The organism is Actinoplanes sp. NPDC049668 (assembly GCF_044465445.1).
Classification (GTDB): domain Bacteria; phylum Actinomycetota; class Actinomycetes; order Mycobacteriales; family Micromonosporaceae; genus Actinoplanes.
This window is the reverse complement of record NZ_JBITLR010000005.1, coordinates 50,756-767,402: the sequence shown is the minus strand read 5'-3', so window position 1 is coordinate 767,402 and position 716,647 is coordinate 50,756. Positions and strand designations below refer to the sequence as shown.

634 protein-coding genes, 3 pseudogenes and 2 riboswitches are annotated in these 716,647 nt (G+C 72.5%); of the genes and pseudogenes, 268 read left to right on the top strand and 369 right to left on the bottom strand.

Going from position 1 to position 716,647, the window contains the following annotated elements; all coding sequences use genetic code 11:
* Positions 1-165 precede the first annotated feature (165 nt).
* From ACIBSW_RS24665 to ACIBSW_RS24645, 5 genes are read right to left on the bottom strand one after another with little or no spacing between them, the layout of a single operon-like run.
* The gene (locus ACIBSW_RS24665; RefSeq protein ID WP_354724934.1) at positions 166-765 is read right to left on the bottom strand and encodes a dihydrofolate reductase family protein; all 600 of its coding nucleotides are present in this window, start codon (positions 763-765) and stop codon (positions 166-168) included.
* Entirely contained in the window at positions 765-1,613 is an 849-nt protein-coding gene (locus ACIBSW_RS24660) for an alpha/beta fold hydrolase (RefSeq protein WP_354724932.1), read from the bottom strand. Before ACIBSW_RS24660 ends, ACIBSW_RS24665 begins: the two co-directional genes overlap by 1 nt.
* Before the next feature lie 52 nt (positions 1,614-1,665).
* Complete coding sequence (locus tag ACIBSW_RS24655; RefSeq protein WP_354724930.1) at positions 1,666-2,517, bottom strand: ABC transporter permease; 852 nt, start codon at positions 2,515-2,517, stop codon at positions 1,666-1,668.
* Complete coding sequence (locus tag ACIBSW_RS24650) at positions 2,504-3,436, bottom strand: ATP-binding cassette domain-containing protein (RefSeq protein WP_354724928.1); 933 nt, start codon at positions 3,434-3,436, stop codon at positions 2,504-2,506. Before ACIBSW_RS24650 ends, ACIBSW_RS24655 begins: the two co-directional genes overlap by 14 nt.
* Complete coding sequence (locus ACIBSW_RS24645) at positions 3,433-4,530, bottom strand: hypothetical protein (protein WP_354724926.1); 1,098 nt, start codon at positions 4,528-4,530, stop codon at positions 3,433-3,435. Before ACIBSW_RS24645 ends, ACIBSW_RS24650 begins: the two co-directional genes overlap by 4 nt.
* A gap of 102 nt (positions 4,531-4,632) precedes the next feature.
* On the opposite strand from ACIBSW_RS24645, the gene ACIBSW_RS24640 reads away from it, so the two are divergent.
* Positions 4,633-5,301, top strand: coding sequence for a response regulator transcription factor (locus ACIBSW_RS24640; protein WP_354724924.1), 669 nt, complete (start codon positions 4,633-4,635; stop codon positions 5,299-5,301).
* A gap of 41 nt (positions 5,302-5,342) precedes the next feature.
* A complete protein-coding gene (locus ACIBSW_RS24635) occupies positions 5,343-6,665 on the top strand; it encodes an ATP-binding protein (protein ID WP_404799451.1) in 1,323 nt (440 codons plus the stop codon).
* A gap of 21 nt (positions 6,666-6,686) precedes the next feature.
* Here the strand turns inward: ACIBSW_RS24635 and ACIBSW_RS24630 are convergent, their stop codons facing one another.
* The 3 genes from ACIBSW_RS24630 to ACIBSW_RS24620 all read right to left on the bottom strand — a co-directional run bounded on the left by ACIBSW_RS24630 (position 6,687) and on the right by ACIBSW_RS24620 (position 9,756).
* A complete protein-coding gene (locus ACIBSW_RS24630) occupies positions 6,687-8,288 on the bottom strand; it encodes a diguanylate cyclase (protein WP_354724922.1) in 1,602 nt (533 codons plus the stop codon).
* Positions 8,289-8,353: 65 nt separating this feature from the next.
* Entirely contained in the window at positions 8,354-9,238 is an 885-nt protein-coding gene (locus tag ACIBSW_RS24625; RefSeq protein ID WP_354724920.1) for an SDR family NAD(P)-dependent oxidoreductase, read from the bottom strand.
* A 20-nt stretch (positions 9,239-9,258) separates the two neighbouring features.
* Entirely contained in the window at positions 9,259-9,756 is a 498-nt protein-coding gene (locus tag ACIBSW_RS24620; RefSeq protein ID WP_354724918.1) for an SRPBCC family protein, read from the bottom strand.
* A gap of 68 nt (positions 9,757-9,824) precedes the next feature.
* Between ACIBSW_RS24620 and ACIBSW_RS24615 the strand changes: the two genes are divergently transcribed.
* Positions 9,825-10,607 (top strand): class I SAM-dependent methyltransferase, encoded by a 783-nt coding sequence (locus tag ACIBSW_RS24615; RefSeq protein WP_354724916.1) that lies wholly within the window; start codon positions 9,825-9,827, stop codon positions 10,605-10,607.
* 18 nt (positions 10,608-10,625) lie between these two features.
* Positions 10,626-12,491, top strand: coding sequence for a WD40 repeat domain-containing protein (locus ACIBSW_RS24610; RefSeq protein ID WP_354724914.1), 1,866 nt, complete (start codon positions 10,626-10,628; stop codon positions 12,489-12,491).
* A gap of 2 nt (positions 12,492-12,493) precedes the next feature.
* Here the strand turns inward: ACIBSW_RS24610 and ACIBSW_RS24605 are convergent, their stop codons facing one another.
* The gene (locus ACIBSW_RS24605) at positions 12,494-12,955 is read right to left on the bottom strand and encodes a phage tail protein (RefSeq protein ID WP_354724912.1); all 462 of its coding nucleotides are present in this window, start codon (positions 12,953-12,955) and stop codon (positions 12,494-12,496) included.
* A 232-nt stretch (positions 12,956-13,187) separates the two neighbouring features.
* Here ACIBSW_RS24605 and ACIBSW_RS24600 point away from each other — a divergent pair, with 232 nt between their 5' ends.
* From ACIBSW_RS24600 to ACIBSW_RS24570, 7 genes are all read left to right on the top strand, one after another.
* Positions 13,188-16,139 (top strand): glycoside hydrolase family 3 C-terminal domain-containing protein, encoded by a 2,952-nt coding sequence (locus tag ACIBSW_RS24600; RefSeq protein ID WP_354724910.1) that lies wholly within the window; start codon positions 13,188-13,190, stop codon positions 16,137-16,139.
* A 44-nt stretch (positions 16,140-16,183) separates the two neighbouring features.
* The gene (locus tag ACIBSW_RS24595; protein ID WP_354724908.1) at positions 16,184-17,212 is read left to right on the top strand and encodes a LacI family DNA-binding transcriptional regulator; all 1,029 of its coding nucleotides are present in this window, start codon (positions 16,184-16,186) and stop codon (positions 17,210-17,212) included.
* Positions 17,213-17,313: 101 nt separating this feature from the next.
* Positions 17,314-18,621 (top strand): extracellular solute-binding protein, encoded by a 1,308-nt coding sequence (locus ACIBSW_RS24590; protein WP_354724906.1) that lies wholly within the window; start codon positions 17,314-17,316, stop codon positions 18,619-18,621.
* Entirely contained in the window at positions 18,618-19,526 is a 909-nt protein-coding gene (locus ACIBSW_RS24585) for a sugar ABC transporter permease (RefSeq protein WP_354724904.1), read from the top strand. The genes ACIBSW_RS24590 and ACIBSW_RS24585 overlap by 4 nt, the downstream gene beginning before the upstream one ends.
* A complete protein-coding gene (locus ACIBSW_RS24580; RefSeq protein ID WP_354724902.1) occupies positions 19,523-20,356 on the top strand; it encodes a carbohydrate ABC transporter permease in 834 nt (277 codons plus the stop codon). The genes ACIBSW_RS24585 and ACIBSW_RS24580 overlap by 4 nt, the downstream gene beginning before the upstream one ends.
* A gap of 10 nt (positions 20,357-20,366) precedes the next feature.
* Complete coding sequence (gene yicI, locus ACIBSW_RS24575; RefSeq protein WP_354724900.1) at positions 20,367-22,622, top strand: alpha-xylosidase; 2,256 nt, start codon at positions 20,367-20,369, stop codon at positions 22,620-22,622.
* Between the two features lie 10 nt (positions 22,623-22,632).
* Positions 22,633-23,397: a dihydrodipicolinate synthase family protein gene (locus tag ACIBSW_RS24570; protein ID WP_354724898.1), complete on the top strand. Its 765-nt coding sequence runs from the start codon at positions 22,633-22,635 to the stop codon at positions 23,395-23,397.
* A gap of 32 nt (positions 23,398-23,429) precedes the next feature.
* On the opposite strand, the gene ACIBSW_RS24565 is transcribed toward ACIBSW_RS24570, so the two are convergent.
* The gene (locus tag ACIBSW_RS24565) at positions 23,430-24,098 is read right to left on the bottom strand and encodes a hypothetical protein (RefSeq protein ID WP_354724896.1); all 669 of its coding nucleotides are present in this window, start codon (positions 24,096-24,098) and stop codon (positions 23,430-23,432) included.
* Between the two features lie 63 nt (positions 24,099-24,161).
* Here ACIBSW_RS24565 and ACIBSW_RS24560 point away from each other — a divergent pair, with 63 nt between their 5' ends.
* The 5 genes from ACIBSW_RS24560 to ACIBSW_RS24540 all read left to right on the top strand — a co-directional run bounded on the left by ACIBSW_RS24560 (position 24,162) and on the right by ACIBSW_RS24540 (position 31,788).
* The gene (locus tag ACIBSW_RS24560; protein WP_354724894.1) at positions 24,162-24,440 is read left to right on the top strand and encodes a hypothetical protein; all 279 of its coding nucleotides are present in this window, start codon (positions 24,162-24,164) and stop codon (positions 24,438-24,440) included.
* A gap of 76 nt (positions 24,441-24,516) precedes the next feature.
* Positions 24,517-25,509, top strand: coding sequence for a diacylglycerol kinase family protein (locus tag ACIBSW_RS24555; RefSeq protein ID WP_354724892.1), 993 nt, complete (start codon positions 24,517-24,519; stop codon positions 25,507-25,509).
* Between the two features lie 553 nt (positions 25,510-26,062).
* Positions 26,063-27,847 carry a stealth family protein gene (locus tag ACIBSW_RS24550; protein WP_354724890.1) on the top strand — a complete coding sequence of 595 codons (1,785 nt, stop codon included), beginning with the start codon at positions 26,063-26,065 and terminating at the stop codon, positions 27,845-27,847.
* Positions 27,848-27,988: 141 nt separating this feature from the next.
* A complete protein-coding gene (locus ACIBSW_RS24545; RefSeq protein WP_354724889.1) occupies positions 27,989-28,966 on the top strand; it encodes a hypothetical protein in 978 nt (325 codons plus the stop codon).
* Entirely contained in the window at positions 28,963-31,788 is a 2,826-nt protein-coding gene (locus ACIBSW_RS24540) for a stealth conserved region 3 domain-containing protein (RefSeq protein WP_354724888.1), read from the top strand. The genes ACIBSW_RS24545 and ACIBSW_RS24540 overlap by 4 nt, the downstream gene beginning before the upstream one ends.
* Positions 31,789-31,791: 3 nt before the next feature.
* Here the strand turns inward: ACIBSW_RS24540 and ACIBSW_RS24535 are convergent, their stop codons facing one another.
* On the bottom strand, positions 31,792-34,839 hold the full coding sequence (locus ACIBSW_RS24535; protein WP_354724887.1) for a BTAD domain-containing putative transcriptional regulator: 3,048 nt from the start codon (positions 34,837-34,839) through the stop codon (positions 31,792-31,794).
* A gap of 107 nt (positions 34,840-34,946) precedes the next feature.
* On the opposite strand from ACIBSW_RS24535, the gene ACIBSW_RS24530 reads away from it, so the two are divergent.
* The 6 genes from ACIBSW_RS24530 to ACIBSW_RS24505 all read left to right on the top strand — a co-directional run bounded on the left by ACIBSW_RS24530 (position 34,947) and on the right by ACIBSW_RS24505 (position 41,536).
* Positions 34,947-35,348 (top strand): cellulose binding domain-containing protein, encoded by a 402-nt coding sequence (locus tag ACIBSW_RS24530; protein WP_354724885.1) that lies wholly within the window; start codon positions 34,947-34,949, stop codon positions 35,346-35,348.
* A gap of 195 nt (positions 35,349-35,543) precedes the next feature.
* A complete protein-coding gene (locus ACIBSW_RS24525) occupies positions 35,544-36,872 on the top strand; it encodes a YcaO-like family protein (protein ID WP_354724883.1) in 1,329 nt (442 codons plus the stop codon).
* 14 nt (positions 36,873-36,886) lie between these two features.
* Positions 36,887-37,540, top strand: coding sequence for a TOMM precursor leader peptide-binding protein (locus ACIBSW_RS24520; protein ID WP_354724881.1), 654 nt, complete (start codon positions 36,887-36,889; stop codon positions 37,538-37,540).
* Complete coding sequence (locus ACIBSW_RS24515; RefSeq protein ID WP_354724879.1) at positions 37,537-39,231, top strand: nitroreductase family protein; 1,695 nt, start codon at positions 37,537-37,539, stop codon at positions 39,229-39,231. Before ACIBSW_RS24520 ends, ACIBSW_RS24515 begins: the two co-directional genes overlap by 4 nt.
* Positions 39,215-39,946 carry a nitroreductase family protein gene (locus tag ACIBSW_RS24510; RefSeq protein WP_354724877.1) on the top strand — a complete coding sequence of 244 codons (732 nt, stop codon included), beginning with the start codon at positions 39,215-39,217 and terminating at the stop codon, positions 39,944-39,946. Before ACIBSW_RS24515 ends, ACIBSW_RS24510 begins: the two co-directional genes overlap by 17 nt.
* Positions 39,947-40,414: 468 nt before the next feature.
* Entirely contained in the window at positions 40,415-41,536 is a 1,122-nt protein-coding gene (locus tag ACIBSW_RS24505; RefSeq protein ID WP_354724875.1) for a site-2 protease family protein, read from the top strand.
* Here ACIBSW_RS24505 and ACIBSW_RS24500 read toward each other — a convergent pair.
* Together ACIBSW_RS24500 and ACIBSW_RS24495 are read right to left on the bottom strand one after the other, a co-directional pair.
* On the bottom strand, positions 41,503-45,078 hold the full coding sequence (locus tag ACIBSW_RS24500) for a hypothetical protein (protein ID WP_354724873.1): 3,576 nt from the start codon (positions 45,076-45,078) through the stop codon (positions 41,503-41,505). The two genes, ACIBSW_RS24505 and ACIBSW_RS24500, sit on opposite strands and share 34 nt — an antisense overlap.
* Entirely contained in the window at positions 45,065-45,493 is a 429-nt protein-coding gene (locus ACIBSW_RS24495; protein ID WP_354724871.1) for a hypothetical protein, read from the bottom strand. Before ACIBSW_RS24495 ends, ACIBSW_RS24500 begins: the two co-directional genes overlap by 14 nt.
* A 63-nt stretch (positions 45,494-45,556) precedes the next feature.
* Here ACIBSW_RS24495 and ACIBSW_RS24490 point away from each other — a divergent pair, with 63 nt between their 5' ends.
* Positions 45,557-46,336, top strand: a complete 780-nt coding sequence (locus tag ACIBSW_RS24490) for a hypothetical protein (RefSeq protein ID WP_354724869.1) — start codon at positions 45,557-45,559, stop codon at positions 46,334-46,336.
* On the opposite strand, the gene ACIBSW_RS24485 is transcribed toward ACIBSW_RS24490, so the two are convergent.
* Positions 46,311-47,690: an APC family permease gene (locus tag ACIBSW_RS24485; RefSeq protein WP_354724867.1), complete on the bottom strand. Its 1,380-nt coding sequence runs from the start codon at positions 47,688-47,690 to the stop codon at positions 46,311-46,313. The genes ACIBSW_RS24490 and ACIBSW_RS24485 overlap by 26 nt on opposite strands.
* Positions 47,691-47,796: 106 nt before the next feature.
* Here ACIBSW_RS24485 and ACIBSW_RS24480 point away from each other — a divergent pair, with 106 nt between their 5' ends.
* The 3 genes from ACIBSW_RS24480 (at position 47,797) to ACIBSW_RS24470 (ending at position 50,436) form a co-directional block, all read left to right on the top strand.
* The gene (locus ACIBSW_RS24480; protein ID WP_354724865.1) at positions 47,797-48,204 is read left to right on the top strand and encodes a universal stress protein; all 408 of its coding nucleotides are present in this window, start codon (positions 47,797-47,799) and stop codon (positions 48,202-48,204) included.
* A gap of 76 nt (positions 48,205-48,280) precedes the next feature.
* Positions 48,281-49,312: an LLM class flavin-dependent oxidoreductase gene (locus tag ACIBSW_RS24475; RefSeq protein WP_354724863.1), complete on the top strand. Its 1,032-nt coding sequence runs from the start codon at positions 48,281-48,283 to the stop codon at positions 49,310-49,312.
* 2 nt (positions 49,313-49,314) lie between these two features.
* Positions 49,315-50,436, top strand: a complete 1,122-nt coding sequence (locus tag ACIBSW_RS24470) for an LLM class flavin-dependent oxidoreductase (protein WP_354724861.1) — start codon at positions 49,315-49,317, stop codon at positions 50,434-50,436.
* Positions 50,437-50,441: 5 nt separating this feature from the next.
* Here the strand turns inward: ACIBSW_RS24470 and ACIBSW_RS24465 are convergent, their stop codons facing one another.
* The 4 genes from ACIBSW_RS24465 to ACIBSW_RS24450 all read right to left on the bottom strand — a co-directional run bounded on the left by ACIBSW_RS24465 (position 50,442) and on the right by ACIBSW_RS24450 (position 53,957).
* Positions 50,442-51,149: an ABC transporter ATP-binding protein gene (locus ACIBSW_RS24465; RefSeq protein ID WP_354724859.1), complete on the bottom strand. Its 708-nt coding sequence runs from the start codon at positions 51,147-51,149 to the stop codon at positions 50,442-50,444.
* Between the two features lie 55 nt (positions 51,150-51,204).
* Positions 51,205-52,023, bottom strand: a complete 819-nt coding sequence (locus ACIBSW_RS24460) for an ABC transporter permease (protein WP_354724857.1) — start codon at positions 52,021-52,023, stop codon at positions 51,205-51,207.
* On the bottom strand, positions 52,020-52,964 hold the full coding sequence (locus ACIBSW_RS24455) for an aliphatic sulfonate ABC transporter substrate-binding protein (protein WP_404799447.1): 945 nt from the start codon (positions 52,962-52,964) through the stop codon (positions 52,020-52,022). Before ACIBSW_RS24455 ends, ACIBSW_RS24460 begins: the two co-directional genes overlap by 4 nt.
* 66 nt (positions 52,965-53,030) lie before the next feature.
* Positions 53,031-53,957 (bottom strand): GNAT family N-acetyltransferase, encoded by a 927-nt coding sequence (locus tag ACIBSW_RS24450; protein WP_354730523.1) that lies wholly within the window; start codon positions 53,955-53,957, stop codon positions 53,031-53,033.
* 159 nt (positions 53,958-54,116) lie between these two features.
* Between ACIBSW_RS24450 and ACIBSW_RS24445 the strand changes: the two genes are divergently transcribed.
* Positions 54,117-55,208: a M20/M25/M40 family metallo-hydrolase gene (locus ACIBSW_RS24445; protein WP_354730525.1), complete on the top strand. Its 1,092-nt coding sequence runs from the start codon at positions 54,117-54,119 to the stop codon at positions 55,206-55,208.
* Here the strand turns inward: ACIBSW_RS24445 and ACIBSW_RS24440 are convergent.
* From ACIBSW_RS24440 to ACIBSW_RS24425, 4 genes are read right to left on the bottom strand one after another with little or no spacing between them, the layout of a single operon-like run.
* Positions 55,183-55,623, bottom strand: a complete 441-nt coding sequence (locus tag ACIBSW_RS24440; RefSeq protein WP_354730527.1) for an SRPBCC family protein — start codon at positions 55,621-55,623, stop codon at positions 55,183-55,185. The genes ACIBSW_RS24445 and ACIBSW_RS24440 overlap by 26 nt on opposite strands.
* Positions 55,624-55,654: 31 nt before the next feature.
* A complete protein-coding gene (locus ACIBSW_RS24435) occupies positions 55,655-56,656 on the bottom strand; it encodes a CU044_5270 family protein (RefSeq protein ID WP_354730529.1) in 1,002 nt (333 codons plus the stop codon).
* Positions 56,653-57,228 carry an RNA polymerase sigma factor gene (locus tag ACIBSW_RS24430; RefSeq protein WP_354730531.1) on the bottom strand — a complete coding sequence of 192 codons (576 nt, stop codon included), beginning with the start codon at positions 57,226-57,228 and terminating at the stop codon, positions 56,653-56,655. Before ACIBSW_RS24430 ends, ACIBSW_RS24435 begins: the two co-directional genes overlap by 4 nt.
* 56 nt (positions 57,229-57,284) lie before the next feature.
* Positions 57,285-58,190: a nucleoside hydrolase gene (locus tag ACIBSW_RS24425; protein WP_354730533.1), complete on the bottom strand. Its 906-nt coding sequence runs from the start codon at positions 58,188-58,190 to the stop codon at positions 57,285-57,287.
* A 57-nt stretch (positions 58,191-58,247) separates the two neighbouring features.
* Here ACIBSW_RS24425 and ACIBSW_RS24420 point away from each other — a divergent pair, with 57 nt between their 5' ends.
* Entirely contained in the window at positions 58,248-59,204 is a 957-nt protein-coding gene (locus tag ACIBSW_RS24420) for a TIGR03885 family FMN-dependent LLM class oxidoreductase (protein WP_354730535.1), read from the top strand.
* Here ACIBSW_RS24420 and ACIBSW_RS24415 read toward each other — a convergent pair whose 3' ends face one another.
* Both ACIBSW_RS24415 and ACIBSW_RS24410 read right to left on the bottom strand, forming a co-directional pair.
* Positions 59,205-59,867: a lysophospholipid acyltransferase family protein gene (locus ACIBSW_RS24415; protein ID WP_354730537.1), complete on the bottom strand. Its 663-nt coding sequence runs from the start codon at positions 59,865-59,867 to the stop codon at positions 59,205-59,207.
* 1 nt (position 59,868) lies between these two features.
* Positions 59,869-60,426: a TetR/AcrR family transcriptional regulator gene (locus tag ACIBSW_RS24410; RefSeq protein WP_404799446.1), complete on the bottom strand. Its 558-nt coding sequence runs from the start codon at positions 60,424-60,426 to the stop codon at positions 59,869-59,871.
* A gap of 64 nt (positions 60,427-60,490) precedes the next feature.
* Here ACIBSW_RS24410 and ACIBSW_RS24405 point away from each other — a divergent pair, with 64 nt between their 5' ends.
* Positions 60,491-61,483: a hypothetical protein gene (locus tag ACIBSW_RS24405; RefSeq protein ID WP_354730801.1), complete on the top strand. Its 993-nt coding sequence runs from the start codon at positions 60,491-60,493 to the stop codon at positions 61,481-61,483.
* Positions 61,484-61,506: 23 nt separating this feature from the next.
* Here the strand turns inward: ACIBSW_RS24405 and ACIBSW_RS24400 are convergent, their stop codons facing one another.
* On the bottom strand, positions 61,507-61,938 hold the full coding sequence (locus ACIBSW_RS24400; protein WP_404799445.1) for a VOC family protein: 432 nt from the start codon (positions 61,936-61,938) through the stop codon (positions 61,507-61,509).
* Here ACIBSW_RS24400 and ACIBSW_RS24395 point away from each other — a divergent pair.
* The 4 genes from ACIBSW_RS24395 (at position 61,931) to ACIBSW_RS24380 (ending at position 66,653) form a co-directional block, all read left to right on the top strand.
* Positions 61,931-62,275, top strand: coding sequence for a hypothetical protein (locus ACIBSW_RS24395; protein WP_404799444.1), 345 nt, complete (start codon positions 61,931-61,933; stop codon positions 62,273-62,275). The two genes, ACIBSW_RS24400 and ACIBSW_RS24395, sit on opposite strands and share 8 nt — an antisense overlap.
* A gap of 182 nt (positions 62,276-62,457) precedes the next feature.
* Positions 62,458-63,645 carry an alginate lyase family protein gene (locus tag ACIBSW_RS24390; RefSeq protein ID WP_354730741.1) on the top strand — a complete coding sequence of 396 codons (1,188 nt, stop codon included), beginning with the start codon at positions 62,458-62,460 and terminating at the stop codon, positions 63,643-63,645.
* A 16-nt stretch (positions 63,646-63,661) separates the two neighbouring features.
* A complete protein-coding gene (locus ACIBSW_RS24385) occupies positions 63,662-65,836 on the top strand; it encodes an RICIN domain-containing protein (RefSeq protein ID WP_354730743.1) in 2,175 nt (724 codons plus the stop codon).
* Positions 65,837-65,921: 85 nt separating this feature from the next.
* Positions 65,922-66,653, top strand: coding sequence for a sulfite exporter TauE/SafE family protein (locus tag ACIBSW_RS24380; protein ID WP_354730128.1), 732 nt, complete (start codon positions 65,922-65,924; stop codon positions 66,651-66,653).
* A 50-nt stretch (positions 66,654-66,703) separates the two neighbouring features.
* On the opposite strand, the gene ACIBSW_RS24375 is transcribed toward ACIBSW_RS24380, so the two are convergent.
* Both ACIBSW_RS24375 and ACIBSW_RS24370 read right to left on the bottom strand, forming a co-directional pair.
* Positions 66,704-69,028 (bottom strand): VIT domain-containing protein, encoded by a 2,325-nt coding sequence (locus ACIBSW_RS24375; RefSeq protein WP_354730126.1) that lies wholly within the window; start codon positions 69,026-69,028, stop codon positions 66,704-66,706.
* Positions 69,025-69,603: a MerR family transcriptional regulator gene (locus tag ACIBSW_RS24370; RefSeq protein WP_354730124.1), complete on the bottom strand. Its 579-nt coding sequence runs from the start codon at positions 69,601-69,603 to the stop codon at positions 69,025-69,027. Before ACIBSW_RS24370 ends, ACIBSW_RS24375 begins: the two co-directional genes overlap by 4 nt.
* Before the next feature lie 93 nt (positions 69,604-69,696).
* Between ACIBSW_RS24370 and ACIBSW_RS24365 the strand changes: the two genes are divergently transcribed.
* Entirely contained in the window at positions 69,697-71,325 is a 1,629-nt protein-coding gene (locus ACIBSW_RS24365; protein WP_354730122.1) for a sensor domain-containing diguanylate cyclase, read from the top strand.
* Position 71,326: 1 nt separating this feature from the next.
* Here the strand turns inward: ACIBSW_RS24365 and ACIBSW_RS24360 are convergent, their stop codons facing one another.
* The 4 genes from ACIBSW_RS24360 to ACIBSW_RS24345 are packed head-to-tail and all read right to left on the bottom strand — an operon-like array spanning position 71,327 to position 75,465.
* Positions 71,327-73,420, bottom strand: a complete 2,094-nt coding sequence (locus tag ACIBSW_RS24360) for a peptidase M6 immune inhibitor A (RefSeq protein ID WP_354730120.1) — start codon at positions 73,418-73,420, stop codon at positions 71,327-71,329.
* A 48-nt stretch (positions 73,421-73,468) separates the two neighbouring features.
* On the bottom strand, positions 73,469-73,735 hold the full coding sequence (locus ACIBSW_RS24355; RefSeq protein ID WP_354730118.1) for a hypothetical protein: 267 nt from the start codon (positions 73,733-73,735) through the stop codon (positions 73,469-73,471).
* A gap of 33 nt (positions 73,736-73,768) precedes the next feature.
* Positions 73,769-74,569, bottom strand: a complete 801-nt coding sequence (locus ACIBSW_RS24350) for an ABC transporter permease (protein WP_354730116.1) — start codon at positions 74,567-74,569, stop codon at positions 73,769-73,771.
* On the bottom strand, positions 74,566-75,465 hold the full coding sequence (locus ACIBSW_RS24345) for an ATP-binding cassette domain-containing protein (protein ID WP_354730114.1): 900 nt from the start codon (positions 75,463-75,465) through the stop codon (positions 74,566-74,568). Before ACIBSW_RS24345 ends, ACIBSW_RS24350 begins: the two co-directional genes overlap by 4 nt.
* Before the next feature lie 122 nt (positions 75,466-75,587).
* Between ACIBSW_RS24345 and ACIBSW_RS24340 the strand changes: the two genes are divergently transcribed.
* The 3 genes from ACIBSW_RS24340 to ACIBSW_RS24330 are packed head-to-tail and all read left to right on the top strand — an operon-like array spanning position 75,588 to position 78,254.
* Positions 75,588-76,868: a histidine kinase gene (locus tag ACIBSW_RS24340; protein WP_354730112.1), complete on the top strand. Its 1,281-nt coding sequence runs from the start codon at positions 75,588-75,590 to the stop codon at positions 76,866-76,868.
* Positions 76,865-77,524: a response regulator gene (locus tag ACIBSW_RS24335; protein ID WP_404799443.1), complete on the top strand. Its 660-nt coding sequence runs from the start codon at positions 76,865-76,867 to the stop codon at positions 77,522-77,524. The genes ACIBSW_RS24340 and ACIBSW_RS24335 overlap by 4 nt, the downstream gene beginning before the upstream one ends.
* Positions 77,525-77,576: 52 nt before the next feature.
* Entirely contained in the window at positions 77,577-78,254 is a 678-nt protein-coding gene (locus ACIBSW_RS24330; protein WP_354730747.1) for a VOC family protein, read from the top strand.
* Positions 78,255-78,257: 3 nt separating this feature from the next.
* On the opposite strand, the gene ACIBSW_RS24325 is transcribed toward ACIBSW_RS24330, so the two are convergent.
* Positions 78,258-79,490 (bottom strand): dipeptidase, encoded by a 1,233-nt coding sequence (locus ACIBSW_RS24325; RefSeq protein ID WP_354730745.1) that lies wholly within the window; start codon positions 79,488-79,490, stop codon positions 78,258-78,260.
* A 177-nt stretch (positions 79,491-79,667) separates the two neighbouring features.
* Here ACIBSW_RS24325 and ACIBSW_RS24320 point away from each other — a divergent pair, with 177 nt between their 5' ends.
* The gene (locus tag ACIBSW_RS24320) at positions 79,668-80,306 is read left to right on the top strand and encodes an HNH endonuclease family protein (protein WP_404799442.1); all 639 of its coding nucleotides are present in this window, start codon (positions 79,668-79,670) and stop codon (positions 80,304-80,306) included.
* On the opposite strand, the gene ACIBSW_RS24315 is transcribed toward ACIBSW_RS24320, so the two are convergent.
* The 3 genes from ACIBSW_RS24315 to ACIBSW_RS24305 form a co-directional block, all read right to left on the bottom strand.
* The gene (locus ACIBSW_RS24315) at positions 80,293-81,288 is read right to left on the bottom strand and encodes a LysR family transcriptional regulator (protein WP_404799441.1); all 996 of its coding nucleotides are present in this window, start codon (positions 81,286-81,288) and stop codon (positions 80,293-80,295) included. The two genes, ACIBSW_RS24320 and ACIBSW_RS24315, sit on opposite strands and share 14 nt — an antisense overlap.
* Before the next feature lie 70 nt (positions 81,289-81,358).
* Positions 81,359-81,922: a TetR/AcrR family transcriptional regulator gene (locus tag ACIBSW_RS24310; protein ID WP_354722450.1), complete on the bottom strand. Its 564-nt coding sequence runs from the start codon at positions 81,920-81,922 to the stop codon at positions 81,359-81,361.
* Between the two features lie 82 nt (positions 81,923-82,004).
* Positions 82,005-82,430, bottom strand: a complete 426-nt coding sequence (locus ACIBSW_RS24305; protein WP_354722451.1) for a helix-turn-helix transcriptional regulator — start codon at positions 82,428-82,430, stop codon at positions 82,005-82,007.
* A gap of 198 nt (positions 82,431-82,628) precedes the next feature.
* Here ACIBSW_RS24305 and ACIBSW_RS24300 point away from each other — a divergent pair, with 198 nt between their 5' ends.
* Both ACIBSW_RS24300 and ACIBSW_RS24295 read left to right on the top strand, forming a co-directional pair.
* Positions 82,629-85,340: a bifunctional diguanylate cyclase/phosphodiesterase gene (locus tag ACIBSW_RS24300; protein WP_354722452.1), complete on the top strand. Its 2,712-nt coding sequence runs from the start codon at positions 82,629-82,631 to the stop codon at positions 85,338-85,340.
* 80 nt (positions 85,341-85,420) lie between these two features.
* Entirely contained in the window at positions 85,421-85,828 is a 408-nt protein-coding gene (locus ACIBSW_RS24295; RefSeq protein ID WP_404799440.1) for a DUF4362 domain-containing protein, read from the top strand.
* 197 nt (positions 85,829-86,025) lie between these two features.
* On the opposite strand, the gene ACIBSW_RS24290 is transcribed toward ACIBSW_RS24295, so the two are convergent.
* A complete protein-coding gene (locus tag ACIBSW_RS24290; RefSeq protein WP_354722515.1) occupies positions 86,026-86,649 on the bottom strand; it encodes a transglycosylase domain-containing protein in 624 nt (207 codons plus the stop codon).
* A 328-nt stretch (positions 86,650-86,977) separates the two neighbouring features.
* Positions 86,978-88,537: a nucleotidyl transferase AbiEii/AbiGii toxin family protein gene (locus ACIBSW_RS24285; RefSeq protein WP_354722454.1), complete on the bottom strand. Its 1,560-nt coding sequence runs from the start codon at positions 88,535-88,537 to the stop codon at positions 86,978-86,980.
* A 178-nt stretch (positions 88,538-88,715) separates the two neighbouring features.
* Here ACIBSW_RS24285 and ACIBSW_RS24280 point away from each other — a divergent pair, with 178 nt between their 5' ends.
* Entirely contained in the window at positions 88,716-89,237 is a 522-nt protein-coding gene (locus tag ACIBSW_RS24280; protein WP_354722455.1) for an SMI1/KNR4 family protein, read from the top strand.
* 732 nt (positions 89,238-89,969) lie between these two features.
* Positions 89,970-93,842: a ThuA domain-containing protein gene (locus ACIBSW_RS24275; RefSeq protein ID WP_404799439.1), complete on the top strand. Its 3,873-nt coding sequence runs from the start codon at positions 89,970-89,972 to the stop codon at positions 93,840-93,842.
* 204 nt (positions 93,843-94,046) lie between these two features.
* Here the strand turns inward: ACIBSW_RS24275 and ACIBSW_RS24270 are convergent, their stop codons facing one another.
* On the bottom strand, positions 94,047-95,477 hold the full coding sequence (locus tag ACIBSW_RS24270; RefSeq protein WP_354722458.1) for an alpha-amylase family protein: 1,431 nt from the start codon (positions 95,475-95,477) through the stop codon (positions 94,047-94,049).
* Positions 95,478-95,799: 322 nt separating this feature from the next.
* Here ACIBSW_RS24270 and ACIBSW_RS24265 point away from each other — a divergent pair, with 322 nt between their 5' ends.
* Positions 95,800-96,549 (top strand): response regulator transcription factor, encoded by a 750-nt coding sequence (locus ACIBSW_RS24265; protein ID WP_354722459.1) that lies wholly within the window; start codon positions 95,800-95,802, stop codon positions 96,547-96,549.
* Here the strand turns inward: ACIBSW_RS24265 and ACIBSW_RS24260 are convergent.
* Positions 96,474-97,682, bottom strand: coding sequence for a monooxygenase (locus ACIBSW_RS24260; protein WP_354722460.1), 1,209 nt, complete (start codon positions 97,680-97,682; stop codon positions 96,474-96,476). The genes ACIBSW_RS24265 and ACIBSW_RS24260 overlap by 76 nt on opposite strands.
* 283 nt (positions 97,683-97,965) lie before the next feature.
* On the opposite strand from ACIBSW_RS24260, the gene ACIBSW_RS24255 reads away from it, so the two are divergent.
* Positions 97,966-100,110, top strand: coding sequence for an MMPL family transporter (locus ACIBSW_RS24255; RefSeq protein ID WP_354722461.1), 2,145 nt, complete (start codon positions 97,966-97,968; stop codon positions 100,108-100,110).
* Between the two features lie 108 nt (positions 100,111-100,218).
* Here the strand turns inward: ACIBSW_RS24255 and ACIBSW_RS24250 are convergent, their stop codons facing one another.
* The 3 genes from ACIBSW_RS24250 to ACIBSW_RS24240 all read right to left on the bottom strand — a co-directional run bounded on the left by ACIBSW_RS24250 (position 100,219) and on the right by ACIBSW_RS24240 (position 103,419).
* Positions 100,219-101,646 (bottom strand): ATP-binding protein, encoded by a 1,428-nt coding sequence (locus ACIBSW_RS24250; RefSeq protein ID WP_354722462.1) that lies wholly within the window; start codon positions 101,644-101,646, stop codon positions 100,219-100,221.
* Complete coding sequence (locus ACIBSW_RS24245) at positions 101,643-102,335, bottom strand: response regulator transcription factor (protein ID WP_354722463.1); 693 nt, start codon at positions 102,333-102,335, stop codon at positions 101,643-101,645. Before ACIBSW_RS24245 ends, ACIBSW_RS24250 begins: the two co-directional genes overlap by 4 nt.
* A gap of 217 nt (positions 102,336-102,552) precedes the next feature.
* Entirely contained in the window at positions 102,553-103,419 is an 867-nt protein-coding gene (locus ACIBSW_RS24240; RefSeq protein WP_404799438.1) for an aminoglycoside phosphotransferase family protein, read from the bottom strand.
* A 341-nt stretch (positions 103,420-103,760) separates the two neighbouring features.
* Between ACIBSW_RS24240 and ACIBSW_RS24235 the strand changes: the two genes are divergently transcribed.
* From ACIBSW_RS24235 to ACIBSW_RS24225, 3 genes are all read left to right on the top strand, one after another.
* Positions 103,761-104,312: a flavoprotein gene (locus ACIBSW_RS24235; protein ID WP_354722465.1), complete on the top strand. Its 552-nt coding sequence runs from the start codon at positions 103,761-103,763 to the stop codon at positions 104,310-104,312.
* A gap of 9 nt (positions 104,313-104,321) precedes the next feature.
* Positions 104,322-104,888 (top strand): RNA polymerase sigma factor, encoded by a 567-nt coding sequence (locus ACIBSW_RS24230; protein WP_354722466.1) that lies wholly within the window; start codon positions 104,322-104,324, stop codon positions 104,886-104,888.
* Positions 104,889-105,130: 242 nt separating this feature from the next.
* Complete coding sequence (locus ACIBSW_RS24225; RefSeq protein ID WP_354722467.1) at positions 105,131-105,373, top strand: hypothetical protein; 243 nt, start codon at positions 105,131-105,133, stop codon at positions 105,371-105,373.
* Here the strand turns inward: ACIBSW_RS24225 and ACIBSW_RS24220 are convergent.
* The gene (locus tag ACIBSW_RS24220) at positions 105,354-106,619 is read right to left on the bottom strand and encodes a serine/threonine-protein kinase (RefSeq protein WP_354722468.1); all 1,266 of its coding nucleotides are present in this window, start codon (positions 106,617-106,619) and stop codon (positions 105,354-105,356) included. The two genes, ACIBSW_RS24225 and ACIBSW_RS24220, sit on opposite strands and share 20 nt — an antisense overlap.
* Before the next feature lie 31 nt (positions 106,620-106,650).
* Positions 106,651-107,166: a hypothetical protein gene (locus tag ACIBSW_RS24215; RefSeq protein ID WP_354722469.1), complete on the bottom strand. Its 516-nt coding sequence runs from the start codon at positions 107,164-107,166 to the stop codon at positions 106,651-106,653.
* A 516-nt stretch (positions 107,167-107,682) separates the two neighbouring features.
* Between ACIBSW_RS24215 and ACIBSW_RS24210 the strand changes: the two genes are divergently transcribed.
* Positions 107,683-108,585, top strand: coding sequence for a hypothetical protein (locus ACIBSW_RS24210; RefSeq protein WP_354722470.1), 903 nt, complete (start codon positions 107,683-107,685; stop codon positions 108,583-108,585).
* A 10-nt stretch (positions 108,586-108,595) separates the two neighbouring features.
* Here the strand turns inward: ACIBSW_RS24210 and ACIBSW_RS24205 are convergent, their stop codons facing one another.
* Complete coding sequence (locus ACIBSW_RS24205; RefSeq protein ID WP_354722471.1) at positions 108,596-109,147, bottom strand: hypothetical protein; 552 nt, start codon at positions 109,145-109,147, stop codon at positions 108,596-108,598.
* A gap of 50 nt (positions 109,148-109,197) precedes the next feature.
* The gene (locus ACIBSW_RS24200) at positions 109,198-112,146 is read right to left on the bottom strand and encodes a glycosyl hydrolase (RefSeq protein WP_354722472.1); all 2,949 of its coding nucleotides are present in this window, start codon (positions 112,144-112,146) and stop codon (positions 109,198-109,200) included.
* A gap of 183 nt (positions 112,147-112,329) precedes the next feature.
* Between ACIBSW_RS24200 and ACIBSW_RS24195 the strand changes: the two genes are divergently transcribed.
* Complete coding sequence (locus tag ACIBSW_RS24195; protein WP_354722473.1) at positions 112,330-112,989, top strand: Bax inhibitor-1 family protein; 660 nt, start codon at positions 112,330-112,332, stop codon at positions 112,987-112,989.
* 12 nt (positions 112,990-113,001) lie between these two features.
* On the opposite strand, the gene ACIBSW_RS24190 is transcribed toward ACIBSW_RS24195, so the two are convergent.
* Positions 113,002-114,219, bottom strand: a complete 1,218-nt coding sequence (locus ACIBSW_RS24190) for a cytochrome P450 (RefSeq protein WP_354722474.1) — start codon at positions 114,217-114,219, stop codon at positions 113,002-113,004.
* A gap of 98 nt (positions 114,220-114,317) precedes the next feature.
* Here ACIBSW_RS24190 and ACIBSW_RS24185 point away from each other — a divergent pair, with 98 nt between their 5' ends.
* Complete coding sequence (locus tag ACIBSW_RS24185) at positions 114,318-114,716, top strand: hypothetical protein (protein WP_354722475.1); 399 nt, start codon at positions 114,318-114,320, stop codon at positions 114,714-114,716.
* Positions 114,717-114,722: 6 nt separating this feature from the next.
* Here the strand turns inward: ACIBSW_RS24185 and ACIBSW_RS24180 are convergent, their stop codons facing one another.
* From ACIBSW_RS24180 to ACIBSW_RS24155, 6 genes are all read right to left on the bottom strand, one after another.
* Entirely contained in the window at positions 114,723-115,472 is a 750-nt protein-coding gene (locus ACIBSW_RS24180; protein WP_354722476.1) for a hypothetical protein, read from the bottom strand.
* Positions 115,473-115,732: 260 nt separating this feature from the next.
* Positions 115,733-118,474, bottom strand: a complete 2,742-nt coding sequence (locus ACIBSW_RS24175) for an AAA family ATPase (RefSeq protein WP_354722477.1) — start codon at positions 118,472-118,474, stop codon at positions 115,733-115,735.
* Positions 118,441-118,635, bottom strand: coding sequence for a hypothetical protein (locus tag ACIBSW_RS24170; RefSeq protein WP_354722478.1), 195 nt, complete (start codon positions 118,633-118,635; stop codon positions 118,441-118,443). Before ACIBSW_RS24170 ends, ACIBSW_RS24175 begins: the two co-directional genes overlap by 34 nt.
* Before the next feature lie 74 nt (positions 118,636-118,709).
* On the bottom strand, positions 118,710-119,357 hold the full coding sequence (locus ACIBSW_RS24165; RefSeq protein WP_354722479.1) for a GNAT family N-acetyltransferase: 648 nt from the start codon (positions 119,355-119,357) through the stop codon (positions 118,710-118,712).
* Positions 119,354-120,688 (bottom strand): serine hydrolase domain-containing protein, encoded by a 1,335-nt coding sequence (locus ACIBSW_RS24160; RefSeq protein WP_354722480.1) that lies wholly within the window; start codon positions 120,686-120,688, stop codon positions 119,354-119,356. Before ACIBSW_RS24160 ends, ACIBSW_RS24165 begins: the two co-directional genes overlap by 4 nt.
* A 19-nt stretch (positions 120,689-120,707) precedes the next feature.
* A complete protein-coding gene (locus ACIBSW_RS24155) occupies positions 120,708-121,619 on the bottom strand; it encodes a 5'-3' exonuclease (RefSeq protein ID WP_354722481.1) in 912 nt (303 codons plus the stop codon).
* Positions 121,620-121,667: 48 nt separating this feature from the next.
* Here ACIBSW_RS24155 and ACIBSW_RS24150 point away from each other — a divergent pair, with 48 nt between their 5' ends.
* The 3 genes from ACIBSW_RS24150 to ACIBSW_RS24140 are packed head-to-tail and all read left to right on the top strand — an operon-like array spanning position 121,668 to position 124,134.
* The gene (locus tag ACIBSW_RS24150; protein ID WP_354722482.1) at positions 121,668-122,489 is read left to right on the top strand and encodes a ChbG/HpnK family deacetylase; all 822 of its coding nucleotides are present in this window, start codon (positions 121,668-121,670) and stop codon (positions 122,487-122,489) included.
* Positions 122,490-122,498: 9 nt separating this feature from the next.
* Entirely contained in the window at positions 122,499-123,641 is a 1,143-nt protein-coding gene (locus ACIBSW_RS24145; protein WP_354722483.1) for an acyl-CoA dehydrogenase family protein, read from the top strand.
* Positions 123,642-123,684: 43 nt separating this feature from the next.
* Entirely contained in the window at positions 123,685-124,134 is a 450-nt protein-coding gene (locus ACIBSW_RS24140; RefSeq protein ID WP_354722484.1) for an Lrp/AsnC family transcriptional regulator, read from the top strand.
* Here ACIBSW_RS24140 and ACIBSW_RS24135 read toward each other — a convergent pair.
* Entirely contained in the window at positions 124,131-125,075 is a 945-nt protein-coding gene (locus tag ACIBSW_RS24135; protein WP_354722485.1) for a proline dehydrogenase family protein, read from the bottom strand. The genes ACIBSW_RS24140 and ACIBSW_RS24135 overlap by 4 nt on opposite strands.
* A 171-nt stretch (positions 125,076-125,246) precedes the next feature.
* On the opposite strand from ACIBSW_RS24135, the gene ACIBSW_RS24130 reads away from it, so the two are divergent.
* A complete protein-coding gene (locus tag ACIBSW_RS24130; RefSeq protein WP_354722486.1) occupies positions 125,247-125,414 on the top strand; it encodes a hypothetical protein in 168 nt (55 codons plus the stop codon).
* A gap of 22 nt (positions 125,415-125,436) precedes the next feature.
* On the opposite strand, the gene ACIBSW_RS24125 is transcribed toward ACIBSW_RS24130, so the two are convergent.
* Positions 125,437-125,931, bottom strand: coding sequence for a MarR family winged helix-turn-helix transcriptional regulator (locus tag ACIBSW_RS24125; RefSeq protein ID WP_354722487.1), 495 nt, complete (start codon positions 125,929-125,931; stop codon positions 125,437-125,439).
* A gap of 117 nt (positions 125,932-126,048) precedes the next feature.
* Here ACIBSW_RS24125 and ACIBSW_RS24120 point away from each other — a divergent pair, with 117 nt between their 5' ends.
* From ACIBSW_RS24120 to ACIBSW_RS24105, 4 genes are read left to right on the top strand one after another with little or no spacing between them, the layout of a single operon-like run.
* Positions 126,049-126,423, top strand: coding sequence for a DoxX family protein (locus ACIBSW_RS24120; RefSeq protein ID WP_354722488.1), 375 nt, complete (start codon positions 126,049-126,051; stop codon positions 126,421-126,423).
* 57 nt (positions 126,424-126,480) lie between these two features.
* Positions 126,481-127,356, top strand: coding sequence for a class III extradiol ring-cleavage dioxygenase (locus ACIBSW_RS24115; protein WP_354722489.1), 876 nt, complete (start codon positions 126,481-126,483; stop codon positions 127,354-127,356).
* Positions 127,357-127,400: 44 nt separating this feature from the next.
* Positions 127,401-127,754 carry a PadR family transcriptional regulator gene (locus tag ACIBSW_RS24110; RefSeq protein ID WP_354722516.1) on the top strand — a complete coding sequence of 118 codons (354 nt, stop codon included), beginning with the start codon at positions 127,401-127,403 and terminating at the stop codon, positions 127,752-127,754.
* On the top strand, positions 127,751-128,806 hold the full coding sequence (locus ACIBSW_RS24105; RefSeq protein WP_354722490.1) for a hypothetical protein: 1,056 nt from the start codon (positions 127,751-127,753) through the stop codon (positions 128,804-128,806). Before ACIBSW_RS24110 ends, ACIBSW_RS24105 begins: the two co-directional genes overlap by 4 nt.
* A 240-nt stretch (positions 128,807-129,046) precedes the next feature.
* On the opposite strand, the gene ACIBSW_RS24100 is transcribed toward ACIBSW_RS24105, so the two are convergent.
* From ACIBSW_RS24100 to ACIBSW_RS24085, 4 genes are all read right to left on the bottom strand, one after another.
* Complete coding sequence (locus tag ACIBSW_RS24100; protein WP_354722491.1) at positions 129,047-129,547, bottom strand: hypothetical protein; 501 nt, start codon at positions 129,545-129,547, stop codon at positions 129,047-129,049.
* Between the two features lie 2 nt (positions 129,548-129,549).
* Positions 129,550-130,566 (bottom strand): hypothetical protein, encoded by a 1,017-nt coding sequence (locus ACIBSW_RS24095; RefSeq protein WP_354722492.1) that lies wholly within the window; start codon positions 130,564-130,566, stop codon positions 129,550-129,552.
* 1,160 nt (positions 130,567-131,726) lie between these two features.
* The gene (locus tag ACIBSW_RS24090) at positions 131,727-132,317 is read right to left on the bottom strand and encodes a hypothetical protein (RefSeq protein WP_354722493.1); all 591 of its coding nucleotides are present in this window, start codon (positions 132,315-132,317) and stop codon (positions 131,727-131,729) included.
* Positions 132,318-132,347: 30 nt separating this feature from the next.
* Positions 132,348-132,902 (bottom strand): hypothetical protein, encoded by a 555-nt coding sequence (locus ACIBSW_RS24085; protein WP_354722494.1) that lies wholly within the window; start codon positions 132,900-132,902, stop codon positions 132,348-132,350.
* Positions 132,903-133,164: 262 nt separating this feature from the next.
* On the opposite strand from ACIBSW_RS24085, the gene ACIBSW_RS24080 reads away from it, so the two are divergent.
* Positions 133,165-133,356 (top strand): CsbD family protein, encoded by a 192-nt coding sequence (locus ACIBSW_RS24080; protein ID WP_354722495.1) that lies wholly within the window; start codon positions 133,165-133,167, stop codon positions 133,354-133,356.
* Positions 133,357-133,422: 66 nt separating this feature from the next.
* Here ACIBSW_RS24080 and ACIBSW_RS24075 read toward each other — a convergent pair whose 3' ends face one another.
* A complete protein-coding gene (locus tag ACIBSW_RS24075) occupies positions 133,423-134,799 on the bottom strand; it encodes a lysine 2,3-aminomutase (protein WP_354722496.1) in 1,377 nt (458 codons plus the stop codon).
* A gap of 132 nt (positions 134,800-134,931) precedes the next feature.
* On the opposite strand from ACIBSW_RS24075, the gene ACIBSW_RS24070 reads away from it, so the two are divergent.
* The 9 genes from ACIBSW_RS24070 (at position 134,932) to ACIBSW_RS24030 (ending at position 144,967) form a co-directional block, all read left to right on the top strand.
* Positions 134,932-135,960, top strand: a complete 1,029-nt coding sequence (locus tag ACIBSW_RS24070) for an L-erythro-3,5-diaminohexanoate dehydrogenase (RefSeq protein ID WP_354722497.1) — start codon at positions 134,932-134,934, stop codon at positions 135,958-135,960.
* 5 nt (positions 135,961-135,965) lie between these two features.
* Positions 135,966-137,510 carry an amidohydrolase family protein gene (locus ACIBSW_RS24065; protein ID WP_354722498.1) on the top strand — a complete coding sequence of 515 codons (1,545 nt, stop codon included), beginning with the start codon at positions 135,966-135,968 and terminating at the stop codon, positions 137,508-137,510.
* Complete coding sequence (locus ACIBSW_RS24060) at positions 137,510-139,066, top strand: lysine 5,6-aminomutase subunit alpha (RefSeq protein WP_354722499.1); 1,557 nt, start codon at positions 137,510-137,512, stop codon at positions 139,064-139,066. Before ACIBSW_RS24065 ends, ACIBSW_RS24060 begins: the two co-directional genes overlap by 1 nt.
* 55 nt (positions 139,067-139,121) lie before the next feature.
* Entirely contained in the window at positions 139,122-139,856 is a 735-nt protein-coding gene (locus ACIBSW_RS24055) for an OAM dimerization domain-containing protein (protein ID WP_354722500.1), read from the top strand.
* A complete protein-coding gene (locus tag ACIBSW_RS24050; RefSeq protein ID WP_354722501.1) occupies positions 139,853-140,218 on the top strand; it encodes a hotdog domain-containing protein in 366 nt (121 codons plus the stop codon). Before ACIBSW_RS24055 ends, ACIBSW_RS24050 begins: the two co-directional genes overlap by 4 nt.
* Positions 140,215-141,486, top strand: a complete 1,272-nt coding sequence (locus tag ACIBSW_RS24045; protein WP_354722502.1) for a glutamate mutase L — start codon at positions 140,215-140,217, stop codon at positions 141,484-141,486. The genes ACIBSW_RS24050 and ACIBSW_RS24045 overlap by 4 nt, the downstream gene beginning before the upstream one ends.
* A gap of 480 nt (positions 141,487-141,966) precedes the next feature.
* Complete coding sequence (gene lnt, locus ACIBSW_RS24040) at positions 141,967-143,586, top strand: apolipoprotein N-acyltransferase (protein ID WP_354722517.1); 1,620 nt, start codon at positions 141,967-141,969, stop codon at positions 143,584-143,586.
* On the top strand, positions 143,583-144,392 hold the full coding sequence (locus tag ACIBSW_RS24035) for a polyprenol monophosphomannose synthase (RefSeq protein WP_354722503.1): 810 nt from the start codon (positions 143,583-143,585) through the stop codon (positions 144,390-144,392). The genes lnt and ACIBSW_RS24035 overlap by 4 nt, the downstream gene beginning before the upstream one ends.
* 59 nt (positions 144,393-144,451) lie before the next feature.
* Positions 144,452-144,967 carry an FxsA family protein gene (locus ACIBSW_RS24030; RefSeq protein ID WP_354722504.1) on the top strand — a complete coding sequence of 172 codons (516 nt, stop codon included), beginning with the start codon at positions 144,452-144,454 and terminating at the stop codon, positions 144,965-144,967.
* Between the two features lie 66 nt (positions 144,968-145,033).
* Here the strand turns inward: ACIBSW_RS24030 and ACIBSW_RS24025 are convergent, their stop codons facing one another.
* The 6 genes from ACIBSW_RS24025 to ACIBSW_RS24000 form a co-directional block, all read right to left on the bottom strand.
* Positions 145,034-145,372: an RNA polymerase-binding protein RbpA gene (locus ACIBSW_RS24025; RefSeq protein WP_015622005.1), complete on the bottom strand. Its 339-nt coding sequence runs from the start codon at positions 145,370-145,372 to the stop codon at positions 145,034-145,036.
* Positions 145,373-145,581: 209 nt separating this feature from the next.
* A complete protein-coding gene (locus ACIBSW_RS24020) occupies positions 145,582-146,784 on the bottom strand; it encodes a serine/threonine protein kinase (protein WP_354722505.1) in 1,203 nt (400 codons plus the stop codon).
* 695 nt (positions 146,785-147,479) lie between these two features.
* Positions 147,480-148,133, bottom strand: coding sequence for a nucleotidyltransferase domain-containing protein (locus tag ACIBSW_RS24015; RefSeq protein WP_354722506.1), 654 nt, complete (start codon positions 148,131-148,133; stop codon positions 147,480-147,482).
* A 224-nt stretch (positions 148,134-148,357) separates the two neighbouring features.
* Positions 148,358-149,152: an alpha/beta hydrolase gene (locus ACIBSW_RS24010; protein ID WP_354722507.1), complete on the bottom strand. Its 795-nt coding sequence runs from the start codon at positions 149,150-149,152 to the stop codon at positions 148,358-148,360.
* 12 nt (positions 149,153-149,164) lie between these two features.
* Complete coding sequence (locus ACIBSW_RS24005; RefSeq protein WP_354722508.1) at positions 149,165-149,887, bottom strand: SRPBCC domain-containing protein; 723 nt, start codon at positions 149,885-149,887, stop codon at positions 149,165-149,167.
* A gap of 1 nt (position 149,888) precedes the next feature.
* Complete coding sequence (locus ACIBSW_RS24000; protein WP_354722509.1) at positions 149,889-150,476, bottom strand: helix-turn-helix domain-containing protein; 588 nt, start codon at positions 150,474-150,476, stop codon at positions 149,889-149,891.
* A gap of 78 nt (positions 150,477-150,554) precedes the next feature.
* On the opposite strand from ACIBSW_RS24000, the gene ACIBSW_RS23995 reads away from it, so the two are divergent.
* On the top strand, positions 150,555-151,589 hold the full coding sequence (locus tag ACIBSW_RS23995; protein WP_354722510.1) for an aminoglycoside phosphotransferase: 1,035 nt from the start codon (positions 150,555-150,557) through the stop codon (positions 151,587-151,589).
* A 6-nt stretch (positions 151,590-151,595) separates the two neighbouring features.
* Here ACIBSW_RS23995 and ACIBSW_RS23990 read toward each other — a convergent pair whose 3' ends face one another.
* The 3 genes from ACIBSW_RS23990 to ACIBSW_RS23980 form a co-directional block, all read right to left on the bottom strand.
* The gene (locus tag ACIBSW_RS23990; RefSeq protein ID WP_354722511.1) at positions 151,596-152,579 is read right to left on the bottom strand and encodes a hypothetical protein; all 984 of its coding nucleotides are present in this window, start codon (positions 152,577-152,579) and stop codon (positions 151,596-151,598) included.
* Between the two features lie 120 nt (positions 152,580-152,699).
* Positions 152,700-153,266, bottom strand: coding sequence for a histidine phosphatase family protein (locus ACIBSW_RS23985; protein WP_354722512.1), 567 nt, complete (start codon positions 153,264-153,266; stop codon positions 152,700-152,702).
* Between the two features lie 53 nt (positions 153,267-153,319).
* Entirely contained in the window at positions 153,320-153,523 is a 204-nt protein-coding gene (locus ACIBSW_RS23980) for a CbtB-domain containing protein (protein ID WP_354722513.1), read from the bottom strand.
* Between the two features lie 60 nt (positions 153,524-153,583).
* Positions 153,584-153,654: riboswitch (cobalamin riboswitch) on the bottom strand.
* A 107-nt stretch (positions 153,655-153,761) separates the two neighbouring features.
* On the opposite strand from ACIBSW_RS23980, the gene mycP reads away from it, so the two are divergent.
* From mycP to ACIBSW_RS23965, 3 genes are all read left to right on the top strand, one after another.
* Positions 153,762-154,979, top strand: a complete 1,218-nt coding sequence (gene mycP, locus ACIBSW_RS23975) for a type VII secretion-associated serine protease mycosin (protein ID WP_404799437.1) — start codon at positions 153,762-153,764, stop codon at positions 154,977-154,979.
* 62 nt (positions 154,980-155,041) lie between these two features.
* A complete protein-coding gene (locus ACIBSW_RS23970) occupies positions 155,042-155,572 on the top strand; it encodes a DUF6817 domain-containing protein (RefSeq protein WP_354730690.1) in 531 nt (176 codons plus the stop codon).
* Between the two features lie 39 nt (positions 155,573-155,611).
* Positions 155,612-156,523, top strand: a complete 912-nt coding sequence (locus ACIBSW_RS23965; RefSeq protein WP_354730688.1) for an AEC family transporter — start codon at positions 155,612-155,614, stop codon at positions 156,521-156,523.
* Between the two features lie 3 nt (positions 156,524-156,526).
* On the opposite strand, the gene ACIBSW_RS23960 is transcribed toward ACIBSW_RS23965, so the two are convergent.
* Positions 156,527-157,390, bottom strand: coding sequence for a dihydrodipicolinate synthase family protein (locus tag ACIBSW_RS23960; RefSeq protein ID WP_354730686.1), 864 nt, complete (start codon positions 157,388-157,390; stop codon positions 156,527-156,529).
* 71 nt (positions 157,391-157,461) lie between these two features.
* Here ACIBSW_RS23960 and ACIBSW_RS23955 point away from each other — a divergent pair, with 71 nt between their 5' ends.
* From ACIBSW_RS23955 to ACIBSW_RS23940, 4 genes are all read left to right on the top strand, one after another.
* Positions 157,462-158,379, top strand: a complete 918-nt coding sequence (locus ACIBSW_RS23955) for a LysR substrate-binding domain-containing protein (RefSeq protein WP_354730684.1) — start codon at positions 157,462-157,464, stop codon at positions 158,377-158,379.
* Positions 158,376-158,942: a dienelactone hydrolase family protein gene (locus tag ACIBSW_RS23950; protein WP_354730682.1), complete on the top strand. Its 567-nt coding sequence runs from the start codon at positions 158,376-158,378 to the stop codon at positions 158,940-158,942. The genes ACIBSW_RS23955 and ACIBSW_RS23950 overlap by 4 nt, the downstream gene beginning before the upstream one ends.
* A 191-nt stretch (positions 158,943-159,133) precedes the next feature.
* Positions 159,134-159,916 (top strand): alpha/beta hydrolase, encoded by a 783-nt coding sequence (locus ACIBSW_RS23945; RefSeq protein ID WP_354730680.1) that lies wholly within the window; start codon positions 159,134-159,136, stop codon positions 159,914-159,916.
* Between the two features lie 60 nt (positions 159,917-159,976).
* Positions 159,977-160,603 (top strand): maleylpyruvate isomerase N-terminal domain-containing protein, encoded by a 627-nt coding sequence (locus ACIBSW_RS23940; protein ID WP_404799436.1) that lies wholly within the window; start codon positions 159,977-159,979, stop codon positions 160,601-160,603.
* A 147-nt stretch (positions 160,604-160,750) separates the two neighbouring features.
* Here the strand turns inward: ACIBSW_RS23940 and ACIBSW_RS23935 are convergent, their stop codons facing one another.
* From ACIBSW_RS23935 to ACIBSW_RS23925, 3 genes are all read right to left on the bottom strand, one after another.
* Positions 160,751-161,179: an SHOCT-like domain-containing protein gene (locus ACIBSW_RS23935; protein ID WP_354730626.1), complete on the bottom strand. Its 429-nt coding sequence runs from the start codon at positions 161,177-161,179 to the stop codon at positions 160,751-160,753.
* A 74-nt stretch (positions 161,180-161,253) separates the two neighbouring features.
* Positions 161,254-161,616, bottom strand: coding sequence for a DUF2089 domain-containing protein (locus ACIBSW_RS23930; RefSeq protein ID WP_354730628.1), 363 nt, complete (start codon positions 161,614-161,616; stop codon positions 161,254-161,256).
* A gap of 40 nt (positions 161,617-161,656) precedes the next feature.
* Positions 161,657-162,394, bottom strand: a complete 738-nt coding sequence (locus ACIBSW_RS23925; RefSeq protein WP_354730630.1) for a TioE family transcriptional regulator — start codon at positions 162,392-162,394, stop codon at positions 161,657-161,659.
* 58 nt (positions 162,395-162,452) lie between these two features.
* Between ACIBSW_RS23925 and ACIBSW_RS23920 the strand changes: the two genes are divergently transcribed.
* Entirely contained in the window at positions 162,453-163,625 is a 1,173-nt protein-coding gene (locus tag ACIBSW_RS23920) for an erythromycin esterase family protein (RefSeq protein WP_354730632.1), read from the top strand.
* On the opposite strand, the gene ACIBSW_RS23915 is transcribed toward ACIBSW_RS23920, so the two are convergent.
* The 3 genes from ACIBSW_RS23915 to ACIBSW_RS23905 all read right to left on the bottom strand — a co-directional run bounded on the left by ACIBSW_RS23915 (position 163,612) and on the right by ACIBSW_RS23905 (position 168,169).
* On the bottom strand, positions 163,612-166,584 hold the full coding sequence (locus tag ACIBSW_RS23915; protein ID WP_404799435.1) for a TIM-barrel domain-containing protein: 2,973 nt from the start codon (positions 166,582-166,584) through the stop codon (positions 163,612-163,614). The two genes, ACIBSW_RS23920 and ACIBSW_RS23915, sit on opposite strands and share 14 nt — an antisense overlap.
* Before the next feature lie 74 nt (positions 166,585-166,658).
* The gene (locus ACIBSW_RS23910; protein ID WP_354721927.1) at positions 166,659-167,465 is read right to left on the bottom strand and encodes an alpha/beta hydrolase; all 807 of its coding nucleotides are present in this window, start codon (positions 167,463-167,465) and stop codon (positions 166,659-166,661) included.
* A 32-nt stretch (positions 167,466-167,497) separates the two neighbouring features.
* The gene (locus ACIBSW_RS23905; protein WP_354721928.1) at positions 167,498-168,169 is read right to left on the bottom strand and encodes a DUF4097 family beta strand repeat-containing protein; all 672 of its coding nucleotides are present in this window, start codon (positions 168,167-168,169) and stop codon (positions 167,498-167,500) included.
* Between the two features lie 224 nt (positions 168,170-168,393).
* On the opposite strand from ACIBSW_RS23905, the gene ACIBSW_RS23900 reads away from it, so the two are divergent.
* From ACIBSW_RS23900 to ACIBSW_RS23890, 3 genes are read left to right on the top strand one after another with little or no spacing between them, the layout of a single operon-like run.
* The gene (locus ACIBSW_RS23900; RefSeq protein WP_354722007.1) at positions 168,394-169,089 is read left to right on the top strand and encodes a helix-turn-helix domain-containing protein; all 696 of its coding nucleotides are present in this window, start codon (positions 168,394-168,396) and stop codon (positions 169,087-169,089) included.
* A 42-nt stretch (positions 169,090-169,131) separates the two neighbouring features.
* Positions 169,132-169,896 carry a maleylpyruvate isomerase family mycothiol-dependent enzyme gene (locus ACIBSW_RS23895; protein ID WP_354721929.1) on the top strand — a complete coding sequence of 255 codons (765 nt, stop codon included), beginning with the start codon at positions 169,132-169,134 and terminating at the stop codon, positions 169,894-169,896.
* Between the two features lie 9 nt (positions 169,897-169,905).
* Positions 169,906-170,844 (top strand): hypothetical protein, encoded by a 939-nt coding sequence (locus ACIBSW_RS23890; RefSeq protein WP_354721930.1) that lies wholly within the window; start codon positions 169,906-169,908, stop codon positions 170,842-170,844.
* On the opposite strand, the gene ACIBSW_RS23885 is transcribed toward ACIBSW_RS23890, so the two are convergent.
* Positions 170,841-172,487: a SulP family inorganic anion transporter gene (locus tag ACIBSW_RS23885; RefSeq protein ID WP_354721931.1), complete on the bottom strand. Its 1,647-nt coding sequence runs from the start codon at positions 172,485-172,487 to the stop codon at positions 170,841-170,843. The genes ACIBSW_RS23890 and ACIBSW_RS23885 overlap by 4 nt on opposite strands.
* Positions 172,488-172,573: 86 nt before the next feature.
* On the opposite strand from ACIBSW_RS23885, the gene ACIBSW_RS23880 reads away from it, so the two are divergent.
* Entirely contained in the window at positions 172,574-174,373 is a 1,800-nt protein-coding gene (locus ACIBSW_RS23880; protein ID WP_354721932.1) for an alkyl sulfatase dimerization domain-containing protein, read from the top strand.
* Between the two features lie 13 nt (positions 174,374-174,386).
* Here ACIBSW_RS23880 and ACIBSW_RS23875 read toward each other — a convergent pair whose 3' ends face one another.
* Positions 174,387-175,637, bottom strand: a complete 1,251-nt coding sequence (locus tag ACIBSW_RS23875) for a M48 family metalloprotease (RefSeq protein ID WP_354721933.1) — start codon at positions 175,635-175,637, stop codon at positions 174,387-174,389.
* Between the two features lie 88 nt (positions 175,638-175,725).
* On the opposite strand from ACIBSW_RS23875, the gene ACIBSW_RS23870 reads away from it, so the two are divergent.
* Entirely contained in the window at positions 175,726-176,472 is a 747-nt protein-coding gene (locus tag ACIBSW_RS23870; RefSeq protein ID WP_354721934.1) for an aminoglycoside phosphotransferase family protein, read from the top strand.
* Positions 176,469-176,810 (top strand): hypothetical protein, encoded by a 342-nt coding sequence (locus ACIBSW_RS23865; protein ID WP_354721935.1) that lies wholly within the window; start codon positions 176,469-176,471, stop codon positions 176,808-176,810. Before ACIBSW_RS23870 ends, ACIBSW_RS23865 begins: the two co-directional genes overlap by 4 nt.
* A 17-nt stretch (positions 176,811-176,827) precedes the next feature.
* Here ACIBSW_RS23865 and ACIBSW_RS23860 read toward each other — a convergent pair whose 3' ends face one another.
* The gene (locus ACIBSW_RS23860; protein ID WP_354721936.1) at positions 176,828-177,742 is read right to left on the bottom strand and encodes an NADP-dependent oxidoreductase; all 915 of its coding nucleotides are present in this window, start codon (positions 177,740-177,742) and stop codon (positions 176,828-176,830) included.
* 109 nt (positions 177,743-177,851) lie between these two features.
* Between ACIBSW_RS23860 and ACIBSW_RS23855 the strand changes: the two genes are divergently transcribed.
* From ACIBSW_RS23855 to ACIBSW_RS23845, 3 genes are all read left to right on the top strand, one after another.
* Complete coding sequence (locus tag ACIBSW_RS23855) at positions 177,852-178,250, top strand: helix-turn-helix domain-containing protein (protein ID WP_354721937.1); 399 nt, start codon at positions 177,852-177,854, stop codon at positions 178,248-178,250.
* Positions 178,247-178,666: a GNAT family N-acetyltransferase gene (locus ACIBSW_RS23850; protein ID WP_354721938.1), complete on the top strand. Its 420-nt coding sequence runs from the start codon at positions 178,247-178,249 to the stop codon at positions 178,664-178,666. The genes ACIBSW_RS23855 and ACIBSW_RS23850 overlap by 4 nt, the downstream gene beginning before the upstream one ends.
* 176 nt (positions 178,667-178,842) lie before the next feature.
* Entirely contained in the window at positions 178,843-179,466 is a 624-nt protein-coding gene (locus tag ACIBSW_RS23845; RefSeq protein WP_354721939.1) for a class I SAM-dependent methyltransferase, read from the top strand.
* An 18-nt stretch (positions 179,467-179,484) separates the two neighbouring features.
* Here ACIBSW_RS23845 and ACIBSW_RS23840 read toward each other — a convergent pair whose 3' ends face one another.
* The 5 genes from ACIBSW_RS23840 to ACIBSW_RS23820 all read right to left on the bottom strand — a co-directional run bounded on the left by ACIBSW_RS23840 (position 179,485) and on the right by ACIBSW_RS23820 (position 183,274).
* Positions 179,485-179,988: an NUDIX domain-containing protein gene (locus ACIBSW_RS23840; RefSeq protein ID WP_354721940.1), complete on the bottom strand. Its 504-nt coding sequence runs from the start codon at positions 179,986-179,988 to the stop codon at positions 179,485-179,487.
* 42 nt (positions 179,989-180,030) lie between these two features.
* Positions 180,031-181,236, bottom strand: coding sequence for an ATP-binding protein (locus ACIBSW_RS23835; protein WP_354721941.1), 1,206 nt, complete (start codon positions 181,234-181,236; stop codon positions 180,031-180,033).
* A gap of 120 nt (positions 181,237-181,356) precedes the next feature.
* Positions 181,357-181,941: a hypothetical protein gene (locus tag ACIBSW_RS23830; RefSeq protein WP_354721942.1), complete on the bottom strand. Its 585-nt coding sequence runs from the start codon at positions 181,939-181,941 to the stop codon at positions 181,357-181,359.
* Positions 181,942-181,948: 7 nt separating this feature from the next.
* On the bottom strand, positions 181,949-182,677 hold the full coding sequence (locus tag ACIBSW_RS23825; protein WP_354721943.1) for a hypothetical protein: 729 nt from the start codon (positions 182,675-182,677) through the stop codon (positions 181,949-181,951).
* 9 nt (positions 182,678-182,686) lie between these two features.
* Positions 182,687-183,274 (bottom strand): helix-turn-helix domain-containing protein, encoded by a 588-nt coding sequence (locus ACIBSW_RS23820; protein WP_354721944.1) that lies wholly within the window; start codon positions 183,272-183,274, stop codon positions 182,687-182,689.
* A 251-nt stretch (positions 183,275-183,525) separates the two neighbouring features.
* Between ACIBSW_RS23820 and ACIBSW_RS23815 the strand changes: the two genes are divergently transcribed.
* Entirely contained in the window at positions 183,526-183,762 is a 237-nt protein-coding gene (locus tag ACIBSW_RS23815) for a hypothetical protein (protein WP_354721945.1), read from the top strand.
* On the opposite strand, the gene ACIBSW_RS23810 is transcribed toward ACIBSW_RS23815, so the two are convergent.
* The 6 genes from ACIBSW_RS23810 to ACIBSW_RS23785 all read right to left on the bottom strand — a co-directional run bounded on the left by ACIBSW_RS23810 (position 183,759) and on the right by ACIBSW_RS23785 (position 194,084).
* Entirely contained in the window at positions 183,759-184,901 is a 1,143-nt protein-coding gene (locus tag ACIBSW_RS23810) for an acyltransferase (protein WP_354721946.1), read from the bottom strand. The genes ACIBSW_RS23815 and ACIBSW_RS23810 overlap by 4 nt on opposite strands.
* A gap of 93 nt (positions 184,902-184,994) precedes the next feature.
* Positions 184,995-186,248 carry a sialidase family protein gene (locus ACIBSW_RS23805; protein ID WP_354721947.1) on the bottom strand — a complete coding sequence of 418 codons (1,254 nt, stop codon included), beginning with the start codon at positions 186,246-186,248 and terminating at the stop codon, positions 184,995-184,997.
* The gene (locus tag ACIBSW_RS23800) at positions 186,241-186,780 is read right to left on the bottom strand and encodes a sigma-70 family RNA polymerase sigma factor (protein WP_354721948.1); all 540 of its coding nucleotides are present in this window, start codon (positions 186,778-186,780) and stop codon (positions 186,241-186,243) included. The genes ACIBSW_RS23805 and ACIBSW_RS23800 overlap by 8 nt, the downstream gene beginning before the upstream one ends.
* A gap of 104 nt (positions 186,781-186,884) precedes the next feature.
* On the bottom strand, positions 186,885-187,523 hold the full coding sequence (locus tag ACIBSW_RS23795; protein WP_354721949.1) for a class I SAM-dependent methyltransferase: 639 nt from the start codon (positions 187,521-187,523) through the stop codon (positions 186,885-186,887).
* A gap of 57 nt (positions 187,524-187,580) precedes the next feature.
* Positions 187,581-189,230, bottom strand: a complete 1,650-nt coding sequence (locus ACIBSW_RS23790) for a hypothetical protein (protein ID WP_354721950.1) — start codon at positions 189,228-189,230, stop codon at positions 187,581-187,583.
* A 1,026-nt stretch (positions 189,231-190,256) separates the two neighbouring features.
* Positions 190,257-194,084: a hypothetical protein gene (locus ACIBSW_RS23785; RefSeq protein WP_354721951.1), complete on the bottom strand. Its 3,828-nt coding sequence runs from the start codon at positions 194,082-194,084 to the stop codon at positions 190,257-190,259.
* Positions 194,085-194,209: 125 nt separating this feature from the next.
* Here ACIBSW_RS23785 and ACIBSW_RS23780 point away from each other — a divergent pair, with 125 nt between their 5' ends.
* The 11 genes from ACIBSW_RS23780 to ACIBSW_RS23730 all read left to right on the top strand — a co-directional run bounded on the left by ACIBSW_RS23780 (position 194,210) and on the right by ACIBSW_RS23730 (position 202,248).
* On the top strand, positions 194,210-195,058 hold the full coding sequence (locus tag ACIBSW_RS23780) for a HAMP domain-containing sensor histidine kinase (protein ID WP_354721952.1): 849 nt from the start codon (positions 194,210-194,212) through the stop codon (positions 195,056-195,058).
* A gap of 249 nt (positions 195,059-195,307) precedes the next feature.
* Complete coding sequence (locus ACIBSW_RS23775) at positions 195,308-195,499, top strand: hypothetical protein (protein WP_354721953.1); 192 nt, start codon at positions 195,308-195,310, stop codon at positions 195,497-195,499.
* 292 nt (positions 195,500-195,791) lie between these two features.
* A complete protein-coding gene (locus ACIBSW_RS23770) occupies positions 195,792-196,346 on the top strand; it encodes a GNAT family protein (protein WP_354721954.1) in 555 nt (184 codons plus the stop codon).
* Positions 196,347-196,507: 161 nt separating this feature from the next.
* Positions 196,508-197,383: an acetyltransferase gene (locus ACIBSW_RS23765; protein ID WP_354721955.1), complete on the top strand. Its 876-nt coding sequence runs from the start codon at positions 196,508-196,510 to the stop codon at positions 197,381-197,383.
* 14 nt (positions 197,384-197,397) lie between these two features.
* The gene (locus tag ACIBSW_RS23760; protein WP_354721956.1) at positions 197,398-197,832 is read left to right on the top strand and encodes a PaaI family thioesterase; all 435 of its coding nucleotides are present in this window, start codon (positions 197,398-197,400) and stop codon (positions 197,830-197,832) included.
* 19 nt (positions 197,833-197,851) lie between these two features.
* Positions 197,852-198,412, top strand: a complete 561-nt coding sequence (locus ACIBSW_RS23755; RefSeq protein ID WP_354721957.1) for a hypothetical protein — start codon at positions 197,852-197,854, stop codon at positions 198,410-198,412.
* Positions 198,413-198,434: 22 nt separating this feature from the next.
* The gene (locus tag ACIBSW_RS23750; protein WP_354721958.1) at positions 198,435-199,790 is read left to right on the top strand and encodes a serine hydrolase domain-containing protein; all 1,356 of its coding nucleotides are present in this window, start codon (positions 198,435-198,437) and stop codon (positions 199,788-199,790) included.
* 47 nt (positions 199,791-199,837) lie between these two features.
* Positions 199,838-200,071 carry a hypothetical protein gene (locus ACIBSW_RS23745; protein ID WP_184994653.1) on the top strand — a complete coding sequence of 78 codons (234 nt, stop codon included), beginning with the start codon at positions 199,838-199,840 and terminating at the stop codon, positions 200,069-200,071.
* Entirely contained in the window at positions 200,068-200,538 is a 471-nt protein-coding gene (locus ACIBSW_RS23740; protein WP_354721959.1) for a Clp protease N-terminal domain-containing protein, read from the top strand. Before ACIBSW_RS23745 ends, ACIBSW_RS23740 begins: the two co-directional genes overlap by 4 nt.
* The gene (locus ACIBSW_RS23735) at positions 200,528-201,403 is read left to right on the top strand and encodes an ABC transporter ATP-binding protein (RefSeq protein ID WP_354721960.1); all 876 of its coding nucleotides are present in this window, start codon (positions 200,528-200,530) and stop codon (positions 201,401-201,403) included. The genes ACIBSW_RS23740 and ACIBSW_RS23735 overlap by 11 nt, the downstream gene beginning before the upstream one ends.
* Positions 201,400-202,248, top strand: a complete 849-nt coding sequence (locus ACIBSW_RS23730) for an ABC transporter permease (protein WP_354721961.1) — start codon at positions 201,400-201,402, stop codon at positions 202,246-202,248. The genes ACIBSW_RS23735 and ACIBSW_RS23730 overlap by 4 nt, the downstream gene beginning before the upstream one ends.
* A gap of 3 nt (positions 202,249-202,251) precedes the next feature.
* On the opposite strand, the gene ACIBSW_RS23725 is transcribed toward ACIBSW_RS23730, so the two are convergent.
* Both ACIBSW_RS23725 and ACIBSW_RS23720 read right to left on the bottom strand, forming a co-directional pair.
* On the bottom strand, positions 202,252-203,370 hold the full coding sequence (locus ACIBSW_RS23725) for a hypothetical protein (protein ID WP_354721962.1): 1,119 nt from the start codon (positions 203,368-203,370) through the stop codon (positions 202,252-202,254).
* A 101-nt stretch (positions 203,371-203,471) separates the two neighbouring features.
* Positions 203,472-204,287, bottom strand: a complete 816-nt coding sequence (locus ACIBSW_RS23720; RefSeq protein ID WP_354721963.1) for a metallophosphoesterase — start codon at positions 204,285-204,287, stop codon at positions 203,472-203,474.
* 41 nt (positions 204,288-204,328) lie between these two features.
* On the opposite strand from ACIBSW_RS23720, the gene ACIBSW_RS23715 reads away from it, so the two are divergent.
* Positions 204,329-204,814, top strand: a complete 486-nt coding sequence (locus ACIBSW_RS23715) for a DUF488 domain-containing protein (protein WP_354721964.1) — start codon at positions 204,329-204,331, stop codon at positions 204,812-204,814.
* Here ACIBSW_RS23715 and ACIBSW_RS23710 read toward each other — a convergent pair.
* The 4 genes from ACIBSW_RS23710 to ACIBSW_RS23695 all read right to left on the bottom strand — a co-directional run bounded on the left by ACIBSW_RS23710 (position 204,749) and on the right by ACIBSW_RS23695 (position 208,553).
* A complete protein-coding gene (locus tag ACIBSW_RS23710) occupies positions 204,749-205,990 on the bottom strand; it encodes a signal peptidase I (RefSeq protein WP_354721965.1) in 1,242 nt (413 codons plus the stop codon). The genes ACIBSW_RS23715 and ACIBSW_RS23710 overlap by 66 nt on opposite strands.
* Before the next feature lie 34 nt (positions 205,991-206,024).
* Positions 206,025-206,594 (bottom strand): hypothetical protein, encoded by a 570-nt coding sequence (locus ACIBSW_RS23705; protein ID WP_354721966.1) that lies wholly within the window; start codon positions 206,592-206,594, stop codon positions 206,025-206,027.
* 121 nt (positions 206,595-206,715) lie between these two features.
* Positions 206,716-207,381, bottom strand: coding sequence for a response regulator transcription factor (locus tag ACIBSW_RS23700; protein WP_354721967.1), 666 nt, complete (start codon positions 207,379-207,381; stop codon positions 206,716-206,718).
* Entirely contained in the window at positions 207,378-208,553 is a 1,176-nt protein-coding gene (locus ACIBSW_RS23695) for a sensor histidine kinase (protein WP_354721968.1), read from the bottom strand. Before ACIBSW_RS23695 ends, ACIBSW_RS23700 begins: the two co-directional genes overlap by 4 nt.
* A gap of 127 nt (positions 208,554-208,680) precedes the next feature.
* On the opposite strand from ACIBSW_RS23695, the gene ACIBSW_RS23690 reads away from it, so the two are divergent.
* Positions 208,681-210,267: a methyl-accepting chemotaxis protein gene (locus tag ACIBSW_RS23690; RefSeq protein WP_354721969.1), complete on the top strand. Its 1,587-nt coding sequence runs from the start codon at positions 208,681-208,683 to the stop codon at positions 210,265-210,267.
* Positions 210,268-210,283: 16 nt separating this feature from the next.
* Here the strand turns inward: ACIBSW_RS23690 and ACIBSW_RS23685 are convergent, their stop codons facing one another.
* Positions 210,284-211,219, bottom strand: a complete 936-nt coding sequence (locus ACIBSW_RS23685) for a DUF2332 domain-containing protein (protein WP_354721970.1) — start codon at positions 211,217-211,219, stop codon at positions 210,284-210,286.
* Positions 211,220-211,326: 107 nt separating this feature from the next.
* Here ACIBSW_RS23685 and ACIBSW_RS23680 point away from each other — a divergent pair, with 107 nt between their 5' ends.
* Positions 211,327-213,033, top strand: coding sequence for a sulfatase (locus tag ACIBSW_RS23680; protein ID WP_354721971.1), 1,707 nt, complete (start codon positions 211,327-211,329; stop codon positions 213,031-213,033).
* Between the two features lie 8 nt (positions 213,034-213,041).
* Here ACIBSW_RS23680 and ACIBSW_RS23675 read toward each other — a convergent pair whose 3' ends face one another.
* On the bottom strand, positions 213,042-214,058 hold the full coding sequence (locus tag ACIBSW_RS23675; RefSeq protein ID WP_354721972.1) for a beta-ketoacyl-ACP synthase 3: 1,017 nt from the start codon (positions 214,056-214,058) through the stop codon (positions 213,042-213,044).
* Positions 214,059-214,436: 378 nt separating this feature from the next.
* On the opposite strand from ACIBSW_RS23675, the gene ACIBSW_RS23670 reads away from it, so the two are divergent.
* Complete coding sequence (locus ACIBSW_RS23670) at positions 214,437-216,035, top strand: ABC-F family ATP-binding cassette domain-containing protein (protein WP_354721973.1); 1,599 nt, start codon at positions 214,437-214,439, stop codon at positions 216,033-216,035.
* Between the two features lie 3 nt (positions 216,036-216,038).
* On the opposite strand, the gene ACIBSW_RS23665 is transcribed toward ACIBSW_RS23670, so the two are convergent.
* On the bottom strand, positions 216,039-216,422 hold the full coding sequence (locus ACIBSW_RS23665) for a VOC family protein (RefSeq protein WP_354721974.1): 384 nt from the start codon (positions 216,420-216,422) through the stop codon (positions 216,039-216,041).
* Between the two features lie 18 nt (positions 216,423-216,440).
* Positions 216,441-216,908, bottom strand: a complete 468-nt coding sequence (locus ACIBSW_RS23660) for a heme-degrading domain-containing protein (RefSeq protein WP_354721975.1) — start codon at positions 216,906-216,908, stop codon at positions 216,441-216,443.
* A 147-nt stretch (positions 216,909-217,055) separates the two neighbouring features.
* On the opposite strand from ACIBSW_RS23660, the gene ACIBSW_RS23655 reads away from it, so the two are divergent.
* Positions 217,056-217,844, top strand: coding sequence for an endonuclease/exonuclease/phosphatase family protein (locus ACIBSW_RS23655; protein ID WP_354721976.1), 789 nt, complete (start codon positions 217,056-217,058; stop codon positions 217,842-217,844).
* Positions 217,845-217,847: 3 nt separating this feature from the next.
* On the opposite strand, the gene ACIBSW_RS23650 is transcribed toward ACIBSW_RS23655, so the two are convergent.
* Positions 217,848-218,342 carry a GNAT family N-acetyltransferase gene (locus tag ACIBSW_RS23650; protein ID WP_354721977.1) on the bottom strand — a complete coding sequence of 165 codons (495 nt, stop codon included), beginning with the start codon at positions 218,340-218,342 and terminating at the stop codon, positions 217,848-217,850.
* A 65-nt stretch (positions 218,343-218,407) separates the two neighbouring features.
* On the opposite strand from ACIBSW_RS23650, the gene ACIBSW_RS23645 reads away from it, so the two are divergent.
* Both ACIBSW_RS23645 and ACIBSW_RS23640 read left to right on the top strand, forming a co-directional pair.
* Positions 218,408-218,845, top strand: coding sequence for a MarR family transcriptional regulator (locus ACIBSW_RS23645; RefSeq protein ID WP_354721978.1), 438 nt, complete (start codon positions 218,408-218,410; stop codon positions 218,843-218,845).
* Positions 218,846-218,856: 11 nt separating this feature from the next.
* Positions 218,857-219,276 carry an organic hydroperoxide resistance protein gene (locus ACIBSW_RS23640; protein ID WP_354721979.1) on the top strand — a complete coding sequence of 140 codons (420 nt, stop codon included), beginning with the start codon at positions 218,857-218,859 and terminating at the stop codon, positions 219,274-219,276.
* Between the two features lie 12 nt (positions 219,277-219,288).
* Here ACIBSW_RS23640 and ACIBSW_RS23635 read toward each other — a convergent pair whose 3' ends face one another.
* On the bottom strand, positions 219,289-220,182 hold the full coding sequence (locus ACIBSW_RS23635) for a virginiamycin B lyase (RefSeq protein ID WP_354721980.1): 894 nt from the start codon (positions 220,180-220,182) through the stop codon (positions 219,289-219,291).
* Positions 220,182-221,138 (bottom strand): tyrosine-type recombinase/integrase, encoded by a 957-nt coding sequence (locus tag ACIBSW_RS23630; RefSeq protein WP_354721981.1) that lies wholly within the window; start codon positions 221,136-221,138, stop codon positions 220,182-220,184. Before ACIBSW_RS23630 ends, ACIBSW_RS23635 begins: the two co-directional genes overlap by 1 nt.
* Before the next feature lie 432 nt (positions 221,139-221,570).
* Here ACIBSW_RS23630 and ACIBSW_RS23625 point away from each other — a divergent pair, with 432 nt between their 5' ends.
* The gene (locus ACIBSW_RS23625) at positions 221,571-222,155 is read left to right on the top strand and encodes a pyridoxamine 5'-phosphate oxidase family protein (RefSeq protein WP_354722008.1); all 585 of its coding nucleotides are present in this window, start codon (positions 221,571-221,573) and stop codon (positions 222,153-222,155) included.
* On the opposite strand, the gene ACIBSW_RS23620 is transcribed toward ACIBSW_RS23625, so the two are convergent.
* From ACIBSW_RS23620 to ACIBSW_RS23605, 4 genes and pseudogenes are all read right to left on the bottom strand, one after another.
* The gene (locus ACIBSW_RS23620) at positions 222,054-222,812 is read right to left on the bottom strand and encodes a hypothetical protein (RefSeq protein WP_354722009.1); all 759 of its coding nucleotides are present in this window, start codon (positions 222,810-222,812) and stop codon (positions 222,054-222,056) included. The two genes, ACIBSW_RS23625 and ACIBSW_RS23620, sit on opposite strands and share 102 nt — an antisense overlap.
* A 144-nt stretch (positions 222,813-222,956) precedes the next feature.
* Positions 222,957-223,214: pseudogene (locus ACIBSW_RS23615) on the bottom strand (Tn3 family transposase); the annotation flags it as partial.
* A 236-nt stretch (positions 223,215-223,450) separates the two neighbouring features.
* Complete coding sequence (locus ACIBSW_RS23610; RefSeq protein ID WP_354721982.1) at positions 223,451-224,248, bottom strand: hypothetical protein; 798 nt, start codon at positions 224,246-224,248, stop codon at positions 223,451-223,453.
* Positions 224,249-224,646: 398 nt separating this feature from the next.
* Complete coding sequence (locus tag ACIBSW_RS23605; RefSeq protein ID WP_354721983.1) at positions 224,647-225,576, bottom strand: aminoglycoside phosphotransferase family protein; 930 nt, start codon at positions 225,574-225,576, stop codon at positions 224,647-224,649.
* A gap of 46 nt (positions 225,577-225,622) precedes the next feature.
* Between ACIBSW_RS23605 and ACIBSW_RS23600 the strand changes: the two genes are divergently transcribed.
* From ACIBSW_RS23600 to ACIBSW_RS23580, 5 genes are read left to right on the top strand one after another with little or no spacing between them, the layout of a single operon-like run.
* Positions 225,623-226,396, top strand: a complete 774-nt coding sequence (locus ACIBSW_RS23600; protein WP_354721984.1) for an ankyrin repeat domain-containing protein — start codon at positions 225,623-225,625, stop codon at positions 226,394-226,396.
* Positions 226,397-226,453: 57 nt separating this feature from the next.
* Complete coding sequence (locus ACIBSW_RS23595; protein ID WP_354721985.1) at positions 226,454-228,676, top strand: hypothetical protein; 2,223 nt, start codon at positions 226,454-226,456, stop codon at positions 228,674-228,676.
* The gene (locus ACIBSW_RS23590) at positions 228,673-229,377 is read left to right on the top strand and encodes a VOC family protein (protein WP_354721986.1); all 705 of its coding nucleotides are present in this window, start codon (positions 228,673-228,675) and stop codon (positions 229,375-229,377) included. Before ACIBSW_RS23595 ends, ACIBSW_RS23590 begins: the two co-directional genes overlap by 4 nt.
* 38 nt (positions 229,378-229,415) lie before the next feature.
* A complete protein-coding gene (locus tag ACIBSW_RS23585; protein WP_354721987.1) occupies positions 229,416-230,519 on the top strand; it encodes a winged helix DNA-binding domain-containing protein in 1,104 nt (367 codons plus the stop codon).
* The gene (locus ACIBSW_RS23580; protein WP_354721988.1) at positions 230,516-231,460 is read left to right on the top strand and encodes an inositol-3-phosphate synthase; all 945 of its coding nucleotides are present in this window, start codon (positions 230,516-230,518) and stop codon (positions 231,458-231,460) included. Before ACIBSW_RS23585 ends, ACIBSW_RS23580 begins: the two co-directional genes overlap by 4 nt.
* 33 nt (positions 231,461-231,493) lie before the next feature.
* Here ACIBSW_RS23580 and ACIBSW_RS23575 read toward each other — a convergent pair.
* Positions 231,494-232,212: pseudogene (locus ACIBSW_RS23575) on the bottom strand (VOC family protein).
* A gap of 256 nt (positions 232,213-232,468) precedes the next feature.
* On the opposite strand from ACIBSW_RS23575, the gene ACIBSW_RS23570 reads away from it, so the two are divergent.
* Positions 232,469-233,170 carry a hypothetical protein gene (locus ACIBSW_RS23570; RefSeq protein WP_354721989.1) on the top strand — a complete coding sequence of 234 codons (702 nt, stop codon included), beginning with the start codon at positions 232,469-232,471 and terminating at the stop codon, positions 233,168-233,170.
* Positions 233,171-233,196: 26 nt separating this feature from the next.
* Positions 233,197-233,976 carry a lysophospholipid acyltransferase family protein gene (locus ACIBSW_RS23565; RefSeq protein WP_354721990.1) on the top strand — a complete coding sequence of 260 codons (780 nt, stop codon included), beginning with the start codon at positions 233,197-233,199 and terminating at the stop codon, positions 233,974-233,976.
* Here ACIBSW_RS23565 and ACIBSW_RS23560 read toward each other — a convergent pair.
* A complete protein-coding gene (locus tag ACIBSW_RS23560) occupies positions 233,953-234,780 on the bottom strand; it encodes a M55 family metallopeptidase (protein WP_354721991.1) in 828 nt (275 codons plus the stop codon). The genes ACIBSW_RS23565 and ACIBSW_RS23560 overlap by 24 nt on opposite strands.
* Before the next feature lie 125 nt (positions 234,781-234,905).
* Here ACIBSW_RS23560 and ACIBSW_RS23555 point away from each other — a divergent pair, with 125 nt between their 5' ends.
* The gene (locus ACIBSW_RS23555; protein WP_354721992.1) at positions 234,906-235,637 is read left to right on the top strand and encodes a hypothetical protein; all 732 of its coding nucleotides are present in this window, start codon (positions 234,906-234,908) and stop codon (positions 235,635-235,637) included.
* A gap of 6 nt (positions 235,638-235,643) precedes the next feature.
* On the opposite strand, the gene ACIBSW_RS23550 is transcribed toward ACIBSW_RS23555, so the two are convergent.
* Positions 235,644-236,303, bottom strand: a complete 660-nt coding sequence (locus ACIBSW_RS23550; RefSeq protein WP_354721993.1) for an MSMEG_1061 family FMN-dependent PPOX-type flavoprotein — start codon at positions 236,301-236,303, stop codon at positions 235,644-235,646.
* A gap of 41 nt (positions 236,304-236,344) precedes the next feature.
* Here ACIBSW_RS23550 and ACIBSW_RS23545 point away from each other — a divergent pair, with 41 nt between their 5' ends.
* On the top strand, positions 236,345-236,770 hold the full coding sequence (locus tag ACIBSW_RS23545) for a pyridoxamine 5'-phosphate oxidase family protein (RefSeq protein WP_354721994.1): 426 nt from the start codon (positions 236,345-236,347) through the stop codon (positions 236,768-236,770).
* A 13-nt stretch (positions 236,771-236,783) separates the two neighbouring features.
* On the opposite strand, the gene ACIBSW_RS23540 is transcribed toward ACIBSW_RS23545, so the two are convergent.
* Positions 236,784-237,329, bottom strand: a complete 546-nt coding sequence (locus ACIBSW_RS23540; protein WP_354721995.1) for a LuxR family transcriptional regulator — start codon at positions 237,327-237,329, stop codon at positions 236,784-236,786.
* Complete coding sequence (locus tag ACIBSW_RS23535) at positions 237,326-239,884, bottom strand: LuxR C-terminal-related transcriptional regulator (protein ID WP_354721996.1); 2,559 nt, start codon at positions 239,882-239,884, stop codon at positions 237,326-237,328. The genes ACIBSW_RS23540 and ACIBSW_RS23535 overlap by 4 nt, the downstream gene beginning before the upstream one ends.
* 196 nt (positions 239,885-240,080) lie before the next feature.
* Between ACIBSW_RS23535 and ACIBSW_RS23530 the strand changes: the two genes are divergently transcribed.
* From ACIBSW_RS23530 to ACIBSW_RS23500, 7 genes are all read left to right on the top strand, one after another.
* Complete coding sequence (locus ACIBSW_RS23530; RefSeq protein WP_354721997.1) at positions 240,081-241,604, top strand: dynamin family protein; 1,524 nt, start codon at positions 240,081-240,083, stop codon at positions 241,602-241,604.
* On the top strand, positions 241,601-243,442 hold the full coding sequence (locus tag ACIBSW_RS23525; RefSeq protein WP_354721998.1) for a dynamin family protein: 1,842 nt from the start codon (positions 241,601-241,603) through the stop codon (positions 243,440-243,442). The genes ACIBSW_RS23530 and ACIBSW_RS23525 overlap by 4 nt, the downstream gene beginning before the upstream one ends.
* On the top strand, positions 243,439-244,032 hold the full coding sequence (locus ACIBSW_RS23520; protein ID WP_354721999.1) for a hypothetical protein: 594 nt from the start codon (positions 243,439-243,441) through the stop codon (positions 244,030-244,032). Before ACIBSW_RS23525 ends, ACIBSW_RS23520 begins: the two co-directional genes overlap by 4 nt.
* An 81-nt stretch (positions 244,033-244,113) precedes the next feature.
* Positions 244,114-245,487: an MFS transporter gene (locus ACIBSW_RS23515; protein ID WP_354722000.1), complete on the top strand. Its 1,374-nt coding sequence runs from the start codon at positions 244,114-244,116 to the stop codon at positions 245,485-245,487.
* A 21-nt stretch (positions 245,488-245,508) separates the two neighbouring features.
* Entirely contained in the window at positions 245,509-245,865 is a 357-nt protein-coding gene (locus ACIBSW_RS23510; protein ID WP_354722001.1) for a GntR family transcriptional regulator, read from the top strand.
* Between the two features lie 103 nt (positions 245,866-245,968).
* The gene (locus tag ACIBSW_RS23505; RefSeq protein ID WP_354722002.1) at positions 245,969-246,619 is read left to right on the top strand and encodes a hypothetical protein; all 651 of its coding nucleotides are present in this window, start codon (positions 245,969-245,971) and stop codon (positions 246,617-246,619) included.
* Positions 246,620-246,636: 17 nt separating this feature from the next.
* Positions 246,637-247,218, top strand: a complete 582-nt coding sequence (locus tag ACIBSW_RS23500; RefSeq protein ID WP_354722003.1) for a TetR family transcriptional regulator C-terminal domain-containing protein — start codon at positions 246,637-246,639, stop codon at positions 247,216-247,218.
* Here ACIBSW_RS23500 and ACIBSW_RS23495 read toward each other — a convergent pair.
* The 8 genes from ACIBSW_RS23495 to ACIBSW_RS23460 form a co-directional block, all read right to left on the bottom strand.
* Complete coding sequence (locus tag ACIBSW_RS23495; RefSeq protein ID WP_404799434.1) at positions 247,202-248,020, bottom strand: undecaprenyl-diphosphate phosphatase; 819 nt, start codon at positions 248,018-248,020, stop codon at positions 247,202-247,204. The genes ACIBSW_RS23500 and ACIBSW_RS23495 overlap by 17 nt on opposite strands.
* 74 nt (positions 248,021-248,094) lie before the next feature.
* On the bottom strand, positions 248,095-249,033 hold the full coding sequence (locus tag ACIBSW_RS23490) for a tyrosine-type recombinase/integrase (RefSeq protein WP_404799433.1): 939 nt from the start codon (positions 249,031-249,033) through the stop codon (positions 248,095-248,097).
* 13 nt (positions 249,034-249,046) lie between these two features.
* Positions 249,047-250,639 (bottom strand): ABC-F family ATP-binding cassette domain-containing protein, encoded by a 1,593-nt coding sequence (locus ACIBSW_RS23485; RefSeq protein ID WP_354722006.1) that lies wholly within the window; start codon positions 250,637-250,639, stop codon positions 249,047-249,049.
* A 232-nt stretch (positions 250,640-250,871) separates the two neighbouring features.
* On the bottom strand, positions 250,872-251,732 hold the full coding sequence (locus ACIBSW_RS23480; RefSeq protein WP_354727832.1) for a sigma-70 family RNA polymerase sigma factor: 861 nt from the start codon (positions 251,730-251,732) through the stop codon (positions 250,872-250,874).
* 161 nt (positions 251,733-251,893) lie between these two features.
* A complete protein-coding gene (locus tag ACIBSW_RS23475) occupies positions 251,894-252,505 on the bottom strand; it encodes a response regulator transcription factor (RefSeq protein ID WP_354727830.1) in 612 nt (203 codons plus the stop codon).
* Positions 252,502-253,590, bottom strand: a complete 1,089-nt coding sequence (locus ACIBSW_RS23470; RefSeq protein ID WP_354727828.1) for a sensor histidine kinase — start codon at positions 253,588-253,590, stop codon at positions 252,502-252,504. Before ACIBSW_RS23470 ends, ACIBSW_RS23475 begins: the two co-directional genes overlap by 4 nt.
* A gap of 21 nt (positions 253,591-253,611) precedes the next feature.
* Positions 253,612-254,379 (bottom strand): ABC transporter permease, encoded by a 768-nt coding sequence (locus ACIBSW_RS23465; RefSeq protein ID WP_354727826.1) that lies wholly within the window; start codon positions 254,377-254,379, stop codon positions 253,612-253,614.
* Positions 254,376-255,320, bottom strand: coding sequence for an ABC transporter ATP-binding protein (locus ACIBSW_RS23460; RefSeq protein WP_354727824.1), 945 nt, complete (start codon positions 255,318-255,320; stop codon positions 254,376-254,378). The genes ACIBSW_RS23465 and ACIBSW_RS23460 overlap by 4 nt, the downstream gene beginning before the upstream one ends.
* 136 nt (positions 255,321-255,456) lie before the next feature.
* Here ACIBSW_RS23460 and ACIBSW_RS23455 point away from each other — a divergent pair, with 136 nt between their 5' ends.
* The 5 genes from ACIBSW_RS23455 to ACIBSW_RS23435 all read left to right on the top strand — a co-directional run bounded on the left by ACIBSW_RS23455 (position 255,457) and on the right by ACIBSW_RS23435 (position 261,795).
* A complete protein-coding gene (locus ACIBSW_RS23455; RefSeq protein ID WP_354727822.1) occupies positions 255,457-256,455 on the top strand; it encodes an NAD-dependent epimerase/dehydratase family protein in 999 nt (332 codons plus the stop codon).
* Positions 256,456-256,589: 134 nt separating this feature from the next.
* A complete protein-coding gene (locus ACIBSW_RS23450) occupies positions 256,590-258,155 on the top strand; it encodes an IucA/IucC family protein (protein WP_354727820.1) in 1,566 nt (521 codons plus the stop codon).
* A complete protein-coding gene (locus tag ACIBSW_RS23445) occupies positions 258,152-259,783 on the top strand; it encodes an IucA/IucC family protein (protein WP_354727818.1) in 1,632 nt (543 codons plus the stop codon). The genes ACIBSW_RS23450 and ACIBSW_RS23445 overlap by 4 nt, the downstream gene beginning before the upstream one ends.
* A complete protein-coding gene (locus ACIBSW_RS23440; RefSeq protein WP_354727817.1) occupies positions 259,770-260,927 on the top strand; it encodes an alanine racemase in 1,158 nt (385 codons plus the stop codon). Before ACIBSW_RS23445 ends, ACIBSW_RS23440 begins: the two co-directional genes overlap by 14 nt.
* A gap of 334 nt (positions 260,928-261,261) precedes the next feature.
* Positions 261,262-261,795, top strand: coding sequence for an HAD domain-containing protein (locus ACIBSW_RS23435; protein ID WP_404799432.1), 534 nt, complete (start codon positions 261,262-261,264; stop codon positions 261,793-261,795).
* A gap of 10 nt (positions 261,796-261,805) precedes the next feature.
* Here the strand turns inward: ACIBSW_RS23435 and ACIBSW_RS23430 are convergent, their stop codons facing one another.
* From ACIBSW_RS23430 to ACIBSW_RS23415, 4 genes are all read right to left on the bottom strand, one after another.
* On the bottom strand, positions 261,806-262,210 hold the full coding sequence (locus tag ACIBSW_RS23430) for a PPOX class F420-dependent oxidoreductase (protein WP_354727815.1): 405 nt from the start codon (positions 262,208-262,210) through the stop codon (positions 261,806-261,808).
* Positions 262,207-263,136: a hypothetical protein gene (locus ACIBSW_RS23425; RefSeq protein ID WP_404799431.1), complete on the bottom strand. Its 930-nt coding sequence runs from the start codon at positions 263,134-263,136 to the stop codon at positions 262,207-262,209. Before ACIBSW_RS23425 ends, ACIBSW_RS23430 begins: the two co-directional genes overlap by 4 nt.
* A 41-nt stretch (positions 263,137-263,177) precedes the next feature.
* Entirely contained in the window at positions 263,178-265,139 is a 1,962-nt protein-coding gene (locus ACIBSW_RS23420) for a diguanylate cyclase (protein ID WP_354727811.1), read from the bottom strand.
* A gap of 209 nt (positions 265,140-265,348) precedes the next feature.
* The gene (locus ACIBSW_RS23415; RefSeq protein WP_354727810.1) at positions 265,349-265,954 is read right to left on the bottom strand and encodes a YdeI/OmpD-associated family protein; all 606 of its coding nucleotides are present in this window, start codon (positions 265,952-265,954) and stop codon (positions 265,349-265,351) included.
* Between the two features lie 159 nt (positions 265,955-266,113).
* Between ACIBSW_RS23415 and ACIBSW_RS23410 the strand changes: the two genes are divergently transcribed.
* Positions 266,114-266,620 (top strand): hypothetical protein, encoded by a 507-nt coding sequence (locus ACIBSW_RS23410; protein ID WP_354727808.1) that lies wholly within the window; start codon positions 266,114-266,116, stop codon positions 266,618-266,620.
* Positions 266,621-266,936: 316 nt separating this feature from the next.
* Positions 266,937-267,680: a hypothetical protein gene (locus tag ACIBSW_RS23405; protein WP_354727806.1), complete on the top strand. Its 744-nt coding sequence runs from the start codon at positions 266,937-266,939 to the stop codon at positions 267,678-267,680.
* Here the strand turns inward: ACIBSW_RS23405 and ACIBSW_RS23400 are convergent.
* The 3 genes from ACIBSW_RS23400 to ACIBSW_RS23390 all read right to left on the bottom strand — a co-directional run bounded on the left by ACIBSW_RS23400 (position 267,677) and on the right by ACIBSW_RS23390 (position 270,130).
* Positions 267,677-268,252 carry a hypothetical protein gene (locus tag ACIBSW_RS23400; RefSeq protein WP_354727804.1) on the bottom strand — a complete coding sequence of 192 codons (576 nt, stop codon included), beginning with the start codon at positions 268,250-268,252 and terminating at the stop codon, positions 267,677-267,679. The genes ACIBSW_RS23405 and ACIBSW_RS23400 overlap by 4 nt on opposite strands.
* 112 nt (positions 268,253-268,364) lie before the next feature.
* Complete coding sequence (gene def, locus ACIBSW_RS23395; protein ID WP_354727802.1) at positions 268,365-268,862, bottom strand: peptide deformylase; 498 nt, start codon at positions 268,860-268,862, stop codon at positions 268,365-268,367.
* A gap of 20 nt (positions 268,863-268,882) precedes the next feature.
* Positions 268,883-270,130 carry a chorismate-binding protein gene (locus ACIBSW_RS23390; RefSeq protein WP_404799450.1) on the bottom strand — a complete coding sequence of 416 codons (1,248 nt, stop codon included), beginning with the start codon at positions 270,128-270,130 and terminating at the stop codon, positions 268,883-268,885.
* Positions 270,131-270,252: 122 nt separating this feature from the next.
* Between ACIBSW_RS23390 and ACIBSW_RS23385 the strand changes: the two genes are divergently transcribed.
* Complete coding sequence (locus ACIBSW_RS23385) at positions 270,253-270,453, top strand: DUF5999 family protein (RefSeq protein ID WP_184994708.1); 201 nt, start codon at positions 270,253-270,255, stop codon at positions 270,451-270,453.
* Positions 270,454-270,704: 251 nt separating this feature from the next.
* Here the strand turns inward: ACIBSW_RS23385 and gcvP are convergent, their stop codons facing one another.
* On the bottom strand, positions 270,705-273,509 hold the full coding sequence (gene gcvP / locus ACIBSW_RS23380) for an aminomethyl-transferring glycine dehydrogenase (RefSeq protein WP_354727800.1): 2,805 nt from the start codon (positions 273,507-273,509) through the stop codon (positions 270,705-270,707).
* A gap of 75 nt (positions 273,510-273,584) precedes the next feature.
* Positions 273,585-273,682, bottom strand: a riboswitch (glycine riboswitch).
* Positions 273,683-273,740: 58 nt separating this feature from the next.
* Between gcvP and mgrA the strand changes: the two genes are divergently transcribed.
* The 4 genes from mgrA (at position 273,741) to ACIBSW_RS23360 (ending at position 276,627) form a co-directional block, all read left to right on the top strand.
* Positions 273,741-274,736: an L-glyceraldehyde 3-phosphate reductase gene (gene mgrA / locus ACIBSW_RS23375; protein WP_354727798.1), complete on the top strand. Its 996-nt coding sequence runs from the start codon at positions 273,741-273,743 to the stop codon at positions 274,734-274,736.
* Between the two features lie 9 nt (positions 274,737-274,745).
* The gene (locus ACIBSW_RS23370) at positions 274,746-275,420 is read left to right on the top strand and encodes a DNA polymerase beta superfamily protein (protein WP_354727796.1); all 675 of its coding nucleotides are present in this window, start codon (positions 274,746-274,748) and stop codon (positions 275,418-275,420) included.
* A complete protein-coding gene (locus ACIBSW_RS23365) occupies positions 275,417-276,184 on the top strand; it encodes a DNA polymerase beta superfamily protein (protein ID WP_354727794.1) in 768 nt (255 codons plus the stop codon). The genes ACIBSW_RS23370 and ACIBSW_RS23365 overlap by 4 nt, the downstream gene beginning before the upstream one ends.
* 89 nt (positions 276,185-276,273) lie before the next feature.
* Positions 276,274-276,627, top strand: a complete 354-nt coding sequence (locus ACIBSW_RS23360; protein WP_354727792.1) for a hypothetical protein — start codon at positions 276,274-276,276, stop codon at positions 276,625-276,627.
* On the opposite strand, the gene ACIBSW_RS23355 is transcribed toward ACIBSW_RS23360, so the two are convergent.
* Together ACIBSW_RS23355 and ACIBSW_RS23350 are read right to left on the bottom strand one after the other, a co-directional pair.
* Positions 276,620-278,353, bottom strand: coding sequence for a M4 family metallopeptidase (locus ACIBSW_RS23355; RefSeq protein WP_354727790.1), 1,734 nt, complete (start codon positions 278,351-278,353; stop codon positions 276,620-276,622). The two genes, ACIBSW_RS23360 and ACIBSW_RS23355, sit on opposite strands and share 8 nt — an antisense overlap.
* Before the next feature lie 12 nt (positions 278,354-278,365).
* Positions 278,366-278,791, bottom strand: a complete 426-nt coding sequence (locus ACIBSW_RS23350; protein ID WP_354727788.1) for a hypothetical protein — start codon at positions 278,789-278,791, stop codon at positions 278,366-278,368.
* A gap of 137 nt (positions 278,792-278,928) precedes the next feature.
* Between ACIBSW_RS23350 and ACIBSW_RS23345 the strand changes: the two genes are divergently transcribed.
* Positions 278,929-279,573 (top strand): nucleotidyl transferase AbiEii/AbiGii toxin family protein, encoded by a 645-nt coding sequence (locus ACIBSW_RS23345; protein ID WP_354727786.1) that lies wholly within the window; start codon positions 278,929-278,931, stop codon positions 279,571-279,573.
* Positions 279,574-279,876: 303 nt separating this feature from the next.
* Positions 279,877-282,363 carry a DUF3516 domain-containing protein gene (locus ACIBSW_RS23340; RefSeq protein ID WP_354730773.1) on the top strand — a complete coding sequence of 829 codons (2,487 nt, stop codon included), beginning with the start codon at positions 279,877-279,879 and terminating at the stop codon, positions 282,361-282,363.
* A gap of 1 nt (position 282,364) precedes the next feature.
* Here ACIBSW_RS23340 and ACIBSW_RS23335 read toward each other — a convergent pair whose 3' ends face one another.
* From ACIBSW_RS23335 to ACIBSW_RS23310, 6 genes are all read right to left on the bottom strand, one after another.
* Positions 282,365-282,880 (bottom strand): hypothetical protein, encoded by a 516-nt coding sequence (locus ACIBSW_RS23335; protein ID WP_404799430.1) that lies wholly within the window; start codon positions 282,878-282,880, stop codon positions 282,365-282,367.
* Complete coding sequence (locus tag ACIBSW_RS23330; protein WP_354722161.1) at positions 282,877-284,733, bottom strand: dynamin family protein; 1,857 nt, start codon at positions 284,731-284,733, stop codon at positions 282,877-282,879. Before ACIBSW_RS23330 ends, ACIBSW_RS23335 begins: the two co-directional genes overlap by 4 nt.
* The gene (locus tag ACIBSW_RS23325; RefSeq protein ID WP_354722160.1) at positions 284,730-286,685 is read right to left on the bottom strand and encodes an Hsp70 family protein; all 1,956 of its coding nucleotides are present in this window, start codon (positions 286,683-286,685) and stop codon (positions 284,730-284,732) included. The genes ACIBSW_RS23330 and ACIBSW_RS23325 overlap by 4 nt, the downstream gene beginning before the upstream one ends.
* 117 nt (positions 286,686-286,802) lie before the next feature.
* The gene (locus ACIBSW_RS23320) at positions 286,803-288,269 is read right to left on the bottom strand and encodes a dynamin family protein (protein ID WP_354722159.1); all 1,467 of its coding nucleotides are present in this window, start codon (positions 288,267-288,269) and stop codon (positions 286,803-286,805) included.
* A 29-nt stretch (positions 288,270-288,298) separates the two neighbouring features.
* Complete coding sequence (locus tag ACIBSW_RS23315; protein ID WP_354722158.1) at positions 288,299-289,405, bottom strand: DUF4037 domain-containing protein; 1,107 nt, start codon at positions 289,403-289,405, stop codon at positions 288,299-288,301.
* Between the two features lie 49 nt (positions 289,406-289,454).
* Positions 289,455-290,018, bottom strand: coding sequence for a helix-turn-helix transcriptional regulator (locus tag ACIBSW_RS23310; RefSeq protein ID WP_354722157.1), 564 nt, complete (start codon positions 290,016-290,018; stop codon positions 289,455-289,457).
* A 47-nt stretch (positions 290,019-290,065) separates the two neighbouring features.
* On the opposite strand from ACIBSW_RS23310, the gene ACIBSW_RS23305 reads away from it, so the two are divergent.
* Together ACIBSW_RS23305 and ACIBSW_RS23300 are read left to right on the top strand one after the other, a co-directional pair.
* On the top strand, positions 290,066-290,929 hold the full coding sequence (locus ACIBSW_RS23305) for a class I SAM-dependent methyltransferase (protein WP_354722156.1): 864 nt from the start codon (positions 290,066-290,068) through the stop codon (positions 290,927-290,929).
* Between the two features lie 82 nt (positions 290,930-291,011).
* Positions 291,012-291,815, top strand: a complete 804-nt coding sequence (locus ACIBSW_RS23300) for a DUF6745 domain-containing protein (protein ID WP_354722155.1) — start codon at positions 291,012-291,014, stop codon at positions 291,813-291,815.
* Positions 291,816-291,850: 35 nt separating this feature from the next.
* On the opposite strand, the gene ACIBSW_RS23295 is transcribed toward ACIBSW_RS23300, so the two are convergent.
* Positions 291,851-292,738 (bottom strand): EamA family transporter, encoded by an 888-nt coding sequence (locus ACIBSW_RS23295; protein ID WP_354722154.1) that lies wholly within the window; start codon positions 292,736-292,738, stop codon positions 291,851-291,853.
* Positions 292,739-292,821: 83 nt separating this feature from the next.
* Between ACIBSW_RS23295 and ACIBSW_RS23290 the strand changes: the two genes are divergently transcribed.
* Positions 292,822-293,685: a LysR substrate-binding domain-containing protein gene (locus ACIBSW_RS23290; protein WP_354722153.1), complete on the top strand. Its 864-nt coding sequence runs from the start codon at positions 292,822-292,824 to the stop codon at positions 293,683-293,685.
* 10 nt (positions 293,686-293,695) lie between these two features.
* Here the strand turns inward: ACIBSW_RS23290 and ACIBSW_RS23285 are convergent, their stop codons facing one another.
* From ACIBSW_RS23285 to ACIBSW_RS23235, 11 genes are all read right to left on the bottom strand, one after another.
* Positions 293,696-294,253, bottom strand: coding sequence for a MerR family transcriptional regulator (locus ACIBSW_RS23285; RefSeq protein ID WP_354722152.1), 558 nt, complete (start codon positions 294,251-294,253; stop codon positions 293,696-293,698).
* A 138-nt stretch (positions 294,254-294,391) separates the two neighbouring features.
* Positions 294,392-294,856 (bottom strand): bifunctional nuclease family protein, encoded by a 465-nt coding sequence (locus ACIBSW_RS23280; RefSeq protein ID WP_354722151.1) that lies wholly within the window; start codon positions 294,854-294,856, stop codon positions 294,392-294,394.
* Positions 294,857-295,017: 161 nt separating this feature from the next.
* The gene (locus ACIBSW_RS23275) at positions 295,018-295,698 is read right to left on the bottom strand and encodes a MerR family transcriptional regulator (RefSeq protein ID WP_354722164.1); all 681 of its coding nucleotides are present in this window, start codon (positions 295,696-295,698) and stop codon (positions 295,018-295,020) included.
* A gap of 68 nt (positions 295,699-295,766) precedes the next feature.
* Entirely contained in the window at positions 295,767-296,219 is a 453-nt protein-coding gene (locus ACIBSW_RS23270) for an FHA domain-containing protein (RefSeq protein WP_184994731.1), read from the bottom strand.
* A gap of 202 nt (positions 296,220-296,421) precedes the next feature.
* Positions 296,422-296,802, bottom strand: coding sequence for a glycine cleavage system protein GcvH (gene gcvH, locus ACIBSW_RS23265; RefSeq protein ID WP_354722150.1), 381 nt, complete (start codon positions 296,800-296,802; stop codon positions 296,422-296,424).
* Between the two features lie 28 nt (positions 296,803-296,830).
* Complete coding sequence (locus ACIBSW_RS23260) at positions 296,831-298,327, bottom strand: DUF881 domain-containing protein (protein WP_354722149.1); 1,497 nt, start codon at positions 298,325-298,327, stop codon at positions 296,831-296,833.
* 9 nt (positions 298,328-298,336) lie between these two features.
* Positions 298,337-298,669 (bottom strand): small basic family protein, encoded by a 333-nt coding sequence (locus ACIBSW_RS23255; RefSeq protein WP_184994733.1) that lies wholly within the window; start codon positions 298,667-298,669, stop codon positions 298,337-298,339.
* Positions 298,669-299,562: a DUF881 domain-containing protein gene (locus ACIBSW_RS23250; RefSeq protein WP_354722148.1), complete on the bottom strand. Its 894-nt coding sequence runs from the start codon at positions 299,560-299,562 to the stop codon at positions 298,669-298,671. Before ACIBSW_RS23250 ends, ACIBSW_RS23255 begins: the two co-directional genes overlap by 1 nt.
* Positions 299,559-300,203: a CDP-alcohol phosphatidyltransferase family protein gene (locus ACIBSW_RS23245; protein ID WP_354722147.1), complete on the bottom strand. Its 645-nt coding sequence runs from the start codon at positions 300,201-300,203 to the stop codon at positions 299,559-299,561. Before ACIBSW_RS23245 ends, ACIBSW_RS23250 begins: the two co-directional genes overlap by 4 nt.
* 194 nt (positions 300,204-300,397) lie before the next feature.
* On the bottom strand, positions 300,398-302,362 hold the full coding sequence (locus tag ACIBSW_RS23240; RefSeq protein WP_354722146.1) for a hypothetical protein: 1,965 nt from the start codon (positions 302,360-302,362) through the stop codon (positions 300,398-300,400).
* Between the two features lie 79 nt (positions 302,363-302,441).
* On the bottom strand, positions 302,442-303,866 hold the full coding sequence (locus ACIBSW_RS23235; protein ID WP_354722145.1) for a sigma 54-interacting transcriptional regulator: 1,425 nt from the start codon (positions 303,864-303,866) through the stop codon (positions 302,442-302,444).
* 103 nt (positions 303,867-303,969) lie between these two features.
* Here ACIBSW_RS23235 and ACIBSW_RS23230 point away from each other — a divergent pair, with 103 nt between their 5' ends.
* Positions 303,970-304,809, top strand: coding sequence for a PhzF family phenazine biosynthesis isomerase (locus ACIBSW_RS23230; protein WP_354722144.1), 840 nt, complete (start codon positions 303,970-303,972; stop codon positions 304,807-304,809).
* Positions 304,810-304,832: 23 nt separating this feature from the next.
* Positions 304,833-306,467, top strand: a complete 1,635-nt coding sequence (locus ACIBSW_RS23225) for an ABC-F family ATP-binding cassette domain-containing protein (protein WP_354722143.1) — start codon at positions 304,833-304,835, stop codon at positions 306,465-306,467.
* Here the strand turns inward: ACIBSW_RS23225 and ACIBSW_RS23220 are convergent.
* A complete protein-coding gene (locus ACIBSW_RS23220; protein WP_354722142.1) occupies positions 306,457-308,070 on the bottom strand; it encodes a family 10 glycosylhydrolase in 1,614 nt (537 codons plus the stop codon). The genes ACIBSW_RS23225 and ACIBSW_RS23220 overlap by 11 nt on opposite strands.
* A gap of 33 nt (positions 308,071-308,103) precedes the next feature.
* Between ACIBSW_RS23220 and ACIBSW_RS23215 the strand changes: the two genes are divergently transcribed.
* Positions 308,104-309,018: an FAD-dependent oxidoreductase gene (locus ACIBSW_RS23215; RefSeq protein ID WP_354722141.1), complete on the top strand. Its 915-nt coding sequence runs from the start codon at positions 308,104-308,106 to the stop codon at positions 309,016-309,018.
* On the opposite strand, the gene glgA is transcribed toward ACIBSW_RS23215, so the two are convergent.
* A complete protein-coding gene (glgA, locus tag ACIBSW_RS23210; protein ID WP_354722140.1) occupies positions 309,000-310,223 on the bottom strand; it encodes a glycogen synthase in 1,224 nt (407 codons plus the stop codon). The two genes, ACIBSW_RS23215 and glgA, sit on opposite strands and share 19 nt — an antisense overlap.
* Before the next feature lie 59 nt (positions 310,224-310,282).
* Between glgA and glgC the strand changes: the two genes are divergently transcribed.
* Entirely contained in the window at positions 310,283-311,515 is a 1,233-nt protein-coding gene (glgC, locus tag ACIBSW_RS23205) for a glucose-1-phosphate adenylyltransferase (protein WP_354722139.1), read from the top strand.
* Positions 311,516-311,529: 14 nt separating this feature from the next.
* On the opposite strand, the gene ACIBSW_RS23200 is transcribed toward glgC, so the two are convergent.
* The 9 genes from ACIBSW_RS23200 to ACIBSW_RS23160 all read right to left on the bottom strand — a co-directional run bounded on the left by ACIBSW_RS23200 (position 311,530) and on the right by ACIBSW_RS23160 (position 319,983).
* Entirely contained in the window at positions 311,530-312,528 is a 999-nt protein-coding gene (locus tag ACIBSW_RS23200) for an AraC family transcriptional regulator (protein WP_354722138.1), read from the bottom strand.
* Between the two features lie 37 nt (positions 312,529-312,565).
* Positions 312,566-312,907: a phospholipase gene (locus ACIBSW_RS23195; RefSeq protein ID WP_354722137.1), complete on the bottom strand. Its 342-nt coding sequence runs from the start codon at positions 312,905-312,907 to the stop codon at positions 312,566-312,568.
* Positions 312,904-314,307: a DUF4331 domain-containing protein gene (locus tag ACIBSW_RS23190; RefSeq protein WP_354722136.1), complete on the bottom strand. Its 1,404-nt coding sequence runs from the start codon at positions 314,305-314,307 to the stop codon at positions 312,904-312,906. The genes ACIBSW_RS23195 and ACIBSW_RS23190 overlap by 4 nt, the downstream gene beginning before the upstream one ends.
* A 51-nt stretch (positions 314,308-314,358) precedes the next feature.
* On the bottom strand, positions 314,359-314,634 hold the full coding sequence (locus ACIBSW_RS23185; RefSeq protein WP_184994747.1) for a hypothetical protein: 276 nt from the start codon (positions 314,632-314,634) through the stop codon (positions 314,359-314,361).
* Positions 314,635-314,946: 312 nt separating this feature from the next.
* On the bottom strand, positions 314,947-315,969 hold the full coding sequence (locus tag ACIBSW_RS23180; protein WP_354722135.1) for an ABC transporter ATP-binding protein: 1,023 nt from the start codon (positions 315,967-315,969) through the stop codon (positions 314,947-314,949).
* Positions 315,966-316,757, bottom strand: coding sequence for an ABC transporter permease subunit (locus tag ACIBSW_RS23175; protein ID WP_354722134.1), 792 nt, complete (start codon positions 316,755-316,757; stop codon positions 315,966-315,968). The genes ACIBSW_RS23180 and ACIBSW_RS23175 overlap by 4 nt, the downstream gene beginning before the upstream one ends.
* Positions 316,745-317,665, bottom strand: a complete 921-nt coding sequence (locus tag ACIBSW_RS23170; RefSeq protein WP_354722133.1) for an ABC transporter permease subunit — start codon at positions 317,663-317,665, stop codon at positions 316,745-316,747. The genes ACIBSW_RS23175 and ACIBSW_RS23170 overlap by 13 nt, the downstream gene beginning before the upstream one ends.
* 2 nt (positions 317,666-317,667) lie before the next feature.
* Entirely contained in the window at positions 317,668-318,795 is a 1,128-nt protein-coding gene (locus ACIBSW_RS23165) for an ABC transporter substrate-binding protein (RefSeq protein ID WP_354722132.1), read from the bottom strand.
* Positions 318,796-318,888: 93 nt separating this feature from the next.
* The gene (locus ACIBSW_RS23160) at positions 318,889-319,983 is read right to left on the bottom strand and encodes a serine hydrolase domain-containing protein (RefSeq protein WP_354722131.1); all 1,095 of its coding nucleotides are present in this window, start codon (positions 319,981-319,983) and stop codon (positions 318,889-318,891) included.
* Between the two features lie 363 nt (positions 319,984-320,346).
* Here ACIBSW_RS23160 and ACIBSW_RS23155 point away from each other — a divergent pair, with 363 nt between their 5' ends.
* On the top strand, positions 320,347-321,912 hold the full coding sequence (locus ACIBSW_RS23155; protein ID WP_354722130.1) for a hypothetical protein: 1,566 nt from the start codon (positions 320,347-320,349) through the stop codon (positions 321,910-321,912).
* A gap of 130 nt (positions 321,913-322,042) precedes the next feature.
* The gene (locus ACIBSW_RS23150; protein WP_354722129.1) at positions 322,043-324,343 is read left to right on the top strand and encodes an arginine/lysine/ornithine decarboxylase; all 2,301 of its coding nucleotides are present in this window, start codon (positions 322,043-322,045) and stop codon (positions 324,341-324,343) included.
* Here ACIBSW_RS23150 and ACIBSW_RS23145 read toward each other — a convergent pair.
* Positions 324,340-325,158, bottom strand: a complete 819-nt coding sequence (locus ACIBSW_RS23145) for a hypothetical protein (protein WP_354722128.1) — start codon at positions 325,156-325,158, stop codon at positions 324,340-324,342. The genes ACIBSW_RS23150 and ACIBSW_RS23145 overlap by 4 nt on opposite strands.
* A 121-nt stretch (positions 325,159-325,279) precedes the next feature.
* Positions 325,280-327,523 carry an EAL domain-containing protein gene (locus ACIBSW_RS23140; protein ID WP_354722127.1) on the bottom strand — a complete coding sequence of 748 codons (2,244 nt, stop codon included), beginning with the start codon at positions 327,521-327,523 and terminating at the stop codon, positions 325,280-325,282.
* A gap of 90 nt (positions 327,524-327,613) precedes the next feature.
* On the opposite strand from ACIBSW_RS23140, the gene ACIBSW_RS23135 reads away from it, so the two are divergent.
* The gene (locus ACIBSW_RS23135; RefSeq protein WP_354722126.1) at positions 327,614-328,093 is read left to right on the top strand and encodes an SRPBCC family protein; all 480 of its coding nucleotides are present in this window, start codon (positions 327,614-327,616) and stop codon (positions 328,091-328,093) included.
* On the opposite strand, the gene paaE is transcribed toward ACIBSW_RS23135, so the two are convergent.
* The 9 genes from paaE to paaN form a co-directional block, all read right to left on the bottom strand.
* On the bottom strand, positions 328,077-329,135 hold the full coding sequence (gene paaE, locus ACIBSW_RS23130; RefSeq protein WP_354722125.1) for a 1,2-phenylacetyl-CoA epoxidase subunit PaaE: 1,059 nt from the start codon (positions 329,133-329,135) through the stop codon (positions 328,077-328,079). The genes ACIBSW_RS23135 and paaE overlap by 17 nt on opposite strands.
* Position 329,136: 1 nt before the next feature.
* Complete coding sequence (gene paaD / locus ACIBSW_RS23125) at positions 329,137-329,628, bottom strand: 1,2-phenylacetyl-CoA epoxidase subunit PaaD (protein ID WP_354722124.1); 492 nt, start codon at positions 329,626-329,628, stop codon at positions 329,137-329,139.
* Entirely contained in the window at positions 329,622-330,350 is a 729-nt protein-coding gene (paaC, locus tag ACIBSW_RS23120; protein ID WP_354722163.1) for a 1,2-phenylacetyl-CoA epoxidase subunit PaaC, read from the bottom strand. Before paaC ends, paaD begins: the two co-directional genes overlap by 7 nt.
* Positions 330,351-330,510: 160 nt before the next feature.
* On the bottom strand, positions 330,511-330,807 hold the full coding sequence (paaB, locus tag ACIBSW_RS23115; RefSeq protein ID WP_354722123.1) for a 1,2-phenylacetyl-CoA epoxidase subunit PaaB: 297 nt from the start codon (positions 330,805-330,807) through the stop codon (positions 330,511-330,513).
* Positions 330,804-331,730, bottom strand: coding sequence for a 1,2-phenylacetyl-CoA epoxidase subunit PaaA (paaA, locus tag ACIBSW_RS23110; RefSeq protein ID WP_354722122.1), 927 nt, complete (start codon positions 331,728-331,730; stop codon positions 330,804-330,806). Before paaA ends, paaB begins: the two co-directional genes overlap by 4 nt.
* Positions 331,727-332,587, bottom strand: coding sequence for a 3-hydroxyacyl-CoA dehydrogenase family protein (locus ACIBSW_RS23105; RefSeq protein ID WP_354722121.1), 861 nt, complete (start codon positions 332,585-332,587; stop codon positions 331,727-331,729). Before ACIBSW_RS23105 ends, paaA begins: the two co-directional genes overlap by 4 nt.
* Positions 332,584-333,324, bottom strand: a complete 741-nt coding sequence (locus ACIBSW_RS23100) for an enoyl-CoA hydratase/isomerase family protein (protein WP_354722120.1) — start codon at positions 333,322-333,324, stop codon at positions 332,584-332,586. The genes ACIBSW_RS23105 and ACIBSW_RS23100 overlap by 4 nt, the downstream gene beginning before the upstream one ends.
* Positions 333,324-334,538: a thiolase family protein gene (locus ACIBSW_RS23095; RefSeq protein ID WP_354722119.1), complete on the bottom strand. Its 1,215-nt coding sequence runs from the start codon at positions 334,536-334,538 to the stop codon at positions 333,324-333,326. The genes ACIBSW_RS23100 and ACIBSW_RS23095 overlap by 1 nt, the downstream gene beginning before the upstream one ends.
* Positions 334,531-336,219, bottom strand: a complete 1,689-nt coding sequence (paaN, locus tag ACIBSW_RS23090) for a phenylacetic acid degradation protein PaaN (RefSeq protein ID WP_354722118.1) — start codon at positions 336,217-336,219, stop codon at positions 334,531-334,533. The genes ACIBSW_RS23095 and paaN overlap by 8 nt, the downstream gene beginning before the upstream one ends.
* 84 nt (positions 336,220-336,303) lie before the next feature.
* Here paaN and ACIBSW_RS23085 point away from each other — a divergent pair, with 84 nt between their 5' ends.
* Both ACIBSW_RS23085 and paaK read left to right on the top strand, forming a co-directional pair.
* A complete protein-coding gene (locus tag ACIBSW_RS23085; protein WP_354722117.1) occupies positions 336,304-336,924 on the top strand; it encodes a TetR/AcrR family transcriptional regulator in 621 nt (206 codons plus the stop codon).
* A 20-nt stretch (positions 336,925-336,944) separates the two neighbouring features.
* The gene (paaK, locus tag ACIBSW_RS23080) at positions 336,945-338,249 is read left to right on the top strand and encodes a phenylacetate--CoA ligase PaaK (protein WP_354722116.1); all 1,305 of its coding nucleotides are present in this window, start codon (positions 336,945-336,947) and stop codon (positions 338,247-338,249) included.
* A 96-nt stretch (positions 338,250-338,345) separates the two neighbouring features.
* Here the strand turns inward: paaK and ACIBSW_RS23075 are convergent, their stop codons facing one another.
* Complete coding sequence (locus ACIBSW_RS23075; RefSeq protein ID WP_354722115.1) at positions 338,346-338,849, bottom strand: hypothetical protein; 504 nt, start codon at positions 338,847-338,849, stop codon at positions 338,346-338,348.
* A 41-nt stretch (positions 338,850-338,890) separates the two neighbouring features.
* On the opposite strand from ACIBSW_RS23075, the gene ACIBSW_RS23070 reads away from it, so the two are divergent.
* Together ACIBSW_RS23070 and ACIBSW_RS23065 are read left to right on the top strand one after the other, a co-directional pair.
* Positions 338,891-339,328 carry a hypothetical protein gene (locus ACIBSW_RS23070; RefSeq protein WP_354722114.1) on the top strand — a complete coding sequence of 146 codons (438 nt, stop codon included), beginning with the start codon at positions 338,891-338,893 and terminating at the stop codon, positions 339,326-339,328.
* A gap of 128 nt (positions 339,329-339,456) precedes the next feature.
* Positions 339,457-340,062 (top strand): hypothetical protein, encoded by a 606-nt coding sequence (locus ACIBSW_RS23065; RefSeq protein ID WP_354722113.1) that lies wholly within the window; start codon positions 339,457-339,459, stop codon positions 340,060-340,062.
* Here the strand turns inward: ACIBSW_RS23065 and ACIBSW_RS23060 are convergent.
* Together ACIBSW_RS23060 and ACIBSW_RS23055 are read right to left on the bottom strand one after the other, a co-directional pair.
* A complete protein-coding gene (locus ACIBSW_RS23060) occupies positions 340,059-340,478 on the bottom strand; it encodes a VOC family protein (protein ID WP_354722112.1) in 420 nt (139 codons plus the stop codon). The two genes, ACIBSW_RS23065 and ACIBSW_RS23060, sit on opposite strands and share 4 nt — an antisense overlap.
* Before the next feature lie 19 nt (positions 340,479-340,497).
* On the bottom strand, positions 340,498-341,091 hold the full coding sequence (locus ACIBSW_RS23055; protein ID WP_354722111.1) for a carboxymuconolactone decarboxylase family protein: 594 nt from the start codon (positions 341,089-341,091) through the stop codon (positions 340,498-340,500).
* Positions 341,092-341,247: 156 nt separating this feature from the next.
* Between ACIBSW_RS23055 and ACIBSW_RS23050 the strand changes: the two genes are divergently transcribed.
* Positions 341,248-341,934, top strand: coding sequence for a hypothetical protein (locus tag ACIBSW_RS23050; RefSeq protein WP_354722110.1), 687 nt, complete (start codon positions 341,248-341,250; stop codon positions 341,932-341,934).
* Between the two features lie 125 nt (positions 341,935-342,059).
* On the opposite strand, the gene ACIBSW_RS23045 is transcribed toward ACIBSW_RS23050, so the two are convergent.
* Positions 342,060-342,239: a hypothetical protein gene (locus ACIBSW_RS23045; RefSeq protein ID WP_354722109.1), complete on the bottom strand. Its 180-nt coding sequence runs from the start codon at positions 342,237-342,239 to the stop codon at positions 342,060-342,062.
* Positions 342,240-342,602: 363 nt separating this feature from the next.
* Here ACIBSW_RS23045 and ACIBSW_RS23040 point away from each other — a divergent pair, with 363 nt between their 5' ends.
* From ACIBSW_RS23040 to ACIBSW_RS23030, 3 genes are all read left to right on the top strand, one after another.
* On the top strand, positions 342,603-343,691 hold the full coding sequence (locus ACIBSW_RS23040; RefSeq protein ID WP_354722108.1) for an acyl-CoA dehydrogenase family protein: 1,089 nt from the start codon (positions 342,603-342,605) through the stop codon (positions 343,689-343,691).
* A gap of 52 nt (positions 343,692-343,743) precedes the next feature.
* The gene (locus ACIBSW_RS23035; protein WP_354722107.1) at positions 343,744-344,424 is read left to right on the top strand and encodes a DUF4190 domain-containing protein; all 681 of its coding nucleotides are present in this window, start codon (positions 343,744-343,746) and stop codon (positions 344,422-344,424) included.
* A 280-nt stretch (positions 344,425-344,704) separates the two neighbouring features.
* Positions 344,705-345,526, top strand: coding sequence for a DUF1152 domain-containing protein (locus ACIBSW_RS23030; protein ID WP_354722106.1), 822 nt, complete (start codon positions 344,705-344,707; stop codon positions 345,524-345,526).
* 59 nt (positions 345,527-345,585) lie between these two features.
* Here the strand turns inward: ACIBSW_RS23030 and ACIBSW_RS23025 are convergent, their stop codons facing one another.
* Together ACIBSW_RS23025 and ACIBSW_RS23020 are read right to left on the bottom strand one after the other, a co-directional pair.
* A complete protein-coding gene (locus tag ACIBSW_RS23025) occupies positions 345,586-345,948 on the bottom strand; it encodes a VOC family protein (protein ID WP_354722105.1) in 363 nt (120 codons plus the stop codon).
* A gap of 58 nt (positions 345,949-346,006) precedes the next feature.
* Positions 346,007-346,753 (bottom strand): GNAT family N-acetyltransferase, encoded by a 747-nt coding sequence (locus tag ACIBSW_RS23020; protein WP_354722104.1) that lies wholly within the window; start codon positions 346,751-346,753, stop codon positions 346,007-346,009.
* A gap of 43 nt (positions 346,754-346,796) precedes the next feature.
* Between ACIBSW_RS23020 and ACIBSW_RS23015 the strand changes: the two genes are divergently transcribed.
* Entirely contained in the window at positions 346,797-347,102 is a 306-nt protein-coding gene (locus ACIBSW_RS23015) for a hypothetical protein (RefSeq protein WP_354722103.1), read from the top strand.
* Positions 347,103-347,155: 53 nt separating this feature from the next.
* On the opposite strand, the gene ACIBSW_RS23010 is transcribed toward ACIBSW_RS23015, so the two are convergent.
* Positions 347,156-347,860 carry a hypothetical protein gene (locus ACIBSW_RS23010; RefSeq protein WP_354722102.1) on the bottom strand — a complete coding sequence of 235 codons (705 nt, stop codon included), beginning with the start codon at positions 347,858-347,860 and terminating at the stop codon, positions 347,156-347,158.
* A 322-nt stretch (positions 347,861-348,182) separates the two neighbouring features.
* Between ACIBSW_RS23010 and ACIBSW_RS23005 the strand changes: the two genes are divergently transcribed.
* Positions 348,183-348,728, top strand: a complete 546-nt coding sequence (locus ACIBSW_RS23005; protein WP_354722101.1) for a hypothetical protein — start codon at positions 348,183-348,185, stop codon at positions 348,726-348,728.
* 328 nt (positions 348,729-349,056) lie between these two features.
* Here ACIBSW_RS23005 and ACIBSW_RS23000 read toward each other — a convergent pair whose 3' ends face one another.
* The 9 genes from ACIBSW_RS23000 to ACIBSW_RS22960 are packed head-to-tail and all read right to left on the bottom strand — an operon-like array spanning position 349,057 to position 358,192.
* The gene (locus tag ACIBSW_RS23000; RefSeq protein ID WP_354722100.1) at positions 349,057-350,268 is read right to left on the bottom strand and encodes an acyltransferase; all 1,212 of its coding nucleotides are present in this window, start codon (positions 350,266-350,268) and stop codon (positions 349,057-349,059) included.
* A gap of 59 nt (positions 350,269-350,327) precedes the next feature.
* Entirely contained in the window at positions 350,328-351,398 is a 1,071-nt protein-coding gene (locus ACIBSW_RS22995) for a polyprenyl synthetase family protein (RefSeq protein ID WP_354722099.1), read from the bottom strand.
* A complete protein-coding gene (locus ACIBSW_RS22990; protein ID WP_354722098.1) occupies positions 351,395-352,777 on the bottom strand; it encodes a nucleotide pyrophosphatase/phosphodiesterase family protein in 1,383 nt (460 codons plus the stop codon). Before ACIBSW_RS22990 ends, ACIBSW_RS22995 begins: the two co-directional genes overlap by 4 nt.
* Positions 352,774-353,925: a metabolite traffic protein EboE gene (eboE, locus tag ACIBSW_RS22985; RefSeq protein ID WP_354722097.1), complete on the bottom strand. Its 1,152-nt coding sequence runs from the start codon at positions 353,923-353,925 to the stop codon at positions 352,774-352,776. Before eboE ends, ACIBSW_RS22990 begins: the two co-directional genes overlap by 4 nt.
* Entirely contained in the window at positions 353,925-354,773 is an 849-nt protein-coding gene (locus ACIBSW_RS22980; protein ID WP_354722096.1) for a TatD family hydrolase, read from the bottom strand. Before ACIBSW_RS22980 ends, eboE begins: the two co-directional genes overlap by 1 nt.
* Positions 354,773-355,378 carry an EboA domain-containing protein gene (locus ACIBSW_RS22975; protein ID WP_354722095.1) on the bottom strand — a complete coding sequence of 202 codons (606 nt, stop codon included), beginning with the start codon at positions 355,376-355,378 and terminating at the stop codon, positions 354,773-354,775. Before ACIBSW_RS22975 ends, ACIBSW_RS22980 begins: the two co-directional genes overlap by 1 nt.
* On the bottom strand, positions 355,375-356,214 hold the full coding sequence (locus ACIBSW_RS22970; RefSeq protein WP_354722094.1) for a sugar phosphate isomerase/epimerase family protein: 840 nt from the start codon (positions 356,212-356,214) through the stop codon (positions 355,375-355,377). Before ACIBSW_RS22970 ends, ACIBSW_RS22975 begins: the two co-directional genes overlap by 4 nt.
* The gene (locus ACIBSW_RS22965) at positions 356,211-357,059 is read right to left on the bottom strand and encodes an SCO3242 family prenyltransferase (protein WP_354722093.1); all 849 of its coding nucleotides are present in this window, start codon (positions 357,057-357,059) and stop codon (positions 356,211-356,213) included. The genes ACIBSW_RS22970 and ACIBSW_RS22965 overlap by 4 nt, the downstream gene beginning before the upstream one ends.
* Entirely contained in the window at positions 357,056-358,192 is a 1,137-nt protein-coding gene (locus tag ACIBSW_RS22960; protein WP_354722092.1) for an inositol-3-phosphate synthase, read from the bottom strand. The genes ACIBSW_RS22965 and ACIBSW_RS22960 overlap by 4 nt, the downstream gene beginning before the upstream one ends.
* Positions 358,193-358,411: 219 nt before the next feature.
* On the opposite strand from ACIBSW_RS22960, the gene ACIBSW_RS22955 reads away from it, so the two are divergent.
* Positions 358,412-358,783 carry a YccF domain-containing protein gene (locus ACIBSW_RS22955; protein WP_404799449.1) on the top strand — a complete coding sequence of 124 codons (372 nt, stop codon included), beginning with the start codon at positions 358,412-358,414 and terminating at the stop codon, positions 358,781-358,783.
* Positions 358,784-358,841: 58 nt separating this feature from the next.
* Positions 358,842-360,356 (top strand): GGDEF domain-containing protein, encoded by a 1,515-nt coding sequence (locus ACIBSW_RS22950; RefSeq protein ID WP_354722090.1) that lies wholly within the window; start codon positions 358,842-358,844, stop codon positions 360,354-360,356.
* Between the two features lie 7 nt (positions 360,357-360,363).
* Here ACIBSW_RS22950 and ACIBSW_RS22945 read toward each other — a convergent pair whose 3' ends face one another.
* The 5 genes from ACIBSW_RS22945 to ACIBSW_RS22925 all read right to left on the bottom strand — a co-directional run bounded on the left by ACIBSW_RS22945 (position 360,364) and on the right by ACIBSW_RS22925 (position 365,716).
* Positions 360,364-360,954 carry a hypothetical protein gene (locus ACIBSW_RS22945; RefSeq protein ID WP_354722089.1) on the bottom strand — a complete coding sequence of 197 codons (591 nt, stop codon included), beginning with the start codon at positions 360,952-360,954 and terminating at the stop codon, positions 360,364-360,366.
* Between the two features lie 141 nt (positions 360,955-361,095).
* On the bottom strand, positions 361,096-362,109 hold the full coding sequence (gene yjfF, locus ACIBSW_RS22940) for a galactofuranose ABC transporter, permease protein YjfF (protein WP_354722088.1): 1,014 nt from the start codon (positions 362,107-362,109) through the stop codon (positions 361,096-361,098).
* On the bottom strand, positions 362,106-363,137 hold the full coding sequence (locus ACIBSW_RS22935; RefSeq protein WP_354722087.1) for an ABC transporter permease: 1,032 nt from the start codon (positions 363,135-363,137) through the stop codon (positions 362,106-362,108). The genes yjfF and ACIBSW_RS22935 overlap by 4 nt, the downstream gene beginning before the upstream one ends.
* Positions 363,134-364,657, bottom strand: a complete 1,524-nt coding sequence (locus ACIBSW_RS22930; RefSeq protein WP_354722162.1) for a sugar ABC transporter ATP-binding protein — start codon at positions 364,655-364,657, stop codon at positions 363,134-363,136. Before ACIBSW_RS22930 ends, ACIBSW_RS22935 begins: the two co-directional genes overlap by 4 nt.
* 81 nt (positions 364,658-364,738) lie before the next feature.
* Positions 364,739-365,716, bottom strand: a complete 978-nt coding sequence (locus tag ACIBSW_RS22925) for an ABC transporter substrate-binding protein (RefSeq protein ID WP_404799429.1) — start codon at positions 365,714-365,716, stop codon at positions 364,739-364,741.
* A gap of 356 nt (positions 365,717-366,072) precedes the next feature.
* Here ACIBSW_RS22925 and ACIBSW_RS22920 point away from each other — a divergent pair, with 356 nt between their 5' ends.
* Positions 366,073-367,068: a LacI family DNA-binding transcriptional regulator gene (locus ACIBSW_RS22920; protein WP_404799448.1), complete on the top strand. Its 996-nt coding sequence runs from the start codon at positions 366,073-366,075 to the stop codon at positions 367,066-367,068.
* 45 nt (positions 367,069-367,113) lie between these two features.
* Here the strand turns inward: ACIBSW_RS22920 and ACIBSW_RS22915 are convergent, their stop codons facing one another.
* The 3 genes from ACIBSW_RS22915 to ACIBSW_RS22905 are packed head-to-tail and all read right to left on the bottom strand — an operon-like array spanning position 367,114 to position 373,868.
* Positions 367,114-368,229 (bottom strand): lytic polysaccharide monooxygenase, encoded by a 1,116-nt coding sequence (locus tag ACIBSW_RS22915; RefSeq protein ID WP_354730664.1) that lies wholly within the window; start codon positions 368,227-368,229, stop codon positions 367,114-367,116.
* A 10-nt stretch (positions 368,230-368,239) separates the two neighbouring features.
* Positions 368,240-371,164 (bottom strand): glycoside hydrolase family 48 protein, encoded by a 2,925-nt coding sequence (locus ACIBSW_RS22910; RefSeq protein WP_404799428.1) that lies wholly within the window; start codon positions 371,162-371,164, stop codon positions 368,240-368,242.
* A 28-nt stretch (positions 371,165-371,192) separates the two neighbouring features.
* Positions 371,193-373,868 carry a cellulose binding domain-containing protein gene (locus tag ACIBSW_RS22905; RefSeq protein WP_354728561.1) on the bottom strand — a complete coding sequence of 892 codons (2,676 nt, stop codon included), beginning with the start codon at positions 373,866-373,868 and terminating at the stop codon, positions 371,193-371,195.
* 369 nt (positions 373,869-374,237) lie between these two features.
* Here ACIBSW_RS22905 and ACIBSW_RS22900 point away from each other — a divergent pair, with 369 nt between their 5' ends.
* The gene (locus ACIBSW_RS22900; protein WP_354728593.1) at positions 374,238-375,563 is read left to right on the top strand and encodes a cellulase family glycosylhydrolase; all 1,326 of its coding nucleotides are present in this window, start codon (positions 374,238-374,240) and stop codon (positions 375,561-375,563) included.
* Positions 375,564-375,694: 131 nt separating this feature from the next.
* Positions 375,695-377,272 (top strand): GGDEF domain-containing protein, encoded by a 1,578-nt coding sequence (locus tag ACIBSW_RS22895; protein WP_354728563.1) that lies wholly within the window; start codon positions 375,695-375,697, stop codon positions 377,270-377,272.
* On the opposite strand, the gene ACIBSW_RS22890 is transcribed toward ACIBSW_RS22895, so the two are convergent.
* From ACIBSW_RS22890 to ACIBSW_RS22865, 6 genes are all read right to left on the bottom strand, one after another.
* On the bottom strand, positions 377,259-378,017 hold the full coding sequence (locus ACIBSW_RS22890; RefSeq protein WP_354728565.1) for a hypothetical protein: 759 nt from the start codon (positions 378,015-378,017) through the stop codon (positions 377,259-377,261). The genes ACIBSW_RS22895 and ACIBSW_RS22890 overlap by 14 nt on opposite strands.
* On the bottom strand, positions 378,004-378,528 hold the full coding sequence (locus ACIBSW_RS22885; RefSeq protein WP_354728567.1) for a SigE family RNA polymerase sigma factor: 525 nt from the start codon (positions 378,526-378,528) through the stop codon (positions 378,004-378,006). The genes ACIBSW_RS22890 and ACIBSW_RS22885 overlap by 14 nt, the downstream gene beginning before the upstream one ends.
* Before the next feature lie 219 nt (positions 378,529-378,747).
* The gene (locus ACIBSW_RS22880; protein ID WP_354728569.1) at positions 378,748-380,748 is read right to left on the bottom strand and encodes a beta-galactosidase; all 2,001 of its coding nucleotides are present in this window, start codon (positions 380,746-380,748) and stop codon (positions 378,748-378,750) included.
* Positions 380,745-382,088 (bottom strand): sugar ABC transporter substrate-binding protein, encoded by a 1,344-nt coding sequence (locus ACIBSW_RS22875; RefSeq protein ID WP_354728571.1) that lies wholly within the window; start codon positions 382,086-382,088, stop codon positions 380,745-380,747. The genes ACIBSW_RS22880 and ACIBSW_RS22875 overlap by 4 nt, the downstream gene beginning before the upstream one ends.
* Positions 382,089-382,100: 12 nt before the next feature.
* A complete protein-coding gene (locus tag ACIBSW_RS22870; RefSeq protein WP_354728573.1) occupies positions 382,101-382,952 on the bottom strand; it encodes a carbohydrate ABC transporter permease in 852 nt (283 codons plus the stop codon).
* Positions 382,949-383,827: a sugar ABC transporter permease gene (locus tag ACIBSW_RS22865; RefSeq protein ID WP_354728575.1), complete on the bottom strand. Its 879-nt coding sequence runs from the start codon at positions 383,825-383,827 to the stop codon at positions 382,949-382,951. The genes ACIBSW_RS22870 and ACIBSW_RS22865 overlap by 4 nt, the downstream gene beginning before the upstream one ends.
* 124 nt (positions 383,828-383,951) lie before the next feature.
* Between ACIBSW_RS22865 and ACIBSW_RS22860 the strand changes: the two genes are divergently transcribed.
* The 4 genes from ACIBSW_RS22860 (at position 383,952) to ACIBSW_RS22845 (ending at position 388,034) form a co-directional block, all read left to right on the top strand.
* A complete protein-coding gene (locus ACIBSW_RS22860; protein ID WP_354728577.1) occupies positions 383,952-384,983 on the top strand; it encodes a LacI family DNA-binding transcriptional regulator in 1,032 nt (343 codons plus the stop codon).
* A gap of 201 nt (positions 384,984-385,184) precedes the next feature.
* A complete protein-coding gene (locus ACIBSW_RS22855) occupies positions 385,185-385,748 on the top strand; it encodes an ATP-binding protein (protein WP_354728579.1) in 564 nt (187 codons plus the stop codon).
* A gap of 50 nt (positions 385,749-385,798) precedes the next feature.
* Positions 385,799-386,176 (top strand): VOC family protein, encoded by a 378-nt coding sequence (locus ACIBSW_RS22850; RefSeq protein ID WP_354728581.1) that lies wholly within the window; start codon positions 385,799-385,801, stop codon positions 386,174-386,176.
* Between the two features lie 997 nt (positions 386,177-387,173).
* On the top strand, positions 387,174-388,034 hold the full coding sequence (locus tag ACIBSW_RS22845; RefSeq protein WP_354728583.1) for a hypothetical protein: 861 nt from the start codon (positions 387,174-387,176) through the stop codon (positions 388,032-388,034).
* A gap of 21 nt (positions 388,035-388,055) precedes the next feature.
* Here ACIBSW_RS22845 and ACIBSW_RS22840 read toward each other — a convergent pair whose 3' ends face one another.
* From ACIBSW_RS22840 to ACIBSW_RS22820, 5 genes are all read right to left on the bottom strand, one after another.
* A complete protein-coding gene (locus tag ACIBSW_RS22840) occupies positions 388,056-390,881 on the bottom strand; it encodes a DUF6493 family protein (RefSeq protein ID WP_354728585.1) in 2,826 nt (941 codons plus the stop codon).
* Positions 390,878-392,200: an SWIM zinc finger family protein gene (locus ACIBSW_RS22835; RefSeq protein ID WP_354728587.1), complete on the bottom strand. Its 1,323-nt coding sequence runs from the start codon at positions 392,198-392,200 to the stop codon at positions 390,878-390,880. The genes ACIBSW_RS22840 and ACIBSW_RS22835 overlap by 4 nt, the downstream gene beginning before the upstream one ends.
* A 31-nt stretch (positions 392,201-392,231) precedes the next feature.
* A complete protein-coding gene (menC, locus tag ACIBSW_RS22830; RefSeq protein ID WP_354728589.1) occupies positions 392,232-393,338 on the bottom strand; it encodes an o-succinylbenzoate synthase in 1,107 nt (368 codons plus the stop codon).
* Entirely contained in the window at positions 393,335-394,171 is an 837-nt protein-coding gene (locus ACIBSW_RS22825; RefSeq protein WP_404799427.1) for a GNAT family N-acetyltransferase, read from the bottom strand. Before ACIBSW_RS22825 ends, menC begins: the two co-directional genes overlap by 4 nt.
* 72 nt (positions 394,172-394,243) lie before the next feature.
* On the bottom strand, positions 394,244-395,299 hold the full coding sequence (locus ACIBSW_RS22820) for a glycosyl hydrolase (protein WP_354729405.1): 1,056 nt from the start codon (positions 395,297-395,299) through the stop codon (positions 394,244-394,246).
* Positions 395,300-395,628: 329 nt separating this feature from the next.
* Between ACIBSW_RS22820 and ACIBSW_RS22815 the strand changes: the two genes are divergently transcribed.
* Positions 395,629-397,827 carry a M4 family metallopeptidase gene (locus tag ACIBSW_RS22815; RefSeq protein ID WP_354729407.1) on the top strand — a complete coding sequence of 733 codons (2,199 nt, stop codon included), beginning with the start codon at positions 395,629-395,631 and terminating at the stop codon, positions 397,825-397,827.
* Positions 397,828-397,852: 25 nt separating this feature from the next.
* Here ACIBSW_RS22815 and ACIBSW_RS22810 read toward each other — a convergent pair whose 3' ends face one another.
* The 4 genes from ACIBSW_RS22810 to ACIBSW_RS22795 all read right to left on the bottom strand — a co-directional run bounded on the left by ACIBSW_RS22810 (position 397,853) and on the right by ACIBSW_RS22795 (position 402,162).
* Entirely contained in the window at positions 397,853-398,425 is a 573-nt protein-coding gene (locus ACIBSW_RS22810) for a DUF6642 family protein (RefSeq protein WP_354729409.1), read from the bottom strand.
* 100 nt (positions 398,426-398,525) lie between these two features.
* Positions 398,526-398,981, bottom strand: a complete 456-nt coding sequence (locus ACIBSW_RS22805) for a GNAT family N-acetyltransferase (RefSeq protein WP_354729411.1) — start codon at positions 398,979-398,981, stop codon at positions 398,526-398,528.
* Positions 398,982-399,185: 204 nt separating this feature from the next.
* The gene (locus ACIBSW_RS22800; protein WP_354729413.1) at positions 399,186-399,671 is read right to left on the bottom strand and encodes an NUDIX hydrolase; all 486 of its coding nucleotides are present in this window, start codon (positions 399,669-399,671) and stop codon (positions 399,186-399,188) included.
* A gap of 112 nt (positions 399,672-399,783) precedes the next feature.
* Positions 399,784-402,162 carry a bifunctional diguanylate cyclase/phosphodiesterase gene (locus ACIBSW_RS22795; protein WP_354729415.1) on the bottom strand — a complete coding sequence of 793 codons (2,379 nt, stop codon included), beginning with the start codon at positions 402,160-402,162 and terminating at the stop codon, positions 399,784-399,786.
* 154 nt (positions 402,163-402,316) lie between these two features.
* Here ACIBSW_RS22795 and ACIBSW_RS22790 point away from each other — a divergent pair, with 154 nt between their 5' ends.
* Complete coding sequence (locus ACIBSW_RS22790; protein ID WP_354729417.1) at positions 402,317-402,619, top strand: hypothetical protein; 303 nt, start codon at positions 402,317-402,319, stop codon at positions 402,617-402,619.
* Here the strand turns inward: ACIBSW_RS22790 and ACIBSW_RS22785 are convergent.
* Positions 402,616-403,248, bottom strand: a complete 633-nt coding sequence (locus tag ACIBSW_RS22785; protein WP_354729419.1) for a hypothetical protein — start codon at positions 403,246-403,248, stop codon at positions 402,616-402,618. The genes ACIBSW_RS22790 and ACIBSW_RS22785 overlap by 4 nt on opposite strands.
* A 121-nt stretch (positions 403,249-403,369) precedes the next feature.
* Entirely contained in the window at positions 403,370-404,254 is an 885-nt protein-coding gene (locus ACIBSW_RS22780; RefSeq protein WP_354729420.1) for a diiron oxygenase, read from the bottom strand.
* 52 nt (positions 404,255-404,306) lie between these two features.
* Between ACIBSW_RS22780 and ACIBSW_RS22775 the strand changes: the two genes are divergently transcribed.
* A complete protein-coding gene (locus ACIBSW_RS22775) occupies positions 404,307-404,993 on the top strand; it encodes a TetR/AcrR family transcriptional regulator (RefSeq protein WP_354729422.1) in 687 nt (228 codons plus the stop codon).
* A complete protein-coding gene (locus tag ACIBSW_RS22770) occupies positions 404,990-405,289 on the top strand; it encodes a DUF4873 domain-containing protein (protein ID WP_354729424.1) in 300 nt (99 codons plus the stop codon). Before ACIBSW_RS22775 ends, ACIBSW_RS22770 begins: the two co-directional genes overlap by 4 nt.
* Here the strand turns inward: ACIBSW_RS22770 and ACIBSW_RS22765 are convergent.
* Positions 405,243-406,259 carry an AraC family transcriptional regulator gene (locus tag ACIBSW_RS22765; RefSeq protein WP_354729426.1) on the bottom strand — a complete coding sequence of 339 codons (1,017 nt, stop codon included), beginning with the start codon at positions 406,257-406,259 and terminating at the stop codon, positions 405,243-405,245. The genes ACIBSW_RS22770 and ACIBSW_RS22765 overlap by 47 nt on opposite strands.
* Positions 406,260-406,347: 88 nt before the next feature.
* Here ACIBSW_RS22765 and ACIBSW_RS22760 point away from each other — a divergent pair, with 88 nt between their 5' ends.
* The 5 genes from ACIBSW_RS22760 to ACIBSW_RS22740 all read left to right on the top strand — a co-directional run bounded on the left by ACIBSW_RS22760 (position 406,348) and on the right by ACIBSW_RS22740 (position 411,913).
* Positions 406,348-407,799 (top strand): NAD(P)/FAD-dependent oxidoreductase, encoded by a 1,452-nt coding sequence (locus ACIBSW_RS22760; RefSeq protein ID WP_354729428.1) that lies wholly within the window; start codon positions 406,348-406,350, stop codon positions 407,797-407,799.
* Between the two features lie 5 nt (positions 407,800-407,804).
* Positions 407,805-408,662, top strand: coding sequence for an SDR family NAD(P)-dependent oxidoreductase (locus tag ACIBSW_RS22755; RefSeq protein WP_354729434.1), 858 nt, complete (start codon positions 407,805-407,807; stop codon positions 408,660-408,662).
* Positions 408,659-409,507 (top strand): alpha/beta fold hydrolase, encoded by an 849-nt coding sequence (locus ACIBSW_RS22750; RefSeq protein ID WP_354729430.1) that lies wholly within the window; start codon positions 408,659-408,661, stop codon positions 409,505-409,507. The genes ACIBSW_RS22755 and ACIBSW_RS22750 overlap by 4 nt, the downstream gene beginning before the upstream one ends.
* Before the next feature lie 93 nt (positions 409,508-409,600).
* Positions 409,601-410,632: a S1 family peptidase gene (locus ACIBSW_RS22745; RefSeq protein ID WP_404799426.1), complete on the top strand. Its 1,032-nt coding sequence runs from the start codon at positions 409,601-409,603 to the stop codon at positions 410,630-410,632.
* Positions 410,633-410,704: 72 nt separating this feature from the next.
* Positions 410,705-411,913, top strand: coding sequence for an AGE family epimerase/isomerase (locus ACIBSW_RS22740; RefSeq protein WP_354730835.1), 1,209 nt, complete (start codon positions 410,705-410,707; stop codon positions 411,911-411,913).
* Between the two features lie 42 nt (positions 411,914-411,955).
* Here the strand turns inward: ACIBSW_RS22740 and ACIBSW_RS22735 are convergent, their stop codons facing one another.
* The 7 genes from ACIBSW_RS22735 to ACIBSW_RS22705 form a co-directional block, all read right to left on the bottom strand.
* The gene (locus ACIBSW_RS22735) at positions 411,956-413,293 is read right to left on the bottom strand and encodes a nitrate/nitrite transporter (RefSeq protein WP_354726582.1); all 1,338 of its coding nucleotides are present in this window, start codon (positions 413,291-413,293) and stop codon (positions 411,956-411,958) included.
* Positions 413,290-413,613: a Rieske 2Fe-2S domain-containing protein gene (locus ACIBSW_RS22730; RefSeq protein ID WP_354726584.1), complete on the bottom strand. Its 324-nt coding sequence runs from the start codon at positions 413,611-413,613 to the stop codon at positions 413,290-413,292. Before ACIBSW_RS22730 ends, ACIBSW_RS22735 begins: the two co-directional genes overlap by 4 nt.
* Entirely contained in the window at positions 413,610-416,090 is a 2,481-nt protein-coding gene (gene nirB / locus ACIBSW_RS22725; RefSeq protein WP_354726586.1) for a nitrite reductase large subunit NirB, read from the bottom strand. The genes ACIBSW_RS22730 and nirB overlap by 4 nt, the downstream gene beginning before the upstream one ends.
* Positions 416,090-418,237, bottom strand: a complete 2,148-nt coding sequence (locus ACIBSW_RS22720) for a molybdopterin oxidoreductase family protein (protein WP_354726588.1) — start codon at positions 418,235-418,237, stop codon at positions 416,090-416,092. The genes nirB and ACIBSW_RS22720 overlap by 1 nt, the downstream gene beginning before the upstream one ends.
* Positions 418,238-418,305: 68 nt before the next feature.
* Positions 418,306-418,956, bottom strand: a complete 651-nt coding sequence (locus ACIBSW_RS22715) for a CbiX/SirB N-terminal domain-containing protein (protein WP_354726590.1) — start codon at positions 418,954-418,956, stop codon at positions 418,306-418,308.
* Positions 418,953-420,107, bottom strand: coding sequence for a uroporphyrinogen-III synthase (locus ACIBSW_RS22710; RefSeq protein ID WP_354726592.1), 1,155 nt, complete (start codon positions 420,105-420,107; stop codon positions 418,953-418,955). Before ACIBSW_RS22710 ends, ACIBSW_RS22715 begins: the two co-directional genes overlap by 4 nt.
* Before the next feature lie 142 nt (positions 420,108-420,249).
* Positions 420,250-420,720 carry a hypothetical protein gene (locus ACIBSW_RS22705; protein ID WP_354726594.1) on the bottom strand — a complete coding sequence of 157 codons (471 nt, stop codon included), beginning with the start codon at positions 420,718-420,720 and terminating at the stop codon, positions 420,250-420,252.
* Between the two features lie 214 nt (positions 420,721-420,934).
* Here ACIBSW_RS22705 and ACIBSW_RS22700 point away from each other — a divergent pair, with 214 nt between their 5' ends.
* The 3 genes from ACIBSW_RS22700 to ACIBSW_RS22690 all read left to right on the top strand — a co-directional run bounded on the left by ACIBSW_RS22700 (position 420,935) and on the right by ACIBSW_RS22690 (position 423,574).
* Complete coding sequence (locus ACIBSW_RS22700) at positions 420,935-422,017, top strand: PQQ-dependent sugar dehydrogenase (RefSeq protein ID WP_354726596.1); 1,083 nt, start codon at positions 420,935-420,937, stop codon at positions 422,015-422,017.
* Between the two features lie 96 nt (positions 422,018-422,113).
* Positions 422,114-422,293 (top strand): antitoxin, encoded by a 180-nt coding sequence (locus tag ACIBSW_RS22695; RefSeq protein ID WP_354726598.1) that lies wholly within the window; start codon positions 422,114-422,116, stop codon positions 422,291-422,293.
* 120 nt (positions 422,294-422,413) lie between these two features.
* Positions 422,414-423,574 carry an AI-2E family transporter gene (locus ACIBSW_RS22690; protein ID WP_354726600.1) on the top strand — a complete coding sequence of 387 codons (1,161 nt, stop codon included), beginning with the start codon at positions 422,414-422,416 and terminating at the stop codon, positions 423,572-423,574.
* Here ACIBSW_RS22690 and ACIBSW_RS22685 read toward each other — a convergent pair.
* The 5 genes from ACIBSW_RS22685 to ACIBSW_RS22665 all read right to left on the bottom strand — a co-directional run bounded on the left by ACIBSW_RS22685 (position 423,571) and on the right by ACIBSW_RS22665 (position 429,812).
* Positions 423,571-424,770, bottom strand: a complete 1,200-nt coding sequence (locus ACIBSW_RS22685) for a PP2C family protein-serine/threonine phosphatase (protein WP_354726601.1) — start codon at positions 424,768-424,770, stop codon at positions 423,571-423,573. The two genes, ACIBSW_RS22690 and ACIBSW_RS22685, sit on opposite strands and share 4 nt — an antisense overlap.
* Positions 424,771-425,156: 386 nt before the next feature.
* A complete protein-coding gene (locus tag ACIBSW_RS22680) occupies positions 425,157-425,501 on the bottom strand; it encodes an STAS domain-containing protein (RefSeq protein WP_354726603.1) in 345 nt (114 codons plus the stop codon).
* A gap of 129 nt (positions 425,502-425,630) precedes the next feature.
* A complete protein-coding gene (gene tkt, locus ACIBSW_RS22675) occupies positions 425,631-427,844 on the bottom strand; it encodes a transketolase (RefSeq protein WP_354726605.1) in 2,214 nt (737 codons plus the stop codon).
* A gap of 491 nt (positions 427,845-428,335) precedes the next feature.
* Positions 428,336-429,061 (bottom strand): GAF and ANTAR domain-containing protein, encoded by a 726-nt coding sequence (locus tag ACIBSW_RS22670; RefSeq protein WP_354726607.1) that lies wholly within the window; start codon positions 429,059-429,061, stop codon positions 428,336-428,338.
* A gap of 37 nt (positions 429,062-429,098) precedes the next feature.
* Positions 429,099-429,812, bottom strand: a complete 714-nt coding sequence (locus ACIBSW_RS22665; RefSeq protein ID WP_354726609.1) for a GAF domain-containing protein — start codon at positions 429,810-429,812, stop codon at positions 429,099-429,101.
* Between the two features lie 280 nt (positions 429,813-430,092).
* On the opposite strand from ACIBSW_RS22665, the gene ACIBSW_RS22660 reads away from it, so the two are divergent.
* A complete protein-coding gene (locus ACIBSW_RS22660) occupies positions 430,093-430,488 on the top strand; it encodes a hypothetical protein (RefSeq protein WP_354726611.1) in 396 nt (131 codons plus the stop codon).
* A 13-nt stretch (positions 430,489-430,501) separates the two neighbouring features.
* Here ACIBSW_RS22660 and ACIBSW_RS22655 read toward each other — a convergent pair whose 3' ends face one another.
* The 6 genes from ACIBSW_RS22655 to ACIBSW_RS22630 form a co-directional block, all read right to left on the bottom strand.
* On the bottom strand, positions 430,502-431,524 hold the full coding sequence (locus tag ACIBSW_RS22655) for an acyl-CoA desaturase (protein WP_354726613.1): 1,023 nt from the start codon (positions 431,522-431,524) through the stop codon (positions 430,502-430,504).
* On the bottom strand, positions 431,521-432,306 hold the full coding sequence (locus ACIBSW_RS22650) for a MerR family transcriptional regulator (RefSeq protein ID WP_354726615.1): 786 nt from the start codon (positions 432,304-432,306) through the stop codon (positions 431,521-431,523). The genes ACIBSW_RS22655 and ACIBSW_RS22650 overlap by 4 nt, the downstream gene beginning before the upstream one ends.
* Positions 432,307-432,424: 118 nt before the next feature.
* On the bottom strand, positions 432,425-433,657 hold the full coding sequence (locus ACIBSW_RS22645; RefSeq protein ID WP_354726617.1) for an alpha/beta fold hydrolase: 1,233 nt from the start codon (positions 433,655-433,657) through the stop codon (positions 432,425-432,427).
* Between the two features lie 40 nt (positions 433,658-433,697).
* Positions 433,698-433,901 (bottom strand): hypothetical protein, encoded by a 204-nt coding sequence (locus tag ACIBSW_RS22640; protein ID WP_354726619.1) that lies wholly within the window; start codon positions 433,899-433,901, stop codon positions 433,698-433,700.
* 129 nt (positions 433,902-434,030) lie between these two features.
* Positions 434,031-435,323 (bottom strand): PP2C family protein-serine/threonine phosphatase, encoded by a 1,293-nt coding sequence (locus ACIBSW_RS22635; RefSeq protein WP_354726621.1) that lies wholly within the window; start codon positions 435,321-435,323, stop codon positions 434,031-434,033.
* A gap of 96 nt (positions 435,324-435,419) precedes the next feature.
* Entirely contained in the window at positions 435,420-437,048 is a 1,629-nt protein-coding gene (locus ACIBSW_RS22630; RefSeq protein WP_354726623.1) for a methyl-accepting chemotaxis protein, read from the bottom strand.
* A gap of 167 nt (positions 437,049-437,215) precedes the next feature.
* Between ACIBSW_RS22630 and ACIBSW_RS22625 the strand changes: the two genes are divergently transcribed.
* Entirely contained in the window at positions 437,216-438,310 is a 1,095-nt protein-coding gene (locus tag ACIBSW_RS22625; RefSeq protein ID WP_354726625.1) for a glycosyltransferase, read from the top strand.
* Here ACIBSW_RS22625 and ACIBSW_RS22620 read toward each other — a convergent pair.
* From ACIBSW_RS22620 to ACIBSW_RS22610, 3 genes are read right to left on the bottom strand one after another with little or no spacing between them, the layout of a single operon-like run.
* Positions 438,300-438,605: a DUF1048 domain-containing protein gene (locus ACIBSW_RS22620; RefSeq protein WP_354726627.1), complete on the bottom strand. Its 306-nt coding sequence runs from the start codon at positions 438,603-438,605 to the stop codon at positions 438,300-438,302. The two genes, ACIBSW_RS22625 and ACIBSW_RS22620, sit on opposite strands and share 11 nt — an antisense overlap.
* A gap of 1 nt (position 438,606) precedes the next feature.
* A complete protein-coding gene (locus ACIBSW_RS22615; RefSeq protein WP_354726629.1) occupies positions 438,607-438,963 on the bottom strand; it encodes a DUF1048 domain-containing protein in 357 nt (118 codons plus the stop codon).
* The gene (locus tag ACIBSW_RS22610) at positions 438,960-439,286 is read right to left on the bottom strand and encodes a PadR family transcriptional regulator (RefSeq protein WP_184994837.1); all 327 of its coding nucleotides are present in this window, start codon (positions 439,284-439,286) and stop codon (positions 438,960-438,962) included. The genes ACIBSW_RS22615 and ACIBSW_RS22610 overlap by 4 nt, the downstream gene beginning before the upstream one ends.
* 242 nt (positions 439,287-439,528) lie before the next feature.
* On the opposite strand from ACIBSW_RS22610, the gene ACIBSW_RS22605 reads away from it, so the two are divergent.
* Together ACIBSW_RS22605 and ACIBSW_RS22600 are read left to right on the top strand one after the other, a co-directional pair.
* Complete coding sequence (locus ACIBSW_RS22605; protein ID WP_354726631.1) at positions 439,529-439,906, top strand: BON domain-containing protein; 378 nt, start codon at positions 439,529-439,531, stop codon at positions 439,904-439,906.
* A 35-nt stretch (positions 439,907-439,941) separates the two neighbouring features.
* A complete protein-coding gene (locus ACIBSW_RS22600; protein WP_354726633.1) occupies positions 439,942-440,307 on the top strand; it encodes a TraR/DksA C4-type zinc finger protein in 366 nt (121 codons plus the stop codon).
* Between the two features lie 29 nt (positions 440,308-440,336).
* Here the strand turns inward: ACIBSW_RS22600 and ACIBSW_RS22595 are convergent, their stop codons facing one another.
* On the bottom strand, positions 440,337-441,542 hold the full coding sequence (locus ACIBSW_RS22595) for a helix-turn-helix domain-containing protein (protein ID WP_354726635.1): 1,206 nt from the start codon (positions 441,540-441,542) through the stop codon (positions 440,337-440,339).
* Between the two features lie 209 nt (positions 441,543-441,751).
* Here ACIBSW_RS22595 and ACIBSW_RS22590 point away from each other — a divergent pair, with 209 nt between their 5' ends.
* Both ACIBSW_RS22590 and ACIBSW_RS22585 read left to right on the top strand, forming a co-directional pair.
* Positions 441,752-442,480 (top strand): CBS domain-containing protein, encoded by a 729-nt coding sequence (locus tag ACIBSW_RS22590; RefSeq protein WP_354726637.1) that lies wholly within the window; start codon positions 441,752-441,754, stop codon positions 442,478-442,480.
* A 57-nt stretch (positions 442,481-442,537) separates the two neighbouring features.
* The gene (locus ACIBSW_RS22585; protein WP_354726639.1) at positions 442,538-443,575 is read left to right on the top strand and encodes a universal stress protein; all 1,038 of its coding nucleotides are present in this window, start codon (positions 442,538-442,540) and stop codon (positions 443,573-443,575) included.
* On the opposite strand, the gene ACIBSW_RS22580 is transcribed toward ACIBSW_RS22585, so the two are convergent.
* From ACIBSW_RS22580 to ACIBSW_RS22570, 3 genes are all read right to left on the bottom strand, one after another.
* A complete protein-coding gene (locus tag ACIBSW_RS22580; RefSeq protein ID WP_354726641.1) occupies positions 443,491-444,084 on the bottom strand; it encodes a hypothetical protein in 594 nt (197 codons plus the stop codon). The genes ACIBSW_RS22585 and ACIBSW_RS22580 overlap by 85 nt on opposite strands.
* Positions 444,085-444,246: 162 nt before the next feature.
* Complete coding sequence (locus ACIBSW_RS22575; protein ID WP_354726643.1) at positions 444,247-445,434, bottom strand: hypothetical protein; 1,188 nt, start codon at positions 445,432-445,434, stop codon at positions 444,247-444,249.
* Positions 445,435-445,515: 81 nt separating this feature from the next.
* The gene (locus ACIBSW_RS22570) at positions 445,516-446,982 is read right to left on the bottom strand and encodes a family 43 glycosylhydrolase (protein WP_354726645.1); all 1,467 of its coding nucleotides are present in this window, start codon (positions 446,980-446,982) and stop codon (positions 445,516-445,518) included.
* A 170-nt stretch (positions 446,983-447,152) separates the two neighbouring features.
* Here ACIBSW_RS22570 and ACIBSW_RS22565 point away from each other — a divergent pair, with 170 nt between their 5' ends.
* The 3 genes from ACIBSW_RS22565 to ACIBSW_RS22555 all read left to right on the top strand — a co-directional run bounded on the left by ACIBSW_RS22565 (position 447,153) and on the right by ACIBSW_RS22555 (position 449,990).
* Positions 447,153-448,598, top strand: coding sequence for a family 43 glycosylhydrolase (locus ACIBSW_RS22565; protein WP_354726647.1), 1,446 nt, complete (start codon positions 447,153-447,155; stop codon positions 448,596-448,598).
* Between the two features lie 182 nt (positions 448,599-448,780).
* Positions 448,781-449,359, top strand: coding sequence for a LuxR C-terminal-related transcriptional regulator (locus ACIBSW_RS22560; protein WP_354726649.1), 579 nt, complete (start codon positions 448,781-448,783; stop codon positions 449,357-449,359).
* Between the two features lie 88 nt (positions 449,360-449,447).
* On the top strand, positions 449,448-449,990 hold the full coding sequence (locus tag ACIBSW_RS22555) for a GNAT family N-acetyltransferase (protein WP_354726651.1): 543 nt from the start codon (positions 449,448-449,450) through the stop codon (positions 449,988-449,990).
* Positions 449,991-450,031: 41 nt separating this feature from the next.
* Here the strand turns inward: ACIBSW_RS22555 and ACIBSW_RS22550 are convergent, their stop codons facing one another.
* From ACIBSW_RS22550 to ACIBSW_RS22535, 4 genes are all read right to left on the bottom strand, one after another.
* Positions 450,032-453,322 (bottom strand): discoidin domain-containing protein, encoded by a 3,291-nt coding sequence (locus ACIBSW_RS22550; protein ID WP_354727914.1) that lies wholly within the window; start codon positions 453,320-453,322, stop codon positions 450,032-450,034.
* Positions 453,319-454,743 (bottom strand): family 43 glycosylhydrolase, encoded by a 1,425-nt coding sequence (locus tag ACIBSW_RS22545; protein WP_354727912.1) that lies wholly within the window; start codon positions 454,741-454,743, stop codon positions 453,319-453,321. Before ACIBSW_RS22545 ends, ACIBSW_RS22550 begins: the two co-directional genes overlap by 4 nt.
* 18 nt (positions 454,744-454,761) lie before the next feature.
* Positions 454,762-457,203 carry a beta-L-arabinofuranosidase domain-containing protein gene (locus tag ACIBSW_RS22540; RefSeq protein WP_354727910.1) on the bottom strand — a complete coding sequence of 814 codons (2,442 nt, stop codon included), beginning with the start codon at positions 457,201-457,203 and terminating at the stop codon, positions 454,762-454,764.
* 244 nt (positions 457,204-457,447) lie between these two features.
* Positions 457,448-458,659 carry a hypothetical protein gene (locus ACIBSW_RS22535; protein WP_354727908.1) on the bottom strand — a complete coding sequence of 404 codons (1,212 nt, stop codon included), beginning with the start codon at positions 458,657-458,659 and terminating at the stop codon, positions 457,448-457,450.
* Between the two features lie 93 nt (positions 458,660-458,752).
* Here ACIBSW_RS22535 and ACIBSW_RS22530 point away from each other — a divergent pair, with 93 nt between their 5' ends.
* Complete coding sequence (locus ACIBSW_RS22530) at positions 458,753-459,463, top strand: helix-turn-helix domain-containing protein (protein ID WP_354727906.1); 711 nt, start codon at positions 458,753-458,755, stop codon at positions 459,461-459,463.
* On the opposite strand, the gene ACIBSW_RS22525 is transcribed toward ACIBSW_RS22530, so the two are convergent.
* Both ACIBSW_RS22525 and ACIBSW_RS22520 read right to left on the bottom strand, forming a co-directional pair.
* Complete coding sequence (locus tag ACIBSW_RS22525; RefSeq protein WP_354727904.1) at positions 459,445-460,020, bottom strand: dihydrofolate reductase family protein; 576 nt, start codon at positions 460,018-460,020, stop codon at positions 459,445-459,447. The genes ACIBSW_RS22530 and ACIBSW_RS22525 overlap by 19 nt on opposite strands.
* Positions 460,021-460,104: 84 nt before the next feature.
* A complete protein-coding gene (locus ACIBSW_RS22520) occupies positions 460,105-460,662 on the bottom strand; it encodes a hypothetical protein (protein WP_354727902.1) in 558 nt (185 codons plus the stop codon).
* A 159-nt stretch (positions 460,663-460,821) separates the two neighbouring features.
* Between ACIBSW_RS22520 and ACIBSW_RS22515 the strand changes: the two genes are divergently transcribed.
* From ACIBSW_RS22515 to ACIBSW_RS22505, 3 genes are read left to right on the top strand one after another with little or no spacing between them, the layout of a single operon-like run.
* Positions 460,822-464,478 (top strand): CHAT domain-containing protein, encoded by a 3,657-nt coding sequence (locus ACIBSW_RS22515; RefSeq protein ID WP_354727900.1) that lies wholly within the window; start codon positions 460,822-460,824, stop codon positions 464,476-464,478.
* A complete protein-coding gene (locus ACIBSW_RS22510; RefSeq protein ID WP_354727898.1) occupies positions 464,475-464,765 on the top strand; it encodes a hypothetical protein in 291 nt (96 codons plus the stop codon). The genes ACIBSW_RS22515 and ACIBSW_RS22510 overlap by 4 nt, the downstream gene beginning before the upstream one ends.
* Positions 464,762-465,394 (top strand): hypothetical protein, encoded by a 633-nt coding sequence (locus tag ACIBSW_RS22505; protein WP_354727896.1) that lies wholly within the window; start codon positions 464,762-464,764, stop codon positions 465,392-465,394. Before ACIBSW_RS22510 ends, ACIBSW_RS22505 begins: the two co-directional genes overlap by 4 nt.
* Positions 465,395-465,396: 2 nt before the next feature.
* Here the strand turns inward: ACIBSW_RS22505 and ACIBSW_RS22500 are convergent, their stop codons facing one another.
* Together ACIBSW_RS22500 and ACIBSW_RS22495 are read right to left on the bottom strand one after the other, a co-directional pair.
* Positions 465,397-465,897, bottom strand: a complete 501-nt coding sequence (locus ACIBSW_RS22500) for a DUF4265 domain-containing protein (protein ID WP_354727894.1) — start codon at positions 465,895-465,897, stop codon at positions 465,397-465,399.
* Between the two features lie 19 nt (positions 465,898-465,916).
* Positions 465,917-473,095: an RHS repeat-associated core domain-containing protein gene (locus ACIBSW_RS22495; protein WP_354727892.1), complete on the bottom strand. Its 7,179-nt coding sequence runs from the start codon at positions 473,093-473,095 to the stop codon at positions 465,917-465,919.
* Positions 473,096-473,220: 125 nt separating this feature from the next.
* On the opposite strand from ACIBSW_RS22495, the gene ACIBSW_RS22490 reads away from it, so the two are divergent.
* Positions 473,221-474,246, top strand: a complete 1,026-nt coding sequence (locus tag ACIBSW_RS22490) for a hypothetical protein (RefSeq protein WP_354727890.1) — start codon at positions 473,221-473,223, stop codon at positions 474,244-474,246.
* Between the two features lie 3 nt (positions 474,247-474,249).
* Here ACIBSW_RS22490 and ACIBSW_RS22485 read toward each other — a convergent pair whose 3' ends face one another.
* The 6 genes from ACIBSW_RS22485 to ACIBSW_RS22460 all read right to left on the bottom strand — a co-directional run bounded on the left by ACIBSW_RS22485 (position 474,250) and on the right by ACIBSW_RS22460 (position 481,953).
* The gene (locus ACIBSW_RS22485; protein WP_354727888.1) at positions 474,250-475,284 is read right to left on the bottom strand and encodes a Dyp-type peroxidase; all 1,035 of its coding nucleotides are present in this window, start codon (positions 475,282-475,284) and stop codon (positions 474,250-474,252) included.
* Between the two features lie 93 nt (positions 475,285-475,377).
* Complete coding sequence (locus ACIBSW_RS22480) at positions 475,378-477,171, bottom strand: TIGR03767 family metallophosphoesterase (RefSeq protein WP_354727886.1); 1,794 nt, start codon at positions 477,169-477,171, stop codon at positions 475,378-475,380.
* 135 nt (positions 477,172-477,306) lie between these two features.
* A complete protein-coding gene (locus ACIBSW_RS22475) occupies positions 477,307-477,852 on the bottom strand; it encodes a hypothetical protein (RefSeq protein WP_354727884.1) in 546 nt (181 codons plus the stop codon).
* Between the two features lie 62 nt (positions 477,853-477,914).
* Positions 477,915-479,819 carry an elongation factor G gene (locus ACIBSW_RS22470; protein ID WP_354728447.1) on the bottom strand — a complete coding sequence of 635 codons (1,905 nt, stop codon included), beginning with the start codon at positions 479,817-479,819 and terminating at the stop codon, positions 477,915-477,917.
* Between the two features lie 242 nt (positions 479,820-480,061).
* Complete coding sequence (locus tag ACIBSW_RS22465; protein ID WP_354728449.1) at positions 480,062-480,817, bottom strand: SUMF1/EgtB/PvdO family nonheme iron enzyme; 756 nt, start codon at positions 480,815-480,817, stop codon at positions 480,062-480,064.
* 11 nt (positions 480,818-480,828) lie between these two features.
* Positions 480,829-481,953 carry a pyridoxal-phosphate dependent enzyme gene (locus ACIBSW_RS22460; protein WP_354728451.1) on the bottom strand — a complete coding sequence of 375 codons (1,125 nt, stop codon included), beginning with the start codon at positions 481,951-481,953 and terminating at the stop codon, positions 480,829-480,831.
* A gap of 55 nt (positions 481,954-482,008) precedes the next feature.
* Between ACIBSW_RS22460 and ACIBSW_RS22455 the strand changes: the two genes are divergently transcribed.
* On the top strand, positions 482,009-482,773 hold the full coding sequence (locus ACIBSW_RS22455) for a class I SAM-dependent methyltransferase (protein ID WP_354728453.1): 765 nt from the start codon (positions 482,009-482,011) through the stop codon (positions 482,771-482,773).
* Here ACIBSW_RS22455 and ACIBSW_RS22450 read toward each other — a convergent pair.
* From ACIBSW_RS22450 to ACIBSW_RS22435, 4 genes are read right to left on the bottom strand one after another with little or no spacing between them, the layout of a single operon-like run.
* Positions 482,757-483,671 (bottom strand): DUF5995 family protein, encoded by a 915-nt coding sequence (locus tag ACIBSW_RS22450; RefSeq protein WP_354728455.1) that lies wholly within the window; start codon positions 483,669-483,671, stop codon positions 482,757-482,759. The genes ACIBSW_RS22455 and ACIBSW_RS22450 overlap by 17 nt on opposite strands.
* Before the next feature lie 60 nt (positions 483,672-483,731).
* Positions 483,732-484,712 carry a pyridoxal-phosphate dependent enzyme gene (locus tag ACIBSW_RS22445; protein WP_354728457.1) on the bottom strand — a complete coding sequence of 327 codons (981 nt, stop codon included), beginning with the start codon at positions 484,710-484,712 and terminating at the stop codon, positions 483,732-483,734.
* Positions 484,709-485,323, bottom strand: coding sequence for a TetR/AcrR family transcriptional regulator (locus tag ACIBSW_RS22440; RefSeq protein ID WP_354728459.1), 615 nt, complete (start codon positions 485,321-485,323; stop codon positions 484,709-484,711). The genes ACIBSW_RS22445 and ACIBSW_RS22440 overlap by 4 nt, the downstream gene beginning before the upstream one ends.
* 52 nt (positions 485,324-485,375) lie before the next feature.
* The gene (locus tag ACIBSW_RS22435) at positions 485,376-486,950 is read right to left on the bottom strand and encodes an MFS transporter (protein ID WP_354728461.1); all 1,575 of its coding nucleotides are present in this window, start codon (positions 486,948-486,950) and stop codon (positions 485,376-485,378) included.
* A 221-nt stretch (positions 486,951-487,171) separates the two neighbouring features.
* Between ACIBSW_RS22435 and ACIBSW_RS22430 the strand changes: the two genes are divergently transcribed.
* The 11 genes from ACIBSW_RS22430 (at position 487,172) to ACIBSW_RS22380 (ending at position 503,471) form a co-directional block, all read left to right on the top strand.
* Positions 487,172-488,728: a GMC oxidoreductase gene (locus ACIBSW_RS22430; protein ID WP_354728463.1), complete on the top strand. Its 1,557-nt coding sequence runs from the start codon at positions 487,172-487,174 to the stop codon at positions 488,726-488,728.
* 16 nt (positions 488,729-488,744) lie between these two features.
* Positions 488,745-489,779 carry a glycine betaine/L-proline ABC transporter ATP-binding protein gene (locus ACIBSW_RS22425; protein ID WP_354728465.1) on the top strand — a complete coding sequence of 345 codons (1,035 nt, stop codon included), beginning with the start codon at positions 488,745-488,747 and terminating at the stop codon, positions 489,777-489,779.
* Positions 489,776-491,686 (top strand): ABC transporter permease subunit, encoded by a 1,911-nt coding sequence (locus ACIBSW_RS22420; protein WP_354728467.1) that lies wholly within the window; start codon positions 489,776-489,778, stop codon positions 491,684-491,686. Before ACIBSW_RS22425 ends, ACIBSW_RS22420 begins: the two co-directional genes overlap by 4 nt.
* On the top strand, positions 491,683-494,034 hold the full coding sequence (locus tag ACIBSW_RS22415; RefSeq protein WP_354728469.1) for an FAD-dependent oxidoreductase: 2,352 nt from the start codon (positions 491,683-491,685) through the stop codon (positions 494,032-494,034). The genes ACIBSW_RS22420 and ACIBSW_RS22415 overlap by 4 nt, the downstream gene beginning before the upstream one ends.
* A gap of 10 nt (positions 494,035-494,044) precedes the next feature.
* Entirely contained in the window at positions 494,045-495,196 is a 1,152-nt protein-coding gene (solA, locus tag ACIBSW_RS22410; RefSeq protein ID WP_354728471.1) for an N-methyl-L-tryptophan oxidase, read from the top strand.
* Entirely contained in the window at positions 495,193-496,293 is a 1,101-nt protein-coding gene (locus ACIBSW_RS22405) for an aromatic ring-hydroxylating dioxygenase subunit alpha (RefSeq protein WP_354728473.1), read from the top strand. Before solA ends, ACIBSW_RS22405 begins: the two co-directional genes overlap by 4 nt.
* Positions 496,294-496,300: 7 nt before the next feature.
* Entirely contained in the window at positions 496,301-496,771 is a 471-nt protein-coding gene (locus tag ACIBSW_RS22400) for a DUF309 domain-containing protein (RefSeq protein ID WP_354728475.1), read from the top strand.
* A 91-nt stretch (positions 496,772-496,862) separates the two neighbouring features.
* Complete coding sequence (locus tag ACIBSW_RS22395) at positions 496,863-499,061, top strand: alpha-galactosidase (RefSeq protein WP_354728477.1); 2,199 nt, start codon at positions 496,863-496,865, stop codon at positions 499,059-499,061.
* Between the two features lie 12 nt (positions 499,062-499,073).
* Positions 499,074-500,948 (top strand): hypothetical protein, encoded by a 1,875-nt coding sequence (locus tag ACIBSW_RS22390; RefSeq protein WP_354728479.1) that lies wholly within the window; start codon positions 499,074-499,076, stop codon positions 500,946-500,948.
* 79 nt (positions 500,949-501,027) lie between these two features.
* Positions 501,028-502,677, top strand: coding sequence for an FAD-binding protein (locus tag ACIBSW_RS22385; RefSeq protein ID WP_404799425.1), 1,650 nt, complete (start codon positions 501,028-501,030; stop codon positions 502,675-502,677).
* Positions 502,674-503,471, top strand: coding sequence for an SDR family oxidoreductase (locus ACIBSW_RS22380; RefSeq protein ID WP_354730698.1), 798 nt, complete (start codon positions 502,674-502,676; stop codon positions 503,469-503,471). The genes ACIBSW_RS22385 and ACIBSW_RS22380 overlap by 4 nt, the downstream gene beginning before the upstream one ends.
* Positions 503,472-503,479: 8 nt before the next feature.
* Here the strand turns inward: ACIBSW_RS22380 and ACIBSW_RS22375 are convergent, their stop codons facing one another.
* Entirely contained in the window at positions 503,480-504,037 is a 558-nt protein-coding gene (locus ACIBSW_RS22375) for a helix-turn-helix domain-containing protein (protein ID WP_354730696.1), read from the bottom strand.
* 78 nt (positions 504,038-504,115) lie between these two features.
* On the opposite strand from ACIBSW_RS22375, the gene ACIBSW_RS22370 reads away from it, so the two are divergent.
* Positions 504,116-505,318, top strand: a complete 1,203-nt coding sequence (locus ACIBSW_RS22370; RefSeq protein WP_354730694.1) for a glycosyltransferase — start codon at positions 504,116-504,118, stop codon at positions 505,316-505,318.
* Between the two features lies 1 nt (position 505,319).
* On the opposite strand, the gene ACIBSW_RS22365 is transcribed toward ACIBSW_RS22370, so the two are convergent.
* Positions 505,320-506,849: an AMP-binding protein gene (locus tag ACIBSW_RS22365; protein WP_404799424.1), complete on the bottom strand. Its 1,530-nt coding sequence runs from the start codon at positions 506,847-506,849 to the stop codon at positions 505,320-505,322.
* Between the two features lie 85 nt (positions 506,850-506,934).
* Here ACIBSW_RS22365 and ACIBSW_RS22360 point away from each other — a divergent pair, with 85 nt between their 5' ends.
* Positions 506,935-507,528 carry a helix-turn-helix domain-containing protein gene (locus ACIBSW_RS22360; RefSeq protein ID WP_354720970.1) on the top strand — a complete coding sequence of 198 codons (594 nt, stop codon included), beginning with the start codon at positions 506,935-506,937 and terminating at the stop codon, positions 507,526-507,528.
* A gap of 33 nt (positions 507,529-507,561) precedes the next feature.
* Here ACIBSW_RS22360 and ACIBSW_RS22355 read toward each other — a convergent pair whose 3' ends face one another.
* From ACIBSW_RS22355 to ACIBSW_RS22340, 4 genes are all read right to left on the bottom strand, one after another.
* The gene (locus ACIBSW_RS22355) at positions 507,562-508,143 is read right to left on the bottom strand and encodes a dihydrofolate reductase family protein (RefSeq protein WP_354720968.1); all 582 of its coding nucleotides are present in this window, start codon (positions 508,141-508,143) and stop codon (positions 507,562-507,564) included.
* Between the two features lie 63 nt (positions 508,144-508,206).
* Positions 508,207-509,046 (bottom strand): helix-turn-helix domain-containing protein, encoded by an 840-nt coding sequence (locus tag ACIBSW_RS22350; RefSeq protein WP_354720966.1) that lies wholly within the window; start codon positions 509,044-509,046, stop codon positions 508,207-508,209.
* Positions 509,047-509,080: 34 nt separating this feature from the next.
* Complete coding sequence (locus tag ACIBSW_RS22345) at positions 509,081-510,871, bottom strand: hypothetical protein (RefSeq protein WP_354720964.1); 1,791 nt, start codon at positions 510,869-510,871, stop codon at positions 509,081-509,083.
* An 18-nt stretch (positions 510,872-510,889) separates the two neighbouring features.
* Complete coding sequence (locus ACIBSW_RS22340) at positions 510,890-511,852, bottom strand: Acg family FMN-binding oxidoreductase (protein WP_354720962.1); 963 nt, start codon at positions 511,850-511,852, stop codon at positions 510,890-510,892.
* Between the two features lie 464 nt (positions 511,853-512,316).
* On the opposite strand from ACIBSW_RS22340, the gene ACIBSW_RS22335 reads away from it, so the two are divergent.
* Positions 512,317-512,868: a universal stress protein gene (locus ACIBSW_RS22335; protein WP_354720960.1), complete on the top strand. Its 552-nt coding sequence runs from the start codon at positions 512,317-512,319 to the stop codon at positions 512,866-512,868.
* 111 nt (positions 512,869-512,979) lie between these two features.
* On the opposite strand, the gene ACIBSW_RS22330 is transcribed toward ACIBSW_RS22335, so the two are convergent.
* A complete protein-coding gene (locus ACIBSW_RS22330; RefSeq protein ID WP_354720958.1) occupies positions 512,980-513,327 on the bottom strand; it encodes a GntR family transcriptional regulator in 348 nt (115 codons plus the stop codon).
* Between the two features lie 144 nt (positions 513,328-513,471).
* Between ACIBSW_RS22330 and ACIBSW_RS22325 the strand changes: the two genes are divergently transcribed.
* The 3 genes from ACIBSW_RS22325 (at position 513,472) to ACIBSW_RS22315 (ending at position 516,836) form a co-directional block, all read left to right on the top strand.
* Positions 513,472-514,059 carry a hypothetical protein gene (locus ACIBSW_RS22325; RefSeq protein ID WP_354720956.1) on the top strand — a complete coding sequence of 196 codons (588 nt, stop codon included), beginning with the start codon at positions 513,472-513,474 and terminating at the stop codon, positions 514,057-514,059.
* Between the two features lie 69 nt (positions 514,060-514,128).
* Positions 514,129-514,497 (top strand): hypothetical protein, encoded by a 369-nt coding sequence (locus ACIBSW_RS22320; RefSeq protein ID WP_354720954.1) that lies wholly within the window; start codon positions 514,129-514,131, stop codon positions 514,495-514,497.
* Positions 514,497-516,836 carry a DUF4132 domain-containing protein gene (locus ACIBSW_RS22315; protein WP_354720952.1) on the top strand — a complete coding sequence of 780 codons (2,340 nt, stop codon included), beginning with the start codon at positions 514,497-514,499 and terminating at the stop codon, positions 516,834-516,836. Before ACIBSW_RS22320 ends, ACIBSW_RS22315 begins: the two co-directional genes overlap by 1 nt.
* 133 nt (positions 516,837-516,969) lie before the next feature.
* On the opposite strand, the gene ACIBSW_RS22310 is transcribed toward ACIBSW_RS22315, so the two are convergent.
* The 3 genes from ACIBSW_RS22310 to ACIBSW_RS22300 are packed head-to-tail and all read right to left on the bottom strand — an operon-like array spanning position 516,970 to position 522,228.
* Entirely contained in the window at positions 516,970-518,436 is a 1,467-nt protein-coding gene (locus ACIBSW_RS22310; protein ID WP_354720950.1) for a hypothetical protein, read from the bottom strand.
* 59 nt (positions 518,437-518,495) lie between these two features.
* Complete coding sequence (locus ACIBSW_RS22305) at positions 518,496-521,453, bottom strand: BTAD domain-containing putative transcriptional regulator (RefSeq protein WP_354720948.1); 2,958 nt, start codon at positions 521,451-521,453, stop codon at positions 518,496-518,498.
* Positions 521,454-521,505: 52 nt separating this feature from the next.
* A complete protein-coding gene (locus tag ACIBSW_RS22300) occupies positions 521,506-522,228 on the bottom strand; it encodes a class I SAM-dependent methyltransferase (RefSeq protein WP_354720946.1) in 723 nt (240 codons plus the stop codon).
* Between the two features lie 115 nt (positions 522,229-522,343).
* Between ACIBSW_RS22300 and ACIBSW_RS22295 the strand changes: the two genes are divergently transcribed.
* Positions 522,344-523,555, top strand: coding sequence for an amidohydrolase family protein (locus ACIBSW_RS22295; RefSeq protein ID WP_354720945.1), 1,212 nt, complete (start codon positions 522,344-522,346; stop codon positions 523,553-523,555).
* On the opposite strand, the gene ACIBSW_RS22290 is transcribed toward ACIBSW_RS22295, so the two are convergent.
* The 7 genes from ACIBSW_RS22290 to ACIBSW_RS22260 form a co-directional block, all read right to left on the bottom strand.
* Complete coding sequence (locus tag ACIBSW_RS22290) at positions 523,479-524,366, bottom strand: nicotianamine synthase family protein (protein WP_404799423.1); 888 nt, start codon at positions 524,364-524,366, stop codon at positions 523,479-523,481. The genes ACIBSW_RS22295 and ACIBSW_RS22290 overlap by 77 nt on opposite strands.
* A gap of 2 nt (positions 524,367-524,368) precedes the next feature.
* Positions 524,369-524,944 carry a GNAT family N-acetyltransferase gene (locus tag ACIBSW_RS22285; RefSeq protein ID WP_354720941.1) on the bottom strand — a complete coding sequence of 192 codons (576 nt, stop codon included), beginning with the start codon at positions 524,942-524,944 and terminating at the stop codon, positions 524,369-524,371.
* Between the two features lie 237 nt (positions 524,945-525,181).
* Entirely contained in the window at positions 525,182-526,687 is a 1,506-nt protein-coding gene (locus tag ACIBSW_RS22280; RefSeq protein ID WP_354720940.1) for a tetratricopeptide repeat protein, read from the bottom strand.
* A gap of 104 nt (positions 526,688-526,791) precedes the next feature.
* Positions 526,792-528,363 carry a hypothetical protein gene (locus tag ACIBSW_RS22275; RefSeq protein WP_354720938.1) on the bottom strand — a complete coding sequence of 524 codons (1,572 nt, stop codon included), beginning with the start codon at positions 528,361-528,363 and terminating at the stop codon, positions 526,792-526,794.
* Between the two features lie 107 nt (positions 528,364-528,470).
* A complete protein-coding gene (locus tag ACIBSW_RS22270; RefSeq protein ID WP_354720936.1) occupies positions 528,471-528,884 on the bottom strand; it encodes a hypothetical protein in 414 nt (137 codons plus the stop codon).
* A 2-nt stretch (positions 528,885-528,886) separates the two neighbouring features.
* Entirely contained in the window at positions 528,887-535,243 is a 6,357-nt protein-coding gene (locus ACIBSW_RS22265; protein WP_354720935.1) for an RHS repeat-associated core domain-containing protein, read from the bottom strand.
* A 342-nt stretch (positions 535,244-535,585) separates the two neighbouring features.
* The gene (locus ACIBSW_RS22260) at positions 535,586-537,229 is read right to left on the bottom strand and encodes an alpha/beta hydrolase (protein ID WP_354720933.1); all 1,644 of its coding nucleotides are present in this window, start codon (positions 537,227-537,229) and stop codon (positions 535,586-535,588) included.
* Between the two features lie 54 nt (positions 537,230-537,283).
* On the opposite strand from ACIBSW_RS22260, the gene ACIBSW_RS22255 reads away from it, so the two are divergent.
* From ACIBSW_RS22255 to ACIBSW_RS22245, 3 genes are all read left to right on the top strand, one after another.
* A complete protein-coding gene (locus ACIBSW_RS22255) occupies positions 537,284-538,303 on the top strand; it encodes an aldo/keto reductase (RefSeq protein ID WP_354720931.1) in 1,020 nt (339 codons plus the stop codon).
* A 286-nt stretch (positions 538,304-538,589) separates the two neighbouring features.
* Positions 538,590-538,805 (top strand): hypothetical protein, encoded by a 216-nt coding sequence (locus tag ACIBSW_RS22250; RefSeq protein ID WP_354720930.1) that lies wholly within the window; start codon positions 538,590-538,592, stop codon positions 538,803-538,805.
* A gap of 158 nt (positions 538,806-538,963) precedes the next feature.
* Positions 538,964-539,623, top strand: a complete 660-nt coding sequence (locus ACIBSW_RS22245) for an RICIN domain-containing protein (RefSeq protein WP_354720929.1) — start codon at positions 538,964-538,966, stop codon at positions 539,621-539,623.
* Positions 539,624-539,770: 147 nt separating this feature from the next.
* Here the strand turns inward: ACIBSW_RS22245 and ACIBSW_RS22240 are convergent, their stop codons facing one another.
* Complete coding sequence (locus ACIBSW_RS22240; protein ID WP_354720927.1) at positions 539,771-541,018, bottom strand: RNA polymerase sigma factor; 1,248 nt, start codon at positions 541,016-541,018, stop codon at positions 539,771-539,773.
* 14 nt (positions 541,019-541,032) lie between these two features.
* Positions 541,033-541,389, bottom strand: a complete 357-nt coding sequence (locus tag ACIBSW_RS22235; protein ID WP_354720925.1) for a YciI family protein — start codon at positions 541,387-541,389, stop codon at positions 541,033-541,035.
* A 46-nt stretch (positions 541,390-541,435) separates the two neighbouring features.
* On the opposite strand from ACIBSW_RS22235, the gene ACIBSW_RS22230 reads away from it, so the two are divergent.
* From ACIBSW_RS22230 to ACIBSW_RS22215, 4 genes are all read left to right on the top strand, one after another.
* Entirely contained in the window at positions 541,436-541,630 is a 195-nt protein-coding gene (locus tag ACIBSW_RS22230; protein WP_354720924.1) for a hypothetical protein, read from the top strand.
* Between the two features lie 42 nt (positions 541,631-541,672).
* On the top strand, positions 541,673-543,049 hold the full coding sequence (locus ACIBSW_RS22225; RefSeq protein WP_354720922.1) for a M14 family zinc carboxypeptidase: 1,377 nt from the start codon (positions 541,673-541,675) through the stop codon (positions 543,047-543,049).
* 137 nt (positions 543,050-543,186) lie between these two features.
* Positions 543,187-543,498, top strand: a complete 312-nt coding sequence (locus tag ACIBSW_RS22220; RefSeq protein ID WP_354720920.1) for an antibiotic biosynthesis monooxygenase — start codon at positions 543,187-543,189, stop codon at positions 543,496-543,498.
* A 9-nt stretch (positions 543,499-543,507) separates the two neighbouring features.
* The gene (locus tag ACIBSW_RS22215; RefSeq protein ID WP_354720918.1) at positions 543,508-544,245 is read left to right on the top strand and encodes a carbon-nitrogen hydrolase family protein; all 738 of its coding nucleotides are present in this window, start codon (positions 543,508-543,510) and stop codon (positions 544,243-544,245) included.
* Positions 544,246-544,584: 339 nt separating this feature from the next.
* Here ACIBSW_RS22215 and ACIBSW_RS22210 read toward each other — a convergent pair whose 3' ends face one another.
* Positions 544,585-545,040 carry a helix-turn-helix domain-containing protein gene (locus tag ACIBSW_RS22210; RefSeq protein ID WP_354720916.1) on the bottom strand — a complete coding sequence of 152 codons (456 nt, stop codon included), beginning with the start codon at positions 545,038-545,040 and terminating at the stop codon, positions 544,585-544,587.
* A 408-nt stretch (positions 545,041-545,448) separates the two neighbouring features.
* Between ACIBSW_RS22210 and ACIBSW_RS22205 the strand changes: the two genes are divergently transcribed.
* Positions 545,449-546,432, top strand: a complete 984-nt coding sequence (locus ACIBSW_RS22205; protein WP_354720914.1) for a hypothetical protein — start codon at positions 545,449-545,451, stop codon at positions 546,430-546,432.
* A 1,148-nt stretch (positions 546,433-547,580) separates the two neighbouring features.
* Positions 547,581-548,462, top strand: a complete 882-nt coding sequence (locus tag ACIBSW_RS22200) for an AAA family ATPase (RefSeq protein ID WP_354720912.1) — start codon at positions 547,581-547,583, stop codon at positions 548,460-548,462.
* A 273-nt stretch (positions 548,463-548,735) separates the two neighbouring features.
* On the opposite strand, the gene ACIBSW_RS22195 is transcribed toward ACIBSW_RS22200, so the two are convergent.
* Positions 548,736-549,038 carry a hypothetical protein gene (locus ACIBSW_RS22195; protein ID WP_354720910.1) on the bottom strand — a complete coding sequence of 101 codons (303 nt, stop codon included), beginning with the start codon at positions 549,036-549,038 and terminating at the stop codon, positions 548,736-548,738.
* Between the two features lie 323 nt (positions 549,039-549,361).
* On the opposite strand from ACIBSW_RS22195, the gene ACIBSW_RS22190 reads away from it, so the two are divergent.
* Positions 549,362-549,913: a hypothetical protein gene (locus ACIBSW_RS22190; protein ID WP_354720909.1), complete on the top strand. Its 552-nt coding sequence runs from the start codon at positions 549,362-549,364 to the stop codon at positions 549,911-549,913.
* A 126-nt stretch (positions 549,914-550,039) separates the two neighbouring features.
* On the opposite strand, the gene ACIBSW_RS22185 is transcribed toward ACIBSW_RS22190, so the two are convergent.
* Positions 550,040-550,264, bottom strand: coding sequence for a hypothetical protein (locus ACIBSW_RS22185; RefSeq protein WP_354720907.1), 225 nt, complete (start codon positions 550,262-550,264; stop codon positions 550,040-550,042).
* A gap of 277 nt (positions 550,265-550,541) precedes the next feature.
* Between ACIBSW_RS22185 and ACIBSW_RS22180 the strand changes: the two genes are divergently transcribed.
* Both ACIBSW_RS22180 and ACIBSW_RS22175 read left to right on the top strand, forming a co-directional pair.
* A complete protein-coding gene (locus tag ACIBSW_RS22180) occupies positions 550,542-551,456 on the top strand; it encodes a hypothetical protein (RefSeq protein WP_354720905.1) in 915 nt (304 codons plus the stop codon).
* An 887-nt stretch (positions 551,457-552,343) separates the two neighbouring features.
* On the top strand, positions 552,344-552,751 hold the full coding sequence (locus ACIBSW_RS22175; protein WP_354720904.1) for a DUF1772 domain-containing protein: 408 nt from the start codon (positions 552,344-552,346) through the stop codon (positions 552,749-552,751).
* A gap of 95 nt (positions 552,752-552,846) precedes the next feature.
* Here ACIBSW_RS22175 and ACIBSW_RS22170 read toward each other — a convergent pair whose 3' ends face one another.
* The 8 genes from ACIBSW_RS22170 to ACIBSW_RS22135 all read right to left on the bottom strand — a co-directional run bounded on the left by ACIBSW_RS22170 (position 552,847) and on the right by ACIBSW_RS22135 (position 561,474).
* A complete protein-coding gene (locus tag ACIBSW_RS22170; protein ID WP_354720902.1) occupies positions 552,847-553,803 on the bottom strand; it encodes a S41 family peptidase in 957 nt (318 codons plus the stop codon).
* A 71-nt stretch (positions 553,804-553,874) separates the two neighbouring features.
* Positions 553,875-555,938: a PQQ-dependent sugar dehydrogenase gene (locus tag ACIBSW_RS22165; protein ID WP_354720900.1), complete on the bottom strand. Its 2,064-nt coding sequence runs from the start codon at positions 555,936-555,938 to the stop codon at positions 553,875-553,877.
* Between the two features lie 2 nt (positions 555,939-555,940).
* Positions 555,941-556,858 carry a LamG-like jellyroll fold domain-containing protein gene (locus ACIBSW_RS22160; protein ID WP_354720898.1) on the bottom strand — a complete coding sequence of 306 codons (918 nt, stop codon included), beginning with the start codon at positions 556,856-556,858 and terminating at the stop codon, positions 555,941-555,943.
* Positions 556,859-556,870: 12 nt separating this feature from the next.
* A complete protein-coding gene (locus ACIBSW_RS22155; protein ID WP_354720896.1) occupies positions 556,871-557,620 on the bottom strand; it encodes an ABC transporter ATP-binding protein in 750 nt (249 codons plus the stop codon).
* Positions 557,610-558,338 carry an ABC transporter ATP-binding protein gene (locus tag ACIBSW_RS22150; protein ID WP_354720894.1) on the bottom strand — a complete coding sequence of 243 codons (729 nt, stop codon included), beginning with the start codon at positions 558,336-558,338 and terminating at the stop codon, positions 557,610-557,612. The genes ACIBSW_RS22155 and ACIBSW_RS22150 overlap by 11 nt, the downstream gene beginning before the upstream one ends.
* Positions 558,335-559,372 (bottom strand): branched-chain amino acid ABC transporter permease, encoded by a 1,038-nt coding sequence (locus ACIBSW_RS22145; RefSeq protein ID WP_354720892.1) that lies wholly within the window; start codon positions 559,370-559,372, stop codon positions 558,335-558,337. The genes ACIBSW_RS22150 and ACIBSW_RS22145 overlap by 4 nt, the downstream gene beginning before the upstream one ends.
* A complete protein-coding gene (locus ACIBSW_RS22140) occupies positions 559,356-560,243 on the bottom strand; it encodes a branched-chain amino acid ABC transporter permease (RefSeq protein ID WP_354720890.1) in 888 nt (295 codons plus the stop codon). The genes ACIBSW_RS22145 and ACIBSW_RS22140 overlap by 17 nt, the downstream gene beginning before the upstream one ends.
* 7 nt (positions 560,244-560,250) lie before the next feature.
* Complete coding sequence (locus ACIBSW_RS22135; RefSeq protein WP_354720889.1) at positions 560,251-561,474, bottom strand: amino acid ABC transporter substrate-binding protein; 1,224 nt, start codon at positions 561,472-561,474, stop codon at positions 560,251-560,253.
* Positions 561,475-561,624: 150 nt separating this feature from the next.
* Between ACIBSW_RS22135 and ACIBSW_RS22130 the strand changes: the two genes are divergently transcribed.
* Entirely contained in the window at positions 561,625-562,656 is a 1,032-nt protein-coding gene (locus tag ACIBSW_RS22130; RefSeq protein ID WP_354720887.1) for a LacI family DNA-binding transcriptional regulator, read from the top strand.
* Between the two features lie 3 nt (positions 562,657-562,659).
* On the opposite strand, the gene ACIBSW_RS22125 is transcribed toward ACIBSW_RS22130, so the two are convergent.
* Genes ACIBSW_RS22125 through ACIBSW_RS22115 form a run of 3 tightly spaced genes read right to left on the bottom strand, consistent with a single transcriptional unit; the run spans position 562,660 to position 565,780 of the window.
* Positions 562,660-563,472, bottom strand: coding sequence for a sugar phosphate isomerase/epimerase family protein (locus ACIBSW_RS22125; protein WP_354720885.1), 813 nt, complete (start codon positions 563,470-563,472; stop codon positions 562,660-562,662).
* On the bottom strand, positions 563,469-564,629 hold the full coding sequence (locus ACIBSW_RS22120) for a dihydrodipicolinate synthase family protein (protein WP_354720883.1): 1,161 nt from the start codon (positions 564,627-564,629) through the stop codon (positions 563,469-563,471). Before ACIBSW_RS22120 ends, ACIBSW_RS22125 begins: the two co-directional genes overlap by 4 nt.
* The gene (locus tag ACIBSW_RS22115) at positions 564,626-565,780 is read right to left on the bottom strand and encodes a Gfo/Idh/MocA family oxidoreductase (RefSeq protein WP_354720881.1); all 1,155 of its coding nucleotides are present in this window, start codon (positions 565,778-565,780) and stop codon (positions 564,626-564,628) included. The genes ACIBSW_RS22120 and ACIBSW_RS22115 overlap by 4 nt, the downstream gene beginning before the upstream one ends.
* A 101-nt stretch (positions 565,781-565,881) precedes the next feature.
* Between ACIBSW_RS22115 and ACIBSW_RS22110 the strand changes: the two genes are divergently transcribed.
* The 7 genes from ACIBSW_RS22110 (at position 565,882) to ACIBSW_RS22080 (ending at position 575,488) form a co-directional block, all read left to right on the top strand.
* Positions 565,882-566,910, top strand: coding sequence for a LacI family DNA-binding transcriptional regulator (locus ACIBSW_RS22110; protein WP_354720879.1), 1,029 nt, complete (start codon positions 565,882-565,884; stop codon positions 566,908-566,910).
* 35 nt (positions 566,911-566,945) lie between these two features.
* Positions 566,946-568,202 carry a saccharopine dehydrogenase NADP-binding domain-containing protein gene (locus ACIBSW_RS22105; protein WP_354720877.1) on the top strand — a complete coding sequence of 419 codons (1,257 nt, stop codon included), beginning with the start codon at positions 566,946-566,948 and terminating at the stop codon, positions 568,200-568,202.
* Positions 568,203-568,267: 65 nt separating this feature from the next.
* Positions 568,268-570,370, top strand: coding sequence for a M1 family aminopeptidase (locus ACIBSW_RS22100; RefSeq protein ID WP_354720875.1), 2,103 nt, complete (start codon positions 568,268-568,270; stop codon positions 570,368-570,370).
* A 4-nt stretch (positions 570,371-570,374) separates the two neighbouring features.
* Complete coding sequence (locus tag ACIBSW_RS22095) at positions 570,375-571,400, top strand: hypothetical protein (RefSeq protein WP_354720873.1); 1,026 nt, start codon at positions 570,375-570,377, stop codon at positions 571,398-571,400.
* A gap of 656 nt (positions 571,401-572,056) precedes the next feature.
* A complete protein-coding gene (locus tag ACIBSW_RS22090; RefSeq protein WP_354720871.1) occupies positions 572,057-573,616 on the top strand; it encodes a M1 family metallopeptidase in 1,560 nt (519 codons plus the stop codon).
* A gap of 136 nt (positions 573,617-573,752) precedes the next feature.
* Complete coding sequence (locus tag ACIBSW_RS22085) at positions 573,753-574,469, top strand: GNAT family N-acetyltransferase (RefSeq protein WP_354720869.1); 717 nt, start codon at positions 573,753-573,755, stop codon at positions 574,467-574,469.
* Positions 574,470-574,480: 11 nt separating this feature from the next.
* Positions 574,481-575,488 carry a DUF6461 domain-containing protein gene (locus ACIBSW_RS22080; protein WP_354720867.1) on the top strand — a complete coding sequence of 336 codons (1,008 nt, stop codon included), beginning with the start codon at positions 574,481-574,483 and terminating at the stop codon, positions 575,486-575,488.
* Here the strand turns inward: ACIBSW_RS22080 and ACIBSW_RS22075 are convergent.
* From ACIBSW_RS22075 to ACIBSW_RS22025, 11 genes are all read right to left on the bottom strand, one after another.
* Positions 575,468-576,676 (bottom strand): serine hydrolase, encoded by a 1,209-nt coding sequence (locus ACIBSW_RS22075; protein WP_354720865.1) that lies wholly within the window; start codon positions 576,674-576,676, stop codon positions 575,468-575,470. The two genes, ACIBSW_RS22080 and ACIBSW_RS22075, sit on opposite strands and share 21 nt — an antisense overlap.
* Before the next feature lie 166 nt (positions 576,677-576,842).
* Positions 576,843-578,684: a Xaa-Pro dipeptidyl-peptidase gene (locus ACIBSW_RS22070; protein ID WP_354720864.1), complete on the bottom strand. Its 1,842-nt coding sequence runs from the start codon at positions 578,682-578,684 to the stop codon at positions 576,843-576,845.
* Between the two features lie 39 nt (positions 578,685-578,723).
* On the bottom strand, positions 578,724-579,038 hold the full coding sequence (locus ACIBSW_RS22065; RefSeq protein WP_354720863.1) for a hypothetical protein: 315 nt from the start codon (positions 579,036-579,038) through the stop codon (positions 578,724-578,726).
* A 241-nt stretch (positions 579,039-579,279) separates the two neighbouring features.
* A complete protein-coding gene (locus tag ACIBSW_RS22060; protein WP_354720861.1) occupies positions 579,280-579,795 on the bottom strand; it encodes a hypothetical protein in 516 nt (171 codons plus the stop codon).
* The gene (locus ACIBSW_RS22055) at positions 579,792-581,855 is read right to left on the bottom strand and encodes a galactose oxidase early set domain-containing protein (protein WP_354720859.1); all 2,064 of its coding nucleotides are present in this window, start codon (positions 581,853-581,855) and stop codon (positions 579,792-579,794) included. The genes ACIBSW_RS22060 and ACIBSW_RS22055 overlap by 4 nt, the downstream gene beginning before the upstream one ends.
* Positions 581,852-583,027: a glycosyltransferase family 2 protein gene (locus ACIBSW_RS22050; protein ID WP_354720857.1), complete on the bottom strand. Its 1,176-nt coding sequence runs from the start codon at positions 583,025-583,027 to the stop codon at positions 581,852-581,854. Before ACIBSW_RS22050 ends, ACIBSW_RS22055 begins: the two co-directional genes overlap by 4 nt.
* Positions 583,024-584,574, bottom strand: a complete 1,551-nt coding sequence (locus ACIBSW_RS22045; protein ID WP_354720855.1) for a phospholipid carrier-dependent glycosyltransferase — start codon at positions 584,572-584,574, stop codon at positions 583,024-583,026. Before ACIBSW_RS22045 ends, ACIBSW_RS22050 begins: the two co-directional genes overlap by 4 nt.
* A complete protein-coding gene (locus ACIBSW_RS22040) occupies positions 584,571-585,809 on the bottom strand; it encodes a glycosyltransferase (protein ID WP_354720854.1) in 1,239 nt (412 codons plus the stop codon). The genes ACIBSW_RS22045 and ACIBSW_RS22040 overlap by 4 nt, the downstream gene beginning before the upstream one ends.
* A gap of 522 nt (positions 585,810-586,331) precedes the next feature.
* Complete coding sequence (locus ACIBSW_RS22035) at positions 586,332-587,210, bottom strand: alpha/beta hydrolase (protein WP_354720852.1); 879 nt, start codon at positions 587,208-587,210, stop codon at positions 586,332-586,334.
* Between the two features lie 84 nt (positions 587,211-587,294).
* Positions 587,295-589,517 carry an EAL domain-containing protein gene (locus ACIBSW_RS22030; protein ID WP_354720850.1) on the bottom strand — a complete coding sequence of 741 codons (2,223 nt, stop codon included), beginning with the start codon at positions 589,515-589,517 and terminating at the stop codon, positions 587,295-587,297.
* Positions 589,518-589,569: 52 nt separating this feature from the next.
* Positions 589,570-590,613, bottom strand: coding sequence for a LacI family DNA-binding transcriptional regulator (locus tag ACIBSW_RS22025; RefSeq protein ID WP_354720848.1), 1,044 nt, complete (start codon positions 590,611-590,613; stop codon positions 589,570-589,572).
* Positions 590,614-590,833: 220 nt separating this feature from the next.
* Here ACIBSW_RS22025 and ACIBSW_RS22020 point away from each other — a divergent pair, with 220 nt between their 5' ends.
* The 5 genes from ACIBSW_RS22020 (at position 590,834) to ACIBSW_RS22000 (ending at position 597,256) form a co-directional block, all read left to right on the top strand.
* Positions 590,834-592,141, top strand: coding sequence for a sugar ABC transporter substrate-binding protein (locus ACIBSW_RS22020; protein WP_354720846.1), 1,308 nt, complete (start codon positions 590,834-590,836; stop codon positions 592,139-592,141).
* A gap of 82 nt (positions 592,142-592,223) precedes the next feature.
* Positions 592,224-593,150 carry a sugar ABC transporter permease gene (locus ACIBSW_RS22015; protein WP_354720844.1) on the top strand — a complete coding sequence of 309 codons (927 nt, stop codon included), beginning with the start codon at positions 592,224-592,226 and terminating at the stop codon, positions 593,148-593,150.
* Between the two features lie 3 nt (positions 593,151-593,153).
* Positions 593,154-593,975: a carbohydrate ABC transporter permease gene (locus tag ACIBSW_RS22010; protein WP_354720842.1), complete on the top strand. Its 822-nt coding sequence runs from the start codon at positions 593,154-593,156 to the stop codon at positions 593,973-593,975.
* A 7-nt stretch (positions 593,976-593,982) separates the two neighbouring features.
* Entirely contained in the window at positions 593,983-595,902 is a 1,920-nt protein-coding gene (locus tag ACIBSW_RS22005; RefSeq protein WP_354720840.1) for a beta-L-arabinofuranosidase domain-containing protein, read from the top strand.
* Between the two features lie 7 nt (positions 595,903-595,909).
* Positions 595,910-597,256 (top strand): serine hydrolase, encoded by a 1,347-nt coding sequence (locus ACIBSW_RS22000; RefSeq protein ID WP_354720838.1) that lies wholly within the window; start codon positions 595,910-595,912, stop codon positions 597,254-597,256.
* Between the two features lie 7 nt (positions 597,257-597,263).
* Here the strand turns inward: ACIBSW_RS22000 and ACIBSW_RS21995 are convergent, their stop codons facing one another.
* The 3 genes from ACIBSW_RS21995 to ACIBSW_RS21985 are packed head-to-tail and all read right to left on the bottom strand — an operon-like array spanning position 597,264 to position 599,061.
* Positions 597,264-597,761, bottom strand: a complete 498-nt coding sequence (locus tag ACIBSW_RS21995) for a GNAT family N-acetyltransferase (RefSeq protein ID WP_354720836.1) — start codon at positions 597,759-597,761, stop codon at positions 597,264-597,266.
* A 32-nt stretch (positions 597,762-597,793) separates the two neighbouring features.
* A complete protein-coding gene (locus ACIBSW_RS21990; RefSeq protein WP_354720834.1) occupies positions 597,794-598,342 on the bottom strand; it encodes a YciI family protein in 549 nt (182 codons plus the stop codon).
* A gap of 17 nt (positions 598,343-598,359) precedes the next feature.
* The gene (locus ACIBSW_RS21985; RefSeq protein WP_404799422.1) at positions 598,360-599,061 is read right to left on the bottom strand and encodes a hypothetical protein; all 702 of its coding nucleotides are present in this window, start codon (positions 599,059-599,061) and stop codon (positions 598,360-598,362) included.
* A 28-nt stretch (positions 599,062-599,089) separates the two neighbouring features.
* Between ACIBSW_RS21985 and ACIBSW_RS21980 the strand changes: the two genes are divergently transcribed.
* On the top strand, positions 599,090-599,572 hold the full coding sequence (locus ACIBSW_RS21980) for a cupin domain-containing protein (RefSeq protein ID WP_354730787.1): 483 nt from the start codon (positions 599,090-599,092) through the stop codon (positions 599,570-599,572).
* Here ACIBSW_RS21980 and ACIBSW_RS21975 read toward each other — a convergent pair.
* The 3 genes from ACIBSW_RS21975 to ACIBSW_RS21965 are packed head-to-tail and all read right to left on the bottom strand — an operon-like array spanning position 599,564 to position 603,656.
* Positions 599,564-599,935 (bottom strand): ArsC/Spx/MgsR family protein, encoded by a 372-nt coding sequence (locus tag ACIBSW_RS21975; protein ID WP_354730785.1) that lies wholly within the window; start codon positions 599,933-599,935, stop codon positions 599,564-599,566. The genes ACIBSW_RS21980 and ACIBSW_RS21975 overlap by 9 nt on opposite strands.
* The gene (locus tag ACIBSW_RS21970; protein WP_404799421.1) at positions 599,887-601,698 is read right to left on the bottom strand and encodes a PAS domain S-box protein; all 1,812 of its coding nucleotides are present in this window, start codon (positions 601,696-601,698) and stop codon (positions 599,887-599,889) included. The genes ACIBSW_RS21975 and ACIBSW_RS21970 overlap by 49 nt, the downstream gene beginning before the upstream one ends.
* A gap of 35 nt (positions 601,699-601,733) precedes the next feature.
* On the bottom strand, positions 601,734-603,656 hold the full coding sequence (locus ACIBSW_RS21965; RefSeq protein WP_354730597.1) for a glycoside hydrolase family 15 protein: 1,923 nt from the start codon (positions 603,654-603,656) through the stop codon (positions 601,734-601,736).
* A 78-nt stretch (positions 603,657-603,734) separates the two neighbouring features.
* On the opposite strand from ACIBSW_RS21965, the gene ACIBSW_RS21960 reads away from it, so the two are divergent.
* Complete coding sequence (locus tag ACIBSW_RS21960; RefSeq protein WP_354730599.1) at positions 603,735-604,898, top strand: epoxide hydrolase family protein; 1,164 nt, start codon at positions 603,735-603,737, stop codon at positions 604,896-604,898.
* Positions 604,899-604,904: 6 nt separating this feature from the next.
* On the opposite strand, the gene ACIBSW_RS21955 is transcribed toward ACIBSW_RS21960, so the two are convergent.
* The 3 genes from ACIBSW_RS21955 to ACIBSW_RS21945 form a co-directional block, all read right to left on the bottom strand.
* On the bottom strand, positions 604,905-607,208 hold the full coding sequence (locus tag ACIBSW_RS21955; protein ID WP_354730600.1) for a S8 family serine peptidase: 2,304 nt from the start codon (positions 607,206-607,208) through the stop codon (positions 604,905-604,907).
* 107 nt (positions 607,209-607,315) lie between these two features.
* Positions 607,316-607,912: an RNA 2',3'-cyclic phosphodiesterase gene (gene thpR, locus ACIBSW_RS21950; RefSeq protein ID WP_354730602.1), complete on the bottom strand. Its 597-nt coding sequence runs from the start codon at positions 607,910-607,912 to the stop codon at positions 607,316-607,318.
* A 55-nt stretch (positions 607,913-607,967) separates the two neighbouring features.
* On the bottom strand, positions 607,968-609,104 hold the full coding sequence (locus ACIBSW_RS21945) for an FAD-dependent monooxygenase (RefSeq protein ID WP_404799420.1): 1,137 nt from the start codon (positions 609,102-609,104) through the stop codon (positions 607,968-607,970).
* A gap of 242 nt (positions 609,105-609,346) precedes the next feature.
* Between ACIBSW_RS21945 and ACIBSW_RS21940 the strand changes: the two genes are divergently transcribed.
* Together ACIBSW_RS21940 and ACIBSW_RS21935 are read left to right on the top strand one after the other, a co-directional pair.
* Entirely contained in the window at positions 609,347-609,907 is a 561-nt protein-coding gene (locus tag ACIBSW_RS21940) for a hypothetical protein (protein WP_354727291.1), read from the top strand.
* A gap of 40 nt (positions 609,908-609,947) precedes the next feature.
* On the top strand, positions 609,948-610,586 hold the full coding sequence (locus tag ACIBSW_RS21935) for a hypothetical protein (RefSeq protein WP_354727290.1): 639 nt from the start codon (positions 609,948-609,950) through the stop codon (positions 610,584-610,586).
* Positions 610,587-610,820: 234 nt separating this feature from the next.
* Here the strand turns inward: ACIBSW_RS21935 and ACIBSW_RS21930 are convergent, their stop codons facing one another.
* Positions 610,821-611,261, bottom strand: a complete 441-nt coding sequence (locus ACIBSW_RS21930; protein ID WP_354727288.1) for a hypothetical protein — start codon at positions 611,259-611,261, stop codon at positions 610,821-610,823.
* 1 nt (position 611,262) lies between these two features.
* Positions 611,263-613,659 carry a hypothetical protein gene (locus ACIBSW_RS21925; RefSeq protein WP_354727286.1) on the bottom strand — a complete coding sequence of 799 codons (2,397 nt, stop codon included), beginning with the start codon at positions 613,657-613,659 and terminating at the stop codon, positions 611,263-611,265.
* Positions 613,660-614,201: 542 nt separating this feature from the next.
* On the opposite strand from ACIBSW_RS21925, the gene ACIBSW_RS21920 reads away from it, so the two are divergent.
* Positions 614,202-614,648 (top strand): RpiB/LacA/LacB family sugar-phosphate isomerase, encoded by a 447-nt coding sequence (locus ACIBSW_RS21920; protein WP_354727284.1) that lies wholly within the window; start codon positions 614,202-614,204, stop codon positions 614,646-614,648.
* On the opposite strand, the gene ACIBSW_RS21915 is transcribed toward ACIBSW_RS21920, so the two are convergent.
* From ACIBSW_RS21915 to ACIBSW_RS21890, 6 genes are read right to left on the bottom strand one after another with little or no spacing between them, the layout of a single operon-like run.
* The gene (locus ACIBSW_RS21915) at positions 614,629-615,393 is read right to left on the bottom strand and encodes a methyltransferase domain-containing protein (protein ID WP_354727282.1); all 765 of its coding nucleotides are present in this window, start codon (positions 615,391-615,393) and stop codon (positions 614,629-614,631) included. The genes ACIBSW_RS21920 and ACIBSW_RS21915 overlap by 20 nt on opposite strands.
* Complete coding sequence (locus tag ACIBSW_RS21910; protein ID WP_354727280.1) at positions 615,390-616,031, bottom strand: alpha/beta hydrolase; 642 nt, start codon at positions 616,029-616,031, stop codon at positions 615,390-615,392. The genes ACIBSW_RS21915 and ACIBSW_RS21910 overlap by 4 nt, the downstream gene beginning before the upstream one ends.
* Positions 616,032-616,048: 17 nt before the next feature.
* Positions 616,049-617,062, bottom strand: coding sequence for a LacI family DNA-binding transcriptional regulator (locus ACIBSW_RS21905; protein WP_239087354.1), 1,014 nt, complete (start codon positions 617,060-617,062; stop codon positions 616,049-616,051).
* Positions 617,063-617,114: 52 nt separating this feature from the next.
* Entirely contained in the window at positions 617,115-618,014 is a 900-nt protein-coding gene (locus tag ACIBSW_RS21900; RefSeq protein WP_354727278.1) for a carbohydrate ABC transporter permease, read from the bottom strand.
* Positions 618,011-618,946: a sugar ABC transporter permease gene (locus ACIBSW_RS21895; protein ID WP_354727276.1), complete on the bottom strand. Its 936-nt coding sequence runs from the start codon at positions 618,944-618,946 to the stop codon at positions 618,011-618,013. Before ACIBSW_RS21895 ends, ACIBSW_RS21900 begins: the two co-directional genes overlap by 4 nt.
* A 12-nt stretch (positions 618,947-618,958) precedes the next feature.
* Positions 618,959-620,269 (bottom strand): extracellular solute-binding protein, encoded by a 1,311-nt coding sequence (locus ACIBSW_RS21890; RefSeq protein WP_354727274.1) that lies wholly within the window; start codon positions 620,267-620,269, stop codon positions 618,959-618,961.
* Between the two features lie 161 nt (positions 620,270-620,430).
* On the opposite strand from ACIBSW_RS21890, the gene ACIBSW_RS21885 reads away from it, so the two are divergent.
* Positions 620,431-622,410, top strand: coding sequence for a beta-galactosidase (locus ACIBSW_RS21885; RefSeq protein ID WP_354727272.1), 1,980 nt, complete (start codon positions 620,431-620,433; stop codon positions 622,408-622,410).
* An 8-nt stretch (positions 622,411-622,418) separates the two neighbouring features.
* Positions 622,419-623,966, top strand: coding sequence for a glycosyl hydrolase 53 family protein (locus ACIBSW_RS21880; RefSeq protein WP_354727270.1), 1,548 nt, complete (start codon positions 622,419-622,421; stop codon positions 623,964-623,966).
* Between the two features lie 50 nt (positions 623,967-624,016).
* On the opposite strand, the gene ACIBSW_RS21875 is transcribed toward ACIBSW_RS21880, so the two are convergent.
* From ACIBSW_RS21875 to ACIBSW_RS21850, 6 genes are all read right to left on the bottom strand, one after another.
* Complete coding sequence (locus ACIBSW_RS21875) at positions 624,017-624,349, bottom strand: metalloregulator ArsR/SmtB family transcription factor (RefSeq protein ID WP_354727268.1); 333 nt, start codon at positions 624,347-624,349, stop codon at positions 624,017-624,019.
* Entirely contained in the window at positions 624,346-624,795 is a 450-nt protein-coding gene (locus ACIBSW_RS21870) for an SRPBCC domain-containing protein (protein ID WP_354727293.1), read from the bottom strand. The genes ACIBSW_RS21875 and ACIBSW_RS21870 overlap by 4 nt, the downstream gene beginning before the upstream one ends.
* An 83-nt stretch (positions 624,796-624,878) precedes the next feature.
* Positions 624,879-625,463: a TetR family transcriptional regulator C-terminal domain-containing protein gene (locus ACIBSW_RS21865; RefSeq protein WP_354727266.1), complete on the bottom strand. Its 585-nt coding sequence runs from the start codon at positions 625,461-625,463 to the stop codon at positions 624,879-624,881.
* A gap of 29 nt (positions 625,464-625,492) precedes the next feature.
* Positions 625,493-626,548, bottom strand: coding sequence for an aldo/keto reductase (locus ACIBSW_RS21860; RefSeq protein WP_354727264.1), 1,056 nt, complete (start codon positions 626,546-626,548; stop codon positions 625,493-625,495).
* A gap of 23 nt (positions 626,549-626,571) precedes the next feature.
* Positions 626,572-627,675: a phosphate ABC transporter substrate-binding protein PstS gene (gene pstS, locus ACIBSW_RS21855; RefSeq protein WP_354727262.1), complete on the bottom strand. Its 1,104-nt coding sequence runs from the start codon at positions 627,673-627,675 to the stop codon at positions 626,572-626,574.
* 10 nt (positions 627,676-627,685) lie between these two features.
* Positions 627,686-628,987, bottom strand: coding sequence for a hypothetical protein (locus ACIBSW_RS21850; protein WP_354727260.1), 1,302 nt, complete (start codon positions 628,985-628,987; stop codon positions 627,686-627,688).
* 167 nt (positions 628,988-629,154) lie between these two features.
* On the opposite strand from ACIBSW_RS21850, the gene ACIBSW_RS21845 reads away from it, so the two are divergent.
* Positions 629,155-629,598, top strand: coding sequence for an SRPBCC family protein (locus tag ACIBSW_RS21845; protein WP_354727258.1), 444 nt, complete (start codon positions 629,155-629,157; stop codon positions 629,596-629,598).
* A 64-nt stretch (positions 629,599-629,662) separates the two neighbouring features.
* Complete coding sequence (locus ACIBSW_RS21840; protein ID WP_354727256.1) at positions 629,663-630,442, top strand: maleylpyruvate isomerase family mycothiol-dependent enzyme; 780 nt, start codon at positions 629,663-629,665, stop codon at positions 630,440-630,442.
* Here the strand turns inward: ACIBSW_RS21840 and ligA are convergent, their stop codons facing one another.
* The 9 genes and pseudogenes from ligA to ACIBSW_RS21795 form a co-directional block, all read right to left on the bottom strand.
* The gene (ligA, locus tag ACIBSW_RS21835; protein ID WP_354727254.1) at positions 630,443-632,599 is read right to left on the bottom strand and encodes an NAD-dependent DNA ligase LigA; all 2,157 of its coding nucleotides are present in this window, start codon (positions 632,597-632,599) and stop codon (positions 630,443-630,445) included.
* 129 nt (positions 632,600-632,728) lie between these two features.
* On the bottom strand, positions 632,729-634,051 hold the full coding sequence (locus ACIBSW_RS21830; protein WP_354727252.1) for a tannase/feruloyl esterase family alpha/beta hydrolase: 1,323 nt from the start codon (positions 634,049-634,051) through the stop codon (positions 632,729-632,731).
* A gap of 4 nt (positions 634,052-634,055) precedes the next feature.
* Positions 634,056-635,990, bottom strand: coding sequence for a GAF domain-containing protein (locus tag ACIBSW_RS21825; protein WP_354727250.1), 1,935 nt, complete (start codon positions 635,988-635,990; stop codon positions 634,056-634,058).
* Positions 635,975-636,730 carry a 3-hydroxybutyrate dehydrogenase gene (locus tag ACIBSW_RS21820; RefSeq protein ID WP_354727248.1) on the bottom strand — a complete coding sequence of 252 codons (756 nt, stop codon included), beginning with the start codon at positions 636,728-636,730 and terminating at the stop codon, positions 635,975-635,977. The genes ACIBSW_RS21825 and ACIBSW_RS21820 overlap by 16 nt, the downstream gene beginning before the upstream one ends.
* A 98-nt stretch (positions 636,731-636,828) precedes the next feature.
* A pseudogene (locus ACIBSW_RS21815) lies at positions 636,829-637,773 on the bottom strand (branched-chain amino acid ABC transporter permease); the annotation flags it as partial.
* Complete coding sequence (locus ACIBSW_RS21810; protein WP_354727244.1) at positions 637,770-638,642, bottom strand: branched-chain amino acid ABC transporter permease; 873 nt, start codon at positions 638,640-638,642, stop codon at positions 637,770-637,772. The gene ACIBSW_RS21810 and the pseudogene ACIBSW_RS21815, both read right to left, overlap by 4 nt.
* Entirely contained in the window at positions 638,639-639,892 is a 1,254-nt protein-coding gene (locus ACIBSW_RS21805) for an ABC transporter substrate-binding protein (RefSeq protein ID WP_354727242.1), read from the bottom strand. The genes ACIBSW_RS21810 and ACIBSW_RS21805 overlap by 4 nt, the downstream gene beginning before the upstream one ends.
* Positions 639,893-639,922: 30 nt before the next feature.
* Positions 639,923-640,618 (bottom strand): ABC transporter ATP-binding protein, encoded by a 696-nt coding sequence (locus tag ACIBSW_RS21800; protein ID WP_354727240.1) that lies wholly within the window; start codon positions 640,616-640,618, stop codon positions 639,923-639,925.
* Positions 640,605-641,363 (bottom strand): ABC transporter ATP-binding protein, encoded by a 759-nt coding sequence (locus ACIBSW_RS21795; RefSeq protein WP_404799419.1) that lies wholly within the window; start codon positions 641,361-641,363, stop codon positions 640,605-640,607. The genes ACIBSW_RS21800 and ACIBSW_RS21795 overlap by 14 nt, the downstream gene beginning before the upstream one ends.
* Positions 641,364-641,684: 321 nt before the next feature.
* On the opposite strand from ACIBSW_RS21795, the gene ACIBSW_RS21790 reads away from it, so the two are divergent.
* Positions 641,685-643,403: a VWA domain-containing protein gene (locus ACIBSW_RS21790; protein WP_354729757.1), complete on the top strand. Its 1,719-nt coding sequence runs from the start codon at positions 641,685-641,687 to the stop codon at positions 643,401-643,403.
* A gap of 59 nt (positions 643,404-643,462) precedes the next feature.
* On the opposite strand, the gene ACIBSW_RS21785 is transcribed toward ACIBSW_RS21790, so the two are convergent.
* The 6 genes from ACIBSW_RS21785 to ACIBSW_RS21760 all read right to left on the bottom strand — a co-directional run bounded on the left by ACIBSW_RS21785 (position 643,463) and on the right by ACIBSW_RS21760 (position 652,351).
* The gene (locus ACIBSW_RS21785; protein WP_354729759.1) at positions 643,463-644,773 is read right to left on the bottom strand and encodes a PHB depolymerase family esterase; all 1,311 of its coding nucleotides are present in this window, start codon (positions 644,771-644,773) and stop codon (positions 643,463-643,465) included.
* 72 nt (positions 644,774-644,845) lie between these two features.
* Entirely contained in the window at positions 644,846-646,276 is a 1,431-nt protein-coding gene (locus tag ACIBSW_RS21780; protein WP_354729761.1) for an endo-1,4-beta-xylanase, read from the bottom strand.
* Between the two features lie 72 nt (positions 646,277-646,348).
* The gene (locus ACIBSW_RS21775; protein ID WP_354729763.1) at positions 646,349-646,855 is read right to left on the bottom strand and encodes a DJ-1/PfpI family protein; all 507 of its coding nucleotides are present in this window, start codon (positions 646,853-646,855) and stop codon (positions 646,349-646,351) included.
* On the bottom strand, positions 646,852-648,093 hold the full coding sequence (locus ACIBSW_RS21770) for an SGNH/GDSL hydrolase family protein (RefSeq protein ID WP_354729765.1): 1,242 nt from the start codon (positions 648,091-648,093) through the stop codon (positions 646,852-646,854). The genes ACIBSW_RS21775 and ACIBSW_RS21770 overlap by 4 nt, the downstream gene beginning before the upstream one ends.
* Positions 648,090-651,062: a glycosyl hydrolase 115 family protein gene (locus tag ACIBSW_RS21765; RefSeq protein ID WP_354729767.1), complete on the bottom strand. Its 2,973-nt coding sequence runs from the start codon at positions 651,060-651,062 to the stop codon at positions 648,090-648,092. The genes ACIBSW_RS21770 and ACIBSW_RS21765 overlap by 4 nt, the downstream gene beginning before the upstream one ends.
* Positions 651,063-651,079: 17 nt before the next feature.
* Entirely contained in the window at positions 651,080-652,351 is a 1,272-nt protein-coding gene (locus tag ACIBSW_RS21760; RefSeq protein ID WP_354729769.1) for a GDSL-type esterase/lipase family protein, read from the bottom strand.
* A gap of 279 nt (positions 652,352-652,630) precedes the next feature.
* Between ACIBSW_RS21760 and ACIBSW_RS21755 the strand changes: the two genes are divergently transcribed.
* Entirely contained in the window at positions 652,631-653,728 is a 1,098-nt protein-coding gene (locus ACIBSW_RS21755; RefSeq protein WP_354729771.1) for an endo-1,4-beta-xylanase, read from the top strand.
* Between the two features lie 85 nt (positions 653,729-653,813).
* Positions 653,814-654,845 carry a LacI family DNA-binding transcriptional regulator gene (locus ACIBSW_RS21750; RefSeq protein WP_404799418.1) on the top strand — a complete coding sequence of 344 codons (1,032 nt, stop codon included), beginning with the start codon at positions 653,814-653,816 and terminating at the stop codon, positions 654,843-654,845.
* Here the strand turns inward: ACIBSW_RS21750 and ACIBSW_RS21745 are convergent.
* From ACIBSW_RS21745 to ACIBSW_RS21735, 3 genes are all read right to left on the bottom strand, one after another.
* Positions 654,823-655,731, bottom strand: a complete 909-nt coding sequence (locus tag ACIBSW_RS21745; RefSeq protein WP_354730636.1) for a carbohydrate ABC transporter permease — start codon at positions 655,729-655,731, stop codon at positions 654,823-654,825. The two genes, ACIBSW_RS21750 and ACIBSW_RS21745, sit on opposite strands and share 23 nt — an antisense overlap.
* A complete protein-coding gene (locus ACIBSW_RS21740) occupies positions 655,731-656,576 on the bottom strand; it encodes a sugar ABC transporter permease (RefSeq protein WP_354730642.1) in 846 nt (281 codons plus the stop codon). Before ACIBSW_RS21740 ends, ACIBSW_RS21745 begins: the two co-directional genes overlap by 1 nt.
* Before the next feature lie 74 nt (positions 656,577-656,650).
* Positions 656,651-657,991 (bottom strand): extracellular solute-binding protein, encoded by a 1,341-nt coding sequence (locus ACIBSW_RS21735; protein WP_354730638.1) that lies wholly within the window; start codon positions 657,989-657,991, stop codon positions 656,651-656,653.
* Positions 657,992-658,311: 320 nt separating this feature from the next.
* On the opposite strand from ACIBSW_RS21735, the gene ACIBSW_RS21730 reads away from it, so the two are divergent.
* Complete coding sequence (locus tag ACIBSW_RS21730; protein ID WP_354730640.1) at positions 658,312-660,702, top strand: glycoside hydrolase family 3 N-terminal domain-containing protein; 2,391 nt, start codon at positions 658,312-658,314, stop codon at positions 660,700-660,702.
* A gap of 48 nt (positions 660,703-660,750) precedes the next feature.
* On the opposite strand, the gene ACIBSW_RS21725 is transcribed toward ACIBSW_RS21730, so the two are convergent.
* The gene (locus ACIBSW_RS21725; protein WP_354730271.1) at positions 660,751-661,311 is read right to left on the bottom strand and encodes a DUF2087 domain-containing protein; all 561 of its coding nucleotides are present in this window, start codon (positions 661,309-661,311) and stop codon (positions 660,751-660,753) included.
* A 52-nt stretch (positions 661,312-661,363) separates the two neighbouring features.
* The gene (locus ACIBSW_RS21720; RefSeq protein WP_354730273.1) at positions 661,364-661,660 is read right to left on the bottom strand and encodes an SCO0607 family lipoprotein; all 297 of its coding nucleotides are present in this window, start codon (positions 661,658-661,660) and stop codon (positions 661,364-661,366) included.
* A 570-nt stretch (positions 661,661-662,230) separates the two neighbouring features.
* On the opposite strand from ACIBSW_RS21720, the gene ACIBSW_RS21715 reads away from it, so the two are divergent.
* The 3 genes from ACIBSW_RS21715 to ACIBSW_RS21705 are packed head-to-tail and all read left to right on the top strand — an operon-like array spanning position 662,231 to position 667,671.
* Positions 662,231-664,024: a stealth family protein gene (locus tag ACIBSW_RS21715; RefSeq protein ID WP_354730275.1), complete on the top strand. Its 1,794-nt coding sequence runs from the start codon at positions 662,231-662,233 to the stop codon at positions 664,022-664,024.
* On the top strand, positions 664,017-665,555 hold the full coding sequence (locus ACIBSW_RS21710) for a stealth family protein (protein WP_354730277.1): 1,539 nt from the start codon (positions 664,017-664,019) through the stop codon (positions 665,553-665,555). Before ACIBSW_RS21715 ends, ACIBSW_RS21710 begins: the two co-directional genes overlap by 8 nt.
* Position 665,556: 1 nt before the next feature.
* Complete coding sequence (locus tag ACIBSW_RS21705) at positions 665,557-667,671, top strand: glycosyltransferase family 4 protein (RefSeq protein WP_354730279.1); 2,115 nt, start codon at positions 665,557-665,559, stop codon at positions 667,669-667,671.
* Here the strand turns inward: ACIBSW_RS21705 and ACIBSW_RS21700 are convergent.
* Positions 667,652-668,533 carry an LLM class F420-dependent oxidoreductase gene (locus tag ACIBSW_RS21700; protein ID WP_354730281.1) on the bottom strand — a complete coding sequence of 294 codons (882 nt, stop codon included), beginning with the start codon at positions 668,531-668,533 and terminating at the stop codon, positions 667,652-667,654. The two genes, ACIBSW_RS21705 and ACIBSW_RS21700, sit on opposite strands and share 20 nt — an antisense overlap.
* 33 nt (positions 668,534-668,566) lie before the next feature.
* Positions 668,567-669,238, bottom strand: coding sequence for a DUF2064 domain-containing protein (locus tag ACIBSW_RS21695; RefSeq protein ID WP_354730283.1), 672 nt, complete (start codon positions 669,236-669,238; stop codon positions 668,567-668,569).
* A gap of 281 nt (positions 669,239-669,519) precedes the next feature.
* Between ACIBSW_RS21695 and ACIBSW_RS21690 the strand changes: the two genes are divergently transcribed.
* Positions 669,520-670,614 carry a lytic polysaccharide monooxygenase gene (locus ACIBSW_RS21690; protein WP_354730285.1) on the top strand — a complete coding sequence of 365 codons (1,095 nt, stop codon included), beginning with the start codon at positions 669,520-669,522 and terminating at the stop codon, positions 670,612-670,614.
* Positions 670,615-671,191: 577 nt separating this feature from the next.
* Here ACIBSW_RS21690 and ACIBSW_RS21685 read toward each other — a convergent pair.
* Complete coding sequence (locus tag ACIBSW_RS21685) at positions 671,192-672,196, bottom strand: right-handed parallel beta-helix repeat-containing protein (RefSeq protein WP_354730829.1); 1,005 nt, start codon at positions 672,194-672,196, stop codon at positions 671,192-671,194.
* 242 nt (positions 672,197-672,438) lie between these two features.
* Positions 672,439-673,428 (bottom strand): arabinan endo-1,5-alpha-L-arabinosidase, encoded by a 990-nt coding sequence (locus tag ACIBSW_RS21680; protein ID WP_354723078.1) that lies wholly within the window; start codon positions 673,426-673,428, stop codon positions 672,439-672,441.
* A gap of 194 nt (positions 673,429-673,622) precedes the next feature.
* On the opposite strand from ACIBSW_RS21680, the gene ACIBSW_RS21675 reads away from it, so the two are divergent.
* Complete coding sequence (locus ACIBSW_RS21675) at positions 673,623-675,113, top strand: family 43 glycosylhydrolase (protein ID WP_354723076.1); 1,491 nt, start codon at positions 673,623-673,625, stop codon at positions 675,111-675,113.
* A 39-nt stretch (positions 675,114-675,152) separates the two neighbouring features.
* Positions 675,153-675,917 (top strand): class I SAM-dependent methyltransferase, encoded by a 765-nt coding sequence (locus ACIBSW_RS21670; RefSeq protein WP_354723074.1) that lies wholly within the window; start codon positions 675,153-675,155, stop codon positions 675,915-675,917.
* Positions 675,918-675,934: 17 nt separating this feature from the next.
* Here the strand turns inward: ACIBSW_RS21670 and ACIBSW_RS21665 are convergent, their stop codons facing one another.
* The 7 genes from ACIBSW_RS21665 to ACIBSW_RS21635 form a co-directional block, all read right to left on the bottom strand.
* Positions 675,935-676,144 (bottom strand): hypothetical protein, encoded by a 210-nt coding sequence (locus ACIBSW_RS21665; RefSeq protein ID WP_354723072.1) that lies wholly within the window; start codon positions 676,142-676,144, stop codon positions 675,935-675,937.
* 116 nt (positions 676,145-676,260) lie between these two features.
* Positions 676,261-676,983: a peptidylprolyl isomerase gene (locus tag ACIBSW_RS21660; protein ID WP_354723070.1), complete on the bottom strand. Its 723-nt coding sequence runs from the start codon at positions 676,981-676,983 to the stop codon at positions 676,261-676,263.
* Between the two features lie 82 nt (positions 676,984-677,065).
* Complete coding sequence (locus ACIBSW_RS21655; RefSeq protein WP_354723068.1) at positions 677,066-678,784, bottom strand: VWA domain-containing protein; 1,719 nt, start codon at positions 678,782-678,784, stop codon at positions 677,066-677,068.
* 267 nt (positions 678,785-679,051) lie between these two features.
* Positions 679,052-680,383 (bottom strand): extracellular solute-binding protein, encoded by a 1,332-nt coding sequence (locus ACIBSW_RS21650; RefSeq protein ID WP_354723066.1) that lies wholly within the window; start codon positions 680,381-680,383, stop codon positions 679,052-679,054.
* Between the two features lie 34 nt (positions 680,384-680,417).
* Positions 680,418-681,224 (bottom strand): carbohydrate ABC transporter permease, encoded by an 807-nt coding sequence (locus tag ACIBSW_RS21645; RefSeq protein ID WP_354723081.1) that lies wholly within the window; start codon positions 681,222-681,224, stop codon positions 680,418-680,420.
* 41 nt (positions 681,225-681,265) lie between these two features.
* Positions 681,266-682,129 (bottom strand): sugar ABC transporter permease, encoded by an 864-nt coding sequence (locus ACIBSW_RS21640; protein ID WP_354723064.1) that lies wholly within the window; start codon positions 682,127-682,129, stop codon positions 681,266-681,268.
* Positions 682,126-684,117 (bottom strand): beta-galactosidase, encoded by a 1,992-nt coding sequence (locus tag ACIBSW_RS21635; RefSeq protein WP_354723062.1) that lies wholly within the window; start codon positions 684,115-684,117, stop codon positions 682,126-682,128. Before ACIBSW_RS21635 ends, ACIBSW_RS21640 begins: the two co-directional genes overlap by 4 nt.
* Before the next feature lie 146 nt (positions 684,118-684,263).
* Between ACIBSW_RS21635 and ACIBSW_RS21630 the strand changes: the two genes are divergently transcribed.
* Positions 684,264-685,283, top strand: a complete 1,020-nt coding sequence (locus ACIBSW_RS21630; protein WP_354723060.1) for a LacI family DNA-binding transcriptional regulator — start codon at positions 684,264-684,266, stop codon at positions 685,281-685,283.
* Between the two features lie 27 nt (positions 685,284-685,310).
* Here the strand turns inward: ACIBSW_RS21630 and ACIBSW_RS21625 are convergent, their stop codons facing one another.
* On the bottom strand, positions 685,311-686,204 hold the full coding sequence (locus ACIBSW_RS21625) for an AbfB domain-containing protein (RefSeq protein WP_354723058.1): 894 nt from the start codon (positions 686,202-686,204) through the stop codon (positions 685,311-685,313).
* Positions 686,205-686,409: 205 nt separating this feature from the next.
* Here ACIBSW_RS21625 and ACIBSW_RS21620 point away from each other — a divergent pair, with 205 nt between their 5' ends.
* Positions 686,410-687,393 carry a hypothetical protein gene (locus tag ACIBSW_RS21620; RefSeq protein WP_354723056.1) on the top strand — a complete coding sequence of 328 codons (984 nt, stop codon included), beginning with the start codon at positions 686,410-686,412 and terminating at the stop codon, positions 687,391-687,393.
* Positions 687,394-687,476: 83 nt separating this feature from the next.
* On the opposite strand, the gene ACIBSW_RS21615 is transcribed toward ACIBSW_RS21620, so the two are convergent.
* Entirely contained in the window at positions 687,477-687,737 is a 261-nt protein-coding gene (locus tag ACIBSW_RS21615) for a chaplin family protein (RefSeq protein ID WP_354723054.1), read from the bottom strand.
* A 235-nt stretch (positions 687,738-687,972) separates the two neighbouring features.
* On the opposite strand from ACIBSW_RS21615, the gene ACIBSW_RS21610 reads away from it, so the two are divergent.
* Together ACIBSW_RS21610 and ACIBSW_RS21605 are read left to right on the top strand one after the other, a co-directional pair.
* Positions 687,973-689,973 (top strand): bifunctional diguanylate cyclase/phosphodiesterase, encoded by a 2,001-nt coding sequence (locus ACIBSW_RS21610; protein ID WP_354723052.1) that lies wholly within the window; start codon positions 687,973-687,975, stop codon positions 689,971-689,973.
* Complete coding sequence (locus ACIBSW_RS21605) at positions 689,970-690,887, top strand: ABC transporter substrate-binding protein (protein WP_354723050.1); 918 nt, start codon at positions 689,970-689,972, stop codon at positions 690,885-690,887. The genes ACIBSW_RS21610 and ACIBSW_RS21605 overlap by 4 nt, the downstream gene beginning before the upstream one ends.
* Positions 690,888-690,906: 19 nt before the next feature.
* Here ACIBSW_RS21605 and ACIBSW_RS21600 read toward each other — a convergent pair whose 3' ends face one another.
* The 3 genes from ACIBSW_RS21600 to ACIBSW_RS21590 all read right to left on the bottom strand — a co-directional run bounded on the left by ACIBSW_RS21600 (position 690,907) and on the right by ACIBSW_RS21590 (position 692,877).
* Entirely contained in the window at positions 690,907-691,152 is a 246-nt protein-coding gene (locus ACIBSW_RS21600) for a hypothetical protein (protein WP_354723048.1), read from the bottom strand.
* A gap of 180 nt (positions 691,153-691,332) precedes the next feature.
* A complete protein-coding gene (locus ACIBSW_RS21595) occupies positions 691,333-692,202 on the bottom strand; it encodes a helix-turn-helix transcriptional regulator (protein ID WP_354723046.1) in 870 nt (289 codons plus the stop codon).
* 111 nt (positions 692,203-692,313) lie between these two features.
* Positions 692,314-692,877: a dihydrofolate reductase family protein gene (locus tag ACIBSW_RS21590; protein ID WP_354723044.1), complete on the bottom strand. Its 564-nt coding sequence runs from the start codon at positions 692,875-692,877 to the stop codon at positions 692,314-692,316.
* 79 nt (positions 692,878-692,956) lie between these two features.
* Between ACIBSW_RS21590 and ACIBSW_RS21585 the strand changes: the two genes are divergently transcribed.
* The gene (locus ACIBSW_RS21585) at positions 692,957-693,283 is read left to right on the top strand and encodes an STAS domain-containing protein (protein ID WP_354723042.1); all 327 of its coding nucleotides are present in this window, start codon (positions 692,957-692,959) and stop codon (positions 693,281-693,283) included.
* A gap of 1,143 nt (positions 693,284-694,426) precedes the next feature.
* A complete protein-coding gene (locus ACIBSW_RS21580; RefSeq protein ID WP_354723040.1) occupies positions 694,427-695,050 on the top strand; it encodes a maleylpyruvate isomerase N-terminal domain-containing protein in 624 nt (207 codons plus the stop codon).
* 302 nt (positions 695,051-695,352) lie between these two features.
* On the opposite strand, the gene ACIBSW_RS21575 is transcribed toward ACIBSW_RS21580, so the two are convergent.
* The 3 genes from ACIBSW_RS21575 to ACIBSW_RS21565 form a co-directional block, all read right to left on the bottom strand.
* Positions 695,353-695,619: a hypothetical protein gene (locus ACIBSW_RS21575; protein WP_404799417.1), complete on the bottom strand. Its 267-nt coding sequence runs from the start codon at positions 695,617-695,619 to the stop codon at positions 695,353-695,355.
* A 624-nt stretch (positions 695,620-696,243) separates the two neighbouring features.
* Positions 696,244-696,528 (bottom strand): hypothetical protein, encoded by a 285-nt coding sequence (locus ACIBSW_RS21570; RefSeq protein ID WP_354723036.1) that lies wholly within the window; start codon positions 696,526-696,528, stop codon positions 696,244-696,246.
* Positions 696,529-696,809: 281 nt separating this feature from the next.
* Positions 696,810-697,784, bottom strand: a complete 975-nt coding sequence (locus ACIBSW_RS21565) for a lamin tail domain-containing protein (RefSeq protein ID WP_354723034.1) — start codon at positions 697,782-697,784, stop codon at positions 696,810-696,812.
* A 602-nt stretch (positions 697,785-698,386) separates the two neighbouring features.
* Between ACIBSW_RS21565 and ACIBSW_RS21560 the strand changes: the two genes are divergently transcribed.
* Positions 698,387-699,865, top strand: a complete 1,479-nt coding sequence (locus tag ACIBSW_RS21560; protein WP_354723032.1) for a serine/threonine-protein kinase — start codon at positions 698,387-698,389, stop codon at positions 699,863-699,865.
* 105 nt (positions 699,866-699,970) lie between these two features.
* Positions 699,971-700,900, top strand: a complete 930-nt coding sequence (locus tag ACIBSW_RS21555) for a ThuA domain-containing protein (protein WP_354723030.1) — start codon at positions 699,971-699,973, stop codon at positions 700,898-700,900.
* A 6-nt stretch (positions 700,901-700,906) separates the two neighbouring features.
* Here the strand turns inward: ACIBSW_RS21555 and ACIBSW_RS21550 are convergent, their stop codons facing one another.
* From ACIBSW_RS21550 to ACIBSW_RS21525, 6 genes are all read right to left on the bottom strand, one after another.
* Positions 700,907-701,641, bottom strand: a complete 735-nt coding sequence (locus tag ACIBSW_RS21550) for an ABC transporter ATP-binding protein (protein ID WP_354723029.1) — start codon at positions 701,639-701,641, stop codon at positions 700,907-700,909.
* Entirely contained in the window at positions 701,638-703,437 is a 1,800-nt protein-coding gene (locus tag ACIBSW_RS21545) for a branched-chain amino acid ABC transporter ATP-binding protein/permease (RefSeq protein WP_354723027.1), read from the bottom strand. The genes ACIBSW_RS21550 and ACIBSW_RS21545 overlap by 4 nt, the downstream gene beginning before the upstream one ends.
* On the bottom strand, positions 703,434-704,303 hold the full coding sequence (locus tag ACIBSW_RS21540; protein WP_354723025.1) for a branched-chain amino acid ABC transporter permease: 870 nt from the start codon (positions 704,301-704,303) through the stop codon (positions 703,434-703,436). Before ACIBSW_RS21540 ends, ACIBSW_RS21545 begins: the two co-directional genes overlap by 4 nt.
* A 62-nt stretch (positions 704,304-704,365) precedes the next feature.
* Positions 704,366-705,505, bottom strand: a complete 1,140-nt coding sequence (locus ACIBSW_RS21535; RefSeq protein ID WP_354723023.1) for an ABC transporter substrate-binding protein — start codon at positions 705,503-705,505, stop codon at positions 704,366-704,368.
* 13 nt (positions 705,506-705,518) lie between these two features.
* Positions 705,519-707,264 (bottom strand): thiamine pyrophosphate-binding protein, encoded by a 1,746-nt coding sequence (locus tag ACIBSW_RS21530; protein WP_354723021.1) that lies wholly within the window; start codon positions 707,262-707,264, stop codon positions 705,519-705,521.
* On the bottom strand, positions 707,261-708,727 hold the full coding sequence (locus tag ACIBSW_RS21525) for an aldehyde dehydrogenase family protein (RefSeq protein ID WP_354723019.1): 1,467 nt from the start codon (positions 708,725-708,727) through the stop codon (positions 707,261-707,263). Before ACIBSW_RS21525 ends, ACIBSW_RS21530 begins: the two co-directional genes overlap by 4 nt.
* Positions 708,728-708,943: 216 nt before the next feature.
* Here ACIBSW_RS21525 and ACIBSW_RS21520 point away from each other — a divergent pair, with 216 nt between their 5' ends.
* Genes ACIBSW_RS21520 through ACIBSW_RS21510 form a run of 3 tightly spaced genes read left to right on the top strand, consistent with a single transcriptional unit; the run spans position 708,944 to position 711,744 of the window.
* Positions 708,944-709,735: an IclR family transcriptional regulator gene (locus ACIBSW_RS21520; RefSeq protein WP_354723017.1), complete on the top strand. Its 792-nt coding sequence runs from the start codon at positions 708,944-708,946 to the stop codon at positions 709,733-709,735.
* A 30-nt stretch (positions 709,736-709,765) separates the two neighbouring features.
* The gene (locus tag ACIBSW_RS21515; protein WP_354723016.1) at positions 709,766-710,962 is read left to right on the top strand and encodes a CoA transferase; all 1,197 of its coding nucleotides are present in this window, start codon (positions 709,766-709,768) and stop codon (positions 710,960-710,962) included.
* On the top strand, positions 710,959-711,744 hold the full coding sequence (locus ACIBSW_RS21510) for a citryl-CoA lyase (protein WP_354723014.1): 786 nt from the start codon (positions 710,959-710,961) through the stop codon (positions 711,742-711,744). The genes ACIBSW_RS21515 and ACIBSW_RS21510 overlap by 4 nt, the downstream gene beginning before the upstream one ends.
* Positions 711,745-711,751: 7 nt before the next feature.
* On the opposite strand, the gene ACIBSW_RS21505 is transcribed toward ACIBSW_RS21510, so the two are convergent.
* Positions 711,752-712,642 (bottom strand): shikimate dehydrogenase, encoded by an 891-nt coding sequence (locus tag ACIBSW_RS21505; protein ID WP_354723012.1) that lies wholly within the window; start codon positions 712,640-712,642, stop codon positions 711,752-711,754.
* A gap of 120 nt (positions 712,643-712,762) precedes the next feature.
* Here ACIBSW_RS21505 and ACIBSW_RS21500 point away from each other — a divergent pair, with 120 nt between their 5' ends.
* A complete protein-coding gene (locus ACIBSW_RS21500; protein WP_354723010.1) occupies positions 712,763-713,419 on the top strand; it encodes a TetR/AcrR family transcriptional regulator in 657 nt (218 codons plus the stop codon).
* A gap of 19 nt (positions 713,420-713,438) precedes the next feature.
* On the opposite strand, the gene ACIBSW_RS21495 is transcribed toward ACIBSW_RS21500, so the two are convergent.
* The gene (locus ACIBSW_RS21495) at positions 713,439-713,726 is read right to left on the bottom strand and encodes a hypothetical protein (protein WP_354723008.1); all 288 of its coding nucleotides are present in this window, start codon (positions 713,724-713,726) and stop codon (positions 713,439-713,441) included.
* 42 nt (positions 713,727-713,768) lie between these two features.
* Here ACIBSW_RS21495 and ACIBSW_RS21490 point away from each other — a divergent pair, with 42 nt between their 5' ends.
* Together ACIBSW_RS21490 and ACIBSW_RS21485 are read left to right on the top strand one after the other, a co-directional pair.
* Entirely contained in the window at positions 713,769-714,845 is a 1,077-nt protein-coding gene (locus ACIBSW_RS21490; protein WP_354723006.1) for a hypothetical protein, read from the top strand.
* 38 nt (positions 714,846-714,883) lie between these two features.
* Positions 714,884-716,527, top strand: a complete 1,644-nt coding sequence (locus ACIBSW_RS21485; protein WP_354723004.1) for an amidohydrolase — start codon at positions 714,884-714,886, stop codon at positions 716,525-716,527.
* Positions 716,528-716,647: the final 120 nt, after the last annotated feature.

The window sequence follows — 716,647 nt, the reverse complement described above, 5'->3', positions numbered from 1 at the left end:
GCGACCGCGACATCAGCATCAACTCGACCAAGACCGCTCTGACCGCGTTCAAGAAGCTCGCCGCCGACCCGATCTTCAACGTCAAGATCGCCTGATCGATCCGCACCACCCGCACTTCCCCACGAGCCGCCCGGCATTCAGCCGGGCGGCTCGACCGCTTGCTGACTACCGGCCGACCCGATAGGTGACGTGGGTTACCCGTGAGGCCGAACGCCCGGAGACCTGCTCGAGCCGCAGCGGCGGCACCCCGTCGAACAGGCGCTCGCCGGCGCCGAGGGTGACCGGGGCGATGTGCAGGCGCAGCTCGTCGATGAGGCCGGCGGTGAGGAACTGGTTGACCGTCGAGGCGCCGCCGGCGATCGCGATCCGGCCGTCGCCGGATGCCTCCTGTGCCCGCTTGAACGCCTCGTGCACGCCGCCGGTGACGAAGGAGAAAGTGGTGCCGCCCCGCATCGGCACGTCCTCGCGCGGGTGGTGGGTCAGCACGAAGACCGGCTTGTGGTACGGCGGGTCGTCGCCCCACCAGCCGGTCCACTCCGGATCCCAGTCGCCGCGGCCGGGGCCGAACATGTTGCGGCCCATGATGAACGCGTCGGCGGCGGTGATCGCGGCCAGCTCCGCCGCGTTCTCCTCGGGGGTGTCGAACATCCAGCCGTGCAGCAGGTGCTCGGCGCCGAGGCCGCCGAGCGGCTGTTCGAGGGTCTGGTCGGGTCCGGCCACGAAACCGTCGACGGAGACGGCGATATCGCAGGTCACGTACGCCATTACTGTTGTCCTTTCCGCATGGTCTCCGCGGCGAGGTCCGCGATCGCGTCGACGAGCTGGTCGCCGTTGAGAAGGGATTCGTCGTTGTGGTCGGCGCCCTCGACCGCGACCACTCGTGCCCGTCCTGCTGCCGCTTGCGCCACCGTCAGGCTCTGCGCCGGCGCAATGACCGAGTCGGCGGTGCCGTAGACGACCAGGGTGGGCACGGTGATCTGCCCGATGAGGCCGGCGACGGGGAAACGGTCCCGGGCCAGCAGCCGTACGGGAAGGAAGGGGTAGTGCTCCTGCCCGGCCGCCGGCAGGTCGGTGAACGGAGATCGCAGAATCAGTCCGGCCGGCGGGTGCTGTGCCGCCAGCGCGGTCACCACCGCGGCGCCCAGGCTCTCGCCGTAGTAGAGGAGCCGGTCGGCGCGGACTCCGGCCTGCTCGATGAGGTAGGCGCGGGCCGCGCGGATGTCCTGGGCGAGGCCCTGCTCGCTGGGACCGCCGGGGTTGCCGCCGTAGCCGCGGTAGTCGACGAGCAGGACGGTGAGACCCCGGGCGGACAGGGCCGCGGCGAGCGGGGCCCGGGCCTGCCTGTGCCCCGCGTTGCCGGGGGCCACCAGCACCGCCGCCCGCTGGTCCGGCCCGCCGGGCGGGGGCGTGACCAGCCACGCGGCGAGCCGCAGCCCGTCGGCGGTCCGCAGGGTGACGTCCCGGGCACCGGGCAGGACCTGGGCGGCCGGCGGTGGCGAGCCCCGGTCCGGCAGGTATATCAGCCGCCGTTGCAGCACCCAGAGCACGACGAGGAGCAGCGCCAGGACCAGGAGCGCGCACAGCGTCAGTCGCAGGAGAATCGGCAGCTTCATCGCACGTCGACGATATCCCCGGCCGTCGCGCGAGGCACCGACGCGGCCGAACTCAGGTGGTGACGTCGCGCCCGGCGAAGCGTGCCCACGCCGCCGTCAGGAAGACCACGATGTAGGCGAGCGCCGACAGCAGCCCGGGCGTCAGCGCGCCGAACGACACCGGATCGCGCAACAGCTCACCGAAGTCCTGCCAGTGCCGGGTCAGCAGGTACGGGTGCAGCCAGTCCAGCTGCGGAATCTGCCCCAGCACGACGCTCGCCACGCTGAGCATGGTCAGCGCGATCGTCGCGCCCATCGGCTGCACCGTGAGGGTCGACAGGAACAGCCCGACGGCGCCCAGCGCGGACAGGCACACGCCCAGATAGAGGCAGACGCCGAGCAGCCGCAGCAGCGCCTCGCCGAAGCCGACCTGGGTGCCCGAGAGCAGCGTGACGTCCCCGCCGCCGAACAGGATCAGGCCGACGGTCAGGCCGGTGGCGGCCACCAGGAGCGGGGCCAGGAACGCGCCGGCCACGATGCCGGCGTACTTGACCGCGAGCAGCCGGATCCGGCCGACCGGCACGGTCAGCAGGTAGCGCAGCGTGCCCTGGTCGGCCTCGCCGGCCACCGCGTCGCCGGCGACCATCGCGATCGCGATCGGCAGGAACAGGGTCAGCTCGGCGCTGAGCGCGGCCAGCGCCACGAAGAAGCCGTTGCCGGTGATCTGTGCGACGAAGTCCGGCGCGCCGTCCGAGGTGTCCGGCGCGGCGACCTTGATCGCGACGGCGAGCACGATCGGCACCGCCGCCAGCGCGGCCAGGCCTACCTGGTTGCGCCGGCGGACGGCGATCAGCCGCAGCTCGGAGCGCAGGAAGCGGGACGAGAAGCGGCGCACCGGCGCCGCGGACGTGTCAGCCGCTGACATCGAAGCCCCTTCCGGTCAGGGAGACGAACACGTCCTCGAGGCTGGGCGCCTCGACCGCGAAGCCGCGTACCGCGACGCCGTCGTGCACCAGCGCCGCGACGACCTTCTCCGGCGCGGCCGCGCCGAGCTGCCCGGAGGCCTCGGCGGCCGTCTCGGCGATCTCGGTCAGGCCCAGCGTGCGCAGCACCCGGGCCGCCTGCGCGGGCTGGTCGGTCAGCACCCGGGCCCGCGGCGCCGCGTCCGAGCGCAGCCGCGACAGCGGCTGCTGCGCGACCAGCTTGCCGCGGTGCATGACGCCGACGTGCGTGCAGACCTGCTCCACCTCGGCCAGCAGGTGCGTGCTGAGCAGCACCGTCGCGCCCTCGGCGGCGAGCGTGCCGACCAGGGCGCGCACCTCGCGGGTGCCCTGCGGGTCGAGGCCGTTCGTCGGCTCGTCCAGGATCAGCAGGTCGCGGGGCAGGAGCAGGGCGGCCGCGATGGCCAGCCGCTGCTTCATGCCCAGCGAGTAGCTGCGGTAGCGCTTGGCCGCCGCGGCGGACAGCCCGACCCGGTCCAGCGCCGCGGCGATCCGGGCGTCGGCGGTCCGGGCCTCGGCCGTACGGTCCGCGGCGTCGAGGCGGCGCAGGTTGTCGCGGCCCGACAGGTACGGGTGGAAGCCGGGCCCCTCGACCAGCGCGCCGACGCGGGGCAGTACCTCGGCGGCGCGCTCCGGCATCGCCGAGCCGAGCAGCTCGTGCCCGCCGGCGGTGGGGCTGATCAGGCCGAGCAGCATCCGGATCGTCGTGGTCTTGCCGGATCCGTTCGGGCCGAGGAAGCCGTACACGGCACCGCGGGGGACAGCCAGGTCGACGGTGTCCACCGCGACCTGGCTGCCGAACCGCTTGGTCAGCCCCTGTGTGGCGACCGCGAGGTCGGTCACTTTCCGGCTGCCTCGTACAGCTTCTCCGGTGCGACGGCGCCGACCAGGATCCGGCCGTCGTCGGTCACCAGCGCGCTGAACAGGGCGCTGGAGAGCAGGTGCCCGCTGCCCCAGGCGCCGCTGACCTTCGGCAGCGCCCCGGCGACCGCGTCGAGCCGGCCGCGGTCCCCGCCGGTCGGCAGCTTCGCCACCAGGACGGACGTCCAGCCCTCGCCGACGACCTTGGTGCCCTCGGGCGCCTCCTTGTGCTGCGCCGCCTCGCGCTTGGCCTTCTCGTGCTGCTCGGCCAGGTCGGACTTGCTCGGCGTGTTCACCTTGGTGCCCGGCGGCGGGTTGAAGGTGAACTGCTCGGCGTCCGGCACCTCGAAGGTGACCTGCTGGAACGCCACCCGGAAGGCCGGGTCGTTGGCGCCCTTGGCGTAGACGTCGACGCCCAGCGGGACGTGGTGCTGCGCGTCGATGGCCAGGCGCACCTGGCCCACCAGCGAGACGGTGTCCCGCGGCGTCAGCACCAGCTCGTAGGCGTTGCGGCCGGCGACCTTGGCGGCGCCGGTCGTGGAGACCGCGGTGCTGGGGTCGATCGCGGCGAGCGCCGCGTCGGCGGCCTCCTGCGGCGACGACGGCACGCCCGTCGGCAGCGTCTCCGGCTTGCCGTCCTTGGCGTCGGCCGGCAGCTTGAAGTGCGTGGCCGAGCTGTCGGCGCTGCGCCACAGCCAGACGTCGTTCCCGTTGCGGATCACGTCGGTCTCGCCGAGCGTGCCCATGAGGGCGAGGCGCGCCTTGTCCTCTCCGGCGTACCAGACCCGCGCGGTGTTGCTGCCCGCGACGAGCTTCATGATCTCGGAGCCGCCCGCGGCACCCAGGCCCGGCAGCGCCGGCAGGCCCAGATCGGCGGTCTGCACGACCGTGCCCGACAGGCCGTCGACCTTGGCGTTCTGCACGTCCACCAGCAGCTGGGCGGCGCTGCGCTCGGGCAGCGACGGCTCCGCGTTGGCGACGATCGTGCCGGCTGCCGCGCCGCCGCCGATGACCACGGCCGCGGCGGCGGCCGGTACCAGCCAGCGCAGCGCGGGCCTTGACCTGAACACACTCACGATGAGCACCTCCCCTTGACTGCAGCAATCGTGCGCCGAGTGGCCTGTGACGCCGCTGAGAGAAACCCCTAGGGGTTGCCCCGCGCGTGCCAAGGTAGGGGAGTGCGGTTGCTGGTGGTGGAGGACGAGGCGCGGCTCGCGGCCGCCCTGCAGCGGGGCCTGCAGGCCGAGGGCTTCGCGGTGGACGTGGTCGGCGACGGCCAGGACGGGCTGGAGCTGGCCCGGCACGGCGACTACGACGCGATGATCCTCGACGTCATGTTGCCGCGGCTCTCCGGCTACCGGGTGGTGCGGCAGCTGCGGGCCGAGGAGCACTGGCTGCCGGTGCTGATGCTCTCGGCCAAGGACGGCGAGTACGACCAGGCCGACGGCCTCGACTGCGGCGCCGACGACTACCTGACCAAGCCCTTCTCGTACGTGGTGCTGCTGGCCCGGCTGCGGGCGCTGCTGCGCCGCGGCACCCCGGAGCGGCCCGCGGTGCTGCGCCACGGCGACCTGGAGCTGGACCCGGCGCAGCGCAAGGTCACCGTCGCCGGCGCGCCGGTGGTCCTCACCGCGCGGGAGTTCGCGCTGCTGGAGTACCTGCTGCGCCGCCCCGGCGAGGTCGTCTCGAAGACCGAGCTGCTCGACCACGTCTGGGACGCGGCGCTCGACACGGCCGCCAACGCGGTCGAGGTCTACGTCGGCTATCTGCGCCGCAAGCTCGGCCGGGACCGGCTGGAGACCGTCCGCGGCGCCGGCTACCGCCTGGCCGCGGTCGACGGGGACTGAGCGTGGCCTGGCTGCGCCGGCTCAGCCTGCGGGCCCGGCTGCTGATGGTCTCCGTCGTGGTGCTCTTCGCCGGCCTGGCCGCCGGCGGCGTGGTGCTGGTCGCGACGATGAACTTCGCCCTGCTCCGCACCGCGAACACCGAGGCCCTGGACACGGCCGACGCCGTGGCCGGCCTGGTGGACGCGGGCACGGTCAGCGATCCGCTGCCGGCCGCTCCGGGCGTACGCGTGCAGGTCGTCGACGCCCAGGACCGGGTGCGCGCGGTGTCCGCGGGCGCCGACCGGCTCGTGCCGATCCTGTACCCGGCGGAGCTGGACGCCCTCGCCGACGGCGAGGGCCGGTTCATCCCCGGCAGCCGGATCGGCCTGGACGGGCGGGTCCGCGTGGTCACGGTGAACGCGGGCACCGCGGAGGATCCGATGCGGGTGCTGGTCGCCCGCCCCACCGCCGACCTGACCCAGGGCCTGCGGCTGCTGCGCCGCACGCTGCTGATCACGTTCCCGCCGCTGGTCGCGCTGCTGGCGCTGGTCGCCTGGCGGGTGACCGGCGCGACCCTGCGCCCGGTCGAGGCGCTGCGGGCCGGCGCCGAGGAGATCACCGGCGGGGCCCGCCCGGGCCGGCTGCCGGTGCCGGACTCGCGCGACGAGATCCACCGCCTGGCCGTCACCCTGAACGGCATGCTGCACCGGCTGGACGCGGCCCGCGGCCGGCAGCGCGCCTTCGTCGCCGACGCGGCCCACGAGCTGCGCAGCCCGCTCACCAACATGCGCACCGAGCTGGAGGTCGCGCAGCGCCTGCCGGACACCACCGACTGGCCGGCGCTCGCCGGCGACCTGCTCACGGACGTGGACCGGCTCAGCCGCCTGGTCGACGACCTGCTGCTGCTGGCCCGTGCCGACGACGAGACGACCCGGGCGCTTCAGCGCCGGCCCGAGGAGGTCGAGCTGGGCCAGCTGCTCGCGGAGGTCGCCGGCCGCTACCCGACGGTGGAGTACGAGCGGCCCGCGGTCCCGCTGCGCACCGTCGGCGAACGCGACGCGATCGGCCGGGTGGTGGCGAACCTGCTGGACAACGCCGTACGGCACGCGAACTCGTCGGTGCGGCTGACCGTCGCGGCGGACGGTGCGTACCAGATGATCTCGGTCTCGGACGACGGCCCGGGCATCCCGGCGGCGGACCGCGAGCGGGTGTTCGACCGCTTCACCCGCCTGGACGACGCACGCGCCCGCGACGCGGGCGGCTCGGGCCTGGGCCTGGCGATCGTCCGCGAGCTGGTCCGGCGCCACGGCGGCACGGTGGCGCTGCGGGGCACCTCCCCGCCGCCCGGCCTGCGCGTCGACGTCCGCCTGCCGGCCGGCGCTTGAACGGGTGGGTGACGAGGGTGTTCAGGTGATGTCGCGGTCGCGGTAGGCGCGGGGGAGTTTCTCGCGGGGCGTGCCGGCGACGACGCGGTTGCGTCCCTGGTGTTTGGCGGCGTAGAGGTTGCGGTCGGCGCCGGCGAGGGTGGCGGTCTGGCTGGGGGGTGTGGTTTCGCCGGTGGCGGCGGCGCCGATGCTGACGGTGACGGGCAGGCCGCCGGTGGTGTCGTGCCAGTCGTGGGCGCTGACGGCGTGCCGGATGCGGTTGAGGATGCTGGTCGCGGCGGCCAGGGGAGTGGCGGGAAGCACGAGGAGGAATTCCTCGCCGCCGAGGCGGGCGGTGAAACCGTGCGGGACTTCGGCGGCGAGTTCGGTGTCGAGGATTTTGGCGACCTGGATGAGGACCTGGTCGCCGGTGTCGTGGGAGAGGGTGTCGTTGACGCGTTTGAAGTGGTCGATGTCGACGACGGCCAGGGTCAGGCCGGGATCGCCGGTGACGAGGGCGGGCAGTTCCTCGTCGGCGTAGCGGCGGTTGTGCAGGCCGGTGAGGGGGTCGCGGCGGGCCTGCTCGCGGAACTGTTCGGCTTGCTGGCGGGCTTCGGTGGTTTCGAACATGGCCTGACGGGCCTGGGCCTGCGCTTCGCGTTCCCGTGAGCTGAGGCCGTCGCGGGCGGCGACGAATGCCTTCAGCTGGGTGAATGCCGCGGCGTGGTCGCCGCGGGCGGCGTGCAGCTCGGCCTGTTCCTGGTGTACCTGGGCCAGGAGTTCGTGCAGGTCGCGTTCGGCGCACAGCTCGCGGCAGGCGTCGAGGTACCGCTGAGCCTGGACGAGGTCGCCGAGCCCGCGCCGGACGCGGGCCAGGGTGAGCCGGTAAAAGGCCAGATCATCGGCGTGATTGATGTGCCCGGCGTCGTGCCGGGCGATGCAGGCCAGCGTCGTCCGCTCGGCTTCGGCGTATTCGCCGTTGGCGGCCTGGATCTCCCCGATCGTGTGCAGCCCCGAGGGAGCGAGTTCGACCCCGTGTGTGTCGGCGGCTGCCATCATCTGGCCGGCGACCTCACGGGCCTGGGCGATGTCGCCGCTGATGTAGGCGTAGTAGGCCCAGTTGTTGAGCACCCCGTTGATCAGCAGGTCCCACCGCTGTGCCTTCCGGGCCAGCTCCTCGGCCTGCTGGTATTGCAGCCCCGCGGAGTCCATCGCGCTGGTCGCGGCCAGCGCGTCACCGAGCCGGGTGCGAGCCGCGATCTGCTGGGGGACGGTGGCGGTCCCGTCGAGCAGTTCGACCGCGCTCAGCGCGTGCTCCAGCTTTCGGGCCGCGTCGCCGCTCAGCTCGTGGATGTTCGCGAACAGCATGTGGGCGCGGGCCTCGAGCTGGCGCTCGCCGTGCTGGGCGGCCCACTGCAGGATGTCGGAGACCTCCCGGGCAACCCCCGTGATCTCGCCGATCCGCATACTCAGGCGGGCATGCTGAAGGCGGGCGCGCATGACCAGGCCCTCATCGCCCAGCGCCATCGCCTGCCGCCGCAGCCCGGCCACGGTGGCCAGCCCGGCCGCGGCGTCGGTGACGATCTGCTCGTCGATCGCCAGCAGGGCAGCCGACAACGCCTCGGCACCCATTGCGCTCTCCATGGCCCCTCCAGGTCCGGCCCTCCACTGATCGCAATCGGCCCCGGGCATCGATAACTGAGGTCCTGTCAGTGTTCGAGTCGCCTCGGCGCGCGCCGGCACGCTGCGGCCGGCGGTGGCAGTGGTGCGAAGACGTTGCCGCAATGTGGTGCTACCCGCTCCCGGGACAGCCCGGCGATCCGCATCAGCGGTCCGACCAGGGCGTCGTACAGCCCCGGCGTCGCCACGAAACCGAACCTGATGAACCGGTTCGCGGCGCCGACGGTCACCGTGCCGCGCGGGCGACGGGCGCAGCGCAGGATTGCCGCGGCGACCTTCTCCGGGCGGTACACCGGCGGCGGAGGTTGCCCGAAGCGGCCGGCGAAGTTGGCGGCGTTGCGGTAGATCGGGGTGTCCACGGCACCGGGTGCCACCAGGCAGATGTGGATTCGTGCGGCATCCCGGGTCTCCTGTCGCAGGCCTCGTACCAGCGCGCGCAGGCCCCACTTGCTGACCACATAAGCGCTGGTGTACGGCGTGACGACCGTCCCGAGCAACGACCCTCCGTAGATCAGCACCCCGCTGCCCTGCGCCCGGAACCGGGCCAGCGCTACCCGGGCCACGGTCGCCGAGCCGAGCAGATCAGTGGTCACGACCTGGTCGAACACCTCGGCGGGAACGTCCTCGAACCGGCCGAACGCCATGACGGCCGCGGTGTGCACCCACACGTCCAGGGTGCCGAACGCGGTGACCGCCTCCGCCGCCACCGCCGCGACCGCCTCCGGCCGGGTGACGTCGGCGACCACCGCCCGTACCGGTGCGCCCAAGTCCCGGCATTCGCCGGCGACGGTGCCGAGTGCCACCTCGGAGCGGGCGGCCACTACCAGACGAGCACCGGTGCGGGCGAATGCCAGTGCGGTGGCCCGCCCGACGCCACTGGAGGCGCCGGTGACCACGACCGTGGCGGCTGGCACGACCAGCGGTTACCCGCCGCTCAGCGGATCAAACCGTCAGGTGATGTGCGGGTCCGGTGGCCGGTGGTCTCCGCGAGGTGCTTGATGTGGGCCGCGCGTTCCGTTAGCAGGCGCTCCAGGTACGGAGCGAGCAGCATTCGGGTCACCACCGCACCCAGCGGCCCCAGGGGCGCGCGGATCGTCATGCGATCAGTCATCCGGGTCTGTCCGTTTCCCAGGTCCTCGAAGCGGTGCTCGTGATGCAGGGAACGAAACGGGCCGCGCGTCTGTTCGTCGACGAAGCGATGCGGGCGGTGGTAGGCGGTGATCCGGCTGGTCATGTGCCAGTTCCAGCCGAGATGCCGAGCACGGAACGTCACTTCGTCGCCGAGGCCGAGTCGGCGGCGGCCGGTCGTCGTCGTTGCGGTCTCCTGGCTCTTGGCCAGGGATTCGGCGTGGACGTCTACGTCGAGTTCCAAGTCGAAGACCGTGGCCGCGGCGGCGTTGATGACGGACACGACTTCGATCAGGCTCGACACGCGGGCAGCCTAGTACCGGCCCGCGCAGGCTTCACGGCGCGCCATGAAGTAAGCCTTAGGATCGGGGCGTGGCCGAGGACCTGTGGCAGGTCGGTGACGCCTACGAGGCGTACGTGGGCCGGTGGAGCCGCCCGGTCGCGCGCGAGTTCGTGGCCTGGCTGGACGCGGGCGCCGGCCGGTCCTGGCTGGACGTCGGGTGCGGGACCGGCGCGCTGTCGGCGGCGGTGCTCGCCGCCGCGCCGGCCCGGGTCGTCGGCGTCGACCGGTCGGCGGGATTCCTGTCGGTGGCGCGCGACGCCGATCCGCGGGTCCGGGTCGCCGCCGGTGACGCCTGTGCGCTGCCCCTGCCGGACGGCCGCTTCGACGTCGTGGTCAGCGGGCTCGCCCTCAACTTCACCGGCGAGCCGGCGCGGGCGGTGGCGGAGTTCGCCCGGGTCTGCGCGCCGGGCGGGACGGTCGCGGCCTACGTCTGGGACTACGCCGGCGGCATGGCGATGTTGCGGCACTTCTGGGACGCCGCCGTCGCGCTGGATCCGGGCGCCGCGCCGCTCGACGAGGCACGCCGGTTCCCGCTCTGCCGGGCCGGTCCGCTGGCGCGGCTGTGGACGGACGCCGGGCTGGCGGGGGTCGGCACCCGGGCGATCGAGGTGCCGACGATGTTCGCCGGGTTCGACGACCTCTGGCGGCCCTTCCTCGGCGGCCAGGGCCCGGCACCCGGCTACGTGGCGTCGCTGCCGGCCGGGCGGCGGGTGGCGCTGCGGGACCTGCTCCGCGAGCGTCTGCCCGCCGAGGCCGACGGGTCGATCCGGCTCACCGCCCGGGCCTGGGCGGTACGCGGCACCGTCCACTAGGCACACTACTGTGGATCGATGACCGCGAGACTGGTGCTTGAGCAGGTGCCCATGGCCGGCGCGGACGGGGACGTCTCGGCGGCGGCGTTCAGTCCCGATGGCGGCCTCCTGGCGACCGGTGGCGAGGACGGCGTGGTACGGCTGTGGGACGCGGCCGGCAGCCGGCAGATCCGATCCTTGGAGGCCGGGGACGGGCACGACGTCCGGGTGCTGGCGGTCGCCTTCGGGGGTGATCGCCGGACGGTGCTCGCGGCCGGCACCGACGACGGGCGGGTGGTCACCTGGAGCCCGGGCGACGGCGAGCGGCTCAGCGTGTTCGCCACCGGCGAGCGATACGTCCGTTCGATCGCGGTCCATCCCCACGGCGGCCTGCTCGCCGCCGGGGTCGGCGACACGGTGCGGCTCTGGGATCCGGCGACCGGCCAGCCGGTGCGGCACCTGACCGGCCATACGGGCCAGGTGCACGACGTCGCCTTCAACGCCGGAGGCGACCTGTTGGCCAGCGCCGGAATGGACGGCATCCGGCTCTGGAACCCGTCGACCGGAGAACTCGTCCACACGTTCGCCGGCCAACTCGCGAGCCTGACGACGGTCGCATTCGACCCGGCCGGGGACCGGCTGGCCGGCACCGGCGCGACCGCCGGTGTGGTGCGAATCTGGCACACCCGGACCGGGCGGGAACTGTCCGTCGTCGACTGGCGCGGCGCCACCCCGAAGACCGTGGCGTTCAGCCCGGACGGGCGGGTGCTGGCGCTCGGCAGCCCGAGTCGCAGCCTGCGGCTCTGCGACACCGCCACCGGCGCGGAGCTCTGCTCGCTCAGCGGCCGGCGGATGGGCGTCGTGTCCGCCGCATTCTTCAGCCCGGACGGGACAGAGGTGCTCACCGTCGCCGATCGCGCCCGGCACCGGCTGCCACCCGGCTCGTTCGACCGGTCGTTCGGCCGCTGGCGGATCCGCGAGATCGACGTGGAGCCGGCGGGCGTCGTCCCCGTCTCCGCCGACGACCAGAGAGTCCTGCGCCACCCGGGCCACGTGCGCTCGATGGCGTTCAGCCCCGACGGCGGCCGGCTGGTGACCAACGACGGCACCGTACGGGTATGGCGGCTCGACGGTGACGGCGACGCCGGAGCGGTCGGGAGTGCCAACGTCGTCGCGGACGTGGTGTGGAGCCCGGACGGCACCGTGTTCGCCTTCACCCGCGGCCTCACCACGGTCGTGCTCGTCGACCCGGAGACCCGTCGCGAGGTCCGGCACTGGGACTGCGGCATGATCGGTGTGTCGAGCCTCGCGTTCAGCGCGGACGGCGGCAGGCTCGCGGCCGCGCTCGGCGACCACTCGATCGTCATCTGGGACCCGTCGACCGGCCGGACGCTTCAGCGGCTCACCGGCCCGCGGTCGACGGGCAGCACCGGGCCGTCGGCGATGACGTTCAGCCCGGACGGCACCCGGCTGGCCAAGGGCGCCGACGACGGGACCTACGCGGTGCACCTGTGGCACCTCGACACCGGACGACTGCGGCAGCTGCACGGTCACACCGGCTACGTGGTCGCGGTGGCCTTCGACCCGTCCGGCGCCAGGCTCGCCAGCGGCGGCCTGGACCGCTCGGTCGTGCTGTGGGACGCCGCCACCGGCGACGAGCTCAGCGAATCGACCGAGCACACCGGTGCCCTGCGGGCGGTCGCGTTCAGTCCCGACGGCACCCGCCTGGCCACCGCGGACTCCGCCGGCACGGTCGACCTCCGCGACCCGGTGACCGGATCGCCGACCCACCGGCTGACCCACCACGCCGGGCCGATCACGTCTATCGCGTTCAGTCCGGACGGCGCCGGACTCGCCACCGCCGGCCCGGACGACACGGTCCGCGTCTGGGCCCTGCCGGCGTGAGGTCAGTACTCCTTCTTGATGACGAAGTAGGAGCCGCGAATCGTCCCGGCCAGCTTTGACTTCTGCCGGGCGAACTTGAACGAGCCGAGCTCCTCGGGAACGTCCATCCCGTCGGAGAGCTTGAATCCGACCGCCCGTTTCCCGCCGTCGTCGATCGTGTACATCACGTTGATCGACAGGCCGTCCTCGTAGAAGACGTAGGCCATCCGGATGTTCTCGACCTGGAACGCGGTCGCCTCAAGCGGTCGAGCGGAGATGACGATGCCGCGTTCCTCCTCGAGGATGCGGCTCACCCAGTCGATGGTCGACTCGGCGTCGCTCGCGGGCTCCACCGTGAAGGTGTGGTCGTACTTGTTCTTGAAGTACCGGGCCTCGTTCGCCCGCAGGCCGGCCAACGCGGTCGCGACCGGCGACGACTCCAGGCCGACGGTCGAAACGGTGCCGAAGTCCACCGCATGGGACATTGCAGTTCCTTCGCGTGTATGCGGAACGGGTGTGGTCAGCGTAGGTGCAACGCCCGTCCACTAGGTACCGGAACGCCGGATGTGTTACGCGCGGATTTCCGGGCCGCGCCGGGCGGCTGTTGCCTCGTCATCGCTCGGCATCTATGGTCGGTAACCATCCCGCCGACTCGCGATCACTGCGTGTAGCCGATCGTCGAAGCGCTTCGATTGCGGCGAACCAGGAGAAGAACCCATGCGAAACAGGCACCTCCGGCGTGCTCTCGCCGTGGCCGCGGTCGCCCTCGTCACCCTGGCGGGCGCAGCCACCGTGGCGAGCGCCGCCGAGCCGTCATATCCGTTCCGAGACCCCCGGCTTCCCCTCGACGCCCGGGTCGGCGACCTCGTCGGCCGGCTCACCCTGGACGAGAAGGTCTCGCTGCTGCACCAGTACCAGCCGGCCGTACCGCGGCTCGGCATCTCCTTCTTCAAGACCGGCACCGAGGCGCTGCACGGCGTCGCCTGGTCGACCGACGTGGACGCGGGCGGCGCCGTGGTCACCGCGCAGGGCACCGCGTTCCCGCAGGCGGTCGGCCTGGCCAGCACCTGGGACCCGGCGCTGCTGCGGCGGGTCGGCGCGACGGTCGGCGACGAGGCGCGCGGCTACCACGCACTGAACCCCAAGGTCTGGGGGCTGAACCTGTGGGCGCCGGTGGTCAACCTGCTGCGGGACCCGCGCTGGGGGCGCAACGAGGAGGGCTACTCCGAGGACCCGCTGCTCACCGGCGCGATCTCCACCGCGTACGGGAAAGGGTTGCAGGGTGACGACCCCGACCACCTGAAGACCGCGCCGACGCTGAAGCACTACGCGGCCTACAACAACGAGACCCGGCGCGACGTCACGTCGTCGAACGTGCCGCAGCGGGTGCTCAACGAGTACGACCGCCAGGCGTTCCGGCCGGCGCTGGAGGCGGACGCGGCGACCGGCGTGATGGCGTCCTACAACCTGATCAACGGCCGTCCGGCCACCGTGGACCCGGACCTGTCCGGCCTGGTCCGGAGCTGGACGGACCGCACGCTGTTCAACGTCTCCGACGCCTGGGCGCCGACCAACCTGACCGGGTCGCAGGCCTACTTCGCGACCCAGGCGCAGGCCGACGCGGCGCTGCTCAAGGCCGGGCTGGACAGCTTCACCGTCAACGACGCCAACGGCGCGCCGACCGTCGCCGCGGTCACCGAGGCCCTCGCGCAGGGCCTGCTCACCGAGGCCGACGTCGACACCGCGGTCGGCCACGCGCTGAGCATCCGGTTCCGGCTGGGCGAGTTCGATCCGGGCGGCGGCCCGCACGCGGGCATCGGCCCGGAGGTCATCGACAGCCCCGCGCACCGCGCCCTGGCCCGCGAGACCGCCGGCCAGGCGATGGTCCTGCTGAAGAACTCCGGCAACGCCCTGCCGCTGGCCGGCGGCGGCCGGGTCGCGGTGGTCGGCCCGCTGGCCGACACGCTCTACACCGACTGGTACGGCGGGAAGCTGCCATACCAGGTCACCGCGCTGGACGGGATCCGGGAGCGCGCCGCGAGCGTGACCAGCAGCGAGGGCGCGGACCGCATCGCGCTCAAGGACATGGCCACCGGCAGGTACGTGACCGCGACCGGCACCACCGACGCCGACCGGGTCACCGCCACCGGCGCGACCGCCGGCGCCGCCGCACAGTTCGACCTGGTCGACTGGGGGCAGGGCGTCGCGACGCTGCGCAGCGTCGCCAACGGCCGGTACCTCGGCTACAACTGGGGGCCGTTCCTGACCCGCGACGAGCAGCCCAACGGCTGGTTCGTGCAGCAGCAGTTCAAGCTCGAGGCGCAGGCCGACGGCAGCTACGTCCTGCACTACGCGGGCTACGAGACCAAGGAGAGCTGGTTCGGCCCGAACACCTACGTCACCGTCGGCGCCGACGGCGCGCTGACGCTGGGCTCGGCTACCGCGCAGGGCGCCGCGCACTTCGCCCGCGAGGTCGTCAGCAGCGGCGTCGACCAGGCCGTCGCCGCGGTCCGGGGCGCCGACTCCGCGGTCGTGGTGGTCGGCAGCAACCCGTTCATCAACGGCCGGGAGGCGCACGACCGCACCACGATGGCGCTCGGCGAGGGCCAGCAGGCGCTGGTGAAGGCGGTGCTGGCGGCGAACCCGCGGACGACCGTCGTGCTGCAGACCAGCTACCCGGACACCATCACCTGGGAGCAGCAGCACGTGCCGGCCATCCTCTGGACCACCCACGCCGGCGCCGAGACCGGGCACGCGCTCGCCGACGTCCTCTTCGGCGCGCGCAACCCGGGCGGGCGGCTCCCGCAGACCTGGTACCGCTCGGACGACCAGCTCCCGGCCGACCTGCTCGACTACGACATCATCTCGTCGCGCCAGACCTACCTGTACGGCACGCAGACCCCGCTGTACGCGTTCGGCCACGGGCTCTCGTACACGAGATTCCGGTACTCCGGGCTGCGCACCCGGGCCGAGGGCGGCACGGTGACCGTCTCGGTCGACGTCACCAACACCGGCGCCCGGGCCGGCGACGAGGTGGTGCAGCTGTACACGCACCAGCGCACGTCGCGCGACGTGATGCCGGTCAAGCAACTGCGGGCGTTCCAGCGCGTCAACGTGCCGGCCGGTCGAACGAAGACCGTCACCCTGCGCCTGAAGACCGCCGACCTGGCGCACTGGGACGTCACCCGCGGACGCTGGGTGCTCGAGACGTCCACCCACGACCTGATGGTCGGCGCGTCCTCGGCCGACATCCGGCTGCGCGGCACGCTGCGGGTGGCCGGCGAGACGATCCCGGTCCGGGACCTGACCCGGACCACCCGGGCGGAGAGCTTCGACACGTACGCGGGCGCGCGGCTGGTCGACGAGAGCAAGGCCCTCGGCACGGCGGTCGGCGCGGCCCGGGCCGGCGACTGGATCGCGTTCAAGGGCTCGCGCCTGGGCACCGCCTTCACCGCCCGGGTCGCGAAGGCCACCGCGGGCACCGGCACCGTCGAGGTCCGGCTCGGCTCGCCGGCCGGCCGGCTGCTCGGCACCGCACCGGTCGCGAGCACCGGCGACGAATACACGTACGCGACCACGACCGCCCGGCTCAGCCGCGCCGCCGGGACGCAGGACGTCTATCTGGTCCTGGGCGAGGGGGTGCGGCTGTCGACGTTCCGCATCGGGTGATCAGTAGGATCGGCTGAACAGCAGCCGGAGCCGGGGGAGGGGCGATGCCGACGATCAGCGATGTCGCCCGTGCGGCCGGAGTCTCGATGAGCACGGTCTCGTACGTGCTCAGCGGGCGCCGGCCGATCTCCGCCGAGACCCAGGCCCGGGTCAAGGCGGCGATCGCCGAGCTCGGCTACCACCCGCACGCCGGCGCCCGGGCCCTCGCCAGCAGCCGGACCAGCGTGCTGGCGCTGGTGGTGCCGCTGCGGGTGGACGTCAGCGTCCCGGTCATCATGCAGTTCGTGACCGCCGTGGTGACCGCGGCCCGGACCTACAACCACGACGTGCTGCTGCTGACCAAGGACGAGGGCACGGCCGGGCTGGAACGGGTCGCCGGCGCCACCATGGTCGACGCGCTGATCCTCATGGACGTGGAGCGCGACGACGTGCGCATCCCGGCGCTCGGCCGGCTCAAGCAGCCGTCGGTGCTGATCGGGTTCCCCGACGACGCGGCCGGCATCGCCTGCGTCGACCTGGACTTCGCCGCGACCGCCGCCGAATGCCTCGGCCACCTGGCCGGGCACGGGCACACCCGGATCGCCCTGGTCGGCCCCTCGCCCGCGGTCTACGAGCGCGGCACCACCTACGCCTCGCGGTTCCTGGGCGGCTTCACCGAGGCCGCCGAGCGGCTGGGCCTGGAGACGGTCGCGCACCCCTGCGGGCCGGGAGTGCGGGGCGTGCGCGAGTGCCTGGCGCAGATCGACGCCGAGCTGCCGGGGGTGTCGGCGCTGGTCGTGCACAACGAGGAGGCGCTGCCGCCGCTGCTGGAGGAGCTGCGCGCCAACGGCCGCCGGGTGCCGGAGGACCTGTCGATCGTCGCGATCTGCCCGCGCGACGTCGCGGTCGGCCTGCCGGTGCGGCTCACCTCGGCGGACATCCCCGCGCACGAGGTCGGCACCATCGCCGTCGAGACGACGATGAACCTGCTCGACGGGCGCCGGACCCCCGGCACCCGGCTGGTGCCGCCGACGATCATCGAGCGCGACAGCTGCGCCACCCGTCGAGGAGAAATCTCCGCGTCACACGGTTGACATCCACGTCGATCGTTACCTAGCGTCTGGCCAGACCCTGCCGTCGAAGCGCTTCGACTAGGCCGACCGTCGAAGCGCTTCGACCGCCTTTGGAGGACGGCATGTTCAGACCACGAACGAGCTTCGCCGCGGGCGCGCTGCTTCTGGCGGCGTCCCTCGGCCTTACCGCTTGCAGCGACTCCGGCTCCGGCGACGAGGGCGCCGAGGCCAAGACCCTGACCCTCTGGCACTACGAGGGACCGACCAGCGCCATGGGCGTCGCCTGGAACAAGGCGATCGAGCTCTTCAAGGCGAGCCACCCGGGCGTGGAGGTGAAGTTCGAGGAGAAGAGCTTCGAGCAGATCCAGCAGAACGCCGGCATGATCCTCAACTCGGACAGCGCACCCGACATCCTCGAGTACAACAAGGGCAACGCCACCGCCGGCCTGCTGTCGAAGCAGGGCCTGCTCACCGACCTGACCGAGGAGGCGGGCAAGCGCGGCTGGGACAAGGCGCTGAGCCCCAGCCTGCAGACCACCACCCGGTACGACGACGACGGCATCATGGGCAGCGGGAAGATCTTCGGCATCCCGAACTACGGCGAGTACGTGATGGTCTACTACAACAAGGACCTCTTCGCGAAACACAAGATCGCCGTGCCGACCACCCTCGCGGAGTTCGAGACCGCGCTGGGCACCTTCACCAAGGCCGGCGTCACACCGCTCTCGGTCGGCGGCGCCGAGTACCCCGCGCAGCAGATCCTCTACGAGCTGGCCCTGTCCAAGGCGAACCGGGCGTTCGTCGACGACTACCAGCTCTACAAGAACAAGGTCGACTTCCACGGTCCCGAGCTGACGTTCGGCGCGCAGGCCTTCGCCGACTGGGTCGCCAAGGGCTACATCGCCAAGAACTCGGCCGGCATCAAGGCCGAGGACATGGGCGTCGCGTTCACCCAGGGCAAGTTCCCGATCCTGATCTCGGGCAGCTGGTGGTACGGCCGCTTCGCCACCGAGATCAAGAACTTCCAATGGGGCACGTTCCTGTTCCCGGGCAACACCCTGCACCCGGGCTCCAGCGGCAACCTCTGGGTGGTGCCGACGAAGTCCAAGGCCAAGAGCCTGGCGTACGACTTCATCGACATCACCATGCAGCCCGAGGTGCAGGCGCTGCTCGGCAACTCCGGCGGCGTGCCGGTCGCCGCGGACCCGTCGAAGATCACCGATGAGAAGAACAAGGAGCTCATCGCCAACTTCGCCACCATCTCCTCCGGCGACGGGCTGGCGTTCTACCCGGACTGGCCCGCGCCCGGCTACTACGACGTCCTCGTCGGCGGCGTGCAGGGGCTCATCAACGGGTCCAAGACCCCGGAGCAGATGCTCGACGAGATAGCGAAACCGTACAACGACAACCTCGCCGACCTCGGCAAATGAGCCGGCCGCGACAGGGAGGCCGGCGCGCCGGCTACGGGGTGTACCTGATTCCCGGAGTGCTGGCCTCCCTCGCGGTGATCGTCGTTCCCCTGGTGATGACCGTCGGCGTCAGCTTCACCCGCTGGTCGGGCATCGGCACCGCGACCTGGGTCGGCTTCGACAACTACGTCCGGCTGTTCCACGACGTGAACTTCTGGGCCTCGTTCGGCCACATCCTGCTGCTCATCGTGGCGATGGCGGTGATACCGACGCTGCTCGGCCTGCTGCTGGCGGCCGTGCTGTTCGACTACCTCGCCAAGGTCTTCCGGCCCCGCTGGGCCAGCGTGTTCCGCTCCGGCTTCTACCTGCCGCAGGTGCTGCCGGTCGCGGTGACCGGCATCGTCTGGGGCTGGATCCTGCACCCGAGCTACGGCGCGCTGAACCGGATCCTCGAGACGATCGGGCTCTCCGCGCTGACCCGCAACTGGCTCGGCGACCCGGACTACGCGCTCTACAGCGTCATGGCGATCATGATCTGGGTCCAGCTGGGCTACCCGATCGTCATGTTCATGTCCGGCCTGCAGCGCATCGACCCCGAGCTCTACGAGGCCGCCGACCTCGACGGTGCCGGCTGGTGGCAGCGCTTCCGGCGGATCACCGTGTACCTGATCCGTCCCGAGTTCTACGTGGTGCTGGTGACCACCACCATCGCCGCGTTGAAGATCTTCGGGCCGATCTTCGTGCTGACCCGGGGCGGGCCGAGCAACGCGACCCTGGTGCCCTCCTACTTCGCCTACAAGAACTTCTTCGAGAAGGCCCAGGTCGGTTACGGCTCGGCGATCTCGACGGTGCTCACCGTGTTCATCGTCGTGCTGGCGTTCGTCTTCCTGCGCCTGCAGACCCGCGACCGGGAGACGCACCGGTGACCGCCGCCCGCCGGTACCCGGCCCGCTTCATCGTCCTGGCCGCGCTGCTCGTCCTGCTGCTGCTCGTCGTCGCGCCGCTGTTGGTGGTCGCGCTCAACGCGGTCAAGAGCCCGGCGGACTACGCGAGCAACGGGCCGTTGTCCATCCCGGAGTCGCTGCACCTCTCCGGCATCGCCGACTTCTGGCACCGCGTCGACTTCGGCCGCAAGCTGCTGAACAGCTTCGTCACCAGCGCCGCGGTGGCCGTGCTCGCCGTCGTGCTCTCGGTGCTCAACGCGTACGCGCTGGGCATCGGCCGGGTCCGCGGCCGGATCTGGTTCCTGGTCTTCTTCCTGGTCGCCAACCTGCTGCCGCAGGAGGTGCTGGTATACCCGCTGTACTACCTGTCGAAGAGCCTGCACCTGTACGACAGCCTGTTCTCGATCATCATCATCTTCACGGTCATCCAGAGCGCGTTCGGCACGTACCTGCTCTCCTCGGTCTACGCCGAGTTCCCGACCGAGCTGCTCGACGCCGCCGAGGTCGACGGCGCGGGCCGCTGGCGCACCCTGTGGCGGGTGGTGGTCCCGGTCAGCCGGCCGACCCTGGCCGTGCTGTTCACGTTCTTCTTCATCTGGACCTGGAACGAGTTCTTCCTCCCGCTGGTCTTCCTGGTCTCGAACGCCAACCAGACCGTCCCGGTCGCGCTCGGCGTGCTCCAGGGCGACCGGCAGATGGATGCCACGACCACCAGCGCCTCGGCGCTGATCGGCATCCTGCCCGCGATGCTCTTCTTCCTGATCTTCCAGCGCACGTTGACCCGCGGCATCACCGCCGGCGCCATCAAGTAAAGGAACCGCCATGAAGTTCACCGACGGCTTTTGGAGCAAGCGCGACGGCGTGACCGTCCTGCACCCGGTGCAGCTGCAGGACACCACGGCGCGGGCCGACTCGCTGACCGCGTACGCCACGGCCAAGCGGGTGCGCGGGCGCGGGGACACCCTCGACGCCCCGATCATCACGGTCGCCTGCACCGCGCCCGCGCCCGACGTCGTGCGCGTCACCATCTGCCACTTCGCGGGCCGGGTGCCGCGCCGGCCCGACTTCGAGATCGTCGCCGAGCCGGGCTTCGTACCGCGGGTCGACGAGACGAGCCTGACCTCGGGCGCGCTGACCGCGAGCTTCGCCGGCGGCGATCAGTGGCGGCTCGACTTCTCGGCCGGCGGCCGGCGCCTGACCGGCAGCGGCTGGAAGGGCATGGGCATCGTCGAGGACGCCGACGGCGGGCAGTACGTGCACGAGCAGCTCGACCTCGGCGTCGGCGAGGCGGTGTACGGGCTGGGCGAGCGCTTCGGCCCGCTGGTCAAGAACGGCCAGTCGATCGACATCTGGAACGAGGACGGCGGCACCAGCAGCGAGCAGGCGTACAAGAACGTGCCGTTCTATCTCACCAACCGCGGCTACGGCGTGCTGGTCGACCACCCCGGCCGGGTGTCCTTCGAGGTCGGCTCCGAGCTGGTCTCGCGCACCCAGTTCAGCGTCGGCGGGCAGACGCTGTCCTACCTGGTGATCTACGGGCCGTCCCCGGCGGAGATCCTGCGCAAGTACACCGCGCTGACCGGCCGGCCCGCGCTGCCGCCGGCCTGGTCCTTCGGCCTGTGGCTGTCCACGTCGTTCACCACCTCGTACGACGAGGAGACGGTGACCGGCTTCGTCGACGGGATGGCCGAGCGGGACCTGCCGCTGAGCGTCTTCCACTTCGACACGTTCTGGATGCGCGAGTTCAGCTGGTGCGACTTCGAGTGGGACGCCCGGATCTTCCCGGACCCGCCGGGCATGCTCAAGCGCCTCTCCGACCGCGGGCTGCGCACCTGCGTCTGGATCAACCCGTACATCGCGCAGCGCTCGGCGCTGTTCGCCGAGGGCATGGCGGCCGGCTACCTGGTGCGCCGCGCCGACGGCGACCTCTGGCAGTGGGACCGCTGGCAGGCCGGCATGGCGCTGGTCGACTTCACCAACCCGGACGCCCGCGAGTGGTACGCGGGCAAGCTGCGCGCGCTGCTCGAGATGGGCGTCGACGCGTTCAAGTCCGACTTCGGCGAGCGCATCCCCGTCGACGTGGTCTGGCACGACGGCTCCGACCCGGAACGGATGCACAACTACTACACCCAGCTCTACAACCGGGTGGTCTTCGACGTCCTGCGCGAGCACCGCGGCGAGGGCGAGGCCGTCGTCTACGCCCGCTCGGCGACCGTCGGCGGCCAGCAGTTCCCGGTGCACTGGGGCGGCGACAACTCCTCGACGTACGAGTCGATGGCGGAGAGCCTGCGCGGCGGCCTGTCCCTCGCGGCGTCGGGCTTCGGCTTCTGGAGCCACGACATCGGCGGCTTCGAGGGGCTGCCCGACCCGGCCGTGTTCAAGCGGTGGATCCCGTTCGGGCTGCTCTCCTCGCACAGCCGGCTGCACGGCAACCAGACGTACCGGGTGCCGTGGCTCTTCGACGAGGAGGCGGTCGACGTGCTGCGCGAGTTCACCCGGCTCAAGCACACGCTGATGCCGTACCTCTTCGGCGCCGCCGGCCGCGCGCACTGCGAGGGCCTGCCGGTGATGCGGCCGATGATCTTCGACTTCACCGACGACCCGGCCGTCACCCACCTCGACCGGCAGTACCTGCTCGGCGACAGCCTGCTCGTCGCGCCGGTCTTCAGCGAGCAGGGCGACACCACCTACTACGTGCCGGCCGGCCGCTGGACCCGCTACCTGACCGGCGAGGTGGTGCAGGGCCCCGGCTGGGTACGCGAGACGCACGGCTTCGACAGCGTGCCGCTGCTGGTGCGGCCGGACTCGGTCCTGGCGGTCGGCGCCCGCGACGACCGGCCGGACTACGACTACCGCGACGGCGTCACGCTGCGGCTGTTCGAGCTCGCCGAGGGCAGCCGGACCACGACCGTGCCGGGACCCGCGGGCACCGCGCCGGCCACGTTCGAGGTGACCCGCACCGGCGCGACGGTCCGGGTGACGCGCTCGGGCGACCCCGCGCCGTGGCGGGTCCGCGCCGGCGACACCGTCGTCGCCCTCGAGGCCGGCGACACCGCCTGCGAGCTGATCCTGGACTAGCCTTCCGATGGTGACTCATCCGCTCTGGACCGGCCCCGCCGTCGCCCTGGTAAACCTGTTCGACCACGACGGCGCGGTCGACGCGAAACGCACGGCTGACCACGCGTCGCGCCTGGTGGCGGCCGGGATCCGCGGTGTGCTCGTCAACGGCAGCACCGGCGAGGCGGCCGCGCTCACCGATGCCGAACGGGTCGAGCTGATCACGGCCGTCCGCCGGGCGTGCCCCGAGGTGCCGGTCGTCGCCGGCGCCTCGGGTGACTGGTGGCGACCGGCCGCGGACCGGGTCGCCGCCGCGCTGTCGGCCGGCGCGGACGCCGTGCTGGTCGCGCCCCCGCGGCTCGGCGGCACGCTGACCGACTACTACCGGCGGGTGTGCGACGCCGCCGCCGGCGCGCCCGTGCTCGCCTACCACTACCCGCCGGTCGCGGGCGGCCCGGTGCCGGTCGACGCGCTGACCGGGCTCGGCGTCGCCGGGATCAAGGACTCCAGCGGCGACCCGGCCCGGCTCGGGCACGAGCTCGGCCTCGGCGGCCCGCTCGCCGTCTACACCGGATCCTCGGCGCTGCTCGGGTACGCGAGCTGGCTCGGCGGCCCCGGCGCGATCGTGGCGGCGGCGAACCTCGTACCGCAGGAATGCCTGGCCGCCTGGGACCGCGACGCCGCGGCGCAGCACGCGGTGCTGCGCGCCGAGCGCGAGAGCAAGGCCCTGCCGGGCGGCCTCAAACAGGCGTTGGCCCGCCGCTACGGCACGTCACCCGTGCGCCGCCTCGGCTGAGCGATGTTTCGCCTCCTCACTTGAGACATTCGCTAGGGTGCGTGCGGCTCGTCGCCGGGTACCAGCCAGACCCGCAGCTCCCCGGCGGTGGCGAAGCCGGCCGACCGGGCGGCCGGGAGCGCGTCCGGCGTCTCGTAGCCGACGAGCGGTAGGCCGGGGAAGCGCGCGGAGATCGCGGCCACCGCCTCGCCCCAGACGTCGCCGAACAGGTTGGACACCCCGACGCAGCGCGCGCTGCGGTTACCGATCGCGCCGCCGGCGAGCCGGTCGCCGTCGTACACGCCGACCACGACCACCGACGGGTCGCGCAGCAGTGCGGGCGGGAACGAGCCGCCGTGCGCGGCCGCCCACGCCGCCAGCTCGGCCGGGGTCCGTACCCTCCGGCAGGCCGGGGGAGCGCCGGCCGGCGCGGCGACCGGCCGGTGTATCCACTCGGCCTCGAACAGCGTCCGGAATCCGGCCGGGGCCAGGTCGAGGGCGGCGAAGCTGTCCTTGACCGAGCAGCCGGGCGTGACGTCGAGTCCGGCGAGGACGTCCCGCGGATGCTCGACGAGGGTCACGGCGTCGGGGTACAGCGGCGGTGACCGGCGCAGTGCGAGCCAGCGGTCCCGCTCGAACCGGGTGGCGACGCCGGAGGCGCGGCAGAACAGGTCGCACCAGTCGGCGTTGTTCCGGGCGGCGAACAGGGCGGGCGTCGGCATGTGAGCAGGGTGCCGTGGTAAACCGAGTGCGTCCACCGGTGTGTGCGCGACAGAATCGGGACCATGGCACGCTTCGGGATCCAGGACCACCTCCGGCTTGTCTGGCTGCTCCGGGACATCGACGCCGTCGCGCCGGTGCTGCCGGACCCCGGCCGCCCGAGACTGCGGCGATCCCTGCGGCACGTGGAGCACTGCCGGCCCGGCCCGCGCAACCGGGGATTCGACCGGCGCGGATTCCCCCTGCAGTCCCGCGTGGCGGCGAGGGCGAACGCCGCGACCCGCCGGGCGGGCCGGTCCAACGCCGCGTGGTGCCGAGCCGCCCGGGCCGGCCGGCGGGGATGACCGGGGGAGTCGCGGACGTCGCTGGTGGGTAGAAGCAGGTGGCCACCCACCCAGCTATGGAGAGCGAGCAGCGACGATGACGGTCACGACCGGTCACAGCCGCACCAACCCGGCGCCCAGGTCGGCGGTCGTCGTCAACCCGTCGAAGGTCGCTGACCTCGACGAACTGCGTCGCACCGTCGACGCCACCCTGTCCAAAGCCGGCTGGCCGGCGCCGCGGTGGTTCGAGACGACCGCGGACGACCCCGGCCTCGGCCAGGCGCGCACCGCCGTCGCCGAGGGCGCCGAGGTGGTCTTCGTCTGCGGCGGCGACGGGACCGTGATGTCGGCGGTGTCGGCGCTGGTGGGTACCGAGGCGTCCATGGCGATCCTGCCGGCCGGCACCGGCAACCTGCTCGCCGCGAACCTGGGGCTGTCGACCGACCTGGCCGCCGGGCTGGCCGTCGCCCTGGAGGGCGGCCTGCGGCGTCTCGACGTCGGCGCGGTCGACGGCCGGCACTTCGCCGTGATGGCGGGCATGGGGTTCGACGCAAAGATGCTCGACGCCACGTCCGACGCCGCGAAGGCGAGCATCGGCTGGCCGGCGTACGTCCTCGGCGCGCTGCGGCACCTCAAGGACCGGCCGATGCGGGTCACGGTCCGCATCGACGGCGGCGCGCCGATGCGCCGCCGGGCCCGCTCGGTCCTGGTCGCCAACGTCGGCCGCCTGCAGGGCGGGGTGGCGCTGCTGAGCGAGGCGCAGCCGGACGACGGCGTCCTCGACGTCGCGATCCTCACTCCCCGGACGCTGCGCGACTGGGCCGCGCTGGGGTGGGGTGTCGTCCGGCGCCGCGCGCGGGTGCCGTCGATGGAGGTCTTCCGCGGCGCCCGGGTCGAGGTGCTCAGCAGCCGGCCGCAGCCGCGGCAGCTCGACGGCGACCTCATCGAGGCCGGCCGCCGGTTGGTCGTCGAGATCACCCCGCGGGCGCTCTGGCTCTGCGTGCCCCAGCCGGCCGAGGACCCCGACCTCACCGTCGACGTCGACGCCACCACCGCGCAGGTGGCCGGACTCGTCGACCGGGCGAATTGAGGCCCGGAATTCCGCCGTGCCGATGAATTCCTGTGGCAATTCTGTCGCGGTTTTCGACTACCTCTAGTCTGCCTTTGGTCACGCTGAGGATTTGCTCGCGACTATTCGTGGTCGATCACGTTAGGTAGCCGAGACGTCGCGCATCGATCCATTCTTATGTCTCTATAGGTGGATAAGGCAGGATTTGGGCTGTGCCACGCTGTCGCGCGTGTCGAGGTCGATTGGGGCTGCCGAGTGTGTCGGTGCAGCTACGCACTGGTGAGAGCATTCGGCTAAACCGGACACTTTTGAAATTCGGGCAATTCATCCATTGTTCGGGTAAACAGCAAATGTCCATGTGGGGAACAACGCATTAGTCATGCCTTAACTTGTTCCGCTCAAGGTTGATCATTTACCCTCCAGACCTTCTAACGCCGACATCGGTAGCGCGTCCGGACCGGTTTAAGGCAGAGGGCCGCACGTCAACGGGGGAAAGACCAGAAATGCCACGAACTTCTGCATGCGCGCGTCCAGGGCAGGCGAGCGCGGTCGTCGTCGCACGGAGCGTCGCCGCATGATCGCGCTGCGCTTCTACCGCCTTCTGCCCAAGAGTCACCGCCTGCGGATGATCGAGCAGCTGCCGCCGCACCGGCAGCTGTGGCTGGTCCGCCGCCTCACCCGCCAGCGCTCGCTGCGCGCACCGGCCCGGCCCGGCGCCCTCGTCAAGGCGCGCGACGCCGGCCACACCGTACGCGCGCGGGTGGCGGCCGACGTGACGCCCGCCGCGGCCTGGAAGCGCAACCTGGACGCGGTCACCGCCGTCCTCGACGGCGCCGGAATCGACTACTTCTGCGTCCGCCCGATGAGCAACGCGAAGAGCGCGGTCGCCGTGCACCGGCGCGACCGTGCGCGGACCCTCGCCGCCCTGACCGGCGCCGCCGGGCTCGCCGGCGCGGAGATCCGCACCGGCGACGTGTCCGACGCGGGCTTCCGCGCGCACCGGCGGGGCAAGACCGGCATCCAGGTCTACTTCAGCGTCACCGACCCGCACGCCACCACCGTGCTCGGCAGCGGCTCGGCCTGCGAGATCGAGTTCTGGAGCACGGCGCGGGGCGTCGACGGCGCGCCCGACTCCATCAAGGCGCCCCGCGGCAACCGGGTCGCGGCGACGCTGCCGGCGGCGGCCGAGTACCGGCAGGCGCCGGCGATCGCCCTCAGCGAGCTGATGCCGGTCACCGACGACGGGCCGAGCTACCGGACCCGCTCGGAGTTCGCCGAGGCGCCGGCCGAGAGCGTCCGCTTCCCCATCGACGTGGTCTACACCTGGGTCGACGGCAACGACCCGGACTGGGTGCAGCGCAAGAACGCGGCGCTCTCGGCCATCGGCCAGGAGCAGATCAACACCATCGCGACCAACCAGTCCCGCTTCATCAGCCGCGACGAGCTGAAGTACTCGCTGCGCTCGATCGTCACGTTCGCGCCGTGGGTCCGCCGCATCTTCCTGGTCACCGACGACCAGGTGCCGCCGTGGCTCGACGACTCGGACCCGCGCCTGACCGTCGTGCCGCACCGCGAGCTGTTCGGCGGCACCGGCGTGCTGCCGACGTTCAACTCGCACGCGATCGAGTCGCGCCTGCACCGCATCCCCGGGCTGGCGGAGCACTTCATCTACTTCAACGACGACATGTTCGTCGGCCGGCCGGTGCCGCCGACCGCGTTCTTCCACGCCAACGGCATCGCCAAGTTCTTCCAGTCGACCGCGCAGCTCGAGGCCGGCCCGGCGACCGTCTTCGACGCGCCGGTCACCGCGGCGGGCAAGAACAACCGGGAGTTCATCCGGCAGTTCTTCGAACGCACCGTCACGCAGAAGATGCAGCACGTGCCGTACCCGCTGCAGAAGAGCGTGCTGGAGGAGCTCGAGACGCGGCTGCCGGAGGAGGTCGGTCAGACCGCGCGGCACCAGTTCCGGCACCCGGACGACCTGTCGATCCCGTCGTCGCTGCAGCACTACTGGGCCTACCTGACCAAGCGGGCGGTGCCGGGCAGCATCAAGTACACCTACGCCGACCTGGCGCACGCCTCCACCCCGGTGCAGCTGGCCTTCCTGCTGGCCCGCCGGCACTGCGACGTCTTCTGCCTGAACGACACCGACTCGGCCACCGTGGCCCTGACGGAGCAGGCGGCGATGCTGGCCGACTTCCTGCCGCAGTACTTCCCGTTCCGGTCGCCGTTCGAGCTGCCCGACGAGGTGGCCGAGGAGCGCGCCCGGTTCAGCGCGACGGAGCTCGCGGCCGCGTCGCAGCGGTCCCGGCTGCCGGAGCAGCGGGTGCCCGACGCGGGCGTACTGACCAGAGACTGATCGCCGAACGTGACCGCCGCGGTGCCGATCCGGCCGGACGGTGCCGGCGACCCTGCCTAGGAGAATGACCGTTGTTGCAGCTCGGGTGCGAAGTGCTCGGCCTATCTACGTGGGTCGCCCGGCCCCCGGCGGGAGCCGCTCGTGTCTGACATGGCATTGCACGCCCGGGCGCTGCGCCGGCTCCGGCGGATGCACAGCGTGCGGCAGGTGGTGGTCCGGCTCGACCGGCCGGCCCGCGCCATCAGCCGGGCGATGCGGCGCGGCCCGGCGGCGACCGCACGCTTCGCGGCGGTGCTGGACGGGCGCACCCTCAACGTCGAGTTCCCGGTGCCGGGGCGGGCCGCGGACGTGCGCTCCGCCGAGCTGCGCGTCGTGCGCGGCCGCACCGTGCGCTGCGTACCGGTGCGGGTCCGGCGCGACTCCGACGACTCCTGCTCGCTGTCCGCGACGGTGCTGCTGACCGACGGCCCGGGCGGGCTGGACCTGCGGCCCGGATCGCCGTGGCTGCTCGAGGCGGTCGTGCACAGCTCCGCCGGCACGACGTCGTACGCCGTGCTGGCCGGCGAGCCGGGCACGACGGCGGCCGGGCCGACGCTCGCCGCCCCGCCCGACGCCGTCACCGGCCGCCGGTACCAGGTCGGCGGCACCCGTTCCGGCCGGCTGTGCCTGGCCGTCAACGGCCCGGCGCCGACCGCGGAGGTCGCCGCGATCGACGTCGGCTGGCTGGGCGCCCGCGTGCGCGTGCGGCTGCTCGGCTGCGAAGGCCCGGTCACAGCAGTGGAGTTCGTCGCGCGGACCGGCGAGGGCCGGGTGCACGCCGCCGCGGTCGCGACCGGCGACGGTGCGCAGTGGGACGTCCCGGCGCACGAGCTCGCCCTCATGGGTGGCGCCAAGGAGACCTTCTTCGACGTGTACCTGCGCGCCGGCACGCGCCGCCTGCGGCCCGGCCGCTACCTGCACGACGTGGTGAACCCCAAGCCCGTGCTGGTGCCGCCGGCCGGGATCGTCTGGGTCGCGCCGGGCCTGTCGGTCAGCGTGCGCCCGTACTACACCCCCGCCGGCAACCTCACCGTCGCCTGCCGCCCCATCGGTCTTCTCTCCTCGAACGGCGAATCATGAAAATCACCTTCCTGCTCACCTGGGGCGACGCGATGGGCGGCACCGAGCGTGCCGTCCTGCGCCAGGCGAACTGGCTCGCCGCCCGGCACGACGTCGAGGTGCTCAGCGTGTTCCGCACCGCGGACACCCCGGCGTTCGCGGTGGACCCGAGGGTGCGGCTGACCTACCTCGTGGACACCCGCGAGACCCTGCACCGCCCGGCCGGGCGGGAGCTGAGCGACGAGGTGTGCCGGGTGCTGTCCGCGACGCCGAGCGAGCTCGTGCGCCCGGAGTGGGAGGGTGCGTTCACCCGGCTCGCCGACCTCGAGCTGGAGCGGGTACTGCGCGAGTGCACCTCGGACATCGTCGTGTCCACCACCCCGGCGCTGATGGCCGTGATGACCGAGCTGGTGCCGCGCCGGGTCGTCACCGTCCACCAGGAACACCGGGTCGCCGAGCTGCGCGGCTCCTCCGGCAACCCGCTCAAGCTCTTCTCCGCGCGCCTCGACGCGGTCGTGCTGCTCTCCGAGCCGACCCGCAACTGGTTCGCGTCGCTGTTCGGTGCGGCCGCGCCGCGCCTGGCGGTCATCCCCAACTCGGTCGACGACGGGTACCGGCCCCGCTCCAGCCGCACCAACCCGGCCGTCGTGATGGCCGGGCGGCTGACCGGCGAGAAGCAGTTCGGCCACGCCATCACCGCGTTCGCGCAGGTCGCCGCCGACCACCCGGACTGGTGCCTGCGCATCTTCGGCGACGGCGCCCGCCGCGAGCTGGAGAACCAGATCATCGGGCTCGGCCTGGGCGAGCAGGTGCAGCTCATGGGCCCCACCACCACCATCGACAACGAGTGGGCCAAGGCCGCGATCGCGATGGTCACCTCGCGGGTGGAGTCGTTCGGCCTGACGATCGTCGAGGCGATGGCGGCCGGGGTGCCGGTCGTCTCGTACGACTGCCCGAACGGCCCGCGGGAGATCATCGAATCCGAGAAGACCGGCCTGCTCGTCGCGCCGAACAACACCGACGCGCTGGCCGCCGCGCTGCGCCGGCTCATCGAGGACGAGGAGCTGCGGCACGCCATGGGCGAGCACGCCGCGATCGAGGTCGAGCGCTTCTCGCCGGACGTGGTGATGGCCCGGTGGGAGGAGCTGTACGCCGAGCTGCTCACCGGCCGGGACCGCCCCGACTGGGCCGAGCGGCGCACCTTCGCCCTCGCGCTGCACCAGGCGCAGAGCACCGACGCGGGCGTGGTGACCGAGGAGGCGGGCGAGGAGTTCGCCGCGCCGGACGTCGCCGCGTGGACCGCCGCGACCCGGGAGCTGCACCCGGACCTGGTGTGGAGCCGCGGCCAGCTGACCAGGGTCCGCGACGACATGGCACCGTACGAGACCGCGCGGGCCAACCTCGATCTCACCGTCGCCGCCCTGGAGGCCGCGGAGATCGACTACTTCCTGGTACGCCAGGCCACGCCGACCTACCGGGTCGCCGTGCGCGAGGAGTGGCGGGAGGCGGCGCTGGCCGCGATCGCCCGCACCGCGCACGACCGCCCCGCCTACGTCGAGGGCTTCGACGTGCGCCACCGCGTCATGGGCAACTGGCCGGCGGCGCTGGGCGACACCGTCGAGCAGCTGCGCACCGCCGCCTCCGTCCGGATCTTCGAGCCGGTGATCACCGCCAGCCACACCATGCGGATGGGCGCCATCTACGGGTGCGAGCTGGAGTTCTGGACGCCGTCGGAGGACGGCGCCGAGCTGGCCGGCCCGGCGCCGACGCTGGCCGGCAACCCGCTGGCCGCGTCCTCGCTGACGCCCGCGCACCTCACCATCGGCGACCGTACCTACCGGACGGTCGAGCCGTTCACCCGGCGACTGGTCAGCGACCTCACGTTCGGGGTCGACGCCGTGTACACCTGGGTGGACGGCGACGACCCGGCCTGGCTCGAGCGCAAGCGGGCCGCGCTCGGCGAGGGCTACACCGGCGGCGGCGCCGACCAGGGCCGGGCGCGTTTCCAGAGCCGCGACGAGCTGCGCTACTCGCTGCGCTCCGTCGACCTCTTCGCGCCGTGGATCGACAAGATCTGGATCGTCACGGACCGGCAGATCCCCGACTGGCTCGACGTCGACCACCCGCGGATCAGGATCGTCGACCACCGCGAGATCTTCGCCGAGCCGGCGCACCTGCCGACGTACAACTCGCACGCCATCGAGACCCAGCTACACCACATCGAGGGCCTGTCCGAGCAGTTCCTCTACCTCAACGACGACGTGTTCTTCGGCCGGCTGCTCGGCCCGGACGCGTTCTTCAACGCCGGCGGCCTGCCGCGCACGTTCGCCAGCCGGACCCAGATCCCGCTGTGGCCGACCGGCGACGACGAGGCGTTCGCGGTGGCCGCCCGCAACAACCGGGCGCTGCTCGAGCAGGCGTACGGGCGCACCCTCATGCACGGCTTCCTGCACACCCCGCACGCGCACCGGCGCAGCACCCTGGCCGCCATCGAGGCGGAGTTCCCGGACTCCGTGCGGCAGACCGCGAGCAACCGCACCCGCTCCGCGACGGACGTCTCGATGCTCTCGTCGCTGGCGCACCACTACGGGCTGATCACCGGGCGGGCCGTCGAGGGCGGCATCCGCTGCGGCTTCGTCAACGTCGGCCTCGAGGAGCACCACCCCCGGCTCAGGGCGCTGCTGCAGCGCCGCAACCAGGACGTGTTCTGCCTCAACGACTACCACGACGGCGGCGTGCCGCAGCAGGACCAGGAACGGATCATCGAGGCCTTCCTGACCGCGTACTTCCCGATCCCCAGCCAGTTCGAGAAGGGCAGCGAGCGCAACCGCCGCAACCCGTGACGGTCATTGGCGCGTCGTGCCGGACGACTGCCGCCGGTCGATGATCGAGCGGATCTCCTCGGCCTCCGGCGCGCCGATCTCGGCGTAGCGGGTCAGGGCCTGCGCCCAGTGCCGCCCGGCGGCGTCCCCGTCGCCGAGCATCTCGGCGACCCGGGCCAGGCCCGCGTGCGCCCGGCCCCACTCGTACACCTCGCCGATCTCCGTCGCCAGGGCGAGTGCCGCCAGGTGCTCGTCGCGGCCGTGCCGGGGCCGCCCAGTCGCGGTGAGCACCTCGCCGAGGCTGTTGGTGGCTCGGGTCTCGCCGGCCCGCTCGCCGAGCTGCCGGAAGATCTCCAGCGCCTCGCGCAGGAAGACGGTGTCCTGAGTACTCGCGCCGAGGCCGTCCAGCGCGAGCGCCGTTCCGGCGCGCTCATTGGTACGCCGGAAGATCTCCAGCGCCTCGCGGTGGCAGCGCACCGCCCGCCGGCCGTCGCGCTGCCGCCGGGCCACGTCGCCGAGGCTGACCAGGGCGTACCCCTCGCCGACCGGATCGCCGACGCGCCGGCAGATCCGGACCGCCTCGCTCAGGTAGGCCGCCGCCTGCCCGTCGCGGCCCTGGCGCCGGTACACCTGGCCCAGGTTGCCGAGCGCCCGGGCCTCCGCGGCCTGGTCGCCGGTGAGCCGGCACAGTGCCAGCGCATCCCGCAGCCGCTCGGCGGCCTCGTCGTAGCGGCCCTGCCACTGGTCGACGTGGCCGAGGTTGCCCAGCGCCCGCGCCTCCACCGCGTGGTCGCCGCAGGCCCGGGCCAGCTCGACCGCCCGCCGCAGCACCCCGTCCGCCTGCTCGTAGTGGCCCTGCTGCACGTCCATGACGGCCACGTTGGTCAGCAGCTGCGCCTCGGCGGAGAGGTCGCCGCAGGCCTGGGCGGCCCGCACCGCGTGCTCGTGCATGGCGACCGCCTCGGTGTAGTGGCCGCCGCTCTCCAGGTACCGCAGCAGGGTGAGGGTGAGCCGGACGGCGTGCGCGGGCCGGCCGTGGGTGGCCGCGTGCACGACCAGGGCCACCAGGTTGGCGCGTTCGCGATCCAGCCAGGCCTGCGCGCCCGCGCCGTCGCCGACCGGCGGCACCGGCGACTCCGGCCGATCGACCCGGGCCCGGCGGTGCTGCTCCGCCGGGTAGAGCGTGTCCATCGCCTCGGCCGCGGTGAACAGCGTCGCGTCGAACAGCCGGTCCAAGGCGGCCTCGCCGTCTCCGTCACCGGCCTCCGCGCACAGGTTGACCGCGTACGCCCGCAGCAGGTCGTGCAGCGTGTACCGGCCGGCGGCGGCCTGCTGGACCAGGTGTGCGCGGGCCAGCACCTCCAGCAGCGCGCCCGCCTCGGCGACGCCGGTGCCCAGCAGCGCGGCGGCCGAGTAGCCGGCGACGTCCGGGCCGGGCGTGAGGCCGAGCAGCCGGAAGGCGCGCGCGGCCGACGGCGAGAGCTGCCGGTACGACCAGGAGAAGACGGCGCGGACCCCGGTCTGCGGGTCGCCGCCGGCGTTCAGCAGCTCCAGCCGCCGGCCCTCGTCGGCGAGCTCGGCCACCAGGTCCCGCAGCGGGACACCGGGCCGCCCCACCGCCAGCTCCGCGGCGACCCGCAGCGCCAGCGGCAGCCCGGCGCACCGGGCGATCAGGTCGTCGGCGGCCGCCGGATCGTCGCGCACCCGGTCGCCGATCAGCCGGGTGATCAGGACCAGCGCCTCGTCGCGGCGCAGCAGCGGGACGACCAGCCGCCCCGCGCCGTGCCGGGCGACCAGGCCCGGCAGGGTGTCCCGGCTGGTGATCACCACCGCGCAGCCCGCCGTGCCGGGCAGCAGCGGCCGCAGCTGGTCGACCGACGCGGCGTTGTCCAGCAGGATCAGCATCCGGCGGCCGTCCAGCAGGCTCCGGTAGGCGGCGGCCCGCTCGTCGCGCGCGGCGGGGATGTCGCCGCCGGCCATGCCCAGCGCGCGGAGGAACCCGGCGAGCGCGTCCTGCGGGGTCATCGGCTGCTCGGTGTCGTAGCCGCGCAGGTTCACGTACAGCTGGCCGTCGGGGAACCGGGAGCGGGCCCGGTGCGCCCACCGCACCGCCAGCGCGGTCTTGCCGACGCCCGCCATGCCCGAGACCGCCGAGATGACCACGGCGGTGACCTGCTCGTCGCCGCCCTCGACCAGCAGGTCGAGGGCGGCGAGCTCCTCCTCGCGCCCGGTGAAGCCCGGCACGTCGGCCGGCAGCTGCGCGGGTGCCGGCCGGGCCGGCGCCGGGGGAGCGGGGCGCGCGGCCGGGGCCGGCCCGGCGTCGCCCGGCTCCCGCAGCAGGTCCGCGTGCGCGGCGGACAGCGCCGGGCCGGGGTCGACGCCCAGCTCGTCGGCGAGCCGCCGGCGGGTGTCGTGGAACGTCGCGAACGCCTTCGCCCGGCGGCCGGCCACGGCGTACGCGCGGATCAGGCGGGCCTGCCCGGCCTCGTCCAGCGGCTGGGCCGCCGCCGCCTCCTCCAGGGCCGGCAGCGCCTCGGACACCGCGCCCAGCGTGATCATGAGCTCGCCGTAGCGGCCGAGCGCGGCGCGCCGCTCCTCGGCCAGGGCGACGACCTTCGGGTGCCCGGCGAGCAGCGGCACGTCCATCAGCGGCGCGCCCTGCCACTGCGCCAGCGCGGCGGCGAACAGGTCGGCCGCGCCCCGCGGGTCCCCGCCCTGCTGCGCCGAAGCGGCCTCGGCGAGCAGCTGCCGGAAGCGAAGGAGGTCCAGGTTGTCGGCCGAGACGCGCAGGGCGTACCCGTCGCCGACGCGCGGCAGGCGGGCGCTGTGCGAGCGGGACGTCCGCCCGGGTTCCAGCATCCGGCGCAGGTGTTTGACGTGGGTCTGAATGATGTTGGCGGCGCTCTGCGGTGGACGGTCGGCCCAGAGCGCGTCGATGAGCTCGGCCTGGCTCAGCGGCTGCCCGCCGGCCATCGCGAGCAGGCCGAGCACCGCGCGCCGGCCGGCCGGGGCCAGCTCGACCGGTACGTCGTCGAGCCAGGCGCGTACGGGTCCCAGCACCTGAATCCGCACGCTCTCACCGTCCAGTCACCGTCCAGTCAGGATCCAGTACGGCGGTCCACCCTGCTCAAGAACCATAGGTCGACCCAATCTGATATCACAAGACGGGGAGTTTCATCGTGAAGCATCGATTTCTGGCGGTCGCCGCCGGCCTCGCCGCGGCCCTGCTCACGCCCGCCGCGCCGGCCGCGGCGCGGGACTCGGCGGTCTGTCATGTCGGTTATCAGACCAGTGGCGATTCCTCATCGTTCACCGGGAAGATCACCATCACGAACACCGGCCCGGCCACCCTGTTCGGGTGGACGCTGAAGTTCTCGCTGCCGGCCGGGCAGACGTTCCGCCTCGGCTGGGCGGCGGACTTCAAGGTGGATGGTCAGGACGTGACCGGCTACAGCCTGAGATACAACAGCGAGGTCGATCCGCAGGAGTCCGTTCCGGTGGGCTTCTACGCCGCCGGTGACGCCAAGGGTCCCCGGCCCGCCGAGTTCCGGGTCAACGGCTACCTCTGCACGACCGGGTGAGTCCGAGCTTGTGATCGTTCACCCGGTAGGCCCCGCTTTGTACCCCAAAGAATGGCGCACGACCTCAACAACCCGCAGTTTCCGCAATCCTCAGCGAACCAGGTGACCGTCGGTACACAGTTGTGAACGCGCTGAGTTTACAACTGCGCCCGGACGAGATTCGTCCGCGAAACCGGCCACACGAGAGAGCGCTGTATGAGTGCGGTAACCACGGAAGTGGTGCAGCGGCGAACGGGCACGGCCCGGCTGCAGGATCTGGTGTCCCCACTGGGCGGCCTGGTCGATCACGTGTTGCAACTACCGGTCGAGCCGTCGAGCCCGCCGCTGGTGGTGTACTCGGCCGCCCTCGGCGACGTGTCGACCGTGATGCCCTACCTGTGCGGCCCCGAGTGCCTCGGCGACCTCGACGGCACCGGCACCGGCGTGGACCCGGACCGGTCGGCGATCGTCGCGATCGCCGAGGGCCTCGAACGGTACGCGAACTGCGTGTACGACGAGCGGCAGTTCCGCTGGGCGACCGCCGAGGAGCTCGGCGCCGAGGCGCTCGACCTGGACAGCCTGCCGCGCTGCTCGCCGGCCGAGCTGGCGGATCCCGCCTGCCCGCTCGTCCTGCCCGACGCCGCCGCGCCGATGCGCTGGATCCGCGGCCTGAGCATGCGTACCGGCGAGCCCTGCTGGGTGCCCGCCGTGCTGGTGTACATGCACTTCTCCCCGCACGGCGGTGAGCGCATCACCAACTCGATCTCGACAGGGGCGGCGACCTACCCGGACCCGGCCACGGCGGTGTGCGGCGCGCTGTGCGAGGTGATCGAGCGGGACGCGATCAGCCTCACCTGGCTGCAGCAGCTCGCCCTGCCGCGGATCGAGCTCGACGCCGTCGGCCCGCAACTGCAGCGCTACCTGGACCTCTGCGCCGACCGGGACATGACGATCCAGCTCTTCGACGCGACCACCGACGTCGGCATTCCCACCGTGTACGGCGTCTCCGTCGCGCCGGACCACCCCAGCTGCCGGACCGTGGTCTCCTGCGCGACCAGCCTGGACCCGCAGGTCGCGGCCGCGAAGGCGATCTGCGAGACGGTGTCGGTGCGGATCGCGCTGCAGGACCAGCGCCCGCCGAGCGACGACGTGCGGACCTTCACCGGCGTGTCGGACGGCGCGGCCTACATGTGCGTACCCGAGCGGGCCGCGGCGTTCGACTTCCTGCTGAACTCGCCCGCGCGCCGCCGGCTGTCGGAGCTGCCGAACCTGTCCACCGGCGATCCGACCGCCGACCTGCGCCTGGTCCTCTCCCGGCTGGCCGACTGCGGCATGGACGCGTACGTCGTGGACCTGACCACCGACGAGGCGCTGCGGGCCGGGATGACCGTGGTACGGGCCGTCGTGCCCGGGCTGCAGCCGCTGACCTTCCACTACCGGGCCCGCTTCCTCGGCCACCGCCGGCTCTACGAGGCGCCGGCCCGGATGGGCTATCCGACCCGCACCGAGGCCGAGCTGAACGCCTGGCCGCAGCCGTTCGCCTGATGTCAGGAGCCCGCATGTACCACCTGATCGTCACCCCCGTCGGTCCGTTCGGCTACGCGGTGGCCGAGCGCCTGCGCGACCTGTGCCACGACATCGAGGTCGCCGGGGCCGGCGCCACCAGCTCCGTCGCGCCGCCACCGGTGCCGGATCCGGAGCGGCCGCCCGGACCGCGGCTGAACCTGCTCGTGGCCTGGCGGCGGGTGCCGCGGCTGGAGCGCGAATTCGACGAGGAGGCGTTCCGGACCGGCAACCCCTGGCTGCCGGTCGTCCTCGACCATCCGGTGCTGGAGATAGGCCCGACGGTGGTGCCGGGCGCCGGCGCCTGCCACGGCTGCTACCTGCGCCGGCGCACCCAGCACGACCCGGCCCGGGCGGTACGCGCGGCCGTCGAGGAGCACTACGACACCGACGCCGTCGCCGGCCCCGCCGGATACCTGCCCTCGACCGCGCTGTTCGCCGCCGCGGCGGCGGCCGACGTCGTCGACCGGCTGCGCGAGTCGCCCGAGGGCGAGGCCGGCCGGGTACGCCAGATCGACGTGCCGACCCAGCAGCTGAGCACCGGCCGGGTGGTCGGCGTGCACGGCTGCCCGCGCTGCGGCCTGGGCCGGGACGAGACCACCCGCTCGTACGAGCGCCTGCCGGACCTGCTGAGCGGAGTGTGGAAATGATCATCGGTACCGAGGAGGTCACCCGGCACGAGGGCCGGATGAGCGCCGCGACGATGGCGCACGTCGTCGCCGCCGACCCCCAGTTCCAGGTGCCGGTGCGGCCGTGCCTGGTGCCCGGCCTGGTGCGGGTACCGCTGGACGACGGGCTGGCGTTCGTGGGCAGCGGCAACCGGCAGTCGGCGCTGCGCGGCCGGACCGCGACCTCGCTGATACCCCGACTGCTGCCGGCGCTCGACGGCACCCGCACGGTCGAGGAACTGGCCGCGATGCACCCCGACGTCAGCGAGCGCACCGTCCGCGCCTGCGTGTCCCTGCTGTACCTCAGCGGGCTGCTGCAGGACGGCCCGGCCGGTGCGGAGGTCGGGCTGATCCCGAACGAGGTCGTCGGCTACCTGGGCCGGAACCTGGACACGACGCGGGTCAACCGCAACCGCAACGAGGCGTGCGAGCGGCTCGCGCAGGCCCGGGTGCTGATCGCCGGACCCGGGTCCCTCACCGGCCGGCTGCGCGCCGAGCTGACCGCGTCGGGAGTCGACACCCACCCGTGGACCGGTCCGGCCGAGAGCCTCGGCGCCGGCGACCTCGTGGTCGCCGTCGACGACGGGGACGCCGCCGCGCTGGCGGAGCTGGACGACGCTTGCCGCCGGGCCGGCGTCGCCTGGCTGCGCACCGCGGCGGGTGAGCACACGGTCGAGGTGGGCCCGCTGTTCGACGCCCGGTACACGTCCTGCTACGCGTGCTTCACCGCGGAGCGGTCCGGTCCGGCGGGCGTCCCGTCCCCGGCCCGTGCCGCCGGCTGGGCGGCGCTGATCGGTACCGAGATCGTGCACCTGCTGTCCCGGGTCGGCGTGACACCGTCGATGTCCGGCTGCACCGCGTTCGACCTCGAAAACTGGACACAGTCGACGGTCGGCGCGTACCGCCGGCCCGGCTGCCCGCACTGCCTGCCCACCGTCGAGCCGGCGCAGGGCCTGGCCCTGGCACACGAATACGAGCAGTCGGTGGCGTTCCCACCGCACGAATGGCTCAACCCCAAAGACCATCAGATGCACTACCGGCCGGCGAACGCGGCCCTGCAGCGTTACAACAAGGAGTACCAGGGCGCGCCGCGTGTCGCGCTCAACGGCGGGCGGCCGGGGACCGCGCCGGGCCTGACCAGCACGGACCTGTCCGCGCTGCTGCTGCGCACCGCCGGGCTGCGCGAGGGCGGGCCGGCGGCCGAACCCGGCCAGGTGGACCGGTGGGCGCCGACCGGCGGGAACCTGGGCTCGGTGCAGGCGTACCTGCTCGCGCTCGACGTGGCCGGGCTCGAGCCCGGCTGGTACTTCTACCAGCGCGGCGACCACAGCCTGGCGCGGATCCGCGCCCGGCGCCCGGACGACGGCGAGGCCGCGACGGTCTGCCCGGAGCTCGCGGGCGAGCGCCCCGCGGCCCTGATCGTCCTCGCCGGCGCGCTCGGCGTGGTCGGCGCGAAGTACCACGACTTCGCCTACCGGCTCCTCTGCCTGGACGCCGGGGTGGCACTCGCCCAGCTCTCCGCCCTCGCGCCGGGGTACGGCATGTCGGCACGGATCGCCGAGGTGTGGGACGACCTGGCCCTGGCCGCGGCCCTGCGCCTGGACGACGGCGTCGAACCGGTCACCGCGGTGGTCGCGATCAACCGGAGGAACGACGATGACACAGAGCGTTGAGACACCCGCCCCGCCCGGGCTGCTCGAACGGCTGCTGGCCGACACCCGGCTGGACGCCGCGGCGTCCGCCCGGCCCCGGCACCCGGTACCGGCGGAACTGCGCCGGGCGCCGGAGGCCGGGCCGCTGATCGAGCTGCCGCCGCCGGCCGCGCCGCGCGCTGCCCTGGACGACGTGCTCAACGAGCGCACCGCGGTCCGCGACTACGCCGGCACCCCGCTTGCCGGCGCCGACCTGTCCGCCGTGCTGTCCGCCGCCGACCGGATGGACGCCGAGGGGTGGCCGGCCGAGCGGGCCGCCGGGGTCGACCTGGAGCTGTACTGCGCGTCCTGGCGGGTGACCGGCGTGGACACCGGGCTGTACCGCTACCTGCCCGGGCGGTCGGCGCTGTGCCGGGTGTCGAGCCTGCCGGACGGACCGCAGGCCGAGGAGCTCGTCATCCAGCGGGAGTTCGCGCGGGCGGCCGCCCTGGTCGTCATCACCGGCAACCTCGCCGGCGCGCTCGCCCGCAACGGCAGCCACGGCCACCGGCTGCTGCTCACCCGGGCCGGCGCCGCCGGCCACGCCGCGTGGCTCGCCGCGCTGCGCCTAGACCTCGTCGGCACGGTCTTCGCGGGCCTCCTGCCGCACGTCCTCCGGGAACGCGCGGCCGCCGACGGATATCACCGGGCCGCGCTGTTCGCGTTCGCCGTCGGTAGCCCACCGGCACGAACCTGACAGCACGCCACCAGTCTGGGGTCCGCGCACACGACGCGACGGGCCTCGGCCGGTCGGCCCATCGGCCGACCGGAACTGCATGGAAACGACACATCGAAGGAGTGAGTCGCATGCAAAGTGAACTGACCGGGCCTGAGGTATTCGAGGAACTGGACCTATGGCTCGAGGACGACCTGACGGCTGAACAGCTGCCGACCGTTGTCAGCGCGTCGCTGCTCGGTAGCGGCGGCTGCGGTGGCTGTGGCGGATGCCGCGGATGCCGCGGCTGTGGTGGTGGCTGTGGCGGATGCCGCGGATGCCGTGGTTGCCGTGGATGCCGTGGTTGCCGTGGATGCCGCGGTTGCGGCGGCTGTGGTAACTGCGGTGGCTGCGGTAGCTGCGGCAGCTGCAAGTAGGGCTGATCAGGGCCGGGGGCGTGCCGTATGGCGCGCCCCCGGTCCGCCGTACGTACCCTGAGGAAAGGAAACGATGTCCGCGGAATCCACGACGGCAGAGGTGCCCGCCTGGCTCGACGGGCCCGTGGAACTGGCGCCGGAGGTCACCCTCGTCGACGGCGCCAACGGCCATTCCATGCTGTTCAACGCCGAGACCGGCATCTATGTGCGGCTGAGCCGTACCGGCGCCCGCGTGGTGCCGCTGCTGGACGGCTCCCGGACCGGTGCGGCGCTGCTGGAGGCCGCGCGCCGCTCGCGCGGCCCGGACGGCGTGCGTGACCGCGCGCCGGCCCTGCTGACCTTCCTCAGCGACCTGCGGGCGGCGGGTGTCCTGATGGAGCCGCCCGAGCCGCTGCGCGGCAGCCAGCTGCTGGTGGCCCGGGCCATCGCCATGACACCGAAGGTACGGGTCCCGGCGCGCCAGCTGAACCGGATGCTGAAGCCGCCGGCCATGGTGCTCGCCCGCTTCCCCCGCACCGCCACCGCCACCGGGGTGCTGCTCGCCGTCGCCGCCCTGACCTCCGTCGTCCTCGCGATGACGCTGCCGGCGCCGTTCACCTTCGAGGGCCCGCCGTGGGTGCTGATCGTCGTGGTGCTGCTGGTGCAGGCGACCGTGCACGAGATGGGCCACGCCACGGTGTGCCTGGCCCTAGGCGTGCCGGTGCGCGAGGCCGGCATCAAGCTGCTCTTCCTGCTCATTCCGATGACCTATGTGGACCGCACGGACGCGTACCGGCTCAAGTCCCGTTTCTCACGCATCGCCGTCGCGCTGGTCGGGCCGCTGATCGACGTGACCGCCATGGGGCTGACGGCCCTGCTGATCATTCTCGACCCGGTGCAGTTCGCCGACCTGCGCTGGCTGCTCGGCTTTCAGCTGTTCCTGATCGTCACCAACCTCAATCCGCTGCTGCCGGTCAGCGACGGGCACCACGCGATGGAGGCGGCCCTCGGCGAGCTGAACCTGCGCGGTCGCGCCTTCACCTACCTGGGACACATCCTGTTCCGGCTGCCGCTGCCGGGTGTGCACCAGACGATGTCGGTGACCCGGCGCGGCATGTACCTGGCCTTCGGCGCGATCAGCGGCGGCTACCTGCTCTTCGTCTGCACGATGATCGCCATCAACTACTGGAAGCTGTACGTCATGGCCACCAACTGATCGGGCCCGTCCGTCAGCGCGTCGTACAGGTCGATCACCATCAGCCCGGCCCGGGTGCCGACCGCGAGGCCCCGGCCGTCGACCCGGGCCAGGTCGGTGACCGGCGCGCCGACGTCGATGCGCCGGACCTGCTCGCCGTCGCGCCGCCACAGCCGCAGCGCGCCACCGCCGTCGCCGGTGACCAGGTAGGTGTCGCCGCCGACCCGGACCAGCTCGGTGGCGGCCGCGATGCCGATGTGCGGCCGGTACACCACGACGCCGTCCGGCTCGTGCGGGTCCCAGAGCCGCACCTCGCCGTAGGAGTTCGAGGCGATCAGCACCAGGCGCTCGTCGTCGGCGCGGACCGCCAGCCGCACCACCTCGGAGCCGAAGCTGTTGTGGCTCCTGGCCGTGGTCATCGGCAGCGGCCTGCCGATCGGCTCGCCCGTGGTGACGTCCCACGCCGAGACCTGCGGAGTCTCCAGGAAGCCGTTCGACTCGTACGCGACGACGAGCCGGCCGCCGTGGCCACCCAGTGCGATCGGGCCCGGCTGCCCGTCCCCGGCGACGGGGCCGACCGGCCGGCCGTCCCGAAGGTCGAAGACCTCGACGCCGAGCCCGTGGTCCGCGACGCGGTCGTCGTGGCCCAGGTGGCCGATGGCGACGACGGGACGGCCGGCGGGCGAGCCGACCGCGTACCGGATCGGGATCAGATCGCCGCGCCAGTCGGCGCGCCGCAGCCAACGCCAGCGCGGTTCCAGCACGGGCGGTCGGGCGACGGCGACGCCGGCCTCGTCGACGACCACGACCGCCGGCGACCCGCCGTCGGGTACCGGGCAGATCTCGCCGGGCCGGGGAAGGCCCATGGCGGGTCGCCGCCCGCCGTCGGCGAGCGCGTAGCACTCCAGCGTCGCGGTGCCGTCGCCGAGCAGCCGCGTGGCCACGAGGGCGTCGCGTGCCCGGGCCACCCGGTGCACCCGGCCCGTACCGGCGGAGTCCCCGGCCGGATCGCCGCCGGCGTCGGCGTCCCAGACCCGTAGCTTGCCGTCCATCCCGCCGGTGACCACGACCGTCCGCTCGCCGACCCGCGCGATCGCCATGGCGGCGACGGATCCGCCGTCGTTGAGCAGCGTCCGCCGCCGTACCGCGCCGGCCGCCACTTCGAAGAGCGTGAATCCGCTGGACTCCGTCGCGACCGCGACGGTGAAACCGTCCGGTGTGTCCCCGGCCGCGACGATCGGCCAGCCGTACCTCTTCTCGAAGGCGGTGGCCCACACGAGTTCGCCGTCGCGCAGCCGCCACGCCTTCAGGTCGGTCGCCAGGTCCCAGTCGGTGAACGCGGCCACGATCACCGGCTCGCCGTCGAGGTGCACGAGCGCCGCGAACTCCACGTCGTCGCCGCCCTTGTACGGCCGGCAGGCCCGGGTCTCGAGGAGCCGCCCGTCCCGCAGGTCGACGACGTCGAGGACGAACCTGTCGCCGGCGATCCGGATGTGCACCACGACCGGGCACCCGTCGAGACTCCCGATCACCTGCCGGGTCGAGTCCGGCCGGAATTCGCTCGCCGGTAGCTCGATCTCGCTCAGGTCGCCCCCGAGGTGTCCGATCGAGACGGCTTCCCAGCTCCCGCGCGTGACCACCAGGACCCCGCCGGCCTCGCTGACGGCCGCGACCGGTTTGCCGGGCATGACGTGTACCCCCAGGCGGCGTCCCGAGTCGAGGCTCCAGACGCTCGCCTCCATCGTGCGGTTCGACCAGGGCCCGCCGACGATGGCGACGAGCTCGCCGTCGAGCTCCGCGACGGGGAAATGGAACAGGCTGGCGCCCGTCGGCACCGGCGCACCCGCCTCGCCGCTGGCCAGGTCCCAGCACCGCAGGTCGCCGGCCTCGTCGCCGCAGACCGCCGTCGGCCGGCCGTCGCGCTCGACCACGACCACGTTGCGGATCGCGCCCGCGTGCGCGCCCACGACGGAGCCGGCGGCCCGGTTCCAGGACGACCACCGCACCGACCAGGGCCGGCCCGGCGCGTCGAGCCGGCGCAGCGCGCTCGCCATCTCGACGGCGCCGACCTGGTCGGCCGTCATCTCGAGGTACGCCAGCCGCTCCGGCGCGGGCAGCCCGCGCAGCCGGCCGAGGTCGGCGCGGACCAGTGCGTTGATCGCCTCGTCGCCCGAGTCGTACCGCGCGGTCGCCACCGCGAGGACCTCGGGTTCGACAGCGACCAGGAACGTCGGCTGGCTGATCAGCTCCGTCAGCCGACCCACCCGGCTCGCGTTGATCGCCAGCGCGCGGGTCGCGTACGCGGGGGTGCCGGGCGCCAGCCAGTCGCCGTCGTGCTGCCGGCGGTACCAGTCCACGATCGCGTCGTCGGCCTCGTCGCGGTAGACCGGGTAGGTGGCCTCGCCGGCCAGGAACGCCGTGAACGACCGGTGGTAGATGTACCACCGGCCGTCGGCGGTGGCCAGCAGGTACGCCCGCAACCGCAGCAGCGCGTCGTCCACCCTGGAACCCGCGAGCCCGGTGATCCCGGCGAGCTCCGCGGCGGTGAAGCCCTCCTCCTGCGCCGCCGAGAGGACGCCGAGCACCGGCCGGTACCGCTCCTCCCACGCCTCGTCGGCCCGGGTCAGCTCGCGGGTCAGGAACTCCCGGTACTGCGCGTCCAGCCCCTGCGGAAGGTCGGCGGTCTCGACGTCGGCGAGGTCGGCGAGCGCGTAGTGGACGTAGAGGAAGTTCGCCCCGCCGGAGGTGGCCAGCCGCGCCGCGGCCCGCCCGGCGCGGGCGCCGCCGTGCAGCCGCTCGAGCTCGCGCCGGGCGTACGCGGTCACGTCCGCCAGGTCGGTGGAGGGGTCGAAGGCGATGTCGGGGTGCCCGAGGCGGCGCTCCACCCGGCCGTCCGGGCGCGAGGTCAGCACGAAGCGCACCTGCTCGGGCAGCTCGCAGTCCGGCCCGGAGATCGCGTCGACGAAGCCGAGCAGGGCGTCGCCCAGGGGAGCCGAGACGGCCTCGTCCAGGCCGTCGAAGATCAGCACGACGGCCGCCGGCAGGGTGCCGGCCGCCCGCATGGCGGCCAAGGGCTTGCGGACCAGCCGGTCGAACCCGTCGACCGCGGCGGCGAGGCCGTCGCCGAGGTGGACGTGGACGCTGACGCCCGAGACGCTCGCGTACGCGCCGACCGAACCGCTCACCTGGGCCGTCCCCGAGACCTCCGGCAGCGTGGACTCCTGTCGCACCGCGTCCCGCAGCGCCGCGCCGAAGCCGTCGACGTGCCGGGCCAGGTGATCGACCATCCGCTCGACGACCCGGCCGACGGTGAGCGTGCTGTCCCGGCGCGCCTGGAAGAAGTGCCACGCGCCGAGCACCGGGTACCCCGAGTCGCCGTACCAGCGGGTCACCAGCCGGCCGCAGAACAGGGACTTCCCGGTGCCCGGCAGGCCCATGACCACGAGCCGGCGGCCGCCCGAGGACAGCCACGTGTCGACCGCGCGGAAGATCTGGTCGCGGCCCACGAACGACGGCAGGCCCCGGACGACCTCCTCCGGCAGGTCCGGCTCACCCTCGCGCATCAGGACCGGTCTCCCGGCCCAGCCGGACACCCGCCACGTCACCGCCGGCGCCGACGTCGCCCACGTTGACCACGCCGTCGATCCCACCGGGCGGCACCGCCTCGGCGATCACGCCGCTGACCCGCCCGTCGACGGTCCCGCCGTCCACGAAGCCGCGCACCGGCGCGGCCCGCTCCCCGGCCTCCTCGGCGCCGCCGCGCCGGTCGAGGAGATGGCCGGCGAGCGCGACGGTCAGCAACGCGGCGCCGACGCCGGACCAGAGCAGCACCGTGAGCAGGCTCGGATGCTCCACCGCCGACAGTTCCGCCGCCGCGGCGAGCGCCGCGGCCAGCCCGCCGGCGAGCGACAGCCGGCGCGCCCGCCGGCGCCGTCGCTCTCGGACGATCGCACTCACCGACCCGGTAGCACGCCCCACGCAGACCTCCATCGGTCGATCTGGCGCTCCGAGCGTACCCGCGAAATTGTTACGTTCGTGCTTATGACTCGTCTGGGGGAGATCGCCTACCGCTTGCCCGACTCGCCGGAATCCGGGCAGTTCCTGCGCAATATGCGGCGGCTGCTCGCCGACGTGCCGTACGCCTGCGGCGGGCCCGCGGACAGTGTGGTCCTGACTCCGCCGGCGCCGGTCGCCGCCCGCCCGGTGACGACGTTCCGGTCGGCCGAGGTGCCGGCGCCGGAGGTGGCCCTCGACATCGGACGCGTCATCGCGCCGCGGGGCGGCGGCCCGGTGCCCCACCGCGACGGCGTGGAGCTGACCGACCTGATCCAGCGCCTCGCCGGGCACGTCCGGCGCGTCGACCACACGGGCGTGAATCTGCCCGCCCGATCCGTTTCCACGCAGGAGTGGGACGCCCTGGTGCACGACGTCGCGTCGGCCACCGCGATGTACGGCTATCCCACCGGTGAGCAATGGCCGTTCGTGCTTCCGTCGACCACCGGCGAACTCGCGACAGACATCCGAGACTTCGTCGTGGGCCGGGAGCCCCGGTTCGAGCTGGTGCACGACTCCTGGGCCTCGCATCCGACGTGGCAGTTCGCCCTGTGGACGACGCTCACCCGGACCGAGCTCGAGAAGCTGTTCCCGGCGCCGTACGGAATCGCCCTCCCCGGTCTCGAGGACGTCTTCCGCTCCGTCTACCTCCGGCCCGTCTGGCCGGACCTGGAGCTGCGGTTCGATCTCTGTTTCGCCATTGCGGACGGCCCGTCGGACTGGGAGACCGGCGAGTGGCTCGTCACGGCCGGCGGCCGGATCCGCTGAGCCGGTGCCGGGTGAAGTAGGTGATCGCCCAGAGGACCACGCCGACCAGCAGCAGCACCCCGGCCACCCGGTAGTCGGCGGCGGCCCGGCCCGACAGCGGGCTGGCCAGGTACGCGCAGGTGATCGCGCCGATCACCGGGATGGCGGTCGGCGCCCGGAAGTGCCGGTGCTCCACCCGGTCGCGGCGCAGCACCAGCACCGCGACGTTGACGATGGTGAAGACGCAGAGCAGCAGCAGCGCGGTCGTGCCGCCGAGCGCCGTCAGGTCGGCGAACCAGATCAGCCCGAACGCGACCAGCGTGGTGAAGACGATGCCGACCCACGGCGTACGCCGGACGGGGTGCACCCGGCCGAGCACCCGCGGCAGCACCCGCTCGTTGGCCATGCCGTAGAGCAGCCGGCTGGCCATCAGCATGTTGATCAGGGCGGAGTTCGCGACCGCGAACATGGTGATGAACGCGAAGACGGTCAGCGGGAACGCGGGCGCGCCGGCCTCGACCACCTTCAGCAGCGGCGCGTCGCCCTCGCTCAGGTCTTCGGGGGAGACCAGCGCGATCGCCGAGATCGCGACCAGCACGTAGATCAGCCCGGTGACGCAGAGCCCGGTGAGCATGACCTTGGGGAAGATCCGGACCGGGTCCTTGGTCTCCTCGGCCATGTTGACCGAGTCCTCGAAGCCGACCATCGCGAAGAACGCCAGCGCGGTGGCGGCGGTGACCGAGAAGAACGCGGTCTCCCCGGGCGGCGAGTTGAACTCGACGAGCCGCGAGACGTCGCCCTCGCCGCCGCCGAGCGCCCACGCGCCGATGCAGATGACGATCAGCAGGCCGGTCAGCTCGATGCAGGTGAGCAGGACGTTGAGCTTGACGCTCTCGCCGACGCCGCGGAAGTTGACCAGGGCGATCAGGGTCATGAAGCCGATCGCGACGGCGGTCAGCCCGGCGCCCTCGCCGAGCGACAGGTCGAAGGCCTCGGCGAAGTTGCCGGCGAACGCCTTGGAGGCGCTGGACGCCGAGGTCAGGCCCGAGCACATCACCGCGAAGGTGACCATGAAGGTCAGGAAGTGGACCCCGAACGCCTTGTGCGTGTACAGGGCCGCGCCGGCCGCCTGCGGATACTTGGTGACCAGCTCCAGGTAGCTGAACGCGGTGAGCAGCGCGACCACGAACGCGAGCAGGAACGGCAGCCACACCGCGCCGCCGACCTCGGCGGCCACCTTGCCGGTGAGGGCGTACACCCCGGTGCCGAGGATGTCGCCGACCACGAAGAGCAGCAGCAGCCAGGGCCCGATGACCCGCTTGAGGGCGGGCTGGTCGCGATCGAGCGTGCCGGCCGGTGTTTCCGCGTCCGCCATAGCGCGTTCCTCCACGTTGACGTGCCCAGAGCCTCACGGTATGCGATCGTCGGTGTGCGCGCCGCTCGTGCGGACCGTCCCGGCGCGCCGAGCACCGGAGGATGACATGTTCATCGTGCTGGCCACCAAGCCCGGCGTCGACCAGCCGTGGATCACCGACGCGGTGGCCCGGCTGGCCCGGCAGACGGACGCGTCGGTGGCGGTGGTCGCCGTCGACCACGTCGAACTGGAGCGTTTCTCGGCGGCGCCGCGCACCGTCTTCGTGCAGGGCGCCCGCGAGGCGGCCGAGGCGGCGGCGGGGCGGCTGAGCGCCGCGGGCATCACGGCGGAGGCGGCGGTGCGCTCCGGCCGCACGCTGGAGGGCATCATGGCGTTCGCCGACGAGCGGCAGGCCGACCTGATCGTGGTCGGCGCGAGCACCCGCCCGGCGGTCGCCGAGCGGCTGCTGGGCAGCGTGCCCCTCGAACTGATCAAGAGGTCGACCCGCCCGGTCATGGTCGTCACACGCCCCTGACCGCGTAAGCCCTTGCCTATTTCCCACTTTGACTATAGGAAATAGGGACGGCGCTGCGCGGACACCTGGGGCTGGCTTGAAATTCCTGCTGATCACTCTCATCACCCACCTGGACCCGTCGAAGAGCACCCGGCAGCGGTTCCGCGAGGTCGTCGACGACGCGGTGCTCGCCGAGGAGCTGGGCTTCGACGGGTACGGCGTCGGCGAGCGCCACGAGCGGCCGTTCATCTCCTCGTCGCCGCCGGTGGTGCTGAGCCACATCGCCGCGAAGACCTCGCGGATCCGGCTCTTCACCGCGGTCACCACGCTGAGCCTGCTCGACCCGGTCCGCGCCTACGAGGACTACGCGACGCTGGACAACCTCGCCGACGGCCGGCTCGAACTGATCATCGGCAAGGGCAACGGCACCGCGCAGGCCGAGCTGTTCAACGTCACCGCCGAGGACCAGTGGGACCGCAACCGCGAGTCCTACGAGCTGTTCCGCGAGCTGTGGCGCTCGCCGCGGGTGACCTGGCAGGGGCGCTTCCGCCCGCCGCTGCGCGACGCCGAGGCCCTGCCGCGCCCGGTGCAGCGGCCGATCCGGGTCTGGCACGGCAGCGCCACCAGCCGCGCCTCGGTCGAGCTGGCCGCACTGCACGGCGACCCGCTCTTCTCGGCCAACGTCACCAACCCGATCGAGCCGTACGCCGAACTGATCCGCCACTACCGCGAACGCTGGGCGTACCACGGCCACGACCCGGCCCGGGCCCTGGTCGGCGCGGGATCGGCCGGCTACTACGCGGCGCGCAGCTCGCAGGAGGCGATCGAGACGTACCGGCCGGTCTTCGACGCCCGCCTCGAGGTGTTCGCCCGGCTCGGGATCACCCCGGTCTTCCCCACCCTGGAGGACGCCATCGAGCGCGGCTCCATCCTGGTCGGCAGCCCGCAGCAGATCGTCGACAAGGTGCACCGCTACCACGCCGAGTTCGGCCACGAGGTCATGCACCTGCACGCCGACGCCGACGGGCTCACCGAGAAGCAGCACCGCGCCACCCTCGAGCTGTTCCAGAGCGACATCGCACCCGTACTGCGCCGGAGCCTGCCCAGCCGGCCGCTCGGAGGAGAGTAGCCATGCCCGTACCGCTGTCGATCCTCGACCTCGCGCCGGTGCTGTCCGGCGGCACCGCCGGCGACGCCCTGCGCCGCACGCTCGACCTGGCCCGGCGCGCCGAGCAGTTCGGGTACGCCCGCTACTGGGTGGCCGAGCACCACTTCACCCCCGGCGTCGCCAGTTCGCAGCCGGCCCTGCTGCTCGGTCAGATCGCGGCCGTGACCGGGCACATCCGGCTCGGCTCCGGCGCGGTGCAGACCGGCCACCAGAGCGCGCTGTCCATCGTGGAGCAGTTCGGCCTGCTCGACGCGCTGTATCCGGGCCGCTTCGATCTCGGGCTGGGCCGCTCCGGGCAGCGCCGCAAGGAGGCGCTGACCGAGCTGGACGCCCCGGCACCGCCGCCGGCGCAGGAGCGCGTGGTCGACGGCCTGCTCATCCCGAAGCCGTTCTCGTTCGCGCCGCTGCTGGCGTCCAAGCGCGCGGCGCTGTTCCAGCGGCTCCTGCAGCTGCCCGGCGCCGAGCCGCCGGACTTCCCGGAGGTGCTCGACGCCATCGACGCGCTGCTGGCCGGGCCGGTCACCGACGAGGACGGCAACGAGGCCCGCGCCGTGCCCGGCGAGGGCGCCGACCTCGAGGTGTGGATCCTGGGCAGCAGCGGCGGGCAGAGCGCCCGGGAGGCGGGCGCGCGCGGGCTGCCGTTCGCGGCGAACTACCACGTGGCGCCGGCGAAGGTGCTCGAGGCCGTCGACGCGTACCGCTCGGCGTTCCGGCCCTCGGCGCGGTTCGCCGAGCCGTACGTGATGGTCTCGGCCGACGTGGTGGTCGCGCCCGACGACGAGACGGCGCGCCGCCTCGCCTCCCCGTACGGGCTCTGGGTGCGCAGCGTGCGCACCGGCGCGGGCGCGATCCCGTACCCGTCGCCGGAGCAGGCCGCCGCGCACGCCTGGACCGAGCAGGACCGGGCGCTGGTGGCCGACCGGGTGGCGACGCAGTTCGTCGGCGCGCCGCAGGCCGTGGCCGAAGGGCTGCGCACCCTGCAACGGGCGACGGGGGCCGACGAACTGCTCGTCACGACGGTCACCTACGACCACGCCGACCGGGTGCACTCGTACGAGCTGCTGGCCAAGCACTGGCTGAGCTGAGCGGGTCAGCGGTCGCCCGGCAGCGGGACGCCGAGGCGGTCCAGCAGCCGGCGCCGTAGCGCGCCGAAGCCCGGATCGTCCGGTGCCCGGGGGTGCTCGAGCGGGACCGGCAGCTCGTCGGCGATCTGCCCGCCGTCGAGGACCAGCGCCCGGTCGGCCAGCAGCAGCGCCTCGTCGACGTCGTGGGTCACCAGCAGCGCCGCGAAGCCGTGGCGCCCGCGGAGGCGGCCGAAGAGGTCCTGCATCCGCAGCCGGGTCAGGGCGTCGAGCGCGCCGAAGGGTTCGTCCAGCAGCAGCACCCGCGGCTCGCGGACCAGGGCGCGGGCGAACGCCACCCGCTGGGACTGGCCGCCGGACAGCTCGGCGGGCCAGGCGCGGGCGCGGTCGGCCAGGCCGACCTCGGCCAGGGCCGCGGCCGTCCGGGCGCGCACGGCGCCGCCGGTGACGCCCAGGCCGACGTTGTCGGCGACGCGCTTCCAGGGCAGCAGCCGGTGCTCCTGGAACACGACCGCGTGCTCGCGGGGTACCGACACGTCGCCGGTCGCGTCCGGGTCCAGGCCGGCCAGGATGCGCAGCAGGGTGCTCTTGCCGGACCCGCTGCCGCCCAGCAGCGCCACCACCTCGCCCGGCGCGATGGCCAGATCAACACCGTCGAGCACGACCGCGGCACCGAACGCGCGGCGCACCCCCCGCGCCCGCACCACCGTGCTCACGCTGGGCCCACCTTTCGCATGCGCTCCTGGCCCTCGCTTCGCTCGGTGCAGTCGCTCATGCTGCCCGCAGCCCGCGCCGCCATGCCAGGGTCCTCCGCTCCGCGGTCCGTAGCAGCAGGTCCGAGAGCAGACCCAGGCCCGCGTACACGAAAAGGCCCAGGACCACGACGTCGGTCTGGCTGAATTCGCGGGCCTCCATCATCAGGAAGCCGATGCCGTTCTGGGTGTTGGTCTGCTCGCCGACGACCAGGCTCAGCCAGGCGGCGCCGATCGCCAGGCGCAGCCCCAGGAACAGCGACGGCAGCGCGCCGGGCAGGATGACGTGCCGCAGCCGGGCCCAGGTGCCCAGGCCGCAGGTCCGGGCCGCCTCGACCAGGCGCTCGTCGATGTCGCGGATGCCGGCGTACGTGTTGAAGTAGAGCGGGAAGAACACGCCGAGCGCGACCAGGGTGATCTTCATCGACTCGCCGATGCCGACCCAGATGATCAGCAGCGGCACCAGGGCGAGGTGCGGCAGCATCCGGGCCATCTGCACCGGCGGGTCGATGGCGTCGTCGCCGAGGCGCAGCAGGCCGGCGGCCGCGCCGAGCGCCAGCGCGAGCACCCCGCCGATGAGCAGGCCGATCGCGGCCCGGGTCAGCGAGTCCAGCAGGTGCGCGCCCAGCGTGCCGTCCGCGGCGAGCCGCCAGCCGGTCCGCAGGACGGTGCTCGGCGCGGGCAGCTTCTCCGGCGGCAGCGCCCCGGCGCGCGACAGCGCCTCCCAGACCACCAGGATCGCGACCGGGCTGACGATCCGCTGCCAGCGCAGCCTGCGGCGCCGGGCCGCGACGGGGGCGGCGGCCTCGACCGCCGCCGGTGTCGCGACAGTGGTCATTGCAGCTCCGTGTTGAACTGGTCGTCGATGCGCGCCTTCATGTCCACGGCGCCGGGGATCAGCTCCAGCTTCGTGAAGCCGTCGGCGATCGCCTGCAGTTCGGCGCCGATCTCCGGGGTCAGCGGCGCGAGCGGCTGGGCGCTGCGCGCCAGCGCCCGCGCCGTCACCGCCTCGTCGATCTTCAGCTCCGGCGCCAGGACCTTCGTGCGCTCCTCCGGGTTGGCGATCCCCCACTCCGTGGTCTTCTGGTACGCGGAGAGGAACGTCTTGATCTGCGCGGACTTGCCCTCGACGGCCTCGGGGGAGACCAGGATGTACTCCCGGTTGTTGGCCAGGCCGGTCGCGTCGGCGAGCACCTGGACGCCGGGCTGCTCGGCCAGCGCGAAGTAGGGATCCCAGATGATCCACGCGTCCACCTGGTCGTTGTCGAACGCGGGCCGCCCCTCGGCGGGCTTGAGGTACTTGACGTTGATGTCGGCGAGGGTCATCCGGTTCGCCTCGAGGAGCTTGACCAGCAGCCAGTTCACGTTGGAGCCCTTGTTCAGGGCCACCGTCCTGCCGCGCAGGTCGGCGAACGACCGGTAGCCCTTGGCCTTCTTGACCAGCACGGCCTCGCCCTTCGGCACCGGCGCGCTGGTGCCGACGATCTTGAACGGGATCTTGCCGGCGGCGGCGAAGATCGGTGGCGCCTCGCCGGTCTGTCCCAGATCGATGGCGCCGGCCTTGAGCGCCTCGGTCAGCGCGGGCCCGCTCTCGAACAGCGACCAGGTGACGCCGGGTGCGGCGGCCTTCGCCTTGACCAGGCTCAGGCCGCCGAAGCGCTGATAACCGACGCGGAGCGCGCCGCTGTCGGCGGCCGCGTCGTCGTCGCCGCCGCACCCGGCCGACACGATGGACAGGGTCAGGGCTACCAGGGCTGCGATCGTGCGCCGAGCATGCATGCGCGTGACTCTATCTAACCCATAGGATATATGGGTAGCCTGTCCCACGGACGGCGACGGCCGCGGTCAGCCCCAGGTCATGTCGATCTCGCGCTCGAACACGGCGTAGCCCACCCGGGCGAACGAGGCCGCCATCGGCGCGTTGCCGACGTCGGTCGCCGCCCGGATCCGGGGTACGCCCTCCGCCGCCAGCAGCCGCGTGCCCTCGGCCAGCACGTCGTCGATGTAGCCGTTGCCGCGGTGCGCCGGCACCACCGCCAGGTACGCGATGATCGCGTTGTAGCCGTTGTGCGCCGGGATGACGAAGCCGGCCGGCTCGCCGTCCGGCAGGACGGCCACCCGCCACCAGTCGCGCGGGCTCGGGTAGCGCTCCAGCTCCTCGCGGTACTGCCGCTCGGCGGCCTCGCGGGCGGTGCTCCCGCGCAGGTCTTCGCGGCTGTGCGCGTCCAGGGTGCCGTCGAGCGCGAGCGTCATCAGGCCGATCAGCTCGGCGGCGCCGTGGGGCGGCCGGAACGCCAGGCGCCCGGTCGGCGCGGGTACCGGCGTGCCGGGCAGCCAGTGCAGGCGCAGCCGCTCCACGAACAGCCGGGCGCCGGCGCGTTCGAGGGCGGCCATCCGGTCCTCGACCGATCGCCGGGTGGGATCGTCGGCGCGCCAGTCGGGCGGGACGAAGCGGCCGTACCCGGGTGGGGTGTCGCCCGGCGGGACGAGGGCCGCGAGCGCCGCCGTCAGCAGGCGGACGCCGTCCTCGATGCCGTCGGCGACGTCGAAGACGTCCATCAGCAGCGGATGCTCGTCGCCGGGGCGCGACCACCAGCCGGCCCGGGCCACGACGCGGTCGCCGCGCAGGGCGACCCAGAGCCAGTGGGTGCGGCGGCGGCCCGCCTCGAGGTCGCCGCGGATCTCGGCGTTCAGGACGTACGGCAGGCGGTTGAACAGGTCGATCTCCTCCGGCCCGGTGATCGGGCGCAGAGTCAGGTCGTGCTGGGTCAAGGCGTTCTCCGTTCGGAGGCGCCCGTCACCGGTGGACGGGCGCGGTGTGTGCGGCGTACATGTCCGGGCCCTCCTTTCGACGTCGGTTCGGCCGCAGTTCTATCCGCCCCCGCTGTTGCACGCAACCGAATTGCGCAGGCGTCGCGTAGGGTCGGCGGCATGGATCTGGTCGCCAAGGCCGCCGAGCTGATCGCCGTGCCGTCCACTGCGGACCGACCCGAGGAGCTGGCCCGGGCGCTCGATCTGGTGCTCGGCGTGGTCGGCCCGGATTTCACGGTGGAGCGCTTCTCCTCGCGCGGCAAGCCCAGCGCGCTGGTCCGGCCGCCCGGCCCGCGCCCGGTGTTCCGGGTCCTGCTCAACGCCCACCTGGACGTCGTGCCCGCCGACGCCTACGAGGCCCGCCGCGACGGCGACCGGCTGTACGGCCGCGGCGCGCAGGACATGAAGGTCGCGGCGCTGGTCATGGCCGACGTCTTCCGGGAGCTGGCCGGCACGCTGCCGTACCCGCTGGGCCTGCAACTGGTCACCGACGAGGAGGTCGGCGGCTACGACGGCACCGCACACCAGCTCGAGGCCGGGGTGAGCGCGGACTTCGTGGTCATCGGCGAGCAGAGCGGCCTGCGCGTGGTCACCGACTCCAAGGGGCTGTGCCAGGTGCGGCTGCGCGCCACCGGCGCCGCCGCGCACGCCGCGTACCCCTGGCTCGGCGACAACGCGCTGCTGACGCTGATCGGCGCGGTGCAGGCGCTGCTGCGGCGCTATCCGGTGCCGGCCGAGGAGCGGTGGACCACGACGGTCAACCTCGCCCGGATCGAGACCACCAACCTCGCCGTCAACCAGGTGCCGGCCGCCGCGACGGCCTGGCTCGACATCCGCTTCCCGCCCGAGGACACCGACTTCAGCGGGCGCACCCAGCACGAGATCGTGGCCTACCTGCGCTCGCTCACCGGGGTCGTCGCCGAGGTCGACAGCCTCGGCGAGTCGCACCACGCCGACCCGGAGAGCGAGGAGGTCGCCCGGCTGCGCGAGGCGGCCCGGAGCGTGGGCTTCTCCGGCGACCTGCTGCGCAAGCACGGCGCGGCGGACGCGCGGTTCTACCACGCCCGCGGCATCGACGCCGTCATCTTCGGCCCCGGCGGCGCCGGCCAGCACGGCCCGGACGAGTACGCCGACCTGACGACCGTCGCGCCGTACCGGGACGCGCTGGTCTCGTTCCTCAAGTCGCTCACGCCGCGGTCAGCCGCCGGGTGAGCTCGGCTGCCCTGGCCCGCTGCACGGACCGGGCCTGCCCGACGACGAAGGAGCGCAGCAGCGCCGGGAACGTGACGTTGACGGTCTCGGTGACGGCGGTGACCTCGCCGTCCGGCACCAGGTCGACGGCGGCGGTCAGGCGCACCCGGCCGGGGCTCACCACGTCGCTGAAGATCCGGCGGCCGGGCTCGGGGAAGGTCATGGTGACCTTGATGTGGTTGTCGTATCTGAACGGGCCGAAGGTGAACCGCTCCACCGAGACGTAGGAGACCGCCGCGCCGTCGCGCCGGACGTCGCGCACGGCGACGATCAGCGGCGACAGGCCGATGTAGCTCTCCGGCTCCGCAAGGTGGGCGAAGATCTTCTCGGCGGGCGCGGGAACGCGGAACGAGTTGCTGAACTCTTCGGTCGGCACGGCGCCATCGTCGCACGGGCCGGCCGGGCCGCTACCGGGGCCGCTCGCCCCTGCCGTCGACGACCGCGCGCCGCAGCACCGCGGTGAGGCCGGTGATGGTGCCGGCCGGCCTGCTGGGACCGTCCTCGACCATGTAGCTGCGCTCGCCCAGATAGTCGAACGTGCGCGGGTCGAAGATCCATTCTCGCCGCTCGCCGAGATGCTCGAACGCCACCGCGATGCCGTGCCGCCCCGCGCCGTCGACCGCGTCGTCGACCAGCACCACGCCGGGTATCCGGGCGGCGGTGCGGTAGAGGGTGACGTAGGTCCGCGGCGGGAGCATGGTCTCGCGCATCGTCTCGCCGATCCAGTCGAACGCCGAGTAGTCCGGCCCCGGCCCCTGGCCCTCGGTCTCGGCATAGATCCTGGGCAGCAGCTTCGCCGGATCGGTGGGCAGGCTCGCGTACGTGCCGTTCGCGGTCGAGGCGTAAACGTCGAAGGTCTCCTCTCCGTCGTGGACGAAGGCCTGGTAGCCGCGCTGGGGCAGCCACATCTCCCGGATGCGCACGGTCTCCAGCGCGGGCTTGATGACGGGGTGGGACGGCCAGTAGGCGGTGCCGGGCGCCAGGTCGGCGGGGGGCGGTTCGAAGGTCGTCTGCTCGAAGGCGACCCGGCTGCGGATGTAGACGAACTGGTCGGCGCGGATCGCCACGGCCGGCGGGAGCGACGCCCTGGCGGCGGCCGCGTCGGCGCGGGCGGCGACCCCGGCGGCGTGCACCGGCGGCAGCGCGATGACCGGCGGCGGCGTAGCGCTCGGCGCCGGCATGGGTTGCGGCCCGCCGCGCAGCGCGACGCCCGCCAGCACGACGATCACGGTGACCAGCGCCGCGGCGGCGGCCGGCACCAGCGCCGTCATGCGGCGCGGCGCCCGGCGTGGTTCGCCGATCTCCCGTAGGAAGGCGTCTTTGAGCACCCGGCCGCGGGCGGCGGACAGGGCCGGGTCGCCGGGTGGCGGCAGCAGGCGGGTGAGTTCGTCGCGCTGTTCGGTGTTCATCGGGTCGTCTCCCGCCTCGTCGGTGCGGACTGCCGGGCGTTGCGCAACTCGGTCTCGGCGAGGGCCCGCAGCCGGGTCCGGGCCCGGGACAGCCGGGACCGCACCGTGCCGACCGGCACGCCCAGCGCCTCGGCGGCGGCCGCGTAGTCCAGGCCGGACCAGACGCAGAGGGTGAAGACCTCACGTTCGCCGCGGCGCAGCCGGCCCAGCGCGGCGGCGGCCGCCCGGAGCTGCTCGGCGTCGCGCAGCCGGTCGACGACCTCGTCGGAGAAGTCCGGCACGGTGTCGCGCAGCGGCAGCCGGGCGAGCGCGGCCTGGTGCCGCCGGGCCGCGCGCCGGGTGTTGCGCAGCACGTTGGTGGCGATGCCGAGCAGCCAGGGCAGCACGCTGTCGCCGTCGGGCCGCAGCCGCGCGCGCAGCCGCCACGCCTCGTGGAAGGTCAGCGACACCACGTCCTCGGCGGTGCTCCAGTCGGCGGTCACCCGCACGGCGTGGCGGTACACCGCGCCGGCGTGGTCGTCGAAGAGCCGGCCGAAGGCCGCGGCGTCCCCGGCACGCAGCCGCGCTCTCATCGGTAGGTCCACACTCAGTCCTGTCCGCGGGCGTGACCCGGTTCCGGTGACCTGGGTCACACTCCCAGCACGAGGCGGCGGATCACCGGGGCGGCGTCGCCGGTCGCCAACAGCACCACCCGGGTGCGCCGCCGCGCCGCGGCGTCCTCGGTCACCCGCCCGTCCGGCCCGATCCGGAGCCCGAGCTCCGGCGCGTCGAGCGGCAGCAGGTCACCGGTGGCGATGCCCGCCGCGAGCGGGTCGTGCAGCGGCACCCGGCGCTCGCCGAGCCGGGTCTCGTAGTGGTCGAGGTAGGCGACCAGCATCGCCGCCAGCGCCGCCGTCAGCGCGGTGCCGTGCGCCGCCAGCAGGGCCCGGTCCCGCTCGCCGAACCGGTGCCGCATGGTGACGTCCAGCGGCACGAGCGTCACCGGCCAGGCCGCGTCGAGCACCTCGGCCGCGGCGGCGGGATCGTTGGCGATGTTCGCCTCGGCGTGCCCGGTGATGTTGCCCGGCACCCGGACCGCGCCGCCCATGACGGTCACGGTCCGTACCAGCTCGGCCAGGCCCGGCTCCCGGCGCAGCGCGAGCGCGAGGTTGGTCAGCGGCCCGGTGGCCACCACCCGCAGCTCGCCGGGGTGCCGGCGGGCCGCCTCGATCAGCAGGTCGGCGGCGTCGCCGCCGGCCGGCTCCCGGTCCGCGCGCGGCAGTTCGATCCCGCCGATGCCGTTGCCGCCGTGTACCCGCGCCGCGCCGCCGGCGTAGCTGCCGCCGAGCGGGTGGTGCGCGCCGGCGGCGACCGGTATGTCGTCGCGGCCGGCGAGCGCGAGCAGGTCGAGGGTGTTGCGCGCGGCCTGCCCGGCGCCGGTGTTGCCGCTGACCGTGCCGACGGAGCCGAGCGCGGCGCCCGGGCGCCCGAGCAGCAGCGCCAGCGCGAGCGCGTCGTCGATCCCGGTGTCGCAGTCGAGATGGAACGGGGTCATCCGGTGATGATGGCGGACCGCGGTTGGCGCCGTCGCCCCTGGGTAACTACCACGTGTATGACGCAGTACGGAATCCACGCCTCGCACGAGCAGATCCCGCCCGCCGACCTCCTCGCCGCGGTCGTCGCCGCCGAGCGCGCCGGCTTCGAGGCGGCGATGTGCTCCGACCACTTCTCGCCGTGGAGCGCCCGGCAGGGCCAGTCGGCGTTCGCCTGGTCCTGGCTCGGCGCCGCGCTGCAGGCGACGAATCTGTCCTTCGGCGTGGTCAACGCGCCCGGCCAGCGCTACCACCCGGCGATCATCGCCCAGGCGATCGGCACCCTCGGCGCGATGTTCCCGGGCCGGTTCTGGGCCGCGCTGGGCAGCGGCGAGTACAGCAACGAGCACGTCACCGGCGGGCCGTGGCCGCGCAAGCAGGTCCGCGAGGCCCGGCTGCTGGAGTGCGTCGGCGTCATCCGCGACCTGCTGGCCGGCGAGGAGGTCACCCGCGACGGCCTGGTCACCGTCGACCGGGCCCGGCTCTGGACCCGCCCGCCGCAGCCGCCGCCCCTGATCGGCGCCGCGGTCAGCACGCGGACCGCCGCGTGGTGCGCGGGCTGGGCCGACGGCCTGGTCACCGTGAACGCGCCGGAGGAGCAGCTGCGCGCGATGATCGCGGCGTACCGGGACGCGGGCGGCCGCGGCCCGGTGTGCCTGCAGGCGCACCTGAGCTGGGCGCCGACCGAGGCCGAGGCCGAGGCGATCGCGCACGACCAGTGGCGCAGCAACATCTTCCCGCCGCCGGTCTGCTGGGACACCGAGACCGTCGAGCACTTCGACGTGATCTCCGAGCAGGTGACCATCGAGCAGGTGCGCCAGGTCGTCAACGTCTCCGCCGACCTGGAACGGCACGCCGCCTGGCTGCGCGGCTACGCCGAGTTGGGCTTCGACCGCGTCTACCTGCACCACGTCGGCCAGGACCAGCTGCCGTTCATCGAGGCCTTCGGCGCCAAGGTCCTGCCGGCCCTACGCTGATCAGCCCGGCGCGGACAGCTCGTTGTAGCCCGGCGCGCGCTCCTGGCCGGAGAGCGCGCCGATCGCGTCCATGATGGCGTCGGTCGCCTCGCGGCGGGCCCGGGCCGCCCCGCCCGCCGGCGGCGCGAAGCGCAGCGGCGGGCCGAACCGCACGGTCACCCGCCCGGGCCGCGGCAGCCGGGCACCCACCGGCTGCACCCGTTCGGTGCCGAGGACCGCGACCGGCACGACCGGCGCGCCGGAGGCGAGCGCGAGCCAGGCCACCCCGGTCCGGCCGCGGTAGAGCCGCCCGTCGCGCGAGCGGCTGCCCTCGGGATGGATGCCGAACGCCCGCCCGTCGCGCAGCACCGCCAGTGCCGTCTCGAGCGCCGCCTGCGCGGCCCGGTGCGCGCCGCGCGGCACGGCGATCGCGCCGACGGCGAGCAGCGTGGTGCCCAGCAGCCGGCCCTTGAGGCCGGGCCGGTTGAAATACTCCTCCTTGGCCAGGAACGCCACCGGGCGCGGCGACACCAGCGGGATGAGGAAGCTGTCGAGCGCCGACAGGTGGTTGGCGGCCAGGATCACCGGGCCGTGGCCGGGCACGTGCTCGCGGCCTTCCACGGTGGGCCGGAACATCAGCCGGGACAGCGGCACCAGCATCGCCCGGGCGATCCGCGTCAGCATCTCAGCGCTCCACATAGGCGTCGACGGCCGCGCACAGCAGCGGCCCGGGGTCGTCGGTGTCGACGGTCATCTGCAGGCTGCCCCACAGCCAGAGCTGGGCGATCCCGTGCAGGTTGGCCCAGAGCGCCCCGGCGGCGACGGTCGCGTCGCCGGCGCCGGGCCGGGCCCGGCCGACCAGCTTCACCAGTACGGCGAAGAGCGGCTTGGTGGCGGCGCGCAGACCCTCCTGGTTGCCGCGCAGCAGCTCGTGCCGGAACATCAGCTCGAACATGCCGCGCTCGGTGCGCGCGAAGTCGAGATAGAGCCGCCCGAGCGCGAGCAGCCCGTCGCGCGGATCGCCGTCCACCTCGAGCGCGCCGATCCGCTCGCTCAGCCGCTCGTAGCCGACCCGGGCGACGGCGGCCAGCAGATGCCGGTGCGTGGGGAAGTAGCGCCGCGGCGCACCGTGCGACACCCCGGCGCGCCGCGCGATCTCCCGCAGCGACAGCGCCTCGGTGCCCTCGGCGGCGACCAGCGCGACCCCGGTCTCGACGAGGCGGGCACGTAACTCATCGGGCATGGAGAATGTCTACCAGCACGCGTAGACAGTGTCTACCTGTCCGCCGGTGATCTACGATCCACCGGTGGGATCTCGGGCGAATGTCGCGGTCAGGCAGAACGGCGAGTGGACGCACGGCGGCAGCAACGGGATGGGTTACAGCCTCGACGCATGGCTCGCGCTCGGTCCCGATCCCGCTCTGGCGGTCATGCGATCGTTTCCCGCGTGGAAGCGGGACGAGTGGCAGGCCGAGTCCTCGTGCGAGGCGGGGGCGCTGATCGACCTCGACGCCGACGATCTGCTGGTCTTCCTCAACGTCGACTACGACCGGCGCCTCGCCGCCATGGCCGGGTATCGGCGTACCTGGCCGGGCTGGACGATCCGCTGGGCCTTCGACGGCATCGCCGACGTGACCGGCGCGCTCGGCCTGGACCGGGCCGTCGTCGAGCCTGAGCCGTGGGACCACACCGACCTGTTCCGGTGGGGTCGTGCGGGCGCCGCCGAGCCGTTCGAACCGCGCTACCTGGTCACGGTCGGCGACACCGCGTACGGCTTGGACGTCTGGGCGGTGCAGCCGTGGCAGATCGGTCCCGACCTGCTCGATCAGCTGACCGGCCTCCCTCAGCCGTCGGCCTGGGGTCAGGTGCCGCGCGGTGGACTGCACCTGGATCCCACCGCTCGCCGTGCCGGTGTCTGGTCGATCGAACCGGTCCTCGGCCTGCGCGAGCGGTTCGCCGACCGCTGGCCGGGCTGGACCCTCGAGTTCTGGGAAGACCGCTACCAGGAACAGGAACGCCGGTGCGCCGGGGCGTTCCGCTTCCCCGACCCGGCTCCCGCCGTCGAGCGGTGCGGGGACGACCTCGCGTGGCGGGCGATGGAGCATTGGCTCCCGGCAACCGTGGAGTGCGGCGACAGCCGGCCCAAGCAGTACGGGAATCGTGATCCGCTCTACGGCATGGGTGACGCCGGGCTGACCATCGCCGAGCTGCAACGACTCGGGGAACTGCTACTCGGCCCCGGCCACCGGAGCCGGCCCTTGGACGTCGCCGCGTACGCGCGTCGCCACTACGGAGACTGAGCACCGCCCGGCGCTCTCCCGGTTCAGTCGCGGGGGATCGGCGGTGCCCAGTGCGGGCGGGGGATGAGGCAGAACGGGTGGCCGGCGGGGTCGGCGAAGACGTTCGGGCCGGGTAGCTCGGTCGCGCCGAGGCGCAGTACCGCGGCGCGGGCCGCCTCGATGTCCTCCACCATCACGTCGAGGTGGAGTTGCTGGGGGAGTGCGGGGTCCGGCCAGGTCGGCGGGCGGTGGTCCGGCGCGCGCTGGAACGCCAGCCCGGACGCCCGGTCGCTGACGGAGACGACGGCGAAGTCCTCGTCGCGGTAGGTGATCTCCTGGCCGAGCAGCCGGCTGTAGAACGTGGCCAGCGCCAGGGGGTCGGGGCAGTCGAAGATCACGTGGTGCGTCCGGCCGATCGGCATGGTTCCTCCCGGGGTCGTGTCGAGAACGGTGAGGCGGGCACGACTCATGAGCATGACGAAGTTCCTGCTGATCCAGCACCACGTCGCCATGGGCACCTGGGCGCCCGCCGACATCCGGCGCCACTACGAATACCAGGCGTCGCTGGACGACGAGCTCGCGGCGGCGGGTGAGCTGGTGGAGACGCAGGGGCTCGCGGGCCTCGCCCGCCTGGTCACCGGCGACGGCGTGGCCGCGGCGGGCGGGATGCCGGTGCTGGCCGGGTACCGGGTCGTCGACGTGGAGTCGCAGGAGCGGGCCCTGGCTATCGCGGCCCGGGCCGCGGCGGCGCCCGGGCCCGGCGGGGCGCCGCTGTGTCAGCCGATCGACGTCCGGCAGCTGCTGACGCCGTGAGAGCGCTTTCTCGGCGAAACCGGTTCCGTGCCCGAGATTCGGGACCCTGGCATGGGAAAGCGCTCTCCGGCAGCGGATCCTTTCGCCATCCTTAAGTTGGTCGATGTCTGCTTGCGTTCACCGCGTTTAAGTTTGATAACTGTTAAGTCCTCTTCCGGTTACATCCCCACCCGGAGTCCGTCATGCGCAGATCCCCCAGCCGCGCGCTGCTCGCCGCCGGCACCGTCGTCGTCGCCGTCCTCGCGGCGGTCGCCGCCGCGATCGCCGCGCCCCAGGCCGCCACCGCCGCCGTCTTCAACCATCCGGGCGTGCTGCTCAGCCGCGCCCAGCTCGACTTCGTCAAGGGCCGGGTCGCGGCGCAGGCACAGCCCTGGACCGCTGCATACCAGCAGATGACGGCCAGCCGGTACGCCTCGCTGTCGCGTACGCCGAAGCCGCGCGCGACCGTCGAGTGCGGCTCGTACTCCAACCCGAACTACGGCTGCACCGACGAGCGCGAGGACGCCATCGCGGCGTACACCGACGCGCTGGCCTGGTACATCACCGGAAACCCGGCGTACGCGGCCAAGGCGATCGAGATCATGGACGCCTGGTCCGCCACCATCCGGAACCACACCAACAGCAACGCGCCGCTGCAGACCGCCTGGGCCGGCTCGGTGTGGCCCCGGGCCGCGGAGATCATCAGGTACACCTACCCGAGCTGGCCCCAACAGGCGCGCTTCGCCACCATGCTGCGCACCGTCTACCTGCCCGTGGTCATCCCCGGCATTCACAGCAACGGCAACTGGGAGCTGTCGATGATGGAGGCCGCGGTCGGCATCTCCGTCTTCCTCGACGACCGCGCCAGCTACGACCGGGCCGTCAACCGGTTCAAGCTGCGCGCCGCCTCCTACGTCTACATCGCCGCGGACGGCGCGCAGCCGAAGTACCCGCCGGCCGGCGGCATCGACACCCGCGCCGAGCTGATCAGCTACTGGCAGGGCCAGAGCACGTTCGTGGACGGCCTCTCCCAGGAGACCTGCCGCGACTTCACCCACACCGGCTACGGCATCTCCGCGATCGCGCACGTCGCCGAGACGAGCCGCATCCAGGGCGGCGACCTCTACCCCGAGCTGCAGGACCGGCTGCGGCACGCGCTGGGCTTCCACACCAAGTTCGAGAACGGCGTCGCGGTGCCGGCGAACATCTGCGGCGGCAGCGTCACCCGGGGCCTCGGACCGGTCACCGAGGTCGCCTTCAACGCGCTGCACGACCGCCTGGGCATCGCGATGGCCAACACCGAGACGTACACGGTCGCCCGGCGCCCGCAGGGCAGCAACAACCTCTTCGTCGCGTGGGAGACCCTCACCCACGCCGGCAACCCCGCCTGATCCCCGAAAGGTCTCCATGAATCCCCCCGCAAAGCGCGTCGCCGCGGTGCTGGTCTCCGCCCTGGTCGTCGTGGCGCTCGGCATCGCCGGCGTCACGAGGGCCGAGGCGGCCACCACCGGCACCGTGGTCAGCTCCGCCAACGGCAAGTGCCTCGACGTCACCGGCGGCTCGACCGCCAACGGCAACCTGCCGCAGATGTGGACCTGCTCGGCCGGTCCCAACCAGACCTGGACGCACGGCGACGACAAGTCGCTGCGCGGCCTGGGCAAGTGCCTCGACGTGGCCAACAGAGCCGTGAACGACGGCGCAGTCGTGCACCTGTGGGACTGCTTCGCCGGGCTGACCAGCCAGCAGTGGACGTACACGGCCGGGCGTGACCTGGTCAACGTCAAGGCGAACAAGTGCCTCGACATCAAGGACAACAACCTCGCCGACGGCGCGAAGCTGCAGCTCTGGACGTGCGGCGGCGGCGCCAACCAGAAGTGGACGGTCTCCGGCGGCCCGACCGTCCCGCCGACGACCGTCCCGCCGGGCAGCGGCAACCCCGACCTCGGCCCGAACGTGACGATCTTCGACCCGTCGATGTCGCAGTCGACCATCCAGAACCGGCTCAACACCGTCTTCAACCAGCAGGTGGCCAACCAGTTCGGCAACGCGCGGTACGCGCTGCTGTTCAAGCCGGGCTCGTACAACGTCGATGCGAACGTCGGCTTCTTCACCCAGGTGGCGGGCCTGGGCCTGACCCCGGACGCGGTGAACATCAACGGCGCGGTGCACGCCGAGGCCGACTGGTGGCCGGACGGCTCGCAGAACGCCACCCAGAACTTCTGGCGCTCGGCCGAGGGCCTCTCGGTGACGCCGCCCGGCGGGCTCGACCGGTGGGCCGTCTCGCAGGCCGCGCCGTACCGCCGGATGCACGTGCGCGGCAACCTGGCGCTCTCCGACGGCGGCTGGTCCTCCGGCGGCTGGATGTCCGACACCAAGATCGACGGGCAGATCCAGTCCGGCTCGCAGCAGCAGTGGATCACCCGTAACTCGCAGCTGGGCTCCTGGTCCGGCTCGAACTGGAACCAGGTCTTCGTCGGCACCTCCGGCGCGCCGGCCAACAGCTTCCCGAGCCCGCCGTACACGACGGTCAACCAGACGCCGGTGGTCGCGGAGAAGCCGTACCTGTACGTCGACTCGGCCGGCGCCTACCAGGTGTTCGTGCCCGCGCTGCGGACCAACTCCGCCGGCACCACCTGGGCGAACGGCAACCCGGCCGGGCAGTCGCTCGCGATCGGCACGTTCTTCGTGGTCCGGCCGGGCGAGACCGCGGCGAACATCAACGCGGCCCTGGCCGCGGGCAAGAACCTGCTGGTGACGCCCGGCGTGTACAACCTCAACCAGACGATCAACGTGACCCGGGCCGGCACCGTCGTGCTCGGCCTCGGCCTGGCCACGTTCGTGCCGCAGAACGGCATCGCCGCGATGACGGTCGCCGACGTCGACGGCGTGCGCGTCGCCGGGCTGCTCTTCGACGCCGGTACCACCAACTCGCCGGTGCTGATGGAGGTCGGCCCGAGCGGCTCGTCGGCGAACCACGCCGCCAACCCCACGGTGCTGTCCGACGTGTTCTTCCGGATCGGCGGCGCGATCGCCGGCAAGGCGTCGGTGAGCCTGCGCATCAACAGCGACAACGTGATCGGCGACCACGCCTGGATCTGGCGCGCCGACCACGGCAACAACAACACGGTCGGCTGGAACATCAACACGGCGGCGAACGGCCTGACCGTCAACGGCGACAACGTGACGTTCTACGGCCTCTTCGTCGAGCACTACCAGCAGTACCAGACCGTCTGGAACGGCGAGAACGGGCGCACGTACTTCTACCAGAACGAGATGCCCTACGACCCGCCGAACCAGGCCGCCTACATGAACGGCTCGACGCAAGGCTGGGCGGCGTACAAGGTGGCCGACTCGGTCGACAACCACGAGGCGTGGGGCCTGGGCTCGTACGCGTACTTCAACGTCAACCCCAGCGTGGTCAACGCCCGCGCGTTCGAGGTGCCGGTGAAGTCCGGCGTCCGGTTCCGCAACATGGTGACGGTGTCGCTCGGCGGCACCGGCACGATCTCGCACGTCATCAACAACACGGGCGCCGCGGTCAACAGCGGCCACCAGGTCACGCACCTGGTCAGCGGTCCATAGCCGACCGGCACGGCCCGCCGGAAGGCGGGCCGTGCCGGCCGTACAGTCGGCACCTGATGGATGTCGTGTGGGAGATCGTGCTCCGATGACCGGTGATCTGTCGTCGACGCTGCTGCCGGCCTCCGCGGCGGCGTTCCTGCTGGCGGTGTTGTCCGCGGTGGCGGGTTTCGGCGGTGGGGTGTTGCTGTTGCCGGTGTTCACGGCGCTGTTCGGGCTACGGGTGGCGGTGCCGATGCTGACGTTGACGCAGGTGTCGAGCAACGCGTTCCGGGTGTGGCTCAATCGCGGGGAGCTGCGTTGGCGGTTGATCGGCTGGTTCGCGGTGGGTGCGGTGCCGCTCGCGGTCGCCGGTGGGCTGTTGCTGGCGCACGCACCGCTGGGGCCGCTCAAGCGGCTGCTGGGCGGGTTCCTGATCGCAGTGGTGATCTGGCGGCGGTGCAATCCGCATCCGCGCAGGCCGACCGATCGCAGCTTCGCCGCGGTGGGGGCCGCCTCCGGGCTGGGCTCGGCGTTGCTCGGCTCGGTCGGACCGTTGACCGCGCCGTTCTTCCTGGCGTACGGGTTGACCCGCGCGGCGTACATCGGCACCGAGGCGGCCGGTGCGATGACGATGCACCTGTCGAAGCTCGCCGCCTACGGCGCGGGGGATCTGCTGGCCGGCCGGGTGCTGCTGTTCGGGGTGGCGTTGACGCCGGCCACGTTGGCCGGGGCGTGGGTGGGTAAAAGGATCGTCGGGCGGATCAGCGACCGGGTGTTCGTGATCCTGGTCGAGATCGGCCTGCTCGCCGCGGGCGTGCTGTTCCTGGCCGGGTTGTGACGGCGGCACCGGTGCAACCGCGACAACCCGACCGACCTTCAAGGACAGGACTAGCGCTTCCAGAACGCCTTGCGCGCGGGCGGCGGCGCGAACGCCTCCAGGGTCGCGCGGGCCAGGGCCCACTTCTCCTCGAGGCCGCCGCCGGCCCGCAGCCGCTCGACCAGGTCGCGCAGGCCCTTCAGCTCGTCGCCGGGCACCCCCTCGAGCAGGGCGCCGAGCCGGCTCGCCAGGTCGGCGAGCAGGTCGCGGCGTTCGCGCGCCGGGCGCCCCTCGGCGTCGCGCAGCCGGCCGGCCTCGACCTCGACGACGGCGCCCAGGTCGGTCACCGTCGGGCCGGCGCTCTTGCGCGCCGCGGCGCGGCCGGGGCGGCCCGGCGCGGCGAGGCCGGCCGGCATCGCCGCGAACGGCGCCGGTCCGCTGCGCGCCATGGGCGCGAAGCCGGCGCCGCCGGGCGCGGGCGGCGGCAGCGGCGCGGCGGCCTCGGCGAGCGCGAACGGCGGCGGCGCCACCGCGCACGGGACGGCCGTCGCCTCGTCGAACATGTCCCAGCCGGACGGCGCCTCGACGGGCTGGGTCACCCGGCGGGTCTGTCCGCCCTCGTTGACCACCCGGCTGTCCACGGCGACGAACGCGGTGAACCGGCACAGCACCCCGTGGCGCAGGGAGGTGGCGACGATGCTCTTCTCCAGGTCGCTCTCGCCGGCCGCGTACCGGTCCTCGAGCTCGCGCAGGCGGGACCGGGCCCACTGGGCGGTGACGGCCGGCTCGGCGCTGTGCCGCACCGGGACCCGGCGGACGAACTCCCGCTCGTCGCCGTCGCGCCCGCGCACCGTCAGGGCGGCGCCCGCCGCGCCGCTGTAGCGGCCGAAGACCACCAGCGGCACGCCGGGGAAGACGGTCCGCGGCGCCGCCGACTCGACGGTGAAGCCCTCGCCGGTGATCGTCACGTCGGTGAGCGCGGGCGCGGCGATGCGCCGGTGAATCTGCTCCATCGCCTCGTCGAGGCGGTCCTCGCTCTCCACCAGCTCGCAGCGGCCGGCGCCGAGCGCGGCGAGCCGGCCAAGGAACCCGGCGTTGACCGCCCGGTCGATGCCGACCGTGTGCACCCGGGTGGTGCCGACCAGCGGCGTGATCTCGGCGAGGATCTGGTCCTCGTTGCCGACCTGCCCGTCGGTGACCAGCACGAGGACCCGGTCCCGGCCGCTGGAGTCGGCCAGCAGGGCCAGCCCCTCGCGCAGCGGGGTGAGCAGCTCGGTGCCGCCGCGGGCGTCGGCGCGCGACAGGTGCTCGACCGCGCGGAAGCGGTGCCGGTCGCTCGCGTCGCTCAGGCCCCCGCCGAGGTCGGCGGGCCGGTCGACCTGGTGGTCGAAGGTGAGCACCGCGAAGCGGTCGCCGGCGGTGAGGGTGTCGACCACCCGGGCTGCGGCGCGGCGGGCGGCGACCATCTTCCAGCCGCCCATGCTGCCGGAGCGGTCCAGCAGCAGCACGACGTCGCGCTCCCGGGCGGTGCCGGCGTCGTCCGGCGGCACGAGGACCAGCTGGTAGGTGCCCTCGGCGCCGTCGGGCACGTACACCGCGCCGGAGCCGTCGCCCGCGTACGGCAGGCGCAGGATGAAGTCGCGGTCGGCGCGCTCGCCCGGCGCGATCTCGATCCGGGTGCCCTCGCGGGTCACGGTGTGCAGGCTCGAGCGGATCTCGCCGAGCCCCAGCCCGGCCGGGTCGACGTCGACGCCGAGGGTGAGCCGCAGCGGGTTGGGGAACCCGGGCAGCAGCACCGGGGGAGTGATGCGGGAGGCGTCCGGCACCGCGTCGGTGTCGACGGCCTGCCCCGAGCCGACGGCCGGGCCGGGCAGCGGCGTGCCCGGCACGTAGCGCGGGGCGACGACCAGCGGGAACCGGAACGTGGCGGCGCCGTCCTCCCAGGGCAGCGGCCCGACCAGGACCAGCTCGACGGTGACCCGCTCGCCCGGCAGGATGTTGCCGGCCCGCATCGTGAAGACGTCGGGGCGCTCCTCCTCGGCGATGGACGCGCGCCGGCCGGACTCGATCGCCCGGTCGTAGGCCTCCCGCGCCGCCGCGCGCTCGCGCAGCTCCGCCGCGACCGTGCGCCCGTCCGCGGTCATGGTCATGCCCGTCACCGCGGCGCGGTCGGGCAGCGGGAAGACGTAGGTCGCCTCGAGCGCGGTGTCGAAGGCGTTGACGAACTCGGTGGTCACCGTCGTGCGGGCGACCAGCCCGCTGATCGCGGCCCGCACGTCGAGGCGGTCCAGCGGGAGGTTGCCGCGGTCGGTGCGCAGGCAGCCGAGGCCGGCGTCGGGCAGGATCCGGATCCGCTCGATCTCCGCGGCATCCATCGGCGTGACGGAAAGGGTCATGACGGGCTCCCATCATCGGGGTTCTCGCAGGTCAGCAGGCCGCGTTCGGCGAGGAGTTCGAGCAGGGGCCGCGCGGCGCCGGCGATGGCGGCGTAGTCGGCGGCGCCGGGGGACACCGGGAGGACCAGGATCGCGCCGCCGCCCAGTGCGACGCCGCCCACCGGGCGTGCCGTCGAGCTGGCCGGCGCGGGGGCCGGCGCGGCGGCCCAGAACCGCGGGCGCGCCGGGCTGTCGGACACCCCGGGCGCGTCGGAGACGGTCAGCAGTTCGTCCGGCACCCGGGCGACGAGCCGCAGGTCGGCGTCCGCGGCGCCGGCGAGCTCGGCCTGGATCGCGGCGAGCGAGTGCCCGTCGGCCTGGCGGCGCTTGAGCGCCACCAGCTGCAGCAGGTGCCGCGGTCCGTAGAGCGCCGTCCGCCCCCGCATGCCGGCGGGGCGGTCGACCAGGCCGGTCGTCGTGTACCACCGGATGGCGCGGCGGTCGGGCACGTCGCGGATCCGGCCGTTGGGCGCGCCGGGGTACTCGGCGGCGAGGGCCCGGCCCACCCGCTCCACCAGCTCGTCCATCGTCCACATGCCCGTAATGCTGACACTGTTTCATTGACAGTGTCAATGTTTTTCCCGGCCGATTTCGCTTTGCCGGGCCCGGAGTCGGCCGATGCTGGGTTTGTGGGCGTCTACGCGAAGCTGATGGATCCCGCCGCCTGCGAGGCGGTGTACGACGCCACGATCGCGGCGAACCCGGACGCCTTCATCGGTGCCGTCTCCATGGCCGGCCAGCTGGTGGCCTCGCCGGAGGGCTTCGGGGTCGAGGAGGGCCTGCGCCAGATCGTCGGCGTGCAGTCGGCGCTGGCCCTGGTGGTCCCGGAGGACGCCAGGATCGCGATCGACGCCTGGCACGTCGCGCTCAACGAGGGCGTCACGAGCTGCCTGGTACACCCCGCCGCCGCGCCGACCGAGCTGGTCCGGATGCACCTGATCGACATGCGGCGCCGGTTCGGCGTCTTCGCGGCCATCCTCACCGGCCTGCAGGGCCGGCCCGACGGCATGGCGCTGGAGTACGCGCCGCCGCGCCCACGCCTGATCTCGATGCGCAAGAACCAGGCCGCCGTGATCACCGCGGCCGACCCGGAGATCTCGCTGGTGCTCGGCTGGTCCGCGGACGAGCTGATCAACACGCGCGCGATCGACCTCGTGCACCCCGACGACCACGGCCGGGCCATCGCCAGCTGGGTGGATCTGCTGGGCACGCCGCTCGGCGAGACCCGCCGGGTCCGGCTGCGCCACCTGCACCGCGACGGGCACGCGGTCTGGATGGAGGTCAGCAACCACAACATGCTCGCCGACCCCGACCGGCCGGCCGTGGTCGCCGAGATGCTCGACATCTCCGACGAGATGGCCGCGCAGGAGGCGATGCGGGCCGGCGAGCAGCTCATGCGCCGGCTCACCGAGACGGTCCCGATGGGCATCGTGCAGATCGACGCCGACCGCCGGATCGTCTACCAGAACGAGCGCGCCGCCCGGGCGCTGGGCGCCGGCATCGGCGAGTTCCTGGACGAGAAGTGCCTGAGCCCGATCGTGTCCGCCGAGCGGCCGTCCGTCGACGCGGCCATCGCCGCGGTGCTGGGCGCCGGCCACGACGTCGACGTCGAGTACGGCCACCGCGCCTCGGGCGACCTGCGCCGGGTCCGGGCCAACCTGCGCAGCCTGACGGCCGAGTCCGGCGAGGTGACCGGGGCGATCATCTGCCTCACCGACATCACCGACGACGTACGGCTGCGCGACGAGCTCAAGGTGCGCGCGACCTACGACGCGCTGACCGGCTGCCGCAACCGCGCCTCGACGCTGACCGCGCTGCAGGAGGCGCTGACCGGTCGCGGCCGCACCCGCGGCACCGCGGTGATCTTCATCGACCTCAACAAGTTCAAGGAGGTCAACGACCGGTACGGCCACGCGGCCGGCGACGAGCTGCTGACCTACGTGGCCGGCCGGCTGCGCGCCTCGGTCCGCGAGGGCGACGTGGTCGGCCGCTTCGGCGGCGACGAGTTCGTGGTGATCTGCGCCGACGTGCCCGGCCCCGGGCGGGCCCGGCGGATCGGCGAGTCCCTGGTCGCCGCCCTGGAGGCGAGCCACCTGGACGTCGCGGGGGAGCGGCTGCTGCCGCAGGCCAGCATCGGCGTCGCCTGGGGCGACCCGGACACCGGCTCACCGCACCTGCTGATCGCCCGCGCCGACGCCGCCATGTACGCGGCCAAGAACGCCGGCACCGGCCGCCTGGCCCTGGCGCTCGCCGACTGAGCTACCCGCCGCCGCCCGGCTGAACGACGCCGTTGACCGTCAGCGTGTACGGCGCGTACTGCTTGATCGTCCCGGTCGGCTCGTCGTAGGCGACGATCGCGACCACCTTCCGGTACGGCCGCAGCGCCCCGAACTGCGCGAGCGGCACCTGCCGCGCCCGGCGCCCCCGCTCGTCCAGGCCGACCAGCCGCACGTTCCACGCGTGCACCCGCTGCGGCACGATCTGCGTCGGCGAGCGCAGGCCGTCCAGCGTCGAGCCGTCGGTGACGGTCTTCCCGCCGAGCCGCACGCCGTCGATCAGCCACCCGCCCTTGTTGACCGACGCGTCGCTGACGTAACGGAAGCCGATCAGAATCCGCTTCCCGGCGTACCCGGAAAGGTCGTAGGTGGTCTCGGCGAAGCCGCCGCTCTCGCCGCTGACCGCGGGGCCGAGCGGCCCCTGCACCGTCCGGTCCCCGGCGACGGCGGTGTACGTGTGCCCGCCGTCGGCCGAGACGGTCACGTAGCCGAAGTCGTACCCGGTCTCGGTGGCGTACTTCTGCCGTACCCGCAGGACCGGATCCGCGGCCGGCACGCTCGCCGCGACCACCGCCGCCACGTCGAGATCGGTGGCGTCGCCGGAGAAGAGCGCGCCGTCGCGCACGGTCCACTTCAGACCCTGCACCGGCAGGGTGCGCGCGCCGGAGAAGCGCACCGACCGCAGCTGCGAGCCGCTCAGCGGCCGGCCGGCGGCGTTGCGCAGCCGCACGTAGTCGGCGCCGTTGGGCGCCGCGCCCGGGTCGTCGTAGGCGGCGGGCTCGGCCAGGTTCACCGTCGACCGCAGGCTCGGCGAGATCACCCGCCGCCGCGGCACGCCGACCATCACCCCGTCGGGCGAGTCGCCGACCACCTTGTCGACCAGGGTCATCGTCTGGAAGTCGTGGATGACCTGATACAGGTTCACGTCGTCGCCCAGCGCCGCGGACACCCCGGCCAGGCCCTGGTCCGCGCCGTCGCGGTGCAGCCGCGACAGCGCTTCGGGGCCGAAGCGGTCCCGCAGGTAGAGCATGAACTGGTACGCGTTGCCGTAGTCGGCGAGCACGTCGATCGGCTCGCCCTCGTCCCAGAGGTTCAGCGAGTTCTGCGGCCCGCCGCACGGGCGCGGGTTGGTGTTGTAGCGGGTGCGCACATCGCCGAAGCCCTGGAAGCAGGCCAGGTGGGCGTCCATCCCGGCGTGGTACACGGTCGCGGTGCCGTCGACGTACCCGACCAGGGTCTGCGCGTAGTCGGACAGGCCCTCGTTGACCCAGAGCTCCTCGTCCGGGTCGGTGTACGACTGCAGCAGGTGCTGCCACTCGTGCGCGAACGTGCCCTCGTACATCCGGGGCCGCGCGGGCCGGCTGGTGCACAGGTCGCCGGTCGGCTCGTCGGGCGGGTTGGCCCCGGTGCGGTGCTTCCAGTCGTACACGTCGATCGTCATGACGTTGCGGTCGACCAGGTCGTCGACCTGCGCGGAGAAGAAGCCGGCGATGTAGGACTGCGCCTTCGGGAAGTCGTAGAAGTTGTCGTCGCGGACGTTGTCCAGCAGGGTGACGGTCCGGGCGCCGTCGCCGGTGAAGTCCTCGTCGTGCAGCTGCGCCTTGCTGCCGTCGCGCTCCCGCGGCGTGCTGAACGCGGCCGTCTCGCGCGGCCAGATGTTCCCGTCGAACTCCGCGATGAGCCCGGCGATCTGCGCGTCCGTCACCTCGGTCGAGGAGGCCGGGCGGCAGTCGCCGGCGGGGAAGGCGACGTCCTCGGCGACCCAGACCTCGATGTGCTTCCCGATGCCGCGCAGCGTGTAGTCCTTGCGGTAGACGCCGCCGTCGATCTCGTCGAGCGCGACCCACTTCCGGACGGTGCCGACGGCGGGTGCCGGGCCGGCGGTCCGGGCCCGCTGCGGTGCGCCCTCGCGCCCGGCGCCCAGCTTCGAGACGTCGAGGTGCTTGCGGGTCAGCTCCCGGGTGTCGTCGAACGGCGGGTGGACCGGGGCCGCTTGCGCGGCGGAGGCCATCGGCATCAGCGGCAGGATCAGCAGCGCGACCGCGGCGAGACGGAGGCGGGGAAGAGAGGGGCGCACGGAAGGGACGCTACCCGGATCAAGCCCCCAAAAGGGGCAAGACGCGACCTACTCGAAGAGGGAATGATCGCGGCCGCCGTCGTCGCGCCGCCGGGCCCGCCGGCGCAGCTGCACCACGACCAGGTCGACCGCCGCCACCAGCGCCCACCCGGCCAGCAACCAGCCGGGCATGGTCCAGCCCGCGTGCCACAGCACGACGGCCAGGACCGAGCACACCACGAGGCCGAACGCGGCCAGCGCCAGGCGCAGATTCAGCGCGCTGTAGGGCCGGTCGACGGTGCCCCGGCGGCCGGGCGGCTGCGACCCGATCGGCATGGATCGAGCCTAGCCGCCCGGACACCGCATCGGTCAGGACACCTCGCGCCGGAGCACCCGCACGGTGCCCAGGGCCAGCGGCAGGGCCACCCAGACCAGGGCGGCGACGCCGAAGCGTGCCCACTGCTCGCCGGTCATCCCCGGCTCGCTCAGCGGCACCGAGGTCATGTTGATGTCGACCCAGCCCGCGGCGGTGTGCAGCCACTTCACCATCTCGCCGAGCACCGTCCAGACCGTCGGGATGGCGAAGTACAGCACGATCGCCAGCGGCGAGTTCATCAGCAGGGCGCCGAACGCCGAACCCATCAGCACGAACACGATCTGGTTGACGAGCAGCTGACCCACCAGGGCGGCCTCGATGTGCCAGTCGCCGTCGCCGCCCGTACCGATGGCGATCAGGTTGCCGGCCGCGGACAGCGCGGCCGCCGCGGCCGTGGTCGCGATCGCGATCAGCACGGCCGCGATCAGCTTCGCCGCGACGACCCGCCCGCGCCGGGGCACGAGGGTGAACGTGGTCAGCGCGGTCCGCTGCGACCACTCGCTGGTCATCGACAGGATGCCGAGCACCGGCAGCAGCACGCTCGCCGGCACCAGGCCGAAGGCGAGGAAGCCCCGGTAGGTCTGCTCGGCGTCCGGCGCCGCGAACAGCATGATCGCGGCGGTGCCGGCCGCGGCCAGCCCGATGACGATCAGCAGCCACAGCCCCGAGCGGGTGTCGGCCAGCTTGCGCAGCTCCACCAGGATCAGGCGCCACAGCGGGATCTCGCCGCGGCCGCCGTCGGGCTCGGGCGCGACGTCCACCGCGCCGGAAGGTGCGTGCTGAAGTGCGGTCATCGGACTGCCTCCCGAACGGTGTCGCCGGCGGTCAGGGTCAGGAACATCTGCTCGAGCCCGCCGCTTCCGGCCGGGCGCAGCTCCAGCAGCACCAGGCCCGCGCCGGCCGCGGCCCGGCCGATCGTCTCCGCGTCGGCCTGCACGACGACGCCCCCGTCGGTCGTCGCGGTGCCGGTCAACCCGGCGCCGGCGAGCACCGCGTCCAGGGCGGGCCGGTCCAGCGCCCGCACCAGCGTGCCGGTGCCGGCCAGCAGCTCGTCCTTGTCGCCCTGCGCGACGATCCGCCCGCCGCCGATGACGATCAGCCGGTCCGCGACCGCCTCCACCTCGCGCAGCAGGTGCGAGGAGAGCAGCACGGTGCCGCCGCGGTCCGCGAAGTCGCGCAGCAGCCCGCGCATCCAGAAGATCCCCTCCGGGTCGAGGCCGTTGGCCGGCTCGTCCAGGATCAGAATCCCGGGATCACCCAACATCGCGTACGCGAGCCCGAGCCGCTGCCGCATGCCCAACGAGTACGCCTTCACCCGCCGCTTGGCCGCCGTGCTGTTGAGCCCCACCCGCTCCAGGCTCGCCTCCACCCCACGCCGGTCGACGCCCATCGTCATCGCGGCCAGGGTCAGAACCTCCCTTCCGGTACGCCCGGAGTGCTGCGCCGACGCGTCCAGCAGCACCCCGATGCGCCGCCCGGGGTTGCCCATCCGCCGGTACGCCCGCCCGTCGACGGTGGCGGTGCCGGAGGTGGGCGGGGTGAGCCCGCAGATCATCCGCATGGTGGTGGACTTGCCCGCGCCGTTCGGGCCGAGGAAGCCGGTCACCGTGCCGGGCCGGCAGGTGAAGGAGACGTCGTCGACGGCCGGGTGGCTCCCGTACCGTTTGCTCAGGTGTTCAACCGTGATCATGCGTCTCAGCGTGCCGCCGCCGGGCGGCCGGCCGCGTCGGCCGCGGGTCGGCGCCGGCGAACCTTGGTCTAACGCCGGTAGAGACTTTGGTCGGTATCGGGCGGCGGCGTGCGGTCCGTAGCATGGCGCTCGTGGGGGACCTGGCGGTGTCGGTGCGCGGCGGACGGCCGCCGGAGTACCGGTGGCTGCTTCCGGCGTCGCTGCTCGACGACCCGGACCGGCCGCCGGCGGCCCGCTCGACCCGCGACTGGGCCATCGACGCGCTCTGCTTCGCGCTCGGCCTCGGCTGGGCCCTGCTCGCCACCGCCGACCTGCTGAGCGGGAACCCGACACTGGTGCAGGAGTGGGCGGACACCCCGCGCTGGCTGATCTGGCTGGACCTGGTGGCCGGGGTCGTGCTCTCGATCGCGCTCTGGTGGCGGCGGCGCTGGCCGGTCTACCTCGCCCTGCTGGCCGTCGTCGCCGGCGTCTTCACCGTCGCCGGCGCGATCGCCGGCCTGATCCTGTTCTTCACGGTCGCGGTGCACCGCAGGTTCGCGGTGACGGCGGCGGTGAACGCCGCCGCCGTGCTCACCAGCGCGGTCTTCTGCCTGCTGCGGCCCGAGGCGAGCGCGAGCTTCTGGGAGTCGATGGTCTGGAGCACGGCGTTCCTGGCGATCGTGATGCTCTGGGGCATGGTCATGCGGTCCCGACGGCAGCTCGTGCTGTCGCTGCGGGACCGGGCCGAGCGCGCCGAGTCCGAGCAGCGGCTGCGGGTCGTGCAGGCCCGGGCCCTGGAACGCACCCGCATCGCCCGGGAGATGCACGACGTGCTCGCGCACCGGATCTCCCTGCTGAGCCTGCACGCCGGCGCCCTGGAGATCCGCCCCGACGCGGCGCCCGCCGAGGTGGCCGGCGCGGCCGGGGTGATCCGGGCCAGCGCGCACCAGGCACTGCAGGATCTGCGCGAGGTGATCGGCGTGCTGCGCGAGCCGGCCGACGACGACCGGCCGGAGCGCCCGCAGCCGACCCTGTGCGAGCTGCCCGCGCTGGCCGACGAGTCCCGGGCCGCGGGGGCGAAGGTCCGCCTCGACATGCGGGTCGACGACTCGGCGCCGCTGCCGGACGGTGCCGGGCGGACCGCGTACCGGATCGTGCAGGAGGGTCTCACCAACGCCCACAAGCACGCGCCCGGCACGGCGGTGCGGGTCACCGTCGAGGGGGCGGCCGGCGTCGGGCTGACCATCGACGTGCGCAATCCGGCCCCGGTCGGCCGCGCCGTCCTGGCCATCCCCGGCACCGGAACCGGCCTGGTCGGGCTCGTCGAGCGCGCCACCCTCTCCGGCGGCCGCCTGGTGCACGGGCACACCCCCGACGGCGAGTTCGCGCTGCGCGCCTGGCTGCCCTGGGCCGGGCCGGCGTGACCGGACCGGTGCGGGTGCTGATCGTCGACGACGACGCCCTGGTCCGCGCGGGCCTGACGATGATCCTGTCCGGCGCCGAGGACATCGCCGTGGTCGGCGAGGCCGCCGACGGCAGCGAGGTGCCGGCCGCGGTGGCCGCGCACCGCCCGGACGTGGTGCTGATGGACATCCGGATGCCCCGGGTCGACGGCCTCACCGCGACCGAGTCGCTGCGCGGGCGCGCGAGCGCCCCGGAGGTGATCGTGCTGACCACGTTCGACGCCGACGAGTTCGTGCTGCGGGCGCTGCGGGCCGGGGCGAGCGGTTTCCTGCTCAAGGACACCCCGCCGGTGGAGATCCTGCAGGCCGTACGCCGGGTGGCCGGCGGCGAGGCGACGCTGTCGCCGACGGTGACCCGGCAGCTGATCGCGCACGTGGCCGCCCCCGACCCGGGCGGCAGCCGGCGCCGGGCCCTCACGGCCCTGGAACGGCTCAGCGAACGCGAGCGCGACGTCGCGCTGCTGCTCGGCCAGGGCCGGTCCAACGCGGAGATCTCGGCGGAGCTGTTCATGAGCGTCGCGACGGTGAAGGCGCACGTGTCGCGCCTGCTGGTGAAGCTCGACCTGAACAACCGCGTCCAGGTCGCGCTCCTGGTGCACGACGCCGGCCGGGCCTGAGGCCGCCGCGCGTCGCTCGCGCCCGGCGGCAAGAGGATGCGACCATGCACGAATGTCAGTCGTGACGGCGCCGGAGGCGTCCGCGGCCGTAGGCGAGCTGGGCTGGCGCTACGTGCTCGGCACGCTGCGCGCGTCGCTGCGGCTCGGCCCGATGTGGCAGGGCGCCGAGGTCGCCACCGAACTCGTCCGCGCCTGCGGCGTCGGCGCCGACGAGAGCCTGCGCGTCGATCTGCGCTCCGGCCGCCTCGAGCTGGTGCTGCAGTCGGCGCGGGCCGGGGCGGTGACGGAGGCCGAGCTGGAGCTGGCCCGCCGGATCGCCACCACCGCCGCGGAGATGGGCCTGCACCTGGAGCCGGGCGCGGGCGGCGGCCGCTCGGTGCAGGCCCTCGAGATCGTGATCGACGCGCGGGACACCGCCCGGATCCGGCCGTTCTGGAAGGCCGTGCTGGGCTACGCCGGCGAGGGCGGCGCCGACGGGCCGCGGGACCCGATCGCCGATCCGCTCGCGCAGGACCCGGCCGTCGCGTTCCGGCCGGTGACCGGTCCCCGGCCGCAGCACAACCGGATACACCTCGACGTCTGCGTGCCGCACGACGAGGCGCCGGTCCGGGTCCGGGCGGCGCTGCGGGCCGGCGGCACGCTGCTCTCGGACTCCCGCGCGCCGGCCTGCTGGGTGCTCGCCGACGCCGAGGGCAACGAGGTGCGCGTCTCCACCTGGCAGGACGCCTAGGGTCTAGCGCGCCGGGGACCGCGGCCAGAGCGGCTCCGGCGCGGCCTGCTCCGCCGCGCGCAGCACCCGCAGGATGTTGCGGCCGGTGAGCCGCTCGAGGTCGGCCTGGCTCCAGCCGCGCCCGGCGAGCTCGGCGAGCAGCCGCGGGTAGCCGGAGACGTCCTCCAGGCCGTTCGGCAGCCGGTCGCAGCCGTCGTAGTCGCCGCCGATGCCGACGTGGTCCACGCCGGCGACGTCGCGGACGTGCTCCACGTGGTCGGCGACCTGGGCGATCGTCGCCTCGGGCCGCGGGTTGGCGGCCAGCCACGGCCGGAACTCCTCCGGCGGCGCCACGTCGCTGCCCGGCAGCGCCGACAGGAACGAGCCGGCGGCGGCCGGCGGCACCGCGGCGCCGTGCTGCCCGGGCCGGGGCGCGGCCGGCCACCAGGACGGCGCCGGCGGCAGCCCGAGCCGCGCCCACTCGGCGTCGGCGGCCGCGGCCCAGGCCGCCACCTCCGCCGAGATGAACGGCGGCACGAACGTGACCATGCAGACGCCGTCGTTGTCGCGCAGCTTGACCAGCACGTCGTCGGCGGCGTTGCGGCGGTGGCCGTTGACCGCGTGCGCCGACGAGTGGCTGAAGATCACCGGCGCGGTCGCCACGTCCAGCGCCGCGTGCATGGTGCTGGCGGCCACGTGCGACAGGTCGACGAGCACGCCGATGCGCTGCATCTCGGCGACGATCGCCCGGCCCTCGTCGTCGAGCCCGCCGACCCCGGGCTCGTCGGTCGCCGAGTCCGCCCAGGACGTGTTGTGGTTGTGCGTCAGCGTCACGTACCGCACGCCGAGGCGGGCGAAGGCGCGCAGCACGCCCAGCGAGGTGGCCAGGCTGTGCCCGCCCTCGATGCCGATCAGCGAGGCGATCCGGCCGCCCGCGATCGCGGCCTCCACGTCGTCGGCCGAGTACGCGATCGCCAGGTCCTGTGGGTACGCGGCGGCGAGCCGGTACACGGCGTCGATCTGTTCCATGGTGGCCACGACGGCCTCGGGCTCGGAGAGGTCGGAGGGCACGTACACCGACCAGAACTGGCCGCCGACGCCGCCCGCGCGCAGCCGGGCGATGTCGGTGTGGAACTCCGGGCGGTCGGCGGCCAGGCCGGACACCCGGTATCCGGCCCGGGCCCGCAGGGCCATCGGCAGGTCGTTGTGCCCGTCGATCACCGGCATGGCTTGCAACGCGAGGTCTACCACGGTCACTTCAGGGTGCTCCTTGACGCTCCGGGGCTGTTGATGAACGCCTGCGGAGCCTATGACAGGGGGATCCCCGGGCCCGGCTATATAGACGGCGGTATACCAAGTTTGACATGTGGGCGGGTGCCCGGGGCGCGCTGAGAATCACTCTCAACACCTCGGTCACTCCCCCCGGAGGCTCAATTGACCAGACGCCGTCTCACCCCCGCACTGCTCGCCGCCGTGCTGGCGGCAGTGCTCCTGCAGCTCGGCTTCGCGGCACCGGCCGGCGCGACCCCGCCCGGCATTCCCACCGCCGCCACCGCGCGGACCTACCTCGCCTCGATCACGGTCGCGGCCTCGACGCACACCACGACCTACAACCGGGACCTGTTCCCGCACTGGCACACGGTCTCCGGCGCCTGCAACACCCGGGAGACGGTGCTTAAGCGCGACGGCACCAGCGTGGTCACCGACTCGGCGTGCGCGTCGACGTCCGGGCGGTGGTTCAGCCCGTACGACGGCGCCACCTGGACCGCGGCGTCCGACGTCGACATCGACCACATGGTGCCGCTGAAGAACGCGTGGATCTCCGGCGCCTGGGCGTGGACGACGGCCAAGCGCGAGTCGTTCGCCAACGACCTGACCAACCCGCAGCTCATCGCGGTCACCGACAACGTCAACCAGTCCAAGAGCGACAAGTCGCCGGACGCCTGGAAGCCGCCGCTGAGCAGCTACCACTGCACCTACGCCCGGATGTGGGTCAAGGTGAAGTACGTCTGGGCGCTGACCGTGACCAGCGCGGAGAAGTCGGCGCTGACGACGATGCTCAACGCCTGCTGACCCGCGCCGCGGACAGCGGCGGCACGACCGGCTGGGCGCCGAACCCCGGGTTCGCGCCCAGCCACGCCGCGAAGCGGGGACGGGTGCCGACGACGTCGAGGTAGGCCCGCACCGCCAGCGCGGCCACCTCGGCGGCGCGGGCGGCGCCCGGACCGGCCGGATCCCAGCCGAGTAGGTGCCGCCAGCGCAGCGGCGAGCCTTCCAGCGGCAGCGCGACCACCCCGGGTATCGGCCGCACGGCGCCCTGGCACAACACCACGGCCGAGCCGCCGGCGACCAGGTCGATGCAGCTGCCCACGTCCATCTCGTACGGCGGCGGCGGCGTGAAACCCGCCCGCGCGCAGGCCGCGGCGAAGCAGTCGTTGAAGCACCCGTCGCCGGGCGCGGTGGCCCACCTCTCCCCGGCGAACTCGGCGAGCGGAACCTCGTCGCGCCCGGCCAGCCGGTGCCCGGCGCCGACCAGCACCCAGACCGGGTCGACGCAGACGGGCTGCCAGACCAGGCCGGCGCCGGGGGAGGGTATCGACGGGTCGCAGGCGCCGACGAGCGCGTAGTCGAGCCGCCCGTCGAGGACCCGTTCGCAGATCTCGTCCGCGGACCAGTTGGCGTGCATGGTCACCGGGCTGTGCGGGTGCGCGGCGGCGAGCAGCTGCACGAGGCCGCCGGAGACCGGCCCGTTGGTGGCGCCGATCCGGAACTGCCCCGGCCGCTCGGAGCCGACGAACGCGGTGACGTCGCGGTGCAGGCCGTTCACGGCCGGGATGACCAGCCGGGCCCGCGCCAGCACCAGATCGCCGAGCGGGGTCGGCCGGGTGCCGCGCTGTCCACGGTGGAAGAGCGGGCCGCCGACGGTCCGCTCGATGCGCTTGAGCTGGGTCGTCAGCGCGGGCTGGGCCAGGCCGAGCGCCGCGGCGGCCTTGGTGACGCTGCCCGCCTCGGCGATCGCGCAGATCATCCTTAGATGACGCAGCTCGAGGTCCACAAACAGACGTTAGAGGTCGGCGCCGGTTACCGAAATACCAACATTGTGAATTTCCGGCGGCGGGCTGCGATCAGGCGCGCGGCCGCAGGCCGTCCATCACCAGGTCCAGCAGGCGACCGGCCTGCTCGCGCCGCGCTGGCCCGCCGGCCGCGAGGGTCACCCCGTTCAGACAGGTCAGCACGTCCATCACCGGGACGTCCCCGCGCAGCGTGCCGGCCCGGATGCCCGCGTCGAGCAGCACGGTGAGCGCGTCGGTCAGCCGTTCCAGGCTGTGCCCGAACTCCGCGCCGCCCGAACTGATCACCATCCGCACCGCCTCGGCCATGCCGCGCCGGGCCGCGACGCAGTCCACGAACCGGTCCATCCAGATGCGCGTCGCCCGGTCGGGCGCCCCGCACGCCAGCAGCTCCGCCACCGAGTCGCAGAGCCGGTCCAGCTCGCCGCGGTACACCGCCTCGACCATCGCCTCCCGCGTCGGGAAGTGCCGGTACAGCGTGCCGATCCCGACGCCCGCCGAGCGCGCGATCGTCTCCAGCGCCACCTCCGGCCCGGCGGTCGAGAACGCCCGCACGGCCACCTCGAGGAGGCGGTCGCGGTTGCGCCGGGCATCGGCGCGCAGGGGGCGCTCGGCCATCGCGGGTAGTCCTTCCTCGCCGGTGTCCGTGCCAGGGTGGCACATCGAGGCGCGCGGGACCGCCCGTCACCCGACCGGGTAACTAAGGCGCCTTCTGCCGGACCGGCCTGGTCACCTGCTTCGCGACGCACGACGGCATCCCCGCCGTCGACCGCGCCGCCTCGCGCCGGTACGCGCTGGGCGGCATGCCGACCAGCTCGGTGAAACGGGTGCTGAACGTGCCCAGCGACGAGCAGCCGACCGCGAAACAGACCTCGGTGACGCCGAGGTCGCCGCGGCGCAGCAGCGCCATCGCGCGCTCGATGCGCCGGGTCATCAGATAGGAGTACGGCGACTCGCCGTACGCGAGCCGGAACTCGCGGCTGAGGTGGCCGGCCGACATGTGCGCGCCGCGGGCGAGCGCCTCGACGTCCAGCGGCTGCGCGTACTCCCGGTCTATCCGGTCACGCACGCGCCGCAGCTGCGCCAGGTCGCGCAGGCGCTGCTCGGACGCGGGTCTGCTGGTCACCCGTGAAATCGTGCCACATTCGCGGTGCGTCCGGTGGTCCCGCCGGCCACGGCCGTCACTGGAGTCGACCGCCGCCCCAGTTAACACACGACGACCGCGCGAGGAACCGCAGGATTCCCTCAAGTGTCCCGCCCCACGCCCGATTCGACGGTGGACAGCACGCCACAAGGGGTGCGGCCGGCAGACGGAAGGGGCCCGATGACGCTCAGGCACCCCGGTCGGGGCACCATGGGGATCGCCGCGCTGGTCGTCGTGTTCGCCGCCTGGATGACCAGCGGTCTCGGCGGAGAGACCGTAACAGCCACCGTCTCGAACATCGGCATGGTTCTGGTCACCGTCGCGGCCGGCATCGCCTGCCTGCACCGGGCGGCCCGCATCCGCGGCCGGTCGGGCGCCGCCTGGACCGGCCTCGGGCTGGGCGCCCTGTCGTACGCGTTCGGCGAGGCGTCCTGGACGTGGATCGAGACCGTTCAGGGCCGCGAGGCGCCGTTCCCCGGGCTCCCGGACGTCGGCTACCTCGGCATGATCCCGCTCACCGCCGCCGGCCTGCTCATGGTGCCCGTCGCCCGGCAGACCGCGGCGAACCGCGTCCGCAGCATCGTCGACGGCATGATGATCGCCTGCTCGCTGCTGCTGATCAGCTGGATCACGGTCATCGGCCCCCTGCTCACCGAGGGCAACGACAACACCACCGGCCTGTACGTCCTGCTCGGGTACCCGATCGGCGACGTCATCCTGGTCACCATCGTGCTCTACACCCTCGCGCTGCTGCGCCGCGGCGGCCAGGGCTCGCTGTCGCTCATGCTCATCGGCGCCGCGATGCTGTTGATCGCCACCGCCGACAGCGTCTACGCCTACGTCGCCCTGCACGACGAGTACTCCTCCGGCGGCCTGCTCGACGCCGTCTGGTTCGCCGCCTTCGCCATGATGGTGATCGCCGCCCGCCGGCCCGGCGACAGCCTCGCCCCGCCCGAGTCCGGCACCGTGAACGGCGCCGAACGGCGGCCGTTCGCCATGCTCGTGCCGTACGCGGTGGTGCTCGCCGCCCTGACCTGCAGCGTGGTCTTCTACGCGATCACCGGGCGGGCCGACGTGTTCTTCGGCGGCTCCCGCTCGGTGCTGATCCTGCTGATCATCGTCCGGCAGCTGCTGACGCTGGTCGAGAACCGCCATCTGACCCGCCAGCTCGAGGCCCGCGTCGCACAGCGCAGCACCGAGCTGCAGGCCAGCGAGGCGCGCTTCCGCGCCCTGGTGCTGCAGAGCTCGGAGTCGGTCGCCGTCATCGACGCCGACACCACGATCCGCTTCCAGAGTGAGTCCGTCGAGCGCATCTTCGGCTACCCCCCGACCATGCTGCTCGGCCTCAACCTGGTCCAGGTCGTCGGCCACCGGGCCGCGCCCGCGATCGCGGCCGGCCTCGAGTCGATCAAGGACAAGCCGCTCGGCGTCGTCGTCCTCGAGGTGCCGATCCGCCACTACGGCGGCAGCCTCCGCCTGGCCGAGATGACCATGACCAACCTCCTGCACGACCCGGCCGTCGGCGGCTACGTGCTCAACACCCGCGACATCCACGACGCGCGCGAGCTGCAGGAACAGCTCATGCACGAGGCGTACCACGACAGCCTGACCGGCCTGGCCAGCCGCGCCCTGTTCCGCGAGCGCGTGGTCGAGGCCCTCGACCGCAGCAGCCGCACCGACGACGTCGCCATCCTCGTCCTCGACCTGGACGGCTTCAAGGAGATCAACGACAGCCTCGGCCACGCCGCCGGCGACGCCCTGCTCCTGCAGGTCGCCGACCGCCTGCGCGCCGCCGTACGCGAGGGCGACACCGTGGCCCGCTTCGGCGGCGACGAGTTCGGCGTCCTCGTCGAGTCCCTGGCCGCCCGCGCCGACGCCGAGGCCGTGGCCGAACGCATCGCCGCCGCCCTCGAGGAACACTTCGTCCTCGGCGGCCGCGACCTGCGCGTCGCGGTGAGCATCGGCCTGGCCGCCGGCGCCGACGCCGACAACGCCGACCAGCTGCTGCGCAACGCCGACCTGGCCATGTACCGCGCCAAGTCCGCCGGCGGCGCCGGCCTGGCCGCCTACGACCCGCAGATGCTCACCGGCCTGCTGCAGCGCCTCGAACTCGAGGCGGATCTCCGGCTCGCCCTGGAACGCAACGAGCTGGCCCTGCACTACCAGCCGACGGTCGACCTGCGTACCGGAAGCATCATCGGTTTCGAGGCCCTGGTCCGCTGGCACCACCCGACCCGCGGCATGGTCTCCCCGCTGGACTTCATCGGCATCGCCGAGGCGACCGGCCTGATCGTCCCGATGGGCCGCTGGGTCCTCGCCGAGGCCTGCCGGCAGGCGGTCGCGTGGGGCGCGGGCAGCACCCGCCGGCTCAAGATGTCGGTCAACGTCTCCGTGCGCCAGTTCGAGCACGGCGACCTCTCGGCCACGGTCGCCGAGGTGCTCGCCGAGACCGGCCTGCCGGTGGACCAGCTCTGCCTGGAGATGACCGAGAGCGTCCTGCTCACCGACACCGACGAGAACCTCACCCAGCTCGAACGGCTGAAGGCGCTCGGCGTGACGCTCGCGATGGACGACTTCGGCACGGGATACTCGTCGCTGGCCTACCTGCGCCGGTACCCGATGGACATCCTGAAGATCGACCGCTCCTTCGTGGACCGCCTCGGCGGGGACCGCGAGGACGAGGCACTGGTACGCACGATCGTGCGGCTCGGCAAGAGCCTGGGCATGACGACGGTCGCCGAGGGCATCGAGGACGCCGTTCAGTTGGCGGCGCTACGCGAGCTGGACTGCGACGTCGCCCAGGGCTACCTGCTGTCGCGCCCGCTACCGGCCGCCGACGCGGGCCAACTCCTGGCCAACGGCCTGGCCGCCAAACTCACCGTCCCCGCCTGACGGCCCCACCCCTCGGCGTCACATTCAACGATGCTTGGTCCGGCGGGAACCAACGGACATATCGCTCGGTCGAAGTCGTCATGAAGCGGATATCCGGAACGGTATTGGTGTGTTTGACGCTGGCGGCATGCGGCGGGCCGGATCCTTCGCCTCAGGCGACTGAGCCAAGCGCCATTGTTTCCATGACCGACTGCGGCACGTTCGACCTGCCGCAGGGTGACAGGTTGCCGGAGCCTGCGGCCCGATGCCTGGTCGATGCCGTTCAGGCCGGACATCCGGCCCGGCTCAAGGTGACCCGCCCGACGACCGAAGGCGACCCGATCCCGGTCACCTACACCGCCGGCGCCGGCGGCCGTGTGGAGGTCATCACGGATTCGAGGCAGGACGGGTTCGGCGCGCGAGTGATCACCCGCCAGACCTGCACGGAGCCGACCGCCGCGCCCGAGCTGGACTTCGCTCAGTGTTCCGACCCCACACCCATCAAATAGCGCAACCCCTCACCCTTCGCCGGAGAGCGGCCACTTCAGGATCGGTAGCAGCGACCAGCGCTATCCCGGCTGACGCTGTGATCGTTGCCTGCCAGGTGTCGGATCGGTCAGCCGGCGGCGAAGGTTCCAGGCAGCAGCCAGTTCGCCGAGGTCGGCACATTCTCGCTGCCCAACCGCCGCTGAGTCTTTGGGCCCCTTCAGCCGGGGAAGGCGAGGCTGTCCCGTTCGGTCCGGCTCAACCAGCCGCGCTCCACCATGGTGTCCAGCACCTGGTCCCAACCGGCCCTCGGCGCGGGCCGGTCGGGGTGGAGCTGCACCGCGAGCAACGCCGACTCGGCAACGGTCAGTTGCGCGGCCGGCTTGCGGAAATACGTCCGCGCGGCGGCGTCCAAGCCCACCGCGCCGCGGCCGAAGTCGGCCCGGTTGAGGTAGCGATCCAGGATCTCTGTCTTGGTGTATTCGTTCTCAACCTTGTCGGCCATGACCCACGTTCGCCAGCTGGACTCATCACCGCCACCGGATGTGATCACCGCATACCGCCGAGTGATCAGCGAGTCGTCGGAGAGGTAAAAGTCCGGGTCGACGGCGGCGACGAACGCGTTGGCCACCGGAGCCGGTAGCTCCGCCACCGGCACGACCGGGTACGAGACGTTGTTCTCGACCAGGGGCACGCTGTCGTAGTAGTACGTGCCCGCGATGGCACCGCCGGACACCAGTAGCAAGACGATCGCAACGCCGAGGACCAGCCGCTGGCCGCGTCGCCGTGGCGGCAAGGCGGACACTGGGTCGTGATCATGAATGGCCGTCTCAGCGAGAGTCATCGCCACACAGTAGGTGCACCGCGGTGCCTGACACCAATGCGGATCTTGCGGGTCGCCGCGAGCCGGTGGGATCTACTGCGGTTCCCCCAGTAGGTGTCTGGTCCCGTAGCCGCCGCCTACTCCGTCCGAAATAGGCCCATATAGAAAGGATTATCGCCCCGATAACGGTGTGGTGTCGGTCTGGGGGAGAAGCCGGGACAGTGCGGCCGGCACCACGCGGGTCGTCCGAGCGCCTGGACCGGCTGGTACCCACCTTGCCGTTCGGATCTGGCGATCCTTGGGCGCCGGCAGGCGAGGTGCTGTCCTGCTCAGCTGTCGTCTTCCCAGGTCAGTCGGCGTCCTGCCAGGCCCGGTCCAGGGCGATGGCCAGGCGGCGGAGCCAGTCGGTGGCGTTGCCGCTGATGCCGGGACATGCGTCCGTGAAGTTTCGCCAGTCGACGTCGGTCCAGCCGAGCACCGTCTCGGCGGTGAACCGGTCGGCCTCGTCGTCCAGTTCGGGGCGTATCAGGTCGCGGACGAGGGAGAGTTCGACTGTCGTGTGCTCGGCCAGGAGGACCGCGTCGTAGAGATCCTTGCCCTGTGGGTACATGTCGGTGGCCAGCCACTGCAGCTTCCAGGCCAGCGAAAGGCTCGCGGTCGCGGCGGTCATGGGCACGCCGAGGACGATGAGTGGCTCGGGCGGGATCGGCAGGTCCTCGCCGAACACGACATCGATCTGCACGGTGCCGTCGGGAAGTCCCGGTTTGGCGAACGGGATGACGAGGCGGCGGCCGTCGGCGCGTTCGTAGGTCCAGATCGCCGACTGTGCGGCGTGCTCGGGTTGCAGGCCTGCCCCGGGCGAGCCGGCCAGCGCGGCGATGATTCCCGCGAACAGCTCGCGGGCGTCCGGGCTGCCACTGGTCACGGTCGCGGGGGTGATCACGAAGTCGAGGTCGCCGGGCTCGCGGGCGGACTCGCCCAGCCAGGCCGACATCGTGGCGCTGCCGCGCAACACCAGGTGCTCTGCCCAACGGGTCGCGGCGAGCACGGTGAGCACGTGGCGCATCGCCTCGCGGCGGGCGTTGCGCCAGCGTTGCCCGAGGGCGGGGTCGACGAAAGCCGGCTCGCCGGCGGTGAACGCGTTGGGGTGCTGCTTGAGCGCCGGGTCGAAGGCCGCCAACTGCTCGACCTCCCAGCCGTCCGGGACCGGGTGGTAGGTCGACGGGAAGCCAGGCCCGGCCGGGGAGGTGCGCATGATCTCCTCGCGCCGGTCTCGTACGTGGGCGACGACGGGATTCAGCCAACCGCGGTCGAGGTCGATACGGCTGTCGTGCACCACGTACTCCTGCTCCACGGAGACGACGTCGTGCCCGGCCGTACGCAGGTCCCGAACGAGTGCGTCGAGACGCTCGGCCGCGGTGGCCCGGCCGACCCGGTGGCAGCGCTGGTTGACGAAACGCTCGTGCCCGCCGTCGGGTCCGAGCCGCCGGGCGTTGCGCGACAGTCGTGCGCCGTGCCGTTCGGCGACGTCGGTGACCGCCAACTGGTCGACGACACGCTCGGCCGGCAGCCGCACCTTGACGTGGTGCTCGAAGTAGCGCTCGGCCGGCTCGTCATGGGCCTGCGGATCGGTCTGTGGCACGCCGGCGGACCACGGCGTCGCCTCAATCTTGGTGCGTAACGGGTGGATGCCCGCGGCTCGCAGCCGTTCGCACCAGTCTCGGACGCTGGCCCGCTGGCGGTCGAGGGCACCGGAGCCGTCCAGGGTGAGCATCGGTTGTGAAGGGGTGTCGCCCCTGTCCAGCGCGATGTGGACGAACTTGAGGCCGTGCTCGGCCGCGAACGCCGCCAGGTTCGCCGCCTGCCCGGACGCAACGGTGATGTGCGTTTCGAAGGTGCCGTCGATCATCGGGCGAGGCTATCGCCGCAGCCGTCGACGCGACGACAGGATTGCTGCGCCTCCCTCCGAGATTCGTCATCGGACCCACCTCCACTTGCCGATGACAATGCCCAACCAGGTGTAGATTGCGCTGCCGAGACCGGGTCGATTTGGACCGTCCACGCTTCTAAGTCAGCCAGGAGGACCAGTGTCGCGGTGGGATGCCGAGATCGCCACCATGCGAGCGATAAAAGACCGCATCGCCCAAGGAGACGGAGAAAATCTGTGGCGGCATGAACCGCCGCGGCTGGGCGCACCTGAGAATGCCCTGGTCGCCGTCGAAGCGGCACTCGGCGTACGGTTGCATGCGGATTACCGCACGTTCCTCACACGCTGCGACGGATGGTCGGCAGTCTTCCAGGAGAACGACCTCTTCGGCACGGCTGAGCTGCTCGGAGAAGCGCTGCTTGATGCACGGGAGCTGGTCAGCTATCTGGAGCCGAACGTCGTGGAGGAACTTGATGGAATTACCCCCACCTCGGTGATCCCGATTGCAATGTCGGCCACTAGTATCGACGTTTTCGTTTCACCTGTCCTTCAAGGCTGTCAGACCTCCACGGTCATCTGGCTGGCCGGCAGTGAGGTGGAACGCTTCGATAACTTCGCAGACTATTTCGGAGCAATGGTTCGGTACAACGAGGAGGAGGCACGGGACTTGCTGGGCAACTAGTCCTGGGAGTTCGGCACCCGAAGGCGTTCACCGATTTGCCGCGCCGCGAATAGGTCGACATCGGCGGCATCGGCGGGCTCCTGTCCAGACCCGCCGATGCTCCTACCGCGCCAAGCTGGCCCGGAAGTCGCGTCGGCGGCTGGATGCTGCCCTGGGAAGCGCTCTCCAAGCAGCTGGTCGTCTGCATGACCCAAGGTCGGCGAGAGCCGGATGTCCCGGTGCCTGAACGGGTGGATGTGGCGCGCGCTCGTGCCGCACCCCCGTCTGCCGACAGTGGATCATCGACAGACCCGCCCCGGCCAGGACATCTTCGTCGGAGCGTCCCGTCGATCACCGCCGTGCGCTCCCCGCCCGGGCGGACTTCGGCGGTCGGATTTTCACGCCGGTCGATGAAACCGTTGTTTGGGCGATGACGAATCTGTTAACTTTTCCCCACCTCGACGAGAAAGCGCTCTCCCGAGGATCGAGATCAATACAGGATGACGGCACTGGTTCCCCGACCGGTCGCCGTCGACAGTCGCCCACATCCCCCGACCCCACCCCATCCCCAGCACGGCGCCGCGCGACCCTCACCGAGGCGCGGCGTGCCGACGACCCTCCACCGCCAGGACCGACGCGGCACCGCCATGCGCGTCCCGGGACCTACCCGCGGGGGTCGCCAACCGCTGCCACGTTCGAGACGTGATCGGCGCACGTCTCGGCTGCTTCCTCACGAGAGGTACCCAACCGATCATGATTCGCAGAGTGCTGCTGATCGTCGCTCTTGTACTGGCCGGGACCGGCGTCAACGTCGCCCCGGCATTCGCGGCCGACTTCTCGGTGCTGATCTTCAGCAAGACCGCGGGGTTCCGGCATGACGCGATTCCCGCAGGGATCACCGCGATCCAGCAACTGGGCACGCAGAACAACTTCACGGTCGAGGCGACCGAGGACGCCGCCCAGTTCACCGACACGAACCTGGCCAGGTTCAGGGCGGTCATCTGGCTGTCCACGACCGCCGACGTGCTCGACGCGACCCAGCAGGCCGCGTTCGAGCGCTACATCCGCGCCGGCGGCGGCTATGTCGGCGTGCACGCCGCCTCCGACACCGAGTACGACTGGCCCTGGTACGGCAACCTCGTCGGCGCCTACTTCTCCAGCCACCCCGCGATCCAGCCGGTCACCGTCCGCATCGAGGACACCGCGCACCCGTCCAACGCGGGCATCCCGGTGAACTGGAACCGCACCGACGAGCTGTACAACTACCGCACCAACCCCCGCTCACAGGTGCACGTCCTCGCGAATCTCAACGAGGCCACGTACACCGGCGGCACCATGAACGGCGACCACCCGATCTCGTGGTGCCGGCCCTACGACGGCGGCCGCTCCTGGTACACCGGCCTGGGCCACACCCAGGAGAGCTACACCGAGGCCCACTTCCGCACCCACCTGCTCGGCGGCATCAGGTACGCCGCGCAGAACATCGGCAACTGCTCGGTGCAGGCCCCCGGCGGCACGTTCAGCCAGGTGAACCTGGCCAAGGGCGTGGCGGAGACCGGTGAGCCGATGGGCCTCACCGTGCTGCCCAACCGGGGTGTGCTGCACACCGCGCGGAACGGCGTCATCCGGTACACCGACGTCAACGGCAACACCAAGGTCGCCCTGACGCTGCCGGTCTACAGCCACGACGAGGAGGGGCTGCAGAGCATCAAGGCCGACCCGAACTTCGCCAGCAACCGCTGGGTGTACGTCTACTACGCGCCGCCGCTCAGCACGCCGGGCGGCGATGCTCCGTCCACCGGCACGGCGGCGCAGTTCGCCCCGTTCAACGGATCCAACAAGTTGGCCCGGCTCACCGTGCGGGACGACAACACGATCGACCCGGCCTCGCTGGTGACGATCCTCGACGTGCCGACCAGCCGTGGGCTGTGCTGCCACGTCGGCGGTGACATCGACTTCGACGCCGCCGGCAACCTGTACCTGTCCACCGGTGACGACTCCAACCCGTTCGACTCGGCCGGTTCCGCGCCGCTCGACGAGCGGGCCGACCGCAACCCCGCCTACGACGCGCAGCGCACCTCCGCCAACAGCAACGACCTGCGCGGCAAGGTGCTGCGGATCAAGCCGGGCGCGACGGGCGGCTACACCATCCCGGCCGGCAACATGTTCGCCCCGGGCACGGCGAACACCAGGCCCGAGGTGTACGCCATGGGCTTCCGCAACCCGTTCCGGATGAGCGTGGACAAGGCCACCGGGGTCGTCTATCTCGGTGACTACGGCCCCGACGCCGGCGCCGCCGACCCGCAGCGCGGGCCGGCGGGCACCGTCTCGTTCGAGCGGATCACCCAGCCGGGCTTCTACGGCTGGCCGTACTGCTCCAACTACAACACCCCCTACCAGGAGTTCACGTTCCCCAGCGGGCCGTCGTCCGGGCCGTACAACTGTGCCGGTGGGCCGACGAACAACTCCCGGAACAACACCGGCATCACCACGCTGCCGCCGTCGCAGGCGGCCTGGCTGCCGTACGGCGGGCAGGGGCCCTGGCGGCCCGAGCTGGGTGGGGGCGGGCCCATGGGCGGTCCGGTCTACAACTTCAACCCGGCGCTGGCCTCCGATGTGAAGTTCCCGGCGTCCTACAACGGGAAGGCCTTCATCGGCGAGTTCACCAGCCGCTGGATCAAGGCGGTCACCCTGAACGCCAACGGTACGGCCGGCGCGATCGAGCCGATCCCGTGGACCGGAACCGCGATCATGGACATGGAGTTCGGGCCCGACGGCGCCCTGTACGTGCTCGACTACGGCACCACCTGGTTCGGCGGCGACGAGAACTCGGCCCTCTACCGGATCGAGTACAACAGCGGCGGCAACCGGGCACCGATCGCGCAGATCAGCGCCACCCCGTCCACCGGCGCGGCGCCGCTGACCGTGCAGTTCAGCTCGGCGGGCAGCAACGACCCGGACGGCGACCCGATCACGTACGCCTGGGACTTCACCAGTAACGGCAGCACGGACTCCACGGCGGCCAACCCGACGTTCACCTACCCGGCGAACGGCGAGTACACCGCGACGCTGACGGTACGGGACAGCGGCGGAAGAACCTCGACGGCCAGTACCGTCGTCGGGGTCGGCCGGCCATCCATCCAGTTGATCGCACCACCCGACGGATCGGTGTTCCAGTTCGGTGACCTGGTGCCGTACGAGGTGAGGGTCACCGATCCGAACGCCGGCACCATCGACTGCAGCCGGGTCGTGGTCAACTACATCCTGGGCCACGACAGTCACGGTCACCCGATCACCAGCAAGACCGGCTGCACCGGGTCGGTTCAGACCACGGTGGACGGTGAGCACGACGCGAGCGCGAACGTCTTCGGGGTGCTCGCCGCCGTGTACACCCCGGTCAGCGGGGTCGCGGTCCAGGACCAGCACGTGCTGCAGCCGCGGACCCGGCAGGCCGAGCACTTCAGCACCATGAACGGCGTCCAGGTCGCCGCCAAGCCCAGCGCGCACGGCGGCAACGCCGTCGGGTACATCGAGAACGGCGACTGGATCTCCTTCCCGCCGTACAACCTGGCCGGCGTCACCGGTATCAGGGCGCGGGTCGCCTCGGCCGGCGTCGGTGGCACGCTGACCGTGCGGGCCGACTCACCGACCGGTCCGGTGGCCGGTTCGGTGCAGGTCGCCCCGACCGGTGGCTGGGAGACGTGGGCCGACGTCACCGCGACGATCAGCCCACCGTCCGGCACGCACCAGCTGTACCTCGTGTTCACCGGCGGCGCGGGGTCGCTGTTCGACATCGACGACTTCACGTTCACCTCCGGCGGCACCCAACCGCCGTCGGGGAACCTGGCTTTGAACAAGCCGGTGACGGCGTCGAGCACGGAGTCCGGCACCTACCCGGCGTCGGCCGCGGTGGACGGTTCGCTGACCACCAGGTGGGCGAGCGCCTTCAGCGATCCGCAGTGGATCCAGGTGGATCTCGGTCAGTCGACCACCATCGACCGGGTCAAGCTGACCTGGGAGGCGGCCTACGGCTCCGGGTACCAGATCCAGACGTCGGCCAACGGGACGACCTGGACCACGGTCCGGACGGTCACCGGCGGCGACGGTGGGGTGGACGACAACACCGCGCTGGCCGCCACGGGTCGGTATGTGCGGATCAACGGCACGACCCGCGCCACGGCCTGGGGCTACTCGCTGTTCGAGTTCGAGGTGTACGGCGGCGGCGTCGTACAGCCGCCGGCGGGCAACCTGGCGTTGAACAAGCCGGCGACGGCGTCGAGCACCGAGGCGGTCGCCTACCCGGCCTCCGCGGCGGTGGACGGTTCGCTGACCAGCAGGTGGGCGAGTGCCTTCGCCGATCCGCAGTGGATCCAGGTGGATCTCGGTCAGTCGTACCCCGTCAATCGGGTCAAGCTGACCTGGGAGGGGGCGTACGGTTCGGCGTACCAGATCCAGACGTCGGCCAACGGGACGACCTGGACCACGGCCCGGACGGTCACCGGCGGCGACGGTGGGGTGGACGACAACACCGCGCTGGCCGCCACGGGTCGGTATGTGCGGATCAACGGCACGACCCGCGCCACGGCCTGGGGCTACTCGCTGTTCGAGTTCGAGGTCTACAGCTGATCGGGTAGACCGCGCACGACGGGGCGCGGGGACCTTCGACGGTCCCCGCGCCCTGGTCCGTCCCGGCCGTCGCCGCATGACAAGCGGCGGTGGCCGGTGCCGAGTCGGCGCTTCTGGCAGCTGGAGCCAACCCGCCACCCGGGCAGCCTGACCCCGACAACCTCAAACGTTCGTGGTCACGGCACCGGCCGCGCGGGCCACGGATCAGGCCGCCCGGGCGTTGACGTGCAGGCCGACCGCGTTGTGCGGTCCGACGGTGATGGTCGCCCGTCGCGCACCGTCGACCGTGACGGTGGGGCCCGTGCAGCCGCTTCCGGCGCGTTCGCCGTGCACCACGTCGCAGTAGACGCCGGGCGCCAGCCCGGTCTGGAAGGTGCGCGTCAGCGAGCCGCCCTCGTGGTTGATGACCACGAAACCGCGGTCGCCCCGGCCGAAGGCGATCTGGTCGTTGCCGTTGCTCCACCAGTCGTTGACACCGGTCCCCTTGACGGTGTTGTGGAACGCCACCATGTTGCCGATCTCGGGCCAGCGGTGCTCACACTTCCACTGGCCGTTGAAGCACGTCACGTCCTTGATGCGTCCGTCGGAGTTCTGCGGCGCACCTTGATCGTTGTTGCCGAACTCGAAACCGGACATCACCGACGGCGACCCGTACGGCCACGCGAGCATGAAGACGTTCGCCAGGGTGTAGGTGGCGCCGTCGCGGTAGGTCAGTGTCGAATCGTTGCGCTGGGTGTCGTGGTTGTCGACGAAGGGAACCGCGACGGTGCCGTTGAGGTGGCCCCAGGCCTCGCCGAAGTTCTGCAGGTAGGACAGCCGCTCCTGCTGGAAGACCCGCTTGAGGTCGCGGCCGTACCGGAACTCGTGCACCTCGCCCGCCGACGTGTACTCCTGCGGCTGGATCGCCTCGCCGTCGCCCTGGATCATCTCCTGCACGACGTACGCGGGCCGGCTGAGTCTGCCCCGCACCGCCGCGATGTCGGCGGGTGTCATGTGCTTCGCCGCGTCGACGCGGAAGCCGTCCACGCCGAGGCTGAGCAGGTCGTTGAAGTAGCCGGCGAGCCGGTTGCGAACGGCGTCGCTCTCGGTCTTGAGGTCGGGTAGCCGGACGAGGTCGCAGTTGCGCACCCGCCACGCGTCCGTGCGGTAGTCGGCCTCGTTGATCAGGCAACCGTCGTGGAAGTCCCAGCTCGCGTAGGTGCCGGGAAAATCGCGGTTCGTGTACGAGCTACCCGCCCAGCCGGTACCCGAGCCCTCGGCCATGTGGTTGACGACCGCGTCGGCGATCACCTTCACCCCGGCGTTGTGGCAGTCCCGCACCATGTCCGCGAACTGACCGCGGGTGCCCTTGTTGGATTCGATCTTGTAGCTGACCGGCTGGTAGGCGACCCACCACTGGCCGCCGCGGCGGTGCTCCTGCGGCGGCGACACCTGCACGTAGCCGTAGCCCTTTGGCCCGATGTAGTCGCGGCACTCGCGGGCCACCGAGTTCCAGTTCCACTCGAAGAGGGTGACGATGACGTCCTTCGCTCCCGGCGCCGCTTGGGTGGGCGGCTGCCCTCCCAGCGCGCCGGCGGCGGTCGCGACCAAGGCGGCCATCACTGTTCCAGCCGCCGTCCACCGTCTCCTGGCCATCACTGCTCCTCATCGTTGGACACGCCCCGGCCGAAACCCCCATGAAACAATTCATGAAAGTTGATGCAAGAACTTACAGTTCCTGTAATCGCCCGTCAATGCTTCGTCGGTCAGGTGCGGGGCCGGGTGGGCTTCCGGCGCGCCGGAGGACAGGCGCCGGCCGTCAACCGGCCTGAGCGCCGTTTTAACGGTCGTTTCAGGTTCGCTCGGTATGAATGGGCATCGCCGGCTACGCGGGTCTCGGCCTCGCGGCGGCACGGTCAGCGGCGGCCCCACCGGACGGCGACCGGACCGTCCATCCGACCCTGAAAGGCAGCCATTCATGATCTCTGTGCTCGTGGTGGACGCCCAGCCGCTGCAGCGCTTCGGGTTTCGCATGCTGCTGGAGAGCACCCCCGACACCGAGATCGTCGGCGAGGCTGAGAACGGCGCCGAGGCCGTTCGGCGGATCACCGCGCTGCGTCCCGACGTGGTGCTGATGGACATCCGCATGCCGGGCGTCGACGGGATCGAGGCCACCCGGCGCATCGTCGCAGCCGGTGGGCGTTCGCGGATCCTGGTGCTGACGACGTTCGACGTCGAACGGTACGCGTTCGCCGCGCTGCGGGCCGGGGCGAGCGGTTTCCTGCTCAAGGACATTCGCCCGGAGGAGTTGCTCGCCGGCATCCGGGCCGTCGCCGCCGGGGACGCGGTGATCGCGCCGGGGCTGACTCGGCGGCTGCTCGACGCGTTCGCCGACCGGCTCGACGATGACCTCTGCGGGCCCGTGCGGGAGGATCCCCGGCTGAACCTCCTGACCGACCGTGAGCGCGAGGTCTTCGTCGCCATCGGCCATGGCCTCACCAACGGCGAGATCGCGCAACGGTTCACGCTGTCGGAGTCGACGGTGAAGACCCACGTCGGGCGGGTCCTCGCCAAGATCGGCGCACGGGACCGGATCCAGGCCGTCATCCTCGCCTATGACCTGAGACTCACCCGACCGGTTTCGACGCCTCCTCAGGACTTGCGGAGGGAGACCGTCATGATGCCCGTACACATCTCGTCGCTGGTGCCGTCGCCCCACACCACGTAGCGGGGCGGCAGGTTCTTCAGCTGCGGCAGCTGTTTGCGCAGCCCTACGTCGTGCGTGCAGGTCACCCGCAGCGTGTCTCCCGGACCGACCTCCACCGGCGACGGCAGCTTCATCAGCCGCTGGTTGTCGAAGTCGAACTGCGGCACGTCCAGGACGACCTCGGCCTTCGGCGTGCCCGGGTTGAGTTCGACCTTCAAGGCCCGCCCGAGCATGTGCATGTGGCCGAAACCGGCGAACAGCGTCATCGGCGCCTCCACCTCGTGGTCGCAGGTCTGGGTGTTACCGGGCTTCGGCCCGCCCCGGCCGCACTCCTGCACCTGACGGTCCGCCATGTCGCCGACGTCCGGCCCGAACCGCTTCGTCACGTCCGCGATCGAGGCCGCCCGGTCACAGAGCGGACCCGACTCGTCGGCGGCGCAGGGCAGGTCGGTCGGCGCGTCGACCGACCACGTTTCGAGTTCCCGGGTCTGCGGCGTGCCGTCCGTCAGCCGCAGCCGCACCGCCGAGCGGTCCGACCCGGTCGGCTTGCCGTCGGCCGCGAGCAGGTTGTAGTGGATCTGGAGGACGAGCAGGCTGCCCGGCTCCAGCTTGTAGCCGGCGTCCTGGTCGAGCAGCGTCTCCGTGGCGCCCGGCGCCCAGGTGTCCACCCACGCCGCGTCTCCCTCTTCGACCTCGGCGCCGGCCACGCCGGTCCCGCCGAAACACCGCCAGCCGAGACCAGGGGTCTTCGAGTCCTGTTTGCGCACCGCGGCAGCGCCGCCCGGCGGCACCGCGTACACGATGGCGTGGTGCGCGATGACGACGTTCTCCGGTGCGAATTGGGTCCCGGTCAGGAACGCCGTCTTGGTCAGGCCCGGATCGATCGCCTGGCACCGGTACTCGTCCGAGCCGCCGCCCTCCGGCGGCGCGGGCGTGTAGGCCTCGGCCATCCTCAGGTCGACGAACCGCTCACCGGCGCGCAGCGGCTGTGGCGGAGCTGACGACCCGCCCGCGTGCGCGCTGTGCGGGCCGGACGCGGCGGGCGCCGCACTGTCGTCGGCGTCCGACCCGCAGGCGGCGACGACAGCGAACGCCGTCACCAGCGCCATGGTGCCCGCCCCGAATTTCCACAGTGGGCCATCAGGTTTCGTCATGGCTCGAAAGCTAGGCCCGATTCCATCCCGTTTCGTCGTACCGCGGTCGTCACTCTCGTGAGAGGGGCGGTACCGCGGTACGACTCTCCGAAGCGCCGCTCGACACCCGCACGAGAGTCATGGCCGCGTGGACCGGGCGGACCTCGACGCCGCCACGCTGTGCGTGCGCTGGGCACCTGGTTCGGTCACCCGGGCTGAGCGGCGTTTTAACGGTCGTCTCAGATTCGCTCGGTACGAATTCGGCCTCAGATGAGCGACGTAACGCGAATGCAGGAGGCTATTGATGGCAGTCAACGCAGCGCCGTCCAGGGAAGCGCCGCCCGGTCGGCTGGCGGGCCGGTGGGTGCCGTGGTTGGTGATCGGCTTGTGGGTGGCGCTGGCGGCGGTGATGGTGCCGTTGAGCGGAAAGTTGAGTTCGGTCACCACCGACAGAGCCGTGGACACCCTGCCGGCCAGTGCCGAGTCGACCAAGGTGGCGGCGCTGGAGGACAGCCTCCCGGGCGGTGAGGACAACACGTTCGTCTTCGTGTACCACCGCGCCGGCGGCATGACCGACGCCGACCGCGCGACGGTCGAGCGCCACTACCACACCCTCACCAAGCGGTACCCGCCGAAGGCGGCGGCCGGCGAGGACGACGAGGGCCCATCGACGAGACTCTCCACCGACGGCAAAGCGATGATGTTCACCCTCGACGTGAGCACGACCTACGGCGCACCGGAGGCCATCGTCGGCCCGTTGCGTGACGCCGCGAAGGACCGCCCCGCCGGCCTGCAACTCGACGTGACCGGTCCGGCCGCGGTCGACGGCGACATGGACGCCGTCTTCGACGGCATCGACCTGCAGGTCTTCCTCACCACCGTCATCGTCGTCACGGTCCTGCTCATCCTCACCTACCGCAGCCCGGTGTTGTGGTTCATCCCGCTCGTGGCCGTCGGCGCGGCCGCACTGACTGCCATGGCGACCGTCTACCTGCTCGTCAAGGGCTTCGGCATCGTGGTCAACGACCAGAACTCGGCGCTGCTGACGATCCTGGTGTTCGGCGTCGGCACGGACTACGCGCTGCTGCTCATCGCTCGATATCGGGAGACACTGCACCACCACGAGAACGTCCGGGTCGCGATGGTGCACGCGCTACGCGGCGCGGCGCCGGCCATCGTCGCGTCCGCGGCCACCGTGGTCGCCGGCCTGCTCTGCCTGCTGGCCGCGGACCTGAACAGCACCAGCGGATTGGGCCCGATCGGCGCGGCCGGCATCCTGTGCGCGCTGGTGGCCATGCTGACGCTGTTCCCGGCGGTGCTCGTGGTGCTCGGCAGGCGGATCTTCTGGCCGGCCATCCCGCGGTTCAGCACGGCCGTGGAGAAGAAGCAGGGGCTGTGGGGACGGCTCGGCACCGCCATCAGCCGCCGCCGGTGGGTGGCGACGCTCGGCTCGTTCGGAATCCTCGGCGTGCTCGCCCTCGGGCTGGCGGGCAACACCGGCGCCCTGCGGGTGCAGGACCAGTTCCTGTCCGCGCCGGAGTCGGTCACCGGCTTCACCGTTCTCCGCCAGCACTTCCCGGAGCTCGGCGGCCAGCCGATGACGGTCTTCACGCGGCCGGCGTACCAGGAGCGGGTACTCGACATCGTCAAGGGCACTCACGGCGTGGCCGTGGCCATCCCGGGTCAGAACAGCGGTGGATGGGCCGACATCTCCGTGTTCCCGACGGACGCGCCGGACACCGTCGCGGAGTACGACACGATCAAGCGGGTGCGCACCGCCGTGCACGCGGTGAGCGGGGCGGAGGCGATCGTCGGCGGGCCGAGCGCGGAGAACCTCGACACCGAGGTGACCACCAGCCGCGACGAGAAGTTGGTGATCCCGCTGGTGCTCGCCGTCGTCCTGATCGTCCTCGGGTTGCTGCTGCGCGCGATCGTGGCCCCGCTGGTCCTGATGGCCACCGTGATCGTCTCATTCGCCGCAGCCTTCGGCGGCAGCGTGTTCATCTTCGACACGATCCTCGGGTTCAAGGGCATCGACTATTCGGTGCCGCTGCTGGCATTCCTGTTCCTGGTGGCGCTCGGCGTCGACTACAACATCTTCCTGGCCAGCCGGGCCCGGGAGGAGACCGTGCGTCTCGGCACCGGCGAGGGCATGCTGAAAGCCCTCTCGGCCACCGGTGGCGTCATCACCTCGGCAGGCCTGGTCCTGGCGGCCACGTTCGCGGTCCTCACCACACTTCCGCTGGTGATGCTGGTCGAGGTCGGGTTCCTGGTCGCCTTCGGCGTGCTGCTCGACGCCCTGCTTGTGCGGTCGGTCCTGGTGCCCGCCCTCACCCTGCTGATCGGTCGGCGGATCTGGTGGCCGAGTCGGTTGTCCCGGCCGACGGTGGAGCCGCCGAACGGGCAACAGTCGCTCGCCGACGACGAGGAGCTCGCGCTGCAACGGTGAGCGCGGCGGCACGCCCGAGATCCGGGACGGGGACACAGGCCCGTCCCGGATCTTTTTAATGGACCCGACGTTCGCCGCCCTTTGGTCCTGCTCCGTGCGACCGGGCGGTCAGCGCACCGCGGTGTCCTCCCCAGCGGGGGCCGCGGCCGGAAGGTCGATCCGAAGTAGCGCGCCACCGCGTGCGGAGCGGGCGACGGTGGCCCGGCCGCCGTGGGCGTGGACGACCCGCTGCACGATCGACAGCCCAAGACCGGATCCCGGCAATGCCCGGGCACTGTCGGAACGGTAGAACCGGTCGAACACCCGCGGTACGTCGGCGGCGTCGATGCCCGGCCCGGCGTCGTCGACCTCGAGCATCGCCGACGCGCCCTCCGCGCGGAGCCGGACCTGGACCGGCTGGTCCGCGGGGGACCACTTGCCGGCGTTGTCGATGAGGTTGAGCACCGCTCGCTGGAGCGCGGCGGGACGCCCGCTCACCCACACGGGGGTCACGTCGAGCGCGACCTCGAGGTCGGGCACCCGGGAACGCGCCTGGGTGGCGGCGGCCACCACCACGTCGGCGAGGTCGAGCAGCTCGGTGCTCTCGTCGCTGACGTCACCGCGCGCCACCTCGGTCAGCTCGGCGGCAAGGGTGCTCAACTCGGCCACCTGGGCGCCGAGATCGTTGAGCAGCCGGGTCCGGCTCTCCGCCGAGAGGGCGGTGTCGAGGGTGCCGCGCCGGTCGAGCCGGACCAGCAGCTCGATGTTGAGGCGCAGGCTGGTGAGCGGGGTCTTGAGTTCGTGGGCGGCGTCCTCGGCGAGCAGCCGCTGGGCCCGCCGGGAGTCCCGGAGCGCGGCGAGCATGTCGTTGATCGCCCGGATCAGCCGCCGAATCTCCCCACCGCCCTCATCCGGGATGTCGGCGTCGAGATCCTGGGTGTGTGCGACACGTACCGCGGCGGCGGTCAGCCGGTCGATCGGTGCCAGCCCGGTCCGCGCCACGGTCCGCCCGACAAGGGCGCCGCCGATTACGCAGAGCAGCCCGATCAGCAGCATGCCGAACCCGAACCGGTTGATCGGGCTGTCGTCGGCGACGCGGGCCACCTGGACCGCGCCGTCGCCCACCCGCAGTGTGTAGATGAGGTAGCCGTCCTCGTCGCTGTCGCCCGACTCCATCAGGTCGGCCGACGCGCCCTGCGCCACGCGCCCGGCTTGCTCGCTGACCGGAGGCAGCGCGGGTTGGCCGGCAGGCGTGCGGGTCGAGCCGTCGGGCAGGACAACCCGCACCAGCCGACCGGACCCGGGATACGGCGGTAGCTGGACCTGCGCCACACCGGCGCGCTCCGCGTCCGTCGCCAGGACGCGGGAGTCGGCGCGCAGCTGATCCTCGGCGGTGTCCCGCAGCTGCCAGTCCATCAGCTCGCTGGCCACCTGGAAGGCCACGAACACGCTGACCGCGATGGCCGTCGCCGCGATCACCGTCAGCCTGGTCCGCAGGGACCGCCGGCGCCACCATCGGCTCAGCCGGCGCGGTTCCCGGCCGGCGGGCCTGCTCACGGAGGAGACTCCCGCAGCGTGTATCCCAGGCCGCGCAGCGTGTAGATCAGTCGCGGCTCACCGTCGGCCTCCATCTTGCGGCGCAGGTAGCTCACATACACCTGGAGGTTGTTGGCGGTGGCGCTCATGTCGAAGCCCCAGATCGCCTCGAACAGCGCGTCCCGGGTCAAGACCCGGGTCGCATTGCGCACGAGAACCTGCAGGAGGGAGAACTCGGTCCGGGTCAGGCGCAGCGGCCGCCCGCCCCGCCACGCCTCGAACCTGTCCGGATCGAGCCGGACGTCGGCGAACGACAGGATCTGCGACTCCTCGTCGACCGGCGTGCGCCGGCGCAGCAGGGCCCGCACCCGGGCCAGCAACTCCTCGGTGGCGAACGGCTTGGGCAGGTAGTCGTCGGCGCCCGCGTCCAGCCCCGCGACCCGGTCGGAGACCTGGTCACGGGCGGTCAGCATCAGCACCGGCAGGTCCCGACCCGCGGCCCGCAACCGCCGGCAGGTCTCCAACCCGCCGAGGCGGGGCATCATCACGTCGAGGATCAGCAGATCCAGCGTGTCACCGCCGGCCCCACCGACCCCGTCGAGCACGGCGAGACCGTTGGCGACGGTGCTGGTGTCGTAACCCTCGACCTGGAGCACCCGCTCCAGCGAATCACGGATGGCCGCGTCATCATCCGCGATCAGGATCCGCACGCCGGCCCGCCCCCTTCCAGTCGATGCTTTTGCCGCTCATTCTCCCCGGTCAACCTGAAGCCAGGATTAGAGCCGTCGCCTCTGTGGTGCCGGTGGGCCGTGCTCATACGGGTGTGACAAGGCGCGCCGGCCCGAGCACGGCCCACCCCCTCGCGCTGCCAGGTCACGCAGCGTGATCGCGGGGTTCGAGTAGCCCATGACGCTGCCGCTGGCGCGATCAACCGATGAGCGCCTCCGTGACCTGCCGGGTGGTCTGTGCGGCCACCCGCGCATCGGTGGCGGCGTACGAGCGATAGGCATTCAGGCCGGTGGCGAGTGCCCACCCACGACCTCTGGCCCACGTTGCGTCGTCCACGCCGAGCTCGGAGCGGAAGACCGTACGCGTGGTGCGCGACATGAGAGTGAACGCGATGGTCATGTCCCGTGCCGGATCACCCACGCCGAGCCCGCCGAAGTCGATCACGGCACTGACCTGGCCGTTCATGGTCAGGACGTTGCCGGTATGAAGGTCGCCGTGGAACCATACCGGCGAGCGGTTCCACCCCGGTGCTCGCAGCGCCGCCTCCCACACCGAGGTCAGGGCGACCGCGTCGAAGACCCCGGCAACCTGCGTGATCGCGGCACGTGTGACCTCGTCTCGATCGGCCAGATCCCGGCTGTCGCCCTGCGGCGATTCATGGATCGGGAACCGCTGCAGTGCGCTGAGAAATCGGGCCAGAGCGACAGCGGCCTCCCGCGACTGCGCCAGAGCATCCGTGGTCGCAGCCTCGCCGTCAAGCCACCGGGAGATCGCCCAGGGCCACGGATACCCGAGGTCTGGCCGGCCCACCGCGACCGGTACCGGGATGGCCAGCGGCAGGTGTGGGGCCAGCCGTGGCAGCCACCGATGCTCCTTCTCGGCCTGACCGATGGCGCCGGCGTGCCGCGGCAACCGGACCGCGAGCTCGTCGCCGAGCCGATGAATGACGTGGTCCGATCCGCCCGGCACGGCCACTCGCAGCGGCAGACCGGCCCATTGCGGGAACTGCGTTTCGAGCAGTCTTCTCACAAGCGTGCCGTCGATTCGGGGTCGGGCATTCACCACGAGCCGCTCCTACCGGGAGAGAGTCATGACCATGAGACACCACGACCGATCCGGCCTGACGTGTGGGCCCGCGCGGACCTGGAGAGCGCGGCTTGGACAGTCGGCTTCCAGCGGCAAGCGAACATCTCGGCGAACCGTTCATGTTCCGATGCACGCTGCCGACCTCGGCGGCGAGGAGGCCGGAGCTACAGGTCGTCTTCGCCGGCTGAGGCGCGTCGCTGTCGGGCGCACCCCGACTCTCGCGCGTAACGTGGAGGCGAGCCGACGCCGGGAGGAGGAAACGCAGTGCGAAGCCTCGTCGGCGAGCTGGTCATCCGCCGATCAGCCGGCGGAATCGTTGCGTGAGCCCCGCCGGCAAGGTCCTCTGCGTGATCGTCTGCGCCGCCGATCCTGCCTCGGCCGTCGGGCGCCTCGTCGGCCAGGCGCAAGCCGACGGGTGGACCGTCCAGGTCGTCGCCACGCCGCCGGCGCTGGACTTCATCGACGTCGGCGCCCTGGAGCGGCAGACCGGTACGCCTGTGCGCAGCCGTTACCGCAAACCCGGCGAGCCCAGGTCGCCCCGGGCCGACGGCATCATCGTCGCGCCGGCCACCTACAACACCATCAACAAGTTCGCGCAGGGCATCTGCGACACGTACGCGCTCGGCCTGCTCGCCGAGGCACCCGGCCGGAACATCCCGGTCGTCGTCCTGCCGTTCGTCAACAGCGCCCTCGCCGACCGCGCGCCCTTCCGCCGCAGCGTGGACCGGCTCCGCGACGAGGGTATCCACGTCCTCCTCGGACCCGGCGAGTTCGAGCCTCACCCGCCGGGCACCGCAAGCACGAGGGTCGACGGCTATCCCTGGGACAGGGCGCTCCGGCGGCTCCAGGTCTCCGAGATCGGGCAAGACTAGGCTGGGTGGGTGGAGAGCCGAGTTGCCGAGGTCGAGGCGCTGGCGCGCGCGGCCGCTGCCGGCGACGCCGCCGCGCTGCACACCCTGCTGGCCGTGATCCGGCCGGACGTGCTCCGGATCTGTGCCCGCTTCCTGCCGAACCGGGAGGACGCCGAGGACGCCTGCCAGGACGCGCTGCTCGCCCTCACCAGGTCGATCGCCGGCTTCGAGGGTCGCGCGTCGTTCCGTACCTGGCTCTACGGCCTGACCGCCAACCGCGCCAGGTCGACCTACCAGCGCCTGCGCGGCCGCTTCCTCGCCGAGTCGGGCGGCGTACCCCTGCCCGACCACGCCGACCCCCGCCGTACCAGCGTGGTGGCCGGCACCCGCCTCGACCTGCTCGACGCGCTGGACCGGCTCCGGCCCGATCTCGCCGAGGCGGTGGTCCTGCGTGACCTGCTCGACCTCACCTACTCCGACATCGCCACCCTGACGGACGTGCCGGAGGGCACCGTGAAGTCCCGCATCCACCAGGGCCGCTCGCAACTGCGTCTACGCCTGCTGCCGTCCACGGAACCGGAATGCGCGCCCGGCTGACGGCCGCCGCCGTCGCCGCGTCGCTGGCCCTGGCGGGATGCGCTGCCGAGGCACCGGTCTCACCACTGCCGACCGAGGCCGCCCCGTCCGCCGCGGCACCGGTCGCGTCAAGAGGCGTGGTCCCGAGCACATCCCCGTCCCCGCCGCCGAAGACGGAGACGACGCGACGGACGCCGGTCGCCACACCCCGTACCAGCCGCATGTCCACGAAGCCGGCGACGCCGGCGTGTGAGGGCGCGGTCGTGCGTACCATCGACGCCGCCGCCGACGAGCTGGCGCTGATTCCCGCGATGTGTCTCGGAACCGGGGCGGTGCTGCGCATCGAGAACATCGGCCCCGGCGAGGTCACCGTCGACGAGCCGGACTTGGTCGAGCAGCACTATGAGGCCGGCGTCGTCGAGGTGCGCCTCGTGCGCCGGGGCACCGTCGTCGTGACGATCCCGCAGGGCGGCGACGCCTTCGACATCACGGTGGTGGTCCGCTGATCAGCCCGAGCAGCGCGTCGATCTCCTGATCGGTGGTCCGCGGTGCGGGGGCGATCTGCGCGTACATCAGGGCGTCGGAGCGCGGCCGGGCCGCCTCGATGATCACCGGCTTGGGTCCGGTGCAGGCGAAGCGCGCCACCACCCAGCCGGCGCCGGACCGCCGGACCGGTGCCGCCTTGCAGCTCGCGTGCAGTTGTTCCGCGACGAAGCCGGCCGCGGTGGTGCGCGCCCCGGCGCTGTGCGACAGCCCGACGAACGCGCCGGGCACATCGGGGTCGGTGCGCCAGAGCGGCGGATCCGGCGAGATCACCAGGGCGGGTTCCAGGCGGCCGTCGCCGCCGGGGCGCCCGGCCCAGCCGGACCCGGCGGCCCGCCAACCGGCGGGCAGCGCCACCGTCAACCGGCCCGTGCCGTCACTCGCCGTCCGCGTTCCCTCGGGCAGGGCGACCGACGACGGTACGGCGGCCAGGGTCAGCGCGGCCGCCGCGATGACGGTCGCGCGGCGCAGCGGGGTGAGCGCGCCGCCGGAGACCGCGCGGTCGAGCTCCGCCGCGAAGGCCGCGGCGTCCGGCGGCCGGTCCCGCGGGTTGCGCGCCGTCGCCCGGCGCAGGAGCCGGTCGACCCTCGCCGGTACGCCGGGACCCAGCAGCCGGATGCCGAGCCTGCCCAGCCCGTACACGTCGGCGCTGGTGTCCACCGCGGACAGCGGGTCGTCCTGCTCCGGGGCCATGTATCCGGGGGTGCCGGCCCGCGCGGTCAGGCCCGACGCGGCCGCGAGCGCCTTCGCCAGCCCGAGGTCGGCGATCAGTACCCGCTCGGCACTGAACAGGACGTTGCCCGGGGTCAGGTCGCGGTGCACGATCCGGTGCCGGTGCAGCACGGCGACGCCCGCGGCGATCTCCCGCAGCACTCGCAGGGCCTCGCCGGGCGGCAGCTCACCCTCTTCGAGCCGGTCGCGCAGGCTGCCGCCTTCGGCGAATTCCATGACCGAGTACGGGCGCCCGTCCGGCAGCTCGCCGATGGCGTACACCCGTACCACCCGTTCGTCGGCCAGCCGCCAGAGCAGCCGGGCCTCCTGCTGGAAGCGTTCCCGTACGCGCAGGTCGTGCGCCCAGTTGTCGGCCAGCACCTTGATCGCCACCCGGGCGTCCAGCGCCGGGTCGTGGCCGAGCCACACGATGGCGAACGACCCGGCACCGAGCAACCGCTCGATGCGGTACGCGCCGATCTGCCCCGGGCCTGTCATGGCTCGACCATAGACGCCGATCGGTAGGCGGTTAACGGACCACCACGGCCGTCACGGAACGGACGTTGTCCGAGTCCCGGGTGGCCGTGAAGACGACGCTGGCCGGCCGGCGGAACTTGCAGGCGTGGACGCCGCCCTCGTAGTAGCAGCTCACGGCGTTGGCGGGGGAGTACGCCAGCATGCCGGGCCCGAGGTTGACCACCCGCAGCGTCGCGCCGAGCCGCAGACACGGCGACCACCAGGGCATCTCCTCGGTGGTATCGAGGTCCACCACACTGCCCGCGGGCTTGCAGGCCGTCGACGGCTTACCGGGTACGGACGCGGGTACCCGGACGGCCAGCTCCCGGGCGTCCAGGGTGAGGCGCACGGTGCCGGTGCGGATCAGCCGGCACTGGTAGGTGCCCGCCGCGTAGAAGCAGTCGACCTTGTCGGCGGGCCGGGCGACCAGCGACCCGGGCCCGATGTTGACGACGCGCACGACCCCGCCGACCGCGATGCACAGCGGCGGCAGCTTGCCGGGCGACGCGGCGTCGACGGTGTGGACCACCGCACCCTTACAAGCGGCGGATTTGGCGGTCGCGGCAGCGCGTGCGGCGGTGGTCGCCGCAGCGGGCGCGGCAGCCGGCACAGCAGCGGGCACAGCGGCGGGCACAGCGGCGGGTGCTGCGGCGGGTGCTGCGGGGGCTGCCGCGGCAGGCGCGGCAGCGGGTGTAGAAGTGGACAGCGTCCCGGCCGCAGTGGCTGCGCCGGCGGTGCCGGCCAGCACCAGCGTGAGTCCGAACAGCACGGCCGTGCCGAACCGGTGGCGATATGTTGAGATGCGCATGAGGGCGTTCACTCCTTCTTCGTGGGTCTGTCCTCTTGTCCGTCCCACCGCGACCGGCTTTCGTTCACCGTCGCTCGAAATTGCTTTCACAAATCCGATATATCGCAGATAGCAGCCTCATGCGGCGAAACCGGTCAAGCGAGTCCGTCCATTGCGGACACGGGCAGGTTGATTCGCCGTCGCTTGGATCGGCGATGACCACTACGCTGGGTGCTCCGGAGAACTACGGGGGTACCGATGCCTGAGCTGGCGGGCGGAAACGACGAGGAAGCCGCGCCGGAGAAGCAGGCCGCCGAACACGTCGGCTTTCTCGAGCGGCTGGAGCGGCGCCCAGGGCTGCTCGGCGCGGTCGCGCTGGCCACGTTCGCCGCGATCCTCGTCGGGGTGCTCGCCGCGGTGCCCGACTGGCGCGAGATGGTCGCCGGTGACGATCCTGCTCCCGCCGCCGGGGCGGCGATCTCCCCGGCCTCCGCGATCCCGTCGCTGATCCCGTCGGACGGGCCGGCGCTCAGCGCCATCGACCTGGTCGTCCGGGATCCCCAGAAAACCGGCGAACCCGACGACCTCGATGCGCCCATTACGCCGCCCTCGGTGGAGATCACCGTGCACAACCGGGGTACCCGGCGTTCGGTTACCACCCGGATCGTCGCCACCGTCGAGGACTCGGCGGTTATCAAGCTGTGCGACGCGCAGGGAAGCACGGTCCCGGTATCCGCGACCTACGACCTCGTCCTGCCGCCGCGGCCCGCCGCCGGCACCGCGTTCCAGGTGCCGGTCAGCCAGCAGCAGGGCCCGGACGAGGCCGACCGCTTCGCGCTGCGCGTCGGCACCTCCAAGCGGGAGTCACCCAGGCACCTGCACCTCTACCGGCTCCGGTTCGAGCTGGTGGCCGACGGGCAGCAGACCAAGGTTCCCGCCGGCACCGCGGTCGTGACGGTCCCGGAGACCCTGGCCGAGGGCGACGGCTACTTCTGGAGCGAGGCATACGACAGTGGTCGGATCGATCTCAGTAACTACCCCGGCGGGGCGAACGTCACCGCCTGCATGAAGGCCAACAGCGCGGTCCTGAACAGGCTCCTGTCAAAGGACGCCGCGCTGTCGCCCGAACTGACCGAAGCCAAGGCGAAGCTGCGGCTCTGACCTGTTGGGGTCAGAAGGCCGAGGTGTCGACGATGCGGTCGGCGCGCTCGCGCGCCCGGTCGGCCGCGAAGAACGCGTCCTCCTCGCGCATCCACCGCTCCCACAGCGCCTCCCGGCCGGGAAAGCCGCTGTCCCGGGCGAGGCCGCGGGCCAGCCTCAGCTCGGCGGGCGCCTCGACCCAGACCGCGTACGCCAGCCGCCCGACCGTGTCCCGGCGGGTGCAGGTGACGCCCTCGAGGATGACCGTCGGCGCCCACCGCAGCGTCTTCCAGCCGCCGAGGCTCGACCCGTACCAGTCGCTCCAGTCCCGGGCCTGGTAGACCGCGTCCCGCCCGGCCAGCAGCGGCGCGAGGACCTGCTCGTCGAAGCGCGTCCACCACCCGTCGAAGCGGTCCCACGACACGAAGTCGTCGATCTCGACGACGGGCGCGTCCAGCAGACCCGACAGCCGGGCCGCGAGGAAACTCTTGCCGGTCCCGCTCCGCCCGTCGACCCCGACGATCCGGATGCCGCGGACCGGTTCCCGCTCGCGGACGGCTGCGGCTATCTGCTCGGCGATCATCCTTCATGTGTACGCCGGGAGCGCCACGCGGCGCCCCCGGCGTCCTCACCTCACTGGTAGGGCAGGGTCACGGTGGACAGCGCGCCCAGCGACACCGTGCTCGGCGCGGAGCCGATGGCGCTCCAGATCTCCACCTTCACGGTGCCGTTCGCCAGGTTGCCGAAGGCGCCCGTCGCGGTGACCTGGCCGACGGCGTCGGTGTACCGCTCCCACCCGGTGACCGGGTCGGTGGCGAAGTAGCGGTACGTCTCGACCCGGTCGAAGCCGCCGTCGCCGGTCAGGTCGTACGAGACGCGGACCTGGGTGGCGTTGCCGACCGAGGTGCCCGCGTCCACCGAGAAGCCGAACGCGGTCGCGGCGCTCGCGCGGTACGCCAGGTTGAGCCCGGTCGCGGTGAACGTGGTCGGCGAGTGCGGCTGGTTGTCGTTGGCGCCGGACGCCTTGGCGACGGTCGCCGTTCCGGCCGTACCCGCGGCGCCGGCCAGCGCGCCACCCGCCTGCAGGTACCGGACCGCGCCGCCGCCGGTCGGCGGGCTGGTCGTGGTCGGCGTCGGCGTCGGGGTGGTCGGCGTCGGTGTCGGCGTCGGGCTGGTGGTCGTGGGTGTCGGCGTCGGGTTGATGCCGCCGCCGGTCGCGTTGCCGCCGGACCAGTTCACCGCGCCGCTGGCGACCGTGCGCCCGGCCGGCAGCGTCAGCACCTTGCCGTCGGAGAACGTCACCGTCAGCGCCGCGTTGGTGATGTTCGACGCGACGTACGTCTTGGCGCCGTTCTTGCTGAACACCCGGTACAGCGGGTGGTTGGCGGTGACGCCGAGGTCGGTCGTGCCGAGGGCGGCGAGGTTGCGGATCCAGTGGAACGTGTGCGCCTTGGTCTCGCCCTCCTCGGGGGTGTAGCCGCTGTTGGCCCGGAACTTGGCCAGCGCCGCGTCGCCGTCGCCGAGGGCCAGGTACTGCCAGGCGATGTCCTGCCAGAGCGCCGGCTCGTGCCCGGCGTTGGTGACCATCTCGGCGTAGTTGCGCCGCACGTACGCGGGGTCGTTGCCCATGTAGAAGTGCCCGCCGGTGACCGGCAGCATGTTGATGCCGTGGATCTGCTCGGGCGCCGAGGCGAACCAGGTGGCGTACGCGCCGCCGTCGCCCCAGACCATGCCGACGGTGCCGTGGCCGAACGCCGACGGGAAGTTCTCGTTGGTGGTGTCGAACCAGTACTCGTTGATCGCGGCCGACTGCGTCGTCCAGATGAAGATGCCGGCGTCGCGGATCGCGGTGTTGCCGGTGGCCTGCCCCCACTGGATCAGGCCGTTGGCGAAGTTCATCCCCTCCGAGGAGGACTCCTGGTTGTTGCCGGCGAAGAACGCGCCGTGCCCGGCCGCCCAGTCGTGCCCGGCGTAGATGTCGAAGTCCCGCAGGTACGGGAACCGGTTGTCGCCGCGGTCGTAGTTGTTGGCGTCGCGGATCAGCAGGTCCACCATGCCGCCGTAGCTGGAGTTCGCCGCCCAGGACGGGTCGAACTTCGCGAGGGTCGCGGCGGCGGCGATGAAGTAGCCGTAGTGGAAGTGGTGGTCGTTGAGCTCGGCGTCGGAGCCGTACGACGCGGGGTAGCCGATCAGCGTGCCCCAGTTGCGGTCGTAGTAGAACAGCTTCTCCGTCTTGCCGGCCGAGGCGGTGAACCAGTCGGTCAGCCGGGCGCGGATGGCCGCGAGCGCGGTGTCGCGGACGTCGGTGCGGCCGAGCTGGTCGGCGATCTCCGCGATCCGGGCGCCGATGCCCAGCGCCTTGCCGGTCCAGTAGGTGTCGTTCTTCGTGACGTTGACCGGGTTGGCCTTGACCTGGTCGAGGTAGGCGTTGAGCGTGGTCAGGTCGGCGCCGGCGCTGTCGGCCACCGCGGGCACCTCGGGCAGCACGCCCTGGTAGACCGCGGAGGTGGTGTAGGACGTGGCACCGACGAGGTTCTTCATGGCGCCACGGGCGGTGACGTAGGTCTGCGCGATGGGCGTCGCGCCGGTCAGCGCCCGCCACTGATGCGGGTAGAGGCCGACGACGGTCCCGGTGCCGGAACCCTCGCGCGCGGTGGTGGTGTACGTGTACGTGGTGGCGACCCGGCTGGTGGCCTGGTTGTACGCGTACGACACCCGGGTGCCGGTGACGTGGTTGTGCGCGTACGTGCCGTAGCTGGTGGCCAGGGTGGTCTTGTCCGCGACGCTGGTGGCCGGCGTGGTCGGCAGCACCGCGATGGAGTAGTAGCCCTTGCCGGCCAGGTTGGAGGTGATGACGGTGCCGCTGACCGACCAGGTGGCCCCGCTCGGCGCGTACGCGACGTAGTCCTTGCCGGCCACCGACCAGCCGATCCGGGATCCGCTGTTGGACCAGACGGTCGGGGTGCTCTTGGTGGTGATCTGGGCGTTGCCGCCGGTGACCTGGAAGTACGCGAACGGCAGGCCGTGTCCGATGGTCGCCTTCATGGTCCGGGTGCCGTCACTCCAGTACGGCGTGACGGTCCAGTCGGTCCAGGAGTCGACCAGGGTGCGCGGCGCGTTCAGCCCGGCCACCCCGGCGGTGAAGTCCTCCTGGTAGATGTAGTGGTACTCGCCGACGCCGGTGGCCGAGCCGCTGATCTGCGGCGTGGTGTTGTAGGAGAACCCCAGCCCGCCCGCGGTCGTGTCGTAGCTCGTCGGGTGCGCGTGCAGGTTCTCGCTGTACGCGCAGTCGAACTTCTTGTAGACCAGCGACGACCACCAGTCGTTGGTCGGCACCGGGCCGGCCGGCGCGTTGGCGGTCATGAACTGGCGTGGATTGGTGGCCAGGTCTCCGCAGCCGACCGGCAGTCCCGCTCCGGCCGGCAGGGTCTCGGTGTAGCTGCCCGCGCCGACGGTGGCCGCGTCGGCCGTGCCGACGAGCGCCACCGCCCCGAGCCCGGCCGTGACGGCAGCGATCACCGCGAGCGCGAGGGCCCGGCCGGGACCTCTGCCTGGTCTTGTACGTCCGACGACGGATCCCATGACGCCTCCATTGACCTAGTTCGCTGCGATCACCTCCGTGAGAGCGCTCTCACGATGCTGAAACTGTAAATTTCGACATCATGTTTCGTCAATGTTTTCAATTTCTTAACAACGTGTTCCGGGGCCGGGTTTCACCCCTGGCGAAGGGTGTCCGGGCCCGGGCGCCGGTTCAGACTGGCGGTCATGGACTCCACCTATCCGTACCAGCCGGCCGGTGTCGTCGCCCGCGATCGCGGGCACACCCTGTTCGCGCAGACGATGGCCTACGTCGCGGGGACCACGGGCCTGTTCGCGCTCGGCGCGTACCTCGGCCGGAACCTCTCCAGCGGACTCGCCTTCGTCGCGTACCTCGTGGCGTTCGCCGCGTTGATCGCCATGCAGTTCACCGTCCGCAAGTCACGGCAGACGACGGTCGCGCTGCTCGCCGCGTTCGGCCTGCTGATGGGGGTGGCGCTGGCGCCGACGCTGGTCTACTACGCCAACACCGACCCGCAGGCGCTCTGGCAGGCCGGCGCCGCGACGGCGCTGTTCGTCGCGGCGTTCGGTGCGGCGGGATACGCCACCCGGCGTGACCTCACGGCCCTGGCCCGGGTGTGCTTCTGGGCGCTGGTGGCCCTGCTCGTCTTCGGCATCGTGCTGATCTTCGTGAACATCCCGTACGGGTCGCTGATCTACTCCGTGCTGGGTCTGGTGATCTTCGCCGGATTCATCATGTTCGACTTCCAGCGGTTGCGGCGCTCCCGCGACGTCGACTCCGCGCCGCTGCTGGCGGCGTCGATCTTCCTCGACATCCTCAACGTGTTCCTGTTCTTCCTGCGGATCTTCCGCGGCGGCAACCGCTGACGCCCGGGCCGGTCAGAACGTGACCGGCAGGGCGGCCAGCCGGTGGCCGATCGGCACGGTCGGCATCCAGTCCGGCGTCCGGTACGCGGGCCGCAGTCCGGGGCAGCGCCGGAGCAGGATCCGCAGGCACTCGTCGGTCTCCATCCTGGCGAGCGCCGCGCCCAGGCAGTAGTACGTGCCCATACCGAAGCTGAGCACCCGGCTGCGGGTACGGGAGATGTCGAAGACGTCCGGGTCGGCGAACACCTCCGGGTCGCGGTTCGCGGCCATCAGCGCCAGGTAGACGTGCCGGCCGGCCGGGACGGTGTGCCCGGCCAGCTCGACCGGCTCGGTGGTGACCCGGCCGATGACGCCGGCCGGGCCGTCGCAGCGCAGCATCTCCTCGACGGCGGCCGGCGTCAGTTCCGGATCGGCGCGCAGCCGGGCCAGCTGGTCCGGGTTCTCGAACAGCAGCACCAGGCCGTTGGCGATCAGGTTCGCGGTGGTCTCGTGCCCGGCGAACAGCAGCAGCACGCAGTTGGCCACCGCCTCGTCCTCGGTGACGATGCCCGCCGCCTCGGCCGCCATGAACGCGCTCAGCACGTCCTGGCCCGGGGCGCGGCGCCGTTCCGCGGCGATGACCCGCAGGTAGTCGTGCATCTCGAGCATGCTGCGCTGCGCCTGGCGCAGCTGGCCGACGTCGTCGCTGCCGAAGACCGGCAGGATGTCGCGCGACCACGCCTGCAGCTGCTCCCGGTCGCTGACCGGCATGCCGAGCAGCTCGGCGATCACGTTAGCCGGCAGCGGGTACGCCAGGTCGCTCACCACGTCCATCCGGCCCTTCGGCGCGACGGCGTCCAGCAGCTCCTCGGTGAACTCGCGCACCCGGGGCCGCAGCCGGTCCACCATGGCCGGGGTGAAGTAGCGCTTGAGCAGCTGCTGGAAGCGGACGTGGTCGGCCGGGACGGTGTGCCCCATCCACATCTCGATGGACCGGCGCACCGGCGCCAGCTCCTCCTGCTCGGCCGGGGTCAGGCGCTGCAGGACCCGCGCCATGTTGGCGCTGTCCATCCGCCTGTCGCGCAGCGCGGCGCTGATGTCCGCGTACCGGGTGAGCAGGTAGGCGTCGAGCTGTGGCAGCCACGAGAGTGGACTCTCGGCGCGGACCCGGTGCAGGAACCCGTCGGGGTTCGCGATCGCCTCGGGGGTGAACAGGTCGTATTCCCGTACTGTCGCCGCGTGGTCGCTCATGGTGGCGATTCTGGCCGAATCCAATGATCGCTATCTATGCCCGAATCGACGATGGGCGGCAAGTTCCAGCTCATCGCCGATCTATAAACTCCGCGGCCATGGGTGCATCGGAGTGGAGCCGCAAGGTTCCGTACCAGGCGGACCTGGCCGCCGCGCTGCGGCAGGCGCGCGACGACGCGTACCGGGAGGGCGACTACTACCGCGTCGAGCCCGATCCGCGGGCCCGGCGCATCGGTGAGCAGGAGTACATCGCCGCCGAGGTCGCCGCGATGCGCGAGACGTGGGTCGAGGTGTTCGGCGAGGAGAACGCCGGTGACCCGGACGACGAGATGGCCCGGGTCGCCTGGCGCGCCGCCCAGATCGAGGTGACCGGCCCGGACTCGCTGCTGGCGTCGCAGCCGTTCTCGGGCACCCACTCGGTCATCGACATGACGGGAGTCGCCGACCGGCCCGACGGCGGCAAGGTGGCACCCCTGCCCGCCGACGAGCTGGACTGACCCGGATCAGCCGATGCAGGAGCGGTAGGCCTGGCCGTACTTCGCGTCCTTCGCCGAGTCGGCGCTGGCCACGTAGCTCTTGCCGCCGAAGCCGTAGCCCGCGGACGCGCCGGTCGTCGCGTCCACCTGGTACAGGCGGCGGCCGTCCGTGCACTCGAACGCGCTCACGTACCGGACCTGCCCGCCCGGCCCGGCGCAGCCGGCCTGCGCCTTGCCCTCGTCGACCACCTTGCCCGGCTGGAACACCTCGGCGCAGGCCGTCGCCGCCGCGGCCTTGCCCGCCGGCGCGCCGGCGAGGTTGAGGTCGAGCTTCACGCCGTGGTTGGCGCAGGCGGTCTGCAGGCCGGTGGTGTGCGCGGTGAGCGGGCCGAGGTAGACCACGGCGCCGGCGCCCGGGTCCTTGCCGAGCTTCTGGATCTGCGACACCACGTCGATCAGGGACGTGCCGTGCTCGCGGATGTCGTCGTGGCGGGACTCCTCGAACTGTGCCCGCGCCGCGGCGTACTCGGCGCCGGTCATCGGCGCGCCGGCGCCGCCCTGCACGGCGTCGGCGTGCTCGCGCATCACGTTGCAGGCGGCGACCCCGGGGTCCTGTTTGATCAACCGGTCGTAGGCGAACCAGCCGCCGGCGGCCACCAGGACGACGGCGAGCACGCCGCCGATCAGGATCCAGCGCCGGTCACGCCGCGCCGGCGGGGCGGGCTCGGTCGGCATATCGGTACCCGGCTCGGAGGCGGGGACGATGGGCGTGCTCATGGGGACAGTCCTTCCAGAAGGGCTCGGCCGCATCGCAGTCTGAACACCGCACGCCGATTTCGCAAAAATCCGCATTCGTCCTACCCGGACGGATTACCCCGAGAGCCTTAACACGCGGCCGGCAGGGACGATCTCCGCCCGGCGGCCGGTCCCAGGGGCGCGACGCCGCATCCACCGGCCCGCTGTGCCGGTCAGCCACGATGCCGCGTCTGTGGACCGCGCTGCCCGTACCTGATGGCGGTCTGATGTTCGGAGCGCCGCTACTTCCTCCGGTCGACGAGGTCGCCCACCTCGGTCCGGGACGACACGCCGAGCTTGCGCAGGATGTTGGAGACGTGGACGGCGGCGGTCTTCGGCGAGATGTAGAGGCGCCGGGCCAGCTCCGCGTTCGTCAGCCCGTCGCTGATCAGCACCGCGACCTCCCGCTCGCGGGGCGTCAGCGCGGCCGGCCCGGTCACGGCCGGCGGCGCGTCGACCGGGGCCATGCCCAGCCGGGCGCGGACCGCGGCGAGCTGGGCCACCCGCCAGCCACGCCAGTCGGCCAGCAGGTGCGCGGCGGCCGCCACCTGCGCGGCGGCCTCCTCGCGCCGGTCGCCGGCGAGCAGGCAGCGGGCGGCACCGACGCGCACGGTGCCGCGGTTCGCCGGCCCGAGGATGTGCGCCTCGGCGACCGACAGGTAGCCCGCGAGGGCCTCGGCGTGCCGGCCGCGCGCCTCCGCCAGCTGGGCGTCGACCAGCGTCCGGTACGCGTCCCACACCTCGGCGTCGAGCAGCGTCGCGGCCAGCCGGTCGAGCCGGTCCGCGGGCAGGCCGAGCTCCAGCGCGGCGGAGATCAGGTCGTGCGCCTGTTCGCCGCTGCGCCACGTCTCCCCGGCCATGGCCGCGACGAGGTCGTCCATCGTCGCCTCGGCGCGCGGCAGGTCGCCGCGGCGGCAGGCGAGGTGGAACGCGAGCCCGGGAACCGTGGTCGGCGCGTTGCTGGGCAGCGCGGCCAGGTCGCCGACGAGGCCTTCGACCCGGTCCAGCTCGCCGGCCTCGAGGTAGAGCCCGGCGAGGAAGACGCCGTGGTAGTCGGCCCAGCGGCCCACCCGCCGGTAGCCGCGGTCCTGCTCGCGCCCCTCCTCGAGGGCCGCGATCGCGGCGCCGAGGTCGCCGGCCCGCAGCGCGAGCCGGGCCCGGCCCTGGAAGTACGTGGCCACCGCGAGCGACTCGAAGCCGGCCCGCTCGGCGTCGACCCGCATGCGCTCCAGGGTCTCGGCGTGCTCGGCCGGCGAGCTGGGCGGCTCGCCCTGCACGAGCTCCTTGAGGGCGCGCGCGGCCAGCACCCACTCGCCCGCCTTCTCGGCCTCGTCGACCAGCGCGGACAGGATCTCCCGGCCGGCGGCGGCGGTCTGCGGGCGTTCCGTGAGCGTCGCGCCCTTCTCCATCAGCGCGGCCCGGCGTACCTCGGGCAGGTCGAACTCGTCCGCCAGCGCCAGCGCCCGGTCGGACCAGAGCAGGGCGGCGTCGAGGTCGTCGCGCAGGTACGCCGACTGCGCGACCGCGGTGATCGCCCGGGCCTGATCGGCGCCGGGCGGCAGCCGCGCGATCAGCGTCTCGATGTCGCGGGTCAGCGTGACCATCTCGTCGGTCTCGCGGAACTCCCAGGCGAGGCGGACCAGCAGGTACAGCGACTCGGCCCGTTCGGTCGGCGTGCCGGCGAGGTCCCGCCAGCGCCGGCCGTGGCGCAGGGCGTCGTCGAGCAGCCCGGCCAGCCACGCCGCCCGGGCCGCGGCGGCGAGCAGCTCGGTGTCCTCGGGCGCCTCGTCGAGGCCCATCTCGGCCAGCTGCAGTGCCTGGTAGGCGGAGCCGATGGAGAGGTACAGCGCGGCGCCGCGGCGGGCCGCGGCGACCATGTCGTCGTAGCGGCCGGCGCCGCGGGCGTGGTGCGCCACCATGGCCGGGTCGGACGAGCCGCCGCCCAGGAGCACGTCGAGCGCCGTCTCGTGCAGGCGGCGGCGCTGCCGGCCGAGCATCTGGTCGGCGATCGCCTCGCGCACCAGCGCGTGCCGGAACGCGAACTCGTCCTCGCCGGACTCGACCAGGACGTCCCGGGTGACCAGGTCTCGCAGCACGGCGATGAGCTCGTCCTCGCCCGCGCCGGTGACGGCGGCGAGCAGGTCGAACGGGATCCGGTGGCCGAGCACTGTCGCCGCCTCGACGACGCGGTGGCTGAGCGGGTCGAGGTCGTCGACCTGGCGGCGCAGCACGTCGGCGAGGCTCCACGGCAGCCGCTGCTCGACCAGCGCCTCGACGTCGTACCCGGGCGCCGCGCGCAGCAGCTCCTCCAGGAAGAACGGGTTGCCGCCGGTGCGGTGGTGCAGGGCCGTCGCGGCCCGCGGCGGCGCGGGGGCGCCGGTGACCGCCGCCAGCAACGCCGCGGTCTGCGCGGGCGTGAGGCGGTTCAGGCTCACGTGCGTGACGGCGTGCCGGCGCTCCAGCCGGGCCAGCAGCCCGGCGATCGGCAGCCGGTGGGTCACGTCGCCGGGCCGGTACGTCCCGATGAGCAGCCGCGGCCCGCGCTGGTCGGCGATCCGCTCGAACAGCGCCGCGCTCTCCGAGTCGGCCCAGTGCAGGTCGTCGAAGACGATGACCGCGGGCGCGTCGCCGATCAGGTCGTCCAGGACGGCGAGGCCGGCGTGCAGCCGCTCGACCGGGCTGCGCCGCGGGTCGGCCAGCGCCGCCAGCTGCTCCTCGTCGACCTCCGGCCGGCCGTCGATGGCGTCCAGCAGCACCTCGTACGGCCGGGACAGCGACCCGGGCTCGGCCTGCCCGACCAGCGTCACGGTCCCCGCCGGCACCGCCGCCAGCAGCTCGCGCACCAGCCGGGTCTTCCCGATGCCCGGCTCGCCCGCGATGATCGCGACCGCCGGCTCCGGCGCCGAGGCGAGCCGCGCCAGCCGGCGCAGCTCGCCGTCCCGCCCGATCATCACCGGGCTGGCACCGCCACGGATGGTTCGCACGCCGCCAGGGTACCGGTGGGCTGCCCGCGCACCGCCCGGGCCTTGCGGGCTCGGCGGGCCGCGCGGGCGAGTGCGAGCAGGCGGCCCTGGCCGGCCTCCGCGATCAGCTCACGGTGGCGGGCGTTCGACAGAACCAGGGTCAGGTCCGGGTGCATGAACATCGCTTTCTCCTTTGTCAACCGCTGATGGATAAATCCTCGGTCGACAACGGATCCGCCACATCGGAAGCACCTACCTATGTTCGCGGCCTCCGGGATTCAGCCGGGCCGGCACCCGGCCTAGGCATACCTAGTTGGAGGTCGTCGGTGCGGATGCGGGCGTGCAGGTGCATGTCGTGGCGGCCGTCGGAGTGGACGGCGTCGCTGCGTTTGGTGCCTTCGAGGCGGAAGCCGGCCTTGGTGGCGACGCGGCAGGAGGCGTCGTTGCGGGTCGAGTGGTCCAGTTGCAGGCGGTGGAAGCCGGCCTCGCCCAGCGCCCAGCCGCTCATCGCCGTCAGCGCGCGGGAGGCCACGCCGGCTCCCCGCGCCGCCGGGAGCACCCAGTACGCGCAGCCCGCGACGCCGTCGTTGAGGTTCAGCCCGCTCAGGGCGATGCGGCCCAGCACCTCGCCGCCGTCGCGGGTGACCGCCCAGTGCGCGCCCGTCTCCCGCGCCCAGGCCTGGCGGTAGTGGTCGAACCACTCGCGGACCTGGTCCTCGGACTCGGGCTGGCGGGTGTGCCAGTGCCGGATCTCGGGGTCCTGGTAGGCGGCGAGGAAGACCGCCGCGTCGCCGGCCGCCCAGGGCCGCAGGAGCAGGCCGCCCGGCGCGGGGAGGACCGGCTGCGGACGGGACGACAGGGCCCCGGCCACGACGGCCGGCGGCGTGGAGAGGTGGAACCTCACCGCCGATCACCCGCGATCCGGGTGGCGGTCTGCGCGACGCCCTCCTGCCGCAGCTCCAGGCCCCCGGGTCGGAAGTCGATCTCCAGGTCGAGGACGGGATGCCGGTAGCGGCCGCCCTCGACCGGCAGCAGCACGGCCGGGTGCCCGCCCGCGGCGGTGAGCGTGAGCCCGCCGTCCGCGGCCTCGACGTCCAGGGGGTAGTCGTCGCGCAGCAGGTAGCGGCCCGTCACAACGTCCGTCGCGGCGGGGGCGGCAGCGGCGGCGTAGAGGCGGCCCGCGGCGGCGAGGATGGCGGTCTGCACCGGCATGGTGTCGTCGGAGTTGGTCATCACCGCGACCGCGGCGCCGGAGTCGGGCCAGGCGTACGAGAAGCAGGTGTAGCCGACGTTCTCGCCGCTGTGGCCGAACTTGCGGCGGCCCGGCGTGTCGTCGAGCTCGGTGCCCAGGCCGTAGCCGGTGCCGGGCAGCTGCGGCGTCAGCATCTGGGTGGCGAGGTCCCGGCCGAGCAGCTCGGACTCACCGGCGGCGGCGCTGGCGATCTCCAGGTCGAGCCGGAGCAGGTCGGCCGGCGTGCTCCACAGGCCACCGCCGGCCATCTCGGGCTGGGTGTGCCAGCCGCCGGGTACGGGTGTGCCGCAGCGGTGATGTCCCGCGGCGACCGACCGCCGACGGTGCGGGAAGCGCTGGTCGAAGCTGCTGTCGGCCATGGCGACGGGATCCAGCACCAGCGCGCGCAGGAGCTCGTCGAACGCGGTGCCGGTCACGTCGACCATCAGCTGCTCCAGCACGGCGTAGTGGCTGCCGGAGTAGCGGAACCGGCTGCCCGGCAGCAGGGCGGCCCGCACCGGTGGGGTGTTCGCCGGCGCCACGCCCTCCAGGGTCTGCAACAGGGTCGGGGTGGGCTCGTCCGCGCCGTAGCCGCGGAACCAGTTGTAGGTCAGCCCGGCCGTGTGCGCCAGGAGCTGGCGCACGGTGACGCTCGCGCCGGCCGGCAGCCGCCAGGTGGTCAGGTATTCGCCGACGTCGGCGTCCAGGTCCAGCACGCCGTCGGCGACCAGCCGCAGCGCGCCGAACGCGGTGACGTGCTTGCTGATCGAGCAGGCCTGGAACACGGTGTCGTCGGCCACCGGTGCGGCGCCCGTGGTGCCGAAACCGGCCGACCAGGACCGCCCGTCCCGGTGCGCCACCGCGATGCCGACTCCCGGCACCCGGTAGGTGTCCATCAGCTCAGGCAGGCTCGCCAGGTCCGGCGACGGCAGGCCCGCCGCGCCGTGCCGGCCGAGGCGGTCCAGCAGCCCGGTCCAGTGCCGCTCGAGTTCCCCGTCCTTCATGGACGAAGAGTCTCCACCATCAGCCGGCCAGGGCGTCGACCAGGCGGCGGGCGGAACCCGCGAGGTTCCACCGCTCGGCCAGGGCCAGCAGGGCGTCGCCGTCGCGGGGCGCGGACGGCAGGGTCGCGTCGAAGGCCGGCAGCGGCACGTCCAGGGCGACCCGGCACACCGGCAGGGCGACCTTGAGGTAGTCGCGGGCCGCGTCCAGCTTGAGGCGCAGGCCGGGCGCGAACCCGGCGTCCTTGTCGTCGAGCGCGGCCAGGATCTCCTCGACGCCGCCGTAGCGCGCGATCAGCCGGGCCGCGGTCTTCTCGCCGACGCCGGGCACGCCGGGCAGGCCGTCGCTCGGGTCGCCGCGCATCGCCGCGAAGTCCGCGTACCACCGGGCGGGTACGCCGTACTTCGCCTCGACCGCCGCGTCGTCGCTGTCCTCGAGCTTGGCCACCCCGCGCCCGCAGTAGAGCAGCCGGGTGCCGCGCGCGTCGTCGACCAGCTGGTACAGGTCGCGGTCGCCGGAGACGACCTCGACCGGCGCGGCCTGGGTGGCGGCGAGCGTGCCCAGCACGTCGTCGGCCTCGTAGCCGGCCACGCCGAATGCCGGGATGCCGACCGCCTTGAGCACCTCGAGCAGGACCGGGACCTGTTTCTCCAGGGCCGCGGGCACCTCCTCGACGGTGCCGTGCGCGACGCGGTGCTTCTTGTAGGACGGGACGAGCGCGACCCGCCAGGCCGGCCGCCAGTCCGCGTCGAGGGCGCAGACCAGCCGGTCTGGCCGGCGGGTCCGGACCAGCTGGGCGATCATGTCGAGGAAGCCGCGGATCGCGTTGACCGGCTCGCCGGCGGAGGTCCGCGCGGCGGACTCGGGGATCCCGTGGAACGCACGGAAATACAGGCTGGGCGCGTCGACGGCCAGAAGGGGTCGCTCAGTCACGCACCAAACCTAGTCGCGCGGTCCGACAGTTTGCGGGAGCCTGGCTCGGTGCGACGACGGCTGATCATCAACTGCGACGACTTCGGCATGTACCCGGCGGTCAACGCGGGTGTGCTGAGCGCCCTCGAGGACGGCATCGCGAGCTCGTGCAGCCTGATGCCGCCGTGCCCGGCCGCGCCCGCGGCGATGGCGCTGTTGCGGGACCGCCCGCACCTGCCGTTCGGCGTACACCTGACGCTGTTCTGCGACACGCCCGCGTACCGCTGGGGCCCGCTGACCGCGCGGGCCCGGGTGCCGTCGCTGCTCGACGACGCGGGGGAGTTCTTCGCGCCGGACCGGGTGCCGGAGCTGCTCGCGCGGGCCCGCGCCGAGGAGGTCGCCGTCGAGTTCCGGGCGCAGCTGCGGGCCGTGCTCGACGCCGGCCTGAGCCCGACGCACCTGGACTGGCACTGCCTGGCCGACGGCGGCCGCGAGGACCTCTTCGAGCTCACCCTGGCGCTCGCCGACGAGCACGGCCTCGGCGTCCGCGCCTGGCTGCGCCCGGCCCGGCGCCGCCTGCGGCGCCTGCGCCGCCCGGTCACCGACCACGACTTCCTGGACAGCTTCCGGCTCGACCCGGAGACCAAATTCCGCCGGTACGCCGAACTGCTGCGCGCCCTGCCCGAGGGCACCAGCGAATGGGCCGTGCACCCGGGCCTCGCCGACGACGAAGCCCGCCGCATCGACCCGGGTTGGCGGGTCCGCGCCACCGACCATGATTTCCTGACATCTCCGGAAGCGGCCGAGCTGCTGGCCGCGGAGGGGATCACCCTTGTCGATCATCGCTGGACAGTTGCCGGTGGGGGAGACGCCCGTCCTAACGTTCGTTAAGCTAAGGGGGTGACGGTCGAGCGGATCCTGCCAACGGACGAGGCGTACGAGTTGCTGGGCCTGACCCGGGAGCTCGCCGCCGGCGAGCTCGCGCCCCGGGTGGCCCGCTTCGAGGAGCGGGGCGAGTTCCCCCGCGAGGTGCTGCGCACCCTGGGCGCCGCCGGGCTGCTCGGCCTGCCCTACGACGAGGCCGACGGCGGCGCCGGCCAGCCGTACGAGGTCTATCTCCAGGTGCTCGAGATCCTCGCGGGCTCGTGGCTGGCCATCGCCGAGGCGGTCAGCGTGCACACCCTGTCCTGCTTCCCGACCGCGGCGTACGGCGGCGAGCGGCAGCGCAAGTCGCTGCCCGACATGCTCGGCGGCGACCTGCTCGGCGCCTACTGCCTCTCCGAGCCGCAGGGCGGCTCGGACGCCGCCGCCCTGACCACCCGGGCCGTGCGCGACGGCGAGGACTGGGTGGTCACCGGCACCAAGGCGTGGATCACCCACGGCGGGCAGGCCGACTTCTACAACATCTTCTGCCGCACCGGCGGCCCCGGCGCGGCCGGCATCTCCTGCGTGGTCGCCGACGCCGCCACGCCCGGGATCCTGCCGCAGACCCCGGAGCGCACGATGGGCCTGCGCTCCTCGGCGCCGGCGCAGATGGTCTTCGACGGCGTCCGGGTGCCGGCCGACTGCCTGGTCGGCGAGGAGGGCTCCGGCTTCCGGATCGCCATGCAGGCGCTCGACGCGGGCCGGCTCGGCATCGCCGCCTGCGCGGTCGGCCTCGCGCAGGCCGCGGTCGACTACGCCGCCGGGTACGCCCGGGAGCGCGAGCAGTTCGGCCGGGCGATCGGCGAGTTCCAGGGCATCGGCTTCATGCTCGCCGACATGGCCACCCAGGTCTCCGCGGCCCGCGCCCTGATGCTGGCCGCCGCCCGCCTCAAGGACGCCGGGCGCCCGTTCTCCATCGAGGCCGCCAAGGCCAAGCTCTTCGCCACCGACGTCGCCATGCGGGTGACCACCGACGCCATCCAGGTGCTCGGCGGCGCCGGGTACGTCAGCGACCACCCGGTCGAGCGCTGGTTCCGCGAGGCCAAGGTGCTGCAGATCGTCGAGGGCACCAACCAGATCCAGCGCCTGGTCATCAGCCGCTCGCTGATCCGGGGCTGAAACCGGGTCGTTACCCCGCCGACGCGCCCGGTAGGTTGACGGCGTGGAAGAGATCGACCGGGCGATCGTTGGCGCCCTCACCGTGGACGGCCGGCTGTCCTACACCGATCTCGCCGAGCGGGTCGGCCTGAGCGTCTCCGCGGTTCACCAGCGGGTACGCCGGCTCGAGCAGCGCGGCGTGATCAGCGGCTACACGGCCAAGGTGTCCTACGAGGCGCTCGAGCTGCCGCTGACGGCGTTCGTGGCGATCCGCCCGTTCGACCCGTCGCAGCCCGACGACGCGCCCGAGCGGCTGGCGCACCTGGCCGAGATCGACTCCTGCTACTCGGTCGCGGGGGAGGACTTCTACCTGCTCATGGTCCGGGTGGCCAGCCCGGCGGACCTCGAGCGGCTGCTTCAGGAGATCCGTACGGCGGCGAACGTCACCACCCGCACCACGGTCGTGCTGAGCACCCCGTACGAGAACCGGCCGCCCCGGATCGAAATGTCCTAGGACGCCGTAGGGGTAGTGGCGGCGTCCACGAGGGCCTGGAAGAGCCGGTTCGGGTCCTCCGCGAGCCGGTTGCAGACGTACAGCCACCACTCGGTGCCGAAGACGACGTACTCGCGGGTGGGGTGTCCCCGCTCGGCCATCGCCGCGAGCCGGTCGGGGCCGAGCCCGAACAGGGTCTCGAACTCCCACGGCGCGGCGGCGGACGGGGCGCCGAGCAGGGCGTCCAGCGCGTGGACCAGATCCCAGTCGTGCGTCGCGAACGAGCACAGGTGCGCGGAGTCCGCCAGCTGTTGCGCGTAGCGCAGGTAGGCGTCCGCCAGGCCCTCGTCCTCACGGGCGTACGCGATGGTCTCGGGCTCCAGGAACGCGCCCTTGACCAGGCGGATCCGGCCGGGGAGGGTGAGCAGGCCGGCCAGGTCCTCCTGGGTGCGGTGCAGGCGAGCCTGCACCGTGACGCCGACGTGGCCGAACCGCTCGCAGAGCCGGCGGTGCACGGCCAGGACCGCGTCGGTCCGGTCGGAGCCCTCCGCCGAGATGATCATCTCGCGGCCGGTGGCGGCGGTGGCCTCGGCGATGCGCGTGCCGTTCTCCAGGGCAAGGTCGGCGGAGATCGCCAGGCCGATGTGCGACAGGTCGAGGGAGACCGAGCAGCCGGGCGGCAACCGCCGGGCGAGGTCGACGAAGACGTCGGTCTCGCGGCCGGCCAGCTCCGGGTCGCGGCAGCTCTCACCCATGTACTCGGCGTTGGCCCGGTGTCCTTGGCCGAGGACGTCGGCGACCCGGGGGAGGGCCTCCGCGAGCGATTCGCCGGCGACGTAGCGACGGGCCACCTTGCGGGCCAGGGGACCGAGCACCGGGTCGGCGGGTATCCGGGCCTTCAGCTCCTCGTCGAGCGCGATCGTCCGTAACACCTGCGCGGCCTGCCGGGGGTCATTGATCACCACCCAAGTCTGCCGCAACCATTCATCCTAGGATGCCCTACGCGACGTGCGCCCTGTCACCGGTCATCCCACGGGGAGGGTCTTCGCCGGCGTCGACGCCGGGCGTCCGGGATGGGATCTGGTCGGCGGATGTGGATTGTGCGGGTTGTCGTGTCGGCTTACCGTCGATGCATGGAGAAGACCGCGCGAGCCGAGCGACCCAGCGAGGATTACCGCCGGCTGCCGCCGCGGATCACTCCGGAGGAGATGATTCCGCTCCAGCCGGTGGTGCACGTCCCGCACGACCCGCGGGAGGGCGACGACGACGCCTGGCGCATCCGCGGCGGCACGACGGCCTGACGCGGGGGAGCGCCGGCGCCGGTCAGGGTAGGCGGCCGGCGATGCAGGTGTCGTCCGGGTCGATGGCGTGGACGACCCGGCGGCTGATCTCGCGTAGCTGCCGCTGCTGTGCCTTGGTGAGGGCGTCGAAGATCAGCCGTTGCACTTCGGCGACGTGTCCGGGCGCGGTGTCGACGATCTTGTCCCAGCCGGTGTCGGTGAGGATGGCCAGGGTGTAGCGGCCGTCGGCCGGGTCGGGGGTGCGCCGGACCCAGTCGCGCTTCTCCAGCCGGGCCACGACCTGGGAGAGCCGCGACAGCGAGCCCTCGGCGAAGCCGGCCAGCACGCTCATCCGCAGGGTGCGCTGCGGCGCCATCGACAGCCCGGCCAGCACCTGGTACTCGAAGTGGCTGATCCCCGCGTCGTGCTGCAGCTGGGCGTCCAGCGCGGCCGGTAGGCGCGTCATCATCGCGGCCAGCGCCATCCAGGTCTGGTTTTGGTCCTCGTCCAGCCAGCGTGGCTCCTGAGCAGCTTCCATGCATCGAGCATAACTTCACACCTGAAGTGATCCAACCCCGGTTTGACTTGCACATTGAAGTCATCCGGCGTTACGGTTCGCTCAACGCTTGAAGTCATCGAAGGCCTGGAGAACATAGTGAACATCGTCTTGTGGATCATCGCGGGCCTGCTGGCCGCCGCCTTCGCCGCCGCCGGCGTGCTGAAGCTGTCCCAGCCGAAGGAGAAACTCGCCGCGTCCGGCCTGGCCTGGACCGAGGACTTCAGCGCCGGCACGATCAAGCTGATCGGCGCCCTGGAACTGCTCGCCGGCATCGGCCTGATCCTGCCCGCGCTGCTGGACATCGCACCGGTCCTCGTCCCGCTCGCCGCGACCGGCCTGGTCCTGATCATGATCGGCGCGATCGTGGTGCACGCCCGCCGCAAGGAGTACTCCGGCATCGCCGTCAACGTGATCCTGCTGCTGCTCGCCGCCGTCGTCGCCTGGGGACGGTTCGGCCCCTACGCCTTCTGACCGCCGCTTGCCCGCGCTCCCGTCTCCCCACTCCTCGTGACGACAGCAGGTGCAGTCATGACCAGCCATATCGACGACCCGTTCCACCCGGCCATCCCCGCCGGCGCCTACGACGACCTGCTCACCCGGGCCCTCCCTGACGCACGCAGCCAGCGCACCTGGGAACCGGCCGACGGGCCGCTACCCGCCCTGTTCGTCAGCCACGGCGCGCCACCCACCCTCGACGACCCGCAATGGCTCGCCGACCTGTTCACCTGGGGCCAGTCGATGCCCAAACCCCGCGCGATCGTCGTGGTCTCCGCGCATTGGGAGAACGCCCCGGTCGCGGTCTCCGGATCCGCGGCCGGCACCCCGCTGTACTACGACTACGGCGGCTTCCACCCCCGCTACTACACCCTGCGGTACGCCACCCCGGACGCCACCGACCTGACCCGCCGCATCACCGGCGCCCTCGGCCGCGGCACCCCCGTGCACCAGTTCACCAACCGGGGCCTCGACCACGGCGCCTTCATCCCCCTGATGGCGATGTACCCCGCCGCGGACGTGCCGGTCGTGCAACTGTCCATGCCCAGCCTCGACCCCCAGGCTCTGCTCGCCCTCGGCCGGCGCCTGCGCTCCCTGCGCGAAGAGGGCATCCTCGTCATCGGCTCCGGTTTCATGACCCACAGCTTCGCCACCATGCGCAACCCCGGCCTCACCGGACACATCGAAGCCTTCGACGCCTGGGCCGCCGACGCGCTCGCCCGCGGCGACGTCGACGCCCTGTCCGACTACCGCACCAAGGCACCCGGCGCCGAGATCGCCCACCCCACCGCCGACCACTTCGTCCCGCTGCTGCTGACCGCCGGCGCCGCGACCGACCCCAGCACCGTCACCACCGCCATCGACCGCATCTGGTACGGCAACTCCATCCGTTCCCTCCAGATCGGATAGTTGACGGTATATATCGGCGAACGTAATCTGCCTGGATGGCAGCAATGCAGGAGCCGACATTCCTGATTCTCACCGCCCTGGCTACCGGCCCCAGACACGGCTACGGGATTACGCAGGAGGTCGCCGAGCTCTCCGAAGGTGCGGTGACACTGCGCGCCGGCACCCTCTATGGCGCCCTCGACCGCCTGCAGGAACAGGGGCTCATCACGGTGGACCGGCAGGAGGTGGTCGACGGCCGGCTCCGCCGGTACTACCAGCTGACCGACCTTGGCGCCGGCCGGCTCGCCGAGCAGGCGCGCCGACTACACAAGCAGGCGACGGCGGCGGAGAGCCGCCTGCGGACCCGAACGAACGTCGCCTTCGGATTCACCGCCACCACGCTCGGGGCGTCCGCATGACCGCCACGGGAGATCCCAAGCGGACCCTGCCGGCGCACGCCGAACTCGAACGTTGGTATCGGCGGCTCCTGCGGGCATATCCCGTCGGATACCGACGCGCCCACGGCGACGAGATCCTCGCAACGCTGATGGACTGCGCCGAGCCGGGGCGCCGCAGGCCCGCTCCGGCCGACGTGGTGGATGTGGCCCGCGGGGCGGTGCGCCAGTGGTTCCGGCTACCGGTCGGCCTGTCCGCGCTGGCGGCGGCCGTACTGTCGGCGTTGGTCCTCGCGGCCATGGGCGCTGCCGCCGGTTCCTGGCTGGCGTGGCAGACGACTGCCGAACTGCCATCGGACAGTGTGGCCCTGCAGACCACCGGAACCTCGGCGGGCTCCCCATTGACCGCACCGCATGTCGATCGGCGCGACGGTTGGTGGGTCGACGGGCGCACGGTCCAGGTGACCAACAACGACCTGCGGGGGTTCCCGAACTGGACCCTGGAATCGGCGCAGGCACGCCTGCAGGCCGAGGGCTGGTCGATCGGCGGCGGCGAAGAGTTCGCCGGCACCCGCATCGGCGACGCGGGCAGCACCCACGCGATCCAGGTGTTCGTGGCGACCCGAGACGGCCACATCCTTACCGTGAGCGCCTACACCCCAGTCGTTCCGGACGGCACCGGGACGACGATCGCGACATACATCACCCAGGCTCCGCCTAACTGGGAGCCCGGAGCGATCCTGCTGGGATGGCTCCTCGGCGCGGTCACCGGCTGGCTCCTCACCGGCTGGGCGAGCTACCGCCTCCGGCACCGGACGTTGCTGCTGCGGGCGGCTGCGGTGGTGCTCGGTCTCGCCGCGCTCTGGTCCGCCTACGACCCCACCACCGACCTGTACCTGGCCCTGGGCAATCTCGCCTTCGCCGACCCTGGCGTCGTGCCGACCTATCCGTCCTACGGATCCGTGATGAACCACCCCCGACAGGTCGGCCTGACGCTGGCCCTTGCGGTCACCATCCTCGCGGTAGCCGCCACGGGCGCCCGCCGGCCCGCCCGGCCCACCACAGCAGTGGCCTGATGCTGCTTGTCGATTTCACCGGAGGTGATGACCGGGTCAGCACAAAGTTGCCCGCTAGCTCTCTGCCGACATTCCTTGGATGCCGGACGACGGTCTACGCATACTTCTTCCGATCGGATTGCGCCGCTACCCGATTCGGGCCGGCGCGGTCGACGGCTGACGCGTCATGCCGGCGAGCGGCAGCCGCGCATGTTTGGATCGACATGTTCGATGGCCCAGGGGGCGCGAGGTGCCTTGCGGCTATTCCGGGAGTTCCGCGATGCCGAGGGCCGCGGCGAATGCGAAGATTCCTTCGCCGAACGGACCGGGGCTCTCCTCGAGTGCGGCCGCGAGCCGATCGGGGCTGGTGACGAGGCCGGCCCTCTCGACCCACACCAGCAGCCCGGCGAGGGCCTGGCTGTTGCGCGGCTCGAAGTCGTCGCCGTCCTCGGCGGCGAGGATCCTAACAATCTCCTCGTTGAGGTGGAATTCGACGGTATTGCCGGAGGGGTCGGCCGCCGTGGCCCAGGCACAGTCGCTGTCGAAGACCGACAGCGCGATGGCCGGTGCCGCCGTCTCCAGCGCGAGGTCGGCCGCCAGGTCGTCTTCCGAGGTGTCGTCGACCTCGCCGAGGAACCCGATCCGCCAACCACCTGCCCGCACGTGGTCGGTCACGGCAACGAACAGGTCGTCGACACACGCCAACTCGTCGAGCTGTGTGTCGACGCTGCGCGCGATGATGACAAGACCGGAGTAGCCCACGGTCACCCCTTCCGTTCGGCGGCACGCCGTCTGGCGAGTGCCACGATGTCGGCGCCCACACTGTCGGGATCCGAGTGCGGAAAGTCCATGACCGCGTCCACGTCGCCACGTTCGGCGTGCCCGTAAGCGGCGATGAGGTGTGTGCTCCAATGCCCGTCCGGCCAGGCATCGGACTGCCACCGCCCGGAGGCGAGTTGCTCGGTGCGGGCCCGGGCGGCGCGTTCGCGGTCAGCTTCGGCGGCGGCGAGCATCGCGTCGGTGTCGCCCAGGCAGGTCTTCATGCGGGGCAGGTTCTCCGCCAGCCAGGTCCGCACGACGGTGGCGGCGTGTTCCGCGTCGGCTTCCGTGGACAGCGAGAACGTGTGGTCAGGCAGCTCCGCGGTTTCGCCGGTCGCCACCAGGCGATGGCTCCAGACGCTGTGGTGTGGCATGGCGTCACGGCGCAAGTCGCCTTCTCCGCAGTAGTACCGCGCGTGCGGGGCGAGAAGTAACCCGACGTTGATGAAGAACTCGACCTCTCCCATCATCGCGGCGGTGCGCTGGATGTCGAGTGCGATGCCGTTGCCCTCGGGGTCGAAATACCGGAAGACCGGCCCGCGGCGGACAAAGCCGGCGGCTGCCAGGTCGGCTTCGAGGAGCCCGACGAACCGTCGTAACAAGGCGTTCACGAGGCGGCACGGTACCGCCCCCGGCGGCGGGCCACCCATCGGGCATCCGGGTAGATGATCTTCCCGCGCTCCGCGGGCGCTTCCTGGCTGGAGTCTGGCCCGCGTGCGGACGAGGCAGCCGTCGACCCGGACGCTGCCGCCCACAGCCTGGGCGAGGGAAACCACGACTGGTGGCGTTCCTTGCAAGGGGTACCTGAACCACGCGGTTTCGGACTCGTCGTCCGTTCCGTCGAGCGCCCCTATCAAAGCATCTTCGTCAGCCGCGTCGTACTGGTAGCCCACGTACCGGCTCAGGTGCTCAAGGACGCGGACGACGTTCTCGTCGAAGATCCATCCGGCCACGGTGGTCACAGGAGTCATTGTGGGCTGGGTCCCCGGACCCGATCATGAGTACTGCCAACGCGGAGGTCCATATTTCGGCCGTCAGGCGGCGAGTGGCACGCGTTTGCGGAGCAGGTCGAAGCGGCGGGGCCGGCCTTTGCCGTTTGATCATTTTCAAGTCTGACGCAACCGTTCATCCTAGGATGCCTTACGCGACGTGCGTGGTATCACGGCCGAACCAAGCCGGTCACCGGAGGGGAGTGGGGGATCGGTTCGCCGGAGACGGGTGCGGGGCGGCGCCGCGAGGTCGTCGGGCCGGCCTTCGCCCGGGCGGTGTCCGGGCGCCCGCGACGGGATTCGGTTCGCGGATACGGATCGCGGCCTCGGCTTGCCGTCGATGCATGGAGAAGACCGCGTGAGCCGAGCGACCCGGCGAGGACTACCGCCGGCTGTCGCCGCGGATCACCCCGGAGCAGATGGCCCCGCTCCAGCCGGTGATGCACGCCCCGCATGATCCGCGGGAGCGGGACGCCTGGCGCACGGCGGTTTGACGGGGCGGCGCCGTCGTTTAGCTTCGGCCGGAGCGTATGGCCTCGTCGGGGCCGGGGGAGGTGGGAACGTTCTCGTCCGCGCCCACGATCATCGATGATGTGCTGGCCGGTCAGGCTTGGCCTGTTTTCGCTCCCGGGCGGCTTGCGCGGCGCAGTGAGCACTGTCGAAGTAGCCGCCTCGATCTCGGCCAGCTCCGCCGCAGCCGCTGGGCGAACAAGCAGGTCATGCCATACCCGGCCCACCCGTCTTGTTCGCCGGCGGCGAGCGCGTTGACGGCCGGGACCGGGTGCGCGAGGCGGCCTGGTCGGGCTGGTGGAAGCTTGGTGAGCCGGGGGGACATCGTGCCGGAGCCGGCCATGGTGTCCAGTCGCAGGGATCGGCGCCGACGACGGCCAGGGCGGTGCGGCCCCGCTCGGCGCGCAGGGTGAGGGATTGTCGGGCGCGGGCGTTTGCCGACCTCGGCCGCCCAGCTTTCGCACCGGCGGTCCTGTTGCTGAGATACCGGCAGTCCCGGTCCAACGTGGTTGGCGGTGGTTCCGGGGACCTGCGGACCATGCTGGCGCGCGTTGTCCGAAGGCGTGCCGGGAGTGTGCTTCAGACACCTGGTCTTATCTGTAGCGAACCGATTCTTGGCGAGGTCATAGGTCGGCGCCGTGTGTCCCGGTCGGGTGCGCCGGGACCACGTCGAGCTGCGGGTCGGCCAGAAGCGCTTCGATGGCGGCGTGTTCGGCGCCGATGCCGGCCCAGTCTGGGTCGACGTCGCTGGCCAGGCACCAGCGATGGTCGGCCGGCCAGACGAACGCCGGCGGCGCGATGGTCTGCCCCCGGCCGACGTCGGCTTCCCAGGCGTCGATGTCGGTCAGGGCGCCGCGCAGCAGGGCGTAGCGGCGGTGGGGCAGCTCGACCAGCGGGCCTTGCCGCACCTCTGGCGGCAGCGGGGCGTCGGAGTATCCCTCCCAGAGGCAGAAGTAGCACTCCTGCGGGGTGGACGTGAACGCGGCGAGCAGGCGCAATGCGCGCCGGGTCTGCGCGATGTCCGAGGGGTGGTCATCGGGAAGGTCGGTGCATCCCTGATCCCCATGGCCGGGGCCGGGGGGATCAGGGATGAAGCGAAGCCGTGCGAACGCCTCGAACCCCGATGGCCCGAAGGTGATCAACTGTTCGGCGGGGGTGCCCGACCGGACGAGCCAGTCAGCGGCGGCCGTGTCCGGGCAGTAGCCGAGTCTCATCGTCGTCACCCCAGTCGATGCCGGCAGAACTCAGTTGACCACGCAGTTCACGTTGGCCTGATTGTACGGTTTCTCGGAACTGTCGACCTGGCCGTCGACATCGACGTCGACATGGTTACGCCAGGAGATCGTCTGGCCGGTCGAGTTGCACGTCGCCCGGGCTACGGCCCGGTCACCGCTGCCGGTGTAGGGCCGGAGCTGCCTCGTCGTCGAGCACGCCTTCTGCCGCCAGCTGCCGTCGGTGTACCACTCGTAGAGGCAGTTGAAGACGTGCGCCGTGGCGGCGGTGCAGGTGCCCTTCTTCCACCAGCCGTGGCCCGACACGTCGCCGGAGGAGTAGTGCGGGTTGTCCCGGCCGCTCTCCGGAGTGCAGCCCAGGGCCGCCTGCTCCGACGCCGCCGAGCCTGGCTCGTCGATGCGGTTCCCCTGAAGATCCAGATACACCGCATCCGTCGCCTCCGCGGGCGCCAGCCCGGGAACGGCGTCCTGGTACGAGACCGCCGCCGTCGCGGGCGTGGCGCCTACCACCGTTGCGGCGAGTACCGCGCTCAGTACCACCGCGGCTCGGATCGACTTCTTGATCATGATCGTGTCCCCTCACGATTCTGCCGCCGGCCCGTCGCCTGACGACGCGACCACACCGGCGACGACTGATCGAATCCGCCCAAAGACACGGCCGACCCAGGCCGCGGCAAGCCTCTATCCAAGGATCCTAGGATGCCTTACAGGGAGTGCGTCCGCTCACCTCGCGAGTGGTCTGGGCTGGGTGGTGTTTTAAAGAGGAGCCCTTCGGGCACCCCTTCACCGGCAAGAACAACTTGGTTTTGACTCGATGAGAGGGTTCACGATGAGCTTCACTGACAAGGTCAAGAACAAGGCGGAGGAGCTGACCGGCAAGGCCAAGCAGAGCATCGGCGACGCCACCGACAACGAGCGGCTCGTCGGGGAGGGCGTCGCACAGGAGATGTCCGCCAAGGCCAAGCAGGCCGGCGAGCACGTGAAGGACGCCGGCAAGGATGCACGCGACGCGCTCAGCTGAGCGCAGAACCGCATAGACCGCGAACGGCCCCCGGGGATTCCCCGGGGGCCGTTCGGTGTGCCGGAGTTACTCGGCGACCTGCTGCTTGCGCCACCAGTCCTGGCCGGACTGCGGCAGCGTGTCGATCGGGTCGTAGTACGCGTAGAGCTTGCTGAGCGCCTCGGCGTCGGTCGTCTCGATGGAGGTGCGGTAGTTCTTCGTCCAGTACGAGATGCCGTGCTCGCGGTCGTACTCGGCCAGCATGTGTACCCAGCGCTTGCCGACGAACGGCACGTCGCAGACGATGCGCGGGGTGGCGTAGCCGGGCAGGTAGCCCATCATGTCGTGCTGGAGCTGCTGTGCGTACCAGACCGGGACGCGCCAGTGCTCGGCGTTGGGGATCATGTCGCACATGTAGAAGTAGTACGGCAGGATGCCGGCCTCGCCCTGCAGGCCGAAGCAGAGGTCGAGCAGGTCGGCCGTGGTGGCGTTGACGCCGCGCATGAGCACGCCCTGGTTGCGCACGTCGCGGACGCCGACCTCGAGCAGGGTGCGGGTGGCCTTGGCGACCAGCGGGGTCAGCGAGTTCACGTGGTTGACGTGGGTGTGCACGGCGAGGTTGACGCCGCGGCGTTCGGCGGTGATGGCGACCCGGTTGAGGCCCTCGACGACGTCGTCCTGGAGCCAGTGCTGGGGCAGGCCGGCGAGGGCCTTGGTGGCGAGGCGGATGTCGCGGACGGTCGGGACCGAGAGCAGGCCCATCAGGTACGTCTCGAGCTGCTTCCACGGCACGTTGGCGACGTCGCCGCCGGAGACCACCACGTCGCGTACGCCGGGGTGCGCCTTGAGGTAGGCCAGGTGTGCGTCGTAGCGGTCGACAGGCTTGAGGGTGAGCTTGAGCTTGTCGACGGTGGGTGTGCTGTTGCCGACCAGGTCCATGCGGGTGCAGTGGCCGCAGTACTGGGGGCAGGTGCTGAGCAGCTCGGCGAGGACCTTGGTGGGGTAGCGGTGGGTGAGGCCTTCGGCGACCCACATGTCGTGCTCGTGCAGGGAGTCGCGGGCGGAGTGCGGGTGTGACGGCCAGTCGAGGTGGCGGTCGGTGGCGACGGGGATCATGTAGCGCCGGATGGGGTCTGCGTAGAAAGACTCCGTGTCGGGCGTTTTGTCGGGCACCATGGTGTTGAGCATCTGGGGCGGGACCAGCATCGACATGGTGGCCAGGCGCTGCTGGTCGGTCTCCAGGTCGGCGTAGAAGCGCTCGTCCAGGAGGTCGCCCATGACGGCGCGGAGCTGCTTGATGTTCTTGACGCAGTTGACGCGCTGCCACTGGGCGGATTCCCACTGGGCGGCGGTGATGTCACGCCAGCCGGGGAATCGGGTCCAGTCGGGCTCGACCAGGGTGCGCCGCCGGTAGTCGTATGGCTGCCCTGCCTCGGTGGCGGCGTCGTTCTGGAGCTGTGTCAACGGGGCCTCCTGGGGGTGGGGGAGCGATCACTGCCGACGATACTGGAGAATCTGCGGTCTAGTAACCGTCGGCCCGGAGGATTTACGGTACGTCGGGCGGCTAGCAGTCTGTTTCTCGTGAGGATGGTGGGCATGACGTTTCCGGTGGGGCTGAACCGGGTGATCGAGCCGGCGGGTGTGCTCCCGCAGGCGGCGTGGCGCCTGGACGCGCGAGCGGAGATCGGCGCGGACGAGGTGCGGATCCGGGTCGAGCGGCTGAACCTGGACGCGGCGAGCTTCCGGCAGCTGGCGACCAAGCACGGCGGTGACGGCGCGGCCGTGCGGGCCGAGGTGCTGGAGATCATCGGTACGCGGGGGAAGATGCACAACCCGGTGACCGGTTCGGGCGGGATGCTGATCGGCGTCGTGGACGAGGTGGGGCCGGAGTCGCCGCTGCCGGTCAAGGCCGGCGACCGGGTCGCCACGCTGGTGTCGCTGACGCTGACGCCCCTGGCGATCTCGGACGGGCTCGCCGGCTGGGACGGCATGGGCGAGCAGGTGCCGGCGGCGGGTCACGCGATCCTGTTCGGCCGTTCGGTGGTGGCGGTGCTCCCCGACGACCTGGCGCCGGAGCTGGCCCTTGCGGTGTTCGACGTGTGCGGCGCGCCGGCGCTGACGGATCGGATCGTCAGGGGGTACGAGGGTGCGACGGTGGCCGTGCTCGGCGGTGCGGGCAAGAGCGGGTCGCTCGCGCTGACGGCGGCGCGGCTCGCGGGTGCCCGTACGGTCGGCGTGGTGGTGTCCGACGCCGAGCGCGAGACGCTGCGGTCGGCCGGGCTGGCCGATCACGTCGCGGTCGCCGACGCGCGGGATCCGGTGGCGGTGTCGTCGGCGGTGGTGGCGGCGCTGGGCGCGCCGGCGACGGTGACCGTGGTGTGCGTGGACGTGCCGGGGTGTGAGCACGGCGCGATCCTGGCGACGGCGTCCGGCGGCACGGTGATCTTCTTCTCGATGGCGACGAGCTTCCCGGCGGCGGCGCTGGGCGCGGAGGGCCTGGCCGCGGACGTGACGATGCTGGTCGGCAACGGGTACGTGCCGGGCCATGCGGAGTTCGCGCTGGATGTGGTGCGGCGCACTCCCGCGGTGCGTGCTCTGTTCGAGTCGCGGATCGCGGCACACTGACGTTCATGACTCTCCCCTCGGTGCTGTTCTCGAACGGTCGTTTCTATTCCGCCGCCGATCCGCGGGCGACGGCGATGCTGGTGCGTGACGGGCGGATCGTGTGGCTGGGCGCGGCGTCGGACGCGCCGGCGGCGGACGCCTCGGTCGATCTGGGCGGTGCGCTGGTGACGCCGGCGTTCGTGGATGCGCATGTGCACGCGACGGACACGGGTCTGGCCGCGGACGGGCTGGAGTTGTCCGGGGTGCGTTCGGCCGGTGAGTTGCTGGAGGCGGTGTCGGCGTTCGCGGCGACGCGGCCGGCGGATGCGGTGGTGCACGGGCATGGTTGGGACGAGTCGACGTGGGTAGTGCAGGAGCCGCCGGGCTCGGATGAGCTGGAGCGTGCCGCGGCGGGGCGGCGGGTGTACCTGTCGCAGGCGTCGGTGCATTCGGCGCTGGCGTCGCGGTCGTTGCTGGCGGCGTGCCCCGGCGTCGAGGGGGTGCCGGGGTACGCCGCGTCGGGTTGGGTGCGTGAGCACGCGCATCACGCGGTGCGTGCGGTGGCGCTGGGTTCGCTGACGGCGGCGCAGCGCACGGCGGCGCAGCGGGCGGCGTTGCGGCTGGCGGCGTCGCGGGGGGTCGCGGCGGTGCACGAGTGCGGCGGTCCGGGCACGTCGAGCGAGGCGGACTTCACCTCGGTGCTGGCGCTGTCCGGTGCCGGGCTGCCGCGTGTGTACGGCTACTGGGGCGAGCTCGGCGGCGCGGTCAAGGCCCGGGAGCTGGGCGCGGTCGGCGCGGGCGGTGATCTGTACGCGGACGGCGCGCTGGGTTCGCGGACGGCGTCGGTGCGTTCGGCGTATCTCGACGGCGGCGGGGGCTGCGGTGAGTCGTTCGTGTCGGCGGAGCAGGCCGGCGCGCACCTGCTGGAGTGTGTCGAGGTGGGTGTGCAGGGCGGTTTCCACGCGATCGGTGACGCGGCGATCGAGGCTGTGCTGGACGGGTTCGCGATCGCGGCGAAGCAGGTCGGTGTGGACCGGCTGCGGGAGGGCCGGCACCGGATCGAGCACGTGGAGCTGGCGGACAAGCCGATGATCGCCCGGCTGGTGGAGTTCGGGGTGGTGGCCAGCGTGCAGCCGGTCTTCGACGCGCTGTGGGGCGGCCCGGACCGGATGTACGCGCAGCGCCTCGGCGTGGCGCGGGCGATGGCGTCGAACCCGATCGGTGCGATGTACGCGACGGGTGTGAGCCTGGCGTTCGGTTCGGATTCGCCGGTGACGCCGCTGGATCCGTGGGCGGCGGTGGTGGCCGCGGCGGCGCCGCGCAACCCGGTGTACCGGATGAGTGTGCGTGCGGCGTTCGGGGCGAGCACCCGGGGTGGCTGGCGGGCCGTCGGCGTGGATGACGCGGGGGTGTTGTCGCCGGGTGCGGCGGCGACGTTCGCGGTGTGGGACACCCCGGCGGGGGTCGAGGGTGGGCTGCCGGTGCTGTTGCCGGGGCCCGACGGTGAGGTGCCGGCGCGGCCGGTGTGCCGGCGCACGGTGCTGCACGGCGAGACGATCTTCGAGGAGTAGTGGTGAACAAGCTTGGTCTGGATCCTCGTGTCGTGCGGCGGGCGCGCGCGCTGGCCCGGAAGGCGGGTCAGCCGGTCGTCGACCTGGCGCGCTCGCACACGACGGTGTCGGTGGAGCGGGCGGTGTTGCGGCTGGCCGGGGTCACCGGTGCCGACTCCGACGGCATTCCGTGGGTGAACCGCCTGGTCGACGCGGTGCGCGCCGACGTGGGGCTCGGTCAGGGTGTCGCGGTGCCGGTGTTCCACGCCCTGGCGGCCCAGGGCCTGGACGACGTGACGGTGCTGGCGCAGAAGGCGGCGGCCGGGGCGGTGACTTTCGCCGTACCGGAGAAGAAGGCCGAGGTGACGGCGGCCCGGCGGGCCGCCAAGCGGGCGACCGGGGCGGGCCTGAAGCTGGTGGACCGGCGCCGGGCCGAGCGGGACCGGCTGGTCAAGCGGTACGGGGATCCGGCGCAGCGGCCGTGGATCTATCTGATCGTGGCGACCGGGGACATCTACGAGGACATCCCGCAGGCGCAGGCGGCGGCCCGGGCCGGCGCGGACGTGATCGCGGTGATCCGGTCGACGGGGCAGTCGCTGCTGGACTACGTGCCGGAGGGCGCGACCCGGGAGGGTTTCGCGGGCACGTACGCGACGCAGGAGAACTTCCGGCTGATGCGGGCGGCGCTGGACGAGACGTCCAAGGAGCTGGGCCGGTATGTGCGGCTGACGAACTACGCGTCGGGGCTGTGCATGCCGGAGATCGCGGCGCTGGCCGGCATGGAGCGTCTCGACATGATGCTCAACGACTCGATGTACGGGATCCTGTTCCGCGACATCAACCCGATCCGCACGTTCGTCGACCAGCGGTTCTCCCGGCAGGTGCACGCCCGGGCCGGGATCATCATCAACACCGGTGAGGACAACTACCTGACGACGGCGGACGCGGTCGAGGCGGCGCACACGGTGACGGTGTCGCAGCTTTTGAACGAGTTCTTCGCGCACGAGGCGGGGCTGGCGGACTGGCAGCTGGGGCTGGGGCACGCGTTCGAGATCAACCCGGAGCTGCCGGAGTCGTTCCGGCTGGAGCTGGCGCACGCGCTGCTGGCGCGGGAGTTGTTCCCGGACGCGCCGCTGAAGTGGATGCCGCCGACCAAGCACATGACCGGTGACGTGTTCCGGGGGAATCTGCTGGACGGGTTCTTCAACCTGGTCGGTGCGCTGACCGGGCAGGGGATCCTGCTGGTCGGGATGATGACCGAGGCGGTGGTGACGCCGTGGCTGTCGGACCGCGACATCGCCCTGCAGAACGTGCGGTACGTGCTCAACGGTGCCGGGAACCTGCACGAGGACTTCGTGCCGGCGCCGGGCGGGTTCATCCAGTCGCGGGCGCACGAGGTGCTCGGCGAGGCGATCGAGCTGCTGGAGCGGATCGTCGACGACACGATGCTCAACGCGATCGCCGACGGCACGTTCGGGATCATGAAGCGGCCGGCGGACCGGGGCAAGGGCCTCGACGGTGTCGCCAAGCATGAGGACGGCTACTACAACCCGGTCACGGAGGCCCTGGAAGCATGAGCGACTGCACCGAGCGCAGCGAGGGCCAGGAGCGCATGCGAAAGGTAGGCACGGCATGAGCATCGTCCGCCCCTACGGGGACACGACCGGCGACGGGATGGTGCAGCTGTCGTTCACGCTGCCGGTCCCGCACGACAAGCGGGCCGAGGGCGCCGCGGTGCAGCTGGCGAACAAGATGGGCATGGACCCGGCGCTGCTGGTGCACGCCAAGCAGATGGGCGACGGTTTCACCTTCTTCGTGGTGTACGGCCGGGTGAGTCACCTGGTCGACACCGACAAGGTGCAGGTGGTCGAGCGTGACTTCCCGCTGCTGAGCGCGAAGGAGGTCAACGCGGTGATCAAGCGGCGGCTGCGGCGGCGGCTGAACGTGGTCGGCGCGTGCATCGGCACCGACGCGCACACGGTCGGCATCGACGCGATCCTGAACCTCAAGGGCATCGCGGGGGAGAAGGGCCTGGAGTACTACAGCGAGCTGTCGGTGACGAACATGGGCGCGCAGGTGTCGGTGCCGGAGCTGGTGGAGACGGCCCGGGCGCGTAAGGCCGACGCGGTGCTGGTGTCGCAGGTGGTGACGCAGCGCGACGCGCACCTGCAGAACACGCGGGCGATGTCGGCGGCGTTCCGGGAGGCGTTGCCGGCGGGCCGGCGTCCGCTGTTGATCGTCGGCGGGCCGCGCTTCGACGAGCTGATGGCCGACGAGCTCGGCGTCGACCGGATCTTCACCCGGGGTACGACGCCGCGCGAGGTCGCCTCTTATCTGGTTCACGCGATCGTGGGGAGCACTTCTTGATCACTGTCACGCACCGCCGGTACGTGCCGTACGCGCACGCGCACTACGCGGGGAATCTGGTCGACGGCGCGTACTCGCTGGGGTTGTTCGGCGACGTCGCGACCGAGTTGTGCATCCGGATGGACGGCGACGAGGGGCTGTTCGCGTCGTACTCCGACGTGCAGTTCAAGGCGCCGGTGCAGGCCGGGGACGTCCTGGAGGTCACCGCGACGGTGACCAAGGTCGGCACCCGGTCGCGGCGGATCGAGTTCGCGTCGGTGGTGGTGTGCCGGGGCACGGGTGGGTCGGCGGCCGAGGTCCTCGCGGAGCCGATCGTCGCGGTGACCGCCACCGGCACCGTGGTCGTGCCGCCGAAGCCTTGAGCACGGCGGTCTGCGTCGACGTCGGCTCCACGTACACCAAGGCCTGCCTGGTCGATCTCGGCGGCGGTGTCCTGCTCGGCCGCGCGGAGGTGCCGACGACCTCCGACACCGACGTCCTGACCGGTCTTGATCATGCGGTGGCGCAGCTCGGCGGCGCCGGCGACGCACGGCTGTACGTGTGCTCGTCGGCCGGCGGCGGACTGCGGCTCGCCGTCGTCGGGTACGAGTCGCTGGTCACCGCCGAGGCCGGGCACCGGGTGGGGCTGTCCGCGGGCGCGCAGGTCGTGCACGTCGCGGCCGGCCCCCTGGACGGGCGGGCGGTGGCGGCGCTGCGCGCCTCGCGCCCGGACGTGATCCTGCTGGTCGGCGGCACCGACGGCGGCGACGGCGAGGTGCTGCTGCACAACGCGCGGCGGCTGGGCACCTCGCGGCTGCGGGTGCCGGTGGTCGTGGCCGGCAACGCCGACGTGCGCGACGAGGCCGCCGCGGTGCTGGCCGCACGAGGGATCCCGGCGACGGTGACCGGCAACGTGCTGCCGCGGATCGGCGAGCTGGACCCGGGCCCGGCGCGTGCGGCGATCCGGGAGGTGTTCCTGCGGCACGTCATCGGCGGCAAGCGGCTCTCCCGGGGCACCCGGTTCGCGTCGCTGGTGCGCGCGGCGACCCCGGACGCGGTCCTGGCCGGGGTGGAGCTGCTCGCCGACGGCACCGGCGCCGGGGTGCTGGTCGTCGACGTCGGCGGGGCGACCACGGACGTGTACTCGGCGCTGGTGCCGGACCCGGAGGCCGAGACGTCGCCGCGGCGCGACGTCGCCGGCACCCTGTGGCGCTCCCGCACCGTCGAGGGTGACCTGGGTGTCGGCGTCGGCGCGCCGGGTGTGGTCGCGGCGGCGGCGGCCGAGAAGCTGCCGGCGCCGGACATCGGCGGCGGGCGGCCGTACGACGCGGGCACCGACCGGCGGCTGGCGGCGACCGCGGCGATGATCGCGCTGCGGCGGCACGCCCGCGGCCATTCGCCGGGGCCCGGTCTGCCGCGCACCGGCGGGCGGGACCTGCGCGACGTGCGGCTGGTCGTCGGTTCCGGTGGGGTGCTGCGACACGGGGGCGGCGACGAGGTTCTCGACGCGGTGCTGGGCGACACCGCGGGCGGCTGGGCGGCGCCGACGACGGCCCGCCGCACGGTCGACACCGAGTACGTGCTCGCCGCGGCGGGGCTGCTCGCGGCGGAGCATCCGGTCGCGGCGGCGGGCCTGCTGCACGCTCTGTAATCCCGGCGGGGGAACGGCGGGACACGCCGGAGGATGCGACACGCCCGGGCACCGGGACGACGGTTGACAGACGGCCGGGGGTCCGACGTACCGTCTTCAGGTCCTACTTCGGGAAGCGGCTGTTGTTCGCTTCGTTTCTTCGCCCACTGGCCACGCCCGCACCCCTCGTGAGTGCCCGCGTACGCCAGGTCCAGGGGGTGGGGGTCGGCGGAGCGGCGCGGACCGGCCGCGCTGTCCCGGTGTCGGTCGGGTGGAACGTGGCCAGTAGACAACGGCGCGACGGGGGCAGCCAGCCCGCGGCGGGTCGGTCCGAAGGCCGCGCAAGGCCCATGACCCCACCGGGCCCGGAAGGATCTCCGGGAGCAATCGGGGCGTGGCCCGCAGGCCGCGCCCCGATCTGTGTTCGCGCAGGTGGCGCACGGGTAGCGTGCCCGACATGAACCGTGACCGCCGACAGGTACCCTTCCGCGGGTGAATTCATTGACGCTTCAGCCGACGCAGCCGGTCGCCGCGCCGGACCCGGCGCTGCGCGCCGGGCCGCGCCCGCTGCGCCTGTGGATCGCCGTGGCGGCCGCGGCCGCCGCCGGTGCCGGGCTGCTGCTGTCGTTCCCCCCGTACGGGCTGTGGTTCCTGGCGCCGGTCGCGGTGGCGCTGCTGGCCGCCGCGACGCACCGGCGCCGGCTGCGCGCCGGTGCCGGCCTGGGCATGATCGCCGGGCTGGTGCTGTTCGTGCCGCTGCTCGACTGGACGAACCTGGCCGCCGGCTGGCTGCCGTGGATCCTGCTGTCGCTGGCGCAGGCCGGCTACCTGGCGCTGCTGGGCCTCGCCGGCGCCTGGCTGTCGCCGCTGCACGACCGGTGGCGCTCGCTGTGGCCGCTGACCGCCGGCCTGCTGTGGGTGGCCCAGGAGGCGCTGCGGGACCGGGCGCCGTTCGGCGGGTTCCCGTGGGGGCGGCTCGCGTTCAGCCAGGGCGACGCGCCCGCGCTGCGCCTGGCCGTCCTCGGCGGCGCGCCGCTGGTGAGCTTCGCCGTCGCCGCCGCCGGCGGTGCCCTGGTCGCGCTGGCCTGGCGCCGCTGGTCGCGGCCGCGGACCTGGGCCGCCGCGGTCGGGTTCGCCGCCGCCGCGGCCGTCGCCGTCGCCGGGCCGGCCCTGGTGCCGGTCGCCACGCCGGGCGGTGAGACCCGCACCGTCGCGATCGTGCAGGGCAACGTGCCGCGCCTGGGCCTGGACTTCAACGCCCAGCGGGCCGCGGTGCTGCTCAACCACGTACGGGCCACCCAGAACCTCGCCGACGAGGTGCGGCTGGGCCGCCAACCGAAGCCGGACCTGGTGATCTGGCCGGAGAACTCCAGCGACATCGACCCGCTGCGCAACCCCGACGCCGCGCAGCAGATCGCCGCCGCGGCCACCGCGATCGGGGTGCCGATCCTGGTCGGCGCGGTCCTGCGCGGCGACGTGCCCGGCGAGATCCGCAACGCCGGCATCCTGTGGCGGCCGGTCACCGGCCCCGACCTGGAGCAGGTGTACATCAAGCGGCACCCGGTGCCGTTCGCCGAGTACATGCCGCTGCGCCCGATCGCCCGGGTGGTCAGCGAGAAGGCCGACCTGGTGAAGAACATGGTCGCCGGGCAGACCCCGGGTGTGGTGCGCACGCCGGCGCTGACCGTCGGCGACGTCATCTGCTTCGAGGTGGCCTACGACTCGATCGTGCGCGACACCGTCACCGGCGGGGCGCAGCTGCTCGCCGTGCAGACCAACAACGCCACCTTCAACGAGGCCGAGGCCCGCCAGCAGCTGGCCATGGTGCGGCTGCGGGCCGTCGAGCACGGCCGGGAGGCGGTCATGGTGTCGACGGTCGGTGTGTCCGGTTTCGTGGATACGCAGGGCCGGGTCCACTCGGCGACCGGCTTCAACGTCGCCGCCGTGGTCCTGCGTGGCATTCACGTCGGTGGACCGCGTACGCTGGCGACTCGTCTGGGGCATTGGCCGGAGCCGGCCGCGGTCGGCTTGGTCGTGCTCCTGCTGGCCTTGTCCGCGCCGATGCGCCGGCGCCGTAACGGCGAGAACCCCGCCGCGGAAAACACGACGGAGGAACGGTGAGCGACGCGAACCCGACGGCATCGGGCGCGGAAGGATATCCGGGGATCGGACGCGTCCTCGTGGTCATCCCGACCTACAACGAGGCCGACAACATCCGGCTGATCACGGATCGGGTGCGCCGGGCCGTGCCGTCGGTCGACATCCTCGTCGCCGACGACAACTCGCCCGACGGCACCGGCGGCATCGCCGACGAGATCTCCGCCGCCGACGACCACGTCTTCGTGCTGCACCGCGCCGGCAAGGAAGGCCTCGGCGCCGCCTACGTCGCCGGGTTCGCCTGGGCGAAGAACAAGGGCTACGACGCCGTCGTGGAGATGGACGCCGACGGCTCGCACGCCCCGGAGGAGCTGCACAAGCTGCTCGACGTGCTGCGCGACACCGACGCGGTGCTCGGCACCCGGTATATCCCCGGCGGCAGCGTGCACAACTGGCCGATCCACCGGCTGCTGCTGTCGCGGTGCGGCAACATCTACATCCGGATGGCGCTGGGCATGCCGTTCCGCGACGCCACCGGCGGCTACCGCGCCTACCGGATGCAGACCCTCGACGCGATCGACGTCGGCACCGTCGCCTCCACCGGCTACTCGTTCCAGGTCGAGCTCGCCTGGCGCACCTACCGGCACGGTTTCCGGATGGCCGAGGTGCCGATCACGTTCACCGAACGCGAACACGGCGTCAGCAAGATGAGCGGCAACATCTTCAAGGAACAGCTGCTCAGGGTCACCAAGTGGGGTGCGACGGCCCGCCGTGACGCGCTGCTGGCCCGGCTGGGCCGCAAGCCCCGGCAAGGTTCGACCTGGCCGTGACCGGGCACCGGCGTGTCATGCTGGACTTGTCCTGGTGACGCGCCGGAAGGTTGTGGATGATGCGCCGAGGCCTGGCCCTGCTCCCGTTGGGGCTGCTGCTGCTCGCGGTGGCCGAGTTCGCCGTGTTCGTGGCGGTGGTGCACGCCATCGGCGGGTTCTGGGCGCTGATGATCATCATTGGGTCGAGCATCGTGGGGCTGGCGCTGCTGCGCCGTGAGGGCGTCCGCGGCTGGCGGGCGTTCCGCGACGCCGCCGAGTCCGGCCGCCCGCCGGGCGCGCAGGTCAGCAACTCCCTGGTCGGGCTGCTGGGCGCGCTGCTGCTGGCCGTGCCGGGCTTCATCAGCGCCGCCGCCGGGCTGCTGCTGGTGCTGCCGCCGGGACGGATCCTGGCCCGCCGGGCGGTGGAACGCGCCACCGAGCGCCGGGTGTCGTCGGCCGTCGCCGGTGACCTGTTCGGCCCCCGCCACGTCCGGGTGCACCAGTCCGACCCGCTCGCCGACCCGCCACCGGCCTCCCCGCCCCCGCCCGGCGGGGTCATCCAGGGCGAGGTCGTCGAGGGCGAGATCGTCCGCTAGCCGGCGCCCGGGCACAGCAAATCGCCGCCCCGCTGCTGCGGGACGGCGATCGGGTGTTGCCGCGGTTCAGCGCCCTCGACGGGTGCGAACCTCCTGCAGCCGCTCGTTGAGGATGTCCTCGAGCTCCGAGATCGACCGGCGCTCGAGCAGCATGTCCCAGTGGGTACGCGGCGGCTTCGCCTTCTTCTGCTCCGGCTCGTTGCCGTCGACCAGCCGCGCGACGCTGCCGTCGAACTTGCACTCCCAGGTGATCGGCACCTCGGCGTCGACGGCGAACGGCACCTCGAACTGGTGACCCTTGACGCACAGGTACTCGCGGGTCTGCCGAGGGGCCAACTCCGTGTTGCGGTCGGACTCGTAGCTGACTGCGCCTAGACGGCTGCCGCGCAGCATGCGCTCGCCCATGATCGGCTTTCCCCTCGCTCGTGGTGCTGCTTCCGTTGGTGTAACGAAAGGGGCGGTCGCGAGATTCCTGGCGACCGCCGTGTGTCGGCGGTGTTAACGCAACGAGCGTAACCGCCCGGATGCATTATCGGCCGTCTCAGCCCCGTCTTGAAGTGGACCTTGGTCCACTTTACTGGATTTTGTGAGATCTGCGGATGGTGCGATGTCGGTCACCGTGTCGCGGGCGCGTCGGCCGGCCCCTGCGCGGGCACCGCCCGGCCCGGCCCCAGCGACGCCAGCGCCGACGCCAGGTCGCTGACCTGAGCGGAGAGCTGCGCCACCCGGGCGTGCGCGCCGTCGGCGCCGACGGTCGCCGCGTCGAGACGCTGCCGCAGCGCGGACAGGTCCCGCTCGGCGTCCGCCCGGACCTGGTCCAGGGTAGCGCGCAGCGCCTCGACCTCCCGGCGCTCCGACTCGGCCTGCCGCTGCGCGGCGGCGGCCTGCTGCCGGGCATCGGTGAGTGCCTGTCCGGCGGTGGTGAGCTCCTGGCGGGCCGCGGCCAGCTCCGCGCGGGCCGCCTCCCGGCCGGCCTCGGCGGCCGCCGTGGCCTGCCGGGCCTGGTCCGCGTCGCGGCGTGCCGCGGCCAGTTCCTCGCCGGCGGCGACGGCCTGCTGCCGGGCGTCCGTGAGGGCTTCCCCGGCGGTGGTGAGTTCCTGCCGGGCCGCCGCCAGGTCCCGGCCGAGCGCGGTCGCCTCCCGGCGCGCCTCGTCGGCCTCCCCGCGCGCCGCCGACGCCGCGTCCCGGGCGGCGTCGCGGTCGGCCTCGGCCTGCACCCGCAGGACGGCGGCGGCACCGGCGGCCGCCTGCGCCTCGTCGCGGCCCGCCACGGCCCGGCGGGCGTCGAGAGCGGCCGACTCGGCCAGCCGGCGCGCGTCGTCGGCGGCCCGCACCGCGTCGTCACGCTCGGCGCGGGCGACCACCGCCTCCTGCGCGGCGGTGCCGGCGGCCTCGGCGGCCCGGTCCGCGTCGCGGCGGGCGTCGTCGCGCTCGGTGTGCGCGGCGGCGACCTGACGGGAGGTCTCCGCCCGCACCTCGGCCACCTGCCGCTCGACCCCGGCCGGGGACATCTCGGCGTGCAGGGCCTCGCTGAGGGTGCCGACGAGCTGGTCCAGCCGGTCGACGGCCTCCCACGTCCGGGCGACCTGCCCGGCCAGGCCGGGGGAGGAGCGGTGCCGCATCCGCACGTTGCGCGACGCCCGCTGGCACTCGCCGTCGTTGTCACGGCAGTAACGGAACGGGCGGCCGGCGGCGGCCCGCTGCGGCACGGGCCGTCCACAGTGCGCACAGGGCCGCGTCTCGGCCGGCAGGTCCCCGCCGAAGGGCCCACCGTCGGCCCGGTCACCCGGGGAGCCGGTCTGCGCGGGCACGGTCATCACGGAAGCGTCGTCATCCACCATCGCGCACCGACCCTAGACCCACCCACCGACATCGTGCCGCCACCGCGCCGGTGCCGCGACGCCGCTCCACCACGGCCCGCTCAACCCACCCCGGCGACGAGCCCGTCACGGCGTCCGGTCCGCGGGTTTCCATGCGCCACCGTCCCGAGGGAAGGAAGCCATCCAGGCTGTCCAGTGGAGTAGCTGGTCTCGCTGTCGCCGTTTGGCGCGTCGCAGCGAGTTGAAGTCGGCCAAGGCGACGTCGAGGCGGTAAAAGGCGATCTCAGGCCGAACGGCCGCCGACGGGCGCCAGTCGTTGACGTGGACGACCAGGCATATCCACGAAGCCTCCGGCGAACCCTCGTACAGGTAAGGGAGCAGGGCGAATGTCTCCTGGCCCCGCGGGTGGAGGCCCCTTGCCCTGCGGCTGAACCCTCGCTGCTCGGCGGTGCCGATGAGTCTCGTCAGGTCGTCGCCGGAGGCGACGCGCGGGTCAGCGGGCACCGGCCAGCCGAACCATGACTGAACTGACTTCCGCTCGATGCGGAGGCGACGCAACACGATCACCGCTCAAGTCTGCCTGCGTGGGCACCGGCGGGCCCGGTCAGCGGGTTCTTCCCGCGGACCCACCGCCCGGGCGGGTCGACTTCGGCGAGGTCACGATCGACCTGCGCGGCGAGCCACCGGGTCCGCTACGTCCTGGCCGGCAACTCGTCAAGCCAGCGATGTCCTGGGTGTACGCGGGCGAGTAGCCCGGCCAAGGTCGCGCGTTGGTCCGGGGTCAGGTGCGGGACGGTCTCGTCGAAGTCAGCCTGGTCCTTCGGGCGTGCGTGCTTGGCCTTGAACAGCAGGACCAGCTCCGGCACGAGGTATGGAACGGCGTCCTCGGTGTAGTGGATGATGTCGCGGTAAGGAAGCCGAATCGTCTCGTCATGTCGGCAGATCCAGGTATCGCCCTGGTGCGGTTCACGGAACACGTCGAGCAGATAGTCGCCGGTAGCCGGTTCGCGTAGCCAGGTCTGGTGCGTGACCGCGATCTCGTCCGGTGTGGCGTCCTGCCAGATTCGGCCGCTGCCTACCGCGTCGAAGACGTATCCGGAGAAACGGCCGCGGATCTCGGGGAAGCCCGCGGCGGGGATCGCGATCTCGATGTCCCCGTGCTCGCGTGTCTGCTTGCCGCGGAACAGATCCAACGCCCAACCCGCGGCCACGCACCAGGGCGTCGCCGTGCCGGACAAGTGCTCTGCGACCTGGTTCGGGGTCCAACTCGACGACCAGCTGGCGCCCAGGGCATCGATCTCGGCCGGTGACAGCCGGTGACCGCGGGCCGGCAGTTGCTCGCTCACTGCGGGAATCTAACAGCGGAACCGAAGACCACGGCCGACCTGGCTGTCGCCCGTGACCGACGGGGTGGTGAACCCAGCGGCGCCATGATCGCGGAAGGGACGATCTCCGCCCGGCGGCCGGTCCCAGGGGCGCGACGCCGCACTCAGCGGCCCGGTGTGCCGGTCAGCCCCGATCTTGCGTCTGTGGGACCACGCCGCGCGTACCCGATGGCGGTCTTTTGTCCTCAGCCGCGGAGGAAGTCCTTGACGGCGGGGGCGACGGCCGCGGCCTTGACGATGTGGGTCTGGCCGGGGAGGGTGCGGTACTCGGCCTTCGGGAGGGCTTCGCTGAGGGCCTTGGCCGCGTTGCGCATGTACTGCGGGCTCTTGCCGCCGTCCATGACGATCGCCGGTGCGTGCACCTGGGACCAGCGGGCGGCGTTCAGGGGCTTGCCGCGGCCGGTGTCCCCGAGGATGTGCAGGTCGTAGGGCAGTGTCGGGGCTACGGCCTTGAGCCTGCCGAAGACCGGGGTCAGCGACATGATCCACACCACGATGCCGGGCACGCCGACGTGGCGCAGGAACATCTTGACCGCGCCGCCGTTGTCGCCGGCGGCGATCATCGCCTCGGTGCGCGGCACGTAGGTGTCCGGGCGGGCCGGGTGGGTGTCGTCGACGATGAACGGCGGCTCGTAGAGGGCGAGCCGGGCGACGCCGGGCAGGCGGTTCGCGGCGTCGGCGGCCAGGACCGCGCCGGAGGAGCAGCCGACCAGGTGCGCGGTGCCGCCGGCGGCCTCGATCAGGGCGGCGAGGTCCTCGATCTCGCGGTCGGCGGACCAGGGTGCGGTGTCGCCGCTCGCGCCGCGGCCGCGGCGGTCGTAGATGAAGACCGTGTACTCGTCGGCGAGGGCGGCGGCCAGGTCGCGGGCCGGGCCGTTGTCGCGGTAGCACATGGCGCCGTCCACGATGATCAGCGCGGGCCCGGAGCCGACGGTCTCGTAGGCGATGGTGGTGCCGTCGGCGGAGGTGACAGTTGCCATGATCTTCGTCCTTCAGGAGTCGGTGGTCTCGAGCGATTCGAGCAGCGGCCGCCAGGGCGCGGTGTCCGCGGCGGCGAAGAGCGCGTGGCCGGCGATCAGGGTGCCGTTCAGGCCACGGATGAAGCGGTAGAGGGCGTCCGGGGTGCGGATGCCCAGCGTGTGCGGGTTGGTGAAGTAGACGACGCCGTCGCCGGTCAGCGCGCTGCGTGCCGGGTCGCCCGCGCGCGGTGCCGCGCCCAGGCCCAGCGCCGCGTGCAGCCGGCGCCAGGTTCCCGGCCAGTCGGTGACCGGCGGCCCGAAGACCGTCACCGGGGTCGCGGCGCGGCCGGGGAACTCTCGCAGGTACTGCACCAGGGTCGCGAAGAACAGCTCGGTGCCGAAGCCCATCGCCTCGAACTCCTCGGCCCAGTCGTCGCCGGGCAGGAACCCGCTGGTCACGGTCCGCAGGACGGTGCCGGCCCGGTCGCGGCCCTCGATCAGATACTCGTACGCGACGAAGCGGCCGTCGCCCGCCGTCGGCGTGCGGTACGCGAAGCGGTGCGGCGGCTGCGACACCGTGACCGTGCCGTCGGGGATCCAGCCGTCGCCGAACGAGGTCCGCACGCTCGCGCCGTCGACCTCGGTGGCGCCGACGAACCAGGAGCTGATCCCCGGCCCGGTGGCGATGGCGTCCCAGACCTGCTCCGGGGTGGCCGGCACCTCGGCGTCGTGCCGGGCCTCGAAGTCCTTTCCCATCTCAGTCCTCCCGGGTGACGGTCGGGTGCACGGCGACGACCAGGCGGTGGCTGCGCCCGCCGGGTGCGTCCTCGTCGTGGTAGCGGCTCACCAGCCGGGTGACGGCGACGGTCAGCTCCTCGGCGAACGCGGCCCGGTCGGCGGCGCTGGCGAAGCGGACCTCGCCGTCGATGGCGAACGTGGCGACCCGCTGCCGGGCCCGGCCGGCGCCGGTGAGCAGCTCGCCGACGTCGCGGACCAGCCGGGCGGCGACGGCGAGCAGCCAGCGCGCCGACAGCCGGTCCGGCTCCCGGGACGGATCCGGGGCGAGCGCGGACATCGTGGCCGGTGAGATCACGTACGACGCGGCGGTGGCCCGCAGCATCCGTTCGGTGACGTTGCCCTTGCGGCGCTCCTCGACCAGCTCGATCATGCCGTGCTGCTCCAGGGTGCGCAGGTGGTAGTTGACCTTCTGCCGGGGCAGGCCGACCTTGGCGGCGAGCATCGTCGCCGAGCCGGGGACGGCCAGCTCGGCCAGCAGCCGGCTGCGGATCGGGTCCAGGCTGATCGCGGCCGCGGCCGGGTCCTCGATGACGGCGATGCTCTGCATGTCGAACACCCTCCCACCGACAAAAAGATTTGTCTAGCCGAGATTTGTGGTCGGTGCGGCGGCGGTACGGTTGATCACGTGCCCGGACCGCCGCAGGACCTCGTCGACGACCCCGCCGCGGCGAAGGAGCTGCCGCACAACCCGTACAACGGCGTCACCGGCGGGATCTGGCGGGTGCGGCGCGGCGGCGGCACCGCGATCCTGAAGATCTCCACCCCGGGGCGTCCCGGGGCCGCCGACCACTGGCAGGCCTCCGACGAGCCGGGGCACTGGAACTACTGGCGGCGTGAGCACCTGGCGTACACCAGCGGGCTGGCCGGCACCGCGTTCGCCGACGCCGGGCTGTCCGCGCCCGCCCTGATCGAGGTCGAGGAGCGCGCCGACTCGTCGGTCGCGCTGTGGCTGGAGGACGTCGCGGGCACGCCCGGCACCGCGTGCGGCGCCGCGGAGCTCGGCGATCTCGCGTACCGCATCGGGGTCGGGCAGGCGCGCTGGCTGGACCGGCCGCCGGCCGACGACTGGCTGTCGCGGGACTTCCTGCGCGACTACACCGCGGCGCAGTCAGGGTTCGACGAGCCGGACTGGGACCATCCCGTCGCGGTCGCCGCGTGGCCGCCGCGGCTGCGCGCCGACCTGCGCACGCTGTGGCGGCGCCGGACCGAGGTCCTCGCCGCCGCCGACCGGCTGCCGCGCACGCTGTGCCACCACGACCTGTGGCCGATGAACCTGGTCCTCGCCGCGCGCGGGCCGGTCCTGCTCGACTGGGCGTTCACCGGGCCCGGCGCGGTCGGCGAGGACGTCGCGAACCTGACCCTGGACGCGTTCTTCGACGGCCTGATCGACGTGACGCTGCTCGACGAGGTCGCGGCCGCGGTCGGCGACGGCTACCGGCGCGGCCTCGGCGGCGCCGTCGACGAGGCGGGTGTCGGGCGGGCGATCAGGCTGACCGGCGCGGCGAAGTACTACTGGCTGGCGCCGCGGATGCTCCACGCGGTGGCCCGCGGCCCGGCCCGGCCCGCGTACGACACCCGCGAGACGACGGCGATCTTCGCGGGCCGCGCCCCGGTGCTGTCGCTGCTGACCCGCTGGGCCCGCGACAGCCTGGACGGCTGAGCCGGGTCAGCCGCCCGGGCGGAAGTCCGGCACCAGCATCGCGGCCTTGTCCTCTCGCCCGGAGAACATGTACACGGCACCGGGGCCGGTGATGAACGGCGCCACCGCGGCGGCGGTCAACCGGCGCACGGCGATGCCGTCGTCGAATCCGTTGCCGACGCATCCGGAGTACCGCAGCACGATCTCGGTCGCGCCGGCCGCCGAGCGCACCCGCAGCACGATGACGTCGTCTCCGTACGCCACCTCGGGGGCACAGTCCTGGGGATTGTCGGGTCCGCCGCCGACCGGGGCCCGCGCGATCCGCTGAATCGCCCGGTCGGCCGCGGCGCCGTCCAGGCGCAGGCCCGACACCAGCCACGGCTGCGCGTCTGCCGCACGGAGCTCGTACTTGCAGACCGAGACGGCGCTCACCTCCCGCAGGGCCGCGACGTCGACCGGGCGGGCCGGCCGCAGGGTCGGCCGCGTGCTGATCGGGTGCCGGGCGGGACAGCCGAAGGCGTCGACGTCGACCCGGTGGATCGTGCCGGCGATGAGTTCGCGCAGCGCCACCGGCGCCTGCACGACGACCTCGACCCCGGCCAGGCGCACCGTCGTGCGGTCCCGTTCGCGATCGAGGCCATCGCCGGGTTCGAGCGCATGGTCCAGGCCGACCACCCAGCCGGTGGCGGCGATCCGCGTGCCGTCACCCAGGCAGGCGATGGCGGGTACGCCCCCGCCGGGCCGGGCCACGACCGGCGATTCATCGTCCGGCGGATCGATGCACCAGGCGCCCAGGCGCAGGCCGCTGTCGGCCCAGCCGAACCTGGCGGGGACACCGACCTGGACGCCGCCGTAGGACTCCCAGCGCCAGCCGGTCGGCAGAACCGGCCGGCGGTCGGCCAGCACGAGCTCAGCGGTCACCCGCTCGATGCCCGCCAGCGGCGACAGGGATCCGGACGCCGAGAACATCACCGCCACCAGCGTGGCGACGATCGCGCGTGCACGTCGCATGGCATCCCCGAACCCTCGACCTCGTCGGCTCACCAGGCTGCCGAACGGCCGGACCGAGAAGATCATCTTTTCGGACCCGTTCCGCCTCCGCTCGGGCATGCGTCACCGAGGGCGGCGGGGTCAGCCAGCCGGTGGAAGGTGCAGGTGCCAGCGGCCCGAGCGGTGGGTGAGCCGGGTCAGCGAGAGCGGCGCCACGTCCAGCTGCCACACCGCGTCATCCGGCAGGCCCAGGGCGTGCGTCAGCATCGCCCGCACCACGACCGGGTGGGCGACCGCGACCACCCGCAGCCCGGCCTGTTGGTCGAGCCAGGCACCGGCCCGCCGCCGCACCGCCGCCAGGGACTCCCCGCCGTGCGGGGCCGCGCAGGGATCGGTGAGCCAGGCCTGCAGCCCGAACGGCTCGGCGCCGGCCACGTCGCCCAGGCCGAGCCGCGTCCAGGTGCCGTAGTCGGGGTCGGCGAGCGCCTCGTCCGCCTTCGCATCGTCGTGTCCCAGCGCCGCGGCCGTGCGCAGCGCGGCCCGCGACGGCGCGCAGCACCACGTGTCCGCCCTGCCGCCGAGGTCGCCGGCGTCGCAGAGGGCGAGGGCGGCCCGCAGGCCGCCCTCGTCGAGGTCGTCGTCGCCGCCGAAGACCGCACGGCGCAGGCCCGGGGTCGCGGCGGCGGCGAGCAGCCGCAATCCGCTCACGCGGCTAGGTTATCGGACCTCTGTCGTGCCGCCGGGTCCCGGGTTGCGGGTCGTCAGTGACAGGGGACGCCGAGCAGGTGCCGGCCGTCGTGCATCAGCTCGTGCAGGTACATCCCGCTCTGGGAGATCGCGCCCTGGTCGAACGCGACCAGGTAGGCGAGCAGCAGGAGCAGCACGACGACGCCGGCGGCGGTCACCAGGACCCGCGGGGACACCGCGGGCGAGCTCAGCGGGCGGACCGCGTGAATGTCCGGCATAACCGATCAGACCTCCTACCGGGATGACGCGTCCCGTTCAACAGGCCTGCGTACGCGTGAGTGTCCTGACTCACGGCTCCCGGGGGAACCGTTCACAGTGGCGCGACCGCACCGGATTCACACCGGTTTCCCTCACGACGTCGCAGATGGCCACCCCAACCTAGCGGCGAGCGTCCGAGCCGGTCAATCGACGCCCGCGCCCGGTCTCGGTAGCATCCACATCGACCGGGGGTGTGGGATGCAGTTGCGCAGGGTCATGGTCGCGGCAGCCGTGTCGGCCGCCGTCCTGCTGCCCGCCGCACCCGCCCGCGCCGCGCCCTGCCGGAACCCGCCCGGCGCGGCCCAGGTCAGCAAGGCCCGGCCGTACGAGGAGCGGATGTTCGCGCCCGGGCGGCTCGCCCCGTTCGCCACCGGTGACGGGGTGCGCGTCGCGGTCATCGACTCCGGCGTGGACGCCGGGCACCCGCAGCTGCGCGACCGGGTCGCCGCCGGCCGCGACTTCCTGCACGGCGAGCCGGACGGCCGGCAGGACTGCGTCGGCCACGGCACGGCCGTGGCCAGCATCATCGCCGCGACGCCGGCCGAGGGCGCGGGCCCGCGCGGCCTGGCGCCCGGCGCCACGATCGTGCCGATCCGGGTCAGCGAGCAGACCGACACCGACGGCGGCGGCCAGAGCGGCGGGGAGCCGGCCGACCCGGGCCGCTTCGCCGACGCGATCGACTGGGCGGTCGGCCCGGGCGACGCCGACGTCATCAACATGTCCCTGGTCATGGCCGACGACGACGGCCGGGTCCGCGACGCGGTGGCCCGGGCCGTCGCCGCCGGCGTGGTGGTGGTCGCCGCGGCGGGCAACCACGGCCGGGCCGACGAGGCGAACCCGCGGCCCTACCCGGCGTCCTACCCCGACGTCATCGGCGTCGGCGCGATCGGCGCGAACGGTGTGGCCGGCGACTTCTCCCAGCGCGGCGACTGGGTGGACGTGACCGCGCCCGGCGTGCAGGTCACGTTCGCCGCCCGCGGGTCCGGCCACGCGCGCGGCGACGGCACCAGCTACGCGACGCCGTTCGTCTCGGCCACCGCGGCGCTGATCCGGCAGCGGTTCCCGACGCTGACCCCGGCGCAGATCACCCGCCGGATCATCGCCACCGCCGACCCGGCGCCGGGCGGGCGCCGCAGCGACCGGTACGGCTTCGGCGTCGTCAACCCGTACCGGGCGCTGACCGAGACGCTCGGGCCGGACCGGGCGGCGGCGCCCGCGCCGGCGGTCGTGCACACCGAGGACCCGGCCGCCGTGGCCCTGACGGCCCGCCGCGCCCGCGCGCAGGACCTGTCGCTGATCGTGGCCGCGGCCGGCGCCGGCGTCGTCGCGCTGGTGGTCGTGGCCGCCGCGGCGCTGCGCCGGGGCCGCCGCCGCGGCTGGCGCCCACCGGACCCGGCCGGCACCGACCCGCACTGAAACCGGTCCACTGTGACCAACCGCGCACCCCGGGCCGCGCCCGGCGCGCCTAGGGTCGGGGCATGAGCAGCGAGCAGGCCGTGCGGGCGTGGCTGCGCGAGCGCGGCGCCGAGAGCATCGAGCACCCCGGCGGCACCCTGTATGCCCACCTCGGCCGCGTGCACGACCGGCTCGGCGCGCTGGGCCACGGCCCGGACGTGCGGCTGGCCGGGCTGACCCACGCCGCGTACGGCACCGACGGCTTCGACCGGGCCCTGCTGCCGCTCGCCGACCGCGCCGTGCTGCGCGACCTGGTCGGCGAGCCCGCCGAGGCCCTGGTCTACCTGTACGGCGCCTGCGACCGCTCGCGCAGCTGGAAGGAGCTGCCCGGCACCCGCCGGGTCTGGGACCGCTTCACCGGCCTCGGCCACCACCTGGCCCCGGAGCAGGCCGGGCCGTTCACCGACCTGACCATCGTCAACGAACTCGACGTGGTCGAGCGGGATCCCGGCATCGCCGAGCGCCACGGCGACCAGCTGCGGGAACTGTTCGGGTCCTGGGCGGCGCTGGCCTCCGCGCCGGTGCTGGCGGAGAGCCGCCGCGTCCTGGGCTGACCGGCCGGCGACGGCGCCACTCGGCTACGGTGCCCACCCATGATCTTGGCGCTGTCCGGCTTCGCGCTCATCGGGGTGATCGTCGCGGCCGGGGTCGCGACGCGCCGGTGGGGCGGGCTGCCGGAGAACGCCGAGGCGGTGCTGGGCCGCCTGGTCTACTCGGTGCTGACCCCGTGCCTGCTGTTCACCGGGGTGGCGCAGGCCGACCTCGGCGTGCTGCTGAGCCCGCCGCTGCTGGTCTCGACCGCCGCCGCGCTGATCTGCTTCGGCCTGCACGTGCTGATCGTCCGCGCCCGGGACCCGGGCACCCGGATCATGGGCGGGCTCGTCGCGGGCTACACCAACGCGAACTACATCGGCATCCCGATCGCCACCTACGTGCTCGGCGACGCCACCCTGGTGATCCCGATCATGACGTGGCAGCTGCTGATCGTCACCCCGGTGGCGCTGGTCCTGCTCGAGCGCGCCACCACCGGGCACCCGTCGCCGCGCACCGCGGTGACGGCGCCGCTGCGCAACCCGCTGATCGTCGCGGTCGCGGCCGGCCTGGTCCTGTCCGTGACCGGCCTGCGGCTGCCGGCCGTGCTCGCCGAACCGGTCGCCGCGATCGGCTCGGCCGCGGTGCCCGTGGTGCTGATCGCGTTCGGCATGTCGCTGTCGCAGCGCCGGGTCCTCGCGGCCGGCCCGGACCGGTTCGCCACGATCACGGCGGTGGCGCTCAAGACGGCCGGCATGCCGGCCGTCGCCTTCCTACTCGCGGTCGCGTTCGGACTGACCCGCGACGCGACCTACGCCGTGACGGTCCTGGCCGGCCTGCCCACCGCGCAGAACATCTTCCTGTACGCCCAGCGCTTCCAGACCGGCCTGGTGCTGGCCCGCGACGCCATCTTCCTGTCGACGATCGCCTGCGTCCCGGTGCTGCTGCTGATCGCGGTGCTCTTCGAGCTGTGACGCCTACCGGTGCGCCGGGGCCGGCACGTGCCGCAGCGCGGCGGCGACGCTCGCGGGGGCCGCGGGCAGCAGCGGCAGCCGTACCGCGGCGGTCGGGATGCGGCCCAGCGCGTGCAGCACCCCCTTGATCACGGTCGGGTTCGGCTCGGCGAACAGCGCCAGCGACAGCGCGGCCAGGCGGTCACCGAGCGCGCGCGCCCGTACCGCGTCGCCGGCGTGCCAGGCCTCGACCAGCCCGGCGAAGTCCGCGGTCGCGACGTGCGCCGAGGCCAGGATGGCGCCGTGCGCGCCCATCGCCAGCAGCGGCGAGACGACGGCGTCGTCGGCGCCGAGGATCGCGAGGCCCGCCGGCGGGTCCGCCAGCAGCTCGGCCGTGCCGGCGTCGATCCCGCCGTTGGCGTACTTGATCCCCGCGATCCCGGCGATCGCCGCGATCCGGCGCAGCGCGCCGGCAGACAGCCGCTGCCCGCTGCGGTACGGCACGTGGTAGACGATCAGCGGCACGGCGGCGACGGCCGCCAGGGCCTCGAAGTGCGCGACGACGCCGTCCTCGCCCGGCCGCACGAACGGCGGCACCAGGGACAGCGCCCCCGCCACGCCGCGCAGCTCGGCGACCTGTTCCGCCGAGTCGGCGCCGACGATCAGCGGCGCCTGGCGCTCCCGGCAGACCTGCGCGACCACGTCGAGGACGGCCTGCCGCTCGCCGGCGCTGAGCGCCGACGGCTCCGCGGTCGTGCCCAGGGCCACCAGGCCGGCCGCGCCGGCTGCCAGCGCGTCGTGCGCGAGGCCCTCCAGGGCCTGCAGCGCCACCGCACCCGCGGCGTCGAAAGGGGTGATCAACGGTACGTACACGCCGGAGAAGGTCATGGTCCCAGCGTCCGCCCGACCCGAGCATCAGGTCCAGTTCAGGTTTGCGTGCTCGCCCGTAAGCTGAGCTGATGCTCGACGTCCGGCGCCTGCGGCTGCTCTGCGACCTGTCCCGGCTCGGCACCATCGCGGCCGTCGCGCAGGCGGCCGCGTACACCCCGTCGGCGGTCTCCCAGCAGCTGTCGGCGCTGGAGCGGGAGGCGGGCGTGGCGCTGCTGGAGCGCACCGGCCGCCGGGTCACCCTGACCGCGGCGGGACACGTGCTGGTGCAGCACGCCGAGACGGTGCTCGCGGCCCTGGAGCGGACGTCGGCGGCCCTCGCCGCGGTCGGCGCCGGGCTGTCGGGGCCGCTGCGCATCGGCGCGTTCCCGACCGCGGTCGCCACCCTGCTGCCGCAGGCGCTGGTCCGGCTGGGGCAGCGGCATCCGGGGCTCGAACTGATGGTGACCGAGCTGGACCCGGTCGGCGTGCCGGCCGCGCTGCGCGAGCGGCGCCTCGACGTGGGCCTGCTGCACGACTACGACGTCGTGCCGGTCGAACCGGACCCGGCGCTCGACGCGGTGCCGCTGCTGGACGAGACGGTTTTCCTCGCCGTGCCCGCCGCGGGCGACCGCACGACGCTCGAGCAGGCCCGCGACGCCGCCTGGATCCTGGCCAGCCCCGGCACGCTGTGCCACACGGCGACGCTGCACGTCTGTCGCGCGGCCGGGTTCACGCCGCGGGCGCGGCACCAGGCCGACGACTTCGCCACCGTGCTGGCGCTGGTCGCGGCGGGCCAGGGCGTCTCGCTGGTGCCCGAGCTCGCCGCGGCGGGCACGCCCGCGGGCGTACGGCTGATCCCGCTGCCGACCCGCCGGCGCAACCGGATCGCCTACCGCCGGGGCGCGGCCGGCCACCCCGCGGTGGCCGCGTTCGTCACGGCGATCCGGGCCGCCACCGGCGTGGAGGGTTTGCCCGCGGGCCCGGAGCGCAGCAGGATCGCCGAATGACCGACGTCGTCCTGTTCCACCACGCGCAAGGGCTGACCGCGGGCGTGCACGCCTTCGCCGACCACCTGCGCGGCGCGGGCCACACGGTGACCGTGCCCGACCTCTACGCCGAGGTGACCTTCGACGGCCTGGACGCCGGCATCGCGCACGCGTGGGAGATCGGCATGGAGGAGATCATCGCGCGCGGCGTCGCCGCGGTGGCCGGCGTGCCGGACCACGTCGTGTACGCGGGCTTCTCGCTGGGCGCGATGCCGGCGCAGAAGCTGGCGCAGACCCGGCCCGGCGCGCTCGGCGCCATCCTGTACCACGGCGGGGTGCCGGCCTCGACGTTCGGCGACCGGTGGCCGTCGCGGGTGCCGCTGCAGCTGCACCTCGCCGAGGACGACGAATGGAGCGAGGTCGAGGTCGCGCGGGACCTGGCGGCGGCCGCCCGGGACGGGACGCTGTTCGTGTACCCGGGCTCGGCGCACCTGACCACCGACAGCAGCCTGGCGCAGTACCAGCCGGAGACCTCGGCCCTGGTCCTGCGGCGCAGCCTGGAGTTCCTGCGCCGGGTCGGGTGATAGGTTGGCGCCGTGCCCCGGATGGGCCGACCCGATGGAGGCAGCGACTTCAGCCGCCGCTGAGCCAGGATGTGTCGCTCACCGGTCGGGCCTATCCGGAAATTACCTCCCGCCTTTGCTGTGCGGGTGAACCGTCGCGCCCTCGGCCGCAAGTCGCCGCCTTCGTCGTCACCAGCGACGAGAGGCAAGAGATGACCCCCGAATCCACCCGGCTGGACCACGCGGCCGGCGAACCCGACATCACCGCCTACCCGGCACACGAGCGCTTCCCCGGCCGCCGGCCGGCGGTGCTGGTGCTGCCCGGCGGCGGGTACCGGTTCCACACCGAGCACGAGGGCGAGGGCTACGCCCGCTGGCTCAGCGACGCCGGGCTGCACGCGTTCGTGCTGCGGTATCCGCTGATGACCGGGTACCGCTTCCCCGCGCCGCTGGAGTCTGGGCGCGCGGCATTGCGGTGGATCCGTGAGGGCGGGCACGGGCTGGCCGTCGGCGACCGCGTCGGCGTCATCGGCTCCAGCGCCGGCGGCCACCTCGCCGGCCTGCTGGCGACCGGCACGGTGCTCTCCAGCGAGCGGCTCGCCGCGCCGCCGCCGCGGCCGGACTTCGCGATCCTCGCGTACGCGCCGGCGGACCTGCGCCTGCTGCCGGACGCGCCGGTCGAGTGGATCCTCGACGGGCGGATGGAGCTGCGCGACGAGCTGTCGCCGGCGCGGAACATCGACGCCGACACCTGCCCGACGTTCCTGTGGGCCACCGCCGAGGACCCGCCCGGCTTCCCGAACGCCCTCGCGTACGCGGGCGCCCTGTTCGACGCCGGCATCCCGGTGGAGCTGCACATCTATCCGCGGGGCCGGCACGGGCTCGGCCTGGCGGACGGGGTCGCCTACGGCGAGCACGGCCACGTCCACATTCCGCACACGGCCCGCTGGGCGCAGGCCTGCGAGGCGTGGCTCGCCGCGGAGGCGGGTTGCTGAACCGGTCCGGACCGGCGCCGCCTGGTGACAGGCGGCGCCGGATCGCCCTAACCTCGGTCGATGATCCGAAACGCCTACCTGGAATCCGCTCGGACCGCCGTGACCCTGCTGCGCCATCCCGCGCTGGCCGAGCGCTGGTCCGCGCCGAGCGCGCTGGCCGACTTCTCCACCGGCGGCCTCGCCCGCCACCTGGCGGACCAGCTGACCCGCACCGTCACGTTCCTCGCCGCCGAACCGGGCGGCTCGGCAATCTCGATCATGGAGCACTTCACCGGGAACTCCTGGGTCACCTCGGGAGTGGACGGCGCCGGCAACGTGCGCATCCGCGGCCGCTGCGAGCAGGCCGCCGCGCAGATCACCGCCGGCGGCCTGGCCGCCGAGGCCGGCGCCGCCCTGGACCTGCTGGACACCGTCGTGCCGGGACAGCCGGCCGACCGGATCGTCGACCTCGACGACTGGGGGCTGCTGGTCGACGACTTCCTGCTCACCCGGGTGATCGAGCTGGTCGTGCACGTCGACGACCTGGCGGTCAGCCTGGACCAGCCGACGCCGGAGCTGCCGGCCGAGGCGACCGAGGCGACGATCCGGCTGCTCGGCCGCCTCGCGGCCTGGCGGCACGGCCCGCTGCCGGTGATCCGCGCCCTGACCCGCCAGGAGCGGGCACCCGCCTCGATCTCCGCACTGTGAGCACGGGCGAGCGCCGCCACGGTCGACCGTGGCGGCGCTCGGTGGGTCAGCCGGGCCCGGCCCGGATCCTGGATGCGCTCGATGGGGCTTGCTCCACCTGGCCACGCGCCAGGGGCATCCGGGCCGTGGGGTGTCGCCGCGGCCGGCTCACTCCGCGAAGATCCTGACCTTGGTGTCCTTCTCCTCGACGTCGATGGTGAGCTCGCCCAGGTGCACCACCAGGTCCTGGAGGTCCTCGGGTTTGAGCTGGGTGACGTCGATGTCCACGCCGTTCTTACGCAGCGCCTCGTTGACCTGCTCCTTGGCGCCGTTGGGGAGCAGGCTGGCCAGCTTCACCCCGGCGCGCAGCAGCGACAGCGGGACGCGGATGTTCACCTTCGTCGGCGCGTCGGCGCCGCTCGCCTGCTCGTCCACCAGGATGCGCAGGTACTTCGGGTTGCTCACGGTCACGTCGGCGGCGCGGGCGGCCGGCGCGGCGGGCTGCTTGTCCAGCGCGGCGATGAGGCTGTCGGCCTCGTCGGCGCTGATCTGACCCTCGGCCAGCATCTGCAGCACGTGCATGCGGTTGTCGTTCATTTCCCTCTCCTTCGTACTGGATGATTCGGACCAGGAGCGCGAGCCCGGCGCCGTGCGCCGGGGAAGGGACGGGATCACGGCAGCGCCTCCAGCTCCCGGATGGCGTCGGCCGCGGTGATCTCGCCGCGCTTGAGGCGGTGGATCACCTCGGTGCGTGAGGGCGCCGGATCGGTGTCGACGAACTCGAGTCCGTCGCCGATCCGGTTGAGCCGGTTCTTGATGGTGGGGTAGCTGACCCCGAAGATGCGCTCCATCTCCTTGATGGAGCCGTGGCAGCGCACGAACGCGATGACGAACACCTGGTCCTCGACGCTGAGCTCGGCCAGCTGGGGAAGCTCGAAGGCACCCTCGATGACCACGCCCGTGTCGGCCAGCCGCACCCGCTCGACGATGAGCGACTGCCCCTGGGTCAGCTTCGTGAGTTCCTGCCACTCCATGATGTCCTCCTTAACTTTCTCAAGTATCACCTTGAGATTCTTAATTCTGCAAGCCTTGGGGTTGAGATTCTTCCCGGGAGTCGAGGTAGGCGTTCAGCGCGGCCGCGCCGGCGAGCATGGCGCGGCCACGGTCGGCGAGCCGGGCGTGCCAGTCGCGCAGCGCCGACTCGAGCGGCGCGACGCCCCCGGCGGCGCGGACCTGGTCGATCAGCGGGGCGATCTGCGCCAGCCGGTAGCCGCCCCGCCTGAGCTGGTGCACGAGCCGGGCGTCGCGCACGTCGCCCGCGCCGTACACCCGGTAGCCGGTGCGCGGCTCGCGGCGCGGCCGGACCAGGCCGGCGCGCTCCCACTTGCGCAGCGTGGCCGGGCGGATGCCGAGCCTTCTCGCCAGGGGACCGACGAACGTGTCGCCGCGCTCCGCCGGCACCGGGCTCAGATCGCGCAGCGCGGCCTCGACGGCCAGCAGGGTACGGCGGTCGTCGAGCAGCTGGACGTGGCTCTCGTCGATGATCCGCAGCGCGTCCCCGACCGCGTCCCGGTGGATCGTCCGCATGATCGCCGCGGCCGTCTGGTGGCCGTGCCCGGGCACCAGGGCGAGAAACGCGCGCAGCGCCAGCGCGTGCGCACCCGTGTAGGTGCGGTATCCGTACGGGGTGCGCTCGGCGTCCGGGAGGATGCCGGCCGCCTCGTAATTCCGGACCGCCTGCGTCGACAGGCCGTGCCCGCGCGCCAGGTCGACCGGCCTCAGGTGACCACTCGTTTGAAGGTTTCGCGTCACGGTCCTGCCACTATCGCGTCAAAGTCTCAACCGGCGGTTCAACGATACGGTCGAGGGTATGACTGCTGCTGTCCACGGCGTCGACGCCGCCACCGTCATGACCCTGCTCGGTTCCCGCCCGCGGCTGCTCGCCCTGGGCGAGCCCACCCACGGCGAGGACACCCTGTTGAGGCTGCGCAACGAGCTCTTCCGGCAGCTGGTCGAGCAGCAGGGCTACCGCGCGATCGCGATCGAGAGCGACTGCCTGCTGGGCCTGGTCGTGGACGACTACGTCACCGCGGGCACGGGCACCCTCGACGAGGTGATGGAGCGCGGGTTCAGCCACGGCTGGGGCGCGTTCGCGGGCAACCGCGACCTGGTGCGCTGGATGCGGGCGTACAACGAGGGCCGGCCGGAGCCGGAGCGGGTGCGGTTCGCCGGGGTCGACGGCCCGCTGGAGATCACCGGCGCCGAGAGCCCCCGGTCGGCGCTCACCGCGCTGCACGGCTACCTCGCCGAGCGGGTCGACGCCGACCTGCTGCCGTGCACCGCGGAGACCCTGGACGGGCTGCTCGGCGCCGACGAGCGGTGGACCGAGCCCGCCGCGATGATGGACCCGTCCCGGTCCGTGGGGCGCACGCCCGAGGCCGGACGGCTGCGGCTGCTCGCCGACGACCTGGCCGCCCTGCTCGACGCGCAGACGCCGCACCTGATCGCGACCTCCACGCCGGACGAGTGGGACCGGGCCCGCCTGTACGGCCGCACCGCGACGGGCCTGCTGCGCTACCACCACTGGCTGGCGGACACGTCGCCGGGCCGGATGACGTGGCTGCTCGGCGTCCGGGACTCGATGATCGCCGCCAACCTGCTCGCCCTCGCCGAGCGCGGCCCGGCGCTGGTCAACGCGCACAACAGCCACCTGCAGCGGGACAAGAGCGGGATGCGGCTCGGCGGCATGCCGCTCCAGTGGTGGTGCGCCGGGTCGATCGTCAGCGCCCGGCTGGGCGAGGAGTACGCCTTCCTGGCCTCGGCCGTCGGCACGATCCGCCACCACGGCGTGGACACCCCGCCCCCCGACACCATCGAGGGACTCCTGTACGCGCTTCCGGAGGACCGCTGTCTCGTCGACCCCGGCGGCCTCGGCGACGCGGCGCACCGCGAGTCCACCTGGTTCGGCTACGCCTCGCTGGACCCGGCACACCTGGCCAACTACGACGCCATCGTGTTCGTCAAGGACGTCAGCCGAGGCTGAGGCTGTCCAGGTTGGCGCCGCTCGCCCCGGTCGTGGTGGCCCGGACCCGCACCGCGGCGCCGGCCGGCAGGGGCACGTTCAGGGCGGCGGTACGCCACGCGCTCCACGCGCCGGTCGGCGGGAACGACAGCTGCGCGGCGACGACCGCGTCGTTGACCGAGATCCGCAGCGGCCGGTCGGCGGTGCCGCCGTTGGCGTACCGGAAGCCCAGCGGGTAGGTGCCGGCCGTGGGTACGGAGACGGTCCACTCGACGTAGTCGCCGGAGGCGCCGGCGTAGTCGAGGTAGCCGCTGCCCGTGTAGCCGCGGTGTCGGGAGGCGATGGCCGCGCCGCTGCGGGCGGCGTCCTCGGCCTCGTACACGACCTGGCGTGACGGGGCCGGGAACGCGCCGCCGCTGGGTTCGACGACCGCCGCGACGCCGCCCGTACCGACGGCGATCATCGGCGTCACGACCGTGAGGATCTTCCGGGCCGCGTTCCAGACCTGCCCGCCGCCGTTGAGGACGGCCGCCGACTCGCCGGTGAACGCGGGCAGGCCGGCGCCGCCGTTGACCCGCATGCCGACCGGCGCCGCCAGACCGTGCAGGCGCACGACATAGCGCCGCGCGGTCGGCGCCCCGGCGTAGGTGCCGGCCGGATGGCCGACCGTCACCCGCAGCGCGGCGTGCGTGTAGGTCAGCGCGGTCGTCGCGGCGGCACCGCCGCGGAACTCCTCGCTCACCCCGTCGTCCTCGTGGAGGGCGAACGAGCCGTCCCGGCCGGTGTAGACCTCCAGCTCCAGCTGGGTCTTGTCCAGGAACGCCGTGCTCTGCGCGTACTTGTAGCGGGGCAGCAGGCTGCCCGCCTTGACGTACATGATGAGCTCGCCGGTGCTGGTGACGTAGCTCTTCTCGGCGGTGTCCGAGCCGACGGTCTGCGCGTCGGACCAGAAGTTGTACCAGGTGTCGCCGGCCGGCAGCCAGACGCGCTGCACCGCGCCCGCGGTGTCGGTGGTCACCGGCATCACGATGATCGACGGCCCCCACAGGTACTGCAGGTCGTGGGTGTACGCCATCGGGTTGCGCTGGTAGTCGATCACCATGGCCCGGGCCATCGGCACGCCGGTCGCGTACGCGGTGTGCGCGATCGTGTAGATGTAGGGCATCAAGGTGTAGCGCAGCCTGGCGTACCGGAGGAATTCGGCCCTGTTCGCGGCGCCCTGGTCGATCGGCCAGCGGGACGCGGCCGGGCCCTGCGTCGCGGTGTTGCCGTTGGAGTGCGGCCGCCAGATCGGCGACATGCTCGCCCAGGCGGCCACCCAGTTGCGGTAGAGGCCCTCGGAGACGATCCCGCCGAGGAAGCCGCCGGCGTCGATGTTGGCGAACGGGAACCCGCCGAGCCCGGCGTTGAGCATGCCCCGGATCTGCTGCTGCATCTCCGGATAGGTCGAGTCGATGTCGCCGGTCCACAGGTGGCCGTAGCGCTGCTGGCCCGCCGTCGCGCCCCGGGTGAAGATCCATGGCCGCCGGCCACGGCCGATGTGCGCGTCCCAGCCCTCCTGCCCGGCCGCCTTCTGGCAGTAGAGGAAGTAGGCGTTGCGCAGCTCCGCCCAGCGCTGACCGTTGGCGGCGAGCGCGTCGTACGGGATGGGGCCCAGCTCGTCGGGCTCGTCGATCCACAACGCGTCGCCCGGATAGCCGAGCGCGGGATCGAGCGCCTTGGTCCAGAACACGTTCCAGGCCCAGGCGCGGGTCGCCGGGTTGCTCCAGTCCGGAACCGCGTCGCCGTCGGCGACGCCGGTCAGGTCGGCCGGGCGGAAGCTGTAGCCCGGCGGCGGGCCGGCGACCCAGCCGGCCATCTCGTTGGAGTTGTTGCGGTTGTAGTCCAGCGTGGTGAGCACGCCGTGCTCGTCGGCCCAGCGCTTGAACGCGGCCGGGTCGGGCCAGCGCTGCGGGCTGAACTCGAACCACGACCCGCTCCAGCCGCCGGAGCCGGCCCGCCAGCGGTTGTCGTGCACCTGGACGTCGAGCGGGAAGCCCGCGTCGCGCAGCGCGGTGATCCGCGAGGTCCACCAGTTCTGGTCACTGACGGTGGGGAAGTTCTTGTCCGACAGCTGCAGCCCGAACACGCCGAGCCGCGGCAGGCGCGGCCGGCCGGTCAGCGCCGTGTACCGCTCGATCAGCTTCACGAACTCCGGGCCCTTGATGACGAAGTAGTCCAGCTGCGGGCGGGCGCCGGAGGCGTCGTGCGCGTCGGCGGAGAACTCGTACGTGCCGCCGTTGCCGAAGTTGAACGTGGTGTCGAACGTGGTGTTGAAGAAGATCGCGTAGCCCTGCGACGACAGGTACATCGGCACGATCGCCGGCGCCTGCTCGCTGTGCTGGGTCAGCAGGCCGTAGTTGTGCGAGACGATGTCGCCGGTCCGGTCGACCTTCGGGGCGCGCCCGTACAGGCCGTGGCCGGCCTTGAGGAAGTGCTCGCCGGGCGCGGCGCTCGTGAACGTCTGCCGGACCGTCGCGGCACCCCAGCCCACGCTGTGCGTGGCGTCCTCCCGGGCGAGCGGGGCGCCGTCGTCGCGGCTGTACAGCTCGAGGCGGAGCGGGTTCTTGCGCAGCACCACCCTGATGCCGTCGGCCGGCGCGGTGGTGACCGTGAACGCGTCGCCGCCGTCGGCCACCTGCAGGGTGCCGCCCAGGCTGGCGTGGCTCGCCGGGTCGACCATCTCGTAGCGGTCGTCGGCGAAGAACGCCTCGCCGCCGCGCACAGCGCGGACGCGGACGATGTGCCCGCCGTACGCGGTGATCCTGAGCTGCTGCCCGGTCGTGCTGGTGACCGTGATGCCGCGGGCGTCGGCAACGTGGCTGCCGTAGCCGGTCAGCGTCTCGTCGGCCAGGCTCGCCGGCGGCGCGGCGCCGACGGGCACCGCCTGAGCGCCGGCGGCCAGGCCGGCAACCTTGAGGAAGTCACGTCGCGACGACATCGCATTAGATTGACTTCCATCGATAGGCATGTCAACGCGGCCGGGCACCCGCCTGGGTGCCCGGCCGCGTCCACTCAACCCTCGGCGCCGACCTCGCGCACGGCGTCGGCGATGGCGCGGAAGTCCTTGCGCAGGATCGCGCCGTGGTTGCTGGGGACCTTCGCGCTCACCCTGATCCGCGGGTTACGGGCGGTCACCTCGTCCAGGCTGGTGCGGATCCGTTCCTGCTCGTCGCCCTTGCTGCCGAACGACGATCCCGACGCGACCACGTACCGGGTCGGGACCGCGAGGCTGTCCAGCACCGGGCCGAGCTCCCGCTCGCGGGAGATCACGCCGAGCTCGACGTTGCTGTCGGCCATCTGCCCGGTGGTCATCCGCGGCACCAGGCCGGTCGGGCGCAGCAGCGGCATGAACCAGCCCATCCGCCGGAACATCGTGCGGATCCGCCGCTCCACGGCCTCGTCGAGCCAGTCGTACGGGAACGCCCCGTCGACCAGGACCGCGCCGATGGCCCGGTCCGGGTTCGTCGCGGCCCAGTGCGCCGCGACGAACGCGCCGTACGACCAGCCGACCAGCACCGCCCGGTCGACGCCGCGGGCCGCGAGGACCGCGTCGACGTCGCGGACGGCGACCGCGAAGGAGTAGTCCGCCGAGCGCAGCGACTTTCGGCCGCGGGCCCGCTCGTCGTAGGTGATGTGCCGCCAGCCCGTACCCAGCTCGGCGAGGACCCGCCGCCAGTACCCCTGGGTCGCGAAGTGGCCGTTGAGGTAGACCACGGGCACGCCGGCGCCGCCGGTGTCGGTGACGGCCAGGGCGCTGTCGTCGACCGGCACCATGCCGGTCCAGGTCGATGCGGTCGCGGCGTTGCGGTTCTTGATCATGAGTTCCACCTGTTCGTTGTCGGTGTTGCCGGTCAGAGGCTGCGGGCGGTGATGTCGCCGTGCTGGGTGGTCGCGTGGATGTTCAGCCCGGCCGCGGCGCCCTCGGTGTTGCTCAGGGTGTTGTGCACCCGGCCGTAGCCGGTGCCGGCGTCCAGGACCGCGGAGACCCCGGGCGCGGCGCCGACCGTCACGTCGCCCTGCTGGGTGCGCAGCGTGAGCGTGCCCGAGGCGGCCTCGACGACGTGGATGTCGCCCTTCTGGGTGCTGATCTCCGCGGCCCCGGCGAGGCGGCCGACCGTGACGTCGCCGGCGTGGGCGGTCAGGCGCACGCTCGCCGCCTCGTCGATCTTGACCGTGCCGTACGCGCCCTCGACCGCGACGTCGCCGAGCCGGCCGACGCCGCGGAACTCCGCGGCGGCCGCCTTCGCCTCGATCCGGGAGCCGGCCGGCAGCTGGACGGTCACCTCGACGGATCCGCCTTCGCCGACGATCCGGCTCTGCGCCGCCGGCGCCTTGATCCGCAGGACGCCGTCGCCGTACTCGACGGCGGTCTGCTCGGCGGCCCGAACGTCGCGGCCGGCGCCGGCGTCGGCCGGCCGGATCTCGACGGTGGTGTCGGCCCGGTCGGCCGCGATGACCTGGATGCGCCCGGCGGGCAAGTCCAGCAGGGCGGTGATCGCGGCCGGGGTGTCGAACTTCTGCATCGTTCTCTCCTTGCGCTCGTTGTTTCCGATGCCAGAAACGCTACGTTGCGTTCGAACATCGAGCAACGTATTCATTGCATTGGACTCGCATCACCGCAGGTGGACGTTGATATTTCGTTGCAACAGGTTCGGACCTAACGCAATGGCCGGAGAGTTGATCGTTGCATTGGACTGTGGACGAACGCTACGCTGACGGCAACAGGGACAACGGAATGGGGATCACGGTGCCGGGCGGCAGGCTCACTCAGCAGGAACGTCAGCAGATCGCGCTCGGGCTGGCGGACGGCCTCGCCTACGCCGAGATCGCCCGGCGTCTGGACCGTCCGACCTCGACCATCACCCGCGAGGTGATGCGCAACGGCGGCCCGACCGCCTACCGCTCGGACCTGGCGCACCGCGCCACCGAGCGCCGCGCCCGACGGCGCAACCACACCCCGGCCCGGCGGCCGGGCGCGCCGGTGCAGGCCGAGGCCGTGCGCGAGTACGAGGAGGCGTTCACCACCCTGATGATGCAGCAGGGCCTGCCCAAGATGGCGTCCCGCGTGCTGACCTGCCTGTTCACCACGGACGCGGGCAGCCTCACCCCGGCCGAGCTTGTCCAGCGCCTCCAGGTCAGCCCGGCGTCGGTCTCCAAGGCGATCGCGTTCCTCGACGAGCAGGGCCTGATCCGCCGGGAACGCGACGAGCGCCGCCGCGAGCGCTACTTCGTCAACGACGACGTCTGGTACCAGTCGACGGTGGCCAGCGCCCGCGGCATCGCCCAGGTCGCTGAGATCGCGCGGCAGGGCGTCGGGCTACTCGGCCCCGCGGCCTCCGCCCGCCTGGAGAACATCGCCCGCTTCAGCGCCTTCATCAGCGAGAGCATGATGCGCGCCGCGGAACAGGTCCGCGACCTGCTGCACACCAGGCCCGAGTCCTGAAAATCGCTGTCGGCCGCGGGCCGACGGTGATAGACACCCGGGGTGCAAAGGACCTTGGACTTCACCGACCTGCTGGCCCTGCTCGACGAACGATCGGCCGCCATGCGCGCCGCGATCGCCTCCGCGCCCAGCCTCGACCTGCCGGTGCCGACGTGCCCGGAGTGGACGCTGTTCGACCTGGCGGAGCACCTGGGCCGGGGGCGCCGCAAGTGGGCCGCCGTCGTCGCCGCGGGACCGGCGGACGCACCCTGCGCGGAGTTCGCGGCGCGGGGAGCGGAGCCCGCACCACGGGACCGCGAGGCCCTGCTGGCCTGGTTGGACGCCTCGGTCCGGGAGCTGGCCACCGCGCTGCGGGAGGCCGGACCGGACGGCGGCTGCTGGACCTGGTGGGACCGGTCGGAGTCGCCGCAGACCGCGGGCGCCGTCGCCCGGCACCAGGTGCAGGAGGTCGCGGTGCACACCTACGACGTCCAGGCCGCCCTCGGCGCGCCGCGGCCGCTGCCGGACGAGGTGGCGCTCGACGGCATCGGGGACTTCCTGACGACCTGCTGCGCGGGGGACTACCGCTGGCCGTACGAGCCCGCCACCATCGCCTACCACGCCACCGAGGGCGACTCCTGGGGTGTCTCGCTCGCCGCCGACGGCGTGACCAGCACCCGGCGGCCCGCCGACGCCGACGTCTCCGTGTGGGGCACGGCGAGCGAGCTGGTCCTGTTCTTCTACAACCGGGTGCCGATGGAGTCGCTGAAGCTGGAGGGCGACCGGCGCCACCTCGACCGGGTCATCGCCTGGGACCCCGACGAGTAGGCTGCCGCGATGAGCGTGGTCGACTGGCTGCTCGACGGCGACCCGGCGATCCGCCGGCAGGTGCTGCGTGACCTCACCGGCGCCGCGCCCGGCGAGGTCGCCGCCGAGCGGGCGCGGATCGCCACCGAGGGCTGGGGCGCCCGGCTGCTCGCCCGGCAGCAGTCCGACGGGTCGTGGGACGGCGGCGCCTGCTTCCCGGCGGACTACACCCGCGACGAGCCGGGGCAGCCGTGGACGGCGACCATGCACACCCTGCAGACCCTGCGGATATGCGAACTCGATCCGGCGTCGGAGCCGGCCCGGCGCGCGGTAGCGGCCGTCGCCGGGCAGGTGCGGTGGGAGCACGACGGGCAGCGGTTCTTCGACGGCGAGGTCGAGCCGTGCATCAACGGCCGGACGGTCGAGACCGGCGCCTACTTCGGCCGGGACGTCGCGCCGATCGTGGACCGGCTGCTCGGCGAGCGGCTCACGGACGGCGGATGGAACTGCGAGGCCGAGAACGGGTCCGTGCGCTCCTCGTTCGACACCACGATCAACGTGCTCGACGGGCTGCTCGAGTTCGAGCGCGTGACCGGCGGGTCCGCCGCGGTGCGCGAGGCCCGGCGCGGCGGCGAGGAGTACCTGCTGGAGCGCGGCCTGTTCCGCCGCCGCGGCACCGGCGGGGTCGTGAACCCGGCGTACCTCGACGCGGCCTTCCCGTACTACTGGCACTACGACGTGCTGCGCGCGCTGGACTACTTCCGGCTTTCGGGCGCCGGGCCCGATCCCCGGATGGCGGAGGCGGTGGAGGTGGTGCGCGCGCGGCGGCGACCGGACGGACGCTGGCCGCTCGAGCGCGTCCACCCCGGTCGTGTCCACTTCGCCCTGGAGGGCGGCGTGGGGGAGCCGAGCCGCTGGAACACGCTGCGCGCCCTCCGGGTGCTCGACTGGTTTGACGCCCGGCCCTAATCCCGGTCGGCGAGCCACCGGTCGGCCTGCGCCACGGCAAGTTCCAGGGGCGCCGTGACCGGGCCGTCGGCCGCGACGACGCCGTCGTCGCCGAGGGTGTCCGCGAGGCCGGTGTCGCGCAGGATCCGCATCAGCGGCGGGTCGACGCCGGCGAGCATCAGGCGTCCCCCGGCGCCTTCCAGCTCGGCCGCGCGGCGGCGGAGCAGTTTGATCATTGCGGAGGACGGCACGTCGGGCACGCCGCGCACCGACAGGACCAGCACCGGCCGGCGCGCGTCGCCGACGACGGGCCACTGCTCGTCGATGCGGGGCAGCTCGGCGAAGAGGCTGACGCCCTCGTAGCGCAGCACCGTGACCGTCCCCGACGCCAGCCGCGCCGGAACCGGCGCCGGCGTCCACCGCCGCTGCTCGTCGCGTACCAGTGCGATCAACCGGGCCTGGCGGGCCGCCTGCGCGCAGTAGAGCAGCAGCGAGAGCACCGCGGACAGGATGACGGCCTGCTGCAGGGGCAGCTGGGTGGTGGCGAGGAACGTCACCGCCATCGCCGCCGCCGACACCTTCGAGGTGCGCCAGATCAGCGCGACGTCACGGCGCCGGGCCCAGATCAGCTCCCCGCCGACGACCAGGATCAGCCCGCCGATGACCGGCATCGGGATCCGCTCGGCCAGCGGTGCGCAGACCAGCACGATGACGGCGAGCCACAACCCGGAGAAGACCCCCGCCCATCGGGTACGCGACCCGGCGGACACCGCCACCCCCGTACGGGAAAGGGAGCCGCCGACCGGCAGCGCCTGGAACAGCCCGCCCGCGACGTTGGCCGCGCCCTGCGCGAGGAAGTCACGGTTCATGTCGCCGCGGGAGCCGTCCGGGTTCGGCACGGTCGGCGCGATGCCGGCGGCCTGCGCCAACGCCACCAGCGCCACCGAGACCGCGCCGCCGAGCAGCGCCGGGAACGCCGCCCAGTCGGGCACGGTCAGCTGCGGCAGCGACGCGGGGATCCCGGCGATGCCGTTGACCAGCTCGACGTCGGTGCCGAGCAGCCCGACCGCGAGGCTCACCACGACCAGGGCGACCAGCAGCGCCACCGTCCGCAGCCGGCGCACCGCGTGCGCGCCCGCCCAGACGGCGATGGTGGCCGCCGCGACCAGAGTCGTGGCGAGCTGCCACGATCCGGGGTGCAGCAGCCAGTCGCCGAGCTGCACCAGCTTGTTGTGCCCGTGCGGCCGGTATCCGGTGGAGTCCTTGAGCACCCCGGTGATGATCTGCAGGGCGATGCCGGTGGAGAAGCCCGTCATCACCGCGTTGGACACGAAGCTCATCACCGCGCCGAGCCGCAGCACTCCCATGAGCGCCATGACCAGGCCGGTCATGACGGCCAGCAGCGCGACGTTGCCGGCGTCCGCAGGGTCCAGCCCCGCCGAGGACAGCGCGCTCTGCGAGGTCAGCGCGATGGCGCTGGTCAGCGTCGTGACCATCAGGACCGTGCGCGCGGTGAGCGAGCCGACGATCGCGGGCACCACCCCGGAGAACAGCCCCGCCACCGGGCTGAACCCGGCGATCGCCGCGTACGCCATGCCCTCTGGGATGCTGAACAGGCCGGTGACCAGGCCCGCGGAGACGTCCGAACCGGTCGGCCGGCGCATCAGCTCATCCTCGCAGGGTGAAGCGCCTCGGTCGGCCGGTTTGTGACGATCTAGGCGGACATGATCGCAACGCCGAGGGAGCCGACGTGCCTGCGGATTTCAGCGACCACACCGATTTCGACAACGCGAACCGGGGCCTGATCGCGCGCCTGGAGCCGGGCGTCATCAGGGCCGCTGACGGCCAAGTGGTGTACGACGCCGACCAATACACCGCGGCGACCACGGGCGACTGCCCGGACACGGTCGATCCGAGCCTGTGGCGGCAGAGCCGGCTGACCGCGATCCAGGGCCTGTTCGAGGTGACCGCGGGCATCTATCAGTTACGCGGCATCGACCTGTCGAACATGACCCTCGTCGAGGGCGACACCGGCGTGATCGTGATCGACCCGGCGGTGTCGCAGGAGGTGGCGGCGGCCGGGCTGGCGCTCTACCGCGCGCACCGCGGCGACCGGCCGGTACGGGCGGTCATCTACACGCATTCACACATCGACCACTTCGGCGGCGTCCTCGGCGTGGTCGACGCCGACACCGACGTGCCGATCGTCGCGCCGGCCGGATTCCTCGAGCACGCCGTGTCGGAGAACGTCTACGCCGGCACGGCGATGCTGCGCCGCGGCATGTACCACACCGGCATGGGCCTGCCGGTCTCCGCGACCGGCACGCTCGGCGTCGGGCTCGGCCCCGGCACGTCGACGGGCACGGTCGGCCTGGTCGCACCCACTCTGGACATCACACACACCGGCCAGGAGGAGACCCTCGACGGTGTGCGGATCGTCTTCCAGCTGACGCCCGGCACCGAGGCGCCCGCGGAGATGAACTTCCACTTCCCGCAGCGGCGCGCCCTGTGCCTGTCGGAGAACGTCACCCACAACCTGCACAACATCCTCACCCTGCGTGGCGCCGAGGTCCGCGACGCGCGCGGTTGGTCCCGCTACATCAACGAGGCCATCGAGCTGTACGCCGACGACACCGACGTGGCGTTCGCGTCCCACCACTGGCCGACCTGGGGCCCGGACAACATCGTCGCGCTGATGCGCGAGCAGCGCGACCTGTACGCGTTCCTGCACGACCAGACGCTGCGGCTGATGAACCAGGGCTACACCGGCAGCGAGATCGCCGAGATGATCGAGATGCCGCCCGCGCTGGACGCCGCGTGGCACACGCACGGCTACTACGGCTCGGTCAACCACAACATCAAGGCGATCTACCAGCGCTACCTCGGCTGGTACGACGGCAACCCCGCACACCTGTGGCAGCACCCGCCCGAGGCCGCCGCCGCCCGCTACGTCCAGGTCATCGGCGGCATCGACGCCACGGTGGCCCGCGCCCGCGAGTTCGCCGACTCCGGAGACCTCCGCTTCGCCGCCGAGCTCGCCGGCCACGCCGTGTTCGCCGACCCGGCGCACGAGGGCGCCAAGGCGCTGCTCGGCGAGGTGTTCACCCGCCTCGGCTACGGATCGGAGTGCGGCACCTGGCGCAACAACTACCTCACCGGCGCGCAGGAGCTACGCGGCGAGATCGTCGTCGCCCGCGTCAGCTCGGCCGGCATGGCGGTCGCCCTCACCGTCACCCAGCTCTTCGACAGCCTCGCCATCCGCATCGACGGCAAACGCGCCTGGGACACCTCCGCGTCGATCCGCTGGCACTTCAGCGACAGCGGCGACACGTACCGGATGGAGCTGTCCAACGGCGTGCTCACCCACCACCCGACCAGCCGGACCAAGGACGCCGACCTCGTCGTCACCCTCACCCGGCCGCAGCTGCTGGGCCTGCTCGGCGGCGCGGGCGCCGACGGAATCCGATTCGACGGCGACCCGAAGGTCTTCGCCATGATCGCGGGCCTCACCGACGAGCCCGACCCCGGCTTCACGATCGTCACCCCGTAACGGCGGACCGCCGCTAGTAGTGGGCGGTCGCGAGGTCTCGCCGGACCCGCTCCACGGTGCCGGCGATCTCGGTGTCGATCCGTTCCGCCTGCTGCTCCGTCAGCGTCACGGCGGCCGCGTGCTGCGGCCGGCGTTCCAGCATCCGGGCCCGCAGGCCGGTCGGCGGGTGCGACGCGAAGAGCGAGACCTCGTCGCGCCGGCTCAGCTGCCGGAACGCCGGTACGCCGGGAGCCAGGTTCGCCCGGGCGACGTCGGCGGCCTCGCGCCAGGCGGCGCCGGCGCGTTTGGCCCGCGCCTCGCGGCAGATCACCGTGTCGATCGCCTCGTGGAGCAGCAGCGCGTCCAGCAGGCGCACCGCGGCGGCGCTGCCGGCGGCCCGCGCCGCGACCTCGTCGGCCAGGTATTCGGCCCGCTGCGCGTCGCGCTGACCGATCCACACGACCACCAGGTGCAGGCCCAGGACCAGCCGGTACAGCAGCGACTGCACCAGCCACTGCAACACCGCCGCGATCATGCCGATGACGCCGGTCCACCGGGAGTCGTCGTCGGGCCGGGTCAGCACGGCGAGCCGGCCCAGCGTGCTGAGCGCCACCTGGGTCAGCGGGCCCCGGCGCAGGTCCCCGTTGACGAAGTGGCCCAGCTCGTGGCCGACCAGGGCGACCCGCTCCTGCTGGTCGAGCACGGACCAGAGCGGCGCGCCGAGGCAGAGCACCCGGCGGCGGCGCAGGCCGACGGTCGTCGTGTACGCGCCGAGCGAGCTGTCCAGCCCGACCAGGTGCGGCACGGGCGCACCGGACGCCGCCGCGACCCGGTCGATCAGCGCCCAGAGTTCGGGGGCCTCGTCCCGGTCGAGCAGGTGCACGTCGTCACCGACGCTCCCGAGCCGCGGGCGCAACGCCACCGCCACGCCGAGCAGGGCGACACCGGGCAGGATCGTGAGGCCCGGGAAGTTGAACGCGGTCAGCCAGACGCCAAGCCCCGCCGCGGCGACGACGACGATCAGCAGGAACACCGCCATCGCCATGGTGAAGACCCGGGCCGCGCTCCAGGAGCGCCGCTGCAGCGGCCCGTCCGCCAGCCGGGCGAACTGCCCGGCGGTCAACCGCCAGGCCACCCGGTGGGTGGCCCGATCCGCCCAGACCCAGCCCAGCTCGGGCGGGCGCCGGCCGGGCTCGAAGTGGCTGAGGTTCCACTCGCACGACGGACACCACGGGGTGGCGTCGCGGGCCGCGGTGACGGCGTTGAAGCAGTGGGGGCAGTTCACGAGCGGTGATCATGCCGCATGGAACCCCTCACCGGTATGGGCCGGGGCAGCGAAAACGGGTCGCGGCGGTCCCGGACCGCTCACCACAATGACGGGCGTGGCAGAGGTCGAGGTTGTCGTCGCACACAAGGCACGCGCGACCCTGCGCGTCGGTGACGTGTTCCTGAAGATCGACTCCGATCCGGCGCTGACCGACGTCGAGGTCGAGGCGATGGCCATCGCGCCGGTGCCGACCCCGCGGATCCTGTGGCGCGAGCCGCCCGTGCTCGCGCTCGCCGCCGTACCGGGGGAGGCGCTCGGCCGTCTCGGCGCGCCGTCGACCGTGTCGCCGGCGGCTTGGGCCGCGGCCGGCGCGGCCGTGCGGCGGCTGCACGACGCGCCGCTGCCGCCCTGGCCCGGCCGGAGACTCGACGACATCGCCACGGAGCTCGACGCCGAATGCGAGTGGCTCGTCTCCAGCGGCGTCCTGCCCGCCGACCTGGTCGCCCGCAACCGCAGGGTCGCCGAGGCCGCGCTGCGGCCGTGGAAACCGGTGTTCATACACGGCGACCTGCAGGTCACCCACGTCTTCGTCGACGGCGACGAGGTCACCGGCGTCATCGACTGGTCCGAGGCGGCCCGGGGCGACGCCATGTTCGACCTCGCCATCCTGACGCTCGGACACGAGGAGCGCCTCGACGATCTGCTCGCCGGCTACGGCACCGACGTCGACCGCGACGCGATCCGCGGGTGGTGGTCGCTGCGCAGCCTGACCGCGATCCGCTGGCTGGTCGAACACGGCTTCGACCCGTCCTCGCCGGGCTGCGAGTTCGACGTGCTGAGAGCCCGGATGTGAGCACCGACCCCCGCCCGCCGCGCTGGCCCACCGACAAGCTCACCGCGCTGCGGTACGGTCGGCGCCTGGTCACCGAGGTACCCGCCACCGGCCCGGGCAGGCGAGCCTTCGTCGACATCCGCCCGATATCGACCACCGTCGACACCGACCGCACCTTCAAGCTGGAGCACTGGGACTACGACGCCGACCAGCTCGACGGATTCGACTACGACATCGACGCGATCCTCGTGAAAACGACGACAGTCGCCGGCGAAGCCCAGCTCGCCGTAGCGCTCGACGCATGGAACCTGCGACCGGAACAGTTCCTGCATCCCTGGCAGACCGACGATCCGACGTAGCAAACGGCCGCAGGCGCCTAGGGGACGATCACCACGCCGCCGCGAGCTCCGCCCTGGGCCAGCCGGTCGTGGGCCGCCGCCGACTCGGTGAAGGAGTAGACCCCGGAGACCCGCAGCGGGATGTCGCCGGCCTCCACCAGCTTCACCAGCTCGCCCAGCCGGGCGCCGTCGGGCTGCACGTCCAGCGCGAACGTCCGGATTCCCCGCGCCGGCTCCGGGCGCAGCGGGGGCGAGGCCGCCACGAAGCCGCCGCCGTCCCTGACCAGGTCCATCGGCGACGAGCCGATCGCCGCGAGGTCGACGACCGCGTCGAAGCCGCCCGCCGACGGGATCGGGCCGTCCGAGCGCGGCACGAACGCCGCACCCTGCGACTCGACGAACTCGCGGTCGCCGGCCGCCGCGACTCCGGTGGCGCGCAGCCCGGCGACCCGGGCCAGCGCCAGGGCGAACCCGCCGACCTGCCCCGCGGCGCCGGTGACGAGCACGGACGAGCCCGCCGGCAGCGCGAGCAGGTCGAGGGCCTGCGCGGCGGCGAGGCCGTTGACCGGCAGGGTCGCGGCCTCGGTCGCGGGAACGCCGGCGGGCGCGGCGGTCAGCCCCGCGGCGTCGAGGACCACCTGCTCCGCGTGTGCGCCGACCGTGGTGCGCAGCCAGTGCGAGAACCCGATGACCTCGTCACCCGCCGCGAGACCTCCGACGTCCGGCCCGACCGCGTCGACCGTCCCGGCCACGTCCCAACCCGGCACGTACGGCAGCCCGGCCGGCAGCGGCGCCGGAAATCGCCCGGCGCGGACCATGAGGTCGACCGGGTGAACGACGGACGCGGCGACGCGTACCCGCACCTGACCCGGCCCCGGCTGTGGCAGCGGCAGGTCCGTCACCACCTGCAGAACCTCCGGCCCGCCGAACTGTGCATAGCTGACTGCTCGCATGGTTCCACTCCTTCGCTGGCGTCATATTCGCCATTTACGCTAGGTATGGTTGGGCACCAGGAGAAAGTAGGTACCTGGAAGTGCCTAAGGCACCGGTAGGGGGCGGCAGATGGCGACGACGACCGCTGGACAACGACGCGAGCAGGCCAAACGCGACTACGACGCGTTCCTGGCGGCCTGCCCGACCCGGGAACTGCTGAGCACGCTCACCGACAAATGGGCGGCACTGGTGATCGCGGCACTCGCCGACGGTCCGCAGCGGCACAGCGAGCTGGCCCGCCGCATCGCCGGCGTCAGCCAGAAGATGCTCACCCAGACGCTGCGCACGCTGGAACGCGACGGCCTGCTCACCCGCACCGTGACCGCGTCGGTGCCCGCCCGCGTCGACTACGAGCTCACCCCGCTCGGCCACGACCTGTTCCCGGTCATGGTCGCGATCAAGACCTGGGCGGAGACACACATGGACCGCGTCTTCCAGGCCCGCGCCCGGTTCGACGCCCGATCATGAGGCCCGCGCGCGTCACGTTGCGCGTGCTGACCGTCGCGGACGTCGACGCGCACAACGCCGGCGAGGACGATCAGACGGTCCGGTGGCTGAACGGCGGCCCCGGCACCGTCGAGTCGACGACGCGATGGTTCGCCCAGCTCGCCGACAACGCCCGGGCGGGGCGGGGAACCCGAGGCTTCGGCGTGTGCCTCGGCGACCGCCTGGCGGGCTACGTCGACTGCAACCCCGACGTGCGCGACGGCCTGGAGGACGGCGACGTCAACATCAGCTACGCGGTCCATCCGTGGGCGCGCGGGCGCGGCGTCGCGGTCGAGGCCGTCGGCCTGATCCGCGCGTACCTCCGGGAGGAGCGGATCGGCACGCGCGCGGCCATCCGGGTCCAGCCGGAGACGTCGCGTCCGTCCGGGTCGCGCTGAGGAGCGGTTTCCTCCCCGTACGCGACTTCGCCTCCCGGACCGACACCCGTCCCGACGGTAGCCCGGCCAGGATGCGCCTGTACGTCCACGACCTCTGAGCTGTCCATCATGGCTACGGTTCGACGATGAGATATGCGGGCGCAGGGCCAGGTGTGATCACTCCGGACGGATGCGCGGTGGAGTACTACTCGCTGCTGCCCACCATGGGGGAACCGGAGATCGTCCACGCGGCGGTGCCGGCCGGTGCATCGATCCTTGAACTGGGATGCGGAACCGGCCGCATCCTGCGCCCCCTCGCCGCGTTCGGGCACCGGGTGCACGGAGTGGACGAGTCACCCGCAATGCTGGAAAGACTGGACGGCCTACCGGGCACGTTGGCGCGCCTTCAGGACGTCCGCCTGGACCACACCTTCGACGTGGTGCTGTTGGCCAGCACCATGATCAACGGGGAGCCGCCGCTACGCCGGGCTTTCCTGGCCACCTGCCGGCATCATGTCGACCCTGCTGGGCTGGTCGTCTTCCAGCAGAACGCGCCGGGTTGGTTCGACACGGTGACGGAGTCATCCGCAGAGATCGCCGGTGTCCGGCGCGTGGTGCGCTCGGCGCTTCGACGGGGAGACCGGGTGGACCTTGTCGTCGACTACCACGTCGGTGATCAGACGTGGACGCACGAATTTCCCCGGTACGCCATCACACCGGAGGAACTGGCGCGGAACCTGCGGGAAGCCGGCCTGCGATTCGATCGGTACCTCACGGAAGATCAGTCCTGGTTCACGGCCCGACCCGTCCCGGAAACGTAGAACCGGTCGTACCCGAGGCTAGAGGCCGAGTTGGACCGGCTGGTCTGGCGCTCCCGCGGTGAGAAGCGCTGCCAAGGGTGTGGCGAGGTCGCGGGGCGAGAACAGCTCGGGTCCCGCATGACCAGCGATCTCCGAGAGGTGCCACCACCGGAACCCGGCCAGGTTCTCCTGCGCGGCGAGTTGGTCGTCGGTCAGCTCGCCGCGGGGCCGGAAGTGGTTCGTCCGGACGAGGAAGTAGTCGTTGACGATGCCGTCGAAGCCCGGCGCGTGGTCGGCGGCCACGACCTCCTGGTGCCAGACGTGCGGTGGATCGGCGGTGACCACCAGACCGGTCTCCTCCCGCAGTTCACGGCGCAAGGCCGTCAGCGGGTCCTCGCCGGGTTCGATGCCGCCGCCCGGGGCCGCCCAGACGGCCGTCGCCTGCTCCGGCACCGCCGGATGAGGAAAGACGAACCGGCAGAGCAGGATCCGGTCGTGCTGGTCGAGGACGATCGCGCGGACGGCGCGGCGCAGATTCGGCACCGCCGCAGGCTAACAACCGCCGGCCTGCCTGCTGCCGGATGCTCATGGTTCCGGCTCCGCGTTCCTGTCGGTCAGGGTGAAGAAGAAGGTGGCACCCGCACCGGGCGTGCTGTCGGCCCAGATGCGGCCGCCGTGCCGGCTCAGGACGCGGTGAACGATCGACAAACCGATGCCGTGGCCGGCGAAGTCGCTGGCGGCGTGCAGCCGCTGGAACGGTTGGAAGAGCCGGTCGAAGTCGCGCATGCTGAAACCGGCACCGTTGTCGCGTACGAAGAAGACCTCTTCCCCTTCCAGGCGCGTGGCACCGACCTCGATCCGGGCGTCAGGACGCCCGGCGGTGAATTTCCACGCGTTGGCGATCAGGTTGTTCAGGGCGAGCTGGACGAGGTGCGTGTCGCCCGCGCAGACCAGACCGTCGTCGACCGTGGCGTTCACTTCGCGGCGCGGGTCGGCTTCACGCAGGTCCGCCAGGGCCGCGCGCGCCAGTCGGCTGAGATCGACGCGCTCGCGGCGCAATTCCGCGCGCGTGACACGGGAGAGGCGCAACAGGTCGTCGATGAGTTGGGACATGCGCGCCGCGTTGTCGTGGATGCGGCGCAGGTAGCGCTGCGCCTCCTCATCCAGCCGGTCGGCGTGGTCCTCGATCAGGATCTCGGCCAGGCCGGCGACGGACGCCAACGGGGCCTGCAGGTCGTGAGACGCCGAGTACGCGAAGGTATCAAGCTCCTTGGTTGACACTTCGAGTTCGCGGACCCGCTGCTCCAGCTCGGCGTTGAGCCGGCGCACCTCCTCCTCGGCCCGCTTGCGCCCGGTGATGTCGGTGGAGATGCCCGCGACGGCAAAGGGGTGCCCCGCGCCGTCCGTCAAAGGGACCTTGACCGTGATGTAGGTGTGCGGCCCGTCCGGTCCGGGGGCGATCTCCTCCACCTGCACCGGGCCGCCGGCCCGGACCGCGAGCCGGTCATTGGCTCGGAAGGCGTCGGCTATGTGCGGGGGAAACAGCTCGTGGTCGGTGTGCCCGACGAAGTCTTCACGTCGAACGTCGAACCGCCGCTCGTACTCGCGGTTGATGAGCAGGTATCGGCCATCTTGGTCATGTATGTAGATGACGGCCGAGGTGTTGTCGATCAGCGCGAGCAGCTGCTCTGTTCCGATCTGCGTATCGTGTGCGTGGCACGCGGGCGCCGCTTCCGGATCGGACGCAGAATCGGTTGCCATCAATCCCCCGGTTGGATGCGCGTTGTCCATGTGAGGCGGGGGATAACGCTCGTCAACACGGCGCTGGATGTGCAGATATGTCGTCGGCGGGACCCCTCGTAGGTTACCTCGTGCCGATGATCGGTGACCGCGGAAACGGAAGCCCGGCCCTCAGGAGGGGTCGGTGACGTCCAGGTCGACGAGGAAGCCGCGGGCCTGCCACTGCTCCGCCGGCAGATGGTCACGGGTCAGCCGGAAGTGCTCCTCGGGACTGAGGAACTGCGTCGTGCCGGGCTCGGGTTCCCAGTCGTCGGAGATCGGGTCATCGCACAGACGGGTGGGGCAGGCGTCGGGGACGTCGGTCAGCCGCACGCCGCCGGGCCTGCGGATCCACTCGCTGATGCCGCGATCGTGCAGGTCCTGCACGAGCCGAACCCGCCGGACGATGCCTACCGTGACGGGCAACTCGCCGATGATCCTCAGATGGGCGTCGAAGCCCAGGCAGCCATCGAGCGTGACGTCACCGGCCCGGTGGTCGCCTTCCCGGACCGCGCGCAGGTCGCCGGCCTCGATGAGTTGCGCCCAGGGCTGCCCGTCGAAGTCGTGCATCGTGCCGGCCCGCATGAAGACCTGGTGCAGCACCTGATCGTTGGGAAGATCCGGGTCGTCGAGCCATCTGAGGCGGGTCGAGACCCGTTCGCCCAGTGACCAGGTGGTGGCCCGGGGAGCGGTGTCGAGTAGGACCGGCCAGAGCATCGCTCCATCACACCAGGTCGTCGATGTCAGCGAGGGTTTGTAGGGTCTCCTCGCTGTCGGCAGCCTCGAACGCCGCGGAGAGAGTCACCTGAAGGTCGGCACTGGACAGCCAGGCGATGACCTGCTCGGCCTGGTGGTCGCGGTCTTCCCAGAAGGCATTGGTGAGCCGTCGCTTGCCACGATCCGAGCGGTAACCGCCATCGAGCAGTGACCGCAGCTGCGCCGCGGCTGCGGGTCCGGCCGTCGGCCGGGTAAGGGCGGAAGCCCATTCGGTGAGGTAGGGCTTGAGGTCATCCTCGGCGTTGCCGATCGCGCAGAGGATGGTGTCGACGTCTTCCTGGTCGGGGTCGCCGGCCAGCGCGTTCGCCCACAAGGCGGCAAGGAAGTCGCGGACAGCGTCTCGCTCGTCGTCCTGCCAACTGCGCCACCCGGCAAAGCGCAGTCTGCCCACCACCGACTCGAGGTCCGGCCAGCTGAACCCCTCGCCGCAGGCGATCTCCAGCAGGCGCGGCAGGAAGTAACGGAAGTCGGCGACACCGCCGACGGTGAGCATGACGTCGGCCGCGTATGGCCGTAGCGCGTCGGCTGGCAGCTGTCGTACCGGCATGTCTGTCAGCACAGCCCGTTCGTCTTCGGGCGTGAAGCAGCACTGGCAATATTCGATGGAGGATGGTCGGGGAACTCGGGCAAATACGGCGTATAGCGAGTTGATCGCGGCAGCCAGGGACTCGCTCACGGCTTCACGCTAGATCACCATTTGCGACGAAGGCGACCGAGTTCGCCCGGATGTCGGTGGTGGCCGCAGCCCGTCGGTCAGGACGGCGAAGATGCGCTCGGCTCGGGCGGGATCAGGGTTTTCGTGTACGGCGACGAGCAGGCTCTTCATGAGCGCGATGAGATCGGCCGCGGTGATGTCCGGGCGTACAGCGCCGGCGGTCTGAGCACGCGAGAGCAGGACTTCCAGGGCGTCGTGGATCTCAGCCTTCAGCGGACCGGGGACGGTGATGGCGTCGGAGGTGTCCCGTTTGGCGGCTCCCTCGGCGCCGAGGCGAGCGAGGAAGCCGAAGAAGGCGCCGCCGGGATCGGCGTGTGAGCCGAGCCGCTGTGCTTCTGCGACGAGATTTGTCACTCTGGCCGTCACGACGGCCTGGAACAGCGCTTCCTTGGTCGCGAAGTGCCGGTACACGGTGCCCGGGCCGACGCCGGCCCGGGCGGCGATCTCGTCCAGTGGCACCGCGAACCCGGACTCTGCGAACGCATCCCGCGCGGCGAGCAGGATCCGCTCGCGGTTGCGTCGAGCGTCGGCGCGCAAGGGTTGATCAACGGCATCCATTGCTAACCGGGGCCACCGTTCCGTATTTTGTAAGCGGGGTCATCGTTCCGATTATAGGGAGAGGCCATGGTGAGCAGCCCACGCGATGTGGTGGAACAGGTGCGGCGAATGGTTGCCGGCGAAGGAGTGGTCTTCGCCGACCTGTTCGCCGAGGACGGCATCCTGGAGTACCCGTTCGCCCTGCCGGGTCAGCCGCGGAGGCGATCCGGGCATTCTTCGGCAATACACCAGGCTCTCGGCAGCTGTTCGAGATGGACGGCGTTGATGCGCTCGTGCGTGACACCGACGATCCCGAGGTGGTCGTCGCCGAGATCGAGCATTACGGGCGCTCGATGGTCACCGGCGAGGCCTACCGGTTCCGGGCGCTGGGCATCATCCGGATCCGCGACGGCGAGATCGTGTCCTACCAGGACTACATGGACCCGATCGCCGCCGCTCGATTGCTGGGCCGCACCGCCGATCTCGCAGCCGCGCTGACCAACGCTTAAGGCTGGTGCTGCGCGATGCCGGACTGGTCACCTGTGTCCGCGTAGGCCGGGTCGTTCGCTACGAGGAACGCATTCCGGTGGGTGCGAAACCGGGTTTCGAAGAGGGCGGCGAACAGGCGCGATGCCGCCAGACAGACCGGGAGTGCCAGGGTCACGGTGATCGTGAAGCCGGTTAGGCCCGGCCCGGTGTGGGGGATCACGAGCAGGGTGCTGATCAGGGCGACGATCGGCATGTGGATCAGGTAGAGGCTGTAGGAGAACCCGCCGAGGGCGACCAGTGGTCTGCTCTCCAGCAGCCGGGTGAGCCGTGCCGGACGGCGGGTGGCTACAGCAGCCAGGAACAGGGCGATCGCCGGGCCGGCGGCCAGGTCCAGCCAGTAGTAACGCGATACCGTCCACACCGAGTCGTGCAGGACGATCAGCGTCAGCACCGGGGCGGCGGCCAGCGCGGACAGGCCCAGCCAGGGCAGACTCCGTACCCGCTCGCTCGCGGCGACGATCCCGGCGGTCAGCAGGCCCAGGGTGAACAGCGGGGCCATCTCCAGGGTGTAGCCCGTCGCCCGCGCCGCGGTGGACCATCCCGGCCAGAGCAGGCCCGCGGCCACGACCGGTGTGACGACCAGGGCGAGCGTCGCCACCGGTCCGAGCCGGCGTTGTGCGAGCAACAGCAGCGGGAACATCAGGTACAGGAAGGCCTCCACCGCGATCGACCAGAACGCTCCGTTGGGTGCGGGTGCGGCGATCGCGTCCTGCAGCAGCAGGCCGTAGACGAGCATCGACTCCGTGGTTGGTGGTGTGCTCAGTGGCAGGGCCGGGACGGCCGTCGCGATCAGGGCGCTGACGGTGAGCGCCGCCCAGTAGGCCGGCAGGATCCGCCGGGCGCGGCGCCGGGCGTAGGGCAGGGTGCCGTCGAGCCGCCAGCCGCGGCGGGCCGGGGCGACGGCCAGCGAGAAGCCGGACAGCACGATGAACACGACGACGGCGAACCGCCCGTGGATCAGCCAGCCGAGCCAGCCCGGCCCGGTGTCGGCGGGGTAGCCGGGGAAGGCCAGCAGGCGGCAGTGGTGGACCACGACGTACAGGGCGGCCAGGCCGCGGATCCCGTCGAGGCCGGGTACCCGGCGGTCGTCGCGTGTCACGGTCTGCTCCTGTCGGTGGGGGATTTCGGGCGCACGCCGGTGGCGGACGTGGCCGGTGGCCGGTCCGTGGGGACTTGCGGGTGTCCTGTCGGGTCAGGGCTGGCTGATCCGCCGCCAGGTCCGGCCGTCGGTGGAGAGGTGGATGCCGTCCTCCGCGGTCACCAGGTACCTCCCGGTGATCTGGGCCGTCGACGGGTCGTCGGGATATCCGGGCAGGGTGACCGGTGCGTACTTCCCGGTGCCGCGGCCGGCGCTCGTGGTGGTGCGGTCGGCGCTGCTGTCGGTGAGGATGTGCGTGCCGTCGGCGGTGACAAATCCGGTCGTTTCGCCGTCGTGGACCGTGTCGCCGGTACGCCAGGTCGTCCCGCCGTCGGTGGTGTAGCGGACGTCGGCCACGTTGTCGGCCCGGTAGGTCAGCACGTATGCCGCTGCGCCGGAACCGGCGGCGATCCTCGGCAGGTACATGGCGGGGATCCAGCCGATTCCGGGGGACTCGGCCGTCACGCCGTCGGTGAAGACGTGGGTGTGCCAGGTCCGGCCGCCGTCGGCGCTGGTCGCCACCGCGGGCTTCTTCGTGACCGGATCCAGTCCAGGAATCCACAGGCGCCCGCCGAGCGGCACGTTGACCTGCCAATTCCACTGCTCCGCGACGGTGATGCCGGTGGGCTGGGCGGCCAGCGGCGCGAACTTGGCGGTGGCCGGGTCGATCACGCCGACCGCGCAGGCCGAGACGTCCCACACGCCGCAGTCGACCGGGCTCGCACCCGCCGGGACGGCGGTCACCGGCTGGTTGCTGATCTCGGCGCGTTGCCAGGTCCGGCCCCCGTCCCGGGTGATCCAGGGCAGGACGGTGGCCGGGGTCTCGGCCTCCGTCCAGGGCAGGACGGTGCGCTCCCGCCAGGCGATCACCCCGGGGGTCAGCACCGTCAGCGTGGCCTCCCGTGGGTTCTCCGCGTTCGGCGGGGCTGTGGGGATGGTGCGCTGCTGCCAGGACTCGCCGTCGTCGGACGAGACATAGAGTTTCGTGTCGCAGTCCCGGCACCGCGTGTAGACGGCGTACACCTCGGTGCCGGTGTCGGCGACCGAGGTCATCCGGGGCCACACCCTGCCGTCCGGGGTCTCGGTGGCGGTCGGCGTGGTGTCGAACAGGCTGGGCTCGTCCGGGAGGTCGCGGGAGGTGGTGACCAGACCCGTCGCCGTCAGCACGGTCGCCAGGAATGCCGCGGCCGCCGTCACGGCCCGCCGTCGGCGTATCCCGCCTGACCTGCGCCGTACGGTATCGAAGTCGGGCTGGCGCACCGCCTGGCTGAACTCTTCCCGCAGCCTGGTGAAACCCGGTTCAGGCATGACGGCTCCCTTCGGCCAGCGGCCTCGCCGTGAGCCGCACGGTCGGCTCGTCCTCGGACAGGAAACGGGCGAGTGCCGCCCGACCCCGGGCCAGCCGGGCCTTGACCGTGCCCACCGGCACGTCGAGGGTGGCGGCGACCTCAGCCACCGACAGGTCGGCCAGATGGTGCAGCACCACCGCCTCGCGGGTCGGCGGGCCCAGCCGGCGCAGCGCGGTGAGCAGGGCGACCCGGTCGCCGGAGACCCCGGGCACCGCGCCGGGGGTGACCTCGATCCGGCCGGAACGGACCAGGCGGTCGAACAGCCAGCGCCGCCGGTAGCGGGTCCGGGCGACGTTGAGGGCGGCGACCCGCAGCCACCGCTCGGCGTCGTCGGCATGCAGGAACGACCGCGGTGCGGCCAACACTCGGGCGAACGCCTCGTGCACGGCGTCCTCGGCCTCGGCCAGATCACCGACGAGACCGGCGATCTGGGTCACGAGCCGCCGATAGTAGGCCTCGTACGCCTGTTGAACCGCGTCCGCGGCATCCAAGTCGCTCTCCCCGTCGTCAACGCTCGTCGGGAAAAGGACCAACAGCTGGACCGTACGGTTGCATCGGGTCTCCGACTTTCCGAGAATCCGCTGCTGCCGGTTACTCAGTCGCCGTCGGGGCGACGCAGGGTCAAGGACTGGAAGCGGTAATCGCCACCGGTGTCGACCGGATGGAAGTCAACCACGTCGAACCGCGCGGTGGCGGCGAAGCCGAGCAGCTGTTCGTCGGTTCGCGATGAGAAGAAGCGTGGCGGCACGTGCTGGTCATCGTCGATCGGGCCCTCGGTGCTCTCGCTGCCGCCGTACACCCCGACGAAGAGGAGGCCGCCGGGACGCAGGACGGCCCGGATGGCGGCCAGGACCGCCGGCAGGTCGTGGTTGGGCACGTGCAGCAGGCAGTTCATCGCGAACACCGCGTCGAAGGAGCCGGGCGGGAAGTCAAGGTGCAGGAAGTCCATCACGTGGGCCTCGATGCCCTTGGCCCGGCAGTGCTCGACCATCACCGGCGACAGGTCGGCCGCGACGACGTCAAGGCCCTCCCGCTGGAAGAAGGCGCTGTCCTGCCCGGTGCCCGCACCGATCTCCAGCAGCCGCGCACCCGATGCCAGACGGTCCCGGAACGCCTGACGCTCCGCCAGCTTCCACGGTTGCTTGGTAAGCCCGTCGCGCCAGGCCGCGCGGGTGTCGTACGCCTGGCGCAGCGGATCGAGAACCTCGTCATATCGGACGTTCATGTCGATCATTATCTGCGCACTCGGCGGGGCGTGAACAGGGTCCCTGTCAGTCGCGGGCCTTTCGCGTCATCGAATGGTGAGGGTTCTGCTGGTGGCCGAGGACGGCTTGCCGTAGGCATCGCCGGCGAACTTGACGACGAGGTGGTACTGCACCTTCTTGCTTGCCGCGACGAGGCCGATGTAGTAGACGCCGGAAGCGTCGAGAGTGAAGACCTTCGTCTGCAGCGTCTGCCACTTGTCGCCGGACTTGGCCTGCAGCACGGCGGTGATCTTCCGGCGGGCCACAGGTGAGGACACGGCCACCTTGATGACGACGTTCTTCTTGTCGTGGAAGTAGGCGACCTTCTTCACCGTCTTGTACTGACCGGTGACGGTGACCCCGGTGGTCGTGATGGTCTTGTAGGCGGCCTTGGCGGACGACGGTTTGTTGCTGTCGTCGCCGTCGTAGTAGGCGGTGACCAACCCTCCGGCCGGTGCCGGAATATCGACTGTCGCGGCGCCGGCCGAGTTCGTCTTGGCGGTCACGGTGAGGTTACCCGCCGGGCTGGTGCGGACGAACCGGACCGTGACGCCCGAGTGGCCGACCACGGTGGCGGTCGCGCGGACCTTGGCGCCGGCCTTCGCGGGCTGAACGAGCGTCAGCCTGGTGGTCGTCACGGCTGGGGCCGGGATCGTCTCGAAGCCCCTGGCGAGGTAGTAGACGTGCGGCTGTGCGGCACGTCCGGTGAAGTCGTCGAGGATCGAGTAGAGCCGCGAGTCGTCGGCAGACCAGGTCAAGGTTCCGGAGACCGGCGCCGGGCGGTTGTAGGCGGCCTTCGGATGGGCGTTGCCCGAGAGGACCTCGGTGCCCGCGACGACGTCGAACGCGACGATGTTGCCGCCCGGCCCGTAGGTGCTGTCGACCCCGCCACCGATCATGGTGCCGCCGTTGGAGTAGGCGACGTCGGCCGGGTACGCGCCCGTGTCGAACGACCCGGCCACGGTCAAGGTGGCGGCGTCGTACTGCGCCAGGTAGTACGGAGAGCCGGCAGCCGTGGCGACCTTCTTGCCGTCGGGGCTGACGGAGACCCGGGCGAGGAAACCGCCGGTGTCCTTCCGCGCCAGCTCGGTGACGGTGGCCCCTTCGACGGAGTAGGTGTGGACCGGGCCGCTGCTGATACCGCCGACGCCCGCGACGAGCGTGTTCCCGGCACCGTCGAGCAGCGGAGCGGAGTACATGCCGGCGGTCTTCACGGTCTGAAGGTCGGTGCCGCCGGCGGCGTCGACCGAGCCGATGGTGCCGTCCCACTGGTCGCAGCCGGCGCCGTAGAACAGGCGGGAGCCGGCGAACGCGAGGTGGACCGGGCATTCACCGGTCGTGTACCGGGCCACCTCGGTCAGAGTGCCGGTGTCGATGACGGCGATGGCGCCGGCCTGGCTGAGCGCGACATAGACCCGGTCACCGGACGGCGACGCCAGGACGTCACGTGCCCCGAACATCCCGGTGACGCTCTTCTGCGTGACTCCGTCGGTGCCGAGGACGGCGACGGTGTTGCCGTCGGAGACGAACAGCCGCCCGTTCGCGGCCGTCATGCTCTTGGGCGCGGCCAGCGTCGTGGGTTTCGTGAGGGTGTCGGTCACGGCGGCCGCTTGTGCCGGCGCGGCCGCGATCAGGATGGCGGCGACAGTGCTGGCGGTGGCCAGTGCGGCAGCTGCCGGGTGTGAGCTCAGGGGCATCGAGTCGGGTCCTTCGTCAGTCGCGGACGTGCCGTTCGACGATCGGCAGCGGATGGTCCGCGCTTAGCAGAACCGGCCAACGTCACGGCGACGGACTACAACATAACTGTCATTATGGTGTAGCCGAAATTTTGTCCGTTTTCAACCTCGGACCGATTATCGGATTACCGATAATCGCAATCCAGCAATTGACGCGATGGTCGCCACGCGGGGGGCGCGGTAAGAAACGTGTCACCAGATCCAAACCGCGGTGATCATGGCGTACGAGAAGACCCAGGCCTACCCGGACGCCGTCGAGCAGGCCCGTGCCGAGCATGAGCAACATGCTGGTGACGGCCTTCCCGCGATCGTGTGGCCGCGGCCCGCCCGCGTGCTCGACTCGCTGGAGTTGCTGGCGTACAAGATCGTCCCCTCGCCGGGCCGGAAACAGGGCGCTGAGCCCTGCTCAACGCGGCGACCAGCCCCGACGCCACGGCCGGTGGCTACTATGGCCCCCGCGGGGCCTGGTCGGCCCGGCCAAGGCCGTGTCGCTGCCGCGCCCGATGCTTCGGCGGGTGGTGCACGACGACTCCTCGACTTCGCGGCGATCAGCGAGGAACGTGCCGGCGCAGATGCCTGCTTCGCGGCGGCCCGGGTGCTCGTCGCGGCCAAATCCCGCGCTCATCTTCGTCTACGTCTCCGGCGGCACGGATAGCACCGAACAAGGCCGTAGCCGCTGGGCCCGCGTCAAGGGACGCACCGAGAACGCGATCATCGCGACCTCTCCGAACGGTTACGCGCTGCGGCCCGGCTTCGTCCGGCCGGTACACGGCAAGCGGTCCAAGACGCCGGCATACCGGTTCGTCAACGCCAGCCCTTCCCGCGATCGCCCGGATACTGCGCCTGCTGCGACTCTCGGCCGTCTTCATGACCGGTACGGCGGAGCTCGGACAGGTTGCGCCTCGCCCGCCACGGCCATCCACACCAGGTCCAGGAAAACCGGGACATCGTCGTTGCCGGACAGGTCGCCAGTCAAGGGCTGAGACCTCAGCGTGCTGGCTGAGGGCAGGCTTGCACGTCAGATTCTGCTGATGGCAGGTACGTCTTGCGTTCGCCAGGGGTGAGATCACGTCTGAGATTGCTACAGATGAGGTCGATTGCTGCGGCTGGTGTCAAACCGGCGTTTGCCCAGACCCGTACAGTTTTGTCCCCGCCTACGCTGGCTAGGTGGTACCCGTCCGGGCTGTACGCCAGCGCGTACACGGTTTTGGTGTGGCCGGTCAGGGTGCGCGGTTTCCCGGTGTCGAGGTCCCAGACCCGCACCGTCATGTCGCCGCTGGCACTGGCCAGGTAACGCCCGTCCGGGCTGTATGCCACCGCGTGCACCTTGTCGGTGTGGCCGGCCAGGATGCGCGATTCTCCCGTGTCGAGGTCCCAGACCCGCACCGTCCCGTCACCGCTGGCACTGGCCAGATGCCGTCGGTCCGGGCTGTATGCCACCGCGTGCACCTTGTCGGTGTGGCCGGCCAGGATGCGCGATTCTCCCGTGTCGAGGTCCCAGACCCGCACCGTCATGTCGCTGCCGGCACTGGCCAGATGGCGCCCGTCCGGGCTGTACGCCACCGCGAACACCCAACCGGTGTGGCCGGCCAGGATGCGCGATTCTCCCGTGTCGAGATTCCAGACCCGCACCGTCATGTCGTAGCCGGCACTGGCCAGATGCCGTCGGTCCGGGCTGTACGCCACCGCGTGCACCGAGTCGGTGTGGCCGGCCAGGGTGCGCGGTTTCCCGGTGTCGAGGTCCCAGACCCGCACCGTCTTGTCACCGCTGGCACTGGCCAGGTAACGCCCGTCCGGGCTGTACGCCACCGTGAACACCTTGTCGGTGTGGCCGGCCAGGATGCGCGATTCTCCCGTGTCGAGATTCCAGACCCGCACCGTCTTGTCGCTGCCGGCACTGGCCAGATGGCGCCCGTCCGGGCTGTACGCCACCGTGAACACAGAGTCGGTGTGGCCGGCCAGGGTGCGCGGTTTCCCGGTGTCGAGGTCCCAGACCCGCACCGTCATGTCGCTGCCGGCACTGGCCAGATGCCGTCGGTCCGGGCTGTACGCCACCGCGTACACCCAACCGGGGTGGCTGGCCAGGATGCGCGATTCTCCCGTGTCGAGGTCCCAGACCCGCACCGTCTTGTCGCTGCTGGCACTGGCCAGATGCCGCCCGTCCGGGCTGTACGCCACCGCGGACACCTCGTTGGTGTGGCCGGCCAGGATCCGCGGTTTCCCGGTGTCGAGATTCCAGACCCGCACCGTCCGGTCGAAGCCGGCACTGGCCAGGCGATGCCCGTCCGGGCTGTACGCCACCGCGAACACCTTGTCCGTGTGGCCGGCCAGGATCCGCGATTCTCCCGCGTCGAGGTCCCAGACCCGCACCGTCATGTCGCGGCCGGCACTGGCCAGGTACTGCCCGTCCGGGCTGTACGCCACCGCGAACACCGAGTCGGTGTGGCCGGCCAGGGTGCGCGGTTTCCCGGTGTCGAGATTCCAGACCCGCACCGTCCCGTCACCGCCGGCACTGGCCAGGTAACGCCCGTCCGGGCTGTACGCCACCGCGTACACCCAACCGTTGTGGGTCAGGGGCCGTGATACTCCGGTGTCGAGGTCCCAGACCCGCACCGTCTTGTCGCCGCTGGCACTGGCCAGATGCCGCCCGTCCGGGCTGTACGCCACCGCGTACACGTCTTTGGTGTGGCCGGCCATGGTACGCGATTTCCCGGTGTCGAGGTCCCAGACCCGCACAGTCTTGTTATCGCCGCCGCTGGCCAGGTGATGCCCGTCCGGGCTGTACGCCACCACCTTCGGCCATGTGTTGGTGTGGCCGGTCAGAGTACGGACGATGGGCTGGGCGACCGCGGTGTAAATACTGTCGACGGCTTCATCCGTAGGGCTGATGCGGTAGGCCTCCACGCTGAGCAGATCGGCCAGGTCCGGGTTACGGGGCAGGATGGCAGTCGACTGCGCGGCAAGCTGCCGGGACAAAGCCATCCTTTGGGCGTCGACTGCTCTGTGCCGCTGCCAGGTCGCGACGCCCGCGGCTGCAAGGGCGACGGCGAGCAGGCAGGCCAGGACCGCGTTCAACCGTCGGGTCCGCCGGGCTCGGGCCTGCTGATTGTCCTGGCTGGCCCGAAGAAACGCGGCGATGCCGCAGGGCAGCGACCGGTGGGCCGACCAGTCGATGCCTTCGGCAAGGTCGCTGCCGTGCAGCAGGTCGTCGGGGGTTGGGTGCCGTACCCAGTGGCGGTGCCGTTCGTCGGTGCGGCGTAGCCAGTCCTGGAAGCGGTGGTCGCGATCCACCCACTCGCGAAGCAGTGGCCAGTCACGGATCACCGCGTCGTGAACCAGTTCCGCCACCGGCGTCCTGACCTCATGCGAACTGTCCGGATCCGGTCCGGTGGTGTGGCCCGCCGGAAGGGTACGGGTGGTGACGATTCGATGCCCGGTCAGGATGGCCAGCACCCGGTCGACCGTCGATTCGCCCGCCGGCTCCGGGGTATCGGTAACACTCGGACCGACCAGTTGCCGAAGGGTGTCCACCGGGACCTGCTGCCGGACGGCAGGTACCCCGCGCTCGGTGTCGGCGGGGCGCACCAGCGCGGTCAGCACCTGTTCGGCGCATTTCCTCTCCGGCGGGGACAGTTGCTCGATGGCCGCGGTGCACCAGGTCGTCAGCGCGCCGCGGACACCGCCGATGCGCTCGTAGGCGTCGCGGGTCAGCCGGGTACCGGCGCGGCGTTCCCACACCTGATACAAGGTCAACTCCAGCAGCGGCAGGACCGTGACCGGCACACACCGGGTGGTGCTCGTGTCGTAGCCGGCCAGCACGTCAGCGACGATCCGCTCCGGCAGCCCGGTCTCCCACACCAGCCCCGCCGTCCGCGCGGGTTCGACGATGATCTCCCGCAACTGCTCCACGCTCAGCACGGCGGGCAGGTCCACCAGCGTCAGCCCGGCGCGGAGCTCGGGGGCCTGCGCCGCCAGCTGGGGATAGAAATCGTCGCGCATGACCAGCACCAGCGTCACCCCGGGCATGCCAAGAACCGCGGTCAGCTGCGCAAGCGTCCCGCAGCGGATCTGTTCAAGATCGGGATTGGCCAGCGGGGTGAGTAGCTCCTCGAACTGGTCGATGACCAGCAGCAGCCGGCACTGCGGCGGCTGCCCCGCCAGCCGCCGGCCCAGGGCCTCCGGCAGCGACGTGCCAGCACCGGACAGGCCGGCGCGTTCCAGCTCGGCGGGCAGGTTCTGCCTCGGCCGGACGGACACCCGCAGCCACCGGTCGCTGCCCGGCAGCGCGCCATGGCCCAGCGCGGGCAGCACCGCGGCGTTCACCAGCGACGACTTACCCGCCCCGGACGGGCCCAACAGCAGCACGGCCGGCCGTTGGGTGTTCAGCACGGCCAGCACCTGATCGACCGCGGCTTGGCGGCCGTGGAACCAGAGCGCGTCGTCCACGCTGAACGCCTCCAACCTCCGGTACGGGTCTCCCGCACTCGTCGGCAGCGCCTCCCGGGCGGCGACATCGGCCAACATCCGGGTGTGCGCGTCTCGCCACTGCTGCAGGTCCGGTTCCGAGCCGGTGCCGGCATGCCGCACACACGCCAGAACAAACGTCTCCACGAACATTCGATCCGGGAGCGCCGTACCGGCCAGCTTCGCATGGATCGCGGAGTTCGACTGGGGCGAGCCGAGCTTGCCGAACAGCCGTTCCAGCTCCCGGAACGACGGATTGCCGCACTCGATCCGGAGCTGCTTCAGCCGTTCCTTGAACGCCGCGACCGGGTCGGCAACCTCACCGGTCTCGTCGACCGACGCCTCCGCCACACAGAAAACCGTAGTCGACCGCTGACCAGGGCGTCCGCAAACCGTTCAGGTATCTCGACGGGCACCCCGTGGACAGCTGACATGGGCTCCACCAGCCCGCAACACCCGCCTTCGGGGAGTCCCTCTTGATCATCCAGCTGATCGCGCTGCTCGACTACGGTGACGCCGCTCGCACCGCTGGCCGCCTGTTCTGCGCCGCCCGCAATCTCATCGCCACCCTCGTCCTGCTCGCGTTCCGCCCGGCCCGACGCCGCGACGCCGCTGCCGTCACGACCGGCACGCTCGACGGACGCAGCGACGCGGAACACGTGTCGGAGCTTCGGGCGCTGATGAGCATGGCCTCGCATGATCTGAAGAACCCGCTCGCCAGCGTCACCGCGCACGTGGAGATGCTCCGGGCGGACTACGGCGCGCTGGGCGACGATTTCCAGCGCGACCTCGCCGCCATCGAACGCGGCCTGGGCCGAATTAGCCGGCTGACCCAAGAACTGCTCGACTACGCCCGGGCAGAGCAGGCCCTCGACCTGGGCCCCACCTCGCTGGACGACCTGGCCAGGGACATCATCACCGATCACGTCACCACCACCGGCACCGCCCGGGTCACGGTGACCGGGACACTGCCGACCGTGATGGCAGACGCCGCGCTTCTCCGACATGTCCTGGACAACCTGATCGGCAACGCGATCAAGTACACGCCGGCCGGCGCCGTACCCGAGGTCGACATTCTCGCCCGCACGCTGCCCGACGGCACCATCCGCATCGAAGTAGCCGACCGCGGCATCGGCATCCCGACGACCGACTACCGGAAGATCTTTGACGCATTCCACCGGTGCGCCAACAGCAGCGGATACCCCGGCACCGGCCTGGGCCTCAACATCTGCCAACGCATCATCGAACGCCACGGCGGCCAGATCGGGGTAGCAGACAACCCCGGCGGCGGCAGCCGCTTCTGGCTCACCTTGACGTCGTCATAGCTGTGGTCCACAGGTTCGGGGAGTCGACGATCATTGCCCGCAGGGCCATAAGGCCAGCTTGCAAGCGCACGGGAATACCTGCTCAGGGGCGCGGACAGCGGGGACATCGTCCGCGCGGTGCTCACCGTCGCCCGCGGCGACGCCCGCTGGATCATGGACTTCTTCACCGGCGCCCAAGGACTTCGTCCGCGGTGGCGTCGGTGAAGACGGACGTGCCGGGAGCGCGGGGCAGGCGATATCCTCGTAGGTATGACTGAGCCCGGCCCCGACCTTCGGGACGACATGACGGCGATGCTCGCCGCCGCCGGCATCACCGTGACCGAGCAGGGCAAGGCCCGCGCACGCGAGCAGCTGGACGCGGCCGCCGCACGGCGGACCCCGGAACGGCGGGAAGCGATGCGCGCCCGGATCGGGCTGCCGCCTGCCGCCGACGCGGCGTGAGCGACGACGATCGGCAGGTTCGGCTGGTCCTGGACACCTCTGCGATCGTCGCGTTCACCCGCGCCTCGACGCGGCCACCGCCGCGGTGATCGCCATCGACTACGACGCCGCGGTGCTCACCAGCCGGCCCGGCCACTACGCCGGACTCGACGTCGGCGGGCTCGTCATCCCGATTGAGGAGTGACGTCGGCCCGATGCCGGCACTGCGCAGGCCGTGCCGGACTATCACCGCCACGACGAACCGTTCACACGATCGGGATTCCGTCCGCGAACGCCGCTAACATCGACCGGCATGAAGGAACACGCAGAGGTTCGGCTGCGGCCGGTGGTGGAGTCGGACCTGGGGATGTTTCGGCGGTTTCTGACCGAGCCGTTTCTGATCGGGCTGGACTGGGCCGGGTTCCAGGACGCGCAGCGGCCGGCCCGCCGGTTCGCCCAGGACGGGTTTCTCGGCGAGGAGGACGGCCGGCTCATTCCCGAGGTGCGGGGTCAGGTGTGTGGGCTGCTGAGCCACCGGCAGGGCCTCTACGGCGGCACGGCCAAGTACTGGGAGATCGGCATCGTGCTGCTGCCGGAATGGCGCGGCCAGGGCATCGGCTGGCGGGCGCAGGCGCTGTTGAGCGACTACCTGTTCAGCCACACCCCGGCGCAGCGGATACAGGCCGGCACCCACGCCGAGAACACCGCCGAGCAGAAGTCGCTGGTCAAGGCCGGCTTCCAGCTGGAGGGCGTGGTGCGGGCGTGCGAGTTCCGGGCCGGGGCGTGGCGCGACGGACACCTGTACAGCCGGCTGCGCGACGACCCGGCGCCCGTGGTCACGCCGCTGCCGGATCATCCGGCGACCTGAGCGGTCCACTGCGGATTGCCTCGTGGGCGATCCTCTAATAGGTTTCATCCACGCCGACGAGCTGGAAGGAGGTCAGAACGCCATGTCCGATGTTCTGCGCCCCTCCCGCGTACCGGCGTCCTCGCGGGCCTGAGCGGGCGCTCGCCCCGAAGGATCACGCCATGGCCGACCTGGTCATCCGCCCGCTCGTCGCGGGCGAGGAAAACCTGTTCACCTCCATGACCGACCCGCTGCCCGGCGTGCCCAGGATCGGGTACGCCGACGGGATCGCCGGCGGCGGCTACCGGCCGGAACGCACCTGGGTCGCCCTGCGCGGCGGCCAGGTGGTCGGGCGCGCCGCCTGGGTTCTGCCGCCGGGCGCCGTCGGCCGCCCGTGGCTGGAGTGGTTCGACCTGGACGCCGAGCCGGAGGTGGGTGCCGAGCTGCTGCGGGCCGCGCACGCGGCGCTCGGCGGTCCGACGCTCTATTACGCCGCGGTGCCGCCGAGCTGGCGGGACGAGCCGGCGGTCGTGCCGCCGATGGCGGCCGCGCGGCTCGCGGGGCTGGTCGAGCAGGGCGAGCGGATCCGCTTCGCCTGTACCGGTATGCCGGGGGCGGTGTCGCCGGGCCGGTACACCTTCCGGCCCGCCACCGACCGGGCGGAGATCGGCACCCTGGTCGCCCGGATCGCCACGCCGCAGATCCTGACCGGGGCGGAGACGGCCAGGGCGGTGGCCGGCGTCGACCTCGGCACCGACCCGTTGGCCTGGCTCTCCGGCCCGCCGCAGACCTGGCGGGTCGCCCTGCGCGACGCGGAACCGGTCGGGCTGGCCGCGGCCGCGGGCGACGCCTGCTACCCGATGATCGCCTATCTTGGGCTCACCGACCCGGACGCGCTGGGCGCCCTGCTCGCCGATGTCGTCGCGGTCCTGCGCGACGGCGGGGCCCGCGAGGTGGTGGCGGACGCGGACGCGTACCGCACGGGGGTGACCGCCGGGCTGGAGCGGGCCGGCTTCCGGCCGGTGCGGGCCCGGATCACCTTCACGCCAGCCGGATGATCGAGGGGGAATGAATGGAACAGGCGAGCGCGGAGGTCCGCGAACGCATCGAGGCCAGCTTCGCGCGGCAGGGCCTGATGCGTCACCTCGGTGCCCGGTTGACCGAGATCGCGCCGGGGCGGGTGCGCATCGCCCTGGACCGCCGGCCGGAGGTCACCCAGCAGCACGGCTACATCCATGCCGGTGCCACCAGTGCCATCGCCGACAGCGCCGGCGGCTACGCGGCCCTCACGTTGTTTCCGCTGGACGCCGACGTGCTGACGGTCGAGTACAAGGTCAACCTGCTGGCGCCCGCGGTGGGCGATCACGTCGAAGCGGTCGGCACCGTCCTGAAGTCCGGCAGGACCCTGACCATCTGCCGGCTGGAGGTGTTCAGCATCCAGGACGGTCAACGGGCGCTCGTGGTCGCCGGCCAGCAGACGTTGTTCCGCCTGGCGGAGGAGAGATGAATCTGCTTCACTTCCGATCGTGAAGCGGGAGATCGTCGCCGGGAGCGTGCTGGCCGTGGCGCTGGGCGTGGGCGGCTGGGCCTCGACGAACACGGACGGCTCCGACGGCGCGTCGACCATGCCCATGGTGGTGGGTGCGGACGTGCCCGAGGCGGAGTTGGTGCAAGGCGCCCTGTTCATCGAGCTGGACCAGGATGCGGTGTTGGTGCCGGCCGCCCGCCCCGCCGGACTGAAACAGATGGGCACCGCCGGGACCGCCGACGGTGCCCACGTGGTGTATTTCTGGCCGAAGACGACCGGCGTCGAGGTGTTCGCCCTCTTCGACGACGAGCCGGTGGCGATGTGCGCGGGCGGCGAGAACGACGTCGACGACGACAGCGGCCTGCTGTGTGTGCGTAACGGCAAGGTCGGTGACCGTCATGTCGCGATCTACTTCAGCGCCGACGGCGACACCGCCGAGTACTCCACCGCGGCCGTCGAGAAGATGCGTGAATTCTGGGCCACCACACCGCTGGTCGCCCCCTCCGCCGCACCGTGGTTCACCGAGCTGACCGCCCGCGGCCACGCCGCCGAGGGGTAGGTCCGCGGGTACGGTCGTCGATATGACGCTGCTACCGGATCTTCAGGAATGGGTCGATCGGGCCGCCGGGCGACACGGGGTGCCGGGGGCCGCGGTGGCCGTCGGGATGGGGGATCGGCTGGCCGAGGCGGCCACCGGGGTGGTCAATCTGGACACCGGGGTGGCGGCCACCACCGACAGCCTGTTCCAGATCGGGTCGGTCACCAAGGTCTGGACGGCCGCCCTGGTGATGCAGCTCGCCGAGGAGGGGCTGGTCGATCTCGACGCGCCGGTCCGCAAGTACCTGCCCGAGTTCGGGGTGCTGGACGCCGCCGCCTCGGAGAGCGTCACCGTGCGGCAGCTGCTGTCGCACACCGGCGGGTTCGACGGGGACCTGTTCGAGGACACCGGGCGCGGGGACGACGCCGTCGACAAGCTCGTCGCGTTCATGCGCGGCAACGCCCGGCAGCTCAGCGCGCCGGGTGAGCTGTTCTCCTACTGCAACGCCGGCTACTGCGTGCTGGGCGCCCTGGTCGCCAGGCTGCGCGGGCGCACCTGGGAGGCCGCCACGCGGGAGCTGCTGATCGAGCCGCTCGGCGCGCGGCACATGGCGCTCTACGCCGAGGACGCGATCATGTTCCGGGCCGCGGTGGGGCACGTCGGCGAGCCGCCACGGCCGTCGCCCCGGCGGCTGCTGCCGCGGTCGAACGCGCCGGCCGGGTCCACGCTGAGCGCGGCGCCGCGCGACCTCGTGCGGTGGGGGCGGATGCTGCTGGCCGACGGCGTGGCCGAGGACGGGACGCGGGTGCTGCCCGCGGGGACTTTCGCCGGGATGTGCCGGCCGCAGGTCACGCTGCCGCGCCTGGGCGGGCGGTCCGCGGTCGCCTGGGGCCTCGGTCTGATGCTCTTCGACTGGGACGGCCGGCGCCTGGTCGGCCACGACGGCGGCGTCCCGGGCCAGACCACGCTCTGGCGCGTCCTGCCCGACCGCGGCCTGGTGCTCGCCGTCCACGCGAACGGCGGCCGCGTCGCGGCCTTCATCGACGAGGTGCTGGCACAGATCCTGTCGGCCGCGGCCGGTATCCGCCTGCCGTCGCCGGTGATGCCGCCGGCCGCGCCGGTGCCGTTCCGGCCGGAGACCTTCGCGGGGACCTACGTCGCACCGAACGTCACCTACGAGGTGACGGCCGACGCCGACGGGCTGGAGATCACCGACACCCCGCACGGCCTCTCGGCGCAGTTCGGGGAGGCCGGCACGACCGCCCGCTACGTCCACGCCGGCGACGACCGCTTCGTCGGCGTCGAGCCCGCCGACGGGGTGCACCCGCTGATCGCCTTCCTCCGGGACGGGCGCTTCCTCTACAACATGCGCGCCGTACCCCGCGCCACGGACCTATAAGCAACCCAAGTTGACTAGCGACCAGTTAAGCAACTACGGTTGCTTACATGTCCGTGGAGATTTCCGCATCTGGAGAGGTCGCCGACCGGCTCGCGGCCGTCGGCGCGCTGCGACGGCTGGCCGACCGGCTGGAGGATGCCGCCGTCGAGGAGGCCATGCGGTCCGGCTGGGGCTGGCCGCAGGTGGCCGAGGCGCTGGGCGTGACCCGCCAGGCGGTTTACAAGAAGCACGCCAAGCGGCTCATCGCCGCCGGCGTCGCGCTGAGGAGGCGCTCGGGATGAGCAGTTTCGACCACTACCTCGCCGCGCTGCTCGCGGTTGCCGCCGAGGAGGCGCGCGACGAGGGATCGGCGACGATCGAGGCGCATCACCTGCTGCTCGCGATCGCCCGGCAGGGAGCGCCCGTGCTGGCGGCGGCCCGGCTCGATCACGCGGCGGTGCGCGCCGCGCTCGACGACGAGTTCGCGCGCAGCCTCGCCGCCGCCGGGGTCCGCGTCGAGGGGATACCGCGGGCGACGCCGCTGCCGGCGGGGTCGCCGCAGCTGGGCGCCACGGCGAAGGCGGCGCTGGAGCGGGGCTTCGCGCACGCGCGGCGCAAGAGCGACTGCCGGCCCGGGCACGTGCTGCTCGGCGTCCTGCTCACCCAGGTCGGCACGGTGCCGCGGGCGCTCGAGATCGCCGGTGCCGACCAGGCGGGAATGGCCGAGGACGTACGCCGCGAGCTCGCCGGTGGCGGCGATGACCGCTGACGACGTCGTGGTCGACGTGGCCGGCCTGCGGATGCGGTACGGGACGACCGACGCGCTGCACGACGTCACGTTCCAGGTCCGGCGTGGCGAGGTGCTGGCGCTGCTCGGGCCGAACGGGGCCGGCAAGAGCACCACGATCGAGATCCTGGAGGGCTTCCGGGCCCGGTCGGCGGGGCACGTCGAGGTGCTCGGCGCCGACCCGGCGCGCGCCGGCGAGGACTGGCGGGCCCGCGTCGGCGTGGTGCTGCAGTCCTGGCGCGACCACGGCAAGTGGCGGGTCCGCGAGCTGCTGGCGCAGGTCGCCGCCTACTACACCGGATATACGACGCCCTGGGATCCCGACGAGCTGGCCGCCGCGGTCGGGCTGGCCGGGCAGGCCGACCAGAAGATCCGGACGCTCTCCGGCGGCCAGCGCCGGCGCCTCGACGTCGCGCTCGGCATCGTGGGCCGGCCCGAGGTGCTCTTCCTGGACGAGCCGACGGTCGGCTTCGACCCGGCGGCCCGGCACGACTTCCACGATCTCGTGCGCGGGCTGGCCGCCGGGCACCGCACCACGATCCTGCTCACCACCCACGACCTCGACGAGGCCGAGCGGCTGGCCGGCCGAATCCTGGTGCTCGACGGCGGCCGGGTCATCGGCGACGGTACCGCCGAGGAGCTGGCCCGCCGGATCGCCGGCCGCGACGAGGTGCGCTGGTCGCTGCGCGGCGAGCGGTTCAGCCGGCCGACCGACGAGCCGGCCCGGCTGGTGCACCAGCTCTACCGCGACCACGGCGGCGACCTGCGGGACCTTGAGGTACGCCGGGCGTCGCTGGAAGCGACCTACCTGTCCCTGGTGGGACGCGCGGAAGGAGCACTGCGGTGAGCCCGGTACGCAGCGCGCTACGGGCCGGCCGCTCGCGTGGCCTGCTCGAGCTGCGGCAGTCGGTCACCAACGGCGGCGACCTGTTCAACCACTTCTTCTGGCCGGTGCTCATGCTGGTCACCCTGTGGTTCCTGCGCGACCGGCAGTTCGGGACGGGTGATCTCCCGCTCGGCGCCCTGGTCCTGCCGAGCATCCTCGGCATGAACACGGCCATGGCCATGGTGAGCATGAGTCAGCAGCTGACCGCCGACCGCGAGGACGGCACCCTGCTGCGCGCCAAGGCCACGCCCAACGGCGTGCTCGGCTACCTGACCGGCAAGCTGATCTCGGTCTCCGGCGGCCTGCTCATCGACCTGGCGATCTTCCTGCTGCCCGCGCTGCTCCTGGTGCGCGGGCTGGCCGTGGACCGGCCCGCCGCCTGGCTGGGGCTGCTCGGGGTGCTGGCGCTGGGACTGGTGGCCACGCTGCCGGCCGGCGCGGTGCTCGGCTCGGTCTTCACCAGCGCGCGCAGCCAGGGCCTGCTGACCCTGCCGGTCCTCGCGGTGATCGCGATCTCCGGCGTCTTCTACCCGATCACCGTGCTGCCGGGATGGCTGCAGGCGGTGGCGCAGGCCTTCCCGGTCTACTGGCTCGGGCTGGGCATGCGGTCGGCGCTGCTGCCGCCCGGCGCGGTCGCCGTCGAGATCGGCGAGTCCTGGCGGCACCTGGAGACGGCGGCGGTGCTGGGCGCCTGGGCCGTGGCGGGGCTGCTGATCGCCCCGCTGGTGCTGCGCCGGATGGCCCGCCGCGAGTCCGGCTCCAGCGTCGCGGAACGCCGGGACCGGGCCCTGCGGCGGGTCGGCTGAGAGTCAGGACGACTTCTTGACGACGACCCTCCTGCCGACGGCCGTCACGGTGTACGCCACCGACTTCTTCGTCCAGGGGTTGGTGGCGTATACCCGTACGCCTGCGGTGATGTCCTTGATCTGAACCACCGCGGCGCCGGACTGTGCGTTGGCGCCCGCCGCCGCGCGGCGGACCAGGCTGCGCACCGACGCGACCGAGACCTTGCGGCCCTTGGCGGCCTTGCGGGCGTTCGCCGCGCCGCCTCCGGCGGCGTTGTTCACCAGGTTGCCCATGGAGAGGTACGCGCGGCCGGACTTGAGGGACTTCGCGTCGACCGTCAACGTCGCGGACGGCATGGAGATCGACTGCGGCCCGTAGGTGTACGCCGCGGAGTCCTCGAAGGCGACGTCGCCCTCCTCCAGGCGGAAGTCCCGGCCGGTGACGACCGAGTCCGCGCCGACGTGCAGCGTCACCTCGCCGGTCTCGTCGGCGACCCGGTAGTCGGCCGAGCCGTCCTCGTGCTCCTCCCGCGTCACCTCGGTCGCGTCGTCGAGGCGCTCCACCAGGTCGGCGGCCATGGCCGCCGGGCTCTCCTGGAGGTACTCCGCGAAGTCGACCTTGCCGGCGGTGAAGACGTACTTCACCGTCTGCCTGCCCATCATCGCCAGGACGCTCTTGTGCCAGCTCTCCTCCGGCGCACGCCAGGTGCCCTTGGCCGCGTCGACCGCGCCGCCGAGGTCGGTGCCGTCGCTGTCGGTGAAGTGCCAGGTCAGCCGGCGGTTCACCAGGTCGGCCTGTACGGTCGCCTCGCCCTCGTCCGGTTCACCGGAGGACGGCGTGCGCACCAAGGCCTCCACGATCTTCCAGCCCTGGGCCCCGGCCTCCGCCGAGGCCGCCTCGACGGCCTCCATCGCGGCCGACAACTCCTCGGGGCCGAAGTCCCCGTCCGGGGCGGGGTCATCGGTGCACTCGTCGTCGGTGCACTCGTCCTCCGGGGCGGGGTCGTCAGTGCACTCCTCCTCGTCGGCGCACAGCACGCCGGCGGTGGGGTTCGCGGCGAAGGCCGCGCCGGGCGCGAGCAGCAGGCCGACGGCCACCGAGGCGGTGGCGAGCAGGAGGGCGGGCCGGGTACGAGCGGACATGTGGTGACCTCGGTCTCATCGCGGGACGTGGCACCGCTAGGAATCGGCGGCCGGCCCGCCATGCTGAGAATTCGGCCGGCCCAGCCGGGCGACCGCGGCGCTCACGGCGGCCGCGTCGGCCTCGTAGGCCGTCTCGCCGGCGTGCGGGTCCCGGGCGTGCAGCGTGAGTGCGGGCCGCCGAGGTCGATCAGCGACGCCGACGCGCCCCGGACCCCGCGCAACGTTCCCGGGGTCGCGGTCAGGTCGATGCGGTCGACGACGCCCGGCGTGACCCAGACCGGCACGGACGCGAGCATCCCGTACAGCTGAAGGTGGAAGTGTCCGCAGAGGATGAGCCGCACGTCGGTCCCGCCGACGGCGCCGGCCAGGTCGGGGCCGTCGCGCAGCCCGAGGGCCTCCTGCAGCGGCTCGCCGGGAACGACGACCGGCGGGTGGTGGAAGGCCAGGACGGTCCCGTTCGGTGCCGGCTCGGCCAGCACGTCGCGCAGCCAGGCCAGCTGCGCCGCGCCGATCAGCCCGTAGCCGCTGCCCGGGACCAGCGAGTCCAGGGTCACGACGCGGTAGCCGTCGACGACGGTCACCGCCGCCCGTTCGCCGCCCGGCGCGTCGAGCCGGCTGTCGGGCCGGTCCCGGCCCTCGGCGTCGAGGTGGCCGGTGCCCAGCACGGCGGTGAACGCCGCCCGCTCGTCGTGGTTGCCGGTGGTGAAGATCGCCGGGATGCGGTGCCGGCGGGCGAAGCCGCCGACGAGTTCCAGTGCGGCCGTGTACGCCTCGGTGGTGCCGTCGTCGGCGACGTCCCCGGTGACCACGACCGCGCTCAGCCCGGCGAGCTCACGGCAGTCGTGCAGGAGGCGGCTCAGCGACTCGCGGGCGCCGGCTCGGCCGAGGTGGGTGTCGGACAGGTGCAGAATCCGCATGCGGGGACGCTATCGGGCGACGGATGGAAAGGTGATCCCTGATGCTCGCTGTGGTGACGATCGGCGCGTACGGCTTCGACGGCGAGTCGTTCCTGCGGCGGCTGCGCGACGCCGACGTGCGCCTGCTGCTCGACGTGCGCCAGCGCCGCGGCGTCCGCGGGCCGGAGTACGCCTGGGCGAACTCGGCCCGGCTGCAGGCGGCCCTGGCCGGGGCCGGGATCGGCTACCAGCATCATCCCGAGCTCGCGCCGACCACCGAGCTGCGCCGGATCCAGTACGCCGAGGACGACCGCCAGGGTGTCGGCAAGCGCTCGCGCCACGAGCTGGCCGACGGGTACGCCCGCGGCTACACCGCCGAGATTCTCGAACGCGCCGACCTCACGCCGATCGCCGCGGCGCTGCCGGACGGCGGCGCCGCGGCGCTGTTCTGCGTCGAGGCCGACCCGGAGGCCTGCCACCGCTCACTGATCGCGCGGCGGCTGGCCGAGCGGCACGGCCTGGTCGTCGAGCACCTGCGCCCGCGTTGACCGGCCGGCCGCCGGCGGCCGGTACGACCACGTGTTCGACGCGTTGGCCGTCGAGAGCACCTGCGGCTCCACCCACTGGTTGCGCACGTCGAACCAGCGGAGGTCCGTGGTCACGGTGCCGGCGTTCGTGTTGTGCTGCGGCGCGTCGAGGGTGACGGTGAAGCGGAACGTCAGCGTCTGCCGCGCGGACGGTGTCCACCCGAGGTCGATCGGCGCCCACCGGCCGTGGTTGTTGTTCAGGTCGGCGAGGGTGCCGTTGTAGACGGTGGTGGCCGACGCGCCGTCGACGCGCTCGATCACGATGTGCAGCCACTTCGCCACGTCCGTGCCCGAGCCGGTGTAGGACGCGTTGGCCGCGTACAGGCGCAGGTCGGGCTGGTACGAGCCGGGTGCCGGGTCGTAGGTCACCGAGATGGTGCGGGTGAGGGTCTGCGCGCCGGGTACCGAGAATGTCGGGTCGCCGGAGGTGAACAGCGGGTCTGTCGCACCGGTCACCAGTGGCCCGGACGGCGTCCGGTGGCCCGCGGCGAACGAGTTGGCGGCGCTCACGACCGTGGCGGTGTACGCGGCGGCCGACGAGCGGTTGACGGTGGCCGGCGCGATGACGCTGGCACCCGCCACGAGCGAGACGGCGAGGGTGAGGACCGCGTTGCGGCGGAAGCCGGGCAGGTGCGAGCGGCCGGCCGGCTGCACGCCCGCCAGCAGGCCGGCGAAGCCGGCGACGGTCAGCACGAGCGGCAGGACGTCGTGCTGCCTGGCCCACATGAAGGACATGCCGACCCAGGGCACCAGGAGGAACGCGCGGCCGCGTACGGCGTCGCGGTGCACGGGCAGCAGGTCCGGCGTGGGGTTGGCGTCGCCCTGGGTGATGTACGTGCCGTCGGGGTTGATCGCGACGATGCGGTGGGTCAGCAGCGTCCCGGGCCGGGCCGGGTTGTCGACGGTGACGACCTTGCCGAGCAGCTCGGTGCTCTCGTCGAGGTCCTTGGTGACGACGATGTCGCCGACGCGGACGCGCGGCGACATCGAGCCGGAGACGATGACGGTGGCGTCGAAGCCGAACGGCACGAGCACCACCGCCCACATGGCCAGGGTGGTCAGCGCCCACAGCGCCGCGCGGGAGATCGACATCCGCAGCGCTTCCGGCCAGCCGAGCCCCGCGGTGGTGGTGGTCATCGCGGGGCTCCTTCCTATCCGGTGGTGCGGGTGGTCAGCGTGCGGTCGCGGTGAACGCGAATCCGACGCCGTTGAGCGTCGCGTCGTACTCGGTGGTGGTGGGGTCGAGCTTCACCGTGACGAGGTACTTCTGCGACTGGGTGCCGGCGCTGCCCGCGACGTCCCACAGGACCGGGACGTTCAGCGCGCTCAGCGGCTGATCCGCGGTGCCGATCACGGCGCTCGTGTCGGCGTTGCGGACGGTGACGAGCAGGTCGTCGGCCAGCGCGCTGGACGCGCCCGTCGAGGTCAGCGCGACGCGGGCGGCGTCCCGGCCGGTGTAGTTGACGGTGATCGAGTTGGAGATCGTGTCGTCCGGCTTGAGGACGCCGTCGGCCGCCTTGCCGTTGAGGTGTGCCGCGTCGGCGTCGAACAGGGGCAGGGTCGCCAGGGCCGAGTTCGCGCCGTCGGTCAGCTGGAGGGCGACGTTGTCGTGGGTGGCGAACGAGTTGTCCGCGTTGGTCTGGGTGCTGGTGAACGCGGCGCTCGAGAAGCCGAGCACCACCGCGGCGGACGCGGTCAGCCCGACGGGTGCCGCGGCCCACCTGAGGATGTTCTTGTTCATGAGTCGGCGCTCCTTCCGGGAGCTCGGTTCCCCTGTCAGGAACACACCAATAGCGTCGCCTTTTTCCCGATTCGCGGCATCGGCCCCGGGATGGCACCTGGCGTACTCCGCCGGGAGTACCTCACGCGCCGGGGTGCACCAGGCCGGCCTCGTAGGCGAGCATCACCAGCTGCGCCCGGTCGCGCGCGCCGAGCTTGGTGAAGATGTGACTCACGTGCGTCTTCGCCGTCAGCGGGCTGATCACCAGGTCGGCGGCGAGCTCCTCGTTGCTGCGTCCCCGGGCCACCAGCGTCAGCACCTCGCGCTCACGGTCGGTGAGCTGGTCCAGCTCCGCCACGGCCGGGCCGCTCGGCGCCGGCTCGGTCACGAACTTCTCGATGAGCATGCTCGTGATCCGCGGCGACAGCAGGCTCTCGCCCGCCGCGATGGTGCGCACCGCGGCCAGCAGGTCGGCCGGGCGGGTGTCCTTGAGCAGGAAGCCGCTCGCGCCGGCCCGCAGCGCGGCGAACACGTAGTCGTCGTGGCCGAACGTGGTCAGGATGAGCACCCGCACCGCGGCCAGGTCCGGTTCGGCGCAGATCCGCCGGGTCGCCTCGATGCCGTCCATGGTGGGCATCTGGATGTCCATGAGCACCACGTCGGGCCGCAGCCGAGCGGCCGCCGCGACGGCGGCCGCGCCGTCCTGCGCCTCGCCCGCGGTGGCCATGTCGGCGGCGCTGTCGATCAGGACGCGGAAGCCGGCCCGGATCAGCTCCTGGTCGTCGGCGATCAGCACGCGCAGCGTCACGGCGCGACCCCCGTCGGCATCGTCGCGGTCACCCGGAAGCCGCCCTCTCGCCGCGGCACGGCGGTCAGCGAGCCGCCCAGCGCGGCCAGGCGCTCGCGCATGCCGAGGATGCCGTGCCCGGCCGCAGCGCCCGCCCGTACGCGGACCGGGTCGACCGGGTCACCGTCGTCGGTGATCTCCATCCGGACCTGCCCCGGCCCGAACTCGACGTGGACGCCGACCCGGGTCACGTTCCGCGCGTGGCGTACGGCGTTGGTCAGGCTCTCCTGGGTCACCCGGTAGAGCGTCCGGTCGACGGCCGTCGGCAGCCTGCCCGGGTCACCGGTGATCTCCAGCTCGACGGGCAGCCCGCCGTCCCGCACGCGGTCGACCAGGCTCTGCAGGGTCTCGCCGGGCCCGCCCGCCGGACCGGCCGGCTCGTCGCCGCGCAGCAGCCCCAGCGTCGTGCGGATCTCGTCGAGCGCCGCCGTGCTGGCCTCGTGGATGTGCTCCAAGGCGAAGCGGACCGCGCCGGGGTCGCTGTCGAGCACGTGCGCGGCCACCCCGGACTGCACGCTGATCATGGTGAGGCTGTGGCCGACGGTGTCGTGCAGCTCCCGGGCGATGCGCAGCCGCTCCTCGGTGATCATCTGACGGGCGGCCTGGCGCCGCTCGGCGCGCTTCGCCTCCGCCCGGGCCGCCTTGCTCGCCAGGAAGAGGTGGTGGCTCTGTGCGATCGACCCGAAGGCACCGGCGGTCATGGCCCAGCCCACCCACGCCCAGAGCGGCACCGCCGGGTCCGGGAACGTCGAGTAGCGCAGTGCCAGCAGCACCGCGCAGACGGTGGCGAGCAGGGTGATCCAGAACGCCTCCGCGGTGTTGCGGCGCCGGCCGACGTAGAACAGGGCCATCAGCACCGAGAGGCCCACCGGCCAGACCGGGTGCTCGGTGAGCATGGCGACGGCGCAGCCGGCGAACGCCACGCACAGCCCGGCCCGCGGCCAGCGGTAGGCCGCGATGCCGCCGGACGCGATCACGGCCGCGAGCGCCGCGTCCGCGAGACCCGGGTATCCGCCGGCGGCCCGCCACCAGTCGATCATCGTGATGGAATAGAGGCCGCAGCCCGTCGCCAGGTTCGCCGCGGGCCAGAACCAGCCGGGCAGCGTCCGCGCGCGCGACGCCAGCTCGAACATGTGCTCAACGTACGACCGCGCGGCCCCTGCGGCTCAGCCCTCGGACCACTGTTGCCGATGAGTGTGGTGAGGGCTGTGCGCAGCCGGGGGCGTACGCGCCGGGCGAGGTTCTACGGGGGATGATTCTGTGCGTTGGCTGAGTGACCTGTCGCTGCGGGTGAAGGTGTACGCGGCGGTGCTGGCGGCGGCGCTGGCCGCCGTGGTGGTCGGCGTCGTCGGCCTGCAGAAGCTGTCGGCGACCGCGGACGCGGCCGAGTACCTGTACAGCCAGAACCTGCTGCCGGTGGCGCAGCTCGGCACGGTGCAACAGGGCGTGCAGCGTTCCTGGGTGGCGGCGCTGGACACGCTGGGCAGCACGAGCATGAGCGCGATGACCTCGGAGAAGGAGGCGATGGCCAAGGCGGACGCCCAGGCGGACCAGGCCTTCGCCGAGTACGCCGCCACGGACATGACCGGCCGGGAGGACCTGGCCGACCGCTACCGCACCTCGCTGGGCCAGCTGCGCAAGGTGCGCGACGAGAAGCTGCTGCCGCTGGCGCTCGCCGGCGACCTCGCGGCCTTCGGGCAGATCCGCGACTCCACCGCCGCCCCGGCGCTGCAGGCCACCGAGGAGGCCCTGGACGGGCTGGTCGCGATCGAGAAGGAGATCGCGGACCAAAAGCGGGCCGAGACCGCGGCCGCGTACAAGGCCGCCCGCAATCAGATGATCATCGTGCTGGTGATCGGGGTGCTGCTGTCGTTCGCCATCGCCTACCTGGTGGTCCGCGGGATCATGCGCACCCTGACGGCGGTGGGCCGGGTCAGCGGCGCCCTGGCCGAGGGGGACCTGACCGTGCGGGCCGCGGTGACCGGGCGCGACGAGCTGGGCCGGATGGCCACGGAGCTGGACACCGGCATCACCACGGTGCGCCACAGCATGGACCGCATGTCACAGGTCGCGGTCACCCTGTCGGCGGCCGCGGAGGAGCTGTCCGCGGTCAGCACCCAGCTGCTGGCCGGTGCCGCCGAGGCGGCGGAGCGGGCCGCGGCGGCCACCACCGCCACCGACGAGACCAACCTCGGCGTGCAGACGATCGCGGCGGGCGCGGAGGAGATGACCGCGTCGATCGCCGAGATCGCCTCCAACGCCGCGCAGGCCGCGCAGGTGTCGCAGCACGGCACGCAGGTCGCGGAGCGCACCACCGGGGACGTCGCCGAGCTCGGCACCGCGAGCGCGGAGATCGGCGACGTGGTGCGGCTGATCACCTCGATCGCCGAGCAGACGAACCTGCTCGCGCTCAACGCCACCATCGAGGCGGCCCGGGCGGGCGAGCTCGGCAAGGGCTTCGCGGTCGTCGCCGGCGAGGTCAAGGACCTGGCGCAGCAGACCGCGAAGGCCACCGAGGAGATCACCGCCCGGATCGCCGCGATCCAGGCGTCCAGCGGCACCGCCGGGCACGCGATCAGCCAGATCACCGACGTCATCCGCCAGCTCGGCGACTACACCACCACGATCGCGTCCGCGGTGGAGGAGCAGACCGCCACCACCGCGGAGATGAGCCGGTCCGTGACCGACGCCGCGACCAGCAGCGGCTCGGTGGCCCGTACCGTCTCCGGGGTGGCCGAGATCGCCTCCTCGACCGCCGAGGGTGCCAAGAGCACCCAGCAGGCCGCCGCCGACCTGACCAACATGGCCACCGAGCTGACGAACCTGGTCAACGGCTTCCGGCACTGACCGGCCGCCGCGGCGTTCAGCCGAACCAGGCGAGGCGCTCGCCGTGCGACCGGGTCCAGGCCAGCGGGCGGCCGTCGAGGGCGAGCACGTTGTACAGCGCGTCGTCCGGCGGCTCCGGCAGCGCCCGGTGGGTCACCACCTCCGGGGACTCGTTGGCGATCCAGTGGCCGGGCAGCGCGGTCACCACCTCGGCGAACGCCGCCCGCCGCGGCGCGGGCACCTGGTAGAGCACCGAGGTGTGGAACACCACCAGGGTCGCGTCCGGCGGCGCCTGCGCGGCCAGCGCCGGCAGGTCGTCGAGCACGTCACCGCGTACCAGATGGGGCGGGTCGGCCGCGGCGAGCGCGGCCGCCGCGGCCAGCCGGGCCCGGCGGTGGGTCTGCTCCGGCCAGATGAGGGAGTCGAGCCAGGCGACGTCCGCCGGGTCGGCCACATCCAGCGGGTTCAGGTCCAGGCCGGCCCGCCACACCACCTGCGGTACGCGCGCCGGCGGCGTCAGCCCGGTCGCCTCGCACTCCAGCAGCGGCCCGCCGTCGCCGAGCCGGTGCTCGCCGTAGCGGTAGGAGTACCGGTCGGGGTAGAGGCACAGGCCGGCGGAGGCGCCGACCTCCAGCAGGGCGAGGGGTCCCGGCAGCGCGGCGAGTACGGGCAGCAGCGCCGCGCAGCGCCCGGCCTCGTTGGTCTGTGTCGCCCGGGACAGCAGCTGCGGCGCGATCGCCGCCCAGTTCGCCACCACGTAGTCGTGGAACGCGGCCGGGTCCTCGACCGGCCCGCCGAGGAGGCGGACCACGCCGAAGAGCAGGTTCGGCTGCCGCTTCGCCGGTGGCAGGGTGGCGATGAGCGCGAGCAGCTCGGCGTCGCCGGACACGGCGTGGGCCAGCCGCTCGTACGCCGGTGACACCCCGCGGGCCTCGCGGGTGCCGAAGTCGGCGTAGGTCTGCGCGATCGTCATGTGTCGCCTCCAGCTGTCGATCGATGGCCCGCTCGTGGGCGCGTGCTACTCATGGTGAGTACAGTCCGACCGTCTCCTCGGACTCCAGCATCGTAAGGATCGTCGGGTTGTCGTACTTCAAGCGCTTTCGCCGTACCCCGGCAAAGGGCGTCGGCGCAGGTCGCGCCGTCGCCTGGGTGATCACCGTGCTCGCCGCGGCCCTGGTCTATCTGGCCTTGGTGGTGCCGGACCAGATCACCCGGCTGCCGGCCGGTTCGTCGATACCCGCCGCGTTCGTCCGCATCCCGATCGAGGGAATCGTCGCGTTCGCGGTGCTGCTGGTGCTGCCGGCCCGGGCCCGCGGGATCGCCGCCGGGATCGCGGGCGCGGTCCTCGGCCTGCTGACCCTGATCAAGATCATCGACATGGGCTTCTTCAACTTCCTGTCCCGGGCGTTCAACCCGGTGCTGGACTGGCCGCTGTTCGTCGACGGCTACCGCTTCGTCCGGGACTCCTTCGGCATGGCCGGCGCGGTCGGCGCGGTCGCCGGGGCGGTGCTGCTGGCCGTGGCGGTGCCGGTGCTGATGGTCCTGGCCGTACGCCGGCTGGCGCGGGTCACGGCCGCGCACCGGACCGCCGCCGAGCGCGGCATCGCCGTGGTCGCGACGGCGTGGCTGGCCACGGTCTTCCTCGGCACCTCGTTCGTGCCCGGGGTGTACGTGGCCTCGGACAGCGCCGCCGACCTGGCCCGCGACAACGTGCTGAAGGTGCCCGAGGCGATCGAGGACCGCCGCGCGTTCGCCGCCGAGGCCCGCGACGACGCGTTCCGCGACCTGCCGGGCGACCAGCTGCTGACCGCGCTGCGTGGCAAGGACGTGGTGTTCACGTTCATCGAGAGCTACGGGCGCTCGGCGATCGAGGACCCGAAGCTGTCGGAGCGCGTCGACGCGGCGCTGGCCGACGGCGATCGCCGGCTGGCAGCCGACGGCTTCTCCGCCCGCAGCGGCTTCCTGACGTCGCCGACCTCCGGCGGCGGCAGCTGGCTGGCGCACGCGACGTTCCAGTCCGGCGTGTGGATCGACAACGAGCAGCGCTACCGCAGCCTGGTCTCGGGCGACCGGATGACGTTGACCAGCGCGTTCGGCAAGTCGGACGCCTGGCAGACGGTCGGCGTCGAGCCCGGGGTGACCTTCGCCTGGCCCGAGGGCCGGTTCTACGGCTTCGACAAGGTCTACGACTCGCTGACGCTGGGCTACCACGGCCCGGCGTTCAGCTGGGCCACGATGCCGGACCAGTTCACCCTCAAGTCGTTCACCGACCGGGAGTACACGCGGCCGGGCCGGCAGCCGCTGATGGCCGAGGTCACGTTCGTCTCGAGCCACACCCCGTGGGCGCCGGTTCCCACGCTGGTCGGCTGGGACGAGGTCGGCGACGGCTCGATCTACGCCGAGCAGCAGAAGAGCGCGCCGAAGCCGGGCGAGGTCTGGAAGGACGCCGACCGGGTACGCGAGGAGTACGCCAAGTCCGTCAAGTACTCGATCGACAGCCTGATCTCCTGGGTGCAGGAGTACGGCGACGACAACCTGGTCCTGGTCTTCCTCGGCGACCACCAGCCCGCGCCGATCGTGGTCGGCGCCACCGCGAGCCACGACGTGCCGATCTCGATCGTCACCCGGGACCGCAAGGTGCTCGACCGGGTCGCGGACTGGGGCTGGAGCGAGGGTATCGAGCCGGCGCCGCAGGCGCCGGTGTGGCCGATGAACGCCTTCCGCGACCGGTTCCTGACCGCGTTCGGCCCGCAGCAGAACCAGGCCCTGTCACCGCCGCGGCGCTGACCGCCGGCTCACTGCTCGCTGCCGACCGCGTCGATCACGGGCCAGGTCAGCAGCGCGGACCCCCAGGTCAGGCCGCCGCCGAACGAGGTCGCCAGCAGCCGGTGCCCGGCGCGCAGCGACCCGTCGCGGCAGGCGTCGCCCAGGGCCAGCGGGATGGACGCCGCGCCGGTGTTGCCGAGCGTGGCCACGTTGCCGATCCGCCGGTCCTCGGCCACCCCGACCAGCTCCGCGACCCGGTCCAGGATCCGCTGGTTGGCCTGGTGCGCCACGAACCGGTCCACGTCGGCCACACCGCGCCCGGCGGCGCTGAGCACCCGCAGGCTGGACTGGGTCATGTGCTCGATCGCCCGGCGGTAGACCTCCTGCCCGGTGACCGCCCAGTACAGGTCCTCCGGCGCGGCCGTGCCCCGGGCCCGCTGGCGGCTGCCGCCGGACTCGATCCGGATCAGGTCCGCGGCGCCGCCGTCGCTGCCCAGGTCGAACGGGCCGAGCGCGCCGGGCTCGTCCGCGGTGCCCGCGCGCAGCACCACCGCGCCGGCACCGTCGCCGAACAGGATCGCCGGCCCGCGGGCCTGCGGCACCTGCTGCAGAAAGTACGAGTTGGTCTCCGCGCCGATCAGCAGCACCCGCTCGGCGATGCCGGCCGCGATCAGGCCGGCGCTCGCGGCCAGCCCGTAGACGAAGCCGCTGCACACCGCGGCGAGGTCGAACGCGGCGGCGGGCGCGACACCGACCCGCCAGGCGACCTCCGGCGCGGTGGCCGGGCTCAGCCGGTCCGGGGTGGTGGTCGCCACGATCACCGCATCCACCGAATCGGCCTGCGCCGACTTGAGCGCGTTGCGGCCCGCCGTGCTGGCCAGGTCGGCGGTGGTGGTGCCCGGCTCGACGACGCGGCGCTCGGCGATCCCGGTCCGGCGTCGGATCCACTCGTCGGTGACCTCGAGCGCCGGCGCCAGTTCGTCGTTGGGGACCCGGCGGCTGGGCACCGCCATACCGAGTCCTTCCAGGACGGCGACTCTGCTCACGTTCTCTCCCTCTCGGCTAGCCGCTTCCAGGATCGTCTCCAACCACCCGAAACCATCACCGATACACACCCCCGACCGGGAAATAAGCCGTTCGGGCGTCCCGCCGTCGCCCCGGACGGTACCCGGCGCACCGTCGCGGATCGAAGTGGGTTGGTTACCCGCTGGTAGCGGCTCGGTGGCGGGCGCGAAAAACGGATGAACCCGCGCACCCGCTGCTGTTAGCGTCCGTGTCATGGCTCTGGGTATCTGGTCGCAGAGGATCCGCACCGCCCGCTGACGGCGGCGCCCGACCTCTGCTTGATCCGCGCTCGCCGTCCCGGTCCCCGCCGGGCGGCCATCCGTTGCTGCCCGGCTCACCTGCGAGCCGCGGAGTACACCGTGAACCCCACCCCGAGCACCGAAACCACCACCGCACACATCCGCGCGACCGGCGTCGCCGTCGCCCGCGGATCCCGGCGGATCCTGCACGACGTGTCGGTCACCGTCTCCGCCCGGTCCCGGATCGCCGTCGTCGGCGAGAACGGCCGCGGCAAGACGACGCTGCTGCACGTCCTCGCCGGCCTGATCCGGCCCGACGAGGGCGCCGTGCACCGGGCCGGCACCATCGGCCTGGCCCGCCAGGAGCTGTCCGCCCGCGACGGCGAGACCGTCGGCACCCTGACGTCGCAGGCCCTCGCGGCCCCGCTCGCGGCCCTCGCCGCGCTCGACGAGGCGAGCCTCGCCGTCGCCGCCGGGGATCCCGCCGCCGGCGACCGGTACGCCGCGGCGCTCGACGCCGCCGTACGGCTCGACGCCTGGGACGCCCAGCGCCGCATCGACGTCGCCCTCGAAGCCCTCGGCGCCTGCACCGACCGCGACCGTCCACTGGCGACGCTGTCGGTCGGTCAGCGCTACCGGGTACGGCTGGCGTGCCTGCTCGGCGCGCGCGACGACCTGCTGCTGCTCGACGAGCCGACCAACCACCTCGACGCCGGCGGGCTGGACTTCCTGACCCGCCGGCTACGCGAGCACGACGGCGGCCTCGCCGTGGTCAGCCACGACCGGGCGCTGCTGCGCGACGTCGCCGACCACTTCCTCGACCTCGACGAGACCCGCGACGCCCGCCCCCGGCTGTACGCCGGCGGCTACGACGCCTGGCAGGACGCGCGGCGCCGGGAGCGGGAGCGCTGGGAGCAGGACCACGAGGAGCAGCAGGCCGAGCACCGGCGGCTGCAGGACGCGGTGTCCCGGGCCCGCGACCGGCTCGCCACCGGCTGGCGGCCGGCCAAGGGCACCGACCGGCACCAGCGGCAGTCCCGCGCGCCGGGCGTCGTGCAGGCCCTGAACCGCCAGCGGGAGGCCCTCGCCGCGCACCGCCTCGACGTGCCGGCGCCGCCGCCGGTGCTGCGGTGGCCGGACCTGGCCGTACGGCCGGGCGTGCCGCAACTGCGGGCGCACGGCGTCACCGTCGGCGCCCGGCTGGCCGGTCCGGTCGACCTCGCCCTGGACGGCGGCGACCGGCTGCTGGTCACCGGGCGCAACGGCGCCGGGAAGTCCACGCTGCTCGCCGTGCTGGCCGGCGCGCTGCGGCACACCGGCGGCCGCCTCTGGACGGCGCCGGGCACCCGGGCCGCCCTGCTCGCACAGGAGACCACCGATCAGGACCCCGGGCTCACCGCGCGCGAGCTGCTTGCCCGGTCCGGAGAGCCCGGGGGCGCCGGCCTCGGGCTGCTGGACCCCGCCGCGATGGCCACGCCGGTCGGCCGGATGTCGCAGGGCCAGCGGCGGCGCCTCGACCTGGCCCTTGCCCTGGCGCCGCGGCCCGGCCTGATCCTGCTCGACGAGCCGACCAACCACCTCTCGGCGGCGCTGACCGACGAGCTGACCGCGGCGCTGCGTACCACGTCGGCCACCGTCGTGGTCGCCACGCACGACCGGAAACTGCTCGGAGACCTGGCCGACTGGCCGCGGCTCGACCTAGATGCCCGCCGGTCCTGAGGCTCAGCCCCGCTCGGCGGCGCTGCGCTCGACGCAGAACTCGTTGCCCTCGGGGTCGCGCATGGTGACCCAGCCCGTACCGTCGGGCCTGCGGTGGTCCTCGAAAACGGCCGCGCCGGCCGCCAGCAGCCGCTCCACGGTCTCGTCGCGGGTGCCGGCCGCCGGCTGGATGTCCAGGTGGACCCGGTTCTTCGCGGCCTTCTCATCCGGTACGCGAATGAACAGGATCCCCGGCAGGTTCGGCTCCGGCGCGACGAGCAACACCTCGTCGTCGCCCTTCTCGGACTCCGGGTCCACCGCGTAGCCGGTGACCTCGGCCCAGAACGTGGCCAGCGCGAACGGATCGTGCGCGTCGAACGTGACATGCCGAACAGGATTGACGAACATGCCGGGCAGCATAGCCAATCAGAGATCGAGATACGCCTCGATCGCCTCCACCACCAGAGCGTGATCGTCGGCCTGCGGAAGCCCCGACACGGTCACCACCCCGACGACACCCACATTCGGTACGCGCACCGGAAAGGCGCCGCCGTGCGCGGCGTAGTCGGCGGGGTCCACACCGTACTTCGCGTCCAGCTCGACACCCTTGGCGGCCAGCCGCCGGCCCACCAGGTACGAGGACGCCGCGAACCGCTCCACCACCCGCACCTTGCGGGCGATCCACGCGTCGTTGTCGGCCGTGCTGCCCGGCAGCGCCGCGTGGAACAGCTGCTGGGTGCCCCGGCGGATGTCAACGGCCACCGGCAGGTCCCGGCTGGTCGCCAGGTCGACCAGCAGGCTGCCCAGGTGCCAGGCGTCCGCGTTGTCGAACCGGGTGAAGGTCAGGCGCCGCTCATGCTCCTCGAGCCGGGCGATCAGATCGTCGTCGGTCATGGCGACCATTCTCCGACAAAGATCAGCCGCGGCCACGGCTACGGCGTAACCAGATCCCCAACGAGCCCAGGATCACGAACACCGTCGCCGCACAGCACACCGCCTTGAACACCGCTGACACCTCATCCACCGCTAGGGTCTTGTTCCGTGCGACTGGCCACCTTCAACCTGCTGCACGGCAGGTCACTCTCCGACGGCAACGTACACGCCGAACGGGTCGCCGCGTCGGTCGCCGACCTGGACGCCGACATCCTGGGACTGCAGGAGGTCGACCGCGCACAGCCCCGCAGCGGCCTGCTCGACCTCACCGCGATCGCCGCCGAGGCCCTCGGCGCCAAGGTGCACCGCTTCGCCGCCGCCGTCGTCGGCACGCCGGGGGAGACCTGGCAGCCGTGGCGCTCCGCCGACGACAACGCCCACCCGCTCTACGGCATCGCCCTGATCAGCCGGTGGCCGGTGCTGCGCTGGCAGATCACCCAGCTGCCCGCCGCACCCGTACGCTCCCCGGTCTGGGCGCCCGGGCCCGGCGGGGGACTGGTCCTGCTCAAGGACGAGCCCCGCGTCCTGATCGCCGCCGTCGTCGACACCCCGACCGGGCCTATGACGGTCGCCAACACCCACCTGTCGTTCGTGCCGGGCTGGAACCTGCGCCAGCTGCGCGCCGCCGTGCGCGCGCTGCGCGCCCTGCCCGCGCCGCGGGTCCTGCTCGGCGACCTCAACCTGCCCGCCGGGCCGATCCGCGCCTTCACCGGCTGGCGCACCCTGGCCCGCCGGCCCACGTACCCCAGCGCCCGCCCGCGGGCCCAGCTCGACCACGTCCTGGCCGACCCGCGCGGCGCCGGGCCGCTCGGCCCGGTCGTGCAGGTGCGCACCCCGGCGGTCGGCGTCTCCGACCACCTTCCGCTGGTCGTGCACCTGGACCCGCCGCGCCGCTAGGACCTAGACCGGCAGCTCGAAGATCAGCTCGAGGCCGTCCTCCTCGTCCCACTGCTCGCCGGTCTGGGTGAACCCGAACCCGGCGATCGTCGCCAGCGACGCGACGTTCTCCGGGCTGATGCTGGCCCGGACCACCCGTACGCCCGGCTCCGCGCGCGCCCGCTCGATCAGCGCGGCCAGCATCGCCCGGGCGTGACCCCGCCGCCGGTACGCGGGATCCACCGAGTAACCCACCTCGACCATCCCGTCGGCGTCCGGGGGACCATGGAACCCGGCGTGCCCGACCACCACCCCCTCGGGCTCGGCCACCGCCACCCGGGCGATCCACTCCGCGCTCGCCGGGTCCCGGGCGATCTGCTCGCTGCGGATCTCCCACAGCCACTTCTCGCCCCGGATGAACTCCGACAGCGGCTGGCCCGCGGCGGCGCCCGCCGCGGGCAGGTCGGACTCGATCAGCGCCCGCAGCGCGGCCGGCGGCAGTTTCACGAAACGGATCACCGGAAGATCCTAGGTCAACCGCCGATCAGTTGTGCACAACTAAGTTGTGGGCTACTGTTCTCCGCGTGGACACCACCGGCCTCGAACAGATGATCTGCTTCGAGCTCTACGCCGCCTCCCGGGCCATGACCGCCCTCTACCGGCCCGCCCTCGACGCACTCGGCCTCACCTACCCGCAGTTCGTCGCCATGCGCGTCATCTGGCACCGCGGCCGGCTCACCGTCCGCGACCTCGGCACCGCCCTGTCCCTGGACAGCGGCACCCTCTCGCCCCTGCTCAAACGCCTCGAAACCCAGGGCCTCATCCACCGCGAACGCGGCACCGACGACGAACGCGTCGTCTGGATCACCCCGACCGACCAGGGCGCCGCCCTGCGGCACAAGGTCGCGGACCTGCCCGAACGGCTCGCCTGCACCACCGACCTCACGGTCGAGGAATTCGCCCAGCTGCACCACCTGCTCGGCCGCATCCGCGGCACGGCAGCCACCCCCGCCCCCAACTAGGGAGAACCACAATGCAGGCTGTGTACACGGCATCCGCCACCGCGACCGGCGACGGCCGCGGCGGCCACACCCGCTCCAGCGACGGCGTCCTCGACCTCGGCCTCGCCGTCCCCAAGGAGCTGGGCGGCCCCGGCGGCCAGCTCACCAACCCCGAGCAGCTCTTCGCCGCCGGCTACGCCGCCTGCTTCCACAGCGCCCTCAAGCTCGTCGCCGGCAAGCAGAAGATCACCCTCACCGACACGGCCATCACCGTCGACGTCGGCATCGGCCCCAACGGCAAGGGCGGCTTCGGCCTCACCATCGCCATCGAGGCCGAACTGCCCGGCATCGACGACGACACCGCCCGTACGCTGCTCGAAACGGCGCACCAGGTCTGCCCGTACTCCAACGCCACCCGCGGCAACGTCGACGTCACGCTCACCATCGCCTGAGCCCGCCCCTCGCTAACGCTGGAGACGGGCGATCGCGCCCGTCTCCAGCGCCGCGAAAACCGTGCCGTCGGGCGCCACCGCGATCCCATGCGGTTCCGACACCGGCGTCGGCAGGTCGAAATGGCGGAAGACACCGTGCGCACTGACATGCCCGATCCGGTTGGCGGCCCACTCGGTGAACCAGCAGCCGCCCGCCGGGTCGGCGACGATCGCGTGCGGCCTGGCCGCGCGATCCGGCAGCGGAAACTTCCGGATCGCGCCGTCGGGCGCGATCCTGCCGACCTGCCCGGCGACGATCTCCACGAACCAGAGGGCGCCGTCGGCGCCGGCCGCGATGCCGACCGGACCGGCACCGGCGGTAGGCAGCTCGTACAGGGCGACCGCGCCGCCAAGGTCGATCCGGCCGATCGCGCCGGCCTGGTTCAGCGTGAACCACAACGCCTCGTCCGGACCCGCCGTGATCATCGACGGGAAGGCACCCCGGACCGGAAGCGCGAACTCCGACACCACACCGCCGACGGTCACCCGGCCGATGCGGTCGGCGCTCATCTCGGTGAACCACAACGCGCCGTCGGGGCCCGCCGCGATGCCGAACGGCCCGCTGCCCGGCGTGGGAATGGCGAACGACGAGCCGGTGCCGTCCGCGGTGATACGGCCGATCCGGTGGTCCCGGTTGCGCGTGAACCACAGCGCGCCGTCGGGACCGGACGTGATGACCGACGGGCCACAGTCCGCCGAGTCCAACGCGTGCGTGGTGACGTGATCACCCCGCCCGAGGCGACCGATGCGTCCGCTGTGCACCAGGGTGAACCACAGCGCACCGTCGGGACCGGCGGTGACACCGTACGGGCCGGCACCACGGCCGGCCACCGAAACCTCGCCGACCGGTCCGCGCTCATCAGACATCAGGCGCCCAGCTCACCCAGCGCGCGGTTGGTGCGGTTCGCCCGCACCGCCGCGCGCTGCTGCGCCGCGGTCACCTCGATGTAGCCCTGCGACGTCGTCAGCGACGCGTGACCCAGCAACCGCATGATCTCGGAGGCGTTCGCACCGTCCTCGGCCAGCCGGGTCGCGAACGTGTGCCGCAACGCGTGCAGCTGCGCGCCCCGGGGCACCCGGTCCGCGATACCCGCCCGGCGATAGCAGGACTCCACCAGGTACTGCAGGCCACCGCGCCGCAGCGGCAGGCCCTTACGGTCCAGGAACAGGGGATCGACCGGACTCACCCGCCCGAACCGCAGCCGGCGGCTCTCCACGTAGCGGTCCACGACCGCGTCCAGCTCCGGCCCGATCGGCACCGACCGCGGCCGGCCACCCTTGCCAGCCACCTCGACGCGCCGCTCGCCCGGGCGGCCCAGCAGCGAACCGGCCCTGAGCGCCAGCAGCTCGGAGAGCCGCAGGCCGGCGCACAGGGCCAGGGCTACGACCGCGACGTCGCGCTCCGGCCAGGGGTCACGCTGACGCTCGTCGCTCTGGTTGACCGCCTGCAGGAGCTGCTCCGGGGTGTCCTCGCCGCGCAGGGGCTTGGGGGAGGGCGTGGGGATCCTCGGCTTCCCCACCGCGGGCATGGGGTTGCCGGCCACCACCCCGTCGACGACGAGGAAGCCGAAGAACGAGTTCCAGCTCGACCAGGCCCGGTAGACCGAGGCGGGCGCGCGGCCGGCGGCGAACGCGCCGAAGGCGGCCCGCAGCGCCTTGGGGGAGAGGTCACCGAGAGTGACGTCTTCGCCGAGTTCCCGGAGGATGGCGGTGAGGTCCCGGCGGTAGGCCATCAGCGTGTGCTCGGACGGTTTCCGCACGGCCCGGGCGGCGAGGAACTCCTCGATGAGCGCGGTGACTGGAATGTCTTGTTCGTCCTGCATAAGGAATATTATGCAGGAGTTTCGCTCTCAGCGGGCCGGCGGCGGACCCCGAATTTGAGCGCGGAGAATCCGGCCGCGCAAGAAACATCCAACCGCCATCGGGTACGCGCAACGTGGCCCACAGACGCAAAGACCGGGGCTGACCGGCACACCGGGCCGCTGAGTGCGACGTCGCGCCAGTGGGACCGGCCGCCGGGCGGAGATCGCAAGGCCCGCGACGCCCGATGCCGCCCCAAAAGGTCCCGCCCGCGCTCAGGTTGACATAATGTAAATTATCGACCAAGCGATCGGGATCGAAATTCAGCGTTCGACGCCGGTGCAAGAAGACCGGCACCATCTTCCGCGACCCGTCCGCCCGAGTCCGTGTCGGCAGACACGAGGCCGGCGTCCTCATCCACCCATCGCTGACCGGGTGCACTACGGTTCTTGATGATCAACGTTGCGAATCCTTGGCTGATCGGCCCGGCCCCGACGAGCAAGCTCCCGCGGCGGCGGCTGGAGGAGCGCATCCTCAACCTGCTGTCCTCGCAGAACATGTGCGTCCTGGCCACCGCCGGCGCGGACGGCGCACTCGCCACTCCGGTCCGGTATTACCACCGCGACCTGGTCTTGTTCTTCACCTGCCAGGCCGGGACTCCGAAGCTGCGCAACATCGAACAGGACCCGCGGGTCTCCATCGGGCTGTTCGCCCCGCTCGTCGGCCAGGCCAGTTCACGAGGGGCGCAGCTGTTCGGAGTCGCCGAAATCCTGCTGCCCGGCATGGACGGGTATGCCGACGGGATGGCGATCTACCGCTGGCAGTCCGACGCGGTGGAGCGCGGCCGCCCGCTGAACCAGGAACCCAGCGGCCCGCTGGTCAGGGTGGCGGCAGATCGCGTCGTCTACACCGAGCACTGGCTACGCCGCGACGGCTACTCACCCCGACAGTTCTGGTCCCGCACCGCCGACACCGGTTCCCGCGAACCCGCGGCGCCGCCTTCGCTGCCAGACGCCAACGGACCGTGCGGTTCCCGCTGACGAGCCGCCAATTTGACTGAACCCACGGGGGCCTCGGGGTGCTGGTAAGAAACGTGTCCCCAGACGCAAACGGCGGCGGTTCTGTTGAGCGATCGGAACGTCGCGCACCTCGCCGCCTTTGCCGTGGAACCGAACCGACCCGGTCCGGGCCGTGATCGCGATGTCCTTGAGGGCGAGGCGGGCGACCTCCTCGACGCGCGGTCCGCAGCAGAGCAGCAGCGCGATGATCGCGTCGTTGCGTACACCGCGGCGTGCGGCCGCTCGCTCGACGGCGCCCTGGTCGACGCGCTCGAGCGCGTCCGGCTCCCCCGGCTTCGGGACGCGTACCCGCTTCACGCTGATGCGGATACCGGCCAGCTCGTGCAGTAGCGTGACCGCGGCCAGCCCTTGATTCACCGATGCCGGCTTGGCTCGCTGCTCGAGAAGGCTCTTGCGCCACGCGGTCACGGCCGCCTCGGCGCCGACCTGGTCGACGAGCGCGTCGCCGTGCTCGCCGCCGGGGCCGGTCAGCCAAGCGACGTACGCTCGACCCTGCCGCCAGTAAGCCTTCTTAGTCGCATCGGCCAGCTTGCACCGGGCCAGATGCCGCTCGAGCGCGACCAACGCGCCGTCGGCGGACTGGCCGGCCCGACGCAGCTGGATGACCTCAGCGCTCACCGGTCGCTGACTGTGTCGTCTTGGTCGCCGAGCAGGGCCGGGCGGAGCATCCCCACCGGCGTACTGCCCGGCGCGGGCTTCGGTTCGATCTCGCGAACGGATCCCGCTCCCCCTGCTCAGCGGTCCGGCGCGCGTTGATCCACACGTGCCGGCTCGGATCGCGGTCGTGTATTTGATCATGGGGGTCGTATTGCTCGGCGATGATGTCCCACCGGATCGGCCGCGACAGCGCCTGGGGAGCAGGTCGAAGCCGAGCAGCCTCGTGATGCCGAAGCCGACCTGGGACTGGCCGTGGGAGTCGACGTAGTTGCCCTCGACCTCCATGGTGGTGCCGTGCCGAATCGCGCCCTCGACCATGGCAGCGACCTCGGACGCGGCGCACGAGGTGAGCTGGGAGTGGATGGCCAGGAGCCACCGATGCCCGGACCCCAGGACCGTCGCCCGGATGACCGCCGTACCCGGCTCGCCCTCGCGGCGTTCACCGGCGCCCGTCCCGTAGTCGGCTGGCTGCTCGACCACATGACGACCTGATCGCCTACTGCTGACCTCAGGCGGAACCCCGCGCCCGACAAACGTCGGAGCGGGGCCGGTGACCTTGTCTGGGCGAGCCTTGCTTACGGCTCACCCGGGCTCGATCGTCACGCCTCGGCAGGCAGTGTTCTGATGCTGGGGTGCCGGACGTGGAGGGTGCGCATTCGGTCGCGGCCGGTGCCACGAGGCACCATCTTGTCGATCATCGTGGAGATGACTTCCTGGTGTTTCGCGGGCATGCCGAGACCGGCGAGGGCACTGACGATCATGTCGTGGTCGAGCAGTCCGGCGTCGCGGATCTCGTCGAGAGCGCGCTGGGCGCCGTCGCGGCCCCAGCCCTGGGGGTATCCGTTGTTGCCGTAGAAAAGGATGCTCTCCAGCGGCTCGGCCAGCCGCGGGTCGAGGGCGGTCACCTCACCTGTCAGCAGGTCCAGGGCGCCCACTGCCGCCGCCCAGCCGTCCAGCCACCACGGGGCCGGCAGCAGCCCGACAACCGCCAGCGGGATCTCGTAGGCCGTTGTCATCGCCAGCTCGAGCGCGGTGTACGTGGGGTTGTGGGCGATGACTGCCCCCGGCTCGACGGTGAGCCGGGAGGACCGAGGGGTGATGTGCCGTCCGGCGTAGCGGGTGAAGGGTGCCGCGTGGGCGTATTCGCCTTTGCGGTCGGTGACCAGCACAACGGGGAGACCACGCACGGCCTGCTTCTCGGCCCACTCCATCGCTACCGCGGCGGCGCTCTGCAGGGTGATCGCGTGGCCGGCGCTGGGTGGGATCCACGCAAAGGTGTGGCTCTGGGCCGGCGCGCTGTCGGTGCCGGTCACCACGCGCCGTGCGGCGGTGTATGAGACGCCAGTGGCGGCCTGGTACTCCCGGGTGGCGCCCTTGATACGGCGGTTCCTGGTCATCACGCACTCCTTGATGGCGAGGACGCCCCACGTCAGCCTCGCCGTCGGTATGCATGACCACACGGAAGCGGACGCGATTCGGAGAACCTTGGCCTCGACGCGCCGGCCAACGTGGGTGGCCGGCGCTCGGAACAGGCAGGCGTGACTGCCGTCCACATGCTATCGCAGATGGCCGGCGCCGCTCACACCGCAGCGCGGCCACGACGTCCGAGACATCGTCGGGCCGGTCGGCGCTGTGGGCTGCTCCAACTCACCGGTGACGCCTACTGTCGCCCCCAGCTCGACGACCGTACTCGGAGGTGCCGGTCGCCGCGGTAAGCCCGGTCCAAGGCCCGTCAGGCACGTCGGCCGTACGCAGGTCGGTCATCGGCGCCGAAGCCTAGAACCAGGACCGGCGCTCAGCCGTACAGGTCGGCGTGCCGGACGAGGTCGGTGGTGAAGGACGGGATGCTGCGGATCTGGGCTTGAGCGCGGGCGTCTATCTCGGTGAGGTCGCGGGGGCCGGTGGGTTCCTCCCCCAGCGACATGCGGAGACGTTCGGCGAGGCGGCCGAGGCGTATTCCGGCTCGGCGGGCCAGGATGTCGGGGCCGGTGGGCCGGGTGCCGCCGTTGGCGGCGTACGCGTCCAGGGCGCGGCGGATCGTGGCGCGGTCGGGTCCGGGCCGGTGGTGGGTGGCGAGCGAGTAGGCCGCGTGCGCGGTTTCGAGGCCGGCGCTGTCCGGGCCGGCGCTGTCCCAGTCGATGAGGACGGGGCCGGTCGCGGTGATCATGATGTTGTGGATCTCGATGTCGCGGTGGGTCGTCACGTGGTCGGTGGTGTCGTCGAAGGCGCGGGCCACCCAGGCGGTGGCGGCGAGGATGTCCGGCAGGTGTTCGCGCAGCGCCGGCGTCCAGGTGCGTTGCGCGGCGTGGAGCCAGGTGTGCCAGCGTTCGTCGTGCAGGTGGTACCAGTCGGGTCCGGCGGGGCCGGTGGTTTCGACGGCGTGCAGCCGCGCGAGGGTCTCGCCCAGCCAGGCGGCGATGTCGTCGCTCTCCCCCACGGGCCGGCCGTCGATCCAGGCGTACGCGCGGGTGAGTCCGATGCCGTCGACGTGTGCGGGGTGGCCGACCGGCGTGGGCATGTCGATGGCGGCGGCCCGGGCCTTGCTTTCGAAGATCATTGTCGCGGGCTGGGCGATCGGGAGGTGCTTGAGCAGGACGCGGCCGTCGGTCGTGTCCAGGGTCCAGGTCTGTGAGCTGCTGTAGGTCAGCGGCTGGAGTTCGCCGACGGGGTCGGCCAGGCCGAGCGCCTCGGTGATCGCCTCCGGTCTGACGACGGGAACTGTCACCGGCACATCTAACCCGACGCTGTCTACCGAGGTTAGGGTGTGCGATGTGGGAGCCGGCCTGCTCGTTCTCGGCACCGAGGATCCGCTCGCGGTTGCGGCGGTCGCCGCGATCCAGGCCGGGGACGTCGCGGCGTTGCGGCGGTTGCTGGCGGAGCGGCCGGGGCTGGCCACAGCGCGGCTCGGGGACTACGACGGGCGGCCCGACGGTGGAATGTCGCGGACCCTTCTGCACGTGGTCACCGATTGGCCGGGTCACTGTCCGAACGGGCCGGCCACGGTTGCCGCACTGATCGAGGCGGGTGCGGACGTGAACGCCCGGTTCACCGGCCCGCACACCGAGACGCCGCTGCATTGGGCGGCCAGCTGCGACGACGTCGCGGTGGTGGATGCGCTGCTGGACGCCGGCGCGGAGATCGACGCGACCGGTGCGGTGATCGGCGGGGGCACGCCGCTGGACGACGCGACGGCTTTCGCGCAGTGGCGGGCCGCGCGGCGGCTGGTCGAACGCGGCGCCCGCACGACGGTGTGGCACGCGGCGGCGCTCGGGCTTCTCGAGCAACTCCGGGAGTCGTTCACCGGCGGCACCCGGCCGGAGCCGGACGAGGTCGGCGACGTGTTCTGGGGCGCCTGTCACGGCGGGCAGTTGCCGGCCGCCCGGTTCCTGCTCGGCCGGGGCGCCGATCTGAACTGGATTCCGAGCTGGGAGAACCTGACCCCGCTGGACGCGGCCATCCGCAGCGGTGCCACCGAGGTCGTCGCGTGGCTGCGCGAGCGCGGCGCCGGTACCGTCGCCGAACTCGGTTTCGACCCGGGCCAGTGATCTCCCTGTATGTTTCGTGGCATGATGCGGCACCGGTCAGGTCCGATGTTGATTGTCGTGTCGGGGCTGTTCGCGGTGGCTGTCCAGGTCGCCACCGGCGGGGTCCCCGGGTGGGCGTGGCTGGTTGTCGGCCTGCTCGCGGTTGTCGGGGTCGGTGTCGCGGTGGTGCAGTGGCGTCGCGGCGCGTCCTCGGCGGTGGCCTCTCCCCCGGGGCCGCCGCGGCCGGCGGAGTTGCCGGCGGCTCCGGTGCTGGTCGGGCGGGCCGAGGAGCTGGCCGAGCTGGAGGCGGCCGTGTCGGGCGGTGCGCGGCTGGTGGTGGTCGCCGCGGCGCCGGGTACGGGTAAGTCGGCGCTGGCGTCGCGGTTCGCCCAGGATGCGCGCGACCGGTATCCGGACGGGCAGTTGTTCGCCGAGCTGCGGGGTGCCGACGCCGATCCGGTGCCGCCGGAGGCGGTGCTGGTGCGGTTCCTGCGCTCGCTGGGGTGTCCGGACGACGAGCTGCGCGGTGACGTGGTGGAGCTGGCGGCGCGGTTCCGGTCGGTGGTGGCCGGGCGGCGGGTGCTGGTGCTGCTCGACGACGCGCGGGACGCGGCGCAGGTGCGGCATCTGCTGCCGGGCGGCGCGGACTGCCTGGCGGTGGTGACGAGCCGGGGGTCGTTGTCGGATCTGCTGGGTGCCTCGGTGCTGGCGCTGGGCGGCCTGGAGCCGGGGTCGGCGCTGGAGCTGCTGGCGGTGGCCGCCGGTGGCGGCGGGCGGGTCGCGGCGGATCCGGAGGGTGCGCGGCGGGTGGCCGGGTTGTGTGACTTCTCGCCGCTGGCGGTGCGGATCGCCGGTGCGCGGTTGGGCGGGCGTGCGGGGTGTTCGGCGGCGGAGCTGGCGGACCGGCTGGACGGGTCGCGGGCGGTGCGGGTCGGGTACGACGGGCTGACGGCGGTCGAGCAGGTGGTGTTCCGGCGCGTGGGTGGTCATCCGGGTACGTCGCTGGGGCTCGGTGCGGCGACGGCCCGGTGTGACCTCGACGAGGATGTGGTGGCGGAGGCGCTGGAGCGGCTCGTCGCCGTGTTCCTGGTGGAGTCGCCGGCTCCGGAGCGGTACCGGGTGCATGAGCTGCTGCGGTCGGTGGCGCGGGAGCTGGCCGGCGACGACGAGGTGGAGTGCCTGCGGCGTCAGGTGCGGTGGCTGACCGAGCGGGCGCGGCCGGGTGCGTGGCTGGAGCGGGAACGGGAGAACGTCGTCGCCGTGCTGCACGCGGCGGTGGCCGCCGGCCTGGCGGAGCCGGCCAAGGGCCTGGTGGTGGCGGTGCATCCGCTGGTGACCGGGGCGGGCGAGCACGCGTACCGGTTGCGGCTGTGGCAGGCCGGCGCGGCGGCCGCGGCCGCGAGCGGCGACGAGGGTTTCCGGGTGCGGTCGCTGCGGTGGGTGTCGCACGCGTACGGGATGGCGGGCCTGGTCGATCTCGAGTTGCCGGCGGCGGAGCAGGCGCTGGAGGCCGCGGAGCGGCTCGGGTCGAATGTGCGGGAGGTGGCGCTGGCGGCGTGGCGGGTCGGTGACGCGCTGCGGGCGCAGGACCGGTTCACCGAGTCGGAGGCGGCGCTGCTGCGGGCGCTGGATCTGCTGTCCGGGCTGGGTGCGGTCGACGACGAGGTCGAGGTGCGGCTGGCGCTGGGGACGCTGTACAACACGTTCTCGAAGCCGGCGCGCGGCGTCCCGGTGCTGGCGGCGGCGGTGGAGCTGCTGCCGGCCGAGCCGTCGGAGGTCCGCGGGTGGACGGTGCTGTGCCTGGGGGTGGCGCACAAGCTCGGCGGTGACCTGGCCCGGGCGCGGGTGTTGTGCGTCGACGCGCTGGCGGTGGCGCGGCGCCTCGGTGACGACCTGTTGCTCGGCTACTGCCTGCGGGAGCGGGGCCTGCTGTCGGCGCAGGAGCGGGCGTTCGCGGCGGCCGAGCGGGACCTGCGGGCGGCGCTGACGGTGTTCGAGCGGCTGCGTGACGGCGGCGGGGTCGGCGGCGCGCACGGTGCGCTGGGCGAGGTCGCCGACATGCAGGGGCGGTGGGCGCAGGCTCTGGAGCAGTACGACGCGGGTATCGCGCAGTTCGCGCGGCTCGGGATGCGGGTGCGTGAGGGTGAGCTGATGCTGCACCGCAGCACGGTGCTGCGGATGCTGGGCCGCGAGGAGGAGGCGGGGCGGGCGCGGCTGCGGGGTGCGGCGCTCATCGGTGACGCGCCGGCCCGGCTGGGGCCGGGCCTGGTGCGGCGGCTGAGTGAGACGGAGGAGCGTTGAGCGGTCCGCGGTGGGTGACGGGTTTCCTGGATTCGCCGTCGCGGGTGGCGGAGCCGTTCTGGCGGGCGGTGACCGGGTCGGGGTTGTCGGCCCGGCGCGGGCCGGGCGGGGAGTTCGCGACGTTGCTGCCGGGCGACGGGGACGCGTACCTGAGGGTGCAGGTCGTCGGGGACGGCCCGGCGGACTGTCATCTGGATCTGCATGTGGAGGACGTGGCGGCGCAGGCGCGCCGGGTGGTGGGTCTGGGCGCGGACGTGGTGCTGGCCGACGGGGAGCTGGTGGTGCTGCGCTCGCCGGCGGGGTTGCGGTTCTGCCTGGTGCCGTGGCGGGGTGAGGCGGTGCGGCCGGCGGGCGGCCGGGCCCTGGTCGATCAGCTGTGCCTGGACGTGCCGCGCGCCGTCTTCGACGGCGAGGCGGATTTCTGGGCGGCGGCGACCGGCTGGCGGCGCCGTCCGGGCTCGCTGCCGGAGTTCGATTTCCTGGTACGCCCGGACGGGATGCCGCTGCGGTTGCTGCTGCAGCGGGTCGGCGGTGACCGGGCGGGGATGCACCCGGACCTGGCCTGCGACGACCGTCCGGCGGAGGTGGCGTGGCACGTCGGGCTGGGCGCGGTGGTGGTGTCGGCGGGCCCGCGGTGGACGACGTTGCGGGATCCGGCGGGCCGGTTGTACTGCGTCACCGACCGGCCGGTCGCGGGCTGAGGACACGGTCTGACCGCTGGGTCTGCGACCCTGGTCCGATGACCGTTCTGGGTATCCGGGCGCTCAACCGTGCGACGCTGGCCCGGCAGCTGCTGCTGGATCGCGCCGACCTGCCGGTCCTGGACGCGGTCGCGCACCTGTGCGGCCTGCAGGCGCAGGAGCCGCAGGAGCCGTTCGTGGGGCTGTGGTCGCGGCTGCGAGGCTTCGACCCGGCGGTGCTGTCGGGTCTGCTGGCCGAGCGGGGCGTGGTCCGGATCCATCTGATGCGGCGCACGATCCATCTGCTCACCGCCGCCGACACCCTGGCCTGGCGGTCGCGGCACGACCTGATGCTGCGCCAGCGGGTGCTCGGCGTCTACCGCGGTGAGCTCGCCGGGGTGGACCTGGCCGAGCTCGCGGCGGCGGGCCGGGAGGTGTTCGCCGACGGCGAGCCCCGCACGATGTCGGAGCTGGCCCGGGCGCTGGGCGAGCGGTGGCCGGCGCCGGGCCCGCGGGCGCTCGGCGAGATGGTGATCGGTGCGCTGGTCCCGGCGGTGCAGCTGCCGCCGCGCGGGTTGTGGCGGGTCCGCTCGGGTGCGCGCTACCTGCCGCTGTCGACGTGGCTGGGCCGCGACGTCGACCCGCCGGCGCCGGACGGCGGGGATCCGGTCGGTGCGGTGCTGGTGCGGCGCTACCTGGCGGCGTTCGGGCCGGCCGCGACGGCGGACCTGCGGGCCTGGTGCGGCCTGGCCGGGCTGCCGGCCGCGGTCGCGGCGGTCCGCGGCGAGCTGGTCGCGTTCCGCGACGAGCGGGGCCGGGAGCTGCTGGACCTGCCCGGCGCGCCGCGCCCCGACCCGGACACGCCCGCGCCGGTGCGGTTCCTGCCGGCGTTCGACAACGCGCTGCTGGGGTACGCCGAGCGCGGCCGGATCGTCGACCTCACCGACCGGGGCCTGTCGGTCGCCGGTCACCGCGTCGTGCTGGTCGACGGCCGGGTCGCCGCGACCTGGAACAACGTCGAGGACGGCACGGTGACGGTCGCCCCGCTGCGCGAGCTGTCGCCCGCCGAACGCGACGGCGTGGCCGAGGAGGGCGAGGAGCTGGCGTCGTTCCTGTCCGAGGGCGACAGTCGACGGGTGCGGATCGTAGCCTCGTCGCCATGATCGAACGGGTGAGGGTCGCGGTTGTCGGGGTCGGGAACAACACGTCGGCGCTGGTGCAGGGCATCGCGTACTACCGGCAGGCGGAGGGGCTGGTCGGCGTCTGTAGTCCGGAGATAGACGGCTTCGGGGTCGGCGACATCGAGTTCGTCGCGGCGTTCGCGACCTCGCCGTCCAAGATCGGCAAGGATCTGACCGAGGCGATCTTCCTCGCGCCGAACAACTTCCCCCGGCTCGACTGCGAGCTGCCGCCGGCCGGCGTGCCGGTCACCGAGGGGCTCGTCGACGAGGGCGGGATCGACCGGGTCGCGGCGGTGCTCGCCCCGGCCGACGTCCTGCTCTACTCGGCGCCCAGCGGCCGGCCCGTGACCGCGCTGGCGTACGCCGAGGCGGCCCGGAGGGCCGGGGTCGCGTTCGTCAACACCACCAGCGACGCGGTCGCCCGGGATCCGCGGTGCCTGGCGCGGTTCGCCGCCGCCGGGGTGCCGCTCATCGGCGACGACCTGGCCAGCCAGTTCGGCACGTCGGTGCTGCACGACGCGCTGCTGCGGCTGCTCGCCGAGCGCGGGCTGACGCTGGTCAGCTCGTATCAGGTGAATCTCGGCGGCACCGAGGACTTCCGCAACCTGGTGGCCAACCCCAACACCAAGAACCAGTCGAAGCTGAACGCGCTGTCGTCGGCCGACAAGGTCGAGGTGGCGCCGCTGGGCTACCTGCCGCACCTGGGCTCGCAGAAGGTCGCCCACCTCAACCTGGAGGCGCAGGGCTGGGCCGGCACCATGGTGAGCCTCGACGTGAAGCTCAAGGTCCACGACCCGAGCGGCGCCGCCGGCGTCAACATCGACCTCGTCCGCATCGCCGCGGCCGCGAAGCGTGCCGGCCGCGGCGGCTACGCGGGCGCGGCGACCCCGCTGCTCAAGTCCCCGCCGGGCAAGCCCGTCTGACGTGCGGCCGGCCGGCAGGGATCGCTTGTCGGGCTACCGCAGCGCCGCCGCGAGGTCGGCGGCGGTGTCGAACGTCGGTGCGGCCCGTTCGGTCTGTTCCGCGTCGAGACGACATTGTCGGCGCGGGCCAGCATCTGCGTCGCGGTCTCGTGGTCGTGCTGCACCATCGCCAGTTCGGCGCGGTAGACGAGCACCTCCAGGTGTTCGACCGGGTCGTCGCCGTCCTGCGGGCGGGCCAGTGTGCTGTCGAGGATGCGCGCGGCCTGCCGGGCGTCGCCCTTGGAGTCGCCCAGCACGATGGCGTTCGCCAGAGCCTTGCCGAGCCGCCCGGCGGACGGCGTCGCCGGCGCGGGTGCGGCGGCGGGGTTCTGCACGACGCGGATCCAGTTGCCGCCCGGGTCGACGACGCTGAACCCGCCCATTCCGTCGTAGTTCTTCCGCACCCGGGGCCGGGTCATCCGCGGCGTCCCGGAGACGAGGACCTTGCCGTACGCGGCGCGCATGCCGGCGGCGAAGGCCCGGTGCAGTTCCCCGATGTCCGAGACCAGCACGAGGCAGGAGCCGTAGGACTGCTCCGGGTCGAACCCGGGCATCTCGAAGAAGTGCAGATTCAGATCCTCGCGTTGCAACGCCACGTGCGGGTTGGGTTTGCGCTGCTGGTAGGTGATGTGGAAGCCGAGTACCTGGTAGAAAGCGGCGATGTCGTCGATGGACGCGCACGGCAGCAGTGGAACGGTCACCTCGTTGGCCATGGCTCCTTCCTAGGCGCCGAGGTGCGCCGCTCGCACATGGAATTGGCCGATCGTCGCCGCCGGCCGTCCGATCGTCCGAGGTGGCCGAATCCTGCCGAGCGACACACCCCGCGAGCCGCCTGGTCCGCGGCGGCGCCGGGTGACACGCTGCCGGGTACCCCTCGTGTGACCTCATTGTCGGTGGGTACTGGTAGAACTACGGCATTGAAACACGCGTTCGAGGGACGCTGTGCGCGGTAACGACGAAGGGACGACCATGGCTACGGCGGCACGCACCGGTGCGCGAGGGCTCAGCACGGACGAGTTGCAGACGATCCGGGACGGGCTCGCGGCGGGCCGGCGGCCCCGGGTGATGTTCACCGAGTCGGCGGGGCAGATCGCCGGGCAGGTCGGCCAGGTGGTGGCGCTCACCGACCCGGCCGAGTCCGACGAGTGGGTGGTGGTGCGGTTCGGCCGCGACGAGCTGCCGTTCTCCCCCGGCGACCTGCAGGTGGCGCCGAAGGGCCCGGTGAAGAAGGCCGCTCCCCCGGTCCCGGAGCAGACCCGGGCCGAGCCGGAGTTCGTCATGGACAAGCCGCTGCCGGCTCCCCCGCCGCCCGCGGCGCCCGCGCCCACGCCGTCGGCGGCGACGGGTGCGACGGCTCCGGCGCCGCGCAAGGCGCCGGGCCGGGTCGCCAAGCCGAAGCCGCCGCCGGGCCTGACCGTGACGCTGGCCTACACCGACGGCGAGTGGACGATCGCCGCCAACCAGGGCACGAAGTCGCTGGCGAAGCCCTACGTGGTCAAGCCGTCCGAGGCGATGAAGATCGTGCAGCTGGTCGATGTGCCCGGGGTGCAGGAGGCCGTCGAGCAGATCGTCTCCGCCGAGCGGGCCGAGGCGGAGCAGCAGGCCGAGCGGCTGCGGGCGGAGCTGGCCGAGATCGAGGCCCGGCTGGCGGAGTTACGCGACGCGGGCTGAGCCCGGCATGCGATCATGGCGCCCTGATGGACGTGTCATGGCGGGTGCCCTGGGTGTGGCGGGCGATGCTGCGGTTCTCCCGGATGCTGGTGCCGATGATCTGCCGGCTGCGGGTCTCCGGTGAGGTGCCGCCGGGGCTGCGGCACGGCCCGCTGATCCTCGCGGCCAACCACGTCAGCCCGGTCGACCCGGTGGTGATGGCGGCGGCGTGCAGCATCGCCGGGATCGCGCCGCGGTTCATGGCGACCGGCGGGTTGTTCAGCGCGCCGGTCGTCGGAGCGGCGATGCGGGCGGCCGGGCACCTGCGGGTCGACCGGCACACCGCCCAGGTCACCGAGGCGCTGCCGAACGCGGCCGACGCGCTGCGGGCCGGTTCGGTGGTGCTGGTCTACCCGGAGGGCCGGATCGGGCTGGACCCGTGGATGTGGCCGGAGCGGGGCAAGACCGGCGTGGCGCGGATGGCGGCGATGTCCGGGGCGCCGGTGATCCCGGTGGCGCAGTGGGACACCCACCGGGTACTGCCGTACACGGCACCGGTCGGGATCGTCGGTTCGGTGCTGCGGGCGATCCGGCACCGGCCGGTGGTGTACGTGCGCTTCGGCGAGCCGGTGGACCTGTCCGGACTGACCGGCACGGACGGCGCGCGGGCGATGCGGGCCACCGACCGGATCGTGGAGGGCATCGCCCGCACCCTCGAACCGCTGCGCGTGGACGAGCCGGAGCTGCCGCGCTATGTGGACCGCACCCGGCCGGTGGACATGGCCCGGGTCCGCAAGCGCCGCTCAGCCGGGCTTGAGCAGGGCTAGCTGCGTCAGCAGCTGCACCAGCCGGTACGCCTCCGTGATGTCGGCCGCGGTGAACGCGACGGTGCGGGCGCCCGGCGCCCGGGTCACCCCGGGGATCAGCACGGCCAGGTCGACGGTGTACGGCCCGTACAGGTCGACCTCGACCCGGACCGGCCCGGTCGCCGTCACCAGCGGCACCTGGTCGTGGCGGCGCACCGCCTTGGCGGCGGCCCGGTGCACCTGGTCGCGGGCCTCGTCGGGGTGCAGGGCGACGGCGGCGGCCTGGCCGAGGGCCCGCTTGACGGCGACGGTCAGCGCGGCCGGGACGAGGTCACGCAGCTCGGCGCAGGCGGCGTCGTCGCCGGTGATCAGCACGACCGGGGCGCCGTGGAAGCCGGCCAGGGCCGCGTTCAGTCCGATCTCGCCGGTCGACCGGCCGTCGAGCCGCACGTCGAGGATCCCTGGGCCGATGGTGTGCGCCAGCACGCCCGGCCCGCTGCCGGCGCGGGCGTGGTAGCCGACGAACAGCACCGCGTCGGTGTCGTCGTCGAGCCCGGCGAGCATGCCCAGCGGCCGCGGCCGGCCCCGCACCAGCCGCGCGCGGCGGTCGAGCTCCTCGGGCAGCAGGTTGCGGAAGGACCCGTGCGCGTCGACGACCAGCACTTCGGCGGCGGGCACGGCCTCGAGCACACCGGCGACGGCGGCGTTGACCTCGGCGGTCATCCGGGCCCGGCCGCGCTCGTAGTCGTAGCCGCCGGGGTTGGTCTCGGTGGGATGCACGATCCCCGAGATCCCCTCCATGTCGGCAGAGATCAGCACCTTCATCGCAGAGCACCTTAAACGGTCGATCGACCCCTTGAACAGCCGCCGCGTCGGGCCGGCTTCCGCGGTCGCGTGCCCGCCGCTACAGTGGCGCCCGTTCAAGATCATCTTCGGGCAGGGGTTGCGGGATGCGGGTACGACGTCTGATGGCCACCGGCGCGGCGATCCTCATCGCCGTCGGCGGTGCCGGCTGCTCCGCCGGGGGCCGGAGCGCACCTGCCGCCACCCGGGCGCCGGCTCCGATACCGTCCGATCCGTCTGCGGTGGTCGCCGCGGCGAAGGCCCGGCTCGGCACGGAGTCGGCACGGTTCGCGCTCGACTCCGGGTTCGACGACATGGCGTTCACCGGCGTGGTGAACGCACAGACGAAGGCCTGGGAGATCGTCGGCCCCGAATGGACCATCCGCCGGGTGGGAACCGATGTCTACGTGCGGGCGAGCGGCAAGACCCTCGAAGGCCTGCCCCTGTTCCAGTCCCGCGAACGGGTCGCCGCGGGCGGCTGGGCACGGACCCGCCTGCCGCGGGGGTCGCAGTACTCGTTCCTGTTCAACGATCGGTTCCCGTGGAACGGTGCCGACAACCCAGGGCTCGCCACGGATCTCACCCGGGTCGGTGGGCGTTCGTTCTCCGGCCGGGCCGTCGTGCCCGCGAAGGACGCCGGCGCGACCGCGGCGCCGGTGACGATCGACTTCGACGTGGACGAGCAGGGACGCTTCGTCAAGATAAGCTCCGGCGCCGAGATCGCGCGGGCCGTCTTCACCTTCTCCGATTTCGGGACGGCCGCCGACATCACCGCGCCGCCGCCGCAGGACGTGGCCGACGAGAGCTCCCCGTTCCTCGCCTTGATGCCGGTGTTCTGAGCCCGGTCACTCGTACCGGTACTTGAGGGCGTCGGCCTCGGTCTGCTCGATGTCGGCGATGGTCAGGTCCGGCAGCCGCAGCTGGGCCAGGGTGACCTCGGCCGAGGTCGGCTGGGCGTCGGCCGGCAGCCACTGCTCCGGCTTCCAGACCCCGCCGCGCAGGAACGACTTGGGGCAGTGCGGGTAGACCTCCTCGATGCCCACCACGAGCGCGCTGGCCGGCGGCTTGCCGACGGCGGTCAGCTGCGACAGCAGGTCGGGCCGGGTGGAGACGCAGGCCCGGCCGTTGAGCCGCAGCGTCGTGGGACGGCCCGGGATGACGAACAGCAGCGCGGCCCGGCCGGTCGCGATGACGTTCTGCAGGGTGTCCAGGCGCTTGTTGCCGGTCGCGTCCGGGATCGCCACCGTCCGGGCGTCCAGGACGGCGACGAAGCCGGCGGGGCCGCCGCGCGGGGAGACGTCGAAGTTGCCCTCGGCGTCCGCGCTGGCGACCAGGACCAGCGACGCGCAGCCGATCAGACGCCGGGTCTGCTCGGTGAGCTCGGTCAGCTGTTTGCGCACGGCGGCCTCGCCGGGCAGGTCGTAGACCCGGCGCAGCGCCTCGGAGTCGGGCACGGCGTCCAGGCGCAGCGAGTCGAAGGCACTGGCGGCGACGGTCTGCTCCATCCACCGACCCTAATGGACCTGTGCTGGCTAGGATCGGGTGCATGGCGCTCTCTCCGGAGGAACGTGAGCAATTCCTGGCCGAGCCGCACATCGGCGCGCTGTCGGTGCTCGAGCGGCCGGATCGTGCACCGCTGACCGTGCCGATGTGGTACCAGTACAGCCCGGGCGGCGAGCTGTGGGTGTCGACCGAGCTCGCCTCGCGCAAGGCCCGGGCCATCGCCGCCGCGGGCCGGTTCAGCCTCATGGTGCAGCGGACCGACCCGACGATCCGCTACGTGTCGGTCGAGGGTCCGGTGGTCCGGACCGGCGCGGGTGGCGGCGAGGCTTCGCGGGAGCTGGCGGCGCGCTACCTGCCGCCGGACAAGGTCGACGGGTACCTGGAGTTCGAACAGACGCAGGTCGGCGAGATGGTCGTCATCCACATGCGCCCGGAGCACTGGCTGTCCGCCGATCTGGGTCAGATCTGACGGCAGCGGCGGCTCAGCCGGGGGTGCGGCGCTGGCGCAGGTAGGCCAGGACCGCCTCGCGGGTGGTGCGGACGCCGAACATCGCGCGGGCCTCGGCGATCCGCCGGTTGGCGGTGCGCAGCGACAGGAACTCCGCCGCGGCCGCGGCCGCGATCGTGTCGCCGGCGGCGAGCCGGTCCAGCAGGGCGCGCTGCTCGGGTACCAGGTCGGCGACCATGTCGCCGCCGTCGGCCGGGGAGTTCGGGCCGCCGGGGCCGAGCTGCACGGTGCCCAGCCGGCTCAGGTCGTCGATCAGCGCGCGGCCCACCGGCGTCTCGGAGTCGCAGACGGCCACGATGCCGGCGCCACGGGCGGCGGCCAGCACCGCCAGTTGCAGGTTCTCCAGGTCGGTGATGCGGCCGTGCAGCACCAGCCGCGCCGAGGTGACGTCCCAGGACGGGTCGGGCAGCGCGAAGCCGGCGCGGACGGTCCAGCCGTCGCGGGTCAGGCGGCGCACGACGGTCTCGGCGTCGGCGCCGGAGGCGACGACGTGGCGGGGGGCGTCGGGCTGTCGGGTCAACGGCCTTCCTCGCGCTCGGAGTGTGTCTCGGACGCTTCGATCTGGGTCAGGGCAAGCGCGGCCGCCTCGGTGCGGGTGCGGGCGCCGAGCTTGCGCATGCCGGCCCGGATGTGGGTGTCGACGGTCTCGGCCGAGATGCCGAGCTGGCCGGCGATGCGGCGGGTCGGCTCGCCCGCGGCGACCAGCCGCAGCACGTCGGTCTCGCGGCGGGTCAGCCGGCTGCCCGAGCGCGGGCTGCGGGTGTCGCGGTGCACGTGGTGGCGGCGCAGGCCACGGCGGGCCCGGCCGGCGAGCACGACCAGGCCGGCGGTGTCGGCGAGGTGTTCGGCGCGCAGCAGGGCCGCGACGGCGCGTTCCGGGTCCTGCTCGTGCAGGCCGGCGGCGAGCAGGCAGCGGATCTCCTCGCGCAGGGCGACGCCGGTCCAGGTGTCGGCGGCCGCGGCGAAACCGGTGCCGGTCGCCCACGCGGTCAGCGTGCGGCGGGCCGCGGTCGGCAGGCCCGCGGGGATCTCGGGTGCGGGGGTGTCCAGGTCGAACGCCGACGCGTACGCGGCCCGGGCGGTGGCGCCGCTGTCGTAGGCGGCCCAGCGGGCGGTGATGTGCCGCAGCCCGGTGAGCAGGCCGGCGGTGGTGGTGCCGGACGGCTGGGCGGCCCGGTCGGGCTGGCCGTCGAGCCAGGCGGCCTCGCGCGCCACCCAGGCGGTCGCCGGGTGCCCGTCGGGGGTGGCGAGCCGGCCGCGGGCGGCGGCGAGCAGGCCGGTGTCGGCCTCGACCAGGGCGGTCGCGGCGGTGGCGTAGCCGCGGGCGTCGGCGGGCAGGGCCCGGTCGGTGAGGTCGGCGGCGCGGCGCAGCGCCCGGTCGGCGGCGTCGCGGGCCGGCATCGACTCCGCGTCGATGGCGGCGAGCGGGTCCGCCGCGGGCGCGGGTTCGCGGGCCGCGGCCGCCGACGCGGCGATCATCGCGCCCTGCAGCACCTCGGCCCAGTCGCACACCGCCAGAAACCGGGTCTGCCAGCTGTACGCGAGGTCGGCGGCGCAGGCCGCGGCCGCGTCCCGGGCCACCGTCGCGGCCTGCGCCAGCCGGCCGTCGGCGACCAGGTGCTCCACCAGCAGCCAGGCGCTCCACCGCCCGGCCAGCCGGTCGGTGCCGGTGCCGGCGGCGGCCGCCAGCTCGGTGTCCCAGCCGGGTACCCGGTGCGCGGCGCGGACCGCGGCCAGGGCCGCGGCGACGCCCGGCGGCGGCGCCGGGTAGCGGGCCGCGATCTTCTCCGCGGCGTCCAGGGCGCCGGCCGGGTCCGCGGCCAGCTCGGCCAGCAGCAGGATCCGGTCGCGGGCCGCGACCACGGTGCCGCCGGCCGCGTCCGGCACCGGGCGCACGGCGGCGCGGGCGCCGGCCGGGTCGCCGGCCTGCAGCAGGGCCTCGCCGCGCAGCACGTCGGCCTCGACGCCGAGCGGGCCCGGCGTGGTCAGCACCCGCGCCGCCGGGTGTGGCCGGCCGGCGGCCAGCAGCGCGTCGGCGGCCGCGATCCGCACCCGCGGGCCGACGGTGACGCCGGGCAGTTCGCAGGCGAACAGCAGCAGCCCGGCGCGGTCGCCGCCGGGCTTGTCGGCGGCGGTCAGCGCCCGCCGGTACGCGCCCGCGTGGTCGCCGGCCGCGGCCAGGTGCCGGGCCGCCTCCGCGTCGGGGGCGCGCTCGGCCAGGGCGCGGTGCAGGTCGGTGCGGGCCGCCGCGTCGAGCAGCCCGGCGGCGGTCTCGGCGAAGTACGCCGACACCGGGGCCAGCCCGTCGTCGCCGTCGACGACGAGCCCGGCCTCGAGCAGCTCGGCGGCGCCGGGGCCGAGCAGGGCGGCGGGTGCGGGCCGGCCGAGCAGCCCCAGCGCGGCGAGGGCGGTGCGGGCGGGCCGGGGCAGGTCGGCCAGGGCGGTCGCGATCGCGTACGCGACCTGGTCGATGTCGGTGTCGGGTGCGCCGCGGCCGGCGCCGGCCTGCCGGGACAGGGCGGTGACCGCCAGGGGGTTGCCGCCGGCGCGGCGTACGACGGCGGCCAGGGCGTCGTCGGTGAGCTGGCCGCCGACGCGGCGGGCCAGGTCGGTGGCGGTGACGGTGTTCAGCGGCGGCACGTCGAGCCAGGCGGTCGCGGCCGAGCGCAGCGCCGCGACCGTCTCCTCGTCGAGGCGGTGCGGTGCGCGCAGGGCGACCAGCACCCGCACGTTCCGGGCCAGGTGCGGCAGCGCCGCGAGGGTCGCCGGGTCGGCGTACTGCAGGTCGTCGAGGATGAGCAGCCCGCCGCGGACCCGGGAGCGGACGGCCTCGGCGAGCAGCGGCACGTCGTGGGTGGGCAGCCGGGCCTTGACGGCCCGGGACAGGGCCAGCGCCGGTACGGCGGCCAGCATCGCCAGGCCGCCGCCGGCGTGCACCGGGCCGGGCGCGACGGCGGCGATGCGCCGCAGCAGCGTGCTGCGCCCGGAGCCGGGCGCGCCGGTGAGCATGACGAGGCCCGGGCGGCGCACGTGCGCGGCGGCCAGCCCGGCCAGGTCCTGCTGTGCCACCGGCATCCCCTTGTCCCGATGCCCGCCGACCGGGTCCGTGCCCGGCTGGCACGAACACGGGATCTGCGTCGCCTCGTCGGTCCGTAGTCTGTGGTGCGGCAGGCATCCCGCCCTGCCCGCGAACGGGAAGGGTGGCGACTGTGTCCAGGACGTCGGCCGCGGTCAGCACATTCTCGCTGACGGTGTGCTCGGCTGACGAGTCATGACCGTCGGCCCGCTCTCCGCCCGCGTAGCTACCCTCTGTGACGAAATCGTGGCGCGGGTCGGTCCGCACGCCGGTGGCCAGGCGCTTCAGGTCCGTGATCGGTTGTCCGAACCCTTACGCGTCGCAATCGCCGGTCGGCTGAAAGCCGGAAAGTCGACACTCGTCAACGCGCTCATCGGGCGCCGGGTGGCCCCGACGGCGGTCGGTGAGTGCACCCGGGTGGTCACCCGGTTCCGCTACGGCAGCGCCGACCGCGTCGACGTGGTGCGCCGCGACGGCACCCGCTCGAGCCTGCCGCTGGGCGACGACGGCATGATCCCGCAGCGGCTCGGCGTCGGCGCCGCGCGGATCGCCTATGTCGACGTGACGCTGACCAGTGAGAAGCTGCGCGACCTGACCGTGGTCGACACGCCGGGCCTGGCGTCGACCGACACCGGGGTCAGCGCCCGGGCCGCGGCCGAGCTCGGCGAGAGCACCGCGCCGTTCGACGCCGACATCGACGCCGACTCCGCCTCCGAGGTCGCCGCCGCCGAGGCCGTCGTCTACGTCTTCACCCAGGCGGTCCGCGCCGACGACGTGCGCGCACTGGAGGCGTTCCGCACCGCGTCGGCCCGGCTGGCCAGCAGCCCGATCAACGCCCTGGGGGTGTTCGGCAAGGTCGACACCCTGGTCGGCGGCGCCGCGGATCCGTGGCCGGTCGCCGGGCCGCTCGCCGAGCAGCAGGCGGCGCTGCTGGCCCGTACCGTGTCGGAGGTCGTGCCGGTGGTCGGCCTGCTCGCCGAGACCGGCGAGGCCGGGCGGCTCACCGCCGCCGACTGCGCCGCGCTGCGGACCCTGTCCGCGCTGCCCGCCGACGAGCTGCGGGTGCTGCTGGCCTCGGTGGACCTGTTCCGGACCCGGCCCGCGCCGGTCGGCGCGCAGCACCGCGAACGGCTGCTCGGGCTGCTCGACCTCTACGGCGTCGGTTTCGCGTGCTCGCAGCTCGCCGCCGAGCCGCGGCTGGGCACCGGCGAGCTGGTGCGCCGGCTGGTCGGCGCGTCGGGCTTCCCCCGGCTGCGCAACACCCTGGAGCAGACGCTGCGCTGGCGCGCCGACGCGATCAAGGCCGGCTGGGCCCTGGCCCGGCTGGAGCGCATCGCCGGCCACGAGGGCGACCCGCGCGACCGGGAGGCGCTGCGCGACGCCACCGAACGGCTGCTGCGTGAGCCCGCCTACCACCGGCTGCGGCTGCTGGAGGTGGCGCAGCGGGTCGCGACCGGCGCGGTGCCGCTGCCGGCCGCCTGGGAGCGGGAGCTGACCCGGCTGGCGACCTCCGAGGACCCCCGGTGGATCCTGCGGCTGCCGGACGCCGCGACCGACGAGCTGAGCGCCGCCGCGGTCGAGGCCGCCAACCGGTGGCGGGTGTACGCGGTCGCCGGCGCCGGCCCGGCGCAGTCGCGGGTGGCGCAGGTCGCGCACCGCGGCTTCCACCTGCTGGCGCAGGCCGTCCGGGAGCAGGCCGGTCAGGGGCGGCCGCGGTGAGCCTGGCCAAGGACCTCGACCTCGCCGTCCGCGACGCCCTGGCCGCGGTGCGCACCGCCGACGCCGACGCGGGCGCGGAGCTGGCCGAGCGGCGCCGCAGCCAGCTGACCCGGCCCGTGATCGTGCTCGTCGGCGAGACCAAGCGGGGCAAGAGCTCGCTGCTCAACGCCCTGCTCGGGGTGCCCGGCCTGTCACCGGTCGACGCGGCCGTCGCGACCGCCGCCTACCTGCACTTCTCCCCCGGCACGCGCGCGTCGGCGGCCGCGTACGTGCCGGGCGCGCCCGAGCCGGTGCCGGTCGACGTGGCGCGGCTCGCCGACTGGGCCACCGGCGGTGAGCCGCCCGGCGGGGGCCGAGCGCCCCGGCGCCTCGAGGTCACCCACCCGGCGCCGCTGCTGCAGTACACCAGCCTGCTGGACACCCCGGGCGTCGGCGGGCTCGACCCGGCGCACACCGCCGTCGCGCTCGACGCGGTCGAGCGGGCCACCGCCCTGCTGTTCGTCGCCGACGCGTCCGCGCCGCTGTCGCAGCCGGAGCTGGACTTCCTGTCGGCCGCCAGCGAGCGCGTCGACGCGGTCGTGTTCGCCCTGACGAAGATCGACGCGTTTCCGGGGTGGCGCAGCATCGCCGAGGACAACCGGGCGCTGCTGCGCGCCCGGGCGCCGCGGTTCGCCGACGCGCCCTGGTTCCCGGTCTCGGCGCGGCTGGCCGAGCTGGCGCTGAGCATGCCCGCCGGCGAGCAGGCCGCGCTGGTCGGCGCGGCCCGCATCGCCGAGCTGCAGCACGCCCTGGTCGAGCTGGCCGGGCGCGGCCACCAGCTGCAGCTGGCCAACGTGCTGCGGGCCGCCCGCAGCGACCTGGCCCGGCTGGAGGCGGCCGCGGAGGCCCGGCTGCGGGCCAGCGACGCCGACCCGGCCGAGGTCGCCCGGGTACGCGCGCAACGCTCCGCCCTGGCCGCCCGCAAACGCACCGAGTCGCGGCAGTGGGCGCTGCTGCTCAGCGCCGAGACGCAGCGGGCCCGGGTCGAGGTCGTCGGCCTGCTGCGCACCCGCGTCGCCGCCGTGCAGCAGGAGTTCGGCGCCCGCATCGACGCCGCCCGCGGCGAGGCACTGGCCGCGCTGCCGGACCAGGTCGACGCCGAGCTGCAGGCGGTGGCGGTGCGCCTCTCCGACGACCTGCGGGCCACGTTCCGGCAGGTCGGCGAGCGGGTCCTGGCCCAGGTCTTCGACGACGAGGAACTCGCCGCGGTCCTGGACCGGCTCAACGCCACGCTGCGGCACGCCCTGGCGGGCGGCCCGGCCCGGGACGGCTCCGGCGACAACATGCTGATCGTGCTGTCGGCTGGCGGGATCGCGTTCATGGCCGGCCGCGGCGCGGTCCTGGGCGCCTCGGCGTTCGGGATCGGCTCCGCCGTCGCCGGCGGGCTGCTGATCCCGGTCGCCGGGCTCGGCCTCGGCCTGGCCGCGGGCGGGTTCGTGCTGTACCGCCGGCGGGTGCAGTCCGACCGCCAGCAGGCCCGCGCCTGGCTGCGCGAGGTGCTGGGCGAGGCCCGCGCGGCCCTGTCCGACGAGATCTCCTACCGGTTCACCGACCTGCAGTACGCGCTCGGCGTCGCCGTCGACGACGCGGTCGAGCGGCGGCTGCGCGAACTCGACGCGCACATCGCCGACATCGACGCGGCGGTGGCCGAGGACGCCGCGGGCCGGGCCCGGCGCCGGGCCGGGGCCAACGCGGACCTGGCCGGCGTCCGGGCACAGCTCAGGCAGGTCGACGACGTACTCGCGCGGGCGCGCACCCTGGCGCCCGTGCCCGCCGAAATTTCTCAGGAGCTGACGTGAGCGACGAACACGGCTGGGCGGACTTCCACGACCCGGACGATCACTCCGATCCGGGCGCCGGGCACGACGACTTCACGCCGTCGCACGAGCCGGTCGCCGACGACGGCCCGTTCCACGACGACCTGTTCGGACACGACGACCTGGCACCGCACGACGCCGGCGGCGACGCGGACCTCGACCTCGACACCGACGGCGGGTGGGACGACGTGCACGAGCCGGGCACCGGCCACGACGACGACGCGGCCGACCACGGCGTCGTCGACGTCAGCGACGGCCACGGCCTCGGCCCGATCGGCGCCGACCCGGACGCGGCGCCGGACACCGAGCAGGTGAGCGTGTTCCCGCCGGTCGTCGACGTCGGTGCGCTGCCCGAGCCGGTCGACGGCTGGCCCTGGATCGACACCGGCAGCCTGGGGCTGTACCACGCGGGACCGGTGGACACCGGCGCGGACGCGGCGGTGCCGGCGCAGGACCTGGCCGCCTACGCGGCGCAGGATCTGCCGCCGGGCGCGGACCCGTGGGCGGCGCTGGCCGACTCCGACGACCCGGCGACCAGCACCCTCGCGAAGTGGTGGAACCAGCCGGATTGATCGACGCGTCGGCGTACCCCGAAAGGGCTTCGGGATGGCATCATCAGCGCGCCATCCCCGACGCCGCGCAGGAGCCCGCCCATGACCGCCACCACCGCCCCGGCGAGCACCCGCCGCGAACGCACCGGCTGGTACTTCTACGACTGGGCCAACTCGGCCTTCTCCACCACCGTCATCACGGTCTTCCTGGGCCCGTTCCTGACCAGCGTCACCGAGCAGGCCGCCGGGTGCGCGCTGGGCGCCGACGAGTGCGACGGCCGGGTGCACCCGCTGGGCATCACCATCGCCGCCGGGTCGTACTTCCCCTACCTGGTGTCGCTGTCGGTGCTGCTGACCGTGTTCGTGCTGCCGGTGATGGGCGCGATCGCCGACCGCGCCGAGCGTAAGAAGCCGCTGCTGGCGGCGGCCGCGTTCGTCGGCGCGGGCGCGACGGTCGCGATGGCGTTCGTGACCGGCGAACGGTACCTGCTCGGCGGGCTGCTGTTTATCATCGCCAACATCGCGTTCGGGGCGTCCGTGGTCGTCTACAACTCGTTCCTGCCGCGGCTGGCCGGGCCCGACGACCGCGACGAGGTCTCCAGCCGCGGCTGGGCGCTGGGCTACCTCGGCGGCGGCGTCCTGCTGCTGATCAACCTGGGCGTGGTCATGGCGCTCAGCGTCGACGGCGACCACCAGCGCACCCTGGACCTGGCCCGCTGGTCCATCGTGTCCGCCGGCGTCTGGTGGGCCGCGTTCACCCTGCTGCCGCTGCGCTGGCTCAAGGAGCACCCCGCCGCCGAGGTGGCCCGCCCCGGCCAGAGCGGCAACGTGTTCACCGACGGGTTCCGCCAGCTCGGGCACACCATCCGCAGCCTGAAGGCGTACCCGCTGACGCTGGCCTTCCTGGGCGCGTACCTGATCTACAACGACGGCATCCAGACGGTGATCTCGCTGGCCAGCCAGTTCGGCACCGAGGAGCTGCACCTGGAGCAGAGCGCGCTGATCGTGACGATCCTGATCGTGCAGTTCCTGGCGTTCGGCGGCGCGCTGCTGCTGGGCGGCCTGGCCACCCGGATCGGCGCCCGCAAGACGGTGCTGATCGCGCTGGCGCTGTGGCTCGGCGTCATCCTGGCCGCGTTCTGGCTGCCGGAGGGCGAGCCGGTGCCGTTCATGCTGCTCGGCGTCGGCATCGGCCTGGTGATGGGCGGCAGCCAGGCGCTGAGCCGGTCGCTGTTCAGCCAGCTGATCCCCGAGGGCCGCGAGGGCGAGTACTACGGCTTCTACGAGATCAGCGACAAGGGCACCAGCTGGCTCGGCCCGCTGGCGTTCGGGCTGGTGTTCCAGCTGACCAACAGCTACCGCATCGGCATCGTGTCGCTGGTGGTGTTCTTCGTCGTGGGTGGCATCCTGCTGGCATTGGTCCCGATGCGCCGGGCCATCGTCGCGGCCGGCAACACCCCGCCGCGGCTGCTGTAACGCTTACCCCCGGGGGGCCGGATGGACATCGTGATCGACGCCGGCTCGGCGGTCCCGCCGTACGAGCAGGTGCGGACGCGGATCGCCGAGCTGGCCGCCCGGGGTGTGCTCGCGGCCGGCACCCGGCTGCCGCCGGTGCGCCGGCTCGCCGCCGAGCTGGGCCTGGCCGCGAATACGGTGGCCCGCGCCTACCGCGAGCTGGAGCAGGCCGGCCTGGTGGAGACCCACGGCCGGGCCGGCACGCTGATCACCGCCCGGGCCGCGGGCACCCCGGAGCAGGCGCAGCGGGCCGCTCAGCGCTACGCCGAGCAGGCGACGGCGCTCGGGGTGTCCCCGCAGGCGGCGCTGGAGCTGGTCCGCGCCGCGCTGCGGCTGTGACCCTGACGCACATCACATTGCAGTTGCATTGTAAACGCGCTACCGTCGTAGCCATACAGTCGTATTGCATTCGGGCGCCACGCCTCCCACTACAAGGACGGCCATGAGCCAGACCAGCACCCCCACCCGGAGGACCGTCGGCCCACTGCTGCGCCGCGCGGCCGAGATGGAACGAGCCGCCTGGCACAGCCTGTACGTGTGGCTGCGGCGCCGGCCGCGGGTGTCGGACCCGGGCGACGCACCGTTCGCCTACGTGGGTGTGATCAAGCCGATCCTCGGCACCTTCATCGCGCTGTCCGTGGTGGAGATCCCGATCTTCGATGTCGTCGTCACCCACGTGGTGCCGTGGCACCCGGCCCGGTGGATCGTGCTCGGGCTCGGCGTCTGGGGTCTGCTGTGGATGCTCGGCTTCCTCGCCACCTTGACGGTGCACCCGCACATCGTCGGCGACCGGGGCATCCGGGTGCGCCACGGGGCAAATGTCGACTTCACCGTGCCGTGGGACGAGGTCGCGTCGGTATCCAAACGCTACCGCTCGGTGCCGACCAACAAGTCCGTGCAGTTCGAGGTACACGACGGACGCCGGGTGCTGAACGTCGCGGTCGGCAAGCAGACCAGCATCGACGTGCGGCTGCGCCGCCCGCTGACGTTCGACCTGCCGACGGGGCCGAGCGAACCCGTCGACGAGATACGGATCTACGCCGACGACGCCGACGGATTCCCCCGCGCCCGCCTGGCCGCCGCCACCGCCTAACCGAAAGCATCGGTACCGTGCCCAGGAAAGTCGATCATCAAGAACGACGGACGCTGATCGCCGATGCCCTCATGCGGGTCGCCGCGGAGCGCGGGCTGGAGGCGGTCAGCCTGCGCCACGTCGCCGCCGAGGCCGGCGTCTCGGCGGGCATGGTGCAGCACTACTTCGCCACCAAGGACGAGATGATGGCGTTCGCGATGGCCGTGGTCCGCGACCGCAGCCGAATCCGGGTCGCCGAGGCCATCGCTCGGCTGGGCGCCGCGCCACCGCCGCCGCGGCTGCTAATGCGTGCGTTCATCACCGCCGTCCTGCCGCTCGACGAGCAGAGCGGCGACGACGCCCGGGTGGCGCTGGCCTTCCTCGCCTACGCCGCGGTACACCCGGCGGCCGGGCTCCGCGAGGACACCGCCGAACTCCTGTCGTTCTTCGCCGGCCTGCTGCCCACCACCCCGGACGCCGGCACGGCCGCGGGCGGCCTGCTCGCCCTCATGGAAGGCCTCGGCCTCTACCTGATCAGCGGGCAGTACTCCGCGGGGCAGGCGCTGGCCGTGCTGGACGCGCACCTCGACCGGCTGTTCCCGGCTACTTCGGCTCGATGACGTTGGTGGCCAGCAGCACCATCAGCAGGGCGCCGAGCACCAGCCGGTAGGCGATGAACACGCTGTACGAGTGCTTGGCGATGAACTTCAGCAGCCAGGACACCGCGAACCAGCCGACGATGAAGCTGGTGATCAGGGCGACGATGGTGGGCCCCCAGCCGACGCCGCCGGAGATGTTGTCGAACTCGGTGACCGTCTGCAGCACGCTCGCGCCCAGCAGCGCCGGGATGGACAGGAAGAACGACAGCCGGGTGACCGTCACCCGGTCGAAGTCGCGCAGCAGGCCCGCCGACATGGTGGCGCCGGAGCGCGACACCCCGGGGATCAGGGCCAGGCACTGCGTCACGCCGATGATCAGCGTGTCCTTCCAGGTGATGTCCTCCTCGTGGCGGATCTGGGTGGCGGCGTGGTCGGCGAACGCCATCACGCCGCTCCACAGCACCAGCGACCAGGCCACGAACCAGAGGCTGCGCAGCGTCGAGGTGATGGTGTCCTGGAACAGCAGCCCGACGATGCCGATCGGGATCGAGCCGAGGATCACCGCCCAGCCGAACCGGTAGTCGGGATTGTCGCGCTCTCCGGAGTTCAGCACCCCGCGGAACCAGGCCGGGACGATCCGGGCGATGTCCTTGCGCAGGAACAGCACCGTGGCGATGACGGCACCGGACTGGATGATCGCCGTGAAGGCCGTGATGTCCGGATCGTCGATGTCGTAGCCGAGCAGCTTCTCCAGGATGGTCAGGTGTCCGGTGCTGGAGATCGGGAGGAATTCGGTGAAACCCTCCACCGCACCGAGGAGCACTGCTTCGAAGATGTTCAACCCGACCCCGTCCAATATCCCGACCCGCTGACCGCGGTCGAGAATAGGCGGTCGGCCTAACCGGCGCCGCGCCGGACCCGCGCCGCGGCGATCGTGTAGGCCGGGTCCCGGTCCAGGTTGTGCCGGTCCCGGTCGTAACGGCGGGTGGTACGCGGGTCGGCGTGACCCATCGCGTCCTGCACATCCTCCAGCGGCACCCCCTCGGCGCGGGCGGTGGTGGCGAACGCGTGCCGCAGCGAGTGCGGCGACAGCCGGGCCCAGCCCTCGATGCCGGCCTCCCGGGCCAAGCGCCGCACCAGCCGGAACACCGAGTGCCGGTCGACGCGGGCCCCGCTGGCCGTCACGAACATCGGCCCGTCGACCCGGCCGGCCAGATAGGCGTCCAGCGCCGCCGCCGCGTACGGGGTCAGCACCCGCCGCCGCGGCCTGCCGCCCTTGCCGACGAACCGCACACTGCGGTGCCCGCGCTCCACGCCCAGGTCGGCGACGTCCAGGCCGACCAGCTCCCCCACCCGCAGGCCCAGGTCGGCGAGCAGCGCCACCACGGCCAGATTGCGCGCCGCGGCCGGCCCCGTCCCGGCCTCCGCGGCCGTGAGCAGCGCGTCGACCTCCTCCGGGCTCAGCCCGACGGTCGCCGAATGGTCACGCGAGACCGGCGGGCGGTCCGCGCCGCCGACCGGGTTCGCCTCCACCGCGCGCAGCTTGGCGAGGAAGTCGTACCAGCTCGACAGGCCCGACAGCTTGCGGGCCACCGACGCCGGCGCCAGCGGCCGCGCCTCCAGGCCCCGCGCGTAGGCGTTGACGTCCAGGAACGACGCGCGCAGCGGATCGAGGTCACGGGCCGCGCACCAGGCCAGCCACGCGGCGACATCACGCCGGTACGCGTCCCGGGTGTGCGCCGACAGCCGCCGGTTGCCCAGCCACGCCTCGGTGAACTCCTCGGCGCTGCCGCCGACGGCGAGCGCACCACCCTGTCGGGGAACCGGCGACGACATGCACCCCATCGTGTCAGCTCTGCCGCACCGCGCCGTCCGCGACATGCCAGGTACGGGTGTGCCCGACCCGGTCGGCGAAGTACCGGTCGTGCGTCACGGTCAACAACGTCCCCCGGTACGCCCGCAGCGCCTCCTCGACCACGTCGAGGGCGTCGAAGTCGAGGAAGTTCGTCGGCTCGTCGAGCAGCAGGATCCGGGCCGGGCTGTTCACCATCACGGCGAGCAGCAGCCGGCGCAGCTCACCGGCGGACAGCCCGCGTACGGCGGCACCCCACTGGTCCGGGCCGAACTGGTGCCCGGCCAGCAGCCGCTCGGCGTCCTCGGCGTAGACCGGCACCCGGGACCGGAAGAAGTCCAGCACGGTGGTGGCGGTACGCAGCCCGTCGGAGGTCTGCGGCAGCACCGCCAGGGGCACCCCGGCATGCTCGGCGATCGCCCGCAGCAGGGTGGTCTTCCCGGCGCCGTTACGGCCGGTGATCAGGATCCGGTCGCCGCGCCGCACATCCAGGTCGACGCCGTCGAGCAGCGTCCGGTCGCCGGCCTTGACCGTCAGATCCCGCACCGCCAGCACCACGTCACGGTCCTCACCGTCGTCGGCGGGAAATGCCAGGGTGAGCGGCGGGCGGGTCCGCGGCCGGGCGATCCACCGGGCGGACTCCATCTGCCGGCGCAGCCGCCGCTCGCGGGTCTTGGCCTTGCGCGCCACCTTCTTCGCGATCCGCCGCAGGTGCGGCGCCTCGACGCCGGACCGCACCGTCGTCTCGACGTGCCGGGCCTGCGCCAGGGTCTGCGCGATGTCCCGCTCCCAGCGGACCCGGTCCTTCTCCTGCGCCTCATAGTCCAGCAGCAGCCGCTGCCAGCGCCGGGTCTTCTCGGCCCGGTAGGCGCTATAACCCCCGCCCGGATAGTCCTGCGGCTGCTCGTGGATGCCGTCGAGCTCGATGACACGGGTGACGGTGGCGTCCAGGAACGCCCGGTCGTGGCTGACGGCCAGGACCCCGCCGGGGAAATCGCGCAGCCAGCCGGCCAGCCATTCGGCGCCCTCGGCGTCGAGGTGGTTGGTCGGCTCGTCCAGCAGCAGCAGGCCGGGCGCGTCCAACAGGGCGTGCGCCAGCAGCAGCCGGGCCTGCTCACCGCCGCTGACCTCGCGCAGGGCCAGGCCGGAAGGCAGGTGGTCGATGCCGAGCCGCCCGCGGATCTCGGCGAGGCGGGTCTCGGCGGTCCAGCCCCGCAGCGCCGTCCACCGCTCCTGAACCCGGCCGTACTCGGCCAGCACGTCGCCGCCGCGCTCGAGCGCGGCCTCCAACAGGCGCAGCCGGGCGGTGACCTCGGCGAGCTCGCCCAGGCCGGCGGTCAGGAAGTCACCGACGGTGCCGGCCGGGTCGGCGACCTGCTGCGGCACGTAGCCGACCCGCAGGCCGGGCCCGCGGACCACGGTGCCCGCGGTCGGCGGCAGGTCACCGGCGAGCACCCGCAGCAGCGTCGTCTTGCCGGCCCCGTTAGGGCCGACGACGCCGACCCGGTCGCCCGGGCGCAGGATCAGGTCGAGGTCGGCGAAGAGCGGCTCACCGTCGTGGGCGCGGCCGATCGAGACGGCTTTCAGCAAGGAGTCCTCCAGGTGCGGATACCGGTACGGACACGGCGACCCCGGCGCGCCACAACGGCGGCGCCTGCCAGGGTCGGGTCGGTATCACACGGAGGTGACTGCTCCTCATGGATCGGCGGTGGGCTCGGCGTCCACCATCGCGCGCCGGCGCCCGGACCGCAACCGGATTTCCCCACCACACGCGAAAGGGCCGGCACGCGGGGGCGTGCCGGCCCTTCTCACGACTCGCGGCTCAGGCGGCGTACGCGACCGACCGGTTCGTGCCGCGCACGTCGGTCACGGACAGCCGCGACGACATGGTGCTACGGCCGGCGATCTGCGCCGCGTACGCCGCCCGGCGCCGGGCGACACAGCCGTCGCCCCGGGCCGCGCCGAGGTCCTGCTGCTCCATGTGCGTGGTCAGGCCGTCCTTGAGCAGGGCCAGGGCCTCGGTGCGCAGCTGCGACACCCGCGACTCGGTGACACCCAGCTCGGCGGCGACCGCCGACAGCGGCCGCTCCTGCAGGAACGAGGTCTCGACGACGAACCGCAGCCGCTCCGGCAGCACCGAGACGGCGTCGTGCAGGTAGCCGATCCGCTCCCGGTGCAGCAGCATCTCCTCCGGGTTCAGCGAACCCTCGGTGACCATGTCCTCGGCCGTGCCGACGGCGAAGCCCTGCAGCGACAGCACGGCGGCGCGCTGCACGTCGTCGTCGACGTTGGAGAGCTCACCGACGCCGACGCCGAGCAGCTCGGCCAGCTCGGCCGGGGTGGGAGTACGGCCCAGCTGGGCGGTCAGCTCCTGGCGGGCGACCTCGGCCCGGCGGGCCCGGGCCCGCACCGAACGGCTGGCCCAGTCCATGCTGCGCAGCTCGTCCAGCAGCGCACCGCGGATCCGCACGGCGGCGAACCGGCCGAACGGGATGCCCCGCTCGGCGTCGAACGCCTTCGCGGCGGTCACCAGCGCGGCGTACCCGGCGGAGGCGAGATCGTCACGGTGCACGTGCGCGGGCACCTTGAACAACATCTCGCGAACCAGATGCCCGACCAGCGGCATGTTCTCGCGGATCATGTTCTCGAGCTCGCGACTGACGGTCTCGGTCTTCGCTGCCATTCGTGTGTTCCCCCCTCGCGTCCGTCTACCGGTGACGGCTCACCGGCTGACAGGGGGAACTTTTCGTTGCGCAGGGTGCGGGTTGCGGTCACTCTCGGTTGCCGCCCGGTTGCACCCGGAGAAACCCTAAGATCGGCGCACAGAAGGCGCACAGGAACGCCCTACGCGAGCAGCCAACCGTGATCAAGGGCCAGCCGGACCGCCTCGGCCCGGGTCCGCGCCCCGGTCTTACCGATCGCCGACGACAGGTGATTGCGCACCGTGCCCTCCGACAGGCGCAGCTCCCGGGCGATGTCCGCGACCGTGCCACCGTCACGCGCCGAGCGCAGCACATCACTCTCCCGCTCGGTCAACGGCGACTCCCCGTACATCAGCGACCGCGCGGCCAGATCCGGATCCACCACCCGCAGACCCTGATGCACCCGGCGCACCGCGTCGGCCAACTGCCGCGCCGGGGTGTCCTTGACCACGAAACCACTCGCGCCGGCCGCCATCGCCAGCCGCAGATAGCCCGCCCGGCCGAACGTCGTCACCATCAACACCCGGCACCCCGGCACCACCCGGCGCAGCTCCCGGGCCGCCGCGACCCCGTCCATCCCCGGCATCTCCACGTCCAGCAGGGCCACCTCGACACCGTGCTCGAGCACCGCCGCGACGACCTCGTCACCGCGGCCAACCTCCGCCACCACCCGCAGATCCGGCTCCATGTCCAGCAACGCCGCCATCGCGCCGCGCACCAGCGCCTGGTCGTCGGCGAGCAGCAACCGGATCATGACGGCACCTCCACGCGTACCCGGAAACCCGGCCGGTCCTCGCGCCGGCCGACCGTCAGCCGCGCGCCCAGCGCCTCCGCCCGCCGCCGCAGACCGGACAGCCCCTGCCCGTCGCCGGCCGCCGGGCCGTCACCCGGGCCGTCGTCGACGATCTCCACGCTGGCCGGCGACAGCCGCACCTCGCAGTGCCCCGCCCGGCTGTGCCGCACCACGTTCGTGACCGCCTCCCGGATCGTCCACGCGAACAACTCCCGGTTGCGGGTCGGCACCTCGTCCGCCGCACCCGGCAGCTCCGCGCGCACATGCGCCGCGGCGAGAGCCTCCCGGGCCGCCGCGATCTCACCCGGCAGCGAGATCCCCCGCACACCCAGCGCCGTCGCCCGCACATCCGACAGCGCGTCCCGGGCCAGCACCTCGAGATCCCGCAACTCCGCCCGGGCCTTCTCCACGTCGACATCCAGCAGCCGCTGCGCCAGCTCCGCCTTCACCGTCACCACCGTCAGCGAATGACCCAGGATGTCATGCAGATCGGCGGCGATCCGGGCCCGCTCGTTCTCCACCGCCAGCTCCGCCAGCTCCAGCTGCGCCGCCCGCAGCCGGTTCTGCCGCTCCGCGGCCATCCGGAAGGCACCGCTGGCCGCCGCGCCGAGCAGCACCGCCAGGCCGTAACCCCGGTCGTCCCAGCCCGGCACCCGCCACGCCAGCACCTCGGCCAGCACCACCAGCGCCGCCGCGAACGGCACCGCCTGACCCAGCGGCAACCCGATCATCGCTGACGCGCCGACGAACACCAGGCACGTCAGCGCGTGGAAACCGGCACCGGGCACCTGCGCCGCCGCCAGCCCCAGCAGCCCCAGCAGGATCAGCCACAGCCGCGGCACCGCGTACCGTGGCCGCGCACCGTGCCGGATCTCGCCGAGCCAGGCCACCAGCGCCAGATACAGCGCCGCGAACCCGGCCAGGGCCACCAGCCCCACATCGCGCTGCCAGCCGTCCGGCCGGTCCAGCAGCGCCCGCAGATTCTCGCCGAGATAGAACAGCCACACCGCGCCGAACAGCCACCCGAACCGGGCACGCTCACCCATGACGACGACGGTACCTACCCCTCAGACCCGCGCCGTGTCGCGCCGGAACCGCCACATCGCACCCGCCGCGAACAACGCCGTCCACGCCACCACGTTCAGCACCGCCACCGGCAGATTCCCGTCCCCGGTCAGCGGATACCGGGCGATCTCCCCGACGCCGTACACCGGGGTGAACCTCGCGATCGCCGCGAACGTGTGACCCAGCTGATCCACCGGCACGAACAGCCCACCCGCGAACGACAACACCGCCAGCGCCGGACCCAGAATCTGCATCACGTTCTCACTCGGCAGCAGATAACCCATGAACAGCCCGAACGCGGCGAACACCAGCGCACAGACCCAGGCGAGCAACCCGCACAGCACCCACGCCCGCGCCGGCAGCTGCGCACCCGAGACCGCGCCGACCGCGAACGCCACCACCACCGACACCGCGCCGATCACCATCGCGAGCACCAGCTTCACCGCCACGTACGCCGCCGGCCGCAACGGCGTCAGCCGCAACTGCCGGCTCCAGCCCGCCGCCCGCTCGATCGACACCATCGCCCCGCCGCTGGTCGTCGCCAGCATCGCCCCGTACACGGCCATGCTCACCAGGATGTAACCGGTGACGTTGCCGCCGCCGACCCGCTCCGCGCGCGCCCCCGAACCCGTGCCGAACAACAGGAAGAACACCGCCGGCATCACCAGCGTGAACACCACCGTGCGCCGGTTGCGCAGCATCCGGCGCAACTCCAGGCCGATCATCCCCGCGCTGAAACCACCGAACCGCGGCAGATTCCGAGCCGTCATCGCGCACTCCCCCGGGTCTCGTCGGCCGTCAGCGTCAGGAACGCGTCCTCCAGGTTCCGCGAGGTGATCTCGAGATCCCGGGCGGCGGTCCTCGTCAGCAGCTGCCGAGCCACCTCGTCGGTGTCCCGCGCCCGCACCAGCACGGAGTCGCCGCGCACCTCCACCGAATCGACACCCGGCAGCGCCAGCAGGGCGGCCTCGCTCGCCCCCGGCAGCGTCGCCCGCAGCGTACGGCCCGACGCCAGCGCCTTGACCTGCGCCGCCGTCCCGTCGGCGACCACCCGGCCGCGGCGCATCAACACCACCCGATCCGCGTACGCGTCGGCCTCCTCCAGGTAGTGCGTCGCGAAGATGACGGTACGGCCGGAGCGCGCGTCCTCCCGGATCGAGGTCCAGAAGTCGCGCCGCCCGCCGACATCCATCCCGGTCGTCGGCTCGTCCAGGATCAGCAGCTCCGGATCCGGCAGCAGCGCCATCGCGAACCGCAGCCGCTGCTGCTGCCCGCCCGAGCACTTGCCGACCAGCCGCGAACCGATGTCCGCGATCCCGGCCCGCTCCAGCACCCGCCCGACCTCGGCCCGGTCCCGACCGAACAGCACCGCCGTCAGCCGCACCGTCTCCTCGACCGTGTAGTCCTTCAACAACCCGCCGGTCTGCATCACCGCCGACACCAGGCCCAGCGCCACCGCCTCCCGCGGCGGCCGGCCGTACACCCGGGCCGTACCCGCCGACGGGCTGGACAGGCCCAGCAACATGTCGACCGTGCTGGTCTTGCCCGCCCCGTTGGGGCCGAGCAACGCCACCACCTCGCCGGGCCGGATCCGCAGATCGATCCCGTCGACGGCGGTGACCGCACCGAAACGCTTCACCACGCCGTCGAGCTCGACGGCGAGCCGGCCGGACCCGCGGGTCACGGCCTCAGGTCGGGCGACAACTGTCATGCCACCATGCTCGGCGCACCGGCGGCCCCCGCACCGGGCCACGCGTCACCTCCCGCCCATGACATCCGTCAGTCCCGTTGCGCTGTCAGCGATCACGCCTTCCGCCCGGGCCGCCACCGCGGGCATCGTCGTCGTCATGAGACTCCTCATGCTCGGAGGAACCGGATTCGTCGGCCGCGCCGTCGTCGACGAGGCACGCACCCGCGGCCACCACATCACCGTCCTCAACCGCGGCAACCGGCCGGCGCCGCCCGGCACCACCGCCCTGACCGGCGACCGCCGCGAACCCGGCGGCCTCGCTGCCCTGCGAGGCGGCACCTGGGACGCCGTCGTCGACACCTGGTCCGGCGCGCCGAACGTGGTCCGCGACTCCGCCGCCGCGCTGCGCGGCCACGCCGGCCACTACACCTACGTGTCCAGCCGCAGCGTCTACGCCACCGACGACACGACGACCGTCCCGCACACCGAGGCCGCACCGACCGTCGACGCCGACCCCGACTCCGGCGAGGCCGACGACTACGCGGCCGCCAAGCGCGGCGCCGAGCTGGCCGCCGAGCGCGAATTCGACGGCCCGGTCCTGCACGGCCGCGCCGGCCTGATCCTCGGCCCGCACGAGGACATCGGCCGCCTGCCCTGGTGGCTCAACCGGATCGCCCGCGGCGGGCCGACCCTCGCGCCCGGGCCGCCGGAGATGAAACTGCAGTACATCGACGCCCGCGACCTGGCCGCCTGGCTGCTCGACGCCGCCGCGGCCGGCCGCACCGGCCCCTACGACCTGGTCAGCCCGTCCGGATACACCACCATGGCCGAGCTCCTGGAGACCGTCAACGCCGTCACCGGCGGGCACGCCGAGCTGCGCTGGACCGAGCCGAAGACCATTCTCGACGCCGGCATCACCCCGTGGATGGAGCTGCCCATCTGGCTCGCGCCCGGCTACGAGTACGACTTCCTGCACGGCGGCGACGTGAGCAAGGCGCTGCGGGCGGGCCTGCGGCTGCGCCCGGTCGGCGAGACCGTCGCCGACACCTGGTCCTGGCTGCGCTCCGTCGGCGGCGAGGCACCGCACCGCTCCGACCGCCCGACGCTGGGCCTGTCCCCCGAGCGCGAGGCGGCGGTTCTTTCAGGTAGTCGTTGATTCCTTTTTGTTTTTGATCTTTGCTTCCGAGGGTGTGCGGCCGTGCCCGGCTGCACACCCTGTAAGGCATCCTAGGATGTTGCTGGTGTGGGGCGGCCGGTGATCAAGGAACGGTCTGCCGGACAATGACAGGCGTGCCCACACCGCCGACCATCTCCGTCACGCCGACCGGGCACACCGCCGGAGCCGCACAGACCCGGGACGACCTGCGCATCCTCCGTCCTGAGTGGGTCGCCGGCTACGAGGCGGCGCTGCCGGCCGCGCGCGCGGCGATCCTCGCCCGCGTCCTGGGCGCGTTCGCCCGCGAGCCGCTGCCCGGCGTCACCCACCGCGAACATCGCGGCGGCACCCTGCACGTCACCCTGGCCGGCGGGCGTACGCTGAGCGCGTCCGGCCGCACCGCGACCTTGGACACCGGCGAGTCCTTCGACGACCCCGCCGCGCTGCTGCGGTCGCTGCCGCTGGGCCCGCACACCGAACGCCTGGCCGCCGAGGTCGACAACAGCGTCGCGAACCTCGCGCTCGCGCACGCCGACCCGGCACCCCCGCCCGCCGGGCCCGTCCTGCGCGGCGCCGCCGGCGACCCCGACGGGCTCGGCCGGCTCGAGCAGCTCGTCCTCGACGGCCACCCCACGCACCCCTGCTGCCGCACCCGCGGCGGCATGAGCGTCGCCGACGTGCTCGCCTACGGCCCGGAGCACCGGCCCGTCATCCGCCTGCGCCGCCTGCGGGTGCCCGCCGACCGCTGGTACGGCGACGCCCCGCCGGTGCTGTACGCCCACCCGTGGCAGGCGCGGCGCCTGCTCGACCGCCACCCCTGGCTGAGCGACGACGGCGAGACCGGGCCCGTCCGGCCGCTCATGTCGCTGCGCACCGTCGCGCCGCTCGACGGCGGCGAACACGTCAAGACCGCCGTCGACGTGCAGATGACCTCGGCCGTGCGCACCGTCTCCCCCGCCGCCGTCCACAACGGACCACGGCTGTCCGCCCTGCTGGCCCGGCTCACCGCCGACCTGCCGCTCACCGTACTGCGCGAGACCGCCGCCGGCGCCGCCCTCGTCGACGGAGAGCCGCGCCGCGACCTCGCCTACCTGCGCCGCGCGGCACCCGAGGTCGGCCCCACCGAGACCGTCGTACCCCTCGCCGTCCTGGCCACACCCTCGCCCCGCGACGGGCGCCCGCTGCTGCTCGAGGCCGTCGACGACCCGTACGCGTGGTGGCACCGCCTCGCCCACCTGCTGCTGCCGCCGCTGGTGACCGTCCTGGCGCGCGGCGTCGCGCTCGAGGCCCACGGGCAGAACACCCTCGTCGTCCTCGACGACGGCGTACCGGTGCGGATCGTCTACCGCGACCTCGGCGGCGTCCGGGTCAGCCCGGCCCGCCTGACCCGGCACGGCGTACAGGTACCACCGCTGAAGGGTGACTTACCCAGCGACGACCCGGACGTGCTGCGCACCAAGCTCGCCGCCGCCCTCGGCACCGTCTGCACCGAGCTCATCGCCGTCCTGTCCCGCGCGGGCGCCGACGAGGCCCGCCTCTGGGACAGCGTCGCCGCGGCCGTGCGCGGCACCGGCACCCCCGACGCGGCGCACCTGCTGGCGGAGCCGCTGCCGGTCAAGGCCACCACCGCGATGCGGCTCGCCGACGACCCGCTCGACGACGTCTGGACGTACCTGGCCAACCCGATGGCGCCGGCATGACCAGCAGCCTGACCACCGCGCGGCTGGCCATCGCCGCCGGCAACGTCGGCGCCGCCCTCGCCGTGCACGCACCCGACCTGCTCGACGGCTTCCACGCCGCCCTGCCCGAGGCGGCCGACACCGTCGGCCGGCGGCTGCGCGGCGCGCTGGTCCGCGAGGGGCTGCTGAGCGCCGGGCCCGGCGACCGGATGCACGCGTTCCGCCGCGTCGAGTACGACCACGCCGGCGTCGGCGACCCCGCCGACCTGCTCCCCGCCGGGCTGGCCGGCAACGCCGCCGGCTTCGCCGCCGAACTGCGCAACGGCGTCGTCAACCTCGCCATCGCCATGACCCGCCGCCGGCACCTGCCACCGGCGGGCGACCCCGACCACGCCGTCATCGCCGGGGAGCGGCTGGCCGTCGCCGGACACAACCTGCACCCCTGCGGCCGGACCCGGCTCGGCTGGGACACCGGCGACGTGCTCGCCCACGACCTGGAGGCCGGGCACACCCGGCTCGGCTTCGTCGCCGTCCGCGACGACCTGCACCTCGGCGACGACGTCGGCGCGGTGCTGCGCGCCGCCTACCCGCACCTGCCCGAACCCCCGCCCGGGTACCGGCTGCAGCCGGTGCACGCCTGGCAGCGCGACGCGGTGCTGGCCCAGCGCTACCGCGACCTGATCGACGACGGCGCGCTGCGGATCCTCGGCGACTCCGGCGGCGTGCTGCCCGCGGTGCCGACCGCCGCGCTGCGCACCCTGCTGCTGCCGGTCGCCGCCGACGGCAGCCGCCGGTACGTGAAGGTGTCCCTCGACATCCAGGTCACCTCGACGCGGCGCAGCATCAGCGTCGCCAGCACCCGCAACGGCCCGGCCCTGTCCGACCTGCTGCGCCGCCTCGTCGCCGAGGACCCCGCCGCGGACCGGCTGCTGCTGCTCGGCGAGACCGCCGGCGCCGCCGTGCCCGTCGGCTCCGGGCGGGACATGTCCGCCATCGTGCGCGACGGGCTCACCGGCCGGCTGGCACCCGGCGAGCGGGCCGTCGCCGGCAGCGCGCTGCCGTTCGCCGGCGCGAGGCTCGTCGCCGAGTTCGCCGCCGGCACCGGACGGCCCGACGACGCCGGCGCCGCCGCGGCGTTCCTGGACGCGTACGCCCGGCTGTTGCTGCCGCCGCTGCTGCGGCTGACGTTGCGCGGCGTCGCGCTGGAGGCGCACCTGCAGAACTGCGTGCCCACCTTCGTCGCCGGCGTACCGCACCGGCTGGCCGTGCGCGACTTCGCCGGGCTGCGGCTGCACCCGGGCCGCCTCGCCGCCGCCGGGCACCGGGTCGAGCTCTGGCCCGGCTCGGTCGTCGGCACCACGGACCCGTCCGTGCTCCGCGCCAAGATCGGCTACACCGCGTTCCAGGCACACCTCGGCGAGCTGATCATCCGGCTCGGCGAGTCGCACGGCCTCGACGAGGACGCCGCCTGGCGGCTCGTGCGGGCCGTCGTCGACGAGACCTACGCCCGGCCCGGCCCCGCCGCCGCCGAGGACCACGCCGCGTTCACCGCCCGGACCGTGCCGCACAAGGCGCTGGTGCGGATGCGGCTCGCCGGCGCCGGCGACGAGTACGTGCCGGTGGAGAATCCGCTGCATGCGCCCGCCTGAGCACGTCGAGGCCGCGATCCGGGCCCGCACCCGCCCGGTCTGCGCGTACGTCTACGACACCGCCGCGCTGCGCGAGCGGGCCGCGGCGGTCCGCGCCGCGCTGCCACCGCGCACCACCCTGCTGTACGCGGTGAAGGCCAACGGGCACCCGGACGTCGTGCGTACCCTCTCCGCGGTCTGCGACGGCCTCGAGGTCGCCTCCGGCGGCGAGCTGGCGCTGGCGGTCGCCGCCGGCGCCCGCCGGATCGTCTTCGGCGGCCCGGCCAAGACCGACGCCGAGCTGGCCGCGGCGGTCGCCGCGGGCGCGCAGGTCAACGTCGAGAGCGGCCACGAGCTGCGCCGCCTGGACCGGGCCGCCCGCGCGGCCGGCGTCGTCGCCGAGGCGGCCGTGCGGGTCAACCGGGCCGGTCCGGCGCTGCCCGGCAGCCACGCCATGACCGGCACGCCGACCCCGTTCGGCGTCGACGAGACGACCCTCCCCCGGGTGCTCGCCCTGGCCCCTCATTCCGTCCGCATCACCGGCTTCCACCTGCACGCCGTCTCCAACAACCTCGACGCCGCGGCACACGCCCGATTCATCGCCGAGGCGCTCGACTGGTCGGTCGCCACCGCCCACCGCCACGGCGTGCCGCTGCGGCTGGTCAACGTCGGCGGCGGCCTCGGCGTCGACTACCTCGGCGCGTCCACCATCGACCTGGACGCGCTGCGGGCGGGCCTGGCCGGCCTCGCCGTGCCCGACGGCGTCGACCTGATCGTCGAGCCCGGCCGCATCCTCGCCGCCGACGCCGGCTGGTACGCCGCCGAGGTCCTCGACCTCAAGCACACGCACGGGCGCTGGTTCGCGGTGCTGCGCGGCGGCACCCACCACTTCCGGCTGCCCGCGGCGTGGGGCTACAGCCACCCGTTCACGGTCCTGCCGGTCGACGCCTGGCCGTACCCGTGGGAACGGCCGCAGGTCGAGGACGCGGCAGTGGACGCGGTCGGCGAGCTGTGCACGCCGCGCGACGTCCTGGCCCGCGACCGGCACGTCCGGCGGCTGCGGGTCGGCGACGTGCTGGTCTTCGGCCGCGCCGGCGCGTACGGCTGGGACATCTCCCACCACGACTTCCTGCGCCACCCGCCGCCCGCGTTCGAGGTGCTGTAAAACCCGATCATGGCCAGGGCCGCTTCCCGCCGGCGCTCGGCGCCACGGTGATCCACACGCCGGACAACTCGTGGGTCGTCCAAGACGGCGGCTGCGTGATCGACGCCATGGTCCACCCGGTCGAGGACGACCCGACCCTCACCGTGACCGCCCGATCGTGAACCTCCCTCTCGATGCGCTGGGGCCGGCCGTGTCGGCCCGGGCCGAGACCTGGGAACCTGACCGGACTGGACGACCTTGAGGTACTGCTCGGCGAACTCTGCGCCCTGCTGACCGCCGGTCGCATTCCCGATGCCACCGTTGTCCACCAGCTGTGAACCGATAACGTGCCGCCGTGATCGGCTCCGCGGCGCGCCCGCTGCTCTTCCTCGATGTTGACGGACCCCTCATTCCCTTCGGCGGGACGCCGCGGCAGTACCCGACCTACCGGACGGGTACCGAAGGCGCTCATCCGCTGCTGGGCAGGATCAATCCCGAACACGGACCCCGGTTGGCGGCGCTACCGTGCGACCTGGTCTGGGCCACGACCTGGATGGACGACGCGAACGAGATCATCGCGCCACGGATCGGTCTCCCGCGGTCGGCGGTGGTGAGCTGGCCCGAGCCGGCCGACACCGACGAGCACGACGAGCGGATTGGACTGCACTGGAAGACCCGCGCCCTCGTCGACTGGGCGGCGGGCCGCCCGTTCGCCTGGGTCGACGACGAAATCACGGACGTCGACCGAGCCTGGGTGTCGGCACATCACCCGGGACACGCCCTGCTCCATCGAGTCGACCCCCGTCTGGGTCTCACCGACAATGACTTCGCCGATCTCGAGGACTGGCTGCATTGGACTCGCGACGCGCCGCCGCAGGGCCCGGCCTGAAGCCGGCCGCTCAGCGTTTGCCGACGGCGGTGGGGCGCACCACGAAGATCACGCGGTCGGCGGCGTCGGTCGGCGGGTTGGTCCCGAACGGGGCGTCGTAACGCTTGGCCAGCTCGACGAAGAAGGCGCCCGTCGGATCCGCGTCGATGCGCTCGACGACGCCCCGCACCTCGACGTAGCGGTACGGGTCCGAAGGGTCGACGATCGAGATCGATACCGCCGGGTTCGCCGTGACGTTGCGGTACTTGCGGCGGAAGTTCGTGTGCGTGAATCGGATGAACTCGCCGTCCCAGCTGAACCACATCGGGTTGACCTGCGGAGTGCCGTCGTCCCGGACGGTCGCCAGGTGCCCGATCAAGGGCCGTTCCAACAGGTCGCGGAGCTTGCTGGGAATGATCTCTGCCGCACTCGTCACGAGCGGTACTCTACAAGACCCAGCGCCTTAATAGGCCTACCTGCGCGGGCGAGCACGATGCGGCGTAGCTGCCGGATGCCTCGTTCGAAGTCCTCCAAGTCGGCAGGACTGACATCCGGCAGGGCGGCGAAGGAGGCGGCGGCATCGTCGATGGCCTCGAGTACCGCGGTGGCGTCATCGTCCTCCGGCCCGGCCACGGCGCCGACTGCCGATTGCCGCGGAGCCCACGGGCTGGCCCCCGGCTCGTCGGTGAGCATGTCGCTGAATATCAGGTACTCCACGTCATCCGGCGTGACGTCCAACTCGCTCGCCCAGGCGTAAGCCATGCCCAGATACCGGTGGTAGTCACCGACGCGCCAGTCGAGCCGAACCTGACAGTCGGCGTGCCGGCGTAACCACCGCTGTACCAGCCGGTCGAGGATCAGAGCCGGCTGCGCGTCAGGGCCGTTGCAGAAGTAGAGGTACTTGGTCGCGAAGGCCACGCCGAGGAAGCGCAGCCGGTGTTCCCGCAGCCAGGCGAACGCCGTCGCACCGCCGTCGCGGCGGAGGACCTGCGCCGCCTCGCGCAGGACCCCGGGTGCCTGCGGGTTCTCCCGCAGCACCCGCGCCGTGCGGAAGGCGCCGTATCCGGCGGGCCCGTACCCCCATGCCATTGCGGCGATGAACGCCTGCTCGGCCTGCGCCTCGCCGTCGGCCGCGCCGGCTCCCCGCGCTGCCACGGTCGTGCGGTCCAGCCTGTCGGGCAATGACTTCAACAGATCGTGATGCTCCGGAAGGGTGACCTGCCACGTGGACCGGTTCCACGACATGGCTTCCTGGCCCTGGCGGCCGCCGCCCTTCCAGCGGAGAAACGCCTCCCGCAACCGGTTGGGGATCGCGGGCACGGTGTCGCTCGGCATAGGAGCCATGCTGCCACCCACCGGCACCCACGATCCGACGACACGAGGGCGCCACTCAAAGGACACGCTCACGCGGCGAGGGAGGGTACCGGGGCGTCGCGGTAGCGGCGGGGTGTCGGGCGGGGCGGTGGGTCGTTGACGACGCGGTCGCGGCCGGCGTGTTTGGCGGCGTAGAGGTTGCGGTCGGCGTCGGCGAGCATGCTGCTGTAGGTGGGGTCGGTTGCCGAGGCGGTGGTGGTCGAGCCCATGCTGGCGGTCACCGCCAGGTCACCGGTGACCGGTTGCCAGTGGTGGTTGCGGATGGCCAGGCGCAGGGTGTCCAGGTGGGTCGCCGCGTCCGTGGGGGTGGTGTCGGGCAGGACGATCAGGAATTCCTCGCCGCCCATGCGGGCCACGAAGCCGGTGTCGGTGATCTGCGCCGTCCCGTTGCGCAGGATCGCGGCCGTCGTGGCGAGGACCTGGTCCCCGACGGGGTGCGAGAGGGTGTCGTTGACGCGCTTGAAGTGGTCCAGGTCGACCAGCGCGACGGTCAGGGGCATGCCGCCGGCGCGGGCTTGTTCGATCAGGGCGGGCACGCGTTCGTCCGCGTAGCGACGGTTGTACAGGCCGGTGAGAGGGTCGTGGTGGGCTTGTTCGCGCAAGCGGGTGGCCTGGTCGGCCAGTTCGTCGCGCTGGCGCCGTTCGGCGGTGACATCCTGCAACAGTTGTACGGCGCTGTGCACGCGCCCGTGCGGGTCGCTGACCGGGGCGGCGGTGTAGCGCACGATCCGGCCCTGCGGCACGTCGGAGTTGCGGACCAGGACGTCCATGACGTGGGTCTGCCCGTCGGTGATGGCCTGGCGGTAGGGCAGTTCGTCATCGGTGAGCGCCGTGCCGTCGAGGCGGCAGAAGCCGTAGAACTGGGCGGGGTCGACCTTGGGATCGGTCCTGACCCGGCCCAGCACGGCGGACATGGCCGGATTGTGCAGCACCAGGCGCTCGTCGGCGTCGGTCACGGCCAGGCCGTCGGACAGGGAGTTGACTACCGCTTCCATCCGTTCCGCCTGCCGCAGCGCCTGTGCCTTCTCGGCGGCCAGCTCGACGGTCAACGCGAGGCGCTCGTCGCGGGAGAGGACCACGACCAGGCCGACCAGCGCGGATGTGACGGCGAACAGGTGCGCGACCAGCACCTGGGCCTGCGGTGAGGCGAGGGTCGCGAACGGCCCCGACTCCCACAGCGCGGACGCGCCGGTGACGAGGGTGACGACCACGCTGAACGCCATGAGGTAGATGGTCGACAGCCGCACCGCCGCCCACACGGTCAGGACGAGCAGGGGGAACACCATGGAGATGCCGGGGACGGTCAGCGCCAGACCGTAACCTGCCAGGGAGCACCCGATCACGGCCAGGTACTCGATCGTGCGGGTACGCGTCAGCTCACCGACGGCCTGCCGCCACGCGGCCCGCAGCGATCCGTGCCGGGCCCGCCGGACGGCCAGCACCGCCCCGACCTGCTGGGCCAGCCCTCCGTAGAGCAGGAAGCTGGTGAAGGAGCAGATCAGCACGGTCGTGGCCTCCGGCCAGGAGAACGTGCCGGTGGCCAGCCACAGACCCGGCAGACCCACCGCGGCGCCGCTGAGCGCGGCACCGCCGGCCGCCGCGAGCTGCAGCCACAGATCCGCCGGACGGCGCAGCCCGTCACGGCCCGCATCACCATCGGTGCCCGGGTGCGGGCGCGACAGCAGCCACAGGTACGTCCCGACCTGAACCGAAACGATCAGGGAGCAGACCGTGGCGACGGCCCACGTCTGGCCCAGAGCCAGGTTGAGGCCGACGGTCGCCGCGACGAGCACCACCGGGTCGACCCACCGTACGGGCGCCGCGCGCTGTGCGACCAGCCACAGCGCGGCGACGCCGACCGTCGGCCAGAGCTCGTGCAGACCGGTGTGCTGGGCGATCGGCGCCCGGCTCAGGACGTCGACCAGCAGAAAAGCCGCGACGAACATGACGGTGCGCAGCAGCGAGACCCGCAGGCACCTGGCGGCGCTCACGGCCGGCGCTCGACCCTTGCCCTCGGTGCGACGTCCCTGCATGAGCCGAACCGCCTCTCGCCTGCCTGCCCGACACTCGACGAATACCAACGAGAATGTCGGCCGCCGGGCGGATGACGGGCAGGCGCCGGGTGCGGCCCGGTAGCAGAGGGCATCCCCCGGTCGGCCTGCGCTACCCGGCGACGAACGTCACCTCTCGGTCGAGCCGGTCACGGCGAGGCCGGAGGCTTGGCCTTCTGCGGGGTCAACGTCTCGTGGCGGGCCAGCATGGCGACGAACTCGCCGATCTTCCGCTCCCGGGTCTCCGCCCGTTTGGCGGCATTGACGCGGTAGATGAGTGCGAACCGGTTGGCCTTGGTGAGTACGTCGAACATGGCCTGGGCGGCCGGGACGGCGGCGATCGCGGCGAGGAGGTCGGCCGGAGCCTCGGCTTCCGACGGCGGAGCGTAGGCCGCCGCCCACCGCCCGTCCGTTTTCGCGGCGTCCACCGCGGCGCGGCCCGCGGGCAGCATCCGCCCCTGTGCCTCCAGCCGGGCCACGTTGGCGGTGTTGCGTTGCGACCAGGCGCTGCGGGGCCTACGCGGGGTGTACCGGATCCAGGAGCTCTCCTGATCCCGTTTCCGGGCCTGCCCGTCGATCCAGCCGAAGCACAGCGCCTCGTCGACCGCGTGCTGCCAGGTCAGCGACGTGACCGTGCCGCCCTTCCTGGTCAGGGCCAGCCAGACGCCGGGCGACGTGGCGTGGTTGGCCGACAACCACGCACGCAGCGCCTCGGCATCCGCGACGATCAACTCATCCAACTCGGCACCCGCCATGACGGCAGGCTAACCGACGCGACGTGGCCGCGGCCTCTGCCCGCCGGCGTACTCGGCGGCGAGTGAGCGCGCCAGAATCGGCGCGGCCGCCCGCTACCATCGCCCGGAACACGCGGACACCGGAGGAATCGCATGGCGGTGTTGACGACAGTTGGACAGGTGGCGGACCGGGCGAGGGAGCTCGGCATCGCCGTAGTGGTGGGGCCGGCCGAGGACGACCAGCGCGATCAGCCGGTGTCCTACTACGGCGAGGACATCGCCGATGCGCTCATCAGCATGATGGAGGAATGGGGCGTCGGCGTTCGGGTGCACCCGAAAGTGGGCGGCCTCCTGGAGGGCTACCGGGACCTGTTCGACCAGTTCGCCGCCAGCAGCGGAGGCGCGGTGACCATCACCGACGTGGAGCTCCTCGACACGGCCGACGGCGAGCGCATCCGGATGCTGGTCAACGGCGACGAACTCGTCTGGCACCTGGAGCACCAGTCCGACCGCTACCTCGACACGTTGATGGTCTTCGAAATCACGGAGCGGCTGGTGCCGCGCGACGACACGGACCCGCGGATCTTCGTCGAGATTCACGACGACGACGACCAGTCCGGGTACATATTCGCCGATCCGGCCGCCCTGTCGATCCTGATCCGGGAACTCGGAATCGAGCCTGTGTGACCGGCCCGGGTGCCGCGCCGGCGGACGGCTCTCCTCCGTTCGGGGTCAGACGCTAGGCGTTGATCAACTCTCTGGGCGGAGCCGGCGGGGAGCAATCGTGCCTGGTGATCGCGGCCTTGGACTGGCCGGCGAGCTCGGGCTGGCGACCCAGCCGTCGCCGCTCGAGTCGGACGTGAGCCGATCGGTGACCTCGAAGCGGCGTGGCCGGCTGGTGCCGGTCGCCGTGGGGGCGGCCACGATCCTGGCCGTGGGAGGGCTGGGGTCCGCCCCTCAGCGGGTACCGCCACCACCAGAGCCTGCATCGGTACCGGCAACGGTGATCGTTCCAGCGGGGCGGGCCGAGCTGATCGTCCGGGACGGCGACCTCGTCGAGGTCAGCGGTCCGGTCGAGGAGGGTTCGACGATGTGCGCGCCGGCCCCGGTCCCGGCCGTCAACGGTCCCTGCCCTCTTGGCATCCGGGTGCCGGGCGTCAGGCCGACGGCCGGCGCGACGCTGCGCGGCCGGTGGCATCCGGGCCGGCTGTCCGACATCCGGTGGCTGCCGTACGCGCCCACGTCGGCCGGCGTGCTCGGGGACTCCGATCTGCCGGACACCCCGCCGTGCCCGGCGCCGGCCGGTGGCTGGCGCGACGGCGAGGACTGGGTCGACGACCGGGTCCACGAATATCTGCACGCCCGTGCCGACCAGTTCGCGGCACCCTTCGCGACCCACGTCGGGAACGCCACCATCCTGGTCGTCGAGGTGGTGAGCGGCGACGTGGACCAGGCCCGGGCGGCGTTGACCGCGAACTTCACCGACAACTTCTGCGTGGTCGCCGCACCCGGCGGGCACAGCATCGCCGCCGAGAACAGGCTGCATGCCACCACCGGCAAAGCGGTCTCGGCGCTGATGGAGGACCCCGCTCTGGGCATCTATACGCCCGTTTCGGAGGACGGCAAGATACGGGTGAACATGGTCCAGCTGACCCAGCCGCTGTACGACAGGTTCGCCGCGATCGGCCTCGACCGCCTGATCCTCGACCCGTGGATCCGCCCGGCGAACGGAGCCGAAGTTGGCTAGGTCGAGGGATCGGCCAGATCCGCGAGGGTGTTCTCGATCGCGTCGGCCAGGCCGCTGGCGCGGCCGCCGGTCCGGACCGCTTCGAGGGCCGCGACGGCGGCCGGGACCAGGCTGCGGTCGTGGAACGCCAGGGCATCCATGAGGGCGATGCAGGAGTAGAGATCGGATACCGGCCAGGGATCCCTGCCGAGTACCGCGAGGTAGTGCTCGAAGCCGCCCGCCACCGCCCGCCGGATCTCGTCGAGGTCGACCGTGCCGATCAGCTCGCGCGCCGGCCAGCCGGCCTCCGCGGCGGCGATGACCGCCAGGATGTCGAGTGCCGCGGTGTGGCCGGCCGGCGTCATCTCGGGCAGGGCCGCGACCAGGACGTTCGCCACCGGCGCGCAGCCCTCGCACGGATTGTTGCCCTCCCACAGGAGGATACGTTCGAGCCGATCCCTGAGCCGGGACGCCTCGGCGGCGTCGGGCGCCGCGATCAGTCCTCGCAGGACATCTGGCACCATCTCGGCGAAGCCGATGTACGTCCGGATGCGAGACCACTCGAACCGGGCGATCTCGTCCTCGACACTCACCCGGAGACTCTCGCACGGTGGCCCTCAGAAGGGCGGCTCCGAGATCCAGATCCCGTCCGGGCGTCACCTCGTAGCGTTGCTCGAACTCGGCGACGCCCGCCTCGGGCACGGTTCAAGGACGGGGGGCCGGGCGGGTGCGGCGCAGGTCGCGCAGGGCCTGGCGGCGGGTGTCGCCCTTGAGCGTGTCGACGTAGAGGCGGCCGTCGAGGTGGTCCGTCTCGTGCTGCAGCGCCCGCGCCAGGAACCCGGTCGCCGAGATCGTCAGCGGCTTCCCGTACTGATCGAAACCGGTCGCTGTCACCGCCAGGGCCCGCGGCGTCTGATAGCCCATCCCGGGCAGCGACAGGCAGCCCTCCTCGTCGTCCTGCTCCCCCTCGAGACCGGTGAGCACCGGGTTGATCAGGTGGCCGACCTCCCCGCCGACGTTGTACGAGAACGCGCGCAGGCTCACCCCGATCTGCGGCGCGGCCACGCCGGCCCGGCCGGGCTCGCGGACGGTGTCCTCGAGATCGGCGACGAGCGCGCGCAGCGCGTCGTCGAAAACCACGACCGGCTCCGCGGGGGTACGCAGCACCGGGTCGCCGAACAGCCGAATAGGGCGAACAGTCATACGCACCAACCTATGCGACGTCAGGCGCCCGCGAGCGCGGCCCGCAGCGGCGCGGCCTTCGCGGCGGCCTCGTCGACCTCGGCGGCCGGGTCGCTGTCCCAGGTGATGCCGCCGCCGGCCCACAGGTGCAGCCGTTCGCCGTCGGCCGCCGCCGTGCGGATGCTCAGGCCCAGGTCGAGGTGGTCGGTGCCGACCCAGCCCAGCGCGCCCATGCTGACGCCGCGGCCGACCGGCTCCAGGCGGGCGATCTCGGACAGCGCCGACAGCTTCGGCGCGCCGGTCACGGAGCCGCCGGGGCAGATCGCGCGGAGCAGCTCGGCCAGGTCGAGCGGGCCCTCGATCGGCGCGGACACCACCGACTCGGCCTGCCACAGGCCGCACCAGCGGCGCACCGCGAACAGCTCGTCCACCCGGACCGGGCCGACGCCGGGCATCCGGGACAGGTCGTTGCGCTGCAGGTCGACGATCATGACGTGCTCGGCGCGTTCCTTGGCCGAGTCGAGCAGCTCGCGGCGGCCGTCCGCGGTGGCCGGGCGGGTGCCCTTGATGGGCCGGGTGACGACCCGGCCGCCGCGCACCTCGACGAGGGTCTCCGGCGACGCCGTCGCCATGGCCCATCCGGAGCCGCTCAGAACGCCGCCGTAGCGCGCGCCGGGCAGTCCGGCCACCCGGGTAAGGGCGGGCCCGGGATCGCCCGTATATGGCGCCGAGGCGTGCCCGACAATGTTGACCTGATAAACGTCGCCACGCCCGATCGCGGCCCGCGCGGAATTGACCGCGGCGGCGTGATCGGCGCGGGTCCAGCTTTCCCGCCAGGGGCCGAGACGCCACGGCGTGCCGGTACCGATACCGTCCGAAACGTCCGAACTCATCGCGTACGCTTCCGTTACGGACGGTGACGGATCGGCGGGTTCGTGGACATAGACGACGGCCACCACGTCGGGGATTCCGGGCACCGGCGAGGGCGCGCCGGCGGGACCGCCAACCATCACCGATCCGGCCGATGCGGACACGTACAGTGCTGCCCCGCAGGGGGTTCCGCCGCCGGTCGGATGAGATTGGGTAACCATTCGGCCAAGGTTTCGCACGCACAGTCCGTTGCCGGACAGGAACGCGGAGACAAGCTCAGCGGGATCGCCGGGATCACCCAGGTACCACTCGAAACGGCATGACGCACGGTGACGGCCCTGGCAGGACGCCGGAAAACCCGGTTGAGCGCCCGATCCAGGTGTCGGAAAGTGGCGGTATCCCCGCCCGCCGTGGACCATCTGAACAGTTGATTCCATCAACACGGCACCGTCACCGGTGTAATCCGAAATCGTTCGGATGGGAGTAGTGTTCCGCCCCGTTGATGTGAAACACAACACAACACCACTACCGGAGACACACGATGTGCCAGCACCCGACCTCCTGTCCCTCAGCCGCCGCCACGGACCGCGAAGCGGCCCGGGTCGTGGCCACCTTCCCCGAGCAGGGCTGGAGCCTGCTCTGTAACGGTGTCATCGTCTTCGAGGACACCGGCGAGCTACTGCCCGACGGAAGCACCATCGAACCCCACCGCGGACCAGCCCGGCACGCCCTCGCGGCCTGACCAGGCAGAACCCCGCCCGACCCAGGCACCCGAGCGCTCCGGCCGAACGGCCGCCGACGGGTAGCCGCCACCGCACCACTACGCCCCGGCGCGACCGGCCGGGGACAGGGACCGCCCGCGGGCCGACCGGAAACTCCCCGGCCGACCCGCCCGACGGCTCAATGAGCAATTTTCAACCTGGCCTCGGGCCAGAGGTATCCGGGCCGTTGGCCGCCGTCAGGAGCTGCCGCCCCGGCCACGTTGAAGAAGGCTCAATCCTCGAACGCCTCCGGTGACGGACACGAGCAGACCAGGTTGCGGTCGCCGTACGCGCCGTCGATGCGCCGCACCGGCGGCCAGTACTTCGAGGTCCGGTCGACCCCCGCCGGGAAACCCGCCAGCGATCGCGGGTACGCGTGCGCCCACTCGTCCACCGTCACCGACGCCGCCGTGTGCGGCGCGTTGCGCAGCGGATTGTCGTCCCGGGGCCACTCACCCGCCGCGACCCGGTCGATCTCGCCCCGGATCGCGATCATCGCGTCGCAGAAACGGTCCAGCTCGGCCAGGTCCTCGCTCTCGGTCGGCTCGACCATCAGCGTCCCCGCCACCGGGAACGACATCGTCGGCGCGTGGAAGCCGTAGTCGATGAGCCGCTTCGCCACGTCGTCGACCGACACGCCCGTCGCCTTCGTCAGCGGCCGCAGGTCGAGGATGCACTCGTGCGCCACCAGGCCCTCGTTGCCCGCGTACAGCACCGGGTAGTGGTCCCGCAGCCGGGCCGCGACGTAGTTGGCCGCCAGCACCGCGACCGCCGTCGCCGCCGCCAGGCCGTCCGGGCCCATCATCCGCAGGTACGCCCACGAGATCGGCAGGATGCCCGCCGAGCCGTGCGCCGCCGCCGACACCGCGTGGTGGTCGCCCGGCTCGAGCGGGTCGCCGGGCAGGAACTCGGACAGGTGCGCCCGGACCGCCACCGGGCCGACGCCCGGGCCGCCGCCGCCGTGCGGGATGCAGAACGTCTTGTGCAGGTTCAGGTGCGACACGTCCGCGCCGAACCGGCCCGGCTTGGCGAAGCCGACCAGCGCGTTCAGGTTCGCGCCGTCGACGTACACCTGGCCGCCCGCGTCGTGCACCGCGGCGCACAGCTCGGCGATGCCCTTCTCGTAGACGCCGTGCGTCGACGGATAGGTCACCATGATCGCGGAGAGGGTGTCCGCGTGCTTCTCGATCTTGGCGGCCAGATCCGCCAGGTCGACGTTGCCGTTGTCGTCGCAGGCCACCACCACGACCCGCATGCCCGCCATCACCGCGCTGGCCGCGTTCGTGCCGTGCGCGCTCGACGGGATCAGGCACACGTCGCGGTGCGTCTCGCCCCGGGAACGGTGGTAGCCGCGGATCGCCAGCAGCCCGGCCAGCTCGCCCTGCGAACCCGCGTTCGGCTGCACGCTCACCGCGTCGTAGCCGGTGATCTCCGCCAGCCAGCCCTCCAGCTGCGCGACCAGGTGCTCGTAGCCCGCGGTCTGCGACGCCGGCGCGAACGGGTGGATGTTCGCGAACTCCGCCCAGGTGACCGGCTCCATCTCGGTGGTCGCGTTGAGCTTCATCGTGCACGAGCCCAGCGGGATCATCCCCCGGTCCAGGGCGTAGTCGCGGTCCGAGAGCCGGCGCAGGTAGCGCAGCATCGCCGTCTCCGAGTGGTGCGACGAGAACACCGGGTGGGTCAGGAACACCGACGTCCGGGCCAGCCCGGCGGGAATCCCCGCGGCCGGCTCCGCGCCGGCCGCACCGAACGCCGCCAGCACCGCCTCGACGTGCGCCGGCGTCGTGGTCTCGTCGCACGAGATCGACACCCGGTCCGCGTCGACCAGCCGCAGGTCCACGCCGCCGCGCGCGGCCGCCTCGGCCACCTCCGCGGCCCGGCCCGGCACCACCGCGGTCACCGTGTCGAAGAACGCGGCGTGCGCGACCTCGACGCCCGCCGCGGCGAGACCGGCCGCGACCGCGCCGGCCCGCCGATGGGTACGCCGGGCGATCTCCCGCAGCCCCTCCGGGCCGTGGTAGACCGCGTACATGCTCGCCATGACCGCCAGCAGGACCTGCGCGGTGCAGATGTTGCTGGTCGCCCGCTCCCGGCGGATGTGCTGCTCGCGGGTCTGCAGGGCCAGCCGGTACGCGGGCGCGCCGTCCGCGTCCTTGGACACCCCGACCAGCCGTCCGGGCAGCGCACGCTCCAGGCCGGCGCGCACCGCCAGGTAGCCGGCGTGCGGGCCGCCGAAGCCCAGCGGCACCCCGAAACGCTGCGTCGTCCCCGCCGCGATGTCCGCGCCGATCTCGCCCGGCGCCCGCAGCAGCGTCAGCGCCAGCAGGTCCGCCGCCACCGTGACCAGGGCACCCACGCCGTGCGCGGCCTCGATCACCGCGGCGTGGTCACGGACCGCACCGGACGCGCCCGGGTACTGCAGGTGCAGGCCGAAGAACTCCGCCGGCAGCTCACCGCCGGCGTCGAGATCCACCTTCACCAGGTCGATGCCGAGCGGCTCCGCCCGGGTACGCAGCACGGCCAGGGTCTGCGGCAGCGTGTCCGCGTCCACCAAGTAGACGCTGCTGCGGCTCTTCGACGACCGCCGGGCCAGCGTCATCGCCTCCGCGACCGCCGTGCCCTCGTCCAGCATCGAGGCGTTCGCCGTGGTCATCCCGGTCAGGTCGGTGACCATCGTCTGGAAGTTCAGCAGCGCCTCGAGCCGGCCCTGGCTGATCTCCGGCTGGTACGGCGTGTACGCCGTGTACCACGCCGGGTTCTCCAGCACGTTGCGCCGGATCACGGCCGGGGTGAACGTGCCGTAGTAGCCGAGCCCGATCATCGAGGTCGCCACCGTGTTACGACCGGCGATCTCGCGCAGCTCGGCGATCGCCTCCTCCTCGGAGGCCGCCGCCGGCAGGTCCAGCGTGCCGTGCCAGCGGATCACCTCGGGGATCGCGGCGTCCATCAGCGCTTCCAGGGACGCGTACCCGATGGCCTTGAGCATCTGGGTCTGCGCGCCGGCCTCCGGACCGATGTGACGTGAGGCGAACGACATGGCGGCTCCTGCGAGAGAAAGAGGTCGACGGCACAACCTCCCCCTCTGTCATACCCACAAGGCACTCCAGAGTCGCCTACCCTCGCGGTCCTTTTGCCTGAGAGGTTCCGGGGAGGATTTGCCCCTTCGGCGCCACCAGATCTTCACCCGGTGGTCTCTCCCGCGCAGGAGTACGGCTGCGTTGAACCTACCAGCGCGGATGTCCCCGACGCTCAACCTAGGGTGTGGTGTGTGACCTACTCCGCCGCGGACGACCGCTACGACACCATGACCTACCGCCGCGCCGGGCGCAGCGGCCTGAAGCTGCCCGCCATCAGCCTCGGGCTCTGGCACAACTTCGGCGACGGCCGCCCGCTGGAACGCCAGCGCGACATCACCCGCCGCGCCTTCGACCTGGGCGTCACCCACTTCGACCTGGCCAACAACTACGGCCCGCCGCCCGGCAGCGCCGAGAGCAACTTCGGCCGCATCCTGAGCACCGACTTCCGCCACCACCGCGACGAGATCATCGTCTCCACCAAGGCCGGCTACCACATGTGGAACGGCCCGTACGGCGAGTGGGGCAGCCGCAAGTACCTCGTCTCGTCGCTCGACCAGTCGCTGCGCCGCCTCGGCCTCGACTACGTCGACGTCTTCTACCACCACCGCCCCGACCCGGACACCCCGCTCGAGGAGACGATGGGCGCCCTCGACGCCGTCGTCCGCTCGGGCAAGGCCCTCTACGCCGGCATCAGCAACTACACCGCCGAGCAGACCGCCCGGGCCGCCGCGATCCTGCAGGAGCTCGGCACTCCCCTGCTGATCCACCAGCCGTCGTACTCGATCCTGAACCGCTGGATCGAGAAGGACCACCTGCTCGACACGCTCGAGGCGGTCGGCGCCGGCTGCATCGCCTTCAGCCCGCTGCAGCAGGGCCTGCTCACCGACCGGTACCTGCGCGGCATCCCCGAGGACTCCCGGGTACGCACCAGCGTCTTCCTCAACGAGAGCGACCTGGACAACGCCACCCTCGGCCGGCTGCACAGCCTCAACGACATCGCCGGGCGGCGCGGCCAGTCCCTGGCGCAGCTGGCCCTGGCCTGGGCGCTGCGCGACGGGCGGATGACCAGCCTGATCATCGGGGCCAGCAGCGTCGCGCAGCTCGAGACCAACGTCGCCGCCCTCGGCAACCTCAGCCTGTCCTCCGACGAGCTGAATGAGATCGACGGCACCGTCCTCGACCTGTAGAAACGGCGGGTGCACAATCTCGTCACCGAGCACACGATCCTCGCGGTCGTGGTCGGCTCCCGCGCGTACGGCCTCGACGGCCCGGACTCCGACCACGACCGCCGCGGCGTGTACGCGGCACCGACCCGCCTGTTCTGGCACCTGGACAAGCCGCCGACCCACCTCGACGGCCCGGCCGACGAGCAGTTCTCCTGGGAGCTCGAACGGTTCTGCACCCTCGCGCTGCAGGGCAACCCGACGGTGCTCGAGGTGCTCTGGTCACCGCTGATCGAGCGGGTCACCCCCGACGGCGAGCGGCTGCTGGCGGCACGCCGGGCGTTCCTGTCCCGCCGGGTCGCGCAGACCTACGGCTCGTACGCCCAGGACCAGCTCAGGCGCGTCGCGGCCCGGCGCGCTCGCACCGGCGAGACCAACCACAAGCAGGCCATGCACATGATCCGGCTGCTGCTGGCCGGCGCGCACGTGCTGCGCACCGGCGAGGTCCTGGTCGACGTATCGCCGCTGCGCGAACGGCTGCTCGCCGTCCGCCGCGGCGACCAGCCGTGGGAGGCGGTGACGGCCTGGGCGGACGAGCTGCTCGCGGACCTGGCCGCCGCGGAGGCGGCGACCGTCCTGCCGGAGTCACCGGACCGGACGGCCGTCGACGACCTGCTCTGTTCCGTACGCGAAAGGGGTCTGTCGTGACCGTCGACGTGCCCGCCTGGGCCGCGGAGATCACCGCCGGCCTCGGCCACCCGCTGGTCTTCGCGACCGTGAGCGGCGCGCACCTGTACGGCTTCGCGTCCGTCGACTCGGACCTGGACCTGCGCGCGAGCCACGTCCTGCCGGCCGCCGAGGTCGTCGGCCTGCGCACCGGGCCCGAGACCGTGCAGTCCAGCGGGCTGCGCGACGGCGTCGAGCTGGACGTGGTCAGCCACGACCTGCTCAAGTTCGCCCGCCTGCTGAACAGCCGAAACGGCTACGTCCTGGAGCAGCTGCTGTCGCCGCTGGTGGTGGCGACCTCGCCGGTGCACGCGGCGCTGGTCGAGCTGGCGCCCGGGCTGATCACCAGCAACCACGCGCACCACTACCTGGGCTTCGCGGCCGGCCAGGAGCGGCTCTTCGCACGGACCGGCGAGCTCAAGCCGGCCCTGTACACGCTGCGGGTGCTGCTCACCGGCATCCACCTGATGCGGACCGGGACGCTGGAGACCGACCTCGGGGTGCTCGGCGGCGGCCTGGCCTACATGCCGGAGCTGATCGCCCGCAAGCGCGAGGCGGAGCACGGGCCGTTCCCGGCGGGCTTCCGCGCGGCGCTGGAGCGGGACATCCCGCGGCTGCGCGCCGAGCTGGAGGCGGCCCGCGACGCGTCCGCGCTCCCCGGCCACGCCGATCCGGCGGCGGTCGAGGCCCTGCACCGACTCGTGGTGCGGGTCCGGCTGGGGTCAGTCGGCGAAGCCGTCGTTTGAGGTTTGGTGCGGCTTGCCGCACTGCCGCTAAGGCATCCTAGGATTCTAGGAGTTATCCGTCGGCGGGTCCGGCGGTCTACCCTGTGCACATGCCCACCAGCGCGCCCGCGGCTCCGGCACCGCATCTGGCCCGGCCACACCGGCCGGTTGTCGTCGCGGGGACCCTCGGCGAGCTGGCCGGTCCGCGGCACGGGATCGTCGAGCTGCCGCTGCGGCTCTGGTGGAATCCGCACCCCTTCGACCTGGACCAGCCGACCATGCTCGCCTGGATGTACGAGAACGTGCTCCGCGAGGCGGTCCGCGTCGAGGAGCTGCGCCGTCACCTGGACGGGCCGACGCTGATCCGGCTCTGGCCGGAGCTCAACCTCCCCCGCGGCGTCCGCGCGGCCTGGGAGGCCCGCCACCCAGGCCTGCGCCGCACCGCCGTGGCCGGGCTCAGCTGATCCCGACCAGGCGGTACGCCTCCCGGATCGAGGCCACCTTGGCGTCCCGGTCCGGGCCGCCGCCGAAGTAGGTCATCGCCACGTCGACGATGCCCCGCAACGCGTCGGCGAAGGTGGCCCGCGGCGAGAGCCGGGACATCCCCAGGTAGGTGAGCACGGCGACGTCCTCCACGGTGAAGACCCGCACGCCGTCCACCTCCATGGTCAGCAGGTTGTGCACCGCCTTGTTCGCGATGTTGCTGTTGAAGTGCACCCAGCCGTTGTCGTTGGTGTCCGGGTTCGGCAACTGGCCGGGGGCGAGCTGCCGGAAGTCCTTCATGTGCGCCGGGTGGCCGAGGCTGCCCGGGTCGGCGAAGTCGCGCAGCGGCCGCCCGTCCGGCCGCAGGCCGTCGCCGATCTTCCAGCTCCACGTCGAGACGTCCTCGCGGTCGCTCGCGGTGTACCAGTTGTTGATCAGGATGCCGGCCACGTCGGCGAAGGACTCGTTCAGGGCGCCGGACTGGGTCGCGTACACCAGGTTCGAGGTGGTCTCGATGACGCCATGGGTCAGCTCGTGGCCGATCACGTCGAGGAACCTGGACAGGCTGACCAGGCGGCCGTCGGCGTCGCGGACCTGGCCGTACCACATCCGGCCGCGCCACCAGAACGCGTTCTTCAGCGTCGGCGGCGCCGACATCCGGGCCGCCGTCGTGTTGACCATGGACACCAGCAGCATGCCCTTGTCGTCGATGCCGTCGCGCTGCAGGACGAGCTTGTAGAAGTCCTGTACCCGGGAGGCGTTCAGGTGCGCGGAGACGGCCGCCCGGTTGCTGTCCGCGAAGTCGCTGGTGGTCGCCTCGACCGCGCGCGGCGGCACCGGCGGGTCGGTGTCGATGTCGGCGAACCGCAGGTCGAACGTGCGGACCGACCGCAGCGGGTCGTCGAGCAGGCACACCGTGCCGGTGTCCAGGCGGCCGAAGAACGTCTGGGTGACCCCGTCCTCGTCCATTCCCCTGCACTTGGCCGGGGTCGGCACGCCGGCGGTCGGGTTCGCGCTGTAGGTGAACACGATCTCGCCGCTGTGCGCGTCGACCAGGTAGTTGACGAGGCGGGGCACCGGCCGGGTACCCAGTCCGTGGCCCTCGACCGGCTCGGCCCGGTCCGGCGCGGGCCGGGCGGGCAGGTTCTTGAGGAGCCACACCAGACGCCAGGCGCCGGTCTCCTCGTCCTTGAAGAAGTTCAGCGCGCCGCCCAGCGCCGCGTCCGGCCGGAGCTCCGCGCCGGCATAGGCCGCCGCGCGTTGCAGCGCCTCCGCGCGGCTCAGCCCCTCGACCGGGTCGACGCCGGTCACCTCGTCCAGCCGGGCGCTGACGCTGACCAGGTCGCGGTCGCCGGTCAGCTCGACCACCGCGCTCGCCCCGAAGATCGGGATCTGGTGCTGGGTCTGCGCGAACCGCACCTGGTGCGTGCCGAGCCTGCGCAGGTCGTCGTCGTTCTCCATGACCAGCCCGGGCACCCGCTGCGGCGCTTCCGGCTCGACCACCGAGCGCATGGCCGGGCGCGCGTCCTGCTGCAGGAGCTCGTCCAGGTAATACCGGGCGGCGGCCTCGTTGCTGTTGAAGACCGGGCCGAGCGACCCGACGTCGATACCGGCCGCCTCGCCGGCGCGGAACGAGGCGGGCGATCGCGGCCCGTCGTCCCGGTCCTGCGCGACGTGGTAGTGGAACTCCTGCAGTGGTGCAGCCATGGAAACCACCTCTCATGCGGTTGCGGCGCGCTTCAGAGCGGCCGGGACTAGTGCCGGGCGGGGCAGCACGATGAAGCCGGCCATCGAGGCGAAGTCGCGTTCCGCCGGGTTCTCCCCGACGAACACGACGCGCTCGCACGGCCCGGCGAGCGTGGCCGCGGCGCGGAAGGTCTCCGTGCCGTCCTTGCGGCCGAAGACCAGCAGCGCCGGCTCGAGGAAGATCAGCAGACCGGCGGCGTCGAGCGCGCGGCGCACCTCCGGCTCCGGGACCGGGCCACGGTCGGAGAGGACACCCATCCGTACGCCGAGGTCGCGCAGCGCCGTCAGCGTGGCGGTCACGTCGGGGAGCACGGTGAGCTCCAGGCGCGTGCCGCCGTCGAGCAGGCTCGCCCGGGCCAGGGTGTCGCCGATGTCGAAGAACACGATCGCGTCCGCCATGCCGCCCCCTTGCCTCACCGAGGAGCAGAGCGCGCCCGGGCCGCGACCGATACGCCCGAGTCGGGCAGCAGACACCGGATTCACCCGATCATCGGACTGCCGAGGAATCTGTCGGTGGTCACCACTAGGTTGGCCGCGTGACGGCGAACATCGACGACTTCTACCGCGACGTGACCACCATCGCCCTCGGCGTCGGCGAGAAGCACGGGTTCGTGCTCGGCGGCGGCGTCGCCTGGCTGGTCAACGGCCTGGTCCGGCGGCCGACGGAGGACATCGACCTGTTCACCGACACCGCGGGCGCGGTCGGCGCGGCCGCCGGGCAGGTCACCGGCGCCCTGACCGCCGCCGGCTACCACGTGTTCCGCGAGGTCGGCGACGAGATGTTCGAGGGCATGGACGAGGACCTGCGCGAATACCACGTGGCGGACGGCTCCCGGGCCCTGCGGCTGACCCTGACCCGGCTCGACCGGCGGCGCGCGCCGGTGGTGATGGACGTCGGGCCGGTCATGCACCTCGACGACCTCGTCGCGTCGAAGGTGGCCGCGCTGGTCAACCGGCGCGAGGTGCGCGACTACATCGACGTGGGCGCCGCCCTGGAGCGCTATCCCCTGCGGCGCGTACTGGAGCTGGCCCGCGCGCTCGAGCCGGGCCTCGACGACGAGGACATCGCCGACGCGGGCCGCTACCTGGACCGCCTCGACGACGAGCGGTTCGGCTTCTACGGCCTGACCGCGGCCGACGTCCGGGCGCTGCGGGACCGGCTGGCGGCCTGGCCCCGCTGAGCGGTGGCTCGCAACCGTTTCGCAACCCGGCGCGTACCGGGCGGCAACCGGTCGGGCCGAATCTAGGTCCCAGCGAGGCCACCACCTGAGAAGGAGCTCCCCCGATGTGCCTTCGAATCGCTACAGCAGCCGTCGCCGCCGCCGTCCCCGGCCTCGCGGGCAGCGTCGCCGGCACGATCCGCCCGGCGTCGGGCGCCTAGCGGATCACCGGCAACTCCACAGCAAGGTCCCTTCCGCGGCCGGGCGCGATGCGCGCCCGGCCGCGGTGCTGTGCCCGGGCGGCCCCGATAGGGTTGACAGATCATGACGCTCACCGAACGCCTGCCCGGCAACGCCGAACCCGACGCCGTCTTCGACGCCTTCCAGACCTGGGTCGCCGAGCAGGGCCTGACGCTGTACCCGCATCAGGAGGAGGCGCTCATCGAGATCGCCACCGGTGCGAACGTCATCCTGAACACCCCGACCGGCTCCGGAAAGAGCCTGGTGGCGACCGGCGCGCACTTCGCCGCCCTCGCCGACAAGCGCACCACCTTCTACACCGCGCCGATCAAGGCGCTGGTCAGCGAGAAGTTCTTCGCCCTCTGCAAGGTCTTCGGCGCGCACAACGTCGGCATGCTCACCGGCGACGCCAACGTCAACGCGGACGCGCCGATCATCTGCTGCACCGCGGAGATCCTCGCCAACCTCGCCCTGCGCGAGGGCGCCGACGCCGACGTCGGCCAGGTGATCATGGACGAGTTCCACTTCTACGCCGAGCCCGACCGCGGGTGGGCCTGGCAGGTGCCGCTCATCGAGCTGCCGCAGGCCCAGTTCGTGCTGATGTCGGCCACCCTGGGCGACACCACCCGCTTCGTCGACGACCTCGCCCGGCGCACCGGCCGGCCCACGGCCGTCGTCAGCAACACCGAGCGGCCGGTCCCGCTGCTCTTCTCGTACGCGATGACGCCGCTGCACGAGACGATCGAGGAGCTGCTCACCACCCGGCAGGCACCGGTGTACATCGTCCACTTCACCCAGGCGGCCGCCCTGGAGCGCGCGCAGTCGCTGATGAGCATCAACATGTGCAGCCGCGCCGAGAAGGACGCGATCGCCGCCGCCATCGGCAGCTTCCGGTTCACCGCCGGGTTCGGGCGCGCCCTGTCCCGGCTGGTGCGCCACGGCATCGGCGTGCACCACGCCGGCATGCTGCCCAAGTACCGGCGGCTGGTGGAGACGCTCGCGCAGGCCGGGCTCCTCAAGGTCATCTGCGGCACGGACACCCTCGGCGTCGGCATCAACGTGCCGATCCGGACGGTGCTGTTCACCGGGCTGTCCAAGTACGACGGCGTGCGTACCCGGTTGCTCAAGGCCCGCGAGTTCCACCAGATCGCCGGGCGGGCCGGCCGGGCCGGCTACGACACCCTCGGCACGGTCATCGTGCAGGCGCCGGAGCACGTCATCGACAACGAGCGGATGCTCGCCAAGGCCGGCGACGATCCGAAGAAGCGCCGCAAGGTGGTCCGCAAGAAGCCGCCCGAGGGCACCATCGGCTGGGGCCAGCCCACGTTCGACCGGCTCGTCGCCGCCGACCCGGAGCCGCTGACCTCCTCGTTCCACGTGTCGCACGCGATGCTGCTCAACGTGCTGGCCCGCGGCGGCGACCCGTTCGCGGCGATGCGGCACCTGCTGACCGACAACCACGAGGAGCCGGCCGCGCAGCGCCGGCACATCCGCCGCGCCATCGCGATCGCCCGGGCGCTGCTGGCCGGCGGCGTCATCGAGCGCGTCGACGGCACCTACCGGCTGGTGGGCGACCTGCAGCTGGACTTCGCGCTCAACCAAGCACTCTCGCCCTTCGCGCTGGCCTGCCTGGAGCTGCTCGACCGGGAGTCGCCGGAGTACCCGCTCGACGTCGTCTCGGTCATCGAGGCGACCCTCGAGGACCCGCGGCAGGTGCTCTCCGCCCAGCTGTTCAAGGCCAAGGGCGAGGCCGTCAACGCGATGAAGGCCGAGGGCATCGAGTACGACCAGCGCATGGAGCTGCTCGAGGAGGTCACCTACCCGAAGCCGCTGCTGCCGCTGCTGGAGGCCGCCTACGAGACGTACCGGCAGGGCCACCCGTGGGTCGCCGACCACGAGCTGAAGCCCAAGGCCGTGGTCCGCGACATGTACGAGCGGGCGATGACCTTCACCGAGTACGTGTCGTTCTACGGCCTGTCCCGCTCCGAGGGCCTGGTGCTGCGCTACCTCGCGGACGCGTTCCGGGCGCTGCGCCAGACGGTGCCCGAGGACGCGCGCACCGAGGAGCTGACCGACCTGATCGAGTGGCTGGGCGAGCTGGTCCGCCAGGTCGACTCCAGCCTGCTCGACGAGTGGGAGCGGCTGCGCAACCCCGGTGCCGAGGTCGTCGAGGTCTCGCCGCTGGACGACAAGCCGCCGGCGGTCACCCGCAACGTCCGCGCGTTCCGGGTGCTGGTCCGCAACGCCCTGTTCCGCCGCGTCGAGCTGTTCGCGCTGCGCCGCGCCGAGGACCTCGGCGAGCTGGACGCCGAGTCCGGCTGGAACACCGACCGGTGGATCGAGGCCCTCGAGGACTACTACGCCGAGTACCCGGTCGTCGGGACCGGGCCGTCGGCGCGCGGCCCGGCGCTCCTGCACATCGAGGCCGGGCCGGCGGTGTGGAAGGTCCGCCAGGTCTTCGAGGACCCGGAGGGCGACCACGACTGGGGCATCGAGGCCGAGGTGGACCTCGCGGCCAGCGACGAGGCCGGCGCGGCGGCGATCCGGATCACCGCCGTCGGCCCGCATTGAGTCAGTGGGTCTGCTCGTACTTGTAGACCTCGTTGGAGACCTCGCCGTAGGCGCTCTCGGCGTTCGCCATGCCGTTCAGCCAGTTCAGCGTCTCCGGGCTGGCGTTGTGCAGGTTGTGGATCAGGTCGAGGGTGTCCTGCACCGGTCCCCCGCCGGGTGCCGCCGCGGCTAGGTCGCCGACGTCGCCCAGCTCGCGCACCGTCGCGAGCTGGCCGTCGAGCTGTTGCATCAGGGCCGCGGTGTCGCCGCTGACCGGCAGGACGGCGTAGCCGCCCGGGTAGCCGTCGCCGTTCGCGATCGCGACGATCGACGGCTCCTGGTCCGCCGGCCCGAGCGCCTCGACCGCCTCGATCGCCTCCATCCCGTCCTCGATCTCGTCGGCGATCTCGTCCGCGATCCGCTCGGCCTCGTCGTGGTAGAAGGCGTCGATGATCTCGCCGCCGGAGTCGTCGCCGATCTCGTCGAACGGCTCGGCCGCCTCGTCGCAGCCGCAGTCGTCGTCGTAGTAGTCGGTCATGGTTGGCCCCTCCTCTGGTCGCCGAGCGCGGCGGTGATGCCGGCATGACGGGTCGTCAGCTGGGTCAGTGCGGCCAGCGCGTCCGCGGTCCGCTCGCGTACGCCCGGGCCGGCGCCGGCCCGCAGCCGCTCGTGCTCGGCGAGGGCCGCGTCCAGCTCCGCGCGCCAGGCCTCGACGCCCTCGGCCACCGAGTCGCGCAGGCGCCGCAGCGCCTGCTCCAGCGCGGCCTGCGCGGCGGCCGGCAGCTCGACCTCGACCTGCGCCAGCACCTGGGTGACATAGCGGGCGGCGTCCTGCCGCGCCTGGTTGACCGCGTCCTTGCGGCGGCGCCGCTCGTAGAGCACCAGCACCGTGCCGAGACCGACCACCGCGGGCGCCAGGAAGCCGGCGACCAGGGCCCCGGTGAGGCCGGCCGCCAGCGAGCCGAGGCCGATCGACGGGAGGATCCGGTCGACGGCGGAGGCGTTCGCGGCGCCGCGGGCCGGGCCGGCGAGGTCGCGCAGATGCTCGGGCAGGGCGAGGTTCACCTCGTCGGCGCCCGGCCCGGCGAGGTCGGCCAGCTCGGCGCAGAGCTCGGCGAGCCGCCCGCGCAGCCAGGTCTGCTGGTCGAGCCAGATCGCGTGGACGCTGCGGGCCAGCTCGTCGGGCAGCGCCTCGATCAGCTCCCGGTCGCCGCCGCGGGCCAGGTCCAGCAGCTGGTCGCGCAGCGCGATGATCCGGCGCTTGAGCTGCAGCCGCTGGTCGCGTTCGAGCACCCGGCCGCGCTCGGTCAGCCGGGAGCGGCGCCGGGCGATCCACTCGTCGGCGCTCGCCAGCCGCCCGCGCAGCCGGTCCAGGTCGGCGGGCAGCGCCGGGTCGCCGGAGAGTGAGAGCTCGTTGCGCCGCTGCACGGTGAGCTGCCGGCCGACCGCGCGGCCGGTCACCAGCAGCGCGTTGCGCAGCCGGATCTGGTACGCCTCCGCCGCGACACCGGCGGTCAGCGCCGCGGCGAGCGGGTCGAGCCCGCTGATACCGCGCAGCCGCCGCGCCCGCTCGGCGTTGCCGCGCCCGGTCGCCAGGGCCGAGTCGGCGGCGGCGCGGCTGCTCACCGGGAACCAGGGCGCGCCGGTGTAGCGGGGCGCGTGGGTGCGCAGCAGGGCGAGGTCGCGCTGGAGCACCGTCGGCCACTCGGGATACCTGTCGGTCTGGGTGAGCACGAACGCGACGGTGGCGATGCGCTCCGCGGCCTGGGCGAGGAAGCGGCACTCCGAGGCGGTCAGCTCGCAGCCGGCACCGGTGACGAAGAGCAGCACGTCGGCGCGGGCGAGGGTGGCCAGGGTGATCGCGGCGTGCCCGGCGATCAGGCCGCCGACTCCGGGGGTGTCGATCAGGCAGAGGCCGCGCAGCAGCGGGTCGGGCAGGCCGACGGCGACCTCGAGCACGTCGGGGTGGCGCGGGCGGCCGGTGGCGGGGTCGAGAGCCGCGTACTCGCCGACCTCGGCGAGCGGGACGGCCCGGCCGGCCGGCTCGTCGAGCGTTACCACCCGGGCGGCCGGCTCCGGAGCGTGGTGGACCGCGACGTGCACGTTGGTGGCGACGTCGGCGTCGACCGGCAGCAGCCCGCCGCGCCCGGTCAGCGCGTTGATCAGAGAGCTCTTGCCGCTGTTGCGCTCGCCGACGACGACAACGGTCGCGGCGCCGCCGGCCAGCCGGTCGACCTCGGCGCGGATCGCCGCGACCGCGGCCCGGTCGCCGAGCCGGTCGAGGACCAGCGTGGCGTCGGCGAGGAAGCGCAGCGCCGCGGCCCGCGGCGGCTCACCGGCGCGCTGGCGCGGCGTCGCGGGCGCGCCGACGGCGGGCGTCGCGCTCGTCACGAGAGCATCCAGCTGTTGTCGGTCCACCACTCGCCGGCCTCGGCGCCCGAGGAGTCCATGATCATCGCGACGATGTTCTCGTCGTCATGGCTCCAGAAGATGCGGAAGATGTCCTCCCCGTCCGGGTCGTCGAAGCAGATCAGCCGGCCCACCCGCACGTCGTCGGAGGTCCAGGTGCCCTCGGACGGCGAACCTTCCGTGCAGTCACCCTTGCCGAAGACCTTGGCGGCCTGCGCGTCGAGGTAGGCGGTCATCGACGACGAGCTGTCGAACTGGATGACGGCGACCATGTAGTCGAGCTGCGGGTCGCCGTTGCACTCGATCGCGGCGTCCATCCCGTCGGGGCTGACGTCCCAGCTCTGGCAGCTCTCCTCGTCGAGGTCGGACATGTCGAGCTTGTCGTAGAGGTCCTGCTCGCTCGAGCCCAGGTTGTCGCGGGCGGTGGGCTCGGTGGTGGTCTCCTCGGGCTCGGGCGTCGGGGTCTCCTCGTCCTCCTCGGGCGGGGTGGTCTCGACCACGACGCTCAGCGGGTTCGGCGTGGGCGTGGTGACCACCGGCTCGGGTGTCGTCGTGGTCACCACCGGCGTCGGCCTCGGATAGGGGTCGTCGGTGGAGATGGTGGCGTACGCCGTCGCCGCGACGGCGACCACCAGCACCCCGGCGACGGCGGACACCAGCGCGACGCGGCGGTGCCGGCCGCCGATCGCGCGTAGCCGACCGCGCCAGACATCCGCCGGTGCGGGCGGCGCGACTCCGAGAGGCATCGTCGGCGCCGCAGGCGCTCTCACCTCCGTCGAAGCCGCGGCGGGAGGCGCGGCGGCGGGAGGTGTGGCGGCGGCGGGCGCGGTGACGGCGGGGTCGGGGGCGGGCGCCGCGGCAGGCGCGGGGGCTGCGGCAGGCGCGGGGGCTGCGGCGCCCTTGGTGATCGCGGTCAGCGCGCCCTGGCACACCACGGCCTTGGGGTCGCCCTCGGCGACCGGCAGCCGCCCGATCCGCGCCGCGACCAGTTCGGACACCCGGGGTATCCGGCTCGACCCGCCGGTCAGATAGACCGCGGCGAGGTCGCCGACCGCGACCCCGGCCTCCTCGACGGTACGGATCAGCTCGTCTACGGTCGGCGTCAGCTGCTCCTCGATGGCCGCCTCTAGCTCGGCCCGGGTGATGCGCACCTGCGCGTCGGCCGCGTGCACCGGCACCATGACGACCGTACGGCCGGAGAGCGACTCCTTGGCCTGGGTCAGGTAGCTCAGCTGGCTGGCCCGGCGCTGCTGGCCCTTGGTCGAGGAGTCCGACCACAGCCGGTCCCACTCCTCGGGTGCGTCGTGGCGCACCTGCGCGCCGACCACCTCGCGCAGCGCCTCGCTCACGTCGTCGCCGCCGAAGTCGGGGTCGCCGCCGGGCGGCCCGCAGATCTCGAAGCCGTCGGGGGTGCGGCGCAGCACCGCCGTGTCGAACGTGCCGCCACCGAGGTCGTAGACGGCGATGTGCGCGCCCGCCGGGATCGGCGTGGCGCCGGAGGCGGTCGCGTAGTGGACCGCGGCGGCGACCGGCTCGGGGATGAACACCGGCTCGGGCAGGCCGGCCAGGGCCGCCGCCCGGGCCAGGCGGCCGGTCTCGGCGTCAGTCCACGCGGCCGGGTGGGTGAGCGCGACCTTCGCGGGCGGGCCGCCGTTGCGGCGGGTCGCCTCCTCGACGACGCGGCGCAGGGTCGCCGCGACGATCTCGACGGTCCGCAGGTCGCGGTCCCCGAGGCGGGTCTCGGCGTCGGACACCAGGGCGCGCTTGGGTTGCAGCTCCGCGCGGTCGGGATAGATGGCCGCCTCCTGGGCGGCGTCGCGCCCGGTGAGCAGGTGCCCGTCCTCGTCGAGGCAGACCACCGACGGCAGATACCGACTGTTGTCTATTTCGAGGATCTCCGATTTGTTATCGCCGGCCGCATTCTCGGAGAGCATGGCGGCACACGTGAAACTGCTGCCGTAATCGATCGCTATTGACCAGCTGCCCACCCCCGAATCTTATCGGAGAAATGGGTAACCCGATCGGGTGAAAAACGCTGGGTTAATGTGCACCTAATTGGAGCGGTGGGTGAAGAAGGCGGTCTCGGTCAGCTCCCGGGCGGAGCGGGCGTGCCGGGCCACCAGCCGCGACGGGCTGCCCTCCAGGCGCCGCCAGCGGGCCACCCACTCGTCGGCGGCGACGGCGACCTGCGCCGGGCCGGCGTCCGCGGCCAGGCCCAGGCGGACCGCGTCGGAGCTGCCGGTGGCGAGGCTGATCAGCGCGGCGGCGCAGTCGTCGCTGAGCGACAGCCGGCCGCCGGCGAGGTCGCGCAGCGCCGGAACGAGCGCGGCCTGGCGCAGCACCGGGTCGCGCTTCACCTCGTTCAGGCTCGCCCGCAGCCCGGCCAGAATCGCGGCGGAATCGCCGTCGCCGCCGAGCCAGGTCGCCCGTTCGAGAATGGTCACCGCGGAGGCGGCACGAAGCCGGTCGGCCGATCGGATGAAGTTCTCCTCCACATATCTGACGAGCTCCGCCACGCCCGAGGCCTGGGCCAGCCGGCGCAGCAACTCATCGCTGCGGACCACCCCGGCCCGGATGTGCGAGACCGCCTCGCGCAGGCCGTGCACGCCGAGCAGCCGCAGCAGCCGGGCCCGGTCGGCGGCGTCCTCCCCGGACGGTGAGTGCGCGTGCGCGTACAGGAAGTCCTCGAGGTCGTCGGGGTCGAGCTCGGCCAGCCGGCGCAGGCGGCGCGCGTCGGCCTCGGTGAAGGTGTCGCCCGACGCGGTCTCGGCGAGCAGGCCGATCACCGGCACCACGTCGGCGACCAGGCCCCGCAGCTCGCTCGCGTAGCGGGCGGCGATCCGGCGGGCCCGCGGCCACGGGTCGTCGGCGCCGTCGCCGAGCGTGTCCACCCGGCTGAGCACGCCCAGCACGTTCGCGGCGCTCATCCCGGCCCGGCCCGACGTGCCGCGCAGCGCCTCGAGGGCCTCCCGGTCCCGCTCCCCCGGGTGCGGCATCACGTAGAGCAGCGCGTCCGCCTCGGCCAGGGCGGCCATCGCCGGGTCGTCGAGCCCGGTCAGCGAGTCGAGCCCCGGCGTGTCGACCAGGTTGTAGCGGTCGGCGAGCCGGGCGTTCGCGGTCTCGACCACCACCGCGGCGATCGTGTCGGCGGGCACACCGAGCCGCGCGGGGACACCGCCGCCCGGCGCCGCGGGTACGTGGATCGACTGGCCGGCCTTGGTGATCAGCTGCACCCGGTTCTGGTGGTGGTGCCGGTACCAGGTGACCAGCGTGGTCGTCTCGGTCGCGCCGGTGGCCGCCAGCCGCTGCCCGAGCAGGGCGTTCACCAACGTGGACTTGCCGGCGTTGACCCTGCCGCCGACCGCGATCCGGATCGTCCGCTCGGCGAGCCGCTCGCCGGCCGCGGCGACGGCGTCCCGGGCCGGTCCGGCCGGCAGCCGCGCGACGGTGTCGCCGCAGAGCAGTCGGAGGCGGTCACAGACCGAGCGGCCGCCGGACGGCCGGGCGAAGGTGGACATTCGCCGACGATAAGTGCCGGGGGCCGCGCTCACCGAGCGCCGGTGGCCGGCGAATCTCGTCCGAGGACGGCCGCGAGGGCCCCGGTCAGGTCCGGCCGGCAGAGCACGTCGGTGCTGTCCACGTACTGGTCAACGGCGCCGTAGGGGGCCGCGGCGGCGAGCGCGGGATCCTCGACTCGCTCGATCAGGGCGGCCGCGAAACGGGCGGCGTCGATCACCCGATAGGGCCGGTCGTGGTACTGCCGCCGGGCCGGGTCGACCGGGCGCGCGAGCCCCAGCCGGTTCTGCCACCGGCCGGTCGCCTCGTACGCGTCGCAGAGCGCCGACTCCCGGCGGGCCGGGTCGTCGGCGGCCACGGCCTCGCGCAGCGCTGCGGCGATCGCGGCGGCGCCGGGCAGCCGGGCGAACGCCGTGCCGAGCCACTTGCCGTACGGCGGGTAGCGGCGGCCGAGCAGCAGGCAGAGCCGCATGACGTCGCGGGCCAGCCGGGCGGCGAGCAGCCGGCTGCCGAGGTCGTCGCCGGCCTCGGCGGCCCGGCCGACGAACGCCTCCTCCTGAGCGATCCGGGTCCACTGCGCGGCCAGCAGGCACCGCCACACGTCCGCCGGATACCAGCGCAGCCGCTCGCGGAGCCCGGTGAGCTCGCCGATGTCGTCGTGGAAGACCGCGCCGCCGGTGACCTCGGCCAGCCGCTGCGCCGGGGTGGCCAGCCAGTCCGCGGCGGTCACACCGCCGCGGGCGTCGAAGCCGAGCAGCCCGGCCGACCAGCTCGCCACGTCCGTGATGTGCACCCGGTGCGCCACCGGACCGGTCGTGTCGGTCATCACCCGCACCCGGACATCGGCGGGCTCGAAGTTGGTGGGCCATCCGCGTACCCGCTTCGGCAGCCGGTCGGCGAGCAGCGCCGAGAGCCGCTCGCCGTGCCGGGCGGCGTCCCCGGCGGTCAGGAACAGCTCGAGCCGCGGGCCCCAGTCGTGGTCGGCGGAGCGCTCGGAGTCGAAGCCGAGCACCTCCGAGCCGGGGCCGACCCGCGCGGCGGCATGGGGCAGCCCGGGGTACGCCTGTTCGAGCAGCGGGCGCACCGCCTCGGCGTAGAAGTACCGGCACAACCGCAGCCCGGGCAGGAACGTCGACATGACGCCGGACGTTATCGCCGCGGCTGCCCGCGGTCGCGCGCTTTTCCGGCTATCCGGCCGTGAGATGGGTGCGCTGGCCGTCGTTGTCGAGGATGCACAGCAGCTCGGCCGGGCCGCCGTGCGCGCCGAAGGAGTGCGGGACCATCGTGGAGAACTCGGCCGCCTCGCCGGTGCCGACCAGGATGGTCCGCTCGCCCAGCCGCAGCATCACCGTCCCGGACAGGACCGTGAACCAGTCCCGGCCGGGGTGTACGCGCAGCTCGGCCGGGGCCGGCCGGGTGAGCCGCATCTTCGCGACGGTGACGCCGCCCGGCCCGGCCTCGCGCGACAGCAGCCAGGTCGTCCTGCCCCGGGCCTCGTCGCGGTGCGGCCGGATCACCACGTCGTCGTCGTCGACGGACTCGACCAGCTGGTCCAGGGTGGTGCCCAGCGCACGGGCGATGGGCGTCAGCTGGTCGAGGGCGATGCGGCGGTGGCCCGTCTCGATCCGGCTGAGCGTGGACGGGCTCAGGTAGCAGCGCGAGGCCAGCTCGTCGAGGGACCAGCCGCGGGCGGCGCGCAGGCCGCGGATCCGCTGGCGGACGATGGCGTCGAGATCGCCGTCTTGCGTCATACGCAAGACTGTATGTCATTGGCGCAAAGCCCGGCTATGGTCGGCCCATGGGAGACCACGGACACGGACATCAACACGGACATTCACACGGGCACGGGCACGGACACGACCCGGACGCCCTGCCCGAGCTGCTGGAGCTCGACGCCGAGGTGCTGCACGAGTACCGGGACGGCCTGATCGAGCAGGTCGCCGATCTGACCGGCGGCGCGCCACGCCGGATCCTCGACCTCGGCTGCGGCAACGGGACCGGCACGCTCGCCCTGGCCGCGCGCTTCCCCGAGGCCGAGCTGATCGCGGTGGACGTCTCGCCGGACATGCTGCGGCTTCTTGGCGACAAGGCCGCGCGGGCCGGCGTCGCCGGCCGGGTCCGGACCGTGCAGGCGGACCTGGACGACGGCTGGCCCGACGTGGCCGGCGTGGACCTGGTGTGGGCGTCGGCGTCGATGCACCACGTGGCGGACCCCGACCGGGTCCTCGCCGACCTGTTCGCCGCGATCCGGCCCGGCGGCCTGCTGGCCGTGGCCGAGGTGGCGTCACACCCGCGGTTCCTGCCGGACGGCGTCGGCGGCGGCGGCGAGGCGCGGCTGCACGCCGCCCTGGCCGAGCGGCAGGCCGCCGAGATGCCGCACCGGGGCGAGGACTGGGGTCCGCGGCTGGCCAAGGCCGGGTTCGCCGTGGAGTCCGCGCGGCACGCCGGGATCGAGCTGACCGCCCCGCTGCCGGACGCCACCGGCCGCTACGCGCGGGCCACCCTGGCGCGCATGCGGTCCGGCCTGCGCGAGCAGCTCAGCGCCGAGGACCACGCCACCCTGCACGCCCTGCTCGACGGCGACGGCCCGGAGAGCGTGCTGCGGCGCGACGACCTGACCGTGCGCGCCGAGCGCAGCGCCTGGCTGTGCCGCCGGCCTTAAATGGTTTGCCCCGGTCGGGGCGGTGGGTCACGATGGCGCGCATGATTACCGCTGAACGAAAGGGCGCGTGCGCCCTCGCGCGTTGACCGCCCCGACGCGGCGCCGAGTCGCCGCCGATCTTGATCTCTGGCACCGCGCGGTCGAACTGCGCCGGGAATGGTGGGACATCGGTCTGGCCACCGAGCCGGCCGACCGCGACGCCGCCGAGGAAGTCCTGACCCGCCTGTACCGGCGACACGGCCGCGCCCGGCCACGGTTCGCCTGGGCCGGCTCGCCCCGCGACGCCCTGCCGCTGACCTCGGGGATGCCGACCCACGCCGACCTGCGGGACTGGCTGCGGCCCCGGCAGCCACCGGGCCGGCCGCCGCTGGCGAGCGACATCGCCGGCGGCTGGTCGCGGCTGCTGAAGGCCCTCGACGACGGCGCCGATCCCTGCCTCGGCCCGCTGCGGCAGCCCGGCAAGGACGCCAAACCCTGGCCGGTGCTGCCACCCCCGGCCGCGCTGGCGGCGGGCATCCCGCTGGGCGAGGTTTTGCGCCAGGGTGTACGCGGCGCGCTGCGCACCGCCCTGATGGACGGCATCGTCCTTCCCGTACGGGCCGCCCTGGCGCCGCCGGGTCGCGTGCCGGTCGCCTGGTGGGGGCAGCAGGACGCCTACTGGATCGGCCACTACGACGTGCTGCGCCGGCTGGGGCTGGCGGAGCACGGGCCGGTGGTCGGCGGCCGCCTGGACGAGTGGGCGACCCTGGCTCGCTCCTGCGGCTGGTGGTGGCCCGGCGAGGAGGTCTGTGTCGTGGTGGAGCGCCCGGCCCGGATCGAGCGCCTGCCCTTCCCCGACGACACCCTCCCGGGGCCGGGACACCCGGCCGTCACCTACCGCACCTGACCGAACGGGCGGCCGGGCATCCGTGCCCGGTCGCCCTAGACCAGGACGCCGTCGCGCGCCGGTGGGGTTGCCGGCGCGGGAGCGGGGTGTTCCCGGGCGCCGGTGCGCTCGGCGCCGATGCCGGCCGCGACCACGAAGGCGATGCCCGCCACCGGCGCCCAGCCGGGCACCTGGCCGAGCAGCACGAGCCCGATCACCAGCGCGATCGCGGGCTCCAGGCTCATCAGCGTGCCGAACGCGGCCGTCGTCAGCCGGCGCAGGGCGAGCATCTCCAGGACGAACGGCACCACCGGCAGCAGGATCGCCAGGCCGAACCCGATCAGCAGCAGCTGCCAGGTGACGCCGGTCAGCACCGACGGGCCGACCACCAGCGTCGCGACCAGGCCCGCGACCGGCATCGACACCGCCAGGCCCTGCAGCCCCGAGACCTCGTCGCCGACCCGCTGGGTGAGCAGGATGTACGCCGCCCAGCAGGCCGCCGCCGCCAGCGCGAATCCGACGCCGACCAGGTCGATGTCGCCGTGCCACGGCTCGGTGAGCAGCACGACGCCGACCGCGGCCAGCAGCGGCCAGACCTTCGTGCCGCGCCGGCCGCGGAAGACCGCGACCGCGAGCGGGCCGAGGAACTCCAGCGCGCTGGCCGTGCCGAGCGGCAGCCGCGCGATCGCGGCCATGAACAGCATGGTGACCCCGGCGGTGACCACGCCGAGGGCGACGCTGGCCAGCAGGGCGCGCCGGGAGAACGCGCGCAGCCGGGGCCGGACCAGCACCGCGAGGATCAGCCCGGCCCACGCCAGGCGCAGCCACGCCGCGCCCTCGACGCCCGCGGTGTCGATGAGCCCGACGGAGGCCGCCAGGCCGAGCTGGACGAGGAGCATCGAGGCGAGCGCCATCGCCGAGCCGGTCCGTGCCTCAGTACGCATAGAGCCAGTAGAGCCGGTGGAGAATGTTCACGTCCACGTGCTAGTTGTGGATGAAACGTTCGGGTTTGGCTGACAATTGCCGGATGGACACGCGGCGCCTGCGGTTACTGCTCGAACTGTCCCGGCTCGGCTCGATGCGCGAGGTCGCCGACGAGATGCACGTCACCACCTCGACGGTCTCCCAGCAACTCGCCGTCCTGGCCCGGGAGGCCGGCACGACGCTGATCGAGCCGGACGGCCGCCGGGTCCGGCTCACCCCGGCCGGGCGCCGCCTCGCCGAGCACGCGGTCACCATCCTGGCCGCGGTCGAGGCCGCCCGCCTCGACCTGAACCCCGGCGCGGAACCGGCCGGCGACCTGCGGGTCGCGGGCTTCGCCACGGCCGTACGCCGGTCGCTGCTGCCGATCGCGGCCACCCTCGCCGCCACCCACCCGCGGGTCCGCCTGCTGATCCACGAGCACGAGCCGTTCGAGGCGTTCGAACTGCTCGCCGCCGACCTGGTCGACCTGGCGCTGACCTACGACTACAACCTCGCGCCGGCCGCGTTCGACCCGGCGCTCACGGCGATGCCGCTGTGGGAGGCGCCGTGGGGCCTCGCGGTGCCGGCGGAATCGCGGGCCACCGACTTCGCCGGATACCGGGACCACGACTGGATCGTGAACTCGCGCAACACCGCCGACGAGGACGTGGTGCGCACCGTCGCGGCGCTGGACGGCTTCGTGCCGCGGATCGTGCACCGGGCGGACAGCCTCGACCTCGTACAGGACCTCATCGTCGCCGGCCTGGGCGTCGGCCTGCTGCCGAAGGACGGCCCGATGCTGCCCGGCGTGCGCCTGCTCGACCTGCCCGGCCCGCAGGTCCGGCTGCGCAGCTACGCGGTTACCCGCCGCGGCCGGGCCGGGTGGCCACCGTTGGCCCTGATGCTGCGCCTGCTCGGCGCCGAGTGACCGCGGCGGCTCAGCCGGCGCGGCGCCGGGCGCGGCGGGCGGCGAGTTCGTCGCCGGCGGCGGGCTCGGCCGGCAGGTTCGTGCCGACCGGCTGCGGCGCGGACGCCTGCTCGGCGGGCAGGTGCGACAGCGAGCCCTGGATCTCCTTGAACGCGCCGCCGATGGCGATGCCGAAGACGCCCTGGCCGCCCTGGAGCAGATCGACGACCTCCTCCGGCGAACGGCACTCGTAGACCGTGGTGCCGTCGGAGATCAACGTGATGCCGGCGAGATCCTCGACGCCGCGCGAGCGCAGCGTCTCGATGGCCCGGCGGATGTTCTGCAACGAGACGCCGGCGTCCAGCAGACGCTTGACGACCTTGAGGACGACCAGGTCACGGAACGAGTAGAGCCGCTGGGTTCCGGAGCCCGAGGCGTCCCGGATGCTCGGCACGACCAGGGTCGTCCGGGCCCAGTAGTCCAGCTGGCGGTAGCTGATCCCGACCGCCTGACATGCCGTCACTCCGCGATAACCGGTAACGCCGTCCTCGCCGACAAGTGGACCCTCAGCAGAGTCTGACTCGTGCACGCGACTACCTCCCCGCTGCGCGGTGCCGCTTCACCTGGACTTCACGAGCGTATAACTCAGCGTGCCGCGAAACAGGGAGGTAATGCCGCGACACGCCGCGTATGGACGACTCGACCGTGGTGATCGTCGATGCGACGACTATCCGGCGAAATCCTCCGGGCGGACCTGGTCGAGGAACTCGCGGAACTTCTCGACCTCGTCCTCCTGCTCGTCCGGGATGACGATGCCGGCCTCCGTCAGCACCTGGTCGGCGCAGCGGATCGGGGCGCCGACGCGCAGGGCCAGGGCGATCGAGTCGCTGGGCCGTGCCGACACCCGCAGGTCGTCGCCGATCAACAGGTCGGCGTAGAAGACGTTCTCCTTGAGCTCGGTGATCTCCACGGCCTTCAGCGGCGCCTTCAGCGCGGCGAGGACGTCCCGGAGCAGATCATGGGTCAGCGGACGGGCCGGCTTCACGCCCTGCTGCTCGTACGCGATGGCGGTCGCCTCCACCGCACCGATCCAGATCGGCAGGTAACGATCACCGTCGACCTCCCTGAGCAGGACGATCGGCTGGTTGCTCGGCAGCTCCACCCGAACCCCGACCACGCTCAGCTCGCGCACTGCCCGCCTCCGTGTCGCACGTCGTAGCCGCCCCGTAAAGCCGCCCGAAGGCGGCCATCAGGCTGTTTCACGCCTATCCTGCACGGTACACGGGCACCCGGGGGCCGGCGCCACGCGTTGCCCGTGTCTGGTGGCATACCCGGGCCGCATCCGGCGAACCCTCAGCGCCCGAGGGTGTCCCGCAGGCCGGCCCGCACCAGCGCCGCGTGCAGCCGCTGGGAGAGCGCCTGCAGCTCACGGGCGGTCTCCGCGGCCCGGGCCCGGGCCGCCGGGTCGTGCTGGCGCACCAGCGGCGTCAGCAGCTGGGCGAAGAGTCCGACCTCGCGGTCCGCGCCGGTGCGGAACGCCCGCAGATGGCGCACCTCGAGGCCGTGCCGGACCAGCCCGACCACGGCCTCGACGATCACCACGGCGTCGCCGTCGTACCAGCCCGGCGGCCGCGACGTGACCAGGCCGATCTGCTCCAGCTCGGCGAGCATCTGCTCGGCGATGCCGGTGCGCTCGACCAGGTCGGCCCGGGAGACCCGGGTGTCGGCGGGGTCCGCCGGCACCTCGGCCTCCGAGCCGACCGCGACCAGCGACGGCCGCCGGTGTGCCAGCGGGTCGTCGCCGCGTTCCTGCGCCTCGAGCTGCTCGCGGATGACCCGGAGCGGCAGGTACTGGTCCCGCTGGGCGGTCAGTACGAACCGCAGCCGGGCCACGTCGTTCCACGAGTACTTGCGGTATCCGGAGGCGGTGCGCTGCGGGTCGACCAGCCCTTCCGCCTCCAGGAACCGGAGCTTGGAGATCGTGGTGTCCGGGAACTCGGTACGCAGCTGGGCCAGCACCTCCCCGATGCTCATCAGCGCGTTGTCACGGCCGCCAGCAGCGCGATGGCTCTGGTGGTCGTGCGCGGCCGCCCCGGACGGGTTCACGCCCCGCTTCCCTCGCCCTCCGGGCGGGGACCGGCGATGAAGACCAGCCGGAACTTGCCGATCTGGACCTCGTCCCCGTTGCCGAGGGTCGCGGACTCGACCCGTTCCCGGTTGACGTAGGTGCCGTTCAGGGAGCCGACGTCGCGGACCGTGAACGTGCCACCGTCGCGGTGGAACTCGGCGTGGCGGCGCGAGACCGTCACGTCGTCAAGGAAAATGTCACTGTCGGGATGCCGCCCACTCGTGGTCACGTCATGGTCCAGCAGGAACCGCGCGCCCGCATTGGGGCCACGGCGCACGACCAGCAGCGCCATGCCGGGCGGCAGCGAGCCGGACATCCGGCTCGGTACCACGTCGGTCTCGGGGCCCTCGAGCACCTCGTCGAGCGCACCGAGGTTCAGCGTGGACGTGACGTCGAGTGGGGGAAACTCGTCGTCTGGGCGCGTCATCGGACCACCTCACGGATCTGTTTCGGTCGCCGCCCGACGACACGGGGTGAGCGGACCGGACCCGGGTCCGGAGCGCAGCGCCCCCCGCCGCTGCCCGGAGGCCCGGACGGCACGACTATCGGTTTCGAAGTAATAACAGTTCTACATGTGCCCCGCGAGCCTAGTCAGCAGCGAAATAGCGGGCAACCAGACGCGCGGGCGATCAGGATTCGGTCAGGGCCTTGTATGCCTCGGCGTCGAGCAGGCCTTCGAGGGCCGCCGGGTCGTCCGGGGCGATCTCGACGAGCCAGCCGGCCGCGTACGGCTCGGCGTTGATCAGCTCCGGCTCGTCGGCGAGGCTCGCGTTGCGGGCGACCACCGTGCCCGCGATCGGCGCATAGATCTCCGAGACGCTCTTGGTCGACTCGATCTCGCCGAGCTGATCACCGGCCGCGACCGCCGTGCCCTCGTCGGGCAGCTGCACGAACACGATGTCGCCGAGCGCGTCCTGCGCGAAGTGGGTGATGCCCACGCGCACGGGCCCGGAACCGTCGCCGGACACCCACTCGTGCTCGGCCGTGTACCGCAGGTCCTCAGGAATCACACATTCCTCCGTTGACAAGCGCGCCCGTTCATTTGACCGGACGCGCGTACTGCAGGCTGGTGGGCTGACGCACCGCGGTCACCTCGACCGTGCTGCGTTGCTCCATGGTCACGTTACCGCCGGCCTGGCTCACCGAAGCGACCACCCCACCGGGGATCTGCAGCGCCGTCTGCATGGTCGACGGCACCCCGATCACCCGCAGCGTGTACGGCCCGCTGAGCTGTTTGCCGTCGACGATCACATCGCCGCCGTCCGCGTCGACGAAGTACGACGACGCGACGATCCGCACGCCGATCCCGTCGGCGCCGGCGATCTCCATCACCTCGCCGCCCGCGCCGCGCAGCTCCTGCACGGCGTTGAGGATCTGGGAGGCCTTGATCGACGCGCCGCGCGGGTCGATGACGATCCGCAGGCCGGGCCCGCGCGCGGGCAGCGTGCCGGCGAGCAGGCCGAGCTCGTCGGCCCGCTTGTCGGCCTCGGCCAGCGCGGCCTGGCGCCCCGCGACGCCGGAGGTCAGCTGCCGCTGACTCTCCTCGAGAGTGTTGATCTCCTGCTGCAGGCGCTGATCGCGGGCCTCGAGGTCGCTGAGGATGCCGACCAGGTCCTCCTGGCGCGCGGTGGCCAGCCCGGCGTCGGCGTCGTTGCTGCGCAGCTGCACGACCAGGGTGAACCCGAGCAGGGCGAGCAACACCCAGATGAGGGCACCGGCGGAGGTGATCCGCCGCCACCGGGGCGGCTCCCCGGTGGGCACGGTCACCGGTTCGGGTGACTCCGCGGAAACGGCATCATCCGGTACGCCCGGGTCGTCCCGCCGCGCCGCGCCTCCGCCGGGCTCCTCCGAGGCTGGAGGCCGCGGGCTCTCCGGCGGGCCGAGCCGCACGGTACGGGCCGCGGACGCGGACAGCGGCTCCCATTCCGGCTCGTCCGGGGACGCACCCTGCGCGAGCCCGGAACGCCGCGGGCCGGCCGGCGGCTCGTCGGGTGCCGGCGGCGGGGCCGGGTGCCGAGGGAGCCGCGACGTTCCCGGCGCGAAGAACGGCGGCTGCAGCCGCACCGTCTCGCCGTCGTCAAGGCGCTCCCGCAGCGAGGGCACCATCGGTTCCTCGTCGGCGGCCACCTCGGGCGGATCCGCCGGGCGGGACGGTTCGGGATCGGCCGGCGGGGTGAGCCGCACGGTCGGCCCGTCCGCGGCGAGCGGAGCGTGCGGGTCGACCGGCCGGTCCGCGGGCGGCGGTCCCTGCGGCTCGGCCGGCGAATCCACCGGGCCGCCCGGCAGGTCGAGCCGGGGCGAGGGCCGACCGGGCGACGCCGGAACCGGGGCGGGCTCGGTATCGCCGGCGGGCCGGGAATCAACGGCCTCGCCGGTCGGCGCCGCGACGGGAACCGACTGCGGGTCGCCGGTCGATTCCGGGACAGCGGGCGGCTCGGCGTCTCCGGCGGGGGCGGTGATCGGCTCCCGGCCGGCAGTCGGCGCGGCGGTGTCGTCCTGCGGCACCGGTATCCGGCTCGTCTTCTCGTCGCTCATCGGCAGCCCCTACGCCCTGAACAGGTGCCGGCGGATCGCGGCCACATTGCCGAAGATCCGGACGCCGAGCACCACCACGACGCCGATGGAGAGCTGCCCGCCGACGCCGAGCTGGTCGCCAAGGTAGACGATGATGCCCGCGACCAGCACGTTCGAGATGAACGAGACCACGAACTGCTTGTCGTCGAAGATCCCGTCGAGCTTCGCGCGCACGCCGCCGAAGACCGCGTCCAGCGCGGCGACGACCGCGATGGGCAGGTAGGGCTGCAGCGCGGGCGGCACCGTCGGATGGAAGACGATGCCGAGCACGACTCCGGCGATCAGTGCGAGTACGGCGATCATCAGCCGCCTTTCGAGGCTTTGCTGGACGGGGACGTCGGTGCGCCCGACGACGCCGGGCCGACTGGCACGGCCTGGCGCAGGTTCGGCTCGGTGGCGGCGTCGAGGGTGACGTTCCTGACGTCGGCGACGTCGTACGCGATGCCGTAGCGGGTGCTCAGCGCCCGGAAGAACCGGCCGGCCGCGCCGTCCCGGAAGTCGTCGGCGAGCGAGTCCGGGCCGATGGCGACCACCTGGTAGGGGGTGGTCACCGGCCGGAAGTCGACCAGGATCGCCTCGCCGGCCTGCCGGATGGTCGAGGTGGCGGTGAGCCGCTGGCCGTTGACCGCGATCGCCTCGGCGCCCGCCGCCCAGAGCGCGTTCGCGGCCATCTGCAGGTCGGTGTCGCGGACCCGGGCCTCGTTCTTCCGCTCGCCCGTCAGCGGATCGACCGGCGTCGGCCCGTCGGCGACGGTGACTTTGGCGCCCGGGCCGCGTACCGGTGCGAGCCCGGTCTGCGCCTCCATGTCCCGCAGGCGGGCCACGGCCGCGCCGCCGAGCTGCTTCTCCCGCAGGCCGGCGACCTCCCCGCGGAGCCGGTCGGCGCGGTCCTGCAGCACGGCGGTGTCGGTGCGGCGGCCCTGCACCTGCGAGATCAGGGTGTCCCGGGCCTGGGTGCGGGCCGGCTCGGCGGCCATCGTCTGCTGGTAGGCGACCACCAGCAGGAAGCCGAGCGCGACCAGGGTCAGCATGCTGACCGCGCTGACCAGCGCCTTGCGGGTGCCGGTCACGCCCTCGCCGCGGGCCTTGCGGGCGGCGGCGTCGGCGTAGCCGGGGTCGAGCGGGTTGTGGAAGAGCTCGGTCAGGAAGTCGGGGGAGAATCGGCGCTGGCCGTCACCGACGTCGGGCGAGGTCATCCGGCGACGGCCCTGACCCGGGCCTGCGCGGCCCGGTCGGCGCGCAGCATCGCGCGGGCCTGCGCCAGGTAGAGCACGGCCGCCGCCCAGTAGAGGCCGAGCGCCCACCAGGCCAAAGCCCAGCCGATCGGCAGGGCGATCGCCGCCGTCGCCGGGACGGCCGTGGCGAGCAGCAGGATCGGGAACGCCCCGAGCAGCACGAACGTGCCGGTCTTGCCGAGGTAGTGCACCGGCGGCGGCCCGTACCCGTGGCGGCGCAGCACCAGCAGGGCGACGCCGAGCACGGCCTCGCGCAGCAGCAGGGCCACGGTCAGCCACCAGGGCACGACGCCGCGCACGGTGAAGCCGACCAGGGTGGCCAGGATGTACAGCCGGTCGGCGAACGGGTCGAGCAGCTCGCCGAGGCGGCTGACGGAGTTCATCCGGCGGGCCACGTAGCCGTCGACCCAGTCCGTCGTCCCGCCCAGGGTGAGCACGATGACGGCGGCGACGTCGTTCTGCGGCACGAGCAGCAGGTAGAGGAAGAGCGGCACGCCGAGCAGCCGGACGAAGCTGATGACGTTGGGGATCGTCCAGATCCGGTCCGAGGCGCCGATCGGCGCGGCGGGTCCGGATGTCACGCGCGCAGGCTGCTGCGACATCGTGCACCTCCCCCCTGCCGGCCCCGGGTTACCCACCCGTGGACGTCACTACCGCGGCCCCCGCCCGGTCACTCGCCGAGCCACTATAACCAGGCCCGTCGCTGCCCCGGTCGACGGCGCGACGCCGTCGTGCCGGACACAGTCCCTAAGTCATCCTAGGATGAAGGTTGCTGAGCGTCGCCGGGCGGTGCCGGTCAGCGTCTGCCGCGGCGGCTGCGCACGTAGTCGTCGACCACGTAGCGGCCGAGCTCGGAGATGTCGGGGCTGAAGACCCGCCCGCCGCTGCGCTGGGCGACCGCGTCGACGAAGCGGCGCAGGCCGGGGTCCTCCCCCAGCATGAAGACGTTCAGCGTCGCGCCGTAGCGGGTGAGCAGGTCGACCTCGTGGACCGTGAGCTGCACGGTCTCCGGCCGCGGCGGCCAGTCGAAGGACGCCTGGCCGTCGTCGTCGAGGTGCGCGGTCGGCTCGCCGTCGGTCACCACCAGCACGACCGGTTCCGCGCCGGGGTGCCGGCGCAGGTGGCGCCCGGCCAGCTTCAGCGCGTGCTGGAGGTTGGTGCCCTTGACCAGGTCCGGCTCGATCGCCGCGAGCTCGCCCTGGGACAGGCTCATCGCGTACGGGCCGAAGCCGATGATCTGCAGCGAGTCCTGCGGGAACCGGGTCGCCACCAGGTGCGACAGGGCCAGGGCGGTCTGCTTCATCGGGCCCCAGCGGCCGTCGGCGTACATGGAGTAGGACAGGTCGACGCAGAGCGCGACGGCCGCCGAGGCCCGGCGCTCGGTCTCGGCGACCTCGAAGTCCTCCGGCTCGAGGCGCACCGGCAGCGTGCCGACGCCCCCGTCGCCCGCGCGGCGGCGAATCGCGTTGCCGATGGTGCGGACCACGTCGAGCGGCTGTTCGTCGCCGAACCGCCAGCGCCGCGACGAGCCGATCAGGTCGCCGGCGGCGCCCGCGTCCCGCAGGTCGTGCTCGCCGCCCTTGCGGCCGGACAGGTCCGAGAAGACCCGGGCCAGGGCCGTGCGGCCGAGCCGGCGCAGCGCCTTGGGCGAGAGCGTGAGGCCGTCGTCGTCGCGGGTGACCCAGCCCTGCCGGCGCAGCTCGCGCTCGAGCTCGCGCAGCCGGCGCACGTCGTCGGCGGCGGCCCGCCCGAGCTGGCGCTCCACCGCCTCCACGTCGACGTCGTCCAGCGTCGCGCCGGGATGCTCCTGCGCGAGCTGGTCGAGCAGCTCGTCGAGCTCGCCCAGCTCGTCGAGCGCCGCGGTCGCGTCGCCGTAGCCGAGGTCCCGCTCGCCGCGCATCCGCTCGCCGCGGCCCCAGCCGAGGCCGGGGCGCAGCGCCCGCAGGTGGTCGGTCAACTCGGCGAGCCGCCCGCGCAGCGGGCCGTCACCCAGCGCCTGGTCCATGAGGCCGGACAGCTCCTCGCGCTGCTGCGGGCTCAGCGAGCGCATCAGCCGCTCCGCCGCCGCGGCCCGCCGGGCCAGCGCGTCGATCAGCTCGTCGACGTTGCGCGGCCGCTCCGGGAACAGGTCGCCGTGCTTGTCCATGAACCGCTGGAACGCGTCGTCGGTGTCCTCGCCCCGGGCGTGCCGGCCGAGCAGGTCGTTGAGGTCGCGAAGCAGCTCGTCGACCCGGGCGTCGGCGGCCGGGTCGCGGCCCCGCAGCGCGTCCCGCAGGCCCGCGAAGCGCTGCTCCACCACCTCGCGCCGCAGCCCGTCCAGGATCTGCCGGTACGCGGCCCGGGCCTCGTCGCTGGCCCAGTCGTAGTCGGTCAGCTCGCGCACCGCCTGCGCGGTGGAGCTGGGCAGGTTGTCCAGCATCGCCTCGTGGAAGCGGGCGTCGTCGTCGTCGCGGACGCGCAGCGCGTCGCGCTCGGCCGCGACGGCCTGGTCGAGCAGCTGCCGGGCCCGGGTTACCGCGCCGTCGAGGTTGCCGCGGCGCAGCGTCTCGCGGCGCAGCCGCCGGGCGCGGGCCTCCAGGTCGTCGAGGCCACGGCCGTCGCGCGGGCCGCGGCGCAGCAGGTCACGCAGGGCGTCGCGGAGGCTGCCGCCGCCGAGCACGCGCTCGCCGACCTGGTCGACCGCCGCCCGCACGTCGTAGGGCGGCGCGAGCGGATCGGGCCCGTCGTTCCACGCGCCGTACCGGAATCGGTTTCCGGTCATGTGCTCGCCTCCGCTGCGCTCCGGCGAGCCCACGACCTTTGGTGCTGAGTCGATGATTCGCTCGCAAGCTCGCTCATTGTCAGTTCCCGTAGCGGATCGTGCCGTCGTCGGTCAGCTCCTTGGCCAGCCGGCGGGTGAGGTGCAGCCCCTCCAGGACGAACTCGACGCCGGAGGCGGCCTGGCCGGGGCTGGGCGCGTCGCCGAGCCCGAGCCGGTCGAGGACCTTGGCCAGCCCAGGCACGGTGCCGATCTGGCCGAGCAGCTCCTGCGCCGAGACCAGGTCGCCGGTCTCGATGACGGTGCCGCCGGCGACCAGGTCCGTGAAGCCGGACAGGTCCAGCCCGGCCAGCCGGGCCCGGAACGTCTCGGCGGTGGCAACCCGCAGCAGGTGGCCGAGGATCTCGGTCTCCCGACCCTCCTCGCCGCTCTCGAACTCGACCTTGCCGCGCAGCGTGCTGGTCACCGAGACGGTGTCGCAGATCCGGGCGACGGCCTCGCGCTCGTTGCGCAGCCCGGCCCGGCGCAGCGCGGACGCGGCGATGGTCTCGGCCGCCGCGATGGCGAACCGGGCGGAGATGCCGGAGCGGGCGTCGACGGCCGGCGACTCGCGGACCGCCCGGGTGTGCCGGGCGATGACGTCGACGAGGTGGTCCGGCACCTCGGCGGCGAGGGCCGCCTCCTGCCGGATCAGCGCCGTCTCCAGCTCGATCTCGAGCGGGTAGTGGGTGCGGATCTCGGCGCCGAAGCGGTCCTTGAGCGGCGTGATGATCCGGCCGCGGTTGGTGTAGTCCTCCGGGTTGGCGGACGCGACCAGCAGCAGGTCGAGCGGCAGCCGCAGCTGGTAGCCGCGGACCTGGATGTCGCGCTCCTCCAGCACGTTGAGCAGCGACACCTGGATGCGCTCGGCCAGGTCGGGCAGCTCGTTGACCGCGAAGATGCCCCGGTTGGTGCGCGGCACCAGGCCGAAGTGGATGGTGTCCGGGTCGCCGAGGGCCCGGCCCTGCGCCACCTTGATCGGGTCGACGTCGCCGATCAGGTCGCCGACGCTGGTGTCCGGGGTGGCGAGCTTCTCGCCGTAGCGCTCGGAGCGGTGCAGCCAGGAGATCGGCAGCAGGTCGCCGGCCTCGGCCGCGATCCGCCGGGTCGCCGGGGTGAGCGGGTGGTACGGGTGTTCGCGCAGCTCGGAGCCGGTGATGTAGGGCACCCACTCGTCGAGCAGGTCGACCAGCCCGCGGATGAGCCGGGTCTTGCCCTGCCCGCGCTCGCCGAGCAGGACCAGGTCGTGGCCGGCGAGCAGGGCGCGCTCGACCTCGGGCAGCACGGTGTCGTCGTAGCCGACGATGCCGGGGAAGCGCGGCACGCCGCGGCGCAGCCGGTCGAGCAGGTTGTCGCGCAGCTCCGCCTTGACGGTGCGGAACACGTGGCCGCTCGCGCGCAGCGCGCCGAGGGTGCGCGGAAGATCGGATGGTGGAGTCGGGACGAGCTGTGTGGAAGCTTCGGTCACTTCGGAAACGCTACCCCCGCCCTGTGACAAGTGACGGCGGCCGCGTCCAGCCCCGGCGAATTGGCTCTGGTCCGCCGCCGGGGTGCCCGCGACGCTGGGACGCATGAGCGATCTCGAGATCCTGCGATATGCGGCGTTCAGCGCCGACCCGGCCGGCGGCAACCCCGCGGGCGTGGTCCTGGACGCGAGCACCCTGCCGGAGTCCGCGATGCAGGCGATCGCCGCGGACGTCGGTTACGCGGAGACCGCCTTCCTGACCGAGGACCGGGGCGCGGGCACCTTCCGGATCCGGTACTTCAGCCCGCTCGCCGAGGTGCCGTTCTGCGGGCACGCGACCATCGCCACCGCGGTGGCGCTGGCCGAGCGGCGAGGCCCGGGCACGTTCGTCTTCCTCACCGCGGCCGGCGAGGTCCCGGTGACCGTCGACGAGCGGCGGACGGCCACGCTGACCAGCGTCGGCACCCGCGTCGCGGACCTGGCCGGCGCCGACCTGGCGGACCTGCTGGCGGCGCTGCGCTGGCGCGAGGACGAGCTGGACCCGGCGCTGCCGCCGCGGGTCGCGTACGCCGGCGCGCACCACCCGGTCGTCGCGGCCGCGAGCCGGGACCGGCTCGCGCGGCTGGACTACGACTTCCCCGCCCTGAAGTCCCTCATGGAGGCCAAGGGCTGGACCACCGTCCAGCTGGTCTGGCGCGAGTCGGCGGACCGCTTCGACGTGCGCAACCCGTTCCCGGTCGGCGGGGTCTACGAGGACCCGGCCACCGGCGCCGCGGCGGCCGCGCTCGGCGGCTACCTGCGCGAGCTCGCCCTGGTGCCCGGCGACGCGGTCCTGCACCTGTCGCAGGGCGACGACCTCGGGCGGCCCGGACGGCTCACCGTCACCCTGGCATCCGGCGAGCCGGGCGTGCGGGTCAGCGGCACGGCGGTGCCGATACCCGGCTGAGCTCGCCGCTAGAGTCGGTGCCGATGAGCGCCACGATGATCGTCCGGGACCTCGCCGCGGGGCACGGCGACCGCACCCTGTTCAGCTCGCTCGACCTGGTGGTCGCGCCCGGCGACGTGATCGGCCTGGTCGGCGTCAACGGCGCGGGCAAGACCACGCTGCTGCGTACCCTCGCGGGTCTGCTGCCGGTCGAGGCCGGCGCGGTGACGCTGAGCCCGCCCACCGCCAACGTCGGCTACCTGCCGCAGGAGCGGGACCGGCGCCCGGGCGAGACGGTGCGGGACTTCCTCGCCCGGCGCACCGGCGTCGGCCCGGCGCAGGCCGCGATGGACCGCGCCGCCGAGGCCCTGGCCGGCGGCGAGCCGGGCGCGGAGGAGGCCTACGGGACCGCGCTCGAGCGCTGGCTCGACCTGGGCGGCGCCGACCTGGAGGAGCGCGCGGAGCAGATCGCCGCCGAGCTGGGCCTCGCCGTGGCGCTCGACCATCCGATGACCGCGCTCTCCGGCGGCCAGGCGGCCCGGGCCGGGATGGCGTCGCTGCTGCTCAGCCGCTACGACGTCTTCCTGCTCGACGAGCCGACCAACGACCTCGACCTGGAGGGCCTGGGCCGGCTGGAGGAGTTCGTCACCGGGCTGCGGGCGGGCACCCTGCTGGTCAGCCACGACCGCGAGTTCCTCACCCGGACGGTCACCGCGGTGCTCGAGCTCGACCTGGCGCAGCAGCAGGTCCGGCTCTACGGCGGCGGCTACGCCGCCTACCTGGAGGAGCGCGAGCGGGCCCGGCGGCACGCCCGCGAGGACTACGAGGAGTACGCCGACCGCAAGGGCTCGCTGCTGGAGCGGGCGCAGATGCAGCGCGGCTGGATGGAGCACGGCGTGCGCAACGCGCGCCGCAAGGCCAAGGACAACGACAAGATCGGCAAGAACCTGCGGGCCGAGTCGACGGAGAAGCAGGCCGCCAAGGCCCGCCAGACCCAGCGGATGATCGAGCGGCTGGAGGTGGTCGAGGAGCCGCGCAAGGAGTGGGACCTGCGGATGGAGATCGCCGCCGCGCCCCGCGCCGGCGCCGTCGTGGCCACGCTGCGCGACGCATCCGTACGCCGGGGAGCGTTCCGCCTCGGCCCGGTGACGCTGCAGATCGACTGGGCGGACCGGGTGGCGATCACCGGCGCGAACGGCTCCGGCAAGTCGACGCTGCTGGCCGCCCTGCTCGGCCGCCTGCCGCTCGACGAGGGCTCGGCCGCGCTCGGCCCGGGCGTGGTGGTCGGCGAGGTCGACCAGGCCCGCGGGCTGTTCCTCGGCGAGGAGGCCCTCGCGGTCGCGTTCGGCGCCGCCGTGCCCGAGCTGTCCGACGCCGACGTGCGCACGCTGCTGGCCAAGTTCGGGCTGCGGGCCGCGCACGTGCTGCGCCCCGCCGGCACCCTCTCGCCGGGCGAGCGGACCCGGGCCGCGCTGGCCCTGCTCCAGGCCCGGGGCGTCAACCTGCTGGTGCTCGACGAGCCGACGAACCACCTCGACCTGGCCGCCATCGAGCAGCTCGAGGAGGCCTTGGCGAGCTACGCCGGCACGCTGCTGCTGGTCACCCACGACCGGCGGATGCTGGCGGCCGTGCGGACCACCCGGCACCTCGAGGTGGCCGACGGCAAGGTCACGGGCTGAGGTCCTTCGGCGCGCTGACCGGGCCCTCGTTGCCGGAGCGGTCCAGGGCGCTGAGGCAGTAGGCCGCGCCGCCGGCGGGCGGCGCCGGGTCGGCGACCTTGGTGCCCGCGCGGCCGGTCGCGACCAGGCCGGCGGTGGCGCCGTCGACGCGGTAGAGCGCCCAGCTCGCCGGCTCCGGGCCCGGGCCGGGCTGCCAGTCCAGCTCTACCGCCGCGCCGGCCTGCCGGGCGGAGACGAGCCGGGGCGCGGCCGGCGGCACCGCGGGCAGCCGGGCCATCGTCGGCAGCAGCGCCGGCGCGGCGTAGTGGTGGTCGCGGTACCGGCTGACCGCGCCGAGCTTGTCCCGGCGGATCTGCTTGGCGCTGAAGTGCACGCTGCCCTGCACGCCGTACCGGTCGTTGAGGCTGAGCTGGCGGTCGAGCTGGCCGGGTTGGCGCCACGGGCCCTTCTCGCCGACCCGGTAGTCGCCCTGGCCGATGTACAGCTGCACCCCGGTGCCCTTGACCAGCGCGGACCACCACGGCAGCACCTTGGCGTAGTCGGCCTTGTCGAAGCCGATCGCCCAGTAGAGCTGCGGCACGATGTAGTCGAGCCAGCCCTCGCGCACCCACTTGCGGGTGTCGGCGTAGATGGCGTCGTAGCTCTCCAGGCCGTGGGTGTCCGAGCCGGCCTTGTCGGTGCCGGCGTTGCGCCAGATGCCGAACGGGCTGATGCCGAACTTGACCCACGGCTTGACCTGCTTGATCCGCTCGCTCATCTCGCGGACCAGGGTGTCCACGTTCGCCCGCCGCCAGTCGGCGCGGCCCTGGGACTTGTCGGCGCGCCGGGCGAAGCTGGCGTCGTCCTTGAACTCGTGCCCGCCGCCCTCCGGGTACGGGTAGAAGAAGTCGTCGAAGTGCACGCCGTCCACGTCGTAGCGCTGCACCGCCTCGAGCATCGCGTCCTCGACGAACCGGCGGGCGGCCGGGTTGCCCGGGTCGAAGTAGAGCCGGGCCCGCGCCCCGTCGGGATAGGCGATGGCCCAGTCCCGGTGCTTGAGCAGCGGATGCCCGGGCGCGAGCTTGCCGAAGTCGGCGCCGGGCCCGGTCGGCCCGGGCTGGGTGCCCCGGTACGGGTTGAACCAGGCGTGGAACTCCAGGTTGCGGGCGTGCGCCTCGGCGACCATGAACTCCATCGGGTCCCAGCCGGGCGACCTGCCGTCGCGCCGGCCGGTGAGCCACTCCGACCACGGCGCGTACTTGGACTCCCAGAACGCGTCGCCGCTGGGCCGCACGTGCACGAAGATCGCGTTGTGCCGCATCGAGACGGCCAGGTCCAGCCACCCGCGGTACTCGGCCTGCACCTGCTCCTTGGTCAGGCCGGGCCGGCTCGGCCAGTCGATGTTCATCACCGTGGTGAGCCACATGCCGCGCAGCTCCCGCGCCGCCCGGACCGGCACGCCCCCGCACCGGCCGGGCTGGCCCGGACCGGCCTGCGCCGCGGCGACGGGCCCGGCGGCGGGCGGCTCGTAGGTGGCGGCCCGCAACAGCCCGACGCCGAGCACCGCGACGCCGAACAGCACGGCGGCGACGATCAGGACGGGTCGGACTCCGGGACGGCGCATGGCACCCAGTGTGCCCGGTCATAGGCTCTGGGAGTGAAGGTGGTCGTGGTGGGGGCGGGGATCGCGGGGCTGGCCTGCGCCGGCGAGCTGGCGGCCGCCGGGGTGCGCGTCCGGGTGCACGAGCGCGGGCCGGTGGTCGGCGGGCGGCTGGCCGTCGACCGCCTCGGCGGCCGGTGCGCGGACGTCGGCGCCGCCTACCTGGTCGCCGACGACCCGGACTTCGCGGCCGTCGCCCAGGGTTGGCGGGACCGCGGGCTGGCCCGGCCCTGGACGGACACCTTCGCGGTGTACCAGGGCCGGGTGCCCGGCGAGCCGGCCCGCGGGCCGATGCGCTGGGCGGCACCCGCCGGCCTGCGTTCCCTGGCCGAGGACCTGGCCACCGGGCTCGACGTCGTCCTGGACAGCCCGCTGGACGCGATCCCGGGCGACGCCGACGCCGTCGTGCTGGCGATGCCCGGGCCACAGGCGCTGCGGCTCGGCCTACCGGCCGCGATCGCCGACGCCGCGCGGGCGCAGGTGTGGGAGCCGGTGCTCACGGCCGTCTGCGCCTACCCGAGCAGGTCGTGGCCCGGCTTCCACGGCGCCTTCGTGAACGACCACCCGGTGCTGGCCACGGTCTGCGACGACGGCGACCGGCGCGGCGACCTCGCCCCGGTCCTGGTCGCGCACTCGACGGCCGGGTTCGCCCGGACCCGGCTCGGCGACCCGGCCGCGGCGGGCGGGGAGCTGGCGGCGGCGGTGAACGACCTGCTCGGCCTGGACGAGCGGCCCGAGGTACGGGTTCACCGCTGGACCTACGCCCGGCCCTCCTCCCCCGGCACACCGCCGTTCGTCACCGACGGCCGGGTGTGGCTCGCCGGGGACGCGTTCGGCCGGCCGCGCGTCCAGACGGCCTGGCTGTCGGGCCGGGCCGCTGGACGCTCGGTGATTCAGAGCACCGAGCGGTAGACCTCCAGGGTGTCCACGGCGATCCGGGACCAGCTGAAGTGCTCGACGGCGCGGCGCCGCCCGGCCAGGCCCATCCGCGCGGCCCGCTCCGGATCCTCGATCAGGGCGGTCATCGCCGCGGCCAGGTCCGCGACGAACCGGTCCGGGTCGACCGGCGTGCCGGTGCCGTCGGCGAGCTGCTCGATCGGCACGAGCACGCCCGTCTCGCCGTCCGCGACGACCTCCGGTATGCCGCCGGTCGCGGTCGCGACCACCGCGGTCTCGCAGGCCATCGCCTCGAGGTTGACGATGCCCATCGGCTCGTAGATCGACGGGCAGACGAAGACCGTCGCGTGCGTCAGCACCTGGACCACCTCGTGCTTGGGCAGCATCTCCTGCACCCAGATCACGCCCTTGGGGTCGCGGGCCTCGCGCAGCCGGTCCGCCAGCTCGCCGACCTCGGCGGCGATCTCCGGCGTGTCCGGCGCGCCCGCGAGCAGCACGATCTGCGTCTCCGGCGGCAGGCCGTGACAGGCGCGCATCAGGTAAGGCAGGCCCTTCTGCCGGGTGATCCGGCCGACGAAGACCACGCTGGGGCGGCCCAGGTCGATGCCGAGCCGCTCGACCACGTCGGTGTCGCGGTCCGGCGCGTACTGCGTCGTGTCGATCCCGTTGTAGACCACCCGGATCCGGTCCGGGTCGACGCCCGGGTACGCGGCCAGCACGTCCCGCTTCATCCCGCCCGAGACGGCGATGACGGCGTCGGCGCCCTCGATGGCCGTGCGCTCGCAGAACGAGGACAGGGCGTAGCCGCCGCCCAGCTGCTCGGCCTTCCACGGGCGCAGCGGCTCCAGGCTGTGCGTGGTGACCACGTGCGGCACGCCGTACAGCAGCTTGGCGGTGTGGCCGGCGAAGTTCGCGTACCAGGTGTGGCTGTGCACGATGTCGGTGCCCGCGCAGCCGGCCGCCATCGCCAGGTCGACGCCCATGGTGCGCAGCGCCGCGTTGGCGCCGGCCAGCGCGGCGGGCTCGGGGTGCGCCGTCACGCCCGGCTCGTCGCGCTCGGCGCCGAAGCAGTGCACCCGGACGTCGGCGAGCGGGCGCAGGTCCCGGGCCAGATATTCGAGGTGCACCCCGGCGCCGCCGTAAACCTCCGGGGGGTACTCCCGGGTGAGCAGGTCGACGCGGAGGTCCGCGCCCGAGGGGTTGGAACGCGAGTCGGTCACGTGCGCAGAATAGTCCCTTCGACTGGCGCTGGGGCACGCGGAAAGTTAGCGTCACGGGCATGGCTGTCAAGGTGCTCGCGATCGTGCTCGCAGGAGGCGAAGGCAAGCGCCTGATGCCCCTGACCGCGGATCGGGCCAAGCCCGGCGTGCCGTTCGGCGGCATCTACCGAATGATCGATTTCGTGCTCTCGAACCTCGCCGGCGGCGGGTTCCTCAAGATCGTCGTGCTGACCCAGTACAAATCGCACTCGCTCGACCGGCACATCACCAAGACCTGGCGGATGTCGACGTTGCTCGGCAACTACGTGACGCCGGTGCCGGCGCAGCAGCGGCTCGGGCCGCGCTGGTTCGCGGGCTCCGCGGACGCCATCTACCAGAGCCTCAACCTGATCAACGACGAGCGCCCCGACTACGTCATCGTCTTCGGCGCGGACCACATCTACCGCATGGATCCGAAGCAGATGGTCGACGACCACATCGCCTCGGGCGCGTCGGTGACGGTCGCCGGTATCCGCCAGCCGCGGTCGATGTCCGACCAGTTCGGCGTCATCGACGTCGGCGCCGACGGCAAGCGGATCCGCGCGTTCCGCGAGAAGCCGGTCGACGTCGAGGGCCTGCCGGACGCGCCGGACGAGATCTTCGCCTCGATGGGCAACTACGTCTTCACCACCCGGGCGCTGTGCGACGCGGTCACCGCCGACGCGCAGAACCCGGACAGCAAGCACGACATGGGCGGCAACATCATTCCGATGCTCGTGGAGCGCGGCGAGGCCAACGTCTACGACTTCCGCGACAACGAGGTGCCGGGCAGCACCGAGCGCGACCGCGGCTACTGGCGCGACGTCGGGACGCTGGACTCGTTCTACGACGCGCACATGGACCTGACCGCGACCGAGCCGGTCTTCAATCTCTACAACATGGACTGGCCGATCTTCACCAACTACGGCTCCTGGCCGCCGGCGAAGTTCGTGCACGGCAGCGACGACCGGCTGGGCCGCGCGGTCGAGTCCATGATCTCCCCCGGCGTGGTGATCTCGGGCGCCCTGGTCGAGCGCTCGGTGGTCTCGCCGAACGTGCGGGTGAACTCCTGGTCGCACGTGGAGGGCTCGGTCCTGATGGAGGGCGTGCAGGTCGGCCGCCGCGCGGTGGTCCGCAACGCGATCATCGACAAGAACGTGATCATCCCGGAGGGCGCCGAGATCGGCGTCGACCTGGACCGCGACCGCAAGCGCTACACGGTCTCGGACTCCGGGATCGTCGTCGTCGGCAAGGGCCAGCTGGTCGAGCTCTGAGCCGTCGGAGGCCTTCAGAAGCCGTCGCGGAGGGTCTGCGACGGTGAGACGCCGTAGCGTTCCCGGTAGGCGCCGGCGAAGCGGCCCAGGTGGGTGAAGCCCCACCGGGTCGCCACCTCGCTCACGCTGAGCTGGTCCGGGCCCGCCCGGCTCAGCTCAGCGTGCACCCGCTCCAGCCGCAGGCGGCGCAGGTAGGTCAGCGGCGGCACGCCGACGTGCTGGCGGAAGGACTCCTGCAGCACCCGGATGCCGACGCCCGCGATGGCGGCCAGCTCGGCCGCGGTGAAGGGCCGGCCCGGCTCGGCGTGCATCGCGTCGAGGGTGCGCTTGACCGTGCGGGGGCGCCGCGCCGTCGGCCGGGCGGTCGTGCCGGCGCCGGGATGCGCGACGACCTGTGCGAGGCTGCTCACCGCCAGCTCGCGCCACTGGCGCAGCAGCTGCGGCAGCAGGCTCAGGCCGTCCGCCTGGCGGGCCTCGGCGTGCAGCAGGCGGATCAGCGCCAGCCAGGCCCGGCCCGGCCCGCCCGCGACGCCGAACGTCGCGCCGGGCGGCAGCATCGGGCCGAGCTCGCGCTCCAGGGCCAGGCGATCGACCTTGAAGCTGATCAGCCGGCAGTCCGCCGACCAGCGCAGGTCGATGTCCCCGACCGGGCGGAACAGCGCCGCCCGGCTCGGGTCGGCCGTCGTCGCGGCGCCGCCGTGCCGCACGTGCACGCCGCCGGTCAGCGGCGCCAGCACGTGGTACGCCGTCTCCAGGGAGCCGCTGGCCAGGCAGATCTCCGCGCCGTAGCTGATCTCGCCGATCGTGATCGGGCCGAGCTGCACGACCTCGCCGGAGAACGCGAAGTCCTCGAGGCTGCCCGTCGGCGTCACCTCGAGCGGCCCGTAGTACAGCCGGCGGCAGAACGCCCGCGCCTCGTCCACGTCCCGGGTGCGCAGGCTGGCGTAGACCGCGACGTCCCCGCCCGGTGTGTCCGCAACGGGCTGCTGGCCGACCGCCCCTGCCGTGTCCATCAGGTCACCCTAGACCGGCAGAGGCGGCGAACGCCGCTCACACTTTCGCGGCTACCGGCCATTCGTACTCGGTGACGGCTCCGCCGCGGACGTCCACCTCGGCCAGCGCCGTCGCCGGATCGCGCCACACGACGTAGCGTCCCTCGGCGAGGCTGTCGATGACGACGCTGAACAGGACGCCGTCGCGGACGTACCGGGCGCGTACCGCGGCGTGGGTGCGCCGGTCCGGCTCGCCGACCGGGCTGACCTCGATCTCGTGCCCGTGCAGGCTGCCCGGCGTGTGGATGACCAGCGCACCGATCCCGCTGCCGATGTTGAGCACCACCGTGCCCTGACCGGACGGGTCGAGGGTGTGGTGATGATGGGCGCCCGCGCTCACTTGTCCTCCGGCTCCGGGTTGTTGAAGCCGTCGAACGGCACCCCGAGGTACGGGAAGTTCTTCAGCAGCTTCGAGCTGGCGTCCTTGGCCGACAGGCCCTGCTCGACCAGCGCGGCGGCGTCGTCCGGGGTGAACTTCTCGTCGACCAGCGGCACGGTCACGCCGGCGATCGCGCGCAGCGAGATCGACACGACGTCGTCGGCGACGCGGCGCCCGTTCGGGAAGCCGGCCAAGTCACCGCCGAGGAGTCCGAACGCATTCGGGTCTTTGGTCGGGGGTACTGCGGTGTTGAGCCGCAGCATGTCGGCCTGCACCTCGCCGGTGTTGTTCTGGAAGTCGTCGATGAGCCCGTCGGGGATGCCGGTGAGCAGGATCGCGACGAGGTCGGCGCGGGCCGCCTTGGCCTTGTTGAGCTCGGCCAGGTTGTCGAACAGGCCCGGGTAGAGCACGGGCAGCAGCCCGCCCAGCTCCGGCTGCTCGACGAACTCGGCGAAGCGCTTGTCCTCGCTCGGCGGCAGGCTGTTCCACAGGTCCTTCTGCGCCATCGGCACGATGACCTCGTTGAACAGCGGGTTGCCGAGCCGGGAGACCTGCACCTGCGGGCCGACGTACACGTCGTCGTTCTTGCGGCCGTGCCGGACCTGGACCTGGCGGCGGCTCGCGGAGGTCCACACGCCGATGACCGCCTCGGGGTCGCGGCCGCGGACCTTCTTCTTGCCGTCGCGGCGCACGTAGTGCAGCGGCAGCTGGATGGCGATGCTGTGCACGTTCATCTTGTCGGTGGCGTTGACGGCCTTGCCGGCGTAGTTGAACAGCTTCTGCCCGACCAGGTGCTTGTCCTGGAACGGCCGCAGCGTACCGAGGTCGAAGATCGCGCCGAGGTCGACGAAGAACGGGTCGGCCCGCTGGCCGGCGAAGACCTTCTCGCCGGTCTTGAGCTTGTGCACGGCGTCCTTGGCCAGCTTGTCGTAGTCCGGGATGGACAGCGGCCCGACGTTGCAGGGCGGGCAGGGCAGCTTCTCCGCGAGCACGGTGTGCTTGCCGTTGGCGTCCACCCGGGTCACCGAGAAGAACTGCCGCCGGTTCCAGTTCTCGCTGTCCAGCGACTCGATGGGGCCGGTGTTGTACAGGAACGTCCGGTCGTTGCGCAGCTCGGTGCGGAAGCGGAACTGGTACGTCAGGTCGGGGCGCCCGTCACCGTTCTTGTCGACGTGGATCTCGTAGAGCACGTCGTCGCCGAACTCGAAGAAGTTCGGTCCGCTCGCGGGAAGCTGCAGCGGGACGTAGTTGGCGATCAGGGTGACGGTGTCCGGGTGATCCGGGCTGACGAACGCGTACAGGTCGGCGCTGTCGGCCACCGGGTCCTTGCTGATCTCCGGCGCTTCGCGGTGCGATGACATGAGTCTTCTTCCTTACTCAGGAATCGGGGGTCTACCGGGCGAGGAAGCGGCTCAGCCGCGCTTGGCTGCCTTGAGGAGCTTCTCGGCGAGCTTCTTGTCGGTCAGCGTGACCCGCGAGCCGCCGGAGAACACGTCGAACGTGCCCTTCTTCGCGTCGCGCAGCGACAGCACCAGCGGCTCGCTGTCGTTGGAGCCGCCCTTCTCGCCGGCGACACTGAGCCCGGCCACGCCGGCGGCGGAGACGCCGACCCCGACGGTGGCGGCGATAAGGACCCGACGGCGCGTCAGGCGACTGAACGCCCGTGTGCCGGAGTGGACACGACTCATGCTCGGCCTTTCGTCAAACGCCCCGGCGGTTGTCCGCCGGTCGCGCGTTTCGGGGGTATTGCCCGGGACTAACGTCGTCGACAGCCATCAGTACGAAGCCGCCACCGCAGTAGTTCAAAGCAATTTCCCAGAAAAGATTCCGTACCGGCTCGGAGGCATGTTTTCGCAGTTCAGATAGCGGATGACCGGTTCGCGCACAAAGATCAAACCGGGTGACCGTACGGTCACGCGCGGCATTCGGACCGGGATTTCCGCACGCAGGCGACGGGTGCGGGGGCCCGGCGACCGAAATCGGTCACCGGGGCCCGGGGCTCAGCTCTCGAGCGCGACGGGCACCGGCCGCAGGTCCACCCGGACCGGCGTGTGGACGCTCAGTCCCGCGAGCCGCTCGCCGGTCACCTGGGCGACCACCAGGGTCTCCCCGACCGCGACGGTGACCCGGCTGGTCGGGCCGAGGAACGTCGTGGACACCACCCGGCCGGCGCCGTCGGGGTCCGGCACGACGTCGATCGATTCCGGGCGTACCAGGGCGGTGACCTCCGGCCCGCCGGTCGCGGGAGCGACCAGCGGCAGGCGGGTGCCCAGCACCGAGACCGCGCCGTCGTCGAGGCGGCCCGGCAGCCGGTTGCTGAGGCCGACGAAGTCCGCCACGAACGCGTTCGCCGGGCGCAGGTACACCTCGGCCGGCCCGGCCAGCTGCTCGAGCCGGCCCGCGCGCATCACGCCGACCCGGTCCGCGATCGCGAGGGCCTCCTCCTGGTCGTGGGTGACGAACAGGGTGGTGGTGCCGACCTCGGTCTGAATCCGCCGGATCTCGTCGCGCAGCTGCACCCGGACCTTGGCGTCCAGGGCGGACAGCGGCTCGTCGAGCAGCAGCACCTGCGGCTCGATCGCCAGGGCCCGAGCCAGCGCCACCCGCTGCTGCTGCCCGCCGGAGAGCTGATGCGGGTAGCGGGCCGCGTGCGCGCCGATGCCGACCAGGTCGAGCATCCGCGCGGCCCGGTCCCCGGACGCGCGGCGGCGCAGCTTGAGGCCGAACTGGACGTTCTCCAGCGCGCTCAGGTGCGGGAAGAGGCTGTACGCCTGGAACACCATGCCCATGTCGCGCCGGTTGGCCGGCAGGCCGCCGATGTCGCGGCCGCCGACCAGGATCCGGCCGGCGTCGGCGTCCTCGAGCCCGGCCAGCACGCGCAGCGCGGTGGTCTTGCCGCAGCCGGACGGGCCGAGCAGGGCGACGAGCTCGCCGGGCTTCATCCGCAGCGAGAACCCGTCGAGAGCGTGCACCGCGCCGAAGCTGCGGCGCAGGCCGTCCAGGTGAACCTCGACGCCGGTCAATTCGGTGCCTTTCTCTTCTCCCCGAACAGGGACAGGAGCAGGAGCAGGACGAACGCGAGCACGAGCGCGGCCAGCGAGACCGCGACGCTCATCGTGGCGCTGCTCTTGCCGAGCAGATTGATCGCGACCTGCAGGTTGGTGCGGTTCAGCAGCGACGCGATGGTGAACTCGCCGAGCACCAGCGCCACGGTCAGGAACGCCGCGGAGAGCACCGCCGAGCGGATGTTCGGCAGCACCACCCGCACCATCACGGTCGTCCAGCCCGCGCCGAGCCCGCGGGCGGCCTCGGCGAGCGTGCGGACGTCGATCGCGGACAGCCCGGCGTCGATCGCCCGATAGGCGTAGGGCAGGACCAATATCGCGTACGCGAAGGTCAGCGTCAGCGTCGAGCCGCCGATCAGGTAGTTGACCCAGGCGTACACCGGGGCGAGGCCGACCACCAGGACGATCGCCGGGATGGTCAGCGGCAGCAGGCAGAGGAACTCGACCAGCGGCCGCAGGCCGGGCAGGCGCAGCCGGACCCAGATGGCGGTCGGCACCAGCAGCGCCAGCATCAGCAGCGTGGTCAGCAGCGCCAGGCCCAGCGACGCGAGGATGCCCTCGGCCAGGTCCGGATAGGCCGCGGCCAGGCGCGGCCAGTCGACCAGCAGCGACCAGGTCCCGCCGTCGCGGCTGCTGAACTCGAGCATCGCGGCGAGCGGCAGCAGGAAGAAGACGCCCGCCACGGTCAGCACGGTCCACCGGAACACGCGTTGCCGGCGGGCCCGGCGCGCCCTCAGCCCAGCCATCGCGCGGTCCGCCGCTGCAGCAACGTGTACCCGGTCATCACCACGGCGACCACGACCACCATGCCGAGCGCCATCGCCTTGCCGAGGTTCTGCTGGCCGAGGACGACCTCGCTGGTCAGGGCGCCGCGGATCTGCAGCGGCACGATCGGGTTGCCCTGGCTGACCAGGGCGGCCGCCGTCGCGTACGCGGAGAAGGCGTTGGCGAACAGCAGCAGCGTCGAGCCGAGGAACGCGGGCGCCAGCAGCGGCCCGGCGACCCGGGTCCAGTACTGCCAGGTGGAGCCGCCGAGGCTCTCGGTCGCCTCGCGCCACTGCGGGCGGATGCCGTCCAGCGCGGGCAGGAAGACGATGACCATCAGCGGCACCTGGAAGTAGGTGTACACCAGCGCGAGCCCCGGCAGTTCGAAGAGCCACACGCCGCCGGCGTACAGGTCGACGCCGAGGTGGTCGCGCAGGAAGACGGTGACGAAGCCGGACAGGCCGATGGTCGCGACGAAGGCGAACGCCAGGGTGACGCCGCCGAACTGGGCCAGCACCCCGGAGGCGGCGGTGACGGCGCGCCGCAGCGGCCCGCCGGGCCGCGCGGTGACCAGGGCGTAGGCCAGCACCGCGCCGAGGACCGCGCCGATCACGGCGGTGACCGCGGACAGCGCGACGCTGCGGGCGAACGCGTCCAGGATGTACCCCTCGCCGAGCGCCGCGACGTTCGACCAGGTGAAGCCGCCGTCGCCGGCGAACGCGCCGACGACCACGACCAGCGTGGGGATGATCAGGAAGACCGCGACGTAGGCGAGGAACGGCACCGCGCCGAGCAGGCTGCCCGCCCGGGCACCGCCGAGCCTGCGGCGCGGCGCCCGGGCCCGCGGCGGTGAGGCCGGCGGGTCCGGGCGGTCCGAGACGACGGTCATTCTCAGCCGATGGCCTTGGCCCAGTTGGCGGTCAGGTACTCCTTGGCCTTGGTGGTCTGCGCCTCGGTCTGGAAGACCGGGGTGCCGTCCACCTTCGGCAGCGCCGCGAACGCGGCCGCGTCCAGGGTGCCCGCCTTCTGCATCGCGTCGGCGCGCACCGGCCGGGCGCCGCCCTTGAGCCAGAGGTTCTGGCCCTCGTCGGAGTAGAGGAACTCCTGCCAGAGCCGGGCCGCCGCGGGGTGCGGCGCGTCCTTGTTGATGGCCTGCACGTAGAAGGAGCCGAGCACCGCGTTGGCGGGCACCACGGTCTTCCAGTCCAGCTTGCCCTTGAGCTTGGTGCCCTGCGCGACGTTGAGGTAGTCCCAGTCGATGACGACCGGCGTCTGGCCGGACTCGATGGTCGTCGGCGACGGGTCCAGGGGCAGGAAGTTGCCCGCCTTCTTCAGCTTGGCGAAGAAGTCGACGCCGGGCGCGATGTCGTCGGCCGAGCCACCGCTGCCCAGCGAGGCCATCACGACGCCGGCGAACGCGGCACCGGCCGTCGTCGGGTCGCCGTTGAGCGCGACCTTGCCCTTGTACTCGGGCTTGAGCAGGTCGGCGACGCCGGTCGGCGCGGGCACCTTGGCGGCGTCGTAGCCGATCGACATGTAGCCGCCGTAGTCGTTGGTCCAGGTGCCGTTCGGGTCCTTGAGCGCTTCCGGGATCTCGGCCCAGGTCGCCGGCTTGTACGGCGCGAACTTGGCGACGTTGGCGGTCGCGACCGCGCTGCCGAGGTCGAACACGTCGGGCGCCTTGTCCTGGCCCTTGAGCTGGTCGGCGGCGTTGATCTCGTCCTGGCTGGAGCCGTCCGGCTGCGCCGAGTTGACCTTGATGCCGTACTTGGTGCCGAAGGTCTTGATGATCTCGCCGTAGTTCGCCCAGTCCGGCGGCAGGGCGATGACGTTCAGCTCGCCCTCCTTCTTCGCGGCCGCGACCAGCGCGTCCATCCCGCCGAAGTCGGCGGCGCTGCCCGCCGCCGCGGCGGCGCTACCGGCGCTCGCGCTCTCCTTCTCGGGCGGCGAGCAGGCCGCCGTGCCGGCGAAAGTCGTGACCGCCACCAGGGCCGCGGCGGTGCGGGCAAGGATACGCACTTGTTCCTCCATCCATCGGTGCCGACAGGGACGGCACCGAGTTGTCGATCATGGGGGGTGCCGGGTGGATCTCCGGTGGTCGGCGGACGACGATCAGCCGTCGGCGGCCTGAATGACAGCCGCCGCGAGCTGGTCGTTCTCCACCGCGCCGCCGGGTGGGGCGAACCGGTCCCGGGTGTAGCCGTACGCGACGCCGCTGCGCGGGTCGGCGAAGCCGAGCGATCCGGCCGCGCCGGAGTGTCCGAGCGCGGCCGGGCCGAGGAAGGGATAGGGCGTGGTCAGGGCCTCGAAGCCGAGGCCGAAGCGGTTGCCGGTGGCACCGGTCAGCAGGTCCGGGGCGGGCCCGCCGGCGGTGCCGAACTCCGTGATCGTGCGCGGGTGCAGAAGCGGCGCGTTTCCGTCCACACCCGACAGGGCGGCAGCATACAGCCGCGCGACGCCCCGCGCGCTAGCCACTCCGCCCGCCGACGCCTGGCCCAGGCGGCGCACCGTCCGGCTGTTCGCGAACGCGACGAGGTCGGTCGGCGGGAAGGCGTGCCGGTTGAGGGCGATGCCGGCCAGGCTTCCGGGCTCCGGCGGCGGTTCCGGCACGACGGCCGGCCGGATCGGGCGGTACCGCGGCTCGAGCGGCTCGGGCAGCCCGAGGTAGAGGTCGATCCCGTGCGGCGCGCGGACGCGCTGCTCGTAGGTCTGCTGGAGCGAGCGCCCGGTGACCCGCCGGACGATCTCGCCGGCGAGCGCGCCGATGACCAGCACGTGGTAGCCGTAGCCCGCGCCGCGGCTCCAGTACGGGCGCTGCTTGGCGAGCCGCTCGGCGATGATCCGGTCGTCCGCGATCTCGCGCGGCCCGAACCCGCCGTCGACCCCGATCAGCCCGGCCCGGTGCCCTAACAGCTCCCGCACGGTGACATCGCTGGTGAACTGCGGCCAGTAGTGCCGCACCGAGCGGGCCACGCCGACCAGGCCGTCCTGGACCAGCAGCGCGAGGACGAGGTGCGCGGCGCCCATGGTGACGGCGAAGACCGCGGTCAGCGCGTCGCCGTCGTGGGTGTAGAGGTCGACGACCGGGCGGCCGTGCCGGTAGACCGCGAGCTGGGCGGCGGCGTCGCCGAGCCGGGCGGCCTCGGCGGCGAAGACCTCGCGGACCTTCTCGTAGCCGGGTGCGACCGTGCCGTGCACGAGGGACATCGGCGTGCCTCCTTTCCGGCGATTCCATCCTGGCGCAATCGCCGGTCCGCGGCGAGGCTGCGGCCGTTAGGACGGTGTCCTCATCGCTCACTCCCGGTACCCTCGTGACACCGGTCTGCATCCGTGGACCTCCACCGTTCGTACCAGTAGGGCATCGGCCGAACGGTGGAGGTTGAGGGTTCGACTAGCGATGCATATTTTTGCATTAATTCGCGCCTAAGAATTCCTCAAGTTTTCGGCCTTAATTGGCGTTCGGTCGAGCCTGCTCCTAACGTCTGGGTGCCACCGCGGATGGGGACCGGAAATGGCCCCCGCGTGGCAGCATCAGCCGCCGAAATGGTTTTGAAGAAGAGGTGCCCACCCATGCGAAGGCCGACCTACCGTCGGGCCGGCACACGCCGGGGCCCGGACCGCAGGATCATCGCCGCGGTCGCCGCGCTGGTCGCGTTCGGCGGGGTGATCACTGTCACCCAGATCTCCAACGCCGACGAGAGCAAGACCGCCGCCTGCCAGGCCCCCGCCGCCACCCCCGCCGCCCCGTCGGGCCAGAAGGCCGCGAGCGACCCCAGGGTCGGCACCTACACCGACAAGGACGGCGACGTCCAGCACAAGGGCGACGGCCAGCTGGCCAAGGGCGAGCAGGCCCCCAAGCCCGAGGCCGTCGAGGTCTGCAAGACCGGCAACACCACGGCCAAGCAGGTCAACGGCCTGACGATCCTGGCCAACAGCTGCGAGGACAGCGACCTGACGCCGCACGACGGCTTCCAGAACGGCAACCGCTGCGTCTCCACCGAGTTCGGTGAGGTCGGCGCGCAGGAGAACAACCCGACGCTGCTGATCACCGAGTTCCCGGAGACCGTGCGGGCGAACACGCCGTTCACCCTCAAGGTCAGCACCCGCAACCTGATCCGGGACCGCTTCCTCGCGGCCGGCCAGGGCGGGTACTACGTGGAGAGCTCGGTCCTGCAGGACGGCCTCGTCCGCGGCCACTTCCACACCGCCTGCCGGATGCTGTCCAGCACCACCGAGGCCGTCGACCCGGCGCCGGTTCCGGCGTTCTTCGTCGCGACCGAGGACCGCAAGGGTGGCCGGACGCCGGACACCGTGACCATCCAGGTGCCGGGGCTGCCGCAGGAGGGCATCGCGCAGTGCGCGTCCTGGGCCGGCGACGGCTCGCACCGCATCCCGATGATGCAGCGCGCCAACCAGACCCCGGCGCTCGACGCGGTCCGCGTCAAGGTCGAGGGCGGCCAGGCCGAGGAGCCCGACCAGCCCGAGGACCCGCCGGCCACCACCCCGCCCGCCGACAACAACGGTGGTAACAACGGCGGTGGTAACAACGGTGGTAACAACGGCGGCAACAACGGCGGCGGGAACAACGGCAACAACGGTGGCGGGAACGACAACGGCAACGACGACGGTGACAACGGCGAGGAGCCGAACCCCGGCGACACGGCCGGCACCGCGACGCCGAAGACCGGCACCGACGGCACGCCGCCCAAGACCGGCACCGTGACCATCCCGCCGAAGACGACCGCCGCCTCCCCGAAGCCGAGCAAGACGACCAAGCCGGCCACCGAGGACGACGAGTCCAACAACAACAACAACAACAACGACGACAAGTCGAACAACAACGAGGACGAGGGCGACGACCCGGTCCGCAACGTGGCCGGCAACACCGCCGAGCCCGAGCCGACCGAGACCGAGACCGAGGTACCCGCCGCCGAGGACGTGAACACCGACGACGGCGCGCCGGACCCCGGCCAGGACGAGGTGGCGAACGACGACGTGCAGGCCGAGAACAACTCGCGGCTGGCACTCACCGGCGCCAACTCGATGACCGTCATCCTGGGCGGTGCGCTGCTGGTGCTCGTCGGCCTGGTGCTCATCGGCGCGACCCGGCGCCGCCGGAACGCCGCCCGCGACTGACCGTCGCAAACCCGGAGATCGGGCAGCCACCGTCCGGTGGCTGCCCGTTTTCGTGTTGATGTCACCCGGCTCGGGGACCCACGCTGGGTTCCCCGCCTGGATCGCTCTCGTCCTGGCTAGGTTCACGGCGATGCGCACGCCCGCTGCGCCAGCTACCGCCGAGAGGGCGTTCACCTTGTCGTTCCCGGTCACGATCGTCACGCCCGCGGAAGGCCCCGCCGGGGCGCAACAGCCACTGGAGCTTCTCGAAGCCGCCCTGGTCCGGGCCGGTCTCGAGCTGGGGCGGTTCAGCGACGACGGTCGGGGCACCGAGCGGCTGGGAACGCTGGCACACGTCGCCCGGTCGAGCTCGGCGGTTCTCTACACGCTGCAGCTCACCGTACGCCGGTCCCACGACCGGCCCGAGGAACCCTCCGACGTGGCCGCCGTCCGTGGGGCGGCCGAGTTCGTGCAGGCCGTCCGCGCACACAATGACCGGGTCCCGATCCTGTTGTTCGGCGAGCAGCTGACGGCACGACGAATTCCGCAGTCGGTGCTCTCCCGGATCGACGGCGTCATCAACGCCTACGAGGACACCCCCGACTTCCTGGCCCGCAAGATCCAGCGGGAGGTCAGCCACTATCTCGGCCAGCTGGCGCCGCCGTTCTTCGCGGCGCTGATGCGCTACGCCAACGACGGTGCCTACTCCTGGCACTGCCCCGGCCACTCCGGCGGCACCGCGTTCCTGAAGAGCCCGATCGGCAGCCTGTTCCACGAGTTCTTCGGCGAGAACCTGCTGCGGGCCGACGTGTGCAACGCCGTCGAGGAACTGGGGCAGTTGCTCGATCACAGCGGCCCCATCGCCGACAGCGAACGCCTCGCGGCCAGGACGTTCCGCGCCGACCACCTCTACTTCGTCACCAACGGCACCTCCACCTCGAACAAGATCGTGTGGAACTCGCTGGTCGGGCCGGGCGACATCGTCGCGGTGGACCGCAACTGCCACAAGTCGGTCCTGCACGCCATCGTGCTCACCGGGGCCGTACCGATCTACCTGATGCCGACCCGCAACCTGGCCGGCACCATCGGGCCCATCCCGCGCAGCGAATTCACCCCCGCCGCGCTCCAGGCCAAGATCGACGCCAGCCCCCTGGTCACCGACAAGAGCAGACGGATCCGCCTGCTGGCCCTGACCCAGTCCACCTACGACGGCATCATCTACCGCGCGGACGAACTGAGGAGAAGCCTCGACGGCGTCGTCGACGCCCTCCACTTCGACGAGGCCTGGCTGCCGCACGCCGGCTTCCACAAGCTGTACGAGGGGATGCACGGCGTCGCCAACGACAGCGACCGCACCGACCGGACCGTGGTCTACTCCACCCAGTCCACCCACAAGCTCCTCGCCGGCCTGTCCCAGGCGTCCCAGATCCTCGTCCAGGACACCACCGGCGGCCACTTCGACAGCCGGGTCCTGGCCCAGGCGTACCGCATGCACACCTCGACCAGCCCGCAGTACGCCATCATCGCCAGCTGCGACGTGTCCGCCGAGATGATGGCCGGCAAGCGCGGCCACGCCCTGGTCGAGGAGAGCATCACCGAGGCGATGGAGTTCCGCCGCACCATCATCCGCGTCGGCGAGGAACGCGACGGCTGGTGGTTCGGCGTCTGGGGACCGGACACCCCACCCCGGACCGGACTGCCCGAACGCTCCGAGTGGGAGCTGACCAATGACGCGCCATGGCACGGCTTCGACCAGGTCGACGACGGTTTCACCATGCTCGACCCGATCAAGGTCACCCTCACGATGCCGGGCCTCACCGTGCACGGCGAGTTCAGCGAACCCGGCTCGCCGAGCATCCCGGGCGTGGTGCTGGCGCGCTATCTCGCCGAGCACGGCGTCGTGGTGGAGAAGACCGGCCTGTACTCGCTGCTCGTGCTCTTCACCATCGGCATCACCAAGGGCCGGTGGAACTCCCTGGTCGCCGAGCTGCACCGGTTCAAGAGCGCCTACGACGGCAACGCCGAGATCGAACGGCTCATGCCGGCCTTCGCCGCCGCGTACCCCGGCTACGCCCGGCTCGGGCTACGGGACCTCTGCGCCGCCCTGCATGCCACCTACCGCGACGCCGACCTCGCCGAACTGACCACGTCGATCTACACCGAGCCGGTCGAGCAGGTGACGCTCCCGGCCGACGCGTGGACCGCGATGGCCGCCGGGCAGGTCGAACACGTGCCGTTGGAGAAGCTGGCCGGGCGGGTGACCGCGGTGCTGCTCACGCCGTACCCGCCGGGGATTCCGCTGCTGGTCCCCGGCGAGCGGATCGGCGCGACGATCGTGCGCTTCCTGGAGCACGAACAGGTCCTGGCCCGGCGCTGGCCCGGCTTCACCGGTGTCACCCACGGCGTCGCCGACGACGGCGATCACCGTACGGTCGCCTGCCTGCTGCCCTAGCGGCGGTGGCGGCGCCGCTCGAAGCCCGGCATGTCGATGTGCGGGTCGAGGCCGTCGCCGGAGGACACCTGGGCGGCCAGGCGCTGGGTGATGCGGCGGGCCCCGGGCCGGCGGCGGCCGTTGGCGTCCGGAACCTCGGGCTGGCTGAGCAGCTCGGCCTGGTCGCCCATCGAGCGGGCGATCTCCTTGAACGGGATGTACAGGGCGCGGTTCGCCGGCGAGCCGAGGTACTCGAAGGGCGCGGAGCCGGCCATCGCGACGAACCGGACGCCGAGCATGTCCAGGTTGCGGAAGGCGGCCGAGTCGAGCATGCAGACGACGTGCCGGACGTCCCAGCGGTGGCCGGCGTTGATGAACATGCGGTAGAGCATGCTGCTGACGGTCAGGCCGTTGCGGTCGGCGCGGTAGCGGGGCAGGACCGCGAGCGTGGCGTAGTCCCAGATCTTTCCGCCGTCGTGCATGCCGTGCGCGTCGACGATCTCGGACAGCGGCACATTGATCAGGTCGGGCGCGTCGTCCAGGGTCTTGCCGCCACCCTCGATCGCCCGTGCGGCACCCGCCGGCAGCCCGGTCTCCCGGTCGAGGACCAGGAAGAAGTAGCTCTGTTCCTCGTACGGGGTGTACTCGGCGACCATCACGGCCTCGTCCAGCCCGAACGACTCCTCGAACACGGTCCGCTCGACGGTCCGCGCGACGTCGGCCAGCGGGTCGTTCGTGGCGAGGGCCAGGGCGACGAAACGGTTCTCCGACGCGTGTTCGCTGAGCGCCTTGGCGCAGAGCCGGCTGAGGGTCGCGTCGTCGAGGGCGTAGGACATCTGAAGAACTCCTTAGCGGTGCCAGCAAGGGGGATGAGCTGGGCGCACCGGGCATAACGGGGGAATTTAGCTTGTGCAGCATTAGCCATGAATCCCGTTATGTCAAGAAATTCACTTACTCTCAGGCGGAGGTCGTCGCCTCGACCCGGTTCGCCACGCCGATGCCGCGGGCCAGCAGGCCGGTCACCGAGGCGGCGTCGCCCGGGCGGCCGAAGAGGTAGCCCTGGCCCTGGTCACAGCCGATCTCGCGGAGCATCGCCCACTGGCCGTCCGTCTCGATGCCCTCGGCCACGGTCTGCATCCGCAGCGCCTGGCCCAGGTTCACCACCGCGTCGATCAGCGCCACGTCCTCGGCGTCGGTGTCGACCTGCTCCACGAAGGTACGGTCGATCTTGATGATGTCGACCGGCAGCTGCTTGAGGTAGTTCAGCGACGAGTAGCCGGTGCCGAAGTCGTCGATGGCCAGCCGGACCCCGAGCCGGCGCAGCGCGCCCAGCGTCTCGATCGCACCCTCGATGTCCACCATCAACATCGACTCGGTGATCTCCAGGGTCAGCGAGCCCGGCGGGATCCCCGCGTCCCGCAGCGCCGCGGCGACGTCGTCGACCAGGCCGGCGTACTGGAACTGCCGCGCCGACAGGTTGACGTTCATCACCAGCCCGGCCGCGTCCGGCGTCTCGCGGCGCCAGCGCGCCAGCTGCTCGCAGGCCTCCCGCAGCACCCACCGGCCGAGCGGCACGATCAGGCCGTTGGCCTCGGCGTTCGCGATGAACTGGTTCGGGCTGAGCAGCCCGTCCTCCGGGTGGTGCCACCGGACCAGCGCCTCGACGCCGGTCACCCGCTCGGTCTCCATGTCGACGACGGGCTGGTACAGGACGATGAACTGCTTCTGCTCCAGGCCGCGCTCCATGTCGACGCGCTGCTGCGCCTCCTCCAGCACCGAGCGCGACATCGACGGGCTGAACAGCTCGTACGCGTTGCGGCCGCCGCGCTTGGCCGCGTACATCGCCAGGTCGGCGTTGCGCAGCAGCTGCTCGGCGGGCATGTCGCCGCCGGCGACGCCGATGCTCAGCGAGCAGCTCACGTCGCGGCTGTCCAGGCGTACCTGCTCGCGGCCGGCGGCCAGCAGCCGCTCGGCGAGGGTGGCCGCGCCGTCGAGGTCCAGGTCCTCGATCAGGATGGCGAACTCGTCGCCGCCGAGCCGGGCCAGGGTGTCGCCGGGGCGCATCTCGGCGCGCAGCCGCCGGGCGAGGGTGGACAGCAGCACGTCGCCGGCGCTGTGCCCGAGGTTGTCGTTGACGAGCTTGAAGTCGTCGAGGTCGATGAGCAGCACGGTGACCGTGCCGTCCGGGCGGCGGCGGGCGACGGCCTGCTCGAGGCGGTCGCGGAACAGCGCCCGGTTCGGCAGCCCGGTCAGCGAGTCGGTGAACGCCTGCTTGCTGAGCTCGTCCTCGAGCTCCTTGCGCCGGCCGATGTCCCGCAGGCTGATCACGGCGGCGCGCAGGGCCGGGTCGTCGACCCGGTTCGTGCCGATGACGTCGAGGTGCATCCAGCTGCCGTCCGGGCGGCGCAGCCGGGCCTCGGTGCGGCTGGTCTCCCCCGGCTTGCGCCAGAGGCCGGCCAGCCACTCGCGCAGGCCCTCCAGCTCCTCCGGGTGGGTCAGCGTCGACGCGGCGGTGCCGCTGAGCTGGTCCGTGCGCAGGCCGAGGATCCGCTGCGCGGACGGGCTGGCGTAGCGGACGACGCCCTCGGCGTCGATCGCGAAGACCGCGTCCGAGGCGGCCTCCAGCAGCATCTCGGTGCGGTGCTCGGCGGCCTTGCGCCGGGTGTCCAGCTGGCGGCGGTTGTGCGCGTGCATCGAGTTCAGCGCCACGAGGCAGCACATGATCGCCGCCAGCGAGACGACCGAGACGGCGCTGGCGCTGGTCACCGCCGGCAGCAGGGCCAGGAAGCCGGCCAGCGACATCGCGCCGAGGCCGACCACGACCCGCGGCCCGTACAGCGACGCGGCGGCCACCAGGATCAGCGCGACGCCCGGCAGATAGACGATCACACCGTCGTCGTCGATGTACGAGAACATGAACAGCAGCGGCAGCTCGACGAGCCACCAGGTGACCAGCCAGCTCCGGAACCGGCGGTTGCGCACCATCCGTGCCCAGGGCAGGAACACGGCGCCGACCTGGCCGAGGATCGCGCAGACCACCAGCGGGATCAGCCAGCTGGCGCCGGGACCCCAGGCGACGGCGACGCGGACGCAGCCGAGCAGGGACACCCCGGCGGCGATGGCGGACCCGATCCTGATCTGGCGGGCCCAGTACTCCGCGGCGTGGTCGTCGAACTCCGCACTTTGCACGAGCGTTGCCATCGGCAGCCCGCCGCCGATTGTGAGGACTTCCGCCCGTCGACCCCTGTCGTCACACCCGCAACTCGGGGCCCGCTGTTAGTGTGCCGTGCCATGAGGTACACCGTCTCGCTGGAGATCGCCCTGCCGCGGGAGAGGGTGGCCGAGCTGCTCGCCGACCCGGAACACCTGCCGAAGTGGCTGCGGGGCCTGGTCGTGCACGAGCCGCTGAGCGGGGTGCACGGGCAGGTCGGCACCCGGTCGCGCGTCGTCATGAAGACGGGACAGCAGGAGTTCGAGGCCACCGAGACCATCACCCGCCGGGAACTGGCCGACGGCGTCCTCTGCTTCGAGCGCGAGATCGCCGGCAAGGGCATGTGGAGCGCCGCGCGCGAACGCCTCACCGAGACCGGCCCGGAGACGACGCTCTGGGTGAGCGAGAACGAGTACCGGTTCAGCGGCGTGCTGATGCGGCTGGTGGGCCTCCTGATGCCCGGCGCCTTCCGCAAGCAGTCGTTGCAGCACATGCGGGACTTCAAGGCGTTCGCCGAGCACGGAACCGACGTTCGCGAGTCCGTCAGTCGTCGAAGCTGACGACCACCTTGGCCGAGGTCGGCGTCGACTGACAGGTGAGCACGAAGCCCGCCGCCACCTCGGCCGGCTCCAGCGCGAAGTTGCGCCGCATCGCCACCTCGCCGTCGACGACGCGGGCCCGGCAGGTGCCGCACACCCCGCCCTTGCAGGCGAACGGCAGGTCCGGGCGGGACCGCTGGGCGCCCTCCAGGACGGTGTCGCCCTCCGGCACGGTGACCGTCGTCGACCGGCCGTCCAGGACCACGGTGACCTCGCTGCTCGGGCCCCGGGGCCCCGCCTCCTCCCGGACCGGCTCCGGCGGCGCCTCGTCGACCCAGAACAGCTCGCGGTGGATCCGGGCCGGCTCGACGCCGAACTCGCCCAGCACCTCGGTGGCGTCGGTGACCATGCCGAACGGGCCGCACAGCCACCAGTGCTCGACCCCGGGCACGTCGATGAGCAGGGGCAGCAGGGTCCGCAGCTTGTCCGCGTCCAGGCGCCCGGTGAGCAGCTCGACCTCGCGGGCCTCGCGGGAGAGCAGGTGCACCAGCTCGAGCCGGGACGGGTGGGCGTCCTTGAGGTCGGCGAGCTCCTCGGCGAACATGACCGTGTCGGCGCGGCGGTTGCCGTACAGGATGCTGACCTGGGTGTCCGGCCGGCGCAGCAACGACGCGGCGATCGAGAGCACCGGGGTGATGCCCGAGCCGGCGGCGATCAGGACGTGCCGGCCGGCCGCGTCCAGGTCCGGGGTGAAGGTGCCGCTCGGCGGCGCGACCTCGACCTCGTCGCCGGGGCGCAGGCCGTGCACCAGCCAGGACGACACCAGGCCGCCCGGGACCTCGCGCACCCCGATGCGGGGGCGTTCGCCGGCCGGCGCGCAGATCGAGTAGCTGCGCCGCTCGTCGGCGCCGTCGCCGGCGCGGCGGATCGTCAGCGACTGGCCGGGCCGGAACGCGTACGCGCCGGTCAGCTCCTCGGGCACCTCGAACGTGACGGCGACCGCGTCGTCGCAGAGCCGTTCGACCGCGGCGACCCGCAGCGGATGGAAGTCCCGCACCACCACGTCAGATCTCCTTCACGTGTTCGAACGGCTCGCGGCAGGCGGTGCACCGGCGCAGCGCGCGGCAGGCCGTGGCGCTGAAGGCGGTGATCTCCTCGGTCTCGGCGTGCCCGCACTGCGGGCAGGCGATCGAGCGCCGGCTGGGGCCGAGCGTGAGCGGCACCGGCCCGGCGGCCCGGCGGGGCGCGGGGCCCGGCGGCGAGATCCCGGCGGCGGCGAGCTTGTCGCGCCCCGCCGGGGTGATCCAGTCGGTGGTCCACGCCGGGCTCAGCACGGTGCGCACCTCGACCTGCCGGTAGCCGGCGTCGCGCAGCGCGCCGGTGAGGTCGTCCTCGATGGTCCGCATGGCGGGGCAGCCCGAGTAGGTCGGGGTGATCGTGACGACGACGCCGTCGCCGCTCTCGTCGACGGCGCGCAGGATCCCGAGGTCGGCGAGGGTGAGCATGGGCAGCTCCGGGTCGGTGACCCGGGCCGCGACGGCCGCCGCGGTCACCACACACCTCCCGGCGTCGAGCGGGCCAGCCCCTGCAGCTCGGCGAGGATCCCGGCCAGCGCCGGGGTGTGCACGCCGTCGCGGCCGCCCGGGCCGTCGTCGCCCGGCGCGCCCGCCGCCGGCCGCAGCGTCGCGGCCGCGACGACCTGCGCCCAGACGCCGTCGAACTCCGCGCGCAGCGTCGCCGGGTCGACGGCCATCCCGGCCGCCGCCAGGCGCGACTCGGTGGCGTGGGTGCGGAACAGCTCGCCGGTCAGCGGCAGCACCGCGTCGGCCGCGCCCTGCATCCGGGCGTGGGACAGCTCGGTGCCGTCGCCGAGCCGGACCACCCAGCGGGCCGCGTAGTCGCGGTGGTAGGTGACCTCCTTGACGCCCTTCGCGCCGATCGCCGCCAGCACCGGGTCGCCCGCGGCGGTCAGGGCGTCCAGCAGCGCGAGCCGCCAGGTCGCGAACGCCAGCAGGCGGGCGACCAGGTGCGCGAAGTCGGCGTCCTCGCGCTCCACCAGCCGGACGTTGCGGAAGTCCGCGGCGTCCCGCAGGTAGGCCAGGGCGTCCTCGTCGCGGCCGGCGTCCTCGACCTCGGCGGCGCGGGTCAGCAGCAGGCGTGCCTGGCCGAGCAGGTCCAGGGCGATGTTCGCGATCGCCAGCTCGTCCTCGAGCTCGGGCGCGCGGGTCACCCACTGCTGCAGCCGGTGCGACATGATCAGCGCGTCGTCGCCGAGCATGAGGCAGTACGCGGCCAGGTCGCCGCGGTCGACCCCGGCGGGCACCGCGGTGTCCACGCCGGCCAGCGGGTCGGCGAACCCGGTGCCGTACGCCCACCGGGCGTCGTCGTCGTGGTCGGTGAGCGCCTCGTAGGCCTCGTCGAAGGACATGTGTCTCGCCTCAGATGTGCGGTACGGAGTCGGGGATCGAGTAGTACGTCGGGTGCCGGTAGACCTTGTCGCCGCTCGGCGAGAAGAACGCGTCCTTCTCCCCCGGGCTCGACGCCGCGACGTCGTCGGAGCGCACCACCCAGATGCTCACGCCCTCGTTGCGCCGCGTGTAGAGGTCGCGGGCGTGGTGCAGGGCCATCTGGTGGTCGGCGGCGCGCAGCGAGCCGACGTGCACGTGGTTCAGGCCGCGCTTGGCCCGGACGAACACCTCGAACAGCGGCCACTCGTGCTTGATCTCGTCGGTCATGGTGCTGCTACCTCCTGACGGCGGGCGGCGTGTGCCGCGGCCGCCTCGCGGACCCAGGCGCCCTCGGAGTCGGCGCGGCGCCGGTTCTCGATGCGCAGGGCGTTGCACGGGCCGTCGCCCGAGATGACCCGCTTGAGCTCGTCCCAGTCGATGGCGCCGAAGTCCCAGTGCCCGCGCTCGTCGTTCCAGCGCAGGTCCGGGTCCGGCAGGGTGACCCCGAGCGCCTCGGCCTGCGGCACGCTCATGTCGACGTAGCGCTGCCGCAGTTCGTCGTTGGTGTGCCGCTTGATCTTCCAGGCCATGGACTGCGCCGAGTTCGGCGACTGGTCGTCGGGCGGCCCGAACATCATCAGCGACGGCCACCACCAGCGGTTCACGGCGTCCTGCACCATCTCCCGCTGCGCCGGCGTGCCGCCCATCATGGTCATCAGCAGCTCGTAGCCCTGCCGCTGGTGGAAGGACTCCTCCTTGCAGATCCGGATCATCGCCCGGGCGTACGGGCCGAAGGAGCTGCGGCACAGCGGCACCTGGTTGCAGATCGCGGCGCCGTCGACCAGCCAGCCGATGACGCCGACGTCGGCGAAGGACAGGGTCGGGTAGTTGAAGATCGACGAGTACTTCTGCCGGCCCTCGATGAGCCGGCGGGTCAGGTCGCCGCGGTCGGCGCCGAGCGTCTCGGCCGCCGAGTACAGGTAGAGGCCGTGCCCGGCCTCGTCCTGCACCTTCGCGAGCAGGATCGCCTTGCGGCGCAGCGACGGCGCGCGGGTGATCCACTCGCCCTCCGGCTGCATGCCGATGATCTCCGAGTGCGCGTGCTGCGCGATCTGCCGGATCATCGTCTTGCGGTACCCGTCCGGCATCCAGTCCCGCGGCTCGACCCGCTGGTCCTTCGCGATGGTCTCCGCGAACGTAGCCTCGCTCATCGGTTCACCTCCCAGGTGTGGAAGCCCTGTCCGGTCTTGCGGCCCAGCTCTCCCCGGGCCACCTTGTCACGCAGAAGTTGCGGCGGCGCGAAACGGTCGCCGAGCTCGCGGTGCAGGTGCTCGGCGATCGCGAGCCGCACGTCGAGGCCGACGAGGTCGGTGGAGCGCAGCGGGCCCATCGGGTGCCGGTAGCCGAGCTCCATCGCCCGGTCGATCGAGGCCGCGTCGGCGACGCCCTCCTCGAGCATCCGGATGGCCTCGAGGCCGAGCAGGACGCCGAGGCGGCTGGTGGCGAAGCCGGGCGAGTCGCGTACCAGAATGGCGGTCTTGCCCAGGCCGAGCGCCCAGGAGTGGGCGGCGTCGCGGACCGCGGGAGCGGTCTGCGGGCCGACCACGATCTCGACGAGGTCGCTGGCCGGCACGGGGTTGAAGAAGTGCATGCCGATCAGGGCCGCCGGGCGGCGCAGGCCCTCGGCGAGGCCGGCGATCGACAGCGAGCTGGTGTTGGTGGCCAGCACGGTGTGCTCGCCGGCGACCGCCTCGGCGGCGGCCAGCACGCGGATCTTGAGGGCCGCGTCCTCGGGCACGGCCTCGATCACCACGTCGGCGACGGGCAGCTCCGAGATGTCGGCGGCGAGGCCGACGCGGTCGAGGACCTGCGCGGCGTCCCCGGCGAGCCTGCCCCGCTCGGCGGCGCGGCGCAGGCCGGTGCCGACCCGTTCCAGGGCGGCCGCGCCGGCGGCCGGGTCCCGCTCGACGATGGTCACCGAGGCGCCGGCGGCGGCGAAGACCTGGGCGATGCCCGCGCCCATCCGCCCGCCGCCGATGACGCCGACGATCTTCGGCACGGCGGTCATGACCGTTCTCCGGACAGGAAGGCGTCCATGCGGGTGTGCTTCTCCTGGGACTCGAAGAGGATCGCCTGAGCGAGATCGTCGGTAGCCGGGTGGCCGCCCGGCGCGTCGGTGACCAGCTTGGTCAGTCGCAGCGCCAGCGCTGAAGAGCGCGCCATCCGGTCGAGCAGCGCGTGCGCCCGCTTGAGCAGGTCGTCCGCGGGCACCACCTCGGCGACCAGGCCGAGCCGCCAGGCGTCCTCGGCGGCCAGCCGGCGGCCGGCGAGCAGGACCTGCTTGGCCACCGAGGCGCCGACCAGCTCGCGCAGCCGCCAGGTCGCGCCGGCCGCGGCGAGGATGCCCAGGCCCGGCTCGGGGTTGCCGAACGTCGCGGCAGGCGAGGCCAGCCGGATGTCGCAGGCGTAGGCCAGCTCCGCTCCCCCGCCGAGCGCGTAGCCGTCGACCGCGGCCACCGTCGGCATCGGCAGCCGGGCGATGCGGTCGAACAGGCGGCTGTTGATGCCCTGCAGCGCCTGGTCGCGGCCGCGGGCCCGCAGCTCGGCGATGTCGGCGCCGGCGGCGAACACGCCGTCGGCCCCGGTGAGCAGCAGCAGCCGCGGGTTCTCCTCGAGGTCGGCGCAGACCTCGTGCAGCTCGCGGATCATCGCCGCGTTGATGGCGTTGCGGGCCTGCGGCCGGTGCAGCGTCACCACCACGCGGTCGTCCTGTTCTTCCACCGCGATGGTGGCGGGCGAGGTCATCAGACGCGCTCCACGAGCATGGCGACGCCCTGGCCGAGGCCGACGCAGAGCGTGGCGAGGCCGCGGCGGGCCTGCTCGCGCTCCATCCGGCCGAGCAGGGTGACGGTCAGGCGGGCGCCGGAGCAGCCGAGCGGGTGGCCGAGCGCGATGGCGCCGCCGTCGGCGTTGACCCGCTCCTCGTCCAGCTTCAGCCGCCGGATCACCGCCAGGGACTGCACGGCGAAGGCCTCGTTGAGCTCGACCGCGTCGACGTCGCCGACGCCCCAGCCGGCCCGGGCGAGGGCCTTCTCGGTGGCGGGCACCGGGCCGAGGCCCATGATCTGCGGCGGCACGCCGGCGCTGGCGGAGGTGACGATGCGGGCGCGCGGGGTCAGGCCGTACCGCTTGACCGCCGCCTCGCTCGCCACCACGACGGCGGCGGCGCCGTCGGAGAGCGGCGACGACGACGCGGCGGTGACCACGCCGCCGGCCCGGAAGACCGGGCGCAGCGTGGCCAGCTTCTCGAGGCTGCCGCCGCGGCGCGGGATCTCGTCGGTGGTGACCTGGCCGTCCTTGACCGGCACACCGACGATCTCGGCGTCGAAGCGGCCGGCGTCGATCGCCGCGACGGCCCGCTCGTGGCTGCGCAGCGCGAAGGCGTCGCTCTCGGCGCGGGTGATGCCGTCGAGGGCGGCGACCTCCTCGGCCGTCTCACCCATGGCGAGGGTGACCCGGCGGTCCTCGGGGCCGGTGCCGGCGCCGCGGTCGTGCGCGGCGAACGCCGGGTTGGTGAAGCGCCAGCCCAGCGACGAGTCGACGACCTCGCCGGGGCGCGCCCACGGCGTGCCGGGCTTGGCCATGACCCACGGCGCCCGGGTCATGGACTCGACGCCGCCGGCCACGATCACGTCGGCCTCGCCGCTGCGTACCGCCTGGGCGGCCGAGACGATCGCGGTCAGGCCGCTGGCGCAGAGCCGGTTGACGGTGTAGCCGGGCACGACGTCGGGCAGGCCCGCGAGCAGCACGGCCATCCGCGCCACGTTGCGGTTGTCCTCGCCGGCCTGGTTCGCCGCGCCGAGGATCACCTCGTCGACCGCCTCGCCGGGCACGCCGCCGCGGGTGACGGCCGCGGCGACGACGAGCCCGGCCAGGTCGTCGGGGCGTACGCCGGCCAGCGCGCCGCCGTACTTGCCCTGCGGGGTGCGGACGCCGCCGACCAGGTAGGCCTCAGGCATCGGCCTGCTCCGCGACGTGGTGGCGCGACTGCAGCGTGAAGAAGCGGCCGGTGACGAAGTGCGAGTCGCTCAGCGACGCGGTCGCGGCGGGGTTCGCCGGGGTGCCGTGCAGGTCGCTGAACGCGGCGGTCTGGTTGACGAACACGCCGCCGGTGAGGTTCTGCGACAGGTGCACGCCGGCCTCGAGCGCCGCCTCGCGGGCCGCCTCGAGCACCTCCGGCGAGGTCGAGTAGACCGACGCGGTGAGCGCGCCGTGGTCCCGGACGGTCTCGGTGAACAGCTCGAGGCTGTGCCGGGTGGAGCCGGTGGCGATGACGAACGAGATCGGCCCGAACCACTCGCGGGTGTAGGTCTTCTCGTCGGCGGCGTCGATGCGCAGCACGACCGGCGTCCGGATGGTGGCGCCCGGGAATCCCTCGTCGGTCACGGCCGCGGAGGCGTGGATGACGCCGGGCGCGCCGCCGGCCTCGGCCAGCCGGGCCAGCACGCCGTCGTTGACGATCGCGCCGAGGGTGCCGGCCGCCCGCTTGGGGTCGCCGAGCAGCTTGTCCAGCGCGGTCGCGAGGTCGGCGCCGAACTCGTCGACGCTGCGGTGGCCCGCGTCGGTCTCGATGCCGCCGGACGGCACGAGCAGGTTCTGCGGCGTGGTGCACATCTGGCCGCTGTACAGCGAGAGGGAGAAGGCCAGGTTGCGCAGCAACCCCTTGTAGTCGTCGGTGGAGTCGACGATGACGGTGTTGAGGCCGGCCTTCTCGGTGTAGACGACCGCCTGGCGGGCGTTGGCCTCCAGCCAGTTGCCGAACTCGCTGGAGCCGGTGAAGTCGACGATGCGCACGTCGCGGTGGGTGGCCAGGGTCGCGGCGATGCCCTCGCCGGGCTCCTCGACCGCGAGGGTCACCAGGTTGGGGTCCTGGCCGGCCTCGCTGAGCACCTCGCGGGCGATCTGCACGGTGATGGCCAGCGGCAGCACCGCGCCCGGGTGCGGCTTGACGATCACGGCGTTGCCGGTGACCAGGCTCGCGAACAGGCCGGGGTAGCCGTTCCAGGTCGGGAACGTGTTGCAGCCGATCATGAGCGCGACGCCACGGCCGACGACGGTGCTGGTCTTGGCCAGGCGCAGCGGGTCGGTGCCGCGCTGCGGCTTGCCCCAGACCGCGGTGGCCGGGATGCGGGTCGACTCGGCGAGGGCGACCGCGACCGCCTCCAGGCCGCGGTCCTGCGCGTGCGCGCCGCCGGCCTGGAAGGCCATGACGAACGCCTGGCCGGTGGTGTGCTGCACGGCGTGCGCCAGCTCGAAGATGCGGCCGTTGATCCGCCGCAGGATCTCGGCGGCCACGCCGGCCCGCCCCTGCGGGCCGACGGCGCGCCAGGCCGGCATGGCGGCGCGGGCGGCGGCGACGAGCGCGGCCGGGTCGCCCTTGGGATAACGGATGTCGAGGTCGATCCCGTACGGCGAGCGCTCGGTGGCCGCGGTGCCGGTCGCGCCGGGCACCTCGATCGGGAAGTCCGTGCCGAGCAGCGCCTGGAACGCCCGCTCGCCGGCGGGCGCGGCGTCCTCGCCGTACACGGATTTGCTGGGCGACTCGGGGTACGCCGACCAGTAGTCGCGCGTGGCGGATGCCTCGATCGCCTTGTCGAGCAGCTCGCGGTGCGTCTCGTAGTACTCGGCGGGGGTTGTCATCGGCGCTCCTGTGCGGTTGGCTGTACCTCATCTTTACCGTCCGATCGGTCGGTAATCAAGCCCGGGCGGGAGCCGGAGGAAAATATGGCTCATGAGAACGCTGTGCGCACCGCCGCGCACGAGCGGCCGCGGCGTGGCCGGCCCGGCCACGACCAGTCCGCGGTCCTCGCGGCCGCGGTGCGCCTGTTCAACGAGCGCGGCTACGAGGCGACCAGCATGGACGACGTCGCCAAGCGGCTCGGCATCACCAAGTCGAGCCTCTACCACCACGTCGCCGGCAAGCAGGAGCTGCTCCGGATCGCCGTCGACCACGCGCTCGACGGCCTGGACGACGCGATCGCCGGCGTCGACCGGGAGGCGCCCGCCATCGACCGCCTCGAGGCGCTCGTCCGCGCCAGCGTGCTGGTGCTCGCCGACCGCCTGGAGTACGTGACGCTGCTGCTGCGGGTGCGCGGCAACACGGAGGTGGAGCAGCAGGCCCTGCTGCGCCGCCGGGTCTTCGACGCCGAGGTCACCCGGCTCGTCGAACAGGCGCAGGCCGAGGGCGCCATCCGCCATGATGTGGACGCGGCCACCGCCGCCCGCCTGCTGTTCGGCATGGTCAATTCGCTGATCGAGTGGTACCGCCCGCGCCGCGGCGGCGCGGCCGAGCTCGCCGACGCCGTCACCATCGTCGCCTTCGACGGCCTGCGCACGAGGAAATAGGCTCCGGACAGGAGGCCGTCATGCAGGACCGCACCCCGAGCCCGGCGGAGCTGGACCCGATCGAGCGCGCGTCGCCGGACGAGCTGCGCGCGCTGCAGCTCGAGCGCCTGCGCTGGTCGCTGTGGCACGCGTACGAGAACGTGCCGACGTACCGCGCGATGTTCGACGCGGCGGGCGCGCACCCCGCCGACGTACGGGAGCTGGGCGACCTGGCCGCGTTCCCGTTCACCGACAAGGCCGTGCTGCGCGCCAACTACCCGTACGGCATGTTCGCCGTGCCCCGGGAGCAGATCTCCCGCCTGCACGCCTCCTCCGGCACCACCGGCCGGCCCACCGTCGTCGGCTACACCGCCGACGACGTGCGGACCTGGGCCCGGCTGGTGGCCCGCTCCATCCGCGCGGCCGGCGGCCGCCGCGGCGACCGCGTTCATGTCGCGTACGGGTACGGCCTGTTCACCGGCGGGCTCGGCGCGCACTACGGCGCCGAGGAGCTGGGCTGCACCGTCATCCCGGTGTCCGGCGGCATGACCGAGCGCCAGGTGATGCTGATCAGGGACTTCGAGCCCGACATCATCATGGTCACGCCCAGCTACCTGCTCGCCATCGTCGACGAGATGCAACGGCAGGGCATCGACCCGCGCGGCACGTCGCTGTCCGTCGGGATCTTCGGCGCCGAGCCCTGGACCGAGGACCTGCGCACCGAGATCGAGCGGCGGCTCGACATCCACGCCGTCGACATCTACGGCCTCTCCGAGGTCATGGGCCCCGGCGTCGCGAGCGAGTGCGTGGAGACCAAGGACGGCCTGCACGTCTGGGAGGACCACTTCTACCCGGAGATCGTCGACCCGGTCACCGGCGAGGTGCTGCCCGACGGCGAGACCGGCGAGCTGGTGTTCACGTCGCTGAGCCGCCAGGCCATGCCGGTCGTGCGCTACCGCACCCGGGACCTGACCCGGCTGCTGCCGGGCACCGCCCGCCCGATGCGCCGCATCGAGAAGATCACCGGCCGCAGCGACGACATGATCATCCTGCGCGGCGTCAACCTGTTCCCCACCCAGATCGAGGAGCTGATCCTGCGCGTGCCGCAGCTCGCCCCGCACTTCCAGTGCGTGCTCACCCGCGACGGCCGCCTCGACGCCATGACCGTGAAGGTCGAGCGCCGCCCCGGCGTCGAGCCGGCCGCGGCGGACCTGGCCGGCCGCGAACTCGCCGCCCTGGTGAAGAACACGATCGGGGTGAGCCTCGCGGTGGACGTGATCGAGCCCGACGGCGTCGAACGCTCGATGGGCAAGATGCGCCGCATCGTCGACCAGCGCCCCCGGTAGCCCGGGTCGGTGCGAAAGCTCGCGGATCCTCTGGTCCAGCTCGGCCTCCAGGCCGTCGGGCAGGTCACCGCCGACGAAACCGCGGAGCTGTGCCGCTCACGTGTCAGTCGGTCGCAGGCCGCGGCGCAGGGAGTCGGCGATCTCGTCGCGGCGGCGCAGGGCCGCCCGCCAGCCGACCACGTGGGCGGTGATCCGGCCGCGGCCGGGTGCGGTCGCCTCGACCGTCCAGGGGCGGCGCAGCAGCACCCGCGCCGCGATCGACGCCGCCAGCAGGATCAGCACGATGACGACGTCGAGCACCAGCAGGAGCAGCGGCAGCAGCACCCACCAGAACAGCGCCACCGCCAGGACCAGGGCGATGAAGATGACCAGGATGGCCACGATCTCGTCCCCCAGGCCGCTCAGGCCGCCTCCCCCGCCGCCGCCGGACGTGGACGCGTCGCCGACCTGAAGGGCACCGTCGACCAGGTCGTCGGAGTTGCCGGTGCGCTTGGACCGCCAGCCGCCGAAGCGTCGCGCGAGCGCCCGCCAGCGCGGCGCCCACACGACACGGACGTCCCACCGTGCGCCCTCGGGCGCCGAGACGGAGATCGTTCTCACGCGGCCAACCCTAGGTGGCCGCGCAAATCTACACTCCGGCCATGTTCCGATTCGCGGTGATCACTGCCTTGGGCGTCGTGGCGCTGGCATCCGCCGGTTGCTCCGGGCCGGCACCCACGCCGGTGAATCCGACCTTCCCAGCGCCCGGGCCACTCACCGGCAACAGCGAAACGATCTGCAGCGAGTGGGACGACCTGTACACCGCCTACAACATCGATGACACGGACAGCGCCGCCGCCGCGAAGGCCTACTTCGCCGCCGTGCGGAACGGCACGCCGGACGCAAGGCGGGTGAAGATCGACAGAACGTACTTCCACGAGCAGGCCGAGGCCGTGTGGGACCTCGCGAAGCAGGCCGACGATCCCCGCGTACGTACCGTCCTGACAGCGCACCTGGACGAACTCAACGCCCAGGCGGCAGGAAAGGTTGTCACCACCACGGCGGCACACGACGTCAAGATGACCTGCTGGGCACCCTGATCGCCGTCCCGCGGGCCCCGGCCGAAAGTCCCAGATGGACCGGAGACGGCCGATCCGGATGCGCTCGCCCGCACTCTCGCCCGAGGCCTTCCCGCCGTCGTACCGTTCGGCGTGACTACCCTGCGGCCATGGCTTTGACCCCGGACGAGTTCTATCAGCACGCGCTTGCCGCCACGGACAGCGAGCGCCGCCTTCCCCTGTCCCGCATGACGGCCTGGGAGATCAGCCCGTTCGTGCAGGACGGCCTGCGTGTCACCCCGCTACGGCCGCCGGTGGTACCCGAGGCGCCGCGGCACGGCGAGGATCCGGCGGAGTGCGGCATCTGCGGCGACCGGGACAAGGGCATCTGGTTCAACGAGCGCTGGCGGCTGGACCGGATCCCCGGCGTCGGGCTGCCGCTGATCCTGATGCTCTACCCCCGTGACCACTACGACCTGGCCGACCTGCCCGACGAAATGGCCGCGGAACTCGGCCTGCTGGGTACCCGCATCGTGCGGCACATGCAGGCCGTGCCGCACATCGCGCGGGCACACATGTACCGCTTCGGCGACGGCGCCGCCCACCTGCACCTGTGGTTCTTCGCCCGGCCCGAAGGCCAGGCTCAACTGTTCGGATCCTGGCTGCCGGTCTGGGACGACCTGCTGCCGGAGTACCCGGCCGACCTGGCCGACGCGGACGCCGCCCTGGTCGCCGACGCGCTGCTCGCCTCCTCCGGTGGCTCCCGTAGCGCCTAGGTCGAGCCGACGAGGACGCAGAACGGATGTCCCGCCGGGTCGGCGAGGACGTAGAGGGGCTCCTCCGGGTCATCGGTGCGGTCGTGGAGCAGGCCGGCTCCGAGCCGCTCGGCTCGGCGACGGTGTCGCTCCAGCTCCTCGACGGTGGGCACGCGGAAGTCGAGATGCATCTGCTTCGGAACGTCGTGCGACGGCCAGGTAGGACGCGCCAACGTGGGTACCTGCTGGAAGGCGAGCCTGCGGTTGCCGCCACCGTCGACCAGGACGAGCCAGTCCTCGTCGTCGGTGGTTCCTTCGGCCGGAGGTTCGTCGCCGGGACGGTATTGCAGTCCGAGGAACTCGCGATAGAACTCGGCGAGAGCCCTCACGTCCGTGGCATCCAGAACGGTGTGCATCAGAACCGGATTGCCGGCCATCGGCGACGCCTCCCTCACATCACTCTCGTGCGGACGCTACTCCCGGCCGCTCGGCCAGCGGCCTCAACCCGCACGTGGCGGCGAAACCGTCGGATTCGATGCCGAGCGCCACATTGCCCCGCGTGCTCATGTTCGCGAATGCGATCACCGAGGTGAGCTCGACCACTGCGGCAGGGCCCAGCTCGGCGCGCAGCCGATCCACGAGGTCGTCGGTCACGGTCGGCGGTGTCCGGCTCATCGCCTCGGCGTACTCCAGGACGTCCCGCTCCAGGGCGGTGAAGACGTCCGCCTCCCGCCACCGCGGGATCTCGCGCGCCTTCTCCACGTCGAGCCCCTTGTTGCGTACCTCGAAGTAGTTGAAGTCCAGGCACCAGGTGCAGCCGACCAGCGACGCGACCGCCATGTGGGCGAACGACTTCAGCCCCTCGTCGCAGGCGTCCCACTTCTGCACCTTGCCGCCGAAGCCGGAGCTGGCGAACAGCACCTTGGGGTTGTGCCAGTAGACGCCGACCGCCGCCGGTACCTTGCCCAGCTTCTTCTCGATCATCCGTTTGATCAGCGCTCCCTTGAGGCCGGTGATCTCGGCCGGCGGGATGCGGGTCGTGTGCGCCATGGTTCCTCCTGTGCCGGTGGCTCCGCTGCCAGGCTGGTAGGTCGTCATGCCATCGAGACACCGGCCGAGCCGCGGATGTGACAACGAGCGGGAGGAACGACCAGTCAGTACGCGATAGGCTGTCGTCGCTGATCAGGTGGAGGGCTTGAGGCTGCGGTGAGTTTTGACCTTTTCATTTGGCACGAGAGTCAACCGATCACCGCGGCCGAGGCGCGCGCGAAGCTGGAGCGCTGGGACAAGGGTTCCGACGGCGTATTCGACGCGCATCCCGCCGTAGGCCGGTTCTACGACGCTCTGCTTGACCGGTTCCCGCCGCTGGAGAGTTTCAGCGACGCCGACATCGACCGGCTCGGCGTGTGGAGCGTGACACCGGAGCGATCCCAGGCCATCGTGGCCGTTTCGTGCGTCTGGTCGCGGGCGGACGAGGTCGGCGAGGCCGTCCAGGCGCTCGCGACCGAGCACGGGTTGGTGTGTTACGAACCGGGCGACCACCTGCTCAGCCCCAACGCGCCGGGCTATCGGCCGGCCTTCACGCTGTCGATCGAGCATCACCCGACGGTGGCCGATCCCGACGATCGCCGACTGGAGCGGGCCGTCGGCCGGCTCGGCGTCGACAACACCTATGTGACCCTGGAACGCGCCGATGGATGGTTCGTCCAGATCGGTTACGGCCGGGCGAGAGGTGTACCACCGGGAACATATGCATTGGAATACCAGGAAGGCTCGCTGGACCGGCACTTCTGCTGCCAGACCACCGACCGGCTGGAGGCCGCGAAACTGGTGCGCGAGTTCCGCGCCGGTGACGAAACGTGGAAGCGTCGCCACGTATGGCGACCACTGTGAAACCCCACCCCTCGGCAGCGTGGAGACAAGGACGCTGAACGGCCGGCGCTTGGCGCCGCCGCCCTTGTGGTCGTCAGGTAGCCGGCCATGAAGAGCACTTCGGCCGAAGCTTCGGTAGGCGGAGGTCAGCCTTTCGTCATCGGCAGCCGCGGCGTCGGCGTCTCACGCTCCGGCCCGCGCCCAGGTGAGGTGATGCGTGCGGAGATCACGACGCATGCCACCGGCAGCGGGCCGTCGTTGGACGGCGACGGCAGCATTGTCAGGATCTGGACGCCGACGTCGGCGATCTCAATCCCGGCATCCAACTCGATCAGCGGATCACCTGCCTGCGCCAGCAGCCGAGCGGTTGGCCGACGACGACAAGGGCGCGCGGATGGCGATCGGCCGGTGCGCCTTCGCTCCCGACCCGAGCCGGCACGCTGCCATAGGGCAGCAACGGCTGCCGGACCCGGCCGCGGGGGGGGGTCCTGGACGACAACCTCTACTCCGCGCCGGGACCACCCGGCTCGTCGGTTCCCCGAGGACGTCGCCAAGTCCCTGCGCAGATACCAGAATCTGGGGATCACTCACTTCGTCCTCACCGACACGCCCTACCTGCCGGAGATCAAGCGCCAGGGCAGCCGGCCGCTGCTGCGCTACTGATGGAATCCACCAAGAGGCGGCGAAAAATGACTGACACCATTACCCCCGCGCAGGCCGTCAGCGCCAGCGACGATCACCCTTTCGTCCGCACCGTGCGGGAGTACGCCGAGCGGGTGCTGCGCCCGGCCGCGCTGCGGACCGAGCGTTCTGGCGTCACCGCGGAGCGCATCGCGGAGCTGCGCGAGCTCGGCCTGCTCAACCACCTCGCCCCCACCGGGTACGGCGGCAAGGAGCTGGGCCGCGACGCCGACCGCCGGATCCACGAGATCATCGCGGCGGCCTGCTTCAACACCTGGCTGGTATGGGCACAGCACGCCGCTCTGACCGCACGGCTTCCGCGGGACCCCCTGCCGCCGCTGGCCCGCCGGGCGCTCACCGGCGAGATCCTGCTCGGCGCCGGCATCAGCGACGTACGCGCCTTCCCCCGGCGCTACATCGCGGCCCGGCGCGTCGACGGCGGATGGATCTTCAGCGGGACCATCTCCTGGGTCAGCGGCTGGGGCCTGCACGAGGCGCTGACGGTCGCGGCGGTCGAGCCGCCCACCGAGACGGTCGTGACCGCCCTGGTACGGGTCGGCACCCACAGCCGCGCGGCCGCTCCCCTCGAGCTGGCCGCCGTCGCCGGCAGCCGGACCGAGCGGGTGGTCCTCGAGGACGCCTTCGTCCCCGACGATGACGTGATCTCCCGGCGGACGCTGGAACAGACCAGGTTCGACGACATCGCCGCCGCCGCCGACGCGCGCGGCCACCACTTCGGACTCGCCGACGCGGTCCTGCGCGAGCTGGCGGAGAGCCCCGACCCGCTCGTCCAGGCGATCGCCACCGCCTGGCGCCCACGGGTGGCGCGCATCCGCGAGACCGCCTACGCCCTCGCCGACGAGGCGGCCGCCCACGGCGGTGGGCCGCACCGCCTCCAGGAGCGGCTGGACACGAAGGTCGCCAGCGGCGAGGCGCTCGCCACGCTCACCCGCGCGCTGGTCGTCGCGCGCGCCGGCCGGGGCCTGGCCGGGGACGACACCGCGCAGCTGCACGCCCGCTCCGCCCTGTTCATCCTGGTCCAAGGCCAGAGCGCCGACGTCCGCCGCGCCCAGCTCACCCGCCTCGCCAACGGCTGAGCCCACGGTCCCGGGACACACCGAAGATCAACCTTCGGGTACGGTCCCGGCTGTGAACGAGGCACCCCGTGGGTATCCGATGCCGCCGCAACAGCAACAGCCGACGCCCGGCCTCAACGGCTTCGCCGTGGCGTCCCTGGTCTGCGGCGTCGTCGGCCTCGGTGCCGCCTTCGGCGTGGTGTTCGGCGTCGTCGCCATCGCCCAGATCACCCGTCGCGGCGGGCGAGGGCTGGGACTGGCCATCGCGGGGATATGCCTGTCGACCCTCTGGGGAGTCGCCCTCACCCTGGTCCTGACGTTCGTCGTGTCCGACTACCTGTCGAGCTCCATGAGCACGACCCCCGACGTGTCACCGTCCGAGGCCGCGGCCGACGCGCCGGACAGCGCTCCGCCCATGGCGCCGGCCAGGGTCGCCAAAGGCGAGTGCATTCTGCGCCTCGATCCTGACCTCCGCGTCGAGGACATGACCAAGATCGCGTGCCACAAACCGCACGAGGCCGAGGTGTACCTGGTATTCGACCTCAAACTCTGGCCCTATCCGGGAGACCCGAAGGTCGACGCGGCGGCGGAGAACCGCTGCCGCCGCGAGTTCCCCGGCTACGGGTTCGGCCAGTTCTCCAACGGCGAGATGTTCTACGAGTTCCCGGCCGAATCGGTCTATGACCAGAGCCGCTGGGTCACCTGCGTCGCATACGCCGGTACCGGCACCTGGACCGGACAACTCCCCAGCTGACCAGGAACACCGGCACCTACGGCACGGAGGACCTCCTGGCCGCGCAAACTCGTTGCCCGGGGCTCGGTAGTCGTCCGGTGTTTGCGGCGATGGTTGATCATTGACCGGTGATGAGCCCTGCCGCACTACCTGGGGAGCCAGAGAGGTTCTCGTTGGCCGTGCCGCCGTTGTTCGCCGCGCTGGCGCCGGCCCGCCGGGTCCTGATCGCCGGGGCCGGGGCGGCTTCGATGTCTATGCCGGGCTGCCACTGGCGATCGCGCTGTGGGCCGGCGGCGTGGAGGTGCATCTCGCCAGCCTGTCGTTCTCCGAGCTCGGACTGATCGACCGGCAGTCGTGGGTGGCGGAGCACGTGGTGGCGGTGACGCCGGACTCGGCCAGCACGGACTGGTACTTCCCGGAGGGCGCACTCGCCCGGTGGCTGGCCGCCAACGATCTACCCTCCACCGTCTACGCCTTTCCTCCGCTGGGCGTGCAGACGCTGCGGCAGGCCTACCGGTATCTGGTGGACGAGCTGGATATCGACGCGGTGGTGCTGGTCGACGGCGGCACCGACATCCTGCTGCGCGGTGACGAGAACGGGCTCGGCACGCCGGTGGAGGACATCACCAGCCTCGCCGCGGTGGCCGGCCTCGACCTGCCGATCAAGCTGGTGACCTCGCTCGGCTTCGGCATCGACGCCAACGACGGCGTCAACCACGTGCAGGTGCTGGAGAACCTCGCCGCGCTCGACCGCGACGGCGGCTACCTCGGCGCGCTGTCGATTCCCGGATCGAGCCGGGAGGCGAAGCTCTACCGCGACGCCGTCGCCGACGCGCACGCCGCCACGCCGCAACGGCCGAGCATCGTCCACGGCCAGATCGCCGCGGCCACCAGCGGCGCGTTCGGGGACGTCCAGTTCACCCGGCGCACCCGTGGGAGCACCTTGTTCGTCAACCCGCTGATGGCCATCTATTTCACCGTCGACCTCGACAAACTCGCCGCCCGCTGCCTGTATCTCGACCGCATCGACAACACCTACGGCAGGCGACAGGTGACCAGCCGCATCGAGGCATTCCGCAACGAGATCCCCACCACCCGCATCCCGCGGGCCTTCCCCCACTGAACGCGTGCGTCGGGGACCCGGTGCTGACAGGTGTCTCAGTCGACAAGCCGATCAGATACTTACGTCTTGTAGTACTGCACGATGCAGAACTCGTTGTCCTCCGGATCGGCCATCACGAGGACGGTGCCTTCGGGATAGTCGTGCCGTTCGCTGGTCCATCGGCCGCCCAGGGCCCCGATCCGATCCACCGCTTCACCGGCGTCAGGGACGGCGACGTCCAGATGCAGTCGCGTCTTGCCGACTTTAGGTTCCGGCACCGGCTGGAACGTCAACACCGGCGTGCCGTCGTCGACAGTCACCCGCCGCCAGCCGGGAAGGGACTCCGTCACTCGTCCGCCGAGCACCGAAGACCAGAAATCGGCAAGGCTCTGCGGATCTTGACAGTCGATCGTCACGCCGGCAAACCGGCCGAATGTCTGCATGGCGCCCAACGTAACTGTGTGGTCGTTCCATGGGACAGCGCGCCCGCTCGGCGGCAGATCAGGATGTCGGCGCCACGATCGTCGGTTCGGCGCTGACACCTCGGCGGTAGCGAACCTCGACCAACGGAAAGCCACGGGAGTCATCCGTCTTCGTTGAGCCGTCCGGACGCCAGCCGCCGGCTTCATAGAAGCGTCGAGCCCGATCGTTCGTAGCCAACACCCACAAGCTGATCTCTCGGTAACCCGCCTCCGCGAGCCGGCGCAAGCCCGCGTCCATGAGCAGCTGACCGACGCCTTGGCCCCAGTACGCGGGCAGCAGGTAGAGGGCTTGGATCTCGCCCACCGACTGTGGAACGGTGTCGCTGTCACGACTCGGCGAGACGCAGATGAACCCAACCACGCCATCGCTCTCGTTCTCCGCCACAAGGGTGGCCGTGGGACCGCGGTCCTGCAGGATCCGCCGCCATCCAGGTTGGCGTTGGGATGGATCCATCCGATCCAGGTACTCCTGAGAGACCTTCCCGCGGTACGCCTTTTGCCAAGTCCAGACATGTACGTCAGCCAGCGCTTCTACATCATTCACGGTGGCGGCCCTGACAATCACAGGCCGCATTATGGCGGACCGCCGGATTAGACGCATGCGCATCAGCATCGGCATCGCTCGGGCAACTGCTGGCGGTAGGGGGATCAGAACGGCCTTGTCGCCCTTGCCGCGGATCTTCAGCACGCGGTGGCCGTGTTCCTCGCCGAGGTTGTCGATGTCGGCGCCGCAGGCCTCGAAGATCCGCAGGCCGAGCTTCCTCATTCGGGCTCGGTCGGACATTGCCGATGATCATTAGAATCACGGCATGGTCAGCCAAGGACGTGCTCTCGCTGTCGCCGCCGTCTGGGTCGTCGTGCCCTTGGCCATTGCCGCGGTGACGTTTGTCCTCGCCTTTCCCCAGCGAGACGGATGGAATGCACTCGTCCCCGCGCTGGCGCTCGCGGGGATCGTCTGCCTGACGCCGGTGGCCCTGCTGATTGCGGGCATCTGGATCGCCCGACGCTCCGGGAAGGCCCGATCCGCCGCCGGACTCGGAGCACAAGCAGGGCTGATCGGACTGGCTGCGGCCGCCTTGGCCGTGACGGTCTACTTTGCATCTCACTGGAGCTGACAACGAAATCTGCGGCCGGCCTGGAGACGACAGCATCCGCCTCCCCGCTGGTGTCAAGCAGGCAGGCCCAGCATCGAGCGGAAGGCGGCCATCTCCTCGAACGGGAAGTCGTGATCGCCGTCGCGCCACGAGTTGCACCAGCGGTCGGTGTCCAGACGCCACCCGCGCACGCTGTCGTGGTGCCAGCGGTGGCCGACTTTCGGATCGAGCAGCAGTTCAGCGGCCATCCGGTCGGCACCCGCGCCGGTGAACGCACCGAGAGCGGCCAGTTCGCCGGCGAGTTCGGCCCGCCGGGCGGGATCCTGCTCATCCTCGTCCTGGCCCACGAACCGAGCCAGCAGCAGCATCGCCAACCCCGGCGAGACCTGTTGAAGATCCGGCGCGGCGCGCATCCGATCCACCACCGCCGTCAGCTCTTCCCAGCGCAGCGCCAAGAGGTGCGGATGGACCGGCTCGTCCTCGGCGATCTCGTACTCCATCTCGGCGAAGTCGTGCCAATCCGGGTCCACATCGGCGGAGCCGATGTCCTCGGAGGTCTCCGCGAGTACCAGGCGGAAGGCGTAATCCGACAGGTCGAAGCTGACCCGCAGGAACCATGGCCCGTCCGGTGCCGGCACGTCGATTGACGGCTCGCCGATCTCCTCGGCCCACCGCACCCACTCGTCGTGCTCCGGCTCGCCGTTGGCACGCGTGTAAAACTCCCAGAACGCGGCTTTCCGACAGGCGGTATCAAGCTGGGCCCCTGGTCCCCGGCTCAACTGATTCTCCTCTGCTCGTCTCCGTTCGGGCGAAGACAGTCTGGCACCGCCCTGCAACCACCCGTCAGCGCATCGCACCAGCCCCGGTACACCTCCGCCGTGGTCGTCGCGCGGCACGAGTGTCTGGCGGGTCTGCGCTACCTTCGTGGCCGTGCCGCCGCCTGACGTAATCGAGTCCGTGGACATGAGTCGGTCGTCATTCGACAATGCTTCGCACCCTCGGCCGGTTCGTGTCTATCTATGGGAGCCGCTCATTCGGCCCGCGGACGGCCTCACCCGATTGGTTCTGCTGTCGCACGGGACGGGGGCTTCCGGCCGCGACATGGCATGGCTGGCCGAGCCGCTCGCGCAGGCGGGCTTCCTGGTCGCGGCGGTGGATCACCACGGCAACAATTGGGTCGACGGCTATGCGGCGCCAGGGTTCGTCTTCGTCTGGGAACGTCCGGCCGACCTGCGTCATGCGCTGAACCTCATCGAGCGGGACCGCAACGTCGACTGGGTCGGTGCGGCGGGCTTCTCAGCCGGCGGATACGCCGCCGCGGCACTGGTCGGAGCGCGTCTCGATCCTGGCTTGGTCAGGCTGCTCACCGAGGGCGAGATTCCCGATCCAGTCATTCCGAAGTATCCGGATGCCTTCGAGTCCCTGCGGCGCACCACCTCACCCGACACGATCGACGACCTGCTGGACAGCGCCGGCGGCGACCAGAGCGACGATCGAGTACGGGCCGCCTTCCTCATCTGCCCCGGCGACGGCGGGATGTCGAGCGCTGACAGTCTGCGTGCCATCACCCGGCCGGTGGAGGTGCGGTGGGGGACGCCGACGTCATCACCCCTCCCGAGCAGACCGCCCTGCGATACCTCCAGCTGATCGGCGGGGCACACGGGCAGAGTCTCGGTCGCCACGTCGAGCATCATCACCTTTTCCCCGACAACAGCGATGGCGCGGACACGCGGACGCTCGCCAGCGCCGAAGCAGTCGCCTTTCTGGCTCACGTCTCCGGCCTTGACCAGGTGTCATGACCGCCGTCACCGCATTCGCTCAACGCCCGCATGCCATACCGCACTGTTCTCGGCAGGTCGGCGCATTCGACAGTCGACGGCGGGCATGCGCGCACGGCGCTCCGCCGGCCGACCTGGGTCGCTGCCGACGCGCCGGTCTGGAAGACGTCCGACTGTCCCAGCACATTCTGCGCCACCTACGGCACGGAGGCCCGGACACCTCGCTGGGGCACCGCCTTGTCCGGCTGGTCGCCTTCGTCCAGGCGGTCATCGGCGGTCCGCGGCTCGGGTCGGTGCACGCCGCGCCGAGGCAGCGGTAGCGGCACCGAGGCCGCGCGCATCAGATCGAGCGAGCTCCGCAGACTCCGCCGGAGGTAGCCGGCGAGCGGCCTTTCCACCAGCCGGTGCACGGCCCACGCCAGTGCCACCATCAGAACCCCCGTCGCGACCAGCACCAGCCACGCGGGCGGCCGGAAGGTCAGGTACACGTTCCGGATCACCGTGTAGCCGATCCGCTGGTGCAGCAGGTACAGCGGGTAGGTCAGCGCGCCCGCGGTCGTCAGCCACCGCCAGCGGATGCGATCCAGCCGGCCGAGTGCGATCGCCAGGACGATGCCGTAGGCCGCCGTGATGATGACGACTCCCGGCCAGGTCGGATAGTCGCCGCCGAGCTTGTGTACGCGGCGGGTCACCGCGTGCAGGTTCACGATCCAGGTGAACGCGATCATCGCGTACAGCAGCGGGGACCCGCCGAAGCGGTGGACGAGGTACATCAGGATCCCGGCCACGAAGTACGCGGCGTACTCGGGCACGGCCAGCGCGTTCAGTAGCGTGCTGCCCAGCACCGGGCTCAACACCGCGACGGTCATCCAGGCGGCGCAGAAGAACACGACGCGGCGGTAGGTCAGGCCGAGCATGACCGGTATGACGAACAGGAGGTAGAAGCGCAGCTCCACGAAGAGCGTCCAGTAGACGCCGTCCATCGATCCGACGCCGAGGGGTTCCTGCACCATGGTCAGGTTCACCGCGACACCGAGCGGCGTCGGGTCGACCAGGCCCCAGATGCCGCCGCTGAGCGGGAGCGCGACGGCGACGAGCGCGGTGAGCAGGACGGCGACCCAGTACGCCGGGTAGAGGCGGCTGACCCGGGAGGCGAAGAAGTCGCCCAGCCGGCGGCCCCAGCTGCTCATGCAGATCACGAACCCGCTGATCATGAAGAACACCTCGACACCGAGGCACCCGTACACGGCGATCCAGGAGCCGGCCGGCAGGAGCTGCGACGGCGGGTGTACGCCGTCGATGCGCCAGGCCACGGCGTAGTGGAACACCATCACCGCCACGGCGGCCAGGAACCGCATCCCGTCCAGTGCCGCGAGCCGAGGGCGACGGTCGCGTGGCTCAGTGTTCATTTATCCGTTCCTCAGGCATCGACCGATGTCAGCGAAATGAAAGCAGGCCGACGCAAGTCTCAGCGGTGCCGGGCCACTACCGACGAGGCCAGGCCCGCCAGGGCCGCCCGCGCCTCCGGGGTCAGCGGCGCGTCGGCCAGGGCCGCCGTCGCCTCCGCGGCGCGCTGCGAGATCAGGCTCTCGATCCGCTGGCGGGCGCCGGTCGCGGTGATGATCGCGCGCAGCTCCGCGGCGCCCGTGTCGTCCAGCGCCGGGTCGCCGAAGAGCTCGCGGATGCGGGCGGACTGTGCCCGGTCCGCGCGGTCGCGGGCCATCGCGATCATCACGGTCGGCTTGCCCTCGCGCAGGTCGTCCACGACCGGCTTGCCGGTGACCGCCGGGTCGCCGAAGACGCCGAGTACGTCGTCGCGCAGCTGGAACGCGTCACCGAGCGGGTCGCCGAACGCCTGCAGCGCGGCCTGCAGCGCCTCGGGGCCGCCGGCGAGGGCCGCGCCGATCTGCAGCGGGCGGGTCACCGTGTAGCGGGCCGCCTTCATCCGGATCACCGTGAGCGCGCCGGCCACCGAGCCGTCGCCGACGCCCGAGACCAGGTCCAGGTACTGGCCGGCGATCACCTCGGTGCGCATCACCGTGAAGAGGCGGTAGCCGCGGTGTATCCATTCGACCGGCAGGCCCGACTCGTGCAGCATGTGGTCCGCCCAGGCGGCGCAGAGGTCGCCGCAGAGCAGGGCCGCGCTCTGGCCGTACCGGACGGCCTCGCCGCGCCACGAGTGCCGGGTGTGCACGTCCGCGAAGTGGCGGTGGACGGTCGGCTGGCCGCGCCGCAGGGTGCTGTTGTCCATGATGTCGTCGTGGATCAGGGCGAAGGCGTGGAACAGCTCGAGCGCGGCCGCGGCCACGACGATCTGCGGGCTGTCCGGCTGGCCCGCGCCGCGCCAGCCCCAGTAGCAGAACATCGGGCGCAGGCGCTTGCCGTCGGCGAGCACGAAGCGCCGCACGGCGTCGAGCACGCCCGCCGGGGTGCCGTCCGGCCAGTGCGGGCGCTGCCGGTCCAGGTAGCGGATGAGCGCCGACTCGCAGCGCCGGGCCAGGCCCGCCGCGTCGGTCTCCGGCGCCATGCCGACGGTCATGACGGCAGCCCGGCGAGCGTGAGCAGCAGGTCCTTCACCTCGGTCGCGGCGACGGCGTCCCGGGCGTGCGCCGGGTCGGAGCAGATCAGCACGGGCGCGTCGCGCGGGTCCGCCGGCAGCCGGCCGTGCGAGCCGCGGACCGCGCGGGCGCCGGCGTCGAGACCGACGACGCTCATCAGGTAGCGCATGCCGAGCTTCTTGCGCAGCAGCGCCAGCCCGGCGCGGCCCTTCGCCGCCGCCGGGCCCGCCGGGTCGAAGAACAGCTCGGCGGGGTCGTACCCGGGCTTGCGGTGGATCTCCACCAGCCGGGCGAAGTCGGGCGCGGCCGCGTCGTCCAGCCAGTAGTAGTAGGTGAACCAGGAGTCCGGCTCGGCGACCAGGACCAGTTCGCCGGCGCGCTCGTGGTCGAGCCCGTGCGCGGCCTTGCCGCCCGAGTCCAGGACCTCGGCGACGCCGGGCAGCGCCGCGCAGAGCTTCGCCACGGCCGGCACGTCGGCGGGGTCGCGGACGTAGACGTGGGCGATCTGGTGGTCGGCCACGGCGAACGCCCGGGACGTCCACGGGTCGAGGTACTCCATGCCGGCCTGGGTGTGCACCCGCAGCAGGCCCTCGGCGCGCAGCAGCCGGTTGACGTCGACCGGGCGGGACACGTCGGTGATGCCGTACTCGGACAGCACGACGACGGTGGCGCCGCGGGCCGCCGCCGCGTCGAGCAGCGGGCCCAGGGTCGCGTCGAGCTCGGCCGCGGCCGCCGCGGCCTGCGGGGCGGACGGCCCGTAACGCTGCAGGTCGTAGTCGAGGTGCGGCACGTAGACCAGGGTGAGGTCCGGGCGGTGGTCCGCCATGATCTGTTCGGCGGCCCGGCAGATCCAGGCGGAGGACGGCAGGCCGGCGTTGGCGCCCCAGTAGCTGAAGAGCGGGAACGTGCCGAGCTTCGCGGTGAGCTCGTCGTGCAGCGCCGGCGGATCGGTGTAGCAGTCCGGGTCCTTGCGGCCGTCGGCGTGGTAGACCGGCCGCGGCGTGACCGTCCAGTCGACGTCGGCGCCCATCGCGTACCACCAGCAGACGTTGGCCACCGTGTAGCCCGGGGCGCGCGAGCGGGCCGCGTGCCACAGCTTCTCGCCGCCGACGAGCGCGTTGTGCTGGCGCCACAGCAGCACCTCGCCGAGGTCGCGGAAGTACCACCCGTTGCCGACGATGCCGTGGCCGGCGGGCAGCTCGCCGGTGAGGAAGGTGGACTGGACCGTGCAGGTGACGGCCGGCAGCACGGTTGCCAGCGGCGCGCGGAATCCGGTCTCGGCGAGCCGGGACAGGCGCGGCATGTGCTCCAGCAGCCGCGGGGTGAGGCCGACGACGTCGAGTACGACCACGGGCTTCACGGCGTGACCCCCTGATGAGCGGTGAGACCCAGCGCGGTGAGCTGGGCCCGGGCGAAGAAGAGTTCGGAGGCGATCCCCGAGGCCAGCTCGGCCGGGCTGCCGGGGCGCGAGGTCGGCGGCAGCACGTTCCAGGTGTACGTCTCCACCTCGTAGTGGTCGCAGAGCGGCTCGGGGCCGCCGGCCAGCAGCGCGAGGGCCTCGGCGAGCACGCCGACGGTGGTCTGCAGCGGCGGCACGGGCGGGGCGTGCAGCGGCACGTGGTAGTGCACCCGCCAGGGCTGATCGCGCCCGCCGGGCACGGCGAGGGCCTCGTCGAGGTCGTCGGTGGACAGGCCGTTGGGGCCGCGGGTCTGGTGCAGGAAGCGCGGCTCGACGTACTCGCCGAGCACCGCGGCGTCGGCGCGGGGGTCGGCGCTGGCCAGCGCGGCCGAGACCTGGACCTTGACGATCGGCAGCCCGGCGCCGGCCAGGTTGCGCAGCGCGTCGCGCGGCTCCTCCCAGGCGCAGGCGAGGTGTGCCAGGTCGAGGCAGACGCCGAGCCGGGTGGTGTCCACGCCGGCGAGCAGGCGCGCGGCCTGCGCCGTCGTCTCGATGACGCAGCCGGGCTCGGGCTCGAACGCGACCCGGATCTCCCGGTCGAACAGCGTCAGCGCGCGGGCCAGCTCGTCGAGGTGGTGCCGGCAGGCGTCGAAGCGGTCGGCGTCCCACGGTTCGCGCCAGGCGAGCGGCAGGGTGGAGATCGATCCGCGCGCGGCGGCGGCCGGCAGCAGGTCGTTCAGCACCCGGGCCAGGTCGAGGGTGTACGAGAGCCGCTGCGCGGTGGTCCAGTCCGGCTGGTAGACGGCGTGCTTGACCACCGGCGCCTGGAACGCCTGGTACGGGAACCCGTTGAGGGTGACGACCTCGAGCCCGCGCGCGTCGAGCTCGCGCCGCAACCGCTGGCGGCCGGCGACGTCCGCGGCGAGCCCGGCCGCCACCGGGGCGGCGAGCCACAGGCCGAGGCCGAGCACGTCGGCGCCGAGCCGGTCGCGGATCGGCACCGCGTACGTGTCCAGCTGCGCCAGGATCCCGGCGAAGTCCTCGGCCGCGTGCACGTTGGTGCAGTAGGACAGGTGCACGACCTGCCCGCCGGGGTGCCGCAGCCGCATCAGCCGCCTCCCCGCGCGATGGAGCTGCCGGCGAACGTCGCGACCGGCGGCGGGCTGGACAGGTCCAGGCGCCCGGACTGGCCGTAGAACTCCACCGGGTTGCGCCACAGCACCCGGTCGACCTCGTCGGCGGTGAACCCGGCCGCGAGCAGCTCCCGGCCGGTCTCCACGGTCAGCAGCGGGTCGGAGTGTCCCCAGTCGGCGGCGGAGTTCACCAGCATCCGCTCGGTGCCGTACGCCTTGAGGATCTCGACCATCCGCTGCGGCGACATCTTCGTCTCCGGGTAGATGGAGAAGCCCATCCAGCAGCCGGAGTCGCGGACCAGGCCGACGGTGACCTCGTTGAGGTGGTCGATCGCCACCCGGCCCGGCTCGATGCCGGACTCGGCGACGACGTCGAGGGTGCGCTTCGTGCCGGCGGCCTTGTCGCGGTGCGGCGTGTGCACGAGCGCCGGCAGCTCGTACTCGACGGCCAGGGCGAGCTGCACGGAGAAGGCCTCGTCCTCGGCCGGCGTCATCGAGTCGTAGCCGATCTCGCCGACCGCCACCACGCCGTCCTTGTCGAGGTAGCGCGGCAGCAGGTTGAGCACGCTGCGGCAGCGCGGGTCGTTGGCCTCCTTGGGGTTCAGCGCGATGGTGGCGTGGTGCCGGATGCCGAACTGCGCCGCCCGGTACGGCTCCCAGCCGATCAGCGAGTCGAAGTAGTCGGCGAACGACCCGGCGTTGGTGCGCGGCTGCCCGAGCCAGAACGCCGGCTCCACCACGGCCTGCACGCCGTTCGCGGCCATCGCGCGGTAGTCGTCGGTGGTCCGGGAGCTCATGTGGATGTGCGGGTCGAAGATGCGCATCAGCCCTGCCTCCTCGAGTTCTTCGCGACGGTGAGCCGGTTGAGCAGCGCGAGGGCGTCCGGCGGCATCCGCCGGTCGGCGGCGGCGCGCTCCTGGGCGAGCGCGCCGAGCATGGTGGCGAGCTCCGCGTCGGCGCGGTCGTCGAGGCGGTCGACGGCGCTCAGCGGGATGCCCATGAACACGCACTTGACGACGCCCTGGCGCCAGGACGCGGCGTCGAGGTGCGCCGCGTACGGGCCGAGCGCCGCGGCGACCAGCCGCGCGTCGTTGGTGCGCAGCGCGTCGTGCAGCAGCGGCACCAGCTCGGGGCCGACCTCCAGCAGCGGCAGCGCGGCGAGCACGGCGAGCCGCTCGGCGGTGTCGCCCTGCTGGTACAGGTTCGTGGTCCGGGCGGGGTCGGCCACCTCCACCAGCAGCAGCACCCGCCCGGCCCGCCCGGCGGTCCATCCGCTGTCCGGGAACAACGGCTCCCGGCCGAGCCTGCGCTCGGCCCGCGCGAACAGGGGGGCCAGCTGCTCCGGGTCGTCGCGGACCCGGGCCAGCGCGTCCTCGAGCCAATCCTTTTCCGGTACGCCGGCAAGCGCGCTGCGCAGGTCGTCGATCACAACCCCTCCTCGGCGGCTCGTAGGAACGCCAGCGATTCGCGGGCGACCGTCGGGGCCGCGTGCGAATGCCGGGGCAGTTCGACGGCGACCAGGCCGCGGTAGCCGCCGTCGATCAGCGCCCGCAGTACAGGCGGGAAGTCGATCTCACCGGCGCCGAACTCGAGGTGCTCGTGCACGCCGCGGCGCATGTCGTCGATCTGCACGTTGACCAGGTGCGGCGCGACCTCGGCCACGCACTGCGGCACGGGCAGCGGCTCGAGGCAGCGGCAGTGCCCGATGTCCAGGGTGAGGCCGAACATCGCGGGTTCGCCCAGGTCGGCGCGCAGGCGGCGCCAGCCGGCGAGGTCCGCGACCTCCATCCCGGGCTCGGGCTCGAACCCGAGCGGCACCCCGGCCGCCTGCGCCGCGGCGGTGACTTCGGCGCAGCCGTCGACCAGCCGGCCCCAGGCGGTGCGGTCGTCGACGCCGTCCGGCCGTACGCCGGACCAGAAGGAGACCGCCTCGGCGCCGAGGTCAGCGCCGACCGCGACCGCCCGGTGCAGGAATTCGAGCCGCAGCTTGCGGTCGTCGTGCAGCAGCGTCGGCGCGTGCTTGCGCCAGGGGTCGAGCAGGTACCGGGCGCCGGTCTCGACGACGACGGCGAGGCCGAGGTCGCGGAGCCGGTCGGCGACCTCGGCGACCCGCCGGGCCAGGCCCGGCGCGAACGGGTCGAGGTGGTCGTGGTCGAGGGTGAGCGCGACGCCGGTGTAGCCGAGCCCGGCGATGACGGTGAGGGCGTCGCCGAGCCGGTGGTTGGCGAAGCCGTTGGTGCCGTAGCCGTACCGCAGGGCGGTCATGTGGGCGAGACCTTGCGGGCGAGGCGCCGGGCCAGCGGTGCGGCCGCCGCGACCGCGAGCCCGGCCCAGGTGCGGCCGGCCCGGGCGGTGAGCGCGCCCTGCAGCGCGGGCAGGGCGGTGATGCCGGCGCCGACGGCGGCGCGTACCCGCGGCGGTGCGGGGTCGGTGAGCAGCCGGGCCTGCGCGCGGCCGTAGCTGGTGGCGTACTCGACGGCGAGGACGGCGGTGACGGTGCCGCCGCGCGCGGCGACCGCGGCGGCCAGCGCGGCGGTCCCGGCCAGGGTGGCCGCGGGCAGCCGGGCGGAGGCGACGCCGGCGACCTCGCGACGGGACAGCTCGGTGACCGTGTAGGTGTGCGCCGCGACGGCGAGTGCGGCCGGCAGCGCGCGTACCGTGCGGCCGGTGCTGGCGCCGAGCAGCACGTCCAGGGCGCGGCAGGCGGCCATCCCGGCGGGCCCGGCCGCGGTGTTCTTCAGGCGCAGGTCGTATGCCCAGACCGCGGCGGCCAGCGGCCCGGCCACGGCCAGGGCGCGGGCGCCGCCGGACCGGGCGGCGAGGGCGAGGCCGGCGGCGGTGAGCCCGGCGGCGATGCCGAGCGCGGCGGGCGCGGAGATCCGGCCGGACGGTATCGGGCGTTCCGGGCGCTCGGTGGCGTCGAGGTCGCGGTCGGCCCAGTCGTTGGCGGCCATCCCGGCCCAGTAGAGGCAGACCCCGGCGCCGGCCAGGCCGGCGGTGCGCGGGCCGAGCGAGCCGGCCGCGGCGGCGCCGGCCACCGCGTCGCCGGGCACGGAGAGCGCGGCCGGGGCGCGGACCAGCTCGGCGAGGGTTCGCAACGGCGACTTCACGACGCCAGCCCGGCCGTGAACGCCGCGAGGGCGGCCCACTGTTCCGCCAGGGCCGAGGGTCCGTCGCCGAGCGGATCCTTGAAGAAGAAGCCGAGTTCGGGCAGCGGGCCGCTGCGCCCGGCGCGGTGCGCGGCCGCGGTGAGCCGGGCCAGGTCGAGCACGAGCGGCGCGGCGAGGGCGGAGTCGCAGCCGTGCCAGCTGAACTCCATCCGCATGCCGGTGCCGAGGAAGCCCTCGAACGTGATCAGGTCCCAGGCGGTCTTGAAGTCGCCGATCTCCGCCACGTAGTCGATCCGGCTGGTGCCCTCCGGCTGGTATCCGAGCGCGTCGCCGAGCACCCGCTGCTTGCTGGAGACCTTGGCGGCGTTGGCGGCCGGGTCGGCCAGGTTGGCGCCGTCGCCGCCGCCGAGCAGGTTGAGGCCGGACCAGCTGCGGACCCGCAGGTTGCGCAGCGCGAACATGGGCGCGAGCACCGACTTGACCAGGGTCTCGCCGGTCTTGCCGTCGTTGCCCGCGTACGGGACGGCCTGCGCCCGGGCGAGCTCGGCCAGGGCCGGCAGCCGCGCGCCGGTCGACGGGGTGAAGTCGATGAAGGAGCAGCCGGCGGCGAAGGCCGCGTACGCGGCGAGCGCGCTCGGCGGCAGCACCGGCGTCGGCCCGGCCAGGGCGGCGGTCAGCTCGGCGAGCCCGGCGTGCGCGGGGTGCGGCGCGGCGGCCGGCTCGGTGGTGGACACGTTGACGACCACCACCCGGTCGAGGGCGTTGCGGTCGCGGAAGTCGCGCAGGTCCGCCGAGATCCGCCGCGCGGTCGCGGCCTGCGTCTCGCCGGCCGGCAGCGGCCGCAGCTCGGTCTCGACCGCCGCGAGCTCGTCGGCGAGCGCGACGACGAGCCGGCCCGGCAGCACCCCGGCGGCGGCGAGCGCGTCGGCCTTCTTCAGCACGGGGGTGGTGACGATGTCGTGCCCGCCGAAGACCAGGTCGGACCAGCCGGGCAGGGCCGGGCCGCGCAGCGCCGGCAGCTCGGTGACGCAGCCGGTCGGCGGGACGAGGCGGGCGCGCAGCGCCGCGGCACCGACGATGGAGGTGACGGCGACGGAGCCGCGGGCACCGACCAACCAGATTCCGGTACGCATGCGCGACCCTCCCCATGACCGCCACGACCAAGGCATAGACGCGTGTCTCGCTAACACGATGTGTCATTCGTGTTACGTCAGGCGACGCTAACCCAGCCGACCGGATAAAGGAAAGGCTCGATAAAGAGAAACTTCTCGATCTCTGGCCGAAACTTTTTTTCGGACCGTACGAAAGTGCGCAGTGGACTGGCGCGCGGCGGCCATGATGGACGGGTGCGCCTGATCGTGAACATCCTCTGGTTCGTCTTCGGCAGCGGCTTCCTGCTGGCCATCGGCTACGGCCTGGCGGCGCTGGTCTGCTTCCTGCTGATCGTGACCATCCCGTTCGGCGTCGCCGCGCTGCGGCTGGCCCGGTACTCGCTGTGGCCGTTCGGGCACACGGTCGTCAGCCGGCCGGACGCCGGGGTCGCCTCCGGACTGGCCAATGTGCTCTGGGTGGTCGTCGCGGGCTGGTGGCTGGCGCTGACCCACCTCACCGCCGGCGTCGCCCTGTGCCTCACGATCATCGGGATCCCGTTCGGCATCGCGAACTTCAAGCTGGTGCCGGTCGCGTTCTGGCCGCTCGGCCGCGACATCGTCAAGCTGGATTGACGCGCCGAGGCGAAGGTTCGCGCCCGCGCGCGGTCCCATGTCCGTTAGATTGCTATTTGTGAACATCGAGGTCGCGGAACTCGAGCTGCGGCCGGTGAGCGACTTCCGGGCGACCGCCGCGGCGGCCGCCGCGCTGGAGCGCGACGGCGACGAGCGGACCGCCGCCCGGGCCCGGCTGATCCGCGCGGACGCCGCCCTGCGCGAGGGCCGCACGGCCGAGGGCGGCACGCTCGCCCAGCAGGTCAACGCCTGGGCGGTGCAGCACGAGGACGCGTACGTGCTGGCCTGCAGCCACCGCACGCTGACGCACTTCCACTACTACATCGGCGACCTGGCAGGCGCGCTCGGCAACGCCGTGCAGGCGGTCGCGCACCTGACCGACGACGACCCGCCGGCGATCCGGGTCCGGCACCTGATGACGCTCGCCGTCGTGCTGGGCGACAGCGGCTCGCCCGACGAGGCGACCCGGCGCTACCGCGAGGCCCTCGACCTCGCCGCGACCATGGGCGACGAGCAGCAGATGCTGATGATCCTCGGCAACCTGGCGAACCTCGCCAACCACGAGAGCGACCTGGAGGCCGCCGCGGCCGCGATCGCGCAGCTGGCCGAGCTGCACGACCGCAGCGGCATCCCGCTGGACGGCCCGCAGTTGATCACCATGGCCCAGGTACGGCTGGCGGAGGGTGACTACCCGGCGGTCGAGGAGATCCTGCGCCCGCTCGTCCGCGAGCAGGAGTCCGTGCACAGCACCAGCGCGACGCTGCCGGAGGCCCTGCTGACCCTGAACGAGGCGCACCGGCTCGCCGGGCGCTTCGCCGACGCGCAGGCCGACCTCGACCACGCCCGGCGGCTGGCGGGCGAGCGCGACCTGCGCCGCGCCGAGGCCGCCCGGCTCGAGCAGCAGGCCCTGCTCCTCGCCGCGATGGGCCGGCACCGCGAGGCCTACGAGGCGCACGTCGAGTTCCACCGGTTCTTCATGGAGCAGCAGTCCGCGCAGCGCGACGCGCAGGCCCGCACGCTGCAGGCGGTGTTCGAGGCGACGGAGGCCCGGCGGCTCGGCGAGCACTTCCGCGAGCTGGCCCACCGCGACGCGCTGACCGGCCTGCACAACCGGCGCTACGCCGACGCCCGGCTGCCCGCGCTGCTGGGTGAGGCGGTGGCCCGGCACCGGCCGCTGGCCGCGGCGATCGTCGACCTCGACCACTTCAAGCGGATCAACGACACCCTCTCGCACGACGCCGGCGACCTGGTGCTGCAGCAGCTGGGCCGGCTGCTCACCGAGGCCACGCCGGAGCCGGCCTTCGCGGCCCGCCTCGGCGGCGAGGAGTTCCTGCTGGTCCTGCCGGGCACCGGGCTGGCCGAGGCGGTGCGGCGGTGCACCGAGCTGTGCGACCGCGTACGCGGGCACGACTGGGCGCCGATCGCCGGCGCCCTGCCGGTGACCGCCAGCATCGGCGTGACGGTCACCTCGGCGGACCCGGTCACCGCGGCCGGGCTGCTGGCGCACGCGGACCGGCACCTGTACGCGGCCAAGCGGGCCGGCCGGGACCGGGTGGTCTCCGGCCGCCCGTGAGGCGCGCTCACGGCGCCGCGGGCCGGCCCGGCCGCCGGTGGCCCGCGACCGCCGGGAACACCGCCTCGGTGATGACTGCCGCGCCGCAGACCGCGTGGCCCTCGTGCATGGTGATCGGGTCGCCCGGCCCCAGGTGCCGCCAGCTGGCCGCGGTCAGCGGCGCCAGCCGCACCGAGCCGCGGCCGTCCGGCGGCAGGTCCGGCGCGTACTCGACCCAGATGAGCGCGACCGCGAGGCCGGGCTCGCCGGCCGGGGTGACCAGGCCGATGTTCCACAGCGCGCGCACCCGGCCGGCGCCGGGTAGCGGGGACCGGCGGGCGCCGGGCAGCAGGCGCAGCTCGGCCCGGATGACGCCGTGCAGCGCCTCGCGCCGGCGCCAGGCGCACCACGCGGCGCTGCGGTCCAGCCGCATGCCGTGCGCGGCGTCGCCGAGCGTGCGCCAGAACGAGGTCGTCGCCGGGTAGGCGTCGCCGAGGTCCAGCAGCACGTCCAGCGCGGTCTCCCACTCACCCTGCGCGAGGTAGCCCTCCAGGTCGCCGACGGCCAGGGCCGCGGGGACCTGCCGGGCCGCCTGGCGCAGCAGTTCGGGGACATCCACGCGGGCGATTGTCCACGCCGCGGCCCCTGCCGTCTGCCCTCGGGCCCCACCCGAAACGGACGGCACTGCGGCGAAACGGACGACACCGCGGCGAAACGCCCGGCGGGGCGACGGCCGCCGGGCGTTTCCGCGCGCTCGCGGTCAGGTCGTGCGTCTGGTCACGAGGCGCTGCAGGACGATGAACGCGAAGAGCAGGATGCCGATCACGATCTTCGTCCACCAGGAACTGAGGTCACCCTGGAACGCGATGATGGTCTGAATCATGCCGAGCACCATCACGCCGAGGACCGTGCCGAGCAGGTAGCCGGACCCGCCGGTCAGGATCGTGCCGCCGATGACGACGGCCGCGATGGCGTCCAGCTCCATGCCCTGCGCGTGCAGGCTGTAGCCGGAGAGCATGTAGAAGCTGAGCAGCACCCCGCCCAGCGACGAGCAGAACCCGCTGACGGTGTAGACGGCGATCCGGGTGCGGCCCACCGGCAGGCCCATCAGCAGCGCCGAGTCGGCGTTGCCGCCGATCGCGTACACCGTGCGGCCGAAGCGCGTGTACGCCAGCACGTACGCCCCGATCAGCACCACCACCAGGGCGATCACCACGCTGTAGGAGATGAAGATGCCGGGGCCGAACCGGATCCGGTCCTGCGCCATCGCCGTCCAGAACGGGTCGGTGATCGGGATGGAGTTGCGGTTGATCAGCAGCGACAACCCGCGGGCCAGGAACATGCCGGCCAGCGTCGCGATGAACGGCTCCACCTTGAAGTAGTGGATGACCGCGCCCATGCCGAGCCCCATCGACGTGCCCATGAGCAGCACCAGCGGCAGCACCACGACCGCGGGCCAGCCGGCGTTCAGCAGCGTCGCGGCGACCACCGTGGTCAGGGCGACCACCGCGCCGACCGAGAGGTCGATGCCGCCGGTGAGGATCACGAACGTCATCCCGGCCGCCACGACCAGCAGGAACGCGTTGTCGACGAAGATGTTCAGGAAGACCTGGGTGTCCGAGAAGTTGTCGTAGTTGACCACGCCCAGGCCGTACATGAAGGCGAGCAGGCCCAGGGTGGCCAGGACCGGGATGTGCCGCCGGTCGAGCCCGCGCCGCCGGCGCGGGGTGACCGCGGCGGTCTCGGACTGGGGCGGCGCGCTGATGTCGATCATGCGGAGACCTCGGCTGCGGGAGTGGCGGGTGCGACGGCGCGGCGGCGGAACACCGCGGCGCGGAAGGCGGCGGACTGGCTCAGGCAGAGCACGACGACCACGACGGCCTTGAACAGCAGCGTGGTCTCGGCCGGCACGCCGATCGTGTAGGTGGTGATGTCCAGCGCCGAGATCAGCACGGCGCCGAGCACGCTGCCCGCGATGGAGAACCGGCCACCGGTCAGCGCGGTGCCGCCGATGACCACGGCCAGGATCGCGTCGAGCTCGATGAGGTTGCCGGCCGCGTTGCTGTCGGCGCTGGCCACGTTGGAGCTGAAGATCAGGCCCGCGATGCCCGCGCAGAACGCGGCGAAGACGTACACGGTGATCGTGAGCCCGCGCGCGCGGATGCCGGCGAGCCGGCTCGCGGTCGGGCTGGCGCCGACACTCTCGATCAGCACGCCGAGCGCCGAGCGGCGTACCAGCAGCATCGCGGCCGCCACCACGACCGCGACGATGATCACCGAGACCGGGATGCCGAGGAGGTAGCCGGCGCCGATCACCCGGTACGGCGCCGAGGTGACGTTGATGATCTGACCGTCGGTGATCAGCTGGGCGATGCCGCGGCCGGCCACCATCAGGATCAGGGTCGCGATGATGGGCTGGATCCCGATCACCGAGACCAGCACGCCGTTCCAGACGCCGAGCGCCGCCGACAAGACCAGGGCGACGCCGACCGCGATCAGCACGCCGCCGACGCTGTTCTGGTCGGGCAGGTCCCCGATGATCAGGCAGGCGAGGGCGCCGGAGATCGCCATGATCGACCCGAGCGACAGGTCGATGCCGCCGGTGGCGATGACCATGGTCATGCCGAGCGCGACCAGGGCGAGGGGCGTCGCCGAGCGCAGGATGTCGATCAGCGAGCCGTACAGGTGGCCGTCCTGCAGGGTGATGGTGAAGAACCGGGGCGCGAAGAAGACGTTGCTGGCCAGCAGCAGCACGAGGACGGCGGCGGGCCAGAACAGCCGGTGCCGGGTCAGGTTGCTCATTGGTCGGCTCCGCTCGCGATGGCCTGCATGACCCGGTCGGCGTCGACGCCGTCGCCCGTGTTGTCGAGCTCCTCGACCAGCTGCCGCTCGCGCAGCACCTCGATCTTGTGGCTGAGCCGGAGCACCTCCTCGAGCTCGGCGCTGACGAACAGCACCGCCATGCCGCCGTCGGCGAGCTCGACCAGCAGCCGCTGGATCTCGGCCTTCGCGCCGACGTCGATGCCGCGGGTCGGCTCGTCCACGATGAGCAGCCGCGGCTCGGTGATCAGCCAGCGGGCCAGCAGCACCTTCTGCTGGTTGCCGCCGGACAGGTCGCGGACCGCGAGCTCCGGGTCGGCGGGCCGGATGCCCAGGGCCTCGATGTAGCGGGCGACCAGCTCGTCCTGCCTGCGCCGGGGTATCGGCCGGGACCAGCCGCGGGCCGCCTGCATCGCCAGGATGATGTTCTCCCGGACGCTGAGCTCGGCGACGACGCCCTCAGTGCGGCGGTTCTCCGAGGAGAACGCGATGCCGTGGTGCATCGCCGCGCGCGGGGTGCGCAGCGTGACCGGGCTGCCGTCGATCTCCAGCCGGCCGTGATCGGCGCGGTCCGCGCCGAAGAACAACCGCGCCATTTCGGTACGCCCGGAGCCGAGCAGCCCGGCCAGCCCGACGATCTCGCCGCCGCGTACGGTCAGGTCGAAGGGCGCGATCGCCCCGGACCGACCCAGCTGGTGCGCCTGCGCGATCGGCTCGGCGGCCGCGCCAGCGGCGACGGTGCGCGGCTCCTCCTCGAGCCGTTCGAGGACCGTCAGCTCCTTGCCGATCATCTTCGTGACCAGCTGCATCTGGGTCAGCTCGGCGGTGGCGTACTCGCCGATGAGCCGGCCGTTGCGCAGCACGGTCATCCGGTCGGCGACGGCGTACACCTGGTCGAGGAAGTGCGAGATGAACAGGATCGCCACGCCGTCGCGCTTGAGCCGGCGCATCACCTCGAAGAGGCGTTCCACCTCGGAGGCGTCGAGGCTGGAGGTGGGCTCGTCCAGGATCAGCACCTTGGCGGAGACGTCGACGGCCCGGGCGATGGCGACCATCTGCTGGATGGCCAGCGAGTACGCGCTCAGCGGCGCGGTGACGTCGAGGTGCAGGTCGAGGCCCTCGAGCAGCGCGGCCGAGCGGCGGCGCATCTCGGCCCAGCGAATCTTGCCGAGGCGCCGCGGTTCGCGTCCGATGAAGATGTTCTCGGCGACCGAGAGGTTGGCGCAGAGGTTGACCTCCTGGTACACCGTGCTGATCCCGGCGTGCTGTGCCTGCAGCGGCCCGCCGAAGCGCACCGGGGCGCCGTCCAGCCGGATGTCGCCGGCGTCGATGCCGTACACCCCGGTCAGCACCTTGATCAGCGTGGACTTCCCGGCGCCGTTCTCGCCCATCAGGGCGTGCACCTCGCCGGGCCGCAAGGAGAAGTCAACCCCGTCCAGGGCGACCACGCCCGGGAAGGCCTTGCGGATGCCAATCATCTGCAGGATCGGCGGGTCACCCATCGTTCGCTCCTTCTGGGGCGGCACCGCCCCGGCCGGCGGGGCCGGGGCGGTGCCGCGCTTGCGGTGGTGTCAGCTCAGAGCTCAGTACTGCCGGGTGGGCAGCGCGGCCGTGGCCTGCTCCTGGTTGAAGGTGGTCTCCTCGGTCAGCACCCGGGGCTCGATCGTCTCACCGGCGTGGACCTTCTTGGCCAGGTCCATCAGCTGTGGGCCGAGCAGCGGGCTGCACTCCACAATGAAGTTGATCTTGCCCTGGGAGAGCGCGGTCATGCCGTCCTTGACCGCGTCGACCGTGATGATCTTGATGTCGGTGCCGGGCTTCTTGCCGGCCGCCTCGATCGCCTCGATCGCGCCGAGACCCATGTCGTCGTTGTGCGCGTAGAGCACGTCGATGTCCGGGTGCGCCTTCAGGAAGGCCTCCATGACCTCCTTGCCGTCGGTGCGGGTGAACTGCCCGGTCTGCGAGGCGATGACCTTGAACTTGGGGTCGGCCTTGATGACGTCGCCGAAGCCCTCCTTGCGGTCGTTGGCCGGCGCGGCGCCGGGCGTGCCCTGCAGCTCCACGATGTTGACCGGCTCGGTCTTGCCCTCGTACTCCTTGACCAGCCACTCGCCCGCCTTCTTGCCCTCGAGCACGAAGTCGGAGCCGATGAAGGTCTTGTAGAGGGTGGTGTCCGGCGTGTCGACGGCGCGGTCGGTCAGGATGACCGGAATGTTGGCGTCCTTCGCCTCCTTGAGCACGGGGCCCCAGCCGGACTCGACCACCGGCGAGAAGGCGATCACGTCGACCCGCTGGGTGATGAAGTTACGGATCGCCTTGATCTGGTTCTCCTGCTTGCCCTGCGCGTCGAAGAACTTGAGCTCGATCCCGGCCTTGGAGGCCGAATCCTGGATCGACTTCGTGTTCGCCGTGCGCCAGCCGCTCTCGGCGCCGACCTGGGCGAAGCCCATGACCAGCTTGTCGTCGCCACCGCCGTCGCCGGCGCTGTCACCGCCGCAGCCGGCGAGGGCGCCGAGCGCCAGCGCGCCGGCCAGGACCGCTGCGGACCATCTCTTGAGCACAACGTCCTCCAGGTATCTCACTTGTTAGCGTTCACAATCTGACCTGTGCCGGTGCCGTCGGATCTTTGGGAGGGAGGGGGGTCGGCGACCCCGCTGCGTCGGGGGTAGTGGCGCGCGGAGCAGCCGTTCTGCTGCGATGCAGTGGCTACCGTCACATGGGTGCGTTTCAGGAGTGTTACCGTTCCCAAACGCGGCGTCAAGAGACGACCGCTGATTGACGCCAGAAAGCGTCAGACACGACGGCGACACCCAGGTCACGAGGACAGTTCGGAAACCTCCGAGACCTACACTGTGGTCGACCACAGCGCCAGGGCGACGGGGGGAACTGCGTGGCATCGAAGAAGCCGGTGGCGGTCATGCGGGACGTCGCCAAGCTCGCCGGCGTGTCGCACCAGACCGTTTCGCGGGTGCTCAACGAGCACCCGAACGTCCGGCAGGAGACCCGGGAACGGGTCCTCGAGGCGATGGAGTCGCTGGACTACCGCCGCAACCTGGCCGCGCGGACCCTGGTCACCCGCCAGTCGCACACGCTGGGCATCATCGGCTTCGAGACCACCCTGTTCGGGCCGGCCTCCATGCTCTACGGCATCGAGGACGCCGCCCGCACGGCGGGCTACCTGGTCAGCATCGCCATGGTGCGCAACCTCGACCGGCGCCCGGTGCTCGAGGCGGTCGACCGGCTGCGCCAGCACGCGGTCGACGGCATCATCGCGATCGCGCCCAAGCCGGCCGTCACCAACGGCCTGCTGCAGGCACCCTCGGACCTCTACTGTGTCGCGGTCGGCGGCGCCGGTGAGGCCGGCGCGGTGCCGACGGTACGCATCGACAACGCCACCGGCGCCCGGCTGGCCACCGAGCACCTGCTCGCCCTGGGCCATCGCACGGTGCACCACGTCGCCGGCCCGGCGGACTGGCCGGAGGCGCAGGAGCGCATCGCCGGGTGGCGCGACGCGCTGCAGCGGGCCGGCGCCGAGGTGCCCCCGATCGTCCCGCAGTCCTGGAACGCCGAGTCGGGCTACCTGCAGGGCCAGCGGCTGGCCCGGGACGAGTCCGTCACGGCCGTCTTCTGCGCCAACGACCGGATCGCGCTCGGCGTGCTGCGCGCCCTGCACGAGGCCGGTCGCCGGGTGCCCGAGGAGGTCAGCGTCGTCGGTTTCGACGACATGCCCGACTCGGGATACTTCATGCCGCCGCTGACCACCGTGCGCCAGGACTTCGCGGAGCTGGGCCGGCGCAGCCTCACCCTGCTGCTCGAGCACATGGCCGAGCCGGACGACGACGCGGCCTCCCCGGCTCATATCACCGTCACCCCCGAACTCGTCGTCCGCGGCAGCACCGCGGCACCACGGTAAAGGGGCCCGGGAGCGCCCTATCGCTCCCGGGCCCCGTTCCTCACCTCACGGTGTGGTGCAGGTCAGGTTCTGCACGGACGTCGGTGCGGTACCGGTGCCGAGGAACCCGAATGTGGTGTGGCTGCCGGCCGCGACCGTCCCGTTCCAGGACTCGTTCTTGACCGTGGCCAGTGAGCCGCTGCCGGTGTATCTGCCGCTCCACAGCTGACTGATCGTCTGCGCACCGGGGAACGTCCATGACACCGTCCAGTTGTTCACGGGTGTAGCGCCGGCGTGCACCATGACCTCGCCCTGCCACCCGCCGTTCCAGGCGCCGGTGACGTTGTACATCGCGGAGCAACCGGCGCTGCCCGTCGGCGGCGGGCTGGTCGGCGGGCTTGTCGGCGGGCTGGTCGGCGGGCTGGTCGGCGGGGTCGTCGGCGGCGTGGTCGGCGGCGTGGTGGTGCCGTCCCCGATCCCGGTCACCTCGCCGTTACCGCCGTCGAAGGTCACGTCCGAGCAGCCGTAGAACGTCTCCGCGCTGTCCGAACGCGCCCACACCGAGTAGATCAGGTGGCGGCCGGTCTTGCCCGACGGCAGGTTGCCCGTCCACGAATAGCGGCCGTCGTTGGTGCCCGGCCCCCCGACCGACGCCGGGTTGACCACCTGGGAGAACGGGGTCGACTCGAGATCGCTCCAGGCCAGCGGCCGGGTCGGGCTCCAGGTGTTCTTGGTGATGTACAGCGAGAACGTGCCGGGGTGCTTCGCCCAGTTGTTGTAGTCGAAGCGCATGCTGGCACCCGACGTCAGGTGGGTCACCGGGAAGTCGTTACGGGCCAGGTTGTAGCCGGTGAAGTCGTACGGGCCACCGGTGCCGCCGCTGCACAGCTGACCGTCCGGGATGAAGCCGGCCATCCGGCCGGCGCCGTCGGAGCGCAGCACGGCGAACCAGTTGTAGAGCGGTGTGGTGCCGCTCTGCGCCACCGCGGCGGCGCAGGCGGGGTTCTTGGGAATGATCGCGCCGTTGGTGCCGGACAGCCCGTCCTTCCAGCAGAAGTAGGTGCGGCTGCCGGGCGCCATCATCGCGCCGTGCGCCGAGGCCTCGCTCTGCAGCACCGTCACCCCGACGCCGGTGGCCAGCAGGACGGCCGCCGCGTACAGGAAACTTCGTCTGCGTCTCATGACTTTCCTCTCAGCCGTTCGGGAAGAGACGGGCGAAGTCCGCGTAGCCGGTGGCGACGTCGACCTGTGCCCAGAATCGGTGGTAGTTGAAGGTGGGCGCCGCACCGCCGTTCAGGTACGCCTGGACCTTGGGGAAGTCCGGGTCGTTGCGGTAGAAGGAGCGGATGTCCAGGAAGGACTTGCCGGGGGCGATCACGTCGCCGTTCGGCATCTTGCCGGTCCAGCCCGGCGGGATGTAGAGACCCTGCCCGGTCGAGGCGTTGTAGACGTCGTCGAACCGGTTGTAGTCGGCGCGGGTCTCGGTAACCGAGACGCCCTTCGAGTCCTTCTTCGTCCAGATCGCGTCGAGCAGGTTCTTCGCCGCGGTCTTGGCGCTCGCGTTGCCGGACTTGGCGGCGTAGTAGGTCAGCAGCTTCGCGAACGAGCCGGCGACGCCCAGGTCCTGACCCTTGCTCTTGACCGTGACGTGCAGGTTGGTGTTCGCGGCCGGGCTGGAGGGGTTCCAGGTGGCCGGCGCGCCCGACCAGGTCATGTCGGACGGGATCTCGAAGTTGGTCGCACTGATGGTGGAGTTCGCGAGCGCCCACGGCACCCACTTGTCCAGGACCGACTTGGCCTTGGCGTCGCCGGTCAGGTAGTAGTACTCGGCCAGCCGCTCCAGGGACCAGGTCTGCATGCCGAACCACTGGTTGGACGGCGGGTCGGCGTACACCGGCGCCTCGACGTAGGCCAGGCCGTAGAACGTCGGAGTGCCGGACGGCGGCGCCGAGTAGTTGCCGTTCCAGCTGTTCGTCGCGCCGCCGGCGATCGCGCCCTCGGACGACTGCAGCCACTGGTAGAACTCGAGCTGCCGGTTCAGGCTGGCCTGCCAGTCGGCCTTGGCGGTCGGCGACTTGGGCGCCAGCGCGGTGGTGTTGCTCAGCACGTACGCCGCCATCGGGTTCTGGTATCCGAAGTGGCTGGTGCTCGAGCCGATCCGCCACGCCCAGCCGGCGCTGGTGTCGTAGGCGCCGCCCCAGGCGTAGTACCAGGACATCAGGTTGTTCGAGGCGTTCTTGCCGGTGCCGGCCGGGCAGCCGGTGGAGGTGCAGCCGGGCTGCTTGAAGTACTTGTCGTAGAACGAGTACCGCAGGTAGTCACCCATCTTGGCGGCGTTGGCCACCGCGGTGGAGATCTGCGACTGCTTGCCCTGCGCGGTCGCCCACTGGTTGGCCCAGTACGCGACCTGCACCGCGCGCGAGTCCGCGTCCGGCGCGTTGGTGTACTTCCATTGCTTGGCGTAGCTCGCGTCCTTGGTGAACAGGTCGAGGTAGCCGTTCGGGCCGCCGTGCTTGAACGTGTCACAGGACGGCTGCGGCACGGTCTCCCAGGTGGACTCCTGCGGCCCGCGCTGGAACGTGTTGATGTACGTGACCCGGCTGGTCCCGTCGCCGCAGTGGCCGAAGCCGTACGTGTTGTCGACGTCCAGCAGCCAGTGCATGCCGTAGATGTCGTCGGTGCCGTACGCGCTCTTCAGCTCCGCCGCGAGGGGGTCCGTGCCGACCGTGACGCCGGTGTCGAGCTGCGACGGGTACGACGACGGCAGCGGGTGCTCGGCGGCGTAGGTCGCCGGCTTCGACGCGTTGTAGTTGGCGTTGGTGGGCTGGTCGGCGTGCGACGGGATGATGTACTTCTCCATCGACGTCCACGCCGCGTTGAACGGCGCCCAGTTGCCGCTGACCTGGCCGTACTCGGCCTCGAGCCACAGCCAGTAGCTGAACGCCTCGGACGTGGTCTCGTGGCCGTGGTCGGGCGCCTCGTCGATCAACGTCTCGATCGAGTGGTAGGGCACGCCCTCGGGGCTGAAGTAGCCGTTGGCCGAGTTCTTGATGTCGTTGTACAACTGGGTGAACCGCGCGTTGGCGCTGCCCTGTGCCAGGACGGTCGCGACGACGCTCGCCGCCGTGTGGCCGGTCGCCGTCGCGCTGAACGTAGCGCTGGTGTTCTCGGCCGCCGCCGCGGTCGCCGCGACGGTCACCGTCTGCGCGGTGTTCCAGTTGGACGTGGTGAACGTCAGCGAGGCGGGGGTCGCCGACACCGTGGTCGCACCGGCGCTACGGGCGATCGCCACCGTGGTGCTCGCCGTCGGCGCCTTGGAGAGCGACACCTTGAACGTGGTGGTGCCGCCGGGCGAGACGGTCACGGACGTGGGATCGGCGACGACCGTCGGGTTGGTCGAGGCGTCGACGAAGACCGGCACGTCGGCGGTCGCGCTCTTCGCGCCCGTCGAGTCGTACGCGATGGCCTGCAGGTGGTACGCCGCCGTCTGCGCGGGGACGCTGGCCCAGGTGTACGCGTACGGCGCCGCGGTGTCGGAGTTCAGCAGCAGGCCGTCGTGGTAGAACTCGACCCTGCTGATGGTCCGGCCGCTGGTCGCGGTCGCCGTCGCCGCGATCGGGATCGAGGCGGGCGCGGTGTACCGGGTGTTGGCGGCCGGGCTGGTGATCGCCACGGTCGGCACGGCGGCCGTCTGGTTGCAGGCGGTGCCGTTGAGGGTGAACGCCGTCGGCACCGGGTTGGCGCTGCCGAACGTGCCGTTGAAGCCGGTGCTGACCGAGGCGCCGGTGCCGAGGTTGCCGTTCCACGCCGCGTTGTTGACCGTGACGTGCTGGCCGCTCTGCGTGTAGACGCCGCTCCAGCCCTGCGTCACCCGCTGCGACGAGTCGGGGAAGTCGAACTCCAGGCGCCAGCTGGTCACCGGGTCGCCGGTGTTGGTGATGGCGATGTCGCCGGTGAAGCCGCCGCTCCACTGGCTCTGCACGCGGTACACCACCGTGCACGCGGCGGCTGCCTGCGCCGGCGAGGAGCCGGCGACGACCAGGCCGGCGCCGAGGAGTACCGCGGCCGACGCGGCCAGGCCGCGTCGACAACGGGTTCTCCGGGACAGAAATCTCATCGCTGGTCCTTCCTGGGGGTGGGGAGGGTCATGACGTGGCCGCACAGGAGATCGGCGCGGGGACGGGGTTGCTGCCGGTCCACGAGGCGATGAAGCCGAGCGTGGCGGTCGCGTTCGGTGCCACGGCACCGTTCCAGCCGGCGTCGCGGACGGTGACCGCGGTGCCGCTCTGTCCGCCGGTGCCGCCCCACACCTGGGACAGGGTCTGCCCGGCGGTGAAGGTCCAGCCGACGGTCCAGGACTTGGTCGCCGCGGTGCCGGTGTTCCGGACGACCACCTCGCCCTGGAAGCCGCCCTGCCAGGACCCGGTGATCCGGTAGGTCGCCGCGCAGCCCGAGGCGGGCGGCGGCGTGGACGGCGACGGGGACGGCGACGAGGTGGACGGGGACGACGACGGCGAGGAGGTGGACGGGCTCGGCGACGGCGTGGAGGTGCCGCCCAGGCGGTCGGCGTAGAGGATGCCGCGGCCGTTGGTGCCGAGGTAGACGCGGCCGTACACCCGGGGGTCGCCGGCGAGGGCGTCGCCCGCGTTGCCGTACTGGTGCGCGTCGTCGTTGATCCGCACCCAGGAGGCGCCGCCGTCGTCGGAGCGGAACACGCCCGCCACGCCGCCGGCGGTGCCGACCAGGAAGACCGCGGGGTACGCGGCGCCGGGCGCCGCCTTGCCGAACGCGACGTTGATGCCCGAGGTCACCCCGGCGACGGCCGCGAAGGTGGCGCCCGAGTCGGTGGAGTGCAGCAGCCCGGTCTCGCCGGCCAGCCAGACGTCGCCGGCCTTGCCGGGCACGGCGTGGAGGTTGACCCGGCCGGTCGACGGCATCGCGGCGGCCGAGGCGGCGAACGTGACCCCGCCGTCGGTGCTGCGGTAGAACCGGCCCGCCGCGTACCCGTAGAAGGTCTTGGGGTTGACCCGGTCGCTCTCCACCTTGGCGCCGGCGGGCAGTCCGGCCGACCTGGTCCAGGAGCTGCCGCGGGTGGTCGAGTAGTGCACCTCGGCGCCGGCCGGCGCCCAGACCACCGCGTTGGCGTCGGCCGAGACGGCCACCGAGCCGCCGCCGGTGACGCCGGCGGGCTCCTGGCCCGCGTACCAGTTGCGGCCGCCGTCGCTGGAGACGCCGATGTGCGGCGCCGCGTCGGCGTTGCCCACCCGCACGAAGACCTGCGGGTTGAGCTCGGCGAAGTCGAGGCTGGTGTTGCTGCCCAGGCTCGGCTGGTCGTGGAAGGTCGCCGGCACCGCGTCGAGGTCGGCGTGGTGGAAGCCGCCGATGTCGCCCAGAGCGCTGACCAGCGGGGCGCCCGAGGGCGGGCTGGCGAGGTCGAGGACCGCGGTCTCCTCGAGCCCCTTGGCCATCGGCCGGATGCTGAACGTGGTGTTGCTGTCCCAGTTGGTGAGCTGGGTGGTGGCGTAGACGGTGGCGCCCGTGCCGTAGAGCATCCGGTTGGAGTCGAACGGGTCGATCTCGACGGACTCGTTCATCCAGCCGAGCTTGGGTGTCGCCTCGGGCGGCTGCGGGTTGGTGTTGAAGTCCAGCCACGGGTTCGCCGAGATGTCCATGGTGTAGCGCTTGGTCTGGCTCGGGTAGCCGTTCCAGTCCCAGATCCGGGTCCAGGTCGCCCCGCTGTCGGTGCTCCGGAAGAAGATCGCGTCCGGCCACCAGGAGATCTGGGTGGCGACCACGAGCGTGCCGGGCTTCTGCCGGTCGACGGTCAGGCCGGAGTAGCCGAAGTAGAGGTCGGCGCCGGCGCTGAGCTTGACCGGGCTGACGTCGGTCCACTCCCCCGTCACGGTGTTGTAGCGCGCGACCTGGCCCTTGGCGCCGTCGTAGGGGCCGCCGGTGTCGCTGGTCGCGACGTACAGGTAGTGGTTGACCGAGTCCAGCACGCCCTTGTGCGCCAGGTAGCCGGTCGGCTGCCCGGCGATCCGGGACCAGGTGGCCCCGCCGTCGGTGGAGCGGTAGACCGGGTTCTCCTTGTCGGCGACGCCGACGTAGACGTCGCGGGTGACGTCGTCGAAGGTCACCCAGGTCAGGCCCTGGTTCTGGCTCAGGTAGCCGTTGGTGTCGCTCGGGTCCTGCACGTAGTTGCCGGCGTTCGGGAACGCGGTGACCTTCGCCCAGGTGGCGCCGTAGTCGGTGCTGCGCCACAGGCCGTTGCCGCCCTCGGCGGCGAAGAAGACGTGGCTGTTGTCGTGCGGGTCGACGGCCAGCCGCTCGCCCATGCCGCGGCCCGGCATGTTGCCGCCGTTCTTGAACGGCAGCCGGGTGACCTGCCAGCTGGCGCCGCGGTTGGTGGAGCGCAGGATGGCGCCGTTGTTGGGATCCCAGCTGTTGGTGTACATGCCGACGGCCGCGTACACCCGGTCGGGGGCGACGGGGTCGGTGGCGATGCTGAGCACCCCGTTGTAACCCCAGTTGTCCTGGCCGACCCAGTCCAGCAGCGGCACCCAGTTCTGCCCGGCCTGATTCCAGCGGTACGCGCCGCCGATGTCGGTGCGGGCGTAGATCAGGTTCTTCTCGGCGCGGTTGAAGATCAGGCCGGGCACGAAGCCCCCGCCGTCGATGCGCACGTTCTTCCAGGCGTACGTGTCGGCGGCGGCGGCCGCGGCGGCGCGGGCGGCCGGAGGACGGCCGGCCGCCTGCGCCACGAAGGGCGTCGCACCGAGCAGCAGTGCGGCGGCCGCCAGGGTGATGAATCGGCGTCGCAAAGGGATTCCTCTCCGAGCACGTCGCGGCGCCGGGGGAAGCGCCATCGACGGACGTCTCTCATGGGAGCGCTCCCATGAATGTGTCCCGCCGTCATCTGGTTGTCAAGAGCTCGAAACATTTCGATGGAGTGAGAAGCGTGTTGACACAACTGAACCGAGTAGGTAGGAAGATGCCTGTCGATCCATCGTGGGAGCGCTCCCGAACCGATGGCGACTTCACCCCCGCCGACTCACCCGTCTGCGCTGCCCGCCATCGGTGCGACCCACTCACCCGCAACGACCGGCGGCGCGAGCCGCCCGAGGAGGACACCCGTGAGACGACGCAGACTGTTCGGCGGCCTGGCCGCCCTGTTGGTGGCGGTGACCGGCATGGTCGCCGTGGCGGCGCAGCCGGCACAGGCCGCCGCCGGGTTCACCGTCAGCGGCACCCGCATCCTGGACGCCAACGGCAACAACTTCGTGATGCGCGGGGTGAACCACGCACACACCTGGTATCAGGACCGCACACCCCAGGCGCTGGCCGACATCAAGGCGCTCGGCGCCAACACGGTCCGCATCGTGCTCGGCAGCGGACAGCGCTGGGGACCGGACAACGCCGCCAACGTGTCCGCCGTGATCACCCAGTGCAAGGCGAACCGCCTGATCTGCGTGCTGGAGGCCCACGACACCACCGGGTACGGCGAGCAGAGCGGCGCCGCGACCCTCGCCCAGGCGGTCGACTACTGGATCAGCGTCAAGAGCGCGCTCGCCGGGCAGGAGCGCTACGTCATCCTGAACATCGGCAACGAGCCGTACGGCAACAACAACGCGGCCGGATGGGTCGCGGACACCAAGAACGCGATCACCCGGCTGCGCGCCGCCGGCTTCGAGCACTCCATCATGGTGGACGCGCCGAACTGGGGCCAGGACTGGACCTTCACGATGCGCGACAACGCGGCCTCGGTCTTCGCCACCGATCCGCAGCGCAACACGATCTTCTCGATCCACATGTACGGCGTCTTCGACACCGCCGCGGAGATCAACGACTACCTGGGCCGGTTCATCACTGCCGGACTGCCGATCGTGGTCGGCGAGTTCGGCCACAACCACTCCGACGGCAACCCCGACGAGGACACCATCCTGGCCACCGCGCAGAGCCGCGGCATCGGCTACCTGGGCTGGTCCTGGAGCGGCAACGGCGGCGGCGTCGAGTACCTCGACCTGGTCACCAACTTCAGCGCCGCCGCGCTGACCTCCTGGGGCCAGCGGCTGTTCAACGGCGCCAACGGCATCAAGGCCACCTCCCGCGAGGCGTCCGTGTTCGGCGGCACCCAGCCCACCACCCCGCCGACCACTCCCCCGACCTCACCGCCGACGTCACCGCCCACCTCCCCGCCGACCTCGCCGCCCGCCGGCCGGACGTGCACGGCCACCTACGCGGTGACCGGCTCGTGGGGCAGCGGCTTCCAGGGCGCGGTGACCGTCACCGCCGGCAGCTCGGCGATCACCTCCTGGACCGTGACCTGGACCTGGCCCAGCGGCCAGCAGTTCACCAACACCTGGAACGCCTCGGTCACGTCGTCCGGCTCGGCCGTCACGGCCCGCAACATGCCGTACAACGGCTCGGTGCCGGCCCGGGGCAGCACCAGCTGGGGCTTCACCGCCAGCTCGACCGGCACCAACACCGCGCCGACCCCGGTCTGCGCGGCCGCCTGACCACCGTCACCCCGCCCCTGCGGCCCGGCCCGTCACCCCGGGCCGGGCCGCAACCCGTCCGCTCCCGTGACCACACCGGTCACGCACCCGGTCGCCGCGAATCTGGGAACCTGCCCACCCTCAGGAGCATCGTGACCACCACACACGCGCCGGCACAGGCGGACCGCCTGGCCGAAGTGCTGCTGAACCTGGAGAACGGCGACCTGCCGGCCTACCCGCCGGACGTGCCCGCGGCAGAGCGCGCCGAGCGGGAGGCCGCCGCCCTCGACCGCACCGACCTCGTCCTGCGCGCCCGGCTCGTCGGCGCCACCGCCATGATGCGCAAGGGCGACACGGTGGCCGGTGGGCGCATCATCCACCAGGTCCACCCGGAGGCCGTCGCGCTGGGCGACCAGTATCTGCTGGCCCGCTGCCACCGCGCCCTGGCCCTCTTCTTCCGCCAGCTCGGCGACAACGCCACCGGGCTGGAACACGCCATCCAGTGCATGTCGCACACCTCCGAGGACGTGCCGTCGCCGCTGCGAGCCCGGCACCTGATGGGCCTGGCCGTGCTGCTCGACGAGACCGGGTCGCAGCAGGAGGCCGTGCGCGTCTTCGAGGAGGCGTTCGTCATCGCCGCCGCCAACCGCGACGGCCTACTGGCGATCAAGCTGCTCAACAACATCGCCTACTCCGCGTACGAGCGGGGCGACCTGCAGGCCGCGGAGGAGCTCGAGCGGCAGATGTGGGCGACCTCCGAGAAGTTCGGGGAGCCGCTGGCCGGCACCGTCCTGGACACCCTCGCCCGGCTCGCGATGCTCGCCGGCCGGCACGCCGACGTGGAGTCCATCCTCGCGCCCCTGCTCGGCGAGGACCCGCCGGCGCCGTATCTGCTCGACGACGGCGACACGCTCGAGGAGGCCCTGCTCACCGCCGCCGAGGCACAGCGCGCGCTCGGCGAGATCGACCGCGCCCAGGAGCTGCTGGACCGGGCCCTGCGGCTGTGCGCCGAGCACGGCCTGGCCGGCCAGCACGCCCGGGCCCGCGAGCAGCAGGCCCTCGTGTACGCAGCCGCCGGGCGCTACCAGGAGGCGTTCGAGGAGTACCGCCACTTCCACGCCGAGACGCAGCGGCTCACCTCCGCGGAGCAGGACGCCCGGTCCCGGGCCCTGCAGGCGGTGTACGAGGCGGAGGAGGCGCGCCGGGCTACCGACGAGTTCCGCGAGCTGGCGCACCGCGACGCGCTCACCGGCCTGCACAACCGGCGCCACGTCGACGAGGAGCTGCCGGCGGCGCTCGACGCGGTCGCGACGACCGGGCCGCTCTCGGTCGCGCTGATCGACCTGGACCACTTCAAGCGGATCAACGACACGCTGTCGCACGCGACCGGTGACGTGGTGCTGCGGCGCTTCGCCGGCCTGCTCACCGCCGCCGCGCCCGACGACGCCGTGGTCGCCCGGCTCGGCGGCGAGGAGTTCGTCGTCGTGCTGCCCGGTGCGGACGAGGCCGCGGCCTGGATCGCCGCGGAGCGCATCCGCATGGCCGTCGCCGGGCACGACTGGACGCCCACCACCCGCGAGCTGACGGTGACCTGCAGCATCGGCATCACGACCGTGACCGGAGCCGGCCCGACCGCGGGCGCGGTGCTGGCCGCGGCCGACCGCAACCTCTACGCCGCCAAGCGCAGCGGCCGCGACCGGGTCTGCGGCGACCGGGTCAGCCGGCCGTGAACACGCCCGTGACCTGCGCGTCCCGGCCGCCCGCGGTGGCCTCGGCCGAGTAGGTGTCGCCCGCCGCGGAGCGCCGGCCCGGTGCGTGGCTGAACTGCGCCGCGAAGGTGTAGCGGCCCGGCGCGAGCACGGCGCCCTCGGCCAGGGTGAAGCGGAACACCAGCAGGTCGCCCTTGCGGCTACTGGCGATGGTCAGCAGGTTTCCCGCCACGGTGGTGAACCGACCGGCCTCGACCAGGCCCGGCGTCATCGCGACGTTGACGGTGACCGCGAGCGCCGTCAGGGGCCTGGTGTTCTCGATCACCACGTTGTCCTGCGCCCAGCCGTCCGTCGAGTTCCGGTCGACGGCGCCCGCCGAGGACAGATAGCCGTCCCGGCCGGGATCGGCCGCCGGCGGCTTCTTCGTCTTCGTGGCGGTGCCGCTGCTGGTCGACACCCGCGGGGGCGCCGTGGCCGACGGCGGCGGACCGGTCGGCGCGACGGGCGTCGGGGCGGCCACCGGCGCGCCGTCCGGCCCGCCGCCGTCGGCGAGCCGCACGCCGGCGATGCCCAGCACGAGCACCACCGCCACCGCGAGCGCCGCGGCCGCCGGGCGCAGCAGGGCGAAGAGGCGTTCCTTGAGGGCGGGTTCGCGCTCCGCGCGGCCGCGGGCGATCCGGTCCAGCATCGCCCCGCGGTCCGGCCGGTGCCGCTCCGCCTCCTCGCGCAGCACGAAGCGGAGGTCGTGCTCGTCAAGCCGTCGCACTCAGTCCTCCCGTCGTCACTGGCAGTTGCTTCAGGTACTCGCTGAGCTGGGCCGCGCCCCGCGAGGTCAGGCTCTTCACCGCGCCGACGGAGATGCCGAGGATCTCGGCGACCTCGCGCTCCGGCACGTCGAACCCGTACCGCAGCACCACGCACTCGCGGCGGCGCAGCGGCAGGTGGCGCAGGGCCGCCCGGACGTCGAGGACCGCGGGCGTGTCGGGCTCGGCCCGGTCGCGGCGCAACAGGCCGAGGCCGAGCAGGCCCAGCCGCTCCCGGCTCTGCCGCTTGATCCACTGGCGGGCCAGGTTGGCCAGGATGCCGCGGGCGTACGCGATCGGGCTGTCGGCGGCCTCGACCCGCTCCCAGTGCCGCCACACCTCCAGGAACGCGTCGGCCGCCAGGTCGTCGGCCACCCCGGAGTCGCCCGTGACCAGGTACGCGAGCCGCGACAGGTCCGCGTGGTGCTGCTCGAAGAACCGCCGGAAGGCGCGCTCGTGATCGGTGTCCCTCACACGGTCCTTCCTGTCGTACGGGTGGAAACCGGCTACCCCGGCTGTCGGGGATAACGGAACCGGAGCAGCCGGGGTTCATTTGTGGTTGGGGGACGGCGGCCAGGTACCCGCGGGGAGGCCGGTTGAGGTCCTGATGGAACGGCCTCCCCGCGGATCACTTGCCCCCTCAGTTGCCCGTGGGGCCGGAAAGGTTGCCAGCCGGCGAAGAAAATCTCCGGGTCACTCCGGGCGGCGCAGGACCGCGACTCCCCCGGACTCGAGCAGCGCCGCCGAGCCGTGCAGCGGCTCGCCGTCCAGGCCGGTCAGCTCGACCGGCCCGGCCGTGCGGTTGATCAGAAACCAGAAGTCGCCACGGACCGCGAGCTCCACCCGGCCGCGCAGGGCGGCCGGCAGCTCACTGCCGATCCCGGCGCGGGTCAGCAGCTCGCCGAGCACCGGCGCCAGGCCGTCCGGCCCGAGCCGGGTCGAGACGTACGCGGCCGAGCCCGCACCGGCCGGCCGGCGGGTGATGGCGGGGCCGCCGCCGGTGTACGAGGCCAGCACCTCGACGTCCGCGCCGGTGACCCTGAGCCGGTCGGTCCAGAGGGTGCCGATCAGCCCGTTGTCGAGCTCGGCCCGCTCGTCGTCGGGCAGCGGCGCGAACTCCTCGATGCGGATGCCGAGCAGCTCGCGCAGCGGCCCCGGGTAGCCGTCGAGCCAGACGTGGTCGTGCTCGTCGACGATGCCGGAGAAGTACGTGGTCACCAGGTGCCCGCCGCCGTGCGCGTACGCCCGCAGCCGGTCGGCGAGCTCGGCCGGCACGACGTGCAGCACCGGCGCGACCACCAGGTCGTAGCCCGACAGGCCGGCCGAGACGGGCACCACGTCCGCCCGCACGCCCAGGTCGAGGAAGGCCGAGTACCAGTCGAGGGCCTCCTGGCGGTAGCGCAGCCGGTCGGTCGGGTGCGAGTCCTGCTCGCTGGCCCACCACGACGTCCAGTCGAAGAGGATCGCCGCCCGGGCCGGGCGCCGCGCCGTACCCGCGACCGGGGCCAGCCGCCGCAGCGTGTCGCCGAGGGCGACCACCGACCGGAAGACCTCGGAGTCGCGGCCGGCGTGCGGCAGCATCGCCGAGTGGTACTTCTCGGCGCCCGCCGCCGACTGGCGCCACTGGAAGAAGCAGACCGCGTCCGCGCCGTGCGCCACGTGGGTCAGCGAGTCGCGGGCCAGCTCGCCGGGCTTCTTCGGCACGTTGACCGGCTGCCAGTTCACCGCGCTGGTCGAGTGCTCCATCAGGAACCACGGGCGGCCGCCCGCGACGTGGCCGGTGAGGTTCGCCGAGAAGGAGAGCTCGTCGAGGGCCCGCGGGCCGCGCCGCACGTAGTGGTCGTTGGAGACGAAGTCGATCTCCGCCGCCCAGTCCGCGTAGTCCATCGCCTTCTGGTCGCCCATGATCATGAAGTTGGTCGTGGCCGGCACGTCCGGGGTGAGCTCGCGCAGCACCGCGCGCTCGGCGCGCAGGTAGTCCTTGAGCGCGTCGGAGGAGAAGCGCTTGAAGTCGAGCTGCTGGGTCGGGTTGGGGTGGGTCGCCGCCTGCCGGGGCGGCAGGATCTGCTGCCAGTCGCCGTAGTGCTGCGACCAGAACGAGGTGCCCCAGGCCGCGTTCAGTGCGGCCAGGTCGCCGTAGCGGGTCCGCAGCCAGGCGCGGAACGCGGCGGCGGCGTCCTCGGAGTAGTCGTAGACGTTGTGGCAGCCCAGCTCGTTGGAGATGTGCCACGCGGTCAGCGCCGGGTGGTCGCGGTAGCGGGCGGCCATCGTGCGCACCAGCCGCAGCGCGTGCGCGCGGAACACCGGCGAGGTCGGCCGCCAGTGCTGGCGGCCGCCCGGCCACACGGTCGCGCCGTGCCGGTCGACGGGCAGGATCTCGGGGTGCTTCGCGGTCAGCCACGGCGGCGGGGACGCCGTCGCCGTGGCCAGGTCGACCGCGATGCCGCCCGCGTGCAGCAGATCCATGACCTCGTCGAGCCAGCCGAAGTCGTGCTCGCCCTCGGCCGGCTCGAGGCGCGCCCACGAGAAGATCGCGAGCGAGACGACGGTGATCCCGGCGGCCCGCATGGCCGCCACGTCGTCGTCCCAGGTGGAGCGCGGCCACTGCTCCGGGTTGTAGTCCGCGCCGTACTCCAGCCGGGGCGCGCCCGCGGGGTCGGGCCGGCGCAGCCAGCGGTGTGGTGTCGGGCTCACTTGACGGTGAAGCCCTGCTCGGTGCCGTACTTGGCGGACTGCTGCTGCCATGCCTTGAGGCCGTCCGCGAGGGTCGTCGACGACACGTACGCCTTGCCGACGGTGTCGTTGAAGACGCTGTTGGCGTACACCTGGAACGGCAGGTACGTCCAGCCGGGCACGACCGCCTGCGCGGACTGGGCGAAGATCTCGTTGGCCTTCTGGCCGCCGAAGTACTCGAACTCGTCGCCGAGGAACGCCGGCGAGGTCAGCTGCGCGGTGGTCGCCGGGAACGCGCCGTTGTCGACCCGGATCTGCACGCCGTCACCCACGGCGGCGTACTTGAGGAACGCGTACGCCAGGGTCTTGTCGGCGGCCTTCTCCGGGATTGCGAGGGAGCTGCCGCCGTTCTCCGCGCTCGCCTTGGCGCCCGCCTGCCACTGCGGCAGCGGGGCGACGCGCCACTTGCCCGCGCCGCTCGGCGCGCTCGAGGTGAAGTTCGCCGGCATCCAGGCGCCCGTGGCCAGGGTGGCGATCGAGCCGTTGCTGATGCCCTGGAACCACTGGTCGCTCCACGGCGCGATCGGCGCCAGCAGCTTCTCGCTGATCAGCGTCTGCCAGACGTTGACGAACTCGGTCGCGCCCGGGTCCGAGAAGTCGATCGTGACGGTGGTGCCGTCGACCTGGTACGGCTTGCCGCCGGCCTGCCAGATCATGCTGGTGGTGAAGCCGGCGTCGCCGGTGTCGCTGGTGATGTACGCCTTCGGGTCGGCCTTGTGCAGCTTGCGGGCGGCGTCCAGGTACTCGGCCCAGGTGGCCGGCACCGCGATGCCGTGCTTGTCGAAGACCTCCTTGTTGTAGAACAGCGCCATCGGGCCGGAGTCCATCGGCAGGCCGAAGACGCCGTCGCCGCTGTGCACCGAGGCCCATGGGCCGGGGGTGAACGTGTCCTTCAGCGACCCGGCCGAGAACCGGCCCAGGTCGGTGACCGACTTGGCGAGCGCGAACTGCGGCAGCGCGTAGTACTCGAGCTGGGCGACGTCCGGGACGCCGGAGCCGGCCGCGATCGCGTTCTGCAGGGCGGTGTACTGGTCGTTGCCCGTACCGGCGTTGACGAGGTTGATTTTGACCTTGGGGTTGGCCTGCTGGAACTTGGCGACCACCTGCTTGAGCGTGGGCTCCCAGGCCCACACCGTCAGGGTGCCGCCCTTCTCCAGGGCGGCCTGCACGTCGGCGTCGGAGACGGCGGCGGTGGTGGTGGAGCCGCCGCCCTCGTCGTCGTCGCCGCAGGCGGAGAGGGCCAGGACGGTGGCTGCGGCCGCGGCTGCCGCGATCAGGCGCCGCCGGGTGATGGTTGGCATGGACGTCCCCTTCTATTGCTTGACGCTGCCGGCGGCGAGGCCGGACTGCCAGTACCGCTGCAGCAGCAGGAACGCGGCGAGCAGCGGGAGGATCGTCAGGAGCGATCCGGTGATGACGAGGTGGAAGACGGCGGTGCCGCCCGCGGTGGTGGCCTGCTGGTTCCAGGCGTTGAGCCCGACGGTTAGCGGGTACCAGTCCGGGTCCTTGAGCATGATCAAGGGGAGGAAGTAGTTGTTCCAGGTCGCGACCATGCTGAAGAGCAGGACCGTGACGATGCCCGGCGCGAGCATCGGCACGCAGATGGTGAAGAAGGTCCGCGCCTCGCTCGCGCCGTCGACCCGCGCGGCCTCGATGATCTCGTCCGGGATCGCCTCGGCCGCGAACGTCCACATCAGGTAGAGCCCGAACGGCGTGATCAGCGACGGGATGATGACCGACCACGGCGTGTTGGTCAGGCCCAGCCGGCTGAACATCAGGAACGTGGGCACGGCGAGCGCGGTGCCGGGCACGGCGACCGCGCCGATGACGGTGACGAAGACCGCGCGCCGGCCCGGGAAGTCGAACTTGGCCAGCCCGTAGCCGGCGAGCACGGCGAGGAACGTCGCGCCGCCGGCGCCGGCGACCACGTAGAGCAGGGTGTTGCCGAGCCAGCGCAGGAAGATGCCGTCGTCGTAGGTGAGGGTCAGGCGGATGTTCTCCCAGAGGGCGAAGCGCCCGTCGTCGAACCCCAGGCCGAACGAGGTGAACAGCCCGTCCTGCGTCTTGGTGGCGTTGACGATCAGCCAGGCGAGCGGGACCAGGCTGTAGATCAGCACGATCCCGGTGAGCGCGGTCAGCACCGTGCTGCGGCGGCGCCGGGTCACCGCTCAGCGCTCCTGGTGCCGCGCAGCTGCACGGCGTACGCGATGACCATGGTGATGACGCCCATCAGGATGGCCACGGTGGCGGAGTAGTTGTACTGCTGCCCCGAGAAGGAGAGCGAGTACGCGTACAGGTTCGGGGTGAAGTAGGTGGTGATCGCGTTCGGCGCCAGGCCCTGCAGGATGCTCGGCTCGTTGAACAGCTGGAAGCTGCCGATCACCGAGAAGATGGTGGCGACGACCAGGGCGCCCCGGATGGCCGGCAGCTTGATCGCCCGGATGATCCGGAGCTCGCCGGCGCCGTCGATCTCGGCCTGTTCGTAGAGCGTGCCCGGCACCGTGCGCAGCGCCGAGTAGAAGATCAGCATGTTGTAGCCGACGAACTCCCAGGTCACGATGTTGGCGATGGAGGCGAGCACCCAGCTCGGCTGCAGCGGGTCCGGCAGGCTGGTGCCGAGGGCATCGTTGATGTTGCCGATCAGGCCGAAGCGGGAGCCGTACATGAAGCCCCACATCATCGTCGCGACGACCGCCGGCACCGCGTACGGCAGGAAGATCGAGACCCGGAAGAAGGCCCGGCCGTACAGCCGGCCGCTGTCGATCGCGAGCGCGACCAGCAGGGCGAGGAGCAGCATGATCGGCACCTGCACGACCAGGAAGAGCGAGACCCGGCCGAGCGCGGACCAGAAGTTGGGATCGGTGAGCGCCTGCCGGTAGTTGTCCAGGCCGACGAACGAGTTGCCGCCGATCAGCCGGTTCCGGAACAGGCTGAGATACATCGCGTACGCGATGGGCGCGAGGAAGACCAGCGCGAAGACGACCATGAACGGGGCGACGAACTGCCAGCCCGCCCAGGACCGCCGCCGCCTCGCGCCCACGGTGTCACCCTCCGCCCTCGTCGATGTTTGCGTAAACATCCCGCGCCGCGCGCTATGTTTGCGCTAACATCGAGGCCGATGGTTTCACCGCGATTGCGGGATCGTCAAGAAGGAGTTGCCGCCGATGACGGCAGGCCGCACCCGGCGCACCGGCCGGGCGGTATCGATGGCCGACGTGGCCCGGCTCGCCGGCGTCTCCGCGCAGACCGTGTCCCGCGTCTCCACCGGACACCCGGGCGTCGTCGAATCGACCCGCCGGCAGGTGCTCGCCGCCATGCAGGAGCTGGGCTACCGCCCCAACAGCGCGGCCCGCGCGCTCAAGCTGGGCGAGTTCCGCACCATCGGCGTCATCCTCTTCACGCTCGCCACCACCGGCAACAGCCGCACGGTCGAGGCGATCGCCGGCTACGCGGCCAAGGAGGGCTACGCGATCACGCTGATCCCGGTCGCGGTGCCCACCCAGGACGGCGTCCTGGGCGCCTTCACCCGCCTCGGCGAACTCGCCGTCGACGGCGTCATCGTGATCATGGAGGTGCACCTGCTCGACGCCGCGAACCTCACCCTGCCCCCGGGCGTGCAGGTCGTCGTCGTCGACTCCGACGCCGGCGACCGCTACCCCGTAGTCGACACCGACCAGGCCGACGGCGCGCGCCAGGCCGTCCAGCACCTGCTCGACCTCGGCCACGAGACGGTCTGGCACGTGACCGGCCCGGCCGAGTCGTTCGCCGCCGAGCGCCGCACCCAGGCGTGGCGGCGGACCCTGCTGGAGGCGGGCCGCCCCGTGCCGCCGGTGCACCGCGGCGACTGGTCCGCGGACTCCGGCTACCGCGCCGGCCTGGCCCTGGCCGCGGAGCCGCGGTGCACGGCCGTCTTCGCCGCCAACGACCAGATGGCGCTCGGGGTGCTGCGCGCGCTGCACGAGCACGGCCGGGCCGTACCCGGCGACGTCAGCATCGTCGGCTTCGACGACATACCGGACTCGTCGTCGTACCTCCCGCCGCTGACCACGGTGCACCAGGACTTCGCGGAGGTCGGCCGCCGCTGCGTGCAGGGCCTGCTGCGGCAGATCCGCGACGAGCCGGACGGGCCGGGCACGGTCCTGGTGCCGACCCGCCTGGTGCGGCGCGCCAGCACCGCTCCCCCGCCGTCGAACTGATCACCTGGCCGGGACGGCGGTGGCCGGCCGGTCCGTTATGGTGACGGCATGGGTTGCTCCGCCGCCATGCAGATCCGCGCCGCCGCACAGCGGCGGTAAGGCGGTTGCCGCCTGCCCCGCTGGATCGGTGTCCCGCCGGCAGCCAGCCCACCTCCTCCTGCGCGCTGCCGGATCGTCCATCGTGATCCGGGGAGCAAGTCCGTGTCTCAGCAACTCCCATCACCACAGCTCATCCTGATCGTCGGGCTGCCCGGCGCCGGAAAGACCACCCGGGCCGGAGAGCTCGCCGCGGCGCACCGCGCGCTGCGGCTGACCCCGGACGAGTGGATGATCGCCCTCTTCGACGGTTCGCAGCCCGACGGCAAGCGCGACCTCCTGGAGGGGCGCCTCATCGCACTGTCGCTGCAGGCGCTGCGGCTGGGCACCAGCGTCGTGCTCGACTTCGGGCTCTGGAGCCGCGACGAGCGCTCGGCGCTGCGCTGCCTGGCGACCTCGGCCGGCGCGTCCTGCCAGGTCGTCTACCTGCCCGTCGACCGGGACGTCCAGCGCGCCCGGATCGCACACCGCCAGGCGAACGCCCCGCACACGACGTTCCCGATGACCGACGCCGACATCGACGAGTGGCGCACACAGTTCGAGGCGCCCGACGCGGCCGAGCTGAGCGGCTCCGGCCCGGTCCCGGACCCGCCGCCGGGCTGGCCCGACTGGCCGGCGTGGGCCGCACACCGCTGGCCGTCGCTCGCGCCGGCTCGGCCGTCCAGATAGGCGTCGGACAGCGGTCAGATTCTGACCTCAATGGCGTGAAGAATGAGTGCATGACATCGACGTGGAAGATCGAACTCATCCCCGTGCCGGTCACCGACGTTGACCGGGCCAAGGCGTTCTACGAGCGGATCGGCTTCAACGCCGACCACGACCACCGGGTCCACGAAGGCCTGCGGTTCGTGCAGCTCACGCCGCCCGGCTCGGCCTGCTCGATCGTGATCGGCGACGGCATCACCGAGAAGGTGCCCGGCACCCAGGAGATCCAGGTGGTGGTCCCCGACGCCGAGGCCGCCCGCAAACACCTCGTGGACGCCGGCGTGGAGGCCGGCGAAGTCGACGCGCAGGCGTGGGGGAACTTCGTCCACTTCCGCGACCCGGACGGCAACAGCTGGTCGCTGCAGGCGATCGCGTCCCGGCCGAACGGCTGACGGTAGCTGGAGCGGGTGTGGCCGCCGCGGGCCAGTCACCCATCTGTGCGGAACGCCGTTCACCTGGATGATGCCGCCGTATGGTGGTGTCGGCTCGACCGGCACAGGGCCGGGTCAACCACGATCCCACTGGAGAAATTCATGAATTCTCGGACCGGTTCGACCGGCTTGAGCGTCGCCGGCCGGCGGCGCGGCGGCGAGGGCGGCAGTTTCTGCTGACCCGGCGGCGTCGCGTGCGGCCGTGCCGCGCACGCGTGCAGTGGGTATGACGGGCCGGGGCTCGTCGCCCCGGCCCGTTCGTCATTCAGCCTGTTCAGGGTGGCCCGAGCGGCAGCTCGAAGCGGCGGCGAACGCGGGGCCTCCGCTCTGCTCGAGGCGGACCGGCGGCGTCAGCGGCCTGGGTACTCCGTCCCGAGGCCGGGTGCTCATTCTCCACTCCGGCGTCAGGCCCAGTTCAAGACCGCCGTCGTGAGGCCGACGAGAATCGCGGACAGCAGCAGAGCCGTCGCGAGCAGGCCGTTCGTGCCGATCAGGGCGGCCAGCCGCGACCTCATGTTTCCGCCCTCACCCCCCTCGGCCGGCGCCGCCGGCCCGGATTCGGGGTTCTCCGGCCGAGGCCGGGCTAGGGCAGGACCCGGCGATGGGATCCGCATGATGATCGCCTCCGCGAGTGGATCGATCGAGGACTTCTTATCGACCGTGCACAATGTAACCTTCCGTAGGATGCGAGAGCCGGTGCTGTCCGGCAATGACTTCCCGGCGCTTTAGACCCTCCGTGTGGAAGGTGGCATGCCGCCCTCCTGCATTCGCTCGGCGGATCGGACTGAACATTGCCGGCGGCCGTCCGATCATCCGACCCCGGAGGTGAGGGTCACCCGGTAGGGTGTTTGGGCTTTCGGCGGGCGCTGCGCAGGATGGCTGGACCACAGCAGCGGAGCGGGAGGAACTGATCGAGCCACCGTCCGGACCGGCGAAAGTCCGTCGCTGGAGGAAGCCGGTGATCCTCGCGGTCGTATTCACCGGCATCGTTCTCGGCGTGGTTGCCGACATCGCGCAGCTCAGTGTCATGCCGACCGGGTTCAGTCGCTTCCTTCTGATCGCGGTGTTTCTGACCGGCCTGCTCTATCTCGTGATCCAGATCTGGCACCTCTTCTTCCTGGAGAAGGTGCGTGAGCTGCGCGGAGAGGTCGCTGCGGGCGCCTTGACACTCAGCGAGGTGCGCTCGGCGCACCAGCGGTGCCTGGAGGCGATCGAGCGAACCAGCGACCGGGAGCGCCCGCTGTTCTCGGAGACCCTCGAGGTCACCGTGATCATCGGTAAGGACGACGATGCGGATCTCGTCGTCGAGAAACGGATCACCACGCCCGCGCCGCTGGTCACCAATCGGACGATGCGCCCGATCGTTCCCACGTATCTCGAACGAATCTGCAGCAAGGACGACATCGGATTCACCGCGCACCGCGAAGGCGGCGAGATCACGGTCATCCCGCTCCGCGAACAGATCAATGCGCTGAAACTCTGGCTGGTCTTCGATCCCGCGATGTCGGTGCCGTCGGAATGGCGCGTGGAATACCGCCCGAAGGGATTGTGGCAGCCATTGCGCAAGCAGGGCTTCGACCATTTAGGGTGGGACGATCGCCTGCAGACGACAAACGGAACACCATCTGCCTTCACCTTCTTCTCGATATCGTTCCATTTTCCGGCCGGCAGCAGCCCGATCGTCAAGGAACTGCACGGCCACGGCGAGCTGAGTCCTCCGGACAAGAACGACGACGGCACGTGGAAGGTGGTCTGGCGGGACAAGGATCCCGCCGGGCGGCGCTACGACTGGGACATCGGGCAGGCCTTGGACAAGTGACCCTCGCGGTTCGGCGCCGCCTCAGGTCAGGAGCACCGACCGCAGGCGCCTCGCCTCCTTGACCAGCCGCGTGCTGCCCGGCCTACCGGCCACCTCCGCCAGTCGCTCGATCTCTGCCCGGACGCCGGTCTCGGCGGCCACCCGGCTGGCGAGTTCCAGCAGGTCCGGCAGCCCGCGCGGCGCCTTGGGCAGCAGGAGTGGGAGGGCCGCGGCGAGGACCTCCCACACGGCACCGGAGGCGCCTGCCGCGTGGGCGTCGGCCAGGGCGAGCACGACCCGGTTCAGCTTGACCGTGCCGTCGCCGCACAGGTCGCCCAGGTCCGCGCCGAGCGCGGCCGCGAACGGTTCGTCGCGGGCGGCCAGGATCAGGAAGGCGTCGACGGCCGCCGCCCGGTCGGCGCGGTGCCGGGCGCCGCACAGGTAGGCCAGCGCGAGGGTCATCGCCGGCCCGATCGGGCCCGAGGCCTCGGCGAGCTGTGGGAACGAGCTCGCGCCGGCGAGTCCCTCCTCCTCCGCGAGGGCGGCGAAGCCGAGCAGTGCCCGCGCCGCGACGACCTCCCGGTGGTGCGGCAGCGCCATGGCCAGCACGTCCACGTCGGGCACCAGGTCTTCCCGGTAGTAGTCCGTTCTGGACCGGTGAACCAGCGGGACCAGACGCTTCTCCAGGTGGAGCCCGCCGTCGCGCACCGGCTCGAGGTTGGCGACGACCCGCCGCGCCACGGGCTGCGCGCGGTAGCCGGAGAAACCGGTGGCGCCGGCGCGTTGCTCGAAGCGGGTGCTGACCGGGTCCGGCAGGCCACCGGCGGTCAGCCACTCGGCGAATTCCCGGCCCGCGGGCGTGGTCAGTGCTTCCGCCCGCCTGGTCACCTCGGCGTCTCGATCGCGGGGCACCCGCAGCAGCGCCTGCTCGAGGTCCAGGCGCCACGGCTGCCACCCTTGCGCCTCGGCCGCCTGCAGGCGTCGCAGCAGCACCTCGGCGGGAAGTGCGCCGTTGACGTGCGTCGGCGTGGCGACCAGCATCGGCACCGGCGCCCTCGCCACCTGGACCGTGATCTCGGCGATGCGCAACGACAGGATCCCGTCGGGCGTGGCGGCCAGGGACGAGTCGCCGCCCTGATGTGCCGCGCGCACGCCGGAGATCATCCGCAGCAGGCCGGCGCCGTGCCGGTCCGGCGCGATGACGGCGCGGATCGCATCTCCGAGGAGGCCGATCCGCTGCCAGTAGCCCCAGTCATGGTCGGCGAAGTGGTTCGGGTGCCGGTCGAGCACCGGCTCCAGCGCGGCGGCGAGCTGGGCGGTCTCGCCCGCGGCCCGGCGCGACACGAGGCCCGCCAGCACCCGCTCCCAGCGGACGGCCGACTGTTCATGCAGGAGCGCCACCACCTCCTCGGCCAGCTCGGCGGCGTCACCGATCGGCGGCGGCATCGCGGCCGGCGCCGGGATCACCACCGCCAAAGGTGCGGCGACTGCCGCAGGACCAACCAATGCCGCCGGGCCAACCCCGGCCGGGCCAACCACCAGGCCAGCCCCCTCCAGGCCAACCCCCGCCGGGCCAACCCCCGCCGGACCAGCCCCCGCCGGGCCAACCGCCGCGCCGGCCGATGCCGCAGGGTCCGCTGCGAGTCTCGGTTCAGGTGTGGTGCTGCCTAACGTCGCTGCCGCGCGGGCGCGCAGGTCGGCGCCGAGCGCGGTGGCCGCGCCGGCCAGGCGGGCGCGGGTGTCCGCGGAGATCCCCGCGGACCGCCGGTCGACCAGCGTCAGCGCGCGCTCCTGGATGTCGAGCGCGGGATGGCCGAAGGCCTCGGCGACCGTCTCGAGCACCTCGCCGGCGCGTTCCGGTTCGCGCCGCGCGGCCCGGTCCAGCAGGGTCAGCTGCGCCTTCACCACGTTCTTCTCCTTGCGCAGGAGCGTGGGGCGGCTCGCCTCGAGCAGCGTGTCGAGCTCCAGCCGGCCGGCGTCACCCACGGCGCGCAGGGCGCGCTGGGCGAGGGCGGCGACGGTCGATGGGGCGTCCGGCAGGAGCCGAGCGTAGTCGGAGGCGTATTCGGCGAGTTCGTCCACGGTGGGCGCCAGGGCGTCGTGCAGCAGCACGAACGTCCGTAGATGGTGGGGCCGGTCGCCGCGGACCAGGCGATCGACGGTGGCGGCGAGGATCTGCCCGCGGTCGAGCCGGCCCTCGGCGACGAGCTGGGCCACGGCCGCGGGGAACAGCGGCGCGCTGTGCCAGCCGGTGTCCGTCCGGTGGTAGCCGGTGTTCATCTCGCCGCCGAGCCCGTCGATGTCGAACACCGACGGCAGCAGCACGTCGAGGAACGGGTGTTCGCGCATCCGGTCGACGTACCGTATCGGGCGGTCGTGGTCGCGGAACTCGTTGAGCTCCCGGAGCCAGCCGCGCACCACCGCCTCGGTGGCCGGTGGGGTGGCGCCCGCCGCGCGCAGCACAGTGGACACGAACGACCAGCCCTCCGACCACCCGTCCCGCGTCACCAGGCCGTCGGCCAGCCGGACGGCGAGCTCGCCCAGCCAGGGCAGCTCGCGTTCGCGCGCGATCCGCAGGAAGCCGTTCGCCGGGACCGAGTGCCACCGTTCCCGCAGGTCGCGCCGGCAGAGCAGCGCCGCCGCCCGGGCGGGTGACGGCATGCACCCGATCACGGCGAGTGCGTAGCCGCCGGACGGGTCGGCGCCGGGCGTCCACCAGTCGTCGGTCCTGGTCGCCTTGATCCGGGACTCCACCCGGGGTGCGCAGGCCAGGCGCTCCTGCTCGGTGGCGGCCAGCAGCAGGCCGGTCACCTCGGCGTGCTCGGCCTTCTGGATGTGCCGGTCGAGCGCGTCCCAGTCGAGGCTCACGCCGTCGCCTCCGCGCCGGCGCGGACCAGGCGTACCGCGAGCGCGTGCTTGCACGGGCCCCGCCCGCCGCGGTGGCCCGCCCACCACGGGCAGGTGCAGGAGAAGAGGCCGTCGACGTGGCGGACCTGGTAGGTGGCGTCGGCGCCGCGGACGGCCGCGACCTCACCGGCGAAGCTCACCGCGCCGGCCTCGACCAGTGCCCGGGCGCCGGCCAACCGGGGGTTCATCCGCTCGACGGCATCGGCCGAGTAGGGCAGCGTGCGGTGGAAGTAGCCCGCCTCGGCCACGTCGAAGCCGACCCGTCCGGCCGTGCCGAGCGCGGTCAGCGCGGCACGGACCCGCGCGGGTTCCAGGCCCGCCGCGGCCGCGAGCGCGGCAACGTCGATCGCCGGATCCCACGAGAGCAGTGCGCTGACCAGGTCGGCGTCGTCGAGCACCTCGTCGCTCGACAGCGCCTCGAGCACCGCGCCCTCGCCGGAGAAACCCCGGTGCGGCTCGGGTGACAGGGTCAGCGACAGGCGCAGGGCCGGCAGGCTGAGCTCCCAGGTGCTGGCCACCGGGCCACTGCCGGCGGCGACCGGCGGGCCGTAAACCCGAAGGACGGTGGCGTGGCGCAGCAGCGGTCGCAGCGCGGCCAGGCGCCCCGCGCCGGGCAGGCAGACGGCGCCGGGCACCGGCCGGGACGTGATGCGTAGCGAGCGCCCGGCCGGCACGGCCCACAGCACCGAGCCGTCGGCGGCCGGCAGCCCGTTGAGCAGGGCGCGCGCCTCGGCGATGCCGAGCTCGGCGCGCGGGTCGAAGCGGGAGGTGAGCACCTGCGTCTCGGCGAGGCCGCGCAGCCAGCGCGAGGGCAGCGGCACCTTGCGCTCGACGAGCGGGCCGTCGAACGTCGTGACGGTGAGCTCGTCGGGCCCGACCGCGAGGTGCAGCGGGTCGGCGCGGCCGACACGGCCGAGGGCGCGCCGCAGCGGCTGGTTGACGTCGACGTTGGTGGTGCCGTGGGCGACGATCTCCCCGTCGAGGCCGGCGGGCAGCACGTCGAGGCGGGCGTAGACGCCGCAGCAGCCCGAGAACGACTCGAACCGCAGCCGGTCGGAGCCCGCGGTCACCACCGGGTCGAGGCTCCCCGGGCTCGCCGGGCGGAAGTAGCGGGTGCGGGCGACCTCCGCGACCGCCAGCAGGCCGGCCGCCGCGGCGCCGGTGTCGGTCAGGAACCCGGTGAAGAACCGGGGATGCGGTGCCGGACCGCCGGAGGTCTGCAGACGGAGGCCGTCGTCGAGCGCCGAGGGGCCGAGATACGAGTACGCCGCCGAAACCATGCCGCAGAACATAGAGGCGGGGTCCGACAAATTACAGCGGGATCCACTCCGTCTCGGTGGTGATCTCCCGCAGGAGCTCCGGAATCGGCTCGACGCCGAGGCCCGGTCCGGTGGGGACCGGCAGGTGACCGTCGTCCAGGACGAACGGCGCGGTGAGATCGGTGCGGTAGTAGCGGTCGGACGCGGACGTGTCGCCGGGCAGGGTGAAGCCCGGCAGCGCGGCCAGCGCGACGTTCGCGGCCCGGCCCAGGCCGGTCTCGAGCATCCCGCCGCACCAGACCGGCACGCCGTGCGCGGCGCAGACGTCGTGGATGCGGCGGGCCTCCAGGTAGCCGCCGACCCGGCCGGGCTTCACGTTGACGATCGCCGCCGCGCCGAGCGTGATGGCCGCGGCCGCCGTACGGGCGGAGGTGATCGACTCGTCGAGGCACACCGGGGTGCCGATCCGCCGCGCCAGCTCGGCGTGGCCGAGCAGGTCCTCCTCGTCCAGCGGCTGCTCGATCAGCAGCAGGCCGAACGGGTCGAGCCGGGCGAGGTGCCGCGCGTCCGCCAGGGTGTACGCCGTGTTCGCGTCCACCTGCAGCAGCACGTCGGGGCCGAACCGCTCGCGGACCGCCCGTACCGGCTCGACGTCCCAGCCCGGCTCGATCTTCAGCTTGATCCGCCGGTAGCCGGCGTCGAGGTAGCCGCCGACCGCGTCGAGCAGCTCACCGATCGACGACATGATGCCGACCGAGACGCCGCACGGCACCCGCTCGCGCACGGCGCCGAGCTCGCGGGCCAGCGGGCGGCCCTGCTCGCGCAGCTCGGCGTCGAGCACGGCGGTCTCCAGCGCGGCCTTGGCCATCCGGTGGCCCTTGAACGCGGCGAGCGCGGGCCCCACCGCGTACGCGTCCAGCCGCGGTGCCGCCGCGAGCGCCGGGATCAGGAAGCGGCGCAGCACGTCGGCGGCCGCGTCGGCGTACTCGGACGAGTACCGGGGGCTCGCCATCGCCACGCACTCGCCCCACCCCTCGGCCTCGCCGGTGACCACCCGCAGCAGCAGAATGTCGCGCTCTGTCTCCGTACCGAATGAGGTTCTGAAAGGGGTGACCAGCGGCATGCTGACGCGGCGCAGTTCGATGCCCTCGATCTTCATGGCCGCCGCCCCGCAGGGGCGCGGGTGAGCACATACCAGCCGGCGCGGTCGAAGCCGGCGAACCGCAGCCCGTCGCCGAGCAGGGCGGTCAGCGCGTCGCGGACGGCGACCCGCCACCGACCGGCGACGTCCGCGGCCGCCCGGCGCAGCGCCTCGACGTCCTCGGGCACCGCCACCAGCACGGTCTGCCCGTGCAGCGAGCCCGGCAGGGGTCCGCCGTCGGGCCCGCGGCGCAGCGCGACGGTCGCGGTGTCCGGCCGGGCGTGGCACGGGCGGCCCGCGGGCGCGAGGAGATCCCAGTACACCAGCAGCCGGTCGCTGTCGTCGTCGCCGTTGATCCGGTCGTGCATCGCGCCGTAGAAGTTCGGCAGGTACTCGGCCGGCACCGCGCCGAGCTTCGCCAGGTTGAAGTAGGCGTTGCGGGCGACGAGCGGGTCGAAGGTCCAGCTGATCACGGTGGCGCCCTGCCGCAGCGCCCAGGCGCGCTGGTGCAGCTTGAGGGCGTAGCCGACGCCACGGCCGGCACCGGCGGGGCCGACGCCCGTGATGTGGCTGTGCAGCTCGCGGTTCGCCGGCGCGGAGAAGAACGCGACCGCGGCGCCGACCGGGGTGGCGCCGTCGTAGGCGCCCGCGACGTAGTTGCCGGACTTCGCCAGGGCCCGCAGCAGCTCGGTGGTCAGCAGCGGCCCCTCCGCGTCGCCCTGCCAGATCCCGGCGAGCAGCCGGTCCAGGGCCTCCAGCTCGGCCAGGCCGGACACCGGCCGGACCACCACCCCGGCGGCCCGGGCCGCCGACTCGGCCGCCGCGAACGCCGCGTCGATGACCCCGCTCACGGCCGCGGCACCGCGGCGAAGACGTTCACGAGATCCATGTCAGCACACGTTCCAGGTGGGCGCACCCCCTGATCAGCCGGAGAACCGCTCGCTGCGCGCCATCTCCCGGTACGCGGCCAGCGCCCGGCGGTCCGTGTCCGGCCGGAAGTCGTGCGCGGAGTCCTCCTGGGTGTCGGTGTCGAACCAGACCACGGCGCCGACGGCCGGGGTGTCCTCGACCCAGGACGAGAGCTTCCCGATCCACGCCGCCTTGCTGATGGAACCGCCGTCGACCGCGGCGGTCTCGCTCAGAATGATCGGCTTGCGTTTTCCGTACGCCTCGCAGACGGCGCTGAACAGGGTCCTCGGCGTCTCGGAGTAGAAGTCGTAGCCGGAGACGCCCACCCAGTCGACGTAGGCGTCGCCGGGGTAGTAGCGCTGGAAACGGTTCCAGGACACGTTCGGCGCCGAGTTCCAGTTCGGGCTCCAGACCCAGGCGACGTTGGAGGCGCCCTGCTCGCGGAAGATGCGGTGCATGCGGCGCCACGCCTTGACGTAGCCGGCGGCGTCGCGGTCGTTGTGCGCGCCGTCCCACTCGAACCAGTCGCCGTTCATCTCCCAGCCCCAGCGCAGCAGGATCGGCCGCTTCATCCCGGCCAGTCTGCGGGCGACCCGGGCGATGTTGCGGTCGGACGAGCCGTCGTTGACGGTGGCGTACGGCGCGCCGTGCCAGGAGACCATCAGCGTGCTGGCCCGGTCGACGGCCGGCTCGGACGCGGGGACGTAGCCGTCCCAGGGGTAGAAGACGTGCACGATGCGCTGGTCGCGGCCGAGCTGGCGGCGGCGCAGCGCGAGGCTGTCCGCGAGCGACATGCCGTCCAGCGCGAGGTAGGAGCCGAGCATCGCCCGGCCCGCCTGGAACGGCACGGGTCCGCCGCGCGGCGCCGCCTTCTTGGTGACCGGCGGTGCGGAGACGGAAGGGGCCGCGGCCGTCGGGGCCGGGGCAGCGACGGACGGCGACGGTGGCACCGCGACGACCTGGTCCGGCGCGGCGGGATCCGTGCCGCACCCGGCCAGTAGCGCGAGCACGGCGAGGGCCGGCAGGGCGCGGCGGGGCAGCCGGCGGCCGCCGGGGTACTGGGCGGTCATGCCGGCTCCTTGGTGCGTTGGCGTCGCGTTCGGCCTCCACCTTGCCTCCCGGAGACGCCGCCCAGCGTCGTCCTTTCGCCTTCGTCACGCCGCTGACCAGGCCTTTCGCCGTTCTGAACCGGCGCACCCACGCCCGGCGACGCAGTAACGCGACCGATCCGGCGAACGGGTCATACCCGACGCTTGTCACCACGACGTTACGAAGTCGCCTTTCTTGCCATCAGTCGAAGTTTCCGATGATCTGTTCCACAGACGGCCATCTATGAATAGATTTCACTTCACCCATCCACGAACCTCGTTCCCGACCGGGGCGAGGGAAGGAGTGAAGCGTGCGCCGAACTCGAGCCGCCATCGCACTGGCCGTCACCGCGGCGTGCGCCGTCTGGGCCGCCCCGCCCGCGTCGGCCGCCTATCCGGTACGGGCACCCGCGCCGGACCCGGCGGCCGCGGCCGACCGGCTGGTCGCCGATGCCGCGACCGCGCCGGCGCTGCGGCTGGCACCCGAGGACGAACTGCACCGCACCGGCGTGGTCAACGGCACCCGCGGCCTGCGGTACGTGACCTATTCCCGTACGCACGACGGGCTGCCGGTGGTCGGCGGCGACGTGGTGGTCACGACGGACGCCGCCGGCGCCGTCAAGGGCACCGCCGTCGCGCAGGGCACCACCATCGACGTCGCCACCCGGGCGACGGTCACCGCCGCGTCCGCGCAGCGCACGTCCGCGGCGCTGCTCGCCGAGGTCGACGAGGTCCGGGCGGCCAAGCTGGTCGTGCTCGCCTGGGTCGCCACCCCGCGCCTGGCCTGGGAGACGGTCGTGTCCGGGCGTACGGCCGACAGGAAGCCCAGCGTCCTGCACGTCTTCGTCGACGCGCGGACCGGCTCGGTGCTGGACCGGGTCGACGACGTGCGCGAGGGCACCGGCAACGGCTACTACTACGGCGAGGTCGCGCTGGACACCAGCGGCACCGAGGGCGCGTACTCGATGACCGACACGACCCGGCCCGGCCTCAAGTGCGGCGGTCAGAACGGCGCGGCGTACACCGGCGCGGACGACGCCTGGGGCACGGGCGCGGGCACCAATCTCGAGACGGCGTGTGTCGACGCGCTGTGGGGTGCCCAGCGTCAGGCGGACATGCTCTCCAGCTGGTTCGGCCGCAACGGAATCCTGGGTAACGGGAACACTCCGCCGATCCGGGTCGGGCTGGCCGACGTGAACGCGTACTGGAACGGCACCTACACCAACTTCGGGCACAACCAGGCGAACGACCGCCAGGCCACCCCCGTCGACGTCGTGGCGCACGAGATGGGCCACGCGATCTTCCAGAGCACCCCGGGCGGCGCCGGCAGCGGCAACGAGAACGGCGGCATCAACGAGTCCACCGGTGACATCTTCGGCGCGCTGACCGAGGCGTACGCCAACAGCCCGCTGGACCCGCCCGACTACCAGGTCGGCGAGGAGGTCGACCTGGTCGGCCAGGGCCCGATCCGCCACATGTACAACCCGTCTCTGGCCGGGGACCCGAACTGCTGGTCGACCGCGATCCCGTCGACCGAGGTGCACGCCGCGGCCGGTCCGCTGAACCACTGGTTCTACCTGGCCGCCGAGGGCTCGGCACCCTCCGGTGGCCCGGCCAGCCCGACGTGCAACTCGAGCACGGTGACCGGTATCGGCATCCGCAAGGCCGGCGAGATCTACTACAACGCGCTGCAGGCTAAGACCTCGACCTGGAAGTACGCCAACATCCGCACCGCGACCCTGACCGCGGCGAAGAACCTGTACCCCGGCAGCTGCGCGGAGTTCAACGTGGTCAAGGCCGCCTGGAACGCGATCAGCGTCCCGGCGCAGACCGGCGAGCCCACCTGCAACGTGACCGGCAACGACTTCTCCATCGCGGCCTCACCGGCCGCGGGCGAGGTGCAGGCCGGCGCCGCGCTGACCACGACCGTCGTCACCACGGTCACCGCCGGCGCGGAGCAGACGGTCGCCCTGACCGCGGGCGGCCTGCCGAGCGGGGCGACCGCCACCTTCGAACCGGCCTCCGTGATCTCGGGCTCCTCGGCGGTGCTGACGCTGACCACCAGCGAGACCACCCCGGGCGGCAGCTACCCGATCACCATCACCGGTACGGGCGACGACGTCCACTCGGCCACGTACACGCTGACGGTGGTCGGCGCGCCGGGCTGCACGGCCGGCAACGCCACCCCCGTCGACATCCCCGACGCCGGCGCCGCCGTGACCAGCACCATCGCGATCAACGGCTGCGGGCGCAACGCCTCGGCCGGCACCACCGCCGAGGTGCACATCACCCACACCTACCGCGGTGACCTGGTCATCGACCTGGTCGCACCGGACGGCACCGCGTACCGGCTGAAGAACAGCAGCAGCTCGGACAGCGCCGACAACGTCGACGCGACCTACACGGTCGACGCGTCGGGCGAGGCCGCGGACGGCACCTGGACCCTGCGGGTGCAGGACGTCTACTCGATCGACGTCGGCACCCTGCGCTCCTGGACCCTCACCCTGTAGCGGACGCGGGTACGCGGACGGGCGGTCACCGCCCGTTCGCGTACACCGCGCGGAAGCCGAGATGATCCGAGAGCGCCGTCCAGCGCGACGAGCGCATCAACCGCTCCGTACTGTCGATCTTGCCGCCGTTGACCAGGGTGTTCAGCACGACCGTCTCGAAGGCGGCCGACTCCACCCAGTCGATCACCTTGGTGAAGCCGCACAGCATCGAGGCCTTCGTCTCGTGCAGGAAGTCCTGCAGCACCCGGTCCGACGCGCGCAGCACCGAGCAGCTGCCGAAGTACAGCGTCCGCCCGCCGCACCGCCCCGACATCCAGGCCGCGACCTCGTCCAGCTCGACCGTCTGCTTGCTGGTCAGGCAGAGCTGGGTCGGCTGGCCGTGCAGCGCGAAGAAACCGACCTTGTAGTCCGCGTACTTGCGTGACAGCCAGCTGTCCAGGTAGTAGTGCAGCTCCTCGGTGGTAGCCGTGTCCCGGTGGATGAAGCGGATGCTGCCGAGACGTTCGAGCAGCTCGAGGGTGGGCAGCACGGACCCGCGACTGGTCAGGTCGTCCTCCCACTGGCCCTCGACGCAGAACACTCCCCCCGTCTTGGACACAGGCCCTCCCTCTGCTCGGCGACGAGAGGAAGACGCTAGCCCACCCGGCCCGATCAGATGAGACCACCCGACATAAGGTACATAAGCCTCATAGTACGGATCACAGGTCCTTGGCCATGTTCCGGCCGGTCTCGGCGAAGCCCAGCCGCTCGTAGAGGGCCCGGGCGCCGGTGTTGTGCGCGAAGACGTGCAGACCGATTCTGGTCAGCCCGTTGTCGTGGCACCAGCGCTCGGCCGCCAGCATGATCGCGCGGCCGTGTCCCCGGCGGCGCAGACCGGGTTCGACGGCGACGTTGTAGACGAACGCGGCGTCGCGGGTGACCTTGATCCAGAGGAAACCGACCCGCTGGCCGCCGTCGTAGGCGTACCAGAAGTGGTGGTCAGGGGTGTCGTACTCGCCGGGAAGCAACTGCGCGTAGGTGTCGGCGGCGATCCGGGCCGCCTCCCGCGCCGACTGTCCCGACGCGGCGACGCTCCGCGCGTACTCCCCCTCGGTCTCGACCCGCCACGGCTTGTACTGCTCCTCGGTCATCGGCTCCAGCCGGACATCCGCCATGCCGGACAACCTACCGAGCCGGTCCACGGAGAACCCCTTGCGCCCTTTCCAGACCGCCCGGGCCGCGCTGCTCGCCGCCGCGCAACTGCGATCGCGGCGCCTCCGCGATCGTCTCCACGAGTACGCGTCCGGCTTGGCCGCACACGCCCGGCACCCAGCCGTGTCGACCTGGAGATCCGAAGCCCGCGAGCTGCTCGCCGCCGATCAGACGACGCGCGGGGGCGCCGAGCTGGCGTGGTGCACCGTCACTCCGTCGTAAAGGTAGGCGACACCGCCGGACTCTCGGGCAAGCAACGCCGCCTCGACGCGATCGGCCGTGTTCGTCGTCAGCCGTTGCCGCAGATCCGATCGCGTCGCGAAGGCGAACTCCTCCAGCTCCTCCGACTGCAACAGGATGCGAGACGGATCCTCAAGGACGCCACCGTCGAAGAGGAACCCGAACCAGGCCTTGCGCTGCTCGGTCGGTGGTACCCAGTCCACAACCAGCAACCGGCCCACGGCGAGTTCCAGGCTCAGCTCCTCCGCGACCTCACGGGCGCAGCACAGATGAGGCGGTTCCCCGGCTTCCATGATCCCGCCCGGCACATTCCAGTGATCCCGGTAGTCGGTTTCACCACGAGCACCGCCCCCGAAGGGTCCGTGATCAGTGCGCTCGCCGAGGCGAGGAAGCTCGGCAAGCCGCCGTACCACTGCGCTGGTTCGAGCCGCTCACCCACCCGCCATACGCTACGCGGCGATCCAGAACGCCCCGTATCGACCTGCCGATCGCAGCGAGACGGCGTTTCCGGGTCCGGGGTGCTGGTCAGGCGGCTACCGCGACCGATCCGGTGAGGACTGCCGCCAGGTCCTGGGCGGGCATCGGCCGGTAGAAGTGGTATCCCTGCACCAGTGGGCAGTTCAGCTGGCGCAGCAGGTCGGCCTGGCCGGCGGTCTCCACGCCCTCGGCTACGGTGGTCAGCCGCAGGCTGGCGCCGAGGTCCACGATCGCCCGGGTGAGGGTCAGGTCGTCGGGCCGGAAGCCCGCGTCGCCGCGGTCCGGTGGGATGAACGCACGGTCGATCTTGAGGATGTCGACCGGTAGCTGGCGTAGGTACGACAGGGACGAGTAGCCGGTGCCGAAGTCGTCGATGGCGACCCGGACCCCCCACTCGCGGATCCTGACCAGCCGGGCGACGACCTCGTCCGCCTCGGCCATCGTGGTGGCGACCAGGTCGGTCTCGGTGATCTCCAGGGTCAGCGCCTGCGGTGGCAGGCCGGTGTCGTGCAGCACCTGCAGCACGGTGTCCGGGAATCCGGGGTCGCGCAGCTGCGGGCCGGCCACGTTGACCGAGACCGTGGTGCCGTGGCGTTCGTACCAGGGCCGCGCCTCGGTGCAGGCCCGGCGCAGCACCCAGTCCCCGATGGCGCCGATCAGGCCACTCTGTTCGGCGATCGGGATGAAGGCGTCCGGCGGCACCGGCCGCCCGCCGGGCGGGGTCCAGCGCAGCAGCGCCTCGACTCCGCGAACGGCCCCGGTCGCCAGTTCCACCAGCGGCTGGTAGTGCAGCACGAACTCGTCGTCCTTGAGGGCGCGGCGCAGCCCCGCCACGGTCTGGGCGTAGTCCTGCCGCTCGCTGCGCAGCCGGTCGGTGTAGACCGTGACCTGGTTCTTGCCGGCGCCCTTCGCCGCGTACAGCGCCAGTTCGGCGCCGCGGAGCGCGTCCGCGACGGTGGCCGGCGCCCGTACCGTGTGCAGGCCGACGCTGGTCGTCAGCGACAGCTCCTCCCCGTCGAGCAGGAACGGCTGGCGGATCGCCTCCAGCACCGCGGTGGCCACCCCGACCGTGTGCTCCGGGCTGGCCTCCTCCAGCAGGACGACGAATTCGTCGCCGCCGAGCCGGGCCAGCGTGTCGCCGTCGCCCAGCAGGGTGCCCAGCCGCGCCGCGACCGCGATCAACAGCTCGTCGCCGACCGGGTGGCCGAGCGTCTCGTTGACGTCCTTGAAGCCGTCCAGGTCGAGCAGCAGCAGGCCGTGTGCCCCGCCGGCCCGGCGGGCCAGGGCGCGACCCAGCCGTTCCTGCAGCAGCAGCCGGTTGGCCAGGCCGGTGAGTGGGTCGTGCAGGGTCTGGTGGCTCAGCCGATCCTGCAGCGCGCGCTGCTCCTCGAGTGCCTCGGTGAGGGCCTGGGCCTGGGCCACCAGGTCCACAGCGCGGGCCGTGGCGGTCCGGGCGAGCTGCTGCTGGCGGATCACCAGCAGCGTCGACATGGCGGCGGTGGCGGCCAGCGGAACCAGGATGTCGAGGAGCTCCGCGTTGCCGGCGACGAGCTCGTCGAGCAGGGAGACCGCGGTGACGGCCGGGCCCAGCAGTGCGAGCACGATCTGCACCACGGGCCGCACCTCGACGCCGAACCGCAGCCGCAGCGGGCCGGCCTCGGTCGGGCGCCCGATCGACGGGTGCATGGCCGCGGTGGCGGCGACGACCAGCCCGAGCAGCCAGCAGGCGGTGGAGACCGGGTTGTGCACGACCTGTCCGGTGACGCTGCCGACGCTGTGGGCGAAGTGCACCATGTCGGCCACGGTCAGCAGCGCGACCACGGCGGCGGCCAGCAGGTGCGCCGTCGGAGGCGTGGCACCGGTGAACAGCAGCCGGCCGGCGACCGCGACCACCGCGAGGTCGAAGACGGGGAACGCCATCGCCACGGCCAGCCGGGTCCCGGTCACCGGGCTCCCGTCCAGGAAGCCGTCGATGACCAGGGTCCACATGAGCACCGCCAGCCCACAGGTGACGATGGCGGCGTCGACCATGCCGGTCCGGCGGGCGCGGCGCCCGGCCATCGTCCAGAGCGCGGCGATCAGCAGCGGGTACATGCTGAGATAGATCAGGTCTCCCACCGACCCGAACGGGATCCGCTGCCCGGTGAGCGTGAACTCCACCGACCAGTACACGTTGCCGGCGGTGGCCACGAAGACCGCGGCGACCAGCAACCACCACGGGCGAGCCTGCGCCGGCCGGTGCAGCCGGATGCCGAAGACCACGGCGGCGATCGAGGCCAGCCCGGCGGCGCCGTACAGGGCCTGGGTGGCGCCCCACGGCAGGAGCGGGCCGACCAGCACGACGGCGACCCCGACGGCACTGACGTACCGCCATGCGTGCCGGCGCAGCCGTGACGGCACGGCCGTGGCCGCATTGGTCGACACCATGTCGTCCGCCCTTCCTCAGGTCGACCCCATGGATACGCGACGACGGGTTATCGGCAGGGTGCGAAACGGGGCACTGGCAGGTAGCGGCCCCTGCCGGCGGCGCGACTGTGCAATCATCGGCCTCGATCGCCGTGTCGCCACCGGAGGAGGAGCCATGGTCAAGGTCGTTCACCAGCCGAGAGTCGCCTGGGATGCCGCCCTGGCGTTCGTACGTGCCGCCGCCGGCCCGAACGCCGAGGACTTCGGCGCCCGGCTGGAGAGCCGGCTCGGTGGCGAGCTGCACGAACAGTTCGTCGTGACCCGTCAGCGGCTGCTCCTGGCGCGCGCCGACGGCGACCGGCACACCGCCGATGTCGAGGCCGGACGGTGGCGGGTGCTGCTCGAGGATCTGCTGCGCACCCGGCCGGACCTGACCGGTGCGGTCGCGGAGCTGACGGACCGGCGACCGGGGGTCTAGTCCTCGGCCGCGGCGGCGCGGCGGCGTTCGGCGAGCTGCCATTCGAGCAGGTAGCGGCGGACCTGCTGAGCCTGGTTCTCGGCCAGCGTGTAGGTGATGACCACCTCGGCGTCGTTGCCGTTGGCCTTGTCCGACTCGCGGGTGAGCAGCACGGTGCCGCTCACCGCGAGGATGTCGTCGCCCAGCTCGACCTTCGCGTCCACCGGGTCGCCCTCGGTGAAGTGCTGGTCGGTGATGTAGCAGCGCAGCGCGGCCTCGCTGACGTCCTCGACTTTCGCGGTGCGCCAGCTCCGGTCGCCCTGGAGGCGAAGCTGTGCCGTCTCGCCGCCGCCGCCGCGGAAGAAGGTCCGGCGGGTGACGGGCACGGGGTCGCTCACGACGCGCAGGCGCCAGCGCGTCTTCGAGGAGGCCATCATCTCCGCGCGCACCCGGTAGCGGTGCGGCGGGCGGTTCCAGGCGATGTTGATCACGTCGTCGTCGGCCGGGAGGGCGATCTCCAGCTCCTCCGGCGGGGCGGGCATGACCAGCACGCCGTCCTCGTACTCCTCGACGCGCGACTCCCACTCGACGCCCCGGGTCTCCGGGTTGATCACGGTCGCGACCGTCAGTTGTTCCTTGTCTCGTGGCACCGCACACCTCGCGTCTCAACGTCCGAATGCGGGCGCCCGCCGAGCGAGCCGTCCGCACAGGCTCATATCGTCAAAGCGGGGGTGCCCACCAGGGGTTGCCGGGTGCGACTTATGCCACATTTCATAGCAGCAGGGAGCGGCGCCACAACGCCAGGCCGGGGCCGCCGATCAGGTCGAGGTCCCGCAGGTAGGCGACCACCCGCTCGCCGGCCCAGCGCATCGTCTCGCGGTGGTTCGGGTTGGCCAGCGCCGCCCGGCGGCCGGCCGCCGGGTCGATGCCGACCGACCGGTAGACCGCCGGGGAGACGATCCGGCGGCCGGTCAGGTACGCGGCCCGCGCGATGACGAGGCGGTCGAACGCGAGCCGGCGGGTGCCGGCGGCGCGCACCTGACGGGCCAGCTCCTCGCGGGCGTAGCGGACGTGCCGGGCCTCCTCGATGACGTGGATCCGCGACACCATCCGGACCAGGGGCTGGACCGTCTCGTCGGCGGACGCCTCGCGCTGCAGCGCGTCCAGGATCTCCTCGGCGATCAGGATGGCCGCGTACATCCGCGGGCCGGTCGCGGTCGCCGCGATCCACCGGCCGAGGGCGTCGTCGAAGCCGCCGACCCGGTAGACCGGGCAGTCCAGCTTCTCGATCATGCGGCCGAACATCACCGAGTGGCGGCACTCGTCGGCGATCTCGGTCAGCGCGTACTGCGCGTGCGCGGCGGTCGGGTCCTGGCGGTGATACTCGCGGATCAGCAGCTGCATCAGGATCGTCTCGAACCAGACGCCGAGCGAGGCGATGCTGGCGACCTCGTGGCGGGTCAGCGTGATGCGCTGCTCCTCGGTGAGCGTCTCCCACAGGTCGGTGCCGTAGAGGGTCGAGCGGTGCTGCGGGGTGAACCAGCGGCCCTCGGCCAGCGGCGCGTCCCAGTCGATCTCCACCTGCGGGTCGTACGAGTGCTCGGCCGAGGAGCGCAGCAGCCGGGTCGCGGTCTGTGCCCGTCCGGATTCGACCATGGAAACCCTCCAAGGGTTGACGTTACCGGAAGTAACAGCTACTGCTAGTACTATGAACTCGGTCGATAAGGGCGTCAACCGTCCCGACGGGCGCAGCCGTCGCTGGGCCGACCACCGCGAGCGGCGCCGCCTCGAGCTGATCGAGGCCGTGATGGAGGCGATCCGCGAGCTCGGGCCGGAGTCCGGCATCGACGCCGTCGCCGCGCACGCCGGGGTGAGCAAGCCCGTGCTGTACCGCTACTTCACCGACCGGTCCGGCCTCTGGCAGGCCGTCGGCCGGCACGCGGCCCGGTCGGTGGTCGAGGCCATCGCGCCCGCGGTCTCCGCGGTACGCGAGGAGCGCGCCGTCGTCGCCGCCGCGATCGACGCGTACCTGGCGTTCATCGAGGCCGACCCGCACGTCTACCGCTTCGTGGTGCACCAGCGCGGCGTCGCCCGGGACGCCGACGTGGTCGCCGACGCGATGGGCACGGTGGCGAGCGGGCTGGCCCGGATCCTCGGCGACCGGCTGCGCGCGCTGGGCCTGGACTCCGGTCCGGCGCTGCCCTGGGGGTTCGGTCTGGTCGGCTACGTGCAGACCGCCGGCGACTGGTGGCTGCGCGAGCAGCAGCCGATCAGCCGGTCGGCGCTGGCGGAGTACCTGACGACGTTCCTGTGGGACGGCATCGCGGGCATCCGCCGGGCGGCCGACACGCCGGGCGGCCTGGCCGCGGCGGCCCGGGCGGTGGACCTTCGATGAGCGGCGACGAGGAGGAGTACCGGGGCGAGGCGACGATCGAGGCCGGCGACGTCACCGTCACGGCGCCGGTGCGGCTGTCGGTGCGCTTCGAGCCGGTCGAGGGGCGGTACCGCTGGGCCGGCCGGGCCGCGCCGGACGAGGCGCTCACGGCTGCGCTGCGCGGCGGGACCCGGGAGGCGACCGTGCGGATCGGCGCCGGCCGCGCCCGCGCCCGGCTCGGCGAGCCCGACCCGTGGGGCGGGATACGCCTCACCGGGACCGGCCCTCCCCCGTGGCACGCAGCTCCCGCGGGGTGACGCCGAACCAGCGCCGCACCGCCCGGCTCAGCGCCGACTGCTCGGCCAGCGAGATCATCGCGGTGACCTGGGTGAACGGCAGGTCGGTCTGGGTGATGAGCCGGGCCGCGGTGGCGCGCCGGACGTCGTCGAGGATCGCCTCGAACGTGGTCTGCTCGGCGTCGAGGCGGCGCTGCAGCGTACGGGGATGGGTGCGCAACAGCCGCGCGATCGCGGCGAGGGTGACCGGCGACGAGCCGAGTGCCTGGGTCAGCAGCAGGTGCACGCGGCCCGAGAGCGCGCGGCCCGGCGCCGGGAAGTGGCTGGTGATGTAGGCGAGCGCGACGTCACGCAGCACCTGGTTGCCGCCCGGCACCGCGGTGTCGGCCAGCGCGGCCGGCACCCGCAGCACCGCGTCCGCCCGGCCGAAGCGCACGTCCGCGCCGAAGAAGCCGGTGTAGGTGGCGATCGGGGCGAGCGGCGGGTGCGGCAGGTGCACCGAGCGCAGCCCGTACACCCCGCCGTGCAGCAGCACGATGATCCGGTGGAACAGGCCCAGCCCGAGGTCGGCGACCTGCGGCGGCAGCGGCTCGCCGGTGCCGCGGTACAGCAGCCCGACGACGCCGGCCCGGCCGGCCGGGTCGGGGATCTGCGACACGGTCAGCGCGGGGCTGTGCACGAACAGGAAGCGGTTCGCGGTGTCGAGCGCGTCGCCGAAGGTCGGCGAGTTCTCGATGGCCAGGGCGAGCGGGCCGAGCACCGTCGCGTTCTGCTGCCCGGCCAGCCGCAGGCCCAGGTCGTAGGCGCCGAGCTCGGCCGCCGCGGTCTCCAGCACCCGCCCGGCGGCGGTCGAGCCGATCACCGCGTCGTCGGAGTCCAGCGCGCCCGGCGGGATCCGGAACTGGGCGAGCAGCCCGGCGCCGTCGCCGCCGAGCGAGTCGACGAGCTCCGGCAGCCCGCGCAGGGAGGCGGCGCGGACCAACGAATCCATGAGGCACGGTAGCGGACTGTCGTGCAGAGGTAAATCGTTGTCGCGTCGAAGCAAGTTCACGGGCGGTGCATGCCCGAGACTGGCGGCTATGGCGGAACACTTCGACGTCCTCATCATCGGCGCGGGGCTGTCCGGGATCGGCGCGGCCTGGCGGCTGCGCCGCGAGCGCCCCGGCACCACGTTCGCGATCCTGGAGGCCCGCGACGCGATAGGCGGCACCTGGGACCTGTTCCGCTATCCGGGCGTGCGCTCGGACAGCGACATGTACACCCTCAGCTATCCGTTCCGGCCCTGGCGGGGCCGGGAGCCGCTGGCGCCGGGCGGCGCCATCCGCGAATACATCCGCGACACCGCCGACAAGGGCGGCATCACCCCGCACATCCGCTTCGGCGCGCGGGTGGAGCAGGCCGCCTGGTCCGGCGGCCGTTGGACCGTGCGGCTGGCCGGTGGTGAGACCCTGACCTGCGGATTCCTGTACGCCTGCGCCGGGTACTACGACTACGCCGGCGGCTACCAGCCGGACTTCCCGGGGCTCGCGGACTTCGCGGGGCGGCTCGTGCATCCGCAGTCCTGGCCCGAGGACCTCGACTACGCGGGCAAGCGGGTCGTGGTCATCGGCAGCGGCGCGACCGCCATCACGCTGGTGCCCGCGATGGCCGGGACGGCCGGGCACGTGACGATGCTCCAGCGCTCACCCTCGTATGTGACGGTGCTGCCCGAGCGGGACGTGGTGGCCGACGCCCTGCGCCGCGCGCTACCCGCCCGGGTGGCGTACAAGCTGGCCCGGGCCAAGAACATCCTGCTGACGCAGGGCTTCTACCAGCTCGCCCGGCGCCGCCCCGAGCGCGTCAAGGCGGTGTTGCGCCGCTTCGCCCTGCAGCACCTGCCCGACCCGGCGTACCTCGACGAGCACTTCACCCCGGCGTACCAGCCCTGGGACCAGCGGCTCTGCGTCGCGCCGGGCGGCGACCTGTTCAACGCCGTCAGCGCCGGGACGGCGTCGGTCGTCACCGACCACATCGACCGGTTCGTGCCCGAGGGCATCGTGCTGCGCTCCGGCCGTACGCTGCGGGCCGACGTGGTGGTCTGCGCGACCGGCCTCTCCCTGTTGCCGATCGGCGGGGTGGCGGTGACCGTCGACGGCGAGGAGGTGGATCCGGGCACCCGGGTCGCCTACCGCGGCGTGATGCTCAGCGGGGTGCCGAACTTCGCCTACTGCATCGGCTACACCAACGCCTCGTGGACGCTGCGCGCCGACCTGTCGCACCGCTACGTGCTGCGGCTGCTGGCCCACCTGGAGCGCAACGGCTACGCCAGCGCCACGCCGGTGGAGACGCCCGGCAAGCGGCGGCCGCTGCTCGACCTCACCTCCGGCTACGTGCAGCGGGCCCTGGACCGGTTCCCGAAGCAGGGCGACCGGGACCCGTGGACCGTGCGGCAGAACTACCTGCTCGACGTGCTCACCACCCCGCGCGCCGACCTGCGGCGGGACATGACGTTCACGCGGCGCGACGCGCCCGTACTGGAGGAGATCCGATGACGCGACTGAGCCCGTACCGTTTCGCCGGCCGCACGGCCGTGGTCACCGGTGCCGCGAGCGGCATCGGCGAGCACGTCGCGCACGGGCTCGCGGCCCGCGGCAGCGACCTGGTCCTGGTGGACCGCGACGCGCTGGGCCTGGACGCGGTCGCGGAGCGGATCCGCGCCGCGCACGCCGGGGTGGCGGTGGAGACCCTGGTCGCGGACCTGGCCGACCGGGCGGCGGTGATCCGCACTGCCGAGGGGATCCGGGACCGGCACCCGGCGATCGGCCTGCTGGTCAACAACGCCGGCGTCGCCCTCGGCGGCCGCTTCGACCAGGTGAGCCTGGCGGAGTTCGAGTGGGTGATGGCGGTCAACTTCACCGCGCCGGTGCTGCTCATCCATCACCTGCTGCCGGCGTTGACCGCCGAGCCCGGCGGCCACCTGGTGAACGTCTCCAGCCTGTACGGGCTGATCGCGCCGCCCGGGCAGTCGGCGTACAGCTCGAGCAAGTTCGCGCTGCGCGGGCTCAGCGAGGTGCTGCGCGGCGAGCTGCTGGAGTCGGGCGTCGGCGTGACCACGGTGCATCCCGGCGGGATCCGTACCCGGATCGCGCAGAGCGCGCGGATCGGCGAGGGCGTGCCGCCCGACCAGGTCGAGCAGCAGCAGCGCGCGTTCGACGCGCTGCTGACCTATCCGCCGGAGAAGGCCGCGGCCGAGATCATCGACGGGGTCGAGCGGCGCCGCGGCCGGGTCCTGATCGCGGCCACCGCCAAGCTCCCCGACCTGCTGGCCCGGCTGCTGCCGATCGGGCACATGAGGTTGATCAACGCGCTGACCGCGGCCGCCGGCCGCGGCGCCCGGGCGGGGGCGACGAGGTGATCAGGAAGCTGCCGGTCGGCGGGCTGCGGATCCGGGTCCGCGAGAGCGGCGACCCGGCGCACCCGCCGCTGCTCCTGCTGCACGGCATCGGCCGCAGCCTGGAGGACTGGGACCCGCAGCACGAGCGGCTCTCGGACTCCTACCGGGTGATCTCGGTCGACCTGAGCGGGTACGGCATGTCGACGGCGCCGCCGGGCCCCATCAGCCTGGCCTCGCTGGCGGACACGGTCGCCGCGACGCTCGACGCCGTCGGCGAGGACCGCCCGCTGCACGTGATGGGCAATTCCCTCGGCGGCGCGGTCGCCATGAAACTGCTCGCGACGACGCCGTCACGGGTGGCGACATTGACGCTGCTGAACAGCGCCGGTTTCGGCAAGGAAGTGACCCTGGCGCTGCGCATTCTCGCCATTCCCGGGCTGGGAAAGCCATTGCTGCGCCGCATCGACCCGAAGGCCGCCCGGCGGATCGAACGCAGCCTGTTCCACGACCGGGCGCACGTCACCGACGAGCGGGTCGAGTTCGCCGTTCGGGTGGCCGCGCGCCCCGACAACGCGCGGGTCTACCTGGCGACCGCGCGGGAGCTCGGCACGTTCCGCGGCGTCCGCGCACCGTGGCGGGAGACCCTGTTGGCCCAGGTCGCCGCCCATCCCAGGCCGACGCTGATCGTCTGGGGCGACCGCGACCGGATCCTGCCGGCGATCCATCTGGCGGCCGCGCGGGCGGCGTTTCCGCACGCGCGGAGCCACCTGTTCACCGACACCGGCCACATGCCGCAGATCGAGCGCGCCGACGAATTCGCGGTCCTGGCCCGCATGTTCCTGACCGCCAATTCCCCGGCAATCTGACGGAGGGTCATCGGATGATTTCGTAGAGCATTTGGCAATTGGCGCAGGCAACCTATGATGCGACTTATTCGTACTCATAGGTGACCGCCCTACGTGAGGACCGCGCCTTTGCTCTCCCGCATCGTCACGATGTTGCTGCTCCTGCCGCCGGCCTTCGCCGGGCTCGCGACCGGCACCGGCACGCCGGCGCACGCCATCGCCGGCGGGCAGGACGTCATCAGCGGGCGGTACGGCTTCGCGGTCAAGCTCACGATGACCGGGCTGCCGAAGGCCGGCGGCGGGCGCCGCGACAGCTCCTGCTCCGGCGCGCTCATCGCGCCGCGTTGGGTGATCACCGCGGGGCACTGCTTCAAGACGGCGAAGGGCACCCGGGTGTCGCGCCCGGTGGCCCGGCTGACCACCGCGACGGTCGGCCGCACCGACCTCACCGGCAAGGCCGGCCACCAGGTCAAGGTCGTCGAGGTGCACCAGTCGCCGACCACCGACGTCGCGCTGGCCAAGCTCGCCGGGCCGGTCGACGACGTGACGCCGGTGGTGCTGAGCCGCAAGGCGCCCAAGGTCGGCGCGATCGTGCGGCTGGCCGGGTTCGGCCTGACCGAGGACGGCGACGAGTCGACGCTGGTGACCCGGCTGCAGACAGGCCAGTTCGAGGTGGTCTCGCGGACCCGCGCCTACCTCGGCACGACCGGCCACGCCCCGCGCGCGTCCACCAGCCCGTGCTCGCACGACTCCGGCGGGCCGTACTTCACCCAGCGCGCCGACGGGCGGGCGGTGCTGGTGTCGGTGGTCAGCCACGGGCCGTCGTGCCCGCATTCGAAGGTCGACCTGAGCGGGCGGATCGACACCATCCACGGCTGGATCACCGGGATCGCCGGCGAGCCGGCCCCGGCGGCCACCACCAAGGCGCCGTCGAAGCCCGCCCGGTCGCCGGCCACCAAGGCGCCGCCCGGCCCGGAGCAGCGGCTCGTCAGCGGGCCGCCCGGTGCCGGCGACACCGTGCCGCGGACCGCCACCGTCTCCCTGGTCGTGCTGGCCTTCGGCGGCGTGGTCGCGGCCGTGCTGGGCACCCGGGCCCGCCGCCGCACCCGCCGCCGGGCGGCCATCCGCCGGCACCGCCGCGGGTGACCGCGCCGTGCCGCAGCCAACAGTCGGCGTGCCCCCTGCGGCATCGCAGGCCGGGCCACCTACAGTGATCCGGTGTCAACCTGGCCGACGAGCGAAGCCCACCACCGCTGGCTGGACCAGCACACCCGCGACCTGCTGGCCTTCGGCCGCCGGACCGCCGACCCCGAGGGCGGCGCCCGCTGGCTCGGCGCCGACGGCCTGCCCGACCCCGAGCGGCCGACCTCCACGCTGATCAGCAGCAGGATGGCCCACGTGTACGGCATCGGCACCCTGCTCGGCGTGCCCGGTTCGGCGCCGATCGCGCTGAGCGCCCTACAGGGGCTGACCGAACGCCTGCGCGACCCGGAGCACGGCGGCTGGTTCACCTCGACCGAGGATCACACGGTCAAATCCTGCTACGACCACGCGTTCGTGCTGCTGGCCGCGGCGACGACCGCGGCGGCCGGGCTGCCCTGGTCGGCCGAGCTGTTCGCCGAGGCCGAGCTGGTCTTCCTGCGGCGGTTCTGGGACAACGACGCCGGCCGCTGCGTCGACAGCTGGAACGGGGACTTCACCAAGCTGGACGAGTACCGCGGCCTGAACGGCAACATGCACGCGGTCGAGGCGATGCTGACGGCCGCCGGGGTCACCGGCGACGAGGAGTGGCTGAACCGGGCGGTCCGCGTCTGCTGGTTCGTGGCCAAGACCGCCGAGGCGCACGACTGGCGGATCCCCGAGCACTACGACCAGCGCTGGCAGCCGCTGCCGGAGTTCAACCTCGAGCAGCAGGCCGACCCGTTCAAGCCGTACGGCGCGACGATCGGCCACGGCCTGGAGTGGGCGCGGCTGTTCCTGCACGCCGAGGCCGCGCGGCCGGCCGGCTCGGCCCGCTGGCTCGCGGAGGCCGCGACCGAGCTCTTCGACCGCGCGGTCCGCGACGGCTGGGCGGTCGACGGCAGGCCCGGGTTCGTGTACACCACCGACTGGTCCGGCACCCCGGTGGTGGCCGACCGGATGCACTGGGTGGCGGCCGAGGGGATCAGCGCGGCGGCGGCCCTGTACCGCCGCTTCGGCAAGGAGCAGTACGCGACCTGGTACCGCACCTGGTGGGACTACAGCGCGACGTACCTGCTGGATCACGAGCGGGGTTCGTGGTTCCACCAGCTCACCGCCGAGAACGAGCCGACGGACACGGTGTGGCCGGGCAAGCCGGACCTGTACCACGCGCTGCAGGCGACCCTGACGGCCCGGCTCCCGCTCTATCCGATGCTCGCGCCGGCGGTCGCCGCGACCCTCGGCTGAGCGGCGGCCCGGCCAAGGGCCGGGCCGCCGCGAGGGTGTTGTTCAGACGCCGGCGAGGTTGCGCGACGACGGGCGCAGGTAGACCGCCCAGGTGACCAGCACGCACAGCGCGTAGAAGGCGATGAAGGCGAGGTAGGCCGCGTCCGCGGTCTTGTAGGTCAGGAACGACTGGCGGAAGGCCAGGTTGACCAGGACGCCGCCGAACGCGCCGACGGCGCCGGCGATGCCGATCACCGCGCCGGAGAGCCGGCGGGCCTCGTGCTCCTCGCCCGGGTTCTTCAGCGAGAAGATCCGGGGGATCATCTTGTACGTCGAGCCGTTGCCGATGCCGCTGAAGACGAACAGGGCGATGAAGCCGACCAGGTACAGCGGCAGCGAGCGCTGCTGCGAGGCCAGCAGCACGATGCTCGCGCCGGCCGCCATCGCCACGAAGTTCCAGAACGTCACCCGGGCGCCGCCGAGCTTGTCCGCCAGCGCGCCGCCGACCGGGCGGATCAGCGAGCCCAGCAGCGGGCCCAGGAACGTCAGGTACGCGGCCTTCACCGGGGTGCTGAAGTCCGTCGCGAACTGGACCTGGAGCACCTGGCCGAAGGCGAAACCGAAGCCGATGAACGAGCCGAACGTGCCGATGTAGAGGAACGACATGATCCAGGTGTGCGGCTCCCGGACGGCGTCGCGCATCCCGCGCTTCTCGTTGCGAGCCTGCGTCAGGTTGTCCATGTACAGGGCGGAGCCGACCGCCGCGATCACGATGAACGGGATGTAGATGCCCGCCACCAGGCCCGGGTGCCCGGCGCCGAAGAACGCCAGGACGAAGAGGCCGACCAGCTGCACGGCCGCGACGCCGAGGTTGCCACCGCCGGCGTTGATGCCCAGCGCCCAGCCCTTGAGCCGGTCCGGGTAGAACGCGTTGATGTTCGCCATCGAGGAGGCGAAGTTGCCGCCGCCGACACCCGCGACGGCCGCGAGCACGATCAGCGTGGTGTAGGAGACGCCCGGCTCGATCAGGAACGCGGCCAGGACCGCCGGGATGAGCAGCAGCGACGCGCTGATGATGGTCCAGTTCCGGCCGCCGAAGCGGGCGACGGCGAACGTGTACGGGATCCGCAGCGCCGCGCCGACCAGCGCGGGCACGGCGGTGAGCAGGAACTTGCCGGCCGGGTCGATGCCGTACGCGGGGCCGAGGAAGAGCACGAGCACGGACCACATCGTCCAGACGGAGAAGCCGATGTGCTCGGAGAAGATCGAGAAGATCAGGTTGCGTTTGGCGATCCGGGCGCCGCCGGCCTCCCAGAACGCGGGGTCCTCCGGGCGCCAGTCGTCGATCCAATGCCCTCGCACGGTGCGCGCGGCGGGGCGTTCCAGGGTGGTGGCGCTCATGAGGAAACCTCCGAGGATGCGCGGGTGGTGACTACGAGGTGGTTGTCGTCGTCGACGTCGACGTCGTAGACGGTCAGGTCGGGCAGGCCGCTCAGGGAGCAGCCGGTGCTCAGGTCGAAGGCGTTCAGGTGCAGCGGGCAGACGACGACCTTCAGGTCGATCTGCCCGTCCGCGAGGGGGCCGCCGCGGTGCGGGCAGACCGCCTGCAGGGCGCGCAGCGAGCCGTCGCGCAACCGGAAGACGGCGACCATCTCGCCGTCGACGGCGTAGGTCCGGCCCTCACCGAGAGGAATCTCGTCAAGGTGCCCGAGGCGCGTCACGCGACGACCTCGGAGACCCGGACCGGGACCTGCGGCAGCACGACCAGCGGCAGCGAGGTGCGGAACTGGCCGGGCGTGACCGGCTCGGCCCGTTCCTTCCAGGGGTCGCGGTACGACCCGACGGAGGCCTCCATCGCGGCGTCCAGGTCGGCGGCGATGCCGTCGCTGTCGTCGACGACGATCGCCTTGACCCGGTCGATGCCGATCCGCGGCACGAACGAGTAGGTGCGCTCGAGCCAGTTGGCGTTCTCGCGGTAGTACTGCAGGAAGCGGCCGGTGAGCGTGACGACCTCGTCCGGGGTGTCCACCGTGGCGAGCAGGTCGCCCTTGCGGATGTGCGCGCCGGCCGCGCCGCCGACGTAGATCTCCCAGCGGCCGCCGTCGATGGCGACGACGCCCAGGTCCTTCACGTACGCCTCGGCGCAGTTGCGCGGGCAGCCGGTGACGGCGAGCTTCATCTTGCCGGGGCCCTCGATGCCCTGGAAGCGCTCCTCGAGGGCGATGCCCAGCGCGGTGGAGTCGCCGACGCCGAAGCGGCAGTAGTCCGAGCCGACGCAGGTCTTCACGGTCCGGAAGCTCTTGGCGTACGCGTACCCGGACGGCATGTCCAGGTCGGCCCAGATCTTCGGCAGCGTCTCCTTCGGGATCCCGAGCAGGTCGATGCGCTGCCCGCCGGTCAGCTTCACCATCGGTACGGCGTACTTCTCGGCCACCTCGGCGATCCGCCGCAGCTGCGCCGGGGTGGTGACGCCGCCCTTCATCTGCGGAACCACGGAGAACGTGCCGTCGCGCTGGATGTTGGCGTGCACCCGGTCGTTGATGAACCGCGAGTCGCGCTCGTCGACGTACTCCTCGCCCCACATCATCTTCAGCAGCGAGGCGAGCCCCATCTTGCTCTTGGCGTCCTCGGCGCCGTGCGGCACCAGCTTCGCGAAGACCGACGAGACCGAGCGCAGGCCGTGCTCCCGGATGGCGGTCATCAACTCCTGCTTGGGCATCGGCACGCCGGGCACGTACCAGCTCGCCGCGGGGTCCTCCTCGACCTCGCCGCCGGCCGCCCATTCGACGATCCGCTGCACCAGGGGCTTGCAGGTGCCGCAGCCCTTGCCGGCCCGGGTCTTGTCCATCACGCCGTTGACGGTCTTGCAGCCGGCGTCGACCACGCCGCAGATCGCGCCCTTGCTGACGCCGTTGCAGTTGCAGACCTGCGCGTCGTCCGGCATGTCCTCGGGCTTGACCTCGCCGGCCGGGCCGCCGAGGTCGAACATCAGCTCGGCCCGCTCGTCCGGCAGCGCCATCCCCCGGTCGAAGGCCTGGATCAGCGCGGCCGCCTTGCGGTTGTCGCCGACCAGGGTGGCGCCGACCAGCACGCCGTCGCGGATGATGACCTGCTTGTAGATGCCCTTCCGCGGCTCGCTGTAGACGATCACCTCGTCGTCGGGGCCCTCCGGCTCCTTGAGGCCCATCGCGGCGACGTCGATGCCGGCGACCTTGAGCTTGGTGGACAGCTTCGAGCCGGTGTACGCGGCCACGGCGTTGCGGCCGGTGACGTGGTCGGCAAGCACCTTCGCCTGGTCCCACAGCGGTGCGACCAGGCCGTACAGCTCGCCGCGGTGCTGTGCGCACTCGCCGACGACGTAGATGTCGTCCTCGCCGTCCGCGCGCATCTGGTCGTCGACGACGATGCCGCGCTCGACGGTCAGGCCGCTGTCGGCGGCGACCTGGGTGTTCGGCCGGATGCCGGCGGCGACCACCACCACGTCGCAGTCGATGACGGTGCCGTCGGCGAGCTTGACCCCGGTGACCCGGTCCTTGCCGAGGATCTCGGTGGTCATCGCGTCGACGATGACGTCGACGCCGAGCTTGCCCTCGACGCTGGCCTTGAGCATCGCGCCGGCCCGCTCGTCGAGCTGCATGTTCATCAGGTGGCCCATGGCGTGTAGCAGGGTCACGTGGCTGACGTGGTTCTGCAGGCCGCGCGCCGCCTCCAGGCCGAGCAGGCCGCCGCCGATCACGACCGCCCGCTCGTGGTCCCGGGCGTACCGGATCATGCCGCGGGTGTCGTCCAACGTGCGGAAGGCGAAGACGCCCTGGTGGAAGCCGCGCTTCGGGTTGTGGATGCCCTTGATCGGCGGGGTCCACGAGCTGCTGCCGGTCGCGATGATCAGCTTGTCGTACGGGGTACGCGTGCCGTCGGTCGCGATCACCGCCTTGCGCCGGCGGTCGATCTTCTCGATCCGGGTGCCGGTGTGCAGCGTGATGTCGTTGTCGGCGTACCAGCTCAGGTCGTTCAGGAAGATCCCGGCCTCGTCCTCCACCCCGGCGAGCAGGTTGGAGAGCATGATCCGGTTGTAGTTGCCGTACGGCTCGTCGCCGAACATGGTGATCTCGAAGCGGTCCGCGCCGCCGCGGGCGAGGATCTCCTCGACCGTGCGGGCGCCCGCCATGCCGTTGCCGATGACCACGAGTCGTTCCATCAGAGCTCCACCGGCCTCGGGTCGCGCGGGTGTCGGGGTGTGGAATGCACCTGGGTGGTCCCTTCTCGATCGGGGGCTGGGCAGATGGCGACCGCGCACGCCTTGAAGGCGGGCATCTTGGAGTGCCGGTCGAGCGCCGGGTCGGTGAGCAGGTTGACGGCCTGGTCGCCGCCCCAGTGGAACGGCGCGAAGACGGTGTCGGCCCGGATGCCCGGGTTGAACCGGGCCCGGAACACCGCCTTGCCGCGGCGGGTGCGCAGCTCGACCATGTCGCTGTCGGCGACGCCGAGCCGCCGGCCCAGGTCGGGGTGCAGCTCGACGCGCGGCTCGGGCAGCGAGACGGTCAGCGCGCCGACCCGGCGGGTCTGGTTGCCGCTCTGGTACTGCTGCATGTTGCGGCCGGTCGTCAGCACGTACGGGAATTCGTCGTCGGGCAGCTCGTGCGGGTCGCGGTGCTCGACCCGGATGAACCGGGCCCGGCCGTCCGGGGTCGGGAAGCTCTCGGCGAACAGCCGCGGCGTGCCGGGGTGGTCCTCGGCCGGGCACGGCCAGAACACGCCCTGCTCGGCCTCGATGCGCTCGTAGGTGATGCCGGCGTAGTCGGCGATGCCGCCGGCGCTGGCCCGGCGCAGCTCGTCGAAGACGGTCCGCGGGTCGTCGCTGAAGAACCGCCCGCGCCCGAGCCGCTCGGCGAGCCCGGCCAGGAACTGCAGGTCGGTGCGGACGTCCGGCGGCGGCGGGAGCGCCATCTTGCGGCGGATGACCCGGCCCTCGAGGTTGGTCATCGTGCCCTCCTCCTCGGCGAACTGCGCGGTCGGCAGCACGACGTCGGCGAGCGCGGCGGTCTCGGAGAGGAAGATGTCGGAGACGACCAGCAGGTCGAGGGCGCCCAGCCGGTCGATGACGTGCCCGGCGTGCGGCGCGGAGACGGCCATGTTGCTGGCCAGCACCAGCAGCACCCGGACCCCGCCGTCGGTCCCGAGGCGGTCGAGCATCTCGTACGCGGAGACGCCGGGCCGCGGCAGCTCGTCGGGGTCGACGCCCCAGACCGCGGCGACGTGCGCCCGCGCGGCCGGGTCGTCGAGGCGCCGGTAGCCGGGCAGCTGGTCGGCCTTCTGCCCGTGCTCGCGCCCGCCCTGCCCGTTGCCCTGGCCGGTGATGGTGCCGTAGCCGGAGTTCGGCCGCCCGACCAGGCCGAGCGCGAGCGCGAGGTTCAGGTAGGCCTGCGCCGTGTCGGTGCCGTTGCTGTGCTGCTCGGCGCCGCGGGCCGTGAGGATCATCGACGGGCGCTCGGTGGCGAGCAGCCGGACGGTCTCGCGCAGGTCCGCCTCGCTGACGCCGGTCATCCGCTCGACCCGCTCGGGCCAGTAGGAGGCGACCGCCGCGCGGACGGCGTCGAAGCCGGTGGTCCGGTCCCGGATGTACTCCTCGTCGAGCAGCCCCTCCCGGATCGCGATGTGCAGCAGCCCGTTGGCCAGCGCCAGGTCCGTGCCGGGCAGCGGCTGCAGATGCCGGTACGCGCCCGCCGCGGTCGCCGTGCGCCGGGGGTCGACCACGATGTGCCGGGCCCCCTCGGCCCGGCCGGCGTCGAGGTACTGCATGGACGGCGGCATCGCGTCGGCCGGGTTGGCGCCGACCAGCAGCACGGTCCGCGCGCCGGCCACGTCTTCGAGGGGGAACGGCAGGCCGCGGTCGATGCCGAGCGAGCGGTTGCCGGCGGTGGCGGCCGACGACATGCAGAACCGGCCGTTGTAGTCGATCGACGCGGACCCCAGCGCCACCCGGACGAACTTGCCGAGCGTGTACGCCTTCTCGTTGGTCAGGCCGCCGCCGCCGAACGCGCCGACGCTGTCCGGGCCGTACTCCGCCTGGCTGCGCCGGATCGCCGCGACGATGCGCTCGTACGCCTCGTCCCAGGTCGCCTCGCGCAGCGGGCTGGTGCGGTCCGCCGGGTCCTTGCGTACCAGCGGGGTGAGCAGCCGGTCGGTGTGGTCGAGCAGCTCGGCCGCGGTCCAGCCCTTGGCGCACAGGCCGCCCCGGTTGACCGGGAACTCGGTCGGTTCGAGCCGCACCCGTGGGATCTCGGGCGTCAGCGCGATGCCGCACTGCAGCGCGCAGTACGGGCAATGCGTTTCGGTCGCCGTCATGCGGATGATGTTCGTCGTTCACCGTTACCGCACCGGACCGTCGCGATTGCCGCGGCGTACGGAAATCCCTACAAGCGGCTCGGCACCGATGTGAGGTGCTCGTAACGGGCGAGTACGAGATCGACCACCGCCGGATCGGCGCAGAGCGGCGGCGTCACCGCGTCGGCGCCGGCGGAGTGCAGCGCGCGGTAGAACAGGCCCTCGGCCAGCAGGTACGCCGCGACGGTTATCCGCCCCGCGCCCCGCGCCCGGAGGTCGGCGACCACGTCGGGCACCCGCAGCTCGGCGCCGGAGGCGTACGCCACGTGCGCGTTGAGCTGCGCGGCGACGTCGGCGATGTCGGCCCGCCAGCCCGGGTCCGACGAGCCCGCCGCGGCCAGCACCACCGCGTCGGATGCCCCGATGTGCCGGCGCAGGCTCTCCACCAGCACCGGATCCGGGCCGAGCGGGGCGGTGGCGACCGCGCCGGCGCCGGCGACGGCCTCGGCGATGTCCACGCGTACGTGGTAGCCGGACGACAGCAGCAGCGGCACGACCACGGCGTCCAGGCCCTGGATCGCCGCGCCGACGCGGGGGTGCTGCACGTCGGCGAAGGCGAGCCGGACGTCCACGTCCGGGCGCCGGCAGGCGACCCGGTCGACCAGGTCACGGATCTGCGCCTGGCCGGCGGCGGACCGGGTGCCGTGCGCGACCGCCAGCAGCACCGGCGGGCGACTCACGTGGCAACCTCGTCGACGCGCAGGCGGTAGCCGCGCTTGATGACCGTCTCGATGTGGCCGGCGGAGCCGAGCGCGGTGCGCAGCCGGGCGATCGCGACGTCGACGGCGTGCCCGTCGTTGCCCCGCGGCAGGGAGCCGGCCAGCCGGTCCTTGGCGACGACGGCGCCCGGCCGGGCCGCGAGGGTGCCGAGTATCGCCATCGCGGCCGGCGCGAGCGTCTGCAGCCGGCCGTCGATGAGCACGGCGTGGCCGCGGATCTCGAGGACCGTGCCGGCGACCGTGAGCTTCGCGGCGCGCCGCGGCAGCTCGTCGGTGACGACCTTGACCAGGGCGCCCAGCCGGGAGCGGTGCGGCGTCACCACCGGGACGTCCTGTTCGACCAGCGAGGCGGCGGTGACCGGGCCGACGCAGGCGGCCATCGTGCCGGTGCGGAACCGGTCGAGGACGTCCGGGGCGTCGTCGCCGGCGATCTCCAGCAGCGCCTGCACGGCGGGTGCGCTGGTGAACGTGACGGCGTCGACCTGGCCGGCCGCGAGCTGGCCGACGAGCCGCCGTACGGGCGCGAGGTCCGGCGGCAGCGTCCAGCGGTACACCGGCACCTCCACGACGGCGGCGCCGGCCGCCCGCAGGCCGGCGACGAACTCCGCCTGCGGCCCGCCGTGCAGCTGCACCGCGATGCGCCGCCCGGCGATGCCCTGCGCGAGCAGCCGCTCGAGGATCTCCTCGCACGACTCGCTCGCCGCGGACCAGTCCTCGGTCAGCTCGGCGGCCCGGATCGCGCCGCAGGGCTTGGCGCCGCGGGCGACGAGGCGGGCCCGGCTGAGCGCGGCCCGCAGGGTGTCGCCCATCCCCCAGCCCTCGGCGGCCTCGAGCCAGCCCCGGAAGCCGATCCCGGTGGTGGCGACCACGATGTCGGGCGCGAGGCCGACGCAGGCCTCGGTCGCGGCGTGCAGCGCCTGGTCGTCGCCGAGCGGAACGATCGTGATCGCGGGCGCGATCACGACCTTCGCGCCGCGCCGCTGGAACAGGGCCGCGAGCTCGTCGCGGCGCCGCTCCGCGGTGACCGCGACGGTGTAGCCGGCGAGCGGCGCAGCGGAGGTATCAGGGGCGGGAGCGCTCGCAGGCGTCACCGGCCCGGTCAGGTCGGCCATGCGGTGAGCGTGCCTACCAGCCATTACCTGCGCGCGTTGGAAATGTTTCGGTCGTGAAAACCGCGTCTCACATCGGCGACCAAGATCCGGTGAGGTCGCCCGGCGGCGCCCCGGCCCCGTCCGGCCCGGGGCGCCGGACGGCTCAGTCCTCGTAGATGTCGAACGTCACGACGGGGCGGGCGCCCAGGTCGTAGTCGACGGTGCAGCGCAGGTCCGACGGCGCCCAGCAGTTGACCTCGGTGTCGTCCATCCACGGGTTCTTCCAGGCGAGCTTCACCTGGCCGGAGGTCGTCGAGAAGACGATGGTGGCCGCGGTGCCGCCCTGGTCCGTGCTCGACGTCGAGCCGAACCGGACCACCTTGAGCGCCCTGATGGTCTTCGGCTTGGTCATCCACCAGCCCTCGGTGACCCTGGTCTGGCCGGGAACCAGGTTGAGCTGCCGCATGGTGTGGTTCTTGAAGATCGCGTAGACCTTGCGGTCGCCGGGCGCCCGCACCGTCGCGTCGGGCGCGGCCTGTGCGACGCCCTGGATTCCACCGGCGAGGGCGGCCGCGGTCAGCGCGACGGCGCTCGCGGCACGCGCCAGCGAGCTGCGGTAACGAGAAAAGCTCATGGGCGATCGTCCTCCTGAATCGGGGATTCGGCCTAATCGGCCTTCGCCAGTATTGCGGAATTCACGCACGCCATCTTCAAAACCGAGAGATATCGATATTCGTAACCGATTCGCATTCGCATTCGCATTTAGATAAACGCCGAGTGGCGGTCGGCACCGTATCGTGTACATTGACTACCATCTATACAGAAGTCGGAGGTTCACGATGCGCCGAATGATCGCCTTCTCGGGCGCGCTGATCACCATGACGCTCGGCATCGGCTCGGGTGCCGCCGCGCTCGAACCGGATCTGAACAACCCGCAGGTGGTGGCGACGAGGCTGACCGTGCCGTGGGGCCTCGGTTTCCTGCCCGACGGCAGCGCCCTCGTGGCGGAACGCAACAGCGCCCGCGTCCTGCAGCTGCGCCCGGGCGCCGCCCCGGTCACCGTCGCCACCGTCAACGGCGTCGCACCGGCCGGCGAGGCCGGCCTGCTCGGCCTGGCGGTGTCCCCCACGTATGCGCAGGACCGGTACGTCTACGTCTACTTCACCGCCGCGACGGACAACCGGATCGCCCGCTTCCGCCTGGACGCGCCGCAGAACCAGGCGGTGATCCTCAGCGGGCTGGCCAAGGCGAGCATCCACGACGGCGGGCGCATCGCGTTCGGCCCGGACGGCATGCTCTACGCGGGCGTCGGCGACGCCGGCAACACGGCGAGCGCCCAGAACCAGCGCAGCCGCAACGGCAAGATCCTGCGGATGCGCCCCGACGGCGGCGTACCCGCGTCCGGCAACCCGTTCCCCGGGTCCCTCGTGTACAGCCTGGGCCACCGCAACGTGCAGGGCCTGGCCTGGGACGCGCAGGGCCGGATGTACGCCTCGGAGTTCGGCCAGAACACCTGGGACGAGGTCAACCACATCGTGGCCGGCGGCAACTACGGGTGGCCCACCGTCGAGGGCCGGGCCGGCGACGCCCGGTTCCGCGACCCGATCGTCGTGTGGACCACGGCCGAGGCGTCACCCAGCGGCGCGACCATCGACGGCACGACTCTCTACGTCGCCGCGCTGCGCGGCCAGCGGCTGTGGTCGGTCCCGCTGGACGGCGCCGGCGGGGCCGGCACCCCGGTCGCGCTGCTGCAGGGCCGGTACGGGCGGCTGCGCACCGCGGAACGGGCGCCCGACGGGTCGCTGTGGATCACCACCAGCAATCGCGACGGCCGCGGCAGCCCGGCCGCCGACGACGACCGGGTGATCCGCTTCCCGGCCCGGGCCCTGTCCGGCGATCGCAACGCATGTGGCAGGTGTGAGTCTCGGTGACTCGAGGGTTTGCCTTGCCGACCCCTCGCACCACGGCCCAGGTTTGGCCCGGCGAATCGCGGGCAGCACAGTCCTAACCAACGAAAGGGGCTGACCATGGGTCTCCTCGACAAGGTAAAGGACCTGGCCCACAAGCACGACGACAAGGTCGACCAAGGCCTGGAGAAGGCCGGCGATCAAATCAACACGCGGACCGGCGGCAAATTCGAACAACACGTCGACAAGGGCGTGGACGAGGCGCAGCGGCGCACGGGATCCGGCGACACCGTTCAGTAGCACCGGCGCATCGGTGCCGGAACACGAACGGGTTATCGGCACCGGTGCGACCAACCACGGGGGTGGCTTAGCGTCATGGCGGAATCCGGCAAGGGTAGGGTCGCGCGTCACACGCTGGTCGTGATCGGCCTTCTGCTCGCCACAATCACGGTCCTGTTCCTGGGTTACGAGACCCGCAGGGTATTGACCTGGATCGCCATAGCGGGTTTCTTCGCGGTGGCGCTGCACCCGGCCGTCACCTGGATGACCCGCAAGGTGAGGTTCTGCAAGCGCTGGTTGGCGACACTGCTCGTCTTCCTGGCGACGTTCGCGGTGCTGGGAGGCCTGGTCACGCTCTTCGTCCTGCCGCTGGTACACGAGGCGGGCCAGGTGGTCGCGAACTTCCCGACGTTCGTCGAGGATCTGCAGAACGGTCGGGGCCCGGCCGGACGGCTGATCGAGCGATTCAACCTCCTCGAATACGCGCAGAACAACTCCGACCGGATCCGCGAGTACGCGTCCGGCCTGGGCGCGCCGACGCTGGCGTTCCTGCGCACGATGGCCACCGGCGTCGCCGGCATCGTGACCATCTTCGTGCTGTCCTACCTGATGGTCCTGGAAGCGCCGAAGATCGTTGACGGGTTCCTCGGCCTGTTCCCTGCGCGGCGTGCCGAGCACCTCCACCGCGTCGGCCAGGACTGCGCGAGGACGATCACCGGATACATCACCGGCAATCTCCTGATCAGCGCCATCTGCGGGACGCTGACGTTCGTGGTGCTGACGGTGATGAACGTTCCGTTCGCGGGCCTGATCGCGCTGTTCGTCGGGCTCGCCGACCTCATCCCGCTGGTCGGCGCCACGCTCGGCGCGGTCGTCGCCACCGCTGCCGCGCTCTTCGAGTCGACCACCGCCGGGATCGTGGTCCTGGTCTTCTTCGTGCTCTACCAGCAGTTGGAGAATCACCTGCTCCAACCCCTGATCTTCGCCCGGACGGTGAAGCTGAACCCGCTCACCGTCCTCGTCGCGATCCTCATCGGGGTGGAGCTGGCCGGGATCCTCGGCGCGCTGCTGGCGATCCCGGTCGCCGGCATCCTGCAGATCCTCGCCCGCGACATCTGGAACACCCACCGCGGACGGCTCACGGCCGAACCCACGGTCGGCGAGGACCGGACTCCCGCGTCGGCGGCCGACGACCCCCAGGCCGAGCGGGCCGCCGTCGCCGGGGCGGCCGACACCCACGCCGCCTTGGCCACGAGCGCCGCCGAACCGATGGTGTCCCGCTCCGCCCAAGCCCGCGGCTAAACCGGTGGATCGGCGGTGGGTGCTGCCGCGGGCCGCCATTCGACCAACACGGCGGTGGCGTCGTCCTGCAGTTGTTCGTGTTGGTGCTCGAGGATGGCGTGGACGAGCCGGCGCATGGTCTCGGGCGCGGAGAGCTGGTCGGCCAGCGCGCGGGTGATGAACTCGACGAGCCGGGTGGTGCCGAAGAACTCGCCGTCTTCGGTGCGCGCTTCGACGACGCCGTCGCTGTAGAGCAGGATCTGGTCTCCGGGCTGGAGCGCTTCTTCTGCCACGGTGGGGATGCGCCCATACCGACGGGCGAGCCCGAGCGGCAGGGCGGTCGGCGCGACGAGCTCCCGCACGAAGTTTCCGTCGCGCAGCAGCAGTTCGCCCGGATGCCCGGCGGAGATCCGGCGGAGGGTACCGGTGACCGCGTTGAGTTCCAGCAGGGCGGCCGTGACGAAGGTCTGCGGGTGTTTCAGGGCGATCCAGTTGTCGATGGACCGGTAGATCGCCGCCAGATCGAGGCCGCAGCGGCGGGCGTTGCGGTAGGCGTTGACGGCCAGGGAAGTGACCGTGCTGGCGTCGATGCCGTGGCCGACGGAGTCGAAGATCGCCAGGTGCAGGGTATCGCCGTTGACGGCGTAGTCGAAGGCGTCACCGCCGACGTCGTAGCAGGGTTCCAGCGCGGCACTGATGGAGACGTCGCGGCCGATGAAGGTCAACGGGGGTAGCAGGTTCCACAACACCTCAGCTGCCAGCTGCATCGGCAGGCTGCGGCGGGTGAGCTCGACGGCGTCGCCGTAGGCGCGCCGGGTCATGAGTAGCTCGGCCATCAGGCTGGCAACCGTCGGCAGGTCACGTCGATGGTGCTCGGATACCGCATCGGTGACGGCTTCCAGGACGCCCAGGCGCTCGGTGCCGTCCAGCAGCGGCACCCACAGGTGGTGTGCGCCGCCGTCCCGGGTCTCGTAGATCTGAGTGAGGGCGAACGCCCGGCCGGGAAGGGTGCCGTCGACGGCGATCGGGGTTCGGGCGGGAGCGTCCTGACCGGGTAGTGGTCGCAGCTGCCGTTGGTCGAAGTCGACCAGGTAGACGACCAGTTCCCGAGCGTCGGCCAAGGGCGCGACCTGCATCGCCAGGGCCGGTATGTCTTCGGGGCGGGCACGGTGCGAAGCGGCCAGCAGCTGGCGGAGTAGCCGCAGCAGGTCGGCCACCGGGGACCTCCACCTCGCGTTGTGTTCGCGGCCGTGGGCACACGTCGATCGAGCATATCTGGGGTCGGGCGCAGCTCGGTGGCGGCGCATGATCGCCCACACCATCGCGGGGACCGGCGAGCCGCTGCTGTTGATCCACGACGCGCAAACCGTCGTGGCCGGGCTGGCCCTGGTCCCGGGGCCCGTCACCCGACAGGTGCTCCGCCTAGTCACCTCGGTCGCACCGGCACTGCTCGCCCGGCCCGACGCCGACCCGAAACCGCCCCGGACCAACTCCTGTCCCCGCTGCACCGCTTCCTCGCATCTACGTCGCCTTTCCAGCACACCGAGACCCGCTGGCGTCAGCTACTGGTTGCCGGCCACGGAACCGGGGCGTCGTGAGCAGCTCAGCCGAGCATGCCGTGGCACACAGTGATGGTTCTCATCATGTCGGCCGCCGCCAGCATCAGGCGGGTCATGGGTCCTGGCCGGCAGACGACGAGGGACGAGCTTCGTGGCAGACGATCGTGTGCCTGGATCAGGAAATCGGTGAGTTCAGGCCCCTCATTGGTGACCCCGGCGAGGTCGATGAAGACGCTCCTCGGCGACCCCTCCGACAATCGGCGGACAGCATCGGTCAGGGCGGGCGCCGCCGCGGTGTCGACATCGCCGATGATCCGGACGTCGGCGCGGGAGCTGCCCGGCAATGTCGTCACCGCGATGACGCAATGGTGTGTGAGTGACCGGCTCATCGGCCCGCCTCCAACGCGGAAGAATCGTGCGCCGGGGTCCAGGGCAGCGTCCCCGTTGGGTCCGCATGCGCGAGCCTACCCCCGGTGGATTCCATCGGCATCCGATGTCCATGGTCAGCGCCGCCTGCATCAGGCAGGGCGATCGCCGGTGCCACCGGTGGCAGGGGTGGCGGTCTGCTGGGCGCCACCGGGACGCACGGCACCGGCGGTATCCGCGATGCTGCCCCGGGCCGCCTCGGCCACCGCCTCGGCGGTGATCCCGAACTCGCGGTAGAGCCGTTGGTAGTCGGCGGATGCGCCGAAGTGTTCGAGGCTGATGATCCGCCCGGCGTCGCCGACGATCTCCCGCCAGCCCTGCCCGACGCCGGACTCCACACTGACGCGCGCACGCACCGCCGGCGGGAGCACGTCGTCGCGGTAGGCCAGGGATTGCCCAGCGAACCATTCCCGGCACGGCATGGACACCACACGCACGGACCGGCCCTCGGCGGCGAGCATCGCCCGGGCGTCAAGCGCGATCTGCACCTCGGAGCCGGTCGCCACCAGAATGACGTCCGGCTCGCCACGGTCGCCGGCGAGGACGTAACCGCCGCGGGCGGCACCGTCCGCGGACGCGTACTCACCGGTCCCCCGGTCGAGGACGGGCAGATTCTGGCGGGTCAGGACCAGCCCGGCGGGGCGGTCGGTGTGTTCCAGGATCGTGCGCCAACACGCCGTGGTCTCGTTGGCGTCGCCCGGCCGGACGACGTCCAGGCCGGGGATGGCGCGCAGCGCGGCCAGGTGCTCGACCGGCTGGTGGGTGGGACCGTCCTCGCCGAGGCCGATCGAGTCGTGCGTCCATACATAGGTCGCGGGCAACTGCATCAGCGCCGCGAGGCGTACCGCCGGGCGCATGTAATCGCTGAACACCAGGAACGTGCCGCCGTAAGGGCGGGTCAGGCTCTGCAGGGCGATGCCGTTGAGGATCGCACCCATGGCGTGTTCGCGGATGCCGAAGTGCAGGGTGCGACCGTAGGGTCCGCCGGCCCACGCCCCAGTCTGCCGGTCGGCCGGGATGAACGACGGTTCGCCGGCCATGGTGGTGTTGTTGCTCTCGGCCAGGTCGGCGGAGCCTCCCCAGAGCTCCGGCAGGACCGGTGCGAGCGCGCTGAGGATCTCACCGGAGGCCTTGCGCGTCGCCATCCCCTTCGGGTCTGGGGCGAAGGTGGGCAGCGCGGCGGTCCAGTCCGCGGGCAGGTGCTGCTTCTGGAGCCGGTCGAGCAGTGCGGCCCGCTCCGGGTTGCCCGTCCGCCAGGCCTCGAATCCCGAGGACCACTGCCGGCGTACGGCGGAGCCACGGTTGACGGCCGCCCGGGTGTGTTCCAGCACCTCGTCCGGCACCGCGAAGGTGGCATTCGGGTCGAAGCCGAGCAGTGTCTTGGTGGCGGCGATCTCATCAGCGCCGAGCGCGGACCCGTGTGCCTTGCCGGTGTTCCGCTTGGTCGGCGCGGGCCAGCCGATGATCGTGCGTAGCAGGATCAGTGACGGGCGCCCGGTCTCCGCCTTCGCCGCCCGGGTGGCGGCGAGCAGCGCGTCGACGTCCTCGCGATACTCTCCGGTGCTGGTCCAGTCGACAGTCTGCACCTGCCAGCCGTACGCGGCGTACCGGGCTGCGACGTCCTCGCTGAACGAGATGTCGGTGTCGTCCTCGATCGAGATGTGGTTGGCGTCGTAGAACAGCACCAGGTTGCCCAGTTGCTGGTGACCGGCCAGCGAACTGGCCTCCGCCGTAACACCCTCCATCAGATCGCCGTCAGACGCGACGACGTACACATGGTGGTCGAACGGGCTGTCGCCCGGCGCCGCGTCCGGGTCGAGCAGGCCACGCTCGCGGCGGGCCGCGAGGGCCATCCCGACGGCACTGGCCAGACCCTGACCGAGCGGCCCGGTAGTGATCTCCACACCGCGGGTGTGCCGGAACTCGGGATGCCCCGGCGTCGCGGAGCCCCAGGTGCGCAGGGCCTGCAGGTCGGAGAGCTCGAGGCCGTAACCGTGGAGATAGAGCTGGATGTACAGGGTCAGGCTCGAGTGTCCACAGGACAGCACGAACCGGTCCCGGCCCAGCCACTGGTCATCGTTCGGGTCGTGCCGCATGACGTCGTGGAAAAGCAGGTAGGCCAGCGGCGCCAGACTCATCGCCATGCCGGGGTGGCCGTTGCCGACCTTCTGGACCGCGTCGGCGGCGAGCAGCCGGGCGGTGTCCACGGCCCGGACGTCCACCGCGGTCCAACCGGCCTCGCCGGCGACAGGGGACGACACCTGGCGCCTGCCGGACAGGTGGTTGTGGTTGTTGAGCGAGCTCATAGTCGGCGCTTTCCGTTGATGTCGATCGGCCGGACCGGCCGTATGCCGTCTGTTCCTTGCGCCCGGTCGAGCAATGAAGACGCAGCAGCCGCTGAGGATGGGTGGCATTCTTCGCAACCGGTCTACGTTGGGGCCGCCGACGCGTCCTTTACTACCTCGCTGGGTGCCCGACGCCGCCGTGGATAAACCGCAATTGGAACGTCCGCACGTGCGGAGCGTCACCTCGAGCGGATCACCTCCGACGGGTGTCCGGACACCTCCGCCTGAGCTCAGGTGTGCGCCGCGCGGATCTCGCCCGCCCGGTGCCGGGCGGTACGGTTGCCACCCCGCGACCATGATCGCAGCGAGCAGCGCAAGCAGGACCGATGGCCGCGGGTCTGACACGCACGCGATCAGCACGAGCAGAACGCCGGTGCCCGCAAGGCCGATCCCGAGCACCGCGCGGGTGCCGGTGGAGAGGTGGTCATCCGTGCCGCGCACGACGCCCTATGTCAGCTGATGTTGAGGAAGGCGCCCCGGTCGGTGACGATGGTGTGTGCGACGTCGGTGAGCTTCTTGTTGTTGCCCCGGGCGTAGGCGCGGATGCGGGTGAATGCCTCATCGACGCTGATCCGGTGTGCTTGAGCGACGGCACCCTTGGCCTGTTCGATCACGATCCGGCTGTTCAAGGCGCCCTGTAACTGCTCGGTCAGGACTTCGCCGCGGTGGATGGCGCGTTCCTGCAGCAACGCGATGGCAGCGACGTCCGCGAGGGCCTGCACGATCGGCACGTCCTCGTCGTCGAAGTCGCCGCCTTCGGTGTCGCCGAAGACGTTCAGCGCCCCGATGGTCTGGCTGCGCAGCCGCATCGGGAAGGCGTGTACGGACTGGAATCCGGTGGCGGTGGCGCGGGGGGCGAACAGCGGCCACCGGGGGGAGGCTTCGCCGAGGTTCACGTTGATGACGGGCTGCGCGGTGCGGAACGCTTCCAGGCAGGGCCCCTCGTGGGTTTGCAGCTGGAACAATTCCAGGAGTTTGACGTTCTCGTTGGAACCCGCCATGAACTCCAGGCGGCCGTTCTTATCGGCCAGGAGCAGCCCGACGGCGGCGGCGCCGACCAGATCGGTGGTCCGGTCGGTGAGCATGTGCAGGAACTCGAGCAGGTCGAACTCGTCGACCAGCGTGTCGGCGACCTCGACGAAGATCGACGCCAGCCGCTCGGCGGAAACGGTGGTCATGCCTGCCTCCCGGCATCAGTGCGTGGACTCACCACGGTCATGGGAGATCTCGGTCGAACTGCAGCCTGCGGGCCACGACGTCACGGGCGACATCACCCAGGCCACGGTTCTCGGCGTAGGCGTAGGCCCTCATCCTTGCCATGGCCGCACTGATTGTCCCCCCGATCTGCACCATCACCATGCCCTGGGCCTGGAACAATTCCGCCCGATAACCGACCGCATCTGCCAGGCCGTCGTCGATGTCGTCGCCGGCGGCTTCGTGCCGGTCGAGCAGGGCCTCCATGGTGATGTCGGCGAAGGTCAGCGCGTCGTTGAGCTGATCATCCGACAGTGCACCGGGGTGCTCGCGGAAAACGTCCAGGACACCCAGACGGGCGGCGCCCATCTGCAGCGGGAACGCGAACACCGCCCGGACTCCGCCGGCGTGAGCGGCGGGACCGTACATCGGCCAGCGGGCCGCCGCGTCAACGGCGAGGTCGGGGATCAGGACCGGGCGGCGCGAATCGAAGGCATCGATGCAGGGACCCTCACCGAGGACGAACTGGAGCTCCTCGATCCGCTCAGTGTGCGGGTCCGAGGCCGCGCAGACCCCACGTACACCGTCGTCGGTCAACACGCTGATCCCGGTCCCCGACGCCGACAACGTCCGGGCAGCGGTCTGACACACGCGCTGCAGGAAGCCGGTGGTGCCGTCAGAAGGGCCTGGCCGCGCCGCGATGAGGTTCCTGATCGCGGTGACACGGTCAGCCACGACGTTGCCCCGAGCAGAACAGGGGGTCGGCCCGCCGGCACGGCAACGTCATAGAAGATCGGGAATGAGGAGCGGGCACGGCTTCACCTCTGCGGCGGACGAAGTGACCGCCGAGGGCCTGGGCAGTAAGGCCGGTTGATCCGGTCCTTGTGGAAGCCTACTCGCGTGACACACTCCAGCTGCCAGACAACCACGCCAGGGGTATGGTGAGTGATACGGCTCCGGTGGTGGGGCCGTTGCCCCGGACCCGGCATGTTGCACGCCACACAAGGCGGAAATCATGTCCCCTGACTCCGACGGCACCTTCCAGGCATCCGATCACGGTCTGACAGTTACCGCTCGCGCCACGGCCGGCAAAGAACGGCGCGCCCACGTGTGCCTGACGGGTGACATCGATCTGGCGGCGTCCGCCGTGCTTTCCGCGACCATCGACTGGCTGACCGCGCTGGCCCCGGTCAGCGTGCTGGTGGACCTCGCCGACGTCACCTTTGCCTGTTCGACGCTACCGAACTTCGTCGTGCGAATCCGTCGGGCGGTGCCCGACGGCACTGAACTCGTTCTGTGGCGGGCCAGGCCGGCGACCGGGTGGGTGCTACGGGTTACCGACATGGCGACCATCGCCACTCTCCGCGGCGAGGCCGCACGGCCACACTGTCGAGTTGCGGCGCGGTCCTGAGCAGCGCGCCGGCTTATCGTGTCGCGCGCAACGGGGCGCCGACCTCATGCAAGTGGCGCAGCGCCTGGCGGTACGAGTCGATCAGACTGGTCTTCTCGTAGGCGACTTCGAGCTGCGCACAGTAGGCCTCGACGATCGGCTGCGCCATTTTCAGATTCGGTGTGGGCATCGCGGGGAACAGGTGGTGCTCGATCTGGTAGTTCAGGCCGCCCAGCGCGGCGTCGGTCAGCCAGCCGCCGGTGACATTGCGGGAGGGCAGCACCTGCTTACGCAGGTAGTCCTCGTCGCCGGTCGGGTGCGGCATCCCCTTGTGGTTCGGCGCGAAGGTCATGCCCAGGTACACGCCGAACACCGCATGGTGCACGACGAAGAACGCGAGCGCCTGCGGCGGGGACAGCACCATCAGCAGCGCGGTGACATAGGCGACGAGGTGCAGGGCCATCAGGCCGGCTTCCAGGCCGCGACGCTTCATCCCGGGACGCCGCAGCGCCTTGATGCTGGAGATTCGCAGGTCGATGCTGAGCAGCGTCAGCAGCGGAAAGAACAGCCCAGCCTGGTGCCGGGTGATGAAGCCTTTCAGCCCGCGCCGGCCCCACGCCGACTCGGTGGCCCAGATCAAGACCTCGGGCGCGACGTCGGGGTCGAGATCGTCGTGGTTGGGATTGTTGTGGTGTCGGGTGTGCTTGTCCATCCACCAGCCGTAGCTCATCCCGACCGCGACATTCGCCACGACCCGCCCCACCCGTTCGCTGGGCTTCTTCGTGCGGAACACCTGCCGGTGTGCCAGGTCATGCGCCACGAGAGCCACCTGGGAGAACGCGATTCCCACAAACACCGCGACGGCGAGGGTCCACCAGGACGAGCCGATCAAGAAGAACGCCGTCCATCCGCCCAGAAGCATCACGGTCACGACACCCATCCGTACGGCGTAGTACGCGGGGCGTCGTTCCAGCAGTCCGGCCTCGACGATGCGCCGGTTCAGCTCGGCGAAGTCGCTACCGGCCGCCATTCTCGGCCGCTCGGCAATGGCTGTCATGACGCCCCTGTCATCGAGCCCTCTTCAACATGGCCCGGGCGGGTCGAGACCGCCTTCGGCTGTGTCAGCGGCGGGGTGTGGCCTTCGAGTACGGCGAGCGCCAGTACCAGTGCGGTACTCAAATCAGTGGCTCGTACCGCCTGCGGCGGAAGTTCGGCGGGGCTCCAGCCCGGACCGGCCGCGATCATCGTGCTGGTCGGGTGGGCCTCGAGCACGATGGCGATCTGTGCCGGGTCGGCGGTCTCCCGGCTCTGCGACCAGATGACAACCACCGGCGGACGCAGTCGGATGGCGGCGTTGGCCAAGGCGTACGGCGGTACCCGTGCGCCCAGCACGCAACATGAGGCGCCGGATTCCTGAAGGGCCGCGACCAAGGCTTCCAGAGGGAACACCTGGACTTCCTCGTCGGCGCAGGCCAGGAGAACGGAGGGCGGGGACAGGCGGGGCGGTCGCCGGGCAGCGGACAGCGCCTTCATCGCGGACTGCACGTAGATGCGTTCGGATACCACGCGCTGGTCGTGGTCGTCGGTCTGTGATCCAAGGTAATGCCACACCGGCTGGACGAGCTGCTCCCAGGTCGACACCACTCCGATGTCGTCGATGGAGGCCTGCACCGTCCGGACCATGAGATCGGTGTCGAGGTCGGTCGCGGCGCGGGCCAGGCGGCGAGCATCCGGACTGAAAAGACTCACCGGCTCGTGCCCGCCGAGGCGGTGGGAATCAGGCCGACGGGCACGTTCCGAGCAGCCGAACACTTCGGCGGGTGCATGGTTTGAGGGCATCGCTGGCTCCCGAGGGACACATTGCACGAGGTGATGTGCCGCCGGGGACTGGGACGACCGAGTAACACGAGTTTAAACGCTGCCATGGGTGCGCGCACGGATCCCCCGCCGCGCGACCTCAGCTTGGTAACCGTCGGGCGATCTCCGCCCAGACGATCTTTCCGGTACGGCCGGCCCAGGCGACCGGCCGGCTGCCCCATCGACGTGCGGTGGCGGAGACCAGGACGAGCCCGCGTCCGCCCGGCACGGCGCGGGCGATGGGTTCGAGACGCGGTGGCCGCTGGTCGGTATCGGTGACTTCGATCAGGACGGCGTCCTCCTTGAGGCGCAAGCGCAGCTCGCCCCCGTCGTCGGTGTGCCGGGTCACGTTCTCCACAAGTTCCGTGGTGACCAGCAGTACGTCATCGGTTCGATCAGTCAGGTCCCAATCGCGGAGAGCCCGCTCGGCCAGACGCCGGGCCTGGGCAGCCGGAGTGGTGTGCGTCAACAGCATCCGATGATCTTCCGACCCATCCATCAATCGCGGGCCGGCGCCGACGGCCGAGGTGGCATTGCCGGCGATGTGCCGCATGGCGAAGGCAAAGGCCTGCGTGGCGACCACCTTGCCCGCGGTCGTCACGGCATTGTGTGCGGCGTCTGGGATCTCGCCGGTTTCGCCGGTCCGGGCCAGCGTCGCCGCGCGGGTGATCCAGTCGCTGGGGGCGATGGGGTCGCGTTGGCCGCGCAGGAACAGGATCGGTGCGTCCACGAGCGGGATACGGCGTTCCATGTGGTGGAGGACGGCGTGTTGCAGCGTACGCAGGATGCGTCGCGGTCCGGCATCGCGGACATCGGCGGCGAGCATGGGTATCTGGTACGGGTCCTCGCTGAGCAGGTCGTGCGCCCAGCGGCGGATCTGAGCACCAGCGGTCGGTGCGGCGGGGTCGACGGTCGGGCCGACCAGGACGAGCAAGGCAACCAGGTCGGGCCGCCGGATCGCGAGCTCCACGGCAACCTGACAGCCGAACGAGTTACCCAACACGTGTGCGCCGGTGACATCGGCGGAGTCCATCCAGGCGGCGACGACCTCAGCGTGTTGCTCGGTGGTCAGCACCCGGGCCGGCTTGTCGGAGAGACCGAAGCCAGGTAGATCAGGGACGAAGACCGAGCCGGGCAATGCGGCAGCGGTGGGCATGAGGTACCGGTGCGAGACCGCCAGTCCATGCAGCAGAACCCATGGTGGTGCCGGGTTGCCGGAATCGAGGCGCTGCCGGATGTGCAGGCGCAGGTCGAGGGCCTGCGCCGTCATGCTCGTGAACCCGTCGGCCGGTCGAGGAGCGGCGCGGGTCAGGTACCGCTGGGCGGGGTTCATGCGAACGGTACGGAGTAGGTGCATGTCGGCGTCTACGCCGTCAGCGTCCCATGGCGAACCGGCGGCGCTTCGGCTGCCGCCCGAAGTGTCCTTGCAGTGCGTCTGCGCCCCGCCGGAGCAGCCGCGTACCGCGCCCCGGGCCGCGGCGGGCCTCTACCAGGTCGCTGAGCTTGCCGGCGCCGGCCGCGGCCAGCGGGATGGCGACCGCCATCACGACGGAGCGCCAGATCAGGTTGTAGAACATGCGGGTCTCCTCGACGCTCGGTGGCTACTGCCTTCAATGTGCCCCGTCGTCGCAGGGGCTAAGCATGCCCTGGCCTGCGGCTTCGGTGAGCGATCGATTCGGGCGGCCGGGCTTCGAGGCCGACTGCGGTCAGCCCGCCGGCCTAGGCGGGTGGCCTTCTTGTCCTGAGTGCGGCGTGCTGGCCCGGTGGGGGTCGGCGCCGGCGGCGGTGTGACGGGTGTCGCCGTGTCCGCCGTACCAGTCGAGGACCACTAGACAGGCGTCGTCGGGGAGGACGGGTCCGGCCGCTTCGATGACGAGGTCGGCGAGTACGCGGACGAGTTCCCTGGGGTGTAGATCGCTCAGGTGCTGCAGTCGAGTGGGTAGGTCGAGACCGGCGGCGCCTCGTTCCAGCATGCCGTCGGTGACCAGCACGAGGCGGTCGCCGGGCCGAAGCTCGACCTCGGTGGCCCGGAAGCTCTTGTCGCGCAGGACGCCGAAGGGCCGGTTGACGAGCAGCGTCAGGGGCTCCACAGCTCCGTCGCGTACCAGCAGTGGGACGGGGTGCCCGGCGTCGACGACCGCGAGGATTCCTGTGCGCAGATCGAGGCGGCCGAGGATTCCGGTGACGAAGGGGGACCGATCCGGGGCGTTGTCCAGGAGCGCCTCGTTCGCCGCTTGGGCCTGTTCGAGCAGATCACCGCTGCGGCGGCGGGTGTTGCGGAGGCCGCTGACGCACAGGGTCGCGGCGAGCGCGCTGTGGACGCCGTGACCCACGGCGTCCGTGATGCTCAGATGCAGGAGGTCACGGGCGAGGCTGTAGTCGAAGGTGTCCCCGCCGATACTGGCCGCCGGTTCCAGCCACGCGGCCAGGGTGAACGAGTCGGCTTCACAGGTGAACGACTCCGGCAACAGGCGTCGTTGTATCTCCGCGGCAAGGGTGAACGGTGTCGTTCGTTGGCCCCATTCGAACAGATCCGTGTGCCGACGATTGGCGATCACCACGAATGCCAGGGTGTGCGCCGCCCGCGACACCCTGTGCGCAGTCGCGTCGGACGGGTCGGTGGGCAGAGCGATCTCCAGCAGACCGATGGCCTCCCCGCGCTGGGTGACCGGCGCCCTCACCACGAACTGATCACCGACCCTGTCGACGAGCGGGTGTTGCGCGCGTAGTGCCTGCTCCTGAGGGCCGCCGTCGAAGGGCTGCACGACGGCGACGTCCTCGTCCTGCCGCCGCGCGCCGGGCACGTCACCGATCGGGACATGGACCAGACGTACCAAAGCGCGACCGCTCATGTCCGCCACGAGAAACGACACCCACAACGCGCCGAGGCTGACCCCGATCGAGCGGGTCACCGCCTCCACGGCGTCGACCGGAGCGGCTTTCTCCACGGCGAGTAGTACGTCGTCGAGATCCACACCATTAGTCCCGCTCTCGGTCACCGACGGAGCATAGACGCGATGGACGCACAGCAGCAGGCAGACAGATCCGTACAATGCTCGGCCGCACCGGGTGATCCACTTCCCGGCCCGGACCGGTCAGATGGTGAAGCGTGAGACCAGGACCTTGAGGTCGCCGGACATCTGCGCGACCTGCTCGGCCGCGGCGTGCGTCTCGATGACGCCGCCGCCGGCGACCTGGCTGGCCCCGGCGACCGTCGCGACGTTGGCGGCGATGCCGGCGGAGGCGCCCGCGGCCTCGCTGACGCTGCGGTTCATCTCCTCGCTCGTGGCGGTCTGCTCCTCGACCGCGGACGCGATGGTCGTCTGGTAGTCGCTGATCTGGCCGATGATGGCGGTGATGCCGGCGATGGCCTCGACGGCCTTGCCGGTGTCGCGCTGGATCGCCTCGACCCGGCCGGCGATGTCCTCGGTGGAGCGGGCGGTCTCCTGCGCCAGCTCCTTGACCTCGGTGGCCACCACGGCGAAGCCCTTGCCCGACTCGCCGGCGCGGGCGGCCTCGATGGTGGCGTTGAGGGCGAGCAGGTTGGTCTGCCCGGCGATCGCGGTGATCGCCTTCACCACGTCGCTGATCTGCGCCGAGGACTCGCCGAGCTGGGCCACGACGGCGGTGGTCGACTCGGCGACCGCGACGGCCTGCGCGGCGACGCCCGCCGCCTGCCCGGCGTTCAGCGAGATCTCCCGGATGGAGGCGCCCATCTGCTCGCTCGCCGCGGCGAGGGCGGAGACGTTCTCCGAGACGTTGCCCGCGGCCCGCGCCACGGCCTCGGCCTCGTTGCCGACCTGGTCGACGCCGCCGGCGATGGTCGACGACACCTCGGTCAGGTGCCGGGCGGAGGACGCGAGGTCGCCCGCCGCGGTGTCGAGCTCGCGGATCGTCGTACGCATGCTGTCGGTCGCGTGGTTGAGCGCCAGCCCCATCCGGCCGATCTCGTCGCGGGAGGTGACCTCGACCTGTTGGGTCAGGTCGCCCGCGCTGACCCGGCTCAGCACGGCCGCCATCTGCTTGATCGAACGGACGCTGCCGCGGATCACCAGCCAGGCCGCGCCGAACGCGAACAGCAGGCCGGCGGCGAGCAGGCCGATGACGAACATCCGGTTGGTCCGGTACGAGGCCTCGGCCGCCTCGGCCCGCTGTGCGGCCAGCGCGGTCTCGTCGTTGATCAGCGAGGTGATGACCGCGCCGGACTGGGTCAGCGCGGGCCACAGTTCACCGAACCGGGCGAGGTACACCTGCGCCTGACCGGCCTGCGCGGCCGGCAGCAGCGTGCCGTCGCGCTCCGCGCGGAAGCCGGTCAGCGACTTCTTGACCTGGGCGACGCGCGGGTCGGCGCCGAGCCCGCCCAGCTCCGCGTACGTCGCGAGGGCCTTGTCCTGCACCGCGTCCTCGGCCCGGATCTGCTGGATCTTGGCGGAGACCGCGTCGGCGCCCTTCGCCGACGGCAGGGTGGTCAGGCCGAGGAAGCTGCGCAGCGCCGAGGCCCGCAGCGACTCCAGCGCGCTCGAGGGCAGCAGGGCGTGCTGGTAGGTGGCGCGGGCGACCGCGTTGGCCCGCTGCTGCGCGACCAGGCCGCTCCAGCCGACACCGAGCGCGGTCGCCGCGAGCAGCGCGAGGACGACGAAGAACTTGGCGGCCAGCGGGAGGTCGGCCGGCCTGAAGCGCCGCGCGCCAGCAGGCGCAGAGGAATCGTCGAGCCGGTGTCGCATGGGAGTCGCCCCTCTGGCAGTCGAAACGCGCGGCCGCGCCGGCCGTGCGGACGCCAACATCGGCGGTGCGGGCACCGGGATGAGATTTTCGCTACAGAAAGTGTGTGGACGGTTACACGGCCCCGTCGCCGAGATCGACCCGGCCGGACCGTGATAGAACGCCGATCATGCGCATCATGTTCGTCGCCGCCCCGCTGCAGGGCCATCTGCTGCCGCTGGTCCCGCTCGCCGCCGCCTGCCGCGACGCCGGACACGACGTGATCCTGGCCGGCGGCGACTTCCCGCCCGACCTGCTCGGCCTGCGCACCGCCGACATCGGCGCCGCCTTCAGCCTGCCGCGGGCCGCGATCCGGGTGGCCCTGCGGCACCCGCGCATCGCCGCCGCCGAGATGCGCGGCGTCGCCGGCCAGGCCATGGTCGGCGAGCTCTTCGGCCGCGCCAACCTGGCCCTGGTCGAACCGCTACTGGCGCTGGCCGGGCGGGAGCGGCCCGACCTGATCGTCTTCGAGCCGCTGTGCGAGGCCGGCGCGATCGTGGCCGGGCGCCTGTCCATCCCGTCGGTCCTGCAGGAGAACACGCTCTGGCCCGCGACCGAGCTCTTCGAGGCGGTCACCACCAGCAGCGTCCTGGCGGGGCAGGACATACCCGCGCCCGCGCTGACCATCGCCGTCACCCCGGCGAGCCTGCGGGAACCCACCGCGGCGGACGCGGTCGCGATGCGACCGGTCCCCTACTCCGGCGGCGGCCCGGTCCCGGACTGGCTGCTCTCCCCCGGCGACCGTCCCCGCGTCCTGGTCAGCCGCAGCACCCTGAAGGGCCCGAACGACGGCGACCCCGGCCCCGCGGTCATCGCCGCCGCCGAGCGGGTCGACGCCGAGTTCGTGCTGGTACGCCCGGCGAAGGCGCGCCGCCTGCCGCCGAACGTGCGCGCGGTCGACCGGGTGCCGCTCGACCGGGCGCTGCCGCACGCCGCGGCGTTCATCCACCACTCCGGCGCCGGCAGCGTGCTCGGTGGCCTGGCCGCGGGCGTGCCGCAGCTGACCACGCCCGGCGCGGGCGACCGCAGGTTCAACGCCGGCCTGCTGGCCCGGCGCGGCGCCGGCCTGGCCGTCGCGGCGAACGCCATCACCGCGGCCGACCTGACCCGCCTGCTGACCGACGACGCGCTGCGCGCCGCGGCCCGCCAGGTCGCGGCCGAGATCGCCGCGATGCCCGGGCCGGCCGCGGTGGTCCCCGCGCTGGAGAAGCTCGTCAGCGGCTGATCGACTCCTGATTGACCTCGGCGTAGGTGCGCGAGTCCTTGATCAGGTCGTCGCAGAATGCGGCGACGTCGCTGCCGATCAGTTCGAGGACCCCCTTGCCCGACTCGGCGCCCTCCTCGAAGAAGTCGACGATCCCGGGCAGCAGGTCCCCGTCGATCAGGTCGACCGGCCCGACCTTGAACAGGTACCGCTGCATCTCCTGGTAGACGATGCGGTAGTCCGGCGGGAGCGCCTTGACCCGGGCCACATGCGCCCGCCACTGCCGCTTGCCCTCGATGATGTCCCGAATCCCCACGTCAGCCTCCCAGCCGGCCAAGTTTGCGTGCGACGTTGCCGTTCAGCTGCGCGCGCCACCGGTCGCGATAGGTGCGGGCGCCCGCGCCGCCGGCCAGCGCGGCGCAGAAGCCGGGGATGTCGTCGCCGAGCACCTCGCCGATGCCCTGCCCGTCCGCCGCCGCCTCCTCGAGCAGCCCGAGTGCGGCGTCGGCGATCGGCATCAGGTTGCGGCCCGTGAAGTCCCCGTACGGGAAGAGGTTGCCCTTGATCTGTTCCCACGCCGCCCGGTATTCGGGCGGGAGTGCCGCCGCCCGGGCCTCGAAGGCCTTCCACTCCCTGGTGAGATCGTTGCCGGTGATGGTGTCCCAGAAGCTCACTTCCCGCCCTCCCTGAGCCGGTCGATGCGTGACGAGACGTATTGCCATTTCGCCCAGAACGTCGCGAGCTCCGCGCGGCCGGCGTCGTTGAGCGCGTAGAACTTGCGCGGCGGGCCGACCTCGGACGGCCGCTTCGTCACCTGGACGAGGGCGTTGCGCTCCAGCCGCAGCAGGATGGTGTAGACCGTGCCCTCGATGACGTCGGCGAAGCCGAGCTCGTTCAGCCGGCGGGTGATGGCGTACCCGTAGGTCTCCTCGCCGCCGATGATCTCGAGCACGCAGCCCTCGAGCGTGCCCTTCAACATCTCCGTCAGATCCTCCATCGCGGCTCCCCTCGCCCTGGTACCTCGTACCACCGAGTACCGCTATACCGTACCACCGAGTACCGGGAGCCGATTCGGGGTGGTTGCCGACGGTCGGCAACGAACGGCGGGATTTGTCGCCGTCGCGGACCGTGGTCGCCCGGCGACAGGCTGGCGATGCTTGAGGCAAGCCAGTTGTTTTCCGGTTATGAAACCGTCGGCCTGGGCATGGTCCGGGCCGCGGCAGTTCGAGGAGGTTCGACATGCAGGGCAAGAACGAGTCGAGCGCCGTGGGTGCCGACGCCCCGGTCCGTCGCGAGGTCGAGGACGTGCTGCGCCGGCGAATGTGGATTCATCCGGAGCAGGTGCGGGTGAGCGTGCGGGACGGCGTCGCCACGCTGACCGGCACGGTGGACCGGCGTTCGACCGCCGGCATCACCGCCCGGCTGGCCACGGACGTGCCGGGCGTCTCCCGGGTCGTCGACCGGATCCGGTTCGGCTTCGACGACACGGACCTGGTGCGCTCCAAGGTCGGCCGGACTCACCCGTTCAGCGCCGATCCGTTTCCCGCCGGCGGTGGACGCCGGCGGACGAGGAGGCGCGGCCGGCGCATCCGGGGCCAGGCCGCCTCGGCAAGCTGAAACGAGTGACGGCGACCCACGCGTTCGGAGGGATCATGACCACAACGCAGGACGAACCAGTCGCGTCTTCCGCGGAGCCGATGGAACTGCTCCGCGGCATTCTCGAGGAGCGGTACGTCGTGGACACCGGCCGGCTGACGCGGATGACGGTGCACGCCGCACTGCCACCGGGCCTCGGCCGTGACATGCGCACCCTGGCCGTGCACAGCGCGTCCGTCCGGCTGCGGATCGCCGAGACCGCCCGGGCGCTGCGGCGCATGTCCGAAGGCACCTACGGCCGGTGCGAGGACTGCGACAAGGCGATACCCCTCGGCAGGCTGCGAGCCACGCCGCAGGCGGCTCAGTGCGCACCCTGCGAGAGCCGCACCGAGTTCGGGGCGGCCGACCGCCGAGCGTCCTGAGGCGTGTCACGGACCCGGAGGGAGCCGGGTCAAGCCGGAACGGGTAGTGGCTCCTGCGGCCAGTTGAGCACCTTCGCGCCGAGCACCGCGGCCTGCAGCGTGAACCGGTGGGTGGGATCGGCCGGGTCGTACCCGGTCAGCTTCCTGACCCGGTCGAGACGGTAGGTGACCGTACGCACCGACACGTGCAGCCGCTTCGCCGACTCGGTCGCGACCGCACCCGTCTCGAAGTAGGCGTGCAACGTGTCGAGCAGCGGCCCCGCTCCCCCACGAGCCTGGCCGAGCGGGCTGAGCACCGCCTGCACCAGGTCGACGATGGCCGGCTGGTCACGCAGCAACACGCGGTAGATGAGCAGGTCCTGCGCGTTGACGACCGGGCTGTCGGCGTGCAGCCGCCCGGCCATGGTGAGCGCCTCCCGGGCCTCCTCGTAGGAGCGGGCGATGCCGTACAGGCCCGGGTAGGGCCGCCCGACGGAGACCCGCCAGGGCCGGCCGCGCGGCAGCCGGCTCAGCTCCTGGTGGATGAGCCGGCCGAGTTCGTCGGCCGCCAGCAGGGCGGGCGCCAGCCGCCCCGCCGACCCGGCATCGGCCGGAGCCAGCACGACGAGCAGGCCGTCCTTGGTCGCGACGAGCACGTCGCGGTCGCCGAGCCGGTCGAAGACGACCGCCTCGAGGGCGCTGATCGCCGCGTCGGCGTCCGGCAGCCGGCGGCTCGGCGCGGCCAGCACGACCTGATGGACCCGGGCCAGGTCGAGCCCGAACGGCTCGGCACGCTCCACCAGCGTGCCGAGATCGGAGTCGCCGCGCAGCAGGTCGTCGATCAGCTCCCGGCGCAGCGTCTCCTCCCGGCGTACCAGGTCACGACGGGCGACCGTGTAACCCTCGGCGAGCGTCGCGACCGCGTCGTCGACGACCTGGAGCACCGCCGCCGCGGCCGCGCGCACCGCCTCCCGGTCACGGGACCGCACCATCATCGGCAGGTCGTTCCAGAGCCGCCGCGCCGCGGACAGGTAGAGCTGGACCACCCGGCCCGCGGACACACCCTGCTCGGCGGCGCGGCGGCCGAGCAGGCCCACCGCGTCGAGCTCCCTGCGCTCGGCCTGGCGCCCGTACGTCGCCGCGTCGGCGAGCAGGTGCAGGTAGTCGCCGAGCAGCTCCACCGGGACCCCGCCCGCGTCGTCGCTCGCGCCTTCGGCGACGCCGACCAGCCAGGCCTCCCCCGGTTCCGGTGTCACGGGCCGGCGCCTGCCGCGCCGCGGTCCGCCATCGCTCACCCGCACCATGCCTCCGACCCGGCGCCCTCACCACTCATTGCCGACAACCGGCAGTTTAGACCCATCATGTCTGGCCTTCGTCGCCATTACCAGGCAAGAAAGGCGCCGCGAGAATGGACAGGAGCCCGCAAGAAACCGTCGTTCCCGCTCTGTTCAGAAGGAGGCACAGCATGCAAGACCGCAAGTTCTCACCGTCACTCATGAGCGTCACGCGGCAATGGCGGGTCCAGGAGGTGATGACCACCGACGTGATCACCGCACCCGACGACGCGTCGGTCGCGGACCTCGTCACCCTGCTCACCGTACGGGGGATCAGCGCCGTCCCGATCGTCGACGAGTTCGGCACCGTGGTCGGCGTCGTGTCCTGGTCCGACCTGCACGAGGCGATCGAGATGCCGGCGCCGGCGGATCCACCGCGTACCCGCTGGTGGCACCGCCGGAGGTCACGGCGCCCGTCCTGGCCGGAGGGCACCGCGGCCGGCGTCATGACCGGGCCGCCGCTGACCATCGGCGCCGGCGCGTCGCTGCCCGCCGCCGCCCGGCTGATGCACCGGCACGCCGTCGGCCGGCTGCTGGTCGTCGACGCCGGCCGGCGGTTGCGGGGCATCGTCAGCAGATCGGACCTCTTCAAGGTCCACGACCGCCTGGACGCCGTCATCCGTGACGAGGTGACGCAACGGGTCTTGCTCGGCGAGCTGGGGATCCGTCCGGGAGCGGTGCGGGTCACCGTGGACGACGGCGTCGTCACCCTCACCGGCGGCACCGCCCGCCGGACGGCGGCCCTCGCCACCGCGCGGACGGCCGCGCTGATCCCCGGCGTCACCGGCGTCGTCGACCTGCTCACGTCCGACGTGGACGACACCGCGGCCCCCGCCGGCGCCGAGCGGGCGGCCGCGTGACCATCGGTCGCCTAGATCCGAGACGCAACCTCAGCACCTGATGAAAGGCGGTGTGACGTGACTGTCACGAGCGTGGTGGTTGGTGTCGACGGCTCACCCGAGGCGGACGACGCGCTGGTCTGGGCGCTGGAGGAGGCCCGGCTGCGCGGTGTGCCGGTCCACGCCGTCAACGTCCGGAATCCCGGCGGCGGTCACACACAGGGCGAGCGGCTCGCCGCGCCGCGGGCCGTGGCCGAGCACCGGGCGCGCATCGGTGACGAGTTCGCCGCCCACGTACGGAACGTGGTCGAGCTCAATGCGGCGACCGAGGTCCCGGTGACGACCGAGGTCCGGTACGGCCGCCCCACCGAGGAGCTGATCCACGAGGCCTGCGCCGACGCGCTGCTCGTCGTCGGGTCGCGGGGCCGCGGCAGGCTCGCCGGTTCCCTGCTCGGGTCGGTGAGCCAGAGCACGATCCGATACTCCCGGGGCCCGGTGGTCGTCGTGCGCGGGCGCCGCACACGTCCCGCCGCGGCGCGCGTGGTGGTCGGCGTCGACGGCTCCCCCGGGTCGGTGGGCGCGCTGCGCTTCGCGCACGACGCGGCCGTCGATCGTGGCGCGACGCTGCGGGTGCTGCACGCCTGGACCCTGCCGTACATGGGGTTCGCGGGCGCCGCGGCGCTGCCGCAGGAGGCGATCGACGACCTGTCGGCGCAGGCGGCGGCAACCTTGCGCGACACGGTCCGGCGCGCCGGGGTCGACGAGACGCGGGCTCCGGTGGAGACCCGCCTCGTGCAGGGCCCGCCGGCTCCGGCCCTGCTCGAGGCCGCCGAGAACGCCGACCTGCTGGTCGTCGGCTCGCGCGGACACGGCGGATGGAAGGGCCTGCTGCCGGGTTCGGTGTCCGCCCGCAGCGCCGTCCGGGCGACCTCTCCGGTCGCCGTCGTCCGCGCCGACGGCGAGCGGCGGGGTGTCCCCTCGCGGACCTGGGGAGCAGGCGAGGGGACTGTCGCGGCACGGCACGGCGGCGGTCAGAGCCGCGAGGCCACCTTCTTGGCGAGCTCGACGACGATGGCGACGTCGCCGGCCCGGTCGGCCGGGGCCTTGTCGTCGTAGACCCTCGACACGTTGACCAGCTTGTTGTCGATGACGAACCGCACCTGGGTCGTGGGAACGCCGACCGTGCCGAGGTCGTCGGCCTCCACGGAGACCGCGGCCTCACCCACCCCGCTCACCGGCTTGGAGCCCGAGCTGCCGATGTCGTCCCCGCTCTGCTTGGTCTCGTACTGCTGCACGATCACGTACACCTTGAACGGCACCGCGTCGTCCTTGGCCCCGAAGATGCAGCTCGAGTTCGTCATGCGGACCGGGTCGTCGATCGTGGTCGAGTTGCCGGCCGGCTTGTCGGCGGCCCCGCCGAAGGTCTCCTTCAGCTCGGCGTCCTTCAGGAGCTTGCAGGCGTCGACGTCGTCCAGCTTCATCGCGGGAGCGTCCTTCGCGGCGGCGTCCTTCGCGGCTCCGGCGGTGGCGGGCTCTCTCACCGGGTCATCCAGCAGGGCGCAGCCCGGCAGGGCCAGGGTCGCCGACAGCAGGGCGCCACAAGCGCCGGCCTTGTGGAATTTCACAGTCCGTCTCCGTCCGGTTCATGGTCACTGGTGGACCAGCGCCGGCAGGCAAGCTAACAATCGGCGATCCACCACCGGGATATGGCGAACGACCTATTCACCTGCAGTGATCCGGCGGTCGCTGAAGTGCGGGCGCCCCGGAACGGGGCGCCCGCACGCTGATCAGTTCCAGGCGCAGTGGATGTGTGTCGCGTGATCCGCGTCGTCGCCCGGACCTCTGATATCGGTCGCGCCGTACGCGGCGCAGGCGTTCCGGAAGGTCTGGTTCAGCGTGTTCGACGTGTTGACCGGGTTGTTGTTGATCCGGTCGATGTCGAAGGCCCTGCCGGAGTAGTGCGGAGACGTCCTGCTGTGATCACTGCCAGCGATCGCGGTGATCCGGAAACTGAGCCCGTTGACCAGGTGGATGCGCAGGATGGCGTCCAGCATCGCGCGTCGCAGGGTCACGTCCGTCGCGCCGACGTCGCTGAAGGTGCTGGTCCGGGCCGGCAGGCCGCTCGCGACGTCGACGATGTTCTGCCGGGCTGTGGACGCCGGATCGGGCTGGCCGCCCACGTGGAAGGTCAGCAGGCCGATCCCGGGGATGTCCCGGATGTAGGCCGCCGGGTTGTACGCCGGCAGGCCGGTGGCGAACTCCCCCGACCCCACCGACACCTGCAGCGTGGGTGTGCCGAGACCATTGCACGCGGACAGGTAGCGTTGCGGCGCGGCGAGGGCGAAGCAGCCGCCCCACGGCGCACCGTTCAGCGTCTGCAGCACCAGGTCGAACCCGATCTCCAGTACCCGTCCGCCGTCGAAGAGCCGGCCATCGATCAGCACTGCGCCCTGGCTGCCGCCGTAGTAGGAGTTGTAGAACTGGAACACCGGCGCCGCGGCGATGACCTGGTTGCTGGTACCGACCCCGCCGGTCCGGTCGATCAGATACGCCTGACCGGCACCCGCCAGGTAGAAGTTGCACAGGATCTCGGCCAGGTAGTCGACCCGGGAGAACGCGGTGCCGTTCGGGGTGACCAGCCGGCTGATGTAGGGCACGCAGACCGGGCCGGTCCCCGGCGGGTCGTCCGGCCCGGCGTTGACCATGCGCGGGGCCGGGCCGGTGCGCGGCTTGCCGAGCGTGATCCCCTGACCGGCCGGGGTGCCGGCCAGCGAGCGACCCTTCTCCGTGCGCATGCCCTTCGCCGGGATCGTGGTGGACACGCCGGGCGTGGCCGCCGCGGAGCGCCCGGGCAGCGCGGGCGCGCCCTGGTCGCCGGCCGGGCCGGCCTGCGCCGCGCCGCCGGTGAGCGCCAGGGCGAGCGTCGTCGTCAGCGCCAGTACGCCGCCGGTCCGCAACCGTCTCAGTGATCGCATGTCGTCCCCTTCGCAGGTTGGCTGTTCCCGCAAAGGTGTCGGCGCCCACTGGACCGGAACTGGACGGCGGCTGTACGGACCTCAGGACGTGCGGCGGAACGTGGCGTCGGCGCGGCCGGCGGCGGTGGTGATCGGGTCGATCCTCAGTTGATAGTTGCTGTGCCGGACGTAGCGGTCGGGGAAGTTGTACGACTGGAACGACGACCAGGCCGCGTCCGCCAGCCCGGCGACCTGGCGGAAGGTGGCGTCCTGGCGGAAGGTCGCGGACCCGTTGTTCGGCTCGAGCCGCAGCACGTAGTTGTTGTGCCGCAGGTAGTAGCCGGGGAGGTTCACCGACTCGAACGAGACGGCGGCGCCGTCGGCCAGCCCGGCGACCACGCGGAACTGGGCGTCCAGCGCCGGGCTCACGTTCGCGTCGATGCGGGCGTTGAACGACTGGTGGCGTACGTAGCGGTCCGGGAAGTTGTAGGACTGTATCCGCTGGACGGTGACCGCGCCCGGGTTGCCGAGCTCGCCGGACGGGCCGGCCAGCACCGTCGCGGTGGACACCGGGATGCCGAGGTTGGGCGTGCCGTCCGGGTTCCAGGAGATCCGCTGGGCGCGGCTGGTGCGGGTGGTGCCGCAGCCCTGCGAGGCCGAGTCGTTGGCGTGGTAGACGATCCAGTCCTCGGTGCCGTCGGGCGACTTGAAGAACGCGTGGTGCGCGGGGCCGAACACGCCGTTCGCGTCGTTGCGCTGGAACAGCGGGTTCGCGAGCTTGGTCCACGAGCCGCGGGCCAGCGGGTCGGCGCCGGTGAGCTCGAGCGCTCCGATCTTGTAGTCGGGCGTGCCGCAGTAGCTGGCCGAGTAGGTCAGGAACGTGCGGCCGTTGCGCTGCAGCACGTACGGGCCCTCGTTGACCGGGTTGCCCTGCCGCTCCCAGGAGTAGGTCGGCTCGGAGATCAGGGTGCCGAGCGCCGCGGGTGTCCACGGGTTGGTCAGGCGGGAGACGAAGAGGCTCTGCAGGCCGCCGTTCTCGAAGCTGCCGTTGTTGTTGAAGGCCGAGAAGACGAAGTAGTCGGCCCCGCCCACGGTCATCACGCTGCCGTCGATCGACCAGCCGTTGTTCGGCATCAGAACGAGCGGCCCCTTGTAGGTGTACGGGCCCATGGGGTCGGTGCCAGCGCTCTCCAGCACGTGCTGGCGTTGCCCGCCGCAGCAGGCGGCCGGGCCGGCCGAGTAGTACAGGTACCAGCGCCGGCCGTTCGGCCCGTTGAGCAGGTGCAGGCTCGGCGCCCACATGTTCGACACCGCGTTCGGCTGCGACATCGTGAACACGGTCGTCTCCGCCGCGGTGCGCAGGCCGGCGATGGTGGACGCCCTCCGGAGGTAGATCCGGCCGGTCCAGGTCGTCGCCGCGTAGTAGTAGCTGCCGTTGTGGTAGCCCAGCCACGGGTCGGCGCTGTTGGGCGTGCCGACGATCGGGTTCTGGAAGGACGCTCCGGGCGCGGCGCCGACCGGAGCGGGGGCCACGATGAGTGCTGCCGCGGTCAGCAACGCAATGACCATGCCTCGTAGACGCATGCGGCTCCCCACGGAGTTGTGAACGGTCACATCGATGTCGGGGATGTTACGAGACATCGACACACCTCACAAGACTCCCTTGACGGGGCCCCGCTCCGACATGCATGTTAACGGTCACACCGCACCCCTCCCCGCGTACCCGAAGGAAGGCGCCGATGGATCTCCCCGCTCGCATCCGTCGCAAGGTCATGGTCGTGCCGGTCCTGGTGGTGATGCTGCTGGCCGGCTTCGCCGGGCCGGCGTCCGCCCAGTTCATCACCGTTCGCAATCCGGTCGTCTCGCAGCGCGCCGACACCGCGATCTACAAGCACACCGACGGCTACTACTACATGACCGCCTCGGTGCCCGACTACAAGCGCGTCGAGCTGCGCCGCGCGACCACCCTGCAGGGGCTGGGAACCGCCGCGACGGCCAACGCGTTCGTCGCGCCGTCCAGCGGAGCGCTCAGCGGCTGGATCTGGGCGCCGGACATCCAGTACATCGACGGCGCCTGGTACATGTACTTCTCGGCGTCGCCGGGCACCGCGCGCTTCGATCAGCGGCTGTACTGGATCCGCAACACCTGCGCGAACCCGATGACCTGCGCGTGGAGCGCGCCGACGCGGTTCAACACCGGCTGGGAGTCGTTCCAGCTCGACGCGGCGTCGTTCGTCAACCGCGGCGTCCGCTACTTCGTCTGGGCACAGGACAGCCCGTCGACGAGCTTCAACAGCCACATGTACATCGCTCGCATGAGCGGCCCGACCGCCATCACCGGATCCGCGGTGGAGATCGCCCGGCCGACCGTCGCCTGGGAGAAGGAGGGCGTCGCCGGCGTCGTGGAGGGCCCGTCACCGCTGGTGAAGAACGGCCGGGTCTACATCGCCTACTCGGCCTCCGCGACGGACTCCCGCTACAAGCTGGGCCTGCTGTCGTCCTGGGACAACGTCGACCTGCTCAACTCCGCGTCCTGGTACAAGCACCCCAACCCGGTGTTCCAGACCGCCAACGGCGTGTACGGCCCCGGCCACGGCAGCTTCACCGTCGCCGAGGACAACACCACCGACATGCTCGTCTACCACGCCCGCGACTACGCCACCCCCACGCCGGACGCGCTGACCGACCCCAACCGGCACACCCGCATGCAGCAGCTGCTGTGGCGCGAGAACGGCGACCCGTTCTTCGGCCAGCCGATCCCCAGCACCGTCACCAACCCCGGCATCCGCGGCCAGCACAGCAACCGGTGCGTCGACAACTACAACCGCGATACCACGCCCGGCGCCCTGGTCCGGCTCTACGACTGCAACGGCGGCACCGCGCAGCAGTGGGAGCTCACCTACCGCGCGGGCACCTACTACGAGATCCGCAACCGCAACACCGGCACCTGCCTGGAGGACCTGAACGCCAGCACCGCCTCCAACGCCGACGTCGGCCTCAACGCCTGCAACGGATCCACCGCACAGCAGTGGACCGTCCAGGACCGCGGCAGCGGCTGGTTCTCCCTGCGCAACATCGCCGGCAACATGTGCCTGGACAACTACGAATGGAACGCCGCCAACGGCGCGCGCCTGTCCCTGTACGCCTGCAACGGCGTGGCCGCCCAGCTGTGGCGACTCGGCTGACGGGCACCACCTCCGCGGGGGCGGCGGCACTGCCGCCGCCCCCTGCGCTAGGCCGGGGCGTCGGAGTCCTCGGGGGTCCGCGTCCGGTTCGTTCCGAGCAGAAGCCGGAGCAGGCGCCAGGCGCGCCGGCGGGCGTGCTCAAGTGCGCCAGGCTGCCTCGCTGGGGCCAACTGGAGCTGATCGTGGAGGTCCTGGACGGCGACGCCGGCGAGTTCAAGAAGTTGTGGCTGGCCGCCCGCCGCGCCGGCGACGGGCCGGCGAACGCGCCGCCGGCCGTCGTGGAGCCGCGGCACGCCGCCGACGGCTCGCTGGACGGGCATCAGGGCATCGTCGGCGCCGTGGCGTTCTCGCCGGACGGGCTCCTGCTGGCCAGCGCCGGCCACGACGCCACCGTCCGTCTCTGGAACGCGTACACGGGCGGGCCGGTGGGCGAGCCGCTGCGGGGCCACACCGGCGACGTGGCGGCGGTGGCCTTCTCCCCCGACGGGCGCCGGCTCGCGACGGCGAGCCACGACGGCACCGTCCGGCTGTGGACCATGAACATCGCGGATGATCCGGCGGCGGAGTTGACACTTTGCGAGCGGCAGATCGCCGCGCTGATGGCCGAGGGCCTGTCCAACCGCGCCATCGCCGAACGGATCCGGATCAGCGACAGGACGCTCGAGACCCGCATCGCCACCATCTTCGTCAAGTTCGGCCTACCCCCGGATGCCGAACATCATCGCCGGGTTCTTGCCGTCCGGCGGTTTCTCCGGTCCTGACCGGGGCCCACGCGGCAGCGCCGCCGGACCCTGCGGCCGTCCCGCACGGGGCGACCAGGCGCTGTGCGCGCCGGTACCGTGAACGGCCGTGACACCACCACCGACACACCCGGTTGCCGTCGACTACCTCAAGCCGAGCCGATCCTCGGCCGCGGGCCGCGTCCCGGAGCTCGTCGAGCTGTACTCCCTCGTCTACTCCGAACCGCCGTACAACGAGGGGCCGGAGCAGTTCGCGTGGTTCCGCGGCCACATGCGGGGAGAGCTCGACCGCCCCGGATTCTCGCTGGTCCTGGCGAACGATGACGAGCGTCTTGTCGGCGCGGCCTACGGCTGGACGATGGCAGCCGGTTCCTGGTGGTCCACGGCGGATCGGATTCCCGGCCCGGAGATACATGACGCCGACAAGTTCGCTGTCAAAGAGTGGATCGTGCACCCGCGGAGTCGCAACGCCGGCATTGGTCGAGAACTGCTTCGGCGACTCCTCGACGGCAGAGACGAGCGGTACGCGACGCTCTCGTCTGACCCACGGTCCGAGGCGCGCGCAATGTACGCACGGATGGGATGGCGGCAAGCGGCCAAGTCGACACTTCCCTGGGGGGTCGACATGGATGTCCTGATATTGGAGCTCTAATGGGTGCGGGGCCCGCCGGGATCGGCGGGCCCCGCACCGGGTCAGGTGAAGGCCTTGAATTCCAGGAGGCCGACCGAGGCGGTGCCGCTGTTCAGGACGGCCCGTAGCCGGGTGGTGCTCACCTGGCCGAAGGTGACCTGGTTGTACTGGTTGATCGCCGCCGGATAGCCCGAGGCCGACGGCACGTTCACGTACGCCGTGCCGTTCCAGTACTGCAGGGTCCAGGAGGCGGGCAGGCGCACGCCGCCGTTGTCGTCGAAGAAGTAGAGCTGGGCCGAGGTCAGGGTCTGCGCCGCCGGCCAGGTCAGCTCCGCCCACTGCTGGCCCTGCTCGGGCCAGGTGCCCCAGCGCGGGTTCGCCGTGTCGTTGGAGACCGCCGGTTCGGCGCCGTCGTTGATCGCCGCGACGCTCTCCCAGGGCGAGGTGTACGACGCGGTCGGCGTGGCCGCCGGCGCCAGGTTCTGGCCCGGCTGGGGGCCGGGGCCCGGGTCCGTGGTGCCGCGGCGGTAGAGCTTCAGTTCGGTCAGGCCGGTCTTGGCCGAGCCGGTCGGCTGGGTGAACTGGATGCGCAGCCGGGTGGTGCTGACCGCGCCGAACGTCACCTTGTTGTAGTTGGACTGCGGTGTTCCGGGCGACTTGACCTGGCTCGCGGCGTTCGCCCAGGCGCTGCCGTTCCAGTACTGGACCGTGTACGCCGACGGCGGCCGGTAGCGGTTGCCCGCCCGGTCGTTGCGGAAGTGGATGCGTGCCTCGTCGACCGTCTGGGCGGTGCCGAGGTTGACCTCGTACCAGTCTGTGGCGTTCGGGGTGCCGTAGCTGCCCCAGATCGGTGCGTTGGTCGGCAGGCCGTCGACCGCCGCGGCCGTGGTGGTGCCCGAGGTCGTGTACGACGCCGAGGTGGCCTTGCCCTGCGCCAGGTTCGGGGTGGTCGAGGTCAGGTCAACGCCCGCCTTGGCGAAGATGTCGACCATCCGGTCGCTGGACTGGTTGACGTTCTGCGGTGCCTGCAGACCGGAGAAGGCGGCGCTGTAGGTGACCGTTCCGGTGCCGCCCGGGAAGGTGACCGCCCCGGTCGCCGGGTTGTAGACGAAGGGGGTGAGGCGGTCGACGGTCGCCACCCGGGTTCCGTTCAGGTAGATGGAGTAGCCCTGCGGCACCCCGGTGTAGCGGGTCACGCCGTCGGCGGGGTCGTCCCAGACGACGGAGAGGTTGGCGTTGCGGTAGCGCAGGTTGTTGACCGCGAAGTGGGTCCAGCCGATGTTGATCGGGGACAGCTCGATCTGGGTGTCGGTGCGCGGCCGCAGGCCGGCCACGTCCTCGATGACGGTCCAGTTGCTGCTGCCGAGGATGTTGTGGTGGATCCACGAGCGGTAGGTGATGGCGCTGCCGTTCCAGTCGGCCCAGAACTCGTTGGCGTCGGGCCAGCGGGTGTCGCCGCCGACGTACTGCGCCCAGGCGTTCCAGTAGAGCAGCTTCTTGTAGTCCTCGGCGAGCATCCACTGGTTCGGGTAGTTGCGCAGCACCGACGAGTACAGCCGGAACTGCACCGTCGAGTTGATGGTGGAGAAGTTGTTGCTGCCCGGGTTGCCGGCCGCCGCGGCGGCGGCCTTGTCGCGCTGGTTCGCCGTGTAGAACGGGAAGATCGGGTAGTCGGCGGGGTCGGCGAACAGCCGCAGGGCCTCGCGGTACTCGGCGGTGTTCGGCATCAGACCGACGGAGTACGGGTAGTAGTTGTTGATCTCCTTCCAGGGCACGTGGGTGTTGGTGGACACGTGCTTGTGCTCGAGCAGCCGGCGGCTCGGGTTCCACAGGGTGCCGACGACGCCGTTGCGGATCCGGTCCGCGAGGGTCTGCATCTCGGTGGCCTTGGTGGTGTTGCCGAGCAGGGCGTACGCGTCGCGGGCCGCGTTGGCGCCGGACCACACGTACGCGGTCTCGGCCCGGTCGAGGTTGCCGGCGCGCCAGTGGAACGAGACCGCGTCGGCGTCGTTGCCGGTCATGGCGCCCCAGTCGTACTCGATGACGCCGTTGTTGTTGGTGTCGTACGTGGCGAGCTGGCCCTTCGCGTCGCCCTCGGCGTACCGGGCGAAGTTCTGCAGCATGGCCGGCTGGCCGCCGTGTATCTGGTATGCGCGCCAGGCCGCCTCGGCGATGTACTGGGTGTACGAGTTGGACCAGTTCTCCGGGTCGCCGGGGTTGTCCATGAACCGGCCGCCGGCCGAGGACTGGCCGACCGCCAGGTACGGGCCGTAGGAGTACTCCGGGCTGCGCAGGTACTTCAGGTCGTCGATGTGCATCGGCTGGGTCAGCGCGATCGCGTTGTTGTAGCCGGTGGCGCCCTCGACGGACTGCGGGAACTGGAAGTCCTGCCCGGGGATGTCGACGTCCAGGTAGTTGAAGCGCATCAGCCACCAGCGGTAGTAGACGTTCTTCTTGATCGCGGCGTCGGGCACGTCGATGTAGGGCACGTTCTGGGCCCACCACCGGTTGTAGTCGCGCACGTGGGTGGCGAACGCGGTGGCCGGGGCGTACCCGCGGTAGGCGTTGTACTCGGTCAGCGACTGCGGCACCTCGTTGGCCACGAGGCCGAGCTGGACCTTGGTCGTCACGGTCTGGCCGGCGGCGACGGTGACCGACCGGGTCAGGGCTCCGCTCGCGGCGGCGAAGCCGTCACCGGAGAACCGCGGGAAGAGCGTCGTCAGGTTGTTCTTCACCGCCCGGGTGCCGGTCAGCTCGGTGCCGCTGCCGGTCGCCGCGTACGGGGAGACGGCGCTCAGCTGCACGGTGGCCGAGGCGGTGCCGGTGTTGACGACGGCGAGGTTGGTCACCAGCACGTTGTTGTGCGTGATGAACTTGGTGACCTCCAGGCGTACCGAGCCGCTGGTGTGCACGCTGCGCCAGTGGCTGGGCGTCTGTCTGCGCTGCGCGGTCTGCTCGGTGAACGTGCCGGGCGAGGCCGTCACCGCGTACGCGTTCTGGCTGCTGATGTTGTCCCAGTAGGCCGCGTTCCCGCCAAAGCCGATGACGGCCGGGTTGTGGGTGTACATGAACGCGCCGCGGCCGCGGGTCATCAGCAGCGAGCCGGCCGGGTCGCTGCCGGTGCGGGCCAGCAGCCGGTCCATCCAGAAGTCGGTGCCGGAGCTCTCCGCGTCGTAGATGGCCTGCATGGTGTCGCCGGTGCTGTAGCCGACCGGCGGCGCCGGGATGCTGCCGCCGGTGAAGGTGGGATAGCCGATGGTCTGCGCGGCGTGCGCCGCGGTCGCCAGCGGCACGTTCAGGCAGGCGGTGACGAGCAGGGCGGTCACGCCGTACGCGAGGGGCCGGCGGTTCATGACTGGAACGCCTTCCATTCGAGAAGACCGGTCGACAGGCCGCTCTTCGAGGTGATGGACAACCGCAGCCGGGTGGTGCTGATCGTCCCGAACGTGGTCACGTTCTCGGTGTTGCCGGCGACCCCACACCCCGACTGATCGGGTACGGGCGCATAGGCGCTGCCGTTCCAGTACTGCACCTGGCAGGAGGCGGGCAGGTCGATGCCCTGGTTGTCGTCGAACCAGTAGGCGGCCGCCTTGTTGATCGACCGGGCCGACGGCCAGGTGTACTCGACCCACTGGGTGCCCTGCTGCGGCCAGTTGCCGTACGCGAGGTTGGATCGGTCCGCCGAGTTCGCCGGCGTACCGCCGTTGTTGATCGCCGCGAGGTTCTCCCATGGCGAGACGTACGAGGTGGAGGCGGTCGCGGACGGCGCGATGTTGGTGCCCGAGCCGCTGGGTGTGCCCGGGTTGGCCGGCGGCCCGGTGGTGGTCTGCGTGACCCGCTGGATGGTGCCGTCGGCGTTGAAGTACATCCGGTCGACGGCGACCGAGCGCCGGAAGTTTCCGCCGCCGGGCGCGTTCGCGGTGTGGTAGACCAGGTACCACTGGCCGTTGAACTCGACGGCGCCGGCGTGGTTGGTGGTCGACGAGACCTGCCCCAGCACGATGCCGCGGTGGGTCCAGGGTCCGAGCGGGCTGGTCGCGGTCGCGTAGCGCTGGCAGGCGTACGCGGAGTCGGTGACGCAGCCGTTGGTGTCGTTCGCGGCGTACATCATGTAGTACAGGCCGTTGCGCTTGAACATCCAGGGCGCCTCCCAGTAGTTCGTGAGGCCCTGCGGGGTGATGACCGAGCCGACCGTGTCGATCATGTTGGCGGCCAGCCGGACCGCGCGGGGCGCCCAGTAGCCGCCCCAGTACATGTACGCCTGGCCGTCGTCGTCGACGAACACGGTCGGGTCGATGTTCAGACCCGACGAGTTCGCGGTGCTGTCGCTGATCAGCGGGCCGCCCTTGGCGTCGGTGAACGGCCCGAGCGGGCTGTCGCCGACCGCGACGCCGATGTTCATCCAGCCGGGGCCGTTGCCGTTGATCGAGGTGTACCAGTAGTAGCGCCCGTTGCGCGGCTCGACCTCGCCGGCCCAGGCGTCGGCGCCGGCCCAGCCGAACGTGGCGATGTTCGCGCGGACGCCGTGCTGGGTCCAGTTCGCCGCGTCGGTCGACGACAGCGTGTGCCACTCGCGCATCACGAAGTTGCTCGTGCCGGTCGGCGCCTCGTCGCGGCCCGCGTAGATGTACATGGTGTTGCCGACGACCAGGGGCGCCGGATCGGCGGTGTAGATGTTCGTGACGATCGGGTTCGCGGCCTGTGCCGGCACGGCGACCGCGGCGATCGCGGTGACCACTGCGCAGACGGCGGCGAGCCGCTTTCTACCTGACATGCTGTCTCCCTTGCTGGCTTACTGGAGTTGGGCGAGCTCGGCGGCCGACAACGCCCGGCTGTAGACGCGGAAGTCGTCCACCGCGGCGGCCAGGTACGGGTCGCCGGCGTACTGGGAACGGCCGATCCAGTTCTGGGTGGTGGTGCCGAGCGCGGACGGGCGGACGGTCAGCGCGCCGTTGCGGGCGACCTCGGCGCCGTTGACGTACAGGACGCCGAGGTTGCCGGTGTGGGTGACCGCGACGTGGGTCCAGGTGCCGGCCGGCAGGGCCGCCGGCGCGTCGATGCGCTGCTCGGCACCGGAGCCGCCGGCGGTGATGGCGTACCGCGCGGTCCCGGCGCTGCTGCGCGGGGTGAGGAACAGGTACGCCCCGGTGCCGGCGCCGAAGTCGAAGACCCGCGCCCAGGTCGCGACGGTGTCGAGCCGCACCCACGCGGCGACGGTGAACGCGGCGGCGCCCGCGAGGATGCCGGTCGGCAGGCCGACGTGCGCGGTGGTGCCGTTCAGCAGCACGGCGTTGCCGGTGCGGCCCGTCGTGCGGCCCGCGCCGCCGGACAGGGTCGCCGTCCGGCCGTTGCCGGTCGCGTCGGCGGCGGTGTTGCCGGAGGCCTCGTCGAACGGGTAGTGCGCGACGAACGCGGGCAGCGGCGGCGGTGTCGAGGCGACGTTCCAGTAGACGGTGTATCGCTGGCCGTGCGTCAGGTAGAACGGCCGCAGCAGCACCGAGCCGGCCGTGTACTCCAGCGGGTTCGCCGTCGGCCGCAGCGCGGCGGGGTCCAGGGCGGGCAGCGCGGCCAGGTCGGTGCTGCCGTACTGGCCGGCGAGCACGATCGGGCCGTGCCGGACGCTGCGCACCGCCGGGTTGTCCGGCGTGGGCTCGACGGCCAGGGCCATCGGCAGGCTGATGTCGACGGTGTCGCCGGTGCTCCAGGTCCGGCTGACCGCCAGGTACGTGCCGGGCACCGCGGTGCCCTGCGCGGCGCCGTTGACCCGGACCTCGGCGCCTGCGGCCCAGGACGGTATCCGCACGCGCAGGTCGATCGCGCCGGAGCCGGTCACGGTCAGGCGGCTGGACGGCGTCTGCGGGTACCCGGTGTCCTGCCGGACGGTGATGCCGCGGCCCGGCCAGGTCAGGGTCGAGGCGATGAACAGGTTGACGTACAGCGTGTTGCCGTTGTGGAAGTAGACGCTGTCGCCGAACCTGGTGTTGGTCTCCATGCCGGTGCCGTGGCAGCAGGTGAAGTTGTTGTAGTCGTTGCTGTAGGTCTTGATCCCGCCGGGCCGCAGCGGCACGTAGTAGCAGTGGTGCCCGTGCGTGGAAGCCGGGTTCTGCGCGCCGAGCAGGTGGTTGTAGAGCGCCTTCTCGTAGAAGTCCATCAGCTCGGCGGCCCGGCCGGGGTCGGTGAAGAACAGCTGCCGGGTCAGCTTGAGCATGTTGTAGGTGTTGCAGCACTCGCAGGTCGAGTCGGACAGCTCCGCGGCGATCCGGTCCGGCGCCTTGAAGTACTCGCCGTTGGAGTTGCCGCCGATCGCGTACGAGTGCCGCCGGGTCACGAAGTTCCAGAAGTTGACGGCGATGTCGCGGTACCGGGTGGTGCCGGTGGCGTGGTAGGCCCGGATGGCGGCGAGCGCCTTGGGTATCTGGGTGTTGGCGTGGAAGCCCGCCAGCGCGTCGACGCCGGCGGCGAGCGGATCCAGCACCTGGGCGTGGTCGAAGTACTGCGCGGTCGTCAGGTGCACGGGGTTCTCGCTGAGCTGATAGAGGTTGACCAGCGTCTCGCCGATGCCGCCGAACTCGGTGCGCAGCAGCTGCTGGCGCTGGTCGTAGGTGAGGCGGCCGTTGCGCGACTGCAACCAGGCGGCCTTGCGGGTGAGGATGGTCAGGGCCTGGGCGTTGCCGGCCAGCTGGTGCATGTCGAGCAGGCCCGCCACGATCTTGTGCAGCGTGTAGTACGGCGCCCAGACCTGCTGCCCGCTCTCGAGGCGGTCGAAGAAGCTCTCCGGGTACGCGGAGAGGTAGCCGTTGGCCCGCTGGCAGAGCCCGAGCTGGGCCACGAGGTAGTCGCCCTTGGACTTGTACGCGGCGTCGCCGGTGCTCGCGTACGCCTGTGCCAGCGCGGTGAGCACGTGGCCGATGGAGTGTCCACGCAGCTCGGTGCTCGGCGACTCCCAGCCGCCGCAGGGTGTCGCGGTGGACGGCAGGCCCGCGGTGACCCGGAACATGTGCAGCAGCCGGTCGGGGTCGAGGAAGGACAGGTACGCCTGGGTCCGGGCGGCGTTGCTCTGGAACGGACCGCTGCCCAGCCGGACCGCGGTGAGCGGGAACGCGTACGCGGAGACGCCGGTGTCCGGGCGGGCCTGCGCGGGTGCCGGTGCCACGGCGGTGCCGGCGGCGATCGCGCCGGCGGTGAGCGCGCCGCTCTTGAGGACGGTCCGGCGCGACAGGGGCGGGAGATTCATGCTGGCGCCTCCAAATACATGGACAAGGGTCGATATGTGAACCCGAGGTCCGCCCCCGCCGTCGACGTGATGGGGGATCAGATGAAGGCCAGCGTTCCTGACGAAAACGTTTTCGGCAAGATGTTCTACGGGTTAAGGAATTGAGACATCTGAAGCAGGGTGTGCTGCTTGCATGCGCAACAGGCGCGGGAGCCGGTACCGAAAATAGTTTCGGTAGCGGTCCCGCGCCGGCCGACGGGGCGGATCACCAGTTCTTGTGCTGCACCTCGCCGAGGCCGCAGAACGTGCAGCCGGGGTTCAGGAAGTCGGCCGCGCGGCGGAACTCCTCGTCGCCCAGGTGCCACCGCAGCCACGCGGTGATGATGTGCTGTGCGTTGCGGGTGGCCATGATGTGGTCGGTGCCGCGCAGCACGTTCATCCACACCGGTACGCGGGTGGCGGTGTAGTCGCGCCGCACGTTCGAGGTCGCGAAGTCGTCGTCGCCGCCGATGTAGAGGGCCGGCCTGCGCAGGTTGGCCGGGCCGTTGCCGTCGAAGGAGCCGCCGGCCACGTGGATCGTGGTCGCCAGCCGCGGCTCGGCCGCCACGTCGAAGGTGCCGATCGAGCCGCGGGAGTGGCCGCCGAACGCCACCTCGGCCAGGTCGAGCCGCTGGTACAGCGGGCCGCCCGCCCGGCGGTTCTCGCCCTCGAGCCAGTTCAGCGCGTCGACCATGTAGTCGCCGCTGCTGGAGGAGACCTCGCTGTAGACGACGAAGCCGTGCGAGGCCCACTGCCGCAGCATGTCCTCGTAGGCGGCGGGATCGCTGCCCGCGCCCGGCCCCCAGACCAGGATCGGGTGGTCCAGGCCGTCCTGGCCGAGGTTCGACGGGCGCACCAGCCACCCGTCGTCGCCGGGCCCGGACGTCTGGTCGACGGTCACCGCGAACGGGCCGGGCCGGGTCACGTCGCTGACCGGGGGCAGCGAGCCGCCCGGCGGCTCGGTACCGCCGCCGTCGGCCCGCACGAGCACGTCGTCCACGGTCAGGGTCTCCAGCGCGCTGCTCGCGTCCAGCGAGAAGCGGAGCCTCAGGTCACTGCCGTCGACCGACGACGGCAGGTCGAACACCGCCGCGCCCGCGGCGGTACGGTTCGACTCCAGCACCGTGAACGCCCCGCCGTCGGCCGAGTACGCCACCGTGAAGGACTCGCCGGAGTCCAGCCCGGACGTGGTCCGGGTGTACGACACCGACAGCCCGCGATGTCCGGTCAGGTCGATGGGCGCGGACGTGAGGGTCGCGTCGGTGAACAGCGATCCGGCCAGCCGCGCGGCGCCCCCGGTCGCGGTGACGGAACCGGCCGGGGCGAACGACCCGAGGCCGCCGGAGAAGTCCTCGCTGAAGACCGGCGCGGCAGCGAAGGCGGGAGGTGCGATGAGGACGACGAGCACGCCGAGGGCCGTCGCGGTGCTTCGGATCATGTCTGGCATCCCTCCTGATCGGTCTCCATCGATCAGAACAGCGACCCGCGCCGTCGGGACCGGCGAAATCGCCAGCGGCGTATCCTTCGGCGCGTGGGGCTGCGGTTCGAAACGCGTCGTTCCGATTCCGCGTGGGTCGACGCCGTGTGGACGTGCGCCAGCGATCAGGTCACCGCGATGACGTCCGTCGCGGGCGCGCGGTGGGGCCTGGTGTTCTGGGAGCAGGACGGTCGGGCGTACGCGGACGTCACCGGTCCCGAGACCCGGACCGGCACCGCGCCGGTGCCGGAGGGCGCGACCTTCACCGGCATCGAGTTCGCCGTGGGTACCTCGCCGCGGGCCATGCCCATGGCGGCGCTGGTCGACGGGGGCGTCGAGCTGCCCGACGCCACGCGGCGGACGTTCCGGCTGGACGGCGGGCGCTGGGAGACCCCCGGGCCCGACGACGCCGAGGCCCTGGTGGAGCGGCTCGTCCGGGCCGGGATCGTGGTCCGTGACCCGCTCGTCGCCGACGTGCTGCGCGGGCACCGCCCGGCCGTCTCGGGGCGCACCCTCGAGCGCCGGTTCCGCGCCGCGACCGGGCTGACCCGGGGCGCGGTCCGGCAGATCGAGCGGGCCCGCACCGCGGCGGAGCTGCTGGCCGGCGGCGACCCGGCCGCCGACGTCGTGGCCAAGCTGGACTACTTCGACGAGCCGCACCTGGCCCGGGCGCTGCGCGCCTACGTCGGGCGCACCGCCGGGCAGCTGCGCGAGGGCGACGGCGGCGCGATCGCCCTCGGCCTGGATCAGCGCCTGACGTCGTAGACCAGCTTCAGGATGCCGTTCTTGTAGCTCTCCGACTCCCGCAGCGCGAGCATGTGCTTGTCCCGGTCGGCCCGGTCGAACAGGCTCTTGCCGGCGCCGAGCAGCACGGGGAAGACCAGCAGGTGGTACCGGTCGATCAGGCCCGCCTCCGCCAGCCGCCGGGCCAGCTCGGCGCTGCCGTGAATGAAGATCGCGCCGCCGTCGCCGTCCTTGAGCGCGGCGACGTCCGCGGTGGACCGCAGGATCGTCGTCGGGCCCCACCCGTCGACGAGGGCGTCGTCGGGCAGCGTCGCCGACACCACGTACTTGGGCAGCTCCTTGTAGCTGGCGTGGTCCTCCGAGCCGGGCCAGATCGGCGCGAACGCCTCGTAGCTGCGCCGGCCGAACATCAGTGCCGTCGTGTCGGCGAGCTCCTCGCCCTTCAGCGACCAGGCCTCCGGGACGAACTCGAGGTCGTTGACCACCCATCCGCCGCTGCGGTGCCCCTCCGCCGTACCGCCGGGCGAGTCCACGACGCCGTCGAGCGACATGAAACCGGTGTAGACCAGGTCACGCATTGTGCTGTCCCCTCATGCTCGGTGAGTTACCGGATCCACGGTAGATCGCCACCGGCCGGCCGTCTTGGACGGAAACGACAAGAGTCAGCCCAGGCCGGCGCAGTCCCCACGGCTGTCGTCGATCCACGGCGTACCGCGGACGGCCACCGGGAAGATCGTCCGGACTCGCTCGTCCGCCGTCTCCACGCTGACGGACGCGGCGAGAGCCGCGGGCTTCTCCGTGGCGCAGTCCCACTCGACCACCACGTCGACGGGGAACGCCGTACCCGGCGCGACCTGGCGTTCCCGCTCGGGGCTGCGCACGGTGACGCCCGGCTGGTCGACGCGGACGGCGAGGACCGCGATCGGCTCCGGCCCGGCGTTGACGACCATCACCTGGGCCTCGACGCGGATCCGCCGCTGCTCGCTGTGCACCGTCGTCAGGCTGGGTTCCGTGAAGATCAGTACCGACACCGCGGACCTGCCGGCCCGATCCGCCCGCTCCGCCGACGCCGCCAACGGCCGATACCCCACGAAGTACGTCGCGACGCCGCCAAGCACCACGCCGGCCAGCAACGACCACACCGCGACCAGGACCAGCGCCCGCGCGGGGGCGGGTCGCGCTGTTCTCGGTGCGGGTGCCGGCCGGTCCAGATCGATCACTGCCCACCCCGTCCCTTCGAGTACCGGCGCAGCCTATCCATCGACGGCCACCTAACCCGATCGGGTGATTGGTTTGGCGGGTCGGAGGTTGACCGTGATCATTGGACGGTGATGGGCTGGTCGCGATTGGTGACCGTTGCGGACGGGAGGCTGACGCGGGTGGGTGTCGTGCTGCGGTTGACGCAGGCCGCGGCGGGCGACGGCCGGCATCTGGTGACGACGCGGGTGACCGGGCCGCCGGGATACCCGGAGGCGTCGGCGACGAGCCGGTTCGAGCTGTCGATCACCGACGAGGACCGGGAGCGGATCCGCTGGTACCTCGAGGACTTCCTGGAGTATCCGCTCGACCCGGCGCCGGCGATCGCGGCCGGCGTGGAGGGCCGGCTCGCCGAGATCGGCACCCGGCTGTTCGACCTCGCCTTCGCCGGCGAGGAGGCACGCGAGCTGTGGGCGGGCCTGCGGGGCGTGCTGCACACCGTGCGGGTCGAGGTCGCCTGCGAGGTCGACGCGGCCGCGATGCTGCCGTGGGAGCTGCTGCGCGACCCGCGTACCGACCGGCCGGTAGTGCTGGAGGCCGCCGAGTACGTCCGGGTCAACGCCCAGCCCGCCAAGCGGGTGCCGCTGCCGGCGGCGGACGACGCCGGGCGGCTGCGGGTGCTGCTGGTGATCTGCCGGCCGGGCGGCGGCGACGACGTGCCGTTCCGCTCGGTGGGGGCGCTGCTGCTCAAGACCGCGCAGGCCCGGGAGGTCCTCGACCTGACGGTGCTGCGGCCGCCGACGTTCGCCGCGCTGGCCAAGGTGCTGGAGCGGGCGCACGACGCCGGGCGGCCGTTCCACGCGGTGCACTTCGACGGGCACGGCACCTACCTGCCGTCGAGCCGGCTCACGACCGGCGGCGGCGTGCCGACCGGCGCGGCGATGTACGGGCTGCTGTCGCCGCTGCGCGACGGCACGCACGGGTACCTGCTGTTCGAGGATCCGACCACGAAGAACAACCAGCAGCTGGTCGACGGGCCGGCGCTGGGCGCGCTGCTCGCGCGTACCGGCGTGGGGGTGCTGGTGCTCAACGCCTGCCGCTCGGCGTACGCGGAGGCCGCCGATCGGCCGCGCACCGATCGGGGTGACGATGTGCACGCGCTGGTGCGGGGGTATGGGTCGTTCGCGCTGGAGGTCAGTGACGCCGGGGTGGCCGGGGTCGTGGCGATGCGGTACAGCGTCTACGTCGTGACCGCGGCGCAGTTCGTGGCCGACCTGTACGCCGCGCTGCTCGGCGGGCGGTCGCTGGGCGGCGCGGTGTCGGCGGGCCGGCGGCAGCTGGCCGCCCAGCCGAACCGGTCGATCGCGTTCGACCCGCGGCCGTTGCAGGACTGGTCGGTGCCGGTGGTCTACGAGACGGCGCCGATGACGCTGCTGCGGCGCGCGGCGCCGGACGAGGTGCGGATCACGGTGGGCCGGCCCGGCGCCGGGACCGCCGACGCCGGGACCGCCGGGCTGCCGGCCGGGCCCGAGGTCGGGTTCTTCGGCCGCGACGAGACGCTGCTGGCGCTGGACCGGGCGTTCGACACGGACCGGATCGTGCTGCTGCACGCCTACGCCGGGAGCGGGAAGACGTCCACCGCGGCGGAGTTCGCCCGCTGGTACACGGCGACCGGCGGGCTCACCGATCCGGCCAGCGGTGTGAGCGGGCCGGTGCTGTTCTCGTCGCTCGAGCACCACACACCGCTGGTGGCGCTGCTCAACCAGCTCGGCGCCGCGTTCGACCGCGTGTTGCAGGCCAACGAGATCCAGTGGCTGAGCCTGTCGGCCGACGAGCGGCGGGAGGTCGCCCTGCAGGTGCTGGCGCAGGTGCCGGTGCTGTGGATCTGGGACAACGTCGAGCCGGTCGCGGGGTTCCCGGCCGGGACACCGTCGGCGTGGACCGCCGATGAGCAGCGCGAGCTGCGGGACTTCCTCCAGGCGATGTCGCGGACCCGGGCACGGGTGCTGCTGACCTCGCGGCGCGACGAGCGCGGCTGGCTCGGGAACCTGGCCACCCGGGTCCCGCTGCCCAGGATGCCGATGCGGGAACGCATCCAGTTCACCCAGGAACTCGCCGCCCGGCACGCCCACCGGATCACCGACGTGGCGGACTGGCGGCCGCTGCTGCGCTACAGCGACGGCAACCCGCTCACCATCACCGCGGTCGTCGGGCAGGCGCTACGCGCCGGATACACGACCAAGGAGCAGATCGAGGAGTTCGTGGCCCGGCTCCGGGCCGGCGAGGCCGACCTGGACGACGTCGACGAGGCACAGGGCCGGTCACGGTCGCTGACCGCCTCGCTCACCTACGGGCTGGCTGCCGCGTTCACCGAACAGGAGCGCGCCAAGCTGGCGGTGCTCGGCGTGTTCCAGCACACCGTCGACGTCGATGCCCTCAGGGCCATGGGCGACACACGCATCCCGTCGCCGGTGCCGGCGCTGGCCGGGCTGACCCGCGAGGCCGGGATCAGCCTGCTCGACCGGGCGGCCGAGATCGGTCTGCTCACCGCCCTCGGCGGCGGCAGCTACGCGATCCACCCCGCGCTGCCGTGGTTCTTCCGCCAGCTCGTCGCGCTCGAAGAGACCCCGGACACGGCGGCCCGAATGCGCGCCGCCTACATCTCCGCCATCGCCGAGCTCGGCAACGCCTATCTCGGCTGGTACGTCGAGGGCCGGGCCGAGGTGGTCCGTGGACTGCGGGTGGAGGAGGCGAACCTTCTCCACGCCCGGTCCCTGGCTCGCGCCGCCGGGCAGTGGCTTGACGTCATCAAGTGCATGCAGGGCCTGCGCGCCCTCTACGGACAGGCCGGGCGCGACGCGGAGTGGGCCCGCCTCGTCGACGAGCTCGTGCCGGACCTCGTCGACCCGGACACCGGCGGCCCCCGGCCCGGCCTCACCGAGGAATGGGGACTGCTCACCGACTACCGGATCCAGATCGCTCACGACGGCCGGGACTGGCCCGCGGCGCTCCGGCTGCAGCAGGCCAGCGTCGAACACAGTGAACGAGAGGCCGCCACGGCGCTCGCCACCGCCCCGGAGCAGCGCACCAACGCACACCGCAACCGCATCCGCACACTCGCCGCCGACGAGCAGGCCCTCGGGAGCATCCTGCTCGCGCAGCTGGATCCCGGCTGCGTCGACAACTACGAGCGCGCCGCCGACCTGGCCCGGGCCTCCGGCGACCGCCAGGCAGAGCGTGTCGTCGTGTTCAACCTCGGCCACGCTCACCTGGGAATCCCGGCGCTGCGGGACCTGGATCGTGCGGAACACTGGTACCGCCTCGCGCTTGAGCTCACCGACGACGGCGACCGTCTTCACAAGGCCCGCGCGGTCGGACAACTCGGCGGGGTGGCGCACCAGCGGTTTCTCGATGCGGCTGCGGCGGGGCAGCCGAAGGCGGTACTGGTGGAGCACCTCAACGCCGCCGTGGCCGCCTACCGGCAGGCGCTGGACCTGCTTCCCGCCGACGCGAAGCCGGACCTCGCAACCAGCCACCATCAGCTCGGCGTCATCTACACCCGCGCCGGCAGGTACGACACCGCGCTGACCCACTACCAGCAGGCCATCCGCCTCAAGGAGATGACCGGCAACAGATACAGCGCCGGGCTGACCCGCCACGCGGTCGCGGCCACGCTCATGCAAGCGGGCAACACCAGCGACGCCATGCTGTACGCCCGCGCCGCCCTGGCCGACTACGCGTCCTACGGCGCCGGCGCCGACGACGACATCGAGGAGGTAGGGCAGCTCATCGCCGCGCTGGAAGAGGACGCCGACCCGACACCGACCGGAGCATCATGACCAGTGGAAAGCCGTACCGGCCGGAGCCGGTGCCCGGGTGGGGTGACGCCGTCGCGTCCTGGCCGTGGGAGCCCTGGCTGGAGCACGACGTCCAGCTCGGCTGGCGCAAGGCCGGCGCCTGCCCCTACTGCGGGCACACCATGACCGTCCACCAGAGCAGGCAGCGGTACGCCGCCCCGGAGTGGAAGCACGCACAGTGCAACTGCGGGCAGGCACACAAGGGCCGCCCGTCCGACGAACCCGTCAAGGGCTGTGGCCAGCACGCCGACATCCTGGCGGCGTCATGACCGGACAGTCGCGCCCGCACGAGCCCGGCCCGCCCGACGAGCCCGAGTGGAACAAGGCCGCGGTCGCCTTCGCCACCGAACAACTCACCCGGGTCCGGGCGTCGGCGACCGCCTGGACCGGCACCGTCGGCACCCTGCTCGGCCTGTTCGGCGCGGTCGCCGTCGTCGGCGGCGGCACCACGAAGCTCGCCGACGTGCCGAGCCCGGCGCTGCGCTGGGTCATCGTCGGCCTGGTCGCGGTCGCCGGTGCGCTGGCCGGCGCGTCCGTCGTGACCGGGGTCCGGGCCGCGCAGGGCGCCACCCTGCGCACCTCCGACAACTGGTCGGGCAGCGCCTACCGGGCCGCCGTCGTCCGCAACACCGACGACGCGCTCAACTGGCTGCGGTGGGCCAGGTGGACCGGCCTCGGCGCCGCGCTCACCGTCTTCGCGATCGGGCTCCTCGGGCTGATCAGCGTCGCCGCCCAGCCGAAGAAGACCACCACGACGACCGTGGTCGTCGTCGACCAGGCCGGCAACGCCAGCTGCGGGTCGATCGGCCGCGCCGCCGACGGCCGGCTCACCCTGAACGGCACCCCGGTCGGCACCGTCCGCGACATCACCCCGGTCACCGCCTGCCCGAGTCCCTGACGCTACGCGTCCCACCAGCGGTCGGTGGCGCAGCCGACCTCGTAGCGCCACCAGCCGTTCGACTCGCCGTCCTCCAGCACCTGCTTGAGGTCGCGGAAGTCGGCGTCGGCCGGCACGTCGAGGGCGACCAGCGGCAGCTCCGGGCCGAACACCTCGCCGCCGAGACCGAACCGCGCGAACTCCGCGTGCACGGCCGAGGCGCTACCGCCGAGGGGCCCGGCGCGCTCCGGCAGCACCCGGATCACGCAGTGCCCGGAGGCCCGCACCCTCCCCCGCGCCCAGCGCACTCCTGCGGCGTCCGTCTCGAACCGGACCACGTCGCCCTGCGCCACGCCGTCCTGCAGGAACGGCACGTTCTCCACCCGGGCCGTGTCGGCGGTCAGCTCCGTCGCCCACAGGCCCTCGGTGTCGTAGGGCGGCCACCCCTCGCGGGGCGCGAACCTGAACCAGATCTTGACGGCGCCGCGCGCGGGGCGCTCGTGCACGTCGGACGCGGAGGTCATGCGCATCATCCTCCACCGCCTATGGTCCGAGTTTCACGAACCACGGCGGGACGAACGGGCTGGGGACGCCCGGCGGCAGGTTGACCGGGGCGTCCCGGGGCCCCTTCGAGGGGTTGCAGAACCAGCAGGCCGGCGTGATGTTGGGGTCCGTCAGGTCGCCGCCGCGCACTCGCGCCGTGACGTGATCGAGGCTGTTCGCCGTGTTCGTCCGGCAGTAGGAGCACACCGGCGAGGGCAGGTTCGGGTTGGCGCGCACGCCGATGTTGTAGTCCTGGAGCATGCCGCCGGTGATGCGCTTTCCGGCGCCGTTGCCGCCCGCCGAGCCGGCCGGGATCTCGTAGAAGGGCTGGCGGCCGGCGATGGTGCAGCCGATCGGCGTGTTGATGTTGTGCACCAGGACCGCTGCGCCGTTCGCGACGACGTAGAACGTGTGCTGCCCGGCGACGGTGAGGTTGTGCACGGTGGTGTGGCGGCTGCGGTCCGAGACCGCGGTGACCTGGACGTAGGTGCCGGACGAGGTGCGCAGCAGGTCGCCGTCCGCCAGGTCGCCCGCCTCGGCCCAGCGGTGTTCGCGCGGCAGCCAGAACGGATGCCCGGCCGTCGCCGTGATCGGCTTGCCGCCGGCCACGGAGATGTCGACGAGGTCCTTGTCGCCGGTTCCGGCGATCGACGTCGTGACGGTGGCCGCGACCGGCGTGGCGTCCGGGTCGTTGTCGGGTGCCGCCAGCACGCGATCGCCGGGCCGGACGTCGGCGATCCGCCTGCGACTGCCGTCGGCCATCAGCACCTGGGTGTCCGGCGCGAAGCTGTTGGACATACAGCCGGCGGCCTTGGCGCCCTTGCCGAGCCGGGCGAAGACCGCGCCGGCCATGCCGGTGGCGCAGCCCAGCGCCGCCGCGCCGCCGACGCCGCCCCAGCCCCAGTCCACCTTGCGGCCGGACAGCCGCTGCCCGGCGAAGTCGAGCAGGCCGTCGCTGAATCCGCCGACGAGGCAGCCGACCAGCAGCGGGTTGTTGCCCGACGGGTCGGTGGCGTTCGTCGGTGAGTTGCCCGCGTAGGCGTACAGGTTGAGGCCGCCGGCCTGGCCGATCGGGTCCTCGCTGATGAACCGCTGCAGCTCGGGGTCGTAGTAGCGGGCCCGGTGATAGGAGAGCCCGAAGTCGTCACGCTCCCGGCCGGTCCAGGAGAACCGGTTCGTCGTCGCCTCGCCGGTACGGGTCTGCACCCCGTGCGGGTCGTACGCGTACTCGGTGCGCAGCGCGCCGGCCGGGTCACCGAGCGCCACTGTGGAGCCGGTCAGGTCCGTGAGATAGGTCCGCAGCCCGCCGGCGTCGCGGCGCGAGAACCACTCGTCGGTGCCGCCGGCCAGCAGGTCCGTGGTGCGCGCGCCGGAGCGTTCCTGAACCGGGTCGGTCCCGTCGCTGACGGTGGTGGTTCCGGCGGCGCCGACGATGCGTTCCGCCCGGCGGCCGAACGCGTCGTAGGTGTACAGCTCGGCGGACTCGGGCCGGCCGACGCCGGTGAGCTGGCCGCGGTTGTTCCAGTGGTAGGCGGTGTTGCCGTGGCCGACCAGGTTCCCGTCGTCGTCGTAGGTGAGCGAGTGCCCGCCGGCGGAGGTCAGCCGGTTCGCGGCGTCGTACTGCAGTCCGGTCCGCGCGGCGGGCAGGTCGATGCGGGCCAGGCTGCCCTCGACCGCCGTGACCCGGCCGGCCGCGTCGTAGGTGTAGGTCAGCGTGCCCTTGTCCGCACCGCCGTGCCGGTAGGTCAGGCCCAGCACCTGACCGGCGGCGTCGTAGCGGGTCACCCGGCTCCAGCCGCCGGGCAGCCGTACCGTCTTCGGGCGGCCGGTCGCGTCGCGCTCCTCGACCTCGACCACGTCGTCGCCCTGCTCGATCCGGCGCAGCGTGTCGTCGTCGTCGTACGCGTACCGGGTGACGATCCGGCCGTCGACCTTGAGGGTCTCGCGGCGGTCGACCGGGTCGTAGCCGTAGGCGACGCTCGGTCGCGACGACTGGATGCCGGTGAGGCGGTCGAAGCGGTCCCAGCCGAGCGTCGTGACCTCGCCGCCCGCCTCCGTGATGGTCACCGGCCGGCCCACCGCGTCGAAGGCGTGCGTGACGTTCGCGGCGCCGGCCGTGCCCTTGCCGTAGGTGATCTCGGTGGTCCGGCGCACCGGATCGGGCACGACGCCGGTGACGCGCCGGCCCCGGGACTCGAACCGCTCCACCCGCCCGGCGCTGTCGTACTGCCAGGTGTCCGCCTTGGTCAGCGGGTCGGTGGCGGTCCGGACCCGGTCGGACGGGTCGTACTGCCAGGAGGTCCGGTTGTTGCGGGCGTCGGTGATGCCGGTGAGGTTGCCGTTCTCGTCGTAGTCCAGCCCGGTGGTGGCGCCCAGCGCGTCGGTCACCTGCTTGACCTGGTTGAGCGAGTCGTACCGCAGCCGGGTCTCCGCGCCGGCGGCGTCGGTGACGGCGATCGGCCGGCCGGCGGCGTCGGTGAACTGCCGCACCACCCGCCCGAGCGGGTCGGTCACCGAGGCCAGGTCTCCCCCGCGGTAGTCCAGCGTGGTGACCTTGTCCGCCGGGTCGGTCACGGTGCGGACCTGGCCGGCCGAGTTGTAGGTGAGCCGGGTGATCCGGTTCATCGGGTCGGTGACGGTCTGCAGGTCGCCGTCCTGCTCGTAGGTGTAGCCGGTCTTCTGGTCGCCGAGGCCGTGGAAGAACAGCGGCTGGTCGTACGGTCCGCCGTAGACGTAGTGCGCGACGCGCCGCCGGCCGTCCTCTCCCTCCAGCTCGTAGACGTCCTCGAGCCGGCCCTGCGCGTCGTAGTCGAGGCGGGTGCGGCGGTTCAGCGGGTCGACCACCGCGGTGATCTGCTGGTGCGCGGACCGCTCGTACCGGGTGGTGGCCTGCGCCGCGGTGCCGTACGCGGCGGTGTCGCTCACCGCCGCGCCGGCGGCGTTGAACTCGACCCGGCGCACCGAGCCGTCGGGCTGGGTGACCCGGGTCGCGGTGACCTTCCCGGCGCCGTTCAGCTCGTACGCGAACTGGTAGACGACGCCGCCGGGCAGGGTCTGCTTCTGTACGCGGCCGTTGGCGTCGTACTCGTTGTCCAGGTAGGTGATGCCGCGCGCGTCGGTGGCGGTCTTGAGCCGCTTATCCTCGTCGTAGGTGTACCGGGTGACCTTGCCGGCCGGGTCGGTGACGGTCTCCAGCAGCCCCTGTCCGTTGTAGGTGTAGGCGACGGCGCGGCCGGCGTTGTCGGTGGCGGACGTGATCCGGTTCCGGTTGTCGTGGGTGAAGCGGATCCACCGGCCGTTCGGCGACGTGACCTGCTTGAGCCGGTTGCCGTCGTAGCTGAGGCTGATCTGGTTGCCGTTGCGGTCCCGGACCGCGACCAGGTTGCCGTAGAGCGGGACGGCGAAGACCATGCCGTCACGCCGGGTGAGCACCCAGCCGCCGCTGCCGCCGAACGCCGGGTCCTTGGCGTACCTGACCCGGGCGCCGAGCCACTCGCCGGTGGTGTCGACCGCCTCCAGCACCACCTTGTTGAACTTGGTCTCCGCGTTGACCCGCGCGAAGTGCACCTTGCGCCCGCCGGGCAGGTAGAGATCGACCTCGTCGTACTGGTCCTCGGAGTGGAAGAACATGCCGTACTGGCCGAGCCAGCCGACGCCGAAGTCACGCCGGTCGTCGTCGGCCTGCCAGTAGTTGCGGGTGACCGCGATCGGGAACGTGTCGCTCACGGACAGGTCGGTGTGCGAGTCGGTGAGCTTGCCGGTGGCCAGGTCGACCGGGTCGCCGTCGAGCCAGTCCAGGGCGTCGGAGAAGATCGATTCCAGCCAGGCGGGCCGGCTCCCCGAGTTGAACATGGCGCCGGTGAAGGACCAGACGCGCGTCTTCGCGTCCGGCACCACCTGGCGGCCGTCCGCGCTGACCTCGCCCCGGCCGTACACGTGCCAGCCCTCGCGCTCCGGGTCGTAGTTCCAGAAGTCGACCCGGGTGTGCGGGGCCAGCTTCGTGTAGTTGGGGTAGATGATCTGGGCGCCGTCCGGGAACACCGAGGCGCCGCCCGGCTGCACCGTGAAATAGGTCGGCACGATGCCGTTCTCCGGCAGCGGGAACGGGGCCCGGTCCAACGGGATCGGCGTGATGCCGAGCTCGTGCACCACGTTGCCGGCCCGGTCCCGGATCACCGATCCGGCGGGGATGCGCACCTCGAGGCCCGGGATCTTCGGCGTGGTGAGCACGAGGTCCTTCGCGATCGGCGCGTCGACCCGCACCATGTGCTCGGTGTCGAGGCGCTGCATCCAGACCGTGTAGGGCAGCACCGTCGTGCGCCCGGCCCGGGTTGTCACCTTGATCTCGAAGACGCCGTAGCGGTCGGTGCCGGTGCTCGCCGCAGTGCCGTCCACCACCAGGACGGCGTCACCGGCGGGCACGCCGGAGAGCAGGAAGCGGCCGTGACGGTCGGTGGTGGTCCGCACGCCGCCGATGGCGGCGCTCGCACCGGCCAGCGGCGTTCCGTCCAGCTTGAGCATGTGTCCCGAGACCGCGGTGGTCCCGGCCCGAGCGCGCAGCGGATCGGGCGCCTCGGCCGGTTTGCGCCGGGCCAGCCAGCTCGCGCCGGCGAGATTGGCCTCGTCCGGCGTCCAGGTGGTCGGGTCCGTCCCCGTGGGCGGGCGCGGCGCGGCGGGGAGCGCGGCGGGCGTCACGGCGCCGCCGCCGGAACCCGCGGACCGCGTGGCCAGGGCGAGGGTCAGCGCTCCGACGCCGGCCTGGTTCGGGTTCAGGACCAGCAGGTAGGTGCCGCCGGCCGGGTCCGGCAGGTCGGGCAGGTCGGCGCCGGTGAGGTTACGCAGATCGACCTTGCCCAGGTTGGCGCCGGCCGGGTCGTAGAGCGTGGCCGAGGTGTAGGACGGGAGTCCGTTGGCGGAGACGTTGAGCCGCAGCAGCCGCTGAGCGCCGGTAGGGCTGAAGGCGAGTCGGGCGTTCTGGCCGCGCCGGGCGAACGTCACCGTCGCGGCGGCGCCGCCGACGGCCAGGGTGCCGCCGTCCAGCTCCGCGCTGAGTGACACCCGGGCGGTGCCGGTCGCCGCGTTGGTCGGTGCGACGACGACCCGGTACCGGCCGGGCCCGAGCGGCGGCAGGTCGAGCTCGCGCACGGCGCCCCGTCCCACCGAGACCCGGTCGCCGATCTGCCGGCCGTCCGGCCCGTACACGTATCCGTAGACGGACACGGACAGGGCGTTGTCGATCAGGACGCTCGACCGCTCGCCGTTCGCGGCGTCGAAACCCACCCCCGCGTCCTGACCCGCTCGCTGCACGGTGACCGCGACCGCGTCGCCGTCGCGGGTGACGGTGCCCCCGTCGACCTGCGCCGAGTGCGTCACGGTGATCGCGCCGGTACCCACGGCGTCCGGCGCCACGACCACGCGATAGCGGCCGGTGGCGGGCAGCCGCTGCAGGTGTATCGCCCCGTTGTCCCTGGCGGAGAGCCGCTCCTTCACGACCCGCCCGTCCGGGTCCTCGACCGGCAGGTCGTCCGGCCCGAGAAGGGTGACGTCGGCGCCCGTGGTCAGCGTGTTGCCGGTGAGGCCGAGCCCGGCCGTCTGCCCGGCGACGCCGTCGAACCAGGCCTCCGCGTTCTGGCCCGCCCGCGTGATGGTGGCGGTGCGCGCCTCGCCGCCGCGCGTCACCTCGCCGGCGCTCGCCCATCGCGAGAGCGTGACCGTGACCGAACCCAGCGCGGCGCCGCCCACGTCTATCACCACCCGGTACGCGCCGTTCATCGGCAACGCCGTGATGTCCAGGCTCTTGGTGCTGCGGGCGGAGAGCACCCACCGCGCACCGACCGGCTCGCCGGTGGGGCCGGCCAGGAAGACGTCGGCCGAGTTCGGCAGGTCGTTGCCGGTGAAGCCGAGGCTGACGGCGTCGCCCTGGTCGGCGTCGAAGCTGAGCTGGACGTCCTGCCCGGGCAGGCTCGCCGCCGCCGCGACACCGTCACCGGTCGCGGTGAGCTCGCCGCCGAGCGGCTCGCTGAGGCTGACCGAGAGGCCGCCGGTGCCGGTGGCGCTGCGCGGGTCGATGACCAGTGCGTACGTCTGCCCGGCGCGCAGGCCCCGCAGGTCGAGGTCGAACGGCGAGGTGTGCGCGTCCGACCCGTCCGGCACGTCGAGGCCGTCGGGTGAGATGACGCGGGCACTGACCGAGCCCGCGAGGGTGGCCGCCAGGTCGCTGACGCCGACGGACAGGTTCTGCCCGACCGGCGCGTCGAAGAGCAGCACGGCCACCTTGCCGGCCGTGTCGATCCGTACCGCGGAGGTCCGGCCGATCTCGGCGCGGGCGTACGACTCGATCGTCGCGGGATCCACAGTGGCCGGCGGGACGAAGAAGTCCGCGGCGCTGGTCGCGGTGCCGCGCGGGCTCGCCACCTGTACCCGCCCGCCGGTCGCGCCGTCCGGCACCCGGAACCGCAGCGTGGTCGCGGTCGCCGCGACGAGGTTGACCGCCTGCCCGCCGAGGGTCACCACGTCGTTGCCCAGGGTCGGGTCGAAGTTGCGCCCGGTCAGCGTCACCTCGGTGCCGGCCTGGCCGCTGGCCGGCGTCATGGCCGTGATCTCCGGCCCGCCCGGCAGCACCCGGAAGGACGCGCTGTCGGCGGTGGAGCCGGCGGCGGCGACCCGGATCGCGCCGGTGGCCGCGGCCGCCGGTACCACGACCGTCAACGACGTCGGCGACGCGGACGAGACCGCCGCCGTCGCGCCGCCGCTGAACATGACGGTGTTGCCGGCCGCGGCGGCCGCGAAGCCGGTGCCGGTGATGGTGATGCTCGCGCCCGGCGGCGCCGCGGCCGGCACCACGCTGAGGACGGAGAGCCGGCTCGACGGGAACCGGTCGACGCCGACGGTGTTGCCGGTGGCGTCGTAGGCGTACCGCGCGGTCTCGCCGCCGGGCTGGGTCACCCCGACCAGGCGCCCGGCGGCGTCGTACGCGTAGCCGGCCGGGCCGGGCGCGGCGAGCCGTGCCTGGCGCACCGAGGCGGGAGCCGCCGCGGGAGCGGCCTGCGCCGGCTGCCCGCCGAGCCGGGATGGCGCGGCCGCGAGGGACTCGGCCGGTGACAGTGAGGCGACGAGTGTGCCGGTCAGCACAAGTGCGAGGGCGCGGCGCACGGTGGACTCCCCGATCGACGGCAGCATGACGACGAATTCTGTTGCCGGACAGGGATGCATTTGAATATGGCGTTCGCCCTATTCTCGGGCCACGCGGCCGTCGCTAACTTCCCCTCCTGAACGCCGTCCTCACCTATGCGCCAGGAGCATCCGTGCCCAGATCACCAGTGCCGGCCGCACTCACCGCCATCGCCACCCTCGCCGGCCTGCTGGCCGCTCCGGCCGGCGCCGCCGCGGCTCCGGCGGCCTGGGAATCCGTTCCGTTGCAGCTGTCGGCCGGCGCCGACCAGGCCGGCGTCGTGGACATCAACAATCGGGGGCACTCCGTCGGCACGGTCGAACTGCGGGCCGTGACCTGGGACGATGCGGGCCGGATCCGTCTTCTTCCGCTGCTGCCCGGCTTCACGCGGAGCCGGGCCGAGGCCATCAACGACGACGGCGTCATCGTCGGTTCGGTGCAGTCCGTCGGCGGGCCCGCGCCGCACCATCGCGCGGTCCGGTGGAACACCGACGGCACCATCACCGTGCTGGATCCGAACGCGACCGAGACCACCTATGCCACGGCGATCAACTCCGTGGGGGCGATCGCGGGAACCCGGGGCGGCGCGGGAAGGGCGGTGCGTTTCGCCGGTGGCGGCGCCGTCGATGCCGGCGGAACCGGCTCGGTCAACGACATCGCCGACGACTCCGGCGCCACCGTCGTCGGCACCACCGCGCCGCCGTCCTGTCCGCCGTGCACCGCCTACGCGTTCCGGCAGAACGGTGCCGGCGCCAAGGTCCGGCTGCCCGGCACGGAGGACAAGTTGTCGTGGGGCAACGGCGTGAACCGGGCCGGGACCCTGATCGCCGGCCGGCTGGAGACCCACGCCGCGACGTGGAAGCGCGTCACGTCGGGCACCCCGCCGCAGACGCAGTGGGTGCTGACCGACCTCGGCCAGGCGAAGGCGGGCGCGCCGACGGACCCGAAGGGCCTGAGCGGCGACGGCCGCTTCCTGGCGGGCGAGACCACCGTCGACGGCGAGCCGCGCGCGTTCGTGCACCTCGGCGGCGCCTTCACCCTGCTGCCCGGCGCGCACGCGAAGGCGACGGCCGTCAACGACTCCGGCACGGTCGCGGGCACCCTGCGCCTGAACGGTGACAGCATGGACACGCCGGTGCTGTGGCGCCGGACGGCCTGAGGCTCAGCCGAGGAGCGGTCCGACCCACGAGGTCGTGCCCGCCCGGGGCGGCACGAAGAAGTAGCCGCCGCCGACGGTCAGGGTGTAGCGGCCCAGCCGCTCGCCGGCGAGACGTCGCTGCACCGCCTCGAACCCGGTGGAAAGATCATTCTGGTACGCCGTGAAGAGCAGGCCCTCCTCGTCACGGCCCCGGAACGAGTAGCCCCGCCGGGCGAGCGGCGCCACCGAACCGTCCCGCGGATTGGCGCGGCGCACGTGCGAGTCCAGCGGCGTGCGCCGCCCGTGCGGGTCGTCGGCGTAGACCGGCTCGGCGCCGGCGGGCCGGCCGTCGAGCCAGCTGCCGTCGCGCCGCCGCCCGATGATGCGCTCCTGCTCGGCCTCGGGATCCCGGTTCCACAGCTCGGTGGCGAACTGGATCACCCGCACCACGAGGTAGCTGCCGCCGACGGCCCAGGCGGGCTCGCCGCGCCCGTCGCGCACGCGCACCGCCTCGGCACCGGCCGCCGGTTCCGGGTTGCCGTGCCCCTCGACGAAGCCGAACAGGTTCGTGGCGAGTGGCCGCCCGGCGTCGACGCGCGCGGCCTCCCGGAACCCGGCCATCCGCCACCGGACGCCGAGATCGTCCGCGATCGCCGCCGCCTCGCGGGCGGCCTCCTCGGCGGTGTCGGCGCCCACCTGGACGAGCAGGTCGCCGTGGCAGCGCCGCGGGTCCAGCACGTCGCCGGGGAACGACGGCATGGCCGCCAGTTGCCGGGGCCGGTGCGCGGCGAGCCCGGCCCGGTCGAAGAGCGCGGCGCCGAGCGCCACGGCGGTCTCCACGCCGTCGGCGGCCGACTCGGCCCGCTCCGCGAGGCGGCGCAGGGCGCCGGCGACACCCCGGGAGTCCGGCAGGTCCAGGGCGGCCAGCACCGTATGCGGCCGGGGCGGGGCACTCAGCAACTCGGCCCGGGCCCGGCCCGGCCGGGGTGCCGAGCAACCACCGACCAGGCCGGCGGCGGCGAGGGCCCCGCCGGCGATCACCCCACGCCGGGTCGGCACGTGACCACTCCTCGAGGAAGCCCAACGATGTCAGCGAGGAAGGTAGCGGCGGCCGCCGCCGGCCGGCATAGGGCGAACGCGATATCTTTCCGATCAGCCTCCGCTCATCGCGGCGACCCGGGCGCCGTGCCGGGTGCGCGCCGCGACCGGGTCCGGCAGGAGCAGCTCCACGTTGCGGTCCGTGAGCTCGCCGCGGCGCGCGTCCGTCCGGTTGGAAAGGTCGTTGGCGGACAGCTCGCGGGAGAGCGAGGCCAGCGTGGCGGGGTCGGTCAGCCGGCCGTGCCGGGAGATCGGGCCGCCGTGGTCGACGATCGTGCAGAAGATCGACAGGGTGTCGTCCAGGTTGTCGGTCACCTCGAGGATCCTCGACTGCTGCGGCCAGTCGATGTGCGCCGCCGTGTTGATCTCCCAGAAGCCGCCCGCGACGGCCGCGCCCGACGGGCGGGCGTATGGGAGCACCTGGTTGCGGTGCGTGTGCCCGTTGACCCAGGCGATCACGTTGGGATAGCGCAACAGCAGGTCCCGCACCTGCGCGCCGCCGAACCGCCCGGTGCCGTCGGACACGTTTGTCATCGACCCGATCGTGTGGTGACTGAAGATCATCACGTACTGGTCCGCGCCGTGGCGGCGCCGCACCACCTCGCCCGACGGGGACAGCCACTGCCGGCTCGCCGCCTGCAGCCGCGCCTCCAGCCAGGCGAACTGCTCCGGGTCCAGCGACCCGTCCGGGCCGCCGCTGCTGGTGACCGTGTCCAGCACGATGCCGCGCACCCGTCCCCGGTCGAACGTGTAGTAGGCGGTGCCCGAGGCCCGGTTCGCGGCCGTGAACCCGTGCCCGACCGGGCCGCCGGTGGTCCTGAAGTGCTCCTCGATGGTGGTGCCGCGGTCCACGATCCGGCGCCCGGCGTCGGGCGTGACGAACCGCCGGCCGCCCTCGGCCAGCTGCTTGGCCACCGCGGCCGGGTCCAGCCGCAGCAGCCCGACGATGAACTGCACCTGCGCCGGCAGCGGCGCCGCCAGGATCGACGGCGGCAGGCTGGTCAGCTTCAGCGGGCCGGTCGCGATCTGCCGCAGCAGGTCGTTGGCGGGCAGGTTGCCCTGCACCAGGCCGTCGTGGTTGCCGTAGACGGCGTACCACGGCGTGCGAAGCCCGGCCGCCCGGAACGGCCGGCGGGCGGCGTCGAGCAGGCCCGGCACCCGCGGGAACCCGTACTCGGCGGTGAGCACGCCGAACCCGCTCTCCGGATGCCAGTAGACGGGGTCCGGCGCCACGTCGTCCAGCACGCCCTCGTAGCGCCCGGTGTCGCCGGAGTCCGGGCGCACCGGCCCGCCGTCGAGCAGGTCGATGTACCAGCGCAGCTCGTTGAACTGACAGTTGTCGGTGTTGTCCCCGGTGACGACGGCGAACCGCACCGGCGCCCCGGTCGCCGGGCCGTGGCGCACCTGGCGCAGCCGGGCCACCGACGCGTTCGCGACCTGCGCGCTCAGCAGCTCCTGCGGCCGGTGCGCGCTGGCGAAATCCCCCAGGCCCGGGACACCGCTGTACCGGTCGAGGTACTCGAACCGGGCCGGCGACTGCGCGTCCATCACGTGCACGTCGGTGAGCTGGGTGAAACAGGTCAGGACCCGCCGGTGGCGGCAGAAGTGCCGGGACACGCCGGCCAGGTCCCCACGGAACAGGTGCGGCTCCCCGGCCGCGGCGGTCAGCCGCGCATAGCCGCCGGCACCGGCCGGTCCCCGGACGATGGTGCGCGCCAACGTCGTCCCGGCGCCCCGGCGCACGCCGGCGGACGCGGGCGGCGCCGAGTACGGATCGATCGTGCCGGCAACGGTCAGCCCGGCCGCGCCGAGCGCGCCCCCGAGGATCGAACGCCTGGTCAGTCCCACGGCACTCCCCCTTAGAACCGCCTCGTCGCGGTCCCTCCACGATTTCCGGCAGGTTTCGGAAGCGCAATCAGCCGAAGGTCCTTTGTCGACTTCCTCGCGGCCGTCCATCATGGGTGGTCCGCAGCGCGACGCCCCTCAGGCGGCCAAGGGCGCGCCCTTGTCGAACGTCCACGCCGGGAACCTCTCGGCCAGGTATGCACGATGACCGTCCCAGTCGGCCGGTCCGAGCAGCCGCGGCGGCGAGATTCGCAGCCCGTCGGTCCGCGACCGCTGCTGATAACCCCAGGCGAATCCGGCCAGCGGGACGACGAGCCGCCGGTCGACGTCCCACGGCCCGATGGTCAGGAAGCTGTGCGCCTCCCACCGCACCGCGCCTTCGCGCCACCGGGACGGCGCGTCGAACAGCACCGGCTGAACCCCGTACCAGGCGAACGGCGCGGTGGAGTCCTCGAACAGGTCGAAGGGGTCGACGCCGAACCGAGCCGCGGCGTCCGGCTCGCGGACCAGTTGGACCCAGCCGAGCAGCGCCCGGTATCCGCGGGCGCTGAACTCGACGGACGCCGTGCACATCGGCATGCCGCGCTCCCGGTCGGTCTTGCCGACGGCGACCGGGTCGGCGTTGGGGGCGACCTCCACGGACACCCGCCCGTGCTCACCACCGAATTCGAAGGGAATCTCCACCCGGCCAGTCTCCCATCGGGCGGGCGGGGCCTGGCATGGTCGCCAGGCCCCGCCCGCCTCGGTCACGCCGCGTGGCGGTAGCCGGCCGGGCGGCTGGTGAAGTCGCCGCGGCCGTGTGTCCGGCTGCGCAGCCGCGTCGCGTAGCCGAACAGCTCGGCCAGCGGCACGACCGCGGTGACCGAGCGCGCGGTGGAGCCGGTCACCTGCGCGCGGCGGGCCGACAGGTCGCCCAGCACGGCGCCGAGCGCGTCGGCCGGCGCGGTGACCACGACCTCGGCCACCGGTTCCAGCATCCGCAGCTCGCACGCCGCCAGCGCCGCGCGCAGGCCGAACCGGCCGGCCGCGCGGAACGCCAGGTCGGACGAGTCCTTCACGTGCGTGGCCCCGTCGGTCAGGGTCACCGTGAGGCCGACGACCGGGTGGCCGCCGAGCGGCCCGCCCGCCAGCGCCTCCCGGCAGCCGGCCTCGACCGCGCGGACGTACTCGGCCGGCACCCGCCCGCCGGTCACGGTGGAGGCGAACGTGAAGCCCGTCCCGTCGGCGGGCGCCACGTCGAGCACGACGTGCGCGAACTGGCCCGCGCCGCCGTCCTGCTTGACGTGCCGGTACGGCACGCCCGTCACGCCGCGCACCACGGTCTCCCGGTAGGCGACCTGGGGACGCCCGACCGTCACGTGCAGGCCGGTGTTGCGGTGCAGCGTCGTCACGGCCACCTCCAGGTGCAGCTCGCCGAGGCCGGACAGCAGGATCTGCCCGGTCTCCGGGTCCACGCGTACGGCCAGCGACGGGTCCTCGCCGACCAGCACGGCGAGCGCGGGCAGCAGGCGCTGCGCGTCCCCGCGGGTGCGGGCCTCGACCGCGACGGACACCACCGGCTCCGCCGACCGCGGCGCCTCCAGCTGTGCCGGGTGCGCCCGGGTGGACAGCGTCGTACCCGCCCGCGCGGTCTTGAGCCCGGACACGGCGACGATGTCACCGGCGACGGCCCGGTCGAGCTCGGCATGCCGGTCCGCCTGCACCCGCACGATCCGCGACACCCGTTCGGTCCGGCCCGTTCCCGCGTCCCACATCACGTCTCCCTTGCCGATCGTGCCGTCGTACACCCGCAGGAAGGCGAGCCTGCCGGCGCGCTTGAACACCAGCGCCACCGGCGGCGCGCCCGGGTCGCCGGCCGGGCCGGGCAGGTAGTCGACCACCGCGTCGAGCAGCGGCTCGACGCCGATGTTCCGGTACGCCGATCCGCACAGCACCGCGACGGCCTCGCGGCCGCGGGTCAGCTCGCGCAGCGCCGTGACCAGCGTCCGCGTCGACATGTCCCCCAGCTCCTCCAGCGCGCCCGGGTGCCGTTCCGCGACCGCCTCCTCCAGCTCGCGGCGCGCCCGGCGGGCCTGCTCGTCGTCGGCGGGCTCCGCGTGGAGCACGCCGCCGGGCCAGGTCAGCCGGCGCATCCCGACCAGGTCGACGACGCCGCGGAAGTCGCCCTCGGCGCCGATCGGCAGCTGCACCGCGAGCGCGGCGACGCCGAGGCGGTCGCGGATGGACGCCACCGCCGCGGCGAAGTCGGCGCCCGGCCGGTCCAGCTTGTTGACGAACGCCAGCCTGGGCACGCCGTACCGGTCGGCCTGGCGCCACACGGACTCGCTCTGCGGCTGCACGCCCGCGACGCCGTCGAAGACGGCGACCGCGCCGTCGAGCACCCGCAGCGACCGCTCCACCTCGTCGGAGAAGTCGACGTGGCCGGGCGTGTCGATGAGGTTCAGCCGGTGGCCGGCCCAGTCGCAGCCGACGGTGGCCGCGAAGATGGTGATGCCACGTTCCCGCTCCTGCGGATCGAAGTCGGTGACCGTCGTGCCGTCGTGCACCTCGCCACGCTTGTGGGTGGCGCCGGTCGCGAACAGGATCCGCTCGGTCAGGGTGGTCTTTCCGGCATCGACGTGAGCCAGGATGCCGATGTTTCGTACGCGCATGATCTCGGTCTTTCGGTGGGCTGTGGACACAGACGGCGCCCACCCGACCCACACGACGTGTGGGTCAGGTACGTCCAGCCCCGGTGGCGCGGCCGGGGCCGGGCACACCAGACACGAGAATCAGCTCGAAACGCGAGACGGGGACGACAACCACGGTGCGGTAACCCACGGTGCTGCCCTCCCCTCGCTCCTCATCGGCGCGACCGAGAGTAGGTACCCGGCCCGGCGCTGTCGATCGAATTTCAGCGGGGCGGCAGCGGCGCGGCCGGGCGGACCGCGGTGAACTCCGCGTGCTCGTAGCGGGTCGCCGAGAGCAGCAGCAGCCACTCGTCGCAGCCCTGCCACGGGTAGAGGTCGGCGGCGCCGCCGCGAACGGTCCGGGGGCCGTCGCCGGTGCGGGGCCGGGCGTCGGACGGCGCACCGGTGAAGCCCGGTATCCACGCGTCGGCGCAGATCTCGCTCGCCGAGCCCATGGCGGCCAGGCCGAACGCGTTCTCCATCGCGGCGATCCGGTCCTCGTCGGCGAAGTCGTCGAGCAGCTGGTCCGCACCGGGCTTCGCGTCTCCCCGGAACGTGAGGGTGGTGGTTCCGGCCCGGGCCGCGTACTCCCACTCGGCCTCGCTGGGCAGCCGGAACGCCCATGCCGCCAGCAGCTCCTCCAGGCCGTACTCGAGCCGTGCCGTGACCGAGTCCTCGTCGGCGTAGTCGTCCTCGTAGTCGGGCAGCCAGTGCTGGACCTGAGCGACCGTCAGCGGGTGCCGCGCGAGCAGGAAGGGCTCGACCCGGACCTGCCGCACCGGCCGCGCGTCCCCGGTGCCGGCGCGGAACGGCTCGATGGTGTCCTCGACCCCGCCGTCGCGCTCGATGGCGCCGATCGCGTCCAGCTCCGCGTCCGACAGCCCCATCCGGAACGTGCCGCCGGGCACCTCCCGGAACACCACGTCCGACGCCCCGTGCCGCCAGGCCGGCCGCCCGGCGACGGTCTCCTCGATCCACATGCCGGTGAACGCTAGCAGCGCGCCCCGGTCAGGAGCCGGCCCACCATGTCCGCCGCCTTGAGTGCCGAGCCGGTCAGGATCACCACCGTCGTCTCGCCGGGGCGCAGCGTGCCGCGGCGCAGGAACTCGCGGGCCGCCGGCAGCACGATCGAGCTGGTCGGCTCCGCGTAGAGGCCGCGGCGGGCCAGCTCCAACGTGGCGGGCGCGATCTGGTCCTCGGGGACGGCCGCCATGTCGCCGCCGGACTCCCGGACGGCCGCGAGCACCTCGCGGTCGCGCACCGGCGCCGCGATCGCCGTGCCCTCGGCGACGGTCGGCGTCCACTGCGCCGGCGAGACCGCGGCGGCGCCGGCGGCGAAGGCGGCGACCAGCGGGCCGCAGTGTGCCGGCTGGGCGACCAGCAGCCGCGGGCGCCGGTCGATCGCGCCCGAGCGCAGCAGTTCGCCGAAGCCGAGGTGGCAGCCGAGCACCAGGCTGCCGGCCCCGGCCGGCAGGACGACCGCGTCCGGCGCGGCGAAGCCCAGGTCCTCCCAGATCTCGTACGCGATCAGCTTGGTGCCCTGCAGGAAGAACGGGTGCCAGTTGTGGCTGGCGTAGAAAGTGGCGGCTGAGCGTCGCACGGCCTCGTCGGCGGTGGCCTGGCGTGTGCCGGGCACCAGGTCGACGACGGCGCCGTGCGCGCGGCTCTGCTGGATCTTGGCGGGCGACGTCGACTCGGGCGCCAGGATGGTGGCGCGGATCCCGGCGGCCGCGGCATAGGCGGCCACCGACGAGCCGCCGTTGCCGCTGCTGTCCTCGAGCATCTCGGCGACGCCCTGGCGGGCCAGGGTGGAGACCATGACGGTGGTGCCGCGATCCTTGAAGCTGGCGGTCGGGTTGAACCACTCCGGCTTGACCGACAGCGGCACCCCGTCGACGTCGAACGGCAGCAGCGGCGTGCAGCCCTCGCCGAGGCTCACCGGCCGGTCGTAGCTCAGCGGCAGGGCGGCCGCGTACCGCCACTGGGACCGTACCCGGGTGTCGACGTCGTGCCGGTCGATCCCCGGCAGGTCCTCGACCAGCAGGGGTGAGCCGTCGTCGCCGCGCCAGCGCGGTTCGTCCAGGTGGTAGCGCCGCCCGGCCCGGTCAACCAGCATTCCCCGATCTTGCCAGAGCCCCGGCCGGCCGCTGTGATCAAGTTAGGGTCTGGTCGTGAACGACATCGATTTCGGGCGCACCGCCGACGACTACAGCCGCCACCGGGCCGGCTTCCCGGACGAGCTGATGGACCGGCTCGCCGCGCTCGGCGTCGGCGGCCCCGGGCGCGACGTCGTGGACCTCGGCACCGGCACGGGCAGCCTGGCCCGGCTCTTCGCGCTGCGCGGCGGCGCGGTCACCGGCGTCGACCCCGCGACCGCGCTGCTCGACAAGGCCCGCCTGCTCGACGAGCGCGCCGGCGTCGAGGTCCGCTACGTCGCGGGCGCCGCCGAGCGGACCGGGCTGCCGGACAACAGCGCCGACGTGGTCAGCGCCGGGCAGTGCTGGCACTGGTTCCGGGCCGCCGAGGCCGCCGCCGAGGTCCGGCGGCTGCTGCGGCCCGGCGGGCACGTCGTCATCGCGCACTTCGACTGGCTGCCGGTGCCCGGCAACGTCGTCGCCGCCACCGAGGCGCTGATCCTGCGGCACAACCCGGCGTGGGCGCTCGCCGGTGGCACCGGGCTCTACCCGCGCTGGCTCACCGACCTGCGCCAGGGCGGCTTCACCGGGATCGAGACGTTCTCGTTCGACCTGGACGTGCCCTACTCGCACCTCGACTGGGCCGGGCGGATCCGGGCCAGCGCGGGCGTCGCGGCCAGCCTCGACCCGGCGGCCGTCGGCGTCTTCTCCGCCGAGCTGACCGCCCTGCTCGCCGACCGGTTCCCGGCCGAGCCGCTGCGGGTCCCGCACCGGGTGTGGGCGGTCATCGCCCGCCGGTGAGCCGGGACCAGGCCCGGCGTAGCGCGCCGCGCGCGGCGCGCAGCATCGCGCCGATCCGGTTGACGATGCCGTCGGCGTTGATCAGGGCCTCGCCGAGCAGCGCGGAGGCGCGGTCCATCAGCAGCTTGGCGCGGGCCAGGTCGTCGCTGTCGCCGCGCAGCTGCCACAGTCGCTGCGCCTGGTCCCAGGCGTGCGCCCGGGTCGCCGAGACCAGCACCCGCTGGCTCCAGTCGTCCAGGTCGCCGACCAGGCGGTCGATCCGCAGCTGCCACGCGGTGGAGTAGCGGCGGCGCAGGCCCGGTATCTCCTCGAAGAAGATGTCGTTGATCAGCAGGTAGTCCGGGTGGATGACCTCGTCGGTGGGCGCGCCCGTGCGTTCCCACGTGGCGACCAGGGCGAGCGCCAGGTCGTGGTTGATGTGCGCGTTGACGCCCAGCATCGCGGCGGTCAGTTTGCTCAGCTTGAGGCTGCGGGAGCGGCGGAACAGCACCTCCCAGGCGTCCGGGGTGGCGTCGTCGTCGACGCCCCAGCGGCGCAGGGCGTCGAAGTAGCGCTTGGCGAACTCGACGTCGAGCAGCTCCAGGAAGGCCGGATCCTTGACGTCCTCGCTGGTCAGCAGGTTGGCGACCCGGTCGGTGATGGTGAAGTAGAGCGAGTTGAACGCGGCGACCCGGTTCGCGGCCCGCGGCGGCAGGTCGTCGAAGATCTTCTGGGCGGCGGTGAGCCGGGTCAGCACCCCGGCGATGTCGGTCGGCGGGGTGGCGCAGAGCTCGGCGACCTCCCGGTGCGCCGGCTCCCACCCGCGGCCGGGCCAGTCGGCGGGGGCGAGCTGGGCCCGCTCGTCGCGCAGCAGCGCGGCGCTGTCCGTTACACGGTCGCGGTCGAACGCGACAGTCATGGGAACCTCCACGCCGTTCACCATGATGTCGCGGTCCGGCGCTGACCATAGTCCGGGCGGCTACCCGACAGTAGAGGCCTCGTGAGCGGGGCGGATAAGCTCGGCGAAGCGGGCGGCGTCGATGTTTCCGCCCGAAAGGATCAGACCGACCCGGTCCGGCAGCGGCCCGGCCCGGCCGGCCAGCAGCGCCGCCAGCCCGGTGGCGCCGCTGGGCTCCACGACGATCCGCATCCGCTCGAAGGCGAAGCGCATCGCCGCGCGGATCTCGTCGTCGCCGACCAGGGCGATCTCGTCGGTCAGGCGCCGGTTGACCGAGAACGTCAGCTCGCCGGGCGTCTCCGCGGCCTGGCCGTCGGCGATGGTGCGGGGCACCGGGATCGCCACCCGCCGCCCCGCGGCCAGCGACCGCCGGGTGTCGTCGCCGGCCTCCGGCTCCACGCCGATCATCCGGATGCCGGGGTGCAGGCCCTTGGCCGCCGTCGCGCTGCCCGCGAGCAGCCCGCCGCCGCCGGTCGGCACCAGCAGCGCGCCGAGCTCGCCGGCGTCCTCGAGCAGCTCGAGCGCGGCGGTGCCCTGGCCGGCGATCACGTGCGGGTGCTCGTACGGCGGGATGAGCGCGAGGCCGCGTTCGGCGGCGAGGGCCGCGCCGAGGGCGACCCGGTCGCCGGTGTAGCGGTCGTAGGTGAGGATCTCGGCGCCGTAGCCCTCGGCGGCCGCGCGCTTGGAGGCCGGGGTGTCCGCGGGCATGAGGATCACCGCCGTGGTGCCGAACTCGCGGGCGGCCAGGGCGAGCGCCTGGGCGTGGTTGCCGGAGGAGAACGACGCGACGCCGCGCGAGCGCTGCGCGGGCGAGAGCCGGGACAGCGCGTGGTAGGCGCCGCGGAACTTGAACGCGCCCGTGCGCTGGAAGTTCTCGGCCTTGACGTGCACCTCGGCGCCGACCAGGGCGTCGAGGGTGCGCGAGCGCAGCACCGGGGTGCGGTGCGCGACGCCGGCGAGCAGGGCGGCGGCGTCCCGGACGTCCTCCAGGGTGACGATCACGCGGCCGCGCCGCGCAGCACGGCGTCGACCAGTGCCTCGGCGTAGCCCTCGTCGGGCACGTTCGGGTTCCAGCGCAGCATGTTCTGGGTGATGGTCGGCCCGGCGAGCATCAGCAGGGTCAGTTCGATGTCGAGGTCCTCGCGCAGCTCGCCGTTCTCGACGCCGCGGTGCAGCACCTGGCGCATGACGTCGCGCCGCGGCTCCATCACGCTGCGGTAGATGCGGTACATCTCCGGGCGCTTCAGCAGCTCCGGCAGCAGGCAGGCGGTGACCTTGCCGTACTCCTCCATGCGCTTGTTGCGCATGGCGGCGACCAGCATGACCAGGTCGTCGCGGACCGACTCGCCGGCCGGCACCGGCAGCGGGCCCTTCATGGTGGCGACCGCGTCGATCAGCAGCGCCTCCTTGTTGGGCCAGCGCCGGTAGATGGTCGCCTTGCCGACGCCGGCCCGGGCCGCCACCGCCTCGATCGAGAGGGCGTCGGCGCTCTGCCCGGCGCCGAGCAGGTCAAGCACCGCCTCGATGATCGCCGCGTCCGCGCGGGCATCGCGCGGCCGACCGGGAGCCTTGCGCTCCTGGTCGGCCGCATCGTCAACGCTGACCGTCGTCATGCGGTCCATTCTTACCGACCCCGCACGCCGGGACCATGCGAGGTGTGGAGTCTCATGCCTCGATCAACTCCGCCGCCGGGGGTGTGCCGGTGGGCGCGGGTGCCTCGGCGGGGCGGCGACCGGGCAGCCAGATCGCCGCGACCACGGCGCCGAGCAGGGCGAAGGCCACGCTGCCGATCGTCGCGTAGTGCATCGCCGTGACGAACGCGTCGTTGGCGGAGCCGATCAGCGCCGGGCCGGCCGGCCCGGCCCGCTCGGCGACCCCGTAGGCGCCGGCGATGGACTCCTGGGCCACCTCGCGCGCGGCGGCCGGCAGGCCCGCCGTCGCGTTCGCGATCTCGTCGCGGTAGGTGGACGAGATCACCGCGCCGAGGGCGGCCACGCCGAGGGCGCCGCCGACCTGCCGGATGGTGTTGCTGACCGCGGAGCCGACGCCGGCCTTCTCCCGGGGCAGCACCGACATGATCGATTCGGTGGCCGGCGGCATCACGTTGGCCATGCCGACGCCCATCAGGAAGAACAGCGCGCCGACGACCCAGATCGGCGTGGTCGCGCCGATGAAGAGCCAGCCGGCCAGGCCGACCGCGACCAGCAGCAGGCCGGCGGTGCTGACCTGCTTCGGGCCGAAGCGGCGGACCATCGCGGCGCTGCGCGGCGCGAACAGCATCTGCGCGACCGCGAACGGGACGAACAGCGCGCCGGAGGCCAGCGGGCCGTAGCCGCGGACCAGCTGGAGGTAGAAGGCGCTGAAGAACATCGCGCCCATGGCGGCGAAGAAGACCAGGCCGATCACGGCGACCGAGGCCGAGAACTGCCGGATGGCGAAGAGCTTCACGTCCAGCGAGGGGTGGTCGATGCTGCGCTCGTACAGGATGAAGCCGGCCAGGACCGCGACCGAGACGGCCAGGGCGACCCACGACTCGGGCCGGCCGAAGCCCTTCTCGCCGCCCTCGATGACGCCGTAGGTGAGCAGGGTCAGCCCGACGATGGAGAGCAGCACGCCGACCACGTCGATGCGGCCCGGCTTCGGGTCGCGCGACTCGGGCACCAGGGTCAGCACGAGCACGACCCCGGCGATCACGATCGGCACGTTGATCAGGAAGACCGAGCCCCACCAGAAGTGCTCGAGCAGCAGGCCGCCGACGATCGGGCCGATGGCCACGCCGAGGCCGACGGCGCCGGCCCAGACGCCGATGGCGCGGCCGCGCTCGCGCGGGTCGAAGACGTTCGCGATGATCGACAGGGTCGCCGGCATGACCGCGGCGGCGCCGAGGCCCATCAGCGCGCGGGCCCAGATCAGCTGGTCGGCGCTCTGCGCGTACGCGGAGAGCAGCGAGGCGGTCCCGAAGAGCACGAGCCCGACGGTGAGGGTGAGCCGCCGGCCGAACCGGTCGGCCAGGATTCCGGCGGTGAAGAGCAGGCCCGCGAAGACCAGAGTGTACGAGTTGATCGCCCATTCGAGCTGGCTCTGGCTGGCGCCGAGCCCCGCCCGCGGGTCGGCGATGGTGCGCAGCGCGACGTTGAGGACCGTGTTGTCCAGCACGACGACGAGCAGGCTGATGACGAGGACGGCGAGAATCGCCCAGCGCCGGGGATGGCCGGTGTTCTCTGCGGCAGGAACGTCCATGTGGTGCGGCTCCCGTTAGTTGCGATACGGAACAGTTCCGTATCCCTACCTCGAACCTAGACCCCGTCCAGTCGATACGGAACAGGCTCGTATCGTAATGTGGCGGCGGTCACCTCCCAGGATCCTCCGAGTTGGATTGTTGCGCTGCGGTAAAAAAGTCTGGATCTGCCATTGACCATGGGCCCGCGGCTGATGATCCTGGCACCACAAGGCGACGGAAGGTGCCGGCTCTGCGCACGAACGAGTTCGATGTGGTGGTTGTCGGCGGCGGTACGGCCGGCGCGGTGGTGGCCTCCCGCCTCTCCGCCGATCCGGGGGTACGGGTCTGCCTGATCGAGGGTGGACCGTCCGATGTCGGCGACGACCGGGTGCTCCGGCTCCGCAACTGGATCAACCTGCTCGAGACCGAGTACGACTACGACTATCCGACCGTGCCGCAGCCGCGGGGCAACTCGCACATCCGGCACTCCCGGGCCCGGGTGCTGGGCGGCTGCTCGTCGCACAACACGATGATCAGCTTCCTGCCGCCGCCCGGTGACTTCGCCGACTGGGTCGCCGCGGGCGCCGCGGGCTGGTCCTACGAGGAGATGCTGCCGTACTGGCGGCGCCTGGCCGTGCACATCGAGCCCGTCGCCGCCAAGGACCGCAACCCGCTCACCGAAGCCTTCGTCGCCTCGTGCCGCGACGCGCTCGGCGTGCCGGTGCACGAGGACTTCAACTCGGGCCCGTTCACCGACGGCACCGGCTTCTTCCCGGTCGCCTACTACCCGGACACCGGCATCCGCTCCTCGTCGTCGGTGGCCTACCTGCACCCGCACCTGGACCGGGCGAACCTCACCGTGCTGACCGAGACCTGGGCGTCGAAGCTGGAGCTGGACGGCGACCGGGTCACCGGGGTGCGCGTCACCCGCGACGGGCGCGAGGAGGTGATCAGCGGCGCCGAGTACGTGCTGAGCGCGGGCGCGATCGACACGCCTCGGCTGCTGCTGTACTCCGGCATCGGGCCCGCCGGCGACCTGCGCGAGCTCGGCATCGACGTGCGGCTGGACCTGCCCGGGGTCGGCGAGAACCTGCTCGACCACCCCGAGTCGCTGATCCTCTGGGAGTCGACCCGGCCGCTGCCGCCGCAGTCCGCGATGGACGCCGACGCCGGGCTGTTCGTGCGCCGCGAGCCGGGCGACGAGCGCCCGGACCTGATGTTCCACCTCTACCAGCTGGCGTTCACCCTGCACACCGAGCGCCTCGGCTACGACGTGCCGCCGCACGGCTTCGGGATGACCCCCAACGTGCCGCGGCCGCGCAGCACCGGCCGGCTCCGGCTGGCCAGCGCCGACCCGGCGGTCAAGCCCGAGCTGGACTTCGGCTACTTCACCGACCCGGACGGCTACGACGAGCGGGCCATCGTGGACGGGCTGCGGATCGCCCGCCGGGTCGCCGAGACCGAGCCGTTGCGGTCCTGGATCGCCCGCGAGATCGCGCCCGGGCCGGACCTGCAGACCGACGAGGAGCTCTCCGCGTACGGGCGGGCGGCGCACCACACCGTCTACCATCCGGCGGGCACCTGCCGGATGGGCGCCGCCACGGACGAGCTCGCCGTCGTCGACCCGGGGCTGCGGCTGCGCGGCCTCGCCAACGTACGGATCGCCGACGCGTCGGTGTTCCCGACGATGACCACGGTCAACCCGGTGGTGGCCGTGCTCATGATCGGCGAACGCGCGGCCGACCTGGTCGCCGCCGGCCTGGCCACCCGCCTGGACGCCGCGACACCCGCAGCTTGAACAGTGAGGCACAACCATGACACCCACCATCGCCGTCGAGCACCTGTGGAAGGTGTTCGGTCCGAAGCCGGACCGGATCGTCGGCACGCCGCTGGCCGAGCTGTCCCGCGCTGACCTGCGCGAACGCACCGGCTGCGTGGCCGCGGTCCGCGACGTGAGCTTCGACGTGCAGGCCGGTGAGGTCTTCGTCGTGATGGGACTCTCCGGCAGCGGCAAGTCGACGCTGGTGCGCTGCCTGACCCGGCTGATCGAGCCGACCAGCGGCGAGGTGCGCATCGACGGGGAGCCGGTGCGGGCGATGAACCCGCGGCGGCTGCGCGAGCTGCGCCGCCACGGGGTGGCGATGGTGTTCCAGCACTTCGGGCTGCTGCCGCACCGGCCGGTCGTCGACAACATCGCGTACGGCCTGGAGATCCAGGGCGTGAAGCGGGCCGAGCGGCACCGCCGGGCCGGCGAGGTCCTGGCCCTGGTCGGCCTCGAGGGGCACGAGCAGCAGTACCCGCACCAGCTGTCGGGCGGCATGCAGCAGCGGGTCGGGCTGGCCCGGGCCCTCGCCACGGACCCGGCGGTGCTGCTGTTCGACGAGCCGTTCAGCGCGCTCGACCCGCTGATCCGCCGGGACATGCAGGCCGAGGTGCGCCGGCTGCACGCCGAGGTCGGCAAGACGCTGGTCTTCATCACCCACGACCTGGCCGAGGCGCTGTCGCTCGGCGACCGCATCGCGGTCATGCGCGACGGCGAGCTGGTGCAGGTGGGCACCCCCGAGGAGCTGGTCGGCGCGCCCGCGGACGGCTACGTCTCGGACTTCGTGCAGGAGGTGCCGCGCGCCGACGTGCTCAGCGTGCGGTGGATCGTGCGCCCGGCGCGCGACGGCGAGAAGCTCGAGGACCAGCCGCTGCCGGCCGGCACGGTGATCCGGGACGCGGTGCACCGGGTGCTGCACGCCGAACACGCCGTGCGGGTCGTCGACGGCGACGAGCTGCTGGGCGTGGTCGACGCCGGGCAGCTGGTGCCGGCTCTGATCGGCCACCGCCCCCAGGTGCCGGCGTGACGGCCGTGATCGCCACCGAGTCCGCGACGAAGCCGGCGAGCGCGCCGCGCTGGACGCGCCCGTCACGCCGTACCGTGATCGCGGTTCTGGTGGTCGCGACCGTCGTCGCATATCTGAGCGTGCGCACCCCGGGGGCCGCGGACAGCGACGACGCGTGGGCGTTCCGGTTCTTCGGCGGCGTGCGGGACTGGGTCGACGAGAACCGCGACACCAGCCCGCTCTTCCTGTACGGCGTCAACTACCTGCGGCTCGGCGTCGTGGTCGTGGTCGACGCCGTGCAGGGGTTGCTGTACGGCCTCGGCTGGGCCGGCCTGGTCGCGGCCGCCGGCGCGCTGACCGCGGTCCTCGCAGGCTGGCGGCTGGCGATCGGCACGGTCGCCGGGTTCCTCTTCCTCGGCGTGCTCGGCCTGTGGGAGCAGAGCGTCGACACGCTCGTGCTGACGCTCTCCGCCGTGCTGCTCTCGGTCCTGATCGGGGTGCCGGCCGGCATCCTGGCCGCCCGGGTGCCGGCGGTCGGCGCGCTGCTCAAGCCGCTGCTCGACGTCATGCAGATCATGCCGACCTTCGCCTACCTGGCGCCGATGGCGCTGCTCTTCTCGATCGGCGAGCCGGCCGCGGTGATCGCCACGCTGATCTACGCGGTGCCGGTGACCATCCGGATCACCGCGCTCGGCATCAGCGAGGTGTCGCCGACGACGGTCGAGGCGGCCACCGCGCTCGGCTCGACCCGCTGGCAGCTGCTCGGCAAGGTGCGGCTGCCGATGGCCCGGCCCACCATCGTGCTCGCCGTCAACCAGACCATCATGATGGCGCTGTCCATGGTGGTGGTGACCGCGCTGATCGACGCGCCCGGGCTGGGCCAGAACATCGTGCAGGCCCTCGAGCGGGTCAACGTCGGCGTCGCGTTCGACGCCGGGGTGGCGATCGTGGTGCTGGCGATCATGCTCGACCGGGTCACCACCCGCGCCGCCGACCGCCGCCCCAGGCTGCCGTACCTCGCCGGCGTGGTGGCCGGCATCGGCGTGCTGGCGGTGATCGGCCTGCGGTCGGAGTTCCCCGAGGGCTGGCGGTTCTCCTTCGCCGGCCCGGTGAACGACCTCACCAGCTGGATCGAGTTCCACTGGTACGACGTCACCGAGGCGCTCAAGAACGGGATCAGCGCGGGCCTGCTCGACCCCCTCGAAAACCTGCTCGTCACCACCCCCTGGTGGCTGTTCGTCCTGGTGGTGCTCGTCTTCGGCAGCCTCGCCGGCGGCCCGCGGTCCGGGGCGATCGCCGCGCTCGCCGCGGCCGGGGTGGCCGGCCTGGGCCTGTGGCAGCACGCCATGCAGACCCTCGCCACCGTGCTGGTCGCCACCGCCGTCACGATGGCCTTCGGCGTGCTGCTCGGCGTGCTGTGCGCGCGCCACGACCGGTTCACCCGGGGCCTGCGGCCGCTGCTGGACGCCGCGCAGACCATGCCGTCGTTCATCTACCTGCTGCCGGCCGTCGCGCTCTTCGGCGCCAGCCGGTTCACCGCGATCGTCGCGGCCGTCATCTACGCCGTGCCGCCGGTCGTCCGCCTGGTCGAGCGGGGCGTGCGCGACGTGCCGCCGACCGTCGTCGAGGCCGCCCTCTCGGCCGGCTCGACGCCCCGGCAGCTGCTCTGGAAGGTCCAGCTGCCGATGGCCCGCGGCGGCCTGCTGCTCGCCGTCAACCAGGGCATCGTCATGGTCCTCGCGATGGTCGTCGTCGGCGGCCTGGTCGGCGCCGGCGCGCTGGGATACGACGTGGTGGCCGGCTTCTCCCAGCGCGAGGACTTCGGCAAGGGCCTGGCCGCCGGCCTCGCCATCGTGCTGCTCGGCGTCCTGCTCGACCGGCTCACCCAGGGCCTCCACTCCGCGAAAACGAAGGGAGCCGGGGCGTGACCGTCGTCATCATCGGAGCCGGGATCGTCGGCTGCTCGCTCGCCGACGAGCTCACCCGGCGCGGCCGCACCGACGTCACCGTGCTCGAACAGGGCCCGCTCTTCGCCACCGGCGGCTCCAGCTCGCACGCGCCGGGCCTGGTGTTCCAGACCAACCCGTCGCGGACCATGGCCAGGTTCGCCGGCTACACCGCGGCCAAGCTGACCGAGCTGGGCTGCTACGACGCGGTCGGCAGCCTCGAGGTGGCGACCACCGGCGAGCGGCTGCGCGAGCTGCACCGCCGGCACGGCTACGCCACCTCCTGGGGCATACCCGCGCGGGTGCTCGGCCCGGACGCCTGCCGGGAGCTCTACCCCCTGCTCGGCGACGTGCTCGGCGGGCTGCACGTGCCCGGCGACGGCCTGGCCCGGGCCGTCGACGCCGGCGAGGCGCAGGCCCGGCGGGCCACCGCGCGTGGCGCCCGCTTCCTGGCACACCAGCGCGTCGTGGCGATCGAACAGCGCGGCGGCCGCGTCACCGGGGTACGCACCGACGACGCCTACTACCCGGCGGACGTGGTGGTCAGCTGCGCCGGCTTCTGGGGCCCCGCGGTCGGCGCGCTCGCCGGCGTCGACATCCCACTGCTGCCGATGGCGCACCAGTACGTCCGCACCGGCACCCTGGACGCCGCGCCGCCCACGCCGATCCTGCGGCACCAGGACCGGGACCTGTACTTCCGCGGGTACGGCGACCGGCTCGGCGTCGGCTCGTACCTGCACCGGCCGATCCCGGTCGAACTCGGCGACCTCTCCCCCGGCGCGCAGCCGTCGATGCTGCCGTTCACGCCAGAGGACTTCGACGAGTCCTGGGCGGCGGCCGCCGAGCTGCTGCCCGCGCTGGCCGGTACCCGGCCGCAGGAGGGCTTCAACGGCGTCTTCTCGTTCACCGCCGACGGCTTCCCGCTGATCGGCGAGGCCCGCGAAGCGCGCGGTTTCTGGACGGCTGAGGCCGTCTGGGTGACCCACTCCGCTGGAGTCGCCCGCGCGCTGGCGCAGTGGTTGGTCGACGGCCGGCCCGGCGTCGACCTGCACGAGTGCGACCTGAACCGCTTCGACCCCAGCCAGCTCTCCCCGCACTACGTCCGGGAGCGCTCGATCCGCAGCTTCGTCGAGGTGTACGACATCATCCATCCGCTCGACCCGCCCTCGATCCGCGACGTGCGGGTCAGCCCGTTCCACGCCCGGCACGTCGAGCTGGGCGCCGTCTTCGGCGAGGCCGCGGGCTGGGAGCGTCCGCTGTGGTTCGAGGCGAACGCGGGGCTGCCGCGCACCGAGGTCGAGCGCGACGACTGGTCGGCGCGGCACTGGTCGCCGATCGCCGCCGCCGAGGCCCGGGCCACCCGCGAGGGCGTCGCCCTCTACGACATGACGCCGCTGACCCGCCTCGAGGTGACCGGCCCGGTCTCCTTCCTGCAGGGGCTGACCAGCGGCGACGTCGACCGGCCGGTCGGGACTGTGGTGTACACGCTGCTGCTGGACGAAGACGGCGGCGTCCGCAGCGACGTGACAGTCGCCCGCCTCGCGCCGGAGGTGTTCCAGGTCGGCGTCAACGGGCCCCTGGACCTGGACTGGCTGCTGCGGCACCGGCCGCCCGGCGTCACCGTCCGCGACATCACCGGCGGCACCTGCGGCCTCGGCGTCTGGGGGCCGCTGGCCCGGGACCTGATCGCGCCGCTCGCCGACATCGACGTCTCGCACTCCGCGTTCGGCTACTTCAAGGCCCGGCGCGCGCACCTCGGCCCGGTGCCGGTGACCATGCTGCGGCTCTCCTACGTCGGCGAGCTGGGCTGGGAGGTCTACGCGAGCGCCGAGCACGGCCCGAAGCTGTGGGACACGCTCTGGGCGGCCGGGCAGCGGCACGGGATCGTGGCCGGCGGCCGGGCCGCGTTCAACAGCCTGCGGCTGGAGAAGGGCTACCGGGCCTGGGGCGTCGACATGACCGCCGAGGACGACCCGTACTCGGCCGGGCTCGGCTTCGCGGTGCGGCTGGACGCCGGCGACTTCACCGGCCGAACCGCGCTGCTGGGGCGGGTCGACCCCGAGCGGCTGCTCACCTGCCTGGTGCTGGACGACGAGGGCTGCGTGCCGATGGGCCGCGAGCCCGTCCACGCCGGCGGCGCGGCCGTCGGGTACGTCACCAGCGCCGCGTACGGGCACACCGTCGGCGCGCCGATCGCGTACGCCTGGCTGCCCGCCGCCCTCGCCGTGCCGGGCACCCGCGTCCAGGTCGGCTACTTCGACCGGATGCTGAACGCCACCGTGGCGGCCGAGCCGCTGTTCGACCCGAAACACGAACGCATCCGGCGTTAGGAGAGTCCTCGTGGGTGTTTACGACGTCATCGTGGTGGGGCTCGGCGGCATGGGCAGCGCGGCCGCGTACCACCTGGCCGCCCGGGGCGTACGCGTGCTGGGCCTGGAGAAGTTCGGCCCGGCGCACGACCGGGGCGCCAGCCACGGCGGCTCGCGGATCACCCGGCAGTCCTACTTCGAGAGCCCGCACTACGTGCCGCTGCTGCTGCGCTCGTACGAGCTGTTCGACGGCCTGGCCCGGGACTCGGGCCGGGACGTGATCACCCTGACCGGCGGCGTGATGATCGGCCGGCCGGACAGCCTGACCGTCTCCGGCAGCCGGGTCAGCGCCGAGCGCTGGGGCCTGGCGCACGAGATGCTCGACGCCGCCGAGCTGCGGCGCCGCTTCCCCACGCTGAACCCGGAGCCGGACGAGGTCGCCCTGTACGAGGCCAAGGCCGGCTTCGTCCGGCCGGAGGCCACCGTCTCCGCCCACCTCGAGCTGGCCGCCCGCGCCGGCGCCGACCTGCGCTTCGACGAGCCGATGACGAGCTGGACCGGGCTGCCGGGCGGCGGGGTGCGGGTGGTCACCGGCGCCGGCACCTACGAGGCCGGCCGGCTGGTCATCACGCCCGGGCCGTGGGCGCCGCAGCTGCTGGCCGACCTGGGCGTGCCGTTCACCATCGAACGCCAGGTGCAGTACTGGTTCCAGCCCGCCGGCGGGGTCGGGCCGTTCCTGCCCGAGCGGCACCCCATCTACATCTGGGAGGACACCTCCGGCAGCCAGATCTACGGCTTCCCGGCGATCGACGGCCCGGACGGCGGCGCGAAGGTGGCGTTCTTCCGCCGCGGCGTCGTCACCACCCCGGAGACCATCGACCGCGAGGTGCACGACGACGAGATCCGCGCGATGGCGGACCGCACCCGGCGCAACCTGCCCGACCTGCCCGGCGCCTTCCTGCGGGCCAAGACCTGCCTGTACAGCAACACCCCGGACGAGCACTTCGTGATCGCCCAGCACCCGGCGCACGACGCGGTCACCGTCGCGTGCGGCTTCTCCGGGCACGGCTTCAAGTTCGTGCCCGTGGTCGGCGAGATCCTCGCCGACCTGGCCACCGCCGGCACCACCCGCCATCCGATCGAGCTGTTCCACCCGAGCCGCCTGTCCGGGGTGGCGTCGTGACCAGCCTGCTGCCGACGCTGCCGGGCTCCTACTACACCGACCCGGCCGTGTTCGATGCCGAGCAGGAGCGCGTCTTCGAACAGATGTGGTTCTGCGCGGTCCGCGGGGAGGACATCGCCGCCGCCGGCCGTTACCGCACGGTCCGGGTGGGCCGGGAGAGCGTCCTGGTGACCCGCAACGCCGGCGGCGAGGCGCGCGCGTTCCTCAACGTCTGCCGGCACCGCGGCGCGCAGCTCTGCGCCGACGACGAGGGCGCGGTGAAGCGGACCTTCCGCTGCACGTACCACGCCTGGTCCTACGACCTCGACGGCCGGCTGGTCGCGGCGCCGAACCTGGTGAAGATGCCCGACATCGACCGGGTCGAGTACGGCCTGCGCCCGGTGCACGCCCGGGAGTGGCTCGGCTACGTCTGGGTCTGCCTGTCCGCGACGCCGCCGTCGTTCGCCGACACCGTGCAGGGCGCCTGCGTGGAGCGGCTCGGCGATCTCGCGTCCCTCGAGCGCTACGGCATCGAGGCGCTGCGCCTCGGCCGGCGGATCCGCTACGACGTGCGGGCCAACTGGAAGCTCATCATCGAGAACTTCATGGAGTGCTACCACTGCGCCACGATCCACCCCGAGCTGGTGCACGTGCTGCCGGAGTTCGCGGGCGGCTACGCGGCCCAGTACTACGTCGGCCACGGCGCCGAGTTCGGGCCCGGCATCGAGGGCTTCACCGTCGACGGCGGCGCGGGCGTCACCACCATCGCCGGCCTCGCGCAGGAGCAGGACCGGCGCTACTTCGCGGTGACGATCAGGCCGCAGGTCTTCCTCAACCTGGTGCCCGACCACGTGATCCTGCACCGCATGTACCCGCTCGCCCCCGACCGCACGGTGGTCGAGTGCGACTGGCTCTACCTGCCGGAGGTGGTCGAACAGGGCCACGACCTGACCAATTCGGTCGAGCTGTTCGACCGGGTCAACCGGCAGGACTTCGAGGCGTGCGAGCGCTGCCAGCCGGCGATGTCGTCCCGCGCGTACGCTGACGGCGGCGTCCTGGTGCCCAGCGAGCACCACATCGCGGCCTTCCACGAATGGCTGCGCGGCCGCCTGGAATGATGGCCGTATGCCGGGCCCTTCGCGTGACCGTGACGCCGCCGGGCGGCCCCGCAACGCCCGGCCGCGCGACGGCCTCGGGCGCCCGCTGCCGCACGGCGCGCAGGGCGTGCCGACCACCCCGGACGACCTGATCCTGCCGCCCGCCGAGGCGCTGCGGGAGGCCGAGCGGCTGCTCGCGGCCGGGCGGCCGTTCCACGCGCACGAGGTGCTCGAGGCCGCCTGGAAGGCCGCGCCGGGACCCGAGCGCGATCTCTGGCAGGGCCTGGCCCAGCTCTGCGTCGGCCTCACCCACGCGCGGCGGGGCAACAGCACCGGCGCGGCCCGCCTGCTGCTGCGGGCCGCGGACCGGATCGAGCCGTACGCCGCGACGCCGCCGTACGGGGTCCGCGTCGCCGCGCTGACCGCCTGGGCCCGCGGGCTGGCCGCCGGCGCCGACGGGCCGGGCGCGGACGTCGCCGCGCCGAGCCTGACCGCCTGATCGGGTGACACCGGGCGGCCTTGACACCCGCAGGCCGCGAACCCACAGTTGATTTGATCGATTTAGCACCCTTCGACGTCGGGGGTACCGGATGCTGCTCGGCGCCGAGGGTTCGGTCGTCGCCCTGACGTCCGCGGGCGTGACCGTCCTGGTCGACGCGAGCGCGGGCCGGCTGCCGGCGATCCTCTACTGGGGCCCGGAGCTGGCCGGCCTCGACGCGGCGCAGGCCGAGGATCTCGCCGCGGCCGCCGTGCCCGTCGCCGGCTCCAACGACCCGGAGCCGCGGCCGCGGATCGCCCTGCTGCCGGAGCACCGCACCGGCTGGACCGGCCGCCCCGGCCTCAGCGGCTCGTTCGCCGGCGCCGGCTGGTCGCCCGCCTTCCGCTCCACCTCCGTCACCGTCGACGGCGAACCGGTCTGCGGCTTCTTCGCCGGCGGCGCCGCCGGGCTCGAGGTCCGCGCGGTGGACGACGCGGCCCGCCTGGAGCTGCGCGTCGTGCTCGAACTGCTCCCGGCCGGCCTGCTGCGGGCCCGGGCGGCGGTCCGCAACCTCACCGACGAGGCGTACGCGGTCGACGACCTGGTGCTCGCCTTCCCGGTGCCGCCCGACGCCGCCGAGCTGCTCGACTTCACCGGCCGGCACAACCAGGAGCGGGTGCCCCAGCGCGGCCCGTTCCCGGCCGGCACCCACCTGCGGGAGAACCGCAGGGGCCGCACCGGCGCGGACGGCGCGCACCTGCTGCACGCCGGAACGGCCGGATTCGGCTTCGGCGCGGGCCGGGTCTGGGCGGTGCACACCGCGTGGAGCGGCAACCACACCCACTACGCCGAGCGGGTGCACACCGGCGAGCGCCTCCTCGGCGGCGGCGAGCTGCTCCTGCCCGGCGAGGTCCGGCTGGCCTTCGGCGAGAGCTACCAGAGCCCCTGGGTGTACGCCGCGTACGGCGACGGCCTCGACGAGATCGCCCGGCGCTTCCACCGCCACCTGCGCGCCCGCGACCCGCGGGTCTCCGCCGCCCGCCCGGTCACCCTCAACGTGTGGGAGGCCGTCTACTTCGACCACGACGCCGGCCGGCTGATCGACCTGGCCGAGCGGGCCGCGGCCGCCGGGGTCGAGCGCTACGTGCTGGACGACGGCTGGTTCGGCTCGCGCCGCGACGACACGTCCGGTCTCGGCGACTGGGTGGTCTCCCCCGACGTCTGGCCGGCCGGCCTGCACCCGCTGGTCGACCGGGTCCGCGCCCTCGGCATGCAGTTCGGGCTCTGGTTCGAGCCGGAGATGGTCAGCCCGGACTCGGACCTGGCCCGGGCGCACCCCGAATGGATCATGGCGGCGGGCCCGGAGCCGCCGCTCGAGTCCCGCAACCAGCAGGTGCTCAACCTCGGCATCCCGGAGGCGTACGAGCACGTCAAGGCGCGGATCCTCGCCGTGCTCGGCGAGTACGCCATCGGCTACCTGAAGTGGGACCACAACCGGGACCTGATCGAGGCCGGCACCCGGACCGACCGCGGCCGCCCCGGCGTGCACGCGCAGACCCTGGCCTTCTACCGGCTGCTGGACGAGATCCGCGCCGCGCACCCCGGGTGCGAGATCGAGTCGTGCTCCTCCGGCGGCGGCCGGGTCGACCTCGGCGTACTGGAGCGCGCCGACCGGATCTGGGTCTCCGACAACAGCGACCCGCACGACCGGCAGCGGATGCTGCGCTGGACCGCCCAACTCGTCGCGCCCGAGTACCTCGGCGCGCACATCGCGTCGGGCCGCTCGCACGTCACCGGCCGCCGGCACGACCTCGGCTTCCGGGCCGCCACCGCGGTCTTCGGCCACCTCGGCATCGAATGGGACCTCGCCGAGGCAACCCCGGAAGAGGCGGCCGAGCTGCGCGAATGGATAGCCTTCTACCGCCGCCGCCGGGATCTGCTGCTCGACGGCGACATCGTACGGCTGGACGGCTACGACAACCGCATCCTGGTGCACGGGGTCGTCGCTCCGGACCGGTCCCGCGCACTGTTCGCGATGGTGATCACGGACAGCGTCACCCCCGATCCGGCCGTACGGCTGCGGTTGCGCGGCCTCGACCCCGACCGCCGGTACCGGATCCGGCCGCTGCTGATCGGCCCGGGCCCGTCCGGGCTGATACCGCCGCCCTGGTGGGGCGAGGACCGCGACGGCCGGGTCCTCAGCGGTGCCGCGCTGGAGCTGGCCGGCGTGGCGTGCCCGCGGATCCACCCCGACCAGGCGGTCCTCTACGACGTTGTCGCCGAGGCGACAGCCCCGGCCGGCGCCGGGTAGGACAGTAGCGTCATGCAGGCACTACGCACGGTGAGCGGCACCTACCGGGGCTCCGAGGCGAGCGAGCCCGACCGGATCGTCGAGCTCCGGGTCGACGTGGACGGCCACCGCCCGCAGCACCGGGTCAGCGGCGACGTCTACCTGCGCACCGCGCCGTTCGGGGTGGAGCAGCTCAGCTACGTCGAGTCGTTCGTGGTCGACCGGCCGGAGGTCGGCGGCGACGAGCGCTGGATGACGATCGGCGGCAAGGTCTCCGGGCACGCGGACCAGTCCCTGGTGATCTACCTGCCGCGGGTGCCGGCGGGCTCCGCCCAACCCGCGATCAGCGTGAACTGGCTGTACGACGGCTCGGTGGTCGCCACGTTCGCCTGCCCGAAGACCTCCGAGTTCTTCCGCACCGCGACCATCGAGCTGGACTGCTACCAGGGCAGCACCGTCCCCGCCGAGCTCGACCCGGCGATCGACCCCTCGCCGGCCGGCCTGTCCGGCCCGGTCAGCCCGCGCTCGGCGTTCGCCGACGCCGGCATCGACATGCGGGTCGAGCTCGACGACGTGCTGGTCGATCCCGACGGCCCGGACCCCGGCACCGACTGGGACGGCGCGGAGCTGCACGACCTCATGGAGGCCCGGTTCGACAGCTTCGCCAACCGGCCGCAGTGGCGGCTGTACAGCGTCGTGGTCCCGCGCATCACCAGCTTCAGCCCCGGCTTCCTCATCTTCGGGGTGATGTTCGACTGGGGCCTCGAGCAGCCCGGCGACACCAGCTTCCGCCAGGGATGCGCCCTGGCCGGCGAGTCGCTGCGCGGCTACGAGTCGGGCATGCTCTACGACACACCGGCCAAGAAGGACCGCCTCTTCCTGCAGAACTTCGTCCACGAGGTCGGCCACGCGTGGAACCTGCCGCACACCTGGCAGCGCACCGCCCGCCCGGACCGCGCGTCGACCTCGTTCATGAACTACCCGCAGAACTACACCGGCGGCGCCACCGGCTCGGCCGCGTTCTGGTCCGCCTTCCGCTGGACGTTCGACGATGTCGAGATCGCCTGGATGCGCCACGCCGGCCTGACCGACGTGATCTTCGGCGGCAGCGACTTCATCCTGGGCAACCTGAGCCGCATCCCGCCCGCGGCCGCGACCCCGGTGCGGATCGCGCTGACCGGCCCGCCCATCGTCGAGGCCGCCGAGCCGGTGTACGTCACGCTCACCGTCACGAACGACACCGCCGGGCCGATCGGGCTGCCCGGCGACCTCTCGCCGGAGGCCGGCACGGTCCGGATCCAGCTGCGCCGCCCGGACGGCGTCCTGGTCGAGCACCGGCCGCCGCTGCGCCGCCTGATCGCGCCCGGCGGCACGGCCACCCTCCAGCCCGGCGAGAGCCGCGCCGTGTCGATCCCGCTGTCGTTCACGGCGACCGGCCCGGCGTTCCCGCTCGCCGGCGAGTACCGGATCGTCGCGGCGATCGAGCCCACGCCGGACGTGCTGCTGGCCTCGAACGGCCTGCGGCTGCGGGTCCGCCACCCGGCCGACGCCGAGGCCGAGGAGCTGGCCGCCGTCGTCACCCGCCCCGACGTGGCCCGCTTCCTGTACTACGGCGGATCCGCGCGCCACCCCGGCCTGGCGGACGAGCTGAGCGAGGTGGCCGACCGGTACGAGAAGACCAGCCCGGCGACGGCCCGGCACCTGTCGGCCGCGCTGGGCCGCCACCACGCCCGCCGGGCGAAGTACCTCACGTTCGCCGCGGGCCGCCCGGTGGTCACCGCCCGGGAACCCGACCTGGACGCCGCCGTCCGCAACCTGGAACGCGCCGTCGCCCCGGCACCCCGCCGCGTCTTCGACGACCCGACCCTGGCCACCCTCACCGGCCACCTGCTCGACGCCCGCGGATAGGTATTGCGTTCGCCCGGCCCGCAGGGCATCCTTCACCTTCATCCGGACAGTCGTGTCCGGTTGGTGAGGGGGCGGGGCCATGGTGGACTTCGACAGGGAGGTCGACGTCCTGGTCGTCGGCACCGGCGCGGCCGGGTTCGCCACGGCGCTCGGCGCGGTCGACGACGGCCTCTCGGTCCTGATGGTGGAGAGCACCGGCCGGTGGGGCGGCAACAGCGCCAAGTCCGGCGGCGGGATGTGGCTGCCCGACAACCCGCTGATGCGGGCCGACCGCGTCGGCGACTCGCGCGAGGAGGCCCTCGCCTACCTGGCGGCGACCGTCGGCACCGAGGGCCGGGCCGCCGGCCGCGAGCGCCAGGAGGCCTTCGTCGACGGGGTGGCCGACTTCGTCGACACGGCCCGCCGGCACGGCATGACGTTCGTCCGCGCGCCCGAGTACGCCGACTACTACCCGGAGCGCCCGGGCGGCAAGGTCGGCCGGGGCGTCGAGCACACCCCGTTCGACGTACGCCGGATCGGCGCCTGGTGGAAGACCTCGCAGGCACCGGCGGCGCTGCCCATCCTCACCGACGACGTCTGGCTGCTCGGCCGCGCCTGGTCGACGCCGAGCGGGTTCCGCCGCGGCGCGCGGCTGGTGCTCCGCGCCCTCGCGGGCCTGCTCACCGGCAAGAAGCTGGCCGGCATCGGGGCGGGCCTGACCGCCTCGTTCCTGCGCACGGTGGTGATCGACAACAACACCGAGCTGTGGCTGAACTCCCCGCTCGAGGAGCTCGTCGTCCAGGACGGCCGCGTCGTCGGCGCCCGGATCGCGCACGACGGCCGCACGTGCGCGATCCGGGCGCGCCGGGGCGTGATGCTCGCCGGCGGCGGGTTCGACGCCAACAAGGAGCTGCGCCGCAAGCACCACGGCATCGACGGCAACCCGTCCGGCGCGCCGGGCAACCTCGGCCGCCCGATCGAGATCGCGATGGCCGCCGGCGCCGCCGTGGAGCTCATGGACGACGCGTGGTGGGGCGCCTCGGTCGCGCCGACGTCGATCTCCGAGCCGGCGTTCCTCGTCGGCGAGCGGTCCTTCCCGTACACGGTCATCGTCGACGAGCGGGGAGACCGCTTCGCGAACGAGTCCGAGTCCTACGTGGACCTCGGCCATCACATGCTCGAACACGGGCGCCTCGGCACGTACTGGATGATCAGCGACCGTCGGCACGCCCGCCGCTACCTGCGCTCCTACGCGATGGACCCGAAGGTCGGCAAGGCCATGCGGCGCGAGGGCGTCATGTTCCAGGCGCCGACGCCGGCCGAGCTGGCCGCCGCGATCGGCGTCGACCCCGGCCGCCTCACGGCGACGCTCGGGCGGTTCAACGGGTTCGCCCGGGCGGGCGTCGACGGCGACTTCGGCCGCGGCAACTCCGCGTACGACCGCTACTACAGCGACCCGCTGGTGCGCCCGAACCCGAACCTCGGTCCGCTGGAGAAGGGGCCGTTCACCGCGGTGAAGATCGTCATCGGCGACCTCGGCACCAAGGGCGGCGTGGTCACCGACGGCGACGGCCGGGCCCTGCGCGACGACGGCTCGGTGATCGAGGGCCTCTACGCCGCCGGCAACAACTCGGCCGCCGTCATGGGCCGCACGTACCCCGGGCCCGGCTCCACCATCGGCCCGGCCGTCGTGTTCGGGCTGCGCGCCGCCCGCCACATGGCCCGCACTGCCGCCGAGGACGTCTCGTGAAGCTGACCGGCAAGGTCTTCGCCGTCACCGGCGGCGGCAACGGCATCGGCGGTCAGGTGGTCCTCGGGCTCCTCGCCGGCGGCGCGCGGGTCGCGGCGCTCGACCTCGACGCGGTCGCCCTCGCGGAGATCGCCCGGCAGGCCGGCGCCGGCGACCGGCTGACCACCCACGTCGTCGACATCACCGACCGGCCGGCGGTCCTCGCCCTGCCCGACGCGGTCGTCGCGGCGCACGGGCAGGTCGACGGGCTGATCAACGTCGCCGGGATCGTCCACGACTTCAAGCCGGTCAGCCGGCTCGCGTTCGAGGACATCGAGCGCGTCATGGCGGTCAACTTCTGGGGCACCGTCAACACCAGCAAGGCGTTCCTCCCGGTGCTGGCGGCCCGGCCCGAGTCGGCCCTGGTGAACGTCTCCAGCATGGGTTCGCTCGTGCCGTTCCCCGGCCAGAGCGCCTACGGCGCCAGCAAGGCCGCCGTGAAACTGTTCACCGAGGGCCTGATCGCCGAGCACCAGGGCGCGCAGCCCCGGGTCAGCATCGTCTTCCCCGGCGGCATCGCCACCGCCATCCTGGCCAACTCCGGCGTCACCCGGGCGGGCGCGGACGACCCGGCGGCCGCCGCGAGGCTGACCTCGCCGCAGGAGGCCGCCCGCCAGATCATCGACGCCGTCGTCACCGGCCGCACCCGGGTGACCATCGGCCGGGACGCCTGGCTGCTCGACCGGCTCGCGCGCCTGATGCCCGTGCGCGCCATCCCGATGATCGCCGCCAAGATGCGCGACCTCACCCGGTAGCGCGCGGGCTACGGCCGCAGCGCGCGGTCGAGCAGCAGCCAGGCCGCCTCGGCGGTCGCGCGGCGCTCGGCCTCGGCGACCTTCGCGACCAGCGAGGCGATCAGGCCCACCGCCAGCATCACCTCGTCGACGGTCACCTCCGGTCGCAGCACACCCGTCCGGCGGGCCCCGTCGACCGCGCCCGCGAGCGCCGAGCGCACCCGGTCGTGGATCTCCTGGAGCCTGGGGTCGCCGCGGTCGGCGCCGGTGACGATGTCGACGAACGCCACCGAGTCGATCATCTGCCGGGTGAGGACCGCGAACAGGTCGTCGAGGCCGCGGCCCGGGTCGGCGGCGAGCGCCTCGATCTCGGCGACGTTCGCGTCGAACGCGGCGAGGGCCAGGCTCACCCGGTCCGGGAAGTGCCGGTACAGCACGCCCTGGCCGACGCCCGCCCGTTTGGCGACCGCGTTGAGCGGCGCGCCGATGCCCTGCTCCGCGAAGACCTCGGTTGCGGCGGCGACGATCGCCAGCCGGTTCTCCCGCGCCGCGCCCGGCCCACGATTGGCGCGCGGAGAGGCGGTCATGCCCACACAGTAAGGGGTTGTGTGCGGTTCCAGCGCGCCTCGGCGCAGGATAGGTGGTCGAGACCACGAGGTGATCCGATGCGGATTCTGATCGTGACGGCGGGTACGCGGGGCGACGTCGCGCCGTTCACCGGCCTGGGCGCAAGGCTGCGGCAGGCGGGCCACCGGGTGGCGCTGGCGGCGCACGGCCGGTTCGCCGCTCTCGTGCGCGACTGCGGGCTGGAGTACCGGGAGCTGCCCGGCGACCCGGTCGAGCTCACCCGCGCCCGGACGGCCGCGCCGTCGCCGGAGTCCGCCCGGTCGGTCTTCGCCGCGTTCCTCGACGAGCTGGGCGACGGCGTCCTGAGCGCCGCGGCCGCCGGCACCGACGTCCTGCTCACCGCGTTCGGCCCGGCCCCGCTGAGCCGGCTCGTCGCCGAGGGCCTCGGCATCCCCAGCGCCGGCGTCTATCTCGCACCGGGGGTACCGACCCGCGAGTTCCCGCCGCCCGGCTGGCCCGACGCCGAGCAGCTGTCGCCGGACGACAACCTCACCGCCGGCCGCACCGTGCTCGCCCGGACCGGCTCCCTCTACGCCGACGTCCTGCGGCGCCTGCGCACCCGTCTCGACCTGCCGAGTCGCGCCGCGGCGGACCCGCCGGACGACTGGCCGGTCTGCCACGGCTTCAGCCCGGCGGTGGTTCCCCGCCCGGCCGACTGGCCCGCGAACGTGCACGTGACCGGCTACTGGTGGCCGGCCGGGCCGCCGCAATGGCGGCCCTCGGATCCGCTGGTCGACTTCCTCCAGGCCGGGCCTCCCCCGGTGTTCATCGGGTTCGGCAGCATGACCGCGGATCACGAGCGACTCCAGGAGGTCGTCACGGACGCCGTGCGACGGGCCGGCGTCCGCGCCGTCGTCCAGTCCGGCTGGGCCGGACTCGCGCCCGCCGGCGACGACATCCTGCCGGTCGGCGAGGTGCCACACGACTGGCTGTTTCCCCGTACGGCCGCGGTGGTCCACCACGCCGGGGCGGGCACCACCGCCGCCGGCCTGCGCGCGGGGGTGCCGGCGGTCACCGTGCCGGTCCTGGTCGACCAGCCGTTCTGGGCGGCCAGGCTGCACCGCCTCGGCGTCTCGCCGCGCCCGGTGCCGATGCGGGAGCTGACCGCCGGCGCTCTGGCGGACGCGCTGCGGGCCTGCCTGGACCGATCGGCATACCGCGACCGCGCCAAGGACCTCGCCCGCCGGGTCCGCGCCGAGGACGGCGCCGCCGCCGTGCTCTCGGTGATCACCCGGCGGTGACTCAGCGCAGCATTCGGCGCAGGAGCTTGCCCGAGGGGGTGCGGGGCAGTTCGCGGACCACGGTCAGTTCGGCGAGGCGCTTGTAGCCGGCCGTGCGCCGCGCCAGCCACTCGATGACCGCCGCAGCGTCGATCGGACCGGCGGCCACCACGTGGGCCACCGGCACCTCGCCGTGCCGTTCGTCGGGGCGGCCGGTCACCGCGGCGTCCGCGATCGACGGATGGGTGAGCAGCAGCGCCTCGAGCTCCGCCGGCGACACCTGATAGCCGTCGACCTTGATGATCTCCTTGAGCCGGTCGACGATGACGACGCTGCCGGCCGGATCGAGGCGGCCGAGGTCCCCGGTGCGCAGCCAGCCGTCCGGGTCGACCGCCTCCGCCGTGGCCGACGGCAGATCGAGGTATCCGGCCATCACCTGCGGGCCGCGGACCAGCAGCTCGCCGGTCTCCCCGGGCCCGCACGCGCGGCCGCTCTCCGGGTCGACCACGGTCAGCTCGGTGTTCGGCAGGAGCCGGCCGACGGTGCCGGGCGGTGCCGGGTCGGACCGGTCGGGAACGCAGACGCCCGCGGTCGTCTCGGTCAGGCCCCAGCCCTGCGCGACGGCGCAGGCGGGCAGCCGGGCCGCGACGGCCCGGTGCACCGCGACGGGCAGCGGGGCGCCGCCGACGGCGAGCAGCTCCAGCGAGGACAGGTCCCGCCCGGCGACGGCCGGATGGTGGGCGAGGAAGGCGGCGACCGGCGGCGGCACCGCGGTCACGGTGACCCGGTGCCGCTCGATGAGGCCGAGCACCGTCGCGGGTTCGAAGCCCGCAACGGTGACGACGGTGGCGCCGGCGGCCAGCGGCACGAGGAGGGTGACGATGCCGCCCAGGACATGGAAGAACGGTGCCAGCGCCAGGACCGTGTCCCGCTCGCCGATCCGCATCACCGCCCGCACCTGCCGGACCATCGTCACCAGGTTGGTGTGGGTCAGCAGCACGCCCTTGGGCAGGCCGGTGGTCCCGCTCGAATACGGCAGCAGGGCCACCGCGCCCGGGTCGGTCGCGGCCGGTGGCGCCGGATCGTCGCAGGCCAGCACCGTACGCAGGGCGACGGCCCGGCCATCGTCGCCGAGCGTCACGACGTGCCGGATCCCCGGCATGGCGGCCGCCGCCTCGCTCAGCGCCGGGGTGGTGACGACGACCCCGGCGCCCGCGTCCGCGACCTGCGTCGCGGCCTCCCCGGCCGTCCAGGCCGGGTTCATCGCGGTCACCCGGGCGCCCAGCCGCATGGCCGCCAGCGCGCAGGCCGCCCACGGTGGGGTGTTCGGCGCCCAGATCGCGACGGTGTGCCCGGGCCCGACGCCCCGCCCGGCGAGCCACGCGCTGATCCGCAGGACGCGGCGCCCGAGCTCGGCGTAGCTCACCGAGGCGCCCGACGGCCCGTCGATCAGGGCGGTGTGCTCGCCGCGGCGCTCGATGGCGGACTCCACCATCGCCGGCAGGGTGGTGCCGCCGACGGGCACCTCGGGGTAGCCGCTGCGCCAGATCATCGTGGCACCTCCCGCCACATCGCTTGACACGTGTCAAGTAGACTCTTCGCCTTGACACGTGTCAAGCAGAGACGAGGATGAACGCATGGCCGACGAACCGACCCGGGAACGCGTGCTGTCCGCCGCCTGGCGACTCGCACACGAGCGCGGCTCGGTCCGATTCACGCTGTCCGAGGTGGCCTCCCGCGCCGGCATCTCCCGCCAGGCGCTGTACCTGCATTTCGACAACCGGGCCGGCCTGCTCGTCGCGATGGCCCGTCGCATCGACCACAGCTCCGGCTTCGTACGCCGGATCGCCGCGACCGGCGACCAGCCGCCCCTGCCCGCCCTGCTCCAGGTGCTGCGCCTCTGGCACGAGCACCTGGCCGAGATCCTGCCGGTCGCCCGGGCCCTCGAGGCGGCCGCCCTGACCGCCGAGGACGGCGCCGAGGCCCTCCACGACCGCATGCGCGCCTGGCACGAGACGCTCCACATCCGCATCGACGCCCTCGCCGGCGCCGGGCTGCTCCGCCCGGAGTGGACGGTCGACCGCGCCACCGACTGGGTCTGGGCCCGCACCCAGCCCGTCGTCTACGAGTACCTGGTCGGCCGGTCCGGCTGGACGCCGGAGGCGATGACCGAACAGACGATCCGCTCGGTGGTCGCCGACCTCACCGTCCCGGCCCGTGGAGATGCGTAACGCAGCGGTCTTCTTCGCGTACCACTCAGTCGGTCAGCGGCGCACCCGATAGCGCAGGTGAAGCACCCGGTTGCCCTGAACGACCACGTCCGGGCCGTCCAGCAGGTGCTGCGCGTCGACGGACCCGAAGTAGCGCTTGCCGGACCCGAGGACGACGGGTGCGACGTCCATGCGTACCTCGTCGACCCAGCCCGCGGCGAGCGCCTGGCCGCCGACGTCGCCGGCGGCGAACTCGACGGTGCGGTCACCCGCAAGCTCCCGCGCCTTGGCCACGGCCGCCTCGATGCCGTCGACGAAGTGGAACGGCGCCTGGGGGTCCCAGCCCTCCGGCGCACCACGGTGACTCACCACGACCACATGGTCGATCCCGCTCGGAGGCGTCCCATCCCAGCCGTCGGTGATGTCGAAGGAGTGACGGCCGGCAATGGTCACCCCGATCTCGTCCCAGTACGGCCGGACGTAGTCGAACGAGGCCTGCGACACCTTCAGAACGCCACTGCCGTCCAACGGCACGTCACCGCTGACCAGCCACTCGAAGATCGGACCGGGATCGTCGTTCTCGGCCGCGATGTAACCGTCCACCGAAACCGACGCGTTCATGACCACTTTCCCCATGGATTCCTCCTCTGTTCGGAGTCTGCAGTCTGGTGCGGCGTGAGCTGGCGCTCTTGTACGAAATCAATCGGCCGGGAGCGGCCAGCCGTCCAGGACGTGGTCGGGATGATCGCGCAGGAATCGCCGCCGGACCTCGGCGTACCGGGTCGGAGTGAGCCCGGTGAACTCCCGGAACTCGCGCACGAAGTGGGCCTGGTCGAAGTAGCCCGCGCCGGCGGCGACCTCTCCCCAGTCGATCGGTGCGGCGACGTCGAGCGCCAACACGGCGGAGCTGAAGCGGTAGCTGCGGGCCAGCCGCTTCGGCGTGACACCGACTACGGCCTTGAACCGCTTCGCCAGATACGTGCTGCTGGCGCGGGCCGCCACACCGATGTCGCTGATCGGCACCGTCCCGCCTGTCGCCGCGACGGCGCTGCTCAATTCGCGGACCAGGTCAAGACCGTCGATCACCCGCAGCCGTCGCGCCAGTTCCTCCTCGAGCAACGTCAGCATTTCGTGCGGTGCGGCCGCCGAGGTCAGTCGGTGTCGCAATTCGGCGATGGCGGGCCGGCCCCAGATCTGCTCCGCCGTCGCGGGTCGGTCGCACAGATCGGCCGCGGGCATCGGAAGGAACGGTGCCAGGCCCCACGGCCTGAAGTGGACGCCCACGGACCGGGTCGGGGTCGGGTAGCTGAACTCCCACGCACGCGTGGGCGTGGTGACCGCGCAGCCGTCGGCGTACTCCACGGCGTCCACGTCCGTGCCGGCGCGGATGAGAAACGGCGCCCCGAGGTTGACGATGAGCAACGGCGCGGGCGCCGCCGGCAGCATCAAACGGGAGTACGGCGGGGTGCCCTCCAGGTAGTAGAGGTCGTCGATCAGCCCGTCCAGCGGCGGACCGGGCACCCTGGATACATACTCCACGCCGACATCATCGCCGACGGGCGCCCTGGGACGGTCACCGTCGCGAGCGCTCCCGCCCTACCGTGTGCTGTGGGCGCGGCTGTGGGTGTTCCTCTACGGCCTCGGTGCACCGGCGCTCGTCGTCGGGCTGACACTGCAGGCCTTCCGGGTCCGCGACACACTCGACGGCACCGTGCTGACCGTGCGGGGCATCCTGCACACCCGCTCCGCCGATCTGGCGGTGGCGCAGGTGCGTGGCGAGGTCACGGACAACCTCAACGATCGGGGCGTCGCGGACGTGGCTCTCGTCGCGCTGATGCCCGGCACCGATCAGGAGGTGCGACTGAATCTGGGCGGACCCCTCCCCGCTGCCCTGAATCTCGCACAGTGCTTCGACGACCGGTTTCCAGTCGAGTGACGGGTTGGCGGCGGCGTCGGCGGCGAGTTCCGCGTCGTCGAGCAGGGCGGTGACCCGGTCGGCGGGCAGGCGTGGGCAGCGGGCCATCGCCTTGCGGACGCGCACGTGCGGGTCGGTGGTCAGGTGCGCGATCACCGCCGGATCGGCGTCGGGGTCGCGTGCCGCCAGGAGCCGCACGTGCGGATCGGCGTGATCGGCGAGACGCGACAGCCCGGCTCGCGGGAACTGCGGCAGGGTGAGCAGGCCCTTCCGGTCCGGGTCTTCGAGGAAGCAGCTCAGCAGCAGTTCGCCGGGAGCTTCGGGGTGATTCAGGGCCAGGTTCGCCCGTACTCCCGCGTCGGGGTCGGCCGCGAGCGCGGCGACCGTCTCGGCAGGCAGGTCCGGGCGCTGCGCCGCCCGGCGGCGCAGTCGCGGGTTCTCCGAACCGGCCCAGCGCAAGGCCTGCTCTTCAGTCAGGTCCGCGGTTCCGGCGAGGACCGCCCGTTCTTCCTCGGATACGTACGCATGGGTCGCGACGGCCCGGCGAACGGCGTCGTCGGGGTCGGCGGCGAGCAGGGCCACCTGCTCCCGGGTGAGCCCGGTGCGGGTGGCGACCACCGCGCGGACGGCCGGGCTCCGGTCGCCGACCAGGGCCACGACCTGCGCGGCGGTCAGGACTTCACGGCCGGCGATGCAGGCTCGGACCTCGGCGTCGCGGTGCCGCGACAGCGTGTCGACGACGGTCGGCGCGAGTGTCGGGTTGGTGGCGATCGTCGAGACGGCCTCGACGTCGTCGCCGGCGGCTACCTGTTCGGCGAGCGCCCGCGACAGTGGCCGGTGCAGTACCCACCAGAATGCGTGGCAGTGCTGGCCGGGCAGGTCGGCCGGCATCATGATCCGCTCGTGCTCGGCGATCGACGCGGCCGCGGCGGCGGCCACCCGCGGGTCGGGATCAGCCCGCAGGAATCGCAGGTCGTCGCGCCAGGCGTAGGTCGCCGCGAACCGGCGCACCCTCGGGTCAGGGTGCCGGGCGGCGACGACGATCCGGTTCCGGTCCGCGAAGAACAACTCCTCGAACAGTTCGGAGTCCGTGAACAGCGAATCGTCCGGCGGGTCGAGCAGTCCGGTCATCAGCCGGACCAGGGCCTCGCCGGTCAGCGGCGGCTGCTGCTCTCTCCTGGTGAAGACCCGCGCCCGCACTCGCCAGTCGGGATCGTCGAGCAACCGGTCCCGAATCGCCGGGGCCAACCGCGCGTGTCCGGCGACGGCGCCGCGAACTCGACGCATCCGATGGCCGGCCATCTGCTCCTGCAACCCGATGGGCAGCACGGCGCGGACCCCGAGCCCCGCGGCAACCGGCTCCGGCCGGCGGTGCAGCAGGCGCACCAGCACATCGGCCGGAATCACCGGATTCTCCGCCAGCCCGCGTAGGACGAGATCCTGTTGCACGCGGACGAGCGTAGGCGATCAACAAGGCGGCAGCAGGACCTCGGCGACGTCGCGGCGCCGGGTCGGTCGTCCGGGTTGGCCGTAGCCGAACCGCAGGGCGAGCTGCGGTGCGCCCGAGCGGCCGAGCGAGCGGCGCAGCTGGTCGCGGGCGGCCGGCACCTCGATCGGCTGGGAGATCATCGAGGCGGCGAGGCCGGCGTCCGTCGCGGTCAGCAGGACCTTCTGCAGGGCCTGGCCGGCGACGATCTGGTCGGTCGGCAGGTCGCCGGCGACACCGAGGATGCCGATGAGCGGCTCGGGCTCGTAATCACGGCCGGGTGCCCGCCGGCGGTCGGAGAAGGCGCGCTGCGGCAGCAGGTCCTGTGGCTCGGAGGCGGGAGCCCCCGCGGTGACCAGAATGCCGTCCGGGGCCAGGTCGGCGTGCGTCCACGCCGCCATCTCGGACTGGTATCCGGGGTCGCGGCGCAGCACGCGGTCGGCGCTCTGGGCGATCTCGGCGAAGCCGCTGAGCGCGGTCATGCCGACCAGCATCTCGAGCCAGGCGCCCTCGTCCCGCGCCGCCACGATGAGCCGGGCCCGGCTGTCGGCGGGCACCGGGTTCGGCCAGAACGGCGCCCGGTTGCTGTAGCGGCGTGGTATCGCGGCGAACAGGTCGGCCTCGGCGTACGTCGGCGCCCGCGCGGGCCCAGGGGTGAGCCGGGCGATGACGTCCGGGGTGGCCGGGTCGGGGCGCAGCTCGGCCTCGGCCGGGATGCCCGCGGCGGCCAGCGCGAGGCGCGCGTTGAACACCGCCGCGCCGCAGGCGAGCCGCACCGCCCAGCCGGCCCGGTCGGCGACGGCGAGTTGCCGGGTCGGATCCGCGAGCACCTCGATCGCGCCGCCGTGCAGCCGGAACAGCCACGGCTGGGTGTTCAACAGCGAGGGCGCGCGGATACCGGCCTCGGCCGCTTGCCTCAGGTCAGCCTCGGCGTAGGCCCTCATGGTGATGTTCCTTCCCCTCAGGTCGCTGTCGTCACACCAGCACGCCGTGGGTGGCACTCCGTTCGGCCTGCCGTCGCGGGTAGCTACCTGTCGACGATAGTGGCGTCACCTGCCGCCGAGCAGCAGTTCCGCGATCGGCACCGCGACGATCGGACCCGGCGGCCGGATCAGCCTCAAGCACAAGACCCGGCCCTGCGCCCGTGGTGGCGGAGAAGCCCCTGTCCGGGGTCGAAGACAAGTCGCGCCCGCGCCCGGACGCCCCGGGAGAACGTGGCCGCGGTCGCCGCCGGGGTGTCCACTGTCGAGCGGGTCGAGGTGCTCCCGGGCCCTGAGCGGGCCCACCCGCCACCGGGAAGGTGATCCAGGCCATCCTGGCATCTGCCCAGATAAGGGACCAAAGGCCCTACCGGCGGGCCACGGTTGAGGGCGATGCTGGCCGGGACATCCACCCACAGGAGGCCGCCATGAACACCAGCGTCGCCGACCGGCTCGTCCTTGACCCCGCCGCAGCCCAGGGGTACGGACCCGGCGACCTCGCGGCCGCGATCATGCGCGGTCCGGTGCTGGTGAGCGGCACCGCGAAGAGCTCGGCGGGCCCGGTCGTCGCGGCCGTCGACGACGACGACAACCCGGGCGACATCCTGCGGTACGCCGCGGCACAGGCCCGCCGCCTCGGCGTACCGCTCCGGGTGGTCCACGTCTGGGCCGGCCGGCGGAACCGCCATGACACCATCTCCGACGCCGACCGGCTGCTGTCGGCGGTGCTCTACGACCACCTGACACCGGACCAGGCCGCGGCCGCCGAACGGGAGATCCGGCACGACGACGACGTGGTCCGCGCCCTGACCGCGCTGAGCGCCGGCGCCGCCCTGCTCGTCATCGCGGCCCGCCGCAGACCGACGACCGGCTCCGGCCCGCTCGGCAGCACCGCCCGGGCACTCCTCGGGAGTACGGCCTGCCCCGTCGCCGTGCTGCCGCCCAACGCCGAGCCGGCGTTGGGCGCGAACGCCTGGTGATCTCAGGCGGACACGACGAGGGGCCAGTTCGTCGCCCGGCCGGTGTAGATCGAGTACCGGCCCTGGCCGGGTGGCGCGGATGCCGTCACGGTGCACCATCCTCTCGGTGTGTCACGTCAGCCTCTCGATGAGGCGAAGCAGGTCTTGGCGCCCCACGCCGTGCGCGCGGGCGACGGCCACGAGCGCCCTGGCCGCCTCGGTGACCGGGGCCGGCTCCGTGACCGCGGACGCGACCCGTGCGCCGCGGCCCCGGCGGAACTCCAGCACGCCCTCTTCACGCAGTCGCCGGTAGGCGGCCAGCACCGTGTTGCGGTCGACCGACAGCGCCGCCGCCAGCTCGGCCGCCGGCGGCAGCTGCTCACCGACGGCGAGCTCCCCCGATGCCACGCCCCCGCGGACGCACGCCACGATCTGCAGCGCCAGCGCCTCCCGCGAAGAATGATCAACGGTCCATCTCATAGTGCTAGCACTATTAGCACCATTTCCCGGACGGTCAACCTCCCTCCCGTACGCCGGAAGCGTGACGGTTCGCAGCGGGACCGACGGGCCGGCGACGATCATGAGAGCGTTCGGGAAGGCGGACGCTAACAGCGGGGAGATCCGATGGTCACGGTCCCGGCGGGCAGCACGCTCCTACTGCGGTGCCCGGGTGAGGAACCGCTCGCGCTGATCGCGCTGTCCGAGGTCGGCGCGGAGTTCCTGGCCGAGCTGCCGCCGATCCCGGTGCTCGACCCCGACGGACCCGGCACCCGCCGCTTCGGCATCCTCGAGCTGGTCAGCAGCGCCGGCGTCACCTGGGTCGAGGCGGAGCTGCGCGACGGCATCCTCACCCTCACCGGCGAGCCGCCCACCGACGTGGTCCAGCGGCGCGGCGCCGCCCGGCGCCCCGGCGCGTACGCCACGACGGGCACCGTCGAGCTCGACGCCGAGCCGGGCCGCCGGCTGATGGTGGTGTCCGGCCAGGTCGAGGACCTGTCCACCAGCGGGCTGCTGCTGCGTGCGGCGCCCGCCGGCGGCGTACACCTGCCGCCCGGCATCGTGCGGACCCTGCTGCAGATCAGCATGCCGTGGGGCGACATGGTGACGACGGTCAAGACCGTCGACCAGCGGGCCGACCAGCTGCGTGGCACGTACGAATGGATGAGCCCGGCCGACGAGGAGGCCCTGCGCGCATTCTGCGCGGCACACTGAGCGCCCCTCCCCCGCGAGAATGTCGTATCCCTGCGGCATCATCTGGCACACAGCGAGCGGGGAGGATCGATGGCCGAGGTGGTCGTGCGCGACGAGACGATGGCGGGCCGGGCCATCGAGGAGTGGGTGCTGCCGGATCTGCCGGCGCGCATCAGCGCGCGGGAGTTGGTGCGCCTGCGGGTGCGCGAGGAGGTGGCCCGGTTCAACGCCGCCCCCGCGCGGCACGACACGTTCCGCGGGCTGGTGCGGCCCGCCGATCCGGCCCGCCCGCGGCTGGACTGGGAGGCGCAGGCCGACGCCGCGTGCGCCGGGTTCGCGCGCAACGCGTTCGTGATGATCGCCGGTGACCGGCAGGTCGAGGACCTGGACGAGATCATCGACCTGGAACGCGCGCACGCCGTCGCGTTCGTCAGGCTGACGCCGCTGGTCGGCGGCTGATGGGTGATCAGCAGATCGACGCGGCGCAGGCGCTCGCCGATCAGATCATCAGCGGCGGGTCCGGGCTGGTGCTGGTCGACCAGCACGGCAACGTGCGCCGCCGGGCCCTGCGGCTCGTCCACGAGTACGTGGTGAAAGAGGACTCCTCGATTTTCGGCTACTTCGGCCGCATATTGGCGATCGAGGAGGTGCTGAAGACCCCCTGGACCAGGGACGACCTGGAATGGGCGCTGGGCCTGCTGCTGCGTGAGGACCCGCCGCACACCCTCTCGGACGCCCCGTTCTGGGTGCCGGCGTTGATCGCGGTCGCGCTCCCTCCGGCCGAGTTGGACGGTCTCGAGGGTCAGCTGTCGGCCGTGTTCGCCGCGCTGCACGAAAGTCACTTCGCCGCCGCGGACGCGCTGCGCCGGCTGGCGAAGCTCTACGGCACCGTGCTCAGCCGCTTCAACCAGGGCGTACCCGCCGACCTGTCGATCGCGCTGCGCTATGCCAAAGGTGACGCCGTCGGCCTGCGGGAACTGCTCGCCGACACCCAGGTCCAAGAGGTGTTCCGGTTCGCCGCCGAGCTGGCCAAGCCGGCGCCGACGCAGGCCTGGTTGCGGGAGGCCGACGAGCGGTTGGCCGCCGCGCCGCGGGCGCGGGAGGCCGTGGGGCTGCTGCTCGGCGCATATCGCAGCGGAGCCGATCCGCTCTACGACTACGTCGACGCGCTGCTGCGCGGGCTGGTCTGGCTGCAGTCGCGCGAACCCGGCGACGAGGCCACCGCGCTGCTCTGCGACGTCGCGGCCACGGCGGCGACGCCGGTCCGGCGGGGCGGCGCGCAGATCGTCGCGCCCAAGGCCGCGGCCGCCGTGGTCGAGGTGCTCGCCCAGCGTCCCGGCGACGCCGTCGTGCAGACCCTCGCACGGCTGAGCCTGACCGTGCGCAGCAAGTCGCTGCTGGCGCGGATCCGCGCCGACCTGGAGCGGGTCGGCCGGGTGCGCGGCTGGACGCCCGGCGAGGCGCTCGAGCTGTCGGTGGACGACCACGGACTCGACCGCGACGGCCGGCGCGCCTGGAGCATGGGCGAGGGCGAGGAGGCCGTCGTGGCCGTCGACGCCGGCCGGGCGCGGCTGCGGGCGTACCGGAACGGGGTTGCGCTGCGTGCCGTGCCGCCCGGCTGGAAGGACGCGGTGGCGCCGGCCCGCCGCCTGGTCACCGAGATCAACAAGACGCTGGGCGTGGAACGGCTGCGCGTGGAGGCGTTGTTCTCGCAGGACCGAGTGTGGGACTGGGCCACCTGGGCGCGGCGATACCTCGACCATCCGATCACCGGCGGCACCGCCCGGCGCCTGATCTGGCAGGCCTCCCGGGACGGCGCGACCTGGACCTCGGGGCTGCCCGAGCGGACCGACGACGGCTGGACCCTGTCCGGTCTCGACTACCCGCCCGGCGCGGACCTGCGGGTGCGGCTCTGGCACCCGGCGCTCGCCGGCCCGGCCGAGGTGGCCCGGTGGCGCGGCCACGTCCTCGCGGCCGAGCTGCGGCAGCCGGTCAAGCAGGCGTTCCGCGAGGTCTACCGGCTGACGCCGGCGGAGGAGCAGACCGGCACCTACTCCAACCGGTTCGCCGCGCACATCCTGCACTACCGGCAGGCGAACGCGCTGATGCGCGATCGCGGCTGGTCCGCCAACTATCTCGGCGGCTGGAGCGACGGCTACCACGGCGAGGCGAAGAAGGAGTTCGGCGGCGGCGAGTGGCAGGCCGTCTTCTTCCACGACTGGATCGAGACGAGCACGTGGGAGCTGCCGTACTGCGCGACCGACCAGGTCCGCTTCGGCCGGCGGGACGGGCGGAGATGGGCGCTCACCCCGCTCGCCGAGGTGCCGCCGCTGGTGTTCAGCGAGGCCATGCGCGACGTCGACCTGTTCGTCGGCGTCACGTCGATCGCCGCCGACGACGACTGGCAGGACCGCGGCGAGGACCGCTTCCGCGACTACCGCGAGAGGGCCGCGTTCGCCGACCTGACCCCGGGCGGTGAGCTGCGCCGCGACGCCCTCGCACGGCTACTCCCCCGACTGGCCATCGGGCCCCGCTGCGAGCTGCAGGACCGCTTCCTGCGCGTGCGAGGCCGGCTCGGGGCCTACCGCATCCACCTCGGCTCGGCCAACATCCTGATGGAGCCCGACGACTCCTATCTGTGCATCGTCCCCGACCGCGCCAGGTCCAAGAAGGTCACCCTGCCCTTCGACGACGACCGGGTGCTCTCGGTGATCCTGTCCAAGGCCATCATGCTGGTCGCCGACGACAAGATCACCGATCCCACGATCACCGTCCAACTGGGCCGGAGCCGCCTCTGAACAGCCCACCGGCCCCACGTCGTCGGCGGCCCCGACAGACCTGCGGTGCCAGGGCGCACCGGCATCGGGCCGATGGGGCGGCGGTCCCACCCGAGACCTGATGGGACCGCCGCCGCTCTCGGTGTCGGGGCCCCTATTGGGCCGGGCAGGCCCCGATCCGGGCGATCCGGGTCTTCCAGGTGCCGCCCGTGGTGAAGTACTGCTGCACGGTCGCCGCGCAGCCGCCGTTGGAGGCCCGCAGCACGTCGATCGTGGTGGCCGAGTAGCCGCCGAACAGGAAGCCGGTGCTGGTGACCGCGCCGACCAGGTACAGGTTCCCGGAGCCGACCAGGTCGGTGACCGGCTGGCCGCTGCTCAGCCCGTCGGTCATCAGCGACGCCGGGAAGTCGCCGGCCGGCTCGGTGAACACCCAGCTCAGGTAGACCACCGGGCCGGCCGCGCCGCGGCCGACGCCGATCGACGGGTTGACGTCGTCGCTGGTGGTGCTCCGCTTGACCAGGCCCACCCGGGCGAAGCCGGTGACCGTGTCGATCGCGCCGTAGCGGACCGACGGGCGGCCGCCGTTGTCGATCTCGTGCGCGAACCACACGCTGCGGCCGTCGAACCAGGTGCCGCCGACGATCTCGCCGGCCGTCAGCGACAGCCCACCGAGGCCGCCGGGCGGTTGCAGGGCTCCCCGTGTCGGCGGGTTCCAGGGGACGCTGGGCACCGGGACCGCGGTCAGCACCGCGCCGGGTCCGCCGCCGTTGGTGAGCTTGTACAGCCGGTAGCCCTGGCCGCGGATCGAGCCGGCGAACCAGCTGAACGGGCTCGTGACCATCGGGAAGCCGGCGTTGGTCGCCGCGGCCACGTCGCCCGCGACCTCGAACGTGTTGAAGGAGACCGACCCGCCGGCGTAGACGGTCGGCTTGGGCAGGCCGAACAGCCAGTACCGCACCGGGGCGCCGGTGAAGACGGGCTGGGCGCGGAAGGAGATCAGCAGCGCGTTCGGGTCCTGGCCGAGGCTGGGCACGGTCAGCCAGGTGCCCGGCGTGATCGAGCCGGGGAAGAACAGCCGGTACACGCGCCAGGTTCCGCACGCGTCGGCGCTGTCGCTGGCCGCCACCCACATCGCGGGCGCCGCGGTGGAGCTCGCGGGGAAGACGGTGACCAGCATGCTGAAGCGGCGCGCGGCCGCGTCGAACTGGATCTTCGGGTCGAACAGCTGGTCGGTGGTCCGGAAGAAGCGGTTGAGCGTGACCCCGCCTCCGCACAGGACCGCGCCGGTGGTGGCGTGCACCTGGATGAACGTGTTGCTGACCTCGGCGAGCTGGGTGCCGCTGCTGGCCACGCTCGGGCTGGGCCGGCACTGGCCGCCGCAGCTGTTGCCCTGGTTCTGCACGATGCCGTCGAAGCTGTTGGTCACGCGCGGCGCCAGGGCGGGCGAGACCGCCGCCCGGGGCCCGGCCGGCGCGGCGGGCCCGGCCTTGCTGCCGAGCCGTACCTGAGTGGAGTGGGTGACGGGGCCGGCGGGTGCCGCCGGCGCCGCGTGCGCGGTTGTCGCGGCGGAGCTGAGGAGCAACCCCAGGACGGCCGCGGCTACGGTTGTCGTTCTTCGCATGCGCGGCACTGTGCCGCCGGGCGCTGGGCAGACTCTGGGCAGCTGCTGGGCGGCGCAGGTCAGGTGCCGTTCGTGCCGCCGCGGATGACGGCCAGGGTGGCCGTCGCCCGCCCGGCGACCAGGCCCAGCCCGCCCCGCTCGGCCAGGGCCCGGGCCCGCAGCGCGTACCCGGTGGCGTCGCCCGTCCGGCCGGCCCGCCGGTGCGCGTCGGCCAGCCCGATCAGCGCCTCCGCCTCCTCGCACCGGTCCGCGGTGCGGTGCGCCACCCGGTAGGCGGCGTGGTGATCGGCGATCGCCCGGTCCGCGTCGCTGAGCAGCCGGGCGGCGCGGCCCAGCGCGTTCAGGGCCATCGCCTCGCTCTGCGGGTCGCCGACCTCGCGCGCGCCGGCCAGCGCGGCCGCCGCCTGCCGGCGGGCGGCCTCGGGCCGGCCGAGCGCGCACTCCACGGTGGCCAGCACGCTGCGGACGACGGACTCGCCGTCCCGGTCGCCGACCCTGCGGTACAGCTCCAGGGCCTGGTCGAGGTGGTCGCGGGCCTCGTCATGCCGGCCCAGTTCGATGCCGACCTGACCGAGCCCGGTACGGGCCAGCGCCTCGCCGTGCACGATGCCGGCCTCCGCGTTGCTCCTCAGCGCCGCCCGGTAGGCCGCGGCGGCGTCGGGCAGCCGGCCCATCGCGTGGTAGACGGCGGCCAGGTTGCCCAGGTTGTTGGCCTCCCCGGAGCCGCGCCCGATCCGCCGGTCGACGGCCAGCGCCGACCGCAGGTGGCCGGCCGCCTCGGACAGCCGGCCCAGCTTGCGGCAGGCGATGCCGAGATTGCCGAGGTTGGTCGCCTCGGACTCGGCCCAGCCGCACTCGCGGGCCAGCCGCAGCGCCTCGGTGTAGTGGCGCAGCGCGTCGGCGTACGCCCCGGTGCTGCGCCGCGCGGTGCCCAGGCTCTGCTGCGCCGCGGCCTGCCCCGCCGGGTCGCCGTCGGCGGTCGCCGCGGCCAGCGCGGCCTCGGCCATGGTCAGCCAGCCGGTCGTGTGCCGGGACAGGTGGAACGCGCCGCGCAGCGCGTCGGCGAGCACCCAACCGTCGCGGCGCGGGCCGCCGCGGGCCGCCGCCTGCACCGCCTGCACCAGGTTGGCCCGTTCGGTCTCCAGCCAGGCCAGTGCGGCGTCCGCGTCCGGGTGGGCGTGGGTGCCCTCCGGCTCAAGGTGCGGTAGCAGCAGCATGTGCGGGTAGAGCAGCGCCGCCGCCGACCGGGCCAGGCCGACGTACCGGCGGTACAGCCGGGCCAGGGCGGCGTCCCGGTCGGCCGGCGGGTTGTGCTCGGCGGCGTACTGGCGCAGCAGGTCGTGGAAGGCGAACCGGCCGGGTCGCGCCTCCTCGATCAGGTGCGCGCAGGCCAGCCGGTCGAGCAGCCGCGCGGCGACGCCCGGATCGAGGTCGCCGAGCGCGGCGGCGTCGCCGACGGTGACGTCCGCGCCGGGCGCCAGCCCGAGCCGCCGGAACAGCCGCCGCGCCGGCCCGTCGAGGCCCGCGTAGGACAGGTCGAACGCGACCCGCACGGTGGCGTCGTCGGCGGCCAGCTCGTCCAGGCCGAACCGGTCCAGGTAGCCGGCGACCGTCCGCCGCGGATGCAGCGTGAGGTGCGCGGCCGCGATCCGCAGCGCCAGCGGCAGGTACGCGCACCTGCGGGCCAGCTCGGCCGCCGCGCCGGCCTCGGCGCGGGCCCGCGCGCCGAGCACCAGCTCGAGCAGGTTCGCCGCCTCGGGCGCGGTGAGCACGCCCAGCCTCAGGTGCGCGGCGCCGTCCTGCGCGACCAGCCCGCCGAGCCCGTCCCGGCTGGTGATCAGCACGACGCAGGCGGAGCCGCCCGGCAGCAGCGGCCGGACCTGGTCGGCGCTGCGCGCGTTGTCCAGGACGACCAGCAGGCGCCGGTCGGCCAGCAGCGTCCGGTACATCGCGGCGGCGTGCTGGGCGTCCGGCGGCACCTGGTCGGCGGGCACGCCCAGCGCCTGCAGGAACCCGGCGAGGGCCTCGATCGGCCGCAACGGCGCGCTGGTGGCGTACCCCCGGAGGTTGACGTAGAGCTGCCCGTCCGGAAACCGGGACCGGGCCCGGTGCGCCCAATGCACCGCGAGGGCGGTCTTGCCGACGCCGGCGCTGCCGCAGACCATCCCGATCGGCACCGCCGGCCCGGGCCGGCCGAGCAGCTCGTCCAGCCGGTCGAGCTGTTCGGCCCGCCCGCTGAAGGACGACACCGCCGGCGGCAGCTGGGCCGGCCCGCCGGCCGGCCGCGCCGGCGGGTCCGCCTCGCTCAGGATCGCGCGGTGCAGCTCGCGCAGCGTCGGCCCGGGTTCGACCCCGAGCCCGTCCACCAGCAGGCCGCGGACCTTCCGGTACGCGTCGAGCGCGGCCGCCCGCTGGTCCGACCGGTGCAGCGCCGTCATCAGCTGCGCCCACAACCGTTCCCGGTACGGGTGTTCGGCGATCACCGTCCGCAGCTCGGCGACCAGGTCTGCGGCCCGGCCATCGGCCAGGTCGGCGTCGATCCGCTGCTCCAGCACGGTCATCCGGCGCTCGGCCAGGCGTACGCTCTCGGCCCGGCACGCCTCCGGACCCAGGCCGTCGAAGGCCGACCCGCGCCACAGCTCCAGCGCCTCGCGGAACAGCGCGGCCGACCGGCCCGGGCTCTCCGCCGCCGCGGCGGCCGCGGCCAGCTCCTCGAACCGGACGGCGTCCACCGCACCGTCCCCGGGCCGCAGCAGGTACCCCGGGGACCGGGTGATCAGTTCGGCCGTGCCGGTGCGCAGCGCCCGGCGCAGGCCGGCGACGCAGCCCTGGATCAGGCTTCGCGCGGTCGGCGGCGGATCGTGGTTCCACAGCTGGCCGGCCAGGCGGTCGACGGAGACCACCTGGCCGGCGTGCACGAGCAGAACGGCGAGTACGGCGTGCTGCTGCGGACCGCCCAACGGCACCTGACGGTCGCCGTCCCACACCTCGAGCGGACCCAGCACCCGGAAACGCACACCGCAGCCTTACATCGATCGACGTCCGCGCGGCGACCGAGTCCGACATCTATCAAACGGGTATCAATGGCCTACGTGCGAGGACGAGCCAGCATTTGGGAGTGCCGTCCCGGTACCCGCCGAGGGCGGTCAACGGGATCGACTCCACGGTGAATTCGACCGCCGCCAGGTCGCGCTTCACCGCGCCCAGCGAGGTGGTGCGGTAGTACATGACGAAGGGTGGCCGGATCACGGTGTTGCGGACCAGCATGGTCAGGTCGAATCCGAGTTCGGCCCAGTGCGTGATCGACGTCAGGGGCGTGGGTGCCAGGACCGGAAACGCGAACAGTCCACCAGGGCGCAGTGCCCGGTAGACGCCCTCGAAGAGCGCGGGCCGCTCCTTGGGCAGGAAATGTCCGAGCGCTCCGAAGGTCACCGCGAGGTCGAAGGCATCGGTGAAGGGAAGTGCCCGCGCATCGGCCCGTACCAGGATGGCATCGGGGTTCGCGGTGCGCGCCTGGCCAAGCATGCCGACGCTGAAGTCGACGCCGGTGATCTGTTGCCGGCACAGGCGCCCGAGGGCGCTCAGGCCCGCACCCGTACCGCAGCACACGTCGAGTCCCGTGCCGAACGGCCCGGCGTCGGACAACGCGTCGACGGTCGCCGCGAGAATGCTCTCCGGGGTCCGGAAAGGCGTGTAGTCGAACTTCGGCGCCAGACGGTCGTAGCCGCCCTCAACCGAGGACAGCGCCTGGACACACAGTTCTCTCAGAGTTGGACCTTGCGGGGAGAACACCGGCCGAGGGTACCGCCATTAGCCTCATCGCGTTGGTGGCGCTTCCGCTGTTCATGCCTCTCCGGCGGCCGATCGGTGCGGTGTCCGCGCTCGCCCAGGCCGATACGATTCGAGGATGGCGACGTCCTTTGTGGTACGGGCCGCTCACGCGTTCGACGGGCAGCGTTTCGTTCCCGGTGGGGTCCAGGTCCATGTGGAGGGCGATCGCATCACGGCGGTTCTGCCAGGTCACGTGCCGTTGCCGGCCGGCCTGCCGGTAGTGGATCGCCCCGCCTCGACCGTGCTGCCCGGCCTGATCGACACCCACGTCCATCTGGTGGCCGGCGGCGAGCCGGACGCGCTCCCCTTGGATGCCGGACGCTCCGCCGACCAGCGCGAGCAGGTGGTCCGCCGGTCCCTGCTGCAGCAGGTACGCGCCGGCGTCACCGCGGTGCGGGATCTGGGCGACAACCGGTTCGCGGTCGTGGACCGCGGGGTGCGCGACGACGAGCCGGCGGTCGTCGGGTCGGGCCCGCCGATCACCTCGGTCGGCGGGCACTGCGCCGCGCTCGGTGGCGCGGTGAGCGGCGCGGGCGCGCTGCGGGCCGCCGTCGCCGAGCGGCATGAACGCGGTGCGCGGATCGTCAAGATCGTCGTGAGCGGCGGGGCGATGACCGCCGGCTCGGATCTGCTGCTGGACCAGTTCGACGTGGCCGAGGTCCGGGTCGTGGTCGACGAGGCGCACCGTCGGGGGCTTCCGGTGACGGCGCACGCCCACACGGTGTCCGCGGCCCAGACGTGTGTGGCCGCCGGCGTCGATGCCATCGAGCACTGCACGTGCCTGACCGCCACCGGCATCCACACCCCGGACGGTGTGGTCGACGGCTTGGCGGCGGGGCGGATCTGGGTCTGCCCGACGTTCGGCCGGTTGCCGACGCTGCCGCCGTCCCCGCAGGCGATCGAGGTCATGCGGCGGACCGGGATGACGTTGGATGCCCGATTCGCCCAGGTCGGTAGGTTGTATGCCGCCGGGGTGCCGTTGACCGCGGGCTCGGACGCGGGGATCCATCCCGCCAAGCCGCATGGCGTGCTGGCCTATGCGGTTGGCGAGCTGGTGCGGTCGGGGCTGCCGGTCGACGCCGCGGTCACGGCCGCGACCTCCGGCGCCGCGCAGGCGTGCGGAATGGCCGGTACGACGGGACGGCTTCGCCCGGGGATGGTGGCCGACCTGGTCGTCGTGGACGGTGAGCTGGAGCGCGACGTCTCCGCCCTTACCCGGGTCCGCGACGTCGTCCTGCGCGGACGGTCGGTCGTCGGCAACGACGCCGAGCGACCAGCACCGAGTTGATGACCTCCCCGAAGGGGTGTACGACAACCTCGGGTGCCAGCCCGGCGTCGTAGACGTCGCGGACGTCGACCACCGGGTAGAGCAGGGAGCGCAGTCCGTCAGCGGTGCGGATGACGACATACGCGCCGGGCTCGACCGCCGCGCCGACCGCCCGCAACACCGCCCGCTTCTGCATCCTGGTCGATCCGACCAGCGCGGCCACCACGACGACGTCGTGACCGGCCACCGCGCGGGCCATGTCCGCCGCGGACTCCGCGTCCGCCGTGATCACGCTGATCCGCCGCGCGGGAGCGAGCCGGTCGAGCAGCCGGCGGGAGAGATCGACGGCGTCGGCGTCCCGGTCCACGACGGTGACCTCGGCCGCCAGGATGCGGCTGAGCAGCAGTGCGGTCAGTGGCAACGGGCCTCCGCCGATGAAGCACACCCGTCGGGTGGTCTCGGGGCGGTGACCGGCCGCCGCCAGGGCGTGCAACTCGAGCCGGGCGAGCTGCTCGTAATTGCCGAAGTACGGGAACGCGGCCGTCTCGGCGCCGGGGTCGGCGGCGGCCAGAGCTTTGCGGGCCCATACGTTTTCGAGCAGGGACTCCCCCTCGGCGCACAACCGCACCAGTTCCGCGCGTACCCGGTGGATCCGCGGATCCGCCAGGACGGCCGCGGCCTCCATCGATTCGGCGTGAGCGCACGCGCTCACCAGATCGCCGAACAGCGCGTCGACCACCGGTGAGGGGGCGAGGTCGACCTGGGCGCGCAGCCGCTCGTACAGGCCGAGGATGTGGTGACACAACGAATCCCGGTCGGGCGTGACGGTCACGTTCAGCATCCGGACGCCCGGGGCAGCGCGGGAACGTCGATCTCGAAGTGCACCGTGTTGAACGGATCGGGCCGGCCGTCGTGGACCTCGCGGGCCGGCAGCGAGCGCCAGAACGCCTCCGCCCCGGGCACACCGGCGTCGGTGTGCAGATAGACCCGGCGATATCCGCCGGGACCGACGCTCCAGGCGACCGCCCGCTCGGCGAGGGCCCGGCCGACGCCGCGACGGCGCGCGCCGGGGGCGACCCAGACCCGGACGAGCTGGCAGACGTCCGGCTGGTTGTACTCGCGGGCGAGCCACTGCGGGCTCGGTGGACTCGCCAAGGCGCACGGCTTGACCGCGGCGGTGCCGAGAACCTCGGCGGCGTCCCAGGCGATGAACAGGGCACACCCCGGGCGGGTGAGGTAGGCCGCTTCGAGGTCGTCGAGGTCGTGGTGCCACTGCGGGCGATAGCCGCCGAGGTCGCGGTGCAGCACTTCCCGCATGACCCGCTCGGCTTTCGCCAGATCCGCCGGCGTGGCTACGGTGACGACCGGTTCCACGGTAGCGACCCGGCCCTCTCCTCGAGTGCTCGACATGCTTCAGACCCCTTCCATGGATACCATGCGACGGCTTGCGATCCCCGTCGCGTGCGCTCACGCTCCGCCGCTAATAGCAACGGTTTCCATTTGCTTTAGGAGTCGGCCGCCGCGTACGAAGTCGCCCGCAGGTGTCGAATTCCCGCCCCTCGCGTTCCGACCAGTACGGAACGGTAATCGTTTTCATTAAATATCGTCTAATAGTGAACCGACGATGAATCCGGCAACGGCCGGGCGCTACACCGGCGGGTCCTCCGTCAGCGCCACCGACTGGGCGGCCAGGGCGTGGATGCGGCGCCAGCGGTTCTTGTTGCGCCCCGGCACCAGCTCGAGCCGGTCGGAGAGGTCCATCAACGCCTCCGCCAGCAGGCCGCGGTGCGCCCGGCCGTCGAGAGCGAACGCCTCGCGCGCGACGGTCACGGCCTCCTCCCCCAGGGCCAGCCCTTCGTCGAGCCGCCCGGCGTCGGTCAGCCATGCCGCCATCAGGAGCAGGCTTTCGCCGAGGTCGCCGAGCCCGGCGGCGGGCTGGCGCTCGGCGAACTCGCGGCGCAGCGCGACCACCTCCAGCCCCGCCGCGATGCCCTGCTCGGCACGGTCGGCCTCGAAGAGCCGTCCGGCCAGGTTCTGCAATGAGTGGGCGAGCGCGCTCAGGTGCGCGGGCCGGTCCGCGGCGGCCAGTTCGCGGCGCAGCTCGACGGCCTCCTCGCTGGCGGCCAGCCGCTCACCGGGATCGTCGAGCACGAGGGCGTAGTTGCTCACCGCCTGCGCGAGCCAGGGCAGCTCGCCCGCCCGGTTGTCCGCTGCCAGATCCCGGTAGAGCCGCACGGACTCGGCCAGCGCCGCCCGGGCCTCGGCGCGGCGCCCGACCTGCTCGAGCCGGTTGCCGTAGATGTTCAGCGCGCTCGCCAGCCGGGAGGCCTCGCCGGCGTAGTTGCCGACGACCAGCTCCCGGTGCAGGGTGACGGCCTCCCCGGCCACGGTGACGGCCTCGTCGTGGCGGCCGACCTTGGCCAGCATCACCGCGTAGCCGGTCAGGGCGAGGGGCAGGTCCACCGGCATCGCGACGCCGGGCCCGGTCACCAGCCGGCGTCGCAGCTCGACACTCTCCGCGGCCACGACGACGGCCTCGTCGTAGCGCGCCGCGTCGCGCAGCCGGTTGGCCCGGTTGCCGAGCGCCCGCGCCAGGTCCCGGGAGTGCTCGAACGGCTCCGCGGCGGCGACCTTGCGCCACACGGCGACGTCCTCCGCGCTGGTCACCAGGGCATCGTCGAGCTGCCCGCATTCGCCCTGGGCGAGCATGTGGTGGGTGAGCACCCGGCCGCGCACGACGGTGGGCTCCGGCCCGACCAGGCCCAGCGCCTCGGTGGTGAGCTCGAGCGCCTCGCGGCTCGCCCCGACCTTGAGCAGCAGCTCCGCCTGGTTACTCAGGGTGGGGGCGTCGCGGGACAGCTCCAGTGCCTCCTGGCCGGCCGGCACCGCCTCCCGCAACCGCCCCAGCTGGCGCAGGATGATCGACCGGTTGCGCAGCGCCGTCACGAGGAACGGCAGGGTCCGCTCCCGGTCGGTCGTCATGAGCTCACGGAACATGGCGAGGGCCTGCTCCCCGGCGGCCAGCGCCTCCCGGGGCCGGCCGGCAAAGGACAGCCGCGTCGCCTCGTCCAGCTGGGCGGCCGCGCGCCGCAGCAGGTCCCCGTCGGAGGCGAACAGCCGCCGCCACGCGGCGGGGCCCAGCGGCGGTGGCATGCCGGCCAATCTAGCCGTCGGCCGGCCTCCGCGTGGTACCCCGCGAGCGGGGCCGCCGCGTATCGCGCCGGCCCCGCCCGTGTCCTGCCAGGACGGTTGTTCCGTCAGCCAGCCGCCAACGTGCTTCCGAACTTCTCGACCTGTTCGGCCTCGCCGCCCAGTGCGGGCTGATCCCAGAGCTGGTTGCCGCCCGCGCTCAACCCCGCGGCGCTGCCGTAGATCACGTTGACCGCGCCCGCCTGGAGGGTGTCGCCGATGTCTTCGCCCGGTGCCCCGGCGGCCAGGTCGGCGCGGCCGTCGCCGTTGAAGTCACCGGCGGCCACCGCGAGGCCGAGAACGTCGCCCTCCTCCACTGCCCCGGCCAGCGAACTCTGGTCCCAGAGCCGGTTGCCGGCCGCACCCAGCCCGCTGCCGCTGCCGTAGATCACGTTGACCGCGCCCGCCTGGAAGGTGCCACCGACGTCCTCGCCCGGCGCCCCGACGGCCAGGTCGGCGCGCCCGTCGCCGTTGAAGTCACCGGCGGTCACCGCCGCACCGAAACGGTCCGTGCCCTCCACCGCGCCGACCAGCGAACTCTGGTCCCAGAGCTGGTTGCCGGCGGTACCCAGTCCGCTGCCGCTGCCGTAGATCACGTTGACCGCGCCCGCCTCGTTCGCGCTGCCGACGGCCTCGCCGGGCACGCCGACGGCCACGTCGGCGCGCCCGTCGCGGTTGAAGTCACCGGCGGTCACCGCGGCACCGAACCGGTCGCCCTCCTCGGTCGCGCCGATCACTTGACGCTGATCCCAGAGCTGGTTGCCGCCGGCGGTGAGCCCGGCCGAGCCGCCGTAGATCACGTTGAGTGTCCCCGCGTCGCGGGTGGTGCCGATGTCGTCGAAGGGCACCCCGACGGCCAGGTCGGCGCGGCCGTCGCCGTCGAGGTCGCCGGCGGCCAAGGCGGAACCGAAGTGGTCATAGCTCTCCACCACGCCGGTCAGCGCGTCCTGGTTCCAGATCTGGTTTCCGGTGGCGCTCAGTCCGTTCACGCTGCCGTAGACGACGTTGACCGCACCCGCGCCGTACGTCTCGCCGACCCGCTCGCCGGGCACGCCGACGGCCAGGTCGACGCGGCCGTCGCCGTTGAAGTCCCCGGCGGCGAGCGTGCTGCCGAACTCGTCGTCGACCTCCTCCACGTCGGCCAGCGAGCTCTGGTCCCAGATCTGGTCGCCGGTGAGGCTCAGGCCGGCGGCGCTGCCGTAGACGACATTGATAGCGCCCGCGTCGGACCTGCCGTTGACCGTCTCGCCGGGCACCCCGATGGCCAGGTCGGCGCGGCCGTCGCCGTTGAAGTCACCGGCGGCCACCGCGCTGCCGAAGCTGTCGCCGGCCCCCGCCGAGCCGGCCAGGACATCCTGGTCCAGGAGCTGACTGCCGCCGCCGCTCAGTCCCGCCGCGCTGCCGTAGACGACGTTCACCGCGCCGGCCGCGGGCAGGAACGTGCCGATGCGCTCGTACGGCACGCCGACGGCCAGGTCGGTGTAGCCGTCGCCGTTGAAGTCGGCACGGACGCCGGCGCCGCCCGGCGCCGCCGTGGCTGCCGCCGGCACCGCCGTCAACGCCGCGATCACGGCCAGGGCCACTCCGGCCGAACGCCCTCGTGGTGTGCCCCGCCAGCGGGCCTTGAGCTTTCCGGTCATTGCTTCCTCCATCTGCCTGGAGAAGGAAGTCTGCCGATGCGAACGGTGCGCAGCATCTGGCGAATGCCCTACTGGTCACGCGACGCCCAGCCCTGACCGCGAGGCACTCAGCTCAAGGCACTCAACCGATAGCCGTCGACAAGCAGTCGAACCACCTTGTTGAGCTGTGCCCGGTCGGTCAGTTCTCGAAGTGCGAGAAACGTGTCTCGCCGGACATCCAGCATCGAGACCGTCGGCTCCAAGTCCCGATCAACGAACCAGACATGACATCGCCACGTCTCAGGAAGAGTGACCGGACCGCCGTTCCTGATCGTGGGAATCAAGATCGCCTTGGTGTCCGCGGCCACCTGCGAGGCCAGAGCCACTTCGGAGCTCCAGGTCGCCGACGATCCGTCCACCTTGGCCTCGAAATGCATCCTGACCAGCTCGGCCACGCCGGCCACCCGGACGCTGAAAGACGGGTCGTCTGCCGCCATCTTCGACTCTTGACGAATTTCCGATGAATTCACGTCCGGATCCATTCTCAGTACCAGAACCCGTCGCTCGGCAGCTCGCGCTGATACTGATCGATGCGAACACGCGTCCACGGAGTAATGGCACTGTCGGGGTCATTCATGCGCCGCTGAAGCTCTTCGATTCTGTGGTGACCATTCATAATGGTGCCATCCTTGGTCACCAATACGGCGCCGCCATCAGCCGGATTGTTGAAAGACCTCAGGAGTTCGTCGTCGCTGAGCTTGCGGAGCTCGGCGGCCTGGCCCGGATTGGTGCCATGGATCGGCCTGAGGTTGCCCAGCTCGCCGGCCTCGAGGCTGCCGTTTCCGGTATTCGGGGTGCCGCTGGACTTCTCACCCGAGCCGTCCGATCCGGCTGGGCCCCCGCCGGTGTCCCGTTTGCCCGCGTTCAGCGTGGACTGGAGCATGAGGTTGAAGCCCATGCCGACGTTCGTCACGCCGACGACCGTCATGTACTCGCCCGCGGCGACCAGGCCGACGGCCGGCACGACGCCGCCGCCGGTCAGGACCAGCCCGCCCGCGGCGGTCGGTGGGCCCCCGGCCGCCATCAATCCGCCGCTGAGCATCTGGCCGACGCCGCGACCGAACTGGAAGTTCTGCGTCGGCTTGCCGAGGCCCCAGGCGAGGTCGAGCACCAGGTGGTTGATCGCCCCGCTGGGCAGCACGCCCTCCGCGAGGCCCCACCCGAAACCACTGATCGTGTCCTGCAGCCCCTGCCAGAAGTCCCGGGCCCACTCCTCGTACAGCACGGCAGGGCCGCCGTCGCCGTCGTCCGGTGCGAAGCCGGTGGGATCCGACCAGGTCAGCGGGTTGTTGCCGGCGTAGGAGTACGGTTCCAGCAGGTCAGCCGCGGGAAGCCCCGGCTTCATGGCCGACTGCGAGCCGGCCCGGATGCGGTCGACCAGGCCGCCCTGCGGCGACCCGACCCCGACCAGCGCGGTCAGCGCGGGATCGGCGGAGATGAACCGGCCGAGCTTCGGATCGTAGAAGCGGCCACCGAGGTCGATCAGGCCGGTGCCGGCGTCCTGGCGCCGGCCACCGTAACCGCGCTCGCCGGTCGCCTCCGCCGCGGCCAGCTCCACCGGGGCGCCGAACATGCCGAAGTTCTGCCGGTACGCGGACCCACCCGCCGCGTCGCTGCCGTCCAGCAGGGAACCGCTGTTGTCCGCGTGCCCGTAGTACACGCGCTCGGCCGCGGCCGGGCCGGTCGCCGGCTCGGCCCGCACCACCTGAGCCACGACGCGGCCGCCGACGCTGACGCTGTAGCGGTGCTCGACGCTTCCGGACGCCCGGTCCCGGCGGCGCTCGTAACCGGGCAGATATTCGGTGACCGCCTCGGGCGTGCGGCGGACCACCCGCCGCTCGTCGGCGTCGTAGTCGAACTCGGTGACCGCCCGGTCCGCGCCGGTCTCGATCCGCGACGGCAGGTTGGCCGGCGTGTACGCGATCCGCTGTACCCCGCCGGCCACGTCCGGCCCCGTGCGCAGGGTCTGGTTGCCCGCGGCGTCGTGCTCGTAGCTGTTGGCGCCGGCCGTGCGCACCACGTGCGGCCGCGCGTACCGGTAATCCCCGATGCCGCGCTGCGCGGTGATGCTGCCGTCGTCGCCGAAGCCGAACTCCTCGACGACCTTGTCGTCGGCCTTGGCCTGCCAGGCCCGGTTCAGCCCGTCCGGCACGTAGGAACGGCTGCGTTCGCCGCGGACCCGGTCGTCGACGCCCAGGAGGTTGCCGGCGTCGTCATAGCGGTACGTGAGACCCTGCAGCCGGGTCTTGTCGCGCTTGACCTCGATGCCTTCGCGGTGACCGCTGACCGGCTCGAAGTCGGATCTGACGCGGACCCCGTTGCCGAACCGCTCGTCGGTGATCCGGTCGCCGCGGTCGGTTCCCACGTAGGTCCAGTAGGGCTGCTTCGTCGCGTGGTCGCGTACCTCGGTCGGGTTGCCGGCGGTGTCGTAGCCGTACTCCACCTCGAAGCCGCGGCCCGCCGACGCCGGATAGCGCACCCGGGACAGCCGTCCCGCGTCATCCTGATCGAATTCGGTGCGGTAGGTGTTGCCGCCGATGACGCGTTCCTCGGCGTCGGGCAGGCCCCGGTTCGCCGCGGTGCAGATCGCCGGGTCGGCCGGGCCGCAGGGCCGCGGCGCCGTGACGGGCTCGTAGAAGTAGCGGGTGAGCTCGCCCTGCGGCCCGGCCGCCTCGGTGAGCTTGCCGATCGCGTTGGGTCCGGGCCCGTCGTAGTGCCAGCTCGCGGCGCCGCGGGCGTCGAGCCTCGACACCGTGCGGCCGAGCTTGTCGTAGCCGTAGGTGGTGCTGCGCTGTTCCGGGTCGGTGTGCGTCAGCACCTCGTCGAAGGTGGTGTAGGTGTAGCTGTGCCTGCCGGTGGCCGGCGACTCGACAGTGTCGACGCGGCCGTACTGATCGGGCGAGAAGCGGGTGACCGCGCCACCCGGGTCGATGATCGATTCGAGGGCGCCGAAGCCGCCGTACTCGAGCTGGGTCACCGCGTCCCCGTCGACGCGGGCCACCGGGGCGCCGGTGTCGTCACGCACCTCCACCTGCCGGCGGCTGAGCGGATCGATGACCGCGACGGCGGTCGCGGCGGCGGTCCGGACATTCGGCCGCCATTTCGGCGCGGACGGCAACTCGTCGGGCGACGCGTAGCGGAACTTGGTCACGGTGGAGTCCGAACGCGAGTGCGCCGTGACCCGGCCCAACGCGTCGTAGACCTGCCAGCTGCTGCCCTCCGGCTTGTCGGCCGGCCCGTGCGGCAGGGACACCTCGAGCGGACGGTCGGCCCAGTCGTAGCTGGTCTCGGTGAGCATCCTGGCGCCGGCATAGCCGTCGCGGCCGACGACCACGGCGCGCCCGAGCGAGTCGGCGTCGGAGGTGGTGGTCGCGCCGCCCGGCGCGACGACGGTGGTGCGGGTCCGGGCCCGCGGGTCGCCCTGGTCGTCGTTGTCGACGCGCGTGTAGCGGGTGACGGTGTCACCGAGCGGCCCCCGGTCGCGGACCACCCGGCCGAACCCGTCGTAGGCGTACCGCCGCACCACGCCGTTGGGGTCCACCGCCACCAGCGGCTGTCCGGTCACCGGGTCGCCGCGCACGGTGCTGACGTGGCCCGCGGCGTTGACGGTACGGATCGGCAGCAGGCCGCGGTCGTCGTAGCGGGTCTCGTCGCGGCGCTGCTTCTCGGCCGGCGCGCCGCGTTCGCCGACGGCGGTCAGTGTCACGTTGCCGAACTCGTCGTGGTCGGTGTCGGTGACCAGCCGGCGTGCCGGATCGTCGGGTTCCCTGGTCGTCACGTCGCTCAGCCCGCGGTCGTCCCAGGTGCTGAGGGTGACCCGCTGCGAGGCGGCACCCGCGCGCCGGTGCCGCACCGTGTGCAGGCGCGGCCGGTCCAGCAGCCACCGCGCGCGCAGCGCGGCGCTCGCGTCGTACTCGACGGTGGTCTCGATCTGCTCGACCGGCTCGCCCCGGCCGTTCTGGTGTTTGACGACGGTGCTGGTGGGGTTGCCGTCGGCGTTGACCGCCACGGTGGTGCTGACGCCGCTGACCCGGCGGCTCGACCCGCCGTCCACGGGAGCCATGGTGGTCGTCTGTTCGGTCGACGGAACCGTCACGAACGGCCGGCCGGCCGCCGAGATCCTCACCTCGGGACGGCTGACGTCGGTGACCGTCTGGCGTTCGGACCGCGGATCGGTCAGGCCCTGCCGCACCGGCGCCGACTCCGTGGTCTGCTCCAGGACCTGTTCGTGGAACGGGTACCACTGCCGGATGGTGGTGTTCGGCTCGGTGTCGTGGAAGACGTCGTTGCCGTACCGGCGGGTGATCGTGTCGCCGCGCTCGACGTCGGTGGCGCCGAAGCTCTGCTCGACCCGGCGGCCCACGCCGAGGGATCCGCGGCCGTACCAGCCGACCCGGGCGTCCTCATAGCGGAACGTGGTGCGGCGGACCCGGCGCCAGACGGTGTCGTCCACGCCCACCGGGCCGTCGCGCTCGGCGACCTGCACGGTGACGGCGCCGACCAGCGGGCCGACCCGGGCGCGGCACCAGCTCTGCCGGGTCTTGCAGTCGGCGGTGCGCCGGTAGACCCGTTCGCCGTCCACCGCGGCGGAGTAGTCGAAGATCACGCTGCGGCCGACACCGTCGAGCACGGAGGTGAGCAGGTTGCCGCGGGCGTTGTCGCCGTAGCGGACCACCATGCGCAGCCCTTCGCCGGGACCGTCGCGCAGCCCCGGCTCGTCGACGGCGGTGATCAGGTCCGGGCTGTCGTCGCCGTCGACGTCGGCGGTCAGCGGCGACACGCGGTAGGCCAGGCTCCACTGCGCGGCCTCGGCCGGTTCGAATCCCGCCCCCCGCGCGGAATACAGCACCCAGCGCAGCCGGTTCGGCTGGTCGGCCCGGCCGTACGGCAGCAGCAGGTCGTCGCGGCCGTCACGGTCGAGGTCGCGCGTGACGGCCCGGCGGAACGAATAGGCGCTCAGCTCGTGCCAGGCCCAGTCCGGCCGCTTCCCGAGGACCCTGGTGGCCGGCCCGAAACCACGCCCGGTGTTGAGCCGCAGCGTGACCAATCCGTCGTCGAACCGCAGAGCGTCCTGCAACCTGTCCCCGTTGGCGTCCAGGAACCGCAGCTGATGCTGCCCGGCCAGGGGAACGTCGTGGTTGACGGCGACCGGGAGATCTCCGTTGCCGGTGTGCTCCTGCGGCCCGTCGAACACCAGGCCGGTGTCCTTCCACACCGCGGCGTTCGGGCCGATCGTCAACGACTTCCACGACTCCTGGAAGTCGGCGGCCTTCCGGTCGCCCTTGCGGATCGACACCAGCAGGTTGGTGACCCCGTCACCGTCGACGTCCACGAAAGCGGGCTGCCGGTCACACGCGGCCCAGCTCGGGGGATAGCCGTTCTCGCCGAGGGGGAAGAGGATCGGAAGGGTACGCGCCGGCTCGAACCCCTTGCCCGGGCCGCGCCCGAACCGGATGAACGGGGTCCTTGTCTTGTCCCCGCCGCAGACGACGAGGTCGGTGAGGCTGTCGCCGTTGAGGTCGGCGGGCCAGACCCAGAGCGGGTACTTGGTGGTACCGGCCGCGTCGACCTCGACGCCTTGGAAACCCTTGTCCGTCGCGACGAACACCTGGATGTAGTCGGTGCCTCCGCCGCAGGTGTTCAGCAGATCGTCACGACCGTCGCCGTCGTAGTCGAACACGGCGGCCTGTGACAGGCAGGTGAGTTTGGGGGGCCGCCCGTCCGTGGGGTGGGCGTTCGCCACGGCGACGGTCGAGACGGTGAAGGGTGCGTCGCGGCGGCCGGTCGCCAGTGCCAGCGTCCAGCGCGGGTTCGCCCAGCATTTCGTGTCGAGAGTCGCCGGGCAGAACGTGTAGTCGCGCTCGTTGACGGGGTTGAGCACATCGTCACGCCCGTCGCCGTTGGCGTCGAGCACGATCGGATTGTCGTAGCGGGGATTGTCCCAGTTGAACCACCACGGCACCGCCGGACCCTTTACGGCCTCGCCGGCGAAGACCCCGGCGTCGCGGTACCGGAACGACGTGCCGGGCTTGCACACCTCGGCGGCGGCGTCCTCGGTGCACTCACGCACCTTGTCGATCCGGCTCGTACCGGCGCCCTTGGCGTAGTCGATCCGCAGGCGGCGGGTCGGTCTGCCGTCGACCGCCGTGTCGATCGACGTCATCCGCTGCGTACGCCGGCTCAGCTGCCCCGGCGTCGAGAAGCTGGTCAGCGTGTCCGGGCGCGGCTCGAAGCCGAAGCGGACCCACCGGTCATGCCGGGTCTCGCCCGACGGCCCCCGGTGGCCGCCGTAACTCAGCTGGTAGGGCACCGGGTCGTCGCACGGCTTTCCCGGCTCGGGGCACTCCTGGCGGTACTCGACGTCGATGTGGTTGCCGCTCTGGTCGCGGATCTCCTGTAGCAGCCAGCGGTGCCGTCGGCCGCCCGCCGTCAGCAGCGCGTTGTCAGTGAACCCGTACCGCATGATGCGGCCGTCCTTGCCCCACACCTCGAAACCCTGCGGGCCCGCGGCGCCGGCCGTCCCGTGCGCCACCACGCGGTGGAAGCTGTCGACCTCGGTACGGAACTCGTCGCCCTGCGTACGGACCAGTGGCCGCCCCGACAGGCACAAGCCGTCCGGCCGCCCGAACTCGTCGCCGACCGGCTGCGGAAATCCGCCGGCCAGGGCGTGGCCCTGCGGGCAGCGCCGCACCTCGGAGAGGCCGGTGAGGCTCCACCCGATGCCGAGCAGGCCGTCGCCGGCTCCCGGCTCGGAGTGCAGGCCGATGCCCGGGCGCAGCCCCGCCACCCCGGGCGGCGCGTCGACGGCGATGTCGAAGACCGCCCGGCCGTCGTCCGTCACCGAATGCGACCCGGCGACGGTACCGACGGCGGCGCTCGCCTCACGCGGTAACGAGGCCACCTGGTCGGCGGTGACCCCGTCGGCAGCGGTCGCCGGTGGCGCCGCGTGTCCGGCCGGAACATCGAGGAGGGACGCGACCAGTAGGGCGGCCAACGCGGCTGCGCGAGCAGCGGCAGCACCGGCCCGACGGTGTGATGAGATGGTGGGCTCCCCGACTCAGGCGTACAGCGGCGGGCAACGTAACACAGTTGATCAATAGCTCCACCGCCTCGGCGAGCCATGGTGACACGGGTCGCGGTGGTCGGTCTTCCGGCGCAAAGGCCGACCACCGCGGCGGTCCGGTCAGTGGTCCTGCCAGCTCCAGCGGTTGCCGGTGGGAGCCCGGCGGGTGCCGACCGACGCCGGTTCGTCCGCGGCGGTCGGCGCCACGCCGGCGCAGCCGCCTGAGTCCGGGCGGCCGGTCAGGAAGTACGCCTCGAGGTGGACGGTGCACTCCGGCACCCTCGCGACCGACCCGTGGATGTCGTCCTCGACCGTGAACGCCGTGCCGCCGATCTTCGCCTGCACCTGGGCGATCCACTCGTACGGCGTCGGGCTCTCCCACCGGTGCCCCGACAGCTGCAACGAGCCGTTCGACCGGCGCAGCGTGAACGGCTCCCCCGCCGGGACGGGCCAGCCGGCGCACCGCTGGGTGAAGCCGCCCAGGCTCGCGGTGATCGGGAACTCCCGCTGCCAGCTCTGGTACGTACGCCAGAAGGTGGGAAAGTCGTGCGGGCTGGTGTCGTCGTTGCAGAGGATCGCCCGGCCGGCGACCTCGTTGAACCGCTCCGGCAGGCCGGCCGGCGGCTCGGTGGGTTCCCGCGGGTCCGGCAGGATGATCGGCCGGAGCGCGTCCGGCACGGGTTCGCCGCTTCTCGCCGTGACCAGCGCCGCCAGCCCCGGCGTCGCCTCGGTCCACAGCGGGCTCGGCGCGACGGCCAGAAACGCGGCGAGGTTGCCGTCCAGGCGCTCGTCCAGGTCGCTGAAGACCAGCGGATCCGCGTTCAGCCGCGCCTTGAGCCGTTTGACCAGCGCGACCACCTCGTCGACGGTGCCGCCGAGGTGGTACGTCGCGTCCCGCTCCGCGGCCCAGGCGGCCCACCGGTACACCTTGCGCTCGTCGGCGCCGGTCACGTCGTGGAAGCGCGAGTCGAGCCGGTTGGCGGTCGGGCCGACCACGCTGTCCAGCCACATGCGGTCGACCGACCGCGGGTAGAGGCTGCGATACACCTGGCCCAGCAGCGTGCCCCAGGAGACGCCGAAGTAGCTGAGCCTGCCGAGCCCGAGGGCAGCGCGCACCCGTTCGAGGTCGCGGGCGACGTTGGCGGTGGTGAGCTGCCCGAGGAGGGCGCGGTTGCTCTCCCAGCAGGTCCGGTTGACGGCGGTCTGGAAGTCGTAGATCTTCTTGGCGGTCTCCTCGGCGAGCGGGCCGGGCGGGATCTCGGGCGGCCTGACGTCGTCGCCCGGGCGCGCGCAGTCGGCGCGGGTGCTGTATCCGACGCCGCGCGGATCGAAGCCGATCAGGTCGTACCGTTCGGCGAGCTCGGCGAACTGCGGGCTGGTCAGCGCCAGATCGTGCGGCATCAGGTAGCCGCTGCCGCCGGGGCCGCCCGGGTTCACCGCGATGCCGCCCAGCTTGTGCCGCTGGTCGGTCGCCCGGATCCGGCTGACCGCGACGGTGATCTGCGGGCCGTGCGGGCGGCGGTAATCGAGCGGCACCCGCACGGTGCCGCAGTCGGTACGCGCGAGCAGGGCCCGCATCGGGGCCAGCTCCTCCGGCCGCAGACCCATCGCCTCGAGCGCCTCGTCCGAGTACCGCGGACAGTCGCCCCACGTCACCTTCGGCGACGCCGCGCCCGCCTCGGCCGGCGGCACCGAGAACGTCAGCCCGGCGGCCACGACGGCGAACACCCCGATCCCGGCGGCAATTCCTCTGTGTCGTGTCATGGAAGATTGATACCGATCAGCGCGTCACGCCGACGTCACCAAAGGAGCCGACTGATGGAATACCGCACTCTCGGCGGCACCGGCACGATCGTGTCGACGCTGTGCCTGGGCACGATGACTTTCGGCACGGAGAGCAGCGAGGAGGTGTCGCACGCCCAGCTCGACCGCTTCGTCGAGGCCGGCGGGAACTTCGTCGACACCGCGAATGTCTACTCGCGCGGCGGCTCCGAGGAGGTCATCGGCCGCTGGCTGGCGGCCCGGCCCGGCGCGCGCGACCGGCTGGTCATCGCCACCAAGGGCCGCTTCCCCATGGGCGACGATCCGAACTCGGCCGGGCTGACCCGGGTGAGCCTGTCCCGCGCGCTCGACGCGAGCCTGCGCCGCCTCGGCGTCGAGACGATCGACCTCTACCAGGCACACGCCTGGGACCCGCTGACCCCGATCGAGGAGACGCTCGCCTTCTTCGACGACGCCGTCCGTGCCGGCAAGATCCGGTACGCGGGCGTCAGCAACTTCCTCGGCTGGCAGCTGCAGAAGGCGGCACTGCTCACCCGCTTCCGCGGCCTCGCACCGATCGTCACGCTGCAGCCGCAGTACAACCTGCTCGTGCGGGAGATCGAGTTCGAGCTCGTCGACGTGTGCCGCAACGAGAACATCGGCATCCTGCCCTGGTCACCGCTGGGCGGCGGCTGGCTCACCGGCAAATACGACCGCGACCGTACGCCCACCGGCGCGACCCGCCTCGGCGACAACCCGGGCCGCGGCATGGAGGCGTACGGCCCACGCAACTCCGACGCCCGCACCTGGCACGTCCTCGACGCCGTCCGCCACGTCGCCGCGGAGCGCGGCGTGTCGATGTCGCAGGTGTCGCTCGCCTGGCTCGCCGACCGGCCGTCCGTCACCTCGGTGATCCTCGGCGCGCGCACCCTCGAACAGCTTGAGGACAACCTCGGCGCCGCGGACCTGCACCTGTCGGAGAAGGAGACCGAGCTGCTCACCACGGCCAGCACCCCGGTGGTCGGCCAGTACCCGTACGGCCCACAGGGCATCGCCCAGCGTGACCGCAGGATGTAGCCACGGCCGGCAGGCCGATGCTTCCAGCGACCGCTTGTGGCAATCGGCCATGTCCGCGTTTTCGGATCTCGGGTCAGCGCCGAGGCCGGAGCATGGGTCCAAAAAGTCGGCGGACCGGCTAGTGCATAGGTAGATGCACACCCAGGGGAGGACGCCCCCGGAGGATCGCAGTCGAGGAGCGGCCGTTCGGCATCGACGCCGGCGGCCGGCCCGAACGCGACGAACGTGCGTGACGCGTCGCCGTCCTGCGCAGCCGGGGGACGGAGTGGGTCCGAGGAGGACGGCCATGTCGGCAAGGAATGAGGAACGCCGCGCCCGGGTGAGACCGACGACGGCGAGAAACGAGCGGGTCAGCCACTTCGGCCGGCTCGCGACCAAGGTCGGCGCAGCGGTCGCCTCCCTGGTGACACTGGGGACGGTAGGCGGCGCCGCCGAGCTCGTGATCGCTGGTCTCGTGGCCTTCGTCGTGCTCGTCGTGGCCGCGATGCTGCTGTTGCGCTGACCGCGCGAGCGCCGGGCCGGGACCACTCCCAGGCCTGGCCGCCGCCGGTCGGCGACCGGCCTACGGCGTGGTGGCGGGTCGAATAGGGCATTCGCCATATCGCGGCCGCGGGGCGCCGGCTTTAGATTTCGCGGGCCGGATCTGCCAGAGGGAGCAATGTGATCAGGAAACATCCCCGCGCCGTCCTCTCGGCCGTCGTCACCACGGTCGTCGCGGCCGGGTTTCTCGCGGTGGGCGCGCCGGCGGACGCACACCACAACCGCAACATCGACTACCTGTGGATCCAGGTCATGGGGCGCGACCGCGACTGCCTCGACGCGCCGCCGGACACCCTGGACCAGAACGGTGGCCGGGTGATCGCGTACCCGTGCCACAACGCGGGGTCCAACGGCCAGGACAATCAGCGCTGGTACGTGGAGTGGGACGCCGCCGCGAAGGGCATCCGGATCATGCTGGAGCCCTCCGGCAAGTGCCTCGACGCCGACAAGAACCACCCCGGCCCGGGCGCCCGGATCCAGCTCTGGCGGTGCAACGGCTCCGATCAGCAACTCTGGGACCTCACCCCGACGACGAGCGTCGCGACTCGCATCGGCGACGCTCCGGTACCCGCGGCGTCGCGGCACCCGTTCCGGATCTGGAACCGCTATCACACGGACAAGTCGCTGATCGACCCCATGGTCCTGGGCGCCGGGTCGGGCCGCACCGTGGAGATCCAGCGCCTCCGGATCACCGACGAGCAGTTCTGGGACAGCTACGAGCTGCAGTGCATGCACGCCTACCACAAGCACTACAACAGCGACCGCGACAACTGCAGCTGAGCGTCAGTTCAGCGGCCGCTGGGCCCAGTAGACCTGGCCGTCGGGTCCGAAACAGATCAGGGCCGCGCCGCCGGTCCCGGCCAGCAGCAGCGCGATGCCGAGAAGCAGACCCACCCGTTTCCTCACGGCGCGAAGTAAAGCAGGACCTCAGCCGGTCTCGCGCAGGCGGCGTTGCAGGAACGCCCGCTCCGGCCCGTTGCCGGCCAGGTCGAGCGCCTGCCGGTAGGCGTCCGCCGCCTCCGCCGTGCGGCCCAGCCGGCGCAGCAGGTCGCCGCGGGCCGCGGGCAGCAGGTGGTACCCGGCCAGCCGCCGGTCCGCCGCCAGGGCCTCCAGCAGTTCCAGCCCGGCCGCCGGGCCGTCGACCATCGCGACCGCCACCGCCCGGTTCAGCTCGACCAGCGGCGAGGGCGCCACCGTACGCAGGACGTCGTACAGGGCGACGATCTGCGGCCAGTCGGTGGTCGCGACCGTCGCCGCCTCGTCGTGCACGGCCGCGATGGCGGCCTGCAGCGCGTACGGGCCGGGCCGGCCGCCGGTCAGCGCGGTGACGACGAGCCGGCGCCCCTCCTTGATCTTGATGGGGTCCCACCGCGAGCGGTCCTGGTCGTCGAGCAGCACCAGGTCGCCGTGGGCGTCGACCCGCGCGTCGCGGCGGGCGTCGACGAGCAGCATGAGGGCGAGCAGGCCGGCGATCTCCCGCTGGCGGGGCATGAGGCGGTGCAGGATCCGGGCCAGCCGGATCGCCTCGTCGGCGAGTTCGGGGCGCATCAGCGCGGGGCCGCCGGTGGCCGCGTACCCCTCGGTGAAGATCAGATAGATCACCCGGAGCACCGCCGGCAGCCGGACCGGCAGCTCGTGGGCGCGCGGCACGCGGAACGGGATCCGCGCCTCGCGGATCTTGCGCTTCGCGCGCACCAGGCGCTGTGCCATCGTGGCGTTCGGGGTGAGGAACGCGCGGGCGACCTCGGGCGTGGTCAGTCCGCCGAGGCAGTTCAGCATCAGGGCGGTCTGCGCCTCGAGCGCCAGCGCCGGGTGGCAGCAGGTGAAGAAGAGGTGCAGCCGCTCGTCCGGCTCGTCGTCGGCCCAGCCCGGGTCGGGCTCCGGCGGAGGCGGCACGTAGCGGTCCGCCTCCACCTGGAGCAGGGCCAGCTTCGCGGCCAGCACCTTGTCCCGGCGCAGCAGGTCGACCGCCCGGTGGCGGGCCGTGGTCAGCAGCCACGCCGCCGGGCGGTTGGGCACCCCGTCCCGCGGCCACCGCTGCAACGCCGTGGCGACGGCGTCCGCGGCGACCTCCTCGGCCAGGTCGAGATCGCCGAGGGTACGCACGAGCGCGGCCAGCAGGCGCCCCCACTCCTCGCGGAACACCGCCTCGACCGAGTCGGCCGCGGTACCCATCGGTGACCCCCAGGTCAGGACTCGGTGTCGAACTCCATGATCGGCCGCACCTCGACCGACCCGTATTTCGCGCCCGGGCACTTCGCCGCCCAGTCGATCGCCGCGTCCAGGTCGGGCACGTCGATCAGGTAGTAGCCGCCGAGGACCTCCCGGGTCTCGGCGAACGGCCCGTCGGTGACCACCCGCTCGCCGTCCTTGAGCCGTACGGTGGTGGCCGTCCTGCTGTCCTGCAGGGCCGCGCTGCCGGGGCTGGCCCCGGCCTCGGTGATCGCGTTGCTGTACGCCCAGTACTCGTTCATCACCTGCTCGGCCTCGGCCGGGTCGGGCGCGCCGGCGGGTTCCTCGCTGTAGATCAGCAACAGGTAACGCATCGTAGTCTCCTCGCGTCAGGTCGGCCGTCGATCGGCCGCTTCCATCGTGACGACGATCGAAGGCGGCAGAATCGACAGCTCCGGCGAGAAATTCTTCTACCGGATCGCCACCGCCGCATGCCAGCCCGGCGCGTGCTCCGCCGCCAGGGCGTTCCACCGGCTGCCGCCGCAGACCACACACTCGCCTCATAGCGCCGTTGAGATGACGTCATCGGTACTGATTTTCATCGAGATGCATTGATCTAATGGGCTTTCGTGCGCCCTTCCTGATCGCGAGGTATCGATGAGCAAGTCCCGTACAGGTCCATCCCGGCTGTCGCGGATGGTGGCCATCGGCGCTGCCGCGGCCGCGCTTCTGCTGCCCCCGTCGCTGACCGGACCGGCCAGCGCCGCCCCGGGCGCGCCGGCCGGGTCCGGTGCCACCACCGATCCGGGCTACTACCTCGTGACCTCCACCGACCGGCAGCCCGCGGTGCTGGCCCAGACGCTGGAGCGCGCCGGCTTCGACGTTCTCGAGGGTTCGCTGGACCACGGTGTGCCGGTTCTGGCGGACGCGGCCGCCGTCGCCCGATTGCGGCACCGCGGCCTGAGCGTGCGGTACACCGGCCCGCTGTACCAGCCGGTCTCCCCCTCCCTGCAGGCCGACCCGAACACCTACTACGGGGGCTACCACACCACCGCCGGACACGAGGCGCACAACAGGCAGGTGTCCACGGCGCACCCCGACCTGGCCAAGCTCTTCACCATCGGCCAGTCCTGGTTGAAGACCCAAGGCCGTGGCGGGCACGACATCCAGGCCCTGTGCATCACCAAGATCCAGCAGGGTGACTGCGAGCTGACCACCACCGGCCGCAAGCCGAAGTTCACCCTCATGTCGCAGATGCACGCACGGGAACTGGCCAGCGGCGAATTGTCGTACCGGTGGATCGACCACCTGATCAACAGCTACGGCACCGACAGCGGCGTCACCGCGCTGATGAACAGCACCGAGCTGTGGGTCATCCCGATCGCCAACCCCGACGGCGTCGACATCGTCGCCTCGAACTCCACCCGGCCGGTCGCCCAGCGCAAGAACGCCCACGACAACGGCTGCACCGGCACGGGCCGCGGCGTCGACCTGAACCGCAACTCCAGCTACCACTGGGACGTCAACCAGGGCACCAAGTGCACCGAGACGTACCCCGGCACGGGCGCGGCGAGCGAACCTGAGACCCAGGGCATCCAGAACTTCCTCGCCAAGATCTACCGGGACACCAAGCCGGCAGCCGACTTCAGCGCGGCCAGCACCTCGACCACCGGCGCTTTCATCACCGTGCACAGCTACTCCCAATTGGACATCTACCCGTACGGCTGGACCAACCAGCTCGCTCCGAACAACAACGACCTGAAAACGATCGCGGAGGCGATGGCCCGGGCGAACCACTACGACGTGGTCCACGGCGACGGTGGCCTGAACTACTTCGCCCCGGGTGCCACCGACGACTGGATCTACGGGCAACTGGGTGTACCGGGTTTCACCATCGAGGTGGGTCCGGGCAGCGGCAGCTGTGGGGGCTTCTTCCCGACGTACTCCTGCATCAACAGCTTCTGGCAGCTCAACCTGCCGGCATATCTGGCCGCCGCCAGAGCTGCCGCCGTACCGTATCCGACGGGCCGTTGAGTTCGGCCCGCCGCCGCACCGGCTGACGGCCGGGCTTCGCGGCGGGCGCCGGACCATGTCGGCGCCCGCCGCAAGGCCGGGTCAGATGATCACCAAGCGTGACATCTCGTCGGCGGCCACGTCCTCAGGAGGTAAACGTGTTCGCGCTCGTGGTGCGATTCGACTGCTCGGATGAAGCTGCGGCGGCGCGGTTCGACGAGCTCACCGCAGTGGTGATCGACCACATCACGGAGCAGGAGCAGGGCACACTCGTCTATGCGACCGCGGCGGTGGAGGGCGAGCCGCTGGCCCGGGTGTTTTACGAGGTCTACCAGAACCGCGATGCCTTCGAAGCACACGAGGCCGCTGAGCATGTCCGGCAGTTCCACCTGCAGAAAGACCCTTTGTTGACCAGCACCCGGGTGGAGTACCTGACACCGGGCGCCGCAAAAGGACTGGACCAGCGGTAGCCGCCTGCCATGGTGCGGATCGGTGCTTGCCAGACGTTGGAGATCCTTGGGGACGTGGACGCCGCGATCGGTGTCGTTGAGGACTTCGCCGGTCAGGCGGAAGCGGCGGGAGTCGACCTTCTGCTGTTCCCCGAGTGTTTCCTGCAGGGGTACCTCATCACCGAGCAACACGTGCGCGGCCAGGCACTTGAGATCACCTCTGTGGAGTTCGGCGCGATCCTGGCGAGGTTGGCCCCGGTCCGCCAGGTGCTGGTCCTTGGCATGATCGAGCGGGCCGGTGACGGCTACTACAACACGGCGGTAGTCATCGCCGGCGGCCAGGTGACAGGTAGCTACCGCAAGACGTTCTTGACGGACGGGGAATCGATGTTCACCGTCGGCGGTGACTACCCCGTCTTCGAGTGCGGCGGAGTGCGGTTCGGGATCAACATCTGCTACGACACCCAGTTCTCGCAGGCAGCGGCGGCGGTTGCCACCGGCGGTGCGCGGGTCCTGCTCGTGCCGGCGCAGAACATGATGCGTCGTGACAAGGCTTTGTGGTGGCAGTACCGGCACAACGAGATCCGAGCGCGGCGAGCCCGCGAGACGGGCATGTGGTTGGTGTCAGCCGACGTCACCGGCGAGCGGCACAACGCCCATGTGGGGCTGGGGCCAACCGGATTCCTGAACCCGGAAGGCAAGGTTGTCATCCAGGTTCCTGCCGGGACAACGGGCATGGTCACCACCGACATCACCCAGCCTCACTAGCGGCTCAGGACAGATCTCCTCACCGAAAGTGATAACGCCTCGACGCCAACGCGCGCGCTCGGCGGCAAATGAGGATGCTGTCGCCTAGCGACTACAACGAATGTGGCCCCTTCCCAACTGGATATCCGAATGCCGCGCCCGAGCCGCCCGCGGACCGGTCCTATGGACGAATCGACCCTGTCCGCACGTCATCCGCCCGTTCGAGGGTCTAGGTTTGAGCTGGCCGATGCGCTGTTGTGCACCCAAGCCGGTGAAGATGCTGGTTGAGTTGTCGCTGGCTCTGGTGGGTCAACACAGACGACGGCCGGTACCCTTTGCAATCGCCGGCCACTTTCGTGCCTAGTGCCGGTTGTGGTCGAGCCACGCGATGAGAGCCGCGCTGCGGATCCTCCAATGCGACCCGATCCGGTTTCCAGGGAGCCGCCCAGCGTCGAGTTCGCCCAGTACGACCGTCGCGTCCATGCGTAGGTACGTGGCGGCTTCCTCCAGCGTGAGAACCGGCGGCAGATTTTCCTCGCCGGCCCAATGCCTTGCGGCTGCTGTCGCTGCCAGCGTTGGGGTGGGCAGCGCCGGCCTCACGGCTTCGCTTCGCTCGCCGGCCTCGTCGCCGCCGTCTCGGGGGCGTGACCGTCTCCAGCTGAGGGCCAACCCGACTGCGAGCGCCGTGCCGAACATGACCTGCACGGCCGTGTAGCTGCCCCGCAGGATGATTGACAGCGCGACGAACGCGCCGAGGATCGCTGCGCCGACCGGCCACGGCGACAATGGCCGCGACGGGCGAGGGGCGACGGGCATGCGGGCCATCATGCCCTCCCCCCGCCACCGGCAAGCATCGACACACAGTGATCGGCGCCACCTGTTCCGATCAGGAGTCGTCGACCGTAGCCTGAGATCGGCGTCGGCAAGGGGGGCAGGGTGCGCGGTCTCGCAAGAATCTTCGGGTTCGGCGCCTTCACTGGCACCTTCGACGAAGGAGCAGGCCTTTCTAACGAGGATCCACGGCGGCTAGATTCCCGTCTCTACGAGTGCATACGCCCGGAGTGCGGCGGCCGGCGGTGGCTGCGAAGACCAGGGTCGAAGTGCAAGGGGATCGCTGGGCAGCCGCCACATTCCCTTGATCGCATGAGAGCTATCCGCGACGACGGTATAGGGGAAACCCCGCGGGCCATCATCAACGATGAGGGTGAAGACTGGTGAGCGCCGGTGAATGACATCCTGGCCGTCCGGATCAGCTCGCGCTTCATCTTCGTCAACCTGCTCCCGACGATGGCGGTTATCTTCCTGGTCGGCGGCCTACTCGCTGCGGGCGCCCCCGGTCAGGCACCTTCGTGGCGGGCGCTCGAGGACTCCATCAGTGGGCTGACCTTGATCAGCGCCTTACTGGCAGCCTTCGCGGTGTTGGTCGCCTCGGTCGTTTTGCATCCGCTCGCCTACCCGATGATCAAGGTCGTCGAAGGGTACTGGGGCAGGTTTCCCTTCGGAGCCGCGTTGAGCTTGCGCGTGTCAAGACGGTACCGAACGTGGCGGCAAGACCTTGAAACCTACGAGAACGAGCACGGCGGGACCGCTGAGGAGCGGGCCTGGCTGCCGCCAGCCGGAACGCCCGTTCTGCCCACAGGTCTCGGCAATGTGCTGCAGGCGGGAGAAATCCGAGCGGGAGCTCGCTACGGCTACCGAACCGCGGACATCTGGCATCGACTTTCACCCCTGATGTCCCCAGCAGTTCGAGCCGAAGTCAGCGATACCCGGAATCAGATGGATACTGCCGCACGCCTGTGCGTTTTCGGGCTGCTGTGCGTGCCGATCAGTATGGCGCTGCTTTGGAACCACGAAGTCTGGCTGCTGGTGCCCGTTGGTTGCTACCTGTTCGCGTGGGCCGCTTACCGGGCCGCCACCGCAGCCGCGTACCGGTTTTGCGAGGCCGCCGCAGTCGCAGTCGACTTCCATCGGCTTCAACTGTGGGATGCCCTGTCCCTCGCTCGGCCGAGCAACTTCCTGGAGGAGCAGACCGAGATGGCTGCCCTGCTTTGCCACGTGCTCGGGGTTGGCGACGGCCTCTACGAGGACGACATGGCGAAGCTGACGTATAGCGCAGCTCCGGCATGGTTGGGCGGTCAGGTGGGGAGCTTCCCCGGTCAACAGCAAACGCCTCCACCGGAAGGCGGCGGAGGCGTTGGGGCTAGCTGAAGCCGCCGTCAATCCGGACCTTACTCGCGGCCTAATGGTTGCCGTCAGCACTGTCGACAACGCCTTGCCTGCGGCCGATTCTTCCACCGACGCCCCGTGATCGTCCTCGCCATGGCCGTCCAACACCGCTGCGCTTCACTCGGCGTCGCGGCCCAGCGCCTCACGCACCCGCGACCGCAACCGCAGAAATCGTTGCCAAGAGCCGTGCCGTACTCCTCCCACTTGGCGTGATAGTCGTAGACGGGTCCTCGTCGACGGGAAGTCATGCGGCAGGCGGTCGGCAGCGTTCTTGCAGCAACCAGACACGGCGCTGAGCCGGCCTCCGCACGGATCGCGGCAAATCAGTGTGCCGGCACGCCGATTGTTGCCATACGAGGTGAAGGTCCCACCGTCCACGACCTGCCGACCCATTCGAACCGAGGACGGGATAACCGCATTTGCTCCCGCCTGGCCTGACCGGAGCAGGGGAGGGCATTGGCCTCGCCACCACGCTTTCAAGATCTGGAGTAGGCAAGTCGCCGAGATGCTCAGTGACCGTGTCGGACCGGGCATCCAACCCTGGCCATGCTTCGCCCGTGAAGCCAAAGTGTGGGCTTGACGGACGCCGCACCGCGCCGAAACGGAGTTGATCTAAAGCCGAGCGCGTTCGCTCACACAAGCGGTAGATCGCTCGGACGCGGCTTCAAACAGGTGGATCTTACTCGAGGCGGGAAGTCCGGCGGATGGGTCGCACGTCGGCCATCCCCTTGGCAGCTGGCCGCCGAACGATGTTTCAGCGCGCACTTGACACGGCAGAAGATTGCAGTCGATCTTGGTGCCAGACAAGCTGTCTCTCGACAGCCGCGCTCGCACTTCACGGAGGTCCCCCAGAGTTATGGCACGATGACGCGATGCCGAGCAACCGCGTCGAGTTCCCCGTCAAAGTACGGAGGATCATCGCGGCACGGGCGGGATACCTGTGCTCCAAGCCAGACTGCCGCAAGCCAACGCTCGGCCCTGGGCCTGGTCCGCGTGACGCTGCCTGCATCGGAGTGGCGGCACACATTTACTCGGCAGCCCAGGGGGGACCACGCGGAACCGGGAACCTGACACCGGAAGGCCGAGCGGACGTAGCCAACGGGATCTGGCTCTGCCAAGACCACGCCCGGATGGTCGACACGAATAACGGCGATGCCTTTCCGGCGAAACTACTCATCCAATGGCGCTCGCTCCATGAAGCATTTCTCCTGCAAGAGATGCGCGGGATCACGCCGCCTCCAGTTGGGCTAATCACCGAGATCGCCGTCCACGGTGGCCCCGGCGATCTTGCGGGCAGGAAGTTGTCCCTGTCGATGCTGAATCTCGTGCAAGGCGCCAACGATACGGGTAAGAGCATGCTGCTGGATCTCTTGGCCAGCCCTGACGCGCCTCATTATCTGTCCGACCGTCGCTGGATCAACGGACTGAGCGCGGACATCCGCTGGTTTGACCCAAACCCACGTGCCCTTCGCCTCGAGGCTCCTGCGGGCCAGATGCGACTCATCTCGGAAGACCGATCTACGCCAGTAGTCTCGGCGCCGTACCGCGCCATTGTCGTCAGAGGCGGCCAGACTCCCCTGCGCAGCCATCGCGACTTCGCCATCGAGCTCGGCCTTCCTGAGCAGGTTTTACTTGAGGTCTTAGCGCAGGTACCTAATCGCGTTAAAGGCATGGTGATTGAAGTCGATCTGCAGGACTCCGCGCCGGTCGTGCGCTTAGACGGATCACCAAGGTCGGTCAGATGCGACGAAAGTGCAAGTTTTGGGCAGATGTGGATAGTGCTCCTTGAGTGTGCGATTGCTCTCGCGCAGATACGTAGCAATCACGAGTCCACCCTCTTGCTCATCGACGAGCCTGAGATGCACTTGAATACTCCAATTGTTTACCGGTTGTTCCGCTTGCTCGGTGAACGCACATTTGGGTTTCAGACTCTCGTCGTTAGCCACACCGCCCTTCCTGCAGATGTACGGCTTGGTTGGTCAGAGTTTGAATTTAGGCGGTCGGACATCTAGGAATCGTCTGCGCTACGCTCTAATTCCCGTGATCGAGTGCACACTCAACTCGGCATGTCCGTGTGCTGGCCGCGTCGACCCGGCCGTGGCGCTGCATAGCGAGCGGATCGCGGCAGAAGCGGATACTCGCCGAACCGGGCCGAAATGATCGTCGCGACGCTACCAAGGCGTGGGAGGGCTCGCCGCCCGGTACCCACCCGGGCCCTGCGCGGGTGACCACGTTTCCGCGGTAGCCAGGCCGCGACGACCTTCCGTCACTAGCATTTGAACTTTTCAGAAGGCATGTGGACTCCGGATCCCGCGCAGCCGGCGCAGCGGACGGCGAAGTCGCCAGCCGTTGAAGGCGGAGAACGCGGCACACACTGCGGCCAGCAGGATCGTCTCGGCGGGATTGTCAGCGCCGCCCGCGACGATGGCCACCATGAGGATGGTCGCCACGCCGAAAAGGACCGTCCACATCCCGAAGAAGAGCACTCCGAGCAGGCCGATGATCCGGTCTCGGGCGTCGCGGCGGGCGGCACCCGTTCCGGGCTCGAACCGTACGTCGGAGGGGGTAGAGGAGGCAGATTCGTGCATGATCGACGAGCATAGACGGTGGCCAGTCGCCGCTCGGCGAGGATACGACGAACCCAACCGCACTTCTGTGGGCCCGTTGACGCCAGTCGATCAGCGTCCGCTCATCGGCATGATTGAGTGCGCGCTCATCGGCAGATCCGGATCGTTTAGGGGAACCAACTTCACGGTGCGTAGTCCATGAGGAGTCGTTGCCGCTCGAGCACGTGTGTGCTCGGCCCAGAACCGCATCCGGTCCCGAGATCGGCGAACAAGGCGGCCGTTTTCCTCAACCGGTGGGATCGCAATCCGATGGGAACCGGGTCCCCGAACCCGGAAGGTCTGCCTTGAAGCTCCCGTTACTCGCCGCCATGGTCAGCCTTTCCCTGACGGCGGCCCTGACCGGGTGCGCACAGACGGGATCACCCGCCGACGCCCCGAAGGCGACACCGGCCGCCACACACGGCAGCTCCCCCGCCGGTCAGGTGATGGGTCTCAAGGAGGCCGGCGAGACGTACGAGCGGCTCGCGGCCAAGTCCAACCGGGCCCGGGACGCCTGGCTGCACGCACCGAAGCTGTCCAAGGCGACCTTCGCCAAGCACCGAACTCTTGCGGCGCAGGCGGCGAAGGTCAGCCGCGATTTCGCCACCGGGCTTCGGACCCATCGCTGGCCGGTGCAGGCCAAGCGCCCGGTGGATGTACTCAGGAAGGACCTGGAGGACCGTGCGGCGGCATACCGGAGGGTGGCCTCGGCACGGTCGCTCGGGGAATACGTGGCCGCCGCCCGACGGGTGCCGCTCAACAGCGAGGCCACCGTCGAGGTCCGCCGGTCACTCAAGCTCCCGAAGGCGCCCGACTTCTGCTTCTGCGACTCGCCGACCGGGCCGACAGCGGGCTGACCAGCCGGTGACAGTGCCAATGGTTGCCTCGCACTCATCTCGGCATGAGCGTGTGCCGGATGCGGCCCGGCCGGTAAGGAGCAGCGGCCCGTCGTGGCCTCCGCGCATCGTCTCGGTGGGGCCGGTTCAGGCCAGTTGGGGGAACTGTTCCCGGACCGCGGCGAACGCGTGACGGTAGCCGTCACGGCCGTAGACGAACGCCATACAGACCACCTCCAACACCGCGGCGAGCGAGTCCTCCTCCGCCGAGTGGAACAGGGTGGTGATCGCCCAGTCCTGCGGCGACTCCTCATACTCCCCGTCCGGCGGCACCGGCACGCTGGTCCGCGGCGGCCTCGCTAGCCTCAGCACGCCCCACACAGGGCCGGAGTCGTCGAAAAGGGCCGGCGCCCGATCGCCTCGGCGCAGCGCTGGGACGACCCAGAGGTCGTCCTCGTGAGGCGAACGGGATCGCCCGTTCCCCAACGGGTGCGGATCTTTGCGTGACCCTGGTTGACTGCTTCTGCCGGGCGGGAGACTTCAGCCGGTAGCGGTGGAACCTGCGGTCGGGGCGCGGTGCTGGAACTGCTGCGAGACTGAGTGAACGACCACCCCGAAGGGCAAGCGGGCCGTTGTTACCGTGGCGGACGTGAATCCCCGTCAGGCCTGGATGGCGCTGCCCCGCCGGACACGACTCGAGGCGGTCCATCGGGCGAAGCAGGGCCGGGCGCACTCCGCCGCGGCCGTGCGCGTGGCGGCAATGGCATGGGGCCGGTACGCGCCGCGCCTGATCATGGTGCGCGTGAGCATCGGCCTCGTCGTGGCGTTCGCCGTGTTCCTGGTTCCCCTCGCCAACGACTGGCCCTTCCCGGTCGCCGTCCTGGGCCTGCTCCCGATGGTCGCGGTCATGGCGGGCGAGGGGTACGCCCAGCGCCGCTGGGAGGGGTGGCACCGCATGCTCGGCCCGGTCAACGGGCGCAGGGTGCTACTCGACCAAGCGGGGACGGCGCAGCCGCTCGAGGTGGGCCGGTCGTTCGTGGCCCGGTATGCCGTCCCCGGCTATCTGCTGCTGGCCGTTGCCGGCCCTGCCGCGATCGAGTTGACCGGTGGGCACTTCGGTGCCGCGGTCCTCCTCGCGGCGGCTGCGGCTGGGCTGGCGTGGCGGGCGTACCGGCGGTCCCGGCGCCTGGCCCGGCCTCCGCTGCGCATCGACGGCAGCGGGGTGACGTTCCACAGCCTGGGTTGGGTGATCCCGTGGTCGGCCATCGCCTCCTGCGACCTGACGGACGAGGGTGACCAGACGGTGTCCCGTCAGTACGGCGCGAAGACCACGGGGATCGCGTGGAGGCTACGGCGCAAGGGCCTCGAGGCGACCCTGGCGGCGATCCCCGAGACGGTGCGCAAGACGGTGACCGCATGGCTGGAGCACAACGACTACTCGGTCGTCCTCGACAGCGGGCAGCTGGCGGTGCCGCCGGAACGCTTGGCGGCCGCGTCGCGGCGATACCTGGAGCGCTCCGGTGGCGGCGCCGAGCGCCTCCGCCGGTCGCGCAGCCGTCGGTGACGATCCCCGAGGCGGCATTGCCTTGCGGGGCGGAGGCAATGCCGAGGCCATGGCCGCGCTGACCGTGCGCCGGCAGCAGCAGGCGAGGTATGTCTGCAGGTCGGCGAGTCGCGCGGTGATGGTGGGGTCGGCGCGGTAGCGCACGAGTTTCCGTCGCGGGTCGACAGGACCTGGCCCCCGCGTTTGAGAATCGACAGCTGCTCGGACGTGGTCGACTGGCCGAGACCGCAGGCGTCGGCGATCTCACGGACGCTGAGCTCGGCGCAGCTACGACCAGTTCGCCACCCGCAGCACCGTCCCCCACTTCCTGCCCCTGCTCGCCGAACGCTTCGCCCATCAACGTCCGCAGGCCCTCGCCCGGGTCGGGGGTCACCACAGCGGCAGAAGAGTTCACGTGGTTTCAACTCCGCTTCGCAGCGCCTTGATGAGGGCGGATGTGCCTGTCGGTTTGCGTTCCTGCAATACCATGATCGCTGTGACAGCACCTCGGCTCGCTTGTCCCCTTTGCGATGGCACAGAGTTCCAGCAGGAAGAATCTCGCCAAGACAGTCGGTGGGGATTCACCAGCCATCGCATGACATTGATGATTTGTGTCCGTTGTCGTTACATCCTTCATTTCTACGACAGACACAGCATCTTCGACTTCGACTGATGCCCGAAGCCTCGCCGCCTCGGCTGAGCGCGGACATGACGGGGCGCACGGTCGGCGGCCAAGTGAGATGTGGCAGCTCTCGTCGGGGCCAGGTAGGTGGCGACTTCAAATCCCGACCGGAGTCGGACGGTGGTGCTTTTCCAGAGATTGATCCTCTCTCCCAGTGCCAAGCGGCATGATCTGCCGCACCATGCTCCACGCACTCGCCGTCATCGCTCCGGCCGTCGTCGGAACCATGGTCGGCGTCGAATTCGCCGTCGCGGTCTTCGTCAACCCGATCCTGCTGCGACTGCCGGCGGGGCCGTCACTCGAGGCTCGTGCCGACGGTGCGCGTGTCCTCGGCCGCGTGATGCCGTTCTGGTACTTCGCGTCGCTGATCCTCACGGCCGGGCTGGCCGCCGCCACCTGGAACGAGGCGGCGGCCGGCGCCGCCGTTTCGGCCGCCGTCCTGCTCGCCGTGAGTGTCGTCATGTCGATCGCCTTGCTCGTGCCCATCAACAACCGCTCCGCCACGTGGACTGCCGATGACCACCCTGACGACTGGCGTGAGCAGCAGGAGCGCTGGGACCGCCTGCACTACGCGCGGGTGGCCATCATCGTCGCCGCGTTCGTGCTCACGCTCGTCGCCGCGACCGCCGGCTGAGCCGCGGCTCAGCCCACCCGGACGAGCCGGACAGCAGGGCGCGGCCAACCGCAGAAGGACGTCCCCGTCGAGGAGCGAGCGCAGCAAACTGCCGATCAGGCCGCGGCCGCACCCGCCGGGTCGTCCAGGGCCGCCCGCGCCTCGGCCTGTACCGATGCCGGCGCCGAGCTCGTGAGGACGTGCTCCAGCGCCATCCGGTAGGCCGTGGCGTAGGCCTCCTCGGCCGGCACCTCGATGTCCGGCACGACCCCGGTGCCCTCCCAGTTGCCGCCGGTCACCGGGTTGATCGACCGGGCGATCGGTACCGTGATCTCGAGGGTCGGCGTGATCGGGAAGAACTCGGTGGGGTGGGCGCCGCCGCGGGTGGTCTGCCCGATGAGCGTCGCCCGCCCGCACGCCTGGAGGTTGTAGCAGAACTCCTCGCCGGCGGAGAAGGTGACGTCGCTGGTCAGCACCCAGACCGGCCGGTCCAGGTACCGCTCGCCGGGCAGGTACGCCAGGCTCCAGAACTGCCGGGTCTCCCCGGATTCGCCCTGGTAGATGCCGTTGAGGAGGGTCTCGTCGTCGGGGAACAGGTAGCTGAGCCAGAACGTGACGCCGTTCGGCGAGCCGCCGCGGTTGCCGCGCAGGTCGATGATGAGCGCCTCGGTGTGCGACACCAGCTCCATCGCGGCGGCGATCGCCCGGCCGCCCGCGGCCGCCTCGGCGATCTGGCGCAGGTCGAGGTAGCCGATGTTGCCGTCGAGGCGCTCGACCCGGGCGATGCCGTAGTTGGCGTGCTTCACCTGGCGCAGGTAGGCCGCGACCTGTTCCTCCCGGGTCAGCGCGGCGTGCAGTTCGGCGTCGCGGACCCGGACCCGCAGGTGCTTGTCGGCGCAGACCTCGAACAGTTCCGCGGTGAGCCGTTCGGCGAGGCGGCGCTCGTCGAGGCCCGCGTACTCGCCGGCCTGCTTGCGGCGGCTGATCGCCGCGGCGGCGGCCTCGGCCTTCTCCGGGAAGATGTACTTGGCGCGGAGCAGGGCGAGGGCTTCATCGATGACGTCGAGCGACATGGCGAACAACCTAGCCGCTTTGGGCGTACGGCGCGGGCCCGGCGTTCGTGACGCCGGGCCCGCTGGTGCGGTCAGGCCGCCGGGGTGCCGGTGACCTTGAGGTCGCGGAGCCGGCCGATGTTGTCGAACGAGCCGAAGCCCACCCGGCCGGAGCCGAACGTGGTGTCGCGGGCGGTCATCAGCGGATCCTTGGCGCCGTCGACGTACACCGCGATCTCGCCGGTGGCCGGCAGGTGCTTGACCCTGACGTCGTGCCACCGGGTGTCTGTCACCGCCGGGTTGGCACCGCGGGAACGGCCGTTCCACTCGTAGTCGATGCGTTCCCGGTCGGCGTTGTTGACCTTGAAGATGCCGTTGTGCGGGTAGATGGTGTTGTCGCTGGAGAGGTGGGCGTAGTAGAACTCCGTGTCCGACCGGTAGCCGAAGACGATGATCACGTCACGGTTGGTGATCTCGACCGGCTCGTCGAGGCGGACGCTGCCCTTGATCTCCACCGACGAGAACGCCGGGCCGGCCGTCAGGACCGCGTACTCGAAGGGGCGGCGCGGCCCGGGCCGCTCGGTGCCCGCCTCCGCGAGGATCACCTGCCTGCCGGTGAACTGCCACTTGGACGGCGTGACCGGCGCCCAGTTGGTCGGGCGCATCGTGTCCTGGACCCTGGTCGTGCCGGCCGGCGCGCCCGCGAAGGTGCGGGTGCCGGTGACCTTCCAGATCTTCCCGTTGGCCTTGGCCAGGATGTAGAGCTCGCCCTGCGCGTCGGTGCCGAAGCGCAGGTCGACCCGGTTGGGATCGCCGGGCGCGCCGGGCCCCGACAGGTCCCGCATCCGCACGGGCACGCCGGCCGCGAACAGGTTCATCCGGTGGATGGTGGCAGGGGTGCGGCCGCGGCGCATCTCGTCGGTCTCGGTGTAGTGGATCCACCCGTTGACCAGGTCGCCGAAGATGTACTTGCCGCGCAGCGCCGGCAGTTCCCGGCCGCGGTAGACGAAGCCGCCCGCGACCGCGACGCCGACGTCCGAGGTGCAGTTCCAGCCGGGCTGCGGGTTGTGGTCGTACGCGGCGACCGGGTACTGGTAGCCGGCGTCGTCGGCCGGCAGCGGGAAGATCCGGTCGCAGGGCGTGGTGGGTGTCTTGTCGAACAGGAACGCGCCCTCGCGCTCGCTCCAGCCGAAGTTGTCGCCGGGGCGCACGTCGTAGATCGCCTCGATGGCGTGCTCTCCGATGTGGCCCAGGTAGAGCCGGCCGGTGCCGCGGTCCCAGCTGAACCGGTGCGGGTCGCGGAAGCCGTACGCGTAGATCTCGCCCAGGCTGCCGGCCTGCCCGACGAACGGGTTCGACGGCGGGATGCCGTACCTGCCGTTGGGTCCGTTGGTGCCGCGCGGGTCGATGCGCAGCAGCTTGCCGTGCGGCATCGCCAGGTTCTGCGGGTCGGTGTTGTTCACGCCCTGGCCGCCGTCGCCGACGGCGAGGTAGAGGTTGCCGTAGTCGGCGTCGCCGCGCCGCGCGGTCGGGTTGAAGTTGATCTCCTGGATGCCGTGGATCTGGCCGCCGAAGCCGATCCGCAGCACCTCGCGGTGGGTGCCCGCGAACGTGTCGGCGGCCGGGTCGGTGGCGGTCCACTCGTTGATGACGCCGTGGTAGAGCACGTTGGTCTGCCGGTAGTCCGGCACGTCGGCGGTGATGGCCGCCTCTTCGGTGTGGATGGTGTAGAAGAGGCCGTTGCGCTTGAAGTCCGGGTGGAACGTGACGTATCCGAAGCCCTGGCCCAGGCCCCGGCCGGAGAAGAACTCCGGCTGGAAGGTCGCGGCGACGTCGAGGTAGACGTGCGGCACGCCGTCCTCGACGAAGTACAGGTTGCCGTTCAGGTCGGGCACCGCGCGGCGGCCGGAGCCGTCGGGCACCTCCATGATGGTGTTGATCCGGGCGATCCGGTTGAGCCGCTGGTCGACCAGCGGCGGGTCGGTGAACGACTGCGGGAAGCTCGCGTACTCGGTGAGCTCCAGGCCGATCCGCGAGGTCACCGGCTCGGTCGGTACCGGGTCGTAGACGGCGCCGTCCGCGGCCCGGGCCGGCGACGGCAGCGCGACCAATGTGGACAGTAGTAACAGAACGACGGGCAGGAACCTGCGAAACATGATTACCCCCGGGTCATGAAGCGGTACTGGTTCGCTACTTCGCGCGCCGACAGCGAGCGGTCGAGGAGCATGAGCGCGTCCATCCGGCAGTCGCACGGGTTGCGGTCCGGCGAGCCCTGCCAGGGGAAGCTGCCGCCGATCTTGATCCCGCGCGGATCGGTGGCCGTGGTGACGTGCGGGCCCGGGCCGTTGATCAGCCACGGGTCGTCGTTGCGGGTGTAGAAGCCCGGCACCGCCCTGCCGTTGCGGTACAGCGCCATCGTGCCGGTGGTGTAGTCGAACGTCGCGGCCAGGTGCACCCACTCGTCCTTGGGCAGCAGGACCTTCCAGTCCTCGTCGGCCGCGAACGTCTGCGAGAGGCCGCCGTCGATCCGCCGGCCCAGCGCGACCAGGCGCAGCGTGCCGTTGACGTCGATGAGTTCGAGCAGCGCCCGGACGGCGTGCCCGTCGGAGTCGCCGGTCAGCACGCCGGTGAGCCCGATCGCGTTGAAACCCGCGGCCGGCGCGTCCATCGAGCGCTTGTACCAGCCCATCACGGTGATGCCCTCGACCGCGTTGAACGCGCGCAGCGTGCGTACGCCGCTGGCCGACCAGGCGCCGGCCTTCCAGTCGTCGTTCGTGGCCGCGGCCACCGGCCGGGTCTGCAGCACCTGCCGGCCGCCGGGATACGCGCGGTCCCGCACGCGCATCCCGGCGCCCCCGTTGACCAGCTCGATCTCGGTGCCGGAGCGGCCTCGGTCCGCCTCGAGTGCCGGGTCGCCCGGCATCGGGTGGTCGAAGTCGTAGAAGGCGACCACGTCGGGTCGCAGGGATGGATGGATGTCGTGCGGGCCGGTGCCGCCTGCCTGAGCCGGTGCGGTGGCGGCGCCGGTCGCGAGGACCGCGGCGACGGCGATTAACGCACGGCCGTGTCTGGTCATCGTTGACCCCTCTCAGCGTTTCGGTGCGACGGGTGGCTCGGCGGGGCGTCCGCCGAGGTAGAGCTCGCCGAGCTGAGGATCGGCCAGCAGCTCGGCCGCCGGCCCGGAGACGTGCACGCGCCCGAGGTCGAGCACGCAGCCGATGTCGGCGGTCTGCAGCGCCCGCCGGGCGTTCTGCTCCACGAGCAGCACCGCCGTCCCGGCGTCGCGCATCCTGGCCACCTGCTCGAAGATGGTGCTGGTCGCCTTCGGGTCCAGGCCCATCGACGGCTCGTCGAGGAGCACCACCTTCGGGTCGACCATCAGCGAGCGGGCGAACTCGACCTGCTTCTGCTGTCCGCCGGAGAGCAGCCCGGCCAGCGAGCCCCAGCGCTGGTCGACGACCGGGAAGAGATCTTTGACGAACGCCGCGCGCTCGGCGACCCGGGCCTTGTCCTTGATGGTGTAGCCGCCGAGCAGCACGTTCTCGGCGACGGTCATCTCGCGGAAGACGCTGTGGCCCTGCAGCACCAGCGCGACCCCGGCGGCCAGCATCTTCTGCGGGCCGGCGCCGGTCAGGTCGGCGCCGCCGACCAGGACGCGGCCGGAGCTGGGCCGCAGCAGCCCGGCGGCGACCTTGAGCACGGTGGACTTGCCGGCGCCGTTCGGCCCGACCAGGCAGACGACGGACCCGGCGGGCACCGCGACGCTGAAGCCGCGCAGCACCGGCGCCGCGCGCCCGTAGCCGGCCTGTACGTCGGCGAGCTCGATCTCAGACGCCAAGGTATGCCCCCAACACGCGCTCGTCGGTGCGGATCAGCGACGGCGGTCCCTCGGCGATCGGGCGGCCCCGGTCGAAGACCACGATGTGGTCGCTGATGGCCATCACCAGGTCCATGTTGTGCTCGACGATGACGAACGTGCGGCCCTCGGCGTTGAGCTCGCGGACCAGGGTGCCGATCCGGTCGAGCAGCGCCGGGTTGACGCCGCCGGCCGGCTCGTCGAGCAGCACCGTGTCCGGCTCGCCCATCAGCACGCCGGCCAGTTCGAGCAGCTTCTGCTGGCCCCAGGACAGGTTCCGGGCCTCGATGTCGGCGAGGTGCTCGATGCCGAGCCGGGTGAGCCAGCCGCGGGCCCGGTCGACCTCGTCGCGGCGCCGCGCGGCGCGCAGCCCGCCGGCCGGGCCGCCCGGCCGCACCGCGGCCAGCACGTTGTCCAGCGCCGACATGCGCGGGAAGATCCGGCAGAGCTGGAAGGTACGCCCGACGCCGGCCCGGGCGATCGCGTGCGGCGCCTTGCGGGTGATGTCCTGGCCGGCGTACGTGATCCGCCCGCTGTCGGCCCGGATCATCCCGGTGACGCAGTTGAAGAACGTGGTCTTGCCGGATCCGTTCGGCCCGATGAGCGCGTTGACCTGCCCCGGCCGGAAGCTCACGGTGGCGCCGTCGAGCGCCACCACTCCCCCGAACGCCTTGCGCACATCCCGGGCCTCCAAGCTCATTGCCGCGCCTCCTCCCGCTCGCGTTCCTCGCGCAGTTCGGCGGCGGTCACCTCGCGGATCGAGCTCTGCTCCGCGCGGCGCAGCCGCCGCCAGAGGCCGCCGAGCGCGGGCAGGATGCCGTCGGGCATGAACATCACGACCACGCCCAGCAGCACGCCGGTCCACACCAGGTGCAGCGGCGTGTTGCCGAACCGGCCCTTGAAGTACTCGAGCGCGACGCCGACGATCAGCGCGCCGGTGAACGGGCCGAACAGGTTGCGCACGCCGCCGAGCAGCGCCATCAGCACCAGGTAGGAGCCAGTGAGGATGGAGAACTGGAAGACCGGGTCGAGGTCGCCGAACCACAGCGCGTAGAGCCCGCCCGCCAGCGCGGTGAAACCCGCCGAGACCACAAAGACGATCAACTTGTACGCCAGAGTCGGCGTGCCGATCGCCTCGGCCTTGTCCTCGTCCTCGCGGATCGCCTTGAGGCCCAGCCCGAAGCGGGACCGGTCGATGAGCCACCAGGCCAGCAGGGCCAGCGCCAGCAGGGCCGCGAAGAGGTAGTAGAAGACCCGGTGGTGCTCGGGGCGCAGCAGGCCCGGGAACGGCCGCGGCACCACCAGGCCGCGCGAGCCGCCGGTGACCGCCGCCCAGCTCTGGAACACCAGCAGCAGGATCAGCACCAGCGCGATGGAGACGATGACGAACGACGCGCCGCGTACCCGCAGCGCGGCCAGGCCGATGGGCACGGCGAGGGCGGCGACCAGCAGCGTCGCGACCGCCAGGGCCACGAAGCTGGGCAGCCCGGCCCGGGTGATCAGCAGCGCGGTGCCGTAGCCGCCGAGCCCGGCGAGGGCGCCGTGGCCGAGCGAGATGTAGCCGGTGAAGCCGCCGACGAAGTTCCACGACGTCGACAGCACGGCGAAGTTCAGCACCACGATGCCGGCCGACAGGATGTAGGGGTTCGGCGCGAGGCTCGGGAACGACAGCACCGCCGCGGCGAGGGCGGCCAGCCCCAGCCCGGTCAGGACCCGCCTAGAAGCGCTGGGCAAGACGGCCTCCGAAGAATCCCTGTGGCCGGAACGCCAGCGTCGCGAAGAGCGCCAGGTAGAAGATCGTCTGCGCCCAGGTGGTGCCCATCGGGATCTGCAGCAGGCTCTGCATGAGCCCGAGCAGGACCGCGGCGGCCGCGGCGCCGGGCACGCTGCCGAGCCCGCCGACCACGATGATGGCCATCAGCGGGCCGATCCAGTGCCAGTGCAGCGAGGGGTAGATGGTGGTGTCCAGGGACAGGGCCGTCCCGCCGACCGCGGCGGTGGCCAGCCCGAGCCCGAAGCCGTACCCGGCGACCTTGCCGGTGTCGATGCCGACCAGCCGGGCCGCGTCGCCGTGCTGGATCGTGGCCCGCAGCGCCCACCCGAACGTCGTCTTCTTCATCAGCAGGTAGAGCCCGCCCAGCGCGACGACGGCGAGGCCGAACGCGATCAGCTTGACCACCGCGATGCGGGCGCCGAACAGCCCGATGCTCGCCGAGCCGTAGCTGAGCTGGATGCGCCGCTGCGTGCCGGTGAACGCGTAGCCGAGCAGCCCCTCGATGATCAGCGCGACGGCGAAGGTGAGCAGCACCGACATCATGGTCAGGGTGATCGGGCGCAGCCGCGAGAGCAGCAGCCGCTGCAGCAGCACGCCCGCGCCGAAGAAGAGCGGGACCGTGACGATCATCGAGAGCAGCGGGTCGGTGCCGAGCCGCTCGTGCGACCACCACGCCAGGTACGCGGCGAGGATGAGGAACGCCGAGTGGGCGATCATCACCACCCGCATGATGCCGAAGTAGAGGGTCAGCCCCGCCGCCAGGAGGGCGTAGAGCCCTCCCAGCAGCAGGCCGAGGATGACGCTCTGGAACACGAGGCCGGCCGACGGCATCGGCGACTCACCAGGCCGGCTTCGGGTACAGCAGATCGGCCTCCTTGACCGGTGCCGGCAGCACGATCTTGATGGACCCGCCCAGCCACTGCTGGATCATGTGCGCGCCCTGCGGCTTGCCGGCGGCGTCCCAGGTGAGCGGGCCGACCACGGTCTCGACCTTGTTGGCGTGCACCCAGTCGACCAGCTTCTTCTGGCAGTCGCCCTGCTCGGCGCAGCCCGCGGCGGTCACCGCGGCCGCGACGACCTGGCCGGTCGTGTACGCGTTCGCCTGGTCCTCCTCGGGCTCCTTGCCGAACTGCGCCTTGAACTTCTCGACGAACTCCTTGTTGCTCTCGTACGGCGCGCCGGGGGTGTACCCGGTCGGCGAGAGGACGCCCTCGGTCTTGTCGCCGATGGCCTTGGCGAACTCGGGGTTGGTCGGCGCGCCGGAGAACGCGGCGAGCTTGGGCTGGTAGGAGAGCTGCTGCAGGGCGACGATCAGGTTCACGCCGTCCTGGTACTGCGAGCCGCCCACCAGCATGTCCGCCTTCGACGCCGCGATCTTGGCGGCGATGCTGCCGAAGTCGGTGGTGTTCGGCGGATAGACCTCGTCGACGACGGTCTTGAACCCGGCCGCCTCCAGCTTCGCCTTGAGCCCGTACGCGGTGCCCTGCGCGAACGGGTCGTCCATCGCGGCGTAGGCGACGGTCTTCGGCCGCTGGTCCGCCGGCATCGCGATCAGGTACTCGGCCAGGTGGTTGTAGTGGTCGTTGGCGACCGCGGGCGCCGCGTAGAACAGGTTCTTGAAGCCCTGCTCGAAGACCTCCTTGGCGGCGCCGGCCGGCTCGACGAAGAGCATGCCGTACTCCTCGGCCACCCGGGCCGACGGGACGACCAGGCGGGTGGAGAACGGGCCGACCACCAGGTCGACCTTGTCGCTGCCGATCAACTGCTCGTAGTCGGCGACGACCCGGTCCGCGTTGGACTGGTCGTCGAGGATCTTGAGCTCGATCTGGCGGCCGAGCAGGCCGCCCTTGTCATTGGTGATCTTCGCCCACGCCTCGTAGCCCTCCTGGACGCCCTTGCCGGGCTCGGAGAAGTCCCCGGTGAGCGGCAGCGAGATGCCGACCACGATCGGATCATCGGTGGACTCCGCGCCGTCGCCGTCGTCGCTGCACGCGCCGAGGGCGAGGACCGTGGTCGCGGCGAGGGCCGTGGCCCAGCGTGTACGCCTGAGTGATGAACGCATCCTCGGAAGCTCCTTTGCCCGGGACGTAAGCGCTTGCGAAAGCGCTTACGTAGCCTAGGCTGAGTCTCGCGTCACTGGCAATAGCTGCAGTGACACGAGCCTGACGGTCAGTGACCCGACCCAGGTCCGAGTTCCGTGGAGAGTGGACGGATGCCCAAACCCGGCCCGAGGCTGCGCCTCATCGACGTCGCCGAGCGTGCCGGTGTCTCACTGGCGACGGCCTCCCGCGCTCTCGCGGGCCGCGACGGCGTGAGCGAGGAGGTCGCCAACCGGATCCGGGACATCTCGCGCGAGCTCGGCTACGTCGCCAACCCGTACGCGCGTACCCTCGCCGGCGGCGCCAGCTCCACCGTCGGCCTGGTCGTGCACCAGGTCGACGACCCGTACTTCTCCGAGATCGCGGGCGGGGTCATCCAGGTCGCCGACGAGCAGAGCCTGCTGGTGCAGATCTGCCACTCCGGCCGCGACCCCGACTACGAGCTGCGCCAGATCCGGCACCTGATCGCCCAGCGGGTCGGCATCATCATCATCGCCGGCTCCGGCTACAGCGACCTGCGCATCGAGGCGGAGGCCAAGGCGGAGCTGTCGGCCTTCCAGGGTCTCGGCGGCCGGGTCGCGGTCATCGGGCGGCACGCGCTCGGCGTCGACGCGGTCCTGCCCGACAACGAGGCCGGCGGCCACGCGCTCGGCGACCACCTGGTCGGCCTCGGGCACCGCCGGATCGCGGTGGCGGCCGGCACGCCCGGCCTGACCACCGTCGCCGACCGGCTGGCGGGCGTCGCGGCCGGCCTGCGCGCGCACGGCCTGTCCCTGGACGACCTGCCGGTGGTGCACACCGACTTCACCCGCGACGGCGGCCGCGCCGCCACCGAGCAGATCCTCGCCGACCACCCGGACACCACGGCGATCGTCGCGCTCAACGACGCCATGGCGATGGGCGTGCTGTCGGCGCTGCGCGCCCGCGGCGTCGCCGTGCCGGGCCGGATGTCGGTGGTCGGCTTCGACGACGTCTCGGTGGCGGCGGACCTGGCGCCGAGCCTGACCACGGTCCGCCTGCCGATGACCGACATGGGCCGGATGGCGCTGCAGCTGGCGCTCAAGCCCCGCTCGGCCCGGCCCCGCCGGCGCGCCACCGGCCACCGCCTGATCGTCCGCGACTCGACCGGGCCGGCGCCGCGCTAGCGATCAGCCCGGGCCGGCGACGTGATCGCGGTAGCCGGCCAGGGCCTCGTCGAGGACCTCGCCGCCCGGGCGGGACCACACGTCCTCGGCGAAGACCTCCACCTCGATCGGGCCCGCGTAGCCGGCCGCGTCCACCGCCTCGCGGAAGCGGCGCAGCTCGACGCAGCCCGTGCCCGGCAGGCCGCGGCCCAGCAGCACGCCGGCCGGCAGCGGGGTCAGCCAGTCGGCGACCTGGAAGCAGGCGATCCGCTGCTCCCGGCCGGCCCGGGCGATCTGCTCCCACACTGTGTCGTCCCACCACAGGTGGTAGGTGTCGATCGCCACCCCGACCGCCCGGTGCGGGTACGGCGCCGCCAGGTCGAGGGCCTGCTTCAGGGTGGCCACGACGCAGCGGTCCGAGCTGAACATCGGGTGCAGCGGCTCGATCGCCAGGCGCACCCCGGCCTCCAGCGCGTACGGCACCAGCGTGCCGATCGCCGTGCCGACGTGCGCGCGGGCCGCGTCGATGTCCCGGCTGCCCGCCGGCAGGCCGCCGGAGACCAGCACCAGCGTTCCCGCGCCGAGCGCCGCGGCCTCGTCGATGGCCCGCCGGTTCTCGTCCCACCAGGACGGCTCCTGGAAGAAGCCGCCGCGGCAGAGCGAGGTCACCGCCAGCCCGGCGTCGCGGACGAGCGCCGCCGAGCGCTGCACGCCGTACTCCTGGACGTTCTCGCGCCACAGGCCGACGCCGGTGACGCCGGCCCGCACGCAGCCCGCCACCAGGTCGGGCATCGGCCAGTTCCGGGTGGTGGCCTGGTTGAGGGAGAACCGCTTCACGGCTGCGCCACCCCCACCGTCGTCAGCCAGGCCCGGGCCCGGTGCGCGGCGAGGTCCGCGTCCGGCAGCAGCCCCGCGTGGTCGGCCAGCCGGATCAGCTCGGCCAGGTGGTACGGCGAGCGGCCGCTCTGCACGCCGCCGACCATGGTGAAGTGGTCCTGGTGGCCGGCCAGCCAGGACAGGAACACGATCCCCGTCTTGTAGTACCAGGTCGGCGTCTCGAACAGGTGCCGGGAGAGGGTCACCGTCGGCGCCAGGATGCGGTCGTACCCGCCGAGGTCGCCGGCGTCCAGGGCGCGCAGCGCCGCGGCCGCGGCGGGCGCGATCGCGGCGAAGACGCCCAGCAGCGCCTCGGAGTGTCCCCGCTCGTCGCCGCGGATCAGGATCGGATAGTTGAAGTCGTCGCCGGTGTAGAGGCGGACGCCGGCCGGCAGCCGGCGGCGCAGCGCCACCTCGAAGTCCTCGTCCAGCAGGGACAGCTTGATCCCGTCGACCCGGCCGGGATGCGCGGCGACCAGCGCGGCCACCGTGTCGGCGGCCCGCCACCGCGAGCCGGAGCCCCAGTAGCCGGCGAGCCGGGGGTCGAAGGCCTGCCCCAGCCAGTGCAGCAGGACCGGCTCGTCGGAGTCGGCGATGAGCCGGCCGTAGACGTCGAGGTAGTCCTGTTCGCCCTCGGCCGCGGCGGCCAGATGGCGGCTGCACATCAGCACCGGGCGGGCGCCGGCCTCCTGCACGTCGGCCAGCTGCTCGCCGTACGCCTTGCGGATCTCGTCGAGGGTCGCCGGTCCGGGCGGCAGCTGGTCGGTGGCGACCCCGGCGACGATCGCGCCACCGACCGCGGCGGCCTCCCGGGCCGAGCGGCGGATCAGCTCGCGGGCCGCCGGGTAGTCCAGGCCCATGCCGCGCTGCGCGGTGTCCATCGCCTCGGCGACGCCGAAGCCGTGCGACCACAGGTGGCGCCGGAATGCCAGGGTGGCGTCCCAGTCCAGCACCGGTGGCGCGCCGGGGACGTTGCCGGCGGCGGGGTCGGCGACGACGTGCGCGGCGGCGTAGGCGATCCGGCCGGTGAACGGCGCGCCCGGCGCGGCCCACTGGGCGCCCGCGCCGGACAGGGTCAGCGGGCCGTCCGGCAGCGTGACGGTCCGGCCGTCGATCATCGTTCCAGCTCCGGCACCTCGACGCGGCGGCCCTCGCGGGCCGACCGCAGGCCCAGCTCGGCCAGCTGCACCCCGCGCGCGCCCGCCCACAGGTCCCAGGTGTACGGCGCGTCGTCGGCGACGTGGCGCAGGAACATCTCCCACTGCGCCTTGAAGCCGTTGTCGAACTCCTCGTTGTCCGGCACCTCCTGCCACTGGTCGCGGAAGCGCTCGGTCACCGGCAGGTCCGGGTTCCACACCGGCTTCGGCGTGGTCGCCCGGTGCTGCACGCGGCAGCGGCGCAGGCCGGCCACCGCGCTGCCCTGCACGCCGTCCACCTGGAACTCCACCAGCTCGTCGCGGTTCACCCGGACCGCCCACGAGGAGTTGATCTGGGCGACGACGCCGCCCTCGAGCTCGAAGATCCCGTACGCCGAGTCGTCGGCGGTCGCCTCGTACTCCTCGCCCTGTTCGTCCCAGCGCCGCGGCACGTGCGTGGCGACGTGCGCGGTGACCGCGCGGACCGGCGCGAACAGCTGCTCCAGCAGGTAGTGCCAGTGCGGGAACATGTCGACCACGATGCCGCCGCCGTCCGCCGCCCGGTAGTTCCAGCTCGGACGCTGCGCGGGCTGCCAGTCGCCCTCGAAGACCCAGTAGCCGAACTCACCGCGTACCGAAAGGATCCGGCCGAAGAAACCGCCGTCGATCAGGCGCTGCAGCTTGCGCAGGCCCGGCAGGAAGAGCTTGTCCTGCACCACTCCGTGCCGGACGCCGGCGGCGTCCGCGGCGCGGGCCAGGTCGATCGCGCCGAGCAGCGTCGTCGCGAGGGGCTTCTCGGTGTAGATGTGCTTGCCCGCCGCGATCGCCAGCCCGATCGCCTTCTCGCGCTCGCCGGTCACCTGTGCGTCGAAGTAGATCTGCACGTCGGGCCGGGCCAGGGCGGCGCCGAGGTCGGTGGTGAAGTCGGTGAGGCCGTGTCGCCGCGCGACGTCGCGCAGCTTCGCCTCGCTGCGGCCGACCAGGACCGGCTCGGGCCAGAGCAGCGAGCCGTCGCGCAGGGGCAGGCCGCCGGCCTCGCGGATGGCGAGCAGGGAGCGGACCAGGTGCTGGCGATAGCCCATCCTCCCGGTGACTCCGTTCATGACGATCCCGATCGGGACGCGAGCGGACATGGGCCGACCCCCTCAGGTAAGCGCTTTCCTGGCAGGCTACCGGCGCGCGGACGCCTCAGGCAAGCGCTTGCCGGTCGGCGTTCATGGGCTAGTCTGCAGCGGTGGCGACTCTCGCGGACGTCGCGCGGCGGGCGGGGGTCTCGACCGCGACCGTCTCCCGCATCATCAACAACAGCCCCAAGCCGGTGGCCGAGGCGCTCCGCGAGCGTGTCCTCGCGGCCGTCGCCGAACTCCAGTTCGTGCCGAACGCCAACGCGCAGCAGCTCGCCCGGGCCGACCGCAGCGCCGTCGGCGTGATCGTGCACGACGTCTCCGACCCGTACTTCGCCGAGATCACCCGGGGCCTGCAGCGGGTCGCGACCGACCACGGCCGGCTGGTCATCATCTGCAACAGCTACCGCGACCCCGAGCGCGAGCTGGCCTACGTCGACCTGCTGCACGCGCACCAGACCGCCGCGATCGTGCTGGCCGGCTCCGGCTACCACGACGCGCCGATCACCGCCCGGCTCGACGCCAAGCTGCGCATCTACGAGAGCACCGGCGGGCGGGTCGCGGTGATCGGCCGGCACGAGCACGCCGGCGACGCGGTCGTGCCGGAGAACGAGCCCGGCGGCTACCTGGCCGGCGACGCGCTCTACCGCCTCGGCCACACCGCCATCGGCGTGATCGCCGGGCCGCGGCACCTGACCACCACCACCGACCGGCTGGCCGGGCTGCGCCGCGCCGCGAAGGAGCACGGCCACCGGCTGACGGCGCGCCAGATCGCGTACGCGGACTTCGACCGCAACGGCGGCGGGGCCGCGGCGGCCGCGCTGCTGGCGGCGAACCCGGGCCTGACCGCGCTGGCCGCGCTCAACGACTCGATGGCCATCGGCGCGCTGGCCTGCCTGCGCGAGCGGGGCATCGACGTGCCGGGCGAGATGAGCCTGATCGGCTTCGACGACATGCCGATCTCCGTCGACGTGACGCCGCCGCTGAGCACCGTGCGGCTGCCGCTCGAGGAGATCGGCGTACGGGCGATGTCGATGGCGCTGCGCGAGGGCGAGCGCGACGGGCCGCTGGTGGAGCACGCGACCGCGCGGCTGGTGCTGCGGGGCAGCACCGCCGCGCCCCGCGACCGCCCCGGGTAGGGGGTGTGATGCGGGGTGACGGAGAATCGGCGACCATGAGCGATCAAGCCTCCCCCCGGGCCCGCGACCTCGACATCGTCCTGTACGGCGCGACCGGCTTCGTCGGCGTGCTGGTCGCCGCGCATCTGGCGGCGCACGCGCCGGCCGGCACCCGGATCGCCCTGGCCGGCCGCTCGGCCGAACGCCTCGAGGCCCTGCGCACCCGCCTGGGCGTGGACTGGCCGACCCTGGTCGCCGACGCCGCCGACGCCCCGGCGCTGGAGCAGCTGGCCGCCGCCGCGCACGTGGTCATCACGACCGTCGGCCCGTACGCCAAGTACGGGCGCGTCCTCGCGCACGCCTGCGCGGCCGCCGGCACCGACTACGTCGACCTGACCGGCGAGGTGCTCTTCGCCCGGGCCAGCATCGACGAGAACCACGAGCTGGCGAGCACGACCGGCGCCCGGATCGTGCACTCCTGCGGCTTCGACTCGATTCCCTCGGATATCGGGGTGCATGTCCTGCATGCCCTGGTCGCGGCCGACGGCGCGGGCGAGCTCACCGACACCACCCTCGTGGTCACCAGCATGCGCGGCGGGGTCAGCGGCGGCACCATCGACTCGCTGCGCCACCAGCTGGACGTCGTCAAGAAGGACAGGTACTCGCGCCGGCTCGCCGCGAGCCCCTACTCGCTGAGCCCGGCGCCCGCGCGGGAGCCGGACCTCGGCCCGCAGCGCGACACCGAGACGCCCCGGGCCGAGGCGGTCGACCCCTCGCTGCGCGGCAGCCTCGCGCCGTTCGTGATGGCGCCCTACAACACCCGGGTGGTGCGGCGCAGCAACGCGCTGCGCGGATTCGCGTACGGCCGGGCGTTCCGCTACCGCGAGGCGATGAGCACCGGCACGTCCGCGCTGTCGCCGGTGCTGGCCGCGCTGACCAAGGTGGGCCTCGGCGCCCTCGCGGTCGGCCTGTCGCTGCCGCCGACCCGGTTCGTGCTGGACCGGATCCTGCCCAAGCCGGGCGAGGGCCCGAACGAGAAGGCGCGCCGCGCCGGGCACTTCACCGTCGACGTGTTCACCAGGACCACCACCGGCGCCCGGTACAAGGCACGGGTCCGGGCCAAGGGCGACCCCGGCTACGCCGCGACCGCGGTCATGCTCGGCGAGTCGGCGCTGGCCCTGGTCCTCGACCGGGCGGCGCTGCCCGACTCGCCGGGCGGCGTGCTCACCCCGGCCACCGGCATCGGCGACGCCCTGGTCGAGCGGCTGCGCGCCGCGGGCCTGGAGATCACCGCGGGAGCCATCGACGGTTGAGGCTGGCCTGGGAGTGCGCGCACACGGTAGCGTGCCGGTGACTGCACCGCCCGTGTGGAGGCCGCATGATGCGCAGAGCCGCCCTAGTTCTCGCCGTCACTGCCACTCTCATTCTGACCGCCGTCGCCCCGGCCGGTGCGTATCCCACCCTGTTCCGGCCCGGGTCGCCGGGCATCGGTGACCCGTACTTCCCGCTCGCCGGCAACGGCGGCTACGACGTGCGGCACTACGGGCTGGACATCACCTACGCGCCGGCCACCGACGCCCTGGCCGGCGTCGCGACGATCAGCGCACAGGCGACGCAGGACCTGTCCAGCTTCAACCTGGACTTCGACGGGCTGACCCTGCGCTCGCTGACCGTCGACGGACTGCCCGCGGCCTGGAGCCGGGCCGACGGCGAGCTGACCGTGACGCCGCGCCGCGGCCTGCGCCGGGGCCAGCCGTTCACGGTGGTGGCCGGCTACGACGGCGTGCCGCAGGTCATCCAGGACCCGAACCTCGGCGCCTCCGGCGTCTTCGCCACCGACGACGGCATGGTCATCGTCGGGCAGCCGGAGGTCGCCTCGACCTGGTTCCCGGTCAACGACCACCCGCTCGACAAGGCGTCCTACACGATCCGGATCACCGCGCCGCAGGGCCTCGAGTCGGTCTCCAACGGCGTGCCGACCGGCCGCACCACCCGGCGCGGCTGGACCACGACGACCTGGGAGGCCCGCGAGCCGATGGCCTCCTACCTGGCCACCGCCACCGTCGGCGAATACCGGGTCAAGACCTACCGGGCGGGCGGGATCAGGTACCTCGACGCGCTCGACCCCAAGCTGTTCACGCCGGCCGCCGTGCCGCGCACCGGCAGCCGGATGGCGCTGACCCAGGACGGCCAGCCGTCGTACAAGCGGCTGACCCGGACCATCGCCGTGCCCGCCGGCGGCGCCGGCCTGAGCTTCCACGTCACCCGCGACACCGAGGACGGCTGGGACTTCTTCTTCGTCGAGGCCCGCACCGCCGGCGCGCAGGACTGGACCACCCTGCCGGACGCGAACGGGCACAGCACCGCCGACACCGGCGCCGCCTGCCTGTACGCGCCCGACCTGCACCCGTTCCTGCTGCACTACCTGACGCCCGGCGCCGACACCTGCGCGCCGACCGGCAGCAGCGGCCGGTGGTGGGCCGCGACCGGCCGCAGCGACGGCTACGAGCCGTGGACGATCGACCTCTCCGGCTACGCGGGCCGCACGGTCGAGGTCTCGCTCAGCGCGGTCAACGACCAGTCGGTCACGTTCGCGGGCGCCTTCGTCGACGACGTGGTCGTCTCCACCGGCGAGGGCAGCACGTCCTTCGAGGACGACGGCAGCACCCTGGACGGCTGGGCCCCCGGCGGGCCACCGGCCGGCAGCCCGGCCAACCCGAGCAACTGGATCTCCGGCACGGTCGCGGACGGGCCGCCGACGCTGGGCGACACGGCCGCCGGGTCGCTCGCACGCGAGCCCGAGATCCTCGGCTTCCTCGCCGGCGTCTTCGGGCCGTACCCCTTCTCCGCCTCCGGCGGCATCGTGGACAGCACCACGGCGTTCGGCTTCGCCCTGGAGAACCAGACCCGCCCGGTGTACGCGCAGGACTTCTTCGGCACCCCGCAGGACGGCGACGCCGTGGTGGTGCACGAGCTCGCACACCAGTGGTACGGCGACAGCCTGGCCCTGGCACGCTGGCAGGACATCTGGCTCAACGAGGGCTTCGCGACGTACGCGGAGTGGATGTGGAGCGAGCGCGAGGGCCTCGGCACGGCGCAGCAGGTCTTCGACTTCCTCTACGGCACGTTCGCCGACGACCCCACGTTCTGGGCGCTGCCGATCGGCGACCCCGGCCCGCAGCACCTGTTCGACACCCCGGTGTACGTCCGTGGCGCCATGACCCTGCACATGCTGCGCCAGACGGTCGGCGACCCCGCGTTCTTCCGGATCCTGCGGACCTGGGCCACGGTGCACCGCGGCGGCGACGTCACCACCGGCGAGTTCGTCGACCTGGCCGAGCGGATCTCCGGACGGTCGCTGGACAAGCTCTTCGCGACCTGGCTGCACAGCCCGATCCGCCCGCCGGTGGCGATGTCGCCGGTGACCGCGGCCAAGGTCGCCGGGCCGACCCCGGTCGTCAAGCGCTGGCTGCGGCGCTGAACGGATGTCCAGTCCGGTCTTCGACGTCGTCATCGCCGTCGTGCTCACACTCTGGCTGACCTCGCTCGTGGCCTCGGCCATCGTGGAATGGGTCGGCAACCTCACCCGCAAGCGCGCCAAATACCTGCTACGCGGCCTGCGCAACATGCTCGACGCCACCGGCGACGAGTCGGCGGCCGCCAAGCCCGGCCCGCTCGCCGGCGCCGAGGCCGAGAAGAAGATGTACGACAAGGCGCTGACGCCCACCGACGGCACGGTCGGCGACGGCGGGCTGACCGCGCTGTGCTTCGACCACCCGGTGCTGCGCGCGATGATGCAACCCCGGCCGACCGAGGCGGGCGAGCGGACCCGGGTGCCGCCGTACGTGCCGGCCGACATGTTCTCCCGGGCGCTGCTCGACACCCTGGTGCCCCGCGACGGCGCGCCGCTGACCCTCGAGCGGGTGCGCGCGGCCGTCGCCGGGCTGAACCCCGCGATGCCGGCCCGGCAGGCGCTGCTCGGGATCGCCGACCAGAGCGCGGCGACCCTCGACGACTTCCGCGCCGGCGTGGAGCACTGGTACGACGCGCAGATGGACCGGGTGTCCGGCTGGTACAAGCGCTGGGCGAAGCGCTGGCTGCTGGTCGTCGCCGCCCTGCTCTGCCTGGCCGCCAACATCGACGCGTACGCGATCGCGGGCACCCTCTACCGCGACCCGGCGCTGCGGGCGGCGGTGGTGGGCCAGGTGCAGCAGGGCTCGGCCTGCGCCGACGTGCCGGCCGCCGAGCGGGCCTCCTGCGTACGGGAACTGGTCGGCGCCATCGACGGCACCGGTCGGGTCATCTGGTGGCCGGAGGGCTGCCCGGCCACCCCGTCGGCGTGCGTGGCGCAGCCGGGCGAGACGCCCGGCGCCGACGACTGGCTGATCAAGCTGCTCGGCCTCGCGCTCACCGCCGCCGCGGCCGCGGTCGGCGCGCCGTTCTGGTTCGACCTGCTCAACCGCCTCGTCAACCTGCGCGCCACCGGCCCACCCCCGAAACCGAAGCCCTGACCCTCACGTGCGGAACGGCCCGCGCACACAGAAGGCGATCCCGTCCGTCAGCAGGTCCGACCGGCCCTGCCACGACGAGGATCAGAGCCGGCCGCCCCTCGGCCTGAACGCGATCCCGGACAGCGATCATCTCTCCACACCATTTGAAAGAAAGGGGTCTGCGTGCATGCGGCATTCATCCCCACTCATTCCGCTTTCTTTCGGTAGCCGCGTCTTGCCTATGCGAGGGGTTCTGCACGTACGGTTACATGAGTGAAAGGCGCTTCATGCCTCGGCTCACCCGGCCGAGATGGGGCGGCCGACACGAAACGGCACCCGTCTTGCACACGGATGCCGTTTCCAGTTCCTACCGAGAAGCCGCTCAGACCCCCAGGAGGTACCTCCATGACCGTAACAAGACCACCGAAGCCACACAACGGACGGCCACGGACCGTCGCGCGATCAGTGATGCGCGGTGTCCACGCCGCCCGAGGCCTGCTGCTTGCGGCGGCAACCTTCATGACCGCGCTATCCGGTCTCATCGTCGCTCTCGCGCACCGCTAGACCCATCATGTGGGGGCCGGGTGGCCCGGTCCCCACATGAAGGCCCCGATGCATCGTGATCGGCGGGTGGAAGTGCGTTGCGGTATCCGGATGGGCGCGTAACGTCACCGGCCATGAGAACGTTCATCGGCAGCCGTCTGTCTATGCTCGTCGCCGGCAGCGCGGCGGTGCTCGTCGCGACCGCCGGGGTGGCCCCTCCCGCATACGCGGGCGGCGGCGCCCCGGCACCGGGCTCGGCCGGCCTCGGGGACCGGCTGTATCCCCTGCTCGGCAACGGCGGGTACGACGTGCAGGACTACAACCTCAGGGTGCTCTACCCCGAGAAGGATCCGAAGCAGACGGTGACCGGCACCGTGACGATCACGGCCGTCGCCACCCAGAACCTCTCCCGCTTCAACCTCGACTTCGGTGGTGACTCCGTCGGCAACGTCAAGGTGAACGGGTCCGCCGCCGGATTCGCCCGCGACGGCGACGAACTGGTGATCACGCCGCGGCACTACCTGAAGCGGGGCGCGCGCTTCTGGGTCACCGTCAGCGACTACCGGTCGACGCCGATCGAGGCCAACGCCGATTCCCCGGCCGGCTTCGTGACCACGGCCGACGGCACGTTCATGGCCGGCCAGCCGGACCAGTCGCACAACTACTTCCCGAGCAACGACCACCCGCGGGACATGGCCACCTACACGATCACGCTCACCGCCCCGGCGGGCTGGACCGCGGTCGCCAACGGCCGGCACCTCGGCGACCGGAGCCACGGCGGATACGTCTCCTCCGTCTACCGCGAGTCCAAGCCGATGGCCAGCGAGCTGATCCAGGCGGCCGTCGGCGACTTCGTCGTGCACACCCGGCCGCCGGTGAACGGCGTGCCGATCCGCGACGTCGTCCCGCGCCGCCTCGCCGGCGATCTGCTGCCCAAGGCCGAGGTCGAGCGTCCGCAGCTGTCCTGGATGATCGGCAAGGTCGGGCGTTACCCGTTCGAGAACTACGGCTCCCTCGTGGTCGACACCGACCTGGGCTTCGCACTGGAGACCCAGACCATCTCCCTCTACGACACCAGCCTGTTCGGCGCACCGAAGTTCGTGCTCGACCCGGTGATGGCGCACGAGCTGGCGCACATGTGGTTCGGCGACAGCGTGGCGCCGTCGTCGTGGAGCGACGTGTGGCAGAGCGAGGGCCACGCGACCTGGTACGAGCTGCTCTACGCCGAGGAGACCGGCGTCTTCCAGCAGTACACCGGCACCCCGAACCGGGAGGCGTACTTCAAGGCCGCCTATGCGCGCGGCGACCGCTACCGCGCACGCTACGGCCCGGTGGCCCACCCGCTGCGGTCGGACTCGATCTGGGACGTGTTCAACCCCAACGTGTACGACGGCGGAGCGCTCGTCCTCTACGCACTGCAGCAGCGGATCGGCGTCCGGAACTTCGAGACGCTCGAGCGGGCCTGGGTGGCCCTGAACCGCGGCAAGTCGGTCTCGACCCAGGACTTCATCGCGCTGGCGTCCCGCATCTCCGGGCAGAACCTGCGTGGCTTCCTGAACGACTGGCTCTACGGCACGAAGACGCCGCCGATGCCCGGCCACCCGGACTGGACGGTGACGCCGCCCCCGGCGCCGTCGTCCGCCGCGGCGACCACGTCGACGCCGGCCGCCAAGGAGCTGGTCAGCCACCGCTGACCGGCAGCACTCTCCCTTTCGTGATCCCCCGCCGGCCATTTCGGTCACACGTAGAAGTCCGGCCGGCGGGGACCACGATCACCCTGGATGACGAGGCCGGTCATGACCGGGCTCACCTGATTGCGATCATTCAGCCGTGACCGACGATGTCCTCCTCGAACACGCTCGGCGGCTCTGGGCCACCCTGGCCGCGGCACCGGTCACCGTCAGCACCTCAGCCGTCGAGGTGGCCGTCTCCCCACGGTCGTCGCTGTGTCCGCCGGGCTGGGTCGGCATCGTCGTGGTGGGAAACGCCGCGATCGCCACCGCCCCTGACGGCAACGCCGCCGAGCTGGTGCGGCAGGCTCTGAACAGCCTCCCGGCCGCCGCCAGGACCGACCCGGCCGGTGTGTGCGCCAGGTTGCCGATCATCGAGACTCTCGGACCAGCGACCTTGGCCTACTGCGACACGGCCGGCTTCCGGCCAGGTGAGTCCGGTGCCGTTCAGACAAGCCCGGCCGACCACGCGGACCTGGCAGCGTTGCTCGCTCGGGTGCCGGCTGAAGATGCCGCCGAAGCGGGCCTGGATGAGATCACCTCCCCGGCATTCGTGGTACGGAGCGGACCGGAGATCATCGCGGCGGCCGGCTACCAGGCTTGGCCCCGGGATACCGCTCACCTCAGCGTGCTGACGGCTCCGGTCGCACGCGGGCGTGGGCTCGCACGCGTCGTCGCCGCCGCGGCCGTCGCGGACGCGCTGCGGGCCGGCCTGCTGCCCCAGTGGCGGGCTCGCCCGGCAGCGTCACGCCGAGTGGCCGAAGCACTCGGCTTCAGGGAGCTGGGCTCGCAACTGAGCGTTCGCCTCACGCCCTAGGCTGGTCAATCGTGGATGACCTTGAGCATGCCCGGCGGCTCGTCGCCGAACTCGGCGAGAGCTTCTGCCTGACCTTCGTCAAGGACGCCGGCCCGGGCGAGGCGCTGACCCGGATGGGCGCGCTCCCGGACACCGTCGGCGAGCGCGGGCCCGGCGAGCTGTCCGGCCCGGCGACGGCCGCCGCGCTCCCCCTCGGCGGCTGGTCCGTGGTGATCGAGCCCGGCGGCGCCCTTGGCGCCGACCACGCGCTGCTGGAGGCGGCCTCGCGCGGCTCCGCGGCGGTCTCGGTGCTGCGCGGCGAGCAGCACACCGCGCACTTCGGGTACGCCGTCGACGGGGCGACGATCGCGGGCTTCGACCCGGGCTATCCGGCCGAGGAGACCATCTGGGGTGCCGACCCGGGCATGCTGCGCCACCTGATGGACGCGCTGGGTCTGCGGCCGCCGTCCGACGAGTCCGAGACGACCTGGTCGGACGCCGAGGCCCGGGCGATCGTGCTGGCGCAGCGGATCACCGGCGCCCGGGTGCCGGAGGCGCCGCTGGGCGCCGCCCGGCTCTCGGCGCGGCTCGAGCCCTGGTTCGTCACCCCCGCCCGGCCCGGCGACCTGCTGCGCGCCGGCCGGCGCGCGCCGGAGGTGGCCGACCTGGTCGCCGCCGCGGAGGCGGCCGCGGCCGGCGTGCAGCGGGCGGTCGCGGTGGCGGAGGTACGCCGCCAGGCGGCCACGCTCGGCGTCGCGGACGCGCCGGGCCTGGCGGAGGCGCTCGAGGACGCCGCGCGCGGCACCGGCGCCGGCGTCGCCGCCGACTCGCCCCTGGGACTGCGGGTCCGCGAGTGGCTGGCGGCGCCCGGCGCCGACGGGCTCGGCTGGTTCGTCATGAGCCTGCGGGGTGTGCTGGGCGCCGACCCGCGGGTGGCCGTGCTCGCCGCCCTGCGGCCGCTCGCCGCGGGCCCGGGCGCCCTGGCCGACGAGGCGGCCCGGGCGGCGGCGCTGCGCGCGCTACGCGGTCAGGACTCCTGAGTCCACCGAGAGGTGCTCCGCGATCCGGCTCAGCGCGGCGATGGTCTCGCGGTCGCGCGCCTCGTCGTCCTCGGTCGGCCAGGCGCTGGTCTTGACGACCACGACGTCGGCGACCGGGTCGACGAAGAGGTACTGGCCGTGCACGCCGAGGCCGGTGAAGGCGCGGTTCTCGCCGGCGAGGGTCCACCACTGGCCGGAGTAGCCGTAGTGGTCGTAGCCGCTGGGGCCGAGCGCGCCGACGGCCAGGTGCGGGACGTTGCGCACGGCGGTGCGGCGCACCCAGGAGCGGGGCACGAGCTGCTCGCCGGCGAACCGGCCGTCGTGCGACATGATCAGCCCGAGGCGGGCCACGTCGCGGGCGGTCGCGTTGAGCGAGCCGCCGCCGATCGCCGTCCGCGGGCGGGACCGGGAGAGCCAGTAGTAGGCGTCGCGGTCGGCGCCGATGCGGCTCCACAGCGACTCCGCGGCGTACCGGGCCAGGGTGCGGCCGGTGGCCGCCTCGAGCACCCAGCCGAGCAGCTGGGAGTCGAGGGTCGAGTAGTTGAAGCGCGCGCCCGGCAGCGCGGTGCGGCGGGCGCCGCGCAGCACGTCGAGCACGGTGCCGCGGCCCAGGCAGGCCGCCTCGAAGCGCTTGATGTCCGCGCCCGGCACGTCCCACTTCTCCAGGCCGCCGACGCCGCTGGACATGTCGAGCAGATCGGCCAGGGTGGTGCCGTCGTAGGCGGTGCCGGCGAAGTCGGGACGGTAGGCGGTGACCGGGTCGTCGAGGCCGCCGATGGCGCCCTCGGCCATGGCGATGCCGACCAGCATCGAGGTGACCGACTTCGACAGCGAGAAGAGCTGAAGGCGGGTGCGCGGCCCGGCGAAGGTTCCCGGGTAGGCCTCGTGCACCAGCTCGCCGCGGTGCAGCACGACGAACGCCGTGGTGAACGTCCGGCGGTGCAGCTCCGGCAGGCCGTACTCGCGGCCGTCGAACCGGTAGGTCAGGTCGAGGGGCCGCGACCGGCCCGCTAGCGGGAACCGGAACCCGCCCCGCGACACCCGCTCGGTGGGCAGCAGCCGGTTCATGTGGGTGAACGTCCACTCGTTGAACGGGCGCCGCATGATCAGGTCGCCCTGGCGCTCCCACCAGGACTTTCCCGTGGTCGGGGCGTCCTGGTAGGGGTGCTGGTCGGTTGCGTTGGGCATGAAGGTCCCCGTCGTCCTCGTCGATCCGGTGCACGTCGTGTGCGTGGTGCGAGACGTCTCGGAATGGTTCACGCACCGCGGGCCCGTACGGTTCGACGGCGGCCCAAAAAGATCGACCAGGATCGCTGAGCGCCCCACGGGACGGCTGTCCCGTGGGGCGCGTGACTCAGCGGGCCAGCGGGAGCACGATCCGGGAGACGCCCGTCCGCACGCCGACCTCGGTGCCGGCCGGGTACCGCAGGGTGTGGTCCCGGTCGGTGGAGATGAGCACCACGCCGATCCGGTGGCCGGCCGCGAAGACGTGGTCCTGGGTCTGCAGGTCCCAGCTGAACGTGTACGTCTTCCCGGCCCGCACTGGCGTGCTGTGCGCGGCGGAGCGCCGGTTGCGCACGTCGAGCCAGCCGCGGGTGACGATCTCGGACGGCGTCTGCGCGGTCACGTACTCCCGGCGGTTGAAGCAGCCCGGGTCGCCGGGGATGCCAGGGCCGACGCAGTCCTGCACCGACAGCGACCGCAGCCCGGCGTAGCGGTCCGCGACGCCGTAGTCGACGAGCAGCGCGGTCAGGTAGGGCGACGCGCCGTCCAGGTCGGCCCGGACGGTCACCCGCGGCGTGCCGGAGAGCCGGGTCTCGGCGGCGAGCGGCTCGGACAGGTACGCCAGCCGGTTCGGATCGGCGCTCGTCTCGTCGTCGGCGAGCTCGGCCGCGGTCTGCGCCGGGTCGTCCACGAAGGACTGCCGGGCGCCGGCATAGGGCCGCGGCGCCAGGCCCGACTCGCCCAGGAACATCGCGGTGTCCCGGGTGCCCCGCGGCGGCCAGGTGCTGGAGGTCCGCCACACGGTCGGCGCGACCTCGACGTCGGCCATCGGCTCGCGCATGACGCCCGTGTCGATCTTGTACAGCCACTGGTCGAACCAGCGGTGCAGGGTGCTCAGCCACTCGGCGCGGCGCACGTTGAACGGGTCGGTGTGCCCGGCCTGGTGCAGCCAGATCTTGCGCGGCACGTGCCGGCGGGCCAGGGCGTCCCACCACTGCCCGGCCTGCAGGGTCCGGACGTTGTCGTCGTGCAGGCCGTGCACCAGCAGCACGCTGGCGCGCACCTTGTCCACGTCGCGCAGGTAGTCGCGCTCGGCCCAGAACCGGCTGTAGTCGCCGGTGACCCGGTCCTGGTCGCGCTCGATGTCGGCCATGACGCCCGCGCAGACCTCCGGGTTCGCCCGGGTCAGCACCGCCTTGGCCAGCACGTCGGTGTCCTCGCCCTGGAAGCCGCCGGGCGCGACGACCCCGCCGTTGGCGCGGTAGTAGTCGTACCAGCTCGAGATCGCGGCGATGGGCACGATCGTCTCCAGCCCGCGCACGCCGGTCGCGGCGACCGCGTTCGGCAGGGTGCCGTTGTAGGAGACGCCGATCATGCCGGTGCGCCCGGTCGACCAGTCGGCCCGTACCGGCGCGCCGGCGGCGTCGAAGCCCGGCGCGCGGCCGTTGAACCAGTCGACGACCGCCTTCATGCCGAGGGTCTCGTTGCGCCCGCCCGAGGTCGGGCAGCCGTCGGAGCCGCCGCTGCCGAGGCTGTCGGCGAAGACCACCGCGTAGCCGCGCGGCACGAAGTAGTTGTCGAGGTAGCCGGCGAAGAGGATGGTCTCGGCCGCACGGTCGGCGCCGGTCTCGGCCAGGCCCCGGGCGGCGGCCGCGCCGCGGTCGATGTCGTCGTGGTTCGGTACGTCGTTGAGCCCGGCGTAGTAGGGGCTGGCCTGGAAGATCACCGGAACCTTGGCGTCGGTGCGGGGCCGGATGATGCGGACGGCGACCCGGTCGGGCCGGCCGTCGGCGTCGCTGTCGACCCCGGTCTGCACCCAGACCTGCTCGCGGATGGCCTGCGCGTAGTCGTGTACCGGTTCGGTGCCGCTGGCGACCGGGGCGGCCTGTGCCACCGCGGCTGTCGCCAGGACCGTGAGGGCGGCGGTGGTGATGGCGGCGAGGGTGTGCGCCACACTTCGGACGGATCGCATCCGGCGACCCTATCGCCTGCCATCGATGTTCGGGATCGGCTAGGCGACCTGGGTCTCGGGCAGGAACGCCGCGACGAGTGGGCCGCGGGCCCGGCGTGGTCCGGAGCGGCGGCGTCTCGGATAGTTGGCGGCGACCACGCTCCGCGCCCAGCGCATGCGCTGGGCCGCGGCCTCCGGGTTGTCGCCGAAGCCGTACGCCATCTGTGCGGCGCAGCCGCGCACTCCGCCGTGGACACGGACGGCGTCGCGGATCGCGCGCTCGGCGTCCGCCGGGGTGGGATCGGAGCCGGTGGGCAGCTCGCTGGTGAACAGGGCCTCCGCACGGGCGGCCGTGATGATGTCGACGCTTCGCATTGTGCGACTCCTTGGCGGGTCGGGTTATACCTCGAGGATGAAGCCGCCGCGCAAGGAAGTCCTCCGGTTTCCTCCCTGACCCGGACCCCGGTTCTGTGGCCCGCGTCTCAGGGGTGTCGCCCCTACGTAGGACGAACGGCGCGCTCGGTCCTACCGACGATGGCATCGACCAGCCGCGGCCAGGCGGCCCGTGGCAGATCGTGGCCCATTCCCGGGAGGACGAGCAGCTCGGCATGAGCGGTCAGTCGTCGCAGGCGATCTTGTTGCCGTCGCTGTCGAGTTTCTGACGGTCCTCGCCGACCACGCGGAGCAGCTCGAAACCGTGCCCGGCCAGCCACGCGCACCGGTCCGCCGTGCTGGCCGGGAACGTCCACGGCACACATTGGGTGATCGTGCCGTAGTTGTGGTCGCAGCCGTCGACGTTGGCGGGCACGTGATGGGTGCCCGTCGGCGAGGGCAGGGGCCGCTGCGGGCGTACCCCCGGCTGTTGCGCGAAGGTCTGCACTAACGGCCTTGCGGTGGCCGCGGTGGCCGGGGCGGGAGGCACCGAGGCCGGCGGAGACGGCGGCGCGGCGGCGGACGACGGCGGAGGTGCCGCCGAGGTGGCGGAGAGCGGCCAGGTGGTGTCGGTCGGGCGGGGCGCCGCCGCGCCCGCCGGGTGGGTGTCGCGCCCGCCCGGCGCCGCGAGGAGCCAGACCGCCGCGGCCAGGGCGCCGGACATCGCCAGGACCGCGAAGGTGCGGCGCGCCGGGGTCACTTGACCTGGACCCATTGCGCGACCGACGGCACGCCGTTGGTGCCGACCACGTAGAGCATGTACCAGCCGGGCGGCGCCAGGTTCGGGTTGCTGGTCAGGTTCAGCCCGATCGTGTCGCCCTCGACCGTCATCGGCAGGTCGACGTAGCGCTGGTTCGGGTCGCTGGAGTGGGTGACGGCCTGCGGGCGGATCAGGGACGCCTTGAGGATCGGGCCGTCCACGGTGATCGTCTTGCTGGTTCCGTAGGCCCACTGCCGGCCGTCGACGCTCAGGATCTGCGGCCGGGCGCCGTGGAACAGGTACGGCGGCGAGTAGACCGAGATCCGCATGTCGAACGTGCCGTTGCCGGGGTTGTCGCCGACGGACATCACCCGCCCGTCGGGCAGCAGGAACGCCGACGAGTGGTACGTGCGCGGCACCGGGTCGGTCGCCATCCCGGGGATGAACGTGTCCGTCGCCGGGTCGAACATCGACGCCTCGTACACCGGGTCGGCCCGGTTGTGCAGGCCGCCGCCGGTCTCGAAGACCTTGCCGTCGGGCAGCAGGACCGCCGAGACGTACATCTTGCCCTGGTCGGCCGTCTGCGGCACGCCGCCGGTGAGCGTGCCGGTCGGCAGCGGCGGGCCGGGCCGGTAGGCCGGGGTGGCCTGCTTGAGGTCGATCAGGTCGGTGAGCCGGTTGGCGTCCGGGTTGCTGTCGATGTTGCCGCCGCCGAGGGTCAGCACCCGCTGGTCCTGCGCCGGCGGCAGCAGCACGCTCATCGACTGGTCGCGCTCGTCCTTGCCGCGCAGGCCGGTCACCGGGGTGATGGTGCCGGCGCCGTAGTCGTAGATGGACGCGCCCGTGCCGGGCAGGCCGTTGCCGAAGACGTGGCTGCCGGTGTAGAAGAGCCGGCCGTCCTGCATGAGGATCATCGACGGGTACAGGCCCCAGAAGCTCCAGGTCTGGTTGGCCTCGCCGAGCGGGAGCCAGCGCTCATCGGAGCTGTCGAAGTACTGCGTCGCGACGGTGCCGGACGAGTCCTCACCGAGGCCGCCGAGCGAGACGACGTCGCCGTTGCCCAGCACCGTCGCCGACGGATACCAGGAGCCGGCCGACATGTCGTTGACCCTGGTGTACGCCAGGGTGTCCGGGTCGAAGACGAACGAGTCCCGCAGCCCCTTGTAGCCGTGGCTGCCGTCCACGGCCGGGTAGTCCTTGTTGCCGCCCATGACCAGGATCCGGCCGTCGGCCAGCTGGACGTGTCCGGCGCAGAACAGGTCCGCCGGGGTCGCCACGTCGGTGAAGGTGCCGGTCCGCGGCCGGTACACGGCGGTGGTGAAGCTGCCCGCGGCGAACGCGTCCGGGTCGTTGCCCGAGCCGGCGACCAGCAGCACGTCGCCGTTCTTGAGCAGCACGGCGTGGATGCCGCGGACCGGCGCGTCGAACGGCATGACCTGCCAGGCGCCGGCGGTGCAGGCGGCGCCGGCGCTGCACGAGGTGCCGGGCGCCGGCTGCGTCGCGTCGACCATCGAGTAGTCGTCGGTCTGCAGCGTGCCGGCGCCGTAGATGGTGACGCCCCAGACGATCTGGTCGGTGCCGGCGGGCACCGGCGGCGTCCGGACCGTCTGCGGCGTCCAGGCGGTGGTGACGCCCAGCGTCGCGAGGTCGGTCCAGTAGACCCAGCCCTGCGCGACGTCGTGCCGGAACATCGTCATGACGGTGTTCGGCGTGGTGGTCTTGTACCAGACCGAGAGGTCGTACTGGTGGCCCGGCGTCACGTTCGGGGCGCAGGACGGGTTCTCCAGCATCAGGGCCTTGCGGTCGCCGTTGCTGATCGCGTCGACGGTGACCTTCATGGCGTTGGTGCCGCCGTGCGGCGCCGCGTGGGTCACCTCGAAGGTGTGCGTGCTGTCGCCCCAGCCGGACCGCTCCCAGCAGACCGGGAAGCCGTCGGCGCCGAGCGCCTCGAAGCCGGGGTTGCCGAGCAGGTTGGCGCCCGCGAGGGCACGGCCCGGCACGGCCAGCGCCAGCAGCAGGGTCAGGACGACGACCTGGGCCGCCCGGCGCCGGCCGTTCACGCGGTCTCCGCCGCGGCGACACCCGGCCGGGCCCGGTAGATGACCTTGTCGAGGACGAGGAAGCGCAGCACGAACGAGGTCAGCAGCGTGATCAGGTTGGCGGCCAGCACCTCGACGTGCAGGCCGTCGACGAGCAATGCCAGCATCGGGATCCGCAACAGCAGGTCCACGTTGCCCAGCACGAAGAAGCGGCCCATCCGGCCGGACAGGCTGCGGTGCCGGCGGTTGCGGTAGAGCAATGTGTCGGTCAGGACGAAGTTCCAGCCGACCGCGACCAGGTTCGCCGCCACCGCGGCCGGCAGGTAGTGCACGCCGGCGACCTGGGTGAGCAACCACAGGGCGAGCTGGTTGGGCAGCAGGCCGGAGATCCCGATGAGGGCGAAGGCGAGCATCCGGGTACGTTCCGCGCCGAAGCGCAGGATCGCGAGGTGCTTGAGGAACCGCACGCCCTCGGCGAACGTCGACTTGGACTCGCCGGCGTGGCGCTGCTGGAACGTGTAGGGCACCTCGACGATGCGGCCGGGCCGGTTGCGCACGACGAGCTCGAGCAGCACCTTGTAGCCCAGCGGGCGCAGCTCCTCGACCTCGAGCGAGCTGGCGCGCACGGCGAAGAGGCCGCTCATCGGGTCGCTCACCCGCAGCAGCGAGTTGCGGAAGATCAGCTTGGTGGCCAGGGTCGAGCCGCCGGAGACCAGCCGGCGGTAGCCGCCGTCGAGCCCGTCGCGGCCGCCGCCGCCCGCGTAGCGGGTGCCGACGACCAGGTCCGCGCCGTCGCGCAGGCCGGCCGCGATCAGGTCCGGCACGATCTCCGGCGGGTGCTGCAGGTCGGCGTCCAGCACCACGATCCAGGTGCCGCGCGCCAGCCGCATGCCCTCGACGACCGCGCCGCCGAGCCCGCCGGTGCCGTGCTCGCGGTGGTGCACCGTGATCGGGATCGGGCAGGTCCGCGCCGCGCGGCGGATCACGTCCGGGGTGTCGTCGGTGCTGTCGTCGACGAAGACGATCTCCGAGTCGCTCGCCGGCAGCGCCGCCGCGAGCCGCCGCAGCAGCGTGTCGATGTTCTCGCGCTCGTTGAACGTCGGGATGACGATGGTCTGCCGCAGCGCCGTCGCCACCTGCAGTTCGCCGATCGCGCCGGTCAGGGTGGCGCGGTAGTCGCTGGTGAGGGTCACGGCTTCTCCTTGTCGACCCGGCGGATCTCGATGCGGCCGTCCTGCGGGCCGAACGACGCGATCGCCGTGGAATTCGTCAGCAGCTTGGTCACGGTCGGCAGGGAGCCGGGGTCCTGGCGCAACGCCGGCGTGGAGACGATGTAGTCGACGTCGCGCCAGCCGGCGGGCAGCCGGGCGGCGACCTCCGCGTCGAGGTCCAGCTTGTAGAACCAGATCACGTTCTCCCGCCGGTATCCGGCGTTGACGGCGTCCAGCCAGAGCACGTCGTCGAGGACCACCGTGGTGCCCGGGCGGTCCGGCACCTGGGTGCGCAGATAGTTCGCCGCGGCCACGTACTGGGCGTTGTCGTTCGTGGTCAGTGCCCGGCGGTCGCCGACGTACCAGCGGGGCAGCACCAGGGTGAGCGCCGCCGCCGCGGCCAGGGCGAGGATCGACCAGCGCCACCAGGACCGTTCCGGCCGGAGCCGGATCGTGCCCTCCTCGACGACGCCCGCGATGACGAGGGCGAAGAACGGCAGGACCTGCACGACGTACATGGCGGGCAGGTAGCCGCCCGGCCGCAGCGCGACCAGCGCGAGGATCGTCGCGGCGACCGCGGGCGCGCGCAGCCGGCGCACGGCGAGCGCGAGCGCGGTGGCGGCCAGGCCGGCCACCAGGATCACCGTGTCGTAGTAGAGCCACGCGGCGATCAGCGAGCGCGAGCCGGAGCCCTCGTCGAGGACGGTGCCGGAGCCGGAGCGCGACATCAGCTGGAACTGCCAGGCCCCGATGAGCGACACATGCCCGGTGCCGGGGAACAGCTCGCCGCGCAGCAGCGCGTAGAGCGGGTAGAAGGCGCCGACCAGCACCATTCCGCTGACGTAACCGCCGAACGCCCACGGCCGGGTGGAGGTCCGCGCCGCGTTCTGCCACATCGCCACCAGCACCGCCGGCACGGTGATCAGCATCGTCTCCTTGGACAGCACCGACACGGCGGTCGCGGCGCCGGCGGCGGCGTAGTGCCACAGGTGCCGGCGCGGCGAGAGCGCGAGCGCCAGGGCACCGAGCATCCACGCCACCGCGAAACTGTCCAGGTAGATCTGCCGGTTCATGGTGACCGCGAGCGGCGACAGCCCGAGGGTCAGCAGCGCGAGGGACGCGGCCCAGCGGGAGAAGCCCAGCCGCCGGCCGATCAGGTAGACCAGCAGCAGGCTCGCCGCCACGACCGGCAGCATCGCGAGGCGACCGCCGGCGACCGCGAGCAGGTCCGGCGCGAGCGCGGCCGGCAGCCACGCCAGGCCGGCGAGCTGGATCCAGGCGAGCGGTGGGTGGTCGTACCAGTAGGTGTAGTGAGCCAGGCCGTGGCCGTTGCGGACCGCCCAGGCCTGCGCGAGGTAGGTGCCCTCGTCGTCGGTCGCGGTCGGGAAGCCGGTGATGTTCCAGGCCAGGACGAAGAGCACCACGGCGGTCAGGCCGGCGGCGAGGTACAGGTCCGTCCGCGGCCCGCTCCGGCGTGCGGGTTCCGGCTTCGTCTCCGGTACGGCGGGAGCCTCCATGACAAGGGTCATGCCGCGGCACCGCTCTCCATCAGGTGCGCCCCGGTGTGCGCGGTCAGTTCCCAGTCGCGCCGGCCGGTGTACTCGCGCCAGACCGCGCGCAGCGCCGCCGCCGCGAGCACCAGCGCGTACGGGAAGAAGCCGACGATCAGGCGGGTGTAGTGGTGCCAGCGGATGCGCATGCCGTACTGCTTGCCGAAGTCGCGCAGCCCGACCGTCTGGAAGACCAGGTTGGCCGCCATCGGGATGACCGGCACGAAGGTGATCAGGGCGACGAAGACCGGGAGCTCGGCCCAGATGGCGATGGCGATGCCGATCGGGATGACGACGCCGGAGAAGGCCTGCAGGAACGGCTGGGTCAGGGTGTAGCGGGCGAGCATGCGCTGGCCGAAGCCCGGCAGCTTGCGCCACTCACCCTTGCGGTAGACCTGCAGGAAGCCCTGGTTCCACCGGGTGCGCTGCTTGAGCAGCGACGTCAGCGTGCCGGGCGTCTCCTCCCGGGTCACGATCGCCGAGTCGTACGCGACCACCACCTTGGCGCCCCGGCTGGACAACCGCACGCCCAGGTCGCAGTCCTCGGCCAGGCAGGTGCCGTCCCAGCCGTTCGCGGCGCGCAGCACGTCGGTGCGGACGAAGACCGTGTTGCCGCCGAGCGGGATGAAGCCCTTCTCGGCGTGCAGGTGCAGCCTGCTGCGGAACCAGAAGAAGTACTCCAGGCAGTTGTGCAGGCTGTACCAGCTGGAGTGGAAGTTGATCAGCTGGACGCCGCCCTGCACCACGTCGGCGCCGGTGGACCGGAACGCGTGGTCGACGTGCTCCAGCAGCGCCGGGTCCACCTGGTCCTCGGCGTCGAAGACACCGACCACGTCGCCGCGGCAGTACGGCAGCGCGGCGTTGAGCGCCCGCGGCTTGTTCTTGTGCTCGCTGGTGTCGGTCACCACCAGGATGCGGCCGGGCGAGGTGGCCGCGACCCGGTGCGCCACCTCGGCGGTCTCCGGGTCGTCGTGACCCACGATGACGATGATCTCGAAGCCCGTATGCGACGACTCGAGCAGGCGCTCGACGGTGCGCTCCAGCACCGCCTGCTCGTGCCGGGCGGGCACCAGCAGCGAGAACGTCAGCCGGTGCGCGCCGTCCGGCGGCGCGAACCGGGTCGAGGCCAGCGTCTCCGGCGTGCGCCAGGCGTGCATCGTCCACCAGAGGGTGACCGCGGCGAACACCGCGAGCACCAGCGAAACCAGAATCATGACGGCGGCAGCCAATCCCCGTTGCCTTTCCGAATGCGGTGGGCCCCTCCACACCGGCGGCCAAACAATAGCCCGGAATACAGTGGACCGATCAAGTCGGCGCGCAGATGTTTACACCGACCCGGATCCGTTCTCGGAAATGGATGGCGCCGGTAACACGGGCTTAATTTACGGCCCGGGAATCAGGCGATCACCGCACCAATGTCGAGCCCAGATCTGACATCGCGGGATTCGCTGGGTTATGGCCGGTTCAAGCCGTTGCCGCGGCGCGGCCGAACGTCCGGCGATCGTCGCAAACCGAAGGTACTACTGACATCCACCGAACGGAGGAGCTAAAAATGAGACGCCGGACACATCGGGTGCGATATCTTCGCCGCGGATCTGTGAACGGCTTCGGGGACCCGAAGCGATCATGCCATTACGGAATGTGCGACGGGTCCCCACAAATGCCGCGGAATGTGCGCCCGCGGATGCCGCCCGGCTTATTGATTTCATAAGTCGGAGACACGCCATTCATAAACGCTATCGGGCGACCGCGCGTTCGGTGTTACCGACGATGGCGTCCACTATCCGCGGCCAGGTGGCCCGCGGCAGGTCGTGGCCCATGCCCGGAATGACCAGCAGGTCGGCGCCCGGCACGGCGTCCGCCGTCGCCCGGCCGCCGCTGACCGCGATGAGCGGGTCGTCCTCGCCGTGGATGACGACGGTCGGCGCGGTGACGCCGCCCAGAGCCGCCGTGCGGTCCGGCGAGGCGAGCGCCGCGGCGTACTGCCGCAGGGTGCCGAGCGGGTTGTACGCGCGGTCGTACTTCGCGCTCGCCCGCTGCAGCAGCTCCTGTTCCGTGGCCGGGAAGCCGGGCGAGCCGATGAGGCGCGCCGCGGCGATCGAGTTCGCGATGGCCACCTCCCGGCTCGCCGCCGGCGGCGTACCCAGCAGGGCCGCGGCCTCCGGCGTCGGGCGGCCGACCGCGCGGTCGCCGGTCGTCGACATGATCGAGCAGAGGCTGGCCACCCGGCTCGGGTGGTCGATGGTGAGCTGCTGGGCGATCATGCCGCCCAGCGACACCCCGGTCACGTGCGCCCGCTCGACGCCCAGGGCGTCCAGCAGGCCCGCGGCGTCGGTCGCGAGGTCGGCGAGCAGGTACGGCACCGTCGCACGGTCGCCGCCGAGGATCCCCCGCACGTCGGGCACGCCCAGCTGCGGCAGCGCGCTGGACAGGCCGGCGTCGCGGTTGTCGAAGCGGATCACCCGCAGGCCGCGGGCCGCGAGCAGCTCGCAGAAGTCCTGCGGCCAGTCGATCAGCTGAGCGCCGAGCCCCATGATCAGCAGCAGCGCGGGTGCGTCGTCGTCGCCGAGCGTCTCGTAGCGGAGCTGAACGCCGTTCGACAGTACGTCGGGCACGGAGGGGTCCTCTCGTCGTCGGCTGCCGGGCGGGTGTCCCGGACCACGCCGATGATGACCCGGACCGGGGTCTCCCGGCCAGACCTAGACGACGACCGCGGTCGGGTGTGCGAGGAAGTCCGGCTCGGCGACCGGCCGGCCGAAGTGGTAGCCCTGCGCCAGCCGGTAACCGAGGCGGTGCAGCTCGGTGGCCTGCTCGGCGGTCTCCACGCCCTCCGCGACCGCCGTCAGGCCCAGGCCGTGCGAGACCTGGATCAGCGCGGTCGCGATGACCGCCTCCCGCCCGGCCAGGGTGATGTCGTCGACGAACGACTTGTCCACCTTGAGCACGTCGACCGGCACCGTCTGCAGCAGGCCCAGCGAGGAGTGCCCGGTGCCGAAGTCGTCGAGGGCGATCCGGACGCCGAGCTCCCGCAGGTCCTTGACCGCCTGCACGGCCCGGCCGCCGCCGAAGACGGCGGTCTCGGTGATCTCCAGGGTCAGGCGCTGCGGCTCCAGCCCGCTGCGGGCCAGCACCGAGGCGACCAGCTCGGGGAAGCCCGGCTCGGCGAGCTGGCGCGCGGAGACGTTCACGCCCATCCGCTCGGGCGCGCGGTCGCCGAGGGTGGCGAGCCAGACGACGGCCTGCGCGCACGCGGTGCGCAGCACCCAGGCGCCCAGCTCCACGATGAGCCCGTTCTGCTCCGCGACCGGGATGAAATCGGCGGGGCTGACGAAGCCGCGCTCCGGGTGCTCCCAGCGGATCAGCGCCTCGACCGAGACCGGGCGGCCGTCGGGCAGCGACACGATCGGCTGGTAGACGAGCCGGAACTGGCCGGCGTCCAGCGCGATCCGCATGGCGGCGCCGAGCCGGGCCGCCTCGCCCGCCTCGTCGTCGAGCTCCGGCGCGTAGCGGCGGCGGCCGTCGCCGCCGGCCTTGGCCGCGTACATCGCCACGTCCGCGCGGCGCAGCAACTCGACCGCGTCGCGCGTGCCGTCGGCGCCCGCGACGCCGACGCTCGCGCCGACCAGCAGCTCGTGCCCGCCGGCCTGGAACGGCACGCTCAGCGCGGCGCAGATCCGCGCGACCATCTCGTCGCCCTCGGCCTGCGTCGCGTCGGGCACCAGGATGGCGAACTCGTCGCCGCCCATCCGGGCGGCCAGGTCGCCCTGGCGCAGGCCGGCCGAGAGGCGCGCGGCGACGGCGGCGAGCAGCCGGTCGCCGACCAGGTGGCCGAACCGGTCGTTGACCGCCTTGAAGCCGCTCAGGTCGAGCATCGCCACCTGCGGCGAGCCGGCCTCGAGGGCCTCGCGGACCCGCTGCTCGAACCGGCGGCGGTTGGCCAGCCCGGTGAGCTCGTCGTGCATCGCCAGGATCTCGAGCCGGCCGGCCTGCGCCTGCACCTGCGAGACGAAGCCGTCCATCCGCACCAGCACGAGCACGAAGAGCACGACCGCGCCGATCCCGATCGCCAGCCAGCTCACCGGGCCCGGCCGGGCGCCCTGGAGGAAGAGCATCGCCGGTACGACCAGCGTCGCGCAGGTCAGCGCGGCCAGCCGCACCCGGCCGAACCCTTCCCGCCCGGCCTCGCGGCGCTCGGTGCGCACCGAGGGGTGCAGGGCCGCGCCGGCCCAGAAGACGTACGCGAACAGGAAGCCGGTGTACACGTAGTCGCCGGCGGAGTCCCGGACCTCGGGCAACAGCGTGTTGATGACGTTGGCGGTCAGCGTCAGGACACTGCCGGCGATCAGCAGCCAGTCGCTGCGCGTCGGCCTGCCGGACCGGGTCACCAGGCGGGCCACCACCGCGATCAGCAGCACGCTGGCGGTCGGGTAGGCGACCGTGACCAGCCGGGTGAGCAGCGGCGTCGCGGCGTCCTCGAGGATCGGGCCGATGACGAAGATCCAGTAGACCAGCCCGAGCCCGGCCGCGATGATCGCCGTGTCCACCAGCCCGTACCACTCGCGCAGGCGCCGGCCGCGGGCCAGGGCGTACAGGGCGGCGATCAGGAACGGAAAGCCGGCCATGTAGAAGGCGTCCGACCAGGCCGGGAACGGGTGCTCACCGAGCAGCAGGCCCTGGATCACGTACGCGACGTCGCCCAGCACGGTGAGTACCTGGCTCACGACGAAGACGTACCAGGGCCGGGGGTCGGCGAGCCGGTTGCGCCGCAGCCCCGCGACCATGACCAGCACCGACGCCAGGCCGATCAGGCAGGAGAGGATCGCCTTGGCGCCGGCCGAGGACAGGAAGGGGTAGCCGAGGCACGCCAGCGTGCCCAGCCCCATCCAGATCGACCACGCACGGTCGACGCGTACTTCCTGCACGTACCCGCCTATCGGCCCGGTGGGGCCGGACCTGAGAAGCGCGGCGGCGGCCTCAGCGCAGCGGTGCCGTGGATTCGCGGGTGACCAGGCGGCCCGGCACGGTCTCGACGCCGGAGCCGGGGTTGCCCTCCATCGCCGCGGACAGCCGCTGCGCGGCGATCCGGCCGAGCTGCTCCAGGTTCAGGTCGATGGTGGTCAGCGGCGGGCGGGCGTTGGCGGCGAGGACCTTCCAGTTGTCGAAGCCGATCACGGCGACCCGGGACGGCACGTCGATGCGCTCCTCGTGCAGCACGTCCAGGACGCCGCGGGCGATCTCGTCGGAGCCGGCGAAGATCGCGTCGACGTCGGTGCAGCGCTCCAGCAGCATCCGGGTGGCGCCGCGGCCCCACGCCTCGGACCACATGCCGAACCACACCTCGCCGCCGGCCGGCTCGAGGCCCTCCTCGGCCAGCCGCTCCAGCGCGCCGCGGGCGCGGTCCTGCGCGGCGCCGTAGTCGGGGTCGCCGGTGATGTGCGCGATCCGCCGGCGGCCGCACCGCAGCAGATGATCGACCGCCATCCGGCCGCCGCCGACGTTGTCGGTGACCAGCGACAGGTCCCGCGGGTCGTCCGAGGGCGCGTACGCGTAGACGACCGGGACCGGCAGCTCCCGGCCCAGCGACGCGCGGGTGTCGGGCCGCGCGCCGACCACGATGAGCCCGTCGACCCGGCGGCTGAGCAGCGCGCGCAGGTGGTGCTTCTCGCGGATGGCGTCGTCGCGGGCGTCGCAGAGGAAGACCGAGGTCTGGTCCGAGCCGAACGCGTCCTCGGCGCCCATCAGGATCGGGATGGAGAAGCGGCCCTCCAGGTCGGAGGTGAGCAGGCCGACCGTTCCGGTGCGCTGCGTGATCAGGCTCTGCGCGATGGTGTTCGGCGAGAAGGACAGCTGCTCGGCCGCCTGGATGACGCGCGCCCGGGTCTCGGCGCGCACCTGCGGCTGGCCGTTGAGCGCCTTGGACGCGGTCGCGACCGAGACGCCGGCGAAGCGGGCGACATCACGCAGGGTGACGTTGCGGTTGGCGGGCGCCGGTTCACCGGCTGTCGAACCTCTTGACAAGAAAATCTCCACGGCATTACGTTTCTGAAAACGTTTTCGGTGCTTCGTGCCGAACCCCCACCCCACTCATCTGGCCGTCTTCACATGCTCATTCGCGAGGGTTTGGCAGACGTCAGCCTAGCTCACGTGGCGGCCGCTCCCGAAACCTACGTCCGAAACAACAGATACCGTCCGGGCACGCTCGTTTCCGTCCGTACCCCCGCGGTTCGAGGAGGAGCAAGTGAGAACACGGATATCCCGGGGCGCCCGCAGAGCGGTCGCCGCGGTAGCGGCACTGGGGCTCGTGGCCGCGATGGCGGCGTGCGGATCCGACGACGAGACGCCGTCCGGGTCGGGCGCCGTCACCGCCGAGGGCGTCGACGACGGCGCCGAGCTCGCCCTGTGGACCCGGGCGCCGCTGGAGTTGCAGGCCAAGGCGCTCGTCGACGCGTACAACAAGTCGCACAAGAACCAGGTGAAACTGACCATCGTCCCGAACGACGACTACGTCGCGAAGGTCGGCGCGGCGGCCGGCAGCGGCGACCTGCCCGACCTGTTCGCCGCGGACATCGTCTACGTGCCCAACTGGACCAAGGCCGGGCTGTTCAGCGACATCACCGAGCACATCGGCAAGCTGCCGTACGCCGACAAGCTCAACCAGGGGCACATCACGGCCGGCACCTACGACAACGCCAAGTACGTGCTGCCGTTCGTGCTCGACCTCTCGGTGATCTTCTACAACAAGGACCTCTACCGCGAGGCCGGCCTCGACCCGGAGAAGGGCCCGACCACCCTCGATGAGTTCAAGCAGCAGGCGCTCGCCGTGCAGAAGCTCAACAAGAAGGACACCTACGGCACCTACTTCGGCGGCAACTGCGGCGGCTGCAACGTCTTCACCTGGTTCCCGATGGTCTGGGCCAGCGGCGAGGAGGTCATGAACCCCGAGGGCACCAAGTCCCTGCTCGACGGCCCCGCCGCGCAGAAGGTGTACGCCACCTGGCGCGAGCTGAACGCCGCCGGCGCCATCGCACCCGGCGCCAAGGACGAGACCGGCGCCACCTGGGTCGCCGCGTTCCAGGAGGGCAAGGTCGGCGTGATGCCGTACCCGGCGACGCTGCTGTCCACCGCCGCCAAGACCGTCGACGTCGGCCTCGTGCCGATCCCCGGCGTCAGCGGAGGCGCCTCGACCTTCGTCGGCGGCGACGGCATCGGCATCTCCAAGGACTCCAAGAAGAACGCGCAGGCGTGGAACTTCCTCTCCTGGCTCACCTCCGAGGCCGCGCAGGTCGGCGTGCTCGCGGCGAACAACAGCACGGTGTCGCGCACCGACCTCGCCGACAACCAGTACTCGGCGAAGGACCCGCGGGTCGCCACGGTCAACAAGGTCGCGGGGTCGCCGCAGAGCAAGACGCCCGTCGCGATCAACTTCCAGCAGGCCTTCAACGCACCCACCAGCCCCTGGGTCACGCTGCTGCGCAACCAGGTGTACGGCGAACAGCAGAAGCTCGCCGACGACAACGCCGCCGTCACCGGCGTGCTCGGCCAGTAGCGGCGCGACGCGGCGCCGGGTATCGAGAGGTCCCGGCGCCGCGAGCCGGCCGTCACCCGCGTACTGGAGGAGCACCGCGACCATGGCACCGACACCGACCCTCGCCGCGCCGCCGGGCGACGTCGCCCGGCAGGGCGATCGGCGCCCCCGCCGGCCGCTGCGCCGCTCCCCCGCGCTCGCCGGCTGGGCTTACGCCGCGCCGACGGCGATCTTCGTCCTGATCTTCTTCGTGGTGCCGTTCCTGCTGGTCGGCCGGATGTCGGTCTCCGACTGGGGGCTGTTCGCCGGCAACCGGGGCTGGAACGCCCCGGAGAACTTCACCTCGGCCATGGACGACCGGTTGTTCTGGCCCGCGGTGTGGTTCACGCTCAAGTACACGGTGGTCACCACCGTCATCCTGCTCGGGCTCTCGCTCGGGCTCGCCCTGATCGTCCAGGAGTCGACCCGCTGGAACGGCCTGCTGCGCACCGCCTTCCTGGTGCCCGGCGCGCTCGGGCTGGCCTCGGCCTCGCTGCTGTTCTACGCCCTGTACTCGCCGCAGGTCAGCCCGCTCGGCTTCCTCGGCATCGACTCGTTCCTCGGCACGCCCTCGGCCGCGCTCTGGTCGACGGTCGCGCTGATCGTGTGGCGGTTCGCCGGCTTCTACATGCTGCTGGTCCTCGTCGGGCTGCAGGGCATCTCCGGCGACGTGTACGAGGCGGCCCGGCTCGACGGCGCCGGCCGGTGGCAGGTCTTCCGGTACGTGACCCTGCCGCTGCTGCGCCCGTCGCTGGCGCTGTGCACCATCCTCTGCGTCACCGGCTCGATGCTGGCCTTCGACCAGTTCTACATCCTGACCAAGGGCGGCCCCGACAACAGCACCGTCACCATCGTGCAGCTGGTCTACAACATGGCCTTCGGCGGGCAGAACGACCTCGGGCGCGCCGCCGCGCTGTCCATCCTGGTGCTGATCGCGCTGCTGGTCGTCAACGCGCTGCAGTTCCGCAACCTGCGCGGCCGGGAGGGCTGAGAAGTGTCACGCAACCTGCTGCTGCGCACGCCGCAACACGTGCTCACCGGCGCTCTGGCGATCATCTTCCTGTTCCCGCTCGCCTGGGCGTCGGTCGCCTCGGTAAGCCCGCAGGCCGGCACCGCGCAGACCGACGGATGGGGCCTGGGCAACTACCAGACCCTCGCCGACTACCAGGCCGGCATCGGCCAGTACCTGTTCAACTCGGCGCTCGTGTCGACCCTGACCGTGCTGTTCACCCTGACGGTGTCGGTACTCGGCGGGTACGCGTTCGCGATGTTCCGATTCCCGGGCCGCAACGTCCTGTTCCTGCTGACCCTCGCCATCCTGATGGTCCCCTACGCCACCCTGCTGATCCCGCTCTACGTGCTGCTCAACGAGCTCGGGCTGCAGAACTCGCTGGTCGGGCTGGCGCTCGTGCTCGCCATGTTCCAGCTGCCGTTCGGGACCCTGATGATGCGCGTCTCCTTCGAGGCGGTCCCCACCGAGCTGCGCGAGGCCGCCCTCATCGACGGCTGCGGCTCGGTCCGCGCGCTGCGGCTCGTCCTGCTGCCGGCCGTCAAACCCGGGCTGATCACGGTGGGCCTGTTCGCGTTCCTCGCCGCCTGGAACGACTTCATCACGCCGCTGGTGCTGATCAGCGACTCCGACAAGGTTCCGCTCCCGCTCGCCGTCGCCAACCTGCGCGGGCAGGTCATGGGCATCGTCGACTACGGCGCGACGGAGGCCGGCGTGGTCGTGCTGGCGCTGCCCTGCGTGCTGCTCTTCCTCGCACTCCAGCGGCACTACGTCCGCGGGTTCATGTCCGGCGCACTCAAAGGGTGATCCACAAGTGACGATCGACGAAATTCAGCCCATCGCCACCGGCGGCTGGACTCAGCGCGGTGGCACACCCGCCGCGCCGAGCCGTGGCCTGCTGCGCCCGCTCGGCCTGCGCGAGGTCACCCTGCGCACCGGCTTCTGGCAGCGCCGGCAGGACGTCAACGGGTCCGCCTCGCTGGCGCACATCGAGCACTGGCTGGAACGCGCCGGCTGGCTCGGCAACTTCGACGCCGCCGTGCAGGGTCGCCTGCCCGGCGCCCGGCGCGGCCGCGAGTTCGCCGACACCGAGGTCTACAAGCTGCTGGAGGCGATGGCCTGGGAGTTCGGCCGCACCGGCGACCTCGAACTCGACGCCCGCTACCGGGCCATCGTGCGCCGGGTCGCCGCCGCGCAGGAACCCGACGGCTACCTGAACACCAACTTCGGCCGGCCCGGCCAGCGGCCCCGCTACAGCGACCTGGAGTGGGGCCACGAGCTCTACTCCTTCGGCCACCTCATCCAGGCGGGCGTGGCCCGGGCCCGGACCAGCGGCGGCGACGAGCTCGTCGACGTGGCGGTGCGCGCCGCCGACCACGTCTGCGACGTCTTCGGCCCGGACGGCATCGCGAGCGTCTGCGGCCACCCGGAGATCGAGCCGGCCCTGGTGGAGCTCTACCGGGTCACGGGCGACCGCCGCTACCTGGAGCAGGCCGAGCTCTTCATCGACCGGCGCGGCCGCCGGGTCCTGGCCGACATCGAGTTCGGCCGCTCCTACTTCCAGGACGACGTGCCCGTACGCGCGGCGGACGTGCTACGGGGGCACGCGGTCCGGGCCACCTACCTGGCGGCGGGAGCGGTCGACGTCGCCGTGGAGACCGGCGACACCGAGCTGCTGGACGCCGTCGCCCGGCAGTGGCGGGCCACGGTCGCGCGCCGCACCTACCTCACCGGCGGGATCGGGTCCCGCCACCAGGACGAGGCGTTCGGCGACGACTTCGTGCTGCCGCCCGACCGCGCCTACTCGGAGACCTGCGCCGGCGTCGGCTCGGTGATGCTGGCCTGGCGGCTGCTGCTGGCGCAGGGCGACCCCCGCTACGCCGACCTCATCGAGCGGATCCTGTTCAACGTCGTCGCCACCTCACCGTCGGACGACGGCACCCGGTTCTTCTACACCAACACCCTGCACCAGCGCGTCCTGGGCACCGAACCGGCCGCCGACACCCAGGTACCCCGGGCGTCGTCGACGATGCGCGCGCCCTGGTTCGAGGTGTCCTGCTGCCCCACCAACCTGGCCCGGACCTTCGCCGGCCTCGCCGCCTACGTCGCCACCAGCGACGACGACGGCGTGCAGCTGCACCAGTACACGGCGGCCCGGGTGCACACGACGCTGCCCGGCGGCCGGGAGATCGGCCTTGAGCTGGAGACCGCGTACCCCGCGGACGGCCGGATCACCGTCCGGGTCACCGAATCGCCGGACACCCCGTGGACGCTCACCCTGCGCGTGCCGCACTGGGCCGCCGGCGCGACCCTCGACGGCGCCGCCGTCCCCACCGGTCAGGTGCGGGTCCACCGCCGCTTCTCCCCCGGCGAGACCGTCGTGCTCGACCTGCCGGTCCGGCCGCGGCTCACCGCGCCCGACCCCCGCATCGATTCGGTACGCGGATGCGCCGCCGTCGAACGCGGCCCCGTCGTGTACTGCCTGGAGTCGATCGACCTGCCGCCGCACGTGCCGCTCGAGTCGGTACTGCTCGACCCGTCGACCACACCCGAGGACCGCGACGGCGCGGTCGTGATCGCGGCCCGCATCGCACCCCCGCCCGACGGCGAATGGCCGTACGGCCCGGCCGCGCCGGAGCCGGACGCGGAACCGCTGCAGGTCGCCCTCCGGCCCTACCACGACTGGGCCGGCCGCGGCCCGTCGACCATGCGCGTTTGGCTGCCCCGGCTATAAATACCGGATGACCGGCCTTCCCCGCAGCACCCCCGCCGAGCAGGGCGTCGATGCCGCCGGCATCGACGCGTTCGTGGCGGCGCTGGGACGGGCGCCGGACATCGAGCCGCACAGCCTGATGGTCCTGCGGCACGGTCACGTGGTCGCCGAGCGCTGGTGGCATCCGTACGGGCCCGGCACGCCGCACCTGCTCTACTCGCTGAGCAAGGCCTTCGCGTCGACCGCCCTCGGCTTCGCGGTGGCCGAGGGCCTGGTCGACCTGGACGCCACCGTGCTGTCGTACCTCCCCGAGCACGACGCCCGGATCACCGACCCCCGCTCCCGGTCCCTCCTGGTACGCCACGTCGCCTCGATGACCAGCGGCCACGCCGCCGAGACCATCGACGAGGCGTTCCCGGCCGGCGACGGCGACCTCACGCTCGGCCTGCTCCTGCTGCCGCCGGAGCGGGACCCGGGCACGTTCTTCGCCTACAACCAGCCGTGCACCAACGCCCTGTCGGCGATCATCGAACGGGCCGCCGGCGCGCCGCTGACCGAGTTCCTGCGCACCCGGCTCTTCGAACCGCTCGGCATCGAACGGTACGGCTGGTCGCTCGACCCGGTCGGCCGCGAGCAGGGCTTCTCCGGGCTGCACCTGACGACCGAGTCCGTCGCCAAGGTCGGCCAGCTCTACCTGGACGGCGGCAGCTGGCAGGGCAAGCAGCTGCTGCCGGCCGAGTGGGTCGCCGAGGCCACCCGCGCACACGTCGACGCGGACCGCGACAGCTCCGACTGGGGCCGGGGCTACGGCTTCCAGTTCTGGCGCAGCCGGCACGGCTACCGCGGCGACGGCGCATACGGGCAGTTCATGCTCGTCCTGCCGGAGGCCGACGCGGTCGTGGCGATCACCTCGCAGAGCCCGGACCTGCAGGGCCTCCTCGACCGGGTCTGGACGCACCTGCTGCCCGCCCTGACCGCCGGATCCGGCCCGAGCGGGCCGTGGCCGGCGGAGTACCCGGAGCTGGCCCGCCCGGCCGGCGACGGCGGCCCGCTCGCCGAGGCGACCTACCGACCGGGCCCGGCCAACGAGGTGGGCTCGCTGCTGTCCGTCCAGGTCCGGCCCGGCGAGCTGGTGCTCGACGAGGGCTGGGAGCTGACCGCCGGCCTCGGTGGGCCGGACCGCTGGACCGTCACCGGCCCGCTGGCCACCGCGTACGCCTGGTCCGGCGACCGCCTGCTGATCGACGTGGTCTTCGTCGAGACCCCGCACCGGCTGCACCTGAGCTTGGACCCGGCAACCGCGACGTTCGCCGCGTCCTGGCAGACGCCACCCATGGCCCCGGTCCCCCTCGCCGCCCTCCGGATGCCGCGCTGACGCCCGGTTACCCGATGACCGGCCGACCCATCAGGACGCCGTAGTTCGCGAACCCATGCCGGCCGTAGAATCGGACCGCGCCGGAGTTCTGGTGATGGATGCCCGCGGACAGGTAGGTGATCCCGTGCTCCGCCGCCCACTTCACGGCGGCGTCGATCAGCGCGGTCCCGACGCCGCGGTCCCGTGCGCTGTCGAGCACCACGGTGTGGATCTGCGCCGACGGCGCGTCCGGGCGCAGAATCTGGTGATCCGGCGGATCCGGGTTACGCAGGACCTCGACCATCCCGACGGTGCGGCCGGCGAGCTCCGCGACCAGAACGGCGTGCCGCTCCGGCCCGTCTGCCAGCATCGCGGTGAAGTGGCGCAGGACGGCGTCCCGCGCCGGCACGCGATACGTCCCCCGGTCGAATGCGAGATGCGCCTCGGCGTTCGCGACACGCAGCCGGACGAGAGCCTCGACGTCGGCCACGGCCGCCGGTCGTACCGTTATCGCTTCCCGGTCCATCCCGCGAACCTACCGGGATCATGACCCGGCGATCATCTCCGTCCGCCGAACGCCCAGCGGTGTACCTCCACATCGGCGTACCGGTCCTGGGTCAGGACCGAGCGTGCCTTGTCCGGGTCCGGCGCCAGGATCAGCACCGCCGTGCCCAGCCAGGCCGCGCCGTCGTCGGACAGCAGCGGCCCGTACGCGATCAGCTCGTCGCGGCCGGGTGGCACGGCGAGGTCGGCGGCCTGACCCGCGCCGAGGCCGAGCACCAGGTACCGGTCGCCGCCCGTCCGGCCGCCCGGGAAGTCCCACATGGTGCGCCCCAGCAGGTTGCGCCACCGGCGCAGCAGCACGTCCCGGTACACGCCGGCCTGGTAGTTGGGCTCGTCGAAGGCGAACGCGCGGGCCGCGGCGGGACCGGGCAGGTCGACGATGTGCAGACTGCCGGTCGGCGGTCCGTCGTCGGTGACGAACGTCGGGCCGCGGGCGATCAAATCCTTCTCATATCGGTCCATGTAGGACCAGTGGTCCTCCACCAGGTCTCGGCGCAGCGCCCCGGAGCCGGGCCGGTCGCGGTGGTAGCACAGGAATTCCACGCCGGAAGTCTCCCACCTCAGCGCTGAAAGCGGGCGTTGAACAGCGGCCGGCTGACCCAGTCGGCCAGCCAGGTCGGGTCCAGCTCGTTGAAGGCTTCCGGACGCGCCGGATCGCAGGCCGGCCAGTACGCGGTCAGCCAGCGCTGCTCCGCACCGTACAGCCGGTCCCAGCGCGGCCGGACCAGCGCGGTCACGGCCCGCTGCCGGGTCTCGCTGCCGGCCGCGTGGCGGCCGAGATAGCAGACGGCCGAGAGGGTCTTCGACAGGCTGGACAGGGCGTGTTCCTGCATGTCGAGCAGCGGATGCGGGGAGCTGAGTTCCAGGAGGCGCCGGAGCTCCGCCAGCACCGCGGCCCGCGCCCGGTCGTCGCCGGCGCTGGCCAGCACCAGCAGCGCGCCGCCCCGGACCTCGTCGTCGGGATCGGCGAGGGCGCGCGCGTACACGTCGGTGGCCGCGACGCCCGCCCGCTTGGCGAGCGCGATGAGCGCGCAGCGGCGCACGCCCGCCGACATACCGGGCCGCAGGGCGATGTCGCCGAGAACGGCGGACCCGTCCGGCCCGTCGGCCTCGCCGAGCGCGGCGACCAGGTCGCTGAAGCGGTCCTCCTTCGAGGTCGCCGCGAGCGCGGCCAGCAGGGCGCGCTCGCCGGCCGGGCCTGCGGCGACGGCGCTGGTGAGCGCCGCCTGGAAGGCGTCGTCGGCGGCGGCGTCCAGGTCCAACGTGCTGCTCCTCCGGCATGATGGTGCGGTGACCTATCCACCACCGCTGTATCACGGGGACGAGGGCGAGATCAGCGCCCGCTACCGGCCGGACGCCACCGCGCCGGAGCTGGTCTACCCGAACGGTACCCGCGTGCACTACCTGTCCACCGGCGCGTCGACCGGCGGGCTGTTCGGCCTGTACCGGTGGGAGTGCGGGCCGGGCGTGACCGGGCCGGACCCGCACTTCCACCGGTCCATAACGGAGTCGTTCTACATCCTGTCCGGCACCATGCGGATCTACGACGGCCGCCGCTGGATCGACGCCGAGCCCGGGGACTACGTGCACGTCCCGGCCGGCGGGATACACGGGTTCAAGAACGAGTCCGGGCGGCCGGCCTCGATGCTGCTGCACTTCTCGCCGGGCGCGCCGCGCGAGGGGTACTTCGAGGGGCTGGTCGGGGTCGCGCTGCTGAGCGAGGAGGAACGCGCCGCGTTCTACGCCGAGCACGACAACAACTGGCTAGCCTGAGACGTCGTCGCGGCGTACCGCGGCGCGGACGGCCTCGGGCGAGCGGGCGATGGACGCGGTGTCGTCCGCGGTGATGATCGGGCGCTGGATGAGGACCGGGTGCGCGGCGAGGGCGGCGACCCACCGGTCGCGGTCCGCGGCCGCGCGGGGCCAGGTGGCGAGGCCGAGCTGCTCGGCGACCGGTTCGCCCAGCCGCACGATGTGCCAGGGTTCCAGTTCGAGGTGCGCCAGGACGTCGTTGAGCTCCTCGACCGTCGGCGGCTGCTCCAGGTAGTACCGGACGGTGTAGTCGGCCTGCTCGGCGTCGAGGATCGTCAGGGCGCTCTGGCACTTCGAGCACTCGGGGTTGATCCAGATCTCCATCGGTCCTCCGTTGACGCGCCGGCGGTCTCAGCCGCCGACTCTTCCAGAAGAGTCCGCCGGTCGGCGTGCAGGGCGGCGTCGACCGCGCGCAGCAGGCCGTCGCCGGTGAACGGCTTCTCGATGAAGGCGATGTCCGGGTCGAGGACGTTGTGGCTGCCGAGCAGGCCGTCGCTGTAGCCGGACATGAAGAGGACGGGCAGGCCGGGGTGGCGTTGCCCGAGGAGTTCGACCAGCCGCGGCCCGGACATCTCGGGCATGATGACGTCGGTCAGGACCATGTCGCAGCCCTCCTGGCCGTCCAGGGTGAGCGCCTCGGGGCCGCTGACCGCCAGCTGGACCTGGTATCCGCCCTCGGTGAGGATGCGGGCGACGATGCGTCCCAGCGCGGGTTCGTCCTCGACGACCAGGACGGTCTCGCCCCGTCCGCGGGGTACGGCCCCGCTCGGCGCGGGTGCCGCGGCGCCGGCGGCGGGCTCGGTGACCAGCGGGAGGTAGACCCGGAACGTGGTGCCGACGCCCTCCTCCGAGTACACGTTGACGCCGCCGCCCGCCTCGGTGACCACGCCGTACACGGTGGCCAGGCCGAGGCCGGTTCCCCGGCCGTGCGGTTTCGTGGTGTAGAACGGCTCGAAGATGTGCCGGGCGACCTCGGGGGCCATGCCCTCGCCGGTGTCGCAGACCAGGAGCCGCGCGTACGTTCCCGCGCCGAGCGGGGGCTGCGTGTGTATCTGGTGCTCGTCCAGCGTGGCGCGGCCGGCCTCGATCACCAGGGTGCCGCCGTCGGGCATCGCGTCGCGGGCGTTGAGGCTGAGGTTCAGCAGGATCTGCTGGATCTGGCCGCCGTCGGCGTGGATGGTGAGCGGCGCCGGCGAACGCTTGGTGATCAGCTGGATGTGTTCGCCGATGGTGCGGCGCAGCATGGCCTCCACCTCGTCGATGGAGGCGTTGAGGTCCAGGTCGTGCGGCTGGATGGTGTCGCCGCGGGTGAAGACGAGCAGCTGGTGGGTCAGGCTGATGGCCCGGTCGGCGGCCCGCCGCACGTTCTCCAGGTCGGCCTGCACGGCGGGGTTGCCGGCACTCTGCTCGGCGGCGAACGCGGTGTAGTTGACGATGATGGCGAGGATGTTGTTGAAGTCGTGTGCGACGCCGCCGGCGAGCTTGCCGAGGCTCTCCATGCGCTGCGCCTGGTGTGTCCGCTCCTCGATCAGCCGCCGGCGCTCCGCCGCGGCCTTCGCGGACCTGATGTCGCGGCCGACGAACGCGAAACCGATGATGGTGCCGTAGCTGTCCGTGACCGGTGTGGCGCTGACGGAGACGTCCAGGGGCGTGCCGTCCTTGTGCACCCGCCTGGCGTCGTAGCGCAACCGTTCGCCCCTGGCCAGCCGGTCCAGAATGTCGCGCTGATCGCGTTGGTGGGCGGCGTCGGCGATTATCGAGAACGGGCGGCCCAGCGCCTCTGCCGCGGTGTACCCGAAGAGGCGCTCGGCGCCGCCGTTCCAGGCGGTGAGCGTCCCGTTCAGGGTGGTGCCCATGATCGCTTCCTCGCTGTGCTCGACGACGGCGGCGAGGGTGGCGCGGTGACGATCCGCCACGTCCTGCGCGGCGCGTTCGCGGGCGCCGGCCGCGTCGAGCAGGTACTGGCCGCCCGGATCGGGTCGCCGGGCCCAGCAGTAGAGGCCGGCGATCGCCGCGATGGCGATCGCGATCGCCGCGAACGCCACCATGATGACCGTATTGCCGAGCACGTAGATCTGGACCGGCACACTCTTCTCTTCGGGCCGGGAGACCAGAGGCTTAGCTACTGCTCGCCGCGCGGCTCCAGGGCGGGCGGCACGGCTCCCGGCGCGTTCGCCGGGCTGAAGCGGCCCGGCTCCCCGCTCTGCTCGGCCCGGATGACGTGCATGACCGCGTTGATCAGGGCCAGGTGGGTGAACGCCTGCGGGAAGTTGCCCAGGTGCCGCCCGCTGTTCGTGTCGATCTCCTCGGCGTAGAGCTCCAGCGGGCTCGCGTACGCGAGCAGGCGCTCGCAGAGCTTGCGGGCCTGGTCCACCTCGCCGATCTCGACCAGGGCGGAGACCAGCCAGAACGAACAGATCGTGAACGTGCCCTCCGCGCCGGTGAGCCCGTCGTCGGTCTCCTCGACCCGGTAGCGCAGTACCAGCCCGTCCACGGTCAGCTCGTCCGCGATCGCGTGCACGGTGGCCCGGATCCGGGCGTCGTCGGCGGGCAGGAACCGCATGAGCGGAAGCAGCAGCAGGGAGGCGTCCAGGACGGTCGAGCCGTACCGCTGTACGAAGACGCCGCGGTCGTCGACCCCGGCGGCGCACACCTCGGCGTGGATCTGGTCGGCCAGGGCCTGCCACTTCTCCGCGTACTCGGGCTCGTCGTACAGGCGGGCGAGGCGGGCGCCGCGGTCGAGCGCGACCCAGCACATCACCTTGCTGGAGACGAAGTGCCGCGGCTCGCCGCGGACCTCCCAGATGCCGCGGTCGGGCTCCTCCCAGTGCTCGGCGGCCTGCTCGACCTGGCATTTGAGCACCGGCCACAGCGATTCGGGCAGCTGCTCGCGGGACCGGGCGTGCAGGTACACCGAGTCCAGCACGGCGCCCCAGACATCGTGCTGCTTCTGCTGGTACGCCGCGTTGCCGATCCGGACCGGGAAGGCGCCCTCGTACCCGGACAGGTGCGGCAGCGTCTCCTCCTCGATCTCCCGCTCGCCGCCGACCCGGTACATGACCTGCAGCTCGTGGCCGTCGCGGCAGGCGTCGTGGATGAAGTAGAAGAAGTCGTTGGCCTCCCGGTCGAAGCCCAGCGTGTACAGCCCCCACAGGGCGAACGTCGAGTCGCGCACCCACGCGTACCGGTAGTCCCAGTTACGTTCGCCGCCCGGGGTCTCCGGCAGTCCCATGGTGGCGGCGGCCAGCAGCGCTCCGGTCGGCGCGTACGTGAGGCCCTTGAGGGTCAGGGCGCTGCGCTGCAGGTAGCTGCGCCACGGGTGGTCGGGGAAGTCGCCGAGGGTGATCCACTGCCGCCAGTACTCGGAGGTGCGCCCCATCCGATCGAGCGCGTCGTCCAGGGTGAGCGGCGGCGGCAGCGCGGACCAGCCGAGCGCCACGAAACGGGTCTCGCCCTCGACCATCCGGGTCCGCGCGTTCAGGCCGCGCCCCTCGATGCCGGGCCGCAGGTCCGTGGTGAGGCGCAGGGTGACCTCGCCGTCCGGGCACTCCGCGACGACGTGCCCGTATCCGGGTCCCTCGTAACGCCAGGCCGGCTCCCGCCGGCCGTAGTCGAACACCGGCTCGCAGGTCATCGACAGGTCCACCGTCCCGCTCACGCAGCGCACCGTACGCAGCAGGCAGTGCTCCGCGTCGAAGTCCGTCGGCGAACGGCGATGGGTCCGGGAGCGTTCGGTGAGGTTGTGCCACGGCCCCATGCACAGCGCGTCCCGCACGATCAGCCACCCGGTCCGGGTCTGCCAGGTCGTCTCCAGCATCAGGCTGCCCGGCAGGTACCGCCGGGCGGCGGGCACCATCTCGTCGTACGGGCCGAGGCGGAACGCGCCCGCGCCGCGGTCCAGCATCGTGGTGAACACGCTCGGCGAATCCGGCCGGGGCAGGCACATCCACTCGACGGCGCCGTTCGGCGCCACCAGGCAGGTGACCTCGCAGTCGGACAGGAACGCGTAGTCGGCGATCGGCGGGAACGAGCTGCGCCTGTCCATACCTGCGATCGTCACCCGCCGGCGGCTACCGGCGGTGCCGGTACGCGAGACGAGAGATGAATTCCCGCCGGATTGGGCATGACAGCGGGGGTGTCCGCTCCCCTGCGTCTCGACCTGCAGCCGTATCGAGTGCATGTGCCCGACTCCGACCTGGCCGAGCTGCGCGCCCGGCTGGCCTCCACCCGCTGGCCCGAGCCGGCGCCCGCCCCCGGATGGGCGCAGGGCGTTCCGCTGGAGGTGGTGCGGGACCTGTGCCGCCACTGGGCCGCGGGCTACGACTGGCGGGCCGCGGAGGCGCGGCTCAACGCGGTGCCGCAGTACCTCGTCACCCTCAACGGTCTGCGGATTCACGTCCTGCACGCCCGGTCCGCGCACCCGGGTGCGCTGCCGCTGGTGCTCACGCACGGCTGGCCCGGCTCGGTGCTCGAGCTGGTCGGCCTGGTCGGTCCGCTGACCGATCCGGTACGCCACGGCGGGGCGCCAGGTGACGCCTTCGACGTGGTGATCCCCGCCCTGCCCGGGTACGGCTTCAGCGCCAAACCGGCAGGCAGCGGCTGGGGCGTCGAACGGATCGCCGACGCGTGGGCGGCTCTGATGGCCGGCCTGGGCTACTCCCGGTACGGCGCCGCCGGCACCGACTGGGGTACCAGCGTCTCCAGCGCCCTCGCGGCCCGGCACCCCGGGCAGGTGGCCGGCGTACACCTGGTTCCGCCGCTGGCCGGACCGGCCGGGGACGACGAGCTCACCGACCCGGAGCGCCGGGCCCTGTCCGAACTGCGGAAACGCGGCCGGCACGGTTCGGCGTACGGCGAGATCCACCGCACCGCGCCGCAGACCATCGGCTACGCCCTGGTGGACTCCCCCGCCGGCCTCTGCGCCTGGATGGGCGAGAAGCTGCTCACCTGGGCCGGCCCGCCCGGCCTCTCCCGGGACCAGATCCTGGACCAGGTGAGCCTGTACTGGCTGACCGGCACCGCGGCCTCGTCGGCCCGCCTGTACGCGGAGAGCATCGAGCGCGTCTCGGCGTGGATCAGCGGCGCGGACGCCGAGCCGGTCCACGTGCCCGCGGGCGCGTCGATCTTCCCGGCCGAGGTGCCGAGGCCGTCCCGGCGCTGGGCCGAGCGCCGGTACCCGGACATCCGGTACTGGGCCGAGCACGGGCGCGGCGGCCACTTCCCGGCCCTGGAGGTTCCCGACCTGCTGGTGGGCGACCTGCGGGCCTTCTTCCGGCGGGTACGGTGACCGCCGTCAGCCGGCCGCCGGCGGGTACCACCAGGAGAAGCCGGGCGGGTCGGGCAGGACCGTCAGGGTCAGCGCGCGGGTGCTGCTCTGCCCGAGCAGGTCGGTGAACCGTACCGTGAAAGCGTGGCTGCCGGCCGCGCCGGGCGTGCCGCTGATCAGCCCGGCCGCGGTCAGGTTCAGCCCGGCCGGAAGCTGACCCCCGATGATCGACCAGGTGCCGGGACGCTGGTCCGCGACGGTCAACTGGGCGCTGTAGGCGACGGCCTCGGTGCCGTCCGGAAGGCCGGCCGCGGCGATCACGGGCGGGTCGGTGCCGACCGTCAGGGTCACGGAGCGGGTGCCGGTCTGCCCGAATCCATCGGTGAACCGCAGCGAGAGGGCCGCGGTGACACCCACGGTGGGCACGCCGCTGATCACCCCCGCGGGGTCCAGCGTCAGCCCGGCGGGCAGGGCACCCTCGATCGACCACGTCCCGGTTCGCTGGTCGGCGATGGCCAGCTCGGCGCGGTAGTACTCGCCCAGCATCGCGGACGGAAGCGCGGCGGTGACGATCTCCGGGAGGTCCGCCCGTACCGTCAGGGTCAGCGCCTGGTCGGCGCGCTGCCCGACCAGGTCCGTGAACCGGACCGTGAGCACGCGCGGGCCCGCAGCGGTCGGCGTACCGGTGAGCAGCCCGTCCGCCGACAGGTGCAGCCCGTCGGGAAGGCCGCCGGCGGCGAGCTGCCAGCTGCCGGGCCGGGCGGTCCGCAGGGTGAGCTGCGCCGAGTACGGCTCGCCGACCACCGCGGTCGGGATCGACCGGGTGGCGATCACCGGCGGGTTCGGCCGTACCGTCAGGCTCAGCACCTGCTTGACCTGCTGCGGGACGTAGTCGGTGAACCGGACGGTGAACCGCCGCGTGCCCGCCGCGCCGGCGACGCCGGAGAGGTGCCCGCCGGCCGACAGGCGCAGCCCGCCGGGAAGGCTGCCGCTGGCGAGCTGCCAGCGGCCGGTCCGGCCGCTCAGCAACTTGAGCTGCGCCGAGTACTGCTCGCCGGCGAGCGCGGCCGGCAGCGACCGGGTGGCGATCTTCGAGGGTGGTTGCGGGGCCGGTACGAACAACAGCCGGTTCGGTGATCCGGACCGGCGGGTGACCTTGCCGGTCGTGGCCCGCTTGACCAGCGCCGACCGGACCTCGGCCGGCCGGTACGCCGGATGCCCGGCCAGGATCAGCGCGGCCGCGCCCGCCACGTGGGGTGACGCCATCGAGGTGCCGTCGAGGGTCGCGGTCGCCGTGTCGCTGCGGTAGTACGCGGACTTGACGCCGACCCCCGGCGCGAAGATGTCGACGATCGAACCGTAGTTGGAGAACGACGCCCGGCGGTCCCGCCGGTCCGTCGCGGCGACCGTGATGGCGGCGGCCACGCCGGCCGGGCTCCCGTAGTAGGCGTTGGCGTTCTCGTTGCCCGCGGCGACGACGTAGGTGATCCCGCTGGCGATGGAGTCCTCCACCGCCTGGTCGACCGCCGCGCTGTAGTCGCCGCCGAGACTCATGTTCGCCACCGCCGGGCGGATCGCGTTCGCGGTCACCCAGTTGACGCCGTCGACGACGTCGCTGTTGTAGCCGCTGCCCTTGCAGTCGAGCACCCGGACGGCCACCAGGCGCACGCTCTTCGCGACGCCGTACTTGCGCCCGCCGAGCGATCCGGCGACGTGGGTGCCGTGGCCGTTGCAGTCGCGGGCCGAGGAGTCGCCGTCGACGAAGTCGTAGCCGAAGCTCGCCCGCCCGCCGAACTCCTTGTGCGAGATCCGGATCCCGGTGTCGATCACGTACGCGTGCACGCCCGCGGCGGAGCTCGACGGGGTGAACGTCCCCGACAGGCTTCGCGACCGCCCGTCGACCCGGTCGAGCGACCACGGCGCCGAGCGCTGCGTGCCCGAGACCCTGACCTTCCGGTCCTGCTCGACGACCGCGACCGCCGGGTCGGCGGCGAGACGCCGGGCCTCGGTGACCGACAGCGAGGCGGTGAAGCCCGGCACCCCGCTGCCGAACACCCGGTCGATGCGGTCACCGACCAGCGACCTCGCCGTCGCGCCGACGGCCTGCGCCGTGGCGCGGTCCTGGCGCAGCAGGACGATGAAGCGGCCGGGCACCGCCGAGGCCGCCCCGAGACCGTGCACGAATCCCTCGGCCGGCGGCTCGGCCACCCGCGCCGACCGCGGGGCAGGCGTGGCCGCGAGCGCGGGGACGCCGACCCCCGCCGCGGCGACCACCGTCAGCCCGACGACGAGCCGCCGGCCGTGCCTGCTGATGCGGTCACCGAGGAACATCAACAACGCATCCCCTGCCTGGTCGACGGACGGCCGCCAGCCGGCGCCGTCCGCCCTTACGGTCGTCACCCGCGACCGGAGGCGAAGCGTTGATGATGTCTTCTTCGTCACACGGCGGCGGTTCCGCCCAGCTGCCAGGTGCCGAGACGCTCGTACGTGGGCGCCGGCCCGAGCCGGCTGCGGACCAGGACCATGGTCTCGACGGGCCAGACCGGCCCCCGGTACGCGGCCAGGTCGGCACGGTCCGCCTCCACCGCCGCGGCGTCGAGGCGATCACCGGGGCGGGCAACGGTCAGGTGCGGCTTGAACCGCCGGTCGTCGTGCGGCAGCCGATCATGCCGGAGCTCCCGGCGCACCCGCCGCGACAGCGACGTCAGCGCCTCCCGGTCGCCGTCGACCCCCACCCACAGCACGGTGAACCGGCCGCGCCCGAACCGGCCCCCACCGGCCAGCCGCAGCCGCGGCGCGCCGGACCCGGCGGCACGCCAGCCGTCGGCGGCCCGCTGGAGGGCGCCGGGCACCTTCCCGGCGCGCTCGTCGTCGACCTCGCCCAGGAACGCCAGCGTGAGGTGCCAGGTCTCCCGCCGCGCCATCCGGGTGTTGACGCCGCCGCCCGCGGCCACGCTCACCCGCAGCCGCTCCAGCTGCCGCGCCAGGTCGTCGCACGCCTCGACCGGCGGATACGCGGCAACGAACAACCTCATGGGCCGACCCTATTGACCGCTGCGGCACCGCAGGACCGGATCGGGCCCGACGGCGTCAGGTCTGTGCCGGAGGGTGCCAGTCGGCGTAGCGGGCCATGGAGCGCAACGCCATCCGTGGCGGCGTCAGACGCATCACGGTGTTGCGGGCGGCCACCGCGATCGGGTTCTCGAGTTGCTGGCCGAAGCGGCCCATCATCCGCGACGCCTTCGCCACCTGTTGGCTGCGGGGGCGGCGCTGGGCGTCGTAGGCGGCGAGCCCGTCCGGCCGGCCGGCGACGGCGGCCAGTACGACGGCGTCCTCCAGGGCCTGGTTGGCGCCCTGGCCGAGGTTCGGCGTCATCGCGTGCGCGGCGTCGCCCAGGAGCGCGACGCGACCGAGGACGTACGTCGGCAGCGGCTCGTCGAGGCACGCCAGGTCGTCGCCCAGCACGGTGCCGGTGGCCGCGACGAGGGCGGGGATCGGCTCGTGCCAGCCGCCGAACCTGGCCTGCACCTGGGCCTTCTCGTCCCCGGCCGGCCCACCGGGTGCGGCGTTCACGGCGCCGAACCAGTAGACGCGGCCGTCCACCAGCGGCACGATGCCGAACTCGGCGCCCCGGTCCCAGGTGAACGCGACGGCGAGGTCGCCGTCCCAGGGCGGCGTCACCCCGCGCCAGGCCCGCACGCCGACGTGCACGGGTGCGGCGGCGGCCGGCCACATCAGCCGGCGCACCGTGCTGTGGATGCCGTCCGCGCCGACCACGAGGTCGGCGGCGATCCGGGCCGGTCCGGCCGGGCCTTCGTAGTCGACCAGGCCGTCCGCGGTGACGGCGGTGACCTGCGCGCCGGTCACCACCGTTGCTTCCGGCAGCGCGCCGAGCAGGATCTCGTGCAGGGTGGCGCGGTGGATGCCGATCGCGGACGTCTTGAGCAACCGTTCCAGGTCGCCGGCCGCGATGCGGGCCAGCCACCGGCCGTCCGGCCGGCGGGTGCCGGCGGACGCGTCGGCGCGGCCCCGCATCCGTACGGCCTCGCCGAGGCCGAGGGCGTCGAGGCAGCGCAGGCCGTTCGCCTGCAGCACCAGGCCCGCGCCGACCGGCCGGAAGGCGGCCACCCGTTCGAGCACCGTCACGTCCCAGCCCGCGCGGCGCAGGCCGATCGCGGCGCTCAGCCCGCCGATGCCGGCCCCGACCACCACTGCCGTCCGCGCCATCCCCGCTCCTTCCACAGAAGTAGAAGATCATCCTTCCGTACCCGCCCGGCCTCGACCGGGCCGGCCCTGCGGGCGGACCGGCTACCTGCCCGCGTCCCGACACCCGATCGGGCGACGGCCGGTATCACCCGACCGGGGACTCTCCGCACCCGAATCCAGGAGTCGGCCGTCCGGACCCGCCGGTTGCGCCAAGATCAAGGGCGTGAGCTGCGGAAACACCGACTGCTGAAGGAAGTAACCTGATGCGAACCTCCACTGTGACCTTTCGGCTCGCCTGCGCCGCGTCGGCGGCCGCGTGCGCCTTGGCCTTTGCCGTGCCGGCTCAGGCCGCGCCGGGGTACCGGTCGCTGACCGCCGCGCAGCTGAAGAACGTCGTCGGCGCGGTCGCGTTCCCGAGCAGCAGCAAGACGGAGGTGCTGGCCACCGGGCGCTCCGAGGAGCTGGGCGTGGAGAGCATCTGCGGCGCCGCGTTCCCCGCCGGAGGGGCCGGGTACCACCTCCTCGAGAACGCCGACGGCTCGGACCGGGCCGTGATCATCATCAACCAGACCGCGCGGGTGAGTCCGGCGGCGTACGCGAAGGCGGTCCGAACCGGTACCTGCAACGCGGGAGTCAGCCGGATCCGCCCGAAGGGTCTGCCGGCCGGCGCCGTCGCCGTCAACAGCCACGACAGCGGCATTCCGTTCGTCGCCGTGGTTCCGCGCGGCAGGGTCGTCCTCCTCGTCCGGGAGCGCGCCATCTCCGCCATGGTGCGGCAAGCCACCTCGGCCACGGCCGCCTACGACCGCCTCGCCCGTACCTGACGAATTCCTGGCGTAGGTCGGCCGTGTACCGTACCCGGCCATGGAGGGCAGGATCTGGTTTCCAGGTAACCCCTGGCCCGATGGCCACCGGATCGAGACATTCGACTGGACCGGCCGGCTCGACGATCTCGGTCGGCTCTTTTTCGACCTGACGTTACATTCGGCCGCCTACGACGAAGCCGGTGACGAGGACGAGGGACGAGACGACCAGCCGGATTGGGAGGCTCCGATCGTCTGGAACAACTACCCTCGGTGCACGATCTCGTCGGCCTTCTGGGACGACGCCACCGGGCTGCTCGCCGCGACACCCACGCGTCCTTTCCGGCTTGCCGGGCCAGAACCGCAGCGCCTGACGGCCGACCCGCTGCCGGTCGAGGATCTGGACGCCGATCCGGCCTTCCGCGTGTACCTCCTCGGGCATGACTCGGTGGCCGATCACACGCTCACCTTCACCGCCGACGGCACCGGGGGCCACCACATCGACTGGATTGGCCGGATAGCGCTGACCTACGCGGGCGACGAGACGTTCCGCCACGAGTTCCGCGCCGAGATCCGGGGAGCCCGGCTCGCGCGCGTCGCCCCGGCCGAAGGGATGACCGACGACGAGGCGACACTGCGGGTGTCGCACCTCCTGGGCCTGCCGGAACAGCTTGCGGCTCGGCTGCTGACGAACGCCTGAGGCTCACCGCCGCACACCACCCCGGAACGCTGCGACCGGGCCGCCCGCGGGGCCGCGAAAGGCGGCCACGGCGGACGTCCGCCGACCTTCGACAGGAAGGTCTACCGGCAACGCGTACCCGACCGTCAGCGCCGGACGGCGCAGGACGTCACGAACACCCGGAGGCGGATTGTTCGGACCCGGCATCGCTGCGGGAGAGCCGGGGTGGGCGACGAAGCTGCTTTGCGGAAGGGCTCACTTTTCCGTGACCGCGCTGAGCAGCTCCCGCTGGCGGGGCACGGTTGCGGGGGCCGGGTAGAGGTCCTCGTCGAGTGCGTCGACCGCCACCGTCCAGGCATCCAGATCCTCCAGGGACGGCAATGGATCTGGATCACGGCCGTGCAGGATCTCGCATATCGCTACGTACGCCTGCAGCGCGCCGGCGATGACGAGCATGCGCCGAATCTGGGCTTCATGGGACAGTCCAGGCTCACCGATGCTGAGATACAGCCGCCTCTCGATCATGGAAATGTCCGGCTTCGTGGCTATCACCGTGCTAGGTAGCCTGGCCGCAGCGCGCTCGATGCGGACGCGGAGCACCAGTGCCGCGAGCGCGGCCTTCTCAGCCCGGCTGCCGGGCCATCCTCGACAGGCGGCTTGAAGGTCCGCCACGTGTACGTCCGGGTACGTCGCCATCTCAGCTCCCGATCCCTTGAACGGCATTGATGATCCTCCGGGTCTGACGCACCCAGAGCTTTGGATCTCCATCGGGCGCACGGCCATGGGCGGCGCCGTTCAGCGCGTGAATGGTCGGCGTGAAGGCGTTGAGGGCGATGGCTTGCAGGCCTGCGCGTCGGGCGTATCTGTTGAGGAGCTCCAACTGATCAAGGGTCTTCTTCGCCCCTCGGAGGTCGGCAATGACCGTGGCTTCGGGTGAGCCAACCCGCCGGCCGAGCAGTTCGATCTGTGCGACGACCTCGGTGTCAACGGCTTGTCGGCACATGGCCAGGGTCATCGAGATGACGGCAGACGGGGTTCCGATGGGCGAGCCCTTCTCGGCGCCGAGTACCCGCTGGAGCTCGTCCAGCCGTTGGATTCCAGGGCTGGCAACGTTTCGCACCCGCACCTGCGGCTGGCCGTCGCCATGCCGGTCCATCTGGATGTGCGTCGGCATGGCCCCCAGACCGCGGAGCTCGCGCCAGAGGCGGTCGTCGTGGGTGAACACGACGACCTGGAAGCGCTCGGCGAGGGTCATCAGGTGCTGAGCCAGGTACCGCACCCGGCCTTTGTCGAACGCGTGGATCGGATCGTCGAGGATGAGGAATCCAAAAGGGCTTCCCGGCTGCGTCGCCCGGGGCAGGTAGGTGGCCAGAGAGAGCGCGTTGCGCTGCCCCGTGCTCAGAACCGCGGAGCTGTTCTTGCCGGTTGGCAGCGCCACGTCGCCGTCGGCGAGGTTCAGCGCCACGCTACGACGCAGCTTCGTACCACCGGTCAGTGCGATGCCAGTCAGCTTGAGGTCCGCGTCGGGGTTGAGGATCGACCACAACTCCATCACCTCGTTTCCGATTGGCGCGAAGATGTCCTCTCGCGCGGTTCGGATCCACCCGTCGACCCTGCGGTCCAATCGATCAGCCACGGCGAGCCGGTCTACGGCTGGCCGTTCCCGGGCATAGATGTCCATCCAAGCCCCGATGTGCACCCGGACGGCTGCCTTCGCGGCGATGACGTCGTCGCGGCGGGCGAGGAGCGCCTCGCGGATATTCGTGTACCAGGCGGCCAGGTCGACGCTCTCCTCGAGTGCCTCGATCAACGACGTCACGGTCGTGATGGTGCTCATGTCGGTGGCTACGCGGACGAGCCGGTCCCACTGTTTGATACGCAATTCGGTGGTCGGGTCATCCATCCGGGCAAGCGTCCGGCGCAGGGAGTCCGTGAGCGCAGCCGGGAAGCATCCGCCCAGATCTCGCAGAGCAGCAGTCACGGCATGATTCGCCGCCCGCAGGTCCCGGGTTGCCGTTCTCAGCCGATCGGCCTCCTCGGTAGCTCGACGCGTCCAATCGTGCCCGACCGCTTGGCAGACCGGGCACACGTCCCGTTCGCGGAGGTGGTCGAGCCGCGCGTCTCCTGGGACAAGCGCCTTCTGGAGCAGGCCGAGGAGGGCGGCCGCACCTGCCGCGTCGGAGCGGGCTGCGGCGTCCAGCCGGTCGAGGGCGTTGATGGCCCGCTCGCGGCGCCTGTCATCCATCGCCCAGACATCGGGGAGTCCGAGCGGCGGTGGTGCCGTCGATGGCAGGGTCGCGGCCAACGCCTGGATGCGAGCGTCGGCCTCCTTGTCGGGAAACGCGCCGCAGTCCCGCATCGTCGCGGCCAGTTCCTGGTGGCCGGCCTTGATTACGCCACTGAGCGCGCTCGCGTGAGCGGCCTCCACCGCGCGCCGGGCCGCAGAACCCTTCTCTCGATCGGTCTTGAGGATGGCCTGCAGCTCTTCAAGCGCGGTCAGTTCCAGCGCATCTTTCAGAAACGCATGCAGGTTGCTCGGATCCTGAATGACCTGAGACATTTCCGGATACAGAAGCACAGGCATGTATCGCCCAAACGCGTCCGTCCAGTCGGCGGGCGGCAAACTGAGGATGCCGTTTGCATCTCGCCATTGGACCTTCTCGTCCCTTCCGCAGACGATCTCGATGTCGCGGCGCCCATTGCTCAACGTGACGACGATGTCGCGGTACGGATAGTGGACATTCTCCGCCAGCACCTGATACGAGCGCTTCGTTCCACCACTGAGGGCGTGCCGGGCGCCATCCGCGATGCTCGTCTTTCCGGTACCATTGCGAGCGCTCACGATCGTGAGACCAGTGGTCGGCTTGAGGGGCAAATCAACGGCCTCCGCCCCAACACCGATGTGGCCACGCACATGCATATTTCTGACGAACCAGGGCCCGTCGGCGGTGGTTACGCTTGTGGCCGAGATCGGGTTCTTCGCCCGAACCAATTCCAGGAGCAGGTCCCGCATACCCGGCTCAAGGCCCGACGCGGCGGCGGCGATATCCGCCCAGGTGAGCAGGACGCGTTGCGGTGCTTGTTCGGCGACCACGGAGATCTCCTTCAGTCGACTGGCCGTGGACAGTCGCCGCGTTTGCCTCGTACCAAACAACGAAATGGAATGGGCCACGATCAGCCCAGCAGCGAGCCGCAAAACATACCCCGCCCGCCGATCGCATACCAAGCGGATTCAGCGGCGAATTGGCCAAACGTCGCGTACTGGTGTTCTAAATACCAGGTCAACGAATCAATGTGAAAAGAAAACACATTGGAAAGGTGTTGCGGGCTGGAACGATATGTGGGCGCCGACTGCACCGTCAGCAATGGCCCTCTCGACTAGGTCGACCGTGACCACCCGCGTCTGGTGGGTGTCGGCACCGAGTCGGCCGCTACCGGGCCGGTATAGCGTGGGCGGCTCGAGCGACTCGCCATCGCGAGCCACGCTCTGCGGGTGCGTTAAGCGGCACGTCTCTAGGCGGCAGCCGAAGGACGCGCAGCTCTGGCAGGTGCTCCGCAACGGGCGAGTGGCGGCAATGAAGGGTTTCACATGCTGGATGTAAACCTGGTGTCAGAGGCGCGGCATAGGCTGCGGGCATGCGGGTAGCTTTCGCCAGCGACGACGAGAACGAGACGACGCGGGCGGTGGTCGAGGCCCTGGCCGGCGACGGGCACGAGGTCGTCCGGCCGGAACCGGGGCAGAGCTGGCCCGATCTCGGGCGGTTCGTCGGGCGGGCCGTCGTCGACGGCCGGGCCGACTACGGCGTGGTGATGTGCTGGACCGGCACCGGGACGGCGATCGCGGCCAACAAGGTGCCCGGCGTGCGGGCGGCGCTGGCCTGGGACCCGTGGATCGCCCGGGGCGCGCGGCTCTGGAACGACGCGAACGTCCTCGCCATGAGCCTCAAGCGGCTCGCGCCGGACGTGGCGGTCGAGGTGCTGCGGGCGTTCCTGGACACCCCGGAGCCGGACCCGGACGAGGCGAAGAACATCGCCGCGATCGAGCGGCCGGCCGGAGGGACCGCTACGGCCGGCGAGCGGTGACGAGCCAGGCGCGGGAGTCGAACCGGACGCCCTCCTCGCTCAGGTTCGCCGCGAGCGTCCGGCGTAGCCGCTCCTCCGCGCGCCCCGCCGCGGCGGGTTCCAGCCGGTCGAGGAGCTCGCTGGTGCAGGTGAAACCGCGGACCCAGTCGAAGGCGGCGGCCACGTCCGGGCCGAAGTAGATCGGTTCCTGTACGTCGGTGTGGGCGACCTCGGCGAACCCCGCGGCCTCGAGGGTCCTCCGCACGGCCGGCGGGTCGGCGAGCGAGAACGGGTCGGGTCCCGAGCCGGGACCGGTCGCGCCGAGGGACCCGCGGACGGCGGCGTCCCACTCGTTGCGCTCGCGGGCCTGCCAGACCAGCATCACCAGGCGTCCGGCCGGGCGCAGCGCCCGCCCGACGTTGGCGAACGCGGCGGCCGGATCGTCGAAGAACATCGTGCCGAACCTGCTGATCGCCACGTCGAAGCGGGCCGGCGCGAAGCGGTGGTGCTGCGCGTCGGCGTGCGCGAAGGCGATGTTGCCGATGCCCTGTGCCCGGGCCAGGGCGCGGGCGCGCTCGATCGCGGGCGCCGAGACGTCCACGCCGAGCGCGCTGCCCGCGTGGGCGGCGCGTGCGGCCTGCCGGGTCGTCTGTCCGGCGCCGCAGCCGAGGTCGAGGACGTGGTGGTGCGCCCGGACGCCGGCCGCGCGGCGCAGCACCTCGTTGTGCCGCCGCAGTTCGGCGTCGTAACCCTCGGCGGGGGTCATCCGGCGTACGCCAAGAGGCGGTCCGCCAGCTCGCGCGGGCGGCTCAGCGCGGGTGTGTGGCCACCGTCGATCTCATCGGGGGTGATGCCCAGGCGCTCCCGCGCGACGCGGCGCAGATAGCGGGCCGGGAACAGGCGGTCGTCGCGGCAGATCAGGACCCGGGTGGGTACGTCGGGCCAGGCGCGCAGCGGCGACGGCTCCCCCATCCGGGCCTCGGACTGGCCGCGCCCCCGGCGCAGGGCTTCGGTGGCCAGCTCCGGCGCAACGTCGTGATAGAAGATGTCGTCGCCGCCGGCCCGGGGCTCCTGGTCGTACCCGGTGGCGGCCCAGTAGGCGGCGGGCGACTCACCCGGCGCGGGAATCATGGGCGCGACCAGGACGAGCAGCTCCACCGGCACCCGGTCGCAGACCAGCGGGGCGGTGAAGCCGCCGAACGACTGCGCGACCACGATCAGACCGGTCCGGTCGCCGATCGCGTCGACCACGACGTCCGCGTATGCGAGGAGGCCCGCCGAGTCGTCCTCGCACGGAAGGTCCGGGGCGACGGTGTCGTGGCCGCGCGCACGCAGTTCGGCCTCGACGAGGTGCCAGTACCAGCCGACGTCGCCGGCGCCGTGGATCAGTACGAATGCGGCCACCAGGCCAGGCTAGGCGCTCAGGCGGAGTCGCGGACGATCAGCTCCGTCGGCAGGATGACCGCGGCGTGCTCGGCGCCGTCGATGTGTGCCAGCAGCAGCCGGACCATCTCCGCGCTCTGCCGGGCCCACGGCTGCCGGATCGTGGTCAGCAGCGGGGTGGTCGTGGTCGCGATCCGGTTGTCGTCGAAGCCGCCGACCGCGACGTCCTCGGGCACCCGCCGGCCCGCGCGCTGCAGCGCGGTGATCGCTCCCGCCGCCATCAGGTCGGAGCAGACGAAGACGGCGTCCAGGTCCGGGGCCTGGCTCAGCAGGCGGGTCATCGCCGCCTCGCCGGACGCCTGGGTGTAGTCGCCGGTGGCGACCAGGTACGGGTCGCCCGCGCCGACGATCTCCCGGTAGCCGGCCAGGCGGTCGACGCCGCCCGGCGTGTCCAGCGGGCCGGTGATGATGGCGATCCGGCGGCGGCCGGTGGAGCGCAGGTAGCCGGTCATCTGGCGGGCGCCGTCGCGGTCGTCGGAGGCGACGTAGGTGACGTCGCGTTCCTGGCCGAGCGGGCGGCCACAGACGACGAACGGCAGCCCGCGCTCCCGGAGCTCGGCGATCAGCGGGCTGCCGAGGTGGTTGGAGATCAGCAGCGCGCCGTCGACGTGGCCGGCGGTGACCCAGCGGCCGATCCGCTGGCGGTCCTCGGCGGTCGCCGCCACCGTCAGCAGCAGCGTGATGTCGTGCTCGGCCAGCACCTGGGTGCAGCCGCGCAGCAGGTTGTTGAAGTTCGGGTCCTCGAAGAGCTTGTCCTGCGGCTCGGAGAGGATGAAGGCGACCGAGCCGGAGCGCTGGGTGACCAGGCTGCGGGCGTGCTGGTTGACCACGTAGCCGGTCTTGCTGATCGCCCGTTCGACCGCCGCGAGCGACTGGCGGCTCACGTTGTGGCCGCCGTTGAGCACCCGGGAGACCGTGCCGCGGGAGACGCCGGCCATCGCGGCGACGTCGTCCATCGTCGGGCGGGAGCGGAGGCGGCTGGGCTCGGTCACTGTGACATTGTCCTGCCCAGCCACAATCCGCCGCAGTCGGGTGTCCGGATCATCAGCCCTTCACCGCGCCGGAGACCAGGTCGAGCCGCCAGAACCGCTGCAGGAGCAGGAACAGGGCGATCAGCGGCAGGATCGACACCAGCACGCCGATGATCACGACGCTGTACAGGGCCGGCACCGTCTGGCCCTGGTTGAGCAGGGTGAACAGGCCGACGGTGACCGGGAACCGGCCGTCGGAGGAGATCATCACGAACGGCAGCAGGAAGTTGTTCCAGATCGCCACGAACTGGAACAGGAACACCGTCACCAGGCCGGGCAGCATCATCGGCAGCGCGACCCGGCCGAAGATGCGCAGCTCGCCGGCGCCGTCGGTGCGGGCGGCCTCCAGCACCGTGTCGGGCACCGCCGCGGCCGCGTAGATCCGGGCCAGGTAGATGCCGAACGGGCTGATGATGCTCGGCAGCAGCACCGACCAGTAGGTGTCGGTGAGCCCGACCTTGGCCAGCAGCAGGTACTGCGGGATCGCCAGCGTCACGCCGGGCACCAGCACGCCGGCGAGCAGCACGTTGAAGATGGTGTCGCGGCCGGCGAACCGGAACTTGGCCAGGGTGTAGCCGGACAGCCCGGAGACCAGCGCCGAGAGGGCGCCGCCGACCCCGGCGTACAGCAGGCTGTTGGCCAGCCACCGCCAGTAGATGCCGCCGCCGTAGGTCGACAGGTCGGACAGGTTGTCGAGCAGGTCGCCGCCGGGCGCGAAGGTGAACGTGGTGAACAGCGAGGAGCCGCTCTTGGTGGAGGCCGCGACCACCCAGGCGACCGGGAGCAGGCAGTAGAACGCCCCGACGAGCAGGACCGCGGTGGGCAGCCAGGCGGTCCGCGCGCGCTCCCCCCGGCGCGGCGTCTCAGGATCGAGATCGGACCGCGCGGGTACGGACGAGGTCAGCGTCGTCATCGGTGCTCACCGCCGAAGGCCTGCCGCTGCACGAGGCACAGGAAGCCGAAGGAGATCACCAGGGTGACCCCGGCGATCACCACCGAGGTGGCGGCGGCGGCGTAGATGTCGTTCTGCGCGAACGCGTCGCTGTAGATCTTCATGAGCGGGGTCCAGGTGGACGAGATGGAGTTGGTCAGCGAGCGCACGGTCAGCGGCTCGGTGAACACCTGCAGGGTGGCGATGAGCGAGAAGACGGTCGTCATGATCAGCGACGGCAGCAGCAGCGGGATCTTGATCCGGACGGCCAGCTGGAACTGGGTGCAGCCGTCCAGCAGCGCCGACTCGTAGATCTCGCCCGGGATGGCCCGCAGCGAGGTGAACAGCACGATCATGTTGAAGCCGACGCCGCCCCAGACCGCGATGTTGACGATCGCGAAGATCACCGAGTTGCCCGTCAGCGGGTCGGGCGCCGGCAGGCCGAGCCACTCGGCGACGTTGGTGAAGGGGCTCACCGCGGGCAGGTACAGGAAGCCCCAGAGCATGCTGGCGATCAGGCCCGGCACCGCGTACGGGAGAAATATCGCCAGGCGCGAGAAGCGCGCCAGGCCGACCCGCGGGCGGTCCAGCAGCAGGGCGAAGAGCAGCGCGAGTCCCAGCATGATCGGCAGCAGGATGGCGCCGTAGGCGAGCACCCGGCCGGCGCTGCTCCAGAGCTCGGGGTCGGCCAGGGCGTCGCGGTAGTTCTCCAGCCCGGCGAAGATCTCCTTGCGGGAGTTACGGCCCAGGCCGAGGCCGCTGACCTTGACCTTGCGCAGGCTCAGGTAGATCGCGTACCCGATGGGCAGGATCACGAAGAGGGTGAAGAGCACGATGGCCGGCGCGAGGAAGAGGTACGGCACCCGGCGGGATGCCGCACCTCGCCGCGACCGGCCGGTGACGGCCGATGACATCAGCGGTTCCTCTCAGCTGGTGACCGTGAAGCCGTTCTTCTGCATGTCGGCGACCGTCGCCGACTGCATGGTGTCGACGGCGCCGGAGAACGGCGTCTTGCCGGTGATCGCCTTGCCGAACGCGTCCTTGTAGGTGTCGTAGGCGACGTTCACGTTCGGGCCCCAGACGAAGCCGACCGCGGTGTCCGCGATCGCCTTGGCCTCGGTGTAGAAGTCCTTCTGCTGCGCGAAGAAGGCCGGCGGCGCCTGCAGCAGCGGGCTGGCCTGCGCGTCGCGGGCGGCCGGGTAGATGGCGCTCTCCTTGATCAGCAGGTCGGTGGCGGCCGGGTCGGTGTTCATCCAGGTCGCGAACTTCACCGCGGCGGCCTTGTTCTTGCCGGCGGCGGTCACGCCGGTCGACGAGCCGCCCCAGCTGCCGGTCTTGTTCTCCCCGGCGGCCCACTGCGGCATCGGCGCCATCGCCCACTTGCCCTTGGTCGCGGGCGCGTTGCCCTCCAGTACGCCGGGCGCCCAGATCGCGCTCGGCCAGGCGATCAGCGTGCCGTCGTTGAGCGCCTTGTTCCAGGCCGGGGTGTACATCGGCTTGCCGTCGATCACGCCCTCGTTGACCAGCGCGCCCCAGTAGTCGGCGACCTTCTTGGTCGCGGCGTCGTTGACGCTGACCTTCCAGGCCTCGCCGTTGATGCCCCACCAGGCGGCGCCGGCCTGCTGCGCCAGGCCGGTGAACCAGCCCGGGTCGTTGGCCGAGAACGTGGTCAGGTACTTCTTCGGGTCCTTCTGCCGGACCGCACGGGCGGTCTGCGCGAACTCGTCCCAGGTCTTCGGCACGGTGAGGCCGAGCTTCTCGAAGAGGTCGGTGCGGTAGTAGAGCATCATCGGGCCGGAGTCCTGCGGGATCGCGTACACCGACTCGGTGCCGAGGGTGACCTGCTGCCAGACGCCCTCGGCGAACTTCGCCTTGGCCGGCTCGGCCTCCTTGGCGATGTCGGCGAGCACGTCGTTGCTGACCAGGGTCGGCAGCGCCTGGTACTCGACCTGGGCGAGGTCCGGCGGGTTGCCGGCCTTGGCCGAGGTCAGCAGCTTCGTGACGATGTCGCCGCCGCCGGCCTGCTTGCTGAGCGTCACGTGAATGTCCGGGTTCGCCGCGTTCCAGGCGTCGACGGTCTTGTCGATGTTCGGCGCCCACGACCAGAAGGAAAGCTCGACCTTGCCGCCGGGCTGCGCGAGCTGGTCCTCGTCACCGGTATCGCTGCTGGTGCAGGCGGCGCTCAGGCCGGCGGCCAGCACCACCGCGAGCAGCTTCGCGCCGAACTTGGCTCTCATCGTCGTACCTCTCTTCAGACTCATCCAGGTCGCTGTGAGCGCTCACAGCCTTGCCGCCAAGCTGCGGAGTGTCAAGAGCCGGTTAACTCGACAACTGCCAGGTAAATGATGTGCAATCATGCCGGTACGAAGTTGGGAGCGCTCACAGTTTGGAGCCGTACATGCCGCTCATCCCGCGGATGGACCGGATCGCCTACGGCGGGGACTACAACCCTGAGCAGTGGCCCGAGGGGGTCTGGCCGCAGGACGTCGCGCTGATGCGCGAGGCCGGCGTCAACCTGGTCAGCCTGGGGATCTTCGCCTGGGCGCTGCTCGAGCCCGCGCCCGGCGAGTACGAGTTCGGCTGGCTGGACCGCAGCATCGACCTGCTGCACGGCGCCGGGATCGCGGTCGACCTCGCCACGCCGACCGCCGCGCCGCCGCCCTGGTTCCTGCGCCGGCACCCGGACGCCGCGCCGATCACCCGCGAGGGCGTGCGGCTCGGCGGCGGCGCGCGCCAGTCGTTCTGCCCCAGCTCACCCGCGTACGCGGCGGCGTCGGCGGGCATCACCGAGCAGCTGGCCCGGCGCTACGCCGGCCACCCGGCCCTGGTGCTCTGGCACTCGCACAACGAGTATGGGGGCGCCAACGCCTACTGCTACTGCGAGACCTCGGGCGCGGCGTTCCGCAACTGGCTCCGCGACACCTACGGCGACCTCGGCAAGCTCAACGACGCCTGGGGCACCGCGTTCTGGAGCCAGCGCTACGGCGACTGGGACGAGATCGAGCCGCCGATCGTCGCGCCGACCACCGTCAACCCGGCGCAGGAGCTGGACTTCTTCCGCTTCTCCTCCGACGCGCACCTGGCCAACTTCCGCCGCGAGCGCGACATCCTGCACCGCCTCAGCCCCGGCGTGCCGGTGACCACCAACTTCATGCTGGCCAACTGCAAGAACATCGACTACTGGAAGTGGGGCCGCGAGGTCGACGTGGTCTCCAACGACCACTACCTGCAGGCCGAGCGGCCGGACAACCACATCGAGCTGGCCATGTGCGCCGACCTGACCCGCTCCGTCGCGCACGGCCGGGGCTGGCTGCTGATGGAACACTCCACCGGCCCGGTCAACTGGCAGCCCCGCAACCTCGCCAAGGCCCCGGGCGAGCTGCGCCGCAACAGCTTCCAGCACCTGGCCCACGGCGCCGACGCGATCATGTTCTTCCAGTGGCGCGCCTCGCGGTACGGCGCGGAGAAGTTCCACTCGGCGATGCTGCCGCACGGCGGCACCGCGACCCGGACCTGGCGCGACGTGGTGGCGCTCGGCGGGTCGCTCGGCGCGCTGGCCGAGCTGCGCGGCGGCCGGGTCACCGCCGACGTGGCCCTGCTGTGGGACTGGGAGTCCTGGTGGGCGCTCGAGCTGCCGTGGCGCCCGGCGGCGCTGCGGTTCCGGGACCGCCAGGAGGCGTTCTACGAGCAGCTCTGGCGCGCGCACCGCACCGTCGACTTCGCGCACCCCGAGGCGAACCTGGACGCCTACCCGCTGGTGGTCGCGCCGAGCAGCTACCTGCTCAGCCCGGCCGCGGCCGACAACCTGCGGCGGTACGTCGCCGGGGGCGGGACGCTGCTGGTCTCGTACTTCTCCGGGATCGTCGACGCGCACGACTCGGTGCACCCCGGCGGCCACCCCGGCGCGCTGGGCGACCTGCTCGGCCTCGTCGTCGAGGAGTTCGAGCCGTTGCGGGCCGCTGAGACCGTACGGCTGGACGACGGCCGGGTCGCGGACACCTGGACGGAGCGTCTCGAGCTGCGGGGCGCGACGGCGCTCGCGTCCTACGCGGACGGACCGGCCGCCGGCCGGCCGGCGATCACCCGGCACGGCCGGGCCTTCTACGTCTCCACCCGGCTGGACGCCGCGGGCACCGCGGCGCTGCTGGCGACCGTCGCCGAGGCGGCCGGGCTGCCCGCCGCGCCGGAGCTGCCCGAGCAGCTCGAGGTCGTCCGGCGCCGCACCGACGACGGCGGGTTCGTCATCGCCGTCAACCACGGAAAGACCGACGCCGTCCTGCCCGGACACGGCGTCGAGCTGCTGACCGGCGAGCGGGTGGCCGACGGCCTCCCGGTGCCCGCCGGGGAGGTCCGGGTCCTGAAGGAGAACCCCCGATAGGAGCTGACATGCTTCGCACACCCCCCGTCCTCGCCGCCGCCACCGCGGTGGCCCTGATCGCCGTGGTACCACCCGCGCACGCCGCGCCCGCCGGCGGCGTGCACAACCCCGGATTCGAGGCGGGCGCCGCGACCGTGCCCGCCGGCTGGACCGAGCGCGGCACGAGCGCCGCGAGCTTCACCGAGGCCGGCGGTCACACCGGCGCCTATCGGCTCACCCACTACTCCGACGCCGCGTACCGGGTGGAGACCGCACAGACCGTCACCGGCCTGTCCCGGGGCAGCCACACGCTCAGCCTGCGGGTCCGCTCGGACGGCAACCAGCGCGACGCCTACGTGGCGCTACGCGGCTGCGGCTCGGCCGAGCAGCGGGCCGCCGTACCCCGCACCGGCGCCGAATGGGTGCGGATCGCGGTCACCGCCCGGGTCACCGGCGGGCGCTGCACGATCGTGCTGCACTCCGACGCGGCGGCCGGGCAGTGGACCAACTTCGACGACATCGCGCTCGACGCCTCCACCGCGCCGCCCGGCACCCGGCTGGCGATCACCGGCGCGGACGTGTCGCACGTGACGAAGAACGAGGACCACGGCGCGGTGTACCGCGACGCGTCCGGCCGGCGCCGCGAGGTGTTCCGGCTGCTCGCGGAGAACAATGTCGACTACATCCGGCTCAAGGTGTGGGTCGACCCGGCCGACGGCTACAACAACCCCGCGGACGTGCTCGAGAAGGCGCGCCGGGCGCACCGCGCCGGGCAGCGGCTGCTGATCGACTTCCACTACTCGGACGCCTGGGCCGACCCCGGCAAGCAGATCAAGCCGGCGGCCTGGGCGGCGCTGAGCTTCGACGACCTGTCCCGGGCGGTGTACGACCACACCTACGCGGTGCTGCGCGACCTGCGCGCGCAGGGCACCCCGGCGGCGATGGCCCAGATCGGCAACGAGATCAACGGCGGCCTGCTCTGGCCGGACGGCCGCTGGGACAACTGGGACGGGCTGGCCGCGCTGCTCACCTCCGGCGCGAACGCGGTGCACGCCGCGTCGCCGGGCACCAAGGTGGTGCTGCACCTCGCCGAGGGCGGCAACCTCGGCGGGCACCAGTGGTGGTTCGACCAGGCGACGTCGCGCGGGGTGCCGTTCGACGTGATCGCGGTGTCCCACTACGTCTACTGGCACGGCTCGCTCGGCGCGCTGCAGGCCAACCTGATGAACCTGTCCACCCGGTACGGCCGGCCGGTCATGGTCACCGAGACCGCGTACGGCTTCACCACCGCGGAGAACGACCACGAGACGAACATCTTCAACGCCTCCCTCGCACAGGCGGGCGGCTACCCTGCCTCGCCGCGGGGGCAGGCGGACGCGCTGCGGGACATCCTGACGGTGGTCGCGGGGGTGCCCGGCGCGCTGGGCGTCTTCTACTGGGAGCCGACGTGGACGGCGGCCGACGGCGCCGGCTGGGATCCGGCCGATCCGGCGTCGGGTGACGGCTGGGAGAACCAGGCGCTCTTCGACTACCAGGACCGTGCCCTGCCCGGCCTTGCGGTGTTCCGGCGGTTCTAGGGCCCCTCGCCACCTCCACCGGCATCGTCGGCCGGTGGAGGTGGCGCCTCCTACCCTTCGCGGGCGATGGCCTCGGCGATGCGCTTGATGCGCCGGAGCCGGGCGTCCCAGGCCGCGCCGACCGAGGACAGCTGGGCGACCGCGCGCGCCAGCTGCGCCTCGTCCACCCGGTAGCGCCGCTCCCGGCCCGCCGGGGTGCCGTGCACCAGGCCGGCGCGGTCGAGCACGCCGAGATGTTTCGCGATGGCCTGGCGCGTCACGGGCAGCCGGGCGCTGAGGCCGGTGGCCGTGCCGTCGCCGTCGAGCAGGAGCAGGTCGAGCATCCGCCGCCGGGTCGGGTCGCCGATCGCGGACCACAGGTCGTCGTCGACGGCGGTGCTCACGGCGCCGCGACCAGCCGCGCGACGTACTCGCCCAGCCGGGGCACGAAGGTGTCCCAGCCGGAGACGTGGTCGTCGTGGACCTCCTTCAGCTTCGCGGCCTCCCAGCCCATCTCCCGGAACCCGGTCTCGGTGAGCCGGATCCTGGTGCCCGCGCCGGCCGGGGTGAGCTCGAACGTCACCAGCAGCGAGTCGGCGGAGTCGAGCCGGCCCTCGGGGTGGCACCAGCGGAACGAGAACCGCCGGGGCGGCTCGGCGTCCACCACGGCGATCGGGGCGACGTGCGTCCGGTCGCCCCAGGCGAGCTCGCCGACCGCGCCGGGCGCCGCCTCGAAGTCGGCCTCGTCGGCCCACCACTCGGCGATGTGCTCGGGCGTGCTGACGACCTCGAAGACCACCTCGGGCGGGGCGTCGACGTGGATCTCGCGTTCGATGCTGCCGTACTCCATGCTCGCCACGCTTCCTCGATATGCAACGTTAGGTTGCACATCAAGCTAGCCGACCACTCGGCCTGACGCAACCATTGGTTGCGTCAGGCCGGGCCGAAGATGGTGTCCAGCTGCGCGTCGAGGGCGCGCAGCGCCACCTCGGGGGTGAAGTGGTCGCCGAGCAGGTAGACCCCGAGCCCCTCCATGGTGGCGAGCAGGCCGATCGCGGCGGCCTCCGGGTCCGGTGCCGCGCCGCCGGCCCGGACCAGGCCGGCCACGAAGCCGAACAACTCCCGGGTCTGCTCGCGCAGCGGGCCCGCGGCCTCGGCCCGGACCGCCGTGTACGCCAGGAAGGCGAGCGCGACCCGCCCGTACGCCCGGCTCTCGTCGTCCAGCGGCAGCACCCCCGCCAGCAGCGTGCGCAGCAGCAGGCGCGGGCCCGGATCCGCGCCGAGGCGGCCCATCCGCTCGGTGATCCGGGCCTGCTGCCGCTCCTGCACGACCGCCATGGCGAACGTCATCATCTCGACCTTGGTGCGGAAGTAGTGCTGCACCATGCCCGTCGACACCTCGGCGGCGGCCGCGACGTGCCGCAGGCTGACCGCCTCGAGGCCCTGCTCGGCGGCGACCCGGAGGAGCGCGTCCGCGATCAGGGTCCGCCGGGCCCGATGATCAACCTGCTTCGGCATGCGGACATGATTTCACGCGCCCGCGCGGGTCAGTCCCGGATGTGCGGGCCGAGCAGGGTCAGGTCCGCCGGCGAGAGCCGGTCGCGGGCGGTCTTGGCCTGATGCCAGTACGGGTACAGCAGCGGCGGCGCGCTCGCCTCGTCCAGGCGCGCCCGCTCCTGCACGCTGAGCGTCAGGTCGGCCGCCGCCAGGTTGTCGGCGAGCTGCTCGCCGGTCCGCGCACCGATCACCAGCGAGGTGACGGCCGGACGGCCCAGCAGGTACGCGAGCGCCACCTGGGCCGGCGAGACGCCCCGGTCGGCGCCGATCGACACCAGCACGTCGACCGTGTCGTAGAGCCGCTCCGAGTCGTACACGGGCGGCTCGTTCCACTCGGTGAGCTGCCGCGAACCGCCGGACGGCCGCGCGTCGCGCCGGTACCGGCCGGCGAGCAGGCCGCCGGCGAGCGGGCTCCACACCAGCACGCCGAGCCCCTGGTCGACGGCGGCCGGGATCAGCTCGTACTCGGCGTCGCGGGCCTGCAGCGAGTAGTAGATCTGCTGGCTGACGAAGCGCGGCAGCCCGGTGCGGTCGGCGGTGCCGAGCGCCTTCATCAGCTGCCAGCCGGCGTAGTTGGACGCGCCGACGTAGCGGACCTTGCCGGAGCGCACCAGCGAGTCGAGCGCCTCGAGGGTCTCCTCGAGCGGCGTGTGCCCGTCCCACTCGTGCACCTGGTACAGGTCGATGTGGTCGGTCCGCAGCCGGCGCAGGCTGGCCTCGCAGCCGGCGATGATGTGATGCCGCGAGAGGCCGGCGTCGTTGGGCCCTTCGCCCATCGACATCCGCACCTTGGTCGCGACCAGGACGTCGTCGCGGCGTCCCTCGAGGACCTCGCCGACGATCTCCTCCGACAGCCCGCCGGAGTAGACGTCGGCGGTGTCGATCAGGTTGACCCCGGCGTCGAGACACTGGTCGACCTGGCGGCGGGCCTCCGCCACATCGGTCGAGCCGACGTCGGCGAAGTTGCCCTTCCCGCCGAACGTCATGGTGCCCATGGTGAGCACCGAGACACGTAGACCGGACTTGCCGAGCGCGCGATATTCCATACCCGCCACCCTAAATCCGTTTCTCAGCGCAGGCTCGATACCGCGGCGGAGACCTTCCGCCGCAGCTCCTCGGGCAGCGGCGTGTAGCCGGCCCGGGCCGCCCGGGCCTGGCCGGCCGGGCTCACCGCGTAGCCGAGGAAGCTCCTGGCCAGCTCCTTCGCGCCCGCCTCGCAGACCACCTCGTAGGTCACCTGCACGATCGGGTACGCGCCCGCGGCGGCGGTGCCGTGATCGACGGCGAGGCGCAGGTCACGGCCGCGGCCCAGGACCTCTGCGCCGGCGACGGTACGGGCCGCGGCGTCGTCGGCCGGCGCGACGAACTCCCCCGCGCCGTTGCCGACCAGGGCCGTGGACAGGCTGTGGAACCGGGCGTAGGACGCCTCGACGTAGCCGATCGCGCCGTCGGTGCGGGCGACCGCGGTGGCGACGCCGTTGCTGCCCCGCTGCGCGGCGCCGCCCGGCGCCGGCCAGGCGCCGTCCGCGCCGTACGTCCAGTCGCCGCCCGCGGTCGCGGCCAGGAACGCGGTGAAGTTGGCGGTGGTGCCGGACCCGTCACCGCGGTGCACGGTGCGGATCGCGGTCGAGGGCAGCACCGCGCCGGGATTGTCGGCGGCGATCGCCGGGTCGTCCCAGGTGGTCACCGCGCCGGCGAAGACCTTGGCGACGGTGGCCGGCGCGAGCCGCAGCCCGCCGACGCCGACGACGTTGTACGCGAGCGCGATCGGCCCGACCACCGCCGGCAGGTGCACGGCCGGCCCGGTTCCGCAGCGGTCGTCGGCGGCGGCCTGGTCGGCGGCGCTCAGCGGCGAGTCCGTGCCCGCGAAGTCGGCGGTACCCGCGATGAAGGCGCGCACCCCGGCGCCGGAACCGCTGCTGTCGTACTCGACGGTCGCGCCGGAGCAGTTGATCTGATAGTCCTTGATCCAGGCGTTGACCGCGTTGGCCTGCGCGGACGAGCCCCGCGCCCGGATCGAGCCCGCCGCGCAGCGCACGGCCCCGTCGCCGGTCACGGCCCGGTCGCCGGTCACGGCCCGGTCGCCGGTCACGGCCCGGTCGCCGGTGCCGGCCACCGCGTCGCAGCCGGCCGCCAGCCCCAGCGTCAGCGCGAGCGCCAGTCGAAGCTTCATCAGGTCCCTCTCAGCGGTACTCGGCCAGGCGCTTGCGCACCCCGAGCGGCACCAGCAGCACGACGAGCCCGGCGAGCAGCACCGGGATGACCGTCCACCCGGCCAGCAGCCGCCCGGAGTCGCGCACGGCCACGTCGAACTCCCGCCGCCGGGCGATCGCGATCTCGTCGACCGCGGCGTCGAAGTAGGAGAAGTCGAACGCCGCGTCCCCACGCCGGATGCCGGTGAGCGCGTCGATCGCCGCGGCCGTCCGCCCGGACCCTGCGAGCGTGACGATCCGGTCGTGGCCGCGCCGGTACGCCAGCCACCGCTCGACCACCTGCCCGGACCGCTCGGGGCTCACGTCCGGCCCGCCCGCGGCCGCCGCCAGCCCGCCGCCCTCGACCAGCCATTGCGACTTGCGGGTGAAGTCCTCGCGGTAGTACGCGAGATTGGCGCTGACCAGGTAACGGCTGGTGTCCGCGGCCGCGTCGTAGCTGAGCGCCCGGGCCCGCGACAGCGCCAGGTACGGCCGCAGGCTCTCGTCCCGGGCCGCGCCGAGCAGCCGCCCCTGCGACACGATCACCACGCCGGCCGCGGCCGTCAGGACCAGGGCGAGGACGGTGGCACCCATCAGCGCCGGGTTGAACACCCGCCGGAACCGGCGCGCCAGCCACACCTGCAGGATCAGCAGCAGCGCGACCAGGCCGGCGCCCAGCACGGCGGTCAGCGCGAGGCCGAGGAGCTCGGTGGTGCGCTTCTCGGCGTACGCCCGGTCGAGCCGGTCCTCGCCGGCGTCACGCAGCCGCTCCGCGGCGGGCAGCAGGTCGAGGTGCAGCACGTTGGTCGCCTGGGTGTAGTACCCGAGCGCGGCCGGCGGCAGGCGGCCCGGCGGCTGCGGCGGCGCCTGCGACTGCGCGGTGAGCGTCTGCCACACCCGCTGGCGGTACACGGCGAGCTGGTGGAGCAGCTCCAGCACCGCGGCCCGCTCGGCGGCGCCGGTGGCGGTGGTCAGCGAGCGCTGCAGGCCGGCGTCGACCTGCCGGCTGCGCTCACGGTACGTGCCGAGCGCGTCGATCTGACTGCCGGAGAGCTCGGCGGCGTCGCCGGCGAGGACCATGCGGGCGACCTGGGCGTCCATGTCGCTGAGCGCGAAGTAGAGGTCGGCGGTGGTCGCCGCCTGCGGTGCCGCCTCGCTGCCGATGACCCGCACCTGCTCCTGCACCCGGGCCATCATCACGCTGGTCGCGGCGAGCAGCGCGACGGCGGTGACGATCACCGCAAAGGACCACAATCGCAGCCGCGCCGGCGTTTCCTCTGATACCACTGACACGAGGCCAAGGTAATTCACCCTCGCAATTTGCCGAGCAATTTAAATATTCAACTTCTGTTTTCCTCGACTTCACCCGGCCGAGCAGTTCCGGTCACGGATTTACCCAGGCGGGGGGACAGCCGCCCGGGCCACTGGACGATTCGAGGGGTATCTGTTCCGATTGTCGGATGCGATTCGACGTCGACACGAAGGCATCGCCCGAACAGGTGCGCCGAGCCTTCACGGACTTCACCGGGCGCAGGCCTCGAATCTGGAACCGCACGCTCGACCGGAAGACGTACGAACTACGGGAGCAGGGCGACACCTGGGCGGTCGCCCGGGAGAGCAGTCCCGGTTCACCGTTCTGGGTGGTCGCCCGCTACGACTGGTCCGAGCCCGCCGTGATCCGCTGGACGGTTCTGGAGAGCAGTTACGGCGGAGGCGGCGAGGGCTTCGTGCGGATCGCGCCGGGAGACGACGGAGGCAGCCGGCTGCACGCCGAGTGGACCAGTACGAATGCCCGCTCGCAGAGGGCGATGCTGTTCCTGCTGCACCGGGGCCCCATGGGCCGGCTGATCTCGCGCATGTACGCCTCCGCATTGGACCGGTACGCCCAGGAGGAGGCGAGCTAGCGTGCGGCCGCCCTGACCTGACCTATTCTCGACAGGCATCGATGGAGCATCTGGAGGTCTGCGAATGGACACCACCGCGTACTTGGCAGCCGTCGTGGAGCAGACGAGCGTGTTCGCCGACTGGGTGGACGGCAGGGATGCCACGATCCCGGTCCCGACCTGCCCGAAGTGGACACTGGCCGACCTCGTCGACCACGTCGGCGCGACGCAGCGCATGGTGGCGATGCTGGTGGGCGAGCGGATGAGCGAGCCGAGCCAGGCGTTCGCCGGATACGTGCCGGCCCCGGCCGACTCGTCACAGTGGCGCGCCTGGCTCACGGGCACCGCCGCCGAGGCGAGGCAGGCCTTCGAATCGGTCACCGACGAGACACCGGTCTGGGACCCGTCCGGCGCCGCCGCCGGCGTGCCGTTCTGGTCACGCCGCATGTTCGGCGAGGCCTGCGTGCACCGCGCCGACGCGGCCGCCGCACTCGGCGAGCGCTACGAGCTGGCGCCGGAGACCGCCGTCGCGGCCATCGACGACTGGCTGGACACCATGACCTCCCGGGGCTATTGGGAGAACCAGCCGGGCTTCTCCGACGCGATGCGCGGCGACGGCCAGACCCTGCACTTCCACGCGACCGACGCGCCCGGTGAGTGGGTGGCGCGCCGCGAGCCGGACCGGATCGTCCTGGAACACTCGCACGTCAAGGCCGACGTCGCGGTCCGCGGCCCGGCCACCGACCTGCTGCTGGTGATCAGCCGGCGCCGCCCGCTGAGCGCGGCCACCGGCCTGGAAGTGCACGGCGACCGGGCCCTGCTCGACCACTGGATCGGAAACATGGACTGGGTGACCGGCGACTGATCAGTCCAGGTAGGCGGCCAGGGTGGGTGACTCGCCGGCGTTGTGTGCGGCCAGGAGGTCCGCGAAGCGCTCCGCGGGCATCACCCGGACGCCGAGCTGCTCGGCCTTCGCGGCCTTCGTGCCGGCGCCGGCGCCGACCACCACCAGGTCGGTGCGGGCCGAGACCGAGCCCGAGGACTTGCCGCCCAGGTGTTCGACCGCCTCGTTGCCCTCGTTGCGGGTCAGGCCCGGCACCGAGCCGGTGACCACGACGGTCAGCGGCCTGCCGTCCTCGCCGCGCAGTGGCAGCTGCGGGGAGGCCGCGGCCGTGCCGGGTGGTGCGTCGGCGGGTGCGGCCGGGCCGGGTGCGCCGGGCTCGGTCATGTTGACGCCGCGTTCGGTGAGTTTGGCGATGACCGGGGCCAGCTCGATCAGCTCGGCGGCGATGGTGGCGGCCCGCTCCGGGCCGACCGCCTCGACCTCCTGGAGCTGTTCGACCGTCGCCGAGGTCAGCGCCGTCATCGAGCCGAAGTGGCGGGCCAGGCGGCGCGACATCGAGCGGCCGGTCATCCGGACGCCGAGGCCGGTGAGCACCCGGGACAGCGGCTGGGTCTTGGAGGCCTCGATGTTGGCCACCAGCTTGGTCGCCGAGGTGCGGCCCAGGCGTTCGAGCTTCGCCAGCGCCTCGGCGTCCAGGTCGTAGAGGTCGGCGGGGTCGGTGACCAGGCCGGCCGCGACCAGGCCGGCGATGACCTTGTCGCCGAGGCCCTCGATGTCCATCGAGTCGCGGGCCGCGAAGTAGGCCAGCGACTCGCCCGCGCCGCAGGCCCGGCCCTGCACGCAGCGCCAGCGCTTCTGGCTGCGGTCGATCTCGCCGTGGCAGCGGGGGCAGTCCTCCGGCGGGGTGAACGGCTGCGCGTCCGCGGGGCGCTCGTCGAGTTTCGCGCCGGTGATCTCCGGGATGACCTCGCCGGCGCGGCGGACGAAGACGGTGTCGCCGACGCGGACGTCGCGGCGGACCAGGTCGCCGAAGTTGTGCAGCGTCGCCGAGGTGACGATCACCCCGCCCACCTGGACCGGGTCCAGGACCGCGACGGGGGTGATCACGCCGGTGCGGCCGACCTGGACCTCGATGGCGGCGAGCCGGCTGGTGCGGGTGTCCGCCGGGAACTTGTGCGCGATCGCCCAGCGGGGCGCCCGGCTGGACGAGCCGGCCCGGTCGCGGTCGGCCGGGTCGTCGGCCTTGACCACGGCGCCGTCGATGTCGAAGCCGAGGGTGCCCCGGGCCGCGCCCAGCGCCGCGATCGCCGCCAGCAGGTCGTCGATCGTCGCGCACTGCGGCATGCCGGCGGGCGAGGCCGCGGTGGTGGCCACCCCGAGGTCCGCGATCGCGGCCATCGCGGCGGTGTGTGTCAGGCCCTCGCCGCCGGGCAGGTCGTGCACCGCGTAGGCCAGGAACGACAGGGGCGCGTCGTAGGCGCGGTCCTGCGCCCGCAGGGTGCCGGCCGAGGCGCTGCGCGGGTTGGCGAAGGGCTGGCCGCCGTGCGCGACCCGCAGCTCGTTGGCGCGGGCGAAGTCGGCGTCGGTCATGAAGACCTCGCCGCGGACCTCGACCGTCGCCGGGCTGGTGAGCACGGCGGGCAGGCCGGCGACCAGGCGGGCCTGCGAGGTGACGTCCTCGCCGGCCCGGCCGTCGCCGCGGGTGGCGAGCCCCCGCAGCCGGCCGTCGACGTAGCGGGCGGCGACCGCCATGCCGTCGATCTTCGGCTCGACCGTGTAGCCGTGCACGGGGTGGCCGAGGACCCGGTCGAGGCGGGCCGCCCAGGTGCGCAGCTCGTCGGCGTCGAAGACGTTGTCGAGGCTGAGCATCGGGGTGCTGTGCTCGACGTCGCCGCCCGCGATGCCCGCGCCGACCGCGGCGGTCGGGGTGCCGGCCTCGACCCAGCCGGGCTCGGCCCGCTCGGTGGCGGAGATCCGGGCCAGCAGGGCGTCGTAGGTGGCGTCGTCCATGGCGAGGTCGTCGCCGGCGTAGTAGGCCTCGGCCGCCGGCCGGATCCGGGCGATCGCCTCCCGGTACTCCTCGACCGTGTCGAAGCGCGCGGCCTTGGCCGCGTCGACGACCGGCGCGACCTCGTGGTCGGTGCCGTCGGGGCCGGCGGAGGGGCGCTTGGTCGGCATGCGGAGCTCACTTCCTGCGACGCGGAAAGACGATCTCCCGAACCCGGGAGCGGTGTCTTTGATACCGCACGGGTACGACAGAACCCGCCGGGGTCCATTGAAACCCCGGCGGGTCCGCGGCGGAACCGTTCAGCCGGCGAGCTCGCAGGTGTTCGCCAGGTCACCGGCCGGCGGCCGGGCGATCGTGTGGCCGGGCGGCGGCGCCTGGCGGCGCTCGACCCAGCCGGTCAGCGCGGTGAACGCCGCGCGGAAGCACGGCAGGATCGGCCGCAGCCGGTCCGGATAGGCGTCGTAGAGCCCGTCGACGTGGTTGCCGCCCTCGATCCGGTAGTACCGGAAGATCGGGCCCCGGCGCTGCTCGCGCACCATCTGCGCGTACACGTCGGAATCCTGGGTGATCGGCAGCAGCGCGTCGAGGGTCCCGTGCAGGGTGATCAGCGGCCGCTGGATGCGGCCGGTGAGCGCGATCCGCGCGATCGCCGCGCGCACCGCCGCCGGGCGGCTCGCGTAGTCGTAGTCGGCGTCGCAGGCGGGCGTGCCCGGCGCGCAGAACGGGGTGCCGGCCTCGGCCGGGCCGTCGTAGTCCGGGTCCAGCTCCTCGCGGTAGATGCGCTGGGTGAGGTCCCAGTAGACGCGGTGGTGGAAGTCCCAGAGGAACTCCGAGCCGGGCGCGAACCCGGCGGCGACGACCTCGGCGGGCCGGTCCGGGTACGCCCGCAGCACCGGCGGCAGGAACGTGAGCAGCCCGGGCCGGCGGGGGTGCCAGAGCGTGCCCTCCCAGTCGACGCCGCCGTCGTAGAGCTCGGGGTGGTTCTCCAGCTGCCACCGGACGAGGTAGCCGCCGTTGGACAGGCCCGCGGCGTAGGTGCGGCGCGGCGGGTGGCCGTAGCGGCGCGCGACCGCCGCGCGGGCGGCCCGGGTCAGCTGGGTCACCCGGTGGTTCCATTCGACGATGGCGTCGCCGGGTCGGCGCCCGTCGCGGTAGAACGCCGCGCCGACGTTGCCCTTGTCGGTGGCGGCGAAGGCGTAGCCGCGGGCCAGGACCCAGTCGCCGATGGCGAAGTCGTTGGCGTACTGCTCGCGGACCCCGGGCGAGCCGGCCACCACCAGGCCGCCGTTCCAGTGGTCGGGCAGGCGCACGACGAACTGGGAGTCGTGGTTCCAGCCGTGGGTGGCGTTGGTGGCCGAGTCGTCCGGGAAGTAGCCGTCGATCTGGATGCCGGGCACCCCGCTCGGGTTGCGGGCGCCGGCCGGGGTCAGCCCGGCCCAGTCGGCGGGGTCGGTGTGGCCGGAGGCGACGGTTCCGGCGGTGGTGAGGTCGGCGAGGCAGACGGCCTGTTGCCGTTCGGCGCCCGGAAGAAGAGGGGCGGAACACCCGGCCGGCCACGCTGGGGGTACGGGAAGGAGCACGGCCGCCAGCAGGACGGCCGCGGCACTGAGGGTAGGCAGCATCCCGTCATGCTCCGGCCGGTTCGGGGTCCGGGCCATGGCCGCCGACCACACTGTCGGCGCCCCCGCCATGGGTGGCGAGCCGGTGCAGCCGCAGGGCGAGCCGGAGTTCGAGGCCGCGTTCGGGCTGCTGCCAACCGTCGCCGAGGATCTGGGTGATGCGGGCGATGCGCTGGGTGACCGTGTTGACGTGGATGTGCAGCACCTCGGCGGCCCGCACCGCGTTGGCGCCGGCGTCGAAGTAGGACTCCAGCGTCCGTACCAGGGCCGTGCCGCGCCGGCGGTCGTAGTCGAGCAGCGCGCCGATGGTGTCGGCGACGAACGCCGGAACGTCGCGCTCGGCGCCGACCAGCAGGCCGACGAAGCCCAGCTCGGCGGCGCTGGCGCCGTCGCCGTCGCGGCCCAGCGCCCGCAGCGCCGAGGCGCAGCGGCGCGCCTCGGCGTAGGCGGCGGGCACCGGCTCGGTGCCGGTGAGCGGCCCGGTGCCGCCCCCGGTGACCGGCCCGCCGAGGTACGCGCCGAGCTCGCGCACCACCCGCCGGGCCGCCTCGCCGGGATGGTCGCCGCCGACCAGCAGCACCACGTAGCCGTCGCGGTTCGCGGCCAGCCCGCCGCAGGCCGCCGCGTGCGCGGAGCTCCACTGCGCGGCCCGCTCGCGGTGCCGGGCCGGGCAGGAGACCACGACCAGGACATGCGCGGCGTCGAGGTCGACGCCGAGGCGCCGGGCACGCTGTCGCACGGTCACCGGGTCGTCCACCCGCCGGCTGAGCAGGTCCTCCAGCAGCTCGCCCCGCACCCGCCCCTCTGCCTGCGCGAGGCTGCGCCGGAAGAGCAGCAGCAGCGCGGTGACCACCCCGGCGCGCTCCAGGATGCGGGTGTCGGTCTCGCTCAGCTCCCCCGGCGCGCGCAGCACGAGCGTGCAGAGCGCCTCGTTGCCGGCGCCCGCGGCGAGCACCCAGTGCTCGCCGTTGCGGGTCGCGCGGCCCAGGCCGCGGCCGGCCTCGGCCGCCGCGGCCAGCGGGCCGACCCCGGCGATGTCGCCGACCGCGGCCAGGCAGCGCCCGTCGGCGTCGAGGATGGCCAGCTCGCCGCCGAGCACCTCGGCGACGACGGCGGCGAGGCCGTCGAGGTCACCGCCGCGCAGGATCACCTCGGCCATCCGGTCGTGCGCCTCGGCGGCCCGCTCCAGGGACTCGCTGTGCCGGCGTACCACGGTGTTGACCGCGCCCAGCTCCTCCAGCGCCGCCCGGGTCTCGCCGAGCAGCCGGGTGTTGTCCAGCGCGACGGAGGCGTGCGCGGCGAGCGAGCCGAGCAGCGTCACCTCCTCTCGGGTGAACGGGCGGGCGCTGCGGTTCGCGGCGAAGAGCACGCCGAGCACCCGGCTGCCGAGGCGCATCGGCACGCCGAGGATCGCGACCAGGCCCTCCTCGCTGACGCCGCCGTCGATCTCGGTGGTGTGCTGGAAGCGCGCGTCGGCGGCGTAGTCGGCGGTGACGTACGGCGCGGCGGTCTGCGCGACCAGCCCGCCCAGCCCGGCGCCGAGCGGCAGCCGGAGCCGCTGGAAGCGGGCCGACACCGAGCCGTAGGTCACCCGCATGTAGGTGTCGCCGCGCTTCTCGTCGTTGAGGGTCATGTAGGCGACGTCGGCGTCGAGCAGCTCCCGGGCCCGGCGCACGATCGCCTCCAGCACGGCGTCGAGGTCGCGCAGGGTCGCGAGGTCGCCGACGGTGTCGACCAGCCCGCTGAGCTCCGCCTCGCGGCGCCGCCGGCGCTCCAGCAGCGCGCGCACCTGCAGGGCGAGCGCCCGGTGCTCCTCCAGCTCGGCCAGCTCCGCCGCCGGGCGGCCCCGCGCCCGGGCCTCCAGCAGCGGACGCTCGAACTCGACCGCCGCGGCCTCGCGCAGCAGCAGCTCGAGGAACGCCGAGGTCAATGCGCGGTCCATCCGCCGTCCATGACCACGGAGGTGCCGGTGACGAAGGACGCCCGCGGCGAGCACAGGTACGCGACCAGGTCGGCGACCTCGTCCGGCTCGACGAGCCGCTTGATGGCCACCGGCGCCAGCATCACCTGCTCGACGACCTGCGCCTCGTCCAGCCCGTGCCGGGCCGCCTGCGCGGCGATCTGCGCCTCGACCAGCGGCGTGCGCACGTACGCGGGATTGACGCAGTTTGACGTCACCCCGTGCTCGGCGCCCTCGAGCGCGATCACCTTGGACAGCCCCTCGAGTCCGTGCTTGGCCGAGACGTACGCGGCCTTGTACGGCGAGGCGCGCAGCCCGTGCACCGAGGAGACGTTGACGATCCGGCCCCAGCCGCGCGCGTACATGTGCGGCAGGGTACGGCGTACCAGCCGGAACGGCGCCTCGAGCATCAGCCGCAGGATCAGCGAGAACGTCTCGGGCGGGAAGTCGGGCAGCGGCGCGACGTGCTGCAGGCCGGCGTTGTTGACCACGATGTCGACCTCCGGGTCGATGCGGTCGACCGCGGACAGGTCGGTCAGGTCGACGGTCTCGGCGCGGCCGCCGATCTTCTCGGCGACCCGGGCCGCGGCGTCGCCGTCGCGGTCGACGACGACGACCCGGGCGCCGGCCGCGGCGAGCCGCTCCGCGCAGGCCCGCCCGATGCCGGAGGCCCCGCCGGTGACGAGGGCGGTGCGTCCCGCCAGGCTGTCGCTGGTGTCCATGATGCCCCTCAGCGCGAAGTCGACGACGTGGTGGGAACAGGCTCGGCCGGCGCCTCTTCGGCCTCGGCTCTTCGCCGCGGGCGGGACAGGGCGGCGCCGAGCTGCCGGGCGGCGCCCCACAGGCCCTGCCTGAACAGCAGCACCACGAGCACGAAGACGGTGCCGGTGATCAGGCCGATGCCGTTGAAGCCGGACGTGGAGAGGTAGTCCTCGAGGAGCACGACCAGGGCGGCGCCCAGGGTGCTGCCCCAGAGGGTGCCGATGCCGCCGAGCACCACCATCATCACGGCCTTGCCGGAGGTGGTCCAGTAGACCTCCTGCAGCGACGCGAAGCCGTGGCTGATCGCGAACAGGCCGCCGGCGAGGCCGGACAGCGCCGCCGAGAGCACGAAGGCGAGCAGCTTGTACCGGTCTACCGGGTAGCCGATCGCCCGGGCCCGGGCCGGGTTGTCGCGGATCGCGACCAGCACGTGCCCGAACGGCGAGTGCACGATTCGCCACAGGCAGAGCAGGCCGAACAGGACGATCGGCAGCCCGGCGTAGTAGAAGACGAACGGGTCGCCGAGGTCGGCGCCGAAAAGCTCGCGGGGTATGCCCTGCAGGCCGTTCTCGCCCCCGGTGACGTCGCGCCACTGGTTGGCGACGAAGTAGATCATCTGCGCGAACGCCAGCGTGACCATGGCGAAGTAGATGCCGGTGCTGCGCACGCAGAGGTAGCCGATGGGCACGGCGAGCGCGGCGGCGAGCGCCGCGCCCCCGAGCACGGCGACCGGGAACGGCAGCCCGCTGTGGATGGCGATCAGTCCGGACGCGTACGCGGCGCTGCCCCAGAAGGCGGCGTGGCCGAAGGAGAGCAGTCCGGTGTAGCCGAGCAGCAGGTCGACCGCGGCCGCGAACAGCGCCCAGGTGACGATGTCCATGGCCACCGGCGGGTAGATCAGCCAGGGCAGGGCGAGGGCCGTGGTGAGCCCGACGGCCAGCAGCAGCCACCGCAGCGGCCGGCGGCCGGCCGGCTCGGTGTGGTGCAGGAGCAGCCGGATCACGTGCGGGCCTCCTCGCGTCCGAACAGCCCGGCGGGCCGCAGCAGCAGCACGCCGGCCATGATGATGAAGATCAACGTCTGGGACAGCGCCGGTACGTACAGGTTGCCCAGCGACTGCGCGACGCCGATCGCGAAGCCGGCGAGCACGGAGCCGAAGACCGAGCCGAGGCCGCCGATCACCACCACGGCGAAGACCGCGATGATCAGGTCGGCGCCCATCAGCGGGTTGACCGCGCGCATGGGCGCGGCCAGCACCCCGGCCAGGCCGGCGAGGGCCACCCCGAACGCGAAGACCGGGGTCACCCAGCGGCCGACGTTGACGCCGAGCGCCCCGGTCAGCTCGGGCCGCTCGGTGGCGGCCCGCACCACCATGCCGACCCGGGTCCGGGTCAGCACCAGCCAGACCGCGGTGCACAGCACGACCGCGGCGCCGAGCACGAACACCTGGTACGCGGGGTAGTCGAAGATCCCGAGGTCGATCGAGCCGGAGAGCTCCGCGGGGCGCGGGTACGGCTGGGACTGCACGCCGTACTCGCGCTTGACCGCGTCCTGCAGCACCAGGGTCAGCCCGAAGGTGAGCAGGAAGTTGTAGAGCGGGTCGAACAGGGTCAGCCGCCGGATCAGGGTGCGCTCGAGCAGCATGCCGAGCAGGAACAGCAGCGCCGGCACGGCGAACAGCGCCGCCCAGAACGGCACGCCGAACTCGGCGAGGGCCAGGTAGGCGCCGAACGCGCCGAGCATGAAGAACGCGCCGTGCGCGAAGTTGACCACGCCGAGCATGCCGAAGATGACGGCGAGCCCCAGCGCCAGCAGCGCGTAGAAGCCGCCGCTGACCAGCCCGTTGAAGCACTGCTGCAGGAAGCCGGTCACAGCGTGCAGCCGCCCGCGGACTCCGGCCGGAACGCCTCGGCCGCCGGGATGGTGCGCAGGATCTTCTCGTAGTCCCAGTCGGTGGTGACCTGGCTCTTCGGCTTCACCTCGGCCAGGTAGACGTCGTGCACGACCCGGTGGTCCTTGGCCCGGACGGTGGCGTTGCGGGCGAACATGTCGTCGTAGGTGTAGCCCTCGAGCTCGCCGACGACGGCGTCGGCGGCGTCGGTGCCGGCCCGCTGCACCGCCTCGAGGTACTGCATGGCGGCCGAGTAGTTGGCCGCGTGCGCGAACGACGGCCGGGTCTGGGTCTTGGCGGTGAACCGGTCGGCCCACTGCCGGTTGCGGTCGTCGAAGTTCCAGTACCAGGCGTCGGTGAAGGTGGTGCCGGCGAACGCGTCCGGGCCGAGCGAGTGGATGTCGGTGATGAACATGAGGCCGACCGAGAGCTTGATGCCCTGCTCCCGCAGCTTGAACTCGTTGTACTGCTTGACGAGGTTGACCAGGTCGCCGCCGGCCTGCATGGCGCCGAGCACGTCCGGCTTGGGCTTCAGCCCGGGCGCCTTGAGCAGGAAGGTGGAGAAGTTGTCGTTCGGGAACGGCGTCGGGTCCTTGGCGACCACGGTGCCGCCGGCCGTGCCGATCGCCGCGCTGAACGACTTCTCCATGTCCTGCCCGAACGCGTAGTCCGGGTAGAGGATGTACCAGTTCTCGCCGCCCTGCTTGGTGACCGCCGACCCGGTGCCGTTGGCCAGCATGTACGTGTCGTACGCGTAGTGGAACGTGTACCTGTTGCACTGCTTGCCGGTGAGCTCGGTGGTGGCGGCGCCGATGTTGAAGTACAGCTTCTTCTTCGCCTTGGCCACGTTGGCGACGGCCAGCGCCGCGGAGGAGGTCGGCACGTCGAGGATCGCGTCGGCCTGCTGGCGGTCGTAGAGCTCCTGCGCCTTGGAGTTGGCGATGTCGGGCTTGTTCTGGTGGTCGGCCGAGACGATTTCGATCTTCGAGCTGACCGCCTTGTCGCCGTACTTGGCCTGGAAGTCGGCGACGGCCAGCCTGACCGCCTCGATGCTGTTCTTGCCGGACAGGTCGGCGTAGACGCCGGACTGGTCGTTGAGCACGGCCAGCACGATCTTGTCGTTGCTGACCTTGGCGTCGGCGCCGCCGCCGGGGCCGCCGCGCCCGCAGCCGGCGACCAGCAGCGCGCCGGCGGCCAGGGCTGCGGTGAGCGCTCTGGTGGTCTTTCGCATGGGTTGTCTCCTCGGGGGGTGGGGAGGGGGTCAGATGCCGAGGTACGCGAGCAGTTCGTGTTCTCGTTGCCGGACCGCGCCGTTGTCGAGCGTCTCGACGACCCGGCCCTCGGCGAGCAGGTGGTGGCGGTCGGCCACGGTGGTGGCGAAGTGCAGGTTCTGCTCGATCAGCAGCACGGTGACGCCGGCCGCCTTGATCTCGCGCAGGATGTCGCCGATCTGCTGCACCAGCAGCGGCGAGAGGCCCTCGGTCGGCTCGTCGCAGAGCAGCAGCCGGGCACCGCTGCGCAGGACCCGGGCGAGCGCGAGCATCTGCTGCTCGCCGCCGGAGAGCTGGGTGCCGGCGAAGCGCCGCCGCCGGGCCAGCACCGGGAACGTGTCGTAGATCCGGCTCAGCGGCCAGGGCTCCGGGCCGACCACGGGCGGGAGCAGCAGGTTCTCCTCGACGTTCAGGGTGGCGTACACGCCGCGGTCGTCGGGCACGTAGCCGATGCCGGCGCGGGCCCGGCGGTAGGCGGGGCGGGACGCGAAGGCGGTGTCGCCGAGGAAGGTGAGCCGCCCGGAGTTGTGCGCGTGCAGGCCCATCAGGCAGCGCAGCAGCGTCGTCTTGCCGGCGCCGTTGCGCCCGACGAGCGTGACGATCTCGCCCTCGGCGACCGCGAGGTCGACGTCGCGCAGCACCTGCGCCTCGCCGTACCAGGCGCTGAGTCCCTCAACGGTCAGCATGGGCCGCTCCGAGGTAGGCGGTGATGACGCGGGGGTCGGCGCGCACCTCGGCGTAGCCGCCCTCGACCAGGACCGTGCCGTGGGTGAGCACGGTGACACGGTCGGCGAGGTTCGCGACGACGCGCATGTTGTGCTCGACGAGCACGACGGTGCGCCCGGCCCGGACGGTGCGGATCAGCGCGATGGTGCGCTCGACGTCCTCGGCGCCCATGCCGGCGGTCGGCTCGTCGAGCAGCAGCACCCGCGGGTCGAGGGCGAGGGCGACGGCCAGTTCGAGGGCCCGCTTGCGGCCGTAGGCCAGGGCCGCGGCCGGCACCTCGGCCGCGTCGGCGAGGCCGACGTCGTCCAGCAGGGCCAGCGCCCGGTCCCGGAACCGGCCCAGCCGGCTCTCGGAGCGCCAGAACCGCCAGCCGAGGCCGGTCGGCGCCTGCAGCGCCAGCTCGACGTGTTCGCGGGCGGTGACCTGTGGGAACAGGGTGGTGATCTGGAACGAGCGCGCCACGCCCAGGCGGGCCACCCGGTCCGGTGCCAGCCCGGTGACGTCGGCACCGTCGAGGGTGATGCGCCCCCGGCTCGGCCGCAGGAAGCCGGTGAGCAGGTTGAACAGGGTGGATTTACCGGCGCCGTTGGGCCCGACGAGCGCGTGCACGCTGCCTTCCGCGATGTCGAGGTCGACGCCGTCCACGGCATGGAAGCCGCGGAACTGCTTGGCGAGCCCGCGTGCCTGGAGGATCGGCGGGGGCATCGAGACCTCCTTCGTCAGACCGGGCGACCGGGGGGCGCCCTGTGATCCGCAACACTATGGGCGGGGTCACAGCGCACGCCATGTGGAGTTCGCACACATCTGAAGGGGTTTCGGTGGGGAGCGTCACCACGTCCCGTAACTCGCCGACCACCCAAATGGCGCCCGAAATGGGCGTTCCAGTGTGGTGTCGTCACATGTGGAAGTTTGGTTCCGGCAGATGTTTGCAGCGGCCATGAATATTCGTCCGAACATCCATGGCAATCCGATCTTCACTTGCGGACCATGGAGCGCGTGTCCGGACGTCACCGTAGAACCTTCAACTTGACCATCATTCTCGCCGCGGCCGTGGCCGCCGTCGTCCTCGTCGGGGGCGGCTCCTGGCTCGGCTACGCGCAGTTCTCCGCAAAGGACTGCTCCGGCAAGATCGGGCTGGACGTCGCCGCGTCGCCTGAGATAGCCGGCGCCGTCCGGACCACCGCCGACGCGTGGGTGAAGCAGGACGCCCAGGTCGACGGCGTCTGCGTGGAGGTGAAGGTCGTCGACCTCGAGCCGGCCGCCGGCGCCGCCGCCATCGCGCAGCGCCACGGCGTCACGCTCACCGGCCTCGGCGGCGGCACCGGCGCGGCCGAGGTACCGGACGTGTGGATCCCGGACTCGTCGTCCTGGCTGCTGCGGGTCAGCGCCGAGGCGCCCGGCTTCGTGCCGACGAACCGGCAGCCCGTCGCCGAGAGCCCCGTGGTGCTGGCCATGCCCGCCCCGGTCGCCCAGACGCTCGGCTGGCCCGCGAAGAAGCTGGCGTGGGCGGACATCCTCGCCGCGCTGACCGCCGGCAAGTCCCTGCGCCCCGGCATCGTCGACCCCACCCGCGACGCGGCCGGCCTCGCCGGCCTGCTCGCCCTGGGCGGCGCGGCCGGCGACGACTCCGCCGGCACCAAGAAGAAGGTCGGCGCGCTGCGCGCGCTCGCGGCGAACAGCTCGAGCATCCGCCGCGACCTGGTGGAGAAGTTCCCGACCTCGGCGCAGGACGTGACGACCTCGCTGAGCGCCGCCCCGCTGTCGGAGGAGGACGTGGTCGCCTTCAACGCGACCAAGCCGCCGGTACCGCTCGCGGCCCTCTACCTCGACCCGGCACCGGCCGCGCTGGACTACCCGTTCGCGATCCTGCCCGAGGTCGACCCGCAGAAGGCCAAGGCCGCCGCCGCCCTGCACACCGCGCTGCGCGGTGCGTCGTTCAGCAAGGCCCTCGCCGCGGCCGGCCTGCGCAACCCCGACGGCTCGGCCGGCGCCGGCTTCGCCGCGCCCGAGGGCGCGCCCCAGGCGGCCGAGCCCGCCGCGCAGGCCTCGCCCGACGCCAGCGAGGCGGCCGCGCTCGCCGCCCGGTACACCGCCGCGATCAGCCAGGTGCTCGGCAGCTGGACGGCGATCACGCAGCCCGGCCGGGTCCTCGCCGTCTTCGACGTGTCCGGCTCGATGCTGACGAAGGTGCCGACCGCCGGCAACCTCACCCGCAACGAGGTCACCAAGCGCGCCGCGGTGGAGGGGTTGTCGCTGTTCGACGACCGGTGGGCGGTCGGGAACTGGGTCTTCTCCACCGACATGGTCGGCAAGCGGCCGTGGAAGGAGCAGGTGGCGATCAGCCCGCTGACCGCCGCACGCACCCGGCTCCGCGAGGCGATCGAGAACATGGAGCCCAAGCCGCAGGGCGACACCGGCCTCTACGACACGACGCTGGCCGCGTACGAGACCGTGCTGAAGGGCTGGCAGCCCGGCCGGATCAACTCGGTGCTGCTCTTCACCGACGGGGTGAACGAGAACCCCGGCGGCCTGACCCGGGCGCAGCTGCTCGACAAGCTGAAGAAGCTGAAGAACCCGGACAAGCCGGTCCGCATGGTGTTCATCGGCATCGGCAACGGCGTCGACCGCAACGAGCTGACCGCGATCACGAAGGCGACCGGCGACGGCGGCGTCTACATCGCGGAGGACCCGGCCAAGATCGGCGACATCTTCCTGCGGGCGATCGGCAGCCGCTCCGGCGCCTGACGATCCGACGGTGGCGCCTGCTGCCCCGGCTCACCCGGGCCGGGGCAGCAGGCTGTCCGTCAGGCGATCGCGCAGGCGACGCCGTTGAGGGTGAACGCCGCCGGCTTGCCGCTGTTGCCGGTGTGTGTCGCCTGGAAACCGATGCTGGTCGAGGCGCCCGTCGCCAGCGCGCCGTTGTAGGAGACGTTGCGGGCGGTGACCGCCCCGCTCGCCGGCGTGTAGATGGCGTTCCAGCCGGAGGTGATGGCCTGGCCGCCGGGCAGCGTGAAGCCCAGCGTCCAGCCGGTCAGGGCCGGTCCGGTGTTGGTGATGGTGATCGACGCGGTCAGGCCGGTGTTCCAGGCGTTGACCGTGTAGCCGACCCGGCAGTTACCCGCCGGCGGCGGCGTGCTCGGCGAGGGCGGCGGAGTCGTGGCCGAGCCGCTCGGGTTCGGCACCGTCGGCGCGTCGAGGCCGAAGAACGCGATCGCGCCCTCGGCCATGCCGCTGGTCGGCAGCGAGTGCCCCACGCCGGCCGCGCTGACCGCCTCGACCGGCGCCTGCGTGCCCGAGGACCCGTACCGGGTGCGGGTCCAGCCGGACTGCGGCGAGTCGGTGAGCACCGGCGTCTGGCTCACGCCGAGCACGTTGGTCCACTGCTTGATCTCCTCGGCGAAGTTCGGGTAGCGCAGCGTCGCGTCCTCGGTGCCGTGCCAGACCTGCATCCGCGGGCGGGCACCGCTGTATCCCGGGTACGCGGCCCGGACCAGGTCCCCCCACGCCTGCGGGGTCTTGGTGATCTGCCCGTTGGCGCAGGCGCTGTTCCAGCTGGAGCCGTCGGTGGTGGCGAAGCAGCCGAACGGCACGCCCATGAACGCCGAGCCGGCCCGGAACACGTCGGGGTAGTCGCCGAGCAGGACGTTGGTCATCATCGCGCCGGACGAGGCACCGGTGACGAACGTGCGGGCCGGGTCGGTGCCGTAGCGCTGCTGCACGTAGCGGACCATCGAGACGATGCCGACCGGGTCGCTGTTCCCGTCGTGGCGCAGCGCGCCGGGCGACGAGACGTCGAAGCAGTTGCCCGACCTGGTCGCCGACGGGTAGACGACGATGTAGCCGTACCGGTCCGCCAGGGACGCGAACTGGGTGCCGGAGTAGAAGGCGGGTCCGGAGCCGGTGCAGTAGTGCACGGCGACGAGCAGGGCCGGGTTGCTCGGCAGCCGGTCCGGCACGTACAGGTGCATCCGCAGGCCGGTCGGGTTGGTGCCGAAGCCGGTGACCTCCTGCAGCGAGGCCGCGGCGGCCGGCGTGGCCGGCAGCAGCGTGGTCGAGGCGACGATCGCCGCCGCGGCGGTGGCCACCGCCAGCAACGCGTGAGCGAGTCTCTTCATGGCGTTCCTCAGTTCCTCCGAGGGCTGGGCCCCGGCGCGGGGGGATGGAGCCCCGCGCCGGGGCGGTCGGGGTCAGGACGCGGCGCAGGACGGGGTGGCGCTCGGCCCGGTTCCGGTGCCCTGGAAGCCGAACTCGGTGTTGCCGCCGGCCGGGATCCGCGGGTTGTAACTGGCGTTGGCGAAGCGGACCGTGCCGCTGCTGCCGCCGGCGACCGCGTTCCAGGTGTTGGTGACCGTCGCGCCGGACGGCAGGGTCAGCGTGACCGCCCAGCCGTTGACCGCGGCGGAGCCGGCCGTGACCCGCACGGCGGCCGTGAAGCCACCGTTCCACTGGTTCAGGGTCACGCTGGCGGTGCAGCCCGCGCCCGTCGGCGGGCTGGTCGGCGGGCTGGTCGGCGGGCTGGTCGGCGGGCTGGTGGGCGGGCTCGTCGGCGGCGTGGTGGGCGGGGTGGTCGGCGTGACGCCGCCGTTCAGGGCCGCCAGCGCGGAGGTGTACGCGGCCTTCTTGTTGCCGTTGCCGTCGAACAGCAACGGGGTGCCGCTGGCCCGCCACGAGTCGGTGTCCCGGATGCCCCAGACGGTGATTCCGAGGCAGCGGGCGACCGCGAGGCAGTCGTTGACGACGTTGCCGTAGGTGGTGGCCTGCGTCGTTCCGGATCCCTCGATGTCCAGCTCGGTGATGGCCACGTCGACGCCGAGCGCGGCGAAGCTCGACAGCGTGGTGCGGTAGTTGCTCGGGTACGGCGAGCCGCTGTTGAAGTGCGACTGGAAGCCGACGCAGTCGATCGGCACGCCGCGCGACTTGAAGTCACGGACCATGGAGTACACGGCCTGCGTCTTGGCCCAGCTCCAGTTGTCGGTGTTGTAGTCGTTGTAGCAGAGCTTCGCGGTCGGGTCGGCGGCGCGAGCAGCGCGGAACGCCGCCTCGATCCAGTCGTTGCCGGTGCGCTGCAGGTTCGAGTCACGCCGGGCGCCGTCGTTGCCGTCGGCGAAGGCCTCGTTCACCACGTCCCAGGCGGACAGCTGGCCCCGGTAGTGGGTGGCGACCTGGGTGACGTGATTGAGCATCGCGGTGCGCAGCGCGCTGCCGGACATGCTCTGCATCCAGCCGGGCTGCTGCGAGTGCCAGGCGAGCGTGTGGCCGCGCACCTGCATGCCCTGCGCCTTCGCGTGACTGACGATCCGGTCCGCGTTGGTGTAGTTGAACTGGCCCTGCGACGGCTCAGTCGCGTCGATCTTCATCTCGTTCTCGGGCGTGACGCTGTTGAACTCGCGGTTCAGGATGCCCACATAGGTCGAGTCCGACAGCTTGTTGGCGGCCACGGCGGCGCCGAAGTAGCGGCCCGACGCCGCCGCCGAGGCGCCCAGCGTGGTGGCGGCGTCGGCGGAGGACGCCAGCGCCACCGCGGCGCCGGCCGCGACGACGCTCGCCGCTATCAGGGTGGAGGCCACCCGGAGCGGGGATCTCCGGGTGGCACTTCTGGGGACGGAGGACTGGTTCATGCGGTGCGCCTTTCTCAAATGGGAGCGCTCCCAAATACTGGACGGGGACAGCGGTGTACGAATCGGGACGGATCAGAGGGTGCGGGCGATGGCGGCGGCCGCCGCCGCGCCGTGGTACTTGCGGACCAGGTGCAGGCACAGGTCCAGGCCGGCCGGGCCGTCGGCCGCGGTGAAGATGGGATCGTCGTCGACGTAGCGCACGCCGACCGCCGTGCGCACCCGCGGATAGCGGCGCCGCAGCTCCTCGGCGTAACCGGGGCAGGTCGACACCCGCCGGCCGTCGAGCAGGCCCGCCGCCGCGACGGTGAGCACGGCGCCGCCCACCGCGAGGATCCGGCAGTTGCGGCTGGCGGCGTCGCGCAGCGTCGCGGCGACCGCGGCGCCGTCGTCGCCGCCGGCGCAGGGCGCCACGGCGAGGATGTCGGCCCGGGCCAGCAGGTCGCGCCCGGCGAAGCTCAGGCCGACGGCGGCGAACGAGAGGTCGAAGACCGGCCCGCCGAACACGGCGCGGTAGGTCGCCAGGCCGGCCCGCCCGCCGCTGGGCGGCACCAGCACCGCCACGTTCGTCATGGTGGTCATCGCCGGAACAGCCGCTCGGGTACGGAGTCGGCGATCGCCTGGTAGCCGGCGGGGTTGAGGTGCAGGTGGTCGCCGGTGTCGTAGGCCGGCAGCAGGCGCCGGCGCCCGATCGGGTCGCGGACCGCCGCGTCGAAGTCGAGCACCGCGTCGAAGCGCCCGGAGCGGCGGATCCAGTCGTTGACCGTGCGGCGGGTGCCCTCGCGCAGCCCGTCCGCGTCGTCGTAGCCGGTGTTGCCGCCGAACGGGGTGATCGTCGCGCCGTACACCTGGATCCCGCGCGCGTGCGCCCGGGTGACCATCTGGTCGTACGCGGCGATCAGGTCCTCCCCCACCTGGAGCTGCGCCTGCGGCGTCGCGGCGGCCGTACCGATGTCGTTGACGCCCTCGAAGACGATCAGCCGGTCGGCGCCGCCCAGCGCGAGCACGTCGCGGTCCAGCCGACCGAGGGCGTTCGGCCCGAGGCCGTCCTGCAGCACCCGGTTGCCGCCGGCCGCCTGATTGAGCACCGCGACGCCCCGCAGCCGGGCCTTCAGCCGGTCCGGCCACCGGTCGTTGCCGTTGGTCGTCGAGCCGCGCCCGTCGGTCAGCGAGTCGCCGAGCACCACGGTCGCCGTGCCGGCGGTGTGCACCTCGACCCCGCTGAGGAAGTACCAGTGGTCCACCGGCGTGGCGCCCGGCAGCTCCGCGTCGGCGCGGTGGTCGCCGCGCAGCAGGTGTGAGGTCGTCCGCGAGCCGGGGTGCGAGGTGATGGCCGCGGAGGCCTGGCCGGTGGCCAGGTAGGCGGTGACGGTGAGGTTGGTCAGCGCGGGCACGTCGAGGTCGATCGGGTCGGAGACCACCTGCGCGCCGATCGGGACCGACGCGCCCGCCCGGCCCGAGAACGTGAGCGGGCGGGACGAGCCGGGCACGATCGCGCTCGCGCCGGCCCGCCCGTCCAGCGGCAACGCGACGGTGGCGCCGGTGATCGGCAGGACCGCGCCGCCGAACGCGTTCGAGAAGCGCACCCGCACGGACGAGCCGGCCACCGAGGTGTGCACGGTCTGGCGCAGCGTGGTGTCGGCCAGCGCCACGCCGTCGGCGTTGAACGGCGCCGGCGGCATGTTGCCGGGCTCGGTCAGCTGCGGCATGGACACCCAGGTGTGCAGCCAGCCCCTGGGCCGCGGCCGGTCCCGGTGGTGGATCGTCGCCGCCGAGGCGGCCGCTGCCGCGCCGAGGCCGAGTATGGATCGGCGGTTCATCGGACTCTCCGGCTCTCGGGCGGGCCGAGGTAGCTGTACCTGACTCCCCCGGTGTCGACGATCAGGCGCTGCACGATCACGGTCGGGTCGACCATCCAGAACTTGAGGGTGTGCGTGCCCGCGGCCGAGACCGCGTGCGTGGTGGTCGTGACGTTGGCGTTGTCGGAGGTGTTGCGCTCCCACTGCCGGTTCATGGTGGTGTCGTTGGCGCCGGTCGCCGTCGTGATGTTCACCGTCTGCGGCGCGTCGTCGTCCAGCGAGACCGCGTACTTGAGCCCGTCGGTCGGCCGCACGTTGTTGCGCGGCGACAGCACCGCCGTGACCTTGACCGGCCCGGTGCTGGTCAGCGTCATCGCGTACTCGAGGCGGGCACCCGCACCGCCCAGCGGCGTCATGCCGTTGCCGGTCTTGCCGATGCCGGGCAGCAGCCGCCAGTCGCCGACGGCGCGGCTGTAGTGGTCGGCCTCCATCGCGACGTAGCCGTTCGCCTCGACGAAGCCGCGGGGCCGCAGCACCGGGTTGTCGATCGGCGCCTGCACCACGGTGCTCGCGCCGCCCGGCCCGGTCACCGTGATCGGCACGGTGGTCCGGCCCTTGGGCGCCCGGGACCAGTCGACCCGCACGGTCGCCCGGACCTCCTTGTCGACCCGGCCGGCGGCCGGTGTGACGTGCACCCACGGCACGGCCGGGCTGATCCGGTACCCGAACGGCGTCGTCCCGGTGTTGTACACGTCGAGGTACTGCGCGGGCTGCGCCTGGTACGGGCTGAACGCGGGCAGGGTGACCGGGTCGCCGCCGTCGAGCGCGACGCCCATCCCCGCCGCCGCGGGCACCTCGATCCGCCGCAGGTGCGGGTAGATCTCGTCCGGCAGCGCCACGTTGTTCTTCTCCGGCTGCTGCCACGGCGCGTTCGGGCCGTACCGGGCCACGTCGCCGTACCCGATCTTGGGTTGCAGCTGCCAGTCGCGCCACTTCCCGCCGGCCAGGGCGGTGTTGTAGTGGGCGTTGAGCGCCTGGTCGTCGGCGAAGCGGGCCTCGGCGACGTCGGCCAGGTCGTTGGTGGAGGCGCGGCCCTGCGCGGCGTACAGGATGTTGGTGAACTCGGCGCGGCGCAGGGCGTACAGGTTGGCCGTCGCCTTGACCTGGTAGTAGACCAGCTGGAAGTAGGCGTCCTGCCAGGCCGCGGGCACCGCGGACCGGATCCGGTCCGCGCGATCGCCGAGCCGCTGCCATTGCGCGGTGACGCGATCCAGTTCGCCGTAGTCGGTGAGGCTGAACGGGCTCGCCTGGTCGTCGTAGTTGATCTGCGCGGTGGCGGGGTCGATGGTGATCCGGCGGTTCAGCAGCTCGGGCTTGCGCCGCGACTGCAGGTGGCCGTAGTCGCCGAGCAGGTCCGCGATCCGGTCGGCGAGGGCCGGCCCGAAGTTCTGCGCGGCGTACTGCCGCTCCCACTCGCCGAGCCGGGACAGCGGCCAGGCGGCGGGGTTCCACGCGTAGTCGAGGAAGAACTGGGTCGGCTGCTCCTCGTTCTTCAGGTCGCCGACGTTGACCATCCACAGCCGGTCCACCCCGGAGCGGTACGCGAGGTCGAGCTGCTCCCAGGTGTTGGTGAGGTTGATCGTGTCGACCCACTTGTAGTTGCGGCCGCCGCCGACGTAGTCGAAGTGGTAGTACATCCCGTACCCGCCGGAGCGGGGCGGCAGCGAGGCGTCCGGCAGCTTGCGCAGGTTGCCCCAGTTGTCGTCGCAGAAGACGACGGTCACGTCGTCCGGCGGCCGGTAGCCGCCGTCCCAGTAGCGTTGCACCTCCTTGTAGAGGGTCTGCACCTGCGGCGCGCCGATGAGTCCGGTGTCGCGCAGGATCTCCCGCTGGGTGTCGATGATCGAGTCCATCAGGTCGATGCCGTCGCCGTCGGGCAGGCTGACGTCGCCGTTGCCGCGCATGCCGAGCGTGACGACGCCCTCGATCTTCTGGTCCGCCATCCGCTGCGCGCCGTCGCGCCAGTACGCCTTGATGGCGTCCGGGTTGCGCCGGAAGCTCCACTCGCCGGTGCCGGCGGGGTGCCGGTTCCACTCCTCGATGCCGCGCATCATCGGCGCCTCGTGTGAGGTGCCCATGACGACGCCGTAGTAGGAGGCCGTCGCGTGGTTCTGCGGGTCGTCCTCGGCGAACGCGCGCCCCCAGACGGCCGGCCACAGGTAGTTGGCGCGCAGCCGCAGCATGGTCTCGAAGACCTTGGCGTAGTAGGCCGCGTTCAGCCCGCCCGGGTAGCCCGGCGCCTTGCCGGGCCCGAAGTAGCGAGGGGCCCAGGTGCCGGTGGCCGGGTTCTCGTCGTTGATGAAGAAGCCGCGGTACTTCACCGCCGGGGTGCCCTGGGAGTGGCGCCCGGGCAGCACGTAGACGGCGTCCTGATGACGCACCGGCACGTCGTCCCAGAACCGCCACGGCGAGACGCCGATGCGCTTGGACAGGTCGTAGGCGCCGTAGATGGTGCCGCGCTGGTCGCTGCCCGCGATGACGAACGCCCGGCGTACGCCCGGCAGCGGGTTGTCGACGACCTGCTCGACGGTGGTCTCCCACTTGCCGGCGAGGCCGCGGACGTCGAGCTTGCCCGCCGCGACCAGGCGGTCGATCAGCGGGCTCTTGCCGACGGTGCCGACCAGCACCGGGTCGCGACCGCCGGGGATCCGGTCGTGCCCGACCGCCGGGGTGACGCCGGTGACCGCCGCGATGTCGTCCCGCAGGTCGTCGACGACGCGGATGACGCCGGCGTGGTCGCCGGCGCTGACCACCAGCGGCGCCGCGCGGCCGCCGGCGACGAGCGGGAAGCGGCCGCGGCCCGGCTGCGCGGAGACGTAGTTGCCGCGGTCCGCCGCGGCGAGCGCGTCGTCCGGTACGGCCCGAGCGTTCGCCGGCACCGCGACGAACAGCGGTGCGACCAGTGCCGCGAGGGCGAGCAGTGCCTTCATGGGTACGCCGTCCATATCTACAGGAGTCGGAGCGGGACCGCGGCCGCCAGTGCCGCCATGCCCGCATCGTTGGGATGCAGGTGGTCGCCGCTGTCGTAGGCCGGGTCGAGCCGCAGGATGTCGGTGCGGTCGCGGACCGCGGCGTCGAAGTCGATCGCCGCGTCGTACTCGCCGCCGGTGCGGATCCAGCGGTTCAGCGTCGCGCGCTTGCGCTCGTTGGCCTCGGACCAGAAGCCGAGGGTGTCGCCCTTGAACGGCAGGACGGTGGCGCCGTACGCCCGCATCCCGGCCTGGTGCGCGCGGGCGATCAGCTGCCGGTGCCCGGCGATCAGATCGTCGGCGGTGACCGTCTCGTCGGGCGGGGCGGCCGTGCCCGGGTGGCCGAGGTCGTTGACGCCGAGCAGCACGATGAGCACGCGCGCACCGGGCTGGGCGACCACGTCGCGGTCGAAGCGGCGCAGCGCGCTCTGGCCGAAGAACGCGGCGTAGGCCTCGGCCCCGCTGCCCGGGCGTGGGTTGGGGTCGCGTAGCAGCCGGTTCCCCGAGACGCCGAGGTTGACCACCCCGCGGTCGAGGCGGGCGTCGCGCAGCCGCCGGGCGAGCAGGTCGGGCCACCGGTGGTTCAGGTTCGCCACGGTGGCGGCGCCGTTGGTGATGGAGTCGCCGAGCGCGACGACCGCGCCGGCCGCCCGGCCGGCGACGCTGACGCCGGAGAGGAAGAGGTTCTGCGAGTGCACGGCCGTCGGCGTGAGCGCCCGGGCCGCGGTGACGTTGCCGGCCGCGATCACGTTGTCCTGGTACGCGAACGCGGCGAGGGTGGTGACCGGGGTGCGCCGCGGCAGGTAGACGCTGATGGTCAGCTCCGTGCCGGCCGGGACGTGCAGCCGCACCGGGTCGCTGACCAGCGGCGCGCCGGCCGGGATGGTCGCCGCGGCCCGTCCGCCGAACGTCACCCGCCGGTCGGTGCCGGGCACCGTCGCCGTGCTCGCGCCGTCGCCGGCCCGGCGGGCGACGCGCACCTCGCCGACGACCAGCGGCACGTCGCCGAACTCGTTGGTCAGCCGGACCCGCACCTGCTCGCCGCCGGCGCTGACGTGCACCACGTGGCGCACGGTCTGGTCCTGCAGGACGGTCGGCGCGCCCGGCGGGATCGTGGTGGGCACGGCCGCCCACGTCGCGGTCCAGCCCGCGCCGTCGCGGCGTTCGCCCGCCGCCGCGGCCGCCGGGGTCGCCGCCGCGGCGAGCGCGGCGCCCGAGGCGAGCGCGAGCACCTCACGTCTGGTGGACATGCGTCTCCTTCGCGCTGAGTTCCGGAAGTTTCGGCAATGCGCCAAGCGATTTCTCGTAACATAGAGGCAGGTCGAAGTCTCGTCAAGAGACTGTTACGTCCCAGATCACCGCGTTGTTTTCATTGATCTCCGCGTTCATCCGTCCACGTTGTAGCCGGTTGACCGGGCCGCAGTGCTGGCCTATCTTCCGGACACGTAACGGAATTTCTCGGAATCTTCGAAACCCCTGCGCCGCGGCACCCCCGCCGCCCCCGCGGGTCTGGGAAGGACGGTCCGAAAGTGAGAATCCACCGAATCCTCAGTACCGCCGCGCTGGCGTCGCTGGCGCTGGTCGCCGCCTCCCCCGCGGCCGCGACGCGGCCCGCGACCGCCGCACCACAGCCGGTACCCGCGCGGGCGGCCACGCCGGCCGGCGACGCCGGGCTGCGGGTCGCCGCCGACCGGGCCGGCCTGCGGATCGGCACCGCCGTCGACACCACCGCGCTGGCCGCCGACGCGCCGTACCGCGCGGCGACGGCACACGAGTTCAACTCCGTCACGGCGGAGAACGTCATGAAGTGGCAGCTGGTCGAGCCGGTGCAGGGCACCTACGACTGGGCGGCCGCCGACGGACTGGTGGACTTCGCCCGCGCGAACGGCCAGAAGGTGCGCGGGCACACGCTGGTCTGGCACAGCCAGAACCCGTCCTGGCTGACCGAGGAGGCCTTCACCCCCGCCGAGCTGCGCGCGCTGCTGCGCAAGCACATCATCGACGAGGTCTCGCACTTCAAGGGCCGGGTCTACCACTGGGACGTGACCAACGAGATCTTCAACGACGACGGCACCTGGCGCGACACCATCTGGCTGCGCAACCTCGGGCCCGGCTACGTCGCGGACGCGTTCCGCTGGGCGCACCAGGCCGACCCGCGCGCCAAGCTGTACCTCAACGACTACAACAACGAGGGTGTCAACGCCAAGAGCGACGCGTACTACCGCCTCGTGAAGGAGCTGAAGGCGCAGCGGGTGCCGGTGCACGGCTACGGCGTGCAGGGTCACCTCGCCGTGCAGTACGGCGTGCCCGGCGACACCCTGACCAACCTGCGCCGGTTCGAGGCGCTCGGCCTGGAGAGCGCCCTGACGGAGGTCGACGTGCGGATGCCGCTGCCGACCGATCCGATCAAGGTGCAGGCGCAGGTGTCGGGCTTCAACTCCCTGCTGCAGGCCTGCCTGCTGGCCCGGCGCTGCGTGTCGTACACGCTCTGGGGATTCACCGACAAGTACTCGTGGGTGCCCAGCGTCTTCTCCGGGCAGGGCTCGGCCACCCCGATGGACGAGAACCTGGTCCGCAAGCCGGCGTACTACTCGTTGCGCGACACCCTGACGCTCGCGGGACGCTGAACCCCCGGACGAGGCCTGTGCAATACTCCCGGAACCGGGCCCGAAACTTCCAGCCCGGGAGGGTCCGGAAGCGAGGATGGTGGCGATGTCCCAGGACGGCAGACGGGTAACCATCGCGGCCATCGCCGACGCGGCCGGGGTGTCCGTTCCGACGGTATCGCGAGTGCTCAATGGGCGTACGGACGTGTCGTCGGAGACGCGTGAACGGGTCGAGCAGCTGCTGCGCGAGCATGGCTACCGGCGCCGGAACTCTCGGCAGCCAGGCCGCGCGCAGCTGATCGATCTTGTCTTCAACGACCTGGACAGCCCGTGGGCGGTCGAGCTGATCCGCGGCGTGGAGGACATCGCGCACGCGGCCGGGGTCGGCACGGTCGTCTCGGCCGTGCACCACGAGGCGACGGCGATCCGGCAGTGGCTGGCGAACCTGCGGGCGCGCACCTCCGACGGCGTCGTCTTCGTGATGACCGACGTGAACTCGCCGGCCCTCGCACAGATGCGCCGCCTGCACATCCCGGCCGTGGTGATCGACCCGGCGAACGGCGCGGGCGCGGACGTGCCCACCGTCGGCGCGACGAACTGGGCCGGCGGGCTCAGCGCCACCGAGCACCTGATCGGCCTCGGGCACCGCCGGATCGGCCTGGTCGCCGGCCCCCGGGATCTGCTCTGCAGCCGGGCCCGGCTGGACGGCTACCGGGCCGCGCTCGACGCCGCCGGCCTCGCCGTCGACGACGCCCTGATCGTGCCGGGCGACTTCCGCCACGAGTCCGGCTACGCCGGGGGCGGCCGGCTGCTCGACCTGGACGACCCGCCGACCGCCGTCTTCGCCGCCAGCGACCAGATGGCGCTCGGGGTGTACGAGGCCGCGCGCCGGCGCGGGCTGCAGGTGCCGGACGACCTGAGCGTGGTCGGCTTCGACGACCTGCCCGAGGTGCGCTGGTCCTCGCCGCCGCTGACCACGGTGCGGCAGCCGCTCGCCGAGATGGGCGGGCTCGCCGCGCGCACGATCCTGCGGATGGCGCGCGGCGAGACCCTTCAGGCGCCCCGCGTCGAGCTGGCGACGGAGCTGGTGGTCCGGGACAGCACGGCCGCCCCGGTCATTTACCGAAGCCCGCGGTGAGGCCGCTGAGCAGCTGGCGCCGGCCGACCGCGTAGCAGATCAGGATCGGCAGCGTGGTCAGCACGACCGAGGCGAGCACCGCCGGCACGTTGACGCCGTACTGGCCCTGGAAGCTCCACAGCCCGAGCGGCAGGGTGCGCTGATCGGGGCTCTGGGTGAGGATCAGCGGCAGGATGAAACCGTTCCAGACCCCCAGTCCCTGGTAGATGGTCACGGTGACCAGCGCGGGCCGGGTCAGCGGGAAGGCGAGCCGCCAGAGGGTGCCCCACTCGGAGGCGCCGTCCATGCGCATCGACTCGAACAGCTCCTTCGGCACGTCCCGGATGAAGTTGGCGAGCACCAGCACCGACAACGGGATGGCGAACGCGATCGACGGCAGGATGATCGCCATCAGGGTGTCGTACATCTGCATCCGGATGATGATCAGGTAGATCGGGATGACGACCGCCTGCAACGGGATGGCCAGGCCCATCAGGAACAGGCCGTTGACCGAGCGCAGGAAGCGGCTGCCCGCGCCGCCGCGGACGATCGCGTACGCCGCCATGAACGAGATCAGCACCGCCGGCAGCGTCGCGCCCGCCGTGACCACCAGGCTGTTGGTGAAGTACCGCGCGAAGTCGGACTCGATGACCTGACGGTAGTTGTCCAGGGTGGGATCGGCCGGCGGCACGAGCGGGTTCTGCGCGTAGTAGTTGGCCCGCGTCTTGAAGCTGGTGATGACGATCCAGTAGATCGGCAGCATCACCACCAGCAGCCACAGCCAGCCGAAGCCGCCGCCGATCCAGTTCCGTCCGCGCAGCGCCGTGCCCATGCGCCGGGGGCCGCCCGGCCCGGCCTCCGCCGGTCCCGCGGTCGTCGGCAGTGCCGGCCGGGTCGAGATGGCCATCAGGCACCTTCCAGTTGGCTGTCGGACGCGCTGCCGCCGCCGATCCGGCGCAGCAGCAGGGCCAGACCCAGGCCGACGAGGACCAGGATCACCGCGATGGCGCTGGCCGGTCCCATCAGGTTCGCCTTGAACCCGAGCTGGTACATCTCCAGCGCCAGCACCCGGGTGGCGTCGCCGGGCCCGCCGGCGGTGAGCACGAAGATCAGGTCGAAGAAGGTCAGCGACCCCACCACCATCAGCGTCGACGAGGTGATGATCGTGTACTTGAGCTGCGGCAGCGTGATGTGGAAGAACGTGCGCACCCGGCCGGCGCCGTCGATCTCCGCCGCCTCGTACATCGACCTGGGTATCTGCCGCACGCCGCCCTGGTAGATCAGCGAGTGGAACGGAATGAACTGCCAGGACACCACGAACACCACCACGCACAGGGCCAGGTTGCCCTGGCCCAGCCAGTCCTGGTTGAGCAGCTCGATGTTCAGCCCGGCGCCGAGCCCGAAGTTCGGGTTCAGCAGTGCGCTGTAGGTGATCGCGATGGCCGTCGAGCTCAGCAGCAGCGGGATGAAGTACAGCACCGCCAGCAGCCCGCGGTAGCGCTTGTGCGAGGCGAGGAAGACGCCGATGAGCAGGCTCAGCGGCGTCTGGAAGAGCCAGGAGAGCGCCATCACCAGGAACGTCACCCAGACCGCGTGCGCCAGCCCGGGCTCGGTCAGCACGTGCCGCCAGCTGTCCAGGCCCGCCGGGTGGATGTCGCCGATGCCGTCCCACTGGGTGAAGCTCAGGCCGAGCACGCCCAGCAGCGGCACGACGCCGAACGCCACGAACATGGCGAGCGCCGGCAGCACCATCCAGGACACGGACTTGCTCCGCCCGCCGGTGGAGGAGCGTCCCGCCAGTGCGTCCGGGGGCGGAGCAAGGGCCGTCACTTGCCGATGACCTGGTTCATGTTGGTGACCCACTGCTGGGGCGAGACCTGCAGCTGGAACAGCTTGGCGATGTTGTCCAGCAGGGCCTCGGCGGCGGTCGGGCTCAGCGCCTGGTCCCAGGACTGCGCGAAGGTCTTGGCGTTGACGGAGGTGTCGTAGACGAACTTCAGGAACGCGGCGTCCGGCGAGGCGCCCAGGATGGCCTCGGTGCCCTTGGCGACCGGGACCGAGCCGCCGTCGTTGATCCAGGCCTTGGTCTCGTCCGCGTCGAGCACGCCGCTGGTGAAGAACTTCTTCGCGGTCTCCTTCTGCTCGGCCGTCGCCTTGGACGAGATCGCGAGGTACTGCCCCGGGTTGCCGACCGTGTTGGTGGGGTCGCCCTTGCCGCCGGCGACCGGCGGGAAGTTCATCCAGCCGAGGTTGCCGCCGGAGACGAAGTTGCCGCCGTCGTTCTTCATGCTGCCGTAGGTCCAGCCACCGTGCAGCATCATGGCCGCCTTGTCGGTGTAGAGCAAGGCCTGGTCGGCGTTGCCGGCGGCGTCGACCGAGGAGAAGCCCTTGCCGAACGCGCCGTCCTTCACCATCTGCTGGATCTTGGTGAGCATGTCCAGCACCGCGGGGTTGGACCAGGCGTCCTTCTGGCCGTCGAAGACGCTCTGGAAGACCTCGGGGCCGCCGATGCGGTCGAGCAGGAACTCCAGCCACATCATGTTGGTCCAGCGGGACTTGCCGGCCAGCGAGAACGGCGCGACGCCGGCCGCCTTGAACTTCGGCACCAGCGCCATCATGTCCTCGAACGACTGCGGCGGCTGCGCGCCGGCCTTCTCGAAGACCTTCTTGTTGTAGTACAGGATGATCGGCTGCACGGTCTCGCACGGCATCGCGTAGATCTTGCCGCCGATGGTGGCCGGGCCGAACGACGACGGGAACAGCTTGTCCTTGACCGCGGCGTTCTCGCCGAACCAGCCGGTCAGGTCCTCGACCTGGCCCGCGTCGACGTAGCTCTTCAGGCCGCCGCCGCCCCAGCCCCAGATCAGGGTCGGCGCCTGGCCGGCGCCGATGGCCGTCTTGATCTTCTGCTTGTAGGCGTCGTTCTCGAACGCGGTGAACTCGACCTTGCTGTTCGGGTTGGCCTTGTTGAACCGCTCGGCCGCGGTCTGCCGAATCCCCTCGCCCGGCTGGCCGGTGAGGAACCAGTAGGTGGCGGTGCCACCCTTGTCCCCGCTGTTGGAATCGCCGCCGGGGCCGGAACTGCCGCAGGCGGCCAGGGCGGCGCCGGCGCCGGCTGCGGCGGTGAGGCTGAGGAAGTTGCGACGCGATATCGGGCTGCGCTCCACGCTGATCTCCGTACTCGAGTGCCGCACTGATGCGGCGAGTCGATGGCTGAGGGGGTGGGCCGTCGATCCTGGTCCCGAATTCTGGAACTTTCGATCGACAACCGCAAGTTACCGAGAGATTTGGTTAACGTAGGATTTCGCGATTGACGTGTCAAGGCCCTTGAAAGACTCGTGCTTTACCAGCGAGAGTGGACCCCATCGCAGCGCGTGGAGCACCAAGACGAGGGCGCCTCAGGTCACGATCCGGTCGCGGCCAGATCTCACCGAAAGCCCGAAAGTTTCGGAGCCCGACGCTCGTCCGGCTCGTAAGGAGAACCATCGTGACGACACCTGACTGGCACGACAACACGTTGCCCGTCGCCGACCGGGTCAGCCTGCTGCTGGCGCAGATGACCCTCGAGGAGAAGGTCGCGCAGCTGGGCAGCCGTTGGGTCCGCAAGTCCGTCGAGGAGGAGACCGTCCGGACGGACGCCGACCCGGACCTCGAACCGGACCCCGGCCACAACGTCGCGCCGATGCAGGACGTCTTCGCCGCCGCGGGCACCGTGTCGCTGGAGGACGCCAGCCGGCACGGGCTCGGCCACCTCACCCGGGTGTACGGCGGCATCCCGGTCACCGTCGAGGAGGGCGCGGCCGAGGTGGTCCGCCAGCAGCGTGTCGTGCTGGCGGGCAGCCGGCTGGGCATCCCGGCGCTGGTGCACGAGGAGTGCCTGACCGGGTTCACCACCTTCGGCGCGACCGTCTACCCCGCGGCGATCGCCTGGGGCGCGACCTTCGACCCGGACCTGATCGGGCGGATGGCCGCGGCGATCGGCCGGGACATGGCCGCCGCCGGCGTGCACCAGGGCCTGTCCCCCGTGCTCGACGTGGTCCGCGACTACCGCTGGGGCCGGGTCGAGGAGACCATGGGCGAGGACCCGTACCTGGTGTCGATGCTCGGCGCCGCGTACGTCCGCGGGCTGCAGAGCGCCGGCGTGCTGGCCACCCTCAAGCACTTCGCCGGCTACTCGGCCGCCCGCGCCGCCCGCAACCACGGCCCGGTGCCGATGGGGCGCCGCGAGCTGATGGACATGATCCTGCCGCCCTTCGAGGCCGCGGTGAAGCTCGCCGGCGCCGCCTCGGTGATGAACTCGTACTCCGACGTCGACGGGGTGCCGGCCGCGACGGACCCGTGGCTGCTCACCGAGGTGCTGCGCGAGCAGTGGGGCTTCACCGGCACGGTGGTCTCCGACTACTGGGCCGTGCCCTTCCTGGCCACCATGCACCGCGTCGCCGCGGACACCGCCGACGCCGGCGTGCAGGCGCTCACCGCCGGCATCGACGTCGAGCTGCCGGACACGCTCGGCTACGGCGCCGCGCTGGTGGAGCGGGTGCGCCGCGGCGAAGTCACGGAGGAGTTCGTCGACCGGGCCGCGCGGCGGCTGCTCACTCAGAAAGCCGAGCTCGGTCTGCTCGACCCGGACTGGACCCCCGAGGCCTCGGTGGTGCGGGCGGCCGGCACCGACCTCGACTCGCCCGCCAACCGGTCGCTGGCCCGCGAGGTGGCCGAGCGCTCGATCGTGCTGCTCGAGGCCGGCACGGCGCTGCCGGTGCTGGGCGCGGACCGCCCGCCGCTGCGCCAGGTGGCCGTCGTCGGGCCGTGCGCCGACGACCCGCGTACGTTCATGGGCTGCTACGCGTTCCCGAACCACGTCCTGCCCCGCCACCCCGGCCTCGGCATGGGCATCGAGGTGCCGTCGGTCGTCGACGCGCTCCGGCTGGAGCTGCCGGACGTCAAGATCGTGTACGAGCGGGGCAGCGGGGTGCAGAGCGCGGACCGCTCCGGCTTCGCCGCCGCCGTCGCCGCGGCCCGCGACTCGGAGCTGTGCGTCGCGGTCGTCGGCGACCTCGCCGGCATGTTCGGCGGCGGCAGCTCCGGCGAGGGCTGCGACGCCGAGGACCTGCGCCTGCCGGGGGTGCAGGCGGACCTGCTGGCCGAGCTCCTGGACACCGGCACGCCGGTGGTGGTGGTCGTCGTCTCCGGCCGCCCGTACGCGCTGGGCGACGTGCACGGCCGCGCCGCCGGCCTGGTGCAGGCGTTCATGCCGGGCGAGGAGGGCGGCCCGGCGATCGCCGGCGTGCTCAGCGGCCGGATCCAGCCCGGCGGCAAGCTGCCGGTGCAGATCCCCCGGTACGCGGGCAGCCAGCCGGGCACCTACCTGCAGCCGCCGCTCGGCGCGGACCACACGGACATCAGCAACCTCGACCCGACGCCGCTGTTCCCGTTCGGCCACGGGTCGTCGTACACCAGCTTCGAGGTCGGCGACCTGGCGATCGACGCCGAACAGGTGCCGACCGACGGCGAGTTCACCGTGTCGGTCCGGGTCCGCAACACCGGCGCCCGGGCGGGCGACGAGGTGGTCCAGCTCTACCTGCACGACGCGGTGGCACAGGTGACCCGCCCGGTGAAGCAGCTGACGGGCTTCGCCCGGGTGCACCTCGCGGCGGGCCGGGGCGCGGAGGTCCGGTTCCAGGTGCACGCCGACCGGACCGCGTTCACGGGCCGCGACCTCGAACGCGTCGTCGAGCCCGGCGAGATCGAGATAATGGTCGGCACGTCGGCGGGTAACCTTCCGTGCCGCGGCTCCGTGCGGCTGACCGGCCCGCTGCGTACGGTCGGCGCCGACCGCAGGCTGATCACCCCGGTAGAGGTGATCCAGGACGCCCGGTGAGAGGGGCAGTGGCGGCGGCGCCGGCCTTCCCGGCGCCGCCGTCGCCCATCAGCCGACCGGCAGCGGGCGACCCGGGCCGTAGGTGCTGCCGGCCCGGTCGCGCTCCAGCCAGCCGGTGTCGACCAGCATCCGCCGCACCCCCGCCACGTCGTCGGTGACCTCGGCCAGCCGGCGGTTGATCTCGTCCTCCGCGCACAGGCCGTCGAGGGCCAGGAACCGGGCCAGCAGCTCGCCCAGCAGCGGTGTGCGCTCGCTGAGCGTCGGCGGCATGGTGGCCAGCCGGCCGTGCGAGAAGTTGGCCCGCAGCTGCGGGTAGTCCGCGAGCAGCGCGGCGATCGGCTGCAGCCGGTCGACCGCCGCGGCCGCCTCGCGCAGCCCCTCGGGCCGCGCCCGGTACACCCCGTTGCCGGTGCCGGTGGCCAGCCCGAGGCCGACGAGCCGGGCGAGGGCGTCGCCGGTCTTCGGCAGCGGCAGGTCGAGTGCGTAGGTGAGCTCGGCGAGCGTGGCGCCCTCTGCGCCGCGGCGGACCAGCTCGGCGAACGCGGACAGCCGCGTGCTGTCGCAGAGCTGGGCGAGAACGTCGGCGGCGCGGGCGGCTTCCATGGACATCCGGTCACCGTAGGCAGGCCGCGGCCGGCACCGCACCCGGATTTCGTGGACGTCAGACCTCGACGACGGCGCCGGTCTCGTCGATCATGTGGGTCTTCCAGTACTCGTCCCACTCGTCGCCGACGTGCTCGGGCACCTTGCCCTCGGGAAAGCGCACGTAGCCGGCCGGCGGCTCCCGGTCCTCCGCGACGCAGTCGCGCCCGGTCGTGCCCACCGCCGTGACCGGGTACTCGCCGCCGCGGCAGATCGCCTCGTTGAACGAGCAGCCCGCGGCCGCCAGGGCCGCCGCCAGGGCCGCCGCGCCGAGCAGGGTCATGGTCAGGATGCGGGTCCGGCTCCTGGATCTCATGACCGCAAGTCTCGCCGACCGCGGCCGATCCGGCATCGGTACGCGTACTCATCGCCACCGCGGCCGTTATCAATCCGTTACACAACGCCTGTCGCCCGGGCGACCGAGGTCCGGCGTCCTAAGTAGGCGAGCCACACAGCGGGGCGGAAAGAGGAGCGGAACAGATGACGGTGTCGCGCAGCTGACAGATCAGTGAATGTGGAAATCGGCGCGAAACGATTGGCACGATCGGGGGATACACGCCACCGACCGCCCATTGTCGCGCGTCCGTTTCACCGCCGTCGGATCATTCGATTCGACGGCCTTGAGCTGCGCTTTTGCGATTCAGTAAGGCATTTCCAGGCGGCTTTCACCCGTGTGGTACACAGTGCACATCGGCCGTTCAGCCGCTGTTAACCGGCGGCGAAACGGTCGATGATGGCCGGACATCAGGCACCGTCGCATGGTGATCTTCAACTACCCGGCCGTTCCCATGATTGCGATGAATTTCGGGGGACCGTTGTCCAGGAAATTGATTGAGACGATGCCGGCGGCCGGCCGGGGATTCCGCTGCGAACTGGGGGAATCGGCATGATCGCGCACAAGCTGTACCGCCTGCTGCCGAAGAGCCGCCGGCTGGATCTGCTGGAGGCGCTGCCGCCGGACCGCCGCCTCTGGCTGGTGCGCCGGCTGACCCGGCAGCGGGCGCTCGGCTCGCCGGCCGTGGCGGGCGACCTGGTCCGGGCCCGCGACCGGGGCGCCGCCGTGCAGGCGCGCGTCGCGGTCGCCGCGACCCCCGCCGGGGCCTGGCGGCGCAACCTGGACGCGGTCGTCGCCGTCCTGGAGGCCGCGGGGATCGACTACTTCTGCGTGCGCCCGCGCGGCTACCAGCACAGCGCCGTCGCGGTGTCCGTCGAGGACCGTGCCCGCACCCTCGCCGCGCTCCACGCCGCGCCCGGACTGACCGACGCCCGGATCCGCGCCGGCGACGTCACCGACCGCGGCTTCCGGGCCGGCCGGACCGCGCGCAGCGGCGTACAGGTCTACTTCCCGATCACCGACCCGCGCGGCACCACCGTGCTGGGCAGCGGATCCGCCTGCGAGATCGAGTTCTGGCGCCGGGTGCCCGGCACGAACGGCGCGCCGGACACCATCGTCGGGCCGCGCGGCAACGCGGTGGCCACCGCCCTGCCGGCGCACGCCGAGGTCCGGCACGTCGGCGCCGCCGCGCTGAGCCCGTTCATGCCGGACGACGACGCCGGGCGGCGGTACCGGACCCGGGAGGAGTTTGCCGGCACCGCGGCGGAGCAGGTGCGCTTCCCCATCGACGCCGTGTACACCTGGGTGGACGGTGGCGACCCGGACTGGCTGGGCCGCAAGAACGCCGCCCTCGCCGCGTTCGGCCAGCAGCGGATCAACACCATCGCCACCAACCAGTCCCGGTTCATCAGCCGCGACGAGCTGCGCTACTCGCTGCGGTCGATGGCGGCGTTCGCGCCCTGGATCCGGCGGATCTTCCTGGTCACCGACGACCAGGTGCCGCCGTGGCTGGACGACTCCGACCCCCGCATCACCGTGGTCAGCCATCGTGAGCTGTTCGGCGGCACCGGCGCGCTGCCGACCTTCAACTCGCACGCGATCGAGTCGCGCCTGCACCGGATCCCGGGGCTGGCCGAGCACTTCATCTACTTCAACGACGACATGTTCTTCGGCCGCCCGGTGCTGCCGACCGCGTTCTTCCACGCCAACGGCATCGCCAAGTTCTTCCAGTCGACGGCGCAGCTGGAGGCCGGGCCGGCCACCGTGCACGACGCGCCGGTCACCGCGGCCGGCAAGAACAACCGCCGGCACATCGAGGAGCGCTTCGGGGTCAGCATCGCGCAGAAGATGCAGCACGTGCCGTACGCGCTGCAGAAGAGCGTGCTGGAGGAGATCGAGCAGGCCCTGCCCGAGGACGTGCTGCGCACCGCGGAGCACCAGTTCCGGCACCCCGACGACCTGTCGATCCCGTCGTCGCTGCAGCACTACTGGGCCTACCTGACCAAGCGGGCGGTCCCCGGCTCGATCAAGTACACCTACGCCGACCTGGCACACCCCTCGACGCCGGTGCAACTCGCGTTCCTGCTGGCCAAGCGGCACTGCGACGTCTTCTGCCTGAACGACACGGACTCCGCGGAGGTGGCGCTGGCCGAGCAGGCCGCGATGATGGCCGACTTCCTGCCGCACTACTTCCCGTTCCGGTCGCCGTTCGAGCTGCCCGACGACATCGCCGAGGAGCGGTCCGCCTTCAGCGCGACCGAGCTGGCCCGCGCACCGGCCCGGCAGGGCAAGCGGCTCGTGCCGCGGCAGCACACCAGGGAGTACGTGCGGGAGAACCATGGCTGAGCGGCGCGTCGAGCTCACCATCGACCTGCTGCCCCGCACGGTCCACGTGCACGAGGGGCTCACCCCGCTGCGGGCGCGGTCCCTCAACCTCACCGCGGTGACCGGGGCGCTCGAGGCCGCCGGGCTGGAACACTTCGTCGTGCGTGGCACGCAGGACTGCGCCTCGGTGGTCGCGGTCCGCGAGGACCGGCGCGCCGAGGTGCTCGCGTGCCTGCGCGCCCTGGGCCGCGACTCCGCCGCGTACGTGGCCGCGGTGCTGCCCAGGCCGCCGGCCCGGGACCTGTTCGGCGCGGCCGGCGAGCCGGGCGCCTGGCGCCGGCCGGGTCAGGCGAAGGTGCTGCGGCTGTTCTGGTTCCGCACCGATCCCGCGCGGACCCTCGTCCACGACCGCGAGTACGGGTGCGACGTCGAGTTCTGGGAGGCCGACGGCGCCGGCGTGCTCACCGCGCCCCGCACGAACCGGGCCACCGCCCAGGTACCGGCCGGCGCCGCGACGGTGCCGGCCCCGGCGGAACGGTTCACCCGCCTCGGCGGCGACGGCCCGGCGCCGGTGCGCACCCGGCCCGAGATGACCGTGACGCTGCCGGACGACATCGGCTTCCCGATCGACGTGGTGTACACCTGGGTCGACGGCACCGACCCGGCCTGGCAGCGCCGCCGGGCCCAGGTGACCGGCGACACCTACCACGAGGAGTCGGCCAGCGCGGCCCGCTTCCTGAGCCGCGACGAGCTGCGGTTCTCGCTGCGCTCGGTGCACGCGAACGCGCCGTGGGTGCGCAACATCTTCATCGTCACCGACGACCAGGTGCCGGACTGGCTGGACACCGGCCGGCCGAACCTGCGGGTGGTGAGCCACAAGGAGATCTTCAGCGACCCGAGCGTGCTCCCGGTCTTCAACTCGCACGCCATCGAGAGCCAGCTGCACCACATCGACGGGCTCGCCGAGCACTTCGTCTACTTCAACGACGACATGTTCATCGGCCGGCCGCTGGCACCCCAGTCGTTCTTCCTCTCCAACGGGCTGTCCCGCTTCTTCCTCTCGCAGGGGCACGTGCCGCTCGGCCCGGTCTCGGCGGACGACACCCCGGTCGACGCGGCCTGCAAGAACAACCGGCGGCTGCTGGAGGAGCGTTTTGGGGTCACCATCACCCAGGTCTTCCAGCACGTGCCCTATGCGCTGCGGCGCAGCGTGATGAGCGAGCTCGAGGCGGACTTCCCGGACGAGTACGCCCGCACCATGGCTTCGCGGTTCCGCAGCACGCAAGACCTGTCCACCGTCTCCAACCTCTACCACTACTACGCCTACCACACCGGCCGGGCGCTGCCGGGCACCGTGCGGTACGGCTATGTCCAGCTCGCCGTGCCCGACCTCGCCGCGCGGCTCAGCCGGATCCTGGCCCGCCGCGACTGGGACGCGTTCTGTCTCAACGACGCCTACTCCCAGCCGGAGGAGCTGGCGTACCAGCACGCGGTACTGCTGCCGTTCCTGGAGAGCTACTTCCCCGTCGCCAGCCCCTACGAGCTGAGCTGACGTGCGGATCTCGTTCCTGGTGCACAACGTGTACGGCGTCGGCGGCACCATCCGTACGGTGCTCAACCTGGCCCGGGAGCTGTCCCTTCGGCACCAGGTCGAGGTCGTCTCGATCCTGCGCCGGCTGGACCGCCCGATGCTCGACATCGCCCCACGGATCTCGGTGGTGGGCCTCGTCGACCTGCGCCCCGGCTCCGCGGACTCCGCGGATCCGCGCGGCCGGGAGCTGTCCGCGCTCGTGCCGGTGCAGGAGGAGTTCTTCCGGTTCTACAGCCGGCTCACCGACGAGCGGATCGCCGACTACCTGCGGCGGACCTCCGCGGACGTGGTCGTCGGCACCCGCCCGGCGCTGAACCTCTGCGTGGCCCGGCTCGCCCGGCCGGACCAGGTGCGGATCGCGCAGGAGCACATGACCCAGGACGCGGTGCCGCCGGCGGTGCGCGAGCAGATGCGACAGCACTACCCCGCGCTGTCCGCCGCGGTGACCGTCACCGAGGCCGACGCGCGGACGCTGCGCGACCGGCTGCCGGGCGCCGGCCTCCCGATCCTGTCCATCCCCAACAGCGTGCCCGACCCGGACATCACCCCCGCGGACGGCGGCAGCCGGATCGTCGTCGCGGCCGGGCGGCTGGCCACCGTCAAACGGTACGAGCTGCTGGTGCGCGCGTTCGCCGAGGTGGTCGCCGAGCGGCCGGACTGGAGCCTGCGCATCTACGGCGGCGGCGGGCAGGCCGCGCCGCTCGCCGCCCTGATCGCCGACCTCGGCCTGCACAACCACGTCTTCCTGATGGGCGCGTACACGCCGCTGGAGGCGGAGTGGACGAAGGGCTCGATCGCGGCGGTGACCTCGGCCAAGGAGTCGTTCGGGATGACCATCGTCGAGGCGATGCGCTGCGGGCTGCCGGTGGTGAGCACCAACTGCCCGGTCGGCCCGGCCGAGATCATCACGGACGGCGTCGACGGGCTGCTGGTGCCGGTCGGCGACGTGGCGGCGATCGCGGCCGGCCTGCTCCGGCTGATCAACGACGACCGGCTCCGGGCCGGGCTCGGCCGGGCCGCCCGGGAGAACTCCCGGCGCTACGACCCCGCGACCGTGGCGGCCCGGTACGAGGAGCTCTTCGCCCGCCTGCGCCCCGGCGCGGGCGCGCTGACCAGGTCGGCCGCGAGCCTGGCCGCGCCCGTGCGCCGGCTGCGCGCCGAGGGCGAGCTCGCCCTGCTCAGGGCCCTGCCCGGACGGTGGCGGCCCGCCGCGGCACAGGAACGGTACGTGGGCGGCTGCCGGATGCACGACGGCCGGGTCGTCGTGCGGGTGCCGCGCGACCGCCTCGCCCGGGACCTGACCCACCTCGTCTTCCGGTCCCGGGGCGCCGAGCCGGACCGCAGGCTGGTCCGGGTGCCGCTGACCGGCGCGCAGCAGTGGGAGGCCTCCTTCCCCGCCGACGCGCCGCTGCTGGACGAGGGGCGCTGGGACCTGTTCCTCGAGGACCGCCGCGGCCGGCGGCACCGGCTGCGCGCGGGCCGACTCGACGTCCGCGGCCTGCTCGGCGGGTGCGCGGAGACCGCGCCGTTCACCCGCAACGTCCCGTACCCGACGATGGACGGCTTCCTCGCCGTCGCCGCCTGGCGGCGCGAGCGGCACGCCGAGCTGGACCGGATCCGGTACGGCGCCGACGCGGTCACCGTCACCGGCCGGCTCGTCGCCGGGACGTTCGGCGACCGGGCACCCCGGCTGCGGCTGGTCCGGCGCGGCGAACCGCGGGGCGACCTGACCGTGCCGGGCACCAGCGGCGGTGGCGCCGACTTCAGCTTCGACGTGCCGCTGCACCGGCTGGCCGCGCTGCGGGTGCACCGGCTCGAGGACTGGGACGCCGAGGTCGGCGCGTTCGACGACGGCGCGGCGGCACCGCTGGCCCGGCTGATGGACGATGTCATCGAGCGCAAGAAGACCTACGTGTACCCGCCGGTGCGGGTGGACGACGAGGCGCCGCCCGGGCTCTACGAGGAGTGCCCGGCCGCGGAGGTCTGGGTCCGGCCGTACCTCACCGTGCAGAGCGGCCTGGCGTTCGCGGTCGCCGACCGGGAGGACCAGCCGGGCGCTACGCGAACTGCGGGATGACGTCGCGGGCGAGGCGGAGCATCGGCTCGTGGTCGTAGGCCACCCGCGGCACGTACACGATCACGTAGTCGGCGCCGGCCTCGACGATCCGCTCGATCCGGGCGATCGTGTCGGCCGTCGACTCCGTCAGGTCCAGCTCCAGCCCGGTGGACTTGATGATCCGGTCGTAGTCGCGGCCCAGGTCGTCGCAGTGCCGGCGCAGCACGTCGAGCTTCTGCCGGATCAGCTCGGGTTTGCCGCCGCCGACGTTGCAGGCGTCCGCGTACTGCGCCACCAGCTTCAGGGTGACCTTCTCGCCGCCGCCGCCGAGCCAGAACGACGGGTGCGGCTTCCGCACGCCCTTGGGCTCGTTGATCGGACCGTCGATCGAGTAGTGCCGGCCCGAGAACACCGGCCGCTCCTCGGTCCACATGCGATGCACGATCTCGACGGCCTCGCGGAACTGGCCCATCCGCTGCGGCACCTCGGTCCACTCGTAGCCGTAGGCCTTCCACTCGTGCTCGTACCAGCCCGCGCCGAGCCCGGCGTAGAGCCGGCCCTTGCTGGCCACGTCGACGGTGGACGCGATCTTGGCGTACAGCGAGGGCTGGCGGTAGCCGTTGCACCCGACCATCTGTCCGATGTTGACCCGGCTGGTGTCGCGGGCCAGCGTCGAGGTGACCGTCCAGCACTCGAAGGTGGTGTTGATCGTGGGTTCCGGGATGGTGTGGAAGTGGTCGTAGACCCACACCGAGTCCCACGGGCCGGCGTCCGCGGCCCGGGCGACCGCGGTCATCGCCTCGTACTGCTCGACCGGATCGGCGATCTCGACCAGGTCCTGCTTCCATCCCTGCGGCACGAAGACTCCGAAACGCACGCTCATGCCCAGCAACGTACCCGATCTTCCACGGGCGTTTCAGCCCTGCGTCGTCAGTGCCAGCCGCGTCGCGACGGCGGCGAACAGGCTGCCGGCCGGGCAGCGCGCGGCGACCGGGCGCACGTCGGCGCCGGTGCAGAGCCCGTGCAGCGTCGGCAGCATCGCCACCCGCAGGCCGAGCCGCAGCGCGGCGACCGTCAGCGCGCCGAGCCCGGTCGACGGACCGAGCGCCGCGCGCGCCGGCTCGCGCAGGCCGAACGCCCACCAGCCGTCCCCGGTGGTGGGACCGAGCACCGCGTCGAAGTCGTCCAGCAGGCCGATCGCGTCGGTCAGCAGGTCCGGGGAGAGCTGCGGGACCTCGGTCGCGACGAGCAGGGCCGGCCCGGGCCGGCGGCGGATGCCGGCGAGGGCCCACTCCAGCGGCACGGCCACCCGGGCCGGACCGGGCCGGGCCCGTACGGCCCGGGCGGTGTCGGCGGCGGCCGCGCGCGCCAGCTCCGCGGCCTGCTCGGGCGTGTACTGCGGGCAGAGCCGCTCGGCGGGCCCGGCCAGGCCGGTCACCAGTTCCACGCCGACCGCGCCGGGCACGCCCGCCGGGCGCGGCACGCACGGTCGCACCCGGCCGGCGTCGGGCCGCCGCCCGCCGGCGGGGCTGTCCCGGGTTCGCCGCCGGGCCGGGCCTCCGGCGTGCGGAGCGCGCGGTGGGGTCATGACACATCCATTCGCCAGACGCGGACGGTCACCCCGCCCGTCACGTAGTGGTCAGAACGCCGCGAATGGTTGCCATGATCCGGAAGCTTTCTTTGGCGAGGCGCCGGCACGGTCCGGGCCTGCCGGAACGGGCATTGACATGGGCCGATCGCTCGACGAGGCTGAGCGCGCACCCGTCGGGCCACGCGGCGGGCGGAGGCCATGGGCAGCTTCCGCCGTACCCCTCTCGCCCCATGCCCTTTTCCTCGAGGGCCTTGAATCCCACGGAGTGCTGATCCCCCATGTCAACCTCGCTACGAATCCGCATACTCGTGAGCGGGCTCGTCGGAGCCGTGATCGCCGCCTTGGCGATCGTGGCGCTTCCGGCCGGGCCCGCCGCCGCGCACGGCAACGTCATCGGGCCGGCGTCGCGCAACTACGGCTGCTGGCAACGCTGGGGCAGCAAGTTCCAGGATCCCACCATGGCGACCCTGGACCCGATGTGCTGGCAGGCCTGGCAGGCCGACCCCAACGCCATGTGGAACTGGAACGGCCTGTTCCGGGAGGGCGTCGCCGGTAACCACCAGGGCGCCATTCCCGACGGTCAGCTGTGCAGCGCCGGCCGCACGCAGAGCGGGCGCTACAACGCCATGGACACCGTCGGCGACTGGCAGGCGACCTCGGTCGGCAACAGCTTCAACGTGCGCGTGTTCGACCAGGCGCTGCACGGCGCCGACTACATCCGGGTGTACGTGACCCGGGCGGGCTTCAACCCGGTGAACACGGCGCTGAAGTGGTCCGACCTGCAGCTGGTCAGCCAGATCGGCAACACGCCCGCCGCGCAGTGGACCACGGTCAGCGGCGGCGTGCAGCTCGACCTGCCGGTGGCACTGTCCGGGCGCTCCGGCCGGGCCATGGTCTACACGATCTGGCAGGCCAGCCACCTGGACCAGTCGTACTACTGGTGCAGCGACATCAACTTCGGCGGCACGACCACGCCCACGACGCCGCCGACGACCACGCCGCCCACGCCGCCCACCACCCCGCCGACCACCCCGCCCACCACGCCGCCCACGACCACGCCGACCACGCCGCCGGCGACGGGTGCCTGCTCGGCGACGTACTCCGCCACCTCGTGGCAGGGCGGGTTCCAGGGCAACGTGACGGTGCAGGCCGGCTCGGCCGCGATCAAGGGCTGGACCGTGCGGCTGACCTACCCCGGCAGCCAGACGGTGCAGCAGGGCTGGAGCGCCACGGTCACCGCCAGCGGCAACACGGTGACGGCCACCAATGTGAGTTACAACGGCACACTGGCGGCCGGCGCGACAACGAGTTTCGGATTCATCGGCTCCGGCACGAGCACCACGCCGACGGCCACCTGTACCGCGACCGTCTGAGCAATTTCGCAAACCTCTTCCACCGGATCGCCGGGGCAGTTACAGTCATTATGGGAGCGCTCCCATAAAACTGCCCCGACGATCTGGAGGTGACCCGACAGTCAATTCCCGTGGCCCGGCTCCCGACACAGATGATCCGTCCGAAAGGGTTTGGGCGGGGGATGAGGCGCCCTCCTCGTCCCCCGTTTCCCCTTGCCCGGTCCCCCGACCACGAACCGACCATGGGTACGACGAAGGCCTGCGGCGACGCCGCAGGCCTTCGTGCTTCCAGGTCACCGAGGACGACCGCAGCGCCGCTCCCGCAATTGTCGAAACGTTCGCGCCACCGCCATGGATGGTGTGCGGGTGGTCGACGGTGTTGCGGTTGTGGTGGCCCTCGCGCCGTACTGAAGAATAGCTTTTATGGAAATACGCATGAACCGATCCGCGAATCAGTATTGTGCACTGATCGCGGCCGGCCTTCACCTCTGATGTGGGCGCCCGAGAGGCGCCGTTTCCACTCCCTCCCGCCGTCTCACCGGACGGCGCGGTTCCCCGCCCCGCTGCCGCGGGACGGGGAAGCGGACCGACGATCGGGTCAGAGCGAGATCCGGCCCGCGCCCGCGCTGGCCGTCACGATCGACTTGACGCTGCTCGCGGCGTCCAGCGGGTAGGAGTACGGGATGCTCTTGACGCTGCCGCCGGTCTGGCCGGAGCCGGAGCCGACCAGCAGGTTGCCGCGGGCCACGAGCGTGCCCGGCCCGGAGTCGCCCTCGCCCAGGTGGAACGGGTCGGAGACGCTCTCGAAGGAGTTGTTCTCGACCAGCACGCCGGCACCCTCGGTGGAGGCGACGCCGTAGCCGGAGTTCCGGTTGTAGTAGTTGTTGTAGACGTGCACCGGGTTGCCGAAGCGGACCCGCGGGTGGCGCTGCGTCGACGCGTCGAACCAGTTGTGGTGGTAGGTCACCCGCAGGTGCCCGGTGTCCTGGCTGGCGTTGTCGTCGCTGTGACCCAGCAGCATCGACTTGTCGTGGCTGAAGACCCGGTTCCACGACACGGTCACGAAGTCGGAGCCGCGCTTGATGTCCACCGCGCCGTCGTAGCCGTTGCTGAAGCTGTTGTGGTCGATCCAGATGTTGGTGGCCGACGTCTGCACGTTGATCGCGTCGTCGTTCCAGTTCCGGAAGTTGAGGTTGCGGATGATCACGTTGCGGTCGCCGTTGATGTTCAGCCCGCAGCCGACGATCGCGGCACCGGAGTTGCCGATGATGGTCTTGTTGGACCGCACCCGCAGCATCCCGGAGCAGTTGATCGTGCCGGAGACCCGGATGACCGCCGCCGAGCTGGAGCCGACCGCCGAGGTCAGCGCCGAGGCACTGGTCACCGTGGTCGTCGCGGCTCCGCCGCCGCCGGTCGTGCCGCCGTTCTGGGTGGCCCAGCCGGACAGCTGGTCGACCGGCGCCGCGAGCGGTACCGGCACCGCGGCGGCGCCGGCCTCGGCCGCGGAGGCCGAGTTGGTCGCGACGAGGCCGGCACCGGCGAGGGCGAGGGCGGTCGCGCCCGCGGAGGCGCCCAGCACGATGTGGCGCAACTTGTTGCGCATGGTCTTCTCCTTGGAATTCTGTGGTCGCCGCGCGATGGATCGCGGCGCGGAGGATGGTCGGGTGCCGCCCGGACCGGCACCGGCGGCCCGCCGGCCATGTGCCGGCGGCGCCGCGCTCCTGCAGGTGTTACTGGCTCCCACGCCCGCTTTGCCCGAAGCAAGCGCTTTCCTGTTACAGAACAACACAGACGGATGTCAATGTGAAGACAAATGTGTTTGCAGGTTATTTGCATTGATGTCCGTCAGTAGACGAACGGCCAGCCCGCCGAGTCGTAGCCGATCAGGTTGATGCCGAGGTACGCCGCGCCGCTGTTGGCGTAGTAGTGGTAGACCAGCACCTCGCTGTCGGTGTCGGCGAAGACGGCCTGATGGCCGGGCCCGTGCACGGCGCCGTGCGAGGCGAGCAGCTGGGTGCCGCCGCCCGCGGTCATCGCGGTGCCGTTGCGGTCCACATAGGGCCCGGTGACGCTGGTCGACCGGCCCACCATGACCCGGTAGGTGCTGGACGCACCCCGGCAGCAGTAGTCGAAGGAGACCCAGAGGTAGTAGTACGAGCCGTGCCGGAAGATGTACGGCGCCTCGATCGCCCCGCCGTTGCGCCCGGCGATGGCCCGTACCGTGCTGTCGGAGCGCTTGCCGGTGGACGGGTTGAGCGCGATGAGCTTGATCCCGGACCAGAACGAGCCGAAGCTCAGGAACCACCGGCCCTGGCCGTCGACGATCAGGTTCGGGTCGATCGCGTTGTAGTTGTCCGAGGTGCCGGTCTCGATCACCAGGCCCTGGTTGGTCCACGAGCCGGACGCCCCGGTGGCGCTGGTGGCCAGGAAGATCGCCGAGCGGTTCGACCCGAACGTGGACGCCGAGTAGTACAGGTAGTAGCGGCCGTTGCGATAGGAGATGTCGGGCGCCCACAGGTTGCGGCTGCCGCCGGTGTACGGCGTCGTCCAGCTCGCGCCGCCCGGGAACACCGCGCCGGCGTTGCGGAACGCCCTGCGGTCCGAGGAGGTCTTCAGCAGCAGGTTGTCGCCGGTGTAGGCGGCCAGGTATCCCCCGGCCGGGGTCTTCACGATGGACGGATCGTGCGCGCCGGTGTCGCCCGTGATCACCCCCGGGTTCGGGTACGCCGCGGGCGGGACGGTCGGGGTCGCCAGGGCGACGATCGGCGTGGCCGCCTCGGCGGAGATCGAGGCGAAGACGGCCACCGCGAGCAGGGCCGAGCTGGCGACCCCCACCAACAGGCCTCGTCGGCGCCTGCGGCCGGTCCAGACTCCTGACATTGGGAACCTCCTGACAAATCTAGCGACATCGGTCGATGTCGTGCGCAGTGTTAGCGGTAACAAGTTCTACGTCAAGGTTTCGCCGTTGTTTCGGGCAGATGATGTGAAGATATTGACCCACGTAAGTGTGAACGTTCACAATTTCGGCCATGAAACGACAACCCTTACACCTGGCCGCGGTGGCGCTGCTGCTGAGCGTCCTCGCGATCGTGGCACCCCCGGCGCAGGGCCGCGCGGCGGCCGCCACCACGTTCACCAATCCCGTCGCCGCGGCGCCGTACGGCGCCGACCCCTGGATGGGGTACTACAACGGCAACTACTACCTGGCCGCGACCACCTGGAACTCCCAGCTCGTGATCAAGAAGGCGGCGTCGGTCGCCGCCCTCGCCGGCGCGAGCGAGACCGTGGTCTACACCGGATCCGGCTCCACCAACTGCTGCAACATGTGGGCGCCGTCGCTGCACCTGCTCGACGGCCCGAACGGCAAGCGCTGGTACTACTACTACTCGGCCGGCCCGCCGGCGTGCTGCGACGGGCAGCGCTCGTACGTGCTGGAGAGCAGCGGCACCGACCCGATGGGCCCCTACCACTTCGCCGCCCAGCTGCAGGTGCAGGCGAACAACGGCTGGGCCATCGACGGCAGCGTCGCGACCATCAACGGCGCGAACTACTACCTGTACTCGTCCTGGGTCGGCAACCTGCAGAGCCTGTTCATCGCCCCGATGAGCAACCCGTGGACGGTGAGCGCGTACGGCACCAGGATCTCCTCGCCGTCGTACTCGTGGGAGACGTCCGGCGGCAACACCCAGGAGGCGCCGTACGTCCTGCAGCGCGGCGGCCGGACGTTCCTCACCTACTCGACGAGCTCCTGCAACACGCCGGACTACAAGCTGGGCATGCTGACGCTGACCGGTACCAACCCGCTGAGCGCGGCGTCGTGGACCAAGCGGAGCACGCCGATCTTCCAGCGCGCCGACGGCAACGGCGTGTACGGCCCCGGCGGCCAGGGCTTCTTCACCTCGCCGGACGGCTCGGAGACGTGGCTGACCTACCACGCCAACGAGACCACCGGGCAGGGCTGCGGCGGCACCCGGACCACCCGGATCCAGAAGATCACCTGGAACTCGGACGGCACGCCGAACCTCGGCACCCCGGCGTCGCTGGGCAGCACGCTGACCGCGCCGGCCGGCGATCCGGGCGGCAGCGTCACGTTCCCGGTCGTCGGCACCCGCTACCGCCTGATCAACCAGAACAGTGGCGCGGTGCTGGACGCGGTGAACTGCGGCACGGCCAACGGCACGGCCATCGACCAGTGGGCGTCGCTCGGCAACGCCTGCCAGCAGTGGACGTTCGCCCGGGCCGGCAGCGGCTACTACACGATCACCAACGCCAACAGCGGCACCGTGCTCGACTCGGTCAACTGCGGCGCCGGGGACGGCACCGCGCTCAACCTGTGGGCGCCGCTCGGCAACGCCTGCCAGCAGTGGAGCGTGACGCCGGTCAACGGCCGCTACCTGATCGCGAACCGGGCCAACGGCAAGGTCCTGGACGTGACGAACTGCGGCACCGCCAACGGGACCGCGGTCCGGCAGTGGGCCGCGCTGGGCAACACCTGCCAGGAGTGGCGGATCACGCCGTAACTCTGGACCAGGTCCGGACATGTAAGTACCGTGATGGGCATGACTCATTACCTCGCCGACGTGGCGGACGCGTGGCAGGAGAGCTGGGACCGGCAGCAGGAGGCCTATCTGCCGGATCGGGAACACCGCTTCGCGACGATGCTGGATGCGTTGCGCGCCGGCCAGGTCGAGCACCCGCCCCGGGTCCTCGACCTGGCCGGCGGCACGGGCACGATCGCCCTGCGCACGCTCGAGGTGTTCCCCGGCGCGGAGGTCACCGTCGTCGACCAGGACCCGGTGCTGCTCGCCCTGGCCGCCGCGGCGCTGGACGGCCGCGCGGAGATCGTGTCGGCCGACCTCGGCGACCCGGCCTGGGCGGCGGCGCTACCGCACCGCAGCTACGACGCGGTGCTCACCGCGACCGCACTGCACTGGCTGGCGCCCGAGCGCCTCACCAAGCTCTACGCGGAGATCCGGGAGGTGCTGCGGCCCGGCGGCCTCTTCGCCAACGCCGACCACATGCCCGACGAGGGGCTGCCCGGCCTGACCAAGCGCCTGATCGCCACCGCGGACACCCGCCGCGAGACCCGCTACGCGACGGGTGCCGCGCTGTCCTGGCGCGACTGGTGGAGCCGGGTGGCGGCGGACCCGCGCCTCGCGCCGCTGCACGCCGAGCGGCAGAAGATCTACCCGGCCGACCACGGCGCCGCGGAGTGGACGCCGCCGGCGGCCTGGCACCTCGACGCGCTGCGCGCCGCCGGCTTCACCGAGACCGGGCTGCTCTGGCGCGGCGGCACCGACGCGACGGTCGCCGCCGTGCGCTGAGCCTCTGCCGCTAGGCCTCAGCCGCTGCGCCGGGTGCCGTACTGCCGGGGGCTCTGCACCGAGCCCCGGCCGACCGGATTCTGGCTCTTGCCGGACACGCCAAGGCCGGAACCGCTCTTCTTGCCCTTGGCCCGGCGGGCCGCGCGGTTCGCGAAAGTCTCCTCACCCTGCTCGGCCTCGGGCTGCTCGCCCGCGGTGGCGTCGGAACCTGCGGTGGACTCGGACATCGGTGTCTCCCTGATCGCCGGCCGCCGCGCGGGTCGTTTCCGGCCCGGGAAACGCGACGGTCCGCCCGCAAGACGGTATCGCAGAGCCGCCGGGTCCCGGCGGACCGTCGCCGTGATCAGAACCAGACGTGTGCCTTGTGGATCTCGGTGCGCAGGGCGGGCGGCCCGTCCAGCGGTGCCGGGTCGTCCTCGGTCGGCGTCACTCCCCCGGCGGCGACCCGGTCCAGGGTGCGCAGCCCGGCGGGCGTCACGCCGCCGAAGATGGAGTAGTTCGGGCGCAGCGCGGAGTTGCCGTACACCAGGAAGAACTGGCTGCCGTTGGTGTCCGGCCCGGCGTTGGCCATGGCCAGCACGCCGCGCGCGTAGACGCGCCGGGCGCCGGTCGGGTCCGTCGGCGCCGGCGGGAGGTCCGTCGGCAACTCGTCGCGGTAGCGGTAGCCCGGCCCGCCCGAACCGGTGCCGGAGGGGTCTCCGCACTGCAGGACCAGCAGCGTGGGGTACGCCGTGAGCCGGTGGCAGATGGTGCGGTCGTAGAACCGGTGCCGGACCAGGTGCACGAAGCTCTGCACGGTGCAGGGCGCGGCGGCGCGGTCTAGGACCAGCGGGATCGGCCCGAGGTTGGTGCGCAGCAGCACCGGCACGTGGCCACGGCTGGGCGTACGCCGGGGATCGCGCGGCAGCGGCACCGGCCGGGCGGCCGGGTCGTCCGGCGTCGGCGTGTAGGCGCACGGGCCGTCGGTCGGCGCGGTCGGATCGCCGCCGATGGCGTCGGCGGCGGCGGGCGAGGCGACGCCGAGCACCCCGGCGACCAGCACCGCGGCGAGAACTCCCCGAACCATGACCATTTTCGTACCCCCACAGACTCGACCGGATGCCACCACCGGTCTAATCGATCAGAGTCGATGCGTCAAGCGGGGACGGTCAGCGGGGCGTGGTGGTCCGCAGCGAGAGCGCGTCGAGGAAGACGGCGCCGATCTGGGCCGGGTCCTCGGCGACGAAGACGCCGCCGCCGGTGACCTTGGTGATCTGCTCCAGCGGAGCCCGGTCGACCGAGTTGCCGACGCCGAGCACGATGACCTGCACCGGCCGGTCGGCGGCCTTGGCGTCCTCCAGCTCGGCGAGCAGGTCGCGCAGGGCGATGTCGCCGACGCCGACACCGACGCCGTCGGTGAGCACGAGCACGGAGTTGACCCGGCCCGCCTGCCAGCCGTTCTGCACCTTGCGGTATCCCTCGAGGATGCTGCGGTACAGGCCGGCCTCGCCGTTCGCCGGCTGGATGCCGCCGAGCGCGTTCGCCACCGAGGCGCGGTTGGTGGTCAGCGAGCGGATGCCCACCAGCTCGCTGCGGCCGCCGCCCGGGCCACCGGCGGTGGCCCAGAGGCCGACCGACCAGTCGTCGCTGAACAGCCCGAGCCCGCCGCGGGCGGCGGCGAGGGTGAGCTTCATTCGGGTGGCGCCGCGGGCCTCCGGCACCGGGGTGCTCATGCTCTCGGAGGCGTCGACGATCGCGAGGATCCGGGCCGGCGCCACCACGGCGGACCAGCCGGCCAGCGCGCGGTCGATGGTCGCCTCGTCGGCCGGCGAGGCCGCCGCCGTGCCGCTGTCCCCGGCCACGCCCGTCTCGATCCGGCGCGGCGCACCCTCGGGGCCCTCGAATCCGGGCGGCGAGCTGCCGTCCGGCGCGCGGAAGCCGGCCTGTGCGAGCCGGCCGCGGAAGCCCTCGTCGGCGCTGAGCCGGTCGTAGAACTGGCGCGCGGCCTCGGCCTGATCCGCCGACAGCTCGGGCAGCACCGCGAACGGGTGGTCCAGCGGGACCGGCGACGGCTCGAGGTAGAACGCCGCGAGCGGGACCTGCGGCCGCGCGTCGTTGAACCGGATGACGTCGCTCTCCGACATCGCGGCGAGGCTGAGCCCGGCGGCCAGCGACGCGGCGTCGTCCGCCTGGGGCAACTGGGCCATCAGGTCGTCGCGCAGCACCGAGGTGTCGGTCGCCAGGGCCCGCAGCAGGCCGTTGGTGGTGCCGGGCCGGCGCTGGTCGGCGGCGTTCGCGGCGGCGCCGAGCGCGAGCAGCCCGGACAGCGCGGCGGCGTCGCGGGCCGGGTCGACCGTGCCGGCCCGGGTGGTGGTGCTGGTGGTGATCAGGTTGAGCAGGTCGCCGTAGCCCGGCTTCTTGCGGGGCCAGCCGAGCTTCTCCGCGGTCGGCTGCGGCATCGCCAGGACCACCGGGCTGAGCGCGATCGATCCCTCCTCGGTGAAGGCGAAGGAGGGCGCCGCCGAGCGCAGCCGCTGCAGCCAGGTGCCGGAGTCGGAGATCCACACGTCCGGCACGGCGGCACCGGCGCGGGCCGCCGCGGTCGCGGAGACCCGCTGCTTGGCGATCAGCGCGGCGGCCACGTCCGCCGGGTCGACGGCCTTGACGTCGACCCGCACGCAGGCGCCGTCGACCTGAGCCTTCTCCCCGGTCCAGGCCGCGGCCTCGGCCTGCACGGCCGGTGCGAGGTCCGGCGCCGCGGCGACGGCGAGGCGCACCTCGCCGGAGCACTCGGCGCCGTTCAGCCCACCGATTCCCAGGCGCACTCCGGCCACCACCGTCACGACGGCGACCGTCGTGAGGGCAGCGGTTGCTGCGCGAAATCGCATTCGTCGACGATGCCGGCCAGTCACGTAGACATCATCGACAAGAAGACCTGCCGCCGCTAGGCCTGGAAGGCGCGGATATCGACGGGGCGGTCCCTTTTCCGCGCAACTCGCCCGCACACACCGGTCGCCACGGACGAATCGGTCACGGCGCCGACCCGATCCTGAGTGGACGGACGGTTTGGCGGACATCCGTGTCGAGTCCGGCGAAACGGATCGAGTCGGGCAGCGCGGGCGGCCGGCACGAGGCCGCCCGCGGCCCGCCGGCCGTCACTCCTTGACGGGGATCGCCTGCGACTTGAGCGTCTGGATCGTCGACGCCTGTGCCGCCGTGAGCGCCTCGGTCAGCGTGCCCTTGCCGGAGACGGCGGCCTTGAAGCCGTCCGAGACGTCGGCGTAGGTGGACGTCATCGTCGGTCCCCAGGTGAAGTCCGGCGACACCTGGCCGGAGGCCTGCGCGAAGACCTCGTAGATCTTCTGGTCGCCGTAGAACGCCACGCCCTTGGACAGCGCGGGCAGGCTCGCGCCGGCCTTCGTCGCCGGGTACAGGTTGGCCTTGGCGTTGAGCAGGCTCAGCGCCTCCTCGGAGGTGTTCAGCCAGAGGGCGAACTGCGCGGCCTCGTAGACGTGCTTCGAGCCCTTGAACACCGCGGTCGACGAGCCGCCCCAGTTGCCGGCGACCGACTCGCCCGCGCCCCACTGCGGCATCGGCGCGACCCGCCACTTGCCGGCCGTCTTCGGCGCGCCGGTGGCGATGGAGTTGGCGCCCCAGACCGCGGACACCCAGGTCCAGGCCGAGCCGGAGTTGTAGGCGTTGTCCCACTCCGAGGTCCACGGCGGCACCGCGGAGACCAGCTTGCGGTCGATCAGGCCCTGCCAGTAGTCGGCGACCTGCTTCGTCTTGTCGTCGGTCAGGGTGACGGTCCACTGCTTGCCGTCGTTGGCGAACCAGCGGCCGCCCGCCTGCCAGGCGAGGCCGGCGAACTGGTTGACGTCGCTCTGCGAGAAGTTGGTGATGTAGCCGCCGGCGGCCTTGACCTTCTCGGCGGCCGCGGCGTACTCGTCCCAGGTCTTCGGAATCGCGATGCCGTGCTGCTCGAAGAGGTCGGCGCGGTAGAAGAGCGCCATCGGGCCGGCGTCCTGCGGCACGCCGTACGCGTGGCCCTGCTCGCCGAAGCTGACCTGGTTCCAGGTCCAGTCGACGAACTGGTCCTTGGCCTTGGCCACGATGTCGCAGCCGCCGAGGTCGGTCAGGCCGTCCTGCACCCGGAAGCCGGGCAGCGCGTCGTACTCGATCTGGCCGAGGTCGGGGGTGTTGCCGGCCTTGATCTGGTTGAAGAAGTTCTGGTACGTGCCGCCGTTGCCGTTCGGCCCGGTCTGGACCTTGACCTGGATGTTCGGGTTCTTGGCGTTCCAGGCGGCGGCGACCTCCTCGATGCCGGGGATCCACGAGGTGTAGGTGAGGGTCACCGGCCCGGACGACGGCGCGCACGACGCGGCGCCGGCGGTGTTCGACGCGTCGTCGTCGCCTCCCGAGGAGCAGGCGGCGAGCAGGAGTGCGGTGGCCAGCAGGGCGCCGGCCGGGCGAAGGGACATGTGCATGGCACTTCCTTCTTCTGTACGGACGGGGGAGGTTTCACTTGACTGCCCCGGCGCCGAGACCGCTGCGCCAGAACCGTTGCAGGAACAGGAAGGCGACCACCAGCGGGGCGATCGAGAGCAGGGCACCGACGATCACCAGGCCGCGGAGCTCCGGCAGCTGGTTGACCTGGGTGTTCCACGAGTAGAGGCCGAGCGTGACCGGGAACAGCCGCTCGTCGCCGAGCATGATCAGCGGGAGCAGGAAGTTGTTCCAGACGGCGACGAAGTGGAAGAGGAAGATGGTCACCAGCGCCGGGAACATCAGCCGTACCGACACCGTGAAGAAGCTGCGCACCTCGCCCGACCCGTCGATCCGGGCGGCCTCGAGCAGCTCGTCCGGCACGCTCGCGGCCGCGTAGATCCGGGCCAGGTAAACGCCGAACGGGTTGACCAGGCTGGGCAGGAACACCGACCAGAACGTGTTCGTCGCCTCCGCCCTGCTGAAGAGCAGGAACAGCGGCAGGGCCAGCGCCGTTGCCGGCACGAGCACCCCGCCCAGCACCACGTTGAACAACGTCTCGCGGCCGGGGAACCGGTACTTCGCCAGCGCGTAGCCGCACATGGCCGCGAGCAGGGTGCCCAGCAGCGCCGACCCGCCGGTGTAGGCCAGGCTGTTGACCATCCAGCGCAGGAACACGCCGTCGCGGTACGCGAGCAGCTCCCGGACGTTGTCGCCGAGGTCGAAGTCGGCGAACCACAGCGGCCTGGTGCCGGTGAACTGCTCGCGGCTCTTGGAGGAGCCGACGAACAGCCACCAGACCGGCACCAGGAAGTAGACCGTGCAGACGCCCATGACCAGCATCGCGGCGGTGCGCGACAGGACGCTCTCGCGCCGCACCCCGCTCACCGCTCGCCCCGGCGCTGGGCGACCTTGAGGAAGGTGAACGACAGGGCGAACGTGGCGAGCGCGAGCACGACCGAGAACGCGGCCGCCAGGTGGAAGTTCGGCACCGACGAGGTGGAGTAGACGGTCAGGTTCGGCGTGTAGGTGCTGGAGACCGCCGAGCTGAAGCTGCGGAACACCTGCGGCTCGGCGAGCATCTGCAGGGTGCCGATGATGGAGAAGACCGTGGTCAGCACGATCGCCGGCATGACCAGCGGGATCTTGATCGACCACGCGGTCCGTACCGGCCCGGCGCCGTCGAGCCGGGCCGCCTCGTGCACCTCGGCGGGGATCGCCAGCAGCGCCGAGTAGATGATCAGCATGTTGTAGCCGACGTACACCCAGGTCACGACGTTCGCCATGGCCCAGAGCACCAGGTCCGCGGAGAGCAGGTCGAGGTTGGCGGTGAGTGCGGTGAACGGGGACAGGTTCGGCGAGTAGAGGAAGCCCCACATGATCGCGGCGATCACGCCCGGCACCGCGTACGGGACGAAGAACGCCAGCCGGAAGAAGCGCCGGCCCCGGACCAGGCCGGAGTCGAGCAGCAGCGCCAGCAGCAGGGCCAGGCCCAGCATCACCGGCACCTGCACGACGCCGAAGGCCAGCACCCGCAGGACCGACTCCCAGAACGGGGCGTCGGAGAAGACCCGCCGGTACTGCACCAGGCCGCCGAAGACCTCGCGGGCCGGACCGAACGTGCCGGTGCGCTCGACGGTGTACAGCGACTGCACGACGGCGTAGCCGATCGGCACCAGGTAGAAGAGGGTGAACAGCACCCCGAACGGCAGCACGAAGAAGGCCACGGCCCGGCCGTGCCGGTTCATGGGCTGGGCTCCTCTCTCACCACGCGTACGGCGCCGGCGGGCACCCGCAGCAGCCCGTCCACGGCCGTGCCGGTGATCAGCTCCCGGCCGGTGACCGCGTACTCGACGGGGTGCGTGCCGTGGTTGACGACGAAGACGTAGGCGCGGCCGTCGCCGGTGCGGCGCACCACCTCGACCGAGCCGTCGTTGCGCGGGCCGACCGGCCGCACCCCGGCCTCGCGCAGCGCGGTGTCCATCAGCTCCCGCAGGCCCGGCTGGTCCAGCGCGGTGGCGACGTACCAGGCGGTGCCGTCGCCGTACGTGTTGCGGGTGATCGCCGGCACGCCGGGCAGCGGGCCGTCCGCGTACGCGTCGACGGTCTTGGCGGTCGTGGTCCGCAGCAGCTCGGTCCAGAGCGTGGCGCTCCCGCCGCCGCAGAGCCGCACCCGGCCGCCGTGCGGCAGCGGGTGGAACTCCTCGGCTACCACGCCGAGCAGCTCGCGGAACGCGCCCGGGTAGCCGCCCAGCCGGACCCGGTCGGTGCCGTCGACGATCCCGCTGTAGAACGTGACGACCGCGTGGCCGCCGCCGGCCACGTAGGCGTCGATTCCGGCCGCGTCGGCGTCGGTGACCAGGTGCAGGCAGGGCACGACGACCAGCCGGTAGCGGCTCAGGTCGGCGCCGGGCGCGACGACGTCAACGGTCGCGCCGAGCTCGCGGACGGCGCCGTAGGCCGCGTGCACCTGCTCCAGGTAGCGCACGTCCTGCGACGGGCGGGCCTCGGTGTCCGCCGACCACCAGGACTCCCAGCAGAACAGCAGCGCGACGTCGGCCCGCACGGTCGTGTCGGCCACCTCGGCGAGCGCGGCGAGGGTGGCGGACAGCTCGAGGACCTCGCGCCAGACGCGGGTGTCGGTGCCGGCGTGCGGCACCAGCGCGGAGTGGAACTTCTCCGCGCCCCGCGCCGAGGCGCGCCACTGGAAGAAGCAGAGCGAGTCGGCGCCCCGGGCCACGTGGGTCAGCGAGTTGCGCAGCAGCTGCCCGGGCAGCTTCGCCAGGTTGTGCGGCTGCCAGTTGACCGCGCCGGCGGACTGCTCCATGAGCATCCAGGGCGCGCCGCCGGCGAGGCCGCGGGTGAGGTCGGCGGCGAAGGACAGCTCCGCGGTGGGATCGCCGAGCCGGTGGTCCAGGTAGTGGTCGTTGGCGACGACGTCCATCTCGGGCGCCCAGCTCCAGTAGTCCAGGTTGCGGATGTGCGCGGTGACCATGAAGTTGGTGGTGACCGGCGCGCTGGTGTGCCGGCGCAGCACGGCCGCCTCGGCCCGGTAGTGGTCGAGCAGCTCGTCGGAGCTGAACCGCTGGAAGTCGAGCAGCTGTGCGGGGTTGCGCGCCGACAGGGCCAGCCGCGGCGGGCCGATCTCGGACCAGTCGTCGTAGCGCTGGCTCCAGAACGCGGTGCCCCAGGCCTCGTTCAGCGCGGGAAGGCCGCCGTAGCGCCGCTCCAGCCAGCGGCGGAAGGCCGCGGCGCTGGCCTCGTCGTAGCAGAGCGCGTTGTGGCAGCCGAGCTCGTTGGAGACATGCCAGAGCACGACGGCGGGGTGGCCGCCGTAGCGGCGCGCGACCCGTTCGACCAGGGCGAGGGCGTGCTCGCGGAAGACCGGCGAGCTGGGGCACCAGGCCTGGCGGCCGCCCGGCGCCCGGGTGGTGCCGTCGGCGACCACCGGGAGGACCTCGGGATGCCGGGTGGTCAGCCAGGGCGGCGGCGAGGAGGTGCCGGTGCCGAGGTTGACCCGGATGCCGCCCGCGTGCAGCAGGTCGATGACGCGGTCGAGGGCGGCGAAGTCGTACTCGCCGGGCCGGGGCTCGATGCTCGACCAGCCGAAGATGTTGACGGCGACGAGGTCGACGCCGGCCTCGCGCATCAGCGCCACGTCCTGGGCCCAGACCTCGGGCGGCCACTGCTCGAAGTTGTAGTCACAGCCGAGGCTGATGCCGGGCAGTCCTCGCATCGGCGTCCCTTCCCGTCACCGCGGCAGCTGTGGGTACGTGCACATGTCTGCCGGGCGACAACGAAGTGAAAGCGGGGGTGTGTGAACGTGCACACCGTGGCACGGGTCCGCGGGGCCGGTCAAGAGCCCGGCGTTACAGTTCTGACGTGGCCCCGCCCAACAAGCGCCGACGCGCGACCGTGCACGACGTCGCCGCGGCGTCCGGCATCTCCCGCGGCACGGTCAGCCGCGTGCTCAACGGCGGATACGTCTCCGCGGAGGCCCGCGCGGCCATCGAGGCGGCCATCGCCGAGGTCGGCTACGTGCCCAACACCGCGGCCCGCAACCTGGTGATGCGCCGCTCGCAGGCGGTCGGCTTCCTCGCCCTGGAGCCGCACTCGCTGCTGCTCGAGGACCCGAACATCGGCGCCATCATGCTGGGCGCCAACGAGGTGCTCTCGGTCGCGGACCATCAGATGGTCAGCCTGGTGGTCGACTCCGCCCGCGACACCGAGCGGGTGACCCGGTACCTCAGCGGCGGCTTCGTCGACGGCGCGATCATCGTGTCCGCGCGTACCCACGACCCGATCACCCGGGTGATCGCCCAGCTGAAGCTGCCGGCGACGTTCGTCGGGCACCCGCCGGACCTGCACCACAGCATCCCGTTCGTCGGCATCGACAACGCCGGCTCGGCCCAGGCGATCACCGAACGGCTGGCCGCCACCGGCCGCCGCCACGTCGGCATGATCGCCGCGGCCCTGGACCGCGACTCCGGCGCCGACCGCCTCACCGGCTTCCGCGCGGCGCTCGGCGCGCGGTTCGACCCCCGGCTGGTCGCCGAGGTGCCGCTCTACGACTACGCGTCCGGGGTCAAGGGCATGCGGGAACTGCTCGAACGCGAGCCCGGCATCGACGGGGTGTTCGCCGCGTCGGACGCGGTCGCCGCCGGCGCGATGGAGGTGCTGCGCGACGCCGGCCGCGGCGTGCCGTCGGACGTCGGCATCGTCGGCTTCGACGACAGCTCCTGGGCCACCCGCACCCAGCCGCCGCTGTCCACGGTGCACCAGCCGGCCCGCGAGATCGGCCGCAACGCGGCGGAGCTGGTGCTGCGGCAGCTCCGCGACGAGGGGCCGGCGCCGGCCAACGTGCTGCTACCCACCCCTATCGTCTGGCGGGCGTCGGCCTGAGGCCCCGCCCGCCCCGCCGGCCCGGTCCTACGACAGGCCTCCGAGGGGACTGCGGGTGACGAACGCCTTCGCGGCAGCGGCGGACGTCCGGGTCAGTAGCAGCACCGAATCGCTCTCAGTGAGGAAGCGATCGGGATAATTGTGCGAGCGGAGCACGAATCCGCCGGCGACGGGCACCGCGCAGAACGTCGAGTCGGCGTTGAACAACGCCGAGCCGTCCACCCGGTCGAGGCGCAGCGCGTAGTTGCGGTGCCGCAGGAAGTAGCCCGGGTAGTTGGCCGACTCGAACGAGACGCAGGACCCGTTCGCGCGCCCGGCGCGGACCGTGAAGCGCGAGTCGGCCCGGTCCAGCGCGGAGCTGTTCGGCCCGATGGCGTCGATGCGGGCCCGGAAGTCGCGGTGCCGCACCCGGCGGCCGGACTCGCCGGCCGGCTGAAGACCGATCTCCGCGCCGGCCACCGGCAGCGCGGCCCGCGACGGCGACGCGGACGGCCGGTGCCGGGCCGGCTCGGTGGCCGGCCCGCCCGGCGGCACCACCGGCCGGCTCAGGTCGCTGGTCGCGATCCCCGCGGCGCGGCTCGCCGACGGCGCCGGGCCCGACGTGGACGGCAGCGGCAGGGCGGGCACGACCGGCCCGGCCGGCAGGATGAAGGAGGGCGCGCCCCGGCTCTCCGGCTCGCCCTGCGTCAGGGCCAGCCCGGCGGCGGCCAGGGCGCTGAGCACCGCGGCGCCGGCGAGCACGGTCCGCGCCCGGGCCTGCGGCGGCAGCCGGCGGCGCCGGCCGGGCGGGGCGGCGACCAGGGCCGCCGGGATCTCGGCGACGGCGGACGACCGCCGCGGTTCGGTGGGGGCGAAGTACTGGATCGGGGGAATCCATCCGCCGACCCGGAGGTCGGGCCGATTTCCATCCTCTGGGGACATCCGGTTCCGTTCCCTGAGTAGCCGTTCGGGGGAGCAGAGGCAATATTCGGGGCAGAACGCTCCGATGGCAAGGGGCAATCCGATCAGCACCCTAGGTGATCGATCCGATCGGCCTCCTCATCCGTAGTGACGAGGGACTCACCACGCGCTGATGCCCGTAGCGATCCCACGGGCGGTGGCGCTTGCCCTGTAGGGAGCACGTGCCGTGGAAAACCCAGCCCACACCGACCCCGAAGCACGCATACCGCCCAACCTTCCCTCGATCTCGGACTACTGGCCCGACGCGCCGCACCGGATCGGCCCGGCGGCCGACCACTACAGCGACGAGCCGACCGCCGCGTCGGTGGACGCCCTGCTGCGCTCCGGGCGCCGCGAGCGCGAGGCGCACCCCGCGCCGGCCGCGCCGCCGGCCGCCCGGCCGAAACGGCTCCGCGCCGGGGTGGGTGCCACGCTGGCCGTACTGCTGCTCGCCGGCGCCGGCGTCGTCGCGGCGAAGCTGACCCGCAACACCGCGGGCGCCACCGCCACCGCGACCGCCGCCGCCACCGCCGCGGCGCCGACGCCGTCCGCCACGGCCGACGCGGGCACGCTCACCGCGCCGGCAGGCGGACGAACGCAGGCGCGGTTCGAGCTGGTCAGCGACACCGCGACGATCGACCTGAGCACCGCGGCGCTGGACGGGGACCTCTACCGGATCACGACCCCGGACGACAGCGGCGTCGTGCCGCGGGCCGCGGTCGGCGAGGACGGCGTCCGGCTGTTCCTGGACGAGAACGGCGAGCGCGGCGACGCCGCGGTCACGGTCGTGCTCAGCGCGGACGTGCGGTGGAGCCTGCGCATCACCGGCGGGATCAACCGGGGGGTCTTCGACCTGAGCGGGGCCGAAGTGGACGGTGTCGACTTCGCCGGCGGCGCCACCCGGATCGACCTCACGCTGCCGGAGCCGGACGGCACGCTGCCGGTCCGGATGTCGGGCGGGGTCAACCGCTTCGAGGTCCACACCGGAGGAACGGTGCCGGTGCGGGTGCGCACCCGGCAGGGCGCGGGCCAGGTGCGGCTCGACGGCCGTACCGATGACGGGGTCGCCCGGGGTGCCTCGTTCCTCTCCCCCGGCTGGGAGAAGAGCACGGACCGCATCGACCTGGACGCGGTGGCCGGCGTCGGCACGCTGCGGGTCGGGCGCGGCTGAAAAAACTCGGTGGCAGGTGCCGTCGCGGGCGACGAGGCACCTGCCACCGCAGGTCTTGCTGCTTCAGGTACGGGGGTTCCGGGTCAGCGGCAGGAGGCCTGGGTCGCGCTGACGCCGAGCACCGAGACGCTGTTGCCGCAGATGTTCACGGGAACGTTGACGCCGCCGTAGCCGTAGCCGTAGCCGTACGGGTAGCCGTAGTAGCTGCCGTAGTAGCCGCCGTAGCCGTAGCCGTAGCAACCGCCGTAGCCGCAGGTCCCGGCCGCGTTAGCCGGTCCGGCCGAGATGGCCAGGGTCGCGGCAGCCATACCGAACATGACCAGTGCGCCTCGAACGAGCTTCATGACATACCTTTCCTTTGCGGACACTTGCAGAAGTCACGTTAGCGGCGGCTTTCGTCCCGTTTGCCCGTTTTGCTCAATTCGTTCCACGATGGTGTCAAGAATTCCGCCCGTGCCCGCACGGGAACTTCCGGGCCGTCGCACCGCGATGACCTATCGAGTGGAATCCGGTTGATTGCCCCATTTTTCGGCGGCGAGGCACTACTTCAGAACGCGGCCGACCCGTCGATAGAGGGGCATGTGGTGGCGAAGCACGGGCAGGCGCGGCGCGACCGGGTCACGCCTGCTGCTGGCCTACGCCGCCGCGAGCCTCGTGCTGGTCGTGCTGCTCGGCGTCACGCTGGTGCGCAGCTACCGCGAGGACGCCGAGCGCCAGGGCCGGGACCAGGGCCGCGCACAGGCCGCGGTCATCGAGGAGATGGCCGTGGCGCCCGCCCTGGACGGCGCCGAGCTCTCCGCCGGCCTGACCACGACCCAGCGCGAACGCCTGCAGGGCGCGACCGACCTCGCGATCTTCCACGGCTCGGTCGTCCGGCTACGGGTCCGCAGCTTCACCGGCCAGGTGGTGTTCTCCGACGACGGCTCGACGGCCGGCGGCATCCTCGTCTCCAACCCCGCCTTCCGGGCGGCCGTGGCCGGCGACACCGACGTGGCCGTCGTCGCGGACGGTGACCGCAGCGTCGGCCGGATCATCCGGGTGCTCCAGCCGGTGATCGCGGGCGCGTCCGGCCAGGCGATCGGCGTCCTCGAGCTCTACCTGCCGTACGACGCCATCGACGCCAAGCTGCGCCGGCAGATGACCGCGACGTACTGGCGGCTCGGCATCGGCCTGGGCGCCCTCTACCTGATGCTCGCGCTGATCGCCTGGTCGACCACCCGCGCGCTGCGCCGCCACGCCGCGCACCAGGAGCACGAGGCGCTGCACGACGGCCTCACCGGCCTGCCCAACCGGGCCGCCTTCCGGGCGCGGGCCAAGAGCGCGATCGAGGGCGCCGAGGGCGCGATCGTCCTCGTCGACCTGAACCGCTTCAAGGAGGTCAACGACACCCTGGGCCACCACGCCGGCGACGAGCTGCTGACGCTGGTCGGATCCCGGCTCACGCAGGCGCTGCGCCCCGGCGACACCGTGGCCCGCCTCGGCGGCGACGAGTTCGGCCTGATCATCCCCGGGCTGGACCAGCAGGCCGTGCTCGGCCTGATCGAGGCCGCCCGCGCCGAGCTGGTCCGCGAGACAGTCCTGTCCGGCGTGCCGCTGAGCATCGAGGCCAGCTTCGGCATCGCGCTCTACCCACGGCACGGCGACCAGATCGAGGAGCTGCTGCAGCACGCGGACGCCGCGATGTACCAGGGCAAGCGCGGCACCGCCGACATCGTGCTCTACGCCGGGGACGGCGCCGCCAACCCGACGCACTGGCTGACCGTGCAGGCCGAGCTGCGCCGCGCGATCGAGCGCGACGAGCTGGTGCTGCACTACCAGCCCAAGGTCCGCCTCCGCGACGACGAGATCGACGGGCTGGAGGCGCTGGTCCGCTGGCAGCACCCGCAGCGCGGCCTGCTCCCGCCCGCGGAGTTCCTGCCGGCGGCGGAGCAGTCGGGAGTGATCGAGCCGCTCACCGGCTGGGTGCTGCGCCGGGCACTCACCGACCAGGCGGGCTGGACGTCGCTCGGCCAGTCGTGGCCGGTCGCCGTCAACGTCTCCGCGCGCAACCTCGAGACGCCCGGCTTCGCGGGTTTCGTCGCCGGCCTGCTCGCCGAGCACGGCACGCCGCCGGAGCGGCTGCTGCTGGAGGTCACCGAGACCGCGCTGGCCGGCGACGCGCAGACCGTGGCGCGGGCCGTCGTCGAGCTGGCCGGGCTCGGCATCGGCGTCGCGGTCGACGACTTCGGCATCGGCTACACCAGCATCGCGCAGCTGCGCTCCGTACCGGTGTCGGAAGTGAAGATCGACCGGCTCTTCGTCGCCGACCTGGACCGGGACCCGCAGAACCAGGCGATCGTCCGCTCCGTGATCGAGCTGGCGCACGGCCTCGGCTGCCGGGTCACCGCCGAGGGCGTGGAGACCGAACAGGTCAGCGCCTGGCTCGCCGCGTCCGGCTGCGACGCCGCGCAGGGCTACCTGTACTCGCGGCCGGAGGTCTGGCCGCACCTGCTGGACCTGTTCCTCAACCCCCGCGGCACCGGGCGCCACGCCCGGCCCGAACCCCCTGTCCACCTGAGCACCGGAGGTACCCGCGCATGAAGCACCTCACCACCCGCCGCCTGCGCCTCGTCGTAGCGGGCGTCGTGCTCACCCTGTCGGCCACCGGATGCGGCAGCATCACCGCCGACGACGAGACCGGCACCGCCAGCGCCACCGCCGAGTTCTCCCAGGAGATCCACGACCGGCTGCCCGACGCCGTACAGCGGCGCGGCGCCATCCGCCTCGCGACGGACCCGAGCTACGCGCCGATGGAGTCCTTCGGCGCCGACGGCCGCACCATCATCGGCTTCGAGCCCGACCTCGCCGCCGCGCTCGGCGCGGTGGCCGGCATCCGGGTGGAGCTGGTGCCGGCCGACTTCGGCACCATGATCGCCGAGACGAACAAGGGCACCTACGACGGCGTGCTCTCCTCGATGACCGATACCCCCGAGCGCCAGAAGAAGATCGACTTCGTCGACTACTTCTCCGCCGGGCTCGCGCTGGTCGTGCAGCGCGGCAACCCGGAGGGCATCACCGACCTCAAGGACCTGTGCGGCCAGGTGGTCGCCGCCGAGCAGGGCACGGTGCAGGTGGACCTGCTGCGCCGCACCCAGCCCGCGTGCGGCTCCCGCCCGATCAGCATCCAGACCTTCAAGACCAACGCGGACGCGCTCCTTCAGGTACGCACGGGGCGCGCGATCGCCATCCTGAACGACTACCCGCCGGCCGCGCACCTGGCGACCGACCCGCGCACGCGCTCGCAGTACCAGCTGGCCTCGACGGTGCAGTACGAGCCCGGCCTGTTCGGCATCGCGGTGGCCAAGAACAACCCGGCGCTGCGCGACGCCCTGCGTGACGCCCTGGACCAGCTCATCCGCTCGGGCCGCTACGCCGACCTGCTGGAACGCTGGGGCCTGACCAGCGGCGCGGTGACCTCATCGTCGGTCAACGCGGGCGCCGGCGCGGACGACTGACCGGGCCCGTTCCGGGGTCCTACGCCCGGCTTCCGGGCGGGCCGTTCAGCCGGCGGCCCCGGACCAGGGCCTGGCGGCGGCCGAGCTCCCGGCCGTCCATGGCGATCTCCACGCCCTCGACCTCGTACCAGTTCTCGCCGTCGTACAGCACCGGACGGGACCAGTCCACGCGCTCGACCTTGATCGTCAGCGTTCCCGTGCCATAGCAGTAATCCGACTCGGCGAACCGGCTCACCCGCCGGGTCTGGCCGCGGTTGCTGTCCATAGTCACTCCTCGGCCGCCGGGCCGGGCCTTGTCCCACAGGGAGCTTTCAGGCGACTGCTGCACGTGCTCAAGCATGACCGTATGCGCACAGCATACGCAAGGTCAGATGCACGTGCAGATGCACGAAGGAGGGAAAGTGGTAGATCCGGCAGGCCCGCGACGGCCGTTCGGCCGATGCGCTCACCCGCTCCGGCTCACCGCGTCCGCCAGGACCTCGCCGAGGATCTCCGGGGTGCGCCCGGGCGGCTCGGCCTCGAGACACGCGCGCTCCATGGCGAGCGCATACTGGTCGACGTCGCCGGGCTTGTCGAGATAGATCGCGCCGGTCAGCTGCTCGACGTAGACCACGTCGGGCAGCTCCGGCTCGGAGAAGCGCAGGATGGTGAAGGGGAACCCGGGCCCGGACGGCGTACCGGCGCGGAACGGCGCGATCTGCAACCTGATGTTGGGCCGGGCGGCCGCCTCGATCAGCGCCTCGACCTGCTCCCGCATGACCTCGCACCCGCCGACCGGCCGGCGCAGCACCGCCTCATCCAGCACCGCCCAGAACTGCGGCGGGTCCGGCCGCTCGAACACCTGCCCGCGGCCGCGGCGCACCTCGACCCGCCGCCCGACCTCGGACGGCGCGGCACCGGCGCAGGACCGGGCGATGAGCGCCCGGGCGTACCCCTCGGTCTGCAGCAGCGCGGGCACCACCTGCGTCTCGTACGCCCGGATCACCGTCGCCGCCTCCTCCAGCCCCAGATAGGACAGGTACCACGGCGGCACCACCTCGCCGAACTGCTGCCACCATGGCGCCGCGTTGGCCCGCCGGGTCAGCGTCATCAGCGCGGCGCGCTCGTCGTCGTCCACCCCGTACAGGGTGAGCAGGTCCTCGATGTCCCGTTCCTTGAGCGGAACCCGCCCGAGCTCCATCCTGCTGATCTTCGAGCCGGACCCGCGGATCTCCCACCCGGCGGTGTCCCGCCCGATCCCCCGCGCCTGACGCAGCCGCCGCAACCGGGCGCCCAGCCTGATCCGCAGCGCCGTCGGGCCGATGGCCTGGTCCATCCGTCCTCCCTCGGCAACCGCTTCGGGTCGCCCGCCTGCACGTGCATACAACCGTGCAGCTTCCCCGGACGATGCGCAACCGCCCGACCGATCGATGACGCATGCACCCCCTCAGGCCGGCCGGTACGCCGCGATCACCACCCCGGTCGTCGTGGTGGTCACGGACCCGGTCAACCGCAGCCTCCGGAACGCGCCGTCGGCGAACAGCCGCGCACCCGTCCCGAGGACCAGCGGATGAATCGACAGCCGGTAGACGTCGACGAGCCCGGCCGCGTCGAGCGAGCGCACCAGCTCCCCGCTCCCCAGCACCACGAGATCACCCACGACCTCCCGCTTGAGCGCCGCGACCGCCGCGGCGACGTCCCCCTCGAGCCGCGACGAGTTCACCCAGGGCAGCGCCCCGCGCGAGGCGACATACTTGTGCTTGCGGTTGAGCACCTCGGTATACGGATTCCCATCGGTCTGCGCCGACCAGAACCCATGAAACTGCTCATAGGTACGCCGCCCGAACAACATCGCGCCGTCCGCACCCATCCCCTCGGGCGCGACATCGTCCGCGTACGGGCGCGCCCACCCGCCATGCGGAAAGCCACCCCGCCGATCCTCGTCGGCGCCGCCGGGCGCCTGCATGACCCCGTCGAGCGTCAAACTCTCCACGACAACAACTTCGCCCATGAGACCCTCCCCTTCACCGCCTACACGATCGAGTGGCCCACGAATCGACATCTCGCGCAGTCCGGCTATCGTCTGGTGGATGCCGAACGACGCCCTGGTCACATACGAACGCGTGGACGCCGACGGCCTGGTGGTCGCCGCACTCGGCGGCGAACTCGACCTCGACCACGCCGACGCCGTCCGCGACAGCCTGGCCGCCGCCGCGGCCACCGACGGCTGCCGCTACCTGAACGTCGACGTCGCCGCAGTCACCTTCATCGACTCGTACGCCCTCGGCGCGCTGGTCAGCGCCCGCAACTCCGCGGCAAGCCAGGGCGTGACATTCACCCTGGCCAACCCGTCCCGACAGGTACGCAAGGCCGTCCAGGTAACCGGCCTGAGCCACGTCTTCGGCCTACCCGCCTAACCCGGCCAGAAGTTCGCGGCCCCACACCCGACCCGCGACTCCCGGGCCGCCAACGGGCGACTGCCTACAACCACACCCCGGTACCCACCCGACCTCCGGCCGCCGACGGCACACGGGCGCGCATCCGCACGCCGGCGCCAGGCCGACTCTCCGCCTGGCAAGGGGCCGCGGGCGCGTATCCACACCCCGGCACTCGGCCCGCCACGGATCCCGGGCCCACATCCACACCCCAGCGCCCGGCCAGCCCTCGGCCCGCCAACGGGCCACGGATCCTCGTCCACACCCTGGTACCCGGCCGACTCTCCGCCCGGGAATGGGCCGCGGGCCCACAGCCACACCTCGACGCCAGGCCGACTCTCCGCCCGGACAACGGGCCGCGGGCCCACAGCCACAACCCCGGGATTCGGCCGGCCCCCGGGTCGCCAACGGATCGCGGGTCCACATCTGCACCCCAGAGCCCGACCGGTCCTCGTCCACACCCCGGAACCCGACCGGCCCTCCGCCCGAGAATGAGCCGCGGGCGCACATCCACACCCCGGAACCCGGCCGACCCTCCGCCCGGCAAGGGGCCACGGCTCCACATCTGCCCCTAGAGTCCGACCGGCCCCCGGCCCGCCAGCGAATCGCGGGTCCAGATCCACGCCCCGGGACCCGACCGGCCCTCCGCCCGGCAAGGGGCCGCAGGGCCCACACCCACGCCCCAAAGCACGGCCAGCCCTCGGGCCCGCCAGCGAATCGCGGGTCCACATCCACGCCCCGGGACCCGACCGGCCCTCCGCCCGGCAAGGGGCCGCGGGTCCACATCTGCACTCCAGAGCACGGGCGGCCACCGGGCCTGCCAACGGGCCGCGGGTCCACATCCACACCCCGGCGCCCGGCCAGCCCCCGGGCCCGGCAACGGGCCGCGAGCCCACATCCACACCCCGGCGCCCGGTCGGCCCTCCGCCCGGCAACGGATCGCGAGCCTGCAGCCGCACTTCGGCGCTCGCGCGGCGCCCGGCGAAGGGTCTCGGGGCTGGCCCACACTTCGGCGCTCGCGGCCCGGCATGGGATCGCGGCACCAGCTACGCGTGAGTGCCGGGCGTCACCACCGCTAAAGCGTCCTAGGCTGATGAGCTGATGGGCTGTGCAAGATTTGTAGGCATGGACTTTCGCCGGACGTACCGCGCAGCCGCCGTCTCCTTCGCCGACCTCGTCTCCCGACTGCCGGCCGACCGTTGGGACTCCCCCGGGCTGGGTGACTGGTCCCTACGGGAACTGGTCGGTCACACGGTCAGCTCCGCGCTGCGCCAGGTGCCGGACGTGCTCGCCACCACCGGCGACGCCGTGACAGTCGACTCGCCGCAGGGATACTGGGCGTTCGCCCGCTCGGCCCCGCCCGAACTGCGCGCCGCCGCCGTCGCGGCCTCCACCGAGGACGCTCGCGAGGCCGGCGCCTGGCTCGGCGACGAGGCCGCCGGCCGGGTGAGCGAACTGACCGGCCTGGCCACCACGGCACTGGCCGCCGTCCGCGACGACGACGTGATCATCACCCCGGCCGGCACCATGCGGGTCCGCGACTGGCTGCCCACCCGGACGTTCGAACTCGTCGTGCACGGCACCGACATCGCCGTGGCCGCCGACCTGAAGTTCGAGGTCGCGCCGGAAGCTCTCGCCGAGTCCGTGACGCAGGCCGCACAGATCGCGGCCGCCGTCGGAGACTCCGCCCCGGTCCTGCGAGCCCTGACCGGCCGCGCCCGGCTACCGGAAGACTTCTCCGTCGTCTGACCGCGGGCTCACCCCGCACCAGCCAGCAGACCACCAGAACGATCTTGGGATGGTCGCGCGCCGCAGCGGGCAGGGCCGAGGTGGTGGCAACCGGCTCGGAGGGTGCCGCAACGCCCGCGCCATTCCGATGGTGCAGGCCGTCCTCGTGCTTCTCCACGTCGGAGCCGACTGTCTCGCGGGATGAAATGGCTCGATGATCTCGCCTGCCTCGGTCCAGGCATATCCGAGCCGTTGCTGCGGCCGGGAATGCTCTGCGACTACCGGACGAGACCGGCGGCCGGCAAGGCCGAAATAGCCAGCGCTCATTCTCGATAGGTTGGCATGATCAAAAGCCGATCGGAGGAGACAACTGTCGGCCGGCCCGGGATAATGAATTCATGCGGCAGCGGCAGCTTCAATTCTTCGCCAGCAGCGAGTTGGCTGCCATGCGTGACCGCACCAAATCCCGCAACTATTCCCCGGAGCGTGACGAGTTCCGCCGCGAGCACGAGCGGCATCGCGCATGGGGCCTTACACAACGCCATGCCCGTCGTCTGCGCCAGCTGCGCGGCCAAGGCGGTGAGCACCACACGGCAGGCCCGGCCGAGCGAAGCCTCGTGAGCCCACAGCCGACCCGCCCGGCCGGATCCACCCACGTCAACCCAGCCCGGCAACCGACACCGAGCCCGACCGCTTCGACCAACCACCGCGCATCGCGACCTCCCGCCCGGAAGGTTGGCGACCCGGTCGGACCTCCAGCCAGGACCACGCAGACGCACCCACCTACACGAACCACCAGCCAGGCGAACTCCGCCGCTCCCCGCCCACCCACGAGAACCAACGGCCAGCCGAAACCCGCCCCTCCGCGCCCACCCACAAGAACCACCAGCCAGGCGAAACCCGCCCCTCCGCGCCCACCCACAAGAACCACCAGCCAGGCGAAACCCGCGCCACCACACCCACCCACACGAGCCACCAGCCAAGCGGGGCCGACCAAGACGGGCCAGCCAGGCGAGACCGGCCGCCGAGTGGGACTCGCTGACTTACACCGGCCACGACTCGCTCGCCTGCCAGACAGGCGACGCCGGGTCGGCAATTGCAGCTCGGCCCGCGACCAGGCGACCAAGCCTGGGCAAGACGCCGGGGCGCCATCGCCTCGCCGAAACCTCGCCGCAAGCCCGACGCCGGCCACACCGATCCGACCTGGGACAAGATCATCGAATCAGGTCGAGAGCCAATTCGAAATTCGGGCGACACCAAGACGCTGTTTCGAAATTGATCGGTACAGGAAAACGGAAGATGAGAGATCCCCACCCGCTCAGTGATTTCGCGACCGGACCTCGCCCAGATCCGTTGGCAAGTGAGTAGCCATCGCCTGAGTAAACCCAGATAGACATTTCCAGCGGCCCGGTGGATGCATTCTCGTTGGCCAAAACCGTGCGTGACACTCGCGCTATGAAGGCGATGTAGGCGACGAGGAGATTGGGGTTGTCGCTCATGGCTTCGACGCGGAAGCGGGACCGGCACGGAAGCAGGACCGGCACGGAAGCAGGACCGGCACGGAAGCAGGACCGGCACGGAAGCAGGACCGGCACGGAAGCAGGACCGGCACGGAAGCGGGACCGGCACGGAAGCGGGACCGGCTGGCCAGGTGTGCGTGCAGGGCTTCCTGTTCATGGCTCGTGCGACAGCGCCCGGTGGAGATCGGCGGACCCGACGTCGGCCACCGCGTGCTGGTCGGCTCGGGCATCGCCGGCCTCATGCCGGGCGGCCCAGGTGCTTATGCCGGGGTGGTGCAGTTCAGGACGCAGGGGTACAGCATCCAGGCGCGGAGGTCGCCCTGTGGGTCGAAGAGGTATGCGCCGTCGCCGTGTGCCTGTTGGTCGAAGGTGGGGTTGTCGAAGATCGGGGTGGTCAGGCCCCAGTATTTGCGGGTGGGTGTGGAATTGCCCTTGCCGACGTGGAGTTGGACCGTGCCTTGTGCGGGCACGGTCGTGCCGGGCGGGAATGTGTAGCAGCGCAGGCCGGAGTCGCGGACCCACCAGTTGCCGATGGCCAAGGGTGTGTCGCGGTGGTTGGTGACGCTGACCCATTCGCCGTTGACGTTGTCGTCGTCGCGGCCTGGGGCGTCGTAGTTGACGACGACCTCGATCGGGGCGCTCTGTGCGGGGCCGGTGCCGCAGGAGTCGGTGTCGAACAGGCCCGCGGCGGCGCGGGCGGCGCGGGCCTCGGCGACGCGGTACTGGGCGTTCCAGGCCCACTCGGCGGCGAACGGCTGCCACAGTGCCAGGCCGCGGCCCAGCAGGTCGAGGCCGATGTCGCGCCAGGCTCCGTTGATCTTCACTGAGACGCTGCGCAGGGCGCGTGACCTGCTGCTGCTTGAGGCGTGCTGGGCGGTGAGGCGCACGACGCCGCCGCCGGCCCGGACCAGCTGCTCCACGCGGGCGGTGGCGGCCAGGCTGTGGCATTCGCCCCGGCGGCGGCTCGGTATCGACGAGTAGACGGTCTGCTCCATCGCCTGCACGTTGATGAGGCGGATCGAGCGGGGGGTGCTCGTGCCGTCGCCGGCGATGTCGATCGAGAGGGTGTCGCCGTCGTTGACCGCGATCACCCGGCCGGTCCAGGTCTGGCAGGCCGGGCCGCCGGGGCCGGGCAGGCACGGCGCGGAGGCGGCGGCCGCGGGCGTCGCCGGAACGGCGGCAAGTCCACCCGCGACAGTCACGGCAGCGGCGAGGGCGGCCAGTCGACGAAGCACGGTCGGGCCAACCGCCGACCGAGCACCAGCAAAGGCAGCCAGGCGAAGGCGCACGGTAGAACCGACGGCCGACTGAGCGGTGGCGAAGGCTGCCGGACGACGACGCGCGGCCGGGACCTCGAGTGGACCAGCAGCCACGAACGCAGCCGGACGAAGGCACACAGCCAGCCCATCGGCTGGGCCGGCAGCCGGCACAGAGGCAGCGGAAGCAGCCGAGCCAACAACCAGACCGGCAGCCGGCACAGAGACAGCGGAAGCGGCCGGACGAAGGCACATAGCCAGCCCATCGGCTGGGCCGGCAGCCGGCTCAGAGACGGCGGGAGCGGCCGGGCGAAGACGCACAGCCGGGCCAGCGGCCGGACCGGCAGCCGGCTCAGGGGCGGCGGAGGCGGCCGGGCCAAGGCGCACAGCCGGGCCATCGACCGGGCCGGCGGCCGGCTCGGGGGTGGTGGGGGCGGCCGGGCGGAGGCGCATGGTTTGTCCATCGGCCGGAGGGGCGGGTGGCTGAGATTTCGTGGTTGGGCGATTCCACCAACCCGGCGGGCGGTCGGCGGCGAATCAACTGTGTCGTTGTTCGTGGCGGACAGGTGTGGTGATGACAGGTGGAGATCGCCGAGCGGTACCGGCTGATCGCGCTCATCGGCTCGGGTGGCATGGGCCGGGTCTGGCGCGCGCACGATGACCTGCTGGATCGGGACGTCGCCGTCAAGGAGATCACGAGCCCGGGTGAGCAGGACCGGACCGTACGGGAGGCGCGGGCCGCCGCCCGGCTCGACCATCCGAACGTGGTCCGCATCTACGACGTGGTGAGCACGCCCGGGCGGTCGTGGATCGTCATGGAGTACGTCGCCGGGCGGTCGCTGCACGAGGCCGTGCGCGAGGACGGGCCGATGGAGCACCGCGACGCCGCCCGGATCGGGGTCTCCGTGCTCTCCGCGCTGCGGACCGCGCACGCCGCCGGGGTGCTGCACCGCGACGTCAAGCCGCACAACGTGCTCATCGGCGCCGACGGGCGGGTGGTGCTCACCGACTTCGGGCTGGCGGCGATCTGGGACGCCGGTGACGTCGTGGCCGGGGAGAAGAGCACCGGCCTGCTGGTCGGCTCGCCGAACTTCGTGGCGCCGGAGCGGATTCGCCGGGACTCCTCCGGCGCGTCCGGTGACCTGTGGTCGCTCGGCGCGACCCTGTACGCGACCGTCGAGGGCCGGCCGCCGTTCGTGCGGCCCACGCTGACGGCGACCCTCGCCGCGGCGCTGACCGAGGACCCCGACCCGTCGACGCACCCGGGGCCGCTGCATGCGGCGATCGGCGGGCTGCTGGTCCGTGAGCCGGAGCGGCGGCTGAGCTCGGACGACGCGTACGCGATGCTGGAGGCGACCGCCGCGGCGGCGCCGGGCCGGGCGGTCGGGGTGGCCCGGGTGCCGCGGCAGCAGGCAAAGGAGCAGGTCGTCCGGTTCCAGCCCGCCGCGGTTCGGCCGCCGACCGCCGTGCCGGCGCCGAGCCGGCCCGGGTCGTGGCGCGGCATGCGGCGGGCGCAGGTGCTGATCGCGACCGTGATGGTGTTGCTGCTCGGCGCCGCCGGTGTCGGGGTGGCGGCCGCCGGCGACGACCGGCCGGGCGCCATGACGCCGGCCGCCGACGTGGTGACCGGGCCTGCCGCGGCAGACGGCTGGGTCGATCATCGCGATCCCGGCGGGTTCCGGCTCGAGCTGCCCGCCGGGTGGCGGCGGTCCGCCTCCGGGAGCGCGGTGGAGTTCCGGGACGCGGGCGGCGGGCGCGTGTTCACCGTCGACACCGGCGCGCCGGCGACCTCGGATCCGCTGGGCTACTGGCGGGCGGCCGAGCGGACCGCGCTCGACACCGGGTCGCTGCCGGGGTACGCCCGGATCAGCATGGGCAACCTGACGTTCCGGGGCGGCGGGGCCGACTGGGAGTACACCTGGCAGCCGCCCGAGGGGCCGCGCCTGCACACCCGGCGGGTCCTGCTCTCCTACCTCGCCGACTGGACCACCCCGGAGCGGGACTGGGTGGACGGGGTCGCCGTCCAGCAGCGGATCCTGGCGAGCCTGACCGTGCCGTAGTACATCGATACCGCTGGACGGAACAACCAGGAAGGAACTACGGTGAGCCAAAGCTAACGTGGTCCGTATGGTCCATCTAGCGGACCGTTCCCGAACGGAGCCCAGATGAGAGCCCGCCCGCTCGCCGTCCTGCTCGCCCTCGTCGCCGCGTTCCTGCTCGGAAGCGCCCGCGCACCGGCGGCCGGGCGCCCGCCGGCCGGCGCGCAGGAGCTCGGCGACCCCGACTACGGCGTCTGCCGCGGCACCGATCCCCGCTGCTACCACGACTGGGGCAACTTCGACCCGGCCGCCGGCTACCGGGTGCTGCTCTACACGCGTACGGCCGGGCCCCGGCACGCCAACCTCGGTCCAGCCCTCGCGCCAGGGCTGAACCCGCCGCTGACCGCGGCCAACATCGTGCAGAACGGCGTGGTCGAGCTCGGGCGGGCCAACGGGTTCGGGGTGGACTGGACCGAGGACGTCACCCGGCTCGCGTCGCCCGGCAACCTGTTCCGCTACAACGCGGTCGTCTTCTTCAGCACCTCCCGGGACACCCTGGACGACGCCGCGCAGACCTCGCTGCGGCAGTACATCCGCGGCGGCGGCGGGTTCGTCGGCGTGCACAACGCGTTCGGCACCGAATACAACTGGCCCTGGTACGAGGGGCTGCTCGGCGGCGCCAACTACTACGACCACGGTCCGGTGCAGATCGGCACGGTGCGCACCGCCGACCGCCGGGACACCTCGCTGCCGCGCCGCTGGGAGTTCCGGGACGAGTGGTACAACCTGGTGCCGTTCCCGTCGCGGGTACGCGTGTTGGCCACTGTGGACGAGTCGACGCTGGCCGAAGGCGTCGCCGGCGGTTCCGGGCACCCCGGGCACGGCGCGAACCACCCCGTCGCCTGGTGCCAGTACTACGACGGCGGCCGGGCCTGGCTGACCACGCTGGGCCACGACGCCGGGCTGTTCGAGGCGGTGCCCGGCGCCGCGCACTTCCGCGCCCTGCTCCTCGGCGGCATCGAGTCCGCCATGGGCCGGACGCCGTTCTGCCGCTGATCGAGCTCAGAGACCGAGGTAGATGCGCCGCACCTGCGGGTCGTGGCGCAGCTTCTCCGACGTGCCGGTCATCGCCACCTCCCCGTTCTCCACGACCAGGCAGGTGGCGGTGGCCTCGAACGTGAGCTTCGCGTTCTGCTCCACCAGCAGCATGCTCAGCCCCTCGCGGCCCAGGCGCTGCAGCACCGCGAGGATGTCCTCGACCAGCTTCGGGGACAGCCCCATCGACGGCTCGTCCAGCAGCAGCAGCCGGGGGCGCGACATCAGCGCCCGGCCGATCGACAGCATCTGCTGCTGGCCGCCGGAGAGCGCGCCGGCGAGCCGGCCGCGCATCTGGGCGAGGACCCCGAACAGCTCGTAGACCTCGTCCAGCCCGGCACGGACCTCCGCGTCCCAGCGCCGGGCGTACGCGCCGAGCAGCAGGTTCTTCTCGACCGTCAGCCCGGGAAAGACGTGCCGCCCCTCGGGCACGTACCCGATGCCGTGCCGGACCATGTCGCGGGCCGCGACCCGGCTCAGGTCGACGTCGCCGAGCCGCAGCGCCGTGACGGTACGCGGGACCAGCCCCAGGATCGCCTTGAGCGTCGACGTCTTGCCGGCGCCGTTAGCCCCGATGACGCCGACCGCCTGCCCGGCCGGCACCTCGAAGCTGACGTCGCGGACCGCGCAGACGCCGCCGTAGTGCACGGTCAGGCCGCTGACGGTCAGGGCCGCAGTGCCGGTCGTGGTGGCGGTGCTCACCGGTTCACCTCCGTGGGGAGCTCGACGTCGTCGGTGGACATGGAGTCGCCGAGGTAGGCCTCGATGACGGCGGGCGCCGCGGCGACCTCCGCCGGGCTGCCCTCGGCGATGACGACGCCGCTGGCCAGGACCGTGATGTGCTCGCAGAGCGACATCACCAGGCCCATGTTGTGCTCGATGACGACCACGGTGACGCCGCTGTCGCGGATCGAGCGGACCATCTCGCCGAGCTGGCGCACCTCGTCGCCGTTGAGGCCGGCGGCGGGCTCGTCGAGCAGCAGCAGCCGCGGCCGGGCGGCGACGGCCCGGGCGATCTCGACCCGCCGCTGGGTGCCGTACGGCAGCGAGCGCGGCGGCTGCGCGGCGAAGGCGGTCAGGCCGTACCGGTCGAGCACCTCGTCGGCCCGGGCCCGCAGCCGGCGGTCGCCGCGCAGCACGCTCAGCGGGCGCAGCAGGTATCGCCAGCCGTCGACGGTGCGGCTGGGGTCCAGCGCGACCAGGACGTTCTCCCGGACGGTGAGGTCGCCGAAGAGGCGCAGATTCTGGAAGGTGCGGGAGATGCCGGCCCGGGCCAGCCGGTACGGCGCCAGCCCGGTCACGTCGCGCCCGTCGAACTCGACCCGGCCGCCGGTCGGCCGGTACAGCCCGCTGATCACGTTGAACAGCGTGGTCTTGCCGGAGCCGTTGGGGCCGACGATGCCGCGGATCTCGCCCTGACGCACGGTCAGCGAGACGCCGTCGAGCGCCTTGAGGCCACGGAAGCTCATGTGCACGTCGTCGACGCGCAACACGGCCGGTGCGTCCGCGGGCGGCGCGTCGCCGCGCTCGTACGGCTGGAACGGTCCGAGCCGGCCCGCGACGGCGCCGCGCCGGCCGACGGCGGCCCGGATCCGCCGGGGCAGCCCGGCCAGGCCGGTCGGCGCGAAGACCACGGTGAGCACCACGACCGAGCCGTACGCGACCTGCGCGTAGGTCGGATGGTCGACCAGCAGCTCGCGGACGACCGAGAGCGTGACCGCGCCGACCACGCAGCCGATCAGGCTCTGCCGGCCGCCGATGATGACCATCGCGAGCAGCAGGAACATGTTGGCGATGCCGAACGACTCGGGCGCGACGTAGCGGATCAGGCCGGCGTAGAGCACGCCCGCGACGCCGCCGTAGACGCTGGCGAGCAGGAACGCGGTCATCCGCAGCATCGGCACCTCGGCGCCGAGCGCGCCGGCGGCCAGGGCGTCGTCGCGCATCGCCCGCATCCGCCGGCCCAGCCCGGTGCGGACCACGAACTCCCCGAAGAGCAGGCCGCCCGCCAGGACGATCAGCTCCAGGTAGTAGAAGAGGTACTCGTTGGACAGGTCGACGCCGGGCAGGGTCGGCACCGGGATGTTGGAGATGCCCTCCGCGCCGCCGGCCACCTGCGCGTTGGTCACCCAGTTGGTGAACGCCAGGGCCAGCCCGAGCGTGACGATGCCCAGGTAGTGCGACTGGATCCGCAGGGCGGGCGTGCCGACGAGCAGCCCGATCGCGGCGGTCGCCGCGACGGCCAGCAACGCCGCCACCCAGAATCCGAGGCCGGCCTCGGTGGTGAGGATGGCCGTCACGTACGCGCCGACGCCGAAGAACGCCACCTGCGCGAGGTTGACCTGCCCACCGACGCCCATGGCCAGGCCGAGCCCGACGGCGAGCAGCGCGAAGAGGATGATCACGTTGACGACGTGGATGGCGTACGAGTCCAGCCCGTACGGCAGCAGCCAGGCCGCGACGGCGAGCGCCGCGAACGCCGCGATCCGGTATCTCATGCCCGGTTCACCGTCCGCTCGCCGAAGATACCGGTCGGCCGGATCATGATGATCACCGTGAAGACCAGGAAGGTGACCAGCTCCGAGTAGCCCTGGAAGTGCCCGGCGGTGAAGCCGTCGAGGACGCCGATGGCGAGCCCGCCGATGACGGCGCCCGGGATGCTGCCGAAGCCGCCGAGGATCGCGGCGGCGAAGCCCTTGATGCCCAGGGCGCCGCCCATCGCCGGGCTGACGTAGAGCAGCGGCCCGACCAGGCCGCCGGCCAGCGCGGCCAGCCCGGCGCCGATCATGAACGCGGTCGCGTTGCTGCGGCCCACGTGGATGCCGACCGCGGTGGCCGCCTCGTGGTCCATGGCGACGGCCTGCATCGCCGCGCCGCGCTTGGTGCGGGACAGGAAGAAGACCAGCAGGACCGTCGCGGTCGCGGCGATCGCGAGCACCACCAGGTCGTACGTGCGGATCCGGACGCCGAAGACGTCCAGCGGCGCGCCCGGCACCGGCGAGGGCACCGCGCGGCCGGTCGCGCCCCAGATCATGATGATCAGCGCCTCGAGCACGATGCCGAAGCCGATGGTGCCGATCAGCATCAGGTCGAAGTCCTTGTTCTCCAGCGGGCGCAGCACCCGCTCGATCACCAGCCCGATGGCGCCGGTCAGCAGGATCGCCACGGCCATCGCCAGCACGAACGGCAGCTGGGTCGACAGGTAGAAGGTCGAGGCGAGGTACGCGCCGACGGTGACGACGTTGCCGTGCGCGAAGTTGACCAGGCCCATGGTGCGGTAGACGAGCGAGAAGCCCAGCGCCACCAGTGCGTAGATGGCGCCGAGGCTCAGCCCGCCGATGAACGTCTGTAGAAAGACCTGCATGGCTCTCCTGTAGGGACGCGAGCCCGGCGGCCGGGGAGCCGGCCGCCGGGAGACGTGGCCGGTCAGCCTGCGGCGGCGACCAGTTTTCCGCCGGTGATGGTGCCGATCGAGGTGGCGAAGATGCCGACGCCGGTCTGGTCGAACTTGAAGCTGCCGAGCAGGCCCTCGTACTGGGTGCCCCGGATGGCGTCGGCGAGCTCCTTGCCGGAGGCGACGTTGCTGGTCTTCATCGCGGTGAGCATGATCTGGGCGCCGTCGTACGCCTTCGCACCGTGCATCTCGGCCTCCTCGTTGTAGGCCGCCTTGTACGCGGCGGCGAACTTGCGGGAGGCGTCGTTGATGTCGTTGCTCAGGTACGGCGAGCTGACGATCGTGCCCTCGGCGTTGGCGGCGCCGGCGGTGTCCAGGAAGACCGGGGTGCCCTGCGGCGCGGCGCCGGCGAACGGTGCGGTGATGCCCAGGTCGCGGGCCTGCTTGACGATCAGGCCGGACTGCACCTCCTCGGCGCCCAGGAAGATGACCTTCGGGTTCTTCTGCCGGATGGTGGTCAGCGCGGCGCTGAAGTCCTTCTGGTCCGTGGTGACCACCTGGTCCGCGACCGGGGTGACGCCGCGGGTGGCGAGGGCCTTGGTGAACGCGTCGTGCTCGCCCTTGCCGTACGAGCCGTTGTTGGTGATCAGGGCGATGCTCTTGATCCCCTGGGTGTCGACGATGTGCTTGGCGAGCGTCTCGTCGTACGTGGTGCTGGTCGGGCCGTTCAGGAACAGGAACTCGCTCTTGACGGCGACCAGGCCGGGCGACTGGCCGGAGGTGATGTTCGGGATGCCCTCCTGCTTGAGGATGGGCGCCATCGCGATGGTGACCGCGCTCTCCGCCGTGCCGATCATCGCGATGTAGTTCTCGCTGGCGATCTTCCGGGCCAGGTTGGTGCCGACGGTGGGGTCGGCCTGATCGTCGAAGACGCCCAGCTCGATCTGGCGGCCGTTGATGCCGCCGGCCTTGTTCCATTCGTCGACGGCGAGCCGGGCGCCCTTGAGCTCCCAGGCGCCGAGCGAGCTCAGCTGGCCGCTCTGCGCGTCGACAACGGCGATCTTGATAGGTCCGGAATCGTCTCCGGAGGAGTCCTGGTCACCGCCGGGAGCGCTGCAGCCCGCAGCCAAGACGAGGGCCAGGGTGGCGACGGCGATGCGGAGTCGGGACATGTGCGTCTCACCTCTATCTTTCGAAGACCCCTTGATAGATGTCCTTGATGTTCCAGTGCCCGGGGGTCGGCACCGGCTCATTGACCATCGGTACGTCCAGCACCGCCGGCCGGCGGCGCTGGACCGCGGTGCGCAGCGCGGCGCCGAGCTCGCCCGGCTCCGCGATGAGGTGGCCGTCCGCGCCGCAGGCCCGGCCGTACGCGGCGAAGTCCGGGCTGTACGGCCGCCCGTCCGGGTCGACGAAGTCGCAGCCGTAGCTGCGGCCGAAGTAGGTCGACTGCAGGTCGGAGATGGTGCCGTGGGCCCGGTTGTTCATCACCAGGAAGATCACCGGAAGGCCGCGCTCGACCGCCATCGGCACGGCCGGCAACTGTGCGCTCATCCCGCCGTCGCCGACGAGCGCGACCACGACCCGGTCGGGCTGGGCGAGCTGCACGCCCAGCGCGGCGGCCGGGCCGAAGCCCATGGTGGACGCGCCGCCGGGCGTGATGAACCGGCCCGGTGCGGGCAGCGGGTAGCACTGCGCGACGCCGTTCTTGTTCCAGCCGACGTCGGTGACCAGCACCGCGTCGGCCGGCAGCGCGGCGCGCACGTCGGCGAGGATCCGCTCGGGGCGCAGCGGGAACGCGTCACTGCGGCCGCGCTCCGCACTTGCCGCGAACAGCTCCGCGCGGGCCTTGTGAATCCGCTCGCGCAGGTCGGGCCGGGAGACCCGGTCCGGGTGCCTGCGGCGGACGGCGTCGGCGATGGCGGGTACGGCGAGCGCGGCGTCGGCCACCACGCCGATCTCGACCGGGTAGTTGCGGCCGATCTCGGCCGGGTCGATGTCGATCTGGATCAGGCGTGAGGGCGGGAAGTTCCACGTGTACGCCGGGTTCCACGAGCTCGCGTCGGTCTCGGCGAACCGGGTCGCGATGGCCAGCACCACGTCGGCCTCGCGGGCGTAGTCGTTGGTGACCTCCAGTCCCCAGAAGCCCGTCATGCCCAGGACCAGGGGGTGCTCGTCGGGCAGCGCGCCCTTGGCCATCAGCGAGTGCGCGACCGGGATGTCGAGGTGCTCGGCCAGCTCCCGCAGCGCCCGCCGGCCCGCGTCGCCGCCCAGGCCGCCGCCGAGGTAGATGAGCGGGCGCTCGGCGCCGGCCAGCAGCGCGGCGATCCGGTCCGCGTCGGCCTCCGTCAGCGCGGGCCGGGTGGCGTGGCCGACGAGCGGGTACGCCTGCGCGCTGTCGGCGGGCAGCGGACGGGAGAACAGGTCCATCGGCACGTTGAGCAGGACCGCGCCCGGCCTGCCCGAGGTGGCGGTCCAGAACGCGCGCTCGGTGAACCGGGGCAGGTCCTCGACCCGCCGCACGTGCCAGGCGCGCTTGACGAACGGGCGGTAGACGGCCGTCTGGTCCGCGTCCGCGTGCAGGTTGATCTCCTGATGCGGGTGCCGGCCGTGCATGTAGGACGGGATGTCGCCCGCGATGGCGACCAGCGGCACCGAGTCCAGCGCGGCCGTCGCCACGCCGGTCACCGCGTTCAGCATGCCGGGGCCGACGTGCGTCAACAGCACGCCGGGACGGCCGGTGGCGCGGGCGTACCCGTCCGCGGCGTGCGCGGCGGTCTGCTCGTGGCGGGCGATGACGAACTCGATGCCGCTGCGGCCGATGGCGTCCAGCAGGGCGATGTTGGTGTGCCCGCAGGTGCCGAAGACGTACTCGACGCCGTACGACTCGAGTTGCCGTACCAGCGCGTCGGCGGCGGTGCCCTCGCTCATGTGTCTCCCCAGACGGACATCCCGCGCAGCAGCAGGGTCTTGACCACGGTGAATTCGTCGACCATGTGCCGCGGCGACTCGCGGCCGAAGCCGGAGTCCTTGACGCCGCCGAACGGCACGTGGTCGAGCCGGAAGTTGGACGAGCCGTTGACGACCAGGCCGCCGACCTCGAGCTCGCGCCAGGCGGTGAGTATCCGGCCGATGTCGCGGGTGAACAGGCCGGCCTGCAGGCCGTACCGGCTGGTGTTGCAGGCCGCGAGCACGGCGTCGAAGGAGTCGTACGGCAGCACCGAGACCAGCGCGCCGAAGACCTCCCGGGTGACCACGTCGTCGTCCGCGCGCGGGCCGGCGACCACGGTCGGCGTGACCGTCGCGCCGTCGCGGGTGCCGCCGTGGGTGATGACCGCGCCGCCGGCGGCGGCAGCGGCGGCCCAGCCGACGACGCGCTCGGCGGCCTGCTCGTCCACCATCGTGCCGACGTCGGTGTCCGGGTCCAGCGGGTCGCCGACCCGCAGCTCGGCCACCTCGGCGGTGAACGCCGCGAGGAACTCGTCGTAGCGCGCGCGGTGCACGTACACCCGCTGCACGGAGATGCAGCTCTGCCCGGAGTTGGTGTATCCGGTGCGGGCGCAGACCCGGGCGGCCGCCGCGATGTCCGCGTCCTGGCAGACGATGGTGGCGGCGTTGCCGCCCAGCTCGAGGACGAGGCGCTTGGCGCCGGCCGCCCGGGCGACGGCGGCACCGGTCTCGGCGCTGCCGGTGAAGCTGATGACGCCGATCTCCGGCGCCGCGCAGAGCGCCGCACCGACGTCTCCCCCGCCGTGCAGCAGCTGCACCGCCTCGACCGGGGCGCCCGCCTCGAGCAGCAGCGCGACCAGGGCCGCGGTGACCGCGGGCGCCTGCGGCGGCGCCTTGACGATCGTGGTGTTGCCGGCGGCGAACGCGGCGCCCAGCTTGTGCGCGAGCAGGTTGGCCGGCGCGTTGAACGGGGTGATGGCCAGCGCGACCCCGACCGGGGCGCGGTAGGTGACGGCGGTGTTGCCGACGCCGCGCGCCCAGCCGGCGACCGGGAGCATGTCGCCGCCGATCCGGCGGGCCTCGGCGGCGCAGACGGCGAACGTGTCGGCCACCCGGTCGAGCTCGCCGAGCCCGTCCCGCACCGGCTTGCCCAGCTCGAGGGCGATCAGAGCGGCGAAGTCCCCGCGACGCGCCGCGGCCAGCCGGGCCGCGTTCTCCAGGATTCCGGCCCGCGTGGCAGGTGCGGTCCTTCCGACGCTCTTCGCCATTTCATGGGCGTATCGAACCGCTGTATGGACCTCCGAGATGCTCGCGGTCCGCGCCCTGCTGACGACCGTCCGGGTGTACGGACCGATCCGCTCCGCAGTGCCCCCCTCGGTGCTCCAAGCGCCTTCGAGCAGGGCAGGGGCATCGGGCACCGCCGTCTTGAGTAGCGTGTCGAGCATCGGCTTTCACCTCCTCCGGGCGATCTTTTGGATGGACCATCAGGCGGTCTATTGGACCACTGTGCGGACTAGGTGTAACGTACGGGCGACCGCTGCTTCCTGGCAATAGGGCGGGTCGGAAAAGTTACCGCCCGATGAACGGGTTGGCCGGGCGGCAGAATCGGGCTGCCCGTGAATCGTGTCGGCGCCGCGTCGGGCGCCAGGAAGTGAGGAACCGTGCAGCCCACCGAGACCCGGCCGAGCGAGACGGGGCCGGAGACACACGGCGTCCGCAGCGTGCAACGCGCGCTGGACATCCTGTCGCTGCTCACCGAGGAACGGCCGCTGATCACCATCCGGGACGCCGTCGCGGCCACCGGACTCGCCAAGACGACGGTGATCCGTCTCATCCAGACCCTGGAGCAGATCGGCCTGCTCTGGGCGACCAGCACCGGCTACATGGCCGGGCCCGGGCTCTGGCGCTGGGCGCACCTGGCGCGCAGCAGCTGGGAGCTGCCGCCCGAGACCAAGCGGATGATGCGCGACCTCGCCGCCCGCGACCGGGAGACGGTCAACGTCTACGTCGCGCGCGACATCGTCCGGGTCTGCATCGCGCAGCAGGAGAGCCCGCAGCCGCTGCGGCACGTCGTGCACATCGGCGACGAGCTGCCGCTCTGGGCCGGCGCGTCCGCCAAGGTGCTGCTGCGCAACGCCGGCCCGGGGCAGCTCGCCCGGGTCGCGCGCTCCTCCCCGTACGGCGAGGGCCACGTCCGCCGCCTGCAGGAGTGGATCGACGAGGCCGCGCTGCGCGGTCACGCGGTCAGCCACGGCGAGCGCGAGGAGGGCCTGACCGCGGTCGCGGTGCCGATCCTCGGCCGTTCCGGCACGGTCGTGGCGGCGCTGAGCCTGAGCGGGCCGACCCTGCGCTTCACCGACGAACGGATCGACACCTTCGCGCGCGACCTGAAGGAGGTGGCCCAGCGGATGGCCGAGCGCGGCTTCGACCACCCGCTCGGCTCGTCGTTCTGATCGCCGCATCTCGCGGAAGGAACCATGCCCATGCACGAGCGACCACTGTCCGGTGTCCGGGTGCTCGACCTGACCAATGTGCTCGCCGGGCCGTACTGCAGCTATCACCTGATGCTGCTCGGCGCGGAGGTCGTCAAGGTGGAGCTGCCCGGCCAGGGCGACCTGGCCCGGCGCCTCGGCCCCGACCCGGCACTGAACGCCGCCGGGCTGGGCGCCTCCTTCCTGGCGCAGAACGCCGGGAAGAAGTCGATCGAGCTGGACCTCAAGGACGACGCCGGCCGGGAGGCCTTCGCCGGGCTGGTCCGCGGCGCCGACGTGCTGCTGGAGAACTTCCGCGCCGGCGTGCTCGGCCGGCTCGGCTACGACGCCGACCGGCTGCGGGAGCTGAACCCGGGGCTGATCTACTGCGCGATCACCGGCTTCGGCCAGCGGGGCCCGATGAGCCAGGCGCCCGCCTACGACCAGATCATCCAGGGGCTGTCCGGGATGATGAGCATCACCGGCACACCCGAGTCGGCACCGCTGCGCGTCGGCTTCCCGATCTGCGACACCGTCGGCGGCCTGACCGCGGCGCTGGCCATCTGCGCCGCGCTCGCCGGGCGGGCGCGCGACGGGCGTGGCCGCTTCCTCGACGTGTCCATGCTGGAGGCGTCCGTCTCCGCGATGGGCTGGGCGGTCTCCAACTATCTGGTGAGCGGCATCGCGCCGGAGCCGACCGGTGATCAAAACGCCACCGCCGCGCCGTCGGGAACCTTCGACGCCGCCGACGGTCCGCTCAACATCGCCGCGAACCGCCAGGAGCAGTTCGAGACGCTGTGTACCCTGATCGGGCGGCCGGCCCTGTGCGCCGACCCGCGGTTCGCCGGCCGCGAGTCGCGCAAGGAGCATCGCGACGCGCTGAACCGCGAGATCAACGCCGCGCTGGCCGCCCGCCCGGCCGCCGACTGGGAACGGATCCTCGCCGCGGCGGGCGTGCCCGCCGCCCGGATTCTCACCGTGCCGCAGGCGATCGAGTCCGCGCGGGAAGCCGGCCGCGGATTCATCAGCGAGCTGCCCTTCCCCGACGGCGCCGCCGCCACCGGCGCCCTGCGGGTGACCGGCAACGGCGTGCAGTTCGACGGGGAGCAGTTCGGCCCGCCCGCGCCGCCGCCCGCGCTGGGTGAGCACAACGCCGAGCTGCCCGGCCTGCTGGCCCGGTGGGGCGCGGCGGCCGGAGCGCCGCGATGAGCGCCGACGCCACCCGCGACGAGGTCGCCGGCTGGTGGGCGACGGCGGTCAGCCGGATCGAGCCCGGCGTCATCGAGCTGCGCGGCCGCCCGGTGCAGGAGCTCATCGGCACGACCGGGCTGACCGACATGATCTGGCTGATGCTGCGCGGCGACGCTCCGGCACCCCGCGAGTCCGCCCTGCTGGAGGCCGCCCTGGTCGCCGGGGTCGACCACGGGCCGCAGGCCCCCTCGATCGCGATCGCCCGGATGGCTGCCACCTGCGGGATCGGGCTGAACAGCGCCGTCGCCACCGGGGTCAACGTGCTGGGCGACGTGCACGGCGGCGCGGGCGAGCAGTGCGTCGAGCTGCTCGACGAAGTCTGCGACACCGGCGACGCCGCCGCGACCGTCGCCCGGTGGCGGGCCCGCTCGCCGTATCTGCCCGGCTTCGGCCACCGCTTCCACCCGGTCGATCCGCGCCGGGCGCCGCTGCTGGCGCTCGTGGACGACGCGGTACGCGACGGCGTCGTCGCCGGCCGGCACCTCGCCGCCGCCCGCGCGATCGAGGAGGTGCTCAACGCGCGGGCCGGCCGGCACGTGCCGATGAACATCGACGGCGCCACCGCGGTCATCTACGCCGAGCTCGGCTTCCCGGCGCCGCTGGCCCGGGGCCTGTTCGTGCTCAGCCGCAGCGTCGGCATCCTCGCGCACGCCTGGGAGGAGACCCAGCAGGGCCGCCGGATCAAGGGACCCATCCCGCCGTCGATCCTGCCCGCCCACCTCGGGCCGGGCGCGGGCTGAGCGATGCCTAGGCACGGGCGCCCCCGTCGGTCAGCGCCGGGGGCGCGGTCAGCTCCGCGAAGTGCCGCAGCATCCGGCCGACCTCCGGCGCCCGGCCGGTGAACAGCCGGAACGCCTCGGCGGCCTGATGGACGACCATGCCGCCGCCGTCGAGCGTGCGGCAGCCGGCCGCCCGCGCCGCGCGCAGCAGGCCGGTCTCCAGCGGCCGGTAGATGACGTCGGCGACCCAGCACCGTGCTCGGAGCAGCTCGGCCGGCACGGGCAGGCCGAGGTGGTCCTCCATGCCGACCGGGGTCGCGTTGATCAGGCCGTCGGCGCCGGCCAGCCGCTCGGCGACCCGCTCGACGCCGGCGCCGTCGGCGGGGGTGCCGGCCGCGCGCAGCGACCCGGCCAGCCGGCGCGCGCGGTCCGGGTCGGCGTCGATGACGGTGAGGTGGCCGGCGCCGAGCCCGGCCATCGCGTGAGCGACGGCGGCGCCCGCGCCGCCCGCGCCGATCAGGACCACCCGGCCGGTCGCCGCGCCCGGCAGCCCGCGCCGGAAGCTCTCGGCGAACCCGTGCCGGTCGGTGTTGTGCCCGATCGAGCGGCCGCCGGCGAAGACGACGGTGTTGACCGCGCCGAGCTCCGCCGCCTCGGGCGAGAGCTCGTCGAGGTGCCCGAGGACCTCCTGCTTGCACGGGTGGGTGACGTTCAGGCCGCGGAAGCCGAGCTGCCGGGCGGTGCGCACCAGCTCGCCGACGTCGCCGGCCGCCAGGCCCAGCGCGGCGATGTCGATCAGCTGGTAGATGTAGCGCAGCCCCTGGTCGTCGGCCTCCCGCTCGTGCAGCGACGGGCTCAGCGAGGTGCCGATGCCGGCGCCGATCAGCCCGACGATGAAGTGGCCGTCCGCACCGTCCACCGCGTGACCTCCACCACTAATGTACGAACCGGTACGTTAGTTATCGGCCCTCGACCGATCGATGTCAAGGGCCGTGTGCGAACCTTGCCGAGCGCTCGAAACGCACCGCGAAGGAGCCAGATGGAAGCGACACGCGCACCGTCCGACAACCCGGAACGCCGCCGCGACGCCGAACGCACCCGCGCGGAGATCCTGGCCGTCGCCACCGCGGAGTTCGCCGATCGCGGCTACGACGGCGCCCGGGTGGACGAGATCGCGGACCGCACCCGCACCACCAAGCGGATGATCTACTACTACTTCGGCGGCAAGCGGCAGCTCTACGTCGAGGCCCTCGAGCAGGCGTACGCCCGGATCCGGGCCGCGGAGCAGGAGGTCAACGTCGACCACCTGGAGCCGGCCGCGGCGATCCGGCGACTGGCCGAGGTGACCTTCGACCACCACGAGGCGAACCCGGACTTCATCCGCCTGGTCAGCATCGAGAACATCCACCGCGGCGAGCACATCGCGCGGCTGCCCGACCTGATCGACCTCAACACCCCGGCCGTACGGCTGCTGACCGACCTGTTGCGCCGCGGCCAGGAGCAGGGCGTCTTCCGCACCGACGTGGACGCCGTGGACGTGCACATGACGATCAGCGCGTTCTGCTTCTTCCGGGTCGCCAACCAGTACACGTTCGGCACGATCTTCGGCCGCGACCTGCTCGACCCGGGCCGGCGCGAGCACTACCGCACGATGCTCGGCGACATGGTCGTCGCCCACCTCACCGCCGTCGGCTGAGCGCCGGGCGGCGCGGGCCTCAGATCACGGTCCGGCGGGCCCGCTCACGCGCCTTGGCGATCGCCGGCATCGGCGAGCGCAGCCACTGCTCGTCGTCGACGGCAGCGGCGGCGACGGTCTCCTGGCGCGAGGTGGGCAGCAGCGTCGAGTAGGACTTCTCGTCGCCGACCCGCAGCTCGGGGTCGCGCGGCGCGCCGCGGTAGGGGCCCATCTCGGCGTGCGAGACGGCACCGGCCACCCCGCCGAGGAAGCCGAACCGGCGGCTCAGGCGCTGCATGAACGTCGAACGGCGCTCCGGGGTGGTCATCGGCACATCGTACCGCCGGGCGACCATGGCTATCATCGCGCGATGAGCACCTCGCGCCGGCCCTCGCTGGGGCTTCTCGCGGCGCTGGCCGCGGGCGGCCTCCTGCTGGCCGTGCCGGCCGCGGGGTCGGGCACGCCGCCGGCGGCCCTGGTGTCCGCGGCCGCCGCGTGGCCGCAGGCCCAGCGCGGCACCGTCCAGCCGACGCTGGCCGACGGCACCGAGTACCGGCCCGGGATCTTCCTCGACGCCCGCACCTCGGTCGGCACCGCCGAGACACCGGACGGCCGGTTCCTGCGGCTCGTCCTGCGCGGCGCCGACGACACCGTACGCGAGCTGCGGCGCCTGCCCCGCCAGGGTCACCCCTCGTTCCAGACCTTCGCCGTCGCCGGCGACGACCTCGTCTGGGTCGAGGGCCGGGCCGGCGCCCAGCCGGCGCTGTGGGCGGCCGGCCTGCGGCGGAGCGGCCCCGCCCGGCTGCTCTGCGGTGACATCGGCCGCGCCACGTTCTACCAGTCGCAATACGACCTGGTCGTCGACGGCGGCCGGGTCTACTGGGCCGCCGCCGGGGCCGCGGACACCACCGAGGTCCGCTCGGTCGCCCTGACCGGCGGGCCGGTGCAGAGCCGGCCGCAGGCGGGCACGTGGAAGCTGTCGGCGTTCCCGTGGCTGGTCGACGGCGTCAACCAGGCGGCCGGCGCGACCCGGCTGCGCGACCTGACCACCGGGCGCGAGATCGCGGTCGCGCGGGCCGGCCGGCGGGCGACGACGGCCTGCGGCCCGGCCTGGTGCCGGGTGGCGGCCCTGGCCGAGGACGGCACCAACCGGATCGAGCTGATGCACCCCGACGGCAGCGGCCGCGCGCGCATCGCGGGCGACTCGGCGTCGACCGTGATCACCGACGTCGCGCCGCTCGACCGTTTCGAGGTCCTCGCCCAGCTCGGCCCGAACTCGGAGCTCACCGGCAACAACCAGCTGGTCGTCTACGAGCTGGCCACCCGGCAGACCGTCGAGATCAGCCCGGACGCCGGCTCGGTGTCGTACCGCGACGGCGTGCTCTGGTGGACGACCGGGAACCTCGAGAGCGTCGTCTGGCACTCGCTCGACCTGCGGTCCATTTAGGACCCCGCGGCCGGCCTGCCGGGTCTACGCTGTCGGCCATGCCGAACGCCATCGCTGACCTGCTGTTCACCGGCGGCCCCGTACTGACCGGCGAGACCACCGGGCGCGCCACCGCGCTCGCCGTGCGCGAGGGGCGCATCCTGGCCGTCGGCGGCGACGAGCTGTCCGAGCTCGCCGGCCCCGAGACCGAGGTCGTCGACCTGCGCGGGCGGCTGCTGCTGCCCGGCTTCCAGGACGCGCACTGCCACGCGGTGGCGGGCGGCATCGAGCTGGGTCAGTGCGACCTCACCGGCACCACCGGCGTGCAGGAGTACCTCGACCGGATCGCCGCGTACGCGACGGCGAACCCCGACGTGCCCTGGATCTCCGGCAGCGGCTGGTCGATGGAGAGCTTCCCCGGCGGCACGCCGTCGCGGGCCCTGCTGGACCGGGTCGTCGCGGACCGGCCGGTCTTCCTGACCAACCGCGACCACCACGGCGCCTGGGTCAACAGCCGCGCGCTGGAGCTGGCCGGCATCGACGCGGACACCCCGGACCCGGCGGACGGGCGGATCGACCGCGAGCCGGGCGGTGCGCCGAGCGGCGGGCTGCAGGAGGGCGCGATGTCCCTGGTCGCCGGCCTGATCCCGGAGGTGACGCGGGCGGACCGGCTCGCCGGGCTGCTGCGCGCCCAGCGGCTGCTGCACTCGCTGGGCATCACCGCCTGGCAGGACGCGATGCTGTGCGCCTCCAACGGCTACCCCGACATCTCCGACGCCTACTTCGCCGCGGCGGGCGAGGGGTCGCTGATCTCCGCGGTCGCCGGGGCGCTGTGGTGGGACCGGGACCGCGGCGCCGAGCAGATACCGGAGCTGGAGGAGAAGCGGGAGCGGTTCACCGTCGGCCGGCTGCGCAGCGGGACGGTCAAGTTCATGCTCGACGGCGTCGCGGAGAACTTCACCGCCGCGATGACCGTGCCCTACCGGGACGCGCACGGCCACCCGACGACGAACCGCGGGCTCTCCTTCATCGACCCGGCGGCGCTGCCGGAGTACGTCACCGCGCTGGACGCGCTGGGCTTCCAGGCGCACTTCCACGCGCTCGGCGACCGGGCCGTGCGCGACGCGCTCGACGCCGTCGCGGCCGCCCGCGCCGCCAACGGGTTCCGCGACACCCGGCCGCACCTCGCGCACCTGCAGGTCGTGCACCCCGACGACGTGCCGCGCTTCCGGGCCCTGCGCGCGACCGCGAACATCCAGCCGCTCTGGGCCGCGCACGAGCCGCAGATGGACGAGCTGACCCTTCCGTTCCTCGAGCCCGGCCCGGCCGGGTGGCAGTACCCGTTCGGCGACCTCGAGCGGGCCGGCGCGAGCCTGGCGGCCGGCAGCGACTGGCCGGTCAGCAGCCCCGACCCGCTGCTCGGCATCCACGTCGCGGTCAACCGGGCGCACGTCGGCGGCGACCTGCCGCCGTTCCTGCCCGGTCAGCGGCTCGCCCTCGGTACGGCGCTGGCCGCGTACACCGCAGGCTCGGCGCACGTGAACCATCTCGACGACGCCGGGCACCTGCGGCCCGGCTACCGCGCCGATCTCGTGGTGCTCGACCGCGACCCGTTCGGCGCACCGGCCGAGGAGATCGGCGAGTGCACTGTCGATCTCACCTACATCGACGGCGTCCGGGTCTACGCGGCGGCCGCCGCCTGAGGCAGGCGGCGTGGGGGGGGGGGGGGGGGGCCCCCCCCCCCCCCCCCCGGCCCCCCCCGGGGGGGGGCCCCCCCCCCCGCCGCCGCGGCGGGGCGGGGGGCGGGGGGGGGGGGCGGCCGG

What these genes read in the sequence shown, in the direction of transcription:
- ACIBSW_RS24665 (WP_354724934.1), bottom strand. Translation starts at nt 765, where the DNA reads ATGGCGTACGTGACCTGCGATATCGCCGTCTCCGTCGACGGTTTCGTG.
- ACIBSW_RS24660 (WP_354724932.1), bottom strand. Translation starts at nt 1,613, where the DNA reads ATGAAGCTGCCGATTCTCCTGCGACTGACGCTGTGCGCGCTCCTGGTC.
- ACIBSW_RS24655 (WP_354724930.1), bottom strand. Translation starts at nt 2,517, where the DNA reads ATGTCAGCGGCTGACACGTCCGCGGCGCCGGTGCGCCGCTTCTCGTCC.
- ACIBSW_RS24630 (WP_354724922.1), bottom strand. Translation starts at nt 8,288, where the DNA reads ATGGAGAGCGCAATGGGTGCCGAGGCGTTGTCGGCTGCCCTGCTGGCG.
- ACIBSW_RS24610 (WP_354724914.1), top strand. Translation starts at nt 10,626, where the DNA reads ATGACCGCGAGACTGGTGCTTGAGCAGGTGCCCATGGCCGGCGCGGAC.
- ACIBSW_RS24605 (WP_354724912.1), bottom strand. Translation starts at nt 12,955, where the DNA reads ATGTCCCATGCGGTGGACTTCGGCACCGTTTCGACCGTCGGCCTGGAG.
- ACIBSW_RS24600 (WP_354724910.1), top strand. Translation starts at nt 13,188, where the DNA reads ATGCGAAACAGGCACCTCCGGCGTGCTCTCGCCGTGGCCGCGGTCGCC.
- ACIBSW_RS24595 (WP_354724908.1), top strand. Translation starts at nt 16,184, where the DNA reads ATGCCGACGATCAGCGATGTCGCCCGTGCGGCCGGAGTCTCGATGAGC.
- ACIBSW_RS24590 (WP_354724906.1), top strand. Translation starts at nt 17,314, where the DNA reads ATGTTCAGACCACGAACGAGCTTCGCCGCGGGCGCGCTGCTTCTGGCG.
- ACIBSW_RS24585 (WP_354724904.1), top strand. Translation starts at nt 18,618, where the DNA reads ATGAGCCGGCCGCGACAGGGAGGCCGGCGCGCCGGCTACGGGGTGTAC.
- yicI (WP_354724900.1), top strand. Translation starts at nt 20,367, where the DNA reads ATGAAGTTCACCGACGGCTTTTGGAGCAAGCGCGACGGCGTGACCGTC.
- ACIBSW_RS24565 (WP_354724896.1), bottom strand. Translation starts at nt 24,098, where the DNA reads ATGCCGACGCCCGCCCTGTTCGCCGCCCGGAACAACGCCGACTGGTGC.
- ACIBSW_RS24560 (WP_354724894.1), top strand. Translation starts at nt 24,162, where the DNA reads ATGGCACGCTTCGGGATCCAGGACCACCTCCGGCTTGTCTGGCTGCTC.
- ACIBSW_RS24555 (WP_354724892.1), top strand. Translation starts at nt 24,517, where the DNA reads ATGACGGTCACGACCGGTCACAGCCGCACCAACCCGGCGCCCAGGTCG.
- ACIBSW_RS24550 (WP_354724890.1), top strand. Translation starts at nt 26,063, where the DNA reads ATGATCGCGCTGCGCTTCTACCGCCTTCTGCCCAAGAGTCACCGCCTG.
- ACIBSW_RS24540 (WP_354724888.1), top strand. Translation starts at nt 28,963, where the DNA reads ATGAAAATCACCTTCCTGCTCACCTGGGGCGACGCGATGGGCGGCACC.
- ACIBSW_RS24525 (WP_354724883.1), top strand. Translation starts at nt 35,544, where the DNA reads ATGAGTGCGGTAACCACGGAAGTGGTGCAGCGGCGAACGGGCACGGCC.
- ACIBSW_RS24520 (WP_354724881.1), top strand. Translation starts at nt 36,887, where the DNA reads ATGTACCACCTGATCGTCACCCCCGTCGGTCCGTTCGGCTACGCGGTG.
- ACIBSW_RS24515 (WP_354724879.1), top strand. Translation starts at nt 37,537, where the DNA reads ATGATCATCGGTACCGAGGAGGTCACCCGGCACGAGGGCCGGATGAGC.
- ACIBSW_RS24510 (WP_354724877.1), top strand. Translation starts at nt 39,215, where the DNA reads ATGACACAGAGCGTTGAGACACCCGCCCCGCCCGGGCTGCTCGAACGG.
- ACIBSW_RS24505 (WP_354724875.1), top strand. Translation starts at nt 40,415, where the DNA reads ATGTCCGCGGAATCCACGACGGCAGAGGTGCCCGCCTGGCTCGACGGG.
- ACIBSW_RS24500 (WP_354724873.1), bottom strand. Translation starts at nt 45,078, where the DNA reads ATGCGCGAGGGTGAGCCGGACCTGCCGGAGGAGGTCGTCCGGGGCCTG.
- ACIBSW_RS24490 (WP_354724869.1), top strand. Translation starts at nt 45,557, where the DNA reads ATGACTCGTCTGGGGGAGATCGCCTACCGCTTGCCCGACTCGCCGGAA.
- ACIBSW_RS24485 (WP_354724867.1), bottom strand. Translation starts at nt 47,690, where the DNA reads ATGGCGGACGCGGAAACACCGGCCGGCACGCTCGATCGCGACCAGCCC.
- ACIBSW_RS24480 (WP_354724865.1), top strand. Translation starts at nt 47,797, where the DNA reads ATGTTCATCGTGCTGGCCACCAAGCCCGGCGTCGACCAGCCGTGGATC.
- ACIBSW_RS24470 (WP_354724861.1), top strand. Translation starts at nt 49,315, where the DNA reads ATGCCCGTACCGCTGTCGATCCTCGACCTCGCGCCGGTGCTGTCCGGC.
- ACIBSW_RS24460 (WP_354724857.1), bottom strand. Translation starts at nt 52,023, where the DNA reads ATGACCACTGTCGCGACACCGGCGGCGGTCGAGGCCGCCGCCCCCGTC.
- ACIBSW_RS24455 (WP_404799447.1), bottom strand. Translation starts at nt 52,964, where the DNA reads ATGCATGCTCGGCGCACGATCGCAGCCCTGGTAGCCCTGACCCTGTCC.
- ACIBSW_RS24445 (WP_354730525.1), top strand. Translation starts at nt 54,117, where the DNA reads ATGGATCTGGTCGCCAAGGCCGCCGAGCTGATCGCCGTGCCGTCCACT.
- ACIBSW_RS24435 (WP_354730529.1), bottom strand. Translation starts at nt 56,656, where the DNA reads ATGAACACCGAACAGCGCGACGAACTCACCCGCCTGCTGCCGCCACCC.
- ACIBSW_RS24430 (WP_354730531.1), bottom strand. Translation starts at nt 57,228, where the DNA reads ATGAGAGCGCGGCTGCGTGCCGGGGACGCCGCGGCCTTCGGCCGGCTC.
- ACIBSW_RS24425 (WP_354730533.1), bottom strand. Translation starts at nt 58,190, where the DNA reads ATGACCCCGTTCCATCTCGACTGCGACACCGGGATCGACGACGCGCTC.
- ACIBSW_RS24420 (WP_354730535.1), top strand. Translation starts at nt 58,248, where the DNA reads ATGACGCAGTACGGAATCCACGCCTCGCACGAGCAGATCCCGCCCGCC.
- ACIBSW_RS24415 (WP_354730537.1), bottom strand. Translation starts at nt 59,867, where the DNA reads ATGCTGACGCGGATCGCCCGGGCGATGCTGGTGCCGCTGTCCCGGCTG.
- ACIBSW_RS24410 (WP_404799446.1), bottom strand. Translation starts at nt 60,426, where the DNA reads ATGCCCGATGAGTTACGTGCCCGCCTCGTCGAGACCGGGGTCGCGCTG.
- ACIBSW_RS24395 (WP_404799444.1), top strand. Translation starts at nt 61,931, where the DNA reads ATGAGCATGACGAAGTTCCTGCTGATCCAGCACCACGTCGCCATGGGC.
- ACIBSW_RS24400 (WP_404799445.1), bottom strand. Translation starts at nt 61,938, where the DNA reads ATGCTCATGAGTCGTGCCCGCCTCACCGTTCTCGACACGACCCCGGGA.
- ACIBSW_RS24390 (WP_354730741.1), top strand. Translation starts at nt 62,458, where the DNA reads ATGCGCAGATCCCCCAGCCGCGCGCTGCTCGCCGCCGGCACCGTCGTC.
- ACIBSW_RS24385 (WP_354730743.1), top strand. Translation starts at nt 63,662, where the DNA reads ATGAATCCCCCCGCAAAGCGCGTCGCCGCGGTGCTGGTCTCCGCCCTG.
- ACIBSW_RS24380 (WP_354730128.1), top strand. Translation starts at nt 65,922, where the DNA reads ATGACCGGTGATCTGTCGTCGACGCTGCTGCCGGCCTCCGCGGCGGCG.
- ACIBSW_RS24375 (WP_354730126.1), bottom strand. Translation starts at nt 69,028, where the DNA reads ATGACCCTTTCCGTCACGCCGATGGATGCCGCGGAGATCGAGCGGATC.
- ACIBSW_RS24370 (WP_354730124.1), bottom strand. Translation starts at nt 69,603, where the DNA reads ATGTGGACGATGGACGAGCTGGTGGAGCGGGTGGGCCGGGCCCTCGCC.
- ACIBSW_RS24355 (WP_354730118.1), bottom strand. Translation starts at nt 73,735, where the DNA reads ATGCCGATCGGGTCGCAGCCGCCCGGCCGCCGGGGCACCGTCGACCGG.
- ACIBSW_RS24350 (WP_354730116.1), bottom strand. Translation starts at nt 74,569, where the DNA reads ATGACCGCACTTCAGCACGCACCTTCCGGCGCGGTGGACGTCGCGCCC.
- ACIBSW_RS24345 (WP_354730114.1), bottom strand. Translation starts at nt 75,465, where the DNA reads ATGATCACGGTTGAACACCTGAGCAAACGGTACGGGAGCCACCCGGCC.
- ACIBSW_RS24340 (WP_354730112.1), top strand. Translation starts at nt 75,588, where the DNA reads ATGGCGCTCGTGGGGGACCTGGCGGTGTCGGTGCGCGGCGGACGGCCG.
- ACIBSW_RS24330 (WP_354730747.1), top strand. Translation starts at nt 77,577, where the DNA reads ATGTCAGTCGTGACGGCGCCGGAGGCGTCCGCGGCCGTAGGCGAGCTG.
- ACIBSW_RS24310 (WP_354722450.1), bottom strand. Translation starts at nt 81,922, where the DNA reads ATGGCCGAGCGCCCCCTGCGCGCCGATGCCCGGCGCAACCGCGACCGC.
- ACIBSW_RS24300 (WP_354722452.1), top strand. Translation starts at nt 82,629, where the DNA reads ATGACGCTCAGGCACCCCGGTCGGGGCACCATGGGGATCGCCGCGCTG.
- ACIBSW_RS24295 (WP_404799440.1), top strand. Translation starts at nt 85,421, where the DNA reads ATGAAGCGGATATCCGGAACGGTATTGGTGTGTTTGACGCTGGCGGCA.
- ACIBSW_RS24290 (WP_354722515.1), bottom strand. Translation starts at nt 86,649, where the DNA reads ATGACTCTCGCTGAGACGGCCATTCATGATCACGACCCAGTGTCCGCC.
- ACIBSW_RS24285 (WP_354722454.1), bottom strand. Translation starts at nt 88,537, where the DNA reads ATGATCGACGGCACCTTCGAAACGCACATCACCGTTGCGTCCGGGCAG.
- ACIBSW_RS24275 (WP_404799439.1), top strand. Translation starts at nt 89,970, where the DNA reads ATGATTCGCAGAGTGCTGCTGATCGTCGCTCTTGTACTGGCCGGGACC.
- ACIBSW_RS24270 (WP_354722458.1), bottom strand. Translation starts at nt 95,477, where the DNA reads ATGGCCAGGAGACGGTGGACGGCGGCTGGAACAGTGATGGCCGCCTTG.
- ACIBSW_RS24265 (WP_354722459.1), top strand. Translation starts at nt 95,800, where the DNA reads ATGATCTCTGTGCTCGTGGTGGACGCCCAGCCGCTGCAGCGCTTCGGG.
- ACIBSW_RS24260 (WP_354722460.1), bottom strand. Translation starts at nt 97,682, where the DNA reads ATGACGAAACCTGATGGCCCACTGTGGAAATTCGGGGCGGGCACCATG.
- ACIBSW_RS24255 (WP_354722461.1), top strand. Translation starts at nt 97,966, where the DNA reads ATGGCAGTCAACGCAGCGCCGTCCAGGGAAGCGCCGCCCGGTCGGCTG.
- ACIBSW_RS24220 (WP_354722468.1), bottom strand. Translation starts at nt 106,619, where the DNA reads ATGACAGGCCCGGGGCAGATCGGCGCGTACCGCATCGAGCGGTTGCTC.
- ACIBSW_RS24210 (WP_354722470.1), top strand. Translation starts at nt 107,683, where the DNA reads ATGCCTGAGCTGGCGGGCGGAAACGACGAGGAAGCCGCGCCGGAGAAG.
- ACIBSW_RS24205 (WP_354722471.1), bottom strand. Translation starts at nt 109,147, where the DNA reads ATGATCGCCGAGCAGATAGCCGCAGCCGTCCGCGAGCGGGAACCGGTC.
- ACIBSW_RS24200 (WP_354722472.1), bottom strand. Translation starts at nt 112,146, where the DNA reads ATGGGATCCGTCGTCGGACGTACAAGACCAGGCAGAGGTCCCGGCCGG.
- ACIBSW_RS24195 (WP_354722473.1), top strand. Translation starts at nt 112,330, where the DNA reads ATGGACTCCACCTATCCGTACCAGCCGGCCGGTGTCGTCGCCCGCGAT.
- ACIBSW_RS24190 (WP_354722474.1), bottom strand. Translation starts at nt 114,219, where the DNA reads ATGAGCGACCACGCGGCGACAGTACGGGAATACGACCTGTTCACCCCC.
- ACIBSW_RS24185 (WP_354722475.1), top strand. Translation starts at nt 114,318, where the DNA reads ATGGGTGCATCGGAGTGGAGCCGCAAGGTTCCGTACCAGGCGGACCTG.
- ACIBSW_RS24180 (WP_354722476.1), bottom strand. Translation starts at nt 115,472, where the DNA reads ATGAGCACGCCCATCGTCCCCGCCTCCGAGCCGGGTACCGATATGCCG.
- ACIBSW_RS24170 (WP_354722478.1), bottom strand. Translation starts at nt 118,635, where the DNA reads ATGTTCATGCACCCGGACCTGACCCTGGTTCTGTCGAACGCCCGCCAC.
- ACIBSW_RS24160 (WP_354722480.1), bottom strand. Translation starts at nt 120,688, where the DNA reads ATGAAGGACGGGGAACTCGAGCGGCACTGGACCGGGCTGCTGGACCGC.
- ACIBSW_RS24130 (WP_354722486.1), top strand. Translation starts at nt 125,247, where the DNA reads ATGGAGAAGACCGCGCGAGCCGAGCGACCCAGCGAGGATTACCGCCGG.
- ACIBSW_RS24125 (WP_354722487.1), bottom strand. Translation starts at nt 125,931, where the DNA reads ATGGAAGCTGCTCAGGAGCCACGCTGGCTGGACGAGGACCAAAACCAG.
- ACIBSW_RS24115 (WP_354722489.1), top strand. Translation starts at nt 126,481, where the DNA reads ATGACCAGCCATATCGACGACCCGTTCCACCCGGCCATCCCCGCCGGC.
- ACIBSW_RS24110 (WP_354722516.1), top strand. Translation starts at nt 127,401, where the DNA reads ATGCAGGAGCCGACATTCCTGATTCTCACCGCCCTGGCTACCGGCCCC.
- ACIBSW_RS24105 (WP_354722490.1), top strand. Translation starts at nt 127,751, where the DNA reads ATGACCGCCACGGGAGATCCCAAGCGGACCCTGCCGGCGCACGCCGAA.
- ACIBSW_RS24090 (WP_354722493.1), bottom strand. Translation starts at nt 132,317, where the DNA reads ATGAGACTCGGCTACTGCCCGGACACGGCCGCCGCTGACTGGCTCGTC.
- ACIBSW_RS24085 (WP_354722494.1), bottom strand. Translation starts at nt 132,902, where the DNA reads ATGATCAAGAAGTCGATCCGAGCCGCGGTGGTACTGAGCGCGGTACTC.
- ACIBSW_RS24080 (WP_354722495.1), top strand. Translation starts at nt 133,165, where the DNA reads ATGAGCTTCACTGACAAGGTCAAGAACAAGGCGGAGGAGCTGACCGGC.
- ACIBSW_RS24070 (WP_354722497.1), top strand. Translation starts at nt 134,932, where the DNA reads ATGACGTTTCCGGTGGGGCTGAACCGGGTGATCGAGCCGGCGGGTGTG.
- ACIBSW_RS24065 (WP_354722498.1), top strand. Translation starts at nt 135,966, where the DNA reads ATGACTCTCCCCTCGGTGCTGTTCTCGAACGGTCGTTTCTATTCCGCC.
- ACIBSW_RS24055 (WP_354722500.1), top strand. Translation starts at nt 139,122, where the DNA reads ATGAGCATCGTCCGCCCCTACGGGGACACGACCGGCGACGGGATGGTG.
- ACIBSW_RS24030 (WP_354722504.1), top strand. Translation starts at nt 144,452, where the DNA reads ATGCGCCGAGGCCTGGCCCTGCTCCCGTTGGGGCTGCTGCTGCTCGCG.
- ACIBSW_RS24025 (WP_015622005.1), bottom strand. Translation starts at nt 145,372, where the DNA reads ATGGGCGAGCGCATGCTGCGCGGCAGCCGTCTAGGCGCAGTCAGCTAC.
- ACIBSW_RS24020 (WP_354722505.1), bottom strand. Translation starts at nt 146,784, where the DNA reads ATGACCGTGCCCGCGCAGACCGGCTCCCCGGGTGACCGGGCCGACGGT.
- ACIBSW_RS24010 (WP_354722507.1), bottom strand. Translation starts at nt 149,152, where the DNA reads ATGGCAACTGTCACCTCCGCCGACGGCACCACCATCGCCTACGAGACC.
- ACIBSW_RS24005 (WP_354722508.1), bottom strand. Translation starts at nt 149,887, where the DNA reads ATGGGAAAGGACTTCGAGGCCCGGCACGACGCCGAGGTGCCGGCCACC.
- ACIBSW_RS24000 (WP_354722509.1), bottom strand. Translation starts at nt 150,476, where the DNA reads ATGCAGAGCATCGCCGTCATCGAGGACCCGGCCGCGGCCGCGATCAGC.
- ACIBSW_RS23990 (WP_354722511.1), bottom strand. Translation starts at nt 152,579, where the DNA reads ATGCGACGTGCACGCGCGATCGTCGCCACGCTGGTGGCGGTGATGTTC.
- ACIBSW_RS23980 (WP_354722513.1), bottom strand. Translation starts at nt 153,523, where the DNA reads ATGCCGGACATTCACGCGGTCCGCCCGCTGAGCTCGCCCGCGGTGTCC.
- mycP (WP_404799437.1), top strand. Translation starts at nt 153,762, where the DNA reads ATGCAGTTGCGCAGGGTCATGGTCGCGGCAGCCGTGTCGGCCGCCGTC.
- ACIBSW_RS23970 (WP_354730690.1), top strand. Translation starts at nt 155,042, where the DNA reads ATGAGCAGCGAGCAGGCCGTGCGGGCGTGGCTGCGCGAGCGCGGCGCC.
- ACIBSW_RS23965 (WP_354730688.1), top strand. Translation starts at nt 155,612, where the DNA reads ATGATCTTGGCGCTGTCCGGCTTCGCGCTCATCGGGGTGATCGTCGCG.
- ACIBSW_RS23960 (WP_354730686.1), bottom strand. Translation starts at nt 157,390, where the DNA reads ATGACCTTCTCCGGCGTGTACGTACCGTTGATCACCCCTTTCGACGCC.
- ACIBSW_RS23955 (WP_354730684.1), top strand. Translation starts at nt 157,462, where the DNA reads ATGCTCGACGTCCGGCGCCTGCGGCTGCTCTGCGACCTGTCCCGGCTC.
- ACIBSW_RS23950 (WP_354730682.1), top strand. Translation starts at nt 158,376, where the DNA reads ATGACCGACGTCGTCCTGTTCCACCACGCGCAAGGGCTGACCGCGGGC.
- ACIBSW_RS23945 (WP_354730680.1), top strand. Translation starts at nt 159,134, where the DNA reads ATGACCCCCGAATCCACCCGGCTGGACCACGCGGCCGGCGAACCCGAC.
- ACIBSW_RS23940 (WP_404799436.1), top strand. Translation starts at nt 159,977, where the DNA reads ATGATCCGAAACGCCTACCTGGAATCCGCTCGGACCGCCGTGACCCTG.
- ACIBSW_RS23935 (WP_354730626.1), bottom strand. Translation starts at nt 161,179, where the DNA reads ATGAACGACAACCGCATGCACGTGCTGCAGATGCTGGCCGAGGGTCAG.
- ACIBSW_RS23930 (WP_354730628.1), bottom strand. Translation starts at nt 161,616, where the DNA reads ATGGAGTGGCAGGAACTCACGAAGCTGACCCAGGGGCAGTCGCTCATC.
- ACIBSW_RS23920 (WP_354730632.1), top strand. Translation starts at nt 162,453, where the DNA reads ATGACTGCTGCTGTCCACGGCGTCGACGCCGCCACCGTCATGACCCTG.
- ACIBSW_RS23915 (WP_404799435.1), bottom strand. Translation starts at nt 166,584, where the DNA reads ATGTCGTCGCGACGTGACTTCCTCAAGGTTGCCGGCCTGGCCGCCGGC.
- ACIBSW_RS23910 (WP_354721927.1), bottom strand. Translation starts at nt 167,465, where the DNA reads ATGATCAAGAACCGCAACGCCGCGACCGCATCGACCTGGACCGGCATG.
- ACIBSW_RS23905 (WP_354721928.1), bottom strand. Translation starts at nt 168,169, where the DNA reads ATGCAGAAGTTCGACACCCCGGCCGCGATCACCGCCCTGCTGGACTTG.
- ACIBSW_RS23890 (WP_354721930.1), top strand. Translation starts at nt 169,906, where the DNA reads ATGAGCGTGGTCGACTGGCTGCTCGACGGCGACCCGGCGATCCGCCGG.
- ACIBSW_RS23885 (WP_354721931.1), bottom strand. Translation starts at nt 172,487, where the DNA reads ATGCGCCGGCCGACCGGTTCGGACGTCTCCGCGGGCCTGGTCACCGGC.
- ACIBSW_RS23870 (WP_354721934.1), top strand. Translation starts at nt 175,726, where the DNA reads ATGACGGGCGTGGCAGAGGTCGAGGTTGTCGTCGCACACAAGGCACGC.
- ACIBSW_RS23860 (WP_354721936.1), bottom strand. Translation starts at nt 177,742, where the DNA reads ATGCGAGCAGTCAGCTATGCACAGTTCGGCGGGCCGGAGGTTCTGCAG.
- ACIBSW_RS23855 (WP_354721937.1), top strand. Translation starts at nt 177,852, where the DNA reads ATGGCGACGACGACCGCTGGACAACGACGCGAGCAGGCCAAACGCGAC.
- ACIBSW_RS23850 (WP_354721938.1), top strand. Translation starts at nt 178,247, where the DNA reads ATGAGGCCCGCGCGCGTCACGTTGCGCGTGCTGACCGTCGCGGACGTC.
- ACIBSW_RS23835 (WP_354721941.1), bottom strand. Translation starts at nt 181,236, where the DNA reads ATGGACAACGCGCATCCAACCGGGGGATTGATGGCAACCGATTCTGCG.
- ACIBSW_RS23830 (WP_354721942.1), bottom strand. Translation starts at nt 181,941, where the DNA reads ATGCTCTGGCCGGTCCTACTCGACACCGCTCCCCGGGCCACCACCTGG.
- ACIBSW_RS23820 (WP_354721944.1), bottom strand. Translation starts at nt 183,274, where the DNA reads ATGGATGCCGTTGATCAACCCTTGCGCGCCGACGCTCGACGCAACCGC.
- ACIBSW_RS23815 (WP_354721945.1), top strand. Translation starts at nt 183,526, where the DNA reads ATGGACGGCGTTGATGCGCTCGTGCGTGACACCGACGATCCCGAGGTG.
- ACIBSW_RS23805 (WP_354721947.1), bottom strand. Translation starts at nt 186,248, where the DNA reads ATGCCTGAACCGGGTTTCACCAGGCTGCGGGAAGAGTTCAGCCAGGCG.
- ACIBSW_RS23795 (WP_354721949.1), bottom strand. Translation starts at nt 187,523, where the DNA reads ATGATCGACATGAACGTCCGATATGACGAGGTTCTCGATCCGCTGCGC.
- ACIBSW_RS23790 (WP_354721950.1), bottom strand. Translation starts at nt 189,230, where the DNA reads ATGCCCCTGAGCTCACACCCGGCAGCTGCCGCACTGGCCACCGCCAGC.
- ACIBSW_RS23775 (WP_354721953.1), top strand. Translation starts at nt 195,308, where the DNA reads ATGACTGAGCCCGGCCCCGACCTTCGGGACGACATGACGGCGATGCTC.
- ACIBSW_RS23770 (WP_354721954.1), top strand. Translation starts at nt 195,792, where the DNA reads ATGAAGGAACACGCAGAGGTTCGGCTGCGGCCGGTGGTGGAGTCGGAC.
- ACIBSW_RS23765 (WP_354721955.1), top strand. Translation starts at nt 196,508, where the DNA reads ATGGCCGACCTGGTCATCCGCCCGCTCGTCGCGGGCGAGGAAAACCTG.
- ACIBSW_RS23760 (WP_354721956.1), top strand. Translation starts at nt 197,398, where the DNA reads ATGGAACAGGCGAGCGCGGAGGTCCGCGAACGCATCGAGGCCAGCTTC.
- ACIBSW_RS23750 (WP_354721958.1), top strand. Translation starts at nt 198,435, where the DNA reads ATGACGCTGCTACCGGATCTTCAGGAATGGGTCGATCGGGCCGCCGGG.
- ACIBSW_RS23745 (WP_184994653.1), top strand. Translation starts at nt 199,838, where the DNA reads ATGTCCGTGGAGATTTCCGCATCTGGAGAGGTCGCCGACCGGCTCGCG.
- ACIBSW_RS23740 (WP_354721959.1), top strand. Translation starts at nt 200,068, where the DNA reads ATGAGCAGTTTCGACCACTACCTCGCCGCGCTGCTCGCGGTTGCCGCC.
- ACIBSW_RS23735 (WP_354721960.1), top strand. Translation starts at nt 200,528, where the DNA reads ATGACCGCTGACGACGTCGTGGTCGACGTGGCCGGCCTGCGGATGCGG.
- ACIBSW_RS23725 (WP_354721962.1), bottom strand. Translation starts at nt 203,370, where the DNA reads ATGTCCGCTCGTACCCGGCCCGCCCTCCTGCTCGCCACCGCCTCGGTG.
- ACIBSW_RS23720 (WP_354721963.1), bottom strand. Translation starts at nt 204,287, where the DNA reads ATGCGGATTCTGCACCTGTCCGACACCCACCTCGGCCGAGCCGGCGCC.
- ACIBSW_RS23715 (WP_354721964.1), top strand. Translation starts at nt 204,329, where the DNA reads ATGCTCGCTGTGGTGACGATCGGCGCGTACGGCTTCGACGGCGAGTCG.
- ACIBSW_RS23710 (WP_354721965.1), bottom strand. Translation starts at nt 205,990, where the DNA reads ATGACCACCACCACCGCGGGGCTCGGCTGGCCGGAAGCGCTGCGGATG.
- ACIBSW_RS23705 (WP_354721966.1), bottom strand. Translation starts at nt 206,594, where the DNA reads ATGAACAAGAACATCCTCAGGTGGGCCGCGGCACCCGTCGGGCTGACC.
- ACIBSW_RS23695 (WP_354721968.1), bottom strand. Translation starts at nt 208,553, where the DNA reads ATGTTCGAGCTGGCGTCGCGCGCGCGGACGCTGCCCGGCTGGTTCTGG.
- ACIBSW_RS23685 (WP_354721970.1), bottom strand. Translation starts at nt 211,219, where the DNA reads ATGACGATCGCGCAGACCTACGCCGACTTCGGCACCCGCGAGGCCCGC.
- ACIBSW_RS23665 (WP_354721974.1), bottom strand. Translation starts at nt 216,422, where the DNA reads ATGTTCGTCAATCCTGTTCGGCATGTCACGTTCGACGCGCACGATCCG.
- ACIBSW_RS23660 (WP_354721975.1), bottom strand. Translation starts at nt 216,908, where the DNA reads ATGACCGACGACGATCTGATCGCCCGGCTCGAGGAGCATGAGCGGCGC.
- ACIBSW_RS23640 (WP_354721979.1), top strand. Translation starts at nt 218,857, where the DNA reads ATGCAGGCTGTGTACACGGCATCCGCCACCGCGACCGGCGACGGCCGC.
- ACIBSW_RS23635 (WP_354721980.1), bottom strand. Translation starts at nt 220,182, where the DNA reads ATGTCTGATGAGCGCGGACCGGTCGGCGAGGTTTCGGTGGCCGGCCGT.
- ACIBSW_RS23630 (WP_354721981.1), bottom strand. Translation starts at nt 221,138, where the DNA reads ATGCAGGACGAACAAGACATTCCAGTCACCGCGCTCATCGAGGAGTTC.
- ACIBSW_RS23610 (WP_354721982.1), bottom strand. Translation starts at nt 224,248, where the DNA reads ATGACCAGGAACCGCCGTATCAAGGGCGCCACCCGGGAGTACCAGGCC.
- ACIBSW_RS23585 (WP_354721987.1), top strand. Translation starts at nt 229,416, where the DNA reads ATGACCGTTCTGGGTATCCGGGCGCTCAACCGTGCGACGCTGGCCCGG.
- ACIBSW_RS23580 (WP_354721988.1), top strand. Translation starts at nt 230,516, where the DNA reads ATGATCGAACGGGTGAGGGTCGCGGTTGTCGGGGTCGGGAACAACACG.
- ACIBSW_RS23570 (WP_354721989.1), top strand. Translation starts at nt 232,469, where the DNA reads ATGGCTACGGCGGCACGCACCGGTGCGCGAGGGCTCAGCACGGACGAG.
- ACIBSW_RS23565 (WP_354721990.1), top strand. Translation starts at nt 233,197, where the DNA reads ATGGACGTGTCATGGCGGGTGCCCTGGGTGTGGCGGGCGATGCTGCGG.
- ACIBSW_RS23560 (WP_354721991.1), bottom strand. Translation starts at nt 234,780, where the DNA reads ATGAAGGTGCTGATCTCTGCCGACATGGAGGGGATCTCGGGGATCGTG.
- ACIBSW_RS23555 (WP_354721992.1), top strand. Translation starts at nt 234,906, where the DNA reads ATGCGGGTACGACGTCTGATGGCCACCGGCGCGGCGATCCTCATCGCC.
- ACIBSW_RS23550 (WP_354721993.1), bottom strand. Translation starts at nt 236,303, where the DNA reads ATGGAGCAGACCGTCGCCGCCAGTGCCTTCGACTCGCTGCGCCTGGAC.
- ACIBSW_RS23545 (WP_354721994.1), top strand. Translation starts at nt 236,345, where the DNA reads ATGGCGCTCTCTCCGGAGGAACGTGAGCAATTCCTGGCCGAGCCGCAC.
- ACIBSW_RS23535 (WP_354721996.1), bottom strand. Translation starts at nt 239,884, where the DNA reads ATGCCGGTGGCACAGCAGGACCTGGCCGGGCTGGCCGCCGCGCACGTG.
- ACIBSW_RS23530 (WP_354721997.1), top strand. Translation starts at nt 240,081, where the DNA reads ATGACCGTCGGCCCGCTCTCCGCCCGCGTAGCTACCCTCTGTGACGAA.
- ACIBSW_RS23515 (WP_354722000.1), top strand. Translation starts at nt 244,114, where the DNA reads ATGACCGCCACCACCGCCCCGGCGAGCACCCGCCGCGAACGCACCGGC.
- ACIBSW_RS23510 (WP_354722001.1), top strand. Translation starts at nt 245,509, where the DNA reads ATGGACATCGTGATCGACGCCGGCTCGGCGGTCCCGCCGTACGAGCAG.
- ACIBSW_RS23505 (WP_354722002.1), top strand. Translation starts at nt 245,969, where the DNA reads ATGAGCCAGACCAGCACCCCCACCCGGAGGACCGTCGGCCCACTGCTG.
- ACIBSW_RS23490 (WP_404799433.1), bottom strand. Translation starts at nt 249,033, where the DNA reads ATGTCGTCGCCGGTTCCCCGACAGGGTGGTGCGCTCGCCGTCGGCGGC.
- ACIBSW_RS23480 (WP_354727832.1), bottom strand. Translation starts at nt 251,732, where the DNA reads ATGGCAGCGAAGACCGAGACCGTCAGTCGCGAGCTCGAGAACATGATC.
- ACIBSW_RS23475 (WP_354727830.1), bottom strand. Translation starts at nt 252,505, where the DNA reads ATGATCCGGTTGCTGCTCGCCGACGACCAGGCGCTGGTGCGCGGCGCG.
- ACIBSW_RS23470 (WP_354727828.1), bottom strand. Translation starts at nt 253,590, where the DNA reads ATGGGTGAGCGTGCCCGGTTCGGGTGGCTGTTCGGCGCGGTGTGGCTG.
- ACIBSW_RS23465 (WP_354727826.1), bottom strand. Translation starts at nt 254,379, where the DNA reads ATGACGGCTCGGAATCTGCCGCGGTTCGGTGGTTTCAGCGCGGGGATG.
- ACIBSW_RS23460 (WP_354727824.1), bottom strand. Translation starts at nt 255,320, where the DNA reads ATGACAGTTGTCGCCCGACCTGAGGCCGTGACCCGCGGGTCCGGCCGG.
- ACIBSW_RS23455 (WP_354727822.1), top strand. Translation starts at nt 255,457, where the DNA reads ATGAGACTCCTCATGCTCGGAGGAACCGGATTCGTCGGCCGCGCCGTC.
- ACIBSW_RS23445 (WP_354727818.1), top strand. Translation starts at nt 258,152, where the DNA reads ATGACCAGCAGCCTGACCACCGCGCGGCTGGCCATCGCCGCCGGCAAC.
- ACIBSW_RS23440 (WP_354727817.1), top strand. Translation starts at nt 259,770, where the DNA reads ATGCGCCCGCCTGAGCACGTCGAGGCCGCGATCCGGGCCCGCACCCGC.
- ACIBSW_RS23415 (WP_354727810.1), bottom strand. Translation starts at nt 265,954, where the DNA reads ATGGCGGGTGCCGAGTTGGATGAGTTGATCGTCGCGGATGCCGAGGCG.
- def (WP_354727802.1), bottom strand. Translation starts at nt 268,862, where the DNA reads ATGACTGTTCGCCCTATTCGGCTGTTCGGCGACCCGGTGCTGCGTACC.
- ACIBSW_RS23390 (WP_404799450.1), bottom strand. Translation starts at nt 270,130, where the DNA reads ATGGTCCACGGCGGGCGGGGATACCGCCACTTTCCGACACCTGGATCG.
- ACIBSW_RS23385 (WP_184994708.1), top strand. Translation starts at nt 270,253, where the DNA reads ATGTGCCAGCACCCGACCTCCTGTCCCTCAGCCGCCGCCACGGACCGC.
- gcvP (WP_354727800.1), bottom strand. Translation starts at nt 273,509, where the DNA reads ATGTCGTTCGCCTCACGTCACATCGGTCCGGAGGCCGGCGCGCAGACC.
- ACIBSW_RS23360 (WP_354727792.1), top strand. Translation starts at nt 276,274, where the DNA reads ATGCCCACCAGCGCGCCCGCGGCTCCGGCACCGCATCTGGCCCGGCCA.
- ACIBSW_RS23355 (WP_354727790.1), bottom strand. Translation starts at nt 278,353, where the DNA reads ATGGCTGCACCACTGCAGGAGTTCCACTACCACGTCGCGCAGGACCGG.
- ACIBSW_RS23350 (WP_354727788.1), bottom strand. Translation starts at nt 278,791, where the DNA reads ATGGCGGACGCGATCGTGTTCTTCGACATCGGCGACACCCTGGCCCGG.
- ACIBSW_RS23340 (WP_354730773.1), top strand. Translation starts at nt 279,877, where the DNA reads ATGACGCTCACCGAACGCCTGCCCGGCAACGCCGAACCCGACGCCGTC.
- ACIBSW_RS23335 (WP_404799430.1), bottom strand. Translation starts at nt 282,880, where the DNA reads ATGACCGACTACTACGACGACGACTGCGGCTGCGACGAGGCGGCCGAG.
- ACIBSW_RS23325 (WP_354722160.1), bottom strand. Translation starts at nt 286,685, where the DNA reads ATGCTCTCCGAGAATGCGGCCGGCGATAACAAATCGGAGATCCTCGAA.
- ACIBSW_RS23320 (WP_354722159.1), bottom strand. Translation starts at nt 288,269, where the DNA reads ATGTCCACCTTCGCCCGGCCGTCCGGCGGCCGCTCGGTCTGTGACCGC.
- ACIBSW_RS23315 (WP_354722158.1), bottom strand. Translation starts at nt 289,405, where the DNA reads ATGTCGACGTTCCTGCCCGGGCTGCGGTTGTGCCGGTACTTCTACGCC.
- ACIBSW_RS23310 (WP_354722157.1), bottom strand. Translation starts at nt 290,018, where the DNA reads ATGACGCAAGACGGCGATCTCGACGCCATCGTCCGCCAGCGGATCCGC.
- ACIBSW_RS23305 (WP_354722156.1), top strand. Translation starts at nt 290,066, where the DNA reads ATGGGAGACCACGGACACGGACATCAACACGGACATTCACACGGGCAC.
- ACIBSW_RS23295 (WP_354722154.1), bottom strand. Translation starts at nt 292,738, where the DNA reads ATGCGTACTGAGGCACGGACCGGCTCGGCGATGGCGCTCGCCTCGATG.
- ACIBSW_RS23290 (WP_354722153.1), top strand. Translation starts at nt 292,822, where the DNA reads ATGGACACGCGGCGCCTGCGGTTACTGCTCGAACTGTCCCGGCTCGGC.
- ACIBSW_RS23275 (WP_354722164.1), bottom strand. Translation starts at nt 295,698, where the DNA reads ATGAGCATCGGGGAGGTGCTGGCCCAGCTGCGTACCGAGTTCCCGGAC.
- ACIBSW_RS23270 (WP_184994731.1), bottom strand. Translation starts at nt 296,219, where the DNA reads ATGACGCGCCCAGACGACGAGTTTCCCCCACTCGACGTCACGTCCACG.
- ACIBSW_RS23260 (WP_354722149.1), bottom strand. Translation starts at nt 298,327, where the DNA reads ATGAGCGACGAGAAGACGAGCCGGATACCGGTGCCGCAGGACGACACC.
- ACIBSW_RS23255 (WP_184994733.1), bottom strand. Translation starts at nt 298,669, where the DNA reads ATGATCGCCGTACTCGCACTGATCGCCGGAGTCGTGCTCGGCATCGTC.
- ACIBSW_RS23250 (WP_354722148.1), bottom strand. Translation starts at nt 299,562, where the DNA reads ATGACCTCGCCCGACGTCGGTGACGGCCAGCGCCGATTCTCCCCCGAC.
- ACIBSW_RS23245 (WP_354722147.1), bottom strand. Translation starts at nt 300,203, where the DNA reads ATGTCGCAGCAGCCTGCGCGCGTGACATCCGGACCCGCCGCGCCGATC.
- ACIBSW_RS23240 (WP_354722146.1), bottom strand. Translation starts at nt 302,362, where the DNA reads ATGACCGGAAACCGATTCCGGTACGGCGCGTGGAACGACGGGCCCGAT.
- ACIBSW_RS23230 (WP_354722144.1), top strand. Translation starts at nt 303,970, where the DNA reads ATGAGCGATCTCGAGATCCTGCGATATGCGGCGTTCAGCGCCGACCCG.
- ACIBSW_RS23225 (WP_354722143.1), top strand. Translation starts at nt 304,833, where the DNA reads ATGAGCGCCACGATGATCGTCCGGGACCTCGCCGCGGGGCACGGCGAC.
- ACIBSW_RS23220 (WP_354722142.1), bottom strand. Translation starts at nt 308,070, where the DNA reads ATGCGCCGTCCCGGAGTCCGACCCGTCCTGATCGTCGCCGCCGTGCTG.
- glgC (WP_354722139.1), top strand. Translation starts at nt 310,283, where the DNA reads ATGGCTGTCAAGGTGCTCGCGATCGTGCTCGCAGGAGGCGAAGGCAAG.
- ACIBSW_RS23200 (WP_354722138.1), bottom strand. Translation starts at nt 312,528, where the DNA reads ATGGACACGGCAGGGGCGGTCGGCCAGCAGCCCGTTGCGGACACACCG.
- ACIBSW_RS23190 (WP_354722136.1), bottom strand. Translation starts at nt 314,307, where the DNA reads ATGTCATCGCACCGCGAAGCGCCGGAGATCAGCAAGGACCCGGTGGCC.
- ACIBSW_RS23185 (WP_184994747.1), bottom strand. Translation starts at nt 314,634, where the DNA reads ATGAGTCGTGTCCACTCCGGCACACGGGCGTTCAGTCGCCTGACGCGC.
- ACIBSW_RS23175 (WP_354722134.1), bottom strand. Translation starts at nt 316,757, where the DNA reads ATGGCTGGGCTGAGGGCGCGCCGGGCCCGCCGGCAACGCGTGTTCCGG.
- ACIBSW_RS23170 (WP_354722133.1), bottom strand. Translation starts at nt 317,665, where the DNA reads ATGACCGTCGTCTCGGACCGCCCGGACCCGCCGGCCTCACCGCCGCGG.
- ACIBSW_RS23160 (WP_354722131.1), bottom strand. Translation starts at nt 319,983, where the DNA reads ATGTCCCTCGTGCACGGCACGGTCGCACCCGGCTACGAGAAGGTCCGC.
- ACIBSW_RS23155 (WP_354722130.1), top strand. Translation starts at nt 320,347, where the DNA reads ATGCGAAGGCCGACCTACCGTCGGGCCGGCACACGCCGGGGCCCGGAC.
- ACIBSW_RS23150 (WP_354722129.1), top strand. Translation starts at nt 322,043, where the DNA reads ATGCGCACGCCCGCTGCGCCAGCTACCGCCGAGAGGGCGTTCACCTTG.
- ACIBSW_RS23145 (WP_354722128.1), bottom strand. Translation starts at nt 325,158, where the DNA reads ATGTCCTACGCCCTCGACGACGCGACCCTCAGCCGGCTCTGCGCCAAG.
- ACIBSW_RS23140 (WP_354722127.1), bottom strand. Translation starts at nt 327,523, where the DNA reads ATGGCAACGCTCGTGCAAAGTGCGGAGTTCGACGACCACGCCGCGGAG.
- ACIBSW_RS23135 (WP_354722126.1), top strand. Translation starts at nt 327,614, where the DNA reads ATGAGGTACACCGTCTCGCTGGAGATCGCCCTGCCGCGGGAGAGGGTG.
- paaC (WP_354722163.1), bottom strand. Translation starts at nt 330,350, where the DNA reads ATGCTCGGCGACGACGCGCTGATCATGTCGCACCGGCTGCAGCAGTGG.
- paaB (WP_354722123.1), bottom strand. Translation starts at nt 330,807, where the DNA reads ATGACCGACGAGATCAAGCACGAGTGGCCGCTGTTCGAGGTGTTCGTC.
- paaA (WP_354722122.1), bottom strand. Translation starts at nt 331,730, where the DNA reads ATGAGCGAGGCTACGTTCGCGGAGACCATCGCGAAGGACCAGCGGGTC.
- ACIBSW_RS23105 (WP_354722121.1), bottom strand. Translation starts at nt 332,587, where the DNA reads ATGACCGCCGTGCCGAAGATCGTCGGCGTCATCGGCGGCGGGCGGATG.
- ACIBSW_RS23100 (WP_354722120.1), bottom strand. Translation starts at nt 333,324, where the DNA reads ATGACCTCGCCCGCCACCATCGCGGTGGAAGAACAGGACGACCGCGTG.
- ACIBSW_RS23095 (WP_354722119.1), bottom strand. Translation starts at nt 334,538, where the DNA reads ATGCCTGAGGCCTACCTGGTCGGCGGCGTCCGCACCCCGCAGGGCAAG.
- paaN (WP_354722118.1), bottom strand. Translation starts at nt 336,219, where the DNA reads ATGACAACCCCCGCCGAGTACTACGAGACGCACCGCGAGCTGCTCGAC.
- ACIBSW_RS23085 (WP_354722117.1), top strand. Translation starts at nt 336,304, where the DNA reads ATGGCTCATGAGAACGCTGTGCGCACCGCCGCGCACGAGCGGCCGCGG.
- paaK (WP_354722116.1), top strand. Translation starts at nt 336,945, where the DNA reads ATGCAGGACCGCACCCCGAGCCCGGCGGAGCTGGACCCGATCGAGCGC.
- ACIBSW_RS23070 (WP_354722114.1), top strand. Translation starts at nt 338,891, where the DNA reads ATGTTCCGATTCGCGGTGATCACTGCCTTGGGCGTCGTGGCGCTGGCA.
- ACIBSW_RS23065 (WP_354722113.1), top strand. Translation starts at nt 339,457, where the DNA reads ATGGCTTTGACCCCGGACGAGTTCTATCAGCACGCGCTTGCCGCCACG.
- ACIBSW_RS23060 (WP_354722112.1), bottom strand. Translation starts at nt 340,478, where the DNA reads ATGGCCGGCAATCCGGTTCTGATGCACACCGTTCTGGATGCCACGGAC.
- ACIBSW_RS23055 (WP_354722111.1), bottom strand. Translation starts at nt 341,091, where the DNA reads ATGGCGCACACGACCCGCATCCCGCCGGCCGAGATCACCGGCCTCAAG.
- ACIBSW_RS23040 (WP_354722108.1), top strand. Translation starts at nt 342,603, where the DNA reads ATGACTGACACCATTACCCCCGCGCAGGCCGTCAGCGCCAGCGACGAT.
- ACIBSW_RS23025 (WP_354722105.1), bottom strand. Translation starts at nt 345,948, where the DNA reads ATGCAGACATTCGGCCGGTTTGCCGGCGTGACGATCGACTGTCAAGAT.
- ACIBSW_RS23020 (WP_354722104.1), bottom strand. Translation starts at nt 346,753, where the DNA reads ATGAGGAAGCTCGGCCTGCGGATCTTCGAGGCCTGCGGCGCCGACATC.
- ACIBSW_RS23015 (WP_354722103.1), top strand. Translation starts at nt 346,797, where the DNA reads ATGGTCAGCCAAGGACGTGCTCTCGCTGTCGCCGCCGTCTGGGTCGTC.
- ACIBSW_RS23005 (WP_354722101.1), top strand. Translation starts at nt 348,183, where the DNA reads ATGGCATGGCTGGCCGAGCCGCTCGCGCAGGCGGGCTTCCTGGTCGCG.
- ACIBSW_RS23000 (WP_354722100.1), bottom strand. Translation starts at nt 350,268, where the DNA reads ATGAACACTGAGCCACGCGACCGTCGCCCTCGGCTCGCGGCACTGGAC.
- ACIBSW_RS22995 (WP_354722099.1), bottom strand. Translation starts at nt 351,398, where the DNA reads ATGACCGTCGGCATGGCGCCGGAGACCGACGCGGCGGGCCTGGCCCGG.
- eboE (WP_354722097.1), bottom strand. Translation starts at nt 353,925, where the DNA reads ATGCGGCTGCGGCACCCCGGCGGGCAGGTCGTGCACCTGTCCTACTGC.
- ACIBSW_RS22980 (WP_354722096.1), bottom strand. Translation starts at nt 354,773, where the DNA reads ATGCGCATCTTCGACCCGCACATCCACATGAGCTCCCGGACCACCGAC.
- ACIBSW_RS22970 (WP_354722094.1), bottom strand. Translation starts at nt 356,214, where the DNA reads ATGACCGCCCTGCGGTACGGCTACGGCACCAACGGCTTCGCCAACCAC.
- ACIBSW_RS22960 (WP_354722092.1), bottom strand. Translation starts at nt 358,192, where the DNA reads ATGCGTACCGGAATCTGGTTGGTCGGTGCCCGCGGCTCCGTCGCCGTC.
- yjfF (WP_354722088.1), bottom strand. Translation starts at nt 362,109, where the DNA reads ATGATCGACATCAGCGCGCCGCCCCAGTCCGAGACCGCCGCGGTCACC.
- ACIBSW_RS22935 (WP_354722087.1), bottom strand. Translation starts at nt 363,137, where the DNA reads ATGAGCAACCTGACCCGGCACCGGCTGTTCTGGCCCGCCGCCGTCCTC.
- ACIBSW_RS22930 (WP_354722162.1), bottom strand. Translation starts at nt 364,657, where the DNA reads ATGGGTGACCCGCCGATCCTGCAGATGATTGGCATCCGCAAGGCCTTC.
- ACIBSW_RS22920 (WP_404799448.1), top strand. Translation starts at nt 366,073, where the DNA reads ATGCGGGACGTCGCCAAGCTCGCCGGCGTGTCGCACCAGACCGTTTCG.
- ACIBSW_RS22915 (WP_354730664.1), bottom strand. Translation starts at nt 368,229, where the DNA reads ATGAGACGCAGACGAAGTTTCCTGTACGCGGCGGCCGTCCTGCTGGCC.
- ACIBSW_RS22910 (WP_404799428.1), bottom strand. Translation starts at nt 371,164, where the DNA reads ATGAGATTTCTGTCCCGGAGAACCCGTTGTCGACGCGGCCTGGCCGCG.
- ACIBSW_RS22900 (WP_354728593.1), top strand. Translation starts at nt 374,238, where the DNA reads ATGGTCGCCGTGGCGGCGCAGCCGGCACAGGCCGCCGCCGGGTTCACC.
- ACIBSW_RS22875 (WP_354728571.1), bottom strand. Translation starts at nt 382,088, where the DNA reads ATGCCAACCATCACCCGGCGGCGCCTGATCGCGGCAGCCGCGGCCGCA.
- ACIBSW_RS22860 (WP_354728577.1), top strand. Translation starts at nt 383,952, where the DNA reads ATGACGGCAGGCCGCACCCGGCGCACCGGCCGGGCGGTATCGATGGCC.
- ACIBSW_RS22850 (WP_354728581.1), top strand. Translation starts at nt 385,799, where the DNA reads ATGACATCGACGTGGAAGATCGAACTCATCCCCGTGCCGGTCACCGAC.
- ACIBSW_RS22835 (WP_354728587.1), bottom strand. Translation starts at nt 392,200, where the DNA reads ATGGTTTCGGCGGCGTACTCGTATCTCGGCCCCTCGGCGCTCGACGAC.
- menC (WP_354728589.1), bottom strand. Translation starts at nt 393,338, where the DNA reads ATGAAGATCGAGGGCATCGAACTGCGCCGCGTCAGCATGCCGCTGGTC.
- ACIBSW_RS22820 (WP_354729405.1), bottom strand. Translation starts at nt 395,299, where the DNA reads ATGACCGCCCAGTACCCCGGCGGCCGCCGGCTGCCCCGCCGCGCCCTG.
- ACIBSW_RS22805 (WP_354729411.1), bottom strand. Translation starts at nt 398,981, where the DNA reads ATGGCGGATGTCCGGCTGGAGCCGATGACCGAGGAGCAGTACAAGCCG.
- ACIBSW_RS22795 (WP_354729415.1), bottom strand. Translation starts at nt 402,162, where the DNA reads ATGGTGTCGACCAATGCGGCCACGGCCGTGCCGTCACGGCTGCGCCGG.
- ACIBSW_RS22790 (WP_354729417.1), top strand. Translation starts at nt 402,317, where the DNA reads ATGGTCAAGGTCGTTCACCAGCCGAGAGTCGCCTGGGATGCCGCCCTG.
- ACIBSW_RS22780 (WP_354729420.1), bottom strand. Translation starts at nt 404,254, where the DNA reads ATGGTCGAATCCGGACGGGCACAGACCGCGACCCGGCTGCTGCGCTCC.
- ACIBSW_RS22775 (WP_354729422.1), top strand. Translation starts at nt 404,307, where the DNA reads ATGAACTCGGTCGATAAGGGCGTCAACCGTCCCGACGGGCGCAGCCGT.
- ACIBSW_RS22770 (WP_354729424.1), top strand. Translation starts at nt 404,990, where the DNA reads ATGAGCGGCGACGAGGAGGAGTACCGGGGCGAGGCGACGATCGAGGCC.
- ACIBSW_RS22765 (WP_354729426.1), bottom strand. Translation starts at nt 406,259, where the DNA reads ATGGATTCGTTGGTCCGCGCCGCCTCCCTGCGCGGGCTGCCGGAGCTC.
- ACIBSW_RS22760 (WP_354729428.1), top strand. Translation starts at nt 406,348, where the DNA reads ATGGCGGAACACTTCGACGTCCTCATCATCGGCGCGGGGCTGTCCGGG.
- ACIBSW_RS22735 (WP_354726582.1), bottom strand. Translation starts at nt 413,293, where the DNA reads ATGAGCGCCACCACCCTGGAACGCCCCGCCGCGCGCACCGTGCGAGGG.
- nirB (WP_354726586.1), bottom strand. Translation starts at nt 416,090, where the DNA reads ATGGAACGACTCGTGGTCATCGGCAACGGCATGGCGGGCGCCCGCACG.
- ACIBSW_RS22720 (WP_354726588.1), bottom strand. Translation starts at nt 418,237, where the DNA reads ATGACGGCGACCGAAACGCATTGCCCGTACTGCGCGCTGCAGTGCGGC.
- ACIBSW_RS22710 (WP_354726592.1), bottom strand. Translation starts at nt 420,107, where the DNA reads ATGGCCGACCTGACCGGGCCGGTGACGCCTGCGAGCGCTCCCGCCCCT.
- ACIBSW_RS22705 (WP_354726594.1), bottom strand. Translation starts at nt 420,720, where the DNA reads ATGAGCTTTTCTCGTTACCGCAGCTCGCTGGCGCGTGCCGCGAGCGCC.
- ACIBSW_RS22700 (WP_354726596.1), top strand. Translation starts at nt 420,935, where the DNA reads ATGATCGCCTTCTCGGGCGCGCTGATCACCATGACGCTCGGCATCGGC.
- ACIBSW_RS22695 (WP_354726598.1), top strand. Translation starts at nt 422,114, where the DNA reads ATGGGTCTCCTCGACAAGGTAAAGGACCTGGCCCACAAGCACGACGAC.
- ACIBSW_RS22680 (WP_354726603.1), bottom strand. Translation starts at nt 425,501, where the DNA reads ATGAGCCGGTCACTCACACACCATTGCGTCATCGCGGTGACGACATTG.
- tkt (WP_354726605.1), bottom strand. Translation starts at nt 427,844, where the DNA reads ATGAGCTCGCTCAACAACCACAACCACCTGTCCGGCAGGCGCCAGGTG.
- ACIBSW_RS22670 (WP_354726607.1), bottom strand. Translation starts at nt 429,061, where the DNA reads ATGACCACCGTTTCCGCCGAGCGGCTGGCGTCGATCTTCGTCGAGGTC.
- ACIBSW_RS22660 (WP_354726611.1), top strand. Translation starts at nt 430,093, where the DNA reads ATGTCCCCTGACTCCGACGGCACCTTCCAGGCATCCGATCACGGTCTG.
- ACIBSW_RS22655 (WP_354726613.1), bottom strand. Translation starts at nt 431,524, where the DNA reads ATGACAGCCATTGCCGAGCGGCCGAGAATGGCGGCCGGTAGCGACTTC.
- ACIBSW_RS22650 (WP_354726615.1), bottom strand. Translation starts at nt 432,306, where the DNA reads ATGCCCTCAAACCATGCACCCGCCGAAGTGTTCGGCTGCTCGGAACGT.
- ACIBSW_RS22645 (WP_354726617.1), bottom strand. Translation starts at nt 433,657, where the DNA reads ATGAACCCCGCCCAGCGGTACCTGACCCGCGCCGCTCCTCGACCGGCC.
- ACIBSW_RS22640 (WP_354726619.1), bottom strand. Translation starts at nt 433,901, where the DNA reads ATGTTCTACAACCTGATCTGGCGCTCCGTCGTGATGGCGGTCGCCATC.
- ACIBSW_RS22630 (WP_354726623.1), bottom strand. Translation starts at nt 437,048, where the DNA reads ATGCGACACCGGCTCGACGATTCCTCTGCGCCTGCTGGCGCGCGGCGC.
- ACIBSW_RS22625 (WP_354726625.1), top strand. Translation starts at nt 437,216, where the DNA reads ATGCGCATCATGTTCGTCGCCGCCCCGCTGCAGGGCCATCTGCTGCCG.
- ACIBSW_RS22610 (WP_184994837.1), bottom strand. Translation starts at nt 439,286, where the DNA reads ATGGAGGATCTGACGGAGATGTTGAAGGGCACGCTCGAGGGCTGCGTG.
- ACIBSW_RS22605 (WP_354726631.1), top strand. Translation starts at nt 439,529, where the DNA reads ATGCAGGGCAAGAACGAGTCGAGCGCCGTGGGTGCCGACGCCCCGGTC.
- ACIBSW_RS22600 (WP_354726633.1), top strand. Translation starts at nt 439,942, where the DNA reads ATGACCACAACGCAGGACGAACCAGTCGCGTCTTCCGCGGAGCCGATG.
- ACIBSW_RS22590 (WP_354726637.1), top strand. Translation starts at nt 441,752, where the DNA reads ATGCAAGACCGCAAGTTCTCACCGTCACTCATGAGCGTCACGCGGCAA.
- ACIBSW_RS22575 (WP_354726643.1), bottom strand. Translation starts at nt 445,434, where the DNA reads ATGCGATCACTGAGACGGTTGCGGACCGGCGGCGTACTGGCGCTGACG.
- ACIBSW_RS22570 (WP_354726645.1), bottom strand. Translation starts at nt 446,982, where the DNA reads ATGGTCATTGCGTTGCTGACCGCGGCAGCACTCATCGTGGCCCCCGCT.
- ACIBSW_RS22565 (WP_354726647.1), top strand. Translation starts at nt 447,153, where the DNA reads ATGGATCTCCCCGCTCGCATCCGTCGCAAGGTCATGGTCGTGCCGGTC.
- ACIBSW_RS22550 (WP_354727914.1), bottom strand. Translation starts at nt 453,322, where the DNA reads ATGAACCGCCGGCCCCTCGCGTACGGCGTGACCGCCCTGCTCGTCACC.
- ACIBSW_RS22545 (WP_354727912.1), bottom strand. Translation starts at nt 454,743, where the DNA reads ATGTCAGGTAGAAAGCGGCTCGCCGCCGTCTGCGCAGTGGTCACCGCG.
- ACIBSW_RS22540 (WP_354727910.1), bottom strand. Translation starts at nt 457,203, where the DNA reads ATGAATCTCCCGCCCCTGTCGCGCCGGACCGTCCTCAAGAGCGGCGCG.
- ACIBSW_RS22535 (WP_354727908.1), bottom strand. Translation starts at nt 458,659, where the DNA reads ATGATCCGAAGCACCGCGACGGCCCTCGGCGTGCTCGTCGTCCTCATC.
- ACIBSW_RS22525 (WP_354727904.1), bottom strand. Translation starts at nt 460,020, where the DNA reads ATGCGTGACCTGGTCTACACCGGTTTCATGTCGCTCGACGGCGTCGTG.
- ACIBSW_RS22510 (WP_354727898.1), top strand. Translation starts at nt 464,475, where the DNA reads ATGACCAGTGGAAAGCCGTACCGGCCGGAGCCGGTGCCCGGGTGGGGT.
- ACIBSW_RS22505 (WP_354727896.1), top strand. Translation starts at nt 464,762, where the DNA reads ATGACCGGACAGTCGCGCCCGCACGAGCCCGGCCCGCCCGACGAGCCC.
- ACIBSW_RS22500 (WP_354727894.1), bottom strand. Translation starts at nt 465,897, where the DNA reads ATGACCTCCGCGTCCGACGTGCACGAGCGCCCCGCGCGCGGCGCCGTC.
- ACIBSW_RS22495 (WP_354727892.1), bottom strand. Translation starts at nt 473,095, where the DNA reads ATGCTGCCGTCGATCGGGGAGTCCACCGTGCGCCGCGCCCTCGCACTT.
- ACIBSW_RS22470 (WP_354728447.1), bottom strand. Translation starts at nt 479,819, where the DNA reads ATGCGCGTACGAAACATCGGCATCCTGGCTCACGTCGATGCCGGAAAG.
- ACIBSW_RS22465 (WP_354728449.1), bottom strand. Translation starts at nt 480,817, where the DNA reads ATGTGGATCGAGGAGACCGTCGCCGGGCGGCCGGCCTGGCGGCACGGG.
- ACIBSW_RS22460 (WP_354728451.1), bottom strand. Translation starts at nt 481,953, where the DNA reads ATGCTGGTTGACCGGGCCGGGCGGCGCTACCACCTGGACGAACCGCGC.
- ACIBSW_RS22450 (WP_354728455.1), bottom strand. Translation starts at nt 483,671, where the DNA reads ATGACTGTCGCGTTCGACCGCGACCGTGTAACGGACAGCGCCGCGCTG.
- ACIBSW_RS22440 (WP_354728459.1), bottom strand. Translation starts at nt 485,323, where the DNA reads ATGACGACGGTCAGCGTTGACGATGCGGCCGACCAGGAGCGCAAGGCT.
- ACIBSW_RS22435 (WP_354728461.1), bottom strand. Translation starts at nt 486,950, where the DNA reads ATGGACGTTCCTGCCGCAGAGAACACCGGCCATCCCCGGCGCTGGGCG.
- ACIBSW_RS22425 (WP_354728465.1), top strand. Translation starts at nt 488,745, where the DNA reads ATGACACCCACCATCGCCGTCGAGCACCTGTGGAAGGTGTTCGGTCCG.
- ACIBSW_RS22400 (WP_354728475.1), top strand. Translation starts at nt 496,301, where the DNA reads ATGCCGGGCCCTTCGCGTGACCGTGACGCCGCCGGGCGGCCCCGCAAC.
- ACIBSW_RS22395 (WP_354728477.1), top strand. Translation starts at nt 496,863, where the DNA reads ATGCTGCTCGGCGCCGAGGGTTCGGTCGTCGCCCTGACGTCCGCGGGC.
- ACIBSW_RS22390 (WP_354728479.1), top strand. Translation starts at nt 499,074, where the DNA reads ATGCAGGCACTACGCACGGTGAGCGGCACCTACCGGGGCTCCGAGGCG.
- ACIBSW_RS22385 (WP_404799425.1), top strand. Translation starts at nt 501,028, where the DNA reads ATGGTGGACTTCGACAGGGAGGTCGACGTCCTGGTCGTCGGCACCGGC.
- ACIBSW_RS22375 (WP_354730696.1), bottom strand. Translation starts at nt 504,037, where the DNA reads ATGACCGCCTCTCCGCGCGCCAATCGTGGGCCGGGCGCGGCGCGGGAG.
- ACIBSW_RS22370 (WP_354730694.1), top strand. Translation starts at nt 504,116, where the DNA reads ATGCGGATTCTGATCGTGACGGCGGGTACGCGGGGCGACGTCGCGCCG.
- ACIBSW_RS22365 (WP_404799424.1), bottom strand. Translation starts at nt 506,849, where the DNA reads ATGATCTGGCGCAGCGGCTACCCCGAGGTGCCCGTCGGCGGCACCACC.
- ACIBSW_RS22360 (WP_354720970.1), top strand. Translation starts at nt 506,935, where the DNA reads ATGGCCGACGAACCGACCCGGGAACGCGTGCTGTCCGCCGCCTGGCGA.
- ACIBSW_RS22355 (WP_354720968.1), bottom strand. Translation starts at nt 508,143, where the DNA reads ATGGGGAAAGTGGTCATGAACGCGTCGGTTTCGGTGGACGGTTACATC.
- ACIBSW_RS22340 (WP_354720962.1), bottom strand. Translation starts at nt 511,852, where the DNA reads ATGAGGGCCTACGCCGAGGCTGACCTGAGGCAAGCGGCCGAGGCCGGT.
- ACIBSW_RS22335 (WP_354720960.1), top strand. Translation starts at nt 512,317, where the DNA reads ATGAACACCAGCGTCGCCGACCGGCTCGTCCTTGACCCCGCCGCAGCC.
- ACIBSW_RS22330 (WP_354720958.1), bottom strand. Translation starts at nt 513,327, where the DNA reads ATGAGATGGACCGTTGATCATTCTTCGCGGGAGGCGCTGGCGCTGCAG.
- ACIBSW_RS22325 (WP_354720956.1), top strand. Translation starts at nt 513,472, where the DNA reads ATGGTCACGGTCCCGGCGGGCAGCACGCTCCTACTGCGGTGCCCGGGT.
- ACIBSW_RS22320 (WP_354720954.1), top strand. Translation starts at nt 514,129, where the DNA reads ATGGCCGAGGTGGTCGTGCGCGACGAGACGATGGCGGGCCGGGCCATC.
- ACIBSW_RS22315 (WP_354720952.1), top strand. Translation starts at nt 514,497, where the DNA reads ATGGGTGATCAGCAGATCGACGCGGCGCAGGCGCTCGCCGATCAGATC.
- ACIBSW_RS22310 (WP_354720950.1), bottom strand. Translation starts at nt 518,436, where the DNA reads ATGCGAAGAACGACAACCGTAGCCGCGGCCGTCCTGGGGTTGCTCCTC.
- ACIBSW_RS22295 (WP_354720945.1), top strand. Translation starts at nt 522,344, where the DNA reads ATGGCGACGTCCTTTGTGGTACGGGCCGCTCACGCGTTCGACGGGCAG.
- ACIBSW_RS22285 (WP_354720941.1), bottom strand. Translation starts at nt 524,944, where the DNA reads ATGTCGAGCACTCGAGGAGAGGGCCGGGTCGCTACCGTGGAACCGGTC.
- ACIBSW_RS22280 (WP_354720940.1), bottom strand. Translation starts at nt 526,687, where the DNA reads ATGCCACCGCCGCTGGGCCCCGCCGCGTGGCGGCGGCTGTTCGCCTCC.
- ACIBSW_RS22275 (WP_354720938.1), bottom strand. Translation starts at nt 528,363, where the DNA reads ATGACCGGAAAGCTCAAGGCCCGCTGGCGGGGCACACCACGAGGGCGT.
- ACIBSW_RS22270 (WP_354720936.1), bottom strand. Translation starts at nt 528,884, where the DNA reads ATGGATCCGGACGTGAATTCATCGGAAATTCGTCAAGAGTCGAAGATG.
- ACIBSW_RS22260 (WP_354720933.1), bottom strand. Translation starts at nt 537,229, where the DNA reads ATGACACGACACAGAGGAATTGCCGCCGGGATCGGGGTGTTCGCCGTC.
- ACIBSW_RS22255 (WP_354720931.1), top strand. Translation starts at nt 537,284, where the DNA reads ATGGAATACCGCACTCTCGGCGGCACCGGCACGATCGTGTCGACGCTG.
- ACIBSW_RS22250 (WP_354720930.1), top strand. Translation starts at nt 538,590, where the DNA reads ATGTCGGCAAGGAATGAGGAACGCCGCGCCCGGGTGAGACCGACGACG.
- ACIBSW_RS22240 (WP_354720927.1), bottom strand. Translation starts at nt 541,018, where the DNA reads ATGGGTACCGCGGCCGACTCGGTCGAGGCGGTGTTCCGCGAGGAGTGG.
- ACIBSW_RS22235 (WP_354720925.1), bottom strand. Translation starts at nt 541,389, where the DNA reads ATGCGTTACCTGTTGCTGATCTACAGCGAGGAACCCGCCGGCGCGCCC.
- ACIBSW_RS22225 (WP_354720922.1), top strand. Translation starts at nt 541,673, where the DNA reads ATGAGCAAGTCCCGTACAGGTCCATCCCGGCTGTCGCGGATGGTGGCC.
- ACIBSW_RS22215 (WP_354720918.1), top strand. Translation starts at nt 543,508, where the DNA reads ATGGTGCGGATCGGTGCTTGCCAGACGTTGGAGATCCTTGGGGACGTG.
- ACIBSW_RS22210 (WP_354720916.1), bottom strand. Translation starts at nt 545,040, where the DNA reads ATGCCCGTCGCCCCTCGCCCGTCGCGGCCATTGTCGCCGTGGCCGGTC.
- ACIBSW_RS22200 (WP_354720912.1), top strand. Translation starts at nt 547,581, where the DNA reads ATGGTCGACACGAATAACGGCGATGCCTTTCCGGCGAAACTACTCATC.
- ACIBSW_RS22195 (WP_354720910.1), bottom strand. Translation starts at nt 549,038, where the DNA reads ATGCACGAATCTGCCTCCTCTACCCCCTCCGACGTACGGTTCGAGCCC.
- ACIBSW_RS22175 (WP_354720904.1), top strand. Translation starts at nt 552,344, where the DNA reads ATGGTCGGCGTCGAATTCGCCGTCGCGGTCTTCGTCAACCCGATCCTG.
- ACIBSW_RS22170 (WP_354720902.1), bottom strand. Translation starts at nt 553,803, where the DNA reads ATGTCGCTCGACGTCATCGATGAAGCCCTCGCCCTGCTCCGCGCCAAG.
- ACIBSW_RS22165 (WP_354720900.1), bottom strand. Translation starts at nt 555,938, where the DNA reads ATGTTTCGCAGGTTCCTGCCCGTCGTTCTGTTACTACTGTCCACATTG.
- ACIBSW_RS22160 (WP_354720898.1), bottom strand. Translation starts at nt 556,858, where the DNA reads ATGACCAGACACGGCCGTGCGTTAATCGCCGTCGCCGCGGTCCTCGCG.
- ACIBSW_RS22150 (WP_354720894.1), bottom strand. Translation starts at nt 558,338, where the DNA reads ATGAGCTTGGAGGCCCGGGATGTGCGCAAGGCGTTCGGGGGAGTGGTG.
- ACIBSW_RS22140 (WP_354720890.1), bottom strand. Translation starts at nt 560,243, where the DNA reads ATGCCGTCGGCCGGCCTCGTGTTCCAGAGCGTCATCCTCGGCCTGCTG.
- ACIBSW_RS22135 (WP_354720889.1), bottom strand. Translation starts at nt 561,474, where the DNA reads ATGCGTTCATCACTCAGGCGTACACGCTGGGCCACGGCCCTCGCCGCG.
- ACIBSW_RS22130 (WP_354720887.1), top strand. Translation starts at nt 561,625, where the DNA reads ATGCCCAAACCCGGCCCGAGGCTGCGCCTCATCGACGTCGCCGAGCGT.
- ACIBSW_RS22120 (WP_354720883.1), bottom strand. Translation starts at nt 564,629, where the DNA reads ATGATCGACGGCCGGACCGTCACGCTGCCGGACGGCCCGCTGACCCTG.
- ACIBSW_RS22115 (WP_354720881.1), bottom strand. Translation starts at nt 565,780, where the DNA reads ATGTCCGCTCGCGTCCCGATCGGGATCGTCATGAACGGAGTCACCGGG.
- ACIBSW_RS22105 (WP_354720877.1), top strand. Translation starts at nt 566,946, where the DNA reads ATGAGCGATCAAGCCTCCCCCCGGGCCCGCGACCTCGACATCGTCCTG.
- ACIBSW_RS22100 (WP_354720875.1), top strand. Translation starts at nt 568,268, where the DNA reads ATGATGCGCAGAGCCGCCCTAGTTCTCGCCGTCACTGCCACTCTCATT.
- ACIBSW_RS22095 (WP_354720873.1), top strand. Translation starts at nt 570,375, where the DNA reads ATGTCCAGTCCGGTCTTCGACGTCGTCATCGCCGTCGTGCTCACACTC.
- ACIBSW_RS22090 (WP_354720871.1), top strand. Translation starts at nt 572,057, where the DNA reads ATGAGAACGTTCATCGGCAGCCGTCTGTCTATGCTCGTCGCCGGCAGC.
- ACIBSW_RS22075 (WP_354720865.1), bottom strand. Translation starts at nt 576,676, where the DNA reads ATGCCCAACGCAACCGACCAGCACCCCTACCAGGACGCCCCGACCACG.
- ACIBSW_RS22070 (WP_354720864.1), bottom strand. Translation starts at nt 578,684, where the DNA reads ATGCGATCCGTCCGAAGTGTGGCGCACACCCTCGCCGCCATCACCACC.
- ACIBSW_RS22065 (WP_354720863.1), bottom strand. Translation starts at nt 579,038, where the DNA reads ATGCGAAGCGTCGACATCATCACGGCCGCCCGTGCGGAGGCCCTGTTC.
- ACIBSW_RS22045 (WP_354720855.1), bottom strand. Translation starts at nt 584,574, where the DNA reads ATGACCCTTGTCATGGAGGCTCCCGCCGTACCGGAGACGAAGCCGGAA.
- ACIBSW_RS22040 (WP_354720854.1), bottom strand. Translation starts at nt 585,809, where the DNA reads ATGATTCTGGTTTCGCTGGTGCTCGCGGTGTTCGCCGCGGTCACCCTC.
- ACIBSW_RS22015 (WP_354720844.1), top strand. Translation starts at nt 592,224, where the DNA reads ATGGCACCGACACCGACCCTCGCCGCGCCGCCGGGCGACGTCGCCCGG.
- ACIBSW_RS22000 (WP_354720838.1), top strand. Translation starts at nt 595,910, where the DNA reads ATGACCGGCCTTCCCCGCAGCACCCCCGCCGAGCAGGGCGTCGATGCC.
- ACIBSW_RS21995 (WP_354720836.1), bottom strand. Translation starts at nt 597,761, where the DNA reads ATGGACCGGGAAGCGATAACGGTACGACCGGCGGCCGTGGCCGACGTC.
- ACIBSW_RS21975 (WP_354730785.1), bottom strand. Translation starts at nt 599,935, where the DNA reads ATGGAGATCTGGATCAACCCCGAGTGCTCGAAGTGCCAGAGCGCCCTG.
- ACIBSW_RS21965 (WP_354730597.1), bottom strand. Translation starts at nt 603,656, where the DNA reads ATGGACAGGCGCAGCTCGTTCCCGCCGATCGCCGACTACGCGTTCCTG.
- ACIBSW_RS21960 (WP_354730599.1), top strand. Translation starts at nt 603,735, where the DNA reads ATGACAGCGGGGGTGTCCGCTCCCCTGCGTCTCGACCTGCAGCCGTAT.
- ACIBSW_RS21955 (WP_354730600.1), bottom strand. Translation starts at nt 607,208, where the DNA reads ATGTTCCTCGGTGACCGCATCAGCAGGCACGGCCGGCGGCTCGTCGTC.
- thpR (WP_354730602.1), bottom strand. Translation starts at nt 607,912, where the DNA reads ATGAGGTTGTTCGTTGCCGCGTATCCGCCGGTCGAGGCGTGCGACGAC.
- ACIBSW_RS21945 (WP_404799420.1), bottom strand. Translation starts at nt 609,104, where the DNA reads ATGGCGCGGACGGCAGTGGTGGTCGGGGCCGGCATCGGCGGGCTGAGC.
- ACIBSW_RS21940 (WP_354727291.1), top strand. Translation starts at nt 609,347, where the DNA reads ATGCGAACCTCCACTGTGACCTTTCGGCTCGCCTGCGCCGCGTCGGCG.
- ACIBSW_RS21935 (WP_354727290.1), top strand. Translation starts at nt 609,948, where the DNA reads ATGGAGGGCAGGATCTGGTTTCCAGGTAACCCCTGGCCCGATGGCCAC.
- ACIBSW_RS21930 (WP_354727288.1), bottom strand. Translation starts at nt 611,261, where the DNA reads ATGGCGACGTACCCGGACGTACACGTGGCGGACCTTCAAGCCGCCTGT.
- ACIBSW_RS21920 (WP_354727284.1), top strand. Translation starts at nt 614,202, where the DNA reads ATGCGGGTAGCTTTCGCCAGCGACGACGAGAACGAGACGACGCGGGCG.
- ACIBSW_RS21915 (WP_354727282.1), bottom strand. Translation starts at nt 615,393, where the DNA reads ATGACCCCCGCCGAGGGTTACGACGCCGAACTGCGGCGGCACAACGAG.
- ACIBSW_RS21900 (WP_354727278.1), bottom strand. Translation starts at nt 618,014, where the DNA reads ATGACGACGCTGACCTCGTCCGTACCCGCGCGGTCCGATCTCGATCCT.
- ACIBSW_RS21895 (WP_354727276.1), bottom strand. Translation starts at nt 618,946, where the DNA reads ATGTCATCGGCCGTCACCGGCCGGTCGCGGCGAGGTGCGGCATCCCGC.
- ACIBSW_RS21890 (WP_354727274.1), bottom strand. Translation starts at nt 620,269, where the DNA reads ATGAGAGCCAAGTTCGGCGCGAAGCTGCTCGCGGTGGTGCTGGCCGCC.
- ACIBSW_RS21885 (WP_354727272.1), top strand. Translation starts at nt 620,431, where the DNA reads ATGCCGCTCATCCCGCGGATGGACCGGATCGCCTACGGCGGGGACTAC.
- ACIBSW_RS21880 (WP_354727270.1), top strand. Translation starts at nt 622,419, where the DNA reads ATGCTTCGCACACCCCCCGTCCTCGCCGCCGCCACCGCGGTGGCCCTG.
- ACIBSW_RS21870 (WP_354727293.1), bottom strand. Translation starts at nt 624,795, where the DNA reads ATGGAGTACGGCAGCATCGAACGCGAGATCCACGTCGACGCCCCGCCC.
- ACIBSW_RS21865 (WP_354727266.1), bottom strand. Translation starts at nt 625,463, where the DNA reads ATGCCGAAGCAGGTTGATCATCGGGCCCGGCGGACCCTGATCGCGGAC.
- ACIBSW_RS21860 (WP_354727264.1), bottom strand. Translation starts at nt 626,548, where the DNA reads ATGGAATATCGCGCGCTCGGCAAGTCCGGTCTACGTGTCTCGGTGCTC.
- pstS (WP_354727262.1), bottom strand. Translation starts at nt 627,675, where the DNA reads ATGAAGCTTCGACTGGCGCTCGCGCTGACGCTGGGGCTGGCGGCCGGC.
- ACIBSW_RS21845 (WP_354727258.1), top strand. Translation starts at nt 629,155, where the DNA reads ATGCGATTCGACGTCGACACGAAGGCATCGCCCGAACAGGTGCGCCGA.
- ACIBSW_RS21840 (WP_354727256.1), top strand. Translation starts at nt 629,663, where the DNA reads ATGGACACCACCGCGTACTTGGCAGCCGTCGTGGAGCAGACGAGCGTG.
- ligA (WP_354727254.1), bottom strand. Translation starts at nt 632,599, where the DNA reads ATGCCGACCAAGCGCCCCTCCGCCGGCCCCGACGGCACCGACCACGAG.
- ACIBSW_RS21830 (WP_354727252.1), bottom strand. Translation starts at nt 634,051, where the DNA reads ATGCTGCCTACCCTCAGTGCCGCGGCCGTCCTGCTGGCGGCCGTGCTC.
- ACIBSW_RS21825 (WP_354727250.1), bottom strand. Translation starts at nt 635,990, where the DNA reads ATGGACCGCGCATTGACCTCGGCGTTCCTCGAGCTGCTGCTGCGCGAG.
- ACIBSW_RS21820 (WP_354727248.1), bottom strand. Translation starts at nt 636,730, where the DNA reads ATGGACACCAGCGACAGCCTGGCGGGACGCACCGCCCTCGTCACCGGC.
- ACIBSW_RS21805 (WP_354727242.1), bottom strand. Translation starts at nt 639,892, where the DNA reads ATGCGAAAGACCACCAGAGCGCTCACCGCAGCCCTGGCCGCCGGCGCG.
- ACIBSW_RS21800 (WP_354727240.1), bottom strand. Translation starts at nt 640,618, where the DNA reads ATGCTGACCGTTGAGGGACTCAGCGCCTGGTACGGCGAGGCGCAGGTG.
- ACIBSW_RS21795 (WP_404799419.1), bottom strand. Translation starts at nt 641,363, where the DNA reads ATGCCCCCGCCGATCCTCCAGGCACGCGGGCTCGCCAAGCAGTTCCGC.
- ACIBSW_RS21785 (WP_354729759.1), bottom strand. Translation starts at nt 644,773, where the DNA reads ATGAAGAGACTCGCTCACGCGTTGCTGGCGGTGGCCACCGCCGCGGCG.
- ACIBSW_RS21780 (WP_354729761.1), bottom strand. Translation starts at nt 646,276, where the DNA reads ATGAACCAGTCCTCCGTCCCCAGAAGTGCCACCCGGAGATCCCCGCTC.
- ACIBSW_RS21775 (WP_354729763.1), bottom strand. Translation starts at nt 646,855, where the DNA reads ATGACCACCATGACGAACGTGGCGGTGCTGGTGCCGCCCAGCGGCGGG.
- ACIBSW_RS21770 (WP_354729765.1), bottom strand. Translation starts at nt 648,093, where the DNA reads ATGAACCGCCGATCCATACTCGGCCTCGGCGCGGCAGCGGCCGCCTCG.
- ACIBSW_RS21765 (WP_354729767.1), bottom strand. Translation starts at nt 651,062, where the DNA reads ATGAAGGCACTGCTCGCCCTCGCGGCACTGGTCGCACCGCTGTTCGTC.
- ACIBSW_RS21760 (WP_354729769.1), bottom strand. Translation starts at nt 652,351, where the DNA reads ATGTCCACCAGACGTGAGGTGCTCGCGCTCGCCTCGGGCGCCGCGCTC.
- ACIBSW_RS21750 (WP_404799418.1), top strand. Translation starts at nt 653,814, where the DNA reads ATGTCCCAGGACGGCAGACGGGTAACCATCGCGGCCATCGCCGACGCG.
- ACIBSW_RS21745 (WP_354730636.1), bottom strand. Translation starts at nt 655,731, where the DNA reads ATGGCCATCTCGACCCGGCCGGCACTGCCGACGACCGCGGGACCGGCG.
- ACIBSW_RS21740 (WP_354730642.1), bottom strand. Translation starts at nt 656,576, where the DNA reads ATGGTGCTGCCGGCGCTCGCCATGTTCGTGGCGTTCGGCGTCGTGCCG.
- ACIBSW_RS21725 (WP_354730271.1), bottom strand. Translation starts at nt 661,311, where the DNA reads ATGTCCATGGAAGCCGCCCGCGCCGCCGACGTTCTCGCCCAGCTCTGC.
- ACIBSW_RS21720 (WP_354730273.1), bottom strand. Translation starts at nt 661,660, where the DNA reads ATGAGATCCAGGAGCCGGACCCGCATCCTGACCATGACCCTGCTCGGC.
- ACIBSW_RS21715 (WP_354730275.1), top strand. Translation starts at nt 662,231, where the DNA reads ATGATCGCGCACAAGCTGTACCGCCTGCTGCCGAAGAGCCGCCGGCTG.
- ACIBSW_RS21710 (WP_354730277.1), top strand. Translation starts at nt 664,017, where the DNA reads ATGGCTGAGCGGCGCGTCGAGCTCACCATCGACCTGCTGCCCCGCACG.
- ACIBSW_RS21700 (WP_354730281.1), bottom strand. Translation starts at nt 668,533, where the DNA reads ATGAGCGTGCGTTTCGGAGTCTTCGTGCCGCAGGGATGGAAGCAGGAC.
- ACIBSW_RS21695 (WP_354730283.1), bottom strand. Translation starts at nt 669,238, where the DNA reads ATGACCCCACCGCGCGCTCCGCACGCCGGAGGCCCGGCCCGGCGGCGA.
- ACIBSW_RS21690 (WP_354730285.1), top strand. Translation starts at nt 669,520, where the DNA reads ATGTCAACCTCGCTACGAATCCGCATACTCGTGAGCGGGCTCGTCGGA.
- ACIBSW_RS21685 (WP_354730829.1), bottom strand. Translation starts at nt 672,196, where the DNA reads ATGCGCAACAAGTTGCGCCACATCGTGCTGGGCGCCTCCGCGGGCGCG.
- ACIBSW_RS21675 (WP_354723076.1), top strand. Translation starts at nt 673,623, where the DNA reads ATGAAACGACAACCCTTACACCTGGCCGCGGTGGCGCTGCTGCTGAGC.
- ACIBSW_RS21670 (WP_354723074.1), top strand. Translation starts at nt 675,153, where the DNA reads ATGACTCATTACCTCGCCGACGTGGCGGACGCGTGGCAGGAGAGCTGG.
- ACIBSW_RS21665 (WP_354723072.1), bottom strand. Translation starts at nt 676,144, where the DNA reads ATGTCCGAGTCCACCGCAGGTTCCGACGCCACCGCGGGCGAGCAGCCC.
- ACIBSW_RS21660 (WP_354723070.1), bottom strand. Translation starts at nt 676,983, where the DNA reads ATGGTTCGGGGAGTTCTCGCCGCGGTGCTGGTCGCCGGGGTGCTCGGC.
- ACIBSW_RS21655 (WP_354723068.1), bottom strand. Translation starts at nt 678,784, where the DNA reads ATGCGATTTCGCGCAGCAACCGCTGCCCTCACGACGGTCGCCGTCGTG.
- ACIBSW_RS21650 (WP_354723066.1), bottom strand. Translation starts at nt 680,383, where the DNA reads ATGCACATGTCCCTTCGCCCGGCCGGCGCCCTGCTGGCCACCGCACTC.
- ACIBSW_RS21645 (WP_354723081.1), bottom strand. Translation starts at nt 681,224, where the DNA reads ATGCTGGTCATGGGCGTCTGCACGGTCTACTTCCTGGTGCCGGTCTGG.
- ACIBSW_RS21640 (WP_354723064.1), bottom strand. Translation starts at nt 682,129, where the DNA reads ATGAACCGGCACGGCCGGGCCGTGGCCTTCTTCGTGCTGCCGTTCGGG.
- ACIBSW_RS21635 (WP_354723062.1), bottom strand. Translation starts at nt 684,117, where the DNA reads ATGCGAGGACTGCCCGGCATCAGCCTCGGCTGTGACTACAACTTCGAG.
- ACIBSW_RS21625 (WP_354723058.1), bottom strand. Translation starts at nt 686,204, where the DNA reads ATGTCCCCAGAGGATGGAAATCGGCCCGACCTCCGGGTCGGCGGATGG.
- ACIBSW_RS21615 (WP_354723054.1), bottom strand. Translation starts at nt 687,737, where the DNA reads ATGAAGCTCGTTCGAGGCGCACTGGTCATGTTCGGTATGGCTGCCGCG.
- ACIBSW_RS21610 (WP_354723052.1), top strand. Translation starts at nt 687,973, where the DNA reads ATGTGGTGGCGAAGCACGGGCAGGCGCGGCGCGACCGGGTCACGCCTG.
- ACIBSW_RS21605 (WP_354723050.1), top strand. Translation starts at nt 689,970, where the DNA reads ATGAAGCACCTCACCACCCGCCGCCTGCGCCTCGTCGTAGCGGGCGTC.
- ACIBSW_RS21600 (WP_354723048.1), bottom strand. Translation starts at nt 691,152, where the DNA reads ATGGACAGCAACCGCGGCCAGACCCGGCGGGTGAGCCGGTTCGCCGAG.
- ACIBSW_RS21595 (WP_354723046.1), bottom strand. Translation starts at nt 692,202, where the DNA reads ATGGACCAGGCCATCGGCCCGACGGCGCTGCGGATCAGGCTGGGCGCC.
- ACIBSW_RS21590 (WP_354723044.1), bottom strand. Translation starts at nt 692,877, where the DNA reads ATGGGCGAAGTTGTTGTCGTGGAGAGTTTGACGCTCGACGGGGTCATG.
- ACIBSW_RS21585 (WP_354723042.1), top strand. Translation starts at nt 692,957, where the DNA reads ATGCCGAACGACGCCCTGGTCACATACGAACGCGTGGACGCCGACGGC.
- ACIBSW_RS21580 (WP_354723040.1), top strand. Translation starts at nt 694,427, where the DNA reads ATGGACTTTCGCCGGACGTACCGCGCAGCCGCCGTCTCCTTCGCCGAC.
- ACIBSW_RS21570 (WP_354723036.1), bottom strand. Translation starts at nt 696,528, where the DNA reads ATGAGCGACAACCCCAATCTCCTCGTCGCCTACATCGCCTTCATAGCG.
- ACIBSW_RS21555 (WP_354723030.1), top strand. Translation starts at nt 699,971, where the DNA reads ATGAGAGCCCGCCCGCTCGCCGTCCTGCTCGCCCTCGTCGCCGCGTTC.
- ACIBSW_RS21545 (WP_354723027.1), bottom strand. Translation starts at nt 703,437, where the DNA reads ATGAGATACCGGATCGCGGCGTTCGCGGCGCTCGCCGTCGCGGCCTGG.
- ACIBSW_RS21540 (WP_354723025.1), bottom strand. Translation starts at nt 704,303, where the DNA reads ATGCAGGTCTTTCTACAGACGTTCATCGGCGGGCTGAGCCTCGGCGCC.
- ACIBSW_RS21535 (WP_354723023.1), bottom strand. Translation starts at nt 705,505, where the DNA reads ATGTCCCGACTCCGCATCGCCGTCGCCACCCTGGCCCTCGTCTTGGCT.
- ACIBSW_RS21530 (WP_354723021.1), bottom strand. Translation starts at nt 707,264, where the DNA reads ATGAGCGAGGGCACCGCCGCCGACGCGCTGGTACGGCAACTCGAGTCG.
- ACIBSW_RS21525 (WP_354723019.1), bottom strand. Translation starts at nt 708,727, where the DNA reads ATGCTCGACACGCTACTCAAGACGGCGGTGCCCGATGCCCCTGCCCTG.
- ACIBSW_RS21515 (WP_354723016.1), top strand. Translation starts at nt 709,766, where the DNA reads ATGCACGAGCGACCACTGTCCGGTGTCCGGGTGCTCGACCTGACCAAT.
- ACIBSW_RS21510 (WP_354723014.1), top strand. Translation starts at nt 710,959, where the DNA reads ATGAGCGCCGACGCCACCCGCGACGAGGTCGCCGGCTGGTGGGCGACG.
- ACIBSW_RS21500 (WP_354723010.1), top strand. Translation starts at nt 712,763, where the DNA reads ATGGAAGCGACACGCGCACCGTCCGACAACCCGGAACGCCGCCGCGAC.
- ACIBSW_RS21495 (WP_354723008.1), bottom strand. Translation starts at nt 713,726, where the DNA reads ATGACCACCCCGGAGCGCCGTTCGACGTTCATGCAGCGCCTGAGCCGC.
- ACIBSW_RS21490 (WP_354723006.1), top strand. Translation starts at nt 713,769, where the DNA reads ATGAGCACCTCGCGCCGGCCCTCGCTGGGGCTTCTCGCGGCGCTGGCC.
- ACIBSW_RS21485 (WP_354723004.1), top strand. Translation starts at nt 714,884, where the DNA reads ATGCCGAACGCCATCGCTGACCTGCTGTTCACCGGCGGCCCCGTACTG.